Consider the following 922,746-nt stretch of genomic DNA (forward strand, 5'->3'; position numbering starts at 1 on the left):
CGCCACCGCCGCCGAATTGGCTCGCTACGACATCGCTTCCGTCCCCGGCACGGGTTTCATCATGGGTGGCTTGTTCCGGCCCACCGGCAGCTGGGAGTTCCGCGAGATCAACCAGGGCATCCAGGCCCAGCATCCGGTGGAGGCCACCGCCCATCTCGGCCGCTACCTCTAGCTCGCCGTCACCACACGTGAATCGTTCCCCAGCAACCCGTGCCCGCGCTCCCCGACACTGTGGGCGTCATGAGTTCGAAGGGAATCGACCCGGGCGGCTGCGCGCCGACCACGACCCGGGCGTGCGGATTGAAGTAGGCGCTGGGCAGGATCTTCCGGATCTTCAGCGACGGAATCCGGAACTCCGACTGATCGGTGAACTGGAAGCTGGTGTCGATGTCGACATTGAACGGAGTGTCCGCCGGGACGTTGAGTTCGGTCGTCGAACAGTAGCCATTGTGGAATCCGAGCTGCACGGTCGGCAGGTCCGCGTGGGCCGGCGGCGCGGCGATCGCGACCGCCGCGGCGACGGTCACGGCCCCGAGCAGGTTGTGGTGCATGCTCCTCATGATCGATCCCTTTCGTACCCGACCCGAAACGAGCAGTCCTCCTTCATCATCCCGTAGCGTCCCGGGATCGTTCCGGATCGGCGCGGGCCGAGGGCTAGAATCTGGACATACGCACAGCATGTCCGAATGCTGATGCACGACAAGGTCTGGGAGGCATGGGTAATCCCGCACGCGAGCAACCCCGCCAGGAACGCAGCCGACTGCGGCGCGAAGCACTGGTCCGCGCCGCACTGGAACTGATCGCCGAACAGGGTCCGAGCGCGGTGACCCATCGCGGAGTCGCGGCGCGCGCGGGACTGCCGGGAGCCACCACCGGGTACTTCTTCGCCTCGGTGCAGGACCTGATCGATGAGGCGCTCGCGCTGCAGGTCCACGACCGCATCAGCGAGTTCGGGCCGCTGCTGGACAACGCGCTGGCGACCCGGCCCACCCTGGACGATGTGCTCTGGCTGATCGCGACGACGGCGGCCCGATCCCGCACCGCCGTCATCGCCCAGTTCCAGCTGTATCTGGATGCCGGTCGCCGCCCCGAGCTGGAAGGCCCGGTCACCCAGGCGCTCGAGCAGTTCGAAGCGCTGGCCGCGCGGGTGCTGCGGGCTTGTGGCGCAGTCGATCCCGATGCGGCGGCGGAGCAGATCGTGGCCATGATCGACGGTTTCCTGCTGCATCGCCTCGGTCGCCCGCGCACCCGCGCCGCCGAGGCCGATTCCCTGCACCACGCCTTGCGCGCACTCACGCTCTCCCATCTCGCCGGGCCCGATCGTGATGCGGCGGATCAGCTCCTGCAACGACGCGTCGGCCCCTGAGCTCGGATTCACCCGGCAGGGCCTGGATTCACCCGAGGAATCTGTACATTCGCGCAGATTCGCCTAACCTGTACATCTGCACAGATAAATTCTCGATCGAGGTGAGACCAGATGCGTTCCACGCTGACCGCCGTGCTCGCGGCCGCCGCCTTCGCGACCCTGCCGGGCGCACCGGCCGACGCGACCCCACCGGACTATGCCGACTACGTCGCTCTCGGCGATTCCTTCGCGGCGGGCCCGCTCGTGCCGACCCAGAACATCGCCGCCGCGACCTGCCTCCAATCGGTCGACAACGGCTATCCGGCACAGCTGGCCGCCACCCTGGGCGTGCGAAACTTCCGCAATGCCAGCTGTTCCGGCGCCAAGGCGCAGGACTTCGACAAGTCCGGCCCGGGCTGGGGTCGCGGAGCGACGCCCCAATACGACGCGCTCACCGCCGACACCGATCTGGTGACCCTCACCATCGGCGCGAACGATGCCGGGCTGTTCCAGGATCTGCTCGGCTGCCTGAATCCCGTGCCGGGCAATACCACCCGCGATTGCGTGGACCGTTTCACCACCGGCGGCACCGATCAGCTCGCCGCCAAGGTGGACGCCTCCGCCGCGCACATCGGCGGCACGCTCGCCGAGATCGCCCGCCGCGCACCCCACGCCCGCATCGTGATCACCAGCTACGGCAAATACCTGCGCCCCGGCGGCTGCACCGATCTCACCACCCCGATCGGCCCACGCGATGCCGACTACCTGCAGGCCACCATCGACCGCCTCGGCGACCGCATTGCCGAACAGGCCACCGCGCACGGCGCGACCTTCGTGGACCTGCGCCCGGCCAGCCTCGGCCACGACGCCTGCGCCGCCCCGGCCGACCGCTGGATCGAACCCCTGCTCCCCGCCGCGGCCGCGGCACCGTTCCATCCCAATGCCCTTGGCGGACAAGCGTTCGCGGCCTTGATCGCGGCGGCGCTGTAGACCGCCGCCACAGCGCGTTGGACGCTGTTTCCCGCAGCCCGCCGTTCGGCAGTGTCATACCAGCGCGTTCGGCACTGGTTTCCGCAGCGCGTTCGGCACTGTGCTGCGCGGGGATTCGGCGGGCTCAGCGCGGCTCTCGCAGCGTTTTCCGGACCAGCGGCACTCGCGGCCGGCGGCGGCGGGCCGGGCGCGGCTGCGGCGTGCGCGGCGCGGCCGTGCGGCGGGCGTAGCGCAGCAGGTCCATCAGCAGATCCTCCGCTGCCCGGAATCGCGCGATGTCGACCCGCAACCGCCAGACCACATCCGGATCACCGGGTTCGAGCACCGTGGCGCGCACCGGCAGGACATAGCCCGCGATGCCGGCGTCGATCAAGGCGAAAAGCACTCGGTAGACCTGCGATTCGGGCAGATCCGCGAGCACGCCCCAGGCGCGGGCGTTCAGGCCGTTGGCCAATCCGCGGGCGGGAACCCAGTGCGCGGCGGCGGGCGGGCCCGCCCACGGATCGGGAACTTCACGTGCCGCAGTCATCGCACCCAACCATCCGCTGTGATTCCGAGGGGACCGGTCAGTCCCCCCTCATCATCTCGCAGAACCCGCGGAATCGTTCGAGCGCGGTCCTGCCGCTCAGGGCACGGCCACCGGTGACGTGCCGATTTCCAGGTCCGGGATCGAGGACAGGTCGGCGAGTGTCAGGACATTGTGGAGGTGGTGCACGCCCGGCGCGAGATCGACCGAGGCGCGGATGGCCGCGACCGTGAGCAAGGCGGTGGCCCGCGACTGGCCGCGTCCCCGCGCCCACGCCAGGTGACCGGATGGTGTGCGCGCCAACACAATCCACTCGTCGGCCCCCGGCATCGGCAACCCCCGCGGCATGGCTGCCGCGCCCGGAATCCAGGTCGCCAGCGCCAGCGCGGCCGTCGCGACGCGGGAGTCCAGGGCGAAATGGGTGCGTACGCGAACACCCAGATCGCGGGTGAGGACATGCTGATCGGAGAAGTCGGCGCGCACCAGCCGACGACGGCCGTGCCCGGGCAGGGTGAATACCCGTGGGCGCGTGTAGTTGCGGACGCGTTCGCCGCCGCTGCGGAAGGTCCGGCCGAGCAGGCGATAGGTCCAGTCGGTCGCGGCCACGCCGTGCGGCTCCCCCGCGCCGAGCAGGACGGCGATATCGATGGGCTCCGGCGACCGCGCGTGCACGGCGGCGGCCAGCAGATTGGTCAGTCCGGGCGCGAGCCCGACGCTCACGATCACCGGCCGGTCCGGCATCGACTTCTCCAGCAGCGCAACGTATTCGGTCGAGGCGGTGATATCGGCGAAGGCCGCTCCACACGCGGCGGCCTGCTCGGCCAGGCGCGGATCCTCGACACCGGCGGCATTGACGACGACGTCGATCCCCTCGACGGCCCGGCGGTAGGAGTGCAGTCCCGGGTCGGTGAGATCGACGGCGATATCGGCGCGGGCCGGATCCCGTCCCGCGACCACGACCGTGTCTCCGGCTCGGCGCAGTTCGGCCACCAGGGGTCGCCCGACCGCTCCGTATCCTCCCAGCACGAGAATTCTCATTGTCCGACTTTCCTTTTCGATGACACGGCGTCTGATCAGTGGGCGCTCACGCGCATCCCGGCCGGCGGCTTGCCCGCCGGGACCAGAACCACGGCGATCACGGCGACCACCACCGCGATCCCCGCGCTGAGAGCGAAGGCGCTGGTGAATCCGCTGGTGTCGGCTCCCAGGCTGCGCAGGCTGACCGCGGCCACCGTGGAGAGCACCGCGACGCCGAGTGCCGCGCCGACCTCGTGGAAGGTATTGATCAGACCGGATGTCACACCGGCCTGGGCGTGGTCGACGGTGGCCAGGGCCGTGGTGGTGGCGGTGACGATGACGGCGCCCTGACCCGCGGCCGCCACCGTGAGTCCGATGATCAAAGCGGTTGTGCCACTCCAGAACACGGGCACAGCGCCACCCACTGCGGCGACGAGCAACCCAGCGACACCGACCGGCCGATAACCGAACCGCCCGATGAAATGCCCGGCATTGTGCGCGCCGAGGATGGTGCCGATCGCCACCGGAACGAACAGCAGGCCGGTGACCAGAGCCGAATTGCCCTGTGCCTGCTGAAGATAGAACGAGCCGAGGAAGAACCCGGTGATCAGCAGACCGGTGGCGACGAGCATCAGCACCGCACCCGCGGCGATCGGACGGCGCACGAGCAGAGCGGGATTCAGCAGCGGACGCGCGATCGTGCGCTCGTACGCCACAAAGGCGATGGCCAGGACGACAGCCGCAGCCAGGGGACCCGCGCTGAGCGGGTCGGACCAACCGTGGTCGCCAGCGTTGATCAATCCGTAGATCGCGGATCCTACGGTGGCGGTGGCGATTACCGCGCCGAGCACATCGATGCCCTCACCGGGCCGTCCGGGCCGCTCGGGGAGGACGCGGGTCATGAGAGCCAGCAGTACCAGTCCCACAGGCACATTGACGAAGAAGATCCACGCCCAGCCGGGTCCGGCGGTCAGGAGCCCGCCGACGAGCACCCCCGCCGCCGCGCCGGTCCCGCCGAGGGCGCCCCACACACCGAGGGCCCTATTGCGTTCCGCCCCATGGAAAGTCGTGGTGATAACGGACATGGCCGCCGGTGCGAGCAGGGCCGCCCCGATGCCCTGGCCGACGCGCGCGGCGATCAGCATGGACGCGTTCACGGCCAGACCCGCCACCAGCGACGAGGCGGTGAACATCGCCAATCCGGACATGACCACGCGTCGCGCGCCGAACAGGTCGGCGGCCCGCCCACCGAAGATCATCAGACCGCCGAACAGCAGCGTGTAGGCGGTCACGACCCAGGTGGTGGCGGCGCGGCTCAGGTCGAGGTCCGCGCCGATGTCCGGCAGCGCGACGGTGACGACGGTGATGTCGAGGATGAGCATGAACTGTGCGATGGCGAGCACCGCAAGGGCTCGCCAGCGGCGTGGATCGGTGGGTGGCACAACCTCGTGGTGGTGCTGTGCGGGCGTCTGCGAGTGCATGACCGGCTCCTAAATTGAACTCTGATGTTCGAGTTATACCCCGGTATAGTGACGATGTAAATCGAACATCGATGTTCAAGAAAGCGGGTGAGTGCGAGGTGCCCCCAGCGGAAGCGAAACCGGCCCAGGCCAAGCGCGCCGACGCGCGGCGCAATATCGCCGCCATCCTGGACGCCGCCCAGGACTGCCTGGTCGCCGACCCCGATGCGAATCTGGCCGAGATCGCCAAGCACGCCGGGGTCGGTCGCATCACCCTGTACGGACACTTCCCGTCCCGCGCCGAACTCATCGACGCGGTCTTCACGCGCGCCATGGAGGAGAGCGACCGCACCCTGGACACCATCGAGCTGGACGGTAATCCCCGGGCCGCGCTGCGCAGGCTCGTCACCGCGTCCTGGCGCATCGTCGACCGATTCCGGTCACTGTTGATCGCCGCGCAGAATCACATTGCGGCCGAACGCATTCGCGACGCGCACGAAGGACCGCTGCGACGGGTCACCGGCCTGATCGAACGCGGCCGCGCCGAAGGTGTCTTCCGCGACGACCAGCCCGCGCAGTGGATGGCCACGGTGTACTACAGCGTGATCCACGGCGCGGCAGCGGAAGTCGCCGCGGGCCGCCTCGCGGAAGCCGACGCGGACACCCTCATCACCGCGACACTGCTGGGCGCGTACGCCCCGCCCGCGAACTCCTAACCGGACCCGACGTGAGCGTGATGCGCGTCACTCACGACTCGATTGCGGATACCCCCAGGGGGTATTATCTTTCTCAATGTCGAGAGAACAGATTGGAAAGGCCGAAGCGATGAGTTCCACACCGATGGTCAGCTCGCTCTTCCGCAATCGTGACTACCTCCGGCTGTTCACAGCTCAGGTGTCGGGCTTGTTCGGAACCGGATTGACCACCGTCGCACTGGGTTTGCTCGCCTACGAGCTCGCCGGCGGTGCCGCGGCCGCCGTCCTCGGCACCGCGCTGACGATCAAGATGGTGGTCTACGTGACGGTCGCGCCGATCGTGGGCGCCTACGCCGACCGCCTGCCGCGCCGCGCATTCCTGGTGGCGCTGCACCTGATTCGCGCCGGCGTCGTGCTGGCGCTGCCGTTCATCGACCAGATCTGGCAGATCTACGTGCTGATCGCGGTGCTGCAAACCGCCTCGGCCGCCTACACACCCACCTACCAGGCCGTCATCCCCGACATCCTGCCCGACGAACGCGAATACACCCGCGCGCTCTCGGCAGCCCAGCTGGCCGCCACCATGGAAACGCTGCTGAGCCCCATGCTCGCCGCCGCCGCGCTCACCGTCATGAGCTTCCACTGGCTGTTCGTCGGCACCGCAATCGGATTCGCCGTCTCCGCCGCCCTGGTGGTCGCCACCCGCATTCCGAACGCCACCGCCACCACCCAGGGCAGCTTCCGGGATCGGATCACCGTCGGCCTGCGCATCTTCGCCGCCACCCCGCGCCTGCGCGGCCTGCTCGGCCTGAACCTCGTGGTGGCCGCCGCCGGCTCGGTGATCATGATCAATACCGTCAACTACGTCCGCGACACCCTGGGCGGCACCCAGTCCGGCGTGGCAATGCTGCTGGCCGCCAATGGTTTCGGCACCATGCTCGTGGCGCTGGCCCTGCCCCGCGTGCTCGACCGACTCGGCGCCCGCCCGGTCATGCTGACCGGCGCGACCACCCTGCTTGCCGGACTGGCAGCCGCCATCACCCTGTCGCTCGCCGACGCCGGCGACTGGCGCTGGGCCGCGGCCATCGCGGTCTGGGCCCTGATCGGCGCGGGCACCGCCGCCATCCTCACCCCCACCGGGCAGGTGCTGCGCCGCTCGACCCAGCCCTCGGATCGCCCCGCCATCTTCGCCGCCCAGTTCTCCCTGTCCCACCTGGCCTGGCTGCTCACCTACCCGATCACCGGATGGCTCACCACCACAGCGGGATTCACCACCACCTGGGTGACCCTAGCCGTCCTCGCCACCGCCGGCATCACCGTCGCCCTGCGCATGTGGCCGAAACAGGATCCGGAGGTCATCACCCACCTGCACCCCGTCGGCACCATCGACCCCGACCGCCTCGGTGACGCCGAACTGGTGAACGAACGCTACTACCTCCACACCCACGTCTACGTCATCGACGCCGATCACCGCCACTGGCCGACGAAGACCCCGCGAGGTCTGGAAGTCACCGCGGCAGCCTGACAATCCGCCTTGTCGTCATGCGAGCGGATCCAGCACGGCCGCAACGCCTTTCACCCGTCCCCGCATTTCGTGAATCTTCTCACTCGATCTCAATACCCTACGGGGGTATGGTGCTTGCATGAGCACTTTGAATCGAATTGTCATCATCGGCGCTTCCCTCGCCGGATTGCGTGCGCTGCAAGCACTTCGGGCCGCGGAGTTCGCGGGCGAGATCGTTGTGGTCGGCGCGGAAGCACATCTGCCCTACAACCGTCCGCCGCTGTCGAAGAGTGTTCTCGACGGCGACGACGATGTCTCACTGCCGGGCGCGGACATCCTCGGCACGGATTGGCTACGCGGCAGGCAGGCGACGGCGCTGCGTCCGGAGTCGAAAACCGTTGTCCTGGATGACGGTTCCGAACTTTCCTACGACGGTCTCGTCATCGCGACCGGTGCCCGGCCCCGAACTCTCGACCGCCACCCCGAAGGTGTCCACACCCTGCGCACCCTCGACGATGCCCTGCGGCTGCGAGCAGAACTCGCCGCCGGACACGACCACCTCACCGTCGTCGGCGGCGGCTTCATCGGCAGCGAGGTGGCCTCCACCGCCCGGCAGCGGGGTCTGGCCGTCACCCTCGTGGACGGCGGCGCCCAGCCCATGCTGGCCACCCTCGGCCACCACGCCGCCCGCTGGCTCACCGATCTGCACACCCGCCACGGCGTCGAACTCGTAACCGGTTCTCGCGCAACCAGATTCGAAGGCGACGACCGCGTGACCGCAGTCCGTCTCGACAGCGGCCGCTCGGTCCCCGCCAAGCTCGTGGTTGCCGGGCTGGGTGTCGTGCCGAACACCGACTGGCTCGAGGGCAGCGGCGTGAAACTCGACGGCGGCGTCCTGGTCACCGACACCCTCTTCGCCGAGGGCACGGACTCCATCGTCGCGGCCGGCGACGTCGCCCGCTGGCCGCACTCCCGCCACGACCGCGCCCTCGTGCGCGTCGAGCACTGGGCGACCGCCAACGACCAGGGCGCACTCGCGGCCCGCAACCTGCTCGCCGGCCCGGCGGACGCACAGCCCTACACCGCTGTCCCGACCTTCGCCACCCGTATCCACGGCGCCCGCATCCAGACCGCGGGTCTCCCCCACCTCGCCGATGAGGAGCATGTGGTCTTCGGCTCGCCCGCGGATGATCAGTTCGCCGTGGCCTTCCTCGCCAATGGCACACCGGTCGGCGCGGTAGCGGTCAACGCCCACAAGGAACTGAACCGAATCAAACGTGTGATCGCCGAGCGCGGTTCCCTGGAGATACCGGCAGCCTGAGCAGCACCGCGCCCCGGCGCATCACAGTGCTTTTCACCGTCACCGGGGACGCGGTGGATGCGGTCGGGGCGGGCAGCCAGAGGCGTTTCAGCGATATCGCGTTCACGGCGACGATCAGGCTCGAGCCCGACATGGACAGGGCGGCGATCTCCGGGCGCAGGGTGAGCCCGAACGCGGGCTCGAAGACGCCGGCGGCGATCGGCAGCGCGATGGCGTTGTATCCGACTGCCCAGGCGAGGTTTTGGCGCATCTTGTGCAGGGTGCCGCGCCCGATGCGCAAGGCGGTCGGCACATCGAGGGGATCCGAGCGCATCAGCACCACATCGGCGGTCTCGATGGCCACATCGGTGCCCGCGCCGATGGCGATGCCCAGATCGGCCTGCGCGAGCGCGGGCGCGTCGTTGACGCCGTCGCCGACCATCGCCACCTTGCGGCCGTCCTGTTGCAGCGCAGAGATTCTCGCGGCCTTGTCCCCGGGCAGCACTTCGGCGAGGACGGTGTCGATACCCAGATTCCGCGCTACGCGCTCGGCGGTGGCCTGGTTGTCGCCGGTCAGCATGACGACCTCGACGCCGAGCTCGTGCAGTGCCGCCACCGCCGCGGCCGATGTATCCCGAGGCGCGTCGGCGATCGCGATCACCGCCACGGCCACACCGTCGACGGCCGCGAGCACGGCGGTGTGGCCGGTCCCCGCGAGCCGGTCGCGGTCACCGGCCAGCTCGCCCAGCGGGATTTCCTCCCGCTCCATCAGCCGCCGGTTGCCGACCGCGACCCGGCGACCGTCGACGACGGCGACCGCGCCGTGCCCGGGAATGTTCTCGAATTGCGTTGCGGCCGAGCTGTTCACGCCCACGTCTGCCGCGCGCCGTACGATCGCCGCCGCGAGCGGATGCTCGGATTCGCGTTCCACCGCCGCCACCAGAGCCAGCACGTCGGATTCGGGGTACCCGGGCGCGGTGACGACGTCGGTGACCTCCGGTTCGCCCTTGGTCAGGGTGCCGGTCTTGTCCATCACCACGACCTGGATGCGCGCCGAGGTCTCGAGCGCGATGGCGTTCTTGAACAGCACGCCGCGCTTGGCGCCCAGTCCGGTGCCCACCATGATCGCGGTCGGCGTGGCCAGGCCCAGGGCGTCCGGGCAGGTGACGACCACGACGGTGATGGCGAAAAGGATTGCGGCACTGAAGGGCCGATCGGAGAGCAGCAGCCAGGCCGCGAGGGTCAGCCCGCCGCCGGCCAACGCGACGAATACCAGCCAGAACGCGGCCCGATCGGCCAGTTTCTGGCCCGGCGCCTTCGAATTCTCGGCTTCCTGAACAAGTTTCACGATCTGCGCCAGCGCGGTGTCCGAACCAACCTTGGTCGCGCGGACCCTCAGGATGCCGTTGGCGTTGATGGTCGCCCCGATCACCGCGGACCCGGGTTCCTTGTGCACCGGAAGGCTTTCACCGGTCACCATCGACTCGTCGACCTCGCTGTCGCCGTCCTCCACGACACCATCGACGGCGATCTTCGCGCCCGGGCGCACCAGCAGCAGATCCCCGACCGCCACCTCGGCCGTCGGGATTTCGACCTGCACACCGTCGCGCAGCACCACGGCCTTGGGCGGGGCAAGGTCGAGCAGGGTGCGAACAGCATCGTTGGCCCCGCCGCGGGCCCGCATCTCGAACCAGTGGCCCAGCAGCACGAACGACGCCAGAACCGTTGCGGCCTCATAGAATACGTCCCCGCCGCCGGTCAGGGTGATGATCAGCGAGTAGCCCCAGCCCGCACCGATCGCGACGGCGACGAGCACCATCATGTCCAGGGTGCGCCGCCGCAGCGCGGCGATCGCGCCGTCGAAGAAGATCCAGCTCGAATAGAAGATCACCGGCACGCTGAGGAGCAGCGCGAAGATGTCCTGGCCGCAGTCCGAACGGCACCGGCAGATCTCGGCCGAACATCTGCGATCCCATCGGCGACCACAACATGATCGGGATCGAGAAGATCAGCGCGACCAGGAATCGGTTGCGCATGTCGGCGACCATCGCCGCCATCGACATACCTTCGTGCCCACCGTGCCCCATCGCCTCGTGCGGCGATCGCATCGCCTCGGCCGCCGGGGTGGGGCTCGGCTCGGCCATCGGATCGCACAGGTGCGCGGGCACCGACTGACCTGCGCAGTGGAAGCCGCAGTCACGGACCCAATCGGTCAGCTGGGCGAGCGAGGTGCGCTCCGAGTCATAGACGACCGTCGCGGTCTGCGCCACCGGATTCGCCGACACTTCGAGCACACCCGGGCGACGCCCCAATACCGCGGTGACGATGTTCTGCTGACTCGCCCACCGCATTCCACTGACATCGAGGACGGCGGTCGTGGGTCCGGTCCGATGATCCATGCTCGTTACTCCCAACCGCCGGCCCACCGATCCGGCTCCGGCACAATGTGATCCGGATTCAGACTGACCGCCGACCCCGAGTCTCCAGAACGGCCGATGGACCTCGGCAGAGGGCCGTTGGACCTTCATCCACGGCAGCAGCCGGGCTCCCCGACAACTCACATTCGGTTGTCACCCACGACCGCCGTGGCGGTGCGGGCCCTTCACGGGTCACATCACCATCGGCGGCAGGATGCCCTGCTGATGCAGCCACATCATGACCGTGTGACACATCTGCATCAGCGGCGACGACAGGTCCATGTGGTTCATGTCCATCGATCTCAACTCCTCGAATCCCGACCGGCGAAACGCTTTCAACCGCGTCGGCTTCGACGATCACACGACAAACCCAACCCCAGCAGAGCCCGAAGACCTCGCGCCCGAGACCAACGTCCTCAGTACCGGCGCGGGTCACGAACCGAGGGCCGGAGTCGGTTGCCGCCGAGGCCGAGAGGCCCGCGCGACGCCGAGCCGAGGCGCTACGAACGATCACGAAATAGCAGGCATCACACCAGGAATAGCCCCTTGCGTGATCTTCTCGCCGATGTTGTTCGTGGCCGCCCGGCCTGATCTCAGCCTGCCGTGGTCGGTGTTGGCGCTGCCCGATGGATCATGATCGTGACTTTGGTCGCCGTAGCCGCGATGGTGGCAACGCTAGGCAGTGCCGTGCGGTCCGCCGGGGCGCGGCCGGCGCTCGGCGATCTGCTGGCAATTCTGCGGCGAGGTGGTCGACAGTGACCGGCCGCGGCAGGCCGATGTTGTGCCCACCTGTGGTGCTGGCACGTGTGGCCCTGGCTAGTCCTTCTTCATCATCTCGTAGATGCGCTTGCAGTCGGGGCAGACCGGAGAGCCGGGTTTGGGGGACTTCGTCACGGGGAAGACTTCGCCGCACAGGGCTACGACGTGGGTGCCCATGACGGCGCTTTCGGCGATCTTGTCCTTCTTCACATAGTGGAAGAACTTGGGGGCGTCGTCCTGCGTTGTTTCGTCCGTGGTCGTGTCCGGACGTACCAGGGTGTCTGTGCTCACCCGTCCATGATGCCAGGTCGGGAATGAGCAGGGCATGTGCATCCGACGCTGTGTAGTGGAAGACTCGGGGGTATGCAGCAGGACGGGGAATCCCAGGGCGCGGTCGGTGGCGAGGGCGGGCGACCCGAGGTCGAATTCCGGCCCGCGGGTTCGATTCCGAAGCCGCCGCGGCCGGCGCAGGGGTATTTCCCGGGTGAGAAGGAACATCCGGCGCTGATCACGGAGGCGCAGACCTCGCTGGAACAGCAGCATCGGAATCGGGTGCGGCGGTACACGATCATTATGGCGTTCCGGATTCCGTGCCTGGTGGGGGCGGCGATCGCCTACAGCGTGTGGGGGAACTGGGTTATTTCGCTGCTGATCATCGGGGTGTCGATTCCGCTGCCGTGGATCGCGGTGCTGATCGCCAATGACCGGCCGCCGCGCACGCGGGAGGAGCCCAGCCGGTGGGACGGGCGGCGCAATCAGGCCGCGATCGAGTCACGGCCGCACAAGGCCATCGACGGGTGAGCGGCGAATAAATCCGGAGAACACTGCCGCGAGGGCGCACAGGCCGCCGGCGATGAAGAAGGCCAGGGCGTAACTGCCCTGTAGATCGCGAATGAGGCCCGCGCCGAAGGCCGCCAGAGCCGCGCCGATCTGGTGTGCGGCGAAGACCCAGCCGAAGGCGACCGGTCCGTCCGCACCGAAGTGTTCGCGGCACAGCGCGACCGTCGGCGGCACCGTGGCGATCCAGTCCAGGCCGTAGAAGATGACGAACGCCCACATGCTCGGCTTCACATCGGGTGCGAGCAGCGCGGGCAGGATCATGAGCGACAAGCCGCGCAGCGTGTAGTAGCCGACCAGCAGATAGCGCGAATCGACCCGATCGGTGAGCCAGCCCGACGCGATGGTGCCCGCCACATCGAAGACGCCGACCAGCGCCAGCAGCCCGGCCGCCGTGGTGGCGGGCATGCCGTGATCGTGGGCGGCGCTCACGAAATGCGTGCCGATCAGGCCGTTGGTGGATGCACCACAGATGGCGAAACCACCTGCGAGCAGCCAGAATACGGGCTTGCGCGCCACCGACGCGAGCACCGTCAGCGCCCGCCCCGCACCACCCGACACCGCGATGCGCACACCGACCTGGCTGCCCGGTTCCGCACCGTACGCGGTGACACCGACATCGCTCGGATAGTCCCGGATGAACAGCAGCACCAGCGGGACCACCGCCAGGGCCGTACCCGCCACGATCAGCGCGGGCAGCCGCCAGCCGTGCTCGTGCGCCAGACTCGCCACCAGCGGCAGGAAGATCAACTGCCCGGTCGCGCCCGCCGCCGTGAGCACACCGGTGACCAGCCCGCGCTGCCGCACGAACCACCGCCCGGTAATGGTCGCCACGAACGGCATCGACATGGACCCGACCCCGACGCCGACCAGCAGCCCCCAGGTGGCCACCAACTGCCAAGCCTGCGTCATGAATACGGTGAGCCCGCTCCCCGCCGCGATGAGCACCAGCGCCCAGGCCACCACCAGTCGAATCCCGAACCGGTCCATGAGCGCCGCCGCGAACGGCGAAATCAGCCCGTACAGCAGCACATTCACCGACACCGCCGCCCCGATGGTCCCGTGCGACCACCCGAACTCCGCATGCAGTGGATCCATGAGCACACCGGGCACCGATCGGAATCCGGCCGCCCCCAGCAGCGCGATGAAGCCGACCACGGCGACGAACCAGGCGGGGTGCAGGCGCGGTGCGCGGCGGGATTCGCCTGCGGCATCGGGTGATTCCAGTGCCGGATCGGTTCGAAGTTCACTCACCGGACGAGCGTGCCGGAATATGGGCTGGCGATCGAGTGGCCTGAATGCCACAATGCGTCAATATCTGGCCACTCCGGAAGGATCGCGTATGACCGGCCCACATGTGGTGGCGGTGCTCGCCGTGGAGCCCGTGGTCGGGTTCGATCTGACGATTCCGCCGATGGTGCTCGGCGCGGCCAAAGACACTGCGGGGCAACCGCTCTACGATGTGCGGATCTGCGGGCTGAGCACCGCCGGCGTCGAAGCAACGACCGGATTCACACTGGTCCCCCACCACGGCCCGCAGGTACTGGCCGAGGCCGATACCGTCATCGTCCCCGGCACCCGCGTGCCCGGACCGCGCACACAGGGTGTACTGCCACCGGATCTCGCGCAGGCGCTGAGCACCATCCGACCGGGCACCCGCATGGTCTCGATCTGCACCGGCGCGTTCGTGCTCGCCGCCGCGGGGATGCTGGACGGCCGCCGCGCCACCACGCACTGGGCGTTCGCGGACATGTTCCGTTCGCTGTATCCGCGCGTGCGGCTGGAGGAGAATCCGCTGTTCGTGCAGGACGAGAATGTCTGGACCTCAGCGGGTCTCGCGGCCGGGGTGGATCTGTGCCTGCATTTGATCCGCACCGATCACAGCAGTGCGGTGGCCAATCGCGCGGCGCGCTACTGCGTGGTGCCGCCGTGGCGGGAGGGCGGGCAATCGCAGTTCATCGAACGGTATCTGCCCGACCCCGGCCTGGAGGGTACCGCGCCGACCCGGGTGTGGGCGCTGCACCGTCTCGATCAGGATCTGGATCTGAATTCCCTTGCCGCGCACGCGTGTATGAGCGTGCGCACCTTCACGCGGCGGTTCAAGTCCGAGACCGGTATGGCGCCCGGCGCGTGGGTATTGCAACAGCGGGTCCGGCATGCCCGGCACCTGTTGGAAACCACCGAGCTCGGGGTGGACGAGGTGGCGCGCCAGGCCGGTATGGGCACGGCCGCGTCGCTGCGGCATCACATGCGCGCGGAGCTGGGTGTGTCACCGCTGGCCTACCGCAAGACATTTCGCGCGATCAGCATCGAATGAAATCGGCACACGATGGGAGCAGCAGCATGACAGTGCGGTGGATCTGGGCGTTTCTCGACCGTCCCGCGGCGCAGTTCGAGGAGGCCGCCCGGTTCTGGACGACGGTCACCGGGACGCGGCTGTCGTCCACGCGCGGCGCGAACTCCGAATTCGTCACGCTGCTACCGGATTCCGGGGGGCCGAGCGTGAAAATGCAGGCGGTGGCCAGTGATCCGCGCGTGCACCTGGATCTGGATGTCGACGATGTGGCAGGCGAGACGGAGCGGGCGATGACGCTGGGGGCAACCCTGGTGCTGGAGCATCCGGACTACCGGGTGCTGAAGTCCCCGCACGGCATGATCTTCTGCCTCACCCCCGCCGAGCGCTCCGGCGGCGAATTGCCTTCTCGCGTCACGGGTCCCGATGGCGACGAGAGCCGTCTGGATCAGGTGTGCCTGGATATCGGCGCGACCGACTACGACGACGAAGTCCGGTTCTGGACCGAGCTCACCGGCTGGACCTGGCAGCCCGGCAGCCTGCCGGAGTTCTCTCGCCTGCGGCCGGAGGCCACCGTCCCCATCCGGCTGCTGCTGCAGCGTCTCGAAGAGGACCGGCCGACCTCGGCGCATATCGATCTGGCCTGCACCGATATCGAGGCCACCGCCGCCTGGCACGAAAAACTGGGCGCTCACGTCATCGAACGTGAGCGCCACTGGATTGTCATGACGGATCCGGCCGGTCAGCCGTACTGCCTGACCGGCCGGGTTCCGGCCTGAAATCTGTTCAGTTCCTGCCGGTCCGCGGCTCCGGCCGCGCGGCCGGTGCGGAATTGGCCAGGGCCTCGAGGTCGTCGAGGAACTTCTCGATGCTCTCGGAGCGGGCCTGCGGGGTGCTGACCGCTTCGCGCATCTTCTCTTCGGTGAGGGCCAGCATGGCCGCCGACAGATCGGCCTCCAGATCCCGGATGAGCTGCCGGCGGAACTGCATGATCTGCGCGCGGCCCTGCTTGCGAACGCGCTCCACCTCCTCGGCGGCGGCCTCCCGCATCTGCGCGATGATGTGGTCGGCGTCGATGCGGGCTTCTTCGCGCATGCGCTCCAGTTCGGCTTGCGCCTCCTTGACGGAGTCGTCGTAGGCCTGCTTGGCCGCGAACAGCCGATCCGCCGCCCGGTCGCTGTCTTCCAACTGCTTCTGGACGGTTTCCTGTGCCTTGGTCATGGTCCTTTTCGCCGGGGGGACAATGTATTTCCAGACGAACCACACGATGACGCCGAACCCGAACAATTGGCTGAAGAAGATGGGCCAATCCCAGGTGATGTTGTAGACGCCCTCGGCGGCGAGCAGGCCGCTGGTGTGAATCACGACGACCCCTGTCCTCTCTGATGGCCGGCGCTGGTCCGGGTACGGCCGTTCTTGCCGAGCATGCGATCGGCCAGATCATGAGCCAGTGGTTCGACGGATTCTCGTAGTTCGGCGGCGACCTGGTCGGCGTCGGCGCGCAGGTGCGCGGTGGTCTCGGCGACGATCTGGTCGGCTTCCTGCTGGGCTTCGCCGCGCAGTTCGTCGAGGATCGCCCGGCCTTCGGCCCGTGCCTGGTTGCGGATTTCGGCCGCTTCCGCACGTGCCTTCTCCAGGGCCTTGTTGTAGCGGGCCTCGGCTTCGGCGAAGATTTCGGAGGCTTCCTTGGCGGTCACCGCCGTCTCGTTGACCCGCTTCTCGCGTTCCTCCAATACCTTTCGGATCGGAGGGACGACGAAGAACCAGATGACTCCGAGCACGATCATGAAGATCGCCAGCTCGACGAAGAAGGTCGCGTTGGGAATCAGAAAATTCTGTTGGGCGACCACATCTGTTCCGGGCGGCATATCGCCTACTTACCCGGGGTGGCGAAGACGAACAGCGCCATGAAGGCCAGGTTGATGAAGTACGCCGCCTCGACCAGACCGACGGTCAGGAAGAAGTTGACGCGCAGCTTGCCTTCGGCCTCGGGCTGCCTGGCGACGCCGTTGATCAGGGCCGCACCGGCGAGACCGTCACCGATGCCGGCGCCGATGGCGCCGCCCGCCATGATCAGACCGCCACCGATCAGAGCGCCTTGGACGATGGTCGCAGTTTCCATTGTTCACTTCCTTATCGAGAAAACGATTCGAGAGGGACTTGGCCGACCGGTCAGTGCTTTTCGTGCTCCACCGACATCGACTGGCTGAAGTACAGGATGGTCAGCAGGGAGAAGATGAATGCCTGGATGAGTCCGACGAACATGTCGAACAGCTTCCATACCGCATTCGGCCCCCAGCTGATCCAGAAGGGGAACAACGTGATCACCGAGATCATCACCGTGCCGGCGAACATGTTGCCGAACAGTCGCAGCGACAAGGAAATCGGTTTGGCCACTTCCTCGATCACATTGATGAAGATCATCGGGCCCCAGCCGGTGTGCCCTTTGAGCAATTGCTTGGCATGCCCGCCCGCACCGCGCCGCCAGACACCGGCGAGTTGGTAGAAGACGAATACGAACAGCGCCAGCGCGAACACGAAGTTGACGTCCGATGCGGGCGGTTTGACCAATTCTCCGGCGCCGTACTGCACCGGCAGCACGGACAACCAATTGGACAGCAGAATATAGACGAACAGGGTCACCGCGAGCGGCAGCGCGAAGGGCGCGACCTTCATTCCGATGGCGCTCTCGACCTGATTGCGCATCTGAACCGTCACCGACTCGAAGAACAACTGCACGCCGTTGGGCACGCCGGAGGTGATCTTTACCCGCAGGTAGAACGCCAAGGCCAGCACGATGATCGCGGCCACCGCCGTGGAGACGATGGTGTCGACGTTGAAGGTCATGCCCCACAGGTGGGCCTGCATGTACTCGCCGACGTGGATCTTCGACTCGCCTTCTTCGGCGGCGAGCAGGCTGAGGGGATCGCCCGCGGGGGCGATCGATACGACCGAATAGCTCATGATTGCTGTCGAAGCCCTTTCAGTTCGGGCACAACGGTGTGGAATACCAGCACGACCTGGAAGACCGCCATCCCGAAGAAGATTCCGATCCCGTTGGGCCGGGTGAACACGGCGATCAGAATGGCCAGGCCGGTGAGCGTGAGCAAACGCGCGGCTGCGGACATTGCGAGCTTCTGCTTGCTCGGGGTTTCCGAATCGGTCACGCGGACAATGGACATCCAGGTGAGCTGAGCGTTAACCCAGCCGAGGGTGAGCCCGGTGCCGATGAAAACACCCAGCAACAATCGATCCAACACGCCAGTGATCATCAGTGCCAGTACGCCGAGCCCGAGCGCAATTGCGGCCGTACGACGTCTGATCCTGTTGACATCCACCTAATACACCGCCTCGCCGTGATACCACCTCGCCGTGGTGCCCAACATGGTCGCAGCATACACAGACGAAGAACATTGCGTGACAACAATTCTGATCTTCGAATTGTTGATCTTGAAACTAGGGAAGGGGTTTCGGCGACGATCCAGCGACATTCCATGGATACCGCTGGTGCACAACCATTTACCTTCACCTTACCAACTCGTTGCACTTACTAACAGGTACGATCGGGAAACGTCACCGGCCCTGGACATATGAATTCTTTGTCCTCACATATACAAGATGGTCGGTTCTTTGCTAATAAATCGCCAGGCCCCGCATGACGCTTCAACCACCCGCCCGGGGGGCGCTGCCGGATGGGGTGGGGTTGCGGTGGCAGAGTTCTCTGTCATGCCGACGAACCAGACGACCGCCTCGTCCCTGCTCGCCGACCTCGCGCCGGACCTACGCGCGGCGCTGACCCGGGTCGGCTACGACGCCGACACCCTTCTCGAGGTCCTCGGCGACGAAGCCCACGCCGCCCTCGGCCGCTCCGAGCCGGTCCCGGTGCGCCGCGCGGCGCGCGATGCCGGGGATCTCGGAGTCCTTGTCCGCCTGCTACTTCTGGGCGATCCGGTGCCCGCCCGCGAGGTGGCCGCCGCGCTGGCTCCGGTCGACCTCGAGCGGGCGGTCGCCGCCGGGCTGCTCGATCGCGACGGCGACGAGGTGCGCGCCGCCCTCGACCTGCGCCCGCTCGATCTGGGACACGGAACCCGCTGGGTGCTTTCGGATCTCGACGACTCCATGCGCCGCCGCGCCCTGGACACCGATCATGTGCTGGGTGTCGGCCAGGCCTCGCTGTCCCTGCTGCGCGCGACTCCGACCAAACCGGTCGGCACCGTACTGGATCTCGGCACCGGCTGCGGCATTCAGGCGGTGCACGCCGCCTCCTACGGCCGCACCGTCACCGGCACCGATGTGAACAAGCGCGCCCTGTGGCTGGCCGAGGCCACCGCCGCCCTCAACGGCCTGGATATCGAACTCCTCGAAGGCTCCTGGTTCGAACCCGCCGCCGGCCGCCGCTTCGATCAGGTGGTGGCCAATCCCCCGTTCGTGGTCGGCCCGGCGCGCGTCGAGCACACCTACCGGGATTCCGGCCTGGCCCTCGACGGTGCGAGCGAGCTCGTGATCTCCGGCGCCCCAGCCCTTTTGAATCCGGGCGGCACCGCGGCCATGCTCGCCTCCTGGGTACATATAGAAGGAGAGGACTGGCGCACCCGCGTCGCGAGCTGGCTCCCCGACCACGGCGTGGACGCCTGGATCGTGCAGCGCGACATCGCCGATCCCGCGCTCTATGTCGGAACCTGGCTGCGCGACGCGGGATTGGATCCGCGCGAGGGCGCCGCCCAGGCCCGCGCCGAACGCTGGCTCGACGCCTTCGACGCCGCGGATGTGGCGGGCATCGGTTTCGGCTTCGTCTATCTGCGCAACATCAACGGCCCCACCGAACTGCTCGCCGAGGACCTCACGCACGGCTTCGACGATCCGCTCGGCGAGGAGGCCACCCGCCACTTCGAGCGCTCGGCCTGGCTGCGCGCCGTCAACGCCGATCCCGAGATCGCCCTGTCCGCCCGCTTCGAGGTGAATCCCACGACCGCCCTGGAACGCGTCTACCTTCCGGGTTCCGAAGGCTGGGAGCAGCGGGTGGCCCGCGTGCATCGCGGCGACGGCCCGCGCTGGCAGCACGAGGTCGACGATTCGATCGCGGCCCTGCTGGCCGGCATGCGCCCGGACGGTCTGCCGCTGCGTGAGCTCGTCGACCTGCTCGCCTTCGGCGAGACCGGCGATGCCGCGACCCCGGAATTCGAGACCGCCGCCCTGACCGTCGTCGCCGGACTGGTGCGGCACGGACTGATCACCCCCGCATAACGTTCCGGCCGGTGTGCCACCGGACCTGAACGCACACCCGATCGGAACCGCGCACCCAGAGGCCGCCGAGCATCCCGCTCGGCGGCCTTTCCGCCTTCCGGCCCGGTGATCTGCATCACAGTCGCGCATGACCTCCCGGGTGCCCGGGGAATGCCGATGACCTGCGCATCGTTGCAGCAGGCACGCGAACCGGGGCGGCCGGGCAGGGCCCATTGACATGTATTTCATTGCCGCACTCCGCAGTTCGACACCGGTGGTGGCTACCCGCTGGACACCGACGGCCACCGCCGCAGGGCATGCGTTCCGACAAGCGTGTGCTTCTCAGGAACTTCTCAGACGTGCACCGTAAAAACCGCAGCTCAGAACCGGTTTATGACGGCGATGCCGGGGAACTTTCCTGATGTCGGGTCCGTTGAACGGAGCGAGACACCACCGACAGGAGGCAAGTCATGACAAGCCCCGCCACCACTGACGTGCGCACCAGCGAACAGGACCTCGACGCCCAGAGCCCCGCCGCCGACCTGGTACGCGTGTACCTGAACGGGATCGGCAAGACGGCGCTGCTCACGGCCGCAGACGAGGTCGAGCTGGCCAAGCGCATCGAGGCGGGCCTCTACGCGCAGCACCTGCTGGAGACGAGTAAGCGTCTGTCCGCGGCCAAGAAGAAGGATCTCGCGATCCTGGTCCGCGAAGGTCAGGCCGCCCGCCAGCATCTGCTGGAAGCCAATCTCCGCCTCGTGGTCTCGCTGGCCAAGCGCTACACCGGTCGCGGCATGCCGCTGCTGGACCTCATTCAAGAGGGCAATCTCGGGCTCATCCGAGCGATGGAGAAGTTCGACTACACCAAGGGTTTCAAGTTCTCGACCTACGCCACCTGGTGGATTCGTCAGGCGATCACCCGCGGCATGGCCGATCAGTCCCGCACCATCCGCCTGCCCGTGCACCTGGTCGAGCAGGTGAACAAGCTGGCCCGCATCAAGCGCGAACTGCATCAGCAGCTCGGGCGCGAGGCCACCGACGCGGAACTGGCGCGCGAGTCCGGCATTCCGCAGGAGAAGATCGCCGACCTGCTGGACCACAGCCGCGACCCGGTATCCCTGGATATGCCGGTCGGCAATGACGAAGAGGCCCCGCTCGGCGACTTCATCGAGGACTCCGAGGCCACCTCGGCCGAGTCCGCGGTCATCGCCGGTCTGCTGCACCGCGACGTCCGCACCGTGCTGGCCACCCTCGACGAGCGCGAACAGCAGGTCATCCGCCTGCGCTACGGCCTCGACGACGGCCAGCCGCGCACCCTCGACCAGATCGGCAAACTCTTCGGGCTCTCCCGTGAGCGCGTTCGCCAGATCGAGCGCGAGGTCATGTCCAAGCTCCGCAAGGGTGAGCGCGCCGACCGCCTGCGCGCCTACGCGAGCTAGACCCCGCCCGTCCGGCCGCCCGGTCCCTCATCCCGGGCCGGCCGGATCCCCTCGTCGGGCCGTCTTCGAGGCGCCGGCCTGATGCACGCCGGTCGGCTTCCTTCCCGTACGTCCCCCTCCGGGAAGGAGCAGCCGACCGGCGTTACGCTGTTCGCGATGGCCTTGGGGCCCAGCGGAATTCGGTTCAGCGGCGGCGGGCCGGTGAGCGCGGCTGCCAGCCCGGCGGCGGGTCCTCGCCTGTGAGTCCGTCGACGGCTTCCCGCAGCAGATCGGCGTGCCCGGTGTGGCGGCCGTATTCCTCGATGAGATCGCACAGCAGGCGGCGCAGGCTGACCCGGCGGCCATCGGGCCAGGCCAGGTGGACGAGCTGATCGAGACCATCGTCGGCCAGGGCGAGATCCAGTGTGGCCCTGGAGTGTTCGATCGTGGCGTCCCACAGGGTGTACAGCTGGGCGGGGGTGTCCCGGGCCGCCGAGGTGAGATCCCAATCCGGATCGGCCGACCAGTCCGCGTTATCCCAGGGCTGGCCGAGCGGCGCGCCGGTGAGTTTCGCGGTGAAGCACTCCGTTTCGACGCGCGCCAGGTGTTTGAGCAGGCCGCCGAGCGTCAAATCCGATGCGCCGATACGGGTTTGCAGCCCGGCCGAGCCGAGATTGTCGGCCTTCCAGCGGAAGGTGGTGCGCAGCCGTTCGAGTGCGCCGATGAGATGTTCGGCCTCGGTTCCCGCGAGCGGTGGCTCCCACGGGCAATCATCCTCGGACATGGGGTCAGCGTAGGGGCGGCGCGGCGCGGCTGAGACAATATGAGCGCGGCAGGTGCCGCGATTCGTTCTGAGTGAGTTCCACGATCCGCTTCCGCCACGCAGGAGGACGAAGATCCATGGCAACGATTCGGAATTCCCTACGGGCCACCCTGGTTTCGGCGGCCGCCGCGACGGCCGTGATCGCCACCGCGGCGCCCGCGTTCGCCGCCAACAGCATCGACGTGACCGGTATCGGTCCAGCCAATGTCGGCGTCGACTACAGCTGCGACGCCTCCGCCGGAGTGGTCGCCATCAAGGTGATGGTGGGCGAGCCGCAGGCAGACAGCCCCTCCGCCACCGGCGCGCAGAACTCGGTCACCTGCGACGGCTCGAACCAGTCCACAGTGGTCGTGCTCACCGGGACCGGGCAGGGCGCGCCGCCGGCGGCCGGGCAGACGGTACAGGTGCGAGTGGCCCTGGTCGATCAGACCGACACGGTGATCTCGGGCCAGAACAAGGTGGTCTCCCTGGCCTAGCTCGTCACGCGCCCGCTCCCCCGCCCCAACTGGGTTGCTGCGCAATCCGGTTCGGGTCGGTGAGCCGGTGCGCGTCACTGCCGTCGCGGTTCATCACCCAGACCTCCGCGCCGCTCGCCGGTTCGCGGACGACCCGGGTGAAGAGGATCTTCGCACCGTCCGGGGAGAAGACGGGCCCGCTGGTGGCGTCGTCATGGAGCAGGCGAATGTTCGTGCCGTCGAGGTCCATCGTGTAGATCTCGGAGCGGTCCTTCCCGCCGCGATTCGAGGTGAAGACGAGGCCGGTGCCGTCGGGGGTGAAGACCGGGTTCGAGTTGAAGTGCGCGTCCGCCAGCAGGGGACGCGCGCCGGTTCCGTCGGCGGCCATCAGCCAGATCGCACCGGCTCGGGTGAAGGCGAGCTGCGTCCCGTCCGGGGAGAAGGCGGGCTCCTGCGAGGAAGCCCGGTCCGCACCGGAGGTATCGGCGGTGGTCAGCTGTTCCTGATCCCCGCCATCGCTGTTCATCACGTGGATCACACCCGCGCGCACATAGGCGATCCGCTTGCCGTCGGCGGAGAACGTCGGGTGATAACCCCAGTCCGCGAGCCGCATCGGATTGCCGCCATCCGGATCCATGGTCGTGATCGAGGAACCGCCGACGACGATCCGTGCGCCATCGGGGGCGAATCCGGGATCCCCGCCCGCTCCGATCCGGGTGACCTCGCTGCCGTCGGCATTCATCACGAACACCGACTGCCGGTCGTCCGCGAACACGATCTTCGCCGGTCGCGAAGTCGGCGCGGGCTCCGAACCACAGGCGGCGACCGCCCCGGACAGGACGGTGACAGTGGCGAAGGCGCAGAGCATCCGGCGGCGAGCGGCGGCAGGGGTGAACGACATGCCGCATATCCTGCCCCGGGTCATTCCGTCCGCGCTCGAGGTCCCGATGAATTCAGCTCCTTGATCGCCGGACCCGGCGGTGGCGGGATTCGGAGGTGACCGTCCGGCAGGCGGTGGGGGCGGGCAGCCTGCCCTGGAAGAACCGGTCCGGTGTGACGCCCATGAGTGAACGGAAGTCCGCGGTCATATGGGATTGGTCGTAATAGCCTGTGCTGGCGGCGATATCGGACCAGGGCGTATTGCCGGCGCTGGCCAGCACCTGGCGGATCCGGGTGATGCGGGCATAGTGCTTGGGTGAGACGCCGACGCCCGCAGTGAAAAGGTTGCGCAGCTGGCGTTCGCTGACGGCGAGGCCGGTGGCCAGGGCGCTGACCGGGGCGGTGCCGGTAGCCATGGCGGTGACCGCCGAGTCGAGCAGGCGACGGTGCTCCCGGGCGGTGGGATTCTCCGAGAGTCGTTGCGGCAAGATCTCTTCCAGGAATCGGATCGCCTCGAACGCCTCCAGCTCGGCCAGTTCGGCGGCGAGACCGGCGGCAGGTCCGGGCACCTCGGCAAGGCGGAGCACCCGATCGGTGAGGTCGGCGGCGGGCAGGCCGAGCAGGGATTGCGTGGCCCCCGGGGCCAGGCGCAGGCGGGTGCAGCGGGCCGGGGCGTCGGTCTGCGCGTAGGTGGCGCGGGTGCGCGGGCCCAGGACCAAGGCGTCACGGCGGCCGGATTGTTCGGTGCGCAGGACCACGGTGGTGACCGCCGCGGGCACATGCGTGAACGGGGCGGTGAGGTCGGTGACCGTCGGGATGTGACCGATTTCGGTGATCCACGGGCGCAATGATTCCGGCGGCGTCGTCGACTGTTCGAGCTGCTCGGCGGTCACGGCACGAGGTGGGGAGATCGCTGCGGTCACACGATCGACTGTAGGGCGGTTCGCGGGGCGGTGACTGTGCCGGTTTTTCCTATAGCGGGTCCGGGGCCGCGCGGCAGGGTTGTGGGCATGATCGTGATTACGGGTGCCACGGGCACCATCGGCAGTGAGATCGTCCGGCAGCTGACCGCCCGCGGGGTGCGGGTCCGGGCTGTCACCAGGGATCCGGCGCGGGCGCAGTTGCCCGACGGGGTCGAGGTGGTGCGTGGCGATTACGCCGATACCGCGTCCATGGCTGCGGCTTTCGCGGGTGCGGAGGCTGCGTTCCTGGTTGGGCTGCTGGGCCCGGACTACATCGAACTGGATCGTGCGCTCGTTGCTGCCGCGCGTGACGCGGGGGTGCGGCGACTGGTGAAACTGTCGGCCATCGGCACCGGCGATCCGGCGCTGGGCCGGGTCGGCACCTGGCATTCGACCGGCGAGCAGGTGCTGCGGGACAGCGGGGCGGGCTGGACGATCCTGCGGCCCAGCACTTTCGCGTCGAATACCCTGAGCTGGGCGGACGGCATCCGGGCGGGTGGGCCGGTGCCGAACCTCACCGGAGCGGGCGCGCAGGGGGTGATCGATCCGCGGGATGTGTCGGCGGTGGCCGTGGAAGCGCTGCTGTCGGACGCGCACGCCGGGCGGATCTACACCCTCACCGGACCCGCGGCGCTGACCACGCACGATCAGGCCGCTGTCCTGTCCGCCGCGCTCGGCCGGGAACTGGAGGTGTTCGACGTACCGCACGAGACGGCGCGCGAGCACATGCTGTCCGCGGGCATGTCGGAGGAGTTCGCCGACGGCGCGCTCGCCGGGCAGGAGTACGTCCGGGCCGGCCGCAATGCCATTGTCACCGATGATGTCGCACAGGTGCTGGGCCGTGCACCGCGCACCTACGCGGAGTGGGTGCGCGATCACGTATCGGCTTTCGCCCCGGCCGAACTCGTCACCGGCTAGCTCACGGGTTATACCGCGTCGATGACACCGGCGAGGCGGTCGAGCATGGCCGCCCAGCCGGGGCCCATAATGCTGCGCGAGCGCTGCATGACCGCGTCGTCGGGATCGAATCCGGTGTGGCTGAACAGAATCCGGGTGCCGTGCCCCTCCGGCCGCAGCGCCCAGCTGATGACCCATCCGGTCGGGGTCTCGGAGCGGGCATCGTTCCAGGTGATCCGAAGCACCTCGGGCGCAATGGCTTCCAGCACCTCGCCGCTGATTTCGCCGGAGAAGTTCTGGCCGGGCATGGGCTGGGTCTTCATCTCGAAGCGGTTGCCCGCCACGGGTTCGAATCCGATGGGCTCCATCATCCACTGCCCCATGAGGTGGGGGGTGGTGATGGCCCGCCACACCTTCTCCGGCGGATGCGGGTAGTAGTGATCCAGTTCGATCGAGGTCGCGGTGTCGTTCATCGGTGGCCTTCCTTGTCGTGGTCGGGATCGTCGGGCATGGCGTCGAGCACCTCACCCAGGGCACGCAGCCGTGCCCGCCAGAACCGCTCGAACGGGTCGAGCCAGGACTGCAATTCGTGCAGCGGATGCGGTTCGACCCGGTAGAAGCGCTGCCTGCCGCGCTTCTCCTCGGCGACCAGATCGGCGTCCCGCAGCACCTTGAGGTGCTCGGACACACTCGGGCGCGCCATGTCGAAGCGTTCGGCGATGGCCTGCACCGACTGTTCACCGTCGAGCAGCAGCTCGAGAATGTCGCGGCGGGTCGGATTGGCGAGGGCTCCGAACACACGGTCCGCGGCTCCTGACTTCAAGCGGTACGGCATGAACCGACAATAGGTAGGATTTCACCTACCTGTCAACCGTAGGTTATTTCCTACGCATTGCCGACATGCAACCATTGGTTGCGCTACTCCGATCCATCGACTACCGTCATACGCAACCAAACGTTGCACATGGAGGTAGTCATGACCAGCATGGAATTCGGCAGCATCGAACGGGAGATCCACGTGGAAGCCTCCCCCGAGATCGTGTTCGAGGTGGTCAGCAGCCCCGAGCACATCTCCGAATGGTGGACCGACGACGCCTCCTACGAGGTGAAGCCCGGTGCGGTAGGCGAATTCGTGTGGGGCGACCGCGTCAATGTGGTCGCCATGTCGGTGGTCGAGGTCGACCCGCCCCGCCTGTTCTCCTTCCGCTGGTGCTACGCCGACGGCAAGGCCGACGACGACACCCAGTCGATGCTCGTCACCTTCGAACTCACCCCCACCGGCACCGGCACCCGAATCCGCCTGGTGGAGACAGGATTCCGCGAGATGGGCTGGGAAGCAGCCAAGCTGGAGGAGATCTACCAGGATCACACCTCCGGCTGGAACACCTACGTGCAGCGTCTGGGCGAGTACGTCGAGCGGCTGGTGTCGACCCGATGAGCATCGCCGTCGACGACGACCTCTGGTCGGCGGTCGGCGACCCCACCCGCCGCCGCATGCTCGACCTGCTACTGAGCGAGGGCGGCGGCACCGCCACCAGCCTCAGCGCGCGGCTCCCGGTGACCCGCCAGGCCATCGCCAAACATCTCGGCGTCCTCGACCGCGTCGGCCTGGTCCACGCCTCCCCCGCCGGCCGGGAAAAACGCTACCGCGTCGACGAAGCCCAATTGGCCCGCGCCGTAGCGCAATTGACCTCGGTCGGGGCCACCTGGGACGCCAGGCTGCGCCGCATCAAGAGCATCGCCGAGGCCATCCAACGCAAGCAAGACCAGAACCGAACCGAATAGCGAGAAAGGAAAGACAATGGTGGACATTCTGCACCAGGTCGGCATCAAATCAACCGCGGGCGAGGTCTATTCGGCCCTCGCCACCATCGAGGGCCTGTCCGGATGGTGGACACAGAACACCCAGGGCAAGGCCAACGATGTCGACGGAACCGTCCAATTCCGCTTCGACGCAGGCGGATTCGACATGAAGGTCCGAGAACTGGACCCGGCCAAGCGAGTCCGCTGGCAGGTCGTCGACGGCCCCGAGGAGTGGATCGGCACCTACATCGACTGGAAACTGGAACAGAACGGCGACTACACCACGGTCAATTTCCAGCACCAGAACTGGCGCGAGCCCGTCGATTTCATGCACCACTGCAGCACCAAGTGGGCGACCTACCTGATGAGCCTGAAGTCGCTGCTGGAAACCGGCCAGGGCGCACCTTCCCCGCACGATGTGAAGATCATCGACTGGGATTGATCACCACCGGAACGATGGAACGCCGCCGCGCCACAGCGGCGGCGTTCTTCGCGTTTCGCGCTACCCCGAGTTGCGCAGCGCTGTCGCCAGGCCGTTCATGGTGAGCAGGATGCCGCGTTCGACGAGTTCGGAGTCGTCGCCGGCGCGACGGCGGCGGAGGAGTTCCACCTGGAGCTGGTTGATGGGTTCCAGGTAGGGGAAGCGGTTGTGGATCGACTCCGCCAGGGCCTTGTTGTCGGCGAGGAGTTCGTCGGTGCCGGTGATGGCGGCGTGCATGCGGGCGGTGCGGGTGAACTCGTCGCAGATCATGCCGAAGACGGTGGCGCGCAAGGGTTCGTCGTCGACGAGGCCGGCGTAGGCGGCGGCAATGTCCATGTCCGCCTTGGCCATGACCTGGGCCAGGTTGGACATGACCGTACGGAAGAACGGCCAGCGGCGGTAGAGGTCGGTGAGGGTGGCCAGGCGCTGGGGGTCGTCGGCGATCCACTGCTCGAAGGCGGTGCCGGTGCCGTACCAGCCGGGGAGCATCACCCGGGATTGCGACCAGGCCATGACCCAGGGGATGGCGCGCAGGTCGGAGACCGAACTGGTGGGTTTGCGGGAGGCGGGGCGGCTGCCGAGGTTGAGGTCGGCCACCTCGGCGATGGGGGTGGAGGCGCGGAAATACTCCACGAAGCCCGGGGTTTCGTGGACCAGGCGGGAGTATGCCCGGCGGGCCAGTTCGGCCACCTCGTCGAGGATTTCGTAGGCGGGCTCGGCATCATCGCCCAGACCTTCGACATCCAGCAGGGTTGATTCGAGGGTGCCCGCGACCAGGGCTTCGAGATTGCGGTAGGCGGTGCCGGGGTCGGCGTACTTGGTGGAGATGACCTCGCCCTGTTCGGTGAGGCGCAGGGAACCGCGGACAGCGCCGGCGGGCTGGGCCAGGATGGCGTCGTAGCTGCGACCGCCGCCGCGGCCCACCGTGCCGCCGCGACCGTGGAACAGGCGCAGGCGGATTCCGGTTTTGTCGGCCACCTCGACGAGGTCCAGTTCGGCGCGGTAGAGGGCCCAGTTGGCGGCCAGGTACCCACCGTCCTTGTTGGAGTCGGAGTAGCCCAGCATCACCTCCTGCTGCATGCCCCGCGCCGCCACCAGGCGCTGGTACGCGGGGACTTCCAGTGCGGCGGAGAGGATTTCGGCGCCGTGACGAAGGTCCTCGATGGTTTCGAAGAGCGGGACGACACCCACGGGGCTGGACGGCGCGGTCGCGGCGTCACCCGGGTCGAGGATGCCGGCTTCCTTCAACAGCAGGGCGGCTTCGAGCATGTCGCTGACCGAGGTGCACATGCTGATGATGTAGTTGGGCACCGTGTCCGGGCCGAGGTCGTCCAGGGCGGATTTGGCGGCCCGCACCACGGCGAGTTCCTTGGTGGCCAATTCACTCAGGACGGCATTGGGGCCGGTGAGCGGTCGGCGCGTGGTCAATTCGGCGGCGAGCAGTTCGACGCGCTGCGCCTCGTCGAGGGAGGCGTAATCGGAATGCACTCCGGCCCAGGCGAACAGCTCGGCCACCACCTGCTCGTGCATTTCCGAGTTCTGGCGCATGTCCAGGCCCTGGAGGTGGAAGCCGAAGGTTTCCACCGCGCCGCGCAGCGCGGCGAGCTGGTCGTCGGCGAGCAGGCCGTCGCCGGAGGCGCGCATGGAGGCGTCGACCACGTTCAGGTCCGCCAGCAGCTCGCCGGGCCCGGCGTACGGCTCGGCTCCGACATCGATTGCCTCGGGCGGGATTTCGCCGAGGGCGCGGCGCGCGGTGGCGGTGAGCCGGGCGCGGATGCCGCGGATGGCGCGGCGGTAGGGTTCGTCGGCGCGCTGCGGGGAATCGTCGAATCCGGCGTCGGCCAGGGCCGCCAGCTCCGGTGTCACCGGCACCAGCCGCGCCGACTGCGCGAGGGACTTCTCCAGTTCCACAAGGGTTTTCGAGTAGCGCTCGAAGGCGACCGACCCGGCACGATGGGTGGCTCGATGCACCACGTCGGCGGTGACGAACGGATTGCCGTCCCGGTCGCCGCCGATCCACGCACCCGGACGCAGGATCGGCCGCGAAAGCAGTTCCTGCTCGGGCCAGCGGGCCCGCAGCGCAGCGCGCACCTGATCGTTGATTCGCGGGATGACGTCGAACAGCGTCAGGTCGTAATACCGCAGGCCCACTTCGATCTCGTCCTGAATCCGCAAGCGCGCCAACCGAATCAACGCCGCCCGCCACAGCGCCAGCACCTGCCGCCGGATGTCGGTCTCGATCGCGGCGAATTCGGGTTCGTGCTCGCCGTATCGCTGCCGCCGCCGCATGAGCTCGGTGATCCGCGACTGCACGTCGAAGATGGTGCGCCGCCGCGTCTCGGTGGGATGCGCGGTGATGACCGGCGACACCAGCGCGTCGGTGAGCAGCTCGGCCACCCTGTCCCCGTCCGGCCCGGCCGCGTCCAGCTTGCGGTAGGTGGCCGCGAGACTGGAATCCTGCGGCGGCTCCCCCGCCGCCACGTGCACGGCACGACGCCGATCACGCTGCAGGTCCTCGGCCAGATTGGCCAGCAGCAGGAAGTGGCTGAAGGCCCGGATCACCGGGATAGCGGTGCGGATGTCCACATCCCGCAGCATGTCGGCCACCGCGCTGCGATCCACCTCGGAGCGGCGGACCTTGAACGCCTCGATGCGCACGCGTTCGATGAGGTCGAAGAGATCGGCCCCCTCGTGATCGCGAATGGTGTCGCCGAGGATGCCGCCCAGGAACCGAATATCGTCGCGCAGCGGCGCAGTCGCGGCCGAGATCTGATCTTCCCGCATGGAAGCAATTCTGCCTCGCGGCGGGAAACGGCGCGCGGCTGCCCTCACTCCGTGGCCGGAAGCTCCCAGGTCTGGATGTTCTCGACCACGAGTTCGGTGGTGGAACCCGGTTCGAACAGCCAGGTCCAGCCCAGCACGCCCAGACTTCCCGCAGTCAGCAGCGACTGCTGATCCACATGCCGTAGTTGCCGGCCATTCACGCTGACCACCAACTCGACGCCTTCGGCCAGGCTGCGGCATGACGCGCCGATGCGCGTCTCCTGCTGCAAATCCATCCCGGGGAAGTTGTCCTGCGAGGCGAGCACTATGTAGAACGGTTCCGAGGTCCGCGTCATCGCAATACCCCAGAGTCCCAGGCTGGTTACCCAGAGAACGTAGCGCCGCCCCAACTCCCCTGGTTCACCTCGGCACCACAGTCCGAAGCCCCCGAATCCCGCAGCCGAACGCATCACCACTTCCGTACACGTGTTCAACAATGCTGCTGTAGGGGCCTGCGCGCGGACCAGAACGGTGCTGGGCACGATCGTCAATTGGTATGAGCCCGAGACGTACTCGGACTGGCCGGTGTGTTGCGGCCAACCGGAACCCGCGTCCGCGAAACTGTCCTCCAGGATCGTCTGCCCGCCGAGCTGCTCGCAGAAGAACGACCCCGAGTCCGCTCGCGCACCGGAGGATTCCGGGCCGTCGCCCACCGTCTGCCACACGACGACCGCAACCACGACAACCAGCACGGCAGCGGTCGCGAGCCAGATCACCGCGCGTCCGCGCCGCCTCGGTGGCGACGGGTCGAGGCTCTCGGTGGCCGAATCCGGCTGGACCACTTCGGGCTCGGCCACCTCGGATGGACCACCGTTGTCGCCCAGGGCATCTCGGACCTGGACGTAGCGCAGCCGCCAGGCCCGACGATCGCCGCCGCCTGCGGGTGGCTCGACTCCGGCACGATCGATGAGGCGCAGGCAGGTGTCGACGAAGGTCTCGAACGTCTCCCATCGCGGCATGGTCGGGTTGTCCGGGTTGATGATGTTGCCGATGGTCGCCTTGCTGATGCCGCCGCGCGCGCCGGGCGTCTTCGCCGATTCACGCGCGAGCGCCTTCAGGGAATCGACCTGCGTGGTCCAACGGAGTTCGCGCAGTTGTGTTTTGAAAGCCCGCAACTCATCGAGTGGATCAGCCATGCGGAGACCTCCCCTGCCTCGATTGTGACCAATCCCGTCCAAAGTTGTCCAGATTCCTGAGATTTGGCCGTTGACCTCGGGATTCTGGAGCGGCAACACCCCTTCGGCAGAACGGAGTTCAGCGATGCGCAGACGTCGGTATCGCACCGCCGTCGCAGCGGTGGTGATCGGTTTCGCGGCCGCGCCGGCACTGCTCACGGCCGTCCCCGGCCGGGCCATGACGGTGAACGACTGCACCCGGCGCTGGGTCTGCCTCTACGACCAGAACTGGCGCAGGGTGGGCGCTTTCGAAGGCGTCACCAGGACATGGCAGCCGCTGGCCGAGGCCAAAGGTGCGCGCTGGGTGGTGAACACTCGCAATGACGACACCGCGCATCTGCGTTTCAGCGATGGCACGGTGTCGTGCGTGTATCCGAGCAATACCAAGTACCTCGGCGGGCTCGTCCTCGACGGCGAACCGGTCACCGTCGAGGGGATCCAGATCTCCAGTGTGTGGCAGTGCCTGGATTGAGCGGTGCCCGAATCAGCCCATCCGGCGCGGGCCGATGTCGAAGCGGCTGGGTTCGGGGCCGATTCGGACACGGCCGTAGAGCACCGCGGCCCCGTCCGGGGAGGCCAGCACGGGTTCGCACAGTAGTTCCCGCACCTCCGGCAGGTCGTCGCACAGAGCCGAGATGCGTTGGGCCACTTCGGCCAGGGCGGTGCGGTCCACGGGCTTGCCGATATCGCGGCCGCGGACGGTGCCGGACAGCAGCGGCGCGGCGCGGGGCGCGTCGATGAGTTCGGCCGATTCGGCCTCGGTGAGCGGCAGCGCCCGGTACACGCGGTCGCCGAGCAGGTCGATGATGGTGCCGGACAGGCCGAAACTGATGACCGAGCCGAACGAGGGGTCGTCCTGGACGCGGAACATGCAGCCGACGCCTTTGGTGGCCATGCGCTGGATGTGTACCGGATTGCCGGAGATCTCGGCGAGATCGGTGAAGGCGCGGCGGACCGCGTCGGGACGCCACAGGTCGAGGCGGACGCCGGTGAGATCGGGTCGGTTGCGCCAGATCTCCCCGGTGGCCTTGGCGGCGACCGGATAGCCGAGTTGTTCCGCGGCGTCGACAGCGGCGTCGGCGTCGCGGACCTCCTGGAATTCGACGACGCGAATTCCATAGCAGGCCAGCAGTTCCGCCGCCTGCAGGTCGGTGAGCCAGTGGCTCGGATCGTCGGTCATCCACTGCGACACCAGCTCCCGGGCGCGGGCGGTGTCCACTCCCCCGGGCCGGGCGATGGGCGAGACCGGGCGGGTGCGCCAGTCGGCGTAGCGACGGACCCGGGCCAGGGCTCGGGCCGCGCGCTCCGGATCGCCGAAGGCGGGGATGGAACCGCGTTCGAGAACGCCGCCCGCGCCGCGGGTGGCGAGTAGATTCGGCATGCCCTGATCGGCGACGAAGGTGGTGAGAACCGGTGTGTCCGTTCCGGATTGGGCTCCGGCGCGGATGGCTTCGGCGAAGGAGGCGACGGCGATGGACACCGGCGGCGAGTAGATGACGATGACCGCGTCGATGGCGGGATCGGAGACCGCCCCCGCCACCGCCGTCAGGTAGTCGGTGGGTGCGGCCTGCGGACCCAGGTCGATGGGTTCGGTGACCTCGAGTCCCTCACCGCGAGCCGCGTCGACGGCGAGCCAGTTCAGCGCGGCGCTGTTGCCGATGACCGCCAGCCGCTCACCCGCGGGCAGCGGCTGGTAGGCCAGCAGCATGGCGCAGTCGAAAAGCTCTGTGATGGAGTCGACCTGGATGATGCCGGCCTGCGCGAACAGGTTGCGCACCAGCGAGCGGTCCAGGTCCGCGTCGCCCTCCTGGCGCATGGCATTGCGGCCGCTGTTCACCGCCACAATGGGTTTGGTGCGCGCGACCCGGCGGGCGATGCGGGAGAACTTGCGCGGATTGCCGAAGGTCTCCAGATACAGCAGCACCACATCGGTATCGGCGTCGCCGTCCCAGTACTGGAGCAGGTCGTTGCCGGAGACGTCGGCGCGATTGCCCGCGGAGACGAACGTGGACAGGCCGAGTTGCCGGGCCGCCGCCTCGCCGAGGATGGCCGCGCCCAAAGGGCCGGACTGACAGAAGAATCCGATGCGCCCGCGCCCGGGGAGCACGGGTGCGAGAGTCGCGTTGAGCGCGACGGCCGGATCGGTATTGGCGATGCCGAGCGCGCTCGGGCCCACCACCCGCATGCCGTGGGCGCGCGCGGCGTCGACCAGTTCGCGTTCGGCGGCGTAGCCGCGCGGGCCGCTCTCGGAGAAGCCGGCGGTCAGCACCACGAGTCCCTTGACGCCCTTGGCCATACAGTCGTCGAGCACGGAGCCGATCTCGGTGGCGGGCACGGCGATCACCGCGAGATCCACCTCGTCCGGAATATCGCGCACGGTCGGATAGGCGCGCACGCCGCGCACCGCCGTGCGATTGCGATTCACCGGGAACACCGGGCCCTGGAACCCGCCGGAGAGCAGGTTGGCCAGCACCGCGCCGCCGACCCGGGACGCCGACGGTGTGGCGCCGATGACGGCCACCGATTTCGGAGTGAGCAGATTGCCGACACTGCGCGCCTCGGACGCGCGTTCGCGCGAATCCCGCACGGATAGCAGGGCTTCGCTGGGGTCGATCGCGAATTCGAGGTGCAGGACGGAGCCGTCGCGGCTGCGCTGCACCTGGTATCCGGCGTCACGGAACACCTGCACCATGGCGTTGTTCTCGGCGAGCACCTCGGCGACGAAGGTTTCGATATCGTTCTCGGCCGCCGCGCCCGCGAGGTGTTCCAGCAGAATCGAACCCAGGCCGCGCCCCTGATGCTCGTCGGCGACCACGAACGCCACTTCAGCGGCGCGCGGGCCGGGCCGGTCGGCCAGTCCCTCGTAACGTCCGACCGCGATGATGTCGGCCCCCAGCTCGACGACCAGCCCCACCCGATCGTGGTAGTCCACGTGCGTGGTCCGATACAGATCCTTCGGCGTCATGCGCGGATAGGGGCCGAAGTATCGCAGGTACCGCGTGCGATCCGACAGCCGCGAGTGGAACCGCTCCATCTCCTCGGCGTCGTCCGGGGTGATCGGCCGCAATCGCACCACTCCCCCGTCGGAGGCGAGCACATCGGCGAACCAGTGTTCCGGCGGAGGCGGTGGCACGGCCGGCGTACCCGGGGAATCCGGCACGAGCGGCGGCTTCGCGGGGGCCGAGCCGTTACCGGTGTTCGGTGCGGGTTCGGTGGGGTCAGTCACGGGGATCCTCCGGATCCAGGCCGAGCAGGCCGAAAGTCGCTCGGCGGGTTGCCAATACGGATGTGTCGAGGGCGCGGCGCGCCCGGTCGGCACGGTCGTCGCCGGTGTCGCGGCCGCCGCCGGGGCCGTCCCAGCGGTCGAAGGCGACGTCGGCGCCGTCGCCCATGGTGCCGGGCGGGGCGACGGTGGGCGCGTAGGCGGCCACCTGTTCCTGCCAGTCGGCGGGAATCGGTGTGGCGGGGTCGATATCGCGGTCGAGGGCGGCGGCGAGCAGGTGTGTCCAGGCGCGCGGCACCACGCGGATCAGTCCGTATCCCCCGCCGCCGATGGCCAGCCAGCGGCCTTCGGCGTAGCGGTCGGCCAGATCGCGCATGGCGAGGAAGGCGGCGCGCTGCCCGTCCACGCTCAATTCCAGATCGGCCAGGGGGTCTTCACGATGGGTGTCGACCCCGCACTGGCTGACCACGATCTGTGGCCGGAACGCGGCCAGCGCACCGGGCGCGACCGCGTGGAAACCGCGCAGCCACAGGCTGTCCCGGGCGCCGGGCATGATCGGCAGGTTGATCGCGGTTCCCTCGGCCTTGCCGACGCCGGTTTCCTCGGGCCATCCGGTGTTGGGCCACAGGGTTGCCGGATGCTGGTGGATCGACAGCGTCAGCACCCGGGGGTCACCGTAGAACATGCGCTGCACGCCGTCCCCGTGGTGGACGTCCACATCGAGGTAGGCGATCCGGTCGAACCCGTTGTCCAGCAGCCAGGAAATGGCCACGGCCGCATCGTTGTACACGCAGAACCCGGCGGCCGAGTCCGGCATGGCGTGATGCATGCCGCCGCCGATGCTCACCGCGCGCCGGGTGCGCCCGGCGGCGATCTCCCGGGCCGCGGCGAGGGTGCCGCCGACAATGATCGAGGCCGCCTCGTGCATGTGCGGGAAGACGGGATTGTCGGGCGAGCCGAGCCCGAACGGCGGTGCGGCGGGCGGTGCTCCCGATGGTTGCCGCGCGTGCTTGACCGCCTCGACGTAGTCGTGGGTGTGCACCCGCAGCAGTTCCGATTCCGGTGCGGCGTCGGGGGTGAGCGTCTCCACCCCGTCGAGCAGGCCGAGCCCCTGCGCCAGCGCCATGGTGAACTGCAGCCGAATCGGCCGCATGGGATGTTCGGGCGTCCACGTGTAGTCGAGGAATCGATCTGTCCAGACGACGGTTCCGTCTGCGCGCACACGGCCAGGCATACCTGCCACGCTAATGCGTCGGCGGACTTCGTAGGCTGGTGACACCGCAACACCGTCATACCGGGACGGCGCGCGTGTGACCCGGGAAACCCGCAGGGAACACGCAGGCCGTCCTGGGTGTTCTGGATGCGTTCGCGAAATATGCTGTCGCCCGGTGCAGCCGCCGCGCATGGGTAGAATTCGTGCACGACGAAGGGGTTAAACAGGTGAAGGATCTGGTCGATACCACGGAGATGTACCTCCGTACCATCTACGACCTCGAGGAGGAGGGTGTCACGCCGCTGCGCGCTCGCATTGCCGAGCGCCTGGAGCAGAGCGGGCCCACCGTGAGCCAGACTGTCGCACGCATGGAGCGCGACGGTCTGCTGACCGTCGCCGGTGACCGCCATCTCGAGCTGACCGACAAGGGCCGGGCGATGGCGATCTCGGTCATGCGCAAGCACCGGCTCGCCGAGCGATTGCTGGTCGACATCATCGGCCTGGACTGGCAGAACGTGCACGCCGAGGCCTGCCGCTGGGAGCACGTGATGAGCGAGGAGGTGGAGCGCCGCCTGGTCGAGGTGCTCAACCACCCCACCACCTCCCCCTACGGCAATCCGATTCCCGGTCTGGACGAGCTGGGCGTGACACCGTCCTCCGGTTCGGAGGAGAAGCTGACCCGCCTGTCGGACCTGCCCAGCGGGCAGAACGCCGCAGTCGTGGTGCGCCGGCTGTCCGAGCACATCCAGACCGATCCGGAGATCATCGGTCAGCTGCGGGAGGCCGACGTGGTGCCGGACGCGCGCGTGAATGTGGAGACGCGGCCGGGCTCGGTGGTCATTCTGGTGCCGGGTCATGAGGGATTCGAACTGTCCGACGAGATGGCGCACGCCGTCCAGGTGAAGTTGGTCTGACACTTGAAGCTTCTGGTTACGGGAGGCGCCGGGTACGTCGGTGGCGTCTGTGCGCAGGTTCTGCTCGAGGACGGCCACGATGTCGTGGTGGTCGATGATCTGTCCACCGGCAATGCCGACGGCGTTCCGGCCGGGGCGAAGTTCGTCGAGGGCGATATCGCCACCGTCGGCGCGGAGTTGATCGGCAGCGAATCCTTCGACGGGGTGCTGCATTTCGCGGCGCAGTCGCTGGTGGGCGAGTCGGTCGTACAGCCGGAGAAGTACTGGCACGGCAATGTGGTGAAGACGCTGACGCTGCTGGAGGCCATGCGCGACGCGGGCACGCCGCGGCTGGTGTTCTCCTCCACCGCGGCCGTCTACGGCGAGCCGGAGCAGGTGCCGATCGTCGAGGAAGCGCCGAAACTGCCGACCAACCCCTACGGCGCGTCGAAGCTGTCCATCGACTACGCCATCACCTCCTACGCGGTGGCGCACGGGCTCGCCGCGACCAGCCTGCGCTACTTCAATGTGGCGGGCGCGTACGCCGGACTGGGTGAAAACCGGGTCGTGGAAACGCATCTCATCCCCCTGGTATTGCAGACGGCGCTGGGCCATCGTGAGTCGATCTCGGTCTTCGGCACCGACTATCCGACGCCGGACGGCACCGCCGTGCGCGACTACATCCACATTCGTGATCTGGCGCAGGCGCATCTGCTGGCGCTGTCGCAGTCGCAGCCGGGTGTGCACCGCATCTTCAATCTGGGCAGCGGCACCGGTTTCTCGGTGCGCGAAGTGATCTCGGCCTGCGAGCGCGTCACCGGGCTGCCGATCACCTCGATCGACGCCCCGCGCCGCGCCGGTGACCCGGCCGTGCTGGTCGCCTCCAGTGATCGCGCCATGGCCGACCTCGGCTGGCGGCCCGAGCACACCGATCTCGACGAGATCGTCTCCGACGCCTGGGATTTCCTGAAGTCACTCGGCGATCGCGCGCACAGCGCCCGCTGAGCTCGCGCCCCTGTCCCGGTCATTCCGGTACCTCGGTTCCCAGGTCGACGCCGAGGTCCGCGGCGGCTGAGCGACCGGTGTCGGCGAGGCGGCCGAGACGATCCGGGCTCATGCCGGTTTGCAGGGCGGTGTCCAGAAGGAGGGCCATGCGGTGCTCGGGGTCGGCGGACAGGGCGGCGTCGAGGGCCACGCCGGCCAGTGCGCCGTCGCCTCGCGCGTAGGCGCTGTAGCCGAGCAGCGCGGCGGCCTGCGCGCGGTCCGGGTCCGGCAGGACACGGGTGAGCTGGAGCCACAGGGCTTCGGCGGCGTCGGCGTGCGCACCCGGCGCGAGGGCGAACATGACATCGCGGACGGTCGAATCGCGCAGGGCCACGGCCACTTCCGCCAGTTCCTGAGGTTGCAGGGCCACGCCCTTGTCGACCGTGGACAGCTGCCACAGCACCTTCCGGAGTTCGCCACGGGTGTAGGAGTCAGGATCGTTACTTCGCACCGCGCGGGCCAGACGGTCGGCAGCGGCGGTTTCGGCGGCGGCCATCGCCTGCATCACCGCGGCGCGGGTGGTTCCGTCCACTGCGACCGCGGCGGTGAGTTCCTCGCGGGAGCCGCGCATCGGCCGTCCCTCCAACACATGCCGCACGGTGATCAGCGACGCCGCCGGATCGGATTGGATGCCATGGCGTTTCGGACCGCTCACACTCCACCACTCCAGGTCGGCTCCGATGGCGCGTACCGCCCAGGCTCCCGCCACCGGCACGGCGTCGACATCCAGCCGGTGTTCGAGTGCGGCGACGAGATCGCGGTGTTTGCGGGAGCGCACGCCGTAATGCTGTTTCGTCGGCCGGGTGGCCCGGTCGTCGACGATCAGGGCGAGTACGGCAACGGCCCTGTGCCGCAGGCAGAGTGCTGCCACACGCTCAACCAGCTGGGCGGTTTCGGCCCGGCCCGTTTTCTCCATGTCCAGGCGCGCCACCATGTCCACGGCCGCGCTGCCCGGCGGATCCGGCTCGGGCCGCAGCACGGTCACCACCAGTGATCGTTCCGGGGCGAAGCCGAGCATGGCGGGCACGGCGGCGATGAAATCCCCCGGATGCCGCAGGTGCAGTTCCGGTTCGCGGGCCGCGTCGGCGAATTCGGTGGTGGTATCGCCGCTTTCGGGCGGTGCGGGTTCGGCTGGCGTTGTCATGCCGTCGAGGATCCGCTCGAGCGCCGACCGGCCCGCGACGCCGACCTGGGCTTTTCCTCGTGCCTGTGCACGACATCAAACCTGTGCATCACGTCGGCGCGCCAAATCCCTTACGCCGCAAAGCTGTCGGTGCCCGCTGCTACCGTGCCCAACGGAACCGGTCTGCGAAATGAACTTATTTCATTTCACCCGACCGGTCGGCACGACGTTGCTACTCTCCGCCTCGGCGCCCAAATCCGGGTGCCGGAAAGGAAGTACAGCGTGCGATGAAGAGCACGAAGTTCACCGGCCTCACCGTGGCCGCCATGGCCGCGGTCGCCATGCCCGTCCTGTTCGCCCCCTCGGCGGCCGCCGACGTCGACCGGGTGCGGGTCGACAATGTCTCCGACACCGAGGTGTGCGCGGTCGGCAAGCCCTGCTACATCCGCGTCCGCCTCACCGGGGACAGCCGTTTCGACCAGGTCACCGTGTCGGTCAACGGCACCGTGATCGGCTATTCGGTGCCGCACGCCGAGACCTGGGACGATGCCGCGACCGCCGAAGTGACCTGGGTCCCCGGCGATTACGGCAAGTACACGATCACCGCCAAGCAGGGTTACTCCTCGGCCTCGATCGAGCACACCCTGGCCGATCCGCGCCGCTCCACCGGCTCCTTCGGTGGTCTGCTGCCGACGGGTTCGGCGGGCTAGTTTCCTCTTCAGGAGCCGGGCGGGGCAGAGACCGGCTCCTGCGCTGGACGATCGGGGGCGGCGGGGGGTTATGCGGAGCCGAGTTTCTCGGCGGGGCGGATCTTTTCGAGAAGTTCGACGTAGTGCGGGTTGTACATGATGCCCAGCACATTGCCGAACGGATCGACGACGGAGGCGGTGACGAATCCGGTGCCGAGCCCACGCTCGGTAATGGGTTCGAGTTCCTCGGCTCCCAATTCGACCAGGCGGCGCAAGGTCGCGGCGATATCGTCGACATGCCAGTTCAACTGCTGGCCGCCGGGCTGATCCGGGTGGGTGGGCGCGAACTTGCGGTTGATGATGCCGAGTTCGGCCTGATAGTCGCCGATGCGGAACTCGTAGTATCCGCCCGGCACGTGGAAATACGGGGCGACGCCGAGCAATTCGCTGTACCAGTCCTTGGCCGCCTCCAGGTCGTCGGCGTAGTAGCACACGGTCGCCATGCCTCGCAGCATCTCGATCTCCTTCATCGGTTCGGTTCGATGTATCCATCATCTCGGTCAAAGTGCTCACCGAATGAGCACTTTTCCGGGCAGTATTTCCGGTGTGCGCGCGGATCGATTGGTAGCCACCCTGTTGTTCATGCAGACCCGGGGCCGGGTGACGGCCGCGCAGGTCGCGGCGGAACTCGAGGTGTCGGTGGCCACCGCGCGCCGGGATCTGGAAGCCTTGTCGGCGGCCGGAATTCCGGTGTATCCGCAGGCCGGGCGGGGTGGCGGCTGGGCGCTGGTGGGTGGCGCGCGCACCGATCTGAGTGGGCTCACCGCCGTCGAGGCGCAGGCGCTGTTCCTGCTGCTGGGCCCGCTCGCCACCGCGTCGCCCGCCACCCGATCCGTGCTGCGGAAGTTGTTGCGCGCCTTGCCGCAGCCGTTCCGGCTCGAGGCCGAGGCGGCCGCCGGGGCGGTGGTGGTCGACGCCGCGCGCTGGGGTGAGCGGGATGATCGCGCACCACAGCCGGTGGACCTGTTGCAGCGGGCGATCGTGCGCCGCCACCGAATTCGCTTCACCTATGCGCGGGCCGGGGCCTCCAGCGAGCGCGAGGTGGATCCCTGGGGCCTGGTGGACAAGGACGGCATCTGGTACCTGGTCGCCGGAACCGAGCGCGGGCAGCGCACGTTCCGCGTCGACCGCATGACCGACCTCGAGATCACCGACGAAATCGCCCATCGCCCGGAGGATTTCGACCTGTCGACGGCGTGGTCGGAAGTCGTGGAGAAGGTGGAGCGCCGGCGCTCCACCGTGGCCGCGACCGTCCTGGTCCCGACGGATCTGGTGGAGATCCTGCGACGGCGCGAAGGGCGGCACTGCGTGGTGGAGGGACCATCCGGCGACGGCCGCATGCGCGTCCGCGTCACCGCACCCACACCGCTCGATGTCGCACGGAATCTGGCCGGCTGGGGCGCATCCATCGAGGTGCTGGGGCCGGAGCCGGTGCGGGCGGAACTGGCCCGCCTGGGCGCCGAACTCGTGCACCGGTACCACCCGAAAGCGCCCGGAAACGCTGCGAATTGATACCGCAACCGAATCATGGTGCAGCACTTTCCATTTCGCAGAAATGCCCACTGAACTGCTGTTACAGTCCGCCCGGCACCCCACCGAGGTGCCGGAAGGAATTACGCAATGACACGAACACATGTGACGCGAAAACTGCTGGGCGCGGCCGGAGCCGCCGCCTTCACCGCCATGGCCGGATCGGCGCTGGTCGCCGGGCCCGCCCAGGCGGGTGTCGAGGATCTCAGTGTGATCGGCCTGAATCCGGGCACGGCGTGCGCGGTCTCGACCGGCTGCGCCATCCACACCACGCTGACGGGCACCGGCAAGCTCGACCAGGTGGAGTTCCTGGTCGACGGTCAGGTCATCGGCACCTCGTGGCCCGCCACGGTGAACGGCGCGGTCACCGCCTCCTACCCGTGGTGGCCGGAACACGACGGCGCGTATTCGGTCGGCGTCCGCCAGGGCCTGTCGTCGGTCACCATCGTGTACACCGTGGGCAAGGTCGGCCTGTGCTCGGTGATCCCGGGCTCGGCCTCCTCCGGTTCCGCCGGTTCGGGCTCCGCGTCCGGCTCCTTCGGCAGCGGCTCGGCCGGAAGCGGTTCCGCGGGAACCGGGTCTGGCACCGGCTCCGGCTGCTGACAGCCCTTGGGCATCGGCCTTCAGCGGCGCAGCGCCTCACGAGACCAAACCCCCAGGGCCACCACGAGTCCAGGGGCAGCGCCTCACGAGGCCACAGCACCAAGGGCCACCGGGGGTTTCAGGGGCGAAGCCCCTGAGAGCCTACGAGAGTTGTTCTAACCCTTGCGCACCTTGCTCACCGTGGTGGTGAACAGGGAGTCGAGGGCTTCGGTGTCGGCTTTGCCGTCGCCGAATGTCATGTAGGTGACGTTGATTCGTACATCCCCGACCTGTCCGAGGAGGGTTTGCATGCTTCGTGTGGTGCCCGCAGCCCCCGATTCGGATCGCACGGTGCGCCGCAGCGCGAGGGTGTCGTCGGCGTCGAGTGGCGGCGGTGGATCGAGTTCGGTGGTGACGGTGGCGTCGGTGCCACTGTGGCTCACCTTCACATTGCCGCAGCGCTGCAACTGATCTCGCAGCGTCGACAGTTTCTGATCGATGCGCACCAGTTCGACGGTGAGGGTCGAACGGGAGTCGTCGTCGGTGCCGACGCTGACCACGGGTCCGGCCCCCGGTGTGGGCGGGGTGCAGGCGCTGGGTTCGACGGTCGCGCCCGGCAGGATGCCGTCGAGGTCGTGGGCGGCCTGCCCGGCGGCGTCGGGCGTCAGCATGACCGCGGAGTATTTGGCCGGAAACTGCCCGGCGCTGGGCAGCATCCGCGCCAGCGCGCTGTCGGGCGCTTCGGAGCTCACGGGCCCGCGCGCGGAGACCGGATGCCCGTCCACCGAGTTGCCGCAGGCGGCCAGCGCGCAGCCGAGCGCGGCCACCCCCAGCACGCGGACGGGTATGGCGCACAACCTCGCCGCACGCATGCCGCGGCGGGGGTGCGGAGTTACAGGGATCACTCGCCGATCCGGCGAATCCGGCACGATCACCGGTCCACTATGCCGAATTTCTGCTGTTCACACGGAATGCCACGCCGCGCGGCCGCTTCCCGGGAATGCCGTTCCCGCACGCGTGGTTGCAGCCGGGGTGCGGGCGGTGCACGGCATGCCGCCGCATGAGGGACAATGTGGAAGGTCCCTTACCGCGCCGGAGCGATGAAGAGGATCGCGGCAGATGGGTCGCCGCGCCCGTGTCAGGCACCGCCGCCGCGGAGGGTCACGCAGGAAGGAGTACGCGATGGACTACGAGTCGCGCATGTACGAGTTGGAGTTCCCGGCTCCGCAGCTGTCGTCGGCCGACGGCGCGGGTCCGGTTCTGGTGCACGGTCTGGAAGGTTTCACCGACGCCGGGCACGCCGTTCGCCTGGCGACCACGCACCTGCGGGAGAGCCTCGAGTCGGAACTCGTCGCCTCGTTCGATATGGACGAGCTGCTCGACTACCGGTCCCGTCGTCCCCTCATGACGTTCAAGACCGATCACTTCTCGGATTACACCGAGCCCGAACTGAATCTGTGGGCAGTCAAGGACACGGCCGGCACGCCGTTCCTCCTGCTGTCCGGACTGGAACCGGACCTGCGGTGGGAGAAGTTCGTCACCGCGGTGCGGCTGCTGTCCGAGCAGCTGGGCGTGCGCCGCACGATCGGCCTGAGCGCCATCCCCATGGCCACCCCGCACACCCGTCCGCTCGGTGTCACCGCCCACGCCAGCGACCGCGACCTCATCGGCGACCACCAGGGCTGGCCCGGTGAACTCCAGGTCCCCGGTAGCGCCTCCTCCCTGCTCGAGTACCGCATGGCCCAGCACGGCCACGAATCGGTCGGCTTCTCCGTCCACGTCCCCCACTACCTGACCCAGACCGCCTACCCCGAGGCCGCCCAAACCCTGCTCGAGAACGTCGCCGAGAACGCCGGCCTGGAATTGCCGCTGAAGGCCCTCACCGAACAGGCCGCCCGAGTCCGCGAACAGGTCAACGAACACATCTCCGGCAACGCCGAGGTCGAAACGGTGGTCCAGGCCCTGGAACGCCAATACGACAGCTTCGTCACCGCCGAAGAACGCCGCTCCAGCCTTCTGGCAAGCGAGAACGAACTCCCCACCGGCGACGAACTCGGCGCCGAATTCGAAAAGTTCCTCGCCGAACAGTCCGGCTTCACCGAAGGCGACGGCACCGACGGCGGCGACGCTCGCTGACCGATTGGCTGGGCCCTGCCCGTTCGGAACTCCTTGTGTGACAAGGAACCTCGGGCAGGGTCGGCGCAAGCATTGGTCACGCCCGGCGCCGTAGCGTCCAGCCCTCTCCTGCTACTGTGATGCCAACCGGCTGGAATTCCACCGGCGCGGTTCACAAGCGGGGGGCTCATGGACAACTTCACAGTCGATCTACCCAGCCTCGCTGGGTTCACCCTGGACCTCCAGGATCTGAGCACGAACTTCTCGTCCAATGCCGCGCAATTGCTGTCGGCCGTCTCGCTTCCCACCGGCTCGAGCGGCCTAATGGGCACATTGTCGCAATCCTTCGAAACGTTCCACACCGCATTGTCGACGGCACATTCGAGCGATGTGACCGCAGTCGATACCCTCGGTACGAAACTGACCGATGCACAGCGCGGATATCGATCGGTCGACGACGGCTCAGCCTCCACCATCTCGACGCTTCTGACAGGCGACAACGGATCCACGATCGCCTTCGACGAGACCATCAAACGGTTCAGCGCATTACAGCTGCCTACCCTGCCGACTATCGACGACGCCACCTACACTCTGCGCAATGTCGTCACCGCCAGCGCCAACGCCGTCGCACCATTCGATGATGCGCTGAGCGCAGCGATCGGAATCAAACCGGCAGCGAACTACCTCACGCCGCTGGCCTCGGACTGGGAATCACTGCAGGTGATCGGCCGCACAATCGGTCAACTCAGCATCAATGACTTCGTAGCCTCACAAAACCTGAGCACTGGCATCCAGTGGCTCCAAGGTTTCTGGACCAAGGATGCATCCCAAGCTTTCGGCGAAAGCGCGCGCGGCCTCTGGCAATCGGTCTGGCGACGCAGCGACGACCTGGACGCCGTATCGAGGATCGTCGAGTACGGCGGGGCTTGCATCGAACGGCTGGTGTACAACCAGTCGGTGGGGCTCGCCGCCGCAGTGACACAGCCGATGAGCTTCCTCGGGTTCACCCTTCCGCTGGGGTCCTGGGCGCAGGTGATCGACAGCCCTATGCGGGACTCGATGAAATCCGAAATCACGACAGCGGCGGAAGCACTGAAGACTTCCGCAGATGCGCGACACACAGCGATTACCACGATCGTCGACACTATTTCGACGGCATTGAATTATTCGAACGGGCGAGAAATACCAGCATTCAACGCCACCGACTTCGAAATTCCCGAGAAGATGGTCGCAGGCACGAGCGCCCAAAGATATGGTTTCGGCAGCCAGGTTTGGTGGGAGGTACAAGTTGCATCCGCCTCCTGATCGAGCATTACCCGACGACCGAGCGATCCACGGGTCGAAGGCTGGTACGCGGGACGATTCGAGCTATCTTGCCGCGGACATAGCCGCAGTCAAGGCGTACTTCGATGTCCGCGGATACGACTTCGCGGCGGATATGCTTGACTTCTACCTGGACAACCACGCATCCGGTGAAGAGTACAAGATCAGCCTCGAGAACTACCTGAAGGTCGTCGGCGCATCGGTTGTCAAGTCGAAGATTTCCGAATGCTTGGATGATATCGCCGAGCAGGCTCGAAAGGATCCACAGATCGGAGTCAAAAGAGAACTGACTTCCGACTGGAAAGGCATCCATTCGGTCGACGACCAAGACGTCGCGAATGCGCTTGGAACCTTTGCAGTGGCGGTTGGTAGCGATACCACAGTTCTGGCACCAGGCCTATTGGATGGCCTTCGAGCTCAGATATCGTTCAAGATTTACATATGGGACTACTACAACTTCGATCAACTCCAGGCCGGATACACAAAGCCCGCGAAGACCTTGAACAACGAGGCCAGACTGCTGGAGGAACTTGGACTGGCCCGAAGCTACATAGCGAGAGGAGAGTCGCCATATTCCCAAATGTGGACCCAAAATCTGTGATCGGAACGCAGACGGGTAAAATTGCCGCCGCCATATTGGTCGGCACACTCACATTGCTCGCGTCTGGATGCTCGAATGACTCCGATGAACTTCAGGAGATCGCGAAATGCGGAAAACTTGACTTTCCAGAAGGAGCCAAGCTGGTTGATTACGACGACCGGAGCGCGTTCAATGATCAGGTTCTGGTTGCCGTCGTCGATATGTCCGCTGGGCAGGTCGAAGAGTTCAAGGGCAATTCGAAGCTTGTTCGGTTCGAGCCGGGCGTGCCGTCCGATTGGAAGACTCAATGGGGCGGAACGACCGGGGCCGAGGTACTGGCGAGCGGCTCCGATAACGAATACTTGAAAGAGCCGTATGAGGGGCCACTGAGGAATGTGGCCATCCATAACTCTGGCGGTGACGCCAGGCGGGTTTTCATCAATGTGGCGTGCTGACGCGGACGTGGGTGGTGTGCGTCGGTGGCGGGTACCGCGCGGGTGCAGCGCCGACCGGGAGCGGATGTAGCGGTAACGTTGTTCGGCGTGCAGCTATCCGAACTCGTTCCTGACCAAGCCGTTGCCGACGTGGATCCGGAGTGGTTGTACGAGACCTTCGCCGAGTGGACGACCGAGCAGGGGCTGGCGCTGTATCCGGCGCAGGAGGAGGCGCTGCTCGAGCTGGTGACCGGGGCGAATGTCATTCTGGCTACGCCTACCGGGTCGGGGAAGTCGATGGTGGCGATCGGGGCGCATTTCGCGGCGCTCAATCGCGGGCAGCGCAGTTACTACACGGCGCCGATCAAAGCGCTGGTCAGTGAGAAGTTCTTCGCGCTGTGCGAGGTGTTCGGGGCGGACCGGGTCGGGATGGTGACCGGGGACGCGGCGGTCAATCCGGAGGCGCCGATCATCTGCGCCACGGCGGAGATTCTGGCGAATCTCGCGCTGCGTGAAGGGGCGGACGCCAATGTCGGCCAGGTCATCATGGACGAGTTCCACTACTACGCCGATCCGGATCGCGGGTGGGCGTGGCAGGTGCCGCTGATCGAGCTGCCGAACGTGCAATTCCTGCTGATGTCGGCGACTTTGGGTGAGGTCGACTTCTTCGCGGAGGATTTGACGCGGCGGACCGGGCGGTCGACGGCGATCGTGTCGGGGGCGGAACGGCCGGTGCCGCTGAGCTTTTCGTATGTGCGGACACCGATCACCGAGACGCTCGAGGATCTGGTGACCACCAGTCTCGCGCCGGTGTATGTCGTGCACTTCACGCAGGCGGCGGCGATCGAGCGGGCGCAGGCGCTGATGAGTGTGAACTTCGCATCCAAAGCGGAGAAGGACGCTATCGCGGAGGCGCTGGGGGATTTCCGGTTCGCGACCGGGTTCGGCAAGCAGTTGTCGCGGTTCATCCGGCACGGGATCGGGGTGCATCACGCGGGGATGCTGCCGAAGTATCGGCGGCTGGTGGAGAAGCTGGCGCAGGACGGGCTGCTCAAAGTGGTGTGCGGCACAGACACTCTCGGGGTGGGTATCAATGTGCCGATCCGCACGGTGCTGCTGACCGGGCTCACCAAATACGACGGCGTGCGCACGCGCCGGCTCAATGCCCGTGAGTTCCATCAGATCTCGGGGCGTGCCGGTCGCGCCGGATTCGACACCATGGGCACAGTGGTGGTGCAGGCGCCCGAGCACGAGGTGGAGAACGCGCGCCTGGTGGCCAAGGCGGGAGACGATCCCAAGAAGTTGAAGAAGGTCCAGAAGCGCAAGCCCCCGGAGGGTTTCGTGTCCTGGTCCGAGGACACCTTCGATCGCCTCGTCGCGGCCTCACCCGAGCCGATGATGTCGCGGTTCAACGTGACCAACTCGATGCTGCTGAATGTGATTGCGCGCAAGGGCAATTGCTTCTACGCCATGCGGCATCTGCTGGAGTCCAATCATGAGCCGCGCGCGGCGCAGCGCAAGCACATCCTCAAGGCGATCCGGTTGTATCGGGCGCTGCGGGACGCGGGCGTGGTGCAGCAGCTCGACGAGCCCGACAAGTACGGGCGGCACGCACGGCTCATGGTGGATCTGCAACGCGACTTCGCGCTGGACCAGCCGCTGTCACCGTTCGCGCTGGCGGCGCTGGAACTCCTGGACAAGGAGTCCCCGAGCTACACCGTCGATGTCATCTCGATCATCGAATCCACTCTGGAGGATCCGCGCCAGCTGCTCATGGCGCAGCAGCACAAGGCACGGGGTGAAGCCGTCGCGGAGATGAAGGCCGACGGCATCGAATATGAGGAGCGCATGGAACTCCTCGAGGAGGTGACCTGGCCCAAGCCGCTCGCCGAGGAGCTCATCCTGCCGGCGTTCGAGACCTACAAGGGCGGTCATCCCTGGGTTTCGGAGTTCGAGCCCTCCCCCAAGTCCGTCGTCCGCGAGATGGTGGAGCGCTCGCTCACCTTCGCCGAGCTCGTCTCCAACTATGAGCTCGCCCGCTCGGAGGGCGTGGTGCTGCGCTATCTCGCCGACGCCTACCGCGCGCTGCGCCGCACGGTCCCCGAGCAGGCGCGCACCGAGGAGCTCGACGACATCACCGAGTGGCTGGGCGAGCTCATCCGCCAGGTCGACTCGAGCCTGCTGGATGAGTGGGAGCAGCTCACCAATCCGGGCGCGGAAACCGATACCGAGCAGGTCGCTTTCGGCGCGGAGGGTATCCGCCCCATCACCGCCAATGAGCGGTCCTTCCGAGTGCTGGTGCGCAATGCCATGTTCCGTCGCATCGAACTGGCGGCCTTCCAGCGCTGGGACGCGCTCGACGAACTCGGCGACGAGCTGGATTGGGAATCCGCGCTGGAGCCGTACTACGCCGAATACGACGAAATCGGCACCGGCCCGAACGCGCGCGGTCCGAAGCTGTTCCAGATCGAGCAGCGGCCCGAGTTCTGGCATGTGCGTCAGGTGCTCGACGACCCGGCCGGCGATCACGGCTGGGCGGTGGAAGCGGTGGTCGATCTGGCCGAGTCCGATGCCGCCGGTGAGGTGGTATTCGACGAGGTCACCGTGTCCGCGGGTTGAACACGTCACACTCCGACACGCCTTGTTACCCGGTTCGCGCAGCTGACCGGGTAGTAGGCTGAAAAATTCGTTCGGGCTCCGGTTCGGATTTCGTAGGCAATCGCGTGTATTCTCGCGCACTGTTGCCTGTCGCCGCCTTCGTGCCCGGACGAGAAGAGTTCCCTTAGATTGACCGATCGAAACGTGCCCGAGTCGCCCTGTCTGGTCATCGACCTGAACCGGGTCCGCGCGAACTACCGCGCACTGCATGCCGCGCTACCCACCGCGCGAATTCGCTTCGCCGTCAAGGCGAGTCCCGTACCGGAGATCATCCGGCTACTGAACGACGAGGGCGCCGAGTTCGACGTCGCCAGCATCGGCGAGATCGAGCTCTGCATCGCGCAGGGCGTCGATCCGGCGGTCATGTGTTACGGGAACCCCATCAAGAAGGCTTCGCAGATCGCCACCGCCTATGCGGCCGGTGTGCGACGCTACGCCTTCGACACCGAAGACGACCTGGAGCGCATTGCCGAGCATGCGCCGGGATCCGAGGTGGAGTGCCGGTTCCTGGCGTCGGCGCCGCAGTCGCAGACGCCGTTCGGCACCAAGTTCGGCTGCGCGCCCGGTGAGGCCGTGCACCTGCTGGTGCGCGCCAATGATCTGGGCCTGAAGGTCGTGGGTCCGTACTTCCATGTGGGTTCGCAGCAGCTGGATCCGATCGCCTGGCGCATCGGCATCGAGCAGGCCGCGGCCATCACCGAAGCCCTTGCGGTCAAGGACATTCCGGTGTCGGCGGTGAATATCGGTGGGGGACTTCCGATTTCGTACGCCGACGCGGCTCCTGGCATCGACGAACTGGGCGCGGTGATCGCCGACGCGGCCGCCCGCCTGCTCCCGGAACACACCGGCCTGGTGGTGGAACCCGGTCGCGCCCTGGTGGGCAACACCGGTGTGATTCACGCCGAGGTGGTGAATGTTCGTACCGCGCCGGACGGGCGGCGCTGGGTATACCTCGATATCGGCCGCTACAACGGCATGGCCGAAACCGAGAACGAGTACATCGCATACCGATTCCAGACCGACCGCGACGCGGATCCGAAGGATGAGGCGGTGGTCGCCGGACCGACGTGTGACGGCGACGATGTACTCTATCAACGCACGCGGGTCCTTCTTCCGACCTCGTTGCGAGCCGGTGATGCAGTTCGCATCCTCGAAACCGGCGCCTATACGGCGAGCTATTCGTCGGTGTCCTTCAACGGTTTTCCGCCTCTGACTGTGCATGTCATTGGCGCTGAGCGAGAGTGAGTTCGCTTATGACGGCAGAATTCACCGGCTGGCATGTGCTGGCCGAGTTCGGTGGTGTCGACGCTGGTCTCTGCGATGACATCGAACGCCTCGAAACCGCGCTTCGAAAATCGTTGGTCGCCGCGGGGGTGACCATCTGCGATGTCGTGCGCAAGCAGTTCGAGCCGCAGGGTGTCACCATCCTGGCCCTCCTGTCGGAATCGCACGCGTCGATTCACACCTACCCGGAGTCGGGCGACATCTTCGTCGACGTATTCACTTGCGGCAGCATCGGTTCCGGTGCCACCAAGGCAGTGGAGCTGTTGCAGCAGGAGCTGTCGCCGAAGTCGGTCAACATGGAGGTCATCCAGCGCGGGCATGCCTCGCGCCGGATCCACGAGCCGGTCGGCGAGGGCCTGACCCGCGTGTGGAACATGTCCGAGGTGATCGTGGACACGAACACCCCGTTCCAGCACATGATCATCGCCAGGACCGAGCAGGGCATCTCCCTGTTCTCCGACGACGATCGCCAGTCCACCGAGTTCTCGCAGCTCACCTACCACGAGGCCATGCTGGTCCCGGGTTACGCGCTGGCCGAGAAGATGGACAAGGTGCTCATCATCGGTTCCGGTGAGGGCGTCGCCTCGCAGATGTCGGTGGCCGCGGGCGCGACGCTCGTCGACCACGTCGACATCGACCAGCTGGAGGTGGAGCTGTGCGCCGAGCACCTCCCCTACGGCTACTCGCAGGCGGATCTGGCCGAGGCGGTCGCGCAGACCGGCCCGATCAAGATGCACTACGCCGACGGCTGGGACTTCCTGGCCAAGGCCGAGGCGGCGGGCGTCCGCTACGACCTCATCTGCATCGACCTCCCCGACGAGCGCGTCGAGGACGCCCAGCACAACCGCCTGTACGAGGACGACTTCCTCAACCGCTGCAAGGCGCTGCTCGCCGAGGGCGGCGTGCTGGCGGCCCAGGCCGGCTGTCAGACCATGTGGCGCAACGAAACCCTGAAGCGCTCCTGGACCCGCTTCCACAACCTGTTCGAGACGGTGGTCCCCTACGTCTCCGACGAACACGAGTGGACCTTCATCTTCGGCACCCCGAAGGCGATCGAGGACCCGGTCGCGAAGATGACCGCCACCCTCTCGACCCTGCCCTACAAGGCCGAGACCATCGACGAGCGGGCCCTGGTCCGCGGCGCGATCGAGCCGCACGCCCTGCGCGTGGGCGTCAGCGTCTAGTCGACAGCAGCACCCGAAGCGCCCCGCACGGCTTTCCGTGCGGGGCGCTTCGCTTTCCGTGGCCTGTCGCAACGGATTTCGTCGTCCGCCCCCGGGTCCGTCACGCGAATCGTCTGCCTTTCGCGCTCAACGCCACTCGCCCCCGAGGACTGATCCGCCACCGCCCCCGCGGCCTGCTCGGCAACACCAGCCCCCGCAATTCCAACTGCGCCAGCGCATTACGCGTCCGCCAACTGGTCAACCGCGCGGCTCCCTGCACCTGCGCAGCCGTGAGCACCCGATCCGGATGCAGCGCCGCGAGAACCGCAACCTCAGCAGATTTCACGCCCCGACCTCCATCCGCACCCCGAATCGCACCAGCAGCCAGAACAACTCACTCTTCCGGGCCCGATGACACCCCGCGCGCCGTCCCCTGACGGCCGGCACATCGAGATGCCCACCACCCACGAGTAGTAGGCGCAACGACTCGCCTCCACCCGCCCGCCGCTCACGCACGAACCCCCAAACCGCCCAGGCGATTACGGCACCGCACAGCACGAAGATCGAAAGCAAGGCCCATATGTCCCACGGCATGACCGCCTCCTAGCGACGGATAGTGTTGGATTCCTGCGCGTCCGGCGAGCACCTCCGTTCGCAGGGCAAGCACACACCCGGGCGGCATTCCTGCGGCTGCGAATCTGGGAGCCCAGAAAGTTGGTTCAAAATGCCTGTGCCATTCCCGTTCTGAGCACACACTTTCTCCCGTATCGGTCGGAGAACTCACCCCAGGATGGGTCTGATGCCTGTGAACGGGAGCACTACACTGCCTCGCCGGCAGCTCGGGAGATACCTGCGCGAGGCACGCGAAGCCGCGAATATGACGCTGGAACAAGCTGCGACGCTGATGGAGTGGGGCAAGAGCACCCTCCAGCGACTCGAAAAGGGACAGACCGAGCGTGTTCGCATACGCGAAGTCGAAGATCTCTGCGAGCTGTACGGAGTCGGAGACGAGCGCACGGCTGCGTTGAAAGGGCTCGCGCAACAGGCGCCGGTCCGGTCGTGGTGGCACGCCTACGGTGATCTGATCCCTGCGAATTTCAACCTTTATGTCGGTCTGGAAGCAGCCGCAAGCACCTTGACGATCTTTCAGCCCCTGATCATTCCGGGTCTGCTCCAAACCTCCGCCTACACACGGATTCTCGATAGGACCTACTTCCCCGCCGAGACCGAGATCGAACTGGAACGGCGTATTGAGCTGCGAAAACAGCGGCAATCGATCATCTTTCGCAAGCGCAGGCCCGCCACCGCGTCGATCGTCCTGCATGAAGCGGCAATACGGACGCGCGTAGGTGGTCGCGCAGTGATGGTGCCGCAACTGCGCCACCTCGCCGACGCGAGCAGCCGCGACAACATCGAAATCCGTGTACTGCCCTACCGCGCAGGGTTCCCGATCGGCTGGGCGCTGCCGCCGTTCGTCCTACTGGAGTTCGGAACCGAAGCCAGGAGTGCCTCACCGGAACCGACCATCGTCTTCGCTGAGAGCTTCACTGGCAGTATGTATTTCGAGCGGGATACTGACGTAGACCGGTTCAGAGAGGCATACGCCAGGGTTCGGCAAGCCGCCCTGGACGTTCAACCAAGCCGCGACGTACTACGCGAGATAGCAAGGGAGATCGACAGTGAACGCTGATCTGACCGATGCCGAATGGTTCAAGTCCAGCCGCAGTGGCGGTGGCCAGGAATGCGTAGAAGTCGCATTCCTGGCCGACGCGGTGGGCGTCCGCGACAGCAAAGACCCCACCGGCCCAGCACTCGTGTTCGCACCCCGAGCGTGGGATGCCTTCACGCAGGCCATCGGTCGGGGCGCATTCGACTGAAGATCAGGGAGCTCCCACGGCGGGAATCCGGACAGATTTCCGCCCTGAGAGCTCCCTCATCATGAGTTCGGCTGCGCGAGTGGCAGATTGGCTGTCGGACCTGCCCGCTAGCGTCCGAGTCGTGTCAGTGAACATAGCTGTCCAGTTTCTTGTCGTCGACCTCGCGGACAAGGCTCAGGCCGAGGCGGTCCAGGCCGCGATCGGCGAGTTGCTCGAACGCGAACGGATCGACGCCGATGTGGCGGTTTTCATGACTGTCTCGCCGCCGTCGCGCCGGACGCCGGCGCAGCCCTGGACATGTTCGACGTCGATGAGGAGCGCGAACACCCAGGACAGGCCGAAGCCATTCGGGCGCACCTGATCTCATGGCTACCGACGGAAGAAGTGAGCTACTACCGAACAACAATCTGACCTCCCCATGCCACTCACCGACAACCACCGCACGCATCCCCGAACCACCCGTTACGCCGCCCAGAACCTGCCGACCGCACCCTCAGGCCGAGTTGAGTGCGTTCGACTGGTCCGTCGACCGTTTGCCGTCGATGCTCGAGCTGTTTCTGTGTGCGAAGCGATTCGCGCCGAATGCCGCTGGGCTGCTTTGGTTTACATGGCTCAGATGCGCAAACGGACCGGCAACCGCCGTCGCCCGAACGTGCCCGCGACCACGTACTCGGGATCCCGGGCCGCGCCGCCGGAGCCTGAGCCCGGTTGGCTGAGATCCCGCGGTACGCCTGAACGACCCGCCGATAGGCCGTGCCGGTCTCAACGGTCTGCGAACTGCGAGACTCGGTGCATGGTTGGAACGGTCATCAGTACCCCGGGCGGTGGAGAGTGGACGACCTCGTGGTGAGACTACCGAAGACCGCGCATTCGGCCCGGCCATGGCGGATTCATGAAATCACGGGTGACTTCCGGCTCGCCGACGTATGGGCGTTGCCGACCCCCGGTGACATCGACGACTTTCCCCGCTTGGTGCGGCAACTCGCGGAAGGCGCCGGGACGCACCGTTCACCGGCGGTCCGCGCGCTGTTCGCGCTGCGCTGGAAACTCGGAAAGCTGTTCGGCTGGGATCGTCCAGACTTCGGCGTCGGCACCGGGGTGCCAACGTTGCGCGACAGGCTGCCGGCGGATCTGCGTGATGCTCCCCCCGGCCCGGCCCTGCACTCGATTCCGTTCACGTCGGTTTACCTGACGCGCAACGAATGGGCGCTGGAGAGCGCGAATCGGACTGTGCACGCAGTGCTGCACGTTGGCTGGGTGCCCGACGAAGCGACCGGCGTCTGCCGCGGCCAGATGGCCATGTTGGTAAAACCCAACGGCACACTCGGAGTGGCTTACCTGACTGTGATCACACCATTCCGCCGTCTGATCGTGTGGCCGTCGATGATCCGAATGATCGGGCGCGACTGGCACGAGGCCGACATGTAACAACCAAGGCAAACGCACGCATCTGCCGCTGCCCGCGCTGCCCGAACCGGCCAGCGCGGTCCGGGCAAAGGTCAACGGGCCGAGCTTGAGCTAGCGCCGACCGAACGCACCATCATGCCGATTCCAGCGTGACTCCAACTGACATGCGCACGGTGCGATCTACTCCGATGACGCATATCAGTTGTCGCGCTATCGTTTCCGACGCTCCGCGTGCCTTGTCGGAGACCGCTGTTACGTTGAAGCGAGGATCTCGTTTCAACTTCTGGAGGGGGCACATGTTCGACGCACGGCTCGCTGAGTTTTCCCGCGAGCGGTTGGATGGCCGACCGATACCCGACGATCTGCGAGTGCTGCTGGTGGCTCAGTGGGAAGGTCGCACCGATTTCGGCCACCTGCTCGACCTCGACTTCTTCGAGGCGGGAGAAGTCAACCCGCTCCTGGATACCAGCTATATGCGCGAAGAGGATCTCGCGCACCCGGAGACGCAAGCCGACAACGCCGGGGCTGCGGAGTTGGCCCGGTACCTCAAGCTCGTGGCGAAAGGGGGAAAGGGATGGGTCGGTTACTGGCTCCACCCCGATGAGCCCGTAAACCGGGGCTGGCGCGTCATAATGCTGGACACCGAATTCACCTTTTGGGGATTGACTGGCTTTAGCCTGGCGGAGGGGGTTGCTGCCGTGCAGGCGGGTTACCAGGACGAGCCCGACGTGCGAATCGCGTTCACGCGGCTGGCCGCCGAGCTCGCCGAGCTCGGTCTGCCGCTGAGCACCCAGGACTACGACGCCCTGGACGACAGCGAGTTCGCGGTGGACGCGGAGGAAGTCCTGGAGGAACTGGTCGAAGCTGAACGCGAGAAACGCGGTCTGGTCTAACCGGCGGCCTCGATGCGCGGCAGCCGGCCGTGGCTTTCATCGAAATCGGCGCGGATGGCTACGAGAACCGCAGGGTCGAAGTTTCCTCCGACGCCGCACCCCACAGCCGAACACACTATTCTGCCGCTGGTCGCGCTGACTGTGCCGGCACGCGCGAAACCGCGGAGGATCGAGTCGCTGTGCTGATCCGAGATCACCTCGGAGAGTTACGATCGTTCGGTTGTGGTTGGTTTGGCACGGTTGTGCCTGTGGTGGGGGGATTCTTGTGGCCGGTTTCTTCAGGCTCGGAGTCGATCTCTTGATCGGCGACCTGAAGTGGTTCGCAATCGGAGGGTTCGTTCTGTTGGTGCTCGCGGCCGTTTTGTGGGATGCGGTCAGCGTTGCGGTTGGCTGGGTGATGGGGTTCTTCCGAACGGGCCACCGGTTCGATGAGGAACGTGAGCAGTCACCGCGCTCGCGCCGCACCACGCGAACCCGCGAGCGCCGCGCAGCCCTCGAGGCCGAACGACGGGCCGCGCTCCGGGCGAAGTATGCCGACAGCAGCCCCGTTCACGCCGACCGGATCGACTGAGGCTCGGCCGGATTCACTGCGGCGCGGACGTGCGATGTAGCTACCTCCGACGCTTGTGCGGGCCGGATCCTCCCTGCGCTGGGTGCTTGGAGCCGGATCCCCCGGAATCAGTGGCGCGCGAAAACGGGGCGCGGGGGTTGGGGTCTTCGTGAAACAGGGGCCTTGCCAATAACTTTCGAGGCGATCGAAAGATGGCGTGCAGGTCTGCACCCAGCGCCGGTGCGGTGGCAACGGGATCCAGCGGAATCGATTGGGGCCGGACATTGGAGAACCTGCTGTGGTCGCTCGATACGGCCTCCGGCAACCGTTTGGCGTGTGCGAGCATGCCGTGGATGTGCGAGATGCAGCCGACCGGCAGCGCATCCGGCAGCGTCGGGTGACGAGCGGTCAGGGCGCGAGTTCGGAGGCGATCGTGAGGGCCGCGCGCACGTCACGGCGCAGCGGTTCGAGCACGTCGTCCTCCTGACTGTTCTCGGGGCGTGCGGGTTGCGATGGGAGCACAGTGGCCGGCTCGCGCAGTCCGCGGGCCAGCGTCTCCAATTGCGCTGCGAGTTCCCGGGATTCGGCGAGGGGTGGCCAGGGTGCGCCCTGCCGCATCCGGATCCGGGCGGCGGTAGTGGTGTCTACGATCTGCTCGACCGCGACGACCAGCGGCATCCATGCCACAGCGCGGGTCCCCATCGGCGGTGGCTCGGTGAGGGCGCGCTGGAATTCCATGCGCACGGCCGACAGGTCGTGGAACAGCTGCCGGCGCATGCGGGCGCGCGCGGACCGGTCGGGCATGCCGGGGGCATCCGGGTCGAGGAAGGCGTATTCGATGTAGCGTGCCGTGTCGGCCACAGCCGCTGCGAGTTTGTCACCGACGCGCGTCGCCCAGCTCTGCGGCCACAGCAGGTAGCCCGCGAACAGCGCGATGGCGCAACCGATCAGGGAGTCGTACAGGCGTGGTGCGACGAGTCCGGCGCCCTGGTGGTTGATGAGGTCGGACAGCAGCAGGATCACCGGTGTGACAGCGGCGGTCTGGTAGCCGTAGCCGCGCGGGGTGAGCACCGGAATCAGCGGGGCGAGCAACGCCATCGCGAGTACGTCCCACCAGCCGCGTGGCACCTGGGTCAGTACGGCCGCGGCGACGAGCAAGCCGGTGGCCGTGCCGACGGCTCGCAGGACCGCCCGCGAGAAGACCGAACCGAAGTCGGGTTTCATGACAAAGGTGACGGCCAGCGCCACCCAATAGGAACGCGGGACCTCGACCAGCGACACCAGCGCCTGGGCCAGCCCGATGCACAGGGCCAGGCGCAGGCCGTAACGCCAGGAAGCCGCGGACAGCAACACCACGTGGGTCGCCTGCAGCAGGCGTTCACGCACGGGCGCGGGCCGGCCGATCTGGTCGTCGGCCGTGCCGGGTTGAGTGCCGGAGAGCAGGGCGGCCGCGTGGCGTACCGCGTCGTCGACGGCCTGGGCGACGGGGTCGTCCGGGGTCGGCAGGTGTAGATCGACCGGTCCGGTGAACCCGCGATCGACGGCGTCGGCGAGCGTCCGCACCGCGTCGGACACTGCTGTGGGCACAGGCCGGTGGTTTCGCTGGGCGAATTGGTGTGCGGCCGGTGCGGCTTCGACGATCGGGACGACGGCGTTGAGGCCGCCGACAAGTCGCACCAGGTCCGGATTGCGGCTGTGGTCGAGCAGCCGGCGGGCCAGGATCAGGTCGTAGGCCCGGTCGAGCGAGCGGGCGAGTTCCTGCCGGGCGGCGGCGTAGGTCTGCGGCTGCGATGCCGCGTTGTCCAGCAGGTTCGCGACGGCGCGATAGGTGTCGGCCACCGCGGCCCGCTCGGGCAAGTCGCCGCGCAGGGGCCAGGCGAGCAGGGCCAGCGCGAGCACGAGCGCACCGCCCGCGCCCATCAGCACAGGCGCCAGCCACCAGGGCCCCGGCATCGGCAGACCGGCGCCGATCACGGTGCTCATCAGCAGCAGCAGTCCGGACGCGGAGGAGACGGTGCCGATCACGGAGATCATCCCCGAGACGAGCGCGATGGCGGTGACGACGGTGACGGCGATCCAGCCGTGCCCGTACACGAGGATGCCGACGGTCAGGCCCAGGGCGCTGAAGAGTTGCGGCACAGCGATATTGAGGACGCGCATGCGGTAGGTGGTCGCGGTGTCGCTGAGGACGCTCGACAACGCGCCCATCGAAACGAGTGCGCCGTATGCGGGATAACCGGTGGCGAATCCGAGTGCCAGCGGCAGGGCCATGCCGAGGCTGGCGCGGGTGGCGGCGGACCAGGGTATGCGAGCGGGCCGTGGCTTCAGCGGCTCGAGGATGCGAGTCAACCACCCGGGAGCGGACACGGCGGACAGAGAATTCCGGCGGGTCATAGCTGTCAGTATGCTGCCGCCGGCGGACGGCCTTCGCATCACCCGCCGACGGCAGCTGTTGTTCTCCCCGTCGCCGGTCGGATCAACTGGCGGTTCGAGGTGGTGTCCGGGTCGGCGTGGTTGCCATCAGGCGGCGGCCGGCGCGAGTCGCGTACGGGGGCTGTCGGTGTCGCTCGCCCGCGTGATCAGGCGCAGGAGTGCCTCGGCGACCTGTGCCGGCTGCTCCAGGATCACCGAATGCCCCGCGCCCTCGATCAGGACCAGATCCGAGTAGTCGACGGCCGCGGCCATGGCGATCGAATGCGACGGCGGGGTCATCACGTCGGCGGTGCCGCAGAGCACCAGGGTGGGGATCCTCGACAGGACGCTCAGTGCGTCGGTGCGGTCGTAGGTCGTGAACGCGGTCAGGAACGCGGCCATCGGCACGATCGGGGTCTGATTGTGCATCGCGTTCGCGAGCGTGAGGACCCGCGGGTTCACCGTGCGATCGCCGAGTTCCGCCGCTCGCACGATCGGCGCGAAAGCCTTGCCCGCCAACTGCTTCGCGTAATGCATGACGCCGGGTGCCCGTCGAACCGCGGCCTGGAACAGTGCGATGGCGGGGTGCCGCAGGAACCGCCCGAGCCCGGTGTCGCCGATCCCGCTCGCGGCTGTCGCGATGAGGCCCATCCCGATGACGCGCGCACCGACCTCGTGCGAGTTCTGGGCGATATAGGTGAGCGCGCTCATCCCGCCCATCGAATATCCCACGAGGACAACCGGACCGACGGGCGCCACCGCGTCGAGCACATCCCGCAGATCCTGCCCGAGCCGCTCCAGGGTGTAGGTCTGCCGTGCGGCCGTGCCCGAATCACCATGCCCGCGATGGTCGTAGCACACGATCCGGACCTGCGGTAACTGCCGGCGCAGCGCATCGCGCACCTGCGTCCAGGACCCGCCGCGTCCGCAATGCCCATGCAGCAGAACAACTGTCAGTTCGGCATCGCGGGGCCCGGACACCTCCACCGCGAGCCTCACGCGGTCTCGAGTCCAAACCGTGACGGGACTGGGGTTCGCGGTGACGGACATCGGACCTCCGGTACGTGGGCTGGACTCCTCCCACTATCCGTCGCACTCGGCCTCGTAATCAGACCCCCGAGTACTACCCGCCACCGACCAAGGTGGAGCAAATCCCCACCAAGGTGAACCCGAGCTCGGCGGCGCTTTCGCGGGGCCTGCCATCTGGTGTTGTACCGCTTGCGGTGGACGGTTCCGGAGTTCAGCCGCACGCCCGCGACTTGCCGTGTGATCTTCGCGCCGAATACGCGACTGGGCAGCAATGATTCAGAAATGCCATCGATCCCTGCGGCGGACGCTCGCTCCGACCGGTCCGCGGCCATTCCCCTGCGGCGATGGCCCTTGATCGTTGCGGCCTCCGCACTCGTTGTGGTCGCGACCTACCTGCTGGCCGTGCGGACCGCCGACGGCCAAGCTCTCGAGAACGCGGCTTTGCGAGGCGCTGACCAGGCGGCGGCCCGCGACGCAACGCAGGCGAACCACACCCTCGACCAGATCACCGTCTATTCCCTGGGGGTCGCGACGGTCATCATCGGCGTGATCGCCGCACTGCGACGCCGCATGGATTTGATGGTCGCGGGGTTGGGCGTGATCGTCGCCGGGCAGGCGGTCGTGCAACCACTTAAGCGTTACCTGCTCCCGCGCCCCGACTTAGTTTCCGCCACAGCCGATTACACGAACAACAGCTTTCCGAGCGGGCACACCACCGCCGCCATGACCATCTTGTTCGCCCTCATTCTGGTCGTCCCCTACCGTTGGCGCGGCCTGGCAATGCTGGTGGTGCTGCCCTGGGCGGTGAGCATCGGCCACTACACGCTCACCGCCAAATGGCATCGTCTCAGCGACACTCTCGCAGCCGACGCGATCGCACTGGCCTTGGCGTGCCTGGCCTCGTGGTGGCTGATGCGACGCGGCGCAGTCCGGCGCTACACCGGACGCGCGCGGATAGTGCCGGTGGCCGTCACCGCCCTCATGGCGCTGGTAGCGACGGCAGCGCTGGCACTCGGCGCGATATTGTGGTGCGTCCCCATCCACAAACAAGGATTCGAGGCCACCGTCCACGGCGACGAATGGGTAATTTATCTCGGCGCAACAAGTTTCGCCCACGCAGGCTCGATCCTCGCCGCCCTGGTCTTCCTCACCGCATGGCACCGGCTGGAAACCGGCGACACTCCGAACAGCGCACCACAACCTCAGACCAGCAGCGCTGCGCTTCCGTGAACACACTCGTCTGCGTCAACCTCCGGCCAGTTCTGACCCGGCCGCTAGTCGGCGAGTTGGGCGACCAGGGCCACGACGTGGTTGAGGTGAGCGGGGGTTGTCAGGTGGCCCATGCCGGTGATGATGTGCGGGTCGATGTTCATGGTGCGGCGCAGGGCCGGGGCCAGTCTGTGCGGTGGGAGGAATCGGTCGTGCTCGCCTACCGCGACCACGCACGGGCGGGTGGCGCGATCGGCCAGCAGAGCTGACGGTAGGGGCGGCGGGGCCAGGGTGGTGCGACAGTTGGCGGCCAGGACGGTCATCCACTCCACTTCGGGCTCGGGTGGTTCCTCGCCTGGCGCGACGAACAGTCGCAGGAGGTCGCGGGTGTGGTCCGTGCTCGGGCGGAGTAGCCATATCGCTGATGCCGCAGCGAGTTTCGGGGCCATGGACAGGCGGATGACGCCTGCGGGGGAGATCAAGGCGCGGGCGGCGATCCGGGGCGAACCGGCGGCGAGGGCCACCGCCGCACCCAGCGAATTTCCCACCAGCACAACGTTGTCCAGGTCTGCGATGGTCAGGATCTCGTCGAGTAATCGACCGTACCAGCGCAGCCGGTGACGCCGCGGCCGGCGCGGATCACTGAGACCGGGCTGGCCGGACAGGTCCACGATCATGGTCGGCCAGCGGCTCGACAGCGCCTGAAGCCACGGTAGAGCCACAGCGGCGTTGAACCCGGTGCCGGGCACGACCACCACACGGGGAGCGCCGATACCCGCAGCGGTCACGTGCACCGATCCGGCAGTGGTGTCCAGCAACGACGTTGTGAGCGGAAAGCCTGCCCGCGCAAGAGTTTCCGAGCACCACCGGCGCGCCGCGAGGCGCCCCCGCGCATTCTTGTACACGCCCTGCATCGCGCCAGTGTGCGGCCATCTCGATGATTTCGTCCAGCCCTCGTCGTCGTGGGTGGCCGACCTCCCTTGACCGCCCGAATAGTCTCAGTGGCGGGAGGCGGTCGCGGTGGTTGGTCACAAGCGCGAGGTCGTCGCGTCGGCCGTGCAGGAGATCCTGAATTACTTTGGTAAGTGCCCGATCTGCGGGCATCCGGCTCGCGCGTGGCGCATTACCGCTGGATTCGACGACGATCGGGTCGAGAGCCAGGATGTTGCCGAATGTGGCGGCTGGTGCGGTTGGAAAGGGCCCGTGCGGGCGACGGCGATGACCGACGGTTCGTTGGTACTCGCGAAGGCGCACAGGACAATCGGGCCGGGTTTGCCTTCCAGCTAGGTCACACGGCGGACGCCTGCGCCGTGCCGTTCGGGAACGTCAACTCTGGGGCCGGCCGGTGAGGTAGCGCTGGATCGTGGGGCCGAGCCAGGCGATGAGTTCGTCGGCGGGCATGGCGACCACGGGGGGTACGCGCAGGACGTAGCGGCACAGGGCCAGGCCGAGGAGTTGGGTGCCGATCAGGCCGGCGCGGGGGATGGCGTCGGCCGGGGGGATGCCGCGGGTCAGGAGCATGGGGACCACCTGCCCGCTGAAGATGCTGCGCATCTTCTCCGCCGCACCCTCGTTGGTGACGGCCGCGCGCAGCAGCGCGGGGAGGGTGTCGTCGGCTTCCCAGCGGTGGAGGGCGAAGGTGATGAGGGCGGTGCCGAGGTCGGTGTCGGGGATTTCGGCGAAATCTGGCAATTGCAGGTCGAATTCGGCGGCGAGGGAGAAGAGTTTGTCCTTGGAGCCGAAGTAGCGGATGACCATGGAGGGGTCGATGCCGGCGTCGGCGGCGATGGCTCGGACGGTGGCGCGGTCGTAGCCGTCGCGGGCGAAGCGTTCGCGGGCGGCGGCGAGGATCGCGGCCCGGGTTACATCGGACCTCTTGGTTGGTTCCGCGGTCATGCCAACGAGTGTAGGCCAACAAGTGTTGACCAAAGCAAGGGCCGGGCTTACAGTAGTCAACAAGCGTTGGCCAACAGTTGTTGACCTGATTGAATAGCTTGGAGGACAGGATGATTCCCGAACAGACCGATGTCCTGGTTATCGGCGGCGGGCCCACCGGGCTGCTCCTCGCGGGGGATCTCGCACGCGCCGGGGTCGCGGTGACGCTGGTGGAGAAGCACGCGCACGGCTCCGATCTCACGCGGGCGTTCGCGGTGCACGCCCGCACCCTGGAGCAGTTCGACGCGCGGGGCATCGCGGAGGAGGTGCTCAGCGGCGGCGCGACCGTGGACAAGCTGCAACTGTTCGGGCATGTCGAGATCGATCTGGCCGGGCTGCTCGACAGCCGGTTCCCGTATCTGGCCATCACACCGCAGACCCATGTCGAAGAGGTGTTGCGCAAGCGCGCGGTCGGACTCGGCGCGAATCTGGTGGGCGGGGCCGAGCTGATCACCTTCACCGACACCGGGGAATCCGTGGAAGCGCAAGTGCGATACGAGGATTCGGTGCACGCCGTGCGGGCGAGCTACCTCGCCGGCACGGACGGCTACCGCAGCCGGGTGCGGGAAACCCTCGGCCTGGAGTTCCCCGGCAAGTCGGTCTTGAAGTCGATCATGCTGGCCGATGTGCGGCTGGCCAAGCCGCCGCAGCAGGTGCTGACGGTCAATGGCGTCGGCGATGCGTTCGCCTTCATCGCCCCCTTCGGCGACGGCTGGTATCGGATCTTCGCGTGGAACCGGCGCAACCAGCTGCCCGACACCGAACCCGTCGATTTCGAGGAACTGCGCGATGTCGTGATCCGCGCGCTCGGAACCGATTTCGGCATGCACGACCCGCGCTGGATGTCGCGCTTCCACAGTGACGAACGCCAGGTCGAGTCGTATCGGGTGGGCCGGGTGTTCCTGGCGGGCGACGCGGCGCACGTGCACTCCCCCGCCGGCGGTCAGGGCATGAACACCGGTCTGCAGGATGCCGCCAACCTCGGCTGGAAACTCGCTGCGGCCGTGCAGGGTTGGGCTCCGGAGGGCCTGCTCGACACCTATCAGGCCGAGCGGCACCCGGTCGGCAGGGAGGTGCTGCGCAGCAGCGGCGCGATCATTCGCGGCGCCATGCTGGAATCGAAGATCGGCCGCCTGGTGCGCAATACCCTTGCCGGAGGCGCGCTTTCGCTGCCACCGGTGGCGCACAAGGCCGCCGGGTCGATCTCGGGCATCGGATTCACCTATCCGCGGCCGCATGGCGCGCATCACCTGGTGGGCACCCGCGCCGCCGATATCGCGCTCACCGATGGTGGCCGCCTGTACGAGGCGCTGCGCGACGGCGACTTCGTCCTGGTGACGCCCACCCCCGTCGCGGCGCAGGCGGCACAGCACGCACGCGTGGTCGTGGCCGCCGACGCGGGACAGCAGCCGCTGCTGGTGCGGCCCGACGGCTACATCGCCTGGGCCGGCGCCGACGGTGAAGCCGATCCCGCTGTGGCCCTGGAGAATTGGAAGCGAGCAGGCTAGATTCCCGCGCCGCGTCCACCGGATTTCAGCGCCCACCTGGACCGTTCGGGTGGGCGCTGCGTCATTCCCTGCAGGGAATCGCACAGGGCATCGCTCTCGAGCAGACTCTTCGACATGAGCAATCGACTGGACGACAAAGCCCTGGCCACCCTCACCGAGCAGTACGTGAACTTCTGGAACGAGGCCGAGGCGGACGCCCGCCGCAAGCGCATCGTGGACCTCTGGGCCGCCGACAGCCGGCAGGTGCTGACCGATCCCCCGCAGGCCATGCGGGAGGCCGTCGCGGAACTGGCGTTCCCGATCCCGGATCTGGAGGTGCGCGGCCACCGTCAACTGGAGGCCCGCGCCACCCGCAGCTACGAGATGTTCATCGCCCCGGGCGAATACGTCTTCCAGGCGCGCGGACGGGCCACCCAGCTGTCCGCCGGACTGGTGGGCATCGGCTGGGCGATGGTCGCGGCCGACGGCACCGAAGCGGGCGGCGGTTACGACATCCTGTCCCTGGACGCCGACGGCCGGATCCGCAGCGACCACCAGTTCATCGATCCCGCCTGAGATCCCGACAGCGTGTCGGCCGCTGCCGCTACAGTCGCTCCGGACGCACTCACGATTCGGGAGATCATGCTCGGGACCGACACCGCCACAACCATTTCCGGCCAGGACGAGGACTGCTGGGAGGCTCCCGCCACATGGTGGGAGCTCGGCATCCCCGCCCGGGGCATCGGCCCGGAGCGGCCGTTGGACTTGAATCCCCGTGCGGCCGAGGAGTTCGCCGAACTCGTCGCGGGCTATCGCACGCAGCTGGCGAAAACGTTCGACCGCATGTCCGACGGATCCCCCGAGCTCGCCGACGCCGCGAGGACAGCGCTGACCGACCCCGCCTCGTGCACACCGCTGGGCGCCGCGCTCCTGACCTACACGCTCGACCAGATACGCAGGCATTGGCCCGGGTACGCGCGCCTGGCCGCGGACTCGTGGGTGCGTCTGCGGGGTCTCGCCTTCGCGGTCGAGGCCGCGGTGTACGACCTCGAATTGCGGAAGAGCATCGGCCGTCACGCTCGCTGGACCCGGCCCTACCGCAATGCGCCTGCACGTCACTGGAATCGCGAGGAATCGAACGAGGACGGCGTCATCCGGCTGCGCGCACATCTGGCCGGCGCTCCCGATCGGGAGTACGCCGAGGCGATCGCTCGCCTTACCGAGTTGCGAAACACCAAGACCCACACCTGGATTCGAGCAACCATCGCCTTTCTCGGTCATACGGAACGGGATTGGGTCGCCGAGGCGGTGCGGGATGTGGTCGCGGGCGCGCACCATCGCTACCGCGACGATGTCCCCCTGCTGCTGGTGGCGGCCTCGGTGGACACCCGGGACGAGCTGGAAACCGTTGCGGCGGCGATGGCGGGCGGCGAACTGCTCGGCTACCACGGCAGGCCCGTGTTCTACGCCGTGCTGGCCCGGTTCGGTCCGGACTGTGCCGGTGTCGTCGATCGGCTGCTCGAGCACTGCGGCGAGTACGACTCGATGCCCACCACCGACCTGTTGGACATGCTCGCCCAATTGCCGTGCGACGAAGCGTTTTCCGCGCTGCTGGCCCGGCACGAGCAGGCACATGCCGCACCCGCGCTGGCCCGGGCCGCCGCCGCGTTCCCGCAGCGTGCCCTGCGGCTGCTGGCACCGCAGGCCGAGCACTCCGCTATGGCACGCGCCCTGCTCCGTTCCGTGGCTCACCGCGATCCGCAGTCGGTCGCCCGGACGCCGTCGGTGGCCGGACTGCTCGAAAGTCCCCGGCGCACGGCCACGATCGACGAGCTCCCCGCGGTGCTGCGCACTCCCCCATGGCTACGCCCTCGCGTTCGCACGAAGCCGCTCGTCGTCGCCGATCTGGTCGCGCCCCGGCCCGCTGGATTGGCCTGGGCAGCAGGCGAACGCGAGGAGTGGGCGCAGCTCCCGGTCGCGGTTTCGAGCCATACCCAAGAGAACTGGCCGAGGGTGATCCAGACCGCGTTGCAGGGCGGTTACTGGGAGATGATGCTGCCCTACGCCTTCGCCGCCGCACCCGCCGAACTGGTCCGGCCCCTGCTGGCCACCATCCGGTCCGGTGCGATGGAACCGCCGGGCGCCGACGCGCTGCGCCGCACCCTCGCCCGCTTCGGTGACGAGGCGATCCCCTATGTCACGGCCATGGTGCAGACCAGGGCGGCCAGTCACGCGAGGATCCTCGCGCCGGTCACCGGCACCGAGGTCACGCTGTCCATGATGCGGTGGCTCGAGGGCAGGAGGACCCACGCACACGCGCTCGCCTGGTTCGAGCGGCACCTGTGCACCGCCCTGCCGGAGGTGATCGCGGCGGCGCTGACCAAGCCCGGCAAGCAGCGGTCACTCGCCGAGTGCGCGCTGCGCACGCTGGCGGCCCGCGGCCATCGTGACGTCATCATCGGTGCCGCACAGGAATTCGGTGACTCCGTGACTGCCGCGGTGAGCACCGTCGTGGATACCGACCCGCTGCTGCAACTTCCCGCCCGCATCCCGGCGCTACCGAATTGGCTCGTCCCGGAAGCGCTCCCGCCGCTGCTGCTGCGCGACCGCAGCGCTGTGCTTCCGGCGGACGCGGCACGGGACCTGTGCACGATGCTCACGCTGTCCGGCCCGCCGGGTGATTACACCGGCGTGGCCAGGGTCACCGAGGCGACCGACCCCGACTCCCTGGCCGAATTCGCCTGGGGCGTCTTCGAATCCTGGCGACTGGCCGACTACCCGGCCAAGGACGGCTGGGTGCTGCACGCACTGGGTCTGCTCGGCACCGATGAGACGGCCCGCCGGCTCGGTCCGTGGATTCGCCGCTGGCCGGGGCAGCAAGCGCATGCGCGCGCCGTCGCCGGATTGGACGCACTGCTGCGCATCGGCAGCGATATCGCCCTCATGCAGTTGCACGGCATCTCCGAGCGCGTGAAGTTCAAGGGCATCAAGACCAATGCCGGGGAGAAGATCGCCGCGCTGGCCGACGAACTCGGCCTGACCTCCGAGGAGCTGGCCGATCGCCTGGTCCCCGCTTTCGGTCTCGATGCCGATGGCACACTGACTCTCGACTACGGTTCGCGTGGCTTCGTCATCGGATTCGACGAACAACTGAAACCGCTGATCTTCGACGCGGCGCGCACCGATGACGGGGCTTGGCGCTCCACGACCGTGCGGAAAACCCTGCCGAAACCCGCTGCGACCGACGACGAGACCCTCGCTCCGGCGGCGTACCAGCGCTTCGCGGCGCTGAAGAAGGAATCGAAATCCGCTGCCGCACAGCAGATCCGTCGCTTCGAGCGGGCGATGGTGACCGGCCGCCGCTGGTCCGCCGTCGACCATCGCCGCCTGTTCGTCGACCATCCGCTGTTGTGGCAGGTGACGCGCCGCCTGGTGTGGGCGGTCTTCGATGACGACGGCGCGGTCCTCGACTCCTTCCGTATGGCCGAGGATCGCGGCTACGTCGGCGCGTCCGACGATGCCACCACCGTCGCCGAGACGGCGATCGTCGGCATCGCACACCCTGTACACCTGGGCGACGACCTCGCCTCCTGGGGCGAGATCTTCGCCGATTACGAAGTGCTGCAACCATTCCCGCAGCTACAGCGGGAGATCCTCGCCTTCACACCGGAAGAGCGCGTTACCGACGCCCTCGCCCGCTTCGAGAACCAGGCCGCAGCCACCGGACGATTGCTCGGCCTGACACAGCGCGGCTGGCGTTTCTTCGACAATCTGGGCGGCTACTGGGCCGGGCTGTCCAAGGACGTGGGTGGCGGCCGCCTGGTCGTCGTCGAGGTCGACGGCGGCCTGGATACCGATCGGGGCGGCGACCGATCCGAGCAGCAGTTCACCGTCCGCCTCCGTGGCAGCACCGTGCCCACCGGCCGGTCCGCCCACGACCCCGGTGACCCGGTGTTCGGCGACTTGGACTCGATCACCGCCTCCGAACTGCTGCGCGACCTGAGCAGGCTCATCGGCTGATAGTCCGGGCTTGACTTGGAGTGCGCTCCAAGCCGTAGCGTCGTTGTTCGTGAGCAGAGCTCACGAACTCGAAGCAACGGCGTCACCAAGGAGGAGTCCCGCATGATCGCGACCAGGAAACTCGGCGAACTGACTGTCGGTGCGCAGGGGCTCGGTCTCATGGGCATGAGCCAGGCCTACGGCGTGCGCAATGACGACAACGAGTCGATCGCCACGATTCACCGGGCGCTGGATCTGGGTGTCACACTGCTGGATACCGCGAATGTGTACGGGCCCGAGACCAATGAGCGGCTGCTCGGCCGGGCGCTCGCGGGCCGTAGAGACAAGGCGGTGGTGGCCACCAAGTTCGGCATCGTGTGGGGTGCGGACGGGTCGATGGGGGCGCGCGGGGATGCGGCCTATGTGAAGCAGTGCGCCGACGAGTCGCTGTCGCGGCTCGGGATCGATCACATCGATCTCTACTACCAGCACCGCGTCGACCCGAATGTGCCCATCGAGGAGACCTGGGGTGCGCTGGCCGAGCTGGTGACCGCCGGCAAGGTGCGCTACCTCGGCATCTCCGAGGCGTCCGCGGACACCATCCGGGCCGCGCACGCGGTGCATCCGATCACCGCGCTGCAGAGCGAATGGTCGCTGTGGACCCGCGATATCGAGGCACAGGTGCTGCCCACCGTCCGCGAACTGGGCATCGGCATCGTGCCGTTCTCGCCGCTCGGCCGCGGCTTCCTGACCGGCGCCATCACCTCCACCGCCGATCTGCCCGCCGACGATCTGCGCCGCCGCCTGCCGCGTTTCGCCGACGGCAATATCGACGGCAACCTCGCGATCGTGGCGGCCCTGCGCGAGCTGGCCGAGGAAAAGGGCGTCACCGCAGGACAACTCGCCCTCGCCTGGGTGCACAGCCGCGGCGACGATGTGGTCCCGATCCCGGGCACCAAGCGCCGCACCTACCTGGAGCAGAATGTGGCCGCCACCGAGATCACGCTGACCGCAGCGGATTTGGCGCGTATCGAGGCCGCGGCCCCGGCCACCGCGATTTCCGGCGACCGCTACCCGGAGGAGCTGGCTCGCGCGGCGGGTAAGTAACGCACCCCGCGCGGCGGTAAGCCACGGGTCCTCACGCGGCGGGTGAGTGTCCGTCGAAAACGGCCGGCGGTCGGCGAGTGTCCCCTCGAATCCCGTGTATTCGACTGGAGCGGATCGGCATCGGTGTGCGATGTCGGTGGCGGTCGCTACAGTCGCTGCGTCAACGCTCCACGATGCGAGGGACCATGCTCGACGCCACAACGACTTTCGACTCCGGCCGGCTCGATGAGGATCGCTGGGAGACGCCCGGCGAATGGCTGCGCTGGGCCGTGCCGACGCGCGGTGTGACGCCGCCGCGGGGTGTCACGCCTTCGCCGACGGCCTCCGCTGATTACGCGGATCTGCTTGCCGCACACCGTGATCGCGTGGTCGAAACCCTCGAGCAGACCGCTCTGCACGGGGACGCGGTGCTCGCGCGAGCCGGGCAGGAGGCGCTCGCGGATCCGGCGGCCTGTTCACCGCTCGGCGCGGCCGTGGTCACCTACGCGCTGGAGAAGCACGCCCCGAGTCGGAACAGCGCGGCCGACGCCTGGGTCGCCGAGCGCGGGCCCGCGTTCGCGGCGGAGGCCGCCGCATGGCACGCGAGCTTCACAGGGCAGTGGTTCTGGGACAACACCGCTCGCCGCCGGGTCGCGTGGCTGGAACAGCTGCCGCTGGACCGTCTGGATGGTTATTGGTCGGTGTCGACCCCGGTGATCGAGATGCGCGCACATCTGGCGGAGTTGCCGGAGGCGGAGTATCGGGCGATCGTCGCGCGGCTGGAGGTGCTGCGGAATACGCCGGGCGGCTTGGCCATTCGGCTGGCAACCTCGTACCTCGCACCGACGGAGGAGGTATGGGCGCACCAGGACGCGGCGGAGGCGGCCGGGTATTCCGGGAGCCGGCACCGCTTCAGCGCCCTCACGGCCTCGGCTCTCCCCCTGGCGGATCTGGAGACCCTCACCGCGGCGTTGTCCCCGGAGGATTTCGACCTCGCCGGCTCCCCGGACGCGCATCTGCTTGTGGCACTGCTGCGATTCGGTCCGGACTGCGCGCCGGCGCTGGAACGCATGCTGCGGCATCGCGGCAACAGCGGCCATACCGCAGCCGGTCTCGCGCGGTTCGTGTCGCGTTTTCCCACCGACTCGGCGTTCAGCGCGGTGCTCTCGCAGATCGGTCACCGCGAGGTGGTTCCGGTGGTGATCGAAGCGGCACAACGCTTTCCCCGACGCGCCTTGCGCCTGCTCGGTGCGCAGGCGGGCACGTCACCGTTGATCCGGCAGATCCTGCGGGGGCTGGCGCACGCGCATCCGGGCCTGTTCGCGCAGTTGCCGCCCGATGTGGCCTACGCCGACGGACGCCGGACGGCGGCCCCGGACGAGGTGCCGGAGATCCTGCGCAACCCACCGTGGCAGCGCGTCCGCACCGCAGGTAAGCAACTCACGGTCGCGAACCTCACCCCACCGAGTACCCCGGCCCTCGTCTGGCTGCCGGGTGAGCGCGAGGACTGGCTGAACATCCGCATTCGGGTCTGGGACGGCTACGCGAGCGACTGGGAAAAGCACCTCATCAAGGAGGTGCGGACGAATACCCGCTACGGCGGGGAGCTGTCGCGCCTGTTCGCCGCGGCCCCTGAGGAATTGGTGCGCCCGCATCTTGCCACCGTCACCTCCGGTCGCGCCTGGCATGACGAGGGCGCCCTGCGCCGCATTCTGGCCAGGTTCGACGCGGAGGGCCTGCCCTACGTGCTGCGCGCCGTGCAGACGGATCCGATCCAGCTGAGCGCCATTCTGCTGCCCGCGGTCGGCACCCCGGTCACGCAGGCGATGACGCGCTGGCTGGACGGCCGGAAGACCCGCGCCGACGCCCTGGCCTGGTTCGAGCGGAATCTCGCTGCGGCACTGCCGGATCTGATCGCGGCCGCGCTGGCCAAACCGGGCAAGGACCGCCGGCTGGCCGAGAACGCGCTGCGACTGCTCGCCCAGCGCGGCCGTCGCGCTGAGATCGAGAGCGCCGCAGCGGCATTCGATTCTCCGGTGGCCGCCGCCATCACCTCGGTGCTGGACACCGATCCGCTGCACGTGCTCCCCGCCAAGATCGCGAAACTGCCCGATTGGCTGGTGCCCGAGCTGCTTCCGACACTCGCCCTGCGCGACCGTGACACCGTGCTGCCCGCCGCCGCCACGCGGGAGGTGTGCACCATGCTGTCGATGTGCGGGCCGAACGGCGACTACGCGGGCATCGCGCATCTGGTCGAGGCCACCGATCCGGCCTCGCTCGCCGAATTCGGCTGGGCGCTCATGGAACTGTGGCGGCTGGCCGGATACCCGAGCAAGGACGGCTGGGTGCTGCATGTGCAGGGACTCGTCGGCAATGACGACACCGCCCGGCGGCTCGGCACGCTCATCCGCGTATGGCCGGGCGAATCCGGCCATGCCCGCGCGGTGTCGGGCCTCGGCGTGCTCACTGCGCTCGGCACCGATCTCGCGCTCATGCAGTTGCACGGGATCGCCGAGAAGGTGAAGTTCAAGGCGCTCAAGTCCAAAGCGCAGGAGAAGGTGGCCGAGGTCGCGGCCGGGCTGGGCTTGACGCCCGAGCAGCTGTCCGACCGGCTGGTGCCGGAGTTCGGGCTCGACGCCGACGGCAGCCTCATGCTGGATTACGGCCCAAGGGGTTTCATCGTCAGCTTCGACGAGCAGCTCAAACCGACAGTGTCCGACGCGATGCGCGCCGAGGACGGCGTCTGGCGGCTCGGCACCGCTCGCAAGGCCCTGCCCAAGCCCGGTGCGAAGGATGATCCGGAGCTGGCCCCCGCCGCCTACAAGACCTTCTCCACGCTCAAGAAGGAGGTGAAATCCGCTGCGGCCGACCAGATCCGGCGTTTCGAACAGGCGATGGTGACGGCCCGGCGGTGGACCGCCGCCGAGCACCGCCGGTTGTTCGTCGAACATCCCCTGGTCTGGCATCTGTCCCGGCGGCTGGTGTGGATCATCGAGGAGGGCGGCATCGTGACCGGCTCCTTCCGCATCGCCGAGGACCGCACCTACACCGACGCGGCCGACGATCCCCGCACCGTCGCCGACGACGCCGTGGTCGGCTTGGCGCACCCGCTGCACCTGACGGACAGCCTCGCGGCCTGGGGCGAACTGTTCGCCGATTACGAACTGCTGCAACCGTTTCCGCAGCTCCAGCGCGAAACCTACAGCTTCACGGCGGAGGAACGCGCGAGCGACAGCCTGCCGAGGTTCCAGAACCTATCCGTCCCCACGGGACGACTGCTGGGTTTCGATCGTTTCGGCTGGGAGCGCGGCCCGGTATGGGACGGCGGCGTCTGGGCCGAACTGGTGCGCCCGCTCGGTGACGGCCGCTCGGTCGTCATCGATATGGACCCCGGCATCTACGCCGGCGACGCCCACGACTCCCCCGAACAGAAGATCTCGGTCCGCATGGCCCCCACCGGCCACGAGTACCGTCTCGACCGCACCGAACACACCCGCACCTTCGCCGGCATCGAAGCCGTCACCGAATCGGAGCTGCTGCGCCAGCTGCATCAGCTGGTCGCGGGGAAGTGAACCGTGCGGCGGAATCGGGCCGGTGTCCGGCGAGCTGATTCGGGTGACGGCTGCGGAGGTCTTGCGCGAGCTGGTTACCCTAACTAACTGAGTCACGCGCTTTTCGAAAACTGGGGAGGGCCAGCATGTCGGAACCGCACTACTTCGGAACGGGCGAACTATCGGAGTTCCTCCGGATGCCGCCATGGGAACGCGCTGTGCCGCGCACGGTCGTGCTGCCCGGACTCCGCCCGCCCGCACCACCCGCCCTGCACTGGACCGACGGCGAACAGGCCCGCTGGGAGCGGGCCTGGATGCACGACGACGAGGAACCCGGCGACGGCTGGCAGGCCGAGATCGACCGCGTGTTCGCGGCCCGCGAAGCGCACGGGGAGCAGGTCCCGTGGTTGCTCGCCGCCGCCCCGTTCGAACTCGTCGAGCCCTACGGCCACGTCCTGAACTCGATCGATTTCGGCGGCCGCGGCCTGTCCACCCTGCGCCGCGTCCTGGCCCGTTTCGGCGACAAGGCCGTCACCGTCATGGTGCGGGCCGCGCAGCGCGATCCGGACAATGCCTCGGTCCTGCTCCCCGTCGACGGCACCGCGGCCACCTTCGTCATGGCGCGCCTGCTGCGGGGCTATCGCACCCAGCGTGACGGCCTGGCCTGGTTCGCCCGCCATATCGGCACGGCCGCACCGGATCTCGTGGCCGCCGCCGTCGACGCCCCACAGCGCCAGCGCACCCTCGCCTGGACCACCCTCGACACCCTGAGCCGAGTCGGACACCGCGAGGCAATCCATTGCACCGCAGCCGAATTCGGCGCGGACGTCCTCGCGGCGGTCGAGACCCGGCTGCGGCCCCGCCAGTCGGCATAACCGGCCCGGTTCGATCGCCGGTGCCGATCCCGCCGCCCTGTCGGTACCGGTCGCTACAGTCGGGGCCGAATTGCCGAGTAGAGACGGGGGATTCGATGACAACCGCTGATTCCCGGCCGGCTGCCAGGGAGGGCAGCGCGGACGCCGAGGACGCGTTCGAGCCGACGGTCAAGCAGCGTCAGATGCTGCTGTACCGGCGTGACGGATTGCTGACGCCGCCGCAGCCGTCGTTCGATGCCGCCGAGGTGGCGGTGCGGGCGGATGCCTGCCTGGAGTTCTATCCGGCCGCGGTGCAGGAGCTCGAATTGCGCGATCCGGAGCCGCTTCGCCGCACACCGCCGGGGCTGCCGGGCGGGGTGGCGGAGTTGCCGGTGGAGGTGGCCGCCGCGCTGCTGGCGCGGCGCACCTACCTCGGCTGGGGCGACGGCACGGTGTCGAAGCGCCGCAAGTACGCGGATTCCGCTGCGCTGTATCAGCATTGGAGCGTTACACGCGGGCTGGAGTATGCCGTCGAAGTAGCGGTTCGGGCGCATACCGGGCCGCTGTGGCTGCCGCCGAACGAGTGGATGCGGGGGCAGCCGCACGATGGGGTGCTGGCCTTCGGGGCGCTGCGGAATCTGCTCGCCGCCTGCTCGCCCGAACAGCTGGATCCGGTGCTGGAACTGCTCGAGCGGCTGCGCGCCGGGTCGGATCAAGCCCGGGTCGTGGCCTCGTATCTGCTGCCCTCGCAGCGGGATTGGGTGGAGGCGGACATCGCGATGGTGGGTGAGAGCTACCACCTGGCCAATGCGCGCATGCTGGTGGACAGTGCCTGCGACGTCGATCAGCTGGATCGGCTCGAGCGGATGTGCCGGAAACTGTGGCTGCCGGTCCGGGAGATCGCGCTGACGGCCCCCGCCACGGCGATCACCGTGGTGAACGGCGTGGGCTTCGATGCGGCGGCGGCACTGGCCTCCTGGCTCGACCACTACGACCTGCCGCGGGATTTGAAAACCGCTGCGGCCGAGGCACTGTCGGTGATCCCCACCGAGGCCGCGTTCACCGCGCTGGCGGCCCGCTCGGAGACGCCGCAAACGCGACCGGCGCTGCGGCAGGCTACCCAGCGTTTTCCGCGCCGGGCACTGCACCTGCTCGACGCCGCCGCGCACAAGGACCTCCTGCGCGAACACATCGAGGCACACCCCGATCTCGTCCGCGCCGAGCTCGGCGAGCTGCCGCACGCGACAGTCGCACTCGCGGAGAGGGAGCTGGCGGCCATCGCGGTCCGCAACACCGACACCGCACCCGAGATTCTGCGAAATCCGCCGTGGGACGCGCGTAAACGCAGAAAGGCCGGGACTGTCGCCGGACTGGTCGCACCGTCCGGGGTGCACTGTGCGTGGTTGCCGGGGCAGCAGGAGGAGTGGCGCGGCCTGGTGCGCCATGACCAGTACCGCGACGTCGAGAAGACGCTCGCGGGCATCGGCGATCGGCGCTACCTCACCGGCGAACAGCTCGGCGCGCTGGTCCTCGCCGGACCCGAACGGGCGCTGCCGATACTGCGCACGGTCGACCGATTCCCGCTGTGGAATGCCGAGCCCGCCCTGCGCGCCGGTGCGGCGACGTTCGAAGCGGAGTTCCATCATGTTGTCGCGCAACTGAATCGGGACAGCCCGCGCGATGCGGATGTGGAAGACCTGGTGCTCGTCTACGCCAGCGCCGAACTGGTCGACGTGGCTGCCGCGCGGCTGGACCGGCGAACGTTGCGGGGATCGGCGCTGCGGTACCTGCGTCGGCACAGCCGCTTCGCCGCGCAAGTGTTGATTCCGCGCGCCGTCGGCACCGCGGCCAAGGATCGACGCCTGGCCATCCGGGTGCTGCGATTGCTGGACGAGCTCGGTCATGGTGATGAAGTGCGTTCCGCTGCTGTGGAATACGGCCAGAACGCCGAGCAGGCGACGGCCGCGATACTGGCCGCCGACTCCCTCACGCTGTTGCCCACCCGCCTGCCCTCGATTCCCGAATGGGTGAATACGACCGCGCTGCAGGTGGTTCGCATGCGCGACGGTCAGCTCATCTCACGGACGGGCATCGAGAACCTGCTGATCATGCTGATGCTCGCCGATCCCCACGAACCGTACGCCGGTGTCGCGCAGGTGCGCCGGGAGTGCGACGAGACCTCACTCGGCGACATGGCCTGGGAGCTGTTCCGCCAGTGGCAGCAGGCGGGCGCACCCACCCGCCACGGCTGGGTGTACGACGCGCTGGGTTCCCTCGGCACCGACCACACCGTGCGCGATCTGCGAAAGCACGTGTTCGACAACCGATCCGATCCGCGGTCGGTGAGCGCGCTGGACGCTTTCGTCGCCATCGGCACCGACAGCGCACTGCTGGCCCTGAAATTTCTCGGCGAGAAGGTCCGCACCAAGCGGGTGCGCGAAGGCGCGCAGGAACGCATCGCCGCGGTGGCCGAACGTCTCGGCCTCACCGCGGATCAACTGGCCGACCGTCTCGTCCCCGACCTGGGCCTGAACGCCGACGGCACCGCCGTGCTGGACTTCGGCGCGCGCCGATTCGTGATCGGCTTCGACGAACAGCTGCGCCCCACCGTCGCCGCCGAGGACGGCAAAACCCGCGCCGCACTGCCGAAACCCAATGCCAAGGACGACGCCGCCCTCGCATCGGAAGCCCAGCGCGAATTCAACCGTGTGAAGGCCGGCGCGCGAGCAGTGGCCGCCGACCAGATTCGCCGGCTCGAACGCGCCATGGTCACCCAGCGCCGCTTCACCGTCGAGGAACTGCGCACCCTTTTCATCGCCCACCCCCTGCGCTGGCATGTGACCCGCCGCCTGGTCTGGGGCGTATATGACGGCGACACACTGGTTTCCACCTTCCGCATCGCCGAGGACCGCAGCTTCGCCGACAGCCACGACAGCGAATTCATCCTCGACGAGGCGGCAGTGCTGGGCGTCCCGCATCCGATCCAGTTCCCCGACGAGGCGGCGGCCTGGGGCGAACTCTTCGCCGATTACGAACTGCTCCAGCCCTTCCCGCAACTCGGCCGCGAAACCTACACTCTCCCGGTCGAATTGCTGGCCGTCGGTCGTATCCCCGACACCGGTCGGGAGGTCGAAGGCCCCCGCTTCCTCGGCCTGACCGCCCGCGGCTGGCTGCCGCCCGAAACCGGCGACGGCGGCGCCGTCCACGAATTCGAGAAGCCCCTCCCCCGAGGCCATTACCTGCACCTCTCGGCCAACCCCGGCCTCTGGTCCTGGGCCCTCCCTTCCTCCCCGCCGCAAACCTTCACCGCCCACCTACGCCCCACCCGCCGCACGACCGGCAACCTCACCTTCGCCGACCTGGACCCGGTCACCACCTCCGAAATCCTGCGCGACCTCGCCTGGCTGAACGGCGAAATACCGTAGGCGCGCTGTTCCAGCAAAGTGACGTGCCCGGCCGACAGACGACAGCCACCGCGGTTCGTGCGGCGATGTCGTCAGCGCAACCCTCGTCATCCCGGCGTGTCCTTGGCCGGGATCGACACGGATAGCGCACGTTGCTCTATGGATCCCGGCTGAAAGCATGCCGGGATGACGGCGGCTAGGAACTCGGTAGCACGGCCACAGCGGCGATAATGCGGACATGACTGACGCGGAGCGCACGCTGTGACGGCGGTGGCGGTGATCGTGGCCGGGCTGCTGATCGCCGGGGCGGTGCTGGCGTGGCCGCGCACGCGGCGGACGGTGACCACGTCGGCGGAACGGGCCGTGCATTCGACGCTGCATACCGCTTCACTGGCGGCTCGGCCGTTGCGGGCCGGGCTGACCGTGGAGTCGGCGGAGGAGGCCGCGCCGCATTTGCGGGCGTTGACCGGGGCCGCGGCGCTGGGGGTGGCCGATCCGGAGGGTGGGCTGCTGGCGTGGGATGGGGTGCACGGGGATCTCGATGAGGTGTTCCTGGATGCGGCGCGGCAGGCCGTGGCGGGTGAGCGCCGGATTCTGGTGATCGCGGGCGACAGCGGGGAGTATCCGCGGCGCACGGTGACCGCTCAGCCGCTGCTGATCGAGGACACCGGTGTGGTGGGGGTGCTCGGGATCGTCACGGGCGGGCAGCCGGAGCCGGGGATGCTGGGGGCGCTGGCGGAGGTGGCCCGATATGTGTGCGGGCAGCTGGAATTGGCGGAGTTGGATGCGTCGCGGGCACGGTTGGACCGGGCCGAGGTGCGGGCGCTGCGGGCGCAGATCAGTCCGCATTTCATCTACAACGCGCTGAACACCATCGCGTCGTTCGTGCGCACCGATCCGGGGCGGGCGCGCGAATTGATTCTGGAATTCGCGGATTTCACGCGGTACTCGTTCCGGTCGGCCGCCGAATACACGGTGCTGTCGGACGAGTTGAACAATATCGACCGCTATCTCGCGCTGGAACGGGCGCGCTTCGGCGACGCCCTGCAGGTGCGATTGCGGATCGCGCCCGAGGTGCTGGGAGTGGTGCTGCCGTTCCTCGCCTTGCAACCCCTGGTCGAGAACGCGGTCCGGCACGGGCTCGCACCGCGGCCGGGTGGCGGCACGGTGAGCATCGCCGCCGTGGACGAGGGCACCGACTGCGTGATCAGCGTCGAGGACGACGGCGTCGGCATGGATCCGGAGCTGCTGCGCTCGGGTGCGCTGGACGCGGTCGAAAGCAGCGGCGGCCCAGCCCGATTCGAGGCCGCCCATGTCGGTCTCGCGAATGTGGACGACCGTCTGCGGGCCGCCTTCGGCAATGACTACGGCCTGGTGGTGGAGACCGCGCCCGGGGCGGGCACCAAGGTGAGCATGCGGGTACCCAAGTTCCGTGCGGGTATCACTGCCTGACCGGACTTCGCACGGGTGCCCGACCCGACCTCGCCCGATGCCTGACCGGACCCTGCCCGAATCGCACGATTCGTGGCCTACGATTGGCCGATTGTGACACCGACCACCGCCCCCGGCCCCGGCGCGCTGCGCGTGCTGGCCGTCGACGACGAGCAGCCGGCTCTGGACGAGCTGGTGTATCTGCTGCGCGCCCAGCCTGAAGTCGGCGATGTCCGCACCGCCCCGGATGCCACCACCGCGCTGCGGCTGCTGCGCGCCCACGACATCGACGCGGTCTTCCTCGACATCAATATGCCGGGCCTGGATGGCATGGAGCTCGCGGGCATTCTCGCCGCCTTCGCCAACCCGCCCGCGGTTGTCTTCGTCACCGCCCATGACGATCGCGCGGTCGCCGCCTTCGAGATCGGTGCCACCGACTATCTGCTCAAACCCTTGCGCGAAGCCCGCCTCGCCGAGGCCGTCCGCCGCATCACCGCCGCCCGCGCCGATCGCCGCCCGGCAACCGACCACGCCGAGGGACAGTCCCCCGCCGATTCCGGCGAAGTCATCCCCGTCGAACTGGGTGGCGTCACCACCCTGGTGGAGCGCTCCGGCGTGACCTGGGTCGAGGCCGAGGGCGACTACGCCCGGCTGCACACCGCCACCGGCGCCCACCTGGTCCGCATCCCCCTGTCGGTGCTCGAATCCCGCTGGAGTGAAGCAGGTTTCGTGCGGATCCACCGCTCCTACCTGATCGCCCTGCGCATGGTCACGGGCCTGCGCACGGTCGGCACCGGCACGGTCGTCTGCCTGCGCGCCGAAGGCCACTCCCCCGCCATCGAACTCCCGGTGGCCCGCCGCCAGGTCCGCGACCTCAAACAGCGCCTGGTCCACCGCCCCCGCAAACAGACCGGCAGCCGATGACCGACCCCGACCTATCTGAACCCTGCCCTCCGGCACAGCATCCCGCCCAACCGGCCAGCGGCGACCGGGCACAAACCGAATCCGACGGGGCCCACGACGACCACACGCGAACCGAATCCGAACGGCCCGCACACCCGGAGGCGGGTCGAGCCGCTCCGCCACGAGCGGCCGCCGTCCTGCGCACCATGGTGGGTCCGCAGCGGGTCGTACGCGAACGCGTGGTGCTCGCGGAGCGGCGCGGGGCTCGTATGGTGCGTACACAGGTGGAGGTCGCGGAGCAGACCGAAATCGGGGAAGCCTTGATCAGCGGACTGATTCGGGCACAATTCGGGCTCGCGGTGCGAGTCGGACTGATCGTACTAGCTGTCGTCGCGGCGCTGCCGGTGCTGTTCGCTGTCGACATCGTGCGCAGGGCAATGGTTTTCGGTGTGCCCGTGCCATGGCTGGTGCTCGGGGTGCTGGCGGCGCCGCTGCTGTATGCCGCGGGGCGGGTATACGTACGGCTGGCCGACCGCAACGAACAGGACTTCGCGGCATTGGCGGAGGACTGATATGTACCGCGAGAGCTGGATTCGCGCCCGCGCTGGCGGGACCGGGATGCGCCGCACCGGCACGATTCGCTCGAGTACACGGGGAACAGACCTGCCCATGCTGGTTGTGGTCGACGGTATGCACGGGTATCGAGGCCGTCGCGCGAGGACGTGGTGCGCGTGAGCGCTTCCACCACGCCGGGTCTCACGCTGGCGGCGCTGCTGCTGGCGGCCGTGGCGACCGTGGCCATCGGGGCGTACGGGATCAGGGTCGCGCGCACTACCTCGGACTTTCTGGTGGCGTCGCGCGGGGTGGGCGCGCGGCTCAATGCTGCCGCCATCTCCGGTGAATATCTCTCCGCTGCTTCGTTTCTCGGTGTGGCGGGGTTGATCGCCAAGTATGGGACGGATGCGCTGTGGTATCCGGTGGGGTTCACCGCCGGGTATCTCGGGCTGCTGCTGTTCGTGGCCGCGCCGCTGCGGCGGTCGGGGGCGTACACGGTGCCGGACTTCGCGGAGTTCCGGCTCGGGTCGGTGCCATTGCGGCGACTGGCGGCGGTGCTGGTGGTGCTGGTGTGTGCGCTGTACCTGATTCCGCAATTCCAGGGTGCGGGACTGACTTTGCGCATTCTGCTGGGGGTGCCGGGGTGGGTGGGCGCGGTGGCGGTCGGGGTGATCGTGATCGCGAATGTGGCGGCGGGCGGGATGCGGTCGATCACGTTCGTGCAGGCATTCCAGTACTGGCTCAAGCTCACCGCGCTGGCCCTGCCCGCGCTGGTGTTGCTCGGCCATTTCCTCGGCGGGGACAAGGAATTGGGGGTGCCCGCGCCGCCGACGGTCACCCAGCGCGCCACCGTCGACATCACCACCGATGTGGTCGTGCGGCTGGCGGGCGAGACGCCGCAGCGGATGACCGTCACGGGCTCACTCGACGGGCGGCCGGTGGACGGTGTGTTCACGCTGACTCCCGGTGAGCACCGATTCGGTTCGGGCACAACGGTAATCCTCGAGGCGGGCGCGGCTGTTCCGGTGGTGACCGGAGCCCCCGCCGACGATGAATCCTGGTTGCGGCCGGGCGGCGGGTTCGGCGGGCCGCATCCGATGTATCAGGTGTATTCGCTCATCGTCGCCCTGTTCCTGGGCGCGATGGGCCTGCCGCACGTGCTGGTTCGCTTCTACACCAATCCGGATGGCCGGACCGCCCGCAGCACCGCGCTCACCGTCATCGCTCTGGTCGGCATGTTCTATCTGTTCCCGGTGCTGCTCGGGGCCATGGCGCGGCTCTACGTGCCGCAGCTGCTGATCACCGGCACCTCCGATGCGGCGGTCCTGCTGCTGCCCAGCACCATGCTGTCGGGACTGGGCGGAAAGCTGTTGGCCGCCTTGGCCGCCGCGGGCGCCATCGCCGCCTTCCTGTCGACCTCCTCGGGCCTGCTGGTGAGCATCGCGGGTGTGCTCAGCACCGATGTGCTGCGCGGCCGCATCCGCGATTTCCGTGCCGCCTCGGTGGTGGCGGGCGCGGTGCCGCTGGGTCTGTCCTTCGCGGTGGCCAGCCTGGATGTGTCGCGCACGGTGGGCCTGGCCTTCTCGATGGCCGCGTCCACGCTGTGTCCCCTGCTCGTGCTGGGCATCTGGTGGCGCGGGCTCACCGCGACCGGCGCGGCGGCCGGGCTCGTCACCGGCGGACTCACCGCGGGCGGCGCGGTCATGGTCTCGGTGCTGGGCGATGTCCCCGACACCGTGGCGCACGGCTGGCCCGCCGCGCTGCTGAGTTATCCGGCGGCCGTGAGCGTTCCGCTGGCATTCGCCGCCACCATCCTGGTCAGCAAATTCTCGCGCCGTCAGCCCGCCCGCGAGGTCGCCCGCATCTTCGTGCGCATGCACGCCTCCGAACGCCTCGGCATGGGCGCCGATCGCGAGGGCGGCCTGCGTTCGGCGTGATCGCCGGCCCCCGACCGTTCGTCGCGGCACAGCGACCGTTCACCGCACAGTCCGGCCGCTTCGCCGAGTGACCCACACCACATCATGTTTCGGTCATGCTCGGCTCGCTACCGTGCTGCGCAGTAAGCCACATCACATGCGAGGACCACCATGAGCCCCACCGAACTCGACGACGGCACGCGGCCGCGGCATACGCCCACGCCCGCGGAATTCGTCGCCATGCAGGCCAGTCCCGAATTCCAGGACCTCCGGAACCGGTTGCGGCGCTACGTGTTTCCCATGACGGCACTGTTCCTGGCCTGGTACCTGGTGTATGTGCTGCTCGGCGCGTACGCGCACGATTTCATGGCCACCAAGGTCGTCGGGAACATCAATGTCGGGCTGCTGCTGGGTCTGGGGCAGTTCGCCTCCACCTTCCTGATCACCGGCCTGTACGTGCGATTCGCCAATAAGGAACTGGATCCGCGCGCCGCCGCCATTCGCTCCGAGCTCGAGGGAGGCCAGGCGTGACCAGTTACCTCGCCGCCACCGCCACGGTCGGCAATCCGGCCGCCAATATCGCCATTTTCGCGCTGTTCGTGGTCGTCACCATGGTCGTGGTGATTCGCGCCAGCCGCAGCAATGCCAGTGCCGCAGACTATTTCACCGGTGGGCGCGGGTTCTCCGGTCCGCAGAACGGCGTGGCCATCGCCGGTGACTACCTGTCGGCGGCCAGCTTCCTCGGCATCGCGGGCGCCATCGCCGTCTACGGCTACGACGGCTTCCTGTACTCGATCGGCTTCCTGGTGGCGTGGCTCGTCGCACTGCTGCTGGTGGCCGAAATGCTCAGGAACACCGGCAAATTCACCATGGCCGACGTACTGAGCTTCCGGTTGAAGCAGGGGCCGGTGCGCACCGCGGCCGCGCTGACCACCCTGGCCGTGTCGCTGTTCTATCTGCTGGCGCAGATGGCGGGCGCGGGCGGTCTGGTGGCGCTGCTGCTCGATATCAAGTCCAAGTCCGGGCAGGCGGTCGTGATCGCCGTGGTCGGCATTCTCATGATCGTGTATGTGCTGGTCGGCGGCATGAAGGGCACCACCTGGGTGCAGATCATCAAGGCCGTGCTGCTGATCACCGGCGCCGCGTTCATGACGGTCGTGGTGCTCAGCAAGTTCGGGTTCAACCTGTCGGAGATCCTGGGTTCGGCGCAGCAGAAGGTGTCGGAGGCGACCACCAAGGGCGTGGCCTCGCGGGATGTGCTCGCACCCGGCGCGCAGTACGGTGGCAGCGGCACCTCGAAACTGAACTTCCTGTCGCTGGGCCTGGCGCTGGTGCTCGGCACCGCCGGTCTGCCGCACGTGCTCATGCGCTTCTACACCGTGCCCACCGCCAAGGAGGCGCGTCGCTCGGTGGTGTGGGCGATCGGGCTGATCGGCGCGTTCTACCTGTTCACGCTGGTGCTCGGGTACGGCGCGGCGGCCATCGTCGGGCCGGACACGATTCTGGGCGCGGCCGGCGGGCAGAACTCCGCGGCCCCGCTGCTGGCCTTCGAACTCGGCGGCGTGCTGCTGCTGGGCATCATCTCCGCGGTCGCCTTCGCCACGATTCTCGCGGTGGTGGCCGGTCTGACCATCACGGCGTCGGCGTCCTTCGCGCACGACATCTATGCCGGAGTCATCAAGCGCGGCAAGGTCGATGAGGCCAAACAGGTTCAGGTGTCGCGGATCACGGCGGTCGTGGTCGGTGTCATCGCCATCGGGCTCGGCATTCTCGCCAATGGTCAGAACATCGCGTTCCTGGTGGCGCTGGCCTTCGCGGTGGCCGCGTCGGCGAACCTGCCCACCATTCTGTTCTCGCTGTTCTGGAAGCGGTTCAACACCACCGGTGCGCTGTTCAGCATGTACGGCGGCCTGATCTCCACCATCGTGCTGATCGTGTTCTCCCCGGCCGTGTCCGGCTCCAAGTCGGCCATGCTGCCCAAGCTGGACTTCGACTGGTTCCCGCTGTCCAACCCGGGCATCGTGTCGATTCCGCTGGCCTTCCTGCTCGGTGTTATCGGCACCTTCGTCGGCAAGAGCGACGAGGACCCGGTCAAGGCCGCCGAAATGGAGGTTCGCTCGCTCACCGGTGTCGGCGCGGAAAAGGCCGTCGCACACTGATTTCGCCCGCCGTCCCCGGGCCCGTCCACTCGTTTCCCGACCAGGAGTACCGAATTGTCCAGCGTCGCCACCCATTCCGACAGCTACCCGCCCAGCGCGGAGTTCACCGCCACGGCCAATGCCACCGGCGCGCTCTACGACCGCGCGGAGGCCGACCGGCTCGCCTTCTGGGCCGAACAGGCCCGGCGGCTGCACTGGGATACGCCCTTCACGCGGGTATTGGATTGGGACGACGCGCCTTTCGCGCAATGGTTCGCGGACGGCAAGCTCAATGTCGCGTACAACTGCGTGGATCGGCATGTGCTGGACGGGCACGGGAATCAGGTGGCCATCCACTGGGAGGGCGAGCCCGGGGATTCCCGCGCCATCACCTACGGCGAACTGCTGGATGATGTGTCCAGGGCCGCCAATGCGTTGACCGCGCTCGGGTTGCGGGCCGGGGATCGCGTCGCCATCTATATGCCGATGGTGCCGGAGGCGATCGTGTCGATGCTGGCCTGTGCGCGTCTGGGTTTGACGCATTCGGTGGTGTTCGCGGGGTTCTCACCGAGTGCGCTGCGCCAGCGCGTGGACGATGCCGAGGCCAAGCTGGTCATCACCACCGACGGGCAGTGGCGGCGCGGGACCGCCGCACCACTGAAAGCCGCTGTGGACGAAGCCCTTTCGGCCGATGGCGGCGCGCAGAGCGTCGAGCACGTGCTCGTGGTGCGGCGCACCGGCATCGACGTGCCGTGGACCGAGGGCCGCGACATCTGGTGGGACGAAACCGTTTCGCTGGCCTCGCCCGAGCACCAGGCGCAGGCGTTCGACGCCGAGCACCCGCTGTTCATCCTCTACACCTCCGGCACCACCGGTAAGCCCAAGGGCATCCTGCACACCAGCGGCGGCTACCTCACCCAGACCTCCTACACCCACCACTACGTGTTCGACCACAAGCCCGGCCAGGACGTGTACTGGTGCACCGCCGACATCGGCTGGGTCACCGGGCACTCCTACATCGTGTACGGACCCCTCGCCAATCGCACCACACAGGTCGTGTACGAAGGCACCCCGAACTTCCCGAACGAGCACCGGCATTTCGAGATCATCGAAAAGTACGGCGTCACCATCTATTACACGGCCCCCACACTGGTCCGCACATTCATGAAGTGGGGCAAAGAGATTCCCGAGTCGCACAATCTCTCCTCACTGCGACTGCTGGGTTCGGTCGGTGAGCCGATCAACCCGGAGGCGTGGCGCTGGTACCGGGAAGTCATCGGCGCCAACACCACTCCGATCGTGGACACCTGGTGGCAGACCGAAACCGGCGCAATCATGATCTCGCCCTTGCCCGGCGTCACCGCCGCCAAACCGGGTGCGGCCATGACCCCGCTGCCCGGCATCTCCTCCAAAGTCGTCGACGAGGAAGGCAACCCGGTCACCCTCGGTGAGACCGAAGCCAACGGCTACCTCGTCCTCGACCAGCCGTGGCCGTCGATGCTGCGCGGCATCTGGGGCGACAACGAGCGATACAAGGACACCTACTGGTCCAAGTACGCCGAGCAGGGCTGGTACTTCGCCGGCGACGGCGCGAAGTTGGACACCGACGGCGACCTGTGGGTCCTGGGCCGTGTCGATGACGTCATGAACGTCTCGGGCCACCGCATCTCCACCGCCGAGGTCGAATCCGCGCTGGTGGGCCACTCCGGTGTCGCCGAAGCCGCGGTCGTCGGCGCATCCGATGCGACGACCGGTCAGGGCATCGTGGCGTTCGTGATCCTCACCGCCGAGGCCAAGGACACCGGCGAGGACCTGGTCACCGAACTCAAGGCCGAGGTCTCGCGCGAGATCTCCCCCATCGCGCGTCCGAGGGAGATCCACGTGGTCCCCGAGCTGCCCAAGACCCGCTCGGGCAAGATCATGCGTCGCCTGCTGCGCGACGTCGCCGAAGGCCGCGAACTCGGCGACACCTCCACCCTCGTCGACCCGACAGTCTTCGAAGCGATCGCAAAACGCTGATCGCCCCCAGGATCGGCCTGGCGACAATGAGGGGCGCCAGGCCGATCCGCCTCCCGCACAACACTATCCGTCCCACCGTACCCAGACGGAGATCTCAGAGCAGGGGCCGAACACTCCAGGCCCGGCCGCGCCCAACGGATCCCTTTGTCAGCGCCCGCTATTACAGTGCGGTGAGCAAGGATCGAAATCCGGGGAGGGACAGCGTTGACAGTGGTGCGTCAGCTCGATGAGGACACGTGGGTGGTGCCGGACGAGTGGTGGGCGCATGCCGACCGGTTCCGAGGCCGGGGACCCGCACGACCCAGAGCGATCGACGCCTCCGCCGTCGCCACCTACCGGGAATACCTGGCGCATGGGCGTATTCCCGGAATCCTGAACAACACTGCGGCCCAGGGCTTCCCCGACATTGCGGCGGCGGGCACGGCCGCGCTCGGGTACGGCCGGCAGCCGGCGCCGGACGCCGCGACACCCGGGGAAGGGCTGGAGTCGCCGCTCGGCGCTGCCGCGCTCGCGTGCATTATCACCGATGTCTACCGATACGGCTACGGCAGGCGACACACGCCTGACACGATCGTGGATGCCTGGATCGCCCAGCACGGCTTGATCTTCGCCACCGAGGCCGCGATCCAGCTGGCCGGTCTGTTCATCATGCCCGCGCACGCCAATCGCGGTGTCAACGCTCTGCACCCGATTCATCCGGGCGCGCCGTACTCCGCCGACAGCACTCCCGTCCTGCGGCGTGTGCGCGCGGCACTGGCAGAGCTGCCCGAGCCGGAGTACCGTGCCGCCGTCGAACGGTTCGCCGCGTACCGCGTCGCTCCGCATCCCCTGGCCGCCCGGCTGGCGACGACGTATTTGTTTCCGACCGAACAGCATTGGCTCGACGCGGACATCCCGGCGCTCGAACAATTTCAGTCCCATGCGCGGGATGACGCGCGGACCGGGTTGATCTGCTGCGCGACGACGGCCGGGCAGCTGTCCGAGCTGGCTCCGGCCGGGGGTGTCCTGTTCGACTGGGATCATCTGCGCGACACCGTGGCCGCCCACCTCGGACCGGCGGTCGCGCCATTCATGGCGGAAGCCCTGGACAACACCGGCATCGGGCCCGACACACAGCGGGTGCTGGCCGGGATGCTCGCGCAGTTCCCCACCGATCAGGCGTTTTCGATCCTGCTCGAACGCCTCGAACGGAACACCGTGCGCGCGTCGCTACACACCGCGCTCATCCGATTCCCGCGCCGCGCACTGCGTTTGCTCGCGGCGAACTCCTCGCGTTCGGCGGGCGCCGCCGCCCTCCTGCGCGCTCAGGCGCACGCTCATCCGGAGTTGGCCGCCGAACTCGGCATCGCGGTGGAACCTGCCCCCAGCGTCGTTCCCTACAACGGCATCGCCACGCCGGATGAACTGCCCGCGATTCTGCGAGTGCCGCCGTGGGAGCGGGAGAAGCCGCCGACCGACTCGATCGTGCTGCCCATTCCCGGCCCACGACCCAGCGCGCTCCGCTGGCGAGAGGGCGAACGGGAAGCGTGGGCCGAAGCCCGTACCGGCGTCGCCGGGCCGCGACCGGACGCCGAGACCGGGCAGACCTGGTCCAGTCTGATCACCGACACCCTGGCCGTACCGGGCCGAGCCGCTTACGGACTGGTCCCGCTCTTCGCCTGCGCGCCCGTCGAAGTCGTGGCACCGCATCTGTCACTGCTGGAACCACGGCACTTCGGGCGCGACGGCTCGGGAATGACACGGCTGCTGGGCCGCTTCGGTGAGCAGATACTGCCGGTGATCCTCGCAGCGGTGGCAGCGGACCCGGAGCAGCACGCGGGGATCCTCGCGCCTGTCACCGGGTCCGAGGTCACCGCTCTCATGGCCAAACTGCTCGGCAAGCACCACGCATTCGATACCGCCCTCGAATGGCTGGAGCGCCATCTCGACACCGCGGCAGCGGATTTGATCGCCGCCGCCCTCGGTAAGGCGGTGCGGCCGCGCAAATACGCGTGGGACGCACTGCATCTGCTCGCACGGCGCGGGCACCGCGACGCCCTGTTCGAGGCCGCCGCCGCATACGACGCGCGGGCGCTCGAGGCGCTGCGAGCCGAGCTCGTCACCGACCCGATGCTCCATCTGCCGAAGAAGATTCCCGTCCTGCCGTCCTGGCTGATGCCGGCCGCACTGCCGCCGATCGTGCTACGCGACAGCCGGACCGCGCTGGATGTGCCCGCGGTGACCACAGTGTGCACCATGCTGGCGATCGCGAAGGAGCAGGGCGGATACGCCGGCGTCCAGGTGGTCGAGGAAGCCGCCGATCCACGATCGCTGACCGAGTTCGCGTGGGGAATGTTCGAAGCCTGGCGGGCGGTCGACTACCCGCGCGCGGGCGGCTGGATCCTGCGCGCGCTCGCGGACTTCGGCGATGACGACATCGCACGGCGGCTCACTCCGCTCATTCGCGTCTGGCCGGGCGACGGCGCGCACCAGCGCGCGGTGGCCGGTTTGAACGTGCTGGCCGCCATCGGCACGGATATCGCCCTCATGCAGCTCAATGGCATTGCCGAGAAGGTCAAATTCAACGGCATCAGATCGACCGCGCACACCATGATCGAGCGGATCGCGCGGGACCGCGGTCTCACCACCGAGCAGCTGGCCGACCGGCTCGTCCCCGACCTGGGGCTGAGCGAGGATGGCACGCTGCCTTTGGATTACGGTCCACGTGGCTTCCGAATCGGCCTCGATGAACAGTTGCGCCCTACCGTCAGCGATGCCGATGGCGCACCCCGCAAATCCCTGCCCAAACCCGGTGTCAATGATGATCCGGAACTCGCGCCGGCCGCGTACAAAGCCTTCGCGGCTTTCAAGAAGGACGTGAAAGCCATTGCAGGCGGGCAACTCCGACGGCTGGAACAGGCCATGGTGCGGGGTCGCCGCTGGACGGCGGACGAGTTTCCGCGATTGTTCGTCGACCATCCGCTCGTCCGTCAGCTCACCCGCCGACTGGTTTGGGTGGCGTTCGCCGCCGACGGCACGATCACCGGCGCGTTCCGGCTGGCCGAGGACCGCAGCCTGGCGGATGCGCACGACAATGAATTCCTGCTCGCCGCGGACGCGACCGTCGGCGTCGCCCATCCGCTGCACCTCGGCGACGACCTCGCCGCGTGGGCTGAGATCTTCGCCGATTACGAACTGCTGCAACCTTTCCCGCAGCTCACCCGCGAGATCCACCGGTTCACCGACGCCGAGGCCACGGAGATCCATCTCGACCGATTCCAGGGGATCGAGTTCGCGTCCGGCAATGCCATGCGACTCGTCAACCGCGGCTGGGGACGCGAATCACCCCAGGACGCCGGTGACATCTCCTGCTTCTATCAGGTTCTCGGGAACGGGCATTCGATCGTCGTTCACTTCGATCCCGGCTTCAGCGCCGGGCAACCACCGGATATCAAAGGCAATCACCAAGTGCTGAGACGAGTCTGGGTGACCGATACCGGCAACGAACATCGCTGGTGCAGAAAGGAAGACTGCCACCCTCTCGGTGTGCTGGACGCGATCCCGGCCTCGGAACTGGTGCGCGACCTGGAAGCCGTAATCGCGTGAACCGCAGGACTGTTCAACCACTCGACCTACACGACCCGCAGGAGCATCGTTGACCACCACGACCGAGCACATGCAGCGGCCGCCCGCCGAATTGCGGTGGGCCGACGATCTGGCGCGGCTGCGCGACAGCGATACCGCGCCCACGCCGCCCGGGTGGGCGCTGAGTGTGGACGCGGCCAAGCGGTTCATCGTCGGTGATCCGAAACTCGGGATCGAGCGGAAGTTCGTCGGGGATGCCTCGCTGGTGGATCGGGCGCTGGTGAGCCTGGCGACCACGCGTGGGCTGCTGCTCACCGGTGAACCGGGGACGGCCAAATCGCTGCTGTCCGAATTGCTTTCGGCGGCCATTTCGGGGGATTCGACGCTCACCATTCAGGGTGGTGCGGCGACGACCGAGGATCAGATCCGGTACGGGTGGAACTATGCGCTGCTGGTGTCGGAGGGACCGTCGGAGCGGTCGATCGTGCCCGCGCCCATGATGCGCGGGATGCGGGACGGGAAGGTGGTGCGGTTCGAGGAGATCACCCGCTGCCCGCTCGAAGTGCAGGACTCCATTCTGTCGCTGCTGTCGGATCGGGTGCTGGCGGTTCCGGAACTCGGCGAAATGGTGTACGCCACCGAGGGTTTCAATGTGATCGCGACCGCGAACACGCGCGACCGGGGCGTGAACGATATGAGCGCGGCGCTGAAGCGGCGATTCAACTTCGAAACCGTGTTCCCCATCAGCGATTTCGCGGCCGAGCTGGCACTGGTCGAGGCCGAGGCCGGGAACCTGCTGCGCCGCTCGGGGGTTCCCCAGGCCCCGCCGCGCGACGTGCTCGAGGTGCTGGTCACCGCGTTCCGCGAACTCCGCACCGGCGCAACCGAATCCGGGGACGCGCTGGATCGCATGTCGGCGGTCATGAGTACCGCCGAAGCCGTCTCCGTGGCACATGCGGTCGGCCTGCGCGGCTGGTATCTGCGTGGCGGCTCCGGCGACGCCGCCGATATCGTGCACTGCCTGGCCGGCACCGCCGCCAAGGACGATCCCGAGGATCTGGCCCGGCTGCGGCGCTACCTCGAGCAGCAGGTGCCCCGCAAACCCGGGCGGGCCTGGAAAGCGCTGCACGACGCCCGATTCCAGCTGCCGGGCTGACAGCCGTGCCCGCGAAAGCGACCTCACCGACACTGCCGCACACCCCACTCGGGGTGGACCTCGGCCGCGCGCACGTCACCTTCCTCGGAGTGCGGCACCACAGTCCGGCCTGTGCGCGGCTGGTGCGCGACACCATTCGCGCGCTGCGGCCGGCGCATGTGCTCATCGAGGGTCCGGCCGATATGAACGAGCGCCTCGACGAATTGCTGCTCGGGCACGAGTTGCCCGTGGCGGTGTTCAGCAGCTACCGCGACGCCGAAACCCGGCACATGTCGTGGGCTCCGTTCTGCGACTACTCGCCAGAATGGGTGGCCCTCACCGAGGGCCGGAACCATGGCGCGGCCGTGCGTTTCATCGATCTACCCGCTTGGCATCCCGCTTTTCGCGGCACCGAGAACCGCTATGCCGATGCCGAACGCCGCTACGAGCGCGCGGTGCGGCGGCTGTGCGCGGAGTTCGCCGTCGACAATGTGGACGCGCTGTGGGATCACCTGTTCGAACTCGGCGACGACGCCACCCTGGCGGAGCGACTGGCCACCTATTTCGATCTCGTACGCGGTGACGATGCGGCCTCCGACGGCGATATCGCGCGTGAGGAGTACATGGCGCGCTGGGTCAGCGCGGCCGTCGCCGATCCGGGTTCCGCGCACCGGGACGTCGGCCATATCGTCGTCATCACCGGCGGCTTTCACCGGCCCGCGCTGATTCGCCGACTCCTCGCACAGAGCACGGCCGGCGAACCACACTGGCCGGAGGTGCCGCCGTTCCCGGGTGACGGGGTGGGCGGAAGTTTCCTGGTGCCGTTCAGTTTCCGGCGGCTGGACGCGTTCGCGGGGTATCAGTCGGGGATGCCGTCGCCCGCCTACTATCAGCGGCTTTGGGCGGAGGGAGCCGAGGCGGCGGCAGAGAGCGTGACGCGGGCCGTGGTGCAGCGGCTGCGCAAACGAGGGCAGGCGGTGTCGACGGCCTCGCTCATCGGGGCGCGCACCCTGACCGTCGGCTTGAGCCGGTTACGTGGGCATGAATCGCCCTCTCGCACCGATGTTCTGGATGGATTGGCCGGAGCGCTCGTCAACGAGGCGCTGGAGCGGCCGCTGCCCTGGACCGGGCGCGGACAGTTGCGGGCGGGCACCGATCCGGTGGTCGTCGAAATGGTGGCGGCGCTGTCGGGCGACACGGTCGGGCGGCTGCACGACAGCACCCCACACCCGCCGCTGGTGCACGATGTGGCGAAAGAGCTTTCCCACCACGGCATTCCGGACCAGGGGCGATTCGATGTCGACCTCGGCACCGAGGCCGGGCGGGAGGCGAGCCGGGTCCTGCACCGGCTGCGCATGCTCGACATTCCGGGATACGCGCGCACGTCCGGACCGGCCGTCGGCCGACCGCCGGAACCGGGTGAGAGCTGGAAGATCACGCCGTCCGATATGCGGCTGCCCGCCCTCATCGAGGCGGGCTCACTCGGGGCCACCTGCGCCGAAGCGGCAGCGGCGCGCTTGGGCGAACGGTTCACCGTGGCCGGTTCCGACTCCGGGGCCCTGGCCGAGGTGCTTTTCGACGCAACGCTCTGCGGCCTCGCCGAGCTGACCGATCGAATCATCGGCACGGTGCGCACGGCGGTCGAGTCGGCCGGGGAGCCGGTCGGCCTCGGACGCCTGCTGGCGGTCGTGCTCGGGCTCTGGCGGCACGACCGGCTGTTCGGGGCGGCCCAGTCGCCGCTGCTCGGCAACCTCGTCGATGCGGCGGTGCGGCGACTGCTCTGGCTGGTGGAAGGTCTGCGCGGTGGTCCCGCACCGGCCGATGCGGGCTTGCTGCAGGCACTCGTCGCGGTCCGCGACGCGGCCCTGCACGCCGGGCGCGTACTGAGCGTCGAACGTGCCGATGTGGTGGGCGTTTTCGCCCGCTGCACCGCGGCGGACCGGCCACCGGCTCTGCGCGGGGCGGCGGTCGGCGCGGTGGCGGCCCTCGATCCCCGGCACACGTTGGATGTGGCCCGCTCCGTCCGGCTCGCCGGTGCACCCGACGTCCTCGGCGATTTCCTCGCCGGACTGTTCGCACTCGCCCGTGAGGAACTGCTGGAAGCCGGTGCGCAAGAGGACGATTCCGTTGCGAGTGCGGGGGACGAAACCTCCCCGTATCCAGGATTGCTGGCGGTGCTCGACGAATTGGTCGGCCGGTTCGGCACCGACGACTTCCTGACCGCGCTGCCCGCGCTGCGGCTGGCGTTCGCATGGTTCCCGCCGCGGGAACGCGCCCTCATCGCCTCGCGGCTGCTCGAGATGCGCGGGATCGTCGCCCCCGCGTCGGCGCTGCTGAAGTTGGAGGTGAGCGCCGAAACCGTCGCTCGCGCACAGGGGGTGGAGTCGCGGGTCGATCGGCTGCTCGCCGATCACGGCCTGGTCGACGCGAAACAGCTTGGAGACAACCATGACTGAGCTCGATCCGACCCTCGAGCGCTGGCGGCTAATTCTGGGCGCGGCCGGTGGCGCGGTGTGCGGCGGCGCCGCGCTCGGCGGCGAGGCGGCCGGGCAGGATGCCGCCCTGGACTGGCTGTACGAACGCGACGGCGATTTCGACCGCCGCGATATCCGCCGCACCGGCGGTGACGGCCCCTCGCTGGTGCAGGCCGTGGGCTGGCTCGACGACATCCATCGCCTCTTCCCGAAGGCCACCATCGAACGGCTCGAGCGAGATGCGGTGCAGCGATTCGGATTACAGGAGATCCTCACCGATCCGGGGGTGCTGGAACGCCTGGAACCCAATGCCGAACTGCTCGGGGCCGTGCTGCGCACCAAACACCTGATGAACCCGGAGGTGCTGCGCATGGCGCGCCGCCTGGTAGAGCAGGTGGTGCGCGAGCTCATGGAGCGGCTGGCCACCGAGATCCGCACCTGTTTCTCCGGCACGCGCTCCCGCCGGTCCAGCCGCATCCCGCGCGCCGCCGACTTCGACTTCCCGAAAACGGTGCGCGCCAACCTCGCCCACTATCGGCCCGAGGAGCGCAAGCTCTACGTCGAGACCGCGCACTTTCGTGGCCGCACCCGGCGGCACATCGACAACTGGCAGGTAATCCTGCTCGTCGACCAGTCCGGATCGATGGTGGACTCGGTCATCCACTCCGCGGTCACCGCCGCCTGCCTGTGGAATCTGCCCGGCATCAAAACCCACCTGGTCGCCTTCGACACCGACGTCGTCGACCTCACCCGCGATGTCGAGGACCCGGTCGAACTGCTCATGCGGGTCCAGCTCGGCGGCGGCACGAACATCGGCCGCGCCCTGGCCTACGCCGCCCAGCTGGTCGAAAACCCCAGGCGCACAATCATCGCCTGCATCAGCGACTTCTACGAGGGCGGCAGCGACACCTTCCTGGTGCGCACGGCCGCCGCTCTGGTCGCCGAGGGCAGCACCGTGCTGGGACTGGCCGCCCTCGATGAAGCGGCGAACCCGGTCTTCGACCGTGACACGGCCCAGCGTCTCGCCGATGTCGGCGTCCACGTCGGCGCCATGACCCCCGGCGAACTGGCAGCCTTCATCGCCGAAACGATCGGATGACCATGCGCCCCGACCTGCTCGCCCTCACCGACGACTCGCTCATCAGCCTGGCCAACCGCGGCATCTTCAAACGCGCAGTCAAGGAGAACAGCGCCACCCCACCGGCGCTCACCGAATCACCCGACGGCACAGTCGAAGTCGTCTTCCATGACGGCATTCGCACCACCCTGCCCCCGGGCACCACCCTCGAGGCCGCCCCCTGCACCTGCTCGGCCACGACGGTGTGCCGGCATCGCGTGATGGCGGTCCTCGCCTACCGCGCGAGTACGGAGACCTCGTCCGCCGCAACCGCACCGAATGCGCAAACCGCCGATTCCGCAACGGCGCAGGAGAATCCAGCGCTCCCAGGCGACCGCACCGCGAACGAGGCTGCGGTTCCAGTCCCGGCCGCCTCGGCCGGAGCCGGGAACGACGCCGGGCAGCAGTCTCCGGCAAGCGAAGCCGGGAAGGCGCACAGCACGAAACCAGCCGACGCGGCGTCGACCGCCACCTCGGGGAAGCCATGGTCTCCCGGCGGCTTCACCGATGATCAATTGCGCGAGCTGCTCGGCCCGCGAGCCTTCACCGCTGCCCGCCGTGCGCACCGCAGCGGCTATCGGGCCATCATCCGCCGCGGGACGGCGAGCGATCCGGTGCCGTCGGTCGAATTGTCCGCGGTGACAGTGCGTTTCCTGGTGCCGAACGAGATCGGATATGCACGCGCCGACGCTGCCCGCGGTAGCCGCACCGATGCGATCGCCTTGGCCGTCTGGGCTTTTCGCGTCGCCGACGAGCTCGACCCGGACGCCGACAGCCTCGAGGTCACCGTGGGTGCGGCGACCGACGGATCGGCGGCTGTCACCGCCACCGCCTCCGTGCTGTCCCCGCTCGCCGACCTCGTGAACGACGGTGTCTCCCATGCCGGCCCGGACCTGGCGGGCGTCTTCACCGCCGCCACCCGCGCCCTCGACAGCGCCTGTGCGCGCTGGCCGCACGACGCCCTCACCGACCTGCTCGACCAACTGTCGGCCTACCGGGACCGCAGCGCCCGCCACGACCCGCTCCGAACCGCGTCTCTCATAACGGAACTCGTGGCCCGCCACCGCGCCAGCGCCCGCGACTGGGTCCCCGTCCTCGGCACCGAGGAAGCCGCCCAAACCCCCCTGCGTCACCTGCGCCTCACCGGCCTGGGCGCCCGCGTCACCGGCGATGACGAATCCCGCAGCCTGGAGGTGTATCTCGCGCACCCCGAGGCCCGCATCGTCCTCACCCTGCACCACACGGTGGCCATCCCCGAGGGCACCGACCCGCCCTCCCCCACGGCCCTGGCCGCCCGCCGCACCGGCACCGCCCGCTACGCCGACCTGGCGGCGGGCAATGTGGTCACCGAATCCGCGGTGCGTTCGGCCAATCGCACCGTCCGCCTCGCCACCAGCCGCGTGGCCCGCACCTCCGTCCTTCCCTCCTCCGGCGATTGGTCCAAACTCCCGCCCGAACTCCTCCTCACCGACCTCGACGCCGAAGCCGCCCGCCTCGCCGCCCTGCCCCCGTCCCTCGTCCGCCCCCGCGTCCGCGGTGAATCCCTGCGCGCCGTCGAAGTCGCCGCCATCTCCGAAATCCGTTATCTCCCAGGCGAACAACGCCTCGAAGCCACCCTCGAGGCCCCCACCGGCACCGCCATCCTCACCTACACCCACACCGCCGCCACTCCCGGCGCCATCGACTCCCTGGCCCACCTGCTCTCCGGCGAATCCGGCCCCGTCCGCTACATCGCAGGCACCCTCGAACGCCACCACGGCCGCCTGACCCTCACCCCGACAGCACTGGTAGTCGGCACCACCGTCCACATCCCCGCGTTCGCCTCCGCCGACCGCCCCATCCCCCCGGGAACCGCACTCCCCCAACAGGATCCCCTCCTGGCGGCCACCACCTCCGCTCTCTCCCTCACCGCCGAAGTCCCCCACCGAGGCGCCCGCCACCTCCCCCCAACCTGGTTCGACCGCGCCACCACCACCGCCACCACCCTCCGCCGCCTGGGCCTCACCTCCGCCGCCACCTCCCTGGACACCCTCCGCCACTCCCTCACCACCCCAACCACTCCCACCACCCTCCACCACTGGACCGACACCCACCTCCGCCTACTCCTCACAGCCGAACAGCTCTGAAACAAACCCACACGAATGTTGTTGTTCCACAGCACTACGTGCCCGAGCATGACCGTGCGACTACAGCGTGCACAGACCTGACCGAAAGGGTGCCAACGGAGTACCGCGCAGACACGGTCGTCATCCTGTCCGCGGCCGAGCAGCCGGTACTGGCTGTCATCGTCGAGCCCGGATCAGGTGCCCGTCATCACTGATCTTGAAACGGCCACACGAACCCCGGAACTCGCAGTGCTGTCAGCAGTGGCCCATCGCCGTGCGGCGAACCATCGCCGAATCCTGGAAATCGCGGTCGCAGCGCTCGACATCCTCGCCTCGCAACCAGGAAGTCGCAGCTCGGAGCAGGCTAGAATCTATTTCGACTTCATCTGGTCGACTTTGTCCAATGCAACTCGAGCGACTTTGGAGGATTGGATGTCCACCACACATCGCGAGTATCTCAGCGATACCTTCCGCGATCTGGTCGCCCAGGGACGCGAAGAAGGACGCGAAGAAGGACGCAAGGAAGGCCGAACCGCGGGCGCGATTCGCACGCTGTTGCTTGTGCTCGAAGCTCGCGGGTTCGATGTACCCCATACTATTCGCGACCGCATCGAAAACTGCACCGACGTGGATCAACTCGAAGTTTGGACACAGCGGGCCGTGGTCACGACGGCTGTCACCGATTTGTTCGACTGAGCGCGACGGTCAACCGGTGAGGATTTCAATCGCGGCCGACGAGAATGTGGGCGTGGCCCTCGCGGTGATCGAAGAGCTGCGCAAGCGGGGCCATGAGGTGACCCTGCATGGGGCGCTCGAACCCGACGAGCGCGACGACTGGGCTTGGGCCAGCGAGACGGCGGCTCGGGATGTGGCCGAGGGGCGGGCCGATCAGGCTGTGGTCTGCTGCTGGACCGGGACCGGCGCATCAATTGCGGCGAACAAGGTGCCGGGGGTGCGGGCGGCATTGTGCGTGGATGCCTACACCGCCGAGGGGGCTCGGAAGTGGAACGACGCCAATGTGCTGGCTTTGAGTTTGCGGCTTACCTCGCGGGCGCAGTTGAGTGAGATTCTCGATGCGTGGTTCGGTGGGGTCGTCAGTGACGACCCCGGGGATCGCGCGAATATCGCGCATGTCGGTGAGATCGGGTGAGTCAGCTCGGTTGATCCGCGAGGGTGGCGTGGGCGGTGCGTAGTTCGCGTTTGAGGATTTTGCCGCTGGGGTTCTTGGGGAGGGTGGCGGCGAAGACCACGTATTTGGGGACTTTGTAGCCTGCCAGGCGTTGTTTGCAGTGGGCCACAACCGATTCCGCTGTGGGTGTGGTGTCGGCGCGGGGGACGACCACGGCTGCGACGGCTTCGATCCAGTGGGGGTGAGGGATGCCGATCACGGCGGCTTCGGAGATATCCGGGTGCTGATAGAGGATCTCCTCGACCTCGCGGCTGGCTACGTTCTCGCCGCCGGTTTTGATCATGTCCTTCTTGCGGTCCACGACGGTGAGGTAGCCGTCTTCGTCGAAGACGCCCAGATCGCCGCTGTGGAACCAGCCGTTGCGGAAGGCTTCGGCAGTTTTGGCGGGGTCCTTCCAGTAGCCGAGCATGGCTTGCGGGGAGCGGTGGACGATTTCGCCGATCACGCCGAAGTCCACGGGGTTGTCCTCGTCGTCCACCACACGGGTTTCGACATTGAGGGTGGGGCGGCCCGCGGAGCCGGGCTTGGCGAGCTGGTCCTCGGGGGTGAGAACTGTTGCCAAGGGCGACAATTCGGTTTGGCCATAGAAGTTGGTGAGTGCCACTCCGGGCAGGCGCTGGGACAACTCGTGCAGGACTTCCACCGGCATGATGCTCGCGCCGTAGTAGCCCTTGCGCAGGGACGACAGGTCGTAGGTGTCGAAATCGGGGTGCCGGAGCAGGGAGACCCACACGGTGGGCGGGCAGAAAAGCTTGGTGGCGCGCTCGGATTCGATGGTGCGCAGCAGGGTCGCGGGGTCGGGCCCGGGCAGCAGGATGCTGGTGGCGCCCAGGTAGAGGTCGGGGGTGAGGAAGCAGTGCAGCTGGGCGCAGTGGTAGAGCGGCAGCGCGTGCACCTCGATGTCGTCGGCCGTCATCCGGCCGTCGACAATGGTGCTCACGTACTGGGCGATCAGCGCTCGGCTCGACAGAACCGCGCCCTTCGGGCGGGATTCCGTGCCGGAGGTGTACATGATCTGGATGGGGTCGTCGTCGCCGACCAGCACATTCGGAGCCGTGGTCTCGGCGTGGGATTCCCAGTCGGTCACGTCCTCCCAGCCGGCGGTGGCGGGCAGACCGGCCACGGGAATCCAGCCGAAAACCCGAATCTCGCTGTCGCTCAACTGTTTCACCGCGGCCTGCGCCTCACCGGTGAGCGCATCCTCCGCGATCAACCCGATCGCACCGGAATGCTCCAGGATATAGGCGACCTCGTCGGCGGTCAGCATGAAGTTGATGGGCACCGAGATCGCCCCCAACCGTGCCAGCGCGAAATACGCCAGCACGAACTCCCGGCAGTTGTGCGAGTAGATCGCCACCCGATCCCCCTGCGCCACACCACGATCGGCCAGACTGTGCGCCACCCGATTCACCGCGGCATCGAGCTCGGCGAAACTCTCCCGCCGCTCCCGCCACACCAGCGCCGTCTTGTCCGGGTGCCGGGCGGCACTGCGCCGCAACAGATCTCCGAGTGCCTGACTGCGTGCGCCGGCGACGATGCCCGAGGTATCCATGCCCTCAACATCTACCGCACGACTGTGGCCCGCGTCGTACAGTCCCGGTCAGCAAGATTCAGCTGGGATCGGCCAGTCGCCAGCCGCCCTGGCTCAGGCTGGGATCGTTGGTCGGATACATCTGGAAGTAGACCTTCCCGTCCTCGAACTTCGTGGCGTTCACCGTGATATCGGTGGTGCTCCGGTCCGCTAGGGTCGCCGTGCAGTGGACCGACTCACCGGCCTTGCCGCGCAGCATGTTCGGACAGGCGGCGCTGCCCTGGGCGAAGCTGAACATTCCGCTCGACAACCCGTAATGACTGGACAGATCCCAGGCCAGGGTTCGCACCATGCTCTGCACACTGGACGCGTACAGGAGGGGATCCTGCAGTGTGATCGACGCGCCGCCATTGAGATTGGTCAGGTAGTACTCGACCTCCCACTGACTGCCATTGGTCTCGGTCGCCGTACACATACGGGTGGCATTGATCGCGTACTTCTGCAATCCGGTGCACCGCACGGATTGGAAATCGGAGCCGGTCTTGGATTTCAGGGCCAGTGCGATGCCGCCCTGCACGGCGCGATTGTCGGAGAGCTCATCGTCGAAGCGGATGTCGTAAACGAGCTCCGCACCGTCGACCTTCTCGACGCGGACCGTCATGGGCCATTTCTGCCCCTGTGCATCGGTGGCGGTGCAGGTCGCCTCGGCACCGACCTCGGCATCGACACTGCCGCAGGTGAGCCAGACCGGATCGATCCCCGCGACGGACTTGTAGTACACGCGAACCTTGCTCGCGACATCGTCGCCGCTGACCGTGTCCGGACCGAACATTCCGCATCCGGCGACCAGCAGCGCCGACAGGGCAATCACACACCTACGCACGCGGGAATGTTATGGGACAACAGGACTCGTGTCCGGGGCGGCGGGGCGCAGGCGGTCGGCGTAGGCGGCGAGGTGGTCGGCGCGGAAGGTCAGGGCCGACCAGTCGCGGGGATCGACCTCGGCGGTCCAGGCGTAGGTCCAGGCGTAGACCTCGCGGTCGGCGGCGTGGACGGAGACCGGGGACAGGTCGTATTCGTCGTCCTCGAAATCGTCCAGGATCCGCCATTCCGCGGCGGTGAGGCCGGACAGCAGGAAGCCTTGTGCGACAGTGTCGCTCGCTGTCACCAGGCCCGGGTAGACCCGGCCGGGCAGGGCCGCCACCCGGCGTCCGGGCAGGACGGCGGGTTCGAGATGCGGTGTGCGGCCGAGCAATCCGTCCAGCACCTCCGGAAATTGCAGTGTGCCGTAGACGAACAGCGGGTCGGTCGGGGTCGGCAGCTTTCGGCCCCATCGCCGGTCGGCGGTCACAGGCCGGCCGCGCGCGCGAACACCACGCCGTCGTGGGAATTGATGATCGTGACTTGATGGCCGTGCAGGCGTTGCAACTCGCGCAGGCGGCGCTGGTTCTCGCGGTAGGCGTCGCCGAGGACCGAGCCGCGCTCGTACAGCTTCCAGAACAATGGCGTCACAGGCTGTTCCGGATGGATCGAGCTCTCCACGAAGAAGGAGTCACCGGCGTGTAGTAGCCACCCCTGTCCGGTGTCGACCGCGACCCCGGCGTGGCCGCGGGTGTGCCCGGCGAGCGGGACGACCAGGATTTCGGACGGCAGGCCGGGCAGATCGCGGACGGAGCGGAAACCGAACCAGTCCTCGCCGCCGTCGACCTCGTTGACCATCCACTTGGGTCCGTGCGCCCACTGCACCGCCCGGTAGCGCACCTTCTCCGAACGCGTCGGCGTCGCGGTGGCGGCCCGGAATTCGGGGCCGTGGATGTGGATGGTGGCCTCGGGGAAGTCGGCCAGCCCGCCCGCGTGATCCATGTCCAGGTGGGTGAGGATGATGTGCCGGACGTCGCGCGGATCGTAGCCCAGGGCCTGGATCTGGCGGATCGCCGTCTCCGACTCCGCGAGTTTCGCGCCGAGCAGGAAACGGTTCGCACCCAGCGACTTTCCGGGATCACGGATGGTGTCCAACCCGAATCCGGTGTCGACGAGCACGAGTCCGTTCCGGGTTTCGATCAGCAGGCAGTGATCGACCAGCCCTCGCGCCATGGTCCCGCAATTCAGGTGATGAATCCGCACGGCCCGAGGGTTCCAGAGCACGCGGCCCGCCGCAACCGCGCCCGGTCACACCGGCCGCAGGCCCCGAATGATGTCGGCGAGATGCTCGTAGTCCTCGGTGCGCGCGGTGGAGGCCCGGAAGGCCAGGCCGAGCGTGCGCCCCGGCGCGGGCGCCGCGAAACGCGCGATATCCAAAGTGCCGCGCGAGGTTTCGGCGGCGACCGCCATCTCCGGGATCAGGGTGACGCCGAGATCGCCTGCGACGCACTGCACCACGGTGGCCAGCGACGCGGCGCGGGTGTCACCGACCGTACCGGGGTGCGCGTCGCTGGAGCGGCACAGGTCCAGCGTCTGGTCACGCAGGCAGTGCCCCTCGTCGAGCAGCAGCAGCGGCAGGCTGTCCAGATCCGCCGGGGACAGGTCGCGGCGTCCGGCGAACACATGCCCGCGCGGCACCACGAGCACGAATTCCTCGGTGTAGAGCGGAATCTCGACCAACCCGGAGGCGTCGGCGGGCAGCGCCAGCAATGCCACGTCCAGCACCCCGGAGCGCAGCCCGTCCAGCAGCCGCGCCGTCTGGTCCTCGATCACATGTGGCACCAAACTCGGCAGCTGCGTGCGTAATTCGGGCAACAGCGCGGGCAGCACATACGGGGCTACCGTGGGGATGATGCCCATGCGCAGCGTGCCACCGAGTCCGGAGCCGGCCGCCGAGGCGACGAATCGATCCGCCGCCTCGAGCGTCGCCATGGCCTGCGGCAGCAGTCGCTTCCCCGCGGGCGTGACCAGGACCCGCCGCGTGCTGCGCTCGATCAGCTGCAGCCCCAGCCCGTTTTCCAGTGATGCCAGCGCCTGCGATAACGTGGGCTGGCTCACGCTCAACCGCGCTGCGGCAGTTCCGAAATGGCGATATTCCGCGATCGCCACGAACGCACGCAGCTGCGACAGGGTTGGCTGATAAGTTTGATCAGTCACGCCTATCAGTATAGTGCGACCGATCACCTTTACCTTTTACCGAGGTTTGGGCAAGATCGTTCGCGAGAGTCACGACACAATCGGATCGACTACCAAAGAGGAGCAAGCATGGCCCTGCTGACCATCGGCGACCAGTTCCCCGCCTACAACCTCAAGGCTGTTATCGGCGGTGACCTGTCGAAGGTGAACGCGCAGCAGCCCGACGACTACTTCACCCAGATCTCGAGCGACGACTACGCCGGCAAGTGGCGCATCGTATTCTTCTGGCCGAAGGACTTCACCTTCGTGTGCCCGACCGAGATCGCCGCCTTCGGCAAGCTGAACGAGGAGTTCGCCGATCGTGACGCGCAGGTGCTGGGTGCTTCCGTCGACAACGAGTTCGTGCACTTCCAGTGGCGTGCCCAGCACGAGGACCTGAAGACCCTCCCCTTCCCCATGCTGAGCGACCTCAAGCGTGAATTGGCCGCGGCCACCGGCGTTCTCAACGCCGACGGCGTCGCCGACCGCGCCACCTTCATCATCGACCCGAACAACGAGATCCAGTTCGTGTCGGTCACCGCGGGTTCCGTGGGCCGCAATGTCGACGAGGTGCTGCGCGTGCTCGACGCACTGCAGTCCGACGAGCTGTGCGCCTGCAACTGGAAGAAGGGCGACCCGACCATCAACGCCGGCGAACTGCTGTCCGCGTCGGTCTGAGCCGGTCTTAGAAGGAGCTGTTTCGTTTGACCATCGAGAACCTGAAGAACTCGCTTCCCGAGTACGCCAAGGATCTGAAGCTCAACCTGTCCTCCATCGCGCGCACCACCGTGCTCAACGAGCAGCAGCTGTGGGGCACCCTGCTGGCGTCGGCCGCCGCGACCCGGTCGGCCACCACGCTGCGCGAGATCGCCGAGGAAGCCGCCGACGTGCTGTCGGCGGAGGCGTACAACGCCGCGCTGGGCGCCGCGTCGATCATGGGTATGAACAATGTGTTCTACCGCGGCAAGGCGTTCCTCGAGGGCAAGTACGACGATCTGCGCGCGGGCCTGCGCATGCAGATCATCGGCAACCCCGGCGTGGACAAGGCCGATTTCGAGTTGTGGTCGTTCGCGGTCTCCTCGATCAACGGCTGCCAGCACTGCCTGGAAGCGCACGAGAACACGCTGCGTGAAGCGGGCGTGTCGCGTGAGGTGATCTTCGAGTCGCTGCGCGCCGCCGCCATCGTGGCCGGTGTCGGCCAGGCCGTGGCCTCGACCGAGGCGCTCGCCTCGGCATCGGTCTGATTCGAAGCGGTTCTTCGCAATACGGCCGAAGGGCTGTGTACCTATCCGGTACACAGCCCTTTCGCATTTCGGTGCACACACGCCACCGAATTTGCCAATCGATTGCTGCAATCGGATCACCGGTCTGCAACGTTCGCGAGGAGTGTCCGGATCGGGCCTTAGACTCCCCCGCATGCCCACGGGTTCCCGGTCCACCGCCCGGCGCCGCTGGCGCAGATTCCTCTCGACCGTCGTCGTCCTCGCCGCTCTCGGCGCCGCCGGGTTCACGCTCTGGCTGAACCGGCAGGAACCCGCGGTTCCCGAAGGGTCCGCCGGATACTCGACCGGGACGGTCGTACCGGATGCACAGCAGGCCCGAGCCCAACTCGATCGGCTCCGGGTGGCCTGGAACCGCAATTGGGAATCCTACGATCGCAATGCCTTCGGACCCGGCTGGTCCGGGCACGGCGGCGAACCCGAACTCCCCGGCGGATGCACCGCACGCGAGACCGTCATGAAACGCGATCTGACGGAAACACGTCTGGCGGATAGCAATTCGTGCCTGGTGCTGTCGGGCGTGCTGCACGATCCGTACACCGGCGCGCAACTGCCCTACGACCGGTTCAAAGCCTCCGACATCGAGATCGACCATGTGGTCGCGCTCGGCGACGCGTGGCGTTCGGGCGCTTCGGAATGGGACACGCCACGGCGCGAGAAGTTCGCCAATGATGTGGGGAACCTGCTGGCCGTGCAGAAGCAGGCCAATCAGGACAAGGGCTCGAAGACGCCCGACCAGTGGCAGCCGCGCGAGGACTACCGCTGCGATTACGCGCGACGCTGGATAGCGGTGAAATCGCGCTGGGAGCTGACCGTGCAGCCCACCGAAAAGACCGCTCTGGCCGACATGCTGGATACCTGCGGGGCTCCCGCGTCGCGGTAACCATCGGTAAGCTCGGGATTCATGGGTACACCCGAAAGCGATAGCACACAGCTCGAAGTCGTACGCGTGTTCACCGACACGGCCGGGCGCTTCGGCAATCCCCTGGGCATCGCCCGCGCCGCCGATGTCGCCGCGACCGACCGTCAGGCGCTGGCCGCGCGCGCCGGGTACAGCGAGACCGTGGTCATCGAGGATCCCGCCGACCACCGCGCCACCATGCGGATCTACACCCCGGCCGTCGAACTGCCGTTCGCGGGCCATCCGACCGTCGGCGCGGCCTGGTGGCTGGCCATGGTCGGCCATCCGGTGCAGGTGCTGGATGTGCCCGCCGGGCCGGTCGAGGTGTCACCGCTGACCGACGGCGTCACCTGGATTCGCGCCCGCCACGAGTGGGCGCCCAAGTTCGAGTTCCACGAGTTCTCCAGCCTCGAGGAGATGTCCACGCTGGATCCGGCCGACTTCGCCACCGGACAGCACTATGTGTGGGCGTGGACCGATGAGGCCCGCGGTGCGCTGCGCGCGCGAATGTTCGCACCCGCCATGGGAATTCCGGAGGACGAGGCCACCGGCGCGGCGGCCATCGCGCTCACCGCGCAGTTGCAGCGCGGGGTCTACATCACCCAGGGCGAGGGCTCTCAGCTGTTCACCGAGTGGGACTCCGACGGCTGGGTGCGCCTGGGCGGGCGCGTGGTCGCGGACCATCCGGTCACCATCTGATCCAGCGGCCCCTGCTCGAAAGTCCTTCCGAACCGCGCTGATTCGGTGTCGGCGCGGCACCTTCCGGTGTGCGGCCGACCGAGCCCGGGAATGCGCGGACGCGGAAAATCGGTTGCCGTTCCTGTCGGTGGGCGATGAGATTCTGACTACCGCATCGTCAGCACGGGCAGTTGCCGCATCCGATCGGAAGGAACTCCGCCGTGGAAACCAGCACCGGGCCAGTCGCGTCCGGCACACCCACCGAGCTCGCCGGTCGACGGGAATGGATCGGCCTCGGCGTACTCGCCCTGGCCTGCCTGGTGTACGCCATGGATCTCACGGTGCTGCACCTGGCCGTCCCGCAGATCAGCGCCACACTGCATCCCACCAGCACCGAACTGCTGTGGATCATCGACGTGTACGGCTTCATGCTGGCCGGGCTGCTCATCACCATGGGCACGCTCGGCGATCGGATCGGGCGGCGCCGGCTGCTGATGATCGGCGCGGCGCTGTTCGGGGTGGTGTCGCTGATCGCGGCGTTCGCGCCCTCGGCCGAGCTGCTGATCGTGTGCCGGGCGCTGCTGGGTATCGCGGGAGCGACCATCGCGCCGTCCACACTGTCGTTGATCTTCAATATGTTTCGCGACGCACGGCAGCGGTCGCTGGCCGTGGGCACCTGGGTCACAGCGTTCTCCGCCGGCGGCGTGGTCGGGCCGCTCGCCGGTGGCCTGCTGCTGGAGCACTTCTGGTGGGGGTCGGTGTTCCTGCTGGCGGTGCCGGTCATGGTGCTGCTGCTGGCGCTCGGGCCGCGGGTGCTGCCGGAGTTCCGGGACGAGAACGCCGGGCGGCTCGATCTGCCCAGTGCCGCACTGAGTGTGGTGACCATGATCGCGCTGGTGCTGGCCATGAAGAAGGTCGCGCAGGACGGATTCGGCGCGCTGCCGCTGGTTGCCGCGATCGTCGGTGCGGCGGCGGGTGCGGTCTTCGTGCGACGGCAGCTGACGCGGCCGGATCCGATGCTGGATCTACGACTGTTCCGGCTCGGGACATTCCGGACCGGGTTGGCGATCAATGTGCTCGCCGTGTTCGTGATGTTCGGGTACTTCCTGTTCGTCGCGCAGTACTTCCAGCTGGTGCTGGGCATGTCGCCGATGCAGGCGGGGCTGGCCATGGCGCCGTCCAGCCTGGGATTCATCATCGGATCGCAGGCCGCGCCCCGCGTGGTGCGGTATGTGCGTCCGGCCTATGTGATCGGCGTCGGAATGGCCGTGGCGGCAATCGGATTGGCGCTCATGACCGGGCTGTCGACCGGCGGCTCCCCGGTGCTGGCGGTGGCCGCCTCGCTGCTCGTCGCCCTCGGTATGGCTCCGGTGTTCGGCATCACCACCGAGCTGATCGTCGGCTCGGCCCCGCCCGAGCAGGCGGGGGCGGCCTCGGGCCTGTCCGAGACCGGCGCGGAACTCGGCGGGGCGCTGGGCATTTCGATTCTGGGCAGCATCAGCGTCGCCATCTACCGTGGCGATCTGGCCGACTCGCTGCCACCGCACCTACCCGGCGGCGACTCGGTGCGCGACACCCTCGGCGCCGCGGTGGAAGTCGCCGCCACCCTGCCCGGCCAACTGGGTGAGGCCGTACTCGGCACCGCGCGTGCGGCTTTCATGCACGGCGTCCACGTGACCGCCGGAATCGCCGCTGCCGCAGCACTGGTCCTGGCGGTCCTCGCGGTCGTGAAGCTCAAGCAGATCCCCGCCGGGGACCTGACCGGGCACGACGAGCACTAGCGGAATACGAACCGGTCCGGACACATTCATGCCCGGACCGTCCGTTCGGCTGCGCTGCGTCGCTACGCGTCCAGTGCGCGGGCGAAACCGGCTGCCATGTCCTTGATCTGGTCCTCGGCGATGACGAAGGCCGGGGAGATCTGGAGAGCGCCCTGACCGGCGGCGCGGGTGGAGATGCCGTGCGCGCGCAGGGTTTTCACCATGGGCAGGGCCTCGGCCGGATCGGCGAGCTGGACGGCGGCGACCGCGCCCAGACCACTGCGGACCTCGGACACGCGCGGATGCGCGGCCAGCGGCGAGAAGTGCTCGTGCAGCAGCGATTCCAGGTTCTTGCTGGCGTCGAGGAGGTGCTCGCGCTCCATGATGTCCAGGTTGGCCATGGCGGCGGCTGCCGCGGCGGCGTGGCCGCCGTAGGTGTAGCCGTGGCGGAACCAGACGCCACCGGCGAAGAACGGCTCGGCCACCCGCGGAGCCACGAACACCGCGCCCATGGGCACATAGCCGGAGGTGAGGCCCTTGGCGGTGGTCATGAGGTCCGGCTGCAGATCGAATCGCGAAGAGGCGAACCAGGATCCGCCGATGCGGCCGAAACCGGTGACGACCTCGTCGGCCACGAACAGGATGTCATTCTCGCGGCAGATGCGGCGCACCTCGGTGAGGTAGCCCTCCGGCGGCAGGTACACCCCGCCCGCGCCGATGATCGGCTCGGCGAAGAAGGCCGCGATGCGGTCCGCGCCGACCTCGGCGATGAGCGCCGACAGCGAAGCGGCGTCGTCCCAGGCGACCGTGCGCGCGTCGGGCATGAACTCGCCGGTGTAGCCCTCGCGGTTCACCGGGATGCCCGCCAGCGAGGTGCCCGCCACGTGCATGCCGTGGTACGCCTTCTGCCGGCCGACAATAAGGGTCTTGTCCGGCTTGCCCTGCTCGAACCAGTAGCGGCGGGCGATCTTGGCGGCGGTGTCGATGCCGTCCGAGCCGCCGGAGGTGAACATGATCTTGCTGCCCGGCACCGGCGCGATCGCCGCGAGCCGCTCGGCCAGGTCCCGCAGCACCGGCGAGGCCAGGTCACCGAAGTTGGAGTAGTGCGCGATCTCGGAGATCTGCGCGGCCACCGCGTCGGCGATCTCGCGCCGCCCGTGACCCACATTGGTGAACCACAATCCCGCGGTGGCATCCAGGTACCGATTCCCGGCCTCGTCCCAGATGTAGGCGCCCTCGCCCCGCGCCACCACGAATGCCCCATCACGCTCGACCGCACCCATATCGGCGAAGCCATGCCACAGCGAACCCATCAAGCACCTCCGTCACACCGACCACCGACCACCCCATTCGGGCGACCGACCGACACCTCACCATCACACCATTTCAGACGTGAACAGGACGAAGTGCCCCCGGCGTTCACCCCACCGCGGCGGCCACGAGCATGTACGCGGTCCCCAGATCCATCACCACGTGCGGCAGGACGGCTACCGGCCCCGCGGACCCGATCGGATGCGGAAACATATGGCGCAGCGCCTGTCTCGACCCTGGCACCGCCATGGCCAGCGCATCGGCGAGAAACAGCGCGGCCAGGGCCAGCATGGGCGCGGGCTCCGGCGCGGTGTGGACCATACCGCCGGTGTGACCGCTCATCGCGTACAGCATCGCCGCGGCCGCGACCACGTGGTAGGCGAAGGCCATGACACTGTCACCGGCCTCCGCCTCGCCCGAACCGCGTGCGTCCGCACCGGCGCTGTCACCGCCGGCTCCAGCCGCGCGGGGCGGTCCATCGCGGCGCTGCAGGATTCGGCCCGCGAGCAGCAGGGCATAGACGACCGTCATGGCGGTGAGGACCCCGCTCAGGGCACGGGGGCTGGCGGCGGCCGGGAACACGAGCATGGCCAGCATGACCAGGCACATGAGCAGGTGGGCGGCGTCGGATTCCGGGTCGATGACGCGAATGCCGTTGTGTGCCACCACCGCCGCGGGACGGACAGCGGCCAGGCGGCGGAGCACGATCACAGCCGCGAGGGCGAAGGCGGCCACGGCCAGCCAGCGCAGGGCGCTGTATTCCTGTACGAATGCCGCCACACCCCACCACCTTTCAGGCGGCGACTTCGGAACCTCTTCCCCATGCTCGCATCAGGGGCGAACGGTCGGCGAGGGTTTCCACACAAACCGATACGACCGACCGACCAGCCTGATCCCGGCGCCCCGGGGTGCGACGGCGTGCGAGGGTTGTCCGGCCGGGGCGCGGAGGTGCTACTTGCCCAGGAATTCCGTGAGGGCGGCGGCGACCGGGGCAGGGTTCTCCACCTGCGGATAGTGGCCGGTCACCGGAGGCTCGTCGAGTACCACGAAGCTCGCCTGCGGCATCCGTTCACGCAGCCGGGGCAGGACGTGGCCGCCGCTCACCGGATCGGCGGGCCCCCAGACGAAAAGCATCGGACCCGAATAGGTTTCGAGCGACCGCTGCCACCGCTGCGCATGCTTGCGGCGCTCGGCGTGATACCGATTCAGCCCCCACTGCACCCGCTTGCCGCCATTGCTCGACATGGCCAGCCACATGTCGTGCATCTCGGCGGCGGAGATCTCGCGGCCCAGCACCTTGCGCAGCGAGACGGCGAAGCCGCGTTCGAACATCAACGGCCCCACCGCTTTGCCCACCGGTCCGATCATCGCCCGCTGCACCGGCATCGGGTGATACAGGTCGATGTACAGGCCGCCGTTCAACCACGCGGTGCGCGTGATGCGCCCGGGGTCGCGGGCGAGGAGTTCCTGGGCGACGCTGACGCCGTAATCGTGTGAGACCAGGGCGGTTTCATCGATGCCGAGGTGCCGCCAGAGCGCTTCCACGATATCGGCCTGCTCGGTCATCAGGTAGTCGTGCGCGAGCGGCTTGTCGCTGGCTCCGAAACCGAGAAAGTCCAGGGTGGTCACCCGGAATCCGGCGTCGATCAATGACGGCAGGATGTAGGTCCAGTCGTGCGAGGAACTCGGATAGCCGTGCAGCAGCGTCACCGGCGAGCCGTCGACGGGACCGTCCTGGCGATGGAAGATCGAGTGCCCGGCGAGCGTGACATGCTGACCGCCCTTGACCCATTCGGCATACCGCATAGCTGTGACCTTCCCCTGCTTTCGGTTCTCAATCGCACACTAGTGCAGTCGGTCTCATTTTGGAACCGCTTTCGGGTACGGCATTCCGACGATCTCTCCACGGTCTCACCACATTTCGCCATTAGCGTGGTGCTCGTGAACAGGGTGTGGGAGATGTGGGGCGGGGTGCTGGTGGCGTGGGCGCTGGCGATACCGGTGCTCACGGCCGCGGTGTACACGGGAGTGCGATGGCGGATCGGACGCGGCACGCCGCGCGAGACGGCCGTACGGCACACGGTGGCCGAGGCCGGAATCCTGGGCGGCACACTGCCGTGGATCTGGATGATCCTCACCCCGGTGAACGGGGTGCGCGAGATCAGCTGGGTGCCACTGCGGGATCTGGTTGCGACGCTGACCGATTCGGCCTCCGCCGCCGTGGTGCAGGTGGGCGCGAACCTGATTCTGTTCGTGCCACTGGGATTCCTGCTGCCGCTGCGATTTCCGAGGTTCGCGGGCGCGGCGCGCATGTTCGCCGTGGGGGCGCTGATCTCCGCGACGCTCGAAATCGCGCAGTACGCGCTGGATATCGGCCGGGTGTCCTCGGTGGACGACGTGCTCATGAATGCCACCGGCGCGGCCGTCGGCGCGGCGCTGGCGGGGATGCGCGGTCCGGCCTCCAACAGGACAGACCAACCGGTCCCGATAGCCTGACCGCATGCGCATTGCCGTCGACGACCTGACCCGCCCGGCGGTCATCGCCCTGCTCGAAGCCCATGTGGCCGAGATGCTCGACAACTCCCCCGAGCAGAGCATGCACGCCCTCGACGTGGCGGCGCTGCGCAAACCCGACATCACCTTCTGGTCGATCTGGGACGGCGACGAACTGGCCGGGTGCGGTGCGCTCAAGGAGCTCGACCCCACCCACGCCGAGATCAAATCCATGCGCACCGCCGCCGCTTTCCAGGGCCGCGGCGTGGCCTCACTGCTGTTGCGGCACATCCTCGAGGAGGCGCACGCCCGCGGCTACACCCGGCTCAGCCTGGAAACGGGAGCCTCGGACTTCTACCGACCTGCGGTCCGTCTCTACGAACGGCACGGGTTCGACCGCTGCGGCCCCTTCGCCGACTACGCCGAGGACTCGCACAGCGTGTTCATGACCAAGGCCCTCGGGTGATCACGCCTCCTGGCGCGTGCGGCGGCGGGCGGCGAGATCACCGAGGGCGATGACCGCGACGGCGAGAACGATGAAGGCGATCACCAGCACCACCAGACCGATGGTCATCGACCAGTAGCCCTGGGAGCGGGGGTCGATGAAGGGATACGGATACCAGTCGACGACCGCGCCCCGGATCAATGTGTAGACGCCGTAGACGATCGGGTACGCGAGCAGCGCGGCGATCAGACGCGCGCTGACACCGAGCGCCACCGGCACAAGCAACCAGTCGGCAAGCATGATGAGCGGTGTCACGCGGTGCAGGACGTCATTGGTCCACGGGTACGGGATGCCGACCGCGACGTTCTGCAGCAGCAGCGCGTAGACGATGCCGGTGATGGTGATGTAGAGGGTCCCGGCCCCGCGGATCAGCTGCCAGCGCCGGCCCTGCGGATCGCGCAGCGCAATGGCCAGCATGACCGCGATGACAATGAGATTCGACTGAATCGTGAAGTAGCTGAAGAAGTTGACGATCTTGTTGCCCGCCGGAGCCTCGGCCAGATGCGTGGCGGTCCAGACGACCGCGGCGATGTCGAGTGCCGCGAAGGCCAGCAAGACCAGCCGGCCCCACAGCGGATGTACTGCTCGCTCGTCCATGCGCAGATAGTCGCACGCATTGGCGAACATTCCGCGAACCTCGGCTCGGCGTGGTGTCGACCACCGCGCTGACCGGCCGGTGCAATGACTTCGCTACGCTTGACGGTGCAATGACCAGGACCGCCGCCACTATTCGCGAGCTTCGCACCCGCCTGGCCGAACTCTCGATCCGCGACGAACACCGGTTGCGTCGGCGGCTCGACAAGGCCCGCGGCGGCGATCTCACCGATCTCGAGCACGAGATCGACGCCGCCCGAGCCCGGGTCGAGACTCGGCGCAACGCCGTACCGACCATCCGGTACCCGGAGCAGCTACCCGTCTCCGCCCGCCGCGACGATATCGCCAAGGCCATCGCCGAACACCAGGTCGTGATCGTGGCCGGTGAGACCGGCTCCGGCAAGACCACCCAGCTACCCAAGATCTGCCTCGAACTCGGCCGCGGCATCCGCGGGACCATCGGGCACACCCAGCCGCGCCGGCTCGCCGCGCGCACGGTGGCCGAGCGGATCGCCGAGGAACTCGGGACCGAACTCGGGGATGTGGTCGGCTACACGGTGCGATTCACCGATCAGGCGTCGGACCGCACACTCGTCAAGCTCATGACCGACGGCATTCTGCTGGCCGAAATCCAGCGCGATCGGCTGCTGCGGCGCTACGACACGATCATCATCGACGAGGCGCACGAGCGCAGCCTCAATATCGACTTCCTGCTCGGGTACCTGAAGCAGCTGCTGCCCAAACGGCCGGATCTGAAGATCGTCATCACCTCGGCGACCATCGACCCGGAGCTGTTCGCGCGGCACTTCAGCGACGAGAACGGCACGCCCGCACCGATTGTCGAGGTGTCGGGACGCTCGTTCCCGGTGGAGATCCGGTATCGGCCGCTGTCGCTGGAGGTTCCGCTCACCTCGGACGATCCCGATGACGAGGACACCGAGATCGTCGACCGGGACCCCACCGACGCCATTGCCGACGGGGTGCGGGAACTGCTCGCCGAAGGAGACGGGGACATTCTGGTGTTCCTGTCCGGCGAGCGGGAGATCCGCGACACCGCGGACTCGCTGCGGGATCTGAAACTGCCGCGCACCGAGATTCTGCCGCTGTACGCGCGACTGTCGGCGGCCGAACAGCACAGGGTGTTCTCGGCGCACACCGGGCGGCGCGTGGTGCTGGCGACCAATGTGGCCGAGACCTCGCTGACCGTGCCGGGCATCCGGTACGTGATCGACCCCGGCACAGCGCGCATTTCGCGGTACTCCATGCGCACCAAGGTGCAGCGGCTGCCGATCGAACCGATCTCACAGGCGTCCGCGCGGCAGCGGTCCGGGCGCTGCGGACGTGTGGCCGACGGCATCGCCATCCGGCTGTACGCCGAGGACGATTTCGAATCACGGCCGCAGTTCACCGAACCCGAGATTCTGCGCACCAACCTGGCCGCGGTCATTCTGCAAATGACCGCGCTCGGGCTCGGCGATATCGAGAGCTTCCCGTTCGTGGAAGCGCCCGACAATCGCGCCATCCGCGACGGCATCGCGCTGCTCGAAGAGCTCGGCGCACTCGGCCGCCGTGACGAGAACGCCCGGGGCACAGAGCTTCCCGACGCCGGGCTGGTGCTCACGCCGATCGGCCGCGAAATGGCGCAGTTGCCGGTCGACCCGCGCATGGCGCGCATGCTCGTCGAGGCCAACCGCACCGGCTGCCTGGCGGAGGTCCTGATCATCGTGGCCGCCATGTCCATTCAGGATGTGCGCGAACGCCCGGTGGAATTCCAGCAGGCCGCCGACACCAAACACGCCCGCTTCACCGTCGAAGGCTCCGACTTCCTGGCCTACCTGCGCCTCTGGGACTACCTCGGCGAACAGCGCAAATCCCTGTCCGCCAACCAGTTCCGCCGCCTGTGCCGCGACGAGTTCCTGCACTACCTGCGCATTCGCGAATGGCAGGACCTGCACGGCCAGCTCCGCACCATCACCCGCGGCCTCGGCTGGTCGGCGGACAGCAGCGAGAGCCGCAGTGGAAACACCGACAGCCCAATCACTTCCGATCACCGCGAGCGCGGCGCAGTCGCAGCCAGAGGGCGGGACGGGCGAGGCACCAACGCCGGCCGGGGCCAGCGGAACGCCGCATCGGAGGACGGCAACTCACGCGCCCGCAGCGCTGCCACCGGTGGGCGCGAGTCTTCCACCGGGCAGGGTCGCGACGAGCGCAGCTCCGGCGCAGGGCCAAGTCGGAGTGAGCGTGGTTCCGGCGCCGGCCGAAACCAGGGCGGGCGCGACTCCGCCACCGGCCGCGATCAGGTTGAGCGCGGGTTCGCTGCGGATCGGGGAACGGCAGGCGGTGCGGAGCGGAGCGATCGGCTCGCCGCGCTGGCTGCGGCCGCTGATGATGCGCTGCCCTGGGATGTGACGTCTATTCATCAGGCGCTGCTGGCGGGCATGCTGTCGCATATCGGGGTGCGGGAGGCGGAGAGCCGGGAGTTCCTCGGGGCGCGCAATGCGAAGTTCATGATCTTCCCGGGGTCTTCGCTGGCCAAGAAGCCGCCGCGGTGGGTGATGGCGGCGGAACTGGTGGAGACTTCGCGACTGTGGGGGCGGACGGCGGCGCGCGTCGAGCCCGAGTGGGCCGAGCGGCTGGCCGGGGATTTGGTGAAACGCACCTATTCCGAGCCGCATTGGTCGTCCAAGCGGGGGGCGACGCTGGCCTATGAGCGGGTGACGCTGTACGGGGTGCCGCTGGTGACGCAGCGGCGGGTGGACTTCGGGCGGATCGATCCGGAGCTGGCTCGGGAGCTGTTCATTCGGCACGCGCTGGTGCAGGGCGAGTGGCAGACCAAGCACGCCTTTTTCGAGCGCAATCGCGAATTGCTCGACGATGTGGCCGATTTGGAGCATCGGGCGCGGCGGCGCGACATTCTGGTCGACGATCAGGTGCTGTTCGATTTCTACGATCAGCGGATTCCGGCCGATGTGGTGTCGGTTCGGCATTTCGACAGCTGGTGGAAGAAGACGCAGCGGGCGGAACCCGAACTGCTGGACTTCACCGCCTCCACGGTCGTGAACGAGGATGCGGCACTGCTGGATCCGACCTCCTACCCGGACAGCTGGCGGCAAGGGGAATTGACCTTCCCACTCACCTACCAGTTCGAGCCGGGGCAGGCCGATGACGGTGTCACCGTGCACATTCCGGTCGCGCAGCTGGCGCACGTACGGGCCGTCGGCTTCGACTGGCTGGTGCCGGGCATGCGCGAGGAGCTGGTCGCGGCGCTCATCAAGTCGCTGCCGAAACAGTTGCGCCGCAGCGTGGTTCCCGCGCCGGACTTCGCCAAGGCCGCGCTGGAGCGCCTCACCCCGCGCGCCGAACCGCTGCGCACCGGGCTGGCGCGGGAACTGTCGCAGCTGGGGTCGGTGACCATCACCCCGGCGCATCTGGACCCCGCCGCAATACCCGACCATCTGCGCATGACCTTCGCCGTCACCGACCCCTCGGGTGCGGTGGCCGCGCGCGGCAAGAGCCTGTCCGAGCTGAAAACCCGCCTATCCGAGCAGGTTTCGAAGTCCGTCGCGCGGGCCAACAATGCCGCCGAACGCGCACCGGCCACGGTGTGGACCTCGGAATCACTGGGCACCCTGCCGACCTCGGTGAAGCGCGAGGTCGGCGGACAGACCATTACCGGCTATCCGGCGCTGGTGGCCGAACCCGAGGGTGTGGCGGTACGCGTGCTCAGCTCCCCCGTGCAGCAGGCCGCCGCCATGCGCACCGGCACCCGGGCACTGCTGCTCAACGCCATCCCGACGACGGTGCGCGCGGTCACCGCGAGCCTGCCGCCGACGGACCGGCTTGCGCTGAGCCAGAATCCGTACGGCTCGCTCGACGCGCTGGTGGAGGACTGCCGCGCCTGCGCCGCCGACGAACTCATCGCCGCCCACGGGGGACCGGTGCGCAGCCCGGAACAGTTCAAGGCGCTGGCGGACAAGGTGCGCCCGCAATTCACCTCGGCCGTCGCGACCATTGTGCGCACGGTCGTGCCGGTGCTGGCCGAAGCGCACCGCGTGCGCTCGGCCCTGGCCGACACCCGGGATCGGGAAGCGGCCGAGGATGTCACGCATCAGCTCGACGATCTGGTGTTCCCCGGCTTCATCTCCGAGTGGGGCAGCCCCCGATTGCGGGAATTGCCACGCTATCTGGAAGCCGCCCGACTGCGCCTGGAAGCCCTGCCCGCCGCCGCCAATCGCGACCAGCAGGGCATGCTCGAGCTGGATCGCGTGCACGCCGCCTACGACCGCCTGGTCGACTCGCTGCCCGAGGGCCGCCGGGGCGGCCGCGACGTGATCGAAATCTGGTGGATGATCGAGGAATTGCGCGTGAGCCTGTTCGCCCAGCAGCTCGGCACCCCGTACCCGGTGTCCGCCAAACGCATCGAGAAGGCCATCGACACCGTCCGAAAAGCTCCGCCGCCCAAGCGCTGAGGCCCCGCGCGGCCCGGCATTCGCCGCGGCAGACGCGATCGGCCGCCGTGCAGACGGCGGCCGATCGGTCGAATTGGGTGGCGGGCGATTTCGCCCGCCGGGCGGTCAGTTGGCGGCGGTGACGGCCGCGTTCTCCTCGCGGTGCTTGCGGAGTTCGGCGATCTCGCGTTCGAAATCCTCTGCGGAGCTGAAGGATCGGTAGACCGAGGCAAAGCGTAGGTAGGCGACCTCGTCGAGGTCGCGCAGGGGGCCGAGGATGGCCAGGCCGACCTCGTGGCTGGGCACCTCGGGGGAACCCTTGGCGCGCACCGCATCCTCGACCTGCTGGGCGAGCAGGTTGAGGGCGTCGCTGTCGACCTCACGGCCCTGGCAGGCGCGGCTCACACCGCGGATGACCTTCTCGCGGCTGAAAGGTTCGGTGACGCCGCTGCGTTTCACGACCGAGAGGATCGCGGTTTCGACAGTGGTGAAGCGTCGCCCACATTCCGGGCAGGCTCGCCGCCTTCTGATGGCGGAGCCTTCCTCGGCCTCACGCGAGTCGACCACCCGCGAATCGGGATGGCGACAGTACGGGCAATGCATCCGGAATCCTTCGTCGGCGCCTGAGTTCCTCAGCAACCCTCAGGATACCTGGGCGGACGCATTCGGCGTGCGTCCGCCCGGGTCAGCACCTGTCAATCACGCCGTCAACTGCCACAGACTGGTCATATCGGCCACCAGGTCCGGCAGCCGCCGCACCAGCCGGCCATCCGCGAGTTTGGTCGAAAATGGTTCCGCCAGAACGGGTCTCGCGGCGGCCTCATTTGCGGACAGCTCCAGATAGCGCGGCAGCAGGTCGCCGACGATATAGGTCCACCGCGTGTCGCGATCGGCCCAGTTGAAACTGGGCAGGGGTGTGCGCAGCGACATCCCGCCCGCGGTCAGCGTGGTGGGCGCGAAGACCCCGGGCGCGACCACGCCCGGCACGGCAGCCTTGCCCGCGAGCGTGCTGACGTAGGTCATCACGCGACCCATGACACCCCGGCCCTGGGAGGTCACGTCCCACTGGTCGGCGATGATCTGGTTCTGCTCGCGATCGGTCATGCGCAGGGCGGCGTCGGCCAGCCCCGCCGGGGTGCCGGCGTCGATCTCGCGCCATGCGGTGACCGCGTTCTCGTCGAGCACACCGGCCCGGTACATCTCCTCCACCGCGGCGAGGCCACCGGCCGCGTATGCCTCGTGCATCGGCACCTGGTCGATGAAAATATGCTTCTGCATGATCATCAACCGGGTCTGGTACCAGGTCAGATCCTCGGCGGTGAGCCGCTCCCCCTCGGTGCCGAGCAACCGGATGTCGGTGGGCAGCAGATCGAGGAGCTCACCCGGCGTGCCGCGCAGCAGATCGGCGACCGTACTGCCGACCTGGTGAATGCCCGGCACCGTGAGAATCCCGGCCACATCGCCCATGTCGAAGAAGCCCGAGGCGAACGAACCGCCGGCCAGCCCGGCCAGCCCGACCCAGTAGAAGTCCGGGTGCGCATTGTTGAGCCGGAAGTAGTTCACGTACACCTGCGTGAACGTGCGCGAATTCGCCGGAACACCGCGATCCGGATCCCAGGTGGCCAGGTCGATATCCGCATTGCGGGTGGCGACCGTCAGCCAATACTGGTGCAGCAGTGTGGCATACCGCTGCGGCGCCACACCCGCCGCGCGCGCTTCGTCCAGGGCCGTGCGCAACTCCTCCGGATTCATGGGCAGCGCCGGATTCAGCCCGCCGCCCCCGGCCCCGTCACCATTGGTCGACGGCAGATCCAGATAGGCCAGGTAGCCGGATTCGGCGTGGGCCACCGGCACCATCGCGAAGCCGACCATCAGACAGGCCGCGAGCAGGCCCGCGATCCGGGACAGCCGCGCGACGCCTCGCGGTCCGCGCGGCGACGCCTGCCGCCGGACGCCGTGTCCCACCTCGGCGATCGTGCGGAATACCGCCGGATCGTCATCCCCTACCATCCGGCCGATGGCCGCCGCTCGCGCGAACCCTCTTGCGGTGCGCGCCGTTCCGATGCGGTTCGGCGCGAAAGTATCCTCCGTCACAATTCGGGGACGCTAGCAACGCGTTTCAGTTTTCAATCTACATATTCGGCCACGCCGGTGGCCGAGCATCTCAATGCGAAAACTCGGTTACATGCCCGCTACTGCCGAGGCGCCGCGCTAACGCGAGGGCGCGATGCCGTCGATCGGAGCGGGCGGCACGATCGACACCTCGACCGCCGGGGCCGGCTGCGGGCCGAAGTTGCCCGCGCGCAGTTGCGCCAGGCCGATGAGACCGGCCACGGCGAGGGCCGTCATGAGGGCCGAAAGAGCCAGGGCGGCAAAGCCGATCTGGGCGCGCTGCACGCGATTCAGCGGATGGACACCCCGGGCGCGCACGGCGGGTCGCCGGGCGATGACATGGGCGCGTCGTACACGCGCGCGGTCGTGCGCGACCGACTGCCGCGGGGCCGAACAGGTCTGCCGAGTGGGCGCGGAACGCCAGGCGGCATCGGCCGCACGGGTGGGCGCGCGATGCGCGCGCAGCTCGCGCGGGATGTTGCTGAAGCCGAGATCGCTTGCCAGAGTGTCGAATTCGCTGACCGCGGTGCGCATCGAACAAACCTCCAAGTGTGGACGGACCGGATGATGCCGGACGATTGACTCGATCATGTGTTCGAAGAACTGATGTTCGAATTTCTACCACGGCCGACCGACAATGTCAGCTAGAAACGCGACATGCGTCGAACAGATGTTTGATCAGTCGCGCCCGGCCGACTACAGTCGAGGCACGAGATCTCCGGACGCGTGGTGAACAGCGCCGGAGCGAAATCCGGTGAGGCACAGCAGTGAACGGAGGGACGGCGGCGGTGAGCGAACACGGCGGTGTGGAAGGTGACAGTGGGCCGGTCGGTCCCGCCGGCGACGGCGACGCCGAAACATCGGGTGGCGGCGGCACGGATCTGACCGTCCGCCAGCGCAAGGTCCTGGAGGTCATCCGCACCTCGGTCAGCGACCGCGGCTATCCCCCCAGCATCCGGGAGATCGGCGACGCCGTCGGTCTCACCTCGACTTCCTCGGTGGCGCACCAGCTTCGGGCGCTCGAGCGCAAGGGCTATCTGCGCCGCGATCCCAATCGCCCGCGCGCCGTGGACGTGCGCGGCCTGGACGAGACCGCCATCCGCGCCACCTCCGGCGTGGCGCAATTGCGTGCGGTCTCCGCCGATTCCGAGGTCTCGGGCGAGCACCCCGAACCCACCTATGTGCCCGTCCTGGGCCGGATCGCCGCCGGTGGCCCGATCCTGGCCGAGCAGGCGGTGGAGGATGTCTTCCCGCTGCCGCGCGAGCTGGTCGGCGAGGGTTCGCTGTTCCTGCTGAAGGTCGTCGGTCAGTCCATGATCGACGCGGCCATCTGCGACGGCGACTGGGTCGTGGTCAGACAGCAGAACGTCGCCGAGAACGGCGACATCGTGGCCGCCATGATCGACGGCGAAGCCACCGTGAAGACGTTCAAGCGCACCGGCAAAGACGTGTGGCTGCTGCCGCACAACCAGCTGTTCGAGCCGATCCCGGGTAATGACGCCCAGGTGCTCGGCAAGGTTGTCACGGTCATCCGCAAGGTCTGACCGTGTCCTGCTGTCGTGACCCGGTGGCCGCCCCGCAGACCGGTCCCCGGGGTCACGACAGTCGTCCACTAGCGCTGGCTGGTGCCCACCATCGAGTACTCGTCGTCATTCGACCGGGAACCGGAAGCACCCTGGGTGAAACTCGACAGAATCCCCAGAACGAGAATGACCCACAACAGGATTCGCGCCCCCTGGGAGACCAGCAGCGGCCGGGTCGGAGACGCCGCGGCATAGCCCGGCGGCATATCGGTGCTCGCGATCGGGGCGGGCCCGTCGCCGAAGACGCCCTTGAGATAGGTCGGCGTGAGCATGTACCAGTAGGACTCGGTCCGCACCTGGTTGCGCAGCACCGCCGCCGTCGCCTGGAAGATCGTGTCCGGCATGCGGCCCATGATCAGCACGATCAGCCACAGGATCAGTGAGATCACCATCCAGCCCGAGACGAACCAGGCGGTCAGCAAGAGGATCGGCAGCGCCAGGAAGAAGCGGAACAGCACCGCCATCCGGTTCAGCGGCGTCGGCGCCGGAAACCACACGCGCACCGGATGGTCGACGGCCACATCCATGGTGAACGGCGGATAGACATCGACCATGAGCATCAGATAGGCCATGACCCGCGTGCTGTAGGCGAGGTAGGAGCGCAGGAAGTCACCGCACCACGGCGGCAGCGCGCCCGTGAACAGCGCCGCGAACCATCCGATGATGGCCACCACCGTCGCGGCCAAGCCGAGCGCCCACACCACGATCAGCTGCGGGATCGCCAGTATCAGGCGGATCAGCACGGTCCAGCGCCGCTGCGTCGGCGGGGTGAAGACATCCAGCTCGACCGTTGGTTCCGGTACGGGCTGCCAAGCGGTGGATCCATCCATGGCGACACACTCTCTTCCGAGTTCGGCGGAGCAGCACTCAATCGATCGATGTGCTGTCAGCGTCGCATATCGCCTGGTCGAAACCGGTGAGACATCCCGGAAGGCTAGCTGTCGGCAATGCCGCCCCACACCGCGCGTGAACCGGAGTCGCCGACCCGGTAGGTCTGCACGGTCGCCGCCGCGCCGGCCGCCACCACCAGCACCGCGACGAGGGCGAGCACGGCCCGGCCCAGGGGTCTGCCGCGCTGTTCACGCAGCCGGACCACGATCAGGAGCGCGGCCGCGACCGGCAGCGGGACAACGAAATACAGCATCTGGTTGCCGAGATCGGCATGCTCTTGAATCGCCGGAGCGGGACCGAGCTTGCCCTGCAACCACTCCCCCGCCTCCGTGGTCAGCGGCGTCAGTCCCACCACGAGCACCGCGAGCCCGGCCGCGAGCCAGAGCACCCGGCTGCGCGCGGCGGGCCACACCGCGCACGCGATCAGCAGGACTGTGGTCAGCGGCACCAGCACGACGATCGCGTGCACCAGCAGGATATGGGCGGGCAGTCCGGCAAAGGTCGACATATCAGCACCCTCGTTCGGCGAACCGTTGCGGCGATACCTGAACAACGTAGGCCGCCGATGTCCGGTTCGCCTGCGCCACACACAGATTGCCCAGCCCCATCACCTCGCGAGTCCGCCTCCCATCTCACCGATGGCACAACCGCGACAGTCAAAAACGCTCACCCAGTAACGGGGGCCGGGGGCAGAGCCCCCGATACCGGGGGTCCGGGGGCGGAGCCCCTGGGAAAAGCACAGAGCCCCTGGGAAATTACAGCCCTACTCCGGGCGTTGTGCGGGGATCAGCTGGGTGGGGGCGTCGTCGCCGGTCATGGCCGGGCGCGGCGCGGGTTCCAGGGGTGTCGCGTGCGGTGCGGACTCACCGGCCAGGGCGGGGCGCGAGGCGGGTTCGGCGGCCGGTGGGAGGGCGACGCCGTGCACGAAGCCGAGCAGCTCGTACTGGGCGCCGACCGTCATGACGGCCGTGTTTTTGTCCTGCGCAATGAAACCCATGTTGTAGCCGATGACGCGGCGCAGCGATTCCATCCAGCGATGGTCCAGCACCCGGCAATCCGCCCACGGAAAGTACTCGAGTCCGGTGCGCAGATAGAACCGGTCGCCCACGCGCGCCTGGCGCAGCAGATCCAGCACCCAGGCGTCGATGCGATTGGACTGGGCATTGCGATAGATCCGGGCATGCGGCGCGACGGCCGCGTTCGCGAATGCCTCGAAGGAATTCAGCAACTCACCCGGAAACTCATCGATGCGGACGAAACCGACGACATCGAGACCCTGCAACTGTTCTGGAAGTTGGGCGGCAATCCTGCGCTCGTCGTGCAGTTTGAACTTCCTTCTAATGTCTTCGGTGCGCATTTATCTCCGACTTCCCAACCTCTGTTCACCGAACACTAACACGAACCCAACCGTTTCAGATCCCAGTTGGTCTCATGACCAGAACAAGGTTTGGCAACGGCCGCAACGCATCGGCAATTCATCGCACAATGGCTGCGGATGCGGTGTGAGTCACGGAAGCTCAGCGGTCATAGACGCCCGCAATAATTTCGCCCTGAGTGCGCAGCCCGGGATTGTCCGCATCCCAGTAGCTACCGTGCGCCCACGGATCGAGCGGTATGCCGCGCAGCAACGGAAGGTCGAGCGTGGCGCCCGAGGACGTGAAAACCGTTGCGCCGAAGAGCGGATCGGCGGGGCTGACGCCGTGGGCCACGCCGCCGAAATACGGGATGGGATCGGCGCCGTCGGCGGTGGCGAAGACGTGCTCGTGATTGTCCGCGGGCGCGATGCCCTCCAACCGGAGGTCGGAGACATGCCCGGCCTCCACCCCGGGACTGCCCGCGAAGATCAGGTCGTCCACCGCCAGCGCGCCGCCGTCACCGGCCGCCACCCCGATCAACGTGCTGCCGTAGCTGTGGCCGACCAGGGTGTTGTGCGAGGGCAGACCGTCATGGGTGGCGCGCAGGCCGTCGGTGAAACGGTCCAGTGCCGGGCCGCCCTCGTCGGCGAACCGATCCAGCAGGGCGTCGCCCAGTCCGGGTGGGGAGTCGTAGCCGTACCAGGTGATCACCGAGGTGCGGGCGGCCGGATCGGCGAACCTGGCGGAGTAGAAGAGCGCCGAGGCGCGCTGCACGCCACGGGTGAGGGTGTCGAGGGTGGAATCGGTGCCGGGGACGAACGCGGCGACATTGCGGGCGGAGTCCGGGTTGTTCATGGCGATGGCGGCGTGACCGTCGTCGTCCACGGCCAGCAGCAGGCGGGACGCGAGCGCGGAGTCACTCGCGGCGAGGACGGAATCGTATCCGGCAAGCCGGTTTTCGAGTGCGATGCGCGCGTCGGTCCATTCGATCAGGCGCACCCCGTCGGCGTACCCGGTCGGGAGGTTGCGGTCGCGAACCCAGTCGGGGTGCTCGCATTCCAGCGCGGTCAGCTGGGCGCGAACTGTCTCTCGCTGGTGGTCGATCGCGAGGCGGTTGTAGTAATCCCGTGCGACAGCGGGAATCCCGTCCCGATTCCCGATAGCCGGGTCGTAGGCGAACAGCGCGTCCCGGTCTGCCGGTGACAGTGACTCCCACAGAACGCACAGCAGCTTCGGATCCTCCGGCAGGGCGCCGGTACCGGCGAGGCAGGCGAGCACAGTCGGATCGCGCGGCTCCGGATCCGGCGCGGCGGCCAGGGCGTACAGGGTTTCGGCGGCGGCCGACAATCGTTCGCCCAGATGCTGATCGGTGTCACCCGCTTGATGCAACAGCGGCACGAGACGCGCCTGCAACGCGGCGGCCTCGGCGTCGAAGCAGACCTGGAGCGCCAGATCCACCACCGGGTTGCCGCTGGCGGCGCACGGCGGTGAAACCGATCCATCGTCGGAGAGCTCGCAACCCTTGGCGGCGGCCTCCCGCTCGATCTCCCGCACCGCCGCGCGGAACCCATCCAGCGCAGCGATATCGGCGAGTGCGTCGGCGATATCGATCAGCACCGCGCCGATATGGTTCGCGCGCAGTTGGGATTCCAGCAACCGCAGCGCGGCAGCTGTCGCCGACGACCCTTGCCAATGCGCCAGCGCCGCATCGACTCCCCGGCCCACCTCATCCATGGCCGCCCGGAACCGTCGATTCGCCGACACCACAGCCTCACTCGCCACCGCCGCTGCCAGCGGCCGCCACCGCAGCACCTGCGACACAGCCGCTTTCGGCACGCCCCCTCCTCGTGAGACGAACAATCGAGCACGCGGACACCGGCATAGCAGCCGACCGGCCCGGTGCCGACTGGCTCCGTCCCGGCGAACCGGTCATGGAGGTCCGCTACCAAGCGAGGGCGAACCTCCGCGGATCGGGGCCCGCCGGCAGCTGCTGCCCAGCCCTCGAACGGACCCGCACCGCTGGCAGATTCAGGCCGCCGGAGCCAGGACCCCAGCCTTCGATCCGTCCCGGACCGCCGGCACGGATTCGGACCACCAATGCTGGTGCGACGGACCTACTGCCGCCAAGGCGCGCAGGCCGCCGGTGAGATCGATCCCCGGATCGGCGCGGTGCGCCAGACGCTGATCGGCGGACTGCATCCGGGCGCTCATCGCCCCTGAGCGCACGCCCGGCCGGAGCAGCTGCCAGATTCCGGAAATGGGACGCACCGGTGGAACTCAGGCGGTGCCGTGTAGGTAGGTGTCGAGTTGGTCGGCGAGGGCCTGGTCGGTGGCTTCGTAGGTGGTGGCGCCCTGGTCGGTGGTGGCGGCGAGGGTGTTGAGTTCGTCGGCCATGCGGCGTAGGACGGTGAGCAGTGGGGCGGTGACGTCCACGGCTGCCGAGCCGGTGGCGGAGTTGGGCATGGCTTGGCCTGCTTGGGCTATGAGGTCTACCGGGTCTATTCCGTTGATGGCGCCGGATTGGGCGCGCAGGCCCGTGGCCAGTGTGCGCAGGGCCTCGATGTCGGCCCGCAGCATGTCCCCCATGGTGGTTCCCCCTTCTTCTGTGCCCACCCTAGTTGTGGCGGGGCACGCGCGCTGGGTGCGCGGCGTATCTGTGGACGAACAGGGAGTTGTCCACAATCCGGTGATACGGGCTCAGGCCGATTCGCGTTCGCGGCGCGCGGCGTCTCGGGCCAGGGCGCGGTCGCGGTGCTCCTCGAAGCGGATGACGTCCTTGCCGAGTTTGTCGAGGAAGGTGGCCAGGTCGTCGCGAATGCGCTCGCCGCGCGGGCCGAAGTCGTTGCGGTCGAAGATGTTCCATTTGCGCAGCACCGGCAGTACGACCTCGTCGAGGTGCTGGCGCAGATCGTAGATGCCGTGTTTGGCGATGAGCACGCTGTTGCGGCGGAAGTCGGGCATGCCGGCGCCGGGCATGCGGAAGTTGCGCAGCACCTGCGTGATGGCGTCGAGGGCGTCGTCGGGCACCAGGTTCAGGGCCGCGCCGCAGAGGTTGCGGTAGAAGACCATGTGCAGGTTCTCGTCGGCGGCCACACGCTGCAGGATGCGGTCGGCGATCGGTTCGTCGCAGACCCGGCCGGTATTGCGATGGCTGACGCGGGTGGCCAGTTCCTGGAAGGTCACGTAGGCGACGCCGTGCAGGACGCTGTTGTCGCCGGTGCCGGTGGCATTGTCGACACCTTGCGACATGCAGATCATGCGCGCCTGCTCGAGGGCGACCGGATCCACGCCGCGGGTGACCACCAGGTAGTCGCGCAGCACGATGCCGTGCCGGTTCTCCTCGGCCGTCCACCGGTCCACCCACGCCCGCCAGGCGCCGTCGCGGGTGAACGAATCGGAGATGAGCCGGTGATAGGAGGGCAGATTGTCCTCGGTGAGCAGATTGGTGACCAGCGCCGCCTTGGCCACCTCGGACAGCTCCGATTGCGCGGGCTCCCAGTCGATTCCACCCATCGCGGCGAAATTGCGGCCGCGATCCCACGGCACGTAATCGTGCGGATGCCATTCCTTGGCCATGGATAGGTGCCGGTTCAGATTCTGCTCGGCGACGGGTTCGAGTTCGGTCAGTATCTGCAGGGGCGTCAGGGAATTCACCACGGTCGTGTTCCTTGTTCTCACAGTGACGCCGAACGCCGTTGTCCCGCGAACTTTCGAAATGCTCTGCACGACTATCGTTCCGCGAGCCTACCCGGATATCGCGGCCACCGCCGTGCCGTGGCCGCGATCAGCATTCCGGCTCATTTCGCGGGCTGTGTGGCGGGCAGGCCGGGCAGGCCCGCGGCGGTGTCACCGGCCCCGGTCTTGGCGGTGATGTCCTTGTACCCGAACACTTTCCACGTTCCGTCGATCTTCATGAGGTCGACGTATTCGGTGACGGACCCGGTGGTCGGCTCGACCTGTTCAGGGGCCTTGCCGGTCAGCTGCACCACCGCGATCATGCGGATCAGCGTGTCGTTCTGGCTCACCACGGCCGCCTCGCCGACCGTGCCGGTCATACTGGCGCCGGCCTCGGTGAGCAGGCTCAGCATCGCTTTCGTGTCGCGCACTTGCTCTTTGAGGGTGTCGGTGGTGGCGGCGGTCATGGCGGTGTTCCATTTCGACATGCCCTTGTCGTTGACGGCGTCGACGGTATAGGCGACCGCCAGGAATTCCGAACCTGCCTTCAGGGCGGCATCGTGGTCGGCGGTGGTGGCCTGCCGGGCGGTAGCCGTCGACGCGAGATCGCTTCGCTCGGAAGCGAAATAGCCGGCGGCGATGAAGAGTCCGAGGGCGAGCAGTGCGGCCAGGGTCACCGCGGCCACCACTACCGGCATGCGGACCGTGCGGACGGTTTCATTGATATCGATCATGGGATTTTCGAACCTTCGGTCAGCGGGGCGCGTCGGGGGCGGGCGCGGTGGTGGCGGGCGCGTCGGTGCCGGGTGCGGCCGGGGTCGCGGGCACGGCCGGCATACCGCCCGCGGGCCCGTAGCCCTGCACCTTCCACACACCGTCGATCCGCCGCATATCGATCAGCGCGGCGCTGTTGGAGACACCCGGTTGTGCGGCAGCGGGATCGGTGCTGCCGGTGGATTCGATGACCGCCAGCAGGGTGACCGCGTCACCTTCCTGCGACACCGGGCCGATCTCCTTGACCACGCTGCTCATCTCGACATTGGCATCGACCAGCTTCTCCAGCACGGTCCGCCACTGCGCCAGCTGCTCGTGCATGCTGTCGCTGGTGGTGGCCAGCACCGCGGTGTCCCAGCGGGTCAGGCTGCCGTCGTTCACGGTGAACATGGTGGTGAGGAATTCCGAGGCAGCCTTCGCCGCGGCGTCCCGATCTGTCTGCCGCGTATCGGCGGCGGCCACCGTCTCGGCGGCATTGCCACGCTGGATCGCGAAATACGCACAGACGGACCCACTTCCACCGACCAGCAGGGCCGCCGCTAGCGCGGCGACGAGCATGCGCGGCCTGGTAAGCGGTACCTCCCGCTCACGCCAGGAACGCGGCCGTCGCCGCCCCGCTGACAGCGCAGACTGCCGCGCGCCGCCCTTCTTCGCGACCCCGCCCTTCTTCGCGACCCCGCCCTTCTTCGCGCCCCCAGCCTGGTCCGCGACCGCGGCCTTCGTCGCGACCTCGCCCTTCCCCACCTCGGGCTGGTCCGCGCCCTCGGCCTGGTCCGCGACCTCCGTCTGATCCGCGACGGGCTCGGCTGCCTGTGCCTTCACCGTCTCGACGACGCCCTCGGCATCGTCCTGTGCGGCAGCCGTTTTCGTATCTGTCGTACTCATGGTCAACGGCTCCTAGCGCGGCTGGTCGGGGACGGTGGTGGCGGCGGAGGTCGACGGGTTGATGATCGACTCGCTGCTGAGGGCCTGGTCGCCGCGGCCGGAGTCGGTGGTCTTCCACGCGCCGTCGACCTTGCTCACCTGCACCCAGACCGCCGAGGTGGTCTGCACCGGGTCGGGTGTCTGGAAGTTCTGGGTCTTCTCGTCGATCTGCGCGGTCACCCGGACGGCGCTCTCGGTCTGCACCGCGCAGGCGGCGTCCGCCACGGTGGCCGATTTCTGCAGCTTGCCCGCCGTGATCAATTGCGTATTGGCGTCGGCCACTTTCGAATCGGCGAAATAGTCGTGCACCGGCCCGGAGGTCAGCGCGGCCATTTTCTGCGTCCACTCCTCCGGCTTGCGATAGTCGAAGTTGTTGGAGGCCAGCAGGAAATCGGTGCCCGCTTTGATGGCCGCCGTGCAATCGGCTTCCTTGCGCCGCATATCGGCCAGCGTCGCGGTCAGATCGTCATTGCGATCGGACAGCTCCCAGTTGCGATATGTCATCATCCCCACCACGGTCGCCACCACCAGCAGGGCGGCGGCCAAACCCAACAGCGGAATCGGAATTCCGTTGTCGCTCCATTCTTTCCAGCGTGTCTTCATTGATGTACCCCTGTACCCCGTGTGCTCAGTGCGGTATGTCGACCAGCAGCCGGAAGCCCTTCCCGTCCGGGAAGGCCGCCAGCAGCCCGTCCATGGTCTTGCCGAGATCGACGTAGCTGTTCTCCAGCGGATCCAGCAGATAGGGCCGGATCACCTCGGCGGCGGGGCCGAGGCTGCCGAACAGCTGCGTCAGGTACCGCATCAACCGCTGCCCCAGCGGAATGAACGGAATCACCTGTGTCCCACCGCTTTCCTCGGTGATGGAGATGAGCTGATCCAGCAGCACCGGCAGTTCCGGCAGCAGGGTGCGGCCCAGCCGCTCCGCGCTCGAGCGCAGCAGCACCAGCTTCTCGCCGGTGGATTCACCGGCCGCGCCGCCGAGGAATTGCACAAGTCTTTGAATCAGTTCGCGGTTCTGCCGCAGTGTGGTGGCGAACATGCTGCCGGAGTTGACCAGCTTCTCGATGCTGGGTCCCACATCCTGGATGGCGATATCGGCGCCGGCCAGAATCTGGTTGATGGCATCGGGATTGATCTGCGCCATCACGCCCTGGATGCCGCCGAGGGCGCGCGCGATGGACAGCGGCTGCACCACCTGCGCGGCCGGGACCACCGCGCCGTCGCCGAAGTACGGTCCCACAGCCGATTTCGGCGCGAAATTGATGTACTGCTCCCCCACCGCGGACAGGTTGGCCACGGTCACCTCGGCGTCGAGGGGAATCCGGTAGCTGTCGTCCACTTCGAGACCGGCCAGAATGCCGCCCTCGGATTTCTCCAGCAGCCGCACCTTCCCCACCTGCAGCCCGTTCAGCGTCACCGGCGAGGTCTGCATCAGCCCACCCGAATTGGGCAGCAGCACACTGAGTTTGTAGGTGCCCTGCCCGGGTTTGAAGTCGAACACCCCGTAGGTGAGGTAGGCGGTGGCGGCCAGTGCCATGAGCACCATCGCCAGCCCGGAGGCCATGATCTTGCGGGTCATCGCATCAACCCCACCAGTTTCAGGACCGGATTCACCCGGTCGCGGAAGGCTTGTTCATTGGCGGCGGTGATGCGCGCGTCCGCTTCCGGATCACCGGTCAGCGCCGAGGCCGGGGTCTGCGGCACCACCTCGCTGAGCGCGAAGGAGGGCAGCCCGCGCGCCGACAGGAACGGCACGATCTTGTTGGACAGCAGCGCGTTCACCGCTTCCAGCGTGCGCGGCACCTCGTCGGGTGTGGCGATGAGGGCCTGCGCGAGCGGGGTCCACACATCGAGGAACCGGTTGATCATGGTGACGCGCTTGCCGACCTTCGGATCGCTGGTGTCGATCAGCACCTGACCGGCGTAACCGGCCAGCCCGCGGATCTCGTCGACGAAGTACAGGATGTCCGGCAGTACTTTCTGGACGACGTCCAGCAGGACCGGAGCCTGGTCGAAGACGAACCGCCACACGTCCTCGGCCTGCCGGAAGGTCTCCAGCGCGGCGGTGGCGTTGTTGAGGATGGCGCTCAGTTCACCGGTCTGGGTGCCCATCCGTTCGATGGTCACCGTCAGCTTGGACATGAATTCCCGGAAGTCGCCGGAGTCGGCCGGGAACGCCTGGTTGACGCTGGAGACGAAGCTCTGCACGAACGGGATGTTGCCGCCGGTGACCCAGCCGACCACGGCCGTCATGTACTGCTCGACGGTGCTGGCCGGTTTGGTCTGGGTGATCGGGATGACCCCGCCCTGCCCCAGCATCCGCCCCGAACCCCCTTGCGGGAGCGTGAGTTTCACGAAGGTGTCGCCGAACAGCGTCTGCTGCGCCATCTCCACCCTGGTCTCGACCGGCAGCTTCACCGCCGAGTCGATGGCCAACACCGCGGTGGGCTGGTAGTACGGCTGGTACTGATCGGCGGGCAGGCCCGGCACGTTCGCGTCCGGCCGGGGCCGCACGCTCACCGATTCGACGATGCCCACCTGCGCGCCATTGAGTTCGACCTTGGTCTTCAACGGCAGCGACAGCACATTGCCGAATTCCACCCGCACCTGATAGGTCGGTTTGCCGTAGCGGGTGCCCGGCAGCGGCATGTCCAGCGGCCGCACCGCGCAGCCCGTCACCGACGACACCGTCACGACACCGAGAACTGCTATCCGCCAACGTTTTCCACGCATGATGTTCACCTCCCACCGGCTGCCGACAGCATCAGCTGCACCAGGCCCAGATCCACCGTCTCGCCGTCGGCGAAGTTCCGATCACATTGCGGGAACCAGGGTTTGGCCATCGAGCACACATCCCGCGCCAGCGCCGGATCGATGCGGAAGCTCGGCGGCACGTACTGCAGCCGGCCCGCGCCGAGGTTCTGGTCGAACAGGCGCAGCGCGCCCTGTACGCCCTCCGGCACGCTCTCCAGGAAGTCCACGGCATTGCCGGTGTGATCGAGGATCTGGAACAGCACCGGCATGAATCCGTCCAGGCCGAGCATGATCAGCCGGCCCCACTTGTAGATGAGCAGATTGGCCAGCGGCGGCACCCACACCGCGATGTCGCCGATGATGGCGATCAGATCCGGTCCGATGCGATTGACGATGTTCAGCGCGTCGGTGACCGCGTCGAGCAGGAAGTCGCCGTCGCTGATCCCCTGGTCCAGGTTCTGGCTGATCTTGCGGAACTCCTTGAGCACCGCGCCCAGAATGTAGTTCGCGCCGGAGGCCGAATCCCCGAGAATGTCGGACAGATTGCGCACCGCGCCATTGAGCGGCACCGCATTGTCGTGCACCTGCTGGGCGATGCGCTGCAGCGAGTCGCCGAGCACATTCGGCTCCTTCTCCTGCAGCGGCGCGTCGTGCGCCTTGCCGGTCACGTCCTCCGACAGCTGCGCCACCGCGCGCATGGCCTCGGTGAAGCCGACCGGAGTCTTGGTGCGGTCGCGGGGAATACAGCTGCGATAGTCGAAGGTGCCGCCACCGGTGAACGCCGGGCCGAGCTCGACTCGCCGGTCGGTGACAATGGAATTGGCGATGGTGACCGCACCGAGCTTTTGCGGCAGGCGCACCTTGCGGTCCACCTCCATGCGCACCACCACACCGTCGGCGCGCGGCTCGATATCGACGATATTGCCGATCTGGATGCCCAGCATGGTGACCTTGTTGCCCTTGTAAAGACCGACGGCGTCACGGAATTCGGCGCACACGGCGATGGGGACGTTGTTGCTGTCGTAGTACTGCTTGCCGGTGAGGCCGACGACGGTCGCCATCACCACCGCGATCACCGCGACCATGGCCCGGAGCCGACCGCCGCGGCTGTGCGGGAGAACCGATCCGCGGAAGGCGCGCAAGAGATTTCGCATCGCTCAGCACCCGGCCTTTCCCTGCGGGCACAGCGGGGTGTCGGTGACGATGGCCCCCGAATGATCGACGGTGACGTAGGGGTTGTCGGAGTTGCGGGCGAACCATTCGAGCAGCTGCCGCAGGTTGGTGCTCATGCTCGCGAGGGCGTCCTTGTTGCTCACCAGCTCGGCCACCGATTTGTCGATGGTGTCGTAGAGCGGTTCCAGCGCCGGGCCGAGCTGTTCGTCGGCGAAGCGGAAGATCGGTGTCAGATAGTCGAAGAAGCGGCGGATCTGGCCGACCATGGTGGCCAGCCCGTCCCGGTTCGCGGCGACGATGCGGTAGATGTCGAGCACGTGATTGCCGGCCAGCTGCAGCCGATCCAGCTTGTTCACCAGCGTTTCCAGGTATTCCTTGGCGACGTCGAGCGCGCGGGCGAATTCGTCGCGCCGCTGTGCCACCACCGCCGACAGGCTGTTGACGCCGGTGAGGATGCCATTGAGCGCGTCGGGCTGTTCCTCGAACGCGCCGGCCAGTTTGGCGATGGTCTCGCGCAGCTTGCCCGCGTCCAGGGCGGCCAGCGACGGCGTCGTCGCCTCGAGGACGGCGCCCAGGTCGTAGGGCGTCTTGGTGCGCTCGCGCGGAATCACCCGGCCCGCAGCGGTATCCGGCCCGGCGGGTTCCACCGACAGGTAGCGGCCGCCGATCGGGGTCAGCAGTTTCACCACCACCCGCGAGTCGATGCCCACATGCACGGCGCTGTCGAGGCCGAAGGCGATTTCGGCGTGATCGCCGACCAGGGTCACGCTGCGCACCTTGCCCAGCGAGATGCCCGCGACCCGCACGTCGTCGCCGACGCGGACGTCACCGGAGGTGGCGAATTCGGCGCGATAGACGGTCTCGCCGAAGGGAATCACGAAGGCGCCGACGGCGGCGACCAGCGCGGCCACCGTCACCAGGATGGCCGCGATGCCGATCCGGAATTCGAAGCGCCGCTGCGCGTCGGCACTGCGAACCGTCAAGCGCGGCAGCCTGATTCGTGGCAGCGCGGTCGGCTTGCGCTCCAGGGTGGACGTGGTCATCGGCATTCCCCCATTCGCTCGACGCCCATGAGAATCGTGGTCGGAATCGGCAGTCCGCTCAGGCAGCTCCACCGCTCCCCCGCCTTGGGTTCGAGGGTGAGGCTGTTGACCGCCTGCATGGCCATGGGCACCGCCGCGAGCGTCTGACGGATGAAGGTGACCATGTCCTCGCCGAGCAGCGAGTTGTACAGCCGTTCCATACCCGGGAAGTTGTCGTAGTAGATGCCGGCCAGCCGATCGAACAGCGGCTGGAAGGCGCCCATACCCGGAATCGCTTCGTCTATCAGCTTTTTCAGGGTGTCGAGCTTGCCGTAGAGCGCGTCGACCAGATCGAGCAGCTGATCGATCATGGCGTCGATCTTGGGCGACTGGCCCTCGAACCGGGTGAGCAGGCTGGAGAAGTTGTCGGCCAGCAGCGCCACCACCGGTTCCTGCTTGGCGGCCACCGCGATCACCTGGTTCAGGCCGTCCATGACCGGGCCCAGACCGCGCCCGTCGCCGGAGACCACCAGCAGCAGGTTCTCCAGGAACTTGTCCACCGAACCGGAGGACAGGGTCTCGAAGATGGGCCGGATGGCGTCGAAAAGCTCGGAGATGTCGAAGGATCCGTGGGTGCGGGTGATGGGAATGGTGGTGCCGGCCGGAATCTTGTTGCCGGGGGCCACTTTCTGCTGCAGCGCCAGATACCGGTCGCCTATGAGCGAGGCGAACAGCACCGACACCTCGGTGTTGTCATAGACCTCCTGGCCTTCGGCCACACTGAATTCCACGTAGGCCACCGACCCGTCGAGCTGGATATTGGTGACCTTGCCGACCTGGACGCCGGCCATGCGGACGTCGGAGCCCTTCTTGAGGCCCGACACGTCGGTGATGTGCGCGGCATAGCCGCGGACCTGTTCCTTGACCGGGGTCTGCAGAGCGGTCCAGATCATCGCGCCCATGACCATGATGACGACGGCGACGACGCTGAGCCGGATCGCCGCGGAACGAACCGATTTCATCGCTGCCCTCCCTGAGTGCCGAAAAGCCCACTGGGAATGGTCAATCCGGGAATCTGCGGCAGATTCGACAGCAGCGGCGTTCCCGGCGGCGCCGTCTGCGCCCCTGCCGCAACGACTTTCGGGTCACCGGCCAGATAGGGCAGGCCCGCGAGCAAGAGTTGCACCTGAAGTGAGACCGTCCCATCGGGATTGGTGACGAAGGCTTTGTCGACCTGGCCGAGCAACTGCGGCAGCCGGGTGTAGAAACTGGTGAGGCCGCCGGCCGCGCCGCTGATCGGGTGCAGAATGCTCAGCACCGCGTCGATGAACTGGGTGAAGCCCGGTTGCGGCACGATGCCGAGCGCGTCGCCGATCACCTGCCCGATGAGGGTCACGATGGCTTCCAGATCGTCGTGCCGCTCGGTGAGGAAGGCGATGCGCGCCGACTGCGCGCGGAAGACCTCGAGTGCGCTGCGCGCGAAGGACTTCGCGTCCTCGCTCAGCCGCGCGCCCTCCTGGATTCCCGGCCGGGGATCCAGGCCCACCAGAATGTCGTCGCCGACCTTCATGCGGCCGATGTCGATGGCGGTGCCGATCATCTTGCCGATACCCTCGGCGCTGCCCTCGAAGGAGAGCACCGCACCGATGCGCGCGGCCGGACCGGTGTCGATCTTGGCCAGCTGATCGCCGACCATGCGGATCACCGAGGTGACGGTGACCGTCTTGGCGTCCTTGGGCAGAGTGACGGTGGCGCCGTCGCTGAGCCGATTGCCGCGCGGACCCAGATAGAACAGTTCGACGGCGGTGATGCCCAAAGTGTTCGACGAGATGAACCGCGCCTGCATATTGTCGGCGAGGAATTTCGCGGCCTCGGGCTCCACCTTGATCTGGAGCAATTGCTTTTCCGCGCCCTGGGTTTCGATCCTGGAGATCGAACCGATGCGCAATCCGTCCATCTTGACGTCCGCGCCCTCGACGACGCCCTCACCGACCTGTTCGGCCTCGATATTGATGGTGAACTTCGGTGAGAAGCCGCCCTTGACGTAGGTGGCGAACAGCATTGAGACCACCAGCAGCACCGCGCCGCCGACAAGGCCGGTCAGCAGCAGCTGCCACGGTTTGGGACCGCGCCCGTTGATGGCTTGAAATCTGGCTATTCCCATGCGCTATCCCGTTATTCGAATATCGCTGACGAACATCCCCCACAGCGCGGTGGTCAGCGTCAGATCCAGAATGATGATCAGCACCAGGCTGGCGCGAATGGCACGACCGGAGGCGACCCCCACGCCCTCCGGCCCGCCCGAGGCGTAGAAGCCGTAGTAGGAGTGCACCAGAATCACCACGACCACGAAGACGATGGCCTTGAACAGCGAACGGAAGATGTCCGCCGGATTCAGGAAGGCCTGGAAGTAATGGTCGTAGGTGCCCCCGGCCTGACCGTGCACCACCTTGATGAAGAAGGCGGTCGCGAAATAGCTGCACGCCAGTGAGGCCAGGTAGACCGGGATCACGATCAGCACACCGGCGATCACGCGCGTGGTCACCACGAACGGAATCGGTTCCACCGCAGTGGCTTCCAGCGCGTCGATCTCCTCCGAGATGCGCATCGCGCCCACCTCCGCGGTGATGCGGCAGCCGGCCTGCGCGGCGAAGGCGATGGCCGCGATGAGCGGGGCCAGTTCGCGGGTATTGGCGAAGGACGACAGGAATCCGGTGAGCGGCCCCATGCCCAGCATGTCCAGCAGCCGGAAGGCTTCGATGCCGATCATGGCGCCGGTCATGAGACCCATGAACACCACCACACCGACGGTGCCGCCGCCCACGATGACCCGGCCGTTGCCCCAGCCGATATCCATGAAGACGACACCGATCTGGCGACGATAACGATGCAGCGTGCGTGGCACGGCACGCAATACGTGATAGGCGAAAGCGAATTGATGACCGAGCGCCACCAGGGGCACGATGCTGTTACCGGCCCGCTGGATCGAACGTTCCCCCAGCGCCCGGTATTTGGATGGCACTACCATTCAGAACCCCATACTGTCCGGGAACCAGATCGTCAGCAGCTGGGTGATGAGCACATTCGCGGCGAAGGTGGTCATGACGCCCAGCACGACGGTGGCGTTCACGCAATCGGCCACGCCTTTGGGACCGCCGGAAGCCTCGAATCCGCGCTGGCTGGCGACCAATACCACCAGCAGTCCGAAAATCGTGGTCTTGACGATCGCGATAATGAGATCGCTGGTGCTGGCGAACGCGGCGAAGGAATTGAAGAAGGCCCCCGGCACCCCGCCCTGAATGAGCGTCATGGCGTAGATCGTCGACATGCCGACGAAGACGACGAGCACGCACATGAGCGGACCCACGATGAACATGGCCGCCAAGCGCGGCGCCACCAGGCGATGATTCGGATTGATGCCCAGCGTGCGGATGGCGTCGATTTCCTCGCGGATCTTGCGGGCGCCCAGGTCCGCGGCCACCGCCGCGCCCACCGCGCCACCCATGAGAATGCCCGAAACCATGGGCGCCGCTTGGCGAATCACGCCCAGCCCGCCCGCGGCGCCGGCCTGCGAGGTCGCGCCCACCTGGGCGGCCAGTGAACCGGCCTGCAGCTGGATGATCGCGCCCAGCGGCACCGAGATGAGGATCGCCGGCCAGCCGGACACGCTCATCATGAACCAGGCCTGCGAAAGTGTTTCGCGCCAAGGGTGATTCAGCTTCGCGATATCGCGCACCAGCCCGTAGCCGGAGTCCACGGCGAGCAGCACGAGTCGCCCGAAGGTGCCGATCGAGCCGAGCAGCGTATTCCACGCCCACGACACCAGGGCCACGATCGGCCGCAGGATGGGCGGAAACTGCCGGCGCGGGGCCGCGAGTTCGTCGTCGATATCCGGTCGACCGTCCTCGACCGCTATCGCATCCATGTCAGCCCTTTCCGGACGCCACACATGTGCATTGCATACCTCCCCTAGCAGCGTCTGAGACAATCTACCCAAATGAGGACGGCATTGTCCCCGGTTTCCGTAAGCCAATCGATGATTAGGGCGTCCACCATTCGACTACGGCCTGCACCGCAGGATCCCCGCCGTCCCGGACAATCGTCAGGGCGGATTCCGTCAGCTGGATGGCGAGTCCGGCACCCGCGCCGGACCAGCGTCCGCCGCCGCCGGCGACGCCGGTGCGCAGCGGGGTGCCCGAGACCAGGTCGTACGCCTTGAAATAGCTGCCGCACACGACGAACAGCGTCTGCGCCGTGGACCCGATCACCGTGGCGCGGTGCCACTCGTCGCAGCGCGCCGAGGCGCCGTCACCGCCGAACCAGCCGTAGTCGTTCGCCATGACGTTCACGAAGTCCGGCCGGCCGGTGACCGGCGCGCCGGTGTAGGCGGCGGCATCGGGCAGCTGCGGCGGGATCTGTTCCGGTGGCACAACGACTTTCACGGTGGTGGTCGCCGACCGGGTGGTGGGCACGATTGTCGTCGGCGGCGCGGGTGGCGCCTCGGCGACGACGATGATCGGCGGCGGCGTGCCCTGATGGGTGCGGAAGTACGTCGCCAGACCGGCTCCCCCGCCGATCATGAGCGCCGAGATTCCCACCGCCGCCGCGTATGCCGTCACCGTTGCCCGGGGGTTTCCCAACCTCACCACCGGCCCCTCCTGCTTTGTCAATCTTGTCCAGCTGACTGGGACAGTGGTTAGCATACTGGGGCGCAGCGCATTTACAACCGCGAACTGCGATCGAGCTCACAGGAGGACACGAGTGAACATCCAGCATAAGAATGCTTTTCTGCTGGCAGCGACCGGCGTAGCACTGTCCCTGACACTGACAGCGTGCGGCGGCAGCAATGTCCGTAATCCGGACTCCGTCATCACTGTGGCCCCCACCACAACCGCGGCGACCACCATGGCAAATGGCAAGCTACCCGATCCGCTGACCGCCGAGCAGCTCGATCAGAAGCTGCAGAACCTCTTCGGCAAGAAGGAGGTCTCCGACGATCAGCGGCTGGCCGTGGTGCAGAACGGCGAGAAGTTCCGCTCGGATCTGCCCTCCCTGGTGAAGGCCATGAACGAGAACCCCAATGCGACCTTCGGTGTCGTACCGAATTCGGTTGTGCTCAACGGGGACACGCTCGAGGCCGAGTTCTGGCTGGACAAGGACGGCAATGGGAACCGGCGCTCGGCGCCGCTGAATCTCGTTGCGGCCAACGGGGAATGGAAGATCACCTCCGCCGACATCTGCGGTCTGCTGGCCCAGACCGACTACAAGTCGCCGGCGTGCTCGTAATCGGGGAATAGACCGCAACAAGGGGAGGTCCGATCGTGTTTCACTGGCTGGGGCGGTGGGTGTATCGCGCGCGATACGCGGTCATCGTGGGATTCGTTGTGGTGATGGGGGTTTCGGGGGCCTACGGGCTGGGTTATCAGGACCGGCTCACCGCCAAGGGGTACTTCGACGAGACGAGCGAATCGGTGCTCGGCACCGAACTCGCCGATGACGTCTTCGGGCGGGATTTCGACGGCGACGTCATCGCGCTCTACACCGCCCCGCCGGGCAAACACATCACCGACGCGGAATTCGACACCGCGGGCAGCGCGCTCACCCAGCGGCTGCTCACCGAATACCGCACGCAGATCAAGGATGTGAGCGGGTACTGGAACGGCAGTCTGGGCAAGGCGCGCTTCCTCACCAAGGACGCGGACCAGGCGTTCATCAGCATCGGCCTGCAGGGCGACGGGGACCAGGACAGCGTCGAGTTCTACCGCCAGATCCACGACAAGCTCGGCATACCGGGGCTGGATGTGCAGGTCGCCGGGCGGGTTCCGGTGTCCGACGAGGTCGGGCTCACCATGCAGCACGATGTCGAGCGCATGCACCTGATCGCGCTGCCGCTGGTGGCGATCGTGCTGTTCTTCGTCTTCGGCGGCGTTATCGCAGCATCGCTGCCGATGATCATCGGCGGGCTCACCATCGCGGGCGCGTGGGGGGTCATGAATCTGTTCACCGGGTTCATGCCCGTGAACACCATTGCCGACGCGGTGCTTTCGCTCATCGGGCTGGGGCTGGCCATCGACTACGGGCTGTTCATGGTGAGCCGGTTCCGGGAGGAGATCGCCGAGGGCGCGAGCGTGGAAGACGCGGTGCGGACCACGGTTTCGACGGCCGGGCGGACGATCGCGTTCTCCGCCACCATCATCGTAGTGTGCGTGGCCGGGGCGCTCATCTTCCCGATGGTGTTCCTGCGCTCGGCGGCCACGGCGGCGCTGGTCGCCGTTGTGCTGGCGGCGGTGCTGTCCATCACGGTGCTGCCGGCCATGCTGGGGGTGCTCGGAAAACGCGTGGACGCCTTCGGATTCCGGGCGTTCAACCGGACCAGGACCACCGCGCAGATCGACGCGTCGTTCTGGTCGCGGCTGTCGCTGTGGTCGATGCAGCGGCCCGCGCTGCTGGCGGTGCCGATCATCGCGGTGCTGGGCGGATTGCTGATCCCGTTCTTCCAGGTCGAATGGGGCACCGACATGACCGAGAAGTATCTGCCGCCCAACAATGAAACTCGAACGGCGCAGCAGGATTTCGACGCCGCCTTCCCCACCGAACGGGTCTTCCCGCTCAAGCTGGTCATCGACGGCGCGGACCGGGCCACCGCCAATGTCATCGCCGACACGGCGAGCAAGGCCGTCGCCGACGGCCTCACCGGGGAATTCAAGAAACCCTTCTCCAATGGCGTGGCCCGGGAGGGCGCGAACGTCCGGGTGTTCACCGCCGGACTGAAGGAGGGCGCGGACACCGACGCCATCATCGGGACGCTGCGCACCATCCAGCCGCCGGAGGGGGTGCGGCTGTATGTCACCGGCATGCCGGCGCTCGGGCGCGACACTCTCGACGGGCTGGTCGACCGCATGCCCATGCTGCTGGCGATCCTCGTGCTCGCCTCGTTCGTGATGATGTTCCTGGCGTTCGGCTCGTTCGTGCTGCCGATCAAGGCGATCTTCGTGAGCTTCCTGAGCCTCACGGCCACCCTGGGCTTCCTGACCTACGTCTTCTACGACGGGCACGGGGCGCGGCTGCTGGACTTCACGCCGCAGCCGCTGTTCGTGCCGATTCTGGTGATCATGATCGCGATCATCTTCGGGCTGTCCACCGACTACGAGATCTTCCTCATGTCACGCATGGCCGAGGCCCGCGAGAAGGGCGCCGCCACACCGGAAGCCATTCGATACGGCACCGCGCACACCGGCGGCATCATCACCGCGGCGGCGCTGGTGCTGATCGTGGTGACCGGGTCGTTCGGGCTGTCGGAGATCGTGCTCATGAAGTACATCGCCTACGGCATGATCGTGGCACTCATCCTGGACGCCACCATCATTCGCATGCTGCTGGTGCCCGCCGTCATGAAGCTGCTGGGCGACGCCTGCTGGTGGGCGCCGGGCTGGGCCAAGCGGCTGCACCGGCGCATCGGGCTGGCCGAGTACGAGACCCGGGACGAAGCGCCGAAAAACACCGTCGCGGAGGAGATTCCGGCATGAGAGCCCTCGCACTCGCGGCGGGCGTATTGCTCGCCGGCACACCGAACCTGCTGCCCCGCGCGGAGGCCGCGCCGCCACTGCTGATCACCTGCGCGGACTCCTACACCGAGGAATCCCGGCTCGAAGTCAGCTGCCACAACCGGGATTCCGGAGCCGGCACGGTGGATCTGATGTATGTGTGCAGCACGCCGCTGGACTTCGGGCGTCAGATCGTGTTCAACGAGCCCGGCTTTCGCGTCGGCGGCGGGTCGACCCTGCGGCTCACCCGCGACTGCGGGGCCGAGCAGGTGGTGATCAGCTATCAGCTCTGGCCGCTCACCGCCGAGCAGCAGGCCGATATCGACGGCCGCCAAGCCAAGATCCGCGAGCAGCGCGATCAGGCCACGCCGCGGTAGGCGAGACACCTCATAGTGCAGGATCATTCAGTGTCTGAGACAATCTTCTCACCAAGCAGAATGGGGAGAGTTCTGATGTCAAACCGACTGGCCGGCAATGGAATCGACGTGGACGCCGTCATCGAGAAACTGACCGACGCGAGCGTGGACTACTTCGTCGAACAGATCACCGGAGAAAACCTGGTGGCGCACGCGGATTCGATTCTGCGCGACATCTTCGAGATCGAAGAGGCGCTGAGAGTGTCCGACATCCTGGACCGGGAAACGATTCAGGGCAGCGTGCTGGCCATTATCGACCTGCTCAACAGCAGCACGCTCAATCGGCATTTCTTCGAGGCCATCGCCGATGCGATCTACGACCTCGCCGCCAACGACAAATTCCGCCTCGGCGACGTGGTGGACCGCGATGGGGTCGAGAAGCTCATCGCCACCATCGCCGGCATGCATCTCATGTTCGAACGCGGGCTGGATCGGTTCGCCGAGAGCCCGATGCTGGGGACCGTGGCGGCCACCTTCGTCAATCGCATCATGTCCGGCGCGGGTGAGGCGGTGCGCACCCGGGCCGAGAAGTATCCGCTCATGAAATCCGCGCTTTCCCTGGGTGATCGGACCGTCGGGAAGGTGCTCACCGCCGGTGACAAGGCCTTCGGCGAACGGCTGGGCGAAGCCACCGCGGCGGCGGCGCAGTTCGCGGTGCGGCGCACCAACCACGCCATCCTGACCGTCATCAAGGAAACGCCGGTCACCGACGCCGCCATGGAGGTCTACGACCTGTTCGCCAATGAACCCGTCAGCGATCTGCGCGAATTCATCGAACTCGAGGAATTGCGGGCGCTCATCGCGGCCGTGTTCGATCTGGCGACAACTGTCAAGAATCCGGAGTATCTGGCGGATCTCGTCAATGACGTGGTGTCGATCCTGCTCGACCATTATGGGGACTACACGGTGGCCGGACTGGTCAAGGAGGTCGGCATCAGCCCCGAATTCCTGCGCGACGAATTCTGCCGCTACGCACCGGCCGTCATCGAGGCGGCCAAGCAGGACGGCATCCTGGCCGGGCTCGCCCGCCGGCGCATCGAGCCGTTCTTCCGTTCCGAGCAGGTGCGCGAAATCCTTTCCAGCGCTTCCTGATTCACCATCTTGCCTAATTGTCTGAGACAATTTAGGCTGAGAGCGCCGGGATTCGGATCCGATGTGTACCCCACCGGCTCCGATTCCCGGCTCGAGGTGGCCCGTCCACAACCCTCCTGTTGCCCGGCACGTGCCCACTGTTGTGCCGGACGGGCGGGCCGCCTCCACCTCGAAAGGCCCGGGAGCAGCCACTCCCGGGCCTTTCCGCAGGCGACCGCAGCAACGACAATGGCGGGAAGGACACTCGCTGTCGGATCGACCGGAGGTGCTGCCCGTGCCCGGAATCGTGCTCCGGCACACGGCCGGACTCGCGGCCCTCGCCGCGGGGCTGGCGCTCACGGCCGCCGCGTCGGCCACCCCCGGGGACACCCCCGCGATTCACCGGTACGTCGCACTGGGCGACTCCGGGGCCTCGGTCGGCTCCCGCGATCTCCTGCAACCCGGCAGCCCGGCGTATTGCCTTCGCGCCCAGGACAATTACCCATCGGTCCTGGCCCGCATGCTCAGCGTGGGCGAATTCATCGATGCCAGTTGCAGCGGTGCGAAGACCACCCATATGACCGAGCCGCAGTACGGCCGGGACGCGGGCCCCAATCCCGCGCAGTTCGACTCGCTCACCCCCGGCACCGATCTGGTCACCCTGACGCTGGGGGCGAACGACGTCGGCGTCTTCAACGTCAATGTGATCAACGCGGCACAGCTCGACACCGTCCGGCGCAATGTCGGCGCGGCCCTCGACGGCATTCGTGCTCGCGCGCCACACGCCACCATCGTGCTCACCACATATCTGCGGTACTTCCCGGAGGGCGGCGGCTGCTACGGCTTCACCGACCAGGGCGGGCAGCAGCGGCTGACCGACGCGCTGCGTGAGACCGCCCGCGCACACGCGGCGCTGTTCGCGGACAACTTCCGGATCACCGGGCACGACATGTGCCGGCCGGCCGGTGTGCACTGGGTCAACGGCCCGACACCCGACACGGCCTCGGTTCCCCTGCACGCCAATGTCGCCGGGCAGGAATACCTGGCCGAGGTCATCGCCGCGACCCTGCTTCGATGACGGGCGCGGCGGAGCCCCGAGAACGCACCCTCAGGTTCAGGAGGCCCCGCCGACCTGCTTCCGTGTCCCGCCACAGGCACGGAAGTTCCTGTGCCGCCGTGAAATTCGGCGAGGCTGTCGGATCAGTTCGGCCAGTCGTACACCACGCCGGTGAGCTTCTCGCTCAGCTGCCACAGCCAGCGGGCGTAGGCGCGGCTGTAGGCGAGCGGGTTGCGCAGGGTGCGGCGCGGATAGCCGGCCACCTCGAAAGCCGGTCCGAGATAGGTGTTTCCGGGCAGGCCGGGCACGGTCGCGGCGTACAGCTGCGGCAGAGCGCCCATCTTGTCGGGCTGGGCGAAGGTCAGCAGGATCTTCTGCGGAATGGCGGCGAGCGTGGCGGCCAGGCCGCGTTCGCCGTCGAGATCGTAGAGGTGGGTGGCCGACAGGCCGGGGTGCGCGGCGACGGCGGTGAGGGCGGTGCCGGCCGCCTGCGCCCGGCGGTGCAGCTCGGCCGTGAACAGCAGATTGGCCAGCTTCGACTGGGAGTAGGCGGGCCAGCGCAGGTACATCCTCCGCCAGTTCGGGTCCAGCGGATTGACCACGCCACCCCAGGCGGCGACCGAGGAGACCGTGACCACGCGTGGGGCGGGCGCCCGCAGCAGGGCGGGCAGGATCGCGCCGGTGAAGGCGAAGTGACCCAGATGATTGGTGCCGAACTGGGCGTCGAAGCCGTCGGCGGTGCGCGAACGCGGGACGGCCATCACCCCGGCATTGTTCACCAGCAGGTCGACCGCGCCGACGCTCAGATCGATGTGGTCGGCGGCGCGACGAACCGAGGTCAGATCGGCCAGATCCAGGGGCAGCACTTCGGGTTTCGGCCCGGTGGCGGCCGCGGCCACCGCCTCCACCGCGGCGGCGGCCTTGAGTTCATTGCGGCAGGCCAGCAGGACGCGAGCGCCCTTGGCGGCCAGGGCTTCCGCGGTGCGCAACCCCAAGCCGCTGTTGGCGCCGGTGATCACGGCCGTCCTGCCGGTCTGATCGGGGATGTCGGCTGTGGTCCAGCGGCGCGGCAGCAGCGGAGCCGAACTCATGGAATACCCCCTGGCAGAGTGGATCACGGTACAGATTGTCTCAGACACAGTAGCCGATGGTGTTACGATGCGACAGTCCCGCGGCACGCGGTCGCGGCGATCGAACCACAGGGATCGTGCATGGCGAGCAGCAATCAGTCCTACGATACGGCCGTCGAGGTGCGCACCGGCGCCTTCGACAGCACCATGAGCTACCTCCTCGACCAGTTCACCGCCTGGGCGGCGCCCCGGCTGCGCAAGCTCGCGGCCTTCCTGTTCGCCGAGTTCGCACGCGGCGTGATCGCGGTGCTGCTGCTCGGATTCGCGCTCGTGGCAGCGATTTACGGGACGATCTACTTCGTCGGGTTCCTGGTGGAGGTGCTCGACATCTGGTTGCCGCACTGGGCGGCGACCGGCATCGTGGCCGCGCTCATGCTGCTCCCCGCCGGCGGCGCGGCGCTCATCGGACTGTGGCAGGTGTCGAAGATGCGATCCGTGCGCGCGGGCGGCTCGCTGGCGGCGAAGGCCGGCGGACTGCTGTGGAATCTGGCCCGCGGCAAGCAAACACAAGCGGGGAAGCCCTGGTGATCACATGGATGTCATGTCGCTGCTCGCCGGATCCGCCGAGCGCGCGCTCCTGTGGGCGGGCTGGGAATTCCTGCGCGTGGTCTACGCCCTGGTGAGTCAGGGCTTCGGGTCGGCCGCACATCCCGAGTGCGTCATCGACGCGGTCTCGTCGACCGTGGCCTGCCCGCGCTGAACCTCAACGCTTTCCGGCGAGCGCGTCCGAAATCCCCTGCGGCGTGGGGCTGATGACCTCCGCGCCATTGGCGAGCACCACCGGCACCCGCGACAACCCGCCCGCCACAACGACTTTGGTGTGCGCTGCCACGAAATCCCGGTACCGCCCGGAGGTTACGCACGCGTCCAGTCCGGGATCGGCGACTCCGGCCTGCCGGGCCAGTTCGACGAGCTCCGCGTCACCGAGCCCCGCGCTCCCCGTGGGCTGCTGCCGCTGCAGGACCAGCCCCCGGAACGCCCGCCACTTCTCCTTGTCCGCCACGGCCACGCACGCACTGGCATTGGCGGCCCGCGACGAGTACTCCGTGGTCGACTCCCCATCCAGCACGGCCACGATGTCGTACTCGACCGCCGCCTTCCCCTCCGTCACCGCGGCATTGATGGCATCCCCGGACACCACATTCAGGCTCTTGCACAGCGGGCACTGATAATCCTCGATCACCACCAGCGTGCCCGGCGCGTTCGGATCCCCGAACCGCAACCGCCCCGCTTCGAACGGCGCCGGCCCCGCCGCCACGGTCTCCCCCGCCTCGGTGTCACTCCCCCTGTCCCGCTTGGCATCCCACACCGACCACCCCACCACGGCCAGCACCACGACCACGATGAACGCGAAAACCCCCAGCCCCCGCGCCGACAACCGCTCGCGCATCCCGATCACCGTCCCGTCGTAGTCGGCGCAGGCGTGGCCGACCCCGACGGCGTAGCCTCCACAGTCCGGATCTGCGACCCGAACGCGATCGGACACGCCACAGTCATCACCACCATCGAACGATTCAATCCGTCGAACGACTCGTTCAACGCCCGCGAAACCTGGTCCGCCTGTCCCGGATTGGCCAGCGCCCCCTCCAGCCCCTGCAGCGCATCCCGCACCTGCCCCGCCGCCGCGGAAACACTCACGAACGCATCCCGAGCCACGGACGGCTGCATTCCTTCCACACTCCGATCGACTCCGGCCACGATCTCCCCCGCCAACCGCACCCCGTCCTCGGTCCGCTGCTTGATGTCAGCCAGATCATTGCGCCCCGCCGCTGCGGAAATCCCCTGCACCCGCTCGGTGAGCTGATCGAAAGTAGGCCGCAGCGCCGTGATTTCCCGCGCTCCCGCCAGACAGTCGACCTGCCCGGGGGCGAGCGTCGTCGTGGTCGTGGTGGCCTGCGCGGACTCCCCGCCATCGCCGCCGCACCCGCAGGCCAGCAGCGAAACAGCGGCCAGCACAGGCACGATCGCCGAACGAACGGTACGCGGACGCATATTTCGCATAGTAACCGCTATCGCACAGCTAACCAGATATTGCCGCTCGTCCTTCCGCGACGACCAGCAGGCCGGAGGGTGCAGCGGTGGCGCGGGGGAATTCCTTCGATCTACACTGTCTGAGACAGACCGGATAGGTGTTCGACAATCGAATAGTCCCGCAGGGGATGCGCGTGAAAGAAGCTGATCTGTGAACCTGACCGCCATTGTCATTGTCGCGGCTGTAGTTGTCATTCTCGGGGGGATCGCCGCCGGAATAACGTTGCTGGTCATGCGGGCCTGGACCAAGAAGGTGCTCGCGGGTGAAGGGTATGAGTTGCAGCCGGTCTCGAGCGAGTTCGTCGATCAGTTTCTGAGTGAGGGCGCCAGTTTTGTCGTCAGCGCGGAGCGGGAGTTTCCGTATCCGCCCCAGAAAGTGTGGGATGCGCTGCAGCTGAACGGGACCTTCTCGTGGATTCCGCTGATCAACGGTATTCGGTATCGGGACGACTATCGGCGCGAAGGAGCCATGCGGACCTTCGACGGCCTGCTGGTGGCGGCCGAGGAGCGCGTGGTGACCATGGCCCCGGGTAGCCGGCTCACCGTGACCGGGGTCAAGGCGTCGGTGCCGGTGGTGCTGAAGTCGTTCATCGAGGACTACCGGCTCGCCGAAACTGAGAACGGCACCAGGCTGACCTGGACACTGGCCTTCCGGCCGCGGTTCGGCGCGTTCGTGCCGCTGCGCTGGACGGCTCCTTTCATCCGGCCGTTCGCCCGCATCGGCATCAAGGGCCTGGCCGCCCGCATCTGATCGAAATCGAGGACCGGTCATGGCCGAATGGATAGTTTCGGAGCCACAGCGGCTCTGTCACTTGCGGATTCGCTCCGGCCTGCTGGTCCTCGACTTTCGGGCTACGCTGGCCCAGGCGCGGAATCTTCTTGCCGCGCTTGATACTTGGTCGCCCACCATGCACGTGACGATCGACAACGACGTCGCCCCGGATCTTCCGGCGTTGCCGTGCTCGAGGTTGTGGGATTGACAGTGAGGACTGATGGAGTGCGAACACTCGACAACTTCTCCACCCGTTACGGCGGATTCCGGAATGTGGTGATCACGGCGGTGGAGATCACCACCTCCATCGCCCCGGATACCGAAGGCACCTGGCAGGGACTGCTTTCCGGAGCCAGCGGCATCCGCGCCCTCGACGATCCGGAAATCACCGCCACCGATCTGCCGCCCGCCATCGGCGGCAAACTCGTCGCCGACCCGACCGCGGAGCTGGATCGAATTCGCAAGCGGCGCATGTGTTATGTGCAGCAGATGTCCTATGCGATGGGAAAACGCCTGTGGCACACCGCCGGTGCGCCCGAGGTGGACAAGGACCGGCTCGGGGTGTGCATCGGCACCGGACTCGGCGGCGCGGACGCGATCGTCGACGCCCGCGACGCCATGGGCCTGGGCTACCGCAAGGTGTCCCCCTTCGCGGTCCCCATGAGCATGCCGAACGGGGTGTCGGGCGTGGTCGGACTGGAGATCGGCGCGCGAGCGAGTCTGGTGACGCCGGTGTCGGCGTGCGCCTCGGGCTGCGAGGCGCTGGTGCACGCCTGGCGCTCCATCGTGCTGGGTGAGGCCGACATGATCGTGGCCGGCGGCGTGGAGGGCTACATCAATGCCGTTGCGGTAGCGGGCTTCACGATGGCGCGGGCCCTGAGCTCCCGCATCGGCGAGCCCGAGCGCGCCTCGCGGCCGTTCGACCGGGACCGGGACGGATTCGTCTTCGGCGAGGCCGCCGCACTGCTGCTGGTGGAATCCGAGGACCACGCCCTGGCACGCGGGGCCAAGCCGCTGGCCCGGCTGCTCGGCGCGGGTCTGACCGCCGACGGCTACCACATGGTCGCACCCGATCCGGAGGGCCTGGGCTGCGCCCGCGCCATGCGCCGCGCCATCGAGACCGCCGGCGTGAGCCGCACCGAGGTCGACTCGGTCAACGCGCACGCCACCGGCACCACCATCGGAGATCTGGCCGAGGCCAAGGGAATCGCCGCCGCCGTGGGCACCCACGCGGCGGTGTACGCGCCGAAGTCCGCTCTGGGGCATTCGGTCGGCGCGGTCGGCGCGCTGGAGGCGGTGCTGTCCGTGCTCACCCTGCGCGACCAGGTGATTCCGGCGACCCTCAACCTCGACAATCAGGATCCGGAGATCGACCTGGATGTGGTGCATTCCAAGCCGCGCTACGGTCAGGTCGACTACGTGCTGAACAACTCCTTCGGCTTCGGCGGGCACAATGCCGCCGTGCTGTTCGGAAAGTACTGACGCACAGCGGTGTTCGGGTAGGGCCGCGCTGGGGGCGGCCCTGCCCGATCACTCCCGCCGCTGGGCCCGCTGGTCCAGTTTCCGGTCCAGGTAGGCGTCGACGCGCCCGAGCACCTTGGGCAGCACCCGCCCGCGCAGCCCGGTGATGTTGTCGTTCTGGAAGAATCGCGCCGCCAGCCGCGCCCCGCCGGGTGACACCCGCGTCGCCACATACAGCGCCCGCGCCTCGATGGGCGTCGGCACCACCGCGGGATTGCGCGCGGCCACCCGCACGATGGTCCGCGCGATGCTGTCCGGGCTGTGCGCCGCGAACCGCTGCGCCAGCGACGAAAGGCTCAGCGTGCGAACGGCTTCCGCCTGCCGGGCGCCGTCGGCGTCCGCCTCGTCGTAGATGCCGGTGTCGACCAGCGCGGGACAGACGGCGATGACTCCCACACCGGTCCCGGCGAATTCGAGCCGCAACCCCTCGGTGAGCATCTGCGCGGCGGCCTTGGTGGTGCAGTACGGCGTGCTCAGCGGAATCGGCGCGAAGGCCGCCACCGAGGTGACATTGATGATCCGCCCGCCCCGCCCGGACTCCACCATGTGCCGGCCGAAGTAGGTCGACCCGTGCACCAGCCCCCACACGTTCACGCCCAGCAACCGGTCCCAATCGTCGAGCGAATGCTCGAGAAACGGCCCGGCCGTGATGAATCCGGCATTGTTCACCAGCACCCGGGGGGTGCCGAATTCGGACCGCACATCGTCGGCGAAGTTCTCCATGGCCGCGCCGTCGGCCACATCCACCGCGTACGGCGTCGCGTCACCGCCGAATTCGCCGATGGCCTCCACGGTCTGGTCGGCGCGTTCCTTGTCGATGTCCGCGACGACCACGATCGCGCGCTTGCGCGCGAATCGCAGGGCCGTCGCGCGGCCGATGCCGCCACCAGCACCGGTGATCACGACAACCTCGTTGTCGAAGACTGTCATTGCGGTCCCCTCGCGTCCACCCGAGCCGCACACCTGGCGCCTGCTGTCCCAGACAGTGTACACTCCAGATGTCCAGGGCGAGGAGCAGATTCGACGTGAAACCCTTCCATCCGGGGGTCGCGGTGGTGACCGGGGCCGGCAGCGGCATCGGCCGCGGCACCGCCAAAGCGCTGGCGCGCCACGGCGCCGAGGTGATTGTCGCCGACATCAACTTCGCGACCGCCAAAGACACTGTGGCACAGATCCGTTCGGCGGGCGGACTGGCCTACCCGTACGCCCTCGATGTCGCCGACACCTCCTCCATGCGGGACTTCGCCGACTATGTGAAGCGCAATCACGGCGTCCCCGACGTGGTGGTGAACAATGCCGGAATCCTGGTCGCCGGACCGTTTCTCGATATCCGGCACACCGATCTGCGGCGCATCCTGGACGTCAATCTGACCGCGATGGTCTACGGCTGCCGCCTGTTCGGGGCGCAGATGGCCGAGCGCGGCCGCGGCGGGCACCTGGTGAACATCTCCTCGCCCGTCGGGTTCCTGCCGGTGCGCCTCGGCACACCGTTCTCCGTGACCAATGCCGCCGTCACACATTTCAGCCAGACGCTGCGGGTGGAGCTGGCGCCGCGGGACATTCGCGTGACGGTGGTCTGCCCGGGGCTGATCGCCACGAATCTGCCCGCCACCGCGGTCATGGCCTCGCTGACGCCCGAGCAGGTGGCCATCACCCGGCAGATCACGGTCAAGGCCATGACCCTGTTCGGCATGCATCCGGACCGGGCGGGCGAGCGGATCGTCGAGGCGGTCCGGCGCAATCGGGCCATCGTCCCCATGCGCCCGGAAGCCTGGCTGGCCTACTGGATCTCGCGGGCCTTCCCGCGCACCGCACGCCTGGCCATGCGGATTGCGACCGGTCCGGAAATCGAGCGAATCGTCCGGTTCGCCATCGATCATCCGGCGGTTCTCGGCATTGCCCGCGAGGCGGGCGAGCTCATGCCGTACCGTCGCGGACTGCAAACCTATTGGGAGCCACCGGACTACGACCAACCGGTCGCTCCGCCGATACCGCTGAGGAGATGAGGGTCCATGGCCGAGCAGCCGAATCCGCCCGGGGCAGAAGCACAGGATTCACCCGCCGCCGAACCCCCGGAACGCCGGAATCTGGTCATCCTGGCGGTCATGGCGCTGGCCGTCATCGGAGCGTTGGTCGCCGCCGCGATGGTCGCCGCGGGCTGACCGCCCCGGCCGCGCACCGGGCGGCGAGCCGTCATGCCGTGGCGGTGCGGCTGTCCGCGAACTCGTGCGCGCCGGGCGCTCCGAGGACCAGCTCCTCGAACCGCGCGACCACCTTCTCGAGGTACATACCGAAGAGATCCTCGAACAATGTCAGCTGCGCCTGCGACGGCCCGCTGCCGGACTCCCACACCGCCAGCAGCGCCTGCCACACCAGCACATGCAGATCCGCCGAGACCGCGTAGTGTGCCTCGACCGCCTGCGGCACCTCCGACAGCAGCTCGCCGAGCGAGTTGAGCACCGCGCGCTGCATGTCCTGGCCGAGTTCGGTGAGCAGCCGGCGCACCAGGCCCACCTCCACGGCGAGCAGCCGGGCATGATCGGGCGTCGCGGCGCGCGCCAGGTTCTCGAGTTCCTCGAGGTCGGCGCGCAGCTCCGGCAGCGCCCCGCCCTGGCCGTTCTCGGTGTAGGCGAGCAGCGCGTCGAGCACGATGGCGCGCTCGGTGTCGACGATGTCGCGGAACATCTCGGCCGCGAGTTCGGGTGCGGGCACGGACAATCGGAACAATCGCCGGTACACCTCCACGCCACCGGCCCGCCGCACATCGCGCACGGTGAAGCCGCGACCCCGGTGCGCGTCCACGAATCCGTAGGATTCGAGCCGGCCCAGAACCAGCTGGGCGGTCGCGCGGTTCATGGCGAATTCCTCGGCGACCTGGCGGACGGACGGCATCAGGTCACCGGGCGCGAGCTCACCGATCACCACGCGGCGAGCGAGCTCGTCCGCCACATCGGCGACGACCGTCTGGGCACCCATCGTGTCACCTTTCGACAACTTTCGAATATGTCCCAGACAGTTTAGGCTCTCATATGCCAAACTGCACGTGCGCCCACCGTGGCGCGGCGCACACGATGGGGTGAGCATGTCGATGCGATGGAGCCGGGGGCGGCAGGGGGATGCGGGCGTCGTCCCGGCGCGAAAACTGGTCCGCAACGCCAAGATCGCCACCCTGCCGGTCGCCTACGCGGGACGCCAGGCCGCAGGAGCCGGAAAACGAGCCCTGGGCCGCTCCCCCATGGAGATCGATCTCGACATCCAGATGCGCACGGCCCAGCACATTTTCGAGGTGCTCGGCGAATTGAAGGGCTGCGCAACCAAATTGGGGCAGGTGCTGTCCATCTACGAGCTCGCGTTGCCGAGCGGGCTCGCCGAACCGTATCGGGCGGCGCTGGCCCGCCTGCAGGATTCCGCACCGGTCATGCTGCCCGACACCGTCCGCACGGTCATGGCCGCGGCGCTCGGCGACAGCTGGCAGTGGTACTTCAAGGAGTTCGACGACCGCCGCGCGGCCGGGGCCTCCATCGGGCAGGTGCATCGCGGGGTGTGGTGCGACGGGCGGCCCGCCGCGGTGAAACTCATGTACCCGGGCGCGCGCACGGCCGTGCTCGGCGATCTCGATCAGCTGCGCCGAATCTCCGTGCTGGCGAGCGTGTTCTTTCCCGCCGCCGACGTGAAGGACCTGACCGAGGCCATGTGCGCCTCCATCGCCGAGGAGCTCGACTACGCGGCCGAGGCCCGGCATCAGCAGCACTTCGCCGAGGTCTACGCCGATGATCCGGATTTCGTCGTCCCGCGGGTGATCACCCAGCAGGGCGATGTGATCGTCAGCGAATGGCTTTCCGGCACACCGGTTCCCCGCATTCTCGAGTCCGGCGCCCCCGAGGAGCGCAGCCGGGTCGGCATGCTGATCATGCGCTTCGTGCTCTCGTCATGGGTGCGCACCGGGCTGCTCTACTGCGATCCGCATCCCGGCAATTTCCGGGTGCTGCCCGACGGCCGGCTCGGGGTGGTCGACTTCGGCGCCTGTGTGGCCTGGCCGCCCGCCGACTTCGGCGACCTGCTGTCCGACATCGTGGGCGCGACCCTCGACGGCGGCCCCGAGCGCCTCGAAATCGCCTTTCGCACACACGGTTTCGCCACCACCGGGCGGCCCCTGGACATCCAGGCGCTCTACGAGGCGATGACCCTCATGCTCGAGCCGCTCACCGCTCCCGTCTCCCGGATCGACACCGGCTGGCTGGGCGAGCAGGTGCGCCGCTTCATGGATCCCCGGCTGTCCAATGCCAATCGGCAGCTGACGGCCGATCCCGAGCTCGCGCCGTTCGGACGCGCCATGGTGACCGCCATGGGCGTGGTGGCACAGCTGGGCACCGAGGGTCCGGTCCGCGCCGAATTCGCCCGCTGGTCACCGGAAATCGCGGCGGTGCTGGAACGCCACGACAGCCGCCGGGCCCAGCCCACCGATCTGGGTATCGTGCGGCAGTTGCGCGCGGCCGAACCCCGGCGGCGGATCTCGATCGTCAGCTGACCCTTCCGCAGCCGAAAGATCCTGCGACCGAACGGTTCCCAGCGTTCCGGCCGCGGCGCGCTCCTCATGGCGGCGCACGATCTCGGCCAGCCCGCCCCACCAGCTGAGCAGCTCGCCGCGAATGCCGTCGGTGCCCAGCTGACACAGCAGGCCGAAGCCGGTGACCAGCGTGCGCGCCATGGCGGTGAGCTCGGGCGGCAGCGTCATCTGCCGGAACACATTCGACAGCCGGATCTCGGTGATCGTCGCGACCTGGGCGCGCAGCCAGTCGTCGGACAGCCGGAAATCGTCCCGCAGCAGGACATCCAGGAACGGCGCGACGATCCGAAGCAGCTCCCGCACCTCGAAATCCGCGTCCGGGCGCACGAATCCGTTCGCGCGCAGCGCCGCTTCCACGTCGGCGGGCGTGCCGTTGTAGAGCGCGTCGCCGATCTCGACGACCATGCGCGGAAAGCCGCGCGGATACGGTTCGCAGGCGCCGAAATCCACCACGCCGAGCCGGCCGTCGGGCAGCAGCAGGAAATTGCCGGGGTGCACATCGGTGTAGAGCAGATGGCAGCGATGCCGCACCGTCTCGATGAACCGCACCGAGGCCAGGCCCAGCCGGGAGCGTTCCGCGGGCGCGGCGGTCACGACCAACCGGCTCACGGGCGTGCCGCGCAGCCACTCGCTGATCAGCACCTCGCCGGTGTGCGCGAGCACGCTCGGCACCACGAACTCCGGATCCCCCGCCAGCGCGTCCGCGACGAGCTGCTGGGTGGCGGCCTCACGCGGATAGTCGAGTTCGTCGACCACGAGCGCGCACACCATCTCGACGATGGCCCGCACATCGGCCCCGGGCAGGAGCGCCCCGATGACGCCCGAAAGGCTGCGCAGCAGTTTCAGGTCCGCTGCCACCGCCTCGTGCCCGCCCGGGAACATGATCTTCACCGCGACCTCGCGCCCGTCGTGCCAGACGGCGTGATGCACCTGGCCCAGGGAGGCCGCGGCGGCGGGCCGATCGTCGAACTCGCGGAACCGGGTTCGCCATTCGGGTCCGAGGTTGCGCGCCAGCACCTGATGCACCAGGCCGGGCAGCATGGGCGGCGCGGAATCCTGCAGGCGGCTCAGGGCGGTGCCGACGACCTCGGCGAATTCCCGCGGCACGATCGAGGGCAGGACCGAGCGATACATCGCCGCCATCTGCCCGATCTTGGCCAGGCAACCTTTCAGCTCACCCAGCACGTCCACCAGGTGCTCGGCCGTGCGCAGGTGAATGTCGAGTTCGATCTGCGCGGCGGGCTTTCCGGTCATGCGCTTGCCCAGGCCCACGGCCCGGCGGCCCGCGTAGGCGACGGGTAGTGCGGCGAGTTTGGTTTCGCGGCCGAGGCGGGTCGTCGGCATCGCCTGTGCCGGTGCGCCACGACCCCGGCCCGGGAAGCTGATCACCCGCGCTGTCGTCTCACCCGACTGAGTTCTCACCATCACCACCCACACTCCAACCTGGTGAGCAGTCTGGCACAAGATTGCGACGGGCGTTGAAAGGAAGTGTTTTCAAAAATGGGCCGGACGTACGACCCGCCGCACAGTGGACAGAATCCGCCAGATCACGGGAAAGCCTTGCCGCCCAGGACAATTCCGATAAACTCCGGCAGGGAGGTGGCGTCATGCCGAAGGTTCTTGTCATTACCGGGGATGCCGCCGAGGATCTCGAAGTCATGTATCCCTACCAGCGGCTGCTGGAAGAGGGCTACGAGGTCGATATCGCGGCGCCCACCCGGAAAACCCTGCAATTCGTCGTTCACGATTTCGTACCCGGATTCGACACCTACACCGAGAAACCCGGGCACACCTGGGCCGCCGATCTCGCATTCGCCGAAGTCGATCCGAGTTCCTATGCCGCACTGGTGATTCCGGGCGGACGGGCCCCGGAGTATTTGCGCGGCGACAAATACTGCCGGCAAATCGTGCAGTACTTCATCGACGCCAACAAACCCATCGCGGCGCTGTGCCACGGGCCGCTCATCCTGGCCGCCGCCGGCGTGCTCGCGGGCCGGACCACGAGCAGCTACCCCGCGCTGGAACCGGATATGACGGCGGCGGGCGCGCAGTGGGCGGATTCGCCCGCCCTGGTCGACGGCAACCTGGTGACGGGGCGGGCCTGGCCGGATCATCCGCAGTGGATGCGGGCGTTCATGACACTGCTGCGCAGCGTGGCGCCGCCGACTTCCTGAGCGGAGCGCGAGCGGGCGGTAGGCCCGCACGCGTGTCGTTCGCCGCGGGCGGCAAACGCCGGGTAACACTCAGCATCATGACTGATGTGTCCCGCCAGGACGATTCGCCCGAACTCGGACAGGGCGACTCGCCCGAGTCCCCGCAGCGCGATTCGTTCGTGGCGCGCGTGATCGGGCTGCTGCTGGCCGCCGAACGCGCGATTCGCCCGAACTATGTCGGCATGGTGGTGGCGGCGCTGTTCTTCATCTGGTCGGTGTCGCCGTCGCTGCTGCCGCGCACCTGGATCTTCCAGGGGCTGGTCAGCGGCATCAGCGCCATCATCGGCTACGGGGTGGGCTGCGTACTGGATTGGGCCTGGCGCAAATTCGTGCTGCCGCAGCTGCCCGCACCCTGGCGCGAGGCCAAGCTGTTCAATCTGCCGCAGGGCAGCAGCGATCTGCTGAAGGTGGTCACGCTGCTGGCGGTGTTCATCGGTCCCGCCATCGTGCTGACCCGCTCGGCGCGCTGGCAGCGCGATATCGAATCGGTCATGGGCATGAAGCTCACGCCCACACCCGGCTATCTGCGCACCGAGTTGCTGGGATTCGCGACCGTCGCGCTGGTGATCGGCGTCTTCCGCCTGCTGCGCTGGATGGTTCGCCGCATCACCCGCGCCCTGAATCTGGAACTGCGCATTCCACGGGCGATCGCGCTGCCGGGCGCGGTGGTGCTGGTGACGGTGTTCTGCGTGCTGCTGTTCCAGGGTGTGCTCGCGAAAGCCTTCTTCTCCGTGGCGAATTCGGCGTTCAGCGTGCGCAACAGCAATACCTCCGACTACGCCGTGCAACCGCAGCTGCCGGAGCGCTCGGGCAGCCCGGCCTCGCTGGCGCCGTGGAACACCCTGGGCTCCGAAGGACGCTGGTTCGTGTCGAACGCGCCCACGCGCGAACGCATCGCCGCCGTCACCGGTAAGCCCGCGATCGAACCGATCCGGGTGTACGCCGGACTGGAATCCGCGCCCACGCCCGAGGCCGTGGCCGAGCTCGTGGTCGCGGAACTCGATCGCACGCACGCCTTCGAGCGCAAGGTGCTGGTGGTGGTGACGACCACCGGCACCGGCTGGGTGGATTCCACCACCGCCGCGTCCATCGAGTACATGTACGGCGGCGACACCGCCATCGCGGCCACCCAGTACTCGTATCTGCCGAGCGTGCTGTCGTTCCTGTCGGACCGGCAGAAGGCCACCGAATCCGGCCGGCTGGTCATCCACGCGGTGCACGCGCGCTGGGCGCAGCTGCCGCCGGAGTCGCGCCCGAAGCTGCTCGTCTACGGCGAAAGCCTGGGCTCGCAGGGCTCGGAGGGCGCGTTCACCGGGCTCGACGACATTCGCACCCTCGTCGACGGCGTGCTGTGGGTGGGCCCGCCCAATTCCAATCGCATCTGGAGCGCCCTGGAGCAGCGCCGCGATCCGGGGACGCCGGAGATCCTGCCCATCTACGCGGACGGCCTCGTCGTCCGCTTCGCCGCGACCGCCGAGGATCTGAATCGGCCCAACGCCCAATGGATCTCACCGCGCATCGCCTATCTGCAGCACGCCTCCGACCCCATTGTCTGGTGGTCGCCGGACCTGCTGTTCGAACAACCCGACTGGCTGGCCGAACCGCGCGGCGCGGATGTCTCCAAATCCATGCGCTGGTGGCCCATCGTGACGTTCTGGCAGGTCAGCGCGGATCTGGCCAATGCGCAAGGGGTTCCGTCCGGGCACGGGCACCGCTACGGCACGCTGGTGCTCGACGGCTGGGTCGCCGTCGCCCAACCGGAAGGCTGGACAAACGACCTCGCCGATCGCATACGCCAAGCCCTCGACGAGGACATCGACTGGGAATACGCTCATAAATAGGAGCCACTCCGGCGCCGCGCAAAGCGACTCCCCGGTGCGGGTACAGCGGTTAATGTCGATCCTTACGGCCGCGATGCACACTGCGAATGTCCGCGACACCTCGAGGAGAGTCGATGGCGACGGCAACCCCCGCCGCAGCGAGACGAGCCCTTCCCACCGTCCGAAAAGCCCTGCCGACCCTCGTCGTCACCGTCGCGGTCACGGCCGCGGTGGTGTGGCAGTGGGAGGCGGTGGCGGAGGGCATCGCGACGCTGCTCGCCGCCGACCCGCGCTGGCTCGCCCTGGCGCTGCTGGCCACGCTCGCTCTCTGGCCCACCTCGGTGCTCATGCTGCGCGGCTCGATTCCGCAGGAAACGTGTTCACGCCGGCTGTTCGCGCTACAGCTGGCGTTCCCGGCGATCGGGCTCATTCCGGCCGCCAATCTGCTGATCCGCCTGCGGTTCCTGCGCCGGGAGGGCCTGAGCCACAGTGCGGCGCTGGCCTCCATCACGCTGTTCGGGTTCGCCGCGTTCGTGGTGCGCATTCCGCTCGTCCTCATCGCCGTGCTCGCCACACCCAGCCTCATGAGCCGCACCGGGGCGCAGCCGCCCTGGCACGATCTGGGCGCGCGCACCTCCGACACCTGGCACGGCCTGCTCGAAAACCCATGGCGCACAGCCGCGATCGCCGTCGGCGTGCTGCTGCTGGGCGGCGCTGTGCTGATCGCCGCCGCCGTATTCCTGTACCGCCGCTTCGTCGCCCGCGGCGGCTGGCGCGCGGCCCTGACCCGGCTGCGCGAGGCCCGCGCCAATGCCGCGGCCGCCTGGAAATCGGTGGCCGCCACCGCGCTCCGCCCCCGCCGCGCCGCCGCGCTGTGGCTGTGCGCGCTGCTGCAACCGCTGCTCATGGTGCTGGCGCTGTGGGCGGTGCTACAGGCCGTGGGCGCGCACATGCCGCTGACCGACGCCTTCGTGGTGCATCTGGTCACCGTGGCCCTGGCCCCGCTGCTGCCCTCCCCCAACGGTGTGGCCACCAAGGAGCTCACCCTGGCGGCGGGCCTGACCGCGGTGGCCGGGCTGGCCGGCGGCGTGGCCGTGGCCGCCGTGCTGGGATTCCGGCTGCTCACCTTCTGGAGCCAGATTCCGCTCGGGATCGCCTCTTTCGCCTGGCTGAGCCACCGCCGCGCCGTCTAGCGGCAATACTGGGGGCATGACCGAATCCACCGAACACACTGCGCCGGGCGACGCTTCGACCCGGATGCACGAGGCCGAGACCCGGCCGATGGTCGGGAGTTTCCGATTCTGGTTCACCAACCAGCGGTGGGAGTGGTCGCCCGAGGTCTACCGGATGCACGGGTATGAACCGGGCGAGATCGAACCCACCACCGAACTGCTGCTGGCGCACAAGCATCCCGACGATCGCAATCATGTCGCGGAGGCCATCGAACGATCCGTCGATCAGGGCGAGCCGTTCTCGAGCCGGCACCGCTTCGTGGATGTCACCGGCCGCGAACACAATGTCATGGTGGTCGCGGACCGGATCTTCGACGCCCATGGGAAACCGGTCGGCACCACCGGTTTCTATGTGGATCTGAGCGACACCTTCGCCGAGGCCGCCCGCACCACCCTCGACGCGCACATGCCCGAGCTGATCGAGGCCCGCGCGGTCATCGAACAGGCCAAGGGCGTGCTCATGCGGATGTATCGCATCAATGCCGAGCAGGCTTTCAAGGTGCTGGTGTGGCGGTCGCAGGAGACCAATACCAAACTGAAGGCGCTGGCGCAGCAGCTGATCACCGACCTGTCACAGGTCCCGCCGCCGCCGGCCGCCACGGTGGCCGCATTCGATCACATCCTGCTGACCGCGCACACGCGCATCCCGGCCGAGTGAATCAGGCCGGCGTGCACTCGATGCTCGAATACTTCGCCGCGCCACGCCATTCGGTGCGCGCGACCTTCTTGGCCTGAATCAGCCCCCGGGGCGCCTCGACGGTGACGGCGGGCAGCGTCTCACCGCTCCACGCCTCGGCGGTGCAGGTGTAGGTCGAGCCCGAGGCGTGCGCGGAACCCGCACCGGCCGTGGCGAACAGCGGAACCAGGACGAATACCGCAACCGGCAGACCGAGCAGATACTTGACGCGCACAGCGGCTCCTTCACACGATCATCGAGGTGAGCAAGGCCCAGATTCTTGCACGGCGATCACCGGCGCGCCGGATAGTCGACGATCTCGCTCCGGCCAATCCGCGCCAACTGGGCTTTCCCGCAGACAGATCCGCTCAGGGCATAGAACCGTTCTATGCATCCATCGGATCGCGGCCACTACTCGCGGGGTTCGCGCACGCCGATGCTGAATGCATGACCACCATGGCGTTCCGACACGAAACCCAGTACTCGACCCCTGGCGTGCAGTCCGGACCGTCCGGCGCGCAGCATGTCCAGCGCGACGACCACCGGCCGCTGCGGCATCTGGCCCCCAACTGGTTCGCCGCGGTGATGGGCACCGGCATCGTCGCCAATGCCGCCGCCACCCTCCCCCTGCAGTTCCCCGGCCTGCAGGCCGCCGCCACCGTGGTGTGGGGCCTCGCCTCGGCACTGCTGGTGATCCTGGCCGGCGTGTGGGTGCTGCACTGGCGGCGCTACCCCGACGCCGCCCGCTCGCACGGCTCGCATCCGGTGATGATGCAGTTCTACGGCGCTCCCCCCATGGCCCTGCTGACCGTCGGCGCCGGCACCCTGGTCCTCGGGCAGCGGGTGATCGGGCTCGGCGCCGCCCTGGCCGTGGACTGGGTGCTGTGGTCGGCCGGCACCGCCCTCGGACTGCTGACCGCCCTGGCCATCCCCTACCGCATGATCACCCGGCACAATTTCGATCCCGACGCCGCCTTCGGCGGCTGGCTCATGCCGGTGGTTCCCCCCATGGTCTCGGCCGCCACCGGTGCGCTGCTGATCCCCTACCTGCCTGCCGGGCAGCCCCGGGTCACCATGCTGGTCGGGTGCCTGGCCATGTTCGGCCTGAGCCTGATCGCCGCCGTCCTGACCATCACCATGATCTGGTCGCGGCTGCTGCATCACGGCCTGCCCGCCGCCGGCATGGTCGCCACCGTGTGGCTGGTGCTGGGTCCCCTGGGCCAGTCGGTGACCGCCGCCGGACAGCTGGCCAATGTGGCTCCCGGCGCCCTGCCGCAGCGCGAGGCCGACGGACTGGATGTGTTCGCTCTCGTGTTCGGCATTCCCACTTGGGGATTCGCCATGCTGTGGCTGGCCCTGGCCATCGCCGTGACCGTGCACGCCCGCAAGGCCATGCAGTTCAATATGACCTGGTGGGGCTTCACCTTCCCCCTCGGCACCTGTGTCACCGGCAGCACCGTGCTCTTCGGGCACACCGGCGCCGACCTGTTCGCCGTGGTCGCCGTGGCCCTGTATGTCCTGCTGCTGGCCCTGTTCGGCGTGGTCGCCACCCGCACCCTGCGCGGGCTGTGGTGCGGCGAGCTGCTCCGGCCCGCCCGCTGACGCCAAGATCGAACAGAATGGGCATGGCTTCTACTAAGCTCCGCAGTACCACCGAGCGTGCCGGAGGGAGAAGCCATGCCACCCCGCCGTTTTCGATCGAGAGTCGCCACTGGATCCACGCTGGCGTTGATCTTGATTGCGTCCGCGTGCTCATCCGAGCCGCCACCGGCCGCCACACCGAGCAGATCCGCCCCCGCGCCCGCCGTCCTCACCATGTCGCCCGCACCGGGCGCCCAGGACGTGAATCCGGCGGCGCCGGTGAGCGTGACCACCAGCAGCGGCGTACTCACCGCGGTGACCCTCACCAATGACGAGGGCCGGGTCATCGAGGGGACATTGAGTCCCGACAAGGCGACCTGGCGGCCCAATGAACCACTCGGCTACGGACGCGGCTACACCCTGACGGCGCAAGGACTCAGCGTGACCGGACCTACAGGTCCGGTCACGTCCACTTTCGGCACCCTCACCCCCGCCAATCAGACCCGGGTCACGCTGACCACGACCGACGGGCAGCCCCTCGCCGAGGGCGCGACCTACGGGGTCGGCGCGGTGGTGGTGGCGCACTTCGACGAGGACGTGCCGAATCGGGCCGAGGCCGAGAAGCGGCTCGTCGTCACCACCGATCCACCGGTCCAAGGCGTTTGGTACTGGATGGACAACCGCAATGCGCACTGGCGGCCGCGCGAGTACCACAAGCCGGGGACCCGGATCACGGTCGCGGCCGATGTGTACGGCGCGGAGCTCGGGCCCGGACTGTTCGGGCAGGAGAACGCCCGGACCTCCTTCGTCATCGGCCCGTCGCACGTGTCCATCGCCGACGACAACACCCATCAGATCGAGGTGTTCGAGAACGGAAACCTGGTGCGCACCATGCCCACCTCCATGGGCATGGGCGGCAGCACCACCGTGGGCGGGCGGACCATTTCGTTCTGGACCCAGCCCGGCGTCTACACCGTGCTGGGCAAGGCGAATCCGGTGATCATGGACTCCTCCACCTACGGGCTGCCGGTGAAATCCTCGCTCGGCTACAAGGAGACCATCGGCTGGGCCACCCGGATCAGCACCGACGGCATCTATCTGCACGCACTGGACTCCACGGTGTGGGCGCAGGGCTATACCGACGTGTCGCACGGCTGCCTGAATCTGAGCACCGAGAATGCCAGCTGGTTCTTCGAGTTCTCGCAGCTCGGGGATGTGGTGGAGGTGCGCAATACCGGCGGCGATCCGCTCGAGGTGTGGCAGAACGGGGACTGGGGCGTGCCGTGGGAGCTGTGGCTGGCGGGCAGCGCCCTGCACGCACCGGCGCCGCCCGCGCCCGCCGCCCCGGCGCCCGTCGCGGTCGCACCCGCGCGCTGACCCGGCTCACGCCGCCCGTGCGGCCCGCACGCGGCGGGCGTGAGCCACCAGTTCCATGGCGTCGGGGCCGGTGACACGGCGTTCGACGGCGTCGGCGAAGCGGCGAATCGTGAACGCGCGCATGGCCGGTCGGGTCAACCACAGCGCCAGCGTCAGCACTGGATCGGCCACGGCCGGGATGCCGAGATTGCGGCGCGCGGGCCGCGGCACCGCGGCCAGCAGCGCCGGGGCGACCAGACCGGCCAGCAGCATGGGCGCGAGTTCCGGCAGCTGCTCGGGCCGGAAGCCGCGCGCCATGGCGAGGGTGGGCTTGATCGCCAGATCACGCAGGAAGTGCTCGACCAGGCCGTAGCGGTCGGCGATGGACGCGTAGTACCGCTCGACCTGACGGCAGGTGACCGGAATCTCGTCCGGCCGCGCACCCATGAGCACGCCGAATTGTTTTGCCTCCAGCCAGAATCGGTCGCGATCGTCGGGTGCGAGCCGCCGGGGGGCGCGCAGGCCGTCGTAGGCGAAGTGCTCGTAGACGAGCAGCGCCGCCTGCATGATCGTGACGTGTGCGAACAGCACCAGTTCGTCGCTCTGCGCCCCGTACGCTTCGCTCGTTCCGGGGATCGTGCCCGTCATCGGCGTGTGATAGCGGCGCAGGTGCGCGGCGATGCGATCGGCGGAGGCCCTGTCCCCCAGGATGATCGGCACCGGAACGCCGACCGTGCGCTGGGCGCGGCGCACCGCCATGATCGGGCTCATGGTGCGCCGGTTGCGCCCGGTCACCGCGAGCGGATCATGGTCGATCATCACCGCCTGCATGCCGATGTGCGTCATCTCGAGCAGCCCGGTCACCGGCGCGAGGAACGGTGTCACCACCGGATGCAGCAGCACCCGCCACACCTGGGAGTCCGGGCCGAAATAGCCGTGGTCGTGGTCCGCGCCGCCCGCGGGAGTGGGCGCGGGTCCGCGCCGCCAGATGCGCACATCCTCGGATGCCATGGCAGATCACCTCGTCGTAATCCATATCCGCTGTGCCCCAAGCGTATTGACCAGTCATCCGACTTCACAAGTCGCGTGACTGGTTCGTTGCGGGACCGGTATCGTGGCCGTGTGCCGGTCACGACGGGAAAACCCAAGCGCAGCAGAGCAGTCCAGCGCGAAGACACCCGCATCGCCATCCTCGACGCCACCATCGCCAGCCTCATCGAGGACGGCCATGCCGCGACCACCACCCGCGGCGTGGCCGAACGCGCCGGGCTGAGCCAGGGCGCGCTACAGCATCACTACCCCACCCGCGCCGGGCTCATCGACGCGGCCATTCGCCGGCTGGCCGATCAGTCCGCCCAGGCGGTCGTCGAAAGCTATTCCGGCACAACCGGTCCCGAGCGCGAACGGGTGGCGGAGCTGGTGGACGACTTCTGGGGGCTGGCCCAGGTGGCGCCGCTGAGCGTCGGATTCGAATTCCTCGCCGCCGCCCGCACCGACCCCGAAATGGCCGCCACCGTCGCCCATCTCGTCGAACACATCGAGGCGACCATCTTCACCGTGGCCCGTCAGGTGCTCGGCGAGCTCGCCGACCGCCCCGGCGCGCGCGACTGGATGCGACTGACCGTCATCACCATCGCCGGGGTGCTGCTCACCGCCTCGGTCCCGGCCGCCGCCACTCTGGTCCCGGATTGGAGCACGGTCCGCCGGCACATTATGACCAGTTTCGATTCCTGGCGCGCCGGCCAGCACTGACGCCGTACGCTGCGTCAAGATCAACGGGCGGCCGGCTCGCGTAGGGTCGAACCGTCATGCTGAGTCTCCTACTGGCCCTCCTGTTCTTCGCGTTCCTGGATTCCCTGGACGTGCTCCTGGTCGGAGTGACCACCGCGGTGATCTTCGACAGCAAGCTGAGCCGGCGCTCGCCGATTCCGGGCGGGCTGAGTTTCATCGCCGGGGTATTCGTGGTGACGACGACCTTCGGCATCTGCACCGTGCTCGGCCTCAGCTTCCTGACCGATCTGGTGGATTTCCGCATCACTCCGGCCATTCGGTACTGGGCCGAACTGGGCGTCGGGCTCGTCCTGATCGGCCTGGCCGCGCTGCCCACCACCGCGCGCGGCGCGGCGCCGCCCTGGGTGCTGGGGCTGCGCCGCAAGCCGTGGGCGCTCGCCTTGGCCGGAGTGGCGATCGGACTCGGGCAGGCCCCCACGGCTGTCCCGTATCTGGCGGGCCTGGCCATGCTCTCGGCCCAGCATCCGGTTCCCTCGCTCTGGCCGCTGATCGTGATCGCCTACTGCGGCATCGCCCTGATTCCGCCGCTGGCGATCCTGGGTCTGGCCTCCCGGCGCACGCCGCGCGCCCAGCGCTGCTACCGGCGGGTGGTGCGGGCACTCAATCGCTACGGGCCGCCGACGCTGCGAATCCTGTTGGTGGCCATCGGAATCGGGCTGGTGGCGACTGCGGCCGTGAACCATCAGCAGCTGTTCTGAGCTACTTCATCTCGAGGACATAGGGCCGCAGACCGAGGGTGAGGTCCACGCACGCACCGAGCAGGACCTGGCGTTCGTCGCGGTCCGGCGGACGGCGCAGCAGCAGGCGGGTGCCGAGGATCGGGACCGGCAGCGCGGGACCGGTGCGCTCCCACCACAGATGTGATTGCGCATGCGGGTCCGCGCAGTGGGTGGTGGACCAGCCGTCCGGGGTGCGCACCACGTCGAGGCGGGCGAACTCCTCGCCCATGCGATCCAGCACGCTCAGCCGGTAGCGGTGCTTGGTCACCGGATCGCGCGGGGCGGGAACGAAGTGAAAAAGCGTTCCGGCCGTGGCCCCGACGGCGGTGGACGTGTCCGCGCAGGTGATGGTCGCCAGGGCGGTGCCGTCGGCGCGCTCGAGGTCGGTGCGGGCCGGGGCGGTGGAGTCCACCCACAGCGTCGTGCCGTCGGCGAAGGTGAGGCGGTGGCGGCCGGTGCGGCCATTGGTGAAGGCGGTCGCGAAGGGGTCGCCGGGTGCGTCACGGAAGACGACCCGGATGAGGTTGGGCGCGGAGCGCAGCACCCGGCCCTCGATCATGGTCGAGGCGCTCCGAGGGTCCGGCATGCGTCGATGGTAGGCCCGAAGGCGCACGGGCCGATCGGGTTTCGGCAGGCCGCGGCCCTGAGTCGGGAGCGCCCACGCGATTGGAACTTACCGCCCGGTCAGAAATGGCTATGCTGCTCACATGGCGGACACTCACGGGCAGACGACTACGGCCGGACCGATGATGGCGGTGCGTGCGAAGGGCCTGGGCGCGCTGCTGCTCGGCGCGGGCGTGCTGCACTTCGTGATTCCCAAGTTCTACGACGCGCTGATCCCGCCGCAGCTGCCCGGGTCCGCGCGCGCCTACACCTACGGATCCGGGGTCGGGGAGCTCGCGGTGGGTGCGCTGCTGGTGCGCCCGAAGACGCAGCGCCTCGGCGGCCGGCTGGCGGCGCTGGTGTTCTTGGCGGTGTTCCCGGGCAATCTGTACATGGCCGCGGACTGGGTGCGCAGCGAGCGCCCGCTGCTGCTGAAAATCGGTGCGCTGCTTCGCCTTCCGATGCAGATTCCGCTGGTCACCGAGGCGTGGAGGGTCGGGCGGGCGCCCGTCACGCGAGGATGAAGGTCAGGATCTGCGCGACGCCGCCCCCTTCCCGGGAGAACGAGTAGCCGAACCAGACGCCGGGGGTGATCTCGCGGATCTCGTCGTAGAGCCATGGGCTCGGGGACGGCCGGTAGTCCAGCGCCCAGGCCGGTCCGCCGTCGACCACCGAGGGCGCGGGGTACACATCGGCGGGCCAGCCCTCGATGCCGGCCCCGGTGATGCGGTTGAGCAGATGGCCGCCGTCGGGTCCGGTGTAGAAGGTCTTTCCGATCCAGATCGCGGGTGCGACCGCCTGCCAGAACGGCGGCGAGGCCACCCAGCCGTCCTTCACGCCCATGGGCACATTCCCGCGCGGGGCGTCTCGGTAGATGGCTTCCTGCTGCCAGGGTGCACAGCGGAAGCGCAGCGAGTCGATGGTCGCGGCCCGATTTCCGGTGAAGAGCACGCAGCCGCCGCCGTAATCGGCGTCGGCGTGGGCGGTGGGAGCGACGAGCAGTCCCGTCGCGAGCCCGACGGGTACCAGGCACCACAGCACGAGGCGCCTGCGGAACGTATGGCGAGTGTTCATCACTGCCTCCGGGGTTGGACCCCGACCCAGCACCCATATTAGTTAGCTATCAAATAGCCGATCCTCGGCGATGTCGATCGAGATCAGATAGCAACCAACCGGTCCGTGCGCATCGCCGTGCATCCGGGATCCTCCGGGACGAGCAGATCGGCGCCCCGGGCGCATCCGGGTTCTCCCCGACCCGGCCCGGATCCGAAACTCCGGGCGTACCCTGGAATTTGGGCCCACTCAGCTGTTTCCCATGTTCGTCACACCCAGATCCCAGCAAGGCGTCCTTCCATCGAGTTCGAGCACCGCACTCGCGGCTCACCTTGTGGGAGAGAGGAAAACACATGCCGTCGAAGCTGAAGCCGGGGGCCCGCCGCACCGCCGCCCGGATCGTTGCCATCGGAATGCTGGCCGCTCTGCCACTGGCCGCCGTCTCCGTCGCCGCGAGCGCCGACCCGATCGTCTACGAACCCCCGGCCTATGTCGCGCCGGACCCGGGCACCGATCCGGCCATCATGCTGCTGATGAACCAGATTCCGCCGGACATGGAGAAGCAGCTCAAGCACGAAGATCGTTCCTGTCCTTAGCGTTTCGCTCCCGTCGGCCTCCTCCACGGCGCGAAATCCGGTGGTTGATCAGCCACGGCCACCGCTACAGTGCCTGCCATGACACGTTTGAATCAGATTGTCGCCGTGGAGAAAGGGATCAAGTCCCGCACTTTTTCCGACCTCACCGAGGCCCATCACAAGCTGGGCAAGAACCCGCTGCTGAGCGGTATCTCGCGCACCTACCGTCCCAAGGACGAGGAGGGTGAGCAGCTGCCGCCCGAGTCCACGCGCGTGCAGGTGAAGTCGGACGAGGTGCTCGCCACCACGGCCGAGATTCTGACCAAACTCTTCGACGTGGTGGCCACCAAGGATTGGGCCAACTGCGAGGCCAAGGCCGATGTGGTGGTGGACGGGCGCACCCTGGTCAAGGACGCGCCGGTCACCTACCTGCTGTTCCTGGAGAAGCAGCTGGTGGACCTGCACACCTTCGTGCGCAAGCTGCCGGTGCTGGACGCCTCGGAGTCCTGGGAGTACGACGCCGCCGCCGATTGCTACGCCACCGAGCCGGTACAGACGGTGCGCACCAAGAAGATTCCGCGCAACCACGTGAAAGCCGAAGCGACGGAGAAGCATCCGGCGCAGGTCGAGGTGTATCACGAGGATGTGGTGGTGGGTTACTGGCGCACCATCAAGTTCTCCGGCGCGCTGCCCGCCAAGCGGGTCAACGAGCTCACCGAACGCGTCGAAAAGCTGCAGCAGGCGGTGAAATTCGCGCGCGAGGAGGCCAACAACGCCGAGATCACCCAGCGCAAGCCGGGCGCGGAAATCTTCGGATATTTGTTTGGCTGAACGCATTCCGGCGGCTAATGTCGTCGGTGCGCCAGGAGCGCAAGCTGAAACCGAAGCACATAGCTGACGGGACCAGCGGCCCAGTGGAGGTTCGAATCCTCCCCCCGCCACCACACGGCGGGGTAGCCCAAGTCGGTAGAGGCACCGCCCCCATCAAACTCACGTTATCGCTCCAGCTTCAGCATTCGCCGCCGAACGCCGAATCGAGAGAACGGGTATGGGACGTGGAGGTTGCGGGTTCAACTCCCGCCGGCCCAGCCACCGATGGGCCGTAGCTTCAAACGTAGAGCGCCACGTAGATTCAGATTGATCCCGTTCTTAAACGTGTCGGCGTGCCGCAAATGGGCGGCCACCGAAACCCCTGGGCAGGCTAGGCCCAGGGGTTTCCCTATTTCTTCCGGCCGGATTCGGATGCCCGCGCACGCGTGGCCCGATATCTCGGCGGTTGCTCACCGGCTCCGGTCGCCTGTATCGCGAAAAGCGCAGGTGGGAAACGTATTACGTTAGACTGTACGAAGCACTCCCGCCGCTCGCCGAAAGGGGTTCCGATGGTCGAGACCGGTCGGGCACCCGGCGCGCTCTTCGCTGACAGACAGGCCGCCGGCCGGCAGCTCGCCCTGCGGCTGCCAGCCTTCCGCGGGCCGGATGTGCTGCTCGCGGGGTTGCCGGTGGGCGGGGTCGAAATCGCCTGTACCGTCGCGGATTTCCTGCGGGTTCAGGTGGACGCGCTGGTCCTGCAGGAGCTGCGGGCCGCCGAGGACGGGAGCGTGTACGGGGCGATCGTGGAGGACGGGGTGCGGGCGCTGGAACTCGAGACCGCGCTCTACGGATTGCGCACCACCTGCGGCGAGAACCGCACCGAGAGCGGTGCGGTCGAATCGGCGCGCCGCCGGGCGCAGCTGCTGCGCTGCGGACGCGACCGCGCCGTGGTCGCCCGCCGGACCGTGGTGATCGTCGCCGACGCGCTGGCGCGCACCGTGGTCGTCCGGGCGGCGGTGCGCTCGGTGTACGCCCGCGGCGCGGTGCGGGTCGCCGTGGCCGCGCCGGTGGGTTCGGCGGATGTGGTGGCGGCCCTGAGCGACTGGGCCGACAAAGTGGTCTGCCTGCACATCCTGCCCGGATTGGACTCTCCGGACAGCTATTACGAGGTGTGCGAACCTGCCACCGATGTGCAAATCGGCCTGCTGCTCGCGCAACACGCGAGCGAGTTGCCGGGCACCCACCCGGCAAACCTGTGACAGAACGAGAGAAGCATTGCAGAACGAAATCCGCTGGCGGCACTACGATTTCAATGGTTGCCGGGTCGCCTGTCCGCGCGGGGAACTCGATGCCACCACCTATCGCCGGTTCGTGGACGATGTGGTGAAGCTCGCCGCGGATCATCCGCGGGCGGTGATCGTGGTCGCCGACGAGCTGCTCATCGGCACCGCGGCCTTGCTCACCGCCTTCGCCAACGCGTGGATCCGGATCAACGGGTTCTCCGGCACGCCGGTGGTCGTGGTCCTCGAATCTCCGCTGACGCGACGGCATTTCGAAGACAGTGCGGTCTGGCAGTTCGTGCCGCTGGCCCGGAGTGTGCGTGCGGCCGTGGACACGATCGACCGCCCGCCGCTGCGGCGGCGCGCCAGTCTCGGGATCGCCCGCACGGCCGAGTGTTCCGCGTGCGCACGGCGTTTCACCGCGCTCACGCTCACCGAGTGGGGTGTCGCCGAGGCCGAGATGGCGGGCGCGCTGCTCATCGCCACCGAACTGGTGGAGAACTCCTTCCTGCACGCGACGGACGGGAAGGACATCCGGCTGCGGCTGGAATACCGGCGCGATCTGCTGAGTATCTCGGTCGCGGACGGGGATCCGCAGGAAGCCGTGCGGCGCGACCCGGCTCCGGGCGGCGCCCGCGACTACGGCCTGGACATCATCGCGCGCATTGCCACCACGTGGGGCTGCACGCCGCAACCGACCGGCGGCAAGGTGGTGTGGGCGGCGCTGCTGACGAAACCGGCTCGGGCGCACCGACATTGACCATTACTGTCTGAGACAATCAATGCTATGCTGTGCGAGTCAACACAGCGAGGTGTTCCCATGGCAGGTATCAGCCATCCCCGATTGGTCTTCGTCACCGGCGCGGGCAGCGGGATCGGACGCGCTACGGCACTGCGCTTCGCCGCAGCGGGCGCGCAGATCGTCCCCACCGACATCAATGCGGCCGCGGCCGCGCAGACCGCGGCCCTGATCCAGGAGCGCGGCGGCACCGCACACCCGCACCACCTGGATGTCACCGACCCCGACGCGTGGGAGAGCCTCGCGGACACCGTGCGCGAGCTGTACGGCGTGCCCGATGTGGTGGTCAACAATGCCGGGCTCGGACTCGTCGGCGGATTCCTGGACCAGACGCTCGAGGACTGGCAGCGCGTCATCGACGTCGATCTGTGGGGTGTGATCCACGGCTGCCGCGTCTTCGGCCGCATGATGGCCGAGCAGGGCGAGCTCGTCGGCGGACGGCGCGGGCACATCGTGAATATCGCGTCCATGGCGGCCTATTCGCCCGGCGGCGTGCTCGCGCCCTACTGCACCGCCAAGGCCGGGGTGAAGATGCTGTCGGAGACGCTGCGAATCGAATTGGCGCCCTACCGGATCGGCGTCACCGCCATCTGCCCGGGCGCGATCGCCACCGGCATCGTGCGCAACGGCGGACTGCTCGGCGCCGAGGGCATCGAGAACTTCGACAAGTATCACGCCGTCATCGCCCGCTACGTCGAGGACTACGGCCCCAAGCTGGGATTCGGCCCCGACCACGTCGCCAAGGCGATCGAGCGCTCGGTGCGCCACAACTGGGCCATCGTGCCGGTGCGCCCGGAAGCCTGGCTGGCCTACGGCCTTTCGCGGCTGTCGCCCGGCCTGTTCCGGGCCGCCGGGCAGCTCGGCTCCGGACAGGTGGCGGCGCTGCTCCTCACCGTGCTGCGGGCGGGGGCGCGGGCCATCCCGGACCAAGCGCTGACCGCACTGGACGAAGCGGATTGGACCCGGCCCGCGCAGGCCCTGGCGACCGTCGGCCGCGCCCTGCGCGCCGAGACCGATCTCGCGTAGCCGCCACGAAGGCCCGCGATTCGGCACCGTCTCGGCAGCGCTGCGCGGGGCCGGGACGGACCGGGCCGCGCTGAGCACGTGAGCACGTGAGCACGTGAGCACAGCGTGCCGAGCGCGTCAGCGCGGATCGCTGTCACCCGGCGTCAGGGGTTGCAGCACCGGGCGTTTGGCGGCCGAACCGTCCCGGGACGACGTGCCGCGCAGACGGCGGCCGATCCAGGGCGCGAGATAGGTTGCCGCCCAGCGCAGTTCCGCGGTGGCGAGGGCGGCGAGCGAATCGGCCGCACGCGGCGGGAGCGGCTCGCGCCAGGTGTCGTCGAAGCCGGGCATCGCGAGCGTGTTCGCGACGGCGTGCGCGACCAGATTGTGCCCCAGCGGGTTCAGGTGCAGGCGGTCGTCACACCACACCCGCCGATCGACGGTGGCGGGGCACGGTTCGAAGTCGACCACGACCAGCCCGTGTTCCCCCGCGAGCCGCCGCACATCCGCATTGACCACGCGGACCCGATTCGACAGCGCCCGCGCCACGGGTGCGATCGCCCCGATATCGGGGAAGGTGAAGGTGAGCACCGTGGCGCCGGTCCCGCGCAGGGCCGAGTACATCGCGTCCAGGTCGGCGAGCAGCGCGTCGCGGTCGAACCGGGGCCGGATGAGGTCGTTCATCCCCGCCACCACGGTCGCCAGATCCGGCTTCAGCGCCACCGCCGCGGCCAGCTGGTCGCGCCGGATATCGACGGCGCGGCTGCCCCGCACGGCCAGATTGGCATAGCGCAGTTGCGGATTCACCTCGGCGAGCGCCCCCGCGAACCGGTCGGCCCACCCCCGGAACATCCCGTCCGCACCGGGGTCTCCGACGCCCTCGGTCTGGCTGTCACCGATGGCGACATAGCGTTCGAATACCGGTTCAATGGTGCTCACCAGGCGCTCCTCGCGGTCCGATCACACGTAGTGACAAGCGATTTCGGTGGAGAGGATTCCCCGACAGCAAACCCTACGATGCTGCAGCATTCCCGAGCCGCCGCGCCCCACGCCACCGTGCCGCTCTGTCCGGGAGAATCAATACTCTGGCTGCCGCCACCCTGGCAGTGCGTCCCGCCAGCCCGTCATCGTGACATCATGCGCCCCTGGACCGTTCCCGCCCTCGCCGCCGGCACCGTCCTGGGCGTCACCGCGGTCCTGAGTGCGCTCGCCCCGCCATCGGGCGCCGCGGTCCCGGCGCCCGCACTGCAGGCTCATGCCGCGAGCTGCTGTTCCCCGCTCGTGACCGCGTCGATGAATCCGGTGATGACCGAGACCGCCCGGCGAGGTCCCAGGCAGCATCCGGCGAGTGCGAGAGGCGAAGCGCCCGGGGCGGATTCGACGCTGAGAACCTCGTCGCGGTAGTCGATTTCGGCGAACCTGGGGGGCAGGGTGCGCATACAGGGTCCACCTCTCTATTGATCACTGTCCCAGACAGCATTACTCTTGTGTGATACCCGCTACATCGTGGGTCGAGTCCATGGCGGCCTCGACACGAGGCGCCAGAGGTTGGAAGGCGCACGGCCGCTTTCCTTTCGACAGGCCGGAGCCATCGTGGTCACTGCATCGAACGGCAAAACACCGACGGAAAATTCGCGTCCGGACCACCAGGTGGTGGTGATCGGCGCGGGACCGGGCGGAATCGCCGCGGGCGTGAAGCTGAAGAAGGCCGGCATCACCGATTTCGCCATTCTGGAGCGCGCCGACGAGGTGGGCGGCAGCTGGCACGAAAACCATTACCCGGGACTCGAAGTCGATATCCCGTCGCTCGCCTACCAGTACTCCTTCGCCCGCAATCCCAACTGGAGCAGGCTGTTCGCGCCGGGCGCGGAGGTGAAGCGGTATCACGTCGAGGTGGCCCGCCGCTTCGGGCTGTACCCGCACCTGCACTTCGGCACCGAGGTGGTGAGCGAGGAGTGGGACGAGGACAACCACCGCTGGAAACTGCACCTCGCGGACGGCGGCACCATCACCGCGCGCTTCGTGATCAGCGCGGTCGGGGCATTCATCAAACCCAAGGAGGATCCCGGCATTCCGGGGCTGGCCGAGTACCGGGGCAAGATTCAACGACCCTCGGACTGGGACGACGAGTACGACCTCGCCGGGAAGAAGGTCGCCATCATCGGCACCGGGGCGAGTTCGGTGCAGATCACGCCGTCCATCGCACCGCGCGTGGGCAGCCTGTCGGTGTTCCAGCGCACGCCGGTGTGGTGTGTGCCCAAGCCGAATCCGCGAATCCCCAGGGCCGCCCAGCTGATCCTGCACACGCCGGGACTGCAGGCGGCCACCCACGGTGCGGTGCTGGTGGCCGTCGATCTGCTGCTGCGGGTGATGTCCAACGCGCCCATGGCGCTGGTGCGGCCGACCATGCGCACCGTGGACGCGGTCGCCATCGCCGGATACCAAGGTCTGCTGCGAACCATGGTGCGGGACAAGGCCACCCGGGCGGGCCTGACCCCGAACTACGGCCCGATCGCCAAGCGGCCCACCGCCAATACCGGCTATCTGCTCGCGTTCAACCGCGACAATGTCGAGCTGGTCACCACGCCCATCGAACGGTTCACCGAAACCGGAATCCGCACCGTCGACGGCACGAACCACGAATTCGACATGATCGTGCTGGCCACCGGGTACCACGTGTTCTCCGATCCGGAGACCTACACCCCGGGCATGGTGGTCGGCGAGGACGGGCTGGATCTCGGAAAGTTCTACGCCGAGCACGGATTACAGGCGTACGAGAGCGTGTCGCTGCCGAGCCTGCCCAACCGCTGGACGCTGGTCGGCCCCTACTCGTGGACGGGGTCGGGCTGGCACGCCTTCGTGGAGATGACCGCCGACCACGCGGTGCGCGCCATCGCCGAGGCCCGCCGCCGCGGCGCCACCTTCGTCGCCGTCCGCCGCGACGCGCAGGAGTCCTACCACCGCACCATCTACGCGCACAGCGAGGCCATGCGTTTCTACCTGGCCGAACTCAATGCGCACGTGCCGACCTACTACCGGAATTCGCAGGGCGACAGCACCTATATCCGGCCCACCGGCTTCTTCCGGGCCCGGCGCGGACACCGGCGATTCCCGTTCTCGGACTACCGATTCGAGCTGCTGCGCCCGCGCCCGGCGGTCGAGGCGGACACCACGCCCGATGCAGTAGCCGACGAAGCCGCCTCCGGTCCCCTGCCGGTCGGCGCGGCGGCGCCGGCCAAGCCCAGAGCCGCGCGCACCAAGTCCGCGTCGGGCGCGAAATCCGCCACGGCCGCGAAAACTTCGGCGGCCGCGAAAGCCACCGCCGGCGCGAAGACCCCCGCCGGCGCGAAATCCGCCGCTGGCAGGAAGTCCGGGACGGCCGCGAAATCCACTGCCGCCGAGCCGAAGCCGCGCCGCCGCACCGGCTCGAACGGTGACGCCTGACCCCTCCCCCGCCCGACAAGGAAGTTGAGGCATTCCATGGAACTGCCGAGATCAGTTCGCATCGCGCTCGGCGCGACCAGCTACGGCATCAGCGACCGGCGGCTCGCGCCCGCGGTGGGCGGGAAGGTCATTCTGGTGACCGGTGCGTCCTCCGGCGTGGGCCGGGCGACGGCGCTGCGGCTGGCCCGCAATGGCGCGACGGTGCTCGCGGTGGCCCGGCGCGAGAATCTGCTGAAGGAACTGCGCGACGAGGCCGCGGGCGCACCGGGTTCGATTCACCCCTATCCGACCGATCTGACCGATATCGACGCTTGTGCGCGGCTGGTGGAGCGCGCGCTGGCCGATCACGGGCACATCGATGTGTTCGTCAGCAATGCCGGCCGTTCCATTCGCCGCTGGCTCTCGGATTCCCTGGACCGCTGGGACAATTTCGACGAGACCACCATGGTCAACTATCTGGGCCCGGTGCGCCTGGTCATGAGCCTGATGCCATCCATGCGGGCGCGCGGGCGCGGCCATATCGTGAATGTCAGCACGGCCGGGGTGCACGCGCCGCCGGTCGGCTGGACCAACTACATCGCCACCAAGGCGGCCTTCAATACCTGGATGCGCGGCGCCGCACCGGAATTGCGCGCCGACGGCATCACCTGTTCATCGGTGCATCTGCAGCTGGTGCGCACCGACATGCTGGGGCCGTGGCGGATCTACCGATACACGCCGGGCAATTCCCCCGAGGAAGCGGCGAGCGTGGTGTGCCGGGCCATCGTGGATCGGCCGTATGCCATTCGCCCCTGGTTCGAACGCGCCGGAGCGCCGGTCATGTACGCGCTCGACAATTCGCGCGCCGCACAGCGCGCCCTGGCCATGTACGCCCGCGTGGGCAACTGGAACAACCGCCCCACCGATTGGGCGCGCTCGATCGATATCGTGGAGCGGTCGGCCAATCTGCTCGACGACCTGGTCGGTCTCGCCGGCCGCGCGCCGAGCCTGGACATCCGGAATGTGGTGTCGCCCGGCCGGATTCCGCAGCTGCTGTTCTCGCTGCGCGGCGGCGTGGGACTGGCGACGGTGCTGTCCACCTTCGCCGCCCGCTTCCCGGATCGAGCGGCCATCATCGACGACCACGGCACGATCACCGCCGCGGAACTGGAAACCCGGGTATTGCGGCTGGCCGCCGCCCTGCGCGCCCGCTGGCGGATCGGGCGCGGTGATCGCGTCGCGGTGCTGTGCCGCAATCACCGCGGTTTCGCCGAGGGCATCTATGCCGCGGCCCGGCTCTCGGCGGATCTGATTCCGCTGAACTACGGTTTCGCCGGACCGCAGATCGGTGAGGTGCTGCGCCGGGAGAATGTGAGCCTGCTGCTCTACGACGCCGAATTCCACGGTGAGATAGCGAAATCCGGTTATGACGGCCGCCGGGTGATCGTGCGCGGTGCGGCCGGTGGCCTGCCGACGGTCGACGAACTCGTCGCTGCGGGTGGCCCGCCGGTCCGCACGCCCGCCTACGGCAGCTCGATCGTCATCCTCACCGGCGGCACCACGGGCGTGCCCAAGGGCGCGCCCCGCGGGCTCGGGATGCGCGAGGTGCTGCCCATGCTCGGCACCTTGCACCCGCGCATGCTGCTGGCGCTCGAGGATGCCGCCCGCTTCGAACCGCTGCCCCGGCTCGGCGCACCGGTGGTGCTCGCGCCGCCGCTACATCACGCGTACGGATTCTTCGCGCTGGCGGCCTGTTTCGCCATGGCTTCCACGGCACTGATCCACGAGAAGTTCGATCCCGAACAGGTGCTGGCCGATATCGAGCGGCACAGCGTGCACCTGGCCATGCTGGTGCCGACCATGGTCAAGCGCATCATGGATCTGCCGCCGGAGGTGCGGCGCAACTACAACACCGACAGCCTCCAGGCGGTGCCGTGCGGCGCGGCTCCGCTGCCGCCGTGGCTGGCCGTCGCGTTCATGGACGAATTCGGCGATGTGCTGTTCAACGGTTACGCCTCCACCGAGACCGGGGTGGGCGCGCTGGCCACGCCGGCGGATCTGCGGGCCGCGCCGGGCACGGTCGGACGCCCGCCCACCGGTCTCGTGGACATTCGCATTGTCGACGACGCCGGCCGCGAGCTCCCGGTGGGCCGCACCGGCCGCATCGTCAACAAGAACCCGCTGCTGTTCCGCGGCTACAGCGACGGCAGGCAGAAGGCCATGGTCGGCAAGTACATGGACTCCGGCGATCTGGGCCATTTCGACAGCGCGGGACGGCTTTTCATCGACGGCCGCTCCGACGACATGATCCTGTCCGGCGGCGAGAACGTCTTCCCCCAGGAGGTGGAGGAGACGCTCATGGCGCATCCGGCGGTCGCCGACGCCGGTGCGGTCGGCGTGCCGGACGAGGACTTCGGCCAGCGCCTGGCGGCGGCCGTCGTGCTCAAACCGGGGCACCGGGTCACCGCGGCCGCCCTCGAGGCGTATGTGAAGGCCACCCTCGCCAACTACAAGGTGCCGCGCGAGGTCGTGTTCGTCGCAGAACTGCCGCGCACCACCGCCGGAAAGCTGCGGCGGCAGCAACTTCCGGAAGTCATCGGAATCGCCCAGAACACGGAGACGACAGCATGAACACGATAGTGAACCCCGAATTGGCCGCCAAGGTGGCACCGCCGCCGTTTGTGGTGCGGTTGAGCAAACGCGCGGCCACACTGCCCGCGCCGCTGCCCCAGCTGTGGGCGGTGCGGGTGTGGGCGCACCTGGTCGGCAGCACCGGCATCACCGCGGTTCAGGTGGGGCACATGCTGTTCCGCGATCAGCTCATCACCCTGCTCACCGATCTCGGCGCGGACGAGCAGCGCCTGGCCGCCTTCCGCGCCCGGCACGAGCGGTTCTTCGGGGCCGTGTACGACGGCCTGCGCCGCGCCCACTGGTACATCTGAATTCCGAATACGAGGACTCACTCATGGTCTCCACCAATGGATCCCGCGTCACCCCCACCTATGAGGTCGTCATCATCGGCGCCGGTCTGGGCGGCATCGGCGCGGGCCGGGCGCTGCGCCGCGCCCGCATCGAGAATTTCCTGATCGTCGACAAATGGCCGAAGGTCGGCGGCACCTGGCTGGCGAACACCTATCCCGGGGTGGCCGTGGATGTGCCGTCGCCGGTGTACAACTTCTCCTTCCAGCCGCGTTCGCACTGGTCGCGATTGTTCGCCCCCGGCAACGAGATTCAGCGCTACGCCGAGGAAGTGGTCGACAAGCAGGGGCTGCGGGACAAGCTGCGGCTGGGGGCGGGCGCGAACGGGGCCGCCTTCGACGAGGCGAACGATCTGTGGCGGATCAGCCTCGACGACGGCACCGAGCTCACCAGCCGGTTCGTCATCGGCGCGGTGGGCGGGCTGGAACAGCCCAACAATCCGCCGATCCCGGGTATCGAGAACTACACCGGCAAGATCATGCACAGCTCACGCTGGGACCACGACTACGACTATCGCGGCAAGCGGGTCGCGGTCATCGGCACCGGCGCCACCGCACTGCAACTGATTCCCGAAGTGGCCAAGGAGGTTTCGCAGCTGACGGTCTTCCAGCGGCGCGCCATCTGGATCGGCCCCAAACCCGATTTCGCCATGGGCCGGGTGCTCAACGGCGTGCTCAACTTCCCGCCGCTGCAGTATTCGGTGCGTTTCCTCGGCAATATCGGCGTCAATGCCGGACTCGGGGCGGGGCTGACGCTGTTCAATTATCCGCGTCTGACCTCGACCGCGCTCACCCTCGGCGAGACCGCGCTCAAGGGCTACCTGTTCACCCAGGTGCGCGACAAACGGTTGCGGCGCAAGCTGACTCCTGATTACCGGCTCGGCTGCAAACGGCCGTCGATCTCCAACAACTATTTCAAGACCTTCACCCAACCGCACGTGGATCTGATCACCGACAGCATCGAGCGATTCACCAGCACCGGCATCGTCACCGCCGACGGCGTGGAACGCGACTTCGACATGGTCGTGTGCGCCACCGGATTCAAGGTGATGGAGAAGGGTTACACCCCGCCCTACCCGATCTACGGTCGCGACGGCGTCGAACTCGGGGAATGGTGGGACGCCAATCGTTTCCAGGCGTATCACGGTGTCTCGCTGCCGCGCTTCCCCAATTCCTTCCTCATCACCGGCCCCTACGGCTACGCTCCGGGCTCCTACATTCCGCTCATCGAGGCCACCTCCGCGCACGCGGCGCGGGCCATCACCGAGGCGCGGCGACGCGGAGCCACCCGGGTCGAGGTGAAGCAGGAACCGCACGATCGCTACTTCGCGCGCATGGACGAACGGGCCAAGAAGACGCACCTGTTCTCGCAGGGTTGCATCACCTCCAACACCTACTACATCAACTATCAGGGTGACGGGGCCGCGTTCCGCCCGTCGACCCAGTTCGAAATGTGGTGGGACAACCATCATTTCCCGCTCGACGACTACCGGTACACCGCTGTCCGGCCGCTGGTGACCGCCGACAACGGCAGCGACGCCGCTGCCCCCGCACCCGTGCCCTGAGCGCCGCAGCCAGCACCAAGGAGTTCCGATATGGCCGTCCCCACCGCGAGAATGCCTGTCCCCCGGGTGGTTTCGCGCAATGGCAAGAGCGGGCCGCACCGCCCCGACCACGAGGTCATCATCGTCGGGGCCGGGCTGTCCGGCATCGGAATCGCCATGCGCCTGATGAAGGCGGGCATCGACGATATCCGCATCATCGAGAAGTGGGACCGGCCCGGCGGGGTGTGGCGGGCCAATACCTATCCCGGCATCGCGGTGGATGTGCCGTCGATGTTCTACAGCTTCTCCTACGAGCCGCGGAACTGGTCGCGATTCTTCCCGCCGGGCGCGGAAATCCAGCAGTACGCCGAAGATCTGCTGGACAAATACGATCTGCGCCGGCGCACCCTGTTCAATACCACGATTCGCGCGGCCACCTGGGATGAGGCCGATCATCTGTGGCGCGCGACGCTGGACGACGGGCGCGAGCTGACCGCCCGATTCGCGATCGCCTGTGTCGGCGGGCTGGAAGTGCCGCGGTTCCCCGACATTCCGGGGCTGGACGGGTTCGCCGGGCAGAAGATGCACAGCGCCCGCTGGGATCACGGCATCGATCTGCGCGGCAAGCGGGTCGCGGTCATCGGCACGGGAGCCTCCGCGCTGCAATTGATTCCGGAGGTCGCCGACACCGCCGCGCATCTGGACGTGTATCAGCGCACCGCGATCTGGGTGGGGCCGCGCCCGGACTTCGCGACGCCGCCCTGGCTGCACTGGCTGCTGGACAAGGACGTGCCGCGCTTGGTCATCCGGGCCGTCGGGCAGAGCGGGATCCAGCTCGTGCAGGGCGCGGCGCTGCCGATCAGCGGCTACATCAGCCCGGCGCTGCGGGTGGCCAATGCGGTCGGCGGGCTGTACTACCGGGCGGTCCTGCGCGACAGGGAGCTCGCCGCCAAGCTCACGCCGTCCTATGCCATCGGCTGCAAACGACCATCGGTGTCCAACCGGTATCTGACCACCTTCAAACGCCCCGACGTGGAGCTGGTGACCGATCCGATCGAACGCGCCACCCCGGCCGGGCTGGTCACCGCCGACGGCGTCGAACGCCCCATCGACGTGCTGATCTGCGCCAGCGGCTTCCACGTCCTCGAAAAGGGTTACACCCCACCGTTTCCCATCACTGGCCGCTATGGCAAGGATCTGGGCGAGTTCTGGGACCGCCACCTGTTCCGCTCCTACCAGGGCGTCACCATCCCGCACTTCCCCAACGCGTTCATGATGCCGGGGCCCTACAACCTGATCCTGGGCTCGTTCATCACCTCCATCGAGGCGACCGCGTATCACGTCGCGCGGGTCATCACCGAATGCCACCGGCGCGGGGCCACCGCCGCGGAGGTGCGCCGCGAACCCACCGACCGCTACACCGAGCGCTGCCGGGCGATTCTCGGAAAAACGTTCCTGCAGAACGGGAACTACTGCACCGGCTCCAATACCTACTACGTCGACTATCAGGGCGGGTCCGCGGTGGTGCGGCCGACGACCTCGGTCGATCAGTATGTGCGGCTGCGGTTCTCACCGCACGACGACTACAGCTATCGCACGCTGGCGCGGGTGCCCGGGGCCCGGCCGGGGCAATTCGAAACGCACGGCGTCACATCATGATTCACGAGATCCACCGATCCTCGTGCGCGAACAAGATCAGCTGAAGGAGACGCCCATGTTCGGCGGAATATCCGACCCCCGGCTGGTGCTGGTCACCGGCGCCGGCAGCGGCATCGGCCGGGCCACCGCCCTGCGATTCGCGAAACACGGTGCGACCGTGCTGGTCAGCGATATCGACGAGGCGACGGCCAAGCAGACGGCGGCGCTGATCATCGAGCGCGGCGGGCAAGCGTACGCCACCCGGCTCGACGTCACCGATGACACGGCCTGGGCGGATTACGCGGTCGAGGTGCTCGACCGGCACGGCGTGCCCGATGTGCTGGTCAACAATGCGGGAATCGTTGTCATAGGCGGCTTCCTGGACCAGAGCAAGCGGGCCTGGGACCACCAGATGTCGGTGAACCTGGACGGCGTGATCAACGGCTGCCGGGCCTTCGCGCCCCTCATGGCCGACGCCCGCCGCGGTCAGATCGTGAATGTCGCCTCGGTCATGGCCTTTTCACCGTCGCCGCTGGCGCCGTCCTACAACGTGGCCAAGGCCGGGGTGCGCATGTTCTCCGAATGCCTGCGCGGCGAACTCGCACCCTACCGGGTCGGCGTCTCGGTGGTGTGCCCCGGCGCGGTGGCCACCAATATCGGCAAGGGCGAGATCACCAGCGATGTGGGACTGCCACCCGACCGGGTCGCCGGGCTGCAGCGCGGCATCTCCGAACTGATCGTAACCCTCGGCCCCGCACTGGGTTTCGGCCCGGACATCATTGCCCGCGGGATCGTGCGGGCGGTGCGCTACAACCTCGCGGTGCTGCCGGTGCGGCCCGAGGCGTGGGCCATGTTCGCCGCCGCCCGGCTGTCGCCCGGCCTGTACCGGCTCGCGCTGGCCCAGGCCGATCCGGCCCGGGTGGCCGCCCTCGCCCGGTTCGCCGCACGGGTGATCCCCGACCGCGTCATCCGCGCGTTCGAAGCCTGACCGAGCACCGATTCCGCAGTGAGGACCCTCCACATGAGCACTCCCGACCACGAATTCGTCATCATCGGCGCCGGACCGTGCGGCATCGGTGCGGGAATCACCTTGAAACGCCACGGAATCGAGGACTTCGTCATAGTCGAGCGGTTCGACGAGCCCGGCGGCACCTGGAGTGTGAACACCTATCCGGGCATCGGATGTGACGTTCCCACACCGGGTTACGAATTCTTCTTCGCCCGCAATCCCGGCTGGTCGCGGTTCTTCCCGAAAGGCGCCGAGATCAACGAGTATCACCTCGGCATCGCGCGCAGCCACGGCATCGAACCGCACTACCGATTCCGGACGGATGTGACCCGGCAGGCGTGGGACGAGCAGCAGCACCTGTGGCGCTTGACGATCGCCAACGGCCGGGAGATCACCGCGCGCTACATCATCGCCGCCATCGGGCAGTTCAGTGATCCCCGCCTGCCCGATATCCCGGGCGTGGACAGCTTCGCGGGCAAGGTGCAGCAGCCCGCCCGCTGGGATCACACCTACGACATGCGCGGCAAGCGGGTGATCGTGGTCGGCACGGGAGCCAGTGCGGTGCAGATCATTCCGGAGATCGCGCCGCTGGCGCAGCGGCTCGAGGTGTTTCAGCGCACCCCGATCTACTGCGTGTTCAAGCCGGATTTCGTGCCGCCCAGGGCGATTGCGCGCGCCTTCTCCGCGCCCGCGCTGAACACGCTCCAATACGTGCTCTGGACAGTCGGTTTCGATCTGCTGATGGAGGCCCTCACCGAGGCGCCCGGCGTCATCGCCCATCCCGCCCTGCGCGGCTTCGATCGGCTCGCCCGCACCTATATGCGCGCCCGCCTGCGCTGGACCGTGCGGGATCCGGACACCCGCCGCCGGCTCATGCCCGGCCACGGCGGGGCCGCCAAACGTCCCGCCCTGTCCAATACCTACCTGCCGACCTTCAACCGCCCCAATGTCGAACTGGTGACCACGCCCATCGAGCGCGTCACCGAAACCGGCATCGTCACCGCCGACGGCGTCACGCACGACTGCGATGTGCTGGTGCTGGCCACCGGCTATCACTTCTTCGCCGACCCCGAGTTCTACAAGGTGGGCTGGGTGACCGGCCGCGACGGGCGCGACCTCGGCGAGTTCTTCCTCGAACACGACGTGCAGGCCTACGAGAGCGCGTCGGTGCCCGGCTTCCCCAATCGCTGGATGCTGTCGGGCCCCTGGTCGTGGAGCCACATCGTGCACACCATGTCGGAATTCCTCACCGCCAATATCGCCCGCAGCGCCAATGCCGCACGCGCCCAGGGGATCACCGCGCTCGAGGTGAGCGAGCACGCCCACGAGTGGTACCACGCCAAAACCGTGCGCAAGAACCGCAACTTCCAGTGGTACTTCGAGGAACTCAACCGCGACGCCCGCACCTACTACACCAATTCGCACGGCACCGTCGCCGGGCTGCGGCACGTCACCTGGATCGAGATGTGGCTGCGCAACCTGCTGTCCCCACTGGGCGGCTACGACTGCCGCAGGCTCGGCGCACCGGTCCGCACCGATCAGCCCCTCGAACAGGTCGGCTGAGCGCCCGAGACCTGTCGGGTTCGGCCAATCTCCTGACTCCGGGCGTCAATGCCGGCCCGGACCGGACGAAATACATTCGGCTCCACTACATCCGCGCGTCAGTATCGGGAGACTCCGATGTCCGGTAGCCGAGGGAGAATCGCCGTGATGGTCTGCGCGGTGGCCACCGCCGCACAGCTGGCGGCGGGAACGGCGCGGACCGACCCCGGGACACCGGTGTTCGGGCCGGAACACAGTGTGGCCGTGACCGTCTGCGGCAACTCACCCACAGCAGAGGCCATAGCCACCGGCGATTTCACCGGGGACAGACGCGCGGATGTGGCCGTGACGGACCTGTGCGGATTCGGCATCCGGGTGCTGCCCGGACGCGGCGACGGCGCCTTCGAGCCGCCCCGGCACCTGCCCACCGGCATCGCACCCGACGGCATCACCGCCGGTGACCTGGATGGCGACGGTGCGCTGGACCTGATCGTGGCCAATGCCGTCGGCGATATCGTGACGCTCTACGGGGACGGCACGGGCGGATTCGCCGAGCAGGGGCGGTATTTCGCGTGGGGTGTGGCGCCGGGCGCGATCCGGACCGCCGACTTCGATCGTGACGGGCGGCTGGATTTCGCGGTGGCGGCCACGCCGTCGACGGTGTTCCACAATGACGGCGGGCGCGGGGCGTTCACCGGCCGCTCGCTGGTCGCGGGATTCGCGAGCGTCGGGCTCGAAACGGCCGACTTCGATGCCGACGGCAATGCCGACATCGTGGTGGCGAGCGGGTTCCCGGTCATGCTGACCGTGTTGTACGGCAATGGCACCGGGGACTTCGGGCGTGCTCGCACAGTGCTTGCTCCGGATCTGATCCAGGAGGCGATCCGGGTCGCCGATGTCGATCACGACGGGCGTCCGGACGTCGTGGGCGTGACCAGCCTCGGCGGGGTGAATGTCTGGCTGGGCGGGGAAGACAGTCCGCGACAGTCGAATTGGACGATCGGCACGCCCGGCAATGCGGGGCTCGCCCTGGCCGACTTCGACGGCGACAGCCAGGTCGACATGGTGGCCGCGGATTCCATCACGCTGCATCTCACCCTGTGGCGGGGCGACGGCACCGGGCGGTTCGTGCGCGCGGAATGGCATTCCGCGCCCGCCTCGGTCGAATCGGTGGAGGCGGTCGATCTCAACGGCGACGGCAAGCTCGACCTGGTGGCCGGGCCCATGGTCGGCCCGTGGATCTCGACCTACCTGCACAACTGACGACGGGATCACTTGCATGGATGGATTGGGCTGGCCCGCACCGCGGGTGCCGCGACTGCGACCGCGCTGGGGCTGGTTGCGGTATCTGTTGCCCGGTTCCACCCAGATCTGGTGGATCGGCACCGTGCATCCGCGGCTGCTCGCCGTGCTGTTCGCGTTGGAGGGGCCGGCCGAGTTCGGCCAGCTGCTGGTGGCGAAGCTGCGCCATCGCGATATCGAACTGCTGGTGCTGCGGGCCACCTGGAATGCGGGCCACTTCTATCACTATGCGGCGCACGCGCTGTGGGCGCGGGTGCGGGAGCGGCCGGGGTTCCTGGAGGCCGTGCAGGCCGGTCCCGGCCATCGCCGGTGGAGCGGGCGGCAGGCCGCGCTGTTGCGGGCGGCTGACGAGCTGCACGAGGATCTCGCCATCGGCCCGGCCACGGTGGCACGGCTGCGCGAGCTCGGGTACACCGACCGGGAGCTGGTCGAAATCTGTTTCGTCACAGCGCATTACCAGCTCATCGCAATGCTGGAGGAGAGCGCGGGCATGCCGCCGGAACCACTGCTGGGCAGGCCGCGCTCCCGTAGCGGCGCACAACCGCGCCGCCCGCGCACCGGAATCCGGCATCCCGCACCGGGTTTGAACCCCGGCACGCCGTGGACTCCCGGCGATGCGGCGCTGGCTCCGCAGCGGCCGCTGCGGGCGTTGATCGGCTGGTACGGGCGCACCATGGCCCGCGTCAGCACCCTGGATGCCGCCGAGGTCGGCGCCGCGCTGCACCCCGCGCCCGATACCGCCACCGACCGCGCGAAACTGCTGGCCCGCGCGGTCGCCGAACTCGATCGCGAATTCTTCCTGTCCGACGACACCTGGCGAGAGTTGCTGGACCACTTCACCGTTCGGCAGATCATGGAGCTGTGTGTGCTGGTCGGGCACTACCGCACGCATGAGATGATCGCCCACACGATGAACGCGGATCGGTAAAACCCGTGGTCAGGACGCGGCTTCGGCCGCGCCATCGAATTCGGGGATCCAGCGGCGCGCCAGATCCAGGAACGGGCCCTCGGCGTCGAGCTGGGCGCAGATGCCCACGACGCCGCTGAGAACCCGCCCCAGCATGACGTACTCGGGATAGTCCTCGGGCGCTTTGAACGCCCGCGCGTTGGTGAGGGAGATATTCTCCGGATCCAGTGATCTGGCCACCTCCGCCTGCAGTAGCGCCCGGCTGAAATGGAAGTTGGAGCCGTCGATCTCGGCGACGATCGGCGCGGTGCGCCGGATCATGACCTCCAGATCGATGGGCGCGCCGGGTTTGATGAAGTTCTCCGCCCGCATGACGCGCTCCATCCCCGCCCAGTCCTCGGCGAGCACGCGGGTCGCCAATCGTCCTACGGCAGCGGGGATTCCGCGCGGCGTCTGCGCGCACGCCCCGAAATCGATGATCCCGAGCCGATTGTCGGGCCGCAGCTGGAAGTTCCCGGGATGCGGATCACTGTGCAGCAGCCCCACCCGCGACGGCGACATGAGCGCGAACTCCGCCAGCATGAGCCCGGCCCGATTGCGTTCGGCCCGTGACCCATCGGCGATGATGCGCGACAGCGGCGTCCCCTCCATCCACTCGGTCACCAGCACCTTGGGCGCCGCGGCCACCACCTTCGGCACGAAGAACTGCGGATCGCCCGCGAACGCCTTGGCAAAGCGCCGCTGATATGCCGCCTCGATGCGATAGTCGAGTTCGTCCTCGGTGCGCGCCAGGAACTCCTCGATGAGCTGGCGGGCATTGGTACCGGCCAGCAGCGTGTTGAACGCGCCCGAAACCATTTGCAGCATGGTCAGATCCGCGCGCAGCGAGTTCTCGGCCTCGGGGTACTGCACCTTGACGGCCACTTCGCGGCCGTCGTGATAGACCGCCTTGTGCACCTGCCCGATGCTGGCCGCGGCAATGGGGGTGTCGTCGAATTCCGCGAAGCGTTTGCGCCACGCCGTGCCCAGCTGCTGATCCAGCATCCGGTGCGTCTCCGCCACCGGCATGGGCGGCGCCTCCTGCTGCAACCGGGTCAGCGCGTCGCGGAAGTGGTCGGCGAACCGCGGTGGCACGGCGGCCTCGGCCACGCTCAGCGCCTGCCCGAGTTTCATTGCGCCGCCTTTGAGTTCGCCGAGTACGGCGAAGACCTGTTCGGCCGCCTTGTCCAGCATCTCGTCGGTGACGGTGCCGCGTTCGGCGCCCGCGAGCAACACCTTGCCGGTGGCGGTGATCCGCTGCGCCATCATGGTCGCGGGGATGCTGGCCACCTTCGCCATGCGGGCGATGCCTTTTCTTCTGAGTCCGGCCACGTTGCCGTTCCTTTCCTGCGGCGCGGCACGACGCGCGCCCGAGGTTCCGTCCCAGACAGTCTAGGCGAGTTTTCCGGCGAGGTCGATCACGCGCAGGTCAAACCCGGTGGGCCGGAACGCCTTGGCGCGGATCGTCAACCAGCTGGCGCATGCCGTCCTGTTCGGTGGTCGCGGCGAATTCCTACGCTCACGTCATCCGGCGCTCTGTCCGGATGCCGAAACCTGGAGGAGCCCGTGACGCTGAAACCCGATGTCGCCGCCTCGACCGACGCCTCGCCACACTGGCGGGCCGCGGCGGACGAGCGCATGCCCGAACTCGGAAAGTTCTCCAGAACCAATATTCTCACCTGGCTGGCCGGGCGGGCCGGCGGCCGGATCGGCGGCGGCGGACGCATCAAGGTGCTGGAGGCCATGGGCCGCAGCGGCGCCATGGCCCTCGGTTACGCGCCCCTGGGGATCCGGCTCGTCCTGCGCAGCAAGCTGACTCGCGTGGACTGCGAGCTGGCCACGCTGCGCACGGCCTGGAACGCGGGCGCGCGCTACGAATGGCATCATCACGTGTACGCGGCCCGGCTCAGCGGGCTCTCGCTGCGCACCGTGGAACGCGTCACCGCCGGTCCCGACGCCGAGGGCTGGACCGAACACCAGCGCCTGCTGCTGCGCGCGGTCGACGAACTGCATGCCGATCGGATGATCGGCGACGCCACCTTCGAGGGGCTGTCCGGCCACCTGTCCGCGGCGCAGATCGCCGACCTGTGCATGCTGGTCGGTCACTACGAAATGCTGGCCATGCTGCTGAAAACCCATGGCGTCGAACCCGAACCGGGCATGTGGCGGCGCGGGCCGCTGAAGTGGGTCCGGGACGAGGCGAGCGGCGACGGGCTCGCGCCCAGCTGGCTGCCCACCTTCAACCGCTACATCACCAACCCGTTCACCCGCCTCTACGCCGGAAAGATCCCGCCCTACAGCGTGATTCACCATCGGGGCCGCAAGTCCGGCAGGCCGTTCGCCACCCCGGTGGTCGCGAATTACCGCGACGGCCTGCTGATCGTGCCGCTGCCCTACGGCAGCAAATCCGACTGGCTGCGCAATGTGAAGGCCGCGGGCGGCGGCGAGGCGACCTACCGCAGGCAGACCCGCAAGTTCGCGAATCCGCGTGTGGTGGACGCGGCGGGCGCGACCGAACTGCCCGAACAGGTTCGGCGCTATACCCGGCTGGTGCAGGTGATGGTCGCCGACCTCGTCGACTGATCTGCACCCGATTCGGTTGTGGCCCTGCTCCGAGTGCCCGGAGCAGGGCCACAACCGTGTTCAGGATCAGCGCCCGGCCGGGACCGCTGCGGCCTGAGGCACATGCGCCATGGCGGCCTCGGCCATCGCGCAGATGGTCAGACTCGGGTTGACGCCGACGTTCGCGGGCACCGCCGAGCCGTCGCACACCAGCAGATTGGTGTAGCCGAAAACCTGGTGGCGGCTGTCGATCACGCCGTGGTCGCGATCCTTGCCGATCACCGCGCCGCCGAGGAAATGCGCGGTCATGGGTGCGGAGCCGAGGGTTTCGCCGAGCGCGGCGAGCGGGCGGCCGTTCATGCGCCGGGCGGCCAGCGCGGCCACCCGGCTCGCGATCTGGATGGCCGATTCGCCGTCGGGGGCAGGGCCGGTGGATTCGGTTTGCAGTCGACCCGGGCCGAATCCGCGTCGCAGGCGCAGCGCCACATCGGTGCCGCGCATGACCGTGAAGATCACCGTGCGACGCGACCAGTGGCGGTTGCGCAGCAGCTGCCACAGATATCCGGGATAGCCCGCGAGGAATTGCGCCCAGCGGCCCAGCGCCGAATCGGCGGTGGTGGCGGGTCCGTAGACGAGGGAGAGCAGCGCGCCGCCGTCGCCGTAGGTGTTGTTGGTGAAATGCGTGTGCTCGTCGAGGAAGATGCTGGAGGTGATGGCGGCGTCGCTGCGGTAGTCGGCCGCATCCGCGACCGTCGTGGCCGCGGGAATGGATTCGTCATTGGTGCGCACCACTTCTCCGAGCCGTTCGGAGAGTTCGGCCAGCGAGCCGTTGCGCTTGCACGCCGCCAGCAGCTCATTGGTGCCGAGCGCGCCCGCGGCCACCACGACACCGCGCGCGGTGAATTCCCTCGCACCCCTGCGCGACAAGCCCGGACGACGGGCGGTCAGCCGATATCCGTCCTCGCCCGATCCGCCGCCGAGGGGCGCGATATCCACGACCTTCAGTTCCGGAAGCACTGTCGCACCGGCTTTTTCCGCGAGCCACAGGTAGTTCTTGGGCAGACTGTTCTTGGCCCCGTAGCGACAGCCGAGCATGCACTGCCCGCAGCGCACACATCCGGTGCGCGCCGGACCGTCGCCGTCGAAATACGGGTCGGGGACGGTCTTTCCGGCCTCGCCGAAATACACCGCGATCGGTGTGCGCCGATATCCCTGCGGCACACCGAGATCCTCGGACAGTTCGCGCATGAGCCCGTCCACCGGACGCGCCCCCTGGTACGGCTCGACGCCGAACATGCGCTTGGCGGTGTCGAAATGCGGCGCCAATTCGGTTCGCCAGTCGGCCAATTCGGCCCACTGCGGGTGCCGGTAGAAGTCGTCGCTGTGCGGCTGGTACATGGTGTTCGCGTACACCAGGCTGCCACCGCCGACACCGACCCCGGCCAGTACCGTCGCATGCTTGTACGGGGCCAGGCGCAGAATCCCGCGCAGCCCGAAGGCGGGCAACCACAGGAATCTGCTCAGCTGGGAGGCCTTCTCGGCGAAGTCGGCGTCCCGGAACCTCCGCCCCTGCTCGAGCACGCCGACCCGGTAGCCCTTCTCCGACAACCGTAATGCGGCGACACTGGCCCCGAAGCCACTGCCGACGACGATCCAGTCGAAGTCGAATCTCTGCTGCCCGGACTGGGAACTGTCCACCTCGCGACCTCCACGCTACCGATTTCCCGAGGGACGGTAGCCGTGGATTCGAGTGCCCGGCCAGCACTGCGGCAGCCTGCCGATTGACATTTTCCGTCGCCGGGCGCCCGGCCCGGAGCACTGGCGGAGAAAGTCAATTCGCTGACCGGAACAGCAAACAGCACAGCGCTTTTCGCGCGCCGATCACACCGCTTCGAGCATCCGCGCGGACGTCCGGCCGGTGCGCGCGCGATATTCCTGCGGCGGGCACCCTTTCCAGCGCCGGAACGCCCGGATGAACGACGCCGCCTCGGAATACCCCAGCCGCGCCGCCACCTGATCGGTGGTCATATCGGTGTGGTCGAGCAGTTCCTCCGACATCATCTGCCGCACCTCGTCCAGCAGGGCCCGGAAGGAGGTCCGCTCCTCATTGAGCCGGCGCGACAGCGTCCGCGGGCTCATGAACAGTTCCGCCGCCACCGCCGTCTGATCCGGGATCTCGCCCGGATTGCGCACCAGCAGATCCCGCACCGCGCCCGCGATGCCGGTGCGCGCGTGCCGCCGCGCCAGCAGGTCCTTGCAGAGCTGTTCACAGGTGCTGCGCGCCCAGTCGTTGGCTTGCGGGAGTTCGAGATCCAGGTACGCGGCGTCGAAGTTGGCCTCGGTGCACCGCACCCCGAAAGCCGGTTCGACGCCGAACATGGCGACGTGCCGGGATGTGTCGGCGGGGGCCGGATGCGCGAAAGCGATGTAGTCGAGGGGGATGCCGATCGAATAGAGCTCACGGCCCAGCGTCTGGATGCCGGTCATCACCCGCTCGGCGAGGAACGGCCGCGCGTCCTCGGGCACCTCGTGGTCGTCGAAGCGGATCCGGACCTTGCCGTCCTCCTCCTCGAAGCTGAGCTGGCCGAACGCGAAGGCGAGTTCCACATTCCGCAGCGCCACATCCACCGCGTCCCGCAGCGTGCGACTGCTGAGCAGCGCCAGACCCCACGGCCCGTACATGGAGATGTGATAGCGGCTGCCCGCCTCGATTCCCAATCCCGGCTCGTCGCCGAAGCGCGCGAGCAGGTTGCGCACCACGGTCAGCTCCTGCCGGGCGGTGATCTCCGAATTCGGATCGAGCACCGCCCCCGGCGCGATGCCTGTCCCAGCCAGACAGGCCGCGGCCGGCATTCCCCGTTCCTCCGCCAGTCGCGTCAAGATATGAACGCTGGAGGTGTTCCTCAGTAGATCCCAGTCGAACATGTATCCCGTGTCCTCATCGACGTGCAAACCAACAACTGCCCATGCACTGGATGTGGCGAAAGATATCAACTCCACACCGCTGGTGTGGTCCAACTTACAGAATCATCTGTACCAGACGGTAACGGGCACCCCCGAAACGTTGATCTGAGCCGCCACGGTATGTGCCATTTGCGCCGTTATCTACCAGATCAGCGCATTGTTTTTCGCGTTTTGCCTAAACTCTTCACACCGCGTGCGGGCAGACTGAACAACGGGGAGGTGGCGCAGATGCGCACTGAGGACGTGCTCGAACGAACTGAGGGCATTCGCCTCAGTATGGTGACCCAGCCAGTTGCCCTCCCCGCGGGTTTCCCGGACCACCCCGCCGACTGCGACGTACTTCGCCACCTGCGGGTCAGGTGGGACGACGCCGACGCCGACCCGGCCCGCGCCGATGCGGTGATCACGCTGTTGCCCGGCGCCATCGCCGGCGCCCGATCGCTGCAACCGCTGGCCCGCAACACCCTCCGCAACCTGCGCGCCGCCGGCGTGACCGCGGAGGTATGGGTGATCGACCGCCGGGCGAATGGCGTAGAAGATCATTCCGCCATCGAGGTGGCCAAGGCCGAGGGGGACTATCACCTCGCCTTCGACTACTACTACGGCGGCCGCACCGTCGGCGGCCGCCGGTTCGCCGGCTTCGTCGCCGATCGCGATCTGGCGTTCCTGGCCGAATTCGGCATGGCCCGCACCGTGCGGGATCTGCACGAGGTCCTGGTCCGCGAGATTCCCGACCCCGACGTGCGCGCGGAGAAGATCTTCCTGGGCGGGCATTCGCTCGGCGGCATCCAGGCCGGGACCTACGCCGCGTGGGATTTCGACGGCCGCCCCGGGCATGAGCAGATCGCCGGACTCATCGCCCTGGACACCGTCACCCATCTGGATCCGCTGCGCCTGGCCGATCGGCCCCGGCTGGCCCGCCCACTCGGCGCGGCGGCGCGCAGACTCGAACGGATCCCGGCGGCCATGCGACGCGGGCTGATTCCGCGCAGCACCGCCGTATTGCGCGGCGGCTGGGGCAATCCCGAGGCCTTCGCCGTGGTGGCGGCCATCGCCGTCGCCGCCGTCCAAGCGCCCGACGAGGAAACCGATATTCTGCGACTGCTGCCCGACAGCGGCACACCGCATATCGCCCTGCGCGGCTCGACCGCCCGCACCTGGCGCGAATTCCTCACCGGCACACCGGATTACCGCAAGCTACGGCTGACCAACCGGGCACTGCTCGGCCTGTTCAGCGGCGCGCACACCTCGATGAACTTCGCCGTGCTGTCCATGAGCTGCGGCACCCTCGACAGCGAGAACGTCGCCCCGCGCACCTTCCCGATTCCCTTCGAGGCCAGTCGAATTCCGGGCCTGCGACCGCTCTATCAAGCCGCGTTCGGCACCGCACCGCGGTACAGCCCGACGTCTTTCGAGGAGCTGTACCACTGGCGCGACTACGACCGCTGCGGCACCGGCGACGCCCCGGTCCAGCCCAGCCGCTCCGGCGTACCGGCCGCGACCGCCGCCAGCGAGGTGGTCAGCATCGCGGAACTGGCCGGGCTACTCGCCGGCGGACGCCTCAATGTCTTCGAGGACTACTTCCCGAACCGCCAAAGCCTCGATGCCGCAGCGGTATTCGGTGGCTGCCGCAGCGGGTCCCTCGCGCCCGTCCGGCACGAGGCGGGCGCGGCGCGACTGCCGTACATCAACCTCATGGGCGCCTCCAGTTTCACGAACGTGATCACCCGCTGGGGCGTCTACCCCGAGAACACCCACTGGTTCCCGGGCTATCTGCACTGCGATGTGGCCGCCGGCGCGGATCCCCGTGCCGACGGCTCCCCCGAACCCGTGGCCGCGAGCCTGGCCGATTTCGTCCGCGCCACCATCTCCACCATCCCGCTGGCCTCCTGAGCGTCCGCACGGCGAATCCGTGCGGCACGGCGCGGTCCGGGCCCGGGTCTTCAGCGAGTCCGCACCCGGACCGCGTGCGCGATGGACACCACGGTGACGCGCGCCCGCGAATCCCTTGTCGCAGTCGAGGTGTGCGGCGATCACTCCCGTCCCGCACCGGTGAGGGCGGTCACAGTCGGAAATTGTCAACCGGGTGGCTGCCGGTGCCATGGGCACGGCGATCGCCGCTGCATACGGTGCAAAAAGATCTTCGGCCGAGCGATTTCCCGGCATCGGCCGAAGGACGCCAAGGGAGGAACACCATATGCGGACCGAGTCGGCGACCCGAACACGGGGCGATACGACCACGGCCTTGCAGATCGTCCGCGGGAACTTCTCCGACGTCGCGATCACGAGCCTGCGCACCTTCGGACGGACGGTCGACCTGGGTGTCGAAGCGGTCCGCGGCACGGTCGCCGATCTCGTGGCCCGGAAGTTCCAGTGGCGCGAAATGCTTTATCAGGCTTGGTATCTGATCACCGTGACGGCACTGCCGGCCATTCTCATGGCGGTTCCGTTCGGGGTCATCGTCTCGGTGCAGGTGGGCAATCTGATTCACCAGCTGGGCGCGGATTCGCTGATCGGCGCGGCCGGCGGCATGGGGGTCATCCAGCAGGGCGCGCCCATCGCCACCGGGCTGCTGCTCGGCGGGGCGGGCGCCTCGGCCATCGCCTCGGATCTGGGGGCGCGCACGGTGCGCGAGGAGATCGACGCGCTGCGCGTCATGGGCATCAATCCCGTGCACCGCCTGGTGATTCCGCGGGTGGCGGCCATGGTGATCGTGGCACCGCTGCTGAACATCCTGATCATTTTCGTGGGCATCGTGGCCGGGTACTGCGTGGCCATCGGCGCGCAGAATGTGACGCCGGGCAGCTACTGGGCCACTTTCGGCGCGTTCACCGTGCTGACCGATGTGTGGATCTCGCTGGCCAAGGCCATCCTGTTCGGCTTCCTGGTGGTGATCGTGGCCTGTCAGCGCGGACTGGAGGCGCGCGGCGGGCCGCGCGGGGTGGCCGACGGGGTGAATGCCGCAGTGGTGCTGTCGGTCGCGGCCATCATCGTGGTGAATCTGGTGATCACGCAGGTGGTCACCATGTTCCTGCCCATGCGGGTGGCATGATGACGGCCGCACCGTACGCCCCCAAGGGCTTGAATTGGCTTGTGCGCCTGTACAACCGGCGCGGACGCACACTCACGCCGATGGAGAACGCCGGATTCGCGCTCGGATTCGTCTGGCAGGCGCTGTCCGGAATCCCGTTGACGCTGCGCCGCTATCGTGCCGAGACGCTGCGCACCATCACCGATATGACCTGGGGCCGTGGCTCTTTCATCGTCGGCGGCGGCACCGTGCCGATGCTGGTGGTGCTGGGCGTGTCCATCGGCGCGGGCGTGGGCATTCAAGCGTTCGCGGCGCTGGATCTGATCGGGCTCGGGTCGGTCACCGGCGTGGTGTCGGCCTTCGCCAATACCCGCGAGCTCGCGCCCATCGCCGCGGCCATCGGCTTTGCGGCACAGGCGGGTTGCCGCATGACCGCCGAGATCGGGTCCATGCGCATCTCCGAGGAGATCGACGCCATCGAATCGCTCGGCCTGCGGTCGGTGCCGTTCGTGGTGACCACCCGCGTCATCGCGGGCGCGGTGGCCATCGTGCCGACCTTCCTCATCGCGCTCATCCTGTCGTATCTGGCCTGCTCCACGGTGATCGTGGCCTTGCACGGCCAGGCCAGCGGGGTGTACGACCACTATTTCTTCCAGTTCACCAGCGGGTACGACATCCTCGCCGCGGTGGTCAAGATCCTGGTGTTCGGCGTCGCGGTGATCCTGATCCATTGCTACTACGGCTTTTTCGCCTCCGGTGGGCCCGAGGGCGTTGGCATCGCCTCGGGTCGGGCGGTGCGCGCCAGCTTCGTCGCCATCATCGGCCTGGACATGGTGCTGACACTGCTGCTGTGGGGCATCAATTCCTCGATCGAATTCCCGGGGTGACACATGCCTAACTATGGGATACCGGGAGTGGAGACCACCCGGAACCGAGCCCGTGCGGCCGGTGCGGCGCTGGCGGCGCTGCTGGTGCTGGCGGTCCCGGCCTGGAACGTCTACACCGATCGCTCGACCGGTGACCGCATTCGCATCCAATTGCGCACCGAGCAGACCGGGGAGGGCATCGTCGCCGGCGCCTCGGTGCGCTACGACGGCGTGGCCGTCGGTGAGATCACCGAGGTGGCGCCGATCGATCAGGGGCGGCAGCTGCTGACGCTGGAACTGGATCGCGCGCAGACCGCCGGGCTCACCGACGCGCTGAGCGTGGATTACGCGCCGGAGAACCTGTTCGGTGTCAGCGCCGTCGCGCTGCGCAAGGCCGAGGGCGGCGCGGCGCTGCGCGACGGGCAGCTCATCGATCTGGCGGGCAAGGTCACCGACGTGACCATGGGCGCGCTGCTGCGGCAGCTCACCAGCACCGCCACCGATGTGCTCACCCCGAAACTGACCGAACTGCTCACCCAGGTCAACGGTGATCTGCGGGCGTTCACGCCGATGCTGCAGGCGGTGATCATGCTCAATACCGTCGTCGCCGACACCCAGCAGTATCCGGTGTCGTATCTGCTCGGCCGGTACAGCGAATTCTTCGACGGCTTCGGCGAATTCACCTCTTCCACGTTCAAGCTCGCCAAAGCCATCATGGATATCGAAGTCTTCGTCAATGATCGCGACCGCTACAACGCCTCCATCGACATGCTGCGCAATGGCGCGCTCGGCGGGATCGCGAACGTCTTGAACGTGGCGGGAACGCATTTCGCGGCGTCCACCGATCAGCTGGCGCCGACCGTGCAGGCGCTGGCGGACACCATCGCCGATCCGGCGGCCGCGCGAGCGCAGGTGACCGAGATGATCGAGCGGCTGCACCGGGTCTTCGCCGACACCCCGAACGGGCCCACCGTGAATCTCGCGGTCACGCTGAAAGGCGTTCCCGCCGTGGGTATTCCGATGCTCGGCCAGCAGGCGTTCGCGGCGCTCACCGCTCCGGCGACGGAGGGCGGGCGATGAAACAGACCTCGATGCGGGCGGTCCTGCTGCGACTGGGACTGTTCGCGACCGCCATGGCGGCGCTGCTGCTGGTCGTCATCAATGCCATCGTGCGGCCGGTTTCCGGTGAAACCACGTCGTACTACGGCAGTTTCACCGATGTCAGCGGGCTCAAAACCGGCGACGACGTACGCATGTACGGCGTGCAGGTGGGCAAGGTCGCGGGCATCGAACTGCACGGGACGCAGGCCACCGTCGAGTTCACGGTGCACGACGACCGGCCGGTGTACGCGACCAGCACGCTGGCCATCCGCTACCAAACCCTCACGGGCCAGCGGTATGTCGACGTCAAGCAGCCCGAGGGGCCGGGTGAGCGGCTGCGGCCGGGCGCGACCATCGGCACCGACAGGACCATCCCGTCCTTCGATATCACCCAGCTGTTCAACGGTTTACAGCCGGTGCTGGCCGAATTCTCGCCCGGCGCGCTCAACCAGTTCACCGAGAGCGTGCTCGCGGTGGTCGAGGGCAATGGCGACGGCATCGGGCCGGCCCTGGACGCCTTCGAGAAGCTGAGCCGCTACGTGTCCGACCGGCAGGCGGTGCTGAACCTGATCGTCGCCAACCTCCGGGACATCTCGGGGCAGATCGGCGGCAAGTCGCCCCAGTTGATCACGCTGCTGAAGGGTCTGGCCGACGTGTTCACCTCGTTCCGCAAGGAACTCGACGGCCTGCTGCGGTTCGCCGCGGTCGCGCCCTCCACCATGGGGCCGCTGAGCAGTCTGCTGGGCACGCTGGGCTTCACCGAGACCGACAATCCGAACCTCGAACACGATCTGCGGCTGCTGTTCCCGAATCCGGACGAAGCCCTCGACGTGCTCGGGCGACTGCCCGGACTGCTGCAATCGCTGGCCAATCTCATGCCGCCCGCCGCCGACAGCACCGCAAGCCTGATCGATATGAACTGCTCGAAGGGACAGGGGGAGGTGCCCGCGCCGTTCTCGGTGCTCATCTCCGGCCAGAGGATCTCGATATGCAAGAACTGACCGCGCACGACCCGTTCGCAGCCGCCGCCGGGCGACGGGAACTGAAGTACGGCGTACTCGGCGTGATCGCACTCGCGGCGCTGCTCATCGCGACCGGGATCATCTACATCCTGCCCGTCGGCAAGGTCACCTACACCGCGGAACTGAGCGAGGCCCGCTCGGTCCAGGCCGGGGACGAGATCCGGGTCGCGGGCATGCACGTCGGCAGCGTGAAATCCCTGGAGCTGCTGGCGGATCGGGTGCGCATGACGTTCACCGTCGACGACAATGTGTTCCTCGGCGACGCCACCTCCCTGGAGGTGCGCATGCTCACCGTGGTCGGCGGGCACTACATCGCCGCCTTCCCCGCCGGGGAGCGGCCGCTCGGCGACAAGGCCATCCCGATGGACCGGGTCCGCTTGCCCTACAGCCTGATTCGCACCCTGCAGGACGCGGCCACACCCATCGCCCAGGTGGACGGGGACACCCTGCGCGAGAACTTCGGCGCACTGCAGGATTCGCTGACCGACAGCCCGGATGCGTTGCGGCGCATGGGCAATGCGATGGAGACCCTGGTCGGGCTGCTGAACCGGCAGAACACCGGAATCTCGCAGGCCATGTCGGTCATGGACGAATACCTGACCGCCATCAACGGCAACCGGAGCCTGATCGGCACCTTCCTTCGTGAGATCGGCTCCCTCGAAACCGCCGGTCTGGCAAAGAAAGCCGAGATCGCCGAGTCACTGCGCATCTGCGCGGAGCTGCTCTCCCGCATCGCCGGCATCGAACCAGCCTGGAAGAGCACGCTGGAACCGCTCGCCGACAAGCTCGCCGAATCCGTGCCGCAGCTGGAGGATCTGGGCCGGCGCTTCGATCAGGCCATCACCAATCTGGGGCAGATCAAGACGCGGCTGGCCGGGGCGGTCACCCCACAGGACGGGGTGGTGCTCGACCAGTCCGCGCTCACCGTGACCGCGCCCGAACTCTGCGTGCCACTGCCGGGAAAGGGGTGCTGAGATCGTGAAACGCTTTCTGGGATCACAGGGTTTCGTCACCCTGGCGGGGGTGGCCGCGATGGTGGCGCTGACCGTCACCGGATACCTGGTCACGTTCAATCCGCTGCAGAAGACACTGGCCTACTGCGCGATCATGCCCGACGCGGTCGGGTTGTACGAGGGCAACCAGGTCACCATGCTCGGCATCCCCGTCGGGTCGGTGACCACGGTGCGGCCCGAGGGCACCGGCGTGCGAGTCGAATTCGCCGTCGACGCCGATCATCCGCTGCGCGGGGAGGTCACCGCCACCACCGTCTCCGACACCCTGGTCGCCGACCGGGCGCTGGAAGTGGTGGGCGACAACACCTCCGGCGCGCGGTGGCAGCAGGACAGCTGCATCACCAAGACTTTCACGCCCAAGTCCATCACCCAGACGCTGGACGCGTTCTCCACGCTGGCCGATCAGCTCACCGGGCACGGCGATCCCGCCGAACAGGCCCGGCTGCGCAATAGCGTCACCGCGTTCGATCAGGCCACGACCGGGACCGGGCAGAAGCTCAATCAACTGATCAAAGACCTTGGCACCGCGTTGAATTCGCCCAATGCCGCCATCGGGCACCTGGGCGCGATGATCGATGCCTTCGGTGAGCTGGCCGCCAGTGTCGCGTTCAACTGGGAGGACATCAAGGTCGCGCTCACGCAGGCGCAGGAGGGCATCGGATTCATCAACTCGGTGTGGGGCACGACCGTGACGATCGTGGACTCGCTGCTGGTGATCCTGCCCTGGTTCAACGAGATCTTCCGCAAGCACGGGCAGCCCATTCTGCGCGGGCTGGACGCGGCCATCCCCAAGGTGAAGCTGCTGGGGGCGGGCATCTCCGGGCTGCAGAAGCTGCTCGACATGATCCCCTCCCTGATCACCACGTTCCAGCAGTCGATCGACCCGGAGACCGGACAGGTGCGGGTCACCTACCGGGCGCCGAATGTGGCGCTGCCGCAGGAGAATGCCGCGCAGGCGTGCGCGGTCGTCAATGCGCTCAGCCCCGACACCTGCCGCGACGGCGGGAACGGGCTGGCGAATGTGAATCTGGTGCCGCTGGTACTGGGAATGGCGGGTGCGCGATGAGCAACCACTCCCCCGCGCGCCGCTGGTGGCGTGCGCTGGCCGCGTCCACGCTCGGCGTCGCGATGGTGCTGCCGGTGGGCTGCGGGTTCAATCCGGCCGAGGTGCCCGTGCCGGGCGCATCGGTCTCCGGTGACACCTACGAGCTGCACATCCAGTTCGCCAGTGCGCTGAACCTGCCCACGCAGGCGAAGGTGGTCGCCAACGGCGCAAAGATCGGCAACCTGAAATCCGTTGCGGTGGTGGATCCTTCGGAGGCCGGGCCGGGACGCATCGACGCCGTGGTGGAGATCTCCAGCTCGGTGCGGCTGCCACGGACCACCACGGTGCAGTTGCGGCAGAACACCATTCTGGGTGACATCTTCATCGGCCTGATCACCCCGGTCGGCGACACCGGCGCGACCATCCCACCGGGCGGGGTGATTCCGCTGACGCAGACCAAACCCGCACTGCAGGTGGAGGATCTGCTGGTCGGCATGTCCACGTTCATCACCGGCGGGGCCGTGCACCAGATCCAGGAGATCATCAATCAGGCGAATGCGGTGCTGCCGCAGGACAAGTCGGAGACCGCCCGCATCTTCGACCGGATGGGCTCCAATATCGAGGACATCAGCGCCAATCTGGACGTGATGGACGGCGCGCTGGCCGCGTTCCAGAAGGATCTGAACGCGGTGCTGGACAATCCGGATGAGCTCGGGGCGCTGCTGAGCGAACGCGGCGCGGTCGATATTCCGGCCGATGTGCAGGCGCTGGTGAACACGCTCGGCATCGTCGGTTCGCTGGGCACCATCGGTGAGGCACTGGTGTGGCTGCGCCCGTTCCTGGACGCGAGCGAGGCGGCCGCCAAGGCTTTCGTGCCGCTCATGCTGGGCGACAATCCCCTGGATCTGACCGCTCCGCACAACCTCAGCAAGCTCGTCGCGCTCTTGCGGGACAAGGTGATTCCGTACGTGGCCAACGGGCCGAAGTTGAACATCACCGGGGTGAACGTCGCCGGTCCGGCCGCGCCGGTGTCCAATGACGAGCAGGTCGACGCCATGGTGCGGGCCCTGCGCATGATCGGGGTGGTCCGGTGAAGGCGAGTTCCCTGGCGTCGGTGGCGAGCATCGTCACCATCCTCGTGCTCGGCAGCGCGTACCTGACCTTCGGTGTGGTCAAGGCGGACTGGTTCCGCGATCAGGTCGAGGCGACCATGACGGTGCCGGAATCCGGTGGGCTGCTGCCCCGTTCGAAGGTGCTGCTGTCGGGCGTGCAGGTGGGCCAGGTCACCTCGGTGACGCATGTGCCGGCCGGGGTCGAGGTGCACTTCCGGGTGCGCGGCGACTACCGCATCCCGGTGGCCAGCGCGGTGCGCATCGAGGGCCTGTCCGGGCTGGGCGAAGCCTACCTGGACTTCCGGCCGGAGACCGCCGACGGCCCCTACCTGCGCGACGGGCAGACCGTCGCTGCCACCGAAGTGACCGCGCCCCAGTCGATTCCGGATATCGCGCGCACCTCGACCGAACTGCTGCGACAGCTGAACCCCGAGGCGCTCGCCTCCATCGTAGACACCTTCAGCACCGCCATGACCGGCACGGAAACGATCGTGCCGCAACTGTCCCGGGCCACCGACCTGCTCGCCGCCACCCTGCTCAGCCGCACCGACCTGATCCGGGAAATGTTGCTGGCCATGCAATCCCGCGCCACCGACATGGACTGGACCGGCCCCGCCCTGCGCGGCGCGGCCGGACCGTGGGCCGACTTCGGCCCGCGCGTGGCGGAGGTGGCCGACTCCATCACCCGCGTCATCCGCGCCGGCAACGCCCCCGATTCCTTCCTGGAGGAGAGCCCCGACACCATCGGCCTGGCCCCCTTCCTGCGTGAGACCGCCGAACGCCTCGACATCATGGGCCCCGAATTCGCGCCGTTGTGGCCGATGCTCGCCCCCGTCCTGGCGCAGGCCCCGCCCCTGATCAGCCGCCTGGATCTGGGCAGCCTGATCTCCCAGGCGCTGCACGCCACCACCGACGACGGCACCCTGCGCCTGCAGATCGCCGTGAAGTAACAGGGTACGAAACAGTGGGAGCACCAATGACCATCGATCCGGACCAGGCCACCGAGCCCGAAACCACCGGCGCCACAACCGATTCCGAAGAGGAAACGTCGAAACCCGCCGCCCGCCCATCCAGGCCGGCCCCGCCCGCCCGCTCGGTCGCCGTCCCGCTGACCACCCTCGCCTGGTCCGCGGCGCTGGCGCTGGCGGTCATCGTGTCGCTGACCCTGACCGGCTTCCTCGTGTCCGCCCGCAGCGACCTCGCCGCCCACGAGACCACCGCCCGCGATCAGGCCCATGCCGAACAGGTGGCCACCGATTACGCGGTGGGCGCCTCCACCGTCAACTTCACCGAATTCAACACCTGGGTCACCCGCCTGAAGTCCAACACCACCCCCGCGCTGTCCACCAAGTTCGAAGCCAGCGCCCCCAAACTGCAAGATCTCCTCACCCCCTTGAAGTGGACCTCCACCGGCACCCCCATCTCCGCCAAGGTCATGTCCGAATCCAACGGCGCCTACAAGGTCAACGTCTTCGTCAACGTCTCCTCCACCAATGCCCAGAATCCCGAGGGTGCCCAAACCACCGTCACCTACAACGTGACAGTGGATCGCAACGCCGACTGGAAGGTCACCGACGTGGGCGGCATGGACGGCGCCCTCCCCCTCAAATAGGCGGGGACGTGGCGGTGTGACGAGACATGGACGGGTCAGCGGAGGAACCACTCTCGGATCACTATGGCGGGTCGGCCGTTGGTGACAATGCGATAGCAGCGGGCGCATATCGCGTCCGTGGTTGTGCCGTAGTAGAGGAGTTGGCGGTAGGACTCCGTCGCTTGGAGGGCTGCGCCGATTCCGGCCGGTTCCACCACGAGGGCGGTGGCGAAGGCATCCGGAAGGCGGCCGGGCACGATCAGGGATTCGGCTCGGGCGTAGCGGGTTTCGGTGTGGGCGCCGATCAGGTTCACGTGCCGGGCGATTACCGGCTCATCCGGGGCGAGGTCGAGCCAACCGGCGTTGTCGGCGGTGCGGGCCGTCTCGTACTGGGCGGTGCAGTCCACGGTGATGGGTTCCAGGGCGTGGGCCTCCACGGTGCGGGTGACCGTGCCGTCGGTCAGCAGGACGCTGCGGTGGTAGGCGCTGAGGTCGGCTACCCGGAGGTCTTTCCAGGAGCTGGGGCGGGCCGCCAGGGCCTGGAAGTGTCGGCGCAGCAGCACTTCCGCCGGCTGGACCGAAGTCATGACGCGGTCTCGGCTCCGCGGAACCGTTCCCGCGCCATCATGAATTCGATTGTCATGCGGCAAGTTTGCGCATGATCGTGCCGTGCTGGAACCCCGGGAAACCCCCTAGTCTCATTCCTTGCGGTGGACGGGGCGCGATATCTGCTCGGTCACCCGACAGTCGTGGTGACCAGGGTCGCGAGGCGGTCGAGGGTGTCTCGCATGGATTCCCGGTTGCGGGCCGGAAAACCCACCAGTTCGATCAATTCGGGGAGAAGATTGGTCGAATAGTCGAAGGTTTCGCGGACCAGTGTGCGGTTCGGGATCTCCGGGTCCGGCACGAGTTCGTAGCGCCAGATATGGCGGCCGAAGTTGCGCCAGGCGATGCGGCGGGATTCCTCGAATTCGAGGACGGTATTGGTGAGTTTGCCGAAGTGCACCGCGGCGATGGCGATCTGCAGGAAGGTGGACGGCGCCAGATCGGTGGGGACGACGCGCATATGGGTGGTGAACTCGGCCCCGAGAAACAGCCGCGCGGGAGCGGTGACCTCGGCCGGGCGCACCGTGTCGGAGCCGTCGAACTCGTGATGCCGATGCGGGTCGGCGAGAAGGTCGAAAATGGTTTCGGGTGACGCGTCGACGGTGCGTTCGACGACGACACGACGCTGCTGGGCACTCACTGGCTATCCCCTTCGGATGTGCTCGAATCCGATCCCCCGTCGCGACCGTGACGCACAACGGCGATCGGGCGAATCGTACTGTGGTTCAACGACACCGGGTCGAATAAGCGATAGGCGGCGCGATCTCCCGTGTTAGGTTCGACGGGTGCATGGGAGGGAACCCGCCAGGCCGGGCCGGATGCCGCTGTATTGGAACTCGTCCACGTGGCGGCGGCTGTGGGATGTGTACCTCATCGGGGGGTGCGCGAACGCCATTCTGGTCGTGGTCCTGCTGGACCGCTACAGTCCGGGCAATCGGATCGGCGCCGCCGCGGCGCTGATCGGAATCGGCGTGTGGTACCTGGTCTTCGGGCACGAATTCCTGGAGAAGCGCGCGTTCGGCCCGCGCGCCTGGGTGTTCTGCACGGGGCTCATCGGGCTCTACATCGCGGCCCTGTATTTCGCGCCGGGCGCGGTCGCCGTGCAGCCCATGGTCTATCCGCTGCTGTTCATGTCGCTGCCGCTGACCGGCGCGGTGGCCGCCGCCCTGCTGGTGAACGCGCTGCCGATCGCGCTCACCATCGTCGCCTACGGCCCGGATTCGCCGCTGCTGCCGGTGGCCGTCGCGATTTCGCTGGTGGCCCTGGTGATGAGCCCGATCATCGGGGTGTCCATGGTGTGGATCGGAACGCAGAGCGGTGAGCAGGCGACCCTGCTGGACCAGCTGGCGGCGAGCCGCGAGGAGGTGGCCCGGCTGTCCCGGGAGGCCGGCACGGCCGCCGAACGCGCCAGGCTGGCCCGGGAGATTCACGACACGCTGGCACAGGGGTTCGCCAGCATCGTGGCGCTGGCGCAGATGATCGAATTCGAATTGGAACCCGAAGCGGAAGCGCTGCCGCCCACGGCGGCACAACTCGATGCGGCCCGCCGTCATGTCGATCTGGTCCGCACGGCCGCGCAGGAGAATCTCATGGAGGCTCGGGCCATGGTCACCGAACTCACCCCGACCGCGCTGGCGCGCGCGTCGCTGGTGGAATCGATCCAGCGGCAGTGCGCGCGGCTGGCCGAGGAAACCGATATCGAGGTAACCGTCACGGCCGCAGCGGAATTGCCGCCCCTGCCGACGGCGGTGGAGGTGGTGCTGCTGCGCACCACACAGGAGGCGCTGGCCAATATCCGCAAGCATGCCGCCGCCGCGCGGGTGCGGGTGGAACTGTCGCATGTGGACGGCGTCATCCGGTTGCTGGTGGCCGACAATGGAATCGGCTTCGACACCGCCGGTGAGCACACCGGGTTCGGGTTGCCGGGCATGCGGGAGCGGGTGGCCCAGATCGGCGGCGCGGTGGAGATCTCGAGCACCCCGGGTGCGGGCGCCTCGGTGCTGGTGGAGGTGCCGGCATGATCACCGTGATGCTGGTCGACGATCATCCGATGGTGCGGGAGGGCGTGCGCAGCATGCTCGATGCCGATTCGGGCATATCCGTGGTGGCGGAAGCGGGTTCGGGCGAAGAGGCACTGGCCGTGATCGGCGAGGTGCGACCCGATGTGGTGCTCATGGATCTGCGGATGCCCGGCATGGACGGCGCCACGGCCATCGAACGGATTCACGCGTTCCTGCCGGCCGTGCGGATCATCGTGGTCACCACCTACGAGACGGATTCCGACATTCTGCGCGCGGTCGAGTCGGGCGCGGTGGGCTATCTGCTCAAGGGCGCGACGCGCGCCGAGCTGACCAATGCCGTGCGGGCGGCGGCCCGCGGCGAGACGGTGCTGGCACCGTCGGTCGCGGGCCGCCTGTTCCAACACGCACGCAAACCGATTCAGGCGGCACTGTCCTCCCGTGAGGTGGAGGTGCTGTCCTGCGTCGCGCGCGGGATGACCAATGCGGAGATCGGACGCGCCCTGCACATCACCGAGGCAACCGTGAAAACACATCTGTCCAGGGCTTTCGGAAAATTGGATGTCTCGGACCGGACGGCCGCGGTCACGACCGCGATCGGGCGAGGGTTGCTGAGCGAAGTCCATCCCAGGCCGCGGTCAACGGACGCCTGAGGACGGGCGTTCCGCCGCCCACCACCCGGCGGGCGCCGGAGTGCAGCGAGACCACGAGCACGTCCACGCTGCTCTTGCGGGTGACCGCGTCCAGCAGCGTCGGCATGAGCTGCCGCCAGCGCCGGGCTCCGCCGCTTCCGGAGTCGCCCAGCACGATGAGGTCCGCCCCCGCCTCTTCGGCGGCGGTGAGCAGTGCTTTGTCCGGCGAGCAGGCGATGGCGCAGCGCGTCACGAACTTCGCGCCCAGCTCCACGGCTCGCTCGCCGGCGCGGCGCACGAATTCCTCGGCGGGAGTGCTGCCCCGGACGAGATAGGTGTCGCCCTTGAGGATCTCGTCCACTCCCACTTCGCTGGGGCCGCGGGTGTACCCGATGACCAGGATCAGCCGTGCACCGCTCTCGGCTGCCATCATCGCGGCGGTGTCGACCGCCATGTCCGACGAGGCAGACCCGTTGACTCCGACGATGATCGTTCGGTAGTACTTCAAACCCGCTGTCATGCTTCAATATTCGCGAGTACAGGGGGTCCGCCACGACGTCCATGCGACTGAATCCGGGTGTCAGCCGAACGGTCGACACGCTGTCGGCGGGTAGTACCCGGGGCGCACAGCCGCAAAGGCGGCGCGCCCGTGGGGCACGCCGCCTCGCGATCGTATCGCGGTCTCGCGCAGCAGGTCAGGTGCCCGGCCGCGGCCGGGCGGCGAGCAGTGCGCTGCGGCCGGCATTGCCCCGCCGCAGCAGTTCGGTCAGGTCCGCGGAACCGGTGACCAGCGCCTGCGACGCCTTGGTCAGGTCGGCCGCCACGTCGGCCAGCGCCGCGGCCACCTCGCAGGCATTGGCTTGCAGGATGTCGGTCCACAGCGCGCTGTCGCCGGCGGCGATGCGGGTGGCATCGGTGATGCCGGCCCCGCACAGCGCCAGCAGCTCCCGGTCGGCCCCGTCGAGCGTGGCCGCGAGGATCGCGGAAACCAGATGCGGCACATGGGAGGTGCGCGCCAGGGCCCGGTCGTGCGCGGCCTGGGTCATGGCCACCGGGCGGGCTCCGCACAGCCGGATGAGCTCGGTCACCGCCGCCACCGACGCGTCGTCGTTGCCGGGGTGACGGGTCAGCACCCAGGGCTTGTCCCGGAACAGGGTGCCCGAGGCCGCGCGGGGCCCGGACCGTTCGCTCCCCGCGATGGGATGCCCGCCCACGTAGCGGCTCAGGTCGCAGCCGAGCGCGCCCGCGCTGACCAACGGCCACCCCTTCACACTGCCCACATCGGTGTAGACGCGACCGGCGCCCAGCGCCTGTTGCGCGGCCAGCACCGGGGCGATGCTGCGCGGCGGAACCGCCAGAATCACCAGATCCGCTGCGCCGGAAGGGCTTCCGACCACTCCCGCACCCATTTCCGCGGCGGTTTCGGCCGCCTCGGCATCACAGTCGAGCAGATGCACCCGCACGCCGTGCCGGCGCAGGGCCAGCGCCACCGAGGTGCCCATCAGGCCGGTGCCGACAATGGTGACGGTGCGCAGGGCGCGCCCGGGAACGGCCGGGCCCGCCTGCTCCGACGGCGGGTTCATGAGCGCCAGATGGTCGGGCAGAATCGCGGATCGGCGTAGTCGGGCCGCCCGTCGACCCTGCGCACGACCGCGTCGTGGTTGTAAGCGACCGGGTTGCCGTCGCTGAGCGTGACGGGCCGGTAGGCGTTGGCTCCGTCCTGCAGGTGCAGCGAGACCGCGCGACGCGGGGCGGCGCTGACATTCGCCCCGCTGCCGTGATAGGTGCGGCAGTGATGAAAACTCATGTGCCCCTTGGGAATCTCCATCGGTACGCGCCGCACCCGCGCGCCGTTGCGGGCCGCGTTGACGGCCAGCATCTCGTCGAGTTCACTGCGGTCGCGATCGGCGAAATGCAGGGTGGTGCTGTCACGTTCGCCGAATTCCCGCCAGCGGTGACTGCCGTCGATCATGGTGATGGTGCCCATCTCGACGGTGCAGTCGTGGAACGGGATGAACGCGGTGAGCATGCGATCGGACGTGGAGGTCGCCCAGTAGTGCTTGTCGAAATGCCACGGCACGAGATTGGTGGGCTCCCCCGCCACCGGAGGCTTGTAGATCAGGGTGGACTGGAAGATCCGGATCTCCTCGGCCTGCGCCAGCCGTGCGGCCACCGCCCCGATCAGCGGATTGCGCAGGATGGCGCCGAAGACGTCGTGCAGGTAGTGCACGTAGTCGTTGTGCCGTTGCACCGCACCGTGCTCCGGCTCCCAGGCGGCCAGCCGCGGTGGCCGCGCGGGCAGTTCGCGATCGCGCTCACCGGCGTAGAAGCGTTCGCTGGCGGCGTGCAGTTCGTCGGTTTGCGCGTCGGTGAGCAGCTTCTTGCTCAGATACCAGCCGTGTTCGGCGTAGAAGCGCACATCCTCGTCGGTGGGCAGCAGCCGCCGCTGGTCGTCGGTGAGGTCGAATTCGGTGGTGGTCGTGGTCATCACAGTTCCTCCGCGCTCGCGGTGACGAGGTCCGACTGCGATTCGGCGGTCTGCACCGCCTGGTACAGCGCCTTGATATTGCCGCTGCCGAACGTCTTCGCGCCGTGCCGGTCGATGAGTTCCAGGAAGAAGGTCTCGCGCGCGTGCACCGAGCGGCTGAAGACCTGGAAGACCTCGCCCCAGTGGTCGCGGTCGACGAGGACGTGGGTGTCCCGCAGTTGCTCGAGTCCCAGCCCGGGATCGCCGAATCGGGCGCGCAGACCCGCGTAGTAGCTGGCGGGGGTGTGCAGGAAGCGGGCGCCGCGATCCTCGAACGCGGTCACCGCGCCGATGATGTCCGCGGTGAGGAAGGCCAGGTGCTGCACTCCCGCGCCCCGGTGGGCGGTCAGGAAGCGGTCGATCTGCCCGGGCCGGAAGGCGGTGTCGGGCTCGATCAGGGTGAAGGTGACACCGGTCGAATCACTTTGCACCACTTTGGAGTTCATGGCCTGCTCGCCGACCTCGATATGCTCCTCGAAGACGGTGCGGAAGCCGAAGACCTGCTCGTAGTAGGCCACGGTGGCGGGCAGCGTGCCGGCGGGCAGGCAGACCGCGACGTGGTCGACGACCCGCAGCAGTTCGGGCCGCGGCTCCGGGTCGGTGGCCAGTGTGGACATCGCCCCGGGCAGGAATTCGCCGGCGGGGTCGGAGCGCTGGACGAAACGGTGCCGGACATCGCCGAAGCCGCCGACTTCGGCGGTGACGACCCGTTCGCGGCCGAGCCGGTATTCCCGTGGCGCGGCAAGGGGTTCCGCGCCGCGCGCCACCGCCAGATCGAAGGCGGCCCGGGCGTCGGCGGTGCCGAGGGCGACGCAGGACACGCCGTCGCCGTGCGCCGCGACGTAGCGGGCAGCCGGGTGGTCGGGTTCCAGCGCGGAGGTCAGCACCAGGCGAATATCGCCGTGGCGCAACAGTAGTGAGCGCTGCCCGGCCAGTCCGGTCTCCGGTCCGCCGAGCCCTTCGGTGCGGAATCCGAAGGCGGTGCACAGGTAGAAGGCCGACTGCTGTGCGTCGCCGACACAGAACTCGATGTGGTCGATTCCTTGAATATCCATGGCTCCTTGCCCTTTCACCTACTGCGCCCCTGCGCTCGAACGCAGGATCGCGAGATCGCGCACCGGTTTGCCGGTGGCGGTGCGGGGCATTTCCCGCAGCACGCGCAGCACCTGTGGCTGCTTGTAGCGCGCCAGCCTGTGGCGCAGCAGCGCGCTCAGATCGGCGCCGGCGAGATCGCTGGCCACATAGGCTTCGATCACGCCGTCGTAGAGCACCACCGCGGCATCGACGCCGGGAAGGTCGGCGAGGGTCTGCTCGATTTCGGTGAGGTCGACCTTGAGTCCGCGCACCGACACCTGCGAGTCGCGGCGGCCGAGCACGGTGACGCGGCCGGTGCCGGCGTCGACGCGACCCGCGTCGCGGGTGTGCAGCCAGCCGTCGGACCAGCGGTCCGGATCGACCGGTCCGATATAGGGGGAATGCGGCAGCGCGACAAGCAGTTCCCCGTCCTTCTCGCGGATCTCCATGCCGGGTGCGGGCGTGAGTTCCGGGATGTCCGCGCCGCGCAGATCGGTCGCCAGCACACCGGTCTCGGTCATTCCGTACATGACCCCGAGCTCGGCGCCGAAGGTGCCGGTGAACTGATCGCGCAGGGTGGCGGGCAGCGCTTCACCGCCGGTGATCATCCGGGCGAAGCCGGGGAGCGCGATGGTGCCGCCGCTGACCTCCCGGATCTCCCGGCCGCGAGTGGCCAGCAGCCGCGCCTGCGACGGCACACCGAGCAGGGTGGTCGGCGCGCCGCCGCCGGCCACGGTGGCCAGCACACCCTCGACGGTGAGCGAGCGGGGCAGCACCGTGGGCACGCCGGTGTGCAGATTGTGCAGCAGCCCGCCGACGAGACCGAGCACGTGCAGCGGCGAGGCGATGACCACACTGCGTTCGCCGCGGGCCGGGTACCCCGGAATCCGCGTGTAGCGCTCGAGTTCGGCAATCAGACCGGCCGCCGTGCGCGCGATGCACTTGGACGGCCCGGTCGAGCCGGAACTGAGCTGCACCAGGATGTGGCCGGTGGCGGCCGGTTGCCCGGGGCGCGACCGGATGACCGGGGCCACGTCGAACCATCCGGTCAGCTTGGTGTCGGGCAGCCGGTCCGGCGTGACGACCAGCTGCGGGTCCACGGCCGCGATCGCGCGGTCCGCCTCGTGTGCGGTCAAGCGGTAGTCGAGGATGGTGACCTGCGCGCCGATGCGCCAGGCGGCCAGCAGGGTCGCGATGTAGGCCAGGGAGGGCGGCAGGTGCAGGGCGACGGTCCCGGCGGGGCGCAAACCCGCCGCCTGCAATTGGATTCGCTGCGCGGACACCAGCGCGCGCAGGGTGGCGCGATCGATATCCCGATCGAGCGTCAGGCAGTGTTCGTCATCGGCGCCGGCGAGCAGCAGATCGCCTATCCGTTCGCCGATCGCGGCCGCCGCCGAAATTGTGTGTGATTCCACGATTTCCCCGATTCCGAGATGCGGAATGATTCGCAAACTGCCCGTGCCGAATTTGCACTACGCCCGGTTCGATCCGGCATTGGCGCCCGCTGATCGAATCCGGTGCCCAGAACTTTCATCGATGACCGTGGCCGGACGTAACCCCCTATCGGTCCCCTACCCGACTTGCACAGTTGGGCAATGCATTACGTAGGGGTGCGCCCGGTTAGGGGTTGGAATCGACGACGACGCCGGGTAGACAACGAGACAGGCGTCCGCCGCGCATGGACGGCTGTTCCGGCCGACTCGAATGCGAGAAAACAATCATGCAGAGAATGCGACAATTCGCCGCGAAGCCTTTCCGCGGCGAAGACCCGATCCCCACCGGACTGCCGATGACGGTCACCGGGCTGGAAACCGCCGCACGCGAGGCGATGTCGGCGGAGGCGTACGCGTTCGTCGCCGGGGGCGCCGCGGCCGAGCGCACGCTGCGCGCCAATGTCGAAGCGTTCCACCGGTACCGGATCGTGCCCCGGATCTGGCGTGGCACCAGCGCACCCGAGGGCTGCGACACCACGGCGACGGTATTCGGCAGCACACTGGCCGCGCCGGTACTGGCGGCGCCGGTCGGCATGCAGGAGGTGATCCGGCCCGGCGGCGAGGCGCTGGCCGGGGCGGCGACCGCCGGCCTCGGACTCGGTTCGGTGCTCTCGACCGCGGCGTCGACCGATATCGAGACGGTCGGCGCGGCCGCCGGTCCGGCCTGGTGGTTCCAATTGTATTGGCCCGCAGACGATGACATCGCCAGGTCGCTGGTCGAGCGCGCCGAGCGGGCCGGAGCGCGAGCCATTGTCGTCACCGCGGACGCCCCGGTGCTCGGCTGGCGGCCGCGCGCACAGGAAGCGGCGGGGCCGCAGCCGGCGCGCGGCCGGGGCATCGCCAACTTCCTGTCCGACCCGGTCTTCCGCTCCCGGCTGACCGAACCGCCCGAGCACAGCGCGGCGGCCATGGCGGCCGCGATCACGCTGTGGGAGAACATTTTCGGCAATCACACCCTGCGACCCCGGGATCTCGGGCGGCTGCGGGAGTGGACCGGGCTGCCGATCGTGGTCAAGGGCGTGCTGCATCCCGATGACGCGCGCGCGGTGGTGGACGCGGGGGCCTGCGGCGTGGTGGTGAGCAATCACGGCGGCAGGCAGATCGACGGATCGATCGCGGCGCTGGACGCGCTGCCGGAGATCGCGGGCGCGGTGGGCGACTCCGCCGAGGTGTTCTTCGATTCGGGCGTTCGCACCGGTTCGGACATCATCATCGCGCTCGCGCTCGGCGCGAAAGCCGTACTGTACGGCCGTCCTTGGCTGTACGGGCTGGCGCTGTCCGGGCAGGACGGGATCGAGCACGCGTTCCGCCTGCTGCTCGCGGATCTGCGGATCACCATGGGGCTGGCCGGGCTGGCGAACACCGCGGAGATCACCGGATCGATCCTGCGCGTCCGGAACGGGCGGTGCGGGCGGTGAGCCCCGGGATGGTCCGCCGCCGAATCGAGGTGGTGCGCGCACCGGCTGTCCAGCGCGAGGCGGTCTTTCGCGTGCGGCCGGTCGCCGCGGTGCTGGGCGCGCGGTCGTCGTGGCAGCGGGCGCTGTGCACGCGGATGCGGGCCGCCGGGTGGACGGTGCACACCGAGGCCGCCGACATCGGCGAGCGGCTCGATGCCGTGCTGTGGCTCATGCCGCAGGGACAGATCGAGGCCGAGGCCGCGCTCGATCAGCTCGTCCTCGCCAATACTCTTGCGGGACAAACTATTACCACCTTGGAGCGGGGAGCCGAGGCCGGTCGCGCCGCCTTCCTCGCCATTACCCGCATCGACGGCGCCCGGGGTATGCGGCGGCCCGCGCTGGCGGATGCCGTCGCCGCCGGGGTGTCCGGTCTGGTGAAAACCATTGCGCGCGAAGCGCCCACGGTGTTCAGCCGGGCCGTGGATCTGCATCCCCGGCTGCGCGACGACACGGTGTGCGCCTTGATCGAGGCCGAATTGCACGACAGCGCCACCGATCCCCAGGAGTCCGGCTACGACGCCGATGCCCGGCGAACCACGCTATCCGCTTGCCCACCAGGGGATTTCGGGACAGATGGCGCCGTCTTCCCGACGGCCGCGGACACCGTCCTGGTGACCGGTGGCGCACGCGGCATCACGGCGGACTGCGTGCGGGCCCTGGCCGATCGCTGCGAGGCACGGTTCGTCCTGCTCGGGCGCACTCCCCTCGCCCCGGAGCCGGGCTGGGCGCTGGGCGTCGGTGACGCCGAGCTGCGCCCGGCCTGTCTGAACGAGGTCCGCGGCCGGCCGGATCGGCCCGGCCCGGTCCAGATCGGCGCGCTGGTGCAGCGGGTGATCGCCGGGCGAGAGGTCCGGCGAACGCTCGAATCCATCGATCGCGCAACCTATCTCGCGGTCGATATCGCCGATCGCGCGGCGCTGGAGAAGGCGCTGGCTCCGCATCGCACGCGGATCACCGCGCTGGTACACGGTGCGGGCACGCTGTCGGATCGTTTCCTGCGCGACAAGACGCCGGAGGAGGTCCGGCTCGTCCTGGATACGAAGGTGACCGGGCTGCTGCATCTGTTCGACCTGCTCGACCTCGACCGGCTCCGTCATCTGGTGCTGTTCTCCTCGGTCTCGGGCTGGTACGGCAATTCCGGGCAGTCCGACTACGCCTGCGCCAACGAGGCGTTGAATCGAATAGCGGTGTGGTTCGGCCGCACGCGACCCGATTGCGTTGTGGCAGCACCGAATTGGGGCGCGTGGGAGGGCGGCATGGTGGGGCCGGCGCTGGCTCGGCTGATCCGCAGCCGGGGTACCGAGCTCATCGCGCCCGAGGCCGGTGCGCGGCTGTTCGCGGAGCTGTTCGCCCGGCGCCCGACGGGGCCCGCCGTCGAGCTGGTCGGCCCGCTCGAGCATCCGGATTTCACGCGCGGTTCGAGCCTGGAACAGGCGAGATGAGCCGTTTCCGGACGGCGTGTCGGCCGATCGGCTGACACCGGGATTCAGCCGCCTGGTCGTCGCGCCCGCGAGCGACTCCCGGCGATCATGAATACATGACCAGGGGAACGGAAATTCGGCGGGCATTGGGGGCCCGCCGTGCCGATCGCCGGTCATCGCGGCCGAATATCGTCGAGGTAGCCGAAAGGCTAGTGCCCCAAGATGTGGCGGCTCCGAATTCATACAACAATCCGACCAACCGGTTCTGTGAGCTGGTCATTTGCCCTGCACGCACAGACCGGTCGGCGGGCTTCCGCTACCCCTATTTAGGGGTGACGCGGATGGGTTGCGGTGTCATACTCGCAATGCGGTGGAGGCGGGGGCGGGCGATTCGGGGACCGGCCGTCATATCAGGTCCGAATGATAAGGCAATGTCAAATCTCGTTGCGCCGCAAGCCTATAGGGGGTTGACGCCGACCGGACCCGGCGTTGTTATGTGTATCACTACAGAGCGACGACGATGCAGTTTCGCTCTGGTTCGGTGACGGCGGGCACAACTGCACGATCATGACGGCGCGGCTCGGAGCGCCAATTGACTACGGGGAGACGGTCATATGGAAGCTACTGCTGCGAAACAGATTAGAAATACTAACAGTTCAGATGCGTCCGCGCGTACATCCACAGCGCCCCAGCGCTGTTCGATCTGCCACCACGGCCGGTGCTACCCGCACGTGGTCCGCGACGACGACACCCGGGGCCGTTGCTTCCGCGAGGAGCGCGCCCTGGAGTTCCTGCGCCGGGCGAGCACCCGGCAGACCGCGGCGATCCGAGCGCTCACGGTCATCGGCGACGCGGCCTCCCGCGACATCCTGGCGGCCACACTCGGCACCGATCCCGCCACTCTCGCCGACTGCCTCGCGCAGCTCGAGACCGCGGGCGTCACCGAGGGCCTGCGGATTCCCAGTTCCCGGGTGAAAGACTTCGTGCTACAGAGCATTCCACCGGACGTCCGGCGGCGCATCCACCACGACGCGGCGGGCGCGCTGTATCGCGCCGGCGCGCCGGACGCGGCCATTGCGACCCAGGTGGTGCAGGCCGGATACTCCCGGCACCCATGGGCCTTCGCCGTGCTGCAGGCGGCCGCCGACGCGGCCGAACGCACCGATCGCATCGACGCCGCGGTCAGCTATCTCGAGACGGCCTACCGACTGGCCGCCTCGGCAAGCGAGAAGGGTTCCGCCACAGCACAATTGGTGCTACTGGAATGGCGAGGCAACCCCTCGACCTCGACCCGCAACTTCGCGCGCATGATCAGCGCCCTGCGGGCCGGGCAGATCCCGGTCCGGCTGCTGCCCTCGATCGCGCGCTATCTGCTCTGGCACGGACAGCTCGACGACGCCGCTCTGGCCTTGCGCGAAATCAAGTGCCGCGCAACAGGTTTCTCCGATATCACCGATTCCACCATCCGCTACCTGCGGACCACGCTGGCCTACGAGTACCCGGTAGTGGCCGAGCGCCACGAACCGCAACTGGCCGTCACCCAGACCCAGGTCATCGTCGTGGGCAAGGGTGGCGCCGATCAGTGGCGGGCGGAGCTGGACACCGCCGAACTGCTCGACGGGCTGCTGGGCAATCGAATCGACGACGCCCTGGTCGACTCCGCGGAATCGGTGCTGCGGGAGAACCGGCTCGGTACGGCGACGGTGCCCGCGCTGGCCTCGGCGCTGGACTGCCTGATCTACGCCGATCAACTCGACACGGCGGTCGCCTGGTGTGACGCGCTGATCGCGGAGGCCGAGGCGCGCGGCACCTCGACCTGGGGCGCGATCTTCTCCATGCGACAGGCCGAGGCGGTGCTGCGGCGCGGCGACCTCACCGTCGCGACGCGTTTCGCCACCCGCTCCCTCAACCATCTGCGCGACCAGGCCCTCGGCAATCAGCTCGGGCAGGCGGTGGCCGTGCTGGTGAAGATCATGACCGCGACCGGCGACCACGAGCAGGCCGAGGCCCAGCTCAACCGGCGCCTGCCGGAGTCCATGTTCGAGTCCCGCTACGCGCTGGAGTTCCTGCGCGCCCGTGGGCACCACTATCTCGCCACCGGCCGGACCGCCTGCGCCATGGGCGATTTCATGCAGGTCGGGCACCTGGCCAAGCGCTGGCGGCTGGACAATCCGGTGATCGTGCCGTGGCGCAACGATGTGGCCACGGCCCATCTGCGGCTGGAACAGCCGGATCTCGCCATCCGATACGCCACCGAACATCTGGACCTGCTGCGCCGCTCCCCGGTGCGCCGCAGCGGCGGCGTCGCGTTGCGCCTGATAGCCGCCACCGCCGAACCCCGCAAGCGGATCGGGCTGCTCAAACGCTCGGCCGAGATCGCGCGCGCGGCCGGGGACCAGCTCGAATTGGCCACCGTCCTCGCCGAACTCGGCCACGCCGAGGAACAGGCCGGCAATCGCGCGCGTTCGCGCACGCTGATCCGCCGGGCGGCGCATCTGGCGCAGGAATGCGGCGCCACGCCGCTGTGGCAGCGCCTCACCGCCAATGACGCGCACCGCCCCGCGCCGGCGGAGCCCGCGCAGACCGCGCCGCCGCTGCCCGTCGAGCGTCTGAGCGCCGGTGAGCTGCGGGTGGCCGAACTGGCCTCGGAAGGCCGGCGCAACAAGGAGATCGCGCTGCAGCTGGGCATTACGACCAGCACCGTCGAGCAGCACCTGACCCGGGTGTACCGGAAGTTGAAGGTGTCCCGGCGCACCGATCTCCGACTCGTTCTGAATCAGCTCACAGCTCCGCTAGAAAGGCGAATGGTCCGATGATCGAACTGACAGATGTGGTGCGCAAGTATCGAATTGGCGGCGAAGAGGTGCGTGCGCTCGACGGGGTGAGCCTGCGCATCGACGCGGGGCAGTTCGTGTCCATCGTCGGCCCGTCCGGTGCGGGCAAGAGCACGCTGCTGCACATCCTGGGCGCACTGGACTCCCCCGACTCCGGCTCGGTGCAGTTCATGGGCAGCGAGGTCGGCAATCTGGGCGATGACGCACAGAGCGAATTCCGCAGGCACAGTGTGGGTTTCGTCTTCCAGTTCTTCAATCTGCTGCCCACCATGTCGGCCTGGGAGAATGTCGCCACCCCCAAACTGCTGGACGGAGATCGCCTCAAGCGCGTCAAGCCCAAGGCACTGGAACTGCTCGAGCTGGTCGGCCTGGGCAATCGCGCCGAGCATCGCCCTTCCGAACTGTCCGGCGGGCAGATGCAGCGGGTGGCCGTGGCGCGGGCGCTCATGATGGATCCGCCGCTCATCCTGGCCGACGAGCCCACCGGCAATCTCGATTCCAAGACCGGCGCCGCCATTCTCGACCTGCTGTCCGATATCGCGCACTCGGGCGAGAACCGGGCGATCGTCATGGTCACCCACAGTGATGCGGCCGCGGCCGCGAGCGATCGCGTCATCACCCTCACCGACGGTCGCCTGGGCGCCGACCGCATGGTCGCATCGGAGCTGAGCGCATGATCGGGACGGCGTGGGACCGCCTGCGGCTGTTGAACATTCGCGAACTACGCACGCATCCCGGACGCGCGGCCGCGGCGCTGGCGGTGGTCGCGGTGTCGGCGCTGCTGCTGGTCGCGGTGTTCAGCATCTCGGGCTCCATCACCGGGTCGGCCGAGCGGCTGGTCACGGGCGTGGCCGGCGACGCGGACCTGGAGATCTCCGGGATCACCGAGGGCGGATTCGACGGCGCCATCCAGAAGGAGGTCGCCGCCGTGCCCGGAGTGGCGGTGGCCGCTCCCCTGCTGCGCATGCCGGTCGTCTCCGATTCCGAGCGCACGCTGCTGATCGGGGCCGATGTCAATCTCACCCAGCTGCGCAGCGCCATGCAGCGCCTGGTCGCCGACAAGATCGGCGCCATGGCGAGCGTGCCCGGCGGCGTGGTGGTCGGCGACGCCCTCGGGGTCGCCGAGGGCGAGAGCTTCGAGCTCGCGGGCCAGCAGCTCACCGCCACAGCGGTGCTGGGCGGCGCGGACGCCGAGCGGTTGAACGGCGCGCACTTCGTCATCGCGCCGCTGGCCCTGACGCAGAAGATGACCGGGCGTACCGGGCAGATCGATTCGATCCTGGTGGTCGCCGAGCCGGGCCGGGATGTGCGCGAGGTGCGGGACCGGATCGCGTCGGTCGTGGGCGATCGAGCCCTCGTCGCCGACCCGCAGGCACGCATCGAGCAGGCCGCGGCGGCGGTGGCCATCATGCGCACCACCACCCTGCTGGCCGCCGCGGTATCGCTGGTGGTCGCGGGCTTCCTCATCTACAACGCCATGGCCATGGCCATCACGCAGCGCCGGCCCACCATCTCCACCCTGCGGGCCCTGGGCGGGCGCGGACCGCTCATCGTGCTGGATCTGCTGCTCGAGGCAGCGCTGCTGGGATTCGTCGGCGCCGTCGCCGGAGCCGTCGCCGGTGCGTTCGTGGGCCGCTGGGCCATCGACCGGCTGCCGCCGATCCTGTTGCAGTCGCTCGAGGCGCGCGCCGAATTCATCCTGCCCTCCTATGCGATTCCGCTGGCCATCGCGGCGGGCGTCTTCGCCACGGTCGCGGCGGCCCTGGTGGCGGCGCGCGCGGTGTACAAGGTCGCGCCGATCGAGGCCCTGGCCCCGGTGGGCACCTCCTCGGCCGACGTGCCGCCCATGTGGGTGCGCGTGCTGATGGGCGTCTTCGGCGTGCTGGCCATCGTGGGTGCGGCGATCATCGCGTCCTCGGATGTGGGCCTGCTGGCCACCGCGTCCGTCTCGCTGTACGTGGTGGGCGTCATCGGCCTGTGCTTCGGCTTCGGCTACAGCATGATTCGCGCCTCGGCGGCGGTGGCGCACATCTTCGGCCCGCCCGGAGCGCTGGCCTCGGCCACCATCATCCGCTCGCCGCGCCGGATCTGGACCACGCTCATGTCGGTGCTCATCGCGGTCATGATGGTGTCGGGCATCTCGAGTTCCGACAACGACATCGTGGAGACCACCACCGACAGCTACGCCTCGCTCACCGGCGCGGATGTGTGGGTGAGTTCCAATGGGCCGGGGGTGATTCCGACCTCGCCGCTGCTGCCCCAGGACGTGGAGCGCACGGTGGCGGCGGTGCCCGGCGTGGAGAAGGTGGTGGCGACGCAGATGGCGTTCGCGACCATCGAGGACAAGAAGGTGATGATCCAGGGCGTCGCCCCGGGCACGGTGCATCCGATGCTCGCCGGGGTCAGCGACCAGGTGCGCGACGCGGTGCTCGCCGGTGCGGGCGTGCTGCTCTCGCAGGACAGCGCCAAGTCGCTGGGGGTCGGCGCGGGCGACACCATCGAGATGCCGACCCCGCACGGCCGCAAGCGGGTTCGGGTGATCGAGGTGGTCCCCTACCTGTCCGGGTTCACCGGGGCGCTGGCCATGAAGCTGGACGATCTGCGCGACTGGTTCGACCGGCCGGGTTCCACGCTGCTGCAGGTGCAGGTCTCCGAGGGCGCGAAAGCCGGTGCGGTGCAGGCGATCCAGGCGGCGATGCCCGCGGACGTGCACGTCTTCACCGGCGCGACGGCGCTGGCCGGGGTGCGCGGGTCGGTGGTGCAGGGCACCTTCCTGATCAATGTGATCACCTGGATCGTCGGGCTGGTGGCCACCATCGCGCTGCTGAACACGCTGCTGCTGTCGGTGCTCGAGCGCCGGCGTGAGATCGGCGTGCTGCGGGCCATGGGTTCCAGCCGCCGCTTCACCCTGCGCATGGTGCTCGCGGAGGCCGGCGGCGTCGGCCTGGTCGGTGGCGGGCTGGGGCTCGTCTTCGGCGCGATCTATCAGCGGCTGGCGGCCATCACCAACTCCAAACTGCTCAATATCGAGATTCCGTATCACGCCAGTCCGGTCGTGCTCGGCTTCGCCGCGGGGGCGCTGGTGGTGTGCCTGCTCGGCTCGATTCCGCCCGCGTTGCGGGCCGCACGGGCGAACATCGTCTCGGCCGTGAGCATGGATTGACAAGGGGGACAAGCGAAATGGGTAGATTCCGAGATCAATTGTTCGAACCCGGCACCATGGTGCAGCGGGCCGCCGAACGCAAGCCCGGCGTGGAGGTGATGCTGGACAAGCCGTTCGCGATCCAACCGGATCTGGGCACCAGTTTCACCGTCGCGGATCTGGCGGGCGTGGTGGAGTCCTTCGCCGGGCGGCTGTACGCCCTGGGGGTGCGACCGGGCGAGCGAGTGGTGGTCTACAAGACCAACAATGCCGATATCGTGGCCATCGCCCTGGCGGTGGCCCGCATCGGCGCGGTGCCCGCCCTGCTGCATCCGTCCCTGACCGGCGACACCGTGAACGCGCTCCTCGACATGCTGCGGCCGCGCGTGGTGCTCACCGACGCGGACAAACTCACCGTGCAGCGCTGGGAGCCCGCGGGTTTCGCGACCGGCGAGGTGCGCGTGCTGCTGGCGGCGGGCCGGGTCAGCGGCCTCACCACGGTGGGTGACGTGCTGCCGGTCCCGGTGCCGCAGCCGGAGTTCACCGACCCGTCCGCGGTGCGGATCATCACCCACACCTCGGGCACGACCGGCCTGCCCAAACTGGTGGCGCAGACCGCGGCCGGGCTCGCGGCGCACATCGGATTCCAGCATCGGGTCACCAAGCTGCGGGCGCGAATCCCCTTGCGCTGGGCCATGTGCACCTCGTTCGTGCACATTCGCACCTATTCGGCGCTGGGCACGGTGCTGCGGCGGGGCTGGCCGTTCGCCATGCTGGCCGACCACGATGTGGACACGGCGCGGGAGGTGTTCCTGCGCTTCAAACCGCATCTGGTCGAGACCCATCCGAACCAGTTCATCGAATGGGAGCAGTTCGCCACCGATCCGGCCCGGCCGCTGCGGCAGGTGCGGTTCTTCGTCAATACCTTCGACGCCATCCATCTGCGCACCGTGCGGCGGCTCATGGCGGCCACCGACCGGCGCTTCGTCGTCTATTTCCAGGGCTACGGCCAGACCGAGTCCGGGCCGGTGACCATCAAGTTCTACACCCGATCGGTGGCGCGCTGGGCGCACGACCGCTGCGTGGGCTACCCGCTGGTCGGCCGGACCCGGTTCCGCACCGACGGCACGCCGCAGCGGCCCGGCCGGATCGAGGTGAGCACCCGGGGCCGGGCCCTGACCTATCTCGGGCAGGAGCAGCGCTTCGCCGATCAATGCGACGGCGACTGGTGGGACATGGGCGATGTCGGCTATCGCAGCCGGTGGGGTTGTCTGCATCTGCTGGACCGCGAGGTCGATCGGATCGATGGCCTGGCCAGCGGACTGCTGGTGGAGGACGCGCTCATGGACCGGCTCCCGCAGCTGCGCGAGGTGATCGTGGTGCGCGGCGGGGCCGAGATCCTGCAACCGCTGGTGTGCACGAAATCCGATGCGCCCCTGGATATGCCGGCCTGGCAGGCGGCGACCGCCGATCTGCCCGCCATGCACGCGCCGCTGCACGTGCGCTGGGCGGATCTGCCGGTGACCGCCACCGCCAAGGTGCGCCGGATCGAATTGCAGCGCATGCTCGCGCAGAACACGCTGCCGATCCTGGCGGGCTCGCCCTTCCTGGTCCACGAGGAGATCTAGCCGGCACGACAGCGGCGGTGGGCGCGATACGCAAGGACGCGCCCACCGCCGCCGTGCTGTGCGCACCCGCGCCGGGGCGTGCGCGAATCCGGTTGTGCGAGTTGGGAATCAGCGGGGCAGCCGATCGGTGACGTAACCGGCCAGCAGGGTGGCGAACCGCTCGAACGAGCCGTCGTTCTGCCAGGTCGCCGCGTACGGCGGATCGTAGTGGTGATAGCCGGGCACCAGAATGCTGCCGGGCGGCATGATCGGCGCCACCAGCGTGCCCTCCTGGCTCTCGGTGCCCCACACCGTGAGGGTCGGCAGGGCGCGGGCCTCGGTGTCGAAGCGCATGGCCGCCAGATCCCCGTCGCGGGCGCCGAGTTGGATCATGGGATTGTCGACCGCCTCGTAGCGGAACGGGAAATACGGTTCCACCATGCCGCCGTGGCTGGTGGCCAGCAGCCGGGCGATATCGCGGATGTCGACGGTCTCCTTGCCGCCGTCGGTGAACCACACCGACTCGTCGATCTCGTCGAATCGCTTCCAGGTGTAGAGGACCGACTCGTCGGTGGGCCGGATTCGGATGCTGCCGCCGGTCACGCTGCGCAGCAACAGCTCTCCGACCACGGGGATGGAGCGGACGAAGGTGTCGTCGAGCGGGAAGTCCTTGGCCACGATGGGCCCGCCGCTGAGCGCGCCGACACTGGCCAGGGTGAGGCCGATATTGAGCGAGTTGTCGTCGAGCAGCATGCCGAGGAACGCGGTGTTGGTGAACCGGAACCGCTCGAGACCGCCGATGCCGAGGGTCGCGTCGAGGTAGGTGCCGCCCAGCATGATCCGGAACGAGGAGGCCAGTTCCGGCACCCCGGCGGCGAGCCGATTGAGCTCGGTCTCCGCGTCCGGGGCGTAGTGCGCGGCCAGCCCCGCAATGGCCACCATGGTCCACCACTGCGGATTGAAGCCGGGCGTGTGGTTGAAACTGCGTTGCAGCACACCCGATTTGGTGGCGTCCACCAGTACCTGATGGGTGGCTCCCGGCCCCAGCTCACCCAGGGTCGCGGTGAACGGATTGTCCTGCAGCGCCACGGCGTCGGAGGTGGCCAGGCTCTCCAGCGCGTACAGTCCCGCGCACTGCCGGTACCCGGCCTGCCCGTCGCCGAAGTCCCAGGAGACGAACCATCCGGTCATGAGCGCGCCGTCGGAGTGGCCGCCGCAGAAGGTGCGGGTGGACCGGAACGCGGGATCGGGCAGCTCGTTGGTCATGATGGTGTATTGATCGGTCACCGCCTGCGCCGCACCCATATCCGCGAGATAGGCCAGCTCGGCGTCCGGCCGGAAGCCCGCGAAACGCTGTCCGTCGACCGGTTTTCCGCCGAAGTAGTAGTCCCAGGCGAGGCGGTAGTCCTGTGCCGCGTCGGCCGCGGCCAGACCGGTGGTGTCGAAGGCACAGCCGAATCTCGGTTCCATGGACCACCATTCGAGCGCGCTGCCGCGTTGCGCGGCGGCGGTCAGGGTATTGCGGGCGATGGTGTCGAGGCTGAAGGCGCCCAGGAACGCGCCCGGTTGCGCGATCACCACGCCGTCGGACCGCTGCGGGTCCTCCGGTGCGCCGGCGGTGCGGTAGCGGAGGTAGCCGATGTAGTCGCAGCCGTCCGGGTGCGGCGCCGCCCCGGACAGCATGGGTGAGTACATGCGGACCCGGCTGACGGTGAGATCGCCGGTGGCGTCGATGACCGTCTCGGTGCGGCCCGCGGCGTCCGGTGCGGCGCCGGCCGGTACGGAAACCGTGGGCAGTGCCAGACAGCACAGTGTCAGGGAAACTCGTCCGGCGATTCGCCGGAAAACTCGTGAATTGCGCCTTTTGCGCATAATCGACCCTCTCGGTGGGCGGACGAGCCGACTTTGACATACGAAATATGTTGCGGCAACCACGATTCCCCGACGATTCCGAAATAGGGGTTTTGTCCAGTCGCCGAAGTGTGCTGCCGCGCCCCGTGATTCGCGGTTAGGGGACTTCTAGGGGTTTCGGCAGCACCCCGTCCGCGCGCAATATTCCGAAGCGAGCCGATAGCGCATCAGGTTGACGGCAACCACCCGCACGAACTCTGTTCTGGCCGAATGTCGGAGATATTCGGCGACAAGGAAACTCTCGCGAACTCGCGATGTCCGCCGAAGTACTCCGGTCCGGCCCGGACTCGTGCACGCAGGAAGGTGAACAACGATGGCGACCGAATCCGACCTCCGCAAGTATCTCAAGAAGGCCGCGATTGATCTGCAGGAAACGCGGCAGCGACTGCAGGACGTGGAGGCGCGGGCGCACGAGCCCATCGCCATCGTGGGGATGGGCTGCCGCTTCCCCGGCGACATCGAGAATCCGGCCGACCTGTACCGGGTCGCGCTCGAGGGCCGGGACATGGTGACCGAGTTCCCGGCCGACCGCGGCTGGGACGTGGAGTCCGCCTACAACCCGGATCGGGAGAACAAGGGCACCACCTATGTCCGCCACGGCGGATTCCTCAGCCGCCCAGGCGATTTCGATGCTGCGTTCTTCGGCATCTCGCCCCGGGAGGCCCTCGCGATGGATCCGCAGCAGCGGCAGCTGCTGGAGGTGGCGTGGGAGGCGCTCGAGCACGCCGGCATCGACCCCACCTCGCTCAAGGGCAGCGCCACCGGCGTGTTCGCCGGCGTCATCGCGCCCATCCACCCGCCGGAACCCGATGACAAGTCGCCCTTCCACGGGCTGGTCATGACCGGCAATACCGGCAGCATCGCTTCCGGGCGCATCGCCTACATCCTGGGCCTGGAAGGTCCCGCGGTGACCGTGGACACGGCCTGCTCCTCCTCGTTGGTGGCCCTGCATCAAGCGGTGCAGTCGCTGCGCGCCGGGGAGATCTCCATGGCGCTGGCGGGCGGCTCCACCGTCATCGCCGGCACCGCCGAGTATGTGGAGTTCTGCGCGCTGGGCGCGCTCGCCCCGGACGGCCGCTGCAAGTCCTTCGCGGACACCGCCGACGGTTTCAGCGTCTCCGAGGGCGCGGGTGTGCTTGTGCTGGAACGCCTTTCGGACGCACAGCGCAACGGGCATCGGATTCTCGCGGTGATTCGCGGCTCCGCGGTGAACCAGGACGGCGCCAGCAATGGCCTGACCGCCCCGAACGGGCCATCACAGCAGCGCGTCATCAAGCTGGCGCTGTCGGACGCGCGGCTGGCCGCGGCCGAGGTGGACGTGATGGAGGCGCACGGCACCGGAACGCCGCTGGGCGACCCCATCGAGGCGACCGCGCTGCTGGCCACCTACGGCAGGGAACGCACCGGGGCCCCGCTGCTGCTGGGCTCGGTGAAATCCAATATCGGGCACACCCTGGCCGCCGCCGGCGTGGCGGGCGTGATCAAGATGGTGGAGGCCATGCGGCACGGCGTGGTGCCGCCGACCCTGCACGCGAAAACCCCCAGCCCGCACGTGGAGTGGGACTCCGGACAGGTCGAGCTGGTCACCGCGCCGCGGGAGTGGCCGGACAACGGGCACGCCCGCCGGGCGGCGGTCTCCTCGTTCGGCATCAGCGGCACCAATTCGCACGTGATCCTGGAACAGGCTCCGCTCGCTGCCGAACCCGCCGCGGGCGAGGCCGACTCGACACCGGAAACCATTGTGCCGCCACTCATTCCGTGGGTGATCTCGGCGCGCAGCGCGGACGCGATCACCGGCCAGGCGCGGCGGCTGCTCACCCGGGTACGCGAGGACGCCGCGCTCGCGGCCACCGATGTCGGTCTGTCGCTGGTGAACACCCGCGCCCGCCACCCCTACCGGGCGGTGGTGCTCGGGCAGAACCGGGACGAACTGCTGGCGGGGCTGGAGCAGCTGGCCGCCGGGTCCGAAGCACCCGGTGTGACGGTGGGCGCGGGCGCGGTCAAGGGCAAGACGGTCTTCGTGTTCTCCGGACAGGGCTCGCAGCGGCCCGGTATGGGCCGGGAGCTCTACGACGCCTACCCGGTGTACCGCACCAAGTTCGACGAGATCGCGGCGCTCTTCGACGCGCTGCTGGAGCGGCCGTTGGCCGAGGTGGTCTTCGCCGCGGCCGACAGCCCCGAGGCGGCGTTGCTCAACCGCACCGACTTCACCCAGGCCGCCCTGTTCGCGGTCGAGGTCGCGCTGTTCGAACTGGTGCGGTCCTGGGGCGTGAATCCCGATCTGGTGGTGGGACATTCGATCGGCGAGATCGCCGCCGCGCAGGTGGCCGGGGTGTGGTCGCTGGCCGACGCGGTGCGCCTGGTCGCCGCCCGCGGCCGGCTCATGGCCGCGCTGCCCGCCGGTGGCGCCATGATCTCGCTGGCCGCCGGCGAGGAAACCGTGGCCCCGCTGCTCGCGGGCAGAACCACCGAGGTCGGCATCGCCGCCGTGAACTCCCCCGGCTCCGTGGTCATCTCGGGCGCCGAGGCCGCCGTCGAGGAGATCGCCAGGACGATCGAGGCCACCGGCGTGAAGGCCACCCGGCTGCGGGTCAGCCACGCCTTCCACTCGCCGCTCATGGCGCCCATGCTCGACGAATTCCGTTCCGTCTGTACCGCATTGACCTATCACGACCCGGCGCTGCCGGTGGTCTCCAATGTCACCGGCACGCTCGCCACCGCCGCGCAGTTCCAGGATCCGGAGTACTGGGTGGGGCATGTCAGCGCGCCCGTGCGCTTCGCCGCGGGCATCACCGCTGCCGCCGAATCCGCCAAGGCGGGAAGCACTTTCGTGGAGATCGGCCCCACCGCCGCACTCACCGGCCTGGTCACCGCGACCCTGGCCGACGACACCGCCGACGCCGAGGACGGCCCCGGCTTCGTCGCGGTCCCGGCACTGCGCGCGCTGCGCCCCGAGCCGCAGTCGCTGCTGACCGCGCTGGCCACCGCGCACGGCCGCGGCACCGCCGTCGCCTGGGAGACGCTGTTCGCCGGAACCGGCGCGGGTTTCGCCGAATTGCCCACCTACGCTTTCGATCACCGCACCTACTGGGTGGTCGAGGGCAATGGTTCGGGCGATCCGCGTCAGCTTGGCCTGGGCGCGGCCGAGCATCCGCTGCTGGGTGCGGTGGTCAGTGTGGCCGAGGGCGGGGATGTGCTGCTCACCGGACGCCTGTCGCTGTCCTCGCATCCGTGGCTGGGCGACCACGCCGTCGGCGGCCGAGTCCTGTTGCCCGGCACCGCTTTCGTCGAACTGGCGCTGTACGCGGCCGGTGTCGTGGGGGCCGCGCGGCTCGCCGAACTCATGCTGGCCGCGCCGCTGGTGATCCCCGAGCGCGGTGCGGTGCAGGTGCAGGTCCGCGTGTCCGGAGGACAGGACGCCGACGAGTGGCAGATCGGGGTGTTCTCCCGGCTCCAGGCGCCCGGCGCCGAGGACGGCCCGTGGACCACGCACGCCACCGGTGTGCTGGATTCGGTTGCCGCGAACGACATTCCGGTCGACGACCTGAAGGTGTGGCCCCCGGTCGGCGCCTCGGCCGTGGAGGTCGGCGATGTGTACGGCGTCTTCGCCGCCGGCGGCTACCACTACGGTCCGGTCTTCCAGGGTCTGCAGTCGGTGTGGCGGCGCGGCGAGGAATGGTTCGCCGAGGTGGCGCTGCCGGAAACGGCGGCGGGTGACGCGGGCAAGTTCGGCCTGCACCCGGCGCTGCTGGACGCGGCCCTGCACACCTCGCTCGTCGGTGCGCTGGTGTCCGGCGATGTGGACACCGTGAAACTGCCCTTCGCCTGGGAGGGCGTCGCGCTGGCCGCGGTGGGCGCGTCCGCGCTGCGCGTCAAGCTCACCCAGTCCGGCGACAAGATGGAGATCATCCTCGCCGATCCCACCGGCGGCTCGGTCGCCAAGGTGGAATCGCTGACGGTGCGGGCGATTTCGGCCGAGGCCCTGGCCGGGCCGTCCACCTCGGTGGGCGATGCGCTGTTCGGCCTGAGCTGGGTCGCGGCCCCGCAGGCCGAGCCCATCCCGGCCGCGGAGTGGACGGCCATCGAGGACCCGACGGTGTCCAGCAATGGCGTCGGACTGTGGGAACTGGAGCGGGCCACCGCATCCGGGCGCGACGCCGTCGTGCTCACCATCCCGGCGCAGACGGCGCAGTCGCCGCTGGCGGCCCTGCATTCGCGGGTGGCCGGGGCGCTGGAACGGGTGCAATGGCTGCTGGCGCAACAGGATTACACGAATGCCGCACTCGTCGTGGTGACCCGCAACGGCGTCGCGGTCGACGGAGGCGAGGAGGTCGATCCGGCCGCCGCCGCGGTGTGGGGCCTGCTGCGCAGTGCGCAGAACGAGAACGACGCCCGGGTGCTGCTGCTCGACCTGGACGCCCCTGCCGCCGAACCGGAACAGCGGCGGGCCGCCGTGGCCGCGCTGCTGGCCGGGGGCGAACCGCAGGCGGCGCAGCGGCGCGGGGCACTGTTCGTGCCGCGCCTGGTGCGAGCCGGCGCGGACACCACCGGCGGTGCGCACCTGGCCGAGTCCGGGACGCCGTGGCGGCTCGGCGTGCTCGACAAGGGAACGCTCAACGGCGACAACATGATTCTGGAGCCCGGCGACGACACCGCCGAGCTGGAACCGGGTCAGGTCCGAGTGGCCCTGCGCGCCGCGGGCATGAACTTCCGCGACGTGCTCATCACGCTGGGCATGTACCCGATCGAGAACACCCCGGTCGGCGGCGAGGGCGCGGGCGTGGTCGTGGCGGTGGGCGAAGGCGTCACCCGGTTCGCGCCGGGCGATCGGGTCATGGGCCTGTTCGCCGGCGTCGGCTCCACGGTGGTCACCGATCAGGCCGCGGTGGTCGAGATGCCGTCGAACTGGACCTTCGAGCAGGCGGCGGCCGCGCCGGCGGTGTTCGGCACCGCCTACTACGCCCTGGTCGACCTGGCGAAGCTGAAAGCCGGTGAGTCCCTGCTGATTCACGCCGCGACCGGCGGCGTGGGCATGGCGGCCGTGCAGCTGGCGCGGCACCTGGGCGCGGAAGTCTATGTGACCGCCTCCGAACCGAAATGGCCGGTGCTGCACGGCATGGGCTTCGACGACTCCCGCATCGGAAACTCGCGCACGCTGGACTTCGAGCAGAAGTTCCTGGCGCAGACCGAGGGTCGCGGCGTGGACGTCGTACTCGATTCGCTGGCAGGCGATTTCGTGGACGCGTCGCTGCGGCTGCTGCCGCGCGGCGGCCGGTTCGTCGAGATGGGCCTCACCGACGTCCGCGAACCGGACCAGATCGCGGCGCAGTACCCGGGCGTCGAGTACCGCGGCTTCGTGCTCATGGAGGCCGGTGCGCAGCGACTGCAGGAGATCCTCACCGAGCTGGTGAAGCTGTTCGAATCCGGTGTGCTGCAACCGCTTCCGCTGACCCTGTGGGATGTCCGCCGCGCCCCCGAGGCGTTCCGATACCTGTCGCAGGCCCGCCACGTCGGCAAGAACGTGCTCACGGTCCCGCAGCCGCTGGACCGCGACGGCACGGTGGTCGTCACCGGCGGCACCGGCGGGCTGGGCGCGATCGTGGCCCAGCATCTGGTCGCCGAGCGCGGCGTCCGCAATCTGGTGCTCACCTCGCGCCGGGGCCCGGCCGCCGAGGGCGCACCGGAACTGGTCGAGGAGCTCACCGCCGCCGGAGCCGCCGTCGAGGTGGTGGCCTGCGACGTCTCCGACGGGGACGCGGTGCGCGCGTTGATATCCGGCATCGATCCCGCACATCCGCTCACCGGTGTGGTGCACGCGGCGGGCATCATCGACGACGGCCTGTTCACCGGGCAGACGCCCGAGCGGGTCTCGAAGGTCCTCGCGCCCAAGGCGGATGCCGCCTGGCACCTGCACGAGGCCACCCGGGAGCTGGATCTCACGCTGTTCGTCACCTTCTCCTCGGTGGCGGCGGTCTTCGGTTCCCCCGGCCAGTCGAACTACGCGGCGGCCAACGCCTTCCAGGACGCCCTGGCCGCACTGCGGCGGCGGCAGGGCCTGGTGGCTACCTCCATCGCCTGGGGCCTGTGGGAGCAGGCCACCGGCATGACCGGGGCGCTGACCGACACCGATCGGGCGCGCATGCGCGCGGGCGGTTTCGTGCCGATCGCCACCGCCGACGGCGTGGCCATGCTGGACGCCGCGGTGACCTCCGGACAGTCCTACGTGGTGGCCTCCCGCATCGACACCGGCGTACTGCGCAATGTCGACGCCGAACTGCTGCCACCGGTGCTGCGCGGGCTGGTCCGCTCGGTCCGCCGGGCCGCCGACGCGGGCGCCGAACAGGCGTCCAAGCTGGTCGCGAGCCTGGCCGGATTGAGCCCGGCCGAGCAGGAGAAGACCCTGCTGGACCTGGTCCGCTCGCATGCGGCCGCGGTCCTGGGCCACGACTCGGCCGACTCGGTCGGCGCCGATCACGCCTTCAAGGACCTCGGCTTCGACTCCCTGGGCGCGGTCGAATTCCGCAACCGGCTCAAATCCTCCACCGGACTGAAGCTTTCGACCACCGTCGTCTTCGACTACCCGACCCCGGCCGCCCTGGCCGGCTACATCCGGGAGGAGATCGCCCCCGCCGACGACGCGCTGTCGCGGCTGGTGGCCCAGGCCGACATGCTCTCGCTGGCCTGCACCGGACTGGAGCTGGAGAAGACCGAGATCTCGCTGCTCACCGAGAAACTCACCGAGATCATTCGAAAGTTGCAGGGCGACACCGGATCCGGCATCGACCTGGACACCGCCGAGGACGACGAGCTGTTCGACTTCATCGACCAGGCCCGTCCCTCCAGCCTCGCCTGAGCGCGGCCCACCAGGATTCAGGGAGACGTCATGGCAAGCGAAGAGGAACTGCGCCGCTACCTCAAGAAGGCGGCGGTGGAGCTGAAGGACACCCAGCGCCGGCTCGACGAGCTGGAGGCGCGGGCCGTGGAACCGATTGCGATCACCGGGATGTCGTGCCGCTTCCCGGGCGGGGTGCAAACCCCGGAACAGTTCTGGGAGGTGCTCGAGGACGGCCGCGACCTGTTCGGGCCACTGCCGCAGGATCGCTCCTGGCAGCACTGGCTGGGCCTGAACGGCGGCAGCTACGTCTCGGAGGGCACCTTCCTCTACGACGCCTACGATTTCGACGCCAAGTTCTTCGGCATCCCGCCGATCGAGGCGCGCGTCATGGATCCGCAGCACCGGATCCTGCTCGAAATCGCCTGGGAGGCCATCGAACGCTCGCGGATCGACCCGGAATCGCTGCGCGGCAGCGCGACCGGGCTCTATCTGGGAATGAGCACCCAGTCCTACGAGTGGGTGGGCTTCAACAAGCACTGGATCGGCGTCGAGGGCTACCTCATGACCGGGAGCGCGGTCGCCGTCGCCGCCGGCCGCATCTCCTACACCCTCGGGCTGGAGGGCCCGGCCCTCATGGTCGACACCTCCTGCTCGTCCTCACTCACCGCCATCCATCAAGCCTGTGCCGCACTGCGTTCCGGCGAGGTGTCCATGGCGCTGGCCGGCGGGATCATGGTGATGTCGCTGCCGCTGTGGTTCGTGGCCTTCTCCCGGCTGCGCGCGCTGGCGCAGAACGGGCGGCCCAAACCCTTCGCCGCCGCGGCCGACGGCACCGGCTGGGGCGAGGGCGCGGGCATGCTCATGCTGGAGCGGCTCTCCGACGCGCGGCGCAACGGGCATCCGGTGCTGGCGGTCATCCGCGGCTCCGCCGCCAATCAGGACGGCGCCTCCAACGGCCTGACCGCCCCCAGCGGCCGGGCTCAGCAGAAGGTGATCCGGCAGGCGCTGAGCAATGCCAAAGTCGCTGCGGCGGAAGTGGATGTGGTCGAGGCGCACGGCACCGGCACCGTGCTCGGCGATCCCATCGAGGCGCAGGCCGTGCTGTCCACCTACGGCAAGGACCGTCCGGCGGGCAAACCGCTGTGGCTGGGGTCGGTGAAATCGAACCTCGGGCACACCCAGGCCGCCGCCGGCGTCGCGGGCGTGATCAAGGTGGTGCAGGCCATGCGGCACGACACCGTGCCACCCACCCTCGGGGTGGACGCGCCCACACCGCATGTGGACTGGGACGCGGGCGATGTCCGATTGCCCACCACCAAGCAGCCGTGGCCGCGCAACGGCCATCCGCGGCGGGCAGGGGTGTCCTCCTTCGGTTTCAGCGGCACCAACCTGCACGTCATCGTGGAGGAAGCCCCCGAGGCCGAACCTGCCGAGGTGACCGAGCCGCCCCGGGACGCCGCGATGCCGCTGCCGCTGGTGCTGTCGGGCAAGACCGAGGACGCCCTGCGGGCGCAGGCCGCCAAACTGCTGGACTGGCTCATCGCCGATCCGGCGCTGGATCTGTGGGACGTGGGCTTCTCCCTGGCGACCACCCGCACGGCCCTGGACCATCGGGCCGCGGTGCTGGCCGGCGATCGGGAGCAGGCCCTCGCGGGCCTGGCGGCGGTAGCGGCGGGCCAGACCACGCCCGCCGTGCATCGCGGCCGGGCCGGGCAGCCCGAGGACGCGCCGGTCGCGGAGCCGGGCGAGCCCGGCGCGGCGGCGATCGCCTGGACCGGCGGCGCCGAGATCGATTGGGCGGCGGTCTATTCCGGGCAGCCCGTGCGAACCGTGGACCTGCCGACCTACGCCTTCCAGCGGCGGCGCTTCTTCATCAATCCGGATGCGGAAAAGGTGTCGGCCCCCACCGAACTCGGCAGCGACGAGTCGCAGCTGGAGGAGAAGTTCCGGGTGCATTTCCACCTGGACACCGACGGCTCCTCACTACCGCAGTCCTGAACCGGCCGCCTTCGAGATCGAGGAAATCCCATGGTACGCACCGACCTCATCCGGCCGCTGCCGGAAATCCTGCGTGGCAACGCGACGCGCTGCGGTGAGCGCATCGCCTTCGCCGACGCCAGGCGCACGGTCACCTACGCGGAGCTGGAACGCCGCACGGGCGCCTTCGCCGCCAATCTGGGCTGTGCGCGCGGCGATCGGGTGGCGCTCATGCTCGGCAATACCGTCGAGATGGCGGAGGGCTATCTGGGCGTGGCCCGAGCCGCCGCCGTCGGCGTGCCGATCAACCCGTACTGCTCGGATGCCGAACTGGATCACATTCTCGCCGACAGCGGCGCGAAAGTACTGGTGACGCATGCGAGTTCGGTGCGGCGGCGGGAGCAGGTCCTGGCGCGCCACGGCCAGGTGCGCCTGGTGGTGGCGGGCGGCTCCGGCGGTGGCCACCTCGATTTCGAAACCCTTTCCAGCACACCGCCACTCATCGCGCCCCGCGACGATCTCGGGGTCGACGACGTGGGTTGGATTCTCTACACCTCCGGCACCACGGGACAGCCGAAGGGCGTGGTCACCACGCTCACCAAGACGCTGTGGGGCACGGTGGCCGCCTATGTGCCCTGGCTCGGGCTGTGCGAGGACGATCGGCTGCTGTGGCCGATGCCGTTGTCGCACTGCCTCGGTCACCACCTGGCGGTGCTCGGGGTGGTGGCGGTCGGGGCGGGGGCCCGGCTGGTGGACGGCTTCGCCGCCGGGCCGCTGCTCGACGCCCTCGACTCGTCGGAGGCCACCATCCTGGTGGGGGTGCCGACCATGTTCCACCGGCTGGCGCAGGCCCTCGACGGGCGACCGCACCCGAATACCCTGCGGGCGTGCTGGTTCGGCGGTGCGCCCGGCTCGGCCGAACTCGGTGCCGCGGTCGCGCGGACGCTCGGCGTGCCGCTGCTGAACACCTACGGCGCGACCGAGACCAGCGGGCCCATCACGGTGAACCCGCCGTCGGATCGCGACACCCCGGCGTCGGCGGGGCTGCCGGTGCCGGGAAACAGTGTGCGCGTGGTGGATCCGGCCACCGAGCGGGATGTGCCGGCCGGCGCGGAGGGCGAACTGTGGGTCGCGGGACCGGGCGTCATGCTGGAGTACCACAACCAGCCGGACGCGACCGCCGCCGCCCTGCGCGGGGAATGGCTGCGCACCGGCGATCTCGGATACCGCGATCCGCACGGATTCCTCTACGTCACCGGCAGACTCAAGGAACTCATCATCCGCGGGGGCGAGAACATTCACCCGGCCGAGATCGAGCAGGTGCTGGAGCGCGTTCCGGGTGTGCTGGACGCTGCCGTGCTGGGCCGGGCGCACCACACGCTCGGTGAGGTGCCCGTCGCGCTGCTGGTGCCCGGACCGGACGGGATCGACCCGGACGCCGTCTTCGCCGAGTGCCGGAAAGAGCTGTCGCACACCAAGATTCCCGTGGAACTGCGCCAGATCGAAGCGGTGCCGCGCACCGCTTCGGGCAAGATCGCACGGCGTGAGCTGGCCACCGTGCCCATGCGCCTGCTGGCGCTGGCCGAGACCGAGTCGGTGGAGCAGGCGGGCTGGGCGCGCCCGGATGCCGCTGTGCGCGAAGAACTTCGGGCTCGGCTGGCCGGGCTCGCGGCCGCCGACGGCATCGCCATCCTCGGGGACCGGATCCTGGAATCGGTTGCGCTGATTCTGGGTTCGGGCCGCCGGCGCCTGGACGGCACCTTCAAGAACTGGGGCATGACCTCCCTCGGCGCGGTCGGCCTGCGCAACCAGCTGGTGACCGTGACCGGACTCGATGTGCCGGTGACCGCCGTATTCGACTATCCCACACCGGCCGCGCTGGCCGAGTACCTGCACGCGACCCTGCTCGGCGAGGGCACGCGAGCGGTTTCCGGCGCGCGGACCGCAGCCGCTCCGGGTACCCCGGACGCCGTTCTCGGCGACGAATTCCGCAGGCGCATGGACGAAATCACCGCCATGGACGCCGCGGAACTCATCCTCCTGGCCACCGCGGGTCCGACCGCGCAGGCCACCACGATCAACGCGAACAGCAGCGCCGATGCCGACGGCGAGAAGGGTGGCCGACGGTGACGACGAACGAGGAACTGGTCGAGGCGCTCCGGAATTCCCTGCTGGAGCAGGAGCGACTGCGCCGCGACGGCCGCTACGCCGACGCGCTGGCGGAGCCGATCGCGATCGTGGCGACGGGCTGCCGCTATCCGGGCGGCGTGCGCTCCCCCGAACAACTGTGGGATCTGGTGACCGGAGGCGTCGACGCGTCCTCCGACTTCCCCGTCGACCGCGACTGGGATCTGGACGGCCTCTACGACCCCGAACCCGGCGCACCGGGCAAGATCTACGTCCGCCGCGGCGGATTCCTGCACGACGCGGCCGAATTCGATGCCGGCTTCTTCGGCATCTCGCCGCGCGAAGCGGCCGCCATGGACCCGCAGCAGCGCCTGCTGCTCGAAGTGTCGTGGGAGACCTTCGAACGGGCCGGCCTCGACCCGGTGTCGTTGCGCGGCAGCGACACCGGCGTCTTCGCCGGGGTCATGTACCACAACTACGGCACCGACGCGGTCGGCTCGGCCGGCTCGGTCGTGTCCGGGCGGCTGTCCTATGTGCTCGGCCTCGAGGGCCCGGCCATCACCGTCGACACCGCCTGCTCGTCCTCGCTGGTGGCGCTGCATCTGGCCGTGCACTCGCTGCGCATGCGCGAATGCGGGCTCGCCGTCGTGGGCGGCGTCGCGGTGATGACCACCCCGAACTCGTTCGTGGAGTTCTCCCGCCAGCGCGGGCTGGCCCCCGACGGCCGCTGCAAGGCGTTCGCCGCCGCGGCCGACGGCGTCGGCTGGTCCGAGGGCATCGGAGTGCTACTGCTGGAACGCCTTTCGGACGCCCAGCGCAACGGCCACACCGTCCTGGCGGTGGTGCGCGGTTCGGCGGTCAACCAGGACGGGGCGAGCAACGGCCTCACCGCGCCCAACGGTCCCGCGCAGCAGCGCGTCATCCGCCAGGCCCTCGCCAATGCGCGCGTCCCCGCCGGTGAGGTCGACGTGGTCGAAGCGCACGGCTCCGGCACCCGGCTGGGCGACCCCATCGAGGCCACCGCCCTGCTGGCCACCTACGGCGCGGAACGGGCCACCGGCGAACCACTCTGGCTGGGCTCGGTGAAATCCAATATCGGTCACGCGCAGGCGGCTTCGGGTGTGGCGGGCGTGATCAAGATGGTGGAGGCGCTGCGGCGCGGCGTGATACCGCCGACGCTGCACGTCGACGCGCCGACCCCGCACGTGGCCTGGGACACCGGCCGGGTGGAGCTGGCCACCGCCCGGCGGGACTGGCCGCGCAGCGACCATCCTCGCCGGGCCGCGGTGTCCTCCTTCGGCATCAGCGGCACCAATGCCCACGTCATCCTCGAACAGGCGCCGGCCGGCGGCGCAGTCGAGCCGCCGGGCGATCGCACGGCCGAGTACACCGCGCCCGAACGCACTGCGGCCGGGCGCACTCCGGCCGAGCTCCCGGCGGCCGAGTACGCGGTGACCGAGCACGTGCCGGGATTCCTCGTGCCGCAGGTGATTCCGTGGCTGCTGTCGGCCAAGACGGCGGAATCGCTGACCGGTCAGGCGCAGCGGCTGCGGGAACGCCTCGAGGCGGGGCCGGACCCGGTGGATGTGGGCTTCTCGCTGGTCACCTCGCGGTCGGTGTTCGCGCATCGCACGGTGGTGCTGGGCCGCGACGAAGCCGCGCTGGTGACCGGCATCGCCGACCTCGCCTGCGGGAATCCGGCGGCGAACGCGGTGACCGGACGCGCCGACGTGGACGGGAAGACAGTGTTCCTGTTCCCGGGTCAGGGATCGCAGTGGCTGGGCATGGCGGCCGAACTGCTCGACACCGCACCGGTTTTCGCCGCGCAGATCGAGGAGTGCGCGGCGGCGCTGGCGGAGTTCGTGGACTGGTCGCTGCCGGATGTGCTGCGGGACGCCGAGCTCGCGGCGCGGCTGGACAATCCTTCCGTGGTGCAGCCGGTGCTGTTCGCGGTGATGGTGGCGCTGGCACGGCTGTGGCGCTCGCTGGGCGTCGAACCCGATGCGGTCATCGGCCATTCGCAGGGCGAGATCGCGGCCGCGCAGGTGGCGGGTGCGCTGTCACTGCGCGAGGCCACCCGGATCGTGGTGGTGCGCAGCCGGGTGCTGCACGACCTGTCCGGACACGGCGGCATGGTGTCGGTGCTGCGGCCGGTCGCCGAGATCAGCGCACTGATCGAAGAACGCTGGCCCGGAAGGCTTTCCATCGCCGTGGTGAACGGCGCGACCTCGACCGTGGTGTCGGGCGACAATGACGCCCTCGACGAGCTGATCGCGCAGTGCGACGGGAGCGCGCGCCGGGTGGCCGTGGACTACGCCGCCCACTCGCATCGCATCGACGAGGTGCGCGCGGAGTTCCTGCGGGAGCTGGGCGAGGTGCGGCCGCGGCCGGCCACGGTCCCGGTCATCTCGTCGGTCACCGGCGCGGTGCTCGACGGCGAAACCATGGACGCCGAATACTGGTTCCGGAACCTGCGCGCTCCGGTGCGCTTCGACCGCGCGCTCGCCACCGCCTACGACCGGCGCGGCCGCGCCTTCGTCGAATGCAGCCCGCATCCGGTGCTGACCGCGGAGGTGCGCGAATTCCTCGACGGCACAGAGGATGCCGAGCGCTCGGTGGCCGTGGGCTCGCTGCGCCGCGGCGACGGCGGGCTCGAACGCTTCCTCACCTCGCTCGCCACGGCCTATGTGCGCGGGGTGCCCGCCGACTGGGCGCGACTGTTCGACGGCGCGGGCGCGTCCCGCATCGACCTGCCCACCTACGCTTTCGAACGCAAACGCTACTGGCTGGAGACACCACCGGCGGCGCCTGGCGCCGAATCGGGTTTCACCGCGGCCGAACACCCGCTGCTGGGAGCGGTGGTCGAACTGGCCGATCACGACGGTCTGCTCATGACCGGGCGGCTGTCGCTGTCCGCGCACCGCTGGCTCGCCGATCACCGGGTGGGCGAGCAGGTGCTGCTGCCGGGTGCGGCCTTCGCCGAACTGGCGCTGTTCGCGGCCGGCACGGTCGGCGCCGCCCGGGTGGCCGAGCTGATTCTCGCCGCACCCCTGGTGATTCCGGAGCAGGGCGCGATACCGGTGCAGATCCGGGTCGGCGAGACCGAACCCGGGGAATGGCGGCTGGGCGTGTACTCGCGCGGTACCGGCGACGAGTGGCTCTGTCATGCCACCGCCGTCCTGGATTCGACTGTGACAGCGCAGATTCCGCATCCGGATCTGCGGATGTGGCCGCCCGTCGGAGCGACCCCCGTCGACATCGGCGACGCCTATCGGACCTTCGCGGCCGACGGGTACCGCTACGGCCCGGTCTTCCAGGGGCTGCGTGCGGTGTGGCGGCGCGGCGACGAGGTCTTCGCCGAAGTGGCCCTGCCGGAATCGGCCGCCGAGGATGCGGGCCGCTTCGGACTGCATCCCGCCCTGTTGGATTCGGCCCTGCACACCGCGCTGGTGAGCGCCACCGAGTCCGGCGATCCGCACGCCATGAAACTGCCCTTCTCCTGGGAGGGTGTGACCCTGTCGGCGGTGGGCGCGACCGCGCTGCGCGTGCACACCGTGCTCTCCGGGGACCGCATGGAGCTGACCCTCGCGGACCCCAGGGGCGGGCCGGTGGCCCGCGTCGACGCGCTGACCCTGCGCCCGCTCGCCGACGCCGCACCCGCACACCGCTCCCCCGCCGTGGACGGGGTGTTCACAATGAACTGGATCGCCTTGGCGGACAGCGAGATTCCGGCGCGGGAACTGGAGTGGGAGTCACTCGGGGACGAGCAGGGATGGCTGCTCGAACGCTGTCGCGCCGACCGGGATCTGCTCGTGCTCACCTGCCCGTCCGGCGGCGAGCTGCCGCTGGTGCAGCGCGCCCACCTGCTGGCGACCGAGGCGATACGGCGCATACAGCGCCTGCTCGCCGACGAGAAGCACAGCGCGGCAACCGTCGTCGTGGTCACCCGCGACGCGGTGGCGGTGGACGGTGGCGCGCAGGTCGATCCGGCGCACGCCGCCGTCTTCGGCCTGATGCGCAGCGTGCACAGTGAAAACCCGGGCCGCACAGCCGTTCTCGACATCGACGCGCACACCGATCGCCGGCTGGCGGTGACCGTGATGGCGCTGTCGGGCGAACCGCAGGCCGCCGTGCGACGCGGTATCCCGCACGTCCCGCGCATGACCCCGTGCGGTGCGGACACCGTGGGCAATACCGGCTTGGCCACTACCGCGAACTGGCGGCTGGCTGCCCTGGACAAGGGCACCCTGCGCGGGGACAACCTGGTCCTGGAGGCGGTGGACGCCGAGGCCGAGCTCGCACCGGACGAGGTGCGGGTGGCGCTGCGGGCGGCCGGCCTGAACTTCCGGGACGTGCTCATCGCACTGGGCGTGTACCCCATCGACTGGGTCGTGGTCGGCGGCGAGGGCGCGGGCGTCGTCACCGCCGTCGGTTCGGCAGTGACCCGCCTGCGGCCCGGCGATCGGGTAATGGGCCTGTTCGGCAAGGGCATCGGCGCGTCGGCGGTAGCCCCGGAAACCACGCTGGCGCGCATCCCGGCAGGCTGGAGTTTCGAACAGGCGGCCGCGGTGCCCGCGGTGTACGCCACCGCCTACTACGCCCTGGTCGACCTGGCCGGGCTGCGCGCCGGGGAATCCCTGCTGCTGCACGCGGCCACCGGCGGGGTCGGCCTGGCGGCGATCCAGCTGGCCCGGCACCTGGGCGCGCACGTGCTCGCGACGGCCTCCCCCGCGAAATGGCTGGTCCTGCACGGTCTGGGCTTCGCCGACGCGGACATCGCGAACTCCCGCACCCTGGAGTTCGAGGCGAAGTTCCTGGAGCGCACCGCCGGTCGCGGTGTCGACGTCGTCCTGAATTCGCTCGCGGGCGAATTCGTGGACGCCTCACTGCGACTGCTCCCGCGTGGCGGACGCTTCATCGAGATGGGTCTCACCGATCTGCGCGACCGCGACGAGATCGCCGCCGCGTATCCGGAGGTGTCCTACCGCGATTTCGTGCTCATGGACGCACCCGGCGAACGGCTGCGCGAGATCTTCACCGAGCTGGTGTCGCTGTTCGAATCCGGTGCCCTGCAACCGCTTCCGATCACCCTGTGGGATGTGCGCCAGGCCCCCGAGTCCTTCCGCTACCTGTCGCAGGCCCGGCACATCGGCAAGAACGTGCTCACCATCCCCACCCCGCCGGACCCGGAGGGCACCGTCGTGATCACCGGCGGCACCGGCGGCCTGGGCGCGGTGGTGGCCCGGCATCTGCTGGCGGAGTACGGGATTCGGCATCTGGTACTGACCTCCCGGCGTGGCCCGGCCGCCGCCGGCGCGGCGGAACTGGCCGCGGAACTGACCGCCGCCGGAGCGACCGTGCACCTCGCCGCCTGCGATGTCGCCGACGGAGACGCGGTGCGCGCGCTGATCGCCGGCATCGATCCCGCCCACCCGCTCACCGGCGTCGTGCACGCCGCCGGGGTGCTCGAGGACGGCATCTTCGCCGACCAGACCCCCGAACGCCTGCGAAAAGTGTTCGCCCCCAAGGTCGATGCCGCCTGGCATCTGCACGAGGCCACGAAACACCTGCCGCTGTCGATGTTCCTGCTGTTCTCGTCCATCGCCGCCGCGGTCGGCTCACCGGGACAGTCCAATTACGCCGCGGCCAACGCCTTCCTGGACGCCCTGGCCACGCTGCGGCGCCGGCAGGGTCTGCCCGCCACCTCCATTGCCTGGGGTCTGTGGGAACAGGCCACCGGCATGACCGGGGCGCTGACCGACACCGACCGGGCCCGCCTGCGCGCGGGCGGCTTCGTCCCCATCTCGGACGCCGAGGGCGTAGCCATGCTGGACGCCGCCCTCGGCTCCGGACAGCCGTACGTGGTGGCCTCCCGCATCGACGCCACCGCACTGCGCGGCGTGGACGCGGAGCTGGTGCCGCCGGTGCTGCGCGGGCTGGTGCGCTCGGTCCGCCGCGCCGCCGACGCCGGGGCCGAACAGGCGTCCAAACTGGTCGCGAGCCTGATCGGACTGAACCCCGCCGAGCAGGAGAAGACCCTGCTGGACCTGGTCCGCTCCCATGCGGCCGCGGTCCTGGGCCACGACTCGGCCGACTCGATCGGCGCCGACCACGCCTTCAAGGACCTCGGCTTCGACTCTCTCGGCGCGGTCGAATTCCGCAACCGGCTCAAGTCCTCCACCGGATTGAAGCTGGGCACCACCGTCGTGTTCGACTACCCCACCCCCGCGGCCCTGGCCGGGTACCTCCGCGCCGAGATCGCTCCCGCCGACGATGCCGTCTCCCGGCTGGTCGCCCAGACCGAGCTGCTGTCGGCGGCGGTCCGCGGGGTCGAGTTCGACCGCGCCGACATCACGCTGCTCACCGCGAAGTTGACCGAGATCATCCGGAATCTCCAGGGCGGCAACGGTTCCGGGATCGACCTGGATGCCGCCGAGGACGACGAACTCTTCGACTTCATCGACAGCGCGCCGACCGCGCGGCACTGAACCATCCCCGCGGCACCGAACCTCCAGAGGAAAGGACACCCCATGGCCCTCCCGAAACCCGCACCCGATCGCACCGCGCTGGTGACCGGCGCGTCGTCCGGCATCGGCCGCGCCATCGCACTCGAGCTCGCCGGGCGCGGACATCAGGTCTGCCTGGTCGCCCGGCGCGAGGAGAAGCTGGCCGAGCTCGCCCGCGAGATCAAGGCCGCCGGCGGCCGCGCGGAGGTGCTCGTCACCGATCTCACCGATCGGGCCGCTCGCGCCGAATTGCCCAAGCGCGTAGCCGATCTCGGGCTGAGCGTCGACATCCTGGTCAACAATGCCGGCTGGTCGACGCTGGGCCCGGTAGTCGATTCCACCCCCGAGTCCGAGCTGGGCATGGTCGAGGTGGATGTCATGTCCGTGGTCGATCTGTGCACGCGCTTCGCGCCGGGCATGGTGGAGCGCGGCGCGGGCGCCATCCTCAATGTCGCCTCCACCGCCTCCTTCCAGCCGCTGCCCGGGCAGACCGGGTACGGCGCGGCGAAGGCGTTCGTGCTGTCCTACAGCCTCAGCCTCAAGGGCGAGCTGATGGGCACCGGCGTCAAGGTGACCGCCCTGTGCCCGGGGCCGGTGGTCACCGAGTTCATCGATGTCGCCGGATTCACCGAGCAGGAATACAAGTTCATGCCGCCGCCCATGTGGAAGCCGGCGCACAAGGTCGCCAAGGCCGGGGTGAACGGGGTGGCGCGTGGGCGCATGGTGGTGATTCCCGGCCAGCTCAACCGATTCGTGTCCTATCTCGCCTACTACAGCCCCAAGCGGATCGTGGTGCCGATCGTGGCGCTCGGGCATCCGCGATTGCAGTCGCTGCGCAAGTCTCGCCGGCGGTAGGGGCCGCATAGGGGCTGTCGGCGCCCACCGAACCTCCCGCACCATCGTCGGATGCGGGCTCGCACAACAGGAGTACTCACATGAGCATCGAACAAGCCGTCCGCGACGACATCTCGGGCTACCTGCTCGCCCACTACGAAATCGATCTGAACGAGCTGCCGCCGGACACCACCGTGCGTGACCTCGGCGTGGATTCCCTGGGCCTGCTGGCCATCGCCAACCTCATCGAGAAGAAGTACGGCTTCTCCATGGACGACGAGCGGCTCGCCTCGGTCCGGACCCTCTCGGATCTGCTGGAGTTCATCCGCCTCAAGAGCGAAGAGGCCGAGAAGGCCGCTCCGGTCGGCACCGAATAGGCCAGTCCCCCACCAGAATCCGAACAGACCGGAGCAATCGACGTGAACGCATACATCACCGCGACGGGCCGCTTCCTGCCGGGCGAGCCGGTGCCCAACGACGAGATCGAGGACTACATCGGCAAGGTCGGGCGCGGCTCCTCGGATCTCAAGGAACTGATCCTGGAGAACTGCGGCATCAAGACCCGCCACTACGCCATCGACAAGCAGCAGAACACCGTCTACTCCAACGCGCGCATGGCCGCCGAGGCGGTCCGCGCCGCCGCGGCCCGCGCCGGGCTCGGCCCCGGCGACGTCGAGCTGCTGGCCGCCGCGACCACCATGCCCGACCTCATGGGCCCGGGTCACGCCAGCATGGTGCACGGTGAACTCGGCTACGCCCCGCTGGAAATCATTACCGCACACGGCATCTGCTCCTCCGGCATGATGGCGCTGAAGAACGCCTACCTCCAGGTCGCCGCCGGTGAGAAGCGCACCGCGATCTCGGTGGCCAGCGAACTGGCCTCCCGCGGCTTCAAGAGCTCCCGCTACGCGGAGATGACGCCCATCGCCGAGGACGGCAGCCTCCCCATGGAGACCGCCTTCCTGCGCTACATGCTCTCCGACGGCGCCGGCGCGGCCGTCGTGCAGGACCGGCCCCGGCCCGACGGCGTCAGCCTGCGCATCGACTGGATCTCGCTGACCTCGTACGCCAACACCGAGCAGGCGTGCATGTACTTCGGCAGCAAGAGCAACGACTGCGCCAAGACCTGGAACGACTACCCCGATGCCGCCTCCGCCGCCGCCGACGGGGCCGCCTTCCCGCGCCAGAAGCTCGCACTGCTCCCGCATCTGGTGAACATCGGCATCATCGAAGCGCAGCGGCTCATCGACGCGGGCAAGATCGATCTGGAGCGGCTGGACTGGTTCCCGGCGCACTACTCCAGCGAACGTATGAAGGAACTGCTCATCGGCGAGATGAAACGCGCCGATCTGCATATCGCACAGGAGAAGTGGTTCTCCAACCTGACCCGGGTCGGCAATATCGGCAGCGCCAGCATCTACATCATCCTCGACGAGATGCTGAACGAGGGCATGATCAAGCCCGGCGAAACCGTGGTGTGCATGGTCCCCGAATCCGGCCGGTTCGCGATCTCCTTCATGCACCTGACCGCCGTAGCGGGTGACGACACCCATGCCTGATTCGCTGTCCGGCACGCGCCGGGTGACCATTCTCTGTTACACCCAGACCGGACAGCTGCGCGAGGCGGTGGCGGCGTTCACCGCGCCACTGGTCGCGGCGGGCTGGACGATTCGCTGGGTGGATGTCGTGCCGGACAACGAGTTTCCCTTCCCGTGGTCGATCCGCTCCTTCTTCGGCGTGTTCGCGGCCTCGACTGATCCGCGCGCCACCGTGGCCCTGCGCGCGCCCGCCGCCGGATTCCACACCGAGCCGGACGAACTGGTGATCCTGGCCGCCCAGGTGTGGTTCCTGTCGCCCTCGCTGCCGGTGCGGGCCCTGCTCACCGATCACCCCGAACTGTTCGCGAACCGGGATGTGCTGGCGTTCATGGTGTGTCGCGACAAGTGGTATTCCGCGGCGGTGGAGATGCGGACCGTCCTGGACGGGGTCGGCGCACGGTTCGCCGGCGTGGTCGCCGCGACCGACACCAGCCGGCATCTCATCTCCATGGTGACCACCCTGCGCTGGATGCTCCTGGGCAAACGCCAAGGGTTCCTGGGCTTTCCGCCCGCCGGGGTGGGCGAGCACGAGCACGAGCGGCTGCGCACGGCCGGGCGCGCGGTGGCGGCCGCCGCTGCGCCGTCCGATCGCACAGCGGCCGACGTGGTGGCCCGGGCGCTGCCGACGGTGGACGCGGCGCCGGTGGAACCGCTCATCGCGGGCGCGGATCTCATGGCGGGCAGGCTGTTTCGCACATGGGGCGCGGCGGTGCGGGCGGCCGGGCGGATCGGGCCGGCGGCCTACGCCCTGGTGCTGGCCATGTTCGTGGGCTGGCTGGGTATCGCCATCGGCGTCGGACTACCCGTGGTCAGCACCGTGCGCCGAATCGGCAAGCGCTACTTCGAACCTCGCGTGCGCCGCCGGGTGGCGACCGCGCTGCACCCCACGCCGCGCCCGCGGCCGCGCACCGGACCCGACCGGGCGCGGTCGGCATGAGCACCCGACACCGAGAGACAGGAGATGTCATGACCGGCACATCGATCGGCGAGACGCCGCCGGACGCACCCCGGGAGCTGACCTCGCAGCTGGGTGCGGTACCCGCGGGCATCGCCGCCGCACTGTCCGAATCCGAACAGGCCCACCTGGCCGGACTCATCCAGCGCGCCGTCGAGCACGAAACCGCCGAATTGCTCACCGACGCCCTGACCGAACTGAACAAGGTGCCGTCGTTCCTGCGCAAACCCCTCATGAAGTTGCTGACGAAATGAGCGTGCGATCGGTCGTGGACCCCGTGGTCGTGGAGAAGCTCGCGCTGGCGCGGGTACTGCGGGTGGATCCCAAGGACATCGAATACCTGGACGCGGCCCCCGCCGGGGACATCCGCGATCTGCGGCTCCAGATCATGGAGCTGATCACCAGCGCCAATGCGGCGGGGATGCAACGCATCGCGAGCATCTCCACCATCATTCCGCCCGCCATCGCGGCGCGGATCGCGGTGCGCAGCGGCAGCAGTCTGTTCGCGGCGCGCATGGCGGTCGCCATGGACGCCGCCCGCGCCGCCGAGGTGGGCCGGCGACTGCCGGTCACCATGCTGGCCGATATCGCCATGGATCTGGATCCCGGCACGGGCGCGACGCTCATCGGCGGGCTGCCCGACGACCTGCTCGTGGACGTGGTCGCCGAGTTGTCGGTGCGCGAAAAGTGGCTGACGCTGGCCGAATTCGCCGAACAGGAGTTCTCCGAGACGCAGTTCGACGCGGTGGTGAAAGGGCTCAGCCCCATCGCCCTGCTGCGCTCGGGCCACCTGATCTACAAGGAGGAGGTGCTGCGGCGGCTGGTGCGGCGCATGCCCCGCCCCACCATCGACACGCTCTTCGACGCGGCGGCCACCCACGACGCCTGGGCCGAACTCCTGCACACCGTCGAGGCCATGGACCAGGACGCCGGGACCTACGCCCGGCAGACCGCCGCACGGCTGGCCCCGCCGATCCGGGCGCGCGCCGCGGCGGCCAAGGCCGCCGAGGGCCTGGCCGACAGCTACCGGCTCTTCGACGAAAAGGTTTCCGGCGCATGATCATCCAGCAGACCGGCGCGACCTTCCCGCCCATGTCCTTCCACGGCAGCGGCGTCGGAGTCTGGTCGGACGCGACCGAGTTCGAGGTCACCCGCGAGCACCTGGCGGCCTACGCCGCCGCCACCGACGACCCCATCCCCGCACATCGGGCCGGGGATATCGCACCGCCGATGTTCGCCGCCGTCCCCGGCTTCGAACTCATGAAGACGGCCACCATCGACGTCCGCCCGCCGCACGCCCTGGCCGGAATGGTCCAGGGCGCACAGGATTTCCGGTTCCATCGCCCGATCCGGCCGGGCGAACTGCTGCGCACCCGGGGAATGCTGGCCGGCTACCGGGGCTTCGGCACCGGCACCCGGGCGCTGGCCCGCGTCGAATGCCGGGACGAGGCAGGCGAACTGGTGAACGAGCAGTACGCCACCTTCGTCTTCCCCGGTTTCGACGCCGGTGACCTCGTGGGCGAACGCGCGCCGCTGCACCGCTTCGATCCGGCGTTGCGCCGCCGGCCGCCGGACCATGCGGTGCGCGCCCGGGTCGGCCTCGACCAACCGGCCAGGTACGCACCGGTTTCCGGTGATCCGCTGCGCATCCACCTCGACGAGGAGGTGGCCAGGGCGGCGGGCCTGCCCGGCATCATCGCGCACGGCATGTGCACGCTGGCGTTCACCTCCTGGGCCGTGCTCACCCGGCTCGCCGATTCGGACGTGCACCGGCTGCGCCGGTTCGCCGGTCGCTTCTGGAAACCGGTCCTGCCCGGCGACGAGCTCGACACCCGCATCTGGTCCAGCCACGCACCGCCCGCCGACGGAATCGCCCGCTACGCCTTCGAAACCGCGCGTGGCGACGACTTCGTGATCACCGACGGGCTGGCCGAGATCACCGTCTGAATCACCTGTCCCGACAGGAGTGAGAAATGCCGCTTCATCCGCAAGCACAGGCCCTGCGCGACCGCTGGGCCGCCGCACAGACCCCGCCGCTGTACACCCTGACCGTGGCGCAGGCCCGCGCCGCCGATCTCGCGGCCATCCGAAGCACCAGGGGGACACGCGAATCCGTGCACAGCGTGACCAATGCGATCATTCCCGGACCGGGCGGGCAACTGGCGGTCCGGGTGTACAAACCCGCGGTAGCGCCCGGACCGCTGCCGGTGCTGGTGTACTTCTTCGGCGGCGGGTGGACCCTCGGCAGCCTGGAAACCTGTGACGCCCTGTGCCGCACGCTCACCAATGCGGTCGGCTGCGTGACCGTGGCGATCGGCTACCGGCTCGCTCCCGAACACAAGTTCCCCGCAGCGGTTCTGGACTGCGCCGCCGGCGTGCGCTGGGTGGCGGCCAACGCGGCGGCCCTGGGCGTGGACCCGAACCGGCTGGCGGTCGCGGGCGACAGCGCGGGCGGAAACCTGGCGGCGGCGACCTGCCTGCACGCGCGCGACACCGGTGGACCGGCGATCGCCACGCAGGTGCTGGTCTATCCCAACACGCACTACGGCCGGGCGACCGGATCGGCGGTGGAAGCCATCGATCCGGTGTTCTTCAACCAGAATTCGGTGCGCTGGTACTGGAATCACTACCTGGCCGATCCGGCCGCCGGGCGCAATCCGCTCGCGTCGCCCCTGCTCGCGGCCGACCACAGCGGGCTGCCGCCCGCACTGATCATCACCGCGGAATACGATCCGCTGCGCGACGAAGGGGCCGAATACGCGGACCAGCTCGCGGCCGCCGGCGGACAGGTGTGCCATCGCCGCTACGACGGCGTGATGCACGGATTCTTCACCATGAGTGGCGAACTCGACGCGGCGCGCACCGCGGTCGCGCAGGTGGCGGGACATCTGCGGGGCGTCTTCGCCCAGATCGGCGCGGCCGCATGAGCACCGAACTGGCGCTGAGCGATCTGCACGACAGCGTGGCCGACCCCGCATCGAGCGCCATGACCTTTCTCAACGAGGTCGTGGAACGTTTTCCCGAGGCGGTGTCCTTCGCGCCGGGCCGTCCGGCCGAGGGGGAATTCCGGACCGCCGACATCACCCGGTATCTGGCTGCCTATGTGTCGTATCTGTCCGAGGTGGAAGGGTTTTCGGCGCAGCGAATCGCCACCGAACTGTTCCAGTACGGCCGCACCAACGGGCAGATCCACCCCCTGATCGCCCGCACGGTGGCCAATGACGAGGACATTGTCGTCGACCCGGAAGCCGTCGTGGTCACCGTCGGCGCGCAGGAGGGCATGCTGCTGGTCCTGCGGGCCCTCTTCGCCGGCCCCGCCGACGTGCTGTTGGTGGCCTCACCCTGCTATGTCGGAATCACCGGGGTGGCACGCCTGCTCGGCATCGAGATGGTTCCGGTCCCCGAAGGCCCCGAGGGCGTGGAACCCGCTGTGCTGCTGGAGATTTCGAACCGGGTGCGAGCCACGGGCAAACGCCCCCGCGCCCTGTACCTGGTATCGGACTTCGCCAATCCGACCGGCTCCAGCATTCCCGGCGCCAGGCGACGCCAACTGCTGGATGCGGCGGCGGCCGCCGATCTGCTTGTCATAGAGGACAATCCGTACGGCTTCTTCCGCCGCGCGGGCGAATCCCCGCTCCCCCTCAAGGCTTTGGACGCCGACCACCGGGTGATCTACCTCGGCTCGTTCGCCAAAACCTGCATCCCCGGCGCCCGGGTCGGCTACGTCCTGGCCGATCAACCCGTCACGGACGCGCACGGCCGGCGCACCCTGCTCGCCCAGGAGCTGTCGAAGATCAAAAGCATGGTCACCGTGAACACCTCCACGGTGAGCCAGGCGGTGATCGGCGGCATGCTCGTCGACAGCGGATTCCGTCTGCGCGAAGCGAATACCGATGCCATCAAGTGGTACGCGCAGAATCTGCAACTACTGCTGGACGAACTGTCGGACCGTTTCGCCGGCCGCACCGGAGTCGCCTGGACCCGGCCCGACGGCGGCTTCTTCGTCGTCGTCGATGTCCCGTTCCGCGCCGACGACGCCGCACTGGAACGCTCCGCCCGCGACTTCGGCGTGCTGTGGACACCGATGACCTACTTCCACATCGACGGCGGCGGCACCCGGCAACTGCGCCTGTCCTGCAGCGCCCTCGCCCCCGACGACATCCGAGCCGGGGTGGCACGACTGGCCGACTTCATCGAATCCGAAGAATTGAGAACCCTGCTGTGAGCGAATCACCCACCGCCGCAATCGATTCGGACGTCTGGCACCGCATGGGCGTGACCGGCGAGGGCGCCCTGTCCGAGCGCATGGGCATCGAGGTCCTCGAAGCCGCCGCCACCCGCACAGTGCTGCGCATGCCGGTAGCGGGCAACACCCAGCCCTACGGCCTGCTGCACGGCGGCGCCTCCTGCGTGCTCGCCGAAACCGCCGCCTCCATCTCCGCCGCCCTGCACGCCGGCCCGGACCGCGCCGCGGTAGGCATCGAACTCAACGCCTCCCACCACCGCTCGGCCACCTCCGGTGCAGTCACCGCCGTCGCAACCCGAGTGCACGGCGGCCGATCGGTGGTCACCTACGAGGTCCGCATCCACGACACCACCAACCGGCCGATCTGCACGGCCCGGGTAACCTGCCTCATCCGCGACAGCTCCCACTCCGCGCTACCCGCCCCACCCACCTGGGCCTGACCAACCGCGAAACCGCCTGGTATCAGAACAGTTTCAGGCTGCGGCCGATGATCTCCTTCATGATCTCGGTGGTGCCGCCGTAGATGGTCTGGATGCGGGCGTCCATGTAGGCCTTGGCGATCGGGTATTCGCGCATGTAGCCGTAGCCGCCGTGGAGTTGCAGGCAGCGGTTGATGAGGTCGAGCTGTTCCTCGGTGGACCACCACTTGGCCTTGGCGGCGTCTTCGACGCTCAGCTTCTCCTGGTTCAGCAGGGTGATGCAGTGATCGACGAAGACGCGGACGGCGGTGGTCTTGGTGGCCAGTTCCGCCAGGACGAAACGGGTGTTCTGCAGGGCGCCGATCGGTTTGCCGAAAGCCTTGCGGTCGCGGACGTACTGGCAGGTGAGATCCAGGCAGGATTCCATGGCGGCGGCGGCCATGACGGCGATGGACAGGCGCTCCTGGGGGAGGTTCTGCATCAGGTGGATGAAGCCCTGACCCTCGGTGCCGAGAAGGTTCTTGCCGGGGACGCGGACATTGTCGAAGGTGAGTTCGGCGGTGTCCTGGGCCTTGAGGCCGATCTTGTCGAGGTTGCGGCCGCGTTCGAAGCCTTCCATGCCGCGCTCGACGACCAGCAGCGAGAAGCCCATGGCGCCCTTGTCGGGGTCGGTCTGGGCGACCACGATCACGATGTCGGCATTGATGCCGTTGGTGATGAAGGTCTTGGCGCCGTTGAGGATCCAGTCGTCGCCGTCGCGGACCGCGCGGGTCTTGATGCCCTGCAGGTCGGAGCCGGTGCCGGGCTCGGTCATGGCGATGGCGGTGATGATCTCGCCGGCACAGAAGCCGGGCAGCCAGCGCTGCTTCTGCTCCTCGTTGGCCAGCTCCAGCAGGTACGGGAGGATCACGTCATTGTGCAGGCCCCAGCCGAGGCCGGAGTACATGCCGCGGGTGACCTCCTCGGTGATGACCGCGTTGTAGCGGAAGTCCTTGACCCCGCCGCCGCCGAACTCCTCCGGCACGGCCATGCCGAGGTAGCCCTGCTTGCCGGCCTCCAGCCAGACGGCGCGGTCGACGATGCCGTCCTGCTCCCACTGCTCGTGGTGCGGCGCCACATGCTGATCCAGAAACTTTCGGAACGACTCCCGGAACAGCTCGTGTTCGGGTTCGAAAATTGTGCGTTCCACGCCAACCTCCTGTGTGACCTCAGGCACCATCGCCTCTGCCCATACGGTACACGGAAGCCGAACCGTCGTTTACTTAGAGGGTTGGGAAAGTACCCCGAACTGCGACGGGCACCGGTGACCGCGCAGAACGTAAGGGCTGAACCCCGGTAAACCTAGCCGGGTGTCAGAGACCGACCGAGGAGAGCGTGCGGCCCAGCAGGCTGCGACCTCGATCACGGGCGCGCTCACCGAGCAGGAACTCGAGCTCACCTTCGAGGGCCTTGCGCACCACCAGCTGGAGTTCGGCCGCGGCGGCGTCGAGATCCTCGGCATCACGCCACGCGCCGGTGTCGATGGGCGTGCCGAGCGAGTAGTAGAAACGCTCCGGCTTGGGCAGCAGGGTCGGGCCGACGCCGCGGATCAGCGGCGGGGTCAGGGTCTCCCGCAGACCCAGGGCCTTGACCAGCTTCTTCACCGGCGCCATGACCGGATCGTCGCCGTCGAAGACGATGTCGTAGATATCGTCGCCGCCGACCATGGCCATCGGCACGATCGGCGCGCCCGCCTCGATCGCCATGCGCGCGAAACCGGTCCGGCCGTCCCAGATCAGCTCGTACTTGCGTCCCTTCCCGCGCATGGCCTCCCGGCCGCCGCCCGGGAACACCGCCACCGCCTCACCGTTCTCCAGCAGCGTGGTGCAGTTGTGCCGGTTGCCGCGCACGATTCCCAAGCGGTGCAAGGCATCTCGCAACACCGGGACATCGATGAGAACGTTCTCGGCGAGGCCGCGCACCAGGCGGTCACGCCGCACCAGCACCTCGTGCGCGAGCAGCGGGGCGTCGGTGCCACCGGCGAGGGTGTGGTTGCCGACCAGCAGCACCGGGCCCTCGGACGGAATATTCTCCAGCCCCCAGAAACGCGGACTGAACCACGCCCGTGAGGGGGCGCACAGCACGTCGATGACGCGGCGATCGGTATCGCTCAGATCAATGTGCAGCGGCGCACCATCGGTGAGCCGCGTCGAACCTACTTCGGACATAGGGGTGCCATTCCCAGACAAATCGAGCCCTCCCTGCAGAACTATCGATAACGGCATGCTAACGAAAATCACTGCGGGCCACCGACCGCGGGTCAGATCAGCTGCGCGCGACCGAAACGCTCGAACTCCGCCTCGAGCTCGGCGCGGCCGGCGCCGGACAGCAGCCGGTATTCCGGCCGGCCCCGGCCCGCCCAGCGGTACACCGGGTCGATGGTGCTCCAGGACTGCGCTCGCAGCTCCCGTTTGAGCACCTTGTTGGAGCCGGTGACCGGCAGGCGCGCCGACACCCGCACCAGGCGAGGCAGCTCCTTGGTACCGAGATCCGCTTGGTCACAGAGGAATTCGGCGAACCCGGCCATATCGAAGGCGTGCGGATCGGCCACCTCGAGGGCCGCCATCACCTGATCGCCACTGCGCGGATCGGGAACCGCGAACACTCCGGCGGCCACCACCTCCGGATGCCTGCGCAGCACCCGTTCGATGACCAGCGCGGAAATGTTCTCGCCGTCGACGCGAATCCAATCTCCTTGGCGTCCCGCGAAATACAGGAAGCCCGCGGTATCGATATAGCCGAGATCGCCGGTCCAAAACCAACCGTGACGCAGTCGCTCGGCATCGGCAAGATCGTTTTTGTAGTAGCCCTCGAAGGAGAGCGCACCGGCCTTGTCGACCATTTCGCCGATGGCCTGCTCCGGATTGAGCACGCGGCCATGAGAATCCAGCACCGCCGGGGCGCAGTCACGCAGCGTCGCGGAATCGACCACCGCGACGCCCGCATGCGCGGGTCGGCCCAGTGCGCCCGCGGGTGCGTCAGGAGCCAGGGCGACCAGGCCCGACCCTTCACTCGAGCCATACCCCTCGAACAGCGGCGCACCGAAGCGGCGCTGGAATTCGGCCTGATCCTCCACCGATGCCTCGGTGCCGAAACCGCGGGTGAGACGGTTGTCGGAGTCGCCCGGGGCTTCCGGTGTGGCGAGCAGATATCCGAGCGCCTTGCCCACGTAGGTGAAGAAAGTGGCGTCGAAATACCGTATGTCGGAAAGGAATCCGGAGGCGGAGAACTTCGGGGTGAGGCAGACCGTCGCGCCGTTGGCCAGAGCGGGAGCCCACAGCGCCATGATGGCATTGCCGTGGAACAGCGGCATGCAGCAGTAGTCCACGTCCTCGCGGAGGTGACCGAATTTGTCGGTGGCCGCGTAGGCGATCATCGCCAGGCGGCGCTGACTGCATTTGACGGCCTTGGACGTGCCGGTGGTGCCCGAGGTGAACAGCAGGAGCAGCAGCGAATCCGGACCACCCTGCGCCACAACCGAATCCGCCCGATGCACGGCGATCTGCTTCGGGTACTCCGGATCGTCCACGAGCAGGAACCGGTCGGGCTCCAAACCGAGATCCAGGCCGTCCAGCCGCCGCATGCCCGCCGCATCGGTGACGATCAGCTGACAGTCCACGTACCGGATGTCGTCCGCCAGCTGCGCGGTGCTGCGGGTCGGATTGATCCCGGCGATCGTCGCGCCCGCCAGAGCCCCAGCGCCGAGCCAGAATACGAAATCCGGCACATTGTCCAGCAGCACGCCGATATGGAAAGGCCCGTCGCGGCGTAGTTCTCGGGCCAGCGCGGCGCGGGCCGCCGCTTCCCGCACGACTTCGTCCCAGGTCCAGTCCTGTGTGCGGGTTCGCAGGCCCGGATGCTCGTCGCCGAGGCGGTCCAGCAGCATAGTCGCGATATCCGGCCGCCGCTGGGCCGCGGTGCCGGTGGGTGTCTTGTCGAAATCGCCTTCCATCACTCGACTTTCACGCGTCCCGCGCCCCCGCGTGGACGAGTTCGGCATATTCCCTGGGCAATACGACGAACTCCCGGCCACTGCGGCCGGGAGTTCCGTTGTCGTGCTGTCGAGCGGCCCCGGTTCGTCACCTGGGCCGGGCTCAGATCTCCTCGTCCGGTCCCGAGCCGTTGGAAGACGTTCCGGCATGGGCGAATTCGACCAGCTGACCGGCCAGGGCCTGGGGCACCCGGGCGCGCACCAGCGTGCCCGCCTCCGCGTGCTCGGACTCGAGAATCCGGCCGTCGGCGTGAATGCGGGCGAGCAGATCACCGCGCGTGTACGGCAGCAGCACGCTGACCTCGACATCGAGGCCGCCCAGAATCCGGTCCAGCCGATCCCGCAGCGAATCCAGGCCCGCGCCCGTGCGGGCGGAGACGAATTCGGCTTCGGGAAGCCAGCCGCGCAGCTGGGTGACGTCCAGCGGATCCAGCGCGTCGATCTTGTTCACCACCAGCAGTTCCTGCGGGGCGGGCGTGCCCGATTCGCGCAGGACGTCGGTGATGACCTCGCGCACCGCCTTGATCTGCTGATCCGGCAGCGGATCGGAGCCGTCCACCACATGCAGCAGCAGATCCGCGCCCGTCACCTCTTCGAGGGTGGAGCGGAACGCCTCGACCAGCTGGGTCGGCAGATGCCGGACGAAGCCGACGGTGTCGGTGAACACCACTTCACGCCCGTCCTCGAGCGCCGTCTTGCGAGTGGTCGGATCGAGGGTGGCGAACAGCGCGTCCTGCACCAGGATGCCGGCGTCGGTGAGCGCGTTCATCAGGCTCGACTTACCGGCATTGGTGTAGCCGACAATCGCGACCTGCGGAATGCCGCTGGAGACCCGCTTGGCGCGTTTGGTGTCGCGCGCCGTCTTCATCTCGCGAATCTCGCGGCGCAGCTTGGCCATTCGCTCGCGAATGCGGCGGCGATCGGTTTCGATCTTCGTCTCACCGGGACCGCGCAGACCCACACCGCCATTGCTGCCGGCCCGACCACCGGCCTGCCGGGACATGGACTCACCCCAGCCGCGCAGTCGCGGCAGCATGTACTCCATCTGCGCCAGCGAGACCTGGGCCTTGCCCTCACGCGAGGTGGCGTGCTGGGCGAAGATGTCCAGAATCAGGGCGGTGCGGTCGATGACCTTCACCTTGACGACCTTCTCCAGCGCGGTCAGCTGCGCGGGCGACAACTCACCATCACAGATGACGGTGTCGGCGCCGGTCTCGAGGACGATGCCGCGCAGTTCGTCGGCCTTGCCGGAGCCGATATAGGTGGACTTGTCGGGCCGGTCGCGACGCTGGATCATCGCGTCCAGCACCTCCGAACCCGCGGTCTCCGCGAGCGCCGCCAGCTCGGCCATACTGGCCTCGGCCTGCACGGCGGTGCCTTCGGTCCAGACGCCGACCAGCACGACCCGTTCCAGGCGCAGCTGCCGGTACTCGACCTCGGTGACGTCCTCGAGTTCGGTGGACAGACCCGCGACACGACGCAGCGCACTGCGGTCATCGAGCTGCATTTCGCCGACGGTCGGCGCAGCAGACCAACCGGCCTGGGCGTCGTCGGCGCTCTCCTCGGCGGGAGTGAACTCATACGTTTCTTGTTTACTCATACACCTCCATGGTCCCACGGCTCAACGGAAAGCCGCATTCGGTTATTTCACGGCGATTCCCTCGTGCTCCATTCGAGGCGACACCGCCGCGATCCATTCGAGGCGTCGCCTCCGTGCTCCACCGGTGCAGAGCCTCGTACAGCCAGTGGTGCGCGCCGCCCGCGGTGGCGGGGGTGCCGAACAGATCGCCGGTGAGCGACCAGTAGCGGCGCACCCGTCGATCGCCGTCGGTCGCACCGATCAGCAGGCGCTCCCGGAATCCCGGCGAATCCCGTTCCCCGCGCGCCCGCGCATGGAGTTCCACGAAGCGGTCGAGCTCCCGGCCCGGATGCGGTGGCACGCCGTCGACCACCATTGGCACGACCTCGGTGCACACCTCGGTCAACCCGGCCAGCAATCCGCGCCGGTCCCGCACCGCACCGGATCTCGTACGCCAAATCTGCTGTCCCACCAGTGCATACACCTCGGGATCGGCCACCAGGCCGGTCAGCTCCGCATAGGCCACCACCTGCTCGGCCGAGGGGTCGACCGGCGGCGGCGGGACATTCATGTCCACGTAGTCGTCGAAATCCCGCGACGGCATGGCCGTGAACACCCGCCGCCAGAACCGCACCAGCGCAGCGTGCGCCGCCCGCCCGTCCGGCACGGCCGTCAGCACCGCGAGCCGCCCGGCCCGCTCCCCCGGAGCGGCCGCCTCCACCGCGTGCAGCGCCGCCCGCCGCCATGCCATCTCCGCGATTTCCGCATCCACCCGGGCCCGTTCGGCCGCGACCGCCTCCCCGATCGTCAACAGCCCGTCCCGCTCCCACGCCTCGGTCACCCTTTCGAGGCTCTCACACGACCTCGGCCCGGTCGATGGCCAGCCGTGACGGTGGTGCCGGTTTCACCCGTCCCGGGTGACGAGCGGGGCGCGGGGGCGGGGGAAGATGAGAGACGGGGTGGCCCGGGATCGATCGGAGGAGCTTCGATGGCACTGGATTTCACCGACCAGACCGATTTCGACAATGCGCAGCGCGGATTCATCGCGACGCTCGACCCGCTGACCATCAGGAATGCCGAGGGGCGGGCTGTTTTCGACCTGTCGGGGTACGGGTTTCTCGATGCGGAATGTCCCGAGACGATCAACCCGAGTTTGTTCCGGCAGAGCCGGTTGTGCCGGATCAATGGGTTGTTCGAGGTGGTCGAGGGGATCTATCAGATTCGCGGGTTCGATATCTCGAATATGACGCTGGTCGAAGGCGAGAACGGGGTGATCGTCATCGATCCACTCATCTCCGCCGAATGCGCGGCGGCGGGGCTGGCGCTGTATCGGGAGCATCGGGGTGCGCGGCCGGTGACCGGAGTGATCTATACGCATTCGCACGGCGATCATTTCGGCGGCGTCGAGGGGGTGCTGCCGGACGGGGCGGGTGCGGTGCCGATTCTCGCACCGGCCGGATTCATGGCGGAGGCCGTGTCGGAGAACGTGTATGCGGGCACGGCCATGAATCGGCGGGCCGATTACATGTATGGCGTCACACTGCCGGTGGGGCCGGAGGGACAGGTCGGGACGGGGCTGGGGTTGCGGACCTCGCATGGGTCGCTGGGGTTGATTCCGCCGACCGTCGACATCACGCACACCGGGCAGCGGGAGACGATCGACGGGGTGCCGATCGTTTTCCAGCTGACACCAGGGACCGAGGCGCCGGCGGAGATGAATTTCCATTTCCCGCGGCATCGCGCGCTGTGCGTGGCGGAGAACGCGACGCACAATCTGCACAATCTGCTGACATTGCGAGGCGCGCAGGTGCGGGATCCGCGGAGCTGGTCGCGGTATCTCGACGAGGCGATCGAATTGTTCGCCGCCGACTCCGATGTCGCTTTCGCGTCGCATCATTGGCCGACATGGGGAACCGAAGCATTGACCCGATTCCTCGCCGAACAGCGCGATCTGTACATCTATCTGCACGATCAGACGCTGCGCATGATGAATCAGGGGCTGACGGGCGTCGAGATCGCGGAGGAGATCGCGCTGCCGCCCGCGCTCGCGGCGGCCTGGCACGCGCAAGGCTACTACGGGTCGGTCAGCCACAATGTGAAGGCGATCTATCAGCGGTATCTGGGCTGGTTCGACGGTCATCCGAGTTCGCTGTGGCAGCATCCGCCGCGGGCGCTGGCCGAGCGGTATGTGGATGTCATCGGCGGGGTGGAAGCCGTTGTGGCACAGGGACGCAAGTACGCCGACGACGGCGACTTACGCTTCGCTGCGGAGTTGCTCAAGCACGCGGTGTTCGCCGCCCCCGAGGACGAGCCGGCGCGAGAAGCGTTGGCGCAGGTGTACACCCGGCTCGGCCACGGCGCGGAGAACGCCACCTGGCGGGGCTTCTATCTCAGTGGGGCGAAGGAACTCCGGGAGGGCATCACACCGCCGCCCATCGATCTCGGCGGTGGGATGGCGGCGGCGCTGAGCGTGGAGCAGCTCTTCGACACCGTGGCCATCCGGATCGACGGGCGGCGTGCCGCAGCGGAAACCCTGTGCGTGGATTGGCATTTCACCGATCTGGGAAGCACGCTGCGCACCGCGCTGTCCAATGGCGCACTCATTCGCACACCTGATCCGCGCACCGGCGCGCACGTCGATCTGACGGTGACCTTGACCAAACAACAGCTGCTCGGACTGCTCGCGGGCGGCGCGACCGACGGGCTCGCGCTCGACGGCGATCCCGAGGTCCTGCCGCGACTGTTCGCACTGCTCGACGATCCCGATCCCGCTTTCGCGATCGTCACCCCTTGACCAGCCCGGTCCGGTGGGCGATGACGACGAGTTGGGCGCGGTCGCGGGCGGACAGTTTGCGCATGGTGTTGCTGACATGGGTGCGGGCGGTGGCGGGGCTGAGCTGAAGCGCGAGTCCGATCTCGGTGTTGCTCATGCCCTCGCCGACCAAGGCCAGGACTTCCCGTTCGCGCTCGGTCAGGACGGACAGCCGGTCGTCGGCGGCGCGGGCAGCCGTCTCCTGGGCGGTGAAACGGCTGATCAGGCGGCGGGTGATGCGGGGTGCGAGGAGGGCGTCACCGGCGGCGATCACGCGGATGGCATGCAGGAGTTCGGCGGGACCGGCGTCCTTGAGCAGAAAACCGCTGGCGCCGGACCGAAGGGCTTCGAAGACATAGGCGTCGGTGTCGTAGGTGGTGAGAATGAGAACGCGGGTGCGCTCGAGGCCGGGGGTGCGGGCAATGTGGGCGGTGGCTTCGATGCCGTCCAGTTTGGGCATGCGGATGTCCATGAGAACCACGTCGGGACGGGTGGCGCGCGCCTGCTCGATGGCTTCGTGACCGTTGGCGGCCTCACCGACCACCGTGATGCCGTCCTCCAGGTCGAGCAGCACCCGGAAGCCGGACCGGACGAGCACTTCGTCGTCGGCGAGCAACACCTTGATCGGCGGGGTGTTCACAGCCGCGCCTCCGCCGGAACGACGGGCAGGCGGGCCAGGACCTCGAATCCGCCGGCCGAGGTCGGCCGGGCCTGAAGCTCGCCGCCGAGCAATCGGCAGCGTTCCCGCATACCGATGATGCCCCGGCCCGGCGCAACGCCGTCCGGTGCGAGCACGGCACCGGAATCCGTACGCCCGCAATCGGTGACACGAATCCGCACCACCTCGGCAGCACGGTCCAGGGCGATGGTCACCCGCGTCGGACCCACATGGCGGATCACATTGGTGATCGACTCCTGCACGATGCGATACGCGGCGGCGGCGACCGCACCCGGCAGCGGCGTGGCGGGCAGGTTGTCCTCGACGGTCACCTCGAGCCCGGCCTCGCGGGCCTGCCGGATCAGGTCGCCGATCTCCCCCACCCCGGGCTGCGGCGCACGCTCGTCATCGGAGTCGTCCCCGCGCAGCACCCCCAGCACGGCCCGCATCTCGCTCAGCGCACGCGAACTCGTCTGCTCGATCGTGCGCAACGCCTCGCGAGCCTGCTCCGGCTTCCGGTCGAGCACATGCGCGGTCACCCCGGCCTGCACATTGATGACGGCGATGGCGTGCGCGACGGTGTCGTGCACCTCGCGCGCGATCCGCAACCGCTCGGCATCGACGCGCGCCCGCGCCACCTCGTCGCGGGTGCGTTCGGCCAGCTCGGCCCGCTCCTGCGCCTCGACGGCGAGAACCCTTCGGGTCCGGACGGATTCACCCAGGGCGGCGCTCATCACCGACGCGCCGATCCGGAAATACACCCAGCCGATCGCCGCGCGCGGCTCGACATCGGCGGCCGCGACCAGCCAGAACACCGCCAGCACGGTGATACCCCCGCCGACGATCACCAGGGACCGGCGACCGTCACCATAGGCGGCGACGGTGTACGCGGCGAGGAACAGCGCCAGCCATGTCGGCCCGTCGGGGAAACCCAGTCCGTAGTACACGAGGCTGGCGAGCGCGGTCGCGGCGAAAACCGGTACCGGCCAACGGCGGCGCACCGACACCGCCAACCCGCTCACGATCAGCAGCAGGTAGCCGAGATTTCCGAAGTCGGTCAGCGGATGCTGCACCACCTCACCGGTATTGCGGACGATGGTGCCCTGCACCTGCATGTAGGTGATGAACACGGTGAGCGACAACTCCTGCACCGGGACGGGCAGTCGCAGGTTCACCGGACGGTCTCGCATACCGCGATCCTAAGTGCCACCAGCACGGTCGCACTCGGTCCGCGAGCGCATGCGTCTACGTCGACGGACGTAGACGCGGCGCGAATCAGCTACCCGCACCGCCGTATTCGCAAGCGACCGTGGACCGACGCCGGATCCGTCCCGGGACGCGAGGATCGAATTCGCGAGGTTCCGAGCCGGAAACCTCGCCCCGGCGCCCCCGAACCGATTTCACGAGCGCCGATCCGCCTTCTCAGCCAAGGAGATTCGTCATGTTCGCCCAGTACCTCGCCACCGCTCCGGTCTCGACCCACACCGTGCTCGCAGCCGGCTACGGCCCCGGCTCGGGCCGCTTCGGAGCCACCCTGGCCGCCGGAATCGCCCTGGTCGGCATTGGCATCGGCCTGCTGGCCCGGCGTCGTTCCCAGCGCGGCGCCGGCGGCCGCGTCGAGGCCGTGCTGGCGCAGGCCGTAGCCGTGACCGCCCTGTCGCTGGGCGTATGGCATTGGGCCCGCTCGGCGGACGGCTTCGGCACCGGCAATGGCCGAGCGGGAGCCATCCTGGCCACCCTCATCGCCGTGATCGGCGTGGGCCTCGGTGCGCTGACCCTGCTGCGCGCGGCCCGCACCGGCCTTCCCGCGGACCGCGGTGCGCCGCAGACCCTCACATCGGAGCGATGACCGGCGGCGATACCGCTCAGGCGTCCTGCCACCACTTGGCGGCGATGCGGCCGGTGGCGACCAGGACCGAGGGACCGCGCAGCCAGGCCGCGCCGTTCTCGATGCCGACGGTGACCTCGCCGCCGGGGATGCGGACTTCGATGTGACCGGAGTCGTGGGCCAGGTCGAAGCCGTCGCGGGCCAGCGCGGAGGCGGCGGCCGCGACGGTTCCGGTTCCGCAGGAACGGGTTTCGCCCACGCCACGCTCGTAGACGCGCATGTCGACGAACTTCCGACCGTCGGAGCCGACGGCGAGGGGGGTCAGGATTTCGACGTTCACACCGTGCGGGAAGAGGGTGTGGTCGAAGCCGGGAGCCTGCTCCAGGTCCAGGGCATACAGAGAGTCATGGGTCAGCGACGGGTCGACGCAGGCCAGGTGCGGGTTGCCGACATCGATGCCGAGGCCGGTGAAGTCACGGCCGGACAGGGCGGCGGTGGATTCACCCAGCACACGCACCTTGCCCATGGCGACGGTGACCTCGCCGTGCACCGGATCGGCGTGATGGACCACGACCGGACGCGCGCCCGCGCGGCTGCCGACCACGAACTCTTCGCGGGATTCCAGGCCGGTGGCGACCAGGTAGTGGGCGAAGACGCGGACACCGTTGCCGCACATCTCGGCGATGGAGCCGTCGGCATTGCGGTAGTCCATGAACCAGTCTTGCGGGCTCACATCCGCCGGAAGCTCGCTCAGCACACCGGTTTCGATGAGAGCGCTCGCCCGCGCCACGCGCAGCACACCGTCCGCGCCGAGGCCGCGCTGCCGGTCGCACAGCGCCGCGACCCGCGATTCGGTCAGTTCCAGCCACGCGTCGGGGTCCGGCAGCACCACGAAATCGTTCTGGGTGCCGTGCCCCTTGCTGAATTCGATGTCAGCCGCGCTCTCGCTCGTCATATGTCCTCACCGCAACGCCCGGCGTTGCCGGGAGATCTCGTACAGGGCCACCGCTGCCGCCGACGGCGACCCGAGGGTGCCGTCGGTCGGGATGCACACCAGATCGTCGCAGGCCTGCAACCAGGCGGGTGCGAGCGATTCGATGTCATCGCCGAGGACCAGGACGGTGGCGCCGCCGAATTCGAGGTCGTCGAGGGCGATCCCGCCGTGGTCGTCACTGCCGACGATACGGGTGTCGATGCCACGGCGTTGCTGCCGGTCCCGGAATGCGGCCAGCCGGTCCGGGCCCGAGGCGCGCAGCACGGGGATGGCGAACAGCGCGCCGTCGGAGGCGCGCACGCTCTGCGGGTCGTAATGGTCTGCGCCGGAACCGGTTACGATCACGCCGGACGCGCCGAAGGCCACCGCCGAGCGGATCAGCGCGCCCAGGCGGGCCGCCGCGGCGGGCCGGTCGATCACCACGACGGTCGGCAATTCGCCCGAAACGCCGGGGTGGAAGTCGTCGAGTTCCAGGCGGCGGGTGACGGCCACGGCCACCAGATCCGGCACCGATTCACCGGGCTCGGCCAGCTCGGCCATCACCTCCGGGACCAGGCCCACGCTCGGGACGCCACTCGAATCGAGCACTTCGCGCACCCAGTCCGAGAGCTCCGGCGCACCCAGCCGGTACACGAGAGTCTCCAGGGGCCAACGGTATTCGAGCGCGCGCAGGATGGGGCGCTGCCCGTACACCAGGAACCGCCCGTCGCGCACTCTGCTCGCCCGGCTGTGCAGATACGCCTGCCAGGTCTCGACCGATGCGTTTCGGGTGTTCACGTGGCGCGTCACCTATCGGACTTCCTGTTCGTCCCTCGTCGTCGGGGAGTGAATGCGAGCGAACGCCGTCGCCGCCAACTCCGGGTCGGCGCCGTCCACCCACCGCACCCGCGGGTCCCGGCGGAACCACGAACGCTGGCGTCGAACATAGCGCCGTGTGCCGATGAGGGTGCGCTCCTGCGCTTCTTTCAGGTCGTATTCGTTATCGAAGAACGCCAGGACTTGTGCGTAACCGATTGCGCGCCGGGCCGTCTGGCCGTCGCGCAGCCCGTGGTCGAGCAGGCCGCGGACCTCCTCGACCAGGCCGGAGTCGAACATGAGCGCGGTGCGCAGTTCGATGCGGGCGTCGAGTTCGGCGGTCTCCCGATCCACGCCGATGATCCGCGTGCCCCACCGGGGTTCGCCGATCTGCGGGGCCGAAGCGGCGAACGGCTTGCCGGTGATCTCGACGACCTCGAGGGCGCGCACCATGCGGCGGCCGTCGGTGGGCAGGATGGTGGCGGCGGCGACCGGATCGGCCTGTTTCAGGGCGGCGTGCAGCGCAGCGGTGCCGCCCTCCGCCAGCACGGCCTCCCACTTGGCCCGGACCTCCGCGTCGGTGGCGGGGAAATCCCAATCATCCAGCAGCGCTTGCACATACATCATGGAGCCGCCCACGATGACCGGCGTGCGGCCGCGCGCCATGATCGCCTCGACATCGGCGCGGGCGGCGGTCTGATAGGCCGCGACGGTGGCGGTTTCGGTGACGTCGAGGACGTCGAGCTGATGATGCGGGATGCCCCGGCGCTCGGCGACAGGCAGTTTCGCGGTGCCGATATCCATCCCGCGATAGAGCTGCATGGCGTCGATATTCACGATCTCGCCGTTCAGGCGCTGCGCGAGATCCAATGCCAGATCGGACTTTCCGGTGGCGGTGGGGCCGACGACGGCGATCGGCGTGGTCACCGCGCGGCTCCGGGACGCCAGACGCTCACGTGGTAGGCGACGCCGAACGGGGCTGCGGCATAGCCGGTTTCGACCTCGGGGTCGGCGGCATCGGCGGCGAAGAGCCCGGCGAGGACCTGGTAGGCGGCGCGCCCGGCGACCGACAGCTCGGCGCACAGACCGATGTCGAGGGCGGCGAGGGCCCCCCGGTCCCCGGCCGTCAGCGCGCGATCGATCTGTGCCTGAACGCCTTCCGCGCGTTCGTCGAAGTAGCCGGGCGAGGAGATCGACAGGGTTGCTGCACCGTCGCCGACGACCAGCACCCCGTACGGTTCGGGGTCGGCGTCGAGCTCGGCGCGCAACCGCCGCCCGAAGGTGAGGCACTCGTCCGCGGTGGCGTCGGCGGCGATCAACCGGCCGTGCGCGGTGACCTCCGGCGCGACCCGGGCACGCAGCCAGCCACCGATCAGAACGGGCAGCGGCAGGGTCGGATCGGCCACCGCGACACCGCCGCGCGGGTCCGCGGCGGCCGGTCCCGCGGCGTCGCTGTGGCGCAGGACACCATTCCCGGTCGCGGCCGCCAAGCTCACCTGTACGTCCACGCCGTAGCCGCGGAAGCTGCCCACAGAATCAGAACCGACCAGTCGATTCCCGTCTGCCGCACCCACCACGACCCATCGCGTCACCGGCCCCGCGAGCGCCTCCCCGGCCCGCAAAACCGCAGCACGTAGCGCCGCCACCGCCCCTTCGGCCGACGCACCGGCCGCGCCCCCGAGTTCGGGTATCAGCACGGGCGGTGACGGGACCAGCGACGCAACACAGAACACGCCGTCAACCGTAGCGCTAACGCACCTCACCAGCCCCACCCCGCCCGGGTCGCCGCGCGACAGAAGCTGGCTCAAAGACAGCATTTCCCCACCCAGCCTGGTTGAATGGGATGTGCTAGTGGGATGAAGCTAGGGCGTAACCAGGCAGCCGTGACGCGCGGCAGGGACGAGGAGCAATGACCGACAACAGCGGAAACGAGAAGGCTACCCACCCGGAGTCGACCCCGGCGCCCGTGCCCGGTGCCACGCCACGACCCACTCCGGCCTCCGCCGCAGGACCGCGTCCCGGCGCCGGCCAGAAAGCCGACTCGCCCAAACCCCATGCGCACAAGCCCGCGCCCGGCCCGGCCGCGCATCAGCATCCCCATCCGGTGGTCGTGCCATCGGTCAGCGATCCCAGCCAGTGGGGCCGCGTCGACGACGACGGCACCGCCTGGGTGAAGACCGCCGACGGCGAACGCGTCATCGGTTCCTGGCAGGCGGGCGACGCCGCCGAGGGCCTCGCGCACTTCGGCCGCCGCTTCGACGACCTCGCCACCGAGGTGGCGCTGCTCGAGGCCAGGCTCGCCGCCGGCACCGACGCCCGCAAGACCAAGGCCGCCGCCACCGCGCTTGCCGAAACATTGCCCACGGCAGCGGTCATCGGCGATATCGACGGTCTGACGGCCCGGCTGCAGGCCATCATCGAGCACTCCGACGAGGCGGCCGCGCACGCCAAGGAGGAGAAGGAACGCACCCGGCACGAGCAAACCGAGCGCAAAGAGGCCCTGGCCGCCGAGGCCGAGCAGATCGCCTCCGAATCCACCCAGTGGAAGGCCGCCGGCGACCGGCTGCGCGAAATCCTCGACGAGTGGAAGACCATTCGCGGCGTCGACCGCAAGGTGGACGACGCGCTGTGGCGGCGCTTCTCCAAGGCGCGCGAGGCGTTCAACCGCCGGCGCGGCGCGCACTTCGCCGAACTCGACCGGGAACGGGCCTCGGCCAAGACCCGCAAGGAAGAGCTCTGCGTCCGCGCCGAGGAGCTGTCCGGCTCCACCGACTGGTCCGGCACCGCCGCCGTCTTCCGCGACCTGCTCGCCGAATGGAAAGCGGCCGGCCGCGCACCCCGCGAAGCCGACGAACAACTGTGGAAGCGCTTCAAATCCGCGCAGGACGTCTTCTTCGCCGCCCGCAATTCCGCCGCCTCCGAACGCGACGCCGAATTCGAGCACAACGCCACCGCCAAGGAAGAACTGCTCCGGGCCTACGAAAACCTCGACCCCGAAGCCGGTTTGGACGCCGCCCGCGCCGGTCTGCGCGAACTGCAGGAGAAGTGGGACGCCATCGGCAAGGTCCCGCGCGAACGCATCCACGACCTGGAGGCGCGCCTGCGCACCATCGAGAAGCGGGTCCGCGACGCCGTCGACGCCCAGTGGCGCCGCACCGATCCGGAGGCCATGGCCCGCGCCGCCCAATTCCGTGAGCGCGTAGCCCAATTCGAGGAGCAGGCCGCCAAGGCCCAGGCCGCCGGCAAGACCCGCGACGCGGAGAAGGCCCTGGAACAGGCCAAGCAGTGGCGCGAATGGGCAGAGGCCGCCGAGGGCGCGGTCAGCCAGCGCTGAGCTCGACCCCAATTCGTCCGGGCTGTATTGCGGCGCAATGCAGTCCGGACGAATTCGCGTTTCCGGCCGTGCCGTGCAGGCGGGCGGTTCAGCTGGAAAGGATGAGCGCATGAACGAAACCGATTCGGCAGCAGGATCTTTCGGATGGCTGCGCCATAGCGGGCGATTCGTGGCGGCGGCGCTCGTGGGGCTGGCGTTGTCGCTGTGCCTGGCCGGCCCGATAATCCTCGGAGTCTGGCTGGTGGCCGTTCTCGTCTGGGGTATCGGGGTGTCGCGCAAGGGTTTCGATCCGGCGATCGCCGGCTTCATGGCCGGATTCTCGGTGCTGCCCTGCGCTTTCGGGATCGCGCTGCTGCTGGAGTCCCTCGGCTGGTCGAACGCGGTGTAATCGCGGACGTTCTGGTTAAGCTCGGAATCATGGCACCGACCCGCGCAGCACTGATCGAGCACCTGCTGGCCACCCGGATGGCGGGGCGGGTGGCGACGCCGCGGGAGAACAATCTCGAGCATTTCGCGCGCATGGCCAGGCGGGACGAGCATTTCCTGTTCGGATTGGATCCGGGGCCGCGGTGGACGCCGGATACAGTGCTCGATCTGATGGTGCGCAAGGTCGGGGTGGATCCGCGGCTGAACTTCCGGCGCGGGGTGGACACCATCGATCCGGAGCTGACCGCGGATGCGTTGGACCGGTACGCGATTCGGTTCGAGAATGCGCTGCGGGAGCGGCAGCGGGTGCTGTTCGCCACCGGACATCCCAGGACCCTGGCGCGGTTGTACGAGCAGCTCGCGGCGGCGCTGACCGAGGCCGGCGGAACAGTGGTCGTGGCGGGTGCCGGGCTGGGATTCGACGAGTACACCAAGTACGGGCTTCAGCGCGTGGAGATCGACTACTTCCTGGGCGTCGCCGCGCTCACCGATGCGGGCGGGCCGATTCACACCCATTCCGCGCAGCCCATCCGCCTGGTGCTCGCGGAGCTCGCCGAGCGCGGTGAGCCCGTGCCGGATCTTGTTGTCGCCGACCACGGTTGGTGCGGCGGCGCGGGCCACGCGGGCATCGATGCGATCGGCTTCGCCGACTGCAACGACCCCGCGCTGTTCGTCGGCGAGGAGGAGGGAACGGTCGCGGTGGCCGTCCCGCTCGACGACGGCATCGAACCCGAGGAGTACGACCTGCTCGGGGAGTACATCCTCGGGCGCTGAAATCAGTTGTCGCCGAACAGGCGACGGCGCTGCTGCTCCTCGGCCTGGGCGGCGGCATTGCGGCGCTGCTCCTCGGCGGCGAGGTGCACGGCGGTGCGGCTCCACACCACCCGCACCCAGTGGAAGGTCAGCACCATGATGGCGAGCGTGGCCAGGATCAGCCCCGGGCCGGGGCCCGCGCCCTGATAGTTGCCGAGGCCGGGGGTGTTGCGGTGCCAGATGGAGAAGACGCCGAACACGCTCGCAATGGCCGAACCGGCCACCGCGATCCACGCCAGCGCCCAGCGGCGGGTGAACAGCGCCAGCAGCGAGAAGCCGATGCCGAAGACGACCGTGAACCACTCGAACACCCGCGACGGCAGCCCGATGTGCTCGTCCTTGGCGACCGCGTCGTAGAGCAGCACATCGAACCCGCGCGCCGCACCCGCATGCGGCAGCACCAGCGAGAACAGCAGCAGGAACACCGCGATGGCGACGACCATGGCGCGCACGCCCGGATCGATCTCCCCGGCGATCCTGCGTTCGACGGCCTCGAGTTCCGCGCGGAACTGCTCGAAGTCCTTGCTGTCCTCGGCCGCCTTCATGCTCTCCTCGTTCGCCTGCGGCGCCTGCTCCGACGCCGAATCTGGTTGTACCGCTTCATGTGCCGCAGCATCGGAGTCCGGGCGCTCGTCGGCGTCGTCGGGCTGCTTCTCGCTCATTCGCTTCGATCCTCGCTCAGGTGGCGTGATCCAGGGCCACCGGCGACGGTACCTGACTCCTACACGGTGTCGTTGACGGCACCCGATCCAGCGGTCAGGAGCAGCCGCCGGTGCCGCAGCCCGAGGTGACCGGTTCCGGAGCCGGGGCGCCGATGCGGGGCAGGCCGAGGCCGACCCCGATGGGGGCGGTCTTCGGGGTGATGCCGCGTTCGGAGGCGTCGCCCGCGCGGGTGCGGCGGTGGTTGCGAACCTCGCTGTCGGCGATGAGGTGGTGCGGGGCCGCCTCGGTGATGTCGACGGTGATCAGGTCGCCGGGGCGGATCTCGGTGCCGGGGGCCGGGTTCAGCGGCGGGCGGAAGTGCACCAGGCGGCCGTCGCGGGCGCGGCCGGACATGCGGGCGGTGGCGGCGTTCTTCTTGCCGGCGCTGCTCTCGGCCACGAGCAGTTCGACCTCGGTGCCGATCAGTTGCTGATTGGCTTCCAGGGACACCTGCTCCTGAAGCGCGATGAGCCGCATGTAGCGCTCCTGCACCACCTCTTTCGGCAGCTGATCGGGCATCTCCGCGGCGGGCGTGCCGGGGCGGATGGAGTACTGGAAGGTGTAGGCGCTGGTGAAACGCGCCTGCCGCACCACGTCCAGGGTCTCCTGGAAGTCCTCCTCGGTCTCGCCGGGGAAGCCGACGATGATGTCGGTGGTGATGGCCGCGTGCGGCATGGCCGCCCGCACCTTCTCGATGATGCCCAGGTACTTGGCCTTGCGGTACGAGCGCTTCATGGCCTTGAGCACGCGGTCGGAGCCGGACTGCAGCGGCATGTGCAGCTGCGGGCACACATTCGGGGTCTCGGCCATGGCCTCGATCACGTCATCGGTGAACTCTGCCGGGTGCGGGGAGGTGAAGCGCACCCGCTCGAGGCCCTCGATATTGCCGCAGGCGCGCAGCAGCTTCGCGAAGGCGCCGCGGTCGCGCGGTTCGCTCGGGTCGGCGAAGGAGACGCCGTAGGAGTTGACGTTCTGCCCGAGCAGCGTCACCTCCATGACGCCCTGATCCACCAGCGCCTGCACCTCGGCCAGCACATCGCCGGGCCGGCGGTCGACCTCCTTGCCGCGCAGCGACGGCACGATGCAGAACGTGCAGGTGTTGTTGCAGCCCACCGAGATCGACACCCAGCCCGCGTACGCGGATTCGCGCTTGGCGGGCAGCGTGGACGGGAATGCCTCCAGGGATTCGATGATCTCGACCTGGGCTTCCTGATTGTGGCGGGCCCGCTCCAGCAGCACCGGCAGCGAGCCGATGTTGTGGGTGCCGAACACCACGTCCACCCAGGGGGCCTTCTTCACGACGGTGTCGCGGTCCTTCTGGGCGAGGCAGCCGCCGACGGCGATCTGCATGCCGGGCCGGTCGGCCTTGATGGGCGCGAGGTGACCGAGGGTGCCGTACAGCTTGTTGTCGGCGTTCTCGCGCACCGCGCAGGTATTGAAGACGACCAGGTCGGCGGTCGCGCCCGCACTGGCCTTCACGTAACCGGCATCCTCGAGCAGGCCGGAAAGGCGCTCGGAATCGTGCACATTCATCTGGCAGCCGTAGGTCCGGACCTCATAGGTCCGGGCATCACCGAGTTCTGCCTCGCCACGTGCTGAAACCTGCCCCAACGAATTCACCCAACCAGAGTAATAGCTGTGCGTTTCCGCCATCACCGCGGCATCAATCCTGGGTTACGGGCCGGTGTCGAGTCCGGGCACAGAGAGACCGGGGGCACCCAAAGACGAGCAATTCGGGCACGTTCTGTCTAAGGTCACTGGTCATGACCGACGCTGCCGTACCCCTGGACAAATCCACCCCCCAGGACGACGCCGCACCGAAGGACGCCGCCGCACCGATGATCTCGATGCGGAATGTGGACAAGCATTTCGGCTCACTGCACGTGCTGCGGGATATCAACCTCGAAGTGCCCAGGGGGCAGGTGGTGATCGTCGTCGGACCGTCCGGGTCCGGTAAGTCGACACTGTGCCGCACCATCAACCGCCTGGAGACCATCGACTCCGGAACCATCGCGGTCGACGGCGTCCAACTGCCCGACGAAGGCCGTGCCCTGGCGAAACTGCGCGCCGACGTGGGCATGGTGTTCCAGTCGTTCAACCTGTTCGCGCACAAGACAATTCTCGAGAACGTGATGCTCGCACCGGTGAAGGTGCGCAAATTCGACAAGGCCAAGGCCAAGGCGCGGGCCATGGAACTGCTCGAGCGGGTCGGCATCGCCAATCAGGCCGAGAAGTATCCGGCGCAGCTGTCCGGCGGCCAGCAGCAGCGCGTCGCCATCGCGCGAGCGCTCGCCATGAACCCGAAGGTGATGCTGTTCGACGAGCCCACCTCCGCTCTCGACCCGGAAATGGTGTCCGAGGTGCTCGAGGTCATGGTGCAGCTGGCCAAGGACGGCATGACCATGCTCGTGGTCACCCACGAAATGGGTTTCGCGCGCCGCGCCGGCAATCGCGTGCTGTTCATGGCCGACGGGCAGATCGTCGAGGACACCGACCCGGACGCCTTCTTCACCGCACCGAAATCGGATCGCGCCAAGGATTTCCTCGGCAAGATCCTCAGCCACTGACCGTCCATCGGATTCACGAGAGAAGAGGACAACACTCGATGAGGATCAACAAAGCGCTCCGGTTCGCCGTCGGAGTGGTCGCGCTAGCCGCGGTCGCCACCGGTTGCGGTGGCGGCAGCGACAAGTCGGCCAGCGAGAACGCCGCCTCCGGCAAGCTGACCATCGGCATCAAGTTCGATCAGCCCGGCATGGGTCTGCAGAACTCGGACGGCACCTACAGCGGTTTCGACGTGGACGTCGCCAAGTACGTCGCGGGCAAGCTGGGTGTGCAGCCGGACGGCATCAAGTTCGTGGAGGCGCCGACCCCCAACCGCGAGACGCTGATCCAGAACGGGCAGGTCGACTACATCGTCGGCACCTACTCGATCAACGACAAGCGCAAGGAGAAGGTCGACTTCGCGGGGCCCTATTTCGTGACCGGCCAGCAGCTGCTGGTGCGCGCGGACAACACCACCGTCACCGGCAAGGACTCCATCAAGGGCAAGACGGTGTGCTCGGCCAAGGGTTCCACCCCGGCACAGAACATCGAGAAGAACTTCCCCGACACCCAGCTGCAGACCTACGACACCTACTCGCTGTGCCTGGAGGGTCTGAAGTCCGGTGCGGTGGACGCCATGACCACCGACGGCACCATCCTCGCCGGGTTCGCGGCGCAGCAGCCGGGCGTGTTCAAGGTCGTGGGTGAGCCGTTCACCACCGAGAAGTACGGCATCGGTGTGAAGAAGGGCGACACCGATATTCGCGGCAAGATCAATGACGCCATCGAGGACATGATCAAGACCGGCGCCTGGCAGGCGGCGATCGAGAAGAACTTCGCCGGAACCGGTTTCCAGGTGCCGACCCCGCCCACGGTGGACCGGTACTGAGCTGACCGCGCGGGACGGGAGATCGTTCCCGTCCCGCCCCGGATTGTGATCGGAGGAGTACGTCCGCCGTGTTCGATTTGATCTCGCAATACGACGACCAGTTGGTCGACGCTTTCTGGATGACCATCAAACTGACGGTCTACTCGGCGGTCCTGGCGCTGATCCTGGGCACCGTCATCGCCGCGATGCGGGTGTCGCCGGTGCCCATCGCACGCTGGTTCGGCACGGCGTACGTCACCGTCTTCCGCAATACTCCGCTGACGCTCATCATCGTGTTCTGCCAGATCGGCCTGTACACCTCGCTCGGGCTGCGGCTCGCGGGTTCGGGCCCGAAGTCCCTGATGGAGAACAACTTCCGGTTCGCGGTGCTCGGATTGAGCGTCTACACGGCGGCTTTCGTCTGTGAGTCGCTGCGCTCGGGCATCAATACCGTGCCGCTCGGACAGTCCGAGGCGGGCCGCTCCCTGGGCTTCACCTTCACCCAGAACCTGCGACTCGTGGTGCTGCCGCAGGCGTTTCGCGCGGTGATCGCACCACTGGGCAGCGTGCTCATCGCCCTCACCAAGAACTCCACGATCGCCTCCGCCATCACCGTCGCCGAGGCGTCGTTCCTGATGGCCAAGATGATCGAGACCGAGGCCGCGGTGATCGAGATCGGCGCCATCTTCGCCATCGGCTTCATCATCCTGACCCTGCCCATGGGCCTGCTGTTCGGTTGGCTGGCAAAGCGATACGAGGTGGCCCGATGAGCGCTCCATCCGTTCTCTACGACGCGCCCGGCCCCAAGGCGCGGGTGCGGTACGCGATCTACTCCGTGATCGTGGTGGCCCTGCTGCTGGCGGCCGGCTGGTTCGTGTACTCGGGCTTCGCCGACAAGGGGCAGTTCGAGGCGGCCAAGTGGAAGCCGTTCCTGGAATCCGACATCTGGACCACCTATCTGCTGCCGGGTCTGCGCGGCACGATCGTGGCGGCGGTGCTGTCGATCACGCTGGCGCTGGTGTTGGGCATGCTCTTCGGCGTGCTGCGACTGTCGGACCATCGCAGCGTGCGCCTCGTCGCGGGCACCATCGTGGAGTTCGCGCGGGCGATTCCGGTGCTGGTGCTGATGATCTTCCTGTACGCGGTGTACTCGCTGTACAACGTGTTCCCCGCCGGACAGCTGTCACTGGCCGCGGTGGTGACGGCGCTGACCATCTACAACGGTTCGGTCATCGCCGAGATCGTGCGCTCCGGCATCCGGTCGCTGCCCAAGGGCCAGACCGAGGCCGCCGTGGCGCTGGGCATGCGCAAGTCGCAGGTGATGACCTCCATCCTGCTGCCGCAGGCCATCACCGCCATGCTGCCCGCCCTGGTCTCGCAAATGGTTGTCGCCCTCAAGGATTCGGCGCTCGGCTACCTGATCAGCTACCTCGAGATCGTGCGGTCGGGCCAGCGGCTCGGCGCCGCCCTGAACAATCCGATTCCCGCGCTGCTGGTCGTCGCCGCCATCATGATCGCGCTCAACTATGCGCTCAGCGTGCTGGCCACCCAGCTCGAGAAGTGGCTGCGCACCCGGAAACGCGGTGGGCGCACCGTGGTGCCGGCAGGAACGACCATGGCTCCACCCGGCATGGACATGACACTGGACACGCCCGAAATCAAGGGCACGCCATAGGAAACGGGGCCGATCGCCACAACGCGACCGGCCCCGCTCACTGTCCGCCGGGCAGCAACCACACGGCCGGGACCGTCGACATCGGTCCGGCCACCCGATGCTTCCGATGCCGTCGCCCCGGCGAGCGGATCTCTACGGCGTCCGAACCGCCCCGGGATCATCCAATGTCGCCGGACCTGCAGACATCCGGGTGACAGGGCTCGCATACTGCTGGTTATGAGCGAGTATGACCGTGGGCGAAAACAATTCATTCTCGGGCTGGTGGTCGTTGCTCTCGTCGCTCCGCTCGTGGCGGGCCTGGCGGCGTTCGCGGCGGCGGTCGGAGCGCTGGTAGCGGCCGACGGGTACAAACGCATGAACAGCGCCGAGCGCGATCGCGGCGCCACCCCCGCCCCACCCGCCGCACTACCCCGGCTGGCCACCCAGCGGCCGGTGATGCGCACCGGGAATCGCGGACCGGGCCGACGATCCACAGCGCGCCGCCACAGCCGAACCTTCCACTGAGCCGCGACGACCGAGACTTCGCCGCCCAAGCGCCCGCCGAGCGGGCGCGGCGGTGGCCGCCGGCCCGGTCCTCGGCGTATGCCGCCCTGCGTGGGAAGCATCGCCGAGCCGAGAACGGCTGCGGCGCAATGCGTCCGGATGTGTCGGTGCGGCGGGTGAGAATGTGGGCGTGACGAAGACCGAGCGGCTGTATGCGCTCGCCGAGGAATTGCGGGCCTACAGTCCGCGACCGCGCAGTGCGCGACAGCTGGCGGCCCGGCTGGAGGTGACGCCGCGAACCATCGTGCGCGATATCGCCGCGCTGCAACAGGCAGGGGTGCCGATCACGGCGGTGCCGGGGCCCGGGGGCGGATACGCCGTGGAGCGAGGGCGCACACTGGCACCGGTATCGCTCACCGCTACCGAGGCGACCGCCCTGCTGGTGGCGCTGCCGCTGCTGGCCGGAACACCGTTCGCAGAGGCCGCGCGGGCGGCCGTGCACAAGGTGCTGGCGGTGCTGCCCGACGCGGAGCGGGCCACCGCCGGTGAGCTCACCGATCGAATCCGCTTGCTGCCCAAGCAACCACCGCCCGTGCCACCGGAGGTGCTCACCGCCCTCCGCGAGCGCAGACCCCTGCGCCTGCAGTACCTGGACCGCAATGGCGAGCCGACCGAACGCGTCGCCGAACCCCTGGCTCTCGTCGCGGGCACCCACTGGTACCTGTACGCCTGGTGCCGAATGCGCAAGGACCTCAGGGGTTTCCGCCTGGATCGCATGCACGGCGCGGTAGTCCTGGACGAACTGTCACCCGACCGCGGCATCGACCTGTCGACCATTCCGACCGGCGACGGCAAACTCATCGATGTGAGCGCGATCACGGACATACCGTTGTCGCACCGGCCCTGAATCCTGACAGTCGAGCCGCCACCCAGCGCGGCACCGCCCGACCGGAAGGAACCCCATGTCCCCCACCGCATCCACCACCATCGCAGACCGGATCGCCGCCGACTGGACAGCCCTGTGGAACGGCGACTTCGCCCTCGCCCCCAACCTCTGCACCCCCGATTTCCGCATCCGCTTCGCAAGCGTGAGCAACGATGGAACCCACCCCGCCGACACCGCCCGCGGCCCGGAACAATTCGTCGCCTACCTGCGCGACTTCCGCGCCGCACGGCCCGGCATGCGTTTCGCCCTCGACGGTGCCGCGACGGGCAGCCTGAACGCCACCGGCACAGGCACATTCGCCGCTCGGTGGTGCGTCGATGCTCCTGGTGGGCCGAGCGGCATCGACATGTTCGCCATTGTCGACGGCAAGATCGCCGAGGTCTGGTCCGTCACCGGTCAGCGGCGCTTCCCCACCAGCTAGTTGGGGGGATTCATCACGGGGCTTTCGTTCCCCCATCGGGAGCCGCACCCTCACCTCTCGTACGTGGGGCCTGGCCCTGGTCCCGTTCAGGACCAAAACCCCAAAGACGAAACCCCAAACGCCTAGACGGGAAGAAGCCGACACTCAAAAGTGAAACGCCAACCCCTCCCACTGACCGCCAGGTCTGTTTCCAGGCACCCGCGTGGCGACAAGCCAACCGCCACAGGTAAAGTCGCAACAGGTACCCGGTGCGCAGGTCGCGGATACTTCTTCCTTTCGAAGCCCGAAGGCAAGGGCCAACTTTGCCTCCGTCACTTACGTGGCGGTATTGCTGGGCAGAAATGCCGAGCGCTGGGCAGTCTCCGCAACCGACTCGATCTCGGGTACCACCACCCACCCGCCACCTCGGAGATCGAGGGAGCTCCAGTGGCGGAGATTCGGACAAATTCCCGCCACCACAGCTCCCTCACTGCATGTGCGTCATCCAGAACGCCGCAGCGACACGAGGTTGTTGCGTTGGTCGCATCAGTGCGGCACCAGGGCTACCAGGCGTTGTCGGTGTCCGATCCGGAGGGGTCTGTGGCCAGTTCGGCTTTCACTACCGCGTAGGCGGTTGACGGGTTGTAGCCGCGACGGGCGAGCATGCCGACCAGGCGGCGAATCGTCTTCTCGCGGTCCAGGTCTCGTGGGACCGTGCGCAGTTTGCGGCGCACGAGTTCGGTGGCGCGCTCGTATTCGTCGTCGGCGGTGATGGCGGAGAGGGCGTTCTCCGCGTCCTCCTGTGCGACGCCCTTTCGCCGGAGTTCCTGGGCGAGTGCCTTCTTCCCCTTGCCGGAGAAGGTGTGGCGGGAATGCACCCACTGTTCGGCGAAGGCGGCGTCGTCGATCAGGCCGACCTCGGTGAGGCGGTCGAGGGCGCGGTTGGCGATTTCGGGGCTGTAGCCTTTGGCGGCCAGTTTGTCCGCCAGTTCGGCGCGGCTGCGGGCACGGTCGGTGAGCAGGCGCAGGCACACTTCTTTCGCCTGCTGCTCGGTTCCCCCACCGGGCAGACCGGTTTCGCTTCCGTCGGCCCCGGATCCGCCGCGTCTCCCCCGGCCGCGACCTCGCCGCCGTGACTCGCGCTCCTCGGAATCAGGTTCCCCCGCAGCCTCATCCGGACGGCCATCGACAGTTTCGGAACCGTCGCGCCGATACCGGGATCGGCGGGCACGCGGAAATTCCGGGTCGGCCGCTGCGTCGAATCCGCCGCCGGTCGACTCATCCCGCTCGCTCGCCGCGCTTCGACTGCGCGACGCGCGGCGGTATCCCCACATCTCTTCGGGTGCATCACCGTGGCCAGGAGCCTCGGCCGCGCTGCCGGAGGCCCGGCGCAATCGAGCATTCTGCCCAAGGGGCCGCGCCCGATCGGCAGGTGCGGCCGATTGGTTCCGTGCCGATTCTTCACCCGAAGCCGCACTGTGCCTGGGCGAGTCACTCGCCCGCACCCCAGAGCTGAGCTGGGTGTCGCTGCTGTCCACTGCGATGTCCCGGTCTCGCCGGAATCGGCTGCCGGGCAACACATCAGCGGTGGCGTCCGTGTGCGCGTCTCGCTCGTCCCCGCCGTCGCCGGGGGCAGCGGGCGCTTCCTCTCGCCACTGCCCCGGCGAACGGCGTCGCCCGAGGGGCGGACGTGCTTCGGCGCGGGTGGGGTCGGGGGTGGGGGCCCAGGGGTCGTACTCCTCGAGGGAGGGATCTGGGGTGTGGTCGGCGTCGTCGACGAATGACGAGCTGAGCGTGGACGAATCAGCGGTGAGTGATTCGCTGCCTGCCTGGTCGTAGGCGGACGGGCCGTAACCGGATGAATCGGCTGCGGCGTGGGATTCGACCCAGCTGCCTATAGCGGGGCCGTAGCCGGAATGGAGGGATTCGGCATCCGGTGTGGCGTTGCCGGTTCGGGTGCGGGTGGTGCGGGCTGTTGAGGTGCGGCGACCGCGGCGGGACTCGAGGGCTTCGAGTTCGCGGCGGAGGCGTTCTACCGCGTCGAGGCGGGGGCCGGTGGGCCCCGGCGGATTGTGCCGGGGCCCAGGGGTTTCCCTTGGGGGCATGGGTTAGAAGTCGGCCGGGGCCTCTTCGGCGGTGACGTCGGCGCCGATGCCCAGCTTCTCCTTGATCTTCTTCTCGATCTCGTCGCGGACGTCGGTGTTCTCCAGCAGGAACTTGCGGGCGTTCTCCTTGCCCTGGCCGAGCTGGTCGCCCTCGTAGGTGTACCAGGAGCCGGACTTGCGGATGAAGCCCTGCTCGACACCCTGGTCGATGATCGAGCCCTCCTTGGAAATGCCGAAGCCGTAGAGGATGTCGAACTCGGCCTGCTTGAACGGCGGGGAGACCTTGTTCTTCACGACCTTGACGCGGGTGCGGTTGCCGACCGCGTCGGAACCATCCTTGAGGGTCTCGATGCGGCGGACGTCCAGGCGCACCGAAGCGTAGAACTTGAGCGCCTTACCACCGGTGGTGGTTTCGGGGGAGCCGAACATGACGCCGATCTTCTCGCGCAGCTGGTTGATGAAGATGGCGGTGGTGCCGGAGTTGTTCAGGGCGGAGGTCATCTTGCGCAGCGCCTGGCTCATGAGGCGGGCCTGCAGACCGACGTGGCTGTCACCCATCTCGCCCTCGATTTCGGCGCGCGGCACCAGGGCGGCCACCGAGTCGATGACGATGATGTCGATGGCGCCGGAACGCACCAGCATGTCGGCGATTTCGAGCGCCTGCTCACCGGTGTCGGGCTGGGAGACCAGCAGCGCGTCGGTGTCGACACCGAGCTTGCGGGCGTAGTCCGGATCGAGCGCGTGCTCGGCGTCGATGAACGCCGCGACACCGCCGGCCGCCTGCGCATTGGCCACCGCGTGCAGGGCGACCGTGGTCTTACCGGAGGATTCCGGACCGTAGATCTCGACGATGCGGCCACGCGGCAGACCACCGATGCCGAGCGCGACATCCAGCGCGATCGACCCCGTGGGAATCACCGAAATGGGCTGGCGCGCCTCCTCGCCCAGACGCATGACCGCGCCCTTGCCGAAGCTCTTCTCCACCTGCGCCAACGCCAGCTCGAGCGCCTTGTCGCGGTCGAATGCCTGTGGTGCCATCGTCTTGGTCCCCTTCTGAATGGGTGAGTCTCTCTGTGGTTGGCGCCCACGTTAGAGGGCGGCACCGACAAGTTCCGACGACGAGCTTAAACGAACACGTGTTCGAGGCAAACACCACGCCCCGCGACACGCGGAGAAGTTTCCGGCAGCACGTCCGCCGCCGCTCGCGGGAGCACGCGCCGGTCAGGGCACGAGGGCGATTCGATCGGCGTCCAGCATGGTCTGCGCCTGTTTGAACACGCGCAGCGCGGGCGTCACCTCGAGATCGGTGATGCCCTCCAGCGCACCGAGCCGCTCGGTGATGTAGCGGTAGAGGTGCGCGGTGTCGCGGCAGACCAGGGCGGCGGTGAGATTGGTCGGACCGGTGGTGGCGGCGACGTAAGTGACCTCCGGGTGCGTGGCCAGGGCCGCGCCGACGGCCGCGAGATCGGCTGGGCGCGTACGCAACCAGACCGCACCGCGCACCGCGTAACCCATGCGTTCCAGGGCGAAGTCCAGATCGAAGTACAGCACCCCGGATTCGAGCAGTTCGGTCATGCGCCGGGCGACGCGGGTGGCGCTCCAGCCGGTGGCGGCGGCCAGCTGCGCGTAGGGGGCGCGGGCATCGCGGGCGAGGATCGCCATCATCGCCTCGTCCTCGGCGCTCAAGGCGATCGACGCCTCGGATGCCTTGTCGGCCACCGCAACCCGGCGCGGACCCAGCGCCTCCAGCTGTTCCTCGGTGAACAACACACCGAACCGCGGCCACTCCTCGTAGAGCGGGAAGGCGTGCAGCACCTCGTGCGCGAGGAACTCCGTCACCTGCGGCGCCTGCGGAATCATCTTCAGCAGCAAGGCATCCCGGCGTTCGACGGTGCGCGCCCGGCTCACGCACATGACCTCCGAGCCGGTGGACAGCAGCGACACCCAGCTCAGCTCCGGTATGCGGGCGAGCGACTCGCCAAGGCGCAGTGCGGCTTTGGGCGTCGAGCGGATGCGCAGAATCCAGCGCGCCTGGCCGAGCGGGACGATATTCAGCTGTCCCGACACGTGAATGATCCCGCGTTGCCGCAGCGACCGATAGCGCCGCGCCACCGTCTGCTCCGAAACATCGAGCAGGGCGCCGAGTTTCGCGAACGGTATGCGGGCGTCGACGACCAGTGCGTGCATGATCTGGCGATCCAGCACATCGAGAACGGAGGATTCCATGGCTTCGAGCGACAGCATTGGCGGAATCTATCGCAGAACCGCAGGTGGGTAGGTAGATAATCCCGGCCATCACAGGATTGGTGACGAAATCGTTCGACCGACCCTGGAGGTTGCCATGCGGAAATGGCTCCCCTTGACAGCGGCGTGCCTGGGCACGCTCATGCTGCTCATCGACGTCACCATCGTGTATGTGGCGCTGCCCGATATCGCCGCCGATCTGGGCGCGGGGCTGTCCGGGCTGCAGTGGATCGTCGACGGCTACGCGCTCGCGCTGGCCGCACTGCTGCTGGTGCTCGGCTCGCTCGCCGATCGGCTCGGCGCGAAAACCGTGTATCTGGCCGGGCTCGCGCTGTTCGCGTTCGCATCACTGGCCTGCGGCGCGGCCGGGTCCGCGTCGATTCTGGTGGTGGCGCGCGTGATTCAGGGCATCGGCGGCGCGGCCATGTTCGCGACCACGCTGTCGCTGCTGCACGCCACCTACACCGGCCGCGATCGCGGTGTCGCGTTCGGTGCGTGGGGTGCGGTGTCCGGCGCGGCCGCCGGCATCGGCGTGGTCGCGGGTGGCGTACTCACCGATCTGCTGTCCTGGCGGTGGATCTTCTATGTGAATCTGCCGCTCGCCGCGGTGGCTATCATCCTGTCCGCCATGGCTTTTCCGTCTCCGACGCGGCATCCGGGGCGCAGTCTGGACCTGCCCGGCATGCTGGCCTTCGCGGCGGCGGCCACCGGGGTGACCTTCGGCATCATCCGGGGTGGCGAGCACGGCTGGACGGATGTCGCGGCGCTCACCGCGTTCGTGGTCGGCGCGGTCGCGGCCGTCTCGTTCGTGCTGATCGAATTCCGCAGCGTCGCACCGATGTTCCCGATGCCGCTGCTGCGCAACCGGATGTTCTCGGCGACCCTGCTCGCGGCAACGGGACAGACCTTCGCGGCGTTCTCGACGACTCCACTGCTGTCGCTGTGGCTGCAGCAGCAACTGCATCTGTCCCCGCTGCGTGCGGGCCTGGCAATGCTGCCCATGGCCGCGACCGCCTTCGTGGTCTCGGCGTTGACCGGCCGCCTCATGCACGACGCACCCGCCGCCTGGACGGTCGGCGCGGGCCTGGTGGTGATCGGCGCGGGCACCGGCCTGTTCGCCCTGATCGACGCCGGATCCTCCTGGACCGCAATCCTTCCCGGCTTCCTCGTGCTGGGCATCGGTGTCGGCGTCAATGCCCCGGCCCTGGTGTCGACCGGCATGGCGGCGGTACCCCCGCAGCAGGGCGGTATCGCCGCCGGTGCGGTGAACACCGCCCGTCAGCTGGGCCTCGCCCTCGGAATCGCGCTGCTGGGCACCGTCTTCCACCATGTGGCGGGCGACCGCCCGAGCCTGGCGAGCTTCACCGACGGCCTCGGTGTGGCGGCGCTGATCGGTGCCGCCGTGGGTATCGCCTTCGGCCTCACGGCCTTCGCGCTCTACCGGCAGCGCCCGACGGAACTGCCGGTAGCGCCGGAAGCGGCGCGGGCGCTGGTCGGCTGACCCCCGCCGCGCCGGTCCGGGTCTGGGCGATGCCGCTCAGGCTCGGACCGACTCGTTGCTGCCGACGAAGTTCAGCAGGCGCGGAATCACCAGTTCCGTTTTCGCCCAGAGCAATTCGTGCCCTACACCGGGATAGGTTTCGACGTCAGCGGCGGGTGCGTGTTCGCGCAGCCGCCGCACCCCGATCTCGGGATCATTGACCACCGTCGTCCCGCCGAACAGCACCATGAGCGGCGCGGTGATGGCGGCCAACTGCTCGTCGGTGAACGGCTTCGGCCAGGGCATGGCGAGCCGGAACTTGAAGCCCGCCAAGGCCATTGCCCATTCCTGGTCGGTCAGTTCGAGACCGGGGGTCAGCCACTGGGTGAGCTTGCGCATGTTCTCGCGGGTGGGTCGCATGCCCGCGAGGAGGAATTTCAGCAGCAGGCTCCAGCGCGGTTTGGCGAAGGTGGCGCCCCCGGGTTCCAGCATGGACAGGCTCGCGAGCCGCTCGGAGTGCGTTGTCCCGAACAGTCCGGCTATCCAGGCGCCGTCCGAATATCCGGCCAGGTGAACGTGATTCGCGCCGAGGCCGTCGAAGACCTCGGTGAGCCAGCGGACGATGTCGGCGTGGTCGCGCACCGGCGCGGTGGGTTCGCAGCGCCCCGGCCAGCCGATGACATCCAGTGTGTACACGACCCGATCACGCGACAGCTCCTCGATGAACGGCATCCAGAACAGCAGGTTGCCCGGCATGCCGGGAAGCAGCACCAGCGGTGCACCCTCCCCCGTCCCCGACTTCCGCACTCGCGTTGTGCCGAAGGATGTTTCGACATCGAGGTCGGTCGACGGCACCGGCCAGTCGGTCGCCAGGTCGTCGTAGGCGCGCAGGTACGCGGCCTTGGCCTCGTTGCTCGTGAACCGCCCGATCTTCGCCATGCTCTCCCCTTTTCCGCTTTAACGATACGAACATACCAAATAAATGGTATGCCCGTATCACCAAGGGAGGCGCTACCGGATCGGGAAGGACTCGTCCTCCTCGCCGGCCGGGCGCGGACCGAAGATGCGGCGTTCGGATTCCTCGATGGTGGTGTCGTTGATGCTGGCCTCGCGGCGCGACATCAGACCCTCGGGCGAGAACTCCCAGAGCTCGTTGCCGTAGCTGCGATGCCACTGGCCCTCGTCGTCGTGCCACTCGTACTGGAAGCGCACGGCGATCCGGTTGCCCTCGAAGCTCCACAGGTCCTTGCGCAGGGCGTAGCCATTCTCCTTGGCCCACTTGCGCTTCAGGAAGTCGACGATTTCGGCGCGGCCGGTGAGGAATTCGTCGCGGTTGCGCCACACCGAATCCTCGGTGTACGCCTGCGCGACGGCCTCGGGATCGCGGGTGTTCCAGGCGTTCTCGGCGGCGAGGACCTTCTTCTTCGCCGATTCCAGATCGAAGGGAGGCAGTGGGGGTCGCATGGCGGGATCCTTTCGGGCGATTACGGATTGACGGGCGAGAGCTCCGGCGCGCTCCAGCGCAGGGGGCTGGCCGCGGCGATGTCGACGACCTCGGTGACGGTGAAGTCGATCGTGGCCTGCGCACCTGGAGCAAACGTCGTTTCGTCCCAAGTTATTTCGGCGGTTCCGGTCAGTTGCAGGGTGGCGCCGGACCGCCAGTCCATGATCAGCACACCGCAGCGCGGGTCGGCGGCGATATTGCCGAGGGTCATGAACATGGAGTTGCCGCGATAGTCCGGCCAGCGCAGGCGGTTCGGGGAAAGCACCTGCAGGAAACCGGGATTGCCGCCGCGATGGGAGGCGTCGGCGTGGCCGTCCGGGCCGATGGAGGCGACGAAGAAGGTGTCGGCGGCGGAGATTGCCCGCTGCTGCTCCTCGGTCAGGGCGGTGGTGTGGCGCGGGGTGGCGGCCACACCGGCAGACCAGTCGCCGAGGGTGCGGCGGCTGATGTATTTCGGGCAGTTGGAGTACACCTGCTCGGTGGTGATGCGCAGACCGGTGGCGGTGGGGTCGGCGATCCCATTGACGCGCATGCGGCGTCGGCGTTGCGGTTGCAGGGCGATCAGGCCGATGCGACCGGGCGAGCGCAGTGCGGCGGCGAGCGGATCACCGGGTCGCGGCAGCGCGTCCACGGTGATGGTCCGGTCGCCGGCGGCCTGCGCGAATCCCGGCAGTCCGGTGAGCTGGGTCGCCCACATCCGCCCGGCCTCGTCCGCGGCGGCGACCACGATCATCGGCTGTTCGGCGAGGAAGGCCGCGGCCGCGCCCGGGATGTCGGCGCGGATCATGCGGCCGACGTGCTGGGCGATATCGGCCTGGCCCATGCGCTGCTGCACGGCCAGTTCGCCGGTGTGGTAGCTGACGGTCATGGCGTCCTCCGGGCGGTGGGGTTATCGGCTCAGAAGAATCCGCAGGTCGGTGCGGAACCACTGGGGGCGGGGGCGGATTCGGCGCCGGCGGGGGCGTACACCTCGAGGCGGATGCCGTCGGGGTCGGTGAAGAAGATGCCGCCGGAGGAGGCGCCCTCGCCGTGCGCGACCACACCGTCGTGGGCGAAGGTCACGTCCAGCTCCTTGAGCGCCGCCTCCACCGCCTTCACCTGGTCGATGGTGTCGACCTGGAACGAAAGGTGGTGCAGGCCGGGCGTTTTCGCGGAGAACGAGCCGTCGCTCTGCTGCCACAGGGTGAGTTGCAGCTTGCCGTCCGCACCGAGGAAGGCGAAGCGCTGCTCGCCGCCGGTGCTCGCGCCGAGCTGCTCGAAGCCGAGGGCGCGCTGATAGAAGTCCACCGAGCGGGTCAGGTCGGTGACATTGAGGCCGACATGGCCGGTGGCGAGCTGCGGGGCGGCGACGGTGGTCATATTTCCTCCAGGAACATCTAACTCGTTGGTGTTGTTTCGATGGTTAGAACGTAGGAGGATGACGGAGTCACTGTCAACCCTCTAAATAAATGTGACTGGTTAGAATGGCGGTGCTCAATCAATGGACTCGAGGAGCTGGTTAATCTCAGGCATGCCCGATCCGCGTCCCCACGTCGGCGAACCGCTCGCGCTGGACCTGCTCAATACCCGCTGGAACAGCGCGGACGGTCCCGTGGACCTGCTCACGGATGTCGCCGGTCTGCGGCAGTGGCTCGCCGACAACGAGCTCACCGACCGCAGCCCGGCCGACGAGCCGACACTGCACGCGCTCATCGAGGCGCGAGAGGCGATTCTGCGGGCCATCCGCAAGGAGTCGATCGACGATCTCAATCGAGTGCTGGATGCCGGGCGGCTGCGGCGCACACTCACCACCGCCGGTCCGGCCGACGAGGTGGAGGTGCCGGAGCGGACGCGACTAGCGGGCTGGCTGGCCGCCGACAATCTGCTGGAGCTGCTGGGCGAAGCGCCGGACCGGATCAAACAGTGTGCGCACCCGCAGTGCGTGCTGTGGTTCTACGACACCTCGAAAAACGGTGCGCGCCGGTGGCATTCGATGGCGACCTGCGGCAACCGCGCCAAGGCCACCCGGCATTACGCGAAGAAGACAGCCGAGGTCTGAGTGTTCCAGACCCAGGCCCGGGCGGTCGTCCCCCGGGCCGCAGCGGTCAGAACAGCTCGTCGAGCAGACGGTAGTAGCGCAGGCGGGTCTCATCCGGCTCGGGCAGCCCGTAGGCGGCCAGGAATGCCCGCACCTCATCCGGCCCGAAGTCGTCATCGAGATCTCGTACGGCCAAGGCGACATCGCGGTATCGGTCGGCCACACCCAGGCGTCCGACATCGATGAGCAGCCCGCCGTTGAGCACATTGGACGGCGTGTAATCCCCGTGCGCCACAACGAGATCCTCGACGGCCGGGCGTTCGGCGTGCAGGCGCTCGAGCACCTGTTCGGCGGTCTGGCCCAGATTGTCGTCGTCGAAGTCGTCGACATCGACCTCACCGTCGCGGACCAGACCGCCCGCCTGCGCAAGCATGGCATCGAGGCGACCGTCGAAGGGGCACAATGCGATCGGCAGGTCGTGCAGGCGGCGCAGGGTCTCCCCCATCGTCCTGCCGGGCGCGGCGGCGGTGGCCAGACTCGGCACCCCGGCATCGGCCAGCACCAGCGTATCCGCTTCGAACGCAACGACTTTCGGCACGGTCACACCCTGCGCGGCCAGCCACTCGAAGCGTTCGTATTCGGCGCGAGCGACGGGACCGCGCTTCATCCAATAGGCTCCGCCGACCTTGACCACACCGCCGCTCTGGCCCTCATGGTCCTGCGAGTACACCGGCGCGGGACCGAACAACTCGGCGACGCCGGGCGGTAGCGCAGCGCTCACGCGACCACTCACCACCGCGCCTTGGGGACATCGAATTCGGCGCACAGCGCCCGCCACACATCGCGCGGGTCCACCCCGCTCTCGATGGCCTGCGCCCCGGTCCGCCCCATGGACGGGATCACATGGTCGGTCAGCAACGCATCCCCGCGCGCCGTACCGAATTCGGTATGCAACAGCTCCTGGAATTCCGTCAACCGCACCTCGGCAGCGTACGCCACACGCGCACCGCGGTCATGAATCGGTGTCGCCGAGGCCCCGCAGTATCCGTCTTCGAGCTGCTAGCGGCCGCTACGCCCGGTCAGTTCGAGTGTGCCCCCGACAGGACCTGATGGCAGACCTCGATCGGGTCGGACGCCAAGGTGACGCCCGCGGCGGCGCGTCGTGCGGCGTCGGTGAAGGCGGGCTCGGTGAGCATGCGGTGGACCGAATCGCGGATCGCCTCCGGGGTGAGGGGCCGGATCAGCAGCGAACTGCCTTGGCGGGCAGCGCGATTGGCCAGCTCCCACTGATCGCCGCCACCCGGCACGGTGATGATGGGGACGCCCGCGAGCAGCGATTTGGCCAGCAGCCCGTGACCGCCGCCGCCGATCACCAGCGCGGCGTGCCGCAGCAGCTCGTCCTGGCGCCCCAAACCGGCGGTGGCCCAGGGCGGAAGGTCGGCGGGCGGGGTGTCGAGCATGGAGATCGCCACGCGCACACCGGAATCCGCGAGCGCTTCGAGGACCGCGTCGGCCATGTTCGTCACCCCGGTCTGCGCGGTGGAGGGAGCCACCACGACCAGCGGGGCATCACCCGGCGGCAGATCCAGAATGTGATCGGTGGGCTCCCACAGCAGCGGGCCGATCAGATGCGCGTTCTCCGGCCAGTCCGGGCGCGGCACCTCGAGCGCGGGCAGAGTCGCGATCAGCCGCGCCGCGGGGCCCGGATCCTCCGGCGGCAGACCGATACTCGCGCGGGCCTCCTCACGCTGGGTCTCCCCCCGGCGGATGGCGCGCGCGGACAGGGTGCGCAGCATGGAATCCCGAGCCCGGCCGCGCACACCCTCACCGGCGGCGAGCCCGCTCCCGATGGGCGGCAAACCCTTCGACGGCAGATACAGCGGATGCGGCGACAACTCCACCCACGGCACGCTGAGCCGTTCGGCCGCCATACCGCCCCCGGCGGTCAACACATCCGAGACCACCAACTCCGGCAGCATGGCACTGAGATCGGGCAGGATCTCGGTCGAAATATGCGCCGCCCGTTGATGAATCCGCGCACCGGCATCCTCATCGTCATCCTCCGCGCGCGGCGCCAACCCTTTCAGCCGCCGCACCCCGATCCCCGCCGCCATGGCCGCGTCGAACCAGCGCGGGCTGGTGAACAGCACCGGCTCATCACCCGCCGCCAGAAACCGCAGGCACAACGCGATCGCCGGAAAGGCATGTCCCGGATCCGGTCCGGCCACCACCGCTACTCGCACGCGCCCCAGCGTGCCACACCCCGCCGACGTCAGGAAACGGGTACCGGCGGAGTGTCTCGATGCTCGTGGTCGCGACCTGTTTCAGCGCCCTGAACAGGCGCTCACCTCAGCCCGCGAAGTAGAACAGCTCGAAGGAGACCGCGTGGGCGGCCTCGAACCCTTCCTTGGGGCCGCAGGTCATGTCGATGACGGCGCGGGCCTGGTCGGCGACCGGGTCCGGGCTCAGGGCCGCCAGGTAGCGGGCGTGCGCGGCCAGGGATTCGACCGCCACCTCGAGGGTGTCGCTGACATCCACGGCGTGGCTGCCCTCGGCGACGCCGCAGACGGCCGCCCAGCGCGGCGACCAGATCGGCAGGGCGGCGATCTCCGGGAAGATCCACTCGTTGCCCGCATCGGAGACGGCGTCGAGGGCGGCGCGGCCGACGGCGCGATGGTCGGCGCTATTGGCGTATCCGCGCGCCCAGCCGTCACCGAAGTTGAACAGCACCACCATCTCCGGCTGATGCCGGCGGATCGCGGCGGCGATGTCGCGGCGCAGCTCGAGGCTCTCCACAATGCGGCCATCCGGATGCCCGAGGAATTCCACCTCGCTGACTCCGACGATCTTGGCGCTGGCTCGCTCCTCGTCCTCACGCAGCGGGCCGGATTCCGCGGGCGGCAGCCCCGCGATGCCCGCCTCGCCGCTGGTGGCCAGCACATAGCGAATGTCCTTGCCCTGCCGCGTCCAGCGCGCGACAGCGGCCGCCGCACCGTATTCGATGTCGTCGGGATGCGCGACGATGACGATGCCGCGCTGCCAGTCCTCGGGAAGCTGCTCCATACCTGAATTCAACATTGTTCCCAGGGGCTCCGCCCCCGGACCCCCAGAAGCTCTGCTTTTCCCAGGGGCTCCGCCCCGGCCCCCGTTACGGGGCTCGGGTTTTCGAGGGTGTTCAGAGGATGGGGAGGATGCCCTCGAAAGCTGCTTCTGCGGCGCCGAGGAGTTTCAGATCTGTTCCGAGGCTGGATTTCTCGATGCGGATGCCACCCATGGCGCGGCTGACCATGCTGCGGCTGCGGACCTGGTCGGCGACGCGGGTGATGGCGGTTTCGGGGAGGGCGGTGAACAGGTCGCCCAGGACCACCAGTTCGGGGCCGAGGATATTGACCACGTTCACCAGGCCGAGGGTGAGCCAGTCCAGGTAGTCGTCGAGCAGTGTGCCGTAATCGCCTTGGAGTGCACGTAATTCCGCGACGATGGTGCCGCGCGGGCCGTGTTCGGGCAGGCCGAGGGCGCGACAGAGGGCAGCCTCGCCTACCTCGGTTTCCCAGCAGCCGATATTGCCGCAGTGGCAGGTGCGCCCGCCCGGATGCACTGTCATGTGGCCGATTTCGCCGAGGTAGCCGGCGGAGCCGCGCAGCAGCGCGCCCTGGGCGATGAGGCCGCCGCCCACGCCGACGTCGGCGGAGACGAAGACCGCGTCGGATGCGCCGCGCCCGGAACCGCGCACAAGTTCTGCGAGAGCGCCGAATTCGGCATCGTTGCCGACCACGACCGGTAGGTCCAGCACCGCGCCCATGCGGGAGCCGAGCGCCACCTCGTCCCATTCCAGGTTCGCGGCGGTGTGCACATGCCCGTCGGAGCGGCGCACGACGCCGGGGACGGAAATACCGGCCGCCACCGGGCTCACCCCCAGATCCGCCGCCAGCAGGGACGCCGATTCGGCCACATGCGTGATCACCTCGTGCGGATTCCGTTGCCGCCCATGCAGATTCCAGCTGTTGCGGCCCAGGATCTGGCCGCCGAATCCGACCAGGGCGATACCGGCCCGCTCCACCTGCACGTCCACCGCCAGCACCACCGCCGCCAGCGGTTGCGGCAGCACCAGCAGCGATGGGCGGCCCGCCCCGCGCGCCAGGCGCGGCACCTTCTCCTCCACCAGACCGGTTTCGGCGAGCCCGTCGACCAGCATTTTGATGGTGGACCGGTTGAGCCCGAGCTCGGTGGCCAGGGCCGCACGGGTGGCGGGACCACCGGTGTGCAGCAGGCGCAGGAGGCTGGACCGGTTGAAGCGGCGCACCTCGTCCGGTCGGGCGACGGTCATGGACTCAGGAATACCATTGCGGCGCCCGGTGACCCGGAACCGACGCCCCCGGACAGCCCACCGGCCACCGGGCTCATCGCGCCGCCGCCGCGGCCCGCCGCCGGGACAGTGCGTCCACCGTGGCCGCCAGCAGCAACACCTGACCGGTGACGACCGAGACCACCGCGGCAGGCTGCTCCAGCAGCCCGAGCCCATTGGACACCACGGCCAGCACCGCGCCGCCGATCACCGCGTCGGCCACCCGACCCTTCCCGCCGAACAGCGAGGTGCCGCCGATCACCGCCGCGCCGACCGCGAACAGCAGGGTATTGAGCCCACCCGCCTGCGGATCGACCGAACCGACCTTCGACGAGTAGATGATCGCGCCGATCGCCGCACACGACGACGAGATGACGAAAACGCTTGCGCGCAACTGGGTCACATTGATGCCCGCCCGGCGCGCCGCCTCGGTGTTCCCACCGACCGCGTAGATGTGCCGCCCGTAGGTGGTGTGGTTGAGCACGTAGGAGCCCGCCACCAGCAGTGCCAGCACGATCGGCACCACATACGGGATGCCGGAGATCACGATCAGCTTGCTCGGCGAGCGATTGACGGTGAGCAGCGCGGTGACCACGACCGCGAAACCCACCAGCGCCGACACCTTCGCAACCACCAGCGGCGTGGGCGCGGTGACCAATCCGCGCCGCCGGCGCCGCAGATGCCCGCCCAGCGTGACCGCCGCGTATCCACCCGCCGCCACCGCGCACAGCAGCCAGCTGCCCAGGGTGGACAGATTGCCGTTGGCCACCTGATCGAGCACATGCGACGAATTGATGCCGAGCACGCCGCCCTCGCCGATGAGCTGCAGGATCACCCCCTGCCAGGTCAGGAACAATGCCAAAGTCACCACGAAGGACGGCATTCCGACCTTGGCGACCAGGAACCCGGTGATGCAGCCGATGGCCGCGCCCACGCACACGGCCAGCAGCATCTCCACCCACGGATTGGCTTCGAAACCGATCAGGGTCACCGCGACGCCCAGCAGCGACAGCGCCACTCCGGGCCAGATGCGCAGCAGCGCGGCCAGGATCGCCGCCAGCACCATCAGCCCGTTGAAGATGAAGAACACCGTGGATCCCATGCCGGACAGCAGGTTTCCGTTCTCCACGAAATGCAGGGCGAGCACCGCGGCGGCCACTCCGGAGGCGGTGCCCGCCGACAGGTCGATCTCACCGATCAGCAGCACATAGACGATGCCGATGGCGATGACGGTCTGCCCCGCGCCCTGGGCGAGCAGGTTCGCGATGTTGTTCAGGGAGAAGAACACATCCGACATGCTCGAGAACAGAACCACCAGCACGACCAGCCCGAGCAGGGCCGGCAGCGAACCGATCTCGCCCGAGCGCAATCGAGTGGCGTACTCGCGCAAGGCTTCCCGGGTGGACATGGTGGTGGTGTCGATGCCGAAATCGGCGATCGCCTCGGGTGGGCGCGACGGCGCCGGAGGCGGAACGGCTTTCGCGCCTTCCGCTTCCGGGCCGCCGGGTGCGGTGGTCTTCGAACTGCTCATGTCCTCGTTCACGATGTCCCCTCACAGCACCGCGGCTTCGGGACGGGCCAGCCCCAAGTCGCCGGAGCGGCCCGCCGTGATCAGCTCCACCACCTGTCCGTGGGTGACGTCGGCGGTGCGCACCTGCGCCGCCGTCCGGCCCAGGTACAGCACCGCGATCCGATCCGCCACCTCGAACACGTCGGCCAGGTTGTGGCTGATCAGCACCACGCCCAGGCCCTGTTCGGCCAGCCGCCGCACCAGGTCCAGCACCTGCCGGGTCTGCGCCACGCCGAGGGCGGCGGTGGGCTCGTCCAGCAACACCAGATTGCTGTTCCAGAGCACGGCTTTGGCGATGGCGACGGTTTGCCGCTGCCCGCCCGACAGCGACGACACCGGCGTGCGCACGGATTTCACGGTGCGCACACCCAGGGATGCGAGCGTGCTGCGCGCCGCCTCCTCCATGCTCGCCTCGTCCATCCGCCACGGCTTCCCGCGCTCGCGGCCGAGGAACATATTGGCCACGATGTCGAGATTGTCGGCCAGCGCGAGATCCTGGTAGACGACCTCGATGCCCAGGGCCGCAGCGTCTTTCGGGCCGCGCAGGTGCACGGGCTCGCCACGGAAGCGGACTTCGCCGGAGTCGGCGGCGTGGATGCCTGCCACGCATTTCACCAGCGTGGTCTTGCCCGCGCCATTGTCGCCGACCAGGGCGGTGACCTGGCCAGCGGGCACGGTGAGAGCCACATCGTGCAGGACGTGCACCGCGCCGAAACTCTTGTTCAGGCCGGTGATCTGGAGGAGGGGCGCGCTCATCGACTGCCCCTCAGCGGATGCCGAGTTCGGTGCAGGCGGTCTGCACGTCACCGGAGCAGATGTCGGCGGCCTTCACGTAACCGGCGTCGGTCACCGTTTTCACGTCGGCGCGCAGCACTGTTTGCGGCTGCAGCAGAACGGATTTCACGTTCCGATTGCCCTTGGGGTCCTGACTCACGCCCTGCGCCAGGCCATCCGCGGTGGCGGTGTCGCCCTTGGCCAGGGCCACAGCGAGTTTCGCGGCCGCCTGTGCTTCGTCGCGGATGGGTTTGAACACGGTCATGTACTGGTCGCCGCGCAGGACCGCCTTGAGGCCGTCCACGGTGGCATCCTGGCCGGTGACCGGGACCTTGCCATTGAGGCCGTTCTTCTTCAGCACCGTGATCACCGCGCCCGCGAGCCCGTCATTGGCGGCGACGACGCCGTCCACGCGGCCGCCGTTTCCGGTGAGGATCTGCTCGAAGGTGGTGCCGCCCTTCTGATTGTCCCAGCCGTCGATGGGCTGGGAGCGCACCAGCTTCAATGCACCCGAATCGTAGAGGGGCTTCAGCACCTTCTGCTGGCCCTGATAGAAGAGGGTGGCATTGTTGTCGGTGGGCGCGCCCTCGATCTCGACGACCTCGCCGCCCGGCTTGTCCTTCAGCGCGGTGGCCAGCGCCTGGCCCTGGAGCTCGCCGACCTTCACATTGTCGAAAGACACGTAGTAGTCCGAGGATCCGCCGAGGTTGAGGCGGTCGTAGTCGATGGTGGGGATGCCCGCCTTCTTCGCCTTGGAGGCGACCGCGCTGCCCACCTCGCTATTGATCGAGGCGATGATGAGCACCTTCACGCCCTTGGCGATCATGCCGTCGGCCAGCGTGCTGAACTTCTGCACGTCACCCTGCGCGTTCTGCACATCGGCGGCGAAACCCTCGGCGCGCAAGGCTTCCTGCAGCATGGGCTTGTCGAAGGTTTCCCAGCGGGCGGAGGTGGCGGTCTCCGGAAGGATCACACCGACCGTTCCATTCGCCCCGCCGCCGTCGGTCCCACCCGGAGAATCATCACTGCTGGAATTGGATCCGCAGGCCGTGAGCGTCAGCACTCCGGTCAGCGCCACCGCGACAGCGGCACAGCCGAGCCTGCGACGGCCGGAATCTCGCAGCGGGAGTGGGCTTTTCGTCCTCATCACGGTGACCTTCCCGAACCGCGGCCACGGCGTACAGGGAGACCGTCACGGCCGCGCAATCCATATGTTGTGGGCAACAACATATGCGAGAAGACCGGACGGGGAGACCGGAATCACACAAACCGGTCGCACCGAAATGCCAACGGGCCGACCGGCGTCCCCAACGACACCGATCGGCCCGGCCCGAAAGCTGTTCTTACAGCTTGCTCAGCGGCGACTTGTCCGAGGAACCGGACATCGCCTTGTACAGCAGGTACAACCCGAACACGATCGCGCTGATCAGCAGAATGGGGAACAGTCCCTTGATCAGCGCGCCGATGATCGCGAGCGCGATCCATACGACCGCGACGACGCCGATGATCTTCCAAAGCATTGCAGCCTCCCTGGTCTCCGAACCGCCGTCTCCGCGATCCGTCTCCTCCATCCTGGCCCCTGCATCTGAGAAAATCACCAGGTCAACGCCAATATCGGGGGAAGTTCAGGGTTCACCCCGAGACCCGGCGCACGACTCAGGGCAGCAGTATCACCTTGCCGCCCGCATGCCCGGCCCGCACGAATTCGTGCGCCGCCGCGGCCTCGGCCAGCGGATACGTGGCCGCGATGACCACCTCGAGTTTGCCGGCGGCCAGCAGCTCGAGCAGTTCCCGCCACGCGTTGCCCCGGACGGCGACCCCCGGATCGGCTCCGGGTCCGAACCCGAGCGCCTTGATGCCCGCCTCCCCGGCGCGGCCGAAGGCGACGATGGTGGCGATCCGCTGCCGGTCCGCGACCAGCTCGAGCGAGACATCCACGGCCTCATCGGTTCCGACGGTGTCGATCGCGGCATCCACACCGTCCGGCGCGAGCGCCCGCACCCGATCCGCCAGCCCCGGCCCGTACGCCACCGGCTCCACCCCGTAAGCCCGAAGCCGCTCATGCCGATTCGGCGCGGCGGTGCCGATCACCCGCGCACCCCGGGCCACCGCGAGCTGCGCCGCGATCGACCCGACACTGCCCGCCGCACCGTGAACCAACACCGTGTCCCCGGCCCGCACATTCGTGGCGACCAACGTATGAACAGCGGTTCCACCGGTGGCGAGCACCCCCGCCGCCACCTCCCAGCTCACCTCGGCAGGCTTCGGCACCACCTTGGCCGCAGCCACATTCACCACGGTCGCGTAGGTGCCCTCACCACGCACAACGACTTCATCGCCCACCCTGATCGGTCCCGCAGGCCCCTCCGCCCCATCACCGACAGCGGTCACCACACCCGAGGCTTCCCCACCCAGCCGCAGCGGCAGCGCCGCAGGATCGTTCCCGAACGCCCCGCTATACCGCTTGTAATCGAACGGATTCACCCCCGCCGCCCGCACCTCGACGGTGACCTCCCCCGCCCCCGGCGGCGAAACCTCCACCTCGACAGCCGTCAGTACCTCAGGACCGCCATACGCGGCCGCAACGATCGCAGTAGCCATAAGACGGTGAACATACCCGCCGGCCGACCGATTCCCATCGGCCGATGGGCCCCGTCAGCCCGGCGACTGCGTCGAATCCCGTTGAGCCTGCTCGACTTCGTCCCGCCAGCTGGACTCTCCGAACCAGCGATCGAGTCCGGGGCCCGCGATCTCCGCGCGTTGGAAGTCGTGGACTCGATCGCCGTGACGCCACTGTGCGCGGTCGACGAGACCGGAATCGACCTGTGGATAACGGATTACGTCAGGCGTCACGGTTGAGGGGACGTCGATCCGTCGCACGACACCCGCGCGGAGGAGAGTCTGCTGCCAGGTTCCGCAATCGTCGATTCGGAACCCGACCTTGCTTCGGCAGTGCGCACACACGATATTGGCTCCCCCCGAGCCCGTAATGCCGAGGCAGCCGAGATCGTCGTCCGGGTCGACGAGCAGCGCCGTGGCCCGGGTATCGCCGGGATTCAGCACGTAATGCACGCCTTCCGGCCCCAGACAGGGCCGCCCGTCCGGCCGGACGTAGTCGATCGCCGGGTATGCGTGCACCGCGAAGGTGCCCGCAGTCATCCGCGCCGGTAGCGGCTCCCGGATCTGGTGCGGAAGTCGGGGCAACTCCGCATCGCCCCGCCACGAGACTTCACGGAGCGGGACGCTCAACGAGATGCCGCATTCGGCGCAAGCGAAAACCCGCATCGCACTTGCTAGGGGTTGGCGCGGTAGCGGTCGTCGGCGAGATCGGTGAGGGCTTGCGCCCAGCCGTCGAGGCGGTCGGCGGCGTCGCGCAGATGCACCATGGCCCAGCCGAGATCGTCTGCGATGGCGGCGCTTTCGGGCACTGCCAGGACGCGGGCCGCTGCGGCCACCATGCCTTCGAATTCGACGACCCCGGCATCCAGGCGCACCGCGACCGACTGGACGTGGTCTGCCAGTGGGGAATTGCGGGGGCCCAGCGCCTCGGCGGCGCGTTCCATGGCTACCAGGTCTTCCGACAGTGCGTGCAGCGCCGCCGATCCGGAGGCGGCCGTTTCGAGGGTGTCGGTCAAATCGTCCTCGGGTAGTCGGCCCGACCGCGCGATCTGCGCTCCCAAGCCGTGCAGTGCCCGCTCGGCCCGCACCAACCGGGCAATGGACGCTCGCGCCGCCGACCGTAGCGGGGGCAGCCGCCGAGGCACGAATGTCGCCTGCGGCAGCGGCTCCTTGCGCATCTGCAGATACTTCTTGGCCGTGACAGCTGTTCCCGTCACCAAGGCGACCGCGCCGCCGCCGACCACGATCACGGCCCAGGCCGGAGCCGAAATCAGCACGAGTCCAACGGTTCCCGCGGTGGTCACCCCCGATGCGGTGCCGAGCCGGAGACTTCTGCGCCGGGTTCGGCGCCTGCGGCGCAACTCCCGCTCGCGTGGATCGGCCCACTTGCGCACGGCCACGAGCGCCTGCTCGCCCATGCCGCGCAAGGTATCCGGCAGGCGGCGAGCCAGCTCTTCGGGCTCGACTCCGGCGGGCGCGAGCACATCCCGCATTACCCGTCCGGCCCGGTCCCCGAGGCGCTCCCGCGCACCATCCTGCGCGGATCGCGAATCCCACGTACCCGCACCGGGATCGGCGGGGTTGTTGCCGCGACGCATCGAACGCCGTTCACGTGGGTCACTCGCGGCCGGGTCCGATTTGCGTCGCCGCAGTCTGCGGGCGGTCCGCTCCGCGGCGGCGTCGACTGCCCCCTGCGGGGCGCTCCGACGGCCGGGATCCGTCGACGAACCAACCTGGTCGTCGAAATACCCTGGTGGATAACCGATCTGCGGGTACGGCATGGTCGATGCCGGCCCGGACTGGGGCTGGTCCGGCGGGGGGAAGTGCGAGGTGGGGGTGCCGTACGCAGGGCGAGATCCGTGCGGGGCAGCGGATTCTCGGTCGCCGGGTGCGGTCACGCCGCCACGGTACCCGGGGGCACCGACATATCCGGGTCCGATCGGCTGCGACGGGTCGGTCCAGCTCGGCTGGGCGACCTGGCGACCGGGATAGGTCTGGGCGGAACGGGTTTCCGGCTGCACGGTCGGTTCGGCAGCGGCGGATTGCGGGCGGTACTCGGCGGTCTGCCCGACCGGCGACGCGATCTCGGGTGCGGGGTGCGTGCGATGCCGCGGGGAATCCGACTTCGACGTCGCGGGCCCGGTGGAAGTCGTTCCGGGGCTGGGGAATTGAGGAGCTTCGGGGGACTCGGGCGGGGCGGGCTGCGAGTTGGGGCCGAAGGGTGAGGGGAACAGGGTGGTGGGGTCGGGTGCTGCCGCCGGACGGGGTTTGCGGCGGAAACGCGCAGGGGAGACCGCGGACTGGTTGTCGGTCCGCGATCTCCCCATCGTGCAATGCCTTTCGTGCTCACCGCCATGCGAGCGGCGGGCGGTGCCTACTGCTGGGCGGCCTGGCCCTTGTTGACGTTGGGCTGGGCCGGGTTCGGGATGGCCTGCTGCTGGGACTGGCCGCCGGCGGGCAGGGCGTCGCCGCGCATGGAGGCGCGGATCTGCTCGAGGCGGCTGTGGCCGGCCATCTGGATGGAGGCCTGCTGGACCTCCATCATGCGGCCCTGGACGGAGTTGCCGGCCAGTTCGGCGGCGCCCAGCGCGTTGGCGTAGCGGCGCTCGATCTTCTCGCGCACCGCGTCCAGGCTGGGGGTGGTGCCGGGGGCGGACAGGGTGGAGTCCATCTGCTGCAGGGAGGCCGAGACCTGCTCCTGCATCTTGGCCTGCTCCAGCTGGGACAGCAGCTTGGTGCGCTCGGCGACCTTCTGCTGCAGCAGCATGGCGTTCTGCTCGACGGCCTTCTTGGCCTGGGCGGCGGCCTGCAGCGACTGATCGTGCAGCACCTTCAGGTCTTCGACGGCCTGCTCGGCGGTGACCAGCTGCGCGGCGAACGCCTCGGCGGCATTGGTGTACTGGATCGCCTTCTCGGTGTCGCCCGCGGCACTGGCCTGATCGGCCAGCATGACGGCCTGACGCGCATTGGCATTGAGCTTCTCGACCTCGTCGAGCTGCCGGTTCAGCTTCATCTCCAGCTGACGCTGGTTGCCGATCACCGACGCGGCCTGCTGGGACAGAGCCTGGTGCTGGCGCTGGGCCTCCTCGATGGCCTGCTGGATCTGAACCTTCGGATCCGCATGCTCCTCGATCTTCGAATCGAAGAGGGCCATCATGTATTTCCAGGCCTTCACGAACGGATTAGCCATCGATTGATCCCGCCTCCATGTGACGTACCGCGTGCCTTCACGCGATATGGTGCGCGACCGTCACGCACCCGGTTGTCCCTATCATCCACTGCGCGGCGGCATCCGGACTGTTCCGTAGCCGCCGCACGCCTCCGGCACGAAGCCTACCGAGAATTTATCCCTTTCGGCTCCAGCGCACAGTGTTCACTTGGCGGCCACCAGCACCAATCGATCCGACTTCGGGGCCGGAATGACGATGCGGGGGCCGAAACCTCCCTCGGTGCCGCGCACGGCGTCGCCGTCGCCACCCTTCGGGGTGACGGCCGCGCCCGCCACGGACAGCGACGTATTCGCCTTGGCGGCAGCCGCATTCGCCTTGTCGGTGGCGGCCATGGCGGCGCTCACATCGAAAAGCACCTGCGCCAGCGGCACATCCAGCGCCTGGCAGATGGCGGCCAGCAGCTCGCTGGATGCCTCTTTACGACCACGCTCGACCTCGGACAAGTAGCCCAGGCTCACCCGCGCGGAGGTCGACACCTCGCGCAAGGTCCGGCTCTGGGCGACCCGAGCGCGCCGCAGGCTTTCCCCGATCGCTTCTCGCAGCAGCGTCATCTCGTTCTCCTCACACTCGTCTCGCCGGACCCAGCGTCTGACTGGTCAACGTCCGGCGTCGGCCCCGCGTTCCCGAGTCTTACACCCGCTACTGACACTGCGGGTGAGTTCGGCGACCGCGTGGTGGACCGCGCCCAACCTGATCGTCCACCGGTCTCCCGCCAGTTTCAACCGGATGACCTCGGTGCCCTCGGGTCCGGCAATACCCAGGAATACCGTTCCCACCGGCTTGCCGTCCTGTGATTCGGGCCCGGCGACACCGGTGAGCCCGAGGCCCCAGTCCGCGCCGCAGCGGGTGCGCGCGCCCACCGCCAGCTGTTCGGCGGTGCTCGCGGCCACCGGTCCGTCGCTGGTCAGAGTGTCCGCACTCACATCGGCGAGGGTGTGTTTGAGGTCGGTGGCGTAGACGATCAGTCCACCCCGCAACACCGCGCTCGCACCCGGAATTCCCGCGATGGCGGCGGCCAGCAGACCCGCGGTGAGCGACTCGGCCGTGGCCACGGTCTGCCCGGAGGTTTTCAGCGCGGCCACCAGATCGGCGGCGGGGACGGCAGCGGTCAGCGGGTCGGCGAGGGGCTCAGGCGGCACGACGGCCGCCGGGCGAGCCGAACCAGAGCCGGGCCGCCTGGGCCACATAGTCGAGACCGGTGACGACTGTCAGCACCACGGCCACATACATCAAAGCCATTCCGGCGGTGGCGAATCCGCCGGACAGCGGAAGCAACAGCACGGCGATCGCCACCGACTGCACCAGCGTCTTGAGCTTGCCGCCGCGCCCGGCCGGGATCACGCCGCGCCGCACCACGGCCAGCCGCAGCAGGGTGACGCCGAGTTCGCGGGCCACGATGACGATGGTCATCCACCAGGGCAGATCGCCGAGCATGGACAGCCCGACCAGGGCGGCGCCGATGAGCGCCTTGTCCGCGATCGGGTCGGCGAGCTTGCCGAAATCGGTGACCAGACCGTATTTGCGGGCCAGCTGCCCGTCGATGCGGTCGGTGATGGCGGCGATGCCGAACAGCGCCGCGGCCGCCCAGCGCCAGTTCGTATCGTGGCCGCCGGCGGTGAACAGGGCCATGAGGAACAGCGGGACGATCACGATCCGCAGAATGGTCAGCACATTGGCGATGTTCATCAGCGGCACGGCCGCCGGTTCCACCAATCCCGCCGGTTCCACCGGGCCCGCGGCGGCGAAGCCGGACCGCACCGGAGCGGCCTCCCCCGATCGCGCCGGACCGGTGCCGGTCCAGCGCCCTTCCACCTCGTCACGCTGCACAGTCACCAGCACCCCCACCAGCCGTCGAACCGGCCATGGTTTCCGGACCATTCCGGTATGCGAGGGGACTGGATGTGCGACACACCGACAAGCCTATCGGTACCGGGGCCGACTACTGTGCACCCCATGACAACACGGGCACCCCACAGTGGTTCGGTCGGCGGCGAATCGGCATCCCAGCCGATCGTGCGCCGCGCCCGAACCTCGGATGTGCCCGCCATCAAACATCTCATCGATATCTACGCCGGTCGGATCCTGCTGGAGAAGAACCTGGTCACGCTGTATGAGGCGGTGCAGGAGTTCTGGGTCGCGGAACGCGACGGGCAGCTGCTGGGCTGCGGGGCGCTGCATGTGCTGTGGGCCGATCTCGGCGAGGTGCGCACGGTCGCGGTGCATCCGGATATCAAGGGCACCGGCGCGGGACACATGCTCGTGTCGCAGTTGATCACGGTCGCGCGGGAGCTGGAACTGCGGCGGCTGTTCGTGCTGACCTTCGAGGTCGACTTCTTCGCCCGGCACGGCTTCGTGGAAATCGAGGGCACTCCGGTCACGGCCGAGGTGTACGCGGAAATGTGCCGCTCCTACGACACCGGTGTCGCGGAATTCCTGGACCTGAGCTACGTGAAGCCCAATACGCTCGGGAATACCCGAATGCTCTTGACGCTGTAACCGTTTCGAACACCACTCCAGATCAGAAAGCGATGGCCCATGGCTGTTTTCGCCGTCCACTACGTCTACTCCGACGCGACCGTGCCGCAGCGCAACGAGTTCCGGCCCGAACACCGCGCCTGGCTGAACAACCTGGTCGACGAGGGCGTCGTGCTCACCAGCGGTCCGTACGCCAACGGCTCCGGCGCGCTGATCCTGGTCAAGGCCGAGGATCTGGAGTCGGTGGAGAAGCTGTTCACCAATGACCCGTTCGCCCGCGAGGGCCTGCTCGAGGACAAGCGGTTCGTCGAGTGGCTGCCGACCATGGGCGCCTTCAGCGCGTAGCCCGACAGATCCGAGAGCGCCGGTGCCTGCTGGGCACCGGCGCTCGATCGTTGCCGGGGGGCGGTGCGGTCAGCCGTAGAGTTCGGCGTCGGCTCGGGCCAGTTGCCGTTTGCCGACGAATTTCCAGAGCAGGCGGATGGGAGCGGGGAGCTCTTTCAGGAAGACACGGCGTTCTTCGGGGGTGGCCACGTCGAGGATGCGGGTGAGGGTGATCAGGCGTTTGTTCCTGGGGGTGCTGGTCATGCCGTGTTCGCCCAGCCGGTGCCATTCCGCGGCGGTGATGTGCCGGGCGACGATGGGGAGGAGTTCTTCCTCTTCGACGGTCATGTGTTCGTCGAGGACCGTGGCGAGTTGGTCGAGGCGGTCGGCCAGGTCCGCGCGGTAGGTGACGGGGTCGGCGGAGACGAGGGTCAGCAGGGTGGTCACCTGGCGCACGAGTTCGTCGACCTGGCCGTGCTGGTCCTGCATGAGCTGGATGCGCGCGAGGTCGTCGGGGGCGCGTTCACGCAGCAGCGGCCAGAGCAGTTCGTCCTCACCGGTGTGGTGAATGTGCAGGCGTTCCATGAGGTCTCGCACGTGGTCGACGACGAGCCGGATGCGGTCGTGGTCGCCCGCGCGCAGTCTGCGCACCAGGCCGGGCGCGGTGGCCAGGTCCTGCCGGAATCCGCGGTGTAGAACCGCCATCTGCTCGATGGCGGGCCCCTGCTCCCGTACCGTCACGTCCCCTCCTCGATTCGCCCGGTATCAGCCCTGTTCATCGTGACATCCGGGAATCGGCCCTCGATCGGATTCGGATAATCGCCCGGGCCGCCCGTTTGAGCGAACGTTCCATAACCGACGCGCGATCAAGCAGGAGACGACACGAGGGGGAAAACATGCGCGAAAACGAGCCGGTGACAGGCCATCTCACCGAGGTCACCAGCATCGACTTCATCCATCCGGCCCGCTGGGTGGAGCACAGCAACTTCGACATCTACGACGCCGCAGGCCGGCCGCTGGGCTCGATGGCGCCCATCGGCTCCACCTGGCAACGGTTGGCGGGCAGCATCCGCGAGGTGCGCGACCCGCACGGTGCGGTGACCCTGCTGCTCACCGAGAAGGTGGTGCGCTTCCGCAGCCGGATCCAGGTCGAACGCCCCGGCGTCGAACACCTCGGCGAGATCGTCGAACGCAGCGGCTGGAAGGTGGCGCTCGAACTGTTCACGGCGGGCGACAAAGTGGGCGAGATCATCGCCGACGCCCCGCGATCCTGGGACTTCCGGGTGTTCGACGCGCACGGTTCACAGCTCGGCACCATCGAACTGCGCCGCGTGCCACGGCATGGAATACCGGTGCGGCACTACATAATTCGAGTGCAGCTGCGCCCCCTTGTGCCGAAGCCGCTGGCGACCCTGGTCTTCACGGCGGCCCCCTACGTCTACCGGTCGGTGCAACGCCAGGAACGGGATTGACCGCCTACAGCCCGAGCCCGCGCGCCAGCACCGGCCAGGACGCGGCCAATTCGTCGTCCCAGTACCCCCAGGAATGCGTGCCGTACGGCCGCAGTGCGACGGTCACCGGGATCCCCAGTTCCGCCAGGCGATCGGCCATGGCCCGCGTGCACTGGTCCACCGCGAGCTCGATGAGACCGCCCACCAGAATCTGATTCGCCAGCGCGTCACCGCCGCCCACGAGATGCCGATCGCCGGGCCGATCGTAGGGGCCGGGCAGCCCATTGCCACTGGACATGTAGAGCTCCAGGCCGCGCAGCGCCTCCGCGTTCACATACGGATCGTTGGCCGCCCACATCGGATCGCCGGCGGGCCCGAACATGTTCGCCGCGTCGCCCCCGCTGTAGGCGACGGTGAGCCGGACGTAGGCCTGACCGATGGCATCGGAGATGCGCGCGCAGCCGCTGTAGGTGGCCGCGGCCCGGTACAGCCCCGGCTTGGCGATCGGCAGTTGCAGCACCGAGGTGCCCGACATCGACACTCCCGCAATGGCATTGCGGCCGTTCGCGCCGAGGGCCGCGTCGATCAGCGGCGGCAGTTCCTCGGTCAGATAGGTCTGCCATTTCATGACGCCGAGCCGCGGATCCGGCGCGCGCCAGTCCGCGTAATAGGAGCCCGCGCCGCCGATGGGCTGCACCACGTGCACGTTCTTGCCGGCGAGGAAACCGAGCACACCGGTGGCCTGGTCCCAGGAGCCGGGGCCCTTGCCGCCACTGCCGCCGCTGAGCAGATACAGGACCGGGCGCGCGACCGAGGTGTCGGCAGCCCGCTGCACCGCCACGGTGAAATCGGCGTTCATCGCGGCCGAGTGGACGGTGAGCTGCAGATGCCGGTCATCGATGCTGCGGCTGTCCACGATTCGCGCCCGATCCCGTGCGCCCGGTTCCGCTGCCGCCGCGCTCTCGAACACCGGCAGGGCGACCGCGACGGCGAGCACACCCATCCCGATCACCAAGGCCGCACTGCGCATCATCCAGCGGTATCGCACGTTGTCTTCCTGCTCCTGTTGCACTGCTTCCGAGTTGGCGGGGAGTTTGTCAGTGAGCTACTAACAGCAGGTTTCCGGCGGATTTCGGGAGATCGCTCTTCACACGCACCGCGGGTGACGCACCGCGTGCGGGTCGCCGCTGTGCGTTCCGGTTGCGAATTGACTCCGGGTTAATTTACCCTCCGGTCAATTCATTTCGGAGGGAGCGCGCGCGTGTCGACACGATCGTGGTGGGGCTGGGGCAATGTCGAGGACGCGGTGACCGGAGCCGAACGCGAAGCCCTGACGCGGCGGGTCGCGGCCCTGCTGCCGGGGGCCGATCTGAGCGTGCACGAAGCGCCCGATCCGAAGGATCTCGCCGTGCCCGAGCCGCGCATCCAGTTGCCGGGCACGCTGGCCCATCTCGCCTCGCAGGATCTGGTGGACCGGCTCGCGCACGGGCACGGGCAGGCGTTCCGGGATGTGGTGCGAAACCTGCTGGGGCGCATCGATCATGTGCCCGATCAGGTGGTGCGGCCGCGCACCGAGCAGGATGTGATCGACGTGCTCGACTGGTGCGCTCGCTCGAATGTGGCCGCGGTGCCGTTCGGCGGCGGTTCGTCGGTGGTGGGCGGCGTCGAAATACGATGCGGCGCAAACTATTCCGGGACGATCGCGCTCGACATGGGGCGGCTGGACGCGGTCGTGGAGGTCGATCGGGTGAGCCGGGCGGCGCGCATCCAGGCGGGCGTCTTCGGCCCGGCGCTGGAGGCCGCGCTGCGACCGCACGGGCTGACGCTGCGCCACTTTCCGCAGTCGTTCGAGTTCTCGACGCTCGGCGGCTGGCTGGCCACGCGGGCGGGCGGGCATTTCGCCACCGTCTACACCCACATCGACGACCTGGTCGAGTCGATGCGGGTGGTGACGCCGGTGGGGGTGAGCGCGTCGCGGCGGCTGCCCGCCTCGGGCGCGGGGCCGTCGCCGGATCGGATGTTCCTGGGCTCGGAGGGGATGCTGGGCGTCATCACCGAAGCCTGGATGCGCCTACAGGATCGGCCGCGCTGGCGGGCGGGTGCGTCGGTGGTGTTCGGCGATTACGACGCGGCCGTCACCGCCACCCGGGTCATCGCGCAGTCGGGGCTGTTCCCCGCCAACTGCCGGCTGCTGGATCCGGTGGAAGCCTTCCTCAACGCGGGCACCAGCACGGCGGGCGGGGTGCTCGTGCTCGGGTTCGAATCCGCCGACCATCCGGTGGACGAATCCCTGCGGCGTGCCCTCGACATCTGCCGCGACCACGGCGGCACGGCCGCCGAGAACACGCGCGACGACGAGACGCGGGACCGCTCCGACGCGGCGGGCACCTGGCGAAACTCGTTCCTGCGCATGCCCTATCAGCGGGATGCGCTGGCCGCGCAGTCGATGATCACCGAAACCTTCGAAACCGCCTGCACCTGGGCCGATTTCGCGGCCCTGCGCGGCGCGGTGCAGGACGCGGCGACCGCGGCGTTCGCCGCGACGGGTGTGACCGGGCTGCTCACCTGCCGTTTCACCCACGTCTATCCGGACGGTCCCGCACCGTATTTCGGCATCTACGCCGCCGGACGCTGGGGCCGGACCGTGGAGCAGTGGGACGAGATCAAGGCCACCGTCTCGGAGGCGCTGCACACGCACGGCGGCACCATCACCCATCATCACGCCGTCGGCCGCGATCACCGGCCCTGGTACGACCGGCAGCGGCCCGAACCCTTCGCGGTCGCGCTGCGCGCGGCCAAATCGGCCCTGGATCCGGCGGGCATTCTCAATCCCGGCGTGCTGCTCGACCCGGCGGCCCGATGACCCGCGCCGGCACCAAGGGCGTCCCCCGCGAGCAACGCGAACAGCAGATCCTCGAGCTCGCCACCGCGGAGTTCGGCGCGCACGGATACGCCCACGCGTCCCTCACCCGGATCGCCTCCGCCGCAGGAGTTTCCAAACCCCTGATCTACACCTACTTCGGCTCCCGCGACGGCCTGCACGCGGCGTGCGTGCACCGCGCCGGCACGGTGCTCACCGAGGCGGTCGCGGCCGCCCAGACCGCATCCGGCGCACAGGCGCGGGCGCTGGCCACCCTCGACGCCATCTTCCACGCCCTCGACGGGCACACCCGGAACTGGACCCTGCTCTACGACACCACCCTGCCCCGAGGCAGCGAACCGTATCTCACCGCGCGCCGCTACCAGGACGCGCTCAACACCATGGGCGCGCAGGGCGTGGCGCAAACCCTCACCGCCGCAGCCGATTCCGACCCCGGCGACCATTCGCTCATGCTGTCGCTGTGGTTCGGCATCGTCTCCACCACCATCGCGTGGTGGAGCGATCATCCCGGCTACACGCCCGATGAGATGACCGCGCGGTGCGTTCGCCTGTTCACCGCCCTCCGGCAATCGAATTCACCGTGACGGCACCGCGATTCGCCGATCAGTGGGCGTGGTCGTCGTCCGCGCCGTGCGGGTGGCCGTGGGCGATCTCCTCCGCGGTGGCGTCGCGGATGCCGACCACCTTCACCTTGAAATGCAGGCGCTGCCCGGCCAGCGGGTGATTGGCGTCGATGATCACATCGTCACCGTCCACGCCCACCACGGTCACGATCTGCGCGTCGCCGTCCGGGGCCTCGGCATGGAATTCCATGCCGACCTCGAGCTCCTCGACATCCTCGAACATGTCCCGCGCCACCGTGCTGACCAGCTCGGCCAGATATTCGCCGTAGGCGTCCTCGGCCTCGACGACGACCTCGAGCTCGTCACCGACGGCCTTGCCCGCCAGCGCACCCTCCAGGCCGGGCACGATATTGTCCGCGCCGTGCAGGTACTCCAGCGGCGCTTCGCCGGCGGAGGTGTCCAGCACGTCGCCTTCGTCATCGGTCAGGGTGTATTCGATGGACACGACCTTGTCGGCAGAGACAACCATGACGTGCAGCCCTTTCGCAGAGTAATACCGGCGAGCAAATGTATCCGAGGTGGCGTCCGAACCGGCGGAGCACCTCGCTCCGGGCGCTGCGTCCGCGTCGGCGCCGCCGCGTCCAGCGCCAGCGCAGCGTCCCGGCCTGAGCGGACCGGCCTGCTCGATGGTCGATGACCTCCGTCCCGGGTACACGGCCGTATTCGTTCCTGACCGAATGATGCTGCCGGACGGCGCGGCTCGCATCTACGGTGGGCGATCGAGATCGTCCTAGGCGGAGGCTGCACCCATGTCCGACACACCGTATGAACCAGGACCCCCGCAGTATCCCGCGAACCGGCCGCCGTATCCCGCGCAGCCGTACGGGCCTTATGCTCCCCCACCACGATTCGGGACGCCGATGACCTCGATGCCCAGGAGCGTGCGGGTGGCGCAGATCGCCGCGCTGATCCTGGCCGCGCTGGGCGTGATCGCGATCGTGTCGCTCAGTTCCATGGGGTACTCGTACTCCGCCGGGAAGCTGACGTTCGCGTATTTTCCGGCGTTCGGTGCGGCCATTACCGCGCTGTTCTTCGGGCGCGGGGGCTCCGGGACCAAGGTCACGGCCATTGTGTTCGGCGCGTTGATGATTCTGTTCTTCCTCTCGTCCATGAGTCTGGCCGGGCAGGAGGAATCAGGCGGTCGGGTGGTCGGCGGGGAGCCGGTCGCGGGGGACGACTCCCGCGTATTGATCGTCTACGGCGCGGGATTCGGGCACCTGGCCGTCGGCATCCTGCTGGTTGTGGTGCTGGCGCAACGGGTTTCGGGGGACTGGTTCCGGCGAGCCCGCTGATCCGGCTACGGCCGCGCGGCGATCAGGTCGACGCGATAGTTCTGCGGTGGGATCTCGCCGTCGGAATGGCGGCGCTCCGGGCTCAGGTTCACCAGTGTCAACCGGTAGCCGCCTGCGGTATCGGCCGCCAATTCCGGGTAGGCGGTGGCGAGTTGGTGCTCGGCCTGCACGCCTGCCGCGACCACGGTCAGGACGATGATCGCGTTGCCTTCCCAGACGCAGTCGACGTCCACGGGGCAGCGGCTGTCGCTCGAGACCTCGTTGAACAGCACGGTGAGACGCTCGTCGTCGAGGTGTGCGGTGGCGCCGGGCGAGAGCGTGAAGGGCGTGCCGAGTTGCGCGATCACTGTGGAGGGTGGCGGCGCGGTGGTCGTGGGCGACGGCTCGGACCACGGGAGGCAACCGGCCGCCGCCACTACGGCCACCAGCAGCGTGCCGTGTGCGAGTCGTCTCCGGATCATGTCCTCACCCTCTCACTCGGGGTGCGCTCGCAGGAGTTGGTCGAGCCGGCCGGTTTCGGTGTGGGTGAGGCGGCCGCCATGGTCGAGGGCGTCGGCGAGCAGCAGGGCCAGGGAGGTGCCGTGCACGCGAATATCGCTGGGATTGCCGCGGATTCGGAACTTCCGCCACGTGTCGTCGTCGCGCGGGGTCGGCACGATTTCGCAGACCACCCAGTGGGTGCGGAGATCGGCCGACTCGAGGTCGTAGGTGGTCGCGGCGGCGACGCAGGTGCCGTCGGTGCGGGCGAACATGACGGTCAGGTCGAGGTCCGAGCCGGGCACTGCGGCGCGACAGTGTTCGCGCACGGGCAGGATTCGCCAGGCGCCGTCGAAGAGCGTGCCGGTGCCGATGCGCATGTAGAGGCGCTGCACCTCGGCCGAACCGTCCAGCCAGTCGTTGTCCGATTCGGGTGCGGTGACCTGGTGGTCACGTTCGATGCGGTCGATCACCTCGTCGATCTCGATGGTCGCCGCCTCCAGATGCCAGCCCGGTAGCGGGCGCAGCGCCCCGTCCGCGTCCTGGGTGACGCCGACCAGCCCGGCGCGCAGGGCGACGGCGCGATTACGACCTTCGATCTGATCGTTGACGTGCACCACCGCGCGTGCGAGCGTGGCGGGCACCGCTGTGCTTCGAATGCCCGGGAAGTCGAAATCGAAGGCGCTCTCCGGCTTTCCGCGCGGTTCGTCCAGCGGCAGGTCCAGCATCGGGTTCGGGACGTCGAAGGTGACCCCGCCCTTCAGGTAGGGGTAGAACCGGGTGATCCAGCCGGTGGCGCGGTCACCGCCGTAGGCGTCGACCGGGTTGTAGATGCGCTGCCAGAATGCGATATCGGGCTCCCCGGCGGCGGCCCGCACGAACTCGTCGGCGATGGGAGCCAGTGAGCGGCACCAGGTTTCGAGGCCGAAGTCGGCCAGGGCGTCCACCCGTTCGCGAATCTTGCGCCAGTCCTCCACGGTGCCCGTCAGGGTGATGGCGGGAATCCCGCAGACGCACATCATCCACAGCGCGAAGTACTCGGCGTAGGCGTCAAGCGCCACCACCCGGCCCGCGATCCGCTCCACTGCGGTGCTCGTGGTGAAGTCGCATTCGAACAGTGCGGTGCCCCTGGCCTTTTCGGCGAGACCCTTCTCGAACAGCTCGACCGCGTACGCCCAGCCCGCCGCGTCCGCGGGCATGCCGCCGTCGACCGTGACCGTCAGCGTCGCCCGCCCCTCATGATCGACCAGCTTCGCGCGCAATTCTTCGGCGTGCAATCGGATGTGCCGGGCCAGGCCCTGAGTGACGGTGAGCCACACCGCGTCCGGGGACAGCACCAGCGGCCGATGCTGTGCGAACGCCTGCGCGACCGCACTGAACAGCGGATGCACCCCGTCGGGCGTCAGCATGGGAGTCGCCGGATCACCGCCGATCACAAGCGCATCCGCGTACAGCTCCCCCAGTGGCCGGGTAGCCAGTGGTTCCGCCGCGGGCGTCACCGCGTCGACCTCGAATCGCATCATCGTCCTCGCCTCCCTCGTACGCCACCCCGGTCGGACGTGCGGCCCATTCTGCCGGGCCGGCGGTCACCGCCGCCCCTCAATTTCCGCGGTGAAACGGCGTGTCACAGTCCGATTTCCGCTGATGAACGAGCGACCATGGGCCTGAAATCGGCACTGCAACTGGTAGGAGACACGATGCTCACACTCGGATTCTTCGGTTGGATCGTTATCGGCGGCTTGGCCGGCTGGATCGGCAGCAAGCTCATGGGCACCGACGCTCAGCAGGGCATCGTGCTCAATGTCGTGGTCGGCGTCATCGGCGGCCTGCTCGGCGGCTTCCTGCTCAAACTGCTCGGTGTGGACGTACGCGGCGGCGGGCTGATCTTCAGCTTCCTGACCTGTCTCGGCGGCGCGGTGCTGCTGCTGTTCATCGTCGGCAAGGTCACCGGCCGCAAGTAGCGTGCGGGATCAGGAGCCGGCGGGCTGGAAGAGTTCGATCAGATTGCCCGCCGGGTCCTGGACCAGGATCTGACGGCCGCCGGGGCCGCTGACGATGTCATTGCGGAAGGTAACGCCCGCGGCGCGCAGGCGAGCGACCTCGGCGTCGAGGTCCTCGACAATGAGGTGAATGCGGTTCCAGCCGCCGGGGCTCGGGGTGGCGCCATCCGGCATGGGACGAGCGCCCGAGCTGGTGGGTCCGGACAGCAGCACGCGCATAGGACCACGGGCCACCTCGGCGACGGCGGGGGCGGCATCGAAGTTCAAGGTGAAGCCGAGATGGGTGGTGTAGAAGTCGGTGGCGGCGGCCACGTCGTCGACGAGATAGCGGACACCGGCGAATTCGGTGATGGTCATGACTGATGCTCCAAAGTTGGTATCAGATAATGGATTCGAGTGTCGAGCTCTGTTGCGATATCACGAAATTCGTGAAGGTCGACACCGTCGGGATCGGGAATGCTCCAGTGCGCGGTGCGAATTGCCGACGCGTCGTCGCGAGGCAGTTCACGAATCTTGTCGCACAGGGTGATAATTCGATCGAAGCTCCGGACTTCCAGGGCTGCAATGGATTTGGGCCGCTGCTGCCCGAGTTCTATGCCGTAGTCGTCCCGCAGGACCTGCACGGCGAACGGGTGCATCCGCGATTTCGGATGACTGCCGGCGCTCACCGCGCGCACCCGCCCGCCGCCGCGAAAACGCAGCAGCGCTTCCGCCATCGGTGAGCGGGCACTGTTTCCGGTGCACAGGAACAGCACCGAGCCGCCGGACGCGGGCGCGTCGACGGCCGTCGGCGTGAGCGCCGGATGCAGTGCGGCTGCCGCGTTCCCGAAGGCGGCGGCACACCGCGGCAGGTCCAGCCGGTAGTAGCTGTCACGGCCGTCGAAGGTGCTGCGGCGGGCGGCGACCAGGCCGGACGAGCGCAGCAGTCGCAGGTGATAGGACACGAGGTTCTGCGGTTCGCCCAGGGCGGCCACCAACTCGCGCACGCGACGGTCACCCGAGGCGAGTTCGGTCAGCAGGGCCCAGCGCAGCGGATGGGCTGCCATCCGCAGCAGCAGTGGAAGTTCTGGTCGTCCAATCGATTCCACCCTTCCCACGGTACATCAAATCAGATTGATGGATTGTCGAGGCGGCTGAACAAGATCGAGAATCGTCACACGAATTCTCCGCCATTTCACCGATTCCCGATTACCGGAGTTTCTATTGTTTCGGCGCTGCGGACAGCTCGGCCGTGTCAATATTGGCGCCGTCCCGTTCTTGCGCCAGAGAAGCCGCACTTATATGTTTTCGCTTACGAATTTTCGGGCGTATGTTTGGCCCATCGCGACGGTAGTGATGGTCGCCGGTATTGCCATCGCCACGATTGTCTGGGCGCCCGCACCGATGGCCGCGCCGTGGGATCCGTTCAATATGCTCGACGGCGCGTACCGGATTCTGCGGGGACAGTCGGCCGGCGCGGATTTTCACAATCCCATTGGGCCACTTCTCTATTGCCTCATCTCGCTCGGAATGCGCCTGCAGGACACCCCGTCGCTGGCGGCGATCGGCTACGGCAGCGTCGTCATGCTCGCCATCCTCGCGCCGATCGCGTGGTGGGTGGCGCGGCGGCGGTTACCCGCGCCGTACGCGGCGGTGTTCACCGTGTTCACCGCGCTCCTGCTGGTGGCCGTGCGGCCACTGCACTACGCGACGGACATCACCTCCTACGCCATGCTGTACAACCGTTGGGGCTGGGCGCTTTTCGGCATCGTGCTGCTGCTCGCGTGCGTCCGCCCCGTGCATACCGGGGCCCGGCGCGCGGCGATCGTGGAAGCCGTTCTGCTCGGCCTGCTGCTCGGAATGCTGTTCTACGACAAGCTCAATTTCTTCGGCGTGGCCGTGGTCATGATCGTCTTCGGCATCATTGCCGGAACGGCTCCGCGTCGCCCGGCCGAATTATTGGGCGTAGCGGCCGGATTCGGCGTCGTACTGGGTGGCATGTGGATCGGATTCGGCGTGTCGCTCGGCGGCTATCTGGCCGACGTCGCCGATGCGGCGAAGACCATTCCGCCGGGAATGCGCCTGCAGCAGTTGTGGACCGGCGTGCGCGATGTCGCTCCGATAGCCGTCCTCACCCTGCTGGCCCTCGCTGTGCTGGCGGCGATCTCGCGGCAACAGGCCGCCACGATAGTGCGCCTGACCGTCGTCATCGCCGCGATCGGCGGCTCGAGCCTGCTCATCTCGACACTGAATGCCCAGGAGCGCAACGAGATCCCGGCCTTGGCGCTCATCCCGCTGCTGTTCGTCGCCTTCCTCGGGCCGCGCTTGCCCCGCTGGGCGGGCGGACCGGGCGAGGACCAGGACCACAGATGGCCGATCGCCGCCGCGCTGGCCGCCGCCGCACTGCTGCTGATCGCGACAATGGGCGTGATCACCGCCCGGGACGGAATCGCACTGGCGGGCAGCGTCACCCGCCACGACGAAGTCGTTCGTCCGCCCGCGAGCCAGCGCATCGCCAGCGACCACCTCCGCGACTACTACATCCCGGCAGACTCCCAATGGGTCACCGCCTACCGCACGGCCCACGACGTCCCCGCCATGCTCAACGACGGCATAGCCCTCCTCGAACGCCACAACACTCACCACGACAGCATCTTCACGATCGCCGCAACCGACCCGTTCTCCTTCGCCCTGTCCACCCCACCCACCCGCGGCGCCTTCCTCTGGTGGGACCTGGACTTCGACTTCAACCGCACGCACTACCCGGACGCGAACCAGATCTTCCCCGACGCCCACTGGATCATGATCCCGCGCATGATCGCGGGCCAGGGCTGCTGCCAGGAAACCGTCGACGTCATGCTCGAGCTCTACCGCCCCTACCTGTCGGCCCACTTCCACGAGGCCGACCGCACCGACAACTGGATCCTGCTCGCCCGCAACCCGTGAACCGGCTGGTCAGCAGCCACCGGAAAATGGCTTTACCGCCTCCGAACCCCGTTGCTACCGTGGTTCCAGCACATTCTCCCGACGACACCAGGAAGGCGGCACCCGTGACCGAGCTGATTCAGCTGACCAGCGGACGTGTATTCGGCCGCACCTGGCTTCGCCGCGCCGGCGTACGGAGCAGACTCTAGATCGCGGATATCCGAGATCACCGAAACGGGGTCGCTCCAAGGCATTTCGCCAGGAGCGGCCCCGTTTCTGTACTGCTCCAGTTCAATCCCTCGTGGCCCAAATGGCAGAGGCACCGGCTTCAGGTACCGGACGGTGTGAGTTCGAATCTCACCGAGGGAACCCACTTTTCACGCCCCGCGCGACTCAATGTGGAGCAGATGTCAATGGCGACATCGGCGCGGGGCCGAGTGCCCGTAGCTCAGCCGGACAGAGCACCCGTCTACGAAGCGGGAGGCCGGAGGTTCGATCCCTCCCGGGCACACCAACTTTCGATCACGCGCGGGGTAGCCGGACGGCTGCCGGGTCCGCGAATCCACGGCTTGATTCAGGGCGTGACGGGCTTCGGCTTGACGTGGATGAATCACCGTGATTCGATCTGAATCATCATGGTTCCAATGAATCACCCCGAAGAGGGCGCGCATCCGACGGCAGCAGCCGTCGCGAATGCGGTTGCGCCCCAGTCGCACCCGCGCCAGCAACTGGCCGCGGAGCTGCGGCGGCTGCGGGGTGTCGCCGGAATCTCCGGGCGGGAGCTGGCCAAGCTGGTCGGCATCAGCCAGTCGACGCTGTCGCGGATCGAGGCCGGACACGCGGTTCCGCCGCTACCGCAGGTGCTGGACTGGGCCAAAGCGGTTGGGGCGGAACCTGATTCTCAGCAGTTGCTACGCACGCTCACCGAGGCGGCGCACACGCCCGAGGTGCAGGACTGGGCGGCCTCGCTCGCGGACCGCCCGCATCTACAGGACGATGTCCGGGCATTCGAGGAAGACGCGGCGGTGGTGCGGAACTTCCAGCCCGCGCTGGTGCCGGGACTGCTACAGACCGCCGATTACGCCCGCCGCGTATTCGCCACCTTCGATCCGCCCTATACGCCCGACGCTCTGACGGCCGCGCTCGCCGCACGCCTCGAGCGCCAACGGGTGCTGTACGACCCCGCGAAGAAGTTCGAATTCCTGATGACCGAAGCGGCCCTGCGGTTCCGGCCCGGCCCGCATCGTCTGCTGCTCGCCCAATTGGATCGGATCATTTCGATCGAGACCCTCGAATCGGTCACCATCGGGGTGATTCCGCAGGATATCGAGGCGACCACCACGATCCCGCACGGTTTCGTCATCTACGAGAACGAAGACCACGCGCTCGCGTCGGCGGAACCGATCCCGGGCAGCATGGTCACCCGCGGCCCCGACCTGGTCGACGCCCATCGCCGCCGCTGGGCGGCCTTGACCCGAATGGCCCTCTTCGACACCGACGCCCGTGCATTCCTCGCCGGGCTCCGCGATGAAATCCACCGCATCGCAACCCATTGACCATTTTCCAGCGGCCGCACGAGGGGTCGGCCGCATCCGGGGTGGTGGTGTCGCAGCGAATTCGCTGCGACACCACCTGCCCGTCAGTCGGCGAAGTCGAATTCGCCGGCCCGCACACCCGAGGTGAACGCGCGCCACTCGGATTTCGTGAACCACAGCGTCGGGCTGTGCCGATCCTTGGAATCACGCACCGCGATCTGGCCTTCGTGGAAAGCGACCTCGACACAATCGCCGCCGCCGTAGCTGAAGCTGCTCTTGGCGAACCTGGGACCGCGATGGTCCCCACGAATCCTGTTGCAGTTCATGGCATTCATTCCTTCCCCCCGGAGGGCCACTCCCCATGGCCCTACCCGTGAATCACTGACGCCCAACACAGTGCTATCCGAACCACCAGCCGCGCAACTGAATTCATCCGGTCCCGCACGCCGGTACATCGAAATGCTCATGACCGCAACACTACGGCGACCCACCGACAAAAAGCCGCCGCGCGAACCTCAGCCGAGGGGGTTGCGGCCGGGCTCGGCGCCGGACATGTCGGTGATGCGATCCCAGTTGGCGGCGACCTCGTCGATGGTGGGCGGCTGGGCGAACAGGACCGGCTTGTTGGCGAAGAGCTGGACGCGCTGCACCGAGCCTCCGCCGACGACGAGAACCGTTGCGGTGTCGGCACATTCCTCGCTGACCAGGTAGCCGACCACGGGGGCCACGTGCGCGGGGTCGAGCTGCTCGAGCACCTCGGCCGGGGCGATGTCGGCGGTCATGCGGGTGGAGGCAAGGGGCGCAACGGCATTCGCGGTGATGTCGTACTTGCGGCCCTCGATGGCGAGGGTGTTGATCAGCCCGACCAGACCCAGTTTCGCCGCGCCGTAGTTGGCCTGACCGAAGTTGCCGTACAGGCCCGAGGTGGAGGTGGCTACCACCACGCGACCGAAGCCCTGCTCCCGGAAATGCGGCCAGGCGGCGCGGGTGACGTGATAGCCGCCCGACAGATGCACCTGCTGCACGGCATTCCACTGCTCGGTGGTCATCTTGTGAAAGGAGGTGTCGCGCAGGATGCCCGCATTGTTGACCACGCCGTGCACCGCGCCGAAATTGTCCAGGGCGGTCTTGATCAGCGCCTGCGCCCCCTCCTCGGTGGCAACGCTGTCGTAATTGGCCACAGCCGTGCCGCCCGCCGCGCGAATCTCCGCCACCACGGCATCGGCCATGGCGGTTCCCGCACCCGAGCCGTCGCGCGCCCCACCGAGGTCGTTCACCACGACCAGCGCACCCTCGCTCGCCAGCAATTTGGCGTACTCGCGGCCCAGGCCGCCGCCCGCACCGGTGACGACAACGACCCGATCGGTTACTCCGGGCATGTTTCTCCTCCATCTCGATTCCGGCCTCCGATACAAGTCCAGGAATCGACCGAGGTCAATTACCGCCCCGGGCGGAGCGAGCGGCGCGACGGCGGACAGCGCGGTAACGCCTTGGCGCACAGCCATTTCGATGCGGGCGCATGGACCGAGAAATGCTTGACTCGTTCCAGAAAAGGGGTAAGACTGCAGGGCGTGCCCACGGCCACGGAATTCCAGCAGATGCTGCGGGGAGTTTCGCTGCGCGTGACCGCTCCGCGCGTGGCGGTGCTGAACGCGGTGCACGCCCATCCGCACGCCGATACCGATTCGATCATTCAGGCGGTGCGCGCCGAGCTCGACACGGTGTCGCATCAGGCGGTGTACGACTCTTTGCGCACATTGACCGGGGCGGGGCTGCTGCGGTGCATTCAGCCGTCCGGGTCGGTGGCGCGGTACGAGACTCGCGTCGGCGACAACCATCATCACGTCGTCTGCCGGCAGTGCGGGTCGATCGCCGATGTCGATTGCGCGGTGGGCGCGGCGCCCTGCCTGACCGCGTCGCAGGATCACGGCTTCGCCATCGATGAAGCCGAGGTCATCTACTGGGGGCTCTGCCCCGACTGTGCGGCACCACAACGTCCCTGATCGCAGCCCACATCCTCAATCAGGAAGGAAAATCGTGACCTCCGACAGCACTCACAGCGAGAGCGAGAACCCGGCGATCCCCTCCCCCACCCCCAAGGCGCATCGGCCCAACACCAACAAGGATTGGTGGCCGGAGCAGATCGACGTGTCGGTGCTGCACGCACACTCGTCGAAGGCCAATCCGCTGGGCGCGGATTTCGATTACGCCAAGGAATTCGCGAAGCTCGACGTCGAGGCGCTCAAGGCCGATGTGGCCGCGGTGCTGACCGATTCGCAGGACTGGTGGCCCGCCGACTACGGCAACTACGGCGGCCTGTTCATCCGCATGAGCTGGCACGCGGCCGGCACCTACCGCATCTCCGACGGCCGCGGTGGCGGCGGGCAGGGCGCGCAGCGGTTCGCGCCGCTCAACAGCTGGCCCGACAACGCGAACCTGGACAAGGCGCGGCGGCTGCTGTGGCCGGTGAAGCAGAAGTACGGCAGCAAACTGTCCTGGGCCGACCTGCTGGTGTTCGCGGGCAATGTCGCGCTGGAATCCATGGGGTTCAAGACCTTCGGATTCGGCTTCGGCCGGCCCGACATCTGGGAGCCGGAGGAGATCTACTGGGGTCCGGAGGACACCTGGCTCGGCGACGAGCGCTACAGCGGTGACCGCGACCTGTCCAACCCGCTCGGCGCGGTGCAGATGGGCCTGATCTACGTGAACCCGGAAGGCCCCAACGGGCAGCCGGATCCGGTCGCCGCCGCCCGTGACATCCGGGAGACGTTCGGCCGCATGGCCATGAACGACGAGGAGACCGCGGCGCTGATCGTCGGCGGGCACAGCTTCGGCAAGACCCACGGCGCGGGCGATGCCACCCTCGTCGGTCCCGAACCCGAGGCCGCCCCGATCGAACAGCAGGGGCTGGGCTGGAAGAGCGCCTTCGGCAGCGGCAAGGCCGGGGACTCCATCACCAGTGGCCTGGAAGTGGTGTGGACGACCACTCCGACCAAGTGGGGCAACGGTTTTCTGCAGAACCTCTACGGCTACGAGTACGAGCTGACCAAGAGCCCGGCGGGCGCCTGGCAGTGGGTGGCCAAGGACAGCGAGAACACCATCCCGGACCCGTTCGGCGGGCCCGCGCGCAAGCCCACCATGCTGACCACCGACCTGTCGCTGCGTGAGGATCCCATCTACCGGGAGATCACCAGCCGCTGGCTCGAGCATCCCGAAGAGCTGGCCGAGGCGTTCGCCAAGGCGTGGTACAAGCTGCTGCACCGCGATATGGGACCGATCAGCCGCTACCTCGGCCCGTGGGTGCCCGAACCGCAGCTGTGGCAGGACCCGGTGCCGGCCGTCGACCACGAGTTGATCGGTGAGCAGGACATCGCGGCGCTCAAGGCCAAGGTGCTCGAATCCGGGCTGTCGGTGGCGCAGCTGGTCAAGACCGCGTGGGCGTCGGCGGCCAGCTTCCGCAGCACCGACAAGCGCGGCGGCGCGAACGGTGCGCGTCTGCGGCTCGAACCCCAGAAGTCCTGGGAGGTCAACGAACCCGCCGAACTGGCCAAGGTGCTACCGGTGCTCGAGCAGATCCGCCAGGACTTCAATGCCGGCGGCAAGCAGGTGTCGCTGGCGGACCTGATCATCCTGGCCGGTTCGGCCGCGATCGAGAAGGCCGCCAAGGACGCGGGCCAGACCGTCACGGTGCCGTTCCACCCCGGGCGCACCGACGCCACGCAGGAAACCACCGATGTGGAGTCCTTCGCGGTGCTCGAACCGCGCGCCGACGGCTTCCGCAACTACGCGCGCTCCGGGGAGAAGGCGCCGTTGGAGCGGCTGCTGCTCGACCGCGCGTACATGCTCGATGTGACGGCCCCCGAACTGACCGTCCTGGTCGGCGGACTGCGCGTGCTCGGCGCGAACTACAACGGCAGCGAGCACGGCGTATTCACCGACCGCCCCGGCACTTTGACCACCGACTTCTTCGTCAACCTGCTCGATATGAAGACCGAGTGGAAGCCGTCGGGGTCTGCGGAGAACGTCTACGAGGGCATCGACCGCGCCACCGGCGAACGCAAGTGGACGGCCACCGCCAATGATCTCGTCTTCGGTTCGCACTCGGTGCTGCGCGCCGTGGCCGAGGTGTACGCCCAGCAGGACGCGCAGGCGAAGTTCGTGAACGACTTCGTGGCCGCGTGGGTCAAGGTCGTCGACAACGACCGCTTCGATCTGGCCTGAGCCGATGAAGTGCACTCGGGCCGGTCCTTCGGGACCGGCCCGAGTGTCGTTTCGGGAGTCAGCCGGCGGATTGATCGGTGAGCGCGCGGTGCCGGCGCTGCTCGAGCTCGATGAAACCGTCGATCATCGTGTTGTACACCCGCTCGACGAGGTCCGGATCCACTCCGTGCCGGACTGCCAGTTCGCGCAGTCGCACCATCATCCGCGCGCGGCGATCGGGCGCGCGCACTTCGGCTTCATTGCGTTTGAACGTCGCCGCGCGCATCACCAATTGCTGTCGCGCGCCGAGCAGTTCGACGATGCGGGCATCGATGTCGTCGATTTCGCGACGTACTTCTTCCAGTGACATGAACCTCGATCCTTTCGATTCATCCAACCACACGCCGATGACCGAGTTGCGCTAGAGTCGCATCGACTGGTCGGGGGTTGGTACCGGTGAGTCCGCGTCGGAACACGGCGCGGAGCAGGAGGGGAAATCCTGATGCGTTTGGGCGCAAGGCTTCTGACAGCAGGGGCCGCCCTGTTGAGCATTCCACTGGCCGCCGCGGTGGCGGCGCCGAATCCGGCGCTGGCGGCACCGGCTTTCGGCCCTGTACACCGTTCTCCCGCAGTCGGTTTCGAGGAGCTGATGGTCCCGTCGAGCATGGGGCCGATCAAGGTGCAGGTGCAGTGGGCCAAGCGCGGCGGCAGCGCCGCGCTCTACCTGCTCGACGGCATGGCGGCGCGAGATGACAAGAGCGCGTGGACATTCGAGACGAATGCGCTGCAGCAATTCGGCGAGGACGATGTCACCCTGGTGATGCCGGTGGGCGGGCAGTCGAGCTGGTATGCCGACTGGGCGTCGGCGAGCAATACCAACGGCCAGAAGTACACCTACAAATGGGAGACCTTCCTGACCAAGGAATTACCCGATTTCCTTGCCGGGTACGGTGTTTCGCGCACCAACAATGGTGTCGTCGGATTGTCCATGAGCGGTAGCGCCGCGCTCATGCTGGCGGCCTATCATCGCGATCAGTTCAAGTTCGCCGGATCGTTCTCGGGCGCGTTGAACCTGTCCGCGCCCGGCATGCGTGAGGCCATTCGTGTCGCCGTATTGCGTTGGGGCGCATTCAATATCGATGCCATGGCGGCTCCGTGGAGCCCGGCGTGGCTGCGCATGGACCCGTTCGTGTTCGCCCAGCAGCTCAAGGGCCTGCCCATGTTCATCTCCGCCGGCAGCGCCCTGCCCGGACCCGAACACCGGCCCAATGGCGTCGGCGAGGTCTTCGACACCGCGGTGAGCATGGGCATCGAGGCGGTCACCCTGGCCAACACCAGATCCTTCCAGGTGCGGCTGAACTCGCTGGGCATCGGCGCCACCTTCGACTTCCCCGCGACCGGCATCCACACCTGGCGATACTGGGAGGCCGAGCTGTGGAAGGCCCGTCCGGCCATCCTCAGCGCGCTCAACGCATAACGCGCCGAGCACCGGCCCGCGTGCGGCATCACCGCCGCATGCGAGGCTGGTGCCGTGACGATTCCACTCCAGGATCAGGTCGAAACGCTGCTCGCGGGACCGCACCCGCCGGAGCAGTTGAGCCGCTTGATCGCCGCCGCACCGGGGTTATCGTTGTAGCGGGTTCAGTGAGCAGCCCCCGGATCGACAGCCTCGGGTGATTCCACATGGACACGACAACCCCCTCCGATGAGCCCGCCCGCTCGCGCCGGCCGATTTCGGCGACGGCGCGCATGCTCGCCTCCTCGGCCGCCGAAACGCAGGTGATCGCGGCCCATCTGCGCGCGCGACTCCAGCAGATGGAACAGGATGTCCTGTCTGCCCAGGAACGCTCGCACCAGGCCCAGCTCCGCCTGCAGGCGGCCCAGGCCGCCCTCGCGCGGGCTCGCGCACAATTGCACCGCACCAGAGACGCGTCGGCCTAACCGGGCCGCGCGGACGCGGGTTCGGCGAGCCGGTGGGCGATCCACGGGGTCGCCAGGCCGTGCAGGGCGACACTGCCCACCACCACGACGACGGCGATGGACAGGACGAGTTCGCCGTCGCTGTCGCCGTGCAGGTCGTTGTAGGCGAGCAGGGCGAAGACGATCGTCGCCACGCCGCGTGGACCCAGCCAGCCGAGCAGTGCCCGGTCCACGCGGCCGAAGGAGGAGCCGAGCATCGAAATCGCTACCGGGACAAGGCGGATCACGGTCAGGGCCAGCAGGGCGTAGAGGAGGACGCGCCAGTTCGGGGCGACGATGCCGACGGCGACATTGCCGACCATGAACCACAGGACGAGGGCGAAGAATTCGCCGACTTCCTCGGCCAGTTCCAGGGATCGGCGCGGGAGTCGGCCCCGGGTCATGTGGAAGGTGATGCCGGCGATGAAGGCCGCCACGAAGGCGTTGCCGCCGAAAGTCGTCGCGAGCGCGTAGGCGATGACGGGGATGGTGAGGATGCCGAGGCGGACGGCGCGCTCGCCGGTCCAGTCGTGCGTCCAGGCGCGCAGCATCAGGTAGCCGGCGGCCGCGCCGAGCGGGATGCCGATGAGCGCCGAAATGGCCAGGGCCGGAAGGAATTGGCCGAGCGCGTCGAGTGGCGGGGCGTCGCCGGCGCTCGAGTGTGCCGCGTGCACGGCGAATACGAAGACGGGGGCGACGAAGCCGTCGTTGTAGCCGCTTTCGGCATTGAGCACCTGACGGACGCGTACCGGGAAGCGGCGGTCGCGCACCAGGGTGGAGACCGGCACCAGATCGGTCGGAATGGCCAGCGCCGCGATCATGAGCAGCACCGGCCAGGACAGACCGGGCAGCAGCGCTGCGCCCAGGCCCCAGGCGGCGAGCAGGCTCAGCGGCAGGGCGATGAGCAGCAGCCGGGCCACGATGCCCGGCATCGGCCCGAGGATGCCGCGCCGGATCTCGACCGCGTCGACGAACAGGAACAGCGCCAGCACCAGTTCGGCAGCCTGCTGGGCGCCCTTCGTGCCGAGTGCGGCGACCAGCGCGTCGTCGCTGATCCAGCCGCACAGCATGCCGAGCACGATCATCACCAGCGGCGCGGGAATCCAGTGCCGCGACAGCTGCTTCGACATCAGCGACCACACCGCGATGACGATCATCGTGCCGGTGAGAATCCCGATCATCAGCAAGATCGTACTGATCGGTCCCTATACCGCGGTGAGGCGCCGCCCGCGATTCACGGGGCGGGACAGAACATGTCACAGGTCGCGGGCGGGGCCGGGCCGGGCGTCGGGGCATCGTCGAAATCGGCGGCGCTGATCAGGATCATCAGGGCGACGCCCGCCCCGAGGATCGCGAGCAGAACTATCGCGACCACCGCCCAATTGAGCCGGGGGAAGGTGATGACCTCGGTGCCGTCGTCGAGCACCAGGAACAGCACGGCGGCACTGGTTCCCGGCGAACGGGAAACCTGATGCAGAACGGTGCCGAGCCACCACCGTCCGGACCGACCGAACATGAGCCTGATCCCACCACTGGAAGTGAACGCCGAGGTTCCGGCAGTATCCACGCTACGTCTCACCTGCGACGATAGGGACAACCTATGCAATCGCTTCGGTTACGCGTTCGACCGGGCGTGGGCGCTCGGGTCGGCAAGTCCCGCAGATCATTCCGAACATTCCCCCGTGAATCGCGTGCTGGCTAGGATCGAGTCGTGGCTATCGCGCGACTCGGATCCATCACCCTCGATTGCGACGACCCCGAACCGCTGGCCGCCTTCTGGGCCGAGCTGCTCGGCGGCAAGATCATCCTCTCGAACGGGAAGTTCGTGATGGTGCAGGTGTCGCACACGTATCTGACCGCCCATCGGGTACCGGGCTATCGAGCGCCCGTATGGCCGGAAGAGGCCCCGCCCAAGCAGATTCACCTCGACCTCGCGGCGCACGATCTGGACGCCGCCCAGGAACAAGCCGCCGCACTCGGCGCCCGGATCGCCGACCACCAGCCGAATCCGGACGTCTGCCGTGTCTTGTTCGACCCCGCCGGTCACCCGTTCTGCTTCAGCCGCCCCATGGCGCAACTGCTCGACGCGGCCTCCGGTTCGTGAGTTCGGGCTACCGGCAACAGCATTCGGAGCAGGTGCGCTGCTGAACTACGCGCGAGTCACATGCCGGAGATTGTACGATGCGACCGCGCCTACTACAGTCGCCCGTACCAGACAGTCCCGGGCCGCGGGCGCGTGACTGTGAGAGGGGGACCATGGTGCAGCTGGTGGCACGCGACTCGTTCGCGGGATACAGCATCGAAGGCGTGCTGGGAACCGGCGGAATGGGTACGGTCTACCTGGCACGGCATCCCCGATTGCCCCGCTCGATCGCGTTGAAGCTGCTGCACTCTCACATCTCCGCCGACCCCGATCTGCGGCGACGCTTCGAGCAGGAGTCCGAGATCGCCGCGCGGCTCGATCATCCGGGCATCGTGGGCGTGCACGACTGCGGCAACCACGACGGCCTGCTGTGGATCGCCATGCAGTACATCCCCGGCACCGATGCGTCGCGACTCGAAAGCCGTTCCGTCACAGTGGAACGCGCGCTGCGCATCATCTCCGAGACCGCCGCCGCCCTCGATTACGCGCACAGCCGCGAGATCCTGCATCGCGACATCAAACCCGCCAATATCCTGCTGTCCGCGGCGGAGCCGGGACGCGCCGAGCGGGCCATCCTCACCGACTTCGGCATCGCGCGGCTGCTCAATGCCGGCACCGCGGTGACGGCCACCGGAACCTTCACCGCCACACTGGATTACGCATCCCCCGAACAGCTCAACGGTCAGACGGTCGACGGCCGCACCGACCAGTACTCGCTGGCCTGCACCCTGTTCGCCCTGCTGTCCGGGTCCGCGCCGTTCCACGCGCCGAGCCCCGGCCAGGTCGTCGCCGGGCACATCGGGAAGAAGCCGCCCCGGCTGAGCAGCCTGCGCCCCGGCCTCCCCCAGCCGCTGGACGAGGTGGTCCTGCGCGCCATGGCCAAGGATCCCGCCGACCGATTCGCCAACTGCACCGAATTCGCCACGGCCGCACTGGCTGCCGTGAACGGCAAACCCGCGACGCACGCCCCGGCCGCCCAGGACACGCCGACCGGGCTGGCGGCGCTGGCGGCCTGGGCCGAGTCCTCGGCGCGTGCGGAATCCTCGGCGGCACAGCAGGGGGAGCGAACCGACGCCCCGGCCTCGGCCGGAAACGGCTCCGCACGGCACCGAGCGGAGTCACCCGCGCGCAGGGCCGCACGCGCGGAATCCGCGACGCACCTGGCGCAGACGGAATCTCCGGCGCTCTCGACGCCCGCCGCATCTCTCGCGGCACAGGTACCCGCAGACGCGGCTCCACGTGCGGGCGGTGACGGGTCTCCGGCCGCACGCGCCGCCACCCAGCCTCCGGCACCGTGGTCGGCGGCCATGACATCCGCGGCATCACGAGCCGGGTCTGCGGCGGCGTCGGCATCACGGGCGGGGGCCGCGGCCTCCCGGCCGGCGTCCCCGGGCTCGAGAGCGGCCTCCGCCGGTGCTCCCCCATCGGCGTCGGCGCGGCTGGAATCGGCTGCGCGGCAGCCCAATCGGAAGGCGCTGGTGGCGGCGGCGATGGCGGCGGTCATCGCGACCGGCGGCGCCGTGGTCGCACTGGACATGCTGTCCTCCGACACGCAGAGCACCGCCGCCGAGGTGACCACCATCCCGGTCGGCAAGGGCAACGACGGTGATATCGCGATCGATTCGGCCTCGCAGCGGGCCTACGTCGTCAACAGCGTCGACAACACCGTGACCGTCATCGACACCCGATCCAGGACCGTGGCCGCGACGGTGGGCGTCGGCGAGTATCCGCGCGGGGTGGCGCTGGATTCGGCCGCCCGCACCGCCTACGTGATCAATTCGGTGTCGGCGGTGGGCAATCAGAGCACGGTCTCGGTGCTCGACATGACCACGAACACGGTCACCGCCACCATTCCCACCGGGAAGAACTCCACGGCCATCGCGTTCGACAGCGGAACGCATTCGCTGTTCGTGGTCGACAAGAACGATACGGCACCGGCCGATCAGCGCTACTCGCTGACCGTGATCGACCCCGCCGCGAAAACCGTCACCGCCACGATCCCGCTGGGTTCGGTTCCCGCGGAGGCGGTCACGATCGATTCGAGCACGCACACGGCCTACGTGACCACGCGCACCGACCGCGCCGTCAAGGTCGTGGACACCGTCGCGCACACGGTGCGCGCGACGATTCCGCTACAGGCGCACGGGGATACCTACGATCGCATCACCATCGACACCGGACGCCGCACCCTCTACATCACCGACGGCACCACCATCACCCTGGTCGACACCGGCACCAACGCCATCCTGCACACCATCGAACTCGACATCTCGTCGGCCCGGATGGATCAGGCGCAGCGCAATGTTGCCATCGACCCGAAGACCGGAACCGCCTACGCGGTAGGGCCTTTCAACGGCGTGCAGGTGGTCGACACCGTTTCCCGCAGCGTCACCGGCGAGATCACCGTGCCCACCTCGAAGGGCATCTCGGTCGACCCGGCCACCCACGACGTCTATGTGAACAGCGGCAGCGGCTACGTGTCGGTGCTCGACCGCTGACGGCTCAGTCGTCGGAGCCGTCGGACTCCGCGGGCCCGTCGCCGCCCCGGATGGTCCACAGCAGCCCGTCCAGCTCATCGGGTTTGATGAGCACGTCGCGCGCCTTGGAGCCCTCGCTGGGCCCGACCACGCCCCGGGTTTCCATGAGGTCCATGAGCCGGCCCGCCTTGGCGAAGCCGACGCGCAGCTTGCGCTGCAGCATGGAGGTGGAGCCGAACTGCGAGGTGACCACCAGTTCGATGGCTTGCAGCAGCAGGTCGAGGTCGTCGCCGATATCGGGGTCGACGTCCTTCTTCTCCCCCGCCTTGGCCGAGGTGACACCCTCCTGATAGTCGGGTTCGGCCTGGTTCTTGGAGAATTCGACGACCGCGTGGATCTCCTCGTCGGAGATGAACGCGCCCTGCAGACGGGTGGGTTTGCTCGCGCCCATGGGCAGGAACAGGCCGTCGCCCATGCCGATGAGCTTCTCCGCGCCCGGCTGATCGAGGATGACGCGCGAGTCCGTCAAAGACGAAGTGGCGAAGGCCAATCGGGACGGCACATTGGTCTTGATCAGACCGGTGACCACGTCCACCGACGGGCGCTGGGTCGCCAGCACCAGATGAATGCCCGCGGCACGGGCCTTCTGGGTGATGCGGACGATGGCGTCCTCCACATCGCGCGGCGCGGTCATCATGAGGTCGGCCAGCTCGTCGACGATGGCGAGGATGTACGGGTACGGGCGGTACACCCGCTCACTGCCCAGCGGCGCGGTGATCTGCCCCGACTTCACCTTGCGGTTGAAGTCGTCGATGTGGCGAACCTTGTTGGCCTGCATGTCCTGATAGCGCTGCTCCATCTCCTCCACCAGCCAGGCCAGCGCGGCGGCGGCCTTCTTGGGCTGGGTGATGATGGGCGTGATCAGATGCGGAATGCCTTCGTAGGGCGTGAGTTCCACCATCTTGGGATCGATGAGGATCATGCGCACCTCTTCGGGGGTGGCGCGGCCCAGCAGCGAAACCAGCATGGAATTCACGAAACTCGACTTACCGGAACCGGTGGAACCGGCGACCAGCAGGTGCGGCATCTTGGCCAGGTTCGCGCACACGAACTCGCCCTCGATGTTCTTGCCGAGGCCGATCACCAACGGGTGGTGGTCGTTTCGCGTGGACGGGGCCTTGAGCACATCGGCCAGGCGCACCAATTCCCGGTCGGCATTGGGCACTTCGATGCCCACCGCCGACTTGCCCGGGATCGGGGCCAGCAGGCGCACATTCTCGGTGGCGACCGCGTAGGCGATATTGCGGGCCAGGGCGGTGATCTTCTCGACCTTGACGCCCGGGCCGAGCTCCACCTCGTAGCGGGTGACCGTCGGGCCGCGCACGAAACCCGTGACGGCGGCGTCGATTTTGAACTGCACCAGGACCTCGGTGATGGCCTCGATCATGGATTCGTTGGCGGCACTGCGCTTCTTGGGCGGATCGCCGTCGGTGAGCAGGGTCAGCGGCGGCAGCTGATAGTCGCCGTCGACCTCGCGGTCGGTGACGAACTCCAGTTGCTGCGGCGCGGGCGGCTCGGGGGTCTGGTCGACGACCTTGACGGGCTTGCGCGGCTTGGGTTTCGGCTTCTCCTCGGCCGCGATGTTCTTGGCGTCCTGCAGCGGCGGTTCGCCGATGACCTCGGTGACGGCGTCGAGATTGCCGAATTCGTCGGCCGGATAGTTGTCGGAGGGGGATTTGCCGCGGCGGCGGCGCACCTCGGGACGGTGCTTGGGGAAGCCGTCCTCGTCGTAATCCTCGGGGTCGTAGAGGCCCTGGCTGTTGTAGTCCTCGTATTCGTCACCGCCGCTGCCGGTTCCGAAGATCTCGCGCAGGCGTTCGGGAACCTCGCGGACGGTGGTGCCGGTGAGCAGCAGAATGCCGAAACCGATGGCCAGCAGAAGCAATGGGACCGCCAGCCAGGCGCTCAGGCCGTCGCGCAGCGGGCCGCCGACGACATAGCCCGCGAAGCCTGCGGCGTGCGCGCGTCCGTGCGCGTCGGAGGGAGCGCCGGCGGCGAGATGCCACAGGCCCAGGATCGGCAGGCCGACCAGCAGGCCGCCGAGGACCAGGCGCGGCCGGATCTCCGGATGCGGTTCGGTGCGCATGAGGATGACGGCGATGCCCATCGCCACGAACGGCAGTGCCGCCGACGCGGATCCGGCGACCGCGCGCACCGCCACATCCACCCAGTGCCCGACCGGGCCACCGGCCGACAGCCACACCGCGGCCGCGATGACGAAGGCGAAACCCATGAGCGCCAGCGCGATTCCGTCCCGGCGATGCCCGTGGTCGATATCCCCGGCCCGGCTCACCGCCCGCGTCGCCGCGCCCACGCCATTGGCGAGCATGTTCCAGCCGCTGACCACACCGCGCCGCAGCACGGCCAGCGGTGCGGTATTGGACTGCCTGCGCGGAGCCGGGCGTTTGCGGGCCGGTGCGCGCCGGGCAGCCGCTGGCCGTCCCGCTGCCGCGCCGCGGCCCCGTGCGGGGGTGCGCGGAGCGCGCGACTGGGACCGTGCAGGAGCCTGCCCCCGCGCCGATCCCGCTCGCGACCGTGGGGTTGCGGTACCGCGGGACTTACCTGCCATGCCCCCAGGCTAGCCGCAACCGCCCCATGCGGACCATCCGCAACACACGGCTCACCCACATCACACGATCCGCCGACCGCCCTGCCGAACTGCGCATCGCGCCAGAAAAACCGACCATACGCAGGCAATACCGCGAGACAGCAGCATCAGACCACAGCAACGTGCCGTAGGACACTCGACACGCCCGACCCGGCGCTGCCGTCCGCCCACGGAGGCGACACCTCCGTCATCCCGGCATGCTTTTGGCCGGGATCCACCACACTCGGTAGTGCCGCCAACCGGGTGGATCCCCGCCAAAGGCACGCGGGGATGACGCGGTGAACATCGCGGGGATGACGAGGTAAGTATCGCGTCTTCAACCTCAGCGCTCAGCGGGCGGCCTCGAGTTCGAGGGCGGGGCGGGAGGCCATGAGTGCGGTCCAGCGGGTAAGGGCGGCGTCGAAGTCCGGTATCTGGGTGCAGGCGGCGCGGTAGCACTCGGCGGCGTCGACATTGCGGCCCAGGTTTCGCAGGGCCGTGTAGCGGACGAGCAGGTTGTAGGTGTGGACGATGCCCATGCGGCCCGAATCGCGGGTGGCCTCGGCGCGTTCGGCTTGTTCGGCGGCCTGGGACAGACGCCCGGCGTTCAGGTGGGCCAGGGCGGCGCGGGCGTGGACGGCCGATTCGAAGCGGGTGCTGCCGGCGCGGCGGGCGGCGTGCAGGGCGGCGTCGAAGAGGTGGGAGCCGAGTTCGCCCTCGCCTTCGCGGCTCATGACCCAGGCGGCTTCGGTCAACGCCCACATGATGTTTCGGCGGGTGCCGGGATGGCTGTCGCCGACGACCGCGCGGGCGGCGGCGGCCAGGGAGTCGCGGTTGCGGCCGGCCGCCGAATACGCCTGTGCGAGGAAGGAATAGGCGACGCGGACGCATTCGGGACTGGAGCCGTTGCGGAACAGGCGCAGGGAATCGGCGAAATGCGCACTCGCCCTGGCCGGTTCCTGCTGGAAGAGATCGACGATGCCCGCGAAGACGTTGGTGGTGCCCGCCACCCACGGTTCGGTGTCGGGGTCGACGTCGGCGAGCAGCCGCCGCACGTGTTCGGCGCCGCGCACCGGATCGTTGAATTCGGCGACCTGCACGAAAACCAATGCGAGCCGGGCCCGCTGGGTCGCAATGGCGTTGCCGTCGGCCTCGGTGGCGCGGATCAGCTCCTCGAGCGCCTTCTCGATATCGACGGTGGCATCACTGGCCAGCATGGTCTCCCCCACCGCCAGCGCCAGATCGGCGGCCAGGGTGCGGTGGTGCGCGGTGCCCGCGACGGCCAATCGGTACAGCGCCACCAGGTTTCGGCGCTCCACCGTGAGGAAGTCCCGGGTGGCGTCCAGGTCGGCGAGCCGGGTGCCGGGATGCCCAGTGGGGGCCAGGCGCAGCCGCAGACCCGGATGCCGTACGCGCAGCACGGTTTTCATGGTGGCCAGGTAGTAGTCGAGCAGGCGGGCGGTCACATCCACATCACCGTCGTCGCCGGCGCGGCTGAGCGCGAACAGGCGCATGAGGTCGTGGTAGTGGTAGCGCCCGCGGCCGACGGTTTCGAGCATGCCGCGATCCACCAGTTCCTCGCACAGATCCTCGGCGACCGATTCGATGGTGTCGAGCACGGCGGCGGTGGCGGCCAGCGGCAGATCCGGCAATTCCGCGACGGCCAGCATCCGGAAGGTCCGGGCCGCGGCGGGCGCGAGCTGTTCGTACCCGGCGCGGAAAGCGGCGGTCAGCGCCAGCTCGCCGGCCCGGAACCGGTCCAGGTCATGGCGTTCCACGGCGAGCCGCTCGGCCTCGGAGACGATGGTCCACTGTGGCCGCGCCGCGACGCGGGCGGCCACGATGCGCACCGCCATCGGCAGCAGCCCGCACAGTTCGACAATGCGCCGGGTCGCCTCGGGTTCGGCGGCCACCCGCTGCTGTCCCACGATGCGGGAGAACAGTTCCACCGCCTCCCCGGTTTCGAGAACCCGCAGCGCGGCCGAGTGCACCCCGGGCAGCGCGGTGAGCGGCCGCCGCGCGGTCACCAGCACCGCGCACCGGGGTTCACCAGGCAGCAATGGCACGACTTGCGCTGCGTCCCGGGCATTGTCGAGCAGCAGCAGCAACCGGCGACCGCTCACCGTGGAGCGAAACAGTGCCGCCCGCTCGTCCACGCCCACCGGAACCTGACGCTGCGGCACCCCGAGAGCACGCAGAAATGCGCCGAGCACCTGCCCGGGATGGGCCGGTTCGGAGCCCGCACCGTGCAGGTCCACATACAGCTGCCCGTCCGGATAATCCTCCCGAATCCGGTGTGCCACATGCAGAGCCAGCGCCGTCTTGCCGACGCCGCCCATCCCGGAAATGGCGACCAGCGCCTTCCTCCCCACGACACCCATCCCCGAGGTCACGGCCGGGGCGATCGCACCCGCGCGCACGCCGTCCTCCCCGGAAGCACCGGAGGAAACCGTGCCGCCCGCACCGCCGAGCTCCGCGCAGAGGTCGCGCACGAGTTCCTGGCGGCCGGTGAAATCGGCTGTGTCCGGGAGCAATTGGGCCGGTTTGAGGATGATGGTCCGGTCGGGCGCGGCGTCGGCGTCGGCGGGTGGCAGCTCGTCGGACAGGATTTGGCGGTGCAGTTCGAGCAGGGCGGGGCCGGGTTCGATGCCCTGTTCCGCGACCAGGAGGCGGCGGATGCGCTGGTATTCCTCCAGGGCTTCGGTGCGGCGGCCGGCGCGGTAGAGGGCGGTCATGAGCAGCCCGCGCAGGCGTTCGCCGAGCGGATCGCCGGAGATGAGCGCCACGAGATCGGCGATGGCGGACTGGTAGTCGCCGCGCTGCACGGCGATGTCGGCCAGATCCTCCTGCAGGACGCGGCGCAGTCGCCGCAGCCGGGCGCGTTCGGCGGCCGCCCACGGGCCGGGTACACCGGTCAGCGGGTCGCCGCGCCACAGCAGCAAGGCCGCACGCACTGAGGCTTCGGCGTGCTCGAGGTGACCGCCGGCGCGGGCGTGATCGGCTTCGGCGCGCAGGCTTTCGATGCGGTCGGCATCCAGTTCGAGCGGGCCGTCCAGGCGGTAGCCGCGCGACTCGGAGGACAGCAGCACCGAACCCGGTCGCACGGACAGGTGTTTGCGCAACGCCCAGGCGTAGTTGCGAAGCGCGCCGACGGCGGAGGACGGACGTTGCGCACCCCAGATGCCTTCGGCGAGTTCGTCCACCGACACCGTGCGACCGCGAGCGAAGGCCAGCATGACCAGCGCCGCCCGCTGTTTGGGCGGCATGGGCGGGGTGGGCGCGCCGTCCGACATCAACTCGACCGGTCCGAGAACCGCCAGTTGCCATGCCATTGCCTACCACCTCATCACGCCACGGACATTCGACGACCGGGACAGCTACCGTTCGTCGCGCAGAAACTACCGTTCGTCGCGTGATCGTTTCATGATCCGAGCTCACGATGCCAACCGGGATGGGACGCCCATCCCGATGGCTGGAACATCACACACTGCGGTCGAGCGCGAAGACCGTCCGCACATCCTCCGGCTCGCCGGTGGCCTCGAGCCGGACCTCGTTGCGGCCGAAGGCATGCAGCAGCAGCTCCGAGGGCGGACCGGCCAGCACCACCGTGCGCTCACCGGCCTTGTGCGCGACGGTGCGGCGGCCGTCCGGCGTCGCGAGCGCGACGGTAACCGGTGATTTGCGATAGGCCATGCGGGCCATCCCGGTCAGGACTTTCCACAGCCGGGCCTCGTCGGCCTCGGACAGCGTGCGCGGTTCCCAGCCGGGGCTGCCGCGGCGCACATCCTCGTGGTGGACGAACATTTCGGTGAGGTTCATGAGGGCGTCCACCGGGCGCAGGTAGAACGGCGGGCCGCTGCGGACCTCGTCGAGCAGCTGCGGGAAGGGGCGCTTGACCACCTTGTCCTGCACCCGATTCAGGTAGGGCTCGAACGGTTTGAGGAGGATGCCGGGGGCGGCGTCGGGGCGGCGTTCCCGGACGATCAGGTGCGCCGCGAGATCTCGCACCGTCCACTCGCCGCACAGGGTGGGCGCGTCGGGGCCGATCGCGGCCATCGCCTCCACCAGTGCCTGCCGTTCCCTCTGGGCCATGCTCATGTAGGAAACCCTAACCCGACCGTCCAGTGCTGCGCACGGTGCGGTTCGAGGGGCCGTGACGTGGCCTTTAAGTGAACCATCCGGTCGGCGATAAGTCCGCCCGCAGAAGGTGAAGCCGGTTTCAGATGTGGGGAGCATCCGGCAAACCTGTTGAACGCTTATCGATTTCCAATTGGCGACCGCCAATTTGGCTCGGTGGCAAAACTATTCGGAAGTCCACGGGTGGGTTCCGAAGTACCGGAAGGACACAACCTTGAAAAAGCTCGTCGGCAGCGCCGCATTGTTCGCGGCAGCCGGATCACTGCTCATCGGCACCGCGACACCGGCCCAAGCCTATGCCACCAATTACGGGGCCATCGCGTTCTCGTCGTCGGCCGGCAAGATCGGCTGGTCGTCGGACTTTCCCGACGCCGCCTCGGCCGCCTCGCAGGCGATCGGCGAATGCAATCGCAGCGATTGCAAGGTGGTGGCGCGGTTCTCCAACGGCTGCGGGGCGGTCGCGTACTCGCGGGCCAAGGGCACCTACACCTTCGGGGCGGCCAGCAATCTGCGCACGGCGCGCAAACAGGCGCTCAACCGCAACAACGGTGACGCCACCATCACGCACTGGAACTGCACCAGTGGCTACGAGTCCTGATCCCGCCTCATCCCAGGAGAGAATTCCGTTGAAGCACACCCTGTTCCGCGTCACCGCCGCCCTCATGCTGGCCGGCTCGGCGCTCGCCGTGACCGCGTGCGGCTCGAACGACACGACCACGCCGGGCACCACCGCCTTCGACGGCGGCACCGACGGCGAGAGCCAGGTCGCCGCCCCGGCGCCGTCCACCACGGCCGCGCCGAACCTGGCCACGCCGACCGTGGCCGAACTGAACGAGAAGATCACCAAGGCGTTCGACGCCTCCATCGACCCCAAGACCAAGGTCGAATGGGTCGAGAACGCCGGGCAGGACCCGCAATTGGTGACCAAGCTCGTCGACGCCGCCAAGCAGAACGACGTCACCGTCGAGATCGTCAGCGTCGGGCAGCCCAAGGACGGCAAACTCACCGCCGACGCGAAACTCACCATCGCCGGGAAGCCGGTCGAGAACGCCACCGTCGCCTTCGTCGCCGAGGGCAACGAGTGGAAGGTCGACCACGCCTTCGCCTGCACCATCGTGCAGTCCGCCAAGCTCGACTCCGCCGCCTGCCAGGAGTGATCGGACTCGTGTAGTCCTCCACGACAACGAAGCGCCCCAGCAGCGGAAGCTACTGGGGCGCTTCGTTTTTCGAGCTTCGCAGCTAGACGCCGATGACCGTGGGCACGATCATCGGGCGGCGGCGGTAGACCTCGGCGACCCAGCGGCCCACCACCCGGCGCACGCTCTGCGCGATGCGGTGGGTGTCGGTGACGCCTTCGGTGGCCAGGCGGCGCAGTTCGGCTTCGACCAGCTCCTGGGCATCGTCGAGGGCGTCCGGATCGTCGGAGAAGCCGCGCCCGTGCAGTTCCGGTGCGCTGATGGCCTTTCCGGTGGTGGAGTCGACGGCGACGGTGATGGAGATGAAGCCGCCTTCGCCGAGCACCAGGCGATCGGAGAGGGTGGATTCGCCGACATCGCCGACCGAGAGGCCGTCCACATACACCTGGCCGACCGGGACCCGGCCGGTGATGGAGGCGATGCCGTCCACCAGATCGACCACAACGCCGTTCTCCGCCAGCACCACCCGCTCCTCCGGCACGCCGGTGGCCACCGCGAGCGCGCCATTGGCGCGCAGGTGCCGCCATTCGCCGTGCACGGGCATGGCATTGGTGGGCCGCACCGCGTTGTACAGGTAGAGCAGCTCACCGGCCGAAGCATGGCCGGAGACATGGACTTTCGCGTTCTGCTGGGTCACGACCGTCGCGCCGAGGCGCGCCAGGCCGTTCACGACCGCGAAGACCGCGTTCTCATTGCCCGGAATCAGCGAGGACGCCAGCACCACGAGATCGTCGGCGCGGATATTGATCTGGCGATGGTCGCCGCGCGCCATGCGCGAGAGCGCCGACAGCGGCTCACCCTGCGAACCGGTCGAGATGAGCACCAGCTTGTGCACCGGCAGGTTCGCGGCCTGATCCAGATCGACCACCAGGCCGTCCGGCACATTCAGGTAGCCGAGATCCTGCGCGATCTGCATATTGCGCACCATGGACCGGCCCACGAAGCAGATGCGGCGGTCGTAGCGCTGCGCCACCTCCACCACCTGCTGGATGCGGTGCACGTGCGAAGCGAAGGAGGCCACGATGACCCGGCCCTTGGCCTTGCCGATCACATTGTCGAGCACCGGGCCGATCTCACGCTCGGGCGTGACGAAGCCGGGCACCTCGGCATTGGTGGAGTCGACCAGGAACAGGTCCACGCCCTCGTCGCCGAGCCGCGAGAAACCGGCCAGGTCGGTGAGACGGCCGTCCAGGGGCAGCTGGTCGAGCTTGATGTCACCGGTGTGCAGCGCGAGACCCGCGGGCGTGCGCACGGCGACGGCGATGGCATCCGGGATGGAGTGGTTGACCGCGAAGTACTCGCAGTCGAACGGCCCGTGCTCGGTGCGCTGGCCCTCGATGACCTCGATCAGCTTGGGCTGCAAGCGATGTTCGCGGCACTTCGCGGCGACCAGGGCGAGGGTGAACTTCGCGCCCACGACCGGAATGTCGCGGCGCAGGCGCAGCAGGAACGGCACCGCGCCGATGTGATCCTCGTGCCCGTGGGTGAGGATGACCGCGGCGATATCGTCCATGCGGTCCTCGATGGGACCGAAGTCGGGCAGGATCAGGTCGACGCCGGGCTGCTGGTCCTCGGGGAACAGCACGCCGCAGTCGATGATCAGCAGCTTGCCGCCGTATTCGAAAACGGTCATATTGCGGCCGATTTCGCCGATGCCGCCGAGCGCGAAAACGCGCAGGCCACCCTTGGGGGCCTTGGGCGGGGTGCTCATGGCGTGCGGATCGCGCTGCGGCGGTGCGGTGTTCTCGCTGCGATCGCCACGCCCGCCGCCCTGCCGGCCACGACCGCCGCCACGACGGTTGCGATCACCCTGCCGGGACTTGGGCGCGGACTCCTCGGCCTTGGCCTTCTCCGACCGCGCCGAGGCAGTCTTACCACCGCGGGTGGACGTCGTATCGGCCTGCGCCGCAACCGATTCGGCCGGTGCAGCGGCCTTCTCCGCCGGGGCGGCGACCTTCTCGGCCACGGCCTTGGACGTCTCCGCCGCCGGGGCGGGCGCACCCGCCGCGCGGGACGCCGTACGGCGCGGGCGACGAGTCGAGGTCACCTGCTTCTCCTCCGCGGGCCCCGTCATGCAAGGACTCCGGCCGCGCGCAGATCCACCGCGAGTTCATCGAGTTGATCTTGGCTCGGCATGAGTTGGGGCAGACGGGGTTCCCCGGTTTCGACACCCAGCAAACGCAGCGCACCCTTGGTCATAGCGACACCTCCGAGACGGGCCATCGCACGGTTGAGCGGGATCATGGAGACATTGATTTCACGCGCGCGCTGCACCTCACCGGCGCGGTAGGCGTCGACGAGGGCGCGCAGCCGCTCCGGCACGAGATGACCGATGACACTGATGAATCCGGTCGCCCCGATGGACAGCCACGGCAGGTTCAGCACATCGTCACCGGAGTAGAAGGCCAGCCCGGTCTCGGCGATCAGCTCGGCGCCGGCGTTCAGATCGCCCTTCGCGTCCTTGACCGCGACGATGCGCGGATGCTCGGCCAGCCGGCGGATCGTGTCGGAGGCGATGGGCACCACCGAGCGCGGCGGAATGTCGTAGAGCGTCACCGGCAAGTCGGTGGCATCCGCGATCGCGGTGAAGTGCGCGAAGATGCCGTCCTGGGTGGGACGCGAGTAGTACGGGGTGACGACGAGCAGGCCGTGCGCCCCGGCGCGCTGGGCATTGCGGGCCAATTCGATGCTGTGCGCGGTGTCGTAGGTGCCCGCGCCGGCGATGACGGTGGCACGGTCGCCGACCGCGTCGACGACGGCGTGCAGCAGGTCGAACTTCTCCGACTCGGTGGTGGTGGGCGATTCACCGGTGGTGCCGGAAATGGCGAGGAGATCGACGCCACCGTCGACCAGTTTGGCGGCGAGCGCGACGCCCGCATCGACATCGAGCTTGCCTTCGGCGGTAAAGGGGGTCACCATCGCGACACCTACTGTGCCGGACGCGTGCAGCTCGGTTCGCGTCGATTCGCCGTTCGTCATAGTCAGAAGGCTACAGCGTCACCTGAGCGACATTTGCATCGTTATACCCGAAGCGACCCGCAGGCGACGGTGATTCGCGCCGCTTTGCTGATCATGACGTCAAAACTTTGCTGGCGTGATGTCAGATGTGACGCCACACTGGTGTCATGGATTTGAACAAGTACACCGATCAATTGCGCGCGAACCTCGTCGCCGCGGCTGCGCTCGGCGATGAGAAAACGCAGGCCACCGCGGCGGCCCTGGCCGCGGCCACCGAGAACTCGGCGCGGCTGGTGCTGCTGGCGGCACTGTCCGATCTGGCGGGCGAGGTCAATGCCACGCTCACCGATCGCACGGTGCACGTGTCGGTCAACGGCGCCGACGCGCACGTGGACGTCCGCAAGACCCCTGGCGAGGACGAGGATCGCCAGCCCAGCTTCGAGGAGATGACCGGCGATATCAGCCGCGTCACCCTGCGGCTGGTCGAGAAGCTCAAGGCCAGCGCCGAGGACGCGGCCGCGCAGAGCGGGCAGTCGCTGAACTCCTGGCTGGGGTCGGCGGTGCAGAACGCGCTGCGCGATCAGATGAAGCGAGGCGGGCCGGGGCGCTGCGACACCCCGTGAGCGTTGCGGCCGTCAGTCGTCCCAGACCGTGACCTTGCCGTCGGTGTCGATGTCTGTGCGGCGGTCGTGTTCCGGCGACTGCGCGAGCACGGTGGCCAGGACGCGGCGGCCCAGGGGCAGCACGCGGACCGTCACCGAACCAGCGTTGGCGGCATCCAATTCCTTTGTGGCGGCATCGATTACGCGTTTTCGCACCCACTCCGGGACGCCCGCGAAACCGCCGTCGTCGAGCAGTATCACCTCGACGCCGCGACCGCGAGCTCCGCGAGCCGCGCCACTGAGTTCATCGGTGACGAGCTGAGGTGCGCGCAGGCCGTCGCGCAGTTCGGCTTCCAGGAGCCGGCATTCCTCGCGTTCGGCGGCGGTCAGTTCCACACCGTCGGCAATGCGTTCCAGGATGGGGCGGGCCACTCGATCCAGGCGGGCCAGCTGCCGGGTGCGTTCACTGTCGGCGGCGGCCATTGTCGCCTCCGCTGCGGCCCGCATCATGGCGTCCTCGCGCAGAATGCGCAGCGAACGCTGCATGGGTCGCATGACAGCCGCGAAAACCGAGATGGCGGCGACCGTTCCGACCGGGACGAGCGTGCCCGCGACGGTGCGCGAGGGCAGCTGCTGCCCGATTCCGGCCAGAACCAGCACGCCCGCGACCCCGGCCACGCCCGCCCAGGCCGTGCGAACCCGGCCGCGCAGCACGAGCACCGCGAAGACATAGGAAGACGCGAACGCCGACCACACCGACTGATGGACATGGTCCGGCGACGGGCTCATGACCGTCAAAGCCGTCGCCAAAGGTGCTGCCGCCGCGGCGAACAACGCCACCGGCAGCGGCAGCGGATCGACCGGAATCACCAGCACCAGCGCACCCGCGGCCAGCATGAGCGCCATGCCCAGCAGCGCCGCCCACATCGGCGACTGCCCGACATGCCGGAGCATGTACAGCGCGATGGTCGCTTCCAGAATCAGCAGGAACAGCCAGGCGGTGCGGCCGCGCAAGCCGAGCAGGTCGCGCAGGCCGAACCGGGGGTCCAGTTCCGCCGGGCGGGTGTCAACGGGAACCATCGCCACCCCACACCAGAGTCACCGTGGTGCCCTCCCCCGGCTGGGATTCCACGAACGCCGAGCCACCGGCCAACTGCCGCATACGGCCGAGAATGCTCATGGAGATGCCGAGCCGGTCGGCGGAGACCGCGGCAAGGTCGAAACCCGCTCCGTCATCGGTGAATACGATGCGAATGCTGCCCGCGCTGACGGTGGCCGTCACGGTGCGGCGGACTTCACGACCGGGCAGGGACGCGTGGCGCAGGCTGTTGCGCACCGCCTCGGTGAGCGCGGCGGCGATGGTGCTCGCCGAATGCACCGGCATGCGCAGGTCGTCGTAGCCGGGCCAGGTGCGGGTGGCGAACCGGATACCCGGATTCACCTCCTGCACCGCCGAGCGCAGGAACAGCACCGCCGAGCGGGCATCGAGCAGATCGGGATCGCTGACGTCGCCACGCACCTCCTCCAACTGCTCGAGGGTGCGTTCGGCTTGCCGGCGCAGCACATCGGAAGAGGTTCCGGCACGGGAGGCTTCGAGCAGGGTCGAAAGCACGGCATCGTGGATGAGCGCGGCGAAACGGGCGCGCTCGCGATCCCGCGCCTGGGCCGCGGCCTGAGCGGCGGCGCGACGGCTGGCGATCGCGGATTCACGGTCGACGCGGGCGGCCGCACCGGTCGCGGCGGTGCCGCACCAGACGAACAGCGCCGCCAAACCCGCTGAGCGCAGGAAGTTCTCGACGACCAGCGTGGGCGTGATGTCCGCGACCGTGTAGACGGTGGCCAGCGCCGCCGACGACGCCGACACCAGCAGATAGGCGACGGTGAGCCGGGTCGGCCAGGCCAGCACGGCGGCCGTCACCGCCAGGGCCGTCACCCGGTACGGCCACACCGTGGACGAATCCACCGTGTGCGCTTCCAGCACGAACGGAATGCTCGCCAGCACCAGCAGGTGACTGAGTGCGCCGCAACCGGATACGAATCGAATGGCCCGCGACCCGGCGACGGCCGACACCACGGCCAGGATCGGATACCAGCCGAAGGTGAAGACCATCGCCGCGATCGTCCACCAGCCGGGCGCCAGCCGGCCCTGCTGTGCGATCTCGGGCAGTTCGACACCGCCGACGATCATCCCGGCAATGCCGATGGAGATGCCGAGGCGTCGCATGATCCGGTCGTAGGCGGCGGTGGCCGGATCTTCGGCGACCGTGATGCCGCCGCGCATCATTCGTGGCAGAAACGCCGCGACCGCGGAGATCGAACGCTGTGCGGGCGCGGTGTCGACTGCGCCGGTTGCGGTCATGCCCGGGGACGCCGTTCCGGCACGGGCAGCCACCCGTCCTCGACCGCGCGCTTGTACAGATCGGTTTTGGTGGGTGCGGGACGCCCGGCATCGGCGTACTTCTGCCGGATTCGCCCGAGGTAGTCGTTGACCGTCTGCTCCGACAGCTTGGTCATGCGCGCCACCCGCGACGCCTTCTCGCCGGAGGCGTACAGCGTCAGCACCTCCTGCTGTCGCTTGCTCAACCCCACATCCGACAGCTGCGGGTCACCGTCGATGGCGGCCGCCCAGTCGGTGGTCACCACCTGTTCGCCGTGGGCCGCGGCGCGCACCGCCGCCACCACGGTCGGCACATCCTCGGACTTGCGCACCACACCCAGCACGCCCGCCCGGGCGGCAGACCGCACCAGGAACGGATTGTCCGCCCCGGTGAACACCAGCACCTCGATCCCCCGGTCGCGCAGCGCCCGCACATTGTCCTCCGGCGAAGACCCGTCGGCGAGCCGCAGATCCAACACCACCAGATCCAATTGCGGTGCACCAGAAAGCAATTCCGCCACCGTGCCCGCCGTGCTCACCAATTCCAGATCGGCTTCCGGCGCCAGCATGGCCGCCAATCCCATCGCCACCGACTCATGGTCTTCGACCAACCCGATACGGCGGATACCCGAATCCTGCGCCTCCACGGCGGCCGTCACCTCATTCCCACTCCCGACACGTCGACTCCGAGTATGACGGTAAGGGCGGCAAATCCGTCAGCCACCAGAATTCGGGGGAATCAGACCATCAACTGCGCGGCAACCGTAGCCCCCAACTCCCAGCACCGCTGCACATCCGCCTTGCCCGGCGGCCCCGAAACGATCACGGGCGCGGCCACCTTCTCCCACCCCAGCCCGGCAGTAATGCCCTCGACCCCCCGCTCGGCCCCCTCGGTCCCCTGATTCCCGTGCATGTAATACCCGAACGGCCGACCCGTCGTGGAATCCAGGCACGGGTAATAAATGGTGTCGAACGCATGCTTCAACGCCCCCGACATATACCCCAGGTTGGCCGGCGTCCCCAGCACATACCCATCCGCCTCGAGCACATCACTGGCCGTCACCCCCAACGCAGCCCGCCGCACCACCTCCACCCCCTCGATCTCCGGATCGGTGGCCCCCGCCACCACCGCCTCGAACATCTCCTGCATATGCGGTGAGGGCGTGTGGTGAATGATCAACAGCCGCGGCATACCGACCAGCGTAATCCCGCGTACTGCTGCGGATGTGATTGGCATGAGCGTAGGCTTCAACCCTACGGAGGTGACAGTGACAACGAGAACCACAGCGCGAGTCCCGGCAGAACTGCTGCGGCGTCCACTCCGGGTTCTCCGCCCTCGCGACGCGGCCGGGATCTACGCCCACCCACGACCGGAGTTCGCTCGGCTTGCCCGCGCGGGCGCACTGCATCGGCTGGCCACCGGCTACTACGCCGCTGTCCCGGATGACCGCATCGGACAGTCCTGGCTACCCGAGCTCGAGCCCACGGCACTCGGTATCGCGGCCTCGGACGAAGGCATCGAGACTGTAGCGCTCATGGGTTTGTCGGCGGCCCGGATCTACGGAGCACTACCGCGCGCGGTTGGCGTAGCGGTTGTCGCCGCCCACCGGCACCGGCCCATTCTGCACCTCGCCGACCGAAAAGCCACCGTGCTGTTCGTTCGCCGCGATGTTCAAGTACTCGATATCCAAAGGCACAGTTGGGAATTGGGTACCGGCTGGGTTACGACCATCGAGCAGACCATTCTGGACCTGGCCGCGCGACCCGAACTCGGACGACTACCCGACGCGGCGCGCGAAGCCGCCCGTGCCCTGCTACCTCGGGCGGACCGCGACCTGCTCGCCGATCTCGCCGCCCGCCAACGTCGCAAGCCCACCCTCGACCGCTTGCTCGGAGCCACGTCGAATGGTTGACCGATCATGATGCGCAGTCCGTAGCCGACCAGTTCGGCGTCGCTCCAGCGCAAGTCCGACGCGACCACCTCATTTCGCATCTCCTGGGCGCCCTCAGCAAACACGCCGGCGATCGAATCCTCTACTTCGGCGGAACAGCGTTGTCTCGCACAGTCATTCCCGCCGGGCGGCTGTCGGAGGACATCGATCTGATCGCACTCGACAACAGACAGCGGACGGCCGAGGATCTCCACCGAGTTCTGGTGACAGAGCTCCGCCGCGAATATCCGGGCGCCACCTGGCAGCCACCGCTGACCACCGTCCACGACACGCAACCGGCCATCCTCTCGACCCCGGACGGAACCGCCGTGCGCATCCAATTACTCAGCCGCACAGGGTATTCGCAGTGGCCAACCGAGCGCCGCGAGATAGTACAGCGCTACACCGATGCTCCCCCGGCTCACCTCCTCGTGCCCACCACACCCGCCTTCGCCGCCTGGAAGACGGTGGCATGGGCAAGCCGCGGCGCATCGCGAGATCTGTTCGACCTGAAACTGCTCGCCGATGTGGGCGCGATCAACAGTGAGGCCGCAGAGCTCTTCCGCCGTTTCGGCCCCACCAACCGCTATCCCGCGCCCGCCCTCTTCGCTACCCCACCGGACGAAAAACTGTGGCTGCGTGAACTTTCCAATCAGACCCGGCTGACCGTCACCGCCGCCCAGGCGCTGCACCACGTCCGCGCTGCGTGGGCCTCCGTCTGATCGACTGCAGCAGCATGCGCATCCGAATCGAGGGCCACGACACCCCTGAACTGGCGCGAGCCGGCTCGCTATGCGAGCCAGTCCTCCAGGTCGGGGAGGTCGGTGGCGGCTACGCCGGTGAATTTCGGGGGGCGTTTCTGGAGGAAGGAGGAGATGCCTTCGGCCAGGTCGGGGGTGGTGGAGGCGTGGGGGATGGATTTCTTGTCGAGGGCGAAGGCGGCTTCGGGGGTGCCGTGGGCGGTCATGGCTACGAGGGCTCGGCGGATGAGGGCTGCGGAGGTGGGGGCGATGTTGGTGGCGAGGTCTCGGGCCAGGGCGTAGGCGGCGGGGAGGAGGTCTTCGGGGGTGTGGAGGCTGGTCAGGAGGCCGGCCGACAGGGCTTCCTGGGCGGTGAAGAGGCGGGCGGTGAGCATCCATTCCTTGGCTTTGGCCAAGCCCACCAGTTGGGGGAGGAACCAGGTGGAGCCGCCTTCGGGGAAGAGGCCGCGGCGGGCGAAGACGAAGCCGAAGCGGGCGGAATCGGTGGCCAGGCGGAAATCGGCGGGGAGGGTCATGGACAGGCCGACGCCTACGGCTGGGCCTTGGAAGGCGACTATGACCGGTTTGTTGGAGTTGGTCATGGGGCGGACCACTCGGGTGGAGGGTTCTTCCCAGGCCGGGTCGGTGAAGTCGCCGATGGTGGGGTCGTCGAAATCCATTCCTACGCAGAAGTAGTCGCCTTCTGCGGTGAGGAGGATTACTCGGACTTCGTTATCTTGGTCGGCTGCGGTGATCGCCGCGCCCAGTTCGTCGGCCATGGTGAGGGTGAAGCCGTTGCGGGCGTGCGGGCGGGCAAGGGTGATGGTGGCGATGGCCTCGTCGACCGTGTAGGTGATCGTCGAATAGGGGGTCGCGCTGTCGTTTTCGGCCATGCCGGATACTCCCGCCGGATGTGAGTCGATGGAATCCAAAGACTCTCAACACATCAGCGGTTGGTCAACACCCAGGGGCGGGCGGCTGACCATGGCAGGGCTGATGCAGTTGGAGGGCTCGGGCCACCGCGCCGAAGTCGGCGAGTGGATCGGCCTGCTCCGGTTCGGCGAGTCGATCGGAAGGCACCGCGATCGGTGCGCGCGATCCAGGGCACACGACCGGCCCGGGGAGTTTCCGCCAGCGGTAGCGCACGCCGCGAAAATTGCTGTAGAGGGCGATGAGTCGATAGTTCGGACAGCGCGGCTCGGCCGCGGCGGCGTCGGCCAGAAATGCGCAGGCGTTGAACATGCGTCGCACCTTGGCCGCGTCGACCACCGGATCCTCGTAGATGCCACCGAATCCCGCCTGCGCGTACAGCGCAAGGGATCCGAGCACCAGGTGATAGGTGATGGCATAGGAATTGCTGCCGTGGCCGGCATGACAGACGGCCACGTAGTCGCCCTGACCCTCCACCACCTCGTCGTGATACTCGTCGAACATGTACATGCCGATCGGCGAGATGTCGCGAGTTGCGTACGCCCAGTTGCTCACTCGCCGCAGCGACGGCATGAAGCACTCGGGAATAGGGGGAATGCCGAGGCGGAGGGAATCGAATTCGGCGCACATGCTGCGATAAACCTGCACATCACCAAGATCGCCGGATGGGGCGTGGGTGTTGACAGGTTGCGGGCGATCGATGATCGGTGTTAGTTTGCCGGTGCGCCCCAGATGGGCCTACTCACGGAGGTTACGGCTACTTCAGCCACCACACTCAGATCGACATTCCCTAGCGGATTCCGCTGTCGATTCCCTCTCCCCCATTCCTGGGACAGGTGTGTCCGCCTTCGTTGGCTCGCGAGTCTGCTGAATCCTGAATTGCCGAATCCTGCTGTGGTGCTGCGCCTCCGATCGGAATCTCTCCCCTCGGCAAAGGATCCGCATGAATCAGTTTCAACAGTTTGTGATCGACGAGTTCCGCGCGAACAGCGGACGCGTCGGCGGAATGTTCGAAGGATCGACGCTGGCATTGCTCACCACCATCGGCGCACGAACCGGAGAACAGCGAACCAGTCCACTGGGCTTCTTGAGCGTGCACGGCAGGAACGTCGTGGTGGCATCAGCGGGTGGCAGCACGTCGAATCCGGGCTGGTTCCACAATATTCGGAAGAATCCACGGGTAACCGTCGAAGTCGGGGCGGAGACGTACGAGGCCATCGCAGCGATTCCACAGGGGGCCGAACGAGATCGGCTATTCGCCGAGATCGTCTCGCTGGCACCGGGATACGGCGAGTACCAGGCACAGACGACGCGCGAAATACCCGTGGTAGTGCTGCATCGGATCGATCCAGCGGACGGGGTCGAACGAGTGAAGGGGTTGGGGGACTTCGTCATCGAGGTGCACGAATGGCTGCGCGGTGAGCTCGCGGCGCTGCTGGAGCAGGCGCACGCCCTGGCCGACGGCCATGGGGACGCGATCGGCAAACCTCAGCCGGGACTCGGACTTCGGATGCGCACGCATTGTGTCGAGTTCTGCGCCGCGCTGACCAAGCATCACACCGGCGAGAGCATGGGCGCGTTTCCCCAGCTGGCACAGCGCTTCCCAGGGCTCGCGCCGACGCTGGAGCTGCTCGGCGCGGAACACCGGAAGGTGGCGCGGATCCAGGAGGGGATCGCGGAGCTGGTCGAGCGCTTCGTGCCCGGGCACAGCGATCCGCTCGAGCTGGCCGCGGAGCTCGAAGTGCTGGCAGCAGCACTGGAAGCCCACTTCGCCTACGAGGAAAAGGAATTGGCGGACGCCCTCAATACGCTGGGGGCGGCTCCCGCCTAGCCTGGTCGACCCGGCAGGGTCCGGGAGCGAGTCCTTGAATGACAGTGGTTCCACTCTTGACAGTTACTGTCACACAAGCAGATACTCGCAGATGTGTCACTGAGAGAGCGTCAGCGCAAGCAGATTCGGGCGGAGATTCAGCGGGCGGCCTTCGAGTTGTTCGCGCGCAATGGGTTCGACGAAGTCACCACGGAGCAGATCGCGGCGGCGGCGGGGATCTCGCCGAGCACGTACTTCCGGCATGTGCGGAGCAAAGAGGATCTGCTGTTGGATCCGGTGCGGGAGGGCGGGGCGGGGATCGCGGGGCTGTTGGAGGAGCGGCCGGGGGCGGAGCCTGCGGATGTTGCTCTGGCGCAGTCGATCATGACGCGGTCGACCACATTGGAGACCGCCGATCTGGAGCAGTGGCGGGCGGCGTTCCGCAGCGCCCCGCATCTGCTCGACCGGGTGGCCCTGATCACCTCCGAGCATCGCGGACGGCTCGTCGAGCTTGTGGCGCAGCGCATGTCGCGCGATCCGGAGACCGACAGCAATCCGGGGTTGCTGGTGCATCTCATGCTGGCGGCGGCCGAGTTCGGGTATCTGCAGTGGCTGCGCAGTGGGGATAAGCAGGGCGCTTCGCTGGCCGTGTGCGTGGAGGGGGCGCTGGCCGCCGTGCTCGACGATCGCTGGCGCGCGAACGGCTAACCGTCCGCAATATGATTCTGCGGCAAGAGAACACAGAGAGAACAGAGATCATGGACCAGGACAGCACGGCGGGCGAGACCGTCGATCTGATTGTCGTCGGATCGGGGGCGGCCGGGATGGCCGCCGCCATCACGGCGGCTCGGCACGGGTTGAGCACCGTCATTGTGGAGAAGTCCCGGTACTGGGGTGGGTCGTCGGCACGGTCCGGCGGCGGGGTGTGGATTCCGGGGAACTCGGTGCTGCGGCGCGATGCTCCGGCAGACAGCCTCGAGGCGGCACGGACCTACCTCGAACACATTGTGGGCGGGCACGTCGATGGCGAGAAGATCGACGCCTACATCGATCGCGGGCCGGAAGCGCTCGAATTCCTCATGGAGAATTCGGCTTTGCGACTGGAGTGGGTGCGCGGCTACTCGGACTACCTGCCGGAGTCGCCGGGCGGACTGGCCAGCGGAAGGTCTTGCGAGCCGGTGGCTTTCGATGCGCGCGAGCTGTCGGGCGACTTCGCCACCCTGCACCCGCCTTACGCCGAATCGCCGCTGGGCGTCATCGTCAAGCAGGGCGACTACCGTTGGCTCAGCACCGGATTGCGGCACTGGCGCGGCCCGGTGGCCGGTCTCAAGATCCTCGGACGCACCATCCTGGGCAAGATCCGCCGCCAGCAGCTGATCGGTTTCGGGTCGGCGCTCATGGCCGAGCTCATGATGGGTGTGCGCGCGGCCGGCGTCCCGGTGCGCTTGAACACCGCCATGACCGAACTGATCACCGAGAACGACCGCGTCGTCGGTGTCGTCCTCGAAAGCCGGGGCGCAACAATGACTCTGCGCGCCCGCCGCGGCGTCGTACTTGCCTGCGGCGGCTTCGACCACAATGCGGAGATGCGCGAAAAGTACCATCGTGCACCGGTTTCCGCCGACTATGCGCTCGGCGCGGAAACCAATACCGGTGACGGCATCAATGCCGCGCTGCGCATCGGCGCGACGGTCTCGTTCATGGGCGATGCCTGGTGGGCGCCGTCGATTCCGCTGCCGAAGCCGAAGGGCACCTGGTTCGCGCTCGCGGAACGCTCACTGCCGCGCAGCATTATCATCAATGCGCGTGGGGTGCGGTTCATGAACGAATCGCTGCCGTATGTGGAGGCCACGCACCGCATGTTCGGCGGCGCATACGGTCAGGGCGACGGTCCGGCCGAAAACCTGCCCGCCTGGCTGATTTTCGATCAGACCTACCGCAATCGCTATGTGTTCGCGGGCATTCCGGGGCGGCAACCGCTCCCCCGCTCCTGGTTCGAGTCCGGCGCCCTCGTCAAGGCGGACACGATCGAAGAGCTGGCCGGCAAGATCGGCGTCCCGGCGGACGCCCTCGCCGCGACCGTCACCCGGTTCAACGCGCACGCCCGCGCCGGCGCCGATCCCGACTTCGGCCGTGGCGTCAGCAAATACGACCACTACTACGGCGATCTCACCAACAAGCCGAACCCGAGCCTGGGCGAGCTGACCAACGGGCCGTTCTATGCCGCGCGCATGGTGCCCGGTGATCTGGGCACCAAGGGCGGCATCGACACCGACGAGTACGCGCGCGCCCTGCGCGCCGACAACTCGGTCATCGAGGGCCTGTACGCGGCCGGAAACACCAGTTCACCGGTGATGGGCTACACCTACGCCGGGCCCGGCGCGACCATCGGACCCGCCATGGTGTTCGGCTACCTGGCCGCCCTCGACGCCGCCGGGGTCACAGCAGCCCGGTGATCAGGTCGGCGATGTAGGTCTGCCCGGCGATGTCGGGATGCAACGGCCACGTCGTAAGCGGCTGCGGGACAATCGGATTGCTCCGATTGTTCGCAGCCGGTTGGCAGGCGTCGTGGCCGGGTACGTCGCCCGCCGCGCGACGCCGTCGATGCGCTGCGCCAGCTGGTCGACCCCGCCGCCAACGGGGGTCACATCGACTGCTTGACACCCGCACGCAACCCATCCGATGCCGTACGGCAGACCACGAGCGGCGCTCGGCTTGTAGGGTTTCCCTGAGCTTCAGCACGAATACGAAGGGACGGCGGGGAAATGTCGGTCGAGGTGCTCCTGGACGACTTCGAGAACAAGGACAAGTGGGAGGTCGCCGGGGAGGCGGCGACCCACACCCATGTCACGACGTTCAAGGAAGGCGCGCCCACCAAGGAGCCGGGCGTCTACGCGGACGGTGTCGCGGGCGAGGATGTGCGAGCCCTCGCCCTCCTGGTCCGCAAGGCCACCGACCGGACCGAGATCGAACTGGCCGCCAAGCCCGGCCAGGCGTTCACCGTCAAGGGCGACACCACCGGCCTCGACCTGTGGGTCCGCTCCCCGCACGCCGCGATCCAGGTATCGGCCCAGCTGCAAGGCGAAGACGGCACCCAGCAGGAAGTCCAGCTCGGCAAGCTCACCGCCGACCGCGACTGGCACCGCGCCGGAACCGCCCTCCCACAACCCCTTTCGAACGCCACCCTCACCGGATTGAAGATCCGCGTGACAGAGGTCGTCAAACACGAGGGCGAAGTCATGATCCTGCTCGACGACCTCACCGTCCGCACCGCCGGATAGCGTTCTCACTCGAGGGCTTCGGCTCCGAGATCCCGCAGTAGGTCGTGATAGACCGAATCCGCGTGCAGCGCGAGGACGGCACCCGACAGCGCTAGCGGCACCACCGCACAGACCACCGCCCGGCGTATGCGCGCCGGGCGGGTGGCTGCTGGACGGATCCGTCGCGCGAGAACCAGTGCCGCCCCGACCGCCGCGGCGATCAACACCGAAAACACCAGCGACCACGTGACATTCGATGGATCAACGAGCTGTGCGGCGTAGTGGCGGTAGGCGTTCTCGCTGAAGTCGTCACTACGCCGGGCGGCCGAAAGCGCGGTCCATTCGGTGACCATCATGGCGATCCACCAGTACAGCGCCCCGACAGCAGCGCCCAGCACCACCGCAATGGGCATCAGCAGCGATAGACGACGCTCCCGAATACTCGATGCGGGCACTACCGACAGCGAGCCGCCCGCCGCCACCGCGAATCCCACGCCGACAGCCAACGGTGCCACCAGCAGCAGACGGCGCGGTGCCGTCACCAGCAAGCTGAGCAGGTTCATGGCCATCGGATCGAGCATGCTGCCACCGGAACCGAGACTCGTGAAATGCCGTGCACCGATCACGGTGACGAGCACGCCACCCACGGCAGCCACGGTCAGCACGGCGACCAGCCCCGCCCCCAGCCAGAGCCCGATGGCCCGTAGCCCTTTCCCGCGATCGACCCGGCTGCCGGGCTGCGCCGTCCGGGCCGGGTCGATCTCGAATACCGAATCACTCACGCTGACACTGTATTGATCAGGTCGGCGGACGTCGCGACGAACCGGATCACGCGCGCTGCCGGTTGCGGAGCAGCACGGAGGCCACTGCGGCGGCGAGCGAGAGCAGGGCGACTGCGGCGAAGGACAGGTGATAGCCGGTAATGGGATCGGTGTCCGATGCTGTTGTGCGCGAGAGGATCACGGCTATCACCGCTACGCCTATCGCGCCGCCTACGCGCTGGAGGATGTTGACGAAGGCGGTGGCGTCGGGGAGCTGGTCGGGGCGGACGGCGGCGTAGGCGGCCGAGACCAATGGGGTGCTCGCCAGGGCGGTGCCTACGCCTGCGGCGAACAGGAGTGGTTGCACCAGCAGGGCGTTCGCGTCGGCGGGGAGGAAGACGAACGGCAGTACGGTGATTGCCACCACGAGATTTCCGGCGACGGCCACGACGCCGCCGCCGTAGCGGTCGGTGAGGCGGCCGCCTATCGGGAGGGCGACCGCGCCGCCCGCGCCGAAGGCGATCAGGGCGAGGCCGGTGCGGATCAGGCTGGTTCCTTGCAGGACTTGGAAGTACAAGGGCAGCAGGACCATTACGCCGAACATGGATGCGCCCGCGAAGAAGCCCGCGGTGTTCGCGGCCGCGAAGACGCGGTTGGTGAACATGCCGACGTCCAGTAGCGGGCGGGTACTGCGTACTGCTCGGGCAATGAATCCGGCCAGGGCGAGCAGGCCGAGAACCATTGGCAGCCAGACCGATACAGCGGTGACGGAACCGCCGCCCTCGCCGAGCTCGGTCAGGCCGTAGACGATTGCCGCGACGCCGCCGCCGGCGAGCATCACACCGGCGATGTCCAAGCGGTGCCCGGGCGTTCCCGGACCCAGTGGCAGGTAGCGCAGGCCGAGACCGAAACCGATGATTCCCAACGGGATATTGATGAGGAACAGCCACTGCCAGCTCCAGTGGGCGAGCATCAGGCCGCCGATGGTCGGGCCGAGGGCCGGTGCGCCGACCACCGCGACGCCGACCACACCCATGACGCGGCCCATGCGCTGTGGTCCGGCGGCTTGACCGAGCAGGGTCTGACCGGCCGGGATCATGACGCCCGCCGCGAGTCCTTGCAGAATCCGCAGGGCGATAAGCCAATTCGCGGTGTCGGCGAGGGCGCAGGCAGCCGAGATGACGGTGAAGGCGGCCAAGGCCGTCAACCAGAGCCGCCCCACGCCCACGCGGCGCGCGAGCCATCCGCAGACGGTGAGCGAAACCCCCAGGGCGAGAAGGTATCCGCTGGCCACCCACTGCATGGTGGCGAGCGGTGCGTGCAGGTCGGCGCCGATGGTGTGCAGGCCGATATTGATCAGCGAGGTGTCGAGCATCCCCATGATCGCGCCGAAGACGACGACGAAGGCGGTGCGCCAGACATGGGCGGGAATCTTGCCGGAATCGACGGGAGGCGCCAGATCGGCGGGATCGGTGTTGTCCGTGCGCGTTTGCGTCATCGGACCTCTCCTTCAGTTGTCAGTTCAGTTTTGATGAGCAGCTCAATTGCAGAGCCTAACAACCGTTGAGCGACTCAACAATAGGTAGGATCGGGAGGTGACCGACGACCCGCAGCCCCTCGACGACCACTTCCACCCCCGAGGACTGCTGCGCTACCCGATCTACGCGCTCGGAAAGCTGCACAAGGCGATGCACGCCGAACTCGGCACGCCGCTGCGCGAGCACTGGGTGCTCACCTATCTGGCCGAGCGCAGCGATATCTCGCAGCAGGAGATGGCACACGCCATGGGCATCGATCGCAGCGAGGTGGTGCGGCTGATCGACAGCCTGGAGAAGGCCGGTCAGGTCACCCGCACCCGCGATCCGCACGATCGGCGCAAGTATCAGCTGGCCATCACCGCGGCCGGGGAGCGCGAGCGGGTGCGGACCGAGGCCCGCATCGACGAGGCCACCGATCTGCTCATGGCCCGGCTCACCCCCGCCGAACGCGAAACCCTGCACCGGCTCTCGCTCAAGGCGCTCGGCTTCGACGCCGACGGACTCTGAAACCTCCCAGAAACCGAACCACCGAGTCTGAAACCGGGCGACGGTTTACGGTGGTCCGATGCCGTCTCGACCACGCCTGCCGCGATTGCCGCAGCTCACTCCCCCGCTGGACGCCAAGCGCGGGTACTCGCAGCACGAGATTCTCGCGGAACTGCGCAGGCTGATTCTGGAGGGAAATCTCCCGCCGGGCGGCGGGCTACCACTGGGCGAACTGGCCCGGCAGTTCACGGTCAGCGCGATCCCGGTGCGGGAATCGCTCCAGGTGCTCATCGGCGAGGGCCTGGTCGAGCATCGGCCCAACTTCGGCTACCAGGTCACCCTGCTCACCGCCGCTGAGCTGCGGGAACTGTATGTGGTCCGGGAGAGCCTGGAATCCGCGGCGCTGGCGGCGGCCGTGCACCGGGCCACCGAGGAGGATCATCGGATCGCGGTCGAAACCCATGCGCGGCTCGAGCGCGCGGTGCTCACCGAGAACGCGGTGGCCTATCACCGCGAGACCCGCAATTTCCATCTCGCCCTGGTGCGGCCGTCCGGCATGCCGCGCGTGGTGCACATGCTCGAATACGCCTGGAACATCACCGAACCGGTGCAGCCCATGGTGCACGCCAGCACCAGCGACCGGGTGATCCTGCAGGCCGATCACAGCCGGCAGCTGGCGGCCTTCCTGGCCCGTGATGCCGACGCGTTGCTGGCGGCCGCCGACGAGCATCACGCGCGGCTCAACGGAGTAGTGTCGAAGCTGCCCACCGACACCGGATTGTTCGCCGATCCGGGCCGGTCAGAAGATATATAGTTCCGGAAATACCCGGGCAATACCCGCTCGATAGGTTCTCGCACACCTCGTCCCGAAGGTCGGGACCTCATGAGATCGGATGTGCGACATGCCCGAAACAGTTGCGCCGCCGTCGCCCGGTGCAGTCACCGAAGCGGTGCCACTCCCGGCGGGGCCACCCGCGCCGGCCTACGATCCCCGCCTCACCAATGAAGACCTCGCGCCCCTGAAACAGCAGACCTGGGGCACCTACAACATTTTCGCGTTCTGGATGTCGGACGTGCACAGCGTCGGCGGATACGTGACCGCCGGCAGCCTGTTCGCCCTCGGATTGCACAGCTGGCAGGTGCTGGTGGCGCTGGTTGTCGGCATCACCATCGTGTACGGGCTGTGCAACCTGGTCGCCAAGCCCAGCCAGGTGACCGGAGTGCCCTATCCGGTCATGTGCCGCAGCTCGTTCGGCGTGCTGGGCGCGAATATTCCCGCCATCATTCGCGGGCTGATCGCTGTGGCCTGGTACGGCATTCAGACCTTCCTCGCCTCGGCGGCCCTGGATGTCGTGCTGATCAAGCTGTTCCCGGGTCTGGCCCCGTACGCGGTGGTCGGCGATCACGGGTTCCTCGGACTGTCGGCACTGGGGTGGGCGTCGTTCCTGCTGCTGTGGGTGTTGCAGGCGTGCGTGTTCTGGCGCGGCATGGAATCGATTCGCAAGTTCATCGACTTCTGCGGGCCCGCCGTCTACGTGGTCATGTTCGTGCTGTGCGGCTACCTGATCTGGAAGTCCGGCTGGGACGGCATCGATCTGAGCATGGGTCAGACGGTGACCAAGAGCGGCTGGGCGGCGGTGCCGGTCATGCTGGGCGCCATCGCGCTGGTGGTCTCGTACTTCTCCGGGCCGATGCTGAACTTCGGTGACTTCTCCCGCTACGGGCGCAGCTTCGCGGCGGTGAAGAAGGGCAATCTGCTCGGGCTGCCGGTCAACTTCCTGGTGTTCTCGTTGCTGGTCGTGGTGACGGCGTCGCTGACCATTCCCGTGTACGGCGAACTCATCACCGATCCGGTCGCGACGGTGGCGCGCATCGACAACACCTTCGCCATCGTGCTGGGGGCGCTGACCTTCACCATCGCCACCATCGGCATCAATATCGTCGCCAACTTCATCTCCCCGGCCTTCGACTTCTCGAATGTGAACCCGCAGAAGATCAGCTGGCGCATGGGCGGCATGATCGCGGCCGTCGGGTCCGTGGCCATCACGCCGTGGAACCTCTACAACAATCCCGATGTCATCCACTACACGCTCGAAACGCTGGGTGCGTTCATCGGGCCGCTGTTCGGTGTGCTGATCGCCGACTACTACCTGGTGCGCAAGCAGAAGGTGGTGGTGGACGATCTGTTCAGCATGTCCGAGCGCGGAATCTACTGGTACCGCAAGGGTTACAACCCGGCCGCCGTCGCCGCCACGGTGATCGGCGCGGGCGCGGCGGTGTTCCCGGTCCTGACGTCGGGCAGCATCACCGGCATGTACACGGCCGCGCAGTACAGCTGGTTCATCGGTTGTGCGCTCGGCTTGATTCTCTACTTCCTGTTCGCTACCCGCGGACCGCTGCGCATTCCGGCGTCCGTCCTCGAAAATCGGTGAGGTCCATGAGAATTCGCGTCATCAATCCGAATGCCTCGGCGTCCATGACGGCCATCGCCGAGGAATGCGCCCGCGCTGTCGCCGCGCCGGGCACCATCATCGAGGGCGCCACCAATACGATGGGGCCGCTGTCCATCGAAAGCCATTACGACGAAGCGCTTTCCGTGCCCGGACTGCTCGCGGAGATCGCGCGCGGGGAGGCCGAGGGCGTGGACGGCTATGTGATCGCGTGCTTCGGCGATCCGGGACTGGATGCGGCGCGGGAGCTGGCGCGCGGCCCGGTGATCGGCATCGCGGAGGCGGCCATGCAGGCGGCCAGTCATCTGGGGCGCGGGTTCAGCGTGGTGACCACGCTGTCGCGCACCATCGGGCGCGCGGCCGAACTGGCGGAACGCTACGGCATGGACCGGTTCTGCTTCGGACTGCACGCGTGTGAGATCCCGGTGCTGGAACTGGAGGATCCCAAGGCGCGCACCGTGATCGCGGACGCCTGCCGGGAAGCGGTGCACGCGGACAACTCCGATGCCATCGTGCTCGGCTGCGCGGGCATGGCGGACCTGTGCGAATACCTGACCCGGGAGGTCGGGGTGCCGGTGATCGACGGCGTCACCGCCGCCACGCTGACGGTGCAGTCGCTGGTCACCATGGGGCTCCGCAAATCCGGGCGCGGTGAGTACGCGCGCCCGCTGCCCAAGCAGTACACCGGCATCCTGTCCGGATTCACCCTCGACGATCAGGAGGTTCGTTCGTGACGCTACCGCCGCAGGTGCTGGCCGGTATCGAAACACGGTTGCAGGCAGTCGATTCCGAGCTCGCCCGGCATTACCCGGGCGATCGGGCGGGGCAGCCGATCCACACCGCGTACGTGTGCGCGGCCGATGCCACGGCCGAGCTGCCGAGCGTATGGGGCGCGGCGGCCGTCGAATTGGCCGAGCAGCAGCAGGATCTGCTGACCGAGCTGGCCGGTGACGGGGTGTTCGAACGGGTGCTGGAAACGCTGCGGCAGCGGCCGATTCAGGATCTGCGACTGGACTTCGAGGACGGGTACGGGACCCGGGGTGACGAGGTCGAGGACCGCGATGCCCGGCAGGCCGGTGCGGTGCTGGCCGCGCTGCCCGGTGCGGTGATCTCACGCGGCATCCGCATGAAGGGGCTGACCACCGTCGAATGGTCGCGTGCCGTACGGACTCTGGAGCAGGTGCTCGAGGGCGCGGGCGGCGTGCCCGCCGGATTCGTGTTCACGATTCCGAAGATCCGGCACGCCGATCAGGTCGACACCGCTGTGCTGCTGTGTGACGCACTGGAATCCGCGCACGGGCTGCCTTCCGGTGCGCTGAAGTTCGAGTTGCAGATCGAGAGCCCGCAGGCCGTGATCGCCGCCGACGGCACCGCCACGGTGGCCACCGCCATCCATCGCGCCGCCGGACGCTGCACCGGATTGCATTACGGCACTTACGATTACAGCGCCGCCTGCGGCATCTCCCCGCAGTTCCAGGCGCTGGACCATCCGGTGGCCGATCACGCCAAGGCGGTCATGCAGGCCGCCGCCGCGCAGACCGGCGTGTGGGTGTGCGACGGCTCCACCCAGGTGCTGCCCCTCGGCACCGAAGCCGAGGTGCGCGCGGCGGTCGCCCGCCACTTCCGCCTGGTCTCCCGCTCCCTCGAGCGCGGCTACTACCAGGGCTGGGATATGGGCGCGGGCCACCTGGTCACCCGCTGGGCCGCCACCTTCGCCTTCTACCGCACTGCGCTGGGCGTCGCGGCCCCGCGCATCGGCCGCTACCTCGACCGTCAGGGCGGCGCGGTGGTCGACGAACCCGCCACCGCCCAGGCTCTGGCCACCGTCATCCTGCGCGGACTGTCCTGCGGCGCTTTCGAACCCGAGGCGGTGACCGCCCTGGTCCCGGCCGCAACGGTCGAGGTCCTCGAGGCCCTGCGCGACCGCCGCTGGGTCAACCCCGCCGGATCGCCCTGACCCCGAACCACTTTCCCGTTTCTGTTTCGCTAGAACCAAAGGAGTTCCATGACTGCCGAGTCGACTGATTTCACCCTGTTGCCGGACCTGGCCGTGCGATCCCTCGGCGGTGCGGTCGTGTGGGCGAACGACGAATCCTTCGCGGAGAAGGAGAATCTCATTCGGCCGGAGGAGTCGGAGTATTCGCCGGCGACGTTCGGGCACAAGGGTCAGGTGTACGACGGGTGGGAGACGCGGCGGCGGCGCGGGGAGGTCGGGGCGTTCCCGGCCGACGAGGACTGTGACACCGCGATCGTGCGGCTCGGCGTGCCCGGGGTGATCAAGGGCGTCGTGGTGGACACCGCCTGGTTCAAGGGCAACTATCCGCCGGAGGTTTCGGTGGAAGCCATTGCGGTGGAGGGGTATCCGTCGGCGGAGGAGCTGGCGAACCTCGATGGGTGGACCACCATTGTCGAGCGCGCCAAGGTCGAGGGTGACTCCAAGAATCCGTTCGCGGTGGACTCGGCCCAGCGGTGGACGCACGTGCGGCTGCGCATGTTCCCGGATGGCGGCGTCGCCCGGCTGCGGGTGCACGGCATCGCGAAACCCGAACTGCGATGGCTGGATTCGGGTCCGTTCGATCTGGCGGCACTGGAGAACGGCGGGCTGGTGGCCGACTGCTCCAACCGCTTCTACTCGCACCCGCAGAATGTGCTCATGCCCGGCCGGGCCCGGGTGATGGGCGACGGCTGGGAGACCGCGCGCGGCCGCAACAAGGCCACCAATGACTGGGTGCTGGTGCAGCTGGCCGAGGAGGGCGTGCTCACCATGGCCGAGATCGACACCTCGTACTTCCTGTTCAACAGCCCGGGTGCGGCCTCGCTCACCGGAATTCGCGCCGACGGCAGCGAGGTGGAATTGCTGGCGCGCACCGTGCTCCAGCCCGATACCCGCCACCGCTTCGCCATCGAGTCGGACGCGGCCGTGGTGCGGGTGCGCCTGGATGCCTTCCCCGATGGCGGCCTGGCCCGCCTTCGCCTGTTCGGCAGCCTCACCGAGGACGCGCGCGCCCGGCTGCGCGCGGAGCAGAAAGGTGAACTCGCATGAGCGATTTCGACCTCACCTATCCCCGGGACATGGTCGGCTACGGCCCCAACCCGCCGCATCCGCAGTGGCCCGGTGACGCCAATATCGCCGTCAACTTCGTCCTCAACTACGAGGAGGGCGGCGAGAACAATGTCCTCGACGGCGACCCGGGTTCGGAGACCTTCCTGTCGGATATCGTTCCGGCGGCGTCGTTCCCGGCCCGGCACATGTCGATGGAAACCATCTACGAGTACGGCTCCCGCGCCGGACTGTGGCGGGTGCTGCGCCTGTTCGAACAGCGCGACATCCCGCTCACCATCTTCGGTGTCGCCCGTGCGCTGGAACGCAATCCGGAAGCGGTCGCGGCCTTCAAGCGCCTCGGCCACGAGATCGCCTGCCACGGCCTGCGCTGGATCTCCTACCAGGACACCGATCCCGCCACCGAGCGCGCGCACATGGCGGAGGCGGTCGCGATCATCACCCGTCTCTTCGGCGAACCCCCGAAAGGCTGGTACACCGGCCGCGATTCGCCGCAGACCCGCGAATTGGTGGTCGAGCACGGCGGTTTCGTCTATGACGCCGACTCCTACGCCGACGACCTCCCCTACTGGGTGAAGGTCGGCGACAAGGATCAGCTGGTCGTCCCGTACACCCTCGAAACCAATGACATGCGCTTCTCCTCCCCCGCCGGCTTCGCCAACGGCGAGGAGTTCTTCAGCTACCTGAAGGACGCCTTCGACATCCTCTACGCCGAAGGCGAAGCGGGCGCGCCGAAGATGCTGTCGGTCGGCCTGCACTGCCGCATCGTCGGAAAACCGGCCCGCGCAAAGTCTCTGGAGCGCTTCCTGGACTACGTGCAGTCCCACGACAAGGTCTGGCTGACCCGCCGCATCGACATCGCCGAACACTGGCGCAAGGTGCACCCAGCCCGGTGAGAACGGCAGCGGCCCGGAACCGAATGGTTCCGGGCCGCTGCCGTTGTCGGGGACCGACGTTACTTGCCGGTGCGCTCGCGCCGCTCCAGTTCGACTGCGCGGCCCATCATTTCGCGGGCGCGGGTGCGATCGCCCGCGTGGTCGTAGGCACGGGCGGCGCGGTAGTTGGTGCGCCAGTTGTCCGGGTCGGCCTCGAACTCCTGCTTGACCTTCTCGAAAAGTTCATCGGCAGCGGCCCGTTCGAGGCGGCCGGACGGGCGGCGCGGCAGATCCGAGACGTCGACTTCGAAGCCCTCGTCGTGCGCGCGACGAGCCAGGTGCTGGTGGGCGAAGGCGGCACGCACGCTGGAGGCCACCACCCAGACGCCGACGATCGGCAGGATCAGGATGCCGATGCCGAGCACGACCGCCGGGATGGAGCCCTTGCCGATCAGGCTGAGCGCGATCCGGCCGAGCAGGAAGAAATAGAACACGAGCACGAGGACCAGGGCCGCGATGAAGGCGACCTTCTTGGCGACCTCGCGGCCGTTCCCGTCCTCGGGCGCGCTCACAGGTCCAGCAGCTCGTCGATGCCGACGGTCAGGCCGGGGCGGTGCGGGGCCTTGCGGACGCCGAGCAGGACACCGGGCACGAAGGAGGTCCGGTCGATGGAGTCGTGGCGGATGGTCAGTGTCTCGCCCTGGGTGCCGAACAGCACCTCCTGGTGCGCGACCAGACCCGCGAGCCGGACCGAGTGCACGCGCACGCCGTCCACGTCCGCGCCGCGCGCACCCTCGAGTTCGGTGGTGGTGGCGTCGGGGCTGCGGCCCACACCGGCCTTGTCGCGGGCCGCGGCGATGAGGCCGGCGGTGCGGTAGGCGGTGCCGGACGGGGCGTCGGCCTTGTTCGGGTGGTGCAGTTCGATGACCTCGACGGATTCGAACCAGCGGGCGGCCTGCTCGGCGAAGCGCATGGACAGCACCGCGCCGATGGCGAAGTTGGGGGCGATCAGCACGCTGGTCCCGGGGCTGCCGGCCAGCCAGCCGCGCACCTGCTCCAGGCGTTCGGCGTCGAAGCCGGTGGTGCCGACGACGGCGTGAATACCGTTCTCCACCAGGAACTTCAGATTCGGCATCACCACATCGGGGTGGGTGAAGTCGACGACCACCTGGGTGCCGGTCTCGGTGAAGGTCTCGAGCGCGTCGCCCTTGTCGACCTGGGCCACCAGCTCCAGATCGGCGGCCGCTTCGACACCCGCGCAGATGGCCTGCCCGACCTTGCCGCGCGCCCCGAGCACACCCACCCGGATCCGGTTCGTGGTCACCTGGTCTCCTCCACATACTCCGACGAGAAATTCTGGTCAGAGCCTAACGGGTCGCGAAATCGGGAAACGCCTGCCCGGGGGCGGTGAGTGTGCCGCGCCACACCGCGCGGTGGCGCGCCGATTCACCGGGGTGGCCGCCACTGTTAAGTTCCCGGTCAACTGACTGTCGAATCGCGGAGGTAGTCATCGCTGGTGAGAATTCGCCGTAAGACCCGCAGCGCACTCGTCGCCGTCGCCGTGTGCGCGTCCGTTGTCACCGCCGGTTGCTCGTCCTCCGACCAGGGAGCCGACTTCACCGCGACCAAGGACCAGCCACTGGTCATCGCGCTGGATGACCTGCTGGCGAAGACGGGTGGCAGCGCGGCGGTCGGCCTCGCGGACCCGCAACACGGGACGATCAGCCGCCGCACCGACGGCGCGCTCGTCTACACCCCGGCGGCCGGGTACACCGGGACGGACAGCATCACCGTCACCACCACCGACGCGGTGCGGCTGTACACCACCGACATCAAGCCGCTCGGCGAGTTCGGCGGCGTCACCGTGCAGGGCAGCGCCTACGGGTCCTCGTTCGTGCCGGTGCCGGGGTCCAAGGACGAGTTCTACGGGCTCACCGATCGCGGGCCGAATGTGGACGGCAAGGTCAAGAACGAAAAGGTCGCTCCCGTCTCGGATTTCACGCCGCAGATCGGCAAGTTCAAGCTGGCCGGAAACAAGGCCGTGCTCGAATCGACCATCCTGCTGAAGAATCCGGCGGGACAGCCGTTCAACGGGCTGGTGGACACCTCGGCGGTAACCGGAGAGACCATGAAGGATCTCAACGGGAACGTGCTCGCGCCCACCGACCACGGCATCGACAGTGAAGGTCTGGTGGCGCTGGCCGACGGCACCTTCTGGGTCTCCGACGAATACGGCCCGTTCCTGGTGCATTTCGACGCCAACGGCACCGAGCTGGAGCGGCTGACACCCGGTCGCGGACTGCCGAAGGAACTCGGACTGCGCACACCCAACCAGGGCATGGAGGGCCTCACCGTGACGCCCGACGGCAGCACGCTGGTGGGCATCGTCCAAAGCGGGCTCAAGACAGCGGGATTGGAGTCGGCGCGCGAGGTGCCGATGACCCGCATCGTGACCGTGGACCTGAAAACCAAGGCGGTCAAGGAATTCGCGTATCCGCTGGAGAATCCGAAGGACAAGCTCGGCGCTTCGGAGATCACGGCATTGAGCAACACCACCTTCCTGATCGACGAGCGAGACGGCAACACAGCGCCGAAGGCGAACAAGAAGCTGTGGACGGTGGACATCACCGGCGCGACCGATATCGGCCCACAGTCGAGTGTCGCTGGAGCTCAATATGATCCGGCACAGGGCCTGCTCATCGGCGGCAAGCCCGTCGAGACCTACGTCGGCGCGGTGCCCACCGCCGACGGCATCACCGCCCTGCAGAGGGCCGGAATCACCCCGGTCGCCAAGAAGCTCGGCCTGGACCTCGGCGGACTCGTCGACTCCCTGAACGCGGACGGCAAATTCTTCGCCCACGACAAGATCGAAGGCGTGGCCACCACCGACGGCGGCAAGACCCTGTACATCGCCAATGACAGCGACTTCGGCCTGGCCGCCGTCAAGGGCGATCAGCCCCCGTTCGGCCTCGAACCGAAGACCATGCCCAATGGCGTGCAGGACTCCGGCGAAATCCTGATGGTCGACACCACCAAGCTGCCCGCCGAAACGGAAACCAGGACGATCACCGTCGACGTGCGCTAGCCCACGGAATTCCGTCGGGTCGAGGCCGGGTTGCCGGGCGAGTCAGTCGAAGACGATCACCTGGCGCAGGGCGTGACCGGCTGCCAGTTCGTCCATGGCGGAGTTGATGTCCTCCAGGCGGATTCGCGAGGAGACCAGGCGCTCCACGGGCAGCCTGCCCTCGCGCCACATGCGGACGTACTCGGGGATGTCGCGGGCGGGGACGGCCGAGCCGAGGTAGCTGCCGACGATGGAACGGCCCTGCGCCACCAGGCCGAGCGGGGAGATCGAGGCCAGGGCATCGGGGGCGGGCAGGCCGACGGTGACCGTGGTGCCGCCGGGAGCCGTTGCGGCGACGGCGGTTTCGAAGGCGCGAATATTGCCCGCGGCCTCGATGACCGCCTCGGCCTGGATGTTCTGTTCGGCGATTTCGGCCGGGGTGTACGCCTCGGTGGCCCCGAGTTCCAGGGCGGTCTTCAGTTTGTCCGGGACGGTGTCCACGGCGATCACATCGCGGCCCGTGCCTTCGCGCAGCGCGGCCGCCACCAGCACCGCCGCCATGCCGACGCCGCCGAGCCCGACCACCATGATGCGATCGGCCGGGGCGGGTTTCGCCGAATTCAGCAGTGCGCCACCGCCGGTCAGCACCGCACAGCCGAGGACGGCGGCCACGTCCGGGGGCACGTCGTCGTCGACCGGCACCACCGAGCGGCGGTCCACGATGGCGTGCGTGGCGAAGGCGGAGACGCCGAGGTGGTGGTGCACCGGTTCGCCGTCGCGCAGCAGCCGCCGTCCGCCGCTGAGCAGTTCGCCCGCATTGTTGGCGAGACTGCCTGCCAGACAAGGGGTCCGGCCCTCGGTGGCGCAGCCGGAGCATTCGCCGCAGCGCGGCAGGAAGGTCATGACCACGCGCTGGCCCACCGCGATGTCGCTGTCGCCCGCGATATCCGGGTCCTGCGCGCCGACCGCCTCCACGATCCCGGCGGCCTCGTGGCCGAGCAGCATGGGCACCGGGCGCACGCGGTTCCCGTCCACCACGGACAGATCCGAGTGGCACAGGCCCGCCGCCTCGATCCGCACCAACAGTTCACCGGGGCCGGGCTCACCCAGGTCGAGTTCGCTCACGGTGAGCGGCTTCGACTGCGCGAACGGCGTCTCGGCCCCGATTCGTTCCAGGACAGCACCACGAATCCTCATGCGCCCGACGGTACTCCACCGGGGCGGGAACAGCGGCGCGAGGAACCTTCCCAGACAGCTTGATTTCTGCTTCGATGAGGGCGGAAGGGAGCCCCATGAGCAGTTCAACCCTGGCCATCGGCAATCGTGGCCTCAACACCGTGATCACCCGGTTCTTCGGCACCGTCGCCCGCGCCTACGACGCCGCGCCGCTGCAGCATTTCGTCTACCGTCCCCCGCAGGACGAGATGGTGGCCGAACTGCGCGCCGCCGGATCCCGCCGGATCGCCGATATCGGCTGCGGGACAGGCATTCTCACCACCCGGATTCAACGCGAACTGCGGCCCGAGGCGGTGTACGGCATCGACGCCTCCACCGGCATGCTCGCCCAGGCGCGCGCCCGGTCGACCGAGGTCACCTGGCTGAAGTCGGCCGCCGAGCACCTGCCCCTCGACGACGGCGCACTGGACGCGGTGGTCACCACCAGCGCCTTCCACTTCTTCGATCATCCGGTGGCGCTGCGCGAATTCCATCGCGTGCTGGCCCCGGGCGGGCTGGTGGCCATCGCGACCATGCTGCCCAACAGCCCCACCTCCGGGCCGATCCAGCGCCTCACCCGCAGCACCCTCAGCCCGGCCCACGCGCCCTCGGAGAAGGAGACGCGAAAGCTGTTGGAGGACGCCGGTTTCGAGGTGGTCAAGCAGCGCAAGATCCACCGGCCCATGCCGCAGTGGCTGATCCCGGACGGCATCACCGTCGGCCGCCGCCGCTAGCGGCCGGGCTCGTCTCCGCCCCGGAAGCAGACGGTCAGCGCGCGTTTGTCCCAGACGACCCAGACCGCGCCCTGACCGTCGCGCGGGCAGCCGGCGCCTTCGCGCGTGTCCTCGAGGACGGCGGTGACCTGCACGATGTGCGCACCCGCCGTACCGCAATCCACCTTCAGCGGCTCGTCCATCTGGGTGGTGTCGTAGCAGACGCCGACGCGCCAGTCGTAGGCCAGGCACAGGTGGTAGATCAGGTTGCCGGACTTGTCGTGGCGGGAGGTTTCGAGTTTGTACAGGTTGCCCGTGCACTCGCCCGCACCGGTCTGCACCACACGGTAATTCGCGTCGAGGGAATCGCAGTCGGCCACCGCGGGGGAACCGGCGCGCCAGGTGGGCTGACCGGTCTTGGGGTCGGTGGTCTGATCCATCGGCACCTCGACGCAGTCACCGACGCGCAGGGCCGCGAGCGGGTCCGGGGCGGCGGGTTTGGCGCTGGTGGTCGTGGTCGGCAGGCCGGCGGGGACCAGGCCGGGAGCGGTCGGTCGCGCGGTGCCGGCGATGGTGTCGCCCGCCAGATTCGAGGCGACGTCCTGGGCGATCGGGAGCAGACCGGCGAGCATGGCGATCCAGCCCAGAATCACCAGGATCGAGGCGAGCACGCGCATTCCGCGACCGTTCTGGGTGCGGCGCTGCCGCCGGATCGCCAGCACTCCGGTCGCCGTCGCAGCCAGCAGTAGCGCGACGGCCACGGCGATCAGCACCCAGGGCACAACACAAACCCCCACACACAGACTTTCCTACAACTACCAGTGTGGCCGATCGACCGGGCGACGGCATCGACCACACCGTTTCGTTTTGCAAGCTATCGCACGGTGTAATCCAGTAGCAATCCGACATTTCACCCTGTTCAGGGCCGGCCCGCGACGGGGATGGTCAAGATGGAGGGATGCGCGCACGCTCGAGGGTTCTGACCGTGGCCGTTCTGCTGGCAGGAGTCGTGTCGTGCGCACGGGACGACGACCCGCGGCCACCCGGGACGACGGTCACCGCGACTGCGCCGAGCGTGCCGACCGGAGTTCCGGATCTCGACGCCGGTGAGGACGTGGCCCAGGGCTTGGAAACGCCGTGGGGGCTGGCGTTCCTGCCGGACGGGAGTGCGCTTGTGGCCGAACGGGATTCGGGGGCGATCGTGCGGGTGACGCCGGGCGCGGGGAGCTCGCCGGTGTACCGGGTGCCCGGGGTCGAGGCGACGGGTGAAGCGGGCCTGCTCGGCCTCGCGGTATCGCCCACCTACGCCGAGGACCGCTACGTGTACGCGTACTTCACTGCGGCGCAGGACAATCGGATCGTGCGCTTCCGGCTCGACGGGCAGCCGCAGGTGATCTTCAGCGGAATCACCAAGGGCAGCATCCACGACGGCGGACGGATCGCCTTCGGGCCCGACGGGCTGCTGTATGTGGGCACCGGGGATGCCGGGCAGGCCGATCGATCGCAGGACCCGGCGGATCCGAACGGCAAGATTCTGCGCCTGACGCCGGAAGGGGCCGCGGCGGCGGGCAATCCGGTGGCCGGATCACCCGTGTACAGCCTCGGGCACCGGAATGTGCAGGGGCTGGCGTGGGATCGGGCGGGGCGGTTGTTCGCCGCCGAGTTCGGGCGCAATGCCTACGACGAGATCAATCTGATCGAGCCGGGACGCAATTACGGGTGGCCGGAGGTCGAGGGCAGCGGGGATACCCGCGGTGGCGAATTCACGCAGCCGCTGGTCACCTGGAAGCCGTCGGAAGCCTCGCCATCCGGGATCGCGATCGCCGGGAACACGCTGTACGCGGCGGCCCTGCGCGGCGAGCGACTGTGGACGGTGCCGCTCACCGACGGTGCGACCGGGGAACCCCGAGCGCGACTGGAGGATCGGCTCGGACGACTGCGCACGGTGGCGGTGGCTCCCGACGGCGCGCTGTGGGTGACCACGTCCAACACCGACGGCCGGGGCGACCCGAACGACGGCGACGACCGCGTCATCCGATTCCCGGCGCGGTGAATCACCCTCAGCCGCTGGTGAGTTCGGCCTGCTCGACCGGGCTCGGCGGCCACTTCTCCGGGCGAATATTGGCGGGCTTGGTGGAGGGACTCTCATCCCAGTCGAAGCGCACGCCGACCCACGCCTTCGGCTTCTCGAAGGTCACCTCGCGGGCGTCGAACGCCACCCGGCGGAAGGAGATGTCGCCGAAGAAGTCCGCGCCGGTGAAGTCCGCCGCGCGGCCGTCGAAGACAGCGTCGGCGAAGGTCACCCGGCCGTGGCATTCGGCGCGGGCGAAGCTGACCTCCCGGGTGCCGCCGACCCGCCAGCGGCCGCGACTGCCCAGGTGCGCGCAGTCGAAAACCGTGGCTTCGGCGTAGCACCGCACATTGGCGAAAGTGATTCTGGCCCCGGCGAACTCCGCCGTCGCGAAGGTCACCCGGCCGCCGTCGAAGACCGCGCGCTCGAAGGTGGTCAGTTCGGCGGTGAAGGTCGCATCCGCGAAACTGCTGCGCTCACCGGCGAAGGTGGCGCGGGTGAAGACCGTGCGCGAGCCGCCGAACGTGGCGCCGTCGAAGGAGACCGTGCCCGCGAAGGTGGCATCGATGAATGTGGTTCCGGCGCTGTCGAGTTCGCCGCGCGAGGAGGGCGCGGGCGCGAAGATCGCGCCGTCGAAGCGGGTGCTGGTGGCGCGGAACATCGCACCCTGGAAGCTGACCCGGCTGCCCAGGAAGCGGGCCCGATCGAAACTGGTGACGCGGCCGCCGACGAATACGGCATTGGTGAAGCGGGTATCGCCCGCGAAGGTCACCTCACGGAAGTCCAGGTCCTCGAAGATGGCGTCGGAGAAGTCGAAATCGCAGTCGGACCAGGATCTTTCGGCGGACGGGCGCAGATGTCCGGCGATCACGCGCAGGATGGTGTCGCGGACCTGGCGGTCGTTCTGCCGGTAGCCGTACACGCGTTCCACCGCGGTGCCGGAATCCTCCACCCGCTGCGATTTGGAGACCAGATGACTGGCGCCCTCATCGGGGACATAGGGCAGGCGTAGGTATCCGCAGAGCACGTCGACGCACTGCTGCCGCTGCCCCGCCGTGGCCGCACCATCCGCGACGCCCGCCATGGCGTAGACACCCGCGATGCGCACCGCCACATCCGCATGCCCGAGCTGCATGGCCGCCGCGCCGAACAACTGGGCGAACCGGCCTCGATCCCGATCCCGCTGCCAGCGGTAGAGCAGCACCCACAGTCCCGCCGCCACCAGGCCCGCGATTACCGAGCGCGCAATGTCATTGCGCTCCAGCTGATTCGACCCTCCCCCGGACTCACCGGGTAGGAGCAACAACCCGGTGCACACACCGACAACAAGCCCGATCACCACCGCGGGAACCACAACCCTCATCAGTGCCGACCGGTGAACCGTACGGTTCGACACCCTGCCGAACCACCCCCACCGCCGCATAGCGGAAGGATAGCGACCGTCCCCGCGACACGCCCAGCATGTTGTGATTCCCATTCCGCACCAACCGGTTTCGACAGCCGCACCCGAATCGCCGGCCCACCGCCGACCTGCTGAGACATGGCCCAGCGGACGCCGATGCCTTCGCACCCGAACGGCGAGGGCCCCGCCGGATTTCCCGGCGGGGCCCTCGCATCGTCGGCTCAGGCAGCGGCTGCGGCGCTCGCATTGCGGCGCAGGCCGATTCCCGCCGCGACCAGGCAGGCGACCGCGACCGCGCCGACGAACCACGGGAACACCGCGTTCAAACCCCACTCGGTGGCGGCCCAGCCGGCCAGCACCGTCGGCAGCGCCATGGCCGAATAGGCCAGCAGGTAGTACGCCGACATGGTTTCCCCACGCTTGTGCTGCGGCACCACATCGGACAGGTGCCGCAGTGAGCCGCCGAAGCCGAGGCCGAAGGTCGCGCCCAGCACCACACCGGACAGCAGCACCCAGACCCAGTTGTGCGTGGCCAGTGCGGGCAGCGTGAGCAGCAGCGCGAGCGCCATGCCGATATCACCGGCGATGGCCGCGCGACGGGCGGGAATGCCGGTCGCGAAGAACTGCGCCAGCGCACCGGCCGTCGCCGTGGCGGCCACCACCGCGCCACCGAAGACGAGGTTGTGCACCCCCGTCTTGGCCGCGGCCAGCGACGGGTACAGCGACAGCAGCACGCCCAGCACCGACCAGGCCGCCATCACACCCAGCGCGGAGAACCAGAAGTCTCCCCGAATCTCCTGCGGCACAGCCGGTTTCGCGATCCGAATCGGTCCGGCCACGCGGGCGGTGTGCGGCTCCCGCAGGGCCAGCACGCCGACGGCCACCAGCAGGCACGCCACGGTGATCACCACATACGGCGTGCGCAACGGATGCGGCGCGTACTGGGCCAGCAGCGCCGAGCCCAGAATGGCCACGGCCATACCGACATTGAAGGCCACACCCGACAGCTGCCCGGACCGCGCACCGTGCTTGGGCCGCAGATCCAGCAGTGCCGCCGCGCCCGCCACCACGGTCGCGCCGACCGCCGCGCCGTGCAGGGCCCGAGCCAGCAGCAGCATGGCCACATTGTCGGCGAGCAGGAAGACGATCAGCCCGGCCACCATGATGCCGAAAGCGCCCAGCAGCACCGGTTTCCGGCCCACCGAGTCGGAGATGCGGCCCGACACCAGCACCGCGCCCAGCGCCGCGACGGCGTAGGCGGCGAAGACGAAGGTCGTGGTGAGCGGCGTGAAATTCCACTCCTGCTGATAGATGCCATACAGCGGTGCGGGCACCCCGGACACGCCCAGCGCCACGCCGCTCGCGGCCAGGACGAGCGCGTACGCCCAGCTCTGACTGTCCTGCCCGACACGAGGCGCAACCGTCGCTGCTGCTGCCATCGAACCCTCCATCAGGTAAGTTTGATCATTATCGAACCTGACGCTACTCCTGGTTCGATGATCGTCAAACCTGATTCCGGAGTGAGGTAGCTCATGCCAGACACCGACACGTCCCACGTCCTGCCCGCGGTCGGCCCGCCGCCCGCGCTGCCCGCGGTACTCGGCGCGCTGCAGGACCCGGTCCGCCTGGAAATGATCCGCCGCCTCGCCAATGCCGGCACCGCGCTGCGCTGCGCCGCGCTCTACGACGGCGTCAGCAAGTCCACGGCCGCCCACCACTTCAAGATCCTGCGCGAAGCGGGGCTCACCGAACGCCTCACCGTGGACGGCAATATCTACCAGCGACTGCGCACCGAGGATGTCGACGAGGCTCTCCCCGGACTGCTCCCCGCTATCCTGACGGCCGCCAACCGCTCACACGAGTAGCGGAACTTCGCGGCCGCCCGATAACCAGAGGCGCGGCGCGCACCCGCGACGATACGGTGCCTGCATGCGTATTCGTCTCGCGACCGCCGCCGACCTGCCCGCCCTGCAGAAGATCGAAATCGCTGCGGGTGAACCGTTTCGCGAGCTCGGCATGACGGAGATCGCCGAGGACGATCCGCCGGCCATCGAGACGCTCGAGGTCTACCGAGCGGCCGGGCGAGCCCGGGTCGCCACGGACGAATCGGATCAACCGGTGGCCTATCTCATCCACGAAACAGTCGACGACAGCGCACACATCGCCCAGATTTCACTGCTGCCCGAGTACGCGCGGCGCGGCATCGGGCGCGCGCTCATCGAGGACCTGGCCGAGCGGGCACGCGCGCGCGAGCTGGCCGCACTGACACTCACCACCTTCGTCGAAGTTCCTTGGAACGCACCGTATTACGCGCGTCTCGGCTTCCGGGCGCTGGAACCCGCCGAGCTGACGCCCGCCCTGCGCCGCATCCGCGCCCGGGAAACCGAACTCGGCCTCGACCGCTGGCCGCGCATCGCCATGCGCCGCGACCTGGGGTAGCTCAGCGCAGAATGCCCGCGCGAGCGGCGGCGGTGATCCAGGACGGGAATTCCGACAGCAGGCGGTCGTAGAGTTCGGCATCGGACACGTCGTCGATATCGTCGACGGAGAAGAAACCGACATTGTCGACGCGGCGGCCGCCCATGCTGTCGAGCCGTTCGAGCACCCCGTAGCCCGCCTTGCTGCCGAGCCCGACGAACTGCCAGAAGATCGGCTCCTCGACGGCCGCCCGCAGCTCCCGCTCGATCTCACGATTCTTGTAGACCCCGCCGTCGGAGAAGAACAGCACCAGGGTGGGCAGCGCGGCAGGCTCGGCACGCACCGCCTTGCGCACCTCCGCGATCACCTTCTGCTCCTCGTTCTGAATGCCGACCGCCCGCATATCCACCTGCCCCGGTTGCAGATTCCGGCGGCCACCGAACATCTTCAACTGCCCGCATCGCACATGCAGCTCCAGCCATCGCGGCAGCTCCGCGAGCGCGAGATCCGGCAGCCGCGCCGGATTACTGGCGAACGTCCACGCCTGCATCGCGCCATTGTCATCCAATTGCGCTGCCACAGCGGCCATCCGCTCCACCACCCGATGCACGACCCGCTTCTCGTACAGCATGGTCATCGACCCCGAAGCGTCCAGCACCAGCACCACCCGCGCCGTCAGCCCCGGCATCCCCCGCTTGGCCAGACTGACCGCCACCTGCTCCTTGCGCATCGACAACCGCTTGCGCATATCCACCGGCAGCTGATCCTCCCCCTTGGTGAGCCGAATCCCGGGCGCACCGGACTGCGCGGGCGGAGCAGAATGCGCGGGCGCACCGGGCGGCGGCGACGAGACCGGCGCGGGCCGAGCAGAGGGTGCGGTCGTGTGCGAAATAGGTTGCACCGCAGCCGAAGCCGGAGATGCGGCGGGCGCGTCATCGACGGTGATACCGAAATCCGTTGCCAGCCCCGACAAACCGCTCGCCCACCCCTGCCCGACAGCTCGGAACTTCCACGCCCCACCCCGCCGATACAGCTCCCCGCACACCATGGCGGTCTCCGCCCCGGCGGCAATATCGAACCGCGCGATCTCACCCCCGCCGGCAGCGTCGAGCAATCGCAGATGCAGCCCCGGAACCTGCCCGAAGGTGCCGCCATCAGCCGACGCACATAGTGCGATCCGCTCGATATCCGCTTCCACCCCAGCCAGATTCACCTCGACCGCGTCCGCACTCCCCTGCTTGCCCGCATACCGCACAGCCCCACTGGGATGCCCCGCCTGGTTGTAGAACACGAAGTCCACATCCGACCGAACCCGCCCGACGGAAGTCAGCAACAGCGCCGAAGCATCCACCTCGGGCACCCCCGCCCCACCCGACCACGCCAGCACAGCCCGCACGGCTCCGGCCCCGACAGGCACATTGGCACCCTTGCTCAGATTGCTCACCCGAGCCAGTCTGCCCCGCCCAAGCCACATGCGCCCACCGATTCCCACCCAGACCCGGCCCCGAGTGCCTCCCCAGCCCCGCAGGCACCGAAGAGCCACCGATTCCCGATCGTCCTGGCATGACACCCGCTCGCGCGGCTCACACCAACGCGGAATCGTCAGCAGCCGAATCGCTTCCAGCGATGGCCCCGCACCCTGACACCCAGCCCCTCGAGATCAACAGGACCTGGTGGCGGCATCGCCCGAGAGTGGACCGCCACCAGGTCCTGTTGATCATGGGCGAGGGGCTTTCGTCGCACCGCCACGGAGATCGAGTCGCAGTCGCGTCTTGGGGGATAGCCGCCTTCCATGGCACAAGGCAATCCGAACTGCGCCGCCGCTACGGCGCGGGGGCTTCCAGGGCGGGATCGACTGGTGGGGGAAGCACTTCCACGGGCGGTTCGGGAGGTGGCGGCGGGAGGATGCCCTCGGGAGGTGGGAAGCCTTCCGGCGGTGGGGCGGGGGCTTCGGGGGCGGGGGCGATGGTCTCCGTGGGCGGTGGGGTGGTTGTGGTGGTGGGCGGAGTCGACGTCGTGGTTGTCGCGGGGACTTCCGGGGTGATGGGTTGTTCGACGCGGTCTTCGGTGCGGAAGGAGGCGGCGGCGACATGGCCTGCGGTCCACCAGAATCCGGCGGCTGCCAGGAGGATCAGCGGGGCGAGCAGGGCGGCCAGGGTGGCGGCGGTGCGGCGCTGTCGGCGGCGGCGGGCCTGCACCAGGATCGCTATCAGCATTTCCACCGCGAGGGTGCCCGCCGACACGCAGAGGATGGCGCCGAAGGTCCAGGCGGCGTCGGGCTGATGTGCCGAGTGCGCCAGCAGGGCAAGGATTCCCGCGCCCGCGAGACCCGCGGCGGTGAAGAGGAGGAGTCGTTCGGCGGCGAAGCGGTAGCTGCCGAGCGTGTCCTCCTCGCCGCCGTTGCGGCGCAGCCAGGCACAGAAGAGCAGGCCGTGGCCCAGGCCGACGCCCAGCGCGGCCACCACCAGCAACAGGTTGCCGGTGTGGACGGCTTCGCTGTTCGAGTCGGTGCGCAGGAAAAGTGCGCCGGTGTCGGCGATCAGGACGGACGCGAGCACAATCGCCAAGCCGGGCAAGGCTTCTCCGCGACTGCGTAGTCGCCGCAGCAGGTATCCCTCGGGGAGTTGGCGTCGCAGCTGCTGGAACACCTGGAGCCAGGCCACCGGGGCCATCGCGAGCAGGATCGGCGTCACCCAGGTGAGCCCGCCGGGCGGGATCAGTTGGGCGGCAACGGCGGTCAAGGCCATGGCGGCCCAGGCCCATCCGGCGGCCCGCAGCGTGGCCCGCCAGGTGACGGCCGCCAGGGTCTGGCGTGCGGGCAGGTGCCCGGGCCGGGAGGCGAGCAGCCCGCGCAGTACGCCGAACGCTCCCCCGCGCCACACCTCCAGTTTGGCCCGCAGCATGTGCAGTTCGGTGTGCAGCGAATTCAGTTCCAGCCCAGCGGCTACATGCTTCTCGGCCGCCGCGCGATCACCGAATTCGAGTTCCAGTGCGGCCGCGGCGGCATGGGTGCTCGCCGTCGGCGCCAGCTGCAGCGCACGCACCACCGCGGTGCGGGCTTCGGCGCGTTCGGCCGGTTCGGTGCGCCGGACCCGCGACAGCACTCCGGCCAGCGTCAACAGTGCCGCGGGCGAATCCGGTTCCAGTGAAACCGCAACCCGCACATGGCGAATCGCCTCCTCGTCGCGTGCGGCGGCCTCGAACGCCAGGGCGGCGGTGAGGTGTGCGTCGACCAGATCCGGGTCGGCGGCGATGGCCAGGCCGGCCATCCGCAGCGCCTCGTCGACTCGGTCCAGCCGTAGGGCGATATCGGCCATCTCCGCCAGCAGGCCGGGGTCGTGCGGGGCTTCTTCCAGCGCCTTGCCGACTATGTCCCGGGCCTCGTCCAGTCGTCCGAGATCGCTTGCGACGCGCGCTTTTTCCAGCACCTGCGAGGTGTCGAACATTCCTCTCCCGATCGTGAACTACGCCGATGCCACGGTGTGCAACGGTGCGGTGCGAGACTAGCCGACCGGTTGCCGACTCGCGATGGCAAGTCCCGATACCGCGCAACAAAGTTCGTGATTTCTGGCGATCAGGGGGATGACTCAGTCGACCAACCGGCGAACCACGGCGGGCAGATCCCGGGTACGACGGTAGGGACCGGCCACTGCCGCACCGAAGGGACGAGACAGCAGGGCACGGGCGATCGCCGACACCTCGTCGGTGGTGACTTCGTCGATGCGAGCGAGGGTTTCGGAGACACTGCGGTGGTTTCCGTAGCTGAGCTCGCTGCGGCCGATGCGGTTCATGCGGGAGCCGGAATCCTCCAGCCCCAGCACCAGACCACCGCGCAGTGAGCCCTTGGCCCGCGCGCATTCGGCATCGGTGATGCCGTTGGTGGCCACGTCCTCGAGCACGGCCCGAGCGAGAGTCGTTACCTGGCCCAGGTTTTCGGGCTGGCAGCCCAGGTAGACGGAGAAGGCTCCGGTGTCGGCGAAGGTGTCGACACTGGAGTACACCGAGTACGCGAGGCCGCGCTCTTCACGGATGCGCTGGAACAACCGGGAACTCAGCCCGCCACCCAGCACGGTGTTGAGGATCGAGAGCGGCCAGCGCTTCTCACCCTCGTGACGTCCGAAGGCGCGGGCGCCGAAGACCAGGTGCGCCTGTTCGCTGTCGCGATAGAGGCGCAGGAGTTGCGGATTGCCGCGGGGCCGGAACTTGCCTTCGCGGCGGGGCGCGGGCTCGCGGCCGGATTCCAGGTGCGGCGCGAAGGCGCGGTGCACGAGTTCGACCACATGCTCGTGCTCGATATTGCCCGCGACGGCGATGACCATGCGGTCGGGGCGGTAGCGGCGCTGGTGGAAGGAGCGCAGCTGGCTCGCCTGCATGGCCTCGATGGTTTCGATGCTGCCGATCACCGGGCGGCCCACCGGATGGTCGCCGAACAGCGCGGTGAGGAACATGTCGCCGACGGTGTCCTCCGGGTCGTCGTCGCGCATGGAGATCTCCTCCAGCACGACCTGACGTTCCACGTTCACGTCCTCGGCGCGGCACAGGCCGTTGAGCACCACGTCGGAGACGAGGTCGACCGCCAGCGGCAGGTCCTCGTCGATGACGTGCGCGTAGTAGCAGGTCTGCTCCTTGGCGGTGAACGCATTCAGTTCGCCGCCAACCGAATCCATGGCCTGCGCGATATCCAGCGCGGAACGCGTGGGGGTCGCCTTGAACAGCAGGTGCTCGAGGAAGTGCGCGGCACCGGCCACGGTCGGGCCCTCGTCGCGGGAGCCGACGCCGACCCACACGCCGATGGAGGCCGAGCGCACGCCCGGCACATGTTCGGTGACGACTCGTAGCCCGCCGGGCAGTACGGTCCGGCGCACGCCGGCATCGGCCGACAGCGCTTCGGTCTTCGAGATCACCAGGGAAGGAGCCTTACCCGACAGTGGAGTGTCCTTTTTCGTGCGAACCATGTTTCCCACACAATCGCATACGAGTCCGACAGGTTCGTGAGAGAACCCGTGCGGCAATGCGTTCCGGCGCGAAAGCTGCAGGCCCCTCACTCCCGATACATCGGAAGTGAGGGGCCGTACGCTTCTACCCCGGATCGGCGAGCCGTGACCGTCCGAAGACGGCACGGCGTGCGCCGGATCAGCCGAAGACTACTCGGCGTCGGCCGCCGCGGCAGCCGGTTCCGCGCTGTCGGCGGCGTCCTCGTCGATCGGGACGAGGGAGATCTTGCCGCGGTTGTCGATATCGGCGATCTCGACGCGGATCTTGTCGCCGACGTTCACCACGTCCTCGACCTTGGCGACCCGCTTGCCGTTGCCCAGCTTCGAGATGTGCACCAGACCGTCGCGGCCCGGCAGCAACGAGACGAACGCGCCGAAGGCGGTGGTCTTCACGACCGTGCCCAGGAAGCGCTCGCCGACCTTCGGCAGCTGCGGGTTCGCGATGGCGTTGATCGCGTCGATCGCCGCCTGCGCCGACGGGCCGTCGGTCGCGCCGACGAACACGGTGCCGTCATCCTCGATGGAGATGTTGGCGCCGGTGTCCTCGGTGATCTGGTTGATGACCTTGCCCTTGGGTCCGATCACCTCACCGATCTTGTCGACCGGGATCTTGATGGCGGTGACGCGCGGAGCGTAGGGGCTCATCTCGTCCGGGGTGGCGATGGCCTCGGCCATGACATCCAGGATGGTGAGGCGAGCGTCCTTGGCCTGGTTCAGCGCACCGGCGAGAACCTGCGACGGGATGCCGTCCAGCTTGGTGTCCAGCTGCAGGGCGGTGACGAACTCGGGAGTACCGGCGACCTTGAAGTCCATGTCGCCGAAGGCATCCTCGGCGCCCAGGATGTCGGTGAGGGCCACGTAGCGGACCTCGTCCTCACCCTTGTCGTTCTTCACGGTGTCCGACACCAGGCCCATGGCGATACCGGCGACCGGAGCCTTCAGCGGCACACCGGCGTTCAGCAGCGACAGGGTCGAGGCGCACACCGAGCCCATCGAGGTGGAGCCGTTGGAGCCCAGCGCCTCCGACACCTGACGGATGGCGTACGGGAACTCCTCCTGCGACGGCAGCACCGGCACCAGCGCACGCTCGGCGAGCGCGCCGTGGCCGATCTCGCGACGCTTGGGCGAGCCCACGCGACCGGTCTCACCGGTGGAGTACGGCGGGAAGTTGTAGTGGTGCATGTAGCGCTTGGAGGTCTCCGGGCCGAGCGAGTCGACCTGCTGCGCCATCTTCACCATGTCGAGGGTGGTGACGCCCATGATCTGGGTCTCGCCACGCTCGAACAGCGCCGAACCGTGGGCCCGCGGGATCACGGCGACCTCGGCCGACAGCGAACGGATGTCCGCCAGGCCACGGCCGTCGATGCGGAAGCCGTCGGTCAGGATGCGCTGGCGCACAAGCTTCTTGGTGACCGAGCGGAACGCCGCGCCGATCTCCTTCTCGCGACCCTCGAAGGTCTCGGCCAGGCTGGAGAGCACATCGAGCTTGATCTCGTCGATGCGGTCCTCGCGCTCGTGCTTGCCCGCGATGGACAGCGCCTCGTTCAGCTCCGCCTGCGCGGTGCCGAGCACGGCCTCGAACACGTCGGACTGGTACGGCAGGAAGACCGGGAACTCGGCGGTCTCCTTGGCGGCCAGCGCGGCCAGGTCGGCCTGCGCCTTGCACAGCCGGGCGATGAACGGCTTGGCGGCCTCGAGGCCCTGTGCCACAACGGTTTCCGTCGGCGCGGTGGCGCCGTCGGCGATGAGGGCGAGCACCTTGTCGGTGGCCTCGGCCTCGACCATCATGATGGCGACGTCGCCCTCGACCACGCGGCCGGCGACGACCATGTCGAACACGGCGCCTTCCAGCTGCTCGACGGTCGGGAACGCGACCCACTGGTCACCGATCAGCGCGACGCGCACGCCGCCGACCGGACCCGAGAAGGGCAGGCCCGCAAGCTGAGTCGAAGCCGACGCCGCGTTGATGGCGACCACGTCGTACAGATCCTTCGGATCCAGCGACATGACGGTCACCACGACCTGGATCTCGTTGCGCAGGCCGTCCACGAAGGAGGGACGCAGCGGCCGGTCGATCAGGCGGCAGGTCAGGATGGCGTCGGTGGAGGGGCGGCCCTCACGACGGAAGAACGAGCCGGGGATGCGACCCGCGGCGTACATGCGCTCCTCGACGTCCACCGTCAGCGGGAAGAAGTCGAACTGGTCCTTGGGCTGCTTGGAGGCCGTGGTGGCCGACAGCAGCATGGTCTCGTCGTCGAGGTAGGCGACCACGGAACCCGCGGCCTGCTTGGCCAGCCGGCCGGTCTCGAAACGGATGGTGCGAGTGCCGAAGGTGCCGTTGTCGATCAGGGCTACGGACTCGAAAACGCCGGGCTCGACCTCGGCGGCGGAACTGGTCACAGTGTCAGTCATTGTTCTTTTCTCAACCTCTCGTCTTCGCCGGGTCCAGCGCGCTGTTCGTAAGCGCGACCCGGCAGGTCGGCCGTACCCGGCATGGGCGCGCGGCAGCCCTCGTGGCTACTGCGGGCACACCCGAGCCCTCTCCCCTTGGAGGTGGCGACGCGGAGGCGGTCATCGATCGAAGCCCTCCGGAAGCGCCATCCCTCTGATGCGCTTGCCGAAAAGCCACTACCGAAGACCGACGCCACGCGACGGGTGCATACGGCTTCGCGTTGGCGTGCACAAGGGCGGTTTTCACCCCATGCACGAAAGGCCAACGAGGAGATTCTATGCCTCCCCGTTGGCCGGTTCGTCAACTACCTAGGGCAGTCGTAGTGTGTCGCTCTCGCGAACGACACCGCGTCGAAGGAAATCAGCGACGCAGGCCGAGCCGCTCGATCAGCGAACGGTAGCGCTCGATGTCCGTGTTCTGCAGGTACTTCGAGAGCCGCTTGCGACGACCGATCAGCGCCATCAGACCGTGGCGGGTGTGGTGGTCGTGCTTGTGCTTCTTGAGGTGCTCGGTGATGTCGGCGATCCGCTTCGACAGCAGCGCGATCTGGGCCTCCGGGGAACCGGTGTCCTTCTCGTGCACGCCGTACTCGGCGAGGATGGCCTTCTTCTGCTCGGTGGTCAGAGCCACAGATATCTCCTGGTGTTTCAGTCCGCGCTCAAAGGGGGTTCCCGGAAAACCCGGGGGTGGGGTGCCACCGCGGACCGCAGCAAACCCGACGAGCCAGCCTACACGTCCTCTGAACTCAGCACTTTCCGGGCCTCGTCGACATCGTTGCCGATGGCTTCCACCAGCTCGTCGATGGACTCGAATTTGCGCATGCCGCGCAGCTGCTGCACGAAGTCGACGGCCACCTTCTTGCCGTAGAGGTCACCGTCGAAATCCAGCAGGTGCGGTTCGACGGTGCGGCTGCGGCCGGCCTCGAAGGTCGGGTTGGTGCCGACCGAGATGGCCGCCATGCGGGGGTGGAAGTCCGGGTCGTCCAGGACGGTGAACCAGCCCGCGTACACGCCGTCGGCGGGAATCGCGGCGTGCATGGTGGGCGCGACATTCGCGGTCGGGAAGCCCAGGCCCTTGCCGCGGCCGTCACCGCGCACGACCACGCCCTCGATGCGATGCGGGCGGCCCAGCGCCTCCGCCGCGGCGGCGATGTCACCGGAATTGAGGCAGGCGCGAATGTAGGTGGAGGAGAACGTGACCGCGTGCTCGCCGAGCAACTGCACCCCGTCCACCTCGAAGCCGAGCTTGCCGCCGAGCTCACGCATGGTGTCCACGGTGCCCGCGGCCTTCGCCCCGAAGGTGAAATTGTCGCCGACCACGACCTCGGCCACCTGTAGCTTGTCGACCAGCAGGTTCTGCACATACTGCTCGGGTGTCAGCTTCATGAAATCCTGGGTGAACGGCATCACCACGAAGACGTCGATGCCGAGTTCCTCGACCAGTTCCGCGCGCCGGGACAGCGTCGACAGCTGCGCCGGATGCGACCCGGGCCGCACCACCTCGAGGGGATGCGGATCGAAAGTCATGAGGACCGCCGGAACGCCCCGCACCGCAGCGGATTTCACCGCACGGCTGATGAGCTGCGCGTGACCGCGATGCACGCCGTCGAACACGCCGATGGTGAGCACGCACCGGCCCCACTCCGCGGGCATCTCATCGAGGCTTCGCCACTTCTGCACACCGGGAAGCCTACGCAAAGCGCGTCACAGACAATATTCCGGACCTTGGATCTTGCGCAGCCGAAGCACGCGCGACACTTGGTGTTCACCTGCCCCTACCAGCAGGCGCGCCGATGTGGGAAACCCGGCCAGGTGTGCCTAAGCTCGGTTACGTGCCCGGAAAACGAGACATCGCCACCCGCCGCGAGCTGGCCGATCCGTCCCCCTCTTCCGCACCCAACGGAGCCACCGCCACCGTCGCCCACGAACTGTCGTCGGTCGCGCAGGACTATCTGAAGGTGATCTGGACCGCCAACGAGTGGTCCCAGGAGAAGGTGTCGACCAAGCTGCTCGCCGAACGGATCGGCGTGTCGGCATCCACGGTGTCCGAGGCCGTCCGCAAGCTCGCCGACCAGGGTCTGGTCGAACACGCCCGCTACGGGGCCATCACACTCACCGAAGCCGGCCGCCGCGCCGCCGTCGCCATGGTTCGCCGCCATCGGCTCATCGAAACCTTCCTCGTCAACGAGCTCGGCTATGGCTGGGACGAAGTGCACGATGAGGCGGAAGTGCTCGAGCACGCCGTCTCGGAGACGCTCATGGCCCGCATCGACGCCAAACTCGGCCACCCGGACCGGGATCCGCACGGGGATCCGATTCCGTCGGCCGACGGGGCGGTGCCCACTCCCCCGGCTCGGCAGCTCAGCGATTTCCGGGATGGTGAATCCGGGAGAGTCGCACGGATTTCCGATTCGGATCCGGCGATGCTGCGGTACTTCGATTCGCTGGGCATCGCGCTGGATACGCCGATCGGGGTGGTGGAGCGGCGAGACTTCGCGGGCACCATCGCCATTCAGCTCGATGATCGGGTGATCGATCTGGGAAGCATTGCGGCCGAGGCGATCTGGCTCACCAACGAGCACTGAGCCTCGACACCGGACTGTTCCGAGCTCAGAACGGGACCTGCGTGGCGAGCAGCCCTTCGCCCGTTCCGCGTCCGGACAGGATGCGGCAGAACTCGATTGCGTCGAGCTCGAGCGCTTCGCCGTCCGATGACCCCCAGCTGCCGCCCGCCGGGCCGGTGAGAGTGAGCCGATAGGGCTTGCCGTGGCGCTGCGCCCATTCGCGTACCACATCGTCGACTATGCGGCCGTCGTGCTCGGCGGTCAGGTCGTGGTCGTGACCGGTGGCGCGGGACAGATCTATGCGGTGCATCCAGGGGTCGCGGGTGAGGATGACGTCGATCAGATAGCCGAAGGTCCATTCCTCGGCTATTCCATTGACCACCAACGATTCCGGCATGCTGCGACGGCGGATAAGGCCGGGCGCGCGACGGCGGCCGCGCGCGGCCTTCGGGCCGAGTTCGCGGAGCAGGGCGAGGAGTTCCTCCGGCGCGCGCCTGCCGAATTCGCGGACCTGCAGGGCGGTGAGGGCGTCGATCATCTCCGCCTCACCGTGGGGGCGTTTGCTCGCGATCCGGTTCTGGCGCAGGTTCTCCCGCACCGAAGCCGCCATGGCGGCCATGCCGACCACGTGCGAAATCATCTGGTGCACAGTCCATTCGGTGCAGTCGGTGGGCTTGCCCCAGTCGTCCGGGCGCAGCCGCGCGACGGCCGCGGTGATGCGCTCGTATTCGGTGGCCGCCAGCGCCATGGCCGCGGGCCGGTCGAGTGCGGGCTGCCGCAACAGGGTTCGTTCGATGGTGCTCATTTCCGTTTCCTCCTTCGGGCCGGGGGTTCGGCAACGGGCGCCAACCCCACTCCGTCGGCCCACATGTCCACCGCACGATCCAGCAGCACGCGCCGGCTGTCCCCGCCCGGATCATTGGCCAGCTGCTGATCCACCAGGCCGCCGATGAGCGCGAAGGCGATCTCGACATCCCCGCGCTCGGTTGCGCCCAGATCGGCGAAGAGGCCCACCACCTTTCGCACCACCCGCTCCGAGGGGGCGAACGCCTCGGGCGAGGGCTCGAAGCCGGGAATGGTGCGCTGATTCATCAGCTGATAGCGGGCCAGATCGGCGACCGAGAAGTCGAAGAAGGTGCGGGCCATGGCCTTCGCGCGGGCGCGCGGCTCACTGGGCAGGGTCGCGTACCGCTGCTCGGTCTCCCGCTCGAACTCCAGCCACGCGGCACCGAACATGGCGTCGTAGATCGCGTTCTTGGAGGCGAAATGCGAATACAGCGAGGGCGCGCGCATACCGACCCGCGTGGCCACCGCCCGCAGCGTGAGCTGAGCCAGACCGTGCTCGCGCACCAGGGCCCACGCGGCGTCCAGAATCTCCTGCCGAGTTGCCTCACGGCGTTCGGCTTTCCTATCGCGAGTAGTTTCGCCTAACACAGTTAGGAGTGTGAGCCACGTCACGTCCGATGTCAATAGCGACGGCGCATGGCCGTCTCACCCGGCGGTTTCCACGCGGACCGTGCCGCGCGGCAGGAGGGGTTCCTGGAATTCGGTGAACAGCTTCGCCACCAGCTCACCGCGGCTCGTCACACCGACCTTGTCGAAAACGGCCTTCACGTGATCGCGCACCGTGTGCGGGGACACCACGAGCCGCGCGGCGATATCGGCCGTGCCCAACCCGCGCGCGATCAATTCGACGACTTCCATTTCGCGCCTGGTCAATTCGTACGCGGCCACCACCAGCGCCGCGATCTCCGACGGCTTGGCCGGCTCGATCACCATGGCCGTCGCGCCGGGCCGGCCCTCGGCATCCCGCAGGCACGAGGCATGACACACCAGCCAGCGGCCGGTCACCGACCGAATCCGGATGCGGGTACTGCCCCCGGTCAGTCGCGCCCGGCCCGCCGTACTGAGAATCCACACCGGCAGGGGCAGGTCGATCCCCAAAGGCGTGGCGGTGGCGGGGCCCGGCGGCATCTGCGCGAGCAGATCCCGCGCCTCCGCATTGATGGAAACCAGACCGCCATCGGCATCGAACAGCAGCATGCCCGGCCCGTCGCTGATATCGACCGGAGTCAGGGCACCCGGGGAAGCCCCGACACCGTTCACCGCATCGCCGCCCTTCGACGCGGGCGAGCCCGGTTCGGTCCACGCCGCGCCAGCCACCGCCGAGGCGACCGGACCCGGCTGGGCGAAGGCGCGCAGCCGCTGCGCCAGCGGCGTCGACAGCGTGTCGAGCAGGGCGACCTCGGCCCTCGTGAATTCGGCGCGGCCCCGCTCCCGGAACAGGCTCAACTGCCCCCACGGCCGACCGCCGATCCGGAACACCGCCCGCAGTTCATCGGTGAACCCCCTGGGCCGCATGAAGTTTCGATACAGCGCACTGGCCTCGGGCCGATCGCCGGTCACCGCCCGCAGACCCGCGACCGGCACCCGAGCCCGCGCGAGATCCCGGAACAGGTTCACATGCTCAGCGAGAAGCTCCGACTCCCAATAGGTTCCGCACCCACCCTCGTGCAGATTCTCCACCCGCACCGGGGCGGTGGTCAGGCCGTTCACGGGATCGGTCGCCACCCACACCGCAGCGTCGAAAGGCGCGACCCGCCGCAGCCGCTCGGAAGTCGTGGCGAACAGCGCGTGCGCATCCGGCGCCGCCTCGATGTCGTCGAGCAAGGCGGCCACCGCATGCCGAGACGCGGTCGTCATGAGCGCCGACCCAGCATCGGCAGCCCGGCGACGCGGTACCTGTCGGCCGCAGCCACCACAACCCGCGCACCGAAAAGGACTGCACGGGGCGGGTGTTCGTCGGTCGTGGCGAACACCGTCTGCGCGACGGGGCCGGCCGCGCTTCCGCTGAGCAGCGCGGTCACCGCATGCCGGGGTGGGTTGGTCATGGATGCGATCCTGCCGCCGGGTCGGTTGCTGCGCCATCCCTCATGTGAGGGGGAACCGGTGTGCGGGGCGGAAATTCCCTCATTCGCGGGATGGGGGCCGGGCACGCGTCCGATGAAGCTGATCAGCACATCACAGCTGATCGGAAGGACAGGCAATGCATATCGGGATCATCGGGGGCGGCGCGGCGGCCGTCGGGCTGTTGGACGCCTTGGCGGGCGCGACGCGGGAGCAGGACAGCGGCGGAAATGCCGGGCGCATCACGGTTTTCGACGGGTCGGCGGCGATGTGGCGGGGGCGGCCCTATCAGGTCGACGCTGAGGCGGTGCGGGTCAATGCTCCGCCGCGCATCATGTCGGTGCGGGCCGGGGACCCCACCCACTATCAGGAGTGGCTGCGGGGGCGGGACGGGGTCGACAGGTATCTCGATGACGGGCTGGGTCAGCCGTTGCTGCCACGCGGACAGTACGGCGAGTATCTGGCGGACACCGCACGGGCTGCGATCGCCACCCTGCGACATGCTGGGTGGCGGGTCAGCGTCGTGAATGCCCGAGTCACCGGCTACTCGCGCGACAGGGGCGCGTTCCGCCGCGCGGACCGGGATACAGCCGCCGAGCCTGCTGTATTGCCCGCGGCCGACAGCGGCACCGTGCCGACGGCAGGAGCAACCCTGCACACCGACGACGGCGGCAGGGTGGAGACGCTGCGGGCGGCACTGCTGACCGAGGACGGTGGCGTGGTCGCGGTGGATCGGGCAGTGCTGTGCGTGGGAAGTGGTCGTCCGCGCGACCATTACGGGCTGTCCGGTGCACCGGGGTATCGCAATGAGCCATATCCGCTGGCGGAGACACTGCGGGAGGTTCCTGCGGATGCGCATGTGGCGGTGATCGGCAGTGGGTTGACGGCTGTGGATATCGCCGCCGCGTTGGATGCGCGCGGGCATGTGGGGCGGATCAGTTTTCTGTCCCGCAGTGGGACATTGCCGTTCGTGCAGCAGCGGCCTGTGCGGTTGGAGCCCCGGCACCTCACGGCCGCGGCTGTGGCGGGAATTGCGGCGGAGCGGGGGGAACTCACCTTCGCGGATCTCGTGTCGCTGATGCGGGCCGAGTTGGCTGATCTCGGAGACGATTTCGAGTCGTTCGCGAACGAGATACTGGGTGCGAACTCCGAGGATCCGGTCGATCGGTTGCGGCGACAGCTGGCGGCGGTCGATGCACCGCATCGCGGTCTTCGGTTGCTGGCCATGGTGATTCGGGTGGCCGGGCCCGTCGCGTGGCCGCTGCTGCGCGAACGCGACCGGGCCATGCTGCGTACTCGCCACTTTCGCGTCGCGAATGGGCTGAGCTCACCGATGGTGCCGCACAATGCGAAAATCCTGATGCGCCTGCTGGATTCGGGACAGCTGCGGCTGCGCTCCGGGCTGCGCAAGATCGAGGCGCGGGCGGGTGGCGGGTTCACCGTGTCCGACGAGGCGGAGTGGACAGCCGATGTCGTGCTCAATGCCGTCAATCCGCCCGCCTACACCACCCCGCAGGACACCGAGCCGCTGGTGAGCGCCCTGCTGGAGGCGGGTGCGGCGGAACTGCACCCGGCGGGCGGGCTACGGGTCGATCCGGCGACCCGCCGCCTGCTGGTCGGCGGGCGGGCGGATGCGACCTGGCATGTGCTGGGCAATCTCGCCGCCGACTCGATGTTCATCGCCACCAACCCGCCGGGCCTGGCGCAGGCCGCCGCCCGGCTGGCCCCGATCCTGTTGGAGCGGTAGCGGTTCGGCGGCGTCCCGCGCGTCGCCGGAGCAGTGCACCTCGAGGCGGCGGTGGTTCAGCAGGTGGAGAAGTACTTTTCGTAGGAGTCGGGGACGCCGTCGGCGCGGGCCGTGGACCAGCACACGTCGTGCGGGAAGCCGACGTAGGTGCTCCAGGGGGTGGAGGGCGTGCGGGAGACGATGCGCTGGCTGTCGCCGGGGACGTCCCAGACTATGACCGCCCAGAAGCCGTCGCAGTTGGTGACGGTCGGGGTGGCCTCACGCAGCCAGGACTCCACATTCAGGTCGTGCACGATGGTCTGCCCGGCACAGAGCGGGCCGGGAGCCGGATCCTGGAAGCGGAGCTGACCGGTGACGGTCTGGCCGGACGACTCGAGGAACAGCGTGTGCAGACCCTCGGGAACCGGGTTGGTGCCGGGCGGGGCGGTCATGCCCAGGCGGTAGCAACCGGTGGGGACGGTGATCACGGCTTTGCCGTCGAGATCCGTTGTGGCGTCCCAGCGCTGGGTTTCCGGCGTGCCCTCGGGGAGGTCGTGTCCGGTGGGGTTGCACGGCTGGTGCAGGGTCAGCCGCACGGGCACGTACGGGATCGCGACGCCGGACAGGCTCTGGGTTCGGATGATCACCGTGCCCTCCCCCGCCGGAGTGGAATCCGAGGGGGGCTCGGTGGTTACCTGCGTGGTTCCCGCGGTCGGCGCGCCCTGGGCGGGCGGGGCCGTGCCGCTGGGCGGTCCGGTGGTCGCGCTGGTGGTCACTGTTGTTGTCGCAGTAGCCGATTCGCTGCGCGGAGCCTCCGGTTCGTTCGAACCGCATGCCGCTGCGAGCATGACCACGCCGAGTAGTGCCACCGTGTGCAGGAATCTGCGCTTGCCCATCGCCGTTGACCTCCGTCGAGCAGTCCGATACTGCAAGTATCGCGCTCGGAGGCAGGGGTATTAACGCTGGTTAATGCCCCTTTTTCCGGGGGCCGACCGTCACAGGTTGGAGGGGCGGACCACCATGACCGAGGAGGCGCGCTTGCCGCTCTCCTGCAGCAGGGCGATGGTGCGGCCCGACGGGTCGACCGCCGCGTAGACGCCCTTGATGCCGACCGGGTCGAGCCAGCGGCCGTTGCGCAGGTCGTCGGCCTGCTTCTCGTCGATCTCGCGGAGCGGGAAGGCGGTGCGGGTCGCCTCGTCGATGTCGAGGCTGAGCAGCGGCTGCTCGGCTTCCGAAGCGGCCGTGAGCTCTTCGAGGGTGCGGGCGTGCTCGAGGGTGAAGGGGCCCACGCGGGTGCGGCGCAGGGCGGTGAGATGCCCTCCGACGCCGAGCTTTTCACCGAGGTCGCGGGCCAGCGCACGGATGTAGGTGCCGGAGGAGCATTCGACCTCGACGTCGAGATCGACGAATTGCTCTGTGCCGGTGTCGATATCGCGGCGGGCCAGGATGTCGAAGCGGCTCACGGTGACGGGGCGGGCGGCCAGCTGGACGTCCTCACCGGCACGAGCGCGGGCATAGGCGCGTTCGCCATTGACCTTGATGGCGCTCACGGTGGCCGGGACCTGCTGGATGTCGCCGGTCAATTCGGCGACACCCGAGGCGATTTCGGCATCGGTGATATGACCGGCCGGGGTGGTTGCGACCACCTCGCCCTCCGCGTCGTCGGTGATCGTGGACTGCCCGAGCCGGATGGTGGCGGCGTACGCCTTGGTGGTCAGGGTGAGCAGGCCGAGCAGCTTGGTGGCGCGCTCCACGCCCAGCACCAGCACGCCGGTGGCCATCGGGTCCAGGGTGCCGGCGTGGCCGATCTTCTTGGTGCGCAACAGCCTTCGGCTCTTGGCGACCACGTCGTGACTGGTCCAGCCGCCGTCCTTGTCGACGATGAGCAGACCGCCGAGCGCGTCCACCACGGGTGTTCTCTTCTCGCTCATCAGCCCTCCACGATCGCGGTCAGGATGAGTCCGTCGGCGACGACCCAGCGGCCGTCGAAAGATGTCAACGCCGGGCCACCATCGGTGGTGTGGCCGGGAATCAGCAGTTCGCTGCGGAAGGTGCCGGCGCCCGCGCCGCCGGACTCCTCGTCCACGGTGAAGGTGATGTGCGCGTCCTCGAAGCCCAGCCAGCGCCCGGTCAGCGGACGCCACGTCTTGTAGGTCGCCTCCTTGGCGCAGAACAGCAGCCGATCCAGGTGCAGGCCGGTGCCGGGCAGCACGGCCGACAGCCATGCGCGCTCCTGCGGCAGGCTCACCGAATCGAGCACCCCGTCGGGCAGGGCGGCGTGCGGTTCGGCGTCGATGCCCACCGAGCGGTAGCGCAGCTTGTGCGCGAGCACCGCGGCCTTGTAACCGTCGGTGTGGGTGAGGCTGCCGACGACGCCGCGCGGCCAGATCGGCCCGCCGTCGTCGGCCTTGCCGATGGCCACCGCGGGCTCACCGAGCTGGGCCAGGGCCTGCCGGGCGCAGTAGCGCGCGCCGATGAAATCGCGGCGGCGCTTCTCCACCGCCTTGGTGATGAGGTGTTCCTCGCCGGGATGCGGCTTCAAATCCTCCGGGTATGCCAGCAGTTCGGCCGCGGCCACTCCGCTGGGCAGAATCCTGCCGATCAAGCGCGCCGACTCCGTCGCCGCGACCGCCCGCTCCTCGATGACCAGCCTCCTGCTCGGTACCCAATGCTCGCGCGCTCAGGCGGCGGCAATTGCCTCAACGAGCCTAACCCGGCGGGCGTTCCCGTCCGTGCGCGCCCGTGATGGTCGCTCGTTCGGCATGCCGGAACCGACGGCGATTGCTAGGATGTTGCCAGCTCGTATTCACGCGTAATCCAGCACTTTCCGTGGCGCCGCGCGGCGTCTCCATGGGCAGGAGGGGCGTATATGACAGTCGAGCCGTCGACAGGCCGGACGGGGGTGCGGCCCGCCGAATTCATCGGACCGGCGCGCATCATGGCCACCCTGCGGGTCAATGGCCACGAACACTTCACCGTGCTGGAACCACGCACCAGCCTGCTCGACGCCCTGCGCGAGCATCTGCACCTCACCGGCACCAAGAAGGGCTGCGATCAGGGCGGCTGCGGAGCCTGCACGGTGTGGGTGGACAACCGGCGGGTGCTGTCCTGCCTGACCCTCGCCCTCGCCGCGGAGGGCCGCGAGATCACCACCATCGAGGGGGTGGCCGACGGTGAGGACCTGCACCCGATGCAGCGGGCCTTCCTCGAAGCCGACGGATTCCAGTGCGGCTACTGCACTCCCGGCCAGATCATGTCGGCCATCAAATGCGTGGAGGAGGGGCACGCCGAATCCGACGCCGAGACCGCCGAATGGATGAGCGGCAACATCTGCCGGTGCGCGGCCTATCAGAACATTCGCGAAGCGGTGCGCAGCGGACGCGACGCCATGCGCGAGGCGGACGGAGAGCGGCCGTGAAACCCATCGCCTACGCCCGGCCCACCACCGTCGAACAGGCGGTCAGCACCGTAACCTCCAGGCCCGGAACGGTTTTCCTGGCCGGCGGCACCACACTGGTGGACATGCTGCGCATCGGGGCCATGGAACCCGACAATGTCGTGGACATCACCTGGCTGCCGCTGGGCGGGCTCGAGCACACGCCCGACGGCGGACTGCGCATCGGAGCGCTCGCCAAGATGAGCGAGGTGGCCGCGGAAGCCGGTGTGCGCGAACGGTATCCGTTCCTTTCGGTGGCACTGTGGAAGGGCGCGTCGGCGCAGCTGCGGAATATGGCGACCATGGGCGGCAACCTCATGCAGAAGGTGCGTTGCGCGTACTTCCGCGAGCCCGGAAGAGCCTGCAACAAGCGGGATCCCGGGGCCGGATGCGCGGCCATGGACGGAATCCACCGGGGGCACGCGATTCTCGGCACCAGCCCGATGTGCTTCGCCACGCACCCCTCCGATGTCGCGATCCCGCTCGTGGCCCTGGACGCGACGGTGACCGTGTGGGGTCCGCGCGGGGAACGCACGATCGCCTTCGACGACTTCTTCCTGCTGCCGGGCAGCACGCCGCATGTCGAGCACCCCCTCGCCGGGGACGAGCTGATCACGCGCATCGACGTGCCCGCCCTGCCGTTTGCCAGGAATTCGCACTATCTGAAGGTGCGCGACCGGGAGTCGTACGAATTCGCGCTCACCTCCGCGGCCGTGGCCATGAATGTCGCGGACGGCACAGTCGTGGATGTGCGCATCGGGCTCGGCGGAGTGGCCACCAAACCGTGGCGGGCGCGCACCGCCGAATCAGTGCTCATCGGGAAGTCGGCCACCCGGGCCAATTTCGAGAAGGCAGCCGCCGCGGAGCTGGAGGCGGCGGATACGTCGCATCCCATGAATGTGTTCAAGGTCGAACTGGCACAGCGGACTCTGGTGCGGGCACTGGAAGCCGTGCGACCACAGGTGCATCCGCTGGGAGGTACGCGATGACCGCCACCATGGCCGGACCGCTGGTCGGGCGGGGGCTGGATCGGATCGACGGGCGGGCCAAGGTCACCGGCGCGGCCCACTACACGGCCGAGATACCGCTGCCCGGCGTCGCCCACGCGGTACTGGTGGGAGCGCGGATCGGCTGCGGCACAGTGCGATCGGTCGACATCCGGGCGGCGTTGAACGCGGGTGCGATAGCGGTGTTCACGCACGAGAACCTGCCGCGAGTCGCCGACATTCCGCCACAGTTCCCCTCCGCGTACGGTGGGCCCGCACCCGGACAGACCTTCTTTCCCATGCAGGACAACGAGATCCACTACTACGGGCAGCCGATCGCCGTGGTGCTCGCCGACACCTTCGAAACCGCCCAGCACGCCGCCGAACTCGTGGTCGCCGACTACGACAGCCGGGACACGCTGGTACGGCTGGACGACGGCCGCGCGCAGCAGTATCAGCCGGACAAGATCTTCTGCGGACTGGTGCCGGCGGTGCAGGCGCGCGGCGACTTCGAGGCGGCCGCGCGGTCGGCCGCCCATACCTTCGACGCCACTTACCATTTCGCCGCCAACCACCACAATCCCATCGAATGCTCGGCGACCGCGGCGGTGTGGGACGGCGACACCGTCACCGTGTACGACGCCACCCAGGGCATCAGCGCCACCCAGGCGACGGTGGCGGCCTACCTGGGCCTCTCGCCCAGCCATGTGCGGGTCGTATCCCATTACGTCGGAGGCGGATTCGGCGCGAAGGCCATGATGTGGCCACATGTGACGCTCGCACCCATGATCGCCCGCGAACTGGGCAGGCCGGTCAAGCTGGTGCTCGATAGGGAGCAGATGTTCTACGGCACCGGGCTGCGCGAGGAACAGGAGCAGCGCATCACCCTGACCTGTGACGAGCAGGGCACCTTCACCGGGCTGCGGCATCACAAGCTGTCCGTCACTTCACCGTTCGACGATTGGGCGGAGCTGTCGCTCAGCGTGGCCGGGCAGGCGTACGGAATCCCGAACTACGACGGGCAGTATCGGCTCGTCCGGGGCAACATCATGACGCCGACCTTCATGCGCGGGCCCGGTGAGGCGTCGGGCATGGTGGCCATGGAATGCGCCATCGACGAACTGGCCGAGGAACTCGGCGTCGACCCGGTGGAACTGCGGCTGCGCAACCACGCCGCCATCGACCCGGAGAGCGGGCATCCGTGGAGCTCGGACGGCTACGCCGACTGCGTGCGCCTGGCCGCCGAACGCTTCGGCTGGTCGGCGGAGCAGCGGCGGGCCGGGGCGCGCACGGACGGGAACTGGCGCATCGGCTGGGGCATGGGAACGGCCGGATATCCGGTGTACGCGCCCGGACAGCCGCAGCGCGCGCACGCGCGATTGCTGGCCGATGGATCGCTGGTGGTGCAGGCCGGCACCCAGGACTTCGGCACCGGGGTGGGAACGACCATGGCGCAGGTCGCCGGAGATGTCCTCGGCCTCGAATTCGACAGTGTGCGAGTCGATATCGGTGACACCGATTATCCGAATATCGCGGCGGCGGTGGGCTCGATGGGGGCGGGCGCCATCAGCGCCGCCGTGCACACCGCCTGCACCGATCTGCTGGCGCAGCTGATCGAGCTGGCCGTCACCGATACCGCGTCGCCATTGCACGGCCGGATCGGCGCGGAACTGGAGGCGCGGGACGGACGGCTGCGGGTACGTGCGAATCCCGCTGTCGGGGAAACGTATTCGGCGCTGCTGGCCCGCAATCACCTCATCGATGTGGAGGCCATCGGGGCCTGGAATCCGCCGGATCCCAACGCGCCCTTCGGGAAGATCAGCTTCGGGGCGCAGTTCGCCGAGGTCGCGGTGGACCCCGAACTCGGGCTGGTGCGGGTGCGGCGCATGGTGGGCGCGTTCGCGCCGGGCCGGGTGCTCAACGCCAAACTGGCGCGCAGTCAGGTGCTGGGCGGCATGAACTGGGGACTGTCCCAAGCGCTCATGGAGGCCACGCTGCCGGACGCGCGCGACGGCAGCTGGGCCAACCCGTCACTGCTCGAGTACCTGCTGCCGGTCAATGCCGACGCACCCGAGGTCGACATCTCCTTCGTGGAGGTCGAGGACCGGGTGGTGAATCCCTTGGGCGTCAAGGGACTCGGGGAACTCGGCATGATCGGCGCGGCGGCGGCCATCATCAATGCCGTGCAGCACGCCACCGGTGCGCGCATCCGGGAGATCCCGGTGCGCATCGAACACCTGCTTGACTTCAGGTCGACCTGAAGCCGGAAGCTGGCGGCAACCTCACCGAAAGGGTTGCCATGACCAGCTTCGACCTCCAGGCCAGCCGGAACTACGACCGCCGCGCCACCCGGCTGCTGACCGGGCTCTACCGGCATATCACCGCCGATGTGAACCGGGCGGCGGCGAAGGGCGCGACGGTACTCGATATCGGGACCGGGCCGGGAAAACTCCTGTCCCACATGGCCGATGCGCGACCCGATCTGCGGCTGCACGGGGTGGATCTGTCGCCGCATATGATCACGCTGGCCGCCGACCGGCTGAGCGGGCGAGCCGAACCGACCGTGGGCGATGTGGCCGCGCTCCCCTACCCGGACGCGAGTTTCGAGGTGGTGGTGTCGAGTCTGAGCCTGCACGAATGGCCGGATGTCACCGCCGCTGTCGGCGAGCTGCATCGCGTGCTCGCTCCCGGCGGGCTGGTCGCCCTCTACGACTTCCGCTTCGTCCGCGTCCGGGAGGCTCGTGTCGCGCTGGCGGCGGCATTCGGTCCCGTACGGCGCGAAGTCGTTCGCCCGCAACGACATCCGATCGGACTGTTCCTCCGACTGTCCGCCACCGGAAGGGCGTAGTGTCCGCCGCCGCAGCGGAATAGAGTGTGGTCATGCCGGGCACGGAGATGACCATCGGTGAACTGGCGGCACGATTCGGCCTGGCCACCCACGTGCTGCGGCACTGGGAGGATGCCGGGCTGCTGCGGCCCCGCCGCGATTCCGCCGGCCACCGCCGCTACCAGGACGATGACGCGGAAGCCGTCGCCATGATCCTCATGGGCCAGGGCGTCGGCCTGTCCCTGGCCGAGATCGGTGCCCTGGCCACCGCCGCACCCGACCGCGCCACCCGCCACGGCCTGCTCCGCGCGCACCGAGACCAATTGCGCGAGCGCATCATTCGCACTCAGGCCGCACTGGATACCCTCGAGCACGCCCTCGAATGCGAGGCCGAGGACTTCCGCACCTGCCCGCACTTCCGCGCCCACCTCGCACACGCGGTGCGGCCGGAAACCGATCCGGTATCCCGGCCTCAGCCAACACTTTCCGAGGGAATTCTGCCGATATGGCAGAAAGCGCGCCGATAGTGTTGGCTCAGGCCGGATTCCCCACCTCGGACCCGCCCGTCAGCGGTGGATCGGCCCGTCGGTGGCCGCGAGTGGTCGACCGGACGCGCCCCCGGCCTCGGCGATGATCTGCGCGGCGATCGACACGGCCGTCTCATCGGGAGTGGAGGCGTTGAGGTCCAGGCCGACCGGACTACGCAGGCGGCGTAGCTGTTCCGGGCCGACACCGGCGGCGGTCAGTCGCTCCAGGCGATCGGTATGCGTGCGCCGCGAACCCAGCGCGCCGACGAAAGCCAGCTCCTCCATCGCGAGAGCCGTGGCGAGCATGGGCACATCGAACTTGCTGTCATGGGTGAGCACAACCACCACCGTGCGGGCGTCGATCCGCCCGTGCTCATGCTCACGCCGCAGATAGCGATGCGGCCAATCCACCACCACCTCGTGCGCGGCCGGGAATCGCGCTGCGGTGGTGAAGGTTTCGCGCGCATCCACCACGGTGACGCGATACCCGAGCTGTGCCCCGAGCCGACTCAGCGCCCGCACGAAATCGTTCGCGCCCGCGAGGATCATGCGCGCGGGCGGCCCGAAACTCTGCACGAAAGCGCGCGGCGGGAACGCCGTCGGCATGCACTCCTCGGTGCCGACCGTGCCGGTGCGACCGGCGCGCGCCAGGTTCAGCGCGTCTCGGCTGACCCCACCCGCACCGTCGGCGACTCGATCCGCAGCGCGGACGCCACCCGGCGCCGAGACCAGCGGCGGCGCAGCGGCGACGTCTGCGGCGCGACCCGGAAGTGCTTGCGCCGCAGCCAGATCAGCGCCGTCGATCGCTGCGCCGGAGCGGATGAGATGCCAATCCGGTGCCGAGTGCAGGGTGGTGGCCACAGCGGCGGCCACGCCGGCGCGGATGTCGTGGTCGAGAGCCTCCAGCAGCGGCAGGCGGGTGGTGTCCACGCACTCGAGGAAGACTTCCATCTCACCGCCGCAGGTCAATCCGATGGCGAGGCCGTCGGGGTCGGCGATGCCGAAGCGCTCGAGGACCGCCTCGCCGGTGTCGAGGACGTGGACCGCGGATTCGGTGACGGCGGCTTCGACGCAGCCACCGGACAGTGACCCGATCACCTCACCCGCGCCAGTGATGATCATCGCCGCACCCACCTCGCGCGGACCGGCACCGGTGACAGCGATGATGCGCGCGAGCACGACCGGCCCCTGGCGGACCCGCTCGATCAGCTGCGGCAGTACATCGCGCATACATCCGATCATCACACTGTCACGAATCCCCCGCACGTCCGCCTCGCCCGGAGATCTTTCGTGACGGAGCACTGGTGGCGGGAAATTGTCCGACTCCCCGCCACCAGAGCTCCCTCACCTTCTAGCTCAGTTCACGCCTCGGCGTTTTTCGGCTTGGGCTCGCATTTTCTGGGCCAGTTGTTCCATTTCGGGGGTGATTTTGAAGTGGCCGCCCCAGGCGTTCAGGGTGTCGCCGTAGTCGGGGGTGGGGAGGATTTGGCGGAGGAGCTGGTCGGGGAGGCCGCGGCGCTGCCATTCCCGGGGGTAGCCGAGGGAGACCTCTTCGTGGCGGACGCCGTCCCAATAGGTGGTGCGGGGGATGTGGAGGTGGCCGTAGACCGAGCAGACGGTGTTGTAGGTGACGTGCCAGTCCTCGGTGAGGTCGGTGCCGCACCAGAGGGCGAACTCCGGGTACCAGAGCATGTCGCACGGTTTGCGGAGCAGGGGCCAGTGGTTGATCAGGACCAGCGGGGTTTCGGCGGGCAGGGCGTCCAGGCGGCGCTTGGTGTACTTCACGCGGGCGTGACACCAGGCGTCACGGGTGGCGTACGGCTCGGAGCCGAGCAGGAATTCGTCGGTGGCGACCACATTGCGCTCCCGCGCCAGCGCCAGCCCCTGCGCCTTGGTGAGCGTCCCCTCCGGCAGCCACGAGTAGTCGTACAGCAGGAACATCGGCGCCAGCGTGACCGCCCCGCCGTGCTGCTCGGCCCCCGCTCCCGTCCACACCGGAAACGGGTCCTCCGGGGTGAGCACATCCAGATCCCGGCAGATCGACACCAGGTAGTCGTACCGCGCCGCCCCGTGCATCTGCACGGGATCCTTTGCCGTAGTCCACAATTCGTGATTGCCCGGCACCCAGATCACCTTGGCGAACCGCCCCCGCAGCGTCTCCAGCGCCCAGCGAATATCCTCGGTCTTCTCCCCCACATCCCCGGCCAGAATCAGCCAATCCTCCGGTGAATCCGCCCGGATCGCCTCCACAACAGGCTTGTTGCCCTGATGCCCGACATGGATATCGCTCACCGCCACCAGTTTCGGATCCACCCAGCTCCACCTCTCTGCTCAGACCGGTCCTCGCACCAACAGCCCCGGCTCCCCCCAGATTCCCACGCCGCCCTCGACGCACTGCGGGCAGGTGATCACCCGGACTACGCGGTGACCGGTCGATCGACGGTCAGCAGCCCTGCGCAGGCACAGCAATCGGGTCGAATCCCGCTGCGGACGTGGGAAGAACCTTCCGTTCAGCCAATGCAGCCCCAGCTGAACACCACGGAACCAGGCCAGTCCGGAGAGCCGACTGCCACGGCGAGGATTCGGGCGACCGCCGGCGGCGCGCTACCGAAGGCGATCGCGCCCGGGACCGCGATTCGACCCGCCACCCGGCGATCCCTGACGGTCGGCGCCGAGGCAGACCGCGGCAACAGGGTGAATTCCCCTGCGGCGGTAAGTGTTTCATTCCGGGAAGACGAGTGGCGACACCATGCGCCGCAGCGGGCTCAGTGGGCCCACTGGATCCGGGAGTCGGGGGCGAAGCCCGCCGCGACGGTGAGTGTTCCGGAGGGGTCGCGGCGGCAGGAGGCCACGGCCAGGTGACAGGGGCGCGGGACGTCGCCGGGGACGCGGGCGCCGCCGTCTATCTGGTAGCGAGTGTTGGTGACCTTCCAGGCGCGGGCCTGAGGGTCGTCCGGGGCGGTGGGTGGGGCGTCGGCGCGGGCGTAGACCATGACTTCGGTGATCCCGGTCGGCCACTCGAAGATCAACAGACCACCATGCTCGGCGAGATTCCGAACAGTCGGCATGCCGCTGGGAGCCGCTGGGGGCAAGGCATCGGCGGCAGCGGTTGCCGGGGAACCGGCCGCGGCGGGCACGGCAGCCTTGGTCGCGGCGCTCTCAGCAGCCGGCGAGGAATCAGCAGTGGCGGGCTGGGACGGCGAAGCTGTTGCCGCGGAACCGAATCCCGTAGCGGCAGAGCCCTCACCTGCCGCAGCCGCAGCGCGGGCGGCACGACGGTCCGGACGGGTCGTATCGATCCGCGCGGTCGTATCCAGTGGTGTGGCCGGGGAACCGGCTGCCGCGGGCTGGGGCACCGAAGCTGTTGCCGCGGAACCGAATCCCGTAGCGGCAGGGCCCTCACCGGCCGCTGCCGCAGCCGCGGCACGCGCGGCTCTGCGGTCGGGGCGGGTGGTGTCTATGCGGCCTGTCGCGCTCGGCGCGGCGGCAGAGGTCGGTGACGAGGTGGTGGGGGACGGCGTGGTCGGTGGGGTGGCGGGGGCCGGGGGTGGCGGGGTCTGGTCGGTGCGGCTCATTTCGGAGGTGCGGCCGGAAACCGTGGCCACGACGCCGTAGACGGGGAGGGGGCCGGGGGTAGCGCCGCCGTCTTCGAGGGTGGTGGTGCGGGTGCGGCCTACTACCCGGCCGGAGCCGTCGGGGTGGAGGCGGGTGACGCGGTATTCGACGTTCTCCGTCGGGGACGGGTTCCAGGAGATAAGGACTGTGCCGTCGGGTTGGCGGCGAGCGGTTACCTGACCGGGGGCGTCGACCGGGAGGCCGGCCAGGGCGGCGGCTGCGCCCGCGTGGTCGGCGCAGATTTCGAAAACGGCTCGGAGGGCGCGCATTCGGGCTGCGGCGGGGGCGGTGGGGGCGGCTGCCAGGAGTTGGTCGGCCTTGGCCAGTTCGGCGCGGGCCGTGTTGGTCAACTGCTGGAGCGTAGGGCCGGTGACGTCGGGGTTGGGGACGTCGGAGGCGGTGCGCTGGAGGTATTCGAGATGTTCCAGGGCCTCGACATACCGTTTGCCGGCACACCCGGCGTTCGCGTTGCGCCAGCGCAGGGCCGCTTCGGCGAGGATGCGGTCGACTTCTTCGGCCACGGGGCGGATGGCGGTCATGCCGGCGCTGTCGCCGCCCAGTTTGCGCTTCGCCTCGGCTACTTGCCGATCCGCCTCACGCGGGTGACCTGCGCGCAGAGCGGCGCGGGCCGCCTTCAGCGGCTCCTCCCAGGCTCGGGCGGAAGGTGATGTGTTCCAGGCGCTTCCGGTGGAGCCACCCGCACCGGTCGGGGTTCGGCCGCCATAGGGGGAACCGCCGGAATGGCCTGCCGCACCACCGCGCCCGGATGCACCGCCGTGGCCTGCCGCACCACCGCGTCCGGACGCGCCACCATGGCTCGCCGGGCCGCCCGCGCTGCCGCGGCCGGTGGTGCCGGAACCGGCACGACCGCCCGTCGCCGCACCGCCATGGCCCGCCCGTCCGGACGCACCCGGAATATGGCCTGTCGCACCGGTACCCGCGAGGTGTTCGCGGCCTTCGACGGTGGTGCCGAGTTCGTCGGTGAGGCCGATCAGGACACGTTCGGCGGTGGGGTGGTCCAGGCCCGCGGCCATGGCCTCGGTGACCAGGAAGTCGAAATCCGCTGCCACCAAATGGTCTTCGACCAGGACCGCGGCGCGAACCTGGGGGCGCAGGACGTCGGTGACGTCTTCGACCACGGCCTGCAGGTAGTCATCGACGGTGCTGCCGCCGGATTCGAGGAGATCGCTGATGTGGATGAGCAGTTCGTCGAGGACCACCCGGATGCGGCCGGGCGGGAGTTCGCGGGTGCGGGAACGCAAAGCCTCGGCGCGCAAATGGATCTCGTGGGTCTGATGGGCCTTGGTGAAATCGAGGCCGAGCAGCACGAGCAGGGTCGGGCAGGGTTCGCCGGGCAGGAGGCGCTCGTATTCGGCGAGCAGTTTGCGGATCTGCTGGCGGCGACCGGCATCCAGGCCGGGGGCGGGCGCCGGGGCGGCGGTGGCGGGTTCGTCGTCGAGCAGGCGGTGGCGGCGCACCCGGGCCTGGATCTCGTCGGGGGTCAGGCCGCTCATCTTGCCGATGTCCTCGAGCCCCGGCATCTTCCCGGCGGGAATCCCGCCGTGCCGCTGCACGAGCCGCTCGATGGCGGTGTCGAGCATTTCGTAGCGTTCCGAATCACGCCGCGCCCGAAGCTGTCTCACCCGATCGGCTTCCACGCGCCGCGAGGAGGCGCGCAGCAGGGGTTCGGACAGGTCGTCGTGCTCGTCCACCAGCAGCCCGACCAGCACCCGGTACTTCGGATGATCACGCTGCTTCTGCCAGAACCCCCACACCTCGTCGATGCGCGCCTGCACCTGCACATCGGTGAGCCGATCGGCCTCCTCGAGCGGAATGTCGTAGAGCTCGAACGCATCCGAGGTCTCGATGCCGCCGCGGCGTTCCACGGCGGCCAGCACTCGTTTGCGGTAGTCGTTGGGGTCGAAGGCGTGCATGGCTTTTCGTTCTCGACGGCGGTCAGGCGGGGCGGCGCCGGGTGCGCTGCAACTGGTCCAGCTCCCGCGCCACATCGGCCTGCGACAGGGTGGCGCCGGTCTGCACGGTGAGGGTGAGCGGCATATTGGCGTCCACGTGATAGGCCGTCACGCGCAGCACGCCGTCGAAGCCCATCTCGAAGGTCACCTGCACCTCACTGCCCGCGGCGTACCCGGGCGGGATATCGCGAATCCGGCCCTCCACCAACACCTTCGTGTCCTCGGGGCGGGTGGAGGCCGCCTGCCCCTGCTGCTCGACGATGGTGAGCTCGATCTGATCCTGATCCGCGCGCACCGTGCCGTAGGAGCGGCGCACCTTGATGGGCAGGGTCTGATTGCGATGCACCAGCCAGCTCGCCGCCAGGCCGTTGAACGGATCCAGCGCGAGCACCCCGAACCCCCGCGACACCACGGTGTCGACCTGGATCTCGAGCATGCGCCGCACCAGGCTCACCGGCTGCCCGAAGGAGGCCGCCACGCGGGCGAGGGACTGGTCCAGTTCGCGGGGATCGGCCTCACGCAGATCGGCGCCGTCGCGCAACCGCCCGCGCGTCACCAGATCGGCGACGATGAGCCGTTCCATTTCCAGCTTCTCGCCGTAGAGCGCAGCGCCGCGCGCCACCGACAGGTCCGGATCACGTAGCTCGCCGTGCAACCCGAGTTCCTGCTGGAGTTCCCGCGCCACCATGGGCATGCGCGAGGAGCCGCCGACCAGCAGCAGCCGGTCGACCCGCTGCACGCCGCGCGCTCCGGCCGCGTCCAGGCAGGCCCTGGTGAGGTCGAGGGTGCGCCGCATGAGCGAGGCCGTCATGGCTTCCATGTCGGCGCGGGTGAGGGTGATGACCGCCCGCGCGCCGTCGTGCGCCACCACGACCTGGGTGCTCTCGGCGTCTGTGAGCTCGCGTTTGGCCTGCTCGGCGGCCAGCACCAGCATCTGCGATCCGGCCGAATCGTCCAGCGGATCCTCGGCATCGGGATTGGCGGCGCAGAACTGCTGCGACAGATGCAGCGCGATGCGCTCGTCCCAATCCGCGCCACCGAGCTGATGATCGCCTTCCACCGACAGCACCGAGATCCGGCGGTCGGCGAGTTCGATGACGGTGGCGTCGAAGGTGCCGCCGCCGAGGTCGTAGACGAGCACGGTTTCCCGCGCCCCGCCCTTGCCGATCTCGATGCTGCCGTCGAGCCGCCCGAAACCGTAGGACAGCGCCGCCGCGATGGGCTCGGACAGCACGCCGGCCACATCGAATCCGGCGTAGGTCCCGGCCTGGATGGTGGCGCGGCGCTCCTCGTCGCCGAAGTAGGCGGGCACGGTGATGACCACGCGCTGCACGGTGCCGCCACCACCGAATTCGGCGTCGGCGGCGAGGCTCTTGAGAATCAGCGACGACACCGCCGGCGCCGACCACATCTGCCCGTGCGCCGCGAAGCGCCACTCCGCATCACCCATGCGCCGCTTCACCAGCGAGCACACATGTTCGGGATCCAGCCGCGACTGCCGCCGCGCGCCCTCGCCCACCACATGATCGTGCGCGGACGCGAACAACACGACCGACGGAATGGTCGGCTCACCGTTCATACCCACGAGAACTTCTGGGCGGCCGTCAGCGTCGATCCGCGCGATAGCCGAATTCGTTGTGCCCAGGTCGATACCGAAGACCCCCATAGTCGGCGATCGTAGCAGCCACCGATGACAGCCGGGACTATCGTGCGAGCATGACCGAATCAGCCGCAGCGACTGGGCATTCCGACACCACCGGCGAACCGACCGCGACGGAGGCCGCCGCACCCGATTCCGGCGAGCCGGACACCCCGTTCAGCCTCGGCCCGACGGACCCGGTCGACGCTCTCGCGGAGCGCCTCACCGAGCGCATCGACGATCTGGCGCGGGTCATCGCACGGCAGGGCTCGGCGCTGGATCGGCTCGCCGACGATGCCAAGGCGCGGGCGCAGCGGGAACGGGCGGGGGCGGATGTGCCCCTGGTGGTGGAGCTGTTCGCGCTGTACGGGGACGCACAGGCGCTGGGGACCACCGCGCATTCCGAGGCGGAGCGAACGGCTTTCGAGACCTTCGCGAATCGGGTCGAACGGCTGTTGACCGGTCGCGGCGGGCAGCTGGTGCTGCCCGCGCCGGGCGCGGTGTTCGACGCGCTCACGATGGAGGCCGCGGATGTGGTCGACACCGAGGACGCCGCCGCCGATCGCACCGTGGAGGACGTGTTGCAACCGGGTCTGACCATTGCCGAGCGGTCGGTGCGACCCGCGAAAGTCATTGTGCGACGGCATCGGGCGGCCTCGGAGTAATCCCCCGACGACCGGGTAATCCAGAACGCTTGCCCAATTAAGCGCTGATGCTTAACCTCTGCGCATGGCGTATTACTCCGCGACCGCGATCGTGACGGGCGCCGCCTCCGGCATCGGGCGCGCGCTCGTGACCCGCCTGCTCTCCCGCGGGGACATCGTGTACGCGGTCGACCGCGACAAGGACGGGCTCGCCGACCTGGCCGCGCATACCGCCGATCCACTCACCACCATCGCGGCCGATGTGAGTGACGCCGCGGCCCTGGCCGAGATCGTCGACCGGGTCGTCGCCGAGCGCGGACGGCTGGACCTCATGTTCAACAATGCCGGGATCGTGGTCGGCGGCGAGTTCTCGGACATGACGCGCGAAACCTGGGACCGCATCGTCGGCGTCAACTTCTGGGGCGTCGTGCACGGCTCCCAGCTCGCCTATACGCAAATGCGCACACAGGGATTCGGCCACATCGTGAACACGGCCAGCAGCGCGGGCGTGGTGCCGGTCGCGCGGTCGGTGGCCTACGCGGCCACGAAACACGCTGTGGTGGGGTTGAGCACGTCCCTGCGCGCCGAAGCCGCCGGCTACGGAGTGCAGGTGAGCGTGGTGCTGCCCGGCGTGGTGGACACCGGAATCTTCGACAGCGCCGTGAATCTCGGCGCCTACGACTATCGCACCTCGATCGACAAGCTGCCGTTCGCGAAGGTGCGCCCCCTCGACGCCGCCGACGCGATCCTGCACGGGGTGTCGAAGAACAAGCAGTTCATCACGTTTCCGGCGTACAACCGGATTCTCATCGGGCTCAACAGGTTCGCGCCCGGCGTGATGGCGCCGATCATCAATCGCGGAGGACGCAGATGACCCAGCAGGCCCGGATGATCGATGTCGGCAAGCCGATGACCCGCTACGCGCGCGGCTGGCACTGCCTCGGACTCGCCGACACCTTCCGTGACGGAAAACCGCACTCGGTCAACGCTTTCGGCGGCAAGCTCGTCGTCTGGTCCGACAGTGCGGGCGAGCTGCACGTGCTCGACGGATACTGCCGGCACATGGGCGCGGATCTGTCCTACGGCAGTGTGAAGGACGACAATATCGCCTGCCCGTTCCATGATTGGCGCTGGCGCGGCGACGGGAAATGCGCGGCGATTCCGTATGCGCGGCGGGTGCCGCCGCTGGCGCGCACACGGTCGTGGATCACGTGCGAGGCCAATCTGCAGCTGTTCGTGTGGCACGATTCGGAGGGCAATCCGCCGCCGCCGGAGGTCGCCATTCCCCAGATCGAGGGCATCGGCACCGACGAGTGGAGCGACTGGAGCTGGAACCAGCTGCTCATCGAGGGCTCACACTGCCGCGAAATCATCGACAACAACGTCGATATGGCGCATTTCTTCTACATTCACTACGCCTATCCCATCTCGTTCCGGAATGTATTCGAGGGACATGTGGCGACGCAGTTCCTGCAGTCCAAGGGACGGCCGGACGTGTACTCGGGGTCGAACTATTCCGGGCAGATGACGCTGTTGCGTTCGGAGGCTTCGTATTTCGGGCCGTCGTACATGATCAACTATCTGCACAACGATTTCGGCGAGCACACCGTGGAGGTGGCGCTGATCAACTGCCACTACCCGGTCACGCACGACTCGTTCATGCTGCAGTGGGGTGTGAGCGTGCAGCGGATTCCGGGCGTGCCGCCGGAGAAGGCGGGCTCGCTGGCGGCGGCCTTCGCCAAGAGTTTCGGGGTGGGGTTCCTACAGGATGTGGAGATCTGGAAACACAAGACGCGCATCGACAATCCGCTGCTCACGCAGGAGGACGGGCCGGTGTATCAGCAGCGGCGGTGGTATGAGCAGTTCTATGTGGACGTCGCCGACATCACCCCGGATATGACCGCCCGCTTCGAATTCGAGGTCGATACGACGCACGCCAACCACAATTGGGAGGCGGAGGTCGCGGCGAATCTCGAAAAGCGGTCCGCCGCGGACGAATCCGAGTGAGCCAGCCGATGGCAGCGCGCTAGGTCATCCGGCTGGGCACCTCCGAACCGACGCGCGCCCAGCGGCCCGACAGCGCCCGCCACGACACGGCGATCAGCCGCAACACCATGAAAGCGACCAGGCCCGACCAGATTCCGGCGATCCCCCAGTCGTAGGCCAGCGACAGCCAGATGGCGGGCAGGAAGCCGAGCAGCGCCGAACCGAGCGTGGCATTGCGCAGGAATGCGGCGTCGCCCGCGCCCAGAAGCACTCCGTCCACAGCGAATACGATGCCCGCGATCGGAATGAGGCCCACGAAGAACCACCACACCACGTGGGTGCGCTCCAGCACCGCCGGATCGTCGGTGAACAGGCGCGGCACCACCGAGTACCCGGCCGCGAACACAACCGCCAGCACCCCCGCGAACAGCGTCGACCAGCCGGTGATGCGCCGTGCGAGACCCTGTGCGCCACGCGCGTTTCCAGCCCCCAGCGCCGCACCGACCAGGGTCTGCGCGGCAATGGCCAGCGAATCCAGGGTGAGGGCCAGAAAGTTCCACAGCTGCAGCACCAGCTGATGCGCCGCCACCGAGGCCGCCCCGAACCGGGACGCCACCGCCGCCGCGGACACGAAACACGCTTGGAAGGCCAGGCTTCGGGCGATCAGATCCCGGCCCAGCACCAGCTGCGCGCGCATGATCGACGGGTGTGGGGCCAGCGGCACCCGGGCGGTGACCAGGGCGCGCAGGAACAGCAGGCCGCTGACCAGCTGCCCGGCGAGGTTGGCCACCGCCGACCCCGCCAGCTCCAGCCGCGGCGCGCCCAGCAGCCCGTGCACCAGCACCGGGCACAGGATTCCCGAAACCACGAGCCCCGCAACCACATACAGCAGCGGCCGCCGGGTCTGCTGAACGCCGCGCATCCAGCCGTTGCCCGCCATGGACAGCAGGATCAACGGCACGCCGAACAGCGCGATCCGCAGCCAGGGCAGCGCCTCGTCCGCGATATCGCTGCCACCCGCGATGGCACGCGTCACCGGCCCCGCGAGCAACTGCACGATCAGCACGATCGCCAGCCCCACCCCGATCGCGAGCCAACTGGCCTGCACGCCCTCCCCCACCGCGCCCGGTTCGTCGCCCGCGCCGTGCCGCCGCGCCGCCCGCGCGGTCGTGCCGTAGCTCAGAAACGTCAGCTGCGAACTGACCTGGGTCAGAATCAATCCGCCCACGGCCAGGCCGGCCAGCGCCAGCGCGCCCAGCCGCCCGACCACGGCCATGTCGAACAGCAGGTAGATCGGTTCGGCGACAAGCACTCCCAAGGTCGGCACCGCGATGCCGAGGATCCGCCGCGCACCTGCATCCGCCGGGCGTGCACCGGCGCCGGTGGCCTGCGCGCCGGTCTCCGGCTCGTCGTGACTGTCGATCGTCCTGTCCGTGCTGCTCACTGCCCCACCCTGGCACAAGGCCCCGACACGATCGCGCCGCCCACCCCGCGACGCGCCGAACCCGAAGACACCCGACGCGCGGCGAGGTACGGTCGCGGCGCATCGGGTGTCGTCCCCCTGTATCCGGCGGGCAACCGGATGCCGGAAACGCTATCCGCGCCCGCCCGCCCGGCGTATGACCGCAACCGCCATGGCCTTGACCATCCGGGACAGCGTTTCCCGCGTCCGCACGCTGAGCCGGACCGCCAGGGGCTACAGCAGGCCGTGGTGTCGCAGATCGGTGACGTACTTGGCGATGAGCTCGCGCGACAGATGTGGGATGTCACCGTCCGGGCCGAGACCGGCCTGCTGCACCGCGGCGTGAAACTTCTTGGCGGGCAAGGCCGCACCGCGCACCGGCGGGGCCGGGCGGCGGAAGGCGTGCAGCAGCGGCAGCAGCGAATGCCGGCGCTGGACCTCCGGTAGCGCGCGCACGGCGGTTTCGAAGCGGCTGCGCCATTCGGCGTAGTCGTCGATGCGTTCGATGCGGTGGCCCTGCTCGATCAGCCAGTCCACGAATTCGTCCAGCGAGATGCCGTCGTCGTGCGGGTTGAGCACATCGAAGGTTTCGAATCCGGCGGTGACGCGGGTGCCGAGCTCGGTGATGGCCTCAGCGGTGAAATCGGCTGGGAGCCCGTCGTAGTGGGCGCGGCGACGCCTGCCCTCCGCATCGGTGACATAGAACGATCCGGGAGCGAGACCGGTCGCCAGCACGCTCAGCAGGAGGCGGGTGAACATGTCGGGCAGGTTCAGCTGTCCGGCGTATCGGCTGTGCGCCAGGATCATGTCCGAGCGGAAGACCGCGACCGGCAGGTCGCACAGCTCGTGCGCCTCACGTAGCAGCACCTCGCCCGCCCATTTGCTGTTGCCGTAACCGTTGGCGTAGCCGTCGCCGAGCAGGCGTTCGGGGCTGATCTCGCGAATATCGCCGTCCTCGGCGAACTCCTCGGGATCGATGCCGGCGCCGACCGCGACGGTGGAGAGGTAGGTGATCGGGGTGAGCCTGGCGGTGATCGCGAGCCGGATGATCTCGGCGGTGCCGATCACATTGGGCCCGAACAGCTGCGCATAGGGCAGGACGTGATTGACCAGGGCCGCCGAATGGACGATCAGGTCCACGGACTCGGCCAGCTGCGTCCAATCTGCCTGGCTCAAACCAAGATTCGTGGCATCGACAGCACCGGCGAGCACCCTCAGCCGGTCCTGCGCCAGTGTCCGGAACTCGCATTCCAATTCGGGATCGCCGCCGGTGAAAGCGGCCTCGAGCCGTCTTCCGGCATCCTCGAGTCCGCTGCCGCGCACGAGACAGACCAGTGTGCCGTCCGAACCCTGCAGGCGCCGTAGCCATTCCAGACAGAGGAACCGGCCGAGATAGCCATTGGCACCGGTGAGCAGCACGGTCCTGGGCGGGTGGACGGCCTGCGGCAGACCTGGAGCCGCGTGCAGGGTCGCGGCATCGATGAATGCGCCGAGGGTGAGATCATCGGCGCGCAGGCGCGATCCCGTCCCGTGCACGGACGACACCGTGGGCCGGGAACCGTCCGACTGTCGTTCGGCGACAATGAAATCCGCTATCCGGGTGAGATCGGTGGCGGGGCCGACGATCATCGCGACCGGCACGTCCACGTCGAAGATCTCCCGCAGTAGCGTCGAATACGACAGCGCCGACAGCGAATCACCGCCGAGGTCGGCGAAGTGCGCATCCGGGCGCAGATCGGCAGTGGCACTGCCCAATACGGCCTGCGCGGCCCTGCTCACGGTCTCGATGACCGGCCGGTCGCCGACACCGTGCCGCAAGGCGAGCAGTTCATCCCCCTGCTGCCGGGCCAGGTCGGCGTACAACTGCTCGAGCCGCACGCCGTACCGCTCGGTGAGCTTGGGCCGCAACAGTTTTCCGATGCCCGACAGCAGGCCGTTCTCCACCGTGAAGGGTTCGGTCTCGATCAGGAAATCCCGCGGGATCTCATAGGATTCGAGCTCGGCGTCCTTGGCGATGCGCCGCAGCGAATCGGCCAGCGCCGCCTTCAATTCCGCGGAATCTCCGCCGACCGCGCCCTCGACCGGGACGATCACCGCCAGCAGATACGCTCGTTCCCCCGACCCGTACACGAAGATCTGCCGGATCAGCTCGCTGGTGCCGAAAGCCGCCTCCAGCTTGGCCACCGTCACGAACTCACCCTGCGACAGCTTGAGCACATTGTTCCGGCGATCCACGTACACCAGATGATCCGGCCCGAGCTCGGCCACCACATCACCGCTGCGGTAGTACCCGTCCGCGTCGAACATCTCCGCCGTGATCTCGGGCCGCTTGAAGTACCCCGGGAACATCGTGGTCGTCTTCAACAGCAGCTCACCCCGGGGATACGGTTTGTCCGTCCCGAAATAGCCGAGCTCCGGCACATCCACGAGCTTGTAGTCGAGCACCGGTGGCCGCCGCACCCGATGGTCGATGAGCACCCCGCCACCGGCCTCGGTCGAGCCGTACCCGTCGTGCAGTTCCACCTCGAGCGCCGACTCCACGAAGGCTTTCATCTCCGCCGACAGCGGCGCGCTCGCACAGATCGCCGTCAGATACCGGCCGCCGAAAAGATCCTGCCGCAGTTCGCTTTCCACCGCCGCCACAGCGCTGGCCCGGTCCTCCCCCGCGATCACCCGCCGATCCACCTCACTCAGATGCCGCTGGAACACCATCTCGCACACGCGTGGCACGAACACCAGCTCGGTCGGCCGCACCAGCGCGAAATCCTCGAACAACGTGGACATATCGCTGCCGCCCGCGAAATTCGCCGTCCCGCCGCGCACCAGCGTCCCGTACAGCGTGAGCCGCCCCGCGACATGACTGAGCGGCATGTAGTTGAGCGTGATCGCGGGAACCCGAATCCCCGCCGCCGCCAACCAGAATGCCGCCGTCAGCCGATCGGTGTACATCGCCCCCTTGGGCGTGCCCGTGCTGCCCGAGGTGTAGACGAGCAGCGCCAGCGCATCATCCTCCGGAACATGCACCGGTGCGACCGGCAGAGCACGCCCCCGCTCGAACACCTCCCCGAGCAGCTCCAGCACAACCCCGGAGCCCCTCAGCCGCCCCCGCGCGGATTCCACTGCGGCACACTGTGAGTCGTCCTCGGAGTGGAAGTCGAAAACCACCACCCGTCCCGGCGTGAACCCGGCCAGCACCGCGTCCACGGCGGCCTCCAACAGCTCCACGCTGCACGCCAGCACCTTGGGCTCGGTCTCCCCGATGATCGAAACCCATTGCGACACAGCCGCACTGTGCTGCAAGGGCACCGCCACCGCCCCCACCCGCACACACGCCAGATCGACGATCACATAGTCCGGACTCGAAAACCCCAGCGTGCACACGAACTCACCGGCCCGCACCGGCAAGCCCGCCGCCACCCACCCCACGTGCTCCCACAACTCGCCGTAGGTCATGCTCTCGAACTCCGGCAGCAGCCGTCGCGCCCGCCGACCATCCGCGACCACCGACTCCGCCGCCCGCCAAGCCAGCGCGGGCCGATCCGCATACCCCGTCAGCGCGGCCGCCACGATCTGCCCCAACCGCAGCCCCGGCTCTCGCACCGCCTCGGCCACCTCCGCCGTCGACAGCGTCGCCCGCACCTGCGCATCGGCCAAGGCCGCCGCAATCCGCCGTTCACGCCCGAAACCCCGCGAATCCGCCACCCTGACCGGCCTTCCTGGGCTGTTACCGCCAACAGCTGCCGCATCACATGCGTCCCGGCCACAGCGCCCAATTAACTTACCTATGTCAACTATCTCAAGGTCACCCGTCGAGCCGCATCTGTCAAGACACCTCCGGCCACCCACCCGCCACCCAGGTTCGCCCAGCGCTCGCCGATAGGCTGACCACGTCGAACAGCCGACTACACCAGGGGGACGCGCGTGGCAGTGGAAGTCGAGAACAACGAGAACACCGCGGACACGAAACCGGCAGGATGGCGAGACCGCGCCGTCCCCATCGCCGGTGCACTCGGCACCGGACTGGTCGCCGGCGGCACCCTGCTCGCCCTCTACAGCCGGTATTTCGCCACGACATGGCCGCTCGACGATGACCGGATCTCCGGCGGCCGCGTGTTCGGAGACAAGGAGTGGATCGACATCTCCCGTCTGCCGGGCACATTCGGCACCGCCGCCTGGGTGGTCGGCCTCCTCGTGCTGGCCGTCGCCGCCGCGGTCGTCTGGGCCTCCCGCGACGGCGACTACGACGGCTGGGGTCCGGCGGTCGCACTCGCCGGTGCGGCGGGGCTGTTCACCTTCCCGTTCCTGGCGGTGAAATACGTTCTGCCGACGGCCTATCGGGAGCTGCGCACCGAACACCCGTGGTTCGCCGCGCTGCCGACCGCGATAGCGGCGGGGATTCTCGTCACGCTCGGCAGCGTGCTGGTGCTGCGCCTGGCCTGGGAACCGGCCAAGCTGGAGCTCCTGCCCCGGCGGATGCTCGCTCTCACCGCCGCAGTCGGCCTCCTCGTCTCGGGAGCGGTAGCTTTCGTGGCGGGCGCGACCGGTGACGATCGGCGCAATGTCGACCACCTCACCGCGACCAGGAGCGAAACACCCACCGTCCCTGCCGGTCTCGGCGCGGAGCAGTACCGGATATCCCTGCCCGCACAGGCCACGGGCTGGAACGGCGCGACCTACGGCGACATCGTCCCCGCGGGAAACGGATTCGTCGTCTCATCGAGCGCGGGACTCACCGCCTACGACGGGCGCACCGGCGCCCCGCGCTGGCATTATCTGCGCAAGACCGGCGACGGCAGGCCGGACAGCGTCGGCTACATCAGCAAATCGCTGCGCGCGGCAGCCGGCGGCACGGTGGTCATCGCGGAATGGAGCGAGCTGGGCTGGTACGCCTTCGACGCCGTCACCGGCGAAATCCTCTGGAAGAATTCGGATTTCGGGGCGCACGCGGTGGATTACGAGGATCCGACCCGGATTCCGCGCGCCGATACGGCCGCATTGATCCTGTTCTTCGAAGACGGCCTGCAGGGTTACGACCCGCGAACCGGGAAGCACCTGTGGACCACGACGACGGCCACCTCGGACTGCCTCCAGGGCCGGACCTCCATGCTGGATACCGATACCGCCATCTACCTGCTGCTGCACTGCCGAAACAGGTCGGAGATCTGGTCGGTGGCAATGACTTTGGACACGACCAACGGCGCTGTCCTCGGCAGTCGCGAGGTCGCCCGGACGACCATCGCCGACAAGGACAGCCGGTATGTCCACCTCGCATCGTCCGCGGTCGGCGTCTCGATCGCATGGAACAAGCCGGCCGCCGGAATGATCGTGCTCGGCCGTCCGGACGAAGTCACCTCCGCGCCCGTGCTCGATCGCTTCGATGCCATCGTGGCCATCGATCCGGGCAACACGGATGCGCTTGCGCAAGACTGGGTTCGGGGCGCCGACGAGGGCTACCACCGGCTGTTCGTCCTCGACCGTCACACCGGAGCCGAACGGTACGAGCTGCCCGGAACTCAGGATTACGTCGGCAAAGGTGAGGCGGCCCTGCTCGAGACGGAGATCGTGCTGGTGGACTACGCGCTGTCCAGAGACCAGCGCAAAGGCGGGTTCGAGCTCCGGTCCTGGAGCCGCACGGACGGGCAGCCGATACGCACCCTGCCCATCGCAGGCGCGGAAAAGGACTGCGGCAGTGCCGGATTGATCCCCGCGCCCGGGACGCTGCTCACCTACTGCGGCACCGCCGACAGCCTGGAACTGACCGGGTTCGCGGCAGGGTAGCCCGGCAGCGTCCGGGCTCGGGCCGTCAGGTGAGCAAGCCCTTCGCGATATTGGTGTCGCGGCGGAAGCGGCGGCGGCCGTGGGCTTCCTCGGTGGGCTCGGACTCGGTGACGGGTCCGCGCAACCGTTCCTTTTCCCGGCGCGTCAGCTCGTCGAGCAGTTGCAATTGCGAGGCTGCCCGCAGCGGCTCGCTGGCGGCGGCGCGCAGGGCCTCGTCTTGATTGATCAGGCCGGCGGCGACCAGGCCGTCCACCGGGTTCACGCCGTAGGCGCGCGCGAAGTCGATGACGGTCTCGGCGACCGGCGGGTCACTCTCGCGCAAGTGGCGTCCCACCCGGTTGTTGCCGATGCCCATGCGCGCGGCGATGGCGCGCTCGCTGTCACCACCGGCCACCCGGTCGCGCCATGCCAGGAATCGTTCCATCCGCTCACTCACACTCGAAAGTGTTCCAGATGCGGGACAGAATGGTGCACCCGGCGCGGCGGGCGGGTGCGGCGAATCCGGCCGCCGGGCAGGTGCGCCGCAGGCTCAGCGAGCGGCCATGCGGATCGCGCCGTCGAGGCGGATCACCTCGCCGTTCAACATCGGATTGGCGACGATGTGCGCGACCAGCGCCGCGAATTCGGCCGGATCGCCGAGCCGCTGCGGGTGCGGGACCTGCTGTTCCAGCGACTCCCGCGCCTGCGGCGGCAGGGCGGCCAGCAGCGGGGTGTCGAACATGCCCGGCGCGATCGTGACCACGCGGATCAGGTGCTCGGCGAGATCCCGCGCCAGCGGCAAGGTCATGCCGGCGATGGCGGCCTTCGACGCGGAGTAGGCGGCCTGGCCGATCTGCCCGTCGAACGCGGCCACCGACGCGGTGTTCACGATGACCCCGCGCTCCCCGTCCACCGCCTCGGCGCGCGCCATCCGCTGCGCACCCAGCCGCAGCACATTGAACGAGCCGATCAGATTCACGTCCACCACGACCTGGAAGGCGTGCAGCGGAACCACATTCTCCCCGTGCAGGATTCGCCCCGGCAGCCCGATGCCCGCGCAGTTCACCACCGCGCGCAGCGCGCCCAGCGACTCCGCCACGTCGAACGCGGCCGCGACCTCGTCCTCCTCAGTCACATCGGCCGACGCGAATACCGCGTCCGGCCCCAGTTCGGCCGCCACCTCGGCCCCGTCGGAATCCGCGAGATCCAGCAGCACCACCTTGGCGCCGTCGGCGAGCAGCCGCCGGGCCGTGGCGAGTCCGAGCCCCGAGGCGGCTCCGGTGACGAGGGCGACGTGGTCGCGAATCAGCATGCCCTCCATGTCAGCAAGATCCGGCGGGGCCGACAACGTGCACTCCGACAAAGGCGGGCGGGCACTTTCACAAATCGCCGGGGCACGACACCCCGGAGCGGGACCGGCGAACACCGGAACTCACGAGCCCGAACGGCCGACTCGAGGCAGGCTGGATCGCATGATCCCTCTCGACACGTCCATCACCGCGGTCACCGTCTACCCGGAACGGGCGCGGGTGACCCGATCCGGCTCGGCCGCCATTCCGGCGGGAGAGCATCGGATTCGCGTCGCGCCACTGCCTTTCGGGCTGGTGCGCGATTCGGTGCGGGTCGCCGGGCACGGCGAGCTGACGGTGCTGGGCGTCGACGTCGTCACCGAACGCCAGGAGCGCGCACACGACGCGCAGGTCGGCGAGCTCGAGGCGCGCAGCCGCGAATTGGACGCCGCCCTGGCCGAACTCGCCGACGCCGACCGGGCCGCCGAAGCGCGCATCGGCTTCCTGGAACGGCTCGCGCGACGCTCGGCCGAGGCCCTGGCCAAGGCCGACGAGGAGCGGGTGACGACCTTCACCACGAGCCTGGACGCCCAGTACGCGAGCGTCCACAGCGCCCGGCGGGAACGAGATCGATTGCGGCAGGACCACATTCGTGAACAGGAGGCCATCGCGCGACGGCTGGCCGACCTGCGCGGCAAAACCCACACCGACGTGCTGGCCGTGATCATCACCGTCGAAGCCGCCGCCGCGGCCGACGCCAACCTGGAGCTCTCCTACATGGTGCCCGGCGCGAGCTGGCACAGCAGCTACGACCTGCGCCTCACCGACGACGCGCTGGCGCTGCGCTGGTTCGGCCTGGTCCGCCAGCACACCGGCGAGGACTGGCCCGAATGCCGGCTGCAACTGTCCACCGCCCGCCCGGCACAGGGCCTCGAGGTGCCGGAGCTGGCCCCGTGGTTCGTGAGCGCCGAAGCGCCGCGACCGAAGGCCCGCTACGGGGCGATGCGCAGCGCCGCCATGGATGCCGGAGCCGCCGCCGAGAACACCTTCGGCATGCCCGCCCCCGCGCCGGCGGCCATGGCCCGGCCCGCCGCACCGCCGCCGCCGGTCCGCGAGGCGGTCGCCACCGCCGAGCACGGCATCACCGCGGCCACCTACACCCCGCAGCACACCGTCGCGGTCCCCTCCGACGGCACCGCACATCGCACCGTCATCACCGCCCTCGACCTCGAGGTCGGCCTCGACCATGTGACGGCGCCGGTGCGCTCGCTCGAGGCCGTGCTGCGCGCCACCGCCCGCAACAACTCCGACCACACCCTGCCCGCCGGCCGCGCCTCGCTGTTCCACGAGGCCGAATTCGTCGGCGCCACCGACCTCGACATCTGGGCCCCCGGCGAGGAACGCGAACTGGCCCTCGGCGTCGACGACCGCATCCGCGTGGAACGAGAACTGGTGCGCCGCAACGCCTCCAAGGCCACCCTCGGCTCCGCCCGCCGCACCGAACTGGAATACCGGATCACCGTCAGCAACCACGGCAAACGCCCCGCCGACGTGACCATCCTGGACCGCCTGCCCGTCTCCCGCGACGCCGCCATCACCGTCAAGGAAACAGCAGCCAAACCGGAACCAGCCGACCGCGACGAAATGGGCATCCTCACCTGGAAGGCCACCCTCGACCCGCAGGCCCAGACCGTCATCACCTTCGGCTACCGCGTCGAAGCCGCCAAGGGCATCACCATCCACGGCCTGCACGACTAACCCACACCACTCTCCGCATCCCCCGAAGAAGGGCTGTTCGTACCGGCACCCCCGGCACGAACAGCCCCACCCCATTCAAGGCCCCGGACAGCCACCACCGGTATCCGATTCCGGCCACGCCATGAACACTTGCCGTCATTCCGCGCCGTCGAGAGCCGTTGGTATCAGCCACAACTGACGCCACTGTCTGGCGTTTCCCGGCGCCTCGACACGTCTGCTGAACGCCCTATTCTGCTGATTGAGCGTCTGGTCGATGCGGACGAGTGCGTGCTCATACGATGTCCAGATGTGTGATCAGCTTTCTCGCGGTTCGGGAATTCGGTGCCCAAGATCCCTGAACGACGTCACAGCAGTCAGGGGAAAGCGTTCGTGACCATCGAAATTGCGCGTTATGGCAGGATCTGTCTCGACGATCTGCCGCGTGCCGACGATCTCGACGCGATGGGCCGGATATACGTGGCATCACTCGAGAAGTCTCCCGAACTGATCGGGGCGGCATTCGAGGTGTCCCTCGAACATCTGTGGGCGCGATGCTGGATCGATGAGGACGTGCGCCAACCCGAGACCTGGCTCGCAATGGTGAGGGCCGTGCAGACCGGATATGCGTTGTTCGAGATGACGAACGGCCGAGCTGACATAGTGCGGTGCCGGATCGATGGCGAAATACGAACTATGGCAGCGATCGGACCGCATCCCGCTGCGAGCGTCGGCAATTGGGTGACCGCGTTCTATCTGGCGGTCGTCTGCCGAGAGTGGGGGAAGGTCTCCCGTCTGTGTGCGATCCCCCTGGACGATCTACGTGTGCCCGGTGCGGAGACAGATGAGTTCATGTACGTGTGGGCCGATGCCCTCCAATACTTTTGGACAGCGAGTCAAGGGCCACCAACCGGAGCGTCACCGGGGGTCGAACTCGTCGAGCGGCTCGGCGCGGCGTTAACCGCGTCCTATCCGCATGCCGCGCCCCACACGCCACCGGAGGTGCTGCACTTCATCCTGGCCCCGGCCGTATTGCTGTTGCACAAACTTCTATTCAAGGACGACGTGGCTTTCCATGAAGACCTGGCCGAATCCCTGGAACTGCATCAGCTGTACTGGCGATCGAACCCGCAGAGCTTTCACCTCGCGCGCAGTTCGATCGCGCTTCCAATCCTGGCCATTGCCTGCATCGCTCAGGAGGAGAGCGTCACGATAGACATCACGTCGGGCTACCTGCCGAAGCATCTTCTGGCTGGCAGCTGGGTCGACGAATTCGAGCTCTGAAATCCGTTGGGCGGCCGACGAACGCGCGCCTCTGTCGCCTACAAGCCTGTTCAGACCGGTCACGCCGCAGTCGGCCGTATGCACCAATCCGCAGTGCGTGATGTCCGAAGCCTGGCACTCATCGCCTGTGTGCCGCGCTATAGGGAATGCTGATGTCGTGAGTGAACTACCGCGACGCTGGGATCCGATGACTTCGGTTCGGCGCGATCTCAACAATTCCACCTACCACGGTGACAAGTGGGAGGACCGGCATTGGATGAACGTGCCGGGTCCCTTCTACACGGCGCAGACCGATACCTGTTGGACCGGAAGGGTTCACGCGCCACGCAACGTGCTCTACGGCGGTGAGTACTACAACGAGTTCGTCTATCGCCAGCCGACGTCGCCGGCCGAGGTCGAATGCCTGCTGCAGGCAGCGGACGCCGACCCGCTCGACGGCTACGCCTGCGATGGGGACTCGCGCTGGACTCCCGCAGCCGTTCGTGCGTGGTGGAGCAGTCGCGACAAGGTTGCCGAGCACCTTGCGCAATTGCTTGCCCATTACACGAGAGAGGGTGCTGACTTTCTGGAAGGCGAAGCAGCAGAAGGCGTCCGGGACTTCCTCGCTTATCTGGCCACCGACCTCGAAAACGATCTGCGGGAGTATGTGTTCAGGTTGGAGAACGATCGATACCCGACTGCCGACAACGCGCTGCCGAACCTGTAACAAGACCCTTCCCAACATCCGCTCCTACCGCATGGCGCGCTGACCGAACCGGCCAGCGCGGACCGGGCGAAAGTCAACGGGCCGAGCCGATCTGGCTCCGACCGACGCACCCTCATGCCGAGTTTGGTGCGTTGTGTCGGGACTAGATGGCATGGACGAGCCACACACCCACGGCTTCCGTTGGCGTGATGAACTGACGGAATGGAAAAGCCCATGGACCTCGATACTCACTTCGCCCGGCGAGCACGCGAGATCGAGCCGAAGCCGATGGACCCGAACAACCTCACCGAACGCGAATACCTCCGGCAGTTCGCGGCGCGCCCAGGCATATTCATCGGCTTTACGAGTTTCCGTGGCGTGACGTGCTTCCTCGATGGTTACGACTACGCTGCGCGCAGGTCGGGTGGTCCAGGACTGGGCGGCTTTCGCGACTGGCTTCTTGCCAATCACCTTCGTCGCCAAAGCAGTTTCGGCTGGTCTGGTTTGATCAAGCAGATCGCGCTGCCCGACTGGGACTTCGTCACTGATCTCAGCCCCGAGCAGGAAATCCATATCCTCGAAGTGCTGTTCGACCTGCTCGATCGATTCCTTGCAGAACGTGAAACCGTCAGCTGAGTATCCGCTTCTGCCGCTTCCCGCGCTGAGCGAAGCAGCCGCACGATCGGCCTCGAAGATCGCTGGGGCCGACCGTATTTGATGTTCCAGCCGCTGCAACAGATCGAGAAGGTGCACCGCAGCCTTGTCGGCGGGGCGGGTTAGGATAGGCGGCGCCCGCTCGGGTTCCAGCCCGCAGTGTCTGCCTTGGGCGGCCTGGGGCAAAGGGGGGGGTGGCTGGACGGTCCCTCTGGTACGCCTCAGGGAGCGGAGTAGACGCCCGATCCCACCCCCCTCCCCCTCCCGCGAACATCCTGTACTGCCGCGATAAGGCTGTTCGAACTGAACGAGCCACGTTGAGTGTGATCGGAGGCATGCCCGTTTCGTGGACCTTCGCTGGCTGTCCGAAATAGTCTCGGGCCGGGAGGTGGTCAAGGTGATCGGTCACAAACGAGATGTCGTCGCCTCTGAGGTGCAGGAGATTCTGAACTACTTCGGCAAGTGCCCAATCTGTGGGCATCCGGCGCGGGCGTGGCACATCACCGCGAGGTTCGACGACAGTCAAATCGAGAGCCAAGATGTCGCGGAGTGCGGCGGTTGGTGCGGCTGGAAGGGCCCGGTCCGGCCGGTCGCGATGACCGCCGGCGCATTGGTGCTAACCAAGGAGCGCAAGGAAATTGGAGCGGCGCCCCTGGGTCTTCCTTCGGCCTGAAGGTCGAACATCCTGCATTGCCGCTGGGCGGTCTGATCGACCAGCCGGGCGGCGCACCCCAAAGATCAACGGGCCGAGATCATCTCAGCGTCGGAGACGCACCGAATTGCCGATGCCAGCGCTGTGGAGACCTCCACCCCGTGTTTTATCGTCACCAGGGATCTAGCGCACAAAATCGAGCAAATAGGGCTCGGTGGTGCACATTTCGACGATGTCAGCGTTTCGATGTCACCCCAGGCGGAGGAGATGATCGGTACTGCACTACCGGAGTGGAGATGGATGAAGCTGACGGGGCGAGCCGGTGAATCCGATTTCGGCCTCGACGACGAACTCTACCTAGTGATTTCGGACCGGGCGCTCGATCTACTCCAGGAGGCTGGCATCCGAAACGCCAAGGTAGCCGAGTTGCGACCGTAGCCACCGCTCTCTTTCTCGGGTGCTTTGGCGAACATCCGCTACTGCCTGCGGGCTCAGACGGTCATGCGTAGTCAGCGCCGCCTCTCGGAAGGTCAACGGCTAGGGGCTGTTTCGAAGTCAACTGCCCCACTGCGCGAAGCCCGGGCAAGCATCTGGCCGCCGCTGGCTACGGGTGCCGAAGGGCCTAGGCTGCGGGGGTGTCCGAGCACTTGATCGAGGACCTCGTCGCCGATACTGTCCTGCTCCTCGACGCCCACGCGCCCGCCGGTGATCCGCGTCCTCGCGACTGGTTCGCCGCGCTCTACCACTTCCAGGACGGGTTCGACTGTTCCTTCACCCGCTTCCGGGTGATGGACGCGCTGCTGGGCCGCCGCCACACCTACCGGTTCGACCTGGATCGACACCCCGACCACGCCGAGCGCCCCGCCTACTTCGCAGGGCTGAGGGAGTTCACCGCGCTCCGCGGGCCCGGCGGCTCCCCCGAGGACGACGGCGCCTGGCTGGAGGACGGCTATGTCGACCCGCCGCACCTCTACTGCGACGCCGGGTCGGCGCTGTGGCGGCGGATGGCGGCCGAGCTCGAACCGGCCGACCGGGTTCCGCCCGCGCGGGTCTCGCCTCTCGACGTGCTGCGCGTCGTGGCCGTCGCCGCCGTCGAGCGCGGCGACCTGCCGCTGCTCGCCGACTGGTACAACCTCGGGCCGAGGCTGCTCGGCGTCCTCGACCCGGAGGGCGACGTGCGGGCCGAGGAGGTCCGCGAGACTGTCCGGCGGACCGGCGCGCTGGAGACCGTCGAGCCGCACGGCTACCGGCCGCCGGACGACCTCATCGCCGACGACCCCGTCGACGCGTGGTGGTGGCACCTCACCCCCTGAACCCGCAGGCGCGCGGGCGCGATCTTGGATCGGTGGAGTGGGGCCGGTCGACGGGTCGGAGCGGGACCTCACGGGGGACGATCCGGAGCCGCCGCCCGGTCGCTCAGCGGCCCAGTTCGGATTTGAGTGCGACGATCAGCTCGTCCGGAGTGCCGGTCGCGGAATAGCCTGCGGCATAACGGTGTCCGCCGCCGCCGAGGGCCATGGCCACCCGGGCCACGTCGACCCCGGGTGTGCCGTCGGCGCCGTCGTGGGAGCGCAGGGACACGGTCCACTGGCCGGATTCGATGCGGGATTCCTTGAATACCGCTGTCACCTGTGCCTCCGCGGTGGTGCGCACGATATCCACCACGCTCTCGACCTCTTCGGAGCGGACGCCGTCCATATCGGTGCGGCGCACGAACACGTGCACCAGCCCCGCTCCTGCGGCCGCGTCGCGATCCAGCTGTGCGGTGGCCAGCACCCGTGAGAGCATGGGCAGCCAGCCGAAGGGGTGGGTGTCCATGAGCGTGCGAGTGATTGCGGCGCCGTCGATTCCGGTGGCCAGCAGGCGTTCGGCCAGGGCGTGCGAGCCGGGTCGCGCCCACTTGAACGAGCCGGTGTCGGTGACCAGCCCGGCGTAAAGACAGTGCGCCACACCGCGATCGATGGATTCGCCCCAGGCGTCGAGCACTCGCGCCACCAAACCCGCTGTGGATTCGGCGGTTTCGTCGATCACGTTGACCATGCCGAAGCGGGTGTTGGAGCGGTGATGGTCGAGCACGAGGCTCGTGCGGGCGCCGTCGAGCCGGTCGCGCAGTGCGCCGAGGCGTCCGGCGCTGCCGCAGTCCACGGCCACCAGCACATCCACCTCACGCGGCACTTCGCTTGCCGGCACCAGGAATTCGGTGCCGGGTAGCGAGCGCATGGAGACCGGGAGTTCGGCCGGTTCGGCGAAGGACACCCGCACGGGCACCCCGCGCCGATGCAGCACCTGTGCCAGCGCCAGGCCGCTGCCGATGGTGTCGGCGTCGGGCTGCACATGGCACAGCACCGTCACCGACCGGGCCTTGTCGAGCACCGCCACCGCCGCGCCCAGATCGACCGGTTCTGTCACCGGTACGCTCCTCCCGGGTCCGGAGACCTCAGGTCAGTCTTCGCCGTCCTCGTCGGATTCGGCCTTGTACGGGTCGGCGTCACCGGCATAGGTGGCGTTCACCGCGACCTGGGCGACCCGCTCGTCGACAGCGCGAGCCCGCGCAAGCAGCTCCTCCATCTGGCGGGCGGCATCGGGCACGGTGTCGAGCACGAACGCCAGGGTGGGGGTGAACTTCACCCCGGTGCCCGCGCCGACCTTGGACCGCAGAATGCCGGTGGCCTTCTTGAGTCCGGCCGCCGCTTCGGCGTAATCGGGTTCGGCGTCGAGGGTTTCACCCAGGACGGTGTAGTAGATGGTCGCTTCTCGCAGATCACCGGTCACCTTGGCATCGGTGATCGTGATGAACTTCAGCCGCGGATCCTTGATCTCGTATTCGATCGCGGTAGCCACGATCGAGGAGATCCGCTTGGCGAGTCGGCGTGCCCTGGCTTGATCCACCACGGGTCTGCCCTCCTCACATAATCGTCAGTCTTCGGGTCCGAAGACGCGGCGGCGTACCGCCAGCAACTGTAACTCCGGACGTGCCGCCACGCTGCGTTCGCAACGGTCCAGCACCTCTGTCAGATGCGCCATACCGGCGCTGACCATGGCCACGCCCAGCAAGGTACGCCGATATCGATCGTGGTCTCCAGCCTCGACGGCACTGACACCGAACTTCTGCAATTCGGCCAGCACCGGGCGGATGACGGAACGCTTCTCCTTCAGCGAATGCACATCGCCGAGAAGTATGTCGAACTCCAGCGCTCCGACAAACATCTTTTCGCTCATATGAACGCGCCCCGGGAAATGCGCGTGCGTTACCCGGAAAGGGATGGGTCACACGGACTTTCACCGATCCCGGAGGACCGGCGCCGGGTCCGATCCGAAGACCGGACCCGGCAGTCCGTGCGGGTGACGCCTAGTCGCGCGGCTTCTCCCGCATCTCGTAGGCCTCGATGATGTCGCCTTCCTTGATGTCGTTGAAGGTGACCGTCAGACCGCATTCGTAGCCTTCACGAACCTCGGTGACGTCGTCCTTCTCGCGACGCAGCGACGCGATGGTCATGGTCTCGGCGACCACGACATTGTCGCGCAGCAGGCGAGCCTTGGCATTGCGCTTGACCGAACCCGACAGCACCATGCAGCCGGCGATATTGCCGAACTTGGAGGAGCGGAAGATCTGGCGGATTTCCGCCCGACCCAGCTCGACCTCTTCGTAGATCGGCTTGAGCAGACCCTTGAGGGCCTTCTCGATCTCGTCGATGGCCTGGTAGATGACCGAGTAGTACCGGATGTCGACGCCCTCGCGGTTCGCCAGCTCGGTCGCCTTGCCCTCGGCACGGACGTTGAAGCCGATGATGATCGCGTTGGAGGCCGACGCCAGGTTGACGTTGGTCTCGGTGACGCCACCGACACCGCGGTCGATGACGCGCAGGCGCACCTCGTCGCCCACATCGATGCCCAGCAGGGCCTCTTCGAGGGCTTCGACCGTACCGGAGTTGTCGCCCTTGAGGATCAGGTTCAGCTCCGAGGTCTCCTTCAGAGCGGCATCCAGATCTTCCAGGGAGATCCGCTTGCGGCTGCGCGCGGCCAGGGCGTTGCGCTTGCGAGCGTTGCGGCGGTCGGCGATCTGACGGGCGATGCGGTCTTCCTCGACCACGAGCAGGTTGTCGCCTGCACCCGGCACCGAGGTGAAACCGATGACCTGGACGGGCCGCGACGGCAGGGCCGCCTCGACGTCGTCACCGTGCTCGTCGACCATGCGGCGCACGCGACCGTAGGCGTCGCCCGCCACGATCGAGTCACCGACGCGCAGCGTGCCGCGCTGGATGAGCACGGTCGCCACCGGGCCACGACCGCGGTCGAGGTGGGCTTCGATGGCCACACCCTGCGCGTCCATGTTCGGGTTCGCCCGCAGGTCGAGCGCCGCGTCGGCGGTCAGCACGACCGCCTCGAGCAGCGACTCGATGTTCGTGCCCTGCTTGGCGGAGATGTCGACGAACATGGTCTCGCCGCCGTACTCCTCGGCGACCAGACCGTATTCGGTCAGCTGCTGGCGAATCTTCTGCGGATTCGCGCCTTCCTTATCGATCTTGTTGACCGCCACCACGATCGGCACATCCGCGGCCTGCGCGTGGTTGATGGCCTCCACCGTCTGCGGCATGACGCCGTCGTCGGCCGCGACCACGAGGATCGCGATATCGGTGGCCTTCGCACCACGGGCACGCATGGCGGTGAACGCCTCGTGACCGGGGGTGTCGATGAAGGTGATGGTGCGCTCGTCGCCGTTGACCTCGGCCTCGACCTGGTAGGCGCCGATGTGCTGGGTGATGCCGCCGGCCTCGCCCTCACGGACGTTGGCCTTACGAATCGTGTCCAGCAGTCGGGTCTTACCGTGGTCGACGTGACCCATGACGGTCACGACCGGCGGACGGACCTGCAGGTCTTCCTCGTCGCCGTCGTCCTCGCCGTAGGTGAGGTCGAAGTTGGCGAGCAGCTCGCGGTCCTCGTCCTCCGGGGAGACCACGTGCACGACGTAGTTCATCTCCGAACCCAGCAGCTCGAGGGTCTCCTCGTTCACCGACTGGGTCGCGGTGACCATCTCACCGAGGTTGAACAGCGCCTGCACCAGCGAGGCCGGGTTGGCGCCGATCTTCTCGGCGAAATCGGACAGCGAGGCGCCGCGGGCGAGACGGATGATCTCGCCGTTGCCGCGCGGCAGCCGCACGCCACCGGCGATCGGAGCCTGCATCGACTCGTACTCGGCGCGCTTCGCCCGCTTCGACTTACGACCCTTGCGGGGCGCGCCACCCGGACGTCCGAAGGCACCCGCGGCACCGCCGCGACCGCCACCCGAACCGGGACGGCCACCGCCGCCACCGCCACCGGGACGACCGCGGAAACCACCCGCGGCGCCGCCACCGGCACCGGCACCCGCACCGGCGCCCGGAGCGCCGCCACCGCCACCGCGGTAGGGACCGCCGCCACCGGCACCGGCCGGACGACCGGCACCACCGGGACGCGGACCCTGACCCGGACGCGGACCACCCTGGCCCGGACCCGGACGCGCGGCACGCGAGGGCATGGCACCCGGATTCGGGCGCGGAGGCATCGAGCCGGGGCTCGGACGCGGACCACCGGGACGCGGGCCACCCTGACCCTGGCCGCCGCCGGGACGCGGACCGCCCTGACCGGCACCCGGACGCGGGCCACCCTGACCGGCGCCCGGACGGGGACCGCCCTGGCCGGGCGCGGGGCGCGGACCGCCCTGACCCGGACCCGGACGCGGGCCACCCTGGGCCGGACCGGGACGCGGGCCCGGAGCCGGACGCGGCGCGGGACGCGGCTCGGGAGCCGAGCTGAACGGATTGTTGCCGACGCGCGGCGTCTTCGGACCCGGCTTCGGGCCGGCCGGACGCGGTGCGGCGGACGGGGACTGAGCGCCTGCCTGCGGCTGCGCCGGACGCTGGCCCTGCTGGCCGCCCGGCTGACCCGGACGCGGGCCGGGCGCACCCGGACGCTGACCGGACGGCGCGGGCGCCGACGGGGCCGGAGCAGCGGAAGCCGCTGCGGCAGCAGGGGTTTCGGCCGGACGCGGCGCGGCGGGCTTGGCGGCCGGACCCGGCTTCACACCGGGGGTCGGACGCGCGGCCGGAGCCTCGGCGCGGGCGGCGGGAGCCACGGACTCGGCGGCCGGAGTGGCCGGCTTGGGGGCCGGAGCGGCCGGAGTCGGGGCGGACGGACGGGGGCCGGGGGTACCCGGGCGGGGGCCCGAGGTAGCGCCGGGGGCCGGCTTGGCGGCCGGACGGGGGGCATCGCCGGGACCGGGCTTGGTCGCGGACTTGCTGGTGCCGTTCGCGGGGGCACTCTTCGATGCGAACGACTCACGCAGGCGGCGTGCGACGGGAGCTTCCACCGTCGAGGACGCCGACTTCACGAACTCGCCCTGCTCCTTGAGCCTTGCGAGTAGTTCCTTGCTCGTGACACCGAGTTCTTTCGCCAACTCGTGCACGCGGGCCTTGCCTGCCACTGCTCTCCTCACTGATGAGGTCGAGCGTGGCATCCCTTCTGCACGGAAGGGTGACCCGCACGACCTCGACTAATTTCGATGGCCGATCATCGCTTGGACTTCACGGTGTGCTCATGAGTGCTCGTGCCTGTTCTCTACGTCATGCTCCAGGGCTGAGATATCCAGATTTCCGGACACTCGTAGTGCTCTGCCGAATGCTCGGCGCCGAACTGCTTGGCTCAGACAAGCCGAAGAGGGGTGCAACCAAGCACCCCGTCCGGGAAGTCTGCGCCGCGGATCGGGAACTACCGCAAGACCCTGCTCACTACTCGCAGAACCCTGCACCACGACCCGCATCAGATCGGCAGCCAACGCTCGCTTCCGGCAACCGATGCACGTTCGCACTGGTGTGGAGCCTTCTTTCACCTGTGCGGCGCGCGCTGAAACCGGTGACTCGCGCTGAGCCTGCGTCCACTGTACCGCTGTCATGTCCCGATCTCCGCATCCGTCCCCTTGGGAAGTTACCAACATGTCATCCGAAGGGTCTGTTTCATTGCCGATCTTGTTCGATCGCCGCTGTTCGGCAGAGCCGCCGGCGGGAGCGGAGTTCGCCGCGAAAATCAGCCGCGGTGGGCCTCCGAACGCACCGAACCTGCGACATCAGGCGCGGCGTCACTGCGAATATCGATGCGCCAGCCCGTCAGACGGGCCGCCAGGCGGGCGTTCTGGCCCTCCTTGCCGATGGCCAGCGACAGCTGGAAGTCCGGCACCACGACCCGCGCGGCACGCGCGTCCGGGTCCACGATGGTGACGGAGACAACTTTCGACGGGCTCAACGCATTCCCGACAAAAGCGGCCGGATCGTCGGCGTAGTCGATGATGTCGATCTTCTCGCCGGCCAGTTCGCTCATCACATTGCGCACGCGCTGACCCATCGGGCCGATGCACGCGCCCTTGGCGTTGACGCCCTGCACCGTCGAGCGCACGGCGATCTTGGAACGGTGCCCGGCCTCACGGGCCACGGCCACGATCTCGACCGAGCCGTCGGCGATCTCGGGAACCTCGAGCGCGAACAGCCGCCGCACCAGGTTCGGGTGCGTGCGCGAGAGGGTGATCTGCGGGCCGCGCGGGCCGCGCGAGACGCCGACCACGTAGCACTTGATGCGATCGCCGTGCTCGTAGGTCTCCCCCGGCACCTGCTCGGCGGGCGGGATGACGCCCTCCGCGCCGTGCGCCTCGGAGCCGATGCGGACCACGATGGTGCCGCGGGCGTTCATGCGGGCATCGCGCTGCACCACACCGCCGACGATGTCGCCCTCGTGGGTGGCGAAGTCGCCGAAGGACTTCTCGTTCTCGGCGTCACGCAGCCGCTGCAGCACGACCTGCCGCGCGGTGGTGGCGGCGATGCGGCCGAAACCCTCGGGGGTGTCGTCCCATTCGGAGATCAGGTTGCCGTCGGCGTCGACCTCGCGGGCCATGACGCGCACGACACCGGTCTTCTGGTTGATGTCGATACGGGCGTTGGGCTGGTGGCCCTCGGTGTGGCGATAGGCGGTGAGCAGGGCCGACTCGATCGCGGAGATCACGGTCTCCATCGAGATTCCCTTATCGGCGACTATCGCGCGCAGGGCTTCGATTTCGATGTTCATTCCACGATCCCTTCGGTCGATGAAACGGTTGCCGCGGCAGCGTCTTCGGTTGTGTCTTCGGGTTCCTCCTGGGCACCGGGCCGGGGACGGCCCGCTGCGACTCCCCCTGCGAGTTCGAGTTCGGCGGCGCCGGGCGGACTGAATTCCACCTGGACTACCGCGAATTCGATATCGGCGAGCGGCACCGTCACCCGGTGTGGTTTCCGCTTGCCGCCGAGGACCAGCGCCACCGCATCCTCGGTGGTGGCGCCCACGCGGGCCTCGAAGCGTGTTTTGCCTTTTTCGTCCGGAGATTCGACTCCGGGGCGTAGGGTGATCTTCGCCTTGCGGCCCTGTGCGCGCCGCCAGTGACGTAGTTCGGTGAGAGGGCGATCGATGCCGGGTGTGGTGACCTCCAGCAGATACGGGGTCTCACCGAAATCACCGGCCTCGTCGAGGGCCTCGGAGATCTCCGAACTCAATACCGCGACGGCGTCCAGATCGGGGGAACCGTCACTGTCGATCGTCACGAGCACCCGGGCATGCGCGGTACCGGCAGCCGAAATCGCGACGCCTTCGAGGTCGAATCCTCGGCGTTCGACGAGTCCAGCAACTAGCTGGCTCACCCTTTCCTCGGTCGGCATCGGCATGTTGGGCGGCTCCTGGTTCAGTTGTGACGGGTTGAGTTGTCGGTGATCGGTACTGGTCGGGCGCGGTCGGCGGGACCGTTCGTGGCTCTGATGGGACAGAGTCGGCGAAATACCCTGCCGAAGGTCTAGCGTAACGCGCTGAAAGAGTGTAAAGGACCAGCCAACCCTCTCGAGTTCGGCATGGTCGGCACTACCGCCCGTCCGGCGTGTTAGGGGCGACTCGCCCGCACGGGCCCGCATATCGATCGAGATCACAGCCTATCGGACGGCCCTGAGTCGGCGGTCGGGCCGCGACGGCTGGCAGGATGTACGGGTGCCCAGCAGTCTGAGCGGCCTTCGTGCCGGTGTCGCGGTCCCGTCGGACCGAACAGGGTCGGCGACCCTGCTCCCTCCCTCGTCTCCCGTGCAGACCCTCGGCTCCGCCGTGCGGGCCGGTTCGGGCGTGAATCGTCGTGCGGCGCTGCGGCTCGCCGGTGGCGGCGCGCTTGCGGCGGTGACGCTGAGCGCTGCCGCCTGCGCGCAGGAGCCGACGCCGCCTGCGCCGGATCCGCTTCTGGCGCAAGAGGAGTCGGCGCGCACCGATGCGGTGTACGCGACCGCGGCGATTGCCGCGAATCCGGATCGCGCGGGGGCTTTGCAGACCGTGGCCGCGCAGCGCACCGAGCACGCCGAGGCGCTGCGCACCGAAATCGACCGTGCCATCGGCGTTTACGGGGACGGGACCACGCCGAGCTATCGCACGCCGCCGGTCACCCCGGTCGCGCCGACGCAGCCGCCCACGGTGACCGAACTGCGCACCCGGTTGAGCTCGGCCCAGCGATCGGCCGCCGAACTGTGCGTCACGCAATCCGGCTATCGCGCCGGGCTGCTCGGGTCGATCAGCGCCGCCTGCGCCACCCACGCGGGGGTTCTGCTCGGATGACCACAGCCGACACCTCGGCGCTCACCGATGCGTTGAGCGCCGAATACGCCGCTGTCTACGCCTACGGGGTGATCGCGGCCTATGCCAATCCGGATCGGCTGAAAGTCGTGGCGGAATTCACTGCCGCACACCGGGCTCGGCGCGATGCCACCATCGAATTGATGGAATCCCTGGATATTCCGGTGCCGGCGCCGAATGCGGCCTATACCGCGCCGTTCGTGGTGAACGATCCGATTCCGGCCGCGAAGCTCGCGGTCACCGTGGAATCGGATTGTGCCTCCGCGTGGCGGTCTGCGGTGGAACGCGCGGGGAGCGATCAGGTGCGCAAGACCGCGGTGGAGGCGCTCACCGATTCGGCGCTGCGACTGGCGACCTGGCAATCGATCCTGGGGACGAATCCGTCGACGGTAGCGTTCCCCGGCGGCTCCTGACCGAATTCCGGTCGAACTCTTCGATTCGTTCAGCCGGTGCACACCTTTGCGGCACCTGTTGTTTCGAATGCCTCGCTATGCATCGAAGTCGACGCGGTTGACGGCGGCGGTTATTGCGCTGCCGCGCAGCCATTTTCGGGCGAGGCGAGGAGATGCCGGTGGCAGTTGACGTGACCCTGGACGACAGAGCGGCCAGGGAAGAGAAAGCGCTGCGCGAGCTGACGGATCGCCTGGTGGGAACCTACGGCGAGACGCACACCACGGCCCGGGTCGAGGCGGTGCTGTGGGCGGCCCGGCAACGATTCGACGGGCACAAAGTCCGCGATTTCGTGCCCATTCTGGTGGAGCGCATCGCGCGCCGGGAGTTGGAGCCGTCGAAAAGCGGGACGGCGCACGGGGATAAGCACACGACCGCGCCGGTCGAGGCCGGGACAGATTCGAATTCCGGGCGGCATCGAATTCCCGGCGGTATGAACCGGATTACCGGATTCGTGCCGAAAGTCACCGGGGGCAAACGACTGGCATGGGTCGGTGCGGGCGTGATCGCCGCGGTGCTGGCCATTGTGGTGGCGCTGGTTGTCCGGGAGCCGGATTCGAAGCCCGCGGCCGCCACACCGGCGGCGGTGACGACCGTGCGCGGGGTGGTGGGGTCGGAGAAGATGGGGTTCTTCGACGATCCCCGGGTGATCGAGGCGCTCGCCCGCCACGGGGTGAAGGTGGAGGTGGACCCGGCCGGGTCGCGGCAGATCGCCACCACCGTGGATCTGGGTAGGTACGACTTCGCGTTCCCGTCGAGTTCGACGGCGGCCGAGAGTGTGCAGCGCGCCCGCAACACCACCGCCAAGTACACGCCCTTCTCCTCGCCCATGGCGATCGCCACCTACAGGCCGATCGTGGATCTGCTGACCCAGGCGGGAGTCGTGAAGCCGGGCGCCACACCGACTTTCGACATGGAGGCGTATCTGGCGCTGGCCGAGAAGGGCACCCAGTGGGATCAGCTGGAGGGCAACACCACCTATCCGGTGCGCAAGAACATCCTGGTGGCGACCACCGATCCGCGGACGTCGAATTCGGCCGCCATGTATCTGGCGGTGGCCGCCTATGTGGCCAATGACAATACGATCGTGCGCGGCAAGACCGCCGAAGATCATGCGGTGTCGCGGGTTTCGCGGCTGTTCACCCGGCAGGGCTACACCGAGGCGACCACCGATGGGCCGTTCAAGGAGTACCTGTCCGGCGGCATGGGTCCCACCCCGATGGTGTGGATCTACGAGTCCCAATACGTGGATGCCGCGGTCCAGGGGCGGATCAAGCCCGACATGGTGCTGATGTATCCCTCGCCGACCGTGCTGTCGCAGCACACCGTGGTGCCGTTGAACGACACCGGTGATCGGCTCGGCAAGCTGCTGACCACCGATGCCGAACTGCAGCAGCTGGCCGCTGAGCACGGTTTCCGGCCCGCGGATCCGGCGCTGTTCACCGATGTCGCGGCGCAGCACCAGGTTCCGGTGGTGCCCAATCTCCTCGACGTGGTCGATCCGCCGAATTACGACACCCTCGAACATCTGCTCGAGGGTGTCGCGCGGGCGTACAGCTAGGCCGGCCGGTTCAGGCGAGGGCCCGCGCCGGTTCGGCGTCGGTCTCCGCCGGGACCCGCTGCTGCGGAAGTTGTTGCTGCTCGGCGGGTTTGCGGCCGGGCCCCGCGGTGACGGCGAGCACTGCCGCGCCGAGCAGGGCGAACAGCATCACCCACACCGAGCCGACGTGCATGGCATGGACGAAGGCGGCATCGGCGGCGTGCGCCAGGCCGGGCCGGTTGGCGGTGGTCGCCGCATGGCGCGCCAGCTCCGCCGACACCTGAGCCTGCTCGCGCACCGCCGGGGGCAGATCGACCAGGGAGCCGTCGATCGCGCGCCGGTACACGATCGACATGAGCGTGCCGCCGATGGCGATGCCGAGCACGCTGCCGGTCTGGCGCACGGTATTGGTGACGGCGGAACCCGCGCCCGCCCGCTCCAGCGGCAGCGTGCTCATGAGCGCGGCCGTCACCGGGCCGATCACCATGCCGGTGGCGAAACCCTGTACCGCGATGGCGATTTCGATCCAGAGCAGCGGGGTGTCGAGTCCGATGAACACGAAGGCGCCCATGGCCGTGGCCGAGACGGCCAGGGCGGTGGCGCTGACCGGGCGCAGTCCGAAGCGCCGGACCAGTCGCACGCCGAGCGGTCCGCCCACGATCACGCCGAGGGCGGCCGGGGCGGTGGCCAGCCCCGCTTGCAGCGGCGAGAATCCGCGCGTGCCCTGCAGATAGAAGGCGTTGCAGAACCCGGCCGCGGTCATGGCGAGGAACAGCAGCCCCAGTGCCGCATTGCCGCCGCCGAAGATCCGCTGCGCGAGCAGCCGGGGATCGAAACTGGGCTGGGCACTGCGCAATTCGACGAGTATGAACCCGGCGAGCAGGAGCAGCCCGGCGACGATCGGCGCCCAGACCGAGACCGGCGTCCAGGAGGCGACCTGCCCGGCGCGGATCAGCCCGTAGGCCAGTGCGGCCAGGCCGCCCATGGACAGAGTGAGTCCGGGCAGGTCCAGCGGGCGGCGGGCCGGGCTGCGGAAATTCGGTACCAGCCAGGCGATTCCGGCCAGGCCCACGGCCACCACCGGGATATTGACCAGGAAGACCGAACCCCACCAGAAATTGTCGAGCAGCACACCGGCCAGCAGCGGCCCGGCGGCCAGTCCCACCCCGGCCGACGTGGAGAACAGGCCGATCGCGGCGGCCCGAGCCGGACCGGTGAAAGTCCAGGTGAGAATGGCCATGGTGGGCGGCATGATGAGCGCGCTGCCCACGCCCATGACGGCGCGGGCGGCGATCAGCTCCCCCGGGCCGCCCGCGTAGGCGGCCCACACCGAGGCCAGAGCGAAGATCACCAGCCCGCCGACGAGTACGGTCCGATGTCCGAAGCGGTCACCGAGCGCCCCCGCGGTGAACATGAGCGCGGCGGACACTAGCGTGTAAGCCCCTGTGGCCCATTGCAATTGGGACGGCCCCGCCCCCAGTCCGCGCACCGGGTCGGCGAGCGTCTCCAGGGCGGTACCGAGAATCGTGTTGTCGAGCCAGATCAGCAGTGAGGACAGCAGCAGAACGGCGAGAATCATGCGCTGCCGAACACGCGGCAGCGGTGCAGGCGTGGTCATGGGCACCTTCGGATATGATTGACAAGAACCTGACAATCACCACTGTGACGGATTGTCAGGAACCTGTCAATCGCGAGAAAGGCTGTGCCCGTTGAACTCCGAATGGAACGAGACCGGATCACTGACCTTCATGGTCCGCAGCGTGTGGCTGGGCATGCGCGCCGCCATCGGCGAGGAGCTCAAGGAATTCGGCCTGTCCTCCCCCCAGTACGCGACCCTCATGATGACCGCCGCCCAACCCGGCAAATCCGTCTCCGACATCGCCCGCGACGTAGGCAGCACCCGCCAAGCCGCCAACGAAATGCTCGCCGGCCTGGAATCCCAGGGCCTGATCGAACGCCGCCCCCACCCCACCGACAAACGCACCTACCAGCTCTTCGTCACCGACGCAGGCCACAAGCGATATGCCTTGGCGCACAAGGCCGTCAAACGCCGCGAGGACGAACTGGAAGCCAACCTCACCCCCGCGCAGCGCACCGCCATCCGCACCTGGATGGCCGGCATCGCCACCGCCTGCCACTGATGATCCGCAGCCCATCCGCGACTACAGCCGAATCGAATCCCTCCGCAGAATTTTTCCTATTCCCCAGGGGGATCCATGACAGGCGATGGACGACCGGAACTTCCCGAATTCATGACCTGGGAAGAGTTGGAGAAGCTGCCCGACGAGATCGGCGGACAGATCGAACTGTGGGAAGGTCGCGTCGTATGGGTCTGGCGCGGTCCGGCTGAACACCAGGAATGTTCGGCGAATCTGTGGAACGCACTTCGGCGATGCGCCCGTGCGGAAATGTCACGCCGGCCGGCGCCCTGTTGGCGAGCTTCCACGGGGACGAACGTCTTCTTCGGCGCAATCGGCCGATCCGATTTCATGACTCCGGATTTCCTCGTGTACCGATGCCTCGCAGGGGAGTATCAGGACATCCGAGCAGCCGATGCGCTCGTCGCCGGGGAGGTGTTCTCACCTGCCAGTGCCGACCGCGACATCGAAGCCAGAAAGGCGCGCTACGCCGGGGCGGGGATTCCCTGGTACTGGGAGGTCATTCTCGGGCGGAGTCCACTTCGGGTCACGAGTATCCGTGCCTACGGCCTGCGGACCGGCCATTCGCAACTTCCGGACGGTGTAGCACCGTTGCGTCGGGCGAACTACATCGTCGCGGGTGAGTGGCGGCCCGATTCGTCGGCTGGGATCGAGTTCGACCATCCCTTCGCGATACACATTCCTTGGTTGGAGTTGGAGTTCTGAATTCGCCTGGGGCGGAATAGAAGCGAGCCGCGCGATAGCGGGTGTCGCGCGGCTCGAGGTGTATTCGGTTGTGGGAGTGGGTCAGCCGCGGATCTTGGCGAGGACGGACTGGACGGCGGTGTCGGCGGGGAGTTCTTCGCTGGTGCCGGCGAAGCGGTCGCGGAGTTCCACCTTGCCTTCGGCCCAGCCTCGGCCTACGACGAGGACGTAGGGCATGCCGAGGAGTTCGGCGTCTTTGAACTTGACGCCGGGGGAGGCGGTGCGGTCGTCGAGGAGGACCTCGAGGCCCTGGGAATCCAGTTCCGCGGCAACCTGTTCGGCGCCGGAGCGGGCGCCTTCGTCCTTGTTGGCGATGACGACGTGGATGTCGTAGGGGGCGACTTCGGCGGGCCAGCGCAGGCCCTTGTCGTCGTGCATCTGCTCGGCGAGGACCGCGACCATGCGGGAGACGCCGACGCCGTAGGAGCCCATGGTCAGACGCACCGGCTTGCCGTTCTCGCCGAGGACGTCGACCTCGAAGGCGTCGGTGTACTTCTGGCCGAGCTGGAAGATGTGGCCGATTTCGATGCCTCGGGCCGATTCCAGGACGCCGCGGCCGTCGGGCGAGGGGTCGCCGTCGCGGACTTCGGCGGCCTCGATGGTGCCGTCGGGGGTGAAGTCGCGGCCGGCGACCAGGCCGACGTAGTGCTTGCCCTGTTCGTCGGCGCCGGTGATCCAGGCGGTGCCGGTGACCACGCGGGGGTCGACGAGGTAGCGGATGCCGTTGGCCTGCAGGGCCTTCGGGCCGATGTAGCCCTTGACCAGGAAGGGGTTGGCCTTGAAGTCGGCCTCGTCCATCATCTCGACCTCGGCGGGTTCGACGGAGGCGCCGAGACGCTTGTCGTCGACCTCGCGGTCGCCGGGGATGCCGACGGCCAGCAGTTCGGTCTTGCCGTCGGGGTAGCGGAGCTTGACCATCACGTTCTTCAACGTGTCGGCAGCGGTCACCGGGCGGCCGAACTGCTGGTCGATGCCGGCGCCGTTGGCCCAGTCGACGAGGGTCGCGATGGTGGGGGTGTTCGGGGTGTCGTGGATGACCGCGTCGGCCTGACCCTCGAGCGGGATCTCGGCGGGCGCGGCGGTGACGACGGCTTCCACGTTCGCGGCGTAACCGGATTCGCGGCAGATGACGTAGGTGTCCTCGCCGACGGGGCTGTCGGCCAGGAACTCCTCGGACGCCGAACCGCCCATGGCGCCGGAGGTGGCGGCCACGATGACGTACTTGACGCCGAGACGGTCGAAAATGCGCTGGTAGGCCTCGCGGTGCGCGTTGTAGGACTTCTTCAGGCCGTCGTCGTCCAGGTCGAAGGAGTACGAGTCCTTCATGATGAATTCGCGGCCGCGCAGGATGCCGGCGCGGGGGCGGCCTTCGTCGCGGTACTTGGTCTGGATCTGGTACAGGGTGACGGGCAGGTCCTTGTACGAGTTGTATTCGCCCTTCACGGTGAGCGCGAACAGTTCCTCGTGGGTGGGGCCGAGCAGGTAGTCCTGGCCCTTGCGGTCCTTGAGCCGGAACAGGCCGTCGCCGTACTCGGTCCAGCGGTTGGTGGTTTCGTACGGTTCGCGCGGCAGCAGCGCGGGCAGCGAGATCTCCTGAGCGCCGATGGCGTTCATTTCTTCCCGGACGACGTCTTCGACCTTGCGCAGCGTGCGCAGGCCCAGCGGCAGCCACGAGTACACGCCCGGGGCGATGCGGCGCACGTATCCGGCGCGGACCAGCAGCTTGTGGCTGGGCACCTCGGCGTCGGCGGGGTCGTCGCGCAGGGTGCGCAGGAAGAGTTGGGAGAGGCGCGTGATCACGGATGCACAGGGTAGTCGGTGCTCGCGCGATATCCGCAACGCATTACCGGTTCACGGCTCCGGGGCGGGTGCAATGCTCACCCGAGCGGCCGATTCCTGCGGCTGCGGTCACCGTAAACCGCGAGGCGGACGCGATTGTCGGTACCGGTCTTGTCCATCAGGTTCGCGATATGTGACTTGACGGTGCTCAACCCCAGGTGCAGGCGTTCCGCGATCTCCTGATTGCCGAACCCCTCGCCGACCAGATCGAGGATCTCGTCCTCGCGCGGCGTCAGGCCGACGCGGGCGGGCGGCGGCTCGGGAGTGGTGACGGCGCGGTCCACCAGGCGGCGCAGCAGCGACGGCGAGAACAACATGTCGCCGTCGACGGTGCGGCGCATGGCATCCAGCAGATCGGCCGGATCGGTATCCTTGATCAGATATCCGGCCGCGCCCGCCGCGAGCGCCGGATACAGGTGCTCGTCATCGTCGAAGGTGGTGAGCACCAGCACCTTCGATTCGGGCCGGGCGGCGACGATATCCCGCGTCGCGGACGTCCCGTCGAGCCCGGGCATCCGCAAATCCATGAGGATCAGATCCGGCGCGAGCTCGGCGGCCCGGCGCACCGCCTCCACCCCGTCCGCCGCTTCCCCGGCGACGCTGAAGTCGTCGGTGGATTCGAGGAGCATGCGCAGCCCGGCGCGGATCAGCCGCTGATCGTCCACCAGCAGGACAGTGATCATCGCCCACCATCTCCTTCCGCTACCGGAGAACGGGTGGCGGGTGACATCGCCGCACCGTCCGCCTCGTGTCCGGGTGTCGCCGTGGGCAATCGGGCCTCGACGGTCCAGTAGCCGCCGGCCGGACCGACGACGAGCGTGCCATCGGCGAGCGCGACGCGCTCCCGCATGCCCACGAGGCCATGCCCCTCCGCTCCGCCCCGGGCGAGTTCACCGGCACGGGCGGCGCCGTCACCGACGCGCAACTGAGCAAACCGATTGCGCACCAACAGCACAACGGCCGACGCCGGATCGCGTCTCTGATCAGGGGTGGGCTCGGCGTGGGTCACGGATACCGCTGCGGCACCGCGGATATCGGGGGGCGGCGTGTCCGTGGCATTGGTCACCCGGATGCGCACGGGCTCGTCACGGTTGGCGTACTTCATGACATTGGTGAGTGCCTCCTGGACGAGGCGCAGCAGGGTGAGGCGGCCGATCGCATCCAATCCCGTCAGGCTGGAATCGATGTCGGCGTCGACGGTGAATCCCGCCGCGCGCACCCGCTCGATGGCCGCGGCGATCTCGGTGCGGAGCGCGGCCGCGTCGACCAGCGCGGCCTCGCCCAGCTCCGGGTCGCGCAGTGCGGCGAGCAGTCGGCGGATATCGCCGAGGGCGTCGGTGGCGGTGTCGCGCACATCATCGAGCACCGCGCCCACGCGCGGATCGGCGTCGGCCACCACGTGCCGAGCGACCTTGATACGCAACAGAATTGCCGCGATGTGGTGGGCGACCAGATCGTGCAGCTCACGTGCCATGGCACTGCGTTCGGCGACGCGCGCATGCAATTCCGCTGCGTCACGGCGGTTTTCGGCCTCGACGGCACGATCGCGCATGGTCGCGGCGAGCGCTCGCTGCCCGCGCAGATACAGGCCGAGCAGCAGCGGCAGGCCCACATACGTGCCCGCTTGGACCAGCACGGCCGCACGCGGCAATGAGGGGTCGTGGCCGTTCCACTGGCCGAGGACGATGGCCAGCGCCCACCCCGCCGTGGCGACCGCGGTCACCCGCCACCCGCCACCGCGCATCACCACATCCGCGAGAGCCACCGCGCCGAGGTAGGGCACCAGACCGGACAGCCCCCAGGCCGGAGTGTGCAACATCGGCACCGCGAGCGCCGACAGCGCCAGCGAGACCGCCAGCGGCCATCGCTCCCCCAGCACGAACAGCGCCGCGGACGTCATGGCGAGCAGCCAGTAACTCAGCGGCACCCGGTACTGCCCGGGGAAGGTGCTCGCCACCAGCAGCACCGGCACCAGCACCAGCGGCAGATACCGCAGCACCGGGCGCTCGAGGAGATCCTTCACATCAGTCACGGTAGGTGACCGCCCCAGCCGTCCCGGGTTCGGCAAGCTGTCGGCGGGCCATCGAGTGTGTCGGCCGCGGACGTCAGCGGCCCGGTCGGTCCGGTCGCCGCACCGAGCCGAAGCCTGGGCGCAGTTCGTGCCCACTGTGGTCGGCCCTTCCGGCAGTCGCGGTGATCCGGCCTGAGCCAACACTTTCGGGGCGGAAATGGTCGGAATGGCAGAAAGGCGCACGAAAGTGTGCGCACAGGCCGGACACGGGCGTCGAGACGCGGGGCACGCAGCTCGATAGCAGAGCGTGGATGCCGGCGCAAGGGACTGGGGGCCGGTGAACACGAGCCGTGGGGACGATTTCGCGGGGGTCGCCGGTGATGAGGCTGGAGGGGTTCAGCAATCGGCAGGCAAAGGAGTTGGTGTGGTCTCGCGGCGGGGTTTTCTCACTGGAATCGCTGTCACCTCTGTGGCGCTGGCCACGGGGTGTGCGGGCGGACGGTCCGCAGGATCGGCCGGGGCGGCGGGCGGGACGCGGGCGTTGCCGATTCCGCCGTTGGCGGAGGCGACCGTGGATGCGGCGGGGGTGCGCGATTTCCGGTTGGAGGCGCGGGCGGGGAGCACCGAGATGGTGGCGGGGAAGGCCACTGCGACTTGGGGATTCAATGGGGCGGTGCTAGGGCCGACATTGCGGGCGCGGCGGGGTGAGGCGGTTCGGGTGCGGGTGCGGAATTCGCTGGCGGAGGCTACGACGGTGCACTGGCATGGGATGCATGTGCCGGCGCATTCGGATGGGGGACCGCATCAGATGATCGCGCCGGGCGGGGAGTGGACGGCGGAATGGACTGTGGCGCAACAGGCGGGGACGCTCTGGTATCACCCGCATCCGCACGGGGTGACCGAAAAGCATGTGTACCGGGGGCTTTCGGGGCTGTTCCTGGTCGACGACGATGAGGCGGATGCGCTCGGGTTGCCGAATCGGTATGGGGTGGATGACATTCCGCTGGTTGTGCAGGATCGGCGGTTCACCGGGGATGGCGCGTTGGATGAGTCTTCGCCGGGGGATGTCGGGTTGCTGGGGGATACGGTCATCGTCAATGGGGTTGCGGGAGCGCATTTCGATGCGGGGGCCGAGCGGGTGCGGTTCCGGATTCTGAACGGGTCGTCGGGGCGGTTGTACCACCTCGGGTTCTCCGATGATCGGGAGTTCCATCTGGTGGGCACCGACGGTGGGCTGCTGCCGAATTCGGTGTCGCTGAGGCGGATTCTGCTCAGTCCGGGTGAGCGGGCCGAGATCGTGGTGGCACTGCGGGCGGGTGAGCCGGTGACGCTGCGGTCGGTGCCGGTGACCGAGCGGGCCGGGATCGATCGAGCGGCCGAGTTCGGGTTCGATGACAGCTTCGACCTTCTGCGGATCCGCCCGGCGACTGACCTGTCCCCCGCCGCGCCGGTGCCTGCCGCGTTGCTTCCCATGGCCGTGCTGGCCTCGCGGGACGCCGCGGTCGACCATGCCTTCGAGCTGAAGTGGTTCATGATCAACAACCAGCGCATGGACATGAATCGCATCGATATGACGATTCCGGTGGACAGCACGCAGGTGTGGACGGTGCGCAACGACGACAACTGGCCGCACAACTTCCATGTGCACGATGTGCAGTTCCAGGTGCTGGCGGTGGATGGGCGGACGCCGCCGCCGGAGCTGTCGGGCTGGAAGGACACGCTGTACACGCCGCCGGGGGTGACCTACACCCTGGCCATGCATTTCGCCGACTACACCGATCCGACGATTCCGTACATGTTCCACTGCCATCTGCTGCTGCACGAGGATCGCGGCATGATGGGTCAGTTCCTGGTGCTGGCACCCGGTCAGCAACCCGCGCCCATGACCATGCCGATGGACCTGCCCAGCTCGGGACACGGACAACACTCATGACACGCGCACAGCTGCCGCCCGGCGCACCGGCGAGGTGCGCGGGGCACTACCGTATGCGCTCGTGCTGGTGCTGCTGCCTCCTTCCGAAACCAAGTCCGACGGCGGGTCGGGCGGTCCGCTGAATCTGGATTCGCTGGCCATGCCGCAGCTCACGGCGGTGCGCGACAAGCTCGTCACGCAGTTGACCAAGCTGGCGGCCGATCCCGACGCGTCGCGCGCGGCGCTGGGGCTGGGCAAGGGTGCGGAGGCGGAGATCGCGCGCAATGCCGCGCTGCGCAGCTCGCCCACGCGTCCGGCGCTGGATCGCTACACCGGCGTGCTGTACGACGCGCTGGACGCCCCGGGCTTCACGAAGGCCCAGCGCGCCAAGGCGGATGCGCGCCTGGCGATCGGTTCGGCGCTGTTCGGTGTGATCCGGGCGGGCGATCCTATTCCGGCGTACCGGCTTTCGGGTGGTTCGAAGCTGCCGGGTCAGCCGACGCTGCAGGCGGTGTGGAAGCAGGTGCTGCCCGAGGCGCTGCGGGCGGAGACCGACGGCGCGCTCACCATCGATCTGCGGTCGGGCACCTACCAGAATCTGGGCCGCATCCCCGGCGCGGTGACCGCGACGGTGCTCACCGAGCGCCCGGACGGGAGCCGAACGGTGGTGAGCCACTTCAACAAACACCACAAGGGCCTGCTGGCGCGAGCGCTGGTGCTCTCACGCACCGAGCCGGCCGATATCGGCGGGGTGGCGCGGGTGGCCGAGAAGTTCGGGTTGCGCTGCGAAATCGCCTCGCCGACAGAACTTCTCGTCCTGACCTGATTGCTACCGCGTCACTGCTTGGCGGCGGCGTGGCTCGGCAGCACGCAGACCGCGTCCAGTCCGAGGACGTGGTTGAGCCGGCCGAAGGCGAGCCAGGAGCCGATGCACATGGACAGCTCCACGATTTCGGCGTGCGAGTAGTGCGCCTTCATGCGCTCCCAGAACTCGTCGTCGAGATTGTGGTGGTCCTGGGCGTACCGCTCGGCGTATTCGGCCGCGAGCTTGGCGCGGGTGTCGAGGGCGTCGCTGGTGCGCCACTGCTCGACCTCGTCGATGAAGGTGTCCTCGACCTTCTCGCCATTGCGGTCGGTCCGCCAGTCCAGGCAGAACAGGCAGCCGTTGATGGCCGCGATGCGCAGCCGGGCGGCTTCGAATTCGCGCAGCCCGAGGGTGGTGTGCTCGTAGACGGCGAGGGAGAACTGGGAGGCGGCGATGCCGATGCCCGGCACCATCTCGCCCCACACGTAGCCGATGGGATCCTTGCCTTCGGGAATGTCGATGATCATGATTGGGCCTTTCCGAGAATGCCGACAGCGGGTCGCAGGGGGACGTCGAGGGCGTCGTAGAGTCCGGGTTCGGCGGCGGCGAGCCAGTCGATGGCGCCGACCAATCTGCCTACGGCGGTGGCGTTTCCGCCCGCGGAGCGATTGCCGTCCTCGTCGGTGGCCTCGATGCTGACCTCGATGCGCGGACGGCCCTCGATGATCACCCGGTGCGCTCCGTCGCCGGTGGGCGGGGTGGGCCAGTCGGGTGCGCAGGAGGCGTGGATCCGGGTGACGTGTTCGATGACGATGCGCGGTTGCCCGCCGATGATGCCCTGCACCTCGAATCGCACCGCGCCCTGCGTGCCGGTCTCGAACTCCCCCATCCGTTCGGTGCTGACGGTGGCGTCGAGCGCGCGCCGGTCCAGGGTTTCGCGGATCTCGTCGAGTTCGGCGCCGAGCGCACGCGCCATGAGCCGAATCTGCCCGCCCCACACCATGGTCGGCACGCCGGCGGCGAGCATGGGCGGCTGATAGTCCATGGGCTGTCCCATGCCGACCAGGTAGCGCACAGAGTCGGGCTGGTCGTAGGTGGTGTAGTCGAAGATCTCCTGGCAGCGGATGACGTCGACGGTGCTGGCGAGTCCGGCCACCAGCAGGGGCAGCACATCGTTGCCCCAGCCCGGGTCGATGCCGGAGACGAACAGCGAACCACCGCCCTCGGCAACGGCTTTCAGCACCTGGTCGCGTAATTCGGCCGGGGCGCTGCGCTGGTCGTAGAAGGGGTAGAGGGCGGGCGTGACGACGGCGGCCCCGGCGCGCACGGCGCGCAGAATGTCTTCGAAGGCTTCCATCGGCCGGATGTCGCCGGAGGCGGCGTACACCACGGCACGGGGCCCGGCGGCGAGGGCGGCGTCGATGTCGTCGGTGGCGGTGACACCCAATTCGGTGTCGAGTCCGGCGAGTTCGCCCGCGTCCTTACCGACTTTTTCGGGGTCGTGGACGAGGACACCGGAGAGCGTGAGGGCCGGGTGCGCGGCGACGGCGCGGATGGCTGCCCGGCCGACATTGCCGGTGCCCCAGACCAGGGTGGCGATCATGCGGGGAGGTTAGCAATGGGTGGGTCCCCGCCGGGGCGGTTTCGAGAACACGTTTCAGTTTTGCCGCCCCGGGGGCTCGTTCAGCCGCCCAGCGCCGACAGCTGCCCGTCGAGTTCGGCGACCCAATCGGCGTCGCCGACCTCCTGATGATCGACGAACAGCGACCCGTAGACAGCGCCCCTGCGCTCATCGATCTCGAGCACCACCTCCACCCCGTCCTCGCCCGCGACGAAGGTGAGCTCGAGTTCCTCGAGGGCCGGAAACTCCGGCGAGGGCGCGAATTCGATCCGCTGATGGAACGGCAGATCCATCTGAAGTCCGCGAACCCAGCCCTCCGCTACCTCGGCGCGGTGCAGATGGAAGCCGAGATTCTCCAGGCCGGACAGGATTTCGTACTGCGCGGGCAGCGGCTCGATGTGCAGCGGATCGCCCTCGTCCGCGTCCACCGCACCGGCGATGTCGAGGACGGCGCGCACTGCGACATGCATTCCGGGGAGCGGGCTTTCGTCGTACGTGGTGAGCGGCGTCTCGAACGGCGCGTACAGCTCGAAGGCGAACTCGTAGGCTTGGTGGGCGTCGAGGGCGAGCAGCCCGTGCAGGCGGGTGTGGCCGAAGCGGTGCGCCACCGTGAGCTCGTCGCCGGCCTCGACGCGGGTGACGAATTCGGCGGCAATCTCGGCGATGTCCTGGCGAATCTCACCGCCGCGCAACCGAATCACGCCCTGAACCGGCTCACCCGGCCGAACCGCCGCGGAATGCAGCTCGGTTTCGACCTCCACGCCACCGACACCGGCAGCAGACAGCAACCTCTGGAACATACGGCCATCCTGACAACCTCCTGAGAGTTGTGCCACCTCGGCCGCGACCGTGTTGCGCTTCGGCGGGCGGAACGGATGATCGAGATGACGGAACGGCAAACAGGCTGGGCCGCAAGGGATCAGCGTGAGAGTACGGGGGAGCGCCGTGGCGGCTCGGATGAGTTTCTGCTTTCCGGTGGAGGAGCAGTATCGCGGCGACGGCATGCCGAACCAGGTGGCGCGCCAGCTACGCAGGTGGGGGCACCGGGTCGAGGTGCTGCGGCCGGGTGGTGAACTGCTGGAGCTGAATTCGCTCGTGCGGTCCGGCCGCCACGACGCGTGGGTGCTCAAAACCGTCTCGGGCGGGCCGGGTCTGGGGCTGCTGGAAGCCGCGGCGGCGTGCGGGCTGACCACCATCAATGACGCGCGCGCCATTCGCGGGGTCCGGGACAAGGCGGCGGCGGCCGTGATCGCGGCGGGCAGCGGGCTGCCGGTGCCGCAGACCTGGGCGGCGGCGCGCCTGGCGGATCTGGCTCGAATATCCGGTGGCCGTTACCCCTTGGTGGTCAAGCCCGCCGATGGAAGTTCCGGTCGCGGCGTGCACCTGGTGCGGCGGCCGGAGGAACTGCTGGCGCTGGCGGGGGAATTCGCGGGCGCGGGGCTGCTCATCGCGCAGCCGTACGTACCGAATTCCGGTGTGGACCTGAAGGTTTACTGCGTGGGTGGCCGGTTGTACGGCACCGAGCGGACCTCGCCGCTGGAGCACGGGCGCGAGGTGCGCGACCGGCCGGTGCCGCTGACCTCCGAGGTGGCCGCCATCGCCGCGCGGATCGGCGAGATCTTCGGGCTCGACCTGTACGGGGTGGATATCGTGCACGGTCCGGACGGGCCGATCGTGGTGGATATCAATGACTTTCCCAGTTTTCGCAAGGTGCCGCGCGCGGTGGAGACGGTGGCGCACGCGGTGCTCGAGCTGGCGCGCCATGGCACGTCCCGGCCGGTGCTGCGGCCGGTCGAGTTCGACAGCCGTGTGCCGGTGGCCGCGCGCTGGTGAAGCGCATCCTCAGGAAATCCCTACGCACCGAGAGTCATCCGCTCATGAGAATCGGCCTGCTCACCGCGAATGCGGACCATCCCTTGCTCGCGGCCACCGCGGCGCTGCTCGTCGAAGGCGGGCATCGGGTCGAAACCCTCTCCCCCACGGCCGGTTTGCCCGCCCGGCTCGCTGATGTGTACCTGCTCAAGGCGCGCACACCCGCGGCGATTCGGCTGGCTCGCACCCTCGAGCGGCACGGGATTCCGGTCCTCAATTCGGCCGCCGCGACGGAGTTCTGCCAGGACCGCGTGGATATGGCGCGGCGGGCCGTGGCCGCCGGATTGCCTTTTCCCGCGACGGCGGCCTGGTCACGGCTGGGAAATCTCACGGGTCCGCTGGAGCGGCCACTGGTGGTGAAGAGCCGCCGCAGTCGCCGTGATGATCTGGTCCGCCGGGTCGCGGATGCCGCCGAACTGCGTGCGCTGGCGCGGCTGTGGCCGGACGAGCCGGTGGTGCTACAGGATTGGGTGCCCGGCACCGGCTGGGATCACAAGCTGTGGGTGGTGGCGGGGCAGGTGTTCGCCGCACTGCGGCAGTCCGAATTCACCTCCGGCACACGGGTTCCCGACCAGCCGCTGACCGGATCGCATCCGTGGGTGGAGCTGGCGCTGCGGGTCGGGGAGGTGTTCGGTCTCGAGGTGTACGGCGTGGATCTGCTGGAGTCGGAAGGCAAACCGGTGATCATCGATGTCAATGCCTTCCCCGGCATGCGAGGTCAGGACGGCGCAGCGCACGCGCTGGCCGCCCGGACCCTCGAGATCGCACAGCGCACCCTCGACGCTCAGTGCCCGCGCGAGGCCATGGCCGCCAGGCGCTGATCCAGCACGGCCGTCCAATCCACGTGGCTGAGCGCGTTGTAATCCACGAACAGCACGTCGTACACGTCGCTGCCCTCGCTGTACCAGCTGCCCTTCTTGTCGCCCTCGAGGATCACGTCCATCCCGTCGGGCCGGGCCACGAAGGTGACCTCGAGCTGGTTCAGCCGCGGATACCGGTAGGACGCACCGAATTCGATCTCCTGATAGAACGGCAGCTCCTGCCGGATGCCGCGCAGCCCGCCCCATTCGCAGTCGGCCGAGCGCAGCGGCAGTCCGAGTTGTTCGAGCGCGGACAGGATCACGTGCTGGGCCGGCAGGGCGCCGATGCCGATGGGGTCACTGTCGCCGGTGTCGACCGCGCCCGCGATCTCCACGATGGTGCGCACCGAGACGGCCATGCCGGGCAGATGCCGCCCGTTGTAGAAGGTGATGGGCGCTTCCAGCGGGGTGTAGAGCCCGAACGGAATGTCGTAGAGCGCGCCGGGCGGCAGCCGCAGCGGGCCGTGCACGTCGGTGCGGTGGAAGCCGCGGTGGCTGCTCTGCTCCTCCTCGGTGTGCTCGAGTTCGACGCGGGTCACGAATTCGACTGCGACGCGGGTGATGTCCTGTTCGGCACCGCCGCCCTTGAGCCGGATGACGCCGTGGACGGTGCCGCCGGGCTGGACTCCGGGTGTGTGCAACTCGGTTTCCACCTCGGCGCCGCCCACCCCGACGGACGCCAGCAACTTTTTGAACATGGGGACAGTCTTGTGCCCGGCGGCGTCCAGGTCCACCCGGGGCGGCGTCCGGGTGGCCGAAACCCGGCATTGATCTCCGCGAGAACCTGTTCTAACTTTCGCGCATGGACACCATCGCACTCGAACAGATCCGGGCGCTCAAGCACCGGTATCTGCGGACCCTGGACCTCAAGCAGTGGGACGACTTCGGCGACACGCTGTGCACGGATGTGGTCGGCTCGTACGGATCGCCCTCGGGCGGCGGGCCGCTGGAATTCACCGACCGCGAGGCGCTGGTCGGCTACATGCGCGGCGCGCTGAGCGGGAACATCATCACCGTGCACGTCGCCAACCATCCGGAGATCGAAGTGGACGGTGAAACCGCCCGTGGCACTTGGTGTCTGGAGGACACGGTGATCGTCCCCGACTTCGATATCCTGATTCGCGGCGCGGCCTACTACCACGACACCTACCGTCGCGAGGACGGCGTGTGGCGGATCGCGAGCACCGCCTATCAGCGCATCTTCGAAGCCAAGATGTCGACCGACGCGCTGCCGGGGTTCGCGCTCACCGCCAATCGCTGGGCGGAAATGACTGCGCCACAGTAATAGTCAGCGGGTGGCGGCCTCCACGAGCTTGCGGATGGCGGCCGCGTCAGCATTGGCGGCCGGGCTCTCCCAGAACGGTTCGCGGGCCGCGTACGGGGTGGCGTAGGCGGGCGTATCCGGCTGGATGCGCCAGCTCTCGGCGAGCGTTCCGACGTCGACGGTGTCGTAGCCGAGCGCGTCGATCAGTTGCGCCGCAGCGACTTTGGCCTCGGTATCCACACCCGCGATGGGCAGCGCGGTGCGGTCGTCCGCGCCGTGCGGCCGCCCCAGCACGGCCAGGTGCTCGAAGTAGATGGTGTTGAACGCCTTCACCACTCGCGAGCGCGGCAGATGCCGTTGCAGCAGTTCACTGCTGGTGATGGTGCCGGCCGCCAGATCCGGGAATTCGCCGTCGCGATCCGGATAGTAGTTGTTGGTGTCGATGACGACCTTGCCGATCAGTGGATCGGCCGGGATCTGCTGATATGCCCTGAGCGGCACCGTCACCACGACGATATCCCCGGCAGTGGCGGCCTCCTCGGGCGTGCCCGCCCTCGCCCGCTCCCCCAGCTCGGCCACCAGATCCTGGAGGGTCTCCGGGCCGCGCGAATTGCTCAGCACCACATCGATTCCCGCCGCGACCGCCAGCCGAGCCAGCGTGCCGCCGATTTTCCCACTGCCGATCAATCCCAGCGTTGTCATGCCGGGTGCCAACACGGCGGGCACGGCCAATGTTCCCGATCTTCCTGGCGCGCCCGGGTTCTCACTTGTCCGCGGCGGCTTCGAGTTCGGCGTACCCGGCGGCGAGCGCGGCATCGAGGACGCCGGGGAATCGCGCGTTGAGCTCCTCCCGGCGCAGCCGCACCAGCCGCAGCCGCCCTTCCTGCCGGGAGCTGATGATCCCGGATTCGCGCAGCACTCGATAGTGGTGCGAGGTGGTGGATTTGTGCACGTCGATACCCTCGGCGGCCGCGGTGCAGGTGTGGTCGGCGTCGTCGTCGAGGGCGACCAGCAGGCGCAGCCGCACCGGATCGGACAGCGCGTGCATGACGGCGACGAACTCGATGTCCTCGGCAGCGGGCTGGGGCAGGTTGCGCATGGCTTCGAGCGTACCCCCACGGTTTGATTGTTTGACACTCATCGAACCGTCTTCATAGTATGACATTCGTCCAACTATTGCGGGTGTCTCCCGCCCCACTCCTGTAGGAGCTTCGGGTGAACTTTCGTTTGATTCCCTTGGCGCTGGGCACCTTTGCCATCGGCGTCGATGCCTTCGTCACCGCCGGATTGGTCGGCCCGGTCGCGGACGATCTGCACGTCTCGACCTCCGCCGCCGGACAGCTGGTCACGGTCTTCGCGGTGTCCTATGCGCTCTGCTCGCCGGTGCTGGCCGCGCTCACCGCCCGGTTCTCGCGCAAGCAAGTCCTGGTCAGCGCCTTGACGCTGTTCATTCTCGGCAATGTGGTGACCGCCCTGGCCGGCTCGTTCGCGCTGGTGCTGGCCTCGCGCGTACTGGCCGCGGCGGGTGCGGCCCTGTACACGCCCAATGCCGCCGCGGTCGGGGGCGCGATCACGCCGCCGCAGCGGCGCGGCCGGGCCATCGCGGTGGTGACCGGCGGGCTGACCATGGCCAGCGCGATCGGGGTGCCGCTGGGCTCGTGGATCGGCGGCGCGCTGAGCTGGCGGGCCACGCTGTGGATGGTGGCCGCACTGGGTCTGGTCGCGCTGGCGACGGTGGCGCGCACGGTGCCCGATGTCCGGCTGCCCGCGCCGTCCAGCTTGCGCGAGCGCCTGATTCCCTTGCGCGACACCACGATTGCCGCCACGCTGGCGCAGGCGCTGATGCTGTTCGGCGGCATGTTCGTCGTCTACACCTATCTGGCGTCGATCATGGACGTGGCCACCGGCGGCGATACCGGGCGCTTCGCGATCCTGCTGTGGGTCTACGGCGTGGTCGCGGTCATCGGCAGCACGGTGGGCGGGCGGCTGGTGGACCGGGTGGGTTCGCGGCGACTACAGCCGTACATGCTGGCGGCTGTGATCGTGGTGCTCGCCGTGGTGGGCGCGGCGAGCCACTCGTTCGCCACCGCGCTGATCTGGGCCGTGGCCTTCGGCATTCCGGGCTGGATCTGGTCGGTGGCGCAACTGCATCGGCTCATGGAGCTGTCGCCGCAGAGCACGCCGCTGCTGCTGGGGCTCAATGCCTCGGCGCAGTACTTCGGGATCGCGCTCGGCGGCGCGGTGGGCGGAATCGGCTTGCAGCAGTGGGGATCCGGGTCGCTGGGACCGATCGCGGCCGGGCTGGCCGCGATGGCGCTGGGACTGCTGCTGGTCAGCCACCGGACCCGTCGGAGCGCCACCTCCGCCGTCGCGTCACCGGTCGCCGAGAAGGCCGCCGCCGAAGCATGATTCGCTCTCGCTGCCGCCGGATCGACCGGCGGCAGCGAGAACCCGCCGATTGGTCTATCCGAGGGTGATCGCGTCCAGGCGGGTACGTAGGAAGGCCGCCGACACAACGGGTTCCAGGCCGCCGATCCGCCCGATCGGCGGCCGCAGCGGGGTCACCACGGCGTCGTGGTCGAGTTCGTAAAAGTAGATCAGCGACACCAGGTCCTCATCGGGGGCGCTGGCCTGCGGCGGGAGCACGCGGTGGCGTCCGGCGGGCCAGCGCTGCCCGCTCCAATGCGCCAGCAGGTCACCGATATTCACGGTGAGCGCGGACGGATCGTAGGGCGCGTCCGCCCAGCCGCCCTCCTCGGTGTAGACCTGTAGCCCGCCCGCGCCGGGTTCACGGTCGAGGACGGTGACCGTGCCGAAATCGGTGTGCGGGCCGATGCGGAACTGGCCCGGCTCCGGCGGGCCGACGGCGGTCAGCGGCGGATACCAGTTGATATTGCAGGTCCAGGTCGGATTGCTGGTCAAGCCTTCGAAAGGGTTGTGCGGCAAGGCGAGTGCGGCGGCGAACAGGGCCAGCAGTTCGTCGGAGAGGCTGCGCATGTGGCCGGTGTAGGCGGTGAGCAGCTCGTGCAGTTCAGCCACCTCCACGGGCCACACATTCTCCAGGAACCAGACCTCGTCGACGGCCTTGTCCCCGGTCGGGGTGTCGGCTCCGACGGCGAAGGTCTCCTTCAGATCCGGTGGGGTTTCGGTGCCTTCGGCGTACCCGTTGGCCTCCATGCCGGGCCCGATCCAGCCGCGCCCGCCGACGCTGACGGCATAACGCCGCTTCACCGCTTCGGGCAGGGCGAAGAAGCGGCGGACCGCGGCGCGCACCGCGCCCGGAAGTCCTTCGGGCACACCGTGTCCGCGCACGAGCAGGAAACCGGCCCGCTGCATGCCCGCGTCGACCTCGAGCAGCATGCGGGTGGCGTCGGCCCCGCCCGCGCGCCAGCGGTCGAGGTCGACGGTCGCGATGGCGTTCAATCGATCACTCCTATGTCCTCGTGCCACAGGTCCGGCCGGTCGGCGATGAACTTCGTCATCAGGTCGATGCAGTCCTGATCCTCCAGGACGGTGACCGAAACCCCGTGCGCGGCAAGCCATTCGTGGCCGCCGGTGAAGGTGGTGGATTCGCCGACGATCACCGCGCCGATGCCGAACTGGCGGACCAGGCCGCTGCAGTACCAGCACGGCGAGAGCGTGGTGACCATGATGGTGTCGCGGTAGTCGCGGCGGCGTCCGGCATTGCGGAAGGCGTCGGTTTCGGCATGCACGCTGGGATCGTCGTCCTGGACGCGCCGATTGTGGCCGCGACCGAGCAGGGCGCCATGGCTGTCGAACAGGGCCGCGCCGATGGGGATGCCGCCCTCGGCGAGTCCGAGCCGCGCCTCGTCGTAGGCGGTGACCAGCAGTTCCTGTGCGATGCCCATGGTCATCATGCTGCCACCGGAGTCCGTGCGATCCGAGTACGCGCGAGCAGGAAGTAGGCCGTGGCGGACAGCGCGAAGCCCACGAAGAAGGTGATGTCGCCCAGCTCGGGAGCCTGTTTCGCGATATAGCCGACGAACTTGGCCTGGTTGGAGAACAGCAGCACCGACACGACCAGGCCGAGGACGAAGGCCGCGACGCCGCTCCAATTGGTGTACGCGCGGTCGTAGAGCAGATCGTCGACGCGGTGACCTCGGCGCAGGTATTCGTCGGTGAGGACGACCCCGAGCCACGGCCCGATCCAGTAGGCGACGATCAACAGGAAAGCCTCGTAGCTGGCGGCGGCATCGGCCAGCGCCCACCATGCGACCAGGAATCCGATCACGCCGAAGGCCAGCGACACCACCGCCCGCTGAATGCGAATCGGCAGCGTGAAGCCCATGGTCACGAAAGCCATCGCACCCGAATACACATTCAGCGCATTGGCGGCGACCGCACCCACCGCGATCGCCAGCAGCGTCAGATTCGCCAGGGCCGCAGGCAAATTCGCAGTGAACACATCGGTGGGGCTGCCCTGTGCACCGGATGCCACGGTCACCGACGCCGCGCCGAGGACCGAGAGCCACAGGCAGGACAGGAACAGTCCGGCCGAGGCGTACGAACCTGTCGCCCGGGTCGACACCGATGACGGCAGATAGCGGGAGTAGTCCGCCGCGTAGGGATTCCAGCCCGCGGCATAGCCGAACATGGTGCCGACCGTCAGCAGGAAGCCGCCGGTGCCGCCCACTCCCCCGGCGGGCGCGGCAGCACCCAGGTCGGCCTTGCTGAAGATCACCACCGTCACGAGGGCGAACACGATTGCCAGGAGCGGGAAGGCGATTCGCTCGAACGCCTGCACCAGGTTGTGCCCGAAGAACGCGAAGGCCGTCTGCGCCACCACGATCACCAGCAGGGCGGGCACCTTGGGCAGTCCGGTGAGCGTGTTCAAGGCGAACGCCCCGCTCACGCTATTGGTGGCGAACCAGCCGACCCCGCACATGAGGGACATGAATCCGGCCGGCAGCACATTGCCCCGATAGCCGAATCCCAAGCGCCCCAGCACCATTTGCGGCACCCCGTGCAGTGGTCCGCGCGCGGAGAGCACGAAGTGCCCGGCCGCGCCCAGTCCGGCGCCGACCGCGAGACCCAGGCTCGCCTGCCAGAAGTCCATCCCGTACACGGTCACGGCGAGGACGCCCACGAAGATGGTGGCGAACTCCATGTTCGGAGACATCCACGTCCAGAACAGTTTTCGCGGGGTGCCGTGCCGGGCGTCGGCGGGGATGCGGTCGTCGCCGCCGGGTTCGACGGCGATGACGCGGTCCCGGTAGGCGGCCTTGGTCTCGTCGGTCAGTGCCAATGTTTCACCTCTCCTCGGGTCTGACGGGTTGTGCCCGTTCAGCGTTCGTGGGTTTCCTCCAGCACCGTGCGGCCCAGCAGTGCGTAGCGTGCCGGGTCGGTGCGTTTGAGGTAGGTCGCGTACCCGAGGCCGGCCAGGGCGACCACTGCCACCAGGTACGGGGTCGCTTTCAACACCAGCGAATCCGCCTCGGCTCCCGCCGCGGTGTCCATATTGACCACCAGCAGCAGCACCACTCCCAGCATGGCGACGCCGCCGATGAGCGGGGCCAGGAAGGTCTTGAACCAGTGCCGGGTTTCGGGGTGATGCGTGCGGAAGTAGTTCATCACGGCGAACGAGGTGGTGGCCTGCACAAGGAGAATCGCCATGGTGCCCAGCACCGCGAGCAGCGTGTAGAGACCGGCGTAGGGGTCCTTGCCCGCCACAGCGAATGCGAGCACGAGCACGGCCGCGATGCCGGTCTGCACCAGCCCGGCGATATGCGGCGACCCGTTCTTGGGGTGCGTGCGTCCGATGGTCTGCTGCAATCCGGGTATCGCGCCTTCACGTCCGAGCGCATACAGGTAGCGGGAGGCACAGTTGTGGAAGGCCATGCCGCAGGCCAGTGATCCGGTGACCATGAGCCACTGCATGGTGCTGACCGCCCAGTGCCCGACGAAGCTCTCGGTGGGCGCGAAGAAGACGTCCATGGGATTGGCCGAGGCCGCGAGCTCCATTGCCTTGTCCTGGCCGCTGCCGGAAATGGCCATCCACGAGACGAAGACGTAGAACACGCCGACGCCGAGCACCGCGATCATGGTGGCGCGCGGAATGATTCGCTTGGGGTCGCGGGATTCCTCCCCGTACATGGCCGTCGATTCGAAGCCGACCCACGACCAGAACGCGAAGAACAAGCCCAGGCCCGCCGACACTCCGCCGAAGGCGTTCACCGGATTGATGGGATCGAACGAAATGCCTTCCGGCCCACCGCCTTGCAGAAGCACCGATACCGCCATGACGAACAGAACGGTCACCTCGGTCACCAGCAGCACGATGAGCAGCCGTTCGGCCACCGCCACCCCGAACCAGGTGCCGAGTGCGTTGACGGCGAGCATGCCGATGGCGAACACCCACCACGGAATGTCGACCCCGGCCTGATCGAGCACCGTATTGTGCGCGAAGCTGGAGAAGATCCCGATCAGCGACGGCTCGAAAACCATGTACGCGAAGGTGGCCAGCAGCCCCGCCGCCAATCCCGCGGTGCGCCCGAGCCCGAAGGAAATGAATCCGTAGAACGCCCCCGTCGCGGTGATGTGTTTGGACATGGTGGTGAATCCGACCGAGAACACCGCCAGCACCACCATGGCAATGAGAAACGCGGCGGGCGTGCCGATTCCGCTGCCCGAGGACATCATGAACGGCACATTGCCCGTCATCGCCGTGATGGGCGCGGCCGTGGCCACCGCCATGAACACCACGCCGAGCAGCCCGACGACATTGGGTTTGAGCCGCGACACCCCACCCGCCGATGCCTGTGACTCCCCCGAAAGTACGGTGCGCGCACTCGGTTCCATTGTGTAACTCCTCATCTTGGTCACCTGACCTGTGAGGGATTGTGGGGCCGGAAGTGTTGCCGGGATATGAAACGGAGTTACCAGCGGGAACCAGAATTGTGACTCGGGTCACAATTCTTACACATATTCAGAATAACCTGGATCGGCCTTACGCTTCGTCGGCTGTTGCCGATATCGCGAACGCACATGGCCCGCACCGGGATTCCGGTGCGGGCCACATCACCTACTCCGCTGCCGCGATCCGCGCAGACCGCTCCGTCAAAGCTTGCGGCAGTAGAGAGCATCCGGGTGGCCGCCGCGGTACCAGACCCGCGAGAAGCCGATGCCCGCGGCGTATTCGTCGGCATTGCACTGAGCCTTGTAGAAGCCCTCGGCGTAGTCGCCGCCCTCTCCGGAGGCCGGGCGGTTGTCCCATTTGTCGTCCCAGACCGTGCGGCCGGCGCCGGCCAGCGGGATTCGGCCCGGGGCGCACAGGACCGCGGACATGCCGTCGCCGCGCAGGCTGTAACCGATCATGAATTGGCCCTCGGCACACTGGTATTTGGTGAAACCGGAGGCCCAGTCGGTGGTCACGTTCTCGGTCTTCACCACCATCGCCGTGGTGCCGGCCTGCCAGAGGTCACCCTGGGTCGCGTCGGTGCACAGCCCGCGATGATCGCCGGAGCTGATCCCGATCAGTCGCTGATCATCCGGGCAGACGGCTTTGTGCGCGCCCGGATCCCAGTCGTTCGCCGCGCGCAGCGAGGCATTGTGATCGCGATGCTCGGCGTTCAGCGCCGACCAGGTGCGCACCGGCGCGACCTGCCCGGTGTAGCCCTTCGCGTCCACCAGTCGTCGCAGCTGCGCGCCGCGCCAATCATCGGGGTCCAGGACGCTGCGCAGGCTGCCGTCGGTGTCGTAGCGCAGTAGGGCCCACTGATTTCCCTTGTCGCCCTTCTGGAATCCGACCATCGGCCAGTAGGCGAAGTCGAGGTCACGCTCGATGAGCCAGTCGATCAGATTGACGAACCAGGTCTTGTCCGCCGCGCCCGCGTCCTTGCCGACACCGAATTCGCTGATCCACACCGGGGCGGTGAAGTGCCGGTCGGCGGTGCCGGCCACGAAACCGGCCAGCTCGTCCATGGACGTGAACAGATCGGCGCGCGACATATCGCGGAAGCGCGGATCGGTGGTCTCGCCCCACCCGTCTGCGCCGGTGTGATTCGGGCCGATGTAGCCGTAGAAGTGCGCGGCGTACACGATCTTGTGCGAGCGCACCAGGGTCGGCGTCAGCGTGCGCATCGGCTTCAACATGGGGCGTTCGTGATCGGTCAGGTCGGTGGGGATGCCCTGCCAGTTGAGGCCCTCGATCATGATGAGCAGATTCGGGTTGCCGTCCTTCAGGATTCGGTCGCCGGCCCACTGGACGGCGTCCTCGAAGTCGTTGCCGTCACCCCAGCCCCAGTTCGGGTTGTGCCAGGTGTCGCGGCGCACCTCGTTGCGCAGATCCGCACCGATGACACCCGAATTGCCCTGGTAGCGGGCGGTCATGAAGACCCAGTCGTCGATCCACTCCTCGGTGGTCTGACCGGAGTTCCAGCGTTCGTTGCCGTCGACGGCACAGCACCAGAGGGTGGAGGTGGTGTGGTTGTTGAGGATGACGGCCAGCCCGGCGTCGGTCAGGGCGGTGACCGCGCGGTCGTAGACCTCGAGCGGCTTCAGGCCGTTCAGCGTCGGATTGGCGGTCAGGCCCTGCACCGGACGAGTGTCGGTGATCATTTCGTTGGAGAAGGGCAGCCGCACGCTGTTGATGCCGAGTCCGCGAAAATCATTGATGATCTTGTCCATCGGCACCCGGTCGAGTCCGAGCGGCGCGCGATGTCCGGTCTCCTGCGCGAAATTGTTCGCCGGATCCTCGTCGTCGCCGCTGCCCTGCCAGGTGCCGCTGGAGCCGTGCCAGTTGGCCGATTGCAGTTTCACCCGATTGCCGTCGGCGTCGACGATATAGCGGCCGCGGGTGCTCAGCGGGCCGTGCAGGCCAGCGGGTTCGGCCTGGGCGGCCGGGGTGAGGTGGATGTTCGGGGCGATGATCGCACCGGCCACCGCCGTGAGAATCGCGAGGGCGTGCCAGGTTCGCCTGCCGCGGAATCGCGCACGGGTCAAGGTCATTCCGAATTCCTCATCTTGCGGAAATCCGGCACCGCCGGAGACTCGGGGGCTCAATCCGTTCACCGGCGGTGCCGAGGGACGCCTCACCTGCAGATGTGTGAGGCAGTACGGCGAGCGGGGCCGTCATTTGCTTCTGCGCGGAAGCATTTCGGGTTCGCGGCTGCTCACGGCATGAACAGTAGAGAGCGGGCGAGCCGAAGAGAAACACCGAATTCCGGGTGACTCATCAGGTTTCGTTGTCAATCGGCACGGCGGTCACAGATGCAGCGGCAGCGTGCAGTCGAGGAAGTCGGGTTCCTCGAGTTGGGCGACCAGCTCCGGGTGCTCGTCGCGGACGGTGCGGGCGATGTCGATGAACGAGCGCACCAGTGCGGTGCGGTGATCCACGCGCCAGCCCACCGCGACCTCATTGGGCTCGGCATCGATGACCGGGCTGAGCTTCACGCCCGGGAACGGGATCCAGCGCACACAGGCGACCGTGATCACGATGCCCTGGCCGGTGGCGACCTTGTGCAGTTCCTCGAGCAGCGTGCTGGATCTGGAGATGATCTGCGCCGGTCGGCCCTCGCGATGAATGTCGAACTCCCAGAAGGCATTCCACACCGGATCCGAACAGGACGCGCCGAGCATGGGCTCCTCGGCGATCTCGCGCGCCAGCACGCCGGCCCGGCCCGCGAGCCGATGGCCGACCGGCAGCATGACGACCAGCGGTTCCGCGAAGAGCCGCTCGAATTCCAGACCCTCGTAGACGAAGGGATGCCGGACGATGGCCACATCGACGGCTCCGGAACGCAGGCCCGCCGACGGATCGTCGTAGCCGAACTGCCGCAGTTCCAGACTCACGTCCGGGTGGCGTTCCCGGAACGCGGACAGAATCGGTTCGGTGAGGGTGAGCGCCGCGCCTTCCATACAGCCGAGCGTCAGCCGGTCCTGTTCATTGCGGTGGACCGATTGCGCGCGTTCCACCGCGGCGTCGAGCCTGGTGAGCCCGTAGCGGACCTCTTTGAAGAAGGACGCGCCCGCCGCGGTGAGCTCCACATTGCGCGTGGTGCGGGAGAACAGCACCACGCCCAGCGCCTGTTCGAGCTGTTTGATCTGCGCGCTCAGCCCCTGCTGGGTGACATACAGTCGCTGCGCGGCGCGGGTGAAACTCAGTTCTTCGGCCACCGTGACGAAGTACCTCAGCTGCCGCGTGTGCACATCCATGGCGGGCAGTGTAGGGAAATCCGATCACTGAAACAGCAATATTCCAGTAACCCGATGCGTACCGATCGTTCGGTATCTAGGCGGTGCGCACCTGTGGCGTGAAGGCTTCCCGAATCCGGTCGATGAGCCCGTTCACCGCCGCCAGCGACGACCAATGATCGTGATGGACGAGACCCGGATACTGATCCGACCGCGCAACGAAGGCATCGTCGGGATCGGACCAGTGCACATGGACGGCGGACAAACTGACCTCACGCTCGAAGGCGTCCATCGGGTGATCCTCCTCGGCAACATTGACTACTACGGAGTGTAATAGCCCAAACCCGCCGGGAATCAGTGACTTTCGTCAATAAACCGTAGAGATCACAGGAGACATGCCGCGCTTACATGCATAGGTGCGCATATCCCAATCCTTCTATCGCTCGTGAGCTACGTCCAGGTCGAGGCCCGAAAATGGGTGGACCCCACCGGGGAATCTTCGGATCATCGTCGGGTGACCATGAACGCCCAGGAACGCCTCATCCGGCTCATCGGCCGCGAGGAGTCCCCCGCCGCGACGGCCGGACCGGTGTCGTGGGTGATGAACCTCGACGACTCCGATTCGCCGCGCGATGTCATCGATGCGCTCGGCTTGGCTCCGTATGTCAATGGTGAACAGCCGCATGCGGTTTCGAAGCAACTCGAGCATGTGAAGCCGGATGCTCCGCTGTGCCCGGAGGGGGCGCGGGTGCTGCGGACCAGCGATGACAACGGGACTCGGGCGCTGCTGGCCGTCGGCGACGGGTGGACACTGCGAGTTGTGCGGCGCGACAACGGAACCGCGTCGGTCGATGTGTGCGCGGCCACCGAGGCGCTGGCGCGCGAAGTGTTCGAACTGTGCACCGCGGATGCGACCGTCGAGCCCGAGGACGACGAGACGCAGGTGTCGATGGGCTTCTGGCACAGCGGATGTAACGGTCCGCAGCGCAAGGAGCGCTCGATCACCGCCGGCACCTGGGCGGAGATCGAGGGCAACTACGGCACCGACGTGGCCGCGGCGCTGCGGCGGCTGATGACCATGCGCGCCGAGGATGTGAACGGTCGCCTGTTGCTGCTGCACGGGCCGCCGGGTACCGGAAAGACCTCCGCGCTAAGGGCTTTGGCGCGCGAATGGGCGAAGTGGTGCCAGGTCGACTGCGTGCTCGATCCCGAGGTGCTGTTCTCTCAGCCCGGCTATCTCATGGAGGTGGCCATCGGCGTGGACACCTACGACGAGAGCAAGCGCCGCTGGCGGCTGCTGGTGCTCGAGGACTGCGACGAGCTGATCCGCGGATCCGCGAAAGAGTCCACCGGACAAGGGCTTTCGCGGTTGCTCAACCTGACCGACGGCCTGCTGGGGCAGGGCCGCGATGTGCTGGTGGCCATCACCACCAATGAGGATCTGTCCCGGCTGCACCCGGCCGTGGTGCGGCCGGGCCGCTGCCTGGCGCAGCTCGAGGTCGGACGGCTCTCGCAGGCCGAGGCGACCGGCTGGCTGACGCGGGAGCTCGGCGATCGGGCGCTGCCCAGCGTGGACGTCGACGGCATGACCCTCGCCGAACTCGTCGAGGCCCGCGAGAATCGCAGCCGCATCCAGGCGACGCCGGCCGCGAGCATCGGCGACGCGGGATACCTGTAGCGGCGCAGGCCGATTCGAGCCGGGGCGATCAGTTCTGCGGCGGGAACTGACCGTTCGCCTGCACCTTGCCGCCCGAGAGTGTGAAGGTGACGGTGCTCGGCCCGCCGGACGGGCAGCACAGGGCATCGTCACCCTGCACCCACCTGTATTCGACCGAGACCGTGTTCGCGGTCTTGCCGGCCACGTGGGTGTAGGCGTACGGCTCCGAGGTCGCGGTGCCGAGGTACTTGCCGTCGGCGAAGAACAGCACGTGCGTGTACGGGTGAATGTTGCCCGACTCCACGGTCATCCACGACAGCACGCCATCGCAGCCCGCCGAGATCGGATCATTGCTGGCGGCCGGGTTGTTCCACGCCCCGGTGCTGCCCGGCACCGCGAGGCTCTTGATCGCGTCGTCGGCCAGCTTGGAATTGAGGTCGAAGCACAGGCCGTGGCCGCTGCCGTACGGGGCCGAGGTCACGGGTGCGATGGTGGTGTCCGGCGTCGTGGGCCGAGTCGGCGTGACGGTCGTGGTGGCCGGAGCGGACTCGTCGGTGGTCTGCCCTCCCCCGCCCGGCCGGGTCGGCTCGGCAGCCGTGCCGGTGACCTTGGTGGTCGGTACCGCCACCGGGTCCGAGGAGGTGCTCTCGCACCCGCTCACACCCATCACGACCCCGGCGGCGAGCACGGCGACCAGCGCGGATGTGAGTTTCATGCGTTCCCTCGATTCGAATCGGCCACCCCGGCGGGACGAATGGGAAATCGGAACCGGCCAACCCGTCGTTACCGAACGGGCGGCGGCGCGATGCCCCGAAAGTATGGGGCGCGAAGGCAATTCATGCCCGTTCCGGCGGACACCCGCATTCCGGCACCCCATAGGACCATCCGGTCGGTTCGTGGATATAGTTGCGCCATGCAACACCTGCCCGGGCGGGGATCTCCCGAGATCTCCGCCGTCCACGACGAGCTGACGCTGATCGTCCGCGAGATCATCGCGGGTCGCCCCGGCGTCGAGGGGCTGCCCTCCTTCACCCAGCAGTCCACGCTGTCGTTCATCGACCGCAATCCCGGATGCCGCGCCACGCAGATCGCCGAGGCATTCGGCGTGCATCGCTCGACCGTGTCGCGGCAATTGCGCGGGTGCGTGGACGCCGGCTGGGTGGAGACCGGCGCGGGCAGCCTGCACGCCGGCTACCCCCTGGCCCTGACCGCCGCGGGCCGCGACGCCCTCGCGGCGGCCGCCGGACGCGACCTCACCCAGCTCGGCGAGCGCATGGCCGACTGGACTCCCCGGGAAATCGCCGACTTCGCCCGTGCGCTGCGGCGATTCCGTCAGCCCGATCCGACGACTGGAGACGACCGTGCGTGAATTCCTCGCGGCACCCACCTTCACCATCGCCGAGGACGAGACCATCGTCGCCTCGGTGTACACCCAGGCCGAGCAGACACCGCAGCGGGTGCTGTTCTCCCGGCCGGCAGGCAGCGACTGGCTCGACGTCACCGCGGCGGAGTTCGCACGACTGGTCTCCGATGTGGCGAAAGGGTTGATCGCCAACGGAATTCAGCCCGGGGACCGCGTGGTGCTCATGTCGGCCACGCGCTTCGAGTGGACACTGCTCGACTTCGGGATCTGGGCGGCCGGCGCGGTCACCGTGCCCGTGTACGACTCGTCCTCCGCCGAGCAGGTGCGGTGGATTCTGGAGGATTCCGGGGCGGCGCTCGCCATCGTGGAGACGGTGCGGCAGAAGGACATGCTGGCGGGCGCGCCGGAGGGTCTGCGGCGGATGCTGGTCATCGACGACGGGGCCGAGGGCCTTCTGATCGCCGACGGCGCGAGCACACCGGACGCGGCACTGCGGGAGCGCCTGGACGGTCTGCGCGCTGATGGCCTCGCTTCGCTGGTCTACACCTCCGGCACCACCGGGCGGCCCAAGGGCTGCATGCTCACCCATCGCAATTTCCTCTCCGAGGTGCGCGGCATTCTGACCGCCAGCATCGGCGAGGTCGCCCATCCCGGGCAGCGGATGCTGACCTTCCTGCCGCTCGCGCACGTGCTGGCCCGCGCGGTGTCCCTCGCCGCCTTCGAAGGCGGTATGACACAGGCGCATTGGGCCGATTTCAAGACCATTACCGGGCAGTTCGCGCGCTTCGCCCCGCACACGATTCTCGGCGTGCCGCGCGTGTTCGAGAAGGTGCGCGACGGCGCGGACAAGAAGGCGCGGGCGGGCGGCAAGGTCAAGGGCGCGATCTTCCGGTTCGCCGAGCAGACCGCCATCCGCTGGAGTGAGAACCTTTCGCATACCGGTGAATTCGTGCACCGGCCGTCATTGCCGCTGCGTGCGCGGTACGCGCTCTGTGATCGCCTGGTGTACGCGCCGCTGCGCGCGGCCCTGGGCGGGCACTGCGAGTTCGCCATCTCCGGCGGCGGTGCGCTCGCGCCGCGACTCGGCCACTTCTTCCGAGGTGTCGGCGTCCCGATCTACGAGGGCTACGGCCTGACCGAATCCACCGCGGCGCACTGCGTCAACGTCCCCGGCGCGATCAAGATCGGCTCGGTGGGACAGCCGTTGGGCGGCAATGCCGTTCGCATTGCCGAGGACGGCGAGATCGAACTGTCCGGCGGCGTGGTGTTCGCCGGTTACTGGCACAACGACGAGGCGACCGCCGCCGCCCTGCACGACGGCTGGCTGCGCACCGGCGATATCGGCGAACTCGACGCCGACGGCTTCCTGTCCATCACCGGCCGCAAGAAGGATCTGCTCGTCACCGCCGGCGGCAAGAACGTCTCCCCCGGCCCGATGGAAGACCGCATCCGCTCGCACGCGCTCATCTCCCAGGCGATCGTGGTCGGCGACGGCCGCCCTTTCATCACCGCGCTGATCACCATCGACCCCGAAGCGTTCGAGACCTGGAAGACCGACCGCGGGCTCCCCGCCGAGGCGACCATCGCCGCTCTGCGCACCGACCCCGCCCTGCGCGCCGACGTGCAACTGGCCGTCGACGACGCCAACAGCACTGTCTCGCACGCCGAGTCGATCAAGAAGTTCGTCATCCTCGAGCGCGACCTCAGCGAGGAGACCGGCGAGCTCACCGCCACCCTGAAGGTCAAGCGCCACGTGATCACGGACCGATTCGCCCACGACATCGAGGCCATGTACCGCGGCTGACGCCCCGGCTGCCGTCACACTGAGGACATGGAGATCACGTCCGCCGTAGCGGCGGTGCTCGGAGCCTTCGGCCTCTCGGGCGCCGCCGGCCTCAACGCCTGGCTACCCCTGCTGGTCGTCGGCGCCGCCGACCGCTTCGGCTGGATAGACCTCGGCAGCTCCTACGGCTGGCTCTCCTCCACCCCCGCCCTGATCGGCCTCGCCGTGGTCTTCATCCTCGACCTGATCGGCGACAAGATCCCAGCCCTGGATTCGGTCCTGCACGGCGTCGGAGCGATCATCGCCCCGGCCTCGGGCGCGATCCTCTTCACCGCCGAGTCCAGCCTCTCCGCGAATCTCCCACCCGCAGTGACCGCCATTCTCGGAGCTGTCACCGCCGGCAGCGTGCACGCCGGCCGCACGGTAGCCCGCCCCTTCGTCACGGGAACCACCGGCGGCGTAGGCAATCCGGTCGTCTCCACCGCCGAGGACGGCACCTCTCTGATCCTGACGGTCCTCGCCCTCGCCGTACCGGTTCTGGCCTTCATAGCCGTCCTGATCCTGCTGATCCTGTTGGGCTGGCTGGCATTCCGCGCCGCCCGCTGGCTCCGCGCCCGAAAGTTACGTCAGAGGTAATCGACGACAGGACATGCCCCCGGAAAGCTATCGGGCATGACCGATCTCGCCACGACCACCACCCGCACCGTTGTCGAAGAGCTGCTGACCCGCATCGGCGCGGGCGATCCGGAGGCCATCGCCGAGCTCTACGCGCCGACCAGCGACTGGAAACTGAACTGGCCCGACCACGAGCACAACCGCCCCGCCACCCCCTGGATCCGCCACCGCACCACCCGCGCCGACGCCGCCGACCACTTCCGCGAACTCGCCCTCCACCACATCCCGCAAGCAGCTGGAACCGTGATCGAACGCATCCTGTTCGACGGCCCAGACGCCGTGGTACTGGGCGAAATTCGCCAAACCGCCCGCCCCACCGCCCGCCCCTACCGCTCCCGCTTCGCCCTCCACCTCACCGTCGAAAACGGCCTCATCACCCGCCACCACGTCTACGAAGACACCCTCGCCGTCGCCCAGGCTTTCGGGTAGGAGACCGACCTCCCTCACGCCTCGGTCAGGGCCGCCAGGTCGCGGATGAGGAGGGCGGTGTGGAGGGAGGTGCGGGTTTCGCCGTCGTCTAGGTCTACGTCGAGGATTCGTTCTATGCGGGATAGGCGGTCGTAGAGGGTGGGGCGGGAGATGTTGAGGCGTTTGGCGAGTTCGGTTTTGTTGCCTGCTAGGTCGAGGAATTCTCGGAGGGTGCGGGTGAGGTCGGAGGTTTGGCGGATGTCGTGGCGGAGGAGGGCGCTGAGTTCGGTTTCGGCGAAGCGCTGGACGCCGGGCTCGTCGCGGATGAGGGAGAGCAGGCCGCGGAGGCGGACGTCGCCGCTGCGGTAGAAGGGGCGGGGGCGGGACGGGGACAGAGAGAGGGCCACCTCGGCGGTGTGGGCGGCCTGGGAGAGTTCGCGGGCGGTGTCGAGGAGGGAATCCGATTCCGCGCCAACGCCTATGACGGCACGATCGACGCCTGGGACGCGGTGGACTTCGGCCAGGATGGCCGTGCAGAGGGTGGTGAGGAGGTCGTCTAGGTCGGGGGTGCGGGAGAGGGCGAGGATCAGCAGGACTCGGTTGCCGTGCTCGGGGGTGGCGAGGGCGGTGGCGCGGCCCAGGGCCACTCCGTGCAGGGCGGCGTCGAGGATGGCGGCGGTGCGGCGCTGATGGGCCACCGGGTCGGATTCCGTTGCGGCGCAGACGTCCACGGCCAGGGGGAGGTAGCGGGAACGGCGGGACAGGCCCAAGGAGGCGGCCAGGGCGAGGGCGTCGCGTTCGTCGGTGAGGCGGCCGTTGATCATGTCGTCGATGAGGCCGGTCTGGGCTTGGCGGTGCAGGCCGAAACGGTCGCGTTCGATCATGCGGTGCAGGGTGAGGGTCTGGGCGGCGCGCTCGAGCACCATGCGGGCGCGGGCGGTCGGGACGCGACTGGAACGCAGGATGAGCCGGCCCCAGCGCTGGGTGTGCGGGCCGACCGGGACCACGTTCGCATCGGTGTCGGGGAGCAGGCGGGAGGCGGTCTCCCAATTGTCGAGCAGCGCGGAGGTGGCGGTGTGGCGGGCGGTCAGGGCCAGCACGCGGTGGGTGAGATCCTCCAGGACCACCGAGGCGTCGAGCATGCCCGCGGCGGTCTTCACGATTTCGGCGAGGGAGGCGCGGCGCACGCTGAGGGCGGTGAAGGTTTCGTGGACGGTGCGGGCGAATTCCAGTTCCGCGTATTGATCCGCGACGATCACGCGGTGCACCGCCTCGGTGACCTCCACGAACCGCACCACCCGGTGCAAGGCCACCACCGGCAGGCCGAGCCGGTCCGCGGTGTCGGCGACGGACTCGGGCAGTTCCCGCACATACGTTCCCAATTCCACGACCAGGCCGGAAACACCTGCGGCCGAGAGGGATTCGAGGTAGGCGGAGGTGGCGTCGGCACCCGAGGACAGCGCCTGCCCGGTGGTCAGAATCAGTTCGCGACCGACCAGTAGTTTTGCGACATCCGGCAGTTCGCTGACGTGCACCCACCGCACCGGCCGATCCAGGGACCCGCCGCCGACGACTTCCGGCTGCCCGGCGCGCACCACCGGCATCGCCAGCACATCAGCGACAGAGAGGAGCACCGACGAATCGTAATACGACAACGCGAATCCCGTACAGAATGTCGGGCATCTACTCACGGGTTATGCGGCAGAGTGAATGCCGGGCCACTGCAGTCTCATCCCCGGCCCTCCTCCCGTGCCCGTCCCCCGTCGTGCCGGCGACCGGGGGCGGGCCGCGTGAATTCCATGACATCGAATCGAGGAGATATGCAGACCATCGCGCACTGGCTCGACGGCAAATCCTTCGCCGGGAGCAGCGAGGCCACCGCGCCCGTGACCAACCCCGCCACCGGGGTGGTGACCGGACGGGTCGCGCTCGCCAATGCGGCGGACGTGCGGACGGTGGTCGAGGCGGCCGCCGCGGCCTTCCCTGCCTGGCGCGACGCCTCGCTGGCCCGCCGGACCCAGGTGCTGTTCCGGTTCCGGGAACTGCTCAACGAGCGCAAGGAGGAGCTGGCGGCCATCATCACCGCCGAGCACGGCAAGGTGCTCTCCGATGCCCTCGGCGAGGTGACGCGCGGGCTCGAGGTGGTGGAATTCGCCTGCGGCATACCGCATCTGCTCAAGGGCGGTTACACCGAGAACGCGTCCACCAAGGTGGACATCTTCTCGATCCGGCAGCCGCTGGGACCGGTGGCGATCATCTCCCCGTTCAATTTCCCGGCCATGGTGCCCATGTGGTTCTTCCCGATCGCCATTGCCGCCGGGAACACGGTGGTGGTCAAGCCGAGCGAGAAGGATCCGTCGGCCTCGCTGTGGACGGCGGCGCTGTGGCAGGAGGCCGGGCTGCCCGACGGCGTGTTCAATGTGGTGCAGGGCGATAAGGCGGCGGTGGACGAGCTGCTGGAAAACCCTGCGATCAAAGCGGTTTCGTTCGTCGGGTCGACGCCCATCGCGAAATACGTGTACGAGAACGGCACCGCGAACGGGAAGCGGGTGCAGGCGCTGGGCGGAGCCAAGAACCACATGGTGGTGCTGCCCGACGCCGATCTGGATCTGGCGGCCGATGCGGCGGTCAATGCCGGGTTCGGGTCGGCGGGTGAGCGGTGCATGGCCATCAGCGCGCTGGTGGCGGTCGGGCCGGTCGCCGACGCCCTGGTCGCGCGAATCACCGAGCGAGCCAAGACCATTCGCACCGGCGACGGGACGCGCGGCACCGATATGGGCCCGCTGGTCACGCAGGCGCATCGCGACAGGGTGGCCTCCTACATCGCGGCGGGTGAATCCTCCGGCGCGACAGTCGTTCTCGACGGCCGCCAGGTGCAGGCCGACGGCGCGGCCGACGGATTCTGGCTCGGGCCGACCGTTCTCGACCATGTCACCCCCGACATGAGCGTCTACACCGACGAGATCTTCGGCCCCGTGCTGTCGGTGCTGCGCGTCGACACCTATGACGAGGCCCTGGCTCTCATCAACGCCAACCCGTACGGCAATGGCACCGCGATCTTCACCAATGACGGCGGCGCGGCCCGGCGCTTCCACAATGAGGTCGAGGTGGGCATGGTCGGCATCAATGTGCCGATTCCGGTGCCCATGGCCTACTACAGTTTCGGAGGCTGGAAGAACTCGCTGTTCGGCGATTCCCACGCGCACGGCATCGACGGCGTGCACTTCTTCACCCGCACCAAAGCGGTCACCACGCGCTGGCTCGATCCCAGCCACGGCGGCCTCAATCTCGGCTTCCCGCAGAACCACTGAACGGAGTTCCGCGATGACTCTCCCGAATGGGCTCACGCCCGAGGCGGCCCGCGAGCAGGCCGCGCGCGCCTATGAACTCGACCGCAAGCACGTCTTCCATTCCTGGTCGGCGCAGGCGCAGATCAACCCCATGGTCGTGTCCGCCACCCAGGGCTCGTATGTGTGGGACGGCGACGGGAACCGGCTGCTGGATTTCTCCTCGCAGCTGGTGAACACGAATATCGGGCATCAGCATCCGAAGGTCGTCGCCGCCATTCAGCAGCAGGCCGCCACACTGTGCACGGTCGCGCCACAGCATGTGAATGCCGCGCGCTCGGAGGCGGCGCGCTTGATTGCCGAACGCACACCCGGTGAGCTGAACCGCATCTTCTTCACCAATGGCGGCGCGGACGCGGTGGAGCACGCCGTGCGCATGGCCCGTCTGCACACCGGGCGCTACAAGGTGCTGTCGCGGTACCGCTCGTATCACGGGGGCACCGAGACGGCCATCAACCTCACCGGCGATCCGCGGCGCTGGCCGAATGATCACGGCAATGCCGGAATCGTGCACTTCTTCGGCCCGTTCCTGTATCGCACGCAATTCCATTCGAGCACCGAGGCCGAGGAGTCGCAGCGGGCGCTGGAGCATCTCGAGCAGACCATCATGTTCGAGGGGCCGAGCACCATTGCCGCCATCGTGCTGGAACCGGTGCCGGGGACGGCCGGAATCATGGTTCCCCCACCGGGATACCTCGCGGGCGTACGTGAACTGTGCGACAGGTACGGCATCGTGTTCATCGCCGACGAGGTGATGGCGGGGTTCGGGCGGACCGGAAAGTGGTTCAGCATCCAGAATTTCGATGTGGTGCCGGACCTGATCACCTTCGCCAAGGGCGTGAACTCCGGGTACGTGCCGCTGGGCGGGGTGGCCATCGCGCCGCACATCGCCGCGACCTTCGACGATCGCGCCTATCCGGGCGGGCTCACCTACTCCGGGCATCCCCTGGCCACGGCCGCCGCGGTGGCGACCATCAATGCCATGCGGGACGAGCGCATTGTCGAGAATGCCGCCGAGATCGGCGAGCGGGTCCTCGGGCCCGGCCTGCGGGAGCTGGCCGATCGGCATCCGAGTCTCGGGGAGGTGCGCGGGCTCGGCGTGTTCTGGGCGCTCGAACTGGTCCGCGACCGTGCGACACGAGAACCGTTGGCCCCCTATGGCGGAACCAGTCCGGCCATGACGGAAACCCTGGCCGCGGCCAAGGCGGCCGGGCTGCTGCTGTTCGTCAATTTCAACCGGATTCACGTGGTGCCGCCGTGTACTGTGTCCGAATCCGAGGCCAAGGAGGGTCTGGCCGTACTCGATCAGGCGCTCCTCCACGCCGACGCCCACACGAAGTAGGAGCGCAGTGAGTTCGCAGGAGCTGCAGTTCATCGGCGGTGCGCGCCGGGCCGGATCGGGTGCGCCGCTGGTGATCACCGAACCCGCGACGGGCGAGCGGATCGTCGCGGGCGCGGGAGCCGACGGCAGTGATGTCGACGCGGCGATATCGGCTGCGCGCGAAGCATTTCCGGGGTGGGCGGGAACCACTCCGGGAGAGCGCTCGGCCGTCATGCACCGCTGGGCGCTGCTGCTCGGCGAACGCGCGGAGGAATTGGCGGCGGTGGAAAGCCGTAATGCGGGCAAGCCGATTCGGCTCGCGCGCGAGTTCGATGTGCCGGGCACCATCGACAACACGGCCTTCTTCGCCGGGGCCGCACGGAATCTGGAGGGCAGGGCGGCGGCGGAGTACTCGGCCGACCACACCTCCGCCATCCGGCGGGAGCCGATCGGCGTGATCGGCTCCATCGCGCCGTGGAACTACCCCCTGCAGATGGCGGCGTGGAAGATTCTTCCCGCCGTCGCGGCGGGAAATACGGTGGTGCTCAAGCCTTCCGAGCTCACGCCGTTGAGTTCGCTGCTGTTCGCGGAGGCGGCGACCGAGGCCGGGGTGCCGGCGGGCGTGATCAATGTGCTCACCGGGACCGGGCCGGTCGCGGGCGCGGCGCTGGTCGAGCATCCGGAGGTGGCCATGGTGTCGTTCACCGGCTCGACCGCGGTGGGGCGGCAGATCGCCGCCACCGCAGCGGGTTCGGTGAAACGCGTGCACCTGGAGCTGGGCGGCAAGGCCCCGTTCGTCGTGTTCGACGATGCCGATCCGGAGGCGGCGGCCCGCGGCGCTGTCGCGGGTTCGCTCATCAATGTCGGGCAGGACTGCACGGCCGCCACCCGCGCCTACGTGCAACGCCCCTTGTTCGACGAATTCGTTTCCCGCGTAGCCGATCTCATGGATCAGGTGCGCATCGGCCCGGTGCAGGATCCGGAGACCGATCTGGGTGCGCTGATTACCCGCGCCCATCGCGACAAGGTGATCGGCATGGTCTCCCGCGCCCGTGATCGCGGCGCGAAAGTGGTTCGCGGCGGCCGTATTCCGTCGAATACGCCCGCCGGCGGCGCCTATTTCGAGCCGACGCTCATCACCGGCGCCGCGCAGAATTCGGAGATCGTGCAGCAGGAGGTCTTCGGGCCGGTGCTCGTGGTGCTCCCCTTCGACACCGATGACGAGGCGATCGCGCTGGCCAATGACACCGTCTACGGTCTGGCCGCCTCCGCCTGGTCCACGAGCGTCTTCCGCACCCAGCGCGCGGCCCGCGAGATCCGGGCCGGGTGCGTGTGGCTCAATGACCATATTCCGATCGTCAGCGAAATGCCGCACGGCGGTTTCAAATCCTCGGGTTTCGGAAAAGACATGTCCGCGTACTCGTTCGAGGAATACACGGCCGCCAAACATGTCATGTCCGATATCACCGCCGTCGCGCACAAACCCTGGCACGACACGGTGTTCCGGACCCGGTAACCGGTCAATTCCCCGCACCGCGAAGATTCTGGGCTATTCTTCATCGCACACCTCAGGTTCTGCCCGGGAGGCAGTGATGGACCCGTATGCGATGCCGTTGCCGGCGTTCCGGTCCACCCTGCTGCCGCGAAACACCGTCGCTCCCGCGACATTCCCGATCTCACGCGTCTACGCCATAGCCGGGCAGCTGCGCATGCGCCGCCGCTCCGACGATCGCGCCGCCACCAGCTGAGCTGCCCGCACGCCGCCGGTCCGGTCCCCTTCGGGGTCGACCCCCGGCGGCTTTCGCGTACCCACGGCCAATTCCCCCATGCACTGGGCTCGGCGGCCGGACCGCTGGGCAAGAGAGAAGGAGCTGATCGGCCATGCAGGCCAAAGGAAGCAAACTGTGGGCGTCGGCACTCACCGATGCGGTGCCGGCGCCGTACTGGACCGACCGCCCCGACCGCCCCGTGCCCACCGAACCCCTCACCACCGCCACCGCCGCGGACCTGGCCGTCATCGGCGGCGGCTACAGCGGACTGTGGACCGCGTTGCTGGCCAAGGAGAGAAATCCGGGCACCGATGTGGTGCTCGTCGAATCCGCCATGTGCGGGCACGCCGCCTCCGGCCGCAATGGCGGCTTCTGCGCCGCCAGCCTCACCCACGGCCTGGCCAACGGCCTGGAACGCTTCCCCGATGAGATCGACGACCTGGAACGGCTGGGCCGCGCGAATCTGGACGCCATCGAGAACGCCATCGCCCGCTACGGCATCGACTGCGATTTCGAGCGCACCGGCGAGATGGAAGTCGCCACCGCACCGCACGAGCTCGAGTGGCTGCGCGAAAGCCACGTCGCCGCAACCGCTCTCGGCTATCGCAGCGATCTGCTGGACGCCGCGGAGGTGCAGCGCCTGGTGCACTCCCCCACCTACCTCGGCGGCTGGTGGGACCGCGACGGCGTCGCCATGCTCGATCCCGCCCGCCTGGCGTGGGGCCTGCGCCGCGCCTGTTTGAAACTCGGCGTCCGCATCTTCGAAGGCACACCCGTGCAACGCATTTCGAAGTCCACCGGCGGCACGCTCACCCTGCACACGCCGCACGGCGAAGTCCGCGCTCCCCGGGTTGCCCTGTGCACCAGCGCCTTCGCGGGGCCGCTGCCGAAGGTGTCCCGGCATGTGGTCCCCGTCTACGACTACGCCCTGATGACCGAGCCCCTGACCGCTTCGCAGCTCGACACCATCGGCTGGCGCGGGCGCATGGGCATGGGCGATGCCTCCTACCGCTTCCACTACTACCGCCTCACCCGCGACAATCGAATCCTGTTCGGCGGCTACGACGCCATCTATCACTTCGGCGGACGCATCGCCCCCGCCCTCGAATCCAACGAGGCCACCTTCGAAACGCTCTCCCGGCATTTCTTCCAAACCTTCCCGCAGTTGGACGGTCTCCGATTCACGCATCGCTGGGGCGGCATCATCGACACCTGCGGGCGCTTCTGCGCGTTCTTCGGTTCCGCCTACCGGGGCCGGCTGGCTTACGCCGCCGGGTACACCGGACTGGGCGTGGGCGCGACCCGTTTCGGCGCGGAGGTCATGCTGGATCGCCTGTGGGGCTTGGACACCGAGCGCACCCGCCTGCGCCTGGTCCGCTCCCGGCCCCTGCCCCTGCCGCCAGAACCTTTGCGCTCGGCGGGAATTCAGCTCACCCGCTGGTCGCTCGCGCGAGCGGATGCCCATCAGGGCCGCCGCAATCTGTGGTTGAAGACCCTCGACTACACCGGTCTCGGCTTCGACAGCTGAGGCCGGCACAGTCGAGATCACCCTGACCGGCGACGGCCCCCGCACCTGGTGCAGGCGCCGCGCACCAAGAGGCGGGCCGATCAGCCGATCGGTGGTGAAAGATACTGCAGCGCATAACCATTGCCGGACGGGGTGACACGGGCGATACCGGGCGAGTCGAGGTGGGCCCCGGCCACGAAGTGGTCCGGCCGGGCCAGTCGTTCGAGGAGGGCGGCGCGGGCGGTGCGGGCCAGGGCCTGGTCGCCGTCGAACTCCCAGGACACGGCCGGCTGGTCGAATTGGAGGGTGGGGACGTGCACGGTGTCGCCCCAGACCAGCAGGCGGCCTGTGCCGCTGCTGATTTCGTAAACGGTGTGCCCGGGGGTGTGGCCCGGTGTCGGGATCGCGGTGGTCCAGTCGTTGATGGCGACCCGCTCGGACACCGGGACGACCCGGTCGCGGAGCGACGCGAGCCGCCCCGTGAACACCGAGGCGTCGCCCGCGCCGATCCACACGCGCTCCAGTGCGGGGAACGCCTCCGAACCGTCCGGTGCGATCAGCCCGCTCACATGGTCTTCGTGGTTGTGGGTGATGGCCGCATCGGTGATCTGCGCGCGGTCGATTCCCGCTTCGTCGAGTGCGTCGTAGATCAATCCCATGGTGGGGTCGTGCCAATTGTCGGACGCGCCGGTGTCGATGAGCACCGACCGCGTGCCGTCGGTGACGTAGAAGGCGTTGACCGCCAGCCGCAGGTTGTCGCCGACCAGCGGCACGACGGCCGGCAGCACCGGGAGCGTGCGCCCGGCCTCGTCGCGCAGCCGGGTCGGCGGCATGTCGATGTAGCCGTCTCGCAACGAGATCACGTGCAGCTCACCGAATTCGAAGGCGGCGTGGTGCCGGCCGGCCGAGATCAGACGCATGGAACCTCCATCGTGTTGGCGCGTAGTGCGCATCTCCAATGGAAGACCAAATTCTTCTTTAGGAGAAATCTAGACTGTGGCGACACGTTACCCATCGATCGAGGAGCACGGTGGCCGAGCAAGACGGAAACGAGGCCGAGCACGGCGACGACCTGGCCGGGGCGTTCGGCGCCAATGTGCGGCGGCGGCGCGAGGACGCGGGCCTGACGCTGGAGCAGCTGTCCACCCGGTCCTCGGTCAGCCGGGCGATGCTGTCGAAAGTCGAACGCGGAGAGAAGAGTCCGACGATCGGCGTCGCATCCAGGATCGCCCACGCACTCGACACATCGCTCTCGGATCTGATCGGCGGGCCGGACGCGCCCGCATCCGGCGCGGTCGTCGTCCTGCGCAAGAACGATCGCCCCGTGTTCCGCGACCCGGAAACCGGATTCGAACGCCACATGGTGTCGGCCGCCCCGGGTGCGGGCGGCGGCGAGCTGATCGTCCACCACCTCCCCGCACAGGTCTCCACCGGACTGCTGCCCGCCTACCCGCCGGGCACGGAGAAGCAGCTCGTGGTGCTCGACGGCACCCTCACGGTCCTGCTCGGCGGGATCAGCGAGACCCTGCACGCCGGCGACTCCGTGTTCTTCCAGGCCGACGCCGACCACGGCTTCGCCAACCGCACCGACGCCCCCTGCGAATACATCATGCTCATCTCACGCCGGAGCTGAACCCCCCGGAGACCGAACCGGCGGATCGGGGAGGACATCGGGATCCGGAATCAGCGATTAATTTCGCAGGGCCGGGCAGTCTGTACTGCCATGGGCAGACTGACATATGGCATGAACATTTCGGTGGACGGCTACACGGTCGATGCGAAGGGGGAGCTTCCCGACGTCGGGCCGGACGATGAGGTGCATCAGTTCTGGAACGACCGGGTCCGCGACACCGCGCTGTCGCTGTACGGGCGCAAGCTGTACGAGTTGATGGCGGGGTACTGGCCCACCGCCGCCCAGGACCCGGATATCCCCCCGGTGGAGGCCGAGTTCGCCCGGCTGTGGATGGCGATGCCGAAAGTGGTGTTCTCGCAGACACTTTCCTCGGTCGACTGGAACTCCCGGCTGGAAACGGGCGACGTGGTCGAGGTCGCGAAGAAGCTCAAGGCCGAGACCGACGGGATGCTGGAGGTCGCGGGGGCCACCCTGGCCGCACCGCTGGTCCAGGCCGGTCTGGTGGACGAGTTCATCGTGGTGGTCAATCCGGTCGCGATCGGCGGCGGCACGCCGTTCTTCCCCACGCTGCAACAGTGGGTCAAGCTCGAACTGGTGGAGAATCGCACCTTCTCGAAGACGGGCTCGATCCTGCTGCGCTTCGTTCCGGTGCGCGACTAGGCGGCATCCGACAGGATGACCTGCGTGAGCGACCACAGTGCGAGCAGGGGCGGGCCGGTGCTCGATGAGATTGCCAAGCAGATCATCGCCGAGTTGCAGGAGGACGGGCGGCGGGCGTACGCCACCATCGGGAAGGCGGTGGGGTTGTCGGAGGCCGCGGTGCGGCAGCGGGTGCAGAAGCTGGCCGATGCGGGGGTGATTCAGATTGTGGCGGTGACGGATCCGCTGCAGGTGGGATTGTTCCGGCAGGCCATGATCGCGATCACGGTGGAGGGGCCGGTGCAGCCGGTGGTGGACGCGCTGGCGGTGATCGACGAGATCAATTATGTGGTGGTGTGCGCGGGACGGTACGACGTGCTGTGTGAGGCGGTGTGCCCGAATGACGAGGCGCTGCTCGAACTGGTGTCGACGCGGATTCGGGCACTCGCGGGGGTGCGGCATGCGGAGATCATGGTGTATCTGAAGCTGCGCAAGCAGACCTACAAGTACGGGACGCGCTGAGCTAGTCGCTGGTCAGAGCGGCCAATTCCGCCGCGAGGTTGGCGCGGGCGGCGGTCTCGTAGCGGGAGCGGGCGATCGGGGTGCGGAACAACCACTCCTGGGCGGTCAGGCCCTGCAGGACCGCGGCGCGGCCCTTGCGGAACAGTTCGTCGGGGATCTGGGCGTACTCGGCCCGGACGGCGGAAGTGTATGCGGCATAGGTGGATTCGTCGGCGGCGAGGATGGCCAGATCCGCGTCGCAGAGAACGCCGCCATTGCGGTCGGACGGGTCGGGATGATGGCCGGAGGTGAGCCGGACCAGGCGCGCCACCTCGGCCACCCGCTCGGGCGGGACGCCGAGGCCGGGCAGGGTGGTTTCGGCGAGCACCGCGCTGCGCTCCTCGTTGTCGCCGCCGTCCAGGGCGTAGACGGCGTCATGGAAGAAGGCCGCATAGCGTACGGCCGCAACGTCTTCGGCGTCCTCGGCCAGATCGTCGATGACGGTCAGCATGGCGGCCAGGTGATCGACGGTGTGGTAGCGGCGGTGCGGTTCGCGGTAGCGGCGCACCAGGTCCTCCCCCACCGGTCGCGCGCCCGGGCCGGCCAGGGCCGTCCAGCGGTTCAGGAGCATCGCGTCGGTATCCATGACCGCAGTCTGCCGAATCGGGCCGGGCGGCAACAGACCCGGGCCCTGCCAATCCACCGGCACTCAGCGGGCGTACAGGCGCAGCGGGAGGTGTCGCAGGCCGGTGTGGCGGTTGCTGCGCGTCCATTCGACGGGGCCCGCGAGTTCGAAGCGATGGAAGCGGGCGAGCAGTTCCGCGAAGACGACGCGCATTTCGAGGCGGGCCAGGTGTGCGCCCAGGCAGAAGTGGATGCCGTGGCCGAAGGACAGGTGCGGGTTGGGGTCGCGGGTGAGATCGAAGGTGCTGGGGGCGGGGAATTTTCGTTCGTCACGATTGGCGGAACCCTCCCAGATGAGCACCTTCTGGCCGGGTTCGAGCCGGTGGCCCGCGAATTCGACAGGGCGGGTGACGGTTCGGCGTTTGGACGGGGAAGGGGCAGTCCAGCGCAGTATTTCTTCGATCCCGGAGGGCAGCAGGGCGGGATCGGACTGCAAGGCGCGCAATTGATCCGGGTGCTCGAGCAAGGCCAGGAGGCCGCCCGCGATGGCATTGCGGGTGGTTTCGGCGCCGGCGGCGAACAGCAGGGTGAAGAACGAACGCAGCTCCTCGGCGGTCAGGCGGTCCGGATCGACGTCGGGCAGTTCCGCGTGCGCGACGATCGACAGCATGTCCGCGCCGGGGGCACGCCGCCGCTGCGCGATCAATTCCGCGCCGTAGCCCCGCAATTCGTCGAGCGCCTGCGCCAAGGCCGCGCGGTCGAGTGCCTCGGGCATGTCGAATACGTGCTCGACGCGCTGAAACAGCCAGTGCCGGTCGCTTTCCGGGATACCGAGCAGGAAACAGATGGCCTGCATGGGCAATTCGGCCGCGACCTCGGTGAGGAAGTCGTGCTCGGACCCGCTGTCGATGCGATCCAGCAAACGCCGGGTGCGCGCTCGCAGGTCCGCTTCGAGATTGCGAACGGTCATGGGCGTCAAGCCCTTCGACACCAATCGCCGAATGCGGATGTGCCGCGGATCGTCCATCATGTTCAACACCACGCCCGCCTGCGGCAGATCCTGCAGCACCGTGCCGCCGTAGGGCCGATCCCCACCCGTCTCCGAGGAGAACGTGACGGGGTCGTTCAGCACCCGCAGCACCTCGTCATAGGTTGCGACGGACCAGAATCCCTCGCCGTCAGGGGTGTGGGCCGTCGGTTCGTGCCAGTACACGGGCGCTTGCGCCCGATGCACCGCGAACAACGCGTGCGGAAACCCGGAGGAGAAGTTGTCCAGATCGGTGAGGTCGAGGGACGAGAGCACTGCCATGACTGCTCACGGTATCCAGCGTCCGGTCAGCGCGTGACCGAACCCCGGATCCGGTGAGATGTCCTGCGGCTCAGGACTTCTGAGCTTCGTCCTGCGCGTGCTGCGCCTGCGCCAGCTGCGCGGGGGTGTACCGCAGTGTCAAGGCGATCAATCCCATGACGGCGGTGCCGATGGCGCACACCAGCAGCACCAGCGTGTATCCGCTGCCGAGCGCGTCGATCTGCGCGGTCGTCATATCGGTGACCTTGCCGCCGGTTTCGCCGCCCAGCGACAGCGTGCGCGAGGCCGCGACCGGGCTCAGCACGCCCACCGCGAACGGCGTGCCCATGTTCATGAACATCTGCCCGACCGCCGACAGCGGCCCGATGTGGGCCATGTCCACGCCGACCAGCACGCACAGCGGCAGGATCACGATCACCATGCCGACCATGGCGCCGACCACCGACAGCAGGATGAGCAGCGTCGGCAGGTATTCGACCGAACGGTCCAGGGTGGAGCCGAAATACAGCGCACCCGCCAGCACCAGCGCCGCCGCGAACAGCAACCACCGCGCCTGAATGTGCATGGCCGCCTTGGAGGCGATGGCGGTGCCGACACCCGCGCCGAGCGTGAACGGGATGCTCGCGCAACCCGCCATCAGCGGCGAATAGCCGACCACGTTCTGCAGGAACTGGGCGACGAAGAAGGTGGTCGCACCCAGCACGCCCGACGCCAGGAAGATGGCGATGAACGAGATGACCCGATCCCGGCTGTCGAACAGCGACCACGGCAGCAGCGGATTGGTCACATCGCGTTCGGCGAAGACGAAGGCGATCAAGAGCACCACGCCACCGATGAGCGACCCGAGAATGATCGGGCTGCCCCACCCCATGGCCGGTCCCTCGGTCGCCCCGAAGACGATGGCCGCGCAGGCCACCGTCCCGAGCACCGCGCCGCGCACATCGAGCGAGATGCGCTGATGTTCGGTGTCGCGCAGCTCGTACACGGCGCCGAGGATGATGAGCGCGCCGATCGGCACATTGATCCAGAAGATCAGCCGCCAGTCGAGTTCGGTCATCGCGCCGCCGAGCACCAGACCGCCGATCGACCCGACCGCCACCATCGACCCGAGGATGGCGATGGCCTGATTACGCGCCCGACCGGGCGCGAATGTGGTCGCCACCAAGGCGAAGGCGGTCGGTGCGGCGATCGCCGCACCCGTGCCCTGCAGGGCACGGGCCGCGATCAACCAGGCTTCGTTCAAGGCCATCCCGCACAGCGCCGACGCCACGGTGAACACCGCGACACCGACGATGAGCATGCGTTTGCGGCCGAAGGAGTCACCGAGCCGCCCGCCCAGCAGCATGAGGCCCGCGAACGGCAGACCGTAGGCGGTGACCGTCCACGCGCTGCCCGCGCTGGACAGACCCAGATCCTCCTGTAGTCGCGGCAGCGCCAGGATCATGACGGTGCCGTCGAGCACCACCATCAGCTGCAGCCCGCTCAAGACGAGGATCGCGAGCCCGAACGCCCGCTGGGTTACCGGATACTGCATCGTCGCAGCGGGTTTATCGAGCACAGCAAGCCACTGTAACGGATTGCCCGCTCACGGAACCGAACTCGTTGCACAGACGAACGGTCGCCCTGGTCAGAGCGCACCCGCCGGCGACTGCTCAGCCTCGGCCGCACCCGCGAGGAATCCCGCGGTCGGGCCGATGACGATGATGGCGGGCGGACGAATGCCCTCGGCGCGCACGCGTTCGGCCACGGTGCCCAGGTCGGCGCGCAGCACCCGCTGGGTGCGCAGGCTGCCCTCCTGGATGACGGTGGCCGGGGTGTCGGCCTTGCGACCGCCGTCGAGCAGGGCCTGCGCGAACTGTTCGATGCGCTCGACCGCCATGAGCAGCACGATGGTGCCGCGCAGCCGGGCCAGCGCCGGCCAGTCCACCAGCGAATCCGGGTGATCGGGGGCCACATGCCCGCTGACCACCACGAATTCGTGTGTGACCCCACGGTGTGTGACCGGGATACCGGCCAGGGCGGGCACCGAAATGGCACTGGTGACCCCGGGCACGACGGTCACCGGCACCCCGGCTTCCACGCACGCCTCGAGCTCCTCGAAGCCGCGGCCGAAGACATACGGGTCGCCGCCCTTGAGCCGGACCACGAACTTGCCCGCCTTCGCACCCTCCACGAGCGCGGTATTGATGGCCTCCTGCGCCATGGCGCGCCCGTACGGGATCTTGGCCGCGTCCACGACCTCGACGTCGGGGCCGAGTTCGGCCAGCAGCTCCGGCGGGGCGAGCCGGTCGGCGACAACGAGATTCGCGCGCGCCAGCAGGCGACGGCCGCGCACGGTGATCAGATCCGGGTCGCCGGGGCCACCGCCGATGAGCGCCACACCCGGGACCGGCGGGGCCGAATCATCGGTCACCACACCGGATTGCAGGGCTTCCAGGAACGCGGTGCGCAGGGCCGCCGACCGCCGATGCTGACCACCGGCCAGCACGCCGAGGGTCATGCCGTCGTAGCGGGCGGTCGCAGGCGTGACCGCGGTGCCCTCACGCGCGATATCGGCGCGCACACAGAACACCCGCCGACACGTGGCCTCGGCGACCACGGCCGCATTGGTGGCGGGCTCGTCGGTGCACGCCATGGCGTACCAGGCGCCGTCCAGATCGCCGTCGCGGTATTCGCGCAACTCCAGGGTGATCTGCCCCGAGGTGGCCATACCCTCCACGGCCGGGGTGGCCTCGCGGCTGATGACATGCACGTCCGCGCCGGAGGCGATGAGCAGCCCGAGGCGGCGCTGGGCGACCGTCCCGCCGCCCACCACGACCACGCGGCGTCCGTTCAGATCCAGCCCTACCAGGTAATTCGGGTCCCCACCGGGAGTGGTGCGGGGATTCGACTCCGGCTGGGCCGCGGCTGCGTCTGACGTGTGTTGCACAAGGATTGAGCCTACGGCGTGGCTCGCCCGCGCCTGCAATCGCCCGGCGTCCGTGCAGCAACCGATAGAGACCTCACCGCGCTCAGAACCGGCCGATCACCTTCGTGGGGGTGATGCGGACGACGACGCGCTCGGCGTCGTGCACCGAATTCGGATTGAACTCGCGATAGGGCTTGCCGGTGAACTTGAGCGAGGCCCGGTCCGGGAGGGCGCGCTCGGGATCCGGTTCGATGGTCACCTTGCCACGCACCTGGGCGTAGACGAACGGGCGATCCGGAGGATTGATCATGACCGTGGCGCGGGGGTCGCGGATGACGTTCTTGTACTGCTGACGGGAGACCGTCGTGGAGTAGATCAGGTCCTCGCCGTCGCGGAGGAGCCAGACCACGGTCAGGTGGGGCTGGCCGTCGGGGTTCACGGTGGCCACGGTCGCGTAGACCGGGACGTCGTCGATGTGCTGCTTCAGTTCTGCCGAGAGCTGGGTCACGCACAACGTGAACATGCTGCGGCGCAGGAGAATTCCCGCTCAGCGAGAGCGTCACCGGACAATTCATCTCGAATTTCCTATGCTCTCCGGCTATGACAGGTCGCGTCGTCGGTGTGCTGGCGGTGCTCGCCACGCTGTTACTGCCCTTCGCCGCATCCGCAGCCGCCTATGTACCGGCCCCCGGTGTGGAGGCGAAGTATGCCCAGCGCGGCCCGTGGGCGGTGACCAGCGAATACGCTTTCGGCTGCTGCGATTCCACGGGCGCGGCCTACGACATCTGGTATCCGAGCGAGCTGGGCGCGAGCGGGGTGCGGCATCCGATCGTCACCTGGGGTGACGGCACGGATGCGCGTCCGGATCAGTACGCGTATCTGCTCGAGCATCTGGCGTCGTGGGGGTTCGTGGTCATCGCCACCGAGAACTCCCAGGCCGGGTCGGGGGTGGATATCGCCGGGGCCGTGGACTACCTGCTGGACCGGGCCGCCGATCCGGCGAGCGTGTTCCACGGCAGGCTGGACCCGGATTCCATTGGAGCCATGGGGCATTCACAGGGCGCGACCGGCGCGCTCAATGCCATGACGAACTCCGGCGGGCGGATTCGGACGGTGGTGCCGATCGAGCTGCCCATTCAGCTGCTCTGCTCGACCGGCGATTGGTGCCCTGACACTCGGCGGCTGACAAGCGGTTCGGTGTTCCTGGTCAACGGCTCCGAAGATATCTTCATCTCCCCGTCGACCCAGCCTGTGCCGCCGCAGCTGGCCGGTCTGCAATCGGTGCAGGCGTACTACGACGCCATCCCGCCCGGCATCCCGAAGGTGTGGGGCACCCTCGTCGGGCCGAATCACAATGACGTGCAAGGCCAACCGGATTGCGCCGCAGCGAGCTGGCCCTGCACCACCGGCGTCTACGGTTACCTCGGCTATCCCACCGCCTGGCTCGCCGCTCGGCTGCTGGGCGACAGCGCCGCCCAGCGAGCCTTCACCGAGGGTGGCGAGTTCTTCACACCGAATCCCAACTGGTGCAATCAGATCGCCGCCGGGCTCGGCTGAGCGCGCGGCTCAGGAGGTGCCCGCCCCCAGGTTGGGGTAATCCTGCACGAGATGGAATCCATTGCGGCGCAGGGTGAACTGATTCTCATCCATTCGGGTGAGCGACATGGTCACCGGTTGCCCGTCCAGCGTGCCGGTCAGCAGCAGGCGGTCGAAGGCCGGACGTTCGAAGGTGAAGCTGGCCCAGGGCGGCGCCGCCGGATCCTGGTGCAGGACAACGGTGTGCGCGTCACCATCGACCGCGCCGGGCAGTCCCGTGAACGAATCGTTCATCCCCTGCACGTAGACCGCGCGCACGTCATCGAAGATCACTCGCCGCCATCGGGTTTCGTCCGTGACCAGCGGCGGGACCGGCTGCCCTGCACGGGTGAACTCGTCCACCGTCCAGATGCCGTACAGCTCGGATCTCGGCCGGTCCGGGCCCCACTCGCGGTAGCCCTCGAACCCGGTCTGCGCGAAGCCGGCCGACATCCAGATCGCCAGCACGATCTGCACCACCGCGGCGATGCGGGCCGCACGGCCATGGAAGGGCTGCGGGCTGGTGGACGGTCCCGCCGCGCCGCCCAGCAGCACCGATGTCAACCGGCGTGCGTCCGGGGCCAGCAGCACCAGGCACAGCACCAGGAGGTGGAACGACAGCAGTTTCACCGGCACGTCGTAGGTCATGTTCAGCACGAACACCTGCGCCATGCTGACCAGGCTGAGCAGTACGCCCGCGAGCGTGGTGCGCGGCAGGAGCAGTAGCACGCCGCCCAGTACCTCGGCGCAGCCGAGCAGAATCTGATAGACCGGCGAGGTGCCGACCTGACTCCACAGCACCGACATGAGCGTGAAATCGCCGTACGGTTGCAGCAGCGCGACCAAGGACGGCTCCGGCATCTGCGTCGGAATCGCCTTGGCGAAACCGTAGAGCAGCATCTGCGAGGCCAGGCACAACCGGATGAACAGCAGGAACCAACCTGCGAGGCGGCGGTATTCGCACCGTCGGCGATCCAGGACGGTCCAGATCAGCGTGCTCACCGCCGCGACGACCAGCAGGCAGAAGACCATGACGAAGAAGTAGGTCTGGTCGCCGCTGCCGGAGTCGTAGCGCACCACCGCCTCGACATCGAAGACGTGGCGGCCCACCCATTCCACGATCGGGCTGGGCAGTTCCGCGTATCGCATCACCAGGTCTTCGGGCAGCTTGGCGAAGAACGGCCCGAGGAAGGAGATGAGGATCTGCGGGAACAGCACGCAGAACAGGCCGAAGTAGACGAAGACGAATCGGAACAGAATTCGCGTGGCCGGGTTCCAGCCTTTCGGTTCCTCCGGCACCGGTTCGACGAGATCGACTGTGGCGTCGGCGGTTTGCACGCTCATCCTCATCCCCTCACTCAGCACTGCGACCATTCGAGGCTAGGGAGCGCGCGGGCCGTCCGCTTCCGGGAAGACCCCCTAGTCAACCCCGGGATATTGCGGGTCGAAATACCTCTCGAGGATTACGTGCCTGCCACACCTGACAAGCGCTCATCCCGCTCACCGGACTCGTCGAATTGCTTGGCCGATTCCCCTACCAGCGGTAATTAGAACGCGTTACATTTCTCCCAATTACAGTGTCAGGAGGACAGATGACGTCGGCCGATCCCAATCAGCGGCGGCAGTTGACCATTTCGGAAATGGATCTCGATCTGCTCGCCACCGAACTGGCCGAATGGCTCGGCGGCAAGGTCGAGGCCGATGACCGGCCCAAGGTCACGTCCATCACGCGGCCGCAAGCGGGCGGCATGTCCAGCACCACGCTGCTGTTCGACGCCGAGTGGACCGAGCGGGGCGAGGCGGCGGGCGGCTCGTTCGTGGCCCGCCTGGCGCCCACCGCCGATTCCTTCCCGGTGTTCGAAAAGTATGATCTGGCAACACAGTTCGCGGTGATCGCCGGAGTCGCCGAGCACAGCGGCGTGCCGGTGCCGCCGCTGTTCGGCCTCGAGACCGGGTCCGACAATGTGCTGGGCGCGCCGTTCTTCGTCATGCGACGGGTGGAAGGGCGTGTGCCCGAGGACAATCCGCCGTACGTGTTCCTGGGCTGGCTGTTCGACGCCACCCCGGACGAGCGATACACCTTGACGCGCAATACCGTCGAGATCATCGCCAAGCTGCACGCCATCGAGAATCCGGTCGAGAAGTTCCCGGCGCTCGCGGGCGAGGGCGATTCGCTGCGGCGGCATTTCGAGGCGCAGAAGGCGTGGTACGACTGGGCGCTGGCCCGCGACGGGTTCCGAATCCCGTTGCTGGAGCGCGCCTTCGACCACCTCGAGCAGAACTGGCCGACCGACCCCGGGCCGGATGTGCTCAGCTGGGGTGACGCGCGGCCGGGCAACATCATGTTCGACGGGTTCTCCCCCGTCGCCGTGCTGGACTGGGAGATGGCCGCGCTCGGCCCGCGCGAACTCGATGTGGCGTGGACGCTGCTCATCCACCGCTTCTTCCAGGACATCGCGACCCGCTTCGACCAGCCCGGACTGCCGGATTACATGCGCCGCAGTCACGTCGAGGCCATGTACGAGGAGTTCACCGGGCACAAGGTGCGCGATCTGGACTGGTATCTGCTCTACGCGGCGCTGCGGCACGGCATCGTGATGGGCCGGATCAAGCGCCGCATGATCCATTTCGGCGAGGACACCGACACCACCGACCGCGACGACTACGTGATGCACCGGCCGCTGCTGGAAGCACTGCTCGACGGCACCTACGAATGGGATTGAGAGACATCATGATCGGCCCCCTCGACGAATACCCGATCCACCAGACGCCGCTGCCCATGGCGCGCGTCGCCACCAGCGACAAGAACTTCTACGACCGCAGCTACTTCAACGCGCTCGACAAGACCCGCACCGACGACCTCTTCCTGGTCGCCGGCTTCGGCGTGTACCCGAACCTGGGTGTGCGCGACGCCTTCGCCACCGTGCGCCGCGGGAATCAGCAACGCGCCGTGCGCTTCTCGGACGCGCTCACCGAGCGCGGGCTGGGCCTGAGCGTCGGCGGCCTGCACCTCGAGGTGGTGGAGCCGCTGCAGAAGATCCGCTTGATCTGCGAACAGGACGACCTGGCCTTCGATCTCACCTGGGACGGCGCGTTCCCGGTGGTGCAGGAGCAGCCGCACACCATCATCACCGGCTTGAACCGGCCGATCATCGACGCCCAGCGCTTCGCCCAGGTGGGCTCCTGGTCCGGCACCCTCACCGTGGACGGCGACGACATCACCGTCGACCCGGCCACCTGGACCGGCACCCGCGACCGCTCCTGGGGCATCCGCCCCGTCGGCGACGGCGACCCCGCCGGCCGCGTGGCCGACGAACCGTCCGAAGGCTTCTGGTGGCTCTACGTCCCCCTGCGCTTCGACGACTTCTCCATCATCGTCATCGTGCAGGAGGAGCCCAACGGCTTCCGCACCCTCAACGACGCCACCCGCATCTGGAAGGACGGCCGCGTAGAGCAATTGGGCTGGCCCCGAGTGCATCTCACCTACAAGTCCGGCACCCGCATCCCCACCGCCCTGCGCCTGGAACTCACCACCCCCGACGGCAAACCCCTCGAGGTGGAAGTGGAGGCGGGCACCTTCGTCGCCTTGAACGTGGGCTGCGGCTACGGCGGCGACCCCGACTGGCTGCACGGCCAGTGGAAGGGCCGCAACTGGTCCGAATCCCGCCTCTACGACCTCACCGACCCCGCCCTGGCCGGCCGCATCCCCTTCGGCGTCATCGACCATGTGGGCAAGGCCCGCTGCGGCGACGCCGAAGGCTGGGGCCTGTTCGAACACGGCACCCTGGGCCGCCACGACCCCACCGGCTTCGCCGACTGGGGCTCTGTAGCCCCGTAACCGCCACCCCGACAGCGCATCCCGCCCCACACGCGGCTGCGCCCCACCGCCGCACCCCGCCGACCAACCACGGCGGGGCTGCGGCGGCCCACCCTCCCCAACCGAATTGTCACTCGTGCTGCGAATCCGCCGAGCTGGTGTCGCTCAGCGGTGGATGGCGGCGGCCGCGATGGTTACTCCTCCGACTGCGTGCTTTGCGACGGTCAGCTGGGCAGCGGATGCGGCCAGGAGGGCTGCGGCCTCGGCCACACTGGGGGTGCCCAGTGCCTCGGCTGTGCGGGCGGACGGATTCGGGACCGGAACCTGGGACAGTTCTCGCGGGCGGTAGGTCAGCAGCGGAACGCCCAGTGACTCGGCGGCTTTCACCAGGCCGGGCTCGTGCGCGCGGCGGTCGACAGTGGCCAGGCACTGGATCAGGGCCTGGCCCAGCACTTCTCGGATGGCGTGGAGGATCGCCTCGGCGGGTAGACCACTGCGCATGCCTACGCCTACCGCGTAGCCGGGCGGCACTTCGGGTAGTGGCGGATTTGCCGAGGTCATACCGTGCGCATTCAGCCGGCCGAACCGGTCGACGGCTGGGAGTTCGTTCGGTTCCGGACAGCTCTGGGCGGGAAACCGCGCGCTCGAACCCGGCCTGGTGGGCGCGGGATCAGGCGCGGACACGAGACTCCGCGTATTCGGCTGCGGCAGTGACGAATCGGCCGATCGCCGCAGGATTTCCGGCGGGATGAGTGTGGAGGTAGGAGGCATGGACGCGCCCGAGAACCGCACCCTCCCGGACGGTTTCGCCGCTGGGCGCGCGCCAGCCCCAAGCGAGCGTGTCGCTGCCGGTGGCCGTGAGGCGGGTGCGGTGGAATTCGTGGCCGCGTACTCGTTCGCCTGGTTGCCAGAGGGGGGAGGCGGTGAGGGACACGGCGTCTCGGTAGCCGAGGGTGAGGCGGGGGCCGAATTCGGCTTCGGCGGCGACTACTCCGGCCATGGTGTGGCCGTCGAGGGAGCGGGTGAGGTAGAGGAGGCCGGCGCATTCGGCGTGGATGGGGAGGCCGCGATTCGCTTCGGTGGCAACGGCTTTCAGCAGGGAGGTGTTGGCGGACAGTTGGGCCGCGTGTTCCTCCGGGAAGCCGCCGGGCAGCACCAAACCGGCTGTGCCGTCCGGCAATTCGTCGTGCATCGGGTCGAAGACGACCACCTGCGCGCCCGCGGCGGTGAGCAGTTCGCGGTGTTCGGCGTATCCGAAGGTGAAGGCCGCGCCGCCCGCTACCGCCACGATCGGTGCGGTCCCGGCGCGCGCGGGGCGTGGTTCCGGGCGGTCGGAGAGCACGGTTTCCGGCGCGGACGTGCCGACATGTGGCCCGGTATCGGCGAAGAGTTCGTCGCCTGCCGACCACACCGGACCGACGGCCTGTGCTGCGGCCAGCCCGGCGACGGCGGCGAGATCTATATGCGCCGCAACGAGAGCGGTCATGGCGTCGACCGCCGACACCGCTGCTGCACCGTGTTCCACGGCGGGGATGAGGCCGAGGTGGCGGGAGGGGACTTCCAGTTCGGCCAGGCGAGGCAGAGCGCCGAGGACGGGGAGGCCGACGCGGGCGCAGGCGGCGCGCAGGACCTGTTCGTGGCGTTCGCTGCCGACGCGGTTGAGGATGACTCCGCCGAGGCGGATTCCGGTGTCGAAGGTGGCGAAGCCGTGCAGCAGGGCGGCCAGGCTCTGGCTGTGGCCGCGGGCGTCGACCACGAGGATGACCGGGGCACCGAGCATGGCGGCGATCTGCGCAGTGGAGCCTTCCGCGACGGGAGCGGTGTTGTGTTCGTCGATGCGGCCGTCGAACAGGCCCATGACGCCTTCCACGACCGCGATGTCGCAGTCGCGGCTTCCGTTGCGGTACAGCGGGATCACTCGGTCCGCGCCGACCAGGACCGGGTCCAGGTTGCGTCCGGGACGTCCGGCGGCCACGCCGTGGTAGCCGGGATCGATATAGTCCGGTCCCACCTTGAACGGCGCGACCCGATGCCCGGCCCGCCGCAGCGCACCGATCAATCCCGTTGCGACAGTGGTCTTTCCGCTCCCGGACGCGGGAGCGGCGATCACCACCGCCGGGGTACTCACCATTCGATGCCCCGCTGGCCCTTGCGGCCCGCGTCCATCGGATGCTTCACCTTGGTCATCTCGGTGACCAGATCCGCGGCCTCGATCAGGGCCTGCGGCGCGTCCCGCCCGGTGATCACCACATGCTGGTTGCCGGGCCGATTCCGCAGCGTCTCCACGACCTCGTCGACATCCACCCACCCCCATTTGAGCGGATAGGTGAACTCGTCGAGCACGTAGAACCGATGCTGTTCCTCCCGCAGTCGCCGTGCGATCTCCTGCCATCCCGCCAGCGCGGCGGCCGCATGGTCCTCGTCGCTGCCCTGCTTGCGGGTCCACGACCAGCCTTCGCCCATCTTGTGCCACTCGACCGGCCCGCCGACCCCGCTCTCCGCGTGCAGCTTGCCGAGCGTGCGAAACGCGGCCTCCTCCCCCACCTTCCACTTCGCGCTCTTCACGAACTGGAACACCGCGACATCGAACCCCTGGTTCCACGCCCGCAACGCCATCCCGAACGCCGCGGTCGACTTTCCCTTGCCGGGCCCGGTATGCACCGCCAGCACCGGCTGATTGCGCCGCTGTCGCGTGGTGAGGCCGTCGTCGGGGATGGACTCCGGCAGCGGAACACCCTGGGGCATGGTGGCGTGACTCCTTTCGCGGCACGGTCCGGCAGGACCGCTACGCCATCACGGTGCCACATCCCCCGATCCGAACCCGCAGGTGCCCCTCACGCGGTGCGCCCTCAGGACAGGGCGTGCCCGATCGCCGAGAAGATCCGCCCGATTCCCGCGACCACACCCGGCCCGGCCAGCTCGGCCGCCGTCGCCGCGGCTTCCATCCCGGCCTCGGTGTTCGCGTCCTGCCGTGCCTCGCGGCGGTCCGGCTCATCGTTTCGCGATTCGTCCATGCAGTTCGAACGACCATCGGCCGCCGCCGGTTCCGCAGCGGCGATCCCATCATTCGCCCCCACCCGAAAGCCCGGGCCAGCCCACCGCCACGATTGCGAAAATGCTTGGCATGAACCAGTATTCGCTCCCGCGATACAAGGTCTTCCGCTACCGCGCCATCCCCGTCACCGCCGCGATATGGGTGCTGGCTTTCTGGGCATCCGCCTGGCTGCGCATCGACGCCCTCGAGGAGGGTGCCAGCCACGGCAACGGCCTGGACAGAAAGGCGATCCCCGGCGCCGAACGATTCTCGCTGATCTTCTTCCTCGTCATCGCTGCCTTCGCCCTCTACCTGTACCTCGACGGCAGAATGCGCCTGCGCGACATCTCGGCGGACAAACAGGTCTACGGCGAACCCGTCGAGGGATACGGCATCGAACAGGTCGCCAAACAACTAGGCCGCCGCCGAGTCGGATTCTGGCTGCTGATCTGGCTGGCCCCGCCGATCCTCTGGACCGTGTTGCGCATGCTCTTCTGAGCGCTCCGGATCCGCCCCGTGCGGTCAGGCGACGCGCGCGCCGCGCACCAGGCCGGCGACCGTTTCGCCGGTGAGTTCGGCCAAATGCAGGTAGCCGCCGCGCAATTCGCGGGCGAGGTCGCGGGCCAGGCCGAGGCGGATCATGCCGCGTTCGCAGTCGACGACCATCGCGGTGATGGCGTCGCGGGCCAGCAGGCGGGCGGCGGCGCGGGCGCGGGGCACCGGGTCGGTGCCGCCGGTGGCGCGGCCGTCGGTGAGCAACACCACCAGCGGGCGGCGCTGGGGGTCGCGGACCCGTTCCCGGGCGATCACCTCGCGGGCCTTCAGAAGCCCTTGGGCGAGCGGGGTTTTGCCGCCGGTGCGCATATCGGCGAGGCGGCGGACGGCGACGTCGATGGAGGAGGTCGGGGGCAGGACCAATTCGGCGTCCGCGCCGCGCATGCTGATCACCGCCACCTTGTCGCGGCTCTGGTAGGCGTCGCGCAGCAGGGCGACCACCGCGCCCGTGACGGCCGAAAGGCGGTCGCGGGCGGCCATGGAACCGGAGGCGTCGACCACGAAGACGACCAGATTGCCTTCGCGGCCTTCGCGGTACGCGCCGCGCAGGTCGGCGGGCTCGAAGTGGAGGGGGCCGGTCCGCCTGCCGCGGGCGTGCTGCTGTGGGGCGGCGGCGAAAATCGTTGCCAGCAGGTGCAATCCGGCCTTGGTGTCGTCGATGGCGCGGACCGTGCGGCCGTTGCGGGTGCGGGCGCGGGAGCGGCGGCCGGGCGCGCCCTCACCGACGCCGGGGACCTGCCAGCGCGGTGGTTTCATCGGCGACTGCGCGGGGGTTCCGGCGAGCCGCTCGCGCACGGGACGGCCGGGGCGATTCGCATCCTCGGACGCGTCACGGTCGGCATTGTCGGATGCCGAATTCCGGCTGTTTTCAAGGGGATCCGGACCATCCCACGGAGGGTCGGCAGCCGAGGCGTCCGAGCCGTCGCCGGGTGCGTCCGGTCCGTCCGCGCCGTCGGTCCCGTCGTTCGAAGGTGGCCGACCGGCAGGCGGATTCGAGTCGCCTGCCGGATCATGCTCCGGCGCGGCCGAATTGGGCCCGTCTACCGGTTCCTGCGGTCCCGCGTCGTCATCGTGCGGGACCGCTGAACCTTTTCCCAGGCTGTCACCGTCCTGGTCCGCGCGGGCGGCTTCCTCGGCGGCATTGCGCATGGCCTCGTCGAGTTGCTCCTGGCTGATGCCGGGTTCGTCGAAGGGGTCGCGCCTACGGCGGTGCGGGAGCGCGAGCTCGGCGGCCACCCGGACGTCCTCCTCGGCGACGGCGGGGCTGCCCCGCCAGGCGGCGTGTGCGGTGGCGGTGCGGGCCACGACCAGGTCGGCGCGCATGCCGTCGACGTCGAACGAGGCGCACAGGGCGGCGATTCGACGCAGTTCGGCATTGCTGAGCTCGATGTCGGCCACGTGATCGCGGGCGGTGAGGATGCGGTCGGCCACCTCGCGGTCGGCGGCGGCGTAGCGGGCGGCGAAGGCGGCGGGGTCGGCCTCGTAGTCGAGGCGGCGGCGCACCACGGCCATGCGGGTGTCGACTTCGCGGGAGGCGACCACGTCCACGGTGAGGCCGAAGCGATCGAGCAGCTGCGGGCGCAGCTCACCCTCTTCGGGATTCATGGTGCCGACGAGCACGAATCGAGCCGGATGCGAATGGGATACGCCATCGCGCTCGATGTGCACCCGCCCCATGGCTGCGGCGTCGAGCAGCACGTCGACAAGGTGATCGTGAAGCAGATTGACCTCGTCCACATACAGCACGCCGTGATGCGCCGCGGCCAGCAGTCCGGGCCGGAACGCCTGTTCCCCGTCCCGCAGCACGCGCTCCAGGTCCAGCGACCCCACCACACGGTCCTCAGTGGCCCCCACCGGCAGCTCTACCAGCCGAGCGGGCCGCGCCCCACTCTCATCCACCACCGGCGGCAACAATTGCGCCAGCGCCCGCACAACGGTCGATTTCGCGGTCCCCTTCTCCCCGCGCACCAGCACACCACCGATCCCGGGATGCACCGCGCACAGAATCAACGCCAACTGCAACCGCTCCTGCCCCACCACCGCGGAGAACGGGAACCCGGCCTCCTCGCCGGCGGTCACACGCTTGCTTTCGGAGTAAGCCACAGGGGAAACGGACACGGCCCCACTGTAAGCCCGCCCCACCCACCGGCCGCGACTGCCCTGCGCCAATCGCACTTGCGCCCCTGCCTGGCACCGGCCGATCGGACTTCCGCACCCGCGTACCGGCGCCTGGTTCGGCCGACATGCCCATCCCCGAACCCGCCGCCCGCTTCGACACCGACCATGCCTGCTACGGCCTCGTCCGCCGCGCGGCGGCACAGCGGGCTCCGGCCGGGGCGGGAAGAAAACGGTCCCGCAACCAACGTGGTTGCGGGACCGGAGTTTTCAGCCTCGGCGCATGGGGATGTGCGGGATGCCGTCTTCGATGTACTCCTCGCCGTCGACCTTGAAGCCGTGCTTGGTGTACATGTCGACCAGGTACGTCTGGGCATTCAAACGCACTGTGGCGGAACCGGCTTCGGCCAGGGCCGCCTGGAGGAGGCGGGTGGTGTAGCCGTGGCCGCGGGCGGGCGGGGTGGTGCACAGGCGGCCGATGCGGAAGGACTTCACGCCGTTGTCGTGTTCTTCGAGGAGGCGGAGTGTGCAGATCACTTCGCCTTCGTCGTCGAGCCAGAAGTGGCGGGTTTCAGGACCGAGGTCGAGACCATCCAGTTCCGGGTACGCGCACTTCTGCTCGACTACGAAAACCTCGACGCGAAGTTTCAACAGCTTGTACAGGGTCTCGGTGTCCAGATCCTGGGCCCATGACCTTTTGAGAGCAACCGTTGACATCATCGCGTCTTGCTATCACAACCTAGGCGTGTGAGGGAAGACCGGCGTGCTTCGGCGTGTTGGCGCCGTCCAGGTGGAGGGCCTTCTGCGACCAGTCCCAGACCTCCCGGTAGAGCGCCTGGTTCTCGGACAGCTTGACGCCCAGCGACGGCACCATTTCCCTGAGTTTCGGCTCCCAGGAACCGAATTCGCGCGGGAAGCACTTCTTCATGACGTCGAGCATGGCGCTCACGCAGGTGGACGCGCCCGGGGAGGCGCCGAGCAGACCGGCGATGGTGCCGTCCTCGGCGGCGACGACCGCGGTGCCCAGCTCGAGCACGCCGCCCATGCCCTTGCGGCGGATCATCTGCACGCGCTGGCCGGCGATGATCAGCTCCCAGTCGTGGCCGTCGGCGCGCGGAATGAACTCCTCCATGGCGTTCACGCGACCGGCCTGCGACTTGAGCAGCTCGGAGACCAGGTAGTTGACCAGACCCATCTCGGTCACGCCCACGCCGAGCATGGAGAACAGGTTGTTCGGCTTGACCGACTTGATGAGGTCGGTGAGCTTGCCGTCCTTGAGGAACTTCGGCGTCCAGCCCGCGTAGGGGCCGAACAGCAGGCCGCGGTCACCGTTGATGACGCGAGTGTCCAAGTGCGGCACCGACATCGGCGGCGCGCCGACGGCGGCCTTGCCGTACACCTTGGCCTCGTGCTGGGCGATGAGGTCCGGGTTGGTGCAGCGCAGGAACAGACCCGACACCGGGAAGCCGCCGAAGCCGGAGATCTCCTTGATGCCGGACTTCTGCAGCAGCGGCAGCGCGCCGCCGCCCGCGCCGACGAACACGAACTTGGCATTGAGCACGCGGGTCTTGCCGGTGCGCAGGTTGCGCACCTTCACCAGCCAGGAGCCGTCCGACTGCTTGGTCAGGTTCTTGACCTCGTGGCCGAAGGCGATATCGGCACCGGTGGAACCCAGGTAGGCCAGCAGTTCCTTGGTGAGCTCGCCGAAGTCGATGTCGGTGCCCGCCTCGGTCCAGTTCAGCGCGACCGGATCGGAGAAGTCGCGGCCCTTGGCCATCAAAGGCAGCCGACGCGAGAACTCGTCCTTGTCGGCGATGAACTCCATGCCCTCGAACAGCGGGTGCCGCGACAGCGCCTCATAGCGCTTGCGCAGGTACTCCACGTCCGCGGCGCCGTGCGTGAAGCTCACGTGCGGAATCGGGTTGATGAAGTTCGACGGGTTGCCCAGCACGCCGTGCTCGACGCCGTAGGACCAGAACTGGCGCGACACCTGGAAGCGCTCATTGATGTCGATGGCCTTGGTGATCTCCACCGAACCGTCGGCGTTCTGCGGCGTGTAGTTCAGCTCGCACAGCGCGGAGTGGCCGGTACCGGCGTTGTTCCACGGGTCGCTGCTCTCAGCGGAAGCGGCGTCGAGCCGCTCGAAAACGGTAATCGACCAATCCGGCTGCACCTGTCGGAGCAGGGCGCCGAGAGTGGCGCTCATGATGCCGGCACCGATGAGCACTACATCGGTCTTCTCAATCGTGGCAGCGTTCGGCACGGTATTGATCGACTTCCTTGTCTTATGTACGGCAACCCAGCGGCAGTTAGGTTACCCGTCGTTCACCTACGGCCAATTGTGCCCCTGCCCACGGAGAAATCCTGCAACGAGGCCCCCGAATGTGAGAGATACCTCCGCCACTGTGGAACGCGACGGCGGAGTTTAGATTGGGCATGTGACATCCGATACGTCCTCCAGCGCCCGATCGTCCGCCCCGACCCAGGCCGCCGGTACCTGGCAGCCGGATGTGCTGGGCACGGACTACCAGCAGATGACCTTGCCGCTCGGCCCGGATCCGGACGGTGAGGGCGACGCGTTCGCGACCCTGGTCCGATACTCCCCGGCCGAGCAGCCCGCGCCGACCAGTGCCGTGCTGTACGTGCACGGTTTCACCGACTACTTCTTCCAGGAACACCTGGCCCAGCACATGGCCGGGCAGGGGTACGCCTTCTATGCGCTGGACCTGCGCAAGTGCGGGCGTTCCACCCGGGCGGGCCAGACTCCGCACTACGTCAGCGATCTGGCGCTCTACGACGTGGAATTGAATCGCGCGCTGAAGATTCTGCGCGAGGAGACCGGGCTGCCGGTGCTCGTCATGGCGCACTCGACCGGCGGTCTGGTGACATCACTGTGGCTGAACCGGCTGCGGGCCACGGGCGGCGTTCGCGCGCAAGGGATTACGGGACTGATGCTGAACAGCCCGTGGTTCGACCTGCAGGGGCCGGGCTACTACCGCTCGGTCGGCACCGCGGTGCTGGAGGGTCTCGGGCGGCTCAAGGGTTTCGCCAAGATTCCGCTCGGCCTGTCCACCACGTACGGACACAGCCTGCACCACACCGGCGTCGGCGAATGGGATTACAACCTGGATTGGAAACCGTTGACCGGCTTCCCCGTTCACGCGGGCTGGCTGCGCGCCATCCGGCGCGGGCATCTGCGGCTGCATCAGGGTCTCGATATCGAGGTGCCGTCGCTGATCCTGCGGTCGAAGGTCACCAAGTTCATGCGGGAATACGGTCCGGCCGCCGACGTGTCGGATGTGGTGCTGGATGTGAAGCAGATTCAGCGCTGGTCGGGCTGTCTGGGCGGGCGCACCAATATCGTGCCGATCGAGGGCGCGCGCCACGATGTGTTCCTGTCGTCGGAGCAGCCGCGCAAGGAAGCCTTCGCCGAGCTCGACAACTGGCTGAAGTGGCTGGCCGCCTTCGAGTGAGCCGTGACATGAGAACGGCCGGAACCGATGGGTTCCGGCCGTTCTGCTTTTGTCAGGAGCAGGTCACCAGAAGCTGGTGCGCAGCACGATCTCCGTGGCGAGCTCATTGCCCGCCTCCGCCGCCACATCGGCGACATCGACCGAGACCAAACGGAATTCGCCGTAGACGTGGCGGCCCGAGGGTTCGGCCAGTTCGCGCGGGAAGCCCTTGGTGGCCAGCAGCGTGGCGGGGATCTCCACCGGCGGGCAGGCCGGATCGGCGATATCGCCGTTGACATCCGGGGTGGCCGGGTGGCCACGGCCCGCGACGATCACGCTCATGAACCGGCCGAAGCCGCGCGCGGCCAGCTGCCAGGCCAGTTCCGCGCCCGCGCCGCAGCCGACCAGATTGGCCCACGGCACCTTCAGCTGATCGAGAATGCCGAAGACCGCGGCGGTGTCCAGACCGTCCGCCGGTTCGATGACGATGGTGTGCAGGTCCGAGGTCTGCAAACGGGCGCAGACCTCGTCGTATACGTCGGCCGGATCGCCCGCATCGGGGAGCAGGAGCACGTGGTGCCGGGACTCAGGTCCGCCGACGCGCACGGTCCACGTGCGGTCACCGACCGTGATCCGCCGAGATTCCATAACGGCCAACGCTACACGGCCGTGGAGCGGCCCGGATCGGTGTCGGGTGGATTGGTGTGATCGCCATCACTTTCCGACGGTGAGGATGGGCAGACCGGCGGGTGCGCCGTGCGCGATGAGGTGGTCGAGGGCGGCCGGGTCGAGGTGCTTCTCCATGAGGTCGGCGAGCAGGTCGAGCTGGGCGGTGCGCACCTCGGCCACCGAGACATCCTCGGCGACAAGGAAATCCGCACGTCCGGCCTGGTTCGCGACCTCGCGCAGCCAGCTGCGGCGAAACTCGTCCGATTCCAACGCACCGTGCAGGTGGGTGCCCCAGATCGCTTGGCGCACACTGCCTTCGGATTCTCCGTCGAGTACGAGCCAGGGGTGATCGCCATTACGGCGCACGCGGCCATGATGAATCTCATAGCCGTGCACGGGGAGATCCATGTCATGTACGGCGTGACCGGAGGAGCGGCGCAGCACCTTGGGGTCGGCGAATTCGATGTCGAGGTCCAGCAGGCCCAAGCCGGGTACGGCGCCGGCGGTGGACTCGACCTCGTCGACGATGGTGCGGCCGAGCATCTGGTAGCCACCGCAGATGCCCAGGATCGGTCTTCCGGCGGCGGCGCGGGCCACAAGGGCGTCGGCGATTCCGGTGCGGCGCAACCACTCCAGGTCGCTGACGGTGGATTTGCTGCCCGGAAGCACCACCAGATCGGCGTCGGCCAGCCGTGACGGGTCACCCGCCCAGCGCACGGAAACGCCCGGCTCGCAGGCCAGGGCCTCCACATCGGTGGAGTTGGAGATGCGCGGCAGGCGGATGGCGGCCACGGTCAGCCAGTCCCGGCCCAGCGGCGGGCGCGAGCGGCCCACGGGGGCGTCGGCGACCGTGCCGAGCGAGTCCTCGGCATCGATCCAGAGATCTTCGGCGAAGGGCAGCACACCCAGCGTCGGACGGCCCGTGAGCTCGGCCAGCTGATCCAGCCCCGGCCGCAGCAGCTCCACATCACCGCGGAACTTGTTGATGATGTACCCCGAAATCAGTTGCTGGTCTTCGGGTTCCAGGATCGCGACGGTGCCGAACAAATGCGCCAGCACGCCCCCGCGATCAATGTCGCCGACGAGCAGCACCGGCAGATCCGCCGCCCGCGCCAGCCCCATATTCGCCAGATCCGTTGCCCGCAAATTGATCTCGGCAGGCGATCCCGCGCCCTCGCAGATCACCACATCGAATTCGGCCCGCAGCGAAGCCAATTCCGCGGCGACCACGGCCCGCAACTCCCGCCGATGCCGGAAGTAATCCTTCGCCCCGACGGTGTCCACCGCTTTCCCGCGCACGACAAGCTGTGAGCGCCGGTCACTTCCAGGCTTCAACAGCACCGGATTGAACCGCACGCTCGGCTCCAGACCACACGCCCGCGCCTGCAACGCCTGCGCCCGCCCGATCTCCCCACCGTCGAGCGTGACAACCGAGTTGTTGGACATGTTCTGCGCCTTGAACGGCGCAACCCGCACCCCGCGCCGCGCGAGCATCCGGCAAAGCCCCGCCACCACAACACTTTTGCCCGCGTCGGAGGTGGTGCCAGCCACCAGCAGGGCCCCCTTCACGGCTGCTCCCGCAAGGTTTCAGGGCCGAGTCGCCGACCTGCCGCCCCCGTGAGGGCTCGGAGACTGGGCCGCCAACCCGCCGCCCCAACAAGGGCTCGGAGACTGGGCCGCCAACCCGCCGCCCCAGCAAGGGCTCGAGAGCTGGGCCGCCGACCCGCTGCCCCTGTGGGGGTTTGGGGGCTTGGCCCCCAACTCTTTTCCTTCCGGGGGTGCGGGGGCGGAGCCACCGTGAGCCTGCTTGTCACGGCAGCGTGAGAATCTCCGCGCCCTCGTCGGTGACGACGAGAGTGTGCTCGAATTGCGCGGTCCACTTGCGGTCCTTGGTGACCACGGTCCAGCCGTCGTCCCAGATCTCGTAGTCGATGCCGCCCAGGTTGATCATGGGTTCGATGGTGAAGGTCATGCCCGGTTCGATGACGGATTCGACGGCGGGCTGGTCGTAGTGCAGGATCACCAGGCCGCTGTGGAAGGTGGGGCCCACGCCGTGGCCGGTGAAGTCGCGCACCACGCCGTAGCCGAAGCGGTTGGCGTAGGCCTCGATCACGCGGCCGATCACATTGAGCGCGCGGCCCGGCTTGACCGCCTTGATGGCGCGCATGGTGGCCTCTTCGGTGCGCTCGACCAGCAGCCGCACCTCTTCGTCCACGTCTCCGGCGAGGTAGGTCTTGTTGGTGTCGCCGTGTACGCCGTTGATGTAGGCGGTGACATCGATATTGACGATGTCACCGTCCTCGATGACGGTCGAGTCCGGGATGCCGTGGCAGATGACCTCGTTCAGCGAGGTGCAGCAGGATTTGGGAAATCCCTTGTAGCCCAGGGTCGACGGGTAGGCGCCGTGGTCGAGCATGTACTCGTGCGCGATGGCGTCGAGCTGATCGGTGGTGACGCCGGGCGCCACGGCCTTGCCGGCCTCTTCGAGGGCCTGCGCCGCGATCTTGCCCGCGATCCGCATCTTCTCGATGGTCTCGGCGGTCTGCACCCAGGGCTCGCGGCCCTCGTTGACCGTCTTCTTCCACACGTACTCGGGCCGCTCGATGTTTTTCGGCACCTCGCGAATGGGCGACTGCGTGCCGGGAACGAGGGGTTTGCGGGTGCGCACTGACATGCCCACCAGACTATCCGCCCGCGGCGGCGGTCTCTCGGGGGCTTCGCCGCGAACCTCCGGAACCCACACCGGGAATGTTTCCGGACTGCGGTCCGTTTATGCGACTGGTTGACTTGGAAACAAGCGTGAGAGCAGCACTGAGAGGGGCGCGAGCCGTGGAACTGGGTCTGACGACATTCGCCGAGGTACATCCGGTCGGAGGCGACGGGCCGGTGCCGACCGCCGGTGCGCGGCTGCGCCAGGTGGTCGAGGAAGCCGTGGCCACCGAACAGGCCGGGCTCGACGTCTACGGCGTGGGCGAACACCACCGCAAGGACTTCGCCGCCTCCTCCCCCGCCGTGGTGCTGGCGGCCATCGCCTCGCGCACCGAACGGATTCAGCTGACGAGCGCGGTGACCGTGCTCAGCTCCGCCGATCCGGTGCGCGCGTACCAGGATTTCGCCACACTCGACGGATTGTCCGGCGGGCGGGCCGAACTCATGGCCGGACGCGGCTCCTTCATCGAGTCGTTCCCGCTGTTCGGCTACGACCTGTCCGACTACGACGAGCTGTTCGAGGAGAAACTCGCACTCCTGCTGAAGATCCGGGAGAACGAGCCGGTCACCTGGTCCGGCAAGTTCCGCGCGCCACTGAACGACGTCGTGGTCTACCCGCGCACCGAGGACCGCCCGCTGCCGGTGTGGATCGCGGTCGGCGGCAGCCCCGAATCCGTCGTCCGCGCAGGGCTTCTGGGGCTCCCGCTGGCCATCGCCATCATCGGCGGCCAGCCCGCCCGCTTCAAGCCGCTGGTGGACCTCTACCACCGCGCCCTCGAACAGGGCGGCCACGAGAAGCAGCCGGTGGCGGTGCACGCGCACGGCTATGTGGCGGAAACGGATTCGCAAGCGGTCAACGACTTCTACAAGCCGTACGCGGCCGCCATGTCCGGCATCGGCCGCGAACGCGGGTGGGGCCCGATGACCCGCGAACAGTTCGACGCCCTTCGCTCGCAGAGCGGTTCGCTGTTCGTGGGCACTCCGGACTACGTGGCGGGCAAGATCGCCGACATCCGCGACACCCTCGGCCTGGACCGTTTCATGCTGCACACCAGCGTGGGCACCATCGAACACGAGAAGGTGCTGAACAACATTCGCCTGCTGGGTGAGAAGGTCGCGCCGCAGGTGCGGTGAGGCGAACACCGGCGAAGCCGTCCGGGCCGGTCGAGGACCGGCGCGGACGGTGCGCCTTCGGATCAGCTCTCGCCGCTCGGCTCTCCGGTCTTGCCGTCCCCGGCCGACGCGGCGCGTTCGGCGCGCTGTGCCTTGATATCGGCCTGCCACTTCTCGAAATCGGCTCGCATCGACTCGATCTGATGCTCGAGCGCATCCCGGGTGTCCGACCACCACTGCTGGGCGGCCTCACGCAGTTCCGCAGCAGTCTTCTCGAGTTCGCTTCCCTCATGCCCGAAAGCCGCTTGCACCTCCTCCCGCCGAGCCTGCAGGGCGGCGCGGTTCCTGTCCCGCGTCGCGGCGGAGGACTCCTCGAACTGCTTTACCCGGGCAGCCAGATCCAGCAGTGATTCCGACAACGGCTTCATGGTCGTGACCTCTCGAATTCTTCTATCCCCCAACGGGGTCCGTCATCCGACATCACCAAGACTGGCCTCCGCGCCCGCCCGGCCCCAGGGCAGAACGTCCTCTGATTCAGGTGCCTCCGTCCGCGAGAGTCCGGACGTTCGGCAGCACCGTGGGCCGCGCCGCGCCGCGCCGTCGACCGGGGTGAGCTACCCGCCGACCTGAATCTCGAACTGGCCCTGGACTTCCTGTTCGCGCCCATACATGTTGTGGCTGAGCGGGCACCCAACTGAGGATCGCCAGCACACGCATGCCCGCCGCGTGTGCGGAGCGGATGCCGGCCGACGATCAACCGATAGCCGGCCTTCGAGGCGGCACCGCCGTGCCGCCCCGATCACCAACGGGTTTTCGGCCTGCGGTTCTCATGCGAGCCGTGCGCCTCCGTCGACGTGCAGGGTGGTGCCGGTGAGGAAAGGATTGGTCAGGGCCAGCAGGGCTGCGGAGGAAATGTCGGACGGGGTGCCGACACGGCGGGCCGGATTGCTCGCTGCGATGGTCCGGAAGAACGAGTCCTTTCCCGGGCCGTCCCATACGCCCGAATCAATGATGCCGGGTGAGAGCGCGTTGACGCGGACCGGCGCGAGTTCGACCGCCAGTGCTTCGGCCAGTGCCGCGGCGGCGGCGTTGGTGGCTGCCATGACCGTCCGGCCCGGAGCCGGTCGCCAGGCGGCGACACCGGAGAACAGCAGGAATGCGCCGCCCGCACGGAATCTCGGGGCGAAATGCTTGGCGAGCAGGATCGGGCCGATCACCTTGGCGTCGAAGGCGCGGTGCACGGCCTCACGCTCCAGTTCGGTGACCGGGCCATTGGCGTGGTCGGCGGCCAGCGAGACCAGGTAGTCCAGCTCACCGACCCGGTCGGCCAGTGCGCGGATGGTCCCCTCGTCCGTCAGATCCACCTCCGGTCGGCCCACCGAAATCACGTGTGCGCCTTGCTGTGTCGCATCCTCGGCGATCCGGCGGGCAATGCCGGAGCCGGCGCCGATGATCACCATTGTCTTGTCTCGCAGTGTTGTCATGCCCGGTTCAGCGTCGCCTCCCGCCGGGATCATCCCTTCGTGAACCGAATCTTTTCGATAATTGCCATAGAATTTGCGAATGCCGACGCTGCGCGCCCTCGAATGCCTGATCGCTGTGCTGGATGCCGGGTCGATCACCGACGCGGCCGCGGCCCTGCACATGTCGCAGCCCGCGCTGTCCCATCAGCTCGCGGCACTCGAGCGGGAGATAGGCGCGCCCGTGGTGGAGCGGCTGCCGCGTGGCGTGCGCGCCACCGCGGTCGGGCGCGCCGTCGAAGCCGATGCCCGCGCGGCCCTGTCCGCCGCCGACCGCGTGATCGGCGGCGGACGCGCGGCCGCGCGCGGCGACAGCGGTCAGCTGCGCCTGGCCTGCGCGGAAAGCCTGACCGCGAGTCTGCTCGCTCCCGTGCTGCGGACGTGGCTGCGTCGGCATCCCGGCCTCGAGGTGCGGCTCACCGAGGCGGTGAGCGCCGACGACCTCGTGCGCCATATCGAATCCGGTTGCGCGGACCTGGCTTTCGGTCCACGCCCGTCCCGCTGGTCCGGCGCCGCCGAGCGCATCGGCCTCGAGGAAGTCGTCGCGGTCCTCTCGAACGGCCACCCCCTGGCCGACCGCGACCATCTCACCTTCGCCGATCTGCGGGACCACCCGCTGGTCCACTACCACCCCGACAACGGCCTGTCCGCGTGGCTCGACACCGAAGCCGCCCGCCACGGCACCACCCTCACACCTGTCATGCGAACCCGTCAGGCCGCCACCGCGGCCCAGCTCGCCGCCGCCGGGCTCGGCATCGCCCTGGTCCCCACCACGGCCCTCACCAGCGGACTCTCCGCCACCCTGAAACGCCTGCGCCCCACCCTGTCCCGCGACCTGGTCTGCCTCATCGGCACCCCGGCCGACCCCCTGGTCCGTCGCTTCACCGCGGACATCATCAAACGCGGAGTCCCCCAATCCCCCTCCGCCAAAACACAACTCGACGCCCGCCGCTAGATCAGCTCGACTTCGTCGAATCCGACGGTGAAGCTGTGCCGCCGCTCGCGCAGCACATTGCCCTCCCGATGCACGGTCCCCTCCCGGAAATCGATCCGCAAGGTCTCACGGCGCACATCGACCTCCCGCACCACCGCACAAATCCCGCTGAACGGCCCCTCCGGGAAATGTACGACGTCACCTGGTCCGAAATCCGTAACTTCCACGGCGCCAGGCTAATCCACCACAGCAGCCTGCACAGCCCAGCCGGTCCACACTGCACGGCCCCTCAGACCCAGGCGTCCAGCCACTCCCAGTCCCCGGGCTGCCCCCGCAGCCGGTCCAGCGCCTTCGTGAGGCCATCCCCGAGGGTGCGCGCATCCACGCGAATGGTGTTGGCGGGGTGCAGGAGCGGACCCGACAGGAACAGAGTCCACTGTGGCCGGCCCGCACGAAGGCGTTCCACATCGACTCGCACCAGCATGGCGACGCCGACCTCCGCGAGCCGATCCATCAACAGCTCCAGATCGGCCGTGTGGGTCCACATGGGGAAAGCGTATTGCTTCGCTACTTCCCAGAGGTGGTTGTCGGGGTCGGCGTGAGTTCGTCGAGCAGGGCGCGAACGTGGTGTTCGATGTCGTCGCGGATGCGGCGGACGGTGTCGAGGGTTTGGCCTGCGGGGTCGTCGAGCTTCCAGTCGCGGTAGGTGACGCCGGGGAAGTAGGGGCAGGTGTCGCCGCAGCCCATGGTGATGACGACGGTGGAGGTTTCGACGGTGTCGGGGGTGAGGAGCTTGGGAGTTTGCGTGGTGATGTCGATGCCGATTTCTCGCATGGCTTCGATGGCCATGGGGTTGAGGGTGCCGGCGGGGGCGGTACCGGCGGAGCGGACTTCCACCGCGTCCCCGGCGAGATGGGCGAGGAAGCCCTGGGCCATTTGGGAGCGGCCGGCGTTGTGCACGCAGACGAAGAGGACGCTCGGCTTCTGGGATGACATGGCGGGGGCGACCTTTCAGTCCTCGGCGGGGGCGTGCTGGACGACGATATCGTCCGCTGCGGCAGGGCTGGGGTAGAAGACGGTGATCAGAATGAAGCCGATGATCGCGCCCAGCAGTTGGGCGGCGATGAAGGCGGGGGCGGAGGCGGGGGCGATTCCGGCGAAGGTGTCGGTGAAGACGCGGCCGACGGTGACAGCCGGGTTGGCGAAGCTGGTGGAGCTGGTGAACCAGTAGGCGGCGCCGATCCAGGCCGCCACCGCGATCGGAGCGAGGGTGGTGCGGGCGGTGCGGGCCAGGGCGAAGATGATCGCGATCAAGCCCGCGGTGGCGACGACTTCGCCGATGAGGTGGCCTGTGGTGACGCGGTCGTGGGTGGAGACCTGTGCGGCGGGCAGGTCGAACATGAGGTTGGCCAGGATCGCGCCGCTGATCGCGCCCACGGATTGGGCCGAGATGTAGGCGGCCACTTCGATTCCGGGCAGGCCGGTGCGGGTGCTGCGGCCCGCCCACCAATCGGCCAGGGAGACAGCGGGATTGAAGTGTGCGCCGGAGATCGGGCCGAACATCAGGATGAGGACGGCGAGGCCGAAGACGGTCGCGGTGGAGTTCTCCAGCAGCTGCAAGCCGGTGTCGGTGGAGGAAAGCTGCTGGGCGGCAATGCCGGAGCCGACGACGATCGCGACCAGTGCACCGGTACCCAGGAATTCGGCGGCCATTCGCCGCGGCAGCGACGGCATCGGGACGCTCATGCGGGGGCGGTGGTCGCGGCGGCAGGGACCAGAACGTCGGAAAGACGTTGCAGCGCTTGCGGTATTACACGGTAGTACACCCAGGTGCCGCGGCGTTCCGAGGTGAGCAGCCCGGCCTCGCGGAGCACCTTCAGGTGGTGGGAGATGGTCGGCTGCGACAGGTCGAAGGCCGGGGTCAGCTCGCAGACGCATACTTCCTCGCCGCCCGCGGCGGCGATCATCGACAGCAGGCGCAGCCGGGCCGGATCGGCGAGTGCTTTGAACGCCGACGCCAACCCGGCCGCGGTATCCGGGTCCAGCGGGGAGGACAGCGTCGCGCAGCAGTCTGCGGTCGCGATCAGCGGTAGTTCCTGTTTCGACACATGTCTATATTGACAGAGGTCTAATCATCGCGCCACACTGTGCATCGATACTCATCAATACAACCCGGTGGGGCCGCCTGCCGCCGGGATCTCGAGAGGGAGCGCCTCCCATGTCCGAGCACAACGAACTGCGTGAGACCGTCCGCGCCCGCTACGCCGCCACCGCTGTCGCGGTCACCCAGGGTGAACCGGCCCGGGACCGTTGCGGCACCGACTGCTGCACCACCGGCGCGGTCGAGGTCGACGAGAATTTCGGGGCCGGCCTCTACGCCGCCGACGACCGTGATCAACTGCCCGTGCAGGCCGTGGCCGCCTCGCTCGGCTGCGGCAACCCGACCGCCGTCGCCGATCTGCATGAAGGCGAACGGGTGCTGGACCTCGGCTCGGGCGGGGGCATCGACGTCCTGCTGTCCGCTCGACGGGTCGGGGCGACCGGGAAGGCGTACGGGGTGGATATGACCGACGAGATGCTCGACCTCGCCCGCGCCAATGCCGCCAAGGCCGGTGTCGCCAATGTCGAGTTCGTGAAGGGCACGATCGAGTCGATCCCGCTACCGGACAACTCGATCGATGTGGTGATCTCCAACTGCGTGATCAACCTGTCCACCGACAAGCCCGCCGTCTTCACCGAAATGGCGCGAGTGCTGGTGCCCGGCGGACGGATCGGCATCGCCGATGTGGTCGCCGACGACGCGCTCTCCACCGAGCAGCGCGGCGAACGCGGCGACTACGTCGGCTGCATAGCCGGAGCCCTCTCCTTCACCGAATACCGAAACCACCTGGAGGCAGCCGGATTCCAGAACATCGAGATCACCGCGACCCATACCGTCGCCGACGGCATGCACTCGGCGATCGTCAAGGCGACCACCCCCGCCGCCTGCTGCGGCAGCGACTGCTGCGCGTAGCCGATCCGGCCTCAGCCAACACTATCGGGTCGATTCCCGCCGAAATGGCAGAGCACCGAGGATATGTGTGGCTTGAGGCCGGTCCTGGTGCAGCACAGGAGGTTTGGACCCGGGTGGGATAGGTTGTGGAGTCGGCGCAGCGCCATGGGTTCAGAGCTCGAGGAGATGACGGTGACGACGTTCGTACTGGTGCCCGGAGTGTTTCACGGTGGGTGGTGGTTCGAGCCGCTGGCTCGAGAGCTTCGGGCGCAGGGGCATGAGGCGTACGCCGTGAGTTTGACCGGGCTCGGGGATCGGGTGCATCTCGCGAGCGCGGGCGTCAACCTCGACACCCATGTCGCGGATGTGGTGTCCGTACTCGAGAGCAATGACCTGTCCGATGTGGTGCTGGTGGGCCACAGCTCCGGCGGAATGTCGATCACCGGGGCCGCCGACGCTGTGCCGCACCGGATTTCGGGACTGGTCTACCTGGACGCGTTCGTACCGCGTGACGGTGATTCGGTGTGGAGCATGAGCCCGCCGTTCTGGCGGGACCAGTACCTCTCCGACGTGGCCGAGGACGGCTTCTCCATGCAGCCGCCCAAGTTCCTCACCGAAACCCGCGTCACCGCACAACCTCTGGCGTCCATGCTGCAAGCGATCCGGCTGACCGGAACCCTGGATCAGATCCCCCGCAAGCACTACCTGTTCATGACCGGCTACCCCGAAACCCCGTTCACCCGGTTCTACGACCGCCTGCTCCGGGACCCCTCCTGGACCGTGCACACCCTGCCGCACGGCCACAACGTCATGGCCGAAGCCTTCGACGAGGTGCTGAAACTCGTACTGTCCGCCGCGAGCTAGCGCCGCCAGATCCCACTGCGGATGAAGGCATCCCACTCCCCCTGCGGAAACCACAGTTCAGGGCCGTGGCCACGATCCTTGGAGTCACGAACGCCCACCCGGTGCCCGAAATAGATTTCCACGCATTCGTTCGCGGCTGCTGACCTGCTGGACTTGAACCATATGCGGTCCGGCCGTGTCGCACTCACGTCGCCTTCTCCAGGCCGACTAGAGGGCTCGCCAGATCCCGCTGCGAATGAAGGCGTCCCACTCCCCCTCCGGGAACCACAGCTCCGGCCCCCGGCCAAGATCCTTGGAGTCGCGGACGCCGGTCCGGCCCTCGGCGTGGTAGACCTCTACGCACTGCTTGCCGACGTCTGATCTGCTGGACTTGTACCACTGGCCGCGGACCGGTTTCCTCATGTCGCGTACTCCTTGGCGATTCGAAGCACCATGTCCCTGGTGCCCGCTTCTGTCAACGCTACAGCCCGGAGCCCTTCGATCGCCCGTAGATAATGATCGACTTCGGCCTGGTCCTCATGGAAGGTGCTTCCGATCGCGCCTTCCGCGTAGATCACCGAAGGCAAGGTCATTCCGCTTGCGCCTGTGGGAAACTGGAGCAGCGTGAACGTCTGAATAGTCAGGCCGGGGTGGGGGCCGACGGAGAATGGTATGCCGTAGACGCTGACGTTCTCGTATTCGCTCACCTCCGCAATCCATTGCAGCTGAGCCCGCATCATCGACGGTGCGCCGGGCCGGTGGCGCAGTACCGCCTCGGACAAGAAGGCTTCGAACCGAAATCCGCTCTCGCCCAAGCGAGCCTGCCGGTGCGCGGCGAGTACGAGGCGGCGCTGCATATCGACGGCCGACAGGTCGGGATTGTCGATTCGGTCAACGGAACGGCGGTAATCGGCGGTTTGCAGGAGGCCCGGAATAACAACCGGTTGGTGCGCAATGATGTGATCGGCGGCTCCTTCGAGACGCAGGAATTTCGGAAAGTTCGGGGCCACCTGATCGGAGTAGGCTTTCCAGAACCCTTTCGAATTCCCTTGCGCCTTGGTGACCTTGTCCTGCTCCCGGATCTCGGACCAGAGCCTGAGCGCCTCCGCCCGCTCTTCGGGAGTGACCTCGTAGAAGTCCAGAAGGCTTACCAGCTGCGGCGTTGTCATCCGCGTCGGGCTGCCCTCTTCCATCCGCATGAGCACGAACCTGGTGACCTCGAGATGCGCCGCCGCCCGCGACAGAGCACTTCGCGGAGCGCGTTTGCGCAGATGCTGCATGAAATTGCCAAAGTCCATGCGGGACACTGTCAATCCGGCCATTCGTTAGCCTCCCTATTAGGAGAGCGTCGTCTACGCACATGTGCGTATCGCACTCCAATGTTATTCGGGGCGAATGTATTACCGGACTGCTGTGGCGGTGTCTACTTACTTCACCAGGCGGCGACCGGCGCGCAGCCGCCGCTCTGGCATCAAATGAAACCGACCGGGAGATGCCAAATGTCGTGGGAGATATGGGCGCTCGTAACGCTCGATGGGCTGTGCGCCGCTATAGCCGTGTGGGGCTTCAGTGGGGACCGCCGCAAGTGGCGGTATCAGGGGAAGCATCGGGCCAGGAGGGATGTCTGATGGTGTTCACAGTGTCGCGGGTCAAGCATGAGCGATTTCCGGAGGATTGCGATTCACTGCGGCATTCCCGCACCGTTCAGGCATTGATGTACCCGCATTTGAGATGTGTTGCGGGGGACGGGATAACGACCGAACGGTGTGGGGCGCGGAAGCAGTTGACGGCGGCCGCGCTGGCCCAAGGGTGGGCGTGGGTGCGGGAAGCGCCCTACGCCGCACCGGATTAGGGGGTCGGCTCGTCGCGCAGGCCGGCCTGGAAGGCGATGCGGTCGCCACGGTAGAGGGAGCGGACGCGTTCCACCGGGCGGTCGTCGATGTCGACGCTGCGGCGGTGGAGCAGCAGCATCGGGAGGGCGGTCGTGCATTCGAGCAGGGCCGCCTCCCGAGGGGAGGCGAGGACGGTTTCTATGCGTTCGGTGGCCGCGGCGTACACCACGCCGGTGGCGCGGACCGCCGCGTAGAGGGAGGTGGTGGGGTCGTAGGTTTCACGGAGGGTGGCGAAACGGTCCAGGGGCATGAAAGTGCTTTCCAGGCCGATGCGTTCGCCGTCCGCGAGCAGGATGCGTTCCAGATGCATGACCGGGGTGTCGGGGTCGACGCCGAGATCGCGGGCGGTATCCGGGTCGGCGGGGACGTCGGACCAGTCGACCAGGAGGCGGCCGGGCGTGCGGCCGAACTTCAGCGCACCCTCGGTGTAGGAGCGTAAGGACAAGGGCTGCACCATTTTCGGGCGCGAGACCACGGTGCCGCGACCCTGACGGCGAATCCGGCCCTCCACCAGCAGTTCTCGCAGCGCCTGCCGCACGGTTTCGCGGGCCACGCCGCAGCGCAACGCCAGTTCGCGCTCCGACGGCAGCGGGTCGCCCTCCCCCAGTTGGCCGAGCAGGGCTTCGAGTTCCGCGCGCACCCGATACGACTTGGGCATGCGGTTCGTGGAGGCGCCCACCCCTGCGACATCCGTTGTGTCCATGCCGCTCAGCCTACATGAGATTGGTCTATACCAATTATTAACCTGCTGTTTGCACACGAAACACTCGTAGGTCTAGACCATTGTTCACGATGGGTCCATGCGATTGGTCATCATCGGAGGCGGAATCCTCGGCACCGCCCACGCCCTCGCGGCGATCGGGCGCGGACACGACGTCGTACACCTGGAGCGCGAGGCCGAGGCCCGCGGCGCCACCGTCCGCAACTTCGGCCTGGTGTGGGTGTCGGGGCGCAGCGCCACCGAACTCGAGATCACGCTGCGGTCCCGGCAGCTGTGGGAGGAGATCGGCGGCAAGGTGCCGGGCGTCGGCTTCCGGCCCGCCGGATCCATGACGCTGGTGCGCACCGAGGCCGAACTCGCCGTCGCCGAGGCCGCCGTGCGCAGCGCGTCGGCCGCCGAGCGCGGGTTCGAACTGCTGGATCCCGAGCGGGTGCGCGCGATCAACCCCGCCCTGCGCGGCAAATTCCTTGCCGGACTGCACTGTTCGAAGGACGCGGCGGTGGAGTCGCGCCAGGCGCTGCCCGCGCTGCGCCGCTATATGGAGGCCACCGGACGCTACACCTTCTTCGCCGGCACCGAGGCCCGGACCATCACCGGCACAGCGGTTTTCGACGATCACGGCCGCCGCCACGACGGCGATCTGGTGCTCGTCTGCCCGGGTGCGGCACACGCCGGATTCACCCGCGAACTCGTCGGCGAACTCCCGGTCCGCCGGGTGCGGTTGCAGATGATGCAGACCGCCCCGCTGGGCGAACCGCTCACCACCGCCGTCGCCGACGGCGACAGCTTCCGCTACTACCCGGCCTTCCGGGGCGCGGAACTGGATCGGCTGAATCTCGAAGAGGCGCAACCCTTCACGGCCGCACAGCACAAGATGCAGCTGCTGTGCGTGCAGCGGCTGCACGGCGGGCTCACCATCGGCGACACCCACGAATACGACGAGCCGTTCAACTTCGATGTGGACGAGGCCCCCTACGAGCACCTCACCGCCGTCGCGGAGGAACTGCTCGGGCGCAAGCTGCCGACCGTCGTGCGGCGCTGGGCCGGCGTGTACAGCCAGAGCATCGATCCGGGCGCCATCGTGACCCGCGCGCAGGCCGCCGACAACGTCTGGGTGATCACCGGGCCGGGCGGACGCGGCATGACCCTGGGTCCCGCACTCGGCGAGGAAACCGCCGACCTGCTCTCGCTGTGAGCCCCAATCCCTAGTTCGAGGAGACGTATCACCTTGTCCGACAAGAAGATCGAACTGGCCGTCCTGGACATGGCGGGCACCACCGTGGCCGACGGCGGGCTGGTGCTGCGCGCCTTCGAGGAGGCCGCCACCGCCGCCGGGATTCCCCCCGAAGGCACCGAACGCGAGGGCGCGCGGCAGTACGTCATCGACACCATGGGGCAGTCCAAGATCGTCGTCTTCCGGGCGCTGCTCGGCGACGAGGACCGGGCGCAGCTGGCCAATCGCGCCTTCGAAGCCGCCTACGACGAATTCGCCGCCACCGCCGTCGCCCCGATTCCCGGTGCGGCCGAAGCGATCACGGCCCTGCGGGCGGCCGGCGTCAAGGTGGCGCTGACCACCGGATTCAGCCGCGCCACCCAGGACAAGCTGCTGAACGCACTGGGCTGGAACGATATCGCCGATCTCACCCTTTCGCCCGCGGACGCCGGGCGCGGCCGCCCCTACCCGGACATGGTGCTGACCGCGCTGCTGCGCCTCGGCATCGACGCCGTGGATCAGGTTGCGGTGCTGGGCGATACGGCCAGCGATATCGCCACCGGGCTGGCCGCCGGCGCGCGGATCGTCGCGGGCACGCTCACCGGCGCGCACGACGAACAGCAGCTGCGTGCGGCCGGGGCCACCCACGTCGTTCCCTCCATCACCGAATTCGCCCAGCTGCTGCTGGCCGAACGTGGCTGACCCACACCAGATTTCCGCCGCCCCGGCACCTCCGCGCCGGGGCGGCGGGATACCCGCACCGTCCCTTCGGCTTGCCTACCCAACGAACTGAAAGTTGCAGTCACCGTGCGTAATCAGAACAACCGCCTCGCACGCACCATCGCCCGGACCGCCCTGATCCTCACCTCCGCCACCGCCGTCGCGTTCAGCCTCACCGCCTGCGGCGGCACCGGCACCGAGTCCACCGATGGACAGACCGTCACCGTCTACTCCGCCGACGGTGTCGGCGACTGGTACAAGACCCAGTTCGCCAAGTTCAAGGAGCAGACCGGCATCGCGGTCAACCTGGTCGAAGCCGGCTCCGGCGAGGTCGTCAACCGGGTGGAGAAGGAACAGTCCAACCCGCAGGCCGACGTGATCGTCACGCTGCCGCCGTTCATGCAGAAGGCCGAGAAGAGCGGACTGCTGCAGAAGAGCGGCGTCGACTTCAGCGGCGTGCCCGCCACCGACAAGGACACCGACGGCGACTGGGTGTCGCTGGCGGGCAACTACCTGTGCTTCATCGCCAACCCGTCGGTCGACGCCGCCAAACTCACCTGGGACGACCTGCTGAAGCCGGAGTACCAGGGCAAGATCCAGTACTCCACCCCCGGCCAGGCCGGTGACGGCACCGCGGTGCTCATCCTGCTGCACCAGCTCTACGGCAAGCAGGGCGCGCTGGACTACCTGACCAAGCTGCAGGTCAACAATGTCGGGCCGTCCTCCTCGACCGGCAAGCTGCAGGCCAAGGTGGACAAGGGCGAGATCCTCATCGCCAATGGCGACATTCAGATGAACCTGGCCAATATCAAGGAGAAGGGGTCCAAGTTCAATCTCTTCTTCCCGGCCGAAACCGGCGGCAAGCAGTCCACCGTCGCGCTGCCGTACCTGATGGGGCTGGCCAAGGGCGCGCCGCATTCGGAGGCCGCCAAGAAGCTCATGGGCTTCCTGCTCTCGGCCGAGGCGCAGAAGACGCTGGTCGACGCCATGGCCGTGCCCGCGCGTGAGGACGTGCGCAACACCCCGGTCCCCGGCGGCACCAGCCCGGCCGCGCTGATCAAGAACGTCACCGTCGTGCATCCCGACTGGAACGCGGTCCTCACCGACCTCGACGCCGATGTGGCCGCCTACAACAAGGCCACCGGCAGCTAACCCCCGAAGACCAGGAGCAGCAACCATGTCCTCCGCGTTGACGACCACCACGGCGACGGAAACCACCGCCGCCGAACCGGCCATAGTGTTCGACCGGGTCGGGGTCAGCTACGGCCGCGGCCGCAAAACCACTGTCGCACTGGCCGATTTCAACCTGCGCGTCGCCGCGGGGGAAACGGTTGCCCTGCTCGGCCCCAGCGGCTCCGGCAAGTCCACCGCGCTCAAGGCCCTGGCCGGATTCGTCCGGCCCACCTCGGGCGCGGTGCGGCTGGCCGGGCGCGACGTCACCGACCTCTCCCCCGCCAAGCGCGGGATCGGAGTGGTCGTGCAGTCCTACGCGCTGTTCCCGCATATGCGGGTGCACGACAATGTGGCCTTCGGATTGAAGGCACATCGGGTGCCGCGCAACGAGATCGGCGACCGGGTCGCCGAGGCGCTCGAGATGGTGGGGATGGGTTCCTACGCCAAGCGACTGCCCCGCGAGCTGTCCGGCGGGCAGCAGCAGCGAGTGGCGATCGCGCGGGCGCTGGCCATCCGGCCGAAGGTGCTGCTGCTCGACGAGCCCCTCGCCGCGCTGGACGCCCAACTACGGCAATCCATGCTCGGCGAACTCCAGCAGCTGCGAAAAGCCTTGCCGGACACCGCGATGCTGTACGTCACCCACGACCAGGCCGAAGCGCTGGCGCTGGCCGACCGGATCGCCGTCATGCGCGATGCCCGCCTGGTCGACATCGACACCGCCCACAACCTGTGGCAGCGGCCCTCCACCGATTTCACCGCCGCCTTCCTCGGCGGCGCGAACCTGCTGCCCTGCACCGTGAATCACGTCTCCGGCACGGCAGCCCTGGTCACCGCCGGTGAGCACACCCTGCGCGCCGAAGCCCCCGCCCCCGGCGTCACCCGCCCCGACTGGACCCCCAATGCCGCCGCGCAACTGTGCGTCCGGCCGCACACCGTGCGCATCGTGCCCCTCACCGAACGAGATGCCCTGCGCGGCACCGTGATCACCAGCGTCTGGAAGGGCGCTTCCACCCGCCTGCACCTGGACATCACCGGCCTCCCCGTGGAGATCACCGCCGACGTCCCCGGCCACAGCGAACTCACCCCCGGCGACCACGTCGGCGTCCGCTTCCCCGACCCCGCCGGCGTCCTCATCCCCCCGGCCCCCGGAAGCGATTCCGCCGCAGCCGAACCCGAGGTGCGCGCATGACCGCGCTGCTCGAATCCGCCGCTCCCCCTGGCGAACCCGCACCCGTCGAGCCGCGGCGGTCGTGGCAGCCGGTGTTGTGGACACTGCCGCCGGTGCTGGTGGTCGTTCTCATTGCCGTGTATCCGATTTCGCGGGTGCTGTGGGAGTCGACCGAGACGAAGTCGGGTGGGCGGGGCACGGAGACGTGGACTCAGGTTCTCGGGTCGGAGTCGTTCCGGAATGCCTTGTGGCGCACCGTGATGATCGCGGCGTCGTCCACACTGGGATGCCTGGTGCTGGGGACGTTTCTGGCGATCGTGCTGGCGTTCGTGCCGTTTCCGGGGTCGGGGGTGGTGGGGCGGCTCATCGATACCGTGCTCACGCTGCCGTCTTTTCTTGTGACACTGGCCTTTACCTTCCTGTACGGGACGGCCGGGGCGGTGAACGCGCTCATCGGGGAGATCACCGGCAGCACGGAACCGGCGCTGAACTACCTGTCGACGCCGTGGGGCGTCATTCTCGCGGAGATCACCTTCTTCACGCCGTTCGTGGTGCGGCCGCTGCTGGCGGCGTTCGCGCAGCTGCCCCGCGAACAACTGGATGTGGCCTCGAGTCTCGGGGCCTCACCCTGGCGGGTGCTCGGCCAGGTTGTGCTGCCGGAAGCCTGGCCGGCGCTCGCCGCGGGCGGCAGCCTCGTACTGCTGTTGACGCTCAACGAGTTCGGGATCGTGCTGTTCACCGGCGCGAAGGGTGTGATCACCCTGCCCGCGCTCATCTACACGCGCGGCATCGTGACCTTCGACCTGCCCGGCGCTGCGGTGCTGGCCACCGTGCAGGTGCTGCTGTCGCTGACCCTCTATATCGGTTACCGCCTGGTCTTCGCTCGCCTGACCAGCGCCCGGAAGGAGAGCTGAACCGTGCTGGTCTGGACTCGCCGCGGCCGCGCCGCCGTGCTCGCCGTGTTCGCGCTGGTGGTCGGCGTGGTGTTCGTGGCCCCGATCGCCACCGTGGTGGCCGCCGCGCTGGCCGGACGCTGGAACGGGCCGCTCCCTTCGGAACTCGGCTTCGCCAACTTCGGCCGCGCCCTCTCCGGTGAGCAGGCCGCCAGCCTCTCGGTGAGCCTGCAAACCGCGCTGCTGGCCGGTGGGCTGGCCCTGGTCCTCGGCACCTGGGCGGCGCTGGCCTCCCGCGAGGCCCCGGAGTGGTTGCGCCGCAGCACCGATGCCGTCTTCCACATCCCGGTCGCCGTCCCCTCGGTGGCCATCGGCCTGGGCGTCCTCATCGCCTTCAACGAGCAGCCGCTCCTGCTCGGCGGCACCAAATGGATTGTCATCCTGGCCCACACGGTCCTGGTCCTGGCCTACGCCTTCTCCGGCGTCTCCGCCGCCCTCGACCGCCTCGACCCCGGCTACCAGCAGGCCGCCGAATCCCTCGGCGCGGGCCCGGTCCGAGTCCTGTTCCGCATCACCCTCCCCCTGCTCCTGCCCGCCCTCGGCGCGGCAGCGGGCCTGGCGGTCGCCCTCTCCATGGGCGAACTGGGCGCGACGATCATGGTCTACCCCGCCACCTGGAAAACCCTGCCCGTCACCATTTTCGCCGAAACCGACCGCGGCGAAGTCTTCGACGCCGCCGCCAGCACCACCCTCCTGGTCCTGGTAACCCTGCTGGCCCTGGTCATCCTCGGCCGCCTGAAGGGCCGCGCCGCCCTGCGCTGATCACTCGGTCTGCTTCGGATGCCCGACACCCGCATACGTTATCCACGCGGTCCTGCGGGCATCGTCGACGAGAAGCCAGATTCGGCCTCCGCCAGTCACTTCGAACTGCCAGCGCTCGAGCATCGCGCCCTTCCACGTCGCGGTGCCGAGCGCACCCTTGAGTCGATGGTGACGATCCGGATTGACCGGCGAACGCGGATCGGCGCGGATCGCCTCGAACGCCCGGCGTAGGGCAGCGGGCACCTGCCGAGCCAGCTCCTCCCAGCCTGTCACGGCTTCGGTCGTGGCGAAACGGATCTCGTACTCAGGTTCGACTGCGGGCGGTGCGGCTCGATCCCCTCGCTTCGGGCTCATGCATCGCCCTCCGGAGGTTCCGGTATCGGCACCTCGCCGAGATCACCCTCGGGTTCCCGGGTGAGCAAGGCCAGAAGTGCTGGGTCCGCGTGGATTTCAGCGGTATGACGCCATTGCGTGAGCAGGGTGGCGAGCGGTGCCAAGTTCTCGAGCGACGCCGCGCCCTGCGCGACATCCACGAGTTCGACGACGAATCGATCGACGTCGGTCTCGGGGAGGAACGTCACCCACGGCAGCGCGTCCGGCAGCACTTCCCGGACCGCACCGGCACCGAGCCGACGCACCAGACCACCCAGCAAGCGCGACGTGAAATCGACAACAGCTCCTTCGGCATCGAGCTGTTCGACTCGCATCAGCGCCAAGTCACCAGCATCACGCCGACGCAGACGCAACGCGCGTACCCGATCCAACCGGATTCACAGCAGGAAAGGCCACTCGGGCATATACGGTGATTGGGCCGGTACCGGGATCGGTACCGGCCCAATCGGTTTCCCCGAGGAGGGATCAGCTCGGGGAGTCGAGGCCCGCGCGGGCTGCGAGGAGGGCGCGGGAGTGGGTGGTGTCGGAGTGTTGGATGAGGCCGGCGGCCAGGAGGTAGGCGGCGGCCATGCGGGTGGCCGAGAGTTGGAGGGTGGACAGGGTGGTGGTGAGTTCTGTTGCCTTGGCGGCGAATCCGGTGCGCAATTGGGCCGAGGAGGGGAACGCGCCGAAGCCGGACGGGGTGGCCGCCGCGGTGACGTGCGCGATCTGCGGGTCCAGGGCGTCCGCGAATCGCAGGAAGTTCGCGGCGCACTCGCGTGCGCACGCGACATCCATACGGAAGGTCCCGCCCAGCGCCTGCTGGTACAGCCTTTCGGCTGATTCCTCCCCCGCTTCCACGATCGAACTCCATCCGCTCGTTGTGAAATACGTTTGGCACCCGCAATTTCGCGTACGGGACACCCTGCGTTCGAGAGAAATGCAAATGTTCGAGAAGAAGCGAGGTGCAGGGCGGGCGTGCCGCGCCAGTCGACCACGCGGCACGCCGGGCGGGGCGCCCCGTTGCGCCCGCCGTCTTGTGGCGGGCGACGTCTAACGGTTCGGGCGAGCTATTGGTCGGATAGCCCGGCCCGAGTTGACGTCACCGCTGACGATCAATGACTCGGTGGCAATGCATCAATTGTGTCAATGCATTTGGAATCATTGTTCTGGTAAACGGCGACGGCCTCCGGCCACGTCGAATACGAGATCAGTGTAGCCGTCGACGAGTTCGGCGAGATGGTACCAGTGTTTATGGGTATTATCGCTGGCCGCGCCCTCATGGTCTATCACCTGATTGGCTTCGACCCAGCTCCGGGCCATGCGATCCACAACGGCCCCCAGGCTTTCGGTGTGCAACGCAGCCCCGTTGCGATGCTGCGGCAGTTCCTGTCCCACCCAGTCGTTGATATCGTCGACGAGTTCACTCCGGCGGCAATCGATCTCGGAAACCAGCATGGGATCCCGTACCTGGGCGCGGCGTTCGTGCAACTCCGCGAGCGCGTGCGCCGAGCGCAGCAGGACTCGATCTTGAAATCGCCTGCCCTGGAAGGCACAGAGCAATTGGGGAGCCGTGGGGAGTCCACCCGCTATCGATGTGGTCATCTCGACTCCCCCGCCACGCCCCACAACATCACTAATCGCACCAACATGATTGGTCTCCGGATTCAGCTATACCGCTCATCGGATCGGTTGTTCACGAATAGGCTAGCTGGATCATGCTCTTACAAATGCAAGAACGCAATACTGCGTTCTAGGTAGTGCGCAAGGCGAAAGGGTTGTCATGGCTGGGAAGCGCACCGTGCTTACCGTCCGTTTGCGCAGACTCGCGGCAATGCTGCACGAGATGCGCGAGACCGCGGGTCTCAGCAAAGAGGTGGTCAGCAGCAAGACCGGTATCAACGTCACCACGCTGTACCGCATCGAAACCGCTCAGGCCAGGCCACAGCGCCGCACGCTGACCGCGATGCTGGACCTCTACAAGATCGGCGAACCACAGCGTTCAGATGCCTTGCAGTTGCTGGTGGACGCGCTCAAGCCCGGCATGGCGCGCTCGTTCGAGGACGCCGTCTCCGAGGTGTACGGCGCCTACATCAACTTCGAAGCCGAGGCGCTCTCGGCGCGGTTCTTCCAATCCACCTACATCCCGGGCCTGCTACAGACCTCCGCCTACGCCGACGCCGTCTACGACACCACCATGCCCAAGATCTCGGAACAGGTGCGGGAACAGCGAATTCGCGCCCGCATTGAGCGTTCGCGGGTACTCACCAAGGACGATCCGCTGGAACTGTGGGTGGTGCTCGACGAGGCCGTCATCCGGCGGCTGGTCGGCGGGCCGGCCGTCATGCGCGAACAGTTCGACCAGCTCGTCATGCACACCGAGAAGCGCAATGTGATCCTGCAGATCCTGCCCTTCGACGCCGGCGCACACCCCGGGATGCTGGGATCCTTCACCCTGCTGGACTTTCCCGACCCCGCCGACCCGGAGCTGGTGTACGTGGAGGGCATCGCCAGCGACGAACTCATCGAGGGCCACCCCGAGGTCCGCCGCTACGGGGTGATGTTCGATCAGTTGCGGGCCATGGCGCTGAGCCCGCGCGACTCGCTGAACATGATCCAGCAGACCATGATGACGCTCGGCTGAGCCCGGCCCCTGATCTTGGACAACTGATCTTCCACCCACCCTGGGTGGCACATCCATCACCCTCGGAGCGGTGATCGGCAGCACATAGGTTGCTGTCTGATCGAACCGGATGCGACGACAGTGGGATACATCCCGAACAGCACCACACAGTCGCACTTCCGAGAGGATGATATCGATGTGCAAGCAGCTCGAATCGCCGGTCGCCACCCTCGTTCCGCTGCGGGTGAGCGCGGAGTCTCCTGCACCGCACACCGATCCCGCCGCCGTCGCGGTCACCGCCGGCAATGTCACGCTGACCTACGCCGAACTCGATCGCTGGTCGAATCGCCTGGCGCGCATGCTGCTCCGCCTCGGCGCGCACCCGGGCGCCCGCGTCGCGATCGCGGAGACCCCGCAGCTGGAGTCGATCGTGGCCCGCCTGGCCATTGCCAAGACCGGCGCCACCCCCGTTCCGTTCGCCACCGAAACCTCCTCTGCCCGAGTGGATTTCGGTGTCACCACGAAGGCCGGCCGGGATCGGGTCACCGATTCGAGCCGCTGGCTGGTGCTGGACGAGCGCGACACCCTCGTGCAGTACCTGACCGGCTCCGACGCGCCGCTCACCGACGCGGAGCTCCATCGGACGCGGATCGCTTCCTGACCCGTCCGAAATACACCAGCACGCAGGATGTTTCATGGCTTTCAGCTCTGCCCTGTCCAGCTCTGCCCGGCCCGCATCCCCCGCGCTGCCACCCGAGGCCTTCGCGCTCTCCGCGGCGCAACGCGGCATCTGGTTCGCCCAGCACCTCGCCGGTGACACCCCGGTCTCCATAGCCCAGTACGTCGAACTCGCGGGGGCCGTCGATGTCGGCCTGCTCGCGGACGCGGCCCGCCGGGCCGGGCGCGAATTCGGCACCGGCTACCTCCGGTTGCTCGAGATCGACGAGCTGCCCTGGCAGGTGGTGGACACCAGCCTCGACGACACCATCGACACCATCGACCTGACCGGCGAGCCCGACCCCGAGGCCGCCGCACAGGCGTGGATGCGTGCGGAATACACTGCGCCCCTTGACATGACGCGCGACCGGCTGTGCCAGGTCGCCATGTTGAAGGTGGGGCCGGACCGATGGTACTGGTACTCGCGCTTCCATCACATTCTGCTCGACGGCGTCGGCGCGCTCACCATGCTGCAGCGCACCGGCGAGCTGTACAACGCCGCCATCGCCGGACGGGAAGCGCCCGCCGGGAAGGCCGAGGCGCTGCAGAAGATCGTGGAAGCCGATGTGGCGTACCGGGATTCGGACAAGCTGGCCGCCGATCGCGAGTACTGGAAAGAGCATCTGGCCGGGATGGCCGAGCCCGCCTGCCTGGGCAAGCGCACCGGAGCCGTGGACGCGCACCCCCGCCTGCTGAGCGGGGCGCTGCCCGATAGCACGGCGGCCCTGCTGGATTCGCTCACCGCCGACCTCTCGACCAGCGCCGCACCCGTGGTGGTGGCGGCCTTCGCCGCGTTCGTGGGCGCCATGACCGGCAGCGGGGAGATCGTGCTGAGCCTGCCGGTGTCCGGGCGGACCACCGCGGCGCTGCGGCGCTCGGGCGGCATGGTGGCCAATGTGGTGCCGCTGCGCCTGCGGCCGACGCCGACCGCCACCGTGGGGGATCTGATCAAGGCCACCCAGGGGGAACTGACCGCGGCGCTGCGGCGGCAGCGGTACCGGCAGGAGGACATCTTCCGCGACCTCGGCTGGGCCATGGACGAGGTGGCCGGATTCGGGCCGACGGTGAACCTCATGCTGGCCGACACCCGCATCCGGCTCGGCGGGGTGACCGGGCAGCTCAATGTGCTGACCTCGGGGTTGATCGACGATCTGTTCGTGAACGTGTACCCGGGAGTGGGCGGGGAGCGCACCCACATCGACTTCCAGGCGAACCCGAACCGGTACGGGGAGAGCGAGCTGGCGTCACTGCACGCGCGGTTCCTGGACTTCCTGCACCGGTTCCTCGCGGACGGGGCCGCCACGCGACTGTCCTCCGTCGTCGCGGTATCGGAACATGAACGCGTACAGCTGGTTCCGGCGCACGGACGGCAGCGGACGCGGGCGCGCACGCTGGCCGAGATCCTCAACGGCGGGGCCGAGCGGGAACCCTCGGCCATCGGCATGCGGGTCGACGGGACCGTCTTCACCTATCGCGAGATCACCGACTACTGCAATCGACTGGCGCGGGTACTGATCGACGCCGGAGCGGGACCCGAACGGGCCGTGGCGATCTCGATTCCGCGGTCGGCGGAGTCGGTGCTGGCCATGTGGGCGGTCGCACAGACCGGGGCGGCGTTCGTGCCCATCGACCCCGGGTATCCGGCGGATCGGATCGAGCACATGATCCGGGACAGCGGCGTGGTGGCCGGAGTGACGGTGGCCGGATCGCGCGCGGCGCTGCCCGACCGGGTGCGCTGGCTGACCCTCGACGAGGCCGCGACCGAAAAGGCCATGGCGGCAGCGTCTTCCGCGCCCGTGACCGATGCGGACCGGCCTGCGCCGACGCGGGTGGATCAACTCGCCTACCTCATCTACACCTCCGGGTCGACCGGGCTGCCCAAGGGCGTCGGCGTCACCCATCGCGGGCTCGCCAACCTGGTGACCGGATCCGGTGCGGCCTTCGGTGTCGGCTCCGATGCCGTTGTGGCGCACGCGGTTTCCCCGAGCTTCGATATCTCGGTGGAGGAACTGCTGGTCGCGTTCGCGGTCGGCGCGACGGTGGCCGTGGTGCCGCCCTCGGCCTACGCGGGCGAAGACCTGGCGCGGGTGCTGCGCACCCTCGAAGTCACGCACCTGAATGTGACTCCCGCCGTTGCCGGTTCGCTCGAACCCGCCACACTCCCCCGGCTGCGCACCGTCGTGGTCGGTGGCGACGCCTGCCCACCGGAACTGCCCGTCCGGTGGGCCGGGCGCTGCGTCCTCAATGGATACGGGCCGACCGAGACCACGGTCACCGCGACCCTCAGCTCACCCCTGTCGCCGAACGAACCCATCACCATCGGGCGGCCCTCGCGCGGGACCGGCGCGGTCGTGCTCGACCCGTGGTTGCGGCCGGTCCCGCCCGGTGTCACGGGCGAGCTGTACCTGTTCGGCGATGGCGTGGCGCGCGGCTACCACCAGCGCATCGGGCTCACCGCACAGCGATTCGTGGCCAATCCCTTCGAACCCGGCACCCGCATGTACCGCACCGGAGACCTGGTGCGCTGGCGGCAGCGCGGGGTGCGCATGGACCTCGAGTTCGCGGGCCGCGACGACACTCAGGTGAAGGTGCGCGGCTTCCGCATCGAACTCGGCGAGGTGGACGCGGCCGTGGCGCGGCATCCCGGCGTCGAGGTCGCCATCACCGTGGGCGCGACCACCCCGGCCGGGGCCACCGCGCTCGTGTCCTATGTACTCGCCTCCCCGGACCTGCCGGTCGATCCCGAGGCCGTGAAAATTACGGTCGGACAGTTGCTTCCGGCGCACATGGTGCCCGCCGCGGTCATGGTCCTGGACACCCTGCCCCTGACCCCCGCCGGCAAGGTGGACCGGCGCGCGCTGCCCGAACCCGAATTCGGCGCGCGCGCTCTCACCGGCCGCGCCGCCGCCACCGAACGCGAACGCATCCTGGCCCGCCTCTTCGAAGAGGTCCTCGGCCAGGAATCCGTCGGCGCGGACGACAACTTCTTCGCCCTCGGCGGCGACAGCATCGTCGCCATCCAGCTGGTCGCCCGCGCCAAAACCGCCGGCCTGTCCCTGCGCGCCCGAGACGTGTTCGAGCACAAGACCGTTGCCGCCCTGGCCGCCATCGCAGGCGACGCCTCCGCGCCCGTGGTCCACGAACTGCCCGGCGGCGCGATCGGCCCGACCACCCTCACCCCCATCGTGCACGCCATGCTCGAGCACGACGGCGACAGCTGGAAACGCTTCGCCCAGGCCGTCCTCATCCCCCTGCCCGCCGACATCGACCGCACCGGCCTGACCACCGCGGTGCAAACCGTCCTCGACCGCCACGATCTCCTGCGCAGCACGCTGACCCGCCCCGCCGGGCACACACCGGCACAGCACGAGAACCGCTCCGGTACACGGGCAACACGCACCACACCGCGCGACCAGCGCGCACCGCACGGCACGGCCACCACCTCTGGAAGCAATGGTGCGACACGAACAGTCGACCGCGCCGCCATGCCCGAATGGGAGTGGATGGTTGGCGTGCCGGGGTCGGTGCGCGCCACCGACCTCATCGAAATCGTGGACGTCGCGGCGAACGGCGATGCCGAAGTCGAATTGCAGCGGGCCGCGGACCGGCTCGATCCCACTGCGGGCGTCGTGGCGCGGTTCGTGCTCCTCGAGCGTGCGGGGACCGGGCCGCTGCTGTGGGTGGTGCTGCATCATCTCGTCACCGATGGGGTGAGCTGGCGGATTCTGCTGCCGGATCTGGCTGCCGCGTGGGCGGGGGCTCCGCTCGCACCGGTCGGGACCTCGTTCCGGCGGTGGGCGCATGGGCAGGCCGAGCAGGCTGCCGCGCGCGGGGGCGAATTGGCGCTGTGGCAGCGGATTCTCGAGACGCCGGATCCGCCGCTGGATACTCGGCGGCTCGATCCCAAGGTCGATACGGCGGCCACCATGGCACGGGTCGAGACCGTCATCGATCCCGAAACTACGTCGGCGGCTTTGGAACTCGTGCCGGAGCGGTTCCATTGCGGGGCCGATGACGCATTGCTCACCGCGCTCGCACTGGCTGCGAGCCGGTGGCGGGAGCAGCAGGGGAAACGCGCGGGGCAACGGACTCTCCTCACGCTCGAAGGGCATGGGCGCGAGGAAGCGATCCTGCCGGGGGCCGATATCTCACGGACCATCGGGTGGTTCACCAGTGTGTATCCGGTGGGACTGGATCTGACCGGGATCGATATCGCCGATGCCTTCCGGGGTGGACCGGCAGCGGGAGCCGCGCTCAAGGCTGTGAAGGAGCAGCTGCGGGCGATTCCGGACAAGGGTGTCGGGTACGGCATGCTGCGGTATCTGAACGCCGAAACCGCTCCGGCGCTGGCGAATACGCCTGCGCCGCAGTTGAGCTTCAACTATCTGGGGCGGACCGGGATGTCCGGAGCGCCCGCGGACGGCGGCGAAACCGTGTGGTTGCCGAGCCGGTTCACCGCCACCCAGGGCGATGACGCGCCGCTGGAAGCCGTCATCGATATCAATGCGCTGCACACCGATGCGGGGCTCGAGGTCACGTGGGCGTACGCGTCGCGGCTGCTCGGGGAGCGGCAGGTGCGGGAGTTCGCGGGGCTGTGGGCGCAGGCATTGGCCGGGATCACCGAGCATGCGCGGCGGGCGGGGGCCGGTGGCCATACGCCCTCGGACTTCCCGCTGGTGAGCGTCGCGCAGGCCCAGATCGACGGGTGGGAGCGGGACTACCCGGGGCTCAGCGAGGTGTGGCCGCTGTCGCCCTTGCAGTACGGGCTGCTGTTCCACGCGCGATACGACACCGACACCTCCGACGAGTACACGGTGCAGACGCGGCTGTCCCTCGCGGGGCGGGTGGACGCGGTCAAACTGCGCACAGCCGCGCGAGAGCTGCTGGCACGGCATGATGTGCTGCGCGTTGCGTTCACCGAAACACCGGACGGGCCGGTGCAATTGGTCGTCGACAGTAGCGAATTGCCTTGGCACGAGGTCGATCTCACCGGAATCGCGGAGCCCGGCGAGCGGCAGCGGGAACTGGAGCGGCTCGTCGCGGTCGACGCGGGGACGCGGTTCGATCTGGCGCGGCCGCCACTGCTGCGGTTCCTGCTGGTGCGCACCGAGGCCGAGGCGTACACGCTGCTCATGACCAATCACCATCTGGTGCTGGATGGTTGGTCGACGCCGCTCGTGGTGCGGGAACTGCTGGCCGGGTACCTCGGCGCGGTCACCGGGCAGGCGATTCCGGCCACGGCGGTGCCCTCGTACCGGGAATTCCTGGGCTGGCTGGCCGAACAGGACGATGCCGCCTCCATGGCGGCGTGGACCGAGGCGCTGGCCGGGGTCGATACGCCGACCCGCGCCGTGCCGAGTCTCGCGGGCATCGAATCCACCGAATCCGGCATGGTGACCGTCGATTTCAGCGCCGACTCGCTGGCCAAGCTGGAGAGCACCGTGCGCGCGGCCGGAGCCACCGTGAACACCGGCGTGCAGGCCGCCTGGGCGCTGCTGCTGGCCATGCTCACCGGGCGCACCGATGTGGTGTTCGGCGGCACCGTCTCCGGGCGGCCGCCACAGCTGGCCGGTGTGGAGGACATGGTCGGGCTGTTCATCAACACGCTGCCGGTGCGGGTGCGGCTCGACCCCGCGGAACGGGTGTCGGATCTGCTGGCGCGGGTGCAGAGCGAACAAGCCAGGCTGCTCGACCATCAGCATGTGGGGCTGGCGGCCATCCATCAGGCCGTCGGACTGCCCGAACTGTTCGACACCCTCACCGTTTTCGAGTCGTACCCGATCGACCGCGAGACCCTGTCACAGGCCCTCGACATCGCCGGGATGCGGATTCTCGACGTGTCCGGCACCGATGCCACGCCATATCCGTTGAACCTCATGGTGATTCCGCAGCGCGGCGCGGACGGCAGTGAGAGCCTGCAGATCTCGATCAAGTTCATGGCAGACCAGCTGCCCGAGACCGGGGCGCGGCGACTGCTCGAACGATTCGTGTTCCTGCTCAACCAGATTGCCGTCAATCCCGGGCGGCGCACGGCACAACTACAGCACTGTGAGCCCGCCGAACGCCGGGCCCTGCTGCCGGTGCGCGGCGGCGATCCGGTGCCCATGCGCACCCTGCCCGATATTCTCGCCGCCGGCGCCCGGGTGAATCCGGACGGGATCGCCATCGTGTCCGGCACGCTCACCATGACCTACCGTGACCTCGACGCCTGGTCCAACCGGTTCGCGCGGCTGCTGCTCGGCCGGGGCGTGGGCCGCGAGGTATTCGTGGTGCTGGCACTGACGCGCTCGGTGGAATCCGTGGTGGCCGTGTGGGCGCTGGCCAAGACCGGGGCGGCGTTCCTGCCGCTGGACCCGAACTATCCGGTGGAACGCATCGAGCACATTCTCACCGACTCCCGCGCGCCCATCGGCGTCACCGTGTGCGCGGTCGGCGAAACCCTGCCGGGCACCATCGACTGGCTGCTGCTCGACGACCTGTCCACCATCCGCCGCGTCATGACCGTGTCCGACGCGCCCATCACCGATGCCGAACGCGGCGGGCCCATCATGCTCGGGCAGACCGCGTACCTCATCTACACCTCGGGGTCCACCGGCAAGCCGAAGGCCGTGCTGGTCAGCCATCGCGGCCTGTCGAATATCGTTGCCTCGCAACAGCGTCTGCTGGATCTGGATCACACGGCCAGCGCATTGCAGGTGGCCTCGCCCAGCTTCGACGCCTCCGTGCACGAACTGCTCATGGCGCACGCCCTCGGCGGGCGGCTGGTGGTGTCGCCACCGGATGTGTACGGCGGCAGCGAACTGGAGGAACTGCTGCGCGAACAGCAGGTCACCCACGCCACCATCACACCGTCGGTGCTGGCCACCATGAACCCGAACGGACTGCCGGATCTGCGCAATCTCGCGGTCGCCGGTGAAGCCGCGGGCACCGAACTGGTGGCCGCCTGGTCGGCCGAGCGGCGCATGGTGAACCTGTACGGGCCAACGGAATTCAGCATCTGGGCGACCGGGCCGGGCGAACTGCGCGCCGGGGAACCCATCACCATCGGCGGGCCCATCGACGGGGCCGGGGCCATGGTGCTCGACACCTGGCTGCGGCCGGTGCCGCTCGGCGTCTCCGGCGAACTGTATCTGGCCGGACCGGCCTTGGCGCGCGGATACTTCAACCGGTACTCGCTCACCGCCGCCCGGTTCATCGCCAACCCCTACGGTGCGCCCGGCACCCGCATGTACCGCACCGGAGACATGGTGCGCTGGGTCGAGACGAAGAACGCCGAAGGCGTGCGGCTGGAACTGGAATACCTGGGGCGCAGCGACTTCCAGGTCAAGATCCGGGGTCTGCGCATCGAACTCGGCGAGATCGACGCGGTGCTGTCGGCCGACGAGCAGGTGGAGTACGCGGCCACCATCGGCGCACCCGGACCCGGCGGACAGACCGTGCTGGTGTCGTATGTGGTCGGGCTGCGCGGGCAGCGGCTCGACACCGAGGGACTGCGCAATCGGGTCGCCTCGGCACTGCCCGGCTACATGGTGCCCAGCTACATCATCGAACTCGACGACGTGCCGCTCACCCCGGTCGGCAAACTCGACCGGAACGCCCTGCCCGCACCGGATTTCGCGAGCCTGAACGAACGCTACCTGGCTCCGCGCACCCCCGTGGAGACGGCGGTGGCGCGCGTGTTCGCCGACGTGCTCGGGACCGACCGGGTCAGCATCGACCGGTCCTTCTTCGAACTGGGCGGCAACTCGCTCAGCGCCACACGCGTGGTGGCACGGGTGAATTCGGCGCTCGGGGCGACCGTGGCGCTGCGGGATCTGTTCGACGCGCCCACCGTGGCACAGCTGTCGGCGCGGGTCGTGCCCGCCGGAGACCTGCCCGGACGGCCGGCGCTGGCGGCCCGCATCCGGCCCGACCGGGTGCCCTTGTCGCCCGCGCAGCAACGCATGTGGGTGCTCAACCGGATGGACACCGGATCGGCGGCCTACAACATCATGGCGGCGCTGCGGCTCACCGGCGAACTCGACCGGGATGCCCTGCGCCAGGCCGTGATCGACGTGGTGACACGGCACGAGACGCTGCGCACCATCTACCCCGCCGATGCCGACGGGCCGCGACAGGTCGTGCTCAGCGCCGACGCCGGAGCACCCGAACTGCGCTATGCCGACACCGAAGACGGTGCGGCACTGCGGCATCGGATCGAAGAGCTGACCGCCACCGGATTCGATCTCACCCGGGAAGCGCCCCTGCGCGCCGGACTGTTCCGGATCGACGAGCGGACGCATGTGGTGGTGCTGGTGGTCCATCACATCAGCGCCGACGGCACCTCCATGGCGCCGCTGGCCACCGACCTCATGACCGCCTATGTGGCGCGCAGCACCGGCAGCGCGCCCGGGTGGGAACCGCTGCGGGTGCAGTACGCCGACTACGCACTGTGGCATCGGGAACTGCTGGGCGCGGAACAAGACGCCGAATCCGTTGCCGCCCAGCAGGTCCGGTACTGGAGCGAGAAACTCGCCCACACGCCCGACGCGCTGGAACTGCCCGCCGACCGGCCACGACCGGCGGTGCAGAGCATGCGCAGCGTCGACGTGCCGTTCACCGTGGACGCCGAAACACACAGTGCGCTGGTCGAATTGGCACAGCAGACCGACACCAGCCTGTTCATGGTGGTGCACGCCGCGCTCGCGGTGCTGCTGTCGCGGCTGGCGGGCACACCCGACGTGCTGGTCGGCACCGCCATCGCCGGACGCGGGGACGCCGCGCTCGATGATCTGGTCGGCATGTTCGTCAATACCCTGGCACTGCGCACACCGGTCGATCCCAGCAGCGATTTCCGCAGCTTCCTGGCGGGCGTGCGCACCACCGATCTGGATGCCTTCGGACATGCCGACGTGCCGTTCGAACGCCTGGTCCAGGTGCTCGATCCGGCGCGGTCGACCGCACACCATCCGCTGTTCCAGGTGTCGCTGTCGCTGCAGAACTTCACCCCGCCCGTGCTGGAACTGCCCGGACTGCGCGTGGAAGTCGAACCGGTGCAACGCGATACCTCACAGTTCGACCTCGGTCTCGAACTGCGCGAGCCGCTGCCGGGCGGGGAACCCACCGGGCTCGACGGCACACTCACCTACGCCACCGACCTGTTCGACGCGGGCACCGCGGCACTGCTGCTCACCCGCTGGCGGCGCATCCTCGCCGCCGTCACCGCGAATCCCGATGTGCGACTGTCGGATATCGACCTGCTCGACGAGAGCGAACGCGGCGCCCTGGTGCCGCTGCGCGGACCCCGGCACTCCGGGAACATGACGCTGCCCTACCTGCTGTCCACCACGGCACGGGTGCGGCCGGGACATCCGGCCATCGTCGCCGACGGGCGGGTCATCACCTACGCGGAACTCGAAGCCGCCTCCGACCGGCTGGCCGATCGCCTCACCGCACACGGCGCCCGCCCGGAAACAGTTGTCGCCCTCGCCCTCTCGCGCGGTGCAGACCTGCTCATCGCGATCTGGGCCACGGCCAAATCCGGTGCGGCCTTCCTGCCCATCGACCCGCGCCACCCGCTGGACCGCATCGACCACATGCTCACCGACTCCGGCGCGATCCTGGGCCTGACCAACGCCGAACACCGGCCCCTGCTGCCCGATACGATCCGCTGGCTGCCGCCCGGCCGCGACGACGGGCCGCACACCGGCGAGCACCGCCGCGTGTCCCGTCCGGGCCACCCGCAACCCCCGCAGCGGCCCGGCGAACACCGAGCCATGCCGCGACCGGGTGAACGGCAGCCCATGTCACGCCCGCACGAGCGACAGCCCGCGGCCTTCGGGGCCACCCGGAAGCTGCCACCGCCGGTGGTGCGGCGCGAACCGCGGCCGGAGCATCCGGCGTGGCTGATCTACACCTCCGGATCGACCGGGACGCCCAAGGGTGTCGCGGTGTCCCATCGCGGTCTCGCGGATCTGGTGACCGCGCAGCGGCAGGTGCTGCAACTCGACGGATACTCGCGCGTATTGCAGGTGGCCTCACCCAGTTTCGATGCCTCCGCCTTCGAGGCGCTCATGGCGTTCGGGGCCGGCGGGACCGCCGTCGTCGCGCCGCCGGACGTGTTCGGCGGTGACGCGCTGTCGGATCTCATCGCGGCGCATCGGGTCACGCACATGGTGATCACGCCGTCCGCGCTGGCGACCATGGATCCCGCCCGGGTGTCCAGCGTGCGCATGCTGGCGGTGGCCGGTGAGGCCATCGGACCCGAGCTGGTGCAGCGGTGGGCGCAGGGGCGCATGCTCATGAACCTCTACGGTCCGACCGAATTCACCATCTGGGCAACGGTTTCCGAGCCACTGCGGGCCGAACAGCCGGTCACCATCGGGCGGCCGATCCGAGGCGGGGCCACCCTGGTGCTGGACGACCGGCTGCGGCCGGTGCCCATGGGCGTGGCCGGTGAGCTGTACCTGGCCGGGCCCGCGCTGGCGCGCGGCTATCACAACCGGTCCGCGCTCACGGCGGGACGGTTCACCGCCAATCCGTACGGTGCGCCGGGTGAGCGCATGTACCGCACCGGCGACCTGGTGCGGTGGACCGGCGGGCTCGGCGCGCCGAAGCTGGAATACCTGGGGCGCACCGACTTCCAGGTGAAGGTACGCGGCCAGCGCATCGAACTCGGCGAGATCGACGCCGTGCTGGCCCGCGCCGAGAACGTGGAATTCGCGGTGACACTGGGCGTTGCGGGACCGGGCGGCGGGACCGCGCTGGCGGCCTACCTGCTGCCGGAACCCGGTGCGCACCTAGATGTCTCGGCCGTCCGCGCGCACGCCGCCGACCGGCTGCCCGGCTACATGGTGCCCTCGGCCTTCGTGGTCCTCGACGCCATCCCGCTCAATGCCGTCGGCAAGCTCGACCGCAAGGCCCTGCCCGCACCGGTGTTCGAGGCCGAAACCGAATACCGCGCGCCCAGCACACCCACCGAAACGGTGCTCGCCGGGATCGTGGCGGAACTGCTGGGCCGCAAGCGGATCGGCGTGCACGACTCGTTCTTCGCCCTCGGCGGCGACAGCATCCTCGCCATCCAGCTGGTGTCCCGGGCGCGGCTGCGCGGCCTCGAACTCACCCCGCTGCAGATCTTCGAGCATCGCACCGTCGCGGCCCTGGCCGCCCTGGCCGACGAGGCCGGGGAGGCGATCGTCCTGGAGGAACTCCCCGGCGGCGGCGTGGGCGATATTCCGCTCACCCCGATCGTGCAGTGGATGACCGAACGCGGCGGCGACCACGGCAGATTCGCGCAGACCGCCGTGCTCGAGATGCCCGCCGGCATCACCCGCGAACAGGTTGTCGCCACCGTCACCGCGGTCGTCGACAAACACGACATGCTGCGCGCCCGCCTGCACCGCGAAGGCGACACCTGGCGACTGCACACCCGCGAGCCCGGCTCCGTCGACGTGGACGCACTGCTGCACCGCATCGAGTTCAATGCCGCGGGCAGCGACGAGCTGCGCCAGTACGCGGCCACCGAACTCGACGCCGCCATGGATCGACTCGACCCGGCCGCGGGCACCGTCCTGCAACTGGTGTGGCTCGACCCGGTCGAACCGGCGCTGCGCACCGGAATGACCCAGCGCGTGAGCACAACCCAATTCCCCACCACGACACAGCGTCTCGGCGCAGCCCACACCGGCACACTGCGACGCGTCGGCGCGGGCGAGACCGGCACCATGCAGCGCGTCGCGCTGGACGAGCGCACCCTCACCGATCGGATGGGTGCGGCCGAACGGCTCGGTTCGGGGCCGCGTTCAGGGGTCGGAACACACTCGGGGACCGCACAGCGGACCGGGCGGCGCACCGGGCGATTGATCCTGGTGGCGCACCATCTCGTGATAGATGGTGTGTCCTGGCGGATTCTGGTGCCGGATCTGATCGCGGCCTGGGCGCAGCTGTCGGGCGGAGCCACCCCGACGCTGCCGGATACCGGCACGTCCATGCGGCGGTGGGCGCACGCCCTCCAGGAGGAGGCGCACAGCGACAAGCGGGTGGGCGAACTGGAGTACTGGCGGGCACTGGCGCAGACGCCGGATCCGCTGATCGGGCCGCGCGAACTGGATCCGGCCGTGGATCGGGTGGGCACGGTGCGGGCCGTGGACGTGGAGGTGTCCGAGACCGTCACGAACGCGCTGCTGACCACCCTGCCCGGATTGTTCGACGGGACAGTCGAAGACGCGCTGCTGGCCGCGCTCGCGCTGGCCGTGTCGCATTGGCGCGCACCGGATCGGGGCGAGGAACCCGACTCCGTGCTCATCCGGTTGGAAGGACACGGGCGGCAGCAGGAAATCGTTCCGGGAGCCGACCTTTCGCGCACGCTCGGCTGGTTCACCACGCTGTACCCGGTGCGACTGGATCTGCCCGCGCTCGATCTCGACGACGCGCTCACCGGCGGGCCCGCCATGGGTGAGGCCATTCGAGCCGTGAAGCACCAGCTGCTCGACATCCCGGACAAGGGCATCGGATTCGGGCTGCTGCGGTACCTCAACGCCGACACCGCGCGCCAATTCCCGCGAAAGTTGCCGGGGCGCATCGGATTCAACTATCTCGGCCGCTACGCCACCGCCGACATCCCCGCCGGGCTGGAGGGGCTCGGCTGGCTGCCCACCGAGGATCTCGGCGACCTGCACGCGGGCGAACACCCGGAGGTGCCGGTCAATGCCGAGATCGAGATCAATGCGGTGGTCGCGGGTGACCGGCTGCAGGCCACCTTCACCTATCCCGAAACGCTGCTGGCGCGACAGGATGTCGACGCGCTGGCGCAGCTGTGGATCGAAGCCCTCATGGCCGCAGCCGAATTCGCCGACACCCCGGACGCCCGGGAGGCCGCGGCCGCCGAAGCCGCGCACATGGCGGAACTGGAGCGGACCCGCGCCGAGGCGGAACTCGCCGCAGCACAACCGGATTCCACCCCCGGCCTGGGTCTGGACGTGGTGCTGCCGATCCGGCTCGACGGACAGGAACCCGCCCTGTTCTGCATCCACCCGTCCTCCGGCATCGCCTGGACCTATCTGGGCCTGGCCGAACAGCTGAACCCCGGCCGGCCCATCTACGGCCTGCAGGCCCCGGACCTGTCCGGCGAACCGCACGCCCGCAGCATCGACGACTTCGCCGAGCGCTACGTGCACGAAATCCGCAGGCTGCAACCGGAAGGCCCGTACCACCTGCTCGGCTGGTCCTTCGGCGGGCTCATCGCGCACGCCGTCGCCGCCAAGCTGCGGGAGCAGGGCGCGGAACTGGGCACCCTGGCACTGCTCGACCCGGACAGCACCGACCTCGACGGCTCCAGCGTCGAAAAGCTCACGGCCGGTTCGTTCATCGCCACCTTCGGCGCGGTGTTCGGCATCTCCGACGTGCCGCCCGACGCCACCGCCGAAGAGGCCGCCGCGCTGATTCGCGAACGCATGGGCGGAGTCTCGCTGGTCGACGCGGAAACGCTGGAACGGATGGCGGCCTCCTACAACGCCTCCGCCGACACCCGCACCGGCTACCAGCGACCCGTATTCCACGGGGACGCACTGTATTTCCACGCCACCATCCAGGGCGCGGAAGACCCGGCGATCTTCGGTGCGGGCCCGTGGCGGGCCTGGATCACCGGACAGATCACCAACTACGACATCGAGGCCACGCACGAGGGGCTCACGGCGCCGCACGCTCTGGCGGAGATAGCTCGCATCCTCGACGAACACCTGGGAGGAACGCAGTGACCACAGAACGGGGCGCGGACGGCGTGATCGTCGAGGGCGTCGAGAAATCATTCGGAACCGTGAAAGCCTTGCGCGGCATCGACTTCAAGGCCGCGCCGGGCGAAGTGCTCGGCATCCTCGGCCCCAACGGCGCAGGGAAGACGACCACCGTCAACATCCTGTCCACCCTCATCGCACCCGACGCCGGGCGCGCGCGGGTGGCCGGGCACGACGTGGTCTCCGACGCTGCGGCGGTGCGGCGCAGCATCATGCTGACCGGACAGTTCGCCGCCCTCGACGACGCGCTCAGCGGCTACGAGAACCTGGTCATGTTCGGCCGGCTCATGGGGCTGCGCAAACGCGCCGCCAAGGCCCGCGCCGACGAACTCATCGGCGAATTCGACCTCACCGCCGCCGCCGGCCGCCGCGTCGGCACCTACTCCGGCGGCATGCGGCGGCGCATCGACATCGCCTGCGGGCTGGTGGTGCGACCGGAGGTGGTGTTCCTCGACGAACCCACCACCGGACTGGATCCCCGCAGCCGCCAAGGGGTGTGGGATCTGGTCGGCGGATTCCGCAAGCACGGCATCACCACCCTGCTCACCACCCAGTACCTCGAAGAGGCCGACGCGCTCTGCGACCGCATCATCGTCATCGACCACGGCGTGGTCATCGCCGACGGCACCGCCGACGAACTCAAATCCCGCACCGGCGGCAGCTACTGCGAGGTGGTGCCGCTGCGCACCGCCGACCTGCCCGCCATCGCCCTCGCACTCGGGGATCTGCTGCCCGCCACGACACGCGAAGTGCTGACCCCCGATTCGGACCGCATCGCCATCCCGGCCCCCGAGGGCGCGAAAACCCTCGCCGAGGCCCTGCGCCGATTGGACAGCGCCGGAATGGAATTGGTGGACATCGCGCTGCGCCGCCCCTCCCTCGACGACGTATTCCTTTCCCTCACCGGACATATGACGGAGAAACCGGAACCCAACGGGCACCCCAGCGACGCCCAGCTGCGCAAGGCCCAGTCGTGACCGCCGCGACCGCCACCACCGACGCGTGGCTCACCAGCATCCGCGCCACACCCTCCACACTGCGGCAGTGGTGGGTGCTCACCGTGCGACTCATCGTGCCGTCGGTGACCACCGGCGAAATCCTGACCGCGATCCTGGCCCCGGCCACCTTCACGATCAGCTTCTACATTCCGCTCAATCGCGTGATGACCTTCTCCGGCACCGGATTCAGCAGCTACGCGCAGTTCATGGCGCCCATCGTCATCCTGCAGGCCGCCGCCTTCACCGCCATCTCCGCCGCCTTCCGCGCCGCCACCGACATGGTGTCCGGTCTGGACCGGCGCTTCGACGCCATGCCCATGCACCCGCTGGTGCCGACCGCGGCGCGCATGTCCGCCAATATCTTCCGCGCCGCCGTGGCCATGGTGTCGGCGCTCATCTCGGCGCACGTCATCGGCTTCCGGTTCTACGGCGGCTGGGCGCACACCCTCGGCTTCGTCGGACTGGGCATGCTCATCGCGTTCGCCTTCAACCTCGGCGCCGACGTGATCGGCACCGTCACCAAGAGCCCCGAAGCCACCACCCAGATGCTGGTGCTGCCGCCGCTCATCCTCGGCATGCTCTCCACCGGGCTCTCGCCGGTCAAGCAATTCCCGCAGTGGGTACAGCCTTTCGTGCGCAATCAGCCCGTCTCGCAATTCGCCGACGGCCTGCGCGCGCTCGGCGGCGACACCGTGCTGTTCAACGGCAAACCCAGCCAGGTCGCCGAAGTGACCTGGCCGCTCATGACACCGCCGCTGCTGTGGGCCGCCGCCATCATCGTCGTCTCGCTGTACTTCACCGTCCGGCTGAACATGAAGAGGACGTGACATGACCGCCATCGACCAGCGCGTCGACACCGCCGACACCATCGACGCCCCCGAGCACTCACCGCTGGCCCTGGTGCGCCACACCTGGATTCAAACCATGCGGCTGCTGCTGCGGTGGGTCCGCGACCCCATCACCCTGCTCGAAACCCTCATCGTGCCGTGCCTGCTGCTGCTCATGCTCGACATCGTGGTGGGCGGGGCCATCGAACGCTTCACCCACCGCAACGCGCTCTACGGGTCGGTGCCCATGGTGGCGCTGGTGGGCGCGTTGTCGGGGACCGTGGCCTCCGGCGTCATGCTCGGGCGCGAACGCGACGCCGGACTGCTGGCCCGATTCTGGGTGCTGCCCGTGCACCGGGCCTCCGGGCTGTCGGCGCGCATTCTCGCCGAGGGCGTGCGCATCTTCGGCGGCACCATCGTCATCGTGCTGTTCGCCTCGCTGCTCGGCTTCCGGTTCCAGCAGGGCGTGCTCGCGGCGGCCGGATTCCTGGTGGTGCCGGTGCTGTTCGGGCTCGCCTTCGCCACGCTCGTCACCGCCATCGCCGTGTTCACCGCCAAATCCACGCTGGTCGAGGCCATTGCCATCGTGACCTCGCTGCTCATGTTCTTCAGCACCGGATTCGTTCCGCTGGAGGCGTATCCGGAGTGGATTCAGCCCGTCGTGCGCTGGCAACCCATGTCGGTCACGGTCGACACCATGCGGGCGCTGTCGGAGGAAGGCGCGCTCGCCGGGCCGCTCACCTGGACCATCGTCTGGTGTGTGGGCCTGATCGCGCTGTTCGCGGTGCCCGCCGCCTACGGCTACAAACGGGCCAGCCGCCGCTGAATCCCCGCCCCGGCCGTTCCATTCCCCTTACGCATCCAACCAATCCCCGAATCCAGCCCCCTTTCCGTAAATAGTCGCCCGGCGGCGCGTCGACCGGCCGCCGGAACGCGTTGCGCGGATTAAGCTGGCCGCCGTGCTCGAACCCAACACCCCCGTCGCGCCCCACCCCGATATCGCTCATCTCGCCCCGCTGCTGGGCACCTGGCGCGGCTCCGGGAGTGGGGAGTATCCGACCATCGACTCCTTCGATTACCTGGAGGAAGTGCACTTCGGACACGTCGGCCGCCCGTTCCTCACCTATCGGCAGCGCACCCGCTCCGCCGACGGCAGCCGGCCCATGCACGCCGAGACCGGATACCTACGCGCCATCGGCGGCGACCGGGTCGAACTGATCCTGGCCCACCCGACCGGCATCACCGAGATCTGCGAGGGCAAGCTCGTCACCGAAAACGACGGGCTGCGAATCGAACTGGACTCCACCTCGATCGGCCGCAGCAGCACCGCCAAGTCGGTGACCGCGCTGGGCCGCACCTTCGAGCTCGCCGGGAACACACTCGGCTACACGCTGCGCATGGCCGCGGTGGAACAACCGCTGCAGCATCATCTGGCGGCCACCCTGCACCGGGAGAACTGACCCGGAAAATCGCATCGCATTTCCCTCCGGTGACCTGCATCACTTTCCTAACGGACGTGTGCTGAGTCACTCGAGAGGGTTGCCTGGGGCATGGGAGCCGGATTACCGTTCCTTGCGTTGGCAAACATTCAGCCAACCCTCATGAGCACCGGCCATCCGAAACCGACCGTTCGGATCTCCTGAACTCATCCCCACACAAGGGAGTGCGATATGAAGCGTTCGGCCCTTTTGCTAGTCACCACCGCCGGCATGATCCTCGCCGGCGCCGGCGCCACCGAAATGCTGGGAGACCACTCCTCCGGCGTTCCCACCGTGAAAACCCTGGCGCAGCAACGCTTCGTCGCCCAAGACATCCACGGGGAGATCACCCAGGCCGCCTGCCTCCGCAGCGACCGCTGAGCTGTGCTTTTCCCAGGGGCTCCGCCCCCGGACCCCCGGAATCGGGGGCGCTGCCCCCGGCCCCCGTTACGGGGCGGGGTTTATCGCGGGAATTGTGGTGATGGTGCTCAGTAGCCTGCGGGCAGTGCCGTGAGCATGTCCCGGGTCACCGCCACCGCATTGTCGGAACTGCCGCCGCGGACCACCAGTGTCGCGAAGGCCATATCGCCGCGGTAACCGACGAACCAGGCGTGCGAACCACCCTCCACCTCGGCCTCACCGGTCTTGCCGTACACCTCGCCCTGATCGCGAATCCGTTCGGCCGTACCGCCGAGCACCACCTTGCGCATCATCTCGCGCAAACCGTCCACCACCTTCGGGGACAGCTGCGGGCGCTCACCCTCGACTGTGGTCGGGTGCCCGGAGATGAGATACGGGGTGGGCGTCGAACCATTGGCCACCGTCGCCGCCACCAGCGCCGCCCCGAACGGGCTCACCAGCACCTTGCCCTGACCGATGCCGTCCTCGGCGCGCTGCACCAGCTCATCGTCGCGCGGCACCGAACCCGACACCGTCGGCAGGCCCGCCACCGTGTAGTCCGGGCCGATGCCCATGGCCGCCGCGGCCGTGCGCAGGTCCTCACCGCCCAGCTCCGAGGCGATCTTGGCGAAGGCCGTGTTGCAGGAGCGCTCGTAGGCCGTCGCCATGGGCACGTCACCGACGGTGAAGAGGTTGTAGTTGGGAATCGTGCGCTCCCCCACCACGATCCGGCTCGGGCACGGCACCACCGTGTCGGGGGTGGCGTGCCCGGCGGTCATGGCGGCGGCGGCCGTGACCGTCTTGAAGATCGAGCCCGGCGGATACATGCCGGAGGCGGCCACCGGGCCGTCGGCATCGGCCGCCTCGTTCTGGGCGATGGCCAGGATCGCGCCCGTGGACGGCTGCAGCACCACCATCATGGCCTGCTCCTGGCGCAGGTCCACGGCGCGCTGCGCGGCCGTCTGGACGTAGCGGTCGATGCTCAGCGAGAACGACGGGGAAGCCTGCGGTTCAACCTCTTTCAGCACGTCGGTGTCCGCGCCATTGGCATTGACGGTGACGACGCTCCAACCCGATTTGCCGTCCACCTCGTCGATGATGGTCTTGTGCACCTGGGTCATCAGGTCCGGGGCGAAATGGCGGTCGGTGGGGACCATGTCCCACTGCTTGGTGAAGCTGACGCCGGGCAGGCCCAGCAGGTCGGCACTCACCTGCTCGAACTCCCACTCCGACAGGATCGCCACCTGATACGCGCCGCCGTCGGCCTTGCGGGCGGCGTCCAGGATCGCGTCGGCGGTGAACTTCTTCTCGTCGAAACGCTGCAGGGCCGTGGCGAGGGCGGCGGCCACGGCGGCCGGATCCGAGGTGGCGGCACCGGATTTGAAGGCGACGCGGTAGACGGTGCCCGGCACCAGCACGTCACTGCCGGAGCGCTCGTTCACGCGGGCCTGCGGGGCGGCGGTGGAGCGCAACTGCATGGACTGCGTATTGCCCAGGCGCGGATGGATGTTCGCCGAGGTCCAGCGCACCGACCAGCGGCCGTCGGCGCGGCCCATCTGAAGCTGACCGGAGTAGGTCCAGACGCGGTCCTTGGGCAGCCGCCACTCGTAGGTGTAGTCCACGGTGGCGGTGTCGCCGGTGACGCGGGCATCGCCGGTGTGCGCGGTGAGCTGCTCGGCCTGCAGGTTGTCCCAGGCGGAACCGAGTGCGGCAGCGGCCTTTTCGGGCTGGTTGGTGAGGCCCGCCGCCGCCTCCACATCGTGGTCGGCGAAGGCGGAGAGGAAGGCGTCGGCGGCCTGCGCCGGACCCTGCGGGCGCGACGCGCAACCGGCAGCGGCTACCGAGACGACCGCGGCGAGCAGCAAGGTGAGGACCCGTGTTGACATCGGCACAGATGCTAGAGCCAACTGTCAGCAAACAGGCGCGACACACTGTAGGAGAACAGATTTCGCGCTTACATCACATATCGGACAGCAGTCGCGAATCAGTCCAGCAGCACGGTCGCGAAGGTCGCGATCTGCCGGAAACCGACATTCGCGTAGGCGCGGCGGGCGATCTCGTTGTAGCAGTTCACGTAGAGACTGGCGGTGCGGCCGGAGGCGACCACCACATTCGCCACGGCGGCGGTGCCCCCGGTGCCGTAGCCCTGACCTCGGTACTCGGGGTGCACCCAGACGCCCTGGATCTGGCCGGTGCGGCGGGACAGCGCACCCACCTCGGCCTTGAACACCACTTCGCCGTCCTCGAATCTGGCCCAGGCGCGACCGGATTCGATGAGGCTCTGCACGCGACGACGGTAGGCCCGGCCGCCGTCACCGGCGCGCGGATCGACGCCGATCTCCTCGGTGAACATGGCGACCGCGGCGACCAGATAGCGGTCCAGCTCCTCCGGGCGCACCCGGCGCACCTTCAGATCCGGGGTCACCGTGGCCGTGCCCTCGAGGGCCAAGAGCGGTTGATCGTCGCGCAGTTCGCGCGCGGGGCCCCAGTGCTCGGCGAGCAGGTCCCACAGCGGCAGCGCGAGTTCGCGGCGGCCGACCACCGAGGAGCAGACGCGCGGGCCGCGCACCGCGCGCTCGGCGAAGGCCCGCATATCGTCCGGGCCGCCGCGCAGCGGAACGAGATTCGCACCGGAGAAACACAGGGATTCACCCGGACCGCCGCGGCTCCACAGCTCGCCGTAGACGCCGCGGGCATCCAAACCGAACTCCTGCAAACGCGCAGCGACCATGCAGGTCGCCACCGGATCGCCATCGAGAACGCGCAATACCTGGGTCAGATCGCGGTTCACCAGCTGACGAGCACCGGACGCCTTGGTCCGCCGAGTCGGCTCCAGCACACTCCGCACGTTCACAGCCTGCCAGAAGTTCGGAGAACGTGCCGGATTATCGCGGGTGCGCGCACCCCGACCAGGGCTTCGGTGAACGGTCCCCGGCCGGAGTACACGGTGTTTGCTCAGCCGGCGGTGACGACCGGCGCGCCGCTGCCCGCGTCCTCACCCATCTCCTCGGCGAGGCGCATGGCCTCCTCGATGAGGGTTTCGACGATGAGGTGTTCGGGCACGGTCTTGATGACCTCGCCCTTGACGAAGATCTGGCCGCGGCCGTTGCCCGAGGCGACACCGAGGTCGGCCTCGCGGGCTTCACCGGGACCGTTGACGACACAGCCCATGACGGCCACCCGCAGCGGGACCTCCATGCCTTCCAGGCCGGCGGTGACCTCGTTGGCCAGGGTGTACACATCGACCTGCGCGCGACCGCACGACGGACAGGACACGATCTCGAGCTTGCGGGGGCGCAGGTTCAGCGACTGCAGGATCTGACCGCCGACCTTCACCTCTTCGGCCGGAGGCGCCGACAGCGACACCCGAATGGTGTCGCCGATGCCCTGGGACAGCAGCGCACCGAACGCGGTCGCGGACTTGATGGTGCCCTGGAAGGCGGGACCGGCCTCGGTCACGCCCAGATGCAGCGGGTAGTCGCACTGGGCGGCGAGCTGACGGTAGGCCTCGACCATGACCACCGGGTCGTTGTGCTTGACCGAGATCTTGATGTCGCCGAAGCCGTGCTCCTCGAACAGCGAGGCTTCCCACAGCGCCGATTCCACCAGCGCCTCGGGGGTGGCCTTGCCGTACTTGGCCATCATGCGCTTGTCGAGCGAGCCCGCGTTGACGCCGATGCGGATCGGGATGCCCGCCGCGCCGGCCGCCTTGGCGACCTCCTTGACGCGGCCGTCGAATTCCTTGATATTGCCCGGGTTCACGCGCACCGCGGCACAGCCGGCGTCGATCGCGGCGAAAATGTATTTGGGCTGGAAGTGGATGTCGGCGATCACCGGGATGCCCGATTTCTTGGCGATGATCGGCAGCGCGTCCGCGTCCTCCTGGCGCGGGCACGCGACTCTGACGATGTCGCAGCCCGACGCGGTCAACTCCGCGATCTGCTGCAGGGTGGCGTTCACGTCATGGGTCTTGGTGGTGGTCATCGACTGGACCGACACGGGGAAATCACTGCCCACCCCGACATTGCCCACCATCAACTGGCGCGTCTTACGCCGCGGCGCGAGGACGGCCGCCGGCGCGGACGGCATCCCCAATGCGATGGCACTGCTCACGATCGGTTGCCTACTTTCGTCATGTCCTCACCCTTCCGGTCCCGAGTCTAGTAATGCCCGGATACCGGTCGCCCTGTGACAGCGGCGACAACGGTACCGGTTGCGATCACTCGACCCGGAATCGACCGGGGTCCTGCACTAGGTATTCGTCGCAAACAGCGCAAAGGTGTACAAACACGAAATGTGAAGGTAGCAAACACCGAACCGTGGCCGCGCACACCCGAGGAGGCCATCGCGCTGCAGGACCATTTGCGCTCCCGCGTCGTGGCCGAGAACCCTCGCCCGCCCGCATTCCGCACGCTCGCGGGGCTCGACTCGGCCTACGACGACCACGGCAATGTGGTCGCGGCCATCGTAGTCCTGGATGCGGCAAACCTGGAGCCGATCGAGAGCGTCACGGCACGCGGTGTCACCGATTTCCCGTATGTGCCGGGGCTGCTCGCCTTCCGGGAACTGCCGACCACCGTGCAGGCGCTCGAAAAGCTCACCGTCACACCGGATCTGCTGATCTGCGACAGTCAGGGGCTGGCGCATCCGCGACGCTTCGGGTTCGCCTGTCATCTCGGGCTGCTGACCGGAGTGCCGACACTCGGGGTCGCCAAGAACGTGTGGGGCGAGTACGACGAGCCCGGCAGCGAACGCGGAGCATTCAGCACCGTCAGCCTCGACGGCGAACCGGTCGGGCGGGCGCTGCGCACGCGGGCGGGTGTGAAGCCGGTGTATGTGTCCGTCGGGCACAACATCGATCTGGATACGGCGTGCGCGCAGGTGCTGGCCGCCACCACCGAGTACCGGCTGCCCGAAACCACCCGGCAGGCCGACCGGTTGTGCAGGCGATTGCAACGGGAGTTCGCGACCGAGTCATAGACCCGACCGGTCGGTTGTGAGCGATCGAGCTACTAGCGCAGCGTGATCGGATTCAGGATGTCGGCCGACAGCGTCAGCAGCATGTACGCGCCACCGATCACGATCACCACATAGGTGACCGGGAGCAGCTTCAGGTAGTTCACCGGCAAGCCCGGAGCCTCGCCGCGACGGGCCCGCAGGCTGTTGCGGATCTTCTCGTAGAGGACCACCGCGATATGACCGCCGTCCAGCGGCAGCAGCGGCAGCAGGTTGAACATGCCGAGGAAGATGTTCAGGCTCGCCAGCAGCATGACGAAGATCTGCCACTGGCCGATCTCCACGCTCTCGCCGCCGATGCGGCTCGCACCGTAGACGCTGACCGGAGTCTCGGGGTCGCGCTCGCCGCCGGTGACGGCGTTCCAGAGCGCGGGGATCTTCTCCGGCATCTTCATCAGCGACTGCACGGTGTGACCGAAGACCTCGCCGGTGAAGGAGACCGAGGCCGGAATGGCCGCGAGGACACCGTATTTCACCGGTTCGTAGTAGTCGTGGCCGACACCGACCGCGCCGACCTGCTTGGCGGGCGCGTCCTTCGGATAGCGCATGACCAGCTGCGGCTCGACCGTGCGGGTGAGGGTCTCACCGTCACGAATGAACGTGTACTGGAAAGGCAGCGTCTGCTTCTGGGTCTCCGCGACGAACTCCTGCCAGGTGGTGACCTTGACGTCGTTCACCTTGGTGATGATGTCGCCGCGCTGCAGACCCGCCTTCTGCGCGGGGCCTTCGCCGGTGCACGGAGCCTGCAGGGTGCCGTCCGGGTTCTGCAACTGCACGCAGCTCGGCGCACCGATGGCCGTCGCCGGGGCCTGGTCCAAGCTCGGCAGCCCCCAGCCCACGGCCAGCACGACGATGAGAAGGAACCCCAGCACGAAGTTCATGAAGATGCCGCCGAACATGACCACCAGGCGCTTCCAGGTGGCCTGCCGGTACATGGCGCGATCCAGATCCTCCGGCGGCACCTCGTCCAGGGCGGTCATGCCCGCGATATCGCAGAAACCGCCCAGCGGCAACGCTTTCAGGCCGTACTCGGTCTCACCGCGCCGGAACGAGAAGATGGTGGGGCCGAAACCGATGAAGTAGCGGCGCACCTTCATGCCCGTGGCCTGCGCCGCCCACATGTGACCGCATTCGTGCAGCGCCACCGACAGGGTGATGCACACGGCAAACAGAACGAACCCGACCACGAATGCCATGCGGTTCGACCCCTCCTACTTCACTGACGCACGAGTGTGCGGGCACGGTCACGCGCCCACGCATCGGCCGCGAGCACCTCGTCCAAGCTACCGGGTTCGGCGCTCCAGCGGTCGGCGGACTCCACGACGCGGGCGACGGTGCGCACGATATCGGGGAATCGGATGAGGCCGTCGAGGAATGCCTGGACCGCGATCTCATTGGCGGCGTTGTAGACCGCGGTGACCGACCCGCCCGCCTCACCGGCCTGGCGGGCCAGTCGCACGGCCGGGAACACCTCGTCGTCGACGGGCTCGAAAGTCCAGGTGGAGGCGGTGGAGAAGTCACAGGCCGCGGCCGCGCCGGGCACCCGGTCGGGCCAGCCCAGGGCCAGGGCGATGGGCAGTTTCATATCCGGCGGGCTGGCCTGCGCGAGGGTGGAGCCGTCGGTGAAGGTCACCATGGAGTGCACGATCGACTGCGGGTGCACGGTCACATCGATGCGGTCGTAGGGCACACCGAAGAGCAGATGCGTTTCGATGAGTTCCAGGCCCTTGTTCACCAGGCTTGCCGAGTTCAGCGTGTTCATCAGGCCCATGGACCAGGTCGGATGCGCCTTGGCCTCTTCGGGATTCACCGACTCCAGCATCTCGGCGGTCCAGCCGCGGAACGGACCGCCCGAGGCGGTCAGCACCAGCCGGTCCACCTCGTCGGCGCGTCCACCGCGCAGGCACTGCGCCAGCGCCGAATGCTCCGAATCCACCGGCACGATCTGCCCCGGCGCGGCCGCCCGCGTCACCAGCGAGCCGCCCGCCACCAGAGATTCCTTATTGGCCAGCGCAAGTCGCCGCCCCGATTCGAGGGTGGCCAGTGTCGGCTCCAACCCCAGCGACCCGACCAGCGCATTGAGCACCACATCCGCCTCGGTCCGCCGCACCAGCTCGGTCGCCGCATCCGGACCCGCCAGCGCCACACCGAGTTTCGCCGCCGCGGCTTCATCCGCGACCGCCACGTTCTTCGTCCCGGTAGCCGCGATCTGCTGCGCCAGCAACTCGGTGTTCCCACCCCGCGCCGCCAGCCCGACCACCTCGAACCGATCCGGATTGGCCGCGATCACCTCCAGCGCCTGAGTGCCAATGGAACCGGTGCTGCCCAGCAGCAGAACTCTCACGATGTCGGACACGGCCCTATTCTCTCCTCACCGAAGCACCGAAGACGACCGGGGCTGCCGGGGTTGCGGATTCGAGCAACTCTCCCCTCCGGGGTTTCAGGGGCTTGCCCCTGAGAGTTCCGAGAGTTGGTGACTCACCCCGCCCCTGCTGGCTACGACGCGCGGTCGTATGCCACCATTGTGCGCAGAATTCGATTCGAGTCCATAAGGAGCGAAAGTGGCCGGCACGGAAGTGGAACACGCCCACAGCGCTGACGTCGTCACCAAGGTCGACACCGCCGAGGTTCCGTCCGCCGCATGGGGTTGGAGCGGTGAGTCGCGCCGGACCTTCCGCACCGCCGGCTGGGTGGTCGTGGTGATCCTGCTGGCCATGCTGTTCGAGAACCAGCAGGGCAGCTCCTCGGGTTCGGGCAATACCGGCTACATCTTCCTGATCGTGTTCGCCGCGGGCCTGGCCGCCGTGCTGATCCGCGACTCGATCATCTCGCGCAAGCCGCGCTGACACACGAAGTCATTCGACGGCACAAAGGCCGGGTCGCTGTGAGCGACCCGGCCTTTTGCTGTAAACGCTGACGCCCTACTGGTTTTCGGGGGCGTTGATGCGGTTCGCGAAGCCGATGCCGACGATGATCGCGGCCGGCACACCGGTCAGCACGAGACCCGCGGCGGCGCCCAGCGGGATGCCGATGCCCGCGCCCACCAGGCAGCCCGCGACGCCGCCCGGCGCCGACAGGATGACCAGGCCGCCGATGACGCCGCCGGCCGCGCCGATCGCGCAGCCCAGGCCGCCGCCGACGATGGTGCCGATCAGGGTGCCGATCGAGGTGATGATGCCGAACTGGGTGGCCGCGGCCGAGACCGCGTCGTCGAAGGCCTCCTGGCTGGCGACATTGTGCAGCGGCAGCGCGACCGGGCGCGCGGCCGAGCGGTCGGTGCTCGGGGTCAGCACGGCGCGCAGGCCGTTGACGCTCGCGGTCACCGGGTACTCCAGGTCGCCCAGCGAGTAGGCCAGCGGGAACTGGGTCACCAGATTGCCCTGGTCGTCGCGGACCTGGAACTGGCCGTTGTCGGTGGTCAGCGAGCCGGCGGTGGTCTCCAGCACGACCGAGTCACCCTCGATCTTGGTGTTCCAGCCGATGGACGGCAGCACCTGGCCGACACCCTGGTCGACCCCGTCGAGCACGGAGGGGATCACGGGGGCGGCGTGCGCGGTGCCGGTGGCAACACCGAGGGCCGCGATGACCAGAGCCGAGGTGGCGGCGAACTTCTTGAAACGCATGACTTCTCGTCGCTTTCGTCAGTGGGTGCGTGCCCTTGCGGGATGCGCAGGTCCTCATCGAGCACCCGCCGACAAGAGTCGTTGCGTTATGTTTCCGTGATGTTGCCAGATCGTAGCCAAAATGAGTCGCAAAGCATGTTCTCGTTACGTTCTCTGTCGTGAGGGTCCACAATCGTGTCCGAAAGCAAACCTTTGGTTCATAGCAATACTTAATACAAAACAAGGCTCGCCGCATCCCGAGGGATGCGGCGAGCCTGCTGTGAGCGGCCGGACTACTGGTTTTCGGGCGCGTTGATGCGGTTGTAGAAGCCGATGCCGACGATGATCGCGGCGGGCACACCCGTCAGCACCAGACCGGCGGCAGCGCCGAGCGGGATGCCGAGCGCCGCGCCCGCGAGGCAGCCGGCGATACCGGTCGCGCCACCCAGATCGAGGATGGGCAGACCCAGCACCGCGCCGCCGATGAAGCCGAGCGTGCAGCCCATCGCGCCGCCGACAATGGTGCCCACCAGCGTGCCGATCGCGGTGATGATGCCGAACTGGGTGGCCGCGGCGGACACCGCGTCATCGAAGGCGTCCTGCTTGACCACGTTGTGCAGCAACCCCGACGGGCGGGCGTCGGCGACGTTCTTGCTGGGGGTCAGCACCGCGCGCAGGCCCTCGACGCTGGCGTTGATCGGGTATTCCAGATCGTCCAGGGTGTAGCTGAGCGGGAAGCCGACGACCACATTGCCGAGGTTGTCGCGCACCTGGAACTGGCCGTTGTCGGCGGCGAGCGCGCCGGCGTCGGTCTGGACGATCACGGAGTCGCCGTCGAGCTCGACGTTCCAGTGGATGGACGGCACGAGCTGGGCCGCGCCCTGCTGCACCTGCTGAATACCCTGATTGATGCCGTCGATCAGGGAGGGAAGAACCGGAGCCGGCGCGGGGGCCGGGTCGGCGTGAGCGGTGCCGGCGGCAATGCCGAGGGCCGCGATGACCAGAGCCGAGGTGGCGGCAGCTTTCCTGAACTTCATCCTGCTTCACAGCTTTCTTGCGAAGGCGCTTCCGGTTTACGGGAGCGGTATCGGGGTGGGAGCCGAGTGCTTCTCAAGCGCTCTAGAGCAAGTGTCCAGGAAATCGTTACTGAATAGTAGCTGAGAATGGCTATTCATAGCTGAAGTCACTAGTACGGACGTTATGTGAGCCAGGTTACAGACCTGGGACACAAAACCGCTGGTCGACCCGGATTTCACCCGGGCCGACCAGCGGATGAGCCACTCAGCGCACGCTCAGGAATCGTGACCGGACTTGCGCCGCATATCCCGCACCGCGTCCCGCACCCGATCGAAGACCGCGAGCGGCGGGCCGGCCAGCAGATTCGCCACCGCCGACTCCCCCGCACTCGGATGCGGACGCGTCGGCGCGACGGCCTCGGCCGCCCGCACCGAAGTGGCCATGCGCTCCAATTGCGTTGTGGTGAGCTGCTTTCGCAGCAGCGTGAATTCCTCGGCTTCCTCGCGCTCCGCGTGATCGGCGACCGCGGCCGCGAATTCCGCGAACTTGACGTCGAATTCGGGGCTCTCGACCCCGAGTTTGTAGAGTTCGGCCAGCGCGTGCTTGGCCTCGCTCTCCTCCTCCAGGCGGGCCTCGACCATGCCCTCCCCATCGCCGTTCTCGGCGCGTTTGGCAATGGGGTGCACCACCTCCTCCTCCGCGGCCTCGTGAATCGCCAACAGCCGCACCAGATCCGTGAACAGTTCATCCTTGCGGCCCTGGCCGGTCCGGATCTGCTCCAGCAGGGTTTCGATCTGGTGATGCTGGTCGAGCAAAAGGTCGACGACGTCCTGGCCGGGTTGCTGGTCCATGATGTTCTCCTCCGAGTTGCGGTTCGGGATCAGTTCCTGCGCTTTGGTTTTCACGCCCTGGGTCACCAGGTGCCAGGCATTGGGGTCACCGCGCAGCACCGCCGCGGCGGTGTTCTCGAGCTGCTCCCAGGTGGCATGCGGCGGAATGGGCGGGACTTCCGGATCGCAGCGCACGTCGAGCAGGACCGGATGCTCGGCGCGCAGGGCTTCCTCCCAAGCCCCCGCGAGCTGATCGGGGTGGTCGACGGCAACGGCGGCCATGCCGAGCGCGCGGGCGACATCGGCATAGGGAGGTATCCGGAAGTATCTGGGACTCTTCGAATTTCGGGGCGCCACCCATGGCGCGCAGCTCCCAGGTGACCTGGTTCAGGTCATTGTTGTGGAAGACGCAGACCACCAGGCGCGGGTCCAGCCATTCGGAGCGGTAGCGGGTGATGGTGATGAGTTCGGTGAGGCCGTTCATCTGCATGGCGCCGTCACCGACCAGCGCGATGACCGGGCGGTCAGGGTGCGCGAATTTCGCGCCGATGGCATACGGGACGCCACATCCCATGGTGGCCAGGGTGCCCGAGAGCGAACCGCGCATGGCGCCGCGGAAACGCAGGCAGCGCGCGTACCAGTTGGTGGAGGAACCGGAGTCGGCGGTGACGATGGCATCGCCCGGAATGCGTTCGGACAGTTCCCACACCACCCGCATGGGATTGACCGGCCTTGCGTCGAGCAGGGATTGGCGCTCCACCGTGCTCCACCAGCGCGTCACATTCGCCTCGACGGTTTCCCGCCAGGCGCGGTCCTTCTTGTACTTCAGCAGCGGAATCAGCTGGCGCAGCGTTGTTTTGGCTTCGCCCACCAGGTTCACCTCGGTGGGGTAGCGCATGCCGATCATGGTGGGATCCATGTCGATCTGCACTGCGCGCACCTTGCCGAACTCCGGAAGGAATTGGCTGTAGGGGAAATTCGAGCCGACGATGAGCAGGGTGTCGCAGTCGCGCATCAGCTCGTAGCTGGGGCGGGTGCCCAGCAGGCCGATCGAACCGGTCACGAACGGCAGCGAATCGGTGAGAACGTCCTTGCCCAGCAGGGCTTTCGCCACGCCGGCGCCGGTGATCTCGGCGATCTCGGCGACTTCGACCGCGGCGGCGCGAGCGCCCTGACCGATGAGGATGGCCACCCTGGTTCCGGCATCGAGGATCTCGGCGGCGCGTTCGATGTCCACACGCGCGGGCACGATGGTGGCGCTCAGCGATGCGGGCGCGCTGGAGGGCACCTGACGGAATTCGTGTTCCGGCGGATGGTACTTCTCCTCCTGCAGATCCGACGGGATGATCACCGCCGTGGGTGCGCGCCGGGCCTGCGCGGTGCGGATGGCGCGGTCGATGGCATTGGGCAGTTGGGCGGCGACATTCACTTCGACCAGGTAGTCGGAGGCCACATCCTTGAACAGGGCTTGCAGGTCGATCTCCTGCTGGTAGCTGCCGCCCATGGCACTGCGTGACGTTTGCCCGACAATTGCCACTACGGGAACGTGATCCAGCTTGGCGTCATAGAGACCGTTCAGCAAATGGATGGCGCCCGGACCGGAGGTGGCCATGCACACGCCCACCCCGCCATCGAATTTCGCATAGCCCACCGCTTCGAAGGCCGCCATCTCCTCGTGCCGGGCCTGCACGAACGCCGGGCGGTTCTCCGCCTTCCCGAACGCGGCCACCAGCCCGTTGATGCCATCACCCGGATAGCCGAAAACCCTGGTGACGCCCCATTCCCGCAGTCGTTGCAGCACATAGTCGCCCACCGTCGTGGTCATGGTCGTCTCCTCCGCCTCGAATCGCCGCACTGTCCCGCCGGTCTCGTGGCGGCGATACCCGGCCTCCCCCGGCTCAATCACGACCGGATAGGTCGATCGACCGATGTGGGCGCAGGCGGACCGGACAGACCATGTGGACGTGTTCCGGCGCAATGCCATTCACCATCAAGGAAAGAAGAGATCGTGTTCCGATCACCTCAGCGCGGCGTTCGCAGCCGTGCCGCCGGGGCCCTCGCGGCCGTCGGCGTACTCGTTCTGGGCGGTACGGTGGGCGGTCTCGTCCTGCCGGCCGCCCACGCCTCCAGCCATCGCGAGGCCCCGTTGATCGCCGGTGATCCGGCGGTGGACAACACCGATGTGTACGCGTTCGTCAGCCCGGACAATCCGGAGACGGTGACCATCGTCAGCAACTGGTACGGCGTGCAGGCCGCCTACGGCGGGCCCAACTTCTACCCGTGGGCCACTTCGGCCAACTACGACATCAATATCGACAACGACGGCAATGGGAAGCCGGATATCAGCTATCGGGTCAACTTCACCAACGACGATCGGCGCGCGGGAAACACCTTCCTGTACAACAACGGGCCGGTCACCAGCCTCACCGACGAGAACCTGCTGTTCCGGCAGAACTACACGGTGTCGGTGAGCCACGGAGTCGGGGATTGGCAGCCGATCGGGCAGGGCCAGGCCGCGCCGTCGTACGTCGGCGCCGCATCCATGCCCGACTACGGCACGCTGCGCACCCAGGCCACCGAGAAACTCAATGGCGGCGGAACCGTGTACGTCGGCGGGTCCGAGGATCCGTTCTTCCTCGATCTGCGGGTGTTCGACCTGCTGTACGGCGGGGACCTGTCCGAGACCGGAACCGATACGCTCGCGGGGTTCAATGTGAATACCGTTGTGCTGCAGGTGCCCAAGAAGGATCTGGCGCTCAAGGGCGATGCGACACGCAATCCGGTCATCGGGGTGTGGAGCGACACCGAGCGGCAGACACTGCAGTTGAGCCCGGGTGCGGCCAAGCCGGTCGGGGAGGCTGTGCAGGTGTCCCGGCTGGGGAACCCCCTCGTGAACGAGGTGGTGCTGCCGGGCGGGCTGAAGGACGCCTTCAACGGGCTGTCCCCCAGCGCCGATGCCGGGATTCCGGAAGTCGTTGCGCGCGTGACGGATCCGGAGCTGGCGAAGCTGCTCGAAGCGATCTACAAGATCCCCGCCCCGGCCGGGCCGCGCAATGATCTGGTGGAGATCTTCCTGACCGGAATCGCCAAGAACGCACCGACATTGGATGGCAGCCGAGCGCCGATCCAGGCGGATCTGAACTCGCAGGTGCTCAATGCCGATGTGCAGGCCGAGACCTTCCGGCCCTCGGAAATGTTGCGGCTCAATATGTCCGTGCCGGTGACCGCCGATCCCGAACGGCTCGGCGTACTCGCCGGAGACCTGCAGGGATTCCCCAACGGGCGGCGGCTGACCGACGACGTGGTCGATATCGCCCTGCAGGCCATAGTCGGTGCGGCCCAGAGCGGCAAGCTCGTCGACGCACTGGCGACCGGCGACAAGGTCGACGCCAATGACGCGAAGTTCTCCGACACCTTCCCGTATGTCGCGCTGCCCTCACGCGGCATGACCGAGGGCGGATATTCGGCCGACGGCGTCGCACCCGCCGCCTCCTCCCGCCCGACCGGCGACGACGGAATGTCGTCGTGGATGCCGGCCGCGGCGGGTGGCACAGCCGCGGCGGCGCTGGTCACCGGTGGCGGCTGGCTGCTCATGCGGCGACGCCGCAGCTGAGCGGATTCCATTCCGCGACAGCGGTTTCCGATCCGGGTCGGCGGGCCGGGCGCAGGCCCGGTCCGCCCGCCCGTCCGACCCCATCCCCGCCCGTCCGCACGCACGCGGGCGGCCCAGCCTCCATCCGATCCCGTTCCCGCACACAAGGTGTCGTCATGTCCCACTGCCCCACCCGGCTCCGCGCCCGCACCCACCGCACACCCGCGCTCGTGGTGCTCACACTGATCGCCGTCGCGGCCGCGATCATCGGGGTGGCTGCTGTCCCCGACCGTCACTCGACCGCAGCGCCGGCGGTGAGCGGTCCGGGTGCAGCCCTTGCCGCGCAGATCGAGACGATGCGCGGGCAACTCGATCGAATGCCCGGAAATGCGGTGCGCTGGGCCGATCTGGGGGCCGCCTATGTCGAATTGGCGCGTATGACAGGCGATCCCAGCCATTACGGTGCAGCGCAGCGTGCGCTGGACCGTTCACTGGAGGTGCAGCCCGACGGCAATGCCGACGCGTTCATCGGGCTCGGGGCGCTGAAGAATGCGCTGCACGACTTCGGGCCCGCGAAAACTTATGCGGAGAATGCGATTACGCTGCGTCCCACGAGTGCCGACGCCTACGGGGTGCTGGTGGACGCGCTGACCCAGCTCGGTGCGGCCGACGATGCCACCGTGGCCGTGCAGCGCATGCTCGACCTCCGTCCCGGCGTGACCTCGTTCACCCGCGCCGCCTACGACCTGGAACTGCACGGACGCACCGATGAGGCGCGCACGGCGCTCGGCATGGCCCTCGACGCCGCGAACACTGCCGACCAGATCGCCTTCTGCCGGTATCACCTCGGCGAGCTCGCCTTCGACTCCGGACAGCTCGATGAGGCCGAAAACCAGTATCGTGCAGGGCTTCTGACCGTCCCGACGAGCGCCGCGCTGCGGCAGGGACAGGCCAAGGTGTTCGCCGCGCGCGGCGACACCGATCGGGCGCTCGCGCTCTACGCGGAGCTGACCTCCGATTCCGCGCTGCCGCAGTACCTCATCGAGTACGGCGAGCTGCTGGAATCCGCCGGGCGAGCCGCCGAGGCCGCCGCGCGGTACCAGGACGTCGTCGCACAGTTCCGCGCCCTCGAAGCGCAGGGCGCCACCGACGCCGTGGATGCCGCGCTGCTGGCCGCCGAACACGGCGACCCGACCGAGGCCGTCCGCCTCGCGCAACTGGAGTACGGCCGCAGGCAGAGCGTCCTCACCGCCGACGTGCTGGCCTGGGCACTACACCGGGCCGGCCGCGATGCCGAGGCCATCGGCTACGCCGACCAGGCGAACTCCCTTGGCTGGCAGAACGCTTCACTGGCCTACCATCGCGGCATGATCCTCGCCGCGCTCGGTCGAACCGATCAGGCGGCGACCGCACTGACCGACGCGCTGCGGATCAACCCGCACTTCTCGCCGCTGCACGCGCCTCGTGCGGCGCAGGCGCTGGACGCCTTGACCGCGCGCTGACCGGGAACGGCGAGCCGGTGGACCCGTGTCCGCCGGCTCGCTGCCGTCAGCGCTGCCCGTCGCGGCCGGGTTCCAGTTCGGCGGCGAAGGATTCCTCGATACCGGCGAGGAAATCGATGATGAGTTCGAGGTCGCGCTGGTCGTAGCCGTCGAGGCGGGCGCGCCAGGACTTCACCAGCGGGGCGAAGAGGGGCGCGATATCGGCGCGGGCGCGCCCGGTCACCAGTTCGACCACCACTCGCCTGCGATCCTGCGGATCCCTTGTGCGGGAGACGAATCCGGCCTTTTCCAGGCGGTCGATCATGGTGGTCATCGAGGCGGTGGTGACGCCGATGTGGCGGGCCAGTTCGCCGGCCGTGCGCGGGCCCTGCTGCAAGGTTTGCAGGCAGACCATATCGGTGGCGTTGATACCCAAGGTGCTCGCGGCGGTGTGGTTCATGCGAATGCCCCACTCGACCGTGCGCCCGACGCGTGCGGCGATTTCGGTGATCAAACGTGTTCGGGCGCTTGACATCTCCTGATACCTCGCTAATCTAGTCTCTAGATTATCTAGATATTAGACAATCTGATATCAGCATTATCAGGCATCCAGGAGCGCATCATGGCTCGCCTTGCTTCCCCTTGGTTGATTCCACTCACCGCCGCCACGCTGGCCGCCGCCGCGTGTTCCTCGACCGGCACCGAACCCTCCCAGACCGCCGCCGAGGCGTACCTCGGCAAATGGAACTACGACCAGCCGGACGCCGCCAGCATGACCAATATGGCTGTGCTGCAACTACCTTCGGGTCCGGTGCAAGCACCACAGATCGGCGATATCACCTACACGCTGGACGCGTCCGACGCCTCGCGCACCCACCTCATCGGGCGGACCGATGTGGGCTGCACCTGGCGGTTCCGGGTCGATCCGGACGCACTGCGGCTGGACCCGGCCACCCAGCTGTGCAACAACCCCACCTCACACGTCTCCTACACCATCACCGCCTGGACCACCACCGTGTCCGGCAACCACATGACCGAGGTCTTCACCGCCAAAAGCCATCGCGCGGACCGAGATCTGGACTTCGCGCTGGAGACGGGCGCACGCACCAGGACCAGCGAGAACGATACGGACGGTGCGGCCGCGTTCGTCGGCACCTGGCACTACGAACCGCCCGGGCAGGGGGAGCTCACCATTACCGCCGACTACGGCAACCGGCTCACCGCACGCACCGGCAACGGCTGTTCGTGGACGCTGCTCGTGCGCGGCAATACCGCGAAACTCGATCCGCCCGTACAGACCTGCCCGCGCCCCGGCGACACCACCGAGACGCGCACCGCGTGGACGATCGCCGCCACCGGCACTCGCGGCAGCACCATTGTGGTGGGTGTCGACGAGGCCGGTGGTGCGCTCACGCCGGGAGCGGGATCGCTGGCCAAGGGCTAGGCGGTGGACAGTTCGCGGGTGATGTCGGCGAAATCCTTGCCCTTGGTCTCGATCACCCTGCGCCGCACGAAGATCAGGCCGAGGACGCAGACCGCGGCGAACAACCAGAAGGTCGGACCCTGGCCCAGGCCCGCGACCAGACTCAGGAAGAGTTGGCTGACAACGATGTTCGCGATCCAGTTGGAGGTGGCGGACACCGCCGCGCCGGTGCCGCGTTCGGCGGGCGGGAAGATCTCGGCCAGCAGCAGCCAGAACACGGGGCCCATCCCGATGGCGAAGAAGGCGATGAACGCCAGCAGGCAGATCAGCGCGATCACGCTGGCGGCGGGCACTTGCCAGACGAAGGTCGCGCCCAGAATCACCAGTGCCACCGCCATTCCCGAGAGGGAGGTGAGCAGCAGCGGTCGGCGTCCCCAGCGGTCGATGAGCCGGATGGACACCAGGGTCATGACGACATTCAGGACGCCGATGGCCAGCGAGTAGAGAATGGCATTCGAGGTGTCCAGGCCGGTGTGCTGCATGATCGTGGGCGCGTAGTAGATGACGGCATTGATGCCGACGAACTGCTGCAGCACCGCCAGCACCACGCCGATCAGCAACGCGGGACGCACCGCGCGAGAGGTCAAGCCGCGCAAGCCCGTCGACGCCGGAGCCGCCCGGCGGGCATGCTGCAACCGGGACAGGTGGATGTCGGCGGTGTGCTCGCCGTACACCTGCGCCAGCACCCGCCGGGCACTCGCCAGCCGGCCGCGGCCCTCCAGCCACACCGGCGATTCCGGCAGGCGGGCGATACCGACGAGCAGCAGCACGCTCGGTATCAGTCCGACGCCGAACATCCAGCGCCAATCACCCTGTGCGGCAAAGGCCAGATTCACCACGTAGGCGGCCATGATGCCGACCGTGAGCATCAGCTGATTGATCGTCACCAGCCTGCCGCGCAGCTCGGCGGGCGCGATCTCGGACAGATACAGCGGCACGATCACCGAGCTGAGACCGATGCCCAAACCCTGAACGATGCGCCCCGCCAACAGGATTCCGAAACCCGGTGTCGCGACGGCCAGGACACCGCCCGCGATGAACAGTACGGCCGCCAGCAGCAGCGCACTCCGCCTGCCGAACCGGTCGCCCAAGCGGCCCGCGCACAGGCCGCCGACCGCCGCGCCGGCCAGCAGCACCGACACCACCGCACCCTGCTGGACGGTTCCCAGATGCAGGTCGTCCTTGATGAACAGCTGCGCGCCCGCCACCACCGCGCTGTAGTAGCCGAACAGGAAGCTGGCCAGGGTCGCGATCCCCGCCCAGAACCAGATGCGGCGGGAGGGCGGTGAATCCGAGACGACCCCATTGGTGACCACCCGGCTGGGCACGACGATTCGTGGCCGTGCGTGCGTGCGGTGCTGCGGAATCAGATGGAAGGTGGAAGTCACAGCGACACCGCCACTTTGATGTCGTCGCGGCCGGGGGTGAAGGCCGCCTCCGCGCGGTCGAGCGGAAGGCGGCGCGTGATGAGCCCGCTCAGCCACTCCTGATCCGCGTCGGCCAGCGCTTCGGCGGCCTGACGGTAGTGCCGCATATTGGCGTTCACGGATCCGAAGATGAGGTCGTTCTCCAGCACGATGCGCCGATTGGCGGCTCCGGCGTCGAAGCCGACCTCCCGTCCGATGGGCGAAACACCGGTGAGGCAGACGATTCCGGCCGACGCGCTGTGCGTCATGGCCGCCACGGCCACCGAGGCCGCACCCGTGGCCTCCACGATCACATCGGGTTCGATCTTGTCGGCTACCTCGGGGAGCGGATCACTGTGATAGGTGGCACCCAGCTTGCGCGCCATCTCCGGCTGAATCCCGGTGTCGTTCAACGCGAGTACGTGCACGTCCAGCCCGCGCTGCGTGCCCAGCAGCGCCGCCAGCAGTCCGATCGGCCCCGCGCCGGTCACCAGCACCCGCTTGTGCTCGTACCAGGCCCGCGCGCTCACCCGATCGATCTGCTCCCACGCCTTGGCCACCACCGTGGTCGGCTCCATGAGCACCCCGGTCTGCTCCAGGGCGGCGTCCAGCCGCACCGCGTAATCGGTTTCCACGGTCCATAATTCGGACGCGTACCCGTGCAGTTGCTTGATCCCCCGCTCCGTGTACCGATCATTGCGGCACATGTCGAACTCACCCCGGGCGCACGCCCCGCACGGCACCGGATCCGGCCGTCGCACCACGCCGACCACCAGATCCCCTGCCGCGAAACCACTTCCGTCCGGCGCCCGCAGCACCCGCCCCAGCGACTCGTGCCCGATGATCAACCGTTCCTCCCCCGGCGGCGCCCACCCGTAATCACCGCCCGCGATCTCCCGATCGGTGCCGCACACACCGAAAGCCACTCCCCGAACAAGTAATTCGTCCTCCCCCGCCACCGGATCGGGCACCTCACGAACTTCGAGTGAATCGGCCTTCTCGGGAATAACAGTCAGCGCACGCATGGGATCTCCATCCACGCCGGGACGAGTGTTCGGTTGGAATCGCTCTGCTCGGCTTTCAAAGTTTGTGACCAGCGGATTTACGCCTTCTACGATCCCGCGCGCCCCTGAGCCTGAGCTGAAGATTCACCCAGCCCGCGCCTTACAACTCCCGCGCAACTTCCCAGTCGGCGCAGCCTGACCACAGTCACTTCCCCGCGTCCCAGACACGGATTATGGTGGATCCCGCATCAACCTCGAAGAACGGTGACACCATGGCGACACTCGACCGCGGCCCCCACATCTTCCCCGCAGGCCTGAGCCGCCTCCAGGAGCGCTACCTCAACCCCTACGTCCGCCCCCTCGCCCCCTACCTCCCCGGCTTCGCCCTCCTGGAACACCGAGGCCGCAAATCCGGCAAGCCCTACACCACCCCCGTCAACGTCATCCCCACCCGAGGCAAACTCGTCATCGCCCTCGGCCACGGCGTCACGGACTGGTGCCGCAATATCCTCGCCGCCGGAGAAGCCCACGCCCACACCATCTTCCGCCACCTCCACCTGATCAACCCCCGCATAGTCACCCCGGACAACCCGGACCCGGCCCTGCCTCTGGTGGTCCGCATCGCGGCCCGCCGCCTGCAACTCTTCGTCGCCGACATCGCCAGGGACTGAACACGATCCACCCAGCCACTGTCCAGCGGCACGAGCCACCGCGACGGCGCGGCTTGCCAAACCACCACACATCGCCCGCCATCTCGACCAGCTACCCGGCCGCTGTGACGTCACCGTGCAGTCCCGCGCGACCAGGACGGCCTCGTCGAGACCGTACGAGCGTTTCTCGCCCAGCGGTCGAGTCCGCAGCCATTCCAACAGGTCTCGGCAATGCGGTCCCGGTGCGGCGGTGAGGGCTTCCAGCACGGCGATCCGAATGTCGGGCGGCTCCTCCTCGGATCGAACGAGCTCCGCGAGTTCCCTACGTACGATCAGCGGGCTCCCGCCCGAACAGCGCACGGGCACAACGCCGCCGATGATGCCGGGGATTGGCGCCGTCGAGCACGAACTCGATCGACTGCCCGTCCGGCACCGCAGCCAAGCGCCGACGGATCTCGAACTCGGGCACCCGGTTCGCGGGCCGGTCGTCGGTCGATCCGAACAGTTCGGGGCCGAGCCGATACATCAGCCTTCGGCGGCGAGCTGGCCGCAGGCTGCGGCGATTTCCTGGCCTCGGGTGTCGCGAACGGTGCAGGGGACGCCCTGCTCGTTGACGCGGCGGACGAATTCGCGCTCGACGGGTTTCGGGGAGGCGTCCCACTTGCTGCCCGGGGTCGGGTTCAGCGGGATGAGGTTGACGTGGACTCGGGAGCCGAGGGCCTTGTGGAGTTTCTTGCCGAGCATGTCGGCTCGCCAGGGGTGGTCGTTGATGTCTCGGATCAAGGCGTATTCGATGGAGACTCGGCGGCCGGACTTGTCGGCGTAATACCTTGCGGCGTCGAGGACTTCGGAGACGGGCCAGCGGTTGTTGACCGGGACCAAGGTGTCTCGGAGTTCGTCGTCCGGAGTGTGCAGGGAGACGGCCAGAGTCACCGAGAGGTTCTCGTCGGCCAGTTTGCGGATGGCGGGGGCCAGGCCGACGGTGGACACCACGACATTGCGCTGGGAGATACCCAGACCGTCGGGAGCCGGGGAGGCAATGCGGCGGACGGCGTTCACCACTCGCTTGTAGTTGGCGAGGGGTTCGCCCATGCCCATGAAGACGATGTTGGAGAGGCGGCCGGGGCCACCCGCCACCTCGCCGTCGCGCAGGGCCGCCGCTGCGGCGCGGACCTGGTCGACGATTTCGGCGGTGGAGAGGTTGCGGTTCAGGCCGCCCTGGCCGGTGGCGCAGAAGGGGCAGGCCATGCCGCAGCCGGCCTGGCTGGAGATGCAGAGGGTGTTGCGGTCCGGGTAGCGCATGAGGACGGACTCGAGGAGGGTGCCGTCGTTGGCTTTCCAGAGCGTCTTGCGGGTGCTGCCGTCGTCGCAGGCGATGTGGCGGACCGGGGTGAGCAGTTGCGGGAAGAGGGTTTCGGCCACCTTCTCGCGCACGGACTCGGGGAGGTCGGTCATCTGCGCCGGGTCGGCTTGCAGGCGGCCGTAGTACTGGCGGGCGATCTGGTCGGCCCGGAACTTCGGCAGGCCGAGGGCCTCGACCGCTTCCTTGCGCTCGGTGGCATCGAGGTCGGCCAGATGCCGCGGGGGCATGCCACGGCGGGGGGCGTCGAAAACGAGGGGAAGCGGGGCGGCAGTCATAACCCTTCCAGTGTTCCATCCGGAATCGAATCGCGGGCCTTCGGGGCACAGATGCGCTGATCACATCTGCGGCAAACTCCGGCGGAGGCGACATAACGCAGTTCGGAGGCGATATGCGTGCACCGCTCATAGCCATCAGCAATGATCGAGCTATGACCGCAGATGCCGTATCGAACTCCGGGGCGGAGCCGACCCCGGGCAAAACTCCGGCCAAGCACAAGGGCGAGGGCGTGCTCAAGACCCGGGCGGGTTATGCCTGGGTAGGGCTCGTGTTCGCGGCACTACTGGGCATCGTGGTGCTGATCTTCATTCTGCAGAATCTCGAACAGTCCAAGGTCGACGTCTTCGCCTGGCAGTGGAATCTGCCGATCGGGATTCTCGTCCTGCTGTCGGTCATCATCGGCGCACTCGTGACCGCGCTGATCGGCGGCTACCGGATTCTGCAGCTGCGCCGCGCGGCCAAGAAGGCCGCGCACTAGAGCAGCGCGGTCAGCACCAGCCAGGAGACGAAGGCCGACGGCAGCATCGAGTCCAGCCGGTCCATGATGCCGCCGTGGCCGGGCAGCAGGGTGCCCATGTCCTTGATGCCGAGCTCGCGCTTGACCTGCGACTCGATCAGGTCGCCGCTGGTGGCCACCAGCACCAGGCCGACACCCAGCAGCACGCCGATCATCGAATTGGCTTGCAGCAGCAGGGTTACCGTCAGCAGACCGCCTATGACGGAGAACACCAGCGAACCGCCGAAACCCTCCCACGACTTCTTCGGGCTGATGGCCGGAACCATCGGATGCTTGCCGAACAGCACCCCGGCCACATAGCCGCCCACATCCGAGCAGACCACCAGGATCATGAAGGTCAGCACCCGCAGATTGCCGTCCGGCTGATCCAGCATGAGCACCGCGAACGCCGCCAGCAGCGGCACCCACGCCAGCACGAACACGCTGATCGCGGTGTCGCGCAAGTAGTTTCGCGGCGTCGCCTGCAAACCGTGGTCGAACAGACGCCACACCATGACCGTCAGCACGGTCGCGCCGAACGCGCCCACCACCCCCTGCGGCCCGGTCGGCCAGGCCAGCCAGATGATGGCCTGCCCGCCGACCAGCAGCGGAATCCGCGGCACCAGCACATCGGCTTCGCGCAGCCGCTTGGCCACCTCCCAGGTCGCCACCGCCATGGCCACCGCGATCACGCCGACGAGCACCTTGGGCGCCCACAGCAGGATGGCGATGAGCGACAGGCCCAACCCCAGCCCCACCGCCAGTGCCGCGGGCAGATTCCGTCCGGCCTTGGAGGCAGGCGGTTTCGCCGCACTGTCCTCGGTCGGCGTCGCCTCTCCGGTGGCGGCAGTCTCTTCGGCCACGATTGTCCCGTCGCTCACTTGTCGTCCGTTCGTCCCTACCCCCGGCCGGCCGCGTCCGAAATGCCCGCGGGCATCGCTGCCGACCGTCCTAGACCTCGAGGAGTTCGCCCTCTTTGTGCTTCACCAGCTCGTCGATCTGGTGGACGTACTTCTGGGTGGTCTTGTCGAGTTCCTTCTCGGCCCGACCGACCTCGTCCTCGCCGGCCTCGCCGTCCTTCTGGATGCGGCCCAGCTCGTCCATGGTCTTGCGGCGGACGTTGCGAATGGCGATCTTGGCGTCCTCGCCCTTCGCCTTGGCCTGCTTCACCATCTCGCGACGGCGTTCCTCGGTGAGCTGCGGAACGATCACACGAATGATGTGACCGTCATTGGTCGGGTTCACACCCAGATCCGAATTGCGGATCGCGGTCTCGATGACCTGCAGCTGCGACTGCTCGTACGGCTTGACGACGAGCATGCGCGGCTCCGGCACGGTGACCGACGAGATCTGGGTGATGGGCGTGGGCGACCCGTAGTAGTCCACGATGACCCGGGAGAACATGCCCGGATTCGCGCGACCGGTCCGAATGGAACCCAGGTCGTCCTTCGCCACCGAGACGGCCTTCTCCATCTTTTCCTCGGCGTCGAAGAGCGCTTCTTCAATCACGGCGTTTCCTCCACAGCTAGTTCTCGTTGGTCACGAACGGACCAGCGTGCCGATCTTTTCACCGGCGACCGCACGGGCGATATTTCCCTTGGTAAGCAGATTGAACACCAGCATCGGCATCTGGTTGTCCATACACAGACTGAACGCGGTGGCGTCGGCCACCTTCAGCCCCTGCTCCAGGACTTCCTTGTGCGTGACCTCGGTGTACATGGTGGCGTTCGGGTCCTCGCGGGGGTCCGCGGTGAAGACGCCGTCGACCGCCTTGGCCATCAGCACCACCTCGGCCTGGATCTCCAGGGCGCGCTGCGCGGCGGTGGTGTCGGTGGAGAAGTACGGCATGCCCATACCCGCGCCGAAGATGACCACGCGGCCCTTCTCCAGATGCCGCTTGGCACGCAGCGGCAGATACGGTTCGGCGACCTGGCCCATGGTGATGGCGGTCTGCACGCGGGTGTCGATGCCCTGCTTCTGCAGGAAGTCTTGCAGCGCAAGGCTGTTCATGACAGTGCCGAGCATGCCCATGTAATCCGAGCGGGCGCGCTCCATGCCGCGCTCCTCGAGCTCCGCGCCGCGGAAGAAATTGCCGCCGCCGATGACCACGGCGACCTGGACACCGTCCTCGACGACCTCGGCGATCTGCTCGGCGACGGTCTGCACCACATCGGGATCGAGACCGACCCGGCCGCCACCGAACATCTCGCCACCCAGCTTCAGGAGCACTCGGCGATAGCCCTTGCGGTCGGGCGCCGTATCCGGGTCCGTCATCGGTCTCCTTCTCCTCGGCAGTGGAACCTGCGCACGCACATGAAAAGACCATCCCGGTACATCGGACTACACGGGACGGTGACAAGCTCCATCTATCCTGCCTCACGCGCCGTCGCGAAGATGACCCGACCCTCGCACATCGTGAGAATTTCAGGGCATCCTATCGAGTTTGCGCCGTGCGCAGCAGAGTCGAAAGTCGAGCGGCGGCAAGCTCGGTGGCGGGGACCTGCACCACCAGCAGCAGCGCCGGGTCGTCGACGGGGCGGGATTGGAACAGCTCGAGTTCGATCGCGCCCGCGCTCGGATGCTCCACGGTGATCGTTGCCGGGCGGAAGCGGCGCACCGGATACTCCTCCCACCAGAGCCGGAATTCCGGGCTCTCGGCCCGCAATCCGGCCACCAGGGCGGTGAGGCGGGGATCGTCGGGGCGACGGCCCATGGCGTCGCGCAACTGGCTCAGGACCGCACGGGCAGCAAACTCCCAGCGTGGCATGCGAGCGCGATTGTCGTTGTCGGTGAACATCATCCACAGCAGATTGCGGCGGGCGGGCGGGGTGTCCAGCGGGTCGTGGCGCAGCTGCACGTAGGCGCTGTTCCAGGCCAGATAGTCGAAGGCCGCGTCGTAGACCGAGGCGGGATTGGGCAGGACGGCGTCCACCAGGCGCTGCATACGGGCGCGATCGGTCTCGGGGCCCTGGTTGTCGGGTTCGACGAAACCGGCCAGAAAGCGCAGGTGGCGGTGCTGATCCGCATCCAGGCGCAGGGTGCGGGCCAGGGCGTCGATCACCTGGCGGCTGGCGGCCACATCGCGGCCCTGTTCGAGCCAGGTGTACCAGGTGAGGCCCACGCCGGACAGTTCGGCAACTTCCTCGCGACGCAGTCCGGGGGTGCGGCGGCGGGACGGTTCACCGTAGGGCAGCAGGCCCACATCGGCCGGTTGCAGCTTGGCGCGCTGTGCGCGCAGGAATTCACCCAGCTGTAGCTGCCGGCTCTTTCCGGAGCCGTGATTGCTTCGGCCGCTTGTCATTTCGTACCTCCCACAGCGTGCCGCCCGCCTCGGCACCTGGGTAGCAGTATCACTACCAGGACAGCATTGTGCCCGGCTTCGTAGCGTGATTCTCAGCAGCGGAACGAAATCCGCAGGGAATCAAGGGAGTACGACATGACTACACACAACGCACCGATTCTGGTCATCGGCGCCACCGGCCGGCAGGGCACCGCCACCGCTCGGGCACTGCTCGAACTCGGCCGGCCGGTACGGGCTTTCGTCCGCGATCCGGAAGCGCCCAAGGCCGTCGCACTGCGTGACGCTGGCGCGGAACTGGCGGTGGGCGACCTCGACGACGAGGACTCACTGCGCAAGGCCATGGACGGCGTCCACGGCGTCTTCCTCATGATGACCATGATGGAGGGCGTCAATATCAGCCTGGCGGCCGTGGCGGCCGAGGAGAAGCGCGGACGCCGCATCGCGGAACTGGTTCAGGAACTGGGGATCTCGCACCTGGTGTACAGCTCGCTGAGCGGGGTCGGCCAGAACTCGGGGATCGAATACTACGACGCCAAGGAACACATCGAGGACCGCATCCGCGAACTCGAGTTGCCCGCCACGATCCTGCGGCCGGTGCTGTTCATGGACAATTTCGCCACCTACAACAAGCCCAGCCGCGATGGCGACAACCTGGTGCTGGCGCTGGCGGTCGCCCCCGAGGTGCCGATGCCGCTCATCGCCATCGACGATATCGGGCGGTTCGCGGCGCTGGCCTTCGACCGGCCCGAGGAATTCCTCGGCCGCACGGTGACCATCGCCGGCGATATCCTCACCCCGCCGCAGATCGCCGAAATCCTCGGTAGAGCAGCAGGTTTGACGCCGCGCACCGTCCAGATCCCGCTCGAACAGCTGCGCGCCTTCGACGAGCAGGTGGCCAAGATGTTCGCGCACTTCAACACCCACCCGCACGAGCCCGTCGACCTCGCCGCGCTGCGTTCCGCCCACCCGGACCTGCTCGACCTGAACGGCTTCCTGCACGCCACCGACTGGAAACTGTGAGGCGATCACCATGACCGACGGCCTGCTGCTCCCACCCGGAGCCGGAACCCGCTTACAGACAATGACTTTGAAGGTCGGCGCGGAACGCTCCGACATCTGGTCGGCCTTCGAGGCCGAAGTCCCGCCCGGCTTCGATGTCGGCGCGCACTGGCACGGCCACGCCGAGGAGATCTTCTACATCGTGGAGGGCGAGCTCGACCTGCTCGCCTTCCACCCCGCCACCACCGCCATCGGCGACTGGCGCACCTGGGAGGCCGACGACGGCACCAAGGTCTTCCGCGGCGGGCCGGGCAGCTTCATGCACGTCCCGGCGGGCTGCCCGCACGCCTTCTACAACCCCGGAACCGACACGGCCAAAATGCTTTTCATGGTCACCCCGGCCGGCCACGAGCTCTACCTCGCCGAGCTCACCGACCTGCTCACCTCGGGTGGTGCGACCCCGGAGGCCGTGGCCGAACTGCGGGTCAAGCACGATATCCACCAGCTGACCCCGCTGCAGAATCGGCCCGCACACCCGCACTGACAGAGCCTGCCCCAGAAATCATGGGCGCGAATCTCATTTGAAATCCCAGTATTTCAAATACGATCCGCGCCATGAACACTCCGAAGTACCCGATCCGGAGCGCCCTCGTCGGCACACTGGCCATCATGGGCGTCGCCCTCGGCGGCACCGCCGTGGCCGACATCATCCTCACCCCCGCCGAGGACCCCGCCGCGGTCGCCGACGACCCGATGGACGACACCCCACTCGGCTCCGCCACCCAGTCCGCCCTGCAACCCCTCGTCTCCTTCAGCGCCTGGGCCGAAGCCAACAACCTCCCCGACGTGAGCCCCCTCAGCGCGGCCGCCGGTCAAACCGGCTCCGCGACCCTGATCTGGCTCCCCATCGTGCAGGGCCTGATCAAAGTCTGGTGCGGCGCGGAGTCGTTCAGCGGCGGCAACGCCTGCGAAACCGCCAGCTCCCACAACAACCCCGGCCCTTCCTGACCCGGGCGACGAAGACCAATGAACAACTCTCGCACCACGGTTCGCGCCGTTGTCGCCGCCACGGCGATCACCGCCGCACTCGTCGGCGCCGCCGGTCCGGCCGCAGCCAACCCCGCGACCACTGGTTCAGGGGACACCGGTTCGTCGATCCCGCTGATCCCCGTATTGACGACTTTGATCCAGATGGTCTGTCCCGCCTTGGCGACAGGGAGCGGCGGGGAGAACCCCTGCCTGAGCGGAAGCGCGAAATAGTATGAGCAGCAACATAATCCGTGCTGGCATGGCTGCCCTCGCGATCAGCGCCACGGTTGTCGTCGGCGCGACCCCCGCTGCCGCGGACTCCGGCTCATCCGCCTCGGGCAGCAGCTCACTGAGCGCCGATATCCAGCAGTTCGATGCGATGGACTGGCTCGTGATCATCGGAGCCGGCATTCCCCTCATGATCCTGTGCGCCACCGGCTCCCAGCCGCCCTGCGAATTCCCAGGCAGCGACCCCGGCCGCTGATGATCTCCGTGCGCGGCCGGTTCCACGGACCACCCCCGGGCAGGGGCCGCGCAGGAGAAAGGCCCCGCTCCCAGCGAACTACGCTGCGGGCGGGGCCTTTTCGATTGTCAGGCGATTACGCCTGGCCGACCTCGAAGCGGGCGAAGCGGGTGATGGTGACACCGGCCTCGTCCAGCTGCTGCTTGACGGTCTTCTTGGAGTCGGTGACCGAAGCCTGCTCCAGGAGCACGACGTCCTTGTAGAAGCCGTTGACGCGGCCTTCGACGATCTTCGGCAGCGCGGCCTCCGGCTTGCCCTCTTCCTTGGCGGTGGCCTCGGCGATCTCGCGCTCCTTGGCGACGAGATCGGCCGGGACGTCCTCGCGGGTGAGGTACTTGGCCTTGAGCGCGGCGACCTGCATGCCGGCGGCGCGGGCGGCGTCGGCGTCAGAGCCGGTGTACTCGACCAGGACACCCACGGCGGGCGGCAGGTCGGTGGCACGCTTGTGCAGGTAGACGGTGGTCTGGCCGTCGAACGCGGCGACGCGGCGCAGCTCGAGCTTCTCGCCGATCTTGGCGGCCAGCTCCTGCAGGGCCTGGTCGGCGGTCTTGCCACCCTCGATCTCGACGGCCTTCAGGGCGTCCAGGTCGGCCGGGCGGGCCTTGGCGGCCGCCGCGACGATCGCGTTCGCGACGTCCTGGAACTCCTGGTTCTTGGCCACGAAGTCGGTCTCGGAGTTGATCTCGATCAGGACGCCGTCCTGAGCCGCAACCAGGCCCTCGGCGGTGGCGCGCTCGGCGCGCTTGCCGACATCCTTGGCGCCCTTGATGCGCAGGAACTCGACAGCCTTGTCGAAGTCGCCCGCGTTCTCCTCGAGGGCCTTCTTGCAGTCCATCATGCCGGAGCCGGTGAGCTCGCGGAGCCGCTTCACATCGGCGGCGGTGTAGTTCGCCATCTCGGGCGAGCCTCCCTTTGTGAGTGAAAGTCTGTGGGGGTCACACCTTGCCGACCGCTATCGAACGGCAGTGCACATTCAAGTGAACGGTCGGCAAGGTGAACAGTGCCTCGCGGCTGGATCAGAAGTCGGCCGGGGTCTTGGTGGCCGGGTCCTCGGTCAGCGCGGCTTCGGCGGCAGTCTCGACAGCCGGGGCCTCGGCGGCCGGGGCGGCCTGGGCCAGCTGCTCGAGCTCCCACTCGGCGAGGGGCTCGCCGGCGCCGATCTCCGGCTTGGCATCGCCGGTGGCACGCGCGGCACGAGCCTGCACGCCCTCGGCGACCGCGGAGGCGACGACCTTGGTCAGCAGCGCGGCCGAGCGGATCGCGTCGTCGTTGCCCGGGATCGGGTAGTCGACCAGGTCGGGGTCGCAGTTGGTGTCCAGGATCGCGATGACCGGGATGTTCAGCTTGCGAGCCTCACCGACGGCGATGTGCTCCTTGTTGGTGTCGACGACCCAGATGGCCGAGGGCACCTTGGCCATGTCCCGGATGCCGCCGAGGGTGCGCTCCAGCTTGTTCTTCTCACGCGTCAGCATGAGGATTTCCTTCTTGGTGCGACCCTCGAAGCCACCGGTCTGCTCCATGGCCTCGAGCTCCTTCAGGCGCTGCAGGCGCTTGTGGACGGTCGAGAAGTTGGTGAGCATGCCGCCCAGCCAGCGCTGGTTCACGTAGGGCATGCCGACGCGGGTGGCCTCGGAAGCGATCGACTCCTGCGCCTGCTTCTTGGTGCCGACGAAGAGAACGGTGCCACCGTGGGCGACGGTCTCCTTGACGAACTCGTAGGCCTTGTCGATGTAGGTCAGCGTCTGCTGCAGATCGATGATGTAGATGCCGTTGCGGTCGGTGAAGATGAACCGCTTCATCTTCGGGTTCCACCGGCGGGTCTGGTGACCGAAGTGCGCGCCGCTGTCGAGCAGCTGCTTCATAGTTACGACAGCCATAGCTCCCGTATCTCCTCTTGTTGCTGGTTGACACAGAGATCGGCGACCTCTGCCCTGGCGCCCACAGCCACCGACACCCAAACCTCTGCTGTGAAAGCTCAGCTCTGGGACCAGCCGGCGACCCTCGACGTGGGCGCGCGAAGTCGGTTCGCGTTCACGCAAACCGCTTGGCCAGTCTACGGGGCTGTCACCCGAGACTGAAATCGCCCCCGCCAGCAGCAGCGGGACCAGGGGTTACGCATGCGTGAACGCGTAGGTGAGGGCGAGCGCCAAGGCGAGCGTCACGACCATCGAGACCGCTACGGCAATAGTGGTGATCGCGCGATGGCCGTCGGCCCAATCACCGCGGCGATGCGAATGCAGAATGTGACTGCGGCGCACACCGATCACCGACACCACGATCAACAGCGCGACCGCGGTGAGCGACAACGCCGTCACCGGCAGCCAGGCGGTGGTGAAGGCCAGATGCATGAGCAGCACGGCATTCGCGATCGCGCCGATCGCGGTGCGCCGCCACGCCAGCGCGGTGCGTTCGGCGGCCAGCCCCGCCTCGGGGCCGGTCATGACATCAACAGGCCGGCACTGGCCAGCAACGCGATCACCGCGATACCCACCGACAGGATCGGCACCATGAGCGCGCGCGGCAGCGGGGCGCCACGCTCCATCGCCGACTGCACATGCCGCCAGCGGCCGTACGCCCCGAGCGCGATCACCGCGGCCAGGACTATGCAGCTCATGGCGACCGCCGACCGCAGCCCGTGATGCCGGAACGGGCGCACCAGCTCGTGCACCGCCACACCACCGGCCAGCAGGCCGAGGGAGGTGCGGATCCACGCCAGAAACGTGCGCTCGTTGGCGAGAGTGAATCGGTAATCAATTGGCGCCGTAGCGGTTTCGACACTCGCCGCGGTGTCGTCACCATTGGTCGATGCGGCGGAGCCCATGAACGGCATCCTCCTGTGGGCCGGGGTACTGGCGGTCACTGATCCGAGGCGGGCTTTGTCCACAACCGCCCGGTCTATCCACACTCGCCGATCACGGTATCCCGACACACCCGCACATCGGCGACGCTGGGTCCATGCGCCAGATCATGTCGCCGATTCTCCGATCGCTTCCGCTGATTCCGCTGGCCGCACTGCTGATCTCGGCACCGGTCACAGCCGCGCCGAACGGGGAATTCGGCTGGCCGCTGTCGCCGCGCCCGGCGGTCGTGCGCGCGTTCGACAAGCCGGACCGCGATTGGCTGCCCGGACATCGCGGGGTCGACCTGGCCGGCCGTCCCGGGCAGACGGTCCACGCCGCCGGTGACGGCACGGTGGTGTTCGCCGGGAAGGTCGCGGGCAAACCAGTGGTGTCGATCGACCACGCGGGCGGATTACGCACCACATACGAGCCGGTTACCGCCTCGGTTGCCCTGGGACACAGAGTCATTCGCGGAAGTCCGATCGGAATGCTGGAACCGGGACATGCCGAATGCGCCGCGGCGGCCTGCCTGCATTGGGGTGCGCGGCGCGGCCACGACTATCTCGACCCGCTCGGATTGCTGCACCGCGCGCCGATCCGGCTCAAACCCCTCGCCCCGGCCGGAGCATCCCAGCCATAGAACCCTGCGCCGGACTACTCGGCGGCCGAGACCGCGCGGTCACCGGAGAGCCCGCACAGCAGACGATGATTGGTGTCCGAGACGCCCCTCACAGTGACCGGCCCTGTCCGCCCACCGGCGGCGGGACGAGGATGGAGGCATGCCCCAGGAGCCCACCGGTGCCCCGTTCACCTACCCCGATGTCGGCGCGACCAAGGGCGAATTCCCGCCCGGCTACCACCATTTCCGCCGCCGACGCCGGATCGGCTCCGGCCGCGAAGTCTTCGACAAGGCAGCCGACGACATCCTCGGCTACCGAATGCAGAAGGGCACCGGCATCTTTCACCAGGCCGACACCCCCACCGCAACCCCCGGCACCGAAGTACGCATGTTCTTCGGGCTCGGCCGCCTGGGCATCACCGCCCCGGCGCGAGTCGTATACGTCCTCGACGAACCGAACCGGCGCGGCTTCGCTTACGGCACGCTCCCCGGTCACCCGCTGCGCGGCGAAGAAGTGTTCGCGGTGGAGTACGACCCCGCCGATGAGTCGGTTCATGTTGTCGTAGCAGCATTCTCACTCCCCGGCACCTGGTATTCGCGTCTCGGCAACCCAGTGGTGCGGCAGATCCAGCGCATCTTCTCCGCCCGCTACCTCGAAGCAGTCCGTCCACCGAGCTGAGCCGACACCACCCTCCGCCCGACCGCCGCAATCGTGCGCGCCGCGCGGGCCGCCTCCGGATCGTGTCCGCTAGAACCAGACCCATCGGTCAGTGGGACCTGGTGGTGGCCCGACACGGCGTGTCGCCGCCACCAGGTCCCGTTGATCATGAAGCGACGTATTTGGCGAGGGCTGCGGCTTCGGCGCGCAGCTCGGCGGCGCGGGCGGCGCCACCGGGAAAATCGTCGTATTGCTTTGCGGCGGAGATTCGTTCGTTGTGCTCGGATTCGATGATGGTGTCGATGTGCTCGGCGGTCAGTTCTCGGCGCGGGACGTCGGCGGTGCCGAGGCCCGCCGCGCTGGTTTCGATCGCACCGGCGCTGACATGCGAGGCGTCCACGGCTTCGGCATTGTCGATGGCAGCCAGCAGAGAGCGCAAGGCAGCGACTGCCGGGCGATTCTTGTCCTTCATGGCCTGCTTCAGATCGGCGCGCAGGGTGGTGCGGTAGCGATCCGCAACCGTCTCGATCGTCATGATCATCGACGCTACGGGTGAATCCCTGGACCGTCGAATACGTTTCCGGCGCGGGTCGCGGCGCGCCCATGGCTACGCTCGTGCCGTGGCAATCAAGTGGTGGGGTGCCCACGATCGAGACAAGTACGCACAAGCCGATATCGAGCGCTATGACAAGCTCGCCGATGCTGCTCGCGGCGGGCAGTGGGAGCGGCTCACGACACTGATCAGGCAACCGCACCCGGTCGGGGCGAAGGGGCCGGACGACTACGTGAACGCGACTCGGCTGGGCGGTCTGTCGGGCTACGCACCACTGCATCAGGTCGCCCGGCAGGGTGCGCCGGCCGAGGTCGCGCAGCGACTCATCGATCAGGGAGCGTGGCGGACGCTGCGGTGCAGCCGCGGGCAGACGCCGGTGGAGATCGCCGAAGCGCGCGGACACGCGCATCTGGTGCCGGTGCTGACTCCGCAGCGCACCCACCCGGTGCCGGAGACGGTGCTGCTCCAGCTCGAGCATGTGCTGCACGCCGTGATACTCGGGCGGATCCACGACTACGGGCTGGACAGGTTCCTTCGTTTGCCGCAGCTCGGGCCGCTCACCGAAGCCCGCGAACCGCAGATGTCGTTCACGGTCCCCGGCATGTACGGCGGATTCGCCATCTCGCTGGTGCACGACGGTGAGCGGGCCGAGTTGGACGTGGAGAGCTGGTGGCGGGTGGTGGGCGGATCCGGGCAGCGGCACCGGGTCCGGGCCGACGGATTCGAACTGACCGAGAGCGGGTTCGTCTGACTCTCGGCGCGGCCGGGAGGCGGGCCGGGGTGGGGGGTCGGCTATACCGTTGCGGGGGTGGCTTTTTCGCGTTCGGAGAGTTCGGACTTCCACTGGCGGAAGCCTTCTTCGGTGCGGCCGCGGCGCCAGTAGCCGGAGATGGAGGAGGCCCATTCGGCGGGGACGGCGCGTTCCTTGCGGATGTAGGGGCGGAGGTTGTGCATGACGGCGTGGGCTTCGCCGTGGATGAAGACGTGGACATTGCCTTCGCGCCAGGGGGCGGAACGGACTGCGGCGGCGAGCTTTTCGCCGGGTGGGGCGTCGCCGCGGTGGATCCAGGTGAGTTCCACCGATTCCGGGTGGACCAGGGCCAGTTCGTCGGCGGGGGTGGCCACCTCCAGGAAGACCTGGCCTGTCGCGTCGGCGGGGAGGGCAGCGCAGGCGGCGGCGATGGCCGGGAGGGCAGAGTCGTCGCCGGCCAGGAGATGCCAGTCGGCGTCGGGGCGGGGGGCGTAGGCGCCGCCGGGGCCCATCAGCTCGATGGTGTCGCCGGGTTGGGCGGAGGCGGCCCAGGGGCCGGCGATGCCCTCGTCGCCGTGGTGGACGAAATCGATGGCGATTTCCTGGGCGGCGGGGTCGATTTCGCGGACGGTGTAGGTGCGGACCACCTCGCCGTCCTGTCGGGGGAAGACGAGTTTCACGTAGGCGTCGGTGAAAGCGTTGGGCTGGAAGGCCGCGAAGCCGGGGCCGCCGAGGCGGACGCGGACCATGTGGTCGGAGAGCCGGATCGTGCTTTGCACGGTGAAAGTCGTACGGGGTCGAGCCAAAGGAACCACCTCCATATTAGGATTACCTAAGTCAGGGTAGTGGCAACTCCGATAGCTCGTCGATGTATTTCTGATATGACGGAAGTCACGTCAGGGCGTCGATGAGAGTGGCCAGCGCCGCGGCCAGTCGCGGGAGGCCGGGGCCGGAGGGGCCGCCGGGTTCGCTCATGTAGATGTCGCGGCGGATCTCCAGCATCAGGGCGGTGACTCGCGAATCGATGCCGTAATGCGCCAGCGGCACATAGGTTCCCGCGAACGGGGTGTTCACCTCGGTACCGCCGAAGTCGCCGAAGGCCGCGGCAGCCCGGCCGATCAGTTCGGCGGGGGTGTGAAAGCTGTCCACTCCCAAACAGATCGGCGGGCGGGGGCCGCCGCCGTGGAGTTCGTAGGGCAGGGCGGCCGTGGGATAGGAGTGCACATCGAGGATCACCGCGCGGCCGGTGGCGGACAGCCGCTCCTCGACCAGGCCGGTGAAGGATCGGGCATAGGGGTGGAAATAACGATCGAGCAGTTCCTCGGGGTCGAAATCGCAGGCGCGCAAGGGGTTACGGTGCGTGGTGCGGGTATAGACCGCGCCCATGCCGACCGCCAGCATTTCCTCACGCTCGTCGGGGAACCGCTCCGGATCGATGACCAGGCGTGACAACCGGTTCACGAATTGCCATGGCGGACAGGCGGCCAGCCGCGACGCGGCGGCGGCGAGTTCCGCAGTGTGCGCATCGGTGATGAGGTCCAGCTCCCGCGCCAGATCGGGATCGGTGAGCAGGATGTCCGCTCGCACCACGGCCGGAATGTGCCGGGCAGAATGCGGAACATGGAGGATGACAGGTGAATCGGCCGCACCCCGAATGAGCGCCACCGAGCCGGGGACCGGACCCGCACGACCCGAATCCGAGGATTCGGCGGCGCTGCGGCCGGAACCGGCGGGGGCATGGTCGGGGCGATCGGAATCGACGGTGTTCGTCACGAGCGTCAGGCCCTCGGGTGCGCCTGGTCGTGCACCTTTTTGAGGCGCTCGATCGACACGTGCGTGTAGAGCTGCGTGGTGGCCAGGCTGGCGTGGCCGAGTATCTCCTGCACGACTCGCAGGTCCGCGCCACCCTCCAGCAGGTGCGTGGCGGCGGAATGCCGCAGACCGTGCGGACCCATGTCCGATGCGCCCGGAACTGCGGAAACCACCTCGTGCACAACGGTTCTCACCTGCCGCTGATCCACCCGCCGCCCACGCCGCCCGAGTAGCAGCGCCCGCCCCGACTTTTCGGTCGCGAACGCCGGCCGCCCATGCCGCAGCCACGCGTCCAGCGCCTGATCCGCAGGGCCGCCGAACGGCACCGACCGCTCCTTGTTGCCCTTGCCGAGCACCCGCACCACCCGCCGCTCCCGATCCACATCCTCGATATCCAGCCCGCACAGCTCGCTCACGCGAATCCCCGTGGCGTACAGCAACTCCACCATCAACCGGTCCCGCAAGGCCATCGGATCATGCTCTGCCGCACCCGATTCCGCCGCATCCATGACCGCCTTCGCCTGCTCCTTCCCCAGCACCGACGGCAGCACCCGATGTGCCCGCGGCGAACCCAGCCGCGGCCCCGGATCCACCGTCAACCGCCCCGTATGCGTCAACCACGCCGTGAACGTCCGGGCCGACGACGCCCGCCGCGCCATGGTGGTCCGGGCCGCCCCACCCGCCGCCTGCTCCCCCAGCCACGCCCGCAACAACGCCAAATCCACCTCCCCCACACCGGAATCCGCCGACCGCCCCACCAACCCCTCCAGCAACGACCGCGCATCCCCCACATACGCCCGCACCGTGTTCTCCGACCGATTCCGCCCGAGCCGCAGATGCCGCCCGTACTCGGTCAGCAGCGCTTCCAGATCCTCGGGCAATCCACTCATCCCTCCACCCTCACCACGCCCGCCCCGGGAGGCAAGCCACCGCGCCGCGAATCGGCCGGTTACAGCCGCACAGCAGAATCGGTCGAACGCTTGCCCACAGCGGTCCGGAACCATCCCGTCGCATCGCAGGCGACGAGGCCGGCGATCTCCAACCCGGTCAGCGCGGCCCGGACCGCGGGCATCGACAGCCCCGCCGCCTCAGCGAGACTGCGCGGCAGCCGAGCCCCCACCTCGGGCAGTGCCGCATACACGGCCGCGTCGTCGCCGCTCAGGTTCTCCTCCGGATTCGGCGGCACCATGCCCGGGAGCGACAACCGCAGCGGCCCCGCCTCATCGAGCACCTCATCGGCGCTGGTGACAATGAACGCCTCCCCTTCCCGAATCATGCGGTGGCACCCCATCGACATCGCCGAAGTGACCGGCCCCGGCACCGCCATGGCCGGACGGCCCAGCCGCCGAGACCATTTCACGGTATTGCGCGCCCCACTGCGCACCCCTGCCTCCACCACCACGACCCCATCCGCCAAGGCCGCGATGAGCCGATTCCGTGCCAGGAACTGATGCTTGCGAGCCCCCGTCCCCGGCGGATACTCACTGACCACCACCCCGTTGTCGACGATCTCCGCCAGCAGCCGGTCGTGCTGCACCGGATACGGCCGATCCACCCCACAGGCCAGCACCGCCACGGTCACCCCGCCCGCTCCCAGCGCCGCCCGATGCGCCATCCCGTCGATCCCGAATGCCGCCCCCGACACCACAGTCCACCCCCGAGCGGCCAACTCCCCCGCGATCTCCCCCGTCGCGTGATTCCCATACCCGGTACTGCACCGCGTCCCCACCACGGCAACAGCCCGCTCCACACACTCCGCCAGCGACCGCCGCCCCCGCACCCACAACACCAGCGGCACTGCCGCCCCCTCATCCTGCTCCGGATCGAGGTGACTCAACCCCAGCATCCGCCACGCCGGCCACTCCGCATCTTCCGGCGTCACCACCCGCCCGCCGAGCCGCTCCATTGTCTCCAAATCCCGTGCCGCAGCCTCCTTCCCGACCTGCTTCGCCCGCTCCCCCGGCCCCCGCAACGCCTCCGGCAACTCGCATTCGCGCACCGCCCGCGCCGCCTCCACCACCCCCACGGATTCGATGAGCGCCGACAGCGCCGCACACGGCCCCGCCACCACCCGCGACAAATAAACCCACGCCAGCCGCCGCACATCCGAGTCACTCATGCCGCACCTGCCCGAACCTTCTCGCCCCCACCACATCCCGTGCGATCGAGCATGCTCTCCGCCAGCGCGATTGCTGCGCGAAGCAGCCGGAATCGGTGGCGCAGAGCATGTTCCACGCCACCGGAGATCGCATGCCAGCTCCGGTAGCTGCGGCGTTCACCCGTGTCCGCGACGGACTTTGTGGCATCCGACCGCGACCGGTCCCGCATCGACTTCCCGCTGTCCGAGGTGGCACTCCTTCGAAGTGCACCTATGTTCCGGGTGTACCTCATGCCGCACCTCGCTGCCGGAAGCTCAGGGCCTGCAGCACATCCTGTGCGATGGGCACGTCACCACCGCGAAGGTCGCAGATCGTCCATGCGACCCGGATGGCACGGTCTGCGCCGCGTGCGGACATTCGCCCGTGTTTGAGCGCATTCTCGACGGGGGCGAGGGCCTCGTGTGGGAGGCGGAAGCGCTGCCTGAGCACGTGGCCGGGAACCTCGGCGTTGGTGGACATGCCTACCGCGCTCCAGCGTTTCGCTGCTGCCTCACGGGCGATCGCTACACGAGCACGCACGTCCTCGCTGCTCTCTGCCTGATCACTGGCCAGGGTGCCGGCGGCCTGGGAGTGCATCTGCACGGTGAGGTCGATCCGATCCATCAGCGGGCCGGAGAGTTTCCCGAGATAGCGGCGCCGGGCCAGGGGCGCGCAGATGCAGTCGATGTCGCGGGCCGGGGCGCACGGACACGGATTCGCCGCCATGATCAATTGGAAGCGGGCGGGATAGCGGGCAACGCCGTCACGCCGGGCGATACGAATCTCCCCCTCCTCCAGCGGAGTTCGAAGGGCTTCGAGTACGGACTTCGAGATCTCGGCACATTCGTCGAGGAACAGCACGCCACGGTGGGCACGACTCACTGCCCCCGGACGCGCGGATCCTGAGCCGCCACCGACCATGGCACTGACCGATGACGAGTGGTGCGGCGCCACGAAAGGCGGGATGGTGATGAGCGGATGATCGTCGGACAGTGTTCCCGCCACCGAGTGGATTGCGGTGACTTCCAATGACTCCCGCTCCCGCAAGGGCGGCAGCAGGCTCGGGAGGCGCTGTGCCAGCATGGTTTTGCCGATGCCCGGCGGACCGGTGAGCAGCAGGTGATGACCGCCCGCCGCGGCGACTTCGAGCGCCCAACGCGCCTCGTCCTGACCGACGACCTCGCTCAAGTCGCCTCGGCACGAAACCGGCACTGTCACGGTCGGTTCCGGAATCTCGAGCTCGCCCCCGCCGCGCAACCACTCCAGCAGGCCGATCAGCGTGGATGCGCCGAGCACACGAATACCGCTGACCAGACCGGCTTCCGCCAGTGCGGCCGACGGCACAACAACCGTGCGGCGACCAGCGTTGCGAGCCGCGAGTACGGCGGGCAGAATGCCTCGCACTCGGCGCACCCGACCATCCAGGGCCAACTCGCCCAGCAGGACCGCATCGGCCAGGCGGTGAGACGGGATCGCACCGGCCGCGTCCATGACCGCGGCCGCCAGGGCGAGGTCGTAGACGCTCCCTATCTTCGGCAGCGTCGCCGGCGACAGGGCCAGGATTACCCGCCCATCCGGCCATTTCTCACCGGAGTTCGTGACCGCGGCCCGCACTCTGTCCCGCGATTCCTGCAAGGTCGCGTCCGGCCGGCCGACCAGGTGCACTGAGGGCAGGCCCTGGCCGATGTCGGCCTCGATTTCCACCAGTTGGCCGTCGACGCCGGTGACGGCCACCGTGTATGCCCTTCCCAGCGGCATGTCAGAAGACCCCCTTCAGATGCTGGATCTCCGGGGCGCGGCCCGCGCGGAGGAGGACCGAGACGACGTCGAAGCGGACTCGGAGCCAGGGGCCGTCCTGTTCGCGGAGCCAGAGCAGGGCCAGGCGGCGGATGCGCTGTTGTTTGAGGACGGTGACGGCTTCGGCGGGTTGGCCGAAGGACAGGCCGGTGCGGGTTTTGACCTCGATGAAGGCGGTGAGGTCGGCGTCTCGGGCTATGAGGTCCAGTTCGCCGTAGCGGCAGCGCCAGTTGCGGGCGACGATCTGCAGGCCGGCGTCCGTGAGGTGACGGGCGGCCAGGTCCTCGCCGTGGGCTCCGAGCGCGAGATTGTGTGCCATGAACACAGGATGGCCGGGCCCATGTCGGGACCGGCCACGCCGACCTGGGGAAACAGGTCGGCCTGTGGATAGCGGGGAGCCTGTGGACTACTCGGGAAGCCGCAGGTCAGGCTTCTCCAGCTCCTCGATATTGACGTCTTTGAAGGTGATGACGCGAACGTGCTTCACGAAGCGGGCAGGCCGGTACATGTCCCAAACCCATGCATCGGACATCCGCACCTCGAAATACACCTCTCCATCGGCGTTCTGCGGCCGCAGCTCGACGGAATTGGCGAGGTAGAAGCGGCGCTCGGTCTCCACCACGTACGAGAATTGACCGACGATGTCCTTGTACTCGCGGTACAGGGATAGCTCCATCTCGGTTTCGTACTTCTCGAGGTCCTCGGCGCTCATCGGGTGGAACGTCCTCCTTATCGCCACACTGGGTGTAGAGACATCATCCCGCATACGCGGTATCGGTAGCCACTCGGCCGGTCTCACGGACGTTTCGCCAGGACCGCCGGTGCTCGGTGGTGACGCCCAGTCGCTGCAGCGCCTCATTGTGTTCCGGTGTGTTGTAACCCTTGTGGGTCGCGAACCCGTAGCCCGGGAACTGTTCGTCGAGTTCGACCATCATGCGATCACGGGTCACCTTGGCCAGCACACTGGCCGCCGCGATACTGGCCGAGGTGGCATCGCCGCCGATCACCGGCAGTGCCGGCACCGGGATGCCCGGCACCCGGAAGCCGTCGGTGAGCACATAGCCGGGCACCGGATCCAGCCCGGCCACGGCGCGGCGCATGCCCTCGATATTGGCGACGTGGATGCCGATGGAGTCGATCTCCCAGGCCGGGATGACGACCACCTGATAGGCCAGGGCGAGCCGCTGGATCACCGGGAACAGCTCTTCGCGCACCGCCTCGGTGAGCTTCTTGGAGTCATCGAGAGCCGACAGCGCGGCCACCGGTTTGGGCGGCAGCACACAGGCAGCGACCACCAGCGGCCCGGCGGACGGACCGCGCCCGGCCTCGTCCACGCCCGCGACGGGCCCGAGCCCGCTGCGAATCAGCGCCGATTCCAGTGTGCGTAGCCCGCCGGAGCGGCGCATGACCACCCGCGGCGGCCAATCCGCCCGTTCGACGCCCTGTGTGCTCTTGCCGCCCCGCGGCTGAATCACCTTGCCGCCCCGCGGCTGAATCACTTTGCCGCCCCGCGGCTCTCGGCTCGTGGCGCGCGCAACCCGGACCGCGCCGTTCGCTGTCTTCCCCACCGGTCGATTATCCCGCAGCGCTCAGTTCGTCTGGGGGTCTACCGAGCGGATCGGCCCGATCCGGCTCGGTGGCCAGATCTTGAAGACCGCCTTACCGCGCACATCGGACACCGGCACGGCACCGTCGTACTGGTCGTCCATGTGATAGCGCGAGTCGGCCGACTGGGAGCGGTTGTCGCCCATCACCCACAGGAACCCGTCCGGAATCTTCACCGGCCCGAAGGTTTTCGGGTTCATGTTATTGGCGGCCACCACGTACGGCTCGTCGAGCGGTTTGCCGTCGACCATGACCCGGCCCTGCGCGTCACAGCACTGCACGGTCTGCCCGCCCACCGCGATGACCCGCTTCACCAGGTCGTTCTCATCCGGCGGCACCAAGCCGAAGAACGAGAAGAAGTTCTGCACGCCGCGGACGACCGTATTGTCCGAGCGTGTCGACCGATAGGTCTTGTTCCACGAGTCGGTGGGGCCGACGAACACCACCACATCGCCCGGCTTCGGATCACCGAAGTAGTAGCTCAGCTTCTCCACGTAGATGCGGTCGCCGGTGCAGCCGGCACAACCGTGCAGCGTGGGTTCCATCGACTGCGAGGGAATCACATACGGCCGTCCGATGAAGTTCACGACCAGCGCGGTGATGACCGCGGCGATACCGATCAGAATCGGCAATTCCTGCCAGAACGGACGCTGCTTCTTCTTCGGCTTCTCGGCCTTGCGGCTCTCGTCCCGGCCGTCGTCGTCCGATCCGGGCACCGCTATCGACTCGCTCTCGTCTGCCACCGGAACAGAGTAGCCCGGCACCGCGAACATGCATGCGGTGCCGGGCTACTCGGCGTTCGAAGAGAAAAGCTACTTCAGCGCTTTTCCTTGATCTTGGCGGCCTTGCCGCGCAGATCGCGCAGGTAGTACAGCTTGGCGCGGCGCACGTCACCACGGGTGACGACCTCGATCTTGTCGAGGTTGGGGCTGTGCACCGGGAAGGTGCGCTCCACGCCGACACCGAAGGACACCTTGCGCACGGTGAAGGTCTCGCGGATGCCACCGTTCTGACGGCGGATCACGACGCCCTTGAAGACCTGGACACGTTCCTTGTTGCCTTCGATAACCTTCACGTGCACGTTGACCGTGTCACCCGGGCGGAAGTCCGGGACGTCGCTGCGCAGCGACGATGCGTCGACGAAGTCGAGGGTGTTCATTTCCGTCCTTATTGGAGTTCGCGCGAACAGAGGAACCTGGCGGCAACCCGAAGGGCTCGACCGGTTCATGCTCCGGATAATTTGGGCGGTGCCCGAGCAGCGCTCAAGGCAACCTGTGCATTGTGCCAGACGACGCGAGCAGGCGGTTAATCGGGGTTGCCCAGCTCACGCGGCCCGCTGCCGAGCCCGGCTCAGGACGCGCTGTTGGCCCGGGTGAGCGCCGACGCGATATCCGACACGAGCGGCGGATAGTCCGTCGCTCCGGTCACCACCCGCAAGAATGCGAGCCGATCCTTGGCCTCGGTGGCCGTGTGCACACAATCACGCAGTTCGCCGATCGTGGTGGCGCACAGCGTCAGCACGGAGTCCTCGTCGCCGCCGAAGGCCCGCGGCAGGTCGTCCCAGCGCCAGGGCGCGATGTCGTTGTAGGCGGCGTCGGGGCCGTGGATGGCGCGTTCGATGGCGTAGCCGTTGTTGTCCACCAGGATGATGACGCCGTGCACGCGCTCGCGGATCCAGGTGCCGAGTTCTTGAATCGACAGCTGCGCGGCGCCGTCGCCGATGACGAGCACGGCCCGGCGGTCCGGGCAGGCCAGTCCGGCGCCGAGCGCGGCGGGCAGGGCGTAGCCGATGGAACCCCACAGCGGCTGGCCGAGAAAGGTAATGCCCTGCGGCATGCGCAGGGTGGCGAGGCCGAAGAACGCGGTGCCCTGATCGGCGACGACGATATTGCTGTCGCCCAGCGCCTCGGCGACGATCGGCCAGAGGGTGGCCTGGGTGAGTGGCGCATCACCGTTCGATTCGACGGTGGGGGTGGCGTCAGCGACCACCGGAGTCGTTGCGGGATGGGCGAATTCGCCCGCGATCCGGCTCAGGATCTCCAGTGCGACGGGCAGTGACAGCGGCGCGTAGGTGTCGATGCCGCCGATGACCGTGCGCTCGGGACCGATATCGATGGTCCGGTGCGCGTCGATGCGCTGACTGAATCCGGCGGTGGTGCTGTCGGTGTATTGCACGCCCACGATGACGAGCCGTTCCGCGTCTTCGACCCCGGCGCGCACCACCTCCGGCGATGCCGCGCCCGTGTACACGCCGAGGAAGTTCGGCGCGGATTCGTCGACCAGCGTCTTGCCCCAGGCGAGGGTGGCATGCGGCAGCCTGTGCGTCGAAAGCAGTTCGCGCAGTTCATCGGTCGCGCCGACGCGGTCGGCGAAGACATCGGCCAGGACGGTGACCTGCCGCCCGGACAGGAACTCCCGCGCGGCCTGCTCGAAGGCGGCGCGCGCCCCGGCACTGCTGAAATCCGCGGGTGGGGCCAGCGGCGCGGACGGTCGTGGAACGTCGACCCGTGCGGTATCGGTGGCGAGCATCAGGTAGCCGGGCCGCCGGTGCACGCGCACCGAATTCAGCACCCGGTCGATCTCCTGGCGGGCGTCGGCCGCGCCGAGATCGGCTTGCGCGCAGGTGACTTCGGCGGCGATGCGGCGGAAGTGATGGAAGTCGCCGTCGCCGAGCGTGTGGTGGATGACGCGATGGTTGGCCTGAATATCCTTGGCCGGCACTCCGACGATGTGCACGACCGGGACATGTTCGGCGTAGCTGCCCGCGATGGCGTTCACCGCGCTCAGTTCGCCGACGCCGTAGGTGGTGACGACGGCCCCGATTCCCCGCAGTCGCGCGTACCCGTCCGCCGCGTAGCCGGCATTGAGCTCATTGGCGCTGCCGACCCAGCGGATTCCGGGGTGGTCGATCACGCGATCCAGGAATTGCAGATTGAAATCCCCTGGTACGCCGAATATCTCGGTGACTCCGAGTTCATGCAGCCGATCGAGCAGATAGTCCCCGACGTCGTAGCCCATGGAGCAACCCTGGCACGACACCCATCATCTGGCAATCTTTCAGCAATTGGATAGGTTCGCGCCCTTCCCCGGCGAGCGCCCGGTTCACTCGTCCTGCCGGTCGGCGCGACTGTGCGTGAGCAGCCGATCGGCTACCGATCCCGGCGGAGGCAGTGGAGCCGGCGGGGCCGGAACGACTGTGCGGGCGAGCTCCTCTTCGGCCGCGCGGCGGACGTGAATGACATCGGGCTTCCCCGCGAGCAGGTCCTGCACGAAGATCTTGGCCCGGATGACGGGGCGGCGGTAACGACGTTCCCGGCGAATCGCCCGCTGCATGCGGCCGCGCCGGTTGCCGTAGCGCCAGCGCGCCCAGGGCGCACCCGGGCGACTCAGGCGCAGGGCGCCGACCACCAGCAGCGGCGGGAAGAACATTCCGAACAGACCCGTCCAAATCTTGCCCTTGGCAATGACAATGGCCGCCAGGCCGAGGTTCACGAAGGCGAACACGGCGATGACGATCCGCTCGGCAGGATTGGGGTCGCTGCGGAAATCATTGATGTCCAGCAGCCACAGCGGATGGAAACCCAGCAGCAGCAATCCGGTGACGGCGATGGCCACGAACACCGCATCCACCGAGGTGCGCCCCTGTTCCTCCCAGTACACGTCGCGCAGGTAATAGATGAGCGCGAACTCGTCCAGCACCAGCGCCGCCCCGAGCCCGAAGAACACGGCCAGCCCGCAGATCACCGGCAGACTGCTCTCGTACATGGTGACCAGCCCCGCACCGGAGGACAGCACCAGAATCACGCCGAACACCATGTGATGGATGTGCACATCACCCGCGCACACATTGCCCGGCCACCAGCGCACCTGTTTGCGGATGAGCCGCACGCTGATTCGAATCAGCAGGAATCCGACGATGAACCCGATCAGCAGGCACGCCAGCGGCAAACGGCCATTCGCGATGACGTCCTCGTCCAACCACCGTCGAAATCCCGTCATACCCCTGCCGTCTCCGCCATAGGTCTCCGTGTGCGCGGCTCGGCGCGCACACCATCGGCTACCCAGAGTAGGCGCGCCCACACCGAAGCAGCCTCCGCGCCATTGTGCGCGCACCGAGCGACAGGGTGGTGACCGGAAAGCGACCGCGCGTCGGCGCACAGCCCACCCGCCGTTCGATCGGCCCGGCTACAGCCTGATCCCAGCCGACCGAAGCCGGGTGGCGGCTTATTGCCACCCGGCCGGGGGTCGTTACTTGCCGAATCCCGCGCGACGCAGGGCATCTGCCATGGAGCCGCTGGGCGCGGACTGGCTGCGACGGTCGTTTCCGCCGCGACCACCTTGGCCGCCCTGGCGCTGGCCGCCCTGACCGCCTTGGCGACCGCCCTGGCCGCCCTGGCGGGGGCGGCCGTCGCCGCGGGGGCCGCCGCCCTGGTTCTGGCCGCCGCGCGGACGGCCTTCGCCGCGTTCGGGTTTGGCCGCGCCGGGCTCGTCGTCCAGGCGCAGGGACAGGCCGATGCGCTGGCGCTGGACGTCGACCTCGAGGACCTTGACCTTCACCACGTCGCCGGATTTCACGACCTCGCGCGGATCCTTGACGAAGTTGTGGGACATGGCGGAGACGTGGACGAGGCCGTCCTGGTGGACGCCGACGTCGACGAAGGCGCCGAAGGCGGCGACATTGGTGACGACGCCCTCGAGGACCATGCCGGGCTTCAGGTCGGCGACCTTCTCGATGCCGGCGGCGAATTCGGCGGTCTTGAATTCGGGGCGCGGGTCGCGGCCGGGCTTCTCGAGTTCGCTGATGATGTCGGTGACGGTGGGGACACCGAACTTCTCATCGGTGAAATCGGCGGGCTTCAGCGAGCGCAGGACGGTGGTGTTGCCGATGAGTTCCTGCATGCCGCGGCCGCTGGCGTCGAGGATGCGACGGACGACCGGGTACGCCTCGGGGTGCACCGAGGAGGTGTCCAGCGGATCGTCGCCGCCGCGGATGCGCAGGAAGCCCGCGCACTGTTCGAAAGCCTTGGGGCCCAGGCGCGGAACGTCCTTGAGGGCGGCGCGGCTGCGGAAGGGGCCGTTGGCGTCGCGGTGTGCCACAATGCTTTCCGCCAGCGAGGTGGCGATGCCGGAGACGCGGGACAGCAGCGGCACCGAGGCGGTGTTGACGTCCACGCCGACCGCGTTCACCGCGTCCTCGACGACCGCGCCCAGCGAGCGGGCGAGCAGGGTTTCGGACACGTCGTGCTGGTACTGGCCGACGCCGATGGACTTCGGGTCGATCTTCACCAGTTCGGCCAGCGGGTCCTGCAGGCGGCGGGCGATGGAGACCGCGCCGCGCAGCGACACGTCCATATCGGGCAGTTCCTGCGAGGCGTAGGCCGAGGCGGAGTACACCGAGGCGCCCGCTTCGGAGACCACGATCTTGGTGGGCTTGTTCTCGGGGATGCGCGAGATGAGTTCGGCGGCAAGGGCGTCGGTCTCGCGGGAGGCGGTGCCGTTGCCGATGGCGATCAGCTCGACATTGAAGCGGGCGACCAGTGCGCCCAGCACTGCCAGGGACTTCTCGGTCTGCCCCTGCGGCTTGTGCGGGTAGATGACCTCGGTGGCGACGCACTTGCCCGTCGAATCCACCACGGCCACCTTCACACCCGTGCGATAGCCCGGGTCCAGGCCCATGGTGGTGCGGGTGCCGGCCGGGGCGGCCAGCAGCAGGTCGCGCAGGTTGGCCGCGAACACGTCGACGGCGTCGCGTTCGGCGCTCTGCCGCAACCGCATTCGAGTGTCGATGCCCAGGCTCACCTGGAGCTTGGTGCGCCATGCCCAGCGCACGGTGTCGAGCAGCCACTTGTCGGCGGCGCGGCCCTGCTCGGCGATGCCGAACTTGTAGGCGATGCGGCCCTCGTAGATGGTGCGCTCGCCGTCCTCGGGTTCCTCGGTGTCGGCTTCGAGGTGCAGGGTGAGCACCTCTTCCTTCTCGCCGCGCAGCAGCGCCAGGATCCGGTGCGAGGGCAGCTTGCTGAACGGTTCGCTGAACTCGAAGTAGTCGGCGAACTTCGCGCCCGCCTCTTCCTTGCCCGCGCGCACCGTGGAGGTGATCTGGCCGCGCTCCCACATGAGTTCGCGCAGTTCGCCCACCAGGTCGGCGTCTTCGGCGAAGCGTTCCACCAGGATGGCGCGGGCGCCGTCGAGCTGTTCGGCGTCGTACTGTGCGGGATCGGTGGTCGGGTCGTTCAGCAGTGCGTCGGCCACCGGCTCGTGCCCGGCCTCGCGCGCGATCTGCGCCTTGGTGCGCCGCTTCGGCTTGAACGGCAGGTAGATGTCTTCCAGGCGGGCCTTGGTGTCGGCCAGCATGATCTGCGCGTGCAGCTCGGGGGTCAGCTTCCCCTGCCCGCGAACCGATTCGATGATCGACCCGCGCCGCTCGTCCATTTCCCGCAGGTAGTGCAGCCGCTCGTCGAGCGTGCGTAGCTGCGCGTCGTCGAGCCCGCCGGTGACCTCCTTGCGGTACCGGGCGATGAACGGCACGGTCGATCCGGCGTCCAATAGCTCGACGGCCGCGCGCACCTGTCCCTCGCCCACGCTCAGCTCATCGGCGATGCGCCGGCTCACGCTGGCCAGGCGGACAGTGCTCTCGGCACCAGTGGTCTCTGCGTTGACGGTTTCGGAGGCTGTCGTCACGCCCGCAGACACTACCGGCGCGCGATGACGGGGTGGTGACGGACTCGGCGCAGTATTTCGCCACACCCTCGAGCAGGGGCGTGTCACTGAGCTGACAAGATCGGCATGTGCGTTCTCCGACCTCGACAGATCAGCCCTGGCGGCGCGCGGCAGCTCTCTCGCTGCGGGCTTTGGCGGCAATCGGTTTGGTGGCCGGTGTGGCCGCGTGCGATTCCGGCACGGCAGTGCAGAATGCCGCCGAGCCGGCCGTGCCGAATCTCGATCTGCCGGCCGTCGAGTCGCTGCGGATCGGCGCGCATGATGCGATCGGCACCACCGCGGACGGGCTCTACCTGGTCGCCGATGGTGCGCTCTCCGGCGCGGACCCACTCACGGGGAAGACGAAATAGGCTGTGCGGCGGCCGGATACCGCGCCGGAGAAGAACGGGGTCTGGATCGCGGACGCCGGACATGTGCTGACGGTGAAGTGGCAGAACCAGCAGGGCCGGGTGGCGTACGCGGCCGATTCCGGTCGTGAACTGTGGTCGACGCCGTCCGATGAATGGTTCGAAACCGACGATTCGAACAATCATTTCGTCCGTTTCGACGCATACACCGGCGCGCAACGCTGGTCCGTCGACCCCGCTACGCTCGGGTGCGCGATGCCGCTGCCGGACATGGCCGCACTGTGGGCCTACGCGGAAGGGCGGTTTCATCAATTGGCTTGTCACCCTGGATCTTCGGTCCGGCGAGCGCACCGTGGTGCTGGGTCCGGGCGTCACGGCGCAGGGCGAGGAACCCACCCGGCGCATGGGCGTCGAGCGGCTCTCGGGGCTGTTCACCGTCGAATCATGGGGTGCGCTGATTCCCGGCAAGAACGGTGAATTCGCCGTCATCCCAGCCGAATAGCGCGCCGTCGGGTGAGGTCGCCACCTCGAACCCGAGGCGGTCAACCGCCGACAACGAAGCTCGCGGCAGCCCCGTGGGCGCGATCGTCAAGGGCCGCAAGGGCGAGTTCGTTGTCCTACCGAGGCGATAGCGGTCAGGGCTCGAGCATGCGGCCCGGGCAGTAGGCCAGGATGTCGATTTCGGTGGCGGTCATGCCGTTGAGGCCGACATTGGTGGCGGGGTGCTGGCGGTCGAAGGCGATGAGGGCCGTTTTGCGGCCGGGGGCGCGTTCGATCTCGGTGCAGGTTTTGTGGCCGAGGCTTATCGAAAGCTGTTTGTAGGCATCGGATTCGCGTTGTTCGTCCAAGAGGGCGAAGCGGAGTTCGTCCTGTGGGGTGAACGCGTGGGCGACCGCATTGCCGAATCCCAGCATGGCAGTGGCGACGATGCCGACTGCGAGGGCCTGACGAAGCACTTCCAACCACCTTTCAACCCGGAGTGATGTCTGATCGCTATGAGCAGCGTCCGGAATCTATCGGGTTGGGGGCGGAAAGGGGAGAGCTGACCGCGAATGCGTCCGGGATGTCCGGTTACTGCTCGTCGGGGAGCAGGTCGGGGCGGCGCTCGCGGGTGCGCTGGAGGGACTGCTCACGGCGCCAGGCGTCGATCTTGGCGTGGTTGCCGGAGAGCAGGATTTCGGGAACGTCGAGGCCACGCCAGGAGACCGGGCGGGTGTAGGACGGGCCTTCCAGGAGACCGTCGGAGAACGAATCCTGTTCGTGAGATTGCTGATTGCCGAGCACGCCCGGAATCAGACGGACGAACGCCTCGGTCATGACGAGCACCGCCGCCTCACCACCGATGAGGACGTAGTCGCCGATGCTGACCTCTTCGACGCGCACCCGGCGGGCTGCGTCGTCGAAGACGCGCTGGTCGATGCCTTCATAGCGGCCACACGCGAAGACGATGTGCTTCTCGGTGGACCAGCGTTCGGCGGTGCGCTGGGTGAAGGGGACACCGGCGGGCGTGGGTACGACGAGCAGCGCTTCGTCGGGGCACACCGCATCCAGGGCATCGCCCCACACGACAGGCTTCATGACCATGCCCGGCCCGCCGCCGTACGGCGAATCGTCCACGGCCTTGTGCACGTCGTGCGTCCAATCGCGCAGGTCGTGCACGCCGACCTCGAGGATGCCCTTGTCGATCGCCTTGCCCAGCAAGGCCGTTCGCATCGGCTCGAGGTATTCGGGGAAGATGGTGACGACGTCGATACGCATCGCGCTCACTCCGCGTCCAGCAGGCCCTCGGGCGGATCGATGACGATGAGCCCGTCGGCGATCGAGACCGTGGGCACCATCGCAGTCACGAAGGGCACCAGGATCTCTCGGCCCGCGGGCGGGAACGCCTCGGACGCCTTGATCGAAAGCAGTTCTCCCGCAGCGGAATGCAGGACTTCACGCACGGTGCCGACCACGGTTCCGTCACCGAGTTCGACGCGCAGCCCTTCGAGCTCGTGGTCGTAGTACTCGTCCGGATCCTCCGACGGCGGCAGGTCCGCGGTGTCGACGACGAAGAGCATGCCCCGCAACGCATCCGCGGCCGTGCGGTCGTTCACGCCATCCAGACGCAGCAGAAGCCGGCCCGAGTGCTCCCGGGCCGACTCCACTTCGAACTTCTGCGTCTGCTTGGCGCGCGGCAGCTTGCCCGTGAGGGTGTTGCCTGCCGCGAACCGCAGTTCCGGCTCGTCGGTGCGGACTTCTACGACGAGTTCGCCACGCACACCGTGCGATTTGGCGACCCGACCGACGACCAGTTCCATCTACTGGTCCGTGTCGACCACGTCGACGCGAATACCCTTGCCGCCGATACCGGCGACGAGGGTGCGCAGCGCGGTCGCGGTGCGACCACCGCGACCGATCACCTTGCCCAGATCATCCGGGTGCACGTGCACCTCGACCGTCCGGCCACGACGGCTGGTGATCAGCTCGACGTGGACGTCCTCCGGATTGGCGACGATGCCGCGAACGAGGTGCTCGACGGCATCGGCGACTACGGCGCTCATGCTTACTCGGCGGCTTCGGTGGTGGCCTCAGCGGCGTCGGCCTCGGCGGCCTCTTCCTTCTTGGCGGCCTTCTTCTTCGGGGTGACGGCCTCGGCGACCGGCTCGTTGTCGGCGGCGGCCAGCGCGGCGTTGAACAGGTCCAGCTTGGACGGCTTGGCGGCCTTCACCTTCAGGGTGCCCTCGGCGCCCGGCAGGCCCTTGAACTTCTGCCAGTCGCCGGTGATCTCCAGCAGACGCTGCACGGGCTCGGTCGGCTGGGCGCCGACGGACAGCCAGTACTGGGCGCGCTCGGAATCGATCTCGATCAGCGAGGGCTCTTCCTTCGGGTGGTACTTGCCGATGGACTCGATGGCGCGGCCGTCACGACGAGTACGGGCATCGGCGATGACGATGCGGTACTGCGGGTTGCGGATCTTGCCCATGCGGGTCAGCTTGATGCGAACAGCCATGTGCTGTGCCTCTTTCAATTGGTTGGTCACGGCCGCAATTCAGCAGCCCACGCGGGGTGGGCCCGGTTTTGCGTTGAGTGTTGTGACCGCCGCGCGGTACGTAACCGGAGACGGGCTGACACTGTCCTCGGAGGAGGACGGTCGTCCATTCTGCCAGACCGGTCGCGGGCGAAAAAATCGCCCCTTGCCCGGACACGCGGACAGCCCACCGGATTTCCGATGGGCTGTCGGGTACGCGCGGACGCGGATCAGTGGCGCGAGCTGCCGCCCGAACTCCCGGACGTGAGCAGCTTCACGATCAGTCCGGCCAATATCCCGGTCAGCAGCCCCTCGACGGAACCCATGGTCTTCACCTCATCAGGTCGATACGACAAACATGTGAAGCATGACCGATTCACTTGCTTCGCGGGGCGGAATCGCAAACGTCACCGGCGGGCCAGACAGATCGTGAGACCCGGCGTCACCCCCGGGGCATACGAGAGCTTCGCGGGAGTCTCGCACTCGGCATTCTCGGAATCGATCCGTTCGGACACCACATACTTGGCCGCCGGATCCGAGCAGTCGACCCGGCGGGTGCTCGACGCCGACCGCGACGCGGTGTTGTCACTGCCGAGGCACTCACCGACCACCGCGTACAGCGAATTCTTCTGATCGGCCGGCCCCATGCACACCAGCAGCACGAAATCGGTCTTGTCGCTCGAGGTCGTGAACGCCGCGTTCGCCCCGCGCACACCCGAACACTCCGGTTTGGCCGGTTGCTCAGTGCGGGTCTGCACCGACAGCACCCTGGCCGACGCGCCCGCGTCGGTGCACGCGACCAAGGCCATGGCATCACGCGACGCGCAATCCCCGACCTGTGCGTTGTCCATATCCTTCGGATCGGTGGGCACCGCGCAGACGACCACCGCCCGGAACACCAGCGACGCCTGCGCGAACGCCAGCCGCGCCGCGGCAACGTCCTTGCACGCCTGCGAATTCACCGGCATCGGATACGGATGCACCTCGACGGCAACCACTTTGGCGGGCAACGATGTCGAATCACACGGCACCGAGGTGATCGAGTCACCCGCACCCTTGACATCCACACAGTCGCCGGGCAGCAAAGCGCCGGGATCGGTCTTGTGGAACCGCGTCGGCGCGAGACACAGCACCGTGTCCGCCTGCGCGGGCGCGGCGACGGCCTTGGTGGCATCGTTGTAATCCCGGCACACCGACTCGATCGGGAGCACGAGATCCTCGCGGCCCACGATGCGGTACAGCGATTTACTGTCCGCACAACCGTATTCGACCGGGGTCGCGGCCTCCAGCGACACACAGTTGCCCACCGGAAAAGCGACCGGCTCGTCCCGCGTGAGCACCCGCACCCCGATCACCGCCGACACCCCGAGCACGATCACCGCCACCAGCGCGGCCCACACCCACCCCCGCAGCAGCGGCCGCTTCCCGTCCGCCGGCACCGTTCCCGGCGGAATCTGCCCCTGCGGGAACAGATTTCCCTGCCCCGGCGGCGGATACGTCACCGGCGCGAACAACCCCGCGCCCGGGTTCGGGCCACCGGACGGCATCCCGGGCGCACCCTGCCACGCGTGCCCACCGGCCGGAATCTGTTGCGACGGTTCACCGGAGGGCATTCCGGTCACGCCGTGCGAAGGGCCGGGCGGGCGCTGCCAGTAGGCATCGGCGGGCGGCTCTCCCGGCCGCTGGGTACGGTCGTTCGACTGGTCGTGCAAGGTTGTCCCACCCCGGTTCTCGGTATCGCACACGTGGCCTCCGCTGGCGCGAAGATCTTGATCGTAGAGGCCGTGGGCGACACCGTCAGCACAGGTGAGAGCGGCCTAGCGGTAACCGGTCACCGGGTCGCGCCGGTCGTAGACGCGGCCGCGCAGCACCACCCAGGAGGGGGTGGCCAGAACCTCCGGGGCGAGGCGTGGATCTTGTTGATAGACAACGAAATCCGCTTGGGCACCGGGTTCGATACCCGGGCGTCCGAGCCAGGTGCGAGCGTTCCAGGAGGAGGCTCCGAGGGCATCGTGGCCGGAGAAACCCGCACCGTACAGGGCGGCGATCTCGTCGGCGATGCGGCCGTGTTTGATCGAACCGCCGGCATCGGTGCCGGTGTAGACGGGGATGCCCGCGTCGTGCGCCTTGGCGACGGTCTCGCGGGAGCGGCGGTGCAGGTCGCGCATGTGGGCGGCGTAGACGGGGAATTTGCCTGCGCTGTCGGCGATTTCGGGGAAGGTGTCGATATTGATGAGGGTGGGGACCAGGGCGGTGCCGTGGGCCGCCATCATTTCCAGGGTCTCGTCGGTGAGACCGGTGCCGTGCTCGATGCAGTCGATGCCCGCGCCGAGCAGGCCGTAGAGGGCGTCCTCACCGAAGACGTGCGCGGTGACGCGGGCACCCTCGCGGTGAGCGGCATCGATGGCCTCCTTGAGAACGGCATCGGACCACAGCGGAGCCAAGTCGCCGACAGTGCGGTCGATCCAATCGCCGACGATCTTGACCCAGCCGTCACCGCGCCGGGCCTGCTCGGCGACGATCTCCGGCAGATCGCGTTCATCGTCGAGCTCGATGCCGAGTTCCCGGATATAGCGTTTGGGCCGCGCGATATGCCGCCCGGCGCGAATGATCTCCGGCAGATCCGCACGCTCGTCGATGAACCGGGTATCGATGGGCGACCCGGCATCGCGCAGCAGCAGCGCGCCCGCATCCCGCTCCACCTCGGCCTGGGCGATCGCCCCGTCCCGATCCTCGTCTCCCCCACCGTATTTGATGCCGACATGGCAGTGCGCGTCCACCAACCCGGGCACGATCCACCCGGACGCGTGCACGGTCTCGGCCCGCGCGACCGGCTCGAACGAGATCACGCCGTCATGCACCCACAGATCGCGCACCTCCTCACCCGGCAGCACCACTCCACGGAAATGCAGACGCATATCGGCCTCCTCGCCACACGCATCGTGTCTCGATACAAACCATGGTCCACTACAGTCCAGAGTCCCCCACGGCCGCAAGGGGCGTGTCGCCGGGGCACACCCCTCAGCTGTCGAGCAGGGTGACGCCCGGATGCTCTCGGCAGACCGCGCGGATCACACGCAGCGCCTCGGCGATCACGGGATGCTCGTAGCCGCCCCGGCGGACCACGGTCAGGTGCCGGCGCATGGGAATCGGCTCGCCGTGTAGCGGCACCCGCACCACTGCCAACTCCGGCGGGATCATTCCCAGGCGCGAGATCAGGCTCACGCCGAAACCGTGCGCGACCATGGCGGCGACTCCGGTGAAATCGACTGCCTGCCCGGCGATTCGCGGGGTGAATCCGGCGGCGGCGCAGGCGGCCGACACCACCAGCCGGTGGGTGATGCGTTCGCGGCCGGTGATCCAGGGTTCGCCCGCCGCCTCACTCAAGGTGACGCCCGTGCGCCCGGCCAGCGGATGCCCCACGGGGACGACCAGATCCATGGGTTCGGCCAGCAGATTGCGCTGTTCGAAGCGCAGGTCGCCCGGGGCCGGGCTGCTGGGCGAGGGCAGGACGACGGCGATATCGCTGTCACCCGCCAGCAGCAGCTCGAAGCAGTGACTGGACTCGTCCTCGATGAGCTCGACAGTCAGCCCAGGATGCTGGTCGCGCAACCGGGCTGCGGCGGGCGCGATGAGGGCCGCCAGCGCGGTGGGCATGGAGCTGATGCGCAGCACCCCGGCCATCCCCGCACGGTGGGCAGCCAATTCGGCACGCGCACTCTCGGATTGGGCGAACAGCAGATCCGCGTGCCGCAACAGCGCGTGCGCGGCATCGGTCAGCTTCACCCGCCTCCCCACCTGTTCCAACAGCTCCACATCGAGTTCCCGTGCCAGCGTGCGCAATTGCTGCGACACCGTGGACGGCGTGAGATGCAGCGCACCCGCGGTGGCCGTAACCGTCCCCTGCTCGCGCAGCATCCGCAGAGTATGCAACCGAGGATCGATCATGCGACGTTCCCATACGATTCGCTGCGAAAATATTCGATGGACCCACCCTAATCCCGCTACCGACACTGGACCCATGGCAGCGGACGAACAATGCGAACACTGCGGCTGGCCCACCGCCCGCCCATTCCAAACGATTTCCCGCCACCCCACCTCGGAAGGCACGGTCACCTACACCCGCTGCGCCTGCGGCGCTCTGCGAGTAACCCTGTCCCCCACCGCCTTCGGCATCACCCGCACCATCCGCCGGAATCCCTCCTGAGCACAACCCAGACATCGGCCCCGCAGGCTCCGGGGCTGAACGTCGGCGCGTAGGCGATGCATGAGCAGACCCCCGGTGCGATCACGACTGTTCCAACCTGCGGGCTGGATGAACGTCGTAGCCGAGCCGGTCGGCGGGCCGCCGGATCTCGGCCTGGTCCCAGAGCTGAGCCATCCTGCATGACTCCACATAGACGCCTCCGGCGTTGCCGTCGCCGTAGTCGTTGGTCTCCAAGACCCCGCCGGGAAAGCTGTAAATCCTTCTGCGCCTGGTCATGTCAGCCCCTTGTCGGTGGTGAAGCAGTTCGGGGCCGGGTCGGCCGCACCGGCTCCGAGCACCTGAGTCGAAGCTAGAGAGGAGGTGCGTCTACGGGCACGTAGTGTGCTCGACTTTGCTGAAAATCTTTCAGCTGCGCATAGTTCTGGGCAGACCGAGAGATCATGGGTTGTGCGCGGGAAAACTCGCGCACACCGTTGAAGAGGGGGCAGTACGATGCGCCTTACATTCCTCGGCAGAGGCGGGTCGGACGTAGGACAGTGCCCGTCGCTGTACCTCACCGATCGCGACACCTACCTGGTGCAGGGGTAGTGGACCGGAAAGCCTGAAATCGTCGAAATACCGCACTTGCTAACGGGGTTCGCTGAAGAAGACACGTTCATCGGTGCCACGATGTCCGATACCGGACGGGGCACCTTCACGCTGGCCGGGCACCTGGTGACCGACGCGGGGAAACCGGCCGGGCTGGCGGTAACCACGGATCCGGGCGTCGTAGCCTACTGCCACGGCGTACGCGAGCGGCTCTGGGCCGTTGCCATCCCATACGTCGAGTACGTCCACCGGTGACGAACAACGTCTACGACGCACAGGAAGCTCTCGGGGCACGGCTGCGAGAGCTTCGCCGCAGGTCAGGGCTCACCGGCCGCGCGCTGGCAGGTGCGGCCGGCTGGCACGAATCGAAGGTCTCGAAAATCGAATACGGGCGCATCACGCCCACCGACGCCGATATCCGGGCCTACTGCGAACACACCGGGGCGGCCGATCAGCTCGCCGACCTGCTGGCCACCCTGCACACCATCGACGCCGCCTACGTCGAATGGCGGCGCATCCTCGGCACCGGCCTCCAACGTCGGCAGCAGAAGGCGCTGAGGCTGGAAGCCGAAGCGACAGTGATCCGCGACTATCAGCCGCAGATAATCCCCGGCCTCCTGCAAACCGCGGAATACGCCGAGGCGAAACTACGGCGGGGCATGGAGTTTCACCAGGCCCCCGATGATCTGGACGCAGCGGTGAGCAAACGCATGGAACGGCAACGGATCCTCTACCAGCGTGACCACCGATTCCACTTCCTCATTGCCGAGCAGGCGCTCTACACCACCGTTGGCAGTGACGTGGTGATGCGCGGCCAACTCGACAGGCTGGCCGCCATCATCGGGATGCCTCGGGTGGCCCTCGGAATCGTTCCGGCCACCGCCGAGGCGCTCGTGGTCTCCACCAACTTCGCCATGTTCGACAACCGTCTCGTCATGGTCGAAGGGACAGCCGCAGAGCTGACCATCACCCAGCCGCGCGAGATCGCAACCTACGGCCGTGCGTTCAAAACCCTGGCGGGACAATCCGTTTCAGGTGAGATCGCCCGGAACCTGATCCGGGCGGCGTTGGAACGTCGCCGCTAGAACAGAGATCGGCCCCGTCGCGAGTGCGACGGGGCCGCTTCCGTACCCCTCGGGGGTCCTAATTCTTCGGGAAGTTCAGCTTGGAGAGGTCGAAACCTTCCAGGCCGGGGGGCAGTTCGTTGAGGCCGGCGGGGAGGTTGGAGAGGTCGGGCATGCCGCCCATACCGGGCATACCCGGCATGCCGGGGAAGCCGCCGCGCACCTTCGGCGGGGTGGGGCCGCGGCCGCCCTTCTTGCCCTTTTTGCCTTTGCCCTTGCCCTTGTTGCGGCCACCGGCGCCGGGGAGGCCGAACTGGCGGCTCATGGCGCCCATCATCTTCTTCGCCTCGAAGAAACGATCGACGAGCTGGTTGACGTCGGTGACCGTGACGCCGGAGCCGTTGGCGATGCGCAGGCGGCGGGAGGCGTTGATGATCTTGGGGTTGGCGCGTTCGGCGGGGGTCATGCCGCGGATGATGGCCTGGACCCGGTCGAGTTGTTTGTCGTCGACCTGGGCGAGGACGTCCTTCATCTGGCCGGCGCCCGGCAGCATGCCGAGCAGGTTGCCGATGGGGCCCATCTTGCGGATGGCGAGCATCTGCTCGAGGAAGTCCTCCAACGTCAGTTCGCCGGAGCCGATCTTGCGGGCGGCTTCCTCGGCCTGCTTGGCGTCGTAGACCTGTTCGGCCTGCTCGATGAGCGAGAGCAGGTCGCCCATGCCAAGGATGCGGGAGGCCATGCGGTCGGGGTGGAAGACGTCGAAGTCCTCGAGCTTTTCGCCGGTGGAGGCAAAAAGGATGGGCTGGCCGGTGATTTCACGCACCGACAGCGCCGCGCCACCGCGGGCGTCGCCGTCGAGCTTGGTGAGCACGACACCGGTGAAGCCGACGCCGTCGCGGAAGGCCTGCGCGGTGGCGACCGCGTCCTGGCCGATCATGGCGTCGAGGACGAACAGGATCTCGTCGGGCTGCACGGCGTCGCGGATGCCCGCGGCCTGGCCCATGAGTTCGGCGTCGATGCCGAGGCGGCCGGCGGTGTCGACGATGACCACGTCGTACTGCTTCTGCTTGGCCTCGGCGATACCGGCCTGCGCCACGTTCACCGGATCAGCCGCGGAGATGCCGAGCGGGTTGTCGCCGCCGCCGATGGAGGTGCCCGGGTGCGGGGCGAACACCGGCACGTCGGCGCGCTCGCCGACCACCTGAAGCTGGGTTACCGCGCCCGGGCGCTGGAGGTCGCAGGCGACCAGCAGCGGCTGATGTCCTTGGCCCTTCAGCCATTTGGCGAGCTTGCCCGCGAGGGTGGTCTTACCGGCACCCTGCAGACCGGCCAGCATGATGACGGTGGGCGGGTTCTTGGCGTACTGGAGGCGGCGGGTCTCGCCGCCGAGGATGCCGATCAGCTCCTCGTTGACGATCTTCACGACCTGCTGGGCCGGGTTCAGCGCCGCGGAGACCTCGGCGCCCTTGGCGCGCTCCTTGATCTTGGCGATGAAGCTGCGCACCACCGGCAGCGCCACGTCGGCCTCGAGCAGGGCCAGCCGGATCTCGCGCGCGGTCGCGTCGATATCGGCCGGTGACAGGCGCCCCTTGCCGCGCAGATCCTTGAGGGCACCGGTCAACCGGTCGGAAAGGGATTCGAACACCGATCGCGCTCCTGATCTCGAGGGACGTCACACTCGAATACCAGGGTAGTGGGCGTGCCGAAGTGATGAGACACAGGCCAAGGGAGGGGATGGTTTTCAGTCGAGACCGGGGCGGCGGGGCCTGCGCAGGTCGTGCTTCTCGGTGCGGACCATGCCGACGGCTTCGCGAGCGGTGAGGCCCAGGCCCAGCGCCAGGCCGTCGAGCATGACCCATTCGGCGTCGCTGGGGGTGTGATCGGCGACGGTCGAGGCGATCGTCATGGCGGTGACCGCCTGCTGACCGGATAGGGTGCGGCCGGGCAACCAGGAGACGACCCAGCGGTCGCCGCCCACGCAGCGGGCGATGTGCTGGGTCGAATCGCTCGTCATCATTGACGCGGAGACCACTTCAATTGCCACCGAACCACTCCCCTCGTGCTCGCGACAGCATGGGCTGAAGCGAATCGTAGAGTGTGGCGCCGGTCACCTGATCGGTATTTCAGCAAATTGCTCGCAACAATCGGATTAACTGGCAAACGTACGGTTTGCCAGTTAATCCCGCTTCCTGGCGATCGGTCAGAAAACCCTGGTTGATCCGTTTTCTGTGTCCGATTCGGGAGTTTTCTTCGGTAGTTGCGGTGGTACCACAGCCAGCAGGGCCGCCTCGATTTCGGCGCGTCGCTGCGGTGTGTCGGAAGCGCCGAGATCGAGGGAAAAGGTGTCATCGACCGCGGAACCGCGGGTCGTGACTTTCGCCCAGCACACATTCACCCCGGAATCGGACAGCGCTTTGGCCAATCGGCTGAGCAATCCGATCCGATCCTCGGCCCGCAATTCCAGCAGCACCCGGCCCGGTTCGGCCGTTTCGTGCCAGAGAATCCGCGGCTGCGCCTGCGCGAACGGACTCGGCTGCGTACCGCCCGCCTCGCGTTCCTTGCGCGCCAGCACCGCCACCAGATCCAGATCGCCATTGATGGCCCGGATCAATTCCTGGCGCAGCAGACCCGGATCCGGCGGATTACCGAAACGCGGCACGACCGTGAACGTATCGATGGCCGATTTCCCGACACTCGCGAGATCGGCCGAGAGCACCCGCAGCGAATGCAGCGCCAGCACGCCCGCCGCATCCGACAGCAGCCCCGGATGGTCGGGCGCGACCACGGTCACGATATGGGTGTAGCGGCCCTCACCGTGCCGCAATTCCACATGCACCCCACCGGCCTCGGCCCGCTGCCGCAATTCGTCCGGAATCGGTTCGGGCTGCGGCGCTTCCCCGCCCGCCATGGCAATCCGGCAGCGACGCACCAGATCCCCGATGAGCGAGGCCTTCCAGTCGTTCCACACACCCGGACCCGTTGCGAGGGAATCGGCTTCGGCCAGCGCGTGCAGCAGTTCGAGGAGTTCGGCATTGCCGTCGAGCGCGTCGACCACCATCTTCACGGTGTCCGGATCGGCGAGATCGCGGCGCGTCGCGGTGTCGGGCAACAGCAGATGATGCCGCACCATGGCCGACAGCGTCTGCACATCCGAGGGCCACAGCCCCAGCCGCCGCCCGATGGACGTGGCCAGTTCCGCACCGACCACGCTGTGATCCTCCGTGCGCCCCTTGCCGATATCGTGCAGCAGCGACCCGATGAGCAGCAGGTCCGGCCGTGCGACCCGGGTGGACAGCGCACTGGCCTGCGCGACCGCCTCCATGAGATGGCGGTCCACGGTCCAGGTGTGCATGGCATCGCGCGGCGGCAGGTCGCGCACCACGCCCCACTCCGGAAACAGCCTGCCCCACAGACCCGTTCGATCCAGCGCCTCGATGGCGTCGATGGTGCCGCGGCCCGCGCCCAGCAGCACCAGCAGATCGTTGAGCGCCTCCTTGGGCCACGGCTCGCGCAGCTCGGGCGCGTCCTCGGAGAGCCGGTTCAACGTCGTCGCCGACATGGGCAATCCGGTCTGCGCCGAGGCCGCGGCCACGCGCAGGATCAGCCCGGGATCGCGCTGCGGGCGGGCATCGCGCGCCAGCACCACCTCACCGGAGTGCTCGACCACCCCCTCATCGAGTGGTCGTCGCACCGGGACGCGGCGCAGTCGTGCGAGCCCGCGCCGCGGCAGCGCGTTGGCAGCGGTACGCAGCCCGACATCCACCGAATAGCTGACCGTGCGCGCCGCATCGCTCAGAGTGCGGGCCAGATCGAACCGGTCGCCTATGCGCAGCGCGGCCCCGATCTCGTCGGCGTCCTGGGCGCGCAGCTGATCCCGCGCGCGTCCGGCCACCCGATGCAGTTCGGTGCGCACGTCCAGCAGCCGGCGATGCGCCTGCTTCAGCCCGCCGCCGGGCACATCCGGACCGAGCCCCGGCATGGCGTCGGTCAGCTGTGCGATGGCGAGGGCGTCGAGCAGTTGGATGTCGCGCAGCCCGCCGCGCCCGGCCTTCAGATCGGGTTCGGCGCGGTGCGCGATCTCTCCGCTTCGCCGCCAGCGGGTTTCGGCCTGCGCGATGAGTTCGTCGAAGCGGGACCGGATTCCGGACCGCCAGTCCCGGCGCACGCCGCTGATCAGCAGATTGCTCAGGCCCTCATCGCCGACGATGCGCCGGGCCTCGAGCATGCCGAGGGCGGCGGTCAGATCGTCGGAGGCGACGCGCAGGGCCTGCGGCACCGTGCGCACGCTGTGATCGAGTTTGATGTGCGCGTCCCACAGCGGATACCAGAGCTGATCGGCGACCTCGGCGACCTTGGCGGGGTCGACGTCGTCGTAGAGCAGCACCAGATCCAGGTCGGAGTAGGGCAGCATCTCGCGGCGGCCCAGACCGCCCACCGCGACAATGGCCAGACCGCTGTCGGCGGTGATGCCGACCTCGTGGCCCTTGGTGGTCAGCCACAGCTCGTAGAGGTCCACCAGCGCCTGCCGCAGCGCCTCCGGCTCGAGCCGGGAGGACTTGCCGTTGGCATTGTGGTCGGCGATCAGCTGGTTGCGGGCCCGGACCAGATCCGAAGCGCCATTGGAGACCTTCTCCCCGGCTTTCTCGTCGCGCTGCTGCTGGAATCCCACACCAACCCACCACCAATCTTGATTCAGTTCGTCGGTCCCCGCTGCGGCGGAACCTGTCGGCGCCGAATTCGGATCGGCGCCTGGTCTTTCCGAGCGGGTCCCCACACGGGGGCGGCCCCCTCCCGCCGGTCGTTGTCTCCGGAGGGAGCGGGGCCGCCGCTCGTCAGTACCTCTTTACAGAGCGTCCGACCCGCGCTCACCGGTGCGGACCCGGATGACGGCCTCGACCGGGGTGACCCAGACCTTGCCGTCGCCGATCTTGCCGGTGCGGGCGGCCTCGACGATCACCTCGACGACCTTCTCCACGGAGGCGTCGTCCACGACCACCTCGACCCGAACCTTCGGGACGAAGTCGACGGAGTACTCCGCACCTCGGTAAACCTCGGTGTGGCCCTTCTGCCGGCCGTAGCCCTGGACCTCGCTCACGGTCATGCCGAGCACGCCCGCCTGCTCCAGCCCGGACTTCACGTCCTCGAGCGTGAACGGTTTGACGATTGCGGTAACCAGTTTCATGCGTCATGCCTCCTTGACGAGGGCGGTCCGTGCCGATCCACCCACAGCAGCGAAATCGTATGCCGTTTCCGCGTGCTCGGACTCGTCCAAGCCCACGAACTCGGCTTCTTCGTCCGCCCGGAGACCGATGGTGAACTTGATGGCGAGGGCGATGATGAGAGTGGCGACACCCGAGAAGGCAAGTACCGCACCGGCTCCCACGGCCTGCTTGATCAGCTGATCCGCGCCGCCGCCGTAGAACAGGCCCTTGATTCCCATGAGGGCCGGGGTCGGCGCCTCGGGCGCGGCAACCAGGCCGACCATCAGGGTGCCGACGATACCGCCGACCAGGTGGACGCCGACCACGTCGAGCGAGTCGTCGAAGCCGAACTTGAACTTCAGGCCCACGGCCAGGGCGCACAGCGCACCCGAGACGATGCCGATGGCCAGCGCGCCGATCACGTTCACCGAGGAACAGGCCGGGGTGATGGCGACCAGACCGGCCACGATGCCCGAGGCCGCGCCGAGGGAGGTGGCGTGCCCGTCACGGAGCTTCTCGACGAAGAGCCAGGCCAGCATGGCGGCGGCGGTGGCGATGGCGGTCGTCAGGAAGGTAGCGCCGGCAATGCCGTTGGAGCCCACGGCCGAACCGGCGTTGAAGCCGAACCAGCCGAACCACAGCAGGCCCGCGCCGAGCATGACGAAGGGCAGGTTGTGCGGGCGCATCGGGGTCTGCGGCCAGCCCTTGCGCTTGCCGAGCACGATGGCCAGAACCAGGCCGGCGATACCGGCGTTGATGTGCACGGCGGTGCCACCGGCGAAGTCGATGGCGTCGAGCTTGTTGGCGATCCAGCCGCCGGTCTCGGCGGTGATGCCGTCGAAGGCGAAGACCCAGTGCGAGACCGGGAAGTAGACGACGGTGACCCACACGGCGGTGAACAGCAGCCAGGCGCCGAACTTCAGGCGGTCGGCCACCGCGCCCGAGATCAGCGCGACCGTGATGATCGCGAACATGAGTTGGAAGGCGACGAACACCGTCAGCGGGATCGTGCCCGCCAGCGGGATTCCGGCCGGGGTGGTCACCCCGGCGTCGTCGGTGCTGGCCAGGTACGTGCCGCCGAAGACGTCCTTCAGGCCGAAGTACTGGGCGGGGTCACCGAACAGGTTGCCCTTGTCCTCGCCGAACGCGATCGAGAAGCCGTACAGCGCCCAGAGGACGCCGACGACGCCCATCGCGCTGATGCTCATCATGATCATGTTCAGCACGTTCTTCGAGCGGACCATGCCGCCGTAGAAGAACGCCAGACCGGGTGTCATCAAAAGCACGAGTGCTGAACTGGTCAGCATCCATGCGGTGTCGCCGGCGTCAGGTGCGCCGATTACGGGAAAGGCCACCGCAATTTCCTCCTCATCATCGGGCTCCGCCAGCAAGCGGCGAACGAGCCTGCAATGAGGTTCGCCAGTCGGTGTTTCATCCGTGAGCCTGCGGCGTTTCACCTAGGTGAACGGATGAACCAGCTCTGTTTCGGTCGCGTTGCCGGGATCGCACCTCTGTTACGAGCAGATTGTGAGGATGATATTGGTTTGTCCGGTCTGCGCAGGTTAGGCGCGATTATCCGAGCAGCGCGTCGACGAAGGCTCCGGGCTCGAACGGGGCAAGATCATCCGCACCCTCGCCCAAACCGACCAGTTTCACGGGTACGCCGAGCTCGTGCTGCACCTGGAAAACGATGCCGCCCTTGGCCGTTCCGTCCAGCTTCGTCAGGGCAACACCGGTGATGTCGACGACCTCCGCGAACACCCGCGCCTGCATCAGACCGTTCTGGCCGACCGTGGCATCGAGCACCAGCAGGACCTCGTCCACCTCCGCCTTCTTCTCCACCACGCGCTTGACCTTGCCGAGCTCGTCCATCAGACCGGTCTTGGTGTGCAGGCGGCCCGCGGTGTCCACGAGCACGGCGTCCACGCCACGGTCGATGCCGGCGGCCACCGCGTCGAAGGCGACGGCGGCCGGGTCGGCGCCCTCCTTGCCGCGCACGGTCTCCGCGCCGACGCGCTCACCCCAGGTCTGCAGCTGATCGGCGGCGGCGGCGCGGAAGGTGTCGGCCGCGCCGAGCAGCACGCGACGGCCGTCGGCGACCAGCACGCGCGCGAGTTTGCCTGTGGTGGTGGTCTTTCCGGTGCCGTTCACGCCGACGACCAGCAGCACGGCCGGATGATCGGCGTGCGGCAGGGCCCGGATCGAACGATCCAGTTCGGGGCGCAGCGCCTCGATGAGCACCTCGCGCAGCACCGCGCGAGCCTCTTCCGCATTGCGGACGCTGCGGGAGGCCATCGCCTCGCGCAGGCGCTCGACCACGGCCGCGGTGGAGGCGGTGCCGAGATCGGCCATGACGAGGGTGTCCTCGATCTCCTCCCACGAATCCTCGTCGAGATCGCCGCCGCCGAGCAGGCCCAGCAGGGACTTGCCGACGGCGTTCTGGGAGCGGGACAGGCGACCGCGCAGGCGATTCAGGCGACCGGCGGTGGGCTCGATCTCGGGGACTACGGGTGCGGAAACCTCGGCGGGAGCCTCGGTTTCGACGGGTGCGGCCACCTCGACGGGAGCCGGAGCGGCAACCTCGCCCGGGGCGGCGGGGACTTCGGCGGGGGCCACGGCCTCAGCGGGCGCGGCCGGGGCGGAAACCTCAGCGGGCGCGGCCGTTTCCGCCGGAACGGTCTCGGCGGGCGCGGCGGCGGTGTCGGCCTCCGGCGCGGCGGTGCCGGCCTCGGCTACCGGTGCGGGCTCAGGGCCCTGGACAGGCGGGGGCAGCTGGACGTCGTGAATGCTGCGGCGGCCGGAGTCGCGCGGAATGGCCGCGTCGTCGCCGATGTGCGGCTGGCCCTCGTCGTCGGTGCGCTCGAGCACCGGCTCCGGGGCGGGCTCGGTGGCCGCTTCCGCCGCGGGCTTCGGTTCCGGCTTGGGGGCCGGTTCCGGTGTGGGCTTGGGCAGCGTGGCGGTGCCGCCGCCTTCGCTGAAGTTGAACCCGCTGGATGCGGTGTAGCCGCCCGACCGGTCCTTGGTCTCCGGGAGTTCCTTCGTCGCCGGAGGCGGGGTCAGCGAGATGCGGCGGCGTTTGTAGAGGACGAATCCGGAAACGAACGCGACCAGCAGCACCGCTGCGATCGCGGCAATGAGGATCCAAGCTTGTCCATTCACACCCTCATCCTGTCAGAGGGTGCCCTGTTGCCCGATTCACGTACCTACCCACGGGTTGCGGAGGAGTGTCGCTTAGCACATATCGGTGTATATCGGCTATGGACACGCCGATCCGTGTCCGCCGAATCGAAGCAACGACCGACCGGTCTGCCCAACAACGCACCACAGTGCGGAAGGAGCGGCGAATGCGACACCGAGACAATAGGATCGGCGACGTGACCGATCGAAATGTGCTTGGGGGACCGCTGGAGGAGTGTGGCACCGATCCTCTCACCGGCTTCTACCGGGACGGCTGCTGCAGCACCGGACCCGAAGATCTGGGCAGCCACACGGTGTGCACAGTCGTGACCGCGGAGTTCCTGGAGCACCAGAAGTCGATCGGCAACGACCTCATCACCCCGCGTCCGGAGAACAACTTCCCCGGCCTGCAACCCGGCGACCGCTGGTGCGTGGTGGCCGTGCGCTGGCTGCACGCCCACGAAGACGGCGTGGCCGCCCCCGTGGTGCTGGCCGCCACCCACGAGAACGCCCTCGAGGTGGTCCCGATGGACACCTTGCGCAAATACGCCGTCGACGTCCCCGACGACGTGAGCGACCTGCTGTAGCCGAACGCGGCAATGCCGCCCGGCGGGAACCGGACGGCATTGCGCGCGAGGGATCAGCGTGCGGCACGCAGCAGAACGAACTGGGCGGCCGACATGACAGCGGTGAAGCCGGCGATCAGGATGATGCCGACGGCGCCGAGCGTGGTGGGTTCCAGCCACCCCGCCGCCAGTGTGACGAGGCTGTCCACGGTCCAGAAGGCGTTCAGCCCGGCAATGACAGCGGCTGCGCGGCGCGGGATTTCGCGTCGCGTGGCCACCACGAGGACTCCGGCCGCGTAGACCATGAAGAAGATGCCGGTGGCGAGCAGCACCCAGGTGTCGAGGCCGAGCGGTGAGTCCAGCACGCCGGCCAGAGCCGTGATCGCCACACCGGAGACCATGGTGGCGATGCCGTCGAATTCATAGGCCAGGCGCAGCGGGGTCATGCCCAGGATGCGGCGGGCGGCGGGGGTGCTGGTCATGGCGGTCATGGGAATCGGGTCCTTCCGATCGGATTCGGCTTGCTGGTTCGACAGTGGCCGCCATCGCACTGCCGGAACCATCCCAAGAGCTGCCGAATACTGCCAGCCGCAGGTCAGGGTGCTGCTACCGAATCAAGATGGCAGGGAATCGATTCCGGATCGCAGCTGTGCGGCGATCATGCGCGCTGCCGCGTTCTGCCAGTTGTGCAGGGTGCGTTCGGGCACCTGGTCGACGAACCAGGCCAGGGCGCGGCGCGAGACCGGATCCAGGTCGGTGCGTTTGGTGCGCACGCTGTAGGGGCGGATGCCGGCGACGTAATAGAAGTAGACGGAGTTGTAGTGCCGCCACTCCTCGCTGGTGCCGAAGTCCTCGCCGGTGCGCGGTTTCAGATGGGTGATGCTCTCGCTCAGTAGCGCTTTCAGTTCGGCGGCGCGGTCCAGCGGGCCGGTGGCGTCGCGGCCGGCCAGGCGGGCGTCGATGGCGGGCAGGTCGATGAGCGGGCTGGACACCAGCTTGCCCAGATCGGCGTAGTGGCTCAGGGCGCGGCGGGTCAGGCGCGCGAACTCGTCCTCGCCCAGGGCCGCCAGACCGGTCTCGGCCTCCTTGCGCGGCAAAGCCTCGGCGGCGGTGCGCAATTCACTGCGTTCCTGCCGCAACTGCGGCGAGGTGAAGGCCAGCCGGTCCACGCTCGCCTGCAACGGCGCATTGAGCACCTGCATGGCGATGGCGGCCGCGACGGCACCGAACAGCAGCGCCAGCAGCGGCGTCCGCTCCCCCGCCAGCACGATGGCGACCGCCGCCTGCCCGCCGAACACCGCCGCGGTGAGCGCCGAAACCAGCAGGGAGCGCACCATATCCGCGCGCAGCGCCTCCCCTTCGTCGAAGGCGTCGAGCACCGCGATGCCGATGCCGAGCAGCACCAGGTCCACGGCCACCGCCGACAGCATGGCGGTGCGCGGCAGCGCATGGAATCCGACCAGAATCAGCGAGGCACTCAAACCGAACATGAGCGCGCCCACCGTGAGCAGCCCGGCCACCGACCGGTGCGGGCCGACCGCGAAGTCGTAGCGCAGCATGACCGCCAGCATGGTCACCAGCAGCGCGGCCACCGCCAGCGCGCCGAGAAAGTAACCGGCGGGCAGGAATCCGGCCGCCGCGGGCATGGCCAGCAGCGCGCACGCCGGCACCAGCGCGAGCCGCCACAGCCGGTCGGCGCGTTCGACGAAGCGGTCCGGCAGCAGCCGGATGAACACCCCGGTCCAGGCGAGGGCGGGCAGGCACACCAGCACCAGGCGAATACCGTCGAACCAGGTGCCGTTCACCGCCACCGCATCGCCGACCACCGCCGCCGCGTACGCGAGCAGTCCGATTCCGGCCCGGCGCAGCACGGGCTTTCGCGAATCCCGCGCCATCAGATACAACCCCAGCCACCACGCCACCCCGAAAGCGACCGCAGACACCCACAACACGCTGTGAGCCTACTTCGCGACCGGGCTCCGTTGACGGGCTACCGAAAACCGTTGTCAGCGGCCACTACCCGGAATCACCGGCTGCACGCGCAGAATCCCGATCTTGGAGCACACGGTGCGAGATTGTTCGAGGAACACCGATTCGGTGTTGTCCGGCGGATAGATGCGCAGTCCCGCAGCGGATGTCGGGCCGCAGATCTCGGGCGGGTAGACATCCACGCTGGTCACGACGCTCACCGAGGCGGACGCCTGCGCGCCGGGATCCAGTCGCACGGTGGCGGATTCACCCGGATCGCGAGTGGCGGCCGCGCCGATGGGATCCCCGGCTGGACCGTTGGTGAACGACACCCCGGGATAGCCGGTGATCGTGCAGACCCCGGACCCATTGTTGGTGAACACGATCGGGAAGACGGTGTGCCCCGCGGCTCCACCGCCCGGCCCCAGCGCGACCGTCAATTGCGATGTCCGGCAGGCGGAAACACCCGCGGGCGTGGTGGACGTGGTGGTCGGCACGGGCGGCGTGGTCGGCTCGGTCGTCGCCGGGTCGGCCGAGGGCGCGGTCGTCGCCCCCGTCGTACCGCTCGGCTGCGCGGAGGCACTCGTCCCCGGAGTGGACCCATCACCCCCACACCCGGCGGCGCTTACGACGCACCCCGCACTCACAACCAGCAATCCGACTCGCAGCCACATAGATTGGCGAACCATCCGGGATACCTCCCTGCCAGCACAGCCGATTCAGCGCCCTCCCACAAACGTAGCCCTCTCGCAAGGCAGAATGGCCGACCCGGCGACAACATGTTTCCCCCCGATCCGCTTTGCCGCACTCCATGATCAACGGGACCGACGGGTGTTCCGTCTCGGCCGTCATCCCGGCGCGGGTGACATCGCGACTCCGAATTCAGTATTGCTGCGGGATCCGAGTGGAGTCCGGGCGCGGGGTGGCGTGGCGTTGGCGGTGGGCCTTCTGGCGGCAGGCCGGGGAGCAGTAGCGGGGTGGGCGGCCGGTGCCGGTGGGGTGTACCGGGGAGGCGCAGATCGGGCAGGCGGTGGCTGACGTTTCGTTACGGGGCCGGGTTTCGTTATGGGAGTGTGTGGGGGTTTCGGGTTTCGTTACGGGGCGGGGGGATGCGGGGCGCATGGCGTCCAGGACCATGGCGGCGGGGCGGGAGATGCCGGGGGTGGTTCCGGGCAGGCGTTGGATGGCAACGCAGCCCGTGAAAATCGCGAGGACGTCGGGGAGGGTGAGATCGGGGCGGACAGCTCGCTGACGGTGGGCCGCGTCGAGGAGGTCGGCCAGGGCGCGGTGGAAGCGGGTTCCGGCTTCGCGCATCAGTTCCCGGGGCCAGCCGTCGTTTCCGATCAGGTCGCAGAGGGCCTGGTTGCCGGGGGTGGAGGCCACCACCTCGGTGCAGAAGGCGAAGAAGGCCGCCCCCGGGTCGGCGGCATCACGGTGGCTGACCGCGATCGCTGTCAGACGGTCCAGGCGCTGCTGCACAACCGCTTCGACGAGTTCGGTTTTGGTGGGGAAATGGCGATGCACGGTCCCCGCGCCCACGCCGGCGCGCCGGGCGATCTCCGCCAGTGACACACCCGTTCCGTGCTCGGCGAACGCCCGCTGCGCCGCGGCCAGCACGAGCGCGCGATTGCGCCGTGCGTCCGCGCGCGTACTGGCCCCCGACGGCGCGACCACCCGGACCGGGGGCACAGCCGCAGCGCGCGAGCTTGGGACGGTGGGTTCAGCGGACACTTCGGGCCAGGCGACGCCGCGTGTTCGTCCAACGGGTGCGGCGGACACCTCGGTTCGCGCGTCCAGGCTGGTGCGGGCAGCGGGGCCGGGGGGTGGTGCGGCGGTCATTTCGTTACGGGCTTTCCTTGGGGCGGTGGCCTTTTCGTATCGGCTGCTCGTAGCTTCGGGATACGGGTCGACCGGCCCGAATACTACCTAGGAGATTGAATACATGTCTGCTCACAGCGATCTCGTGCTGGTGACCGGGGCGACGGGGAAGCAGGGTGGTGCGACTGCGCGGCGGTTGCTGGCGGCGGGGCGGCCGGTGCGGGCGCTCGTGCGGGATCCGGAGACACCGGCGGCGCGCGAATTGGCCGGGGCGGGAGCCGAACTCGTTGTCGGCGATTTCGATGACAGGGACAGTGTGGCGGCGGCGGTTGCCGGAGTTCGAGGCGTGTTCGCGGTGCCGCCGGTGTCGTACGGCCCGGCGGGCTGGGATGTGGATCGGGAGGCGCGACGGGGTGCGGATCTGGTGACGGCGGCGGAACGCGCGGGGGTGGATCACTTCGTGTTCACCGGTGTCGCGCAGTTCCACAATCAGACGCGGTTCACCGGTTTCGGCGGGAAGCAGCGGATCGAAGAGGCGGTGGCCGCGAGTTCCATGCGGTGGACGGTATTGCGGCCGGTGCGGTTCATGGAAAACTATCTGCTGCGTGATTCCCTGCTGGACGGGATCAACGGCGGGGTGCACAGGCATGCCTTTCCGGCGGATCGGCCGATCCAGGTGATCGCGGTCGACGATATCGCCGATATCGCGTTGACGGTCTTCCAGAATCCGGGCGAATTCCATGGCCGTGCCATCGAATTGGCGGGTGACGCACTGACCATGCCGGAGGCGGCGGCCGCCATCACCCGAGCGACCGGAATTCCGCTGCGCTACGAATCGGTCACCGAAGCGGAGGCGGACGCGCTGGGCACCGAGGTCGGCAATGTGTGGCGGCAGTCCCGCGACGGGGCGGGCTGGAATGCGGATATCGAACTGGTCCGCCATATCCATCCTTGCCTGCGCTCCTTCGAGACGTGGCTCGCCGAATCCGGTGCGGCGCGGGTGAAGTCGCGCCTGGCGGAGTAGGAACGTGCACCACCGCAGGGAGTGCGGGTGCGGCGTCACCGGTCACGTCGGCGTATCGCACAGCGCACGCCCCGCGCAGACGCGAACGGACGCCGCAAGCCCGAAGCCGCGGCGTCCGTCGTACGCCCGCACCGGAGTTCCGGTCGCGGGCAAGGGAATTCAGTTCAGCGCGCCGTCGTAGTCGGGCAGCTTGAAGGTGCGTTCGGCGTGCCCGCCGGACAGGTCGGAGGCGCTGTTGCCGATATTCGCGACGATGGTGTAGCCCTTGCTCTCGATATCGGTGCGCGAGCCGATCTTGCAGGATTCCAGCGCCGCCGAACCGGAGGATCCGGTGGTGAGCCCGCAGCCGTAGAGCCCGTCGACGGAGTATCCGACGGCGGTGAGGTTGATATTGGTGTAGATGCCCATGGCCGAGGGCCGCCCGGTCACGAAAATGATTGCGGCGCCCTGCTGTTTGGCCCACTGGGTGAGCTGCAGCACCGGCGCGATGGCGGGCACGATGGGGCTGGCGTTGTAGGTGGTTTCCAGCGAGGTGTTGTCGATGTCGAGCACGATGGCCGGCTTCCCGCCGCTGGGCAGGCGGGTGCTCAGGTAGGTCTTCGCCTCGTTGACCACGGTGGTGACGTCGGCGATCCACTGGCTGTAGCTGGGCAGGTTGCCGCCCCCGCCGGACAGCGACGACGACCCGGAGCCGCCCGACCCGGTCCCGCCGGACAGCGACGACGATCCGGTGCCTCCCGACAGCGAGGAGGACCCGGTGTCGGCGAGGGCGGCGGAGGCCGGAAGGGCAAGAGCGACAGCGGCACCGAGGGCAATACCTGCAAAAGAACGTCTCATGACTCCCGGACGCTATCTGCATCAAGGGTCCGACGTGATCATGTTTCAAATTTCGGCGACCGCAGTCCCACTGATCGGGAACCGCGTGCGCTAACTCGCCGCGCCGACCAGGTTCTCGCCGCGCAGGCGCTGCGAGATCACCTGGGTGATGCCGTCGCCGCGCATGCTGACGCCGTAGAGGGCGTCGGCGATCTCCATGGTGGGCTTCTGGTGGGTGATGACGATCAGCTGGGACTTTTCCCGCAGCTGTTCGAACAGGCCGATGAGGCGGCGCAGGTTGGTGTCGTCCAGGGCGGCCTCGACCTCGTCCATCACGTAGAAGGGTGAGGGGCGGGCACGGAAGATGGCTACCAGGAAGGCCACTGCGGCCAAGGACTTCTCGCCGCCGGAGAGCAGGGAGAGCCGCTTGACCTTCTTGCCCGGCGGGCGCGCTTCGACCTCGACGCCGGTGGTGAGCATGTCGGAGGGGTCGGTGAGCAGGATGCGTCCTTCACCGCCGGGGAACAGCTTGCTGAACACGTGGGTGAATTCGCGTTCCACATCGTCGTAGGCTTCGGTGAAGACCTGCAGGATGCGGGCGTCGACCTCGGCGACCACGTCGAGGAGGTCCTGACGCGCCTTCTTGACGTCCTCGAGCTGGGTGTTGAGGAAGGTGTAGCGCTCTTCGAGGGCGGCGAACTCTTCCAGCGCAAGGGGATTCACCTTGCCGAGGGTGGTGAGGTCCTTCTCGGCTCGTTTGGCGCGCCGCTCCTGGGTGGCGCGGTCGTACGGCATGGGCTGCGGTTCGCTGACATTCTCGCCGCGTTCCTTGGCCTGCTCGTACTCCATCATCTCCAGCGCGGTCGGCGGCATGGGGGTGTCGGGGCCGTATTCGGCGATGAGGTCTTCCAGTGCGACACCGAAGGTTTCGGCGATGGTGGTCTCGAGCTGTTCGATGCGCAGCGCGGCCTGCGCGCGGGCGACCTCGTCGCGGTGCACGGCGTCGACGATCTGACTCAGCTGGGTGGTGAGCGCGCGCGAGCGTTCCTTGGTCTGCTCCACCTGCGCGGCGATCTCGGAGCGGCGGCGCACCAGCTCATCGCGGCGTGCGGACGCCTCGGCGACGACGGTTTCCAGTTGCGCGGCAACGCGTTCGGCGGAGTCGGCGACCACGGCGGCGACGGCGGACGCCTGCCGGCGGGCGGCCTGGGCGCGTTCGGCGCGGGCGCGGGTCTCGCGTTCGGCGCGGGCCATGCGGCGCAGCGAATCCGCTTTGCCGCGAACCGATTCCGCGCGTTCCTCGGCGGTGCGCACGGCCAGGCGGGCCTCGACCTCCATGGTGCGGGCTTCGGCGAGCGCGGCGGCGGCTTCCTCGCGCGCGTAACCGGCGGTCTCGGTTCCCGCTGCGTCCGAACCCATTTCGGACTGTTCGTCCTCGGCGTGCCGCAGCCGGTCCTCGAGTTCGGCGAGCTTGGCGAGGGTCTCCTCGCGCCCGGCCTCGGTGTCGGCGCGCTGGGCGAGGATGCGCTCGCATTCCTGCTGTGCGCGCCGCGCGGTCTGCCCGAGCCGGCCGAGCCGGTCGTAGATGGCGACCAGCGCCTGATCGGATTCGTGCAGCGCGAGCAGCGCGTGATCGACGGCTTCCTTGCGATCGGTCTGCTCGGCGAGCGCACCGGCGAGGGCGGCCTCGAGTTCCTCGGCCTGCCGCTGCCAGGACACGAGTTCGGCCTTGGCGGCATCGATTTCGGCCTGCACCTCGAGCTGGCTGGGGGCGCGGTCGGAGCCGCCGAGCAGCCAGCCGCTGCCGGTGATATCGCCTTCGCGGGTGACGACACGCAGTTCGGGCCGGGCCGCGATGACCTGTGCGGCGACGGCCAGATCGTCGGCGACGGCGATGCCGGCGGTGAGCGCCCCGATCGCGCCGCGCAGGTGGTCCGGGCAGTCGACGATGTCGGCGAGCCAGCGCGCCGACCCGGGTAGCTGCCCGTTGGGCCGCGAATCCGGTTGCGTCGCATGGCCGTACACGAGCGCCGCCCGACCCCCGTCGGACTCCTTGAGCGCCCGCACGGCGGCGTGCGCGGACGGTCCGGTGTCGGCGGCCACGGCGTCGGCGAGCGGCCCGAGCGCGGCGGCGACGGCGGCCTCGTAGCCGCCGTGCACGCGAATCAGCCCGGACAGCGGCCCCAGCAGCCCGTCGGTGCGATGCTCCAGGAGCCAGGCCGCGCCGTCCTTGCGCGCCAAACCCATGGTGAGCGCCTCGATCCGCGCGGACAGCGAGGCGACGCGCTTGCTGGCTTCGCGGTCCTTCTCCCGCAGTTCGGTGACCCGCTGGTCGGCCAGTTCGAGGGCCTGCGCGGCGTGCTCGTACTGCGTGTCGAGGCCCTCCTCCCCCGCGTCGAGCTCACTCAATTCGCCCTGCACGGACTCGAATTCGGCGTCGGCGTCCTCGCCGCGCCGCCGGGCTTCGGCCAGTGCGGTGGACAGCCGCGAGATCTCCCCGTCCACGGACTGCGCCCGGGTGCGCAGCGTGTCGACCTGACCGGAGAGCCGCGCCAGCCCTTCGCGACGGTCGGCGATGGCCCGCACGGCCGCCAGATGCGCCTGCTCGGCGGCTTTGGCGGCCTGCTCCCGCTCGTGCAGCGCGTCGCGCGCCGCCTCGAGGGTCTCGGTGGCGATCTCCACCGCCGCCAGCAGTTCGGCCTCCTCGGCCTCCACCCGCTCGGCTTCACGCTCGAGCTGGTCGGGATCGCGCCCCGCGCCGCTCGGCTGCTCGATGGTCAGATTGCGCGCCCGATCCCGCGCGATGCGAATAGTGGCATTGACGCGTTCGGTCAAAGCGGACAGCTGGAACCAGGTCTGCGCCGCCGCCTCCGCACTCGGCGTCAACCGCGACAGCTCGAACTCCTGCTGTGCCAGCGCCGCATTCGCCGCATCCAGCTCGGCCTGCATATTGACCTGCTGCTCGCGCGCGTACGCCTCTTTGCTCTGCTGGCTCTCCAGCTCGGTGCGCCGCGACACCAGATCGTCGGCCGCGAGCCGCAAGCGCGCGTCGCGCAGCTCCGATTGCACGGTCGCCGCCCGCCGCGCCACCTCGGCCTGCCGCCCCAATGGCTTGAGCTGCCTGCGCAATTCGGTGGTGAGGTCGGTCAGTCGCGCCAGATTGGCCTGCATGGCATCCAGCTTGCGGACGGCCTTCTCCTTGCGCCGCCGATGCTTGAGCACGCCCGCGGCCTCTTCGATGAAGGACCGCCGATCCTCGGGCCGGGACTCCAGAATCGCCGATAGCTGACCCTGCCCGACAATGACATGCATCTCACGTCCGATACCGGAGTCGCTCAGTAGCTCCTGCACGTCCATGAGCCGGCAGGTGCTGCCATTGATCTCGTACTCGCCGGCGCCGTCGCGGAACATGCGCCGCGTGATGGACACCTCGTTGTACTCGATGGGCAGCACGCCGTCGGAGTTGTCGATGGTGAGCGTGACCTCGGCGCGGCCCAGCGGCGCGCGCCCGGTGGTGCCGGCGAAGATGACGTCCTGCATCTTGCCGCCACGCAGTGCTTTCGCGCCCTGTTCACCCATGACCCAGGTGAGCGCGTCCACGACATTGGACTTGCCCGACCCGTTCGGACCGACCACACAGGTGATCCCGGGTTCGAACCGCAACGTCGTCGCGGACGCAAAGGACTTGAACCCCTTGAGCGTCAGACTCTTCAGGTGCACGCGCGCAAGGCTACCCTCTCCCCCTCGGTTGCCCCGAGTATGCCGGGGAACGCGTCACCCGGGTTCGCGACCCGCCGTATGTACCAGGGGGGTGCGTGCACCCCGCAACTCATCGGGTACGGTGTACGCGTTGCAAGCTTTGGTTCTCACAGACTTCTCCACGCGCCTGCCGAGTACAACGCGGGCGCGCATTTGTGTTTCCAGTGATTCCATGCGGGATCATTCCAGCGACATCTGGTCCGCCGCCGGCGGATCTTTCCACCACCAGAAAGGGTCGATCATGGCCACCGGAACCGTGAAGTGGTTCAACGCGGAAAAGGGCTTCGGCTTCATCGAGCAGGACGGCGGGGGCCCCGACGTCTTCGCGCACTACTCGAACATTGCCGGCTCGGGCTTCCGTGAGCTGCAGGAAGGCCAGAAGGTCTCCTTCGATATCGCGCAGGGCCAGAAGGGCCCGCAGGCGGAGAACATCACCCCCGCCTGAGCGTTATCCGCATAACGCGAAGTCCCGGTGCACCTCGGTGCGCCGGGACTTCGCGTATTCGGGGAAGCTTCAGACCACTGCTGAGGCGGCGGCGCGGTACTGCTTCGCCACCTGCTCGACCACCTCGGCGACGGTGCTGATCTCGTGCACGCCGCTGGTGGAGTGCCCGGCGCTGTAGAAGTTCAGCCAGGGGCTGGGTGAATCGGCTTGCGCCAGCAGGGCGCTGATATCGACGCCGCCCGCGTGCAGGGCGGTCAGGTCGATGCCCGCCCGCTCGATCGAGGCCCGCAGCATGCTGGTGGGCAGGCCGGTGAACGCGGAGGTGAGCACGATGTCGTCGAACTCGGAGTCGACGATCATCTGCTTGTGCGCCGGGGCCGCCAGGCTTTCGACGGTCGCGAGGAACCGCGTCCCCAGGTAGGCGAGATCCGCGCCGAGGGTGCGGGCGGCACGCAGGGCGACCCCGTCGCTGATGCCGCCCGCGAGCACGACCGGGCCGTCGTAGAACTCCCGCACCGCGCGCACGAACGCGAACGGATTGGCCCAGCCGGTCTGCCCGCCCGATCCGGCCGTGAGCAGGATGAGCCCATCCACCCCGGCGTCGATGGCGCGACGCGCGTGCCGGACGCTCGCGATATCGGAGAACACCAGGCTGCCCGCCGCGTGCAGGGCGTCGATGACCGGTGCGGGCGACCCGACCGAGGTGATGACCAGCTCGGTCGGCTGCTCGCACAGCACCGCGAGATCCTCGGCGAGGCGGCTGTTGCTGCGATGCACGATCACATTGGCCGCGACCGCACCCCGCGCCGGATCACGCTGTGCGGCAATACGAGTGAGCCATGCGGACAATTCCGCGCCGCTGCGGGCATTGGCGGTGGGAAACGCGCCGACGATGCCGGAACACGCGGCGGCGATCACCAGTTCCGGCGCCGACACCATGAACATGGGCGCGGCGATCACCGGCAGGGTGAGCCTGTTCAGCAGGTCGTCGACGGTCATGGGCGGTCCTCCCCGGATAGCGGTTCGCCGGTCATGCACCGACCTCTCCGACGGTAGGCGTCGCGATGCCGTCGAGAATCGTGCGTGCCACCAATTCCGGGTCGTCCCACATGGGCATATGTCCACAGCCGGGCAGCGTCACCACCCTGGTCTGTGCGGGCAGCTGGTCGAGGAAGCGGCTGTCGCCGGGGCGCACCATGTGGTCGTGGGAGCCGAAGGCCACCGTCATCGGGGTCGAGATGTGCTGTCCGCCTTCGAACCTGGTGTGGAAGGCCACATGCAGGGCGCGCCGCAGCGTGGGTGTCGACCGGTACAGGTCATCCACTATGCCGATCGCTTCGGCCGTGGTCAGCCGTCGCGGATATTTGACCGGCACCGACAGCACCGCCGCCCGCGCGGCGGGAAAGCGCAGCAGCGTGCGGGCCGGGGTGCGCACCAGCCATGCCGAGGCGAGTGCCAGCCGGAATTGCAGGCGGGTCGGGCGCGGCATCCCCGGCGACCACAGTCCCGCGGGGCCGATGGCCACCACCGACGCCGCCATCCCGCGTTTGGCGGCCTCGAAGGCCATCCAGCCGCCCATGGAGTTGCCCGCCATGTCGACGGGTGTGCCGATGCCGAGGCGGGCGAGTTCGGCGGCCAGCTCCCGCATGGCGAGATCCATGCTGAACGGCTCGTCTCCCGCGAGCGGCGGGGTGCGCCCGAAGCCGGGAAAGTCGAGTGCGATGACGCGGCGGTGTGCGGCGAGCAGGTCGAGGACGGGCAGCCAGGCGCGGGCCGACGACCCGCCGCCGTGCAGGAGCAGCAGCGGCCTTCCGGTTCCGCGTTCGATCCGATTCCATTCGCTCATGTGCCGGCTCCTTTGCTGGCGGACAAGGACTTTCGGGTTTTCGCGCTGCTCACGCGCCGAACACGCGCCGGTCGTGTCCGGCCCAGTGCGGTTCGCGCAGCCGCTTGCGCAGCAGCTTGCCCACGACGCTCTTGGGCAGCGGCTCGGTGGTGATCTGCACCCGGCCCGGCTTCTTGTAGGACCCGAGCCGTTCCCGGCACAGGTCGATGATCTCTTCGGCGGTGACGGCGGCCGGATCGCCGACGTGGACGACGGCCATCGGCGTCTCACCCCAGCGCTCGTCCGGAATGCCGAAGACGGCGGCCTCGTACACCGCCGGATGGTCCTCGATGACGGTCTCCAGTTCGGCGGGCCAGATATTGAAGCCGCCGGACACGATCATGTCCTCGACCCGGTCCAGCACGTAGAGGAAGCCGTTGTGGTCGAGCCGCCCGATGTCCTTGGTGCGCACCCAGCCGTCGACGAGCCGGGTGCGGGTCAGTTCCTCGTCACCCCAGTACCCGCGCATCTGACCTTCGACCTTGGCGACGATCTCGCCGGTTTCGCCGATGGGCAGCGGCTTCCCGTCCTCGTCCCAGATCTGGACCTGCGCGAACGGCAGCACCCGCCCGGCGGCCCGCATGGGCGTGGAGCCCTCGACCTCACCGAACCATTCCTCGGGTCCCATACCGGTCAGCGGCACCGCTTCGGTCTGGCCGAAGCCCTGGAACAGGGTGTCGCCGAACACTTTCCGCCCGCGCAGCGCGGTGGCGTCGGTGATGGGCGCGCCGCCGACCATGACCGCGCGCAGGTGCGGCCACTCGCGCCCGGACCCGTCGGCGACGTAGGACAGTGCGGCCAGCAGGCTCGGCGAGGCGAACATGTGGCTGACGCGATGCTCACCCATCATGTCCAGCACCTTGTTCGGTTCGAAGGCCCCGAACACCAGATTGGCCGCGCCCGCAAGCCATCCCGGCAGGAACAGGTAGCCGGACGCGTGCGAGATCGGCCCGGCGTGCCCGATGACGCTGGAGTGGCTGATGCGTTCGAGGGCGTAGGCCCAGTTGCGGCAGTTGAGCACCCAGTCGTGATGGGTGTAGGCGACGCCCTTGGGCGCGCCGGTGGTGCCGCCGGAATGCCGGATGATGTACCAGGATTCGGGGTCGATCGGGATCATCGGATCGGTGTCGTCCTGCCCGGCCAGCCACTTCTCGTAGCCGCCGTCACGGATCACCACGTGTTCGAGGCTGTCGATGGCGTCCTCGAGCCCCCGCACCGAGTCGGCGTACGCCTCGTCGACCAGCAGCACCTGGGAATCGGTGTGCGAAACCATGTGCGCGTGGGCTTCCGTGGAATTGCGTGCGTACAGCGGCACCCGCACCGCGCCCGCGATGGCGCAGCCGAGCACGGCATCGACGCAGCCGAGATTATTGTCCTCGAGGCTGGCGACGCGATCACCGGGCCGGATTCCCCTGTCGCGCAAGGCGTTCGCCAGCCGCACTCCGCGCGCCCACGCCTGGGCGAAGGTGAGCGTCACCTCCTCGGTGATGATCGCGGTGTGTTCGGCATTGAGGTGCGCGGCCTGCCGCATCAGCCCGGTCACGTCCATGGGACCCGGTGTCCTTCCAATCGATCGGTGATGAGACGAGCATCACCCGCCCGCACGCCCGGCACCATGTAGCGGATTCCCGACTTCAGGGACGCGGGTTTATTGAAAATTCCAAACGGAGCGTCTTACTCTCGGGAGGACATGACTGCCGAAGCCACGACCTCCCGGGAACGCCTGATCGCCGGATTGCTCGCGCGGCGCGCCCGCCTGACCGATCGCATCGTGCTGCGCGCGCGGACCGAGATCCCCGGCTACCACCACCTCAGCTCGGCCGAGCTACGCCCGCGAACCGGCCTGATGATCGAGGTGGTGCTGCAGGCGTTCGGTGCGCAGCGCACGCCTTCCGAGACCGAATTGCGGAGTTTTCACGAGTGGGGTGTGGCCCGCGCCCGGCAGGGCATCTCGCTGGCGGACATGCTCACCGCCTGGCGCATCGCCGTCCGGGAGATTCTGGACGAGATCACCTCCATTGGAAGATCTCACAACATCGCCGATCGGCTGCAGCTCGAACTCGTCCGGGAGATGCTCGATCTGGTCGATATCGCGATCCTGGAGTTCACGAGCGGGCACCGGGAGATCGAGCTGGAGAACGCCCGCCTCGACCATCAGGCGCGTGCCGAATTCGTCCGCTCGGTCCTGACCGGCACGGTCGGCCGGGCCGAACTCGCGGTGCGGGCGCAGCGCTACGGGCTCGGCATCGACCATCCCTACATCCCGTTCCGCGTGCGCCCCACCGCCGCGCATTCGCTGGAGGCGCTGGAACGGCTGCTGCCTCGGCCGAGCTTCACCACCACGGTCGACGGCGACCTGGCCGGTTTCACCGATCGCCTGCCCGAATCCCTGCCCGTCCCCCTGGGATTCGCCGACCCCGCACCGATCGACGCACTCTCCCCCGGATTCACCCAGGCGACCCGCGCGCTGAATGCCGCGACGGCCTTCCAGCGCACCGGGGCCCACAGCCTGGCCGAATTGGGCCTGCTCCCAGCGGTTCTCGCCGACAGCGAGGTGGGCGATCTGCTGATCGGCCGCTACCTGGACCCGCTGCGCCACACCGGTACGCCCGAGGTGTATCTGGACACGCTGCGCTGCTATCTCGAGTCTGGCCAGCACATCGACTCGACCGCGAAGACGCTGGTGGTCCATCCCAATACGGTCCGCTACCGCATCGATCGCTTCCAGGCCCTCACCGGCCACGATCTGCGCAAACCCAGTGTCGCCCTGGAGCTTTGGTGGGCGCTCCAGCGTCAGCGACTGCGCACGGACCGCCCTGGACCATGATCAGACGATGGTGACGGTGAGCTGGTAGCGCGCGGCGGCGCTGGCGTACACGGTCACCTCGTAGATGCCCGGCGTCACCGCCATGTCGAACGGCGACGACACGTACTGCGCCTGTTTGATGCCCTGCTTGTAGATCGACATCCCGACCCCGCTGCCGCTCCAGGCGACCTCCATGCGCTGGTTCTTCGCCACTTCGACCAGATAGGTGTCGGGCGAACCCGCATCGATCTCCCCGGAGACGGTGGCATGGTTGGCCCCGGCCGCGAACTCGAGGTTGCGGCGCTCGGGAGCGGCGGACGCGGTGCCGGTGGTGAACGCGAACAGCGCGATCAGGGCGATGACTACGGCGACGAGAGGTCCCACGGGACGCAAGCGGTTGATCATGTCCCGAACTCTGTCGGCCGCGCCTTATCGATCGCTTACCGAATCATTGCGGCCCACGACGATTGGTGCGTCGGGGCCCAGTGCCATGCCGAAGCGGGGGCGGTTGTCGGGCCCGAATGCCATGGGCTGCACGCGAATACTGCGTCCGGCCCAGCCGGTGCCGGGTTCCAGGCGGGCGTGGTAGGTGATCCAGGGGCGGCCGTCCACGGTGAGGAATCCGTTGTGCCCCGGTGCGATCGCGCCCGGACCGCCGGGCAGGACCGGACCGCCGGACTTGGTCCAGGCGGTGGGGTCCATGGGGTCGCCGCCCGGCGTGAGGGCGAGCAGCCCGAGCCGATAGGTGTCGTCGAAACTGGCGTTGGCGGAATAGGTTACGTAGAGACGGCCGTCGGGGGCGAACAACGGCTGCGGCGCTTCGTTGATCAGCAGACCGACAGTGTTGGGCACGGTCTCCCACGCGGCGGTGGGGGTGGCGATCGTGACGCGGTCACCGGCGGGCGTCATCGGATCGGTCATGCGCACCGCGCAGATCTCCTGCACCAGTTGGTCTTCGGGGTTCAGGCAGGACCAGAGATAGTAGCCCTGCCCCTGGTACGGCAGATACACCCCGTCGATGGCCAACCCGCCCGGCAGGTTCAGCTGTCCCGCGAATTCGTATGGCCCGGTGGGGTCGTCGCCCGCGGACCGCAGCGCGTACATCCGGTGCGTCTCGTGGCTGTCGTTCTCCTGCCCCGCGAAGTAGATCCACCACCGATCCCCGATGTGCTGGATCTCGGGGGCCCAGATCTTGGTACAAGCCTGTTCGGGGCACTCCGGATGCCGCCAGACCACAACCGGATCCGCGGCCCCGAGCCCGCCCAGGGTCTCCGAGCTTCGGATGACGATGTTGTCGTCGTTGTAGAAGTCGCCCTGCACCAGATGGAATCGCCCCTGGTGGTAGGCGATGCTGGGGTCGGCACCCGCACCCAGTACCGGATTGGCGAACTCCTCGACGTGGGATTCCAGCGCGACGGCCTGGGGCACCGACAAGGGTGTGTTCAGGAGAAACACCGCGCCCAGAGATCCCAGCAGGGTCCGCCAGCCCACCATGACCGCCTCCAGCAAATGTTGAGAAACCAGTCTCGACGGTGCCGGAGGCAATCTCGGTCATTACCGGAAAACCCGGCGTTTCGCGGCGTGCCGACGCCAGAGTTCCAGCAGGGGCGCGCCGAGGACAGTGGGACCCAGCCAGGCAATGAGCTGGGCGGGACCGTGCAACGGACCGTCGATGGCGAAGCTCACCACGACCGTGGCGGTGATCAGGGCGATGTAGGAGCCGCCCAGGCCGTGCACGTAGGCGTGGTCCCATGCGCCGGGGCGATCGAGGGCGGAGCGCCCGAGTGCGGCCAGGGCGACGGTGAGGGTGGAGACCGGGATCAGCCACCACAGGTCGGTGCGATGCCAGAGCACCAGTCCGACCGCGGTGAGGCAGACGGCCCCGACGGCTCCCAGGTAGGCCGTCCAGAGCGGCGAGGATCGGCGGGACGCTCGGGCGTCGGCCCATGCGACCGCCGGGCCGAGGAGCAGCCCGGCGGTGCCGGCGACGATGTGGAGGGCGAGCAGGCTCTGGTAACCGGACATGGTCACCACCTCGATCAAGGTGTCGGAGCGCCGGTTATCCGGCGCGGTAGCGGTTGTAGGCGTGGGATTCCCAGCCGGTGAGCACGCGGAACACCAGCACCGCACCCCACGGGCCGATCACCCACACCGGCCACGGGTAGGTGAATTCGCCTGCGGCGACGGAGATCGCGGCCCAGATGAACAGGCACAGGATGCTCACGCCGAGCCAGGCGCTGCCCTCGATGCGCTGCCACAGCGGGAAGCGGACCGGCGATTTCGGCTGGGACACAGCGGATTTGGACAGCTTCGGCAGATCCTTCAGGACCAGCTGGAGATCCTCACGGGTGGCGGTGCCGTAGACCTGCGCGACCCGGTCGTTGTACTCGGCCAGATCGAGCCGGCCGTCGGCCAGGTGGCGGCCGAGCAGGTCGGCGATCTGTGTGCGTTCGATATCGGAGGCGCGGGTGCCGGTGGTGATGTCCATGTCGGGTTCCTCTCCCAAGTTCCTTCCACTGTGGAACGTATATATAACATGGTTATTCCTCCACTGTGGAATGTCAAGACCTCACCCCGGGATGGCCGGAAGAATCAAGTGAAGGCGGGTGCCTGCACATTTGCCACCGGGTGTGAGAAGGTGAGAATGTTAAGGCCGGTTCTTCGCACAAGGAGTTTTCGTGGATCTCGACTGGTCGCCCGATGATCTGGCGTTTCGCGATGAAGTGCGCCGCTTCCTCGATGAGAATCTGACCCCCGATTTGCGGCGCTCCGGGCGACTCGCCACCAGCGTGTACCCGGATCACGAGGCCAGCATGCAGTGGCAGCACATCCTGCACCGGCAGGGCTGGGCCGCGCCCGCCTGGCCGGTGAAATACGGCGGCTGCAAGTGGAGCCTGACCCAGCACTACATCTTCGGCCGCGAGTGCACGCTCGCCGGTGCGCCCAACCTGTCGCCCATGGGGATCCGGATGGTGTCGCACGCCATCATGGCCTTCGGCACCGAGGAGCAGAAGGACTACTTCCTGCCACGCATCCTCACCGGCGAAGTGTTCTTCTGCCAGGGCTATTCGGAGCCGGAGTCGGGTTCGGACCTCGCCTCGCTGAACATGGCGGCCGTCGACGACGGCGACGATCTGGTCGTCACCGGATCCAAGATCTGGACCACCCACGCCACCGAGGCGAACTGGATCTTCGCGCTGGTGCGCACCTCCAGGCAGGCCAAGAAGCAGCAGGGCATCACCTTCGTGCTCATCGACATGCGCACGCCCGGCATCGAAATCCGGCCGCTGGTCATGACTTCCGGCGAACAGGTGCAGAACCAGGTCTTCTTCGACCAGGTCCGGGTGCCCAAGACCAATGTGCTCGGGCAGATCGACGACGGCTGGACCGTGGCCAAATACCTGCTCAACTTCGAGCGCGGCGGCGGCGCGGCGGCGCCGGCGCTGCAGGTCATGGCCGAGGAGCTGGCCGCGGCCGCCCGGACCGCACCGGGGCCGAACGGCGGTGTGCTGCTGGATGATCCGGCCTTCGCCGCCAAACTGGCCGACGCCCGGATTCGCGCGGACGTGCTGGAGATCCTGGAGTATCGGACGCTGTCGCTGGTCTCCAGCGGCAAGGATCCCGGTCCGGCGGCCTCCACCATCAAGATCCTCGGCACCGAATTGAGCCAGGTGCTCACCGAACTCGCCCTGGAAGCCGCGGGGCCGCGCGGGCGCGCCTACCAGCCGCACGCCACCATGCCCGGCGGGCCGGTCGTCGACTTCACCGCTCCCGCCGACGGTTTCGTCAGCGGCGAGGAGTGGCAGGCCGTGTCGGCGCTGCGGTACTTCAACGACCGCGCCGGCTCGATCTACGCCGGCAGCAACGAGATTCAGCGCAATATCATCGCCAAAGCCACCCTGGGACTGTAGACATGGACTTCTCATTCACCCCCGAGCAGGAGATGCTCCGCGACACGGTCACGGAATTCCTCGCCGCCCGCTATCAGCTCGAATCCAGCCGTGCCGCAGCGCGCGTGAAGGGCGGGTGGCAGCCGGATATCTGGCAGGCGCTGGCCGCCGAGCTCGGGATTCTGGGCGCGAGCCTGCCGGAAGAGGTCGGCGGGATCGGCGGCGGGCCGGTCGAAACCATGATCATCGCCGAGGCCCTGGGCGGGGCGCTCGTGGTGGAGCCGTTCGTGGACACCGTGGTGGTGGGCGGCGGGCTGCTGCGGCGAGCCGGTGGCGCGCGCGCCGAGGAACTGCTGACCGGGATCACCGGCGGCGAGGTGATCACGGCGTTCGCGGCGCTGGAACCGCAGTCGGGCTACGACTACACCAATGTCGATACGACCGCGCGCAGGGAGGGTTCCGACTGGGTGCTCGACGGCGTGAAGACCGTCGTCACCTCGGCTCCCCTCGCCACCCACCTGCTGGTGACGGCGCGGCTCGAAGCCGGTGAGATCGCGCTGTTCCTGGTCGATTTCGAAGCGGGCAATCCGCCCGCCGGGCTGACCGTGCAGGCGTACCGCACCATCGACGAGCGCCGCGCGGCCGACCTCACCTTCGACGGCGTGCGGCTGCCCGCCGAGGCACTGCTGCTGGCGGACGCGCACGAGGCCGTGGCCGCCACGCTCGACGAAGCCATCGCCGCCATCTGCGCCGAGGCCGTCGGCGGGATGCGCAAGGTGCTCGCCGACACCGTCGAATACACCAAGCAGCGGCAGCAATTCGGGGTGCCGATCGCCAGTTTCCAAGCGCTGCAGCATCGCATGGTCGACATGCTGCTGGAGCTCGAACAGGCGGTCGCCGCAACCTATCTGGTGACCTTGAAGCTGGAGGCCGCGCCCGCGGACCGCGCCAAGGCGGCATCGGCGGCCAAGGCCACCATCGCCCGCGCGGCGCGGCGCATCGGCCAGGAGGGTGTGCAGCTGCACGGCGCCATGGGCATGACCGAGGAACTGGCCATCGGTCATTTCTTCAAGCGGCTCACCGCGATCCAGTACGAGTTCGGCACCGCCGACCAGCACATCGCGCGCTACGCGGCCCTCACCCGGCCCTGATCCGAGCTCGCACCCGGCTCTGATCCGAGGCAGCCCGGCCGCTCGCACGCAGGGGTGCATCGCGGCGGCCGGGTCCGATGGCTGTGCGCAGGCGAGTACGCCTGTGCACAGCCATTTTTCGTGCCGTCGAGACTGCGGCTAGTACCGCCGGTGACGCCCGCCCGCCAGTTCTGGAATCTGCGCCTGCGCGGCGGAAATCCGTCCGGCCGGTATCCGTCCGGCATCTTCGTGTGCCCGCTGCCGCGCGTTCCCCGTATCTCGGGCCGACTTCCGCACACCGAGTACGATGACCAGCGCCAACGCCGGTCCCGTGATGAAGAACAGCACACCGAGCGACATCAGAACAACAGTTCCCACGACCGGATTATGGTCTGTCACGGCGTCTTTCGCACAATTTCGGCAACCATCCGGAAGCGCTGTGACGAGCCGCACAGTCGCCACCCGTCACGTGCTCGCCCGCCATCTCGTCCAGGGTGTGTATCCAACAGAACGGTCAGTCACGAAAGGACTCCCGATGTCCCGCTTGAACATGCCCGAACTGGCGCCCGAGGTCTACAAGGCGTGGGCCACCGCCGAAATGCACATTCGCCGCGGCCCCTTGGACGCCGTGGTCCGCGAACTGGTGAAGATCCGCGTCTCCCAGATCAACGGCTGCCTGTTCTGCATCGACATGCACACCACCGAGGCCCGCAAGGAAGGCGAATCCGAGCAGCGCATCTACCACCTCAACGCCTGGCGCGAATCCGCCCTCTTCACCGATCAGGAGAAAGCCGCCCTCGAATACGCCGAAGCCGCAACCGAACTCGGCCCCCACGGCGTGAGCGACGAGGTGTGGGCGGGTGTCGAGAAGCACTTCCCCGAAGGCGAACGCGCCGGCCTGGTGGCCATCACCGCCCAGATCAACCTGTGGAACCGCCTGGGCGTCCCGCTGCGCATGGAGCCTCTCCCGCACTGACGGGCCCGCGGGGCCGGGCTCGCCTAATCCGAGCTGCTGGAACTACTGGACCCACTGTCACTCGAGCTGCTCGAACCGCTGTCGCTCGAACTGCTGGACCCACTGTCATACGACGTGCTCGGACTCCCGTACCCGGCCCCATGGCTCTCCCCCGACGGCCCCCATCCGCTGTACTGCCCGGAGTGGTTCCCGAATTCCTGCCCGCCGTACTGATACCCGGAATCTCCGGGTCCATGGGGCCCATACCCATGTCCCGGCGGCGGCCCCCACTGCCCGCCCCCGCCGAATTCATCCGGATACGAACCGAACCCGCGACTCCCCTGTGGCATCCCCGGCCCACCCGGCCAGCCCTGCCCGAACGGCAGCCCCGGCCCGCCGAGCCGTCGCTGTGCCTCCTCGCGCGTCTTCCGCACCACCGTGAACACTATGAACGCGATGAGGGTCGGCACCCCGACCAGGCACACCGCACCCACCAGAAACAGTAAAAATGCCGACGCCATGGTCGGATTATCCGCACTCCGGCGCGGCAGGTACAGCCGTAGAGCTCACCACCAGCCCAGGATGGGCTGCAACTGACGGCCCAGTTCCGGGGCCAGGGAGCGCGCATAGCTCGCGGTCAGATGGTGTTCGTCGTGGTAGACCAGGATATTGCCCTCGACCACGGCGCACACGTCCGGTTCGCACACCGCGTCATTCAGGTCGATGGTGTGGACCTGGGAGAACGCGGCGGCGGGGCGGGCGGCGGGATTGACCGCGGACAGCGCGTCGGGGCGCTGCATGCCGCAGCTGATCCGATCGCCGCCCGAGGCCAGGCAGTCGATGGCGCGGTAGCGAATGCCATTGCGGCGCAACCACGGCGTATCGCGGATGGCGATCACGTTCAGATGGTTGCGGGTCAGCGCCGACCAGACGTCGAGATAGTCCTGCGGGGTTTCGTCGCCGCCGCCGTCGGCGGGGCGGGTGCCGGTGGTGAACACCCAGTCGGGGCGCTGGTCGGCCAGCCGCTCGATCACATCGTGGGACCAGTCGCGGCAGTCGGGATTGCGCTGGCCCTTGTACATGGGTTCCTCGGCCACGGTGAGCGGGCAGCCCATCTTGAGGAAGACGGTGATCCGGAAGCGATGCTGCTCGGCGAGGATCTGCAGCGCCGGAAGCCAGTGCTCGGCATGGGAATTGCCGACCACGGCGAGGGTGCGCTCGGCATCGGCGTCACCGTAGACGCAGGTGGTGACCGAGCGGGTGTCGAAATCGGAGATGCAGCCGTCGCGGGTGGGGTACGCGATATCGGCGGGGGCTTCCTCGGTGGTGGGCCGCATGACCGCGCGCGGCACCAGCGCCCGATCGGTGAGCGCCGCCGCGCCGGGGTATTTCGCCGGATCCAGTTCGCCCACGGCGTGCGCCTTGGCGCTGTTGGACCACTGCCAGGCGATGGTGGAGCCGATCAGCAGCACGCCGACCGTGCCGACCGCGACCCCGGTCAGCAGGCGTGCGCGCCCGGCCTCGGAGACCGCGGGGGCGGGCCGGGAACGCAGGCGCAGCGGCTCTTCCACGTATCGGTTGGTCGCGTACGCCAGCACCAGCGAGGCGGCGATGATGCCCAGGCCGCCCACGAGATCGACCTCGCGTTCGTGGCGTTCACCGAGGTAGAAAATGAGAATCGGCCAGTGCCACAGGTACAGCGCGTAGGCGATGGAGCCCAGGCGCACCACCGGCGGGGTGGCCATGAGGCGGTTCAGCAGCGGCTGGCTCGCGGTGGTCAGACCGGTGCCGGACAGGATGAGCGCGATCGTCGCGAGCACCGGCAATAATGCTGCGGGCCCGGGGAATTGCGCGGACCCGTGTACAAGCCAGCCGCAGGCCACGATGGCGGCGATGCCGCTCCACGCCAGGATTTCGCGAATCACCTTGGGCAGCTTCACCAGTGGCGCGGCAATGGCCAGCAGCGCACCGGCGAGCGGTTCCCACGCCCGCGCGAAGGTGTCGTAGTAGTTCCAGCCCTGCTGGGTCGAAACCCCTTCCGTCGCATGCCAGAACGAGAACACGGCGACGACGGCGAACAGGATCGCCAGTGCCGCGCGGGGCAGGCCCGCGGTGCCGGTGATGCGCCAGATCCGGTACACGGGCGGGAGCCGCCACGCCCCGGCCCGCGCGGCCTGCTGGCACAGGCCGACCACGGCGGCCACGACCAGCAGCAGCGCCAGATACATCTGCCCCTGCACCGACATCGACCACAGATGCTGCAGCGGACTCACCGAGGGATCGGCGGCGAGATAGTCCGACCAGGATGTCGCCAGATACCAATTCTGGTAGTAGAACAGCGAAGCCAGCGTCTGCCCGGCAATATCGGACCAGCGCGTGTGCGGCAGCAGCAGCACGGTCGCGACCACCACGGCGGCCAGCACCACCACCATGGCGGGCAGCAGCCGGCGCAGGGTTCGCCGCAGCGTCGTGGTCACGCCGACGGGTCCCGAGTCGCCGCGGCGCAGGAGCATTCCGGTGAAGAAGAACCCGGACAGCACCAGGAACACGTCGACGCCGCCGGACACCCGGCCCATCCAGATGTGGAAGATCACCACGAGCGCGATGGCGATGCCGCGCAGCCCGTCCAGATCGTGGCGGTACCGGCTCTCGGCCCGGGGTGCCGCGACCATGACGGCGCCGGGGTCGTGGTCCGGCGTACTGGGGGTCGGTTGGTCGGGACTGGAAATCGCCATGGCGGCGACCATTCTGGTATCCGGCTGGCAAATATCCCAATCGCCACTCTGATCTTCACCGGAATGTGGCCTTCGTCGCGGTTATCCCGCGAAGACGAAATAGCGCAGCCACAAATACGGGGCCGCCACCACGATCGTGACCGCAGTCACCACAATGCCTTTGCGGGTGAACTCCCAGAACGAGATCGGATGATCCGAACGCCGCGCGATACCGAGCATCACCACATTCGCGCTCGCGCCCACGGCGGTCAGGTTGCCGCCGAAATCCGCGCCCAGCGCCAGCGCCCACCACAGCGCGCCCGCCTGCTGCTGATCGTCCATGGATGTCACCAGATCCGCCACCAGCGGGCTCATTGTCGCGACATACGGGACATTGTCGATGATGCCCGACAGCACCGCCGAGGCCACCAGGATGAGCATGGTGGCCAGCAGCGCGTCACCCCCGGTGACATCGGTCGCCCAGTGCGCGAGCCGTTCGATCACCCCGGTTTCGACGAGTGCGCCCACCATCACGAACAGCCCGGCGAAGAACAGCAGCGTCTCCCACTCCACCGACACCAGGTAGTCGCGTTGCGGCAGCCCGGAAATGAGCACCAGCACGCCCGCGCCCAGCAGGGCCACCACGGACGGCTCGAGCTGGAACAGCGAATGGCCCAGGAATCCCGCGAACACCCCGGCCAGCACGACTCCGCATTTGATCAGCAAACCCGGATCGCGAATGGCCTCGCGCTCGTTCAGCAGCATGATGTCGGCGGCCCGCGCCGGATCCACGGTGAACGAACCCCGGAACAGGCGCGGCAGCAGCAGCGTGAACACGGCCAGTTCGATCAGCACGATCGGGGTCATGTTCACCAGGAAGGCATTGAACGACAGGTCGGCCCGGCTGCCGATGATGATGTTGGGCGGATCGCCGATGAGGGTGGCCGCGCCGCCGATATTGGAGGCGAGCACCTCCGCGATGAGGAACGGCGCGGGTGGCACGTCCAGGCGCTCGCACACCAGCAGGGTCACCGGGGCGATCAGCAGCACGGTGGTGACATTGTCGAGGAAACCCGAGGCCGCGGCCGTGATGAGCGTCAGCAGAATCATCACCCGCAGCGCGGAGCCCCTGGCGCGCTTGGCCGCCCACACCGCCAGGTATTCGAAGACGCCGGTCTGCCGCAGGACGCCGACGATGATCATCATCCCGAACAGCAGGAAGATGACATCCCAGTCGATGCCGGTCTCGTGCGAGTAGAAGATATCGTCGGAGCTCGAAATGCCCAGCGCCACAATGACAGCCGCGCCGCAGAGGGCGGCGGTGGTCTTGTTGATCCGCTCCGAGGCGATGAACGCGTAGGCGATCGCGAACACCGCCACCGCGACGGCGGTCATGCGGAGCGCCCCGGCGGGCTCAGTTGTTCACTGCCACTTCCAGCAAGCGCGAGGCGGTGATCACGCCGAGCAGCTTCTGCCCGTCCTGCACGGCGACCAGCGGAGTCTGATATTTGGCCATGAGCGCGGCCACCTCGATCATATTGTCGTCGGCCTGCGCTGCCGGGATGCGGCTCAGCCGCTCGGGAATCACATCGCGAACCTTCTTGCCCCGCAACCGATTCGACACCTGACTGCACATGCTCTCGTTGAGCACGCCCGCCAGCGACGGGTCGTCCTGCACATACTTCGGCACGATGAACAGCACCACCGTCGACGCCGGCAGCACCGCTCGCGGCGCCCCGTCCCCGTCCGTGACCAGGATTCCCGGCAGCCGATGCTCGGCCAGCAGCCTGGCCGCGTCCATCGCATCGGAGTCCAAATCGATCACCGGATATTCCTCGGCCATCTGAGCGGCATGCATATCTGCAGGATACGACGGCTAACCGAGCTGTCACGCGAAGAGAATACGTCAAGATCGAATACCGCTGCGCCACCGAAACTCCCAGGTCGAAGGGTTACGGGCCACTTCCGGCCCGTGCCGACCAGACTTCCCGGCGCGCCATGATGAAAATTTCGTCAAGGATATCGCGAACCGCCACGCCGCCACGGGCGTGTCGCTATGTCGTTCCCTGACCACCGGTCACGCCGTACCCTCGCGACCATGGCAATGGCCGACCTCGGAGCGAAACTCCTGCGAAACCGCTGGTTCGTCCGCGCCCCCATCGGATTGTTCCGCGCCCGTCTCGGTTTCCTCTTCGGCGGTCGCCTCCTGCTGCTCGAACACCGCGGCCGCACCTCCGGCAGACCGCGCTATGTCACCCTCGAAACCGTCGCCCGCCCCACCCCCGCCACCATCGTCATCGCCTCCGGTTTCGGCGCCACCGCCCAGTGGTACCGCAACCTCCAGGCCGACCCCCACTGCTTCGTGAGCATCGGCTTCCGCCACCGCGTACCGGCCCGCGCCCGCGACCTCACCCCCGACGAAGCGAAAACCATTCTCGCCGAATACAAACGCGCCCACCCCGCCGCCTACCGGGAACTGAGCCGCGTCATCGAACAGGCCACCGGCACCAGCATCGAGGACGTACCCCTGGTGGAACTGACCCTCGATCCCGGCAAACCCTGAATCCGCGGACTCAGCCAGTGACCACTCCGCGCGACAAGGTCGCGGCGAGCTGGTCCGCCAGCTCACCCGGGGCGGGTTCGGCGGTCGGTCCGGCCTCGTAGTAGCGCAGGAACGCCTGATGGAAGCATGCGCCGTCGAGTAGTGCGGCGATGGCGTCGACGTCGGCGTCCGCGGTCACCCGGCCCAGATCCTGTTCCGCCCGAAGGTATCCCGCGATGCCGGCTATGGCGCGGCCCGGTCCGGCTTCGTGCCTGCGCATCGAATCACGGTGTGCGGCCATGCGTTCCGGATGCGCCAGCAGGCCGCCGAGCAGCGGCAGCGAGCCCTGGTAGAAGGCGAGCGCGGCGCGGGCGATGGTCGCCAAATTGCCCGCGACGGCGCCCTCGCCGGGTTTGGGCAGACCGGCGGCCGGGCTGGGCATGCGGTAGCGGAGGACATTCAGGATGAGGTCCTCCTTGTCGCTGAAGTGTTTGTACAGGGCGGCTTCGGAATAGCCTGCGGCCTTGGCGATCTCCTTGGTGGTCGCGTGGACGACGCCGCGGGTGCGCAGGATGTCGGCCGCGGCATCGAGGATGCGGTCACGGGTGCTCACGAAGTCTCCTGTTGACAGGTTAGTGGTTACTCACCCACCATAGGTTAGTAAATACTCACCAACCTGATTGGGGCATCTCATGCGACTCACGATCTTCGGCGCCAGCGGCTCGACCGGAACCCATCTCGTCGAGCAAGCACTGGTCAGAGGCCATCTCGTCACCGCTGTGGTGCGCGGTGAGCACAGCTTCGGAGAGCACGACCGACTGACCGTGGTCACTGCGGACGTGATGGACCCGGCGGATATCGCCGACGCTCTCGACGGCGCGGACGCCGTGCTGAGTGCGGTCGGCGCACGACAGAAGGGGCCGACCTCGGTGTGTGCGGACGCGGCGGAGTCGATCGCGGCGGCCATGGACAAGACCGGGGCGCGACGGCTGCTGCTCGTCAGCAACAGCGCGCGGATCGCCGGGCCCGGCGACGAGCCCTTCACCCGCTATGTGGTCAAGCCGCTCATCCTGCGCCCGCTGCTGCGGCACAGCCTCGACGACATGTCGCGGGCCGAATCCATCGTGGAGGCAACCGATCTCGACTGGACAATCGTGCGCGCCCCGCAGCTCACCGACAATCCGGCCAAGGGGCGTTCGCGGATGGCGGTGGAACGCAATGTCACCTTCGGCATTCGCATCACCCGCGCGGATCTCGCGACCCGCATGCTCGATCTGGTGTCCGATCGGGATGCGGTGCACCGGCACGTCAACGTCGCCAACTGATCCGCGAGGACCCGGATTCCCGGCCGAGTCCGCCTTCGAAAGTTCTGCCCCGGTGTGGCGAGAAGTCGTCGGCCACCGGCGCTTTCGTGAGCGAAGCGCCGGTGGCCGACGATGGTTGCGGGAACAGTCACCGATCCCCGACGGAATCGGTCTGCCCGTAGATGGTTTCCCAGACCGCGAAACTGGCGAGCAGTTCGACAGTGCGCCAGCCGCGATCGGTCAGGGCCATGGGATTTCCGATCTCCAGCGGTTCGTCCCAGCTCCCCGCGCCGCCGGCCGACACCAGTCCGCGTGCCGCGATGACCCGCAGCGCCCGGGATACTCCCGGCCGCCGCATGGTCATCGATCCGCACAGCTCGCGGACCGTGCGGGGGCCGCCGGCGAGCGCGTCGAGCACCTCCACGACACCGCGGTGATTCACCAGCTCGCACAATGCGTCCAGCTCGTTCGCCGAATTGCCCATCGCACTGCCCCATCTCCGCCGCGCTGTTCCCGACCCCTTCGACGGTAGACGCGTAACCCGTTGCCGCAGAAGGCTCTTGACGCCCTTCATGCGGCGGCGACCGGTATCTTTGCCGAATTCGTACGCGACGGGAAAACACAAGGGCCGCAGTGGTTCCCGGGGGAGAACCGCTGCGGCCCCGGCGCTTCGAGCTCAGCCCTGGAAGGGGTACTTCGCGTCCAGGTCCAGGTTCAGCTGGACCACGTTCACTCGCGGCTCACCCAGGAAGCCCAGGGTGCGGCCGTCGGTGTGCGCGTCGACCAGAGCGTGGACCTGATCCTCGGAAATGTTGCGAGCCTTGGCGACTCGTGCGAGCTGGATGGCCGCGTAGTCGGGCGTGATGTTCGGGTCCAGGCCGCTGCCGCTGGCCGTCACCGCGTCGGCGGGCACGGCCGGATGCTCCGGCGCGGCACCGCGAATCGGCACGATGCGCGCCTGCGAGACATCCTCATCGGCGCCCCGGCAGTCGACCTGCACGCCCTTGTACTCCGCCAGGAACGGGGTCCGGGTCACCGAGCAGAACTCGTTGACGCTGACCACCCGCACCGGCTGATCGACCTCACCGGCGGCGGTGCGCGGCCCGAAGACCGCAAGCACCGCGCCGACCCCGCCCGGGGTGCAGAACGGGCGGCTGCCGTCCACGCCCTCGAGCTCGCCGACGGCCTTGCTGCGGGCGCACACGGTGCTCAGCAGCGCCGTCTCATCGGGGGCGCTGTCCACGATGCTCTCCGGCCCCAGATTGCTCGCGGCGGTGGACATGGGGTCGTATCCGTCACCGGCCGCAGAGGGCCGGCTCTGGAAGTACTGCCGCAGCGGGTTGCCGTCGGAGTCGGTGAACGCCTGCCCGATCAGGCTGGAGCCCACCGTTGTTCCGTCCCGCTCGAGCAGCGACCCGTTCGACCTGTCCTTCAGTCCGGGCAGTTGAGCGACCGCGAAAACCGCCAGGGGATAGACGATTCCGGTGATCACCGTGAGCACCAGCAGCGCGCGCAGCGCCGCCACATGTTGGCGAATCCAAGTTGACATGCGCATATCAGGACATCCCGGGGAGGAATTGGACGACGAGGTCGATCAGCTTGATGCCGATGAACGGGGCAATAATGCCGCCCACGCCGTAGACGGCCAGATTGCGGCTCAGCAGCTTGGACGCCGCGGCCGGACGATAGTTGACGCCCTTGAGCGCCAACGGGATCAGCACCACGATGATGATCGCGTTGAAGATGACCGCGGACAGGATGGCCGATTGCGGGCTGGCCAGCCGCATGATGTTCAGCTTGTCCATCGCCGGGAACAGGGCCACGAACAGCGCGGGAATGATCGCGAAGTATTTGGCGATGTCGTTGGCGATGGAGAACGTGGTGAGCGCGCCACGGGTGATCAGCAACTGCTTGCCGATCTCCACGATCTCGATGAGCTTGGTCGGATCGGAATCCAGATCCACCATATTGCCCGCCTCTTTGGCGGCGGAGGTGCCGGTGTTCATGGCGACACCCACATCGGCCTGTGCGAGCGCGGGCGCGTCATTGGTGCCGTCACCGGTCATGGCGACCAGGCGGCCACCGTCCTGCTCCTGCTTGATCAGCGCGAGCTTGTCCTCGGGGGTGGCCTCGGCGAGGAAGTCGTCGACACCGGCCTCATCGGCGATCGCCTTGGCGGTCAACGGATTGTCGCCGGTGATCATGACGGTGCGGATGCCCATGCGCCGCATCTCGTCGAAGCGTTCCCGCATGCCTTCCTTGACGACGTCCTTCAGATGAATGACGCCGAGCAGGCGGGCCTGCCCCTTCTTGATCTCCGCGACCACCAGCGGCGTGCCGCCGGAAGCCGAGATGCCGTCGACGGTTGCGCCGACCTCGGCCGGAATCTCGCCGCCGTGCCCGCGCACCCATTCGGTGACCGCGCTGGCCGCACCCTTGCGCAGCTGATGCCCGTCGGCCAGGTCCACACCCGACATGCGGGTCTGGGCGGTGAATTCCACCCAGTTCGCGCCGACCAGCTCACCCGGGACGCGCTCGCGCTTGTTGTACGCGGTCTTGGCGTACACCACGATGGAGCGGCCCTCGGGGGTCTCGTCCGCGAGGCTGGAAAGCTGTGCGGCATCGGCGATCTCATCGGAGGTGATGCCCGGCATCGGCACGAAGTCCGAAGCCTGACGGTTGCCGAGGGTGATCGTCCCGGTCTTGTCCAGCAGCAGCGTGTTCACATCACCGGCGGCCTCGACCGCCCGGCCCGACATGGCCAGCACATTGCGCTGTACGAGCCGGTCCATGCCGGCGATGCCGATGGCCGACAGCAGCGCGCCGATGGTGGTCGGGATGAGGCACACCAGCAGCGAGACCATGACGATGCCGCTGATGCCGTCCGCGGTCAGCGAAATGCTGTCCGGCACACCGGGATTGTTCGCCTTGGCGAAGATCGCCAGGGGCTGCAGGGTGGCCACCGCGCCCACGAAGATGATGGTGAGCGAGGCCAGCAGGATATTGAGCGCGACCTCGTTGGGCGTCTTCTGCCGTGACGCGCCCTCGACGAGCGCGATCATCTTGTCGATGAACGAGCCGCCCGGCTCCTGCGTGATCTTGACGATGATGCGGTCCGACAGCACCGTGGTGCCGCCGGTGACCGCGGAACGGTCGCCGCCGGACTCACGGATCACCGGCGCGGATTCACCGGTGATGGCCGACTCGTCCACCGACGCAATGCCTTCCACGACATCACCGTCACCCGGAATGACCTGACCGGCTTCGACGACCACATAGTCGCCGCGCTGCAGATCCGGCGCGGCCACCTTCTCCTCGACCAGCCGCGCACCCGGCGACCAGTCCGCCAGCCGCCGAGCGACGGTGTCGGTCTTGGCCTTTCGCAAGGTATCGGCCTGCGCCTTGCCGCGCCCTTCGGCGACGGCCTCGGCCAGATTGGCGAAAAGGACGGTGGCCCAGAGCCATACGACGATCGCCCAGCCGAAGAAGGACGGATCGGCGATCGCGAGGACGGTCGACCACACCGCGCCGATCTCGACGATCAGCATGACGGGGTTGCGCCACATGGTGCGCGGGTCCAGCTTGCGGAAGGCGTCCGGCAACGACTTCAGCAGCATCTGCGGATCGAACAGTCCGCTCGTTACCCGCCCCTTGTGCGCGGAAGCCGATTCGGGCTTCTCGATATCAACAGTGGGAGCAGACATCAGTGGATTCCTTCGGCGAGCGGCCCGAGCGCGAGCGCGGGCAGGAAGGTCAGGGCCACCAGGATGACGGTCACGCCGACGACCATGCCGACGAACTGCGGCCGGTGGGTCGGGAGCGTGCCGATCGATTCGGGGGTGTGGCCCTGCTGGGCCAGTGAACCGGCCAGGGCGAGAACGAAGATCATGGGCAGGAAGCGGCCGAACAGCATGGCCAGGCCCAGGGCGGTGTTGTACCACTCGGTATTGCCGCTCAGGCCCGCGAAGGCCGAACCATTGTTGTTGGCCGCGGAGGTGAAGGCGTACAGCACTTCCGACAGTCCGTGCGGTCCCGAATTCAGCATGCCCGCACGCTCACCCGGCAGGGCCATGGCGATGGCGGTGCCGATCAGCACGAGCAGCGGACTCACCAGGAAATACGCTGCGGCGAACTTGATTTCGCGCGGCGTGATCTTCTTGCCCAGGTATTCCGGCGTGCGCCCGACCATGAGGCCCGCGATGAAGACCGTGATCACGGCCAGGATCAGCATGCCGTACAGGCCCGAGCCGACACCGCCGGGCGCGACCTCGCCCAGCTGCATATTGAACATGGTCATCATGCCGCCGAGGCTGGTGTACGAGTCGTGGAAGGAGTCCACCGCACCGGTCGAGGTCAGCGTGGTCGACGCGGCGAAGGTCGCCGAATTCGAGACGCCGAAGCGGGTTTCCACGCCCTCCATGGACGCGCCGATGGCGGTCGGCACGGTGCCGTGGTGCTGCAGCTGGAACAGGTTGGTCAGCCCGATCGACAGCAGCGCGATCACGCCCATGACGGCGGTGATGGCGTAGCCCTGCTTGGTGCTGCCCACCATGCGGCCGAAGGCGCGCGGCAGCGAGAACGGGATGCACAGGATCAGGAAGATCTCGATCCAGTTGGTCCAGGTCGTCGGGTTCTCGAACGGATGCGACGAGTTGGCGTTGTAGAAGCCGCCGCCATTGGTGCCCAGCTCCTTGATGACCTCCTGGCTGGCCACCGGCCCGCCCGGAATGGTCTGCTGCGCACCGGCAACCGTCTGCACGACCTGATCGTGCAGGTGGAAGTTCTGGATCATGCCGCCGGCCACGAACACGATCGCGAACACGAAGGCGATGGGCAGCAGAATGCGGATGGTTCCCCTCACCAGATCCACCCAGAAGTTGCCCAGATCGGCGCTGTGCCTGCGGGCGAAGCCGCGCACCAGCGCCACCGCCACCGCCATGCCGACGGCCGCGGACACGAAGTTCTGCACCGCGAGCCCGGCCATCTGCACCAGGTGACCCATGGTGGATTCGCCGGAGTAGTTCTGCCAGTTGGTATTCGTGACGAAGCTGACCGCGGTGTTCCACGCCAGCTGCGGCGTCATCTCGGTGCCCGGATCATTCAGGTGCAGCGGCAGTTTGCCCTGCAGCAGCTGAAAGAAGAACAGGAACAGAATGCTGACGGCCGAGAAGGCCAGCACGCTGCGCGCGTACACCGCCCAGGTCATCTCCACGCCCGGCTGCACGCCGATCAGGCGGTAGATGACCTTCTCCGCCTTCGAATGCCGCTGACTGCTGTAGACCTTGGCCATGTAATCGCCGAGCGGCAGATGGATCACGGCCAGCGCGATGATCAGGGATACGACGAAGACGATCCCCGCTGTAGTCGTGCTCACTCAGAACCTCTCCGGGAACAGCAGGGCCGCAACCAGGTAGACGGCGATGCCAATGGCCAGAATCAGACCCACAATGTTCTGAATCACAGCCGTTCCACCCCGCGTTGGATCAGGCCGAGCAGGGCGAAAAGCGCCACCGTCAGCACCGTGAACACCACGACGGACATGAGTCGGTTACCTCTCTCTTCGAGGCGCACCCTGAGGTGCGCCGGAGCGAGTCAAGCGCCCAGTCGGCCAGGTTTCGGCGTCCTTTACGGGTTCTTAGCGCGCAGGGCCTCCGCCTTGACGGGTCACTAACAGCAAACCCTGCGGTATGGACGGACCCGGGGGTGACACGCCGCCACTGGCGAATAGCCCGCTATCGCAGCTCCGGGCCGCCACGCCGCCAATGTTCCGTAAAACCAGGTTCGCGAATCTTGCTGGAGCACTGGATATTTCGATGCAATGGCAGAATCAACCACAGCGCTGGACGCAGAGAAAGAGGACCGGACATGACCCACCACACCCTGGCTGAGCTGCGCGAGTTCACCCGGCACTGGCTGGATCGGTATCGGATGACACCGCAGGAACGCGCCAATCGGGCCGTCGGATACACCCCGCCCGCCGTGGTGAGCGCGTCGCTGGGATATCACGCGCCGCGCCGCTGACGATCCCGGCAGTCGGCTCGCCGAACTTCCCTGCGGTCGGGTCACCGAACTCCCGGTGATCGGCGCGCGGAAATGTGTTCGAGCGGGCCGGGCCCGCTGGGTTAGCGTGGCCGCTGTGACTGGACTGGGGAACCGACTGCTGTCGGAGGTTGCGGAACTGTCGGTGCCCGAGCGGATGCGGCGCATCGCACAGGAGGCCCGGCGGCTCGCGGGGACGGCCGAACTGGACGCACTGCTGGACGAACTCTTCGCCGCGGGACGGTACGAGCGGCAGATCGCCCTGACCATGGCCACCATCGCGGGGGCGCGGAGCCGGGTGCTGGCGCAACTGGATTCGCCGGATCCGGAATTCGCCGGGCGCGCGCTCACGGCGGCGATCAAGCTCGGCGTCGAACCCGAGGTGATCGGGCCGCGGGTGCCCGCGCTGCCGGAACGGGCGCGCCGGCGGGTGTACCGGGGTCTGGCCGCCGGTGATCGGGAGCGGCTCGCCGATGCGCTGCTGCCACCCATGCGCGCCGCGTTCGGCGATGCGGCGGCCGCCCGCGTATTGCCGCACTGCTCGTCCGCGGTGGTCGCGGCGCAGCTGCCCGAACTGGCGTATGCGGTGCCGAACTGGGCTGCCCTGGGCCGCAGGCACATCGGCGTGCTCTTCGATTTCGTCGAGGCGCGCGCGGCCGACGCCGGACGGGACGAGTGGATCGAGCTCTGGTGGTGGCTGACCTCGAACGTGACCGCCGCCGCCGAACACGATCCGGACCGGCTACTGGCTTTCGCCGCCCGCGCCGTCGCGCATCGGCCCGTCGACGCGCTGAATCGCGTGGTGGGCACACTGACCCGGCACGACGCGGCAGCCGTGTACATGCTGATCCGGCATCCCAGCGGCCACGGCCGCGGACTCAGCGGCACGGCCCTGTGGAAATCGATGCTCACGCTGTCGGATGAACAACTGCGCGCGTTCTTCGAACTGTGCCCGCCGCACGATCGACACCGATTCCTGCGCCTGGTGCCACCGCATCGGCGCACGCACATCGCCGGGCCCCTCCTCACCCGGCCCGGGACCGCGCCCGGCCAGGCGGATGTCTTGCTGCTGGATATGCTGCCGTGGCGCGAACGGGCTACTGTCGCTAGGGAATTGCTCGCCAGGCCCGGTGGCGCGGATAACCCCGAGGTCGCCGAGGTGCTGACCGCGCGACTGCCCTGGGACGAGGCGAAAACCGTGCTGTCCGAGGCGATCCGGCGTCCCACCGCCGACGAGCGCGCCCGCGCCTACCCGCTGCTCGTGCGCGCCGCGGCCGGGACCCGCGATCCGGCAATCGTCGCGGACATGCTGGGTCTGCTGCGCCGGCTGCGCAATGAGCAGGATCCGGTGCGCCGCGAAGCCCTGCACACCGTCTCGCGAATCCCGATGTCGCTGTTGACCGTCGCCCACCTGCCCGCCCTCGAACAGCTGGGTGTCGACGCCTTGCAGGCCCGCGACTGCTCGTATCAAACCGCCGGCACGGTCGGTGAGCTCACCCGTACGCTGCTGATGCGCGGCGCGCAGCTCGACGGCGCTGTGGGCGGCCCGTGGGCCGATGGCACTCCGGACCGCACGCAGACCGGCGGCACCGCCTTCGCCGACACGGCGCTGCGCCTCACCGCCCAGCTGGCCGAGCACAAGCGCGGCCTGAATCTGTATGGCCTGCACCGCAATCTGCCGCGCGGCGCCGAACAGCGCCTGTTCGCCGCACTGCGCCCGCGCCTCGAGGACGATGCCGCCCGCGACGAGTGGGAGCTCGCGCTGAGTCTGGCCATCGGCCTGGACCACCGTGCCTACGACCTTCCCGAATTGCAGCGGATGCTGGTGCGCGCCTGTGCCGCGCACCAGGATTCGACGGTCCGGCGCGCAGTGGGGCAGGCACTGGCCAATCCCGCGACCCGGGACCGCCACCTCGACGAGATCCTGCGCCGTGACCGTTCGCTGGTCGCGCTGTACGAGGTGCAGGCGCTCATCGCCCGCCGGCGCACCGACCTGCTCGGCCTGCTGTGGAGCAGATCCACCCCGGGGCGGTTCCTGTCGAAGAAGGTGCGCTTCGTACCCATGTTCCACGGCGGATTCACCGGCTGGCCGCCGCAGCACGTCGATCGCTATGCCCGCCTGCTGCAGAGCTACGCGCAGTCCTCGCACGCTTCGATCAGCGAGCGCGCCCGGGCCGTGCGCCAATTGGGCTCGCTCCCAGGAAGTTTCGATCAGCTGCTGCCGTACCTGAATTCCGGCGAGATCACCGTCACCGAGGCGGCGCTCACCGCGCTGGGCCGCAGCGACGAACCGGCACGGGCCATTGCCGTCCTGTCCGGCCATGTCGACGACGACCACGCCCGCGTGGCGGTGAGCGCCATCGCCTGCTGCGCCCGCTCCATCTCGCCGAGTCGAATCAGCGAAACCATTGCGCCCCTGCTGAATTCGCGCAAGATCACGTCCGCGAAAGAGGGCGTGCGCCTGCTCGCCGCCCTGCACGCGCCCGACGCCGTCCCCGTCATCCACGCCCTGTGGAACCGGCCCGACCTGCACCGCGACATCCGCCGCGCCGCCGTCTTCGCCACCCGATTCCTGCTCGACCACGACGAAGCCTGGGATCTGCTCGCCAAGGCGGCCACCGACCCGGATGTCGCGGGGGCCATCCTCGACATCCATCCGCAGCTGCTGCCCGAGCCGCAGCGCTATCGCTTCGCCGCCTTCGTGCGTGAACTGGCCGCGGGCGCCGATCATCGGCTGGCCGCGCAGTCACTGGCGCTGCTGCCGAGGTGGCGGCGCTGGTCGAGCGCGGACACCGCCGATTTCCTGATCGACCGGCTGACCGAGCTCACCACCACCGGGCTGTGGCAACCCGCGCTCCGAACCCTGCTCGACACCGTTGGCGCGGACGGCAATCCGGCCCCGCTGGTCAGCGCCGTCACCCGGCTGCGCGTGGCCGACGCCACCCTCCCCGACCGCGATCTTCCTGCCCGGCAACGTCTTTCCACGCTGCTGGCCTGGCTCGGGCCGATCGTGCGCAATCGCGATGCGGCCCGGCCCGTCGTGGCTCCGGTCATCGAACTGCTCGCCGGTGACCCGCTGTGGCACGAGCAGATCATCGAACTCACCCTGGCCGGCGTGCGCTGGACGGAGCCCGAGAACACCGTCGCCGCAATCGAATCCCTCGCCCCCTACACCGGTGGCGCTCTCCTCGATCACCCCGCGCGGCGACTGGTCGGCCGGATCGGCTCCGAGATCGGCAAGACGCCCGCGGAGACGCTCTCCCCCATCGCCGAGGGTCTCGCCGCGAGCCGGGACCCGCACACCGCGCTCACCGCGGTATCGCTGATCGCCCTGTGCGGCAAGCAATTCGGGTGGGCGGAACCGTGGCCGGGCCTGCTGGGAACCTTGCGCGCCCACTCCGACCTCGATGTCCGCCGAGCCGCCCACAGTATCTACACGGCCCCCGAGTGAGCCTCAGCTGGTGCGGATCTGGAGGCCCTGGTTCTCGGCGATCACCGTGGCGATGGGCTGGGCGGTCAGACCGGCCTGCGGGTCGCAGACGTCGGCATTGCCGCTGCCGCTGACGATGCCGAGAGCCTTGGTGCCGGTGGTGACCGAGCCGCCGCTGTCGCCGTGGATGCCGCAGGTGGAGAAGCCGAAGAAGCCCTCCAGACGCTCGAGGTCGCCGGGGTCGTCGCTCTTGCGGGAGTAGTAGGTCTGATCGATCTCGGTGATGGTGCCGCAGGTGAATCCGGTCATGGCACCGGACTTGCAGACGGGTGCGCCGACCACCGGGGTGGCAACGCCGTCGATCAGCAGTGGTTCGGAATCCGCTGCGGCGGTGAGGGTTCCAGGCTGCGCCTGCTGTACCGGGGCGCTGCCGGAGACCTGTTCGTCGGTGGTGGCCTCCTGGCTGCCGGTGGCCGGGAGACCGGCGCCGGCGGGCTCGGAGGTGGATTGGGCGTCCGGCTGCACCGTGGAGACGCGATTGTTCTGGAAGCGGGCGGCATGGTCGGCATGGATGCGGATGATGGCGAAATCACGCAGATCGTTGTTCACGACGGTGAATTCGCCGAAGGCCGGTCCCGAACTGCCATTGCGGACGTCGTGCACCCGCACGGGCGTGGCATCCGTGCGTGCCGGGTCGTGGGCGTCGGGCGCGCAGTGACCAGCGGTGAGCGCCACCGTGTTTCCGGTCCCATCGGTGCCGTTGAACGCCAATGAGCAACGGCCCTCCAGGTTTTCGTCGAAGGGAATGGCGATCGGGTTCCCGCCGATCATGTCGCCGTCCGGGTCGCCGGCCGAAATCACCTCTTGCGCAGCGGTTCCCACGCCCCGTTGCAGCACAGGCGGGATGACCTCGACCCGGACGGGTCCCAGTTCGGCGGGCAGTTTCACCTCGCCGGTGCTGCGCAGCACGACCGTATTGGCCGCGATGTCGATGCTGTCGCCGATGATCGTCGCGGCGACCTGCGCCGGCTGCGCGGCGACCCAGCGCTCCACCGCGCGCCGCCGTTCGATCAGCGCGGCCGCACTGTAGGACACGTCCTCGGCCGTGAACCCCTGCGCCGCCACCGCATTGCCCGCGTGGCTGCGGTTCACCCCTTCGGCCAGCGCGACGACGGCCCGCCCTTCTTCCATGCGCACCCCGGCGAACACATCCGGATAGGCGAAGCGCGCGGTGGATTCGAATTCGGCCAGCCGCTGCGCCAATTCGGCGCGCGCCAGATATCCGCCCGCATCCAGCCGCAGATCCCGGGCCACGGCTTCGACCAGCAGATCCGGCAGCCCGATGTCCTGCGGTCCGGGCGCGCCCGTCGCGATCCCGCCGCCGGCCGCCAGCGCCAGCATCGAGGCCCCGACCGTCACCCTGAGTCCCGCCGCCGAAATACGCATTCCGTCTGCCCCTCACGTCGAATGACGGCGGCACACCGCTACCCGGATCGCAGACAGCCGGACACCGCACCGAGACCGATTGGTTTGTGGCGCATCGACTCTATGCGCCACCCGGTCCAACACCCCTGACCTGCACTTACGGGCGTGTCGCCGGGAAAAATGCATTGCCGTCGGCGCGCGACCGGGTGAGCATGCACGGGTGCGACTATGGACCCTGCAAGCCCCCGAAGTGGTGCACACCCTGCGATCGACCGGGGTGTACCGCGCCGATTGGGCACTGGTGACCGGCAATTGGAAGCGCGCCTTCCAGGACATGGTCGACGAGATGGCGCGGCGCGGCATCGATTGCCATGGCGCTCCGCCGGTTTGGTGCTGGACGGTGCACAGCCCCTTCCATCGGACCGCCACCTCCCTGCTCGGCTACCCCGACTGGCTCCACGGCCGCTGGCTGCTCACCCTCGACGTCCCCGACGCCCTGACCCTGCCCACCTCCTACGCGGTCTGGAACGACTATCTCGGCCACACCATGGGTTTCGCGGACGAACCCACCGCGATGGACTGGTCCGGCCGCCGCACCTGGAAATACGACGAACTCCAGGTCACCATCCCGGAACTGCGCCTGGACTGGGTGCTGCGGGCAGGCGAATACCCACCCGACCCCGAAACCGCCGCCGCAGCGGCGAAATGGGCCCGGGAGGCGTAAAACAGCACCGATCGCACCCAGGCCATCGGGACACGCGCCACAGATCGTGCACTGGTCCCGAAAAGCCCTGTGCTGTAAAGGAAATAGGCCCACTCCGTCAATAGACCGCTAAGCCGGGACGGCGATTCTTGCCCCGCGGACGCGACATGGGGTCCCATCACAGATGTGATCGCATTCGTCGGCCTTGCTCGCGCCCTGCGCACCGCGGCCGACCTCGCCCGCCACCGGGTCGAGCGCATGCCGTCCGCCTTGGAGCGCTTCGGTTTCCAGAGCGAGGACGAGCCGCCGAGTCCGGCGTAGCCGGTCCGTCACACCCATTGCCGCGCATTCTTTTCCGCGCGTCCGCGTCGCCATTGTTCGTGCGACGTTCCGCATTTCCACATCCGCGATCGAACTCGCGGATTCACTCCTGCGCTCCCCGCCGTGGCGCGCAGCCATGCCCGAAGATCGGAGAGCTATGTCCGCAACCCCGTCCAGCACCCGCACCGTCCTGGTGACCGGAGCCGATACGCGCCTCGGTTTCGCCACGGCGCAGCGGGCGATCGGCGACGGCGCCACCGTCATCGCGCACATCCTGGACAAGAATCACGCCGACGAGACGATGCAGCGGCTACAGGCCACCGCCGCGCTCGGCCAGGTTCGCATGGTGCACGCCGACTTCGCCCGGCTGACCGAGGTCGACGAGCTCGGCCGCGCACTGGCCGCGGAGTTTCCCCGGCTCGACGCCCTGATCAATGTCGCCTCGGTGGCCGCGCCCGATGCGCGCACCCATACCGAGGACGGCCACGAATTCACCTTCCAGGTCAACTATCTCGCGCCGCACCGGCTGACCACGGCGCTGCTCCCCGCACTCGCGGCGGCCCGGGGCCGGGTGATCTCGGTGACCTCGCGGCTGCACGCCGCCGGCAGCATCGACTACTCCGACCTGGATCGCCGCCGCGGCATCTACACCCCGCTCGCGATCTACGCCCAATCCAAACTGGCCCTGACCATGTTCAGCCGTTCGCTGGCCGAGACCGGACCGGGCGAACTCACCTCGGTCAGCGTGGATCCGGCCGACTTCGAGATCGACCTGCCACGCCTGCGCAGCCACCGCACCGCGCCTCTGGACGATGCCGCGGCCCTGCTGCTCCTGCTGGCCGCACCCGGCACCCCGATCCGCAACGGCGGCTACTACGAGGGCGCCGAGCCCGCGAATGCCGCGGCGCTGGTTCGCAATTCGCGTGCTCGCGCCCGGCTGGCCGCGTGGAGCGGCGAACTCGCGCGCCTCGCCTGAACCAGGCGATCAGGCGAGGGGTTCGACGCGGGCGAGAGTCCTCGCGGTGCCGTCCACTTCGAGTTGCACCCGCAGGCCGTCGTCGCCGGGCCAGGTGCGCATGGTGACCTTGTCGCCGGTCATGATCGGGCCCGCGTGCTCGAGGATGACGCGGTACGGCGCGGTCGCCGGGTGCGCGTGCAGGGCCATGCCCTCGGCGACGGCGGCCCAGTGGACGGCATTGTTGACGTGGCCGTGGCGGTCGATGTCGGTGACGCGCAAGGGATACGGCGTCTGCTGCGCCGTCGGCTCGGCGGACTCGCGCAGCGCGGCCTTCCAGCGCAGGCGATGTTCGGTGGTGAAGGGCCGCATGGAATCCATGAACGGCTCGGTCATGCGAGCCATGCGGCCCGCCTCGAGATCGATATTGATGAGGAACTGTTCGGTCTCGATCAATCCGCCGTCCTCGCTGCGGAATTGGCAGCGGATATTGCACCAGCGATTGGACAGCGCCGACGGCCAGCGGCGCATGTGCACGCGCTCGCTGAAATGGATCGGATGCAGCACGTCGATGACCGTGCGCCGCACGATCCAGGCCGGATGCAGATCCCCCTCCGGCACCGCGCCCAGATTGTCATAGCCCAGATCCATGGCATAGCGGGCGATGGCGTCCAGCCGCAGATTCTCCTCGATATCGGTGTCGCCCAGCCGCACCGTGCGACTCGCCTCGAACGGCCGCGGCCCCTCCGGGCAGGGCGGCAGCGGGTTGGCGATCCGCTCCAGTTCTCCGACCTCGCGACCAGCCACCGACACGCGACTCCCCTTTCCTACGACCCTGCGAACGGACGCCGAACGCGGTCCATGGTCGCCTACCCGCCGCCCTCTCGCGCGGAACCCGTCCGGCGTGCCCGTCGGGCATGGTCCGCCGATTCGCTTCCCGCACATGATCGAATGTCGTCAAAGCGCGGCGCGGGAGCGTCAAGAAACCGTAAGGATCGCGATCGGTGCAGGTGGCGACGGTAAAACGGAGCAAGCCCGGCCGCATTCCTTCCACTACCCGCGGCCGGGCCCACAGCAGTCACGACCTAGGAGACAACGTGCCGGATAGCGCCGTCACCCTGCTGGTGATCGTCGGTTTCATCGCCCTCGCCCTGGGCCTGCGGGTCCTGGCCGCGGCCGAAGCACGGGAGCCCGCCCGCGCGGCCCAGCCGGGGATCGACGCCCAGCGCGCGATGATGAGCGAGTGAAACGCGGGCAACTACGGATCTATCTGGGCGCGGCCCCCGGCGTGGGGAAGACCTTCTCGATGCTGTCGGAGGCACACCGGCGCATCGAGCGGGGACGCGATGTGGTGGCCGCGGTCGTGGAAACGCACGGGCGGTCCAAGACCGCGCAGATGCTGTCCGGCATCGAGCGGATTCCGCCGAAGATGATCGAGTATCGCGGAACCACCATGCCCGAACTGGATGTGGAAGCCGTGCTGCGGCGCGCCCCGGCGGTGGTGCTGGTGGATGAGCTCGCGCACACCAATGTGCCCGGCAGCAAGCACCAGAAGCGCTGGCAGGATGTCGAGGAACTCCTGGCCGCGGGCATCGACGTGGTGTCGACGGTGAACGTGCAGCATCTGGAGAGCCTCAACGACGTGGTCGAGCAGATCACCGGCGTGGTGCAGCGAGAAACCGTGCCGGACTGGGTGGTTCGCGGCGCGGATCAGGTGGAGCTGGTCGACATCACCCCGGAAGCCCTGCGGCGCAGGCTCTCCCACGGCAACGTGTACGCCGCCGAACGAGTGGATGCCGCGCTGCGCAACTACTTCCGGCCCGGAAACCTCACGGCGCTACGGGAACTCGCGCTGCTGTGGCTGGCCGATCAGGTCGATGCCGCGCTGGCCAAGTACCGCGCCGATCACAAGATCACCGCCACCTGGGAGGCCCGCGAACGGGTCGTGGTGGCGGTCACCGGCGGCCCGGAATCGGAGACCATCGTGCGGCGCGCCAGCCGCATCGCCGCCAAATCCAGCGCCGAACTGATCGTGGTGCACGTGGTGCGCGGTGACGGACTGGCCGGGGTGTCGACGCAGCGGCTGGGCCGATTGCGGGATCTGGCAACGAGTCTCGATGCCAGCCTGCACACCGTCACCGGGGAGGATGTCCCCACCGCCCTGCTGGATTTCGCCCGGCAGGTGAACGCCACCCAGCTCGTGCTCGGCACCTCACGACGCTCCCGCTGGGCGCGGATTCTCGACGAGGGCATCGGCGCGACCGTGGTGCAGGAGTCGGGAAAGATCGACGTGCACATGGTGACCCACGAGGCCGCCAAGCAATCCTTCCGCTGGTCGTCACTGTCGCGACGGGAACGGATGCTCGGGTCGTGGACGGCGGCGATCGTGGTGCCGTCGCTGATCTGCGTCATCAACTATTTCTGGCTGGACAACTGGCTGGACCTCGGCGGCGAGAGCGCGCTGTTCTTCATCGGCGTCATCGCGGTGTCGCTGTTCGGCGGCGTCGCCCCGGCCGCGCTCTCGGCGCTGCTGTCGGGGGTGCTGCTGAACTGGTTCTTCACCGAACCGCGCTACAGCCTCACCATCGATCAGCTGGACAACTTCCTCACCATCGTGGTGCTGCTCATGGTCGCGGTCGCGGTGGCGGCGCTGGTGGATGTGGCGGCCAAGCGAACCCGGGAGGCGCGCAAGGCTTCCCGGCAAGCCGAACTGCTGACGCTGTTCGCGGGCGCGGTGCTGCACGGCGCGGATCTGCCGGATCTGCTGGAGCGGGCGCGCGAGACCTACGGGCAAGACGCTGTCAGCCTGGTGACCGAGGAGGGCGTGGTCGCCTCGGTCGGGGAACACGCGCCCGCCAAGGTGTCCGAGGCCGAGACCGCCCTCGAAGCCGGGGACGACATGCACTGGCTGCTGCTCACCGGGCGCTCGCTGTCGCCCGCGGATCGGGTGGTGCTGGGCGCGGTGGCCAATCAGGCCGCCGGGCTCGTGCATCAGGAGCGCTTGCAGGCCGAAGCCAGTGCGGCACAGGCGCTGCTGGAGGCCGACAAGCTGCGGCGCGCACTGCTGTCTGCGGTCAGCCACGACCTGCGCACGCCACTCGCGGCGGCCAAGGCGTCGGTGTCGAGCCTGCGCAGCGACGACGTGGAATTCTCCGCCGAGGACACCGCCGAACTGCTGGAGACCATCGAGGAATCGGTGGATCAGCTCACCGCGCTGGTCGGCAACCTGCTCGACTCCTCCCGCCTCATGGTGGGTGTGGTGACGCCGCAGACGCGCCGCGTCTACCTGGACGAGGTCGTGCATCACGCGCTCATGAGCATGGGCACCCGCGGCCTGCAACGCGCCGCCCGGGACCGGGTCACGGTGGATGTCGACGCCATCACCGTGCGCGCGGATCCCGGTCTGCTGGAACGGGTCCTGGCCAACCTCATCGACAATGCGGTGCGGTACTCGCCCGGCGACACCCCGATCCGGGTATCCGCCGAACGCACCGGCGCCCGGGTCGCCGTCACCGTGGTCGACTCCGGTCGCGGCGTACCGACCGGCATGGAGGATCACCTCTTCGAACCCTTCCAGCGCCTCGGCGACCGCGACAACTCCACCGGCGTCGGTCTCGGCCTGTCGGTGGTGAAGGGTTTCGTGGAGGCCATGGACGGCACCGTGCACGCCGAACCCACCCCGGGTGGAGGATTGACAATGGTGATCGACCTACCGGCCGACGGAGAACAGGAGAACGGGTGACGAACGCGGCGCCGGCGCCGACCAAAGTCCTTGTGGTCGACGACGAACCACAGATCCTGCGCGCACTGCGCATCAATCTGTCGGTGCGCGGATACGAGGTGACGACCGCCGCCAACGGCGCGGCGGCGTTGCGCGCGGCGGCGGAGAAGCATCCGGATGTGGTGGTCCTGGACCTCGGACTGCCCGATATGGACGGCATCGAGGTGCTGGCCGGGCTGCGCGGCTGGTCCACCGCGCCGGTCATCGTGCTGTCGGCGCGCACCGACTCCGCCGACAAGGTGGAGGCCCTGGACGCGGGCGCGGACGACTACGTGACCAAGCCCTTCGGCATGGATGAGCTGCTGGCGCGACTGCGCGCGGCGGTGCGCCGCTCGGCCACGGTCGCCGACGCCGGCGAGCCGATCATCGAAACCGCTTCCTTCACAGTGGATCTGGCCGCCAAGAAGGTCACCAAGCACGGCCAGGACGTGCATCTCACGCCCACCGAATGGGGCATGCTCGAAATGCTGGTCCGCAATCGCGGCAAGCTGGTGGGCCGCCGCGAGATCCTGCGCGAGGTGTGGGGCCCGTCGTATGCCACCGAAACCCATTACCTGCGCGTGTATCTCGCGCAGTTGCGGCGCAAACTCGAGGACGACCCCTCACACCCCAAGCACCTGCTGACCGAGGCCGGAATGGGGTACCGCTTCCAAGCGTAATGGTCAGCGCGACAAGCGAATCGGAAGTGACTTGAGCCCGTTGTTGAGATTGGATCGAATACGGCGGGCGTCGCCGATCTGCTCGATATCCGGGAACCGCCGCAACAGCTCCTCGAAGAACACCCGCCCCTCCAACCGTGCCAGGTGCACACCCAGGCAGTAGTGCTGCGCCAGCCCGAAGGACAAGTGCGGGTTGGGATTGCGCCGGATATCGAAGCGCTGCGGATCGGCGAACACCTCCTCGTCCCGATTGGCGGAGGTGTACCACATGGCCACCTTGTCCCCCGCCTTGATCGTCGTCCCGCGGATCTCGGTGTCGGCGGTCGCGGTGCGCCGGAAGTAGTGCAGCGGATTGGCGAACCGCAGAATCTCTTCCACCGCACCGGGAATCAACCCCGGATCATCGCGCAGCGCCTGCAGCTGCTCCGGATGCTCCAGCAGCAGCTGCAAGCCCGACGACAGCATCGTCTTGGTGGTGTCGTTCCCCGCCGTCACCAGCTGCGTGAAGAAACTCCCGAACTCGATGTCCGACATGACTTTCCCGCCGAAATCTCCGCCCAGAATGAGCGAGGTCAAATCGGCCTGCGGCTCCGTGGCCCGCCGCGCCATGGCGAACTGAATCGCATAGATCGCCATCTTGGTGATCTCCGCCGTGGCATCGAAATCCCCCACCAGCTCCGGATCCTGCTGACTGGTGGCCTGTTCCGCCCACCGCCGAATACTCGGCCAATCCTCGGCGGGAATCCCGAACAGCCCGCCCACCACCTGACTCGGCAGCACCCCCGCCACGTCGTGCACGAACTCCACCTCGCCATCGACGGTGTCGAGCAACAGACCGGTGAGCTCCCGAACCCGCCCCTCCAACTCCCCCATCACCCGCGCTTTGAAGTGCTCCGCCAACGGTTTCCGATACTCGGTATGCCGAGGCGGATCCATCATGAGCAACATATTCCGCTGCATCTCCAGCCGCTCCGCCGACTGATCCTCCAGCACCACACCCCCGCGCTCCGCCGAGAACAGCACCGGATTCCGCGCCACATGCGCCACATCCGCATGCTTCAGCACAGCCCAGTACCCCGGCTCCCCCGGCATCTCCTGCCAGTACACCGGCCGACTGCCCCGCAGCTCGGCAAAGATCTCATGAATCGGCCCGCCGACATAGAGATCGGGATCGTAGATGCCCATGACCGTACCCACGGCCCACCTCGGAATTCACTTGCGATTATTCAGCCTTCGCCTCGCAAGCTAGCCGCCGCGCGTGCGCCCCAGGGCCGTTCGCGCACACAGTCCCGATGACCGGACAGGGCGACACTCCGTAACGCCGGATGAACTACAAGCGACACGCCTCGAGCTCGTGTTTTACACTCGTAGTATGCCCGCGTGGGATACGAGATTCCCGAGTGGGCCATGGAGATCGCGGAACGACTGGGAGTCGAACCGCACGAGTTGATGCAGGTCCTGACCGGACCTGGGCGGCGCTGGCCGCGTCCGGTGCGAGGCACGGGAGACCTACCCGCCTTGATGGTCATCGGGCGTACCGGTACCGGTACCCCGTTGGCGGTGGTCATGCGACCGCTGTCCCAATGGGACCAGCAGGTCATTGGCGTGCTGGCGGTGACCGGTGACCTCTTGGCCGAGTTCGAGAGATGGGAGAAGGGCAATGAATGACCGCCCCGGCGAGGACTATCCCCGTAATGCCGCTGAGGCAGAGGAGTTCTTGAAGGACCTGACCTTCGACGACGATGCGCCGGTGGGTGAATTGCCCGGGCCGGACGCACCCGTCACCGTGCTGCGGTCGGTCCGGCTTCCATTCGAGATGGATCAGCGCATCCGCGAGGAGGCCGAGCATCGGGGTATCAGCATGTCCGACCTGATCCGCGACTTCCTGGCGATCGAACTGGCCGCGCTCGACGACGACGCACCGATCAGCAGGGCCGATGCCCGCCGTGCACTGACCGCGGCCCTCGCCAACCTGCACCCGCTACACCAGCGTCCCGCCTGACCGGGAGCTCACGCGTATGGGTCGGTGATCTCTCGCAGCCGTTCCAGCGCCTCACGCAACTGGGTCATGCGGCGCGGTCCGAGGTGCTCGGTCCACTCCTTCTCTATTTGCGCGGCAATGGTGTTCGCGTGGTCGGCCATCTCCTGTCCGCGGGCGGACAGGCGGATCAGGCGGGCGCGGCCGTCGCCGGGGTCGGGGACTCGTTCGACGCAGCCGGCCTTCTCGAGTTGATCCACGAGGAAGCTCGCCGTTTGTTTGGTGATCTGGGCGCGGTCGGCCAGTTCGGTCAGGCGGGTGCCTTCCGGGCCGATCTGGCCGGCCAGCCGGCCTTGCGCGATGGTGATGTCGAAGCCTCCGGCCCGGGCTACCGCTTCGTGGATGCGGGTTTCCATGGATCGGTGGGCGATGTACATCAGCAGCGCCACATTCACCTGGTCGTCGGCCATCACGCTCCTTGATTTGGTTCGTCTCTCTGACTATATTAATCAGCGAGGCTGACTAATTCTATCCGGGCGCGCACTGCTCGGCACAGGAAAGAGCACTGCCATGGACGCCGAAGACTGCTGGAAAGTCATCGAACAACAGCGGCTGGCCATTGCCGACATGCTGGCGGACATCTCCGCGGAGGAGTGGCAGCTGCCGTCGCTGTGCACGGGGTGGCGGGTTCGGGATGTGGCCACGCATGTGGCGCTGGTGCCGGGGGATCTGCCGATGTCGATCATGGTGGGGACTGCGGTGCGGGCGCGGGGTAATTACAACCGGATGATCGATATTCTGGTGCGGCGCTTCGCTGATGCGCCGGGGTTCGATCCGGTGGCCACGCTGCGACGGGACGCGGCGTCGCGCAAGCTGCCCAAGCTGACGAACTATCGGAATATTCATTTCGACACCATGGTGCATGCGCAGGATATGGCAATTCCGTTGGGGCGCAGCATTACCGTGTCGCCGGAGGCCGCCTCCGTCGCGGCGACCCGGGCGGCCGAGGTGGGGTGGCCGGTGTGGGACAAGCATCGGCTCGACGGGGTGCATCTGGTGGCCACCGATTCCACGTGGGAGCACGGTAGCGGCGCGGAGATTCGCGGGCCGATTCTCGCGCTGTTGCTGCTCATTACCGGGCGGCCGGTTGCGCTCGAGCGGGTCGACGGGCCGGGAGTCGACATCATGGCGGCGCGGATGCGGGCGCCGGAACCGTCGGCCGGGACGCACTGACACGCCACCCGCTGCGGGGCATCGGCAAGGCGATCGACCACCATGGACGAATGGCACTCGAGGCGATCGTGTTCGACATGGACGGCGTACTGATCGATACCGAACCCGTGTGGGAGGAGGTGCGGCGCGGGTACGTCGACGAGATGGGCGGGCGGTGGCAACCCGACACCCAGGATCGGCTGATGGGGATGAGCACCCGGGAATGGGCCGTCTACCTCAGCGAAGACCTCATCGACGGCAAGCGCACGCCGGAAGAAGTCGCCTCCGATGTCATCGACCGGATGAGCGCCCGGTACGCCGAGCATCTGCCGCTCATGCCCGAGGCCGTCGAGACCGTGCGGGCCTTCGCCGAGAGCTATCCGCTCGGACTGGCCAGTTCGTCCCCGCGCCGGCTCATCGATGTGGTGCTCGACCACATGGGCGTCACCGCGCTGTTCCACTCGACCGTCTCCACCGAAGAGGTCGAACGGGGCAAGCCCGCCCCCGACGGTTACGCCGCCGTCGCCGCTCTGCTCGGCATCGCGCCCGAAAACTGCGCTGCCATAGAGGATTCCAGCAATGGCCTGCGCTCGGCCGCGGCCGCGGGCATGACGGTCATCGCCGTCCCGCACCCGCGCTATCCACCGGCTCCCGACGCGCTGGCCCTGGCCACCCTCGTCTCCCCCACCCTCGCCGAGCTCACCGCCAAGGCCATTGCCGACGTGGTCCGCTGAGCCGTCGGCGCACGTGCCGGACAGGGAATGCCGTCACCGGCTGTGCGGTTGTTATCGCAGCTCATGAAGTCCGGCACCTACGCGGGGCCGCCCGAGAGGAAATGGCAGGATCTTGGTTATGTCCGAACAGATCGCCGCACCGCAGACCACCGCTCCCGCCGCCACCGCCGAACCGGTGGAACTGTGGGCCGAACGCACCGGCACCCGCGCCTACACCGGCCGGAACAATCGCGGTGGCGAGGTGTTCATCGCGTCGGCGGGCGTGCCGGGCGCGTTCACCCCGGGTGAGCTGCTGAAGATCGCACTGGCCGGATGCACCGGGCTCAGCGCCGATTTCACCCTCGCGCGCAAGCTCGGCGAGACCTTCGACGCCACCGTGCGGGTGTCCGGCGACGCGGACCGGGAGAACGAGACCTACCCGGAGCTCAGCGAATCCTTCGAACTCGATCTCAGCGAACTCGATCCAGAGACCCGGGAGCGGGTGCTGGTGGCGGCGCAGCGCGCCATCGACAAGGTGTGCACGGTGGGCCGCACGCTCAAGGCGGGCACCAAGGTCAATCTGAGCTTCAAGATCGACGAGTGATGGCGGCGCGGCTCAGCGCCTGGGTGCACGGACAGGTGCAGGGCGTCGGATTCCGCTGGTGGACACGGTCGCGGGCGCTGGAACTCGGCCTGACGGGGTACGCCCGCAACCACCGGGACGGGCGCGTGCACGTGGTGGCCGAAGGTACACGAGATCACTGCGAAACCTTGCTCACGCTGCTGCGCTCGGGTGATACTCCAGGTCGCGTGGATCTGGTTGTGGAAGACTGGGGCGCCGCGCAGGGCGGCATGACAGGATTCGAGGAGCGTTAGTGGGCGGAGAGTTCGAGGAGTCGATCGTTGGCTGATGAACGACCCGGCGGCACGTCCGACGACCCGAACCGTCGCCCCGAAGAAGACGAATCCCGTTTGACGGCAATGCCTTCCGGCCCCACCGAACCGCTACCGGGGCCGACCGGCCCGCCGGGAATGCCGACCGTGCCCGGCACTCCGGCCATGCCTCCGGTGCCCGCGCCCATCGAACCGCCCGCGCCCGCACGCGGTTCGATGCAGCGGCAGGAGGCCGGGGTCACCACCCCGCGCCCGCCCACCGTCGCCGAGGCCCGCGCCCGCGACAAGGCCCGCAAGCGCGCCGAGGAACAGGCGCGCGCGGACGCCGAAGCCGAAGAGGCCAAGAAGAAGAAACGCAAGAAGCTGCTCATCGGCGGTGTCGCCGTGGTCGGCGTGGCGGGGCTGGTCGGCGGCGGTTACCTCGCCTACAGCGCCCTCACCACCCCGAACGTGACCGCCTACTGCACCGTCATCGCCAACAAGGGCCAGGTCGTGCAGACCGCGCCCGGCCAGACCGTGACCGCCACCTTCGACGGCCAGGAGATCGTCGTCGACGACGACTACTGCCAGAAGGCCACCACCACCGGCACCGCCTACCACGGTGGCGGCGGCATCTACATCTTCAACGGCGGCCAGTACCGCTACTACTACGGCGGCAACAACACCGTCGGCACCTCCCCCAAGGGCGGCACCACGGTCAAACCCAAGGGCGCGGAGATCAAAACCAAGAGCGGCACCACGATTCAGCGCGGCGGCCTCGGATCCAAGATCGGCGGCGGATCGTAATGCGGCGCGTGCGCAGCACCCCGCGCACCGGCTGGGAGCACATCGTCGAAAGCCAGGGCCTGGTGTACGGCAAGCCCGGCCGCGACGCCAGCGGCCAGCCGCGCCCGTACTGGGACGAATCCGTGCACTACGAATTCGACATGGACGAGATCCTGGCGCTGGAAGCCCAGGTCGAGGTGCTGCACTCGATGTGCCTGCACGCCGTCGAACAGATCGTGGTCACCGAGCGTTTCGCCGATTTCGGTCTGCCGCAATGGAGTTGGGAGCACATCGCCAACTCGTGGAAGCGCTCCGACCCGCACATCTACGGCCGCTTCGACCTGCGCTACGACGGCCGCGGACCGGCGAAACTATTGGAGTACAACGCCGATACGCCCACCTCCCTGCTCGAGGCGGCAATCGTGCAGTGGCACTGGCTCACCGACAACTACCCGGACGACGACCAGTGGAATTCGTTGCACGAGAAGCTGGTCGAACGCTGGGGCGAACTGCGCGACACCCTGCCCAAGACGGACCTGCACTTCACCTGGTCGGGGGCGGACGCCACCGGTGAGGACAATGTCACCACCGCCTACATGCAGGAGACCGCCGCCGAAGCCGGTTTCGACACCGTCGCCCTGCCGATCGAGGAGATCGGATTCGACACGGAGCTGGAGCGTTTCGTCGATCTGGCCGAAGCCCCCATCGAAACCATCTTCAAGCTCTACCCGTGGGAATGGGTGCTCGACGACGACTTCGGCAAACGCGTCGTGCAGTCCCTGCCGCAGACCATGTGGCTCGAGCCGCTGTGGAAAACCCTGCTCTCCAACAAGGCCATGCTCGCGGTCATGTGGGAGATGTACCCGGGCCACCCCAACCTGCTGCCCGCCTACCTCGACGACCCGCACGAGCTCACCGAATACATTCGCAAGCCGAAACTCGGCCGCGAGGGCGCGAACATGACGATCGTCGGCGCGGGCCTGGAAACCGCCACCGGCGGCGTCTACGGCGCGGAAGGCTACGTCTACCAGCTGCTCGACCCGCTGCCCGAATTCGACGGCATGCGACCGGTACTGGGCGCCTGGATCGTCGGCGACACCTCCGCCGGCCTCGGCATCCGCGAAACCGCGGGCCTGATCACCGACGATGGGGCAGCCTTCGTCCCACACCGCATCCCGCAATCCTGACACCCACCGGAGGACAACTCGATGACCACCACCCTCGCCCTCGAAGCCGGGTACTGGAGCTCGCTCGGCCGCGGCGTCGGCGCCATCCTGCTGTACTGCCTGGTCGGCCTGGTGCTCATGCTCGTCGGCTTCTACGCCGTCGACCTGACCACCCCCGGCAGCCTGCGCGGCATGGTCGCGCGCGGCCTGCCCAATGCCGTGATCGTCAGCGCCGCGGGCATGCTCTCGATGGCCTTCATCGTCGTGCTGGCCATCTACTCCTCGGCCGGCAAGCTCGGTGAGGGCCTGATCGCGGCGGGCATCTACGGCCTGGTCGGCATCATCGCCCAGGTCATCTCGGTGCGCGTGCTGGAACGGGCCTTCGGCATCGATATCGGCGCGGTGCTGAAGAACCCCGAATTCACCACCGAGGCCCTGGTCGTGGCCGCCGCGCACTTCGCGCTGGGCCTGGTGGTCGCCGTCGCGATCCTCTGATCAGCGGATCCGGCTGTATTTGAGGAAGGCGACGCCGTCCTCGAAGACGCGGCTGGTCAGCACCCGGAAGCGGGCCGCCTCGGGCAGTCGCGAGGACTCGCCGAACAGCGGGCGGCCCTTGCCGAGGACGATCGGATACAGCTTCAGGAACACCTGATCGATCTCCGGCAGCAGCGTCTGCGCCAGCTCGCCGCCACCGCACAGCCAGATCCCCAGCCCCTTCTCGCGCTTGAGCTCGCGCACCCTTTCGAGGGGATTCTCCGAGATCAGCTGCACATCCTGCGCGGGACGGTCCGGCAGCGTGGTCGACACCACGTACTGCCGCAGATGCGAGTACGGGCTGGACGTGCCCGTCCGCACCCCGAAATCGTGGGTTTTGCGACCCATGACGACTGTGTCGAAGGTGTGGCTGGGCTTGTCCACCCCGAGCGCCTCCCGCACCTTCGTCGGCAGCGTCTCCGGATACTGCGCGATGATCGCAGGCCCGTGATCACCGCCGACAGGGAAGAAGTCCACCGAGCCGTCCTCGGTGGCGATGAACCCGTCGATAGTGGCCGCGACGTAGTAGGTCAGTTTGCGCATCAGTTTCCTCCGGCCGGCACCACACGTGCCGCTGTGAAAACGGTAGCGCGTCAACGCCTTCGGTGGGGAGGATGCCCACACCCCCACCGATGGACATTCCCCGCCACCCTCATGCCCCGGACCGGCGGGGCCGGTCATCTGTCAGACAGATGATCGTCGACAGGGGGAAGACCACCAGGATGGTGCTGAAAACCAGGTTGGCGGGCGGGGAGTAGTAGAAGGCGTCGATCGGGATCTCGGCCAGCACCGCGGCGAAAAGCTGACCCACGGTCACCAGGCCCGCGCCTGCCAGAAGCAGGTAGCGGCCGAGGGGGTCGGCTCGCAGGAGAAGGACCGCGCCGGTGCCGAGCAGGACCGCGATCAACAGGAATGCGCAGGCGAGGAAGGTGAGCAGGGTGTCGGCATGGATTGCCGCCGACCCGATGGACAGGTATTCGTTGTCCTGCCACTTGCCTTCCTGCGACTGAATCCACGCGCCCAGAGCCTGGACGGTCCACACGAGCGCGCCGGGGATCGCCAGCCACAGCGCGATCCGAGAGCGCGTATCCCTGGATCGCGCCCAGAATTCGCGCGCCCGTGAAGCTGCCGATTCGTTCATGGCCGTCCCCCCACTCCGATGATCCCTTCGGCGACAACGTTATCGGGCCGGGCCGCGAACAGGTCAGAGCGTGTGGCTGGTTTCGGTGAGGATGCGGGCCAGCTGGTCGTAATCGGTGTCCTGGCCTTCGACGATGTCGGCGGTCTTGCGTTCGCCATTGCCCATCGACCTGAGCACGCCCGGCACAGCAGCGATGTCGCCGGCGTTGAACACCATGAACGACACCTTGTTCTTGGCCACATGGATCAGCGCGGCATGCTGACCGTTCTTCAGGAAATGCGGCTTGCCGTAAAGCATCTGCTCTTCGACCTCGGGAATCGTGTCGGCGACCATGGTGCGCAATCGCTCGCAGACTTCGATCTGCCACGGCTGCGTCCTATTGATGTACTGGGTGACTTCACTGTTCACAATGACCTCCTGGTTCGGACACGAAAGACGCTATTCCGGGCACACTTTCGGCCGCATCGGTCGACTTACTGGTGCCCGGCGATGCTGACCGAGACCGGATGAGTCATCGCCGTCGCCGGGGAACGGAACTACGCTGGACCTCGTGCGTGGCACGATCCCACCCATTCCCGCCCTGGCACTCATGACGACGGCACATGCCGCCGCGTTCGCCGCCGTGCCGATCCTGGTGTCGACCGGCGGTGCGCGCCACGGCTGGTCCGAGGGCCGACCGGGTTCGGTGAACCTCGCGGTCGGCGTGCCGATCCTGGGCGCCGGCGTCGGAATCTACATCTGGACGGTGGCCAACCATATGCGGGCGGCCGCGCCGGGGTGGCGGGTCGCGCTGACGCCCGACTATCTCACGCAGACCGGCCCCTATCGGCTCTCACGCAACCCCATGTACGTCGGACAGCTCACGCTGTGGGCCGGGTGGGCGGCACTGTTCGGCAGCCTGCCCGTGACCGCCGGGCTGGCCGGGTGGACTGCCGTCGTGAACGGCCTCGTGCGCTGGGAGGAACGGAGCCTGCACCAGAGATGGGGTGCACCCTACGACGGCTACCGGCAGCAGGTTCCGCGCTGGGGCAGACTCCACCGGCTCGGATCACGCTGGTCTTCACACCCGGCGAACAGCCTGGCAAACGAATCACCAATTGCGGTGTCGCGGTGAGAATGTGGGCATGGATACGGTGAGGCCACGGCTGATCGCGCTCGATGTGGACGGGACCATTCTCAGCGGCGGGCGGATCAGTGCGCGGGTTCGCGCTGCGATACGGACGGCGGCCGCACAGGCACATGTGGTGATCACTACAGGGCGGACGGTGCTGGCTACCCGGGCGGTGCTCGGGGAGCTCGGCCTGCACCACGGTCAAGCGTTGTGCTCGAACGGAGCTGTGTGCCTGAATGTTTCGAACAGTGGGGTGGTGGATCTACACACCTTTGATCCGAAACCGGTTGTGCGACTTCTACGTGCCGTATTTCCGGATATGGTGCTCTCGGTCGAGAGGGCAGGTGTCGGCACCTGGTCCACCGCACCGGCGTCGGAGAGCGCGCAGTTGGGAGAGTTCCGGGTTGTCGACATCGACGAGCTCGGTAACGAAATGACACCGCGGCTCAACGGGTTCTGGCCCAGCGGCACCCTCGACGCGATGATCGAATTGCTGGGCGCACACGCACTTCCTGGAGCCGATTGGGTGCACGGCGAGCAAGACCCCTGGATCGTCGCCTCACCTCAGGGTGTCTCCAAAGGATGGGCATTGGAGCGACTGCGACAGCGACTCGATATCCCGATCGAAGCCACCCTGGCGATCGGTGACGGCTTCAATGATCTCGGAATGTTGTCCTGGGCAGGACATTCGGTCGCCATGGGCAACGCTGTCGCCCCTGTCCGCGCCCTCGCGGATGAGATCACCGCCGATGTCACCGACGATGGTGCCGCTCTCGTCCTGGAGCGCTGGTTCGGCCATTGATCGTCTGCGAGCCGGAGTGGACCATCTAGAGCTGCGCTGCATGTAGTCGACCAGCTACTGGCTTTGGCCACGCCCAGCAAGGTCGAGGTCGACATCCGAGTCACCTCAGCCTTAGTAGCCCTACAAGGCCACTTGCTTGGTGATGCTGGAGCAACCTGCCGGCTGGCGTCCCCGCTTGCTCGGCGAGCGCTATTTGGTCGTCTTCGGATCTTTGGCGGTTAATTCATCGGTCGGTGTGTCGCCGGCCTCCTCGACGGTGTCACCCGGGTCCACGATGGCCAGCGCAATCTCCAAATCCTCATTGGAACCAACGATGTACTCCGCCATGACGGCACCTCCACGAATCGCCGAACCAGTGCACCCAGTATGGATCCAACGCCACCCGACCGCGCGAGAACACCGTCACTCGAGGCCGCGAGCCACAGCGATGCGACTTCTCTGGCGCTCCTGCCGCCCCGCATCGCGCAACGCGGCCAACCCGCCCACCTCAGTCTTCGCCGATACGGCATCGAGCTCGCTGCGGCAGATCGGTGTCGGCCGACCCGAAAGACCGTTATTCCGGTGGCAGTTTCGACCGCGTCGGTCGACCGACTGGCGTCCAGGGCGGCACGAGGAGTCGGATCGGTCATCTGCGGTCAGGCGGCTGCGGACTTCACCGCGTGCCCCACCTCCCGGCGCAGGGCCGCGAATTCCGGGGAGGCGCGCAGCTCGTCCGGGTCGACTCCGGTGCGGGGTAGGTCGACCGGGAGGTCGAGGGCTGTCTGCCCCGGGCGTTTGGTGAGGACCACGATTCGGGAGCCGAGGAAGACGGCCTCGTCGGCGCTGTGCGTGACGAAGACGGCCGTCCGGCCCTGCTCGGTGCCGACGCGGCGCAGATCGTCCTGGAGGCGCTCCCGGGTGAGGGCATCGAGTGCGGCGAACGGCTCGTCGAGGAGCAGCAGGGAGTGCTCGGCGGCCAGGGCGCGGGCGATCGCCACGCGCTGCTGCTGGCCGCCGGACAGCTCCCAGATGCGGCGGTGGGCGGTGTCCTCGAGGCCGACGCGGCGCAGCAGCGCGTCACGCTGCGCGGCCCGCTGATCACGTCGCACACCGGCATACCTCAGGGCCAGATCGATATTGCCGCCCACCGTCTTCCAGGGGAACAATCGCGGCTGTTGGAAGACCATGCCCGCCGTGCGACCGGGAGCTGGCTTCGTGCCGGAGACTTCGATACGGCCCTGGGTGGGGGTCTCGAAGCCGGCGATCAGGCGCAGCAGGGTGCTCTTGCCGCAGCCGGAAGCGCCTACCAGGACCAGGAATTCGCCCGGTGGGACGCCGAGGTCGATCGGGCCGAGCGCGGTGACGGTGGCGCCACCACCGCCGTAGCGATGCGAGACCTGCCGAATCCTGATGCTGCCCTGGGCCGTAGCCGCGCTCGGTGTCGAAACAACATCGGCGAGTGCGCTAGTCGAGGACACCGGGCAATCCCTTCACATAAATGCCGTCCTTGATCGTCTGCAACGACGGTGCGGCGGGAATCTGCTTCTGGGCGGCCAGGAATTCGGCGGCGCTCTGCAGGCTGGTCGCGATCTGGCCGACATTGCCTTCGGTGCCGAGCCATTCGGCGGAGGTGAGCTGCTGTGCGGTCAGGAAGACGCCCTGGCCCAACTGCTGGGCCGCATCCGCCGGGGTGACACCGATCTCGGCCGAAATCGCCTGCGCCGCTTCGTAGGGCTGGTTCTTGATGGTGTCGATGGCGCGGGCCTGCACCTTGCGCCAGATGTCGACGATGTCGGGATGGGTCTGGGCGAATTGCTTCGACACGACACCGAGATCGAGGGTCGGTTTGCCTGCCGTGGCGAGTTCGCGGCTGGTGATCAGCGTCTTGCCGCTCTTACGCAGCTGATCCAGCGTCGGCAGCCAGGTGTACACGGCGTCGATATCGCCGCGCTCCCACGCCGCCAGCGAGGCCGCTGGTTGGAGGTCGACCAGCCTGACATCATTGGCACTCAGTCCATTTCGATCCAGGGCGGCCAGCAGGCTGTAGTGCGCGGTGGAGGCGAAGGCCGTGCCGATGCGCTTGCCGCGCAGATCGCCGATCGACTCGATGCCGGCGCCATTGCGCGCCACCAGCGCCTCATTGTCGCCCGCCACATCCAGCACGTAGGCGACCTGATACGGGATGCTCAGTGGCGCGGACAATCCGCGCGCCACCGGGCTCGACCCGAGCGCACCGAAGTCGACCTGCTTCGCGACGAAGGCGGTATTCACGTCCGCGCCGGAGTCGAACTTCGTCCACTTGATGTTGTAGCCGGGCAGCTCGCTCTCCAGCCATCTCTTGTTCTTGACGATCAGGTCGCCGCTCGGAAACGTCTGGTAGGCAATGCGAATCGTCGGCTTGCTGGCATCGGCCCCGGAGCGGTCCACCGCGCAGCCCGCGACCGTGAACGCGACCGCACCGGCCACCACCGCCGCCACCGCACGGCCGATCCGTGCACGAAACCTCTTGGAACTCATAGCTTCCCTCTCCACGGCACCGCGCGCCGCTCGACCGCACGCAGCAGTCCGTCGATGACCAGACCCGAAATGCCGATGGCGAAAATCCCGACCAGCACCACCGGTGTGTTGTTGTAATTGCTCGCGTCCTTCACGACGCCGCCGATCCCGGGCAGACCGTTGAACAGCTCCGCCGCCACGACGGAGGAATAGGCCATGCCGACCGCAAGCCGCACACCGGTGAAGGTCTCCGGCAGAGCGGCCGGGAACACCACGTCGCGAATCACCTGAAGGCGGGTCGCACCCAAAGCCCGTGCGGCCTCCACCAATCCGACAGGTGCGGCCGCCACCGCCGTCGTGGTGGCAATGGCGGCAGCGGGCAGCGCCGCCAGTGCCAGCAGGGTTACCTTGGGCGCTTCATCGATCCCCAGCCAGATCACCAGCAGGAAGAAATACGCCAGCGGCGGCAACGTCCGCAGAAAGGTGAGCCAGGGCTCCAGAATGCTCCGCAGCCACCCGACGGTCCCCATGGCCACCCCCAGCGCCACCCCGGCCGTGACGCCGACCACGACACCCGCCAGCACCCGGCGCAACGTCATATACAGGTGCTCCCACAGCAGATAGCCCTGATACCCCACCACCCCCTCATGAGTGGTGGACATGTCGACAGCGGCCCGCCACACCGTAATCGGCCGCGGCACAAAGGTTTCGTTCCACACTCCCGCCAGCGCCACCCCCTGCCACACCACAAGAAACACAGCAACAGACAACAGCGGCAACAGGATTCGCACCCCCGGCCACCGCCGTCGCGCCGAAGTCCCCGCCCCACTCCGCTCGCCCTCACTCAGAGACCCACCCACAGCCTCAGGGTTCTCAGCCGACGGCACACCCGCATCCACCCGAGCGTGTTCTACTGTCGGCGCGCTGTTCGCCACCGTCGCGCTTGCACTTGTCCGCGTTCCGGTTTCGGCCGGTGCGCGATTGGTTGTCGGTGTCATGGGTCTAGGAGGACGCGACGTCGAGGCCGCGATGCGGCGCAGGCTCATCGGGGTGCTGCCAGACGCCGCGTTCGGCCAGCACAGGCAGGACGCCTTCGCCGAACCAGTACGCCTCCTCCAGATGCGGGTAGCCGGAGAGCACGAATTCGTCGATGCCGAGGTCGTGGTATTCGAGGATGCGGTCGGCAACCTCGTCGTGGCTACCGACCAGGGCGGTGCCCGCGCCGCCGCGTACCAGGCCGATGCCCGCCCACAGGTTCGGATAGATCTCGAGGGAATCGGTGGAACCCTGGTGCAGGGCGAGCATGCGGCGCTGGCCCTCGGATTCGCTGCGCGCCAAGGATTTCTGGATGTCGGCGACGGCCGCCGGGTCGAACCCGGCGAGGAGGCGCTCGGCTTCGGCCCAGGCTTGCGCCGAGGTGTCGCGGGTGATCACGTGCAGCCGGATGCCGAAACGCACCGTACGGCCTTCGCGCTGCGCGAGCCTGCGAATCCAAGCGATCTTCTCCGCGACCTGCGCGGGCGGTTCGCCCCAGGTCAGATAGACGTCGGAGTGTTGTGCCGCAATGGTTCCCGCGATAGGTGACGAGCCGCCGAAGTAGATCTCCGGCACCGGCGTGGGCACCTGCGCCAGCTTGGCCCGATGGACGTGGACATGTTCACCCTCCAGGCTGACGGTCTCGCCGGCCCACAGCCTGCGCACCACATCCAGAAACTCGCCCGTACGAACGTAACGCCCGTCCTTGTCCAGGAAATCGCCGTAAGCCTGCTGCTCACTGGACTCGCCACCGGTGACCACATTGATCAGCAACCGCCCACCGGTCTGCCGCTGAAAGGTGCTCGCCATCTGCGCGGCCAGCGTCGGCGACAGGAAACCGGGCCGCAGCGCGACAAGGAACTTCAACCGCTTGGTCGCCTGCGACACCATGGCGGTCGTCAGCCACGCGTCCTCGCACCAAGCGCCCGTCGGCGTGAGCACCGCCTCGAACCCGAGATTCTCCGCAGCAACAGCGATCTGACTCAAGTACTCCACGCTCGGCGGCCGATCACCCGCCGAACGGGTCGCGTTCGCTCCGTGACCACCGCCGACGACATTGCGGCTGTCACCGTTGGTAGGCAGAAACCAGTGGAAAGTTGGGGACATTCGCCCGATCAAACCCGGCAACGACCGCGCCGCACAGGGATTGGATCGCCCGGATTCGAACTGCCGCCGCTGGTGTCGGCGCGGTCATTCCTTGCAGCGCGGGTAGGAGAACGAAGAGCGGCTCGCTCATGACGGCGCGGTTGTCACCGTTCAGCCCGCGCGCCACCGGGCGCGCAAGCTTCAGGGTCGGACAGGTCATCAACTGTGATCGGTGGCCCCACCCGGCCGTCCGCACCGACCGGAGCCCACGACCCGTCGCGGTACTGCAACCAACCGGCAGGCTGATCGCGCTCGCACAACGCCCGGAGGCATTCAGCACACATCGCATCGCCCTCTCGCTAGCACGTGCTGCGATGGGTTCGGCCCCAGACCTGCTCCGGCGACGCGGTGATGACGGCTGCCACCTCCAGCAGCTCCGCGGGAATCGCACCACCGTCGAAATGCTCAGCGCTCGGCACGATCACCGCCTCCACGCCCAGGCGGTCGATCGCCACGCGCAGGCGGCGCACCCGATCCTCGGTACGCTCACCAAAAACGATCGTCTTCCGCAACTCGTAGCCAGTCCGCTTGGCAGCCCGGCGAATTCCCATCTCGTCCTGCGATTGCCGCAGCCCCGACACATCACTGCGCAGGAATCCCACGGCAGACGGCAGCAAACCCATCGTCACCACCCCCGACTTGTCCGGACATACGTGCGTGGCGACTCCGCCGCGAGCCTGGCCTGAATATCGACGACGGTCGGCCTGCGTCGCGCATGCCGTTCGACGTGACCGATCCGGCCAATCATGTTGGCCGCCAACAGCAGAAGCGAAGCCAGTGTGACTATGAGCATGACTTCCATCTCGGGTGCCTCCCGCTCCCTTGGACGGTTCGTGGAGTGCGCCCGGCCCGCAGTTCCGCTGTCAGGCGCACAACCAGCACACACCCAGGTCGCAGCGTGCGGCAACATTTCAGTTGAAATATTTCAGTATTTCCGGCGGGGTTTCAGCTGAACCCTCATCATGGTTTCAACGGAACCCCTGCCCCTGGGAAGGTCGGCGAAATGGCAGCCCCTTCAACACTTCCCCGCATACTCCTCGGCCTGGAACTGAAGAACCTTCGCGAAGGCACAACTGTCAAGCGAGAGGACGCGGCTGAACTGAGCGGCATCAGCAAACCGACCCTGTGGCGTATCGAGAGCGGGCTCGATGTTCGGCTCAACCCCGTGCTCATCCAGAAGCTCTGCGAGGTCTACGACGCGACACCTGAACAAACGAATGCGATCCTGGCGTTGGTTCAGGAAGCCGCAGAGGACAAGGACGGCTGGTGGCACGCGTTCAGCGACGCCATACCCAAGGAGTTCAACCTGTTCGTCAGCCTGGAGAACAGGGCGAACCACCTCGTTTCCTACCAGACAACGTTCCTGCCGGGGCAGCTGCAAACCCTCGAATACCGACGCGCCCTGAGCTGGATTGAATTCCCGGACAAGTCATCTCGTGACACCGAACGCATGCTGCAGGTTGCGATGAAACGACAGGAACGCCTGACCAGCTCCGACAACCCGCTTCAGCTCGCCGTCCTCATTGACGAGTCGGTCCTCCGACGAGACACCGGCGGACCCGAAGTGATGGCAACGCAGCTGAAGCACCTCTCCGCCATGGGAGAGCTGCCCAACGTGTCGGTTCGTGTAGTGCCCGCCTCCGCCGGCACCTACCAAGGACTGTTCGCGGGAACATTCGTGCTGTTCGAGTTTCCGGACCATCCGAACAACGAATTGACCAGGCCGCCAATCGTCTACGTCCAGGGCTACGCAGGCGGTCGGTACGACAAGCAGCCCGACGTCATCACTAAGTATCGTGGGGTCCTCGCCGACACTGAGCGGTTGGCCCTGGATGAGGGCAATAGCCGCCAACTCATTCTCAGTATCGCAAAGGAGTATTCCACGTGAACATCAATCTTACAGGCGCGCAGTGGTTCAAGAGCACCAGAAGCACACCGTCCCAGGACTGCGTGGAGGTCGCATTCCTCGCTGGAGGCCACGTCGGCGTGCGCGACTCCAAGAATCCGACCGGCCCAGCCCTGATCTTCACCCCCGGCGAATGGGATGCGTTCGTCACGGGAGCACGGACCGGCGAATTCGGCTGGCCCTCATAGGCATACGTGGCGAAGCCCCAGCACAAGGCTGCTGCGGGCTTCGGTGTGATGTCTGGCCGCGCCCCAGTGAGCACCACTGTCGCCGCGTATGCGACGGACGGCGGTTTCCAGGGTGTCGGAGTCGGTGAAGTATCGACCATTGGCGGCGATGACTGACGGCGGCCGATCAACTCGCCTGCACCGCCTGGCGTCCGGTACGGTCGAATCCGACAGGCTGTTGCAAGGCGGGGGCTTGTCTTGAACCGTCCGAGATAATAGGGAGGGTCGGGGCGATGGCGATTGAATCGGTTGGCGCAGGCCAATTCGAAGTGATTCCCGATGACGTGCAGGGCTTCGGGAGGGTCGCGTATCGGATGGCCGAGGAGTTACGTTCGGGCTGTGCAACTCTCGATGGAGAAGTGCAAGGATTGATGAGCACATGGAAAGGTGCTGCGGCCGACTCCTATGAATCGCCCCGGTGAGTCCAGGGACTTCGTCATCTGTGAAGGATGGAAGTCGTGTCGTCGAGGAAGAAGTACCCGGTCGAGCTGCGTGAGCGAGCGATCCGGATGTTCGTGGAGATCCAGGATCAACACGAGTCGGAGTGGGCCGCGATGAAAGCGGTCGCCGATCTGCTCGGCGTGGGGACCCCGGAAACGGTCCGCAAGTGGGTGCGTCAGGGCCAGATCGACGGTGGAACCCGTCCCGGGGTGAGCACCGATGAGTCCGCGGAGTTGAAGCGGTTGCGGCGTGAGAACGCAGAACTCAAGCGCGCCAACGGAATTCTGAAAGCCGCGTCGGTTTTCTTCGCGGCCGAACTGGACCGGCCCCAACGCTGACCGTCAGGTTCATCAGCGAACATCAAGGCCGTCGCGAACACGGCGGCCTGCGATGGGGTGTCGAGTCGATCTGCGCCGCGCTCACCGAGCTCGGCGTCAAGATCGCCCCATCGACCTACTACGAACATCGCAACCGGACCCCGACCCAGCGCGAACAGCGTGACCAGGAATTGAATGTGCAGATCACGCGCGTGCACAACGAGAACTACCGGGTCTACGGGGCCCGGAAAGTGTGGCTGCAGCTCAACCGCGAGGGCATCGGCGTCGCCCGTTGCCGGGTGGAACGGCTGATGCGTGGTCTCGGATTACGAGGTGCGGTGCGCGGCAAGGTCAAACGGACCACGATCGCGGACCCGGCCGCGCCGCGGTCGGCGGATCTGGTGCGACGCAAGTTCTCTCCTGCGGCACCGAATCGGTTGTGGGTAGCCGATTTCACCTACGTCTCGACGTGGTCGGGATGGGTATATGTCGCGTTCGTCGTGGACGCCTACGCCCGTCGGATCATCGGCTGGCGCACCTCCACGTCGATGACGACCGGGTTGGTGCTCGACGCGATCGAGCATGCCATCTGGACTCGGAACCGCGATGGATGGGATGTGAAAGATGTTGTCCACCACAATGATAGGGGATCTCAATATACCTCGATCGCGTTCACCGAACGCCTCGCCGAGGCCGGGATCCAACCCTCTGTAGGGGCGGTCGGCTCCTCTTATGACAACGCACTCGCCGAGACGATCAACGGTCTCTACAAGACCGAACTGATCAAACCTCGAGGCCCGTGGCGCACGGTCGATCACGTCGAGTTGGCCACCGCCGAATGGGTCGACTGGTTCAATCACCGTCGCCTCTACCGCAATTGCGGTGACATGCCACCTGCCGAACTGGAAGCCGCCTACTACGCTCAACAACCAGCCCAGCAACTCGCTGAGCTGTCACACCAATAAGTCTCCGGACTCACCGGGACGATTCACTACTTGGCGGGGTGGAACGAGATGCGCACTGGCGCGGTCGAGGTGTGGGACGCGTTGTTCGACCTGGCAGCCAAGCTAGGGATCACCGCTGAGAACCTCCACGACAGCGACACTGCCTTCGGTTCTGGCTTCTCTTCGCTAGTGCTGCCATGACCGTTGCGGGCGAAGGATATTCGGTCGACCTGAACCATCTGGACGAGGTGACAGCGCGGTTGCAAGCGTTCAAAGCGTTCCTCACCGCCCATCTCGACACCCTTGATGCGAAGGCTCGGGAAGTCGTGGCGTCTTGGACGGGGGAGGTCGCAACAGCATACGCGGTGGCACACAACGAATGGGTAGCTGGCGCAACGGATGTGCGGGAGGGCCTGCAGGTGCTGGAGACGGCGGCGGGAACAGCGCATGGGAACTACAGCAGTGCCTTGGCCACCAATATGAGCAGACTCGGTCTGTGAGCGGTTGCTGAGGTGAGTCCGGGGGGAGCGGCGTGTATCTAGACTTCGGTGCGTATTACGCTGCCGGAAAAGCTTGTTCCGATTTGGCCGACGCGTTGCAGGTCGCCTTCCTCGCTGAGACGTACGCCATGGGCTCCTGTGGCGGCATGGCAGGAGTCGATGAAGAAGGCGTCGAGTGGGGAAAGGACTACGATCAACGGGTCACCGAGCTTTTGACTCTGGCCGCGGACCTGGGCGAGGGCTTGCAACGGTTCGGCAAGGTGATTATTGAGAACGGGTACACCCATTACCTGGCCGACTACAACAGTGTCCTCAACCCGACCGCACCGCCCACCGCCATGCCGGCCACTCCGACGCCGGAAATCAAGTACTACGGTTCTCCGCCTTCGGCGGGAGGTCCCAGCGGTGGACTGCGCGACGATTTTGCGTCACTTATCAAATTTGCCGACGAGGTTGGCATCCCGGTTCCCGACGGCGACACCGACAAGCTGCAGACCGCCGCCGATGCGTGGAAGCGACTGCAGACCAACTACACCGCGAACCTGGCTTCGGTACTGACCAACGCCGCTACGGTGATGGATGGTTGCGACCCCGCCGACGCCATCGCTATCGCCGCAAAACTGCGTACGTTGCAGACCGCGGTTGACGACATCCTTGGTGAATGCGGAGAGCTTTCGCAGCTTTGTAGCGACTACAAGGCTGATCTGCACAGGCTGCGCAAGGAGACGATCGAGACGGCGCTCAACGAACTCGGCGCGATCATCGCGACGGAGTGGGCTGTCGGCGTACTAACATCTTGGGTCACCTTCGGCGTCAGCGCCCTGGCCGCCGGAGTGGCGACAGCCACGACGGTCTCTGCCTATGGCGCGCGCATCGCCAGATTCATCCGCGAATGGCGCGAATTCCGGCAGCTTCAGAAGGCGAACCGAGTCCGCAAAGACCTCACAGATACCAAGGCGGCCGTCAAGGAGGCCAAACAACTGGGCGACGATGCTCCTGGAGGAGTACCGAAATCCACTGGAAATCCTCATCTTGACCAGGTACTGAAGGATGCCGAGCAGATCGGGAAAGACGTTAAGGGTCTTCCCAAGGGATCAGGCAAGCCGGATATCCTCGCTGGTAAGCTGACTGATCTCAAGCTGCCTCACGATGACGCTGTGCAGGCTGCCATACGAGCATCCGAATCAGCTTTCGGCGAGGTTGGCGGTACTGCGAATGCAGTTGGGGGCGGCACGGTGATCCTGCCGAAGATTGCCACGCAGAATATCGTTCTTATTGTCAAGGAGAACGGTTCAGTAATCGCAGCACGCGGCAATGTCGTTGACTTCATCGCGAAGTGATATGGAAGTGGTTTGATGAGCTTTGGAGAAAATTTTGCCATGGAGTTCGAAATCTATCTCCTCATGACCATGACATGTGATGACGCGTTGAAGGAGGCCAAACTGTCAGGCATAGACGTGTCTGTAGACCGCGCTACAGCGATCTCCGCAGCAGTTAGCACGCAAACCGGCATCGGACCAAGCCAATTTGAGAACATGCGGAATATAATGCGCTCCGGATCTTTCACAGAAGATGAACGCACACTGTCTTATCGACTGAATTTTTGGCCTGGATTCAGTTTCTTGATTGCAGCAGCCGAGGGGGGCTTAATCGCGGACGCGAAATTCGTCCGCACACCCGGTGGGCATCGTCCTCACATCACCTCACCGGAGGAACTCGCACCCTGGAGTGTCACAATCAATGAATTAGCCGAAATGTTTGGCCCGCTTCGCGATGGTGACCATTGGCCTCCGTACGAGGAGTACCTGTTCGAAGACCATCACGGGACACTCTATGGCGCAGGTTTCAGTTGGGGCCTTATGCAGGATATTGAGAAAATTGGTCACACCTCCCCGTAGCCGCGTACTTCTGGCCAGAGAACGGCCTAGAAACCTGACGATGTCACGTTGTATCCAGGCCACCGGCTCAGAGGCGCGGACGCTTCTGGCAGCGCGGGCAGGAGAAGGAGGAGCGGTTCATGAACTTCTCGCGGACCATGGGGGCGCCGCAGCGACGGCACGGTTCGTGTTCGCGGCCATAGGCATTCAGGGAACGCTCGAAGTAGCCGGACTGGCCGTTGACGTTCACGTAGAGGGCGTCGAAGGAGGTGCCGCCGGCTTGCAGGGCCTCGGTCATGACGGCGCGGACGTCACTGATCAGGCCGCGCACCACCGGGCGGGTGAGCTTCGCGGCCATGCGCTCGCCGTGAATTCCGGCCCGCCACAAGGCTTCATCGGCGTAGATGTTGCCGACGCCGGAAATCACGGTCTGGTCCAACAGGACTCGTTTGATCTCGGAGTTCTTGGCGCGGATGGCGGCCACGAAGCGTTCGTCATCGGCCAAGGGGTCCAGGGGATCTCGTGCGATGTGGGCGACGGGTTCGGGAACGAAGGTCCCGTCCACTTCGAGCAGGTCCGATACCTGCCAGCCGCCGAAGGTGCGCTGATCCACGAATCGCAGTTCGGCCCCGGAGTCGAGGGTGGCGATGATGTGCGCGTGCTTCTCCAGGGGCGCGGCGGCGGGCTGCACCAGCATCTGCCCGCTCATGCCCAGGTGCACGACGAGGGAGGTATCCGGCTCATCGAAGGTGAGCCACAAGAACTTTCCGCGCCGTTGCGCGGCATCGACCCGCAGTCCCGCGAGCCGGGCGGCGAGATCATCCGCTCCCAGCAGATGTCGCCGCACCGACCGCGGATGCTTCACGGTCACCGATTCGACGACCCGGCCCACCACATGTTCGGTGAGCCCACGCCGCACGACCTCGACCTCGGGCAGTTCGGGCATCGGCCCTACTTCGCCGAATCAGCTTCGGCGGCTTCGGCGTTCAGCGCCTGATAGGCGGCGCCGGCGGCCTTCTGCTCCGCTTCCTTCTTGGAGCGGCCCACCCCCTGGCCGTAACCCTTCCCGCCGATCACCGCGGTGGCGGTGAACTCCTTGTCGTGATCGGGTCCGGTGGAGGTGATCTCGTAACTGGGCACGCCGATGCCGCGGAGCGCGGTCAGCTCCTGCAGGCTGGTCTTCCAATCGAGCCCGGCGCCCATGCGGGGGCCACGCTCGAGCAGATCGGCGAACAGACGCAGGACGACGCTGCGTGCGACATCGATGCCGTGCTGCAGGTGCACCGCACCCAGCAGCGACTCCATGCCATCGGCGAGAATGCTCGGCTTGTCACGGCCGCCGGTGAGCTCTTCGCCCTTGCCGAGCAGCAGATGACGGCCGAGACCGCCCTCACCCAGCATCCGCGCCACCTCGGCGAGAGCGTGCATATTGACCACGCTCGCACGCAATTTCGCCAGTTCACCCTCGGACTTGTCCGGGTGTTCCAGGTAGAGGCGTTCGGTGATGCTCAGGCCGAGGACGGAGTCGCCCAGGAATTCCAGACGCTCATTGGTCGGCAGCCCACCGTTCTCGTAGGCGTACGACCGGTGTGTCAGCGCCAGGCGCAACAAATCCGGTCGTACGTCGACACCGAGTGCTTCGAGCAGAGGCGTGTGGTCGGCTGCGTCACCCACGGCGGGGGTGTCCGCCGCGTCCTTGCTGGCGGTCACGGTCGGCTGGTTCTGCGGATCAGACCGCAGCGGTGACCTGACGGCCCTTGTACGTGCCACACGAGGGGCACGCGATGTGCGGCAGGGTCTGCTGGCCGCAGGCACGGTTCGGGCAGGTGATCAGGGTCGGCGCGGTGGCCTTCCACTGGCTACGCCGTGCGTGGGTGTTGGCACGAGACATCCGGCGCTTCGGAACGGCCACGACTACTTCTCCTCTGAATCTGATTCGGCTGACTGGTCGGTGCCGGAGGCACCGTTGGGCACGGCGCTGTGTTCACCGTTTTGCACAGCAAAGCCCGCGAGCTTGGCCCAGCGGGGGTCAAGTATCTCATGGGTGTGGTCGGAACCAGCAATCGCCATGCGTACGCCACATTCCGGGCACAGTCCCGCGCAGTCCGGTTCGCACAGCGGCTGCAACGGCAGTTCCAACCCGACGGCGTCGATGATCACCGGTTCCAGGTCGATCATGTCGTCGACCAGACGGTGGATCTCGTCTTCCTCGGTGGTCTGCTCGGTTGCGCTGTCCGGGTAGGCGAACAGCTCGGTGATCTGCAGATCGATCTCATCGGAGAACGATTCCAGACAGCGCGAGCATTCGCCCTCGATCGGCGCGGACACCGTGCCGGTGACGAGCACGCCCTCGGACACCGACTGCAGCACGAGATCCATCTCGACCTGCGCACCGGCAGGGATTCCGACCATTTCCAGGCCGAGCTTCCCATCGGTGGTGTGGGTGCGATGCAGTTCGCGCATCGATCCGGGGGCGCGTCCGAGACTGCGCGTGTCCAGCACGAAGCCCGCGTCCGTCTGCTTCAAGCGACGACGCGAACCATGACCGGAATCGGCGGGCATCACGAACTCTCATTCACGCGTGGTGTGGAATGGGCAACCACTCAACGATACGTGAACGCACGCTTACGGCCCAAACCGGCTCATTCCCCGTCATCCCGGCGCGCTTTTGGCCGGGATCCACACATCCGGCAGTGGATCCCGGCCAAAAACACGCCGGGATGACGAAGGGCGTTCAGCGACGGAACTCCGCGGCGTAGTCGGGGACGCCCGCGCCGGAGCGCAGCTGGGTGCGGCCGCGGCCGACCACGCGCAGGGCGGCGTGCAGGGAGTCCTCGAAGTCGGCGAGCTTGCCGTCGACGTACTGATCGCACTCCTCGCGCAGGCGATCGGATTCGGCGGTGGCGGCGTCGATGAGGCGGGCCGATTCGGCGTGCGCGGCGCGCACCACCTCGGTGGCGGAGACCAGGCGTTCCTGTTCGGCCTTGCCGTCGGCCACCGAACGGTCGTAGGACGCCTGGCCCGAGGCCACCATGCGATCGGCCTCGCTGCGGGCACGACCGGTGACCTCCTCGTATTCCCGCTTGCCCTCTTCCACCGTGCGCTCGGCATCGGCTTCGGCGGTGCTGACGAGATGCTCGGCGTGCGCGCGGGCCTCGGCGACCATGCGGTCGGCGTGCGCCTTCGCGTCGGCGAGAATGCGGTCGGCTTCGTCGCGCGCCGACGTAACAGTGTGGTGCGCCTGCTCATTGGCGCTGGTGACCGTGGTGTCCGCGGCATTGCGGGCATCGGTGACGATCTTGTCGCGGTGATCGAGCACGTCCTGGGCGTCGTCGAGTTCACCGGGCAGCGCCTCGCGCACGTCGTCGAGCAGCTCGAGCACCTCGCCGCGGGGCACGATGCAGTTGCGAGTCGGCGGGATGCCCCGCGCCTCTTCGATGATGGCGACGAGTTCGTCGAGGGCTTCGAATACCCGGTACATACTGCTACCCCACTTCCTGCCAGGCTCGCGGCGAGCCGCTCTCCGCTTGTTCGTCAGTCTGCCCCGAAGGGCGCTGTCAAGCCCGTTCGCGCCCGGCGTGTCGCACCCCTGTTTCACACACCACAAAAACAAGTGGAGGAAACGCCTCCAGTTGGTGTTACATTCTTTGAACAAGTGTGAGGGCAACGACGCCGGAGATGTTGACAAGTTTTGTTTGTTCAGTCGATACTGAACACGCAGTACGAGATGAGCACTCCGCCGGGCCGAGCCCGACGTGTTCGATGGGAAAGACAATGGCTGTCCTGGATATCCCGCAGCGGGCCGCGATCCTGCCCGTGCCGACGCTGGCGCACACCTACGCGTACGGCTTCGAGGCTGCCCGCACCGGCTGGACCCGCCACAGCGGACGCGTCGGGACCTGGCTGCGCAGCGAACACGCCCTCGCCCAGCTCATTCGCTTCGCACTGGTCGGCGGGCTCAGCAATATCGGCTACCTGATGCTGTTCCTGGCCTTCTACGGCGGCGGCGTGCAGCTGGCCAATCTGGCCGGGTCGGTCGTGAGCACCGCGCTCGCCAATGAACTGCACCGGCGGCTGACCTTCCACGCGGCCGGCCGGGTCAACTGGTTCACCGCGCAGATCGAGGGCGGCGGGCTGGCGCTGGCCGGGCTGGCGATCACCTCGGGCGGACTGGCCGTGCTGGGAAATGTGGCTCCCGGACTGACCGATATCGCGCAGGCGGCGGCCGTGCTGGCCATCACCGCGGCGGTGGGTGCGCTGCGGTTCCTGACGCTGCGGCTGTGGGTGTTCTGAGCCCAACCTTCGAACACGACCTTTCGCCGAAACCTCGCACTTGGTGCGAGGTTTCGGCATTTTCGGGGAAAGGGGAACCGGGCTCGGAGTGTCGGCGTCCAAGACTGCATCAACCGATCTGAGAGGGGTTCGGAAATGCGGGGACGGGCATGCCTGGGCGGACGGCAAGCGGTCATGGCCGCGGCGGGCGATGCGGTACGCGCGCAGGACATTTCGGCGGGGACGGTCGCACGACGGCACTGTGCGACGCCATCGCGGCGCATCCGGCCGGTGATCGACGGCCAGGACAGTCCCTTCGACAGACACCGGCTGCTGATCGAGGCGATCCTGCCCGAGATGGCAGGGCAGGCGGTGGTGAGCCATCAGTCGGCGGCCGTGCTGTACGGGACCACGCTGTGGCGGGCTCCGCTGGATCGGGTGTGCGTGACGCGGAATCGGCGGGGCGGCGGGCGAATTCGGCCGCATACGTGGGTGCAGGGGTCGCCGGTGGACTCGGTGAGCGAGATCGGCGGGTTCCTGGTGACGACGCCCGCGCGCACGGTGGTGGATCTGGCATTGACGCTGCCGTTCGACGCGGCGGTGGTGGCCGGGGACTCGCTGGCCGGGACATTCGGGCTGACGCGTGCGGACCTGGAGCACGAGCTGGGGCTGGCACGGCGCAAGCACGGAATCGCCCAGGCCAAAAGGGTTGTCGCGTTTCTGGACGGGCGCAGTCAGAGCGCCGGGGAGTCATTGAGCCGGGTGCTGATCCGGCGGCTGGGGCTGCCCGCGCCGCGCTCACAGGGCAATGTCCTCACACCCGATGGCCGTTTCGTGGGGCGCGTCGACTTCTACTACGAAAACGCCGGTGTGCTTTGCGAATTCGACGGGCGCACGCGATACGGACGGCTGCTGCGCCCCGGGCAGAGCGCGGCCGAGGCCGTCGCGAAGGAGCAGACGCGGGAGAACTATCTGCGCGCCTTGGGTTTTCAGGTGGTGCGCTGGACCTGGGACGACCTCATCGGCAGCGGGATCGCACATCGGCTCAGCACGGCGCTGGCGCACGGCCGCCGGCACGCGCCGGACGGCCGCGTCGAACCCGCTCCCGCCGTGGAACCCCGTCGGGTCGTGGCACATTCGCTGTGAAGCGCGCCTTCGGTGGGTGGTCGGCTCGCGCCCGCGGGTGTGCGGGCGCGAGAAGCGAGCTCGCCTGGGGGTGAATTCAGCTGCGCCGCTCGGCAATCCGCTCCAGCAGCCGCTTGTGCACGCCCGGCGAGAGCAGGTCGGCGATGTCGCCCCCGTAGGAGGCTACTTCTTTCACCAGCGAGCTGGACACATAGCTGTAGCGCGGATTGGTCGCGATGAAGAAGGTGTCGATGCCGGTGAGCTTGCGGTTCATCTGCGCCATCTGCAGCTCGTAACCGAAGTCGGTGGCATCCCGCAGCCCCTTCACAATGGCCGTGATGCCCTGCTGCTTGGCGTAATCCACCAGCAGGCCCTGCCACGAGTCCACCCGCACATTGGGGAATTCCGAGGTGGCCTCGCGCAGCATTTCGAGGCGCTCCTCGATGCTGAACATCCCCTGCTTCTTGGGGTTGATCGACACGAGCACGACCACATCGTCGAACTGCTGCGCCGTCCGCCCGATCACATCGACATGTCCAAGGGTCACCGGGTCATACGAGCCCGGGCACACTGCTCCAGCCATGGCCGCACGCTACCGCACGTCCGGTTCGCTGCCGATGCTCCGGTCACCCCGCTGCTCCCGCCAACTCCGATAGCCGCGATGCGCCACGATCGCGCCGAGCACCGCGGTCACACACCACACCGCGATCGCCGCATACGCCAGCCCCGCATTCAGCTCCCCGATCGAGGCCCCCAGCGCCGTGTACACGAACGCCCGCGGCGCGGACCCGATGAACGCCCCCACCGCCATCTGCCACACCGGAATCCCGAAGGCCCCGAACGCGTATGCCGCCATCGCATCCGAAATCCCCGGCACGAACCGCTGCCCCACGACCGCCCACAGTCCGTACTTCTGCACCTGCGCGTCGATCCGCTCGGCCCGCTCCTCCCCCAGCACCCCGCGCACACTCCCCCGCCCGGCCCTGGATCCGAGAAACGCGGCCGTGGCGGCGGTGCCCACCGTGGCCCCCAGCGTCACGAACGTTCCCACGAACGCCCCGAACAGAATCCCGCTCCCCGCGGCGAGAATCGGCCCCGGCACGAAGACAGCCCCCAGCCCCGCTGCCACCACGCCGTACACGACAGGCGCGATCGGCCCTGTCTCCCCGACCATCTCGCGAATCCGCCCGACATCGATCACCCGGGCAATGGCCACCAGATAGAACATCCCGAGCAGGAAGACAGCGAACACGCCCAGCCGCACCCAGTGCCGCCACGCCCCGCCCGCCACCGATCCATCGCTGTCAGTCATGCGGTCATGGTCGCGCATCCATCCTGGCGATGACGCGGTGGCCGAGGTTGTGAAAGGGTTTCTCGATCCAGCGATAGCTCAGGGCGGCCAGGCCGATCGAGGTGAGCATCCACGTGGACCAGGTGAGCCAGGAGGCGGGGATGCCGGCGACCGAGACCTTCCACTGGGGGACGGCCTGCAGGACGAGGGTGTGCATCAGGTACAGCGAGTAGCTGATGCGGCCCAGGAACAGCAGCGGGCTCGGGAAAGCGTAGCGGCGCAACAGGTAGAACACGGCGAAGAACAGGTAGGCGCCGACGATGGTGAAGGCTTCCTTCTTCCAGGTGACCCAGGCGCCGGTGTGCGTAAGAAGAAGACGCCCCAGCCGAGTTTGGGGCTGATCTCGCCCGCGGTCATGCGGTAGAGCACTGTACCGACGAACATGGTGGCGAAGATCGCGGTGGTGTAGCCCGAGGGTCCGGGCTGGTTGAGCACCAGCGGAACGGTCAGCGCGGCGAGCAGGATCGCGGCGACCGCCGAGCGGCGGGTGGTGACCTGGGTGGCGAAGAACACCGCGATCGCCACCGTCGCGACCATCACGAGCAGGCGGGTGTCCCTGCTCGTTCGCCGGGGTATCCCAGTGTCTGCCAATAGGATCCGCCGTTCCAGCCGGTGTCGTAGGCGCGGAGGCCGGCGAAACCGGTGATATCGCCTATGGTGCTGCCGACATTGCTCCGGAACTCGCCGGTCAACCAACGAAATGCGACATTAACGGCTGATTCGGGTGGCAAGGCACGGCGAGGGTATAGTCATTCCTATACTTCGCCGTCATGGCGGACCAGGAGTGGGATATCTACATCGTCGACGAGGTAAGGCAATGGATCGAGCGTCTCGACGAGCCGACCTTCCGCCGCGTAGTGGAAGCCATCGACGCCCTCGCCGATGGCGGACCGGGGTTGGGTCGTCCGCTGGTCGACTCAATTGCCGGTTCCAAGGTCTCGAATATGAAAGAGCTCCGTCCCGGAACCGTACGGATCCTTTTCGCGTTCGATCCGTGGCGGTCGAGCGTACTGCTCGCGGCGGGCGACAAAGTCCACCAATGGAACTCGTGGTATCAGACCGCGATTCCACTGGCGGAGCGACGATATGAGTCCTACCTGCGCGAGCGCGGCGAGGAAGAGGAGGGATTGCGATGAGCGGACATGTGCGTTGGCAAGACATTCGAGCCGAAATGGTGGATCGGGCAGGTGGCGAAGCTGCGGTTGCCAAGGGGAAGGACGAACTGCTCGCTCAGGTTCGCGGACAGCGGCTCGCCGATATCCGGCGCAGACGTGGGTTGACTCAACTGCAGGTCGCCGACCGGATGGGTGTCACGAAGGGGCGAGTTTCGCAGATCGAGCAAGGCACTGTCACCGGCCAGGAAGTTCTCGCACGGTATGCGCTGGCATTGGGCGGCCGACTCCATCAGTCGATCTACTTCGATGACGGGGATATCGTCGCTATCGCCTGATTGCGTCGGCACTCCGCAGCAACACACAAGGGTGTGTTGCTGCGGAGTCGCTGTGGGGTGGGCGTGGATGATGTGGGCGTGTGGGATACGCGCGTTGCCGATACCGACTGTGATCGGCTGGTCCGGGTTTTCGCTGCGCTGCGTGGTCGGCAGGTCGCGGCGCTACACAGTGCGGGGCAGGAGATGAGTCAGGGGCTCGCCGAGGTGGACGAGTTGCTGGCGGGGGCGCCGGAGTTCATCGGGTACTGCTTCTATCACCGGGACGATGTGGAGCGGGCCATCGCCGGGGGTGGGCTGTATATCGCGTTCGGGCCGCGGGATCCGGAGGTGGAGGAGACCGAGGGGCCGGCGATCGGGCGGATCGTGGTGGAGGAGCTCACCAAGGCCGGGCTCACCACGAGCTGGGACGGCACCTTCGAGCAGCGGATCCTCATCGAATCATTCCACTGGAACCAGACGTTCTGAATCGTTGGAGTCGGACGTTCCGAACCCCGTGCGGTGTCGGTCGAGGCCGCACGGGCCAGGTGATTACTTCTCGTATTCGGCCAGATCGATGCGGGTTTCGCCGTAGGTGCGCGACTTCTGCGGGAGATAGCCTGCGGGCCACGGGATTTCGGGGGAACGGGTGGAGCGTTCGACGACGATGAGCGAATCCTCGTGCAGCCAGCCGTTTTCCGAGAGGGCCGTGAGGTCGGCGACCACATCGGACACCTCGAGGGCATACGGCGGGTCGGAGAAGATCAGGTCATACGGCGCGCTGGGCGGGGTCGCGAGGACGCTGGAGACCGTGCCCTGGCGCAGGTCCGCGCCGGGCAGGCCGAGGTCGCCGATATTGCCGCGAATGACCGCCGCCGCCTTGCGGTCGGATTCGACCAGCAGGGCGTGAGATGCGCCGCGGGACAATGCTTCCAGGCCCAGGGCGCCCGATCCGGCGTAGATGTCGAGGACGCGCGCGCCGTCGAAATCCATGCGCGCGTGCAGCAGGCTGAACAGCGCCTCGCGGACGCGGTCGGAGGTGGGCCGGGTGCCGGCGGGCGGGACGCGCAGGCGGCGGCCGCCCGCGGTCCCCGCGACAATGCGCGTCATGGCCGGGCCGCCGATCCACGGCCCGGCCGCCGCTGGGCAGCGGCGGCCGGTAGCGGTGCGGGAGCGCTCATTCCGCGGCGGCCTCGGTGAGGTTGACGTCGACCAGCAGGTCTCCGCCCTCCACCTGCTGCACCTTGCCGATGGCGACCCGGCGCACCAGGCCCGAGCGCGGCGCGGTGATGGCGGCCTCCATCTTCATGGCCTCGATGGTGCCGATGGTGTCTCCGGCGGAGACCGAATCGCCTTCGGACACAGCCAGAGTCACGACGCCCGCGAACGGCGCGGCAATGTGGCCCGGGTTGGTCCTGTCGGCCTTCTCGGCGGCGGGCACCTCGCTGGCGATGGAGCGGTCGCGGACCGTGATCGGCCGCAGCTGGCCGTTGAGGATGCACATGACCGTGCGCATGCCGCGCTCGTCCGGCTCGGAGATGGCCTCCAGGCCGATGAGCAGGGTGACGCCCTTCTCCAGCTGCACGCGGTGTTCTTCGTCGTGGCGCAGGCCGTAGAAGAACTGGTTGGCCGACAGGCCGGTGGTGTCGCCGAACTTCTCCCGGTGCGCGAGGAATTCGGCGGTCGGGCCGGGGAACAGCAGCCGGTTGAGGGTGGCGCGGCGTTCGGCGGAGGTGCCGCCCAGACCCTTCTCGTCCTCGGCGGTGAGCTGGGTTTCCGGCTTGGCCGGGCCACGGCCCGCCAGCGCGCGGCTGCGGAACGGTTCGGGCCAGCCACCGGCCGGGGTGCCGAGTTCGCCACGGAGGAAACCGATTACGGAGTCCGGGATGTCGTAGCGGGCCGGGTCGGCGGCGAAGTCCTCGACGTCGACGCCGGTGCCGACGAGCGCCAGCGCGAGATCACCGACGACCTTGGAGGACGGGGTGACCTTGACCAGGCGGCCCAGCAGCCGGTCCGCCGCAGCGTATTTGGCCTCGACCTCTTCGAACTGGTCGCCGAGACCCAGGGCGATGGCCTGCTGGCGCAGGTTCGACAGCTGACCGCCCGGGATCTCGTGGTGGTAGACGCGCCCCGTCGGCCCCGGCAGCCCGGATTCGAACGGCGCGTAGACGCGGCGCAGCGACTCCCAGTACGGCTCGAGGTCGCACACGTTCTGGAGGTTCAGCCCCGTGTCGTGGGGCGAATTCGCCGCCGCCGCAACGATTGCCGAGAGCGCGGGCTGCGAGGTGGTGCCCGCCATGGGCGCGGACGCGCCGTCCACCGCGTCGGCTCCGGCCTGCCAGGCCGCCAGGTAGGTGGCCAGCTGACCGCCCGGGGTGTCGTGGGTGTGCACGTGCACCGGCAGGTCGAACTCCCGCCGCAGGGCGGTGACCAGCGTGTGCGCGGCGGGAGCGCGCAGCAGACCGGCCATATCCTTGATGCCGATGATGTGCGCGCCCGCGTCGACGATCTCCTCGGCGAGCTTGAGGTAGTAGTCGAGCGTGTAGAGGTTCTCGTTCGGGTTGGACAGGTCGCCGGTGTAGCTCAGCGCGACTTCCGCTACGGCGGTGCCGGTTTCGCGCACGGCGTCGATGGCGGGCCGCATCTGGTCGACATTGTTCAGAGCGTCGAAGATGCGGAAGATGTCGATGCCGGTCGCGGTGGCCTCGGAAACGAATGCGCGCGTGACCTTTTCGGGGTACGGCGTGTAGCCGACGGTATTGCGTCCGCGCAGCAGCATCTGCAGGTTGATGTTCGGGATCGCCTCGCGCAGGGCGGCCAGGCGCTCCCACGGGTCCTCGTAGAGGAAGCGCAGCGCCACGTCATAGGTTGCGCCGCCCCAGCATTCGATGGACAGCAGCTCGGGCGTCATGCGCGCCACATGCCCGGCCACATCGAGCAGGCCGTTGGTGCGCACGCGGGTGGCCAGCAGCGACTGGTGCGCGTCACGGAAGGTGGTGTCGGTGACGGCCACGCCCTCGCGCGTGCGCAGCCAGTTCGCGAAACCCTCCGGGCCGAGCTCGAGCAGCTTCTGCCGGGTTCCGGGCGGCGGCGGCACCGTCATATCGAGGGCCGGCAGCTTGTCGTGCGGGTACAGCTTGGTGGGCCGCGAGCCGTGCGGCTTGTTGACGGTAACGTCGGCCAGATAGTTGAGGATCTTGGTGCCGCGGTCGGCCGAGGACTTGAGCGTCAGCAGCTGCGGCCGCTCATCGATGAACGACGTGGTGACCTTGCCCGCGCGGAAGTCCGGGTCGTCCAGCACCGCGTTCAGGAACGGAATGTTGGTCGTCACGCCACGAATACGGAACTCCGCCACGGCACGACGCGCCCGCGCGATCGCGGTCTGAAAGTCACGCCCCCGGCAGGTCAGCTTGACCAGCATGGAGTCGAAGTAGGCGCCCACCTCGGCGCCGACATTCGCGCCGCCGTCCAGGCGCACGCCCGCGCCGCCCGGCGAGCGGTAACCGGTGATGCGGCCGGTGTCGGGGCGGAAGCCGTTGGCCGGATCCTCGGTGGTGATGCGGCATTGCAGCGCCGCGCCGCGGATGGTGATCGAATCCTGGCTCAGACCAAGGTCTTCCAGGGATTCGCCGCCGGCGATGCGCATCTGCGACTGCACCAGGTCGACATCGGTGATCTCCTCGGTCACCGTGTGCTCCACCTGGATTCGCGGGTTCATCTCGATGAACACGTGATTGCCGCGCTCGTCGAGCAGGAATTCCACGGTGCCCGCGCAGCTGTAGCCGATCTGGCGGGCGAAGGCCACGGCGTCGGCGCAAATGCGGTCGCGCAGTTCGGGATCCAGGTTCGGCGCGGGCGCGAGCTCGATCACCTTCTGATGCCGGCGCTGCAGCGAACAGTCGCGCTCGTAGAGGTGGATGACATTGCCGTGCTGGTCGGCGAGGATCTGCACCTCGATGTGGCGGGGGTTGACCACCGCCTGCTCCAGGAACACGGTCGGATCGCCGAACGCGGATTCGGCCTCCCGCGAGGCGGCCTCGATGGCCTCACGCAGTTGCGCGGGATCGGTGACCCGGCGCATACCGCGCCCGCCGCCGCCCGCGACCGCCTTGACGAAGATCGGGAACTGCATGGACTCCGAGGCGGCGAGCAGCGCGTCCACATCCGAGGACGGTTCGCTGGAGTTCAGCACGGGCAGGCCGGCGGCCTTGGCGGCGGCGATGGCGCGCGCCTTGTTGCCGGTCAGCTCCAGCACCTGGGACGACGGCCCGATGAAGGTGATGCCCTCCCGCGCACAGGCGGCAGCCAGGTCCGGGTTCTCGGAAAGAAAACCGTAACCGGGGTAGACGGCGTCCGCCCCCGCGCTCTTGGCCGCCTTGATGATCTCCTCGATCGACAGGTACGCCCGGACGGGATGTCCGGGCGTACCGATCTGATAGGCCTCGTCGGCCTTCAGGCGGTGCACGGAGTTCCGGTCCTCGTAGGGGAACACCGCCACCGTGCCGATGCCGAGTTCGTAGGCTGCGCGGAACGCTCGGATAGCGATCTCGCCGCGGTTGGCGACCAGGACTTTGGAGAACATTCGCCTAAGGTACCTGCCCCCGGATCTCGAACGGGCATCGAACTCCGCTTCGCAGCAATCTTCACAGTCACACCGGCGCCGATTGCGAATTTGTGTTCATCACGAGGCAACATCCCAGCGTGTGAGCCCTGCGCGGCGAACGTGACAGTATTCGCCGATTTGTTAAGCACCGCAGTCTCGTCCTACTGAGCGGTACGCGCCGAGTCGGGCGCGAGGCGGGCGGGCACGCTCGGTAGGCTCATGCACCGTTGCGCCTCGGAATGGGCTGCCGTGGCCGCGCAAGGTTTTGGAGGTACGCGTGCCGCTGGCGCACAAGGATGAATCGACCCCCCGCGCCTGGCTCATCTCGTGGAAGACGGGAGCGGGCGCACTGGTGCTCGCGGCCACCCTGGTCGTGCTGGCGCTCGAAATGTCGCCCGGCAGAGACCATTCGCATGCCGAGACGCCGAATCGAGCCGGAACGACCACGGCCGCACCGGTTTCGACCACCCCCGGGTCGACGGCGGCCCCCGCGACGCCGCCTGCACTGCCGGCGGACGCTCCCCCGCCCGCCACCATCGACGCCCTGCCGACCGACCTCCCGGCGACATCGCTTCCCGCCCTCGCCGACCGGGCCCAGCCCAGCGAACCGATCACCTCCGCCGCACCCTCGACAGCGGTTGTGCCCGATGATGTTTCGGCCCAGGCCCGCGAACGCTGCTGGGACTACTCCGCGCTCGTGCGCGACCTCGGTGTGGACGGCGCCCTGAACAGCACCCTGCCGGAGGAGCAGCCGATCCTGCTGGAGGCCATGCGACTGGCCGCCGCCGGAGAATGCGGCTGACGGCACACTCGCGGGTGGGCCGATATCGATTGTGCCGCCGCGTGATCCCACTGTCCGAGGTCGGTTTCCGGCGGGAACCGGCGCTCCCGGTTGTCAGGCGGCGGTGAGCGTCTGCGCCTGCTCCACCGTGGATTCCGGCTCCCGGAACCCCGGCAGGTGGCCATCCACGAACGGGATCATCAGCTGGATGAGCGGCCCGATGCCGAAGGCGTAGACGAGCGTGCCGATTCCGACGCTGCCGCCGAGGATGAACCCCGTCGTCAGCACCGTCGCCTCGATCCCGGTGCGCACCGCCCACACCGGCCACCCGGTCCGCCGGACCAGTCCAGTCATCAGGCCATCGCGCGGGCCTGGCCCCATCCCCGCACCGATGTAGAGGACCGTGGCCACCGCGTTGATCACCACGGCCACCGCCATCGCCCCGATCCGCAGCGGCAATCCGTGCAGGTCGGGCAGCAGCCACAGGCCGGCATCGACGGTCACCGCAATGACCACGACATTGCTCACCGTCCCCAGACCGGGCATCTGCCGCAAGGGAATCCAGGCCAGTAGCACCGCTACCCCGGTGATCGCGACGACCAGTCCGAAGCTGATCGGCACCTGCAGGGTCACCCCTTGATGGAACACATCCCACGGGTCCAAGCCGAGACCGGCCCTGATCATGACGGCCATCGACAAGCCGTACAACGCGAGGCCAACATAGAGGGCGGTCAATCGACGAAGCAGCATCGACCCAGCATGGCGGCCACTGGTCTGGGAATACAGAGCCAATCATGAACAAGTGGACTGCGATCTACGCTGGCGGTATGACCGAGACGCCGCGCCTGCGCTACCGCCTGATCACCGGCCCCGATGACGCGACCTTCTGTGAACGCATCAGCGGATTGCTCGCCGAGGGGTACCGCCTGCACGGGTCGCCGTCGGTGACCTTCAATGGCACGAATGTGATTGCCGCGCAGGCGGTCGTGCTCGACGAGGAGTGAGTCAGCCGCCGAAAGCCTGTGCGATGGGGGCCATGTCGAAGTAGTCGCGCCAGGCTTTGATCTTGCCGTCGGCGATTTCGAAGACCCCCATGACCGGCAGTTCGGTGTCGCGGCCGTTGCCGCGCAAGGTATCCGTGCGCTCGTTCATGACCAGGTCGCCGGACACGGTCTGACGGTGGATGTCGAAGTCGATGCCGTCCAGGGCGGCGGCGAATCCGGTGATGAAGTCGCGGATGGCCGCGCGGCCGATCACCGGATCCATCGGAATATTGTGATAGACAGCGTCTTCGGTGAAGTAGGACGCGATTTCCTCGGCGTCGAGGCGGGACCAGGCGGCGCACATGGCGCGGACGAGGGCGTCGGGGTCGGTCGGCGGGGTGTCGGCCATGGCGCTTCTTTCAGTGTCGGACTTGGTGTTTCGGGTCCAGGCTGCCGCCGATGCGACGCGCGGAGGCTTCCAGTTCGGTGAGGTAGCGGCGGCGTTCGGCGCGAGTGGTGGCCACGCGCAAGGGGCCGATCTTCAATTCCATGACGGTGTGGCCGTTTCCGTCGAACACCGGGGCGCTCATGTAGCTGAGCGGCAGGGCGGCGTCGCTGTCGAAGGTCGCCCGATCGTAGGCACTGCCGATAATGGTCGCCAGCTGAGCGAGCACCCGGCCGTGCAGTTCCTTGCTGGAGGGATGTTCGGCGAGATGATCGGCGACGTCGGAGAGCACCCGCGCGGTGGGCAGGCTGTCGGGCTCCAGCCGCCAGGCGCAGAAGCCCGCCGTGCGCAGCGTCTCCAGGACCGCCTGCTGTTCGGCCCGGCTCCCGGGTTCCCCGGTGGCGAGCCAATCCTGTTGGCGCGCAAGGCTGGAATGCGCGATGATCGCCGCCCCGGCGGGTGCGAGCAGGGGCAGGCGCGCTCCGGTCTCGATGCCCGCGGTGAGCCGATCCCGGGTCACCGCGAGGAATTCGACCTGGTCGCCGGTGACGGTGGTGAGCGCCGCGCCGCAGTCGACCCGTTCGCCCAGCCGCTCCAGTTCGGCTTCCAGTCGCGCCCGGTCGCTGTTCGAGTCGGCGGCGCGCAACCCGACCGCCACGAGCGCGGGACCGAGTTCATAGCTCAGATCCGGCAGCCGGCGCACCCAGCCGCGCTCGGCGAGCGCGGTGAGGATGGACCCGGCGGTGGAGCGATTCAGTTCGAGGGCATCGGCGATCTCGGCGGAACTGAGCGGGCCGTGCTGCGCGGCAAGCAGTTCCACGATGGAGAGCACCCGCTGGGTGGGCGGTGAGGTCTCCGTCATACGGGTCTTGCCAGCGGGCACGCGTTCTCCTAGCCTGAGCGGCGATACAAATAGTCGTACCGAGTAGTGCGGATAATCGTACCTAGGGGGCAGGGTCTTGCGCACCGATACCGCGGAGCCGATCGCGTGATCGCCGATTTCACCGAGAACTGGCTGCTGTACCTGTCCATCCCCGCGGTCGCGGCGCTCATCGGCTGGACCACCAAGCTGGTGGCCGTCGAAATGCTCATGCGCCCACTGAACTTCATCGGCATCCCACCGTATCTGGGCTGGCAGGGCGTGGTTCCGCGGGCCTCGGCCCGCATGGCGACGATCGCCGTGGACCTCATGTTCACCAAGCTGATCGATCCGCAGGAGATCATCGACCGGCTCGATGTGAACGAGCTGACCACCCGCCTGCGACAGCCCCTCGACGCCGCCGTGGACCACATGGTTCGCGAGATGATGATGCGGCATCAGCCCCGCCTGTGGGTGAACATGCCGCCGGTGGCGCAGCGCGCGCTCATCGAACGCGTGCAGGACGGGATGCCGCAGCTCATCGAGGAGATCGTCCTCGACCTGCGCACCAATATCGATCAGGTGATGGACCTGCGCGGCATGGCCATCGACACGCTCGTCAACGACAAGGCGCTACTGGTCGAGATGGTGCGCCGGGTCGGGCGCAATGAACTGCGCTTCATCGTGCGCTCTGGCCTGATCTTCGGCACCGTGCTCGGCCTGGTGCAGATGCTGGTGTGGGCGTTCACCCACAATCCGCTGCTCATGCCCGCGTTCGGCGGGTTCACCGGCCTGGTCACCGACTGGCTGGCGCTGCAGATGATCTTCCGGCCGGTGCGGTCGGTCGGCATCGGACCGCTGCGCTGGCAGGGCATGTTCCATCGCCGCCGGGAGAACGTCTGCGCCGACTACGCCGAACTCATCGCCCACGAGATCTTCACGCCGGCAAAGATTCTGGAAGCGGTGCTGGAGGGCGAGCGGGCCGACCGGCTGGCCTCCATGCTGGGCACCCGCATGCGGATGTTCGTCGACGATCAGACCGGACCGGCCAAACCGCTGGTCATGCTGGTGGCGGGCGAGGCGGTCTCCGCGCTCGAAACCGAGGCTGTCACCTACGTTCTCGACTATGTGCGCACCGCGGCCGCGCTGTTCGACGAAGCGGCCATCGAATCGCTCGATATGAAGAACCTGGTCATCGAGAAGACGCGGCTGCTCACCGACGACGAGTACGAGGGCCTGCTGCGGCCGGCGTTCAAACAGGACGAATGGAAGCTGGTGGCCATCGGCGCGGTGCTCGGTTTCCTGGTCGGCGAACTCCAGGTACAGCTGATCCTGGGCTGATCCGGCGGAATCGAGCAAACTTTCCGAGCACCGTTCCGCCTCGGGAACGACAGTGGACCCGTACGATGGGAACCCGCGCGCGAACCCGCGAATACTCTCGAATTCGCATGCTACGCAGCCACACCGCTATGCCGTAATCCCTCGCAGTGGGCGAGTTGGCGCGGCGAGTCCCATCAAATAGCGATGTTTGCGAAGCCGGATCGGTACCATCACGCACTGTGCGCAAGATGTATGCGGGTGCCCGACTACGGCGGTTGCGCGAGGAACGGCGGATGACCCAGGCGGCCTTGGCCAAATCCCTGGACCTCTCGCCCAGCTACCTCAACCAGCTCGAGCGTGACCAGCGGCCCCTCACCATTCCCGTGCTGCTGAAACTGAACTCGACGTTCGATCTGGACGTGCAGTTCTTCGCGGCCGACTCCGATGCCCGGCTGGTCTCGGATCTGCACGAGATCCTGGTGGAGGCCGCGGGCGGCAATGCGGCGCCGGTGGCCGAGGTGGAGGATCTGGCCACGCGCATGCCGGAGGTCGCGAAAATCGTTGTGGCCATGCATCGGCGACTACGCGCGGCTACCGACCAGTTGGATCTCTTGTCCTCGAAGGTCGCCACGCCGACCGGCGCACCCGGCGTGCCCATGCCGTACGAGGACGTGCGCGACTTCTTCTACGACCACCACAATCACATCGCGCAATTGGATCTGGCCGCCGAGCGCCTGTTCGAGGATTGCGGGCTCACCATCGGATCGCTGGATCGGCAGCTGGCCCGGGTCGCCGAGGAGCGCGCGGGCGTCACCGTCCTGGTGCGCGGCGACGGCGCCGACCCGAATGTGCCCAAGCGCCACTACGAACCGGAAACCCGCACCCTGACCCTGGCGCGACGATTGCGACCGGGACAGCGCGCCTTCCAGATCGCCACCACCCTCGCGTTCCTGCTGCACGGCAGCCTCCTCGACGAGGTGCTCGACGAAACCCCCTCGCTCACAGACGAATCCCGGGTTCTCGCGCGAATCGGCCTGGCCAACTATTTCGCCGGAGCGCTGGTCCTGCCGTACGGCAAATTCCTGCGCTCCGCCGAGGAGCTGCACTACGACATCGATCTGCTGAGCCTGCGCTTCGAGGTCGGCTTCGAAACCGTCTGCCATCGCCTGAGCACCCTGCAACGGCAAGGCCAGCGCGGCGTCCCGTTCTTCCTCATACGCACGGATCGTGCGGGCAATATCTCGAAACGCCAGTCCGCCACCGCATTCCACTTCTCCCGCGTCGGCGGCAGCTGCCCGTTATGGGTGGTGCACGAAGCCTTCGCCCACCCCGGCCGCATGCTCACCCAGATCGCCTCCATGCCCGACGGCCGCCGCTACTTATGGATCGCGCGGACGGCGCATCCCGCACCGACCGGATACGGCACGGCCGGAAAGGAATTCGCGATCGGCCTGGGCTGCGATATCGAATACGCGGACAGGCTCGTCTATTCCAAGGGCCTGCAACTGGACGACCCCTCGGCGGCCGTCCCCATCGGCGCCGGCTGCAAGGTCTGTGAACGCCCCAACTGCACCCAGCGCGCCTTCCCGCAGATCGGCCGCCCGCTGGCCATCGCCGAGAACACCAGCACCGACCTGCCCTACCCGCGCATCCCGCGCTGACGCGAACCTGCCGTCACACACCCGATCTCGTCACCGAGAAGGTCGTGCACCCGGCTGTCGCGACCACCTTGCCGCTGATCGACCCTTCCGCCACCGCGTCGGCGGCGAGATCGATCATGAGGTAGTTGCCGGGGCGTTCGATCCAGGAGCGCTGGGTGAAATGCAGTTGGCGGTCGACGTAGCGGGTGTCCATGTCGAAGCTGCCATTCGGCACCGTGGGGTTGCCGGTGGTGGGTCCGAAGGCGAAAACCGTTCGGGCCGTGCTGTTCACGGCACGCTCGATGGTCAGGGTGAGGGCGGTTTCGCCCTGGGCGCAGATGTAGGTGCCGATCCAGGTGCCCTCGAGTTGGGCCAGGGGCACGGGGCCCTCGACGGTGGAGCCGGTGGTCGGCGAGCCGGAGCGGGCGTTGATCGCCGCAGGGTCGGGCTGGGCGAGGCCGTCGACCGTCTTGCCGCACCCGGCGACTGCCAGCGATATCAGCACCAATGCCACTGCCGACCCCCGAGTCCGGCTCCGCACGCGCATAGCTCGATGACCTCCCCACGGAAAACGATTGCCGCCGAGTCTAACCGGCGAGCTCAGCCCGCGTTCGAGGTGCAGATGGTGTCCAGAATGAACACCGGCTTCACGACGCGGGCGATGCCGAGCGCGAACATCGCGGTGTTGGTGGGCGCCGACATCAGCCAGTTGCCCTTGTCGATCGCGGACTGCTCCGCAGCGGCGGCCGTGCTGCCCTTCTCCGTCACGTAGACCGGTTCGACACCGTTCGACCATGCCGTCCAGGTGTCGAACTCGGCCACCGACGCGCATCCGTTGTGCACCTGCGCCACGACATAGCAGCGCTCGCCCCGGCAGGTACTGCGGGCGGCCTCGTCCGCGGCCGCCTGCGTCGGATAGTCGACCGCCACCCCGACTCCGGTGTGCCGCGAGGGGAAATCGCCCAGGGTGCCGTTCGGCGACCGCTCGGCCGAAATGGCGATGGCGCCATACAGATCACCGGCGGCGTGCGCACTCCCGGCTCCGGCGGCGAGCATCGCCCCCGTGGCCGGAACCACCATGGCCAGCGCACACTTTCCCAGCAACGACATGAACTCGACCCCCGAGATCGGACGGCAACAACCGGGAGATCATTACCGCAATCCCCGCACAGCTGTCCAGTCTCTTTCGCGCCTGCCCGAAGCCGATCAGGCCGAGCCGCCGGCGTGCAGGGCTTTCGCGGTGGGCGAGTTGGGGGTTCGCGCCGGGTCGGGGTAGGTGCGCAGGACACGATCGGCCGTGCCCGAACTGGTGACCGTGAACCAGTAGTGCTCGTTTTTGAAGTGGTGCAGGCGGTGGTTCTTGCGGACGGCGCGGTAGATGCGGCCGGACGGCTGGTAGTCGGTGTGGATGAGGTAGTGGGTCCACTCGTAGTTGAGGCCGAGCAGGCCCACCAGGACGAGGAAGGTCAGGCCGAGGGCCGGGCGCGGGAAGGCCAGCAGGGCGATGGCGACCAGGGCGGGCAGGAGCCAGAGGAAGGTCTGCCAGGGGATGAAGATGAGCGGGAGTTCGCGCGGATTCGAGTGGTGCTCACGGTGTTTGCGCGCCAGCAGGGAATCCAGGGTGACCCGGCCGATGGTGCGGGGACGCCAGTGCAGGATGAACACGTGGATGAGCCATTCCACCACCGGGAACAGGGCCAGCATGACGACGGGGACGAGGGCGTCGGTGAGCTGCCAGTCGCCCACCACTATTCGAGCGATGAGGGCTGCGGCGAGCATGCCGGCGATGATCCACGGCGAGGGGTGGCGGAGGAATTCGCGGAAGGCGTCGTGCAGGGAAAGCTTTGTGCGGCGGGATGATTCGGCGTCGTCGGCAGCCAGGCGGGCTTGCGCGCGACGGTCGATCTCGGCCTTGCCGACGGCGCGATCAGGGTTGTTCGGGGTCATGGGGCGCCTCCTGTAGACGGCGGATGAGGGTGGCGAATTCCGTTGTCGCCAAGGACAAGAGCTCGGTGGCGGCGGTGCGGGCCGCCAGGGCGTCGCCCGCGGTCACGGCGGTGGCGAGGGCGCGGTAGCGCTCGACATGGCTCACCTCGGCGACCATAACGGTGGCCAGGGCCGCCATGGCGGGTTCGTAGACGGCGCGCAGGTTGTTGAACATGAGCCGGTAGACGATGGAGTCGGCGGCATCGACCAGGTGATCCCAGAAGATGAGGGCCGCGTGCTGCTGGGCGATCGGATCCTGGTGTGCGACAAGGTCGTCCAGCGCGGAGCGCAGAGCGGGGGCGATGGTGTCGCCCGCACGCTCGGCAGCCAGCCCGGCGATCTCGCGGCCCATGGCCTCGCGGGTCTCCAGAATGCTGCGGATGACCGCGTGGTCGAGTTCGCCACGGCGGAAGATCAGGCGCGGCAGCATGTCCAGGCCGCCGAAACGGCGGAAATCGCGGACCGTGGTGCCGCCGCCCTGGCGCACCTCCACCAGACCGGTGTGAGCGAGCCGCTGTAGCGCTTCGCGCACGGTCGGGCGGGATACGCCCAGGGCTTCGGCCAGCTGACGCTCGGCGGGCAGGGTCGCACCGGGTTCCAGCTCCCCGTCCAGGACGGTGTCCACGAGCTGATCGAAGACTTCGTCGGGAACGGTCCTGCGGTCGATCCGCTTCAGCGCCATGCCACGACGGTACGGGCCGAATTGGTCAGAGGTCAAGTGGTCAGACCAATTTCCCTGCCTCGTCATCCCGGCGCGTTTTTGGCCGGGATGACGGGGGCTGATTCAGTCCGGGGTGCCGGTGCGGGTGGCTCCCGCCGAGGCCGCGACGACGCAGACGACGCCTGCCCACTGGCCGACGCCGAGGACCTGACCCAGGACGAGCAGGCCCGCCATGGCGGCCACGGCGGGTTCCAGGCTCATGAGGATGCCGAAGACGCGCGGCGGAATGCGGCGCAGCGCTTCGAGTTCCAGGGAGTACGGCACCACCGAGGAGAGCAGGGCGACCGCGAAACCGACTGCGAGAACAGCGGGATCGAGCAGGGCGGTGCCCGCTTCGAAGATGCCGGCGGGGGCCATGAGCAGACCGCCGAAGGCCATGGCGAGCGCCAAACCGCCTCCGCCACTGGTGCGTTCACCGAGCCGGGCGGTGAGCAGGATGTAGCCCGCCCAGAATCCACCGGCCGCGAGGGCCAGCAGGACACCGGCCATGGAGACCGGGCCGTCGGCCTGGGTGAGTAATAGGACACCGCCTCCGGCCAGCAATGCCCACACGGGGTCGATCCATTTGCGCGAACCGGCAAGGGCGACGGCCAGGGGGCCGAGGAATTCGATGGTCACCGCCATGCCGAGGGGAATGCGGTCGATCGCCTCGTAGAAACAGAGGTTCATCGACCCCAGCACCGCGCCGTAGGCGAGCACGACCGGAATCGCGCGGCGGTCGATGCGCAGCGCGGACCGCCAGATGATCAGCAGGATGATGCCCGCGAAACCCAGCCGCAGACTCACCGCCCCGGCCGGACCGGTCGCGCCGAACAGCTGTTTGGCGAAGGCCGCGCCCAGCTGGACGCTGACGATGCCGCCCAAAACCAATGCGGTGGGCGGCATTCCCCCCAGACCCTGCCAAACCGCCAGACGACGCAGTGCCGGTCGTCCCGTGGGTCTCCCGGAACCTTCGATACCGATCGCGACCACGCACTCCTCCTGACCACTCACCTCGCTCGCCCCACGCCGCTGCCTGATCCGCCCGGCAACGCCCGAACCAACCGCTACGACTTGGCGAGATATTCCAAGCGCTCGCCGTCCACCGCCGCGCGCATCATGCTCGCCAGGCCCGGATGCTTCTTCAGCCCCGGATCCGATTCCACCACCTCACGCGCCAATTGCTGTGCGGCGGTGATGACTTCGAGATCGTCGAGCAGCGACAGCAGGCGCAGGCTGCGCGCGGTGCCGGACTGCGCGGAGCCGAGCACATCGCCTTCGCGGCGCTGACGCAGATCGAGCACGGCCAGTTCGAAACCGTCGTTGGTCCCGGCCACGGCCTCCAGCCGCGCCATGGCGGTGCCGACCGGATTGGTCTCGGTAATAAGGAGACACAGCCCCGGGTGCTTGCCTCGGCCGACGCGACCGCGCAGCTGATGCAGCTGGCTGACGCCGAACCGATCGGCGTCGACAATGGCCATGATGGTGGCGTTCGGCACGTCGACACCGACCTCGACGACCGTAGTGGACACCAGCACGTCGATCTCGTGGTCGTTGAGCGCCCGCATGACGCGGTCCTTCTCGTCACCGGGGAGGCGACCGTGCAGCAGGCCCACACGCAGATCCTTCAGCGGTCCGGTGCGCAGCATCTCGTAGACGTCGAGCACCGAATGCGTGGTGGGCCCCTCCTTCTCCTCCTCGGACTTCTTCTTGCCCTTGCCTTTTCCGCCCTTGGCGTCCTTGTCCTCGTCGTCACCGATGCGGGAGCAGACCACATAGGCTTGGCGGCCCGCCTCCACCTCCTCGTGAATGCGCTCCCACGCGCGATCCACCCACGACGGTTTCACCTTGGCCGGAACGACTTTCGAGACAATGGGCGAGCGGCCGCGCGGAAGCTGGGTCAGCACGGAGGTTTCCAGGTCGCCGAGCGTGGTCATGGCGATGGTGCGCGGGATCGGGGTGGCGGTCATGACCAGCAGATGCGGGCTGACGCCGTTCTTGGCCTTGGCGCGCAAGGCGTCTCGCTGCTCGACACCGAAGCGGTGCTGTTCGTCGACCACGACCATGCCGAGATCGAAGAAGTCGACATTGTCCTGGATGAGGGCGTGCGTGCCGATCACCAGCCCGGCCTCGCCGGTGACGGCGTCGAGCAGGCCCGCCTTCTTCTGGCCCGCCGACATGGAGCCGGTCACCAGCACCACCTTGGTGGCATTGTCGGCCGCACCCAGCTCACCGGCGCTGCCGAGATCGCCGAGCATATTCTTCAGCGAGCGATAGTGCTGGGCGGCAAGGACTTCCGTGGGTGCGAGCAGGGCGCACTGACGGCCGCTGTCGATCACCTGCAGCATGGCGTGCAGGGCGACGATGGTCTTGCCCGAACCCACCTCACCCTGCAGCAGGCGGTGCATGGGGTGCGGGCGGGACAGGTCGGCGGAGATCTCGTCGATGACGGTGCGCTGGCCTTCGGTCAATTCGAAGGGCAGGCGCTTGTCGAAGGCGGCGGCAATGCCGTCGGTGCGCGGCGGGCAGGGTTCGGCGCGACGGCCCTCCACCTGGTGGCGGCGTTCGGCCAGCACCAGCTGCAGCGCTAGGGCCTCGTCGAAACGCAGGCGGTTGCGGGCCTCTTCGATATCGGATTTGCGCTCGGGTAGGTGGATCAGGCGCAGGGCATCGGAGATGGGCGTGAGCGCGTGTTCGGCGCGCAGGCTCTCCGGCAGCGGATCGTCGATGGGGTCGAGCTGGTCGAGCACCTGGCGGATGCAGCGCAGCAGATCCCAGCTCTGCACCTTCGCGGTCGCGGGGTACACCGGGATGAACTCGCGTTCGAAGAACGACATGTCCACTCCCCCGGCGCCTTTCGCGCTCTGGGCGAGTCCGCGCAGCGCGCCGCCGCCGTGGATGGAGGTGACCTTCTCGACCTCACCGTCGACGGTGGTCGGCAGGATCAGGTAGTCGGGGTGCGAGAGATTCCACTGATCGGGCCGCCAGTAGTGCACGGTGCCCGACATCATCGCGCGCACTCCCTCTTTCACCAGATGGCGCACCTTGTCGCCATTGAAGAAGGTGATGTCCACCGGGCGCGGGCCGCCACTGTCCAGGGAGACGCGCAGCAGGCTGCCGCGCCGGTTCTTCATCGGGCGCAGATCGGTTTTGGTGACCCGGCCGATCACCGTGATGTGCTGACCCTCCTCGGGCTGCTCCTCGCTGAGCGGCTGCCCCTGGGTGGCGTAGCGCAGCGGATAGTGTCGCAGCAGGTCCTCGACCGTGGTCATGTCGAAGGATTCGGCCAGCTGGTCGGCGGCCTTCACGCCCAACACATGGTCGAGCCGGTCACTCAGTGTCGCCATTAACCTTTCACCCCGATCCGCACCGCTATTCCACCCCGATCTGCAGCAGGTCGCCGGCCTGCCCGCCGGGGTAGACCACCACCTCCACACCCGGGAAACCGGAGGCCACATGTGCGGCCAACTCGTCCGAAAGTCCTTGCGGCGCTTGCTCACCCACGAGCATGGTGACCAGTTCCCCACCGAGACCGAGCATCCGGTCCAGCAGAGTGCGCCCGGCCGCGCGCACATCGGCGTCGATGACCACCACATCGTGGCCGACCAAGCCGAGGCCATCGCCCGCCGCGCAGGTGCCGACAATCGTGAGGGCCCGCTCCGGCGCGATACGCAAAGCGCCCCACCGGGTTCCGGCCGCCGCCTCGGACATGGCGAAGGCGTCGTCGGCCGCGGCGCGCCCGCCATTGTGCATGGACAATGCCGCCAGCCCCTGCACCATGGACCCGCTCGGCAGCATGAGCACCTCACGCTGCCCGTCCCGCGCCGCCACACTCACGGCCACCAGCTCGTGCGCGGGCAGCGCGCCATTGGGCAGCACCAGCACCTCGCGCTGCGGCATCCGCCGAATGGCGGCCAGCAGCGACTCGGCCGTCACCTCGCCCTCGAGTACCGCCGCCCCCGAGTCCTCGAACAGCCGCACCGCCCCCGCCCCGGACGCCACCGCCAGAATCCCGCGCTCGACCGGCCCATCCGGCGCGTGCCCCGACACCGCCAGATTCTCGATCCGGATCCCGCTCAACACCCCCGCCGCGATCCCGGCCTCCACCGCCGCCCCCGCATCCGCGCAATGCACATGCGCCGACCAGGTATCGACCCCATCCCCCACCACGACCACCGAATCCCCCAGCGCACCGAGCCGATCCCGCAGCACGCCCACCCGCTGCTCATCGGTGCCGCACACCAGGAACATCACTTCGTACTGCGACGCATCGCCCACGACACCAGCATCCCCCACCGCGTCATGCCTATGCGCTTCCGCCGCAAAGGAATTCGCACGACCATGCGATGTGGACGGCTGCGCGGCAACATCATTCGCCATCCCGGCGCGCTCGCGGCCGGGTTGCGCGCCACCCGTTCCGGACTGCCGTGCCCCGCCGCGTCGCACATACTCCGGCCGCGCCGGCACCCGCCCGCCCGTCACCGCGACGAACTGATCCAGCATCACCAGCAACCCGCGCGCACCGGCGTCCACCACACCCGCCTCGCGCAGCACACCCAGTTGCGCCGGAGTTTCGCCGAGCGCCTTGGCCGCACCGTCCGCGGCGGCGAGCGCGACGGCCACCAAACTCCGATCCTGACAATCCGCCGCCCGATCGGCCGCCCGATCCAGCACCGTGAGCATCGTCCCCTCCACCGGAGAACTCAGCGCCTCACGGACCAGCACGGCCGCCCGCCGCAGCGCCGCCCGCAGCGCCGTCTCATCGAGTGGCCCATCGCACACCGCGTCGGCCAGCCCGCGCAGCACCTGCGAGAGAATGATCCCCGAGTTCCCCCGTGCCCCCACCGTCGCCGCCCGCGCCATGGCAACCGCGACCCCGGCGGCCGGCACACCCACGATCGCGCTACCGGAAACAGGTGCGTCGGTGTTGGCTGTCGCAGGGGGCGTCGCGGCCACTTCTTCCGCCGCTCGCACCGCCGCGCGGAGAGTACTGAGCATGTTGGTGCCGGTGTCGGCATCGGCGACGGGGAACACGTTCAGTGCGTTGATCTCGTCGCGGTGGTGTTCGAGGCCGGCCAGGCAGAGCTGCCCCCAGCGCAGTAGCGCAGTACCGTCGAGCACGTCCCCTACCCCGGGCACCGTCACCGTCCTTCCGCCTCGCACACCTGTCCGCAAACCCGGCCGCCAGAGTAGTCGTCATTACCGACACCCGGCCGTCACCTGCCGTTCCGGTGACACCCGTGTGGCAGTACCCGGGGGCCAATTGGACACGCCCGATGGCGGTTGGTTACTCTTGCAGGGTTGCCACGCGCAGCGCCGATCCTCCCTCTCAGGTATTGGCCAGCGTTAGCCGGTGATTCACCGGTAGGCACGTCCAAGACATTAAGTTTCCGGACACACTGTTTTCGATGCGGCGTGTCCCTACACATGACATGAAGGAGCTCGCGACTATGGCTGCCGTCTGCGACGTCTGCGCCAAGGGCCCCGGCTTCGGTAAGTCGGTTTCGCATTCGCACCGGCGCACCAACCGTCGCTGGAACCCGAATATTCAGACCGTGCGTGCGCAGGTTGCCCCGGGCAACACCCGCCGCATGAACGTGTGCACCTCCTGCCTGAAGGCCGGCAAGGTCGCCCGCGGCTGATAACCGAACCTACGCAGCGCCCCGGCACCCATCATGGGTGGACGGGGCGTTTCGTTGTTTCCAGGGAGGACGCGGGTGAACGACGCGGGCTGGCAGGTTGTCCCGCTGGCGGCCGGGCACACCAGGAGTCTGGCCGAATGCCATATCGCCTGCTGGCGTGAGGCGTATCAGGGACTCGTGCCACAGCACGTGCTGGACGCCTTCGATCTCGATCAGCGCGCGGCCGCCTGGGAGAAGAATCGTCTCGCCCATCCGGACGAGACGGTCGTGGCCGTAATCGACGGCGCCGTCGCCGGATTCGCGAACGCCGGGCCGGATCTGGACGAATCCGCCGATGTCCAGAGGCAAATCAGAGCCATGTATGTCCGATCTGCCTGGTACGGCACCGGACTCGCGCATGCGCTCATGCGCGCGGTACTGACCCGGGACGCGGACACCTCGCTGTGGGTCTTCGAGGAGAATCCGCGCGCCCGGGCCTTCTACCGCAAATTCGGCTTCGAACTCGACGGGCAGCGCCGAGTCGAAGCCTTCACTCCCGCAATGGAAGTGCGAATGGTGCGCCGCGTCAGCGGTCGCCGGTGAAGCAGTCCAGGTTCTGGCTGATGGTCATCGGCAGGCACGCGATGCGCGAGGTGATGCTCGACGACATGGTGGTGGCGCTATTGGTGTCGAACAAGCTCGCGACGGGTGCGGCAGGCTCCGTCGTGGCGGCGGCCGGCTCCAGGGTGAGCGGCTCCGCGGTAGCGGCGGGGGCGGCGGCGACCGCCGCGCCCATGGCGAGCGCGACGAAAACACCACGGGCAGTCTTGTTCTGCATGCACATGCTCCTGAATCGGATCAACGGATTGCGGGCCCTACGGTAGACGCCAGTCCACCGGGGCGGCACCCAATGTACCGAGCAATTCGTTCGTACGTGAGAACGGACGAGAACCGAAGAAGCCGCGCGACGCCGACAACGGTGAGGGATGGGCGGATTCGATGTACGGCGTGGACCCGAGCATGGGCTTGAGCGTCGAGGCGTCGCGGCCCCACAGGATGGCGACGAGCGGCTGGTCACGGGCCACGAGCGCCCGAATCGCCTGCTCTGTCACGGCTTCCCAGCCCTTGCCGCGATGCGAGGCCGGCTGTCCGGGCTGCACCGTCAGCACTCGGTTCAGCATGAGCACGCCCTGATCCGACCACGGCGACAGATCACCGTTGGACGGCGTCGGGAATCCGAGATCCTTGGTGTACTCGGAGAAGATATTGCCCAGGCTGCGCGGCACCGGCGAAACATCCGGGGCCACCGAGAAACTCAGGCCCATCGGATGCCCCGGCGTCGGGTACGGATCCTGCCCGACGATGAGCACCCGCACCTTGTCGAAGGGACGCTGGAAGGCGCGCAGGACGTTCTCACCCTTCGGGAGATAGCCGCGCCCGGCGGCATTCTCCTCGCGCAGGAACTCACCCATTGCTTGAATGCGGTCGGCCACCGGTTCCAGGGCCTCGGCCCAGCCCGTATCGATGACTTCCGACAGTGGTTTTCCACCCATGTCGGGAAAAGATATCGTTCCCACTTTCACGGCGGAACCGCACCCACCTAAGCGAAGGATTCCCAACCGGTAGGTCCGGTTCGGGGGGCGCCGTCGACCGTCACGCCCGTGCCGGTCAGCACCCGCCCTATGGGTACCCAACCTGCGGGCACATCCCCGGCATCGGCGAAAGTGGCTGCGAAGGCATGATCTTCGCCGCCGGTGAGAACCCAGTCGAGGGGGCTTGCGCCGAGCACGGCCGCCACACCGTCGAGGGTGGGGTCGTGCAGCGCGGCCGAATCGAGATCGACGGCGACACCGGACGATTCGGCAATATGCCCCAGATCGGCGAGCAGGCCGTCGGACACATCGGTCAGCGCGGTGATCGCCGTCGACTCCGGCAGCTCCAGCACCGCGGCATAGTCCGGGCGCGGAACCCGATGCGCCGCAACCACATCGGCCAATCGATCGATCACGGGGCCGGACACCGGATCGGCGTCGGCCAGCAGCACCGCCAGCCCCGCCGCCGACCAGCCCAGCTTCCCCGCCACCGCGACCACATCACCGGGCCGCGCGCCCGAACGCGTAATCGGTTCCCGCCCACGCGGATCACCGAACGCCGTCACCGAGATCACCAGGAACGGGCTGCGCACCATATCGCCCCCGGCGATGGACCCGCCCGCGCGCTCCGCCTCGGCCCACATGCCGTCGGCCAGCCGCTCCACGAACTCGACCGCGGTGTCCGACGGGCAACCCAGCGACACCACGAACGCACTCGGCGCGGCGCCCATCGCCACCACATCCGCGGCGTTCTGCGCGATCGCCTTGCGCCCGATGTCCTCCGGATCCGACCAGTCCAGCCGGAAATGCCGGTCCTGCACCAGCATGTCGGTCGTCACCACGAACCGCCCATCCGGCGCGGCCACCACCGCGGCGTCGTCGCCCGGCCCTAGCAGCACGCCCGGCGCCTGCTTGCGATCGGCGGTGATGCGCGCGATGAGCGCGAACTCCCCGAGCTCGCGAACGGTACGCGGATGGCTGCTGGCGGTGATGACGGTCTCCTCGGCGGTGAGCGGAATGCGGACGGCAAACACTGCGACGGTACCCTCGGACAGGCAATCGACGACCACCCGCCGGGCGTGCCGACCCGGCCCGGCCACGATCGGGGACCGACCACCGCGATGAGCAACGACAGCACCGACGCGAGCAACGACGCCACCGCCAGCCAGGCGGCAGGCAGCGAGACGACAGCCGTCGACGCCCCCGCAGGTCCCGATCTCACCAAACGCGAAGGCTCCGGAAGCGGCGAGCCCACCGTCGAGCAGTCACCGGATTCCGGCACGCAGCCCGCGGAGGAAGACGACTTCTCGACGCAGCGGTCGCCCGCGCTCATCGCCACGGCCGTCGCGCTGCCCATCGCACTCGTGGTCGGTGTGCTGGTGGCCGGGGTGATGGCGAGCAAGAATCCCGCCCGCGAGCCGCTGGCGCTGGGGTCGGTGCCCGCGCCCACCGCCGAAGGCCCGGCGTGCTCGGCGCTGCTGCCCGCACTGCCCGGCAGCCTCGGCGATTACACGACCGCCGAACTGCGGGAACCCGCGCCGGTCGCGACCAAGGCGTGGCAGAAGCCGGAGGGCGGCGAACCGATCGTGCTGCGCTGCGGGCTGGATCGGCCGCTCGAGTTCAATCGCGCCTCGCCGTTGCAGATCGTGAACGGCGTCAACTGGTTCGAGGTGCGCGACGAGACCAGCGGGGTCACCTCGGGCACCTGGTTCGCGGTGGATCGCGGCACCTATATCGCCGTCACCATGGCCAATGACGCGGGTCCGACTCCGCTGCAGGATATTTCGGAGTCCATCAAGAAGGCGATCCCGGAGCAGCCGCTGGACCCGGGGCCGCTGCCCAACTGAGTCAGCTCTTGCGCAGGGTCGCCGTGCCGCCGGTGAGGTCGACCTCGAAGCCGTCCTGGCCGTCGCCGGGATTCTCCCGGTGCATGAGCACCGACTGCCGCTGCTCGAATTCGACCCGCTTGCCGGAACCGAAGAGCGCGTCGAACTCCTCGAAGCCGATGGCGGCGGCCTTGCGCTGCTGCTCGCCGCCGCGCATCCACGGCAGCGCCGAGCGGCCGGTGAGTTTGCGGTAGGCCACGTCGGCGAAGGCCACGGCGATGATGAGCATCGCCAGCCCGGGGATCGTCATCGCCATGATCACCCCATCGAGGCTACGCGGGCGGGGCGGGCCCGCCATCGCCCCGAGGTCCGACCCCGGCCTCCCCCGAGTGGGGGGTGCTGCCTGCCGCGGCATGCGATGCTCGGTCCATGACCTCGGCCTCGGATCGCTGCCCGGAATGCGGCGGCGTGCTCCCGCCCTCCGGTGTCTGCGCCGACCGGATTCCGGAACTGCTGGAGATCGAAGCGCAGGTGCTGGACGGCAGTGAGGATTCGCTGCGAGCGCACTTCTACGCCATCGCCACCTATCAGGTGCAGCATCCGTCCCGCATGACCCCGCAGGCCACCGCCGGAATGCGCGCCGCGCTGACGCGCATGGCCCGAAACCCGTTCCCCATCAGCGATTTACGCCGCGAGATACGACGTGACTTCCGCGCGGTGAAGGTGACCAATCCGAACCCGGAGGATCGTTCCGGCGTGGATTCGCGCTGGCCCTGCGACTGGCCGATCACGGCGGCCGACATCGTCGCGCGACCGCCGAGCGAGTACGTGGCGGCCGTCACCGAATGGGCCCGGGCGGCAACGGATCTGCTCGACCGGGCCGTTGGCGGAGCAGTGAGCTAGCGCAGGCCGGTGCCGCGCGCCAGCGCCGTTTCGATGAGGGTCGACACCAGCGTGCCGTTGTCGATGCCGGCGGCCTCCCACATGCGCGGGTACATGGAGATGGAGGTGAAGCCGGGCATGGTGTTGATCTCGTTGATGACCGGACCGTCGGCGGTCACGAAGAAGTCGACGCGGGCCAGGCCCTGGCAGTCGAGCGCCCGGAAGGCGCGCACGGCGAGCTCCCGGATCTCCTGTGCCACATCGTCGTCCAGCTTGGCGGGGACGTCGAACTCGCACACGTCGTCGATGTATTTGGTGTCGAAGTCGTAGAACTCCGGGCTCTCGGCGGATTCGTCGGGCATCCGGATCTCGGCCACCACACTGGCTTCCACGCGTCCGTCCGGGAATTCCAGTACGCCGCACTCGACTTCGCGGCCGACGATGCCGGCCTCCACGATCACCTTCGGATCGTGCTGGCGCGCAACGGCAATGGCATCGTCCAGTTTGTCCCAACTGTCCACCCGAGTGATGCCGATGGAGGAACCGCCGCGGGCGGGCTTGACGAACACCGGCAAGCCCAGGCGCTCGCGATCGGCCTCGGCCAGGGTGGCCGTGCCGGGACGCAGCACCACCTGGACGCCGATCGGAAGTCCTTCGGCGGCAAGGAGTTTCTTGGTGAACTCCTTGTCCATGCCGGCCGCACTGGCGAGCACGCCCGGACCGACGTAGGGCAGCCCGGCCAGCTCCAGCATGCCCTGCACGGTGCCGTCCTCACCGAATGCGCCGTGCAGCACCGGGAATACGACATCCACCGAACCCAGCACCTGGTCGGCCCCGTCGAGCGGCACCAGATCGCCGGAGCGGCTGGGATCGGCCACCAGCGCCAGCGCGGCGCCGGTGGACTCGGTGACCGTCAGCTCCTTGGCATTTCCGGCGAGCGCCGCGGGATCCTTGCTACCCAGCACCCAGGTGCCGTCGGTGGTGATGCCGATCGGCACCGGCTCGTAGCGCTCGGGATCTAGGCTGCCCAGCACGGTACGCGCCGACACACACGAGACGCCGTGTTCGTTGCTGCGCCCGCCGAAAACCACCGCCACCCGGATCCTGTTGGTCATGCCCGGAACCGTACCCGGTCCCAGATGACGGATCGGTTACACGGTCACCCCGGGTTCCGGCGCACTCACTCCGACTTGAGCCGGCGGCCCAGCAGATATCCGACCGCCTCCGAGGCCGGCAGGCCCTCATGGCACACCTGGTGCACCATTTCGGTCAGCGGCATCTCGACCCCGTGCCGCTGCGCCAGCGCCCGCACCGATGTGCAGGACTTCACACCCTCGGCGACCTGCCCATGAGTGGCCTGCTGCGCGGTCTCCATGGACCCGCCCTCGCCCAGCACGTGGCCGAAGGAGCGGTTGCGCGACAGCGGCGAGGTGCAGGTGGCGACCAGATCGCCGACCCCGGCCAGGCCCGCGAAGGTCACCGGCTCCGCGCCGACGGCCACACCCAGCCGGATGATCTCGGCCAGCCCGCGCGTGATGAGGCTGGCGATCGAGTTGTCGCCCAGGCCCATTCCGGAGGCGATGCCGCAGGCCAGCGCGATCACGTTCTTGCAGGCGCCGCCGATCTCGCAACCGATCACATCGTGATTGGTGTACGGGCGGAAGTAGCCGGTGGCACTGGCGTGCTGCACGGCCTCCGCGCGCACCACATCCGTGCAGGCCACCACGGTGGCCGCGGGCTGGCCGGCCGCGATCTCGCGCGCCAGGTTCGGGCCCGACAGCACCGCCACCCGGCTCGGGTCCGCGCCGCTGACCTCCGCGATCACCTCGCTCATGCGCAGCAGGGTGCCGGTCTCGATGCCCTTGGCCAGGCTCAGCAGCGTGGCATCGGCGGGAATGGTGTCGCGCCAGGCCGCCAGATTCCCGCGCAGCGACTGCGACGGCACCGCCAGCACCACGATGTCCGCGCCCTTCAGGGCGACGGTGTGATCATCGGTGGCCGCGATCGGGGGCAGATCCACCTCCGGGAGATACCAGGGATTGCGATGCTCGGTGGCCAGCGTCTGCGCCACCTCCGGACGCCGAGCCCACATGGTGACCTCGGTTCCGGCCTCCGCCAACACCTTCGCGAACGCGGTCCCCCAGGACCCGCTTCCCAGTACTGCTGCCCTAGCCATCAGCCCAATATAGGTGCGTGTCACACCCGGCATGCCGCGCACCGCATTCAGACGCCGCATACACGCCCGACATCGCGGAGTGGGAGGATTCGGGCAGTGCACGACGACCGGAATTCGCCCGTGCACGGCGACACCGGTCGAGCGAGGCGGAAGGCAGAATCGGCACCATGCACGCTGTGATCGCGGTGAAGAGCCTGGCTCAGGCCAAGAGCCGGCTCGCTGAGGGGCTGCAACCACGGGATCGTCCGCGGTTGGTGCTCGCCATGCTCACCGATACCGTGACGGCTGCTGTCGCCACGCCCGGGATCGCCTCGGTCACGGTGGTGACACCGGATTCGGAGGTGTCCCGGGTGGTGCGCGGGCTGGGGGCGCAGGTCGAGCCGGAGCCGTCGCCGAACGGGCACGGCAGCGGCCTCAATGCCGCGCTGGCGGCCGGGGCCGCGGCGGTGCGGCGGCGGCACGGGGCCGTCGAACTGCTTGCGCTGCAAGCGGATCTGCCGGCGCTGCGGCCGCGGGAACTGGCCGATGCGCTGGGCGCCTCCACGCATCGGCGGTCCGTGGTGGCCGACCACGAGGGCAGTGGGACCGTGGCCCTGCTGGTGCGCGACGGGGCCGCGCCATTGAGCCCGCTGTTCGGCCCGGATTCGGCCCGCCGCCATATCGCGGCGGGCGCGGTGGAACTGCTGGGCGAGTGGCCCGGCCTGCGTCAGGACGTCGACACCACCGCCGATCTGGAACGTGCGGCGGCGCTCGGCGTCGGGGTGGCGACCGGCGCGCTACTCCGTGAACTCGGTGTGTCTCGAGCGTGTCACGCTTCGAAACAGGTTCGCCGAGCCGGGTCTTCCCTGTGCTGACCCGGCGTGATCTGCGTTGCAATGGAAGGTGTCACAGCGACACCCCGTAAGCGACATAAGGAATGATCGTGAGAGTGAGCGATACGGACACCGTCAAGCAACCGCCGCTACTGCCCGCGGCGCCGCCCGCGGCGACCCCTCCGCCCACCACCACGGTGCTGCCGCCCGACCGGTATGTGAACCGGGAACTGAGCTGGCTCGACTTCAACGCCCGCGTGCTCGCCCTCGCCGAGGACACCTCGCAGCCGCTGCTGGAGCGCGCGAAGTTCCTCGCCATCTTCTCCTCGAACCTCGACGAGTTCTACATGGTGCGGGTGGCGGGGCTGAAGCGGCGCGCGGAGACCGGACTGTCGGTGCGCTCGGCCGACGGGCTCTCGCCCACCGAGCAATTGGAGATGATCGCCGCCCGCACCCAGGAGATCGCCCATCGGCATGCCCGGGTGTTCCTGGATCAGGTGCTGCCCGCGCTCACCGCCGAGGGCATCGCCATCATCCGGTGGGCCGAACTCGACGACGCCGAACGCCAGCGGCTTTCGGGCTACTTCCAGGACCAGGTCTTCCCGGTGCTGACCCCGCTGGCCGTGGATCCGGCGCACCCGTTCCCCTACATCAGCGGCCTGAGCCTGAATCTGGCCGTGACCGTGAAGGATTCGGCCACCGGCGGCGAGCACTTCGCCCGTGTGAAGGTGCCCGACAATGTCGACCGGTTCGTGCGGGTACGCCGAACACCCCCGGCGAGTAGGGATTCCGCGACCCGCGACAGCGCCACCCCGACCCGGGAAGGCAGCCCGACCCCGGCCACCGCCGCCTTCCTGCCCATGGAGGAGTTGATCGCGGCGCATCTCGATCAGCTGTTCCCGGGAATGGAAGTGGTGGAACAGCATTCGTTCCGGATCACCCGCAACGCCGACCTCGAGGTCGAGGAGGACCGCGACGAGGATCTGCTGCAGGCCCTCGAACGCGAACTCGCCCGCCGCCGCTTCGGATCGCCGGTGCGCCTGGAAGTCTCGGACGATATGACCGAGCACATGCTCGATCTGCTGCTGCGCGAACTCGACGTGGACCCGGGCGATGTGATCCAGGTGCCCGGCCTGCTGGACCTGTCGTGCCTGTGGCAGGTGTACGGCGTCGACCGGCCGAACCTCAAGGACGCGCCGTATGTGCCCGCCACGCCCCCGGCCTTCGGCGAACGCGAAACGCCCCGAAACGTTTTCGCCGCCCTGCGCGAGGGCGACGTGCTGGTGCACCACCCGTACGACTCCTTCTCCACCAGCGTGCAGCGCTTCATCGAACAGGCCGCCGCCGACCCGCAGGTGCTGGCCATCAAGCAGACCCTGTACCGCACCTCCGGCGACTCCCCCATCGTCAATGCCCTCATCGACGCCGCCGAGGCCGGTAAACAGGTCGTCGCACTGGTCGAGGTGAAGGCGCGCTTCGACGAGCAGGCCAACATCAAATGGGCTCGGGCGCTGGAACAAGCGGGCGTGCACGTGGTCTACGGCCTGGTCGGTCTCAAGACGCACTGCAAGACCTGCCTGGTGGTGCGCCGCGAAGGAGCCACCATCCGTCGCTACTGCCACATCGGCACCGGTAATTACAATCCGAAAACCGCACGCCTGTACGAAGACGTCGGATTGCTCACGGCCGCACCGGAGATCGGCGCCGACCTCACCGACCTGTTCAACTCGCTGACCGGGTATTCGCGAAAAGCCAACTACCGCAACCTGCTCGTCGCCCCCAGCGGCGTCCGCCAGGGGATCATCGAGCGCATCCAGCGCGAGGTCGAACTCGCCGAGCAGGGTGTGCCGGCGCGAATCCGGCTGAAGGCCAACGCCATCGTCGACGAGCAGATCATCGACGCGCTGTATCGCGCCTCCCAGGCCGGCGTGCCGGTGCAGATCGTGGTGCGCGGCATCTGCGGGCTGCGACCGGGCGTTCCGGGGCTCAGCGAGAACATCGAGGTGCGCTCGATTCTCGGCCGCTTCCTGGAACATTCGCGCGTCCTGCACTTCCAGGCGCAGAACGAATACTGGATCGGCAGCGCCGACATGATGCACCGGAATCTGGACCGGCGCGTGGAAGTGCTGGCACAGGTGAAGGATCCGCGTCTGGCCGAACAGCTGGCACAGGTGTTCGACTCCGCGCTCTACCCCACCACCCGCTGCTGGGTGCTGCAGCCCGACGGCAGCTGGCAGGCCCAGCCCGATCCGGATGTGCCCGGCGAACAGATTCGCGACCATCAGGAGTTCCTCATGCGGCTGCGACGACCGGATCGCCAGTGAGCCCAGAACGATCCGGCAACGGCAGTGCGTACTCCGACCCGCGCGTGACCCCGAACATCCTTGCGGCCGGGGCTGTTCTGTGGCGATACGCCGCCGACGGCGGCATCGAGATCGCCATGGTGCACCGGCCCAAGTACGACGACTGGTCGCTGCCCAAGGGCAAACTGGATCCCGGTGAGACGCCGGTGATCACGACCGTGCGCGAGGTGGCCGAGGAAACCGGCCTGAATTGCACGCTGGGGCGCTATCTCGGCCATGTGACCTATCCGGTCACCGGGCACCGCAAACTCAAGCGTGTGGACTACTGGGCCGCCCGCGTGGTCGACGGGGCCTTCGAGTCCAACACCGAGGTCGACGAACTGGTCTGGTCGCCCGTGGACCGGGTCATGGACGAGATCTCGTATCCTATGGACCGCAGCATCATCCGCAATTTCCTGCGCCTACCGGCCGATACCTCGACCATGCTGCTGGTGCGGCACGGCAAGGCCGGCCGCCGCGACCGCTTCACCGGCCCGGACGAGGCGCGCCCGCTCGAAAAGGCCGGTCGCGCACAGGCTCGCGAGCTGGTGGACAATCTGCTCGCCTTCGGCGCGACCGAAATCCACTCCGCCCCACCGCTGCGCTGTGTCCAAACCGTTACCCCGCTGGCGGAGAAACTCGGTGCGCAAATCGAATCCGAGCCATTGTTCGCCGAAAGCGGTTACGCCGCAGCGCCCGACGCGGCACACGAACGCGCCGTCACGCTGGCCTCCGGGACCGGGGTCCCGGTGATCTGCAGTCAGGGCAAGGTGATTCCGGATCTGCTGGCCTGGTGGGCCGCCCGGGACGGAATCACGCTGCCACCGGCCCGCAATCGCAAGGGCAGCGTGTGGGTGCTGTCGCTGCACCAGGGCCGCCTGGTGGCGGCCGACCACCTCGATCGGGCCTTGACCCCCACCGACATTCCGGCCCGCTGAGCCGACTTCCCCCCGCTCGGAGCAACATTCATCCGGAAATGCGAAACGGCCCGGCAATGCCGGGCCGTCTCACATATTTTCGAGGCTGTAACCGTCAGCTTCGGAACGGGACCGTCAGCGACGGGCAGTGCGCTTCGCGGCGGTCTTCTTGGCCGGAGCCTTCTTCGCCGTGGTCTTCTTGGCGGTGGCCTTGGTGGCCGTCTTCTTGGCCGTGGCCTTGGCCGGAGCCTTCTTGGCGGTGGTCTTCTTGACCGCGGCCTTGGTGGCGGTGGTCTTCTTGGCGGTGGCCTTCTTGGCCGGCGCCTTCGAAGCCGCCTTCTTGGCGGTGGTCTTGGCCGGGGCCTTGGTGGCGGCCTTCTTGGCCGTCTTCTTGGCGGTGGTCTTCTTGGCGCCCGCCTTGCCCGACACCGGAGCCGCCACACCGCGTTTCACGGCCGGGCCGCTCGACGCGATCTTCTGCTTGCCGGCGATGATCGCCTTGAACTGCGCACCCGGACGGAAGGCCGGGACGGAAGTCGGCTTCACCTTGACGGTTTCGCCGGTGCGCGGGTTGCGAGCAACACGTGCCGCGCGCTTGCGCTGTTCGAACACACCGAATCCGGTGATGGTGACGCTCTGACCTTTGTTCACCGCACGCACGATGGTGTCGACCATCTGCTCGACCGCTTGAGTCGCCGTGCGCCTGTCAGTACCCAACTTCTCGGTCAGAACATCGATCAGTTCCGCCTTGTTCATTGAATCCTCCGCAGACTAATGGCCCGTCGTCGGACCGACTAGGTACCACGGTAAACCTTTATGCGGCAAGAGTCTATGTGCCACGCCTATTTTCATGAGACATGGCACACGCCCAGCTACCGGCTCCGGAGCCGTCCAGCTATCGTTCGCCTTGATTACGATTCGGAAATGCGCGCCGGAATGGTCGTGGGTTTCCATGTCGGCCTTGCGTTTTCGAACTCGGTGATCTCGTCGCAGCGCCGGAGGGTGAGGCCGATGTCGTCCAGCCCCTCCAGCAGACGCCAGCGCGTGTAATCGTCAATATCGAACGGCAACACGACGGTTCCCGCCGACACAGTCCGTGCCTCGAGGTCGGTCGTCAATTCCAAACCGGGCTGTTCCTCGAGCAACTTCCAGAGCAATTCCACATCGCTCTGGGCCATCCGGGCCGTCAGAAGCCCATCCTTACCGGCGTTTCCGCGGAAGATGTCGGCGAACCGCGACGAGATCACCACGCGGAAGCCGAAGTCCTTGAGCGCCCAAACCGCGTGCTCGCGTGAGGATCCGGTACCGAAATCCGGACCGGCGACCAGGACACTGCCCCGGTTGTAGGGCTCGGTGTTCAGAATAAAGTGGGGATCCGTCCTCCAAGCCGCGAAGAGTCCATCCTCGAAACCCGTTCGGGTAACGCGCTTCAGATAGACGGCCGGGATGATCTGGTCGGTGTCGACATTGGATCGACGCAACGGAACGCCGATCCCCTTGTGAACCTTGAAGGCTTCCATCGTTGATTCTCCTGAGTCTGTGCGAGCAGCGGGATCTGGGGCCGGGATCAGTTGAGATCCGCAGGTGAGGACAGGGTTCCGCGCACCGCGGTGGCCGCCGCGACCAGCGGCGAAACCAGATGCGTGCGACCGCCCTTGCCCTGTCGCCCTTCGAAGTTGCGGTTCGAGGTGGAGGCGCAACGCTGACCCGGGGAAAGCTGATCCGGGTTCATTCCCAGGCACATGGAGCAGCCGGCCTGCCGCCATTCCGCGCCCGCGGCGGTGAAAATCTCGCCCAGGCCCTCTTTTTCCGCCTGCAGGCGCACCCGCATGGAACCGGGAACAATCAGCATGCGTACGCCGTCCGCAACCTTGCGATCCTTCAGAACGCCTGCCACGGCCCGCAAATCCTCGATGCGGCCATTGGTGCACGAACCCACGAAAACCGTGTCCACGGCGACATCTCGCAGCGGAGTGCCCGGCTTCAGGTCCATGTACTGCAGCGCCTTCTCGGCCGCGGCGCGCTCGTTCTCGTCGAAGATCTGCTCCGGATCGGGCACCGTATCGCCCAGCGGCGCACCCTGTCCCGGGTTGGTGCCCCAGGTCACGAAGGGGGTCAGCGACGCGGCGTCGATGTGCACCTCGGCGTCGAACACCGCGCCCTCGTCGGTCTTGAGGGCATCCCAGGCCGCCACGGCGGCATCCCAATCCGCGCCTTCCGGGGCGTGCGGGCGGCCCTTCAGGAACTCGTAGGTGATCTCGTCGGGCGCGACCATGCCCGCGCGGGCGCCGGCCTCGATCGACATGTTGCACATGGTCATCCGGGCTTCCATGGACATCTTCCGCACGGCGTCACCGCGGTATTCGAGCACGTAGCCCTGGCCGCCGCCGGTGCCGATCTGCGCGATGACGGCGAGGATGACGTCCTTGGAGGTGACGCCGTCGGGCAGCTCGCCGTCGATATTGATGGCCATGGTCTTGAACGGGCGCAGCGACAAAGTCTGCGTTGCCAGAACGTGTTCCACTTCCGAGGTGCCGATACCCATTGCGAGCGCGCCGAATGCGCCGTGGGTGGAGGTGTGCGAGTCACCGCAGACCACCGTGGTGCCCGGCTGCGTCAGGCCCAGCTGCGGGCCGACCACGTGCACGATGCCCTGATCCAGATCGCCCATGGGGTGCAGGCGGATACCGAATTCCTCGCAGTTGCGGCGCAGGGTCTCGACCTGCGTGCGCGAGACGGGATCGGCGATCGGCTTGTCGATGTCGATGGTCGGGACGTTGTGGTCCTCGGTGGCGATGGTGAGATCCGGGCGGCGCACCGGGCGACCGGCCTGCCGCAGGCCGTCGAACGCCTGCGGGCTGGTGACCTCGTGCACCAGGTGCAGGTCGATGTAGATGAGGTCGGGTTCGCGGTTCGCGCCTTCACCTTCGCCGCGGACGACGACGTGCTGATCCCAGACCTTCTCCGCCAGAGTGCGTGGCCGATCGGCCATAGCTCCATCACCTCTCGATAGACATACCCGCGCCCGGGCTGGGGACGCGGGGGCTGTTGCGACTCGCGCGGCCCGGGATCGGACCTGACGTCGGTGGCGCGGTTTGCGTTTCCCAACATGCGAGACGCTATGATCAATCTATGAGACAGCATAGCGGTATCGGCGTTCTGGACAAAGCCATGGCGGTCCTGCACGCCGTCGCCGAGCAACCCTGCGGCCTCAACGAGCTCTGCGCCCGCACCGGCCTGCCCCGCGCCACCGCCCACCGCCTGGCCGTGGGCCTCGAGACGCATCGCATGCTGGCCCGCGACAACCAGGGCCTGTGGCGGCCCGGCCCGGCCCTGTCGGAGCTGGCGACAACCGCCAGCGACCCGCTGCTGGACGCCGCCGCCACCATCCTTCCGCGCCTGCGCGAGATCACCGGCGAGAGCGTCCAGCTCTACCGGCGCGACGGCAACGCCCGCGTCTGCGCGGCCGCCATGGAACCCGCCGCCGGCCTGCGCGACACCGTCCCGATCGGCGCCCGCCTGCCGCTGACTGCGGGTTCCGCCGCGAAAGTCCTCCTGGCGTGGGCGGATCCGGACCTGCAGCGCACGGTCCTCCCGGAAGCGGTATTCGGCGAGCGCGCCCTCGCGGAGGTGCGCCGGCGCGGCTGGGCCCAGAGCGCCGCCGAACGCGCCGCGGGCGTGGCCAGCGTGTCGGCCCCGGTGCGCGACGCGGCGGGCGCGGTGGTCGCGGCCGTCTCGGTATCCGGCCCCATCGACCGCATGGGCCGCCGCCCGGGCGCCCGCTGGGCCGCCGACCTGGTCGCCGCCGCGGACGCGCTCCACAAGCGCCTCTGAGGGCCGTACTCCGCTCCGGCAGACCCGGATGACCGTTCGCGCCCGCCACAGCCGTCACGGCAGCCTCAGCGGCCATCAATCACAACCCCCGACGCCCCCGCCTGGTCCAGACGGGGACGTCGCCGTGTTCCCGGCCACCGGGCGAGCACGCGACCGGCCCCTGTGACCGCCGTCATACGGCGTAAATTACAGTCGCCACATGGGAGTCAATCAACGCGCGCAGATCGTGATGTCCGAACAGGAGATCAGCGATTTTCTCGAGCGCAGTCGCGTCGCCACGCTGGCCACACTCGGCCCGTCGGGCACACCGCATCTCATCGCCATGTGGTACGGCCTGATCGACGGTGAGATCTGGTTCGAAACCAAGGCCAAAGCCCAGAAAGTGGTGAATCTGCGCCGGGATCCGCGGGTAACCGTGCTGGTCGAAGCCGGTGACACCTACGACCAGCTGCGCGGGCTGTCCATCGAGGGCCGCGCGGAAATCGTGACGGACCCCGAAGCCCTGTTCAAGGTCGGAATCAGCGTGTGGGAACGCTACACCGGGCCCTACAGCGACGACATGAAGCCGTTCGTGGAGCAGATGCTGAACAAGCGCGTCGCCATTCGCGTGGTGCCCGAACGCGTGCGCAGCTGGGATCACCGCAAACTCGGTCTGCCCGCAATGCCTTTGGGCGGCACGACCGCGGAGCCGTTGAGCGGTTCAACTGTAGAAACCTCGGAAGCGTAGAGAAAAGCGAAGGCCCCCAACCGAATCGGTTGGGGGCCTTCGCTTTTGTAGTCCCGACGGGATTTGAACCCGCGCTACCGCCTTGAGAGGGCGGCGTCCTAGGCCGCTAGACGACGGGACCAGGAGTTGAGATTCGGCGGCGATGCCGCCGATTTCTCGAATCGAGAACCGGAGTTCTCGCAGCTGGGGTACCAGGACTCGAACCTAGAATGGCTGAACCAGAATCAGCTGTGTTGCCAATTACACCATACCCCATTGGCCCGGACTCTCGGCCTGCCCCTTGTGGGAGCTTCTCGGCCGCTTTCCGAACGAGAAGAAGATTAGCAGGCCGAGCCCGGTGAACCACAAATCGGCTGGTCAGAGGCCGGTTTTCAGCTCATTTCGCGATCACGGCAGAGCCGCGCGCAGCCGGTCCATGGACACTTCGCGGCCCAGCAGCTCCAGCGACTCGTAGAGCGGCGGGCTGATGTGCGACCCGGTGACCGCCACGCGCACGGGTGCGAAGGCCTTGCGCGGCTTGAGGCCCAGCTCGTCGATGAGCGCCGTTTTCAGCGCCTCCTCGAGTGCGGGCGCGGTCCACTCCGGCGCGGCGTCGAGCGCGGAAATGGCGGCCTGCAAAACGGGGACCGCATCCGGACCGAGATTCTTTTCCTTCGCGGCCGGGTCGATCGTGAACTCTTCGGGCTTGATGAACAGGAACTTCAGCAGATCCCAGGCATCACCCAGAACGACGATGCGGGTCTGCACCAAGTCGGCCGCGGTCTCGAAGAGCTTCTCGTCGATCTCGGCGCCGATATGCCCGTGCGCGGTGAGATACTCCCGCAGCCGGTGAGCAAAATCACCGGGAGTCAGCAACCGAATATGTTCGGCGTTCAGAGCGTCGGCCTTCTTCTGATCGAAACGGGCCGGATTGGAATTAACCTTCGAAATATCGAAGGCCGCCACCATCTCCGCCATCGAGAAGAGGTCATGATCATCCGCGATGCTCCAGCCGAGCAACGCCAGATAATTCAGCAAACCCTCCGGAATGAAGCCCCGATCCCGGTGATTGAACAGATTCGACTCGGGATCACGCTTGGAAAGCTTCTTGTTCCCCTGGCCCATCACGAAGGGCAGATGACCGAACTGCGGGGTGAACTCGGCGATACCGATCCGCTGCATGGCGGCATAGAGCGCGAGCTGACGCGGGGTGGACGAGAGCAGGTCCTCGCCACGCAATACGTGGGTGATCTTCATGAGCGCGTCGTCGACCGGATTCACCAGCGTGTAGAGCGGATCGCCATTGCCGCGGGTGAGCGCGAAGTCGGGCACCACGCCGGCCTTGAAGGTGGTCTCACCGCGCACCAGGTCGTTCCAGGTGAGGTCCTGGTCGGGCATGCGCAGCCGGATGACCGCGGGGCGGCCCTCGGCCTTGTAGGCGGCGATCTGCTCGTCGGTCAGGTCGCGGTCGAAATTGTCGTAGCCCAGCTTGGGGTCCCGGCCGGCGGCCTTGTGGCGGGCCTCGACTTCTTCTGGGGTGGAGAAGGATTCGTAGGCCTCCCCCGCCGCCAATAGCTTGGCCACCACGTCGAGATGAATGTCACGACGCTGCGACTGCCGGTACGGGCCGTAGGGACCGCCGACCTCGGGGCCCTCGTCCCAGGTGAGGCCGAGCCAGCGCAGCGCGTCCAGGATGGCCTGGTAGCTCTCCTCGGAATCGCGTGCGGCATCGGTGTCTTCGATGCGGAAGACGAAGGTGCCGCCGTGGTGGCGCGCGTAGGCCCAGTTGAACAGGGCGGTGCGGACCAGGCCGACATGCGGTGTGCCCGTGGGGGACGGGCAGAATCGGACCCGTACGTCTGTCATGTCTCTCTCTCGATCAGCGTTTGGCGGCAACGGGATTGGTAAGGGTGCCGATGCCTTCGACGGTCACCGACACGGTCTGGCCGTCCTGCATCGGGCCCACACCGGCGGGGGTGCCGGTGAGGATGACATCGCCGGGGAGCAGCGTCATCACGGTGGTCACCCATTCGATGAGCTTCGGAATGTCGTGCAGCAGAAGTGAAGTGCGGCTGCGCTGGCGGACCTCACCGGCGAGTTCGGTGGTGATCTCCAGATCCGAAGGGTCCAGGGCGGTCTCGATCCACGGCCCGAGCGGGCAGAAGGTGTCGTAGCCCTTGGCGCGGGTCCACTGCCCGTCGTACTTCTGCTGATCGCGCGCGGTCACATCGTTGGCGACGGTGTACCCCAGGATCACCTCCTTGGCGCGAGCGGCCGGAACGTCCTTGCACGGGCGTCCGATGACGATCGCCAGCTCACCCTCGTAGTCGACCTGAGACGAACTGGGCGGCAACACAATCGGCGCGTTCGGGCCGACGATGGAGGTGTTCGGCTTCATGAAGATAACCGGGTCGGCCGGGGCCGGACCACCCATTTCCTCGGCGTGCGCGGCGTAGTTCTTGCCGATGCAGATCACCTTGCTGGCCAGAATCGGCGCCAGCAGGCGCACATCCGCGAGCGGCCAGCTGCGGCCGGTGAACGTCGGGGTGCCGAACGGATGTTCGGCGATTTCCCGGGCGACGGCCTCGCCGCCCTCTCCTTCGATGCTGACGAAAGCGACCCCATCTGGGCTGGCAACTCGACCTAGGCGCATGGTTGGCATCCTATCGAGCGGTCTCCCACCAGCACGAACGCGCCCGACCGCGGGGCGGGAACCGGTGGGGCGGATGGTGCGGGCGCATCGTCCGCCACCGGCCCCGCAGGGGGCGGCATACCGGTGCGCGGGGCGGTCCGGGAAATGTGGAAAGCCCTTGTACGCAAGACAACTCACCGCGCAGAAGGCAGACCTCCGGCACGTTTTCCGGCTGTGAGCAAACAAACAGCGCGCACCGGAAATAGCCAGATGCCACAGGTGTATCGTAGCCCTCGATGTTCATACAGTAGGACATTGATTCCACATAGTGAGATTCGAGGTGCTGGCCATGGCCACCGTGACACAGATCGGGACGCGTCGACGGTGGAGCATGCTGGCCCTCGGCGTCTTCGCGCAGGCCTCCAGCGCGGTGTTCGTACACGGCACGCCGTTCCTGCTGCCCGCCCTGACGGATCGTGGAATGTCGCTGGCCACAGCGGGTCTGCTGGTCTCCATGCCGACGGTCGGACTGGTCTGCACGCTGATCGCGTGGGGCTGGATCGTGGACCGGATCGGCGAGCACAAGGTGCTGGTGGCCGGCCCCGCGCTGATGCTGGCGGCGGGTGTCGCGGCCGCGACCGTTTCCAGCTATGTCGCATTGGCGGTGTTCCTGTTCCTGGGCGGCATGGGCGCCGCGAGCACCAATGGCGCGAGCGGGCGGGTCATCGTCGGCTGGTTTCCGCCGGATCAGCGCGGGCTGGCCATGGGCATCCGGCAGACCGCGCAGCCGCTGGGCGTGGGCATCGGGGCGCTGAGCATTCCGGCTGTCGCTGCGGCACACGGGTTCTCGACGGCGGTGCTGGTACCGGCCCTGATGGCGGGCGCCGCCGCGATCGCCTGCCTGATCGGCATCGTCGATCCGCCGCGGCCCGAAATCAGCGGTGACACAGGACGTCCCGCCAATCCGTACCGCGGGGACTCCACGCTGTGGCGGATCCACATCGTGTCGGTGCTGCTGGCGATTCCGCAGGGCACGCTGTGGACCTTCGCGCTGCTGTGGCTGCACCGGGATGTGGGCTGGTCGCTGGCGGCGGCGGGGATCCTGGTGACGATCACCCAAATCCTGGGCGCGGGAGGGCGAATCGGCGCGGGCATCTGGTCGGATCGGGTGGCGAGCCGGCTGGGCCCGCTGCGCACGATCGCCATCGCGGCCGCAATCTCCATGGCGGCCTTGGCCTTCGCGGCGTGGACGCACTGGTGGTGGGCGGCGATTCCGATTCTGGTGGCGGCCTCGGTGATCACGGTCACCGACAATGGCCTGGCGTTCACGGCGGTGGCGGAGATCGCCGGACCGTACTGGTCGGGTCGTGGACTGGGGATTCAGAACACCGGCCAGAATCTGGTCATGGCGGTGCTGGCGCCGGTGTTCGGCGCGCTGATCACGGTCGCCGGCTTCCCGGTCACCTACCTGCTGACGGCCGTCATCGCCCTGGCCGCAGTTCCCTTGGTCCCCAGAGCATCCCGCTGAGCAAATCCGGAAGACGTGTGCCCGTTACGTTTTCGCATCCGAATGCACGAATGCGATATGTCTCACTGTCGCAGCGGGTTTGAACAAAAGGCAAGCCCCGCAGCCGATATCACGGCTGCGGGGCTTGTTCCGAGGGTGCGTCAGAGCGCGGCGGCGATGCGGTCGCCGACCGCCACGGTGGAGGCGGGCGCGGTGCGCGAGGCGAGGTCCTTGGCGACGGCGGCCTCGATGCGCGCGGCCTCCTCGGTCTTGCCCAAGTGGTTGAGCAGCAGGGAAACCGAGAGAATCGCGGCGGTCGGATCGGCCTTGGACTGACCCGCGATATCGGGGGCCGAACCGTGCACAGGCTCGAACATGGACGGGTTGGTGCCCGAGGCGTCGATATTGCCGGAGGCGGCCAGGCCGATGCCACCGGAGACGGCGGCGGCGAGGTCGGTGATGATGTCGCCGAACAGGTTGTCGGTGACGATCACGTCGAAGCGGCCCGGGTCGGTCACCATGTGGATGGTGGCGGCATCGATGTGCTGGTAGGCGGTTTCGACATCCGGGTACTCGGTGGCGATCTCGTTGACGGTGCGCGACCACAGCGAGCCCGCGTAGGCGAGCACATTGTTCTTGTGCACCAGGGTCAGGTGCTTGCGGCGCTGGCGCGCGGTCTCGAAGGCGTAGCGCACCACACGCTCGATGCCGAAGCGGGTGTTGGTGGACACCTCGGTGGCGACCTCGTGCGGGGTGTTCACGCGGATCGCACCGCCGGTGCCGGTGTACGGGCCCTCGGTGCCCTCGCGCACGACCACGAAGTCGATGTCGGGATTGCCGGCCAGCGGGCTGCTCACGCCCGGGTACAGCTTGGACGGGCGCAGGTTGACGTGGTGGTCGAGCTCGAACCGGGTGCGCAGCAGCAGCCCGCGCTCCAGCAGTCCGGACTGCACCGACGGATCGCCGATCGCGCCGAGCAGGATCGCGTCGTGCTGCTTCAGCTCGGGCAGCACATTGTCGGGCAGGATCTCCCCGGTGGCATGGAACCGCTTGGCTCCCAGGTCGTATTCGGTCTTCTCCACACCGGGCACCACCACGTCGAGCACCTTGAGGGCCTCGGCGATGACCTCGGGACCGATACCGTCGCCCGGGATGACAGCGAGTTTCATGAAAACAATGCTCCGTTCGGATGAACGCCGGTGAGGCGCTGCGCAGCGAGTTCGCTGGCCACGATAGCGGAGGGTTACCTCAGTCCCGTCACCAGGGCGAACGACTCCCAACCAGTGGGATCACGAGGCCATCAGTATGTTCGGGGCATGTTCGACAACTCACGACTCGAGCGCAAGATCGATCGCCTCGAACGCAAACTCGACCTCATCCTCGAGCATCTGGGCATTCCGGATCCGACCGTGCCCTATGACTATGCCGAGATCGACGAACTTCTCCGGCAGGGCAAGGCCATTCACGCGATCAAGATGTATCGCGAGCTGGTGCCGGGGGCGAGCCTGTTGGAGGCCAAGGACGCGGTGGAGGCGCGGCGGGGCCGAATCAGCTGATACCGCAGGCGAATACGCACTGAGCCCCTTCCATCCGGGGATGGAAGGGGCTCAGTGGCAATTACTTTCGGACCGCGTGGGCCCGTCGAGCTCAGCTCAGGTCGACCTGGGCGACCTTGGCGGCGCCGACGGCCTCGGTGATGGCGGCCTGGACCTCGGCGGGGACGTCCTTGTTGACGCGCAGGACGACGGTGGCGCCTTCGGCGTCGAGGTCCTGGGTCAGCTGGGCGGCGAGGATGTCGATGCCGGCGTCGCCGAGCTTGGTGGCGAGGCGGCCGAGCTGGCCGGGCTTGTCCTCGTAGTTGAGGACGGCCAGGTTGAGGCCCTCGGCGCGCATGTCGTAGTTGCGGCCGTTGATGTTGACGATCTTCTCGACCTGGTGCGGCTCGGTCAGGGTGCCCGCGACGTTCAGGGTGCGGCCGTCGCCGAAGACGGCGCGCAGGTCGACCAGGCTGCGGTGGGTGGGGCTCTCGGTCACGGTGGTGACGGTGGCCTCCAGGCCGCGGTCCTTGGCCAGCGCCGGGGCGTTGACGAAGGTGACCGAGTCCTCGACGAGGGCGGAGAAGACGCCGCGCAGGGCCGAAAGCTCCAGCACCGCAACATCTTCCGAGGAGAGCTCGCCGCGCACCTGAACCTCCAGGCTGACCGGCAGCTCGTCGGCGAGGGCACCGAGCAGCGCGCCCTGCTTGCGGACGATCTCCAGCCACGGGGCGACGGTGTCGTTGACCGAGCCGCCGGTGACATTGACCGCGCCCGGCACGAACTCACCGGCGAGGGCGAGCTTCACGGACTTGGCGACATCGGTGCCCGCGCGGTCCTGCGCCTCGGCGGTGGAGGCGCCCAGGTGCGGGGTCACGACGACCTGCGGCAGGTCGAACAGCGGGCTGTCGGTGGACGGTTCGGTCTCGAACACGTCGATGCCGGCGGCGCGCACGTGGCCGGAGGTGATGGCGTCGGCCAGGGCCTGCTCGTCGATCAGACCGCCGCGGGCGGCGTTGACGATGATGACGCCCTTCTTGGTCTTGGCCAGGGTCTCCTTGTTCAGCATGCCCTTGGTCTCAGGAGTCTTGGGCAGGTGAATGGAGATGAAGTCGGCGCGCTCGAGCACCTCGTCCAGGGTGACCAGCTCGATGCCCAGCTGGGCGGCGCGGGCCGGGGAGGTGTAGGGGTCGTACGCGATGATCTTGGTCTCGAAGGCGGCGAGGCGCTGCGCGAACAGCTGGCCGATGCGGCCCAGGCCGATGACGCCGACGGTCTTGCCGAGGATCTCGACACCGTTGAACTTGCTGCGCTGCCAGGTCTTCTCGCGCAGGGTGGCGTCGGCGGCCGGGATCTGACGCGCGGCCGAAAGCAGCAGGGTGACGGCGTGCTCGGCGGCGGTGTGGATATTGGAGGTCGGCGCGTTGACGACCATGACGCCGCGCTCGGTGGCCGCGGGCACGTCGACATTGTCGAGGCCGACGCCGGCGCGGGCGACGATCTTGAGGTTCTTACCGGCCTCGAGCACCTCGGCGTCGACGGTGGTCGCGGAGCGGACCAGCAGCGCGTCGGCTTCCGGCACGGCCGCCAGCAGCTCGGGGCGGTTGGGTCCGTCGACCCAGCGCACCTCGACATCGGAGCCCAGCGCGTCGACGGTCGACTGGGCGAGCTTGTCGGCGATCAGAACAACAGGACGGCCTGCTTGGCTCACGGTGGGGTACTCCTGAGGAAGGGATCCGGGATTTACGGGCGTCAGCTTAGTGGGCGCGAATTCGGCTTGCCTTACCGCCCGGTAGACGGGTGCCCTCACATGGGCGACATGCGGGTTTTCCCACTCAGCGGGACTTTCATGGTCATTCGTCCAAATTTGCCGCGCGGGAGCTCGCGGGCGACTAGGTTGCCGCGCATGCCTCGCACTTCACGGATTCTGGCCGCCGCCGCACTGGCGGCGCTCCCCCTGGCCGCCGCCGCGCCCGCGCCCGCCGCACCCACGGTGAACAAGGTCGTGGTGATCGGGATCGACGGCACGCTGTGGAGCGAGGTGCAGGCGGCGAACGCGCCGAATCTGGGTCTGCTGGCCGCGCAGGGCACCCTGGCCCGGACCTCCATCGCGCCGCACACCACCATGTCGTGCGTGTCCTGGGCGACCGCGCTGACCGGCGTGTGGGATACCAAGCACGGCATCAAGGACAACGACTCCACCTGCAACGCAGCGGCTTTCGCGCCGTATCCGACGGTGTTCACACAGGTGGAGCAGGCGCAACCGGGCCTGTCGACCATGTCCATCGGAACCTGGGACAAGATCGGCATGATCGCGCGGACCGGTAGCCCGAAGGCGGATCGGGTGTCGGTCACCCAGATCGATCCGACCGGCGCGGGCGTGTGTGAGACCACGGCCGACTCCAATGCTGCGGCGCAAGTGGTTTCGGCCATTGCCGACGACGCCCCGGACCTGCTGTTCACCCATCTGGATCAGGTCGACATCACCGGGCACACACTGCGCGGCATCTGGCCGCAGGCGTACCGGGACGCCATCCAGCGCGCGGATGCGCTGGTGGGCAAGATCACTCAGGCGGTCGATGCGCGGGCGCGCGCGCATGCCAACGAGCGCTGGACGATTCTGGTGACCACCGACCACGGCCACAACCCCGAGGGCGGGCACGGCGGCCAGAGCGCCTACGAGACAGCCAGTTTCGTGATCGCACGCGGCGCGGGCTTCGCGGCGGGCGCACAGCACAACGGCTACACCCTCGCCGACGTCACCCCGACCGTCCTGGATCTGCTGGGCGTCGCCGCCCCGGCGAACCTGGACGGGCGGTCGATGCTCGACGGCGGTTCCGGCAACCCTGCCGCTACTCCCCCGAACACCCCGGCCGTCGACTCCGGCGTGACCGGCTCCTCGGCCGGTTCCGCGGAGGCGGCCATGGTCAACAATCCGCTGTGCATCCTGGGCAGCGGCTCCGCGAGCGGGTCGGCGAGCGGCTCATCCGACCGGTAGCGCAGCCGCGTACCACCGGAGCCTGCCAATGAACGGCAGGTCATGACCCGGTGGACACAGCAGTGGGCCTGTCCCGTTTTGCACCCGGGACAGGCCCACTGTCGTTTTCGGCTCCGTCAGACGGTGGCCGGCTCGGCCGCGCCCAGCATGATGTCGGCGACCGCACCGTAGGCCGCGGCCCAGGTACCGGCGAGCTCCTCGGTCCACGCGTCCCCGTGGAAGTGCTCCAGCGTGGCCAGCAGCGAAGCTCCGGCAACCGGGTACTGCTCGGCCACCACGCCATTGGCGGCGTGGTCGCGGCCCAGCCGCTGCACGAACGACGGGTCCGCGGCGAGGGTTTCGACATTGGTGACGATCCGGGCCAGCCCGGTCAGGAAGCGCTTGCGCTGATCGGCCATGTCCTCGGGGAACATGGGCCGCACCGCCGGCGCCGCCTCGAACAGGTGGTTGTAGAAGTACTCGACCGCCTCGGGCCCGACGGCCTCGACGTTCTTCCAGCTGGCCTGCAACAGTTCGATATTCATGTGGTTGACCCCCACTTTCCTTGTGTATCCGTCGACTTCGGGCTGTCAGTTTCGGGATGCGTTGTCGCCCAGGTCGAGCGGTAGCTCGTGCCGGGACGTCGCGCGGGCCGGCTCGGGAAGGGCGGGCACGGTGGTGCCCGTCGCCTCGGGGAGCGCCCAGAGCGCCAGCTTGTCGGCCTCGACCGACAGGGTCTGGCTCATCGCCTGTAGTTGCCCGCGCAGCAGTTCGGAGTAGGCCCGCAGGTGTTCGAGCCGCTGATCGCCGGCATCGTAGGGAGTCGCGTTGACGCCCACCGATTCCCGCGCCATCTGCAGCAGTTCCCGATGCTGGGCGCGGGCGACCGCCATGAGGTCGCGGGCGTGCGCCTCGGCCTGCTCGATAATGGAGTCGGCCGCGAGCTGGGCGCGGTTGAGCACGTCCACCGACTGCGCGCTGATGCCCTGCGCGTCCTTCTCCAATTCGCCCTGCAGCCTTGCGATCTCCCAGTTGGCGGTGGCCAGCTGCTGCTGCAGTTCGGCCATGTCGCCGGCGGAGATCATCGTGTGCATCTGCATCTGCAGGGCCTCGGACTTGGCCAGCAGCTGCATGTTCTCCCGTTGCAGCCGAGCCAGTTCCGGTGCGTTGCTGGTGAGGGTGAGCTGCCGGTTCTCCCGGGTCAGCTTGGTCATGGCGGCGCGGACCTGTTCGAGGAAGCGGTCCACGTCCTCGGCGTCGTAGCCCTTGCGGCCGAGCCGTGCGCCCTTGAACCGCACGGATCGCAGGTCTTCGGGTTTCACATCCATTGGGCCACCTTGTCCCCACTGCGCTGCTCGGCGGTCCCCGCTGGGTGGTGCGACTGGCCGAATGTCTCGAATCTGATGGCGTGCCTGGGCAATCCGGCATTGGACAGCGCGGACACGCCGGCGGACACCATGGCCGGGGAGCCGCACACCAGGGCGGTGCAGCCGGCCAGGTCCCGACCGCGGGCGGCGACCGCGCCCACCGCGCCGTGCACGCCCTGGAAGCTCGGATCCTCCGACACGACGGGCGTGTAGCTGAACCACGGGCGTTCGGTCAGCGCCGAAAGCGCTTCGTGGTCATAGAGATTCCATGCGGTGCGGACACCGTGGAAGAGCTGGACGCGCGGCGCGTGCCCGGTGTCGCGATAGTTCTGGTCGATGCGATCGACGACCGCGCGCAGCGGCGCGAGCCCGGATCCGCCCGCGACCAGCAGCAGGTTCTCGACCGCGTCCGGCGGGATATTGAACGCCGTGCCGACCGGGGAGCCGAGGCGGATCTGATCGCCGGGCCGCACCTGGCGGGCGAAGGTCGCGCTGACCTCGCCGCCGTCCACGACCTGCACGTGCAGTTCGAAGGTGCCGTCGGGCCGGGGCGCATTGGCGGGCGAGTAGTACCGCCACAGCCGCGGCCGCTGCGGGATCTCCACCGCCAGCGACTGCCCGGCTTGGTACTCGTAGGACTGCTGCGGCCGGACGGTGTGCACGGTGACGTCGACGCTGCGGCGTTCGGTGGCGACGATCTCCGCGTCCCACCAGGCCGGGGTGTGTTCGGCCGCGCTCGCGGCGGCGGTCATGATGTCGGCGACCGCGAAGTACGCGGCGGTCCAGGTCTGCGCGAGCTCGTCGGTCCAGCGCGGGCCGAGAAAGTGCGCGAGGGTGGCCAGCAGGGAGCCGCCGGCGGCCGGGTAGTGGTCGGCGATGACGCCGAAGCGGCGATGATCGCGGCCGAGCTGGGCGACGAACTCCGGATCGTCGGCCAGCGTGGTCACATTGCTGACGATGCGGCCGAGCGCGGAGAAGAACTTGGCGCGTTGCGCGGTCATCCGGATGGGGAACATGTCCCGCACTTCCGGGTGCGCGAGGAACAGGTGCGCGTAGAAGTACTGCGTGGCCTCGTCACCGGCCCGTTCCACGTAGCGCCAGCTGCTCTGCAGCGCGTCGATGTTCACATCACAACTCCACATCCTCCGGACTTGGACAACCGTCCGAGCAGTGGCCAACCTAGATCATGTTGTGAGGTCTGTCTAAACGAAGAAGCACACCGCGAATGGGGCTAACTTTCAGTTATCTGACGCGATTGAGAGCCAGGCCACATTTGTGCATGGAGTCGGCAAAATCCGCCCTTGACGGGCGTATTTGCACAACGAAAAAGCCGCCCTCGGAGCTACGGAGTCCGAAGGCGGCTTTCGAGTCGATTACCTCGACGTCAGTCAGCTCACTTGCCGAAGGAGCCGGTCGACAGGGTGTCGAGCAGACCGGTCAGCGCGGCCGAGCCGGTGTTGACGACGCCGTCGAAAGCGGCGGAACCGGTGGCGAGGGCGACATTGATGGCGTCGATGATGACGTTGATCATGGGGTTTTAACCTCTTCTTCGAATTCCCAATTGAACTTTCAGACGCCGAGCATATCGGGGCGCATTTCGAGCTCGTTACGAGGGATTACACGATTGTGAGGTGGGCAACATTGTGTAACACGCCGTGATCCGGTTCCTATGGGTGGCGAATTCCCGCCTATAACGTGCAGATCTCGCCCCTATTTTCAGGGGCACGGCCATAGCGGCAAGTCGCTGTCATCGCAGGTGAGCGGCTATTCCCCTAAAGCACAGTGGAATTCAGCCGATTACGCGGACGGAAACCGCTTCGGGACCCGGCTTCGTCCGGCGCACTTCGAATTCCACGCGCTGCCCCTCGGCGAGCGTGCGGAATCCATCGCAGTCGACAGCGGTGTACTCCACGAACACATCCGGTCCCCCGCCATCGGGCCGGATGAAGCCGAAGCCTTTCTCGGTGTCGAACCACTTCACAATGCCGTGAACCATTACCTGTGCCTTCTCGAATGCGCGGATGCGGCTGCGCCCCCGCGCGCCGCGGACCCATGGTGGCACAGGCGCTGCGGTGTGGTCACCCGGCCTGGGCGGCGCTCGGCGGCTCGTCTTCCGCGCCGCGCATGGCGTAGACGCGTTCGAGGAAGTCGCGGTGTGCGCGCAGGGTGGCGTCGAGCAGTTCCCGCCAGGTGCGGCGGTCCACGCGGCCGTCACTGCTCAGCGAGGACAGCGAGGCCGGCCCCAGCCGGTCGATGTGGTCGACGATGAATGTGAGCCGCCGGCGCGGGAATTGGGCGCCGATGCGCGGGTTCTCCTCCAGGAAGCGGTCGAGCTCGTAGAGGTAGTTGACGGCGCGGTTGTACTCCTCGTCGGTGAGGTGATAGTCCATGCGCTTGATCTCGACGATCCACAGTTCCCCGGAGTCGTGCAGCAGCACGAAGTCGGGTTCGCGCTTGGGGCTTCCGATGGCGGAGGTCTGAATGGGTGTGCCGAATCGCTGTGCGTACCAACGCTCGAAGCTGGCGCGGACGCGTTTGAGGGACTCGTTCATGCCCAGCGGCGTCCACTCCGGGGCGAGCAGCCAGGGCGCGCTTTCGATGAGCTCCTGGAAGGGGCGTTCCAGGGAGCGCCGGTCGTCGATGAGGGCGCGCAGGCGGTCCACGACGGCGACGCGTTCGCTGGCGATCTGTCCGAGGGAGTAGATCTCGGCGATGCGGGCGCGCTCGAACAGGCCCACCACCACATCGAGCTGCGGATCGGCGTCCTCAGCGATCTCCTTGAGGGTCTCCAGCAGGCTGCGCTGCGGGCCGAGCGAAAGCGCCAGCCGCAGCATGTTTTCCACGTGTGCCGGGTCGTCCATGGCGGCTCGGTCCTTGTTGGCCACCAGGATTCGCGCCGCATCGAGCACGGAGTCGCGGAACATCCTGTCCCCCGGTGCGATCGATTCGAGGGTCTCGTGGATGCGGGAGCGTTCCACGAACTCCTCCCAGACGCGGCGGCGAATGGACTTCTCGCCGAGCCTGCCGATTTCACGAATCAGCGCCTGCCCCCACTGGGCGAGGGCCTCGCCGCGCGGCGAGTTCCAGATGATGTCCTGCCGATCGGAGCGGACCAGATCCTCCTCGTCGTCGAGCCAGTCCACATGGATGGCTCCGACCAGATAGGAACGCAGCTTGAACTCTCCGGTGAATCCGGAGGAGATGCCGAAATCCCGGGTCTGCGCGATGATTTTGCCGCGCGCGTAGATCCGCACCCCCGCCATCGCTTCGTCACGGTACGGCTGCTTGGAGTAGGCGATCCACCCGCTCAGCGGCAGGTACTGCCGTCCGAAGCGGACCGGCACGCGGGACACGTCGATCCGGGTCTCCTCCATGACATCGATCGGCAGGTCGCTCAGCGTGAAGGCGTCGTTGCCGATCGAATTGCGCACCTCCACCCGCCAATCCGAGCGTTCGATGCCGAATCTGGCCGCCAGCTGCCGATTCAACTCGTGCCCGGTGTTGACCCGCTTGCGGAAGAAGTTCCGCATGATGACGGTGGTGCCGCGCCGGGCGGTGAAGGTCCCGTCCAGCGCACCGGTTCTCGGGTAGTAGTCGCGTTCGGTGTCGGAGAGCATATCGTCGAGATCCAGCACCAGATGCGCGACCGGCCACCCCAGCGGGGTGCGATCCTCGGGTCCGCTGCCCGCGCTGATCACCTCGATGGTGCGGCAGATGCCGAAGGCGGCCAGTTTCCCGATTCCCTTGCGCCCCATGACCGGTCGCCGTCGCTCGCGCGACAGATCCGACCCGGTGCGCACCCGCCGATCCGATCCGACCATCAGATAGTGCCGGTTGATCTCCTCGGCCGTCATGCCGTGACCATTGTCGGAGACGACGATCTCGTGTGGCGTCTCGTCGGCGGACCGCACCGTCCCCGCGAGCGTGACATTCCACGGCAGCGACACCTGCACCTCGGTGGCGTCGGCATCGTAGGAGTTGGCAATGAGTTCGGCCAGCACCGCCGAAACCCGGTCGTAGAGCCGGATACCCAGCTTATCGATGGCAAGCCGGCTGATCCGCATCGTGTACTTGTGGTCTTCGCATTCCTGCGCGGCCGCATGCACGCCTTTGTACATGGTGGGCCCCCAATCGTCCGCCCGGCAGCCTTCGTTCGGCTACCCCTTGCTTCGATGCAACGCCGCTCAGCTAACAGGACGCTGACTATTTGCCCACCGGTTCATCACAATTCCACCGATGAATATCGGACGGGTCCGCCGTCATGTTTGCGAGACTGCGATACAGCGACGAGCCGGAAGGTCCACCCCATGCCGAAATTGCGCGCCCACAACCTGTCCATCTCCCTGGACGGTTACCTCGCCGGACCCAATCAGGGACCGGAGCATCCGCTCGGAATCGGCGCAATGCCATTGCACGAGTGGATCTTCGAGACCGACTTCGGGCGCGACATGATGGGCGAGCCGGTGACCGGCGCGGGCGGCCTCGACCAGCGGTATGCCGCCGCCGGTGAGGTGAACATCGGCGCAACCATCATGGGGCGCAATATGTTCGGGCCGATCCGCGGCGAGTGGCCGGACTACTCGTGGACCGGCTGGTGGGGTCCGAATCCGCCGTACCACCACGAGGTTTTCGTCCTGACGCACTATCCGCGGCCGTCGCTCGACATGGAGGGCGGCACCGTTTTCCATTTCGTGGACGACACTCCGGAGACGGTATTGAAGAGCGCGTTCGAAGCGGCGGGCGGAAAGGATGTGCGCCTCGGCGGCGGCGCGGCCACCGTGCGGCAGTTCCTGCGCGCGGGATTGGTGGATGAACTGCATCTGGCGCAGGTGCCGATCCTGCTGGGCGCGGGCGAGCGGCTGTTCGAGAATCTCGGCGCATTGCCCGGCCTCGAGTGTACTCGGATGGAATCCTCCGACCGGGTCACGCACCTGACGTTCACTCGCGTCACGGCCTGACCGCCGGGCGTTCTCGGACTGCCGTGGCGGTACCCGCGCAGCGCCGGGCCGTGCGGGCATTGTGCGCCGGCCCGATGACAGGCTCCCGGTGCGCGGGCAGAATGCGGAACTGCGGGCAAGGGTGCCCGCCTCGCGAAGGTAAGGGGACCACACCGTGGTGAACAGCCGGATTTCCTGGAGTGGTGTGCGCGACCGGTTCGCCACGCGGCCCCTCCCGGCGCCCACGCTCGACGACACCATCGCCGCCCGGCAGCGCTTCTTCGGTGCGGAGGCGGTGGATCCCCGCTCCGGCGCGGTGCGCGCGGATCGGGTGCTGATCGCCTGGTTCGGTTGTGCGAGTTTCGCTGTCGCCGTGGGCGGCACGGTAATCCTGCTCGACGCGTGGGTGCCGCGCGGCCTGCACTCCGGCTACGTCCCCACCACGCCCGCCGAGGTCGCCGCGCTGCGCCCCGCCGCCATCTTCATCGGCCACGGGCATTTCGACCACGCCGGCGACGCCGGGCCGATCGCCCAGGCGAGCGGCGCGGTGCTGTACGGCACCGCCGAGCACTGTGCCACCGCACGCGAACAGGTCGGCGGCACAGCATCATTCGAGTGTCATGAACTGGGTTCGGCCGCCTCGAAGCCCGGTGACCGCTACGACTTCGAGCTCACGCCCGGCCTGTCCGTCACCGCGATCCGGCACATCCATTCCGCGCCCACCGCGAAGGACGCCGGCCCCGATGCCTCCGACCCGGTCAGGCCAACCCCGTGCCCCTGCGACATCCGTACGCACCCACCGACTCTCACCGATGCCGGTCATCTCGCGCGCCGTCTGCGCGATCCGGAGGGCGGTGTGCTGCTCTACCAATTCCGCCTCGGTGACTTCGTGCTCACCTGGCACGATTCCTCCGGCCCTTTGATCGACAAGGCGCCGGATGTGCTGAATATCCTTCGCGCCCTGCCTCGTTCGGATGTGCACATCGGAGCGATCCAGGGCTTCAACCAGTTTCGCAATGGTCTGCGCGACCCGCGTCACTACATCGAGGCGCTACGCCCGAAGGTGTTCGTGCCCAACCATCACGACAATTGGTTCCCGGTGTTCACCGCGCGCGGCACGGCGCTGCGCACACCGTTGCACGACGAACTGCGGCGCATCCCGGAGGCGGAGCGCCCCGAAATCCGCATGCTGCTCGACCCTTCCGACTACATCGGCGCGGGCTGCCTCAGTTTCGATCCGGCTTGATCACTGCTCGACAGCGCCATCACCGGTGTGCGCGATCAGGCCCGGTCCCGGCTCGGGTGCGACATCCCGCGCGGTGAGTTCCTTTCCGCAGTGGTCGCATTCGAGCCGGGTGTGCGCCTCCCCCGCGCAGTCGCGGTGCGCATACCGCAGCGGCGGCCCATCCGGCGCCATGTAGGCGTCCCCCCAATCCCGGAATGCCATGAGGATCGGATAGACGGCAATCCCCTTCTCCGTCAGCCGATATTCCTCGTGCGCCCCCGTCGCGGCCGGTCGTTTGACGAGAATCTCGTGCTCGACCAGTCGATCGAGCCGATCCTGCAGCCGCCCCTTGGAGATTCCCAGATACGCCTGGAACCCGTTGAACCGCCGCACCCCCGCGAATGCGGCCTTGAGGATCAGCAGCGTCCACCGATCCCCGAACACCACCAGCGACCGCGTGATCGAACACGGCTCGTCGGCCAATTCCCCGTAGCGCATCTTCCAATCCTACCGATTCGGTCCTAATATGAGACCGAACACGCACGGTCTCAAAACGAGACCACTTCCCGAGGGGGCCTCATGACCAGCCACTACACCGCACTCGAGGCGCTACTGGCCGACCGCTACACCTGCCGAACATTCCGCCCCGACGCGGTCCCGCAGGAAACGATCGAATCGATGCTCCGGCTGGCCCAGCGCACCCCGTCCTGGTGCAACACCCAACCCTGGCACCTGACGGTCACCGCCGACCCCGCCGCCACCGCCCGCTTCCGCAAAGCCCTGCTGTCCCACATCGAAGGCACGGCCGCCGACCCCGACATCCCCTTCCCCGCCGCCTACACCGGCATCTACCGCGACCGCCGAAAGGAATGCGGCGCAGCCCTTTACACCGCGGTCGGCGTCCCGAAGGGCGACCACGCCGGCTCCCTCCGCCAAATGCTCCGCAACTTCGAACTCTTCGACGCCCCGCACGTGGCCATCCTCACCACCGAGGCCGACCTGGGCACCTACGGCGCGGTCGACTGCGGCCTCTACCTGCAGTCCTTCCTCCTGTCAGCCCAAAGCCTGGGCGTAGCAACAGCTCCCCAAGCAGCGCTGGCCACCTACTCCCCCTTCCTCCACGACCACTTCGCCATCCCCGCGAATCGCCAAGTGGTAGCGGGCATCTCCTTCGGCTACCCCGACAGCGCCCACCCCTCCAACAGCTTCCGCACCACCCGCGCCCCACTCGACGAGGCCATCACCTGGGCAAGCTGAACCCGGCCTGGGTGCACACTTTCGACCTCGAATCTGCCAAATGGCAGAACTGTCGTCGATTGTGTGCAGTCAGGCCGGATCACCCCCGCCGCCCCAACTCCCCCAGATATCCCCGCACAGCAGCCGTCAACTCCCGCAGCACCCCCGGATCCCCCTCCGAATCCCCCCGAAACGCCTCCTGCATCAGCGCGTCAGCCATGACGTGCGCACTCCAACAGGCGTCCGCCAACCAATCCCGTTCCGGCAGCAGCCCTTGCGCCAGAATGAGCCGCCGCAGCCCCTCCGCCATCCGCTGCTTGTGCGCCCGATCCGCAGCCTGCGTGGCCTCCGTCCACTGCCGCCCGAACCACAGCGCCCGAAACCCGGGTTCCCGCCGATAGATCTCCGCGAAGGTCTCGACGAGCGTCCCCGCCGGATCCTCCCAATGCTGTTGCCCCGCACTCTCGATCAACTCCTCCAGCACCCCCTCGATCCGCTCGAGGTAGGCCACCGCCAGCGCCTCCAACACCGCTTCCTTATCCGGCAGGTACTGATACAGCGACCCCACCGACACCCCCGCCGCCATGGCAAGCCGAATCATGCTGAGCTCCCCCACCCCGTGCTCCGCGATCATCCGATCCGCCACGCGAAGCACATGCGCCAGCCGCTCCCGACTCCGAGCCTGCCGCGGCACCCGCCGCAACATCCCCTCCGGGACACCCAACTCCGCCATCCCACTCCCGTTTCCGAATGTGAATCCGATTCAGATTTAGTACATTACCCACCATGCCGACCACTCAGGAAGCGCGAGCAGCCGTCGCCACCGCGTCCCGCCGCCTCGCCGACGCCGGCCTACTGATCGGCACCGCGGGCAATGTGAGTGTTCAGGTGGGCGACCTGATAGCGGTAACGGCCACCGGAACCACCCTGGCCACAACCACTCCCGCCGAGGTCACCGTGGTCGACCTGTCCGGGTCAGTGGTGTCCGGCGACCTCGCCCCCACCTCCGAACTCCAGTTGCACCTGGGCATCTACCGCGAGTTCTCCACCGGCGCGGTGGTCCACACCCATGCCCCCAAATCCACTGCCATCGGCCTGGTGCTGGACGAACTCCCGGTCCTCCACTACCAGCAGCTGCTCCTGGGCGGTTCCACTCCCGTCGTTCCCTTCCACCCCTTCGGCACCCAACAGTTGGCCGACGCGGTCCGCACCGCCCTCCCCGGCAAGCAGGCCGCCCTCCTCGCCAACCACGGCGCGATAACCCACGGCGCAACCCTCGACCAAGCCGTCGAGAACGCCCTCCTCCTGGAATGGGCCTGCACCCTGTACCTCGACGCCGCGATTGTCGGCGCCCCGCGCCCCCTCACCCCCGTCCAACAACAAGCAGTCCTGGAAGTAGCCCTCCGAACCGGCTACGGCACCCCCAAACCCCTTGGCAAGGAACCGAAATGAACATCATCTGCCTAGGCGTCCACGTCCTCGACATCCTCGTCCACCCGGTCTCCGAAATCCCCGAAGGCCAGCAAACCGCCTTCGTGGAAAACATCCGCATCACCCCCGCCGGCACCGCGGCAGGCACAGCCGTGGTCCTGGCCAAACTGGGCGCAACCGTCCGCACCGCAGGCGCGGTAGGCACCGACTCGAACGGCGATTTCCTTCTCTCCCTGCTGAACCGAGCCGGCATCGACACCTCCCTGGTGGTCCGCAAACCCGACCACCCCACCTCCACCACAGTCCTCCCCATCCGCCCCAACGGCGACCGCCCCACCCTCCACCTGTTGGGCGCCAACCCCTTCTACTCCCTCGACGACGTCGACTGGGATGCGATAGCGACGGCCGACTACCTCCACCTGGGCGGCCCCGAGCTCCTCGGCGCCGACAACGCGGCCCGAATCCTCCGCCACGCCAAGGAATCCGGCGCCATCACCTCCGCCGACCTCCTGGCCCCAGGCTCCCTCGGTTCCCTGGATGCAATAGCCCCCGCCCTCCCCTACATCGACTACTTCCTCCCCAACGAGGAACAAGCCCTGGGCTTCACCAAAACCACCGACCTCTTGGCCGCCTGCCACATCCTCCACTCCGCGGGCGCTGGCACCCTGGCCGTAACCCGAGGCGCCGAGGGTTCACTCCTTTTCTCCGCCAACGAAATCCAAGAATTCCCCGCCCTGGAAACCAAGGTGGTGGACACCACCGGCTGCGGCGACGCCTTCACCGCCGGATTCCTCCGAGCCATAAGCCTGAACCGCTCACTCCCCGAAGCAATCCAACTAGCCACCGCCACAGCATCATTGGTAGCCCAGGGCCTAGGCACCGACCACGGCAACTACACCCTCGCCACCGCCGACCAACTCACCAACTAACCATTACCCGGCGAATCCCGAGGAAAGAGGTGGTCGAACCCGACCGCGAACGTCCGCTCCTCGGGATCAACCATCACGTCGAACCGCTCCCCCACCACCTGCAACGGATCCCGTGCCCCCACTTCACATTCCGCCTCGAACGCATCGAACCCACCCCCACTGATCCGCACGATCAACTCAACCTTCCGCTCCTCTTCCCCACCCCCGCGAACCCTCTTCACCGCCACGATCTCAGCAGTGCCCCGCACCCCCACCGCATCGAACCGTCGAGCGGAAGCCCGCCATTCAAAGGCAGAGAATGCCAGCGCGATTCCCAACGGGAACGTGAAAACCCCAGCACACAGCGCATCACCCAAAGACTCCCCGAAGGCACCGGACACCGGCCCGACAAGCATCATCGCCGCCGCAAGAAGGTACGTGAAACCCCCACCAACCGGCCCGATCAGCTGAACCTGCCGCGGCCCGGATTCTCTCGCCATCCTCGCACCCTAAACGCCTGACGGCTTCGATGCTCAGCTCAGCCCCGCGGGCGTAACCACGATCATCGGTCCTTGCCGACAACCGCCCAGTCGGGTTTAGTGGATATGTCCGGCTTGGTACGTACGGGATCGGGGAACGCCGTGGAGCAGCTGAGCCTTTCGCTTGACTCTGCACGACAGGGACTGCCAACCAGCCCTGATATCGAACTTGAGCACGTTGCCGCAGCGATCCGAGCGCTCGATCCTGATGGAAGCAGATTCGCAACCGTTCTCCGCAACACCATCGATCAGCTGCTTGATGGCGAGAACACGGGGCGCTACGACTGGAAAGACCTCATGAAGACGGAGAAGACTCACGCGGGCACTCTCGTTGAGATAAATCTCCAGCGAGCGTTCAAGTTTGGTGATGGCATCGACATGGACTACTCCATCGCGGGAATCGATGTCGACGCCAAGTACTCACAGAAGTTCGGCGGGTGGATGATTCCACCGGAAGCCAAGAACCATTTGTGTTTGCTCGTATGGGCAGATGACTACAAGAGCATCTGGAGCGCGGGCCTGATCCGTATCGGCGAGAGCATTCTCAACACGGGAGGTAACAGAGATAGCAAAGCGACCATCAGGGCTGATGCACGTAAACGCATCACCTGGCTCTGGCACAATTGCGAACTGCCCGAAAACGTACTGCTTCATATCGACCCCCTCACCCGGAGCAGGATCTTCCTCCCCGCAGATGGCCAGCAGCGAGTCAATGAGCTGTTCCGCTCGGTCCACGGTCGCAGGGTCGGCCGCGGTGTTGTTCGCACTGTGGCTCGGCAGTCCGACTACATGGCACGAGTGCGAGAAGGCAAAGGGCGGGCACGGACTGTCCTCAGAGACGAGGGGATCATTATTCTCGGCGGGTTTAGGGCCCACCAAAAACTTGCCCTCGACCTCGGAGGACCAGTTCCGAGACCCGGTGAATTTGTGGCACACCCGGTGATGCGAGCACGCCCCGAGCACAAGAACCGGCCTCGCGCCGAGATCGCGGGCGAGCTATGGGTTGTTGCCGAACCTGGCGAGACCCGGGACAAACCAGCCCCAGTAGTGCAGAATCCGCAGCGCACACACAAGACCTGAGTTGGCTCCGCACCCGCTGTTAAGCAAGCTCGGAGAGATGACTACACAGCCGCAGAAGGCTCAAGATGCCGCAGTAACGCCCGGACATCCGCCACGTCCATTCCGGCGCCCGCCGCGGGTTCCTCTTGCAGATCGGCGAGTTGCTGGACATCGGGATCATCAAGGATCCGGCCCATGAACTCGAGCTTTTCCTCCAGCCGCACCCGAACCACTTCGTCGATCGTTTTACGGGTGGCGAGGATCGTTACCCGCGTTTCGGTGCCGGGAGCCAGACCGAGGCGATGAATGCGGTCCAAGCTCTGCAAGAACCGCCCAGCCATGAAGTCACGATCCACATAGACAGCGTCGTGGCATACCTGGTGGAGGCTGATGCCCTCCCCAAGGGTGGCCGGGTTAGAGATAAGAACATGACAGTCCGGGTCTTCACGGAACCGGCGTAACTGCTCCTCCCGATCGGCTGTACCGCCAAAGACAACGGCTGGGCCGTAACCTTCGAGCAGCTTCTCGATAGTCCTGAGACTACGAACGAAGGTCGTCCACACGAGCGTCTTCCGGCCCTGGGACGCGTTGTCGGCCACGATCTTCAGGGTCTCTTGGTACTTCGGCGAGAGCTCGTAGCTTGGAAGGCTCCGTAACAGGTCGTACAGAGAGTCGCCGGGCGATGGATCGAGCGGAGGCAGCTGGTATTCGAGCGGCTCGTACGGGCTTGAGCCTTCCAACAGCAGCGCGGGGCTCGTTGCAGCCATCAGCAGGCGCAGCATGGCTCGTCCGAGGGCTTCAATGCTGGACCGGGAACCTTCTGCCCGAGTTGAGAAATTGCCCTTCAGCGCCTCGTAGATCTCTGCATGGATCGGCGGCATATCAAGATAGCGGACCTTGGGTTCGAACGGGGGGAGACCTAGTTCACGCTTCGTCGTCCGTGTAAAGAGCGGTCGGAGCACCGAACTGGCATAGGCAAGGTCGCCACCACCCACAGCCTCAGTGACAACCCGCTTGCCATGCCCAGGCCAAACGAACGACAAGAGGCTCTCGAGGTCCTTTGCACCATTCGGTGCAGGCGTACCAGTAAGGATGAGGCGGCGATTCGCCAGAGGTCCGAGCGCCAGACAGGCGGCACCGTATGTGCCGCTTGCCCCTAGCTTCATCCGGTGTGCCTCATCCAAGATGATCATCGACGGTGCCGACCGCAGCCAGGTTGCCAGGCTGTTCAGCGATCGATCCAGCCTCTCGTAGTTCACAATGCGCAAGTCCGCGAGCGGATCCTCCAACCGGCCGCTCACCGCAACACGCAGCGGTTCTTTGAAGCAGAATGCGCTTTCGAATTCCCAGGATTCGTAAGCGGATTTTGGCCCAACAACCAAGAGTCGCTGCGCCTCACCGCGTTCGCGCATCGCAGCGTAGACAGCAAGTGCGACACGAGTTTTGCCGGCACCTGGAACACTGAAGTTGGCACCGTGACGCAGCGAGAGCAACCGAGCGACATCACGACGCTGAAACGACGTCAGATCGGCGGCCCAATCCGGTCCGAGCAAGTCAATCACGTCATCAGGCTGAACCGCATCGGCAGCGCCACCCACGGGCGCCTCTTGCAAGTTCCGCTCAACGGTCTCGGAGTCATCGAGCACGCCGTTGACGAGTGCCATGAGGTCGTCGTCCCAATCGACCCCCTCATGCGGCCAGGTAGCGAGCTCACTGAGGTTCATGAGGAAATCGTCGAGGTCGACCTCGGCTGATACGGGGCCCCGCTGCCCGCGAGTGGCTATGCGCGCCGTCAGCTGCGCGAATTCCCTCTGATAAGCCGACTGAGTACGGAGTTCCACACGGGTTCGTGTGACATCAAATCCCAGCCGAAGCGAAGACTCGGTCTCTGAGGTTGTCATGTCTGCGGGATCTCCAGCTCTGCCGCAGCGATCAACCAGTTCAGGCCACCGCCAGGAAGGTCGATGCTTCGCTGCGCCTCGATCGACAGTTTGGACAGCACCGCGTGCAGCTGCTCGAGGGCATCGTCGAAGGCTCCTTCATCGAGACTCGAGTTTCCACGGGACATCACCAGATCCGTGATGGACTGCTCGAGATCCTTGCAGGCGTCCATGATTCGATCCGGGGCAGCCAAGCGCTTTTTCCGAAGCCGGGCTTCACGACCTGCGGTGTCGATAGCTTCGTTGAACGCTTCTCGAATGGAGAGCACAACGGCTGCCGCATCAGCTTGTTCGGCCGGCGTGGCCCTGTCCCCAACAGCCTCCACCGCCTTGGCTTTGAGCAGTGTATCCGTAACACGTTGCGCTGCAGCAACATTCGCACCGGCAGCTTTGACCGACCGATTCAGTCCAGGAATGGCTACCGTCGACGGAGCGACATCGTCTACCACTTTGTGCTCGTCAGGCAGAACCTTCGCGAGGTAGCGGCTGTGGAAATCGGGCTCGATCCAGCGGACATCCGTCTTGGCGAAATCGAGCACGATCGCTGCGAGTCGTGCCTCCTTCAGCAGCTCAGCCCTTTCCTTGCTCTTCCCCTTCTCCTTGTCGTAGGCGCGGTAGAGCTCAGCCAGCTTCTCCTGGGAGCGCTCGAGATCCATGAGGCGCAACGCCTTCCCATCAGGGGACTCACTGCGGCGAATCAGATCCCGCAGCTGAGCGAGCACCCAGAGATCACGTTCAACGGACATCGTCGTGGTATGGAATGCCTTGGCAATGACAGTCAAGTCACGCTTGAGCTCATTACGCTGTTCTTCGATAGCGAGCAGCCGGTTGATATAGGAGTAGTCGCGGCGCTTGTCCGGCCGAAGCTGCAGAGACAGCTCGACGTCGTTGATGTCCTCCCACGTGCAGGAAGCCGGCAGAACTCCTACACGAATACTGTTGGTTGTGTTGAGCTCTCGCAGTGCCGCACACCGGGTATTCCCATTGACCAGAATACCGTCGCGGGTGATCAAACCCGGCTCGTTCTGTTTGTGCTCCGCGAGGCTCTTTTTCAGGTCCTCGAACGCAGGATCGCGATGATCGGGTTCGGATGGGCGAATCGTCAGCAGATGACGCAGATAGTCCTGACTCTCCGCACTCCACGGATTCTGCTTCGCAAGCTCGTCACGCTGCGGGTCGAGACTCCGCTGCGCACGGATACGGTGGGTCCCGGGATTGAAGTACAACGAGTTCAAGGGCATGTCGATGACCTGGATGTGGAGTGGCGCTCCACGCCATTCCACCGTCAGAGTCTCAGCTACGCCACCCTTTTCTCGCTGCTCTTGGAGGCGCTCCTCTACGACAGCTCGAGTAGAAGCGGCATTCGGCGGCGTCCCGTAATCCGTGAACATGTATGGATTCTCCTCAAAAACAGGGAAGTAGTCGACCGGCGCAGTATCGGCACGGTTGCGTGCAGGATCCACGGCTATTCAAGCTCGAGCGCTTCGCGAACTTTGTCTCTGGAGTCCACCGGCAATGACCGATAGGCCGCCCAGAGATCTTCGGTCTCACTGAAGCTACGGGCATCGCGCTCGACCCAACTCGCAAGCATCTTCCGTTCATACACGGGCAGGCTGCTGATACGGCCAAGAACGTCACCGAGATCGGCAGTCAAATCACGGCCTCCGACACGGCACCGATTGCACTCGATCATCAACTGAACGCTGGTCGTCCCATCAGGCATTCGCACTGCACGACGGGCAACATCAAGTTGCGAGGAGATGTACGTGCCGGCGTACTGCTCCCCAGGCCCGATTCCGCATGAGCGGCACTTGTGCCCATCCCGCATCATCAGCGCGTGCCGCTCAGCGGCGGTAACTGTGACGCCGGTCCTCCTCGTCGCCTTGCCCGGCACCCACACGTCCACGCCCTGGCTGACGAAACGGTGCTCATGCGAGTCCAGCGACGGATCCTCGCGGTTGGTGTCGATCCGCCACTCAAAGTCACGAAGGTCCCGCATCCGGCGGTCAATCTGCTGAACTTCCGGAAATGCATCACGAAGCTGAGTCTTCGTGAACAGATTCCCAATGCCTACCTCTTGTACCAGCCAGAGCGCCACACGCTTCATCGCGCCGAGGTCTGGGTTATCCCAAGCCGGCATAGACATTCAGGATCCCGCCTTTCAAATAAGAGCCTCAACCACGATCGCCCCGTCCAGCGGGATCGAGGGAATCGTTTCCAACCACTAAATATCAATTACTCCAGATCTGCAAGGCGCAGGATGTCCCAGATTGAAGTTCAAAGATGGGACATGAGCCTGCACACTGAACTCAGGACAGCGAGTCTTTCAGATCGGGTAAATCAACCCGAAATATTTGTCCCGAGTTCACATGGGACATGAAATGCGTGCTACCCCTGGACGCGAAGCGGCAACAATGATCTAGTGGTAGCGCCGAGATAGAACAGGATGATTGAATGACTTCAATTCGAATGGGGGGAGCGAGTCTTGTCGAAGCAGGCAGAGTTCAGCGATCTCGATCCCGACTTGCCTTCCGCGCAGCGTGAGCTGGCGGAAGCGGTGCGTACCCTGATTCGCCTATGCAGGATGTCCGGCAGACGAATCGCAGAAGAGCTGGAACATGGTTCGCAGGCCGATGGGCGCGCGCGGGCCGATAGGTACTTGAGTAAGTCCGTCCTGTCGGACCTGGCCAATGGCAAGCGCAAGCGCCCACCGAAGAAGGAACCCCTCGAAGCCCTCTACCAGCTCGCGCTGCAGCGCAAACGACCCGACGAAACCATAGTCTCCTGGGAGACCATCGACCGGGCCCGTCTCGCGATGTCACCTCTGGACACAACGTGCCCGTCGTGCGGGGCTCCCTGCCCTTCGTGTGACACTGAGGCCAAGCCGGCTCATGTACCAATCATCGTGGCAGCCGAACTTGGGCCGGTCCCCCACCAGCAGGGGGACCGGCCCCAAAAGAGGGACAAGGATCTGACATGGCCTGCGGCAAGAAATCTCGCCGACTACCTCGACGCGGGTGACCTTGCACGAATCAACAGCATCATCCGCCACGTCGGCACAGAGGGTCCCCCTCACGAGATAGCGGACGCCGTAAGTTCCTGCCGAATCCTGGACTTGGACGACATCGCCACAGCGATCCTCAGCCACGCCGGCAGCCGAGTCGAGAGAGAAATTCTGGAGATCCTCTTCGCCCTGAACGAACGAGACAGGCGAGCCGACTCCGACACCCTGCTGACCAACGCGATCAAATCGAGGTCGACATCGCCGCGCTGAGTATCCCGACACGTACCTGCACTGATTTGGAAGCTTCCACCACGAATCACAGCATCGGCAGCGTGACGACTCGGGCGCCCCCGGTCGAGACGAGCTTCAAGCGAACCCCGCCTGTGTCACCAGGCGGGGCCGCAGTACACCCCGGAAACGCCGTCCAAGACGAAACAGAGGCACCTATGAATGTACAAAACCCTCCTAATCATGCCTGCGAGCCGTCCCCCGATGGGCAGCCCGACCCGCTGCCGGCGGTAGTCGCAGTGCTCAACCTTGCGGCCGCGGTACTGGAGATCACCCATGATGATTCTCAGCTCGGCGTTCTGCTGCTGGCAGCCGTCTTGCAGTTGCTGACTGCATATCGGAACCACCATCGCGGTTCCGGCGGGTAGCCAAGGTGGCAGGTGATGGCTGGGGCCTTTGGCTTCAGCTATCGCCTGCAAGGCTCCATCACTTGCTGCCGGCCCCACCAGCGACCGGAGCTGTCGACCACATCCAAGCGGCCCCTGCCATGATCCCGGGCCCACACCCGGCGCCTCACCGATCCCAGATACGCTCGCGTTCAGTCGAACTCAGCGCAAGGCAGGAGCCGCCGGGCCGACCGAAGTTCGCGACGAAACGCCACATCCAGAGCTGCAATGCTCGCAGCAGTCTACGAACTGATGTGCCGTGTCCGCGAGCTTCTATCGATCAAGGGCCGACCTGTCCCATATGATCGCTCACATGTTCGGACTCGGTAGCCAAGACTCTGGCGACGGCGCTCACAGCGCTTTCCAGGCTCTCGTGTTCCCGCAGACGGACAACGTGCCAACCAGCTGCACTCAGCGCAGCGTCCGCCGCCCGGTCCCGTTCAATGTTCCGGCGAAGCTTTGGCGCCCAATACCATTCGTTCGTCGTCGGCTGGCGGCCGTGCTCGGGGCAGACGTGCCAGAAGCAACCATCTACGAACACCGCTACCTTGCGAGCCGTGAAGACAATGTCCGGCCGGACCTTCACCGAGCCGAGGTCGAGCCTGAGGTCCTTGCGGAATCGGTAGCCCAGACGATGCAACGCGCTCCGCAGCGCGATCTCGGGCTTGGTACCGGATCGGCGGTTAGCTTGCATGTTCCGGGAGCGACCCTCGTTGAGGGGTGCAGGATAGAGGCCCCGTTCGTGGGCCTTTCTCCGAGCTTCTCGCGATCTGCTCTCGGTCACGTCTGTCCCAGTTCGAGCTACCAGCATGTCGTGCGGAAAGATACTCCCGCACAGACCTCTCCTCCATCCTGGCTCCCGCATCGAAAGGCAGCAGCGTGACCCACCTTCGCGCCACCCCTAGCCACACCGACGCAGGCGATCAGGGCATGACCTGCGACGGCGCAGGGAAAGGCGCACATTCGGCGACGTCGAAACGTGTGTTTACATCGATCGAGATCTGCGCCGGCGCCGGTGGTCAAGCTGTAGGCCTCCACCAAGCAGGCTTTCGCCACCTCGCACTGGTCGAGATAGACAAGCATGCTGTCGCCACCCTCAAACTAAACATCGAAGGGCACCGGCTCGAAGACTGGCATGGCGACCAGTGTGACATCCTCGATTTCGATGTGAATAAGTTCAAGCCTTCGCGTCACCTCATAAAGAGTGGTCACCTTCTGAAGAAGCACGGGTTGGACCTCTTGGCCGGCGGCGTCCCTTGCCCCCCGTTCTCACATGCCGGCAAGCAGCTAGGCAAGGACGATGAGCGGGATCTGTTTCCTCGCATGCTGGAATTGGTCAAGGAGCTTCGACCAAGAGCGGTCTTGATTGAAAACGTACGCGGAATTATGGATCCGAAATTCGCAACATATCGCTCTTGGATCAAGGCCAGACTGCAGGGCGGCGAATATATCGATGACGACGGAACAAAAAAGTTCGAAAAGGGTCTGGGGTACCGCGTCGCTGACTGGAGCGTTTTGGAGGCAAGCGATTTTGGAGTCCCACAGCTTCGCCCTCGAGCAATTCTTGTCGCCTTTCGCAAGGATGTCGCGGGAATATCGTTCTACAAACCGCCCGCAGCTACACATACAACACCAGTCAGCGTCGCATACGCGCTTGAAGAGTCAATGAAAACTCGATTTGAGCGCTATTACTCTGGAGAAAAATCGGCACAGGCACACGCCGCCTACAAGCGATGGCACGAAACTGCAATTGCCCGCGCCAATGAACTCGAAGGAAAAGGCGGAGGCGTCGCTCCGACACTGGTGGGGGGGTCAAAGAAGCACGGTGGTGCCGACCTCGGCCCCAGCCGGGCGAAAGCCGCCTGGAGACAACTCGGCGTTTCCGGTATGGGTGTAGCAAATGATATTGAAACCTGCTGGTCAAAGCATACAGAAGACCGGGATCTGTTCGGCCCAGATGGGCCGATGCTCACCGTACAACAGGCTGCAATAATTCAAGGTTTCCCACCTAATTGGGAATTCTCTGGCGGTAAGACCGCGCAATATCGCCAAGTTGGAAATGCCTTCCCCCCACCTGTTGCACAAGCTGTCGGCAAGGCTATCTTGAACATTCTCTCCAGCAGCAACAGAAATAATACCGAGAAGGCCCGGAAGGGATCCAAGAAGGCAGCGGTAACGGAGGCACCCCAAGCTTCACTGTTCGGAGACGAAGAAATGCAGGAAGCCTCGTAGCCTCACCGCTAGAATAGAAATGGTTTTGCAGGATCCCTTGCAGAACCATTTCTATCGCCCCAGGCAACCGAGTCGTATTAAGTGACGTGCAATCCGGAACCAGCGGTTCGGATGCAGCGCACCACAAGATCGGAGGGGGAGCCCTTACCAGTGGCGGGGGCGTCCGTGGATGCCCACTGTTCCACGGCAATTCGGATGGAGCCGGCGATTGCGGCTGCTATCAAGCGGATTTGGAGATCATCGGTGTTGCCGGAGGCCAAATCGGTTAGGGCCAGGCGTAGTTCGCGTTCGCCTTCGAGGTTGATGCGGTGCCAGACGGCGCGGAGGGCGTTGTCGGTGTCCATGGCTCGGAGGAGGCCTCGGGTTACTTCGAGGTCTTCGTCTGCGCCTTCGAAGGTGAGGGCGCGTACTGCTGCGGCTTCGAGTTCGGCGAGGGTCGGCAGGTGTTGCGGGCCCTCGGCGATGATTCGGAGCCAGCGTTGGGCGCCGGCGGCGAGCATGGGCTCGACTGCGTCTTCCTTCGTGCGGCAGTAGCGGTAGAAGGTGCGCAGGGCTACGCCGGACTCGGCGGCGATCTCCTCGGCGGTGACCGCTGCGGTGCCTCGTTCGGCGAAGAGGCGGGCTGCGGTGCGGGCTATGTCCATGCGGGTTTCGGCCTTGCGGCGCTCGGCCAGGGTGAGGCGGCGCGGCTCGGCGGGGGCTGCGGGCACGGGGCCTCCTGCTGGTCGGGAGCGGTTTTTCTATCGGAATCCTAGTCTTCGGAGCACAGTATGGCACGTTGTGCCATGTAGGCGTAGCGTGTCAGGCAATGGGGGATGTTGGAGTACAGGAGGAAGTTCGCAATGGAGCGTTTTGCTGATCGCCGGGTACTGATCACCGGTGCGGGGTCGGGTATCGGGCGGGCTACCGTGCACCGGATTCTGGCCGAGGGCGGGCAGGTTGTGGCCGCGGACGTCAATACCGATGGGCTCGCGGAGACCGCCAAGCAGGCCGGGGAGAACGGGAATGCCGAGCGGCTCACCACCGTGCGGATCGATATTGCCGATGAGGAGTCGGTGCAGGCCGGGGTCGCTTCGGCGGTCGAGACGCTCGGTGGGCTGGATGCGCTCATCAATGCGGCGGGGATTCTGCGCTCGGCGCATACGCATGAGATGCCGTTGGCGGACTTCAATCGGATCATCACGGTGAATCTCACGGGGACGTTCCTGATGATCCGGGAGTCGCTGCCGGCGCTGCTCGCCTCCGAGAAGGGGGTGATTGTGAACTTCACGTCCACCTCGGCGTTCTTCGCGCACCCGTACATGTCGGCCTATGCCGCGTCCAAGGGCGGGATCATGTCCATGACGCATGCGCTGGCTGCCGAATACAGCAAGCAGGGGTTGCGGGTGGTTGCCGTTGCGCCGGGGTCGATTTCGAGCGATATGACCGACGGGCGCGGGCCGGGGCTGCCGGAGGACGCCGATTACACGCTGTTCATGAAGCTGATTCCGGGGATCGGGCAGGGGTTCGCCTCGCCGGATACCGTGGCGGGCGTCGTCGCCATGCTGGCCTCGGATGATGGCGCGTTCATCACCGGCACCGAGATTCGGATCGACGGCGGCACGCACTACTGACACAGGTGATCCGGCCCTGGGTCGCCTCCGGGTCGGGTCATCCCTGAGTTGTACCAAGCCCTGATTTATCCCGAATTCGTGCTAGCACCATACTTTTTCGCGGCCGGAGTGGGCAGACTCGGGAACCATGATGTCGACGAAAAGCACTTCTGCTCGAAGAATATTCGCTCGCGTTGCTCTGGCCGGGGCGTTGGTCGCAGCGCCTGTGGCCGCGGTGGCGGCCACCGCCTCGGCTGCGCCTGGTGCGGGGCCGGCGATCACCGAAGCACGGCACCCACACGGGAACGACTGGAACTGCCGCAATGACAACTGGAATCAGTGGAACCAGTGGGATCGCCGCAATGATGGCTGGTGGGACAACGACTGTGGACGCTGGCACGACAACAACAATGACGGCTGGTGGCGGAATGCCTTGCCGCGCGGGTCGTTCGGGAGCAGCTAGTCCGAACCGCTGAAGGTTCGCGATAACGTCACCGGGCATTCACCCTTCCCCTCCTGGTCCTTCTTAGGATCGCGACCAAGAGGGGAAGGTGGCGTCATTGCTGAACCGGCGCACGAAAGTGCTTGTCGCGGCGATACTCACGCTGTGCGGCGTCATGGTGGCGGGGTGCGGGACCGAGCGTAAGAGCGGGCCCATCGTCGACTACGACAGTAACGCGAACGTGCTGAACATTGTCGCCGGGTCCGAGCACGATGCGGTGTTCCAGGAGATTGTGCAGCCCTGGTGCGCTTCGGAGAAACTCACCTGCTCCATGACCAAGATGGGGTCGGTGGATCAGGCTCGGCTGTTGCAGTCGGGTGAGACGCCGCCGTATGACGCATTCTGGTTCGCCAGCAGCGTTTTTCAACAGCTCGGGGATGCCGGGCATCAGTTGCAGGCGGTGCAGCCGATGTTCAGCACGCCGCTGGTGTACGCGGGGCGGAAGGCGGAATTCGACGCGCTCGGGTTCACGGGGCGGGAAGTCGGGATCGAGGAGATTCTGGCGGCCGTGGAGTCGAAGAAGACCACGGCGTGGATGACCAATCCGACGCAATCCAATTCGGGGGCAACGGTTCTGCTCGGATTCCTGAACTATTTCGCGGGGAACGGGCCGGGTGTCGCGCTGACGCGGGAGCAGTTGGATTCGGAGCCGGTGAAGGCCGGAATCACCCGGTTCGCACGAGCCTTCGCGCGGACGCCGCCCTCGACCGGGCTGCTCATGGAGGAATGCCTGGCCGCGCCGAACGAGTGCAAGACCTTGTTCACCTACGAAGACCTGGTGATCGAGCGCAACAAGGAACTCGTGCGGCAGGGACAGGAACCGCTGCAGGTGGTGTACCCCAAAGGCGTGCTGGCCATTTCGGACGCACCCCTGGGATTTCTGCCGCACGGGGACAATCCGGGGAAGCGGCAGAACTTCGAGAAGTTGCAGAGCTTCCTGCTGTCGGCCCAGACACAGCAGAAGCTGACGGAGCTGGGACGGCGGCCGATCACCTCCATCGGACTCTCCCTGCCGGACGCACCGAAAGATGTGTTCAACTCCACCTGGGGAATTCAGGCGAATCTGGCCGGGCAGCCGATCACCCATCCGGCGGCCGCGGTGATCGAGGCGACGCTGGACAACTACCAGACCGTGTACCGCACGCCCACCGATCTCGTGTACTGCATCGACGCCTCCGGGAGCATGGACGGCAACGGCGGGTGGAAAGGTGTGCAGCGGGCGGCGGATCTGCTGTTCGATCCGGTCGAATCGAAGAAGTATCTGCTGCAGACCGGGCCCAAGGATCGCACCGCGGTGCTGGTGTTCGACACCACCACGCAGTCCAAGCCGTGGACCGAGGGCAATAGCGCAGGCAGTTTGAACGCGCTGCACAATACGATTCGGGACGCCGGGCCCAGCGGGAATACCGGGATCTACCGGTGTCTGTCGAAGGCGGCCCAGCAGTTCAGCGGGGCGGCGGATCCGGCGCGCAAGCGGCTGGTCATCCTCATGACCGACGGCGCGGATACCGAGGGCGGCGACGGGCTCGACGAGATCGCACGCACCGGGGTGCCGGTGGTGGCCATCGGATTCGGTGAGGGCGTGAAAGACGCTGCGCTCCAGGAGATCGCGCGCCGGACCGGCGGATCGTTCCTGCACTCCGACGATATGGTCGCGGCGCTGCGCCAGGCCACCGGATACCGGTGAGAGGTGCGCTTGCCGAGTAATGCCGCCGTCATCACGGCACTGGTCGCGCTGGTCGTCTCGTTTCTCGGGCTGTACGCGGTGCTCGGGTCGCTCACCGGGGCGGCGTTGGTGGCGGTCGGGATGGCAGTGCTCACCGGCGTTGTGGGACAGTCACTTTCGGCAGGCGGCGACCGCCGGAAGCTGAACCGTGAGGTCGGCGACCGCAATCGGAAGGTGGCGCAGTTGGCGTCCCGCGTCGGCGACGCGGAGACCCGCGCTTCTCTGCTGCGCGCGTGCGAGCGCATTCCGGTGCTGCTCGAGCGCACCGAAAAGGCCGACCCGGCAACCCTTTCCGCGACATCGCAGAAGTTGATCGACTATCTCGCCAGTGTCGAATCCGTGCTGGACCGCTATCTGGAGATCCAGGCGCACCCCGCCGCCTTCCATAATGCCGAGGCACTGCTCGTGCACAGCAGCCGCGTGCTGGCCGGGTTCGAAACCTTCGCCGTGCACAGCGCCGACCAGGTCGGCGAACAGGATATGGAGCGGTTCTTCACCGCCCTGGCGCACCTGGAACTCATGAATCCCCCTGGCCTTCCCCGCAGCGAGGACCGATGAACAAATCCCGTCTACCCCTGCTGATCGCCGTCGTGGTGGCCGTCATCGCCATCGCGGTCGGCATCGTGGTGATCCGCAAGGGCAACGAGCCCGCAGCGGCCGTCACCCAGTTGAACTGCCTGGGCGGCTCCGAAAAGTCCGCCCTCATGGCCGATTCCGAGATTCAGGGCATTCTGCGCGACAAGTACTCCCTCGACGTGAAGTTCGAGAAACGCGGCTCCTACGACCTCGTGCAGATCCCCGCCGACACCCTGCGCTCCCAGCGCATCGACTGCCTGTGGCCATCCTCGGCGAGCGCCCTGAGCGTCTTCGAAAGCGCCCACAACACCGGCGATTTCCCTGGCTACCGCGCCGAATCCGTCCTGGAATCCCCCGAGGTGATCTACGCGGGCACCGCCGCGACCGAAGCTCTCGTCCGCACCGGCATCGTCATCCAGCGCGACAACGCCTACTACATAGTCGATTTCAAGCGCCTGCTTCTGGATTACGTGCTCCCCAAACAAAAATGGGACGCTCTGGGCGCACAGAACCCGGCGGGTCCGATCCGCATCTCCAGCACCGACCCGAAGTCCTCCAACTCCGGATTCGCCCTGTCCCAGCTGGAACTCACCGTCGTCGCTTCCTCCGACCTCTACCAGCCGCCCACCGTCGCCGAAGCCAAGGCCGGCCTGCGCACCGTCCGCGGCCTCTACGACGCCCAGGGCCTGCAATCGGCCAGCTCCGACGGCGGCTTCCGCGAATGGCTCATCCAGGGCGCCTCCACCCTCTTCGCCGGCTACGAGAACCAGATCCTCCAGCAGCTCACCGCATACCAAGACAACCCCTCCGCCACAACGGATCTCACGACCCGAGTCCGCATGCTCTACCCCGAACCCACCCTGTTCAACAGCAACCCCGTCCTGACCCTCACCCAGGCGTCCCAGCCCTTGATCGCCGCGCTCCAAGACCCCCAAATCCAGCAAATCGCCTGGAAGCGCTACGGTTTTCGCTCCGCCACCCAACTGGGCTCAGCCAACGCCGCCGACTTCCCTCAAATCCCCCTCGCCACTCAACCACGCACCACCACTCCACCGAAGGCCGACGTCACGCTCCTGCTACTCGCCTGCCTGCAAGACGAGAAGACCTGCGGCTGAGCAGATTACGGAGTCTGCAACGTCTCGAAGGTGACTGCCAACGTGACCGGAGTATCGAGCACCAGAGCCGTCCGATGCGTGTGGTGCGGCTCGTACCGCAGCCCGGACCAATCGAGCCGATACTCCTCGATCCGGTCGATCGACTCCCAGGTTTTGTCGAAGTAAACGATCAGGTATGCGGGAATTCCAGCACGTGCGTAGAGAACTCGTTTGAGTCCGGTGTCGGTATCGCCGGTGTCCTTCGAAATGACTTCAACCACGAGGTGAATATGGTCGCGAACGGTGTTCACGTCATATGGCTCGCAGTCGCGAACGAAAATGTCGGGGTACCGTACGTTTAGGCGGCGATCCGCACGCGTCTCCTCGGTATCCGGAAACCGCACCGCGACATCGGAACTCACCCGCAGACAAGGACCTTTCGAATCCCGCGCTCCTTCGATTGCGGCGGCAAGTCTCCGGACGACGCGGCTGTGCGCGTCGCTCTGTGCCATCAGCCGGACCAGGCGGCCATCCACGATCTCGAGATCGCCGGACGTCTCGCTCCACGCGTCCGGCTCAGCGGAGAGGAACTCCTCCGCTGTCACATACCGCTCGTCATCCGCAGGAGATACGGTCACACGGCCATCGTAGTCGGCGGTTGTCCGCCACATCCGGAATGCAAACGACCCGCCGAGTGCGAGGCACCCGACGGGTCGTAGAGCTACGAAACCTTAGGCGGTTTCGGTGATCGGGCGGTCGACCCAGCTCATCAGGCCGCGCAGCTTGGCGCCGGTGACCTCGATGGGGTGCTCGGCGTTGGCCTTGCGCAGACCCTCGAGCTCCTTGTTGCCGCCCTCGACGTTGGCGACGAGGCGCTTGACGAAGGTGCCGTCCTGGATGTCGGTCAGGATCGCCTTCATGCGCTCCTTGGTGCCGGCGTCGATGACGCGCGGGCCCGACAGGTAGCCACCGAATTCGGCGGTGTCGGAGACCGAGTAGTTCATGCGGGCGATGCCGCCCTCGTACATGAGGTCGACGATCAGCTTGAGCTCGTGCAGGACCTCGAAGTAGGCCATTTCGGGGGCGTAGCCGGCCTCGACCATGACCTCGAAACCGGTCTTGACCAGTTCTTCGGTGCCGCCGCAGAGCACGGCCTGCTCACCGAAGAGGTCGGTCTCGGTCTCTTCCTTGAAGGTGGTCTTGATGACGCCGGCGCGGGTGCCGCCGATGGCCTTCGCGTAGGACAGGGCCAGGGCCTGGCCGTTGCCGGTCGGGTCCTGGTCGACGGCGATCAGGGCCGGAACGCCCTTGCCGTCGACGAACTGACGGCGCACCAGGTGGCCGGGGCCCTTCGGGGCGACCATGGCGACGGTGACGTTGGCCGGAGCCTTGATCAGACCGAAGTGGATGTTCAGGCCGTGGCCGAAGAACAGCGCGTCGCCGTCCTTGAGGGAGGGCTCGATGTCGTTGGTGAAGATCGAGGCCTGCGCGGTGTCGGGCGCGAGGACCATGATCACGTCGGCCCACTCGGCGACCTCGGCGGGGGTGCCGACGGTCAGACCGGCCTCTTCGGCCTTCGGGCGGGACTTCGAACCCTCGGCGAGACCGACCCGGACGTCGACGCCGGAGTCGCGCAGGCTCAGCGAGTGGGCGTGGCCCTGGCTGCCGTAGCCGATGACCGCGACCTTCTTGCCCTGGATGATCGACAGGTCGGCATCGTCGTCGTAGAACATCTCGACTGCCACTTTGGGTTCTCCTTCTTGGATTCTTTGATTCAAACGTTGTGGATCCCGGCCAAAAGCATGCCGGGATGACGGGGCTGGGGCCGCCGCGAGAACCGGTTACCGGTCGGTTGCGGCGGCCTCATGACTAGCGAGTCGCGGTGATGGACTTGGGGCCGCGGCCCACGGCGACCACACCGGACTGCACGATCTCTCGGATACCGTACGGCTCGAGCATGCGCAGCAGTGCGTCCAGCTTCGACCGCGTGCCGGTGGCCTCGACGGTCAGCGCGTCGGGCGACACGTCGATCACCTTGGCGCGGAACAGGTTCACGGCCTCGATCACCTGCGTGCGCACCGACGCGTCGGCGCGCACCTTGACCAGGATCAGTTCGCGGGCCACCGAGGTCTCGGCATCCTGCTCGACGATCTTGATCACGTTCACCAGCTTGTTGAGCTGCTTGGTGACCTGCTCGAGCGGCAGGTCCTCCACGGTCACCACGATGGTCATGCGGGAGATCTCGGGGATCTCGGTGCCGCCGACCGCGAGGGACTCGATATTGAAGCCGCGGCGGGAGAACAGCGACGCCACGCGTGCCAGCACGCCCGGCTTGTCCTCCACCAGCACGGAGAGGGTGTGGGTGGTGCTCATGCCTCGGTCCCCTTGTCGTGCGACATGGCCTCGTGGATGATGGCCGGTTCGCTGATCGCCTCGTCGTCGTCGAACAGCGGGCGGATGCCGCGCGCGGCCATGATCTCGTCGTTGGAGGTGCCGGCGGCGACCATCGGCCACACCTGCGCGTCCTTGCCGACGATGAAGTCGATCACCACGGGACGGTCGTTGATGGACTGCGCCTCGCGGATGGCGGCTTCGACGTCCTCTTCCTTCTCCACGCGAATGCCGTGGCAGCCCAGGGCTTCCGCGAGCTTCACGAAGTCCGGGATGCGCAGGGTGTGCGTGCCCAGATCGGTGTTGGAGTAGCGCTCCTCGTAGAACAGGGTCTGCCACTGGCGGACCATGCCCAGGTTGCCGTTGTTGATCAGCGCGACCTTGATCGGCACGCCCTCGACGGCACAGGTGGCCAGCTCCTGGTTGGTCATCTGGAAGCAGCCGTCACCGTCGACCGCCCAGACCTCCTTGTCCGGTGCGCCCATCTTGGCGCCCATGGCGGCCGGAACGGCGTAGCCCATGGTGCCCAGACCACCGGAGTTCAGCCAGGTGCGCGGCTTCTCGTACTTGATGAACTGCGCGGCCCACATCTGGTGCTGGCCCACGCCGGCACAGTAGATGGCGTCCGGGCCGGCGAGCTGACCCAGCTTCTCGATCACGAACTCCGGCGAGAGCGAGCCGTCCTTGGGCGGGTTGTAGCCCAGCGGGTACGACTTGCGCACGCCGTCCAGGTAGCCCCACCACTCGGTGAGCTCCAGCAGCGGCGCGTCGCCCGCGGCCGGGTCGGCCTTCAGCGTCTCGATGAGCTCGGCGATGACCTCGCGGCAGTCGCCCACGATCGGGACGTCCGCGTGCCGGTTCTTGCCGATCTCGGCCGGGTCGATGTCGGCGTGGATGACCTTGGCGTTGGGCGCGAAGGAATCCAGCTGGCCGGTGACGCGGTCGTCGAACCGCGCGCCCAGGGTGATCAGCAGATCCGAACGCTGCAGGGCCGCAACGGCTCCCACGGTGCCGTGCATACCCGGCATACCCATGTTGAGGGTGTGCGAGTCGGGGAACGCGCCGCGCGCCATCAGGGTGGTGACCACCGGGATGCCGGTCAGCTCGGCCAGCTCCAGCAGCTCCTTGGAAGCGTCGGCCTTGATGACACCGCCACCGACGTAGAGCACGGGGGCCTTGGCGTCGAGGATCATGCGGGCGGCCTCGCGCACCTGCTTGCCGTGCGGCTTGGTGACCGGACGGTAGCCGGGCAGCCGCATTTCCGGCGGCCAGGAGAAGGTGGTCTGCGCCTGCAGCACATCCTTCGGGATGTCGACGAGCACCGCGCCCGGGCGGCCGGTGGCGGCCAGGTGGAACGCCTCGGCGATCATGCGCGGGATGTCGATGCCGTCGGTGATCAGGAAGTTGTGCTTGGTGATCGGCATGGTGATGCCGGAGATGTCGGCTTCCTGGAAGGCGTCGGTGCCGATCAGCGAGCGGCCGACCTGGCCGGTGATGGCCACCAGCGGCACCGAGTCCATCTGCGCGTCCGCGATCGGGGTGACCAGGTTGGTCGCGCCGGGACCCGAGGTCGCCATGCAGACGCCGACCTTGCCGGTGGCCTGCGCGTAACCGGTCGCGGCATGACCCGCGCCCTGCTCGTGGCGCACCAGCACGTGGCGGACCTTGGTGGAGTCGAACAGCGGGTCGTAGACGGGAAGGATCGCACCGCCCGGAATACCGAATACCGTGTCGACGCCGAGCTCCTCGAGGGAGCGGACAACAGACTGCGCGCCGGTGACCCGCTCGGGCGGGACCTGGCGACGATTCGGGGTTGCGGCCGGAGCCGCGGCCGGCTGGGCCGAGGGCGCCGGCTTACGGGCGGAGGGCCCGGGCCGTGCGGTAGGTGCGCTCACCGTCTTGGTTCCTTACTGCTTGGTCGTTCGAGTCCACGGGACTTGCCTGAACACAAAAAAGCCCCCGACAGCCTGGGCTGTTCGAGGGTGGCGCGTCGCAGTTGCGAGCTGACGTAATGACTACTGTCGTCGGCTCAGCGCTGGACGCGCCGACCGATTACGAGCAACTCGTTTCGATTCACGCGCTTGACGGTATGTGCGCGTAAGTCGTCTGGTCAAATATCTGACCACGGGTGTCCCATTATGTGAGACAGAGCGGTTGTTCGGGTCCGTTCAACACAATGCGAGGATGGGGGTGTGTCGTCATCGCATCAGTCCGTGCCACCAGCACGATCGTCCCATACGCCCGACACCGGATCGGACACGGGTCATGTGATCCGCATTCCCCGGCTGGCCCACCTCGGCGTCTTCCTCCTGCTGTTTTCCGTGGCGTTCCCGTTCTTCGGGGCGCCCAAGGTGCTGTGGGTGCTGTTCGCCATACCGGCCGCGCTGGTCTGGTGGATCGAGACCACGCAGACCACGGTGTCGGACAAGGGGATCGACGTCCAGACCATGTTCAAGACCCGCCATATCGACTGGGCGGAGGTGAAGGGGCTGCGGATTCCCAAGCGTGGGTTCCTGCAGCTGCACCTGGCCGACGACACCGATGTGAGATTGCCCGCTGTCGGTTTCGACCGGCTGGGTGAACTCGTCGAAGCCTCGAACGGCCGCATCCCCGACCCCTTCGCGGAACCGGAAGAAGCGGACGAGGACGACACGGCCGAGGACGAGCCGCAGAACTGACCGACCGGTCCGCAGGGGTGCGAGAACTCGGGCGGCGCGGGGCAGGGGTCTCGGCGGGAGTAACGTTGGAGCCCCGCCGAGAACCCGTTGGCGCAGTCGCCGAACAGCCCCCTGCGACGAGAAATCCGAGGATCCGAACCCATGCCACCGCTTCGCTCACGAACCACGACAGCCGGACGCAATGCCGCGGGCGCACGCGCCCTCTGGCGCGCCACCGGCCTCACCGACTCCGACTTCGGTAAGCCGATCGTCGCCATCGCGAACTCCTACACCCAGTTCGTACCGGGCCATGTGCATCTGAAGGACGTCGGCGAGATCGTGGCCGAGGCGGTCCGCGCGGCCGGCGGCGTGCCGCGCGAATTCCACACCATCGCGGTCGATGACGGCATCGCGATGGGACACGGCGGCATGCTGTACTCGCTGCCCTCGCGCGAGATCATCGCCGACTCGGTGGAATACATGGCGAACGCGCACACCGCCGACGCGCTGGTGTGTATCTCCAACTGCGACAAGATCACTCCCGGCATGCTGAACGCCGCCATGCGGTTGAACATCCCGGCCGTGTTCGTCTCCGGCGGGCCGATGGAGGCCGGTAAGGCCGTGGTCGTGGGTGGGGTGGCGCAGGCGCCGACCGACCTGATCACCGCGATCTCCGCGAGCGCCTCCAGCACCGTCACCGACGAGGGCCTCACCGAGGTCGAGCGCTCCGCCTGCCCGACCTGCGGTTCCTGCTCGGGCATGTTCACCGCCAACTCGATGAACTGCCTCACCGAGGCGCTGGGCCTGTCGCTGCCGGGCAATGGCTCCACGCTGGCCACCCATGCCGCGCGCCGGGCGCTGTTCGAGAAGGCCGGACGGGTCATCGTCGATATCGCCAACCGCTGGTACCGCGACGACGACGCCTCGGTGCTGCCGCGAAATGTGGCCAATGTCAAGGCATTCCACAATGCGATGGCCCTCGATGTGGCCATGGGCGGTTCCACCAACACCGTGCTGCACACGCTCGCCGCCGCACAGGAGGGTGAGATCGACTTCGATCTGCAGAGCATCGACGAGATCTCGCGCCGGGTGCCGTGCCTGTCCAAGGTGTCGCCGAACTCGGACTACCACATGGAGGATGTGCACCGCGCCGGTGGCATTCCGGCCATCCTCGGCGAACTGCGCCGCGCCGGGCTGCTGGAAACCGACGTCACCACCGTGCACACCAAGTCCTTCGACGAGTGGCTCGACAACTGGGACATCCGCGGCGGCAAGGCCACCGAGGAAGCCCTCGAGCTGTTCCATGCCGCGCCGGGCGGCGTGCGCACCACCGAGCCGTTCTCGACCGAGAACCGGTGGAGCTCCCTCGACACCGATCAGGAGGGCGGCTGCATTCGCGATGTGCCGCACGCCTACACCGTCGAAGGCGGGCTGTGCGTGCTGCGCGGCAATATCGCCCCCGACGGCGCGATCCTGAAGACCGCGGGCATCGACGAGGATCTGTTCACCTTCGAGGGCCCGGCCGTGGTGGTCGAATCCCAGGAGGCGGCGGTCTCGGCCATCCTCGGCAAGCAGATCAAGCCGGGCGATGTGGTCGTGGTCCGCTACGAGGGCCCCTCGGGCGGTCCGGGCATGCAGGAGATGCTGCATCCCACCGCCTTCCTCAAGGGCGCGGGTCTCGGCAAACAGTGCGCACTCATCACCGACGGCCGTTTCTCCGGCGGCACCTCGGGCCTGTCCATCGGGCACATCTCCCCCGAGGCGGCGTCCGGCGGCACCATCGGTCTCATCGAGAACGGTGACCGCATTCGCATCGACGTGCACACCCGGGCCCTCGAATTGCTGGTACCCGAAGAGGTTCTCGCCGAGCGACGCGCGAAAATGGAAGCGTCCGAACGGCCTTGGCAGCCCGTCGACCGCGTGCGCCCCGTCACCACGGCGCTGCGCGCATACGCGGCGCTGGCCACCTCGGCCGACAAGGGTGCAGTGCGGCGCGTGCCGTAGATCGAGAAAGTTGGGTTGTGACAATCGAATACATCGGCAAGGCCGACACCATGCTGGCCGAGTACTCGGCGATGCTGGAACGTAGCGACGCGCGCAACGCGCACGCCAAGATCCTGCTCGCCGAAGCCGAAGAACTCGCCGCCGAATCCCGGGAACTGGAATCGGCCGAGTTCATGGCGGCTCCCGAGGACGCGGCGGAGATCAGCGCGCACCGTGCGGCATTGGCGGTGCAGATCGACGCGAAGTCCGGCGAGGTGCTGCGGCTGCACCAGGAGACCTACGACGAGTGGCAGCGGTTCACCACCGCCTCCTGGTAATCGGTGAAAACGTAAGCGGCCCGGGTGATCTGGAGATCACCCGGGCCGCTTGCCGTTCAGGTTCAGTCGAACGGGCCGATGCCCGTGAGCGGGTTGCCGCCGTGCAGGTAGATGTAGGCCAGGATGGCGGCGGCGATGGCGGCTACGAAGGCGGCCAGGGAGCCGAGGAACGGCCTGGTGGCCCAGCCGCGGTTGCGGTCGAGGGAGAGGCGGCCGGGGCCGGTGAGCATGAGGACCGAGACGATGCCCACGAGGACGGATTCGAGTTCGAGGTTGTTGTCCTTGGCCTTGTATTGGAAGCCGGGGACCATGCTCTGCTTCCACATCCAGGCGTCGAGGATGATCGCGAGGAGGGCGCCGGCGGCGAGCGGGGTGGCCAGGCCCAGGACGACCAGGATGCCGCCGCCGAGTTCGCCGACCGCGAGCAGGATGGCGGTGATGTCGGGCTGCTTCCAGCCGCCGTTCTCCATCATGGCCTTGGTGCCGTCCAGGCCGGGGCCGTGGAACCAGCCGGTCATCTTCTGCAGGCCGTGGTAGATGAAGGTGCCGCCGATGACCAGGCGCAGCAACAGGAGTCCGAGGTCCAGGGTGCCGCGGCGGTCGTCGCCGCGACGGCGCAGGCGGGTGGTGGGCTCGGTGGCGCCGGGCGGGGCGGCCGGGATGCTGGCGAAGGCGTAGGTGGCGGCCGAAGCGGATTCGGCGGCCGGGGCGGCGGACTGCTGGGCGGCGCCGGGGATGGAGTTCTTCAGCTCCGAGTAGAGCGGGACGTCCGGGTCCAGGCCCAGTTCCTCGTCGGTGCGGGGTGGCTCCTTGGTGAGTTCCGGCTTGGTGTCGGCGGTGCGGCCCGATTTCGCCTCGACGATGAGGTCCGGGTGCACGTCGGCGACGCGGAACTGTTCGGTGGGCGAGTCGAAGGGACTGCGCACCGGTTCGCCCACCGAATCCGGCAGGGAGCTGGAGCCGCCGGTCATCGCGGCGGACAGGGCAGTTGCCGACTCGGGCGATGCGGGCACATCGCTGCCCGTCGCGTCGGCGGACGGTTCGTTCGGCTTCTGTGTCACGCGGGCAACCATATTCGTCTCGAGCGTCCGGCAGGGGCAGTTCGCGGGCGTGTCCACTGTCCGATTCGTGAAGGTGTGCCGTAGTGCGCCCCGGCCCGGCGCCATGGCGAATCCGGAAGGGCCGCCGTGGCGATTCGCCGCGACATGGCGAAGTCGACGACCCCGTCCGAGCGTGCGCGGCGGGTTTTCCGTAACGTCTGAGCCATGAGTTCGTTCCGAGGCCGAACCGGGGTGCGCGCGGGGAAGGTCAGCCTCAGCATTCTGATCGCCGCCGTGCTGGCGACCGGCTGCGCCCGCTTCGACGATTCGGCGTCCGGTCCCTTCACGACCGAACCCACCTGGAAGGACGCCGATTTCGGCCCGGAGAAGCCGTCGCCGACCACCAGCACCAAGCCCGAGGGGCCGTGCATCGACCAGGCCGACGGGGTGGTGGGCACCTGCTTCGACGTCACCTCGGGCGTGGTCGGGCTGCCCGACGGCACCACAGGGCTGGTGGGCGAGCTCAAGACCGGCGGCATCTACAAGATCGACTCCGCTGATCCGACGCCCATGCCGCCCGCGCACGTGGCCCCGAAGATCGCGCAGCTGGACGTGGACGGCTCCGGCGACGGCGGCCTGTCCGACATCACCATCTCGCCGACCTATTACGAGGACGGCCTGATGTACGCCTACATCACCACGCCGAGCGACAACCGGGTGGTACGCATCGGCGAGGACGGCACACCCAAGCCGATCCTCACCGGAATCCCCAAGAGCGCCACCGGCAATCACGGCGCCATCGAATTCATCAGCGAGACCGACATGCTGGTGCTCACCGGCGACGCCGGGGACCCCGCGGCGGCCGCGAACCCGAACTCCCTGGCGGGCAAGCTGTTGCGGATCAAACTGACCCCGGGCGCGACCTCGCAGCCCGAGGTCGTCACCTCCGGCATCGCGACCGCGGGCGATGTGTGCGTCGGGCCCGGCGGCACCATCTGGGTCACCGATCGCACCGCGGTCGAGGACCGGCTGCGTCGCGTCACCCCCGACGGCGCGCTGGTCACCGGCTGGACCTGGACCGACCATCCAGGCGTGGCCGGTTGCGTGGCCGCCGCCGACTCGGTGTCGGTCGCCATGACCGAGGCCAAGGGCCTGGCGATCGCCGCCGCGGACAAGGACACCCACGCCATCACCGCGGTGCCGAGCCTGCAGTACCAGAACACGTGGGGCCGCCTCAACGGTGCGGCCCCGGGCCCCAACGGCTCGCTGTGGCTGGCCACGGTCAACAAGGCCCCCGGCGGTGAGCCCGGACCCAACGACGACCGCGTCATCCTGATCTCGCCGCTCGCGGCGCAGGGCAGCGGACCGGACTAGCCAGCACCAGAAAGACCTGTGGCGCACAGCGGAAGCTGTGCGCCACAGGTGCTTTCAGAGCAAGGTGCGAATACGGCGGTGGCGCACGGTTTTCACCGTGCGCCACCGGCGGATTCGGAGGCTGGTCAGCCTTCGACGCCGCAGGCGGCCAATACCAGTTCGCGCACGCGGGCGGCGTCGGCCTGGCCGCGGGTGGCCTTCATGACGTCGCCGACGACCTTGCCGGCGGCCTGGACCTTGCCGGAGCGGATCTTCTCGGCGATGTCGGGGTTGGCGGCGAGGGCCTTCTCGACCTCGGCCTGCAGGGCGGAGTCGTCGGAGACCATGCCGAGGCCCTTGGCTTCGACGATCTGGGCGGGTTCGCCCTCACCGGCGAGGACGAAGTCCACGACCTGCTTGGCGACCTTGTTGTTGATGGTCTTGGCCTCGACCAGCCCGGCCACCTCGGCGACCTGCTTCGGGGTGATGGGCAGGTCCTCGAGGGCGACCTCGCGCTCCTTGGCCTTCTCGGTGAGGTAGGCGACCCACCAGGAGCGGGCCGCGTCCACCGAGGCGCCGGCGTCCACGGTCGCGATGATCAGGTCGAGGGCACCGGCATTGACCAGGTCGCGGAACACCTCGTCGGACAGACCCCAGTCGGCCTGGATGCGGGCGCGCCGCAGCCACGGGTATTCCGGGATGGTGCCGCGCAGCGATTCCACCCACGCCGCGTCCGGTGCGACCGGCTCGAGGTCGGGTTCCGGGAAGTAGCGGTAGTCCTCGGCGGTCTCCTTGGGCCGCCCGGCGGAGGTGGTGCCGTCGGTCTCGTGGAAGTGGCGGGTCTCCATGGTGATGGTGCCGCCCGCGGCCAGCACCGCGGCCTGGCGGCGCATCTCGTAGCGCACCGCGACCTCGACGCTGCGCAGCGAGTTCACGTTCTTGGTCTCGGTGCGGGTGCCGAATTCCTTTGCGCCGATGGGCATCAGGGACACGTTGGCGTCACACCGCAGCGACCCCTGCTCCATCTTCACGTCGGACACGTCGAGGGACTTGAGCACCTCGCGCAGCGCGGTCACATACGCGCGCGCCACCTCCGGAGCCCGCTCCCCCGCCCCGGTGATGGGCTTGGTGACGATCTCGATCAGCGGCACACCGGCCCGGTTGTAGTCGAGCAGCGAGTGCGAAGCGCCGTGGATCCGCCCGGTGGCCCCACCCATGTGGGTGGACTTGCCGGTGTCCTCCTCCATGTGCGCCCGCTCGATGTCGACCCGGAAGGTCGACCCGTCATCGAGCACCACATCCAGGTACCCGTCGGTCGCGATGGGCTCGTCGTACTGGCTGATCTGGTAGTTCTTCGGCTGATCCGGGTAGAAGTAGTTCTTCCGCGCGAACCGCCCCCACGGCGTGATCGAGCAGTTCAGCGCCAATCCGATCCGAATGGCCGACTCCACGGCCTTCTCGTTCACCACCGGCAGCGACCCGGGCAGCCCCAGACACACCGGGCACACCTGCGTATTCGGCTCGGCCCCGAACTCGGTGGGGCAACCGCAGAACATCTTGGTGGCGGTGCCCAGCTCGACATGGACCTCCATACCGAGCACCGGCTCGTACCGGCTGATGACGTCGGAGTAGTCCATCAAGTCGACCGTGGGTGCGCTCATGCGTCCCATCCTATGTAAGTCGCGTTCAGTCGACGGCCAGGGCCTCCACGATGGGGAGGCGGGCGGCTCGGATGGCGGGTGGGATGGAGCCGAGGAGGGCTATGAGCAGGGCGACCGTGGCGTAGACGAGGAGCAGGGGGCCGGGGTCGTAGGTGACGTCGATGGAGACGGCGTTGGTGAGGGCGAGGGTGGCGAGGTAGTGGACGCCTGCGCCTACCGCGAGGCCGAGGGCTGCGCCTATGACGCCGATGCCGGCCGCCTCGGCGAGGACGGTGCGGAGCAGGAAGCGGCGGCTGGTGCCCATGGCTCGCAGGACGCCGAGTTCGCGGCGGCGTTCGAGGACGGAGAGCATGAGGGTGTTGAGGAGGGCGACCGTGGCGACTATGACGACTATCCAGAGGATGGCGTTGCTGATGGAGGTGCCCTGTTTGACGCTGCCGGAGATGAGTTCGACTGTGCGGGCGCCGGTTTCGACTTCGATCTCGGGTGGGACGACGGCGCGGATGGCGGTGCGGACCTCGTCTGCATCGGCTCCGGGGAGGAAGTCGACGCCGAGGATGGTTTCGCCGGGGCGCTGGTACCACTGCTGCATGATGCCCAGGTCGAGCACCACCACGCCGGCGATGGCGGCGAAATAGGGGATCACGTCGAGGATTTCGACCTGGTGGATGCCGGTGGGAGTCGGGAGGTCCAGGGTGTCACCGGTTTTCACGCCGAGGGTGCGGGAGACGTCGCGGGAGATGACGACGCCGTCACCGGCGGCCATGCGGCGCAGGGTTTCCTGGGTCAGGGTGGCGGTGGCGGCCTGGCGGCCCACCCCGTTCTCGAAAGCCTGCAGCATGACTCGGCCGCCGCCGACGGTCGCGAACGCCATCTGGGCGGACCCGGCTCCCTCGACCCCGGGGATGGCCTCGATCTTGGCTTTCAGATCCGCGGGCAGCATGGGGCCGGTGGGGAACTGCTCCATGGTGGTGGGGCTGACGAACGCGCCGGTGACGGCCATGTCGTCGAAGCTCGCCTGAGCGGAGTCGACCATATTGCGGGTGGCATTGCCCATGGCGACGACCGCGGTGACGCCGATCATGACGGTCATGGTGGTGGCCCACACACGCCGGGGCGCACGTTCCACGGTGGTCGCGCCGAGTGCGCCGGGGGCGCCGAAAATCCTTGCCACGGAGGCGATCACGCGCACTATCGGGCCGGTGGCGGCGAAGCACAGCACCACGGCGCCGACAATGGACATGGAGATCGCGGCCAGCGAGTAGATGCCCCAGTCGGCCCGGGCGATGAAGACGGCCGACACCACGAGCACCGCGCCGAGCACGGCCGAGGTCCAGCGCAGCGCCGGTTTCATGGCATCGGCGGCCGATGCTCCGATGGGTGCCAGCGCCTCGATCGGCGCGACCTTGTACACCTGCCGGGCCGCGAGCGCCGAGGCGGCGACGCTGGCCAGCACGCAGGCGGCCACCGCGACCGGGATCGCGTAGCCGGGCACGATGTATTCGGTGCGCGCCTCCACCGATTGCACGATGGCGGCGGGTAGTCGTTCGATGGAGCCGCGGCCCATGATCATGCCGATCCCCGCGCCGACGAATCCGCCGATCAAGCCCAGCAGGGCGGCTTCGGCAATGAGGTCGCGCACCATGGGGGTGCGCCGCCCGCCGATGGCGCGCAGCAGCGACAGCGTCGGACGGCGTTGTGCCACAGCCATACTCATGGCGTTGTAGATGAGGAATGCGGACACGATGAGCGCGGCCGCCGAGGACGCCAGCGTCGAGTACCGCACCAGCGATACCCCGCCGCCGCCCGCCTGAGCGCCGCGCAGGCTCGGATCGGCCACCACGGCGCGTCCGGCGACCTGGTCTGTGAGCGCGGAACGTAGTTGCGCCACATCGGTATTCGGTGCGGCGATGATCTGGATGGAGTCGAGCTTGCCGGCGCGGCCGGTGAGCTTCTGTGCGGTCGGCAGCGCCCCGATGACGATGTGGCCGCCGTTGATGCGCTCGATGGTCTCCCCGTCGAGCACGCCCGCGACGGTGGCGGTGATCCCGCTCAGCGTCAGCGTGTCGCCCTCGCGGTAGCCCATGCTCGCGCCGACCAGAACCCCGTTGGGCACCAGCAGTTTCGCGGCCTGATCGCGCAGCGAGCCGTCCAGATCGCTGCCCAGCGCGGAGACGCTCGAGTCGGCGCCGATGAGCAGCGCCCGCTCGGCGTCGGCGCCGATGCCCTGCCGCAGCATGGGTACCGCCGCCTCGACCCCGGCGACGGTCTTGATCTCGTTCAGCAGCGAGGCGTCGAAGCCCGCGTCGGTGATGCCGCTGATCTCGAGTTCGGCCTTCCCGCCCAGCGAGGCAGTGAGCCGGTCCACCGATCCGGTGATCGACCCGGAGATGCTGAAAACCGACACCAGCAGTGCGGCGGACACGGCCATGACGGCCATGGACATGATCGTGCGGCCCCGGTGCGCGAAGAGCTCACCGATATTGAACAGCCGCAGCCGATCCCACCCGGCGCGGATCATGCGGGCACCTCGTCGGTCACCGTTCCGGCCTGCTCGGCGTCTTTACGGAGTGACGCCGGAACGGTGCGAACCTCCCCGTCGTCGGTGCGTTCCACGCGTTCGTTGGAGCCGATCTGCCCGTCCCGCAGGGTGATCACGCGGTCGCAGTACCGCACCGCACCCATGTCGTGGGTGACCATGACGACCGAATTGCCTTGCCGGGTAATGTCTCCCAGCAGTTGCAGAATGGCCGCGCCGGTCTTGGAGTCGAGGTTGCCGGTGGGTTCGTCGGCCAGGATGAGTGGCGGGTCCATGATGAGCGCCCGCGCCACCGCCACGCGCTGCATCTGCCCGCCGGACAGTTCGGCGGGCCGGTGCTCGGCGCGATCGGAGAGCCCGACCAGATCCAGCAGTTCCAGGGCGCGCGGCTTGGCCTTGCGAAGTCCGGTGCCGTCCAACAGCTTCGGAATGGCCACGTTCTCCCACGCCGACAGGGTCGGCAGCAGGTTGAAGAACTGGAAGACGAAACCGACCTGATGTCGCCGGAATTCGGATTGGCGGTCATCGTCGAGACCGCCGATCTCCTTGTCCTGGAATCGAATCGACCCCGAGTCCGGGGAATCCAGTGCGCCGAGCAGATGCAGCAGCGTGCTCTTGCCCGATCCGGACGGCCCGATGATCGCGGTGAACTCCCCCGGTTCGATGCGCAGGCTGATCCGGTCCAGGGCGCGCACGCTCTGCTCGCCGATCCGGTATTCCTTGGTGACGTCGGTCAATTCCAGCATGGTCGTTCCCCTCGTAGATCGGCTGGATCAGCTCGCCAGCGCGCGTGGTCGCGAACGGCGGGTATAGATGCGATCGGTGTCGTAGCGGTCGAGCACGGCACGCAGCGCCGGCTGTTCGGCGGCCAGCTCCTCGTGCACCTGCAGTGCCGATTTGCCTTGGGCCAGTGCTTCTTCCAATTTCACGGTGAGATGGTTCTCCCACCGGTTGCGCAGCGCCGCCAGCACGCCGTCGGGTCCGCCGAAGAGGCGTTCGAGGTCCGGCAGGCCGTCGAACAGCGTGGTGTCAGCGGGATTTCGGGCCGCCCGGTCCAGGACGGCGTGCAGGATGTCGGTGCGTGCGTGCAGGTCTTTCCACGACATGGCCCCCAACCTTTCGTAGCGCGCCCGGTCGGTTCGGTACCGGGCATTGTGCCGATAATCCTCACGCTACGGTCGGGATTCCCCGCTGTCGTCGTGCCGCGGACGCGACTGTGGCTCCTACCGTGGTAGGAGCGCGCACCCTGCTCGCGCACGATGTACGCCGTCGAACGCTGCGACTACTCTGGCAGAGTGAACGTGACCAATGCCACCCCTCGGGCCACCGGGCAGACGTTACGTGACGGAGCCCGGAACAGCGGCGAGCGTCTGAGACGTTTTCTGCGACATCCGATCGACGAGTGCCGCCGGAACATGGCCGAATTGCCGTACGACTACCCGGTCGCGGCCATGTGGCTGTTCGACATCATGCTGCTCGGTGTGGCCGTGATCGGCGTGCTGCAGCGATACAGCTATTTCCCCAGCCCACTGCCTATCCTGGCGCTGCTGACCGCCTATGCGATCGGCCCGGTGTACATGGTGTCCGGCTGGCTGATGCCGCCGGTGACGATGGGCATCGTGACTGCGGTGTCCGGTGCGCTGTTCATGGTGCAGCCGGTGAACATCGATGTCGCTCCATTCGTCTTGATCGCCGGCGCCGGTCAGCTCGGAGCCATCGCCTCCTCCCGCGTCAGCCTGCCGTTCGCCGGGCTCTATCTGCTGGAACTGCTGTTCTTCGAACGAATCGGATACCTCGACGAGGGCATCCTCATGTACGGCCCGGCCGTACTGTTCGGCTGGATGGTCGGGCGCATGATGCAGTACCAGCGCAAGGACCTGTATCAGGAGCGCGAATATCAGGAGATCCGCGCCGGGCAGGCCGCCGACGAAGAGCGCCGCCGCATCGCGCGCGAGGTGCATGACGTGATCGCGCATTCGCTGTCCATCACGCTGCTGCACGTGACCGCCGCCCGACACGCCCTGCAAACCGATCGCGATGTGGACGAGGCGGTGGACGCGCTCACCGATGCCGAGCGGCTGGGCCGCCAGGCTATGGCCGATATCCGGCGCACGGTCGGGCTGCTGGGTGAACGGACCTCACCACAGACCCCCGAGCCCGGCCTGGACGACATCCCGGATCTGGTGGCGGATTTCGTGCGCGCGGGCATGGAGGTCGACTGTCACGTCGAAGGCGATCCGGGTGGTGTCACGGCGGCGCTCGGGCTGGCGGTGTACCGGGTCAGCCAGGAATCGCTGGCCAATATCGCCAAGCACGCACCCGGTGCGCAGGCGTGGGTGCGAATCAAGTTGGGCGTCAAGGACATCACCGTCCAGGTGACGAACACGCTGCCCGCCGGGGCCATCACCCGTCCGGGCCGCGGTATGGGCATTTCCGGTATGCGGCAGCGGATTACGCTGCTGGGCGGCATCCTGCTGGCCGGGCGCGGCGGTGACGGCTGGCGGGTGGAGGCGCGCATTCCCATGCACGGCCCCGACCCGCACCTGCCGTGTGTGGCCCTGGCCCGCAGCGCCGACGCCTCGGTGCGCTCGATCGTGCAGTCGATGACCGCGAAGTGGCAGGACGATCGTCCCGGCCCCCGCGGAGGAATCCAGGAGGGCATGTGACCGCGCAGACCGACGAGGAATTCGTCGAGGTGCTCGTCGTCGACGATCAGGAGCTGGTGCGCGGCGGACTGCGCCGAATCCTGCGCCGCAGAGACGGTTTCGTCGTCAGCGAGTGCGCCGACGGGGATGAGGTGCCCGCCGCGCTCGCCGCGCACCGCCCGCATGTGGTGCTCATGGATCTGCGCATGAAGCGCATCGGCGGCATCGAGGCCACGCGCGCCCTGCGCACGCGCGCGGATTCCCCGCCGGTGCTGGTGCTCACCACCTTCGATGATGATCAATTGCTATCCGGGGCATTACGTGCGGGGGCGGCCGGTTTCATCCTCAAGGACTCCCCCGCCGAGGATCTGATCCGCGCGGTGCGCACGGTCGCCGCGGGCGGTTCCTGGTTGGATCCGTCGGTGACGCCCCGGGTGCTGTCGGCGTACCGCTCCGCGCGCCCGCCCGCCCCGTCCGATTCCCGGCTGCCCGAACTCACTTCGCGTGAACTCGAGGTGCTCGAACTCATCGGCAAGGGCAGGCTCAACGGGGAGATCGCGCGCGCCCTGGGGATCTCCGAGGTGACCGTGAAAAGCCATGTCGGCCACATCTTCGGGAAGCTGGGGTTACGGGATCGAGCTGCGGCGATCGTCTTCGCGTTTGACCACGGCGTCGTCGCACCGGGAGAATCCAATGCTTAGGGGGCGGGTCGCGAATACCTAGTGCGCTGCCCGCCCATGGAGTTGGAGGTTGGACGGGGTGGATGCACCGCCATCGCGGGCCGGGAGCAGGTTCGGCCCGTACGAGTTGCGCTCGCTGCTGGGCAGGGGCGGCATGGGGGAGGTCTACGAGGCGTACGACGCTTCGAAGGACCGGGTCGTAGCGCTCAAACTGCTACCCGCCGAGCTCGCCAAGGACCCCTCCTATCAGGAACGTTTCCGCCGGGAGTCGCAGGCGGCGGCGCGGTTGGCCGAACCGCACATCATTCCGATCCACGACTGGGGCGAGATCGACGGTGTGCTGTACATCGATATGCGGCTGGTGCGCGGGCAGGATCTGCGCACGCTGCTCGATACGCAGGGGCCGATGGATCCGCTGCGCGCCATCGCCATCGTCGAGCAGATCGCGGCGGCGCTGGATGCCGCGCACTACTCGGGTCTCGTGCACCGGGATGTGAAACCCGCCAATATTCTTGTCACTGATGCGGATTTCGCATATCTGGCGGATTTCGGCATTGCGCGCACCGAGGGCGATTCCACCATCACCATGACCGGCACCGCGGTCGGGTCCTACGCGTATATGGCACCGGAGCGGTTCGACGCCGGACCGGTCACCGGCCGCGCGGACCTGTACGCGCTGGGCTGTGTGCTGCACGAATGCGTCACGGGCAATAAGCCGTTCGAGGCGCAGAACATGAGCGGGCTTATCCGCGCGCATCTTTCGGAGCCGCCGCCGCGAGCGAGCATGCAGCGCCCGGGTATTCCGGTCGCGCTGGACGCCATCGTGGGCCGGGCGCTGGCCAAGGATCCCAATGCGCGGTTCTACACCGCGGGTGAGTTCGCCCGCGCCGCGCGCACGGCGCTGACCGGTGGGCCGGTGACCGCGCCGCCCACCGAGGTGATCCGGCCGGGCCGCACCGTGCCGCCCGCCGCCGCGGTGCCGCCCGGGGTGCTGCCGCCCGCGGGAGCCGTGCCACCCGCCGGATCGGTGCCGTCCGCGCCGACCATGCGCAACTCCTCCCCCGGCTATCCGCAGCCGCCGGTCGGCAATGCGGATCCGACTCTGCTGCAACCGAATACCGGTTCCTACCCGCCGTACACCACCGGTAGTTTCCGGGTGGTCGCGCCGGAGACGGAACCGTCGGAACCGGAGCTGCCGAAGATCCTGCCGACGGATCCGACCACGGTGCGGGTGAGCGATTTCCACTACACGCCGCTGCCGCAGTCGGCGCAGCAGCAGGCGGTGTGGGGGCATGCGGACAGCCGGCAGCAGGATTTCCCGTACGCGCCCGCGCCCGATCCCTCGCTGTATCCGACCTCGGAGCATCCGCGGGTGGACCCGGCTCCCCCGCCGGCGTACCGGCCCTCGCGGCGCAAGTCTCTCGCGGGCCCGCTGGCGATCGGCGTGCTGGTGATCGCGCTGGCCGCCATCGCGGGTGCGGTGGGCTGGCAAGTCCGCGACGGCTCCGGCAACGAATCACCGAATACGACGGTGGCGCAGGACAATCCGGAGGTCAAGCTGCCGCTGTCACAACCGAAGACCACGACGACGTCCCCGGCGCAGACCACGGTCCAGCTGCCGGCGGGCGCCACGCCGTGTCCGGCGGTGTATCCGTCCACCAACGGATTAACCGTGTCCGCGATCGGAAGTACTGTCACCAGTTGTCCTTTCGCGGAAGAAGTACGACGTGCCTATGCTGCCGCGGGTGGGGGCCAGCAGGGCGCGGCGGCTAGTGTTGTGGCGGTCAGCCCGGTCACCGGCCGGGCTTACACGATGAACTGCACTGCTGCAGGCAAATTGGTCACCTGCATCGGTGGTGAGAACGCGGTGGTGTATGTCTACTGACCCTATTCCGGCCTGTCGTAAGGCCATTGCCCGCTGTGTCGCGGTGGCGACGCTGTTCGCGGTCTCCGCGTGCGGCCTCGACTCCGGCACGCCGGGCACGCCCGCGCCGGATCCGAATGGGATCGTTCCGGTCGCGGAGGGGAACGGCATCGCGATGCTGGCGCCCAATCTGCCGGATCTGCTCGATTTGCCGAAAACCGTGAATTTCGCAACGGATTTCGCGGATCTGCAGGCCAGCATCGACGGCCGCATCGGGCTGGCCGTCATGCCGGTCGGCGGCGGGGACATCACCCAGTTCGGCGACTGGACCACCGGTATCGCCTGGTCCACCATCAAGGTGCCGATCGCGCTGGCCGCGCTGCGCAACGACCCGACCGGGATGCGCTCGCTGGCCGAGGCCGCCATCACCTACTCGGACAACGGTGCGGCGCAGACCCTCTGGAATTCGCTGGGCAGCGACGGCGAGGCCGCCGACATCGTGCAGCAGGTGCTGCACGAGGCGGGTGACGACAATACCGATATCGGTGGCCGGCACACCCAGCTCGCCCAGCTCGGTTCCGATGAGCTGATCGCCTTCGGCGCGACGAATTGGACGCTGTCCGACCAGGTTCGGTTCGCGGCCAAGCTGCCGTGCATGCCGCGCGCGAACTCGGTGGTCTCGCTCATGAGTGAGATCACCCATGATCAGAGCTGGGGCCTGGGCCGATTGATCGGCGCGGAGTTCAAGGGCGGCTGGGGTCCCGACGACGACACCGGCTTCTACACCGTGCGCCAGTTCGGCCTGGTTCCGACGCTGTCCGGGCCGGTCGCGGTCGCGATGGCGGCCGAACCCGCGTCCGGTTCGTTCGAGGACGCCACCGACATCATGGATCGCATGGCCCTGCTGCTGGCCGATCATCTGCAGGACCTACGCGGCGGCGACTGCTCCTGACCACACGGTACGGAGGTGCGCGGCGGTGAAAGCCGGGCGCGCACATCCGAATCGGCGGCGCATGTGCGAATCGAACAGAGACACAGCCCGAATCGGACATCGGCCCGCGAAAAACCGCCATACGCACCGCGTTTGACCCCGACGCCGGAACCCACAACAATCCCTTCGGATTGACGGGTTTAGGTGTGTCCGCTAGGAACAGGGACTTACCGGCACCCGGTGACGATGGAGGTAACGGGGTGGAGACACCGCACACGCGAAGCGCCGCCACGCGGCGATTCGCTCGCGCGGCGGCCTGTGGCGCGGTCGCGCTGCTGGTGGGCGTGCTGACCGGATGCGGAAGCAAACCTCCGCTGGAGCCGGACGCCCCCAGCACGATCGGACGCGGCACCTCCGGGGCTCCCGGCACCGTCATGGCCCTGCCGGGCACGCTCGCCTGGTCGTTCACCAACGAGCTACTACCCACGCTGAACGGCGAGGCCGGGCTGGCCATCGTGTCGGTCGGCGGGGATCGCATCACGCCGCTGGGCAATTGGACCTCCGGGCCGGCCTGGTCGACCATGAAGGTGCCGCTCACCCTCGCCGCGCTGCGGGAGAACTCGGGGTACTCCGGGTCGGCCACCTCCGCGATCACCTACTCGGACAATTCGGCCGCCGATGCGCTGTGGCAGTCGCTGGGCACGCCGGATGTGGCGGCGTCGGCCGTCGAGGCGGTGCTGCGCGAGGGCGGGGACGCCGTCACCAAGGTGCCCTCGACGCGTTCGCGCTCGGAGTATTCGGCGTTCGGACAAGCCGACTGGTCGCTCTCCGACCAGCTGCGCTTCGCGGCCAAACTGCCCTGCCTGCCGCAGGCGGATTCGGTCACCGGGCTCATGGGCAAGATCAGCTACGGGCAGCGCTGGGGACTGGGCACCCTCGAGGGCGCCGAATTCAAGGGCGGCTGGGGACCCGACGCCAACGGCAAATACCTGGTCCGGCAATTCGGACTGATTCCGGTGAGCGGCGGCCAGGTCGCCATCGCCATTGCCGCCCAGCCCACCTCGGGCTCCTTCGACGAGGGCACCACCATGCTCACCAAGGTGGCGACCCTGATCAACCAGCATCTCGACGAGCTCCGCGGCGGCACCTGCGCCGGCGCCCACTGAATTCGTAACGAGCGGTTCACGGGGGTGCGGCCCACCGATGTCCGGACAGAGGGCAAGATGGGTCGCATGCGCATCGGAGTCTTGACCGGAGGCGGAGACTGCCCAGGCTTGAACGCGGTGATTCGTGCTGTCGTTCGTACCGCGAACGGCCGCTGGGGGGATGCGATCGTCGGGTTCCAGGACGGGTGGCGCGGCCTACTCGAGGATCGCAAGATCCAGATTCTCAACAATGACCGCACCGACCGGCTGCTCACCAAGGGCGGCACCATGCTCGGCACCGCCCGCACCAATCCCGATGTGCTGCGGGCCGGATTGCCGCGCATCAAACAGACCCTCGACGACAACGGCATCGACGCGCTCATCCCGATCGGCGGCGAAGGCACGCTGACCGCGGCCAGCTGGCTGGCCGACGAGGGCGTGCCGGTGGTGGGCGTGCCCAAGACCATCGACAACGACATCGACTGCACCGACACCACTTTCGGCCACGACACCGCCGTCTCCATTGCCACCGAGGCCATCGACCGCCTGCACACCACCGCGGAATCGCATCAGCGCGTCATGCTGGTGGAGGTCATGGGGCGGCATGCCGGGTGGATCGCCATCAACTCCGGGATCGCCTCCGGCGCGCACCTGACCCTGGTCCCCGAGGTGCCCTTCGATGTGGACGAAGTGTGCGCCATGGTGAAACGCCGCTTCCAGCGCGGGGATTCGCACTTCATCTGCGTGGTCGCCGAAGGCGCGCACCCCGATCCCAAATCCATGACCCTGCGCGACGGCGGCATCGACGAGTTCGGACACGTGCGCTTCACCGGTGTGGCGCAGCAGCTCGCGCCGGAGATCGAGCGGCGCATCGGCAAGGAGGTGCGGGTGACCGTGCTCGGCCACGTGCAGCGCGGCGGCACCCCCACCCCGTACGACCGGGTACTTGCCACCCGCTTCGGCGTACACGCCGCCGAGGCCGTGCACGCCGGGAACTTCGGCCAGATGGTGGCGCTGCGCGGCAGCGAAATCGAGCTCGTGCCGTTGTCCGAGGCCACCAAGCAGCTGAAACTCGTTCCGCAGGACCGGTATCGGGAAGCGGCCGCGTTCTTCGGCTGAGCCACAGCGCGATTCGGGCCCCGCACCGGTTGGTGCGGGGCCCGAATGCTGTCAGGCCAGCTGCACCAGCGCGCAGCCCAGGATGAGCGCGGCCAGGCCGCCGAGCCGCTCGACCGTGATCGGTGTGGCGGGCAGCTGGAACCAGCCGCGATGGTCGATGACGGCCGAGGCCAGCTGCTGCCCGGTGACCGTGAGCGCAATGGTGGTGGCCGCGCCGATATGCGGGATCACCGAGAAGGTCACCGTCACATAGGTTGCCGCCGCCACGCCGCCCAGCCAGCCCCACCATGGCACCGTGCGCAGCGGCGCGACCCGCGGGGCCGGGCTGCGGCCGGTGGCGAGCAGGACCAGCAGCACGATGGCGATGGTCGCCGTCGCCACCAGGAACGACCACAGGCCGGTGGCGAACGGATCACCGAAATCCGTGCGCAGGGCGGCATTCACCGCGCCCTGGATCGGCAGCACCGCACCGGCGAACAGGCCCAGCAGGATCCAGCCGACCCGCGACAGCGGCGAGCCCTGGTTTCGACCGCCGCTCAGCTGGCTGCGGATCACCACCACGATGCCGACCAGCACCGCCACCGCACCGAGCAGCATTCCCCCACCGGGAGAACGCTTCTCGACACCGAGCAGGCCGCCCAGATCGATCGCGATGGAGGCGAACATCTGCCCGGTCACGAACAAGCCGACCGAGGCCAGCGCGCCCAGCCGGGGAAACAGCAGGATGGCGCTGGTGATGTAGATCGGCGAGGCGATGCCGCCCAGCAGTTTCCACGGCGAGTCCGCCGCCACCGCACCGAGCGCACCGAAAGCGCCCCAGCCACCGGCTATTCCGGCGACCACCGCGAGCAGCAGCGCCGAAATACCCAATTGCACCGTGGAAGCGCCATAGGGCGTGCCCGCCGCCTTGTTGAGTTGCAGATTCACCGAGGCTTGCACGGCGAGCAGACCGCCGACGGCCAGCGCCGCGGCCAGATACAGGAGAGTCACGACACCCTTTCCGAAAGTGAGAAGGATCAACCCCATTCACTGTCGTCCGCGGAAATAGCCTGATCAACGCCGAAATCCGCAATGCCGCATGACTTCACGCGCATGGTTGAATCGATTCATGACCGGAAGGGCATGTGCCCATGAGCTCGGGGGCATGGATGGAACACAGGGATATCGAAATCTTTCTGACGCTCGCCGAGGAGTTGCATTTCGGCCGCACCGCCGATCGTCTGCACATCACGCAATCCCGGGTCAGCCATGCCATCCGGAAACAGGAAAGGCTGATCGGCGCAGCGCTTTTCGAGCGCACCAGCCGCACCGTGATTCTCACGCCGATCGGCGAGAAACTGCGCGCTGACCTGGAACGCGGCTACGGCCAGATCAAGTCGGCCATCACCGATGCGCGCGCGGCCGCCAATGGCAGGCCGACCACGCTGAACGTCGGCATCATGGGCGCGATGGGTCACGTCATCGCGCCGGTGTTCGAGACCTTCGAAAGTGCCCATCCGGACGTGGAAATCGCATTGCGCGAAGCCCATTTCTCCGACCCGTTCGGACCGCTGCGCACGGGCGAGGTGGATATCCAGCTGCTGTGGCTTCCGGTCGAGGAAACCGATCTCAGCGTCGGCCCGGTGGTGTACACCGAACCGTGGCGGCTGGCCGTTTCCGACCGCAATCCACTCGCCGCCCGCGCCGCCGTCTCGATGGAGGACCTCGCCGGTCAGACTTTCTTCGATATCGGAGACGTACCGCCGCAGTACTGGGTGGCGGACAAAGTTCCGACGCATACGCCGTCCGGGCAGCCGCTGCGGCGTGGGCCGAGGGTGCGGACCTTTCAGGAGATGCTCGCCGCCATTGCCGCCGATCGCGCGGTCGCATTCTGCTGCGAGCACACCGTCGAGTATTACGGCCGGCCCGGCGTCACCTATGTTCCGCTGAGCGATGCCGCGCCGTGTCAATGGGTCTTCGTGTGGCGCACCGGATTCGATACCGCACTCGTTCGCGAGCTCAGCGGGATCGTCATGGAAACCGCGTGACACGAGTCCCGGCGGGACACGCTGGACAATCCACGCATCGCGAGTATGGTAGCCGCGAGCTATCGAGGGGATGCGATGAAATGTGCCGCCGCCGTGGCGATTACCGCACTTGTGTGCCTGGCTGCCGGGTGTTCGGGGAATGAATCGGCGGAAACCGGCACGACGCCGGCGTCCACCATTGCCGGGACAGAGACCAAAGCCACGAGCCCCGATGAGGCCACGCAGCGCTGCCACACGCTGCGGCGTATGCGAGACAGTGGGCTGATCAGCACCGATCCACATTTCGCGGGCAATGCCGAAGCGCTGCGGAACATGGAGGAGCAAATGACATCGGTCTCCGGAACCACCGCACGGCAGACCCGCGATTCGTTCCGCGCCGCCGCGGCATCGCAATGCGACGAATTTTCCGCGATGCTGAGCGCATACGACGAGTCGAACTGATCGGGGCGGCTCGAGCACCATGCCAATTCGGGCGGCGTGGTCTTGTGCAGTAGGCCAGAATTACCCACTTGTCTCAGACAGTCCTTGTCGGGTGTTCGGTCCGCTGGCTACCGTTGGTGGATGAGAACCTCCAGATTCGCCGCCGACGTCGATCTGCCGAGCGGGGTGAGCGGTGTCGCCGATCCCCGATTCGCCACTGCGGTAAGAACTTTCGCTCGCGTATTCGCCGGGCGCACCGGGAACGGGGCCGGGCTGTCGGTCTATCTGCACGGGGAACCGGTGGTGGATGTGTGGGCGGGGTCCGCCGATGCGGCGGGCACACCGTGGACCGCGGATACCGGGAGCATGATCTACTCGGCCTCCAAAGGTGTCTCGGCCACCGTGCTGGCGCGGCTGGCGGATCGCGGGCTGCTCGACTACAGCGCGCCGGTCGCCGAATACTGGCCGGAGTTCGCCGCCAATGGAAAACAGGCGATCACGGTCGAACAGGTGCTCAGCCACCGCGCCGGACTCTCGGCGCTGCCCGCCGCGAATTCTGCCGAGGTGCTCGATCACCGGTTGATGGAGGAGCGCCTCGCCGCCGCGAAACCCGGTCACCTGCTGGGCAAACCGATCTACCACGCCCTCACCATCGGCTGGCTCATGGCCGGCATCGCGCGCGCGATCACGGGCCGCGATATGGCCGAGCTGTACCGCACCGAGGTCGCCGAACCCCTCGGCGTCGACGGCATCCACCTGGGCGCCCCGCCCGCCGGTTCCCGCACCATCGGCGCGGATCTGGTCGGCTCGGTGAAAACCCTTGCCAATCGCAGCATTCCGACGCCGGTGGCGGCCGCGGTGCCGCGCCTGCCGAAGCTGGTGCGCTCCCCGCTGGAATCGATCTACGTCCCCGGCCTGGAAGGCATCTTCCGTGGCGAACGCCCCTCGATCCTGGACACCGCCCTCCCCGCCGGCAACGCGGTCTGCACCGCCCCCGCGCTGGCCAAGATGTACAGCGCCCTGGCCTGCGACGGCTATGTGGACGGCCGAACCTACCTGTCCGCCAAGACAGTTCGAGCCCTGGAGCGCGTGCGCACCTACCAGCTCGACCGCAGCCTGATCGTGCCCTTCTGGCACCTCGGCTACCACAGCTTCCCCTCCCCCCGAGCGCCGCGCGGCTACGGCCACATGGGCGCGTTCGGCTCCATGGGCTGGGCGGACCCCCGCTCCGGCGTCTCCGTCGGCTTCGTCCACAACCGCATGTCCCTGGGCTGGAGCACGGTCGACATGACCTTCATGGTCCCCCTCCTCCACCTGGTCCTCCAGGCAGCGCGCCGCCCCGCCGCCGAACTGGAGCGCACCACCGCCGGCGCGGCCTGAGCCGCACTCGTTCCCGAGGCCGGTTTCGCGGGAAGGGCCACTTCACCGTTCGTCGAGCAGTTGCTGCGCCCACGAAAACCGTTGCCGCAAATGGCCGGAGCTCCGGCAGCGACTGCCGGAGCTCCACTCCTCATTTGTCGTATTTGCCGTCCATGAGGGCTGTGGTGAATCGATCCCATTCTGCCGGAGCGAAAATCAATGCCGGACCGGTCGGGTTCTTACTGTCGCGGACACCGACTCCGCTGTCCAGAAAAGCGATTTCCACGCATTCCTTGGCGCCCGTGCTGCGGGCGCTCTTGAACCACCGTGCGCCGGACGGTTCGACTTTCACGTCGCGTACTCCTTCGCTGCCTTCCGCAAGAGGTCCCTACTGGTTGCCTCGTCCAGCGCCGATTGCTGGAGGGCCTGGTACGCCTGGTGATACCGGTCGACCGAGGCCTGCTTTTCCAGGTAGAGGTCGCCCAGGAAGTTCTCCAGGTACACCACGGTGGGTTCGACCGGCCTGTTACCGCTGTCCCGGCCGAATTCCAGAATCACGAACGGCCCGACCGTGTGCCCTGTCGGGACGCCCGCGGAGAAGGGTAGTACACGAACAGCGATCGTCGGCAGTGTCGACATGTCCGCCGCGCGTCGAAGTTGCGCCGCCATCACGCGCGGATTGCCGACAACGCGGCGTAGTGCGGTTTCATGGATCACCACGTCCAGGGTGGCCGGGCTGCGCTTGCGCGTGACCAGGCTCTGGCGGCGCATCTTCAATTGGACTCTTCGGTCGATCTGGTCATGGGCAGCATCCGGCCAGTAATCGCTGATGAGAACCCGTGCGTAGTCGGTGGTTTGCAGCAGTCCGGGAATCAAGTCCGGTTGGTACGAAATCAGGGCGCGGGCCGAAGCCTCCAGGCCCACATACACATTGAAACCCTCCGGAATCAGATCGTCGTATTCGTGCCACCAGGACTTGACGCTGGCCTGTTGCGCCAGACCCACCAGGGCGGTGGCGAACTCGTCGTCGAAGTCGTAGATGCGGCACAGTTCCCGGACGTCGAGCACCCGGATCTTCTCCGCGTTACCGGTTTCCAGGCGCTGGAGTTTCGACTCGCTCCATTCCATGAGCGCCGCGGCCTCGGCGATCGTCATATTGCATTGCATGCGCCCCTCGCGCAGGTACCGGCCGAGCTGGCGGCGTGGCAATGTCGAACCATGATCGGACATCGAATCCTCCCCCGCGAAGGCAAATTTCGGTCACTGTGAACGATGCTCTCACGCAATATGAATGACGACCTGGAGGTTTCGGAAAGTTTCCCCCGACGCGCGTAGTTCGATTGTCGGCTCGCAGTGTCGGTGCTGGACTTGAACATGCGCCCGGCGAGAGCCGGAGACCCTGAACCCTCTGGACCCACTCGTCCCCGAGCCGGGCGCACCCACTCACGATCGGGAGCCGCGACCAACGCTTCGAGGAACCATGGGATCCGCACTGCTGATCTTCGACTGCACAACAGATCCCGGTGATCTGCCCTTGGATCTCGCGCACGAGGTGCTGCAGATCCACCGTCACTGCCGAGACGACGAATGCCGCGCTCTGCGGCGCGCACGGGCGATACGCTTGCCTGAGTGCCCGGCGCACGAGTAGCGCCGCCCAGCAGCACCACCCACCGCCGGGACAACCAGCCCTCCCGCGCTGACCCACCGGCGGACACCATGATGTACCTCTTCGACTGCACCATAGACCCCGGCGACCTGGCCCTCCCCCAGGCTCACCAGGCCATGCAGATCCACAAATGCTGCACGGTCGACAACTGCCTGATCCGCCGCCGCGCCCGCCAAATCCTCGTGGACACCGGACAAATGGTGCTCGACGAGCGCGCCGCGCTGTGACGGGCTACCCCGCCACCGCCAGCACCACCACCGCCAGCAACACCAACGCCACCACCGCCAGCGCCAACACCACCAGCGCCGTCACCTGCGACTGCTCCATCTCCCGCCGCTCCGGCTGCGGCGGCTGCACCCCCGCCGCGCCGAACGCCCCCGGCGCATTCCCGTACGGCCCACCGGGATACGCGCCCGGAGCCTGCCCCGGATACGGCGCGAACTCCCCGGTCGGATAGCCGGGCATCTCACCTGTCGTATAGGCAGGCAGCTCGCCCGTCGCGAACCCCGGCGCACCGGCATCCACCGGCCCCGCCTGGCCCCGTCCCCAATAAGCCTCCCCCGCACCGTGATCGGCTCCCGGCGCAGCGCTCCCAGGCGGGGCCGGCATGAACGCCCCCGACTCCGGATGCCGCGCGCGGGGATCGGAAGGAGCCGATTGCGAGCCCTGGGCCGGAGCACCCGCCTCCGACTCGACGGCTTTCGCATCCGGTGTTCCGGCGACCCCGAGCTCCCGCGCGGACGAACTCATTCCCTGCGGCACAGCCGAACTCGCCTCCGGCGACACGACCGACTCCGCTCCCCCAGCGATATCCGGATCCATCCCGGCGCGCGCCCCCGCGCTCTGAGCACCCGATGGGCCATCCGCTCCGGAATCGCCGACGACAACAGCCGAACCCCGGTCCGCCGCAGGGGGTGCGGCGGCTGAGCGCGCGACATCCGGCGTGCCCGGACTCTTCCGCGGTGACGCACCATCACCGGGCCCGGTCCCGAGATCGAGTTCATCACTCCGTGCCGCGTCCGGCCCCACAGCAGCAGGTCCCGCCGTGTCCGAATCCTGGCTTGCGGCAAGGGATGGGGCACTCGGCGCGGCGGTCGATTCACGCCGCGCCGATCCCTTGCGGTACGGCGCGGTCATATCAGGTCGCCGTCGCGTCTCGGCGTTCTCCGCCGTATCCGTGCGCGGACTGGATTCGTCCCGCGCGGTTGCGCCCGAATCCGCTTCCGACGCTGTAGAAAAGGGCACCGAAGGGTCACTCGCGCCGTAGGCATCAGGCGTGGCGTCAACCGAATCGCCTTGCGCTGCAACCGATGCAGGTGCAGAGGCACCCGAATCTCCTTCCGCCGCAACCGACACGGGCATGGAGTCACCCGAGCCGCCTCGGTCAGCACCGGGCTCCGGCGTAGGGCCGATGCGCCGCTCCTGGCGCGCCGCATACTCGTCGCCAGTTCGGTCAGCAGAAGCCGGCGCTTCTTGCACCCCAGCCGAATCCCGTTCCACCGGTTGTGAATCCGACTCTTCTCCGGGTACCGCCGCACTGTTTTCTCGCCGAGCGACCGAACCTGCTGGATCCGGAGCAGGACCGGACCGACCCGCCTCGGCGTTCGGCGCGGGCGGCGGAACAGGCGCACTCACCTCGCGCATGGGCGGCGCGCCTGCCATCGACGCGGTCTCGCCGACGATCGGCCCGCCCGGGGACGCAGGCGAACTCTGTTGCGGCTCAATCGGGTACGCGGTGGTATCCGCGTCGTCATCGGCCGGGGTGGCCTGCGCGGCGTCTATCGGATAGACGTCGGTCGAGCCTTCGGACTCGACCGGTTGCACCGGCGGAAAACCCTGCGGTGGAATCGAAGCCGCAGGTTGCACGGGCGACTGCTGCGGGGGATGCGCGGCTGGTGGCGGGGACGGAGGTTGTTGCGGCGCAAGGTAACCCGGCGGGATCTGCTGGCCGGGCGGGACCGGCGGGCGCGCCGGGGGCTGTTGGGGCGCGGCGTATCCGGGGTCCGGGTAGGGCTGGGGCGGGTAGGCGGGCGGGGCGGCCTGTGGTTGCGGGACAGCGGGCGGATAGGCGGGTGGAGCCGCCGCGTAGCCAGGCGGGGCGTAGTTCGGGGGCGAGCCGGGAGCCGGGGCGGGGCGGTAGGTGGGGCCGGAGGGGCGGAGTTGCGGTGTGGCGGTAGGGATTTGGGGGGTGGGAGCGGGGGCGGTCAGGGCGCGGCGGGCGGCCTTGGCGAAGTCGGTGCAGGACGGGAAGCGGTCCATGGCGCGTTTGGCCATGCCCTTGGTGATGACCGCGTCCATGGCGGGAGTCAGGCCGGGGCGGCGCAGGGAGACCGGGGGTGGGAGGAGTTGCAGGTGGCCGCGGATGAGTTCGGCGGGGTGCGGGGAATCGAAGGGGCCCGCGCCGATGAGAAGCCAGTAGAGGGCGCAGGCGAGGGAGTACTGGTCGGAGGTGTGGTCGAGGTGACCGCCGGTCATCTGCTCGGGGCTGGCGTAGGCCAGGGTGGCGGTGAACATGCCGGCCTGGGTGAGGTGGGTGGAGTCCTCGCGCAGGCGGGCGATGCCGAAGTCGGTGAGGAAGACGCGTTCTCCATGCCCGGCGACCGCGCGGGCCAGGATGATGTTGGCGGGCTTCACATCTCGATGCAGCACACCCATGGCGTGCGCGTAATCCAGTGCGGCGGCGACGCCTTCGATGATCTGCACGGCGCGGTCGGGCGGCAGCTGGGTGACGTCCACGCTGGCGGCGTCCACGCCGTCGATGTACTGCATGGAGATCCACATCATGCCGTCTTCGACACCGCGGTCGTAGATCTCGACAATGCTCGGATGATCGAGCTGCGCGACCAGATCGGCCTCCCGGTCGAATCGCGCGCGAATCTCCCGGTCCGCCACCAACTCCCGGTTCAGCAGCTTCAACGCGGTCAGCTTGCCCAGTCGAGGGTGGCGGGCGAGATACACCGATCCCATCCCGCCCTGTCCGAGTAGCCGCTCGATGGTGAATCCGGCGAACACGTCACCGCTGTTCAGCACCACGACCCCCTTCCGGTGACGTACAAGTCCGCAAGCCTACCGCGCCGAATGCCCATGTGAACCGCCGTATCAGCCGGGAGTCACCAGGCCGGATTCGTACGCCAGCACCACCGCCTGCGCCCGGTCGCGCAGGTTCAATTTCGTGAACACCTTCGACACATGGGTCTTCACGGTTTGCTCGGCCACGAACAGGGTTTCGGCGATCTCCGCATTGGACATCCCCCGCGCGACCAACTCCAGCACTTCCCGCTCCCGCGGCGTCAGCACTTCGAGCGCCGGCGCGGGCGCGCGCCGGGCCCGCCGCTTCGTCACATCGGCAATGAGCCTGCGCGTCACGGTCGGTGCCAGCAGTGCATCCCCGGCGGCGACGACGCGCACAGCGCGTACGAGTTCTTCGGCCGGCGCGTCCTTCAACAGGAACCCGCTGGCCCCGATGGTCAACGCCTCATACACATAGTCATCGATATCAAAAGTGGTCAGCATGAGCACCCGAACCGGCGGATCGAACCCCGCAGACAGAATGGCCTTGGCAGCATCCAGCCCATTCATCTCCGGCATGCGCACATCCATCAGCACCACATCCGGCCGCAACCGCTTGGCCTCCGCCACAGCCGCTTTCCCGTCCGGCGCATCCCCGACCACACTGATGTCGCTCTGCGCACCGAGCAGCGCCCCGAAGCCCGCCCGCACCATCGCCTGGTCATCGGCGATCAACACCGTTATCGCCACAGTCGCACCTCACGCACCCAACCGATATTGCCATGCCCGGCCCCGCACCGGGCATGCGGTAGATTCGCGGCGTTCAGATTTTCAGGGGGGTTGTATGGCACAGGGTGATGGCACGTTCGATGTCGTCCCGTCCGAAGTCTCCGATGCCGGGCGCTACGTGCAGATGACCGCCGAGGAGCTGGTCGACGCCGTTCGCACCCTCGACACCGAGATCACCAGGCTGCTGGAGGGCTGGACCGGCATTTCGGCCACCGCGTACCGCGCCGGCTGGGAGGAGACCCGCCAAGGCGCGCAAACCGTCTTGGACTCACTGAAGACCCTCGCGGAACTGCTGGGCGTCACAGCCGACGCCCACACTCAGCTCGACACCACCTGGACCACGAACATCAGCTCGCTCGATCTGCCGTAATTCTATAGGGGAGGAAAAGGCTTATGGCCGAACCGTTTCGAGTAGACCTGACCGAACTCGACAACATCACCGCCCGCGTGGCCGGATTCGTGGGCTTCCTCAACGATAGCCTCACAGGTATCCAGCAACGCACGACTGCGGTGCAGTCGGGCTGGTCCGGTCCGTCGGCAGTCGCCGCCGACGACGCGTTCAAGCAGTGGATGACGGGCGCACAGGACGTATCCGAAGGCATCGACGCAATGCGAGTTGCAGCGGCCGCCGCCCACCAGCGCTACACCGAGGCCGTGGCCACCAACCTGGAGATGCTGGGACGCGGTGGGGCTCGATCGTGACCGTTCTGGACGTTGCCCCACAGGTCTATTACGACGCTGCTGACATCTGCGCCAAAGTCTCCGGGGACCTCTTCACCGCCTTCAAAACCGGCATGGCGTCCTTCGGCGACACCACCAATATGGCCGGCAGTATCGGCGACGGCAAAATCTGGGCCGAGTCCTACGACCAGCAGGCCAAAGATGTCTACACCATGTCGATAGACCTGGTGATAGCCATCGACGGCTACACCCAGGTACTTCGCCAAGCAGGCTACAACCATGCCCTCGCCGACTACGACGCCGCCAGCGGCCAGCCCGAACCTGCGGCCCCCAGCACGGTCCCTTCCTTCACTCTGTCCGCGCAGGAACTGGTCTCCCTGCTGGTACCACCGTCCGCAGGAGGGCCTGGCCGCGGCCTGATCGACGACGGTCTGGACCTCGCCACCAAGGTCGGCATCCCGATCCCGGACGGCGATACCGTCAAGCTCTCCCACTCGGGTGACGTCTGGAATTCCTTGGCTACCAACGCCTCGGTCACCTCCGCAGCGGGCGAACTTGAACGCGCGGCCGCCATGTTCGAGCAGATCACCTCACCCGACGCGAACTTCATCGACGAGGATCTCCGCGAACTGAAAGGTGCGTGTGACGACCTGGCCGGTGCCTATGGCGAAATGGCGCAGGCCTGCCGGGACCAGAAACAAGCCCACGACGACCTCCGAACCGAGCTGAAAAATCTGCTCGACCAGCTCGCGAAAGAGATCGCCACCGAAGTAGCCGTCAGTCTTGCCCTCTCGGTGGCAGCCTCCGTCGTAAGCTTCGGCGTCGGCGCTGCCGCGGTCGCCGCGAAAACCGCCGTAGCCGTAGCCAAAATCATCGACAAGTTCGTCGACCTGATCCGGATTGCGGTCAAGGCCGCCAAGCTGAAGACAGCGGTGACTGTCACACGACTCAACGCTGCGCGAAAAGCTGCCGTCCAACGCATCAAGGACCTGACGACCAAACTTGTCGAAAAGCTCAAGACTCTTGTGAAACGCAAGAAGAGCCCGCAGGAACTGGAAAGCCTCGGCCAGCAGATCGGCGAAGAGGTCGCCCAGATCCCTCGCGGTTCAGGACAGCTGGATACCATCATTTCCAGGGTCAATGAACTGCACCTTTCCCAGGACGAAGCGGCCGCGGTAACCAACAAGGCGTCCGAGATCGGCCTGACCGGTAGCGGCGGCATTGCCACCTTGCCGAATGGCACGAAGATGGTACTGCCCACGTATACCTCCGTCAGAAAGGCCTTTTTGATCAACGCCGACGGAACGGTTGTCAAATACGAGGGTGACCTGGAACAATTCCTGCAGTATATTCGATAGAGGAGCGCCTTATGAGCACGGAAATGCAATCTAACTCGATAGAATTCGAAGTTCATCAGCTTATGCTGATGCGCAACATTGAGGATGGAAAGCAGACCAAGCTGGCCGAGTTCGGAATATCTCTCGAGGACGCTGACCGCATATCTCAGCAAGTTCATCAGAAACTGAAGTTGGGCACAGAGCAATTTTCCGCCCTAAAGCTCCTCCTCGGTGCGCAAGACGTCTCTGCTACTACCATCACATATTCCAGTAGATTTTGGCCACAGTTTGAATTCGCGGCAGAATCTACGAACTTCGGAACCATCGGGCCGGCGCGATACCAGCGGGTCGCAGGCAATCCGCCGACTGTTTCCAGCCCCACAGAATTGCCGCTGTGGAGCGTAACTGTCGATGAGTTCAGCCAACTGTTCGGCCCGCTGCAGTCCGTGGACAGCTGGTATCCGAACGAGGAGTACACATTCGAATTCGCAGGTGATAAGTACGGAGTCGGTTTCGGCTGGGGGCTGTACCTCGGCGTCGACCGACTCTGACCGCGTGTGGTCAGGTGGTTGCGCAGCCCCGTCAGGCGGGAACTGTCATGGTGAGGGGGAGTTGCGCGCGGACTTCGAAACCGCCGTCAGGAAGGGGGAGGGCGACGAGGGTGCCACCTACGGCCTGGGCGCGGGATTGCATGCCGGAGATGCCGCTGCCGCCGGTGGTGGAGTGGTCGGGGCGGGTGGTGAGGGGGTGACCGTTGGTGACTACCAGGGTGAGATCTGTTGGAGCGCAGGTTAGTTGGACCTTGACGGGGGCGCCCTGGGCGTGGCGGGAGGCGTTGGCGAGGGATTCTTGGAGGATGCGGTAGAGGGCCAGGCCGGTGGTTTCGGGGATGGAGTCGAGGGTGCCTTCTATGGTCCAGGCGATGGGGACGCCTGCTCGCAACGCGCCTTCCAGGAGGGTTAGGACGTCGGCGGCGGTGGGTTGGGGGGCGTGTTCGGGGAGTTGGCCGTCGCTGCGGAGGACGCCGAGGAGGCCGCGGATTTCGTTGAGGGCGGCTCGGGCTCCTACGCCGATCGACTCGAATTCGGCCTTGGCTTCCGGGGAGAGGTCGGTGATGCGGTAGGGGGCGGTTTGGGCTTGGACCACGACCATGGACATGTGGTGGGCGACGACGTCGTGGAGGTCGCGGGCTATGCGGGCCTTTTCTTCGAGGATGGTGCGGCGGGCGCGTTCGAGTTCGGTTTCCTCGGATTGTTTGGCCAGTTCGCGGCGCTGGACCACCAGCCAGCGGATGAGCAGGCCGAGCAGGACCAGGGCGGTGATGGCCAGGGGCCAGCCCATGCCGGCGGTGGCGAAGGAGTCGCCCTCCGAGGACATGGTGGTGCCGAACAGCAGGGCCGAGGAGAGCCAGGCCACCAGGACTATCTGCATGGGGGCGGTGATCGCCACCGAGACCAGCAGGGCGAACAGGCAGAGGATGTGGACCACCTGGAAGGGGATCGCATTGGTCGGCGTGTTCGGGATGGCGAGGGCGATCAGCAGGGCCGAGCCGGCCGAAACCGCCCATCCCAGTGCGGGATTGACGCGGATGAGCAGGATCGGGAAGGCTGCCAGGCCCGCGATCAAGGGTTGGGCGGGGGCCGCCACCTCGTGGGTGAGGTGCAGGGTGGGCCACGCCACCGAGATGAACACGATCGCCACCAGCACCGTGAAGACGTCGAACCACACCTGGGGTGTGAACCGACGCGCACGCTTCGCCAACGTACCTTCCATGACCTCGACGGTAGAGAACGAACAGCGCGGGCACCTCATACCGCCGAGTGATCTGCGACCCCCTACCCGGGTATCGCGTTCGCACTCCGGTACCCCGGACTGACCAGGCGGGAACGGCCCCGCAGCGTGACGCCCCGGTCGGAGGCCGATTTCTAGCGTCATCGATCATGAGAGCGTTCCCGTTCGCCGCCGTCGCCGCCCTGGTCGTGTCGACCGCGGTGGTCTTCGCACCTTCCGCCGACGCCGCCGCCATCGTCCCTGACATTCAGGAGAACGCGGCGGCGCGCACGGCAGTCCTGGAGTTCAGCGGCGGGCAGTCCGATATCGCGTTCATTCCCGCCGATTTCGCGCAGGTCGAGGGGTACGAGCCGGCGGTGGTGGACGGGCTGCTGGTGAATCCGGGCGGCGACTGCTCCTCCCCCGTCGCGCTGCCCGCCGAGTTCGATTTGGCGTGCAAGGCCCACGATCTCGGCTACGACCTGCTGCGATACGCGGCCGAGCAGGGGCAGCCGCTGGGGCCGTGGGCCCGGCAGTCCATCGATGCCGCGCTGGAGCAGCGCATGCACGAGGCGTGCTCGGCTCGGACAGATGTGCTGTCCCGCACCCGCTGCCAGGTCATGGCGAGCATCGCGACCGCCGCCGTGGACCTGAATTCCATTCGCCAGGACTACGGGGTCCCGGTGCACGAGGCCGCCTTCGACGACTCCGAGTCGGGGGACGGCAATCAGCCGCTGCGGATCGCGCTGCTGGCCGCGGCGGCCACTCTCACGCTCGCTCTGCTCCGCGCGGTGGTCGCCCGCCGCCGGTCCGACACCCGCAAGGAGCGGTGATGACCCTCGTCGAGACGAAACCGATTGTCGTCCAGAACAAGCAGGAAGCGGAGGCCGATCGGGGCGGTGCCGGTCGCCGATTCGCGTGGACCGGGTTCGCGCCCCGTGCGGGCACGAGTATCGGCATCGCGCTCGGGTGCCTGGTGTCACTGGCACCGGGCCTGTTGCCGCGCACCCCGCTGGCGCAGGCGATTCTCACCGCACTGCTGGTGCTGGTGGGCCTCGCGATGGCCGGGGTGACGCGAATGGCGCTGCGGCGCACGCGCTTCGATGCGAGCGCCCGGACGGCGAAGTACCGGCCGGCCATATTCCTCGGGGCGGTGCTGCTGGTGATCGCGGCCGGTGTACACGCAACGCAGTGGCAGAACAGATTGCGGGACGTGATGGGGGTGTCCCAGATCGGCCCGGGGTACTGGGTGCGATGGATGGTGAGCGCGACCCTGCTGGTGGGGCTGGTTACCGGATTGTGGGGCGGACTGCGTTGGAGCGCACGGCGATTGGGCCGAGCACGCGGCATCGCCGTTGGCACCGCACTGGCATTGAGCGGGTATTTCATGGTGGTGCCCGCGGTCGTGGACTGGCGGCAGGCCGCCTATGCGGCGGCCGACGCCTATGTGGATCCGGAAGTGGCGCAGCCGGTTTCACCGACCCGATCGGGCAGCCCGGAATCGGTGGCCGGATGGGAATCGCTGGGAGCCCAGGGGCGGCGTTTCGTGGCGGGGGAACCGGCGCGGGCGGTGCGGGTGTATGTGGGATTGCATTCCGCCCCCGATCTGAATTCTCGGGTGGCGCTGGCGATTCAGGAGTTGGAACGCTCGGGCGGATTCGCCCGGCGGAATCTGGTGGTGGCGGTCCCCACCGGGTCCGGTTGGATCGACGGGGGTGCGGTGCAGGGCATCGATGAACGATTCGGCGGTGATGTGGCGGTGGTCGGGCTGCAATACTCTGCCGCCCCCAGCTGGGTGACGTTCATCTTCGGCCGCAAGGCCGCCGAGGAGTCGGCGAAAGCCTTGTTCACCGCTGTGGAGCAACGACTTTCGCGCATGAACCAGCCGCCGAAGCTCCACATCTACGGGCAGAGCCTGGGCGCACTCGGCGGGAGTTCGGTGTTCACCGACGAGGCCGATCAGGATCGGCGCACCTGCTCGGCGGTGTGGGCGGGACCGCCCGCCGGGGCCGCGCATCGCAGCGGCGCGACGGTGCTCGCCAATGCCTCCGACCCGGTGGTGCACTGGTCGCCGTCGCTGCTGTGGAAGGCACCGGATCTCACCGGCACCCGGCCGGATGCCCCTGTGCCGCAGTGGCTTCCGGTGGTGAGCTTCCTGCAGACCAGTGCGGATCTGCTGGCGGCCCTGGACGCCCCGCCCGGTCACGGTCACCGCTACGGCACCGATCAGGGCACGTCTCTGGGCGCCTGCTGACTCGGACCCCGCTGCCCCGCACAGGGATTCGTCCGGGGCAGCGGTGTGGTTCAGCCGGGATAGCGGCGCCACCACTCGTCGGTGGGTGCGCCGTCCTTGTCGCCGGGTGGATCGTCACCGAACTCGCGACAGAAATCCGCGCTCAGCCGTTCGATGACGGCGGCCGCGTCGAGACGACTGCCCCACGGGCCGGGGATCGCGGGCACGCCGTATCGGGCGCCCAGCAGCGCGCCACACAGCGACCCGGTGGCATCGCTGTCGCCGGAATGGTTGATCGACAACAGCACTCCATTGCGGAACACCTGCTCGGCCCCGCCCCCGACGATCTCGGCGCACAGTGCGGAGAACACCGCGATGGCCAGCGCCTCCGGGCCGATCACCCCGTAGCCGAGCGGCTCCAGACTTTCCGGCTCCGGCATCTCCCCACCGGATTTCGCGGTGTCGCCCGCCAGCGAGATCGCCCTGTCGAGCGCCTCCGAGGTCTCCTCGTGCCCGTCGTGCCGTACCAGCTCGGTGCGCGCCCGGCTCAGCGCCGCGCGCAACTCGAGGCCCTCCGACAACCCGAAAATGGTCGCCGCGAACGTCCCCGCCGGCAGCCATCCCCCGGGGTTGCCGTGCGTGAGTGCCGCCGCATCACAGGCCGATTCGAAGACTTCGGCCGGCGATCCGCCGAATCCGAAGGGCGCGACCCGCACCACCGCCGCACAGGCTTTGGAATCGTTGATGGGTTGCCCGCGCGTTCCCAGCGGCCTGCCCGGATGCCGGAGGGCGGCCACCCGCTCCATGGCCGAGACGGTGGTGTGCGTCGGCCCTCGATTGGTCATCAGCTCCGGATACATGGTCAGGTTGCTGTGCAACGGATACGGCTGCTCGGGCACGGTCACGCCCTGCCCTTGCATCCAGACCAGCAGCCCCTCCTGCATCAGCCCGGCCGCCGCGACTCCCACGCCCCGTGCCTGTGCTCGCGTCGAGGCGCGCGCCCGCACCGAACTGCGGATCAACGCCTCGGTGGCGAACAAGGTCATCTGCGTCTCGTCGGAGATCCGGCCTCGGTACTGGTCCGGCTCACCGCTGAATCCCCGGATGCCGTACCGCTGTTGGATATTTCGCAGCAGCATGGTTTCCACCTGCGCCCCCAGCGCATCACCGACCGCGCCGCCGAGCAGACAGCCGTGCACCCGATCCAGCCGGCTCGGATGAGCGGGCGCGACGATCGGCTCCTCCGCGTCCCCGGGTGCCTCGTCCACGCCCGCGAGCGGCCCGCCGGCCATGCGCAACTCGTCATCCGCGGGTGGCTCGCCGCGCACGAGCGCCTGGACGCTCGCGAACGCCTGGTCGCCGACGGTCACCGCTTCCCAGGCCGCCGCCGCGAACTCCGCGCACGAGGCGTATCGATCCTGCGGCTTCTTGGCCAGCGCCCGCGCCAGCACCGCGTCCAAACGTCGGGGCAGTCCGCTCCGCATGGAACTGACTGCGGGCGGCCGGCCTTGGATATGTCCCAGCACCACCGCCCCCACCATCGGCGATTCGAAGGGCGCCTGCCCGGTCAGCAATCGGAACAGCGTGCACGCCAGCGAATATTGATCCGACCGATGATCCAGTTGCTCGGCCGTCAACTGCTCCGGCGAGGCGTAGGCGAGGGTGGCATTGAGCTTCCCGGTGGCGGTGAGCCGCTGATGCGCGGTCTCCCCCAGCACGCGAGCGATTCCGAAGTCGCTCAACAGCGCCCGCTCACTGAAACCCACCCCGGCGGTGGGCGACAGCAGGATATTGGCCGGTTTCACATCCCGGTGCAGAATCCCTTTCCCGTGCGCGTAATCCAGCGCGGCGGCGGTCTGCATGATGATCTGCACCGCCCGCTCGGGCGACACCTCCCGCGGATCCAGCGAATGGCAGTCGGTCCCGTCCACGAACTGCATGGCGATCCACAGCTGATCGTCCTCGCACCCCCGATCGTGCACGGTGATCACGTTCGGATGCTCCAGCTGCGCGATCACATCGGCTTCCCGCTCGAACCGGAATCGAGTCTCGGTGTCCCCGAACATCTCCCGATGCAGCAGCTTCAACGCGATCCACCGCGGCAACCGCGGATCCCGGGCCACGTACACGGCCCCCATCCCACCGCGACCCACCTCGCGGTCGATCCGATAGCCCGCGAAGATCTCCCCGCGTCGTACCATCCCCGATCCCCTAGCAATTCGAAACAGGTTGCAGCCTACCGGCCGCCCCGAAACCCCCGCAGCGGTTGGCGTTTCCCTTCGGTGGCTTCGTTCCACACGTTCGTGGCGGGTCAGCCCGGGTAGCGTGCCTGCCAGTTGGCGGTGGGGGCACCGAATTTGTCGGCGGGCGGGGTGGGGCCGAATTCCTTGCAGAAGTCGGTGGCCAGGCGTTCGACGACGGCCGCCGCGTCCAGGCCGGTGCGCCAGTCCTCGGGGATGGCGTGCACGCCCAGCCGGGTGCCCAGCAGCGCGCCGCAGATGGCGGCGGTGGAGTCGCTGTCGCCGGAGTGGTTGACCGACAGCAGGACTCCATTGCGGAAGATCTGCTCGGGGGTGCCGCCGATGGTCTCCGCGCACAGGGCGCAGAACACGGCGATGGCCAGCGCTTCGGGGCCGATGACGCCGTCGCCGAGCTGCTGGAGAACCTCCGGTTCGGGCATGGGGCGGCCCAGGCGGGCGTAGTCGCCGACCAGCCGCACCGCCGCATCGAGGGCCTGCGCGGTTTCCTCATGTTCGCGATGCCGGACGAGTTCCGTGCGCGCCGCATCCACCGCCGCCCGCAGATCCAGTCCGTGCGAGAGTCCGTAGACGATGGCGGCGAAGGTTCCGGCGGGCAGCCAGCCGCCGGGATTGCCGTGCGTGAGCGCGGCGGCATCGCAGGCCAATTCGAAAGCGCGGTCCAGGGATTCGCTGAAGCCGCAGGGCGCGGACCGCACCACGGCCGCGCAGCCCTTGGAATCGTTGACCGGATTCCCGCGCGTGCCGAGCAGCGCTCGCGGTTTGCGCTGCTCGCCGACCCGCCGCATGACCGACGCGGTGGCGGAGCTGGTGCCGCGGAAGTGCATGAGTTCCGGATACGCGGTGAGGCTGCTGCGCAGTTCGAACGGCTGCTCGGCGATGGCGGTGCCCTGCCCGGTCAACCAGATGAGCAGGTTCTCCTGGATCATGCCGAGAGTCGCGCCGCCGATGCCGCGGGCTCGGGCGCGCACCGAGCTGCGAATGAGCGCCTCGGTGGTGAACAGGGTCAGCTGGGTCTCATCCGAAATCGCGCCCTGATAGCTGCCGCGCTCACCGGTGACGCCGCGAATCCCGTATCGCTGCTGAATGTTTCGCAGCAGCATGCTCTCCACCGGCGCGCCCAGCGCATCGCCGACCGCGCCGCCGAGCAGGCAACCGTGCACGGTCTCCACTTCGATCGAACTGCCCTCGGGCACGTCGGTCCGACGCGGCGACCCCGCACCGGACGCGGGGAGGGATCCGGCACCGGGCGCGTGCGAGTCACTGTCACGGGCAGCGGATTCCGGGGCACGGCCGACCGGCGCGACCATGGTTGCGGGCGCGGGAGCCGATGACGGCGGGGTGAACGACGCACTCGCGGGTGCGTGGGTGTACCCCGGAGTCGGGAGCGGATCGGTCGCGAAACCCGGCGTGGAGCTGTGCCCGTGGGGATAGCCGGGAGTCGAGACCGGCCCATTGCCGAAGCCGGGGGTGGTATAGCCGCGCGTCGAGCCGGCACCCGGGAACCCCGGCGCGGATGCGTAACCCGAGCCCGACGGGTACCCCGCCCCGGCGACCGCTTCCCGTGCAGCCCACGCGAATTCACTGCACGAGGCGAACCGGTCCTCGCGATCCTTCGACATGGCGCGGGCGAGCACGGTGTCGAGGGCCGGCGGCAGGTCGCCGCGATGCTCGCTGACGGCGGGCACCGGGGACTGGATGTGGCCGAGCATGACGGCGGTGAGATTGCCGGCGTCGAACGGGCCGCGCCCGGTGAGCAGCCGGAACAGGGTGCACGCCAGCGAGTACTGGTCGGAGCGGTGATCGAGTTCGGCGGCGGTCAGCTGCTCCGGGGAGGCGAAGGCCAGTGTGGCATTGAGGGTTCCGGTGCGCGTGAGCCCCGCGGTGCCGTCGAGTACGCGGGCGATGCCGAAGTCGCTGAGCAGCACGCGTTCGCTGAAGCCCGAACCCGGCCCGGCGGAATGCGACAGCAGGATATTGGCGGGCTTCACATCCCGGTGCAGGATGCCGCGCCCGTGCGCGTGATCGAGCGCGGCGGCGGTCTGCACCATGATGTCGGCCGCGCGTTCGGGCGCGAGTTCGCGCGGATCGAGCGAGGCGCAGTCGGTGCCGTCGACGTACTGCATGGCGATCCACAGCTGATCACCTTCGGCGCCCCGGTCGAAGACGGTGATGATGTTCGGATGATCGAGCTGCGCGACCACATCGGCTTCGCGTTCGAAGCGCAGCCGGGTCTCGTGATCGCCGAACATGTCCCGGTGCAGCAGTTTCAGCGCGATGAGCCGGGGCAGTCGCGGATGTCTCGCCGCGTACACCGAACCCATTCCGCCACGGCCGAGTTCGCGTTCGATGACGTACCCCGCGAAGACTTCGCCGTGCCGCAACATGATCCCCTCGCCCGCAGTCCAACCAGTGTGCAGCCTACCGACCTGCCGGGTTGATCGCAGCGGCGACCGGAAAAACGCCGCACCCCCTTCACCGTCCGACGATACGGGAGGTGAAAGGGGTGCGGTAGCAGGGTTTTTCGGGTCAGGCGATGGGGCCGCGCGCCGCCTCGTAGGCCGCGCCGACCTTGTAGAGCCGGTCGTCGGCCAGGGCCGGAGCCATGATCTGCAGGCCGACCGGCATGCCGTCGTCGGCGCTGAGGCCGGACGGGACCGACATGGCGCAGTGCCCGGCCAGGTTGGTGGGCAGCGTGCACAGGTCGGACAGGTACATGGCCAGCGGATCGTTGACCTTCTCGCCCAGCTTCCACGGGGTGAAGGGGCTGGTCGGCGAGACCAGCACGTCGACCTGCTCGTAGGCGCGGTCGTAGTCCTGCGCGATGAGCGTGCGGACCTTGAGCGCCTGGCCGTAATAGGCGTCGTAGTAGCCCGCCGACAGCGCGTAGGTGCCGATCATGATGCGGCGCTTGACCTCCGGGCCGAAACCGGCCTCGCGGGTGAGCGACATGACCTGTTCGGCCGAGTGCGTGCCGTCGTCGCCGACACGCAGGCCGTAGCGCATGGCGTCGAAACGCGCCAGGTTGGAGGACACCTCGGACGGGAGGATGAGGTAGTACGCGGGCAGCGCGTATTCGAAGTGCGGACAGGACACTTCGACGACCTCGGCGCCCAGATCCTTCAGCTGCGCGACGGCGGCGTCGAAGGAGGAGATGACGCCGGGCTGATAGGAGTCGGAGTGCAGTTCCTTGACCACACCGACCTTCACGCCGCGCAGATCACCGTTCGCGCCTTCGCGCGCGGCGGCGACCACCGGCGGCACCGGCACATTGCGGGAGGTGGAGTCGCGCGGGTCGTAGCCGGCGATGACCTCGTGCAGCAGCGCGGTGTCGAGCACGGTGCGACCGCACGGGCCACCCTGATCCAGCGAGGACGCGCACGCGACCAGGCCGTACCGGGACACGGTGCCGTAGGTGGGCTTGGTACCGACGGTCGCGGTGACGGCGGCGGGCTGACGGATGGAACCGCCGGTGTCGGTGCCGATCGCCAGCGGCGCCTGGTAGGAGGCCAGCGCCGCGGCCGAGCCACCGCCGGAACCGCCGGGAATCCGGCTGGTATCCCACGGGTTTCGGGTCGGACCGTACGCGGAGTTCTCGGTGGAGGAGCCCATGGCGAACTCGTCCATATTGGTCTTGCCGAGAATCGGGATGCCGGCCTCGCGCAGCTTGGTGGTGAGCGTCGCGTCGTACGGCGCCACCCAGCCCTCGAGGATCTTCGACCCGCAGGTGGTCGGCATGTCGGTGGTGGTGAAAACGTCCTTGAGCGCCAAGGGAACACCGGCCAGCGCCGAATCCACGGTGCCGGCGGCGACCTTGCGGTCCACCTCGGCAGCGGTGACCAGCGCCTGCTCGCCGGCGACGTGCAGGAAGGCGTTGATCTCCCCGTCGACCTCGGCGATGCGCTGGATGTGAGCCTCGGTCACCTCGACCGAGGAGACCTCGCGCGCGTGGATCTTCTCCGCGAGTTCGGCCGCGGAGAGCTTGGTCAGGTCGGTCATTCGCCCTCTCCCAGAATCTGCGGAACCATGAAGCGCTGTTCCTCGACGGCGGGCGCCTGTGCCAGCGCCTCGTCCGGAGTCAGGCAGGGCTGCACCACGTCGGGACGCGTCACATTGGTCGCCGGATTCGGGGACGCGGTGGCAGCGACGTCGGCGGCGGCGACCTCGGAAATCTGGGCGACGTGGGTCAGGATGGAATCCAGCTGACCGGCGTACAGATCCAGTTCCTCGTCGGTCAGAGCGAGCCGGGACAACCGGGCGAGGTGTGCGACCTCGTCCCTGGAGATGGCGGGCACCGCGGGACCCCTTTCGGCAGTTCGAGATGGAGATTCGGCCACCGACAGCCTAATGGGCGCGCCGAGCGCGGCGGTCCGCAGCCCTGCGCACGCCCGCCGGTGCGCGCGCGACCGCCTGTCACAGCGGTCGCGAACACCTGGCATCATCGATAGGGACGGTGACGGAGAAGTGGCCTGGCTCACACGGTTCGGTTCGATTCGATAACCGCCTCCCGAGGGTGTAAGTATTGCTTGACTCGGGTATCCGTCCCAAAGTTTCGGTGGTCGCACAAGGAAAGGAAGGAAGCACGTGTCATACCTGCTTCGCGTGCAACTTCCTGATCGCCCAGGGAGTCTCGGTTCGCTCGCACTCGCGCTGGGTTCCGTGGGCGCCGACATCCTCTCGCTGGATGTCGTCGAACGCGGCGATGGTTTCGCGATCGACGACATCGTGGTGGAGGTGCCCTCGGGCGCACTCCCCGACACCCTGATCACCGCGGCCGAATCCCTGCACGACGTCCAGGTGGATTCGCTGCGGCCGTATTCCGGAATGCTGGACACCCACCGCGAGCTCGAGCTCATCGACCAGGTGGCCAATGCCCGCGACGATCGCTTGCAGGTGCTCGTCGACGGCGTGCCGCGAGTGCTGCGCGTCGGCTGGAGCACGGTGATCGACATCGGCGCGTCCGGGGCGTACCGGGTGGTGGGCAGCCAGAGCGCACCGTCCACACAGGCCGGTTCCGCGCCGTGGATGCCCTTGGAAAAGCCGGCAGTCCTTGACGCCGAAGGCGATTGGGTGCCGCAGCTCTGGAAGGACATGGACACCAAGCTGGCCGCCGCCCCACTGGGCAACAGCGGCAAGGTGCTACTGCTGGGCCGTCCGGGCGGACCGGAGTTCCGGCCGTCCGAGGTGGCGCGGCTGGGCTATCTGGCCGGAATAATCGCCACCGTCCTGGGCTGACATTTCTCAGCAAACTCTTCTACTAACCAACTACGTAGATACCTACTATTGGACTACGTAGATGAGTGCTCGGTTCGCGAGCACCTCGGTGAACGGAGAAGGCAATGGAGCCCACCACGCGCGACCGATCGACCCTGACGACCCGCACCCGGCGCATGATCCACACCGTGCTGCCCCTGGTGGGCGCCGCGGCCGCCGCCACCCTCGCAGCCGGACCCGCTGCGGCGGAATCACTTTCCCGCGGCGGCCCGGCCTTCGACAGCTCCCCGCGCACCAGCTCCGACACCGCCGGCCTGCACGGCATCGACCCCCTCGGCTACATGCACACCGACTCGAACCCGGTGTGGCAGAACCAACACCGCGAGAACCTCCGCGAAAGCCGCACTCCCCCGGCGCAATCCCCGTCTCGCGCCACCTCCAGCGACAGCGGCGCCGCCACCTGGACCCCCACCGCACGGACCGACCGATCCGGCTGGACCGTCTGCCGCCCGCAGGCCAGCTGGTGCTGAAACCGACAGAGCCGGAGGACATTTCGATGAACACCAGCCCTGTAAGCACCGGCGACTCGCCCAACGACATCCACCAGGTAGTGGCACTGGCGGACGGCAGCCTCGCCTGGAAGCCCGCAGACCCCATCTCCCAGTGGACATTCGGCACCGACCCCCGCCCCGACCCCACCTACCGCGACCAGTCCTACTGCACCAGTGGCAGCCTCTGACGCGCGCAGGTGTACAGCGGGTGAGAGAGCTCTGGTGGCGGGAATTTGTCTGGATCCCCGCCATCAGAGCTCCATGATCTTGATCAGGACCCCGTGGCGAGGCGCATGACTGTCAGGGGTGTGCCGGCCATGGTCTTCCAATCCCGTTCGGGCACATGGAGGAAGCCGAGGCGGTCGTAGATGCGGCGGGCGTCGCGCATGGTGGGCATGGTGGTGAGGACTACGGCGTCGAAGTCCTCGGTGCGGGCGATATCGATGACGCGGCGGATGAGGGAGGAGCCGACGCCGAGGCCGCGAGCCTGCTTCGCCACTGCCAGCATGCGGAATTCGAGTTCGCCGGGGCGGGCGATATCGGCGAAGGGGGTGCCGGGGCGGGCGACCGTCAGGGAACCGACGACCGCGCCCTCGTGCTCCGCCACCAGGATCTGGGCCGAGTCCGCGCGGGTGGCGGTGTCGGCCAGTTCGGCCACGTACAGGCTCTGCGGGTCGACGTGACCCTCGCCGACATAGACGTCGACGGTCAAAGCGCCGATGGTCGGATAGTCCTCCGGCGCGGCGTCCCGGATCTCGACACGCGCCTGTGCTGCACCACTCACCACAACTCCATCCCTATCCCCTGTCCCCCAACACCATTCGACACCGGACAACGCGCCCGCCGAGGCGGGCCATTCCCACCTCGGCGCATCGCACTACTGCTCCGTGTCGGGATCCTTCACGGCCTCCGGACCCTGCACGGCTTCCGGGCCGCCTTCGAGCAGCTTCTTGAAGCCTTCCTCGTCGAGGATCGGCACACCGAGCTCCTCGGCCTTGGCGGCCTTGGAACCCGGGGAATCGCCGATGACCACGAAGGCGGTCTTCTTCGACACCGAACTCGCCGCCTTGCCGCCGCGAATCAGGATGGCCTCCTTCGCGCCGTCCCGGGTGAACTCCACCAGGGAGCCGGTGACGACGATGGACAGGCCCTCCAGATTGCGTTCGATGGATTCGTCGCGTTCGTCCTCCATGCGGACACCGGCCGCCGCCCACTTGTCGACGATATCGAGATGCCAAGGGACGGTGAACCATTCGGCGACGGCCGCCGCGATGGTGGGGCCGACGCCGTCGGTGGCGGCCAGTTCCTCGGCGGAGGCGTAACGGATGCGATCCATGCTGCCGAAGGCCGAGGCCAGAGCCCGTGCGGCCGTGGGGCCCACGTGGCGGATGGACAGGGCCACCAGCACCCGCCACAGCGGGCGGTCCTTGGCGGATTCCAGATTCTGCAGCAGGCGTTTGCCGTTCGCGGACAACGTGCCGCTCTTGTTGGTGAACAGCGTCGTGGTGAGCAGCGTGTCCTCGTCGAGGGAGAACAGGTCGCCCTCGTCGGCGATGGCCTCGGACTTGAGCAGATCGATGGCGGCCTCGTAGCCGAGCGCCTCGATATCGAAGGCGCCGCGGCCGGCCACGTGGAAGACGCGCTCACGCAACTGCGCCGGGCAGTACTGCTGGTTGGGGCAGCGGATGTCGGCGTCACCCTCCTTCTCGGGGGCGAGTTCGGTGCCGCATTCGGGACAGTGCGTGGGCATGACGAATTCGCGTTCCGCGCCGGTGCGGGCATCGGCCACCGGGCCCAGCACCTCCGGGATCACATCGCCCGCCTTGCGAATCGTGACGGTGTCACCGATGAGCACGCCCTTGCGCTTGACCTCGGAGGCATTGTGCAGGGTGGCCATGGCCACCGTGGAGCCCGCGACCGTCACCGGCTGCATGACCGCGAACGGCGTAACCCGGCCGGTGCGACCGACATTCACCTGAATGTCGAGCAGCTTGGTGGTGGCTTCCTCCGGCGGGTACTTGTAGGCGATGGCCCAGCGCGGGGCGCGGGAGGTCGCGCCGAGGCGGCGCTGCAGCGAGAACTCGTCGACCTTGATGACCTGGCCGTCGATCTCGTGCTCGATATCGTGGCGGTGCTGGCCCCAATAGTTGACGCGATCCATGACCGCGTCCGCGCCCTGCACCCGGACGGTGTGCGCCGACACCGGCAGGCCCCAGGCCGCCAGCGCGCGATACGCCTCGTTCTGCGATTCCGGGGCCCAGCCCTCGATGCGGCCGAAGCCGTGGCAGATCATTTTGAGCTTGCGGCGCGCGGTGACCGCGGGATCCTTCTGCCGCAGGGAACCGGCCGCGGTATTGCGCGGATTCGCGTACGGCGGTTTGCCTTCCGCGACGATAGCGGCATTGAGCGCCTCGAAATCCTCGAGCGTCATGAACGCCTCGCCGCGCACTTCGAGCAGTTTCGGCATCGGGAATTCGGCATTGGGCGTCAGCACATGCGGAATGTCTTCGATGGTGCGGGCATTCAGCGTGACGTCCTCACCGGTGCGCCCGTCGCCGCGCGTGGCGCCGCGCACCAGCCTGCCGTCCTCGTACACGAGGTTGAGCGCGACGCCGTCGATCTTCACCTCGCAGACGTAGTGGATGTTCGCGCCGGTGTCGGCTTCGACCCGGGCGATCCACTGCCGCATCTCCTCCTCGTTGAACACATTGTCGAGGGAGTACATGCGCTCGAGGTGATCCACGGGCGCGAATTCGGTGGTGAAGCCGCCGCCGACCAGCTGGGTCGGCGAATCCGGGGTGCGCAGATCCGGATGCGCTTCCTCCAGTGCGACGAGCTGCTGGAACATCTCGTCGAATTCGCCATCGGTGATGATCGGTGCGTCCCGGACGTAGTACCGGAACTGATGGTCGCGCACCTCCTCGGCCAGTCGCTGCCACTCGACCCGCTCGTCCCCACTCGCCGGGGTGATCTCGATGCCCGATTCGCTCACAACCCTCACCCTAGTCGAGGCCACCGACAGTCCCGCGCGACATTCCCGCACGTCGTGCCCACTTCCGAGGGAAATTCGAGACCTTCGGACGCGGGGGCGCACGGCGGGTTTCGGACGAGTTGCCGCCGGGCCCTGGATCATTCGAGTGGCCAAGCGCAGTCTGGTGGTATCCAAGCATTTGATTGGAGAAACCGTGGCGGACAGTACTCGCGACCGCATCCTCGATGAGGCGCTGCGACTGTTCGCCGACAAGGGCTACGCCGGAACCTCGGTGGCCGCCATCGAGGAGGCGGCCGGGCTGTCACCGCATTCCGGAGCCCTCTACACCCATTTCGGGTCGAAGGAACAGGTGCTCGCCGCTGCCGTCGAGCGCGCCATCGGCACCGCCGAAACCGGATTCGCGCTCGCGCCGATGCTGTCGCTGGGCAATCTGGACGCCGAACTCACTCTCATCGCGCGCGGTTCGCTGGTGCTGTTGCAGAGCTGGCGCAATCTGATTCGCGTCATGACCAAGGAGAGCGAGCAGTTCCCGGCCGTCATGGCCGAGGCGCGAACGCGACTGTTCGAGCGGTCGCGGCGCTTCCTGGCCGACTGGCTGGCCGCGAAATCGGCGGGCGACGACCGCGATATCGAGGCCATCGCGGCCATCTGGCTCGGCTCGCTCGAAAACTATTGGGCCGCAACCTGCATCTACAACGATCCCCCCTTGGATATCGACGAGGAACGATTCATCCGCCAGTGGGTCGTCACCTTGCGCGCCGCCCTGGGCGCGGCACCCTAGATCCATCCGCTGATTGCACGGAGCGCCATCATGGCCGAAACCCGCACCACCGCATTCGATCTCAACGATCCCGCGGTCATCGCCGATCCCTATCCGCACTACGCCCGCCTGCGTGAGGAAGCCCCCGTCCACCACTGCCCCGACCCCGACCTGTGGATCCTGAGCCGCTACGACGACGTGCTGACCGCGCTGCGCGACACCACCCGCTTCTCCTCGAATCTCGGTGCCGCCGAAGCCTTCTCAGGCAACCCGTTCAACCCGCGCATGTCACCACCGCGCTGGCTGACCTGGCCCGTCGAACGCCTGCTGCCGACCGAGACCCTCCTCACCAGCGATCCCCCGGTGCACACCCGATTGCGCAAGAAGGTGAACCGCGCCTTCGCCCCACGCCGAATCGCCGCCCTGGAAACCAGGATTCGCGCCCTCACCGACGACCTCGCCGACGCCCTGTGCGCCCACGCGGCGCGCGGTGAGCCGGTGGATGTGGTGCACGACCTGGCCGGCCCGCTGCCGACCATCGTGATCGCCGAACTCATGGGAATCCCGCCCGAACACCGCGACGCCTTCAAACGCTGGTCCGATGATCTGATCGACGGACTCCTCACCGGCGGCAGCACATTTCGCATGCTGCGCAGCGCCTTCGCCATCACGCGCTATTTCGCCCGCACGGTCCGGCGGCGCCGCCGCAAGCCCGGCGACGACCTGATCAGCCTGCTCGTCACCCCCGACGCCGACGGCGCGCTCACCACCCTCGAGCTGATCCTCTTCTGCGTGCTGCTGCTGGTGGGCGGCAATGAAACCACCACCAACCTGATCGCCAATGCCATGGACACCCTGCTCGACCACCCCGAGTCCTGGCACCGCCTCACCGCCGACCCCACCCAGGCAACCCTCGCCGTAGAGGAAACCCTGCGCTACCAGAGCCCCGCCCAAGCCCTCCTCCGCGTGACCACGACAAACGTTGCCCTCCAAGGCATCACCATCCCCACCGGCTCCCGTGTCCTCCCGCTCATCGGCTCGGCCCACCGCGACCCGCGCCACTGGCAAGCCCCGGACACCTTCGAGCTGGACCGGAAAACCAACGGCCACTTGGCCTTCGGCACCGGCATCCACTACTGCATCGCCAACGCCCTGGCCCGCCTGGAAGCCCGCATCGCCCTGGAAACCCTGGCCCGCCGCACACCGGGCCTCACTCGCGCGGGTACCCCGACCCGCATCCCCAGCCCGGTCCTGCGGGGCCTGCGCACCCTGCCGGTGGCCGTCGAACCCTGACCGGACACGACCGTCAGCGCGGTTCGAGGTTGGCCAGTGCCTTGGCGAGCCGGGTGGCGCGGGTCTTCCCGCTGCGCGCGCGTAGGAGCTCCAGCACGATCGCGTACCGGCGGGTGCGATCGAGTTCCTCGAACGCGGCCCGGGCGGCCGGGCGCCGGTCGAGCGCTTCGGCGAGGTCCGGCGGAACGGTGAAGCTGGATTGGGAGGGGTAGGCGGCCGCCCAGCGGCCGTCGGCCTTGGCCGCCGCGACTTCCGCGAGGCCGGGGGCGCGCATGCGGCCCGCCGCGGTGAGCTCGGCGACCTTGTCGACATTCACCTGCGACCAGTGGCTGCGCGGGCGGCGCGGAACGTATTTCTGCAGGTAGTACTCCGAGTCCAGCCCCTTGCGCTGCCCCGAGATCCACCCCCAGCACAGGCCGACGTCGACCGCCTCGTCACTGGTCAGCGACGGGATGCCGGAGCCCGCTTTGGCCATGCGAATCCAGACTCCTTCCGGCACAGCGTGATTGGCCTCGAGCCAGGTGTCGAAGGCCGCCGCGTCGGAGAAGGTCACCGGATCCATTGGCCCAGCCTCCCAGAGACCACCGACACATCACCCTTGCGTCTACGTATACATATACGTACAGTGGTGAGCGCAGGTGCAACAGCACTCACTTCCGAAGAAAGTCAGGGAACGACATGCCTACATTCCAGACGCCCGCGCCGATCGCCGTCACCGTCGATCTGCCCATCGCGAACGTCGTCGTCCTCGCCTCCGACCGCGCCGACACCGTCGTCGAGGTCCGGCCGGCCGATGCGACCAAGAAGGATGACGTGCGTATCGCCGAAAAGACCCGGGTCGGGTTCACCGACGGCGAGCTGACCGTGGACATGCCGACGAGCCGTCGGCTCAGCCCGTTCGGCGGCAAGGGCGCGATCGAGGTGCGCATCGAGGTGCCCGCCGGATCCCGGTTGCGGGGCGTGGTCGCGATGGGCCGGCTCACCGGCGTGGGCGAATTCGGCGAGTGCGATCTCGAGGTCTCGGCGGGCGACATCGTCATCGAGCGCCCGCACGGTTCGGTGACCGCCAGAACCGCCAAGGGCGATATCCGCGTCGACGCGGCCGCGCGCGGCGTGCTCGATCTGGCGACCCAGATGGGTGAGCTGGAGGTGGGGATCGTGCCGGGCAGCGCGGTACAGCTGGCCTCGACCACCCTGCACGGCGCCGTGCAGAACCAGCTCGCCCCGGCGACCCGCTCGGGCGAGGAGAACACCGTGCGGGTGAACGCCCGCACCTCCTACGGCAATATCATCGTCCGCCAGGCCACCGCCGCCTGAACCACGTCGGGAATACCGCTGCCGCACACACCGATCGCGTCGGGCCCACGCGATCCGCAGGCGGCACAACCGGTCTCACTCGCTGGCGTAGACGCTGACGATCGTGCCGTCGAGGTTGGCGGCGAGGTAGCCGGTGCTGTTGTAGGCGTCGCTGAGGTAGACGCGAATGGTCGGCTTGTCGTCGTTGAAGGTCCAGGCGGAGTCGACGATGACGTAGCGCATGGTCGGGTTGGGGACATTGAGCTTGTCGTCGGCGGCTTTCAACAGGCCGGGGAGAATACTCCAGTCGATGTCACCCAGGCGGACGGTGCCGGTTTCGGTGCGGGTGCCGCCGGGGCCCTGGCGGGTGGCCACGCCATTGCGGTAGGTGTAGGAGTCGTATTTCTTGGTGCTGCCGGTGACGGGAACGCTGGCGTTGGCGTACTCCGGATAGAACGTCGCCTCGGTGAATTCCTTGCCACCGCAGGCTTTCTCCAGTGCCGTGATCGCTTGACGGATGCCGTCCGCGGTCAGCAGGTCCGCGGACTTGCCGGTGGTGGCCGCGGTCGTCGTGCGGCCGGGCTGTCCGCCGCCCGGCGGCTCGATCACCAGCGATGGCTGGCCGGGGATCGTGGGCTGATTCGAATTCGCCTGTGAATCGGTCGATTTCGGCCAGAACACCACCGCGGCGACCAGGGCTGCCGCCGCGGCGAAACTTGCCATGATCCACCACGGGGCGAAACTACGCCCCCGCTGGGGCATCGGATCCGAGGGCTGCGGGGCGAAAGGCGCCGGCTGTGGCGAGTTCGCCTGGGCGGCAAATGGTCCCGAGGTCGCCGGACCCGGCCACGCGGCCTGCGGGGTAGCCGGTACCGAATCCAGCCGCCCCGGCTGCGATCCGATGGAGGCGGGCGCGGATCGGGGCCCGGACGGGTACCCGGGCGGTGCGGATTGCCCAGGTGCGGAATCGAATCGGGGTGGGACGAAGGATCCGGCCGCACCCATGGCCTCGGCGAGCATCCAGTCGGCCTGGTCGAGAGTGGGGCGCTGGTTGGGGTCGGGGGTCAGGAGTGCGCGCAGGACCGTATTCAGCGAGCCGGCGCGTTCGGGCGGCGGGACCTCGCCTTTCAGCACGGCGGCCAGGGTGGCGACCGTGGTGTCGCGGCGCATGGGGTGATAGCCCTCGACCGCCACGTACATGACCAGCGCCAGCGACCACAGGTCGGAGGCGGGGTGGCCCTCCTCACCCTGAAGGCGTTCGGGAGCAACGTAATCGAGGGAGCCGACGACGCTGCCAGTGGAGGTGAGGCCGTTCATGCCGTCGATGGCGGCGATGCCGAAATCGGTGAGGACCGGCGAACCGTCCTCGCGCAGCAGGACGTTCGCGGGTTTGATGTCACGGTGCAGAACGCCGACCGCGTGTGCGGCGCGCAGGGCCGCCAGCAGGCCGCGCCCGAGGTAGGCGGCGTGGGCGGGGGCGAGCGGGCCCTGGGCGAGCAGGTCGGCGAGGCTGCGCCCGCGCACGAGTTCCATCACGATCCAGGGATGTTCGGCCGCGGGCGAATCCACGATGTGGTGGATGGCCACCACGTTCGGGTGGCCGATCCGCGCCAGCGCCCGCGCCTCGCGCAGGACCCGTTCGCGTTGCACCGCGGCCGATCCGGGCGCGCCGTCCGCGTCGGCGGCGCGCACCTCCTTCAAGGCCACTTCGCGATGCAGCATGAGGTCGTAGGCCCGCCACACCGTTCCCATACCGCCGCTGCCGAGCGGCTCGAGCAATTCGAAACGCCCGTCGACCACTGTCCGCCCGGAAATCACGGCGCAAGCCTATTGGTATCGCCGCGGCAAAGCGAGACGCCGCTACGCCTCGGCGGTGAACTCCGGATCCGGCAGGGTGTCACCGGTTTCCAGCAGGGTCTTGAGGTTGGACAGGATGGCGGGCCAGCCCTCGGTGATGCCCTGCAGCATGGTGCTGCCGGGCTGGAAGCCATCGTGCACGACGGTGAGCTTCACCATCTCGCCGCCGACGGGCTCGATCTCGAAGGCCACCTTGGAGCGCTGCTCGGCCATGAGTTTCGCGGTGTCCTCGGCGCTGAAGCCGAATTGCTCGCCGAAGGCGGTGTCCACGGTGTGCCAGGTGTAGGCGAGCCGGCGGTACGGATCGGATTCGAGGATCGTCTGTTCGGGATCCTTGCTCACCCAACCGGATTGCTCCCATGTCATGGGGGATCCGGTTTTCCAGTCGGTGTCGAAGGTCGCGCCCCAGTACCGCTTGGTGAAGGCGGGATCGGTCAGGGCTCGCCACAGCTGCTCGGGCGTGGTGCGAATGTAGGTGGTGTAGACGAATTCGTCGCTCATGGTCGCGCTCTCCAATGCGGATTTGAGGTCCGCGAGTGCGTGCACGCGCCCGCGGTCGTATCGGCTGATCCAGCGGTCGGCGATGGCATTGACGGGTTCGGTGTTGAGAAAGTGCAGCTTCTCGCGGCCCCGGCGCAGGGTGGTCACCAGATTGGCGGCCTCCAGGAGCGCCAGATGCTTGCTGACGGCCTGGCGGGTCATGTCGAGCCCGGCGCAGAGTTCGCGCAGGGTCTGGCCGTTGCGGTCGTTGAGGCTGTCGAGCAGCCTGCGCCGGCTCGGGTCGGCCAGGGCCTTGAATACGTCGGCCTCGAACATGTCGTCCACCGGGGCACCTTATCCGTGTATCCCTCTCGTCGAGCAACCTGGTGGTTGCATGAACGAGAATAGGCAACCATATGGTTGCGCGTCAAGACACGCCCGGATCCGGCTATCGAGACTCGGATGCGTGTCCGAAAGGAGAAAGTCGCCTTTCCGGCCCGCTACCGGCAGGATGTCGAGGGTGTTGCGCAGTTTTCAGGTGACCAATCACCGATCCCTCGCAGAGCCGCAGGAGTTGCGGCTCACCCGTGGCAACGGGCCGGTTGCCACCCCCGTCACCGCTGTGTACGGCGCGGCCGCCACCGGCAAGACCGGATTGGTGGATGCGCTCGAGCGGATGCGCGACGCCGTGCTCAACTCCGTCTCCGGATGGGATCCCTACTCCGGGCCGGTGCGCACCCCGCACCTCGGATTCGCGGACCGCCCAACCGAATTCGTGGCGCACTTCGTAGCGGAGGGCTGCCCGTACACCTACGGATTCCGGCTCGACAATGCCGACGTGACCGCCGAATGGCTGTGGTCGCATCCGCACAATCGCAAACGCGTCGTCTACGAACGCGACGGCGACGACATCCGCATCGGACCCCAATTCGAGGCCGCCCGTTACGGACTGGGTGCGGTGGTGCCGCTGGTGCGCCCGAACGCCCTGCTGCTCAGCCTGTCCGGGCAGCTGTACGCCGAACCGCTCGTGCCCGCCTACCGCTGGTTCCAGTCCCTGCTGGAAGTGCAATGCGGGCAAGCCGATCCGCAGGAACTCGCGCATCGCGTCGGCAGCCACATCTCCCGCTCCACCGATCACGCCGTGCGCATGCTCACCCTGCTGCGCTCGGCCGACCTCGGCATCACCGATCTGCTGCTGCCCGCCGACGACCCCATGTACGCCGACTACCTGCGCGACCTCGACAACGACATCGCGGGCACCACAAAGGAAATCGACTCCTGCACCAGCTCCGCGAGCTACGCCGAGGAACTGTTCCTGGAGCACGGTGTCACCGTCACGCTGTTGCAGCGTGAACTCACCAACCTCTACGCCGCCCGCGACGCCCTGTACTCGCGCATGGTGGCCCGGCGCGGCGTCGGCCTGGGACTCGTGCACGAAGGCATCGACACCGCCTTCGACATCACCGACGAATCCACCGCCACCCTGGCCATGCTGCGACTACTCCCGCCCATGCTCGACGCCCTCGACGCCGGTGGTGTGCTCGCCGTCGACGATATCGACGCCCACCTCACCCCCGAGGCCGCCGACCGCCTCATCCAACTCTTCCAGAACCCCGAAACCAATACCCAAGGGGCACAACTCATCTTCACCACCGCCAACCGGCCGCTCATCGACCGCGGCAACGGGCGCTCCCAGACCAAACGCACCACCGTCTGGCAGCTGCGCCGCACACCCGAGGGAACCTCCGAGCTCACCGCACAGTGAGGTGGCCCGGCTCGCGCGCCACACTGCGTCCGCGAGCCGGATCCGGCGAGCCGCCTAGCATGGGTGACATGCTCATGCAGCTCACGTTCGTCCTGCTGATGGCCGGCACCCTGGTGGCCCTGCTCATGTACTTCCGCAAGGGCCGCGACGCGTCGTCCATGCCGCAACCGGAATCCGGGACGCTGTACGTCACCGGCGTGAGCCCCCGCCCGGACGCGACCGGCGAGCAGTACGTCACCCTCGCGGGCAGCATCTCCGGACCATCGCTGGTGGCCTACGAGGTGTACGGCCGCTTCGCCTGGGACGTGAACCAGTGGCCCTCCCCCGGCGACCAGATCCCCGTCGTCTACCCGGCCGGCAAGCCCGACCACTGGCAGATCGGCCACCCCGGCGCCCGCCCATACCTCGGCACCCGTCGGCAGAATCCACAGAAGGGCACCGAACCGGGCGGCTTGTGACGGTTCAGCGCCCGGCGACAGCCGGTTCGTGCGCTCACTCCCCGCCACCGCCACCACCGCAGCCCCCGCCGCAGCCGCCACCACAGCCGCCACCCGAACCTCCGCCTCCCCCGCCGCCGTAACCGCGGCGGCGACTGCGACCGCTGCTGCTGCCGCGACCGCCGGAAGAGCGGCCGATGATGATGACGACGACCGCGATCGCGATGACAATGCCGATGATTCCCAAGGTCTCCATGGGCAAAATGTATGGAGCGCTGGGGTTTCGCAACACCTGACAGCTGTCAGGGTCGAGCTCAGTCGAAGGTCAGGGCTTCCGGCTCGTCGGCGTAGGTGCGTGCGGTCTCGGCGGCGAGGCCGAGGGCCTTTCGCGCCCAGGACAGCGGTGCTCCGGCGAGCCCGCAGGCGGGGGTGACGAGGATCTGGTCGGCCAGCAGGCGTCGCCGGAAGCCCAGCCGATCCATCAGTCGCACACCGGGTTCGGCGATGTCGCGCCAGGTGATCGGCTTGGACGGCGGCTCGGCGGGAACCAGGCCCAGGGCCAGGTACTTTCCGGCGTCGAGCAGTTCGCCGACGCTGTCCAGGTCGGCGGTGCCGATGGCGGCCAGGTCGAATCCGATTGCGGCGGCGGCACTCTTGCGCAGGAATCCGAGGGCCGGCCGGTCGGCGCAGGTGTGCACGAGCACCGGGCCGGACTGCGCGGTGATCACCGTGTCCAGGACGTGCAGGGCCTCCGGCTCCGGCTTGGCGCGCACGGTGTTCATGACGCTGGGACCCGTCAGGCTGCCCTCCAGCACCGCCGTCAGCAGCGGTTCATCCACCTGCACAAGCACTTCCGCGCCCAGCCGCTTGCCCGCCTCGGCGACATGATTGCGCACTCCTTCGGCCAGTGACTCCGAAAGATCCCGCAGCGCACCGGAATCGGTGAGCACGCGATGCCCGCCCGGCAGCTCCACCTCGGCGGCGAGGGTCAGCGGCCCGGTCACCTGCACCTTCACCGAGCGTCCGGCACCGGCCAGACCCGCTGTCTCCCAGGCTTCTTCGAGTGCGTCCAGATCGGTCCGCAGCAGATCGTGCGCCCGCCGCGACACCGCGCCCGGACGCTGAGCCAGCCGGTATCCCCGCGTGGTGCTGTCGAATTGCATTTCGACCAGCAGCGCCGAGGTCCGGCCGATCATGTCCGCGCCGATACCGCGCGCGGGCAACTCCACCAGATGCGGCAGCTCCCCCAGCTCGCCCACAATGGTCGCGGCGGCCTCCCGGGCATCGGCGCCCGGCCACGATCCGACCCCGGTCGCGATCCCGCCCCGGAGCCCGGCCGCTCCGGATTCGACGTCACTCACCGGGCGTTGTCCGCGACCAGTTCGCTTGCGTACGAGTGGGGTTCACGCTCGGTGCCGGAAATGGTGCCGCTGCCCAGCACTTCGTCGCCGTCGGCGTCGGGGCGGTACATGACCACGGCCTGACCGCGCGCCACACCGGTGAGCGGTGCGCGCAGGCGCACCACCAGGCCGCCGTCCACGGGCTCGACGACCGCGGGCGCGAGCCCACCGTGGGCGCGCACCTGCACCACGCATTCGACAGGGCCGGAAGGGGTTTCACCCGAGGTCCAGATGGCGCGCTCGGCCAGGACCGTCCAGACCTCGAGATCCTTGGCCGGGCCGACGCGCACGGTGCCGGAATCGGGATCGATATCGGTGACGTAGCGCGGCAGTCCGTCGGCGGCCGGGCCCGGCAGACCCAGACCCTTGCGCTGGCCGATGGTGAAGCCGTGCACGCCTTCATGATCGGCGAGCTTGGTGCCGTCGGCATCCAGCACCGCACCCGGGCGGACACCGATCTTCGCGCCCAGGAAGGCGCGGGTGTCACCGGAGGGGATGAAGCAGATGTCGTGGCTGTCGGGCTTGTTCGCCACGGCCAGACCGCGCGCCGCCGCCTCCTCGCGGATCTGCGGCTTGGGAGTGTCGCCGACCGGGAACATGGCCCGGGACAACTGATCCGCGGTGAGCACCGCGAGCACATACGACTGATCCTTGTCGGCGTCGACGGCCCGGCGCAGCACGCCGTCCTCGAGCCGCGCGTAGTGCCCGGTCACCACGGCGTCGAAGCCCAGCGCCACGGCACGATCGGCCAGCGCCGAGAACTTGATCTTCTCGTTGCAGCGCAGGCACGGGTTCGGCGTCTCCCCCGCGGCGTACGCGGCGACGAAATCGTCGATCACGTCTTCCTTGAACCGGTCCGCGAAATCCCAGACGTAGAACGGGATTCCGAGCACATCGGCGGCACGGCGGGCGTCACCCGCGTCCTCCTTGGAGCAGCAGCCCCGCGATCCGGTGCGCAGCGTGCCCGGTGACGCGGACAGCGCCAGATGCACGCCGACCACCTCGTGCCCGGCCTCCACGGCGCGGGCGGCGGCCACCGCGGAATCCACGCCACCACTCATCGCGGCAAGTACACGCACTAGAAGCCTCCCTTCGCTCCGGCCAGTCCGGCCGCCTTCGCCCGCTCGACCACCTGCGGCAGCACGGCCAGCACGGCATCGATATCGGCGTCGGTCGAGTTGTGTCCCAGAGAAAATCGCAGCGACCCGCGCGCCAGCGCCGGTTCCACTCCCATGGCCAGCAGCACATGTGAGGGCCCGGCCACACCGGCATTGCAGGCCGATCCGGTCGAACATTCGATGCCGGCGGCATCGAGCAGCATGAGCAGCGAATCGCCCTCACACCCGGGGAAGGTGAAGTGCACGTTCCCCGCCAGCCGCCGCTCGCCGGTGGCGCCGTTGAGCACGGCCTCCGGCACCGCGGCCCGCACACCGTCGATGAGCCGGCCCGAAAGCCGCTCCAATTCGACTGCACGAGAAGCCAATCCGGCAACGGTCTCGCGAACGGCGGTGGCCATCCCGACCGCGCCGGGCACATCCGAGGTCCCCGAGCGCAGATCACGCTCATGCCCGCCGCCGTGCAGCAGCGGCACCGCGGCCACCTGCCGCCCGAGCAGCAGCACGCCGACCCCGTGCGGCCCGCCGACCTTGTGCCCCGCGAAACTCGCCGCGGCCAGACCACTCCGACCGAAATCGATCGGCAGCTGCGCCGCCGCCTGCACCGCGTCACTGTGCATGGGCACATCGAATTCCTGCGCCACCGCGGCCAATTCGGCGATCGGCTGAATCGTGCCGACCTCGTTGTTGGCCCACATCACGCTCACCAGCGCGGCGTCCTCGGCATGCGCGGCCAGCGCCTCCCGCAGGGTGCGCGGCGAGACGACGCCCTCGGCGTCCACCTCCAGCCAGGTGACCTGCGCGCCCTCGTGCTGCTCGAGCCACTCCACGGTGTCCAGCACCGCGTGATGCTCGACCGCGCTCACCAGAATCCGGGTGCGCTTCGGGTCGGCGTCGCGCCGCGCCCAGTAGATGCCCTTGACGGCGAGATTGTCGCTCTCGGTCCCGCCCGAGGTGAAGATGACCTCCGACGGCCGCGCCCCCAGCCCGGCCGCGATCGACTCCCGCGCCTCCTCCAGCAGCCGCCGCGCCGCCCGCCCCGACCCGTGCAGCGACGACGCGTTGCCCGTCGTCCCCAGCGCAGCGCACATCGCCTCGACAGCGACCGGGAACATGGGTGTCGTGGCCGCATGATCGAGGTAGACCGTCTGGGCACCGACCGGACCCGGGAAAGCCGACTTCATGACCGTAAGAGCCTATCCCATCCCTGACCTGCGCAACCTTCGGGTATCCACCGGCCACCTACATTTCCGCACACCACCTGCGCAACCCGCTGACGGCGTCTCGCTATTCCCACGGATCACTCCGGGGACCGGTTCGAATCGCCGTCGATCCCCTCAGACGAGGCCGCGCACGTCCCACACCCACAGCCCGTCCACTCGCCGGCCGGGGATGCCCAGCAGTTCGTCCACGGTCCGGCGCAGGGCGTCCTGGTTGGCGGTGGGCGGCAGCACCAGCAGATCGGCGTTCCAGTAGCGCAGGTCCGCGCGGGCCTGGTCGCGGAGGGCCTGGTCGACGGCCGGAACCTGGTTGAGGTAACTCACCAGCCTGAGCAGGTTGCCGGTGGGCCGATGCTTGGTGCCGTAGCGGGCCGTCCCGTCCGGTTCGGGGCCGACGAAGTAGCCGCCCACGAGCGGGAAGGCGAAGTCGGAATCGATCTGCCAGTTCAGGGCGGCGGCGTCCATGGCGGTGGACGGCGGCACGATCACCACGGAGCCGTCCGAGACATACTGTCGCACAGTGCCATCGGCGAAGAACGCGGGCGTCGGGGCGCGTTCCGCCACCGGCAGCGGGGTCGGTGCGAGAGGCAGCAGCGCGCAGGCCGAGGCGGCGAACCATGCCGTCGGCCGCCAGTCGCCGATGGCGGTGCGCCGGTAGTCGATCGCCCGCTGGGTGCCCAGGACCAGGATGATCGCGATGGCCGGAATGGCCGCCATGGAGAACCGGGATTCGACGATCCCGTTCAGCGGATGGATCCCCCCGAGCACCAGCCACGGCATGGGCACACCGCCGACCATGGGCACGATGGCGAGGGTGCCGCCCACGAGCAGGCCGATGCCCAGCGACAGCGTTACGAACACCACGATGACGACCACGGCCGCCCGCACCACACGCTCCCGCCGCAGCAGGAACGCGGTCACCGCGACCAGCAGCAGCAGCGGCCATCCGAAGTAGGAGTTGTGCTCGGTCGGATTGATGCTCACATCCGGGCCGAACGAGAACATGCTGCCGGCCGACTCCGAGGAGAACTGGAACAGCGCCAGCAGGTCATTGCCCACTCGGCCGTGACCGACGAACGTGTACGACTGCGGTCCGAAGAACTGCCACCACAGCAGAACCCCGGTGAGCGCCAGCGTGATCAGCGCCGCCAGCAGCACCGACGGCGCGGTCACCCGCGCCGTGCGCAGGATGTCGCGCGGTGCCCGGACGTAGGCGAGCACGAACAATGCGAAGGCCAGCGCGAAGATCAGCAACGGCTCTTCGCCCAGCACGAGCTGCAATGCGACCAGCAGACCCAGCACGGCCGCGGCACGCGGTTGCCATGCCGGTCGCGTCGCGAGCTCCGCGCGCCGCGCCATCGTGATCACCTGCCGCGCGATCAGCGGAAGCAGCAGCAGGAAAACGAAATTCGGATGCCCGTTGGAATGCGAGACCATCGCCGGAGCGAAGCCGCAGAACAAACCACCGATGGCCGCAGCGAATCTGGAGGTCACCAGCTCCCGGGAGAACAGCCAGTACCAGGCGAAGGCCGTGCCGCTCAGACCGACGGTCAATGCCAGTACGAAGGTGACCGTGGGCCCGAACAGCAGGGTGACCGGCGTGAGCGGTACACCCCAGCCGTACATGAGCGTATTGGCCGCCAGGTTCACCCCATCGGGATAGTTCTGCAGCTGCGAGCTGAGCATGCTGTCGCCGTGGGTGACCGTTCGCGCCGTGACCGAGAAGTACCACTCGTACAACGTCTGGTCCTGATCGCTGTCGATCAGGTAACCGCTGCGGGGCTTGCGCCACAGCCCGCCGAGCACGAATACCGCGAGCGCCAGATAACCCCCGCCGACGAGCAGGTCGATGCGGGCCGAACGCCACCACCGCCGAGTCTGCTCGGCGGGCACCGTCTCCGGTGCGGCCCGCTCCGCAACTGCAACCGCCGATCGGTCCGCTTCGGTCCCGTCGGCAACCCACCCCAGTGTCACGCGCACTTCCCTCTAACTGTCACAGCCGTAATCAGCCGCTCACGATACCGCCACGGTTGCCGGATGACGGACACGAAGATCGTGGCCGATCCCGCGAAGTGCGCCTCGCTCCAGCTACCGGTTACTTAGCATTCACAAGTATGTACGGAATCGGTGAACTTGCTCATCTGATCAGGCACAGCCTGGATACGCAGGTGAGCGTGGCGCGGCTACGGCGGCGGCACACGCTGGAGGAACAGGTGGCGGGGCGCACGGTGCTGATCACCGGCGCCTCGTCGGGGATCGGGCGGGCGGCCGCGCTGCGCATCGGGGCCGCCGGGGGCACGGTGGCGCTGGTGGCGCGGCGGGCGGACGAACTGCGGGACGTCGCGGCGGAAATCGCGGGGTGCGGCGGGAAGGCCGACGTATACCCTTGTGATCTCAGCGATTTCGATGCTCTCGATGCGATGGTGGCGCAGGTGCTCGCCGACCACGGCGGGGTGGACATCCTGGTCAACAATGCGGGGCGGTCCATTCGCCGGCGGGTCGACGAATCCTATGAGCGCTTCCATGATTACGAGCGCACCATGCGTTTGAACTACTTCGCGGCGACCCGGCTCATACTCGCGCTGCTGCCCGGGATGCGGGAACGGCGGTACGGTCAGATCGTCACCGTGCTGTCACTGGCCAATCAGTTCGGCGGTCCCGGCTACAGCGCCTACGTCGCGTCCAAGGCCGCACTGGATTCGCTGACCTCGAACCTGCACATCGAAACCCTCACGGACAATGTGCGATTCACCTCGATCTACATGCCGCTGGTTCGCACCGCCATGGTCGCCCCGAACCTGGAATATCGGAACACCCCCGCGCTCACCCCGGAGCAGGGCGCGGAAACCATCTGCGATGCCATCATCGACCGTCCGCGCCACATCGGCCCCCTCATGGGGCGTCTCGCGCTCCTGCTGGACAATTTCGTCCCCGACCGTTTCGACGAGGTCCGCAACGAACGCTTCCGGCGGGGCATGTGATCAGGCGTTCGTTCCCGGAAAATGGTTCGCCGCAACGGTATCCATGTCCGTAGGCTTCCCGGCATGTGCTACTACCCCAGCCGTGCGCACTACGTCTGCCTGAACTGCCGGGTGTCGCACAAGGACATTCGCGCCCGCGAGGGCCGTCATTGCCCGCGGTGCCGCGGCGAACTCGTCAATGCCGGTGCGCACCTGGCGGTTCCCCGCAAACACGACACGGCGGGCTGGCGCGCCCTGGAAGCCGTCCTCCGCTCCGGCCTCACCTTCCACGGCGGCTGCTGCGGCGAAGGCCCCGGCTACCGCCCCCGCACCCCGCGCGAGATCCGCGACCGCCTGCGCTTCGCCGACCGCATGAACATCCCCGTGGCCGTGGCCCTGGCCACCCCCGATCCCACCGACGCCGACCGGCCCGCCGGCGCCCGCCGCCGCGAGATCACCTACCGGCCGGGCGCCCGCAAACGCTGAGCCACCACCAGCCGCGCATACTGGTCAGATCCGTAGTTCCCGAGCAGGACCCCACGACCCGGAGGTGCCTCGATGGAGCATGACCAGAACCTGTCCCAGGACGCCCGCCGCAAAGCCGGTGACGAGCAGGCCGCCGCACGACGGTCCGAACGCCACGACCAGATGACGGATATGAACCGCGTCCGCGCCGAATCCGGCGGCGACTACGAGCCCGCGAAACGCTCGGACCTGCGCGGCGAAATCGACCGCGACCGCGACATCACCCCGCGCGAGGACCGCCACGCCGCCAAATCCGCCGCCCACGACGCCGCCCGCCTGGCCAATGAGGAATTCAGCAGCGGCCACTGACCCGAGGCGAGGAGTGGTTCATGAGCAGCCCGGAGAAACCGTCCCTTCTGTCCCGCGTGACGCCGACCCAGTGGATCGCCCTGGCTCTCACAGTGCTCGCGGTGCTCTTCATCGCCGCGAACCGTAAACGGGTGTCGATCGAATTCCTGCTGTTCGACATCAGCTCACCGCTCTGGCTGATCCTGCTGGCCATGTTCGTGATCGGCTGGCTCGCCGGAGTGCTGACCGCACGGCGGCGGCGCAACCGGTGAACACTCCGCTGCCCGGAATCCGCCGCCCCGCGCTATGCGGGTTCGGTGTGCGCCTCGACCACGATTCGCGTCGGATTGTCACCGGATGGCATCCGGCGAGATGCCATCCGGTGTGGACGGTCAGGCGTGGACGGGGTGGGTGACGGGGGTGGGGCGGCGGTGGGCGCCGGTGCCGATGGCTTCGACTTCGTCGGCGCCGTGGATGACGTCGGTGAAGGCGCGGTCCATGAGGTCGCCCTCGATGGACCGGCGGCAGCGGCTGGCCAGGTCGTGGCGGTCGGTGCCGGGGAGTTGCAGGGGCTGGAGGGTGATTTCGGCGGTGACGCCCTTGGAACGCAGGACGCGGCCGATGGAGTCGGTGAGGGCGTCGACGCCGACGAAGCCTGGGACGGTGGAGATTTCGCCGTGGCGGTCCAGGTAGCGCAGGCGGATCGGCTGGACGGGGGTGCCGGAGTCGACGGCGGCCTGGTAGAGGGCGGGACGGAGGCGGCCGTGGGCGCGACCGCACCAGGTGGTGCCCTCGGGGAAGAACGCGACACGTTCGCCGGCGGCCAAGCGTTCGGTCATGGTGGCGATGACGGTGGGCAGGGTGCGGAGGCGTTCGCGTTCGATGGGGATCACGCGGACCTTGCGAGCCACATCGCCGAGCATGGGCCAGTCGACCAGGTCGGCGCGGGCGACGAAGCTCATGGGGCCGATCGCGGACAGGGCGACGACGTCGGTCCAGCCGATGTGGTGGGCGGCCAGGAGGACGCCGCCTTCGGATTCGGCTGTCGCGCCGCGGTTGTCGATGACACGGATGCGAATTCCGCAGCAGGCCAGCAGGGCTCGGGCGTAACCGCGCTGGATCACCGGGCGGCGATGACGCGGGGTCAGCAGGTAGGCGAGCGGGAAACTGCCCAGCACACCGGCGACGCCGAGCAGGCGGGCGGCGACCCGCAGGGCGCCGGCCGCGGCGGGCGAGTCGACACACGAAGCGTCACAGGGGCTGTGCGGCATCCAGGCGTGAGCGGTGGCGGGAGCCTGCGGGCACTCCAGGGCGGACGAGCCCGGGGAAAGGAAGGCGGGCAACATGATTCATCACCGTGCGTCGAAGGTCGCGGCCGCGCCCCGGAGACGCTCCAGGTAGCGGGTGTTGATGGTTTCCAGGCCCAGCAGGGCCACGAAATCGGCGACACCGAAATCGGGGTCGTGCGCGGGCTCCCCGCAGATCTGGGCGCCCAGGCGCAGGTAGCCGTTGAGCAGCGGCGGCAGCTTCGGGCGTGCCGGTGGCTGCATGTCGTCGAGGGTGCGGCCGTCCACGACCACCGGGGCGAACGGGCGGACGTGCCGTTCCGGCTCGAGACCATGCTTGGCCAGCAACAGATCTCGGACGCCGCGCACATTCACACCCGGCTGATCCTGCGGCGTCATCTGCATGGGCACCGAGCAGCAGCCCATGACCCACTCGTAGCCGGTGAGCTGGATGTAGTGCAGGATGCCCGCCCACATGAGGGTGAGGGTGGAACCGTTGCGGTGCTCGGGCACCACGCACGCGCGCCCCATCTCCACGATGCGGTGCCGCTCGGGTTCCAGTGCGGTGAGGTCGAATTCGGTGGCGGTGTAGTAGCCGCCGGCGGCGGTCACCTTGTCCGGCGGCAGCATGCGGTAGCAGCCGACGAACTGGTCGGTGAGATCGTCACGGACCAGCAGGTGGTCGCAGTGGTCGTCGAACCGGTCCGCGTCCAGCCCGTCGGTGTTCTCGGGGATGCGGAAGCCGGGCTCGTTGCGGAACACCTGATAGCGCAGGCGTTGTGCGGCCTCGCGATGTTCGGCGTCGGAGGAGACGACCAGGGAGTACTGGGACCGGCCGGAGGTGTGCACCGGCGCGGGGGTCCGACATGACTGCGGGAGCAGGGCGGGATTCGATCCAGCTGCGAGCAGGCTGGCGTTCGACGCTGCCATGGTGGTCATAGCGATGATCAAGCCAGTCCCAGACGGCGCTGGAGCGACCGCGAGATTGCCTCTCGATGCCAGTCCGGTGAACGGGGCGCAGACCGCACCCGGCGTTCATCGAAGAGCCTTCGAACGTTCTCTACCAGGACAAACGCTGGAAACTTCGGTGGGTACCGAGGGCTCCGGCGGGCCTTCGAACAGCCTCGGACAGCTGCCGCCGGACACCGGCAACAACCCCCGCGAAGGGGGAAGGCTGCAGCCTACGCCGCGTCCCGCAGGCCCGCCACAGCGGGTCAGCTCCGGAACAGCAATGCGGTGTCACCGAATTCGTGCCAGAGGTACCCGGTGTCGAGCGCGGCGCGGTAGGCGGCACGGACGACATCCGCTCCCGCAACCGATTCCAGCAGCTGAAGGTGGGAGGCACCCGCCTCGTGCCAGCCGGTAATCAGCCCGTCCACGGCCCGCGCGGGACGGCAGCCGTCGAGTACCAGATCCGTCCACCCGGCCCGAGGACGCACCGATCCGCCTGTGTCCGTGGCGGATTCCAGCGCACGGGTAACCGTGGTCCCCACCGCCACCACCCGCCCACCCGCGGCATGCGTCGCATTCACCAACCGCGCGGTGATCTCCGGAACCGTGAACCGCTCCGGACTCGGCGGTTCCCCCGCCTCCGGCGACGACACCCCGGCATGCAGCGTGATCGGCGCGAGCCCCACCCCGCTCGCCACCAGCTCGGTCACCAGCGCCTCGGTGAAAGGACGCCCGGCACTGGGCATTTCAGCGCTGCCGGGCTCCCTCCCGAACACCGTCCGGTAGTACGACGCCGACCACCGCTCGCACACATACGAATACGTGATCGGCCGCCCGTACCGCGCCAGCAGAGCGGGCACGTCGGTATCGACCTCAGCGACCCACAACCGTCCCGACCCCGGCAACCAGGGTGCCAGTAGCAGCGCACTGTGCCCACCCGCGAGCCCGACCCGCACGCCCGGCTCCACCGCCGTGCGCGCATGCTCGGCAGCACCGCTCCCCGGTCTCGCGCCGTCCGCTCGCGCGCCGAGACTCGTCCGATCGGCATCGAGGGCAGCGGATGCGGTCGCGCCACGATGCGATTCCCGACCCTCGGACCTGATGTCACGCGGATCCGGCACACTGCCTGCCGACCACGGAGTGCCGCGCGGGTCGCGGAGCTCGAGCACCCAGCGGCCGTCGTCGAGGCGGGTGGAGAAGTGCACGACTGCTGGGGCGCCGCCCAGACGTGCGTCCACGGCGGCGGGAATCATGGCCGAATTGTTCACGACCACAAGGTCTCCGGGGCGTAGGAAGGACGGGAGTTCGCGGAAGCGGGCGTGCGTGATGGTGCCGCCGTCGCTCAGCAGTAGGCGGACTTCGTCGCGGGCGAGGCCACGCACCTCGGGTGGGCTGGTGGCCGTCAGTTCGGCAGGCACGACGAACTCGTGGCGCGCCAAGTCGACCGTCATGACGCCACCGATAAGTCCGCGGCCACGTATCTGCCGCTGGCGGGGCGGGTTTCCAGGAGCCGGAACAGTGCGGGCACAACGGTTTCCGGTTCCGGACGGTCGGAGATGTCTTCGCCGGGGAAGGCGGCCTGATGCATCTCGGTGCGCATCTCGCCGGGGTCGAAGCCGTAGATCCGCAGGCTCGGATTCTCCAGGGCGAGAACGGAAGTGAGGTGGTCCAGCGCCGCCTTGGACGCCCCGTATCCACCCCAGCCTTCATAGGGGGCTACCGACGCGTCGGAGCTGACGTTCACGACGATGCCGTTCGCGGCCCGCAGGGCGGGCAGGGTGAGTTGCAGAACCGCCAGGGGCGCAATCACATTGGTGTCCAGGACCGAGGCCAGCTCGCCGAGCGGGTAGTGCTCCAGTTTCGGCAGCGGGCTCGGCCCGAGCGCACTGGCGTTGTTGACGACCAGGTCCAGCCGCCCGTCACCGATCACCTCCGCAAGCCGCGCGCGATGTACGGGATCGGCGATATCCCCCGCTACCGCCGTCGCCCCGGTCGCCGCGGCGACCTTCTCCAGGCGTTCGGCCCCGCGCGCGGTGATGATCGATTGCCAGCCTCGAGCGGCGAGGGCCAGCGCGACCGCGCGCCCGAATCCGGCCGAGGCTCCCGTGACGAGGGCTGTCTTGTTCTCTGCCATACCGCCAGCGTCCAACCTCAACCCGACTCGAGGTCAACCGGTTTTCACCCGCAGCGGAACCGCCGCCGCGTCACCGCGATCCACGGGCTTCGGTCATGAAGGTGCCGGAATGACGAAGGGGCTCTCCGGCCAATACCGGAGAGCCCCTCGTGTTACGTCGTTACGCAGCCCGTCGCTGCTCGTAAGCCGTTGGCGCGGCGGTCTTCTCGACCTCCTGGAACCCGGGCCGTCCGTGCCCGATGAACGCCACCAGCCAGGAGAACACCGCGGCGAACCGGTTGCGGAAGCCCACCAGGTAGAACAGGTGCACCGCCAGCCAGGTGAACCAGGCCAGCGTGCCGGTGAACTTGATCTGGTCGTTGATCTTGGTGACCGCGCTGAACCGGCTGATCACCGCCATGCTGCCCTTGTCCCAGTACTCGAACTCGCTGCCGGCCGGGCGCTTGCCGCGAATGATGTCGGCGACGAAGCGGCCCTCCTGCATGGCGACCGGCGACTGTCCCGGGTAGCCCTTCAGCGAGGTCATATCGCCGATGGCGAAGATGTCGGCGTGCCCGCCGACGGTGCAGTCCTGATTGATGAGCAGCCGTCCGGCGCGGTCGGTCTCACAGCCGGTCGCCTCGGCCAGGATCTTGGCGAATCCGCCGGCCTGCACGCCCGCCGACCACACCACGGTCTCGGCGGCAATGCCGCGCTCCATGCCGTCCTTGCTCTTGACGGTCACCTTGCCGACCTGGATATCGGTGACGAAGGTGTCCAGCAGCACGTCCACTCCGGACTTGCTGAGCGATTGCTTCGCGTACTCCGACAGCCCACCGCCGAAGGGCGGCAGCACCGCGCCCGCACCCTCGACCAGGGTCACCGAGATCTCCTGGTGGTAGTGCCGCTTGGAGAGTTCCTTCAACTGCCCGGCCACCTCGACGCCGGTCGCGCCCGCGCCCACGACGACGAAACTCAGCAGGCGACGGCGGGTTTCGAGGTCGACGGTGCGCGCCTGCTCGAAGACGTGCTCGATCTGCGCGCGCAGCCGCTTGGCGTCGTCGACGGTCTTGAGCGAGTAGGTCTTGTCGGCGAAATCGTCACGGCCGAAATAGGACTGGCTGGCACCGGTGGCGGCGATCAGCTTGCCGTATCGAATCTTGTGCTGCCCCTGAGCATCTTCGTAGGTCACAACCGCGGCGTCGGCGTCGATGGCGACGACCTTGCCCACGCGGGTCTGACCGTTCTTGTGGTGACGCAGGATGTTCGCGATCGGAGGAGCGATCTCCTCCGAGGCCAGCACACCCGTCGCTACCTGGTAGAGCAGCGGCTGGAACAGGTGTTCCGGCGTGCTCGAAATAAGGACGTACGGAACGCCGGACTTGTTCAACTGCTTCGCGGCCGCGAGACCGCCGAAGCCCGATCCGACGATGACGACATCTGTGGCTTCGATCCCCGAACCCGAGTACTGCATGACAGCTCCCTTCTGTCATGACTAACCGTGATTCGGAATGGGAATGTTCCAGGGGTCAGGGCGCATAATTAAGATGACTCTTATCTACATTGATCATGAATTGGAGAGGTGCCGTGGAGCTGCGACAACTGGCCTACTTCGTGGCCGTCTGCGAGGAGCTCAGCTTCAGCCGCGCCGCGACCCGGAGCTTCATCTCGCAGTCGGCGATCAGCCATCAGATCGCCCGGCTGGAGAAAGATCTTGGCGTCCCCCTCTTCGAACGCTCGACAAGATCGGTCGTACCCACCGACGCGACCACTCGGCTACTTCCCCTTGCGAAGCAAATGCTGAGCCTGGAATCCGCCATTCGCGCAGCTGTACGGGCTTCCGGGCCGCGCATTCGCCTCGCAGCCAATATGTCTTTCGCAACAAGATCACTGTCGGCCATCGCCGGAGCGCGCGAGGCGCATCCCGGGGCGGAGATCGAATTCGTCATCAAGCCATTCCGGCAGCGCATCCAGGCCGTCGCCGACGGGGACTGTGACCTTGCTCTCATCCGGGGCAGCGTGGACCAGCCGGGCCTCGAGGTGCGCAAGCTCTGGGTCGAGGATCTGGTCCTCGCCACCTCCACCTCGCACCCGCTCGCCGGGCGCGCGGAGGTGACGCTCACCGACCTGGCCGCCTATCCACTGCTGCTGCCACCGGAGTCGGATCAGGTGCTGCTGCACAATGTGGTGCGCGCGGCCTTCGCCGATCTGCCCACCGGGCCGGCCTACGGTCCACCCATCCCGCCGGACCACACCGCCACCATGGAACTCATCAATCGGCCCGACGCCTGGACCATTCTGTACGCGGACAGTCAGACCGAGGGCATCGCGACCCTGCGGCTCACCGGACATCCGCTGCGCGTACCGGTGTCGGCCGTGGTGCGCAGCGATCTCCGGCAGTCGCCGATCCTCACCACGCTGCTGGCGGCCCTGCACTCGGCGTAACCGGGCCCGCGCCTGCACAATTGGGCGGGCACGGCGGCTGCCGCCGACCTACGCTGGGCAGCGTGAGCCAGGAAGAAATGCGGGCCTCCGACGCCGACCGCGAGCAGATCGTCGCCCGGCTGAAAACGGCCATGGACGAGGGCAGGCTGACCCTGCACGAATTCGATGAGCGGCTGCAGCGGGTGTACTCGGCCCGGACCTACGGCGAACTCGCGCCGGTGCTGTCCGACCTGCCCGCGCAACGGGTTTCGCCGCCACCGGTCACCAAACCCAAGGGCTTCCCCACCTGGGTGAAGATCATGTGGACGCCGTGGGTGTTCGTGAACGCGCTGTGCCTGGTGATCTGGGCGGTCACCGGGGCCGGATACTTCTGGCCGATCTGGGTGGCCGCGCCGTGGGGTCTGGCGCTGCTCATCCCGACCACCATCGGCAGGCTGGTGGAGAACGACAATCACCGCAAACGCCAAGAGCGGCAGCGGAAACAGCTCGAACGGGGCTGATCGGGCCGAATTCCGGCCGAGCCGGTCAGACCAGGGCCTGCGCCACCGCCAGGTGCAGGCGCAGGTCCTCGGGCTCCTCGTCCTCGACGGCCCAGGAGATCTCCTCCATGGCGCGCATGAAAGCCCAGCCGCGCGCCCGCTCCGGATCGACGTCGAGCGCGGTCGCCGTGCGGTCGAGCACCGCGCGGGCGTGTTCGGGGGTGGGCCAGCTCTGCACCTGGATCATGGCGAGGAAACCGGCGTCGAAGGCCGCCTCGCCCAGGTACGCCTTGGGATCGATGAGCAGCCACGGTTCCCGTTCGGCCGCAACGATATTGCCCAGATGGGTATCACGATTGACCACCAGCAGCGGGCCGTCGGGCACCGCCAGCCGGACACACCACTGCGCCGCCCGGTCCAGCAGCCGGGACGGAATCACCTCCGCGAGTGCGGGTTCCGGGTCGACGAAGGTCATGGTCCAGTCGAGCACCATGTCCACCGCCTTCGGGAGCGGCGGAAAGTGCTGGGGCACAGCGACCGGTGCGCGGCGTAGTCGCCGGTACAGCCGGCACGCGAACTCGACCTTCTCGATATTGCGGGATTCGCCTTCGAGACTGGGGAATCCGGGCTGAGCCACCAGTTCGGTGCCGGGCCGCGCCCATTCGAGCAGCATGGCCCCGCTCGCGGGATCGTATTCGTACAGTTCGACCGCGCCGTCACCCGCATAGCAGTGCAGTCCGGTCGGCTCCGCCCGGTTCTCCGCGTCGACAATCGGAACCTTCAGCACCGCAACGGATTCGTCGGCCCGCCGCACCGGGGCCACATACGAGTGCGTGCCGCCGCCGAAGCCGTCGCCGATGATCGTCGATCCCCAAGCCGCGCAACGCTCCTCCACGAGAGCGGGCAACTCCTCCAGCCAGCGCTTTCCCCGCTCCCCGAATGCCCGCTCGATGATGTCGGCGACATTGCGCGGTAGTGAGATCGTCACCCTCCCAGCGTGCCCCACAGCAAACCGGACCGGCAACCCGGTATCTACGACACGCCCAGGGCAATTCAGCTCGCGGCCGGCTCCGGCGTTTCGTGCACCGTCCGCCACTGATAGGTGCGGCCGTCGGTGACCAGCACGCCGGTAACCCAACGCCGCGTGCGGATCTCACCGAGCCGGTTCTCCGCCGCGAACCGCACCACCAGCAGATTCCCGCTCCGCGCGATCTCCACCACCTCCGAAACCTCGATATCCAGCCCCGGCTGCAGATTCCGCGCCGACCACAATCCCGCCAGCAGCGTCTCCCGATCCACCGCCTGCCCCGTCGTCACCACCGACGTGAATCTCTCGTCCAGCGCAGCGGAAATCCGATCGAACACCTTCGGCAGCGCATCCGAACCCAGCCACTCGGCCAGATCCGAATGAAACGCCGCCACCACCCCCGCCAGATCGATCTCCAGCACCGCCTCGGCGGGCTCCGGCTCGACCGGCTCGGCCTGCCTGCGCCGCGGATCGAATCGACCACGCACCGCGCTACTCCCCTACCCCGCACAACACGCTCAGCACCGGCACAGCCTGCCCGAGCCCAGGCAGCACCGCAACCGGCTCGCGCACACCGGGTTACCGTCGGCGGCCCGCCACAGCGACGACGAGTGCGGCGACGGCGGCGACGGCGAAGAGGACGATGGAGACCGTGGCGGTGGTCGCGTAGATGGCCTGTTCGGTGCCGGAGACATGATTGTCACCGGTGAGCAGCAGGGCGAGCGGGACCAACTGCTCACTTGCGGAATCGTAGATGTTGCCGGTATCGGCTGCGCACCAGGCGAAGACGAGCAGGCCGGCATCGGCAAGCGCCAGCAGCCACCACGTACACCGTCGCCACCGGACCGGGCCCTGAGCCGTGGACAGCACCGCCGCTGTCATCAGCACCGTGATGATCACGGCCGCGCAGGCCCAGCCGTACGGCGTCAGCACCAGAATGATCAGTACCCAGCCAAAGCCCAGAAGCCGGATCCCCAGCGCCAGCAGCAGTACCAGAATCTGGCTGATGATCAGTCGTTTTCGCATGGTTTCCCCCCGGTTGCCCGCACCAGGTTTTCTGGCGCGCAACAACTCTCGCGAACCGCGAGGTCGGGGGGATGAGCCGAGACCCCCGGAAAACCGAGTAGTCCTACCGATAACGAACGTTCGCTACCGAGGCGGTTCCCAGGTCAGGGCCGAACGCAGGCTGTCCAGCATGGCGCTCGACGGGGTGCAGCGGATGATGGTGTCGCGCAGCAGGGTTGCGGGCGGAAAGGACCACTGGGCGACCTGACCAATCAGGTGCGAGCGGCGAGCGATGGCCTGGGTGCGCGGTCGGCGCAGAAGGTCGTACTCGGTCAGGGCCGCATCGAGTGAGCGGCCGTCGAGGACAGCGGCGAGGGTGACGGCATCCTCCAGAGCCTGATTGGCGCCCTGGCCCATATTCGGGGTCATGGCGTGGGCGGCATCGCCGAGGAGGGCGGCGCGCGGACGGATGAAGCTGTCCAGCGGAGGGAGGTCGTAGATGTCATGGCGGAGCACGGCATTCGGGGAGACGGCGGCCAGCAGGGCGGGGACGGGATCCGGCCAGTGCGCGAATCTGCGTTGCACCTCGGCGAATTCGTCGGCCGCGGTCCGTATGGCCATGCCGGTGTCGGTGGATTCCTGCCCGCCGGTGGCGGCTTCGACATCCGCGTGCTGGCCGGTCGCGGCCGCCGATCGGGAGCGCCGCTCGGCCGCGGGCACACTGGCGACGCCGAAGAGGTAGGCGCTGCCGTCCGCGAGCGGGGCTATGCCGAAACGTTCGCCGCGGCCCCAGATTTCGCCGCCGGCGGGGACGAAGTCGAGCGGTGCGGTGATCATGCGCCAGGCGGTGTAGCCGGCGTAGCGCGGGGCCTTCGCATCCGGCCACAGGGTGGCGCGGACCATACTGCGGATGCCGTCCGCGCCGATGATCAGGTCGGCCTCGGAGGTTCCGGCGGTGTGCTCGACTTTCACTGTGGCGGTGCGGGTGTCGATGCCGGTGACCGTGGTGGCGGCGCGCAGGCTGTCGGCGGGCAGCGCACCGGCCAGGATGGCGAACAGGTCGGCGCGGCGGACCACCACCACCGGGCCGTAGCGGCGGGCGAGCTCGGCGGTGTCGGTCTTGGACAGCCAGCGGCCGGAGCGATCACGGATGCCGGCCTCGGTCTCGATGTGCCCGGCGGCGCGGACCTTGTCGCCGACGCCCAGCGCGTCCAGGGCGCGCAGACCGTTGGTCCACAGGGAGATGCCCGAGCCGGACTCGCCGAATTCGGCGGCGCGTTCCAGCACCTCGACGTGGTGTCCACGCCGGGTCAGGGCGATGGCCGTCGCCAGGCCGCCGATGCCTCCGCCCACCACGATGGCCTTGCGGAATTCGCTCACGGTATCCTCCACTACAGCTGTAGTTCGTTGCTCACTACAGTTGTAGTTGACAAGGCCCGAGGAAGGAAGACCCTGTGACCGATGCCATCGACCGGCGGACGGTACTGGCCGACGCGGCCATCTCAGTCCTGGCCCGCACCGGACAGCGCGGCCTCACCCACCGGGCCGTCGATCAGGCCGCGGGACTACCGGAAGGCTCCTGCTCCAACCACTTCCGCACCCGCGAAGCCCTGCTCACCGCCGCCGTCGACCGCCTCACCGAAAGCGACCTCGCCGAACTCCCCACCGGCACAGCCGATCTCGACAATCCGGAACAAGTCGTCGAGCTGCTGTGCACCCTCCTGATGCACTGGCTCACCGTCGACCGCGACCACATGCTGGCCCGCTATGAACTCGCCCTGGAATCCACCCGACGCCCGGAGCTGCGAAAAACCCTGAGCGAGGCCGGATCCCGCTTCCGCGCCCTGGCCGCGAGCATCCTGGGACGCCTGGGCGCACCGAACCCGGAACAGCGCGCGCTCGCGTTCGTCGGTTGCCTGGACGGCCTGATCTTCGATCAACTGGCCGGCGCGGGTGCCCGCACCCCTGACGTCCAGGAACTCCGCGAAACTCTCGCCATCCTGCTCAACGGCTTCACCAGCCGCTGAATCAGCCCTGACGTCCGGGGCGGCTACTGGACTCGCGCGGCAATGTCGCCGACCCCACCCTCGTCATCCCGGCGCGCTTTTAGCCGGGATCGACACGGATAGCGTGCGTCGCCCTGTGGATCCCGGCCAAAAGCATGCCGGGATGACGGCGTGCCGCCGCTGATTTCGGCGGGCTGCCACTGCTTTCGGCTGGGCTGCCGCTGGTCAGCTCATGCGGGTGGGCTGCTGTCGGCCGCGCGGGCTGCGGCGAACGGGTGCTCGGTAGCGGGGGCGGTGGGCTGGGGGTTCGGCGGGCGCTTCGCCGAGTTGGGCGCGGAGTTCGCGGCGGCGCTCGGGGTCGATGAGGTGACGACTGCGGCGGGTGAGGGCGGCTTCCATCGCCCACAGCATGTCGAGGGTCAGGCCCTTCACCGACTCGTCGCGCATGCGGCGGTATGCCTCCACCGAACCGAGGGCGGCCAGGTCGTCGAGGGTGAACACCTCGGCGTGGGCCAGCATGGCGGCGGCCTCGGGGCCGAGTTCGTAGCCGGCGCCGGTCCATACGCGGACGTGCAGATGGGCGTCACCCCTGACCTTTTCGGCCTCTCGCCAGACGGCCTGACGCAGCGCGTCCGGATCGGCCGGGAGGCCGGAGCGGCCGAGCACCTGGGCGCGGGCCTGCCCGGCAACGCTCACCATCGGACGGAAACGCCGGAAGATCTGGATCTCGCCGTCGTGCCCGTAATCCCAGCGATCGAGGTAGGTGTAGTCGTTGCCGAACGGATTGCCGGTATCGAGCCGGGCCGCCTGCAATGCCCAGGCGCGGGCTTCATTCGGAGTGCTGGGAGTGAGGAAGAGCAGACCGCTGCGACGATCGATGCGGCCGCGATCCTCTCGTCGCGTGTGGTGGCCCTGCCACCAGCTGTCGAGCGCCTCGGGTTCCAGCGTGCGGTCCAGGCCGAAGGTGTGCCAGCGCACCGTGCCATCCGAATGCGACAGTGGCAGACGGGTTTTCAGCTGCCGGGCGAGGCGGTCGTCGACCGGGGTGCACCAGCCGGGCACCAGCACGATCGGATCGGCCGGGTCGGCGTCGAACGGGGTCGGGGTGAGGAACGGGCGGTCGATGAGCACCATGGTGCCCGGCCGCGCCTGATACGACAGCCCCCACAGCAGTCGCGAAAGCAGTTGCGCGCCACGATCATCCGACAGCACGTGCCAGGTGTCGTGAAAACGATTGGTGCTGAAGCGGGCGTCGGTCCCCGGGCGCAGGGTGATCACGGTGTGGACGCGACCGGGCGTCCGCACCAGGTGCCGGTGCAGTTTGAGGTTGTTGTCGATCGACCGCGCGGTGGCGGGGCGCTGTTGCTTCATCGCGTTCCATGACGCCACAGCGGGCTACCCGCCGACAACCGATTTTCCGGGCCCGCGGCGATCCGAACCACCTCGGGCTCGACCGCCTGCCCGGAAACCCATGGCCCACAATGCCGTTCGCCCCGGCTACGCAGACAGGCGCAGCGCCTCGGGGACGGCCGCGAAGGATTCGTGCAGACGCCTGACCAGCTCGGCGCGGCCGCCCTTGCCGTCACTGGCCACCCAGCCGCGCCCGGCGATGCTCCAGGCGGTGGTAGCCGTTTCGGCAAGGATGCGGGGGCGCAGATCACCGTCGGGGAGGGCGAGCTTGCGGGAAAGCTGTTCGACGACTTGCGCTTCCACGCCGGAGCGCGCGTAGGAGAGGTGTCCGAGCAGGCTGGGCGCGGTGATGACCAGCCGCCGGGTGGCGATGTAGCGCTCGTCCCAATCGGCGGGCAGTTCGGTGGCGGTGTCGACGAGGACGTCCCGCAGCGCCGCCAGGATGGATCCGGTGAACTCCCGCTCGGCCAGGGTGTCGAGATAGCCGGTCCAGAGCTCGGTTTCGGCCTCGATGGCCACGGCCTCCTTGGTGGCGAAGGCCCGGAAGAAGGTGCTGCGCGACACCTCGGCCGCGTCCACCAGTTCCTCCACAGTCGTTGCGGCGAAACCCTTCTCGGTGAACAGCCGGAGCGCGGCGTCGGCCAGAGCACGCCGGGTGCGGATCCGCTTGCGTTCGCGCAGTGGTAGCGCGCGGTCGTCGGTGGGCATGCCGGAATCCTAACGCGGGCTGAGCCTGAGACACGAAAGAACCTCGGTCGAAATTGGTACTTGCGTATTTTTGGTACTCAGTGTCAGTATTGTTCACATCACCGAGCACCACCTGATCGAGGAGAGATCGACATGAGCACCACCGCCCCCACCACCCTGAACCCGTCGATCGTCGGCCGCGCCGAGAAGCACCACAACGCCATCCTGAACCGCGCCCTGGCCGGGACCACCGTCGACGAAACCCAGTGGATCGTCCTGAACCAGGCGCTGGCCGCCGGCGCGCCGATCGACCCGGCCGCCCACATCACCCGCGTCGCGGCCATGACCCAGTGGAACCACGCCGATGTCGAAGCCGGCCTGGCAGCCTTGCTCGCCACCGGCCTCCTGCGCTCCCTGCCCACCGGCCAGGCCGAACCCACCGAAGCCGGCCGCGCGCTCGCCGCCCGCGTCCGCACCGAATCCACCGCGATCCTGCAGGCCGCCTACGGCACCGTCACCCCCGAGGACCTGGCCACCGCGGGCCGCGTCCTGGACACCATCACCGCCCGCATGGCCGAGGAATTGGCCCGCGCCTGAACACCGTTCGCCACCCCACTCCGGAAACCACCTGTGGCCCTGCGCATCTCCCGCAGGGCCACACACAGAGAGCGCCAACCATGTCGACGAACACCCAGACCACCGACCACCTGGAAATCACCAACCTGTTCGCCCGCTACGCGCACCTGCTCGACGAAAAGCGCTGGGACGACATCCACACCGTCTTCGCCCCCGACATTCGGGTCCACTCCCCCCGCACCCGAACCCAGGGCCTCGCCGATGTCACCGACTTCATCCGCCGCACCGAAGTCGACGGCGAACACACCCAGCACACCACCACCGACCTCCTGATCACCGTGACCGGCGACCAGGCCACCACCGCCGCCAACTCCCTCGTCTACTTCTTCCGCGCAGGCGAATCCCCCCACCAAACCAGCGGCCTCCGCCAAACCAGCACCCTCACCCGCACCCCGGAAGGCTGGCGCATCAACGAAATCCGAATCCACCTCGCCTGGACCCGCAAGGATTGACACCACCACAGCATGATCATCGGGACCTGGTGGCGGCATCGCCCGAGTGGCCTCCGCCATCAGGTCCCGGTGATCATCTGTCCAATCCCGGCCCGCGGGTCAGGGGCGGCGGATGCGGATTGTGGGTGGGGTGGCCAGGGATTGCCCCACCACGCAGTAGCGGTCGGTGGCCGTCGCGAGCTTGGACAGGGTGGCGTCGTCGGCATCGGTGTCGACGGTGAAGGTGAGGACCAGGTCCTGGACGCCGATCGGGGCCGCGCGGTCGACGCCCAGGGTTCCTCGGGCGTCGAAGAAGCCCTCGGCTATTCCGTCGACCGAACGCAGGTGGATGCCGAATGCTGTTGCGACCGAATGCAATGTGACGCCCGCGCAGGCGAGTAGCGCCTCGAGCAGCATGTCGCCGGAACAGGCGTCCGAGCCGTCACCGCCGGTGGCGCGGTGCAGGCCCGCGCGGCTCACGCCGGCGAACTGGTCCACGTCGAAGGTGAGGCCCGGTGACGCGATTCGACCGGTCGCCCGCAGCGGGGTGCGTGCGGACTCGGGGTGGTGGCGGTACTGCTCCTTCAGCGGCGCCTGGGCGGCGCGCAATTCGGTCGCGTCCATGACCTGACGTTAGTCCAGTGCGGTTTCAACCACCGTTCCCGGGGATATGCTGAACGTATGCCTCCCACTCCAGGATGGGTCAGGCTGAACCGCTTTGCCGCCTGGTCAGCCTACCTTTGCGCACTGGTTGCTTCGGCAACGCTGGCAATGGCCCTCACGGCCGTCGGCTCCGGACATACGCAGCACGCCGTGATTGCCGGGATCATCTGCGCTGTGACCGCCTTCGCCGGGTTCACGATCATGATCGCCACCTGGCACCACGACACCCACATTCACCACAATGTCCCCAGTCTGCTCAATGACACCTGGGAACGCACGCCGCCCTTCGCCCGCAGACGGGGCAGGCCGGTCGGTATCGAAACCGCTCGCAGACACTGACTTCCCGGCGCCGCGCATAGTGCGGCGAATCGGTGGTAATGCCTGGCAAAAGATCAGCACCACCGAACGGGAAGGAGCACCACCATGACGGTCCACAGCCATCGCGGCACACGGACCCTGCGCCGCTTCGCCTTCGGCGCGTTCTTCGCCGCCGCCACCGCCACGGGCGCTGCCGCGCCGGTCCTCGCCGCGCCCACCGTGCAGGCCGCGGTCGACGAGCAGGAGGCCATGGAAGCCGCGCGGCACGCCCTCCAGGGCGCCACCGTGCAGTCGGTCGAACTCGAGATGTCCAGCGGCTCCCCGAAGTGGGAGGTCGAAGTCGCCACCCGCACCGGCGGTGAGTACGAGGTCGAGGTGGATGCCATGAACGGCATGATCCTGTCCATCGAGCAGAGCGCGTGACCCCGGCCGAAGAATTCGTAACCCCGAAAAGCAGTGACCCCCGGCCGTTTCCGGCCGGGGGTCACCGAATTGCGCTCAGCGCGAGGGGTTTCTAGCCCTTGTGGGCCTTGACCGCCTCGGTCAGCTGCGGGGCGACATTGAACAGGTCGCCGACGATGCCGTAGTCGCTGATCTCGAAGATCGGGGCCTCTTCGTCCTTGTTGACGGCCACGATGGTCTTCGAGGTCTGCATGCCGGCGCGGTGCTGGATGGCGCCGGAGATGCCGAGGGCGATGTACAGCTGCGGGGAGACCGTCTTACCGGTCTGACCGACCTGGAACTGGCCCGGGTAGTAGCCCGAGTCGACGGCGGCGCGGGAAGCGCCGACGGCGGCACCGAGGGCGTCGGCCAGCGGCTCGACGACCTTGCCGAAGTTCTCGGCCGAGCCGACGCCGCGGCCACCGGAGACCACGATCGCGGCCTCGGTGAGCTCGGGGCGGTCGCCACCGACATTGGGCTCACGGGAGACGACCTTGACGACGCCCTCTTCCTGAGCCGGGACCTCGACGGCGACCTTCTCGCCGGCGCCGGCGGCCGGGGCGGCCTCGATGGCGCCGGGGCGCACCGAGATCACCGGCACGTCGCCGGTGGCCTTGGCGGCCACGGTGAACGCGCCACCGAAGATGGAGTGCTGCACCGAGCCGTCGGCGTCGACCGCGATGGCGTCGACCAGCAGGCCGGAGCCGATGCGGGCGGCGAGGCGGCCCGACACCTCCTTGCCCTCGGCGGTGGCGGCGACCAGGATCGCGGCCGGGGAGGCGGACTCGGACAGGCCGGCCAGGACGTCGACCTTGGGGGTCACGAGGAAGCCCTCGGCGTCGTCGGACTCGGCGACGTAGATCTTCTCGGCGCCGGCGGCGGCCAGCGCGTCACCCAGCTTGTCGGCGGTGCCGGGGGCGGCGACCACGACGGCGGCCGGGGTGCCCAGCGCGCGAGCGGCGGTGAGGAGTTCGGTGGTGACCTTCTTGGGCGCACCTTCTGCGTGCTCGACGAGCACCAGTACTTCAGCCATTGTTTTCTTCTCCTGAAAGTCGTTGGGCCCGAGGCGAATTAGATGATCTTCTGACCGACCAGGTAGGTGGCGATCTGGTTGCCGCCCTCACCCTCGTCGACGATCTTCTCGCCCGCGGTGCGCGCCGGCTTCGGGGTCACGCCGGTCACCTGGGTGCCGGCGTTCGCAACACCCACGGTGTCCGGGTCGACGCCCAGGTCCGCGAGGGTGAAGGTCTGAACTTCCTTCTTCTTGGCGGCCATGATGCCCTTGAAGGAGGGGAAGCGCGGCTCGTTGATCTTCTCGGTAACCGAGACGATGGCCGGCAGCGAGGCCTCGAGCTTGAACACGCCTTCGTCGGTCTCGCGCTCGCCGGAGATGCGGTCGCCGTCGACGGTCAGCTTGCGCAGGTGGGTCAGCTGCGGCAGGCCCAGGTACTCGGCGACGATGGCCGGCACGGCGCCCGCGCGACCGTCGGTGGCCTCGTTGCCCGCGATGACCAGCTCGACGCCCTCGATCTGGCCGAGAGCGGCGGCCAGGATGTAGGCGGTCTGGACGGCGTCGGAGCCGTGGATGGCGTCATCCTGGATGTGGATGGCCTTGTCGGCGCCCATGGACAGCGCCTTGCGGATGGCCTCAGTGGTACGCGCCGGGCCCGCGGCCAGGACGGTGACCTCGCCGCCCTGCGCCTCCTTGATCAGCAGCGCTTCTTCGACGGCGCGCTCGTTGATCTCATCGAGGATGGCGTCGGCGGCCTCGCGGTCGAGGGTGTAGTCCCCATCGGACAGCTTGCGCTCGGACCAGGTGTCCGGGACCTGCTTGATCAGTACGACGATGTTCGGCATGGGTCTTCGTCGACCTCCTGTTCTGGTGGCACGTGGGTGGCGGTCGCACGATCGGTTGGCCGTACGTCCACAAGTAGCTCGCGCTGGAGATTACCCTACGTTAAGTTACTCATGGGTAACTTAGGCTGTGATGTTCTCCATCACCCGATCCGGCTGCCGCTGTGATATTGGCAACCGCTAACGTCGATGCGGTGAGCGATGCCGTCTTTGCCCCCGAAAACCACACCGATCCCCTGCCGTTGACCGGTGAGCGCACGGTGCCCGGTATCGCCGAGGAGAACTACTGGTTCCGGCGTCACGAAATCGCTTACGCGCGATTGCTGGAACTGTGCGAAGGCAAGACCGTGCTGGAGGCCGGTTCCGGAGAGGGCTACGGGGCCAACATGATCGCGGGCGTGGCCGAGCGCGTGATCGGACTGGACTACGACGATTCCGCCGTCGCCCATGTGCGCGCCAAGTACCCGCGCGTGGAAATGGTGCAGGGCAATCTGGCCGACCTGCCGCTGGAGGACAACTCCGTCGATGTGGTCGTGAATTTCCAGGTGATCGAACACCTTTGGGATCAGGCGCAGTTCCTGCGGGAGTGCCTGCGGGTGCTGAAGCCGGGCGGGAAGCTGCTGATCAGCACGCCCAACCGGATCACCTTCTCTCCCGGGCGGGACACGCCGCTGAACCCCTTCCACACGCGTGAGCTCAATGCCGCGGAGATGGATGAGCTGCTCGTCGAGGCCGGGTTCGCGGTCGAGGTCATGAGCGGTGTCTTCCATGGCGCGAATCTCGTTGCGCTGGACGAGAAGTGGGGCGGGTCCATCATCGACGCGCAGATCGCGCGGGCCATCGCCGGTGAGCCGTGGCCCGCCGACCTGGCCGCCGATGTGGCCGCGGTGAGCATCGACGACTTCGATCTGTTGAATGCCGCCGAGAAGGACATCGACGCCAGCCTCGATCTGGTGGCCATCGCGGTGAAGCCGTGAGCGAGAAGTCCACTGTGCCAGGCCAGTTCACGCTGGTCCTGCATTCGCATCTGCCGTGGCTGGCGCATCACGGGCGCTGGCCGGTCGGTGAGGAATGGCTCTACCAGTCGTGGGCCGCGTCCTACCTGCCCGTCGCCAAGGTGCTGAGAACCCTTGCGGCCGAAGGGCGGACGAACCTGCTCAGCCTGGGCATCACGCCCGTGCTGGCGGCGCAGCTGGATGATCCGCACTGCCTCGAGGGCATGCATCACTGGCTGGGCAACTGGAAACTGCGCGCCGACGAAGCCTCGATGGCGGGCAATGTGGCGCTGGGCAGCCACGAACATCGGCTCGCCACAGCGGCTTTGGCGGATTTCGAACAGCGCTGGATGCACGGCGCGTCGCCGGTGTGGCGGGAGCTCATCGACGCGCAGGCCATCGAACTGCTGGGCGGGCCGCTCGCGCATCCGTTCCAGCCGCTCACCGATGCGCGCATGCGCGGCTACCAGCTGAGCGAGGGACTCGCCGATGCCCGGCATCGCTGGGGCAACACGCCCGGCGGCATCTGGGCGCCCGAATGCGGCTTCACGCCCGGCATGGAGCGGACCTACGACACGGTCGGCATCACGCATTTCATGTGCGACGGCCCCGCGCTGCGCGGCGACACCACCCTCGGACGACCCGTGTGGGACTCCGATGTCGTGGTGTTCGGACGCGATCTGCACGTGAGTTACCGGGTGTGGTCGCCGAAATCCGGGTATCCGGGGCAGCCCTACTACCGTGATTTCCATCACTATGATCACGCCACCGGGCTCAAACCGGCGCGCGTCACAGGCAAAACCGTTGCCGGTCCCGACAAGGCCCCTTACGACCCGGCACTGGCCGCGGCGGCCGTCGAGAAGGATGTCGCCGACTTCGTGGCGACCGTGCGGGAACGGCTCATCAGCGAGTCCGAGCGCATCGGCCGGCCCGCCCTGGTGGTGGCCGCCTTCGACACCGAACTGTTCGGCCACTGGTGGCACGAGGGCCCGCAATGGCTCGAGCAGGTGCTGCGCGCCCTGCCCGAGGCCGGGGTCACCGTGGGCACGCTCGCCGACGCTCGCGCCCGCGGCTACGTGGGCGAACGCGTCGAACTGGCCGACTCGTCCTGGGGCTCGGGCAAGGACTGGCGGGTGTGGGCCGGGGATCAGGTCGCGGATCTGGTCGAGCTCAATGCCGATATCGTGCGGCTCGCGCTGGACACCCTCGACAAGATGCGCACCGATGCGGACGGGCTGCGCGATCCGGTCGCCGACCAGCTGCTGCGCGAGGCCATCCTGACCATTTCCAGCGACTGGGCGTTCATGGTGTCCAAGGATTCGGCCGCCGGATACGCGCGTGACCGAGCCCATGAACACGCGCACGCCGTGCGCGAGATCGCCGCGGCGATCTCCGGCGGGCAACTCGCCAAAGCACGGCAGTTGGCGGCAGGATGGAACGCGGCCGACGGACTCTTCCCCGCGCTCGACGCGCGCAGGCTCGGCCCCGCTTCAGAAGGACCCCAATGAAGATTTTGATGGTGTCGTGGGAGTACCCACCCGTCGTGGTCGGCGGGCTGGGCCGCCATGTCCATCACCTGGCCACCGAACTGGCCGCGGCCGGCCACGAAGTCGTGGTGCTCGCGCGACGGCCCATGGGCACCGACGCCAGCACACATCCGACGCATTCGTTCGTCGAGGACGGCGTGCTCGTGGTCGCCGTCGCCGAGGACGCGCCCTGCTTCGACTTCGGCGAGGACATGCTGGCGTGGACCCTCGCCATGGGCCACGCCATGGTGCGCGCCGGAATCGCGCTGGCCAAGCCCGGAATCGGCGAAGGCTGGACGCCGGATGTGGTGCACGCCCACGACTGGCTGGTCGCGCACCCGGGCATCGCGCTGGCCGAGTTCTACGATGTGCCACTGGTTTCCACCATTCACGCCACCGAGGCCGGACGGCACAGCGGCTGGGTGTCGGGCCGGGTGAACAAGCAGGTGCACTCGGTCGAATGGTGGCTGGCGCACGAATCCGATGCGCTCATCACCTGCTCGGAATCGATGAAGGACGAGGTCGAGCGGCTCTACCAGCCCGACCGAACGCCGATCACGGTGATCCGCAATGGCATCGATGTCGGCTCGTGGACCTTCCGCGAGCGCGCGCCGCGCTCCGGGCCGCCGCGGCTGCTGTATGTCGGGCGGCTGGAATACGAGAAGGGCATCCAGGACGCCATCGCCGCGCTGCCGCGAATCCGCAAGGCGCATCCGGGAACCACGCTCACCGTCGCGGGCATCGGCACCCAATTCGATTGGCTGCGTGAGCGGGCCCGCACGCACCGGGTCGCGCGCGCCGTGAATTTCGTCGGCCGCCTGGACCATACGGATCTGCTGGGCTGGCTGCACAGCGCCGACGCCGTGGTGCTGCCCAGCCGCTACGAGCCGTTCGGCATCGTGGCACTGGAAGCGGCGGCCGCGGGCACGCCGCTGGTCACCTCGAATGCCGGTGGCCTCGGCGATCTGGTCACCGATGGCGTCACCGGGGCGTCCTTCGAACCCGCCGACGTGAACGGGATCGTGGACGCCGTCTGCTCGGTGCTCGATGATCCGGCCGCCGCGCAGGAGCGTGCGTGGGCCGCCCGCGAGCGGCTGACCGCCGACTTCGCGTGGGATGTGGTGGCGCAGGAGACCGCGCTGGTCTACCAGCAGGCCAAGCGGCGGGTGCGCAATCCGCTGGGCCGTCCGGTCATCGTGGAACGCCCACTGCCGGAACGGGATCCGAACCAGCCGTACTGACCCCGGGGTCGGAAGATCTTTTTCACGCAATCCTTGGGCCCCGAATTGGAACGTGTTCTAATTCAGGGCATGAGTTCCGTGGTGGAGGGTCGGGCGGATCCGGCGTTCCGGGGAGTCCGGGACGTCTTCGAAGCGAGCCTGGCCGCCGGTGACGACATCGGCGGCGGGGTCGCGGTATTCGTCGGCGGACGACCCGTGGTGGACCTGTGGGGCGGCATCGCCGACCCGCGCACGGGGCGGGCGTGGGTGAAAGACACACCGTGCGTGGTCTTTTCATCCACGAAGGGGATCACGGCGACGGCGGCGCTGATGGTGCTCGAACGGTGCGGACTGGATCCCGGGCAGCCGGTGACCGACTGGTGGCCCGAATACGGTGCGGCCGGAAAGGAATCCACCACCACGGCGGATCTGTTCACGCACCGCGCCGGTCTGCCCCTGTTCGATCGGCCGGTCAGCGCCGCCGAGGCGGCAGACCCGTGGCGCATGGCGGAACTGCTCGCCGCGCAGGCGCCGGTCTGGCAGCCCGGCGCCCAGCACGGCTATCACGCACTGACTTTCGGCTGGCTGCTCGCCGAACTCGTCCGCCGCCACACCGGCATGACCGTGGGCGACTTCATCCGCCGCGAAATCGGCGCCGACCTCCACATCGGCGCGCCCGCACCGATGATCGCGGCCGCCGCCCGACTCCTCTGGCCCCCGGCAGCGGAACGGCGGTGGGCCGCCGCAGCGCCCCCGCTCGATGCCACCACGGTCGCGGGAATGGCTGCGGCATACCGGGATCCGTCGTCCCTGGTAATGCGCGCGTCCACCAATCCCGCGGGTTCCTACCACGATCCGGAGGTGCTCGCCGGCGGCTGGCCCGCCACCGGAGCGGTGACCACACCGCGCGCCCTGGCCGCCTGCTACCGCGATCTGGTCGGCGGCTCCCTGATCACCCCGCAACTGCTGCGCGAAGCCACCCGCGAGCACGTCCGCGGCACCGACACGGTGCTCCTGCTCGAAAGCGCCTTCGGCCTCGGCTACACGCTCCCCGCACAGAACATGGTCGTCCCGAATACGGCCCGCCCCTTCGTCTTCGGCCACCCGGGCGCGGGCGGATCGATCGGCCTGGGGGATGTCGAGAACCAGGTGGCCATCGGCTACATCCCCAATATGCGCCGCGACTGGCTCTCCGGCGACCGCCGCGCCTACCGGCTCATCGAGGCCGTCTACGCCGCGCTCTGAGCAGTCACGAGATCAACTGCCCGTCACGAAATCAGTTGGCGGTCAGTCGAAGTTGCAGACCGTCGAGGATGCGCTCCAGCCCGTACTCGAATTTCGCGTCGCGGATGGCTTCGGGCGCTACCTCCGCTCGAGCCGCAATCGATTCCGCGAGCCGCGGATGCTCGTGGGCGAGGCGGTCGAGGTGGGGCCACAGCTCGGCCGTCCATTCGCGTTCGCCGCGCCCACTTTGCGCGACCTTGCCGAGCCACGCCGCCTCACCGACCCCCATGCCGACCACGTAACCGATCACGGCGGCCAGGGCGGAGTCGGTCTCCGCGCGCGGGTACCCGGCGATGTCGAACGCCTGGATCAGACTCTCCTTGAACCGCAGCACATTCGGGCCGAGATAGAGCAGCCCGACGCTGGGCAGGGCCGCCGACACCCAGCGGTGCCGCAGAATCATGGCCCGCATGCTCTGTGCGCTCGCGGCCACCGCGTCACGCCAGCCCTCCGGGTCGAGACAGTAGGGCACCTCGATCTCCCGATAGACCTCGTCCACCGCCAGCTCGATGAGTTCCTCCCGGCTGGCCACATGCCGGTACACGGAAGTGGCACCGGCTTGCAGCCGCAGCCCCAGCGCCCGCATGCTCAGCGCCTCGATGCCCTCCGCATCCATGAGCAGGATCGCCTCGGTCACAATGCGTCCCAGGGTCAGGGCGGGTCGTTCACGACGCTGCCGGGGCCGAGTCCACACCGACAGACTCGGTTCGGACAAGCTCGGCTTCTCCCCCGGATCGCCACGACGCCCCACTGTGCTCACAGCTCCATAATGCCCAACTCGCGAATCACGTTCGCCAGGCCCCGGATCCGTTCGTCCTCGGCGTCCGAACGCCAGACCAGACCCCAGTGCAATCGGGAGTTGTCCGCGATGGGCAGGCGGACGATGTCCGGGCGAACGGCGAATCGGCTGACATGCATACCGATCGGGTGCACCGCTTCTCCGGAGCCCACGGCCGTGAGGATGTCCTCGATATTCCCGATCGAGACGAGCCGCTCCACCTGACGGCCCGACGGCGTGCGGGACGGTTGGAAGGCGTGCTCCCAGTAATCGGGAACGAAACCGGCCGCCGTGGTCGTGGGATAGTCGCCGATGGCCTCGCCGGAAACCCACTTCTCCTCGGCGAGTGGATGATCGGCGGACACCTGCAACACGCGCCCCTCGCTGAACAGCACCGGCCCGGTGGTCAGGTCCGGTTCCTCGATGGGGAGCCAGGCCACCAGGGCGTCGATCTCGCCACGACGCACCGGGCCGAACGGGTCGATGAAGTTGTTGTGCCGAATCTGCAAGCCCCACTGCGGATATCGGGCTCGAAACGCCTCCCAGAACGGCCGCAGCTCATACCCGTTCAGTGAGACCATGCCGATCCGCAGCACGGAGGTCTTGCCCTGGGCCGTCATTCGGGCCCGGGCGATGCTCTGGTGCAGGCTGCGGTAGACGGGCCGGAGATCGTCGCGCAGTTGCTCGCCGACCGGGGTCAGTCTCACCGTGCGGCTGGTCCGTTCGAACAGGTCCGTGCCGACATTGCGCTCCTGCTTCTTGATCGCCTGCGAGATCCGCGCCGGGGAGACGTGCAGCCGTTCGGCGGTGCGGCCGAAATGCAGTTCCTCGGCCAGCGTCAGGAAGATCTCGATATCGCGGAGCTCCACTACAGCGCCGCCGGTCCAAGCTCCCGGATGATGTCGGCGAGCGCGCGAATGCGGGCGTCCTCGGCCTCGGAGCGCCAGACCATCGCCCAGTGCAGCAGCGGGCCGTCGTGGATCGGGATGTGGGTGATGTCGGGGCGGACCTGGAAGCGGCCGGCGTGCTCGCCGAACGGATTCACGATGTCGCCGACGCTGACCGCGGTGAGGATGTCGTCGAGATTGGTGACCAGGACGCTCTTGTCGACGGGACGGCCGGACGGGGTCTGGCCCGGTACGCACTCGTCCTCCCAGTAGTCGGGGATGGCGTCACCCGCCGTCACCGTCGAGTAGTTGCCCAGTGTCTCCCAGGACACCCACTTCTCCTGGGCGAGTTCGTGATCGACGGAGACCTGGAGGATTCGGGGTTCGCTGAACAGCACCGGTCCCACGGTCAGGTCGGGCTCCTGCACCGGCAGCCAGGCGACCAGGCCGTCGATCTCGCCACGACGCAGCGAGGTGAACGGCTCCAGGAAGTTGCTGTACCGAATTTGCAAGCCCCACTGGGGATATCGGGCACGAAAGGCTTCCCAGAACGGCCGCATCTCGTAGGCGTTGATCGAGATCATCCCGATCTTCAGGACATCGGTCTTGCCCTGCGCCGCCAACCGCGCCCGGGCGATGCCCTGATGCAGATTCTGATAGACCGGGGCGAGGTCGTTGCGCAGCTGTTCGCCGACCAACGTCAATTTCACTGCGCGACTGGTGCGTTCGAAGAGCTCCGCGCCTACCGTGCGCTCCTGCTTCTTGATCGCCTGCGAGATTCGCGCCGGGGAGACATGCAGGCGTTCGGCCGTGCGCCCGAAATGCAGTTCCTCCGCGAGCGTCAGGAAGATCTCGATATCCCGTAACTCCACGCCGTCTTCCTCCACGCCTCACACAACCGGACGAGATTAGCGCACAGTGTGCGCATGTGCGAACGGTGAGCGCACCAGGGTTCGTGAAGCGATTCGTAAACCTCTGGGTTAACCGGCGTTTCGATCTTCGCCATTGTTCCTACCTGCACGAATACCGATGCTTATTACAGCGCCGACACCGGGGTCGGCGGATTTCGGACACAGATCACAGTTCCTACCGGGAGGGCATGATGGCATGAATGTTGTCGCCTCGGCGATCACGCTGAGCGTCACCGACGCCGCGGCGTCCAGCAAGTTCTTCTGCACCCATCTGGGTTATCGCGAGGCCGTGACGGGCGAGGACTTCGTCTGCCTGGAACGCGATGACGCGGGGGTGGAAATCGTTCTGGTGCAGAGGAACCCGGAGTATCCCCCCGCCCCGGCGCCCGGCCCGACCGGATTGCGGGTGTCGTTCAGCGTCACCGATATCGCGCGCATCGATCAGCGGCTCCGTGATGAGGGGGCTCCGCTGACCGGCTCGCTGCACCGCGCACCCGACGGGCACTGGCTGCTCGAACTCACCGACCCCAACGGGGTCGAGGTCCACCTCACGCAATGGGCGCCGCCATCCGGCGCCTGACGAAAACTATTACCGAAGAAGAGATTTCACGTGGAAACAAAGCAAGAAGCCGGTGCGGGCAGGCATCCCGCACGCTGGTGGATTCTGATCGTGCTCTGCCTGAGCACCCTGATTCTGGTCATCGACAATATGGCGCTCGGCGTCGCGATCCCGGCCCTGGCCGAGGATCTGGAGGCCGACGCGCAGGACATCCAGTGGATCCTGGACTCCTACATGCTGGTGTTCGCGGGACTGCTGCTCACCTCGGGCAGTCTCTCGGATCGGTTCGGGCGCAAGCGCATCATGATGATCGGCCTGACGCTGTTCGGCGCCGCGTCGGCGGTGGCCACGATCGCGGGCGATCCGGTGCAGCTGATCGTCGCACGGATCGTGATGGGAGTCGGTGCGGCCCTGCTCATGCCGGCCTGCCTGTCGATTCTGCTGAACCTCTTCGACGAGGATGAACGACACAAGGCCATGTCCGCCATGGGCGGGGTGAACGTGCTCGGCCTGGTCGGCTCGCCGATCATCGGCGGCGTGCTCATCGACCAGTTCTGGTGGGGCGCGGTCTTTCTCATCAATATTCCGATCGTGCTGATCGCGCTGGCCGCCACCGTGACCTTGGTGCCGGAATCGAAGGGCCCGTGGCAGCGGCCGGATCCGGTGGGTGCGGTGCTGTCGGCGCTGGGTATGACCGCGCTGGTGTGGGCGATCATCGAACTGCCCAAGAACGGGCTGGGCGACTCGGGAACCCTTGCGGCATTCGGGATCTCGGCGGCTAGCCTGATCGGCTTCCTGGTGTGGGAATCGCGCATCGACCATCCGATGGTGCCGCTGCAGCTGTTCCGGGATCGCGACTTCGCCGGCGGCAGCGTCTCGCTCACGCTGGTGCAGGTCGGCAATGGCGGTCTGCTGCTGGTGATCACGCAGTATCTGCAGTTCGGGCTGGGCTACTCGCCGCTGAAAGCGGGAATGGCGTTCGTGCCCATGGCTTTCGCGGCACTGGTGGGCAGTGGCGTGGGCGCGGGACTGGGCTCGAAGGTCGGCAACCGGGCGCTGGTGGTGTCGGGCCTGATCGTGATGGCGCTCGGCGCGCTGCTGCTCACCACACTGTCGGCCGACAGCGGATTCGGCATGGTGGCCGTGGGCCTGGTGGCCATGGGCATCGGCGGCGGGCTGGCCATGCCGGCGGCGATCGCGGCCATCATGGGCGCGGTGCCGACCGAGCAGGCGGGCGTGGGGTCGGCGCTCAACGACACCATTCAGCAGGCGGGTGCGGCGCTCGGCGTCGCCGTGCTCGGCAGCGCGCTGACCGGCGTCTTCGCCAACCGGATGCCGGAATCGGCGCCGGAGGCGGCACGGCAGTCGATCGCCGACGCGCTCGCGGTGGCGGCACAGGCCGGTGACAGCGAGCTGGCGCGCTCGGCGCGGGAAGCCTTCGCGGCAGCCATGTCGGTGAGCTTCGGCGTCAGCGCGCTGGGCATTCTGGCCGCCGGCGTGCTCGCCATCGTGATGCTGCGCGGACGGCCGGATACACCGGCGGGTGCGCATACCGACGGCGACGCGGTGACGGCTGTGGGCGAGGGCAACGCAGCCGCGGAGCGCATGTCCGACCTCGCCCCTGCCAGGTAGTACACAGCGCGGCAAGCACTCTCATCGCAGCGTGCCGCACCAGGGCCGGACGGCAGCCTCCCGACCGCTGTCCGGCCCGCACTCCCCAGCTTCGAGCCGCCGGGCTGTCTCGCCCGGCGCTGTGAAAGGACTTCTCCGAATGTTCGCGCTACTCGGGCGGATCGCGGTCCGCCATCCATGGAAGGTGATCGCCGCGTGGCTGATCGCCGCCGTGGCCGTGGTGCTCTGTGCACCCACCCTCACCCCGACCACCGACCAATCCGAGTTCCTGCCTTCACATTACGAATCGGTGCAGGCCATGGAACTGCAACGGCAGGGCTTCGCCGACGATTCGACCCCGGCCGCGCTCATCGTGGTGGCGCGGGCCGACGAGGCCGCGCTCAGCGCCGCGGACTCGGCCGCGGTGACCGCACTGGCCGCCGAGCTGTCCGGCCGGAACATCAAGGGCGTCACCGGGATTCAGGCCACTCCGGCGTCGGAGAACCGGCTCGTCCAGGTGATCGCGGTGCAGATGGTCAAGGTCACCGACCCGACCGACAAGACGCAGAGCGACGCGGTGACCGCCTTGCGGGACGCACTGCACGAGCGGGTGGACGGCACCGGCCTGAAGGCCGGTATCACCGGTACCGCGGCGCAGGTGCTGGACCAGACCGAATCCGGTGAGAAGGCCATGGCCATCATCGGCGCGGCCACCGTCGCGCTGATCCTGGTGCTGCTGCTGATCATCTTCCGCAGCCCGGTCATCGCGCTGCTGCCGATCGTGACCATCGCCGCCATCTCCCCCACCGTGGGCGGGCTCATCGGCATGGTGAACGAGGCGTTCGATCTGAAGGCCGACAGCTCGGTCAGTTCGCTGCTGACGGTCGTACTGTTCGGCGTCGGAACCGATTACATCCTGTTCCTGATGTTCCGGTATCGGGAGCGGCTGCGCGCCGGGGAGGACCCGAAGACCGCCATGATCAGTGCGGTCGCCCGGGTCGGCGAGGCCATCACCTCGGCGGCCGGTGCGGTCATCATCGCGTTCATGGCGCTGGCGCTGTCCAGCCTCGGCATGTTCCGTTCGCTCGGCCCGGCGCTGGCCATTGCCGTGGCGGTCACTCTGCTCGCGGGACTGACGCTGGTTCCGGCCATGGTCTCGCTGTTGGGCACCAAGGTTTTCTGGCCGTCCAAGGCGTGGCAGCGCGAGCCCAAGGGCGCGGTGTTCGCGGCGCTCGGCGGTGCGCTGGGCCGCAAGCCGGGGCTGTTCGCCGTCGCGTCGGGTGCGGTGCTGGTGGCGCTCAGCATTGCGGCGCTGGGGTTTCATCCGACCTTCGACATGAGCTCGGGATCCACCTCCGACTCGGCCGAATCCGCTGTGTACGGCAAGGAATTGCTGAAGGGCATGCCGGCGGGCGCCACCCAGCCGTCGCTGGTCTATCTGCGCGGTGACGCGCCCCTGAGCCCCGCCCAGCTCGACACCTACCGGAGCGCGCTGGCCGCGGTGCCGGGCGTCGGACAGGTGGGCGCGCCGCGACTGTCGAGCGCGTCGGACATTGCCGAATATCAGGTGACGCTCGCGGCGCTGCCGGAATCCGATGATGCGCTCGCGACCGTCCGCGGGCCGCTGCGGGAGACCGCGCACGCCGCCGCACCGGCGGGCACCCAAGCCTATGTCGGCGGCATGACCTCGGTGTTCGTCGATTTCAAGGCGGCGATGAATCGGGATTACGCCATTGTCTTCCCGGTGGCGGCCGTGCTCATCGCGCTCGTGCTGGCGGTCCTGCTGCGCAGTGTGGTCGCACCGTGGTACCTGATGGCCTCGGTGGGTCTCGGATTCGCGGCCACCCTCGGTGCGACGGTGCTGGTTTTCCAGAAACTGCAGGGCAATTCGGGTCTGATGTTCTCGCTGCCGGTGATCATGTACATGTTCGTGGTGGCCCTGGGCACCGACTACAACATCCTGATGGTGGCCCGGCTGCGCGAGGAATCGGCCGAGGGGCACGCGCCTCGGGAAGCCGCGGCGCTGGCCGTGCGGCACACCGGTCCGGCCGTTGCGGCGGCGGGCATCATCCTGGCGGGCACCTTCGCCTCGATGCTGCTGGCGGGCAATACGGTGATGTCGCAGATGGGCTTCGCCATCTCGCTGGGTATCGGGATCTCCGCCTTCGTCATGGCCATGTTCTTCACCCCCGCCGTGACGGCGCTCATCGGCCGCCGCGCCTGGTGGCCGAGCCGCACCGGGACGGCCGGGCGGAACGACGAATCCGTGTGGCAGGCGCGTGAATACGACTACTCCGGCAGTAACCGGTAGCCGATATCGGCGTCGTTGATCCGTGCGCGGTCGTGGCCGCGCACGGATCGCGCGTATGCGCGCGGCGTCAGCCGGTCGGGGCCGGCTCGCGGTCCGGTTCGGCGAGATCCGGGTGGATGACCGAGCTTTCGTGGTCCGACAGCCAGTCGCGGAAGGATTCGTCGCGGAATTGGTAGGCGGTGCCGGTGACGCGGAGCAGGCCGTGGCGGTGCGCCCAGTCGAGGAATTCGGCGGGGCGGCAGGCGAAGCGGACGCCACAGCGGAACACGATGCGGGCGCACAGCGAGCGCAGCGCCCGGGCCGCGATGGCGCCGCCGCCGAGCACCACCACGGCCGCGACGCCGGCGAAGAGGCCGAAACGCAGGCTCACGCGCCCGCTCCATAGTTCTTCCCAGACGTGGTAGGCGGCGAAACACCCTGCGGCGGCAGCCAAGAGCAGCCAGCCGCGCAGGCCGATCGGGGCGGGGCGGCGCTCGTCGGAGACCGGGTGCATACGACTCGATTCGACGACGCCGGACAGCGCCACCAGGGCCGCGAGCAAAGCGGCGACCGGCCAGATGGCCACCGTGCCCACAATGCCCTCCCGCACCAGCGCGGAGAAGTGCGCCGCCAGGGTGGGGCGTGGTTCCAGCGCAACGATTTTCGCGGCCCCCGCCACCGCGACCACCGCCCCGGCCACGAACCCGGCGGCGGCCACCCGGGTGGCCTGCTCCATGGCGTGCGACATGCGGGGGCGCCACGCCCGCCAGGCGATCACACCGGCCGCCGTCGCCGAAAGCCCCAGCAGCACAGCCAATTCCAAGGCTCGATCCGGCCCCCGCGCATCCCAGCTCGCCACATCGACCTCGAAGGCGGCAGCCAACCCCGCGAACAACGCCGTCGCCCCGAACCGCGCGGCCATCGTCACCGCGGGCGACGACTCCCGGCTCACCGACCGGAACGCAGCCACCCCACCACCGATCAACGCGAGCAGAACCATGATCAGATCGAGCCGGAACGCCAGTGCGGTGCACCGCCATTCATCGGGCGGCCCGAACCGCCGATGCTCCGCTCGAGCCACCCCGAACCCGGCCGCCCCACCCTGAACGACCACTGGACCCCGCCCCCGCTCGAACAGCACGTTCGCCCCGTGCCCACGCGCGGCATTCGCACCCGGGCTGGACACAACGGCCCCGCTCCGGCCGGGCACGGGGTTCGAGCCCGGCGCGACCTGGCCGGACGCGGGGTTCACCCCCTGACCGGACACGGTCGCGGTTCCCGCACCGGGCGCGGAATCCGCCCACGCGCACTGGAATCCGGGAGACAGCATCCCGTTCACGAAGCCGAGTACGAGGAGGGCTGCCGCGACAACGAGAATCCCGTGCAGCACCCGCGTCCGGCGCGACGCCAGCCGCCACAGATCGTCGAGGCCGACACCGGCATCCACGCCGCCGCTCCGCGCGCGCCGGTCGGTGTGCAGGGCGAGGGTCCGCAGCCATCGGTGCACCTGGTCGTGCGTGTAGGGACGGTCGCCGCCACGGCCCCGCGGTGTGCCGCGCACCGCGGCCGGAATAGCCGCGGAGTGCAGGAGCCGCAGTATTTCCGCCTCGGTTCCGGCGCTCGCGAGCTTGGCCGCCGCATGGGAACAGCCTCGGCCCAAATACATTTCGGCCAGCGCCAGCCGGGCGGGCGCACTCAGCGTGCGGGCCAGCACCCCGTCCGGCTCGCTGCCGAGCCGGGCGATCACCGGACTCCACCCGCCGGGGACACGCTCGTGCCCGGCGCGATCACCCCGGCTGTTCACCCCGATGTCTGCCGCCGCCGTCGCGGCATCGCGGGCCGGATCCGCCGCGGTGACTGCGCCCGGATCGGCTGTGGTGTCCCGCACCCGGGTATCCGCTGCGGCCGAGATCAGGTGGTCCGTGATGGCGCGGGTGGTCAAGGGGCGCAGGGTTACTCGGGTGGCGCCGGAAAGACCGCGGTAGGGGCTGTGGGAAGTGCAGAGGCGGTCGTAGACGTGGGCGTCGCAGAGGACGACGACGGGCATGTCCTGAAGTTCGTTGAGATGTTCCAGGGCCAGCCAGGCGGCCACCAGATCGCCGTCGGGGGTGGTCATGGTGTCGAGGCGGTCCAGGATGGGGCGGATGCGACCGGCCGTGATGAGAGCGGCGGCCACGGGGAGGGGGAGGCGGTAGTCGCGGGCGAGGCGGTCGGCCAGCCAGGCGGGGAAGTCGCGGAGGGCGGGGTTCCAGTTGGCGGCATTGACGCGCACGGGGACGGGATCGGTGTCGGCGCGGTGGTCGAGGAGGCCGAGGAGGAGATGGATGGCGGTGAGCGATTTGCCGGATCCGGGGCCGCCGAGGACCACCAATCTGCCGGTGGGGCAATGCCGGTGGTAGAAGTCGTGGATTCGGGTGATGGGCGCCGAATCGGCGGTGGGGTCCGGGGGCCAGGGGCCGTGGTGGATGTCGGGGCAGCGGTGGGCCGCGCCGGTGAGGCGCTCGAGATTGTCGCGCTCGCGGCGCTGGATCGCGGCCGCCAGGGCGCGCTGGTGGGCGGCGAGGGCGGCTGCCGAGATATCCGGGCGGGCCGCCTGCCACAGGCGGCGGGCGCGCAGCACCGTCCAGCGGCCGAATGACTGTGGCTCCACGCGAGACCCCTTGCTCCGGAACAAACCTCCCAACTTGCACCGATCGCGAAGAGCATCCCACAGGCTACGGTCTTATGACCAGCGAATCACGAATCAATAACACGTTTTTCGTTGCAGTGACAGTTGTCAGTTACGAATTGCGGCCAACTGGTCAGGAATTCAGCTTTTTCAGAGTTTTCTGGACGGTCAGGAAAGTCCGCGTGGTGATGTCCTTGCCGTACACCTTCTCCAGCCACGCCATGAAGCTCGGCGTACCGGGATCACTGTTGTCGATGACCGAGAGCACCGCGCCCGCACCCTGGTCGTAGCCGACCAGCTCCACCGCGGATTCGATACCACCCGAGGGCAATTCGGGCAGCTGCGCGGGCGCTTCCCGCACGAAGGTGACGGTCAGATACGTTTCCCGGCAGTGTGTCAGCCCGGGGAACGGATCCGCATCCACCATGGCCCGCAACTGCTCCCGGCTCCGGACCAGCGTCCCGCCGGGGATACCCAGTTCCGCATGCAGCGCCTGTTGAATACGCGATTCCAATGCGGCGGTGTCGGTTTCCTCGCTATGGAAGACGATATTGCCACTGGTCAACAGCGAAGCCACCTGCTCGAATCCCAGCCCCTCGAATACTGCCCGCAACTTCTCGTTACGCATATTCGGGTTGGTCGGCATGATCCCGCGGATGAAGGCGGCATAGCGATTCATGATCTCGACGCTACCGTCAGCGCAGCACTCCGGCCGCGCGGGCGGCTCGCACCCAGGACGGGAATTCCCCGAGCAGCCGCGTGTACAGCTCGGCGTCGGACAGCTCGTCGATATCGTCGACGGCGAAGAAACCCGCATTGTCGACCAGCCGGCCCTCCAGCTCATCCAGATTGCGCAGCACCCCGAACTTGGCCTTCCCCAAGCCGATGAACTGCCAGAAGGCAGGCAGCGCGGCGGCCTGACCCATGAGCCGCGCGATCTTCTGCTTCTCCGAGAAGCCGCCATCGGTGAAGAACAGCACCAGCGTGGGCCCGGCCTCGGGACGCAGGGTCGAGATGATCTCCTGCATGATCGGGATCTCGGCATTCGACTGCCCGATGGCATTGTGGTCGAGCCCGGCGTGCGTGCCGGTCAGATGCAGGTGGGTGGCACACCACTGCTCGACCCGCTCGACGGTGACATCGGGCAGGCGCAGAAAGGATCTCGCGTACAGGTAGGGCTCGAGCACGCCGTCCTCGTCGAGCTGGATGGCGACCGGGACCATGCGCTGCACCACCCGGTGCACGACCTTGTCCTGGTAGAGCCGCTGCATGCTGCCGGTCTTGTCGATCACCAGCACCACGCGGGCGCGCACGGTGTCGGCGCCCTTGGTGAGCAGAACCTTCGCGACCTCACGCTTGCGCATATCGAGCGTGGCGCGATGCTCGGGCGGCAACTGCTGCTCCCCCGCCACCGAGCGGATCACCGGCTCCCCGGCGGCGGGCGCTGCCTCGGCCGGAGAATCGTCCACGCGCACACCATGATCGGTGACCAGATCCGCGAAACCGCCCGCATACCCCTGGCCGACCGCGCGCACCTTCCAGTCCGTCCCGCGCCGGTAGAACTCCAGCGCGATGACCACCGACTCGCTGCTCAACCCCTCGATCACGTACTCGTACAACGGGTTTCCCCGCTCATCGGTGACCGCGGCCACCGGCGGTGCATGACGGCCGAACGTATCGCCGTCCAGGGTGAGCACGGTGCGCACGGCATCGATATCGGCGGGCACCTGCGCCAGGGAGAAGGCCAGCGCCCCAGCGTCTTCCAGCAGCACGCCCGCACCTCGCGGCTGATTGAAGAAGATGAAATCCGCGTCCGAGCGCACCTTGCCGGCGGCGGTCACCAGCAGCGCCGACAGATCGACCGTGCTCGCGGCACGGACGGCGACCCGCAGCTCGGTCCCGGGAAGCGGCGAATTCTGCCCCTTGGCAAGCGATGTCGTCATGCCCGGCGGACCTCTCAGTGCAGCGAAAACGAATCGCGGCCGAACACTACCAGTGCCCGGCCGCGATCACTCGGCAATGCGTCAGGAGGCCCTGCCTCAGGAAGCCACCGCACCGTTCTTCTTGCGCTCGATATCTTCCAGCGCGGCAAGATATTCGGCGCGCTTGTCGGCGGCGGCATCCCAGGCGTCCTTGCGGTTCTTCACGACCTTGGCGGGTGCGCCCACGGCAATGCTGTAATCCGGGATCTCACCCTTCACCACCGCATGCGCGCCCAGCACACACCCGCGGCCGACGAGCGTGGAGCGCAGCACGGTCACCTTGGCGGCGATCCAGGTGTCGGGGCCGATGCGCACCGGCGACTTCACGATGCCCTGATCCTTGATCGGCATATTGATGTCGTCGGTGACATGGTCGAAGTCGCAGATGTAGCACCAGTCGGCGACCAGCGTGGACTCACCGATCTCGATATCGATGTAGGTGTTGACCACATTGTCCTTGCCGAACACCACCTTGTCGCCGATGCGCAGCGAACCCTCGTGGCAGCGCAGCGCGTTGCCGTCGCCGATGTGCACCCAGCGGCCGATCTCCATGCGCGCCAATTCCGGCGTGGCGTGGATCTCCACATTGCGGCCGAGGAAGACCATGCCGCGCAGCACGATGTGCGGGTTGGCCATCTTGAACTTCCACAACCGGTAATAGCGCACCAGATACCAGGGCGTATAGGCGCGATTGGCGAGCACCCATTTCAGGGAGGCCACGGTCAGAAAGCGCGCCTGCTCCGGATCCCGGCGACGCGACCCCGCCCAACGCGAGCGCAGCGGTGCGCCCCACATGCTCGTCACGAACTTGCTCCTACATGTCCATCGGCCGTTTAGACGAGGGTATCGGTCCCCTCTTCGAGGCACGAAAGTAGGCTGTGCTCCGGCTCAGCAGCCCACAGTGGGAACAACAGACTCCGTACTGGCAGAAGGGACACCCGCAGGTGCGAATCGGCAGGCGGCAGACCGGAAGTGACGAGCAGCGACCGCGCAGCGGTGCATCCGCACCCGAACGCCGCACGCCCGCATGGGCGACAGGCGGTGCGCTGGCAGCGGCCGCGGCGGGCTTGCTGACCCTCACCGCCTGCGGCAGCACCACTGTCGACGACATCAAGGTCGGACCCGGCAAGGGCTGGCCGGCCGCCTTCCACGACGCCCGCAACAGCGGGGCCAGCCCGGTCACCGGCTCCCGCAACCTGACGCTGAGCTGGGCGCGGCCCATCGGCGGACCGGTCGGCGCGCCCGTGGTGATCGGTGCGGACGGGCAGCTGTTCGTCACCACCCGCACACCCACCTGCGCGCTGTTCTCCTTCCAGATGGAGACCGGCCGCAAGCGGTTCTGCAATCCCATGGGACCCGGCGGCAATTCCAGCGCGGCCAGCGCCGTCGATGCGGGCGCGGCGGTGGACGGTTCGGCCAACATCTATGTGGGCGACGACGGCGGCGTGTACTCCTTCAACGCGCTCGGGCAGCCGCGCTGGCGCACGCCCGTCGCCGGGGTGCCGGTGTCGGTGCAGTTCACCGGGGACGGGAATGTGCTGTCGGTGACCCAGTTCGGGCAGGTGGACGTGCTCAGCCGGCAGACCGGCGACCGCGAGGTGTCCACCCTGCAACTGCTGGGGGAACCCGATTTCCTGAAGTTCCCGAACCTGAACCGGCCGCCGGACGGCACCGGCCTCGAGGACTGCGCGACGGGCGGGCCGCTGTGCTCGGTCGCGAACGTGTCCGCGGTGGACGGGAAGTCGGGGCGGTTCTTCGTCACCGTGTGGCAGCCGGGCCAGGCCGCGGCATCGCTGGAGGCGATGCGCTACGACGGCAAGGAGATCCATCGCGAGTGGAGCGCGGAGATCCTCAATGGCGGCAGCGGCGCCAGCCCGGCGCTGTCCGCGGACGGGTCCACGGTGTACGTGGGCGACAACGAGAATCGGCTGATCGCGGTCGACACCACCGACGGGCACACCAAATGGGTGCAGAATCTCGGCTTCCCGGTGCGCGGGGGCGTCTCGATCGCGGACGGGCTGCTCATTCCATCCGGGGACGACGGGCATCTGATGGCGCTTCGCGACAAGGGCGATCATGCCGAGATCGCCTGGGAGCGCAAGGATCTCAACCTGCGCGGGCGGCCGGTGCAGACGGCGGGCGGCACCGGGTACACGGTCGCGCCGATCGGCGACGGGCTCACGCTGGTCACCTTCGACACCACAACCGGTGACACGGTGGACTCCGATCAGCTACCGGATGCGCAGGGCAGCACCATCGGGACCTCCATCGGGGCCGAGGGTGAGGTCGTGGTGGCGACGCGCATCGGCGAACTGTTCGTGTTCAAGCCCGAGAAGTAGTTCAGCGACAGGTGCCGAGGCCCGCGATCAAACGGTCGACATGATCGGCGGCCTCGGCCGGAGCCAGCGGCGCGTGACCGGCGAGCAGGCGATACCAGAACGGACCGAACACCAGGTCCACGGCGTAGTCCACGTCGAGGCCCGCGTCGAGTTCGCCGCGGTCCAGGCCGCGCCGCAGCAACTCGGCCACCACCGCGCGGCGCGTCTCGACCCAGCCCCGGAATGCCTCGCGGAAGTCCGGGTCGAGTTGTGCGTCGGCCATCATGCCGCGCAGTGAGCGCACCCGCACCGGGTGGTCGACGACGCTGTAGAGCCGCTGCACGAATTCGGTGAGATCGCCTGCGACGGAACCGGTGTCGGGTTCCGGCATGCGCTGCGCGACCGCCCGCGCGTACGCCTCCATGACCAGCTCGGGCCGCGAGCGCCACCACCGGTAGATGGTGCTCTTGGCGACACCCGAACGCGCGGCGATCTTCTCGATGGTCAGATCGCGATACCCCTGCTCCTCCAACAGCTCCGCGGCCGCGGTGAGGACGGCGTCGTGGGCTTCGGGACTGCGGGTGCGGCCGCCGCGGCGCTCGGTTGACATGCCGGTCACGGTAGCCTACTTTTCAATCGAAACGCAACGTATCGATTCGCTTGGAGCAGTACATGAGCACCGTCGTCATCTCGCACGAATACGCCAGCAGCCCCGACCAGGCCTGGTACGAACACCTCGCCGCCACCCTCGACGCCCACGACGTGCGCACCCCGCAGATGCCCGATCCCGAAGCGCCGCAACCCGAACCGTGGCTGCGCGCCGTCGCCGAGCAGATCACCGACCCCGCCGACACCGTCCTGGTCGGCCACAGCCTCGGCGGCGTCAACCTGCTCCGCCTGCTCCAGCGCCACGAGGGCGAACCGTTCGCCGGCGTCGTACTGGTCGCCGCCATGGCGCACGAGGTGGGCTACGACCAGCTGGCCGCCTTCTTCGAGGATGGCTTCGACTGGGCCCGAATCCGCAATGCCGCCAAGCAGTTCCGCGTCCTGGCGGCCATCGACGACCCGGTCCTCACCCCCGATCCCCTGGACCACGTCCGCCTGTTCACCACCCACCTCGGCGCGAAGTCCATCGTCACCGCCGATGGCATCCACTTCAGCCGCCACCAGAATCGACGTGAGCTCCGGGAGGCCATCGACCTGGTGACCGAGCTGCTGCCCTGACGCCGCTACCGAGTCAGCGCGACACCGGCTCGCCGGTTCTCTCGCGAACCAGCAGATCGGCGAGCAGAGCCGAGTGCGTCAGCTGCGGGTAGTGGCCCGCGCCCTCGACCGTGGTGACAGGGTGGGTGGTCGAGACAACCAGCGGGTCGGCCGAACCGACCACGATGTGTACCGGAACCCGCACTCGCGCAAGCTTGTCGGCGAGTTCCGCACGGTGCGCCGAGGTCGAGACGGCGGCCAGTGCGGCAATGGTCCGATGGGCGACACCGGGGCGGCCGAGGTCGGCGGCAGCGCTGACCACCGCCGGTCCGTCCGGCACTCCCAGCTGCTCAGCGAGTTTCGCGGAGGACAGCCATTTCAGCGCGACCGCCGCCAGCGGCGAACGCCGCACCCACGACGGCCGCTGCTGGAGGAAGTACGGCGCGATCAGGACCAGGCGGGCAAGACGATCGGGATGCCGCAGGGCGTACTCGACCGCCGCCTGCGTGCCGAGCGAATGCCCGACGAGGATCGGGCGGCTGCGGACCGGAGTCATGAGCTGTTCCGTCCACTCCCCCAGAGCCGCCGAGCGACCCGGGTCGGGCAGATCGGCAGTGCCGGACCGGGGCGCGGAGCGGCCGACACCGGGAAGATCGGCTGCCAGCACCGAGGCATCCAGGGCGGCCGTTATTTCCGACCAGCCCGCACTGTTGAGCGGAAGTCCGTGCAGGAGAACGTACTCGGGTGTCTCACGGTCGCCTTCGAGCCAGGTGCCATCGTGAAATCCGGGCGCGGGCACAGACTTCCGATCCGAATGGCGTGTCGATGCCGTCGAGGCGGCTCCGTTGCGGGTGGCGACGACCCCATCGGCGTAGGCGCGCAAGAGATCTCCGACCGGTGGATGTTCGATGCCCAGCTCGCGGGCCACGACATCGGTCGCCGTCGTGTCGTAGCGGTCGCCGGCGATGAAGGCCAGGGACTCCGGGTCGGCGTTGGTCAGTGCGCGCGGCAGCGCCCGCACGATCCCCACCGGGATGGTGAATCGTGGTGCGGGAACACGGAGATGGGTCGCCACCAGCCGGACCAGTTCGGGGAGGTTGGGGGTTGCCGGGTCGAGCAGGGTGTAGGCCCGATCGGCGGTGCCCGGCAGAGCGGGAACCCGTGCCAGAAACTGTGCCACATAGTCGATTCCGACAATGGGGACGAAGGTGTCGCGGTCGCCGGGGAGGACGGGGAGCTTGCCGAGCCACAGGTTGTGAATGAGGTCCGACAGGCCGAAGTACTGGCCCGGCCCGATGACCGACGCGGGGTTCGCGATCGTCAGGGGAACATCCAATTCCTTTGCCAGCGTGCGCAATGCGCTGTCGGCTTCGGTCTTCGACGCTTCGTAGGCGCCGGCGCGATAGTCGACGCCGCCCCCGCCGCCGACGGTGGTGCGATAGCCGCTGATGTGGACGAGTCGGCGCAGCTGCGGCTGCCCGCTCGCCCACCGCGCGACCTCCAGCGCGCCGGTGAGGTTGACGCTGCGGGCCTGCTCCGCCCCGAGCCCGAACTGCATGAGGGCGGCGGTGTTGTAGACATCGCGGATGCCGTCGAATTCCTCGGCGAGACCCAGATTCGGCTGGGTGATGTCGACGGTGGTGAGGCGCAGTCCGGACTGGTCGACATCCTGCGCGGCGAGCCAGGAGGTCAGCCGGCCCGGGCTGCCCGCCCGCACTCCGGCGACGACGGTCCGGCCGTCACGCAGCAGTTCGGCGACGACAGCGCGGCCGATGAACCCGGCGGCCCCGAAAACTATCGAGTCGGCAGTGGTCATGATCCCCTACTTTCAGTAGACCGATTTACATATTCTGTGGTCGAAGAGAAGGCCGCCAGGCAGGCGGCCGAATTCAGACGAGCGTTTCGATGGTGGACGCCACCCGCCGCAGCGGCGTGCGATCGCGATGCGCGCGGGACAGCACGAGCCCGCCTTCCAGCAGGGCCAGCGCGGTGGTCGCCAGCCGCTCCGGCTCGGGGTGACCGTAGGCCGTCAGACGTTCCCGCAAGGCGGCCTCCCAGGAGGCGTAGGCGGCCGAACATGCCTGCTGCACAGTGTCATTGGTGGCCGAGGCATCCAGGGTGACACCGGCGATCGGGCAGCCCTTGGTCCAGCCCGACGCCTCCAGCCGCTCCCCGAGCATGTCCACGAGCAGTTCGAGATAGCCGCGCGCGTCATCGGCCTCGGCGGTCGCGATAATGCCCGCGATCTCCGCGCCCGCCTGCTCGATGGCCTCGGCGACGAGCTGGTCCTTGCCCCCGGGAAAGTGGAAGTACAGCGAACCCCGTGGCGCACTGCTGGTTTCGAGGATCTGATTGAGCCCGGTACCGAAGTATCCGCGCGCCTCGAGCAGCGACCGCGCACCCGCGATCAACCGGCAGCGAGTGTCCGCACCCTTCTTTCCCATGCCCGAAACAGTAGACCGGTCGTCATATTCTTGCAACCGGGCCTGCCCCACCAGGTGCCGCGGAGAACTACGGGGTGGCGCAGAGGAACACGGTCGGAGTTCGCCCGATACGCGTAATGACCAGCGTATGCGGCTGCGAGCCACGGGGTTTGAGCGTCTTGCGCAGCGCATCGGGATCGACGTCGACCCCACGCGTGAGAATCTCCAGCGGGCCGCAATCCCGCCGATGCAGCTCGGCCCGCAGCGGCTTCTCCTTGAAGTCCATGCGATGCAGAATCCGGAATCCCCGGACCCCCTCCGGCACGGTATCGCCGGTGAGATAGGCAATCCGCGGATCCAGTTGCCACAAACCATGTTTCGCCGCGTAATGCCGGACCAGCCCGGCGCGCACCACCGCACCGTCGGGATCGACGATCCACTCGCCGGGCTCCCGCTCGGGAATGTCATCCGGATCGGCATCGGTCATGCTCCACCCCGGCCCGGTGGACGAGAGCACGGTGGCCCGCCGCGTGACCCCCTCCTCCGCGAGCCCCGAGGACCACAGGCACGCCTCGCGCACGGCGCCGTCGAGCGAGACCACCTCGATCTCGCCGTCCCACTCCAGACGATCGAAATCCAGTCCGGGAGCACACTTCACGGCGAGATCACGCCCCGCATAGGCGGTCAGCAGATCCGGCAACGGCGGCTGCAACTTGGCCGGATCATGCGTCCTCCGCCCATCCGCCCGGCGCGCGGGATCAGCGATCACCACCTCGGCGGTGCTGCACGGCTCGAGCGCATCAGCCTTGGCCAGCAACACATTCCGCACCCGCCCGACCACCGTGGCGCTCGTACCGAGCGCGAAGATGCCATCGGCCGGTGAATCATCCTGTACGGCAACCTGTTCCAGCGTGGCGCGCAGGTTGTGGGCCGCGATGTCGAGTCTGACCTCGTCGAGGTCGCTGCCGATGACGGCCGGGCACACGCGGGCCAGTTCGATGAGTTCCGCCCCGATGGAGCAGGTGACGTCGTGAACCGTGCGGCCCGCCAGGCGCTTCGCGCGGTGGCGGGCCACCGCCGAAGGCGTGGCCTGCTGGAGGGCGTCGTCGGTGAAGAGCCACTCCCCCGCCCCGTCGAGTTTGGCGACGGCGCGGCGGCGCAGGCGCGCGGTTTCCACCAGTGCGGCCGCGCGGTCACCGAATGCGCGGCGGAGCTGTTCCAGGTCCTTGAGCAGAGACTTGGGGGTCAGCTCCAGCCGGTCGGTCGCGGCGAGCGCGGCCAGGCCGGCCGCGCTGCCGAGGTAGGCGACATCGTCGCGGGTGAAGGCGTAGCCCACCGGCTACTTGGCCGCCGCACCGGGCTTCACGCCGGTGATCATCACGTTGTAGAAGAACTGGCGCGGGACCACGTGCCGCAGCACCTTCTCGTCCAGCTTGGACAGGCCCAGCCAGGCCTTGTACTGGGCGAGGCGGTAGCCCATGGTGAGCTTCTCGTCCGGCACGGCGGCCTCGAAGGTGCGGACCGGCCAGCCCCACAGGGCGGCGGCGAACTCTTCGGTCTTGGCCAGCGCGTCGACCGCGCCCGCGCGGCGGGCGATCTCCTCCAGCTCGGAGGGGTCGAAGGTGTGCAGGTCGACGACCGCTTCGAGGGCGGCGGCGCGGGAGGACTCGTCCAGTTCCGCCTGCGGGCGACGCCAATCCTTGAGGAACGGCAGCTTGGTGACGTTGGTGGTGATCTTCCAGGTGACCTGGCCGAGCTTGCGGGCGTAGAAGTTGCCGATGGTGGTCGGCTCACCCGCGAAGACGAAACGCCCGCCCGGCTTGAGCACGCGCAGGCACTCCTTGAGCGCCAGCTCCACATCCGGAATGTGGTGCAGCACAGCGTGTCCCACGACCAGGTCGAAGGTGTCGTCCTCGTACGGGATGGTCTCGGCGTCGGCGACGCGGCCGTCGACGTCCAGGCCCAGGTTCTTGCCGTTGCGGGTGGCGACCTTGACCATGCCCGGCGACAGGTCGGTGACCGAACCGGACTTGGCGATGCCCGACTGCATCAGGTTCAGCAGGAAGAAGCCGGTGCCGCACCCCAGTTCGAGGGCCCGCTCGTAGGGCAGCTGGGCGTCGGGGACCACGGCGTCGAACCGGCCGCGCGCGTACTCGATACACCGCTCGTCATACGAGATCGACCACTTGTCGTCGTAGGTCTCGGCTTCCCAGTCGTGATACAGGACCTGGGCGAGCTTGTTGTCGGTGAGCGCAGCCTGGACTTCCGCCTCGGTGGCATGCGGGTTCGGCGCGGGATCTTCCGGACGAGCAGTCATGCAGGGCAGCCTAATGAATGCCCCGGTGAGCCCGCGTATCGGGCTGGTTATCCGCCGGTGAAACCCACGGTTCCCGGACCGTCGACCAAATAGGAACGTGTTCCAACCTGCTGATCTTCGGTGCCGAACAACCCGGCCCACTCGGTGCGCGCCCGATCGTGGCCGTGCGTGCCCGCCTCGAACACCCGCTTGGCCGCGGCCAGCGCCATGGTCGGCGCCGCGGTGAACTGCCGCGCCCAGCGCAGCGCCGCCTCGAACACGTCATCGGGGGCGACGACCTCGTCGACCAGACCGATCGCCTCGGCCTCCTTCGGATCCACGAAGCGGCCGGTGTACACCAGATCCTTGGCCTTGGACGGGCCGATCAGCAGGCTCAGCCGCCGGATGCCCGACACCGGGATCAGGCCCGCCTTGATCTGCGGCAGACCCAGCTTCACGTTGTCGCCGATGATCCGCCGATCCGCGCCCAGCGCCAGTTCGAGACCGGCTCCGAGCGCGTAACCGCTGATCGCCGCGACCGTCGGCTGCGGCAGCCGGGACAGGCAGCCCAGCGCGTTCTGCAAATCCTTGACCACGGCCTCGGCCTGCTCGGGCGTCCAGCGCGCCAGCTCGGCCATCTCGTCGCCGGCCGAGAACACGCGCGCGTCCCCGTAGACCACCACGGCCCGCACCCCCGGATCCGCCCCGATCTCCTCGGCAGCCGCGGCGATCTCCCATGCCGTCTGCAGATCGATCAGATTCAACGGCGGGCGTGCGATCCGAAGCACGGCAATGCCGTCATTACGGTCCACGGTCACGAATTCGGCCACAGCGGACCAGGGTACTGGCGGGTGGAGGGCCATCTCAGTTCGGCCGCTGCGAACCCAGCAGCCGGGAGCCGTCCGGGAGATCGGCGAAGTAGCGGTCGGCGCCGTCGAAGGCCAGCGTGGGCTTGCCGCCCGCCTTGTCGTAGACCGGCATGATCGGCTCGATCACCGGGGTGGCGGCGAGAATGTCGGCGGTGGAGGCGAATTCGCCGAGGGCGTCCAGCTGCGACCAGGTCGGCGGCAGCAGCACGTCCAGGCCGTCCTTCCACCGGGTGATGGCCTCGGCGGGCGTGCACCAGGTGACCACATCGGCCTCGGAGGTCGCGCCGTCGGCCAGCTGACCCTCAGGGAGCACGGCCACGAAGAACCGGGTGTCGTAGCGGCGCTGCTCGATCGCCGGGGTGATCCAGTTGGCCCACGGGCGCAGCAGATCGGCGCGCAGCACCAGGTTCTCGCGGGTGAGGAAGGCGGCGAAGGAGAGCTCGCGGCGCTCCAGCTGCCCGCGCGCCTCGGCGTAGACCGAGGTGTCGGAGACGACGGTGTCGGCGGTCGGCCCGGCCAGCAGGACGCCGCACTCCTCGAAGGTCTCGCGCACGGCCGCGCACACCAGCGCCTGGGCGCGTGGGCCGTCGGTGCCGAAACGCTCTGCCCACCAAGCCGGTTCGGGCCCGGCCCAGTCGAGGTCGGCGGACGCGTCGGAGAGGTCGACGCCGCCGCCGGGGAACACCGTCATGCCCGCGGCGAAGGCCATGCCGCTCACACGACGCTGCAGGAACACCTCGGGCCCGTTCACGCCGTCACGCACCAGCATCACCGTGGACGCGTCCTTGATGGGCGCGGCGGCGGGCTGAGAGTCGGGCTGGGCAACTGTCTCGCTCACATTCGCACCCTAACGTTTGCTCGGGAGCCGGTACAGGGCGGGCAGGACGCGGCGGAATGATCGCGCCCCCGAGCCCTGCGATGCCGCCGCTCGTCATCCCGGCATGCCGCCACTCGTCATCCCGGCATGCCGCCACTCGTCATCCCGGCATGCTTTTGGCCGGGATCCACAGAGCAACGCACGCTATCCGTGTCGATCCCGGCCAAAAGCGCGCCGGGATGACGGAGGGCTGGGTAGACGACATCGCCGCACGAGCGTCAGCAGTCCCTCAGTGCGCGAGCAGCAGCAGCGTCGCGATGTCGAACGCCGCCACCGGATCTCCCGGCAACTCCACTCCGCCCAGGCCGCTCGTGCGCACCGCGCCGTCCCCGTAGCGAAACCAGCGGCACCAGGAGGTTTCGCGAATGTCGCTGTAGGCGACCACCAGTCGGTGATTCGGGCAGCGGCGGGCGTTCTCCACCGATTCGGACAGCGTGCGGCAGGCTTCGAACATGCGGCGCACGCGGGCGGCGGCGACCCGGTCGTCCATGTACGCGCCGCCGAATCCGGTCTGCGCGAACAGTGTCAGCGAACCCCAGACCAGGTGATAGTTCACCGCATAGGAATTCGCGCCGTGCCCGGAGTGGCTCACCGCGACCTGGTCGGGGAGCCAGTGGCGCATGGCGTCGTGCGGGTAGCCGAACTGGTACATGAGCGCCGGCGAGATGTCGCCGGTGGCGTACGCCCACGGTTGCGCCTGCCGCAGCAGCGGCTGGAACGGTGGCGGGATCGGCGGCTCGCCGAGGTCGTGATCCTCGAACAGCGCGCACATCTCCTGGAACACGTGCATGGTTCAAGATCGCAGGGCGCGAGGCCGCTGTGAACGGCGGGGGTGATCCAAGCCGGGGCAGTCGGATCGGGAACCGGATCGGCGCGGGCTGCGTCGCCCGGCGCGGCGGTCGATCGCGGCTCAGTCGGTGAGACTCACAGAGCCCGTTCGGGTTTGGATGGTGAACGGCCCGGAGCCCTCCGCGCGCCGCGACCAGGTGCCCGTGACCTGCCCGGTGCGGTAGTCCTGCACCTGGCTGATCACCACGCCGCTGTCCTCGTCGGCCCAGGTCACCAGGAACGAACCCGCGCCGATGGATTCGATGGCGGCCGGTGCGACGGTCTTGCGTCCGCTGTCGGCGGCGACGTAGGTCAGCGACCTGCCGTCCGCGGCGAAGGTGAGGGTGCCGCCCGCCCCGCTGTCATAGGTGAGCTGGACGGTGCGGCCGTGCAGATCGTCCGGCAGGGTCGCCCGACCCAGGCTCGCGACCGATTCGGAGACCGAAACCTTCTGCGGCGCGGGCGGATTCGCGACACAGCCGACGGCGCCCAGGGCGGCCGCGGCGAATAGGAGTGAACCGACCGTTCGACGCACTTCCGCTCCCTCCGTCCGCGGCCCGCTACTGCTTCGCCCACAGTTCGCCATCGAATGACAAACGAGTGCGATTGCAGCTGAATGCCGGTCATTGCTCGATCGGCGATGTTGCGGACAGTTTGCCCGCCGGAGGCGAAGTGCGCAATAGCAGCACGCCGCCCGGATCGACCGGATTCGGCGTGCGCGAGAAAGATTCAGCGGCGGCGCGGAGACTCCGCGCATGCTATGGCTCGGCTCAGCGCGTGCGATGCCGCCCGAAACGCTGACTGCGGCGCGCGAAATACCGGCCGTCGATGCGATCGAGGGTGATCGACTGCCGGAACGCCTCACTCAGATTCTCCGAGGTGAGCACATCGGTGAGCAGGCCCTGCGCCACCACACTGCCCTCGTTGAGCAGCATGCCGTGCGTGAAGCCGGGCGGAATCTCCTCCACGTGATGGGTGACCAGCACGGTCGCCGGAGCGTCCGGATCGGCGGCCAGATCGCCGAGCCGCTCCACCAGTTCCTCGCGGCCGCCCAGGTCCAGGCCCGCGGCGGGCTCGTCGAGCAGCAGCAGTTCCGGATCGGTCATGAGCGCCCGCGCGATGAGCACGCGCTTGCGCTCACCCTCGGACAGGGTGCCGTAGGTGCGGTCGGAAAGGTGTTCCGCGCCCAGGCTTTCCAGCACATCCACCGCGCGGTCGGTATCCAGGTCGTCGTAGCGTTCCCGCCAGCGGCCCATCACCGCGTAACCGGCCGACACGACCAGATCCGAGACCTTCTCGTCCACCGGCACGCGGCTGGCGATGGCCGCCGAGGACAATCCGATGCGCGGGCGTAGCTCGTTGATGTCGACCTTGCCGAGTGTCTCGCCGAGCAGGTTGGCCGAACCCGAGGTGGGATACATCTCGGCGGCGGCCATCCGGAGCAGCGAGGTTTTCCCGGCTCCATTGGGGCCGAGTACAACCCAGCGTTCGTCCAGTTCCACCTGCCAGGTGACAGGCCCCACCAGGGTATGGCCCGAGCGTCGGACGGTGACATCGGTGAAATCGATGAGCAGATCGGGATCCGGTTGCGGCACGGGGTCCATCTTGGCTCACCGCCCTGGACGCTCGTCAACGTGGGGGAAAAACTCGATTCGTGTCATCTTTCCCGGCGGCGGTTCCGGGGGTCAATTCCTCAGCGGTGCGGTCGAATTCGGGGTTGTTGTCGCGGGCGGCGCCTAGCTCGTCCCGGTCGTGGTTGCCGGCGTTCGATCGGAACAGGCGTGCCAGGACCAGAGCCGCCGGAACCGAGAGCGCCACCCACGCGATGAGTATCACCACAAGTGTCGTCATTTCCGTTGGTTTCCTTTCGAGGAAACTCGTGAACCGATCCTTGCCCACCGGTTCGGCGAAGTCGATACGCCAGCACATATATGCCAGCAAGGCGACCATCCGGTCTGCGGGTGAGACACGGGCACCCGGCGGGCAACCTCGGTTGCCCGCCGTGCCCACACCGCACTATCGGGGCCGATCAGGGCACCGCGATCACAGTCATGGACCCCGGAGCCACCTCGGTGAAACCGGCGTCACGCACCGCGACCGCGGAACCCTCGGCCACTCGCCGCCGCAACGACTCCCAGCGTTCGGGATCCGCCTCGGCGACACCACATCGGAAACCGCGCGCAGCCCAGGCAAACGCCTGCTCCACCGGCATGGCGCCGGCCAGCAGCATGCTCGCATGCCCGACCTGCGCGGCGGCCTTACCAACAGTCATACCCAAATCCGAGTTGACCCATAACACCGGATACTCGGGATCACTTTGTGCCGGTTCATCGAAAGGTAGTTCGGTGCCGCCGATCTGGAGGCGTTTGATCCGCGGATCGATATCGCCGACGGGTCCGGGAACCAGGGCGCGAGCCTGAGCGCCGTCGAATTCAATGGTGACACCGGGGACTTCCTGCGCGGCCAGCCAATGCGCGCCGCGCGCTCTGCGCGCGACTTTGCGAATGCGGGAACGCTTCCAGGCGAGATAGGGGTCTTCCCATTCGCCGCCCGGACCGACCCGTTCGTCCAGGCAGAGCGCGACTGCCGAGGCCGCCGCGGCAGCGAGCAGCGCACTGCGTTTCGGCGGCTCGTCCTTGGGGATGTGCAGCACCATCTGCATGGCTTGGACCTGCGCGGGGTCGTCCGGGTCACCCGCGCCGCCGTAACCCTGTGCCAATTCCGCGTGCCTGACGGTGAAATCGGCGAATTCGGACAATTCGATGCTGTCTAGCCCTTCGGTCACAACTCCACCTAGATCGACGACAAAGCAGCCTCCACTGATAGCCGATGGAGGTGGTTGTTCGCTACTGCACCTTCACGGTGAGCGCAAACTTCTGGTTGGCATCGGAGGCGGGCTCCCACGGGCGGGCGTACACCATCTCCAGGGTGGTGGTTCCGGCCGTGATGGCGCGGAAAGCCCACACCGCCGTCCCGCCCTTGCCCGGCATGGACGGACCCGGATCCTGCTCGTAACCGGGCTCGCCGTCCTGCATCAGAATGCTCTGATCCTCGGACTGGATGCCCCACGAATACCCGGTCGACGGATTCGACTTCAACCGCACCACGAGGCGCTGCCCCGGAACCATTTGCAGCTCAGTGCCATTGGCCGATTCATCGACCGTGACGGCCGCCGCCGGCTCGGGCGGGCTGGTCGTCCCCGAGGAGGTTGCCGCCTGCGAGGTGTTCGCGGCCGCTGTCGAACTCGTCGTCGCGTCGGACGCCTTGTCCTCGGACTTCCCACACGCCGTCACGAGTACGAGTCCGAGCACCAGAACCGGCAGGATCTTTCGCACGCAGCCCTCCATCAACCGGGATCGAGTAATGCGGCCAGCCTACTGGCGAATCCCCAGCACACTGTGTCAGTGCAGGTAGGACGCGCCGTTCACATCCAGCACCGCACCCGAACTCCAGATTGCCTCCGGTGAGGCGAGATAGCGGACCGCCGCGGCGATCTCGGCGGGTCGCGCCACCCGGCCGAACGGGCTCTGCCTTTCGACCGCCTCGGTGACCCGATCCTTGACGCGTTCGGTGGCAACGAAGCCCGGTGCCACCGACGCGACAGCAATCCCGAAGGGCGCCAGCGAAACCGCCAGCGACTGTCCCATCGCCTGCACCGCCGCCTTGGTCGCGCCGTACGCCGGATGATCGGGTTCACCGCGCGACGCGCCCCGCGAGCCGATATTGACGATGCGTCCCGGGATGCCGTGCTCGATCATGTGCCGAGCGACGGTGTACGACATATTCGCCGTACCGAGCAGATTCACATCCGTCGTCAACCGCCAAACCCGCTGCCACTCTTCATAATCGGTGGTAGGCAACGGCTGCGGCAGATTCACCGCCGCATTGTTGACCAGCACATGCACGGTCCCGAGCGCCTCGACCGCCGCGTCTACGATCCCGGTGACCTCGTCCGCCTTCGAGATATCCCCGGCAACGATCACATGCCCGTCCCCGCTCAGGCTGCGCAAGGTTTCCTCGGCGTCCGCCCGCCGCGACGAATAATGCACGGCCACACGATCTCCCGCATCGGCGAAAACCTGCGCGACAGCGCGGCCGATCCCCCGGGACGCACCGGTCACCAGGACGCCCCGGCTCATTTCATGATCACCCATGCATCGAGCATGCCCGCCGCGCCGGACGCTGGGGATCAGCCCAGCGGAACGCGGCGCCGGATCCCATCGAGGGCATCGGCAGCTTCGACCTCGTCACGCGTGACGCCCAGAATGAACAGCACCGCGTCCAGGTAAGGATGCGACAGCGCGGCATCCGCGACCTCCCGCAGCGCCGGCTTCGCTTGGAAAGCGATCCCCAGCCCCGCCGCATTCAGCATGTCGATGTCATTCGCGCCATCACCGACAGCCACGGTCTGCTCCATGGCAACCCCGGTCTCGGCCGCAAACCGCCGCAGCGCAACAGCTTTCGCCGCCCGATCGACGATCTCCCCCACCACCTTGCCGGTCAGCTTCCCGTTGACCACCTCGAGCGTGTTGGCCTGCACGAAATCCAACTCCAGCTCATGCGCCAGCGGCTCGATCACCTGCCGGAACCCACCCGACACGACACCACACCGGAACCCGAGCCGGCGCAGCGTCCTGATCGTGGTCCGCGCCCCGGGCGTGAGCTCGATCTGCTCGGCAACCTCGTCGATGACGGACGCATCCAGCCCCGCGAGCGTAGCGACGCGCTGCCGCAACGACTCCGCGAAATCGATCTCCCCCCGCATGGCAGCCTCGGTAACCTGCCGAACTTCCTCTTCGACCCCGGCATGCGCCGCCAGCATCTCGATGACCTCACCCTGAATGAGGGTCGAGTCCACATCGAACACAATGAGCCGCTTCGACCGCCGAGCCAACCCCGCCCGCTCAGCAGCAATATCCACACTCTCCTTGACCGCAACCTCGGCCAACCCGGTCCGCAGCCGAGTCTCCGCAATCGGATCATCCGACGGCACGGTCACCATGAGCTCGAGCCCGGTCACGGGATAGTCAGCGATCCCCCGGATGGAGTCGATATTGACGCCCTGCTCAGCAAGCTTCCGCGAGATGGTGCTGAACGCCCGAGCGGTAACCGGACTCCCGAGCACGACAACAGCGTGCGTAGACAGCTTCGCCCCCGTGACGCTGTTGGCCCCGATCTCCACCTCGACATCCATGCCCACAGTGGCCATAGCGTCCTCGAGCTGATCCTGCAGCTCCTCCGGATCACTGGGACAAGACACCAGCACCCCAAGGGTGAGCCGCCCCCTGATGACAACCTGCTCCACATCCAGCAGGCTCACCCCGTTATTGGACAGTGCCGCAAGCAACACCGACGTCACGCCCGGCTTGTCAGGCCCGGTAACAGTAACCAGAACCGTCGTCTCAGACGTGCTCAACCGACATCTCCATTCTCGCGACCATCCACCGCCCCAAGCGGCAACCGCCGCCCATTCTGTCAGGTCTCCCCCACCCAACCCCCGCCACCCACCAACCCCGTGGTCGGCATCACGACCGGTTCACGCTTCCGCGGATCTCCCACCCAAGGAGCTCGAGGATCACCGCATACGCAAGTGCTAACGATGCCCCTCGGCCAAGACCGCCTCGACAAAATCTTCAGGCGGTAGATACTGATGGCCCACAACGTAGTGATAGATCAGGTCAGGGGCAGCGAAGATCTCATCACCAGGACCTGAAACCCGGATCTCTCCGCTACCCAATACGGTCGGCTGGCCGGCAATTACCAGCCTGACAGGATACTCACCACCGTCCGCGCACAAGTCACATCGATGCGGAAGCCCTCGGGACCGATGGGTTGGATTCCGACACAGTTCGGCCATTCGGTTCAAGAAAGCGTCCGACGATGCTCCGTTCGGAAATTGGTGACCACTGGCCAGCCACCCGATATTAAGTACTACAGATCCAGCAGGAACCGTGTTCGACACGTAAACGTAGGGGGAAAGATCCGGGAAGAAGGCCATGGTCATTCATTCAGGACTTCAGTATGGCAGTTTTAGACCTCTGGCCTCCATCATCTCCCTATAAGACAAATCCATGCCGGTCACTTTTTCGAGCGCCTCCCTTATCGCAAACAGGGCGTCCTCGACGTTTCCAGAAACCAACTCTGCCTCAGCTTCCTCCAGCACCCCCCCGCAAGATATGGAGACTATCTCCTTGAATCGACAAGCCCGGGAACTTCCGCCCAGCCCACGAAACCACGGAATAGTTCCCCTGAGTATCAAGAATATGTGCGTCGAACTCCATCCGATCTTCCTTTCAGTTCGGGTAGAACGTAATAAATGGTTCGCCATCAATGGGCGGGTTGGTGATAATGTCCACTCGACGCCCATAGCCTAGCTCTACCGGACCTTGTGGGAGAGAGTTTTTTATTCTGCTGCGGAGGCGAGAGTTTCCGTCGGGTATCGAATAGTCCCAGTCAGAGTACGCGTGAGAGGTTCCTGCCGCACGGCTACCGATTCGGGCACTCAACCAACCAAATCAGCATGTCAGCCGTTCAACTTCCTGTGGAAAAGGGGCGGACACGCTTCGCTACGAGCGCCCGCCATTTCCTCTCCAGATCTGCGGGCACTACGAGCGGCTCCAGAGACTGGTCCATCAGGGACAGAAGCTCCCGGGATTCCATAGCTGGTATACCGCAGGCTTCATGCAGAAGGCGCATAATCTGCATCTTGTTGACCGCGGTCGCCTCTGTGGATTTGACGTATTCCAGAATGCTTTCAGTGAATCCCCGGTTGCCACCCTACGACCGAACCCATTTTTCATAGCCCGCCTCGAGTCGCCGGAAATCGAACCTTCGGACAGTTTAATGCTCACGATCCAGTAATCGTGTTCCTCGGCCGTTACACCGCAAATCGACTTGCCATCGATCGAACGTGCAACGAACTCGATCCGACCTTGGCCATCTACCAGATTGGAGATATCGACATCGGCGGCCGGTTTTGCCAATACCCACCCGGGATCCTCTTCCTCTGCCGCGATGGGGACACCTATAACAAAAGTCCCATCGGCTGCGAAAATGCCACCGTCGCGAGCACATTGGAGCCAGAGAGCGGAAACGTCGCCCAGCGGTGCTGCCAGTGGGACAGTGGCGATCGGTGTGATCCCGTGACGGCTCATTGCACGCCAAGCTTGGCTCACAGTCGGAACCGACGGGGTGGTGACCCGAGTCTCGATGATCTCAAGTCCGCACTCCTGGATCCTACAGAGAGCGGGCTGCCGCGATTCCATATTATACCTACACTTTTCGTGCGGTTTAACGCTTAGCGAACCTTATAGTTGTATTGACCAAACCGAATCGGCCGGAACCGCCGGCGTCCACCCCTCGACAATGCAGCGTTCTGCAGAGGGGCGGGCAGTTGCGACTCCATACGTATTCCTTGCAAAGTAGTGGTGGACTCCGCATTCCATAATTTCAGTCGACACGACATACGGCCACGGCAGCCTTTTCGAAGATCGTTTGAATGTGCGATAGATACTCGGAATCAATACCCGAGGACGGCTCATCGAAGTTTTTCAACTCCAAGAAGAATGGAGTTTGGGCTCCGAAACCGCCGAGCAGACAGTCCCTCATTGAGTCGAGATTGAATCCAAAATAGCCACCGGGACCGTTTATCGCTTCACCAAGAGCACAATAGAATGATTCAGTGCCTCTGATGCCGCTGCCGTCCAGAGAGAAAGTCGTTCCTGGAGGTGCGTCAACGGGAGTTTGTGCACACGCAGCGGACCTTGCCACTTCCAACCAAGCGCCGAGATCTTCAGCAGGGAGCTGCATCCACTGGTTCCGCTGGTCCGGGCCACCAGATCGCCAGAGATCCCATAGCTTCTCGGCACGCGGATGAGGCTTCGCAAGTACATAGCATTGCAGGGTGACGTCGAAGCGCTGTCCCGAACCCGACGCGGTTAGGCTCGGAAGAACTTCTCGAACACTCGGTTCTGCGAGGAAGTATGATCCCAGCATTCGTCCGGCTCGGTCTACTATCCAGAGCTCCGAGTTTTCCAGCGATCGCTTTGCACGCTTCGAGGTTATTTCAGCCCAAGCCTCGGCATCCCCCGGAGCAGTCGACCGCAGCGTGAAGCTGAAAAATCCCTCGGCTTCGCTCGCGTTGCCGAAGAAGTCTGGGCTGTCGACCGCTCGCGCCGCAATCGCATCACGCTCTTCGAGATACAGGGCGTAACGCCAGCCCGTTTCATCACTGGAAGTCGCTGCCACGTCCTGTCCTCCCACTGTTGCGAACCTAACCACCGAGCCTCTTGGGAATTTTCCCACCCTCCGGATACCACGGTCCCGGGAATAGGAAGGGTGCACTGTAGTCATGATTCCACACATAGCCGAGGAGACCATCCGGCCGTTGCAGGATTCGGTGTGGCGTTCCGGGAACATCCCATTCGAGAGAGCCTTCCCACTGCGCTCGCTGACGCGGGCCGAGCTCGCGCCCTTCGAATACCTTCTGCAGCCCGGTTTCCGGGTCGATGCGCGGCGTACCATTGCCCATGTGGATCTGCTCGTACTGCTCGCGAATAGCCTTAGGGACAGGGTTCGGGTCCGAAAGTACCCGATCATTGGTGTTGAACGGCTCACACGCCAATCCCAGCGGATCGATCCAGCTTGTCGGATTATGCGGGTAGGTATTCGGGTTGGGAGCCGGCGCCAATCCTAGCGGGTCCCGAGTTAGAAAGCGGCCGGTAGACGGGTCGTAAACACGGTGGAGATTGTAGTGGAGGCCGGTCTCGGCATCGAAGATTTGACCAGGAAAGCGTAGTGGCGTGCTGATACGGCCATGCCAGCGTGTTCGTCCCCAAAGGTCTATCGCAGCAGCGGCGACTGTCGTTCCACTATCGGGATCGATTAGTTCGACAGGCGTGCCGACAAGGTCGGAAACAATCGCATAGAATTCGCGGTCGAATTCGTCCTGGGAGGTCGTCTGTGACAGCGGGGCATACGTGTCAGGGCGATACTGCCAGCGTGTGGACGACTCGTCGGTACTCTGCTCGATGAGTTTTGTTCCGTCCCATAGATAATCGACGCGCTCCAGAACGGAACCATCATCTGTGAGACGCTGCTTCGAACTTCGGCGCCCCAGCGCGTCGTACGTATAGCGCCAGGTTTGCCCATCGGGTGTGGTGATGCCCACGAGCTGGTCGAAACCGTCGTACTCGTAGTGCCAGACGCTGGGCTTGCGGGACAGCCGGGTGGTCACCTTCTGGGTCAGACGGCCTGAACGGTCATACGAGTACCGCGTACGGCCTTGCCGGACGATCAAATTGTTGCGGTACTCGCGATGGGTGCCGCCGTGGTTGTCCGCGCTGTCGGAAGGGTGGGCGACGACAATATTGCTGAGGGCGTCGTATGTGTATGCCTCGGTGACGATTCCGCTTCGCGTGATGCTGGTGACGCGACCTGCACGGTCGAGATCGAAGACTCGATGAGTTGTGGCGCCATCCGAGTCCACATGACTCTGCGCTGTGATGTAGCCGTCGGGGCGGTAATCGTAGGTGTCCTGGCGAATCACCTGTGGGTCAGGGCGGGTGGGGTTCAGGTCCAGGGAGAGGGATGAACCGGGGAAGGCTGTGACGTCTTGCGTCAGGACGCGGCCCAGGTCGGAGAGTGTGCGGGTGACTGCTATTTCGCCGACTCTCCAGCCTGTGGGGCGACCGAGTGCGTCGTAGTCGAAGGTGATTTGGTGGTCGTCGGCGGAGAGGGCGCGGATGCGGTTGTTGTGGTCCCACTGCCAGGTGGTGGTGGCGCCGGAGGGGGTGGTGCGGAGTATTTGGCGGCCGAACTGGTCGTGGGCGTAGCGCATGGCCGGTTGGTCGTCTAGCTGTTGGGAGGCAAGATGGCCTGCGGGGGTGTAGGTGAATTCGAGGGTGTGGGTGGGGTTTTGGTCGATGCCGGTGGCGGCGGTGAGGATGCGGCCAGCGGGGTCGTGGCGGTAGCGGCGCCATTCGCCGGTGGCGGCGGTGACTTCGGTCAGGCGGCCGAGAATGTCGTACTCGTGGTGCCGGGTGATGCCGGTGGCGGGGGTTACTGCCGCGACACGACCAGCCTTGTCGTGGGTGTAGTGCGTCGTTGCGCCGGAGTAGTCGGTTTCGACGATGAGGCGGCCGGTGGCGTCGTACTCGTAAGTCCAGGTCTGGCCGATGGGGTTGGTAACGGTGGTTAGGCGGCGTTCGGTGTCCCAGGTGTAGCAGGTGGTGGAGCCGTCGGGGTCGGTGCGGGAGGCGAGGAGATCGAAAGGGCCGTAGGTGAATTGGGTGCGGCCGTCGGCTCGGTCGGTGTGGGTGAGGAGGTTGCCTTCGCCGTCCCAGGTCCACGATTCGGAGTAGCCGTCGGGGTCCTCGCGGTGGAGGAGTTTGCCGGCGGGAGACCAGCGGTAGGTGGTTGTTGCACCCAAGGCGTCGATGATGTGGACGGGGCGACCGAAAGCGTCTCGGGTGATTCGGGTTTCGGCACCGCCAGCATCGACCGTCGAGATGGTGAGGCCGGCGGGGTCGACTTCTACCGTGGTGCGGGCACCGGTGGGGGTCAGGAGTTCGGCGATTGCACCGTTGGGGTGGTAAGTGCGTTCGGTGCGAACACCCAGTGGGTCGATGACAGCGGTCAGGTTGCCGTTCGCGTCCCATTCCTGATGGCGCACAGTGCCGTCCACGTCTGTGATGCGGGATGGGCGGTGGCGCCAGAAGTAGTCGATGGTGATCGCGGCGCCGTCGGGGCGGGTGATCTGGGCGATGTCGCCGTCGTCGGTGTAGCGGTAGTGGGTTGTGGCGCCGTCGGGGGCTACGACTTTCAGGGGGCGGCGGTCGGCGTTGTAGTCGTAGTGGGTGCGGGCGCCGGAGGGGTCCACCAGGTCTCGGAGGCGGAGGTCGTGGTCGAAGCCGTGGGTGGTGGTGGCGCCTCGGGAGTCGGTGATGGTGGTGAGGGTGCCGGTGCCGTCGGGGAAGGGGAGGTAGTCGAAGGTGGAGTCGAGGATTCCGGCGGTGCCCTGTTGGAGGATTACGCGGCCGGATTCGTCGTAGGTGTTGTGCATCGACGTGCTGTTGGAGTCGGTCCAGGACAGCATGCGAGCTTGGTCGTCGTAGGTGTAGTGGGTGGTGGCGTCCACACCGTTGGTGACGGCGGCCAGGCTTCCTGCCTTGTAGGTGAAGGCTCGTATCCGCGTGTGGGTTTCGAGGCCGTCATGGTCCGGGCCTACGACGGTGAGGGCGGTGATGCGGCTCGCGGACGTGGTGATGTCGACTCGGTAGCCGCCGGAATGGGTTACGGCGACGGGGTTTGCGTCGGCGTCGTAGTGGAAGCGGATGCGGTTGAGGTGGCGGTCGGTGATCGCGCTGATCGCGAAATTGCCGAGCTGGGAATCCAATCCGCCCAGGCCAGGTTCGGGGGCGAAATGCCAGATCAGTTCTCGGTCGGGATCGTGGACTCGGTAGCCACCGGTGTCGGTGCGAGTGAGGGTCCATCTCTGGCCGCCGGTTGTCGGCAGGACCGCGACGGCCACCTCGGCGTGCGGGTAGGCGAGCATCATGCCGTCCTCGCCGAGGAAGGTCACGCCTTGCTCTTCGACGACTACGCGCATGTCCAGCGTCGCTGACCAGGACGGGCCGAACCAGCGGCCGAAGCGGTAGTTCGAGCGGTGGGTGCGCTTGAGGATCAGCGGGAGGATGCCGGGGAGGGCGAGATCTGTTTCCGGGAGCAGGAATTCGCCGGTGGCGATGTCGACCGGATCGCGGCCGGTCTCGCATTCGTTCGGGCTGCGATCGGCTTCCGGGCCGGCTGTCTCCGCGGCATCGTGGGCGCCGCGGTCGGGCTCCGCACGCTCGCCGAGTGGCGATTTCGGTTCCGGCGCAGCGTTATCAGCGGGGTTTCCGCCACCGTTGCTGTCGTGCGGGTGGGTGTCCGGGTTGCTATCGCCTCGTCCGTCACCCTCGGGAGTGTGATCTCCGGAAGGGTTGGTGTCAGGCCCCGGGTGGGGGTTTGCACCGTTGCCGTCGGGATCGGCGTGCGGGTTCGGACCGCCGTCGGTGTCACGAGGCGTCTCGGGCGAACTGTCGTGGTTGTTGGGCGAATTCGCGTCGCCCGGAGAATGCGGCTGATCCGGACTCGGCCCGTTCGATGGCGAATCCGGTTGAGCGGCTGCGGGATTCTCGGCCACCGGCTTGCCAGACTCCGGCGTTCCTCCGCCGGGATTCTCCGCGACGGGCTTACCCGACTCCGGCGATCCTGCGCCGGGGTTGTCCGCGACCGGCTTGCCGGAGTCAGGGGATTGGGCTGCCGGGTTGTCGGTGCCGCTGGCGTGGGTGTCGGCCGGGGATGTGTCCTTGGGGGCTTCGGCGTGGGGGCCTGGGTTCTGGGCGAGGTTGTCGGTTTTCGCCGGGGCGCCGCCTGTACCGGGGGTGTCGGCGTGTGGAATGCCTTTGCCCGCAGGGGTTGTGGGGAGGTCTTCGACCACGTTGGCCACGTGGCGGGTGGTCGAAACTACGTCGTCGATCTTTTCGACGGTTTGGACGGTCACCTTCGCTGCTCCGCCTGCGCCGCCGGTGGCCACTGTCAGCAGGGCGTCACCGGTTAGGGCGCCTGCGAATTCGAAGGGGTTCTTGCGGGCGTCGGAGAGGAAGCCGTTCACCACTGCGCCCGGGTCGGCGGCTGCCACGACCAAGCCGGTGCCGAGATCGCTGAGGTTGGTGAGGTATTCGGCGGGGTGGGTGAGGTTGTAGGTGTCTGCAGGGTTTACTGCGCGGACGAATTGGACTATGCCGGTGAAGCTGGTGAGCAGGCCGGAGGTGAAGCTGAGTTTGGCGTGGTCGGCTATGGCGTTCAGGTCCGAGAAGTTGTCGGCCCAGCGTTCGGTGAAGGGGGGCTCGGTGGGGGCACCTTCGGTGTAGCCCTGGATCGCTGCCACGACACCCGCCGCAGCTGAATCGCGTTGGGAGCGGGCATCGTTGAGGATGGCGCGAGCCTCGTCGCGCAGCGTGCCGTCGGTGCGGGTGGCGGTTTTCTTGTCCTTGTCGGACAACGCGTTGTAGGCCGCTTCCGCCTTCTCGGCCTCCTCCCATTTGGTGATGGCGTTCTGGGCCTTGGCTTGGGCGGAGACCACTACCCAGTACCACCAGCCGTCCAGAGTCGCTGCCGTGTTGGTCATGGCGTCGGCGGCGGTGAACCAGAGTTGGGGTTGCTTTTCGAATTCGGTGTGGAAGGCGGTGGCGGCCTCGCCGGTCCAGTCGGCGACGTTGATGGTGCGCAACGCCGAACCGGTCGACTCGATGGACGTTGCCAGGTTGCGGAGTTTTTCGGCTACGTCGTGGATGGCGGAGGGTTCGCCTCGGATCAGTTCCTTGGGGTCCTTGGTTTCGCCGAGGTCGCGTTCTTGGACTTCGCCGCCCGCCAGGGAGACCAGCTCGTCGCCGAAGTCGTCGAGGGCCTCGGCGACGCCGTCGGCGCCGAGTTGGCGGGCTACGCCGGCCAGGCCGTCCAGGCCCGAGTCGGCCAGTTCGCCGACTTTGGCCGTCACGGATTCGGCTTTGTCCTCGAGCCAGTCACCGGCGGTGTCGATTCTGTCGTTGATCCAGTCGCCGATGCCCACTACTTCGCCCCCTTGGCCGGTTCGGCGTTGGCCTGCATGATCTCGGCCGCCTTTTGGGCGGCACCGGTGTTCCAGCCCGCGTCGGCGCTGCCGGGAACATACGCGCCTGCGACGTTGGCCGCGGCCTGGCCTCCGACGGCTTCGACCACCTGCATATTGGTCTGCATTTTCGTCAGCATGGTGTCGAAGGACTCGGCGGAGTAGTCCGCGTTGCGGATGTGGTTGAAGCTGTTGTCGGCCAGGGTGTCTCCCCAGGAGCGGCCGTCGATCTCTTCCTTCGACAGGTGCGGATTGCCCGCGAGATGGGTGTACATCTCCTTGAACATGTTGGAGAACTGGTCGTCCATCATCTGATAGCGTCCGGCGGACAAGCCGACGGATTGCGCCATATTGTTGGCGGCTTGCACCAGGGCGCGCACGCCCCAGGACCAGCGCTCACAAAACGTTTCGAAACCTGCCTGCACAGAGGCTTTTCCGGCCTCCAGAGGCGACAACGCCAGCGTGGAGAAGCCGCGACCCATGGCACCGGCTTCCTTCACGCCGAGGTCGGAGAGCTGGTTGATGATCGAGGTGATGCCTTTGGAAGCCTGATCCAGTACGGCGGGATCGACCTTCAACTGGTCAGCCACGGGCGGCCTCCTCGGCGAGCACCGCTTCGGGCAGTTCGGGTGGGAAGGCCATGGGTGCGGAGCCGAGACAATCGATGGACACACCGGTCGGTTCAGGACAAGCCTGCGCCCACGACGCCAGGTGCGAGCCGAGCAGTCCGTGGTACCGGTAGGTCTCGGCGGATTTCACCCCGCGCGCAACCATGTAGCGGGCGTACTCCTCGACGCTGGTGAAGGCGCAGATCCAGTGCACTCCCCCGACCTGAGACGTCCAGACGCGATCATCGGAAGTCAGCGGAACCAGCAGCGTCGCCCCCTCGAACGCCTGCCGCAGCACCCGCGGCTGCCCGAACCCGGCATAGAACGCCGCGATCTCGGACCGCAATTCGGCCAACCCATCCCCGGTCATCAGGCCCAACCCCTCATCGGACAACTTTCCGCAAACAAGCGGCAGCCTATCGCAATACCGAATCCGCATCAGCCCCGGCGGAGTTCTCGCGCAAACGACGGCGGCACCCGCCCAGGAAGGACGGGTGCCGCTGTCGAAGCAGGTCAGGCTACTTGGCAGCCTTCTCCAGCTCGGTGACGTGGTGGGACTTGGAGCCCCAGCCGACATGGGCCTCGGCGCGCATGCGCTCGACCATGTGCGGGTAGTGCAGTTCGAACGCGGGACGCTCGGAGCGGATGCGCGGCAGCTCGTAGAAGTTGTGCCGCGGCGGCGGGCAAGAGGTCGCCCACTCCAGGGAGTTGCCGTAGCCCCACGGATCGTCCACGGTCACGACCTCGCCGTAGCGGTAGGACTTGAAGACGTTCCAGATGAACGGCAGCATCGACGAACCCAGAATGAAGGCGCCGATGGTGGACACCGTGTTCAGCGCGGTGAAACCGTCCGAGGGCAGGTAGTCGGCGTAGCGACGCGGCATGCCCTCGTTACCCAGCCAGTGCTGGACCAGGAACGTGGTGTGGAAGCCGACGAACGTCGCCCAGAAGTGCCACTTGCCGAGACGCTCGTCGAGCATGCGGCCGGTCATCTTCGGGAACCAGAAGTAGATGCCCGCGAAGGTGGCGAACACGATGGTGCCGAAGAGCACGTAGTGGAAGTGCGCGACGACGAAGTACGTGTCGGACACGTGGAAGTCGATCGGCGGGGCGGCGAGCACGACACCCGAGAGACCACCGAAGAGGAAGGTCACCAGGAAGCCGATGGACCACAGCATCGGGGTTTCGAAGGTCAGCTGGCCGCGCCACATGGTGCCGATCCAGTTGAAGAACTTCACACCGGTCGGCACCGCGATGAGGAAGGTCATGAACGAGAAGTACGGCAGCAGAACGGCGCCGGTCGCGTACATGTGGTGCGCCCACACCGCGATGGACAGGGCCGCGATGCCGAGCGTCGCGTAAACCAGTGTGGTGTAACCGAAGATCGGCTTCCGCGAGAACACGGGGTAGATCTCCGACACGATGCCGAAGAACGGCAGCGCGATGATGTACACCTCCGGGTGACCGAAGAACCAGAACAGGTGCTGGTAGAGCATCACGCCACCGGATGCCGGGTCGTAGATGTGACCACCCAGGTGCCGGTCATAGGCCAGCGCGAACAGCGCGGCGGTGAGCAGCGGGAAGGCCAGCAGCACAAGCACGCTCGTCACCAGGATGTTCCAGGTGAAGATCGGCATGCGGAACAGCGTCATTCCCGGGCAGCGCAGGCAGACCACGGTGGTGATCATGTTGACGCCACCGAGGATGGTGCCCAGACCAGACACGGCCAAACCCAGGATCCACAGGTCCGCGCCGACGCCGGGCGAGTGCACGATGTCCGAGAGCGGGGTGTAGGCGGTCCAGCCGAAGTCGGCCGCACCACCGGGGGTGATGAAGCCGGCGGTCGCCATCGAGCCACCGAACAGGTACAGCCAGTAGCTGAACGCGTTCAGACGCGGGAACGCCACGTCGGGCGCGCCGATCTGCAGCGGCAGAACGATGTTGGCGAAGCCGAACACGATCGCGGTCGCGTAGAACAGCAGCATGATGGTGCCGTGCATGGTGAACAGCTGGTTGAACTGTTCCGGCGACAGGAACTGCATGCCCGGTCGCGCCAGCTCGGCGCGCATGAGCAGGGCCATGAGGCCGCCGACCATGAAGAAGGACATGGCCGTCACCAGGTACATGACGCCGAGAACCTTCGGGTCCGTCGTCGTGACCATCTTGTAGATGAAAGAACCCTTGGGACCCACGCGCTGTGGGTAAGGCCGAGCCGCCTCCACTTGACGGACTGGCTGTGGCTCTACGGCAGTCACAAATCCTCCTGATCAGGCCTTCTGGTCGTTCGTACGCGGGGCTTCCGGCGTCCGGTTCGGCACAGGCACGAACGACGGCGGGCTTAGCGCTTCAAGGATCGTAAACCGTGCGCCCGACCGGGTCGCGGGCTGGTCCTACTCTGTGTCGTAATTGGGTGCCGGGCCATGCCGCTGTAGGCTGCCCCGCATGCCGGTGCGCGAGTCCGCTTCCACCCGAATCACGTTCGCCTCCACCCGCACCCCCGCGCGACGTTTGCGCACTTTGGGGGTGTTCTTGGCTGCGGCGGCGGCCCTACCGGCGCTGCTGACAGGCTGCGGTGGGTCCAGCTCTGATGACGCCGAGAGCTCGATTGTGAAGACCACCACCAATATCGCGGGCGCGGGTGTGGTGGGGCTGGAACGCGATACGCGCCAGGCGTGCGCGCTACCCAGCTCCTCCGATCCGGCCGCCGGTGCGACGCGGTCGATCACGCACGCGGCGGGCGACTCCGACGTGCCGGCCGATCCGAAACGGATTGTGGTGCTGTCCACTCCGGCGCTCGACGCCGCCTGCACGCTGGGGCTGTGGGAGCGAGTGGTCGGTGCGGCAACGGTTTCCGGGCCGACCGCGCAACCCTCCTACCTGGGCTTCGGCATTTCCGAGATTCCGGCCGTGGGCGCGGTCTCCGCCATCGATCCCGCGAAGATCGCCGAGTTGAAGCCGGATGTGATCATCGGCGCGGGCAGCGACCGCGGCAGCTATGACGCATTGCAGGCCATCGCCCCCACCGTGCTGGTGGGCAGCGAGAACGGCTGGCAGGCCGAGTTCACCGCCATCGCAACCGCTCTGGGACGCAAGACGGCCGCCGCTCAGGCGCTGGCCGACTACCGGACACTGGCGGCCGATATCGGCAATCAGGTGGCCGCCAATCTCACCCAGGCGTCCGTGCTGCGCTTCGACGCCGACAATATCCAGGTGCAGGGCGGCAACACCTTCGCCGGGCAGGTGCTGGGCGACGCGGGGGTGCAGCGGCCGCAGTGGCAGCGCGGCGACTCCTACGACGTGACCAGCCTCAGCTCGCAGGCCGACCGCAACAAGATCGACGGCGACCTCATCTACGTCATGTTCAACGGCCCAGACGGCCGCAAGTACGGCGAATCCACCATGCGCGGTGACGATTTCAAGGAGCTCGCGGCCGCGCAGGACAAGCGTGTGTTCGCCGTCGAGGACGAGATCTGGCACGGCTCCGGCGTCACCGCCGCCAAGGCGCTGCTGACCGACATCCAGAAATCCCTCAACGGCTACGTCACCGACTGACCGGCGCGCGCCGCGAAATCAGCTCTGCAGGTACAGCTTCCACTTACCGTCGGGCGTTTCGCGGCACTCGTATCGCGTCCAGCCGGGATGCGCTTCGACATCCACGCCGGCGTCGACGCACGCGCCGCGGGTCTGATACTTGCCGTAGTAGATCTCGTCGGCGGCCCGCGCCAGGGCCGAACCGTGCGCCACGACGCCGAACGCGAGGGCGCCCGCCAGGAGTGCGGAGTGAAATTTCATGACACGCAGTCCCTTTCGCCGTCGGCGGCCCCGATGCCACCCGTTGAAATCACAACACCCCGACCATGAAAAATTCATGATCGGGGTGTCGAGCGTGTCGCTGGGACTCAGAACTCCCAGTCTTCGTCCTCGGTGTTGACGGCCTTGCCGATCACGTAACTGGAACCCGAGCCGGAGAAGAAGTCGTGGTTCTCGTCGGCGTTCGGCGACAGGGCCGAGAGGATGGCGGGGTTGACCTCGCACTCGTCCTTCGGGAACAGGCCCTCGTAGCCGAGGTTCATCAGCGCCTTGTTGGCGTTGTAGCGCAGGAACTTCTTGACGTCCTCGGTGAGGCCGACCTCGTCGTAGAGGTCCTGGGTGTACTCGACCTCGTTCTCGTACAGCTCGAACAGCAGCTCGAAGGTGTAGGACTTGAGCTCTTCGCGCTCGGCCTCGGAGACCAGCTCCAGGCCCTTCTGGTACTTGTAGCCGATGTAGTACCCGTGCACGGCCTCGTCGCGGATGATCAGGCGGATCATGTCGGCGGTGTTGGTGAGCTTGGCCCGCGAGGACCAGTGCATCGGCAGGTAGAAGCCGGAGTAGAACAGGAACGACTCCAGCAGCGTGGAGGCCACCTTGCGCTTGAGCGGGTCCTGGCCGTTGTAGTACTCGAGCACGATCTCGGCCTTGCGCTGCAGGTTCCGGTTCTCCTCGGACCAGCGGAAGGCCTCGTCGATCTCACGGCTCGAGCACAGCGTGGAGAAGATCTGGCTGTAGCTCTTGGCGTGCACCGACTCCATGAACGCGATGTTGGTGAGCACCGCTTCCTCGTGCGGGGTCAGCGCGTCGGGGATGAGGCTGACCGCTCCGACGGTGCCCTGGATGGTGTCCAGCAGCGTGAGGCCGGTGAAAACCCGCATGGTCAGCTGCTTTTCGCTGGGGGTCAGCGTGCCCCAGGACGGGATGTCATTGGAGACCGGGACCTTCTCCGGCAACCAGAAGTTGCCGGTGAGCCGATCCCAGACCTCGGCATCCTTGTCGTCCTGCACGCGGTTCCAGTTGATCGCCGACACCCGGTCAATCACCTTAGTTACACGCATGGTCGTGTGGTCCACGGTCATCCTCTCGGCTCACCCCATCCTCGTGCCCAGAACACTACTACTGGTAGGCAACATCCTCGTGCAGGCCAACATGTTGTGTCCTCGCCGTGTGCAGGGAGAATGCCGGAAATCGTGCCGCCCGGCACCCCGCACGCAGGAAAAGTACAGCCATGGAATTTGTCACAGCAGAGCGGGGCGGTGGATCACACCGCCCCGCTCCGGTTTGCCGCAGGAATGCTGTCAGATGCCGAGGACCAGCTTCGCGGTCATGAAGTAGATGATCAGGCCGGTCGCGTCGACCAGGGTGGTCACCATCGGGGCCGAGATGACCGCCGGGTCGATGCGCAGCTTCTTCGCCAACAGCGGCATGGTGCCGCCGATGGTGGCCGCCCAGCCGCAGATCAGCACCAGCGTGATCGCCACCACCACAGCGATTTTCGCGCCCACGAAGACCGCGCCGATCACCATGCCGACGGCCGCCAGCATGGTGCCCAGCAGCAGGCCCACCCGGCATTCGCGCCACACCACCTTGAACAGGTCCGACACCCGGACCTCGCCGACCGCCAGCGCGCGCACGCACGATGTCGCCGCCTGCGCACCGGCATTGCCGCCCGCGCCGATCAGCAGCGGGATGAACAGGGCCAGATGCGCGGCCTGCTCGAGGGTGGGTTCGAAGAAGTCGGTGACGGTGACCGTCAGCGTGGCCGCGACCAGCAGCAGGGTCAGCCACATGGCGCGGTAGCGGGCCAGCTGGAACACGCCCGCCGCCATGTAGTGACCCGACCACGGCGTCGTACCCGCCTGGCGCGCAACGTCTTCCGAGTCGGCGGCCTCGATGACCTCGACCGCGTCGTCGATGGTGAGCAGGCCGACCAGACGGTCCTCGCTGTCCACCACCGGCAGGTTGATCAGGTTGGCGCCCTGCATGAGTCGCGCCGCCTTCTCCGCGGAATCGGTGGCGCGCACGAAGGTCGGCTCGGACTCCACCAGGTCGGCGATCATGGCGTCCGGGGAGCTCAGCACCAGATCCCGCAACTCCACCACGCCGATGAGGCGACGGCCGGCGTCGACCACCGGCAGCGTGTACACGGTCTCGGCGTTCGCGCCCTTGGTGCGCACCATCTGCAGCGCCTGCGCGACCGGCAGATTACGCGGCAGTGCAACAACTTCCGGCGTCATGTACAGGCCGACCGAACCCTCCGGATAGCCGAGCAGGGCGGCCGTCATGCGGCGTTCGCGCGGGCTCAGACCCGCCAGCACCTTCTTGGCGACCTTGGCCGGGGCCTCGCGCAGCATGCGGGCGCGATCGTCGGGGTCCATGCCCTCGACGAGTTCACGGAAGCTCTGATCGCGCAGGCCGTGCAGGATCTGCTGCTGGTCGACGGGCTCGAGCTCCTCGAAGACATCGAGGGCGCGGTCCTTGTCCAGCAAGCGGAAGGCCATCCCCGCCGAGACGGCATCCATGCGCGCCAGCTGATCGGCGATGACGTGCGGCGGATGATTGTCCAGCCACTCCATGGTGGCGGCCAGGTGATGGCAGTCGGCAATGTCGCGCAGCGAATCACCCTGTGCGCCCAGCGAATCACGGGCGGGCGCGGGGTCCAGGGTGGCGGTGGCAACGGGCAACGTCGAAACGACGGGCAGATCGGTCTGCGTCATGGCGGAACCTCAGCCGAAACGGCGAGTCAGGGGTGAACGGATGGAAGCACCAGGTCACACCGCGAGGCACCGACCCGACCCCGCCGCAGAGAACTACCGGCAGATCGAGGGGACGGCGCCGCGCGGCCTTCGACTGGGGGGTTCGCTACGCATGCAACCCACCTCCTCGAAGCCGTCGTGCACCGAATACGTCACCCACCACCGGTGGGTGCGGCCATTGCGGGCGGACACGAATTCACCCGTCAACGACACAAAAAGCGTCCTCGTGCAGGATACATGCGCCTGCCAAGAACCGCCCATCGCCCCCGGCGCGCCCCGCGCGCCACGCCGGTACATGAATACCCGGCAAACCCCTCGACCCGACCGCCCCTTCCGTGAGAGGGTCGAACCCGGTTGTGCCGTCGAATGATTCGCGACGCTCCGAGGAGTAGGAGCCCGCATAATTTTCAGATAATTTCCGGGTAATGCGGGGCCCGGAGGCATTGGGCACCTGCCCAGGATTGCCTTACGCTTCCGCTCCGTGCGTGTATTGGTTCTCGAGGATGACCAGCAACTTTGCCGTGAGGTCACCGATGGTTTGCGGTCGGCGGGGTTCGCTGTCGACCTGGCGCACGATATCGCCGACGCCGATTTCAAGATCGCTATCAATAGGTACGACTGCCTGGTGGTGGACCGCGGGCTGCCCGACGGAGACGGACTCGATCTGGTCGCCGGGGCGCGGGGCGCGGGCCATACCGTGCCCGCGCTCATGCTCACCGGGCGCGACGGGCTCGACGATCGGCTCAACGGGTTCGAGCAGGGCGCCGACGACTATCTGACCAAGCCCTTCGCGCTGCCGGAGCTGGTGATGCGGGTGCGAGCGCTGTGCCGGCGCCAGCAGCAGCCGACCGCCTCGCGAATCGTATTGGGCGACATCGATGTCGACCTCATGCGGCGGCGGGTGACGCGCGGCGGCATCATGCTGACGCTCACGCCCAAGGAGTTCGCGGTGCTCGAACTCATGGCGACGCGGCGCGGGCAGGTGGTCACCCGCACCGAACTCATCGAATGCTGCTGGGACGAAATGGCCGAGCCCGCATCGAATGTCGTGGATGCGGTGGTCGCCAAGCTGCGGCGCAAACTGGGCGAGCCGTGCGTGATCGAGACGGTGCGCGGCACGGGATTCGTTATCGCGGAGGGCATGTGAGTTCGCATCGCTCCCCCGCGGTCGCACGTTTGCGGCGCGCCCGCTGGCTCATGACCGGCATGGTCACCGTCATCACCGCGACCGTGATCGCCGTCCTCGGCTATGTCGCGGCCTCGCTGGACAACGAATCCCGCACGCGGGCAGTGGATTCGCGCATCGAGATGGTGGCGGGCGGCCTGGCTCGCGCCATCCAGGAGGACGGCAACGGCGCACTCGACCTGTCCACCATCATCGACGACGATCTGGCCACCGGGTCCACGGCCGTGGTGATCGTCATGCGCAAGCCCGGCGAGCAGTGGAAGCAGGCGCACACCTACGAGCGCTCGCTCATGCCCAGCGACAACGACATCGCCACGCTCGCAACACAAGCCGAGGATCACTCCGACAACCTGATCTACACCCCGTCGCTGCGCGACAGCACCGCCATCACCGGCCGTGCGGTGCGGGTGGCGGCCGTCCCGGTGTACTGGAACGACTGGGACAACATCGTCATGATCCTGGCCGCCGAGGAACCCGTCGACGATCCCGGCGCACACCTGAAACTGTTGTGGGCGTTGGGATTGGGTGGTCTGCTGTTCGTCGCGCTGGCCTCGGCCGCCGCGTACCTGATCGCGGGCAGCAGCCTCGGCCAGGCCCTGCGCATGCTCGACGAGCACGAGCAGTTCCTGGGCGACGCCGCGCACGAACTCCGCACTCCCCTCACCACGTTGAAGCTGCTCACCGAATCGCATCCGAAACCCGACGAGGTGGAGCACACGCTGGCCGAGGCCCGCCGCCTCGCCGACCGGATGGCCCGTCTGGTCACCGGCCTGCTCGCGCGTGCCCGCCTGCAGACCGGCATCGCCGAACCCGAACGCACCCTGTTGCGCCTGGACCAGCTCGCCGAGGCCGTCGCCGAGGAATCCGGCGACCCGCGCATCGTCGTCACCGCGCACCCCAGCGTGGTGGTCGGCGACCCCAGCCTGCTGAGCCTGGCCATCCGGAACATGCTGGAAAACGGTCTGACACACGGTGCCGTCAACCGCACCGCACCCGTCGAGGTCCATATCGCCGAGGGCCGGGTCAGCGTGCGCGACCACGGTCCCGGCGTCGACCCGGTGATGTCGGCCAGCCCGTTCAATCGCGGCGCGGCGGGACGCACCGGGCGCAATGGCATCGGCCTGGCCCTGGTCGCCTGGGTCGCGCAAGCGCACGGCGGCAATGCCTCCATCGAACCGGCCGTCGGCGGCGGCACCATCGCCACCCTCTGGCTGCCACCCGCCGACATCACCGCGAACACTCCCGCCCGGGTGTAACCGGCCCGGCCACCGCGCCGTGGGCGCGGTGGCCACGAGTGCCGGTTCCCGCGCACCGCACGGATTCGCGCACGAGGGGTCGCGAATCCGTGCGACAGCGCACCGGCCGCGGCTTCCCGCGGATTCATAGCGGAATCGGGCCCGGTGTGCTGAGGTGGGACGGGTGCGGCTGGAATCGCTGACAATGGTGCGGCACGGCGAGAGCACGGCGAATGCCGCGTTCACCGCCGCGATCCGTGCGAGCGCGGAGGAATTCGAGCGGGGCACAAGGGATCCCGACATCCCGCTCTCCGATCGCGGGCGCGCGCAAGCCGAGGCGGTAGGGGTCTGGCTCACCACCGTCCCCCGCCCCGATCTCGTCCTCAGCTCGCCCTATATCCGGGCCCGCGACACCGCCTCAATCGCCCTGCGCGCCATAGGCTCCCCACCCGCCCGCCAGGACGAGCGCCTGCGCGACCGCGAAATCGGAATCCTCGCCGGCCTCACCGCCCTCGGCATCCGCCGCCGCTACCCCCTCGAACACCGTGAACGAGAACGCCTGGGCCGCTTCTACTATCGCCCACCCGGCGGCGAGTCCTACACCGACGTAGCCCTGCGCCTACGCACCCTCCTCCCCGAACTCGAAGGCCACGTCCTGGCCTTCGCCCACGACAACATCGTCCTGCTCACCCGCTACATCCTCGCCAACCTCGACGAGCCCGCAGTCCTCCACCTCGAGTCCACCACCCCCATCGCCAACGCCTCGGTAACCCGCTGGGAGCGAACACCTTCCGGACTCGAACTCATCGCCTACAACGACACCGCGCACCTGAGGGCTCCCGAACCAGCCTCCGAGTGAATTCGCGCCCCTGCTGCCCGTGCTGATCGGCTTCGAATACGCCCATCGTCGCTCTCACCTCCACTTCGGCGGGACCCGCGGTGTATCGCCCCGAGATCGACGTGAACGGTACGAAGACCCGAATCCTTTGCGATCAGATCTACACCGTGGACCCGTCTCGCCTGGGTGAGTTGAAGGGCGGGATCGCGGATGTGCTCGCCGGAACGGTGGTCATCGGCCTTCCGGCGTGCGAGGCGGGAACCAGTCGAGGGTTTGGCCATGGTGGCCCGCATAGGCCGCTGGTACGCCATCCAGCGCGGTGACGAAGTGGCGGCGGTCGGGTGGATGTGGGACGGCCGCGGGGTCCACGGGGAGGACCCCCGGGCCCTCATTGGTTATCCAGTGACAGGGCAGCTTTCGAATCACTGATTGGAATCTCTCGCGGTCGGCGGTGCCGAGGTAGCTCAGGACGGCGCTCCCGAAAACTATGACAGGGATATCCTTCGGGGCCGCGTCCACCAGCTCGGCGAGGGTGTCGTTGAGATGACCGGTGACCAGGTGCGGCGGGTCGAGCCGGGCAATCGCCGCAGCATTCCGCAAGCGCTCCAGTCGATTCCGCTGCTCCGGCCAGACCAGGGATTCGAGCCAGCGCATCGAGTCCGGGTCCGCCACATCGAGGGGATTCAGATCGACACCGGCGCGATGTACCACCTGCGGCAGGCTCGTCGGCAACGGTGGCGCGCCGGAAGTGGTGCAGGGCAGCACCACCGGTGATCTACCGTCAGCGGGATCGAGAACCGGCTGGTCGTCGTAGCGGTAGCTGTAGCGGTCGGGGTAGAGGCACAGACCGGCGGAGGCGCCGAACTCGATCAGGGCGATCGGGGTGTCCCCGAAGCGAGCCAGCAACGGCAAAAGCGTTGCACAGCGCCCGGATTCATTGGTCTGAGTACTGTGGCTCATCGCGACATCACGGATGTCAGGCCACCGGGCGATCACGAAATCCTTGAACTCGTCGAACGCGGACGGCGAGACGCCGAGGTAGCGGGCGGCCCCGAAGACCAGATTGGGTTGCCGCTTCCGGTAGGGCAACTCATCGATCAATGCGAGAAGCTCTGCGTCCGAGGCTATTCCGAGCGCCCACCGCTCATAACACGGCGAGTATCCACGCACCTCGTTGACGGCGAATACCTGATACCGCTCCGACGTCTCCACAACAGCCCCCGCCCCCTTGCGGCTCAGTTTCGCGGCTCCGATGAGCTCGGGATCCATTCTTGCCCCTCCGGCCAGGCGGTGTCTGCTGGGGGTTCGGGGTCGTATTGGATGCCGCGGCGGACCCAGCGGGCTCGGTCGGTGCCTGCCAGGCGTTGGAGGAGGTGGAGGGACATGTCTATGCCTGCGGAGACGCCTGCTGAGGTGATGATGTCGCCGGAGTCCACGAAGCGGTCGTGGGGGCGGATGTCGATGGTGGGGTCGAGGTGGGCCAGGACGTCGAGGGACAGCCAGTGGGTGGTGGCGGGGCGGTTGGCCAGGAGGCCGGCGGCGGCCAGGACCAGGGCGCCGGTGCAGACGCTGGTGATCAACGGGATTCGTGGGCGTTCGGCTTGCAGCCAGGCCAGCATGGACTCGTCGTGGACGAGGGGGCGGGTGCCGAGGCCGCCGGGGAAGAGGAGGACGTCCATATCGGGGACGGTGCCGAAGGAGTAGTCGGGGGTTACGCGCAGGCCCTTGGCGCATTGGAGGGGGAGGCCGTCGCGGGAGAAGGTGAAGATCTCCCAGCCGTCCTGGGGGCAGGTCAGGGTCCAGAAGGCGAGGACTTCCCAGGGGCCGGTGAAATCCAGTTCTTCGACGCCGGGGAAGAGCAGTACACCGATCTTGCGCGTCCGGTCAGCCATGATGTCGATCGTGCCATCGGTGGCGGCGATCGTGGGGAGGGCCGCGGTCGTGTTACGCGCAGGCCGGGGACTGTTCGCCGAGACCGGCCAGCTGCAGGCAGACCCAGGCGTTGCTCAAACGCCAGGCGCCGTCCACGGGAACCAGGGTGACGATCATGGGGGCCGGGCCCGCGGGTGAGGTGGCGGTCGTGACGACCCGCAGCCGACCGGCGCCTTCGACGGTCTTCACGACGTTCACCGTGGTCGCGTATTTGACGTAACCGCGGGCCAGCGTGGTGAGCAACTCGGGATCCTTCTCGTCACCCTGGACCCGAAGTTGCTTGGCGGAGACGGGAACTGCCGGATCCAGCGCCTGATCGAGCTGGGAATCCAGGTCGGCGGGCGCGGGAATCGCGGGCAGTGGCGCGGCGGCGGTGACCTCCCGATCCGGGAACGTATCCGGATACAGCGCATCCGCCAGCTCCCACCAGATCGACCCGGCGGTGACGGGCAGCAGCGCCCCGTACAGCGGCGTGTTCTGGTTCACCGTGACCGCGATGCTGACCTTGCGGTCCGGCTGATGGAACGCCATCGCCGAGTAGCCGAGCACGCTGCCCCCGTGACCGAGCCAGGTGCCCTCGCGCTGCAAGCCCAGACCGTAGTCCAGCGGCGCACCGAAAGCGGTTCCGGTGACGAAAGTCGTTCGGGCCTGCTGAGTTTCGGGTCGCAGCAGGTAACCCTGCGCGAGCGGCCGCGCATAGTCGGCGAGGTCGGTGACGGTGGCGGTGAGCGAACCCGCCGCACCCCAGAGGGCCGGCGGCGTGCGCTCGGTGACCTCGGTGCGGACGTCATCGACGAAACCGTAGCCGCGGCTGCTCGGTCCGGACAGGCTCGCGTCGCCGGGATACTCCGTGGCCGTGAGCCCGTATTCGCCTGCGAGACTGTTGATCACGTCGCGCACCGGCCGGCCGGTGACCTTCTCCAGCACCAGGCCGAGCAGAACGTACTCCGAATTCGAGTAGTCGGTCGCGGTATCGGGTTGCTTCGCCTGCTCGGGATGGGATCGGATGACGCGCAGCGTGTCCTCGACCGTCCACGGCCGATCGGGCACATGCGCATCCAACTGCGGCCGGAATTCCGGATCGCGCGAATAGTCGTGGACGCCGCCGCGCATGGCCAACAGCTGACGCAGAGTGATGATGTCCCCGTTGGGGATTCCGTCCACATACCCGCTCAGGTGATCGTCGAGCGACAGCCTGCCCTCCTCGGCGAGCCGCAGGACCGCGGTGGCGGTGAAGGTCTTGGTGATGCTGCCGACCCGGTAGCGATCACGAACATCGGCTCGGCGACCGGTCTCGGCGTCGGCGAAACCATAGGCGCGGCTGAAGGTTCCGCGCTCGGGGTCGATGATCGACACCGCCGCGCCGGGAATCAGCCCGGCGTCGATCCCGGACTGCATGATCCGGTCGATGGTGGCGATCACGTCCACCGGAAAAGCTTTGGCGGGCACGCGATTCGTCGCGCCGCAGCCGGTCACGAGCACCAGCGCGGCCAGGACCAGCAGCAACCCGGCTCGTCGAATGCGCACGCCGAAGTCGTTGAGCGCAGCCACAATCCCCTCCACTCCCCCGCCGAAGCTCAGCCGCTGCCCCGGCACTACTCGCACAATAGCAAGGGGCGCCCCCGGCGAACCGGGAGCGCCCCTTACGACAGGCTCGTCAGAGCATGCAGCTCACGCAACCCTCGACTTCGGTTCCCTCCAAAGCCATCTGGCGGATGCGGATGTAGTACAGCGTCTTGATGCCCTTGCGCCAGGCGTAGATCTGGGCGCGGTTGACATCGCGGGTGGTGGCACTGTCCTTGAAGAACAAGGTCAGCGAAAGACCCTGGTCCACATGCTGTGTCGCGGCCGCGTAGGTGTCGATGACCTTCTCGTAGCCGATGTCGTAGGCGTCCTCGAAGTATTCGAGATTGTCGTTGGTCAGGTAGGGGGCCGGGTAGTAGACGCGGCCGATCTTGCCTTCCTTGCGGATCTCGATCTTGGAGGCGATCGGGTGGATCGAGCTGGTCGAGTGGTTGATGTAGGAGATCGACCCGGTCGGCGGCACGGCCTGCAGGTTCTGGTTGTAGATGCCGTACTGCATGACCGACGCCTTCAGCTCACGCCAGTCGTCCTGGGTGGGGATGTGCACGCCCGCGTCGGCGAAGATCTCGCGCACGCGTTCGGTCTGCGGCTCCCACACCTGCTCGGTGTACTTGTCGAAGTACTCGCCCGAGGCGTACTTGGACTCCGGGAAGCCGCCGAAGTACGAACCGCGTTCCTTGGCAATGAGATTCGACGCCCGCACCGCGTGGTAGGCCACGGTGTAGAAGTAGATGTTGGTGAAGTCGATGCCCTCTTCGGAACCGTAGAAGACCCGCTCGCGCGCCAGGTAGCCGTGCAGGTTCATCTGCCCCAGGCCGATGGCGTGGGATTCGTTGTTGCCCTGCTCGATCGACGGCACCGAGTAGATGTGCGTCTGATCCGACACCGCGGTCAAAGCCCGAATCGCGGTCTCCACGGTCTTGCCGAAGTCCGGCGAATCCATGGACTTGGCGATGTTCAAGGACCCGAGGTTGCACGAGATGTCCTTGCCCACCTTGGCGTAGGACAGGTCGTCGTTGAACTCCGACGGCGTGGACACCTGCAGGATCTCCGAGCACAGGTTGGAGTGCGTGATCTTGCCGGCGATCGGGTTGGCGCGGTTCACGGTGTCCTCGTACATGATGTACGGGTAACCGGATTCGAACTGCAGCTCGGCGATGGTCTGGAAGAACTCGCGCGCCTTGATCTTCGACTTGCGAATCCGCTTGTCGTCGACCATCTCGTAGTACTTCTCGGTGACATTGATGTCGGCGAACGGCACGCCGTAGATGCGCTCCACGTCGTACGGCGAGAACAGGTACATGTCCTCGTTCTTCTTCGCCAGCTCGAAGGTGATGTCCGGGATCACCACGCCGAGCGACAGCGTCTTGATGCGGATCTTCTCGTCCGCGTTCTCGCGCTTGGTGTCGAGGAAGCGGTAGATGTCGGGATGGTGGGCGTGCAGGTACACCGCGCCCGCGCCCTGGCGCGCACCCAGCTGGTTGGCGTAGGAGAACGAGTCCTCCAGCAGCTTCATGATCGGGATGACGCCCGAGGACTGGTTCTCGATCTTCTTGATCGGCGCGCCGTGCTCGCGAATATTGCTGAGCAGCAAGGCCACGCCGCCGCCGCGCTTGGACAGCTGCAGGGCGGAGTTGATGGAGCGCCCGATGGACTCCATATTGTCCTCGATGCGCAGCAGGAAGCAGGACACGGGCTCGCCGCGCTGCTTCTTGCCGGAGTTGAGGAAGGTCGGGGTGGCGGGCTGGAAGCGCCCGTCCATGATCTCTTCGACGAGTTCGCGGGCCAGCTTCTCGTCACCGGCGGCCAGGGTCAGCGACACCAGGCAGACGCGGTCCTCGAAGCGCTCCAGGTAGCGCTTGCCGTCGAAGGTCTTGAGCGTGTAGCTCGTGTAGTACTTGAACGCGCCGAGGAAGGTCGGGAACCGGAACTTCTTGGCGTACGCCTGCTTGAACAGCGACTTGATGAACTCGAACGAGTACTGGTCGAGAACCTCTGCCTCGTAGTAGTTCTCGCGCACCAGGTAGTCGAGCTTCTCCTGCAGATTGTGGAAGAAGACCGTGTTCTGGTTGACGTGCTGCAGGAAGTACTGGTGCGCGGCCTCGCGGTCCTTGTCGAACTGGATCTCGCCATTGGGGCCGTACAGGTTCAGCATCGCGTTGAGCGCGTGGTAGTCCATCCCCGCGGTGCTGGAGTCGCCGCTCACGGGGCGCTCTACGCGGGCAGTCTTTCCGACCGGTGCTGTAGTCGTTGCCAAAACAATCCCAATCCCTCTCGGACGCGCTCGACGTCCTCGGCAGTTCCCATGAGTTCGAAGCGATACAGGTACGGGACCCCTGTTTTGCGCGAGATGACTTCTCCCGCATAGCAGTACGTATCGCCGAAGTTCGTATTGCCGGCCGCGATCACGCCCCGCAGCAGTGCGCGGTTGTGGGGATCGTTGAGGAATTTGGCCACCTGACGGGGCACGAATTCCTTCTCGGACCGCTGACCACCCAGAACGTGCTTACCGCCGCCGTAGGTGGGGACGATAAGCACGTAGGGGTGGTCGACGCGAAGTGAGTCGGCAGTATGAAGCGGTATGCGGACGGCGGGGACTCCCAGCCGTTCCACGAAGCGGTGCGTGTTCTCCGAAGCGCTCGAGAAGTAGACGAGATTCGGTGTCTCAGTGGACATCTCGGTCATCTCCATCCTGTCGGGCTCGGACAACCTGCGAGGCGGCTGACTCTCGATCAGCTGCTTCGCGTCGCCTAGGCGACGGCGACGACCTCGGCCAGCGCCTTGATGCGGTCCGGGCGGAAGCCGGACCAGTGGTCGTCGCCGGCGACGACGACGGGGGCCTGCAGGTAGCCCAGGGCCATCACGTAGTCGCGGGCTTCGGGGTTCTCGGAGATGTCGATGACGTTGTACTCGACACCGGCCTTGTCGAGGGCGCGATAGGTGGCGTTGCACTGAACACAAGCGGGCTTGGTGTAAACGGTGATGGTCATTGGTATCCCCTTCTCCTGGCCTTCTGTCCGTCTGCAGTGCACGGCTGAAATCAGAACCACGTACTTGATTGCGCAAACCCCTGGAAGCGAAGCCGAAGCCCCTGGTCGCGAGGCTCCCTTCGAGGTGGGTCCGTCGCGGCTTTCCAGCTCCCAAGACACTACACCTAGTGGCCGACAGAATCATCCAACACGACATGTTGCGACTCACAAAGATGGAATTCGGTTGGCGTAAGTACCTGGACAGTCGATTCGCAACTCGACACGACTGAGGTGTAGATCACAATTTGGGCATTCAGTTCATTTCCAGCAAACCCACCATTACCGCTGATCAACACCGTTCACACGAGTCACACCGGTTGCCCCGATCGTGGCGGTCGGCGGGGTCTCGCGGGCCCGAATCTCCTACGCCCCCAATATCCGGGGCACCTCACGCTTCGGCGTGTCGCGGATCCGGACCCCTATATATGGGGCTCACCCGATGGTGTAGCTCGAACCGTCCACCGGACCGGGATAGAGGAAGCGGTTGGTGGCCGCGATGCCGTACACCTGCGGGTCGTAATCGGAGAGCGGGCGGCCGTCGATGTCGATCTCGGTGAAGGTGATCGGCGTGAAGCCGGGCAACGCGGCATCGAGGTGACCCTCGACGACGATCTCGGCGGTGCGCACCGGGGAGGTGGAGGCTTCCACAGCGGTCCGCGTCCAGCCGCGGGTGCGGTTCTCCAGCGTCATGGTGTAGACCGCGCCATCCCAGTCGACGGCGGCGTGCATGGTGTCACCGGGGGCCACCTCGTCGTCCTCGTACATGACCGGCGGGGCCGGATAGCTCTCCCACCACCCGGTGTGCTCCCGGAAGGTGTAGCAGGAATCAGGGAAAACACCTGTGGCACAGAGTGTGTCGGCCACGCCGCCGAGACCGTTGGATACCTCGTCGCCCACCCGCATCACCTGGCCCGCCAGCCGCGGGTCGACCCGGGACAGATCGGCGGCGAGGTGCTCGATGCGGATGCCGGGCAGCGCCGCGTACATGGCGGCCTCGCTGATGCACAGGGATTCGGCGCCGGTCTGCATGAGCGGCAGAGCCGTCCGGCCGTCGACGCCCGCCGCGCCATTGAGGCCGACCCAGGGCACCACGCGCTGCACCACACCCGGATTCGGGCAGGTGATCTCGGGCTGCACCCAGGTGGCGCTGACATGACGGAACTCGCCCCGCACCACGTAGCCGGCCCAGTTGCCCACGTGCACCAGGACATTCGGCGGATGCACCTCGACCCGCGGGTGCGCGGTGGCCGGGGTGGCGTCGACCGCCGCGGCCATGGTCAGCAGCGCGGCCGCCGCGATCGAGCGGGTCGCGCGCCGCCAGGCCGAATTGCCACAGGGTTGCCTCATATGCTGAAGCTAGTCCAGAGGGTGGCCCGAAAGCGTGAGGCCACGACCGAAAGACCGTGACCTCACGCTGAATTCAGTAGCGTATCTCGTGATTGCTAATAATTTGCCAGTTCACTTGCAGGCCGTGCGTCCCGCGGATGTTCGCGAGTTCGCCGCCGCTGCCGGGGGACGCAGCTCGGCCGGTGACCGTCAGGCGTTCGCCTTCACCGCGGCGGCCTCGGCGAGCAGTCGCACGGTGGCGGCCAGCTGGGTCAGCGCCTCGGCATCATCGGCCGGATGGGTCTCGGCGAAGCGCGTGCCGATCACGCCGAAGTGCTGCGACGCCCCGTCGAGGACGCTCGCACCCGCCACGCCCAGCGCCTTCACGGCGTCACCGTGCGACCACTTGGCGGCGTTCGGGCTGATGGACGCGCTCACCACGGCGACCGGCTTGTCCTTGAGCGCGCCGACGCCGTACGGGCGCGAGGCCCAGTCGATGGCGTTCTTGAGCACGGCCGGCAGGGTGCCGTTGTATTCCGGGGTCACCAGCAGCAGACCGTCGGCGGCGGCGACGGCCGCACGCAGCGCGGCAGCGGACTCGGGCAGGTTGACCTCGGTATCGAGATCCTCGTTGTAGAAAGGAATATCGGCGAGACCTTCGTAGATGGACACCTCGACGCCCTCCGGGGCGGTGGACGCGGCGGCCTCGGCCAGGCGCCGGTTGATCGAGGCGGCGCGGAGGCTGCCGACGAGGACGAGAAGACGGGTCTGCGACATGACGATCACTCCTGGGGTATTCATCCAGCGGCGGAACTTTCATGACAAACTAACCGGACCATGGTCCGCTTTCATTCCGGGGAGTTGGGGTATCGCGCTGTGAACCAGGACACACCGCTCGACGAGTCGCGACCCGGGCTGCCCGAACCGCTGACCATCGGGCCCATCGGCGTCAGTTCGCAGTACGCCGCCTCACTGCTGAGCGAGAGCCAGGAACGCAGTGACGCCGCCCGCAATCGCCAGCTGCTGCTCGATGCCGCCGAGGCGCTGGTGCGCGAACACGGCGCGGAAGCGGTGACCATGGACGCCGTCGCCAAGCGCGCGGGCGTGGGCAAGGGAACGGTGTTCCGGCGCTTCGGGAATCGCTCCGGACTGATGCACGCGCTGCTCGATCAATCGGAGAAGAAGCTGCAGGCGGCCTACATGTTCGGGCCGCCGCCGCTGGGGCCCGGGGCGGCGCCGGTGGATCGGCTGGTCGCGTTCGGGCGGGCGCGGCTGGCGGGCATCGAAGTCGAAGGCGATGTGCTGCGCGAGGCGTCGGTGGACGCCGAACGCTACTCGGGCGCGCCCTATAACGTGACGAAATCCCATGTGGCGCTGCTGCTTCGGCAGGCCGGGACGAGCGGCAACATCACCCTGCTCGCGGACACCCTGATGGCCGCCCTCGACGCCGGACTCGTCTTGCATCAGCACCGCGCGCTCGGCTACCCGCTGGAGCAGATCGGCGACTACTTCGAGAGCCTCGTCCGGCGCGTCGTGCCACCGGCCGCACAGTAGAGTGAGCCCATGGGGAACCTGCGCGAACAGATCATCGCCGAATTGGGCGTGCTGCCGTCCATCGAACCGAAAACCGAAGTGCGACGGCGCATCGACTTCCTCAAGGACTATCTGCGCGCCACGCCCGCCAAGGGGTTCATTCTCGGCATCAGCGGCGGGCAGGACTCCACGCTCACCGGCCGGCTCTGCCAGCTGGCCGCCGAGGAACTGCGCGCCGAGGGCCATGACGCCACCTTCGTGGCCGTGCGCCTGCCCTACGGCGTGCAGGCCGACGAAGCCGACGCGCAGATCGCGCTGGAGTTCATCCAGCCGGATCGATCCGTCGTCGTGAACGTGAAGCCCAGCGCCGACGCCGCCGGCGCGGAAGCCGCCCTCGGCATCAAGGAACTGCTCGGCGAGGAACCGCGCCTGCGAGACTTCGTGCGCGGCAATATCAAAGCCCGCGAGCGCATGGTGCTGCAGTACGCCGTGGCCGGCCAGCTCAACCTGCTGGTGGTGGGCACCGATCACGCCGCCGAGGCGGTCACCGGCTTCTTCACCAAGTACGGCGACGGCGGGGTGGACCTCACCCCGTTGACCGGGCTCACCAAACGTCAAGGCGCGGCGCTGCTTCAGGAACTCGGCGCGCCGCCGAGCGTCTGGAAGAAGGTGCCCACCGCCGACCTCGAGGACGACCGCCCGGCGCTGCCCGACGAGGAAGCCCTCGGCATGAAGTACTCCGAGATCGACGACTACCTCGAAGGCCAGGACGTCAGCCCCGAGGTGGCCGCGAAGGTGGAGAAGATCTTCCGCAACACCCGGCACAAGCGCGCGGTGCCGGTGACGCCGCTCGACGACTGGTGGCGCTGAACCGGTTCGGTCAGCGGTATGCGGCGCTTCGCGCGAATCTGACTCGGTGCGAGTAGGGGTTCCGGGCGCGAGGGCTGCGTGGATCCGGCGACCTGGGCGCTGCGGGGTCGGCGGGCATCGCGGGTTGCATGAGGGCGTCCCACCACGGGCGGTGGCCGGATTCCGGTAGGTGTAGTACCGGGGTGTCCGCGTCGCTTCGGGTGTTTTCGGTATCGGTGGTGGCCGTGGTCACGAACGTTTCCGATCTTGATGGGTGGGCGTGCGGGCCAGGACGCACAGGCAGGCAACGGGATCGGCGCAGCGCAGCGCCACTCGCTCCGGTGCCGGTCACACCCGTTCTCGATTGGTGAGAATGCAGATACCCATGCGATCTGACAAAGATAGTTTTTAGCACTCCACACAGGAGAGTGCAAGACGCCCGAGGCGGCTCCTCCGATGCCCGGACCTCGGGAAACCCCGTGCTACCGACCGGTTATCCGCCCGCGAACGGCGGGAGCACATCCACCCGGGCGGTGAGGGTGGCGGTGGCGTCGCGGGTCAGTTCATCACCGATCAGGTAGGCGCAGACGCCGAGCATCTTGTCGAGGTCGGGGCCGTAGGTGGTGGCCAGGGTGGTGCGCAGATCGGCGACCGTGGAACCGGCCGGCAGCGGCAGGGTTTCGCGGTCCTTGCCGACCGCGTCGGCGATTGCGGCGAAATAGCGGACCTCAACCACCGATGGCTCCCATCGTTCGTTCGGGCGGGACGAAGTTCTCGTCGGCGATGCCGTGGCCCGCCCACTTGTGCCACATGGCGCCGCGCCACAGGGCGGCGATGTCGGCATCGGAAGCGTTGGCGCGCAAGGCCGCTCGAATGTCGTACTCCTGATCGGAGAACAGACAGGAGCGGATGCGGCCGTCCGCGGTGAGGCGGGTGCGGTCGCAGTCGGAGCAGAAGCTGCGGGTCACCGAGGCGATAATGCCCACGGTGGCCGGACCGCCGTTGACCAGCCATTGTTCGGCGGGAGCGGAGGGATCGTCGCGGCCCACCTCGGTGAGGTCGAAGCGGGCGCCGAGGACCTCCAGAAGCTCTTCGGCGGTGATCATATTGGCGCGCGCCCACTCGTGGTCGGCGTCGAGCGGCATCTCCTCGATGAAGCGCAGTTCCACGCCCTCGGTGAGGCACCATTCGAGGAGATCGGCTGCGCCGGTGAGGGTTTCGCGCATGAGGACGGCGTTCACCTTGACCGGGGCCAGGCCCTCGCGGTGAGCGGCGCGAATGCCGGCCAGCACCGAGGGCAGGCGGTCGCGGCGGGTGAGGCGGGCGAAGCCGGCGCGGTCGACGGTGTCGAGGGAGATATTGATGCGGTTGAGGCCCGCCTCGGCCAGTTTGCGGGCGCGATGCTCGAGGCCGACGCCATTGCTGGTCATGGCGATCGGGAGCTCGGGCAGTTCGGCGCGGCAACCGGCGATGATCTGCTCGAGGTCGCGGCGCATGAGGGGTTCGCCGCCGGTGAAGCGGACCTCGTGAACGCCCAGCTCGCGCACGGCCAGCACCACCAGTCGAACGATCTCGGCGGCGGTCAGCAGTTCGTCGGCGGGAATCGCGGGCAAACCCTCTTCGGGCATGCAGTAGGTACAGCGCAGCGAACACTTTTCGGTGATGGAAACTCGCAGGTCGCGGGCTACGCGACCGAATCGGTCCACCAGGAATGGCGTATCGGGGCGGCCGTCCATCGAAGGTCGCCCTGCTCGTACGGCGGGCATGCCCATCACGACCACGGTCACCCGACCATTATGTCCGGCTTGGCAAGACCCCGCTGAGCAGGCGCTCCCGGGATGTCGCGAACCGGCGTCCGTATAGGCTCAGCCGCATGAGTTCCCGGCACGCTCTGGCCCCGGCCCGCTCCGTCGACGACCACCGGCAACGCATCGAGGAGTTGCTGCGCCCGCTGGCCGCCCGCGACACCGAACGAGTCGCGATGACGGCGGCACTCGGGCGGCGGCTCGCCGAGGACGTGTACTCCCCCCTGGACCTGCCGGTGTTCCGGAACTCCTCCATGGACGGGTACGCGGTGCGCGCGGATTCGATCGCGACCGTGCCGGTGACGCTGCCGCTGGCGGGTGTGGTGGCCGCCGGGAACACCGGGGAACTCACGCTCCCCGACGGCGCGGCACTCAAGGTGATGACCGGCGCGCCCATCCCCGCGGGCGCGGACTGCGTCGTGCCGGTGGAGCACACCAGCAGTGACGGCGGCACCGTCACGATCGAAACAACACGTGCGGCAGGCGATTTCGTCCGCGAACCGGGCACCGATGTGCGCACCGGCGAACTGCTCGCGGCCGCCGGGACGCTGCTGCAGCCCCGCCACATCGCGGCGCTGGCAGCCGTCGGACTGGCGGATCTGCCGGTGACCCGGCCGGTGCGCGCGGCCGTGCTCACCACCGGCGACGAGCTCATGCCCGCCGGAACTCCGCTGCTGCCCGGCCAGATCTACAACTCCAACGGCATCGCGCTGGCCGCCGCACTGACCGACAACGGCGTCGAAGTGGTGTCGCTGGCGCACTCCACCGACGACCACGACGAATTCCGGCAGCGCATCGAGGAAGCCACCGCCCTCGCCGATGTGGTCTTCACCTCCGGCGGCGTCTCGAAGGGCGACTTCGAGGTCGTCAAGGATGTGCTCACCCCCCTGGGCGGCGAATTCGGTTCCGTCGCAATCCAACCCGGCGGCCCGCAGGGCCTCACCGTGGTGCACGGCGTACCGATCCTGAGCTTCCCGGGCAATCCGGTCAGCACCATGGTGTCCTTCGAGGTCTTCGCACGCCCGATCCTGCGCGCCCTCGCCGCACTGCCCGAACTCGCCACCACCGAAGTGCCCCTGCTCGATCCGGTCCGCTCCCCCGCCGGCAAGAACCAATTCCTGCGCGGCAAGCTCACCGACACCGGGGTGAGCCTGGTCGCCGGACCGGGCTCCCACCTGATCGCCACCATGGCTCACGCCGACGTGCTGATCGACATCCCCGCCGACATCACCGAACTCGCCGCCGGCACCCCGGTCCGCATCCTGCCGCTCTGAGTCACCCGCGCGGCAGGCGGATGTACTGACCGACATCCCGGCCGGGGCAACCGACCTGCCGATTGGTGCGATCCTCCGAATCCGAGCGCTCTCGGCACGCTCACCAGGCGAATCCGGCTACCGTGAGCCGCGAAGTCGGGGCGACCCCGGGCAGGAGCCGGGTAGCGGCTGTGTAAGGCTGGTGCGTATGAGTGAGTTGTCGCATGTCGACCGGGAAGGGCGCGCCCGCATGGTCGATGTGAGCGCCAAGGCCGACACGGCGCGCATCGCTGTCGCCGCCGGGGAACTGCGGACCACCGCCGAGGTGGTGAAGTTGGTGCGGGCCGACGATATGCCCAAGGCCGATGTGCTGACCACGGCGCGGCTGGCCGGGATCAATGGGGCCAAGAAGACTTCCGAGTTGATTCCGCTGTGTCATCAGCTGGCGTTGTCGTCGGTGAAGATCAGTTTCGGGTTCACCGAGGACAGCATCACCATCGAGGCGAGCGCGAAGACCAAGGGGCCCACCGGGGTCGAGATGGAGGCGCTCACCGCCGTGGCGGTCGCGGGGCTGACCCTGCACGACATGGTGAAGGCGGTCGATCCGGCCGCCACCCTGAATGGGGTGCGGCTGCTCACCAAAGACGGTGGGAAACACGGACATTGGGTGCGGCCCGAGGCTTCGGGCGCGGACGCTTCACCGGCACCCGCCGAAGCGCATCCCGAACCGCACATGCGCGCCGAATCGCGTGTTCCGGCCGCTGCGGCGAACAGCGCTGCGGCCGAGCGGCATTCCCAACACCCGGGCGAGCGGCATGCGCATCACGCTGCCCACCAGGCCGAGACGGTGCACGCCTACGGCGCGGGCCGGGCAGCGGTCGTGCTCGTCGCCTCCACAGGCGCCGCGGCAGGCACCCGCGTCGACACCACCGGACCGAAGCTGGCCGAATGGCTTGGCGGACTCGGGTTTTCGGTGCGCGGACCGCTGGTGTACGCCGACGCCGACATCGCGTACGGGCTCAGCGAAGCCTTGGCCGGCGAACCGGCATTCGTGGTCACCACCGGCGGGACCGGCGCCTCCCCCACCGACGCGACACCGGAAGCGACGCTGGCCGTCCTGGACCGGGAACTGCCGGGCGTGGCCGAATCCATCCGCCAGCGCGGCACCGCCAAGTTCCCCCTCGCCGCCCTCAGCCGCGGCGTGGCCGGACTGGCCGGGCGTACCGTGGTCGTCAACCTGCCCGGGTCACCCGGCGGCGTGCAGGACGGAATCGCCGTCCTGGAACCACTTCTCGACCATCTGCTGGCCCAGGTAGCCGGAGGAGGCAACCATGAGTGACCTGCTGGCCCGCATCAGCGATCAGCCCCTGAACCCGGACGAGGTGGAGAAGGCCGTCAGCGGGCCCGAGCACGGTGCGGTTGTGGTGTTCACCGGTAAGGTGCGCAATCACGATGGCGGCCAGGCGGTTTCGGCGCTCGAGTATTCGGCGCATCCGCAGGCCGAAACCTTCCTGCGCAAGGTGTGCGCGGAGGTCGCCGCCGAATCCGGGCTCCCGGTCGCCGCCGTGCACCGCATCGGCCCGCTCACCATCGGTGATCTCGCCATCGCGGTGGCCGTCGCCGCCCCGCATCGCGCCGAAGCCTTCACCGTCTGCGCGGATCTCGTCGATCGCATCAAACACGAAGTGCCCATTTGGAAGCGGCAGATGTTCGCCGACGGCCTGTCCGAGTGGGTCAACGCCTGCGCGCACTGATCACGCGGTGATCGGATCCTGTGGTTCGGAGTCCGTTGCCGTGGACGGTAGTGCGGCACGGGCGATTTCGCCCAGCTTCGAGTGGTTGAAGAGCAGATTCAGCAGGAACGCGGTGGCGGCGGCGAGGGTGATGCCGCTGTTGAGCAGGATCTCGGCCGAGGACGGGAACTTGTCGAACATGCCCTTGGTGAGGACGGGGATCAGGCCCACGCCGATGGCCACCGCCACGATGGTCAGATTCACGCGGTCGTCGAGGTCGGCGCGGCGCAGGGTGTCGATGCCGATCACGGCGATGGTGGCGAACAGGACCAGACCCACGCCTCCCACAACGGGTTTCGGGACGGCGGCCACGATCGCTCCGAAGCGGGGAACGGCGCCGAGGATGATCAACATGGCGCCGCTCACGGCCGTCACATAGCGGCTGTAGACGCGAGTGTTGGCCACCGCGCCGACATTCTGGTTGAAGACGGTGTCCACGAACGAGTTGAAGATGCCGCCGAGGACGGCCGAGAGGCCGTCGCCGACCAGGCCGCGGGCGATGTCGGCGCGTTCCACCTGCTTGCCGGTGATCTGGCCGATGGCCAGCATGCTCGCGGTGGATTCGGCGAAGACGACGGCCATGACGATGCTCATGGCGACCACGGCGGTGATCGGGAACTGGGGTGCGCCGAAGTGGAAGGGATCCGGCAGGCCCAGCCACTTCGCCTGCGAAACGCCGTCCAGTTTCACCAATCCCATGGGAATGGCGATCAGTACGCCGACGAGGAGCGCGATGAGAATGCCCAGCTGCGACCACACGCCGCGCCCGAGCACCGTGCATACGAGGGCGATCAGCAGGACCGCCACGGCCAGCGCGATATAGGACGGTGAGCCGAAGGTGTCGGCCTTCGGGTCGCTGCCCACGATCAGACCGCCCGCCACGCCGATCAGCGAGACGCCGACGACGGTCAGCACGGTCCCGGTGACCAACGGCGGGAAGAACCGCACCACCATGGCGAACGGCCACGCCAAGGCCACGCCGATAATGCCGCCGATCAGCATGGACCCCCACACCGCGGGCAGCCCGTACTCCTTGGCGATCAGAATCATCGGGCTCATGGCCACGAACGTCGCACCGGTGATGATGGGCAGCCGCGCACCCGCGAACTTCCCGAGCCCCAGGCTCTGCACCATGGTGATCACGCCCGCGACCAGCAGGTCCGCGCTGATCAACATGGCAACGGTGGAATTGTCCAGCTTGGCGGCCGCACCGAACACCAGTGGCACGGTGACACATCCGGTGTACATGATCAGCACATGCTGCAGGCCGAACAGCAGCAGCCGCTGCCACGGCAGTCGGACGTCGACGGGATGGGGCGAGGTCATGAGGGCTCCTTGCGGCACATCGGGTGCCCACAGGCTAGGCAGCCGCACCGGGCGGGGTGTTTGTCCGATCGGCTGAATCGTCGCATGCGCGGGCCGTCCTGTTTTGTGTTCCGAACCAGCGTGTGCGACGCCGCGAGTGCGCCACAGTGGGGCACAGTGTTGATCGACCACGGGAGGCGCCAATGACCGAATCCACCGGCAAGATCGTGCTCGGCCCGCACCAGTACGGCAAGGCCGAGAACCGGGTGGTGCGCATCTACCGCGACACCGACCGCCACGAGATCCGCGACCTCAACGTATCCACCTGTCTGCGTGGCGCTTTCGACGACGCGCACACGATCGGTGACCAGCACGCCGTCCTTCCCACCGACACCCAGAAGCAGACCGCCTACGCCTACGCCAAAACCCACGGCGACGGCAGCATCGAAGACTACGGGCTGGCGCTGGCCCGCCACTTCGTCGACGACATCGAGCCGGTGGATTCGGCCCGCGTCGAGATCGAAGAGTATGCGTGGCAGCGAGTTCCGGTCGCCGGGGTGGGGCACGCCCACACCTGGACCCGCACCGGGCCCGAAGTGCGCACCGCCGCCATCACCGTTCAGGGCACCGGCCCCGCTCGCCGCGAATGGGTGATCGGCGGCGTGAAGGACCTGGTGATCCTCAAATCCACCGGCTCCGAATTCGCCGGCTTCCTGACCGACGACTTCACCGTCCTGGAACCGGCCCATGACCGCGTCCTGGCCACCAGCCTGGTCGCCCGCTGGCGCTTCACCGCCGCACCCGGCGACTGGAACGCCACCTACGACAGCATCCGCGCCACGCTGGCGGAAACCTTCGCCACCCTCCACTCCAAAGCCCTCCAGCAAACCCTCTACGAAATGGCCCGCGCCGCCCTCGAATCCCACCCGGTTCTGGCCGAGATCCGCCTCTCCGCTCCCAACAAACATCACTTCGCCTACGACCTGACCCGGTTCGGCATAGCCAACAACAACGAGGTCTTCCATGCCGCCGACCGCCCCTACGGCCTCATCCAGGCCAGTGCCCTCCGCGAGGACGCCCCCGACCCCGGAATCGCCTGGGACCCTTACACCGGCGCGGTCTGACCGCGTTCACACCCACAAATGGGGAAACGGCCCGGTGCCATTCAATACCGTCTGCTTTCCAACCCGGCCCTGGGCCACCGAATTGTCGTCACTGATGACAGGAAACGACCGCGCCATCGACGAGATTCGCGCCAAAGCTGATCGCGCCCGGGCGCTTTCGTGGTGAAGTCCGGGTCGAGTCGCATGGCACGAACAAGCCGACGCGCGAGCGGAGACGACTGGGAGTGTTGCAGGCCCTACCCGGCTATCACGCCAGGCAGGCTCGGCGCCTGCGAACGCGATGAAGTCGGCTCATGCGCGGCGAGGATTCCCGAAATCGTCTGGCCCCTGCCCCGAGGCGGTCGGACCGCTCAACGTGCGCATCGCCAGATACAGGTCGAGGCGGTCGTCGAGGCGGCCCAGGTCGCGGCCGGTGAGTTCTTCGATGCGGCCTATGCGGTAGCGGACGGTGTTGAGGTGCAGGTGCATTCGTTCGGCGGCTTGGCGCCAGGAGCCTTCGCAGGCCAGGAAGACCTCGAGGGTCGGCAGCAGCCCGGCACCCGTGCGCGCGTCGTACTCCACTACAGGGCCGAGTACCCGCTGGGCGAACCGGTGCTGTAATGCGCCGGGTACCGCCGCGAAAAGTCCTATCGCAGAATCGATGTCGGCGGCCCGCACGGTCACCGCGGATTCGCCGTCCCGGGCGGCGGTGGCGGCGGCGCCCGCGGCGGCGACGGCCCCCTGCAGAGCTTCGCCGGGCTGTGGCGCGCTCACCCCGATCGCGATCCGGATTCCGTCGAGAGCGGAGACCAATCTCCCTATGCGCGTGCGGAGTTCGGTCGCGACTCCCGCCTGCGTCCCGCCGACCACCGCCACGATTCGACCCTCACGATCCAGCGCTGTCGACACCTGCCGCGCGGCAGCTCCGAGCATGCGGCCGGCAGCATCGGAGATCTCGTGCGGGGTGGCCTCGACTGTCGCGACATCGACACCTGGACTTGCGGATTCCGGGTGGGTGAGGCGCCGGTCCGAGGCGCTGCCGAACGGGGTGGCGGATGTGGCCACAGCGAGGACGTCGTGCAGGACCGAGCGGATCGCATCCTGACCGTATGCGCCCGCCAGCGGGCCCGGTCCGATTGAGGTGTCGATGTGCAGGTCGCAAACGACGGCGACCACCGCTGGGCCGCTGTGGCGGGCGAACAGTGCCGACGCGTTGCCGGCGAGTTCCCAGCTCAGGCGCAGCCGGTCGGCGTCGCGCTGCCGGTACAGCTCCAGGACCGCGGCCAGGTCCGGGCCGTACAGGCCGGAGTCATTGCCGGCTGGTCGAATTGCCAAGTACCAGGCCGTGATTCGGTCGCCGTGGCCGATCTGGTGGATGCGTGTCGCGCCTCCGGTCACGGCGGGGAGCATGGGGGCGGTCAGGGCGGTGGTGACGATACGGTCGATGTCGAGTTCGGACAGCGGGGCGGTGCCCGCGACCACCCGACCGGTCGCGGTGAGGATCCAAGCCGAAACCTCTTGCTCCGCAGCGACTTCGGTGAGCAGTTCGGCAATGTCTGCTCCGGCGGCGACGGCCGCCAGCAGGCGGCGTTGGCGGTCCAGGCCGGATTGCACTCGCTGCCAGCGTCTGTCGGCGGCGCGGTCGGCGAGGTATTCGATGATGCGGCTGAAGGGAACACTCTGTGGGGCGGAGAGGAGGGGAAGCTGGTGACGTTCGCATGCCGCCACCACATCGTCGGGGACATGGCCGTGCAGGGCCTGGCCGGCGACCACTCCCGCCGCACCGGCGCGGGCCAGCATCCCGACATAGCGGTCCGAGTCGGGGGCGTCGCTCCGCCAGACCAGGCCGGTGCAGACCAGGGCGCCCGCGGTCACGAAGGGGCGGGGGTCGGGCATGTCGGTGGCGCAGACGCGGGCCACCGGGCGGTCCAGGGCGGTCGGGTCGCCGTGCAGCAGGCGCATGCGCAACTGTGGCGCTTCGAGAATGTCGCGCACTCGCATGGGCGCCTCCTGCCTCCGGTTCTACTGCGCCACACCGTAGGAGGCGGGTGTTGCCGGGTCGTTTCGGTGGTGCTGCGGGGAGTTCACGCGCACGGACGTGGCCGCGGGAGACGACCTCGGAGGCGTCCGCACCAGCGCGTGATGGATGCCCGCGGGTTCGGTCGGCGCGCCCGCTCTTGCTCCGGCCATGCGCGGGGCCGCGAACGCCTCCGCCGTCGACGCCATTAGGGTGGGCGGAATGGGTCGGCGGATTCCTGTTCTGGTGGTTGCGGGGTTCTTGGGGGCGGGGAAGACGACGCTGCTCAATCACCTGTTGCGGAACAATCGGGGGATTCGGATCGGGGTGGTGGTCAACGACTTCGGGGCCGTGAACATCGACGCCATGCTGGTGGCCGGGCAGGTGGACGCCATGGTGTCGCTGGGGAACGGGTGCGTGTGCTGCGCCGTGGATGTGGGTGAGCTGGATGCGCTGTTCGATCAGCTGGCGCAGCCGAAGGCCAAGATCGATGTGATCGTGGTGGAGGCCAGTGGGCTCGCCGAACCGCGCAATCTGATTCGGATGATCGTGAACAGCGAGAATCCGCGGATCACGTACGGCGGGCTGATCGAGGTCGTCGACGCGGAACATTTCGAGGAGAGCCGCGCGCAGCATCCCGAACTCGCCACGCATCTGCGGATGGCCGACCTGGTGATGGTGAACAAGGCCGACCGGGTCACACCGGAGGCGCTGGACACCCTGCGCGACGAGATCGGCGCACTGGCCTTCCCCGCAGCGGTGTACGCGACCGCACACGGGCGGATCGACCCGGGCCTGCTGTTCGACGCCCCGCGCCGAGCGGCGAGCAAACCTCGTGTGGGAGAACAGCTCAGCCTCGACGAACTGCTCTTCGCCGAGACCGAAGCGCACGACGACCATGAACACGACGCCCACTGCGACCACCACCATCTGCACGACGAGTACCAGAGCCTGTCCTTCACCAGCGACACCGATCTCAACCCGCGCGCACTCATCGCCGTCTTCGAAGACCCCCCACCCGGCCTGTTCCGCGCCAAGGGCACACTGGCCTTCGCCACCCCCGACGATCAGCGAAAGTTCGTGCTGCACATGGTCGGCCGCCACATCGTGGTGGAACCCGTACCGTGGCCGCGCCACGAACCGCGCACCAGCAGCCTGGTCCTCATCGGCGCGGGCCTGGACACCGACATCGCCCTGGAACGCCTCCGAGCCACCGTCCACACCGGCCCCGAACCCCTGGGCGAACAGGAACTCCTGCCGGTCTGGCGCTACGTCACCGCGCATGACCACGCCGACACACCAGCTTGATCCGGCACACCCGCCGGAGCCATTGCCCAGGAAAGCGCCCACCCTGGCCAGGACACCGTAGGGTGCGGGAGGGAATCGTCGAATCGTGTCGGCACCCAATGGCATGATTCGAATATATGTTCGGTTACGGCTCGAAGGAGGGTAGATGACACGTTCAAACGGCCGCGATCCAGATCCCGCTACGAGCGGCATGATGCCCTGGGATGATCGCGACCGAGCCGCACTGGTGGCGATGATGCGGCAGAAACCGAAGAATGCCGAATGGTCGGAACTAACCGAACGCATCACGGATCGGGGGAGCGCCCGCCTGCTCTGGGAAGACGAGTTTCCCGCAGATCTGTTCGGTGATGACGACGCCGCAATAGTTCTACGTCGGTCGGCCGAAGATGTCGAGGCATGGAAGTCAACACCGTTCCAGATGCACACCTTCATGGACGACTCCTACCCGGAGCAATTGCGTTCGGTTCGCAGAATGCCCCCACTCGTATTCACCCAGGGGCGACTCACTCCGGGCGAGATCGGTGTCTGCGTCGTCGGGTCGCGGGATGTCTCCGCTGCGGGGCTCTCGTTCGCTCGTTCGGTCGCCCAGGGCCTGGTGGCCCAAGAGTTGACCGTTATCGCCGGGCTCGCAAAGGGAATTGACACTGCCGCACATCAGGCAACCCTGGATGCAGGCGGACGGACAGTGGCAGTCCTTGGGAACGGGCTCAAACGCGTTTACCCACAAGAGAATCGAGCGCTGCAAGCCAAAATCGCCCAGCATGGCATGCTTCTAACGCACTACCTTCCCGAGTATTCGCCAACTCGCTGGTCATTCCCCGCTCGTAATGTGACGATGAGCGCATACGGAACGGCCACCGTCATCGTCGAGGCAGGAGAGAAAAGCGGCACAAGGATTCAAGCGCGCGAAGCGGTTGCACACGGTCGCCCGGTCATCCTGAACGATACGGTCGTTCGATCGACGGATTGGGGACGCAGGCTCCAGAACGAGCCGGGCGTGTACGTTGCCACATCTCCAGAGGAAGCAGTGGGGCATGTCATGACGATTCTTAAGCACCGCCTGACGGTGACGAAGCTGTTGCGCTCCTGCCGATGATTCCGGCTGACCTCCAACTGATCCGAGCGGTTGTCCGCGAACGAGTCGGCGGCTTCTTCTGCAATACCTACGTACCGGGGACGGCCGGAGTATGCGTAGTCTGCAGAGGGCCTGCTGCCGAGCAGGATCTGTGCAACATATGCCAGGGCCACCGCGCAACGTTCGGAAATCAACTGGCAGACAGAACCATCCTGCTGACATATGCACTCGGCAACTACCCTGATGGCCCGCACCAGTCCGCACACGTGGTGCGGGCATACAAGGGTTACAAAGGAACCCATCCTGTTCGGCAATGCCAGCAGGATCTCGAACTGATGGTGTCGGTCGCTGTCGGTCTGCATGGCGGATGCCTCGACAATACCCCGACCGGATCGTGGGATTCACTGACATTTGTTCCATCGCTGGAGCGGCCGGGCAGAAGTCATCCCGTCACGAGCCTGGCCAACGCGGCTCTGGCCGGCGATCCGATAGCTGTAATGGCCGGGAGAACACCACAGGGATCGCTGGAGAAGTTTCTCCTGGAGCCAGGTCCAGGAGCGAACGTCAAGCGCCGAATGGTCCCCGACCGCTACCGAGTTCCCGACATGTGGCGATCAGCCGTTGCCGGAAAGAACGTGCTGATCGTCGATGACACATGGACAACCGGTGCGAGCGCGCAGGGAGCAGCGGTGGCTGTCAAACAAGCAGGTGCCAGCAGCGCTACGGTGCTGTGTGTCGATCGCTGGCTGCGGTGCGACTGGTCTGATCACCAGGCACTGATCAACTCGCTGAGCGGTAGCTATGACGCACTGCGATGTCCGATGCATGGGCGAATGTGTCTACCCGGCACCGGATTCACGGTGATCACAGACTGAAACCATCAGTCCGGCGCTATGCCCTGCGGACGAGCACGCCGGCGAACGACCCTCTCGAAACCGCCGCACTACGTCAGGGCGGATCCGATGACGGTGACCACGACACCGCGGACGGCCGCCTTGTCCGGCGCTGGGCTGCACCGGTCGGCGAACAGTAGGTGTGCTGCGCCTATCAGGGTCGGTGCGAGTATTTCCACCTCGGCGTCGGCGGCGACACGGCCGGCCTCGCGCTCGGCCTCGAGGTAGCCGGCGATCATGGCTGTCATCTCGGTCATGAGCGGGATGCCGGTGGGGCGGTCGGCGCGCAGGCGGGTGCGCAGTTCGTCGCGGAAGATGATGAGCCCGATCACCGCTACGGCGACGCCGTCGAAGACCGAATTCAGTGCCGCGGTGAGATTGCCGAGAACTGTTCCCGCTCCGGCGGATTCCAACAGGGTGACGGCCAGATCATCGACCTGGGCGATGCGGTCCAGCACCAGTTCGACCAGAAAGCCGTCGAAATCGGTGAAATGCCGGTGCAATACGCCCTTGGCGCACCCCGCTTCGGTGGTCACCGCGCGGCTGGTGAGCGCGGCGGGCCCGTCCCGCAACAGGATTCGCTCCGCGGCATCGAACAGCTGCTGTCGCGGATCCTGAATCGCCACGCCTGTCGGCATGCATGCTCCCTGTCTCTCATCGCGCGCCGAATCATCATGCACGCCTGGCACTTCACACCCGATACTCCCGCACCGGCGGTGACGAGCAGGCGCGTACCCGCCACGGGGAGGCGTTCACACCGCAGCCAACGGGCACACGCCCACCGCCGGGTGGACGCACATCCGCTGTGAGCATCTCCACCGAGCGGGCGAACGCCCACTGGGTGGACGCACACGGGCGGGCGCCCGCCGATAGGTGGGCAAGCATCCACCCAGAAGTGGGCGCTCAGCCGCTGTCGGGTTGGCGTGCAATCGCTTTCGGAGTGTAGCCATTGCCGTAGTGGGCACTTGCCCATTATTGTGGGCACATGCCCACTCTACCTCCGGGCGATCGGCCCGACTCCCCTGCCGATACGCATAAGGCAAGGCAGATGGCCGAATCCTTCGGTGTGGACGCCGCCCGCTACGACCGCACCCGCCCGCGCTATCCGGACGCCATGGTGCAGCGCATCATGGCGGCGAGTCCGGGCCGCAGCGTCCTCGATGTCGGCTGCGGAACCGGCATCGCCGCCCGCCAATTCCAGGCGGCGGGCTGTACCGTCCTCGGCGTCGAACCCGATTCGCGCATGGCCGATTTCGCCGGGCGGCGCGGACTCGAGGTGGAGGTCGGCACTTTCGAGAACTGGAAGCCCGCGGGCCGCACCTTCGATGCCGTGGTGGCCGGGCAAACCTGGCACTGGGTCGACCCCGTCGCGGGCGCCGCCCAGGCCGCGCGGGCGCTGCGACCCGGCGGCCGGCTCGCGGTCTTCTGGAACGCGGACGAACCACCGGCGGAACTCACCGACGCGCTCGCCACCGTCTATCGCAGGCTCATGCCCGGCTTCCCCGCCACGGGCATGCCCTCCCCCGTGGACGCCTATTCGAGCATGTGCGACAAGGCCGCCGAGGGGATCGACACCGCCGGTGGCTTCACCGCCCCGGAGCGGTGGACCTTCGATGCCGATTGCCACTACACCTGCGCCGAATACCTGGACATGATGCCCACCCAGGGCTTGTTCACCCGGCTGCCCGCACCGGTCCTGGCGGAGATCCTCGCCGAGGTCGGAGCCGCCATCGATGAACTGGGCGGCGGGTTCACCCTGCGCCGCCGGACCGTCGTGGTCACCGCCACTCGTGCCTGAGGACACCGCACCGTCCATCCCGCCCGCGCCGATGAACCCGCCCGCGTCATCGGTATCGCCCTCAGACCGAGAACCCGGTGACCTTACTCGGAATCACGCGCACGATCACCCGCTCGACCCCGGCTTCCTCCAGCGGCGGATCCTGCTCGAGATACTTGTGCGACAACCGTTTCGGCAGGTCCTTCGCCGGATCCGGCTCGATCTGCGCGACCCCGACGACATCGACCGTGTGATACGGGTTGGCCGCGTCCCACACCGTCAGGCTGACCCGCCCGTCGCGAATCAGGTTGCGCACCTTCTTGCGTCCCACGGTGCTGGAGAACACCACCGTGTCGTCCTCCCGCCCGATCCACACCACCGAGGTGTGCGGCGCCCCGTTCGCGTCGAGGGTGGCGACGACGGCGAAGTTCTTGCCGTCCAGCAGTTCTCGGACACGATCGTCGAATACGGCCACGGTGTTCCCCTTTTCGGTTGCCTGCCAACCGAAAAGAACACCGCGGCCGTTCGCGCTTGTTCCGTCAGACGGCCGGCAGGTCCGGGATGCGGGTGGCGCGCACGTACACCGTTTCGCCGGAGGCCAGATGGAGGGCTTCCGCGTCACCGCGGGTGACCTGGGCGGTGAACAGGTCGCCGGTGGCGGCGTTCTTCAGCTCGACGCGCACCTCGAAGCCGAGATGCACGATGCGCTCGACCGTCGCGCGCGTGACACCGGCCGAGGCCGCGGTGCCCTCGTGCTTGGCCAGGGCCATGCTGGGGTCGCGGCCGACGCGAATGTCGTGCGGGCGCACCAGATGTCCGTTCAGCTTGGCGACATCGCCGAGGAAGGACATGACGAATTCGTTGGAGGGGCGGTCGTAGACGTCCTCCGGGGTGCCGATCTGCTCGATGCGGCCGCGGTTCATCACCGCGATCTTGTCGGCCACGTCCAGGGCCTCCTCCTGGTCGTGGGTGACCAGGACGGTGGTGACGTGGACTTCGTCGTGCAGGCGGCGCAGCCACTTGCGCAGGTCGGTGCGCACCTTGGCGTCGAGTGCGCCGAACGGCTCGTCGAGCAGCAGCACCTGCGGTTCCACGGCCAGCGCGCGGGCCAGCGCCATACGCTGGCGCTGACCGCCGGACAGCTGCGCCGGGTAGCGGTGCTGGAAGCCGTCGAGGCCGACGATCTCGAGCAGTTCGTCCACGCGCTTGGCGATCTCGGCCTTGGGGCGCTTGCGGATCTGCAGGCCGAAGGCCACATTGTCGCGCACGGTCATGTGCTTGAACGCGGCGTAATGCTGGAAGACGAAACCGATGTCGCGCTTCTGCGGCGGCACCCGGGTGACGTCGCGGCCGGCGATGGTGACGATGCCGCCGTCGAGGGATTCCAGTCCGGCGATGGACCGCAGCAGGGTGGACTTGCCCGACCCGGACGGACCCAGCAGCGCGGTCAGTTCACCGGACGGGATGTCGATGCTGACATTGTCGAGTGCGGCGAAGGTGCCGTACCGCTTGTTCGCATTGGTCACGGTGATCATTTGGCAGAGTCCCGCTTACGTTCGAGGAGGGTCATCAGGAGGAGTACGACGACTGCGATGCCCATGAGCAGTGTCGCCGCGCAGTACGCGCCGAAGGTGTTGTGATCGGTGTAGCGGCCGTGCACCAGCAGGGTCAGCGTCTGTGACTTACCGGGCAGCGCGGTGGAAACCATGATCACCGCACCGAATTCGCCGAGCGAACGCGCCACGGTCAGAACGATGCCGTAGGTCAGACCCCAGCGGATCGCGGGGAGGGTGATGCGCCAGAACGTCTGCCAGCGCGAGGCGCCCAGGGTGGCCGCGGCCTGCTCCTGATCGTCGCCGATCTCGTGCAGCACCGGCTCCACCTCGCGCACCACGTACGGCAGCGTCACGAAAATGGTGGCGATCACCATGCCCGGCAGATTGAAAATGATCTTCAGGCCGTGGTTTTCGAGCCCGCCGAACCAGCCGCCCGCACCCCACAGCAGGATCAGCGAGACGCCCACAACCACCGGCGACACCGCGAACGGCAGATCGACCAGGCCCTGCACCAGGTTTCGGCCCGGGAACCGGCCGCGCACCAGCGCGATGGCGGTCACCACGCCGAAGATCACGTTCACCGGCACCACGATGGCGACGATGAGCATCGACAGATTGAACGCGGAAATCGCCGCGGGCGTGGAGATCCAGTCGTAGAACGCGCCGATGCCGTTCTCGAAACTGCGGTAGAAGATGATGCCCAGCGGCAGCACCAGCAGAATCAGCAGGTAGCCCAGGGCCACCGTGCGCAGCGAAATACGCGTGAACGGAGACAGTTTCATCGCGCCTCCTGTTCCTTGCGCGCCGTGCGTTCGGCCAGGATCCGCAGAATGAACAGCGAAACGAACGAGATCACCAGCAGCGCAACCGAAACCGCGGCCGCGTTGACCGGCCGATCGACCTCGATCTGCTGCTGGATGTACTGCGAGGCCATCTGCGTCTCACGCGGGATATTGCCGCCGATCAACACCACCGAACCGTATTCGCCGATGGCGCGGGCGAAGGCGAGCCCGCCGCCGCTGATGATGGCCGGCGCCAGCGTCGGCAGCACGATGCGCCGGAAGGTGGTCCAGTTGTCCGCGCCCAGCGACGCGGCCGCCTGCTCCACCTCCCGGTCGGCCTCGATGAGCACCGGCTGCACCGACCGCACCACGAAGGGCAGGGTCACGAAGGCCAGCGCCACCACCAGACCGGGCTGAGTGGCATTGAGATGGATATTGATCGGGGACTGCGGGCCGTACAGCGACAGCAGCACGATGCTGGCCACAATGGTCGGCAGTGCGAACGGCAGATCGATGAGCGCGTTCACGATGCTCTTGCCCGGGAATTCGTCGCGCACCAGCACCCAGGCGATGAGCGTGCCCATGAGGACGTTGAGCACGGCCACGACGACCGACACGAACACCGTCACGCGCAGCGAGTCCAGGGCGGCGGGCGCGGTGATCGCGTCCCAGAAGCCGGACCAGCCGTCATTGAACGAGTAGAACGTCAGCGCCGCCAGCGGCAGCAGCACGATGACGCTGAGCCACAGCACCGCGGTGGCGATGCCGAGCGGGCCGACCGAGCCGGTGACGCGGAGCCAGGACAGGCCGGGGCGGGCGGCACGCGGCGCGGCCTGCTGCGGAACGGCGTCCCCCGCGACGCCGGTTCCGGTTTTCTCTGTGGAAGCGCCGGGCTCCTGCCCGATCCCGGCGCTTCCGCTGCTGTCTTTCACAGTGGCAAGTATCCTGTGTGGCTCATGTCACCCGACTACTTGGTCGCCTTGTCGTAGATGACGGCGATGCTGCCGGTGCCCTGCGCGAACAATTCCTTGTCCACGGTCTTCCAGCCGCCCAGGTCGGCGATGGTCCACAGGGTCTGCGGCTGCGGGAAGTCACTGGCGAAGGCCGCGGTCACCTTCGGGTCCACCGGGCGGAAGCCGGCCTGCGCCCAGGCCAGCTGTGCGGTGGGGGTGTACAGGAAGTCGCGGAAGGCGACGGCCTGCTCCGGGTTCTTGGCGTTCTTCAGCACCGCCACCGGGTTCTCGATCTTGAACGTGGTGGCCGGGACGAAGTGCTCGATGGCATCGCCCTTGCGCTCGGAGAAGATGGCCTCGTTCTCGTAGCTGAGCAGCACATCGCCCACGCCCTGCAGGAACGTGTCGGTGGCCTCACGACCCGACTTCGGCTGCACCTTCACATGATCGGAGGAGATGAGCTTGCTCAGATAGTCCAGGCCCGCCTGCGGATTCTTACCGCCGTCGCTCTTGGCGGCGTACGGGGCCAGCAGATTCCACTTGGCCGAACCGGAGCTGAACGGGTTGGGGGTCACCACCTCGACGCCCGGCTTCAGCAGGTCGTCCCAGTCCTTGATGCCCTTCGGATTGCCCTTGCGCACAACGATGGCCACCACGGACCCGAACGGGATTCCCTTGGCGGGACCGGCATTCCAGTCCGCGTCCACCAGACCCGCGTCGACCAGACGGGTGATGTCGGGCTCCACCGAGAAGTTCACGACATCGGCCTGCGCGCCGTCCTTGACCTTGCGGGACTGGTCGCCGGACGCACCGTAGGAGGCCAGCACCTCCACGCCCTTGCCGGAGTCGGACTTGTTGAATTCCGGGACCACCAGGTCGAAACCGGGCTTGGGCACCGCGTACGCGTACAGATTGATGCTGCCGGCGCTGTTGTCGGAATCCTTGCCACCGACCACGTCGCTGGAACCGCCGCTGCACGCGGTGAGCGCGGCGGCGGCCGCCGCGGTGAGCGCGAGCGCTATGGACCGGCGAAAGCGTTTGGCATTGCGGGACATTCGACTGTGGACCTTTCCTACGCCCACCGAGAGCATGGTCGTCGGCGGGAAATCTGGGGACTGCCGTAGACCCGCCGCACAGGGTACGGCGGTGGCGCAACGGCCCTCGGGCCGCTGGGAGCGAGCAGAACTGCGAAAAGGTGCGCGCGCCAGTCTACTGATCAGACGTGCAGCACTGCCCGTTCGGCAATCAACGACAGTGAATGTCCGCGACCGCGAGGCAGCCCACCGCGATCAACGCCAATTCATGGCGGACCTGGGGCACAACACTCGGCGACACGCGGCAGACTGTATCAGGGCGGCCGGTGCGGCCGCGAATCCACGTGAAGAGAAACACCTGATCGAGATCCGGGGGAAAGCAATGACAAGTCCCGCTCGCATTCGCCGTGAGTTTCCCGGCATATCCACGCGGGCCTGGGAGCATCCGGCCGACCGCACCGCGCTGGTGACGCTGCGCTCGCTCAGCGGGTTCGACTCGCTGCTGCGCGTGCTGTCGGGCCTGCTGGCCGAACGGCAGCATCGGCTGATGTACCTGGCCACCGCGGTGCGCGTGGACGAACGGCAGTTCGCGCACGTGCACCACCTGCGCGAGGACGCGGTGCGGATTCTCGACGCGCGCACCACGCCGGAGCTGTTCGTACTGCAGGATCCGCAGCCCAACGCGTTCACCATCGGCATGGATCAGCCGTTCATCGTGCTCACCACCGGGCTGCTGGATCTGCTCGATCCGGAAGAGCTGCGGTTCGTGGTCGGGCACGAGCTCGGGCACGCCCTGTCCGGGCACGCCGTGTACCGGACCATGCTCATGCACCTCATGCGCCTGGTGGCCAGCGTCGGCTGGATGCCGGTGGGCGGCTGGGCATTACGCGCCATCGTCGCCGCGCTGATGGAGTGGAGCCGCAAATCCGAGCTCTCCGGCGACCGCGCCGGACTGCTGTGCGGGCAGGATGTCGACGCCTCGGTGCGCGTGCACATGAAGCTGGCCGGCGGCTCACGCTTCGACCAGATGAACCACGCCGCGTTCCTGCAGCAGGCCGACGACTACGACCGCACCGGCGACCTGCGCGACGGCGTGCTCAAACTGCTCAATCTGGAACTGCAGACGCACCCGTTCTCGGTGCTGCGCGCGGCCGAACTGCGCCGCTGGATCATGAGCGGCGACTACGACCGAATCCTCAACGGCCAGTACCCGCATCGCGACACCGACAAGAACGCCCGCATCACCGATCAGGTGAAGGAGGCGGCACGCTCCTACAAGGAGGGCTTCGACCAGTCCGAGGATCCGCTCATCCGCACCGTGCGAAACCTGGGGCGCGACATGGGATCCGCGGTGAACAGCGTCGGCCAGGAGGTCGGCGAGACGGTGGCGAAGATCGGCAAGCGCTTCAGCGAGTGGCAGAACCAGAATCGCGACAGCAGCGACTCCTAGCTCCGCCGCCACGCCCCGAGATCGCCCCCGGCCCGCCGGAATACGACACGCCTACCGGCGAACTAAGCTTCGCCGGATAGCGTGCGGACGAGTGGGACGGGGGCGGGGCTGTGCAACCGACGAGAAACGGGCAGTTCGCCGGGTATCGGCTCGAAACCCTGCTCGGCCGAGGCGGAATGGGCAGCGTCTACCTCGCCGCCGATCCGCGGCTGCCCCGGCAGGTCGCGATCAAGGTGCTCAATCAGGAGATCGCGACCGACCCCGACCTGCGCAGCCGCTTCGATCGGGAAGCCATGGTGATCGCACGCCTGGATCATCCGAATATCGTCGGCATCCACGATCGCGGCGTGCAGGACGGACACCTGTGGATCGCCATGCAGTACATCCACGGCACCGACGCCGCCCGCCTGGACCCGCGCACGGTCGCCGTCGACCGCGCCCTGCGCATCGTCACCGAAACCGCTGCGGCACTGGACTTCGCGCACGGCCGGGGCATCCTGCACCGCGATGTGAAACCCGCCAATATCCTGCTCTCGGCCCCCGAACCCGGCCGCGCCGAACGCGCCGTCCTCACCGACTTCGGCATCGCTCGGCTCGCCGACGCCAATACCCAGCTCACCTCCACCGGAGCCTTCGCCGCCACCCTCGGCTTCGCCTCGCCCGAACAGCTCTCCGGCGAACCCATCGACCATCGCAGCGACCAGTACTCCCTGGCCTGCACGCTCTTCGCCATCCTGACCGGCCAGCCGCCCTTCTCCGCGACCAATCCCGGACAAGTGGTGGCCGCCCACCTGAGCAAGCCGGTCCCCCGCCTGAGCGCGCACCGCCCCGACGCCCCGGCGGCACTGGACGCGGTGATCGCGAAAGCCATGGCCAAGGACCGGGCACACCGGTTCGCCAGCTGCACGGAGTTCGCCACCGCCGCGCACGCCGCGGCAACCGCACGCCGGATACCGGCTGCCGCAGCGCCGGTCGGCGCGGCTCCGGTCGGCGCGGCGGCCGAGAATTCCCCTACCCGCCTTGCTGATTCGGTCCCGCGCAATCCGGTTCCGATGCCCGCCCCCGGCACGGCGGTCCTGCCCGGCCCGACCGGGCCGGGTGCACCGGCAGCCGTCCGCGCGGCCTCCCCCGCGGGGCCGGTGGCCGCGGTCATGACACCGGGGCCGCGCTGGCAGACCTCTCGACGGCGCGGCTGGAAAGGTCCGTTCTCGGCCATCTGCATGGCCTTCGCGTGCGCGGTGTTCAGCGTGGCGGGCGCGCTCGGCCTGCGCATGTTTCCCGGCAAAGCGCTCGGTGGCTCCGAGCGGGTCGAGTTGATGCCGGAAACGGCCGCGCCCTATCTGCTGTGGACGACGGTGTGCGCGGGGCTGGTGGTGGGTCTACTCGCCGTCGGGGCCGTGCTGCTGGTGTCGGCGCCGCGCATCGGGCGAGTGCTCGTCGTGCTGGGCAGCCTCGGGTTCATCGCGGGTGTGGCGGTCACTCAGTTGCAGGCGCACTTCTCCGGCAACGAGAACACGCGAATCTTCTTCGCTCCATTGTTGAATCCGTGGGTGATCGGAGCCGGGTCGCTCGGGATCGTGCTGGCGATCGGGGCGCTGGTGTGCGCGGTGTCGGTGCGGCCGTAGGAGATTCGCGGACAGCAAAACGGCGTCCGCCGGCCCGCACGCGCATGCGGGGTGGCGGACGCCGTGGACGGGTCTCAGTCCTCTTCGACGACCGGGGGGCTCTCCAGGAGATCGAGAACCCATTCCTCGGTGGCGGATTCGGCGTCGTCCTCGTCGGGGCGGATGCGGTTGGTGAGGCGGACGCCGAGGCCGAGCAGCTGGGCTGCCTTGACCATGTCGACGGCTTCCTCGGGACCGCAGTAGTGGGTGGCGATCAGGCGGGGCTCTTCGTCGAACTCCGCTTCGGCGAGTTCGAGGTCCAGACCTTCATCGGTAGTCATGGGGCAGCAGCGTACGCGGAGAGTTCGCCGCCGGGGTTACCGAAACCTTGTCAGCGGGTGGACAACCACGCGACGAGCACGAGAACGAGCAGGGCAATCAGGGCAAGTTGGACACGCGAGCGGGGCATCAGGCGGCTTCCTTCCGGATACGGGGCGATTGCGCGACGGGGGCGGCGACTTCCCGGGCCACCGCCCGATCCCGGCCCAGCAGATGCAGGGCGACGCGCAGAACCCGATCCAGAACGTAGGCGAGTCCGAGGCAAACCGGCACCATGGCGGCCAGCACCACGGCAAACTGGGGAATGAAGGGCAGACCGGCGACCCAGAGCTCTACGCCGTCCCACCATCCTGCAATCCGTTGCACGGGGTCCAGCCTAGGCCGAAGAAACGATGGTGGACGATTCGGGCCGACTGGACACATCATGAACCAATGGAGTCTTTCGACGAACCGGAGACCTATCAGCGACCGCTCGGCAGCGAAACCGACAGTCTCGAACCTCTCCCGATCGAAACACCACGCGATCCGGACGACCGGCCGGACGCCCAGCTCTCCGACGGCTACCTGCCCACACCGGCCGGAACCACCCGGCACTCGGCCTACCCGCCGATCGACGACTACGCCTTCCTCTCCGACTGCGAAACCAACTGCCTGATCGCCCGCAACGGCGCGGTGGAGTGGATGTGTATCCCCCGCCCCGACTCCCCCAGCGTGTTCGGCGCCATGCTGGACCGCAGCGCCGGGCACTTCCGGATCGGCCCGGTCGGCCGCAATGTCCCCGCCGCCCGGCGCTACCTGCCCGGCGGGCTCATCGTCGAAACCACCTGGCAGACCGAGACCGGCTGGATCATCGTGCGCGACGCCCTGGTCATGGGCCCGTGGCACAACAACGACCGCCGCAGCAACACCCACCGCCGCACCCCCATGGACTGGGATGCCGAACACATGCTGCTGCGCACCGTGCGCTGCGTGAACGGCGTGGTCAATCTGGAGATGAGCTGCGAACCGGCCTTCGACTACCACCAGGAACCGGCCACCTGGGAGTACACCGGCGAGGTGTACGAGCAGGCCACCGCGCGCGGTTCGGACGGCGCCCCCACCCTGACCCTCACCACCGACCTGCGCCTGGGCCTGGAGGGCCGGGAGGCCCGCGCCCGCACCCGCATGGAGGAGGGCGAGGTCTGCTTCGTCGCGCTGTCCTGGTCGGACCTGCCGCCGCCGCGCACCTTCGAGGAGGCGTCGCAGAAGATGTGGCAGACCACCGAATGCTGGCGGCAGTGGATCACCATGGGACGCTTCCCCGATCATCCGTGGCGCGGCTATCTGCAGCGCAGTGCGCTCACCCTCAAGGGGCTGACCTACGCGCCGACCGGGGCCCTGCTGGCCGCGGCCACCACGTCGCTGCCGGAAACTCCTGGCGGGGAACGCAACTGGGACTACCGCTACACCTGGGTGCGCGACTCCACCTTCGCACTGTGGGGTCTGTACACCCTCGGCCTGGATCAGGAGGCCGACGACTTCTTCGCCTTCCTGCACGACGTGGCCAAAGGTGACGACGGGAAAGCCCTTCCGCTGCAAGTGCTCTACGGCATCGGCGGGGAACGCGAGATCACCGAGTCCGAACTGCCGCACCTGTCCGGCTACGACGGGGCACGGCCGGTGCGCATCGGCAATGGGGCGTACTCGCAAGAGCAGCACGACATCTGGGGCACCATCCTGGATTCGGTGTACCTGCACGTGAAATCGCGCCGGCAGGTGCCGGAAACCCTGTGGCCCATGCTGGAACGACAGGTGCAGGCGGCGATCGAGAACTGGCGCAAGCCCGATCGCGGCATCTGGGAGGTGCGCGGCGAGCCGCAGCACTTCACCTCCTCGAAGGTCATGTGCTGGGTGGCGCTGGACCGCGGCGCGAAACTCGCGGAATGGCACGGGGAATTCGACTACGCCAAGAAATGGCACGATATCGCCGAGGAGATCCGGACCGACATCCTCGATCACGGCGTCGACTCCCGGGGCGTGTTCACCCAGGCGTACGGCAGCGAAACCCTCGACGCCTCACTGCTGCTGGTGGTGCTGACCCGCTTCCTGCCGCCCACCGACCACCGGGTGCGCGCCACGGTGCTCGCCATCGCCGACGAGCTCACCGAGAACGGCCTGGTGCTGCGCTACCGCACCGACACCACCGACGACGGGCTGTCCGGCGAGGAGGGCTCGTTCACCATCTGCTCGTTCTGGCTGGTGTCGGCGCTCGTGGAAATCGGTGAGCTGCAACGCGGTCGGCAGCTGTGCGAGCGGCTGCTCGGCTACGCCAGCCCGCTCAAGCTCTACGCCGAGGAGATCGACACCAGCACCGGTCGTCACCTGGGCAACTTCCCGCAGGCGTTCACGCACCTGGCGCTGATCAATGCCGTCATGCACGTCATCCGCGCGGAGGAGACCCACCACGCGGGCCAGTTCACCCCGGCCCACCCGGAGCGCTGACGGCCGCCTTCGGCGAGAATCGTTCAGTACGAACGGTTCTCGCCGAAGGCGTCGGCGCGTTCGCGCAGATCCCGAATGCGCACCAGAGACTTCTCGATCTCGGTGAGCCGCTGCTCGCGCCCCTGACCGGAGTGCACGACGGCGGCCTCCTCGGCGGCGCGCAGCGAGGCGTCCACCGAACGCAGTGTGTGATTGGCGATCTCGGTGAAATGGTCGCGCAGATCGCGCTGCACCGCCCGCAGCCGGAAGCGCGATTCCTTGCCCACCTGGAAGATCACATCGTCCATGAGCCGCGCCACCGCCACCTTGGCCTCGGCCTGGCGGCGCTGCTTGCGCGAGCGGCGATCCTCCCACAGCGCGTGCCCGCCCAGCAGCACACCCGCCGCACCGGAATACCAGTTCACCAGCGACAGTCCCGCCGCACTGGTGGCCAGACCGACCATGAGGATGCCGCCGTAGGACCCGCGCACCGTGGTGAGCGCCTGATCGGTGATCCGGGTCTCCGCGCTGATCAGCGAATCCAGCGACGCCACATGCTCGAGCACCTCGCCGACATCACCCGGATTGTCCAGGCGCAGTTCGGGAGTCGGCACGCCGCTGTCGGGGAACTTGGCCGCCACCTGCTCGGCCAGCTCCACCGACCGGTAGTGCGCGATGACGAAGTTCTCCTCCACCGCCTCGCAGATCTTGGCGTCCAGCTCCGCGCCGAACTCCGGCCAGCGCTTGGCCGGATCACGCTTCATGATGTCGGCTTCGGCGTCGCGGATGAGGCTGCGCAGCCGGTGCCGCAGATCGTGTTCGGTGTCGGCCATCAATTCGGCCGCGCCGTCGGCGAGGGCGACCTGCCAGTTGGAGGTGCGGGCGCGCAGCTGTTCGGCTTCCTCGCGGGTGCGGCGCAGCTGTTCGGTGATGACCATGTAGCGGCGCGGGTCGCGCAGCGTCTCGGCCTCGGTGCGCAGGGCCAGCGCCAGATGATCGGTGATGAGCTGGATATCGCGGACGGCGGCGTCGGCGGCGACGGTGTCGGCCTGCCCCAGCACATATCCGCGTAGATGGTCGAGCAGTTGCGGCACACCGGATTCCAGATCCAGGCGAGTGTCACCGGTGGTGGCGGCCTGCTGGTGTAGTCGGGCCGAGGCCGGGGCGACCGCGAAGGCCAGCCCGGCGGCGTCGAGCAGCTGCCGGTCCCGCTGCTGCACCTGCGGCCACTGCGGGAACTGATCGATCTTGTTGAGCACGCAGATGACCGTCGGGCACACCTGCTGAATGCGCTGCAGCTGCTCGATCTGCGCCGTCGAGAACGGCGACCCGGCATCGGCCACATAGAGCACCGCGTCGGCCGCGGCCAGCAGCGACCAGGCGGCCGGGGTGTCGCCCGGCGAACCGGGCGCGTCCAGCAGCACGAAGCCCTCCGCCAAAAGCGGGCTGGGCTGGGTGAATTCGGCCCGCACCACGGTGCCGGTGCCGAGTTCGGCCGGCACGTCGGCCGGGTCCACGGTGTGGCGTTCGGCGGTCCCGCCGGGACTGGTGCGCACCAGGGTGGCAGTCGGCTGCTGACCGTATTCGGCGATCACCGGCACGCTGTCCTGCGTATCGGTGGCGCTGACCGGCGCGCCCACCAGGCTGTTCACCAGCGTGCTCATGCCGGACTTGGATTCGCCCAGCACCACCAGCCGCACCCGCGGATCGGCCACCCGGGCACGCGAAATACCCAGGCGCTGAGCGAGATCGGTGCGCCCGGCGGCATGGGTCAGCGCCAGCAGCTCGTCGAGCATCGCCACCAGCGGACCCAGCGCGTCCGGATTCTTCACCACGGCACGGTGTTCCGGGCGGCTCACAGGAGCAGCGTGTGGTCGTACCAACCGTGGCCCTGATGGTGGGTCTCGGCGAAAACGGGTTCGGGCACCAGCCCCGCGCTGAGACCGGCATGATGCGCGGCGTACAGGCCGGAATCGTCGGTCAGCGAGTGCGAGCCCGAATCGGTCACGGCCGCAACGGGTTTCACCGGCACGGGGGCGACGTCGATCGGCTTCTGCGTGGTCGGCACCTGCACGGTCGGCGGCACGACCGGAACCGACGGCACGGTCGCGGGCGCACTGACGGCCGGCGGGGCGGCCACGCTGGGGGCGGTGGGCACGTCGATGTCATTGGTGGGCACGGTCACCGTCGGATGGGTGGGGTTGTGCACCGTCGGCGGGTTGGTCACGCCGCCGTCGACATCGGTGGGCACGGTCACCGTCGGGCCGCCGCTGTGCGGCTGCGTGGTGATATCGGTGTCCCCGGTGACGATGGGCGCGGTGGTGCCGCCGCCGGCGCTGCCGCCCGTGGTGTTGCCACCGGCCGTGGTGCCGCCGCCGGTGGTCGCGCCGCCTGCGGTGGTGCCGCCCGGCGCGGTGGTGAGCGCGGGACCGGTGACGGTCGGCTTCACGATATCGGTGACGGAACCCGGCACCGTGGGCACGGTCGGCGCCGTCGGCGCGGTGGTCAGCCCGACACCGGTGTTACCGGTCGCGGGCACGCTCACGCTGGGCACGGTCGCGCCCGGGGCACTGGTCAACGGCACCGGCTGCGAGATCAGCGAGGCCGGATTGTCCGCCGTCCCGGGCTGATTCGCGGCGAGCACCGGCTGCCGGGCGCTGTCGAACAGTGCCGGCGCGGTGGCGGCGGGCGCGGTCAACGGCGAAACACCGGACGCGGTCAGCACATTCGCGACGGGATGCAGCGCGGCATCGGGCTGAATGGTGGTCTGCAACGGTGTGGTCACCACCGGCTGCGCGACAGCCAGCGGCGCGACGGGCGCGACCACGGCCGGAGCCATCGGCGCGACCGACACCGGCGCGACCGAGGCCGCCGGAGCGATGGCGGGGGCGGCGGGAGCCACCACGGCAGGAGCGGCAGCGGGCGCGACGGCACCCGATCCGATCGACGGACCGGCCGTGCCGACGCCGCCCATCGATGCGCCGGGCGTGCCCGCACCACCGAACGCAGCGCCGGGGGCGCCTGCGCCGTGACCCGGCACTCCACCGGATCCGCCGAGGGCCGAACCGCTCGCGGCACCCGCCGAACCGCCTGCGGCACCGGAAGTTCCAGTGCCGTGACCGGAACCGGCACCCGTACCGGAATGACCTGCGGCCGGACTCGATCCGGCCGCGACCACACCGGAACCGTGCGCACCCTCACCCGGAGCGCCGTGCGCGCCACCGGGATTCGTGTACCCACCGGCCGAGCCGTTCTGGGCGCCATGGGAATTGGCGGCGGCGCCGGGCGCATTGTTCACCGCGGCAAGGGGGTTCGCGGCATTGTCGCCGCCGGTCGCCTTCTCCAGCCCGGTCTTGATGGGCGAGTTGGTGATTCCGTCGTCCATGCGCTGCTGGAACTGGTCGAGCTGCGAGCCGACCTGTCCGACACCGATATTCACCGCGAGGTCCGAGGTCACCCAGACGCCGTCGAGGCCGACGTGCACGTCCAGGGCCCAGTCGGTGCCGACGAACACGCCGGTGCCGCCTTGGGCCGCACCGTTGTCCACGCCACCGGGCGCGGGGTTCTGGATGCCCGCGAGGTGGTTCGCGTCGCCGGGCAGCTGGAAGATGTCGGTGCCCATGAGCTTCATGCCCGGGATGTCGGGCAGCCCCAGCGCCCCACCGGAGTGATCCTCGATGGTCGGCAGCTGGAATCCGGCGTGCTGTCCGCCGTCGAGCGTCGGCAGCTGGAAGCCGGAGTTCGGTGCGCCGCCGAGCGTGGGCAGCTGGAAGCCGGCGTTCTCCGAGGCGCCGCCGGTGCTGGGCAGCGGCATTCCGGTGTGCTGGCCGCCGCCGGTGCCGGGCAGCTGGAAGCCGCCGCCGGGATTGCTGTCCATGGGCAGGCCGAAGCCCGAGCCGTTGTCGGTGTCGGGCAGGCCGAGACCGTGGAATCCGGACGGATTGGACTGGGAGCCGAGGCCCGTGAGGGTGAATCCGGCATCGGTGCCGTAGTGGCCGTTGTCGGCGGAGGTTCCGGGGATGCCCACGGGCGAGATGCCCGATCCGCCGCTGTACCCGGGTGCCGTGGCGCCGGGCGCGAGGTCGGGGAAGTCGAGCGTCGGGCTCGGCACATCCGCTTCCGGATCGTCGATCTGGGACCAGCCCACATTGCGGCTGTCGTGGTCGATGGCGGGGGTGCCGCCCTTGGTTCCGCTGGCGGCGATGAGCGCTCCGCCCGTGACATAAGCGCCGGCCCGGGCGACGCGCGCGACCCCGCTCGCGATGCGGTAGGCGGTGTCCTCCGCGTACTCGCCCGCTTCAGGATCATCGTCGAAGGGCAGATCACGCGTCATGCACAGGCTCCGCTCTCAGGTGAGCGGCGGCCCGCCGGAGCAGACCGCCGTTATCAAGTCTGTTTCACACCTTATTTCCGGATACTCCGGCTGTCACATCCGCCAGGTCAGTAACGGTGTGCACAGTGGTGCGACCCATAGCTTGTCACCCTGCATATCAAGACGGAAGCCCCTGTTTTCGGTTGCTCAACAAACCGCCCCATCTTCCAACCCCGTGCCCCGCCGCCGACCGGCAGGGGGCACGAGATCACCGAGAGCCGGGGGTTGCGCTATTTCTTGGGCTTGTCCGTGCTCGATTCGGTGGACAGCGCGGCCACGAAGGCTTCCTGCGGCACGTCGACCCGGCCGATGGTCTTCATGCGCTTCTTGCCCTCCTTCTGCTTCTCGAGCAGCTTGCGCTTACGGCTGATGTCACCGCCGTAGCACTTGGCGAGCACGTCCTTGCGGATCGCCCGGATGTTCTCGCGCGCGATGACCTTCGAGCCGATGGCGGCCTGGATGGGCACCTCGAACTGCTGCCGCGGAATGAGTTCGCGCAGCTTGGTGGTCATCTTGTGCCCGTACGCCTGCGCGGCGTCCTTGTGCACGATGGCCGAGAACGCGTCGACAGCCTCGCCCTGCAGCAGGATGTCGACCTTCACCAGCTGGGCTTCCTGCTCGCCGGCCTCCTCGTAATCGAGTGAGGCGTAACCGCGGGTGCGCGACTTCAGCGAGTCGAAGAAGTCGAAGATGATCTCCGCCATGGGCAGCGTGTAGCGCATCTCCACGCGAGTCTCCGACAGGTAGTCCATGCCGAGCAGTTCACCGCGCTTGGACTGGCACAGTTCCATGATGGTGCCGATGAACTCGCTGGGCGCGATGATCGTGCACTTGGTGATCGGCTCGAAGATCTGCTTGAGCTTGCCCGGCGGCCAGTCCGAGGGGTTGGTGACGATCTTCTCGGTGTTGTCCTCCTGGATCACCCGGTACACCACGTTGGGCGCGGTCGAGATGAGATCCAGATCGAATTCGCGCTGCAACCGCTCGCGGGTGATCTCCATGTGCAGCAGACCCAGGAAGCCGCAGCGGAAACCGAAGCCCAGCGCCACCGAGGTTTCCGGCACATAGGTCAGCGCGGCATCGTTGAGCTGCAGCTTGTCCAGGGCGTCGCGCAGGTCCGGGTAGTCGGAGCCGTCGACCGGGTACAGGCCGGAGTAGACCATGGGGCGCGGATCCTGGTATCCCGCAAGGGCTTCGGTGGCCCCGTCGCGCGCGGTGGTGACGGTGTCACCGACCTTGGACTGGCGCACGTCCTTCACGCCGGTGATGAGGTAGCCCACCTCGCCGACGCCGAGGCCCTGGGTGGGCTTGGGCTCGGGCGAGACGATGCCGATCTCGAGCAGTTCGTGCTGCGCGCCGGTGGACATCATCTTGATCTTGGTGCGCGGGGTGAGCTTGCCGTCCACCACACGCACGTAGGTGACGACGCCGCGGTAGGTGTCGTACACCGAGTCGAAGATCATGGCGCGGGCCGGGGCGTCCGCCTCGCCGACCGGCGCGGGCACGTCCGCGACCACCTTGTTCAGCAGTTCGGCCACGCCGACGCCGGTCTTGCCGGACACCCGCAGCACGTCCTCGGGCTCGCAGCCCACGATGTGCGCGATCTCGGCGGCGTAGCGGTCCGGGTCGGCGGCCGGGAGATCGATCTTGTTCAGGACCGGAATGATCTCCAGATCCTTCTCCAGCGCCAGATAGAGATTGGCCAGCGTCTGCGCCTCGATCCCCTGCGCGGCGTCGACCAGCAGGATCGCGCCCTCACAGGCCTCCAGCGCCCGCGACACCTCATAGGTGAAGTCCACGTGGCCCGGCGTGTCGATCATGTGCAGGACATAGTCCTCACCGTCGACCTGCCACGGCAGGCGCACGTTCTGCGCCTTGATGGTGATGCCGCGCTCACGCTCGATATCCATGCGATCGAGGTACTGGGCGCGCATGGCCCGCTCCTCCACCACCCCGGTGAGTTGCAGCATGCGATCGGCCAGGGTCGATTTCCCGTGGTCGATGTGCGCGATGATGCAGAAGTTCCTGATCCGCGACGGATCGGTGAACGTCGTATCGGCGAAGCTGCTAATCGGAGTCACTCCTCGGCATGGCAAAACAGCGGCATGTCAACCCGAAAGTCTACGTGCGCGCCCGACACGCTCGCGCCCCGGCGTTCCCCAGCCGCGAACTGCGGCTTCCCGCAGCACAATCCGGCCCGGATGAGAACCGGACGAACCGCCGCTAGGCTGCCGTTCATGGCCGGCAGGTGGAACGCTCTGGGGAAGCAGTTGGGGAATGTGGCTAAGGAACAGGGGCAGGAGCTCGTCCGCCGCCAGGCGCCCAAGCTGATGGGACGGGTGCAGCAGTCGTCGATGTGGGATCGGGCGCTGCGCGCGGTGACGACGCCGCGCAAGAAGCCCGGACCGGCGATTCGGCCGACCTCCTCGGCCGGGGTGCCGAGCCGGGAACGCGCGCGGCAGATCGTGTACAGCCCGCAGCTGGACGGGCGGGCGGATCCGGGTGAAGTGGTGTGGACCTGGGTGCCCTACGAGGAGGATCCGACCAATGGCAAGGACCGTCCGGTGCTGGTGGTCGGGCGGGAGGGCCGGACGCTGCTCGGATTGATGCTGTCCTCCAATGAGGAACACGCGCATCACCCGAACTGGGTGGGCATCGGCGCGGGGCCGTGGGATCACGCGGGGCGGGCCAGCTGGGTGCGGCTCGACCGGGTGCTGGATGTGCCCGAGGCGGGCATCCGGCGCGAAGGCGCGATCCTGGAGCGCAAGACCTTCGATCTGGTCGCGCACCGGCTGTGCGCCGAATACCACTGGCACTGAATACCTTCCGTCATCCCGGCGTGCCTTTGGCCGGGATCCACAACCAACCGTGTGGATCCCGGCCAAAAACGTGCCGGGATGACGAGGGCGGGACTAGCTCACCAGATTCCGGGAACGGCCGAACAGAATGCCGTAGACCAGCGACCCGAGCACACCGCCGATCAGCGGGAACACGATGAACACCCACAGCTGCGCGGGCGCTCCGTCCTGATAGAACGCGACGGCGATACTGCGCGCCGGATTCACCGAGGTGTTGTCGACCGGAATCGAGATCAGATGGATGACCGCGAGCGTGATGCCGATCGACAGACCCGCCAGCGGCACATCCGAGAGCTGATCGGTGGACGCCAGCACCACGAACACCAGCAGCGCGGTCAGCACGATCTCGACCGTGATGGCCGCGGCCAGCCCGTACCCGTTGACGGTGATGCCCGCGAGCTCGGTCGCCGACGGGCTGTGCGCACCCCAGCCGTTCGCCCCGAGACCGTCCTTGGCCCGGTCATAGCTGGGCAGGTTCTTGGCGATCGCGTAGATGACCGTGCCGCCGAGCAGACCGCCGACGATCTGCGCCACCCAGTACAGCCCCGCGACCACCGCCGAGATCCGCCCGAGCAGGAACTGCCCGACCGTCACCGCCGGATTCACATGACAGCCCGAGATGGGCCCGATGGCGTACACCAGGAACATCAGCGTGAACCCGAAGGCCAGCGCCACACCGAGATAACCCACCCGGTCCCCGGCCAGCACCGCGGTGCCGACACCGCCGAGCACCAGCACAAAAGTGCCGAGGGCTTCGGCGAACAGTTTCCTGCCCAAGGGAATCGGTTCGAGCTCCGTTAGTTCTTCGACGACTTCCTGTGCTGTGGGAGACATCAGACACCTTCCGGATAGTCCTTTGAGTCACGCATCACGCGAGCCGAGTGATCTCCACAACCACCTCGAGATCGGTCGAGCCGCTTCCGCTGAAGATACCTTTCAAAGGGGGCACATCGGCGTAATCACGACCGACACCGACTGAAACGTGTTGCTCCGTCACAGGGATGTTGTTGGTCGGGTCGTAGCCCCACCACTGCCCGGTCCAGGCCTCGATCCAGGCGTGCATCTGGCCCGCGACCGTGTGCCCGACCTCGGCGGCCGGGTCGGGATGCAGATAGCCGGAGACATAGCGGCTGGGGATTCCCATGCCGCGCAACAGCAGCAGGGTCAGGTGCGCGTAATCCTGGCAGACGCCTCGCCTTTCCGCGAAAGCCTCCACGGCGGAGGTGTGCACGGAGGTGGTTCCGGCCAGGTAGTTCATCTCTCGGTGCACCCATTCCGCGCCACGCACAACGGCTTTGGCGGGCGGGACGCCCCGGGCGAGTTGCCGGGCGACGGGGGCGAGACGGCGTTCACGCGGCACATACGCGGTGGGCGTGAGCAGTTCGTCGAAACGATCGGCGATGGCGTCGTGGCGCAGCTGCTCCCAGGACAACTCCTCGGCGGGCCCGGCGAACGGCTCGGTTTCCACCACGGAGGCGCTGGTGACCTCCAATTCGGTGTGCGGGGCATGCAGATCGAAGGCGGTGACAGTGGTGCCCCAGTAGTCGGTGTACCGGTAGGAGCGGGTCGACGGCACCGTCTCGACGCGGTTGAGGATGACGTTCTGCCTGCTGTCGGCACGCGGGGTGAGCCGCGCCTCGTTGAACGATCGCGTGACCGGCGCGTCGTACACATACCCGGTGGTGTGCACCAACCGCATGCGCCAACTCATGCTGTGACTCCTCGGTATGAGCGGGGCCCTGCGTGGTTACGCAAGCTGCCGCCTCCGGGCCTGACGCTCATACCGCCTCCTCCACCCGCGAGGTGTCGCGGCCGTGCAGACCGGTCCAGGCGACCCAGGATTCGGCGTGGAAGTACTGCAGCGCCACGGCTTCTCCCACTTCGCGACAGGTTTCCTGGAGCCACAGCAGGCGGCTGGGGAGGTCCTCGAGCAGGACGGGCGCGGGCAGGAATTCCAGTTCGCTGCGGGCGCGGCCGAGCAGCCGGTGGGCTTCGTGCCTGGCGGCGAAACGACTGTTGGGGCGTTGATCCAGTTCTTGCAGACAGGCTTCGGCCACCCGCAGGGAATGGAAGACCGAGCGCGGGAAAAGCCGGTCCAGCAGGATGAATTCGGCGATCTGATTGGCATCGAGAACGCCGCGGTGGGTGCGCAGATACGGATCGTGCGCACCGGCGGAGCGCAGCACCGTCACCCACGCCGGGGAGGACGTGCGATCACCCGCGCGTGAATGCAGCAGGCGCACAGTCATATCCACGCGTTCGATGGAACGCCCCAGCAGCAGAAACCGGTAGCCGTCGTCCCGGCTCAGGGTGGAATCCGAGAGTCCGGCGAACATGGCGGCCCGGTCGGTGATGTAGTGGCAGAACTGATGTGGGCCCAGCGCTCTGGCCGCGCGCTCGGCATTGGCCAGCCCGTTGTAGGTGGCATTGAGGCACTCCCACATCTCGGTGGAGGTGACTTCCCTTGCCCCGCGCGCATTCTCGCGTGCCCGGCTGATGGAATCGACGATCGAACCGCCATTGTCGTGCCCGAAGGCCACCAGTTCGGTCACCGACCACACATCCAATTCGTGGCCGGGCGGCTCGATTCCGAGGACTTTCAACAGCACCCGCGACGTCCGGTCCGGATCCACCGTCGCGTCCTCGAGGAGCTGATGCACCGCGACATCCAGAATGCGCGCCGTATATTCGGCGCGTTCGACATATCTGCCGATCCAGAACAGGGATTCGGCATTGCGCGCCAACATGGTTCTGCCCTCGCTGCCTCCGCTTCGCTCCGGCGCCCGTGCGGCCCTCGCGAATGCTGTTGTCGTTACTGCTGTTGCTGATTGGCCCGCGTCGGCGAGGGCTCTCGGGACTGATCCCGGTCGCGGGTGATGTGGAGTTCGCTCACCAGCTGCGATCCCGCGAGTTCGCGCTGGGCGACGGAGGTGCGCGGGGCGAGCACCCAGGTGTCCTTGCTGCCCCCGCCCTGACTGGAATTCACCACCAGCGACCCGTCCGGCAGCGCCACCCGCGTCAAACCGCCGGGGAGAACGAAGATGTCGTCGCCGTCATTGACCGCGAACGGCCGTAGATCCACATGCCTGGGCAATAGTCGCCCGCCGACCTTGGCGGGGACCGTGGACAATTGCACGACCGGCTGCGCGATCCAGCCGCGCGGATTCGCCTTCACCTTGCGCCGAACCGCTTCCAGCTCTTTGAGATTGGCGTCGGGGCCGATCACGATCCCGTAGCCGCCGGAACCTTCGACCGGCTTCACCACCAGTTCGCCGACCCGATCCAGCACCTCGTCGCATTCTCCGGGTTCCCAGCAGCGGTAGCTGTCGACATTGGGCAGGATCGGTTTCTCGCCCAGGTAGTACTCGATGAACGCGGGCACATAGGTGTAGATGAGTTTGTCGTCGCCGACGCCATTGCCGACGGCATTGGCCAGCACCACGGTGCCCGCGCGCGCCGCATTGAGAATGCCGGCGATCCCGAGCATCGAATCCGGGCGGAACTGCATGGGATCCAGGAAGGTGTCGTCGATGCGCCGGTAGATGACGTCCACCTGCCGCTCCCCGGCGGTGGTGCGCATGTAGACGACATTGTCACGGCAGAACAGGTCGCGCCCCTCGACCAGTTCCACGCCCATCTGCCGGGCCAGCAGCGAATGCTCGAAATAGGCCGAGTTGTAGACGCCGGGCGTGAGCACCACCACGGTCGGGTCGGCCTCGTTGGGTGCGGCGGCGCAGCGCAGGGCGCGCAGCAGATGACTCGGATAGTCGCCGACCGCGCGCACCCGGTGCGAGGCGAACAGATCGGGGAACACGCGCGCCATGGTGCGGCGGTTCTCCATCACATACGAGACGCCCGACGGGGAGCGCAGATTGTCCTCGAGCACCCGGAAGTCGCCGTGCTCGTCGCGGATCAGATCGATCCCGGCCACGTGGATGCGCACGCCGTTGGGCGGCACCAGGCCCGCGGCCTCGCGATGGAAATGCTGGCAGGAGGTGACCAGCCGCATGGGGATGACCCGGTCGCGCAGAATCATCTGCTCGCCGTACACGTCGGCCAGGAAGGCTTCCAGGGCCAGCACCCGCTGCCGGATGCCGCGCTCGAGTTTGGACCATTCGGTGGCGGTGATCACGCGGGGCACCAGATCCAACGGGAACGGCCGCTCCTGACCGGACAGCGAGAAGGTGATGCCCTGATCGACGAAGGCGCGGGCCAGCGCTTCGGCGCGAGCGGCCAGATCGTCGGCGTCGATGGCCGCCAGCGCGGCGAAGATCCCCCGGTAGGCGGCTCGCGCCCGGCCGGACGGATCGAACATTTCGTCGTAGGCCCGCGCGTATTTGCCGGGACCATAGCCGTCGAAGACACCGCCCGCGGCACCGTCGATCTCGAGAGCGCCCCTCATGCAAAAATAGTCCGTCACGCAGGGGCAACACGCTGCCGGACGGCGATAAATTTCTGATTTCGAGCCGATCGCGAGAAGGGCCGATTTCATACCCCGGCGTGTTGCCTGGTAGCCTCGATTGCTGGCGCTGCCCTACATGCCCTCTACCTGTAGTGCGCGGCCCGACGAACTTTGCACCCCGCATACCCACCAAACGAAGGAACACGAGGAAACAGGCGTGGCCAACATCAAGTCCCAGATGAAGCGGATCCGCACCAACGAGCTTGCGCGTCAGCGCAACCAGTCGGTCAAGTCCGCGCTGCGCACCTCGATCCGCAAGTTCCGCGAGGCCGCTGCGGCGGGCGAGAAGGACAAGGCGGCCGAGCTGCTGCAGAGCGCGAGCAAGAGCCTGGACAAGGCCGCCTCGAAGGGTGTCATCCACTCCAACCAGGCCGCCAACAAGAAGTCGGCGCTGTCGCTGGCTTTCAACAAGCTCGGCTGATTTTCTCCGGTATCACTACCGGCACAATGCTTTTCACAGCCGCCGTGGCCACGAAGACCACGGCGGCTTTTGTCGTACAGTGCCGCCTCTCCGCGCCTTCTGCGCACGGCTCGGGTGCCGTCGAGGTCGTGCACGCGCACCACGCACTTGCCGTTGCGGGCGGTTCACAGCAGGATGGCCAACAGACTGTCGGGGGTTTCCGATATGACCTGCGTTGGGAGAACTTGTGACGCCGCTGGGTAAGAATCGTTTCTGGCCGCGAGGCGGGGTGGCGGTGGGGGCCGTCGCGCTCGCCCTGACCACCGGGCTCGGAGTGGCCGCGGCGCGGCCCATCGGGCCGTTCGAGGTGGGCGGGGCCATCGAGGCCGCCTACGACCGGGTGGGTGGCGAGGCGTTCTTCGGCGAACCGCTCGGGCCCGAGACCGATTCCGCGGGCGGCGGCAAGAAGCAGGACTTCGCCAACAATGTGTCGATCTACTGGACTCCGGCCACCGACGCGCATCCGGTCGGCGGGGCCATCCGCGACAAGTGGAACAATCTGGCGTCCGTCAACGGCACCCTGAAGTATCCGGTGGCCGATGAGGGCGCGACCGCCAAACCCGGCCGCTTCCAGCTGTTCCAGGGCGGCACCATCTACTGGTCCGTCGGCACGGCCGCGCATTCCATCAGCGGCAAGATGCTCGAGAAGTACGGCTCGGTCGGCTGGGAGAACAGCGCCCTCGGCTTCCCCATCACCGATGAGACGGCCGCCGGGAAGAAGAACGGCCGCGGCCAGCTCTTCGCGGGCGGCGCGATCTACTACACCCAGAGCACCGGCGCCCACATCGTGTGGGGCGCGATCCGCGACGACTGGGTCCGCAATGGCGCCGAGAACGGCCGCTACGGCATGCCCACCGGCGACGAGTACGACTACGAGGGCGGCAAGGCCCAGGAGTTCGAGGGCGGCCGCATCGTCTGGCAGCCGTCGGCCTAACCGACGAAAACGCTCTCGCTCAGGCGTTTTCGCGCAGGTCGAGGATGCGGGCGAGGGCGTGCTCGAGGGCGTAGTTGGCGTCGGCCGCACCGCCCTTGACGTCGGCATTGAGCCCGGCGACCACCTGGAGGGCGGCGCCGATGGAGGCGCCGTTCCAGCCGCGTGCCTGGCCCTGGGCCTTCTTCACCTTCCAGGGCGGCATGCCGAGATCACCGGCGAGCTTGAAGGGGTCGCCGCGGCCGGCCGAGCCGACGCGGGCGATGGTGTGCACGGAGTCGGCGAGGGCATCGGCCAGCAGCACGGCGGGCACACCGCGATCGGTGGCCCAGCGCAGCGCCTCCATGGCGGCGGCCCGATCCCCGGCCACCGCGAGATCGGCCACATCGAAACCGGACACCTCGGCCTTGCCGGAGTAGTACTGCCGCACGGCCGCCACATCCACCTTGCCGCCGGTGTCGGCGACCAACTGCGAACTGGCCGCGGCCAATTCCCGCAGGTCGGACCCGATCGACTCGATGAGGGCGTGCACCACGTCCGCGGACACCCGGACATTCGCGGCCCGAAACTCATTGCGCACGAACTCGACCCGCTCACCGGCCTTGGTGAGCTTCGCGCAGTTGTGCACCTGCGCGCCCATCTTCTGCAGTGCGGGCGCGAGCGCCTTGGCCCGCCCGCCCCCGGAATGCAGCACCACCAGCACCACCCCGTCCGGCGGCGCCTGCGCGGCATCCTGAATCACCGCGACGGCGTCCTTACCGGCCTCGGCCGCCGACTCCAGCACGATCACCCGGTCCTCCGCGAACAGCGAAGGACTCAGCAACTCCGCCAACTCAGCGGTACTGGCATCCCCGGCCCGCAGCCGATCCACCGGCATGGACTCCGGATTGTCGGTGGCGGCCCGCGCCTGCGCGGTAATCGCCGCCACCGCCCTGTCGATCAACAATTCCTCGTCACCGAGCACGAGATGCAGAGGCGCGGGTCGTTGGCTCACGCCCCGATCCTACGAGCCCGCCCCGACAAGCCCGCACGAGGACGGCACATCGCTCGCCCCTCCGCACGATGTGGCGCGGGGCGTAGCAGCGCGATGAGCACCGCGCAGACCGCGGCGGCGGCGACGCCGGATCGGACGCCGCTCGGCAGCACCGCCGAAGCACCCAGTGCGGCAGCCCGGTCCGACACGGTCAGCAGCCACCACAGCAGTGGTGCGGTGCAGTGCAGCTCCCATTCCGCCAGCGGGGACCACACGCACGACAGCAGCGCCCCGGCCGCACCGAGCACCGTAATCGGTGCGACCACGGGTTCCACCAGCACATTCACCGCGATGCCGACCAAGCTGAGGTGACCTGTCATGGCAACGATGACCGGTGCGGTCACCACGAACGCCGCCGCCGACACCGCCACCGCATCCGCCACCGGGCGCGGCCAGCCATGCCGCCGAAGCCATTCCGACCAGCCGGGCGCGAGCAGTACAAGCCCGGCCGTCGCCAGCACCGATAGCGCGAATCCTGCGTCCACGGCCAGCGCGGGCGACCACGCGAGCAGCAGAATGACCGCCGTACACAACGCAGGTAGCGCCTGCTTCCGATACCCCGTACACAATCCCAGCAGCCCGACAGCTCCCATGACCGCCGCCCGCAGCACACTCGGCGAAGGCCGGGCCAGAACCACGAACAGCACCAGCGCGATTCCGGCCACCGCGACGCCCACCCGTAGGTCCACCGTGAGCGCCCGCATCGAAAGCAACACCGCCCCAAGCAAAATCGTCACATTCGCACCGCTGACAGCAGTCAAATGCGCGAGATCGACCTCTCGAAAATCCGCCCGAACCTCCTCCGACAACCGCGACGTATCTCCGATCACCAACCCCGGCAACAGCCCCGCCGCCTCCTCCGACAACGACTCCTGTGCCGCCCCAGCGAAATTCGCCCGCACCCGCCCCGCCGCCCGCTGCCACCACGACGCCTCCCCCACCTCGACAGGCGCACCCTGTGCCCGCAACACCGCCACCGTCAGATCCGCCCGCCAAGGCTTGTCCACCCGAGCCCGGAACACCACCCGCTGCCCCGGCAACAACCCCCGCCACCCCGCCTCCCCAGAAATCACGACCACATCTCCCCCGGCCGAAACCCCCCGAACCCCATCCCGAAACTCGACAAGCTCAGCCCTGGTCATCCACTGCCGCTTTCTGGATCCCTTGGCAGACAACACCTTCGGATCATCCGCCGCAACCACGGTGACCCACAGCGAACTCCCCCGCACCACGTCCCGCAGCGGATGCGTCTGCACCCGATACTCCCGCCACGCCGCCGCCCCCGCGAACCCCGCCCCTATCAGCAAAGCGCCCACCAGGATCAGCCTCACGCGACCACCCCACCCCGCAGTTGCCCATCCCGCACCGGCTGACTCGGGAGCCCGCCCCCTCGGCCCGATCAGCCAAGGGATACGCCCCCTCGCCACAGCCGGCCCAGCCGCTCGGACAACCGACACCCACAGCCCCACAGCGAGAACCCCACAGCCGACCGCCAATCCCACCCCGACCCACCAGCCCAGCACTACCGTGGCAATCGTCGCTCCCCAGCAGCAAAGCGCCGCCGGTACCAGACGAGCATCGAGAACTTCCGGCGCAGCTGGCATTTCGGCATTCACATCGGCGGCCATGGGCGCTTCGCCGGGTGCGCGAGGTCCCGGGGCGGTCATATCGTCACCGAGTTGCGGAGGCGGGCGAGGCGGGAGGGGCCGATGCCGTCTACTTCGGCGAGTTGGTCTATGGAGGTGAAGCGGCCGTGCTGGGTGCGCCAGGTGAGGATGGCGCGGGCGGTGACGGGGCCTACGCCGGGGAGGGCGTCGAGTTCGGGTTCTGTTGCGGTGTTGAGGTTTACGCGGGTGGGAGGGGTTGTGGGGCGGGGGGATTCGGTGGGGGCCGCGGGGATGGCGGCGGATTGGGCGGCGTTGGTGAGGGTGCTGCCGTGCTGGGAGGTGGCGGGGTTGGGGTCGGTGCGGCCGATGACGATCTGGTCGCCGTCGTGGAGGGGCTGGGCCAGGTTGAGGCCAGCGAGGTCGGCTTCGGGGTGCGGTGTGGCGGCTTTGATGGCGTCGGCTACTCGGGAGCCGGGTGGGAAGCGGCGGAGGCCGCCGTGTTCGACCAGGCCTACGACGCTGACTACCACCTCGGCTGCCGTGGACGGGCGGGCACTGGTGGACGCCGGGGCGGTCGTCGCCGTTTCCGGTTGTGCCCCAGGGTTGTTCGCGGTTGTGCGGTGGTTCGGGTCGGTGGCGGCTACCGGGGTGATCGGTGGGACCGGGTGGGCGGCCGGCCTGTCGGTGAAGGAGGAGGTTGCGGCCAGCAGCACCACGAATATGCCTACCGCGGCGAGGATCAGGACGCCGCGGGGGCCGGGATCCCAGCGGGTGCCGTGGAAGCGTTCGGGGACGATCCGGTCGTGCAGGGTCTCGCCGGCGGTGCGGTCGGGACGCCAAGGGCGGGTGGGTGATTCGCCGAGAGCGTCATCGAGTGATTCGTCGTTCCAGCGGGCTCGGTGGAGGGTGGGTTCGTCGGTTCGGGGCATGGGGTCACGGTAGGGCCGAGGGCGAGCACGGCCCGAGTGGCGACCTGGCCTTTTCCGTCGGCCTGTGGATGCCGAAAAGTGATGTGAACAAGCGGATTCCGGAATGGAACGCGCAGGTCAGCCGCAGCCTCCGGGGACCACGAGGGCGCCGACGGCACCCATGCCGAGGTGCACTCCCAAGGTTGGTCCGAATTCGGCGATGATGAGCTCGCGAATGCCGGGGATGAGGTCGCGGAGCTGGGCGGCGATGGTGTGGGCGGCCTCTTCCGCACCCAGGTGCTGGACTGCCACGGCCGCGCCGTCGTCGCCGGCCGCATCCACCGCTGCCGCAATGAGTTTGGTGAACGCCTTGGAGCGGGTGCGGGCCTTCTCGCGCAGTTCCAGGCGGCCGTCCACGATCTGCAGGATCGGCTTGGTGACCAGCTCGGTGCCGAAGAACGCCGCGGCGCTGCTCAAGCGTCCACCGCGACGCAACTGCTCGGTGCGGTTCACCACGATGAAGGCGCGGCTGCGCACCGAGGCGGCGACGGCGGTGTCGTAGACCATGTCCAGGGGTACGCCGGTGCGGGCGCGGCGGGCGGCGGCCAGCACGGTGAGCCCGGTGCCGAGTCCGGCGCTGAGCGAGTCGACCAGTCGCACCCGGTCGGCGGCGTCCATATCGCGCACGGCCTGGCGGCCCGCTTCCCAGGTGCCGGAGAGCTGACGCGAAAGGTGCACGGCGACAACGCCATCGCCCTCGCTCAGCTCCAGCGCGCGCTCGTAGGCGGCGCGCAGGTCACCCGGCGAGGCCGCCGATGTGGTGACCGTGGACGAACCGTAGTCGATATCGCATTCGTCCACGCCCTCCCGGATCTCCCGGTCGTCGACCAGCACATGCAGCGGAACCGCGAGCACGCCCAGTTCGGCGCTGAGGTCGGCGGGCAAACTGGCCGACGAGTCGGTGACAACCACGACGGCCATCGGCTAGCGGACCTCCCTCATGCAGTCCGGGCCTCGCGCGCGGACGCCTCGGACAGCACCTTGACCATGGCGCGGGCGACGGCCTCGTGACCCTCCCAGCCCCAGTGGATGCCGTCCGGATTGGCTTCACCGTGGAAGACGTTGTCCCGCACGGCTTCTCCGAGGTCTACCAGCGGCACCGCATGCTCGGCCGCCCACTGCTGCACGGCCTGCACCATGGGCTCACGCCCGGTGTGCACGCAGGCGTACGCCTCGCACTTGTGCACGGACGGAAGCACTCCCACCACGGGCAGCTCGGGTCGCAACTGCGCCAGCGAGTTTCGCGACTGCTCCAGGTAGTCGACGCTCACCGACGGCGGCAGCGCCACCGGCCAGCCGAGCGGGGAAAGCTTGGGCTGCAACCAGTTGTACGCCTCGCGCACCCGCCGCCGCACCGACGACGGCCGCACGTACCGGATCAGCTCCCGCAGCGCGGTGGGCAGCGGCGAGGGCAGCGAATCCATTCCGCCGGTGGCGAATACGACCGCCCCCGCACGCGGCACCGCGGCCCACACGCGCGGGTCGCCGATCAGCGCCCAGTAGGCGTCCCGGCAGGTCCACCCGATCCGCGCCACCAGCTCCACATCCCAGTCGAGCTCGGCCGCAACCAGATTCGGCCAGATCCGCGGGTGGTCGGCGGGCAGTCCGCCCTTCGGCCCGAAGTAGGACAGCGAATCGCCGATGACCACGAGCACCTTGCGCTCACCGGCTGCCTTCACCTCGGCAACGGCATCGGTATCGCCCTGCGGCGCAGCGGCATCCGAGCCGAACAGCGCGTCCGGCAGCTGCCGGACCCGCTTCACCTCGCTGGCCTGCCGCAGCAGTTCGTCGGAGACTTGCCGTTCGCCGGAGCTCTCATCAGAGGACATCAGGTGCTACCTTCGCCGCCGCGTTCCACACATCGAGGCGCCACCCGGGCCGCTCGAAGCTGGGACCGTGGCTGCTCAGCTGCACCCAGCTGGTGTTGGCGAGCCCACCGAGGGCCGGCCAGTTAGCGGGCGGGAGCTCGAGCACTGCCGCGGTCAGCGCCGCGATCAGCCCGCCGTGCGCAACCAGGAGAATGGTACGGCCGGGCCAGTCCTCGCGCTCGTTGAACAGCTCGTGCACGACCGGCAGCGCCCGCGCGCCGACCTCGAGCTTGGATTCGCCGCCGGGCGGGGTGAAGGTCGGGTCCATGCGCCATTCCTTGCGCGCGCCCGGATGCATGGTGTCGACCTGGATGTGGTCCAGGCCCTCCCATTCGCCGAGGTTGGTTTCGCGCAGGCGCGGGTCGGTGACCACGGGCAGTCCGGCGTGGTCGGAGACGGCCAAGGCGGTGTCGTGCGCCCGCTTGAGATCGGAGGACACGATGTGCACCAGATCCCGGCAGGCCATGTCCGGTGCGCAGTCCTTGGCCTGACGCCGCCCCAGCTCACTGAGCTCCGTATCGATCTGCCCCTGCATGCGATCGGAGGCATTCCATTCGGTCTGCCCGTGCCGCAACAGAATCAGGCGCCGCACGCCGGCCATCTTGCTCACTACTGGTCCTCAGCCTCGTCGTCCCCGGCAGCCGCCGCGGCCTCGTCCTTGTGGGTGCCCAGCCCCTCGATCGGCACCTGCGGGCAGTCCTTCCACAGCCGTTCCAGGCCGTAGAAGTCGCGTTCGTCATTGTGCTGGATGTGGATGACGATCTCGATGTAATCGAGCAGCGCCCACCGGCCTTCGCGGGTGCCCTCGCGGCGCACCGGCTTGTATCCGGCCTCGCGCAGCTTCTCCTCGACATTGTCGACGATCGCGTTGACCTGGCGCTCGTTGGGCGCGGACGCGATGACGAAGCAGTCGGTGATCACCAGCTGCTCGGACACGTCGAGCACGACCACGTCGGAAGCCAGTTTCTCGTCCGCGGCCAGTGCGGCCACCGTGGCCATCTTCACTGCTTCAGCCGATGCGCTCACCCTGCTACCTTCCCTCTGCTCTTCCCAGAGCACCGTTTCGCGGCGCGTAGAGATGCCGCTTCGATATGTATTGCACGACCCCGTCCGGAACGAGGTACCACACCGGCCGCCCCTCCCCCGCACGCCGCCGACAATCACTGGACGAGATGGCCAGTGCCGGAATCTCGATCATCGTGACGGTGTCGGCGGGGTAATTCTTCAGGTGGTCGGCCAGGTGGTCGATATTCAATTCGTACCCCGGACGGCTCACTCCGACGAATTTCGCCAGTTCGAACAGTTCGGACCAATCCTGCCATGTGAGGATGCTGGCCAGTGCGTCCGCTCCGGTGATGAAGTACAGATCCGCGTCGGGATGCTGTTCGGCCAGGTCACGCAGGGTGTCGACGGTGTAGGTCTCCTTGCCCCGGTCGACGTCGGTGCGGCTGACGGAGAAGCGCGGGTTGGAGGCGGTGGCGATGACCGTCATGAGGTAGCGGTCCTCGGCCGGCGATACATGCCGGTCGGATTTCTGCCAGGGCTGTCCGGTGGGAACGAAGATCACTTCGTCCAGGTCGAAGCGCTGCGCCACCTCCGAGGCGGCGACGAGGTGACCATGGTGGATGGGATCGAAGGTGCCGCCCATCACCCCCAGCTTGCGGCGACCGTTCGTATGCACGAAAAGCGAGCTTACCGGGGGCAATCCGGGACGCGACGCAGCGGATCGGACACTCTCCCGCGGTGTCCGATCCGCTGCGTCGGATGGTTCCGGCGATCAGGCCCCGACCACGTCCTTCATCTCGGGGTTCAGCACCGAGCCGAAGTTTTTCCAAGCCAGGGTGAGCACGACATTGCCCGCGGCGTGCGAGGCGACCTCACCGAGGTAGAGGCGGATGCCGTCGTCGGAGACCGCCCACTTGTCGAAGTTGACCGCGTCGGCGGAGACGGCGTCACGGCTGTAGCCGTCGGCCCCGAACATCCAGGTCAGCTCCTCGTTCGCGTGCGAGGACAGCAGCTGCAACGCGCCGTCGAGATCGGAGAACAGCGTGGAGAGCGTAATCGCTTCGCCGGTCAGGGTATTGGTGTTGTGGGTGGCGAACTCCTCCCACGGATGCGCGGCCTGCTGCTGGAAGACCGAGACGCCGATCTTGCCGCTGAGCACGTGATGGCCGAGGTAGAGGTAGTTGACAGAGGTGTTGACGGTGTAGCCGTCGCCCGCGTAGCCGATGAAGGCCTCGGCGTACCCGTTCATGGCGGCATTGAAGTCCTGGCGGGCCCAGTAGTACGCGCCGTCGACACCGTCGATGCCGACATTGGGTACCTGCACCTTGTAGTCGGCGCCCTCCAGTGTGTACGTGGTCTCGTAGAACTCACCCGGTGCGGGCGTGGCGTGGGCGATCACCCGGCCGGCGCTCACGGCGAGCACGGCCAGCAGGGCGGCGATCAGGTAGTGGGCTGCTTTTCGCGTCATGCCACCACGGTGCGGGTGTGCTCCAACGCGCCACTAATGACGGACTAACGGCGATTTCCCGGTGACCGCCATTTTCGAGGATTGCATTCAGTGTGACCGCAACCCGCGACTTTCTCCCGGACTCGAGTTGCCATATGTGTGCTGCCCGACCAGTTGGAGTCCATCAGCATCACATTCACCTCAGAGGAACCCGCCATGGGACGTCATTCGAATCGAATCGCCGCGGCCGTCGCCGCGCTTGCTCTCAGCGCACTGGCCGCGCCGCTCGCGCGGGCCGAACCCGCGCCACTCACCGGGCTTTTCGCGCTCGCACCGGGTGTCTGCGCCAATGGCGCGGTGACCGGAAGTTTCTTCCGGATGATTCTGCCCACCGGCGATGCGAGCGGGCCGTATCTGCAGAACAGCGATTCGCAGTGCAGTGATCAGACGGTCACACCGCTGGCGGCGGGCAGCGATGGCGGGCTGATCAGCGGGAGCTATCAGCCGCAGCCGGACGCGGCCTTCGACGGCGCGGGCAATGCGCGGTCGGGGCGGGTGACCACGCCGGTGCGGTTCTACGGCGTGGATTTCGCGACGGCCACCAATCCCACCGATCCGCAAACGAGTGCGGGCACCGGGCTGCCGCAATTGTTCAGTGACGGTGGAGTTCTGACCGGGGATCTGAGCAGTCTCGGCGTGACGTGGAACAACCAGGTATTCAATCAAGGGTCGCCGAAACCGGGCGGCGGCTTGCCGGGCAAAACCAGCCCGATTCGCGGAACCATCGATGGGGCGGGCAATTTCGTCATCGAATGGACGAGCCAGATCGTGGGTGGGCCGTTCAACAACTTCACCGGGCTGTGGCATTTGGCGGGTCAGTATCGAGGCGGGCGATGACCACCGTGTCCTCGCTGCCGGCCTACGGGGACTTTGTCTCGCAGGTCGAGCAGGAGTCGGTGCGGGCGGGGCGGCGCTGGCCGTTCGCGGTGCTGACGGTGATCGGCGTGTTGCTGGTGGCGGCTCCGCTGGTGACGGGAATGTTCCCGCGAGCGATCAAGGGCGAGGCCATGATCGACGCGTTCCAGCCGTATGTGAGCGCGCAGAGCATCGCGGGATATCGGGATGATCTGCGGGTGCTCGACGATGCGCGGGCCAATGTGCTTGCTTTGCAGGCCAATTCGCAGCAGCCGGGGCGTTTCGAGCGGGTCGAGACATTCGTACGGGACTATCCGGGGATTCGCAGCGACCTGACCGGGATGCTCGATTCGATCGACGGCAATCGGGAGAGTTTCGGGAAGCTGTCGAGCACAACATCTTTCGGATCACTGCCGTGGCTGCTCGCGCTCGCGGGACTGCTGTTGATCACCGCCGGGCTGTTCGGATACCGGGCGGCGGGTGACAGCGAGCGCGGGACAATCTGGTACAGCCTGGCCGTGCTCGCCGCGCTCGGGCTGCTGGCGGTGCCGCTCACCGGCGGGTTGTTCCGGGCCGCGCCTGCGGCACAACCGGTCATCGACAGTTTCCGGCCGATCCTCACCCACCAGAAAGTTCGGGAGATACAGGGCTATTTCGTCATCCTGGTGGCCGCCGACGGCGAACTGAACAGCCGCTACGTCGCTGCGGTGCGTGAAACGCACCCCGACGCCGACCTGACCGGCATCACCGCGCTGGAAACGAGCTGGCAGCCCATGACCGCGCGGTTCGCCGCACTGGTGGGCGTGCTCAACGACAATATTCGCAACTTCGATGCCGTTGTGGCGCTGAATAATTCGACGAAGCCGCTGGGGTTCACCGCCTTTCACGGCCTCGGCTGGGGCTTTCTGATTCCGGGCGTCGCAGTCCTCGGCGTAGCACTGGCGGGTCTGTGGCGGCGGCCGGCCGACTCCAGCGCGCGGATCCCGCGAACCGATTCCGGCGCAGCTCATTCCACTGAAGGTGATCCGACGTGAGCGTCCTGACACAGCGCGCGCAGACGCGTGCGCTGGCGACGGTGGCCGCCACCGCCGCCCTCCTCACCACCCTGCTGGCCGGTTGCGGCGGTGATTCCGAACCGGCGTCGACCGGACCGGAACAGCTCACCGGGCTACTGCGCTTCACTCCCGGTGCGGTGAGCGGAGATTCGGTGTCCGGCACGTGGTTCCGCATGGTGCAGCCGGGCGGCACCCCGGAGAACGGCCCGTACATGCCCAATGGCGACTCCCCTGCCCAGGGCGGCTCCACCACCCTGCTGGAACCGGGCACCGCGGGCGGTCTGCGCATCGGCGGATATCAAAGCGAGCCCAACCCCGGTTTCGCCCACGGTGATTCGCTCGCGGCCTCGATCACCAAGCCCACCAGGTTCTTCGCCGTCGAGTTCGGCATCTCGACCAACCCGACCGA

The 922,746-nt window shown here is 67.9% G+C and carries 878 protein-coding genes, 4 tRNA genes and 7 pseudogenes (2 of these 889 cut by a window edge); 412 read left to right on the forward strand and 477 right to left on the reverse strand.

The genetic code is table 11. From position 1 onward, the window contains the following. Positions 1–172, forward strand: the 3' portion of a protein-coding gene (locus H0264_RS29715) for a TerD family protein (protein ID WP_181580613.1). 368 nt of this gene lie to the left of the window's left edge; 172 of the gene's 540 nt are visible here — the last part of the coding sequence; the start codon falls outside the window, past its left edge; it ends in the stop codon at positions 170–172. Positions 173–179: 7 nt separating this feature from the next. Here H0264_RS29715 and H0264_RS29720 read toward each other — a convergent pair whose 3' ends face one another. Further along, positions 180–560, reverse strand: coding sequence for a cupredoxin domain-containing protein (locus tag H0264_RS29720; RefSeq protein WP_181580614.1), 381 nt, complete (start codon positions 558–560; stop codon positions 180–182). A 155-nt stretch (positions 561–715) separates the two neighbouring features. On the opposite strand from H0264_RS29720, the gene H0264_RS29725 reads away from it, so the two are divergent. After that, positions 716–1,366, forward strand: coding sequence for a TetR/AcrR family transcriptional regulator (locus H0264_RS29725; protein WP_181580615.1), 651 nt, complete (start codon positions 716–718; stop codon positions 1,364–1,366). A 111-nt stretch (positions 1,367–1,477) separates the two neighbouring features. After that, entirely contained in the window at positions 1,478–2,335 is an 858-nt protein-coding gene (locus H0264_RS29730; RefSeq protein ID WP_181580616.1) for an SGNH/GDSL hydrolase family protein, read from the forward strand. Positions 2,336–2,459: 124 nt separating this feature from the next. Here the strand turns inward: H0264_RS29730 and H0264_RS29735 are convergent, their stop codons facing one another. From H0264_RS29735 to H0264_RS29745, 3 genes are all read right to left on the reverse strand, one after another. Further along, positions 2,460–2,864: a hypothetical protein gene (locus tag H0264_RS29735; protein ID WP_181580617.1), complete on the reverse strand. Its 405-nt coding sequence runs from the start codon at positions 2,862–2,864 to the stop codon at positions 2,460–2,462. Between the two features lie 96 nt (positions 2,865–2,960). After that, entirely contained in the window at positions 2,961–3,899 is a 939-nt protein-coding gene (locus tag H0264_RS29740) for an NAD-dependent epimerase/dehydratase family protein (RefSeq protein ID WP_181580618.1), read from the reverse strand. A gap of 35 nt (positions 3,900–3,934) precedes the next feature. Beyond that, positions 3,935–5,359: an MFS transporter gene (locus tag H0264_RS29745; protein WP_181580619.1), complete on the reverse strand. Its 1,425-nt coding sequence runs from the start codon at positions 5,357–5,359 to the stop codon at positions 3,935–3,937. A gap of 71 nt (positions 5,360–5,430) precedes the next feature. Between H0264_RS29745 and H0264_RS29750 the strand changes: the two genes are divergently transcribed. From H0264_RS29750 to H0264_RS29760, 3 genes are all read left to right on the forward strand, one after another. Next, the gene (locus tag H0264_RS29750) at positions 5,431–6,054 is read left to right on the forward strand and encodes a TetR/AcrR family transcriptional regulator (protein ID WP_181580620.1); all 624 of its coding nucleotides are present in this window, start codon (positions 5,431–5,433) and stop codon (positions 6,052–6,054) included. Between the two features lie 124 nt (positions 6,055–6,178). Then, on the forward strand, positions 6,179–7,558 hold the full coding sequence (locus H0264_RS29755; protein ID WP_181585916.1) for an MFS transporter: 1,380 nt from the start codon (positions 6,179–6,181) through the stop codon (positions 7,556–7,558). 118 nt (positions 7,559–7,676) lie between these two features. Then, the gene (locus tag H0264_RS29760) at positions 7,677–8,858 is read left to right on the forward strand and encodes an NAD(P)/FAD-dependent oxidoreductase (RefSeq protein ID WP_181580621.1); all 1,182 of its coding nucleotides are present in this window, start codon (positions 7,677–7,679) and stop codon (positions 8,856–8,858) included. Here H0264_RS29760 and H0264_RS29765 read toward each other — a convergent pair. Together H0264_RS29765 and H0264_RS29770 are read right to left on the reverse strand one after the other, a co-directional pair. After that, positions 8,809–11,236: pseudogene (locus tag H0264_RS29765) on the reverse strand (heavy metal translocating P-type ATPase). The gene H0264_RS29760 and the pseudogene H0264_RS29765 sit on opposite strands and share 50 nt — an antisense overlap. 834 nt (positions 11,237–12,070) lie before the next feature. After that, positions 12,071–12,304 (reverse strand): DUF3039 domain-containing protein, encoded by a 234-nt coding sequence (locus tag H0264_RS29770; protein ID WP_181580622.1) that lies wholly within the window; start codon positions 12,302–12,304, stop codon positions 12,071–12,073. Positions 12,305–12,376: 72 nt separating this feature from the next. Here H0264_RS29770 and H0264_RS29775 point away from each other — a divergent pair, with 72 nt between their 5' ends. Further along, complete coding sequence (locus H0264_RS29775; protein WP_181580623.1) at positions 12,377–12,814, forward strand: DUF3099 domain-containing protein; 438 nt, start codon at positions 12,377–12,379, stop codon at positions 12,812–12,814. On the opposite strand, the gene H0264_RS29780 is transcribed toward H0264_RS29775, so the two are convergent. Beyond that, positions 12,785–14,104 (reverse strand): MFS transporter, encoded by a 1,320-nt coding sequence (locus H0264_RS29780; RefSeq protein ID WP_420831996.1) that lies wholly within the window; start codon positions 14,102–14,104, stop codon positions 12,785–12,787. The two genes, H0264_RS29775 and H0264_RS29780, sit on opposite strands and share 30 nt — an antisense overlap. Positions 14,105–14,192: 88 nt before the next feature. Here H0264_RS29780 and H0264_RS29785 point away from each other — a divergent pair, with 88 nt between their 5' ends. Beyond that, positions 14,193–15,167 (forward strand): GlxA family transcriptional regulator, encoded by a 975-nt coding sequence (locus H0264_RS29785; RefSeq protein ID WP_181580624.1) that lies wholly within the window; start codon positions 14,193–14,195, stop codon positions 15,165–15,167. Positions 15,168–15,193: 26 nt separating this feature from the next. Beyond that, on the forward strand, positions 15,194–15,922 hold the full coding sequence (locus H0264_RS29790; RefSeq protein WP_181580625.1) for a VOC family protein: 729 nt from the start codon (positions 15,194–15,196) through the stop codon (positions 15,920–15,922). A 7-nt stretch (positions 15,923–15,929) separates the two neighbouring features. Here H0264_RS29790 and H0264_RS29795 read toward each other — a convergent pair whose 3' ends face one another. The 5 genes from H0264_RS29795 to H0264_RS29815 form a co-directional block, all read right to left on the reverse strand. Next, complete coding sequence (locus tag H0264_RS29795; RefSeq protein ID WP_181580626.1) at positions 15,930–16,508, reverse strand: F0F1 ATP synthase subunit B family protein; 579 nt, start codon at positions 16,506–16,508, stop codon at positions 15,930–15,932. After that, complete coding sequence (locus H0264_RS29800) at positions 16,505–17,011, reverse strand: F0F1 ATP synthase subunit B (protein WP_181580627.1); 507 nt, start codon at positions 17,009–17,011, stop codon at positions 16,505–16,507. Before H0264_RS29800 ends, H0264_RS29795 begins: the two co-directional genes overlap by 4 nt. A 5-nt stretch (positions 17,012–17,016) precedes the next feature. Continuing rightward, the gene (locus H0264_RS29805; protein ID WP_181580628.1) at positions 17,017–17,265 is read right to left on the reverse strand and encodes a F0F1 ATP synthase subunit C; all 249 of its coding nucleotides are present in this window, start codon (positions 17,263–17,265) and stop codon (positions 17,017–17,019) included. Positions 17,266–17,315: 50 nt separating this feature from the next. Beyond that, complete coding sequence (atpB, locus tag H0264_RS29810) at positions 17,316–18,011, reverse strand: F0F1 ATP synthase subunit A (RefSeq protein ID WP_420832118.1); 696 nt, start codon at positions 18,009–18,011, stop codon at positions 17,316–17,318. Between the two features lie 92 nt (positions 18,012–18,103). Further along, positions 18,104–18,481, reverse strand: coding sequence for a hypothetical protein (locus H0264_RS29815; RefSeq protein WP_181580630.1), 378 nt, complete (start codon positions 18,479–18,481; stop codon positions 18,104–18,106). Positions 18,482–18,869: 388 nt separating this feature from the next. On the opposite strand from H0264_RS29815, the gene H0264_RS29820 reads away from it, so the two are divergent. Together H0264_RS29820 and H0264_RS29825 are read left to right on the forward strand one after the other, a co-directional pair. After that, positions 18,870–20,387: a DUF7782 domain-containing protein gene (locus tag H0264_RS29820; protein WP_181580631.1), complete on the forward strand. Its 1,518-nt coding sequence runs from the start codon at positions 18,870–18,872 to the stop codon at positions 20,385–20,387. A gap of 449 nt (positions 20,388–20,836) precedes the next feature. Continuing rightward, positions 20,837–21,805 carry a sigma-70 family RNA polymerase sigma factor gene (locus tag H0264_RS29825; protein WP_181580632.1) on the forward strand — a complete coding sequence of 323 codons (969 nt, stop codon included), beginning with the start codon at positions 20,837–20,839 and terminating at the stop codon, positions 21,803–21,805. A gap of 184 nt (positions 21,806–21,989) precedes the next feature. Here the strand turns inward: H0264_RS29825 and H0264_RS29830 are convergent, their stop codons facing one another. After that, positions 21,990–22,568: a mycothiol transferase gene (locus tag H0264_RS29830; RefSeq protein ID WP_181580633.1), complete on the reverse strand. Its 579-nt coding sequence runs from the start codon at positions 22,566–22,568 to the stop codon at positions 21,990–21,992. 116 nt (positions 22,569–22,684) lie between these two features. On the opposite strand from H0264_RS29830, the gene H0264_RS29835 reads away from it, so the two are divergent. Next, positions 22,685–23,083: a hypothetical protein gene (locus tag H0264_RS29835; protein WP_181580634.1), complete on the forward strand. Its 399-nt coding sequence runs from the start codon at positions 22,685–22,687 to the stop codon at positions 23,081–23,083. 4 nt (positions 23,084–23,087) lie between these two features. Here H0264_RS29835 and H0264_RS29840 read toward each other — a convergent pair whose 3' ends face one another. Together H0264_RS29840 and H0264_RS29845 are read right to left on the reverse strand one after the other, a co-directional pair. Beyond that, positions 23,088–23,963: a TolB family protein gene (locus H0264_RS29840; protein WP_181580635.1), complete on the reverse strand. Its 876-nt coding sequence runs from the start codon at positions 23,961–23,963 to the stop codon at positions 23,088–23,090. Positions 23,964–24,015: 52 nt separating this feature from the next. Continuing rightward, a complete protein-coding gene (locus H0264_RS29845; RefSeq protein ID WP_220139863.1) occupies positions 24,016–24,864 on the reverse strand; it encodes a helix-turn-helix domain-containing protein in 849 nt (282 codons plus the stop codon). 87 nt (positions 24,865–24,951) lie between these two features. Between H0264_RS29845 and H0264_RS29850 the strand changes: the two genes are divergently transcribed. After that, the gene (locus H0264_RS29850; RefSeq protein ID WP_181580636.1) at positions 24,952–25,821 is read left to right on the forward strand and encodes an NAD(P)H-binding protein; all 870 of its coding nucleotides are present in this window, start codon (positions 24,952–24,954) and stop codon (positions 25,819–25,821) included. Between the two features lie 8 nt (positions 25,822–25,829). Here the strand turns inward: H0264_RS29850 and H0264_RS29855 are convergent, their stop codons facing one another. Both H0264_RS29855 and H0264_RS29860 read right to left on the reverse strand, forming a co-directional pair. Beyond that, on the reverse strand, positions 25,830–26,273 hold the full coding sequence (locus H0264_RS29855) for an SRPBCC family protein (RefSeq protein ID WP_181580637.1): 444 nt from the start codon (positions 26,271–26,273) through the stop codon (positions 25,830–25,832). Then, the gene (locus H0264_RS29860) at positions 26,270–26,635 is read right to left on the reverse strand and encodes an ArsR/SmtB family transcription factor (protein ID WP_181580638.1); all 366 of its coding nucleotides are present in this window, start codon (positions 26,633–26,635) and stop codon (positions 26,270–26,272) included. Before H0264_RS29860 ends, H0264_RS29855 begins: the two co-directional genes overlap by 4 nt. A gap of 141 nt (positions 26,636–26,776) precedes the next feature. Here H0264_RS29860 and H0264_RS29865 point away from each other — a divergent pair, with 141 nt between their 5' ends. From H0264_RS29865 to H0264_RS29875, 3 genes are read left to right on the forward strand one after another with little or no spacing between them, the layout of a single operon-like run. Continuing rightward, positions 26,777–27,238, forward strand: a complete 462-nt coding sequence (locus H0264_RS29865; protein ID WP_231084836.1) for an SRPBCC family protein — start codon at positions 26,777–26,779, stop codon at positions 27,236–27,238. Beyond that, entirely contained in the window at positions 27,235–27,585 is a 351-nt protein-coding gene (locus tag H0264_RS29870; protein ID WP_181580639.1) for an ArsR/SmtB family transcription factor, read from the forward strand. The genes H0264_RS29865 and H0264_RS29870 overlap by 4 nt, the downstream gene beginning before the upstream one ends. A gap of 16 nt (positions 27,586–27,601) precedes the next feature. Next, complete coding sequence (locus H0264_RS29875; RefSeq protein ID WP_181580640.1) at positions 27,602–28,045, forward strand: SRPBCC family protein; 444 nt, start codon at positions 27,602–27,604, stop codon at positions 28,043–28,045. Between the two features lie 60 nt (positions 28,046–28,105). Here the strand turns inward: H0264_RS29875 and ppc are convergent, their stop codons facing one another. Beyond that, a complete protein-coding gene (ppc, locus tag H0264_RS29880; RefSeq protein WP_181580641.1) occupies positions 28,106–30,868 on the reverse strand; it encodes a phosphoenolpyruvate carboxylase in 2,763 nt (920 codons plus the stop codon). A gap of 44 nt (positions 30,869–30,912) precedes the next feature. Beyond that, complete coding sequence (locus H0264_RS29885) at positions 30,913–32,043, reverse strand: hypothetical protein (RefSeq protein WP_181580642.1); 1,131 nt, start codon at positions 32,041–32,043, stop codon at positions 30,913–30,915. A gap of 124 nt (positions 32,044–32,167) precedes the next feature. On the opposite strand from H0264_RS29885, the gene H0264_RS29890 reads away from it, so the two are divergent. Further along, positions 32,168–32,554 carry a hypothetical protein gene (locus tag H0264_RS29890; protein WP_181580643.1) on the forward strand — a complete coding sequence of 129 codons (387 nt, stop codon included), beginning with the start codon at positions 32,168–32,170 and terminating at the stop codon, positions 32,552–32,554. 12 nt (positions 32,555–32,566) lie between these two features. On the opposite strand, the gene H0264_RS29895 is transcribed toward H0264_RS29890, so the two are convergent. Both H0264_RS29895 and H0264_RS29900 read right to left on the reverse strand, forming a co-directional pair. Then, complete coding sequence (locus H0264_RS29895) at positions 32,567–35,308, reverse strand: bifunctional acetate--CoA ligase family protein/GNAT family N-acetyltransferase (RefSeq protein ID WP_420831997.1); 2,742 nt, start codon at positions 35,306–35,308, stop codon at positions 32,567–32,569. Beyond that, on the reverse strand, positions 35,301–36,539 hold the full coding sequence (locus H0264_RS29900) for an acetoin utilization protein AcuC (RefSeq protein ID WP_181580644.1): 1,239 nt from the start codon (positions 36,537–36,539) through the stop codon (positions 35,301–35,303). Before H0264_RS29900 ends, H0264_RS29895 begins: the two co-directional genes overlap by 8 nt. 206 nt (positions 36,540–36,745) lie before the next feature. On the opposite strand from H0264_RS29900, the gene H0264_RS29905 reads away from it, so the two are divergent. Next, complete coding sequence (locus H0264_RS29905; RefSeq protein ID WP_181580645.1) at positions 36,746–37,432, forward strand: iron-dependent transcriptional repressor DtxR; 687 nt, start codon at positions 36,746–36,748, stop codon at positions 37,430–37,432. A 3-nt stretch (positions 37,433–37,435) separates the two neighbouring features. After that, positions 37,436–38,416 (forward strand): UDP-glucose 4-epimerase GalE, encoded by a 981-nt coding sequence (gene galE, locus H0264_RS29910; RefSeq protein WP_181580646.1) that lies wholly within the window; start codon positions 37,436–37,438, stop codon positions 38,414–38,416. Between the two features lie 19 nt (positions 38,417–38,435). Here the strand turns inward: galE and H0264_RS29915 are convergent, their stop codons facing one another. Then, complete coding sequence (locus H0264_RS29915; RefSeq protein ID WP_181580647.1) at positions 38,436–39,599, reverse strand: DUF4192 domain-containing protein; 1,164 nt, start codon at positions 39,597–39,599, stop codon at positions 38,436–38,438. A gap of 266 nt (positions 39,600–39,865) precedes the next feature. Between H0264_RS29915 and H0264_RS29920 the strand changes: the two genes are divergently transcribed. Beyond that, positions 39,866–40,288 (forward strand): hypothetical protein, encoded by a 423-nt coding sequence (locus tag H0264_RS29920; RefSeq protein ID WP_181580648.1) that lies wholly within the window; start codon positions 39,866–39,868, stop codon positions 40,286–40,288. Between the two features lie 68 nt (positions 40,289–40,356). Here H0264_RS29920 and H0264_RS29925 read toward each other — a convergent pair whose 3' ends face one another. After that, a complete protein-coding gene (locus tag H0264_RS29925; RefSeq protein WP_181580649.1) occupies positions 40,357–40,782 on the reverse strand; it encodes a VOC family protein in 426 nt (141 codons plus the stop codon). A gap of 91 nt (positions 40,783–40,873) precedes the next feature. On the opposite strand from H0264_RS29925, the gene H0264_RS29930 reads away from it, so the two are divergent. Continuing rightward, entirely contained in the window at positions 40,874–41,839 is a 966-nt protein-coding gene (locus tag H0264_RS29930; protein WP_181585921.1) for a helix-turn-helix transcriptional regulator, read from the forward strand. A gap of 108 nt (positions 41,840–41,947) precedes the next feature. Continuing rightward, on the forward strand, positions 41,948–42,460 hold the full coding sequence (locus tag H0264_RS29935) for a hypothetical protein (protein WP_181580650.1): 513 nt from the start codon (positions 41,948–41,950) through the stop codon (positions 42,458–42,460). Positions 42,461–42,615: 155 nt separating this feature from the next. Here the strand turns inward: H0264_RS29935 and H0264_RS29940 are convergent, their stop codons facing one another. Next, positions 42,616–43,344, reverse strand: coding sequence for a DUF5642 family protein (locus H0264_RS29940; RefSeq protein ID WP_244975986.1), 729 nt, complete (start codon positions 43,342–43,344; stop codon positions 42,616–42,618). 277 nt (positions 43,345–43,621) lie between these two features. On the opposite strand from H0264_RS29940, the gene H0264_RS29945 reads away from it, so the two are divergent. The 7 genes from H0264_RS29945 to speD all read left to right on the forward strand — a co-directional run bounded on the left by H0264_RS29945 (position 43,622) and on the right by speD (position 52,017). After that, entirely contained in the window at positions 43,622–44,575 is a 954-nt protein-coding gene (locus H0264_RS29945) for a proteasome assembly chaperone family protein (protein WP_181580651.1), read from the forward strand. A gap of 168 nt (positions 44,576–44,743) precedes the next feature. Then, positions 44,744–45,859: a hypothetical protein gene (locus H0264_RS29950; protein ID WP_181580652.1), complete on the forward strand. Its 1,116-nt coding sequence runs from the start codon at positions 44,744–44,746 to the stop codon at positions 45,857–45,859. Next, positions 45,807–46,478, forward strand: coding sequence for a hypothetical protein (locus H0264_RS29955; RefSeq protein WP_181580653.1), 672 nt, complete (start codon positions 45,807–45,809; stop codon positions 46,476–46,478). Before H0264_RS29950 ends, H0264_RS29955 begins: the two co-directional genes overlap by 53 nt. Continuing rightward, positions 46,475–46,912, forward strand: coding sequence for a hypothetical protein (locus H0264_RS29960; protein ID WP_181580654.1), 438 nt, complete (start codon positions 46,475–46,477; stop codon positions 46,910–46,912). The genes H0264_RS29955 and H0264_RS29960 overlap by 4 nt, the downstream gene beginning before the upstream one ends. 87 nt (positions 46,913–46,999) lie before the next feature. Further along, entirely contained in the window at positions 47,000–49,510 is a 2,511-nt protein-coding gene (locus H0264_RS29965) for a DEAD/DEAH box helicase (protein ID WP_181580655.1), read from the forward strand. Between the two features lie 183 nt (positions 49,511–49,693). Beyond that, a complete protein-coding gene (locus tag H0264_RS29970) occupies positions 49,694–50,794 on the forward strand; it encodes a type III PLP-dependent enzyme (RefSeq protein WP_181585923.1) in 1,101 nt (366 codons plus the stop codon). An 8-nt stretch (positions 50,795–50,802) separates the two neighbouring features. After that, the gene (gene speD, locus H0264_RS29975; RefSeq protein ID WP_181580656.1) at positions 50,803–52,017 is read left to right on the forward strand and encodes an adenosylmethionine decarboxylase; all 1,215 of its coding nucleotides are present in this window, start codon (positions 50,803–50,805) and stop codon (positions 52,015–52,017) included. Between the two features lie 321 nt (positions 52,018–52,338). On the opposite strand, the gene H0264_RS29980 is transcribed toward speD, so the two are convergent. Next, positions 52,339–52,590 (reverse strand): hypothetical protein, encoded by a 252-nt coding sequence (locus H0264_RS29980; protein WP_181580657.1) that lies wholly within the window; start codon positions 52,588–52,590, stop codon positions 52,339–52,341. 205 nt (positions 52,591–52,795) lie between these two features. On the opposite strand from H0264_RS29980, the gene H0264_RS29985 reads away from it, so the two are divergent. Beyond that, positions 52,796–53,686: a helix-turn-helix domain-containing protein gene (locus H0264_RS29985; RefSeq protein WP_276514515.1), complete on the forward strand. Its 891-nt coding sequence runs from the start codon at positions 52,796–52,798 to the stop codon at positions 53,684–53,686. After that, complete coding sequence (locus H0264_RS29990; RefSeq protein WP_181580659.1) at positions 53,676–53,873, forward strand: DUF397 domain-containing protein; 198 nt, start codon at positions 53,676–53,678, stop codon at positions 53,871–53,873. The genes H0264_RS29985 and H0264_RS29990 overlap by 11 nt, the downstream gene beginning before the upstream one ends. Before the next feature lie 174 nt (positions 53,874–54,047). Here the strand turns inward: H0264_RS29990 and H0264_RS29995 are convergent, their stop codons facing one another. Next, positions 54,048–54,230 carry a hypothetical protein gene (locus H0264_RS29995; protein ID WP_181580660.1) on the reverse strand — a complete coding sequence of 61 codons (183 nt, stop codon included), beginning with the start codon at positions 54,228–54,230 and terminating at the stop codon, positions 54,048–54,050. A gap of 474 nt (positions 54,231–54,704) precedes the next feature. Between H0264_RS29995 and H0264_RS30000 the strand changes: the two genes are divergently transcribed. The 3 genes from H0264_RS30000 to H0264_RS30010 all read left to right on the forward strand — a co-directional run bounded on the left by H0264_RS30000 (position 54,705) and on the right by H0264_RS30010 (position 56,744). After that, positions 54,705–55,301, forward strand: a complete 597-nt coding sequence (locus tag H0264_RS30000; protein ID WP_244975988.1) for a DUF2867 domain-containing protein — start codon at positions 54,705–54,707, stop codon at positions 55,299–55,301. Positions 55,302–55,576: 275 nt separating this feature from the next. After that, positions 55,577–56,173, forward strand: coding sequence for a hypothetical protein (locus tag H0264_RS30005; RefSeq protein ID WP_181580661.1), 597 nt, complete (start codon positions 55,577–55,579; stop codon positions 56,171–56,173). Between the two features lie 265 nt (positions 56,174–56,438). Continuing rightward, a complete protein-coding gene (locus H0264_RS30010; protein WP_181580662.1) occupies positions 56,439–56,744 on the forward strand; it encodes a hypothetical protein in 306 nt (101 codons plus the stop codon). Positions 56,745–57,131: 387 nt separating this feature from the next. Here H0264_RS30010 and H0264_RS30020 read toward each other — a convergent pair whose 3' ends face one another. Next, positions 57,132–59,090: an FUSC family protein gene (locus tag H0264_RS30020; RefSeq protein ID WP_220139864.1), complete on the reverse strand. Its 1,959-nt coding sequence runs from the start codon at positions 59,088–59,090 to the stop codon at positions 57,132–57,134. A 153-nt stretch (positions 59,091–59,243) separates the two neighbouring features. Next, positions 59,244–60,134 carry an alpha/beta fold hydrolase gene (locus H0264_RS30025; RefSeq protein ID WP_244975989.1) on the reverse strand — a complete coding sequence of 297 codons (891 nt, stop codon included), beginning with the start codon at positions 60,132–60,134 and terminating at the stop codon, positions 59,244–59,246. A 312-nt stretch (positions 60,135–60,446) separates the two neighbouring features. Here H0264_RS30025 and H0264_RS30030 point away from each other — a divergent pair, with 312 nt between their 5' ends. Next, entirely contained in the window at positions 60,447–61,394 is a 948-nt protein-coding gene (locus H0264_RS30030; protein ID WP_181580666.1) for a phosphatase PAP2 family protein, read from the forward strand. A gap of 44 nt (positions 61,395–61,438) precedes the next feature. On the opposite strand, the gene H0264_RS30035 is transcribed toward H0264_RS30030, so the two are convergent. Further along, a complete protein-coding gene (locus tag H0264_RS30035) occupies positions 61,439–62,191 on the reverse strand; it encodes an alpha/beta fold hydrolase (protein ID WP_181580667.1) in 753 nt (250 codons plus the stop codon). 202 nt (positions 62,192–62,393) lie between these two features. Here H0264_RS30035 and H0264_RS30040 point away from each other — a divergent pair, with 202 nt between their 5' ends. Further along, positions 62,394–62,660, forward strand: coding sequence for a hypothetical protein (locus tag H0264_RS30040; RefSeq protein ID WP_181580668.1), 267 nt, complete (start codon positions 62,394–62,396; stop codon positions 62,658–62,660). 39 nt (positions 62,661–62,699) lie between these two features. On the opposite strand, the gene H0264_RS30045 is transcribed toward H0264_RS30040, so the two are convergent. Beyond that, entirely contained in the window at positions 62,700–63,269 is a 570-nt protein-coding gene (locus H0264_RS30045; protein ID WP_181580669.1) for a TetR/AcrR family transcriptional regulator, read from the reverse strand. 110 nt (positions 63,270–63,379) lie between these two features. Here H0264_RS30045 and H0264_RS30050 point away from each other — a divergent pair, with 110 nt between their 5' ends. The 21 genes from H0264_RS30050 to H0264_RS30150 all read left to right on the forward strand — a co-directional run bounded on the left by H0264_RS30050 (position 63,380) and on the right by H0264_RS30150 (position 98,196). Beyond that, complete coding sequence (locus tag H0264_RS30050; protein WP_181580670.1) at positions 63,380–64,816, forward strand: FAD-dependent monooxygenase; 1,437 nt, start codon at positions 63,380–63,382, stop codon at positions 64,814–64,816. Positions 64,817–64,930: 114 nt separating this feature from the next. Then, entirely contained in the window at positions 64,931–65,371 is a 441-nt protein-coding gene (locus H0264_RS30055; RefSeq protein ID WP_181580671.1) for a hypothetical protein, read from the forward strand. Between the two features lie 66 nt (positions 65,372–65,437). Further along, a complete protein-coding gene (locus H0264_RS30060) occupies positions 65,438–68,815 on the forward strand; it encodes a DUF4132 domain-containing protein (protein WP_181580672.1) in 3,378 nt (1,125 codons plus the stop codon). Positions 68,816–68,917: 102 nt separating this feature from the next. Next, positions 68,918–69,901, forward strand: coding sequence for an aldo/keto reductase (locus tag H0264_RS30065; protein WP_181580673.1), 984 nt, complete (start codon positions 68,918–68,920; stop codon positions 69,899–69,901). Between the two features lie 185 nt (positions 69,902–70,086). After that, complete coding sequence (locus H0264_RS30070; RefSeq protein ID WP_181580674.1) at positions 70,087–73,452, forward strand: DUF4132 domain-containing protein; 3,366 nt, start codon at positions 70,087–70,089, stop codon at positions 73,450–73,452. 125 nt (positions 73,453–73,577) lie between these two features. Further along, entirely contained in the window at positions 73,578–74,306 is a 729-nt protein-coding gene (locus H0264_RS30075) for a hypothetical protein (RefSeq protein WP_181580675.1), read from the forward strand. A gap of 95 nt (positions 74,307–74,401) precedes the next feature. Continuing rightward, positions 74,402–77,710, forward strand: a complete 3,309-nt coding sequence (locus H0264_RS30080) for a DUF4132 domain-containing protein (RefSeq protein ID WP_181580676.1) — start codon at positions 74,402–74,404, stop codon at positions 77,708–77,710. 240 nt (positions 77,711–77,950) lie between these two features. Then, positions 77,951–79,141 carry a sensor histidine kinase gene (locus H0264_RS30085; RefSeq protein WP_181580677.1) on the forward strand — a complete coding sequence of 397 codons (1,191 nt, stop codon included), beginning with the start codon at positions 77,951–77,953 and terminating at the stop codon, positions 79,139–79,141. 93 nt (positions 79,142–79,234) lie between these two features. After that, a complete protein-coding gene (locus H0264_RS30090) occupies positions 79,235–80,044 on the forward strand; it encodes a LytR/AlgR family response regulator transcription factor (RefSeq protein WP_231084807.1) in 810 nt (269 codons plus the stop codon). A 185-nt stretch (positions 80,045–80,229) separates the two neighbouring features. Continuing rightward, complete coding sequence (locus H0264_RS30095) at positions 80,230–80,595, forward strand: hypothetical protein (RefSeq protein WP_181585926.1); 366 nt, start codon at positions 80,230–80,232, stop codon at positions 80,593–80,595. Between the two features lie 159 nt (positions 80,596–80,754). After that, the gene (locus H0264_RS30100) at positions 80,755–82,515 is read left to right on the forward strand and encodes a sodium/solute symporter (protein ID WP_181580678.1); all 1,761 of its coding nucleotides are present in this window, start codon (positions 80,755–80,757) and stop codon (positions 82,513–82,515) included. A gap of 150 nt (positions 82,516–82,665) precedes the next feature. Continuing rightward, the gene (locus H0264_RS30105; protein ID WP_181580679.1) at positions 82,666–83,025 is read left to right on the forward strand and encodes a DUF485 domain-containing protein; all 360 of its coding nucleotides are present in this window, start codon (positions 82,666–82,668) and stop codon (positions 83,023–83,025) included. Next, entirely contained in the window at positions 83,022–84,653 is a 1,632-nt protein-coding gene (locus H0264_RS30110) for a solute symporter family protein (protein ID WP_181580680.1), read from the forward strand. Before H0264_RS30105 ends, H0264_RS30110 begins: the two co-directional genes overlap by 4 nt. 54 nt (positions 84,654–84,707) lie before the next feature. Beyond that, on the forward strand, positions 84,708–86,651 hold the full coding sequence (gene acs / locus H0264_RS30115) for an acetate--CoA ligase (protein ID WP_181580681.1): 1,944 nt from the start codon (positions 84,708–84,710) through the stop codon (positions 86,649–86,651). A gap of 210 nt (positions 86,652–86,861) precedes the next feature. Next, the gene (locus H0264_RS30120) at positions 86,862–90,236 is read left to right on the forward strand and encodes a DUF4132 domain-containing protein (protein ID WP_244976298.1); all 3,375 of its coding nucleotides are present in this window, start codon (positions 86,862–86,864) and stop codon (positions 90,234–90,236) included. A 70-nt stretch (positions 90,237–90,306) separates the two neighbouring features. Further along, positions 90,307–91,371: an ATP-binding protein gene (locus H0264_RS30125; protein WP_181585927.1), complete on the forward strand. Its 1,065-nt coding sequence runs from the start codon at positions 90,307–90,309 to the stop codon at positions 91,369–91,371. Between the two features lie 5 nt (positions 91,372–91,376). After that, a complete protein-coding gene (locus tag H0264_RS30130; protein WP_220139865.1) occupies positions 91,377–93,806 on the forward strand; it encodes a DUF5682 family protein in 2,430 nt (809 codons plus the stop codon). Continuing rightward, positions 93,799–94,923, forward strand: coding sequence for a VWA domain-containing protein (locus tag H0264_RS30135; protein ID WP_181580683.1), 1,125 nt, complete (start codon positions 93,799–93,801; stop codon positions 94,921–94,923). Before H0264_RS30130 ends, H0264_RS30135 begins: the two co-directional genes overlap by 8 nt. Further along, the gene (locus H0264_RS30140; RefSeq protein ID WP_181580684.1) at positions 94,920–97,067 is read left to right on the forward strand and encodes a hypothetical protein; all 2,148 of its coding nucleotides are present in this window, start codon (positions 94,920–94,922) and stop codon (positions 97,065–97,067) included. Before H0264_RS30135 ends, H0264_RS30140 begins: the two co-directional genes overlap by 4 nt. A 177-nt stretch (positions 97,068–97,244) precedes the next feature. Then, entirely contained in the window at positions 97,245–97,742 is a 498-nt protein-coding gene (locus tag H0264_RS30145; RefSeq protein ID WP_181580685.1) for a hypothetical protein, read from the forward strand. A gap of 16 nt (positions 97,743–97,758) precedes the next feature. Beyond that, complete coding sequence (locus H0264_RS30150) at positions 97,759–98,196, forward strand: RpiB/LacA/LacB family sugar-phosphate isomerase (protein WP_181580686.1); 438 nt, start codon at positions 97,759–97,761, stop codon at positions 98,194–98,196. Position 98,197: 1 nt separating this feature from the next. Here H0264_RS30150 and H0264_RS30155 read toward each other — a convergent pair whose 3' ends face one another. Genes H0264_RS30155 through H0264_RS30175 form a run of 5 tightly spaced genes read right to left on the reverse strand, consistent with a single transcriptional unit; the run spans position 98,198 to position 102,844 of the window. Beyond that, positions 98,198–99,787: an acyl-CoA synthetase gene (locus H0264_RS30155; protein WP_181580687.1), complete on the reverse strand. Its 1,590-nt coding sequence runs from the start codon at positions 99,785–99,787 to the stop codon at positions 98,198–98,200. A 58-nt stretch (positions 99,788–99,845) separates the two neighbouring features. Beyond that, positions 99,846–100,649 carry a DUF4333 domain-containing protein gene (locus tag H0264_RS30160; protein ID WP_181580688.1) on the reverse strand — a complete coding sequence of 268 codons (804 nt, stop codon included), beginning with the start codon at positions 100,647–100,649 and terminating at the stop codon, positions 99,846–99,848. Positions 100,650–100,658: 9 nt separating this feature from the next. Beyond that, positions 100,659–101,117, reverse strand: coding sequence for a gamma-glutamylcyclotransferase family protein (locus tag H0264_RS30165; protein ID WP_181580689.1), 459 nt, complete (start codon positions 101,115–101,117; stop codon positions 100,659–100,661). Continuing rightward, positions 101,114–101,890: an MBL fold metallo-hydrolase gene (locus tag H0264_RS30170; RefSeq protein ID WP_181580690.1), complete on the reverse strand. Its 777-nt coding sequence runs from the start codon at positions 101,888–101,890 to the stop codon at positions 101,114–101,116. The genes H0264_RS30165 and H0264_RS30170 overlap by 4 nt, the downstream gene beginning before the upstream one ends. 45 nt (positions 101,891–101,935) lie before the next feature. Further along, positions 101,936–102,844, reverse strand: a complete 909-nt coding sequence (locus H0264_RS30175; RefSeq protein WP_181580691.1) for a hydrogen peroxide-inducible genes activator — start codon at positions 102,842–102,844, stop codon at positions 101,936–101,938. A gap of 108 nt (positions 102,845–102,952) precedes the next feature. Here H0264_RS30175 and H0264_RS30180 point away from each other — a divergent pair, with 108 nt between their 5' ends. The 5 genes from H0264_RS30180 (at position 102,953) to H0264_RS30200 (ending at position 107,502) form a co-directional block, all read left to right on the forward strand. Further along, positions 102,953–103,540 carry a peroxiredoxin gene (locus H0264_RS30180; protein ID WP_181580692.1) on the forward strand — a complete coding sequence of 196 codons (588 nt, stop codon included), beginning with the start codon at positions 102,953–102,955 and terminating at the stop codon, positions 103,538–103,540. Between the two features lie 26 nt (positions 103,541–103,566). Beyond that, positions 103,567–104,106, forward strand: coding sequence for an alkylhydroperoxidase, AhpD family (gene ahpD / locus H0264_RS30185; protein ID WP_181580693.1), 540 nt, complete (start codon positions 103,567–103,569; stop codon positions 104,104–104,106). A gap of 172 nt (positions 104,107–104,278) precedes the next feature. After that, complete coding sequence (locus H0264_RS30190) at positions 104,279–105,025, forward strand: HNH endonuclease family protein (RefSeq protein WP_181580694.1); 747 nt, start codon at positions 104,279–104,281, stop codon at positions 105,023–105,025. 21 nt (positions 105,026–105,046) lie between these two features. Then, complete coding sequence (locus H0264_RS30195; RefSeq protein ID WP_181580695.1) at positions 105,047–105,742, forward strand: PhzF family phenazine biosynthesis protein; 696 nt, start codon at positions 105,047–105,049, stop codon at positions 105,740–105,742. 200 nt (positions 105,743–105,942) lie between these two features. Then, complete coding sequence (locus tag H0264_RS30200) at positions 105,943–107,502, forward strand: MFS transporter (RefSeq protein WP_244975991.1); 1,560 nt, start codon at positions 105,943–105,945, stop codon at positions 107,500–107,502. Positions 107,503–107,564: 62 nt separating this feature from the next. Here H0264_RS30200 and H0264_RS30205 read toward each other — a convergent pair whose 3' ends face one another. From H0264_RS30205 to H0264_RS30215, 3 genes are all read right to left on the reverse strand, one after another. Continuing rightward, on the reverse strand, positions 107,565–108,794 hold the full coding sequence (locus H0264_RS30205; protein ID WP_181580696.1) for an aminotransferase family protein: 1,230 nt from the start codon (positions 108,792–108,794) through the stop codon (positions 107,565–107,567). Between the two features lie 106 nt (positions 108,795–108,900). Beyond that, positions 108,901–109,572, reverse strand: a complete 672-nt coding sequence (locus H0264_RS30210; RefSeq protein ID WP_181580697.1) for a DUF5134 domain-containing protein — start codon at positions 109,570–109,572, stop codon at positions 108,901–108,903. 171 nt (positions 109,573–109,743) lie between these two features. Beyond that, positions 109,744–110,598, reverse strand: coding sequence for an alpha/beta fold hydrolase (locus H0264_RS30215; RefSeq protein ID WP_181580698.1), 855 nt, complete (start codon positions 110,596–110,598; stop codon positions 109,744–109,746). 135 nt (positions 110,599–110,733) lie between these two features. Between H0264_RS30215 and H0264_RS30220 the strand changes: the two genes are divergently transcribed. Then, positions 110,734–111,288 (forward strand): VanZ family protein, encoded by a 555-nt coding sequence (locus H0264_RS30220; protein ID WP_181580699.1) that lies wholly within the window; start codon positions 110,734–110,736, stop codon positions 111,286–111,288. Positions 111,289–111,292: 4 nt separating this feature from the next. Then, complete coding sequence (locus H0264_RS30225) at positions 111,293–111,751, forward strand: GNAT family N-acetyltransferase (protein ID WP_181580700.1); 459 nt, start codon at positions 111,293–111,295, stop codon at positions 111,749–111,751. Here the strand turns inward: H0264_RS30225 and H0264_RS30230 are convergent, their stop codons facing one another. Next, complete coding sequence (locus H0264_RS30230) at positions 111,752–112,417, reverse strand: Pr6Pr family membrane protein (protein WP_231084791.1); 666 nt, start codon at positions 112,415–112,417, stop codon at positions 111,752–111,754. 80 nt (positions 112,418–112,497) lie between these two features. Between H0264_RS30230 and hrpA the strand changes: the two genes are divergently transcribed. Continuing rightward, positions 112,498–116,853: an ATP-dependent RNA helicase HrpA gene (hrpA, locus tag H0264_RS30235; protein ID WP_181580701.1), complete on the forward strand. Its 4,356-nt coding sequence runs from the start codon at positions 112,498–112,500 to the stop codon at positions 116,851–116,853. A gap of 105 nt (positions 116,854–116,958) precedes the next feature. On the opposite strand, the gene nrdR is transcribed toward hrpA, so the two are convergent. The 3 genes from nrdR to H0264_RS30250 form a co-directional block, all read right to left on the reverse strand. Next, on the reverse strand, positions 116,959–117,435 hold the full coding sequence (gene nrdR, locus H0264_RS30240; RefSeq protein WP_181580702.1) for a transcriptional regulator NrdR: 477 nt from the start codon (positions 117,433–117,435) through the stop codon (positions 116,959–116,961). 96 nt (positions 117,436–117,531) lie between these two features. Continuing rightward, positions 117,532–118,926 carry a hypothetical protein gene (locus H0264_RS30245; RefSeq protein WP_244975992.1) on the reverse strand — a complete coding sequence of 465 codons (1,395 nt, stop codon included), beginning with the start codon at positions 118,924–118,926 and terminating at the stop codon, positions 117,532–117,534. 117 nt (positions 118,927–119,043) lie between these two features. Continuing rightward, the gene (locus tag H0264_RS30250) at positions 119,044–119,478 is read right to left on the reverse strand and encodes a hypothetical protein (protein WP_181580703.1); all 435 of its coding nucleotides are present in this window, start codon (positions 119,476–119,478) and stop codon (positions 119,044–119,046) included. 347 nt (positions 119,479–119,825) lie between these two features. Here H0264_RS30250 and lexA point away from each other — a divergent pair, with 347 nt between their 5' ends. Further along, positions 119,826–120,488 (forward strand): transcriptional repressor LexA, encoded by a 663-nt coding sequence (gene lexA / locus H0264_RS30255; RefSeq protein ID WP_420832119.1) that lies wholly within the window; start codon positions 119,826–119,828, stop codon positions 120,486–120,488. A 68-nt stretch (positions 120,489–120,556) separates the two neighbouring features. Here lexA and H0264_RS30260 read toward each other — a convergent pair whose 3' ends face one another. From H0264_RS30260 to H0264_RS30275, 4 genes are all read right to left on the reverse strand, one after another. Next, positions 120,557–121,357 (reverse strand): DUF4389 domain-containing protein, encoded by an 801-nt coding sequence (locus tag H0264_RS30260; RefSeq protein ID WP_181580705.1) that lies wholly within the window; start codon positions 121,355–121,357, stop codon positions 120,557–120,559. A 104-nt stretch (positions 121,358–121,461) separates the two neighbouring features. Then, on the reverse strand, positions 121,462–121,926 hold the full coding sequence (locus H0264_RS30265) for a DUF2231 domain-containing protein (RefSeq protein WP_181580706.1): 465 nt from the start codon (positions 121,924–121,926) through the stop codon (positions 121,462–121,464). A 255-nt stretch (positions 121,927–122,181) separates the two neighbouring features. Continuing rightward, a complete protein-coding gene (locus tag H0264_RS30270; RefSeq protein ID WP_181580707.1) occupies positions 122,182–122,775 on the reverse strand; it encodes a hypothetical protein in 594 nt (197 codons plus the stop codon). Positions 122,776–122,935: 160 nt separating this feature from the next. Further along, the gene (locus tag H0264_RS30275; RefSeq protein WP_181580708.1) at positions 122,936–124,609 is read right to left on the reverse strand and encodes an alpha/beta hydrolase; all 1,674 of its coding nucleotides are present in this window, start codon (positions 124,607–124,609) and stop codon (positions 122,936–122,938) included. Positions 124,610–124,870: 261 nt separating this feature from the next. Between H0264_RS30275 and H0264_RS39095 the strand changes: the two genes are divergently transcribed. Continuing rightward, on the forward strand, positions 124,871–124,993 hold the full coding sequence (locus tag H0264_RS39095) for a hypothetical protein (RefSeq protein WP_276514516.1): 123 nt from the start codon (positions 124,871–124,873) through the stop codon (positions 124,991–124,993). A 57-nt stretch (positions 124,994–125,050) separates the two neighbouring features. Here the strand turns inward: H0264_RS39095 and H0264_RS30280 are convergent, their stop codons facing one another. From H0264_RS30280 to H0264_RS30345, 14 genes are all read right to left on the reverse strand, one after another. Continuing rightward, positions 125,051–125,359, reverse strand: a complete 309-nt coding sequence (locus H0264_RS30280) for a hypothetical protein (protein ID WP_181580709.1) — start codon at positions 125,357–125,359, stop codon at positions 125,051–125,053. 111 nt (positions 125,360–125,470) lie between these two features. Then, positions 125,471–126,430, reverse strand: a complete 960-nt coding sequence (locus H0264_RS30285; RefSeq protein ID WP_181580710.1) for an acyl-ACP desaturase — start codon at positions 126,428–126,430, stop codon at positions 125,471–125,473. A gap of 140 nt (positions 126,431–126,570) precedes the next feature. Next, positions 126,571–127,182 carry a hypothetical protein gene (locus tag H0264_RS30290; protein WP_181580711.1) on the reverse strand — a complete coding sequence of 204 codons (612 nt, stop codon included), beginning with the start codon at positions 127,180–127,182 and terminating at the stop codon, positions 126,571–126,573. 19 nt (positions 127,183–127,201) lie between these two features. Further along, positions 127,202–128,107 (reverse strand): hypothetical protein, encoded by a 906-nt coding sequence (locus H0264_RS30295; protein ID WP_181580712.1) that lies wholly within the window; start codon positions 128,105–128,107, stop codon positions 127,202–127,204. Positions 128,108–128,119: 12 nt separating this feature from the next. Beyond that, positions 128,120–128,749 carry a hypothetical protein gene (locus H0264_RS30300; protein ID WP_181580713.1) on the reverse strand — a complete coding sequence of 210 codons (630 nt, stop codon included), beginning with the start codon at positions 128,747–128,749 and terminating at the stop codon, positions 128,120–128,122. Between the two features lie 25 nt (positions 128,750–128,774). Beyond that, positions 128,775–129,728 (reverse strand): MlaD family protein, encoded by a 954-nt coding sequence (locus H0264_RS30305; RefSeq protein WP_181580714.1) that lies wholly within the window; start codon positions 129,726–129,728, stop codon positions 128,775–128,777. Then, the gene (locus H0264_RS30310) at positions 129,725–130,882 is read right to left on the reverse strand and encodes an MlaD family protein (protein ID WP_181580715.1); all 1,158 of its coding nucleotides are present in this window, start codon (positions 130,880–130,882) and stop codon (positions 129,725–129,727) included. The genes H0264_RS30305 and H0264_RS30310 overlap by 4 nt, the downstream gene beginning before the upstream one ends. A gap of 5 nt (positions 130,883–130,887) precedes the next feature. Further along, on the reverse strand, positions 130,888–132,057 hold the full coding sequence (locus H0264_RS30315; protein ID WP_220139867.1) for an MlaD family protein: 1,170 nt from the start codon (positions 132,055–132,057) through the stop codon (positions 130,888–130,890). Between the two features lie 3 nt (positions 132,058–132,060). Next, positions 132,061–133,119: an MlaD family protein gene (locus tag H0264_RS30320; RefSeq protein ID WP_181580717.1), complete on the reverse strand. Its 1,059-nt coding sequence runs from the start codon at positions 133,117–133,119 to the stop codon at positions 132,061–132,063. Next, the gene (locus tag H0264_RS30325) at positions 133,116–134,120 is read right to left on the reverse strand and encodes an MlaD family protein (RefSeq protein ID WP_181580718.1); all 1,005 of its coding nucleotides are present in this window, start codon (positions 134,118–134,120) and stop codon (positions 133,116–133,118) included. Before H0264_RS30325 ends, H0264_RS30320 begins: the two co-directional genes overlap by 4 nt. Next, positions 134,117–135,262 (reverse strand): MlaD family protein, encoded by a 1,146-nt coding sequence (locus tag H0264_RS30330; protein WP_181580719.1) that lies wholly within the window; start codon positions 135,260–135,262, stop codon positions 134,117–134,119. Before H0264_RS30330 ends, H0264_RS30325 begins: the two co-directional genes overlap by 4 nt. A 3-nt stretch (positions 135,263–135,265) precedes the next feature. Continuing rightward, positions 135,266–136,126, reverse strand: a complete 861-nt coding sequence (locus H0264_RS30335) for an ABC transporter permease (RefSeq protein WP_181580720.1) — start codon at positions 136,124–136,126, stop codon at positions 135,266–135,268. Further along, a complete protein-coding gene (locus H0264_RS30340; protein WP_181580721.1) occupies positions 136,127–137,023 on the reverse strand; it encodes an MlaE family ABC transporter permease in 897 nt (298 codons plus the stop codon). 115 nt (positions 137,024–137,138) lie between these two features. Next, the gene (locus H0264_RS30345) at positions 137,139–137,747 is read right to left on the reverse strand and encodes a hypothetical protein (protein ID WP_181580722.1); all 609 of its coding nucleotides are present in this window, start codon (positions 137,745–137,747) and stop codon (positions 137,139–137,141) included. Positions 137,748–137,859: 112 nt separating this feature from the next. On the opposite strand from H0264_RS30345, the gene H0264_RS30350 reads away from it, so the two are divergent. The 5 genes from H0264_RS30350 (at position 137,860) to H0264_RS30370 (ending at position 143,207) form a co-directional block, all read left to right on the forward strand. Then, positions 137,860–138,384, forward strand: a complete 525-nt coding sequence (locus H0264_RS30350; protein ID WP_181580723.1) for an MTB12 C-terminal domain-containing protein — start codon at positions 137,860–137,862, stop codon at positions 138,382–138,384. A gap of 35 nt (positions 138,385–138,419) precedes the next feature. Then, complete coding sequence (locus H0264_RS30355) at positions 138,420–140,624, forward strand: MMPL family transporter (protein ID WP_181580724.1); 2,205 nt, start codon at positions 138,420–138,422, stop codon at positions 140,622–140,624. Then, the gene (locus H0264_RS30360; RefSeq protein ID WP_181580725.1) at positions 140,621–141,019 is read left to right on the forward strand and encodes a hypothetical protein; all 399 of its coding nucleotides are present in this window, start codon (positions 140,621–140,623) and stop codon (positions 141,017–141,019) included. The genes H0264_RS30355 and H0264_RS30360 overlap by 4 nt, the downstream gene beginning before the upstream one ends. A gap of 75 nt (positions 141,020–141,094) precedes the next feature. After that, complete coding sequence (locus H0264_RS30365) at positions 141,095–142,150, forward strand: hypothetical protein (protein ID WP_181580726.1); 1,056 nt, start codon at positions 141,095–141,097, stop codon at positions 142,148–142,150. A gap of 274 nt (positions 142,151–142,424) precedes the next feature. Further along, positions 142,425–143,207: an SGNH/GDSL hydrolase family protein gene (locus H0264_RS30370; RefSeq protein ID WP_181580727.1), complete on the forward strand. Its 783-nt coding sequence runs from the start codon at positions 142,425–142,427 to the stop codon at positions 143,205–143,207. Positions 143,208–143,329: 122 nt separating this feature from the next. On the opposite strand, the gene H0264_RS30375 is transcribed toward H0264_RS30370, so the two are convergent. After that, positions 143,330–144,277 carry an oxidoreductase gene (locus H0264_RS30375; protein WP_181580728.1) on the reverse strand — a complete coding sequence of 316 codons (948 nt, stop codon included), beginning with the start codon at positions 144,275–144,277 and terminating at the stop codon, positions 143,330–143,332. A gap of 120 nt (positions 144,278–144,397) precedes the next feature. On the opposite strand from H0264_RS30375, the gene H0264_RS30380 reads away from it, so the two are divergent. Together H0264_RS30380 and H0264_RS30385 are read left to right on the forward strand one after the other, a co-directional pair. Further along, positions 144,398–144,844: a phage holin family protein gene (locus H0264_RS30380; protein ID WP_181580729.1), complete on the forward strand. Its 447-nt coding sequence runs from the start codon at positions 144,398–144,400 to the stop codon at positions 144,842–144,844. Between the two features lie 4 nt (positions 144,845–144,848). Beyond that, positions 144,849–145,016, forward strand: a complete 168-nt coding sequence (locus H0264_RS30385; protein WP_181580730.1) for a hypothetical protein — start codon at positions 144,849–144,851, stop codon at positions 145,014–145,016. A gap of 3 nt (positions 145,017–145,019) precedes the next feature. Here the strand turns inward: H0264_RS30385 and H0264_RS30390 are convergent, their stop codons facing one another. Then, on the reverse strand, positions 145,020–145,802 hold the full coding sequence (locus tag H0264_RS30390) for a DsbA family protein (RefSeq protein ID WP_181580731.1): 783 nt from the start codon (positions 145,800–145,802) through the stop codon (positions 145,020–145,022). After that, positions 145,712–146,308, reverse strand: a complete 597-nt coding sequence (locus tag H0264_RS30395; RefSeq protein ID WP_181580732.1) for a hypothetical protein — start codon at positions 146,306–146,308, stop codon at positions 145,712–145,714. Before H0264_RS30395 ends, H0264_RS30390 begins: the two co-directional genes overlap by 91 nt. Positions 146,309–146,498: 190 nt before the next feature. Here H0264_RS30395 and H0264_RS30400 point away from each other — a divergent pair, with 190 nt between their 5' ends. Together H0264_RS30400 and H0264_RS30405 are read left to right on the forward strand one after the other, a co-directional pair. Next, on the forward strand, positions 146,499–147,098 hold the full coding sequence (locus tag H0264_RS30400; RefSeq protein ID WP_231084780.1) for an SRPBCC family protein: 600 nt from the start codon (positions 146,499–146,501) through the stop codon (positions 147,096–147,098). A gap of 246 nt (positions 147,099–147,344) precedes the next feature. Further along, complete coding sequence (locus H0264_RS30405) at positions 147,345–148,601, forward strand: KasA/KasB family beta-ketoacyl-ACP synthase (protein WP_181580733.1); 1,257 nt, start codon at positions 147,345–147,347, stop codon at positions 148,599–148,601. A gap of 48 nt (positions 148,602–148,649) precedes the next feature. Here the strand turns inward: H0264_RS30405 and H0264_RS30410 are convergent, their stop codons facing one another. Further along, on the reverse strand, positions 148,650–149,570 hold the full coding sequence (locus H0264_RS30410; protein ID WP_181580734.1) for an SDR family NAD(P)-dependent oxidoreductase: 921 nt from the start codon (positions 149,568–149,570) through the stop codon (positions 148,650–148,652). Between the two features lie 68 nt (positions 149,571–149,638). Between H0264_RS30410 and H0264_RS30415 the strand changes: the two genes are divergently transcribed. Both H0264_RS30415 and H0264_RS30420 read left to right on the forward strand, forming a co-directional pair. After that, a complete protein-coding gene (locus H0264_RS30415) occupies positions 149,639–150,646 on the forward strand; it encodes an SDR family NAD(P)-dependent oxidoreductase (protein ID WP_181580735.1) in 1,008 nt (335 codons plus the stop codon). A 6-nt stretch (positions 150,647–150,652) separates the two neighbouring features. Next, positions 150,653–150,802, forward strand: coding sequence for a hypothetical protein (locus H0264_RS30420; protein WP_181580736.1), 150 nt, complete (start codon positions 150,653–150,655; stop codon positions 150,800–150,802). 31 nt (positions 150,803–150,833) lie between these two features. On the opposite strand, the gene H0264_RS30425 is transcribed toward H0264_RS30420, so the two are convergent. Then, positions 150,834–151,616 (reverse strand): GntR family transcriptional regulator, encoded by a 783-nt coding sequence (locus H0264_RS30425; RefSeq protein WP_181580737.1) that lies wholly within the window; start codon positions 151,614–151,616, stop codon positions 150,834–150,836. A gap of 106 nt (positions 151,617–151,722) precedes the next feature. Here H0264_RS30425 and H0264_RS30430 point away from each other — a divergent pair, with 106 nt between their 5' ends. Then, on the forward strand, positions 151,723–153,168 hold the full coding sequence (locus tag H0264_RS30430) for an ABC1 kinase family protein (protein WP_231084779.1): 1,446 nt from the start codon (positions 151,723–151,725) through the stop codon (positions 153,166–153,168). Between the two features lie 423 nt (positions 153,169–153,591). Here the strand turns inward: H0264_RS30430 and H0264_RS38825 are convergent. Continuing rightward, a pseudogene (locus H0264_RS38825) lies at positions 153,592–154,632 on the reverse strand (ABC1 kinase family protein); the annotation flags it as partial. A 182-nt stretch (positions 154,633–154,814) separates the two neighbouring features. On the opposite strand from H0264_RS38825, the gene H0264_RS30435 reads away from it, so the two are divergent. The 4 genes from H0264_RS30435 to H0264_RS30450 all read left to right on the forward strand — a co-directional run bounded on the left by H0264_RS30435 (position 154,815) and on the right by H0264_RS30450 (position 159,130). Further along, positions 154,815–155,381, forward strand: coding sequence for a DJ-1/PfpI family protein (locus H0264_RS30435; protein WP_181580738.1), 567 nt, complete (start codon positions 154,815–154,817; stop codon positions 155,379–155,381). A gap of 77 nt (positions 155,382–155,458) precedes the next feature. Further along, positions 155,459–157,261 (forward strand): alpha/beta hydrolase, encoded by a 1,803-nt coding sequence (locus H0264_RS30440; protein ID WP_181580739.1) that lies wholly within the window; start codon positions 155,459–155,461, stop codon positions 157,259–157,261. A 113-nt stretch (positions 157,262–157,374) separates the two neighbouring features. After that, on the forward strand, positions 157,375–158,433 hold the full coding sequence (locus H0264_RS30445; protein WP_181580740.1) for a lysylphosphatidylglycerol synthase transmembrane domain-containing protein: 1,059 nt from the start codon (positions 157,375–157,377) through the stop codon (positions 158,431–158,433). Positions 158,434–158,449: 16 nt separating this feature from the next. After that, the gene (locus tag H0264_RS30450) at positions 158,450–159,130 is read left to right on the forward strand and encodes a PAS and ANTAR domain-containing protein (RefSeq protein WP_181580741.1); all 681 of its coding nucleotides are present in this window, start codon (positions 158,450–158,452) and stop codon (positions 159,128–159,130) included. 1 nt (position 159,131) lies between these two features. Here the strand turns inward: H0264_RS30450 and H0264_RS30455 are convergent, their stop codons facing one another. Beyond that, positions 159,132–159,383, reverse strand: coding sequence for a hypothetical protein (locus H0264_RS30455; RefSeq protein WP_181580742.1), 252 nt, complete (start codon positions 159,381–159,383; stop codon positions 159,132–159,134). Positions 159,384–159,595: 212 nt separating this feature from the next. Between H0264_RS30455 and H0264_RS30460 the strand changes: the two genes are divergently transcribed. Together H0264_RS30460 and H0264_RS30465 are read left to right on the forward strand one after the other, a co-directional pair. After that, entirely contained in the window at positions 159,596–160,750 is a 1,155-nt protein-coding gene (locus tag H0264_RS30460; protein ID WP_244975993.1) for a TDT family transporter, read from the forward strand. A 75-nt stretch (positions 160,751–160,825) separates the two neighbouring features. After that, complete coding sequence (locus H0264_RS30465) at positions 160,826–162,106, forward strand: L,D-transpeptidase (RefSeq protein ID WP_181580743.1); 1,281 nt, start codon at positions 160,826–160,828, stop codon at positions 162,104–162,106. Between the two features lie 6 nt (positions 162,107–162,112). Here the strand turns inward: H0264_RS30465 and H0264_RS30470 are convergent, their stop codons facing one another. Then, positions 162,113–163,096: an oxygenase MpaB family protein gene (locus H0264_RS30470; RefSeq protein ID WP_181580744.1), complete on the reverse strand. Its 984-nt coding sequence runs from the start codon at positions 163,094–163,096 to the stop codon at positions 162,113–162,115. 111 nt (positions 163,097–163,207) lie between these two features. Between H0264_RS30470 and H0264_RS30475 the strand changes: the two genes are divergently transcribed. Together H0264_RS30475 and H0264_RS30480 are read left to right on the forward strand one after the other, a co-directional pair. Continuing rightward, positions 163,208–163,837, forward strand: a complete 630-nt coding sequence (locus tag H0264_RS30475) for a TetR/AcrR family transcriptional regulator (RefSeq protein WP_181580745.1) — start codon at positions 163,208–163,210, stop codon at positions 163,835–163,837. 56 nt (positions 163,838–163,893) lie between these two features. Further along, the gene (locus H0264_RS30480) at positions 163,894–164,574 is read left to right on the forward strand and encodes a GAP family protein (RefSeq protein WP_181580746.1); all 681 of its coding nucleotides are present in this window, start codon (positions 163,894–163,896) and stop codon (positions 164,572–164,574) included. Position 164,575: 1 nt separating this feature from the next. On the opposite strand, the gene H0264_RS30485 is transcribed toward H0264_RS30480, so the two are convergent. Beyond that, entirely contained in the window at positions 164,576–165,181 is a 606-nt protein-coding gene (locus tag H0264_RS30485) for a hypothetical protein (RefSeq protein ID WP_181580747.1), read from the reverse strand. A gap of 160 nt (positions 165,182–165,341) precedes the next feature. Between H0264_RS30485 and H0264_RS30490 the strand changes: the two genes are divergently transcribed. Further along, positions 165,342–165,722 carry a DoxX family protein gene (locus H0264_RS30490; protein WP_181585935.1) on the forward strand — a complete coding sequence of 127 codons (381 nt, stop codon included), beginning with the start codon at positions 165,342–165,344 and terminating at the stop codon, positions 165,720–165,722. Here the strand turns inward: H0264_RS30490 and H0264_RS30495 are convergent. Continuing rightward, positions 165,709–166,272 carry a hypothetical protein gene (locus H0264_RS30495; RefSeq protein ID WP_244975994.1) on the reverse strand — a complete coding sequence of 188 codons (564 nt, stop codon included), beginning with the start codon at positions 166,270–166,272 and terminating at the stop codon, positions 165,709–165,711. The two genes, H0264_RS30490 and H0264_RS30495, sit on opposite strands and share 14 nt — an antisense overlap. Before the next feature lie 332 nt (positions 166,273–166,604). On the opposite strand from H0264_RS30495, the gene H0264_RS30500 reads away from it, so the two are divergent. From H0264_RS30500 to H0264_RS30520, 5 genes are all read left to right on the forward strand, one after another. Next, positions 166,605–166,847, forward strand: coding sequence for a hypothetical protein (locus H0264_RS30500; RefSeq protein ID WP_181580748.1), 243 nt, complete (start codon positions 166,605–166,607; stop codon positions 166,845–166,847). A gap of 78 nt (positions 166,848–166,925) precedes the next feature. Then, positions 166,926–167,657 (forward strand): DUF7873 family protein, encoded by a 732-nt coding sequence (locus tag H0264_RS30505; protein WP_181580749.1) that lies wholly within the window; start codon positions 166,926–166,928, stop codon positions 167,655–167,657. Between the two features lie 548 nt (positions 167,658–168,205). Then, entirely contained in the window at positions 168,206–168,895 is a 690-nt protein-coding gene (locus H0264_RS30510) for a phosphoribosyltransferase (RefSeq protein ID WP_181580750.1), read from the forward strand. A 16-nt stretch (positions 168,896–168,911) separates the two neighbouring features. Continuing rightward, the gene (locus H0264_RS30515) at positions 168,912–169,676 is read left to right on the forward strand and encodes an ATP-binding protein (RefSeq protein WP_181580751.1); all 765 of its coding nucleotides are present in this window, start codon (positions 168,912–168,914) and stop codon (positions 169,674–169,676) included. A gap of 60 nt (positions 169,677–169,736) precedes the next feature. Continuing rightward, positions 169,737–170,741: an SDR family NAD(P)-dependent oxidoreductase gene (locus tag H0264_RS30520; protein WP_181580752.1), complete on the forward strand. Its 1,005-nt coding sequence runs from the start codon at positions 169,737–169,739 to the stop codon at positions 170,739–170,741. Positions 170,742–170,858: 117 nt separating this feature from the next. On the opposite strand, the gene H0264_RS30525 is transcribed toward H0264_RS30520, so the two are convergent. Both H0264_RS30525 and H0264_RS30530 read right to left on the reverse strand, forming a co-directional pair. Beyond that, a complete protein-coding gene (locus H0264_RS30525; RefSeq protein ID WP_181580753.1) occupies positions 170,859–171,659 on the reverse strand; it encodes an SGNH/GDSL hydrolase family protein in 801 nt (266 codons plus the stop codon). A gap of 314 nt (positions 171,660–171,973) precedes the next feature. Then, positions 171,974–172,159 (reverse strand): hypothetical protein, encoded by a 186-nt coding sequence (locus tag H0264_RS30530; RefSeq protein ID WP_181580754.1) that lies wholly within the window; start codon positions 172,157–172,159, stop codon positions 171,974–171,976. Positions 172,160–172,313: 154 nt separating this feature from the next. Between H0264_RS30530 and H0264_RS30535 the strand changes: the two are divergent. The 9 genes and pseudogenes from H0264_RS30535 to H0264_RS30575 form a co-directional block, all read left to right on the forward strand. After that, positions 172,314–173,855 (forward strand): annotated as a pseudogene (locus H0264_RS30535) (flavin-containing monooxygenase); the annotation flags it as partial. Between the two features lie 345 nt (positions 173,856–174,200). Continuing rightward, positions 174,201–176,774 carry an SDR family NAD(P)-dependent oxidoreductase gene (locus tag H0264_RS30540; protein WP_181580755.1) on the forward strand — a complete coding sequence of 858 codons (2,574 nt, stop codon included), beginning with the start codon at positions 174,201–174,203 and terminating at the stop codon, positions 176,772–176,774. Continuing rightward, the gene (locus H0264_RS30545) at positions 176,771–177,085 is read left to right on the forward strand and encodes a hypothetical protein (protein ID WP_181580756.1); all 315 of its coding nucleotides are present in this window, start codon (positions 176,771–176,773) and stop codon (positions 177,083–177,085) included. Before H0264_RS30540 ends, H0264_RS30545 begins: the two co-directional genes overlap by 4 nt. Positions 177,086–177,108: 23 nt before the next feature. Then, positions 177,109–178,686 carry a flavin-containing monooxygenase gene (locus tag H0264_RS30550; RefSeq protein WP_181580757.1) on the forward strand — a complete coding sequence of 526 codons (1,578 nt, stop codon included), beginning with the start codon at positions 177,109–177,111 and terminating at the stop codon, positions 178,684–178,686. Between the two features lie 30 nt (positions 178,687–178,716). Beyond that, positions 178,717–180,324, forward strand: coding sequence for a flavin-containing monooxygenase (locus H0264_RS30555; RefSeq protein ID WP_181580758.1), 1,608 nt, complete (start codon positions 178,717–178,719; stop codon positions 180,322–180,324). Between the two features lie 55 nt (positions 180,325–180,379). Beyond that, on the forward strand, positions 180,380–181,291 hold the full coding sequence (locus H0264_RS30560; RefSeq protein ID WP_181580759.1) for an SDR family NAD(P)-dependent oxidoreductase: 912 nt from the start codon (positions 180,380–180,382) through the stop codon (positions 181,289–181,291). 33 nt (positions 181,292–181,324) lie between these two features. Further along, positions 181,325–182,875 carry a flavin-containing monooxygenase gene (locus H0264_RS30565; protein WP_181580760.1) on the forward strand — a complete coding sequence of 517 codons (1,551 nt, stop codon included), beginning with the start codon at positions 181,325–181,327 and terminating at the stop codon, positions 182,873–182,875. Between the two features lie 117 nt (positions 182,876–182,992). Next, a complete protein-coding gene (locus H0264_RS30570) occupies positions 182,993–184,117 on the forward strand; it encodes an FG-GAP repeat domain-containing protein (protein ID WP_181580761.1) in 1,125 nt (374 codons plus the stop codon). A 16-nt stretch (positions 184,118–184,133) separates the two neighbouring features. Then, positions 184,134–185,084 carry a carboxymuconolactone decarboxylase family protein gene (locus tag H0264_RS30575; protein WP_181580762.1) on the forward strand — a complete coding sequence of 317 codons (951 nt, stop codon included), beginning with the start codon at positions 184,134–184,136 and terminating at the stop codon, positions 185,082–185,084. A gap of 9 nt (positions 185,085–185,093) precedes the next feature. Here H0264_RS30575 and H0264_RS30580 read toward each other — a convergent pair whose 3' ends face one another. Beyond that, entirely contained in the window at positions 185,094–186,434 is a 1,341-nt protein-coding gene (locus tag H0264_RS30580) for an ABC1 kinase family protein (protein ID WP_244975996.1), read from the reverse strand. Positions 186,435–186,668: 234 nt separating this feature from the next. Between H0264_RS30580 and H0264_RS30585 the strand changes: the two genes are divergently transcribed. After that, positions 186,669–187,685 carry a nitroreductase family deazaflavin-dependent oxidoreductase gene (locus H0264_RS30585; RefSeq protein WP_181580763.1) on the forward strand — a complete coding sequence of 339 codons (1,017 nt, stop codon included), beginning with the start codon at positions 186,669–186,671 and terminating at the stop codon, positions 187,683–187,685. A 66-nt stretch (positions 187,686–187,751) separates the two neighbouring features. Here the strand turns inward: H0264_RS30585 and H0264_RS30590 are convergent, their stop codons facing one another. Together H0264_RS30590 and H0264_RS30595 are read right to left on the reverse strand one after the other, a co-directional pair. After that, on the reverse strand, positions 187,752–189,362 hold the full coding sequence (locus H0264_RS30590; protein WP_181580764.1) for a GMC oxidoreductase: 1,611 nt from the start codon (positions 189,360–189,362) through the stop codon (positions 187,752–187,754). 183 nt (positions 189,363–189,545) lie between these two features. Then, entirely contained in the window at positions 189,546–190,544 is a 999-nt protein-coding gene (locus tag H0264_RS30595; RefSeq protein ID WP_181580765.1) for an AraC family transcriptional regulator, read from the reverse strand. Positions 190,545–190,856: 312 nt separating this feature from the next. Here H0264_RS30595 and H0264_RS30600 point away from each other — a divergent pair, with 312 nt between their 5' ends. The 10 genes from H0264_RS30600 (at position 190,857) to H0264_RS30645 (ending at position 201,430) form a co-directional block, all read left to right on the forward strand. Continuing rightward, positions 190,857–192,521 (forward strand): hypothetical protein, encoded by a 1,665-nt coding sequence (locus tag H0264_RS30600; protein WP_181580766.1) that lies wholly within the window; start codon positions 190,857–190,859, stop codon positions 192,519–192,521. A gap of 304 nt (positions 192,522–192,825) precedes the next feature. Continuing rightward, positions 192,826–193,680 (forward strand): MlaE family ABC transporter permease, encoded by an 855-nt coding sequence (locus H0264_RS30605; protein WP_181580767.1) that lies wholly within the window; start codon positions 192,826–192,828, stop codon positions 193,678–193,680. Next, positions 193,680–194,546, forward strand: coding sequence for an ABC transporter permease (locus H0264_RS30610; protein ID WP_181580768.1), 867 nt, complete (start codon positions 193,680–193,682; stop codon positions 194,544–194,546). Before H0264_RS30605 ends, H0264_RS30610 begins: the two co-directional genes overlap by 1 nt. Positions 194,547–194,573: 27 nt before the next feature. Continuing rightward, positions 194,574–195,605, forward strand: coding sequence for an MlaD family protein (locus H0264_RS30615; RefSeq protein WP_181580769.1), 1,032 nt, complete (start codon positions 194,574–194,576; stop codon positions 195,603–195,605). Next, positions 195,602–196,627 carry an MCE family protein gene (locus H0264_RS30620; protein WP_244975997.1) on the forward strand — a complete coding sequence of 342 codons (1,026 nt, stop codon included), beginning with the start codon at positions 195,602–195,604 and terminating at the stop codon, positions 196,625–196,627. The genes H0264_RS30615 and H0264_RS30620 overlap by 4 nt, the downstream gene beginning before the upstream one ends. Next, positions 196,615–197,622: an MlaD family protein gene (locus H0264_RS30625; RefSeq protein ID WP_181580770.1), complete on the forward strand. Its 1,008-nt coding sequence runs from the start codon at positions 196,615–196,617 to the stop codon at positions 197,620–197,622. Before H0264_RS30620 ends, H0264_RS30625 begins: the two co-directional genes overlap by 13 nt. Positions 197,623–197,626: 4 nt before the next feature. After that, the gene (locus tag H0264_RS30630) at positions 197,627–198,727 is read left to right on the forward strand and encodes an MlaD family protein (protein ID WP_181580771.1); all 1,101 of its coding nucleotides are present in this window, start codon (positions 197,627–197,629) and stop codon (positions 198,725–198,727) included. Further along, positions 198,724–199,800, forward strand: a complete 1,077-nt coding sequence (locus tag H0264_RS30635; RefSeq protein ID WP_181580772.1) for an MlaD family protein — start codon at positions 198,724–198,726, stop codon at positions 199,798–199,800. The genes H0264_RS30630 and H0264_RS30635 overlap by 4 nt, the downstream gene beginning before the upstream one ends. Beyond that, a complete protein-coding gene (locus H0264_RS30640; protein ID WP_181580773.1) occupies positions 199,797–200,768 on the forward strand; it encodes an MlaD family protein in 972 nt (323 codons plus the stop codon). Before H0264_RS30635 ends, H0264_RS30640 begins: the two co-directional genes overlap by 4 nt. Positions 200,769–200,794: 26 nt before the next feature. Continuing rightward, positions 200,795–201,430: a hypothetical protein gene (locus H0264_RS30645; protein WP_244975998.1), complete on the forward strand. Its 636-nt coding sequence runs from the start codon at positions 200,795–200,797 to the stop codon at positions 201,428–201,430. A 35-nt stretch (positions 201,431–201,465) separates the two neighbouring features. Here H0264_RS30645 and H0264_RS30650 read toward each other — a convergent pair whose 3' ends face one another. Further along, a complete protein-coding gene (locus H0264_RS30650; RefSeq protein ID WP_181580774.1) occupies positions 201,466–201,996 on the reverse strand; it encodes a chorismate--pyruvate lyase family protein in 531 nt (176 codons plus the stop codon). Positions 201,997–202,145: 149 nt separating this feature from the next. Then, the gene (locus tag H0264_RS30655) at positions 202,146–202,655 is read right to left on the reverse strand and encodes an SRPBCC family protein (RefSeq protein WP_181580775.1); all 510 of its coding nucleotides are present in this window, start codon (positions 202,653–202,655) and stop codon (positions 202,146–202,148) included. 145 nt (positions 202,656–202,800) lie between these two features. Between H0264_RS30655 and H0264_RS30660 the strand changes: the two genes are divergently transcribed. Together H0264_RS30660 and H0264_RS30665 are read left to right on the forward strand one after the other, a co-directional pair. Then, positions 202,801–204,036: a sensor histidine kinase gene (locus H0264_RS30660; protein ID WP_231084748.1), complete on the forward strand. Its 1,236-nt coding sequence runs from the start codon at positions 202,801–202,803 to the stop codon at positions 204,034–204,036. Next, on the forward strand, positions 204,033–204,686 hold the full coding sequence (locus H0264_RS30665) for a response regulator transcription factor (RefSeq protein WP_181580776.1): 654 nt from the start codon (positions 204,033–204,035) through the stop codon (positions 204,684–204,686). Before H0264_RS30660 ends, H0264_RS30665 begins: the two co-directional genes overlap by 4 nt. On the opposite strand, the gene H0264_RS30670 is transcribed toward H0264_RS30665, so the two are convergent. The 5 genes from H0264_RS30670 to H0264_RS30690 form a co-directional block, all read right to left on the reverse strand. Next, positions 204,619–205,185, reverse strand: a complete 567-nt coding sequence (locus H0264_RS30670; protein ID WP_181580777.1) for a universal stress protein — start codon at positions 205,183–205,185, stop codon at positions 204,619–204,621. The genes H0264_RS30665 and H0264_RS30670 overlap by 68 nt on opposite strands. A gap of 175 nt (positions 205,186–205,360) precedes the next feature. Continuing rightward, positions 205,361–206,248 (reverse strand): prephenate dehydrogenase, encoded by an 888-nt coding sequence (locus H0264_RS30675; protein WP_220139868.1) that lies wholly within the window; start codon positions 206,246–206,248, stop codon positions 205,361–205,363. After that, positions 206,245–207,153: a phytanoyl-CoA dioxygenase family protein gene (locus tag H0264_RS30680; protein ID WP_181580778.1), complete on the reverse strand. Its 909-nt coding sequence runs from the start codon at positions 207,151–207,153 to the stop codon at positions 206,245–206,247. Before H0264_RS30680 ends, H0264_RS30675 begins: the two co-directional genes overlap by 4 nt. Beyond that, positions 207,153–208,247: a 4-hydroxyphenylpyruvate dioxygenase gene (hppD, locus tag H0264_RS30685; RefSeq protein ID WP_181580779.1), complete on the reverse strand. Its 1,095-nt coding sequence runs from the start codon at positions 208,245–208,247 to the stop codon at positions 207,153–207,155. Before hppD ends, H0264_RS30680 begins: the two co-directional genes overlap by 1 nt. 18 nt (positions 208,248–208,265) lie before the next feature. After that, complete coding sequence (locus H0264_RS30690; protein WP_220139869.1) at positions 208,266–209,681, reverse strand: class I adenylate-forming enzyme family protein; 1,416 nt, start codon at positions 209,679–209,681, stop codon at positions 208,266–208,268. 314 nt (positions 209,682–209,995) lie between these two features. On the opposite strand from H0264_RS30690, the gene H0264_RS30695 reads away from it, so the two are divergent. The 6 genes from H0264_RS30695 to H0264_RS30720 all read left to right on the forward strand — a co-directional run bounded on the left by H0264_RS30695 (position 209,996) and on the right by H0264_RS30720 (position 220,241). Then, a complete protein-coding gene (locus tag H0264_RS30695; protein ID WP_231084747.1) occupies positions 209,996–211,177 on the forward strand; it encodes an alpha-hydroxy-acid oxidizing protein in 1,182 nt (393 codons plus the stop codon). Beyond that, complete coding sequence (locus H0264_RS30700) at positions 211,174–212,658, forward strand: KR domain-containing protein (protein WP_181580781.1); 1,485 nt, start codon at positions 211,174–211,176, stop codon at positions 212,656–212,658. The genes H0264_RS30695 and H0264_RS30700 overlap by 4 nt, the downstream gene beginning before the upstream one ends. A 710-nt stretch (positions 212,659–213,368) precedes the next feature. Next, positions 213,369–215,453 carry a helix-turn-helix transcriptional regulator gene (locus H0264_RS30705; RefSeq protein WP_181580782.1) on the forward strand — a complete coding sequence of 695 codons (2,085 nt, stop codon included), beginning with the start codon at positions 213,369–213,371 and terminating at the stop codon, positions 215,451–215,453. Next, complete coding sequence (locus tag H0264_RS30710; RefSeq protein WP_181580783.1) at positions 215,450–216,148, forward strand: ABC transporter ATP-binding protein; 699 nt, start codon at positions 215,450–215,452, stop codon at positions 216,146–216,148. Before H0264_RS30705 ends, H0264_RS30710 begins: the two co-directional genes overlap by 4 nt. Beyond that, entirely contained in the window at positions 216,145–218,634 is a 2,490-nt protein-coding gene (locus tag H0264_RS30715; RefSeq protein WP_181580784.1) for an ABC transporter permease, read from the forward strand. Before H0264_RS30710 ends, H0264_RS30715 begins: the two co-directional genes overlap by 4 nt. A 17-nt stretch (positions 218,635–218,651) precedes the next feature. Continuing rightward, the gene (locus H0264_RS30720) at positions 218,652–220,241 is read left to right on the forward strand and encodes a class I adenylate-forming enzyme family protein (protein ID WP_181580785.1); all 1,590 of its coding nucleotides are present in this window, start codon (positions 218,652–218,654) and stop codon (positions 220,239–220,241) included. Between the two features lie 108 nt (positions 220,242–220,349). Here H0264_RS30720 and H0264_RS30725 read toward each other — a convergent pair whose 3' ends face one another. Then, positions 220,350–222,092, reverse strand: coding sequence for a hypothetical protein (locus tag H0264_RS30725; RefSeq protein WP_181580786.1), 1,743 nt, complete (start codon positions 222,090–222,092; stop codon positions 220,350–220,352). Between the two features lie 352 nt (positions 222,093–222,444). Between H0264_RS30725 and H0264_RS30730 the strand changes: the two genes are divergently transcribed. The 14 genes from H0264_RS30730 to H0264_RS30795 all read left to right on the forward strand — a co-directional run bounded on the left by H0264_RS30730 (position 222,445) and on the right by H0264_RS30795 (position 247,649). After that, positions 222,445–228,984: a type I polyketide synthase gene (locus H0264_RS30730; RefSeq protein ID WP_181580787.1), complete on the forward strand. Its 6,540-nt coding sequence runs from the start codon at positions 222,445–222,447 to the stop codon at positions 228,982–228,984. 30 nt (positions 228,985–229,014) lie between these two features. Next, positions 229,015–230,964 carry a type I polyketide synthase gene (locus tag H0264_RS30735; RefSeq protein ID WP_181580788.1) on the forward strand — a complete coding sequence of 650 codons (1,950 nt, stop codon included), beginning with the start codon at positions 229,015–229,017 and terminating at the stop codon, positions 230,962–230,964. Positions 230,965–230,994: 30 nt separating this feature from the next. Continuing rightward, a complete protein-coding gene (locus H0264_RS30740) occupies positions 230,995–233,073 on the forward strand; it encodes an AMP-binding protein (protein WP_181580789.1) in 2,079 nt (692 codons plus the stop codon). Then, a complete protein-coding gene (locus tag H0264_RS30745; RefSeq protein WP_181580790.1) occupies positions 233,070–239,558 on the forward strand; it encodes a type I polyketide synthase in 6,489 nt (2,162 codons plus the stop codon). The genes H0264_RS30740 and H0264_RS30745 overlap by 4 nt, the downstream gene beginning before the upstream one ends. Positions 239,559–239,600: 42 nt before the next feature. After that, positions 239,601–240,431 (forward strand): SDR family NAD(P)-dependent oxidoreductase, encoded by an 831-nt coding sequence (locus H0264_RS30750; protein ID WP_181580791.1) that lies wholly within the window; start codon positions 239,601–239,603, stop codon positions 240,429–240,431. 80 nt (positions 240,432–240,511) lie between these two features. Next, the gene (locus H0264_RS30755) at positions 240,512–240,787 is read left to right on the forward strand and encodes an acyl carrier protein (protein ID WP_181580792.1); all 276 of its coding nucleotides are present in this window, start codon (positions 240,512–240,514) and stop codon (positions 240,785–240,787) included. A 42-nt stretch (positions 240,788–240,829) separates the two neighbouring features. Beyond that, positions 240,830–241,969: a 3-oxoacyl-[acyl-carrier-protein] synthase III C-terminal domain-containing protein gene (locus tag H0264_RS30760; protein WP_231084741.1), complete on the forward strand. Its 1,140-nt coding sequence runs from the start codon at positions 240,830–240,832 to the stop codon at positions 241,967–241,969. Beyond that, a complete protein-coding gene (locus H0264_RS30765) occupies positions 241,962–242,945 on the forward strand; it encodes a hypothetical protein (RefSeq protein ID WP_181580793.1) in 984 nt (327 codons plus the stop codon). The genes H0264_RS30760 and H0264_RS30765 overlap by 8 nt, the downstream gene beginning before the upstream one ends. A gap of 29 nt (positions 242,946–242,974) precedes the next feature. After that, positions 242,975–243,217, forward strand: coding sequence for a hypothetical protein (locus H0264_RS30770; protein WP_181580794.1), 243 nt, complete (start codon positions 242,975–242,977; stop codon positions 243,215–243,217). Next, the gene (locus tag H0264_RS30775) at positions 243,214–244,023 is read left to right on the forward strand and encodes a hypothetical protein (protein WP_181580795.1); all 810 of its coding nucleotides are present in this window, start codon (positions 243,214–243,216) and stop codon (positions 244,021–244,023) included. Before H0264_RS30770 ends, H0264_RS30775 begins: the two co-directional genes overlap by 4 nt. Next, positions 244,020–244,910, forward strand: coding sequence for a MaoC/PaaZ C-terminal domain-containing protein (locus H0264_RS30780; protein WP_231084738.1), 891 nt, complete (start codon positions 244,020–244,022; stop codon positions 244,908–244,910). The genes H0264_RS30775 and H0264_RS30780 overlap by 4 nt, the downstream gene beginning before the upstream one ends. A 26-nt stretch (positions 244,911–244,936) precedes the next feature. Further along, complete coding sequence (locus H0264_RS30785; protein ID WP_181580796.1) at positions 244,937–245,890, forward strand: alpha/beta hydrolase; 954 nt, start codon at positions 244,937–244,939, stop codon at positions 245,888–245,890. Then, entirely contained in the window at positions 245,887–247,188 is a 1,302-nt protein-coding gene (locus H0264_RS30790) for an aminotransferase-like domain-containing protein (protein ID WP_181580797.1), read from the forward strand. The genes H0264_RS30785 and H0264_RS30790 overlap by 4 nt, the downstream gene beginning before the upstream one ends. Further along, positions 247,185–247,649 carry a PaaI family thioesterase gene (locus tag H0264_RS30795; protein ID WP_220139870.1) on the forward strand — a complete coding sequence of 155 codons (465 nt, stop codon included), beginning with the start codon at positions 247,185–247,187 and terminating at the stop codon, positions 247,647–247,649. Before H0264_RS30790 ends, H0264_RS30795 begins: the two co-directional genes overlap by 4 nt. A gap of 22 nt (positions 247,650–247,671) precedes the next feature. Here the strand turns inward: H0264_RS30795 and H0264_RS30800 are convergent, their stop codons facing one another. The 5 genes from H0264_RS30800 to H0264_RS30820 all read right to left on the reverse strand — a co-directional run bounded on the left by H0264_RS30800 (position 247,672) and on the right by H0264_RS30820 (position 254,078). Beyond that, positions 247,672–248,817: an acyl-CoA dehydrogenase family protein gene (locus H0264_RS30800; RefSeq protein WP_181580798.1), complete on the reverse strand. Its 1,146-nt coding sequence runs from the start codon at positions 248,815–248,817 to the stop codon at positions 247,672–247,674. Between the two features lie 163 nt (positions 248,818–248,980). After that, positions 248,981–249,835, reverse strand: a complete 855-nt coding sequence (locus H0264_RS30805; RefSeq protein WP_181580799.1) for a lysophospholipid acyltransferase family protein — start codon at positions 249,833–249,835, stop codon at positions 248,981–248,983. A 92-nt stretch (positions 249,836–249,927) separates the two neighbouring features. Next, a complete protein-coding gene (gene casI / locus H0264_RS30810; protein WP_181580800.1) occupies positions 249,928–251,619 on the reverse strand; it encodes a steroid-22-oyl-CoA synthetase in 1,692 nt (563 codons plus the stop codon). Positions 251,620–251,761: 142 nt separating this feature from the next. After that, on the reverse strand, positions 251,762–253,258 hold the full coding sequence (gene hflX / locus H0264_RS30815) for a GTPase HflX (RefSeq protein WP_181580801.1): 1,497 nt from the start codon (positions 253,256–253,258) through the stop codon (positions 251,762–251,764). After that, on the reverse strand, positions 253,251–254,078 hold the full coding sequence (locus H0264_RS30820; protein WP_181580802.1) for a MerR family transcriptional regulator: 828 nt from the start codon (positions 254,076–254,078) through the stop codon (positions 253,251–253,253). The genes hflX and H0264_RS30820 overlap by 8 nt, the downstream gene beginning before the upstream one ends. 147 nt (positions 254,079–254,225) lie before the next feature. On the opposite strand from H0264_RS30820, the gene H0264_RS30825 reads away from it, so the two are divergent. Continuing rightward, positions 254,226–256,031, forward strand: coding sequence for an alkyl/aryl-sulfatase (locus H0264_RS30825; protein ID WP_181580803.1), 1,806 nt, complete (start codon positions 254,226–254,228; stop codon positions 256,029–256,031). Here the strand turns inward: H0264_RS30825 and H0264_RS30830 are convergent. Both H0264_RS30830 and H0264_RS30835 read right to left on the reverse strand, forming a co-directional pair. Beyond that, positions 256,021–256,689 (reverse strand): response regulator transcription factor, encoded by a 669-nt coding sequence (locus H0264_RS30830; protein ID WP_181580804.1) that lies wholly within the window; start codon positions 256,687–256,689, stop codon positions 256,021–256,023. The genes H0264_RS30825 and H0264_RS30830 overlap by 11 nt on opposite strands. Next, positions 256,686–257,897, reverse strand: a complete 1,212-nt coding sequence (locus H0264_RS30835) for a sensor histidine kinase (RefSeq protein ID WP_181580805.1) — start codon at positions 257,895–257,897, stop codon at positions 256,686–256,688. The genes H0264_RS30830 and H0264_RS30835 overlap by 4 nt, the downstream gene beginning before the upstream one ends. Before the next feature lie 251 nt (positions 257,898–258,148). On the opposite strand from H0264_RS30835, the gene H0264_RS30840 reads away from it, so the two are divergent. Further along, positions 258,149–258,556: a DUF6223 family protein gene (locus H0264_RS30840; RefSeq protein ID WP_181580806.1), complete on the forward strand. Its 408-nt coding sequence runs from the start codon at positions 258,149–258,151 to the stop codon at positions 258,554–258,556. Between the two features lie 16 nt (positions 258,557–258,572). Here the strand turns inward: H0264_RS30840 and dapF are convergent, their stop codons facing one another. From dapF to H0264_RS30860, 4 genes are read right to left on the reverse strand one after another with little or no spacing between them, the layout of a single operon-like run. Further along, positions 258,573–259,466, reverse strand: a complete 894-nt coding sequence (dapF, locus tag H0264_RS30845; RefSeq protein WP_181585947.1) for a diaminopimelate epimerase — start codon at positions 259,464–259,466, stop codon at positions 258,573–258,575. Positions 259,467–259,496: 30 nt separating this feature from the next. Next, positions 259,497–260,306: a TrmH family RNA methyltransferase gene (locus tag H0264_RS30850; protein ID WP_231084727.1), complete on the reverse strand. Its 810-nt coding sequence runs from the start codon at positions 260,304–260,306 to the stop codon at positions 259,497–259,499. A gap of 12 nt (positions 260,307–260,318) precedes the next feature. Continuing rightward, positions 260,319–261,251: a tRNA (adenosine(37)-N6)-dimethylallyltransferase MiaA gene (gene miaA / locus H0264_RS30855; protein WP_231084726.1), complete on the reverse strand. Its 933-nt coding sequence runs from the start codon at positions 261,249–261,251 to the stop codon at positions 260,319–260,321. After that, entirely contained in the window at positions 261,248–262,057 is an 810-nt protein-coding gene (locus H0264_RS30860; RefSeq protein ID WP_181580808.1) for a class III extradiol ring-cleavage dioxygenase family protein, read from the reverse strand. Before H0264_RS30860 ends, miaA begins: the two co-directional genes overlap by 4 nt. Positions 262,058–262,233: 176 nt before the next feature. Here H0264_RS30860 and H0264_RS30865 point away from each other — a divergent pair, with 176 nt between their 5' ends. The 3 genes from H0264_RS30865 to H0264_RS30875 all read left to right on the forward strand — a co-directional run bounded on the left by H0264_RS30865 (position 262,234) and on the right by H0264_RS30875 (position 264,858). Further along, complete coding sequence (locus H0264_RS30865; protein WP_181580809.1) at positions 262,234–263,658, forward strand: DUF349 domain-containing protein; 1,425 nt, start codon at positions 262,234–262,236, stop codon at positions 263,656–263,658. Positions 263,659–263,767: 109 nt separating this feature from the next. After that, the gene (locus H0264_RS30870) at positions 263,768–264,046 is read left to right on the forward strand and encodes a hypothetical protein (protein ID WP_181580810.1); all 279 of its coding nucleotides are present in this window, start codon (positions 263,768–263,770) and stop codon (positions 264,044–264,046) included. Positions 264,047–264,075: 29 nt separating this feature from the next. Beyond that, on the forward strand, positions 264,076–264,858 hold the full coding sequence (locus H0264_RS30875) for a phosphatase (protein ID WP_181580811.1): 783 nt from the start codon (positions 264,076–264,078) through the stop codon (positions 264,856–264,858). 2 nt (positions 264,859–264,860) lie between these two features. Here the strand turns inward: H0264_RS30875 and H0264_RS30880 are convergent, their stop codons facing one another. Together H0264_RS30880 and miaB are read right to left on the reverse strand one after the other, a co-directional pair. Next, on the reverse strand, positions 264,861–265,442 hold the full coding sequence (locus H0264_RS30880; protein WP_181585949.1) for an Rv2732c family membrane protein: 582 nt from the start codon (positions 265,440–265,442) through the stop codon (positions 264,861–264,863). A gap of 211 nt (positions 265,443–265,653) precedes the next feature. After that, positions 265,654–267,252, reverse strand: coding sequence for a tRNA (N6-isopentenyl adenosine(37)-C2)-methylthiotransferase MiaB (miaB, locus tag H0264_RS30885; protein WP_420831998.1), 1,599 nt, complete (start codon positions 267,250–267,252; stop codon positions 265,654–265,656). A 185-nt stretch (positions 267,253–267,437) separates the two neighbouring features. Between miaB and H0264_RS30890 the strand changes: the two genes are divergently transcribed. The 7 genes from H0264_RS30890 (at position 267,438) to H0264_RS30920 (ending at position 272,536) form a co-directional block, all read left to right on the forward strand. After that, a complete protein-coding gene (locus H0264_RS30890; protein WP_181585951.1) occupies positions 267,438–268,166 on the forward strand; it encodes an amino acid ABC transporter ATP-binding protein in 729 nt (242 codons plus the stop codon). A gap of 38 nt (positions 268,167–268,204) precedes the next feature. After that, the gene (locus H0264_RS30895) at positions 268,205–269,032 is read left to right on the forward strand and encodes a glutamate ABC transporter substrate-binding protein (RefSeq protein ID WP_181580812.1); all 828 of its coding nucleotides are present in this window, start codon (positions 268,205–268,207) and stop codon (positions 269,030–269,032) included. A 68-nt stretch (positions 269,033–269,100) separates the two neighbouring features. Beyond that, a complete protein-coding gene (locus H0264_RS30900; protein WP_181580813.1) occupies positions 269,101–269,781 on the forward strand; it encodes an amino acid ABC transporter permease in 681 nt (226 codons plus the stop codon). Further along, positions 269,778–270,686, forward strand: coding sequence for an amino acid ABC transporter permease (locus tag H0264_RS30905; RefSeq protein WP_181580814.1), 909 nt, complete (start codon positions 269,778–269,780; stop codon positions 270,684–270,686). Before H0264_RS30900 ends, H0264_RS30905 begins: the two co-directional genes overlap by 4 nt. 216 nt (positions 270,687–270,902) lie before the next feature. After that, positions 270,903–271,190, forward strand: coding sequence for a hypothetical protein (locus H0264_RS30910; protein ID WP_181580815.1), 288 nt, complete (start codon positions 270,903–270,905; stop codon positions 271,188–271,190). Positions 271,191–271,359: 169 nt separating this feature from the next. Further along, on the forward strand, positions 271,360–272,076 hold the full coding sequence (locus H0264_RS30915; RefSeq protein WP_181580816.1) for a helix-turn-helix transcriptional regulator: 717 nt from the start codon (positions 271,360–271,362) through the stop codon (positions 272,074–272,076). 55 nt (positions 272,077–272,131) lie between these two features. After that, the gene (locus tag H0264_RS30920; protein ID WP_181580817.1) at positions 272,132–272,536 is read left to right on the forward strand and encodes a nuclear transport factor 2 family protein; all 405 of its coding nucleotides are present in this window, start codon (positions 272,132–272,134) and stop codon (positions 272,534–272,536) included. Between the two features lie 542 nt (positions 272,537–273,078). On the opposite strand, the pseudogene recX reads toward H0264_RS30920, so the two are convergent. The 3 genes and pseudogenes from recX to H0264_RS30935 form a co-directional block, all read right to left on the reverse strand. Further along, positions 273,079–273,606 (reverse strand): annotated as a pseudogene (gene recX, locus H0264_RS30925) (recombination regulator RecX); the annotation flags it as partial. 1,017 nt (positions 273,607–274,623) lie between these two features. Further along, positions 274,624–275,658: a recombinase RecA gene (recA, locus tag H0264_RS30930; protein ID WP_181580818.1), complete on the reverse strand. Its 1,035-nt coding sequence runs from the start codon at positions 275,656–275,658 to the stop codon at positions 274,624–274,626. Positions 275,659–275,841: 183 nt separating this feature from the next. Then, the gene (locus H0264_RS30935) at positions 275,842–276,864 is read right to left on the reverse strand and encodes an Lrp/AsnC family transcriptional regulator (protein WP_181580819.1); all 1,023 of its coding nucleotides are present in this window, start codon (positions 276,862–276,864) and stop codon (positions 275,842–275,844) included. A gap of 97 nt (positions 276,865–276,961) precedes the next feature. Here H0264_RS30935 and H0264_RS30940 point away from each other — a divergent pair, with 97 nt between their 5' ends. Further along, positions 276,962–278,365, forward strand: coding sequence for an MFS transporter (locus H0264_RS30940; RefSeq protein WP_181580820.1), 1,404 nt, complete (start codon positions 276,962–276,964; stop codon positions 278,363–278,365). Positions 278,366–278,401: 36 nt separating this feature from the next. Here the strand turns inward: H0264_RS30940 and H0264_RS30945 are convergent, their stop codons facing one another. From H0264_RS30945 to H0264_RS30960, 4 genes are all read right to left on the reverse strand, one after another. Beyond that, entirely contained in the window at positions 278,402–279,283 is an 882-nt protein-coding gene (locus tag H0264_RS30945) for an alpha/beta fold hydrolase (protein ID WP_181580821.1), read from the reverse strand. 72 nt (positions 279,284–279,355) lie between these two features. After that, on the reverse strand, positions 279,356–279,808 hold the full coding sequence (locus H0264_RS30950) for a nuclear transport factor 2 family protein (protein WP_181580822.1): 453 nt from the start codon (positions 279,806–279,808) through the stop codon (positions 279,356–279,358). A 20-nt stretch (positions 279,809–279,828) separates the two neighbouring features. Beyond that, positions 279,829–280,716 carry a pyridoxamine 5'-phosphate oxidase family protein gene (locus H0264_RS30955; protein WP_181580823.1) on the reverse strand — a complete coding sequence of 296 codons (888 nt, stop codon included), beginning with the start codon at positions 280,714–280,716 and terminating at the stop codon, positions 279,829–279,831. Between the two features lie 29 nt (positions 280,717–280,745). After that, complete coding sequence (locus H0264_RS30960; RefSeq protein ID WP_181580824.1) at positions 280,746–281,207, reverse strand: VOC family protein; 462 nt, start codon at positions 281,205–281,207, stop codon at positions 280,746–280,748. A gap of 151 nt (positions 281,208–281,358) precedes the next feature. On the opposite strand from H0264_RS30960, the gene H0264_RS30965 reads away from it, so the two are divergent. Then, a complete protein-coding gene (locus tag H0264_RS30965; protein ID WP_181580825.1) occupies positions 281,359–281,886 on the forward strand; it encodes a CGNR zinc finger domain-containing protein in 528 nt (175 codons plus the stop codon). A gap of 46 nt (positions 281,887–281,932) precedes the next feature. Here H0264_RS30965 and H0264_RS30970 read toward each other — a convergent pair whose 3' ends face one another. The 16 genes from H0264_RS30970 to pgsA form a co-directional block, all read right to left on the reverse strand. Continuing rightward, positions 281,933–282,646 carry an aminoglycoside 3'-phosphotransferase gene (locus H0264_RS30970; RefSeq protein WP_244975999.1) on the reverse strand — a complete coding sequence of 238 codons (714 nt, stop codon included), beginning with the start codon at positions 282,644–282,646 and terminating at the stop codon, positions 281,933–281,935. Positions 282,647–282,654: 8 nt separating this feature from the next. Beyond that, a complete protein-coding gene (locus H0264_RS30975) occupies positions 282,655–282,846 on the reverse strand; it encodes a DUF3046 domain-containing protein (protein ID WP_181580827.1) in 192 nt (63 codons plus the stop codon). Positions 282,847–282,944: 98 nt separating this feature from the next. Continuing rightward, a complete protein-coding gene (locus H0264_RS30980; protein ID WP_181580828.1) occupies positions 282,945–284,108 on the reverse strand; it encodes a glycosyltransferase in 1,164 nt (387 codons plus the stop codon). 106 nt (positions 284,109–284,214) lie between these two features. After that, the gene (locus tag H0264_RS30985) at positions 284,215–284,928 is read right to left on the reverse strand and encodes a PIG-L deacetylase family protein (RefSeq protein WP_181580829.1); all 714 of its coding nucleotides are present in this window, start codon (positions 284,926–284,928) and stop codon (positions 284,215–284,217) included. A gap of 112 nt (positions 284,929–285,040) precedes the next feature. Further along, positions 285,041–286,192 (reverse strand): ROK family transcriptional regulator, encoded by a 1,152-nt coding sequence (locus H0264_RS30990; RefSeq protein ID WP_181580830.1) that lies wholly within the window; start codon positions 286,190–286,192, stop codon positions 285,041–285,043. A 73-nt stretch (positions 286,193–286,265) separates the two neighbouring features. Continuing rightward, on the reverse strand, positions 286,266–287,741 hold the full coding sequence (locus H0264_RS30995; RefSeq protein WP_181580831.1) for a sugar ABC transporter permease: 1,476 nt from the start codon (positions 287,739–287,741) through the stop codon (positions 286,266–286,268). Between the two features lie 21 nt (positions 287,742–287,762). Continuing rightward, positions 287,763–288,536: an ATP-binding cassette domain-containing protein gene (locus H0264_RS31000; RefSeq protein ID WP_181580832.1), complete on the reverse strand. Its 774-nt coding sequence runs from the start codon at positions 288,534–288,536 to the stop codon at positions 287,763–287,765. A gap of 10 nt (positions 288,537–288,546) precedes the next feature. Continuing rightward, complete coding sequence (locus H0264_RS31005) at positions 288,547–289,701, reverse strand: sugar ABC transporter substrate-binding protein (RefSeq protein ID WP_181580833.1); 1,155 nt, start codon at positions 289,699–289,701, stop codon at positions 288,547–288,549. Positions 289,702–289,897: 196 nt separating this feature from the next. After that, positions 289,898–290,074: a hypothetical protein gene (locus H0264_RS31010; RefSeq protein ID WP_181580834.1), complete on the reverse strand. Its 177-nt coding sequence runs from the start codon at positions 290,072–290,074 to the stop codon at positions 289,898–289,900. 136 nt (positions 290,075–290,210) lie between these two features. Next, positions 290,211–291,155 carry an NADP-dependent oxidoreductase gene (locus H0264_RS31015; protein WP_181580835.1) on the reverse strand — a complete coding sequence of 315 codons (945 nt, stop codon included), beginning with the start codon at positions 291,153–291,155 and terminating at the stop codon, positions 290,211–290,213. Between the two features lie 54 nt (positions 291,156–291,209). Further along, complete coding sequence (locus H0264_RS31020) at positions 291,210–291,713, reverse strand: hypothetical protein (RefSeq protein ID WP_181580836.1); 504 nt, start codon at positions 291,711–291,713, stop codon at positions 291,210–291,212. 134 nt (positions 291,714–291,847) lie between these two features. Next, a complete protein-coding gene (gene pspM, locus H0264_RS38830; protein ID WP_244976000.1) occupies positions 291,848–293,500 on the reverse strand; it encodes a phage shock envelope stress response protein PspM in 1,653 nt (550 codons plus the stop codon). Positions 293,501–293,547: 47 nt separating this feature from the next. Further along, entirely contained in the window at positions 293,548–294,363 is an 816-nt protein-coding gene (locus H0264_RS31030; protein ID WP_181580837.1) for a PspA/IM30 family protein, read from the reverse strand. Positions 294,364–294,546: 183 nt separating this feature from the next. Further along, the gene (locus tag H0264_RS31035) at positions 294,547–294,954 is read right to left on the reverse strand and encodes a helix-turn-helix domain-containing protein (RefSeq protein WP_181580838.1); all 408 of its coding nucleotides are present in this window, start codon (positions 294,952–294,954) and stop codon (positions 294,547–294,549) included. Positions 294,955–294,999: 45 nt separating this feature from the next. Beyond that, the gene (locus tag H0264_RS31040) at positions 295,000–295,542 is read right to left on the reverse strand and encodes a CinA family protein (protein ID WP_231084707.1); all 543 of its coding nucleotides are present in this window, start codon (positions 295,540–295,542) and stop codon (positions 295,000–295,002) included. Then, the gene (gene pgsA / locus H0264_RS31045) at positions 295,532–296,236 is read right to left on the reverse strand and encodes a CDP-diacylglycerol--glycerol-3-phosphate 3-phosphatidyltransferase (RefSeq protein ID WP_420832120.1); all 705 of its coding nucleotides are present in this window, start codon (positions 296,234–296,236) and stop codon (positions 295,532–295,534) included. The genes H0264_RS31040 and pgsA overlap by 11 nt, the downstream gene beginning before the upstream one ends. A 120-nt stretch (positions 296,237–296,356) precedes the next feature. Between pgsA and H0264_RS31050 the strand changes: the two genes are divergently transcribed. Both H0264_RS31050 and H0264_RS31055 read left to right on the forward strand, forming a co-directional pair. Further along, complete coding sequence (locus H0264_RS31050; protein WP_181580840.1) at positions 296,357–296,899, forward strand: amino-acid N-acetyltransferase; 543 nt, start codon at positions 296,357–296,359, stop codon at positions 296,897–296,899. A 39-nt stretch (positions 296,900–296,938) separates the two neighbouring features. Continuing rightward, entirely contained in the window at positions 296,939–297,223 is a 285-nt protein-coding gene (locus tag H0264_RS31055; RefSeq protein WP_181580841.1) for a YciI family protein, read from the forward strand. A gap of 69 nt (positions 297,224–297,292) precedes the next feature. Here H0264_RS31055 and H0264_RS31060 read toward each other — a convergent pair whose 3' ends face one another. Beyond that, positions 297,293–297,943 carry a hemerythrin domain-containing protein gene (locus H0264_RS31060; protein WP_181580842.1) on the reverse strand — a complete coding sequence of 217 codons (651 nt, stop codon included), beginning with the start codon at positions 297,941–297,943 and terminating at the stop codon, positions 297,293–297,295. Positions 297,944–298,098: 155 nt separating this feature from the next. Between H0264_RS31060 and H0264_RS31065 the strand changes: the two genes are divergently transcribed. Then, complete coding sequence (locus H0264_RS31065) at positions 298,099–298,674, forward strand: LURP-one-related/scramblase family protein (protein WP_181580843.1); 576 nt, start codon at positions 298,099–298,101, stop codon at positions 298,672–298,674. A 4-nt stretch (positions 298,675–298,678) separates the two neighbouring features. On the opposite strand, the gene H0264_RS31070 is transcribed toward H0264_RS31065, so the two are convergent. Beyond that, positions 298,679–299,656, reverse strand: a complete 978-nt coding sequence (locus H0264_RS31070; RefSeq protein WP_420832121.1) for an alpha/beta hydrolase — start codon at positions 299,654–299,656, stop codon at positions 298,679–298,681. 258 nt (positions 299,657–299,914) lie between these two features. Here H0264_RS31070 and H0264_RS31075 point away from each other — a divergent pair, with 258 nt between their 5' ends. Both H0264_RS31075 and H0264_RS31080 read left to right on the forward strand, forming a co-directional pair. Then, the gene (locus H0264_RS31075) at positions 299,915–301,516 is read left to right on the forward strand and encodes an FAD-binding oxidoreductase (RefSeq protein ID WP_181580844.1); all 1,602 of its coding nucleotides are present in this window, start codon (positions 299,915–299,917) and stop codon (positions 301,514–301,516) included. Then, positions 301,513–302,118, forward strand: coding sequence for a TetR/AcrR family transcriptional regulator (locus H0264_RS31080; protein WP_181580845.1), 606 nt, complete (start codon positions 301,513–301,515; stop codon positions 302,116–302,118). The genes H0264_RS31075 and H0264_RS31080 overlap by 4 nt, the downstream gene beginning before the upstream one ends. 19 nt (positions 302,119–302,137) lie before the next feature. Here the strand turns inward: H0264_RS31080 and H0264_RS31085 are convergent, their stop codons facing one another. Beyond that, positions 302,138–302,626 carry an FKBP-type peptidyl-prolyl cis-trans isomerase gene (locus H0264_RS31085; RefSeq protein WP_181580846.1) on the reverse strand — a complete coding sequence of 163 codons (489 nt, stop codon included), beginning with the start codon at positions 302,624–302,626 and terminating at the stop codon, positions 302,138–302,140. 400 nt (positions 302,627–303,026) lie between these two features. Here H0264_RS31085 and H0264_RS31090 point away from each other — a divergent pair, with 400 nt between their 5' ends. Further along, on the forward strand, positions 303,027–303,449 hold the full coding sequence (locus H0264_RS31090) for a hypothetical protein (protein ID WP_181580847.1): 423 nt from the start codon (positions 303,027–303,029) through the stop codon (positions 303,447–303,449). 5 nt (positions 303,450–303,454) lie between these two features. Here the strand turns inward: H0264_RS31090 and H0264_RS31095 are convergent, their stop codons facing one another. Both H0264_RS31095 and H0264_RS31100 read right to left on the reverse strand, forming a co-directional pair. Further along, complete coding sequence (locus tag H0264_RS31095) at positions 303,455–303,910, reverse strand: hypothetical protein (RefSeq protein ID WP_181580848.1); 456 nt, start codon at positions 303,908–303,910, stop codon at positions 303,455–303,457. 12 nt (positions 303,911–303,922) lie between these two features. Next, positions 303,923–305,449 (reverse strand): DUF4419 domain-containing protein, encoded by a 1,527-nt coding sequence (locus tag H0264_RS31100; RefSeq protein WP_181580849.1) that lies wholly within the window; start codon positions 305,447–305,449, stop codon positions 303,923–303,925. A 174-nt stretch (positions 305,450–305,623) separates the two neighbouring features. On the opposite strand from H0264_RS31100, the gene H0264_RS31105 reads away from it, so the two are divergent. After that, the gene (locus tag H0264_RS31105; protein ID WP_181580850.1) at positions 305,624–305,887 is read left to right on the forward strand and encodes a GlsB/YeaQ/YmgE family stress response membrane protein; all 264 of its coding nucleotides are present in this window, start codon (positions 305,624–305,626) and stop codon (positions 305,885–305,887) included. Between the two features lie 9 nt (positions 305,888–305,896). On the opposite strand, the gene H0264_RS31110 is transcribed toward H0264_RS31105, so the two are convergent. Together H0264_RS31110 and H0264_RS31115 are read right to left on the reverse strand one after the other, a co-directional pair. Beyond that, complete coding sequence (locus H0264_RS31110; RefSeq protein WP_181580851.1) at positions 305,897–306,283, reverse strand: VOC family protein; 387 nt, start codon at positions 306,281–306,283, stop codon at positions 305,897–305,899. Further along, a complete protein-coding gene (locus tag H0264_RS31115; protein WP_231084703.1) occupies positions 306,280–307,014 on the reverse strand; it encodes an arsenate reductase/protein-tyrosine-phosphatase family protein in 735 nt (244 codons plus the stop codon). The genes H0264_RS31110 and H0264_RS31115 overlap by 4 nt, the downstream gene beginning before the upstream one ends. Before the next feature lie 247 nt (positions 307,015–307,261). Here H0264_RS31115 and H0264_RS31120 point away from each other — a divergent pair, with 247 nt between their 5' ends. The 4 genes from H0264_RS31120 (at position 307,262) to H0264_RS31135 (ending at position 310,386) form a co-directional block, all read left to right on the forward strand. Then, positions 307,262–308,851: a hypothetical protein gene (locus tag H0264_RS31120; RefSeq protein WP_181580852.1), complete on the forward strand. Its 1,590-nt coding sequence runs from the start codon at positions 307,262–307,264 to the stop codon at positions 308,849–308,851. A gap of 274 nt (positions 308,852–309,125) precedes the next feature. Then, a tRNA-Leu gene (locus tag H0264_RS31125) sits at positions 309,126–309,199 on the forward strand. 68 nt (positions 309,200–309,267) lie between these two features. After that, positions 309,268–309,344, forward strand: a tRNA-Arg gene (locus H0264_RS31130). A gap of 130 nt (positions 309,345–309,474) precedes the next feature. Then, entirely contained in the window at positions 309,475–310,386 is a 912-nt protein-coding gene (locus H0264_RS31135; RefSeq protein WP_181580853.1) for a helix-turn-helix domain-containing protein, read from the forward strand. 83 nt (positions 310,387–310,469) lie between these two features. Here H0264_RS31135 and H0264_RS31140 read toward each other — a convergent pair whose 3' ends face one another. Both H0264_RS31140 and H0264_RS31145 read right to left on the reverse strand, forming a co-directional pair. Beyond that, positions 310,470–310,691 (reverse strand): DUF397 domain-containing protein, encoded by a 222-nt coding sequence (locus H0264_RS31140; RefSeq protein ID WP_181580854.1) that lies wholly within the window; start codon positions 310,689–310,691, stop codon positions 310,470–310,472. Positions 310,692–310,880: 189 nt separating this feature from the next. Next, the gene (locus H0264_RS31145) at positions 310,881–311,744 is read right to left on the reverse strand and encodes an SDR family NAD(P)-dependent oxidoreductase (protein WP_181580855.1); all 864 of its coding nucleotides are present in this window, start codon (positions 311,742–311,744) and stop codon (positions 310,881–310,883) included. Between the two features lie 219 nt (positions 311,745–311,963). On the opposite strand from H0264_RS31145, the gene H0264_RS31150 reads away from it, so the two are divergent. Both H0264_RS31150 and katG read left to right on the forward strand, forming a co-directional pair. Then, positions 311,964–312,368 carry a Fur family transcriptional regulator gene (locus H0264_RS31150; protein WP_420832122.1) on the forward strand — a complete coding sequence of 135 codons (405 nt, stop codon included), beginning with the start codon at positions 311,964–311,966 and terminating at the stop codon, positions 312,366–312,368. A gap of 34 nt (positions 312,369–312,402) precedes the next feature. Further along, a complete protein-coding gene (gene katG / locus H0264_RS31155; RefSeq protein WP_244976001.1) occupies positions 312,403–314,586 on the forward strand; it encodes a catalase/peroxidase HPI in 2,184 nt (727 codons plus the stop codon). Between the two features lie 58 nt (positions 314,587–314,644). Here katG and H0264_RS31160 read toward each other — a convergent pair whose 3' ends face one another. Further along, positions 314,645–314,935, reverse strand: a complete 291-nt coding sequence (locus H0264_RS31160; RefSeq protein ID WP_181580858.1) for a chorismate mutase — start codon at positions 314,933–314,935, stop codon at positions 314,645–314,647. A 132-nt stretch (positions 314,936–315,067) separates the two neighbouring features. Between H0264_RS31160 and H0264_RS31165 the strand changes: the two genes are divergently transcribed. Together H0264_RS31165 and H0264_RS31170 are read left to right on the forward strand one after the other, a co-directional pair. Continuing rightward, positions 315,068–316,042 (forward strand): alpha/beta hydrolase, encoded by a 975-nt coding sequence (locus tag H0264_RS31165; RefSeq protein ID WP_181580859.1) that lies wholly within the window; start codon positions 315,068–315,070, stop codon positions 316,040–316,042. A 206-nt stretch (positions 316,043–316,248) separates the two neighbouring features. Then, positions 316,249–316,506: a hypothetical protein gene (locus tag H0264_RS31170; protein ID WP_181580860.1), complete on the forward strand. Its 258-nt coding sequence runs from the start codon at positions 316,249–316,251 to the stop codon at positions 316,504–316,506. Here the strand turns inward: H0264_RS31170 and H0264_RS31175 are convergent. Next, positions 316,503–317,705: a cation:proton antiporter gene (locus tag H0264_RS31175; RefSeq protein WP_181580861.1), complete on the reverse strand. Its 1,203-nt coding sequence runs from the start codon at positions 317,703–317,705 to the stop codon at positions 316,503–316,505. The two genes, H0264_RS31170 and H0264_RS31175, sit on opposite strands and share 4 nt — an antisense overlap. Positions 317,706–317,758: 53 nt before the next feature. Continuing rightward, entirely contained in the window at positions 317,759–318,040 is a 282-nt protein-coding gene (locus tag H0264_RS31180) for a DUF3104 domain-containing protein (protein WP_181580862.1), read from the reverse strand. A 195-nt stretch (positions 318,041–318,235) separates the two neighbouring features. Here H0264_RS31180 and H0264_RS31185 point away from each other — a divergent pair, with 195 nt between their 5' ends. Beyond that, positions 318,236–318,628: a VOC family protein gene (locus H0264_RS31185; protein ID WP_181580863.1), complete on the forward strand. Its 393-nt coding sequence runs from the start codon at positions 318,236–318,238 to the stop codon at positions 318,626–318,628. Positions 318,629–318,780: 152 nt separating this feature from the next. Further along, the gene (locus H0264_RS31190; protein WP_181580864.1) at positions 318,781–321,165 is read left to right on the forward strand and encodes a protein kinase domain-containing protein; all 2,385 of its coding nucleotides are present in this window, start codon (positions 318,781–318,783) and stop codon (positions 321,163–321,165) included. Positions 321,166–321,169: 4 nt separating this feature from the next. On the opposite strand, the gene H0264_RS31195 is transcribed toward H0264_RS31190, so the two are convergent. The 3 genes from H0264_RS31195 to H0264_RS31205 all read right to left on the reverse strand — a co-directional run bounded on the left by H0264_RS31195 (position 321,170) and on the right by H0264_RS31205 (position 327,889). Then, a complete protein-coding gene (locus H0264_RS31195) occupies positions 321,170–323,773 on the reverse strand; it encodes a DNA translocase FtsK (RefSeq protein ID WP_181580865.1) in 2,604 nt (867 codons plus the stop codon). 368 nt (positions 323,774–324,141) lie between these two features. Beyond that, positions 324,142–327,123 carry an AfsR/SARP family transcriptional regulator gene (locus H0264_RS31200; protein WP_181580866.1) on the reverse strand — a complete coding sequence of 994 codons (2,982 nt, stop codon included), beginning with the start codon at positions 327,121–327,123 and terminating at the stop codon, positions 324,142–324,144. 148 nt (positions 327,124–327,271) lie between these two features. Next, complete coding sequence (locus H0264_RS31205) at positions 327,272–327,889, reverse strand: TIGR03085 family metal-binding protein (RefSeq protein WP_181580867.1); 618 nt, start codon at positions 327,887–327,889, stop codon at positions 327,272–327,274. Between the two features lie 253 nt (positions 327,890–328,142). On the opposite strand from H0264_RS31205, the gene H0264_RS31210 reads away from it, so the two are divergent. Then, on the forward strand, positions 328,143–328,526 hold the full coding sequence (locus tag H0264_RS31210; RefSeq protein WP_181580868.1) for a DUF4189 domain-containing protein: 384 nt from the start codon (positions 328,143–328,145) through the stop codon (positions 328,524–328,526). Between the two features lie 28 nt (positions 328,527–328,554). Continuing rightward, positions 328,555–329,085 carry a WKL family lipoprotein gene (locus H0264_RS31215; protein ID WP_181580869.1) on the forward strand — a complete coding sequence of 177 codons (531 nt, stop codon included), beginning with the start codon at positions 328,555–328,557 and terminating at the stop codon, positions 329,083–329,085. A gap of 82 nt (positions 329,086–329,167) precedes the next feature. Here H0264_RS31215 and H0264_RS31220 read toward each other — a convergent pair whose 3' ends face one another. Beyond that, positions 329,168–331,198, reverse strand: coding sequence for a ribonuclease J (locus H0264_RS31220; RefSeq protein WP_276313976.1), 2,031 nt, complete (start codon positions 331,196–331,198; stop codon positions 329,168–329,170). After that, a complete protein-coding gene (dapA, locus tag H0264_RS31225) occupies positions 331,195–332,103 on the reverse strand; it encodes a 4-hydroxy-tetrahydrodipicolinate synthase (RefSeq protein ID WP_181580870.1) in 909 nt (302 codons plus the stop codon). The genes H0264_RS31220 and dapA overlap by 4 nt, the downstream gene beginning before the upstream one ends. A gap of 146 nt (positions 332,104–332,249) precedes the next feature. Here dapA and H0264_RS31230 point away from each other — a divergent pair, with 146 nt between their 5' ends. After that, positions 332,250–332,705 carry a hypothetical protein gene (locus tag H0264_RS31230; RefSeq protein WP_181580871.1) on the forward strand — a complete coding sequence of 152 codons (456 nt, stop codon included), beginning with the start codon at positions 332,250–332,252 and terminating at the stop codon, positions 332,703–332,705. A 12-nt stretch (positions 332,706–332,717) separates the two neighbouring features. Here H0264_RS31230 and H0264_RS31235 read toward each other — a convergent pair whose 3' ends face one another. From H0264_RS31235 to H0264_RS31250, 4 genes are all read right to left on the reverse strand, one after another. Then, entirely contained in the window at positions 332,718–333,764 is a 1,047-nt protein-coding gene (locus H0264_RS31235; protein ID WP_181580872.1) for a hypothetical protein, read from the reverse strand. Beyond that, positions 333,751–335,043 carry a sensor histidine kinase gene (locus tag H0264_RS31240; RefSeq protein WP_181580873.1) on the reverse strand — a complete coding sequence of 431 codons (1,293 nt, stop codon included), beginning with the start codon at positions 335,041–335,043 and terminating at the stop codon, positions 333,751–333,753. Before H0264_RS31240 ends, H0264_RS31235 begins: the two co-directional genes overlap by 14 nt. Beyond that, the gene (locus H0264_RS31245) at positions 335,040–335,720 is read right to left on the reverse strand and encodes a LuxR C-terminal-related transcriptional regulator (RefSeq protein WP_181580874.1); all 681 of its coding nucleotides are present in this window, start codon (positions 335,718–335,720) and stop codon (positions 335,040–335,042) included. The genes H0264_RS31240 and H0264_RS31245 overlap by 4 nt, the downstream gene beginning before the upstream one ends. 80 nt (positions 335,721–335,800) lie before the next feature. Beyond that, positions 335,801–336,253, reverse strand: a complete 453-nt coding sequence (locus H0264_RS31250) for a flavodoxin family protein (protein ID WP_181580875.1) — start codon at positions 336,251–336,253, stop codon at positions 335,801–335,803. 76 nt (positions 336,254–336,329) lie between these two features. Between H0264_RS31250 and H0264_RS31255 the strand changes: the two genes are divergently transcribed. Next, positions 336,330–336,974 carry a hypothetical protein gene (locus H0264_RS31255; RefSeq protein ID WP_244976002.1) on the forward strand — a complete coding sequence of 215 codons (645 nt, stop codon included), beginning with the start codon at positions 336,330–336,332 and terminating at the stop codon, positions 336,972–336,974. Further along, the gene (locus tag H0264_RS31260; RefSeq protein ID WP_181580877.1) at positions 336,971–337,714 is read left to right on the forward strand and encodes a nucleotidyl transferase AbiEii/AbiGii toxin family protein; all 744 of its coding nucleotides are present in this window, start codon (positions 336,971–336,973) and stop codon (positions 337,712–337,714) included. The genes H0264_RS31255 and H0264_RS31260 overlap by 4 nt, the downstream gene beginning before the upstream one ends. 68 nt (positions 337,715–337,782) lie before the next feature. Here H0264_RS31260 and H0264_RS31265 read toward each other — a convergent pair whose 3' ends face one another. Both H0264_RS31265 and H0264_RS31270 read right to left on the reverse strand, forming a co-directional pair. Continuing rightward, on the reverse strand, positions 337,783–338,625 hold the full coding sequence (locus H0264_RS31265) for an enoyl-CoA hydratase-related protein (RefSeq protein ID WP_181580878.1): 843 nt from the start codon (positions 338,623–338,625) through the stop codon (positions 337,783–337,785). A gap of 64 nt (positions 338,626–338,689) precedes the next feature. After that, a complete protein-coding gene (locus tag H0264_RS31270) occupies positions 338,690–339,292 on the reverse strand; it encodes a hypothetical protein (RefSeq protein ID WP_181580879.1) in 603 nt (200 codons plus the stop codon). Between the two features lie 313 nt (positions 339,293–339,605). Between H0264_RS31270 and H0264_RS31275 the strand changes: the two genes are divergently transcribed. The 4 genes from H0264_RS31275 to H0264_RS31290 all read left to right on the forward strand — a co-directional run bounded on the left by H0264_RS31275 (position 339,606) and on the right by H0264_RS31290 (position 343,753). After that, positions 339,606–340,493, forward strand: coding sequence for a nitroreductase/quinone reductase family protein (locus tag H0264_RS31275; RefSeq protein ID WP_181580880.1), 888 nt, complete (start codon positions 339,606–339,608; stop codon positions 340,491–340,493). 93 nt (positions 340,494–340,586) lie between these two features. Beyond that, entirely contained in the window at positions 340,587–341,180 is a 594-nt protein-coding gene (locus H0264_RS31280; protein WP_244976004.1) for a TetR/AcrR family transcriptional regulator, read from the forward strand. Positions 341,181–341,230: 50 nt separating this feature from the next. After that, a complete protein-coding gene (gene kstD / locus H0264_RS31285) occupies positions 341,231–342,928 on the forward strand; it encodes a 3-oxosteroid 1-dehydrogenase (RefSeq protein WP_181580881.1) in 1,698 nt (565 codons plus the stop codon). Between the two features lie 309 nt (positions 342,929–343,237). After that, positions 343,238–343,753, forward strand: coding sequence for a hypothetical protein (locus tag H0264_RS31290; RefSeq protein WP_181580882.1), 516 nt, complete (start codon positions 343,238–343,240; stop codon positions 343,751–343,753). 5 nt (positions 343,754–343,758) lie between these two features. Here the strand turns inward: H0264_RS31290 and H0264_RS31295 are convergent, their stop codons facing one another. Next, positions 343,759–344,514 (reverse strand): hypothetical protein, encoded by a 756-nt coding sequence (locus H0264_RS31295; RefSeq protein WP_181580883.1) that lies wholly within the window; start codon positions 344,512–344,514, stop codon positions 343,759–343,761. Positions 344,515–344,560: 46 nt separating this feature from the next. Further along, positions 344,561–345,991: a DHA2 family efflux MFS transporter permease subunit gene (locus tag H0264_RS31300; protein WP_181580884.1), complete on the reverse strand. Its 1,431-nt coding sequence runs from the start codon at positions 345,989–345,991 to the stop codon at positions 344,561–344,563. Between the two features lie 97 nt (positions 345,992–346,088). Between H0264_RS31300 and H0264_RS31305 the strand changes: the two genes are divergently transcribed. The 7 genes from H0264_RS31305 (at position 346,089) to puuE (ending at position 352,924) form a co-directional block, all read left to right on the forward strand. Beyond that, positions 346,089–346,538, forward strand: coding sequence for a MarR family winged helix-turn-helix transcriptional regulator (locus H0264_RS31305; RefSeq protein ID WP_231084690.1), 450 nt, complete (start codon positions 346,089–346,091; stop codon positions 346,536–346,538). A 58-nt stretch (positions 346,539–346,596) separates the two neighbouring features. Continuing rightward, positions 346,597–347,331: a GntR family transcriptional regulator gene (locus tag H0264_RS31310; RefSeq protein ID WP_181580885.1), complete on the forward strand. Its 735-nt coding sequence runs from the start codon at positions 346,597–346,599 to the stop codon at positions 347,329–347,331. 88 nt (positions 347,332–347,419) lie between these two features. Further along, positions 347,420–348,949, forward strand: coding sequence for an NCS1 family nucleobase:cation symporter-1 (locus H0264_RS31315; protein WP_181580886.1), 1,530 nt, complete (start codon positions 347,420–347,422; stop codon positions 348,947–348,949). Between the two features lie 5 nt (positions 348,950–348,954). Continuing rightward, positions 348,955–349,701, forward strand: coding sequence for an aspartate/glutamate racemase family protein (locus H0264_RS31320; protein WP_181580887.1), 747 nt, complete (start codon positions 348,955–348,957; stop codon positions 349,699–349,701). Continuing rightward, a complete protein-coding gene (locus H0264_RS31325; protein ID WP_231084689.1) occupies positions 349,698–350,924 on the forward strand; it encodes a DUF6986 family protein in 1,227 nt (408 codons plus the stop codon). The genes H0264_RS31320 and H0264_RS31325 overlap by 4 nt, the downstream gene beginning before the upstream one ends. Positions 350,925–350,972: 48 nt before the next feature. Beyond that, a complete protein-coding gene (gene alc / locus H0264_RS31330; protein WP_181580888.1) occupies positions 350,973–352,010 on the forward strand; it encodes an allantoicase in 1,038 nt (345 codons plus the stop codon). After that, positions 352,007–352,924 (forward strand): allantoinase PuuE, encoded by a 918-nt coding sequence (gene puuE, locus H0264_RS31335; RefSeq protein WP_181580889.1) that lies wholly within the window; start codon positions 352,007–352,009, stop codon positions 352,922–352,924. The genes alc and puuE overlap by 4 nt, the downstream gene beginning before the upstream one ends. 59 nt (positions 352,925–352,983) lie before the next feature. Here the strand turns inward: puuE and H0264_RS31340 are convergent, their stop codons facing one another. Both H0264_RS31340 and dapB read right to left on the reverse strand, forming a co-directional pair. Next, positions 352,984–353,475, reverse strand: coding sequence for a hypothetical protein (locus H0264_RS31340; protein WP_181580890.1), 492 nt, complete (start codon positions 353,473–353,475; stop codon positions 352,984–352,986). Beyond that, positions 353,472–354,227, reverse strand: a complete 756-nt coding sequence (gene dapB, locus H0264_RS31345; RefSeq protein ID WP_420831999.1) for a 4-hydroxy-tetrahydrodipicolinate reductase — start codon at positions 354,225–354,227, stop codon at positions 353,472–353,474. The genes H0264_RS31340 and dapB overlap by 4 nt, the downstream gene beginning before the upstream one ends. Before the next feature lie 192 nt (positions 354,228–354,419). On the opposite strand from dapB, the gene H0264_RS31350 reads away from it, so the two are divergent. Next, positions 354,420–355,988: an esterase-like activity of phytase family protein gene (locus H0264_RS31350; protein ID WP_181580891.1), complete on the forward strand. Its 1,569-nt coding sequence runs from the start codon at positions 354,420–354,422 to the stop codon at positions 355,986–355,988. A gap of 42 nt (positions 355,989–356,030) precedes the next feature. Here the strand turns inward: H0264_RS31350 and H0264_RS31355 are convergent, their stop codons facing one another. Beyond that, a complete protein-coding gene (locus tag H0264_RS31355) occupies positions 356,031–357,164 on the reverse strand; it encodes an alcohol dehydrogenase catalytic domain-containing protein (RefSeq protein WP_181580892.1) in 1,134 nt (377 codons plus the stop codon). A gap of 95 nt (positions 357,165–357,259) precedes the next feature. On the opposite strand from H0264_RS31355, the gene H0264_RS31360 reads away from it, so the two are divergent. Next, entirely contained in the window at positions 357,260–357,916 is a 657-nt protein-coding gene (locus H0264_RS31360) for a class I SAM-dependent methyltransferase (protein WP_181580893.1), read from the forward strand. Here the strand turns inward: H0264_RS31360 and H0264_RS31365 are convergent. Continuing rightward, entirely contained in the window at positions 357,913–358,677 is a 765-nt protein-coding gene (locus H0264_RS31365; protein WP_181580894.1) for an LppU/SCO3897 family protein, read from the reverse strand. The genes H0264_RS31360 and H0264_RS31365 overlap by 4 nt on opposite strands. Before the next feature lie 176 nt (positions 358,678–358,853). Between H0264_RS31365 and H0264_RS31370 the strand changes: the two genes are divergently transcribed. Further along, positions 358,854–359,948 carry a PQQ-dependent sugar dehydrogenase gene (locus tag H0264_RS31370; RefSeq protein ID WP_181580895.1) on the forward strand — a complete coding sequence of 365 codons (1,095 nt, stop codon included), beginning with the start codon at positions 358,854–358,856 and terminating at the stop codon, positions 359,946–359,948. A gap of 7 nt (positions 359,949–359,955) precedes the next feature. Here H0264_RS31370 and H0264_RS31375 read toward each other — a convergent pair whose 3' ends face one another. Together H0264_RS31375 and H0264_RS31380 are read right to left on the reverse strand one after the other, a co-directional pair. Beyond that, positions 359,956–361,329 carry a pentapeptide repeat-containing protein gene (locus H0264_RS31375; protein WP_231084686.1) on the reverse strand — a complete coding sequence of 458 codons (1,374 nt, stop codon included), beginning with the start codon at positions 361,327–361,329 and terminating at the stop codon, positions 359,956–359,958. A 260-nt stretch (positions 361,330–361,589) separates the two neighbouring features. Beyond that, entirely contained in the window at positions 361,590–362,807 is a 1,218-nt protein-coding gene (locus H0264_RS31380; protein ID WP_181580897.1) for an MFS transporter, read from the reverse strand. Positions 362,808–362,900: 93 nt separating this feature from the next. Between H0264_RS31380 and H0264_RS31385 the strand changes: the two genes are divergently transcribed. Together H0264_RS31385 and H0264_RS31390 are read left to right on the forward strand one after the other, a co-directional pair. Continuing rightward, a complete protein-coding gene (locus tag H0264_RS31385) occupies positions 362,901–363,233 on the forward strand; it encodes an ArsR/SmtB family transcription factor (RefSeq protein ID WP_181580898.1) in 333 nt (110 codons plus the stop codon). Between the two features lie 64 nt (positions 363,234–363,297). After that, positions 363,298–363,807, forward strand: a complete 510-nt coding sequence (locus H0264_RS31390) for a GNAT family N-acetyltransferase (RefSeq protein WP_181580899.1) — start codon at positions 363,298–363,300, stop codon at positions 363,805–363,807. A gap of 1 nt (position 363,808) precedes the next feature. On the opposite strand, the gene H0264_RS31395 is transcribed toward H0264_RS31390, so the two are convergent. The 6 genes from H0264_RS31395 to H0264_RS31420 all read right to left on the reverse strand — a co-directional run bounded on the left by H0264_RS31395 (position 363,809) and on the right by H0264_RS31420 (position 372,911). Continuing rightward, on the reverse strand, positions 363,809–365,230 hold the full coding sequence (locus H0264_RS31395) for a VWA domain-containing protein (protein WP_244976005.1): 1,422 nt from the start codon (positions 365,228–365,230) through the stop codon (positions 363,809–363,811). Between the two features lie 379 nt (positions 365,231–365,609). Further along, a complete protein-coding gene (locus H0264_RS31400) occupies positions 365,610–367,232 on the reverse strand; it encodes a tetratricopeptide repeat protein (protein ID WP_181580901.1) in 1,623 nt (540 codons plus the stop codon). A gap of 141 nt (positions 367,233–367,373) precedes the next feature. Beyond that, positions 367,374–368,741, reverse strand: a complete 1,368-nt coding sequence (locus H0264_RS31405; RefSeq protein ID WP_181580902.1) for a M16 family metallopeptidase — start codon at positions 368,739–368,741, stop codon at positions 367,374–367,376. A gap of 189 nt (positions 368,742–368,930) precedes the next feature. Beyond that, on the reverse strand, positions 368,931–371,192 hold the full coding sequence (locus H0264_RS31410) for a polyribonucleotide nucleotidyltransferase (protein WP_181580903.1): 2,262 nt from the start codon (positions 371,190–371,192) through the stop codon (positions 368,931–368,933). Positions 371,193–371,592: 400 nt separating this feature from the next. Continuing rightward, positions 371,593–371,862 carry a 30S ribosomal protein S15 gene (gene rpsO, locus H0264_RS31415; protein WP_181580904.1) on the reverse strand — a complete coding sequence of 90 codons (270 nt, stop codon included), beginning with the start codon at positions 371,860–371,862 and terminating at the stop codon, positions 371,593–371,595. A 98-nt stretch (positions 371,863–371,960) separates the two neighbouring features. Further along, complete coding sequence (locus H0264_RS31420) at positions 371,961–372,911, reverse strand: bifunctional riboflavin kinase/FAD synthetase (RefSeq protein WP_181580905.1); 951 nt, start codon at positions 372,909–372,911, stop codon at positions 371,961–371,963. Between the two features lie 134 nt (positions 372,912–373,045). Between H0264_RS31420 and H0264_RS31425 the strand changes: the two genes are divergently transcribed. After that, complete coding sequence (locus H0264_RS31425) at positions 373,046–373,816, forward strand: metal-dependent transcriptional regulator (RefSeq protein WP_420832000.1); 771 nt, start codon at positions 373,046–373,048, stop codon at positions 373,814–373,816. 25 nt (positions 373,817–373,841) lie between these two features. Here H0264_RS31425 and H0264_RS31430 read toward each other — a convergent pair whose 3' ends face one another. From H0264_RS31430 to H0264_RS31445, 4 genes are read right to left on the reverse strand one after another with little or no spacing between them, the layout of a single operon-like run. Then, positions 373,842–374,600 carry a maleylpyruvate isomerase family mycothiol-dependent enzyme gene (locus H0264_RS31430; protein ID WP_244976007.1) on the reverse strand — a complete coding sequence of 253 codons (759 nt, stop codon included), beginning with the start codon at positions 374,598–374,600 and terminating at the stop codon, positions 373,842–373,844. Further along, complete coding sequence (locus H0264_RS31435) at positions 374,597–375,229, reverse strand: TetR/AcrR family transcriptional regulator (protein WP_181580907.1); 633 nt, start codon at positions 375,227–375,229, stop codon at positions 374,597–374,599. Before H0264_RS31435 ends, H0264_RS31430 begins: the two co-directional genes overlap by 4 nt. Before the next feature lie 57 nt (positions 375,230–375,286). Further along, a complete protein-coding gene (locus H0264_RS31440) occupies positions 375,287–376,498 on the reverse strand; it encodes a helix-turn-helix domain-containing protein (RefSeq protein WP_181580908.1) in 1,212 nt (403 codons plus the stop codon). Continuing rightward, on the reverse strand, positions 376,495–376,686 hold the full coding sequence (locus tag H0264_RS31445; RefSeq protein ID WP_181580909.1) for a hypothetical protein: 192 nt from the start codon (positions 376,684–376,686) through the stop codon (positions 376,495–376,497). Before H0264_RS31445 ends, H0264_RS31440 begins: the two co-directional genes overlap by 4 nt. A 155-nt stretch (positions 376,687–376,841) precedes the next feature. On the opposite strand from H0264_RS31445, the gene H0264_RS31450 reads away from it, so the two are divergent. Beyond that, a complete protein-coding gene (locus tag H0264_RS31450; protein ID WP_181580910.1) occupies positions 376,842–378,449 on the forward strand; it encodes an FAD/NAD(P)-binding protein in 1,608 nt (535 codons plus the stop codon). Between the two features lie 56 nt (positions 378,450–378,505). Here H0264_RS31450 and H0264_RS31455 read toward each other — a convergent pair whose 3' ends face one another. The 3 genes from H0264_RS31455 to npt all read right to left on the reverse strand — a co-directional run bounded on the left by H0264_RS31455 (position 378,506) and on the right by npt (position 381,033). Then, a complete protein-coding gene (locus H0264_RS31455; RefSeq protein ID WP_181580911.1) occupies positions 378,506–379,324 on the reverse strand; it encodes a hypothetical protein in 819 nt (272 codons plus the stop codon). Positions 379,325–379,423: 99 nt separating this feature from the next. Further along, on the reverse strand, positions 379,424–380,359 hold the full coding sequence (gene truB / locus H0264_RS31460) for a tRNA pseudouridine(55) synthase TruB (protein ID WP_181580912.1): 936 nt from the start codon (positions 380,357–380,359) through the stop codon (positions 379,424–379,426). Continuing rightward, a complete protein-coding gene (gene npt, locus H0264_RS31465; RefSeq protein ID WP_181580913.1) occupies positions 380,359–381,033 on the reverse strand; it encodes a 4'-phosphopantetheinyl transferase Npt in 675 nt (224 codons plus the stop codon). Before npt ends, truB begins: the two co-directional genes overlap by 1 nt. A 264-nt stretch (positions 381,034–381,297) precedes the next feature. Here npt and H0264_RS31470 point away from each other — a divergent pair, with 264 nt between their 5' ends. Genes H0264_RS31470 through H0264_RS31490 form a run of 5 tightly spaced genes read left to right on the forward strand, consistent with a single transcriptional unit; the run spans position 381,298 to position 386,204 of the window. Then, positions 381,298–381,846, forward strand: coding sequence for a (2Fe-2S)-binding protein (locus H0264_RS31470; RefSeq protein WP_420832001.1), 549 nt, complete (start codon positions 381,298–381,300; stop codon positions 381,844–381,846). Further along, the gene (locus H0264_RS31475; protein ID WP_181580914.1) at positions 381,843–382,853 is read left to right on the forward strand and encodes an FAD binding domain-containing protein; all 1,011 of its coding nucleotides are present in this window, start codon (positions 381,843–381,845) and stop codon (positions 382,851–382,853) included. Before H0264_RS31470 ends, H0264_RS31475 begins: the two co-directional genes overlap by 4 nt. Next, complete coding sequence (locus tag H0264_RS31480) at positions 382,850–385,111, forward strand: xanthine dehydrogenase family protein molybdopterin-binding subunit (protein ID WP_181580915.1); 2,262 nt, start codon at positions 382,850–382,852, stop codon at positions 385,109–385,111. The genes H0264_RS31475 and H0264_RS31480 overlap by 4 nt, the downstream gene beginning before the upstream one ends. 38 nt (positions 385,112–385,149) lie before the next feature. Beyond that, on the forward strand, positions 385,150–385,698 hold the full coding sequence (locus tag H0264_RS31485) for a class I SAM-dependent methyltransferase (RefSeq protein ID WP_181580916.1): 549 nt from the start codon (positions 385,150–385,152) through the stop codon (positions 385,696–385,698). Positions 385,699–385,730: 32 nt separating this feature from the next. Further along, the gene (locus tag H0264_RS31490; RefSeq protein WP_220139873.1) at positions 385,731–386,204 is read left to right on the forward strand and encodes a MerR family transcriptional regulator; all 474 of its coding nucleotides are present in this window, start codon (positions 385,731–385,733) and stop codon (positions 386,202–386,204) included. Positions 386,205–386,243: 39 nt separating this feature from the next. On the opposite strand, the gene H0264_RS31495 is transcribed toward H0264_RS31490, so the two are convergent. The 4 genes from H0264_RS31495 to H0264_RS31510 form a co-directional block, all read right to left on the reverse strand. After that, positions 386,244–387,434, reverse strand: a complete 1,191-nt coding sequence (locus H0264_RS31495) for an XdhC family protein (RefSeq protein ID WP_181580917.1) — start codon at positions 387,432–387,434, stop codon at positions 386,244–386,246. 126 nt (positions 387,435–387,560) lie between these two features. Beyond that, positions 387,561–388,517: a metallophosphoesterase family protein gene (locus tag H0264_RS31500; RefSeq protein ID WP_181580918.1), complete on the reverse strand. Its 957-nt coding sequence runs from the start codon at positions 388,515–388,517 to the stop codon at positions 387,561–387,563. Between the two features lie 452 nt (positions 388,518–388,969). Continuing rightward, positions 388,970–391,753 carry a SaeA-related protein gene (locus tag H0264_RS31505; protein ID WP_181580919.1) on the reverse strand — a complete coding sequence of 928 codons (2,784 nt, stop codon included), beginning with the start codon at positions 391,751–391,753 and terminating at the stop codon, positions 388,970–388,972. Between the two features lie 22 nt (positions 391,754–391,775). Continuing rightward, the gene (locus tag H0264_RS31510; RefSeq protein WP_181580920.1) at positions 391,776–393,458 is read right to left on the reverse strand and encodes an Hsp70 family protein; all 1,683 of its coding nucleotides are present in this window, start codon (positions 393,456–393,458) and stop codon (positions 391,776–391,778) included. Positions 393,459–393,508: 50 nt separating this feature from the next. On the opposite strand from H0264_RS31510, the gene grpE reads away from it, so the two are divergent. The 3 genes from grpE (at position 393,509) to H0264_RS31525 (ending at position 396,082) form a co-directional block, all read left to right on the forward strand. Continuing rightward, positions 393,509–394,096 carry a nucleotide exchange factor GrpE gene (gene grpE, locus H0264_RS31515; RefSeq protein ID WP_181580921.1) on the forward strand — a complete coding sequence of 196 codons (588 nt, stop codon included), beginning with the start codon at positions 393,509–393,511 and terminating at the stop codon, positions 394,094–394,096. Between the two features lie 64 nt (positions 394,097–394,160). Next, positions 394,161–394,949, forward strand: coding sequence for an SDR family NAD(P)-dependent oxidoreductase (locus H0264_RS31520; protein WP_181580922.1), 789 nt, complete (start codon positions 394,161–394,163; stop codon positions 394,947–394,949). Then, on the forward strand, positions 394,946–396,082 hold the full coding sequence (locus tag H0264_RS31525) for a 3-ketosteroid-9-alpha-monooxygenase, oxygenase component (RefSeq protein ID WP_181580923.1): 1,137 nt from the start codon (positions 394,946–394,948) through the stop codon (positions 396,080–396,082). The genes H0264_RS31520 and H0264_RS31525 overlap by 4 nt, the downstream gene beginning before the upstream one ends. 19 nt (positions 396,083–396,101) lie before the next feature. On the opposite strand, the gene H0264_RS31530 is transcribed toward H0264_RS31525, so the two are convergent. Both H0264_RS31530 and car read right to left on the reverse strand, forming a co-directional pair. Beyond that, positions 396,102–397,403 (reverse strand): MATE family efflux transporter, encoded by a 1,302-nt coding sequence (locus H0264_RS31530; RefSeq protein ID WP_231087304.1) that lies wholly within the window; start codon positions 397,401–397,403, stop codon positions 396,102–396,104. Between the two features lie 354 nt (positions 397,404–397,757). Continuing rightward, on the reverse strand, positions 397,758–401,225 hold the full coding sequence (car, locus tag H0264_RS31535) for a carboxylic acid reductase (protein WP_181580924.1): 3,468 nt from the start codon (positions 401,223–401,225) through the stop codon (positions 397,758–397,760). A gap of 219 nt (positions 401,226–401,444) precedes the next feature. On the opposite strand from car, the gene H0264_RS31540 reads away from it, so the two are divergent. Continuing rightward, on the forward strand, positions 401,445–403,301 hold the full coding sequence (locus H0264_RS31540; protein ID WP_181580925.1) for an outer membrane protein assembly factor BamB family protein: 1,857 nt from the start codon (positions 401,445–401,447) through the stop codon (positions 403,299–403,301). A 25-nt stretch (positions 403,302–403,326) separates the two neighbouring features. On the opposite strand, the gene H0264_RS31545 is transcribed toward H0264_RS31540, so the two are convergent. Together H0264_RS31545 and H0264_RS31550 are read right to left on the reverse strand one after the other, a co-directional pair. Then, positions 403,327–403,737, reverse strand: coding sequence for a hypothetical protein (locus tag H0264_RS31545; RefSeq protein ID WP_181580926.1), 411 nt, complete (start codon positions 403,735–403,737; stop codon positions 403,327–403,329). A 93-nt stretch (positions 403,738–403,830) separates the two neighbouring features. Continuing rightward, positions 403,831–404,592, reverse strand: coding sequence for an SDR family NAD(P)-dependent oxidoreductase (locus tag H0264_RS31550; RefSeq protein WP_181585966.1), 762 nt, complete (start codon positions 404,590–404,592; stop codon positions 403,831–403,833). Positions 404,593–404,752: 160 nt separating this feature from the next. Here H0264_RS31550 and H0264_RS31555 point away from each other — a divergent pair, with 160 nt between their 5' ends. From H0264_RS31555 to H0264_RS31585, 7 genes are all read left to right on the forward strand, one after another. Then, positions 404,753–406,327 (forward strand): DUF4139 domain-containing protein, encoded by a 1,575-nt coding sequence (locus tag H0264_RS31555; RefSeq protein ID WP_181580927.1) that lies wholly within the window; start codon positions 404,753–404,755, stop codon positions 406,325–406,327. 369 nt (positions 406,328–406,696) lie between these two features. Next, entirely contained in the window at positions 406,697–407,587 is an 891-nt protein-coding gene (locus H0264_RS31560) for an immunity 49 family protein (protein WP_181580928.1), read from the forward strand. 157 nt (positions 407,588–407,744) lie between these two features. Beyond that, positions 407,745–408,293 carry a ferredoxin gene (locus H0264_RS31565; protein ID WP_220139874.1) on the forward strand — a complete coding sequence of 183 codons (549 nt, stop codon included), beginning with the start codon at positions 407,745–407,747 and terminating at the stop codon, positions 408,291–408,293. A gap of 213 nt (positions 408,294–408,506) precedes the next feature. Then, entirely contained in the window at positions 408,507–408,908 is a 402-nt protein-coding gene (locus H0264_RS31570) for a hypothetical protein (RefSeq protein ID WP_220139875.1), read from the forward strand. Positions 408,909–409,272: 364 nt separating this feature from the next. Further along, positions 409,273–409,599 (forward strand): hypothetical protein, encoded by a 327-nt coding sequence (locus tag H0264_RS31575; RefSeq protein WP_181580929.1) that lies wholly within the window; start codon positions 409,273–409,275, stop codon positions 409,597–409,599. Between the two features lie 123 nt (positions 409,600–409,722). Further along, positions 409,723–410,016 (forward strand): hypothetical protein, encoded by a 294-nt coding sequence (locus H0264_RS31580; protein ID WP_181580930.1) that lies wholly within the window; start codon positions 409,723–409,725, stop codon positions 410,014–410,016. Positions 410,017–410,213: 197 nt separating this feature from the next. After that, the gene (locus tag H0264_RS31585; protein ID WP_181580931.1) at positions 410,214–410,891 is read left to right on the forward strand and encodes a hypothetical protein; all 678 of its coding nucleotides are present in this window, start codon (positions 410,214–410,216) and stop codon (positions 410,889–410,891) included. A gap of 103 nt (positions 410,892–410,994) precedes the next feature. Here H0264_RS31585 and H0264_RS31590 read toward each other — a convergent pair whose 3' ends face one another. The 7 genes from H0264_RS31590 to rimP form a co-directional block, all read right to left on the reverse strand. Then, a complete protein-coding gene (locus tag H0264_RS31590) occupies positions 410,995–411,987 on the reverse strand; it encodes a DHH family phosphoesterase (protein WP_231084669.1) in 993 nt (330 codons plus the stop codon). Positions 411,988–412,020: 33 nt separating this feature from the next. Next, positions 412,021–412,470: a 30S ribosome-binding factor RbfA gene (gene rbfA / locus H0264_RS31595; protein WP_181580932.1), complete on the reverse strand. Its 450-nt coding sequence runs from the start codon at positions 412,468–412,470 to the stop codon at positions 412,021–412,023. Between the two features lie 24 nt (positions 412,471–412,494). Continuing rightward, a complete protein-coding gene (locus H0264_RS31600) occupies positions 412,495–412,785 on the reverse strand; it encodes a DUF503 domain-containing protein (protein ID WP_181585970.1) in 291 nt (96 codons plus the stop codon). Positions 412,786–412,927: 142 nt separating this feature from the next. Further along, a complete protein-coding gene (gene infB / locus H0264_RS31605) occupies positions 412,928–416,038 on the reverse strand; it encodes a translation initiation factor IF-2 (protein WP_181580933.1) in 3,111 nt (1,036 codons plus the stop codon). Positions 416,039–416,149: 111 nt separating this feature from the next. Then, complete coding sequence (locus tag H0264_RS31610; RefSeq protein WP_181580934.1) at positions 416,150–416,506, reverse strand: YlxR family protein; 357 nt, start codon at positions 416,504–416,506, stop codon at positions 416,150–416,152. 131 nt (positions 416,507–416,637) lie between these two features. Further along, on the reverse strand, positions 416,638–417,666 hold the full coding sequence (nusA, locus tag H0264_RS31615; RefSeq protein WP_181580935.1) for a transcription termination factor NusA: 1,029 nt from the start codon (positions 417,664–417,666) through the stop codon (positions 416,638–416,640). Beyond that, the gene (rimP, locus tag H0264_RS31620; RefSeq protein WP_181580936.1) at positions 417,663–418,295 is read right to left on the reverse strand and encodes a ribosome maturation factor RimP; all 633 of its coding nucleotides are present in this window, start codon (positions 418,293–418,295) and stop codon (positions 417,663–417,665) included. The genes nusA and rimP overlap by 4 nt, the downstream gene beginning before the upstream one ends. 403 nt (positions 418,296–418,698) lie before the next feature. Between rimP and H0264_RS31625 the strand changes: the two genes are divergently transcribed. The 3 genes from H0264_RS31625 to H0264_RS31635 all read left to right on the forward strand — a co-directional run bounded on the left by H0264_RS31625 (position 418,699) and on the right by H0264_RS31635 (position 421,246). Beyond that, entirely contained in the window at positions 418,699–419,217 is a 519-nt protein-coding gene (locus H0264_RS31625) for a hypothetical protein (RefSeq protein ID WP_244976008.1), read from the forward strand. Beyond that, positions 419,214–419,648, forward strand: a complete 435-nt coding sequence (locus H0264_RS31630; RefSeq protein WP_181580937.1) for a ferritin-like domain-containing protein — start codon at positions 419,214–419,216, stop codon at positions 419,646–419,648. The genes H0264_RS31625 and H0264_RS31630 overlap by 4 nt, the downstream gene beginning before the upstream one ends. Positions 419,649–419,800: 152 nt before the next feature. Next, a complete protein-coding gene (locus tag H0264_RS31635; protein ID WP_181580938.1) occupies positions 419,801–421,246 on the forward strand; it encodes a three-helix bundle dimerization domain-containing protein in 1,446 nt (481 codons plus the stop codon). A 10-nt stretch (positions 421,247–421,256) separates the two neighbouring features. Here H0264_RS31635 and H0264_RS31640 read toward each other — a convergent pair whose 3' ends face one another. Continuing rightward, complete coding sequence (locus tag H0264_RS31640; protein WP_220139876.1) at positions 421,257–422,843, reverse strand: MFS transporter; 1,587 nt, start codon at positions 422,841–422,843, stop codon at positions 421,257–421,259. Positions 422,844–422,934: 91 nt separating this feature from the next. Here H0264_RS31640 and H0264_RS31645 point away from each other — a divergent pair, with 91 nt between their 5' ends. Both H0264_RS31645 and H0264_RS31650 read left to right on the forward strand, forming a co-directional pair. Further along, complete coding sequence (locus H0264_RS31645) at positions 422,935–423,366, forward strand: MarR family winged helix-turn-helix transcriptional regulator (protein ID WP_220139877.1); 432 nt, start codon at positions 422,935–422,937, stop codon at positions 423,364–423,366. Positions 423,367–423,441: 75 nt separating this feature from the next. Beyond that, positions 423,442–424,089: a Uma2 family endonuclease gene (locus tag H0264_RS31650; protein ID WP_244976010.1), complete on the forward strand. Its 648-nt coding sequence runs from the start codon at positions 423,442–423,444 to the stop codon at positions 424,087–424,089. Positions 424,090–424,170: 81 nt separating this feature from the next. Here the strand turns inward: H0264_RS31650 and H0264_RS31655 are convergent, their stop codons facing one another. The 3 genes from H0264_RS31655 to H0264_RS31665 all read right to left on the reverse strand — a co-directional run bounded on the left by H0264_RS31655 (position 424,171) and on the right by H0264_RS31665 (position 427,990). After that, the gene (locus tag H0264_RS31655; protein WP_181580939.1) at positions 424,171–425,928 is read right to left on the reverse strand and encodes a proline--tRNA ligase; all 1,758 of its coding nucleotides are present in this window, start codon (positions 425,926–425,928) and stop codon (positions 424,171–424,173) included. Between the two features lie 77 nt (positions 425,929–426,005). Beyond that, on the reverse strand, positions 426,006–426,650 hold the full coding sequence (locus H0264_RS31660; protein WP_181580940.1) for a response regulator: 645 nt from the start codon (positions 426,648–426,650) through the stop codon (positions 426,006–426,008). Then, positions 426,647–427,990: a sensor histidine kinase gene (locus tag H0264_RS31665; RefSeq protein ID WP_420832002.1), complete on the reverse strand. Its 1,344-nt coding sequence runs from the start codon at positions 427,988–427,990 to the stop codon at positions 426,647–426,649. Before H0264_RS31665 ends, H0264_RS31660 begins: the two co-directional genes overlap by 4 nt. 412 nt (positions 427,991–428,402) lie before the next feature. Between H0264_RS31665 and H0264_RS31670 the strand changes: the two genes are divergently transcribed. Then, the gene (locus tag H0264_RS31670; RefSeq protein WP_181580941.1) at positions 428,403–429,911 is read left to right on the forward strand and encodes a multicopper oxidase family protein; all 1,509 of its coding nucleotides are present in this window, start codon (positions 428,403–428,405) and stop codon (positions 429,909–429,911) included. A gap of 61 nt (positions 429,912–429,972) precedes the next feature. Continuing rightward, positions 429,973–430,716 carry a peroxide stress protein YaaA gene (yaaA, locus tag H0264_RS31675; RefSeq protein WP_181580942.1) on the forward strand — a complete coding sequence of 248 codons (744 nt, stop codon included), beginning with the start codon at positions 429,973–429,975 and terminating at the stop codon, positions 430,714–430,716. 11 nt (positions 430,717–430,727) lie between these two features. On the opposite strand, the gene H0264_RS31680 is transcribed toward yaaA, so the two are convergent. From H0264_RS31680 to H0264_RS31690, 3 genes are all read right to left on the reverse strand, one after another. After that, positions 430,728–431,222, reverse strand: coding sequence for a carboxymuconolactone decarboxylase family protein (locus H0264_RS31680; protein WP_181580943.1), 495 nt, complete (start codon positions 431,220–431,222; stop codon positions 430,728–430,730). Continuing rightward, a complete protein-coding gene (locus tag H0264_RS31685; protein WP_181580944.1) occupies positions 431,219–432,298 on the reverse strand; it encodes an NAD(P)H-dependent amine dehydrogenase family protein in 1,080 nt (359 codons plus the stop codon). The genes H0264_RS31680 and H0264_RS31685 overlap by 4 nt, the downstream gene beginning before the upstream one ends. An 80-nt stretch (positions 432,299–432,378) precedes the next feature. Beyond that, positions 432,379–433,116 carry a sporulation protein gene (locus tag H0264_RS31690; protein WP_181580945.1) on the reverse strand — a complete coding sequence of 246 codons (738 nt, stop codon included), beginning with the start codon at positions 433,114–433,116 and terminating at the stop codon, positions 432,379–432,381. 157 nt (positions 433,117–433,273) lie between these two features. Between H0264_RS31690 and H0264_RS31695 the strand changes: the two genes are divergently transcribed. Further along, positions 433,274–434,149, forward strand: a complete 876-nt coding sequence (locus H0264_RS31695) for an ATP-grasp domain-containing protein (protein ID WP_181580946.1) — start codon at positions 433,274–433,276, stop codon at positions 434,147–434,149. A 44-nt stretch (positions 434,150–434,193) separates the two neighbouring features. Continuing rightward, positions 434,194–435,009 carry an ATP-grasp domain-containing protein gene (locus tag H0264_RS31700; RefSeq protein WP_181580947.1) on the forward strand — a complete coding sequence of 272 codons (816 nt, stop codon included), beginning with the start codon at positions 434,194–434,196 and terminating at the stop codon, positions 435,007–435,009. On the opposite strand, the gene H0264_RS31705 is transcribed toward H0264_RS31700, so the two are convergent. Continuing rightward, positions 434,973–435,746: a sporulation protein gene (locus tag H0264_RS31705; protein ID WP_181580948.1), complete on the reverse strand. Its 774-nt coding sequence runs from the start codon at positions 435,744–435,746 to the stop codon at positions 434,973–434,975. The two genes, H0264_RS31700 and H0264_RS31705, sit on opposite strands and share 37 nt — an antisense overlap. A gap of 104 nt (positions 435,747–435,850) precedes the next feature. Between H0264_RS31705 and H0264_RS31710 the strand changes: the two genes are divergently transcribed. After that, on the forward strand, positions 435,851–436,333 hold the full coding sequence (locus H0264_RS31710; RefSeq protein WP_181580949.1) for a nuclear transport factor 2 family protein: 483 nt from the start codon (positions 435,851–435,853) through the stop codon (positions 436,331–436,333). Between the two features lie 3 nt (positions 436,334–436,336). On the opposite strand, the gene H0264_RS31715 is transcribed toward H0264_RS31710, so the two are convergent. Both H0264_RS31715 and H0264_RS31720 read right to left on the reverse strand, forming a co-directional pair. Continuing rightward, positions 436,337–437,038 (reverse strand): NADPH-dependent F420 reductase, encoded by a 702-nt coding sequence (locus tag H0264_RS31715; RefSeq protein WP_231084657.1) that lies wholly within the window; start codon positions 437,036–437,038, stop codon positions 436,337–436,339. A gap of 37 nt (positions 437,039–437,075) precedes the next feature. Next, positions 437,076–437,411, reverse strand: coding sequence for an ArsR/SmtB family transcription factor (locus H0264_RS31720; RefSeq protein ID WP_181580950.1), 336 nt, complete (start codon positions 437,409–437,411; stop codon positions 437,076–437,078). Between the two features lie 116 nt (positions 437,412–437,527). On the opposite strand from H0264_RS31720, the gene H0264_RS31725 reads away from it, so the two are divergent. After that, positions 437,528–438,721: an MFS transporter gene (locus H0264_RS31725; RefSeq protein ID WP_181580951.1), complete on the forward strand. Its 1,194-nt coding sequence runs from the start codon at positions 437,528–437,530 to the stop codon at positions 438,719–438,721. A gap of 54 nt (positions 438,722–438,775) precedes the next feature. On the opposite strand, the gene H0264_RS31730 is transcribed toward H0264_RS31725, so the two are convergent. From H0264_RS31730 to H0264_RS31760, 7 genes are all read right to left on the reverse strand, one after another. Then, positions 438,776–439,735: an isopenicillin N synthase family dioxygenase gene (locus tag H0264_RS31730; protein WP_181580952.1), complete on the reverse strand. Its 960-nt coding sequence runs from the start codon at positions 439,733–439,735 to the stop codon at positions 438,776–438,778. Continuing rightward, on the reverse strand, positions 439,732–440,181 hold the full coding sequence (locus H0264_RS31735; RefSeq protein WP_420832003.1) for a nucleoside deaminase: 450 nt from the start codon (positions 440,179–440,181) through the stop codon (positions 439,732–439,734). Before H0264_RS31735 ends, H0264_RS31730 begins: the two co-directional genes overlap by 4 nt. 5 nt (positions 440,182–440,186) lie before the next feature. Next, positions 440,187–441,578, reverse strand: coding sequence for a purine-cytosine permease family protein (locus H0264_RS31740; RefSeq protein ID WP_181580953.1), 1,392 nt, complete (start codon positions 441,576–441,578; stop codon positions 440,187–440,189). 38 nt (positions 441,579–441,616) lie between these two features. Next, positions 441,617–443,131, reverse strand: a complete 1,515-nt coding sequence (locus H0264_RS31745) for an APC family permease (protein WP_181580954.1) — start codon at positions 443,129–443,131, stop codon at positions 441,617–441,619. A gap of 258 nt (positions 443,132–443,389) precedes the next feature. Next, positions 443,390–445,279, reverse strand: a complete 1,890-nt coding sequence (locus H0264_RS31750) for a glycoside hydrolase family 5 protein (RefSeq protein WP_181580955.1) — start codon at positions 445,277–445,279, stop codon at positions 443,390–443,392. 255 nt (positions 445,280–445,534) lie between these two features. Beyond that, positions 445,535–446,485 carry a LysR family transcriptional regulator gene (locus tag H0264_RS31755; protein WP_181580956.1) on the reverse strand — a complete coding sequence of 317 codons (951 nt, stop codon included), beginning with the start codon at positions 446,483–446,485 and terminating at the stop codon, positions 445,535–445,537. A gap of 76 nt (positions 446,486–446,561) precedes the next feature. After that, positions 446,562–446,756, reverse strand: a complete 195-nt coding sequence (locus H0264_RS31760) for a hypothetical protein (protein ID WP_181580957.1) — start codon at positions 446,754–446,756, stop codon at positions 446,562–446,564. Positions 446,757–446,984: 228 nt separating this feature from the next. Here H0264_RS31760 and H0264_RS31765 point away from each other — a divergent pair, with 228 nt between their 5' ends. Continuing rightward, positions 446,985–448,142: a DUF5925 domain-containing protein gene (locus H0264_RS31765; RefSeq protein WP_231087301.1), complete on the forward strand. Its 1,158-nt coding sequence runs from the start codon at positions 446,985–446,987 to the stop codon at positions 448,140–448,142. A 28-nt stretch (positions 448,143–448,170) separates the two neighbouring features. On the opposite strand, the gene H0264_RS31770 is transcribed toward H0264_RS31765, so the two are convergent. Next, positions 448,171–448,836 carry an LppP/LprE family lipoprotein gene (locus H0264_RS31770; protein ID WP_181580958.1) on the reverse strand — a complete coding sequence of 222 codons (666 nt, stop codon included), beginning with the start codon at positions 448,834–448,836 and terminating at the stop codon, positions 448,171–448,173. Between the two features lie 198 nt (positions 448,837–449,034). Here H0264_RS31770 and H0264_RS31775 point away from each other — a divergent pair, with 198 nt between their 5' ends. From H0264_RS31775 to H0264_RS31790, 4 genes are read left to right on the forward strand one after another with little or no spacing between them, the layout of a single operon-like run. Then, positions 449,035–449,490, forward strand: coding sequence for a MarR family winged helix-turn-helix transcriptional regulator (locus tag H0264_RS31775; protein WP_181580959.1), 456 nt, complete (start codon positions 449,035–449,037; stop codon positions 449,488–449,490). Continuing rightward, positions 449,483–451,288: an AMP-dependent synthetase/ligase gene (locus H0264_RS31780; protein ID WP_181580960.1), complete on the forward strand. Its 1,806-nt coding sequence runs from the start codon at positions 449,483–449,485 to the stop codon at positions 451,286–451,288. The genes H0264_RS31775 and H0264_RS31780 overlap by 8 nt, the downstream gene beginning before the upstream one ends. 27 nt (positions 451,289–451,315) lie before the next feature. Beyond that, positions 451,316–451,903 carry a DUF4126 domain-containing protein gene (locus H0264_RS31785; protein ID WP_181580961.1) on the forward strand — a complete coding sequence of 196 codons (588 nt, stop codon included), beginning with the start codon at positions 451,316–451,318 and terminating at the stop codon, positions 451,901–451,903. Between the two features lie 36 nt (positions 451,904–451,939). Continuing rightward, positions 451,940–452,371, forward strand: coding sequence for a nuclear transport factor 2 family protein (locus tag H0264_RS31790; protein WP_181580962.1), 432 nt, complete (start codon positions 451,940–451,942; stop codon positions 452,369–452,371). Positions 452,372–452,385: 14 nt separating this feature from the next. Here the strand turns inward: H0264_RS31790 and H0264_RS31795 are convergent, their stop codons facing one another. After that, the gene (locus H0264_RS31795) at positions 452,386–453,984 is read right to left on the reverse strand and encodes a PucR family transcriptional regulator (protein WP_181580963.1); all 1,599 of its coding nucleotides are present in this window, start codon (positions 453,982–453,984) and stop codon (positions 452,386–452,388) included. Positions 453,985–454,170: 186 nt separating this feature from the next. Between H0264_RS31795 and H0264_RS31800 the strand changes: the two genes are divergently transcribed. The 5 genes from H0264_RS31800 to H0264_RS31820 all read left to right on the forward strand — a co-directional run bounded on the left by H0264_RS31800 (position 454,171) and on the right by H0264_RS31820 (position 460,315). Continuing rightward, positions 454,171–455,661 carry a CoA-acylating methylmalonate-semialdehyde dehydrogenase gene (locus tag H0264_RS31800; RefSeq protein WP_181585978.1) on the forward strand — a complete coding sequence of 497 codons (1,491 nt, stop codon included), beginning with the start codon at positions 454,171–454,173 and terminating at the stop codon, positions 455,659–455,661. Positions 455,662–455,674: 13 nt separating this feature from the next. Continuing rightward, positions 455,675–457,039: an aspartate aminotransferase family protein gene (locus H0264_RS31805; RefSeq protein WP_181580964.1), complete on the forward strand. Its 1,365-nt coding sequence runs from the start codon at positions 455,675–455,677 to the stop codon at positions 457,037–457,039. Between the two features lie 7 nt (positions 457,040–457,046). Beyond that, positions 457,047–458,534, forward strand: a complete 1,488-nt coding sequence (locus H0264_RS31810) for a gamma-aminobutyraldehyde dehydrogenase (protein WP_181580965.1) — start codon at positions 457,047–457,049, stop codon at positions 458,532–458,534. A 76-nt stretch (positions 458,535–458,610) separates the two neighbouring features. After that, on the forward strand, positions 458,611–458,766 hold the full coding sequence (locus tag H0264_RS31815) for a hypothetical protein (RefSeq protein WP_181580966.1): 156 nt from the start codon (positions 458,611–458,613) through the stop codon (positions 458,764–458,766). 133 nt (positions 458,767–458,899) lie between these two features. Beyond that, the gene (locus H0264_RS31820) at positions 458,900–460,315 is read left to right on the forward strand and encodes an NAD(P)/FAD-dependent oxidoreductase (protein WP_181580967.1); all 1,416 of its coding nucleotides are present in this window, start codon (positions 458,900–458,902) and stop codon (positions 460,313–460,315) included. Between the two features lie 80 nt (positions 460,316–460,395). Here H0264_RS31820 and H0264_RS31825 read toward each other — a convergent pair whose 3' ends face one another. Continuing rightward, positions 460,396–461,214, reverse strand: a complete 819-nt coding sequence (locus tag H0264_RS31825; protein WP_181580968.1) for an MBL fold metallo-hydrolase — start codon at positions 461,212–461,214, stop codon at positions 460,396–460,398. Between the two features lie 110 nt (positions 461,215–461,324). Here H0264_RS31825 and H0264_RS31830 point away from each other — a divergent pair, with 110 nt between their 5' ends. The 3 genes from H0264_RS31830 (at position 461,325) to H0264_RS31840 (ending at position 463,088) form a co-directional block, all read left to right on the forward strand. Further along, the gene (locus H0264_RS31830; protein ID WP_181580969.1) at positions 461,325–461,927 is read left to right on the forward strand and encodes a helix-turn-helix domain-containing protein; all 603 of its coding nucleotides are present in this window, start codon (positions 461,325–461,327) and stop codon (positions 461,925–461,927) included. Between the two features lie 90 nt (positions 461,928–462,017). Next, on the forward strand, positions 462,018–462,587 hold the full coding sequence (locus H0264_RS31835) for a dihydrofolate reductase family protein (RefSeq protein ID WP_181580970.1): 570 nt from the start codon (positions 462,018–462,020) through the stop codon (positions 462,585–462,587). A gap of 24 nt (positions 462,588–462,611) precedes the next feature. Then, positions 462,612–463,088: an Lrp/AsnC family transcriptional regulator gene (locus H0264_RS31840; RefSeq protein WP_231084653.1), complete on the forward strand. Its 477-nt coding sequence runs from the start codon at positions 462,612–462,614 to the stop codon at positions 463,086–463,088. Between the two features lies 1 nt (position 463,089). On the opposite strand, the gene H0264_RS31845 is transcribed toward H0264_RS31840, so the two are convergent. The 5 genes from H0264_RS31845 to H0264_RS31865 form a co-directional block, all read right to left on the reverse strand. Further along, the gene (locus H0264_RS31845) at positions 463,090–463,713 is read right to left on the reverse strand and encodes an HD domain-containing protein (RefSeq protein ID WP_181580972.1); all 624 of its coding nucleotides are present in this window, start codon (positions 463,711–463,713) and stop codon (positions 463,090–463,092) included. A 63-nt stretch (positions 463,714–463,776) separates the two neighbouring features. Further along, entirely contained in the window at positions 463,777–465,000 is a 1,224-nt protein-coding gene (locus H0264_RS31850; RefSeq protein WP_181580973.1) for a cytochrome P450, read from the reverse strand. Positions 465,001–465,070: 70 nt separating this feature from the next. After that, positions 465,071–466,558, reverse strand: a complete 1,488-nt coding sequence (locus H0264_RS31855) for an MFS transporter (RefSeq protein WP_231084652.1) — start codon at positions 466,556–466,558, stop codon at positions 465,071–465,073. A 69-nt stretch (positions 466,559–466,627) separates the two neighbouring features. Continuing rightward, positions 466,628–467,851 carry a uroporphyrinogen-III C-methyltransferase gene (gene cobA, locus H0264_RS31860; RefSeq protein WP_244976301.1) on the reverse strand — a complete coding sequence of 408 codons (1,224 nt, stop codon included), beginning with the start codon at positions 467,849–467,851 and terminating at the stop codon, positions 466,628–466,630. A 160-nt stretch (positions 467,852–468,011) separates the two neighbouring features. Continuing rightward, a complete protein-coding gene (locus H0264_RS31865; protein WP_231084651.1) occupies positions 468,012–468,416 on the reverse strand; it encodes a PPOX class F420-dependent oxidoreductase in 405 nt (134 codons plus the stop codon). A 92-nt stretch (positions 468,417–468,508) separates the two neighbouring features. On the opposite strand from H0264_RS31865, the gene H0264_RS31870 reads away from it, so the two are divergent. After that, the gene (locus H0264_RS31870; protein ID WP_181580976.1) at positions 468,509–469,465 is read left to right on the forward strand and encodes a poly(ethylene terephthalate) hydrolase family protein; all 957 of its coding nucleotides are present in this window, start codon (positions 468,509–468,511) and stop codon (positions 469,463–469,465) included. A 9-nt stretch (positions 469,466–469,474) separates the two neighbouring features. Here H0264_RS31870 and H0264_RS31875 read toward each other — a convergent pair whose 3' ends face one another. Next, a complete protein-coding gene (locus tag H0264_RS31875; protein WP_181580977.1) occupies positions 469,475–470,827 on the reverse strand; it encodes a DoxX family protein in 1,353 nt (450 codons plus the stop codon). Between the two features lie 248 nt (positions 470,828–471,075). Here H0264_RS31875 and H0264_RS31880 point away from each other — a divergent pair, with 248 nt between their 5' ends. Together H0264_RS31880 and H0264_RS31885 are read left to right on the forward strand one after the other, a co-directional pair. Beyond that, complete coding sequence (locus H0264_RS31880; protein WP_181580978.1) at positions 471,076–472,206, forward strand: phosphotransferase family protein; 1,131 nt, start codon at positions 471,076–471,078, stop codon at positions 472,204–472,206. A gap of 8 nt (positions 472,207–472,214) precedes the next feature. Next, entirely contained in the window at positions 472,215–473,321 is a 1,107-nt protein-coding gene (locus tag H0264_RS31885; protein WP_181580979.1) for an Rv3169 family protein, read from the forward strand. 144 nt (positions 473,322–473,465) lie between these two features. Here H0264_RS31885 and H0264_RS31890 read toward each other — a convergent pair whose 3' ends face one another. From H0264_RS31890 to H0264_RS31905, 4 genes are all read right to left on the reverse strand, one after another. Then, complete coding sequence (locus H0264_RS31890; protein ID WP_181580980.1) at positions 473,466–473,861, reverse strand: cobalamin biosynthesis protein; 396 nt, start codon at positions 473,859–473,861, stop codon at positions 473,466–473,468. A 109-nt stretch (positions 473,862–473,970) separates the two neighbouring features. After that, complete coding sequence (locus tag H0264_RS31895; protein WP_181580981.1) at positions 473,971–475,431, reverse strand: cobyrinic acid a,c-diamide synthase CobB; 1,461 nt, start codon at positions 475,429–475,431, stop codon at positions 473,971–473,973. Next, the gene (gene cobO / locus H0264_RS31900) at positions 475,425–476,045 is read right to left on the reverse strand and encodes a cob(I)yrinic acid a,c-diamide adenosyltransferase (RefSeq protein ID WP_181580982.1); all 621 of its coding nucleotides are present in this window, start codon (positions 476,043–476,045) and stop codon (positions 475,425–475,427) included. The genes H0264_RS31895 and cobO overlap by 7 nt, the downstream gene beginning before the upstream one ends. 104 nt (positions 476,046–476,149) lie before the next feature. Continuing rightward, positions 476,150–476,314 carry a hypothetical protein gene (locus H0264_RS31905; protein WP_181580983.1) on the reverse strand — a complete coding sequence of 55 codons (165 nt, stop codon included), beginning with the start codon at positions 476,312–476,314 and terminating at the stop codon, positions 476,150–476,152. A gap of 110 nt (positions 476,315–476,424) precedes the next feature. Here H0264_RS31905 and H0264_RS31910 point away from each other — a divergent pair, with 110 nt between their 5' ends. Further along, positions 476,425–476,832, forward strand: coding sequence for a hypothetical protein (locus H0264_RS31910; protein ID WP_181580984.1), 408 nt, complete (start codon positions 476,425–476,427; stop codon positions 476,830–476,832). Between the two features lie 24 nt (positions 476,833–476,856). Here H0264_RS31910 and H0264_RS31915 read toward each other — a convergent pair whose 3' ends face one another. The 3 genes and pseudogenes from H0264_RS31915 to mqo all read right to left on the reverse strand — a co-directional run. Continuing rightward, positions 476,857–479,007, reverse strand: a complete 2,151-nt coding sequence (locus H0264_RS31915; protein WP_244976012.1) for a VWA domain-containing protein — start codon at positions 479,005–479,007, stop codon at positions 476,857–476,859. A 267-nt stretch (positions 479,008–479,274) separates the two neighbouring features. Beyond that, entirely contained in the window at positions 479,275–479,724 is a 450-nt protein-coding gene (locus tag H0264_RS31920; protein WP_181580985.1) for a GNAT family N-acetyltransferase, read from the reverse strand. 19 nt (positions 479,725–479,743) lie between these two features. Further along, positions 479,744–481,303, reverse strand: a pseudogene (mqo, locus tag H0264_RS31925) (malate dehydrogenase (quinone)); the annotation flags it as partial. Positions 481,304–481,538: 235 nt separating this feature from the next. Between mqo and H0264_RS31930 the strand changes: the two are divergent. After that, entirely contained in the window at positions 481,539–482,477 is a 939-nt protein-coding gene (locus H0264_RS31930; protein WP_181585982.1) for an alpha/beta hydrolase, read from the forward strand. A gap of 63 nt (positions 482,478–482,540) precedes the next feature. Here H0264_RS31930 and H0264_RS31935 read toward each other — a convergent pair whose 3' ends face one another. From H0264_RS31935 to map, 3 genes are all read right to left on the reverse strand, one after another. Further along, a complete protein-coding gene (locus H0264_RS31935) occupies positions 482,541–483,104 on the reverse strand; it encodes an alpha/beta fold hydrolase (RefSeq protein WP_181580986.1) in 564 nt (187 codons plus the stop codon). A gap of 66 nt (positions 483,105–483,170) precedes the next feature. Then, entirely contained in the window at positions 483,171–484,694 is a 1,524-nt protein-coding gene (locus tag H0264_RS31940) for a cobyric acid synthase (protein WP_181580987.1), read from the reverse strand. A gap of 241 nt (positions 484,695–484,935) precedes the next feature. Then, complete coding sequence (map, locus tag H0264_RS31945) at positions 484,936–485,799, reverse strand: type I methionyl aminopeptidase (RefSeq protein WP_181580988.1); 864 nt, start codon at positions 485,797–485,799, stop codon at positions 484,936–484,938. A gap of 155 nt (positions 485,800–485,954) precedes the next feature. Here map and H0264_RS31950 point away from each other — a divergent pair, with 155 nt between their 5' ends. Continuing rightward, entirely contained in the window at positions 485,955–486,968 is a 1,014-nt protein-coding gene (locus H0264_RS31950; protein WP_181580989.1) for an LLM class flavin-dependent oxidoreductase, read from the forward strand. A gap of 62 nt (positions 486,969–487,030) precedes the next feature. Here H0264_RS31950 and H0264_RS31955 read toward each other — a convergent pair whose 3' ends face one another. Further along, positions 487,031–487,375, reverse strand: a complete 345-nt coding sequence (locus H0264_RS31955) for a hypothetical protein (protein ID WP_181580990.1) — start codon at positions 487,373–487,375, stop codon at positions 487,031–487,033. Positions 487,376–487,774: 399 nt separating this feature from the next. Next, a complete protein-coding gene (locus H0264_RS31960; protein WP_181580991.1) occupies positions 487,775–488,431 on the reverse strand; it encodes an SDR family oxidoreductase in 657 nt (218 codons plus the stop codon). Positions 488,432–488,510: 79 nt separating this feature from the next. Between H0264_RS31960 and H0264_RS31965 the strand changes: the two genes are divergently transcribed. Next, on the forward strand, positions 488,511–489,422 hold the full coding sequence (locus H0264_RS31965) for a LysR family transcriptional regulator (RefSeq protein WP_181580992.1): 912 nt from the start codon (positions 488,511–488,513) through the stop codon (positions 489,420–489,422). Here H0264_RS31965 and H0264_RS31970 read toward each other — a convergent pair. From H0264_RS31970 to H0264_RS31990, 5 genes are all read right to left on the reverse strand, one after another. After that, a complete protein-coding gene (locus H0264_RS31970; RefSeq protein WP_181580993.1) occupies positions 489,419–489,628 on the reverse strand; it encodes a hypothetical protein in 210 nt (69 codons plus the stop codon). The genes H0264_RS31965 and H0264_RS31970 overlap by 4 nt on opposite strands. A 62-nt stretch (positions 489,629–489,690) precedes the next feature. Next, entirely contained in the window at positions 489,691–489,948 is a 258-nt protein-coding gene (locus H0264_RS31975; protein ID WP_181580994.1) for a hypothetical protein, read from the reverse strand. Between the two features lie 20 nt (positions 489,949–489,968). Beyond that, positions 489,969–490,397, reverse strand: a complete 429-nt coding sequence (locus H0264_RS31980; protein WP_181580995.1) for an arsenate reductase ArsC — start codon at positions 490,395–490,397, stop codon at positions 489,969–489,971. Between the two features lie 15 nt (positions 490,398–490,412). Then, positions 490,413–491,147: an MIP/aquaporin family protein gene (locus tag H0264_RS31985; protein WP_231084639.1), complete on the reverse strand. Its 735-nt coding sequence runs from the start codon at positions 491,145–491,147 to the stop codon at positions 490,413–490,415. Further along, complete coding sequence (locus H0264_RS31990) at positions 491,144–491,509, reverse strand: ArsR/SmtB family transcription factor (RefSeq protein ID WP_181580996.1); 366 nt, start codon at positions 491,507–491,509, stop codon at positions 491,144–491,146. The genes H0264_RS31985 and H0264_RS31990 overlap by 4 nt, the downstream gene beginning before the upstream one ends. A 110-nt stretch (positions 491,510–491,619) precedes the next feature. Here H0264_RS31990 and arsM point away from each other — a divergent pair, with 110 nt between their 5' ends. Next, positions 491,620–492,414, forward strand: coding sequence for an arsenite methyltransferase (arsM, locus tag H0264_RS31995; protein ID WP_181580997.1), 795 nt, complete (start codon positions 491,620–491,622; stop codon positions 492,412–492,414). Positions 492,415–492,585: 171 nt separating this feature from the next. Next, positions 492,586–493,257, forward strand: a complete 672-nt coding sequence (locus H0264_RS32000) for an alpha/beta fold hydrolase (RefSeq protein WP_181580998.1) — start codon at positions 492,586–492,588, stop codon at positions 493,255–493,257. On the opposite strand, the gene H0264_RS32005 is transcribed toward H0264_RS32000, so the two are convergent. The 4 genes from H0264_RS32005 to H0264_RS32020 form a co-directional block, all read right to left on the reverse strand. Beyond that, the gene (locus H0264_RS32005; RefSeq protein WP_181580999.1) at positions 493,254–493,445 is read right to left on the reverse strand and encodes a DUF397 domain-containing protein; all 192 of its coding nucleotides are present in this window, start codon (positions 493,443–493,445) and stop codon (positions 493,254–493,256) included. The genes H0264_RS32000 and H0264_RS32005 overlap by 4 nt on opposite strands. A gap of 19 nt (positions 493,446–493,464) precedes the next feature. Next, complete coding sequence (locus H0264_RS32010) at positions 493,465–493,659, reverse strand: DUF397 domain-containing protein (RefSeq protein ID WP_181581000.1); 195 nt, start codon at positions 493,657–493,659, stop codon at positions 493,465–493,467. After that, positions 493,656–494,534, reverse strand: coding sequence for a helix-turn-helix domain-containing protein (locus H0264_RS32015; RefSeq protein ID WP_181581001.1), 879 nt, complete (start codon positions 494,532–494,534; stop codon positions 493,656–493,658). The genes H0264_RS32010 and H0264_RS32015 overlap by 4 nt, the downstream gene beginning before the upstream one ends. A 550-nt stretch (positions 494,535–495,084) precedes the next feature. Next, positions 495,085–495,831 (reverse strand): GntR family transcriptional regulator, encoded by a 747-nt coding sequence (locus H0264_RS32020; protein WP_181581002.1) that lies wholly within the window; start codon positions 495,829–495,831, stop codon positions 495,085–495,087. A gap of 97 nt (positions 495,832–495,928) precedes the next feature. Here H0264_RS32020 and H0264_RS32025 point away from each other — a divergent pair, with 97 nt between their 5' ends. The 6 genes from H0264_RS32025 (at position 495,929) to H0264_RS32050 (ending at position 501,838) form a co-directional block, all read left to right on the forward strand. Beyond that, positions 495,929–497,044 (forward strand): TIGR03364 family FAD-dependent oxidoreductase, encoded by a 1,116-nt coding sequence (locus tag H0264_RS32025; protein WP_181581003.1) that lies wholly within the window; start codon positions 495,929–495,931, stop codon positions 497,042–497,044. A 33-nt stretch (positions 497,045–497,077) separates the two neighbouring features. Continuing rightward, the gene (locus H0264_RS32030; RefSeq protein ID WP_181581004.1) at positions 497,078–497,764 is read left to right on the forward strand and encodes a phosphonatase-like hydrolase; all 687 of its coding nucleotides are present in this window, start codon (positions 497,078–497,080) and stop codon (positions 497,762–497,764) included. A 105-nt stretch (positions 497,765–497,869) separates the two neighbouring features. Beyond that, positions 497,870–498,934 carry a 2-aminoethylphosphonate ABC transporter substrate-binding protein gene (locus H0264_RS32035; RefSeq protein WP_420832004.1) on the forward strand — a complete coding sequence of 355 codons (1,065 nt, stop codon included), beginning with the start codon at positions 497,870–497,872 and terminating at the stop codon, positions 498,932–498,934. 25 nt (positions 498,935–498,959) lie between these two features. Next, on the forward strand, positions 498,960–500,144 hold the full coding sequence (locus H0264_RS32040; protein WP_181581005.1) for an ABC transporter ATP-binding protein: 1,185 nt from the start codon (positions 498,960–498,962) through the stop codon (positions 500,142–500,144). Next, on the forward strand, positions 500,141–501,037 hold the full coding sequence (locus H0264_RS32045; RefSeq protein WP_181581006.1) for a 2-aminoethylphosphonate ABC transporter permease subunit: 897 nt from the start codon (positions 500,141–500,143) through the stop codon (positions 501,035–501,037). The genes H0264_RS32040 and H0264_RS32045 overlap by 4 nt, the downstream gene beginning before the upstream one ends. Positions 501,038–501,040: 3 nt before the next feature. Beyond that, on the forward strand, positions 501,041–501,838 hold the full coding sequence (locus H0264_RS32050) for an ABC transporter permease (protein ID WP_181581007.1): 798 nt from the start codon (positions 501,041–501,043) through the stop codon (positions 501,836–501,838). On the opposite strand, the gene H0264_RS32055 is transcribed toward H0264_RS32050, so the two are convergent. The 4 genes from H0264_RS32055 to H0264_RS32070 form a co-directional block, all read right to left on the reverse strand. Beyond that, complete coding sequence (locus H0264_RS32055; protein WP_181581008.1) at positions 501,839–502,192, reverse strand: hypothetical protein; 354 nt, start codon at positions 502,190–502,192, stop codon at positions 501,839–501,841. After that, positions 502,189–502,584 carry a hypothetical protein gene (locus H0264_RS32060; protein ID WP_220139879.1) on the reverse strand — a complete coding sequence of 132 codons (396 nt, stop codon included), beginning with the start codon at positions 502,582–502,584 and terminating at the stop codon, positions 502,189–502,191. Before H0264_RS32060 ends, H0264_RS32055 begins: the two co-directional genes overlap by 4 nt. Positions 502,585–502,696: 112 nt before the next feature. Beyond that, positions 502,697–503,071: a hypothetical protein gene (locus H0264_RS32065; protein ID WP_181581009.1), complete on the reverse strand. Its 375-nt coding sequence runs from the start codon at positions 503,069–503,071 to the stop codon at positions 502,697–502,699. 300 nt (positions 503,072–503,371) lie between these two features. Further along, positions 503,372–503,731 (reverse strand): DUF4254 domain-containing protein, encoded by a 360-nt coding sequence (locus H0264_RS32070; RefSeq protein WP_181585986.1) that lies wholly within the window; start codon positions 503,729–503,731, stop codon positions 503,372–503,374. A 262-nt stretch (positions 503,732–503,993) separates the two neighbouring features. Here H0264_RS32070 and H0264_RS32075 point away from each other — a divergent pair, with 262 nt between their 5' ends. The 8 genes from H0264_RS32075 (at position 503,994) to H0264_RS32110 (ending at position 523,003) form a co-directional block, all read left to right on the forward strand. Further along, positions 503,994–504,854 (forward strand): helix-turn-helix domain-containing protein, encoded by an 861-nt coding sequence (locus H0264_RS32075; protein WP_181581010.1) that lies wholly within the window; start codon positions 503,994–503,996, stop codon positions 504,852–504,854. Between the two features lie 175 nt (positions 504,855–505,029). Beyond that, positions 505,030–505,494 (forward strand): AMP-binding protein, encoded by a 465-nt coding sequence (locus tag H0264_RS32080; protein WP_181581011.1) that lies wholly within the window; start codon positions 505,030–505,032, stop codon positions 505,492–505,494. Between the two features lie 34 nt (positions 505,495–505,528). Beyond that, on the forward strand, positions 505,529–519,283 hold the full coding sequence (locus H0264_RS32085) for a non-ribosomal peptide synthetase (protein WP_181581012.1): 13,755 nt from the start codon (positions 505,529–505,531) through the stop codon (positions 519,281–519,283). Continuing rightward, a complete protein-coding gene (locus H0264_RS32090) occupies positions 519,280–520,296 on the forward strand; it encodes an ATP-binding cassette domain-containing protein (protein ID WP_181581013.1) in 1,017 nt (338 codons plus the stop codon). Before H0264_RS32085 ends, H0264_RS32090 begins: the two co-directional genes overlap by 4 nt. Then, positions 520,293–521,144: an ABC-2 transporter permease gene (locus tag H0264_RS32095; RefSeq protein ID WP_244976014.1), complete on the forward strand. Its 852-nt coding sequence runs from the start codon at positions 520,293–520,295 to the stop codon at positions 521,142–521,144. The genes H0264_RS32090 and H0264_RS32095 overlap by 4 nt, the downstream gene beginning before the upstream one ends. Position 521,145: 1 nt before the next feature. Continuing rightward, positions 521,146–521,970 carry an ABC transporter permease gene (locus H0264_RS32100; protein ID WP_181581014.1) on the forward strand — a complete coding sequence of 275 codons (825 nt, stop codon included), beginning with the start codon at positions 521,146–521,148 and terminating at the stop codon, positions 521,968–521,970. A 124-nt stretch (positions 521,971–522,094) separates the two neighbouring features. Next, positions 522,095–522,604, forward strand: a complete 510-nt coding sequence (locus H0264_RS32105; RefSeq protein WP_420832123.1) for a peroxynitrite isomerase — start codon at positions 522,095–522,097, stop codon at positions 522,602–522,604. A 210-nt stretch (positions 522,605–522,814) separates the two neighbouring features. Further along, positions 522,815–523,003, forward strand: a complete 189-nt coding sequence (locus tag H0264_RS32110) for a hypothetical protein (protein WP_181581016.1) — start codon at positions 522,815–522,817, stop codon at positions 523,001–523,003. 107 nt (positions 523,004–523,110) lie between these two features. Here H0264_RS32110 and H0264_RS32115 read toward each other — a convergent pair whose 3' ends face one another. The 3 genes from H0264_RS32115 to ispG all read right to left on the reverse strand — a co-directional run bounded on the left by H0264_RS32115 (position 523,111) and on the right by ispG (position 527,110). Further along, a complete protein-coding gene (locus tag H0264_RS32115) occupies positions 523,111–524,907 on the reverse strand; it encodes a penicillin-binding transpeptidase domain-containing protein (RefSeq protein WP_181581017.1) in 1,797 nt (598 codons plus the stop codon). 98 nt (positions 524,908–525,005) lie between these two features. Continuing rightward, positions 525,006–525,869: a GNAT family N-acetyltransferase gene (locus H0264_RS32120; RefSeq protein WP_181581018.1), complete on the reverse strand. Its 864-nt coding sequence runs from the start codon at positions 525,867–525,869 to the stop codon at positions 525,006–525,008. A gap of 107 nt (positions 525,870–525,976) precedes the next feature. Then, positions 525,977–527,110 (reverse strand): flavodoxin-dependent (E)-4-hydroxy-3-methylbut-2-enyl-diphosphate synthase, encoded by a 1,134-nt coding sequence (gene ispG, locus H0264_RS32125; protein ID WP_420832124.1) that lies wholly within the window; start codon positions 527,108–527,110, stop codon positions 525,977–525,979. A 207-nt stretch (positions 527,111–527,317) separates the two neighbouring features. Between ispG and H0264_RS32130 the strand changes: the two genes are divergently transcribed. After that, complete coding sequence (locus H0264_RS32130; protein WP_181581020.1) at positions 527,318–528,001, forward strand: endonuclease V; 684 nt, start codon at positions 527,318–527,320, stop codon at positions 527,999–528,001. Positions 528,002–528,033: 32 nt separating this feature from the next. Here the strand turns inward: H0264_RS32130 and H0264_RS32135 are convergent, their stop codons facing one another. Both H0264_RS32135 and dxr read right to left on the reverse strand, forming a co-directional pair. Continuing rightward, complete coding sequence (locus H0264_RS32135) at positions 528,034–529,233, reverse strand: M50 family metallopeptidase (protein WP_181581021.1); 1,200 nt, start codon at positions 529,231–529,233, stop codon at positions 528,034–528,036. 20 nt (positions 529,234–529,253) lie between these two features. Next, positions 529,254–530,393, reverse strand: a complete 1,140-nt coding sequence (dxr, locus tag H0264_RS32140) for a 1-deoxy-D-xylulose-5-phosphate reductoisomerase (protein WP_181581022.1) — start codon at positions 530,391–530,393, stop codon at positions 529,254–529,256. 205 nt (positions 530,394–530,598) lie between these two features. Here dxr and H0264_RS32145 point away from each other — a divergent pair, with 205 nt between their 5' ends. Next, positions 530,599–530,883, forward strand: a complete 285-nt coding sequence (locus H0264_RS32145) for a DUF2631 domain-containing protein (protein ID WP_181581023.1) — start codon at positions 530,599–530,601, stop codon at positions 530,881–530,883. Positions 530,884–530,958: 75 nt separating this feature from the next. Here the strand turns inward: H0264_RS32145 and H0264_RS32150 are convergent, their stop codons facing one another. The 4 genes and pseudogenes from H0264_RS32150 to H0264_RS32165 form a co-directional block, all read right to left on the reverse strand. Then, the gene (locus tag H0264_RS32150) at positions 530,959–531,660 is read right to left on the reverse strand and encodes a DUF8020 domain-containing protein (protein WP_181581024.1); all 702 of its coding nucleotides are present in this window, start codon (positions 531,658–531,660) and stop codon (positions 530,959–530,961) included. Between the two features lie 272 nt (positions 531,661–531,932). Next, entirely contained in the window at positions 531,933–532,676 is a 744-nt protein-coding gene (locus H0264_RS32155; protein ID WP_181581025.1) for a DUF8020 domain-containing protein, read from the reverse strand. Between the two features lie 255 nt (positions 532,677–532,931). Next, positions 532,932–533,507, reverse strand: a complete 576-nt coding sequence (locus H0264_RS32160; RefSeq protein ID WP_181585988.1) for a hemerythrin domain-containing protein — start codon at positions 533,505–533,507, stop codon at positions 532,932–532,934. A 27-nt stretch (positions 533,508–533,534) separates the two neighbouring features. Then, a pseudogene (locus H0264_RS32165) lies at positions 533,535–535,311 on the reverse strand (thiamine pyrophosphate-requiring protein); the annotation flags it as partial. A gap of 183 nt (positions 535,312–535,494) precedes the next feature. Here H0264_RS32165 and H0264_RS32170 point away from each other — a divergent pair. Further along, on the forward strand, positions 535,495–537,099 hold the full coding sequence (locus H0264_RS32170) for a DUF4331 domain-containing protein (RefSeq protein ID WP_181581026.1): 1,605 nt from the start codon (positions 535,495–535,497) through the stop codon (positions 537,097–537,099). Between the two features lie 155 nt (positions 537,100–537,254). Continuing rightward, positions 537,255–538,580, forward strand: a complete 1,326-nt coding sequence (locus H0264_RS32175) for a tetratricopeptide repeat protein (RefSeq protein ID WP_181581027.1) — start codon at positions 537,255–537,257, stop codon at positions 538,578–538,580. Between the two features lie 46 nt (positions 538,581–538,626). Here H0264_RS32175 and H0264_RS32180 read toward each other — a convergent pair whose 3' ends face one another. Further along, complete coding sequence (locus tag H0264_RS32180; protein ID WP_181581028.1) at positions 538,627–539,094, reverse strand: MarR family winged helix-turn-helix transcriptional regulator; 468 nt, start codon at positions 539,092–539,094, stop codon at positions 538,627–538,629. 87 nt (positions 539,095–539,181) lie between these two features. On the opposite strand from H0264_RS32180, the gene H0264_RS32185 reads away from it, so the two are divergent. Continuing rightward, positions 539,182–540,003 carry a hypothetical protein gene (locus H0264_RS32185; RefSeq protein ID WP_181581029.1) on the forward strand — a complete coding sequence of 274 codons (822 nt, stop codon included), beginning with the start codon at positions 539,182–539,184 and terminating at the stop codon, positions 540,001–540,003. Here the strand turns inward: H0264_RS32185 and H0264_RS32190 are convergent. Then, positions 540,000–541,430, reverse strand: a complete 1,431-nt coding sequence (locus tag H0264_RS32190; RefSeq protein ID WP_220139880.1) for a sugar porter family MFS transporter — start codon at positions 541,428–541,430, stop codon at positions 540,000–540,002. The two genes, H0264_RS32185 and H0264_RS32190, sit on opposite strands and share 4 nt — an antisense overlap. Further along, positions 541,427–542,473, reverse strand: a complete 1,047-nt coding sequence (locus tag H0264_RS32195) for a glucose 1-dehydrogenase (RefSeq protein WP_181581030.1) — start codon at positions 542,471–542,473, stop codon at positions 541,427–541,429. Before H0264_RS32195 ends, H0264_RS32190 begins: the two co-directional genes overlap by 4 nt. Positions 542,474–542,724: 251 nt before the next feature. Between H0264_RS32195 and H0264_RS32200 the strand changes: the two genes are divergently transcribed. Further along, positions 542,725–543,123 (forward strand): nitroreductase family deazaflavin-dependent oxidoreductase, encoded by a 399-nt coding sequence (locus H0264_RS32200; protein WP_181581031.1) that lies wholly within the window; start codon positions 542,725–542,727, stop codon positions 543,121–543,123. 504 nt (positions 543,124–543,627) lie between these two features. Here H0264_RS32200 and rlmN read toward each other — a convergent pair. Next, positions 543,628–544,740, reverse strand: a complete 1,113-nt coding sequence (gene rlmN / locus H0264_RS32205) for a dual-specificity RNA methyltransferase RlmN (protein WP_181581032.1) — start codon at positions 544,738–544,740, stop codon at positions 543,628–543,630. A gap of 152 nt (positions 544,741–544,892) precedes the next feature. Here rlmN and H0264_RS32210 point away from each other — a divergent pair, with 152 nt between their 5' ends. After that, positions 544,893–545,219: a LapA family protein gene (locus H0264_RS32210; RefSeq protein WP_181581033.1), complete on the forward strand. Its 327-nt coding sequence runs from the start codon at positions 544,893–544,895 to the stop codon at positions 545,217–545,219. Here the strand turns inward: H0264_RS32210 and H0264_RS32215 are convergent. The 4 genes from H0264_RS32215 to H0264_RS32230 all read right to left on the reverse strand — a co-directional run bounded on the left by H0264_RS32215 (position 545,216) and on the right by H0264_RS32230 (position 548,538). Next, the gene (locus H0264_RS32215; protein ID WP_244976303.1) at positions 545,216–546,103 is read right to left on the reverse strand and encodes a phosphatidate cytidylyltransferase; all 888 of its coding nucleotides are present in this window, start codon (positions 546,101–546,103) and stop codon (positions 545,216–545,218) included. The genes H0264_RS32210 and H0264_RS32215 overlap by 4 nt on opposite strands. Before the next feature lie 85 nt (positions 546,104–546,188). Continuing rightward, positions 546,189–546,746, reverse strand: coding sequence for a ribosome recycling factor (gene frr / locus H0264_RS32220; protein WP_181581035.1), 558 nt, complete (start codon positions 546,744–546,746; stop codon positions 546,189–546,191). Positions 546,747–546,776: 30 nt separating this feature from the next. Beyond that, positions 546,777–547,511 carry a UMP kinase gene (pyrH, locus tag H0264_RS32225; RefSeq protein ID WP_181581036.1) on the reverse strand — a complete coding sequence of 245 codons (735 nt, stop codon included), beginning with the start codon at positions 547,509–547,511 and terminating at the stop codon, positions 546,777–546,779. Between the two features lie 160 nt (positions 547,512–547,671). Continuing rightward, positions 547,672–548,538, reverse strand: coding sequence for a helix-turn-helix transcriptional regulator (locus tag H0264_RS32230; RefSeq protein WP_181581037.1), 867 nt, complete (start codon positions 548,536–548,538; stop codon positions 547,672–547,674). A 135-nt stretch (positions 548,539–548,673) separates the two neighbouring features. Between H0264_RS32230 and H0264_RS32235 the strand changes: the two genes are divergently transcribed. The 5 genes from H0264_RS32235 to H0264_RS32255 all read left to right on the forward strand — a co-directional run bounded on the left by H0264_RS32235 (position 548,674) and on the right by H0264_RS32255 (position 551,050). Further along, a complete protein-coding gene (locus H0264_RS32235; RefSeq protein ID WP_181581038.1) occupies positions 548,674–549,558 on the forward strand; it encodes an NmrA/HSCARG family protein in 885 nt (294 codons plus the stop codon). Between the two features lie 10 nt (positions 549,559–549,568). Beyond that, entirely contained in the window at positions 549,569–550,081 is a 513-nt protein-coding gene (locus H0264_RS32240) for a cupin domain-containing protein (RefSeq protein ID WP_181581039.1), read from the forward strand. A gap of 71 nt (positions 550,082–550,152) precedes the next feature. Beyond that, the gene (locus H0264_RS32245) at positions 550,153–550,545 is read left to right on the forward strand and encodes a hypothetical protein (protein ID WP_181581040.1); all 393 of its coding nucleotides are present in this window, start codon (positions 550,153–550,155) and stop codon (positions 550,543–550,545) included. Positions 550,546–550,563: 18 nt separating this feature from the next. Continuing rightward, a complete protein-coding gene (locus tag H0264_RS32250; RefSeq protein WP_181581041.1) occupies positions 550,564–550,797 on the forward strand; it encodes a hypothetical protein in 234 nt (77 codons plus the stop codon). A 28-nt stretch (positions 550,798–550,825) separates the two neighbouring features. Next, positions 550,826–551,050 (forward strand): hypothetical protein, encoded by a 225-nt coding sequence (locus H0264_RS32255; protein WP_181581042.1) that lies wholly within the window; start codon positions 550,826–550,828, stop codon positions 551,048–551,050. Positions 551,051–551,165: 115 nt separating this feature from the next. Here the strand turns inward: H0264_RS32255 and tsf are convergent, their stop codons facing one another. The 4 genes from tsf to H0264_RS32275 form a co-directional block, all read right to left on the reverse strand. After that, positions 551,166–551,984, reverse strand: coding sequence for a translation elongation factor Ts (gene tsf / locus H0264_RS32260; protein WP_181581043.1), 819 nt, complete (start codon positions 551,982–551,984; stop codon positions 551,166–551,168). A gap of 121 nt (positions 551,985–552,105) precedes the next feature. Further along, positions 552,106–552,966: a 30S ribosomal protein S2 gene (gene rpsB / locus H0264_RS32265; RefSeq protein WP_181581044.1), complete on the reverse strand. Its 861-nt coding sequence runs from the start codon at positions 552,964–552,966 to the stop codon at positions 552,106–552,108. Positions 552,967–553,200: 234 nt separating this feature from the next. After that, positions 553,201–553,530, reverse strand: a complete 330-nt coding sequence (locus H0264_RS32270; protein WP_181581045.1) for a DUF202 domain-containing protein — start codon at positions 553,528–553,530, stop codon at positions 553,201–553,203. Beyond that, positions 553,527–553,910, reverse strand: a complete 384-nt coding sequence (locus tag H0264_RS32275; protein ID WP_181581046.1) for a YidH family protein — start codon at positions 553,908–553,910, stop codon at positions 553,527–553,529. The genes H0264_RS32270 and H0264_RS32275 overlap by 4 nt, the downstream gene beginning before the upstream one ends. 134 nt (positions 553,911–554,044) lie before the next feature. Between H0264_RS32275 and H0264_RS32280 the strand changes: the two genes are divergently transcribed. Together H0264_RS32280 and H0264_RS32285 are read left to right on the forward strand one after the other, a co-directional pair. Beyond that, positions 554,045–554,569 carry a murein hydrolase activator EnvC family protein gene (locus tag H0264_RS32280; protein WP_181581047.1) on the forward strand — a complete coding sequence of 175 codons (525 nt, stop codon included), beginning with the start codon at positions 554,045–554,047 and terminating at the stop codon, positions 554,567–554,569. Positions 554,570–554,708: 139 nt separating this feature from the next. Beyond that, positions 554,709–555,227 (forward strand): DUF1990 family protein, encoded by a 519-nt coding sequence (locus H0264_RS32285; protein ID WP_181581048.1) that lies wholly within the window; start codon positions 554,709–554,711, stop codon positions 555,225–555,227. Positions 555,228–555,372: 145 nt separating this feature from the next. Here H0264_RS32285 and H0264_RS32290 read toward each other — a convergent pair whose 3' ends face one another. Beyond that, positions 555,373–555,741 carry a GatB/YqeY domain-containing protein gene (locus tag H0264_RS32290; protein ID WP_244976015.1) on the reverse strand — a complete coding sequence of 123 codons (369 nt, stop codon included), beginning with the start codon at positions 555,739–555,741 and terminating at the stop codon, positions 555,373–555,375. A gap of 85 nt (positions 555,742–555,826) precedes the next feature. Here H0264_RS32290 and H0264_RS32295 point away from each other — a divergent pair, with 85 nt between their 5' ends. Beyond that, positions 555,827–556,510: an ankyrin repeat domain-containing protein gene (locus tag H0264_RS32295; protein ID WP_181581050.1), complete on the forward strand. Its 684-nt coding sequence runs from the start codon at positions 555,827–555,829 to the stop codon at positions 556,508–556,510. Positions 556,511–556,551: 41 nt separating this feature from the next. On the opposite strand, the gene H0264_RS32300 is transcribed toward H0264_RS32295, so the two are convergent. The 13 genes from H0264_RS32300 to H0264_RS32360 form a co-directional block, all read right to left on the reverse strand. Beyond that, on the reverse strand, positions 556,552–557,331 hold the full coding sequence (locus H0264_RS32300; RefSeq protein WP_181581051.1) for a siderophore-interacting protein: 780 nt from the start codon (positions 557,329–557,331) through the stop codon (positions 556,552–556,554). Between the two features lie 70 nt (positions 557,332–557,401). After that, entirely contained in the window at positions 557,402–558,283 is an 882-nt protein-coding gene (locus H0264_RS32305; protein ID WP_181581052.1) for an N-formylglutamate amidohydrolase, read from the reverse strand. Between the two features lie 5 nt (positions 558,284–558,288). After that, positions 558,289–559,212 carry a tyrosine recombinase XerC gene (locus H0264_RS32310; RefSeq protein ID WP_181581053.1) on the reverse strand — a complete coding sequence of 308 codons (924 nt, stop codon included), beginning with the start codon at positions 559,210–559,212 and terminating at the stop codon, positions 558,289–558,291. 59 nt (positions 559,213–559,271) lie between these two features. Further along, positions 559,272–560,441, reverse strand: coding sequence for a DNA-processing protein DprA (dprA, locus tag H0264_RS32315; protein ID WP_181581054.1), 1,170 nt, complete (start codon positions 560,439–560,441; stop codon positions 559,272–559,274). 268 nt (positions 560,442–560,709) lie between these two features. Next, a complete protein-coding gene (locus H0264_RS32320) occupies positions 560,710–562,218 on the reverse strand; it encodes a YifB family Mg chelatase-like AAA ATPase (RefSeq protein WP_181581055.1) in 1,509 nt (502 codons plus the stop codon). 1 nt (position 562,219) lies between these two features. Further along, the gene (locus H0264_RS32325) at positions 562,220–562,576 is read right to left on the reverse strand and encodes a YraN family protein (RefSeq protein WP_181581056.1); all 357 of its coding nucleotides are present in this window, start codon (positions 562,574–562,576) and stop codon (positions 562,220–562,222) included. An 87-nt stretch (positions 562,577–562,663) separates the two neighbouring features. Next, the gene (locus H0264_RS32330; RefSeq protein ID WP_011210678.1) at positions 562,664–562,969 is read right to left on the reverse strand and encodes a DUF2469 domain-containing protein; all 306 of its coding nucleotides are present in this window, start codon (positions 562,967–562,969) and stop codon (positions 562,664–562,666) included. Between the two features lie 43 nt (positions 562,970–563,012). Continuing rightward, complete coding sequence (locus H0264_RS32335) at positions 563,013–563,729, reverse strand: ribonuclease HII (RefSeq protein WP_276514562.1); 717 nt, start codon at positions 563,727–563,729, stop codon at positions 563,013–563,015. A 117-nt stretch (positions 563,730–563,846) separates the two neighbouring features. Next, positions 563,847–564,605, reverse strand: a complete 759-nt coding sequence (lepB, locus tag H0264_RS32340; RefSeq protein ID WP_231084606.1) for a signal peptidase I — start codon at positions 564,603–564,605, stop codon at positions 563,847–563,849. A 74-nt stretch (positions 564,606–564,679) separates the two neighbouring features. Continuing rightward, positions 564,680–565,021, reverse strand: coding sequence for a 50S ribosomal protein L19 (gene rplS, locus H0264_RS32345; protein ID WP_181581058.1), 342 nt, complete (start codon positions 565,019–565,021; stop codon positions 564,680–564,682). Between the two features lie 191 nt (positions 565,022–565,212). Continuing rightward, the gene (locus H0264_RS32350) at positions 565,213–566,880 is read right to left on the reverse strand and encodes an alpha-keto acid decarboxylase family protein (RefSeq protein WP_181581059.1); all 1,668 of its coding nucleotides are present in this window, start codon (positions 566,878–566,880) and stop codon (positions 565,213–565,215) included. An 84-nt stretch (positions 566,881–566,964) separates the two neighbouring features. Next, the gene (locus tag H0264_RS32355; protein WP_181581060.1) at positions 566,965–567,861 is read right to left on the reverse strand and encodes a hypothetical protein; all 897 of its coding nucleotides are present in this window, start codon (positions 567,859–567,861) and stop codon (positions 566,965–566,967) included. 249 nt (positions 567,862–568,110) lie between these two features. Beyond that, positions 568,111–570,540 carry a Tex family protein gene (locus H0264_RS32360; RefSeq protein ID WP_181581061.1) on the reverse strand — a complete coding sequence of 810 codons (2,430 nt, stop codon included), beginning with the start codon at positions 570,538–570,540 and terminating at the stop codon, positions 568,111–568,113. Positions 570,541–570,647: 107 nt separating this feature from the next. Between H0264_RS32360 and H0264_RS32365 the strand changes: the two genes are divergently transcribed. Together H0264_RS32365 and H0264_RS32370 are read left to right on the forward strand one after the other, a co-directional pair. Continuing rightward, positions 570,648–570,929: a hypothetical protein gene (locus tag H0264_RS32365; RefSeq protein ID WP_181581062.1), complete on the forward strand. Its 282-nt coding sequence runs from the start codon at positions 570,648–570,650 to the stop codon at positions 570,927–570,929. 349 nt (positions 570,930–571,278) lie between these two features. Continuing rightward, the gene (locus tag H0264_RS32370; protein ID WP_181581063.1) at positions 571,279–571,428 is read left to right on the forward strand and encodes a hypothetical protein; all 150 of its coding nucleotides are present in this window, start codon (positions 571,279–571,281) and stop codon (positions 571,426–571,428) included. Between the two features lie 133 nt (positions 571,429–571,561). Here the strand turns inward: H0264_RS32370 and H0264_RS32375 are convergent, their stop codons facing one another. The 8 genes from H0264_RS32375 to H0264_RS32410 form a co-directional block, all read right to left on the reverse strand. Further along, positions 571,562–571,882, reverse strand: coding sequence for a hypothetical protein (locus H0264_RS32375; RefSeq protein ID WP_181581064.1), 321 nt, complete (start codon positions 571,880–571,882; stop codon positions 571,562–571,564). 115 nt (positions 571,883–571,997) lie between these two features. Continuing rightward, positions 571,998–572,684 carry a tRNA (guanosine(37)-N1)-methyltransferase TrmD gene (trmD, locus tag H0264_RS32380; RefSeq protein WP_181581065.1) on the reverse strand — a complete coding sequence of 229 codons (687 nt, stop codon included), beginning with the start codon at positions 572,682–572,684 and terminating at the stop codon, positions 571,998–572,000. A 5-nt stretch (positions 572,685–572,689) separates the two neighbouring features. Further along, positions 572,690–573,226, reverse strand: coding sequence for a ribosome maturation factor RimM (gene rimM / locus H0264_RS32385; protein WP_181581066.1), 537 nt, complete (start codon positions 573,224–573,226; stop codon positions 572,690–572,692). Continuing rightward, entirely contained in the window at positions 573,227–573,469 is a 243-nt protein-coding gene (locus H0264_RS32390; protein ID WP_181581067.1) for an RNA-binding protein, read from the reverse strand. It lies immediately after the preceding gene. Positions 573,470–573,471: 2 nt separating this feature from the next. Further along, entirely contained in the window at positions 573,472–573,918 is a 447-nt protein-coding gene (rpsP, locus tag H0264_RS32395) for a 30S ribosomal protein S16 (protein WP_181581068.1), read from the reverse strand. Positions 573,919–574,343: 425 nt separating this feature from the next. After that, complete coding sequence (locus H0264_RS32400; protein WP_181581069.1) at positions 574,344–575,648, reverse strand: LppU/SCO3897 family protein; 1,305 nt, start codon at positions 575,646–575,648, stop codon at positions 574,344–574,346. Between the two features lie 105 nt (positions 575,649–575,753). Beyond that, positions 575,754–576,854, reverse strand: a complete 1,101-nt coding sequence (locus H0264_RS32405) for an amidohydrolase family protein (RefSeq protein WP_181581070.1) — start codon at positions 576,852–576,854, stop codon at positions 575,754–575,756. Positions 576,855–576,957: 103 nt separating this feature from the next. Continuing rightward, positions 576,958–577,959, reverse strand: a complete 1,002-nt coding sequence (locus H0264_RS32410; protein ID WP_420832005.1) for a LysR family transcriptional regulator — start codon at positions 577,957–577,959, stop codon at positions 576,958–576,960. Here H0264_RS32410 and H0264_RS32415 point away from each other — a divergent pair. Beyond that, positions 577,958–578,143, forward strand: a complete 186-nt coding sequence (locus H0264_RS32415) for a hypothetical protein (protein WP_181581072.1) — start codon at positions 577,958–577,960, stop codon at positions 578,141–578,143. The genes H0264_RS32410 and H0264_RS32415 overlap by 2 nt on opposite strands. Positions 578,144–578,224: 81 nt before the next feature. Here H0264_RS32415 and H0264_RS32420 read toward each other — a convergent pair whose 3' ends face one another. Continuing rightward, the gene (locus tag H0264_RS32420; RefSeq protein ID WP_181581073.1) at positions 578,225–578,419 is read right to left on the reverse strand and encodes a hypothetical protein; all 195 of its coding nucleotides are present in this window, start codon (positions 578,417–578,419) and stop codon (positions 578,225–578,227) included. A gap of 393 nt (positions 578,420–578,812) precedes the next feature. Here H0264_RS32420 and H0264_RS32425 point away from each other — a divergent pair, with 393 nt between their 5' ends. Together H0264_RS32425 and H0264_RS32430 are read left to right on the forward strand one after the other, a co-directional pair. Then, entirely contained in the window at positions 578,813–578,986 is a 174-nt protein-coding gene (locus H0264_RS32425) for a DUF6879 family protein (RefSeq protein WP_181581074.1), read from the forward strand. Then, the gene (locus tag H0264_RS32430; RefSeq protein WP_181581075.1) at positions 578,983–579,816 is read left to right on the forward strand and encodes a helix-turn-helix domain-containing protein; all 834 of its coding nucleotides are present in this window, start codon (positions 578,983–578,985) and stop codon (positions 579,814–579,816) included. The genes H0264_RS32425 and H0264_RS32430 overlap by 4 nt, the downstream gene beginning before the upstream one ends. A gap of 58 nt (positions 579,817–579,874) precedes the next feature. Here H0264_RS32430 and ffh read toward each other — a convergent pair whose 3' ends face one another. The 6 genes from ffh to ftsY all read right to left on the reverse strand — a co-directional run bounded on the left by ffh (position 579,875) and on the right by ftsY (position 588,155). Then, positions 579,875–581,440, reverse strand: coding sequence for a signal recognition particle protein (gene ffh, locus H0264_RS32435; RefSeq protein ID WP_181581076.1), 1,566 nt, complete (start codon positions 581,438–581,440; stop codon positions 579,875–579,877). A gap of 96 nt (positions 581,441–581,536) precedes the next feature. After that, positions 581,537–581,839 (reverse strand): hypothetical protein, encoded by a 303-nt coding sequence (locus H0264_RS32440; RefSeq protein ID WP_231084602.1) that lies wholly within the window; start codon positions 581,837–581,839, stop codon positions 581,537–581,539. 156 nt (positions 581,840–581,995) lie between these two features. Next, positions 581,996–584,464: a [protein-PII] uridylyltransferase gene (locus H0264_RS32445; RefSeq protein ID WP_181581077.1), complete on the reverse strand. Its 2,469-nt coding sequence runs from the start codon at positions 584,462–584,464 to the stop codon at positions 581,996–581,998. A 174-nt stretch (positions 584,465–584,638) separates the two neighbouring features. After that, positions 584,639–584,977, reverse strand: a complete 339-nt coding sequence (locus H0264_RS32450; protein ID WP_067711303.1) for a P-II family nitrogen regulator — start codon at positions 584,975–584,977, stop codon at positions 584,639–584,641. 3 nt (positions 584,978–584,980) lie between these two features. Next, positions 584,981–586,303 carry an ammonium transporter gene (locus H0264_RS32455; RefSeq protein WP_181585992.1) on the reverse strand — a complete coding sequence of 441 codons (1,323 nt, stop codon included), beginning with the start codon at positions 586,301–586,303 and terminating at the stop codon, positions 584,981–584,983. 265 nt (positions 586,304–586,568) lie between these two features. Further along, positions 586,569–588,155, reverse strand: coding sequence for a signal recognition particle-docking protein FtsY (gene ftsY, locus H0264_RS32460; RefSeq protein ID WP_181581078.1), 1,587 nt, complete (start codon positions 588,153–588,155; stop codon positions 586,569–586,571). Positions 588,156–588,370: 215 nt separating this feature from the next. On the opposite strand from ftsY, the gene H0264_RS32465 reads away from it, so the two are divergent. After that, entirely contained in the window at positions 588,371–588,760 is a 390-nt protein-coding gene (locus H0264_RS32465; RefSeq protein ID WP_181581079.1) for a DUF2237 family protein, read from the forward strand. Positions 588,761–588,813: 53 nt separating this feature from the next. Here the strand turns inward: H0264_RS32465 and H0264_RS32470 are convergent, their stop codons facing one another. The 4 genes from H0264_RS32470 to H0264_RS32485 all read right to left on the reverse strand — a co-directional run bounded on the left by H0264_RS32470 (position 588,814) and on the right by H0264_RS32485 (position 592,546). After that, the gene (locus H0264_RS32470) at positions 588,814–589,230 is read right to left on the reverse strand and encodes a hypothetical protein (RefSeq protein ID WP_181581080.1); all 417 of its coding nucleotides are present in this window, start codon (positions 589,228–589,230) and stop codon (positions 588,814–588,816) included. A 123-nt stretch (positions 589,231–589,353) separates the two neighbouring features. Further along, a complete protein-coding gene (locus H0264_RS32475; protein ID WP_181581081.1) occupies positions 589,354–590,691 on the reverse strand; it encodes a hypothetical protein in 1,338 nt (445 codons plus the stop codon). A 54-nt stretch (positions 590,692–590,745) separates the two neighbouring features. After that, positions 590,746–591,204 (reverse strand): DUF4232 domain-containing protein, encoded by a 459-nt coding sequence (locus tag H0264_RS32480; RefSeq protein WP_181581082.1) that lies wholly within the window; start codon positions 591,202–591,204, stop codon positions 590,746–590,748. Positions 591,205–591,589: 385 nt separating this feature from the next. Next, a complete protein-coding gene (locus tag H0264_RS32485) occupies positions 591,590–592,546 on the reverse strand; it encodes a TetR/AcrR family transcriptional regulator (RefSeq protein ID WP_181581083.1) in 957 nt (318 codons plus the stop codon). A 103-nt stretch (positions 592,547–592,649) separates the two neighbouring features. Here H0264_RS32485 and H0264_RS32490 point away from each other — a divergent pair, with 103 nt between their 5' ends. Continuing rightward, positions 592,650–593,549: an NmrA/HSCARG family protein gene (locus H0264_RS32490; RefSeq protein WP_181581084.1), complete on the forward strand. Its 900-nt coding sequence runs from the start codon at positions 592,650–592,652 to the stop codon at positions 593,547–593,549. 159 nt (positions 593,550–593,708) lie between these two features. On the opposite strand, the gene H0264_RS32495 is transcribed toward H0264_RS32490, so the two are convergent. Continuing rightward, positions 593,709–594,386: an HAD family acid phosphatase gene (locus H0264_RS32495; protein ID WP_231084599.1), complete on the reverse strand. Its 678-nt coding sequence runs from the start codon at positions 594,384–594,386 to the stop codon at positions 593,709–593,711. A 90-nt stretch (positions 594,387–594,476) separates the two neighbouring features. Next, complete coding sequence (gene smc / locus H0264_RS32500) at positions 594,477–598,085, reverse strand: chromosome segregation protein SMC (RefSeq protein WP_181581085.1); 3,609 nt, start codon at positions 598,083–598,085, stop codon at positions 594,477–594,479. Positions 598,086–598,365: 280 nt separating this feature from the next. Between smc and H0264_RS32505 the strand changes: the two genes are divergently transcribed. Next, positions 598,366–598,569 (forward strand): cold-shock protein, encoded by a 204-nt coding sequence (locus H0264_RS32505; RefSeq protein ID WP_181581086.1) that lies wholly within the window; start codon positions 598,366–598,368, stop codon positions 598,567–598,569. A gap of 69 nt (positions 598,570–598,638) precedes the next feature. On the opposite strand, the gene H0264_RS32510 is transcribed toward H0264_RS32505, so the two are convergent. The 3 genes from H0264_RS32510 to H0264_RS32520 are packed head-to-tail and all read right to left on the reverse strand — an operon-like array spanning position 598,639 to position 602,003. Further along, entirely contained in the window at positions 598,639–599,568 is a 930-nt protein-coding gene (locus tag H0264_RS32510; protein ID WP_181581087.1) for an NAD(P)H-dependent flavin oxidoreductase, read from the reverse strand. Positions 599,569–599,599: 31 nt separating this feature from the next. After that, positions 599,600–600,415 (reverse strand): alpha/beta fold hydrolase, encoded by an 816-nt coding sequence (locus H0264_RS32515; RefSeq protein WP_181581088.1) that lies wholly within the window; start codon positions 600,413–600,415, stop codon positions 599,600–599,602. Between the two features lie 49 nt (positions 600,416–600,464). Further along, positions 600,465–602,003, reverse strand: coding sequence for a class I adenylate-forming enzyme family protein (locus H0264_RS32520; protein ID WP_181581089.1), 1,539 nt, complete (start codon positions 602,001–602,003; stop codon positions 600,465–600,467). Between the two features lie 141 nt (positions 602,004–602,144). Between H0264_RS32520 and H0264_RS32525 the strand changes: the two genes are divergently transcribed. After that, positions 602,145–603,281 carry a PucR family transcriptional regulator gene (locus H0264_RS32525; protein WP_181581090.1) on the forward strand — a complete coding sequence of 379 codons (1,137 nt, stop codon included), beginning with the start codon at positions 602,145–602,147 and terminating at the stop codon, positions 603,279–603,281. Here the strand turns inward: H0264_RS32525 and H0264_RS32530 are convergent, their stop codons facing one another. Genes H0264_RS32530 through H0264_RS32545 form a run of 4 tightly spaced genes read right to left on the reverse strand, consistent with a single transcriptional unit; the run spans position 603,282 to position 605,748 of the window. Beyond that, the gene (locus H0264_RS32530; protein ID WP_181581091.1) at positions 603,282–603,665 is read right to left on the reverse strand and encodes a hypothetical protein; all 384 of its coding nucleotides are present in this window, start codon (positions 603,663–603,665) and stop codon (positions 603,282–603,284) included. It abuts the gene before it with no gap. A gap of 24 nt (positions 603,666–603,689) precedes the next feature. Further along, positions 603,690–604,754, reverse strand: a complete 1,065-nt coding sequence (locus H0264_RS32535; RefSeq protein WP_181581092.1) for a glycoside hydrolase family 43 protein — start codon at positions 604,752–604,754, stop codon at positions 603,690–603,692. Between the two features lie 60 nt (positions 604,755–604,814). After that, positions 604,815–605,285, reverse strand: coding sequence for a hypothetical protein (locus tag H0264_RS32540; protein WP_181581093.1), 471 nt, complete (start codon positions 605,283–605,285; stop codon positions 604,815–604,817). Between the two features lie 34 nt (positions 605,286–605,319). Further along, the gene (locus H0264_RS32545; RefSeq protein WP_181581094.1) at positions 605,320–605,748 is read right to left on the reverse strand and encodes a DUF1707 SHOCT-like domain-containing protein; all 429 of its coding nucleotides are present in this window, start codon (positions 605,746–605,748) and stop codon (positions 605,320–605,322) included. A 190-nt stretch (positions 605,749–605,938) separates the two neighbouring features. On the opposite strand from H0264_RS32545, the gene H0264_RS32550 reads away from it, so the two are divergent. Then, a complete protein-coding gene (locus H0264_RS32550; RefSeq protein WP_181581095.1) occupies positions 605,939–607,171 on the forward strand; it encodes an acyl-CoA dehydrogenase family protein in 1,233 nt (410 codons plus the stop codon). Positions 607,172–607,173: 2 nt separating this feature from the next. Beyond that, the gene (locus H0264_RS32555) at positions 607,174–608,301 is read left to right on the forward strand and encodes an acyl-CoA dehydrogenase family protein (protein WP_181581096.1); all 1,128 of its coding nucleotides are present in this window, start codon (positions 607,174–607,176) and stop codon (positions 608,299–608,301) included. Between the two features lie 138 nt (positions 608,302–608,439). On the opposite strand, the gene H0264_RS32560 is transcribed toward H0264_RS32555, so the two are convergent. Next, positions 608,440–608,658, reverse strand: a complete 219-nt coding sequence (locus H0264_RS32560; protein WP_181581097.1) for a hypothetical protein — start codon at positions 608,656–608,658, stop codon at positions 608,440–608,442. Between the two features lie 157 nt (positions 608,659–608,815). Between H0264_RS32560 and H0264_RS32565 the strand changes: the two genes are divergently transcribed. Then, positions 608,816–609,256 (forward strand): carboxymuconolactone decarboxylase family protein, encoded by a 441-nt coding sequence (locus H0264_RS32565; RefSeq protein ID WP_181581098.1) that lies wholly within the window; start codon positions 608,816–608,818, stop codon positions 609,254–609,256. Positions 609,257–609,801: 545 nt separating this feature from the next. Here the strand turns inward: H0264_RS32565 and H0264_RS32570 are convergent. The 3 genes from H0264_RS32570 to H0264_RS32580 all read right to left on the reverse strand — a co-directional run bounded on the left by H0264_RS32570 (position 609,802) and on the right by H0264_RS32580 (position 613,807). Continuing rightward, positions 609,802–611,970 (reverse strand): acyltransferase family protein, encoded by a 2,169-nt coding sequence (locus tag H0264_RS32570; protein ID WP_338040107.1) that lies wholly within the window; start codon positions 611,968–611,970, stop codon positions 609,802–609,804. An 81-nt stretch (positions 611,971–612,051) separates the two neighbouring features. Further along, on the reverse strand, positions 612,052–613,344 hold the full coding sequence (locus H0264_RS32575) for an ArsB/NhaD family transporter (protein ID WP_181581099.1): 1,293 nt from the start codon (positions 613,342–613,344) through the stop codon (positions 612,052–612,054). A gap of 19 nt (positions 613,345–613,363) precedes the next feature. Further along, positions 613,364–613,807, reverse strand: coding sequence for a CBS domain-containing protein (locus H0264_RS32580; RefSeq protein ID WP_181581100.1), 444 nt, complete (start codon positions 613,805–613,807; stop codon positions 613,364–613,366). Between the two features lie 240 nt (positions 613,808–614,047). Here H0264_RS32580 and H0264_RS32585 point away from each other — a divergent pair, with 240 nt between their 5' ends. Beyond that, a complete protein-coding gene (locus H0264_RS32585; RefSeq protein WP_338040108.1) occupies positions 614,048–614,512 on the forward strand; it encodes a nitroreductase family deazaflavin-dependent oxidoreductase in 465 nt (154 codons plus the stop codon). A gap of 10 nt (positions 614,513–614,522) precedes the next feature. Here the strand turns inward: H0264_RS32585 and H0264_RS32590 are convergent, their stop codons facing one another. Next, positions 614,523–615,104 carry a TetR/AcrR family transcriptional regulator gene (locus H0264_RS32590; RefSeq protein ID WP_181581101.1) on the reverse strand — a complete coding sequence of 194 codons (582 nt, stop codon included), beginning with the start codon at positions 615,102–615,104 and terminating at the stop codon, positions 614,523–614,525. A gap of 79 nt (positions 615,105–615,183) precedes the next feature. Between H0264_RS32590 and H0264_RS32595 the strand changes: the two genes are divergently transcribed. Then, on the forward strand, positions 615,184–615,816 hold the full coding sequence (locus tag H0264_RS32595; RefSeq protein ID WP_181581102.1) for an NAD(P)-dependent oxidoreductase: 633 nt from the start codon (positions 615,184–615,186) through the stop codon (positions 615,814–615,816). Positions 615,817–615,943: 127 nt separating this feature from the next. On the opposite strand, the gene H0264_RS32600 is transcribed toward H0264_RS32595, so the two are convergent. The 5 genes from H0264_RS32600 to kdpF form a co-directional block, all read right to left on the reverse strand. After that, complete coding sequence (locus tag H0264_RS32600) at positions 615,944–616,279, reverse strand: ArsR family transcriptional regulator (protein WP_181581103.1); 336 nt, start codon at positions 616,277–616,279, stop codon at positions 615,944–615,946. Positions 616,280–616,471: 192 nt separating this feature from the next. Further along, positions 616,472–617,350, reverse strand: a complete 879-nt coding sequence (locus tag H0264_RS32605; protein ID WP_181581104.1) for a potassium-transporting ATPase subunit C — start codon at positions 617,348–617,350, stop codon at positions 616,472–616,474. Between the two features lies 1 nt (position 617,351). Continuing rightward, positions 617,352–619,499, reverse strand: a complete 2,148-nt coding sequence (gene kdpB / locus H0264_RS32610; protein WP_181581105.1) for a potassium-transporting ATPase subunit KdpB — start codon at positions 619,497–619,499, stop codon at positions 617,352–617,354. Further along, positions 619,499–621,169, reverse strand: coding sequence for a potassium-transporting ATPase subunit KdpA (gene kdpA, locus H0264_RS32615; RefSeq protein ID WP_181581106.1), 1,671 nt, complete (start codon positions 621,167–621,169; stop codon positions 619,499–619,501). The genes kdpB and kdpA overlap by 1 nt, the downstream gene beginning before the upstream one ends. Continuing rightward, complete coding sequence (gene kdpF / locus H0264_RS32620; RefSeq protein ID WP_181585996.1) at positions 621,170–621,256, reverse strand: K(+)-transporting ATPase subunit F; 87 nt, start codon at positions 621,254–621,256, stop codon at positions 621,170–621,172. It abuts the gene before it with no gap. A gap of 404 nt (positions 621,257–621,660) precedes the next feature. Here kdpF and H0264_RS32625 point away from each other — a divergent pair, with 404 nt between their 5' ends. Continuing rightward, the gene (locus H0264_RS32625) at positions 621,661–621,816 is read left to right on the forward strand and encodes a hypothetical protein (RefSeq protein ID WP_181581107.1); all 156 of its coding nucleotides are present in this window, start codon (positions 621,661–621,663) and stop codon (positions 621,814–621,816) included. Positions 621,817–621,931: 115 nt separating this feature from the next. After that, positions 621,932–625,285: a hypothetical protein gene (locus H0264_RS32630; protein ID WP_181581108.1), complete on the forward strand. Its 3,354-nt coding sequence runs from the start codon at positions 621,932–621,934 to the stop codon at positions 625,283–625,285. Positions 625,286–625,288: 3 nt separating this feature from the next. Here the strand turns inward: H0264_RS32630 and H0264_RS32635 are convergent, their stop codons facing one another. Beyond that, complete coding sequence (locus tag H0264_RS32635; RefSeq protein WP_181581109.1) at positions 625,289–626,710, reverse strand: S1 family peptidase; 1,422 nt, start codon at positions 626,708–626,710, stop codon at positions 625,289–625,291. A gap of 199 nt (positions 626,711–626,909) precedes the next feature. Between H0264_RS32635 and H0264_RS32640 the strand changes: the two genes are divergently transcribed. The 3 genes from H0264_RS32640 to H0264_RS32645 all read left to right on the forward strand — a co-directional run bounded on the left by H0264_RS32640 (position 626,910) and on the right by H0264_RS32645 (position 628,689). Further along, positions 626,910–627,413, forward strand: a complete 504-nt coding sequence (locus tag H0264_RS32640) for a DUF3841 domain-containing protein (RefSeq protein WP_244976016.1) — start codon at positions 626,910–626,912, stop codon at positions 627,411–627,413. 165 nt (positions 627,414–627,578) lie between these two features. Continuing rightward, entirely contained in the window at positions 627,579–627,713 is a 135-nt protein-coding gene (locus H0264_RS39100) for a hypothetical protein (protein WP_276514519.1), read from the forward strand. Positions 627,714–627,870: 157 nt separating this feature from the next. Then, on the forward strand, positions 627,871–628,689 hold the full coding sequence (locus tag H0264_RS32645) for an SDR family NAD(P)-dependent oxidoreductase (RefSeq protein WP_181581110.1): 819 nt from the start codon (positions 627,871–627,873) through the stop codon (positions 628,687–628,689). A gap of 9 nt (positions 628,690–628,698) precedes the next feature. On the opposite strand, the gene H0264_RS32650 is transcribed toward H0264_RS32645, so the two are convergent. Beyond that, positions 628,699–629,481, reverse strand: a complete 783-nt coding sequence (locus H0264_RS32650; protein WP_244976017.1) for an acyl-[acyl-carrier-protein] thioesterase — start codon at positions 629,479–629,481, stop codon at positions 628,699–628,701. Positions 629,482–629,765: 284 nt separating this feature from the next. Here H0264_RS32650 and H0264_RS32655 point away from each other — a divergent pair, with 284 nt between their 5' ends. From H0264_RS32655 to H0264_RS32665, 3 genes are read left to right on the forward strand one after another with little or no spacing between them, the layout of a single operon-like run. Next, entirely contained in the window at positions 629,766–629,915 is a 150-nt protein-coding gene (locus H0264_RS32655) for a hypothetical protein (RefSeq protein ID WP_181581112.1), read from the forward strand. Then, positions 629,912–632,410: a sensor histidine kinase gene (locus tag H0264_RS32660; RefSeq protein ID WP_181581113.1), complete on the forward strand. Its 2,499-nt coding sequence runs from the start codon at positions 629,912–629,914 to the stop codon at positions 632,408–632,410. The genes H0264_RS32655 and H0264_RS32660 overlap by 4 nt, the downstream gene beginning before the upstream one ends. Further along, entirely contained in the window at positions 632,407–633,108 is a 702-nt protein-coding gene (locus tag H0264_RS32665; protein WP_181581114.1) for a response regulator, read from the forward strand. The genes H0264_RS32660 and H0264_RS32665 overlap by 4 nt, the downstream gene beginning before the upstream one ends. A 3-nt stretch (positions 633,109–633,111) precedes the next feature. Here the strand turns inward: H0264_RS32665 and H0264_RS32670 are convergent, their stop codons facing one another. Beyond that, complete coding sequence (locus H0264_RS32670; protein WP_220139882.1) at positions 633,112–634,305, reverse strand: cytochrome P450; 1,194 nt, start codon at positions 634,303–634,305, stop codon at positions 633,112–633,114. A 183-nt stretch (positions 634,306–634,488) separates the two neighbouring features. Here H0264_RS32670 and H0264_RS32675 point away from each other — a divergent pair, with 183 nt between their 5' ends. Next, a complete protein-coding gene (locus H0264_RS32675; protein ID WP_181581115.1) occupies positions 634,489–634,776 on the forward strand; it encodes a hypothetical protein in 288 nt (95 codons plus the stop codon). Then, entirely contained in the window at positions 634,769–635,110 is a 342-nt protein-coding gene (locus tag H0264_RS32680) for a ribbon-helix-helix protein, CopG family (protein ID WP_181581116.1), read from the forward strand. The genes H0264_RS32675 and H0264_RS32680 overlap by 8 nt, the downstream gene beginning before the upstream one ends. An 8-nt stretch (positions 635,111–635,118) precedes the next feature. Here the strand turns inward: H0264_RS32680 and H0264_RS32685 are convergent, their stop codons facing one another. Further along, positions 635,119–635,556 (reverse strand): MarR family winged helix-turn-helix transcriptional regulator, encoded by a 438-nt coding sequence (locus H0264_RS32685; RefSeq protein WP_181581117.1) that lies wholly within the window; start codon positions 635,554–635,556, stop codon positions 635,119–635,121. A 100-nt stretch (positions 635,557–635,656) separates the two neighbouring features. On the opposite strand from H0264_RS32685, the gene H0264_RS32690 reads away from it, so the two are divergent. From H0264_RS32690 to H0264_RS32720, 7 genes are all read left to right on the forward strand, one after another. Beyond that, positions 635,657–636,319, forward strand: a complete 663-nt coding sequence (locus H0264_RS32690) for a maleylpyruvate isomerase family mycothiol-dependent enzyme (protein WP_181581118.1) — start codon at positions 635,657–635,659, stop codon at positions 636,317–636,319. Between the two features lie 50 nt (positions 636,320–636,369). Then, positions 636,370–637,032 (forward strand): HAD family hydrolase, encoded by a 663-nt coding sequence (locus H0264_RS32695; RefSeq protein ID WP_181581119.1) that lies wholly within the window; start codon positions 636,370–636,372, stop codon positions 637,030–637,032. Positions 637,033–637,150: 118 nt separating this feature from the next. Continuing rightward, a complete protein-coding gene (locus tag H0264_RS32700; protein WP_181581120.1) occupies positions 637,151–637,615 on the forward strand; it encodes an OsmC family protein in 465 nt (154 codons plus the stop codon). Next, a complete protein-coding gene (locus tag H0264_RS32705; protein WP_181585999.1) occupies positions 637,615–637,887 on the forward strand; it encodes an acylphosphatase in 273 nt (90 codons plus the stop codon). Before H0264_RS32700 ends, H0264_RS32705 begins: the two co-directional genes overlap by 1 nt. Positions 637,888–637,914: 27 nt before the next feature. Then, complete coding sequence (locus H0264_RS32710) at positions 637,915–638,691, forward strand: hypothetical protein (RefSeq protein ID WP_231084582.1); 777 nt, start codon at positions 637,915–637,917, stop codon at positions 638,689–638,691. Then, positions 638,691–639,857, forward strand: a complete 1,167-nt coding sequence (locus tag H0264_RS32715) for a glutathionylspermidine synthase family protein (RefSeq protein WP_181581121.1) — start codon at positions 638,691–638,693, stop codon at positions 639,855–639,857. The genes H0264_RS32710 and H0264_RS32715 overlap by 1 nt, the downstream gene beginning before the upstream one ends. A gap of 21 nt (positions 639,858–639,878) precedes the next feature. Further along, positions 639,879–640,331, forward strand: coding sequence for a DUF350 domain-containing protein (locus tag H0264_RS32720; protein ID WP_181581122.1), 453 nt, complete (start codon positions 639,879–639,881; stop codon positions 640,329–640,331). Here the strand turns inward: H0264_RS32720 and H0264_RS32725 are convergent, their stop codons facing one another. The 3 genes from H0264_RS32725 to H0264_RS32735 form a co-directional block, all read right to left on the reverse strand. Further along, the gene (locus H0264_RS32725) at positions 640,332–640,913 is read right to left on the reverse strand and encodes a dihydrofolate reductase family protein (RefSeq protein ID WP_181581123.1); all 582 of its coding nucleotides are present in this window, start codon (positions 640,911–640,913) and stop codon (positions 640,332–640,334) included. A 109-nt stretch (positions 640,914–641,022) separates the two neighbouring features. Continuing rightward, the gene (locus tag H0264_RS32730) at positions 641,023–641,511 is read right to left on the reverse strand and encodes a hypothetical protein (protein WP_181581124.1); all 489 of its coding nucleotides are present in this window, start codon (positions 641,509–641,511) and stop codon (positions 641,023–641,025) included. A 63-nt stretch (positions 641,512–641,574) separates the two neighbouring features. Further along, positions 641,575–641,919 carry a DUF1801 domain-containing protein gene (locus H0264_RS32735; RefSeq protein ID WP_181581125.1) on the reverse strand — a complete coding sequence of 115 codons (345 nt, stop codon included), beginning with the start codon at positions 641,917–641,919 and terminating at the stop codon, positions 641,575–641,577. A 142-nt stretch (positions 641,920–642,061) separates the two neighbouring features. On the opposite strand from H0264_RS32735, the gene H0264_RS32740 reads away from it, so the two are divergent. Both H0264_RS32740 and H0264_RS32745 read left to right on the forward strand, forming a co-directional pair. Next, on the forward strand, positions 642,062–642,625 hold the full coding sequence (locus tag H0264_RS32740) for a methyltransferase family protein (RefSeq protein ID WP_181581126.1): 564 nt from the start codon (positions 642,062–642,064) through the stop codon (positions 642,623–642,625). Between the two features lie 10 nt (positions 642,626–642,635). Then, complete coding sequence (locus tag H0264_RS32745) at positions 642,636–643,424, forward strand: HAD family hydrolase (protein ID WP_181581127.1); 789 nt, start codon at positions 642,636–642,638, stop codon at positions 643,422–643,424. Positions 643,425–643,613: 189 nt separating this feature from the next. Here the strand turns inward: H0264_RS32745 and H0264_RS32750 are convergent, their stop codons facing one another. The 6 genes from H0264_RS32750 to H0264_RS32775 form a co-directional block, all read right to left on the reverse strand. Beyond that, positions 643,614–643,751, reverse strand: coding sequence for a hypothetical protein (locus tag H0264_RS32750; protein ID WP_181581128.1), 138 nt, complete (start codon positions 643,749–643,751; stop codon positions 643,614–643,616). Between the two features lie 308 nt (positions 643,752–644,059). Next, on the reverse strand, positions 644,060–644,881 hold the full coding sequence (locus tag H0264_RS32755) for an ABC transporter ATP-binding protein (protein ID WP_181581129.1): 822 nt from the start codon (positions 644,879–644,881) through the stop codon (positions 644,060–644,062). Continuing rightward, positions 644,868–645,920 (reverse strand): taurine ABC transporter substrate-binding protein, encoded by a 1,053-nt coding sequence (locus H0264_RS32760; RefSeq protein WP_181581130.1) that lies wholly within the window; start codon positions 645,918–645,920, stop codon positions 644,868–644,870. Before H0264_RS32760 ends, H0264_RS32755 begins: the two co-directional genes overlap by 14 nt. Further along, positions 645,917–646,747, reverse strand: coding sequence for an ABC transporter permease (locus H0264_RS32765; protein ID WP_420832125.1), 831 nt, complete (start codon positions 646,745–646,747; stop codon positions 645,917–645,919). Before H0264_RS32765 ends, H0264_RS32760 begins: the two co-directional genes overlap by 4 nt. 154 nt (positions 646,748–646,901) lie before the next feature. Continuing rightward, positions 646,902–648,041, reverse strand: coding sequence for an LLM class flavin-dependent oxidoreductase (locus tag H0264_RS32770; protein ID WP_181581132.1), 1,140 nt, complete (start codon positions 648,039–648,041; stop codon positions 646,902–646,904). Between the two features lie 338 nt (positions 648,042–648,379). Continuing rightward, complete coding sequence (locus H0264_RS32775; RefSeq protein WP_181581133.1) at positions 648,380–648,703, reverse strand: hypothetical protein; 324 nt, start codon at positions 648,701–648,703, stop codon at positions 648,380–648,382. A 380-nt stretch (positions 648,704–649,083) separates the two neighbouring features. Between H0264_RS32775 and H0264_RS32780 the strand changes: the two genes are divergently transcribed. The 7 genes from H0264_RS32780 (at position 649,084) to H0264_RS32810 (ending at position 654,313) form a co-directional block, all read left to right on the forward strand. After that, positions 649,084–649,968 carry a helix-turn-helix domain-containing protein gene (locus H0264_RS32780; RefSeq protein ID WP_181581134.1) on the forward strand — a complete coding sequence of 295 codons (885 nt, stop codon included), beginning with the start codon at positions 649,084–649,086 and terminating at the stop codon, positions 649,966–649,968. Beyond that, positions 649,965–650,174, forward strand: coding sequence for a DUF397 domain-containing protein (locus tag H0264_RS32785; RefSeq protein ID WP_181581135.1), 210 nt, complete (start codon positions 649,965–649,967; stop codon positions 650,172–650,174). Before H0264_RS32780 ends, H0264_RS32785 begins: the two co-directional genes overlap by 4 nt. Before the next feature lie 272 nt (positions 650,175–650,446). Continuing rightward, positions 650,447–650,635, forward strand: coding sequence for a WXG100 family type VII secretion target (locus H0264_RS32790; protein WP_181581136.1), 189 nt, complete (start codon positions 650,447–650,449; stop codon positions 650,633–650,635). A gap of 36 nt (positions 650,636–650,671) precedes the next feature. After that, a protein-coding gene (locus H0264_RS32795; RefSeq protein WP_420831994.1) for an IS3 family transposase occupies positions 650,672–651,936 on the forward strand; the annotation gives its coding sequence in 2 pieces (ribosomal slippage) (positions 650,672–650,954 and positions 650,954–651,936; 1,266 coding nt in all). 176 nt (positions 651,937–652,112) lie between these two features. Next, positions 652,113–652,415 (forward strand): WXG100 family type VII secretion target, encoded by a 303-nt coding sequence (locus H0264_RS32800; RefSeq protein ID WP_181581137.1) that lies wholly within the window; start codon positions 652,113–652,115, stop codon positions 652,413–652,415. 32 nt (positions 652,416–652,447) lie between these two features. Then, positions 652,448–653,755: a WXG100-like domain-containing protein gene (locus H0264_RS32805; protein ID WP_181581138.1), complete on the forward strand. Its 1,308-nt coding sequence runs from the start codon at positions 652,448–652,450 to the stop codon at positions 653,753–653,755. 39 nt (positions 653,756–653,794) lie between these two features. After that, on the forward strand, positions 653,795–654,313 hold the full coding sequence (locus tag H0264_RS32810) for a hypothetical protein (protein ID WP_181581139.1): 519 nt from the start codon (positions 653,795–653,797) through the stop codon (positions 654,311–654,313). Positions 654,314–654,380: 67 nt separating this feature from the next. Here H0264_RS32810 and mutM read toward each other — a convergent pair whose 3' ends face one another. From mutM to H0264_RS32835, 5 genes are all read right to left on the reverse strand, one after another. Then, a complete protein-coding gene (mutM, locus tag H0264_RS32815; protein WP_181581140.1) occupies positions 654,381–655,238 on the reverse strand; it encodes a bifunctional DNA-formamidopyrimidine glycosylase/DNA-(apurinic or apyrimidinic site) lyase in 858 nt (285 codons plus the stop codon). A 5-nt stretch (positions 655,239–655,243) separates the two neighbouring features. Next, positions 655,244–656,002, reverse strand: coding sequence for a ribonuclease III (gene rnc, locus H0264_RS32820; RefSeq protein ID WP_420832006.1), 759 nt, complete (start codon positions 656,000–656,002; stop codon positions 655,244–655,246). Between the two features lie 19 nt (positions 656,003–656,021). Continuing rightward, positions 656,022–656,204: a 50S ribosomal protein L32 gene (gene rpmF, locus H0264_RS32825; protein WP_084478121.1), complete on the reverse strand. Its 183-nt coding sequence runs from the start codon at positions 656,202–656,204 to the stop codon at positions 656,022–656,024. Positions 656,205–656,206: 2 nt separating this feature from the next. Beyond that, complete coding sequence (locus H0264_RS32830) at positions 656,207–656,854, reverse strand: YceD family protein (protein ID WP_181581141.1); 648 nt, start codon at positions 656,852–656,854, stop codon at positions 656,207–656,209. A 172-nt stretch (positions 656,855–657,026) separates the two neighbouring features. Continuing rightward, positions 657,027–657,773: a DivIVA domain-containing protein gene (locus tag H0264_RS32835; RefSeq protein WP_181581142.1), complete on the reverse strand. Its 747-nt coding sequence runs from the start codon at positions 657,771–657,773 to the stop codon at positions 657,027–657,029. Positions 657,774–658,066: 293 nt separating this feature from the next. Between H0264_RS32835 and H0264_RS32840 the strand changes: the two genes are divergently transcribed. Both H0264_RS32840 and H0264_RS32845 read left to right on the forward strand, forming a co-directional pair. Further along, positions 658,067–658,585 (forward strand): GtrA family protein, encoded by a 519-nt coding sequence (locus H0264_RS32840; RefSeq protein WP_181581143.1) that lies wholly within the window; start codon positions 658,067–658,069, stop codon positions 658,583–658,585. 135 nt (positions 658,586–658,720) lie between these two features. After that, the gene (locus tag H0264_RS32845; protein WP_181581144.1) at positions 658,721–659,710 is read left to right on the forward strand and encodes a hypothetical protein; all 990 of its coding nucleotides are present in this window, start codon (positions 658,721–658,723) and stop codon (positions 659,708–659,710) included. A 76-nt stretch (positions 659,711–659,786) separates the two neighbouring features. On the opposite strand, the gene coaD is transcribed toward H0264_RS32845, so the two are convergent. From coaD to H0264_RS32860, 3 genes are read right to left on the reverse strand one after another with little or no spacing between them, the layout of a single operon-like run. Next, on the reverse strand, positions 659,787–660,272 hold the full coding sequence (gene coaD / locus H0264_RS32850; protein WP_181581145.1) for a pantetheine-phosphate adenylyltransferase: 486 nt from the start codon (positions 660,270–660,272) through the stop codon (positions 659,787–659,789). Positions 660,273–660,281: 9 nt separating this feature from the next. Then, on the reverse strand, positions 660,282–661,001 hold the full coding sequence (locus tag H0264_RS32855; RefSeq protein WP_181581146.1) for a TVP38/TMEM64 family protein: 720 nt from the start codon (positions 660,999–661,001) through the stop codon (positions 660,282–660,284). Positions 661,002–661,005: 4 nt separating this feature from the next. Further along, positions 661,006–661,275: an acyltransferase family protein gene (locus H0264_RS32860; protein ID WP_181581147.1), complete on the reverse strand. Its 270-nt coding sequence runs from the start codon at positions 661,273–661,275 to the stop codon at positions 661,006–661,008. Between the two features lie 535 nt (positions 661,276–661,810). Here H0264_RS32860 and H0264_RS32865 point away from each other — a divergent pair. The 3 genes from H0264_RS32865 (at position 661,811) to H0264_RS32875 (ending at position 662,955) form a co-directional block, all read left to right on the forward strand. After that, the gene (locus H0264_RS32865) at positions 661,811–662,176 is read left to right on the forward strand and encodes a type II toxin-antitoxin system RelE/ParE family toxin (protein ID WP_181581148.1); all 366 of its coding nucleotides are present in this window, start codon (positions 661,811–661,813) and stop codon (positions 662,174–662,176) included. Continuing rightward, positions 662,173–662,490 carry a helix-turn-helix domain-containing protein gene (locus H0264_RS32870; protein WP_181581149.1) on the forward strand — a complete coding sequence of 106 codons (318 nt, stop codon included), beginning with the start codon at positions 662,173–662,175 and terminating at the stop codon, positions 662,488–662,490. Before H0264_RS32865 ends, H0264_RS32870 begins: the two co-directional genes overlap by 4 nt. A gap of 63 nt (positions 662,491–662,553) precedes the next feature. After that, positions 662,554–662,955, forward strand: coding sequence for a DUF6891 domain-containing protein (locus tag H0264_RS32875; protein ID WP_181581150.1), 402 nt, complete (start codon positions 662,554–662,556; stop codon positions 662,953–662,955). Between the two features lie 63 nt (positions 662,956–663,018). Here the strand turns inward: H0264_RS32875 and rsmD are convergent, their stop codons facing one another. Both rsmD and H0264_RS32885 read right to left on the reverse strand, forming a co-directional pair. Further along, a complete protein-coding gene (gene rsmD / locus H0264_RS32880) occupies positions 663,019–663,576 on the reverse strand; it encodes a 16S rRNA (guanine(966)-N(2))-methyltransferase RsmD (protein WP_181581151.1) in 558 nt (185 codons plus the stop codon). Between the two features lie 67 nt (positions 663,577–663,643). Next, positions 663,644–667,048 (reverse strand): pyruvate carboxylase, encoded by a 3,405-nt coding sequence (locus H0264_RS32885; protein WP_181581152.1) that lies wholly within the window; start codon positions 667,046–667,048, stop codon positions 663,644–663,646. Positions 667,049–667,346: 298 nt separating this feature from the next. Here H0264_RS32885 and H0264_RS32890 point away from each other — a divergent pair, with 298 nt between their 5' ends. Then, positions 667,347–667,871 (forward strand): hypothetical protein, encoded by a 525-nt coding sequence (locus H0264_RS32890; RefSeq protein ID WP_181581153.1) that lies wholly within the window; start codon positions 667,347–667,349, stop codon positions 667,869–667,871. A 93-nt stretch (positions 667,872–667,964) separates the two neighbouring features. On the opposite strand, the gene yczE is transcribed toward H0264_RS32890, so the two are convergent. Continuing rightward, positions 667,965–668,600, reverse strand: coding sequence for a membrane protein YczE (gene yczE / locus H0264_RS32895; protein WP_181581154.1), 636 nt, complete (start codon positions 668,598–668,600; stop codon positions 667,965–667,967). Positions 668,601–668,677: 77 nt separating this feature from the next. On the opposite strand from yczE, the gene H0264_RS32900 reads away from it, so the two are divergent. Next, complete coding sequence (locus tag H0264_RS32900) at positions 668,678–668,854, forward strand: DUF1737 domain-containing protein (protein WP_181581155.1); 177 nt, start codon at positions 668,678–668,680, stop codon at positions 668,852–668,854. A 1-nt stretch (position 668,855) separates the two neighbouring features. Here H0264_RS32900 and H0264_RS32905 read toward each other — a convergent pair whose 3' ends face one another. Continuing rightward, the gene (locus H0264_RS32905; protein WP_181581156.1) at positions 668,856–669,242 is read right to left on the reverse strand and encodes an SgcJ/EcaC family oxidoreductase; all 387 of its coding nucleotides are present in this window, start codon (positions 669,240–669,242) and stop codon (positions 668,856–668,858) included. A 10-nt stretch (positions 669,243–669,252) separates the two neighbouring features. After that, complete coding sequence (locus H0264_RS32910; protein WP_181581157.1) at positions 669,253–670,161, reverse strand: helix-turn-helix domain-containing protein; 909 nt, start codon at positions 670,159–670,161, stop codon at positions 669,253–669,255. 105 nt (positions 670,162–670,266) lie between these two features. Here H0264_RS32910 and H0264_RS32915 point away from each other — a divergent pair, with 105 nt between their 5' ends. Beyond that, positions 670,267–671,478 (forward strand): DUF445 domain-containing protein, encoded by a 1,212-nt coding sequence (locus H0264_RS32915; protein WP_220139883.1) that lies wholly within the window; start codon positions 670,267–670,269, stop codon positions 671,476–671,478. A gap of 218 nt (positions 671,479–671,696) precedes the next feature. Beyond that, entirely contained in the window at positions 671,697–673,118 is a 1,422-nt protein-coding gene (locus H0264_RS32920; RefSeq protein ID WP_181581158.1) for a short-chain fatty acyl-CoA regulator family protein, read from the forward strand. A 13-nt stretch (positions 673,119–673,131) separates the two neighbouring features. Here H0264_RS32920 and H0264_RS32925 read toward each other — a convergent pair whose 3' ends face one another. The 7 genes from H0264_RS32925 to H0264_RS32955 form a co-directional block, all read right to left on the reverse strand. Further along, positions 673,132–673,611 (reverse strand): hypothetical protein, encoded by a 480-nt coding sequence (locus tag H0264_RS32925; RefSeq protein WP_181581159.1) that lies wholly within the window; start codon positions 673,609–673,611, stop codon positions 673,132–673,134. An 86-nt stretch (positions 673,612–673,697) separates the two neighbouring features. Then, complete coding sequence (locus H0264_RS32930) at positions 673,698–674,207, reverse strand: DUF4189 domain-containing protein (RefSeq protein WP_181581160.1); 510 nt, start codon at positions 674,205–674,207, stop codon at positions 673,698–673,700. A 96-nt stretch (positions 674,208–674,303) separates the two neighbouring features. Then, positions 674,304–675,044 (reverse strand): sterol desaturase family protein, encoded by a 741-nt coding sequence (locus tag H0264_RS32935; protein WP_181581161.1) that lies wholly within the window; start codon positions 675,042–675,044, stop codon positions 674,304–674,306. Further along, positions 675,025–675,765, reverse strand: coding sequence for a FadR/GntR family transcriptional regulator (locus H0264_RS32940; protein WP_181581162.1), 741 nt, complete (start codon positions 675,763–675,765; stop codon positions 675,025–675,027). The genes H0264_RS32935 and H0264_RS32940 overlap by 20 nt, the downstream gene beginning before the upstream one ends. A 102-nt stretch (positions 675,766–675,867) precedes the next feature. Continuing rightward, positions 675,868–676,689 (reverse strand): EamA family transporter, encoded by an 822-nt coding sequence (locus tag H0264_RS32945; RefSeq protein WP_181581163.1) that lies wholly within the window; start codon positions 676,687–676,689, stop codon positions 675,868–675,870. 161 nt (positions 676,690–676,850) lie between these two features. Then, positions 676,851–679,130: an ATP-dependent DNA helicase RecG gene (gene recG, locus H0264_RS32950; protein WP_181581164.1), complete on the reverse strand. Its 2,280-nt coding sequence runs from the start codon at positions 679,128–679,130 to the stop codon at positions 676,851–676,853. A gap of 25 nt (positions 679,131–679,155) precedes the next feature. After that, positions 679,156–680,922 (reverse strand): DAK2 domain-containing protein, encoded by a 1,767-nt coding sequence (locus H0264_RS32955; RefSeq protein WP_181581165.1) that lies wholly within the window; start codon positions 680,920–680,922, stop codon positions 679,156–679,158. Between the two features lie 311 nt (positions 680,923–681,233). On the opposite strand from H0264_RS32955, the gene rpmB reads away from it, so the two are divergent. After that, positions 681,234–681,425: a 50S ribosomal protein L28 gene (gene rpmB, locus H0264_RS32960; RefSeq protein ID WP_039799620.1), complete on the forward strand. Its 192-nt coding sequence runs from the start codon at positions 681,234–681,236 to the stop codon at positions 681,423–681,425. Positions 681,426–681,500: 75 nt separating this feature from the next. Continuing rightward, entirely contained in the window at positions 681,501–682,007 is a 507-nt protein-coding gene (locus H0264_RS32965; protein WP_231084566.1) for a GNAT family N-acetyltransferase, read from the forward strand. On the opposite strand, the gene H0264_RS32970 is transcribed toward H0264_RS32965, so the two are convergent. The 3 genes from H0264_RS32970 to H0264_RS32980 are packed head-to-tail and all read right to left on the reverse strand — an operon-like array spanning position 681,991 to position 683,925. Then, a complete protein-coding gene (locus H0264_RS32970; protein ID WP_181581167.1) occupies positions 681,991–682,242 on the reverse strand; it encodes a hypothetical protein in 252 nt (83 codons plus the stop codon). The two genes, H0264_RS32965 and H0264_RS32970, sit on opposite strands and share 17 nt — an antisense overlap. A 37-nt stretch (positions 682,243–682,279) precedes the next feature. Then, the gene (locus H0264_RS32975; protein WP_181581168.1) at positions 682,280–682,957 is read right to left on the reverse strand and encodes a uracil-DNA glycosylase; all 678 of its coding nucleotides are present in this window, start codon (positions 682,955–682,957) and stop codon (positions 682,280–682,282) included. A gap of 47 nt (positions 682,958–683,004) precedes the next feature. Continuing rightward, positions 683,005–683,925: a thiamine-phosphate kinase gene (locus H0264_RS32980; RefSeq protein ID WP_244976307.1), complete on the reverse strand. Its 921-nt coding sequence runs from the start codon at positions 683,923–683,925 to the stop codon at positions 683,005–683,007. 192 nt (positions 683,926–684,117) lie between these two features. Between H0264_RS32980 and H0264_RS32985 the strand changes: the two genes are divergently transcribed. Continuing rightward, positions 684,118–684,843, forward strand: coding sequence for a DUF3515 domain-containing protein (locus H0264_RS32985; RefSeq protein WP_181581169.1), 726 nt, complete (start codon positions 684,118–684,120; stop codon positions 684,841–684,843). A gap of 1 nt (position 684,844) precedes the next feature. Here the strand turns inward: H0264_RS32985 and H0264_RS32990 are convergent, their stop codons facing one another. Next, positions 684,845–685,138, reverse strand: coding sequence for a DUF6191 domain-containing protein (locus H0264_RS32990; protein WP_231084564.1), 294 nt, complete (start codon positions 685,136–685,138; stop codon positions 684,845–684,847). Positions 685,139–685,251: 113 nt separating this feature from the next. Between H0264_RS32990 and H0264_RS32995 the strand changes: the two genes are divergently transcribed. Continuing rightward, positions 685,252–685,725 carry a DUF5946 family protein gene (locus tag H0264_RS32995; protein ID WP_181581170.1) on the forward strand — a complete coding sequence of 158 codons (474 nt, stop codon included), beginning with the start codon at positions 685,252–685,254 and terminating at the stop codon, positions 685,723–685,725. Here H0264_RS32995 and H0264_RS33000 read toward each other — a convergent pair. Both H0264_RS33000 and H0264_RS33005 read right to left on the reverse strand, forming a co-directional pair. Beyond that, the gene (locus tag H0264_RS33000; protein WP_181581171.1) at positions 685,722–686,819 is read right to left on the reverse strand and encodes a D-alanine--D-alanine ligase family protein; all 1,098 of its coding nucleotides are present in this window, start codon (positions 686,817–686,819) and stop codon (positions 685,722–685,724) included. The two genes, H0264_RS32995 and H0264_RS33000, sit on opposite strands and share 4 nt — an antisense overlap. 65 nt (positions 686,820–686,884) lie before the next feature. Next, a complete protein-coding gene (locus tag H0264_RS33005) occupies positions 686,885–687,880 on the reverse strand; it encodes an NAD(P)H-dependent glycerol-3-phosphate dehydrogenase (RefSeq protein ID WP_181581172.1) in 996 nt (331 codons plus the stop codon). Between the two features lie 167 nt (positions 687,881–688,047). Between H0264_RS33005 and cofC the strand changes: the two genes are divergently transcribed. The 3 genes from cofC (at position 688,048) to H0264_RS33020 (ending at position 691,972) form a co-directional block, all read left to right on the forward strand. Further along, positions 688,048–688,734 (forward strand): 2-phospho-L-lactate guanylyltransferase, encoded by a 687-nt coding sequence (gene cofC / locus H0264_RS33010; protein ID WP_181581173.1) that lies wholly within the window; start codon positions 688,048–688,050, stop codon positions 688,732–688,734. Positions 688,735–688,796: 62 nt separating this feature from the next. After that, positions 688,797–691,016, forward strand: a complete 2,220-nt coding sequence (locus H0264_RS33015; protein ID WP_181581174.1) for an RNA degradosome polyphosphate kinase — start codon at positions 688,797–688,799, stop codon at positions 691,014–691,016. Beyond that, on the forward strand, positions 691,013–691,972 hold the full coding sequence (locus tag H0264_RS33020) for an NUDIX hydrolase (protein WP_420832007.1): 960 nt from the start codon (positions 691,013–691,015) through the stop codon (positions 691,970–691,972). The genes H0264_RS33015 and H0264_RS33020 overlap by 4 nt, the downstream gene beginning before the upstream one ends. A 114-nt stretch (positions 691,973–692,086) precedes the next feature. Here H0264_RS33020 and H0264_RS33025 read toward each other — a convergent pair whose 3' ends face one another. From H0264_RS33025 to leuC, 3 genes are all read right to left on the reverse strand, one after another. Continuing rightward, positions 692,087–692,707 carry an HU family DNA-binding protein gene (locus H0264_RS33025; protein WP_181581175.1) on the reverse strand — a complete coding sequence of 207 codons (621 nt, stop codon included), beginning with the start codon at positions 692,705–692,707 and terminating at the stop codon, positions 692,087–692,089. 155 nt (positions 692,708–692,862) lie between these two features. Continuing rightward, a complete protein-coding gene (leuD, locus tag H0264_RS33030; RefSeq protein WP_181581176.1) occupies positions 692,863–693,471 on the reverse strand; it encodes a 3-isopropylmalate dehydratase small subunit in 609 nt (202 codons plus the stop codon). A gap of 47 nt (positions 693,472–693,518) precedes the next feature. Next, positions 693,519–694,943, reverse strand: a complete 1,425-nt coding sequence (gene leuC, locus H0264_RS33035) for a 3-isopropylmalate dehydratase large subunit (RefSeq protein ID WP_181581177.1) — start codon at positions 694,941–694,943, stop codon at positions 693,519–693,521. Positions 694,944–695,083: 140 nt separating this feature from the next. Between leuC and H0264_RS33040 the strand changes: the two genes are divergently transcribed. Both H0264_RS33040 and H0264_RS33045 read left to right on the forward strand, forming a co-directional pair. Continuing rightward, complete coding sequence (locus tag H0264_RS33040; RefSeq protein WP_181581178.1) at positions 695,084–695,785, forward strand: IclR family transcriptional regulator; 702 nt, start codon at positions 695,084–695,086, stop codon at positions 695,783–695,785. A gap of 199 nt (positions 695,786–695,984) precedes the next feature. Next, positions 695,985–696,512 (forward strand): pyridoxamine 5'-phosphate oxidase family protein, encoded by a 528-nt coding sequence (locus tag H0264_RS33045; RefSeq protein WP_181581179.1) that lies wholly within the window; start codon positions 695,985–695,987, stop codon positions 696,510–696,512. A gap of 48 nt (positions 696,513–696,560) precedes the next feature. On the opposite strand, the gene H0264_RS33050 is transcribed toward H0264_RS33045, so the two are convergent. The 4 genes from H0264_RS33050 to H0264_RS33065 form a co-directional block, all read right to left on the reverse strand. Further along, positions 696,561–696,633: transfer RNA gene (locus tag H0264_RS33050), tRNA-Glu, on the reverse strand. Between the two features lie 62 nt (positions 696,634–696,695). After that, a tRNA-Gln gene (locus H0264_RS33055) sits at positions 696,696–696,767 on the reverse strand. A gap of 132 nt (positions 696,768–696,899) precedes the next feature. After that, positions 696,900–698,357 (reverse strand): glutamate--tRNA ligase, encoded by a 1,458-nt coding sequence (gene gltX / locus H0264_RS33060; RefSeq protein WP_181581180.1) that lies wholly within the window; start codon positions 698,355–698,357, stop codon positions 696,900–696,902. 13 nt (positions 698,358–698,370) lie between these two features. Next, positions 698,371–699,144 (reverse strand): fumarylacetoacetate hydrolase family protein, encoded by a 774-nt coding sequence (locus H0264_RS33065; protein ID WP_181581181.1) that lies wholly within the window; start codon positions 699,142–699,144, stop codon positions 698,371–698,373. A 328-nt stretch (positions 699,145–699,472) separates the two neighbouring features. On the opposite strand from H0264_RS33065, the gene H0264_RS33070 reads away from it, so the two are divergent. Next, positions 699,473–700,651, forward strand: a complete 1,179-nt coding sequence (locus H0264_RS33070) for an MFS transporter (RefSeq protein WP_181581182.1) — start codon at positions 699,473–699,475, stop codon at positions 700,649–700,651. Positions 700,652–700,791: 140 nt separating this feature from the next. Here the strand turns inward: H0264_RS33070 and H0264_RS33075 are convergent, their stop codons facing one another. Continuing rightward, positions 700,792–701,799: a 3-isopropylmalate dehydrogenase gene (locus H0264_RS33075; RefSeq protein ID WP_181581183.1), complete on the reverse strand. Its 1,008-nt coding sequence runs from the start codon at positions 701,797–701,799 to the stop codon at positions 700,792–700,794. A gap of 147 nt (positions 701,800–701,946) precedes the next feature. Here H0264_RS33075 and H0264_RS33080 point away from each other — a divergent pair, with 147 nt between their 5' ends. Next, positions 701,947–702,186 carry a hypothetical protein gene (locus tag H0264_RS33080; protein ID WP_181581184.1) on the forward strand — a complete coding sequence of 80 codons (240 nt, stop codon included), beginning with the start codon at positions 701,947–701,949 and terminating at the stop codon, positions 702,184–702,186. A 91-nt stretch (positions 702,187–702,277) separates the two neighbouring features. On the opposite strand, the gene serA is transcribed toward H0264_RS33080, so the two are convergent. After that, complete coding sequence (gene serA / locus H0264_RS33085; protein WP_181581185.1) at positions 702,278–703,876, reverse strand: phosphoglycerate dehydrogenase; 1,599 nt, start codon at positions 703,874–703,876, stop codon at positions 702,278–702,280. A gap of 195 nt (positions 703,877–704,071) precedes the next feature. On the opposite strand from serA, the gene H0264_RS33090 reads away from it, so the two are divergent. Beyond that, a complete protein-coding gene (locus H0264_RS33090; protein ID WP_220139884.1) occupies positions 704,072–705,163 on the forward strand; it encodes an alkaline phosphatase family protein in 1,092 nt (363 codons plus the stop codon). A 116-nt stretch (positions 705,164–705,279) separates the two neighbouring features. On the opposite strand, the gene H0264_RS33095 is transcribed toward H0264_RS33090, so the two are convergent. The 6 genes from H0264_RS33095 to H0264_RS33120 form a co-directional block, all read right to left on the reverse strand. Continuing rightward, positions 705,280–705,687, reverse strand: a complete 408-nt coding sequence (locus tag H0264_RS33095) for a globin domain-containing protein (protein WP_181581186.1) — start codon at positions 705,685–705,687, stop codon at positions 705,280–705,282. A gap of 45 nt (positions 705,688–705,732) precedes the next feature. Then, complete coding sequence (locus H0264_RS33100; RefSeq protein ID WP_181581187.1) at positions 705,733–706,470, reverse strand: DivIVA domain-containing protein; 738 nt, start codon at positions 706,468–706,470, stop codon at positions 705,733–705,735. Continuing rightward, positions 706,461–707,636, reverse strand: a complete 1,176-nt coding sequence (locus tag H0264_RS33105) for a globin domain-containing protein (RefSeq protein WP_181581188.1) — start codon at positions 707,634–707,636, stop codon at positions 706,461–706,463. Before H0264_RS33105 ends, H0264_RS33100 begins: the two co-directional genes overlap by 10 nt. Before the next feature lie 266 nt (positions 707,637–707,902). Next, a complete protein-coding gene (locus H0264_RS33110; RefSeq protein WP_181581189.1) occupies positions 707,903–708,040 on the reverse strand; it encodes a hypothetical protein in 138 nt (45 codons plus the stop codon). Between the two features lie 258 nt (positions 708,041–708,298). Beyond that, on the reverse strand, positions 708,299–708,505 hold the full coding sequence (locus H0264_RS33115; RefSeq protein ID WP_181581190.1) for a cold-shock protein: 207 nt from the start codon (positions 708,503–708,505) through the stop codon (positions 708,299–708,301). Positions 708,506–708,587: 82 nt separating this feature from the next. Then, the gene (locus tag H0264_RS33120; RefSeq protein ID WP_181581191.1) at positions 708,588–710,627 is read right to left on the reverse strand and encodes an ATP-binding protein; all 2,040 of its coding nucleotides are present in this window, start codon (positions 710,625–710,627) and stop codon (positions 708,588–708,590) included. Positions 710,628–710,816: 189 nt separating this feature from the next. Here H0264_RS33120 and H0264_RS33125 point away from each other — a divergent pair, with 189 nt between their 5' ends. Together H0264_RS33125 and H0264_RS33130 are read left to right on the forward strand one after the other, a co-directional pair. Further along, on the forward strand, positions 710,817–711,467 hold the full coding sequence (locus tag H0264_RS33125; protein WP_181581192.1) for a dihydrofolate reductase family protein: 651 nt from the start codon (positions 710,817–710,819) through the stop codon (positions 711,465–711,467). A gap of 157 nt (positions 711,468–711,624) precedes the next feature. Continuing rightward, entirely contained in the window at positions 711,625–712,692 is a 1,068-nt protein-coding gene (locus H0264_RS33130; RefSeq protein WP_244976018.1) for an MBL fold metallo-hydrolase, read from the forward strand. Here the strand turns inward: H0264_RS33130 and H0264_RS33135 are convergent, their stop codons facing one another. Then, positions 712,693–713,169: a winged helix-turn-helix transcriptional regulator gene (locus H0264_RS33135; RefSeq protein WP_181581194.1), complete on the reverse strand. Its 477-nt coding sequence runs from the start codon at positions 713,167–713,169 to the stop codon at positions 712,693–712,695. It lies immediately after the preceding gene. Positions 713,170–713,250: 81 nt separating this feature from the next. On the opposite strand from H0264_RS33135, the gene H0264_RS33140 reads away from it, so the two are divergent. Continuing rightward, the gene (locus H0264_RS33140; RefSeq protein WP_181581195.1) at positions 713,251–713,928 is read left to right on the forward strand and encodes a nitroreductase; all 678 of its coding nucleotides are present in this window, start codon (positions 713,251–713,253) and stop codon (positions 713,926–713,928) included. Between the two features lie 79 nt (positions 713,929–714,007). On the opposite strand, the gene H0264_RS33145 is transcribed toward H0264_RS33140, so the two are convergent. After that, positions 714,008–714,640 (reverse strand): TetR/AcrR family transcriptional regulator, encoded by a 633-nt coding sequence (locus tag H0264_RS33145; RefSeq protein WP_181581196.1) that lies wholly within the window; start codon positions 714,638–714,640, stop codon positions 714,008–714,010. A 53-nt stretch (positions 714,641–714,693) separates the two neighbouring features. On the opposite strand from H0264_RS33145, the gene H0264_RS33150 reads away from it, so the two are divergent. Both H0264_RS33150 and H0264_RS33155 read left to right on the forward strand, forming a co-directional pair. Continuing rightward, positions 714,694–715,359: a class II aldolase/adducin family protein gene (locus tag H0264_RS33150; protein ID WP_181581197.1), complete on the forward strand. Its 666-nt coding sequence runs from the start codon at positions 714,694–714,696 to the stop codon at positions 715,357–715,359. Beyond that, positions 715,356–716,267 (forward strand): carbohydrate kinase family protein, encoded by a 912-nt coding sequence (locus H0264_RS33155; protein WP_181581198.1) that lies wholly within the window; start codon positions 715,356–715,358, stop codon positions 716,265–716,267. The genes H0264_RS33150 and H0264_RS33155 overlap by 4 nt, the downstream gene beginning before the upstream one ends. Here H0264_RS33155 and H0264_RS33160 read toward each other — a convergent pair. After that, positions 716,264–716,746 carry a hypothetical protein gene (locus tag H0264_RS33160; protein WP_181581199.1) on the reverse strand — a complete coding sequence of 161 codons (483 nt, stop codon included), beginning with the start codon at positions 716,744–716,746 and terminating at the stop codon, positions 716,264–716,266. The two genes, H0264_RS33155 and H0264_RS33160, sit on opposite strands and share 4 nt — an antisense overlap. A 141-nt stretch (positions 716,747–716,887) precedes the next feature. Between H0264_RS33160 and H0264_RS33165 the strand changes: the two genes are divergently transcribed. After that, a complete protein-coding gene (locus H0264_RS33165; protein WP_220139885.1) occupies positions 716,888–717,865 on the forward strand; it encodes a NaeI family type II restriction endonuclease in 978 nt (325 codons plus the stop codon). A 41-nt stretch (positions 717,866–717,906) separates the two neighbouring features. On the opposite strand, the gene H0264_RS33170 is transcribed toward H0264_RS33165, so the two are convergent. The 3 genes from H0264_RS33170 to H0264_RS33180 all read right to left on the reverse strand — a co-directional run bounded on the left by H0264_RS33170 (position 717,907) and on the right by H0264_RS33180 (position 721,930). Beyond that, positions 717,907–719,568, reverse strand: coding sequence for a DEAD/DEAH box helicase (locus tag H0264_RS33170; RefSeq protein WP_244976019.1), 1,662 nt, complete (start codon positions 719,566–719,568; stop codon positions 717,907–717,909). A 173-nt stretch (positions 719,569–719,741) separates the two neighbouring features. Continuing rightward, positions 719,742–721,247, reverse strand: a complete 1,506-nt coding sequence (locus tag H0264_RS33175; RefSeq protein WP_244976020.1) for a ParB N-terminal domain-containing protein — start codon at positions 721,245–721,247, stop codon at positions 719,742–719,744. 2 nt (positions 721,248–721,249) lie between these two features. Next, positions 721,250–721,930, reverse strand: a complete 681-nt coding sequence (locus H0264_RS33180) for a hypothetical protein (protein WP_181581201.1) — start codon at positions 721,928–721,930, stop codon at positions 721,250–721,252. A 339-nt stretch (positions 721,931–722,269) separates the two neighbouring features. Here H0264_RS33180 and H0264_RS33185 point away from each other — a divergent pair, with 339 nt between their 5' ends. Continuing rightward, positions 722,270–723,058, forward strand: a complete 789-nt coding sequence (locus H0264_RS33185; protein ID WP_181581202.1) for a hypothetical protein — start codon at positions 722,270–722,272, stop codon at positions 723,056–723,058. A 684-nt stretch (positions 723,059–723,742) separates the two neighbouring features. On the opposite strand, the gene H0264_RS33190 is transcribed toward H0264_RS33185, so the two are convergent. Further along, on the reverse strand, positions 723,743–724,327 hold the full coding sequence (locus H0264_RS33190) for a very short patch repair endonuclease (protein WP_420832008.1): 585 nt from the start codon (positions 724,325–724,327) through the stop codon (positions 723,743–723,745). Positions 724,328–724,341: 14 nt separating this feature from the next. Between H0264_RS33190 and H0264_RS33195 the strand changes: the two genes are divergently transcribed. Continuing rightward, positions 724,342–725,694: a DNA cytosine methyltransferase gene (locus H0264_RS33195; protein WP_244976022.1), complete on the forward strand. Its 1,353-nt coding sequence runs from the start codon at positions 724,342–724,344 to the stop codon at positions 725,692–725,694. A 77-nt stretch (positions 725,695–725,771) separates the two neighbouring features. On the opposite strand, the gene H0264_RS33200 is transcribed toward H0264_RS33195, so the two are convergent. Then, positions 725,772–726,404 (reverse strand): TetR/AcrR family transcriptional regulator, encoded by a 633-nt coding sequence (locus tag H0264_RS33200; protein WP_220139886.1) that lies wholly within the window; start codon positions 726,402–726,404, stop codon positions 725,772–725,774. Between the two features lie 132 nt (positions 726,405–726,536). Between H0264_RS33200 and H0264_RS33205 the strand changes: the two genes are divergently transcribed. The 4 genes from H0264_RS33205 (at position 726,537) to H0264_RS33220 (ending at position 731,205) form a co-directional block, all read left to right on the forward strand. Beyond that, complete coding sequence (locus H0264_RS33205) at positions 726,537–727,307, forward strand: SDR family NAD(P)-dependent oxidoreductase (protein WP_181581204.1); 771 nt, start codon at positions 726,537–726,539, stop codon at positions 727,305–727,307. Positions 727,308–727,837: 530 nt separating this feature from the next. After that, positions 727,838–729,475, forward strand: coding sequence for a VWA domain-containing protein (locus H0264_RS33210; protein ID WP_220139887.1), 1,638 nt, complete (start codon positions 727,838–727,840; stop codon positions 729,473–729,475). A gap of 3 nt (positions 729,476–729,478) precedes the next feature. Then, entirely contained in the window at positions 729,479–730,072 is a 594-nt protein-coding gene (locus H0264_RS33215) for a hypothetical protein (protein WP_181581205.1), read from the forward strand. Then, a complete protein-coding gene (locus H0264_RS33220) occupies positions 730,069–731,205 on the forward strand; it encodes a hypothetical protein (RefSeq protein WP_181581206.1) in 1,137 nt (378 codons plus the stop codon). Before H0264_RS33215 ends, H0264_RS33220 begins: the two co-directional genes overlap by 4 nt. Before the next feature lie 5 nt (positions 731,206–731,210). On the opposite strand, the gene H0264_RS33225 is transcribed toward H0264_RS33220, so the two are convergent. From H0264_RS33225 to H0264_RS33240, 4 genes are all read right to left on the reverse strand, one after another. Further along, on the reverse strand, positions 731,211–731,822 hold the full coding sequence (locus H0264_RS33225; RefSeq protein ID WP_231084543.1) for a Uma2 family endonuclease: 612 nt from the start codon (positions 731,820–731,822) through the stop codon (positions 731,211–731,213). A 93-nt stretch (positions 731,823–731,915) separates the two neighbouring features. After that, a complete protein-coding gene (gene ilvC / locus H0264_RS33230; protein ID WP_276514563.1) occupies positions 731,916–732,950 on the reverse strand; it encodes a ketol-acid reductoisomerase in 1,035 nt (344 codons plus the stop codon). A gap of 103 nt (positions 732,951–733,053) precedes the next feature. Continuing rightward, positions 733,054–733,557: an acetolactate synthase small subunit gene (gene ilvN / locus H0264_RS33235; protein ID WP_181581209.1), complete on the reverse strand. Its 504-nt coding sequence runs from the start codon at positions 733,555–733,557 to the stop codon at positions 733,054–733,056. Next, positions 733,554–735,470, reverse strand: coding sequence for an acetolactate synthase large subunit (locus H0264_RS33240; RefSeq protein ID WP_181581210.1), 1,917 nt, complete (start codon positions 735,468–735,470; stop codon positions 733,554–733,556). Before H0264_RS33240 ends, ilvN begins: the two co-directional genes overlap by 4 nt. Positions 735,471–735,842: 372 nt before the next feature. Between H0264_RS33240 and H0264_RS33245 the strand changes: the two genes are divergently transcribed. From H0264_RS33245 to H0264_RS33255, 3 genes are all read left to right on the forward strand, one after another. Continuing rightward, positions 735,843–736,253: a PH domain-containing protein gene (locus tag H0264_RS33245; RefSeq protein ID WP_181581211.1), complete on the forward strand. Its 411-nt coding sequence runs from the start codon at positions 735,843–735,845 to the stop codon at positions 736,251–736,253. Between the two features lie 141 nt (positions 736,254–736,394). Further along, positions 736,395–738,236, forward strand: coding sequence for a dihydroxy-acid dehydratase (gene ilvD / locus H0264_RS33250; RefSeq protein ID WP_181581212.1), 1,842 nt, complete (start codon positions 736,395–736,397; stop codon positions 738,234–738,236). Positions 738,237–738,253: 17 nt separating this feature from the next. Continuing rightward, positions 738,254–738,553, forward strand: a complete 300-nt coding sequence (locus H0264_RS33255) for a hypothetical protein (protein WP_181581213.1) — start codon at positions 738,254–738,256, stop codon at positions 738,551–738,553. Between the two features lie 62 nt (positions 738,554–738,615). On the opposite strand, the gene H0264_RS33260 is transcribed toward H0264_RS33255, so the two are convergent. Beyond that, on the reverse strand, positions 738,616–739,614 hold the full coding sequence (locus H0264_RS33260) for a DoxX family protein (RefSeq protein ID WP_244976023.1): 999 nt from the start codon (positions 739,612–739,614) through the stop codon (positions 738,616–738,618). Positions 739,615–739,818: 204 nt separating this feature from the next. Here H0264_RS33260 and H0264_RS33265 point away from each other — a divergent pair, with 204 nt between their 5' ends. After that, positions 739,819–740,967 (forward strand): PQQ-dependent sugar dehydrogenase, encoded by a 1,149-nt coding sequence (locus H0264_RS33265; protein WP_181581214.1) that lies wholly within the window; start codon positions 739,819–739,821, stop codon positions 740,965–740,967. A gap of 125 nt (positions 740,968–741,092) precedes the next feature. On the opposite strand, the gene gatB is transcribed toward H0264_RS33265, so the two are convergent. Genes gatB through H0264_RS33285 form a run of 4 tightly spaced genes read right to left on the reverse strand, consistent with a single transcriptional unit; the run spans position 741,093 to position 746,252 of the window. Continuing rightward, complete coding sequence (gene gatB, locus H0264_RS33270) at positions 741,093–742,607, reverse strand: Asp-tRNA(Asn)/Glu-tRNA(Gln) amidotransferase subunit GatB (protein WP_420832009.1); 1,515 nt, start codon at positions 742,605–742,607, stop codon at positions 741,093–741,095. 25 nt (positions 742,608–742,632) lie between these two features. After that, positions 742,633–745,128: an FtsX-like permease family protein gene (locus H0264_RS33275; protein ID WP_181581216.1), complete on the reverse strand. Its 2,496-nt coding sequence runs from the start codon at positions 745,126–745,128 to the stop codon at positions 742,633–742,635. After that, a complete protein-coding gene (locus tag H0264_RS33280; RefSeq protein ID WP_181581217.1) occupies positions 745,125–745,892 on the reverse strand; it encodes an ABC transporter ATP-binding protein in 768 nt (255 codons plus the stop codon). The genes H0264_RS33275 and H0264_RS33280 overlap by 4 nt, the downstream gene beginning before the upstream one ends. A 27-nt stretch (positions 745,893–745,919) precedes the next feature. Then, positions 745,920–746,252: a hypothetical protein gene (locus H0264_RS33285; protein WP_181581218.1), complete on the reverse strand. Its 333-nt coding sequence runs from the start codon at positions 746,250–746,252 to the stop codon at positions 745,920–745,922. 189 nt (positions 746,253–746,441) lie between these two features. Here H0264_RS33285 and H0264_RS33290 point away from each other — a divergent pair, with 189 nt between their 5' ends. The 6 genes from H0264_RS33290 (at position 746,442) to H0264_RS33315 (ending at position 753,530) form a co-directional block, all read left to right on the forward strand. Then, complete coding sequence (locus H0264_RS33290) at positions 746,442–747,812, forward strand: sensor histidine kinase (protein ID WP_181581219.1); 1,371 nt, start codon at positions 746,442–746,444, stop codon at positions 747,810–747,812. Between the two features lie 29 nt (positions 747,813–747,841). Further along, positions 747,842–748,492 carry a response regulator gene (locus H0264_RS33295; RefSeq protein ID WP_181586013.1) on the forward strand — a complete coding sequence of 217 codons (651 nt, stop codon included), beginning with the start codon at positions 747,842–747,844 and terminating at the stop codon, positions 748,490–748,492. Positions 748,493–748,550: 58 nt separating this feature from the next. Continuing rightward, entirely contained in the window at positions 748,551–750,356 is a 1,806-nt protein-coding gene (locus tag H0264_RS33300; RefSeq protein ID WP_231084538.1) for a serine/threonine-protein kinase, read from the forward strand. After that, the gene (locus H0264_RS33305) at positions 750,346–751,287 is read left to right on the forward strand and encodes a serine hydrolase (RefSeq protein ID WP_181581220.1); all 942 of its coding nucleotides are present in this window, start codon (positions 750,346–750,348) and stop codon (positions 751,285–751,287) included. The genes H0264_RS33300 and H0264_RS33305 overlap by 11 nt, the downstream gene beginning before the upstream one ends. A gap of 239 nt (positions 751,288–751,526) precedes the next feature. After that, complete coding sequence (locus H0264_RS33310) at positions 751,527–752,432, forward strand: serine hydrolase (RefSeq protein ID WP_231084537.1); 906 nt, start codon at positions 751,527–751,529, stop codon at positions 752,430–752,432. A gap of 66 nt (positions 752,433–752,498) precedes the next feature. Continuing rightward, positions 752,499–753,530, forward strand: a complete 1,032-nt coding sequence (locus H0264_RS33315) for an ATP-dependent 6-phosphofructokinase (protein ID WP_181581221.1) — start codon at positions 752,499–752,501, stop codon at positions 753,528–753,530. 51 nt (positions 753,531–753,581) lie between these two features. On the opposite strand, the gene H0264_RS33320 is transcribed toward H0264_RS33315, so the two are convergent. After that, a complete protein-coding gene (locus H0264_RS33320; protein ID WP_181581222.1) occupies positions 753,582–754,520 on the reverse strand; it encodes a DMT family transporter in 939 nt (312 codons plus the stop codon). A 158-nt stretch (positions 754,521–754,678) separates the two neighbouring features. On the opposite strand from H0264_RS33320, the gene H0264_RS33325 reads away from it, so the two are divergent. The 3 genes from H0264_RS33325 (at position 754,679) to H0264_RS33335 (ending at position 757,357) form a co-directional block, all read left to right on the forward strand. Next, positions 754,679–755,557: a LysR family transcriptional regulator gene (locus H0264_RS33325; RefSeq protein WP_181581223.1), complete on the forward strand. Its 879-nt coding sequence runs from the start codon at positions 754,679–754,681 to the stop codon at positions 755,555–755,557. 93 nt (positions 755,558–755,650) lie between these two features. After that, positions 755,651–755,998, forward strand: a complete 348-nt coding sequence (locus tag H0264_RS33330; RefSeq protein ID WP_181581224.1) for a hypothetical protein — start codon at positions 755,651–755,653, stop codon at positions 755,996–755,998. Between the two features lie 120 nt (positions 755,999–756,118). Next, a complete protein-coding gene (locus H0264_RS33335) occupies positions 756,119–757,357 on the forward strand; it encodes a serine hydrolase domain-containing protein (protein WP_181581225.1) in 1,239 nt (412 codons plus the stop codon). A gap of 130 nt (positions 757,358–757,487) precedes the next feature. Here H0264_RS33335 and H0264_RS33340 read toward each other — a convergent pair whose 3' ends face one another. Next, positions 757,488–757,688, reverse strand: coding sequence for a DUF397 domain-containing protein (locus H0264_RS33340; RefSeq protein ID WP_181581226.1), 201 nt, complete (start codon positions 757,686–757,688; stop codon positions 757,488–757,490). Next, the gene (locus tag H0264_RS33345; protein WP_181581227.1) at positions 757,685–758,566 is read right to left on the reverse strand and encodes a helix-turn-helix domain-containing protein; all 882 of its coding nucleotides are present in this window, start codon (positions 758,564–758,566) and stop codon (positions 757,685–757,687) included. Before H0264_RS33345 ends, H0264_RS33340 begins: the two co-directional genes overlap by 4 nt. 399 nt (positions 758,567–758,965) lie before the next feature. Here H0264_RS33345 and H0264_RS33350 point away from each other — a divergent pair, with 399 nt between their 5' ends. Continuing rightward, positions 758,966–759,229: a hypothetical protein gene (locus H0264_RS33350; RefSeq protein ID WP_181586138.1), complete on the forward strand. Its 264-nt coding sequence runs from the start codon at positions 758,966–758,968 to the stop codon at positions 759,227–759,229. 4 nt (positions 759,230–759,233) lie between these two features. Here H0264_RS33350 and H0264_RS39245 read toward each other — a convergent pair whose 3' ends face one another. Beyond that, a complete protein-coding gene (locus H0264_RS39245; RefSeq protein WP_338040110.1) occupies positions 759,234–762,035 on the reverse strand; it encodes a protein kinase domain-containing protein in 2,802 nt (933 codons plus the stop codon). Positions 762,036–762,101: 66 nt separating this feature from the next. After that, positions 762,102–762,761: a response regulator gene (locus H0264_RS33360; protein WP_181581228.1), complete on the reverse strand. Its 660-nt coding sequence runs from the start codon at positions 762,759–762,761 to the stop codon at positions 762,102–762,104. Positions 762,762–762,855: 94 nt separating this feature from the next. Here H0264_RS33360 and H0264_RS33365 point away from each other — a divergent pair, with 94 nt between their 5' ends. Genes H0264_RS33365 through H0264_RS33380 form a run of 4 tightly spaced genes read left to right on the forward strand, consistent with a single transcriptional unit; the run spans position 762,856 to position 765,369 of the window. Continuing rightward, positions 762,856–763,170: a WXG100 family type VII secretion target gene (locus tag H0264_RS33365; RefSeq protein ID WP_181581229.1), complete on the forward strand. Its 315-nt coding sequence runs from the start codon at positions 762,856–762,858 to the stop codon at positions 763,168–763,170. A gap of 23 nt (positions 763,171–763,193) precedes the next feature. Then, a complete protein-coding gene (locus tag H0264_RS33370) occupies positions 763,194–763,502 on the forward strand; it encodes a WXG100 family type VII secretion target (RefSeq protein WP_181581230.1) in 309 nt (102 codons plus the stop codon). Next, positions 763,499–764,839 carry a hypothetical protein gene (locus H0264_RS33375; RefSeq protein ID WP_181581231.1) on the forward strand — a complete coding sequence of 447 codons (1,341 nt, stop codon included), beginning with the start codon at positions 763,499–763,501 and terminating at the stop codon, positions 764,837–764,839. The genes H0264_RS33370 and H0264_RS33375 overlap by 4 nt, the downstream gene beginning before the upstream one ends. 11 nt (positions 764,840–764,850) lie before the next feature. Beyond that, the gene (locus H0264_RS33380; RefSeq protein WP_181581232.1) at positions 764,851–765,369 is read left to right on the forward strand and encodes a hypothetical protein; all 519 of its coding nucleotides are present in this window, start codon (positions 764,851–764,853) and stop codon (positions 765,367–765,369) included. A gap of 31 nt (positions 765,370–765,400) precedes the next feature. Here H0264_RS33380 and H0264_RS33385 read toward each other — a convergent pair whose 3' ends face one another. Then, positions 765,401–766,591: a sensor histidine kinase gene (locus H0264_RS33385; protein WP_181581233.1), complete on the reverse strand. Its 1,191-nt coding sequence runs from the start codon at positions 766,589–766,591 to the stop codon at positions 765,401–765,403. Positions 766,592–766,758: 167 nt separating this feature from the next. Between H0264_RS33385 and H0264_RS33390 the strand changes: the two genes are divergently transcribed. Together H0264_RS33390 and H0264_RS33395 are read left to right on the forward strand one after the other, a co-directional pair. Beyond that, on the forward strand, positions 766,759–767,421 hold the full coding sequence (locus H0264_RS33390; protein WP_181581234.1) for a hypothetical protein: 663 nt from the start codon (positions 766,759–766,761) through the stop codon (positions 767,419–767,421). Continuing rightward, a complete protein-coding gene (locus H0264_RS33395; RefSeq protein ID WP_181581235.1) occupies positions 767,421–768,842 on the forward strand; it encodes an alpha/beta-hydrolase family protein in 1,422 nt (473 codons plus the stop codon). Before H0264_RS33390 ends, H0264_RS33395 begins: the two co-directional genes overlap by 1 nt. A gap of 50 nt (positions 768,843–768,892) precedes the next feature. Here H0264_RS33395 and H0264_RS38350 read toward each other — a convergent pair whose 3' ends face one another. From H0264_RS38350 to gatC, 4 genes are all read right to left on the reverse strand, one after another. Beyond that, positions 768,893–771,022 carry an ADP-ribosylglycohydrolase family protein gene (locus tag H0264_RS38350; protein WP_220139888.1) on the reverse strand — a complete coding sequence of 710 codons (2,130 nt, stop codon included), beginning with the start codon at positions 771,020–771,022 and terminating at the stop codon, positions 768,893–768,895. Between the two features lie 110 nt (positions 771,023–771,132). After that, positions 771,133–773,466 carry an ADP-ribosylglycohydrolase family protein gene (locus H0264_RS38355; protein ID WP_220139889.1) on the reverse strand — a complete coding sequence of 778 codons (2,334 nt, stop codon included), beginning with the start codon at positions 773,464–773,466 and terminating at the stop codon, positions 771,133–771,135. Positions 773,467–773,608: 142 nt separating this feature from the next. Continuing rightward, entirely contained in the window at positions 773,609–775,078 is a 1,470-nt protein-coding gene (gatA, locus tag H0264_RS33420) for an Asp-tRNA(Asn)/Glu-tRNA(Gln) amidotransferase subunit GatA (protein WP_181581236.1), read from the reverse strand. Then, positions 775,075–775,374 carry an Asp-tRNA(Asn)/Glu-tRNA(Gln) amidotransferase subunit GatC gene (gatC, locus tag H0264_RS33425; protein WP_181581237.1) on the reverse strand — a complete coding sequence of 100 codons (300 nt, stop codon included), beginning with the start codon at positions 775,372–775,374 and terminating at the stop codon, positions 775,075–775,077. The genes gatA and gatC overlap by 4 nt, the downstream gene beginning before the upstream one ends. A gap of 289 nt (positions 775,375–775,663) precedes the next feature. Between gatC and H0264_RS33430 the strand changes: the two genes are divergently transcribed. From H0264_RS33430 to H0264_RS33440, 3 genes are all read left to right on the forward strand, one after another. After that, positions 775,664–776,314 (forward strand): ACT domain-containing protein, encoded by a 651-nt coding sequence (locus H0264_RS33430; protein ID WP_181581238.1) that lies wholly within the window; start codon positions 775,664–775,666, stop codon positions 776,312–776,314. 104 nt (positions 776,315–776,418) lie between these two features. Continuing rightward, entirely contained in the window at positions 776,419–776,823 is a 405-nt protein-coding gene (locus H0264_RS33435; protein WP_181581239.1) for a hypothetical protein, read from the forward strand. A gap of 26 nt (positions 776,824–776,849) precedes the next feature. Beyond that, on the forward strand, positions 776,850–777,032 hold the full coding sequence (locus tag H0264_RS33440; protein WP_181581240.1) for a hypothetical protein: 183 nt from the start codon (positions 776,850–776,852) through the stop codon (positions 777,030–777,032). A gap of 83 nt (positions 777,033–777,115) precedes the next feature. Here the strand turns inward: H0264_RS33440 and H0264_RS33445 are convergent, their stop codons facing one another. Both H0264_RS33445 and ligA read right to left on the reverse strand, forming a co-directional pair. Then, entirely contained in the window at positions 777,116–777,628 is a 513-nt protein-coding gene (locus H0264_RS33445) for a GNAT family N-acetyltransferase (RefSeq protein ID WP_181581241.1), read from the reverse strand. A 93-nt stretch (positions 777,629–777,721) separates the two neighbouring features. Further along, entirely contained in the window at positions 777,722–779,836 is a 2,115-nt protein-coding gene (gene ligA / locus H0264_RS33450) for an NAD-dependent DNA ligase LigA (protein ID WP_181581242.1), read from the reverse strand. 193 nt (positions 779,837–780,029) lie between these two features. Here ligA and H0264_RS33455 point away from each other — a divergent pair, with 193 nt between their 5' ends. Beyond that, positions 780,030–780,617 carry a TetR/AcrR family transcriptional regulator gene (locus H0264_RS33455; RefSeq protein ID WP_181581243.1) on the forward strand — a complete coding sequence of 196 codons (588 nt, stop codon included), beginning with the start codon at positions 780,030–780,032 and terminating at the stop codon, positions 780,615–780,617. 30 nt (positions 780,618–780,647) lie between these two features. Continuing rightward, a complete protein-coding gene (locus H0264_RS33460; RefSeq protein WP_181581244.1) occupies positions 780,648–781,889 on the forward strand; it encodes a cytochrome P450 in 1,242 nt (413 codons plus the stop codon). A gap of 13 nt (positions 781,890–781,902) precedes the next feature. Here H0264_RS33460 and H0264_RS33465 read toward each other — a convergent pair whose 3' ends face one another. Further along, positions 781,903–782,451: a YdeI/OmpD-associated family protein gene (locus tag H0264_RS33465; RefSeq protein WP_181581245.1), complete on the reverse strand. Its 549-nt coding sequence runs from the start codon at positions 782,449–782,451 to the stop codon at positions 781,903–781,905. Positions 782,452–782,567: 116 nt separating this feature from the next. On the opposite strand from H0264_RS33465, the gene H0264_RS33470 reads away from it, so the two are divergent. After that, positions 782,568–783,206, forward strand: coding sequence for a DUF4097 family beta strand repeat-containing protein (locus H0264_RS33470; RefSeq protein ID WP_181581246.1), 639 nt, complete (start codon positions 782,568–782,570; stop codon positions 783,204–783,206). 75 nt (positions 783,207–783,281) lie between these two features. Here the strand turns inward: H0264_RS33470 and H0264_RS33475 are convergent, their stop codons facing one another. Further along, positions 783,282–785,003, reverse strand: coding sequence for a serine/threonine-protein kinase (locus H0264_RS33475; protein ID WP_220139890.1), 1,722 nt, complete (start codon positions 785,001–785,003; stop codon positions 783,282–783,284). A gap of 42 nt (positions 785,004–785,045) precedes the next feature. Beyond that, entirely contained in the window at positions 785,046–785,858 is an 813-nt protein-coding gene (locus tag H0264_RS33480) for an ArsR/SmtB family transcription factor (protein WP_181586019.1), read from the reverse strand. A 175-nt stretch (positions 785,859–786,033) separates the two neighbouring features. On the opposite strand from H0264_RS33480, the gene H0264_RS33485 reads away from it, so the two are divergent. Both H0264_RS33485 and H0264_RS33490 read left to right on the forward strand, forming a co-directional pair. Beyond that, a complete protein-coding gene (locus tag H0264_RS33485; protein WP_244976024.1) occupies positions 786,034–787,287 on the forward strand; it encodes an AAA family ATPase in 1,254 nt (417 codons plus the stop codon). Between the two features lie 68 nt (positions 787,288–787,355). Next, the gene (locus H0264_RS33490; protein ID WP_181581248.1) at positions 787,356–787,745 is read left to right on the forward strand and encodes a hypothetical protein; all 390 of its coding nucleotides are present in this window, start codon (positions 787,356–787,358) and stop codon (positions 787,743–787,745) included. Between the two features lie 34 nt (positions 787,746–787,779). On the opposite strand, the gene H0264_RS33495 is transcribed toward H0264_RS33490, so the two are convergent. The 5 genes from H0264_RS33495 to H0264_RS33515 all read right to left on the reverse strand — a co-directional run bounded on the left by H0264_RS33495 (position 787,780) and on the right by H0264_RS33515 (position 793,433). After that, positions 787,780–787,980: a hypothetical protein gene (locus H0264_RS33495; RefSeq protein WP_181581249.1), complete on the reverse strand. Its 201-nt coding sequence runs from the start codon at positions 787,978–787,980 to the stop codon at positions 787,780–787,782. Positions 787,981–788,038: 58 nt separating this feature from the next. Beyond that, positions 788,039–789,085: a methionine synthase gene (locus tag H0264_RS33500; RefSeq protein ID WP_181581250.1), complete on the reverse strand. Its 1,047-nt coding sequence runs from the start codon at positions 789,083–789,085 to the stop codon at positions 788,039–788,041. After that, a complete protein-coding gene (gene mnmA / locus H0264_RS33505) occupies positions 789,082–790,203 on the reverse strand; it encodes a tRNA 2-thiouridine(34) synthase MnmA (protein WP_181581251.1) in 1,122 nt (373 codons plus the stop codon). Before mnmA ends, H0264_RS33500 begins: the two co-directional genes overlap by 4 nt. Then, a complete protein-coding gene (locus H0264_RS33510) occupies positions 790,203–791,423 on the reverse strand; it encodes a cysteine desulfurase family protein (protein ID WP_181581252.1) in 1,221 nt (406 codons plus the stop codon). Before H0264_RS33510 ends, mnmA begins: the two co-directional genes overlap by 1 nt. Before the next feature lie 153 nt (positions 791,424–791,576). Continuing rightward, on the reverse strand, positions 791,577–793,433 hold the full coding sequence (locus H0264_RS33515) for a glycosyl transferase (RefSeq protein ID WP_244976025.1): 1,857 nt from the start codon (positions 793,431–793,433) through the stop codon (positions 791,577–791,579). 140 nt (positions 793,434–793,573) lie between these two features. Here H0264_RS33515 and H0264_RS33520 point away from each other — a divergent pair, with 140 nt between their 5' ends. The 4 genes from H0264_RS33520 to H0264_RS33535 all read left to right on the forward strand — a co-directional run bounded on the left by H0264_RS33520 (position 793,574) and on the right by H0264_RS33535 (position 795,504). After that, positions 793,574–794,440, forward strand: a complete 867-nt coding sequence (locus H0264_RS33520; protein WP_181581253.1) for an SDR family NAD(P)-dependent oxidoreductase — start codon at positions 793,574–793,576, stop codon at positions 794,438–794,440. Positions 794,441–794,503: 63 nt separating this feature from the next. Continuing rightward, a complete protein-coding gene (locus tag H0264_RS33525) occupies positions 794,504–794,905 on the forward strand; it encodes a hypothetical protein (RefSeq protein ID WP_220139891.1) in 402 nt (133 codons plus the stop codon). A 72-nt stretch (positions 794,906–794,977) separates the two neighbouring features. Further along, a complete protein-coding gene (locus tag H0264_RS33530) occupies positions 794,978–795,253 on the forward strand; it encodes a hypothetical protein (RefSeq protein ID WP_181581254.1) in 276 nt (91 codons plus the stop codon). Positions 795,254–795,273: 20 nt separating this feature from the next. Beyond that, on the forward strand, positions 795,274–795,504 hold the full coding sequence (locus H0264_RS33535; protein ID WP_181581255.1) for a lipopolysaccharide assembly protein LapA domain-containing protein: 231 nt from the start codon (positions 795,274–795,276) through the stop codon (positions 795,502–795,504). A gap of 120 nt (positions 795,505–795,624) precedes the next feature. On the opposite strand, the gene H0264_RS33540 is transcribed toward H0264_RS33535, so the two are convergent. The 5 genes from H0264_RS33540 to H0264_RS33560 all read right to left on the reverse strand — a co-directional run bounded on the left by H0264_RS33540 (position 795,625) and on the right by H0264_RS33560 (position 801,056). Next, positions 795,625–796,578, reverse strand: a complete 954-nt coding sequence (locus tag H0264_RS33540; RefSeq protein ID WP_244976026.1) for a lysophospholipid acyltransferase family protein — start codon at positions 796,576–796,578, stop codon at positions 795,625–795,627. Positions 796,579–796,584: 6 nt separating this feature from the next. After that, positions 796,585–797,448, reverse strand: coding sequence for a GNAT family N-acetyltransferase (locus H0264_RS33545; RefSeq protein ID WP_181586021.1), 864 nt, complete (start codon positions 797,446–797,448; stop codon positions 796,585–796,587). A gap of 284 nt (positions 797,449–797,732) precedes the next feature. Further along, positions 797,733–798,920 (reverse strand): S-adenosylmethionine:tRNA ribosyltransferase-isomerase, encoded by a 1,188-nt coding sequence (locus H0264_RS33550; RefSeq protein ID WP_181581256.1) that lies wholly within the window; start codon positions 798,918–798,920, stop codon positions 797,733–797,735. Next, positions 798,917–799,603: an SDR family NAD(P)-dependent oxidoreductase gene (locus tag H0264_RS33555; RefSeq protein WP_181581257.1), complete on the reverse strand. Its 687-nt coding sequence runs from the start codon at positions 799,601–799,603 to the stop codon at positions 798,917–798,919. The genes H0264_RS33550 and H0264_RS33555 overlap by 4 nt, the downstream gene beginning before the upstream one ends. 160 nt (positions 799,604–799,763) lie before the next feature. After that, the gene (locus tag H0264_RS33560; protein WP_181581258.1) at positions 799,764–801,056 is read right to left on the reverse strand and encodes an NAD(P)/FAD-dependent oxidoreductase; all 1,293 of its coding nucleotides are present in this window, start codon (positions 801,054–801,056) and stop codon (positions 799,764–799,766) included. A 113-nt stretch (positions 801,057–801,169) separates the two neighbouring features. Between H0264_RS33560 and H0264_RS33565 the strand changes: the two genes are divergently transcribed. Further along, positions 801,170–802,027 (forward strand): LysR family transcriptional regulator, encoded by an 858-nt coding sequence (locus H0264_RS33565; RefSeq protein ID WP_181581259.1) that lies wholly within the window; start codon positions 801,170–801,172, stop codon positions 802,025–802,027. A gap of 62 nt (positions 802,028–802,089) precedes the next feature. Continuing rightward, entirely contained in the window at positions 802,090–802,527 is a 438-nt protein-coding gene (locus tag H0264_RS33570; protein ID WP_231084512.1) for a DUF1707 domain-containing protein, read from the forward strand. 25 nt (positions 802,528–802,552) lie between these two features. Here the strand turns inward: H0264_RS33570 and H0264_RS33575 are convergent, their stop codons facing one another. The 4 genes from H0264_RS33575 to H0264_RS33590 all read right to left on the reverse strand — a co-directional run bounded on the left by H0264_RS33575 (position 802,553) and on the right by H0264_RS33590 (position 805,918). Beyond that, entirely contained in the window at positions 802,553–803,494 is a 942-nt protein-coding gene (locus H0264_RS33575; protein WP_181581260.1) for an aminoglycoside phosphotransferase family protein, read from the reverse strand. Positions 803,495–803,559: 65 nt separating this feature from the next. Further along, complete coding sequence (locus H0264_RS33580; RefSeq protein ID WP_181581261.1) at positions 803,560–804,021, reverse strand: hypothetical protein; 462 nt, start codon at positions 804,019–804,021, stop codon at positions 803,560–803,562. Positions 804,022–804,112: 91 nt separating this feature from the next. Next, a complete protein-coding gene (locus H0264_RS33585; protein ID WP_181581262.1) occupies positions 804,113–804,559 on the reverse strand; it encodes a hypothetical protein in 447 nt (148 codons plus the stop codon). 123 nt (positions 804,560–804,682) lie between these two features. After that, complete coding sequence (locus H0264_RS33590) at positions 804,683–805,918, reverse strand: FAD-dependent monooxygenase (protein ID WP_181581263.1); 1,236 nt, start codon at positions 805,916–805,918, stop codon at positions 804,683–804,685. A gap of 74 nt (positions 805,919–805,992) precedes the next feature. On the opposite strand from H0264_RS33590, the gene H0264_RS33595 reads away from it, so the two are divergent. Next, on the forward strand, positions 805,993–806,565 hold the full coding sequence (locus tag H0264_RS33595; protein ID WP_220139893.1) for a TetR/AcrR family transcriptional regulator: 573 nt from the start codon (positions 805,993–805,995) through the stop codon (positions 806,563–806,565). Positions 806,566–806,769: 204 nt separating this feature from the next. Here the strand turns inward: H0264_RS33595 and H0264_RS33600 are convergent, their stop codons facing one another. Together H0264_RS33600 and H0264_RS33605 are read right to left on the reverse strand one after the other, a co-directional pair. Continuing rightward, positions 806,770–807,915, reverse strand: coding sequence for a TfoX/Sxy family DNA transformation protein (locus H0264_RS33600; protein ID WP_181581264.1), 1,146 nt, complete (start codon positions 807,913–807,915; stop codon positions 806,770–806,772). 126 nt (positions 807,916–808,041) lie between these two features. Then, on the reverse strand, positions 808,042–808,662 hold the full coding sequence (locus H0264_RS33605; protein WP_181581265.1) for a TetR/AcrR family transcriptional regulator: 621 nt from the start codon (positions 808,660–808,662) through the stop codon (positions 808,042–808,044). A 132-nt stretch (positions 808,663–808,794) separates the two neighbouring features. Here H0264_RS33605 and H0264_RS33610 point away from each other — a divergent pair, with 132 nt between their 5' ends. Both H0264_RS33610 and H0264_RS33615 read left to right on the forward strand, forming a co-directional pair. Beyond that, positions 808,795–809,238: a MarR family transcriptional regulator gene (locus H0264_RS33610; RefSeq protein ID WP_181581266.1), complete on the forward strand. Its 444-nt coding sequence runs from the start codon at positions 808,795–808,797 to the stop codon at positions 809,236–809,238. Positions 809,239–809,318: 80 nt separating this feature from the next. Further along, positions 809,319–809,729, forward strand: a complete 411-nt coding sequence (locus tag H0264_RS33615; protein ID WP_181581267.1) for a nuclear transport factor 2 family protein — start codon at positions 809,319–809,321, stop codon at positions 809,727–809,729. 99 nt (positions 809,730–809,828) lie between these two features. On the opposite strand, the gene H0264_RS33620 is transcribed toward H0264_RS33615, so the two are convergent. Continuing rightward, positions 809,829–810,332 (reverse strand): OsmC family protein, encoded by a 504-nt coding sequence (locus H0264_RS33620; RefSeq protein ID WP_181581268.1) that lies wholly within the window; start codon positions 810,330–810,332, stop codon positions 809,829–809,831. 57 nt (positions 810,333–810,389) lie between these two features. Here H0264_RS33620 and H0264_RS33625 point away from each other — a divergent pair, with 57 nt between their 5' ends. Further along, positions 810,390–810,710: a hypothetical protein gene (locus tag H0264_RS33625; RefSeq protein ID WP_181581269.1), complete on the forward strand. Its 321-nt coding sequence runs from the start codon at positions 810,390–810,392 to the stop codon at positions 810,708–810,710. 84 nt (positions 810,711–810,794) lie between these two features. After that, positions 810,795–811,112 carry a PepSY domain-containing protein gene (locus H0264_RS33630; RefSeq protein ID WP_181581270.1) on the forward strand — a complete coding sequence of 106 codons (318 nt, stop codon included), beginning with the start codon at positions 810,795–810,797 and terminating at the stop codon, positions 811,110–811,112. Positions 811,113–811,203: 91 nt separating this feature from the next. On the opposite strand, the gene H0264_RS33635 is transcribed toward H0264_RS33630, so the two are convergent. Both H0264_RS33635 and H0264_RS33640 read right to left on the reverse strand, forming a co-directional pair. Then, on the reverse strand, positions 811,204–812,163 hold the full coding sequence (locus tag H0264_RS33635) for an electron transfer flavoprotein subunit alpha/FixB family protein (RefSeq protein ID WP_181581271.1): 960 nt from the start codon (positions 812,161–812,163) through the stop codon (positions 811,204–811,206). Positions 812,164–812,201: 38 nt separating this feature from the next. Next, positions 812,202–812,987 (reverse strand): electron transfer flavoprotein subunit beta/FixA family protein, encoded by a 786-nt coding sequence (locus H0264_RS33640; protein ID WP_181581272.1) that lies wholly within the window; start codon positions 812,985–812,987, stop codon positions 812,202–812,204. Between the two features lie 191 nt (positions 812,988–813,178). On the opposite strand from H0264_RS33640, the gene H0264_RS33645 reads away from it, so the two are divergent. The 4 genes from H0264_RS33645 to H0264_RS33660 all read left to right on the forward strand — a co-directional run bounded on the left by H0264_RS33645 (position 813,179) and on the right by H0264_RS33660 (position 817,970). Further along, the gene (locus H0264_RS33645; RefSeq protein WP_231084507.1) at positions 813,179–813,961 is read left to right on the forward strand and encodes a class I SAM-dependent methyltransferase; all 783 of its coding nucleotides are present in this window, start codon (positions 813,179–813,181) and stop codon (positions 813,959–813,961) included. Beyond that, the gene (locus H0264_RS33650; protein ID WP_220139894.1) at positions 813,958–815,487 is read left to right on the forward strand and encodes a 1,4-alpha-glucan branching protein domain-containing protein; all 1,530 of its coding nucleotides are present in this window, start codon (positions 813,958–813,960) and stop codon (positions 815,485–815,487) included. Before H0264_RS33645 ends, H0264_RS33650 begins: the two co-directional genes overlap by 4 nt. Beyond that, positions 815,484–816,746 carry a glycosyltransferase family 4 protein gene (locus H0264_RS33655; protein WP_181581274.1) on the forward strand — a complete coding sequence of 421 codons (1,263 nt, stop codon included), beginning with the start codon at positions 815,484–815,486 and terminating at the stop codon, positions 816,744–816,746. Before H0264_RS33650 ends, H0264_RS33655 begins: the two co-directional genes overlap by 4 nt. Before the next feature lie 69 nt (positions 816,747–816,815). Further along, positions 816,816–817,970 (forward strand): serine hydrolase domain-containing protein, encoded by a 1,155-nt coding sequence (locus H0264_RS33660; protein ID WP_181581275.1) that lies wholly within the window; start codon positions 816,816–816,818, stop codon positions 817,968–817,970. A gap of 31 nt (positions 817,971–818,001) precedes the next feature. Here H0264_RS33660 and H0264_RS33665 read toward each other — a convergent pair whose 3' ends face one another. From H0264_RS33665 to H0264_RS33675, 3 genes are read right to left on the reverse strand one after another with little or no spacing between them, the layout of a single operon-like run. Beyond that, complete coding sequence (locus tag H0264_RS33665) at positions 818,002–818,769, reverse strand: TetR/AcrR family transcriptional regulator (protein ID WP_231084506.1); 768 nt, start codon at positions 818,767–818,769, stop codon at positions 818,002–818,004. Further along, positions 818,766–819,656, reverse strand: coding sequence for a LysR family transcriptional regulator (locus H0264_RS33670; RefSeq protein ID WP_181581276.1), 891 nt, complete (start codon positions 819,654–819,656; stop codon positions 818,766–818,768). The genes H0264_RS33665 and H0264_RS33670 overlap by 4 nt, the downstream gene beginning before the upstream one ends. Beyond that, positions 819,656–820,546 (reverse strand): LysR family transcriptional regulator, encoded by an 891-nt coding sequence (locus H0264_RS33675; RefSeq protein ID WP_181581277.1) that lies wholly within the window; start codon positions 820,544–820,546, stop codon positions 819,656–819,658. Before H0264_RS33675 ends, H0264_RS33670 begins: the two co-directional genes overlap by 1 nt. 235 nt (positions 820,547–820,781) lie before the next feature. Between H0264_RS33675 and H0264_RS33680 the strand changes: the two genes are divergently transcribed. From H0264_RS33680 to H0264_RS33690, 3 genes are all read left to right on the forward strand, one after another. Next, positions 820,782–821,165: a VOC family protein gene (locus tag H0264_RS33680; protein WP_181581278.1), complete on the forward strand. Its 384-nt coding sequence runs from the start codon at positions 820,782–820,784 to the stop codon at positions 821,163–821,165. A gap of 30 nt (positions 821,166–821,195) precedes the next feature. Next, positions 821,196–822,776 (forward strand): MFS transporter, encoded by a 1,581-nt coding sequence (locus H0264_RS33685; RefSeq protein WP_231084503.1) that lies wholly within the window; start codon positions 821,196–821,198, stop codon positions 822,774–822,776. A 139-nt stretch (positions 822,777–822,915) separates the two neighbouring features. Further along, entirely contained in the window at positions 822,916–825,066 is a 2,151-nt protein-coding gene (locus tag H0264_RS33690) for an MMPL family transporter (RefSeq protein WP_181581279.1), read from the forward strand. Between the two features lie 67 nt (positions 825,067–825,133). Here the strand turns inward: H0264_RS33690 and H0264_RS33695 are convergent, their stop codons facing one another. The 4 genes from H0264_RS33695 to H0264_RS33710 all read right to left on the reverse strand — a co-directional run bounded on the left by H0264_RS33695 (position 825,134) and on the right by H0264_RS33710 (position 830,499). Then, complete coding sequence (locus H0264_RS33695; protein WP_181581280.1) at positions 825,134–827,695, reverse strand: hypothetical protein; 2,562 nt, start codon at positions 827,693–827,695, stop codon at positions 825,134–825,136. Between the two features lie 151 nt (positions 827,696–827,846). Continuing rightward, positions 827,847–828,392: a DUF1697 domain-containing protein gene (locus H0264_RS33700; protein ID WP_181581281.1), complete on the reverse strand. Its 546-nt coding sequence runs from the start codon at positions 828,390–828,392 to the stop codon at positions 827,847–827,849. 16 nt (positions 828,393–828,408) lie between these two features. Further along, a complete protein-coding gene (locus H0264_RS33705; RefSeq protein WP_181581282.1) occupies positions 828,409–829,656 on the reverse strand; it encodes a vWA domain-containing protein in 1,248 nt (415 codons plus the stop codon). Between the two features lie 96 nt (positions 829,657–829,752). After that, positions 829,753–830,499 (reverse strand): acyltransferase, encoded by a 747-nt coding sequence (locus tag H0264_RS33710; RefSeq protein ID WP_181581283.1) that lies wholly within the window; start codon positions 830,497–830,499, stop codon positions 829,753–829,755. Between the two features lie 140 nt (positions 830,500–830,639). On the opposite strand from H0264_RS33710, the gene H0264_RS33715 reads away from it, so the two are divergent. After that, positions 830,640–832,034 (forward strand): outer membrane protein assembly factor BamB family protein, encoded by a 1,395-nt coding sequence (locus H0264_RS33715; protein ID WP_244976027.1) that lies wholly within the window; start codon positions 830,640–830,642, stop codon positions 832,032–832,034. Between the two features lies 1 nt (position 832,035). On the opposite strand, the gene H0264_RS33720 is transcribed toward H0264_RS33715, so the two are convergent. Then, the gene (locus tag H0264_RS33720) at positions 832,036–832,623 is read right to left on the reverse strand and encodes a TetR/AcrR family transcriptional regulator (protein WP_181581284.1); all 588 of its coding nucleotides are present in this window, start codon (positions 832,621–832,623) and stop codon (positions 832,036–832,038) included. Positions 832,624–832,685: 62 nt separating this feature from the next. Between H0264_RS33720 and H0264_RS33725 the strand changes: the two genes are divergently transcribed. Next, on the forward strand, positions 832,686–833,237 hold the full coding sequence (locus tag H0264_RS33725; RefSeq protein ID WP_181581285.1) for an RBBP9/YdeN family alpha/beta hydrolase: 552 nt from the start codon (positions 832,686–832,688) through the stop codon (positions 833,235–833,237). Positions 833,238–833,250: 13 nt separating this feature from the next. Here the strand turns inward: H0264_RS33725 and H0264_RS33730 are convergent, their stop codons facing one another. The 22 genes from H0264_RS33730 to ctaD form a co-directional block, all read right to left on the reverse strand. Then, positions 833,251–835,032 carry an alpha/beta fold hydrolase gene (locus tag H0264_RS33730; RefSeq protein WP_181581286.1) on the reverse strand — a complete coding sequence of 594 codons (1,782 nt, stop codon included), beginning with the start codon at positions 835,030–835,032 and terminating at the stop codon, positions 833,251–833,253. A gap of 73 nt (positions 835,033–835,105) precedes the next feature. Next, positions 835,106–835,660: a TetR/AcrR family transcriptional regulator gene (locus H0264_RS33735; protein ID WP_181581287.1), complete on the reverse strand. Its 555-nt coding sequence runs from the start codon at positions 835,658–835,660 to the stop codon at positions 835,106–835,108. A 67-nt stretch (positions 835,661–835,727) separates the two neighbouring features. Further along, positions 835,728–836,975, reverse strand: coding sequence for a class I SAM-dependent methyltransferase (locus H0264_RS33740; protein WP_181581288.1), 1,248 nt, complete (start codon positions 836,973–836,975; stop codon positions 835,728–835,730). A gap of 3 nt (positions 836,976–836,978) precedes the next feature. Next, complete coding sequence (locus tag H0264_RS33745; protein WP_181581289.1) at positions 836,979–837,956, reverse strand: class I SAM-dependent methyltransferase; 978 nt, start codon at positions 837,954–837,956, stop codon at positions 836,979–836,981. A gap of 47 nt (positions 837,957–838,003) precedes the next feature. Beyond that, on the reverse strand, positions 838,004–838,765 hold the full coding sequence (locus H0264_RS33750; protein WP_181581290.1) for an enoyl-CoA hydratase/isomerase family protein: 762 nt from the start codon (positions 838,763–838,765) through the stop codon (positions 838,004–838,006). Between the two features lie 34 nt (positions 838,766–838,799). Continuing rightward, a complete protein-coding gene (locus H0264_RS33755) occupies positions 838,800–839,642 on the reverse strand; it encodes an NUDIX hydrolase (RefSeq protein WP_181581291.1) in 843 nt (280 codons plus the stop codon). A 268-nt stretch (positions 839,643–839,910) separates the two neighbouring features. Continuing rightward, on the reverse strand, positions 839,911–840,471 hold the full coding sequence (locus H0264_RS33760; protein ID WP_181581292.1) for a hypothetical protein: 561 nt from the start codon (positions 840,469–840,471) through the stop codon (positions 839,911–839,913). Between the two features lie 120 nt (positions 840,472–840,591). Continuing rightward, entirely contained in the window at positions 840,592–841,044 is a 453-nt protein-coding gene (locus tag H0264_RS33765) for a MoaF-related domain-containing protein (protein ID WP_181581293.1), read from the reverse strand. 235 nt (positions 841,045–841,279) lie between these two features. Further along, positions 841,280–842,113 carry an ABC transporter ATP-binding protein gene (locus tag H0264_RS33770; RefSeq protein WP_181581294.1) on the reverse strand — a complete coding sequence of 278 codons (834 nt, stop codon included), beginning with the start codon at positions 842,111–842,113 and terminating at the stop codon, positions 841,280–841,282. Positions 842,114–842,138: 25 nt separating this feature from the next. After that, complete coding sequence (locus tag H0264_RS33775) at positions 842,139–842,459, reverse strand: hypothetical protein (protein ID WP_181581295.1); 321 nt, start codon at positions 842,457–842,459, stop codon at positions 842,139–842,141. 79 nt (positions 842,460–842,538) lie between these two features. Then, the gene (locus H0264_RS33780; protein WP_231084491.1) at positions 842,539–843,294 is read right to left on the reverse strand and encodes an aminoacyl-tRNA hydrolase; all 756 of its coding nucleotides are present in this window, start codon (positions 843,292–843,294) and stop codon (positions 842,539–842,541) included. Positions 843,295–843,355: 61 nt separating this feature from the next. Beyond that, positions 843,356–843,844: a protease inhibitor I42 family protein gene (locus tag H0264_RS33785; protein ID WP_181581296.1), complete on the reverse strand. Its 489-nt coding sequence runs from the start codon at positions 843,842–843,844 to the stop codon at positions 843,356–843,358. A 66-nt stretch (positions 843,845–843,910) separates the two neighbouring features. Next, on the reverse strand, positions 843,911–844,663 hold the full coding sequence (locus H0264_RS33790) for an SDR family NAD(P)-dependent oxidoreductase (protein ID WP_220139895.1): 753 nt from the start codon (positions 844,661–844,663) through the stop codon (positions 843,911–843,913). Between the two features lie 35 nt (positions 844,664–844,698). Beyond that, positions 844,699–845,925 (reverse strand): phosphoserine phosphatase SerB, encoded by a 1,227-nt coding sequence (gene serB, locus H0264_RS33795; protein ID WP_181581297.1) that lies wholly within the window; start codon positions 845,923–845,925, stop codon positions 844,699–844,701. 177 nt (positions 845,926–846,102) lie between these two features. Further along, the gene (locus H0264_RS39445; RefSeq protein WP_476703692.1) at positions 846,103–846,513 is read right to left on the reverse strand and encodes a DUF7919 family protein; all 411 of its coding nucleotides are present in this window, start codon (positions 846,511–846,513) and stop codon (positions 846,103–846,105) included. Between the two features lie 12 nt (positions 846,514–846,525). Next, complete coding sequence (locus H0264_RS33800) at positions 846,526–846,672, reverse strand: hypothetical protein (RefSeq protein ID WP_181581298.1); 147 nt, start codon at positions 846,670–846,672, stop codon at positions 846,526–846,528. Then, the gene (locus H0264_RS39400; RefSeq protein ID WP_420832010.1) at positions 846,656–846,790 is read right to left on the reverse strand and encodes a DUF6959 family protein; all 135 of its coding nucleotides are present in this window, start codon (positions 846,788–846,790) and stop codon (positions 846,656–846,658) included. Before H0264_RS39400 ends, H0264_RS33800 begins: the two co-directional genes overlap by 17 nt. Before the next feature lie 1,168 nt (positions 846,791–847,958). Further along, entirely contained in the window at positions 847,959–848,756 is a 798-nt protein-coding gene (locus tag H0264_RS38835) for a barstar family protein (protein ID WP_244976028.1), read from the reverse strand. Between the two features lie 25 nt (positions 848,757–848,781). Continuing rightward, entirely contained in the window at positions 848,782–854,121 is a 5,340-nt protein-coding gene (locus tag H0264_RS39105) for a putative T7SS-secreted protein (protein WP_181581299.1), read from the reverse strand. Beyond that, the gene (locus tag H0264_RS33815) at positions 854,121–854,750 is read right to left on the reverse strand and encodes a hypothetical protein (RefSeq protein WP_181581300.1); all 630 of its coding nucleotides are present in this window, start codon (positions 854,748–854,750) and stop codon (positions 854,121–854,123) included. The genes H0264_RS39105 and H0264_RS33815 overlap by 1 nt, the downstream gene beginning before the upstream one ends. After that, complete coding sequence (locus H0264_RS33820) at positions 854,743–855,138, reverse strand: hypothetical protein (protein ID WP_181581301.1); 396 nt, start codon at positions 855,136–855,138, stop codon at positions 854,743–854,745. The genes H0264_RS33815 and H0264_RS33820 overlap by 8 nt, the downstream gene beginning before the upstream one ends. Before the next feature lie 148 nt (positions 855,139–855,286). After that, entirely contained in the window at positions 855,287–857,023 is a 1,737-nt protein-coding gene (gene ctaD, locus H0264_RS33825; protein WP_181581302.1) for an aa3-type cytochrome oxidase subunit I, read from the reverse strand. Between the two features lie 187 nt (positions 857,024–857,210). Here ctaD and H0264_RS33830 point away from each other — a divergent pair, with 187 nt between their 5' ends. After that, on the forward strand, positions 857,211–858,320 hold the full coding sequence (locus H0264_RS33830) for an ABC transporter substrate-binding protein (RefSeq protein ID WP_181581303.1): 1,110 nt from the start codon (positions 857,211–857,213) through the stop codon (positions 858,318–858,320). 18 nt (positions 858,321–858,338) lie between these two features. Here the strand turns inward: H0264_RS33830 and H0264_RS33835 are convergent, their stop codons facing one another. The 3 genes from H0264_RS33835 to mgtE form a co-directional block, all read right to left on the reverse strand. Beyond that, the gene (locus H0264_RS33835; RefSeq protein ID WP_181581304.1) at positions 858,339–858,560 is read right to left on the reverse strand and encodes a hypothetical protein; all 222 of its coding nucleotides are present in this window, start codon (positions 858,558–858,560) and stop codon (positions 858,339–858,341) included. A 107-nt stretch (positions 858,561–858,667) separates the two neighbouring features. Next, entirely contained in the window at positions 858,668–859,639 is a 972-nt protein-coding gene (gene nrdF, locus H0264_RS33840; protein WP_181581305.1) for a class 1b ribonucleoside-diphosphate reductase subunit beta, read from the reverse strand. A gap of 240 nt (positions 859,640–859,879) precedes the next feature. After that, a complete protein-coding gene (mgtE, locus tag H0264_RS33845; RefSeq protein WP_181581306.1) occupies positions 859,880–861,298 on the reverse strand; it encodes a magnesium transporter in 1,419 nt (472 codons plus the stop codon). 520 nt (positions 861,299–861,818) lie between these two features. Here mgtE and H0264_RS33850 point away from each other — a divergent pair. From H0264_RS33850 to H0264_RS39250, 4 genes are all read left to right on the forward strand, one after another. Beyond that, positions 861,819–862,484 (forward strand): response regulator transcription factor, encoded by a 666-nt coding sequence (locus H0264_RS33850; protein WP_181581307.1) that lies wholly within the window; start codon positions 861,819–861,821, stop codon positions 862,482–862,484. Beyond that, the gene (locus tag H0264_RS33855; protein WP_181581308.1) at positions 862,481–863,779 is read left to right on the forward strand and encodes a sensor histidine kinase; all 1,299 of its coding nucleotides are present in this window, start codon (positions 862,481–862,483) and stop codon (positions 863,777–863,779) included. The genes H0264_RS33850 and H0264_RS33855 overlap by 4 nt, the downstream gene beginning before the upstream one ends. A 163-nt stretch (positions 863,780–863,942) precedes the next feature. Further along, positions 863,943–864,617, forward strand: coding sequence for a histidine phosphatase family protein (locus H0264_RS33860; protein ID WP_220139896.1), 675 nt, complete (start codon positions 863,943–863,945; stop codon positions 864,615–864,617). A 44-nt stretch (positions 864,618–864,661) separates the two neighbouring features. After that, positions 864,662–864,919 (forward strand): hypothetical protein, encoded by a 258-nt coding sequence (locus H0264_RS39250; RefSeq protein WP_338040163.1) that lies wholly within the window; start codon positions 864,662–864,664, stop codon positions 864,917–864,919. Here the strand turns inward: H0264_RS39250 and H0264_RS33870 are convergent. From H0264_RS33870 to H0264_RS33905, 8 genes are all read right to left on the reverse strand, one after another. Further along, complete coding sequence (locus tag H0264_RS33870) at positions 864,828–865,865, reverse strand: DUF2332 domain-containing protein (RefSeq protein WP_244976029.1); 1,038 nt, start codon at positions 865,863–865,865, stop codon at positions 864,828–864,830. The two genes, H0264_RS39250 and H0264_RS33870, sit on opposite strands and share 92 nt — an antisense overlap. Beyond that, complete coding sequence (locus H0264_RS33875) at positions 865,832–866,488, reverse strand: DJ-1/PfpI family protein (protein WP_181581309.1); 657 nt, start codon at positions 866,486–866,488, stop codon at positions 865,832–865,834. The genes H0264_RS33870 and H0264_RS33875 overlap by 34 nt, the downstream gene beginning before the upstream one ends. A 52-nt stretch (positions 866,489–866,540) precedes the next feature. Then, a complete protein-coding gene (locus H0264_RS33880; protein ID WP_181581310.1) occupies positions 866,541–868,124 on the reverse strand; it encodes a serine hydrolase domain-containing protein in 1,584 nt (527 codons plus the stop codon). A 61-nt stretch (positions 868,125–868,185) separates the two neighbouring features. Further along, positions 868,186–870,291: a class 1b ribonucleoside-diphosphate reductase subunit alpha gene (nrdE, locus tag H0264_RS33885; RefSeq protein WP_181586034.1), complete on the reverse strand. Its 2,106-nt coding sequence runs from the start codon at positions 870,289–870,291 to the stop codon at positions 868,186–868,188. A gap of 35 nt (positions 870,292–870,326) precedes the next feature. Next, positions 870,327–870,788: a class Ib ribonucleoside-diphosphate reductase assembly flavoprotein NrdI gene (gene nrdI / locus H0264_RS33890; RefSeq protein ID WP_181581311.1), complete on the reverse strand. Its 462-nt coding sequence runs from the start codon at positions 870,786–870,788 to the stop codon at positions 870,327–870,329. Between the two features lie 74 nt (positions 870,789–870,862). Beyond that, positions 870,863–871,102, reverse strand: a complete 240-nt coding sequence (locus H0264_RS33895) for a redoxin NrdH (protein ID WP_181581312.1) — start codon at positions 871,100–871,102, stop codon at positions 870,863–870,865. A gap of 471 nt (positions 871,103–871,573) precedes the next feature. Beyond that, a complete protein-coding gene (locus H0264_RS33900) occupies positions 871,574–872,488 on the reverse strand; it encodes a G1 family glutamic endopeptidase (RefSeq protein ID WP_181581313.1) in 915 nt (304 codons plus the stop codon). Between the two features lie 189 nt (positions 872,489–872,677). Then, positions 872,678–873,244 carry an NAD(P)H-dependent oxidoreductase gene (locus tag H0264_RS33905; protein ID WP_181581314.1) on the reverse strand — a complete coding sequence of 189 codons (567 nt, stop codon included), beginning with the start codon at positions 873,242–873,244 and terminating at the stop codon, positions 872,678–872,680. Positions 873,245–873,409: 165 nt separating this feature from the next. Here H0264_RS33905 and H0264_RS33910 point away from each other — a divergent pair, with 165 nt between their 5' ends. Further along, positions 873,410–874,021 carry a TetR/AcrR family transcriptional regulator gene (locus H0264_RS33910; protein ID WP_476703699.1) on the forward strand — a complete coding sequence of 204 codons (612 nt, stop codon included), beginning with the start codon at positions 873,410–873,412 and terminating at the stop codon, positions 874,019–874,021. 9 nt (positions 874,022–874,030) lie between these two features. Then, on the forward strand, positions 874,031–874,870 hold the full coding sequence (gene nadE / locus H0264_RS33915) for an ammonia-dependent NAD(+) synthetase (RefSeq protein ID WP_181581316.1): 840 nt from the start codon (positions 874,031–874,033) through the stop codon (positions 874,868–874,870). Between the two features lie 472 nt (positions 874,871–875,342). Here nadE and H0264_RS33920 read toward each other — a convergent pair whose 3' ends face one another. Next, on the reverse strand, positions 875,343–875,585 hold the full coding sequence (locus tag H0264_RS33920) for a MoaD/ThiS family protein (RefSeq protein WP_181581317.1): 243 nt from the start codon (positions 875,583–875,585) through the stop codon (positions 875,343–875,345). Next, on the reverse strand, positions 875,578–876,636 hold the full coding sequence (moaA, locus tag H0264_RS33925; protein ID WP_181581318.1) for a GTP 3',8-cyclase MoaA: 1,059 nt from the start codon (positions 876,634–876,636) through the stop codon (positions 875,578–875,580). Before moaA ends, H0264_RS33920 begins: the two co-directional genes overlap by 8 nt. Positions 876,637–876,722: 86 nt before the next feature. On the opposite strand from moaA, the gene H0264_RS33930 reads away from it, so the two are divergent. The 3 genes from H0264_RS33930 (at position 876,723) to H0264_RS33940 (ending at position 879,661) form a co-directional block, all read left to right on the forward strand. Further along, positions 876,723–877,928 carry a molybdopterin molybdotransferase MoeA gene (locus H0264_RS33930; protein WP_181581319.1) on the forward strand — a complete coding sequence of 402 codons (1,206 nt, stop codon included), beginning with the start codon at positions 876,723–876,725 and terminating at the stop codon, positions 877,926–877,928. Positions 877,929–878,115: 187 nt separating this feature from the next. Continuing rightward, positions 878,116–879,246: a bifunctional molybdenum cofactor biosynthesis protein MoaC/MoaB gene (moaCB, locus tag H0264_RS33935; RefSeq protein ID WP_181581320.1), complete on the forward strand. Its 1,131-nt coding sequence runs from the start codon at positions 878,116–878,118 to the stop codon at positions 879,244–879,246. Then, on the forward strand, positions 879,239–879,661 hold the full coding sequence (locus H0264_RS33940; RefSeq protein ID WP_181581321.1) for a molybdenum cofactor biosynthesis protein MoaE: 423 nt from the start codon (positions 879,239–879,241) through the stop codon (positions 879,659–879,661). Before moaCB ends, H0264_RS33940 begins: the two co-directional genes overlap by 8 nt. On the opposite strand, the gene H0264_RS33945 is transcribed toward H0264_RS33940, so the two are convergent. Next, the gene (locus tag H0264_RS33945; RefSeq protein ID WP_181581322.1) at positions 879,662–881,026 is read right to left on the reverse strand and encodes a uracil-xanthine permease family protein; all 1,365 of its coding nucleotides are present in this window, start codon (positions 881,024–881,026) and stop codon (positions 879,662–879,664) included. Positions 881,027–881,208: 182 nt separating this feature from the next. Between H0264_RS33945 and pucL the strand changes: the two genes are divergently transcribed. Next, a complete protein-coding gene (gene pucL, locus H0264_RS33950; protein ID WP_181581323.1) occupies positions 881,209–882,129 on the forward strand; it encodes a factor-independent urate hydroxylase in 921 nt (306 codons plus the stop codon). A 291-nt stretch (positions 882,130–882,420) separates the two neighbouring features. Here pucL and H0264_RS33955 read toward each other — a convergent pair whose 3' ends face one another. Continuing rightward, positions 882,421–884,109 carry a helix-turn-helix domain-containing protein gene (locus H0264_RS33955; RefSeq protein WP_181581324.1) on the reverse strand — a complete coding sequence of 563 codons (1,689 nt, stop codon included), beginning with the start codon at positions 884,107–884,109 and terminating at the stop codon, positions 882,421–882,423. Positions 884,110–884,347: 238 nt separating this feature from the next. Here H0264_RS33955 and H0264_RS33960 point away from each other — a divergent pair, with 238 nt between their 5' ends. The 3 genes from H0264_RS33960 (at position 884,348) to H0264_RS39405 (ending at position 887,383) form a co-directional block, all read left to right on the forward strand. Next, positions 884,348–885,433, forward strand: coding sequence for a CobW family GTP-binding protein (locus H0264_RS33960; RefSeq protein ID WP_181581325.1), 1,086 nt, complete (start codon positions 884,348–884,350; stop codon positions 885,431–885,433). A gap of 145 nt (positions 885,434–885,578) precedes the next feature. Next, positions 885,579–886,529 carry a DNA-processing protein DprA gene (locus tag H0264_RS33965; RefSeq protein ID WP_181581326.1) on the forward strand — a complete coding sequence of 317 codons (951 nt, stop codon included), beginning with the start codon at positions 885,579–885,581 and terminating at the stop codon, positions 886,527–886,529. Continuing rightward, entirely contained in the window at positions 886,526–887,383 is an 858-nt protein-coding gene (locus tag H0264_RS39405) for a phosphoribosyltransferase (protein WP_181581327.1), read from the forward strand. The genes H0264_RS33965 and H0264_RS39405 overlap by 4 nt, the downstream gene beginning before the upstream one ends. A 68-nt stretch (positions 887,384–887,451) precedes the next feature. Here the strand turns inward: H0264_RS39405 and H0264_RS33975 are convergent, their stop codons facing one another. Next, entirely contained in the window at positions 887,452–888,039 is a 588-nt protein-coding gene (locus H0264_RS33975) for a TetR/AcrR family transcriptional regulator (RefSeq protein WP_181581328.1), read from the reverse strand. Between the two features lie 347 nt (positions 888,040–888,386). On the opposite strand from H0264_RS33975, the gene H0264_RS33980 reads away from it, so the two are divergent. Further along, positions 888,387–889,199, forward strand: coding sequence for a class I SAM-dependent methyltransferase (locus H0264_RS33980; protein WP_181581329.1), 813 nt, complete (start codon positions 888,387–888,389; stop codon positions 889,197–889,199). A gap of 61 nt (positions 889,200–889,260) precedes the next feature. Here H0264_RS33980 and H0264_RS33985 read toward each other — a convergent pair whose 3' ends face one another. The 6 genes from H0264_RS33985 to H0264_RS39255 form a co-directional block, all read right to left on the reverse strand. Next, on the reverse strand, positions 889,261–889,653 hold the full coding sequence (locus H0264_RS33985) for a PPOX class F420-dependent oxidoreductase (protein WP_181581330.1): 393 nt from the start codon (positions 889,651–889,653) through the stop codon (positions 889,261–889,263). 64 nt (positions 889,654–889,717) lie between these two features. Next, complete coding sequence (locus tag H0264_RS33990) at positions 889,718–890,713, reverse strand: sulfate/molybdate ABC transporter ATP-binding protein (protein WP_181581331.1); 996 nt, start codon at positions 890,711–890,713, stop codon at positions 889,718–889,720. After that, a complete protein-coding gene (gene cysW, locus H0264_RS33995) occupies positions 890,710–891,516 on the reverse strand; it encodes a sulfate ABC transporter permease subunit CysW (RefSeq protein WP_181581332.1) in 807 nt (268 codons plus the stop codon). Before cysW ends, H0264_RS33990 begins: the two co-directional genes overlap by 4 nt. Next, entirely contained in the window at positions 891,513–892,448 is a 936-nt protein-coding gene (gene cysT / locus H0264_RS34000) for a sulfate ABC transporter permease subunit CysT (protein ID WP_420832011.1), read from the reverse strand. The genes cysW and cysT overlap by 4 nt, the downstream gene beginning before the upstream one ends. A gap of 35 nt (positions 892,449–892,483) precedes the next feature. Further along, positions 892,484–893,524, reverse strand: coding sequence for a sulfate ABC transporter substrate-binding protein (locus H0264_RS34005; protein WP_181586036.1), 1,041 nt, complete (start codon positions 893,522–893,524; stop codon positions 892,484–892,486). Positions 893,525–893,714: 190 nt separating this feature from the next. Continuing rightward, entirely contained in the window at positions 893,715–893,804 is a 90-nt protein-coding gene (locus H0264_RS39255) for an Ms4533A family Cys-rich leader peptide (protein WP_338040112.1), read from the reverse strand. Between the two features lie 81 nt (positions 893,805–893,885). Between H0264_RS39255 and H0264_RS34010 the strand changes: the two genes are divergently transcribed. Continuing rightward, positions 893,886–894,953, forward strand: coding sequence for a M48 family metallopeptidase (locus tag H0264_RS34010; protein ID WP_181581333.1), 1,068 nt, complete (start codon positions 893,886–893,888; stop codon positions 894,951–894,953). Between the two features lie 110 nt (positions 894,954–895,063). After that, on the forward strand, positions 895,064–896,578 hold the full coding sequence (locus H0264_RS34015; RefSeq protein ID WP_244976030.1) for a serine/threonine-protein kinase: 1,515 nt from the start codon (positions 895,064–895,066) through the stop codon (positions 896,576–896,578). A 74-nt stretch (positions 896,579–896,652) separates the two neighbouring features. On the opposite strand, the gene H0264_RS34020 is transcribed toward H0264_RS34015, so the two are convergent. Further along, positions 896,653–896,898 (reverse strand): hypothetical protein, encoded by a 246-nt coding sequence (locus H0264_RS34020; RefSeq protein WP_181581334.1) that lies wholly within the window; start codon positions 896,896–896,898, stop codon positions 896,653–896,655. 127 nt (positions 896,899–897,025) lie between these two features. After that, the gene (locus H0264_RS34025; RefSeq protein ID WP_181581335.1) at positions 897,026–897,262 is read right to left on the reverse strand and encodes a hypothetical protein; all 237 of its coding nucleotides are present in this window, start codon (positions 897,260–897,262) and stop codon (positions 897,026–897,028) included. Positions 897,263–897,328: 66 nt separating this feature from the next. Between H0264_RS34025 and H0264_RS34030 the strand changes: the two genes are divergently transcribed. Beyond that, positions 897,329–899,377, forward strand: coding sequence for a glycoside hydrolase family 15 protein (locus tag H0264_RS34030; RefSeq protein ID WP_181581336.1), 2,049 nt, complete (start codon positions 897,329–897,331; stop codon positions 899,375–899,377). Positions 899,378–899,400: 23 nt separating this feature from the next. Here the strand turns inward: H0264_RS34030 and H0264_RS34035 are convergent, their stop codons facing one another. The 3 genes from H0264_RS34035 to lepA form a co-directional block, all read right to left on the reverse strand. Beyond that, positions 899,401–901,215 (reverse strand): P-loop NTPase family protein, encoded by a 1,815-nt coding sequence (locus tag H0264_RS34035; RefSeq protein WP_231084472.1) that lies wholly within the window; start codon positions 901,213–901,215, stop codon positions 899,401–899,403. Then, entirely contained in the window at positions 901,212–903,689 is a 2,478-nt protein-coding gene (locus H0264_RS34040) for a hypothetical protein (RefSeq protein ID WP_181581337.1), read from the reverse strand. Before H0264_RS34040 ends, H0264_RS34035 begins: the two co-directional genes overlap by 4 nt. 269 nt (positions 903,690–903,958) lie before the next feature. Continuing rightward, entirely contained in the window at positions 903,959–905,809 is a 1,851-nt protein-coding gene (gene lepA / locus H0264_RS34045; RefSeq protein ID WP_231084470.1) for a translation elongation factor 4, read from the reverse strand. Positions 905,810–905,965: 156 nt separating this feature from the next. Here lepA and H0264_RS34050 point away from each other — a divergent pair, with 156 nt between their 5' ends. Further along, entirely contained in the window at positions 905,966–906,547 is a 582-nt protein-coding gene (locus tag H0264_RS34050) for a type II toxin-antitoxin system PemK/MazF family toxin (RefSeq protein WP_181581338.1), read from the forward strand. Between the two features lie 93 nt (positions 906,548–906,640). Here the strand turns inward: H0264_RS34050 and H0264_RS34055 are convergent, their stop codons facing one another. The 4 genes from H0264_RS34055 to H0264_RS34070 all read right to left on the reverse strand — a co-directional run bounded on the left by H0264_RS34055 (position 906,641) and on the right by H0264_RS34070 (position 910,988). Next, positions 906,641–907,420 (reverse strand): aquaporin, encoded by a 780-nt coding sequence (locus H0264_RS34055; RefSeq protein WP_181581339.1) that lies wholly within the window; start codon positions 907,418–907,420, stop codon positions 906,641–906,643. A gap of 34 nt (positions 907,421–907,454) precedes the next feature. Next, the gene (locus H0264_RS34060; protein ID WP_181581340.1) at positions 907,455–908,297 is read right to left on the reverse strand and encodes a transglutaminase family protein; all 843 of its coding nucleotides are present in this window, start codon (positions 908,295–908,297) and stop codon (positions 907,455–907,457) included. Positions 908,298–908,364: 67 nt separating this feature from the next. Continuing rightward, a complete protein-coding gene (locus tag H0264_RS34065; protein WP_181581341.1) occupies positions 908,365–909,333 on the reverse strand; it encodes an alpha-E domain-containing protein in 969 nt (322 codons plus the stop codon). A gap of 65 nt (positions 909,334–909,398) precedes the next feature. Beyond that, entirely contained in the window at positions 909,399–910,988 is a 1,590-nt protein-coding gene (locus tag H0264_RS34070; protein WP_181581342.1) for a circularly permuted type 2 ATP-grasp protein, read from the reverse strand. A gap of 217 nt (positions 910,989–911,205) precedes the next feature. Between H0264_RS34070 and rpsT the strand changes: the two genes are divergently transcribed. Both rpsT and H0264_RS34080 read left to right on the forward strand, forming a co-directional pair. Further along, complete coding sequence (rpsT, locus tag H0264_RS34075) at positions 911,206–911,469, forward strand: 30S ribosomal protein S20 (protein ID WP_181581343.1); 264 nt, start codon at positions 911,206–911,208, stop codon at positions 911,467–911,469. Positions 911,470–911,695: 226 nt separating this feature from the next. Next, entirely contained in the window at positions 911,696–912,442 is a 747-nt protein-coding gene (locus tag H0264_RS34080; RefSeq protein WP_231084466.1) for an LGFP repeat-containing protein, read from the forward strand. Positions 912,443–912,461: 19 nt separating this feature from the next. Here the strand turns inward: H0264_RS34080 and holA are convergent, their stop codons facing one another. The 9 genes from holA to H0264_RS34125 all read right to left on the reverse strand — a co-directional run bounded on the left by holA (position 912,462) and on the right by H0264_RS34125 (position 920,388). Beyond that, positions 912,462–913,433, reverse strand: coding sequence for a DNA polymerase III subunit delta (gene holA, locus H0264_RS34085; protein ID WP_181581344.1), 972 nt, complete (start codon positions 913,431–913,433; stop codon positions 912,462–912,464). Beyond that, positions 913,430–914,803 (reverse strand): ComEC/Rec2 family competence protein, encoded by a 1,374-nt coding sequence (locus tag H0264_RS34090; RefSeq protein WP_244976031.1) that lies wholly within the window; start codon positions 914,801–914,803, stop codon positions 913,430–913,432. Before H0264_RS34090 ends, holA begins: the two co-directional genes overlap by 4 nt. A 332-nt stretch (positions 914,804–915,135) precedes the next feature. Beyond that, positions 915,136–916,008, reverse strand: a complete 873-nt coding sequence (locus H0264_RS34095) for a ComEA family DNA-binding protein (RefSeq protein WP_181581345.1) — start codon at positions 916,006–916,008, stop codon at positions 915,136–915,138. A gap of 117 nt (positions 916,009–916,125) precedes the next feature. Next, on the reverse strand, positions 916,126–916,968 hold the full coding sequence (locus tag H0264_RS34100) for a DegV family protein (protein ID WP_181581346.1): 843 nt from the start codon (positions 916,966–916,968) through the stop codon (positions 916,126–916,128). 17 nt (positions 916,969–916,985) lie between these two features. Beyond that, a complete protein-coding gene (octT, locus tag H0264_RS34105) occupies positions 916,986–917,876 on the reverse strand; it encodes a diglucosylglycerate octanoyltransferase (protein ID WP_181581347.1) in 891 nt (296 codons plus the stop codon). After that, positions 917,866–918,516, reverse strand: a complete 651-nt coding sequence (locus H0264_RS34110; protein WP_181586042.1) for a histidine phosphatase family protein — start codon at positions 918,514–918,516, stop codon at positions 917,866–917,868. The genes octT and H0264_RS34110 overlap by 11 nt, the downstream gene beginning before the upstream one ends. A gap of 8 nt (positions 918,517–918,524) precedes the next feature. Next, entirely contained in the window at positions 918,525–918,941 is a 417-nt protein-coding gene (gene rsfS / locus H0264_RS34115) for a ribosome silencing factor (RefSeq protein ID WP_181581348.1), read from the reverse strand. 4 nt (positions 918,942–918,945) lie between these two features. Beyond that, on the reverse strand, positions 918,946–919,596 hold the full coding sequence (gene nadD, locus H0264_RS34120) for a nicotinate-nucleotide adenylyltransferase (RefSeq protein ID WP_181581349.1): 651 nt from the start codon (positions 919,594–919,596) through the stop codon (positions 918,946–918,948). Between the two features lie 96 nt (positions 919,597–919,692). Further along, on the reverse strand, positions 919,693–920,388 hold the full coding sequence (locus H0264_RS34125; protein WP_181581350.1) for an RsiV family protein: 696 nt from the start codon (positions 920,386–920,388) through the stop codon (positions 919,693–919,695). A gap of 195 nt (positions 920,389–920,583) precedes the next feature. Between H0264_RS34125 and H0264_RS34130 the strand changes: the two are divergent. The 3 genes and pseudogenes from H0264_RS34130 to H0264_RS34140 form a co-directional block, all read left to right on the forward strand. Then, positions 920,584–921,255 (forward strand): annotated as a pseudogene (locus H0264_RS34130) (hypothetical protein); the annotation flags it as partial. Positions 921,256–921,260: 5 nt separating this feature from the next. Further along, the gene (locus H0264_RS34135; protein WP_181581352.1) at positions 921,261–922,316 is read left to right on the forward strand and encodes a hypothetical protein; all 1,056 of its coding nucleotides are present in this window, start codon (positions 921,261–921,263) and stop codon (positions 922,314–922,316) included. Next, positions 922,313–922,746 carry the 5' portion of a hypothetical protein gene (locus H0264_RS34140; protein WP_420832012.1) on the forward strand. Its footprint extends 415 nt past the window's final position, so 434 of the gene's 849 nt are visible here — the first part of the coding sequence; it begins with the start codon at positions 922,313–922,315; its stop codon lies beyond the right edge, outside the window. Before H0264_RS34135 ends, H0264_RS34140 begins: the two co-directional genes overlap by 4 nt.

It is taken from the genome of Nocardia huaxiensis (assembly GCF_013744875.1).
In the GTDB taxonomy this organism is placed as follows: domain Bacteria; phylum Actinomycetota; class Actinomycetes; order Mycobacteriales; family Mycobacteriaceae; genus Nocardia; species Nocardia huaxiensis.

Coding starts and splice junctions, on each gene's coding strand:
- H0264_RS29720 (WP_181580614.1), bottom strand. CDS start 560: ATGAGGAGCATGCACCACAACCTGCTCGGGGCCGTGACCGTCGCCGCG.
- H0264_RS29725 (WP_181580615.1), top strand. CDS start 716: ATGGGTAATCCCGCACGCGAGCAACCCCGCCAGGAACGCAGCCGACTG.
- H0264_RS29730 (WP_181580616.1), top strand. CDS start 1,478: ATGCGTTCCACGCTGACCGCCGTGCTCGCGGCCGCCGCCTTCGCGACC.
- H0264_RS29735 (WP_181580617.1), bottom strand. CDS start 2,864: ATGACTGCGGCACGTGAAGTTCCCGATCCGTGGGCGGGCCCGCCCGCC.
- H0264_RS29740 (WP_181580618.1), bottom strand. CDS start 3,899: ATGAGAATTCTCGTGCTGGGAGGATACGGAGCGGTCGGGCGACCCCTG.
- H0264_RS29745 (WP_181580619.1), bottom strand. CDS start 5,359: ATGCACTCGCAGACGCCCGCACAGCACCACCACGAGGTTGTGCCACCC.
- H0264_RS29750 (WP_181580620.1), top strand. CDS start 5,431: ATGTTCAAGAAAGCGGGTGAGTGCGAGGTGCCCCCAGCGGAAGCGAAA.
- H0264_RS29755 (WP_181585916.1), top strand. CDS start 6,179: ATGGTCAGCTCGCTCTTCCGCAATCGTGACTACCTCCGGCTGTTCACA.
- H0264_RS29760 (WP_181580621.1), top strand. CDS start 7,677: ATGAGCACTTTGAATCGAATTGTCATCATCGGCGCTTCCCTCGCCGGA.
- H0264_RS29775 (WP_181580623.1), top strand. CDS start 12,377: ATGCAGCAGGACGGGGAATCCCAGGGCGCGGTCGGTGGCGAGGGCGGG.
- H0264_RS29785 (WP_181580624.1), top strand. CDS start 14,193: ATGACCGGCCCACATGTGGTGGCGGTGCTCGCCGTGGAGCCCGTGGTC.
- H0264_RS29790 (WP_181580625.1), top strand. CDS start 15,194: ATGACAGTGCGGTGGATCTGGGCGTTTCTCGACCGTCCCGCGGCGCAG.
- H0264_RS29800 (WP_181580627.1), bottom strand. CDS start 17,011: ATGCCGCCCGGAACAGATGTGGTCGCCCAACAGAATTTTCTGATTCCC.
- H0264_RS29805 (WP_181580628.1), bottom strand. CDS start 17,265: ATGGAAACTGCGACCATCGTCCAAGGCGCTCTGATCGGTGGCGGTCTG.
- atpB (WP_420832118.1), bottom strand. CDS start 18,011: ATGCAGGCCCACCTGTGGGGCATGACCTTCAACGTCGACACCATCGTC.
- H0264_RS29820 (WP_181580631.1), top strand. CDS start 18,870: ATGCCGACGAACCAGACGACCGCCTCGTCCCTGCTCGCCGACCTCGCG.
- H0264_RS29825 (WP_181580632.1), top strand. CDS start 20,837: ATGACAAGCCCCGCCACCACTGACGTGCGCACCAGCGAACAGGACCTC.
- H0264_RS29830 (WP_181580633.1), bottom strand. CDS start 22,568: ATGTCCGAGGATGATTGCCCGTGGGAGCCACCGCTCGCGGGAACCGAG.
- H0264_RS29835 (WP_181580634.1), top strand. CDS start 22,685: ATGGCAACGATTCGGAATTCCCTACGGGCCACCCTGGTTTCGGCGGCC.
- H0264_RS29840 (WP_181580635.1), bottom strand. CDS start 23,963: ATGTCGTTCACCCCTGCCGCCGCTCGCCGCCGGATGCTCTGCGCCTTC.
- H0264_RS29850 (WP_181580636.1), top strand. CDS start 24,952: ATGATCGTGATTACGGGTGCCACGGGCACCATCGGCAGTGAGATCGTC.
- H0264_RS29855 (WP_181580637.1), bottom strand. CDS start 26,273: ATGAACGACACCGCGACCTCGATCGAACTGGATCACTACTACCCGCAT.
- H0264_RS29860 (WP_181580638.1), bottom strand. CDS start 26,635: ATGCCGTACCGCTTGAAGTCAGGAGCCGCGGACCGTGTGTTCGGAGCC.
- H0264_RS29865 (WP_231084836.1), top strand. CDS start 26,777: ATGACCAGCATGGAATTCGGCAGCATCGAACGGGAGATCCACGTGGAA.
- H0264_RS29870 (WP_181580639.1), top strand. CDS start 27,235: ATGAGCATCGCCGTCGACGACGACCTCTGGTCGGCGGTCGGCGACCCC.
- H0264_RS29875 (WP_181580640.1), top strand. CDS start 27,602: ATGGTGGACATTCTGCACCAGGTCGGCATCAAATCAACCGCGGGCGAG.
- ppc (WP_181580641.1), bottom strand. CDS start 30,868: ATGCGGGAAGATCAGATCTCGGCCGCGACTGCGCCGCTGCGCGACGAT.
- H0264_RS29885 (WP_181580642.1), bottom strand. CDS start 32,043: ATGGCTGATCCACTCGATGAGTTGCGGGCTTTCAAAACACAACTGCGC.
- H0264_RS29890 (WP_181580643.1), top strand. CDS start 32,168: ATGCGCAGACGTCGGTATCGCACCGCCGTCGCAGCGGTGGTGATCGGT.
- H0264_RS29900 (WP_181580644.1), bottom strand. CDS start 36,539: ATGCCTGGCCGTGTGCGCGCAGACGGAACCGTCGTCTGGACAGATCGA.
- H0264_RS29915 (WP_181580647.1), bottom strand. CDS start 39,599: ATGACAACGCCAGCCGAACCCGCACCGCCCGAAAGCGGCGATACCACC.
- H0264_RS29920 (WP_181580648.1), top strand. CDS start 39,866: ATGAAGAGCACGAAGTTCACCGGCCTCACCGTGGCCGCCATGGCCGCG.
- H0264_RS29925 (WP_181580649.1), bottom strand. CDS start 40,782: ATGCTGCGAGGCATGGCGACCGTGTGCTACTACGCCGACGACCTGGAG.
- H0264_RS29935 (WP_181580650.1), top strand. CDS start 41,948: ATGACACGAACACATGTGACGCGAAAACTGCTGGGCGCGGCCGGAGCC.
- H0264_RS29945 (WP_181580651.1), top strand. CDS start 43,622: ATGGACTACGAGTCGCGCATGTACGAGTTGGAGTTCCCGGCTCCGCAG.
- H0264_RS29950 (WP_181580652.1), top strand. CDS start 44,744: ATGGACAACTTCACAGTCGATCTACCCAGCCTCGCTGGGTTCACCCTG.
- H0264_RS29955 (WP_181580653.1), top strand. CDS start 45,807: ATGGTTTCGGCAGCCAGGTTTGGTGGGAGGTACAAGTTGCATCCGCCT.
- speD (WP_181580656.1), top strand. CDS start 50,803: ATGACGGCAGAATTCACCGGCTGGCATGTGCTGGCCGAGTTCGGTGGT.
- H0264_RS29980 (WP_181580657.1), bottom strand. CDS start 52,590: ATGCCGTGGGACATATGGGCCTTGCTTTCGATCTTCGTGCTGTGCGGT.
- H0264_RS29985 (WP_276514515.1), top strand. CDS start 52,796: ATGCCTGTGAACGGGAGCACTACACTGCCTCGCCGGCAGCTCGGGAGA.
- H0264_RS30005 (WP_181580661.1), top strand. CDS start 55,577: ATGTTCGACGCACGGCTCGCTGAGTTTTCCCGCGAGCGGTTGGATGGC.
- H0264_RS30030 (WP_181580666.1), top strand. CDS start 60,447: ATGCCATCGATCCCTGCGGCGGACGCTCGCTCCGACCGGTCCGCGGCC.
- H0264_RS30045 (WP_181580669.1), bottom strand. CDS start 63,269: ATGACCGCGGAACCAACCAAGAGGTCCGATGTAACCCGGGCCGCGATC.
- H0264_RS30050 (WP_181580670.1), top strand. CDS start 63,380: ATGATTCCCGAACAGACCGATGTCCTGGTTATCGGCGGCGGGCCCACC.
- H0264_RS30055 (WP_181580671.1), top strand. CDS start 64,931: ATGAGCAATCGACTGGACGACAAAGCCCTGGCCACCCTCACCGAGCAG.
- H0264_RS30060 (WP_181580672.1), top strand. CDS start 65,438: ATGCTCGGGACCGACACCGCCACAACCATTTCCGGCCAGGACGAGGAC.
- H0264_RS30065 (WP_181580673.1), top strand. CDS start 68,918: ATGATCGCGACCAGGAAACTCGGCGAACTGACTGTCGGTGCGCAGGGG.
- H0264_RS30070 (WP_181580674.1), top strand. CDS start 70,087: ATGCTCGACGCCACAACGACTTTCGACTCCGGCCGGCTCGATGAGGAT.
- H0264_RS30075 (WP_181580675.1), top strand. CDS start 73,578: ATGTCGGAACCGCACTACTTCGGAACGGGCGAACTATCGGAGTTCCTC.
- H0264_RS30080 (WP_181580676.1), top strand. CDS start 74,402: ATGACAACCGCTGATTCCCGGCCGGCTGCCAGGGAGGGCAGCGCGGAC.
- H0264_RS30095 (WP_181585926.1), top strand. CDS start 80,230: ATGGTGGGTCCGCAGCGGGTCGTACGCGAACGCGTGGTGCTCGCGGAG.
- H0264_RS30105 (WP_181580679.1), top strand. CDS start 82,666: ATGAGCCCCACCGAACTCGACGACGGCACGCGGCCGCGGCATACGCCC.
- H0264_RS30125 (WP_181585927.1), top strand. CDS start 90,307: ATGCAGCGGCCGCCCGCCGAATTGCGGTGGGCCGACGATCTGGCGCGG.
- H0264_RS30135 (WP_181580683.1), top strand. CDS start 93,799: ATGACTGAGCTCGATCCGACCCTCGAGCGCTGGCGGCTAATTCTGGGC.
- H0264_RS30140 (WP_181580684.1), top strand. CDS start 94,920: ATGACCATGCGCCCCGACCTGCTCGCCCTCACCGACGACTCGCTCATC.
- H0264_RS30155 (WP_181580687.1), bottom strand. CDS start 99,787: ATGGATACCTCGGGCATCGTCGCCGGCGCACGCAGTCAGGCACTCGGA.
- H0264_RS30180 (WP_181580692.1), top strand. CDS start 102,953: ATGGCCCTGCTGACCATCGGCGACCAGTTCCCCGCCTACAACCTCAAG.
- H0264_RS30190 (WP_181580694.1), top strand. CDS start 104,279: ATGCCCACGGGTTCCCGGTCCACCGCCCGGCGCCGCTGGCGCAGATTC.
- H0264_RS30195 (WP_181580695.1), top strand. CDS start 105,047: ATGGGTACACCCGAAAGCGATAGCACACAGCTCGAAGTCGTACGCGTG.
- H0264_RS30205 (WP_181580696.1), bottom strand. CDS start 108,794: ATGGGTTCGCTGTGGCATGGCTTCGCCGATATGGGTGCGGTCGAGCGT.
- H0264_RS30215 (WP_181580698.1), bottom strand. CDS start 110,598: ATGCGGTATGCCGAATGGGTCAAGGGCGGTCAGCATGTCACGCTCGCC.
- H0264_RS30225 (WP_181580700.1), top strand. CDS start 111,293: ATGCGCATTGCCGTCGACGACCTGACCCGCCCGGCGGTCATCGCCCTG.
- H0264_RS30230 (WP_231084791.1), bottom strand. CDS start 112,417: ATGTTCGCCAATGCGTGCGACTATCTGCGCATGGACGAGCGAGCAGTA.
- hrpA (WP_181580701.1), top strand. CDS start 112,498: ATGACCAGGACCGCCGCCACTATTCGCGAGCTTCGCACCCGCCTGGCC.
- nrdR (WP_181580702.1), bottom strand. CDS start 117,435: ATGCATTGCCCGTACTGTCGCCATCCCGATTCGCGGGTGGTCGACTCG.
- H0264_RS30250 (WP_181580703.1), bottom strand. CDS start 119,478: ATGCGCACCGCGGTCAGCGAATTCGACACTCTGGCAAGCGATCTCGGC.
- H0264_RS30260 (WP_181580705.1), bottom strand. CDS start 121,357: ATGGATGGATCCACCGCTTGGCAGCCCGTACCGGAACCAACGGTCGAG.
- H0264_RS30265 (WP_181580706.1), bottom strand. CDS start 121,926: ATGTCGACCTTTGCCGGACTGCCCGCCCATATCCTGCTGGTGCACGCG.
- H0264_RS30270 (WP_181580707.1), bottom strand. CDS start 122,775: ATGCGCACCGAAGACATTAGAAGGAAGTTCAAACTGCACGACGAGCGC.
- H0264_RS39095 (WP_276514516.1), top strand. CDS start 124,871: ATGCTGGTGCGACGGACCTACTGCCGCCAAGGCGCGCAGGCCGCCGGT.
- H0264_RS30280 (WP_181580709.1), bottom strand. CDS start 125,359: ATGGGGGACATGCTGCGGGCCGACATCGAGGCCCTGCGCACACTGGCC.
- H0264_RS30290 (WP_181580711.1), bottom strand. CDS start 127,182: ATGATCGATATCAATGAAACCGTCCGCACGGTCCGCATGCCGGTAGTG.
- H0264_RS30295 (WP_181580712.1), bottom strand. CDS start 128,107: ATGAGTACGACAGATACGAAAACGGCTGCCGCACAGGACGATGCCGAG.
- H0264_RS30300 (WP_181580713.1), bottom strand. CDS start 128,749: ATGAAGACACGCTGGAAAGAATGGAGCGACAACGGAATTCCGATTCCG.
- H0264_RS30305 (WP_181580714.1), bottom strand. CDS start 129,728: ATGACCCGCAAGATCATGGCCTCCGGGCTGGCGATGGTGCTCATGGCA.
- H0264_RS30310 (WP_181580715.1), bottom strand. CDS start 130,882: ATGCGTGGAAAACGTTGGCGGATAGCAGTTCTCGGTGTCGTGACGGTG.
- H0264_RS30315 (WP_220139867.1), bottom strand. CDS start 132,057: ATGCGAAATCTCTTGCGCGCCTTCCGCGGATCGGTTCTCCCGCACAGC.
- H0264_RS30320 (WP_181580717.1), bottom strand. CDS start 133,119: ATGACCACGTCCACCCTGGAGCGCAAGCCGACCGCGCTGCCACGAATC.
- H0264_RS30325 (WP_181580718.1), bottom strand. CDS start 134,120: ATGAAATCGGTTCGTTCCGCGGCGATCCGGCTCAGCGTCGTCGCCGTC.
- H0264_RS30330 (WP_181580719.1), bottom strand. CDS start 135,262: ATGGGAATAGCCAGATTTCAAGCCATCAACGGGCGCGGTCCCAAACCG.
- H0264_RS30335 (WP_181580720.1), bottom strand. CDS start 136,126: ATGGTAGTGCCATCCAAATACCGGGCGCTGGGGGAACGTTCGATCCAG.
- H0264_RS30340 (WP_181580721.1), bottom strand. CDS start 137,023: ATGGATGCGATAGCGGTCGAGGACGGTCGACCGGATATCGACGACGAA.
- H0264_RS30360 (WP_181580725.1), top strand. CDS start 140,621: ATGAGAGCCCTCGCACTCGCGGCGGGCGTATTGCTCGCCGGCACACCG.
- H0264_RS30365 (WP_181580726.1), top strand. CDS start 141,095: ATGTCAAACCGACTGGCCGGCAATGGAATCGACGTGGACGCCGTCATC.
- H0264_RS30375 (WP_181580728.1), bottom strand. CDS start 144,277: ATGAGTTCGGCTCCGCTGCTGCCGCGCCGCTGGACCACAGCCGACATC.
- H0264_RS30380 (WP_181580729.1), top strand. CDS start 144,398: ATGGCGAGCAGCAATCAGTCCTACGATACGGCCGTCGAGGTGCGCACC.
- H0264_RS30385 (WP_181580730.1), top strand. CDS start 144,849: ATGGATGTCATGTCGCTGCTCGCCGGATCCGCCGAGCGCGCGCTCCTG.
- H0264_RS30395 (WP_181580732.1), bottom strand. CDS start 146,308: ATGCGTCCGCGTACCGTTCGTTCGGCGATCGTGCCTGTGCTGGCCGCT.
- H0264_RS30410 (WP_181580734.1), bottom strand. CDS start 149,570: ATGACAGTCTTCGACAACGAGGTTGTCGTGATCACCGGTGCTGGTGGC.
- H0264_RS30415 (WP_181580735.1), top strand. CDS start 149,639: ATGTCCAGGGCGAGGAGCAGATTCGACGTGAAACCCTTCCATCCGGGG.
- H0264_RS30420 (WP_181580736.1), top strand. CDS start 150,653: ATGGCCGAGCAGCCGAATCCGCCCGGGGCAGAAGCACAGGATTCACCC.
- H0264_RS30425 (WP_181580737.1), bottom strand. CDS start 151,616: ATGGGTGCCCAGACGGTCGTCGCCGATGTGGCGGACGAGCTCGCTCGC.
- H0264_RS30430 (WP_231084779.1), top strand. CDS start 151,723: ATGTCGATGCGATGGAGCCGGGGGCGGCAGGGGGATGCGGGCGTCGTC.
- H0264_RS30435 (WP_181580738.1), top strand. CDS start 154,815: ATGCCGAAGGTTCTTGTCATTACCGGGGATGCCGCCGAGGATCTCGAA.
- H0264_RS30440 (WP_181580739.1), top strand. CDS start 155,459: ATGACTGATGTGTCCCGCCAGGACGATTCGCCCGAACTCGGACAGGGC.
- H0264_RS30445 (WP_181580740.1), top strand. CDS start 157,375: ATGGCGACGGCAACCCCCGCCGCAGCGAGACGAGCCCTTCCCACCGTC.
- H0264_RS30450 (WP_181580741.1), top strand. CDS start 158,450: ATGACCGAATCCACCGAACACACTGCGCCGGGCGACGCTTCGACCCGG.
- H0264_RS30460 (WP_244975993.1), top strand. CDS start 159,596: ATGACCACCATGGCGTTCCGACACGAAACCCAGTACTCGACCCCTGGC.
- H0264_RS30465 (WP_181580743.1), top strand. CDS start 160,826: ATGCCACCCCGCCGTTTTCGATCGAGAGTCGCCACTGGATCCACGCTG.
- H0264_RS30470 (WP_181580744.1), bottom strand. CDS start 163,096: ATGGCATCCGAGGATGTGCGCATCTGGCGGCGCGGACCCGCGCCCACT.
- H0264_RS30480 (WP_181580746.1), top strand. CDS start 163,894: ATGCTGAGTCTCCTACTGGCCCTCCTGTTCTTCGCGTTCCTGGATTCC.
- H0264_RS30485 (WP_181580747.1), bottom strand. CDS start 165,181: ATGCCGGACCCTCGGAGCGCCTCGACCATGATCGAGGGCCGGGTGCTG.
- H0264_RS30490 (WP_181585935.1), top strand. CDS start 165,342: ATGATGGCGGTGCGTGCGAAGGGCCTGGGCGCGCTGCTGCTCGGCGCG.
- H0264_RS30495 (WP_244975994.1), bottom strand. CDS start 166,272: ATGAACACTCGCCATACGTTCCGCAGGCGCCTCGTGCTGTGGTGCCTG.
- H0264_RS30500 (WP_181580748.1), top strand. CDS start 166,605: ATGCCGTCGAAGCTGAAGCCGGGGGCCCGCCGCACCGCCGCCCGGATC.
- H0264_RS30505 (WP_181580749.1), top strand. CDS start 166,926: ATGACACGTTTGAATCAGATTGTCGCCGTGGAGAAAGGGATCAAGTCC.
- H0264_RS30510 (WP_181580750.1), top strand. CDS start 168,206: ATGGTCGAGACCGGTCGGGCACCCGGCGCGCTCTTCGCTGACAGACAG.
- H0264_RS30520 (WP_181580752.1), top strand. CDS start 169,737: ATGGCAGGTATCAGCCATCCCCGATTGGTCTTCGTCACCGGCGCGGGC.
- H0264_RS30530 (WP_181580754.1), bottom strand. CDS start 172,159: ATGCGCACCCTGCCCCCCAGGTTCGCCGAAATCGACTACCGCGACGAG.
- H0264_RS30540 (WP_181580755.1), top strand. CDS start 174,201: ATGGAACTGCCGAGATCAGTTCGCATCGCGCTCGGCGCGACCAGCTAC.
- H0264_RS30545 (WP_181580756.1), top strand. CDS start 176,771: ATGAACACGATAGTGAACCCCGAATTGGCCGCCAAGGTGGCACCGCCG.
- H0264_RS30550 (WP_181580757.1), top strand. CDS start 177,109: ATGGTCTCCACCAATGGATCCCGCGTCACCCCCACCTATGAGGTCGTC.
- H0264_RS30555 (WP_181580758.1), top strand. CDS start 178,717: ATGGCCGTCCCCACCGCGAGAATGCCTGTCCCCCGGGTGGTTTCGCGC.
- H0264_RS30560 (WP_181580759.1), top strand. CDS start 180,380: ATGTTCGGCGGAATATCCGACCCCCGGCTGGTGCTGGTCACCGGCGCC.
- H0264_RS30565 (WP_181580760.1), top strand. CDS start 181,325: ATGAGCACTCCCGACCACGAATTCGTCATCATCGGCGCCGGACCGTGC.
- H0264_RS30570 (WP_181580761.1), top strand. CDS start 182,993: ATGTCCGGTAGCCGAGGGAGAATCGCCGTGATGGTCTGCGCGGTGGCC.
- H0264_RS30575 (WP_181580762.1), top strand. CDS start 184,134: ATGGATGGATTGGGCTGGCCCGCACCGCGGGTGCCGCGACTGCGACCG.
- H0264_RS30600 (WP_181580766.1), top strand. CDS start 190,857: ATGCGCACTGAGGACGTGCTCGAACGAACTGAGGGCATTCGCCTCAGT.
- H0264_RS30605 (WP_181580767.1), top strand. CDS start 192,826: ATGCGGACCGAGTCGGCGACCCGAACACGGGGCGATACGACCACGGCC.
- H0264_RS30610 (WP_181580768.1), top strand. CDS start 193,680: ATGACGGCCGCACCGTACGCCCCCAAGGGCTTGAATTGGCTTGTGCGC.
- H0264_RS30620 (WP_244975997.1), top strand. CDS start 195,602: ATGAAACAGACCTCGATGCGGGCGGTCCTGCTGCGACTGGGACTGTTC.
- H0264_RS30625 (WP_181580770.1), top strand. CDS start 196,615: ATGCAAGAACTGACCGCGCACGACCCGTTCGCAGCCGCCGCCGGGCGA.
- H0264_RS30635 (WP_181580772.1), top strand. CDS start 198,724: ATGAGCAACCACTCCCCCGCGCGCCGCTGGTGGCGTGCGCTGGCCGCG.
- H0264_RS30645 (WP_244975998.1), top strand. CDS start 200,795: ATGACCATCGATCCGGACCAGGCCACCGAGCCCGAAACCACCGGCGCC.
- H0264_RS30650 (WP_181580774.1), bottom strand. CDS start 201,996: ATGACTTCGGTCCAGCCGGCGGAAGTGCTGCTGCGCCGACACTTCCAG.
- H0264_RS30665 (WP_181580776.1), top strand. CDS start 204,033: ATGATCACCGTGATGCTGGTCGACGATCATCCGATGGTGCGGGAGGGC.
- H0264_RS30670 (WP_181580777.1), bottom strand. CDS start 205,185: ATGACAGCGGGTTTGAAGTACTACCGAACGATCATCGTCGGAGTCAAC.
- H0264_RS30675 (WP_220139868.1), bottom strand. CDS start 206,248: ATGAACCCGCCGTCGGAGCAGGCGGGCCCGGCCGTTCCCGGGCGCGCC.
- H0264_RS30680 (WP_181580778.1), bottom strand. CDS start 207,153: ATGACCACGACCACCACCGAATTCGACCTCACCGACGACCAGCGGCGG.
- hppD (WP_181580779.1), bottom strand. CDS start 208,247: ATGGATATTCAAGGAATCGACCACATCGAGTTCTGTGTCGGCGACGCA.
- H0264_RS30695 (WP_231084747.1), top strand. CDS start 209,996: ATGCGACAATTCGCCGCGAAGCCTTTCCGCGGCGAAGACCCGATCCCC.
- H0264_RS30710 (WP_181580783.1), top strand. CDS start 215,450: ATGATCGAACTGACAGATGTGGTGCGCAAGTATCGAATTGGCGGCGAA.
- H0264_RS30715 (WP_181580784.1), top strand. CDS start 216,145: ATGATCGGGACGGCGTGGGACCGCCTGCGGCTGTTGAACATTCGCGAA.
- H0264_RS30720 (WP_181580785.1), top strand. CDS start 218,652: ATGGGTAGATTCCGAGATCAATTGTTCGAACCCGGCACCATGGTGCAG.
- H0264_RS30725 (WP_181580786.1), bottom strand. CDS start 222,092: ATGCGCAAAAGGCGCAATTCACGAGTTTTCCGGCGAATCGCCGGACGA.
- H0264_RS30730 (WP_181580787.1), top strand. CDS start 222,445: ATGGCGACCGAATCCGACCTCCGCAAGTATCTCAAGAAGGCCGCGATT.
- H0264_RS30735 (WP_181580788.1), top strand. CDS start 229,015: ATGGCAAGCGAAGAGGAACTGCGCCGCTACCTCAAGAAGGCGGCGGTG.
- H0264_RS30740 (WP_181580789.1), top strand. CDS start 230,995: ATGGTACGCACCGACCTCATCCGGCCGCTGCCGGAAATCCTGCGTGGC.
- H0264_RS30750 (WP_181580791.1), top strand. CDS start 239,601: ATGGCCCTCCCGAAACCCGCACCCGATCGCACCGCGCTGGTGACCGGC.
- H0264_RS30755 (WP_181580792.1), top strand. CDS start 240,512: ATGAGCATCGAACAAGCCGTCCGCGACGACATCTCGGGCTACCTGCTC.
- H0264_RS30765 (WP_181580793.1), top strand. CDS start 241,962: ATGCCTGATTCGCTGTCCGGCACGCGCCGGGTGACCATTCTCTGTTAC.
- H0264_RS30770 (WP_181580794.1), top strand. CDS start 242,975: ATGACCGGCACATCGATCGGCGAGACGCCGCCGGACGCACCCCGGGAG.
- H0264_RS30775 (WP_181580795.1), top strand. CDS start 243,214: ATGAGCGTGCGATCGGTCGTGGACCCCGTGGTCGTGGAGAAGCTCGCG.
- H0264_RS30780 (WP_231084738.1), top strand. CDS start 244,020: ATGATCATCCAGCAGACCGGCGCGACCTTCCCGCCCATGTCCTTCCAC.
- H0264_RS30785 (WP_181580796.1), top strand. CDS start 244,937: ATGCCGCTTCATCCGCAAGCACAGGCCCTGCGCGACCGCTGGGCCGCC.
- H0264_RS30790 (WP_181580797.1), top strand. CDS start 245,887: ATGAGCACCGAACTGGCGCTGAGCGATCTGCACGACAGCGTGGCCGAC.
- H0264_RS30805 (WP_181580799.1), bottom strand. CDS start 249,835: ATGTCCGAAGTAGGTTCGACGCGGCTCACCGATGGTGCGCCGCTGCAC.
- casI (WP_181580800.1), bottom strand. CDS start 251,619: ATGGAAGGCGATTTCGACAAGACACCCACCGGCACCGCGGCCCAGCGG.
- hflX (WP_181580801.1), bottom strand. CDS start 253,258: ATGAGTAAACAAGAAACGTATGAGTTCACTCCCGCCGAGGAGAGCGCC.
- H0264_RS30825 (WP_181580803.1), top strand. CDS start 254,226: ATGGCACTGGATTTCACCGACCAGACCGATTTCGACAATGCGCAGCGC.
- H0264_RS30835 (WP_181580805.1), bottom strand. CDS start 257,897: ATGCGAGACCGTCCGGTGAACCTGCGACTGCCCGTCCCGGTGCAGGAG.
- H0264_RS30840 (WP_181580806.1), top strand. CDS start 258,149: ATGTTCGCCCAGTACCTCGCCACCGCTCCGGTCTCGACCCACACCGTG.
- H0264_RS30865 (WP_181580809.1), top strand. CDS start 262,234: ATGACCGACAACAGCGGAAACGAGAAGGCTACCCACCCGGAGTCGACC.
- H0264_RS30870 (WP_181580810.1), top strand. CDS start 263,768: ATGAACGAAACCGATTCGGCAGCAGGATCTTTCGGATGGCTGCGCCAT.
- H0264_RS30875 (WP_181580811.1), top strand. CDS start 264,076: ATGGCACCGACCCGCGCAGCACTGATCGAGCACCTGCTGGCCACCCGG.
- H0264_RS30880 (WP_181585949.1), bottom strand. CDS start 265,442: ATGAAGGCGGCCGAGGACAGCAAGGACTTCGAGCAGTTCCGCGCGGAA.
- miaB (WP_420831998.1), bottom strand. CDS start 267,252: ATGGCGGAAACGCACAGCTATTACTCTGGTTGGGTGAATTCGTTGGGG.
- H0264_RS30890 (WP_181585951.1), top strand. CDS start 267,438: ATGATCTCGATGCGGAATGTGGACAAGCATTTCGGCTCACTGCACGTG.
- H0264_RS30895 (WP_181580812.1), top strand. CDS start 268,205: ATGAGGATCAACAAAGCGCTCCGGTTCGCCGTCGGAGTGGTCGCGCTA.
- H0264_RS30905 (WP_181580814.1), top strand. CDS start 269,778: ATGAGCGCTCCATCCGTTCTCTACGACGCGCCCGGCCCCAAGGCGCGG.
- H0264_RS30910 (WP_181580815.1), top strand. CDS start 270,903: ATGAGCGAGTATGACCGTGGGCGAAAACAATTCATTCTCGGGCTGGTG.
- H0264_RS30920 (WP_181580817.1), top strand. CDS start 272,132: ATGTCCCCCACCGCATCCACCACCATCGCAGACCGGATCGCCGCCGAC.
- recA (WP_181580818.1), bottom strand. CDS start 275,658: ATGGCACCACAGGCATTCGACCGCGACAAGGCGCTCGAGCTGGCGTTG.
- H0264_RS30935 (WP_181580819.1), bottom strand. CDS start 276,864: ATGCTGTCGCTCGAAGCCATGGAATCCTCCGTTCTCGATGTGCTGGAT.
- H0264_RS30940 (WP_181580820.1), top strand. CDS start 276,962: ATGCGGAAATGGCTCCCCTTGACAGCGGCGTGCCTGGGCACGCTCATG.
- H0264_RS30945 (WP_181580821.1), bottom strand. CDS start 279,283: ATGGCGAAGATCGGGCGGTTCACGAGCAACGAGGCCAAGGCCGCGTAC.
- H0264_RS30950 (WP_181580822.1), bottom strand. CDS start 279,808: ATGCGACCCCCACTGCCTCCCTTCGATCTGGAATCGGCGAAGAAGAAG.
- H0264_RS30955 (WP_181580823.1), bottom strand. CDS start 280,716: ATGACCGTCAGCTACCACACCGGCGAACTGGCCGTGCAGCAGCGCATG.
- H0264_RS30960 (WP_181580824.1), bottom strand. CDS start 281,207: ATGACCACCGTCGCCGCCCCGCAGCTCGCCACCGGCCATGTCGGCCTC.
- H0264_RS30965 (WP_181580825.1), top strand. CDS start 281,359: ATGCCCGATCCGCGTCCCCACGTCGGCGAACCGCTCGCGCTGGACCTG.
- H0264_RS30985 (WP_181580829.1), bottom strand. CDS start 284,928: ATGGAGCAGCTTCCCGAGGACTGGCAGCGCGGCATCGTCATCGTCGCG.
- H0264_RS30990 (WP_181580830.1), bottom strand. CDS start 286,192: ATGACCGTCGCCCGACCGGACGAGGTGCGCCGCTTCAACCGGTCCAGC.
- H0264_RS30995 (WP_181580831.1), bottom strand. CDS start 287,741: ATGAGCAGTTCGAAGACCACCGCACCCGGCGGCCCGGAAGCGGAAGGC.
- H0264_RS31000 (WP_181580832.1), bottom strand. CDS start 288,536: ATGAGCGCGCCCCTCCTCCAGATCACCGGCCTGAACAAGAGTTTCGGC.
- H0264_RS31005 (WP_181580833.1), bottom strand. CDS start 289,701: ATGAGGACGAAAAGCCCACTCCCGCTGCGAGATTCCGGCCGTCGCAGG.
- H0264_RS31010 (WP_181580834.1), bottom strand. CDS start 290,074: ATGCTTTGGAAGATCATCGGCGTCGTCGCGGTCGTATGGATCGCGCTC.
- H0264_RS31015 (WP_181580835.1), bottom strand. CDS start 291,155: ATGGCTACTGCGATCGTTGCGGCCGCGTATGGCGGTCCTGAGGTACTG.
- H0264_RS31020 (WP_181580836.1), bottom strand. CDS start 291,713: ATGACTGCGGGCACCTTCGCGGTGCACGCATACCCGGCGATCGACTAC.
- pspM (WP_244976000.1), bottom strand. CDS start 293,500: ATGGGGAGATCGCGGACCGACAACCAGTCCGCGGTCTCCCCTGCGCGT.
- H0264_RS31030 (WP_181580837.1), bottom strand. CDS start 294,363: ATGGCTAATCCGTTCGTGAAGGCCTGGAAATACATGATGGCCCTCTTC.
- H0264_RS31035 (WP_181580838.1), bottom strand. CDS start 294,954: ATGACGCTGCTGCGAGAAGCGATCGGGGAAAGCCTGCGGCGCGCTCGG.
- H0264_RS31050 (WP_181580840.1), top strand. CDS start 296,357: ATGACAACACGGGCACCCCACAGTGGTTCGGTCGGCGGCGAATCGGCA.
- H0264_RS31055 (WP_181580841.1), top strand. CDS start 296,939: ATGGCTGTTTTCGCCGTCCACTACGTCTACTCCGACGCGACCGTGCCG.
- H0264_RS31065 (WP_181580843.1), top strand. CDS start 298,099: ATGCGCGAAAACGAGCCGGTGACAGGCCATCTCACCGAGGTCACCAGC.
- H0264_RS31070 (WP_420832121.1), bottom strand. CDS start 299,656: ATGGGTGTGCTCGCCGTCGCGGTCGCCCTGCCGGTGTTCGAGAGCGCG.
- H0264_RS31080 (WP_181580845.1), top strand. CDS start 301,513: ATGACCCGCGCCGGCACCAAGGGCGTCCCCCGCGAGCAACGCGAACAG.
- H0264_RS31085 (WP_181580846.1), bottom strand. CDS start 302,626: ATGGTTGTCTCTGCCGACAAGGTCGTGTCCATCGAATACACCCTGACC.
- H0264_RS31090 (WP_181580847.1), top strand. CDS start 303,027: ATGCCCAGGAGCGTGCGGGTGGCGCAGATCGCCGCGCTGATCCTGGCC.
- H0264_RS31095 (WP_181580848.1), bottom strand. CDS start 303,910: ATGATCCGGAGACGACTCGCACACGGCACGCTGCTGGTGGCCGTAGTG.
- H0264_RS31100 (WP_181580849.1), bottom strand. CDS start 305,449: ATGATGCGATTCGAGGTCGACGCGGTGACGCCCGCGGCGGAACCACTG.
- H0264_RS31105 (WP_181580850.1), top strand. CDS start 305,624: ATGCTCACACTCGGATTCTTCGGTTGGATCGTTATCGGCGGCTTGGCC.
- H0264_RS31110 (WP_181580851.1), bottom strand. CDS start 306,283: ATGACCATCACCGAATTCGCCGGTGTCCGCTATCTCGTCGACGACGTG.
- H0264_RS31120 (WP_181580852.1), top strand. CDS start 307,262: ATGGTCGCCGGTATTGCCATCGCCACGATTGTCTGGGCGCCCGCACCG.
- H0264_RS31135 (WP_181580853.1), top strand. CDS start 309,475: ATGAATCACCCCGAAGAGGGCGCGCATCCGACGGCAGCAGCCGTCGCG.
- H0264_RS31140 (WP_181580854.1), bottom strand. CDS start 310,691: ATGAACTGCAACAGGATTCGTGGGGACCATCGCGGTCCCAGGTTCGCC.
- H0264_RS31145 (WP_181580855.1), bottom strand. CDS start 311,744: ATGCCCGGAGTAACCGATCGGGTCGTTGTCGTCACCGGTGCGGGCGGC.
- H0264_RS31150 (WP_420832122.1), top strand. CDS start 311,964: ATGCTGCGGGGAGTTTCGCTGCGCGTGACCGCTCCGCGCGTGGCGGTG.
- H0264_RS31160 (WP_181580858.1), bottom strand. CDS start 314,935: ATGTCACTGGAAGAAGTACGTCGCGAAATCGACGACATCGATGCCCGC.
- H0264_RS31165 (WP_181580859.1), top strand. CDS start 315,068: ATGCGTTTGGGCGCAAGGCTTCTGACAGCAGGGGCCGCCCTGTTGAGC.
- H0264_RS31170 (WP_181580860.1), top strand. CDS start 316,249: ATGGACACGACAACCCCCTCCGATGAGCCCGCCCGCTCGCGCCGGCCG.
- H0264_RS31175 (WP_181580861.1), bottom strand. CDS start 317,705: ATGATCGGGATTCTCACCGGCACGATGATCGTCATCGCGGTGTGGTCG.
- H0264_RS31180 (WP_181580862.1), bottom strand. CDS start 318,040: ATGTTCGGTCGGTCCGGACGGTGGTGGCTCGGCACCGTTCTGCATCAG.
- H0264_RS31190 (WP_181580864.1), top strand. CDS start 318,781: ATGGTGCAGCTGGTGGCACGCGACTCGTTCGCGGGATACAGCATCGAA.
- H0264_RS31195 (WP_181580865.1), bottom strand. CDS start 323,773: ATGGCAGGTAAGTCCCGCGGTACCGCAACCCCACGGTCGCGAGCGGGA.
- H0264_RS31200 (WP_181580866.1), bottom strand. CDS start 327,123: ATGGCATGGCAACTGGCGGTTCTCGGACCGGTCGAGTTGATGTCGGAC.
- H0264_RS31205 (WP_181580867.1), bottom strand. CDS start 327,889: ATGAGCATGGCCCAGAGGGAACGGCAGGCACTGGTGGAGGCGATGGCC.
- H0264_RS31220 (WP_276313976.1), bottom strand. CDS start 331,198: ATGACGGGGCCCGCGGAGGAGAAGCAGGTGACCTCGACTCGTCGCCCG.
- dapA (WP_181580870.1), bottom strand. CDS start 332,103: ATGACGAACGGCGAATCGACGCGAACCGAGCTGCACGCGTCCGGCACA.
- H0264_RS31230 (WP_181580871.1), top strand. CDS start 332,250: ATGGATTTGAACAAGTACACCGATCAATTGCGCGCGAACCTCGTCGCC.
- H0264_RS31235 (WP_181580872.1), bottom strand. CDS start 333,764: ATGGTTCCCGTTGACACCCGCCCGGCGGAACTGGACCCCCGGTTCGGC.
- H0264_RS31240 (WP_181580873.1), bottom strand. CDS start 335,043: ATGACCGCAACCGGCGCAGTCGACACCGCGCCCGCACAGCGTTCGATC.
- H0264_RS31250 (WP_181580875.1), bottom strand. CDS start 336,253: ATGCCGCGGCTGTTGATCATTCACCACACGCCCTCACCGCATATGCAG.
- H0264_RS31265 (WP_181580878.1), bottom strand. CDS start 338,625: ATGGCCGAAAACGACAGCGCGACCCCCTATTCGACGATCACCTACACG.
- H0264_RS31270 (WP_181580879.1), bottom strand. CDS start 339,292: ATGTGCGCCGAATTCGATTCCCTCCGCCTCGGCATTCCCCCTATTCCC.
- H0264_RS31275 (WP_181580880.1), top strand. CDS start 339,606: ATGAATCAGTTTCAACAGTTTGTGATCGACGAGTTCCGCGCGAACAGC.
- kstD (WP_181580881.1), top strand. CDS start 341,231: ATGGACCAGGACAGCACGGCGGGCGAGACCGTCGATCTGATTGTCGTC.
- H0264_RS31290 (WP_181580882.1), top strand. CDS start 343,238: ATGTCGGTCGAGGTGCTCCTGGACGACTTCGAGAACAAGGACAAGTGG.
- H0264_RS31300 (WP_181580884.1), bottom strand. CDS start 345,991: ATGACGCAAACGCGCACGGACAACACCGATCCCGCCGATCTGGCGCCT.
- H0264_RS31310 (WP_181580885.1), top strand. CDS start 346,597: ATGCCGTCTCGACCACGCCTGCCGCGATTGCCGCAGCTCACTCCCCCG.
- H0264_RS31315 (WP_181580886.1), top strand. CDS start 347,420: ATGCCCGAAACAGTTGCGCCGCCGTCGCCCGGTGCAGTCACCGAAGCG.
- H0264_RS31320 (WP_181580887.1), top strand. CDS start 348,955: ATGAGAATTCGCGTCATCAATCCGAATGCCTCGGCGTCCATGACGGCC.
- alc (WP_181580888.1), top strand. CDS start 350,973: ATGACTGCCGAGTCGACTGATTTCACCCTGTTGCCGGACCTGGCCGTG.
- puuE (WP_181580889.1), top strand. CDS start 352,007: ATGAGCGATTTCGACCTCACCTATCCCCGGGACATGGTCGGCTACGGC.
- H0264_RS31355 (WP_181580892.1), bottom strand. CDS start 357,164: ATGAGGATTCGTGGTGCTGTCCTGGAACGAATCGGGGCCGAGACGCCG.
- H0264_RS31360 (WP_181580893.1), top strand. CDS start 357,260: ATGAGCAGTTCAACCCTGGCCATCGGCAATCGTGGCCTCAACACCGTG.
- H0264_RS31370 (WP_181580895.1), top strand. CDS start 358,854: ATGCGCGCACGCTCGAGGGTTCTGACCGTGGCCGTTCTGCTGGCAGGA.
- H0264_RS31375 (WP_231084686.1), bottom strand. CDS start 361,329: ATGAGGGTTGTGGTTCCCGCGGTGGTGATCGGGCTTGTTGTCGGTGTG.
- H0264_RS31380 (WP_181580897.1), bottom strand. CDS start 362,807: ATGGCAGCAGCAGCGACGGTTGCGCCTCGTGTCGGGCAGGACAGTCAG.
- H0264_RS31385 (WP_181580898.1), top strand. CDS start 362,901: ATGCCAGACACCGACACGTCCCACGTCCTGCCCGCGGTCGGCCCGCCG.
- H0264_RS31390 (WP_181580899.1), top strand. CDS start 363,298: ATGCGTATTCGTCTCGCGACCGCCGCCGACCTGCCCGCCCTGCAGAAG.
- H0264_RS31400 (WP_181580901.1), bottom strand. CDS start 367,232: ATGTTCGACACCTCGCAGGTGCTGGAAAAAGCGCGCGTCGCAAGCGAT.
- H0264_RS31405 (WP_181580902.1), bottom strand. CDS start 368,741: ATGGTTCGCACGAAAAAGGACACTCCACTGTCGGGTAAGGCTCCTTCC.
- H0264_RS31410 (WP_181580903.1), bottom strand. CDS start 371,192: ATGACTGACACTGTGACCAGTTCCGCCGCCGAGGTCGAGCCCGGCGTT.
- H0264_RS31430 (WP_244976007.1), bottom strand. CDS start 374,600: ATGAGCACCATCGAACGAACCCTGTTGCGGCAGCCCGCACTCGACCGG.
- H0264_RS31440 (WP_181580908.1), bottom strand. CDS start 376,498: ATGACGACCGCGTCTCGGCATGCGGTGGCCGCCTTGCTCGACGACATC.
- H0264_RS31445 (WP_181580909.1), bottom strand. CDS start 376,686: ATGACCAACCCACCCCGGCATGCGGTGACCGCGCTGCTCAGCGGAAGC.
- H0264_RS31450 (WP_181580910.1), top strand. CDS start 376,842: ATGCATATCGGGATCATCGGGGGCGGCGCGGCGGCCGTCGGGCTGTTG.
- H0264_RS31455 (WP_181580911.1), bottom strand. CDS start 379,324: ATGGGCAAGCGCAGATTCCTGCACACGGTGGCACTACTCGGCGTGGTC.
- truB (WP_181580912.1), bottom strand. CDS start 380,359: ATGAGCGAGAAGAGAACACCCGTGGTGGACGCGCTCGGCGGTCTGCTC.
- H0264_RS31470 (WP_420832001.1), top strand. CDS start 381,298: ATGACAGTCGAGCCGTCGACAGGCCGGACGGGGGTGCGGCCCGCCGAA.
- H0264_RS31480 (WP_181580915.1), top strand. CDS start 382,850: ATGACCGCCACCATGGCCGGACCGCTGGTCGGGCGGGGGCTGGATCGG.
- H0264_RS31485 (WP_181580916.1), top strand. CDS start 385,150: ATGACCAGCTTCGACCTCCAGGCCAGCCGGAACTACGACCGCCGCGCC.
- H0264_RS31490 (WP_220139873.1), top strand. CDS start 385,731: ATGCCGGGCACGGAGATGACCATCGGTGAACTGGCGGCACGATTCGGC.
- H0264_RS31495 (WP_181580917.1), bottom strand. CDS start 387,434: ATGCGCGATGTACTGCCGCAGCTGATCGAGCGGGTCCGCCAGGGGCCG.
- H0264_RS31505 (WP_181580919.1), bottom strand. CDS start 391,753: ATGCACGCCTTCGACCCCAACGACTACCGCAAACGAGTGCTGGCCGCC.
- H0264_RS31510 (WP_181580920.1), bottom strand. CDS start 393,458: ATGGGGGTCTTCGGTATCGACCTGGGCACAACGAATTCGGCTATCGCG.
- grpE (WP_181580921.1), top strand. CDS start 393,509: ATGACCGAATCAGCCGCAGCGACTGGGCATTCCGACACCACCGGCGAA.
- H0264_RS31520 (WP_181580922.1), top strand. CDS start 394,161: ATGGCGTATTACTCCGCGACCGCGATCGTGACGGGCGCCGCCTCCGGC.
- H0264_RS31525 (WP_181580923.1), top strand. CDS start 394,946: ATGACCCAGCAGGCCCGGATGATCGATGTCGGCAAGCCGATGACCCGC.
- H0264_RS31550 (WP_181585966.1), bottom strand. CDS start 404,592: ATGCTGATTCGCGACCACGTCGCCCTCGTCACCGGAGCCGCCTCGGGG.
- H0264_RS31555 (WP_181580927.1), top strand. CDS start 404,753: ATGATCCCTCTCGACACGTCCATCACCGCGGTCACCGTCTACCCGGAA.
- H0264_RS31570 (WP_220139875.1), top strand. CDS start 408,507: ATGGACCTCGATACTCACTTCGCCCGGCGAGCACGCGAGATCGAGCCG.
- H0264_RS31600 (WP_181585970.1), bottom strand. CDS start 412,785: ATGTTTGTCGGAGCGCTGGAGTTCGACATACTTCTCGGCGATGTGCAT.
- H0264_RS31610 (WP_181580934.1), bottom strand. CDS start 416,506: ATGACAGCGGTACAGTGGACGCAGGCTCAGCGCGAGTCACCGGTTTCA.
- nusA (WP_181580935.1), bottom strand. CDS start 417,666: ATGAACATCGAAATCGAAGCCCTGCGCGCGATAGTCGCCGATAAGGGA.
- rimP (WP_181580936.1), bottom strand. CDS start 418,295: ATGCCGATGCCGACCGAGGAAAGGGTGAGCCAGCTAGTTGCTGGACTC.
- H0264_RS31630 (WP_181580937.1), top strand. CDS start 419,214: ATGACCACAGCCGACACCTCGGCGCTCACCGATGCGTTGAGCGCCGAA.
- H0264_RS31635 (WP_181580938.1), top strand. CDS start 419,801: ATGCCGGTGGCAGTTGACGTGACCCTGGACGACAGAGCGGCCAGGGAA.
- H0264_RS31640 (WP_220139876.1), bottom strand. CDS start 422,843: ATGACCACGCCTGCACCGCTGCCGCGTGTTCGGCAGCGCATGATTCTC.
- H0264_RS31650 (WP_244976010.1), top strand. CDS start 423,442: ATGACAGGCGATGGACGACCGGAACTTCCCGAATTCATGACCTGGGAA.
- H0264_RS31660 (WP_181580940.1), bottom strand. CDS start 426,650: ATGATCACTGTCCTGCTGGTGGACGATCAGCGGCTGATCCGCGCCGGG.
- H0264_RS31680 (WP_181580943.1), bottom strand. CDS start 431,222: ATGATCATCGACATTCCCGAAGGCAAGGATCCCATCGGCTACGTGTGG.
- H0264_RS31685 (WP_181580944.1), bottom strand. CDS start 432,298: ATGATCGCCACCCTGGTCTGGGGCACCGGCAATGTCGGCCGGGCAGCC.
- H0264_RS31690 (WP_181580945.1), bottom strand. CDS start 433,116: ATGTTCCAGAGGTTGCTGTCTGCTGCCGGTGTCGGTGGCGTGGAGGTC.
- H0264_RS31695 (WP_181580946.1), top strand. CDS start 433,274: ATGAGTTTCTGCTTTCCGGTGGAGGAGCAGTATCGCGGCGACGGCATG.
- H0264_RS31700 (WP_181580947.1), top strand. CDS start 434,194: ATGAGAATCGGCCTGCTCACCGCGAATGCGGACCATCCCTTGCTCGCG.
- H0264_RS31705 (WP_181580948.1), bottom strand. CDS start 435,746: ATGTTCAAAAAGTTGCTGGCGTCCGTCGGGGTGGGCGGCGCCGAGGTG.
- H0264_RS31710 (WP_181580949.1), top strand. CDS start 435,851: ATGGACACCATCGCACTCGAACAGATCCGGGCGCTCAAGCACCGGTAT.
- H0264_RS31720 (WP_181580950.1), bottom strand. CDS start 437,411: ATGCGCAACCTGCCCCAGCCCGCTGCCGAGGACATCGAGTTCGTCGCC.
- H0264_RS31735 (WP_420832003.1), bottom strand. CDS start 440,181: ATGGGCATCGCACAGGAACTGCTGGTCACCGCCTACGACGAGGCGCGG.
- H0264_RS31745 (WP_181580954.1), bottom strand. CDS start 443,131: ATGGAACCGAGTGCGCGCACCGTACTTTCGGGGGAGTCACAGGCATCG.
- H0264_RS31750 (WP_181580955.1), bottom strand. CDS start 445,279: ATGACCTTGACCCGTGCGCGATTCCGCGGCAGGCGAACCTGGCACGCC.
- H0264_RS31755 (WP_181580956.1), bottom strand. CDS start 446,485: ATGGATGTGCACACGCGGCAGCTGAGGTACTTCGTCACGGTGGCCGAA.
- H0264_RS31760 (WP_181580957.1), bottom strand. CDS start 446,756: ATGGACGCCTTCGAGCGTGAGGTCAGTTTGTCCGCCGTCCATGTGCAC.
- H0264_RS31765 (WP_231087301.1), top strand. CDS start 446,985: ATGAACGCCCAGGAACGCCTCATCCGGCTCATCGGCCGCGAGGAGTCC.
- H0264_RS31770 (WP_181580958.1), bottom strand. CDS start 448,836: ATGAAACTCACATCCGCGCTGGTCGCCGTGCTCGCCGCCGGGGTCGTG.
- H0264_RS31775 (WP_181580959.1), top strand. CDS start 449,035: ATGCAACACCTGCCCGGGCGGGGATCTCCCGAGATCTCCGCCGTCCAC.
- H0264_RS31785 (WP_181580961.1), top strand. CDS start 451,316: ATGGAGATCACGTCCGCCGTAGCGGCGGTGCTCGGAGCCTTCGGCCTC.
- H0264_RS31790 (WP_181580962.1), top strand. CDS start 451,940: ATGACCGATCTCGCCACGACCACCACCCGCACCGTTGTCGAAGAGCTG.
- H0264_RS31800 (WP_181585978.1), top strand. CDS start 454,171: ATGCAGACCATCGCGCACTGGCTCGACGGCAAATCCTTCGCCGGGAGC.
- H0264_RS31805 (WP_181580964.1), top strand. CDS start 455,675: ATGACTCTCCCGAATGGGCTCACGCCCGAGGCGGCCCGCGAGCAGGCC.
- H0264_RS31815 (WP_181580966.1), top strand. CDS start 458,611: ATGGACCCGTATGCGATGCCGTTGCCGGCGTTCCGGTCCACCCTGCTG.
- H0264_RS31820 (WP_181580967.1), top strand. CDS start 458,900: ATGCAGGCCAAAGGAAGCAAACTGTGGGCGTCGGCACTCACCGATGCG.
- H0264_RS31825 (WP_181580968.1), bottom strand. CDS start 461,214: ATGCGTCTGATCTCGGCCGGCCGGCACCACGCCGCCTTCGAATTCGGT.
- H0264_RS31835 (WP_181580970.1), top strand. CDS start 462,018: ATGGGCAGACTGACATATGGCATGAACATTTCGGTGGACGGCTACACG.
- H0264_RS31845 (WP_181580972.1), bottom strand. CDS start 463,713: ATGGATACCGACGCGATGCTCCTGAACCGCTGGACGGCCCTGGCCGGC.
- H0264_RS31850 (WP_181580973.1), bottom strand. CDS start 465,000: ATGGCAGTGCTCTCGTCCCTCGACCTCACCGATCTGGACAACTTCTCC.
- H0264_RS31870 (WP_181580976.1), top strand. CDS start 468,509: ATGACAGGTCGCGTCGTCGGTGTGCTGGCGGTGCTCGCCACGCTGTTA.
- H0264_RS31875 (WP_181580977.1), bottom strand. CDS start 470,827: ATGAGCGTGCAAACCGCCGACGCCACAGTCGATCTCGTCGAACCGGTG.
- H0264_RS31880 (WP_181580978.1), top strand. CDS start 471,076: ATGACGTCGGCCGATCCCAATCAGCGGCGGCAGTTGACCATTTCGGAA.
- H0264_RS31885 (WP_181580979.1), top strand. CDS start 472,215: ATGATCGGCCCCCTCGACGAATACCCGATCCACCAGACGCCGCTGCCC.
- H0264_RS31890 (WP_181580980.1), bottom strand. CDS start 473,861: ATGACCTCGGCAAATCCGCCACTACCCGAAGTGCCGCCCGGCTACGCG.
- H0264_RS31895 (WP_181580981.1), bottom strand. CDS start 475,431: ATGGTGAGTACCCCGGCGGTGGTGATCGCCGCTCCCGCGTCCGGGAGC.
- cobO (WP_181580982.1), bottom strand. CDS start 476,045: ATGCCCCAGGGTGTTCCGCTGCCGGAGTCCATCCCCGACGACGGCCTC.
- H0264_RS31905 (WP_181580983.1), bottom strand. CDS start 476,314: ATGGACGAATCGCGAAACGATGAGCCGGACCGCCGCGAGGCACGGCAG.
- H0264_RS31910 (WP_181580984.1), top strand. CDS start 476,425: ATGAACCAGTATTCGCTCCCGCGATACAAGGTCTTCCGCTACCGCGCC.
- H0264_RS31920 (WP_181580985.1), bottom strand. CDS start 479,724: ATGATGTCAACGGTTGCTCTCAAAAGGTCATGGGCCCAGGATCTGGAC.
- H0264_RS31930 (WP_181585982.1), top strand. CDS start 481,539: ATGACCTTGCCGCTCGGCCCGGATCCGGACGGTGAGGGCGACGCGTTC.
- H0264_RS31935 (WP_181580986.1), bottom strand. CDS start 483,104: ATGGAATCTCGGCGGATCACGGTCGGTGACCGCACGTGGACCGTGCGC.
- map (WP_181580988.1), bottom strand. CDS start 485,799: ATGTCAGTGCGCACCCGCAAACCCCTCGTTCCCGGCACGCAGTCGCCC.
- H0264_RS31955 (WP_181580990.1), bottom strand. CDS start 487,375: ATGAAGCCGTTGTCGGAATCACTGCTGGATCTGGCTGCCCGGGTAAAG.
- H0264_RS31960 (WP_181580991.1), bottom strand. CDS start 488,431: ATGACAACACTGCGAGACAAGACAATGGTGATCATCGGCGCCGGCTCC.
- H0264_RS31965 (WP_181580992.1), top strand. CDS start 488,511: ATGCCGACGCTGCGCGCCCTCGAATGCCTGATCGCTGTGCTGGATGCC.
- H0264_RS31975 (WP_181580994.1), bottom strand. CDS start 489,948: ATGTGGACCCACACGGCCGATCTGGAGCTGTTGATGGATCGGCTCGCG.
- H0264_RS31980 (WP_181580995.1), bottom strand. CDS start 490,397: ATGTCATCCCAGAAGCCGAGCGTCCTCTTCGTCTGCGTGCACAACGCC.
- H0264_RS31985 (WP_231084639.1), bottom strand. CDS start 491,147: ATGAGCGTCCCGATGCCGTCGCTGCCGCGGCGAATGGCCGCCGAATTC.
- arsM (WP_181580997.1), top strand. CDS start 491,620: ATGTCCGAGCACAACGAACTGCGTGAGACCGTCCGCGCCCGCTACGCC.
- H0264_RS32010 (WP_181581000.1), bottom strand. CDS start 493,659: ATGAGGAAACCGGTCCGCGGCCAGTGGTACAAGTCCAGCAGATCAGAC.
- H0264_RS32015 (WP_181581001.1), bottom strand. CDS start 494,534: ATGGACTTTGGCAATTTCATGCAGCATCTGCGCAAACGCGCTCCGCGA.
- H0264_RS32020 (WP_181581002.1), bottom strand. CDS start 495,831: ATGGACACAACGGATGTCGCAGGGGTGGGCGCCTCCACGAACCGCATG.
- H0264_RS32025 (WP_181581003.1), top strand. CDS start 495,929: ATGCGATTGGTCATCATCGGAGGCGGAATCCTCGGCACCGCCCACGCC.
- H0264_RS32040 (WP_181581005.1), top strand. CDS start 498,960: ATGTCCTCCGCGTTGACGACCACCACGGCGACGGAAACCACCGCCGCC.
- H0264_RS32045 (WP_181581006.1), top strand. CDS start 500,141: ATGACCGCGCTGCTCGAATCCGCCGCTCCCCCTGGCGAACCCGCACCC.
- H0264_RS32055 (WP_181581008.1), bottom strand. CDS start 502,192: ATGAGCCCGAAGCGAGGGGATCGAGCCGCACCGCCCGCAGTCGAACCT.
- H0264_RS32075 (WP_181581010.1), top strand. CDS start 503,994: ATGGCTGGGAAGCGCACCGTGCTTACCGTCCGTTTGCGCAGACTCGCG.
- H0264_RS32080 (WP_181581011.1), top strand. CDS start 505,030: ATGTGCAAGCAGCTCGAATCGCCGGTCGCCACCCTCGTTCCGCTGCGG.
- H0264_RS32085 (WP_181581012.1), top strand. CDS start 505,529: ATGGCTTTCAGCTCTGCCCTGTCCAGCTCTGCCCGGCCCGCATCCCCC.
- H0264_RS32100 (WP_181581014.1), top strand. CDS start 521,146: ATGACCGCCATCGACCAGCGCGTCGACACCGCCGACACCATCGACGCC.
- H0264_RS32110 (WP_181581016.1), top strand. CDS start 522,815: ATGAAGCGTTCGGCCCTTTTGCTAGTCACCACCGCCGGCATGATCCTC.
- H0264_RS32115 (WP_181581017.1), bottom strand. CDS start 524,907: ATGTCAACACGGGTCCTCACCTTGCTGCTCGCCGCGGTCGTCTCGGTA.
- ispG (WP_420832124.1), bottom strand. CDS start 527,110: ATGCCGTCCGCGCCGGCGGCCGTCCTCGCGCCGCGGCGTAAGACGCGC.
- H0264_RS32135 (WP_181581021.1), bottom strand. CDS start 529,233: ATGGCATTCGTGGTCGGGTTCGTTCTGTTTGCCGTGTGCATCACCCTG.
- H0264_RS32150 (WP_181581024.1), bottom strand. CDS start 531,660: ATGCGTTTCAAGAAGTTCGCCGCCACCTCGGCTCTGGTCATCGCGGCC.
- H0264_RS32155 (WP_181581025.1), bottom strand. CDS start 532,676: ATGAAGTTCAGGAAAGCTGCCGCCACCTCGGCTCTGGTCATCGCGGCC.
- H0264_RS32160 (WP_181585988.1), bottom strand. CDS start 533,507: ATGGACCAGCAACCCGGCCAGGACGTCGTCGACCTTTTGCTCGACCAG.
- H0264_RS32175 (WP_181581027.1), top strand. CDS start 537,255: ATGTCCCACTGCCCCACCCGGCTCCGCGCCCGCACCCACCGCACACCC.
- H0264_RS32180 (WP_181581028.1), bottom strand. CDS start 539,094: ATGTCAAGCGCCCGAACACGTTTGATCACCGAAATCGCCGCACGCGTC.
- H0264_RS32185 (WP_181581029.1), top strand. CDS start 539,182: ATGGCTCGCCTTGCTTCCCCTTGGTTGATTCCACTCACCGCCGCCACG.
- H0264_RS32195 (WP_181581030.1), bottom strand. CDS start 542,473: ATGCGTGCGCTGACTGTTATTCCCGAGAAGGCCGATTCACTCGAAGTT.
- H0264_RS32200 (WP_181581031.1), top strand. CDS start 542,725: ATGGCGACACTCGACCGCGGCCCCCACATCTTCCCCGCAGGCCTGAGC.
- rlmN (WP_181581032.1), bottom strand. CDS start 544,740: ATGACTGCCGCCCCGCTTCCCCTCGTTTTCGACGCCCCCCGCCGTGGC.
- H0264_RS32210 (WP_181581033.1), top strand. CDS start 544,893: ATGACCGCAGATGCCGTATCGAACTCCGGGGCGGAGCCGACCCCGGGC.
- pyrH (WP_181581036.1), bottom strand. CDS start 547,511: ATGACGGACCCGGATACGGCGCCCGACCGCAAGGGCTATCGCCGAGTG.
- H0264_RS32230 (WP_181581037.1), bottom strand. CDS start 548,538: ATGACAAGCGGCCGAAGCAATCACGGCTCCGGAAAGAGCCGGCAGCTA.
- H0264_RS32235 (WP_181581038.1), top strand. CDS start 548,674: ATGACTACACACAACGCACCGATTCTGGTCATCGGCGCCACCGGCCGG.
- H0264_RS32240 (WP_181581039.1), top strand. CDS start 549,569: ATGACCGACGGCCTGCTGCTCCCACCCGGAGCCGGAACCCGCTTACAG.
- H0264_RS32245 (WP_181581040.1), top strand. CDS start 550,153: ATGAACACTCCGAAGTACCCGATCCGGAGCGCCCTCGTCGGCACACTG.
- H0264_RS32250 (WP_181581041.1), top strand. CDS start 550,564: ATGAACAACTCTCGCACCACGGTTCGCGCCGTTGTCGCCGCCACGGCG.
- H0264_RS32255 (WP_181581042.1), top strand. CDS start 550,826: ATGGCTGCCCTCGCGATCAGCGCCACGGTTGTCGTCGGCGCGACCCCC.
- tsf (WP_181581043.1), bottom strand. CDS start 551,984: ATGGCGAACTACACCGCCGCCGATGTGAAGCGGCTCCGCGAGCTCACC.
- rpsB (WP_181581044.1), bottom strand. CDS start 552,966: ATGGCTGTCGTAACTATGAAGCAGCTGCTCGACAGCGGCGCGCACTTC.
- H0264_RS32270 (WP_181581045.1), bottom strand. CDS start 553,530: ATGACCGGCCCCGAGGCGGGGCTGGCCGCCGAACGCACCGCGCTGGCG.
- H0264_RS32275 (WP_181581046.1), bottom strand. CDS start 553,910: ATGGGCTCCGCCGCATCGACCAATGGTGACGACACCGCGGCGAGTGTC.
- H0264_RS32280 (WP_181581047.1), top strand. CDS start 554,045: ATGCGCCAGATCATGTCGCCGATTCTCCGATCGCTTCCGCTGATTCCG.
- H0264_RS32285 (WP_181581048.1), top strand. CDS start 554,709: ATGCCCCAGGAGCCCACCGGTGCCCCGTTCACCTACCCCGATGTCGGC.
- H0264_RS32290 (WP_244976015.1), bottom strand. CDS start 555,741: ATGACGATCGAGACGGTTGCGGATCGCTACCGCACCACCCTGCGCGCC.
- H0264_RS32300 (WP_181581051.1), bottom strand. CDS start 557,331: ATGGAGGTGGTTCCTTTGGCTCGACCCCGTACGACTTTCACCGTGCAA.
- H0264_RS32310 (WP_181581053.1), bottom strand. CDS start 559,212: ATGAGTGGATTGCCCGAGGATCTGGAAGCGCTGCTGACCGAGTACGGG.
- dprA (WP_181581054.1), bottom strand. CDS start 560,441: ATGAGTGACTCGGATGTGCGGCGGCTGGCGTGGGTTTATTTGTCGCGG.
- H0264_RS32320 (WP_181581055.1), bottom strand. CDS start 562,218: ATGCCGCTGGGAAGGGCATACACGGTGGCCGTCACCGGCGTCGACGGC.
- H0264_RS32325 (WP_181581056.1), bottom strand. CDS start 562,576: ATGGCACACAATCTCGCGCTCGGAGCCCACGGCGAGGACCTGGCCGCC.
- H0264_RS32330 (WP_011210678.1), bottom strand. CDS start 562,969: ATGAGCGCCGAGGACCTCGAGAAGTACGAAACCGAGATGGAGCTATCC.
- rplS (WP_181581058.1), bottom strand. CDS start 565,021: ATGAACACCCTCGACTTCGTCGACGCATCGTCGCTGCGCAGCGACGTC.
- H0264_RS32350 (WP_181581059.1), bottom strand. CDS start 566,880: ATGGGCTACGACGTCGGGGACTATCTGCTCGATCGGCTGCATGAACTC.
- H0264_RS32355 (WP_181581060.1), bottom strand. CDS start 567,861: ATGACGGGATTTCGACGGTGGTTGGACGAGGACGTCATCGCGAATGGC.
- trmD (WP_181581065.1), bottom strand. CDS start 572,684: ATGCGTATCGACGTCGTCACCATCTTCCCCGAATACCTCGAGCCGATG.
- rimM (WP_181581066.1), bottom strand. CDS start 573,226: ATGGAACTGGTCGTCGGTCGGGTCGCCAAATCGCACGGTGTGCGTGGC.
- H0264_RS32390 (WP_181581067.1), bottom strand. CDS start 573,469: ATGAGCGCCGTAGTCGCCGATGCCGTCGAGCACCTCGTTCGCGGCATC.
- rpsP (WP_181581068.1), bottom strand. CDS start 573,918: ATGGCTGTTCGCATCAAGCTGACCCGCATGGGCAAGATCCGCAACCCG.
- H0264_RS32405 (WP_181581070.1), bottom strand. CDS start 576,854: ATGCGTCTGCATTTCCGTGGAGTGGTGCTGCCGGGTGAGGAGGTGCGC.
- H0264_RS32415 (WP_181581072.1), top strand. CDS start 577,958: ATGGCAGCGGACGAACAATGCGAACACTGCGGCTGGCCCACCGCCCGC.
- H0264_RS32410 (WP_420832005.1), bottom strand. CDS start 577,959: ATGGGTCCAGTGTCGGTAGCGGGATTAGGGTGGGTCCATCGAATATTT.
- H0264_RS32420 (WP_181581073.1), bottom strand. CDS start 578,419: ATGACCAGGCGCAGAAGGATTTACAGCTTTCCCGGCGGGGTCTTGGAG.
- H0264_RS32425 (WP_181581074.1), top strand. CDS start 578,813: ATGTCCGATACCGGACGGGGCACCTTCACGCTGGCCGGGCACCTGGTG.
- H0264_RS32450 (WP_067711303.1), bottom strand. CDS start 584,977: ATGAAACTGGTTACCGCAATCGTCAAACCGTTCACGCTCGAGGACGTG.
- H0264_RS32455 (WP_181585992.1), bottom strand. CDS start 586,303: ATGCTGACCAGTTCAGCACTCGTGCTTTTGATGACACCCGGTCTGGCG.
- H0264_RS32470 (WP_181581080.1), bottom strand. CDS start 589,230: ATGACCGCCATGACCAGCACCCCCGCCGCCCGCCGCATCCTGGGCATG.
- H0264_RS32485 (WP_181581083.1), bottom strand. CDS start 592,546: ATGACCGCCGCACCACCCCCCGGCCCCGCTGCCCGCACCAGCCTGGAC.
- H0264_RS32490 (WP_181581084.1), top strand. CDS start 592,650: ATGTCTGCTCACAGCGATCTCGTGCTGGTGACCGGGGCGACGGGGAAG.
- H0264_RS32495 (WP_231084599.1), bottom strand. CDS start 594,386: ATGAGACGTTCTTTTGCAGGTATTGCCCTCGGTGCCGCTGTCGCTCTT.
- H0264_RS32505 (WP_181581086.1), top strand. CDS start 598,366: ATGGCCACCGGAACCGTGAAGTGGTTCAACGCGGAAAAGGGCTTCGGC.
- H0264_RS32510 (WP_181581087.1), bottom strand. CDS start 599,568: ATGACCGTCGACGACCTGCTGAACAGGCTCACCCTGCCGGTGATCGCC.
- H0264_RS32515 (WP_181581088.1), bottom strand. CDS start 600,415: ATGAGCGAATGGAATCGGATCGAACGCGGAACCGGAAGGCCGCTGCTG.
- H0264_RS32520 (WP_181581089.1), bottom strand. CDS start 602,003: ATGGACGTGACCGGGCTGATGCGGCAGGCCGCGCACCTCAATGCCGAA.
- H0264_RS32525 (WP_181581090.1), top strand. CDS start 602,145: ATGACTGCCGAAGCCACGACCTCCCGGGAACGCCTGATCGCCGGATTG.
- H0264_RS32530 (WP_181581091.1), bottom strand. CDS start 603,665: ATGATCAACCGCTTGCGTCCCGTGGGACCTCTCGTCGCCGTAGTCATC.
- H0264_RS32535 (WP_181581092.1), bottom strand. CDS start 604,754: ATGGTGGGCTGGCGGACCCTGCTGGGATCTCTGGGCGCGGTGTTTCTC.
- H0264_RS32540 (WP_181581093.1), bottom strand. CDS start 605,285: ATGTCCGGTTACCAGAGCCTGCTCGCCCTCCACATCGTCGCCGGCACC.
- H0264_RS32545 (WP_181581094.1), bottom strand. CDS start 605,748: ATGGACATCACCACCGGCACCCGCGCCTCCGATATCGAACGCACACAG.
- H0264_RS32555 (WP_181581096.1), top strand. CDS start 607,174: ATGGACTTCTCATTCACCCCCGAGCAGGAGATGCTCCGCGACACGGTC.
- H0264_RS32565 (WP_181581098.1), top strand. CDS start 608,816: ATGTCCCGCTTGAACATGCCCGAACTGGCGCCCGAGGTCTACAAGGCG.
- H0264_RS32570 (WP_338040107.1), bottom strand. CDS start 611,970: ATGGCGATTTCCAGTCCCGACCAACCGACCCCCAGTACGCCGGACCAC.
- H0264_RS32575 (WP_181581099.1), bottom strand. CDS start 613,344: ATGACCGCCGTCGCGGTGGCGGTGTTCGCGATCGCCTACGCGTTCATC.
- H0264_RS32580 (WP_181581100.1), bottom strand. CDS start 613,807: ATGCATGCCGCTCAGATGGCCGAGGAATATCCGGTGATCGATTTGGAC.
- H0264_RS32585 (WP_338040108.1), top strand. CDS start 614,048: ATGGCAATGGCCGACCTCGGAGCGAAACTCCTGCGAAACCGCTGGTTC.
- H0264_RS32595 (WP_181581102.1), top strand. CDS start 615,184: ATGCGACTCACGATCTTCGGCGCCAGCGGCTCGACCGGAACCCATCTC.
- H0264_RS32600 (WP_181581103.1), bottom strand. CDS start 616,279: ATGGGCAATTCGGCGAACGAGCTGGACGCATTGTGCGAGCTGGTGAAT.
- H0264_RS32605 (WP_181581104.1), bottom strand. CDS start 617,350: ATGCGCATGTCAACTTGGATTCGCCAACATGTGGCGGCGCTGCGCGCG.
- kdpB (WP_181581105.1), bottom strand. CDS start 619,499: ATGTCTGCTCCCACTGTTGATATCGAGAAGCCCGAATCGGCTTCCGCG.
- H0264_RS32625 (WP_181581107.1), top strand. CDS start 621,661: ATGACCCACCACACCCTGGCTGAGCTGCGCGAGTTCACCCGGCACTGG.
- H0264_RS32635 (WP_181581109.1), bottom strand. CDS start 626,710: ATGCGTATTTCGGCGGCGGGACTCAGGGTGACGGTCGGGGCCTCGATG.
- H0264_RS32645 (WP_181581110.1), top strand. CDS start 627,871: ATGTCCGCAACCCCGTCCAGCACCCGCACCGTCCTGGTGACCGGAGCC.
- H0264_RS32680 (WP_181581116.1), top strand. CDS start 634,769: ATGAATGACCGCCCCGGCGAGGACTATCCCCGTAATGCCGCTGAGGCA.
- H0264_RS32685 (WP_181581117.1), bottom strand. CDS start 635,556: ATGGCCGACGACCAGGTGAATGTGGCGCTGCTGATGTACATCGCCCAC.
- H0264_RS32690 (WP_181581118.1), top strand. CDS start 635,657: ATGGACGCCGAAGACTGCTGGAAAGTCATCGAACAACAGCGGCTGGCC.
- H0264_RS32695 (WP_181581119.1), top strand. CDS start 636,370: ATGGCACTCGAGGCGATCGTGTTCGACATGGACGGCGTACTGATCGAT.
- H0264_RS32700 (WP_181581120.1), top strand. CDS start 637,151: ATGTCCGAACAGATCGCCGCACCGCAGACCACCGCTCCCGCCGCCACC.
- H0264_RS32705 (WP_181585999.1), top strand. CDS start 637,615: ATGGCGGCGCGGCTCAGCGCCTGGGTGCACGGACAGGTGCAGGGCGTC.
- H0264_RS32715 (WP_181581121.1), top strand. CDS start 638,691: ATGCGGCGCGTGCGCAGCACCCCGCGCACCGGCTGGGAGCACATCGTC.
- H0264_RS32720 (WP_181581122.1), top strand. CDS start 639,879: ATGACCACCACCCTCGCCCTCGAAGCCGGGTACTGGAGCTCGCTCGGC.
- H0264_RS32725 (WP_181581123.1), bottom strand. CDS start 640,913: ATGCGCAAACTGACCTACTACGTCGCGGCCACTATCGACGGGTTCATC.
- H0264_RS32730 (WP_181581124.1), bottom strand. CDS start 641,511: ATGAACGAATCGGCAGCTTCACGGGCGCGCGAATTCTGGGCGCGATCC.
- H0264_RS32745 (WP_181581127.1), top strand. CDS start 642,636: ATGGATACGGTGAGGCCACGGCTGATCGCGCTCGATGTGGACGGGACC.
- H0264_RS32750 (WP_181581128.1), bottom strand. CDS start 643,751: ATGGCGGAGTACATCGTTGGTTCCAATGAGGATTTGGAGATTGCGCTG.
- H0264_RS32760 (WP_181581130.1), bottom strand. CDS start 645,920: ATGAGTTCCAAGAGGTTTCGTGCACGGATCGGCCGTGCGGTGGCGGCG.
- H0264_RS32770 (WP_181581132.1), bottom strand. CDS start 648,041: ATGTCCCCAACTTTCCACTGGTTTCTGCCTACCAACGGTGACAGCCGC.
- H0264_RS32775 (WP_181581133.1), bottom strand. CDS start 648,703: ATGGGTTTGCTGCCGTCTGCCGTGGGATTCCTGCGCAGTGATGTGTCG.
- H0264_RS32780 (WP_181581134.1), top strand. CDS start 649,084: ATGGCAGCCCCTTCAACACTTCCCCGCATACTCCTCGGCCTGGAACTG.
- H0264_RS32790 (WP_181581136.1), top strand. CDS start 650,447: ATGGCGATTGAATCGGTTGGCGCAGGCCAATTCGAAGTGATTCCCGAT.
- H0264_RS32800 (WP_181581137.1), top strand. CDS start 652,113: ATGACCGTTGCGGGCGAAGGATATTCGGTCGACCTGAACCATCTGGAC.
- H0264_RS32810 (WP_181581139.1), top strand. CDS start 653,795: ATGGAGTTCGAAATCTATCTCCTCATGACCATGACATGTGATGACGCG.
- mutM (WP_181581140.1), bottom strand. CDS start 655,238: ATGCCCGAACTGCCCGAGGTCGAGGTCGTGCGGCGTGGGCTCACCGAA.
- H0264_RS32830 (WP_181581141.1), bottom strand. CDS start 656,854: ATGCCCGCCGATTCCGGTCATGGTTCGCGTCGTCGCTTGAAGCAGACG.
- H0264_RS32835 (WP_181581142.1), bottom strand. CDS start 657,773: ATGTACCGGGTATTCGAAGCCCTCGACGAACTCGTCGCCATCATCGAA.
- H0264_RS32840 (WP_181581143.1), top strand. CDS start 658,067: ATGGCTGTCCTGGATATCCCGCAGCGGGCCGCGATCCTGCCCGTGCCG.
- H0264_RS32845 (WP_181581144.1), top strand. CDS start 658,721: ATGCGGGGACGGGCATGCCTGGGCGGACGGCAAGCGGTCATGGCCGCG.
- coaD (WP_181581145.1), bottom strand. CDS start 660,272: ATGGCTGGAGCAGTGTGCCCGGGCTCGTATGACCCGGTGACCCTTGGA.
- H0264_RS32855 (WP_181581146.1), bottom strand. CDS start 661,001: ATGACTGACAGCGATGGATCGGTGGCGGGCGGGGCGTGGCGGCACTGG.
- H0264_RS32865 (WP_181581148.1), top strand. CDS start 661,811: ATGGCGGACCAGGAGTGGGATATCTACATCGTCGACGAGGTAAGGCAA.
- H0264_RS32870 (WP_181581149.1), top strand. CDS start 662,173: ATGAGCGGACATGTGCGTTGGCAAGACATTCGAGCCGAAATGGTGGAT.
- rsmD (WP_181581151.1), bottom strand. CDS start 663,576: ATGACGCGCATTGTCGCGGGGACCGCGGGCGGCCGCCGCCTGCGCGTC.
- H0264_RS32885 (WP_181581152.1), bottom strand. CDS start 667,048: ATGTTCTCCAAAGTCCTGGTCGCCAACCGCGGCGAGATCGCTATCCGA.
- yczE (WP_181581154.1), bottom strand. CDS start 668,600: ATGCTGCTTCGTCGATTGACCGCCCTCTATGTTGGCCTCGCGTTGTAC.
- H0264_RS32900 (WP_181581155.1), top strand. CDS start 668,678: ATGACCGAGACGCCGCGCCTGCGCTACCGCCTGATCACCGGCCCCGAT.
- H0264_RS32905 (WP_181581156.1), bottom strand. CDS start 669,242: ATGGCCGACACCCCGCCGACCGACCCCGACGCCCTCGTCCGCGCCATG.
- H0264_RS32930 (WP_181581160.1), bottom strand. CDS start 674,207: ATGTCGTTGCTGGGAAAGTGTGCGCTGGCCATGGTGGTTCCGGCCACG.
- H0264_RS32935 (WP_181581161.1), bottom strand. CDS start 675,044: ATGACCCCGAACAACCCTGATCGCGCCGTCGGCAAGGCCGAGATCGAC.
- H0264_RS32940 (WP_181581162.1), bottom strand. CDS start 675,765: ATGGCGCTGAAGCGGATCGACCGCAGGACCGTTCCCGACGAAGTCTTC.
- H0264_RS32945 (WP_181581163.1), bottom strand. CDS start 676,689: ATGCCGCCCACCGCATTGGTTTTGGGCGGCATCGTCAGCGTCCAGCTG.
- recG (WP_181581164.1), bottom strand. CDS start 679,130: ATGGCGACACTGAGTGACCGGCTCGACCATGTGTTGGGCGTGAAGGCC.
- rpmB (WP_039799620.1), top strand. CDS start 681,234: ATGGCTGCCGTCTGCGACGTCTGCGCCAAGGGCCCCGGCTTCGGTAAG.
- H0264_RS32970 (WP_181581167.1), bottom strand. CDS start 682,242: ATGCAGAACAAGACTGCCCGTGGTGTTTTCGTCGCGCTCGCCATGGGC.
- H0264_RS32975 (WP_181581168.1), bottom strand. CDS start 682,957: ATGGGTGGAAAACCACTGTCGGAAGTCATCGATACGGGCTGGGCCGAG.
- H0264_RS32985 (WP_181581169.1), top strand. CDS start 684,118: ATGAGCAACGACAGCACCGACGCGAGCAACGACGCCACCGCCAGCCAG.
- H0264_RS32990 (WP_231084564.1), bottom strand. CDS start 685,138: ATGGCGATGACGATCCCCGGGCTGGCGATGCTCATCATCGCCGTGGCC.
- H0264_RS32995 (WP_181581170.1), top strand. CDS start 685,252: ATGACCTCGGCCTCGGATCGCTGCCCGGAATGCGGCGGCGTGCTCCCG.
- H0264_RS33000 (WP_181581171.1), bottom strand. CDS start 686,819: ATGACCAACAGGATCCGGGTGGCGGTGGTTTTCGGCGGGCGCAGCAAC.
- H0264_RS33005 (WP_181581172.1), bottom strand. CDS start 687,880: ATGGCTAGGGCAGCAGTACTGGGAAGCGGGTCCTGGGGGACCGCGTTC.
- cofC (WP_181581173.1), top strand. CDS start 688,048: ATGCACGCTGTGATCGCGGTGAAGAGCCTGGCTCAGGCCAAGAGCCGG.
- H0264_RS33015 (WP_181581174.1), top strand. CDS start 688,797: ATGATCGTGAGAGTGAGCGATACGGACACCGTCAAGCAACCGCCGCTA.
- H0264_RS33025 (WP_181581175.1), bottom strand. CDS start 692,707: ATGAACAAGGCGGAACTGATCGATGTTCTGACCGAGAAGTTGGGTACT.
- leuD (WP_181581176.1), bottom strand. CDS start 693,471: ATGGAAGCCTTCAAGGTTCACAAGGGGATCGGCGTTCCGTTGCGTCGA.
- leuC (WP_181581177.1), bottom strand. CDS start 694,943: ATGGCCGATCGGCCACGCACTCTGGCGGAGAAGGTCTGGGATCAGCAC.
- H0264_RS33040 (WP_181581178.1), top strand. CDS start 695,084: ATGAGACAGCATAGCGGTATCGGCGTTCTGGACAAAGCCATGGCGGTC.
- H0264_RS33045 (WP_181581179.1), top strand. CDS start 695,985: ATGGGAGTCAATCAACGCGCGCAGATCGTGATGTCCGAACAGGAGATC.
- gltX (WP_181581180.1), bottom strand. CDS start 698,357: ATGACAGACGTACGGGTCCGATTCTGCCCGTCCCCCACGGGCACACCG.
- H0264_RS33065 (WP_181581181.1), bottom strand. CDS start 699,144: ATGCGCCTAGGTCGAGTTGCCAGCCCAGATGGGGTCGCTTTCGTCAGC.
- H0264_RS33070 (WP_181581182.1), top strand. CDS start 699,473: ATGGCCACCGTGACACAGATCGGGACGCGTCGACGGTGGAGCATGCTG.
- H0264_RS33075 (WP_181581183.1), bottom strand. CDS start 701,799: ATGAAACTCGCTGTCATCCCGGGCGACGGTATCGGTCCCGAGGTCATC.
- H0264_RS33080 (WP_181581184.1), top strand. CDS start 701,947: ATGTTCGACAACTCACGACTCGAGCGCAAGATCGATCGCCTCGAACGC.
- H0264_RS33090 (WP_220139884.1), top strand. CDS start 704,072: ATGCCTCGCACTTCACGGATTCTGGCCGCCGCCGCACTGGCGGCGCTC.
- H0264_RS33095 (WP_181581186.1), bottom strand. CDS start 705,687: ATGAATATCGAACTGTTGCAGGCCAGCTGGAAGAACGTCGAGGCCGTC.
- H0264_RS33100 (WP_181581187.1), bottom strand. CDS start 706,470: ATGGATGTGAAACCCGAAGACCTGCGATCCGTGCGGTTCAAGGGCGCA.
- H0264_RS33110 (WP_181581189.1), bottom strand. CDS start 708,040: ATGATCAACGTCATCATCGACGCCATCAATGTCGCCCTCGCCACCGGT.
- H0264_RS33115 (WP_181581190.1), bottom strand. CDS start 708,505: ATGGTTCACGGCATTGTGAAGTGGTTCGACACCGAGAAAGGCTTCGGC.
- H0264_RS33120 (WP_181581191.1), bottom strand. CDS start 710,627: ATGTACAAAGGCGTGCATGCGGCCGCGCAGGAATGCGAAGACCACAAG.
- H0264_RS33125 (WP_181581192.1), top strand. CDS start 710,817: ATGCCGAAATTGCGCGCCCACAACCTGTCCATCTCCCTGGACGGTTAC.
- H0264_RS33135 (WP_181581194.1), bottom strand. CDS start 713,169: ATGCGCTACGGGGAATTGGCCGACGAGCCGTGTTCGATCACGCGGTCG.
- H0264_RS33140 (WP_181581195.1), top strand. CDS start 713,251: ATGACCAGCCACTACACCGCACTCGAGGCGCTACTGGCCGACCGCTAC.
- H0264_RS33145 (WP_181581196.1), bottom strand. CDS start 714,640: ATGGCGGAGTTGGGTGTCCCGGAGGGGATGTTGCGGCGGGTGCCGCGG.
- H0264_RS33150 (WP_181581197.1), top strand. CDS start 714,694: ATGCCGACCACTCAGGAAGCGCGAGCAGCCGTCGCCACCGCGTCCCGC.
- H0264_RS33155 (WP_181581198.1), top strand. CDS start 715,356: ATGAACATCATCTGCCTAGGCGTCCACGTCCTCGACATCCTCGTCCAC.
- H0264_RS33160 (WP_181581199.1), bottom strand. CDS start 716,746: ATGGCGAGAGAATCCGGGCCGCGGCAGGTTCAGCTGATCGGGCCGGTT.
- H0264_RS33170 (WP_244976019.1), bottom strand. CDS start 719,568: ATGAACCTCAGTGAGCTCGCTACCTGGCCGCATGAGGGGGTCGATTGG.
- H0264_RS33180 (WP_181581201.1), bottom strand. CDS start 721,930: ATGTCTATGCCGGCTTGGGATAACCCAGACCTCGGCGCGATGAAGCGT.
- H0264_RS33190 (WP_420832008.1), bottom strand. CDS start 724,327: ATGCGGGAGCCAGGATGGAGGAGAGGTCTGTGCGGGAGTATCTTTCCG.
- H0264_RS33205 (WP_181581204.1), top strand. CDS start 726,537: ATGGAGCGTTTTGCTGATCGCCGGGTACTGATCACCGGTGCGGGGTCG.
- H0264_RS33220 (WP_181581206.1), top strand. CDS start 730,069: ATGAACAAATCCCGTCTACCCCTGCTGATCGCCGTCGTGGTGGCCGTC.
- ilvN (WP_181581209.1), bottom strand. CDS start 733,557: ATGAGCACCACCCACACCCTCTCCGTGCTGGTGGAGGACAAGCCGGGC.
- ilvD (WP_181581212.1), top strand. CDS start 736,395: ATGCCACCGCTTCGCTCACGAACCACGACAGCCGGACGCAATGCCGCG.
- H0264_RS33265 (WP_181581214.1), top strand. CDS start 739,819: ATGAGTTCGTTCCGAGGCCGAACCGGGGTGCGCGCGGGGAAGGTCAGC.
- gatB (WP_420832009.1), bottom strand. CDS start 742,607: ATGAGCGCACCCACGGTCGACTTGATGGACTACTCCGACGTCATCAGC.
- H0264_RS33275 (WP_181581216.1), bottom strand. CDS start 745,128: ATGATCCGCGCCGGGTGGGATCGGCTGCGGCTGTTCAATATCGGTGAG.
- H0264_RS33280 (WP_181581217.1), bottom strand. CDS start 745,892: ATGCTGGAATTGACCGACGTCACCAAGGAATACCGGATCGGCGAGCAG.
- H0264_RS33285 (WP_181581218.1), bottom strand. CDS start 746,252: ATGTCGTGGAAAGACCTGCACGCACGCACCGACATCCTGCACGCCGTC.
- H0264_RS33305 (WP_181581220.1), top strand. CDS start 750,346: ATGTCTACTGACCCTATTCCGGCCTGTCGTAAGGCCATTGCCCGCTGT.
- H0264_RS33315 (WP_181581221.1), top strand. CDS start 752,499: ATGCGCATCGGAGTCTTGACCGGAGGCGGAGACTGCCCAGGCTTGAAC.
- H0264_RS33325 (WP_181581223.1), top strand. CDS start 754,679: ATGGAACACAGGGATATCGAAATCTTTCTGACGCTCGCCGAGGAGTTG.
- H0264_RS33335 (WP_181581225.1), top strand. CDS start 756,119: ATGAGAACCTCCAGATTCGCCGCCGACGTCGATCTGCCGAGCGGGGTG.
- H0264_RS33345 (WP_181581227.1), bottom strand. CDS start 758,566: ATGTCCGATCATGGTTCGACATTGCCACGCCGCCAGCTCGGCCGGTAC.
- H0264_RS33365 (WP_181581229.1), top strand. CDS start 762,856: ATGGCACAGGGTGATGGCACGTTCGATGTCGTCCCGTCCGAAGTCTCC.
- H0264_RS33370 (WP_181581230.1), top strand. CDS start 763,194: ATGGCCGAACCGTTTCGAGTAGACCTGACCGAACTCGACAACATCACC.
- H0264_RS33380 (WP_181581232.1), top strand. CDS start 764,851: ATGAGCACGGAAATGCAATCTAACTCGATAGAATTCGAAGTTCATCAG.
- H0264_RS33385 (WP_181581233.1), bottom strand. CDS start 766,591: ATGGAAGGTACGTTGGCGAAGCGTGCGCGTCGGTTCACACCCCAGGTG.
- H0264_RS33390 (WP_181581234.1), top strand. CDS start 766,759: ATGAGAGCGTTCCCGTTCGCCGCCGTCGCCGCCCTGGTCGTGTCGACC.
- H0264_RS33395 (WP_181581235.1), top strand. CDS start 767,421: ATGACCCTCGTCGAGACGAAACCGATTGTCGTCCAGAACAAGCAGGAA.
- H0264_RS38350 (WP_220139888.1), bottom strand. CDS start 771,022: ATGGTACGACGCGGGGAGATCTTCGCGGGCTATCGGATCGACCGCGAG.
- H0264_RS38355 (WP_220139889.1), bottom strand. CDS start 773,466: ATGTTGCGGCACGGCGAAGTCTTCGCGGGGTACGTCATCGAACGCGAA.
- gatA (WP_181581236.1), bottom strand. CDS start 775,078: ATGACCGACCTGACCAAGCTCTCCGCGGCCGAACTCGCGGAGAAGATC.
- H0264_RS33435 (WP_181581239.1), top strand. CDS start 776,419: ATGGAGCCCACCACGCGCGACCGATCGACCCTGACGACCCGCACCCGG.
- H0264_RS33440 (WP_181581240.1), top strand. CDS start 776,850: ATGAACACCAGCCCTGTAAGCACCGGCGACTCGCCCAACGACATCCAC.
- H0264_RS33460 (WP_181581244.1), top strand. CDS start 780,648: ATGGCCGAAACCCGCACCACCGCATTCGATCTCAACGATCCCGCGGTC.
- H0264_RS33465 (WP_181581245.1), bottom strand. CDS start 782,451: ATGGATCCGGTGACCTTCTCCGACGCGGCGGCCTTCGACACCTGGCTC.
- H0264_RS33470 (WP_181581246.1), top strand. CDS start 782,568: ATGCCTACATTCCAGACGCCCGCGCCGATCGCCGTCACCGTCGATCTG.
- H0264_RS33480 (WP_181586019.1), bottom strand. CDS start 785,858: ATGTTCGAGGCCGACGTATTCAAGGCCCTGGCCGACCCGAGCCGGCGC.
- H0264_RS33485 (WP_244976024.1), top strand. CDS start 786,034: ATGTCGAGGGTGTTGCGCAGTTTTCAGGTGACCAATCACCGATCCCTC.
- H0264_RS33490 (WP_181581248.1), top strand. CDS start 787,356: ATGCTCATGCAGCTCACGTTCGTCCTGCTGATGGCCGGCACCCTGGTG.
- H0264_RS33495 (WP_181581249.1), bottom strand. CDS start 787,980: ATGGAGACCTTGGGAATCATCGGCATTGTCATCGCGATCGCGGTCGTC.
- H0264_RS33510 (WP_181581252.1), bottom strand. CDS start 791,423: ATGAAGTCGGCTTTCCCGGGTCCGGTCGGTGCCCAGACGGTCTACCTC.
- H0264_RS33520 (WP_181581253.1), top strand. CDS start 793,574: ATGTACGGAATCGGTGAACTTGCTCATCTGATCAGGCACAGCCTGGAT.
- H0264_RS33525 (WP_220139891.1), top strand. CDS start 794,504: ATGTGCTACTACCCCAGCCGTGCGCACTACGTCTGCCTGAACTGCCGG.
- H0264_RS33530 (WP_181581254.1), top strand. CDS start 794,978: ATGGAGCATGACCAGAACCTGTCCCAGGACGCCCGCCGCAAAGCCGGT.
- H0264_RS33535 (WP_181581255.1), top strand. CDS start 795,274: ATGAGCAGCCCGGAGAAACCGTCCCTTCTGTCCCGCGTGACGCCGACC.
- H0264_RS33540 (WP_244976026.1), bottom strand. CDS start 796,578: ATGTTGCCCGCCTTCCTTTCCCCGGGCTCGTCCGCCCTGGAGTGCCCG.
- H0264_RS33545 (WP_181586021.1), bottom strand. CDS start 797,448: ATGGCAGCGTCGAACGCCAGCCTGCTCGCAGCTGGATCGAATCCCGCC.
- H0264_RS33550 (WP_181581256.1), bottom strand. CDS start 798,920: ATGACGGTCGACTTGGCGCGCCACGAGTTCGTCGTGCCTGCCGAACTG.
- H0264_RS33555 (WP_181581257.1), bottom strand. CDS start 799,603: ATGGCAGAGAACAAGACAGCCCTCGTCACGGGAGCCTCGGCCGGATTC.
- H0264_RS33560 (WP_181581258.1), bottom strand. CDS start 801,056: ATGCAGTACTCGGGTTCGGGGATCGAAGCCACAGATGTCGTCATCGTC.
- H0264_RS33585 (WP_181581262.1), bottom strand. CDS start 804,559: ATGCGAAAACGACTGATCATCAGCCAGATTCTGGTACTGCTGCTGGCG.
- H0264_RS33600 (WP_181581264.1), bottom strand. CDS start 807,915: ATGAAGCAACAGCGCCCCGCCACCGCGCGGTCGATCGACAACAACCTC.
- H0264_RS33605 (WP_181581265.1), bottom strand. CDS start 808,662: ATGCCCACCGACGACCGCGCGCTACCACTGCGCGAACGCAAGCGGATC.
- H0264_RS33610 (WP_181581266.1), top strand. CDS start 808,795: ATGAGCACCACCGCCCCCACCACCCTGAACCCGTCGATCGTCGGCCGC.
- H0264_RS33615 (WP_181581267.1), top strand. CDS start 809,319: ATGTCGACGAACACCCAGACCACCGACCACCTGGAAATCACCAACCTG.
- H0264_RS33620 (WP_181581268.1), bottom strand. CDS start 810,332: ATGGACGCGACCGAATTGCGCGCCGCCCAGGCGCCGCTGAAGGAGCAG.
- H0264_RS33625 (WP_181581269.1), top strand. CDS start 810,390: ATGCCTCCCACTCCAGGATGGGTCAGGCTGAACCGCTTTGCCGCCTGG.
- H0264_RS33630 (WP_181581270.1), top strand. CDS start 810,795: ATGACGGTCCACAGCCATCGCGGCACACGGACCCTGCGCCGCTTCGCC.
- H0264_RS33635 (WP_181581271.1), bottom strand. CDS start 812,163: ATGGCTGAAGTACTGGTGCTCGTCGAGCACGCAGAAGGTGCGCCCAAG.
- H0264_RS33640 (WP_181581272.1), bottom strand. CDS start 812,987: ATGCCGAACATCGTCGTACTGATCAAGCAGGTCCCGGACACCTGGTCC.
- H0264_RS33655 (WP_181581274.1), top strand. CDS start 815,484: ATGAAGATTTTGATGGTGTCGTGGGAGTACCCACCCGTCGTGGTCGGC.
- H0264_RS33660 (WP_181581275.1), top strand. CDS start 816,816: ATGAGTTCCGTGGTGGAGGGTCGGGCGGATCCGGCGTTCCGGGGAGTC.
- H0264_RS33680 (WP_181581278.1), top strand. CDS start 820,782: ATGAATGTTGTCGCCTCGGCGATCACGCTGAGCGTCACCGACGCCGCG.
- H0264_RS33690 (WP_181581279.1), top strand. CDS start 822,916: ATGTTCGCGCTACTCGGGCGGATCGCGGTCCGCCATCCATGGAAGGTG.
- H0264_RS33700 (WP_181581281.1), bottom strand. CDS start 828,392: ATGAATCGCTATGCCGCCTTCATCCGCGGGATCATGCCGACCAACCCG.
- H0264_RS33705 (WP_181581282.1), bottom strand. CDS start 829,656: ATGACGACATCGCTTGCCAAGGGGCAGAATTCGCCGCTTCCCGGGACC.
- H0264_RS33720 (WP_181581284.1), bottom strand. CDS start 832,623: ATGTCAACCGAGCGCCGCGGCGGCCGCACCCGCAGTCCCGAAGCCCAC.
- H0264_RS33725 (WP_181581285.1), top strand. CDS start 832,686: ATGAGCACCGTCGTCATCTCGCACGAATACGCCAGCAGCCCCGACCAG.
- H0264_RS33730 (WP_181581286.1), bottom strand. CDS start 835,032: ATGACCACTGCCGACTCGATAGTTTTCGGGGCCGCCGGGTTCATCGGC.
- H0264_RS33735 (WP_181581287.1), bottom strand. CDS start 835,660: ATGGGAAAGAAGGGTGCGGACACTCGCTGCCGGTTGATCGCGGGTGCG.
- H0264_RS33745 (WP_181581289.1), bottom strand. CDS start 837,956: ATGACTGCTCGTCCGGAAGATCCCGCGCCGAACCCGCATGCCACCGAG.
- H0264_RS33760 (WP_181581292.1), bottom strand. CDS start 840,471: ATGCACGTGTTCCAGGAGATGTGCGCGCTGTTCGAGGATCACGACCTC.
- H0264_RS33770 (WP_181581294.1), bottom strand. CDS start 842,113: ATGGACCCCGTGCCGCAACCGGATCCCGATCTGCTCATCGATTTCACC.
- H0264_RS33775 (WP_181581295.1), bottom strand. CDS start 842,459: ATGGTCGCCTTGCTGGCATATATGTGCTGGCGTATCGACTTCGCCGAA.
- H0264_RS33790 (WP_220139895.1), bottom strand. CDS start 844,663: ATGGGTGATCATGAAATGAGCCGGGGCGTCCTGGTGACCGGTGCGTCC.
- H0264_RS39445 (WP_476703692.1), bottom strand. CDS start 846,513: ATGACCATGGCCTTCTTCCCGGATCTTTCCCCCTACGTTTACGTGTCG.
- H0264_RS39400 (WP_420832010.1), bottom strand. CDS start 846,790: ATGGAGTTCGACGCACATATTCTTGATACTCAGGGGAACTATTCCGTG.
- H0264_RS33820 (WP_181581301.1), bottom strand. CDS start 855,138: ATGACCGGGGATGGGTTGGCCGAATTGCGGTCCGAGATCGCGGCGTTC.
- H0264_RS33830 (WP_181581303.1), top strand. CDS start 857,211: ATGCCGGTGCGCGAGTCCGCTTCCACCCGAATCACGTTCGCCTCCACC.
- H0264_RS33835 (WP_181581304.1), bottom strand. CDS start 858,560: ATGAAATTTCACTCCGCACTCCTGGCGGGCGCCCTCGCGTTCGGCGTC.
- nrdF (WP_181581305.1), bottom strand. CDS start 859,639: ATGCGTGTAACTAAGGTGATTGACCGGGTGTCGGCGATCAACTGGAAC.
- mgtE (WP_181581306.1), bottom strand. CDS start 861,298: ATGACGCAGACCGATCTGCCCGTCGTTTCGACGTTGCCCGTTGCCACC.
- H0264_RS33870 (WP_244976029.1), bottom strand. CDS start 865,865: ATGGATCCCGAGCTCATCGGAGCCGCGAAACTGAGCCGCAAGGGGGCG.
- H0264_RS33875 (WP_181581309.1), bottom strand. CDS start 866,488: ATGGCTGACCGGACGCGCAAGATCGGTGTACTGCTCTTCCCCGGCGTC.
- nrdE (WP_181586034.1), bottom strand. CDS start 870,291: ATGGACTACCACGCGCTCAACGCGATGCTGAACCTGTACGGCCCCAAT.
- nrdI (WP_181581311.1), bottom strand. CDS start 870,788: ATGTCCACTGAGACACCGAATCTCGTCTACTTCTCGAGCGCTTCGGAG.
- H0264_RS33895 (WP_181581312.1), bottom strand. CDS start 871,102: ATGACCATCACCGTTTACACCAAGCCCGCTTGTGTTCAGTGCAACGCC.
- H0264_RS33900 (WP_181581313.1), bottom strand. CDS start 872,488: ATGAGGCAACCCTGTGGCAATTCGGCCTGGCGGCGCGCGACCCGCTCG.
- H0264_RS33905 (WP_181581314.1), bottom strand. CDS start 873,244: ATGTCGCAGACCCGTCTTCTCGTCCTCGTCGGCAGCCTCCGCGCCGCC.
- nadE (WP_181581316.1), top strand. CDS start 874,031: ATGGGGAACCTGCGCGAACAGATCATCGCCGAATTGGGCGTGCTGCCG.
- H0264_RS33930 (WP_181581319.1), top strand. CDS start 876,723: ATGAGTTCCCGGCACGCTCTGGCCCCGGCCCGCTCCGTCGACGACCAC.
- moaCB (WP_181581320.1), top strand. CDS start 878,116: ATGAGTGAGTTGTCGCATGTCGACCGGGAAGGGCGCGCCCGCATGGTC.
- H0264_RS33940 (WP_181581321.1), top strand. CDS start 879,239: ATGAGTGACCTGCTGGCCCGCATCAGCGATCAGCCCCTGAACCCGGAC.
- H0264_RS33945 (WP_181581322.1), bottom strand. CDS start 881,026: ATGACCTCGCCCCATCCCGTCGACGTCCGACTGCCGTGGCAGCGGCTG.
- pucL (WP_181581323.1), top strand. CDS start 881,209: ATGACCGAATCCACCGGCAAGATCGTGCTCGGCCCGCACCAGTACGGC.
- H0264_RS33955 (WP_181581324.1), bottom strand. CDS start 884,109: ATGCGAGTGCGCGACATTCTCGAAGCGCCACAGTTGCGCATGCGCCTG.
- H0264_RS33960 (WP_181581325.1), top strand. CDS start 884,348: ATGGGTCGGCGGATTCCTGTTCTGGTGGTTGCGGGGTTCTTGGGGGCG.
- H0264_RS33965 (WP_181581326.1), top strand. CDS start 885,579: ATGACACGTTCAAACGGCCGCGATCCAGATCCCGCTACGAGCGGCATG.
- H0264_RS39405 (WP_181581327.1), top strand. CDS start 886,526: ATGATTCCGGCTGACCTCCAACTGATCCGAGCGGTTGTCCGCGAACGA.
- H0264_RS33975 (WP_181581328.1), bottom strand. CDS start 888,039: ATGCCGACAGGCGTGGCGATTCAGGATCCGCGACAGCAGCTGTTCGAT.
- H0264_RS33980 (WP_181581329.1), top strand. CDS start 888,387: ATGCCCACTCTACCTCCGGGCGATCGGCCCGACTCCCCTGCCGATACG.
- H0264_RS33990 (WP_181581331.1), bottom strand. CDS start 890,713: ATGATCACCGTGACCAATGCGAACAAGCGGTACGGCACCTTCGCCGCA.
- cysW (WP_181581332.1), bottom strand. CDS start 891,516: ATGAAACTGTCTCCGTTCACGCGTATTTCGCTGCGCACGGTGGCCCTG.
- H0264_RS34005 (WP_181586036.1), bottom strand. CDS start 893,524: ATGTCCCGCAATGCCAAACGCTTTCGCCGGTCCATAGCGCTCGCGCTC.
- H0264_RS34010 (WP_181581333.1), top strand. CDS start 893,886: ATGACAAGTCCCGCTCGCATTCGCCGTGAGTTTCCCGGCATATCCACG.
- H0264_RS34020 (WP_181581334.1), bottom strand. CDS start 896,898: ATGACTACCGATGAAGGTCTGGACCTCGAACTCGCCGAAGCGGAGTTC.
- H0264_RS34030 (WP_181581336.1), top strand. CDS start 897,329: ATGGAGTCTTTCGACGAACCGGAGACCTATCAGCGACCGCTCGGCAGC.
- H0264_RS34040 (WP_181581337.1), bottom strand. CDS start 903,689: ATGACGCGTGATCTGCCCTTCGACGATGATCCTGAAGCGGGCGAGTAC.
- H0264_RS34050 (WP_181581338.1), top strand. CDS start 905,966: ATGGCCGGCAGGTGGAACGCTCTGGGGAAGCAGTTGGGGAATGTGGCT.
- H0264_RS34055 (WP_181581339.1), bottom strand. CDS start 907,420: ATGTCTCCCACAGCACAGGAAGTCGTCGAAGAACTAACGGAGCTCGAA.
- H0264_RS34060 (WP_181581340.1), bottom strand. CDS start 908,297: ATGAGTTGGCGCATGCGGTTGGTGCACACCACCGGGTATGTGTACGAC.
- H0264_RS34065 (WP_181581341.1), bottom strand. CDS start 909,333: ATGTTGGCGCGCAATGCCGAATCCCTGTTCTGGATCGGCAGATATGTC.
- H0264_RS34070 (WP_181581342.1), bottom strand. CDS start 910,988: ATGAGGGGCGCTCTCGAGATCGACGGTGCCGCGGGCGGTGTCTTCGAC.
- H0264_RS34095 (WP_181581345.1), bottom strand. CDS start 916,008: ATGCCCCGAACCGACGAACCCACCCTCCACCGAGCCCGCTGGAACGAC.
- H0264_RS34100 (WP_181581346.1), bottom strand. CDS start 916,968: ATGGCCGTCGTGGTTGTCACCGACTCGTCGGCCAGTTTGCCCGCCGAC.
- octT (WP_181581347.1), bottom strand. CDS start 917,876: ATGTCCTCTGATGAGAGCTCCGGCGAACGGCAAGTCTCCGACGAACTG.
- H0264_RS34110 (WP_181586042.1), bottom strand. CDS start 918,516: ATGGCCGGCGTGCGGCGCCTGATTCTGTTGCGGCACGGGCAGACCGAA.
- H0264_RS34125 (WP_181581350.1), bottom strand. CDS start 920,388: ATGACGCGAAAAGCAGCCCACTACCTGATCGCCGCCCTGCTGGCCGTG.
- H0264_RS34135 (WP_181581352.1), top strand. CDS start 921,261: ATGACCACCGTGTCCTCGCTGCCGGCCTACGGGGACTTTGTCTCGCAG.